The organism is Peribacillus sp. NPDC097225 (genome assembly GCF_044761955.1).
In the GTDB taxonomy this organism is placed as follows: domain Bacteria; phylum Bacillota; class Bacilli; order Bacillales; family DSM-1321; genus Peribacillus.
Map to the genome: position 1 here is coordinate 403,175 of NZ_JBIWDJ010000001.1, position 774,755 is coordinate 1,177,929.

Below are 774,755 nucleotides of genomic sequence, written 5' to 3' on the forward strand. Positions count from 1 at the left end.
AATTTTAGGATTAATGGCTAAAAGGGAAAAAAGCAAAAAAAAAAACAACAGGAAAATCCTGTTGCTTACTTTGTTTCGCGGTGAGTTGTGCTGCGTTTTTCTCTTGAGCAGTATTTTTTAAGCTCAAGACGGTCTGGATTGTTACGTTTATTTTTTTTAGAAATATAGTTACGGTCTCCACATTCAGTGCAAGCTAATGTAATATTTACGCGCATGTGTATTTCCCTCCAAACATATTGACTTTTTCACATAGGACTTTTCTATAATAGCATTATTTATTGTGAAATGCTAGTATGTTTTTCGGGAAAAATTAATTTAACTTTTTTTTTCCTAGTTCTCGCCGTTTTTCATGGTTTGAAGAAGATTGTGATTCAAGAGTTTTGCTTCTTCTTTTGTTTCAGCATGTATGGCCCATGCCACTACTTCCACACATTCCTTTGGCAGGATTTCCGTTTCCAGGGTGAACATACTGGTGACCTCCCCTTTGGCAAGTGGTGAGTAAGCAAGGATCCCTTCTTTCAACGATTTAAAACATCCTTCTTGATAGAGACTCCCTTTCCCCTGAATACAGTATTGTGAAATACCTTTCCCCTTTACAACTCCTCCTAATAGGGCAATCGACTGCGTCGCAACATGTAGGATTGCCCGCTCACCCGGACTGTAAAAAGCGACCGCTTGCTTTTCGAAAGCGTTTTCATAATGAAAGAACATCTTTGGATATTTAGGCTCAAAGGACGTATTTCTTATCGTGAACTTTGAAAATGTTATTTTTCCTTGGGTAAACGTTTGTAAAAGCGACCTTATTTCCCCGCCGGGATGACTCATCATATCCTCTTCAGGATACCAATCAAAACTCTCGTCCATCCATAGCCCCGCCTTTAACCCCTTTCGAAATACTTCCCGGTTATCCTGTGGCATATATGCGGATAATGAACTCATAAAAATCATCCCTTTCTCTTTTCGAATTTATATCACTCTTAACGATAGGCGCTGACAGTGACACTCAATCTCTCATAATCCTACACACTAATTTTAAGAAAGGCTTTACCTTGTTTAAGAAATAAAACTATTTGATTTTTCAGTTTATTTTATTACATTTATGTTAGCATTGAATTCGCCAATGAACAATAAACACATTTTGTCGAAATTTATTTACTTTAGAAATAAAGGGATTTACATCAAAATTATTATCCATATTTATTTTTTTTTATAAAAACGAGTGCATTTTCGACAAATAGCGAATGAAAATCCGTCAGATTAGGAAAAGAAATGCTATTTTAAAAATATAATAAAAGGAAAATCACCAAATTTTTAATAAATATGTGTAAAATAGATGTAAATGTCGAAAATTTTCTCCCTGAGGTGAAAACATGCAAATCTTAATTATTCTATTATTCTCATTGGCAATCATCCTTCTTATTATTTCTTTTTTCAAACAAGACAAGGTTGCTAAATTAGAAGAAAATCTAGAACAAATGACTATAACCTATATGCAGGATATCTACCAATTGAAGAAAAAGGTGAAGATTCTTGAAGAGGAATTTGTGATCCAGGACGGGCCAGACCACTCTGAGGCAAACCGTCTCAAAGCAACCACTCCTTCAAATGACAGGGAGTCCATTCATAAAATCTTAAAGAGCCAGGTTCTTTCTTTATACAACCAAGGACTTTCACTGGACCAGATCGCCAAACAATCCTCTTTGACGAAAGAACAAACCCTTTCAGTCATTGAAGAATATGGATTGCGGGGAAAAGAAGATGAATAAAGTGACTCTTCAGGCCTTTTCAGCAGGCCTCATTGTTTCCACAACAATCTTTGCTGGTTTTTATTATATGACGGAGCCCAACGAAGAAACTGGACCGACTGTGGAAGAAGCTAAGAAATTGCTGAATGAAAAAGGCTATCTCGTATCCTTGCAGAAAGACGAAAGGCTAAATTCCGAAAAAGAAGAAAAAAGGATCGACAAGGAGGAGAAGAAACAAGAGAAAGAGGTTCCCAAAAAAAATAATCCTGTTGTTTCCTATACCTTAGAAGTGAAAGCCAATATGACTACACTAGAAATAGCAACGAAACTGGAAAAGGAAAAAATCATCGATGACGCTGCACGTTTTGAGTCTTACGTTGAAGATCAGGGCTTCTCCAAGAACATTCAGATTGGCGAATTTGTCGTCACGGATAACATGACCTATCGACAATTGGCCAAGACACTGACACAATAATGATAAAAGAGAGACTTTGAATGGCTGCCGGCCAGGCAAAGTCTCTCTTTTAAAACTGCCTATATTCAATCCCTGCGGCTGATATAACGCCCCCTCACAAGGAAGTATATATTTTCGGCAATATTCGTTGTATGATCAGCCGTTCGTTCTAGATAGCGGGCAATGAAGGAAAGTTGAGTCACCTGTTGTAGGTTTTTTTCATCCGACAATCTTAGGAGACTTCGGATCATATCCCCATAGAAACGATCGACCTCATCGTCCATTTCAATGATTTCTCGCGCTAAAGTAATATCTTCCCTCTCAAAGGCATCAATGGAAAGTTCAATCATCTTCAGTGTGATATCATACATCTCTTTCAATGAAGTTATCGGAAGAATGAAAGGCTGATCACCGATTCGTATGGCCGATTTGGCTATATTAACGCCAAAGTCTGCCATTCTCTCCATATCGGATGCAATTTTGATGGCAGCAATAATCCTCCGTAAATCGATGGCAACCGGTTGTTGTTTAGCAATTAGGAGAATGGCGAAGTCGTTAATTTCCTCTTCCAATAAATCTGCTTTCGTATCATCCTCGATGACTCCAAGCGCTTCTTCAAAATCCCTGTTCTCGAGTGCCATAAATGATTTAGTGATTGCGCCTGATGCCAATTCAGCCAACTCAACGATTTTCCCTTGTAATTCTTTTAACTGAAGTTCGAAATTTTCGCGTACAATCATGCATCTGCCCCCTTTTCTCTCATCCAAACCTACCTGTAATATAATCTTCGGTCCTCTTATCATGCGGGTTCGAGAAGATGGTATCGGTGTCGTCATACTCGATGACTTCTCCATTTAGAAAGAAAGCCGTTTTATCAGAGATTCGGGCCGCTTGCTGCATATTATGGGTAACGATTATAATACTAAAATCTTTTTTTAGCTCTTGGATCAATTCTTCAATTTTTAATGTGGAAATCGGATCGAGCGCTGATGTCGGTTCATCCATTAAAATGACATCAGGTTCAATGGCGAGACACCGAGCGATACAAAGTCGCTGTTGTTGCCCACCTGAGAGTCCATATGCATTTTCTTGAAGACGGTCTTTTACTTCATCCCAGATGGCAGCACCTCTTAAACTTTTTTCCACTATTTCGTCCAAAATCTTTTTATTCTTGATGCCATGAAGTTTCGGTCCATATATCACATTCTCATAGATTGATTTAGGGAAAGGGTTCGGTTTTTGAAAAACCATACCCACCTGCGTTCTCAAATCCTCCACTTTATAAGATTGATCCAGGATATTACGGTTCCGGTATTTAATCTGTCCTGTCGTCCTTACGCCTGGAACAAGTTCGATCATCCGGTTCAACGTTTTGATAAAGGTGGATTTCCCACATCCTGACGGACCGATGATTGCGGTCACCTCATTCTCATGCATATCAAGATCAATATTTTTCAATGCATGGTTTTCCCCATACCATAGATTGAGCCCTGCCGTTTTATATACGGGAGCCCTTGAAGAAACAGGCTTTTTTTCATTTTTAATTAGTGGAACCTCTTGTTTCGCTAAGGTCATGTTCATATTATCTTCTCCCCCCATCAGTATCTTTTCTGAAATTTATTTCGGATTACCACAGCAATTGAATTCATGAAAATGAGCAGAATGAGCAACACGATGATTCCTGCTGCAGCCACCTGTTGAAATTCTTCCTGAGGACGCGATGTCCAGTTATAGATTTGCATAGGGAGCACCGTAAACGTATCCATGACTGATTGCGGTAAAAAGGCAATGAATAATGGAATGCCGACCACCACCAATGGAGCGGTTTCTCCGATTGCCCGGGATAAAGCAAGGATCCCACCTGTTAAAATCCCTGGTATCGCTGCTGGCAGGACCACTTTCCAGATGGTCTGCCATTTGGTGGCACCCATTCCATAAGAAGCATCTCTTAATTCACGAGGTACAGCCCTAATGGCTTCCTGTGCCGCTACAATGATGACTGGCAGGACGAGTAGGCTCATCGTTAGTCCTGCTGCCAAAATGGAGCGATCCAAGGCCAAAGCCCTGACGAAAACCGTCAAACCAAGCAATCCGAATACAATGGAGGGAACTCCCGCCAGGTTAGATATATTAACTTTGATGAATGTGGTGATCCAATTCTTTTTCGCATATTCCTCCAAATAGATGGCCGTCCCAACCCCCAACATAAGAGCAACCGGTGCAACGACGGCCATCAGCCATAATGAACCAATGAGAGCAGCCTTTACCCCAGCTTCTTCAGGTTTTCGGGAAGCGAAGTTCTGGAGGAAATCCCCATTCAAGTGACCAATCCCTTGAGTAAATATCCGATAGAATAAGATGGCTAAGATCAGGAGCCCAAATAAGGTTGCCAAGAAGAATAACCCTTTACAGATTGAGTTAATCGCCAGTCGGACAGGCATTTTCTTTGCTACAAGACCTTTATTTATCAGTTTCATGTCAATATTCCTCCCTGTACCTGCGGGAGATGAACTGCGCCAGCAGATTCATGATTAGCGTAAAAGCGAACAGTGTCATTCCGACCGCATAGATGCTATAGTATATCGTTGTTCCATACCCAGCATCCCCACTACTGACCTGCACGATATAGGCTGTCATCGTTTGAATCGATGAGGTGACGTCCATGCTCACGCTAGGAGTCGAACCACCTGCCACACTCACGATCATCGTCTCTCCTATTGCTCTCGAGATAGCCAGGACGATGGAAGCCACAATGCCGGATACAGCAGCTGGCAGGACCACCTTTATCGTCGTTTCAAGCTTTGTGGCACCTAGAGCATATGCACCCTCACGGATCGACTTCGGTACCGAGATAAGTGCATCTTCCGATAAAGAGGCTATCATCGGCATGATCATGATTCCTACGACGATCCCAGGGCTTAGCGCATTGAACATTTCCAGGAAGGGGAAGAGATCACGCAAAACCGGTGTAACGAAGGTCAAGGCAAAGAATCCGTAAACGATAGTGGGAATCCCCGCTAACACTTCTAGAATCGGCTTTATCACTCTCCGCGTTTTCTCCGATGCATATTCACTCAAGAAAATGGCAGTGGCAAGTCCTACGGGGACCGCAACTAGCGAGGCTATTACCGCTATCTTCAGTGTACCTACAACAAGTGGCATAATTCCATAAGAAGGAGTGGCGGCAAAAGGTAACCACTTACCATTTGTAAAAAATTCAACGATCGATACCTTCTCAAAAAATATAAACGTCTCAAAAATAAGGGTAAAGACAATTCCAATGGTCGTGAAGACCGATATGGCCGCTGTTAGGAACAGCATGACCGGAATCAGCTTTTCCAGATTGAACCTTTTTTTATTTTTTCTCTCCAGGATCATTCGCTGTACAGAATAGGCTTCTGCTTGTTTCAGTTCCAAAATGCATCCTCCATTTCAAACACGCAATATTTGAATGACCATCCGTTCCCCGCTCTGAATTCAGATGAGGAGACGGAAAGGAGTGACATGATTAAACCGTCTATTCCTTTAGTTCTTTCAATTTATCAAGATCCTTTTTATACTCCTCTTCCGGAAGGCTGATGTACCCTACTTCTTCAGATAGTTCTCCCGCATTTTCAATCATGAATTCCGTATAATCCGCTACTTGTTCCTTCTCTGCTACTGATTTGTTCGCTACATAGGTAAATAAGGGACGAGACAAAGGAGCATAGTCCCCACTTTTAATCGTTTCATGGGTTGGCTCAACGGCCCCATTTCCATTATCGATGGAGATGACCTTTAATTTATCCTTATTCTCTGCATAGTACGCGAATCCAAAGAACCCTATGGCATTCTTATCCCCCTCTACTCCTTGAACCAAGACATTATCATCTTCGGAAAGTGTCGCGTTCTCCACCATCGGTTTTTCCTCGAGTATGACTTCATTGAAATAATCGTATGTGCCTGAGTCTGTACCCGGGGAATAAAACTTAATCTCTTCCTTTGGCCATTCCGGACGTATATCAGACCATTTCTTCACGGTTCCATTATCAACCCATAGTTCTTTTAGTTCCTCGACTGTCATGTGTTCAATAAAATCATTATCTTTGTTGACCACTATCGAGATGCCATCAAACGCTAATTTCAATTCTGTATATTCAATACCTTTTTCATCGATCAATTTACTTTCTTCCTCTTTGACAGGTCGGGACGCATTCGTTAAATCCGTTTCACCGGCAATGAATTTTTTAAATCCCCCGCCCGTTCCTGAAGATCCTACAGAAACTTTCACATCCGGTTGTTCAGCCATATATTCTTCCGCAACTGCCTCTACTATGGGAAATACAGTAGAAGAACCATCCATGATGACTTCCCCTGCCAATGAAGATGAGCTAGAGCCTTCCCCTTTTGCACCGCTTGTTTTAGTCGAATCATCCGCACCACAACCAGCCGCAATGGCTATCACTCCACCCATTACTACAGTCATCGCCATCCCCTTGAAATATCTCATGCGTAAGTCCCCCTAATATTTTTTTATGATTAATTTGTCCTACATACAAATCATACGATTACTCTGTAAACCTCGTATAAAGGAATTGTAAATATTCAGTAAATGATTGTTCACCTAGTGTAAAGATGCTAAGAGAAAAGTGGTTGCACCCTGAACATCCCCATTTGAACATAAAAAACACGCTTTGGGTTGATCCCAAAAGCGTGTATCTTTTCTTTATTCGTCTTGACTATCTCTTATTTCAGCTTGCTCTTTTTGAATCTCTTTACCGTTCTCAACTTTCAAATCGGTTGATGCATTCGTATCTTTTTTCTCGGTCCGCTCTTTTTTCAGCTTGAAATAAGTATCCATGATTTCCGCACCAATTTCTTTACTCATGGAATGACCTGAATGTCCCTGATATGCCCAAGGAACGACAACAGCAAATGCAACTTCCGGGTTTTCGGCTGGAGCATAACCCACAAGCGTGATATTCATCGTGGCTTGAGGCTCGCTATAATCCAATCTACTCGGACCATCATAGAATGCTTCCGCCGTACCTGTTTTGGCCGCTACTGTATAAGACTTATTTCCAAAGTAAGAATAAGCGGTTCCGCCTACTTCCATCGTTACCTTTTCAAAGCCCTTTTGTACACGGGTAATCCATTCATCCTTCATATCAAGACGATTCAGGACAGTTGGTGAAACTTCTTCGGAAATGGGACCCAATTCATCATTTTCATCAACCGGATCACGTATTTCCTTAACAATGTGGGGTTCCATACGGTTCCCGCCATTGGCAATCGTGGACACATACTGCGCAAGTTGCATAGGAGTGTATGTATCATACTGACCGATAGCAAAATCCAGTAATTTACCCGGAGTTGTTTCGGAACCCTTGAAACCATTCATTTCCATCGGGAGATCGATTCCCGTACGAACCCCTAAACCAAACTGGGCAAACGAATTTCGCATCGTTGAAAATGCACTGGATTTAATGTTTAAAGGCTCATTCGGCACATAATGTGCACCTGCAATATTAATGGCGGTCCTGAACATATAAACGTTGGAAGAGACTTTTAAAGCCGTTAAATCGTTTATGTTCCCGAAATTGCTATAAGATCCTTTTTCCTTTGTACCTTTGATCTTCAACTTTGTATCATAGAAGAATGTTCCGGGCTGAATGGCTCCTTGTTGATAACCAGTCAAAACAGTCGCACCCTTCACAGCAGAACCCATCGTATAAGAAGTCGTGATGTTTCCTAATGCGAAATCATTAATGGACCTTTTTCCCGTCTTTTCATCCTTGTCATATTTTTTACCTGCCATCGTTAAAACTTCTCCCGTTTTCGGATCCATCATCACGACAAACGCTCTATCCAAGAATTTTGTGTTCCCCATCTTTTTCTTGCTGATTAAATGCTTTTCAATGATTTCCTCTGTTGCCAACTGTAAATCCATATCAACCGTCAACACCAGGTCTTTCCCACGCTGTCCTTCAGTAATGACTTCTGAATCCACAACGTTTCCTGATTTATCGGTTACATTCTTCACTTTTGCCTTTTGGCCTTGGAGGACATCTTCATATTGCAACTCAATATAACTTTTACCCACACGGTCATTCCGGCTGTAATCACGTGCTAAATAATAATCAAGGCTTTCGCTAGGCAATCCTTCTTCTGAAGAAGAAACCTTTCCTAGCACAGACTTAAGCGTTTTATTATAGGTATAGAACCTGTCCCAATCGGTTGAAATATCCACACCTGGAAGCGAATCGAGATTTTCACTCACCCTTGCAAACTCTTCCTTGGTTACTTTCTTGTTTTTCACGATTTGTGGAGTCAGTGCATAACCACTGGCGAACTCCCTATAAATCGCCAGGACTTCCATTTCCTTTTTGGAAAGCTTCATTTCTTCTTCTGTAATACGTTCGAGCTGTAGCTTGTACAAATCAGCTTCTTCAAGCTCTCCCTCTTCTACCTTTTTTCTTTCTTTATCCGTAATCTTTTTCTCCGCAAGCTCTGGATTACGCAGGATCCAAAAATCCTTTTTATCACGATCCGTGACCTTATCGGCTTCTTTATCAATCAACTTAGCTAGCTTCTCGGCCGTTTCAACCATTTCTATTTGTTTCGTACCTTGCTTTCTTGTATATGTAATTGCATCCAGCGGCTGATTGTCGACCATCAATTTCAAATTCCGGTCATACATTTTGCCACGAGGCACCGAATTATTCACGGTTACTTCTTCTGTTCTTTCAATCTCGCGTCGGTAATCATCGCCGTATACGATCTGTACGACACCCAAACGCAAAATCAGACCAGAAAACAAAACAAATACTAAAAAGAAAAGAACATTCAATCTGAAAGGTACATGCGTCTTTTTCTTTTTCTTTGTATTTACCACACCAAGCCACACTTCCTTTATCCATAGTCATGATAGTCCTATACTATTCTATAGAACAATTTTGTTTTTTTCTACCTTCATGTTCTAGAAATATTAGACACATAAAGAAAATCTAGCCCAAAAGCACGCTCAAGCCGTTCATTCGCGTTTTTTTACCACCATCTTACAATAAAAAAAGGCCCTCCAAGGCCTTTTTTCATTCTCGATCATAGATATCGATTTTCCTCACAAACCAATAAATGATCAAATGTCCCGCACCAACGATTAACAAATAGAAGGGCAAGCTCTCTTTTAAATCAAAGCTCATGACCATCCAGATAAAACCTACTACAGAAACAATCCTTCCAAGATGAACGAACAGTTCACGGACAACCACGTATTCAATTCGCATTTTAGCTGCATCCTTAGCCCTTCCTATGATGTCATAGGTCAAAGAAATATATGGAACAAGCAACAGCGGATATGCTCCTGCAACGATGGCCCCATAAACGAGAAGCTTACCGAATGTCACATCGAAAGCGATGAGCCAGACTCCCATATAAAGAAAGATGCCTCCGATAAGGATTGCTTTCTTCCGCATGGGTTGTTTTATGTACCGCGAAACAAAAAAATAAGCAATGAAGGACACCGCTGAATTCAATAGTCCATAGCTCCCTATAGCCAGTTCACTTCCCGTTTGTACAAAGATGGTGATGGATATGATGAACATGAACGTTCCTTCCCGAAGCCCCTGAAAAAAATGGGCACGGGTGATCATACGCCAGTTCTTATCATTTTTTCTTTCTTTCCATACTCTCATAAAAAAGTATTTTCCGTGAGCAGGGCGTCTATTCAAGGAAAAGCTCAGAAAAACGGCAATGGTAAACAGTAATAATGATAAACCAAAAATGATTGTATACCCCGTGAACTTTTCGAGCCTTGATATAATAAACCCTGAAAGGATAGGACCAATCATGCCCCCAAAGGAATGTAGAGCCCCTAAAACACCGTTGAAGAAGTCTCTCGTATCCGGTTCAGTAATTTCAAAAGTCAAAACATTAAACGCCAGCCAATAAAACCCATAGCCAATCCCTAGCAAGGCCCCCAATAGAAAAAGAAAATCCGTGGCCCTCGTTCCTACCAAAAGGACTGTCAAATAAAACAAAGCCATGAAACTTACGCCTAACCTTAAAACGATAATTCGGTCGACCTTTTTGGCTAACCGTCCGGCAAATACAAAAGTAATTGGTTGGAAAAGAACCACACTTAAATTGTAAACGGCAATATCAATAATTTGACCGGATTGTTTCCACAGATACACATTAACAAATGTATTGGATAAAGCGACACTCAGGCTATATAATCCGCCAATCAGCAAGAGAAGCTGCAAATCCTTCTTCGCTCCCGCCTCTCCCTTCCATTTCACTAAAATACCCATTGTTTTAACTCCCCTTCAAATTCCACTCTAGTGTTTGAAAAAACAATGGCATTTATGTGAGAAAGGAAAAGAAAACTGATGAATCGGCTTTCCCAAGCGGGCCAATCTCTTTAGATTATCCAAGAGGAATAAGTAAGTTGTAAACGATTAGTTCCCATAAAACAAATAAGGCGGAAATCCCCGAAAGGATTTCCGCCTTATTATTAGTGCGTATAATTATTTAGCTGCGCTGTAACGTTTTGCAACTTCATCCCAGTTAACAACATTCCAGAAAGAATTGATGTATTCAGGACGACGGTTTTGGTAGTTCAGGTAATAAGCATGTTCCCAAACATCTAATCCAAGAAGTGGAGTCTTTCCTTCAGATAATGGGTTGTCTTGGTTTGGTGTGCTAGTAACTTCTAATTCACCGTTGTTAACGGCAAGCCATGCCCAACCAGAACCGAAACGAGTAGTTGCCGCTTTAGCGAACTCCTCTTTAAAGCTGTCAAAGCTTCCAAATTTAGAAGTGATAGCGTCTGCCAATTCACCAGTTGGTTGTCCGCCACCGTTTGGTGAAAGGATTTCCCAGAATAATGAGTGGTTAGCATGTCCGCCACCGTTATTGCGTACAGCTGTACGTACAGCTTCTGGTACTGCGTCTAGGTTAGCAACGATTTCTTCAACGCTTTTGCTTTGAAGCTCTTCGTTTCCTTCTAGCGCCTTGTTTAAGTTTGTCACATACGTATTGTGATGTTTAGTGTGGTGAATGTTCATTGTTTCTTTGTCAATGTGTGGTTCTAACGCATCGTATGCGTAAGGTAATTGTGGAAGTTCGAAAGCCATAATAAAATTCCTCCCTATGTAAGCTGTTTTTTGGGGCTCTAGTCATCTTCAGATTCCTAAAGCTCGTTAGCATTAGATTACCAAATTTTCTTATCCGTTTCAAATCTTATGCCTATATTTATTTTCATTTTATAGTTCCTTAGGCGAAGATCACGAATAAAAAGTACCCAATCATCAAAAGTTGGATGATTCCTTTAGTGAAAATGCTGCTTATGAAGCCTACCACGGAACCAAGGCCGATTTTTGATGCCGTAACCACATCTTTTTTATGGAAAAGGATCTCGGCTAGGAATGCTCCAATGAAGGGCCCAATCAATATTCCCACAAATGGAATCACAAAAGGACCGACAATGAGCCCGATTGTACTGCCCCAAACACCCGCCTTAGTCCCTCCGTATTTTTTGATGCCGACCATATTCGCAATATAGTCCGCAGAAAATAAAAGAACGACAAACAAAACTTGGACCGTCCAGAAAAACCAACCAAAAGGCTCAAAGGAATAAAAAAGTCCATATAACAAAATCCCTGCGAATATGAATAATACGCTTGGGATGATGGGGAAAATCAAACCGACAAAACCGATGATGAACATCAGGATAATGATGATCCAAAATAGCGTATCCACAAATAAAACATCCCTTCTATTTTATACACCTTACCTCTTCATATTTGCCCGTTTATATGCGGTTGAAACCATTGAATGCTGATACAGGTTGTTTTATTCCATAACTCTAGTTAAAATTGAGGGGAATATCATAAGATAGGTGCTGAAATCATGAACATATTCAAACAACTATGGGTGAGCCTCTATTCACCGAAAGATATCGGTTCCTTTCAAAACCAGGGAATTGGTAAGACAATTTTATATGTATTTTTCTTGAGCCTCATATTCTTCCTTCCTTCCGCATTTTACTTAGGTACAATGATTACGAATGGAATAAACGCGATTTCAGAAACTGTCTCGGAGGAAATGCCTGATTTTGAAATTAAAAATGGAACGCTAACCTCTGCTGACAAAGAGCCATTCGTCTTGAAAAAAGACAACTACCAAATATTCGTGGATGGCACTGGTTCCTTAACTCCAAAAGATGTTTCCGAAAAAACGGATGAAGCAGTGGCCCTTTTAAAATCCGAACTTGTATTTGTATCGAATGGCAATATACAAACTTCTCCTTATTCACTCTTAGAAGGAAACAATGAAGATTTATACAAATGGATCCATTCCGTGGAATCCGTCCTACCGATCATCCTGCCGTTGCTTCTCCTGACTTTATATTTATTCACGGCTGCTGGAACATTCTTGAAAGTGACCATTCTTGCTGCATTCGGGACGATATTCCGGAGCACCATGGGGCGTTCAATATCGTATAGGCACCTATGGAGGATTGCCGCATATAGCATCACGCTGTCCACTATTTTCTTCACAATCATGGACGCCTTTCAAGCAGAAGTCCCCTTCGCTTCCTTCATTAGCTGGTTCGTGTCGTTAATTATGCTTCACTTATCCATTAAAGAAACGAATGATAATTCTGAAGAAATAGGATCATAAGAATAAATCAAAACCAGACTTGCTCTTGCCTGTCTGGTTTTTTGTACAGGGCGTTATTCCATATGACACCCCTGCTCCCTAACCATATGTGACTGTAGTCATCATTTTTCCCGTTCACCTAAAATCGACAAACTATTCCCGAACATATGCCTATAATAAGAGTTTAATCAGTATATAAGGGGTGAAATGGCATGACCAAAGGGATTTTTGAATGAACTTCAAAAAGGACTGCCCAAACAAACTCTATTTAAAAGACACTCAGGAAAACCTGCCCAATTTCAGGCATAATACACCATCCTCCCAAATATATATGTATGAAAGACCATATTGGGGGATGAAATAATGAAAAGGTTACTGATGTTTTTCTCAATTTGTTTCATTCTATTTATCATTTATTTCGACATGACTACAGGAACTTTACCCACCTCCCCATCGTCAGCAACTTCAGTTCAGCCATCCAAGCCCGTAAGTAAACCTTCGGCCCCTTCAATCGCATATAAAGAAGTCCTCATCAAACCTGGAGATACCTTACTCTCCATCATGGAAAATGAAAGGGGAGCATCAAACAAGCCAATTGAAGAAGTCATATCAGATTTCCAAAGTTTGAATGAAGGGTTAAAACCTGAAAATATGCAGATTGGTAAAACGTACAAAGTACCCACATACTAATAAACCGTAATGATATATCTATCTTATCCGATGCTGGGATTGATGTCTTCTAGAAATAGCCGAACTTCAATCGAGAAAATCTCGACTGAAAAGAGTATACTTACTTCATAATAAAAAAGTAATGCGTCCTATTCCTTGTCAAGCGGTATGGACATTGATACAATATTTTAGTGAACTAAATGAAAAATCAAAATTGATTTTTTCCTAAAGGAGAGAATTCCACTTGAGTGAAATCATACATCGTACTAAAACGCGGCCAATTAAAGTTGGAAACTTAACAATCGGCGGCAATAACGAAGTAATCATCCAAAGCATGACAACAACTAAAACACATGATGTTGAAGCAACCGTTGCAGAAATCCTTCGTCTTGAAGAAGCAGGTTGTCAAATTGTACGTGTGGCCTGCCCGGATGAAAGAGCGGCTGATGCCATCCCTGAAATTAAAAAACGCATCCATATTCCACTTGTGGTCGATATCCATTTTGACTATAAGCTAGCCTTGAAAGCGATCGAAGGCGGAGCGGACAAAATACGGATTAACCCTGGGAATATCGGACGCCGAGAAAAAGTGGAAGCAGTAGTAACAGCTGCCAAAGCTAAAGGCATTCCGATTCGTATCGGTGTCAATGCAGGTTCTCTTGAAAAGAAAATCCTCGACAAATATGGCTATCCAACAGCAGATGGAATGGTCGAAAGTGCATTGCACCACATCAAGATCCTGGAAGATCTTGATTTCCATGACATCATCGTGTCAATGAAGGCATCCGATGTTACTTTGGCAGTCGAAGCTTATGAAAAAGCTTCAAGAGCTTTTGATTATCCATTACATCTGGGAATTACTGAGTCGGGCACCCTCTTCTCCGGTACGGTTAAAAGTGCGGCTGGACTCGGCGCCATCCTTAGCCAGGGTATAGGTAGCACACTCCGCGTATCGTTGAGCGCAGACCCTGTAGAAGAAGTGAAAGTAGCAAGGGAGCTCCTTAAAGTATTCGGGCTTGCTTCTAATATGGCCACACTAATCTCTTGCCCTACTTGTGGACGAATTGAAATCGACCTTATCTCCATCGCAAATGAGGTCGAGGAGTATATCGAGACGATTAAAGCACCAATCAAGGTATCTGTCCTAGGTTGTGCAGTGAATGGTCCTGGTGAAGCACGTGAGGCTGATATAGGCATTGCCGGGGCACGAGGCGAAGGTTTACTGTTCAGAAAAGGTAAAATCGTCCGTAAAGTACCTGAAGAAACCATGGTTGAGGAATTAAAAATAGAAATCGACAAAATCGCCGAAGAGTATTATGCAAAGCAAAGAGCTGAAGCAGAAGAAGCGGCTAATGCGGTCATTAAATAGGTAAAAAAGCCCTGATTCTAATCAGGGCTTTTTTGTTTCCACAAAAAAGCTGTCTCCGCTTACAAATGGAAACAGCAAAAACATGCTCCTTAAAAGAACGGCAGGATGAATATGCCCACAATGATGGAAACTGCACTTATACCTATAGCCCATGAGCCCATACTCGATCCCCTTTTACGGGCTGAAAAACCAATAATGATCCCAAGGATCCCCAATATAAAGGGCATCATGAACAACGAGAGAATGGAAATGATTAACGCAATGGCCCCTATACCTGTTCCACCCGATGCTTTACCAGAAGCATCCGACCGTCCATTCATTTTACTTTCATTAGGAATGGTGGAAATCTCGGCAGAAGTTTCTTCCTGATAACGACTATCCTGGACTGAAGTATCGTTTCTTTTTTGATAAGCCCTTTGCTCTACCGCATTTTCTTCTGTATAGTACCGCTCATGATGTTCATCATCCACGACAACCACTGGATCTTTTCCCGCTTCAGTTGAATGATCCTTGTCAATAATGGAGTATTGATCTTCTTCCATTGATCCATCACTCACTTTCGTTTTTAGGAGCATTTATAGTATATGTATAATAGCGAATAACCCTCATGATAAAGGTTGCATGTCTTGGTTTAAATATGTATTGTTTCCAATGGCTTGTTTGAATATGATACACTAAAATAACTGTTGCTGAAAATGAGGAGAGAGTCATCATGAAAAAAAGATTTGGTATCGATATTGACGGGACCATAACAAGACCCGATACCCTAGTTCCCTATTTAAATAAAGCTTTTCAATTAAATTTAGCTTATGAAGACATTAATGAATATGATTTATTCCCTTTCGTCAATGTACCCAAAGAAGACTTCACAAAATGGTTCATCGAAACCGAACCGACCATTTATTCGGAATCCTTAATGGCTGAAGGGGCAAAGGACATTCTCGAGGACTGGATGAAGCACGCTGATTTATATTTCATCAGTGCCAGGAGTGACCGCCTTCTTGATGTAACAAAAGACTGGTTTACGAAGAACCAGGTCCAATACAGTCATCTGGAGTTAGTCGGTTCCCATGATAAAGTCGCCACAGCCAAAAAATACGCCGTGGATCTCTTTCTAGAGGACAAGTATGACAATGCGGTCGCCATTTCTGAAGAATGTAATATCCCTGTCCTTTTATTCAATACACCATATAATCAAGGACCGGTACCAGAAAGGGTTTTCAGGGTGGATAACTGGATGGAAGCTTCTCAGTGGGTCAACCATTGGCTCTCCGATAAGCCGTTAAGCTTAAAATAGGATCGTAAAAAAACCATTGACAGGAGTCAATGGTTTTTTTTACGATCCTACCGATATACAGACGGGACAACGACCATAAATTTCGAATTTATGACCTGAAACCTCATAGTCCTTCAAACTTTCCTGAAGCTCCTGCATCGGGCATACTTCGATTTCCTTTGTCTTACCACAATTCAAACAAATGAAATGGTGATGATGGGAAGAATGTCCACAAGTGAAGCGAAAATGCTTTTCACCTTCCAATTCAGTTGTCTCAAAGATTCCAAGCTCGACAAACAAGGAAAGATTTCGATAAATTGTATCGAAGCTTAAGCCAGGATAATCTCGCTTCATATTCTCCAGTACATCTTTAGCGGTTAAATATTTATCACTTGAAGAAAAAAGAGCCAGCATTTCCTCTCTTTTTCCTGTATGTTTAAACCCTTTATCTTTAAGTAATTGCATGGCAGTTGTTACGTTCAAAAAATCACCCCACCTATCGATTTTTCCACTTATCCAATAAAATTGATAAGACAAGTATTAGCACTGCGATGATCACGATCGTTCCTCCTGGAGCAAGATCCATATTATAGGATATGAATAGTCCTCCCACGACAGAAATTTCCCCGAATATGACGGAAAAGGCAATCATCTGCTTAAAGCCTTTTGCAAAGCGAAGGCTTGCTGCCACAGGCAATGTCATAAGTGAAGATACCAGTAATATCCCGATAATCTTCATCGATGCAGCAATCACCAATGCCACCATCACGATAAAAATAAAATGAATGGCTTGATATGGGATACCTGAAGCCTTGGCATGTTCTTCATCAAAGGATAGTAAAAATAATTCTTTATATAACAAGGCTAACATCAAAGCGACTGCAATGCCCACTCCCATGATGAGATACAAGTCTGTACGGCTTACTGCACTGACACTTCCGAATAAATAACTGTATAAGTCCGTATTAAAACCATCTGCAACGGAAATGAAAATGACGCTAAGCCCCATGCCGCCAGCCATGATGATGGGTATGGCAAGCTCTTGATAATGCTTGTACACCCCTCTTAACTTTTCAATGAATAACGATCCTCCAACAGAAAAGGCCATCCCTATATAAAGCGGATTCAATCCGGCAAGAGAAAGAAAACTTTTCTGAAGCAATAAACTGAATGCAATTCCTGCTAGCGCTACATGACTAAGTGCATCGGAAATCATCGACATCCGTCTTACCACGACAAAAACGCCTACAAGTGGCGCAATCGCTCCGATGATGATCCCAGTCAAAAAAGCGTTCTGCAGAAATTCAAATTGCAATATCCCCGATATCATTGGGCTATCCTCCAAAACTTATTAATGATTATGGTTTAAAAACTGAACGCCATGTCCGTAAATGGAAGACAATTCTTCCTCATTCAGGCCATTGTATTCGACGGCATCGCCATGAAAATGAAGCACCTTGTTCAAACAGGCAACATGTGTGACTTTATCGGTCACAGTACCGACATCATGTGTAACCAATATTAGGGTAATCCCCAATTTTTTATTTAGCATCTCAAGCATTTCGTAAAACTGATGGACATTTTTTGAATCAACACCAACAGTTGGTTCGTCCAAAATCAACAATTCAGGCTCACTGACAATTGACCGCGCAATAAACACCCTCTGCTGTTGACCTCCGGATAATTCACCGATGTTTCGGTTTTGATACTCGAGTATATCCACTGATTCCAGAGCATCCTTCACCTTTTTCTTGTCTTCTTTGCTTGCGAATTTGAACAGGCCGATTTTTTTTGTCAAACCGCTTTGAACCACTTCAAAAACGGTAGCAGGAAAACCGGAATTGAAGGAATTTGCCTTTTGAGAAACAAACCCTATCTTTTGCCAATCCCTAAAGCGTCGGATATCTTCCCCAAATAAATTAATTTTTCCTTTTTGGAGTTTAAATACACCAAGTAACAACTTCAACAGAGTGGATTTACCGGATCCATTCGGACCGACGATAGCTAAAAAGGCCCCTTTAGGTATTTCAAGTGATACATGCTCCAGCACTAAATCTTTTGTATATTTGTAAGATATATCTTCTAATTTAACGATGGGGTTGATTACATTGTCCAAAACTATCACCTTTTTTTTAAGAATCATTACGATTAACAAAGGTTAGTATAAATCAAAGATGTTCAGAAGTAAAGAATTCGCTCCAGACTTCACATGGTCTAACTGTTTAACAAAAACCATACATCCTTAAATTTCCAAAAATCCGTGAACTTTCGAGTTCACATACCCTATCTTTCTTCATATGTTTTAAAGGAGGAGGAGATCGTATGAAATTATTCGAAATGATGGTCAACCATAAAATAAATCAGATACGCCCGGATGAACTACTTTCCCTTGCTAAACAACATCAGATTAGTCTAACACAAAAACAGGCAAGTGATATTACTGCACTGCTTGCCGGTAGAAACATCAATATATTCGATATTCGCCAAAGGCAAAACGTTCTTGGTCAAATCACCCAAGTGGCAGGAGCGAATACGGCCCGGGCAATCGAAACCCTTTTCAACAACCTTACAGCCAATATGTAAACAAGGGTAGCCGGCATCATCTAATTTCCTATGTAAAATAAGGGACGATTCATCGACATGCCGATGGATCGTCCCTTCTACTTACATTTGCAACATGATTTTTTCCAGAACACCCTCGTCGAATTGCTGGTTCTTAAGCATATCGATTTCGAATTTATACGGAGCCTTTTTATCCTTCTTGTCTTCTCCTACATAAGGAGTTTCCAGGATTTTTGGAACTTCGCTTAACTGAGGATGATGGACAATGTAATTCAACGCTTTAAAGCCGATATGTCCAAAACCAATATTCTCATGACGGTCCTTATGCGCACCACGGACATTTTTGCTGTCGTTGATATGGAGCACCTTGATTCGTTCAACGCCGATCAACTTATCAAATTCATTCAGGACTCCATCGAAATCTTCGACGATATTGTATCCAGCATCATGTGTATGACACGTATCGAAACATACAGATAGCTTATCGTTACGGATTACACCATCCATGATCATTGCCAATTCTTCGAAAGAACGGCCACATTCCGTACCTTTCCCTGCCATCGTTTCAAGGGCAATTTGCACTTTGTCATCTGTAGAAAGAACCTCATTTAAACCTTCAATGATTCTTTTAATTCCGATTTCAGTGCCTGCACCGACATGGGCACCAGGATGAAGGACGATTTGGCCCGAACCGATTGCTTCCGTCCGATCGATTTCACTGCGCAAAAAATTGATTCCCAAGTCGAAAGTAGCTGGATTTGTGGTATTGGCAATATTGATTATATATGGAGCATGTACAACAATATCCGTTATCCCATTCTCCTCCATATGCAGTCTACCTGCTTCAATATTCAAATCCTCTATTTTCTTGCGTCTTGTATTTTGCGGGGCTCCTGTATAAACCATGAATGTATTGGAACCATATAAAGCCGCTTCCTGACTCGCAGCAAGTAGCATATTTTTCCCGCTCATTGAAACATGCGACCCAATCTTCAGCATCTAATTACTCCCTTTTATTTCTTTCTTTGTATGCGGCGTTCGCGTTTTTTAAAGTTTTCCACGTCACGTTGAATTTTCTTCTTGTAACCAGGCTTAACTTTAGACGGCTTCTTAACATGCCTGCTTGCCTTTACATCTATCTCTGATTTTTGTTTCTTACGATTTTTCCGTTTGTTACGTTCGTCTATATCTACCCAATCGCCATTTTGAATATCGGCATCATGGAATTCTATCCCCATCTTTTCAAGGCGGTTCAATGCATCTTCATCAGATGTACCATATATCGTTGCTGCAATTCCTGAGTATCCGGCGCGGGCAGTTCTTCCCGTTCTATGAATGTAGAAGTCCAGGTCCGTCGGTAATTCATAGTTAATGATATGACTGACACCTTCAATATCAATTCCGCGAGAAGCCAAATCAGTAGCGACAATGAATTGATACTCTAGATCATTGATTTGCTTCATCATTTTCTTACGGTCACGAGGCGATAAATCTCCATGGATCCGGCCCACTTTCAATCCCTTTTCAATCAGGGAGTTGGCTACATGATCCGCCATTTTTTTCGTATTGGTGAAAACGATAGCCAAATACGGATTATAACGAACGATGATATCATGTAATAACTGCTCCCTGTTACGGTGACGAAGAGGTATCAGAACATGTTCAATCTTTGCGGCTGTCGCCTGTTTCGGATTAACTTGAACATATTTCGGGTTTTCCATATATTTATTCAAGAATGGCTTTAACTTTTCCGGAATGGTTGCCGAGAAAACAAGCATTTGAATTTTTTCCGCCATACGGGAAGCAAATTGGTCAACATCTTCAAGGAAGCCCATATCGAGCATAAGGTCCGCTTCATCAACCACAAGCATTGTAGCCGTATATACCTGAAGTGCTTGAGCCTCAACCAAATCCTTGATTCTTCCTGGAGTCCCAATGACCAACTGTGGCTGGGTCTTCAATTTATCGATCATACGCTGTTTATCGGTACCACCGATATAGCAACGTACTTGAATTTGCTCGTCTTCAGGGAAATGGTCCGCAATTTTCAAAGCTTCTTTGTAGATTTGATTCGCTAACTCACGGGTTGGTGCGGAAATAATCGCTTGAACTTCATTTTTCCCAGCATCAAGCTTGTTCATAATCGGCAGCAAATAGGAATGAGTCTTCCCTGTACCTGTCTGCGACTGTCCAATTAAGCTACTTCCCTTTAAAAGCGACGGGAGCACGCGTTCTTGTATTTCCGTCGGCTTATCGAACCCTAAAGTACGAACTGCATCTAGAATGTAGCTTTTCAAATTAAATCGTTCAAATTGGTTTTGTTTCATCAAATATCTCCTTTATTCTTGTCTTTCATTAGACACGTCTTATTATTATAATAAATTTCATACAAAAAGCGCAAGCGTCTTGGTAGCTCGTGAAGAAAATAGGGATTGGCCCATAAGGCGTTTTTTGCCTTATGTGGTCCATCGTCTTTTTCACAGCGAGCTAGGCGCTGGAGCTGGATTATACAAAAAGCGCAAGCGCCTTGGTCAGTTCTCTTAATGGACTCTTGCAAAAGAAAAGCACCTGTCCTGGTCATAGCGTATCCCCCGCAGACATGGAGCAAAAAGACTACCGTTACCATCTTACCTTCTTTCCGACCACTTCACAACATTCCATCTATCCTTTCCTCAAACCTTTTTTACCATGCTGCATAATTTATAGGGAAGAACACATCAATACCTAAACCATAAAGAGGTGAAACCTATGTTCCAAGATAGAAACCGTTCCCCCGGTCCTGGATTCCAGCAACCTAATAATGGCCCAAGGATGCAGCAACCTAGACCCTTCAGGGGACCACAGTACCCAAACAGCAACCCTTTTCAGCCAATGAGGCCGCCTCAAGGAAGACCACAAGGACCACCGGGACCCCAACAAGGCTTCCGGGGAGGAGCCCCCTTCAATCAACAACAAAGACCAGAACAGCAACTTCCTAAGAAGGAAGGGATTTTAGCCAAGCTTCTAGGTAGGTCCAAACAACAAAATGCCGCTCCCCCAAACTTATTCGCACCAGCCAATTCCACTACCACTAGTTCTTCAAGAAGTAGTGGCGGCGGCATCCTGGAGAACTTAACCAAACCCGATTCACTCAACAATATGCTAAACAACACCCAAAAGGTATTGCAAGCGGCCGAGCAATTCACGCCAATGGTGCAGCAGTATGGGCCAGTAATTAAAAACCTCCCCTCCATGTGGAAGGTGTTCCGCAGCATATCATCAAGTGAAGAAACGGAAAAACCAGCAGAAGAAAACACCAATTTAACCACTTCTCCCAAGATTCAGGAACCCGAACCCGCTGTGAATAGCGATAAGCCAAAAATCGAATTAAACGTAGAACCGGCTGCCGAGGCTCTCCCCAAAAAGACAAGGAATCGATCATCCGGACCTAAACTTTATATTTAAACCATTATAAATTTGCGCCCGTGGCATCATTCATGAAATACGATATTTTGTAAAATCATCTATGGTCTTATATAATAGAAGGGAATACGCGTAAGTTTCTTGCCTTTGAAGGAGGACACATAGATGAAAGTAAATAAAATCTCCCCGCGGGGCTATTGCTATGGAGTAGTTGATGCCATGGTTATTGCCAGGAATGCGGCTTTAGATAAAACCTTGCCACGCCCTATTTACATTTTAGGAATGATCGTTCATAACAAGCACGTTACCGATGCTTTTGAAGAAGAGGGGATCATAACGCTAGATGGCAGTAACCGAAATGAAATCATCAATCAGGTGGAAACGGGAACTGTCATCTTTACCGCTCACGGCGTTTCCCCTGAGATTCGGAAGATTGCGAAGGAAAAAGGCCTTGTCACCCTTGATGCTACTTGTCCTGACGTTACCGCTACACATGACTTGATCAGGGAAAAAGAATCGGAAGGGTATCAAATCATCTATATCGGCAAAAAAGGACATCCTGAGCCAGAGGGAGCAGTTGGTGTAGCCCCTGATGTCGTTCACCTCGTGCAAAATGCTGAAGATGTCGAAGCCTTATCATTGAATAGTGAAAAGATCATTGTGACCAATCAAACGACAATGAGTCAATGGGATGTCCTGGACATCATGGAGAAGGTGAAGGAAAAGTTCCCCCATTCTGAGGTCCATAAAGAAATCTGTTTAGCCACACAGGTCCGTCAAGAGGCCGTAGCCCAACAAGCTGGAGAAGCGGATGTCCTTATCGTCGTTGGTGACCCAAAAAGCAATAACTCCAATCGGCTTGCACAAGTATCCGAAGAAATTGCAGGAACCACGGCTTATCGCATAGCCGATATTTCCGAGCTGAACCTCGAATGGTTAAAAGATGCCAAAACGGTGGCTGTCACTTCGGGAGCTTCCACTCCTACTCCTATAACGAAAGAGGTCATTAGATTCCTTGAACAATATGAACCTACTGACGAATCGACATGGGATACGGAAAAGAAAACACCCTTGCATAAAATCTTACCTAAAATCAAAGTAAAGAAAGCCTGAAAAAAGGCAGCCACAAATGGAAGTGGCTGCCTTTTTCTGTCCTTTTATATAAATGTAAAAGGATCTGTATTGAGCTCAGAAGGTATGAATTCTACATCCAAATTTTTATTGACGCACATCTCATTCAAGATTCGAGCTACACCTTTTTTCATCACTTTCTCAACATTATGGCCCGGATCCACGATATTCAATCCAATCATCATGGCGTCGTGAGCCGTATGATAATACATATCACCCGTTACATACACATCGGCACCTTTAAACTTAGCGGTCGTGAAGTATTTATTTCCATCACCGCCAAGAACGGCAACTTTTTTTATGGTACTGTTCAGGTCTCCAACTACACGGACATTCTCCACTTCGAGAGTCTCTTTAACATGCTCGGCAAATTGTCCAAGGGACATTTCTTCTGCAAGAACCCCGATTTTGCCTAGCCCCAAGGATTCGCCTTTGTTTTCCAACTTATAAATATCATAAGCCACTTCTTCATATGGATGGGCTTTGATCATCGCAGAAAGTATTTTTTTTTCAATGGGTTCGGGGAATATGGTTTCAATTCGTACTTCTGAAACCCTTTCAATCTTGCCTCGTTTACCAATCGACGGTTCACTGCCTTCCCCGGGTAAAAACCTGCCTGTACCCTCAACTGTAAACGAACAGTAACTGTAATTCCCTAGCGAACCGGCTCCTGCCTTACCCAAGGCATCCCTTACCTTTTGTTCGTCCTCTTTTGGTACATACACCACTAATTTTCTTAGAGGGATTTCATGGGTAGGGACAAGGACCTCTGTATTTTGTAATTGCAATGCATCAGCAAGTAAATCATTTACACCGCCCTTGGCTACGTCCAAGTTAGTATGTGCGGCATAAACGGCAATATCATGCTTGATCAATTTCTCGATGATTCGGCCACTAGCCTTAGCTGTATCTATTTTCTTCAACGGCCGATAAATCAAGGGATGATGGGCAATGATCAGTTCGACACCTTTTTCTATCGCTTCATCCACCACTTCTTCCAGGACATCAAGTGCAATCATCACTTTTGAAACGGGCTTATTCAATTCCCCGACATGTAGTCCAATTGGATCCCCTTCCATTGCGTATCGTTTCGGAGAGAACTGTTCGAACATTTCAATAATCTGCATACCATTAGCTGTTTTCATCGTTTAAGCACCTCCTCAATGAATGAAATTTGCACTTCCATTTCCTTGCGCTTCGTTTCTAAGCCACTTCGGCCACTCGCATCCAATTGCTCAATGATTCTTTCGAAGTGCGCCTTCTCATGTTGCCATTTCTTTATGAAAGTATCACTGAATTTCTTTAACAGGAATGGCCCGAACATAAGCCCAACTTGCTTATTTTCATGATAGGGCTGAAGAGGGTCCCCTTTTTTCGCAATCAAGATTTCATAGATCTTTCCATCTTCCTCCAGAATATCTTCATCGATTAATTCCCAACCGTTATCAATTAGCCAATTACGAACGTTTAGGGCTCCTACATTGGGCTGAAGAATGAGTCTCTCCACCTTCCCCAACTTTTCTTTCCCATTTTCCAATATACTAGCGATTAATGTACCGCCCATTCCTGCGATAGTAACACATGTAGCTTCATCCGGTTTTAATACCTCAAGCCCATCGCCTTTACGGACTTCTATGAGGTCCTCTAATCCCGTTCCCTTCACTTGTTTAAGGGCAGACTGATAGGGACCTTCCACAACTTCACCCGCTATCGCACGGTCACAGAGCCCATTGGATACAGCATAGCAAGGCAGGTAAGCATGATCGGAACCGATATCGGCCAGAATGCTCCCTTTCGGTATATGTAACGCGACATTTTCTAATCTCTTTGATAATTTCTCGTGATTCATTATACTATCAACTCTCTTATTTCAAATTCATATTTATATCATTTCATTTCCCATTCGATTATAACAAGTTCCAAGGAAAAATTACAGAACGAGGACAACATGGGGGGATCCATCAGGGAAAAGGAGGAGAATACCGAAGATAAAAGAAAAGCTGATTCAAAAACGAATGTACGTTTTGAATCAGCTTCCTGCTTATTTTAATCCGTGAATATACTTTGCCATGGCATCGAGATTCGATTCGTCAACTAAACCAGCAGGCATAGCTCCTCGTCCATTAGCGATGACTTCTTTGACTTCATCTTCGGATAAACGGTCGGCAACACCCTTAAGGGCAGGTCCGACTCCACCTTGATAGGCATCACCATGACATGAAATGCAATTCTGTTTATAAATGTCTTCAGGTGAGGATGAGGCACTTTCCGTTTCCTCTGTTTTTTCTCCGCCTTCTTTTTCTTTAGCAAGATCTTTGGCATCTCCTAAACCTTTGAATGAAAGTAAAAACATAAGTCCAATACCAAAAACCATGATAATAATAAAAGGCATAACTGGATTGCGATTCATAGTATTTCCTCCTCTATGTAGAACCTAAACTTACCATATTTAATATTATATACAAATTACTATATATTATTTTACTTGAAAAGAGTTTCAAGTAAAACCCCAAAAATAGAAGATATTATATTTTTTCTCAAATTTGTCAAAAATTTATGTATATTTACGAACAATTTTGACTTTTCTTGGATTATTTCCATAATACCCCTATTAATGATAAAACAAACAAGCATCTGTTTTTAATTATATCAATAAAAAGTAAGCTATTACAACTAATCCCAAAATTCCAGATATCGAAAAATAGAGCAGCTTATATTTTTGGCCAATCCATAACCATAACCCACAGTTGAAAAATAAGCCTATATACAGGATACTCCTCTTTCCAGCAGCGATTAGCTCGGTTACTTGCACTGTTTCCACTAACACTAACAATAACAATCCTATTAAAGATAATAGTAAAAGGAGTTTCGTGTTCTTGAAGCGTCGAAGAAAGAAAAGAAAAGCAAGGATGGAGAAAGTTGTCACGACTATTTGCATTGTGTTGGATATTTCAGTAAAATAATTCAAAAATATATTAATTAAAAAAAGAGCACCCATTGCAATCCCATTAATCCATTCTTTTTTACGGCTTTTGCTTTTCTGAGGGGTAACAGGTTGTGCCTCCCCCTGGCTATATAAGGCTAGTAAGTAATTGCAATATTGTTCTGGGAGCATGCGACTTTGCTTCCAAGAGTTAATTTCTTGAATGATGATTTTCTTTCTTGTTTCATCCATGAATACACTTCCTCATGCGTACTGTGCTTTTTTATTTTTCGGTTAATCCTGCCTGTCGGATTTGGTGTTGATTTCCTTTAAAGGATTATTCTCCACACCAATGGCTGAAAAAAAGAGCCACTCCCGAACGCTGGGCATTCAAAGAGGGCTCTGTAAAGGGCGTTATTCTATTCTAGGAAATCTTTCAAGCGTTTACTGCGGCTTGGATGTCTAAGCTTTCGTAGTGCCTTAGCTTCGATTTGACGGATACGCTCGCGGGTTACGCCAAACACCTTACCTACCTCTTCAAGAGTGCGTGTACGACCATCATCAAGTCCGAAGCGAAGTCTCAAGACATTCTCTTCACGATCAGTCAGTGTATCTAACACATCTTCAAGTTGTTCTTTCAACAATTCGTATGCAGCATGTTCAGATGGAGAAGTCGCATCTTGGTCTTCAATGAAATCACCTAAGTGTGAATCATCTTCTTCACCAATTGGGGTTTCCAATGAAACAGGCTCCTGAGCAATCTTCAAGATTTCACGAACCTTTTCCGGAGTTAAATCCATATCCTCTGCAATTTCCTCTGGAGATGGTTCACGTCCAAGATCTTGAAGAAGCTGTCTTTGTACCCTGATTAATTTATTGATGGTCTCAACCATATGCACCGGTATTCTGATCGTTCTTGCTTGGTCAGCAATCGCACGAGTGATGGCCTGACGAATCCACCAAGTTGCATAGGTACTGAACTTGTACCCTTTGCGGTAATCGAATTTCTCTACCGCTTTGATAAGACCCATATTTCCTTCTTGAATCAAGTCAAGGAAAAGCATACCGCGTCCCACGTAACGTTTGGCTATGCTGACTACGAGACGTAGATTGGCTTCGGCTAGACGGCGTTTTGCCTCTTCGTCCCCTTCCTCGATTCGCATCGCTAAAGAGATTTCCTCTTCTGCAGATAAAAGGTCGACCCGACCGATCTCTTTCAAGTACATCCGGACAGGATCATTAATCTTAACACCAGGAGGAACACTTAAGTCATTTAAGTCAAACTCTTCTTCTTTAGCAAGTTTTTTGGAATCCGGATCATCTTCATCCTCTTCTTCCTCACCATCCGTGAGAATCTCGATTCCATTTTCAGCTAGCACCTCATAGAACTCATCCATTTGATCGGAATCTAATTCGAAACCGCCAATTTTTTCGGCAATTTTTTCTAAGGTCAAAGAGCCTCTTTTCTTACCTAGCTCTATTAATTTTTCTTTAACCTGCTCAAGGCTAAATTCATTATCAACTTGTTTGGAACGTGCTGGTTTTTCAGCCATTAGTTCCCCTCCTTCCAGGTCTTACACCTAAACAACTACAACATTTTGCGCAACTTAATGATTTCCATTGCAATTCTGGCGGCAGCTTTAGGATCGCTGCGTCTCACTGCATCTTTTTCTTCTGCCTGTTTTTCTTTTATCTTTAACATCTTTTCATATTTCAACACTTGATTTATACAATCAGTCAGTTCTTTATCGGAAACTTCCTCATTAACTGACATCATTTCTATTTCCGAAACGATCCTTCTCAAGTTTGGATCCGGCAAATAAGTAAGGAAAAAGCTTGGATCAGGCTCGTGTCCATCTTCATAGAAAGCATATAAATAGGTGATGATGGCCTGATGTTCATCTACATGAAAGAGTGTTTGTCCAAGCAACTGTTGAATCTTATAAGTCATTTCCCTGCTTTTCAGCATATGGGCCATCAACTTAATTTCAGCATTGTGATGAGCAGGTTTTAATTTATGCTCATACTGAAGGGTCATTTTCTTTTGAGCAGCAGGTTGTGGCAGTGTACCCTTTTTACGTTCGGCAAAAAATACCTGTCGTTGCTGCTGTTCAAGCGCATCCAACGAAAGTGTAAACTCGGAGGATAGCTGCCTAAGATAATGATCCCGCTCCACTGCACTTGGCAAACGAGAAATTTCTTTAAGGACTTCTTCGATATATTGAATTCGATCTCCTTCATTATTTACATTTTTTCCTCGACGTAAATAATGCATCTTGAATGCCATGTAGGTTAAACTGGCCCCTATTACCTCAGAAACAAAGCTTTTCTCACCAAATTCCTTTATGTAGTCATCGGGGTCCATATTATCAGGCATAAGTGCTACCTTAACGGTAAAATCCGTTTCCTGTAGCATGTTAACTGCGCGGTTAGCTGCATTCAAACCAGCCGAATCCGAATCATAACAGATTAAAACCTGGTCCGTATTTCTTTTTAAAAGCTGAATGTGCTGATCGGTTAGAGCGGTCCCCATCGTAGCAACCGAATTCTCCACTCCGGCACGGACTGCGGAAATACAGTCGGCAAAACCTTCGAAAATTACAACTTGTTCCTTCTTGCGAATGTGCGGTCTTGCTTGATGGAAATTATATAAAGTTTTACTTTTATTAAAGATTGGGGTCTCGGGGCTATTCAAGTATTTGGGCTCATCGTCCCCCATTGCTCTACCCGAAAACGCAATCGTATTCCCTTGATGATCCATAATTGGAAACATGACTCTATTTCTAAAACGGTCAAAGTATGACTCATCTTTTTCCCTGTAAATAATCAACCCAGCCTGTTCCATAAATTCTGGCGGGAAACCCCTTTTTAAAAGAAACTTGGAAACAAAATCCCAAGAATCCAGTGAGTAACCAATTTGGAACTTTTCAATCGTTTCTTCGGTAAATCCTCTATTAAGGAGATACTCCAAAGCTTCTTGGCCTTCCTTGGTATTTACAAGAAGATGATGGTAAAACTTTCGAAGCAAGTCATGGGCTTCAAGCATCTGTTGAGAACCAGCCGGCATATTAGACCGTTGGGAGTCCTTATTTATTTCAACGTCCAAAGGTATATTCCCTTTTTCAGCCAGGACCTTTGCAGATTCCACAAAATTATACCCTTCGATATCCATTAAGAAAGTGAAAATATTTCCGCCTGCACCACAGCCGAAACAATGGAAAATCTGCTTCTCTGCGGAAACAGAAAATGATGGTGAGTTTTCACCATGGAAAGGACAAAGCCCGAAATAATTCCGTCCTTGCTTCTTCAGCTGGACATATTCTCCAATCAAGTCGACGATGTCCACTGCTTCTCGGATCTGATTTATCTTTTCATCTTCTATACGACCATTTGTCATTTTTTCACCTTGCGATTTTGGTGATAGTTTTTTAATTCGATATTGAATCCTGATTCCCTGCAAAATTCGACAAAATTTTCAAAAGTTTATTTGTAAAACATATTTTGTCATCCTTTGTAAAGGCTTTCGGTCCTTTCGTATGCTTCCCCTGCCTGCGAAGTTTCGCTGACTGGTAGCGCATATCGAGAAGCATGAAAATATTCTCATTTGTATATTCTTTTCCCCTCGGAGATAGAACATAAACGCTTTTAGGAAGCAGGGTACCAGCTAATCCAATATCAGCAGTAATAACAATATCACCCTTTTTTACAGAATTCACTATATAAAGATCTGCTGCTTCTTTATCTGCATCGACGTATACCCATTTGCCTTCAGGGTTGTTCATCATATTTTTATATGATGCAACAAAACAGACATCGACATCGCATTGTCTTGCACAATGAAGAATCTCATCTTTCACCGGACATGCATCGGCGTCAACATGTATTATTGGTTTATTTATCATACCTTTTAATTCTACATCATTCTGCATAATCCTTTTTTCTCCCCTAAACTTTATCGAGATATAATGAAACTTCCAAACACTTATCCTGAAGTCATTCGCAAGAATATACAAACGGTATCCTCTAAACAAGTGTTACACCCTATTTTGCCTCATCAATTATACTGAATGTGTCGAATTTTTTTATGATAAAAAACTTGACTTCTTATAATCCTTAGTTTATTCCTTAATAACCAAGTCTAAACCTCAAGATTACTTTTTTCTCACAATTTTTTATTATAATCTATTTTTTAAAAAGATGCTACCAATTAGATTCTGAATTTCAAACATCTAAAAAGTGGGTTGTGAATTGTTTAACAAAAGAGGAATTATGTAAGTGTCATCCATGTTTTACATTTAAAACCCAACAAACCTTGAGCATGAAAATGTGAGCCGACACTAAAAGTGTCCAGCTCACATTTTGATTAATCTCAATTTTAAGAATAAGAGAAATCTACCGATTTTTATTTTGAAGAATATTCATAATTAAGTTGGCCGTTTCTTCGACAGCTTTATTCGTAACATCAATGATTGGGCAGTCGAGCCTTGAAATAATTTTATCAAAGTATGTCAACTCTTCTTTGATTCGTTCCACATTCGCATATATAGCATGATCATTGAGTCCAAGTGACTTCAATCGCTCTTTCCGAATATGATTTAACTTTTCAGGACTTATTTTCAACCCAATGCATTTTTCAGGCGGGACCAGGAATAGTTCTTCTGGCGGCTCTACCTCTGGTACTAAAGGAACATTGGCCACTTTATAGCGTTTATGAGCTAAATATTGGGACAAAGGTGTTTTGGACGTGCGAGAAACACCAACCAACACGATATCCGCACGTAAAATCCCACGTGGATCCCGTCCATCGTCGTATTTTACAGCAAATTCAATGGCTTCCACACGTTTGAAATAATCATCGTCAAGTTTTCTTACGAGCCCCGGCTCATTAAGAGGTCCTTTAGATGTTCTTTCCTGAAGGATATCCATGAGCGGTCCTAAAATGTCATAAGCAGACAGGTTTTCTTTTTCCACCTGTGCTTTCATGTAGTCTCTAATAGCAGGCTTCACAAGAGTGTAGGCGATGATTGCCCCATCTAATTTGGCCAGTGAAATTACTTCATCCACGTTATGTTCATCTTCAATATACGGAATTCGTTTAATAGTAAAAGCGGAACTAGAAAACTGACTAGCCGCAGCTTTAGTAACTAACTCCGCTGTTTCCCCAACTGAATCCGATACAACATATATAATAGAACCGTTCATATTCTCCGTCATTCCTTTGCAAGCCCCCCTAATAGCCTTCATCAGCTAAAGCTACGAATGCTTTTGTTATATTGGTTTTCGTCACTCTTCCAATTACCTCATAGCCTTTTTCTGTTTCTTTGACGACAGGTAATGAATCAATTTGTTTCTCAATCAATTTTTTGGCAACATCGATCAATAAATCTTCTTTAGTACACATTGTAATGTTAGGCATCCTTGTCATGATGATATTGACCGGGATGGAATTCAGTTCTTGTTTTCCAATACTTGCACGTAGCAAGTCTTTCCTGGACAGTACCCCTACGAGTAATGCATGCTTATCCACTACGAACATAGTGCCGACATCTTCTAAAAACATCATGACAATCGCATCGTAAACAGATATACCCTCATCCACAACGACAGGGATCGATTGATGGTCACGAACATACAGATGGTTCAGACTATCCGTCAATAGCTGTGTACCCGAGCGACCTGTATAGAAATACCCGACACGTGGACGTGCATCTAGAAAACCGGCCATCGTTAAGATAGCCAAATCCGGACGAAGCGTCGCCCTCGTTAAGCTTAACCTATCTGCAATATGCTCTCCAGTAATCGGTCCATTCTCTTTAACAATTTGTAAAATCTGTTCCTGACGTTTATTCAATTGAATTGTAATCACCACCCTACTGCTTTTCGCAGAGTAAAGTAACAAAGGATCTTCATATAACGATTATATACTATATCATTTGATAAAAGCAGTTTTCATCTCTATTAGTTGTAATAATCGGAAACCCTTCATAAAAAGGGTCCCGATCATTTCATTGGATTAAGAAAGGATTATTTTGTTCACAGCCCCAAAGCTGGAAACTAAATCACTAATTTCTTTCATAAGGGATAAACGATTATTACGTACGGCTTCATCTTCCGCCATGACCATTGTATGCTCGAAATAAGCCTCGATTTCGCTTTGAAGCGATATTAGCTGTTCGAAATGCTCCATCTCATCATTCGTTTCGGCATAGGCTGAAGCAACCGTTCCAAATTTCTCATACAACGCTTTTTCTTCTTCATTTTCAAAAGCACCCGGGTTCACTGTCACCTTATTATCGCATTTCCCAGCGATATTCATGACACGGCTTAACGCCTCAAGACTTTCTTTAAAGCCAGCTTCCTCTTTCTTCGCTTCTAATACCTGGGAGCGTTCAACAACAGAATGGATATAACCAATTTCATTAGCCAAAACAGCATCGATTAAATCATAACGAATGTGTAGTTCCTGAAGCAAATGCTTCACACGGGCTTTAAAGAATGTATGCATATCCGCTTTTACATCATCCATATCACGTTTCAAGAGGCCTTTTGCTTCAAGTCCTTTAAGACCCAAAGTGATAAGTTCCTCCAGTGTGATATCCCACTTTTTCTCCGCTAGAATTTGAACGACCCCACTTGCTTGTCTTCTTAAAGCATATGGATCTTGAGAACCGGTAGGGATCACTCCGATGGCGAAGAATGATGCCAGTGTATCAATTTTTTCCGCTACGCTCACAAGTGCCCCGATTAAGGATGGAGGTACATCGTCATCTGCATGTCGTGGCATATAATGTTCATTGATCGCTGTCGCCACTTCTTTCGCTTCACCTTTTAGAAGGGCATACTTTTCACCCATGTACCCTTGTAATTCAGGGAACTCATAAACCATATGACTCACTAAATCAAACTTGGCTATTTTTGCAGCACGTAGCGCCAATTCTTTATCCACTTTCAGTTTCAAGGCATCCACCAATGCTCCGGTTACCTCTGTTACACGTTCAGTTTTCTCGGCTAGAGTACCGATTTCTTCATGGTAAACGATGCTATCCAGCTTTTTCAAAGCATCAGCAATCTCTTTTTTCTGATCTTCTTTGTAGAAGAAAGCTGCATCCGATAAACGGGCACGCAATACTTTTTCGTTCCCTTTCGATACCATATCCAGGTGACGGTCATCCCCATTTCGAACAGTCACGAAGAAAGGAAGCAACTTTCCATCTTGATCTTTTACAGGGAAATACCGTTGATGTTCCTTCATCGATGTAATCAGCACCTGAGAAGGCAATTCAAGGAATTCTTCTTCAAAACGGCCAAATAACACCGTTGGATATTCAACCAAGTTATTTACCTCTTCCAGAAGATTTTCATCGACCGGGATGATCCAGCCATTCTCCTGTTCCAGGTTTTTGATTTGATCTAAGATCACGGTACGGCGTTTGTCTGGATTGACCATGACAAATTGTTCGTTAAGTGACTTTTCATACTGGTCAGGAGTTTCAATAACTGTACTTTCACCTAAAAAGCGATGACCTTTCGTTTCTCGGCCTGTTTCTACTTCAGCTATGGTAAAAGGTATTACTTCTTTACCGAACAAAGCAATTAACCATTTAATCGGACGGACGAAGCGAAGGTCCTGGTTGGCCCAACGCATATTTTTCGGGAAGGTCATGCCAGTTATGATTTCTTGTAGCTCCGCCAATAACTGAGCTGTCGGTTGCCCCTTGATGAATTTATTCACATGGACATATTCCACACCTTTAAGTTCTTTGAAATAAATATCCTCAGCCGTCATGCCTTGTCCTCTTACAAAACCTAACGCTGCTTTAGACCAGTTGCCTTCGGCGTCCAAAGCGATCTTCTTAGCCGGTCCTTTTGCTTCTTCTTCAATGTCCTTTTGTGATTCCGCAACATCTTTTACCAATATCGCCAAACGTCTTGGTGTTGAAAATGCTTCGACTTTACCAAATTCAATCGCTTTTTGTGTCAACCACTTTTGTACTTTGTCGGATAACTGTTTCATAGAAGCTGTAACAAATCGAGCCGGTAGCTCCTCCAACCCAATTTCCAATAACAAATCACGCTTGCTCATTTGTTTTCTCCCCTTTCACTTTCAGGATCGGGAAGCCTAATTTTTCCCGCTCTTCATAAAAAGTTTTGGCAACCTTACGCGCTAAATTACGACAACGGGCAATATAACCCGTTCTTTCCGTTACTGAAATGGCACCTCTGGCATCCAGCAGATTGAACGTATGAGAACACTTCAATACATAGTCATAAGCCGGATGTACAAGACCTTCCTCCATTTGACGATGCGCTTCCTTTTCATACATCGTGAAAAGTTCGAACAGCATATCAAGGTTGGATGTCTCGAATGTATATTTTGAATGCTCGTATTCCGGTTGGCCAAAGATGTCACGAACAGTAAATCCATCCGTCCATTCAAGTTCAAAGACATTTTCTTTGTCTTGGATGTATGAAGCCAAACGTTCAATTCCGTATGTAATTTCGACGGAGACTGGTTTACACTCTAGTCCACCAACTTGTTGGAAATAGGTGAATTGGGTAATTTCCATACCATCCAACCATACTTCCCATCCAAGACCCGCACAGCCAAGGGATGGATTTTCCCAGTTATCCTCAACAAAGCGAATGTCGTGCTCCAGTGGATTGATGCCTAGCTTCCGTAATGACTCCAAATAAAGTTCTTGAATATTATCCGGAGAAGGCTTCATGATCACTTGAAATTGATGATGTTGATAAAGACGGTTAGGATTCTCTCCATACCGGCCATCTGCAGGACGTCTTGAAGGCTCCACGTAAGCAACACTCCAAGGTTCTGGCCCAATTGCTCTAAGGAAGGTATAAGGACTCATCGTCCCGGCACCTTTTTCGACATCATAAGCATTCATTAAGATACAGCCTTGCTCAGACCAATGCTTTTGCAAAGTTAAAATCATATTTTGAATATTCATCGTACACCTCCAGGTTATTTAAAGCGGCTTACTAAATTCAGATTCAGGGGCGGGAAGTATCTTTTGCCTAGGATTCCTCAAGGCAAACAAAAAACTCCCGTCCCTATGCGAAATGCATAGGGACGAGAGTTTACCCGCGGTTCCACCCTAATTGCCGTTATGAAACGGCCTCTTTTCAAACCTAATCATGCTCCGGAACGCCCTTCCCTGTGTCTTCATATCCCGGCTTGCACCATCCCGGGTTCGCTTTTATGAATTAAAACAGGTACTCTCTTCCTTCGACGCATTCTTCTTATTTTGATGATTAAAATTTTATACAAACATAACCGGAATGTCAATAGTTCGAACCTAAAACATATCTTTCATCGAATCAATCTGTTTGAGAAACTTTTTGGACTTCAGATGTAACCCTGAATATTCCTCATAATAGGCATCAATGATTTTTGACAATTCCCTTTTAGTTTCCGGTTTAACAGATATGTTTCCAAGTCTGGACAAATCAAAATAATAAAAGATCCTCAGGAGTTTCACCGCAGAAGGAGAAATTTTATAATGATAAGGGTCCTTGTCCAAACAACGGTGACAAATAAACCCGGCTTCCCTTAGGGAGAAAGCAAATTCCCCTTCAGTCTCCCCACAAACGGCACATTGGTTCAAGACCGGGTTGATTCCATTTACAGGAAGCATTTTCATTTCAAAAATGAATTTCAAAACCTCAGCGTCGTATTCTTCATTTATGTAATGTAAAGTTTGTGAAAGCAATTCAAACAGATAGGGATTTGGTTTTTTATCGTCCACGCTCTTATCGAGCAATTCGACGATATAGGAAGCGTAGGCAGTGGCGAAAAGATCCTCCCTGATAAAACGAAGCGAGTCAACCATTTCCCCCTGCTGAAGGCTTCCAAGGCCACTAGATGTCGAAACAAGGAAATACCCGGAGCAAAAAAGCTGGGTCACGGCGGCAAGCCTGCTATTTGGCTTGCTCGCACCTCTTGCCATGACCCCTATTTTCCCTAGCTCCCGGGTATAAATCGTTATAATTTTATTGTTTTCTCCATATGCCGTCCTTCTAATGACAATGCCTTCACATTTCTGAAGCATAAAAGACACCACCCATACTTGCCAAGCTAATCCTTAAGAAACAGGAAAATCAATATCAGCTAGCTCTTCATTCGATACTAATGGTCTTTCCTGCCTTTCGACTTCTATCTCCTTATAAAGCAAATAGGTGTCCACATTACCTGTCTCACTAAATAACTCCCAGGTAAAATCCAACATATAAAGCCCACCCTTCATTATGACTAGCAATATCAGATGAATATCCGTCCTTATGATTAGCTTGACCGTTTTTCACACTTTCATGAAGCGTAAAATTTGTTAATTAATATTCTTTCTCATCAAATCCAAAATCACGTAGCTGACTAGCTTTATTACGCCAATCTTTCTGGACCTTGACCCATAGCTCAAGGAAAACCTTAGAGCCCAATAGGTTCTCAATGTCTACTCTCGCGCGACTACCGACTTCTTTCAGCATTTTCCCTTGCTTACCGATGACAATTCCTTTTTGGGAATCTCTCTCGACAATGATGGTCGCCATAACATTGATCGTGTCACTGTTATCCATTTTTTTGATTGAGTCAATCACAACTGCCACGGAATGTGGAATCTCTTCACGAGTCAAGTGCAGAACCTTTTCGCGGACCAATTCAGAAATGATGAAACGCTCCGGATGATCCGTTACTTGATCGGCTGGGTAAAACTGTGGCCCTTCAGGAAGATGTTCCTTGATTTGGGCAAGCAATGTATCGACATTATTACCTTCAAGAGCTGAAATAGGCACCACCGCTGCAAAAGGATACAGTTTTTGGTACTTTTCAATGATGGGCAGAAGGTCATCAGGATGCATCGTATCAATTTTATTGACTACAAGGAAAACGGGTGTATTAACCGATTGTAGCTTTTCAATGATGAACTCATCTCCACGACCGTAGCCTTCTTCAGCATTAATCATGAATAGAATCAGGTCGACCTCTTTCAAGGTATTCGTCGCAACCTTCATCATAAAGTCCCCAAGCTTATGCTTAGGTTTATGAATGCCCGGTGTATCAATGAAGATCATTTGTGAATCATTTTGTGTAAGTACACCTTGAACTTTATTTCTTGTCGTTTGAGGCTTGTCGCTCATGATTGCGATTTTTTGACCAATTACACGGTTCAAAAACGTGCTCTTGCCGACATTAGGACGGCCGATGATGGATATAAATCCTGATTTATATCCTTTTACCTGTGTATCGCTAACTAATTTATTCATTTAAATCCTCCGGTGAAAAAGCTCCTGGAAGCAATTCCTGTACTGTTAATTCTTTAGTATCACCATTCAAGTTGGTTAAAACAACCATCATATCCGGTTCACATAGTTCTGAAATGACTTGTCTGCAAGCTCCGCAAGGGGATACCGGTCGGTCCGTGTCCGCTACTACCGCAAGTTTGCTAAATTTCTTGTCATTATGTGCATAGGCACTGAATAATGCCGTTCTTTCCGCGCAGTTACACATGCTGTAAGCTGCATTTTCAATATTACAGCCATGATATACCTTACCATCGGCAGTCAATAAAGCAGCTCCCACTTTAAACTTTGAATAAGGGACATAAGCCTTTTCCCTAGCTTTTTTAGCTTCTTCAATCAATTCATTCGTATTCATTATACAATTCCCCCTCTACATTGGATGAATAAAAGAACCTACATACCCAACTTTGGCAAAAAAATAATCAATCCAACTATTATAGAAAATATAGCATATATGAATACAGCCCCGGCTGCAATATCTTTTGCCTGCTTGGCAAGAGGATGGATTTGGTCTGTCACTAAATCAACAACCCGTTCAATGGCCGAATTCACTAGTTCTAATGCAATCGTACCAGCAATTGCCGTCAAAATAAACAACCATTCCATTCCGTTCAATGAATAATACCAACCAAAGAACACAACGGCTGCCATCACCACGAAATGGATCTGTATGTTCCGCTCGGTCCGTACCGCTTCCAAAATCCCTTGACAAGCAAATGAAAAGCTTTTTACGAGTGGATACCTTGGCTTACCCTTCTCTCGAGAGCCCATATTCCCCCAATATCTCCTTTTGTCTAGAAAACATCACTTTTTCATCTTCTTCAGTCATATGGTCATAGCCTAGCAAATGAAGAAAACCATGTAGGGCTAAAAAGCCAAGTTCGCGGTCAAAAGAGTGTCCATACTCCTCGGCCTGCTCTTTTGTGCGTTCAATTGAAATGATGATATCACCAAGCATACGAGGCATTTCCGCCCCGATAATCTCGACTTCTTCCTCCCCCATCTCTTCCAGTGCAAAAGAAATGACATCGGTAGCCGAATCCTTATTACGGTATTCTTTATTAATCTCCTGAATCCTTTTGTTGTCGACAAAAGTGACGGATAGTTCCGTACCTTCTTCGATATTCTCTTTATTGGCGGCAAATTGCAAAATGCTTTCAACAAGCTGCTGCCCTTTTTCCGTCACTTCGTTCGTTTCATCGATTAAATCCATTGTTAAAATCATTTTTTCACCTTCTGTCCTAATTTATCCATGTCAGGATACTCGATCCTTGAGTGGAAGATACCATTCAGCGATTCACAAAGCGAATGCTTTACGATACTTAATTCTCTCATAGTAATGTCACATTCATCAAATTGACCGTCTTGAATCCGGTCACTGATTATGAAACTTACCAGTTCCTCGATCTTCTCGGGTGTAGGATGCTTCATCGACCTGACTGCAGCCTCAACACTATCTGCAATTCCAATGACGGCCACTTCCTTCATTTTCGCCATGGGCCCCGGATACCGGTAGTCGACTTCGCGTGTCGCTTCATCTTCCTTACATGCCTTATGATAGAAAAATTTCAATAAAGTCGTCCCATGATGTTGTTCCGCTATATCCACAATTTCCTTCGGGAACTTATGGCTGCGAAGCATTTCTCCGCCATCCACGGCATGCGCAATGATAATGTCCTTGCTCGTTTCCGGTTGTAGCCTATCATGCGGATTTTCCTCATTTAACTGGTTCTCGATGAAAAAGTGCGGCCGCTTTGTCTTGCCTATATCGTGGTAATAAGATCCGACTCTTGCAAGCAACCCATTCGAGCCAATTGCTTCACATGCAGATTCAGCCAAATTGGCAACCATTACACTATGGTGGTAGGTACCAGGTGCCTCAATCAAGATTTTTCGTAATAGGGGGTGATTCGGATTGGAAAGCTCGATCAACTTCATTGAAGATAAAATCCCGAACCCCGCCTCGAAAAATGGAAGCAGCCCCATCGTCAATACAGCAGAACCAAGCCCAGATCCTATAGCCGCTCCCGCATAATATAGATACTCCACTTTTGTGTAATGGCCATCCATAATGAAAATGAGCGAATAGACGAAAGCGATATTGATCACTGACATCATGAGACCCGCTACCAGTACTCTTGATTTGAAATTGGAACGCGATAATATTATGATGGCCATCAATCCGCTAAAAATGATATAAAGCCCCATAGAGAAGTCAAGATTTCCTGGCGTATCGCCATTAAATATTATCGTACCATAAGATCCTAATAAAATTGTCATGGCAACAGCCAATTTATCATTTAATAATATCTTAATAAGCATCGCTGCCATGGCAGCAGGGAAAATATATTCTAAATTCGAATCTTTCAGTTCAGCGAATATGCTGACTGTTTTCATCGTTGCCATTGCAAAAATGAAAACAAGGCTGAAAACCAACAACTGATTGTACTTATTATCCCGTTTCGTTATGGAATAGTAAAAAAAGTAATAAAAAGCCGTAAAAGTTAAAAAGATATAAAGCAGGAGCCCTACATATGGAAAGATAGTGGACTCGGTACTTAAAAACCCAGCCAATTCAAGCTGCCTGTACACGTCCCGGTCCACTAATTGATTTTCTTCGACGATAATCTGCCCCTGTAAAATCCTGACTGATTCCACACTTTCCACTGCTTTTCGGCGTTGTTCCTCCGTTTTATCTTTATCAAAAAAAACATTTTGAATAATCGCCGAACGGGCAAGTGATATGGAGACCTTCTTCATATCACTATTTATACTCATATAGCTCAGTTCATCTACCACTTTTTTCTTTGCATTTTCAACATCGCTGGCCGAGATCCGCTCACTCATCACATTATTCACAGCGGTTATCGTGGAGTCCCTCGCTATCTCCAGTTCATCTTCATCCGCCTGAATCAATGCCATGAAAACAGATTCTTCTATATCTTTATTGACCTCATCCGTCAATTTTTCTTTCAAGATGGAAACCTTTTGGCCATCCGTCTTTTTAATTCCTTTTTTACCGCCTTTATTAGGATCTGTTTCTTTGTTCACTTCAATCGCAGAATCAAAAATTGAAGAGATCAAATCGACTTTATTTTTGGCATATTCCTTTTTTAATGTATAAACATCCGCCACCTGTTTTGAAATTTCTTCTTTTTCTTTCGTAGTCTTATATGTATCTTCTATAGTCTTGGTGGATCGTATCGTTTGTTCTGCCGGCTTAAAAAGCTCCACTTGAATCTTTTCAGGCTTAACGTTGGATACCATTAACCCATATGCAAACAAACCAAGTACGACGAACAAGAGTACTTGAAAAAAACGATGGACCAGCAGGCCTTTTATTTTGGTGAAAAATTTTTGGATACGGTTCAAAGAAGGTCCTCCTAAAAAAAGATGGTTAATATGCTAGATATGTAAAATGATAACAGTTTTCCTTCTACTTTTCATCATGTTATGATAAAACCCTTGCTTTTTACCACATTAACATTGCATTCATGGATGATGGGCAAGCGAATCACCATGAAAAAATCCGCCATTTCATTGGCGGATTCCCTCTTATTCTTTTGCCTGTTCATATGCGCTGATAATTTTGGCAACGAGCGGATGCCTTACTACATCACTCTGTTCAAAATACACAAATGAAAGGCCTTTGACATTTTTGAGGATTTCCTCAACCCGAATCAAACCTGACTTCATCCCTTTTGGAAGGTCGATTTGGGTACGATCTCCCGTAATGACCATTTTCGATCCAAAACCGAGCCTCGTTAAAAACATCTTCATTTGGGCTTCGGTAGTATTCTGTGCCTCATCCAAGATTACAAAGGCATCCTCGAGCGTACGTCCCCTCATATAGGCCAAGGGAGCGATTTCAATCGTCCCGCGTTCAATCATCCTTTGGGTCTGTTCCATCCCCAGTAGGTCATGAAGAGCGTCATATAACGGACGTAGATACGGGTCTACCTTTTCTTTTAAGTCCCCCGGAAGGAATCCCAAACTTTCGCCGGCTTCAACGGCAGGTCTCGTCAAGATAATTCGTTTAACCTGTCCGTTTTTCAAAGCATTGATCGCCATCACTACAGCTAGATAGGTCTTCCCGGTCCCAGCAGGACCAATCCCGAATACTAAGTCGAGCTTCTTTATGGCCTGAATATAATATCGCTGGCCAATTGTTTTGACCTTAATCGATTTACCTTTAGCCGTTTTAGCAATTTCTTCTTCATATAATTCTCCGAAATATTCCAATGTTCCCTTGCGAGCCAATTCTATAGCATACATTACATCCCTAGAACTTATCGTAATCCCTTTTCTAATCACAGATAACAGCGCCTTCAGGATGTCCTGCCCCATCGTCACCCGCTCTAATTCACCGGCAACGCTTATTCCTTCCCCGCGGGTGATGACCGAAATGCCCAGCTCGTCTTCGAGCACTTTTACATTAGAATCTCCATTGCCCAATAAAGCGACCGCTTCATTAGGTGATTCAATTTCCAACTTGATAACCTTCACTTCATCTGCCATTCGCTAGTCTCCTTGAATGATTGGTTGTCCTACAGCAATATCTTCAATAACTTGGTAATGTATAGATAATTTCACTTTACCATTCTCCATGCTTTCGTGCAAAACTTTTTCCCCTATAATTTGGTCTTCTTCTTCAAGAAGCTTCCGTAAGTCGGCCTGGGCCATCTTCTTACCTTCCTTTATCGCTTCTTCCTTCGTATAACTCCGGACGATATCGTCTTTACTCCTTAATGTCTCGACTTTATAGGAAATGGGAAGTTCCCATTGCAGAAAATGAAACGGCCGATCAGTCGATTCTTTTTCCTGCTTTTTATAGCCCGGATCCTTAAATCCCCATATAGGTATAGATAAGCTGCTCACTTTTATATAATGCTTACTGGTTTCATTACCATTGTAAACGGAAAAATTGGTTTTCAGAGGCACTTCCACATTCGCCTTGTACCAAGTTTGCCCCATTACTTTCCCCTGCGCCGAAACAATTTCTGGTTTATCTTCTTTTCCAATTAACCCTGAAACAAGAAGTTGTCCTTTACTTACATAATCATGCACATTCACTTTAGGTTGTCCTTTTTCAATGAACATATTGGTGATGACCGCCTTTTTTGAAGCAACCAAATTTCGCGAGGAGGTTTTCTCTATTTCCTTCGGCTGCCGTTTTTCCACCACCTGGAAATGGTAGGTTGTCCCCTTAAGCTCCACACCAACCCAGGTTAGGGCACCAATGCGATCAGAGAGCTTTCGCTGAATCGTATCCACATCATCCACTAGAAATTGCACCTTTCCAATTTTCACGCCCATTTTGTCCAATTCTTTACGGATGGCGTGTTCGGTTTCTGGTTTTGCCCCTTTAACTTCTATCCCCCACACCATATTGGAAAGTACAAAAATGCAAATAAGGAAGGCAATCAAACCCGCCAAGAATCCACTATTTTTCATCACCCGCTTCATGAGAAACGGAAACCCCCTGCCTTGGAGGAATTTCACTTTACAGTCGCTTTTTCGCAGGACCTGACGCAATTTTGAAATTTCCCTGAAATCCATATGGAAAATCAGGGATTCACTTCCTACACGCTTCACATCCCAGATATGAAGCCCTCTCCTTGTCAACATATTGATTAGCCTTTCGGTTCCTCTTCCATATGCCTTCACTTTTACATAGCCTGTATAATAGTTTGTCCATTGGTTTTTCATGGAAACCTCCCGGGATCATTCATTGATAAAATATACTTTGTCAATTTTGCCCTCTAACATGATTTCCTCCGGCAAGATGGTCTTGATGACAAAGCCAGTTCCCTTTATTAGCAGCTGGCCATTTTTAAGCATTAACCTCACTTCACTGTCAGTAAAGGCCAACAAGCCACGATGATTTTCAATATATATATGTAATTGTCCGATCATGGTAATTCGCGGCAGGTCCATCATGACATCTTGCGGAAGGTCCATTGTTTTGGTCATAAGCTGTTTCACTTTTTTTCCCCAATTGCGAGCCATAAAAAAGAACCCCCTTTCATCTCAATGTATGAAATGAAAGAGGGTTCTAGCACAAAATTATAAAGGTTCAATTTCTATTTTTTCATGTTGAACGAATGAACGCGGGATACAAGTTCTTCCGAATTATCTCCTTGACCTTTGCAAGCTACGCTTAGCCCTTGGAGGTCCGAGCACCTCAGACATAATGATTCCATCAATCAACTGTTTCTTAGTGAAGGAAGGACCTTTATGATAGACGGGACTGCTATCGTCAGAAATGGCTGTAGTAATTCGATCTGCCTTATCTTTTTGTTCCACACGCTCTTGCTCATATTTCTGCTGCAGCCTTCTTAGTTCAGCAATCCTTTTTTCAGCTTGAGCTTTCGTTTCATCCACAGGCCCAGCAGAGTGTACGACACGCTTCTCTGCTTTTTGGGCAGATGCCGGAACAGGGGTTTGCCGCTGTTCCTTTTGTGGCATCTCGCCTTGAAGCTCCTGCATGATATCCTGCCATTTCTTTTTCGGCGGGTTGTTTGGATTGTTTTGTTGCGGCTGTTTTTTCCTGCCGAACATGGATGTTGCAACAGCTATCAAGATAATCAGAAGGAATGGATTACTGAGAAAGAATTGAATGAGATCTCCCATTTAAAGGCCTCCCTTCTGGGAATTAATTGTTATCCTTGTCCTTTGGGTTATCCGATATCTTACTGATGGAATCCCGCATATCCGTATCCGCCGTGATATTTTGGATATTCATGTAATCCATTACCCCTAGATTTCCGCTCTTCAGCGCTTCAGCCATAGCCAATGGCACTTCTGCCTCGGACTCTACAACCTTCGCTCTCATTTCTTGAACACGGGCTACCATTTCCTGTTCCAAGGCAACAGCCATTGCACGACGTTCTTCAGCTTTTGCTTGAGCGATTTTCTTATCCGCTTCAGCCTGGTCAGTCTGTAGGATAGCTCCGATATTCTTCCCGATATCCACATCAGCGATATCAATCGATAGAATTTCAAATGCTGTTCCTGAATCCAGACCTTTCGATAAAACGGTTCTAGAAATTAAATCTGGGTTTTCAAGGACATCCGTATGCCTTTTAGAAGCACCGATTGTCGAAACAATCCCTTCACCTACACGCGCGATGATCGTTTCTTCCCCAGCACCACCGACTAATCGTTCGATATTGGCACGAACGGTGATTCTTGCCTTTGCTTGCACTTCAATCCCATTCATCGCTACACCGGAGATGAATGGCGTTTCGATCACTTTAGGGTTAACGCTCATTTGAACCGCTTCCAGTACATCACGTCCTGCAAGATCGATGGCTGCCCCTCTTTCAAATGGCAATGCGATATTCGCACGTTCTGCTGCAATCAGTGCATTGACGACACGGTCAACATTCCCTCCTGCAAGGTAATGGCTCTCCAATTGATTCGTCGATACATTGATTCCCGCTTTGTGGGCTTTAATGAGCGGGTTAACTACCCTGCTTGGTATAACACGACGAAGCCTCATTCCCACTAATGTAAAGATACTGATTTTGACTCCAGCCGCTAAAGCTGAGATCCATAACATAACTGGTACAAATGTGAAAAATACCGATAAGATGATGATGGCCGCAATTACAGCCAACACGATAAATATTGTTCCTGAAGTTATCACCTAAACATTCACCCTTCCTATTTTCATTGATTTGATTCCGGAATTTGCCGAACGACTACTCTCGACCCTTCAGCTTTCACGACTTTGATGGATGTCCCTTTGGAAATAAAGCTTCCTTCTGTCACAACATCGACCCGTTCATCATTAATTAAAGCCGTTCCAGATGGCCTTAAGTCTGTCATTGCCTTACCTTCAACACCTAATAATTCCAAGCGATTCGGAGAACTGACATACCCTTGCTCTGTTTTTGTTGCATCGGTTAATATCATTTTTCTAAAAAAGTTCATTTTTTTACCAAGCACCTTTACAAATAGGATAGAAACCAAAATGGATGCGGTAATCGCAATTAACAAAGAAATGGTCATATGGACCGGATCTTCTGAAGCGAGAAATAAACTGCCTATAATTGCACTAAAGCCAAGCACCCCGATAATTCCTCCAGGGAGGAAAAACTCCAAGAGCACAAGGATGACTCCTAAGATGAATAGCGCTAACGACTCATAGCCCGTGATGCCTGCGACCAAATGTCCATAAAAGAACAATACGAGGCCAGTGATTCCAATAAAACCAGGAATGCCAAAACCAGGCGAAAACAACTCTACCACAATCCCGATGCCTGCTATCGTCAATAAGATGGGAATCACAAAAGGATTGGTCAAAAAGCGAGCTAACTTTTCTGGAAAGCTTTCCTCTATGGTTCGAATATCCGCATCTTCCACCCCGAGTATACTATATAACTCAGCTTTCCCCGAAACGGTCCCTTCACTGTAGCCGGCCTTTTTTGCCTGATCAGCAGTGAATGTCAGTAATTTTCCTTTTTCGGCTCCGTATTTTGGAAGGTCGATATCCTCATCAGCCATCGCTTGTGCATAAATGGGATCGCGTCCATTCTGTTCGGCTGCCGTTTTCATTGCAGCCAACCAATAAGATTCCGCTTTTTTTCCCGCTGCATTTCCCGAAGAGTCAATCACCGCAGCTGAACCCATTGTAGCACTGGGGACCATATAAATTTCATCGGCACTGAGCGAAATATAGGCACCCGCAGATAAAGCACGATTATTGACGTAAGCCACTGTTTTTACTGAGGAATTAGACAGTAACTTGGCTATCTCCCCTGCCGCATCTACGGCACCACCTGGGGTATTCACCTCGAAAATTACAAGATCTGCGTTATTCTCTTCTGCAATCGATAGTGCCCGTTGCAAAAAGGCGGCCAAACCCTTTTCCACCGTTTCTTGAATGGGAACCTGGTAAACAATCTTCTCCTTTGCAGAAGCACCGGGCACCAAGAAAGACACCATAAGCAGCAATCCGAATAAGAGAACAGATAGACCACGCCATATTTTCAATGGAACGCCTCCTTTCCCGTATTAAGCGCCTGTAAGCCGGTCTTTCCATTACCTAAAAGGCATATTTCACCCTTGCTAATCGAATCCACTTATTATCGTCACTTACTTAGTTAATACGTATGTATATGAAAAAGGTTTCATTTAAAAAGCAATTAATTTATATAAAACCAGTCGGCTGCCCTTTCACTAGTTACTATACGTCTAAAAAAGGCGAAATAATCACGTAAACACACAAAAACCACAGGCTAATGCCTGCGGTTAGGTTTCGAGTTTAAGATAGATGTTGTTGTACTAACTTGTTTACTAGAGAACCATCTGCTTTACCTTTAACTTTAGGCATTAAAGCTCCCATAACTCTCCCCATATCTGCTTTGGATGTTGCATTGATTTCCTCAATTGTTGATTTAACAATCTCAGAAATCTCTTCTTCTGATAGTTGCTCAGGCATATATGCCTCTACGTATCCCAATTCGGTGCGGACTTTATCCACGAGATCGGAACGACCTGCGTTTTCAAACTCCTGGAGGGAGTCTTTGCGTTGTTTTAATTCGCGAGAGAGCACTGTCAATTCTTCATCATCTGTTAAATCTTGTCTCTGTTTTAGAGCTTCGTTTTGAAGCGAAGCTTTCAACATACGAATAACAGATAGTTTGTCCTTTTCCTTGTTCTTCATCGCTTGTTTCATATCATTATTTAAACGCTCGAGAAGACTCATCTTTCCACCCTCTCTTAGAATTTACGTTTTCTTGCAGCTTCAGACTTTTTCTTACGTTTTACGCTTGGCTTTTCATAAAATTCACGCTTCCTAGCTTCCTGAAGCGATCCTGCTTTAGATACAGTACGTTTGAAACGACGAAGAGCATCTTCAAGCGATTCGTTTTTACGAACGACGGTTTTAGACATCTCTTTCCCTCCCTCCGAAAACAACACACTAACTCAAGTTGTCAACATGTTATACATGTACTAAACAATTATAATATATCATCTTTAACAGGTCAACCAATAAAACGAAACTTATTTGAAATATTATCATGTTGTTACCATATTTTTTTCTAATTGCAACTTTGAAGCTTTTTATAGCATGTCTCTCCCCTATGGCCCATAGACTGTTCAAGAGGTGTTGGTCATGTACGAGTTACTTTTATTCCTTTTATTCATCACTTTATTTTTAGCGGGTATGGCCGTTTTACGCATCGGCTTATTCAACCTGTCCGGCGCTAAATTAAAATCCTTTCTTTCTAAGGTGACCGATAAACCATGGAAAGGTTTTTTTGCAGGTACGATTTTCACAGGCATTCTTCAAAGCAGTTCGGCGGTCATGGTCATGACCGTGGGTCTCGTTTCCGCCGGCAGTTTATCCTTTCCACAGACGATTGGCATCATTTTAGGAACGAATATCGGTTCGACCTTTACAGCTGAATTCATGACCTTTTCATTGGACCGCTGGATCATTCCAGGAGTCTTATGCGGTGCCGCTCTTTGCTTTATGCCCAAAATCGCATTAAAAAGCGCCGGAATGTCCCTTATAGGCATCTCTGCCATTTTCGCGGCGATGAGCGGCTTTAAGATGCTCTCCAAGCCCATCGCTGCCTATCCGTCTGTTCAGCATGTAATCAGTGGCATAGAAAACCATCTTAGTTATGCTTTGTTGGCAGGTATCCTGTTAACGGCGCTGATTCACTCTAGCTCCGCGACCATCGGAATCGCCATGAGTTTTTTAATGAGTGGGGAGCTATCCGTCTCTTCTTCCATCATCATGATGCTCGGTTCTAATATCGGTACGTGTATCACAGGCTATATGGCTAGCATCGGTTCAGGTAGACAAGCTGCCTTTACAGCATATGCACATATATGGCTGAATGTGATCGGTGTGGCTGCCTTCCTTCCTCTTGTGGACGTTCTAGAACGGACGGCTGCCTTTTTCACTGAAAATAAAGCGACCCAGCTTGCACATGCTAGTGTCATTTTTAACATTACGACTTCTTTAATCGTTTTACCTTTCGCTAGCCAATTTTCCAACTTCATTTTATTACTGCATCGCCCTCAAAAAAAATAAGCCGCATTCCTAAGAATGCGGCCATGAAAATTAATAATCAGAATCAGCTGTTAAGCCTTTTACAATGGATACACCAGCACTTGCTCCAATCCTAGATGCTCCTGCTTCAATGATTTTCTCAGCATCGCTCGTGTTACGAACCCCACCTGAAGCTTTAACGCCGATATTCGGTCCAACCGTTTTTCTCATAAGCGCTACATCTTCAACCGTAGCACCACCTGTTGAGAATCCTGTTGAAGTTTTAACAAAATCCGTTCCCGCTTTAACAGCTATTTCGCAAGCACGCACTTTTTCTTCCTCTGACAATAATGATGTTTCAATAATGACCTTTGAAAGGGCCTTACCAGTCGCTGCAGCGACAACGGCACGAATGTCCCGCTCAACCAATTCATCATCCTTGTCCTTCAAAGCACCGATGTTGATTACCATATCAACTTCATGCGCACCGTTGCTGATAGCATCTTTTGTTTCGAAGGCTTTAGTTTCAGGAGTGGACGCTCCTAGAGGGAAACCTATTACCGTACAAACCTTTACCTCTGAACCTTCCAATAACTCACTAGCATACTTCACCCAAGTTGGGTTCACGCATACTGATGCGAATTTATATTCTCTTGCTTCTTCACATAAAACTTTTATTTGTTCTTTCGTTGCATCCGCTTTTAATAAAGTGTGATCGATTAAACTTGCTACATTTTGTGTCATTTAGTAATCCTCCTTAATATTCATAAAAAAACTAGTTGTCCGTACCTCTCATGATACCATAATAATTTCAAAATGACGATATATATAAACTATACCCTTATGTTCCGTTATCACTCTAAAAAGAAGAAAAAAAAGACAGCGATAAATCGCCGTCTTAAAGATTAGCTGCTTGTTGTAATGGAAGATCTTTCACAATCGTAACAAACTGTCCTTCACTATGTGGATAGCCGGATTGTGTAATTTTCACTTTTACGATTTCTCCAACCATTTCTTCAGTAGCCGGGAAAATAACCTTCATATAATTATCGGAGTACCCCTCATAAAGCCCATTTTCCAATGGTGTTTCAGGAATCACTTCCAGTACTTCTCCTTCGAATTGAGAAGCATACTCTTTTGCCAGCTGATCGGACAAAGAGATCAGGCGATGAACACGTTCGTTTTTCACATCTTCATCCACTTGATCATCCATGCGTGCCGCTGGGGTCCCTGTACGTTTCGAGTATGGGAATACATGTAATTCAGAGAACTTATATTTCTTGATGAAATTATATGTCTCCATGAATTCCTCTTCAGTTTCTCCAGGGAAACCTACAATGACATCAGAAGTAACGGCAAGGCCGGGAAGTGCCACTTTTAATTTTTCGATACGGTCCCCGAAGAAATCCATCGTATATTTACGTCTCATCCGTTTTAACACAGTATCTGATCCTGATTGAATCGGAATATGCAAATGGCGAACCACTTTTTTGGACTTCGTAAGCACTTCAATGATTTCATCCGTTATTTGACTCGCTTCAATGGAAGATATGCGGATCCGTTTAAGTCCCTCGACCTTTTCCAAATCACGCAAGAGCATCGCCAAATTATAATCCTTCAAGTCGTCACCATAACCACCTGTATGAATGCCAGTCAACACAAGTTCCTTATACCCTGCTTCGACAAGCTGTTCAGCTTGATGGACGACTTCCTTTGGATCACGGGAACGCATTAAACCACGTGCCCATGGAATGATGCAGAACGTGCAGAAGTTGTTACAACCTTCCTGGATCTTTAAAGAAGCTCGGGTTCTGTCGGTAAAAGCTGGTACATCCAATTCTTCGTATACACGGTTTTTCATAATGTTTCCTACTGCATTAATCGGTTCGCGTTCCACCTTGAATTGTTCGATGTATGCTAACAGTTTTCCCCTGTCCTGTGTGCCCACCACGATATCGACACCTGGGATTGCCATGATTTCAGCAGGCGACGTCTGTGCGTAACATCCTGTTACTGCAATGACGGCATTGGGATTTTTACGGATAGCGCGGCGGATGACCTGGCGGCTTTTCTTATCGCCCGTGTTCGTTACCGTACACGTATTGATGACATACACATCCGATGTGTTTTCGAATTCAACACGGTCATATCCTTCTGTCTTAAATAATTGCCAAATAGCTTCTGTTTCATAATGGTTTACTTTACAGCCTAATGTATGGAAAGCGACCGTTGCCATTTTTCATCACCTCAAAAGTTCTACATGATAAGAAACAGCGGAAAGTGCATATAAAGGTGCTGTTTCAGTTCTTAATATTCTAGGTCCAAGTCCACATGCTACAAAACCGGAAGATGTTAATTTCTCGATTTCTTTTTCCGCTAGGCCCCCTTCAGGCCCAAAAACGAAAAGAATCGACTGTCCAGCCCTGATGTTTTCCAACACCGACGCTAGCACGGATGTTTCACCGCGCTTTGCCTCTTCTTCAAATGCGATTAATGAATGATCGTATTCAGAAGCAAGCTCCGTTAGTTGAGCGATTGACATCGGTTCGGTCACGGAAGGGACAACTGTACGGTGGGACTGCTCGGCCGCCTCCTTAGAAATCTTTTGGAGTCTTTCTAGTTTCTTGCCGACCTTTTTGTGGTCCCATTTTACCACCGAACGAGCCGCAATAAAAGGGATAAACTTGTAAGCGCCCAATTCCGTCCCCTTTTGAACGATATACTCCAGCTTATCCCCTTTAGGCAGACCGCTCGCTATCGTCACCTGGACGGGAAGCTCTTTTTCTTCATTCTTCCATTCCAAAATGTTTCCTATAACTGTATCACTCGTAATTTCCGAGATTTCCGTGACTGCAGCCATGCCACTGCCCTTTACAGTTATGATTCGCTCTCCAGGTTCCATTCTCATGACTCTGGCAATATGGTGAAAATCATCACCTGTAATGGTCACGGTTTGTCCCTGAAAGTCCATTTCATTAAGAAAATATCGTTGCACAGTGCCACCTACTCCGTCTAGTCTAAAAAAACTCACAGGCTAGCAGTCAAAGGCATCTTCCCTTGAATGCTTTGTGCCTTGCCAAGGTTTGAGCGTAAAAAAAGGTACTCTGATTACCTGTGGATAAGATAATCAGAGTAACTCATCATTCAATCATTTCTTTTAGCAATGAACGCAACCCAATCTTCCATCTGGATGGTTTCCACAATTATGAATCCGGAAGCTTGAATCGCTTCCTTCACATCTTGTTTTTTAGGTTGAATGATTCCAGAGGCAATGAAATGCCCACCAGGTTTCACGATTTTCGCAACATCGTCCGTAAAGCGCATAATCACTTCGGCCAAAATATTGGCTACTACGACATCCGCCCGTTCATCTACTCCATCCAATAAGTTACCTTGCGAAACAGAGACCTTTTCCTGAACATTGTTCAGTTCAACATTTTGAATGGCCGACCGAACAGCCACTTCATCCAAATCAAGTGCCTGAACTCGTTTTGCATCCAACAATGCGGACGCTATGCTCAAGACTCCAGAACCCGTTCCAACATCAACCACAAGATCACCCGGTACAACAGTACGTTCGAGGGCTTGGATACACATGACGGTTGTCGGGTGGGTACCCGTCCCGAATGCCATGCCCGGATCCAGTTCTATGATCAATTCATCACTGCTTACTGGCGTATAGTCTTCCCAAGTTGGGACAATGGTGAATCGCTCGGATATCTTGACTGGATTATAATATTTCTTCCAGGCAGTTGCCCATTCTTCCTCATTCACTTCACTGATTGAAACAAGGTTCTTCCCTAGGTCTATTTCAAATTGCAGGAGATTATTGATGGATTCCTTAATAGCATCAACCGTTTCACCAAGAAAGCTATTAACCGGCAAGTACGCCTTGATCAAAACACCTTCGTCCGGATAATCATCTGGGTTCAGGTGGTAGATTTCGCCAAAGACATTTTCACGTTCTTTGACTAATTCAAGAGGATCCTCAATGACAACACCGCTTGCACCTGCCTCATGAAGGATATTTGAAACAGGTTCAACCGCTTCATTTGTTGTGTGGATTGCAAATTCAGACCACTTCATAACCTACCAACTCCCGATCTCTTCTTTTACTTTTAGTCATCTATCTTTAAAAGCACGCTTTACCTTCGAGAAAAAGCCATCTTCTTGTTCATCAATGCCTGATTGGCCACTGATTTCGCTGAACTCACGAAGAAGTTCTTTTTGTTTTTCCGTCAATTTCTTTGGAGTGACCACCAATACGATTACATGCTGGTCGCCTTGTCCATAGCCCCTGACATTCGAAACGCCTTTTCCTTTTAAACGGAAACGCGTACCAGTTTGTGTACCGGCAGGAATCTTCAATTTAACTTTGCCATGCAAGGTTGGGACTTCAATTTCGTCTCCTAACGCAGATTGGGCAAATGTAATCGGCATTTCGCAATAAATATCATCGCCATCCCGTTCAAAGAATTCATGAGTACGGACATGGAAGACTACATATAGATCTCCGGATGGGCCACCATTGATTCCAGGCTCCCCTTGACCGGAAACTCGAAGCTGTTGTCCGTCATCGATACCTGCAGGTACTTTGATTTGAATTTTTTTACGTTTTTGAACTTTTCCTTCACCTTTACACGTTGAACATTTATTCGGAATGATTTTACCTGTTCCTTGACAATGGTGACAAGCTCTCCGGTTAACGATACGCCCGAAAGCTGTATTTTGTTCAACATTTAACTGACCAGTTCCGTGACAGTGTGAACAGTTTTCGACTTTTGTACCAGGCTTTGCACCTGAGCCCTTACATGTATCACAATTCTCTTCACGTGGAATTTCAATCTCTGTATCTTTCCCAAATGCGGCTTCTTCAAAAGAAAGCGTCATCGTATATTGCAGATCGGCCCCTTGACGAGGTGCATTAGGATCTCTTCTACGACCTCCACCACCAAAGAAACTACTGAAAATATCTTCGAATCCGCCAAAACCACCAAAGTCTTGACCACCACCGAAGCCTTGATTCGGATCCGTATGCCCAAATTGATCATAATGGGCTTTTTTCTGTTCATCGCTTAATACTTCGTAAGCTTCCTTAATTTCCTTGAATTTATCCGCAGCATCGTCTGCTTTATTAATATCAGGGTGATATTGTTTGGAGAGCTTTCGATACGCTTTCTTGATTTCATCCTTCGAAGCACTCTTCGAAAGGCCTAACACCTCATAATAATCGCGTTTACTCATATCTAAATCCACTCCCGATTCGATTCACATAAAGATTATATTATCACTGTAGGAAGATAATAATCAACTAGAAAAGCACAAACAGTTTGAACACCCATCCATAAAAGAAGTGGGAATGTCCCCTCAAACTGTCATTTCATCTCTTTATAGCCCTATCATTCCTATATTTAGCTCCATCCATTGTAAAAAAAGCCAAAGCCAAGATAACCTGACTTTGACTTTTCTACTTCAGGCAGCATTTCACTACCCACTATTTCAGCATCCCAAAAGGGTTACTTTTTATTTTTTTCGTCTTCGTTCACTTCTGTAAATTCTGCATCAACGACGTTATCGTCTTGAGCTCCAGCTTCACCAGCACCCTCTTGGGCAGCTTGCTGTGCTTTAGCCGCTTCTTCGTAAAGCTTCATAGTTAAAGCTTGAACGATTTCGTTTAGAGCATCTTTTTTCGTACGGATTTCTTCAAGCTCATCTTTCTCGATTGCAGCTTTCAGTTCATCCTTCGCTTCGTTCGCTTTTGTTACTTCCGCTTCGTCTACTTTACCTTCTAGATCTTTAAGCGTTTTTTCCGTTTGGAAGACAAGTTGGTCGGCTTCATTACGAAGTTCCACTTCTTCTTTACGTTGTTTATCAGCATCGGCATTTTCTTCTGCTTCGCGTACCATACGCTCGATTTCTTCATCAGAAAGACCTGAAGATGATTTGATTGTGATGGCTTGCTCTTTGTTTGTACCAAGATCTTTTGCACGAACATTAACAATACCGTTTTTATCAATATCGAATGTTACTTCTACTTGAGGAATTCCACGTGGTGCAGGTGGAATATCGCTTAATTGGAAACGGCCAAGCGTTTTATTATCCGCTGACATTGGACGTTCACCTTGAAGAACATGGATATCCACAGCTGTTTGGTTATCTGCTGCTGTTGAGAACACTTGAGATTTACTTGTCGGAATCGTTGTATTACGGTCGATTAACTTAGTGAATACACCGCCCATTGTTTCAATTCCAAGGGAAAGTGGAGTTACGTCTAAAAGAACCACGTCTTTAACGTCTCCAGTTAACACGCCACCTTGAATGGCAGCACCCATCGCTACTACTTCATCAGGGTTAACACCTTTGCTAGGTTCTTGACCGATTTCCTTTTTGATTGCTTCCACTACTGCAGGAATACGAGTAGATCCACCAACAAGGATGACTTTATCGATTTCTGAAGCTGAAAGTCCAGCATCTTTCAATGCTTGACGAGTAGGTCCCATCGTACGTTCAACAAGACTTGATGATAGCTCATCAAATTTAGCTCTAGTCATCGTTACGTCCAAGTGAAGTGGGCCAGCATCCCCAGCTGTGATGAAAGGTAATGAAATTTGAGTTGAAGTTACACCTGAAAGGTCTTTTTTCGCTTTTTCAGCTGCATCTTTCAAACGTTGAACAGCCATTTTGTCTTTAGAAAGATCGATGCCATTCTCTTTTTTGAATGCTTCTACTAAATAATCAATGATTACTTGGTCGAAGTCGTCTCCACCTAGGCGGTTGTCACCAGCTGTTGAACGTACTTCGAATACTCCGTCTCCAAGTTCCATGATGGATACGTCAAATGTACCGCCACCAAGGTCGAATACAAGGATGGTTTGGTCTTCTTCCGTTTTATCCAATCCGTAAGCAAGTGCTGCAGCTGTAGGTTCATTGATAATACGTTCCACTTCAAGACCAGCAATTTGACCAGCGTCTTTAGTTGCTTGACGTTCAGCGTCATTAAAGTAAGCAGGAACGGTGATAACCGCTTTTGTTACTTTTTCTCCAAGATATTCTTCAGCATAAGATTTCAAGTATTGAAGGATGATTGCAGATACTTCCTGCGGTGAATATTCTTTTCCATCAATTACTTCCTTATGGTTAGTACCCATATGACGTTTAATGGAAATGATTGTGTTCGGGTTCGTAATTGCTTGGCGTTTGGCCACTTCCCCTACTTGACGTTCCCCATTTTTAAATGCCACAACAGAAGGTGTTGTACGGTTTCCTTCTGGATTCGGGATAACTTTTGGTTCCCCGCCTTCAAGTACAGATACGCAAGAGTTTGTAGTACCTAAGTCAATACCAATAATTTTGCTCATTGTTACACTACCTCCCAATATTTATATGTAATGATTTCTTTATTCGTTTACCTTTACCATGGCCGGGCGAATCACTCGGTCCTTAAGAAGATATCCTTTTTGGAATTCTTCCACAACGATGTTCGAACCGAAGTTCTCATCTTGAACTTGCATGACGGCTTGATGCAAACGCGGATCGAATTCTTCACCGACAGAATTGATCGGTTCGATGCCTTCTTTCGCCAATGCACCAATAATGCCTTTATAGACCATTTCCATGCCTTGAAGAAGGGACTTTGTTTGCTCATTATCCGCTTCGATTTTAGTCGCTCTTTCAAAGTTATCAAGAGCCTCGACCAAATTCCCGGCAATATCTTGCACTCTATATTTTTGAGCCGCTTCCATATCAAGCTTTGCACGGCGTCTAGAATTATCGAAATCAGCTTGCAAACGAAGGTAACGGTTATCCATTTCTTCGATTTTAGCTTCTAGTTCCTGAATCTTTTCTTGAGCCAACTGTAGCTCATCTTTTTCTACCGGAGTTTCCTCCTGAGTTTCTTCCGATGAATTCACTTCTTCAGCAAAAACCGCTTCTTCCGTGCTTTCCTCGATTGTTTCATTATTTAATGTCTGTTCATTGTTTTTATTTTCCACAATCTCACCTCCCCTAAAGGATTATACAAATTTATGCTTAAGTAATAGGTTGGGCGGTGGTAACCCTTTTACCGCCACCTTACTATTACCTTTGCTCCTATTTTTGATACAGCTTTGTCATCAACGTCGTTAAATCCTTCGAGAAAAAAGAAAGGAGACTGATTACTCTCGAATATTCCATTCGAGTTGGACCCAATATTGCCAAGGTGCCCACTTGTTCCTGCCCGATTGAATACGTCGCGGTAATCAAACTACAATCCTCAAGGACTGTATTTTGATTTTCACGGCCAATCTTGACATGAATGCCAGATGGGTTTTTCGTAATGAGATCATAAAATCCTTGTTCCTGTTCGATCATGGATAAAAGTGTGCTGACTTTTGCAATGTCATGGAACTCAGGCTGCCTCAAGATATTCGTTTTACCACCGAAAAATATTTTTTCCGGTTTCGTATCCGTGAGGGTGTCCGCAAGAACGGAAACGACCGATCCATAATTATGGATGTGATGGCTCAATAAGACCGCCACTTCCTTATAGATCTTATCCTTCAGCTCGACAAGCGGTACATCCACTAACCGGGCATTTAAAATATTGACTACCTTCTCGATTTCATTGATATCGAAAGAAGGAGGCAGGGAAATCATTCGATTTTCAACATGGCCTGTGTCAGTGATGATGATCGCAATTGCCGTTTCAGGACTCAATGGAATGATTTGAATCTTTTTCAGCTTATGTTCATTGACTTTGGGGCCAAGAACGATTGCCGTGTAATTCGTCAATTCAGAGAGTATCTTAGCTGACTTTTGGACAATCTTTTCCAGTTCATAAATGCGCTCCACGAACACGGATTTCAACAATTTCATTTCATTCTTTTTTGGAGCTTGAGGAGAAAGTAAATGATCCACATAATATCTATACCCTTTTTCAGAAGGAACCCTTCCTGAAGATGTATGAGTTTTTTCTAAAAAACCCAATTCTTCAAGATCAGACATTTCATTGCGAATAGTGGCCGAGCTGAACGTAATTTCATCTTTCTTCGACAAGCTTCGCGACCCGACAGGCTGGGCTGAATGGATAAAATCCTCGATTATCACTTGCAGAATCAATAATTGACGATCAGTTAGCATGTATGATCACCTCTGTTAGCACTCTAACTTCCTGAGTGCTAATATACTAATAAATTATCAAATGAAGCTGATGATGTCAATAATGAAAACCGCTAAATTACCGTTTATAGGACAAGAGATTTCCATCAATCCGTATCAACCACTCCCAAAAACGATTGAAACACTTCATTACCAAGCAATTTGCCACGCTCAGTCAGGCTTACGAACCCGTCCTCAATCGTGAGTAACCCCTTTTTCATTTGTTCTTCGAGAGATTCCCCGAAAATCTCCTTCATTTCTACAGAAAATTTGCTTTTGAATGTTTCTAGGGAGACGCCTTTTGTTTTCCGGAGCCCCAAAAACATCTCTTCTTCCATTTTTTCATAGAGCGGCACAGGATGTTCATCTAAAACAGGCAATTCACCTTTTAGCAAAGGAGTGATGTATTTTTTTACCGGACCATGATTGGCCACTCTTTTGCCGCCCGTATATCCATGAGCTCCAGCACCGATGCCATAATACTCTTTATTGTCCCAGTATGTCAGATTATGCTTACTTTCAAAACCGGGGCGAGCAAAATTACTGATTTCATATTGATGCATTCCATGCCTCTCCATCTCTTCCATCAGCCGCTCATACATGGAAGCCTCTAGTTCCTGTGGAGGGAGATTCAATGTGCCTTTACGCATTTGATTGTAAAAGACCGTCTTTGGTTCGACGATCAAGGAATAACTGGAATAGTGAGGAAGTTGCAGGGCAAGGGCTTTCGCGAGTGTATCCTCGAAATCTTCCATAGTTTGCCCCGGTAATCCATAAATCAAGTCAATCGTAATATTGGTGAATCCCACATCCTGAGCCAACTGAATGGTTTCATACACCTCGGATGCCCGATGTGTTCGGCCGATGCGCTTCAATAATTCGTCATTAAAGCTTTGTACCCCAAAACTTAGCCTATTCACGCCTGCTTGAAAGAGGATTTCAAGCTTTTCTCTCGAAAGGTCCCCGGGATTGGCTTCAAACGTATACTCAGCCTGTTTGGCATCGAAAGGGAGGGTCTCATTGATGGCCTCACAAAGGAAGGATAGCTGCTTTTCATCAAGTGAGGTGGGTGTTCCCCCACCAACAAAGACCGTATCCAGTTCCGTTGTCGGATATTTAGCAAGTTGCATTTCCATTTCCCTTTTCATCATCCGTAAATATTCATCAACGGGCTGCCCTTGTAAGAAAACTTTATTAAAATCACAATAGTGGCAAATATGTTCACAAAACGGGATATGCAGGTAAGCACTTTTAATCATTAAGTTCACAACCTTTATTTAATCGAATGGACCGATAGAAAAAGAGGCTAGATCCTGTCTACCCTCTTTTTTCTACTATCATTTATTTTTTTGGAGTCGTGTCATCCATTTTCAGGACAGCCATGAAGGCTTCTTGTGGCACTTCAACGGAACCAACTTGTTTCATCCGCTTTTTACCTTGTTTTTGTTTTTCAAGCAATTTACGTTTACGGGAAATATCGCCACCGTAACATTTAGCCAATACGTTTTTACGCATGGCACTAATGGAAGAACGGGCCACGATTTTTTGTCCGATAGCCGCTTGGATCGGCACTTCGAATTGCTGTCTTGGAATCAATTTCTTCAATTTTTCAACGATGATTTTTCCACGTTCATAAGCAAAGTCCTTATGGACGATGAAACTTAATGCATCGACCGTTTCGCCATTCAATAAGATATCCATTTTGACAAGTTTGGATGGCTTATATCCGATTAACTCATAATCGAATGAAGCATACCCTCTTGTATTGGATTTCAATTGATCAAAGAAATCATAGACGATTTCTGACAACGGAATCTCATAATGGATACTTACGCGCGTTTCATCCACGTATTCCATATCGATGAAATTCCCACGTTTGTTTTGGCAGATTTCCATGATGGTTCCCGTAAATTCTGTTGGTGCCATCATGGTCGCCTTAACATAAGGTTCTTCGACGTTTTCGATTTTTTGTGGATCCGGCATATTGGATGGATTATCCACCTTTATGGACGTTCCATCTGTAAGAATAACGTCATATATAACACTTGGTGCTGTCGTGATTAAATCAATTTTGAATTCACGCTCGATACGTTCTTGAATGATTTCCATATGAAGAAGGCCAAGGAAGCCACAACGGAAACCAAATCCTAACGCTTGAGAAGACTCTGCCTCGAATTGCAACGCTGAATCATTCAACTCCAGTTTTTCTAAAGCATCACGTAAATCATTGAATTTAGATGCATCAATCGGGTATAAACCGCAATAAACCATCGGATTCATCTTCCGGTAACCAGGCAAGGCTTCTGTCGCGGGATTATTGGCACTCGTAATCGTATCCCCTACAGTCGTATCACTGACATTCTTAATGGCTGCGGTCAGGAAACCTACATCCCCCACTGTCAGTTCATCAAGCATTTGGACTTTCGGATTGAAGACGCCCAATTCGGTCACATCAAATTCCTTGCCAGTGGACATCATCTTGATTTTATCGCCCACTTTAATAGAACCCTCAACAACCCGGATGTAAGCTACTACACCGCGATAAGCATCAAATACGGAGTCAAAAATAAGTGCTTTAAACGGTCCGTCCGGATCACCCTGAGGTGCCGGAACCAATTCTACGACCTGTTCTAAAATATCCTCGATTCCAATTCCAGCTTTAGCCGAGCATAAAACCGCATCAGATGCATCAAGACCGATTACATCCTCGATTTCACCACGGACCCGCTCAGGATCGGCACTTGGCAAGTCAATCTTATTGATGACAGGTAAAATTTCCAGGTTATTGTCCAATGCTAAATAAACATTGGCAAGCGTCTGGGCCTCGATGCCTTGAGCAGCATCCACGACAAGGACTGCACCTTCACACGCAGCAAGGCTTCGTGAAACCTCGTAAGTGAAATCTACGTGCCCCGGTGTATCGATAAGATGGAAGATATATTCTTCGCCATCTTTCGCCTTATATTTCAATTGAATCGCATTCAATTTAATCGTAATTCCACGCTCACGCTCTAAGTCCATAGAATCTAACAATTGACTCTTCATTTCACGTTGAGTCATGGCGTTCGTCTTTTCTATGATACGATCCGCCAATGTTGATTTACCATGATCAATATGAGCGATGATGGAAAAGTTACGAATCTTTGATTGTCTTTTTAATTTCTCTTCTCTATTCATAACGTTCACTCCCAATAGTCGACACAATACACTATTTTTCATTATATCAATAGAAAATGCAAGATTCAACAGAATAGTTACAAGGACAGTCCATTATGAAGAAGGAGATAGCAAAAAAGGCTGCATTCAATTTGAATGGAGCCTTTTTCTAGAACTTTCTACCGGCTAATCCTACTACTAAATCATATTAAAAAGTGCGTTAAAAGCTGCTGATACGGTTTCACCCAGACTCTTGCCAAGGGAGGAGAAAAAATTATAAGCTTTCATTTCCTCCAGCTTTTCTTTTTTCGTCTCTATATCATGACTCGTCACTTTTTGCCCAAGGATATCCGCTTCCATTTCTCCCTGCTCCGATTGGTTAATGGTGAAAGCACTATTTAAAGCGGGGTCTTCATACCCTTTCATTTTTTTCATGCCGTCGTTTGCCTGCTGCATCCCGATAAGTACACCTAAAAACAAAATAAGTAAAACGCCCGTGCATTTCAACCAAAATCGAACCATGATAGAGGCTCCTTCCAAATTACTTTGCTTCCGATTCTCCCTTGATGCCATCCACAGCCTTAGCATCCCAATACAATTCGCTGAACACATCAGTGAATGCGTCGACCGTTAAATACATTTCCTCGAATGTATTATCGACGCCTCCAATTTCCAAAAGCATTGCATTACCCGTCAAATCTTGATTGTAAACTCCATTATTTCTTGCCCCGCCCTGTTTCATGACCCCACGCGAGATACCAGGGTATTTTTTTTCTAACGCTTTATGCATTTTATTGGCAAGTGCCGCATTTTTTTCATAATTCGGGTTGTCCCCTCCCACAACAAAAGCTATCTTGGCGTATTGTTTGCCATTAATGGTGATCGTCGTATGTTTTTTCCTTTTGGAATCACGATGGATATCGATGAGATATTCTATATCCTTATTATTCGCCATTGCCGTCTGAACGGTTTTACGTGATTCCTGGTACGCTTTTGCAAAATTCAAGCCCTTGCTATTCAAGTTCCCCATCACATCCGTTTTATTTAGAGAGGCTCCTATACCTTTATCCGCGAGATCGGCGGTCATCCGTGTTCCGAGTTTTGTAATATTGATTTCAGAATGATACGCAAGATCTGGGTCGGTGACACCCTTTAGATAAGGCAGGTAGGACTCCCGATTATGGCTATGATATATCTCTACCACCTTGCGGCCATTGGTCGTTTGCTTGGGTTGATTGGGCGTTGTCTTCTTATCTGGTTCTTCTATTTCATCCAGATTTTGCAGAGATGCATCTCTTTCATCATTCATCACCTCTAAAGGTGGTGGAGATTCATACGGCATATTCGTATAGTTCGTTCCTTCACCTGCGACAAGGATCTCGTTATCAAAAATCGAGAACCCTGGTAATTCCCGACCTAGCAAACTACGGGGATCCTCCATTGAGATGTTGGTCGAAAGCTTTACTAACTGCTCCATGACAATCGATTGTTCTTTTCCTTCAGGCAAGGCACTGAAGAAGTAATGGTTTTCATTGGCCAGCATCGAAAATAGCATTTTACCTGAAAATTGGTTAGCGACAGTATGTACGGAATTCGAGGTAATGCGATATTCCGGCCGTAATGAAGTCATGACCCCGCTGACGGAAAAAACAAAAAGAAGCAAGGCTAGGATACCTAGAAACGTTTTTACAATCGTTGATCCGTGAATAGCTGTAATAATACCTGGAGATTTTCTCCTTTTCATCCGTCCACCCTCTCTATAGCTTGTCTACTAATACTTATGACTTTGCTAGAGAGGGTAGAACACCATTTTTGGGCACTAATGCCGTTTAGCGGGTGTAGAAGCCCGCATTACCTTGATTGATTGATTCATGTAACGCCGCATTCAAACCGTTGGCTATCAGATTGGCCATATCTTCAATGAATACATCGACTTCCTTTGGTGTAACCATTAAATTATGACCTAGTGGCGAGAGCACTTCATAAATCAATTTACGCTTCTCTTCATCCGGAAGCACACCGACCATTCCCAAGAAAGTTTCTCGTTCCTTCTCGCCTGGCATATCCTCATCTTTTAGCTTTTTCCTTTTTCCGAAGCTGAATCCAGCGGGGGCCAAGGCGCGTGAAGGCCGACCTCCTTCTTTCAGTTCCTTGCCAAAATGCTTCAGGATATAATCGATTGTGTCGCTCGTGATCGATACGGCATCGACGACAGTAGGGATCCCAATGGCGATAACAGGGACGCCTAATGTTTCCTGGCTCAATTCTTTGCGTTTGTTCCCTACCCCTGAACCGGGATGGATGCCCGTATCCGTTATTTGAATGGTTGAATTCACCCGGTCAATGGAACGGGCCGCCAAGGCATCTACAATGATAAGGAAATCCGGCTTGCTTTTTTCAATGACGCCTTTGATGATGTCACTCGTCTCGATCCCCGTGATTCCCATCACCCCTGGAGAAATTGCGCTGACCGGACGATATCCTTCCTTTACCGACTCCGGCTGCAACTCGAATAAATGTCTCGTAACGACCAAGTTTTCGATGACAGCCGGTCCGAGTGCATCAGGGGTGACATTCCAGTTACCCAGACCAACGACTAAGCAACCGCTTTCCTTTGTGAGCTTGTTCCTTTTCAAAAAATACGCTAACTCGTTGGCGAATACCTTTTCCACCCGTTGCTGCGTATCCGTATCCTGTTGGCGGATCCCTTGGACCTCTATCGTTAGGTAACTCCCCTCTTTCTTGCCAATCTCCTTTTCCCCTTCCGCCGTGACCTCAACTAGGGAAATCTTCAAATCATCCACTTCTTTTTCTTTAATGATCACACCTTCAATATGGGAGACATCCTTCTCTTCGACGACACCTTTCATTTCAAGGGCAATTTCTTTCGCTTCAATTGCCAGATCTGTCCGAATACTATAATTACTTAGGTCCAAATGTTTCACCATAGCGCCTCCTGCTGTTTATATGAGTCAAATCTAGTATTTTAATCATCTCTCTTAAACATTCTTTCATTTTAGCTTTTGTATTATTCATTTTTTTGGTACAATACATTATGACGAGATGAATTAATTTCAGAAATTATAATTACTTTTCGATTCTCAATCTGGAGTATTGCATAATCTTAAGCAGTCTGATAGAATATCATTTGTGCTATTTGATATGGATTTGAAAAGTCGAGTTCATATAATCTCGATTTCTTTGTAGGAGGTGAACGGAATGCCAAACATTAAATCTGCTATTAAACGTGTGAAAACTAACGACACAAAACGCGTTCATAACATTACAGTTCGATCTACTATGCGTACTACAGTGAAAAACGCTGAAGTTGCTTTAGCTGGAGAAAACGTTGAAGCTGCTAAAGAAGCTCTTTTAACAGCTGCTGTAAAATTAGACAAAGCTGCATCTAAAGGATTAATCCATAAAAATGCGGCAGCCCGTAAAAAATCTCGTTTAGCGAAAAGACTTAACGCTCTTAACGCTTAATGAAAACGAAACGACCTTCCGGGTCGTTTTTTTTATGCCCAAAAAGGGGAAAGAATCATTCCATCCCCTCCCCTTTAAGCCTTCATCTGAATTTCAGTAGTAGTAATTCTAAAGTGATTGCTTTATCAGCCTGACCAGTTTTCATCCGATAATCCGCCTCAGCCAAGTCATCTATAATGCTAAGCAGCTCTTTCTCCTGAAATTTCCCTGTCTTTTCAAGGGCCAGTTTCACCCTGTATGGATGCACCCTCAATTGTCCCGCGATTTTTTGCTGACTATACCCTTGTCGAGATAGTTCCTTCACTTGATACATGAGCCTCACTTGTCCAGCCATTACACTCAAAATCTTAATGGGCTCTTCATTTTGCCGAAGTAGATCATGGAGAATGGTCATGGCACTTTCCATTTTTCGTTGCAAGACCGAATCAACCAGGGTAAAGATATTCTGTTCAAGCGATTTAGCCACTAACTTTTCGACAACTTCCGTCGATATCCGCTTCTCATCTTCTACATACAATGCCATTTTATCCAGTTCGTTCGTCAGCATCATCAAGTTTGTACCCGCAAGCTCCAATAGGAGTTCCGTGGCTTGATCATCGATCTGCACCTGATATTCTGCGACCCGTTCTTTGACCCATACCTTAAGCTCACGGTCGCCCAGCTTCTTCGCCTCAATGAGGACGGCCTTACGCTTCAGTTCCTTGGTGATTTTTTTCCGCTCATCCAGCTTCTCGTAAGGGGCCGTCAAGACCACAATGGAATAAGGAACAGGGTCCGAGAGATAGGCTTCTAATCTTTTCACATTATGTTCTACCTTGGACTTTGATTTTTCCGCTGTCAGGAAAAATGGGTTCTGCATGAAAACAAGACGCCTTTCCCCAATGAAAGGGAGGGTCTCCACGTCTTCAAGAGCCGTTTCGACCGGTGTCTCCTCTAAATCAAATTGAGAAAAGTTAAAGTCCATTTCATCTTCATGAAGGACATGCTCTATCAAGAGTTGCTTCGTTTCATTAATTAAATAGGCTTCTGTTCCATATACCAAATATACGGGAGCGAATTGCCCTTTTTTTATATTCTTCCAAACGTCTAATACCAATAGAATCCGCCTCTTTTTTATGTATTCTTCTCTAATGGTATAGTGGGAGGAACCATTTGACAAGCTATAAAGGGAACTAGCCCCTAAGGTCTAGTTCCGGATCTATATGAACGCTCTCAAGAAAGGCCTAGGAAAACTTCCTTGAAAACGATAACCATTCATGTAGAACAATTACGTGCTTGCTTTGTTTGTACTTTTATTTTGACCTCAATTAAGCAAACTATTTGTGACAACTCTTGTCAGTAAAGGAAATGAAGAATGTGACCTGTGGATTTTTTTTTGGTAATGTTTTATACTATTAGCAGAAATAGGAGGGGTAAACAATGAACGAATTCGAAAAGAATGTCCAATCGAAGACTGATGACGTCGCTGATTCCGCAATCGGATTCATCGCTTCATTTGTATTTTTCGCTGCCATGTTCACCATTGCTGTCGTCGTTAAAGCAGTAGGATCCTAATTTTCATGCACTTATTTTTCCCTGAAGGAGGCTGCTGATGCAGTCTCTTTCTTTTGGATTTCTACATACTATGGGAGAATCTTCCGAAAGGTTCCTCCCTTTTTAGTATATTTGTAAATGACGGCTCCATCTTCGTCCGTCCTGAACACCATGATTTTATTTGCTTTCATCGACTCCAACACCTGGCCGTGTGGATGGCCATATCTATTCTCCTTTCCTACGGAAATGATGGCAGCTTTAGGGTGTAATTGCTCTAGGAAGGGGATCGAAGAAGATGTTTTACTTCCATGGTGGCCCACCTTCAAAATATCTGCCCGTAGTTGTGGAAATGCATCGATGAGCTCCATTTCCCCCGGTTCACCCATATCACCCGTGAAAACCCAGGAAAGCCCACCAATCTCGGCATACAAAACAACGGAGGCCTCATTCGTATTTTCTTCTTTCTTGTGGGGATTCAACACATAAAATTTAGCATCCGCAATGCTCCAAGAGTCGCCTCTTTTCACCATCTTGATTCTTATGCCCCTGTCTCGGGCTACAGGGATAAAGTCTTTATCCCGATATTGCTCCTCGCCCCAGCTACCAATAATTACTTCCTCCACCTTGAAATTCTCGATCAACTTTTTTGCACTTCCCATATGATCGGCATCCGCATGCGTTAAAATCAGCTTGTCCAAATGATGGATTCCTTTACTTTTCAATAGCGGGATTATGGTATCTTCTGCTGTATTATAGGTCTTACGCTTCTTCTTCCATTCCTCCAGTGGAAATGTGATTTGCCCCCCTGTATCAATTAAATAATTCCCGGCGTTAAACGGCAGGGTAATCAAAATCGAGTCACCCTGGCCAATATCAATGATCTGCACTTCACCGAAGGGAGATAGCTTTTGAATATTGAATTGAAGAAGTAAAAGTAAAATGAACATCCCCCACCAAGTTTTACTTGCGCGAAAAGAAGTCTCCCAATTCACAAACAAGCCCAAAATCGATACAAGTAGGAACAATAGCATGATAAAGCCTGGTTTACCAAACGAGACCGAGGCCAGGGGAAAATCAGAAGCCAAGTCGGCGGCACGATTGCAGAGCGTGAAGGTCACATTAAGGAGTGTTATGAGTGGGTGGCCGAGAGCTGGCACTAAAAGATTCACAACGACCGTTATTAATGAAAATGGAAGCAATATCACGGAATAAAGAGGTACATACAAGACATTCAACAGGACACCCAGGAGGGAAACTTCGTAAAAGTGGAAAAGCAATATCGGGAGGGCCGCCAATTGACAGCTTGTGCTAATGATGAGGAGCTGCATGATCTTTTGGGGATAGTGCAAGAAGATGCCCGAGGACATGATGATGGAAAATGTGACAGCGAAGGACAGCTGAAAGCCAATGTTATAAAGCATGTTTGGCTGAAGAAATAACAAAACCAGATAAATGACGCCAATTGTGACACTCGCTGAAAGCCTTTTTTTAAAGAGCATCAGGATAAAGAACAACATGGCCATCAAACAGGAACGCATGACAGAAGGACTTCCGCCGGATAATAGTGTATACATCGGCAAAAAGACCAGGATGAGGATTATCATTCTTTCGCGGGTGATGCCGATACGAATTCCCAAATAAAATAACATGCCCGTTAACAGGCTTACATGAAGCCCCGAAATTGCCAAAAGATGCACCAAACCAAGCCGCTGGTAATTGGTAAGGTCCTCTTCATCGATTTCACTCTGATCTCCAAAAATCAGGGCTGTGACAAAGCCACTCGATTCTTTAGGAAAGTGTTTTTTGATGTAGGAAATCCCTTTCATCCGAAAATTGCGAATCGAGACGACAAGAGAAGCCTTTGACATTTTACATTTTGAAAAAGAGATCGAATCGGCTTTTACTATCCAGTGGGTGTTCTGACGGGAAAGATACTGCTGGTAATCGAAGCCGTTTTCATTACGGTGTGGCTCAGGGACCTGCAAACTTCCCTGTATCGGACAGGATATTCCCGTGCGCAAGTGCTGATTTAAACCTTCCTTTTCTTGTTCGGAAGCGATAGTATATCGTAAGAGGAGTTGTTCGCCTTGTTCACTTGTGACGAACCCTTTTAGCAAATTCCCATCGAGTTTTGGCTGGGAAGTAAATGTTACGAGGAAGTGAATTTCCGATCCATCATATATGGACTTGTTTCGAATTTCGGTTATGGAAGCGGAGCTTATAAAGATCCCCATGATGACAATATGAAGGATGAGGACCTTCCACTTTCCACCGCTCCAGTAAAAAAGAAAACATAAGAAAAACAAAATGCAGATTAAAAGCTTCATGCTTAAATTCGAATGGGCTGTAACGCCCAACGTGGCAGAAACCGCTAAGAAAAGAAGGTGTCTGGTCATGCCCGCCCTCCTTTTCATTTACTAATCAAATAACCGCTTGGCCTGCTTTTCCAGGTCCAAAACTACCTCTTTTCCAAGACCGTTTTGTTCCAGTTGACTTAACAAAGATAAAACAAAGTCCTGCTTCTCTTTGCCATTCACGTCGATGGCCCCTTTTGCTTCAACCTTTTCCATCTTAACTCCGGCTTGTTCGAACAATTCAATAGCATAAGGATGGTTTTTGTAATCCTCTGCATAGTAAACAGCCTTGATCCCGGCCTGTATCAGCGATTTACAGCATTGTAAACACGGAAAATGCGTCACATAAATTTCTGCTCCCGCTGTCGGCACGCCAAATTTGGCACATTGTAAAAGCGCGTTCATTTCAGCATGAATCGTTCTGACACAATGATTATCGATGACATAACAGCCATCATCGATACAATGGGTGCCACCCGCAATCGAGCCGTTATACCCACCCGCAATAATCCGGTTATCCCGCACAATAGTTGCCCCCACAGTTAGACGAGTACACGTGCTTCTTAACGCTAACAAATGGCTTTGAGCCATGAAATATTGATCCCAGCTAATCCGATTCATGTGTTGTCGTCCCCTTTGACTCAGTAAATTTCTTTCTTCAATTTTACCTTCTTCCCGTCCTTTTGTGTACCCATTCTCATTATTTATTGAACCGTAATCGAATCCTTTAACTTTTCAAACGTTTTATCCCCGATACCAGAAACGTTTTTTAAATCCTCCACCTGCTTGAATTTCCCGATTGTCTCCCTATATTCAAGGATGGCTGTGGCTTTTGACGGACCGATTCCAGAAAGCGTTTCTAAGTCCGCTTGTGTGGCTGCATTCAAGTTCACTTGACCTCCCGTACTACTAGATGCCCCTTCAGAAGCCATGGAACCAGTTGGAGCGGTAGCAACATTCGCAGGACCCTCTACATCTTCTTCGCCTATCTTCGGTACGTAAATGACCATTTGGTCCTCCACAAGCTGTGCCAGGTTTACTTTATCCATATCAGCCTTATCCGTGAAACTTCCTGCTTCGGTAATCAAGTCAATTACCCTATCGCCAGCTTGTGCCGTAAATACACCAGGAGCCCGGACGGCCCCCTTCACATCGACTTTCATAATTCTGGGTTCCGATTCGGCTTCTGGCTTCGTTTCTTCTTCCATCTCTTCGTTTGCGGAAGCGGCAAAGATATCTTCTGTGCCAGCCGTTTCGTCTTCTGGTTGAAAAAAAAGATAAAAACCTATTACCACAATAACGATGGCAACGGCTACCACTGTTAGTTTCTTTTTGAGGATTGTCTCCATAATTAATTGAGCTCCTTCCGTATCATTTCATCATTCCATTGTCATAGGACAGGGTAAACGGCCATAGTGTTTATTGAGAAGTTGTGCTTCTTTGAAGGGAGTTGTAGTCATGAAGAAAATCGGTGTGATCGGTACCGGAAATATGGGGACGATTTTAATAGAATCGTGGCTTGAAGCGGAGGTATTGAAGCCAAAGGATTTAATCATTACCAATCGAACGCTTTCCAAAGCCTCAGTATTGAAGGAAAAGCATCCTGGCATCCAATTGGCGGCAAGTGCAGTTGAAGTCGTCCATCAAGCTGATTTTATCTTTCTCTGCGTAAAACCTTTACAAATCCATAGCCTATTGCAGGGCATCAAACATCATATAAAAAAGGAACAATTACTCATATCCATCACAAGCCCTCTCTCTGTCTCTCAGCTTGAAGCAGAAGTTAAGGGGCCATGCGCACGCTTTATTCCCAGCATAACGAACCGGGTCGGTTCAGGGGTATCGTTACTGAGCTTCAGTGAAACGTGCAGCAAGGAGATGCAGGAGTCGCTACAGAAGCTTGCCTCATCCATCTCAGAGCCAACCATCATCGATAATGACATCACCCGTGTCGCTTCTGACATAGTCAGCTGTGGCCCTGCATTCTTTAGCTATTTAGCACAGGCATTTATTGAAGGGGCGGTAGACACGACGAAAATCGATAAAAAAACGGCAACGATTTTAACGGAGAACATGTTGATAGGATTGGGGGAACTGCTGGGTAAAGGCATTTACACCTTACCGACCTTACAGGAAAAGGTGTGTGTAAAAGGCGGGATAACAGGTGAGGGAATCAAAGTTTTAGAAGCAGAAACCGGAGAGATGTTTCATCACCTTTTTCATGCAACACATGAAAAATTCGCAGAAGATCTTGAAGAAGTCGAAAAACAATTTGGCCATCCTTACTAACTATTCGAGAACCAAAATCAAAACTCCTTCCCAATAAAAAATAAAATAAGGGTCAGACCCCCTTTCGTGCATCGCCGTGCGAAAGGGGGTCTGACCCTTATTATTTCCCATATTATTTCCTGGCTACAAAAAGGATTCGTTCGGTTTCGTTAACGGGCGGTTTCTCTTCTAGGTCCGCCAGTATTTCGAGGGTTTCGAATCCTGCTTGCTGCAACCATTGTTTGTATTGTTGAATCGGATAGGTGCGCTGGTAATGTAATTCATCGAAACGGTCATATAAACCGCTTTGATCGTCCCTGACAAAAAAGCTAAGGTCATGCTCGACACTGTATGGTTCTTCCCCGGGGAAACTGTCCCAAATGTAGGAGACTTCTTCATCATTGACGGCAAACGTATTATTGTAAAAGATCTCTTCCATCTTATAAATCGAATGGATATCGAACAGGAATAATCCGCCTTCCTTCAAATGATCATGAACCCGGCTGAAAGTTTTTACAATATCCGCTTCCTCGCGAAGGTAGTTCAGCGAATCACAAAAAATCGTGACACAGTCATATAGACCAAGCCCTTCAAGTTCTGCCATATCCTGTTGAAATAAAGGAATCGATAATCCTTGCTTCGCCGCTTTTTCATTGGCAACCATCAGCATTTCATCAGATAAGTCCACACCGGATACATCAAAACCATGCTGCGCCAGTTCAACGGTAATCTCACCGGTACCACAGGCCAAATCCAGTACTTTCTTTCCTTCTATCCCATATTGCTCTAGCTTCGCCGTCAGAATTAACAACCATTTTTCATAGGGAGCATCCTTCATTAATTCATCGTATACATAGGCAAAGCGTTCGTACGTCATTGAGTCAGTTCACCCTCAAGATCTTCGAAAGGTGCATCTCCCCATAGACGTTCAAGGTTATAATAGTTTCTTTCATCTTTATGGAAAACGTGTGCAACCACATCACCTAGGTCAACAAGTACCCATTTCGCTTCATCAAAACCTTCAAGGCGCTTAACATTGATGCCCGCTTCGTCCGCTTTGCTCTTCATTTCACGTGCGATGGCTTGTACTTGTTTTTCGGAATTACCATGACAAATCAAAAAGTAATCCGCCACCAAGGAAATTCCCTTCATATTTAAGGCAACGATATCTTCCGCTCTTTTATCGTCCGCCGCTTTTGCTGTAATTGTTAGAAGTTCACGTTCAGTCATTACATCTTCTCCTTCAAATTCATGATTAGATCATTATATGTCTTAAATGTATCAGGGTAAATGGCCTGATTTCTTTTCATTAAAAAGGCCACTGTATTTCGCAAAGCCTGTATGACAGCCTGATCCAGGTTTTCCTTGGCTGTCTGCCTCACTTCGTCGACCCCTGGGAAAGAACGCCCTGGTTCAATATAGTCGGCAAGATAGACGACCTTATCCAAAAGGCTCATTCCCACCCGGCCTGACGTGTGATAGGCGATTGCATCAAGTATTTCACGATCGGTGATCCCGGCCTCTTTTTCTACCAGGTAAGCACCAACCGGGGCATGCCAAAGCTCCATATTGTATTCCAATAGGTCCGGTGCCATTTTTTCAGAGATGATGATTTGCTCCATTTCCTCTTTCGGACGAAATTTTGCATAATCGTGAAAAATGGCTGCGAGTTCCGCCTTTTTGACGTCGGCACCATATCGTCCTGCAAGTTCAATCGCAGACTCGACCACGCCCAAAGTATGAATATATCTACGCTCGGTGATTTGTTCTCTGACAAGCGCTAATGCTTCCTCACGATTCATATAAGTCATTCCCTTTTATATACTTCACCACTGGATCGGCTAATAGGTATTTCACGGTTTTCCCTGTCCTTAACTTCCTTCGGATCATGGAGGAGGAGATGAACATCTGTGGGACTTGAACCATCGTAATAGGGTAGTCCGTTTTTTCGTTATAGCCCGGCCGTTTCACCCCGACAAAGTTCACAAGCTTGACTAGCTCGTCAATACGATGCCATTTAGGTAAATACTCGATCATATCCGCACCAATGATGAAAAAGAATTCTGTGTCAGGTTCACGCTCTTTCAGCAATTTCATTGTATCATGTGTATAGGATGTGCCTTTTCTTTCAATTTCAATACCTTCTATATAAAAAGAGGGATGCCCGGCTATAGCATCTTCAAGCATAGCCATCCTGTCCAAATCGGTAACTTCCTCCGTTTTTTCCTTATGGGGAGGAACATGATTGGGCATAAATCTGACTTCATCTAACTCTAGAGCATCTAGCACTTCATTAGCAATAATTAAATGTCCGATATGTGGAGGATTGAATGTACCGCCAAGAATTCCAATTTTTTTCATAAGATAGGTAGGTCCCTTACGGTAATTTAATTTGTTTGTTTTCTCTTGATTCTTTATATAATACGATTGTATTACCGATAATTTGAACCAATTCAGCTCTTGCACCTTTTGATAAAGCACGTCCTACTTCATTACGTTCCTCATCACAGTTTTGCAGAATGCTCACTTTAATCAATTCGCGTACTTCTAGCGCCTCACCAATTTGCTTGATGAGATTGTCATTGACCCCGCCTTTTCCAACTTGGAAAATTGGATTTAGATGATGGGCCTTTGAACGTAAAAATCTTTTCTGCTTTCCTGTTAACATGTGTTACCTCCTAGTTTGTTCAAGACAATATCTGTCATTCTTGTTGTGTCCGGCTTGATTCCGGTCCAAATCTCGAAAGCATACGCAGCTTGGTTGACGAACATGCCAAGTCCATTAAGCGTTACCGCTCCTTTTTCCTTGGCTTCACGTAGAAACTGCGTTTGCAAAGGATTATAGATAATGTCACTGACAAATGCACCGGCCTTAAGCTGGTCTAACTTCATTGGGGATTGATCCAACTTCGGACTCATCCCGCAAGATGTTGTTTGGATGATCAAATCATATTGTGATAAGCTTTGTTCCGCCTCGTCAATCGTGAGCGCCTTTGATTCTTTATCATATGGGCAATCAGAAACAAGGTGGGCTGCCCGGTCCTTCGTCCGGTTCGCGATATCAACTTGCTTTACCCCTTCTTTAACAAGGGTAAAGTAAATGGCACGTGCAGCACCGCCCGCTCCGATCACTAACGTTTTTTTAGCCTTAATGTCACCTGATATTTCATCGCATAAAGATCTATAAAATCCTATTCCGTCTGTATTATACCCTATAAAGCGGCCTTTTTCGTTAAAAACTGTATTTACTGCCCCGATGGCAAGCGCCAATTCGTCTACCTCATCGAGTAGGGGTATGACTGGGGTCTTATGTGGAATCGTTATGTTAAACCCTGATACACCAAGGGCTTTCATGCCTTTTATCGCATCAGGCAAACTATCTGGTTTGACATGAAAATGATGATAAACGGCCTGTATATTTTCTTTTTCAAAAGCATCATTATGAATGTCCGGAGACATCGAATGAGCAATTGGATCCCCTATTACACCAAATATCTTCTTCATGGAATCCCTTCCCCTATGGATTAGATTAATGATTTACGGACGATTACGTTAACGCCTTTCGGTACATGCGCGACGACCTTTGCTCCTGGTTCATTGACTGTAACCCAGCCAAGACCTGAAAACACAATATCCATTTTACCTTCTTTTAAAGTAAACTCATGCGGAATCAATTTCGGGAATTCTTCCAATTGAGCCGGACGTGGAGGCGTCAGCATTTCTCCAGCATGATTCTTATATAATTCATCCGCTTTCTCCAATTTCGTACGGTGAATGTTCAATTCATTGGAAAGATAACATGTCAGAGAGCGTCTGCCTCCTGATACATAATCCAAACGAGCCAATCCGCCAAAAAACAACGTTTGAGCTTCATTCAACTGATAAACCCTCGGTTTGATTTCCTTCTTCGGCATGATAACCTTGAAATCACGTGTATCAACATAGTGGGCCATTTGATGGTGGTTGATGATTCCTGGTGTATCAATCAAAGCTTGTCCGTCATCCAACGGGATCTCAATCATATCCAAAGTCGTTCCAGGGAAATGCGAAGTCGTGATGATATCCCCTTCACCGCTCACTTCTTTAATAAGGCGATTGATGAAAGTTGATTTCCCGACGTTCGTACAACCGACGACATATACGTCCTTACCATTCCGATATTTTTCTATCGCATCAGCCGCTTCAAGGATATGTTTTCCCTTTTCTGCACTGACAAGCAGGACATCGACTGGATTCAATCCCAATTCCTTCGAAGATTTCTTCATCCAATTAATCAGTTTATTCGGCTTTACCGATTTTGGAAGCAAGTCTACCTTGTTTCCAATCAATAGTACGTCATTATGTCCGACGAATCGGTGCAATCCAGGCAACCAACTTCCATTGAAATCGAAGATATCGACGATTTTAACAATCAAAGAATCGGTTTCTCCCACTTTATTCAAGATTTTCAAAAAGTCATCGTCCGTTAAAGAAACATCTTGAACCTCATTATAATGTTTTAATTTAAAGCAACGCTGACAAATGATGCTTTCTTTTTCCAGTGCGGATTGAGGGGCGTAGCCCAATTCCTTGGGATGTTCTGACTGGACTGTCACACCGCACCCGATGCATACTAATTCTTGTTGGCTGTTCAATTGTGTTCCTCCCATTCTATCATTCCTTTTCGTTTAAAGAACGCCATGATCTTTCTTTCGAAATAGCGGTTAATTTTCGTTCTGAATTCATCCGTTTGTGCGACCGGTACGACGAGGATCGTATGGAATCCTCCCCTATTTCCTCCCAATACATCCGTCATCAGCTGATCTCCGATTACTACCGTCTCTTCCAACTTCAAGCCCATTGCCTTCCGTGCTTTATGGAAGGCTCTTGCCATCGGTTTTCTCGCCTGATGAATAAAGGGAATCTGAAGGGGGTCGGAAAAAGAACGAACGCGTTTCTCATTATTATTCGATACAATCGTCACTAAAATCCCGTGGGCCCGTAATTTATCGATCCAGATAATCAATTCAGGGGTAGCGGTGGGCCTATCCCACTCCACCAATGTATTATCTAAATCAGTGATCACTCCTTTTATTCCCTTTTCTTTCAACTTTTCAGGATCTATATCAAAAATGCTTTGAACATGTTCACTCGGCAAAAATAATTTAAGCATACTGACACCTCTGTATTTTCTTTGAAATTTACCGTCTCTATCATATCGAATTTTCGGCTTACTTTCAAAAAATTCGTGAAAGAAGGGCTAATCGTAAAGAAACATCATAATGTATGTTTTCTAATATGAAAAGGCATTTTTCAAACAAGCTAAAGAAATCGATAACTTGAATCCATGAGTCACCCTAAAAATTACCAATAGTTTTCGACAAATATTGCCTACAACCAACCTGTGGATAACTTTACTAACATTTTCCATACTGATATGTAACATCTCACTTACTTTGTAAACAACTTAACCACAGGTTATCCACTTTTGGTTGTGGATAACAGAACGATTGTTCTCCAAGTTTATTTCTGATACAGTAGGGGTACACCAAAGATGACTTAATAATATATGTCTAGAAATGCAAAGTATTCCTCGCATTCCAACTGGAGGTGGCAGCCGTAAATGGCGTTCTAATGCAAAAACTATCTGATGATTTGTTGCTTGAATCCTATTTTAAAGCAAGGAATTTAAAGCTGAGCTCTGATTTCATCCGTCTAATTGAAACAGAAATCCATCGAAGGTCCTTAACACATAGAATTCGCTCATTATTTTAATATGGGATACATAGGCTGACAAATCCTGTTAGCCTTTTTATTTTCATACCCCTTCTTGCTTGGCCGCCAAATGTCCAATCGTTTCACCGACCCTGACATCAGCAGGAACGGATAAGCTTTCGGCGAGTCTAAAGCGATCCTTTTCGAAGAGCAGAACGACGGTTGAACCGAAACTGAAATAAGAGAATTCCTGTCCTTTTTTCAATTGCCTTGAATCATCCGTTATGACGATGGAATTGATAAACATGGCGCCGACCTTGACCATGGTTATGCACCCTTCCTCGCTTTGTAATTCTGTAATCGTACGATAATTTTTGGCCAAGGGCTCCTTACCATACTTCATCCCCCATTTATTGACAGGGTATGACTTTTTCCCAAGTGTCCACCTTTTGATTACAGAACCGGAAATGGGTGCATGAATCCTATGATAATGGCTCGGGCTTAAGTATAACACGAGATATTTACCGCCTAGGTATTTTTCTAGAAACAGAGCATCCCCCACCATTTCTTCCATAGAATATACCTTTCCCTTAACGACGATTTTTTTATCAGTACGAATTTCTCCCGCGTCCTCGAGAACGCCATCGACCGGACACGCCACCGCAGAGCTGTCGGTCGTAACCGGTCTCGTCCCCTGTTTTAGCTGCCTTGTAAATAAATCATGCAAATTCGTATAGGCATTCATGTCATTGTTGAACTCTTGTTGATCAAGGTTGAATTTTTTCACATATAGAGGAATCAAGGGCCTACTCCATCGTGATTGGCTGAACTGTTTTAATAGGCCTGAAGATACTCTTCCATTCGTGAGTTCTATAAGAATACGATAAAATGTTTGATACAACTATACCACTCCAACTTGTTAAAAAATTCAAAAAGCACTTGCATAAATTGCGTTCATTCCAATATTATTATATAATAAATACTTATGTTTACTATTCTTTACTTTATTTTGCTTTTTTTGAAGGGAGGGAAAAGATGTTTTTATTACATGCCCTAGATCAAACCATAAAAAAATTGAAAACCCAAACAGCCAATATTATAACTCTAATGAACTTATCCCTCGGTGGATTTGCCATAATAGCCGTGATACACGACCAATTAAATCTTAGCTTGCTTTTAATTTTCCTGGCTGCCCTAGCAGATCGATTTGATGGTATGGTTGCGAGGAAGTTTAACATTGAATCGGAATTAGGTAAAGAGCTTGATTCCATGTGTGATATTATTTCTTTTGGAGTCGCACCCGCTCTACTATTATACCAAGGAATATTAATAGAATTCGGTGCCCCAGGAACATTTTTAACTGTTTTTTATATCGGTTGCGGAGCATACCGCCTTGCACGCTTCAATATAAGTGAGAATAATGGATATTTTACCGGCGTACCGATTACCGTCGTTGGCTGTGTGGCCACACTTAGCTACCTGGCGATTCCTTATTTACACCCGGTCTTTTTCTTATTTCTTATGATTCTATTATCTTTACTTATGATCAGTCCATTTAAATTGAGAAAGGTTTAATTGCTGAAGGAAGCGGGCGCCCTATTCGGGCACCCTTTTTTTTGCAATTTTCCGCTTCATGCCTTTCGAACAAGTGGATCCGTCAAACGCATAAATTCCTCAACATCCTGCATACAGGTAGAAACCGCTTCTTGCCAAAAACCTCGTGTGGTTATATCGACACCCAAATGCTTCTTAGCCAAGGATTCCACATTCATCGAACCTGTATCCTGAAGCAGGGCGATATACTTCTCTTCGAATCCAGCAGGTTCATTCAGAGCTTTCGCATAGATACCTAACGAAAATAGATAACCGAATGTGTACGGGAAATTATAAAATGGAACATCGGTGATATAAAAGTGAAGCTTCGAGGCCCAGAATGTCGGGTGATACTCATCTAACGCATCCCCATATGCCTCTTTCTGAGCATCGACCATCAGCTCATTTAAACGCTCAGCACTTACATATCCTTGTTTTCTTTCCTCATAAAACCTAGATTCAAATAGAAAACGGGCATGGATATTCATTAATAACGCCACGGAGCGCTGAATTTTATCTTCTAGAAGAATCAGCTTCTCTTCCTCACTGGATGCTTCTTTCAAAGCTGCATCCGCTACGACCATCTCAGCGAATGTAGAAGCTGTTTCAGCCACGTTCATGGCATATGAGCGATTTAATGGATGGATATTCCCCATCACATGGGAATGGAAGGCATGTCCCAACTCATGGGCCAATGTCGATACATTCGAAGGCGTTCCCGAATAGGTCATAAATATCCGGGATTGATGATCCAGTGGGAAGCCTGTACAAAAACCGCCTGGTCTCTTGCCTGGTCTATCCTCCGCTTCAATCCAGCTGTCTTTGAATGCCTTTTGGGTGAAATCCGCCAATTGAATTCCGAATTTCGAGAATTGTCCGATAATGAAGTCTGCCCCTTCTTGATACTCCATTACTTTCGATGTGGCCGTAACAGCAATAGGTGCATCCAAGTCAGCCCAACTCAGTTTTCCCACTTCAAGCATTTCAGCCTTTCTATGTAAAAACCGCACAAGTGGTTCTTTATTGTCAGCTATGACCTGCCACATGCTTTCAAGCGTCTCTTTCTTCATCCTGCAGATGTCCAGGGGTTCCTTCAAAATATCGTTCCAGCCCCTTTTTTCATTCACGCTAATCCGAAAGCCCGCCAAATGATTCAAGGTCCTTGCAAACAGTTCACCCTTTTCTTCCCATGCACGTTCCCAAGCTGTAAATAATTCGTTTCGGACACTTTGGTCCGGACTGGAAAATTTATTTGCTGCCTGACCGATAGAAAGCTCTTCCCCTTTAAACGGAACCGTCATCGAACCGACGAGCGTATCATACATTTGGCTCCATCCTTCAAATCCGTCCATGGACAACTGGGTGATCAGCGACTCTTCCTGGACCGAAAGTTTCTCTTTAGCACGGTCTCGACGCTCATTCAATACATAGGCCAGTTCATTCAACGGTTCTTTCTTGAGGACATTCTCGAACCAATCATCATTTAACTGGACCAGTTTTTCATCCAGTCTACTTAAAGCGACTTTCAAGGATGCTTCCACCTTCATCAGTTTGACCCTTAACTGACCTGCTTTTTTATCCTGAACATTTTGGGCCTCAAGGCAACCGATAAAAGCCCCTGCTTGTTCCATTTTCATTTTGGTGACTTTGTAAAGATCGAGAGCCTTGATCAAAGTCTTTTCACTACCCTCTGAATTCAACAGACACACAGCTTGATCCAATTCCGTCACTTCTTGTTTGATTTCATCCATTAGGAGCAGAAATTCCGCTGAAGAGCTTCCCCCTTTAAAAAAGACATCCAAATCCCACGTTAAAGAATATCCCATACATAATTCCCTCCTTATTATCAACAACACCATTATAGAGGGTCCATCCATTTTTTCCTATTCATAAGGAAGATTAAGTAGATTTTTGTCTAATTGTTTTCCCGCTTTCCATTTTATAAGCATGATATGATTGATGTACGTATTAATCGAAAAGTTGGTGGTCCTTTTTGAAGTTCATTATCCACTTTTCAGTCATTGCCCTTCTCCTCTGGACACTGCCCCATTCCTACCAGCAGCATACTCCATTGACCCTTGAAGAGGGCCATGACGTACACCTTTTGAAGAAAATCGAGAAGAAGTTTGCACTGATACCTTACTTGAAAGTCAGCCTAATCCTCATCGTTTTGCTAGTGAAAGAATCATGGATATTCCGATTCCTTTATTTCCTCTCTGCCTTCCGCCGACGTTTTTTCAATCCTGTCTTTTATCAGGCGAATTACATAGCTTCTCTCACTCACTGATATTACAAAAAAAATCGAGGAGTGATGGATATGTGGTTCCGCCTAATCATGATTGGAATCTTTTCGTTAACTGCATCACGTCTATTTCTGTTCCAGGGCATTGAAATCTACCATGCCTTTGCAGACCTGATTCGCAATAAATAAAAAAACGAAGAGAGTGCGGAAGCAAGAATCCGCACTCTCTTCGTTTTACATCCCATTATCTTTGGCCTTCTTTTCCTTCTCTTTCTCCGCACGATAAAATTCATGGAACATCTTCATCAAGGCACGCTTTTCAATTCTTGATACATAGCTACGAGATATGCCCAGTTCTTTAGCAATCTCTCTTTGCGTCTTCTCTTTCTTTAAATCTAGTCCAAACCTTCCAACGATGACTTCCTTTTCACGCTCATCCAAAACACCAATATACTTCTTCACTTTTTCTATTTCCATATTAAGCTGAATCGTGTCAATGACATCCTCTGATTCTGATTTCAATACATCAATTAAACTGATTTCATTTCCTTCTTTATCTTGACCGATTGGATCATGCAGGGAAATATCCTTTTTCGTTTTTTTTGTTGCACGTAAATGCATCAGGATTTCATTTTCAATACAACGTGCTGCGTAAGTGGCAAGCTTCGTGCCTTTACCGTCGGAATAGCTTTCAATAGCCTTTATCAATCCAATGGTCCCGATTGATATCAGATCTTCAGTATCTTCACCGGTATTCTCGAATTTCTTGACGATATGGGCCACTAGCCTAAGATTATGCTCGATGAGAATATTACGGGCTTCCCCATCCCCTTCACTCATAAGCTTCAGATACTTCTTCTCATCTTGTGAAGATAATGGCTGGGGAAAAGCATTATTTTTCACATAGGAAACTAATAAGTAAAATTCCTTGATGAGATAACCGACTGCAGTAAGTATTCCAGGCATTGGTTTCATCCTCCCGCCTCATTGGGTGTTTCCTTATCCATACCTATGCGGTTGTGGGCTTGTTCTTGTCTGTACCACAAAAAGAAATCCTCCGCTTGGTTCATTACGTTGCTAGAGAGTGTCTACCTGCATGGATATTCTCTGGAATATCCATGATTTTAGGATTCAAGGATTGATGAACCTGTCTAAAAGATGCCCACAAAAGCACCTAAGCGATTAATAGAAAATGTGGGAGGGAAATCATTCAAGAATTCTCCTTTTAAAATCCCAATCAAACATAGACAAACTTACATATAATGATAGGGAATTTAAGCGGAAGGGAGGGATTTGTATGGGATACGGCTATGGACCATACGGATATAATTACGGTGCTCCATGCCCAGCACCTTGTTATGGCGGAGGTGGATTCGGTCTTGGAATCGCCTTGATCGTCGTCCTCGTCATCTTACTGCTGTTATTCGGATTCTGGTTCATTCCTGGTGGATTCGGATTCGGGGGCTGCGGAGGACCGGGGCCATGCTGTTAAAATAGAAAAAACTCGGCCAAGTGCCGAGTTTTTTCTATTTTACATAGTCCATGATGCTGTGCAGCGGTTTATCGGCATCGACAGAAACATTTACAGCGATTACTGTTCCAATGACAGTCGTAACAACCAGTACCATTACGATTGAGAACATTCTGAATCACTCCTTATAATTGAACCTGTCTTCAATTTACCACGTTTATGTGATTGCCGACCGCTGCTATTATGAATACTTTTCATACAATCCATGGCGATACTGTGAAGATTGCCCTACCTGCGTTAGCCGGTATCCTTCTCCTGCCAGTAGCAACACTTTTCCCCTTTTATAATAGCCCATTTAATCATATTGATCTCCACCTTTCATTTTAATATTTCCTACGTGCCCCTTAGATTAGAAAAAAGGACGATGCCTCATTGCTTTATCTAGGTGCTGCTCACGTAATTTCCTGATTCGATCTTCTTGCAAACATTCCTCAGCAGTCATTTTCCTCATTTTGATCGTGATTGTAAAAAACAGCATATTCAGTGTCATAATATCACCTCCTTTAAGGGGGCGGCTTACCAAAAAGGCATAAAAAGGCCGCAGAAAGTTCCTTCCTCCTGCGGGATTTTAAAAAATATAAAAAGGCCGCAGGGTAAAAGGATTCTACCTGCGGCCATTATGTCTGAATGATTAATAAAGCCCATTTGCTTTAAGAATATTCCGCATGGCACAGGTCGAATAGTATATGATTGTTTGTTGGCAAGATCCAGCTAATCAGCTTAATGTTGATTTCAAGTAAATATGTTCTCATCTTCTTCGACCTCCTTTGGAATATTATTTGGTAAGTATATCCAATAAATAACGTTTTGTAAATAGACTTTTTGTAATTTTTAGAAATTTTTTCTGTTCCAGAATATAAGGTAATAAAAAAAGCCTGATTCCCCAGTTACACTAGGAGAATCAGGCTTGATTGCTATTGTTGTAAAAAATCTTGGTCATCGCTTTCGTCCAAGATTTTTTTATATTTTTTGGATATAAGGAAAAAGAGGATGGACAAACCGAGGAAGAGTACAGTCGCTCCCATATAGACATTGGTGGAAAGGTCCGTTTTTCCGGTTGTAGGCAGTATCGTTCCTAAATAAAAGAACGCTCCTACACATAATAAGGTGATCGCAAATTGTTTAAAATCCGCCATTTTGGAACGTAGAGCAGCTGCCGTTTGATTTTTACGGTTTTTCATCCATTCACCCCTTCTTTCTTCTAGTAAACAATCTATATCTCATTCTACCATATTAATTCCAAATGATTGGGTGTAAATAATGGGAGGAAACTGTGTAAGTGGTTCTATCCTTCTAACGCCTGTTCTAGATCTTCCAAGAGGTCTTCCACATCTTCCAGCCCTACGGATATTCGGATTAATCCATCCGTGATGCCTAAGTTTGCGCGTCGTTCGGCTGGAATCGAGGCATGAGTCATCAAGGCCGGAACCGATATAAGGCTCTCCACAGCCCCAAGGCTTTCAGCAAGGGTGAAGTATTTCACTTTTTGAAGCACCCGTTCTGCCTTCTCACCACTGCCGACATCGAATGAGACCATGCCACCAAAACCCCGGGATTGCTTTTTGGCTATTTCATGGTTGGGATGATTGACGAGGCCTGGATAATACACCTTTAAAATTGATTCATGCCCGGTTAGGAAACGGACAATTGCCGAGGTGGTCCTTTCGTGTTCTTCCATTCGAATGCCGAGTGTTTTCATTCCACGCATCAACAACCAGGAATCTTGAGGCCCCAGCACGCCTCCTGTGGAGTTCTGGACAAAGTGAAGGTCTTCCCCTAGTTTTTCGTCATTCACGACGGCAAGACCAGCCACAACGTCACTGTGGCCCCCAAGATACTTCGTTGCACTATGGAGAACGATATCTGCCCCGAGCGTAAGCGGATTTTGCCAATATGGAGTACTGAACGTATTATCCACAATGGTTAGCAGGCTGTGTGCCTTCGCTATTTTAGCTATTTCTTCAAGATCGGTGATTTTCAATAAAGGATTGGTCGGGGATTCAATGAACAGCGCTTTTGTATTCTGCTTAATCCCTTTTTCTATAGAGTCTATATCACTCGTATCGATAAAGGTGGCCTCCAGCCCAAAACGGTTCAGGATTTTTGTCATCACCCGAAAAGAGCCTCCATAAACGTCATCAGTCAGCAAGACATGATCCCCTTGATTAAAGAGCATCATCACAGCCGTCATTGCCGCCATTCCGGAACCAAAGGCAAATCCCCGTTTCCCCCCTTCAAGCTCCTTGATCAATTCCTCGAGAGCATGGCGGGTCGGATTGCCGGTACGGGAGTACTCATAGCCCCTGTGCTTTCCAGGCCCATCCTGTTTGTATGTGCTTACCTGATAGATTGGCACCGATACGGCCCCTGTTTTTTGATCGCCAAAAATGCCTCCATGAATCAATTGCGTCTTCTTCCTCACTTCATAGGCCTCCCCGATAAATATTTTTGCTTAAATAACGCTCGCTGGAATCCGGAAAAACGACGACGATATTTGTACCTGCCCGGGCCTTTTCCGCTTCCATCAAGGCCGCGGCAAACGCAGCACCAGAGGAACTCCCGACGAGCAGTCCTTCTTTCAAGGCTAATTCTTTCACCTTGGCAAAGGCCTCTTGATCGCTTATCGTATGAATCTGATTAAAATACGCCTCATCCATGTAAGCGGGTAAAAACTCCATGCCGATTCCTTCCGTTTTATGGGGTCCCGTTTTCCCGCCGTTTAAGATGGATCCCTCCGGTTCGACGATGACGGTTTTGACTGCAGGGTTTTGTTCTTTTAAATATCGGGATGTCCCCATGAAGGTTCCTCCAGTTCCCGCACCGGCAACGAACACATCGACCTTGCCATTGAGCTGCTCCCAAATTTCCGGACCAAGTGTTTTATAATATGTCTCCGGATTCGAGGGATTGGCAAACTGTTGAGGACAGTATGCACCAGGAATTTCGGCAAGAAGTTCCTTTGATTTGGCAATGGCTCCTTTCATACCGTCTTCAGTGGGGGTTTGCACAACTTTTGCCCCAAGAGCACGCATCAGCTCCTGCTTCTCGCTACTGAATTGCTCCGGTACACAAAAAACCACATCGACACCCTGGTTAATCGCTGCCAAGGCTAAACCTATCCCTGTATTTCCAGCGGTCGGTTCGATAATGGTCCCACCTCTTTTTAATGCTCCCGTGGCAAAAGCTTGCTTCAAAAGTTCTTGGCCAAGACGATCCTTCACGCTTCCCCCAGGATTGAGGAATTCCAATTTGGCATAAATCCGGACATCATTCGGAATCGTGAAAGAAGTGATTTCCATCATGGGCGTCTTGCCAATCAAATCATGTATGTTGTGAATGACCTTCATAGTGGACATCCTCTCTAAGTTTTCTTAGAAGCTTAGTTGGTTTAAAGGTGGAGATAAAGAATAATCAGCGGAATGGCTTCCGCTGATCACTAGCTGTTTTGTGGCTTATTTCATTTTTTCAACCATTTTCAGAATCAGTTCCGCTGAATGAAGCGCCGCCGTTTCCAGGAATTGATCAAAGGAAACATTGGACTCCTTGCCAGCGATATCCGAAAGCGAGCGAATAATAACAAACGGTGTCTGGAATTGATGTGCAACCTGAGCGATTGCTGCCGCTTCCATTTCTACCGCATATAAATTAGAGAATTTACCTCTGACGAATTCGACACGAACCGGATCATTCATGAACGAATCACCCGTCACGATCAATCCTTTTGCCACTTGGATATCTTTAATTTCTTTAGCCGCTTCTTCTGCTATTGTGAATAGCTTTTCATCCGGGATGAAAGCAGCAGGCAGTTGTGGCACTTGACCATATTCATAGCCAAAAATCGTTACATCCACATCATGATGGCGCACTTCAGTTGAAATGACGACATCGCCGACATTCAAATCAGGGTGATATCCACCTGCAGATCCCGTATTAATGACTGCATCCGGTTTGAACTTTTCCAAAAGGATTGCGGTCGACATGGCCGCATTCACTTTTCCGATTCCTGATTTAAGCAAAATGACATCGATTCCATTCAATGACCCTGTATTGAATTCCGAACCGGCAATCGTCACCTGTTCCAGCCCTTCCAATTTATCGCGTAAAATCGTAACTTCTTCTTCCATTGCTCCGATTATGGCTACCTTCATTAGTAAAAACCTCTTCCTATATTTTTTCCGCCTCCATAATCCAAACAAATGAGTTGCAACGCTCAAAATTCACAGTGAACCCATGTTTTACAAGCACTTTTTCCAAAAAAGGAATCGTCGTGTAATATTCCGTTTGCAAATCCTTCGCCAAATTATGAAAGCCTGCATCCTCTGCATCCCGAATCGCTTGATCATGCGCTTCTTTTGATTGATACATGGTATCCGCAAACACTATTCTACCACCAGCATTCAGTAACTTTCCATAGTTGGCAATGGCTTTTTCTTTTTCTTCATCCGTTAAATGGTGAAAAGCATACGTACTAACGATTGAATCGACCTGTTTCGGCATCGGAAAGTCGATGAAATCACCATCCACGATTTCCGTTTTATCCTGTAACTTTCTGATTGCTATTTCTCTCATGGCTGGAGATGGTTCGATCCCAGATACCGTGAGACCGGCTTTTATCATCCGTTCCGTCAAATTCCCCGTTCCCACCCCAAACTCCAATACATGGCCATGGGACCGGCTCGCGACACTATCCAATATTTTGTCATAGTGCTTAAAAACCTCTTGATATTCAATATCCTGTCCCTTGACGGATTCATCATACGATTTAGACCATTCATCAAATAGTTCCAAAAACTCTCTGCCCATATTAATCACCTTTTTATGAGAAATAATCATACCTATGAACAGAATATGAGAGTAAACAAAAACGGTTCGCATTTTTTAGGCAGTTTCACCAGATTTGATGGTACACTAACACTATCAAAACCTTGGAGGAATATAGTATGGATTTTCAACTTGATTTAAATTTATTCGAAGATAAAATTGAATTTTTCGAAGCGGAAAGCATCAAGAGCCTAGAAGAAAAGATCCAATCCCAAATCGAGATCAACAAAGCGATCTTGCTACAGGTGCACTCCGTATCACACCAAATGTATGTCAGTGAAGAAGGACGCCGCTTCTATAGCGCCGTCGTCCATTTTAAAGCGAAAAAATGAAAAAAATCCCGGAAAGCCATCGCTTTTCGGGATTTTCATGCTTACTTTTTATCATTCACTTTCAATTCTTCGACTTTGACTGGTCTCCATCCAGAACCGTCCACCCACTCGATATGTACACGATACGTTTGTGATTCGTTTCCATCTGAAACAGTGCCGATGGCCGTACTCGGAGATCCACCGTTTTGTAACCACCATAACTTCATGCTGCCTTCGTCCACACCAGCTCCAAGGGCAATCGCCTTACGCATTTCATTCCAGTCAACCGAACCCTTTTCGAAGCTTGTCGTATGTTCACCCGATTGCTCTGTACCAACCGGTTTCCAACCCTCACTCGTATAAGCCTTCTCGACATTGCCATCTCCGCTTGCCTCCACTTCTACAAGCTCAGCATCCTTGTCCTTATCTTCCTCAGTCGTATCTGTCGCTTCTGAATCTTCTTCATCCGCTTCTTCTTCCTCGACTCCTGGTGCATCTTCTTTTTTCTCTGTTTTCTCAGCTTTCTTCTGTTGTTTTTCAGTGGTTTGTTTCGGCTCGGTTGTCGCTTTTTCTGTGGAATCGTCATCACTAAGGAAAATCGTGGCTGCCACAATGACAATGAGAATGGATACGATGGTAATCGCGATATTATAAATTTTATTTAATTTTCGTTTTTGATCTCTCTGATTGAATCTAGAACTCAAGGTCCATTCCTCCCTACCTTTACTTTCAGCCTCATTCTATCATGATTCAGCTGGAGATAGAAGGGGAAGGTTTCCTACACTTTTCGTCAATTCTCGCGTATATTCTGGTCCTTGCTATATAGAACATTTACAATATCTGAAAATAGAGGCGTCATGCTGGAACTACTTTCATTTGTTTCAAAATTCACCGTAACCAGTGCATATTTGGGATTTTCATACGGAAAATACCCAGCAAACCATTTATTGAGCTCCCCTTTTTCAATGTTAGTCTGTGCAGTCCCCGATTTCCCTGCGACCTCAACAGGAAGGTTCTTTAGAGAAGCACCGGTCCCTTTCACTTCCGTGACCACCTTTCGTAAAAGATGTTGCAATTTCATCGCCGTATAAGGCTTCACTGTATCTCCCGCCATTGTTTGTGTAGGAAAGTCGACTACTGTCGTGCCGTTGTCGAATTCTACCTTCGAAACTGCTTTGACCTGTTCTTTCTTCCCTCCTCTTGCAATGGTCGCCATCATATTGGCAATGGCAAGTGGTGTGGTTTGGACATCCTGTTGACCAATGGATGTCTTGGCAATCATTTTCGGATCCTTTTTCAATTGTTCATCATGCCATACCTTTCCTTTTTGTTCATGGTACAACTGGGTGACGGCCGTATGGTAAACATCCCCCTGCCATCCGGATTGGCCAACCAACCCCAACATTTCAGCATATTTATCCAAAAAGTCCGGATCCTTTACGGCGATTTCCTTCGATAATTCGGCAAATGTCCTGTTACAGCTCTGGGCAAAGCTATTCTCAAAATTCAGCCTGCCAAGCTCTCTCTGTTTATCGGCTTCCCCTTCAATCGTTTTATCACAATCAAACGTTCTAGTTGGGCTCGCAGCCTCGTAATCAATGACAGCTGCTGCCGTTACCGTTTTAAAAACGGATCCGGGCGTTTTTTGAGTGAGCATCGTATTGATGGCACCTTCGCCATTGGGGTCCTTTTTATTAAGGGCGGGGCGGGACACCATGGCCACGATTTCGCTTTTTTCAATATCAATCAGCACAAGTCCACCTTTTTCAATCCCGCGCTCATCCACGAGCTTCTCTGCTTCTTCTTGAATGCTCTTATCGATGGTCGTGATCACTTTGACAGGGTAAAGAGGGTTGGCAGGTTCCACATATTTTACGTCCACGCCAAACATCGGACCCCCACTGGCATCGACATGAAATACGAGCTTTGATTCTCCATCGGAAAGTAAGAACTCATCAAATGTCCTTTGTAAACCCGTATTGCCAATTTTCGTATCTGCAGAAAGCTGCATATCCGGGTAGCGCTTTTTCTTTTCGGCATCCGATATATTCGTTGTACCAATCAATTGTGCGGCGGGTATTTGATCATGATATAGCTTTTCGTTCACCGCAAATACGCCAGGGATTTTCAATTCATTGATTGCCTTGGACTGATCCAAGGTTAGCTCGATCGGGTCATCCCCACCAAAAACAAAGGGATCTTTCGCTTCTGCGATCGACTGTCTCAGTTCCCATTCCGTCCTGCCAATTATGGAAGCGACTTGATCTATAGGCCAGTTCATCTTATTTAAAAACGGAAACAAAACAAGTGTCGGGATTTCTTCATGGGCAAGTGGAATGCCATTTCGGTCGTAAAACTTCCCCCGTCCGTCGTCAATCTTTAAAATTTGCGAGCGTTGGTTTACACTTGCTTCTATTAAATTCACATCATGCTTGGAAAAGGATTCTGTAGACACTAGTTGGATATAAGCTATTCGGCCAATGAGCATCAGCATGAACATAGCCAAGACAACTGCAAGTATCCTCATTCGTTTCTTTTTCATATAGAAACACCTCGTTACCATTGTTGACGAGGTTCGGATTTTTAAACACTAAAAAGAGGATGCCCTCATGGACATCCTCCTGGAAAACGCTATTAGCTAATAGAAACGATTTTGACGCTCATTTCGCCGCCTGGCGTTAGGATTGATACTTTGTCGCCAACTTTTTTCCCAATCAAGCTTTTGGCAATGGGAGAATCATTCGAGATCTTGCCTTCGAATGGATCTGCTTCAACGCTACCCACGATGGAATACGTTTCTTCATCACCATTTGGAAGTTCTATGAATGTTACAGACTTACCAAGAGTTACTGTATCTGTATTCAAATCATTGTCTTCAATGATTTTAGCATTACGAATCATGTTTTCGATGGTAGTGATACGACCTTCAACAAATGCTTGCTCTTCTTTTGCAGAATCATACTCAGAGTTCTCTGAAAGATCGCCAAAACTACGGGCGATTTTGATTCTTTCCACCACTTCTTTACGTTTAACCGACTTTAAATGTTCTAGTTCCTGTTCTAACTTCGCTTTACCTTCGTTAGTCATTGGATATACTTTTTCAATTGCCAAAACCCTTCACTCCTTCAAATTCTTCACAGCTGACATCCCGCCGTGACCAGTTTATGTACTCTATAAGTGCTTACCCGAAAAAAAATATATATAATCACATGCCACTACGGAACAACCGTCCCTTAGTATATAAACCGACTGCATTAAGCAGCCGGTTCGTTCTGTATCAAGAATAGATTATTGTGTTTTCCAACATTTGTCCAGTCTTTCCCTATAAATAATTGGGATTTTTATATATATGAGGTAAAATGGCACCTATCATTATTTATGCTATGTTATTACAAAAAAGACTTTTGTTCAAGGATTGTTTGTATTTTTGTTACCATGAGGTCAATTGCCACATGGTTTTGCCCACCTTCAGGAATGATGATATCGGCATATCGTTTCGTCGGTTCGATGAACTGATTATGCATCGGGCGAACGACGCTGATATATTGATCGATGACAGAATCCAAGGAACGGCCACGCTCTTTAATATCACGAGTCATACGTCGAAGGATTCGCAAATCTGCATCTGTATCCACATAGAGCTTCATATCCATCAAGTCTCTTAGGCGTTGGTCTTCCAATACCAAGATTCCTTCAAGAATGATGACGTCTTGTGGTTCAACCGTTATGATTTCATCTGACCGCGTATGGTTCGCGTAATCATAAACCGGTTTCTGAATCGTTTCATATTTCAATAATGCATTGATGTGTTCAATCAATAAGTCATTATCGAATGCAAACGGATGATCATAATTCGTTTTCAAGCGTTCCTCAAACGGCAAGTGGCTTTGATCTTTATAATAATAATCTTGTTCGAGCATCAAGATGGAATGTCCATTGAAGAATTCAAAAATTGAGCGTGTTACACTTGTTTTACCTGATCCCGACCCACCGGTAACTCCGATGACTACTGGTTTTTTCCTTGTCATGTTAATTCTCCTTACGCATCATATTGTTCACATATACCGGCTTATCTACTTGAATGCGGACAATTTGAAGCGGATGACGTGCTGCGTCCAACTCTTTACCCATTTCATCCCAGATAATGCCGATTTTTTGAGTAAAGTTCTCAATCTCGGGTCCGAAGAATTCCACTTCATCACCAGGCTTGAAGAAGTTACGCTGCTGTAAGGTAGCAATTTGAGTTTCCTCATTATAATCAAGTACCAATCCAGCGAAGTCAAAGCGAGTCTTTACGGTATGATTCCCGAACATTTGTTGTTTATACCCAGGGATTTCCCCCTCCATGAACGATGAAGCCGTCTCACGATTTGCACATTTATCAAGCTCTTCCAACCATTCAGGTTGAATCTCGTAATGATCCGGATCTGCGCAATACGCATCAATCACTTTACGGTAGACACTGATTACCGTTGCGATGTAGTGAATGGATTTCATCCGGCCTTCGACTTTTAAACTATCAATCCCAATTTCAATCATGCCTGGCAAGGATTCGATCAACTTCAAATCTTTCGGACTCATCGCGAATGGTGCATCTTCTTTATCGAATAACGCTTTCTCCCCATCCTGATTCAATTCGTACAAGTCATAATCCCAACGGCAAGACTGACAGCATCCTCCCCGGTTGGAGTCACGTGCCGTCATATGGTTGGAAAGTGTGCAACGGCCTGAATAGGCAATACACATTGCCCCATGTATGAAGGTTTCAATTTCGATGTCGACTTTTTCCTTCATTTCACGGATTTCATCAGCACTCGTCTCACGAGCTAGCACGACACGCTCCAGACCTTCTTCTTTCCAATACTGGACAGCCTTCCAGTTCGTAAGCGATTGTTGCGTGCTCAGATGAATTTCTACTTCCGGAGCCACACGCTTACACGTTTCGATGATCAATGGATCTGCCACGATAATTCCATGAATCCCCGTATCACGAAGGCCTTCCATATATTCTTCAAGACCATCGATATTTTCATTATGGGCATAGATATTCGTAGTCACATATATTTTCGCACCATACTTTTTAGCGAACTCGACGCCTTCCTTCATTTCTTCAAACGTGAAGTTTCCGGCATTCGAACGGAGACCATATTCCTGTCCACCAATGAATACGGCATCTGCGCCATAATGGACAGCGATTTTTAGTTTTTCCAGATTACCAGCAGGAGCCAGCAATTCAGGTTTTTTTACAATGACTCTCTTTCCATCAACTATCTTGGAAATTTTATCAGCAATAGCATTCAAGGCTATTCCTCCTCTTTCCCTTACTTAATAAACCGATTCTTTAAAGAAGAATCCGGTATCTAACTCACGGTTATCAGGTTGAATCGCTTGGATTTTTTCGAACAATTCCATTTTGACATCCTCATAGCGATCTGGATCATCCGCACATAAATCTATCGCCTCACGGTATAATCTTGTGACGGCCACAATGTATTCGGGCGTTTTCAGGACCCCATCGATTTTCAGGGAATCCATTTCCGCTTCCATCAATTCCTGAAGTTCATCAATCATGCACATATCATTCGGACTCATGATATGTGTACCGTTTTCATCTTCATATATCGGGTATTTATTTTCACGTTCCGTATCATGCAGGAACATATTCTTTTGTTCTGTTCGGTTTCCGACTTCCAACGCCTTGCCTTGGTATTCGAAATAGTTGCCAAGTAGCGTACGCTTCGACTGGAACATACATGTCATGCCGTGAACTTGAACTTCAATTTCAACTTCGGCATGCTCCTTCATTTCGATGATTTCGTCCAAACTGATTTCACGGGCTGCAACGGCCCGCACCGCTCCGCGTTTCCCCCAGTAATTACAAGTGTACCAGTTGGTAACCGTCATCTCTGCGTTCCAATGTAATGGCATATCAGGGGCAACAGCCCTTACAGCCATCAGGACTGCGGGGTCACCGTAGATGATCCGGTCAGCTCCTGCTTCTTGTAGGAAAGCTATATAGTCTTCAAGCTCGTCCACTTTATCATTATGAAAGATTGCATTCATGGACACGTATACTTTTTTACCTGCAGTATGCGCCATTTCAATTGCCTTCTTAACGTCCACACGAGTGAACTCCCCCGCTAAACGAAGCGCATAACGCTGCTCACCGATTACAAATGCATCAGCACCCGCTTCGATCAGTTCAGCTAGATGTGCGATATTTATCGGAGTCACCAGTAATTCAGGCTTTTTCATGTTTGTCACCTCTATGTTTACTAATAGCTACACCATCGCCAATCGGTAAAATCACGGTATCGTAATGAGGATGGTCATGCAGCCAGATATTAAAGTCTTTTATTTTTCTAATAAGCGCTCGCTTACGTCTCGTCATTTCCATCTCTTCGATGTTTTCAGCAACCAAGCCTTTAAATAATACATTATCAGTAATGATTATGCCAGCTTCATTCAGGAAAGGTTCGAACAGCTCAAAGAAACGCTTGTACTGTCCTTTCGCTGCATCCACAAAGATGATGTCGAACGGGCCATGATCCTTCACGTGAGGCCCTGCTTCTAGTGCATCGCCTTCTATGAGTGTGATTCGCTCCGAAAGACCAGACTTGGCTATGTTCGCCTTCGCCTGTTCAATACGCGCTTCATTCCGTTCCAGCGTGACAATACGCACATCCGGTAAGGTTTCTGCCATTCTAATCGCCGAATATCCGATTGCTGCGCCCACTTCCAATATGGCCTTCGGTTGGTGAAGCCTCAAAATCTGTAGCAGCACCTCTATTCCTTCAGGCTCCATGATCGGTACATTATGTTCCCTTGCAAAATCCTCTAGCTCCTTAATCAATCCGGTACGTTCCGGAAGTAAGTCGTGAAGATATTGGTCTATTTTTCCGTTCAAGACATTTCCTCCAATGATAAAAAAAACGAAAGCGTCTTGGCCGGCTCTCAATGAAATTCCGCATCATATACAAAACGAACTAGAACCAGCATCACTTGACTATCTACGTTTCCTTATCTTTTCAAAATAAAACCCGGCAAAAGCCGAGTTACAGTCATCAATAAAATCGGATCTGAAATTTTTACGTTTACTATTCTATCATAAAAACAAGGGGAAAGTAATATCCCTCTCCCCTTAGTCCCTATTGCCCTTGCCATTTATTTATTGGTAATATGCTGTGCCTTTTTATTATTGTGCTCTTCCAGTGTTTTGGAATATAGAACTTCTCCTTCAGGTGTAGCCAAGAAATAAAGGTAATCGGTCTTCTTAGGCTTTAAGACCGCTTCAATCGAGGACTTTCCGGCGTTAGCGATCGGACCTGGAGTCAGGCCTTTGTTTTTGTACGTATTATATGGTGATTTCACCTCAAGGTCTTTGTATAGGACCCTGTCTTTGTGTGAGCCTTTTGCATACAAAACGGTAGGATCCGTTTGTAATGGCATATCTTCCTTGAGTCGATTATAAAAGACCGAAGCTATGGTTTTGCGATCGACCTGAGCTGTTGCTTCTTCTTCAACGAGTGAGGCAAACGTCAGTAACTGGTGGGCCGTATACTCTTTTTTCTCCATCAGTGATTCGAATGGCTGAAGGGTTTCCTCCGTTTTCTGGAGCATCTCCACTACCATGGATTCAATAGATGGTTTTTCTTCATAAAAGTCATAGGTTGCCGGATAGAGGTACCCTTCAAGTGGATATACGACATTTTCATTATCGATTTCCGATGTCAGAAGCTCAGGGAATCTCGTTTGCATGGATTTTACGAATTCCTCATTATTCAATTTCTTAAATATCTCTTTAGAGTCTTGATCTGTCTTCACAGCGATAATATCGGCTATTTGGACTAGCTGCTTGCCTTCCGGAATCGTTATCCTAAGGACGGCCTCTTTCATCAGTTTCCCGGTTTTGATGCTCGTCACAATATCCTTGATTGGCATCGATGGAGAGAGCTTATACTCTCCTGCCTGAAAGCCGGATTCATTTCGGAACTTAATATAATATTTGAAAACACGCGCGTCTTTGATGATTTCCTGCTCTTCAAGCAAAATCGAAATATCACTAATGGATGAACCAATCGGTATTTTCACCGTCTTGATCGTATCATCCTCTGGATCAAAGGGCTTCATCGCCGAGTTAATATAGAAGAATCCCACAAGGACGACTATCCCTACAATTAAAATAAGTGCAGCAATCGTAATCATGATAATTTTACGGACAAGCTTGGCCTCCCCTTGTTGTTCTAGCATCTTCATTCGAATATGTTGTTTTTTAGATAGTTTTTGATCCTTTTCATCCATTTCCATTCCCCCTGCAAACTGCACACCCACTACAGATTGTTTCTAGAAGATGCTTTCTCTAAGAATAACTTTGCTTCGAATATTATACTAAAACCTACAAATAAATACATGTTTTTTGTATAACTACCTTCGTTCCTACTCTATTTATGGCAAAAGAAGGCCAGTTTTGTCAATAGAAGGTGGTTATTTTATAGGAATAAAGTGATAGGTTCCCGTCTATATAAATACAATGAATTTTCCGAACTTCGTTGTATCAGTTCCTTTAATTCATACAACTATTTGGATATTCATGATAAAATCCTTTTAGTGTGGAAGGGTGTGGAAAAAATGGATAATTCCTATGTCATGGGGTGGGGCACATTAGCATTAATCAATGCCGGAATTGCCCAGGGTAAAAACAGAACGGGTTTAAATTGGTTTCTATTATCATTAGTTTTAGGTCCAGTCGCTACTTTTATTCTCTTGTTTGTGGAGAAAAGATAAGGGATGGGGACATACTAAAAAAAACTGGCCTTGGGATACAAGGCCAGTTTTTGAGAAATTATCTTCCTTCTTCTTCTGCTTCTTCATTATCAAGGAATGTATTCAACATTTCCTCGACTAGATCCCACTCTTCTTCAGTTTCGATTGGAGCAAGCTCACCATCTTTGCTGTCTTCACTTGGTGTGAATGATGAAGCGTGGATTTCAATTTCTTCCTCGTCATCTTCAGCAGACATTGGGTAATAAAGTACGTAAGATTTGTTGAATTTTTCAGAGTCAAATGTGAATAAGATCTCACAAAGCTGTTCGTTACCATTCTCATCTACTACTGTAATATTGTTTTCACCGTGTTCCATTTATCTTCACCTCATATTGAATTTGTTTGTCTGTCCAAGAACCCTTGTAGAATCATGACAGCTGCCATTTTATCAATGACTTTCTTGCGTTTACTTCGGCTCACGTCCGCCTCGAGAAGGACACGTTCAGCTGCCATCGTTGTCAACCGTTCGTCCCAGAGAAACACTGGCAGCTTGAATTTCCATTCTAAGCGCTTGGCGAATTCTTGACTGATTTCGCCGCGCGGGCCAATGGTTCCGTTCATGTTTTTCGGGAGACCAATGACAATCTTAGAAACTTCGTATTCTTGTATGATTTCCTTGAGACGTTTTAAGCCGAATTCGTTTCCAGCTTCGTTAATTTTGATTGTTTCCAATCCTTGTGCAGTCCAACCCATCGCGTCACTCACGGCGACACCGATGGTTTTTGAACCTAAATCAAGACCCATTGTGCGCATTAGTATTCCTCTCGATGGTTCTTAAGATACGATTTGACCAATTCTTCAATGATTTCATCGCGTTCCAGCTTGCGGATTAAGTTGCGAGCATCCATATGGCGCGGGATATAGGCCGGGTCACCTGATAATAAATAACCGACAATCTGGTTAATCGGATTATACCCTTTTTCCTGGAGAGCCACATACACTTTTGACAAGACTTGCTGAACATCTCTTTCGAATGGTTCTTCAGGGAAATTGAACTTCATCGTTTTATCAAAGGAACTCATTATCATACACCTCTCCTCAGCGTCTTAGAATTCCATCATTACCTCATTGTACAACACTTTTCACTGATTATGAAATCGTTAGGACCCATTCTTCAACAAAATTAAGTGCCGCATCCAATTTTTCTGGGTCTTTCCCACCTGCTTGTGCCATATCTGGGCGTCCACCGCCTCCGCCACCGCAACGTGTAGCGACTTCTTTAATCAATTTACCTGCATGGAAACCGCGATCGATGTAATCTTTCGTAACGCCGGCTATTAAGTTGACTTTATCTCCTTGAGCCGATCCCAACACGATAATGACTGAATCAAGTTTTTGTTTTAACTCATCTGCCATCGCACGTAAATTATTCATGTCAGTAGCTTGGACTTTGGCCACAAGGACTTTCACGCCATTGATTTCTTTTACGTTCGAAACAAGGCTTCCCGCTTCGATATTGCTTAATTTAGCAGCAAGGCTGTCGTTCTCACGTTGAAGTTCTTTAGCATCCGCCAAAATGGTTTCGATTCTTGCAGGAACATCTTTCATATTCGTTTTCAATTTAGACGCTGCATCCTTCAATACATGAATCTGTTCAGCCATCAAGTTGTAGGCTCCCGCTCCTGTAACGGCTTCAATCCGGCGTGTACCTGCCCCGATGCCACTTTCAGAAACAATTTTGAATAAGCCGATCACTGCTGTATTCGGTACATGGACACCACCACATAGCTCAAGGCTATAGTCGCCTATTTGAACGACACGGACAATCTTGCCATATTTCTCACCGAATAGGGCCATCGCACCCATCGCTTTTGCTTCTTCGATATTTTTATATTCCGTATTCACTTGTAAGCTTTGCCAAATTTTTTCGTTTACAATCGTTTCGATTTGTTCAATTTCTTCTGCCGTAATCTGACCGAAGTGGGAGAAGTCAAAACGAAGGCGTTCCGCTTGTACAAGCGAGCCGGCTTGATTGACATGCGTTCCTAAGACATCCTTCAAAGCTTGGTGTAGAAGATGTGTAGCCGTGTGGTTTTTCGTAATCTGGATGCGGTTTTCTTGATTGACCGCTGCCATGACTGTTGCATCAGTTGTTAATGTACCCGCAGTAACCGTGACACGGTGTAGGTTTTGGCCATTCGGTGCTTTTTGCACATCAAGGACATCCACTTTCACCAATTCACTCACAAGCGTTCCTTTATCGGCAATCTGCCCGCCACTTTCCGCATAGAATGGCGTTTTATCCAGGATTACCTGTACATCTTCGCCTTCATGTGCTTCCGTCGTAAGCTCACCATTTTTCACGATGGCTACGATTTTCGCTTCAATTGAAGCTTGATCATATCCGACAAATTCACTTTCGACTTTAATCTCACCTAATATTCCACCTTGGATTTGCATGGAGTCTACATCTTGACGAGCAGAGCGTGCACGTTCGCGTTGTGCTTCCATCTCTTTTGTGAAGCCATCTTGGTCAACTGTCATGCCTTCTTCTTCCGCATATTCCTCCGTCAATTCAATCGGGAAGCCGTATGTATCATACAAACGGAATGCATCGCTACCAGGAATGACCGTGTTGCCTTTTTCTTTTTCCTTCTTGATGACTTCAGAAAGGATTGCAAGACCATCATGAAGCGTTTCATGGAAACGTTCTTCTTCATTTTTGACCACTTTCGCAATGAAGTCCTTCTTGTCGAGAACTTCTGGGTAGAAATCCTTCATGATTTCGCCCACCACTGTCACAAGTTCAAACATGAATGGACGGTTGATGTTGATTTGCTTAGCATAACGAACCGCTCTGCGCAGTAAACGGCGTAATACATAGCCTCTTCCTTCATTGGATGGAAGTGCCCCATCCCCAACAGCGAATGCCACGGTCCGGATATGGTCGGCGATGACTTTGAATGCCACATCTTTCTCGGGATCGACACCATATTTCACATCGGCGATTTCTTCTACCGCATGAATGATCGGCGTGAAGAGGTCCGTATCATAGTTGGTTGCTACATTCTGCACGACAGAAGCCATACGCTCAAGCCCCATGCCTGTATCTATATTTTTCTTTGGAAGCGGTGTGTAAGAACCGTCCGGATTATGGTTGAATTGAGAGAACACAAGGTTCCAGACTTCTAGATGACGTTCATTTTCGCCACCTGGGAATAATTCTGGGTCATTCGGGTCATCTCCATATTCAGGTCCACGATCATAAAAAATCTCCGTATTCGGGCCACTCGGACCTTCACCGATATCCCAGAAGTTTTCTTCCAGACGAATGATTCGTTCAGCAGGAATGCCGATTTTCTTGTTCCAAATCTCGAATGCTTCTTCATCTTCCGGATGGATGGTTACGGCTAACTTTTCTTTGTCGAAACCAATCCACTTTTCGTCGGTCAGGAATTCCCAAGCCCATGTGATCGCTTCTTCTTTAAAGTACTCACCAATGGAGAAGTTACCAAGCATTTCAAAGAATGTATGATGACGTGCTGTTTTCCCCACGTTCTCGATATCATTTGTACGGATTGCTTTTTGAGCATTCGTAATTCTTGGATTCTCAGGAATCACCCGTCCGTCAAAATATTTTTTCAATGTGGCTACCCCGGAATTGATCCATAGCAATGATGGATCTTCATGCGGAACCAATGACGCGCTTGGTTCGATATTATGACCTTTTTCACTAAAGAAATCTAAATACATTTGGCGGATTTGAGCACCAGTTAAATACTTCATCTATATATCCTCCTCTAAAAAATATGTAATTTTGCGCACGACAAAAACTCCCATCCCAAAAACAGGGACGAGAGTCAACTCGCGGTACCACCCTGATTATGGACACATAAAACACCTTGTCCATCACCTTCATAAATGCCTTAACGCGGCAAGACGGCAGGTATTAACTGCTCTCCGGACTAGCTTTCTGCTGCTCTTCACCTCGCCATCCCTTTCAGCCTAAGGGGATGCCTCTCTTTTAGATGGTCTTCAGCATACTTCGTCCTTCAACGAATTATCTTATGTATTGGATTATATTCACAAGAGTTTTATTTGTCAACAAGCGGCGGCCTCTTTCTGAAATGAACCCTGGCATGCTGCACGAAAACTTTCAAAATGGCCAAAATCGGGATCGCAAGCACCATTCCAATAATTCCGCCTACCTCACCACCAGCCAGGAGGGCAAACATGATGAAAAGTGGGTGCATATGAAGGCTTTTCCCGACAATAAGTGGCGACAAAATATTCCCTTCAAGAAATTGCAGGATGGCCACGATGACAACGACGATGATCACCATTTTGACAGAAATGGTAGCGGCTATGATGACCGCTGGAATGGCCCCGATGATAGGACCAAAATAAGGGATTACGTTCGTTATCCCGATGATTGCACCCAATAATAAAGGATATTCCATCCCGGTGATCCAAAAAAGCAAGGATGAAATCACGCCGATCGCAGCACATACGATAATCTGTCCCCGGATATATCCCCCAAGAGAAGCATCGACATCTTGGACAAAGGCACGGCCCTGCTTGCGCCACCTTTTCGGCGTCATGTACCAGGCCATCCTTTTCAAAGAAGCAAAATCTTTCAGGATATAAAAAGCGATGAATGGGATAATGCCAATTAAAAGGACAAAATCGAATAGTTTCAAGGCGAAGTCCATCAGCTTTTCCGGCATTTCACTTAACCAATTTTCAAAAAGGACAACGCCTTCCTCGAATCGTTCGTGGATCCCGAACGGCCAGTCTGCCGTTTGATGATTAAGCTTTTCCACCCTGCTCCGATATTGTTCAACCAGTTCCGGAACACTCTCCGAAAGTTCCCGTACTTGACTGGTCATCATGGGAATTCCCTTATATACCGCAAATCCGATCCCTCCGAAAAAAACCAAATAAATAATCACAATCGATAGCCAACGGCGCATCCCTTTTTTGTTCAAGAATTCCACGACCGGATGCAGCAAGTAACTAATGAACGCTCCGATGAAAAATGGCAGTAGGACTGTTAAAACCACCGTAACAACGGGACCCCACATAGGCTTCAGTTTCATAAAAATATAGATGATGAAAAATAAGAGCAACAAAAAACCGAGCCGATAAAACCATTTCATGCGAATACTCACCTTACCCACCTCCCTAGCCCACTTATTATTCGAAGGGGAAGGGTTTTTCATACCCATATACTAGAAAAGCGATGCAGTCATTGCATCGCCTTTTCAAATGGTTAGAGCATCGATTTTATTTTCTTTCGAATTCTCTTCATTTTTTTGTTTATCGTTTTAGAATTCATCATGTTCATGAATCGTCTAGCCATTACATGCACCTCTTCCGTTAATTACATTTGAAGCGGCGGTCATTTTCCTCGAACAAATCATCCAAAGAGCTTAAACTTCCATCTTCTTCGACCTGATGCGTGTTGATCAAACCTTCAGAAATGGTCATTTCTATAAAACAATTCCAACAATAAAATTGGTTTACGCCAATTTTCCCGACATCCTTACTGCGACAATTCGGACATTGTATTTCCAAAATGGACACCTCACTGTTCATAAACTGAAACAATGATGGCATCCTTCCCTAAAGTAGGTGGTTGTTTTGACTCAATCACTGTCGATTCTGAGAAAAAACCATCCGTTGTTTCATACGCTATAATCGTGCCCATTTTTTCCAGAAAATATACGTCCTGCAGTAAGCCTAGCTCGTCGCCCATTTCTGAAAGAAGCATACGACCCACTACCTGATCCTTTGAAAACCAGATGGAATCGTCCATCATTTTCTTTGGTGTCATATCCTGTTGCAGGACGACCCCATCGGGACCAAAGGAAAAGATATCTTCCAGTGCCAGAAGAAGATCCTTCTTGAATAATGCTTGCCGATGGATGACCAGACCGTTCACCAGCCCAGCATCTGATAGTGATAAATCGTGAACCATCCCGATTTTCTCGCCCTGGGCAGTAAAGACCGGCAACCCCTTCAATACAGAAAACGTCCGCAAAGTCATCCCGCCCCTCCGAACATTTTTAGTATTTCTTCCTCCCCTCCATTAGATGTACTGAAAGGTTTTCCATTCCTTTTTTCAGCAAAAAAAAAACGGTTTCCCGATCCTCAGAATGTAGATAAACTCTATAAAAATCGAGTTTGTCTATACTTTTTTATGGCTTGTACAATGTGGACGTTGATTTCCACTCCAGGTACTCGCTTTCCGCGGGCGGTCCGCGAGCCTCCTCGGCTTTCGCCTGCGGGGTCTCCCGTAGACACGCTTTTCCCGCAGGAGTCTCGTACCTTCCGTTCCAATCAACTTTGTTTTAACTCATAGATAAAACCCTATTCCCCCTTGAGACGATGAGGATGCTTTCTAAACACGAGTATATTCAGCGAGCTCGACTTGATATGATTACGGAAAAATCAACTGGTGGCATCGAACATTTGGTTCATAAAATGGAGGCTGCCCTGAATGTATAGAAGATGCCCAATTGGACATGGCAAGTTTAGGCAAAGATTCGAAAGGAATTTCAAAAGGGGAGCGGAACTTAATAATTCCACCCCCCTTTTGTCTACACTCTGAAGACCGGTTTCCCGGTCCTGCCTTTCTACCAACCCCTGCTGGAACCTCCGCCTCCCGAGCTTCCTCCGCCTCCGCCTCGAGGACCGCCACCGCCACGGCCGCCCCCTCCGCCTCCGCGACTGATGAACATCAAGAGGATATTGAGTAAGGTTTGAAGGAAAAATCCTTTGAAAAGTTTAGCATCCAAAAAGACCACAATAATCGCTACGATGATGATGAGGAAAATCTGAATGCCCGATAGCTGAGTGTTTTCTTCCGGTTGTACGGCATAATCTTGATAAAAGTCTTCCCCTAGATTGTACTCTTTTAAAACCTCATTATAGACGGCCTTATATGTTTCAGTCAGAGCAAGATTGTATTGATTCGCCTTCAAATGCGGAATGGCCACATTGTCCAATATCTGTCCTGATTGGATATCCGTAATGGCCCCTTCCAATCCGTACCCCACTTCGATCCGAATTTTCTTTTCCTCGACAGCGAGGACAATAAGGACTCCATTGTTCAATTCCGCATCGCCGAGTTTGAATGACCTTAAAGCTTCCACAGAATATTCTTCGATTTCGGAGCCTTCCATGGAATCGACGGTCAACACGGCAACCTGTGCTTTGCTGGCATCCTCCAACCTTTTTCCCAACTCAATTAACTCGGATTTTTCCTGCTCATTCAATACGCCGGCAAAGTCCTGGACGTAGATGTCACCAACTGGTTTTGGGATATTCGGTTCTGCTGCGACTACGTTTGCAAAGTTGAAAGTGAAAAGGAAAAGGAGCGCAAACACAGCAAGTTTTTTCATTACTTATCGCTCCCGAAATCAACCTTTGGTGTTTCTTTATCTTGTTCACTCACTTCATAATACGGTCTCGTATCAAAGCCAAATGCACCTGCCATCATGTTCTTTGGAAAACGTTTAATTTCCTTGTTATACGAGGTGACCTGGTCGTTATAATCTTTTCTCGCCACAGTCAAGCGGTTCTCCGTTCCTTCCAAGCTATCCATAAGACTTTTGAAGTTCTCATTAGCCTTAAGATTTGGATACTTCTCCACTACAACCAAGAGACGGCTCAAGGCCCCGCTCAGTTCTTGATCAGCACCGATTGCATCCTCGGTAGTATTGGCACCGGCTAACTTCGCACGGGCATCACTGACCGCTTTAATGGCCTCCGTTTCATGTGAGGCATAACCTTTTACCGTTTCCACAAGGTTCGGGATTAAATCCGCCCTTCGTTTTAATTGGTTATCCACCTGTGACCACTTATTGTCCACATCTTCACTGCTGCTGACGAGGCTGTTATAGGAAGTCGCGCCAAAAATGATAAGCAGGACCACGACTACTAGTCCGATTAACCAACCCTTTTTCATACTGTTTCCCCCTTATTTTGATTCTAAGTATAATTACATTCTATATTTATTCCACTAAAACTATGAGTTATAAACTAAATCTAGACAAAAAGCCGAAGATTTAATCTTCGGCTACATAAAATCATATGGTGTAACATTGCCCATACCAATCATTGGATCTGCAAGCAGGAGCACATCAAGATAGCTTTCCTCATGTTCCGGCACTCCTGCTTTTCCATCCAATCCTGTATCTTCCTTAGCAGGTAAATCTCCATCCAAGGTTTCCCGGAGCTTTTCAAGCAAGGTCGTTTTCCTGCGCATTTCATCGTTGCGCTCGATACCCAGGCGGAAAGCATCTTCTTCACCGCATAGGATCAGGAAACTTTTGCTTCGCGTTATGGCTGTATACAATAAGTTCCGGCGTAGCATCCGGTAGTAACTTTTCACGACAGGTAAAATCACGATCGGAAATTCGCTTCCCTGTGATTTATGGATTGAGCAGCAATACGCGTGCGTAATCTGGTTCAGGTCCTGCTTCGTGTAGGTCACTTCAATGCCTTCAAACGAGATGATCACCTTATCTACATGATCCGTATTTTCCTTTGCGAACAGAATCGAGACAATTTCACCCATATCTCCATTGAAGACGCCCTCCTCCGGCTGATTCACCAGCTGGAGAACCTTGTCACCCGTCCGGTAGACGACATCACCGAATTTGATTTCGCGACGCTTTTCATCCTTATTGCTATTGAATACTTCTTGCAGCATCTTATTCAAAGCGTCAATTCCTGCAGGCCCCCGGTACATCGGTGCCAGCACCTGAATATCCTTGGCCGTGAAACCCTTCGTCCTGGCATTCGCGACGACTTTCTCGATCACCTGAGCGATTTGTCCGGTCTGACAACGAATGAACGAGCGATCTGCCTGCTGCTTCGTCACATCATCTGGAAGCCGGCCTTTTTTTATATCATGGGCGAGTTCAATGATTGATGACCCATCTGCCTGACGGTAAATATGTTCAAGACTGACAGTGGGCACACACTTTGACCCGAGCAGATCTTTGAGTACTTGACCGGGTCCCACCGATGGAAGCTGATCTTCATCACCCACCAAAATCAGCTGGACATTTTCCGGCAACGCTTTAAATAACTTTTGGGCCAACCACGTATCCACCATGGACACTTCATCAATGATGACAATTCGTCCTTCGAGTGGATTATCTTCATCATGAGCAAAACCCTCGCTTCCGTTCCATCCAAGCAATCGATGAATGGTCACCGCCGGAAGTCCAGTGGACTCTGCCATCCGTTTTGCCGCTCGACCTGTAGGAGCCGCTAGGACGAATGGAAAAGGATCTGCCCCTTCTTTTTTATAATCGTGGATGTCCATCGAAACCCCATGAAGTTCCGCATACAACTCGACGATTCCTTTAATGACAGTCGTCTTCCCCGTACCTGGACCACCCGTCAAAATCAACATCGGCGATTGGAGCGCCGTTTGGATCGCTTCTTTTTGTGCAGGAGCATAGGAAACATTGAGCCGTTCTTCCAGCTTTCCAAGCGCAAGTAGGAATTCCGATTCCGGAAACTGGTCTTCGTACTCCGTTTGGGCTAGCAAGCGCTTTATGTTCGCTACGATTCCCTTCTCCGAATAGTAGAGGGACGGCAAGTAAATACGTTGGTCTTCAACAATAATTTTGCCCAGCTCGGTCAATTCGATTATTTCCGAGGAAATATTCGTAAACTCTATTCGGTCCCGCTTATTTTCCTCTAGCAACCGTTTGACGGCTTCTAATAACTGCTCGGCCTCTATGTAGATGTTTCCATCCTGTAAGCATTGAGATTCAAGCGTATATAAGCAGGCAGCCTTGATGCGATCGGGATGGCTGCCTGAAATGCCTAGCTGGTGGCCAAGCTCATCGGCACGTCCAAAACCGATCCCTTCTATATCCTCCACAAGTTTGTAGGGATTCCCCTGAAGCATCGTGACGGTATCCTGTTTATACGTTTGATAAATCTTCATCGATAACTGTGGACCAAAGCCATATTGATTCAGGGCAATCATCACCTGCTCGAGGCCCTGGTGCTCGACCAATGTATCGTAAAGGCTCTTCGCTTTTTCACCTGTCAGCTTCGGAATATCATCAAGAATGGATGGCTGGGCCAGAATTTTGGAAATGGCATTCTCCCCCAGCTTTTCAACAATGCTCTCGGCAGTCTTTTTCCCGATGCCCTTGAATAGTTCACCGGATAAATAACTGACGACGCCTTCCTTGGATCGGGGAAGGTCTTTCCGGAATTGTTCCACATGGAATTGAAGGCCAAACCTGGGATGCTCCTTCAGGGCCCCATAGAATATATACACCTCATCTTCATGCATCCTCGGAAAATACCCGGTAACGACCGCTTCCTTCTCATCATAATTCAAATTTGTTTCATCCAAACGGATTCTGACAACCGAATACATATTATCTTCGTTATGAAAAATCGTCACCAAATGGCGGCCTTTCATAAACATCTTCTCTTCAGAAAACAAATCCATCGAATCCTGCTGAGCCAACGCTTCTCCCCACCTTTCCCATGCTTTTATCCATTCTATTTATTCAGCAGCCATTTCTTCCATCAGCTTCTTGCCATGCGCCGCTAGCATATGATCTGGCTGTGCTTCCAGTGCCTTTTCAAAATAACCGATGGCAGCCTTGGAATCTTCCTTATGCCCTGCATACGCCACACCTAGATTATAATAGGCATCCGCATGACCAGGGTCTTGTTCCACCACAATATTCAACTGTTTGATTAACTCATCATATAATTCCGCATTGGCCAGGCAAAGCGCAAATTGGAACCTCGCATCCACATCTTCGGGACTCAATTCCACCGTTCTTTGCAGATAAGGCATCGCCAATTTCGGCTGGTCCAACGCCATCAATGTCAGTCCAAGCATAAAGTAAGCATCACTGTTATCAAGGCCCAAACGGATTGCCTTTTCAAACATATTCTTCGCTTCAACTAACTTAGAATCCACTTCGTAATATAAGTTCCCTAATGAATAATAAGCAGCCGCTGCATTTTCATCGAGTTCGATTGCCTTTTTATAGAACTTAACGGCTTTATCCGTCTCGCCAACCGCAGTCAGCACATTTCCAAAGTTTATGTAAGCAACTGGCTCAGTCGGGTTTTCCTCAATTGCCTCATTAAAAACCTTCGCCGCTTCCTCATATTTTCCTTGCTGCATAAACTCAATACCTTGTTGATTCTTATCCATCCTAATTCACGCTCCATTTTTTATTGAAAAGTATAGCATATGCTATCACATTTTTTTATGTATATCATTGACGCCATTTCAGGTCTTTCTACAATGCAAACAAAATCCCCAACCGCAAATACAGCTGGGGACATGCTTATTTTACCCTACGTAGGTCAGTTTTTCACCTTTTTTAAACACTTCATCAATCGTGCCGCCGCCTAGGCATACTTCACCGTCATAGAATACGACGGATTGCCCTGGCGTAATTGCCCGGACCGGCTCGTCAAATACGACTTCGACATCCCCGTTTTCCAGGACTTTCACCGAAACGCCGCTATCCACTTGGCGGTACCGGAATTTAGCCGTACACGTAAATTCAGTGGCTGGCATGTGTTCGGCAACCCAGCTCATCTTCACGGCTTTCAGTGAATCAGAGTAAAGTACATCATTGTTAAAGCCTTGGCACACATATAAAACATTGCGTTTCAAGTCTTTACCCCCTACGAACCAAGGTTCGCCGCTTCCACCGATACCAAGGCCGTGGCGCTGACCGATTGTATAATACATCAAGCCATCATGTGTACCCATGACCTTTCCGTCCATCGTGGTCATTTGACCAGGTTGCGCCGGTAGATATGTGCTCAAGAAGCCTTTGAAATCCCGTTCCCCGATAAAGCAAATACCGGTTGAGTCTTTCTTCGTTGCCGTCGCAAGACCCGCTTCCTTCGCAATTTCACGGACTTCCTTCTTATCGATATGTCCAAGAGGGAACATGACTTTTTCCAGCTGTGTTTGCGTTAACTGGTTCAAGAAATATGTTTGGTCCTTATTATTATCCACGCCGCGAAGCATCTTGTACTCGCCATCTTGGTACTTGACCTGTGCATAGTGACCTGTCGCCACATAATCGGCACCCAGGCTCACCGCATGCTCAAGAAAAGCCTTGAACTTGATTTCCTTATTGCACATCACGTCCGGATTCGGTGTCCGGCCCGCCTTGTACTCCTCCAAGAAGTATGTGAAAACCTTATCCCAATACTGCTTTTCAAAGTTGACCGCATAATAAGGAATTCCGATTTGGTTACAAACCGCAATCACATCATTGTAATCTTCCGTTGCTGTACAGACCCCGTTTTCATCCGTATCATCCCAGTTTTTCATGAAAATCCCGACCACGTCATAGCCTTGATTTTTCAAAAGCAGGGCAGACACAGAAGAATCGACGCCCCCTGACATCCCAACGACGACGCGGGTGTCTTGTGGTGCTTTCTTCATTCTGTCACCTCATCTATTTACAAAAATTTATTGTTGTACTAATCTTTTAACGATCTTCACGGTTATTTCTGCCGCTTCCCTGACTTCCTGCTCGGTATTGTTCAGACCAAAGCTGAAACGAATCGCATTCTTCGTCCGCTCCGAACCTTTTCCAAACATCGCGACCAAAACATGCGACGGTTCAATGGACCCCGCCGTACAAGCAGATCCGCTTGATACCGCGACGCCGGCCAAGTCCAAATTCACGAGCATCGATTCAACATTCGTACCAGGAAAACTGACATTCAACACATGTGGAAGCGCGTGCTCCCTCGATCCGTTAATTTCATATTGTACCTCTGCCTTATCAAAAACGGCAAGCAATACGTCTTTGAAAGAGTTGTATTGCTCCGTTTTACTCTTCATCGTACTTTGGGCAATGGAAACGGCCTCGGAAAAACCAGCGATTGCCGGGACACTTTCCGTACCAGCGCGCCGTTTCCGTTCCTGTTCCCCACCGTATAAATGAGGGGCGAACTTCAATCCATCACGCATATATAAGAAACCGGTTCCTTTTGGTCCATTGATTTTATGAGCGGAAACACTCAATAAATCCACGCCCAGCTCCCGGACATCGATAGGAATCAAACCATAAGCCTGCACGGCATCCGTATGGAAAAGGGCCTGGTGCTCCCTCAAGAGTTGTCCGATTTCAGCAATCGGCTGGATCGAACCCACTTCATTATTGCCAAACATGACGGAAACCAAAATCGTATCGTCCCGCAATGCCGCTTTTAAATCAGCAATCGAAATGAGCCCCTCTTCATTCACAGGTAAATACGTGACCTCAAAGCCAGACTTCTCAAGGAATTGACAGGTATGCAGAATTGCATGATGTTCAATCTCTGTTGTAATGATGTGCTTGCCTTTTTTCTCATTCGCATGCGCAGCCCCGATAATCGCCGTATTATCCGCTTCCGTTCCACCACTTGTAAAAATGATCTCATTCCGTCCCGCATTGATACTTGCGGCAATATTCGAACGCGCTTCATCTAAAACATGACGCGCTTCCCGCCCGAACGCATGAATGCTCGACGGATTCCCAAAGTCATGGCTCATGACCGTCATCATCTTATCAATCACATTCGGATGCATCGGTGAAGTCGCAGCATGATCTAAATATATTCTGTTCACTTTTTTGTCGCCTCCATAGAATAGTTAGGCAATGCTCTATGATTAACCTGACTCTCGTGTTTACTAATAAAATGAAACTTGCAAAAAAATGCCTATTCACATAGGATTTTACCTTTAAATCAACCGGTAGTCCAATAATGGTTGTAAGATAGAACCCTTTTGAATAGGTATTTTTGCTTCATATTAATCTGTAGCCCCAATTAAATATAGTACATATAATCGTTTGTTTCACCATTGTCCTTGTAATTCGCCAAATCCACGAGCGTCGTATTATCAAGGACTTCTTTAACCGCATCGCGAATCCGGATCCAAAGCTGGCGTTTCACCGGCTCTTCATCCTCAATTCCTTCAACCGGGGTAATCGGTCCTTCCAACACGCGAATCACATCACCAGAAGTAATCTCATGAGGATCTTTCGACAAGACATATCCGCCATATGCACCACGAACACTCTTCACCAATCCTGCATTGCGAAGGGGCGCAATCAACTGCTCCAAATAATGCTCAGACAAATTATGCGTTTGAGCGATCGACTTCAAACTCTTCGGACCTTCACCATAATGCTTAGCAAGCTCAATCATGATCGTTAAGCCATACCGGCCTTTAGTAGATATCTTCATTTATATACACCTCAAATTATTAATCCGTTACTAAATTCTCTTGAAATTATAGCATATACCCAGTAGAAATGCATTCACCCACCCTCCATTTGTCAAATTATTCTAATTGGAGAGGTGGGGAAAGGGGTTGGATGGTAATGCCGGTGGTTGGATTATTGTCCTGTGTGGTCGAATTATCTTTAGTTGTGGTTGATTTACTCCCTTGCGTGGTTGAATTATCAACTAAGGTGGTCGAATTCCTAACTCGTTCTAAAATTTGACATATTTACTTTTGAAAAGAATAGGAAAAATAGTAAGAATTGAAGAATCTATAGGTAAACGATTGAGAGGAGAAATTACTTTGATTGTTAAAGATTGCGAGATTCCTATAAAACTTCAGATGATACAGGCGCTTATTAAACGATTGCCCATCACCCATCCAATTCACCCCGTCCTAAGTTCAGACTTTAACAGAAACATGGCAGGTTACAAAGGCGAACATCGAGTGATTCATGCTCTAAAATCCCTTCCTGAAAAAAAGTATCTAATCTTTCATGACCTACGTCTACTCGCCTCTCCCTATCCCTTTCAAATGGACATTTTGCTACTCACTCCATGCTTTATCCTAATTCTTGAAGTGAAGAACATTGCCGGTGAGCTATACTTTGACAAAGGGTTCAATCAACTAATCCGCACTAAGTCAGATGGTCAAAGAGAGGCCTTTGATGACCCTATTTTACAAGTGAATCGCCAGCGCTCCCTACTAATCGAGTGGTTAAAAACAAAAAACTGGTCAATCCCAATCGAAACTTTAGTAGTTAGTTCGAACTCATCCTCAGTAGTAACTGCTGAAAATAAAGATATTACTTCTAAAGTAGTCATACGCCGAGATTTTCTATTTCATAAAATTAGAGAGTTCATAAAAAAGCATGACGAAGAGAAATTAACAAAAAAAGAGCTGAAAAAAGTTACCAATCATTTATTGAAGGCCCATACTCCTCTTATACCTAATCTTCTGGAGAACTATAAAATTCCTATAACCGATCTAAAAACAGGCGTTTTCTGCCCTCGATGTTCGTCCTATCCAATGAAAAGGAAAAATGGAATCTGGATCTGCCATTCCTGCTCAAACAAATCAAAAGATGCTCACCTTTCATCGCTTCAAGATTATTTCTTCCTCATAAAACCCACCATTACTAACCAACAATTAAGGGAATTTCTCCATATCAATTCTGCATCAACTGCAAATAAACTGCTTAAGGCTATGGACTTGCCTCATACAGGTGTTACGAAAGGACGAGTATACCATTTAAAATTGAAGACTTAACATCGTGGTTGAATTATATTCTTCCGTGGTTGAATTACTGCCTCACGTGGTCGAATTCTCCCCCACAACCGTCGAATTCCCCTCCCCCCAAACGCATATTCTGAGCATTTTCCCCTTTGTTTGTGATACCTTATATAAAAAGGAGAGGTGCGTCATGAATATTAAACCGCTTGCTTTCCGGATGCGGCCCCGTTCGATTGATGAAGTCATCGGGCAGGAGCATCTCGTCGGTGAAGGGAAAATCATCGCGAGGATGGTCAAGGCCAAACAGCTATCTTCGATGATTCTGTACGGTCCTCCCGGCATCGGCAAGACGTCCATTGCGAGCGCCATTGCCGGCAGCACGAAGTTTGCCTTCCGGACACTGAATGCTGTAACCAATAATAAAAAAGACATGGAAATCGTCGCTGCCGAAGCCAAGATGTCCGGCAAAGTGATCCTGCTGCTCGATGAGGTCCACCGCCTGGATAAAGCGAAACAGGATTTCCTCCTTCCCTACCTTGAAAATGGGATGATCACCTTGATTGGTGCGACGACAAGCAATCCTTATCACGCAATTAACCCGGCCATCCGCAGCAGATGCCAGATTTTCGAACTAAAGTCTCTGGAAGTCACTGATATTATCAAAGCCCTCGAACGTGGATTACAAGATGAGGAGCGTGGTCTCGGTCACTATAAAACCGAAGTCAGCACCGATGCTCTGGCACATTTCGCGACCGCTTCGAACGGGGACGTCCGCAGCGCCCTTAATGCTCTAGAGCTCGCGGTCATTTCTACCGAGCCTGACGAATTCGAAACGATTGTCATCGATGTAAAAATTGCCGAGGAGTGCATGCAGAAAAAGAGCTTTTCGCATGACAAGGATGGAGATGCCCATTATGACGTCCTATCCGCCTTCCAAAAATCAATCCGTGGCAGCGACGTGAATGCGGCCCTCCATTATTTAGGACGATTGATAGAGGCCGGTGACCTTGTCAGCATCGCCCGTCGCTTGGTCGTCATCGCGTATGAGGACATTGGCCTGGCGAACCCTCAAGCTGGTCCTCGCGCCCTTTCTGCAGTCGAAGCAGCCGAGCGTCTTGGTTTCCCCGAAGCCCGGATCCCGCTTAGCAATTCAGTGATTGAACTTTGTTTATCGCCTAAATCGAACACCGCCTATAAAGCAATTGACGCGGCACTCGCCGATATTCGCGCCGGCCATAGTGGCGATGTACCCGATCACCTTAAAGATGCCCATTATAAAGGGGCTACCGACCTAGGCCGCGGCGTCGACTATCTCTATCCACACGATTATGAAAGCGGATGGGTGAAACAGCAGTACCTACCAAACAAACTACGCAACAAAAAATATTATCAACCGAAAAAGAGTGGGAAATTTGAACAAGCCCTCGCATCGGTCTATGAGAATATAGAGAAAAAGAAATAACTCCGGATCGTAGTAGATCCGGAGTTATTCATTGTGGAAACTGAAAGCTCTTCACATGCCGCATATTTACGTAAAACTCTTCGCCTTGAGCATCCATCATATGGATGAGACCATCCTTCAATTGTATGATTCTCCCTATGTCCATCGGGTGCTGCCCTAAATCGAGTACCACCAATTTATTGGTCAATTTTTTCAGTTGTTCCTCCAAAGTACGCGCCCAGCTCAGACTGGAAACCTGAAGAAGCTGCTCGCTTTTACTCAATCCGTATGGCCCCTTTTCATCATCACAAACCGTTAGCCACTTTACATGCTCCATGGAGATGAACATCGTTTTATAGGCAGGAGAATGAAAAATGAAATAATTATTCATGATACCCACGATATAGCCATAGATGGGTTTGTTTTTCGTGAACAAAATTTCAACAAAGAGCCCTTTCGCATTCATCAGCATCTTACGAAATGACGTCTCACTGATTTCCGGGTCTTCTCCTCCTTCAATCTCTTCATCTATTATGGGAAAAGAATAATTCTTAATGTGTCGCTGCGGTACATAACGGTACACCTCCCCCGTGTATAGGACTAAAATATCTGTACTTTCTTCTATTAAGTTCCCAAACACAAGAATATTTCCTGAGAGTTCTAGCTCCATATATTGTCCAATATATTTAGAAAACAAATATAGTCCACCTTTCCTTCCTTATGGTAAGGAATCATTCTTGAATCCTGTCCTAATTTGGGACACCCCGGGTTGACCTTTTCAGGGATCCATATAGGAATCACCCCTAGGTCTAGTCCAATAATCGCCCATGCCTTGATCACCTTTTGGACAACCAACATGCCTGTCCCTTTTTAATAAGAAGGCACAACAACTTCATTGGTTGCTGTACCTGTGTGGTCGATCCTTTATAAAGAATTCTTTGAAGCTTTAATCAGGTTCTCAAGCCATATTTTCTTAAACGTATTAACACGTGGTCTGCTGTGGTCCTTTCTATGACGGCGACGACGTTTTTTACATCCATCTGAACTTTCAGGGGAACTGCTTTCACTTGAGGATGAACTTTCATATGAGCTGCTGCTTTCACTTGATGATGAACTTTCATCTGAACTGCTGCTCTCGCATGATGATGAACTTTCATACGAACTGCTGCTCTCACATGATGATGAACTCTCATAAGAGCTGCTTTCACTTGATGAACTTTCAGGGGCTATACATTCACATGAAGAACTTTCATGAGAGCTACTTTCACATGATGATGAACTTTCATAGGAACTGCTTTCACTTGATGAACTTTCACTGGAACTGCTTTCACTTGATGAACTTTCATGAGAGCTACTTTCTCTCGAGGAACTCTCATGGGAAGAGCTTTCTTTGTTTTTATCTTTGTCTTTATCTTTGTCTTTATCTTTGTCCTTATCTTTCCCCCCACCATCATTCTCCCTTGGGAAAAATAGTCCGATGGATTGGATTTGATCTGTCGTGATATAAAATATTTCGTCTTTATTCACGACAACAATATAGTCTTCTTCAACTTGTATCAAGACACCCTCAACCTTTTCAGGGCCACCTGCATGAACCGAAATCCAGGAGTAAATCAATTGAGTAAGAGCTCCATTCAGGGTATCGTTAGGAACATCCGGAAACTCCGGCCATGTGGAACGGAAGGAAACCTCCACAATCGCTACGCTCTTAATAAGAGCAATCGGGAATAGAACGAGCCCGTCCTTCTTAGTCGATAACACGATATATTCTGTAGTTACCTCGACGATCTGGCCGATTTTTGAAGCTGGGCCACCGCCGTTCACCTGAACGAATCGGTTATCTAATGTTTCCAATAAGCCGACGAACGTTGGCGGAAATGCATAGCCATCATCAAAAGGAGGGAGTACATCCTCTTGAGATTTTTTTGCATTAACAACCACGATTTTCAGTTGGGCAATCGTATAATACACGAGTTGCTTCTCTTCAGTCAGAAGGACGATATACTCATCATTCACTTCTATCAGCCTGCCTTCTCTTGAATCAGGCCCGCCTTTAAATACTCTTACAAATTTCCCCTGCAAAGCTTGAAGGTACGGTAAACTAATTATTTCTGCCATTTTTCCTTTAGCCTCCAATAGTTATTTATACTTTAGTGATATCCGTACTGCATATATATGCGCCTTCTTTCTATTGCGGACTCTTCTAAGCACCCATTTTCTAGTAAATCGTCGTTTACCTAGAGAGATTACACGTAAAATAACCATGAACAGGCCTTCCTAAAAAAAATGACCCCGGATTTTCATCCGAGGTCACCTCTTATTTTTCTTTTTTATAGGAAACAGCCACTCTCCCGCTTTCCTGCTGTCCTGACTTGGTTACTGTCACGTACACTTTGCCCGATTTCTTACCGAGCTGCTTTATAGAAAGAGTTAGCTTTTTGCCTTTCGCCGTCCCTTTCACCAACATGCTTCCTTTGCTTTTTGCCTTGTAAATCTTCACGACATCGCCTTTGGCAAGGGAACTGATGACCACGGTATCGGCTTTTCCCTTATGATTCGTCACCTTGACCTGGCTTGTTTTCACAGAAGGCGAGGTTTCGCCCTTAAACGTTTGGGCGACACGATCACTTTCCCTCAAGGGTGATTTCATCACGGTCACGTAGACCTTACCTGTCTTTTTGCCAAGCTGGCTGACCTTAAAACTCACTGAAGTGCCTTTCGCCGTCGTTTTCGCTATGACATTCCCTTTACTTTTCACATCATACACCGTGACGACATCACCTTTTTTCAGGCTGCTTACCTTTACACTATCCGCTTTGCCTGTATTGTTCGTCACATTGATTTGGGAAGCCTTTAATGAACTGGTCCTATCTGAAATCGTAAACTCGTACGGAACATCGACGGAATCATCATAGTTTTCCATCACGAAGTAATAGGTCCCTTTTTTCATATAGGTTGTGAGACTTCCATTTTCATTCGAATTTAATTCTGCCAACTTTTTATTGGAACGATCTTGGATAGATCCACGCCATATCGTGTCCCGTTTTTGTTTCATATTCAATGTGACATTTCCATTTTGCGGAACGACGAATCTAAAGTAATCGCGATCATCAGAGTGACTAATGACCCCTTTATATGTGGCATTCAGGTTGATGGCATTCGCTGTAGCTACCTTATCATTGGACTCTTTTTCGTAATACTGGCTTTTTGTATATTTCGTGGAAAATTGATAATCCGCTTTGGAGCCTTGCCCGCCACTATTGTTGATCCGCACATAATACGTCCCTTTAGGCAAACCTACTTGCACTTCATCAAACCCGGATGTATCATCCTGTCTTTTCGTATAAACGAACGTATAGATGTAGCCTTTACTATTCTGGATATGTCCCTCAAAAGAGGTCTTGGCATTCCGTTTGATCGATAACGTGACATTTCCCGGCTCAGTTAAAATTACTTTATACAAAATCTCCTTCTTATTAGCTAAAGAACCCTTATACATCTTGTTCACGTTAATCGTTTTAGCTTGATTCACGGTCGAAGCCGCATGTACATCCGCTTTTCCTGCCACTGAGAACATAAAGATGCAAGCACCAAACATCATCAAAAACCTTATATACCTCTGTTTCCGCACACGTTTCATTTCCCTTCATATGTAAATTAGTAGTTAAATGATATTAGTTATATTTTCCTATTAATCCATAAGTTTATCAACATTTTCTTATGTGGTAATTATACCCAAAAGCTTTTTTACAATAAAAAGACCCCAAATCCTCATTTGGAGTCCTACTAATCACCTATAATGTGCTTTCATCCATCCCACTACCGATTCCCCGTTTCTTTCACGGATGCCTTCCACTTCCTCTTTGGCAATGATTTGCCCATCCTGGATCAATAGCACTTCATCCAGGACCTTCTCGATATCATCGATTTCGTGCGTCGTGATGATGACCGTTTGTTTTTCAAAATCAATATACGTAAGCAGGCTGCGAACAATCTCTTCACGAACCATCACATCCAAGCCTGAAAATGGTTCATCCAATAATACGATTGGTGCCTCCCGTGACAACGCCAGCACCAATTTAAGACGGCCCCTGTTTCCCTTCGACATAGAACTGACTTTCTTTGAAACATCCAGCTTCATGAATGCCAGCATTTCCATGGCCTTTTTATGATTGAAATCCGTAAACTGCGAAGCATGAAAATCAATATAATGACCAACCGTAAACGCGGGGTAGAAAAAATCCAACTCCGTCAAATACGACACGCAAGAGGCAATCCTCCTGCTTACCTTATCTCCCTCGACCGTCACCTCACCATGATCCGGTTTCACCAAACCAGCAATCAGTTTGAGCAGGGTCGACTTACCGCTTCCATTGGCCCCTAACACACCATAAATCTTTCCTACATCAAACGAAAGTGAAACACGATCCAGTGCCACAATTTTTCCATACTTCTTCGTCACGTCCTGCATTTCAATCATCATTCCACATCACCCCGTTCTGTCAAAAATGCCTGTATCGCCGTGAGCATTTCCGGCTTTGACAAGCCAATCTCCTTCATATTCTCCACGAACGTTTCCATGATTTCCGTTTGGATCCGCACCCGTAACGAAGCGATCAAGCTTGGATCATTTTTAACGAATGTTCCCTGCCCCCTTTTTGTCTCCACAATTCCATCCCTTTCAATCTCAGCGTACGTGCGCTGTATCGTATTTGGATTAACGCCCGTTTGAATAGCCATCTCTCGAACCGATGGTAGCTTTTCACCACTTTTTATCTCCCCGCGGACAATCGAATAACAAATTCGATCCGCTACCTGTAAATAAATCGGCTTTGTCGCATGAAACTCCTCTGTCATACACTTACACCTCGATCTTTCGGTCCAGCAGCCAACATGAAGCTAGGAATAATAACACTAACGTGATGATATCCAACCCGGTTGTCAGAAGGGATATGCCTCCCGTATTTAGGTAAAATTTCAAATTATCAGCCGACATGGTAAATGAAGAGTCACTCAAAACGTCCACGACCCAGACCGTATCCATTTGTTGATAAACAGCCGTACTTTCATACCAGCTCCCCACCATGACCATCCCTATAAATAGAAGGGAAACGATCAGCCAACGAAACGGTTTAATGGCTGACACCCGAGCCAATGCATGGTAAACCACCCATAAAAATAACATGACCAGGGCAAGGAAAAGACTGACCGCCATCAAGAAAATGCCCATCTGAAGCAAATTATAGAATGACATCATACTCTCCGTGTGAAAACTCACACCAAAATGGCTCGTCGGAATCCTCATGGTCACAAAAGTGAGCAGGCAGGCAAACAGCAATGACATCCCCTGGAACAGTACACTGATCAACAATTTACTACCTAGTAGCATCCCGGAAGACTGTGGATTATACAACCAGACTTGTGCCTTACCTTCCACATTCAAACGACTACATATAAGGAAAATCATTATCAGCGGATGCATCATCATAATCATAGGCGAGCTGATGTAAAACAAACCAGCCACTTCGAAATACTTCGCAAGTACATAGGCAACAAACACTAACCCCATCTGTACCAGCAGCAACCAAAGAAGCACCGACTTCCCGATCAGCCACTCCTTTTGCATCAATCCTCTAAATGCTTTCACTTCCCCATCCCCTTTACCACTGTGTTAGTTAAATAGTACACCACTACGCATGTATTGTCAAATATACTATAAAATACCAAAATTCCTATTATTTAAATAGCTAATTTATTATAATAGATTAAGTGATTATAAAGTGAGGAAGGAAGTAGACGATGAGACATGAAAAGAAGAAAAAAAAGAAACGAACTTGGCCAAAAGTAGTCGGCATTATCGTCCTCCTTTTTATACTAGCCGGGGGGGCTTTCGCTTTCTCCGTATGGAATTCCTTAACAAAGACAGTCGAAACCATGCATACACCTATAGAGCGCAGTACAGATAAACGGACCAAAGAACTCGTATTATCGGATTATGAGCCTTTTTCCATGCTGATGCTCGGTGTCGATGAACGGGAAGGCGACAAAGGCCGCTCGGATACGATGATTGTCTTGACCGTCAATCCAAAATTGAAGTCCGTGAAAATGCTGAGCATCCCACGAGATACTCGTACTGAGATTGTCGGACATGGCACCCAGGATAAAATCAATCACGCCTTTGCATTCGGTGGCGCCGCGATGGCGATGGATACGGTCGAGAATTTTCTTGATATCCCGATCGACTATTATATGAAGATCAATATGGAAGGCTTTAAAGATATCGTGGACGCAGTCGGCGGTGTCACCGTCCAAAATGATTTGAACTTCACTGAAGAGGGGACGACCTTCAACAAAGGCATGATCGAACTGAACGGTAAAGAGGCGTTGAGCTATGCCAGAATGAGATACGAAGATCCTAATGGTGATTTTGGGCGTCAAACCAGACAGCGTGCCATTATCGAAGCTGTCATTAAAGAAGGGGCAAGCGTATCAACCTTAACGAGTTACGGCGACGTATTCGACGCGCTAAGTAAAAATATCCAGACTAATTTGACGTTTGATGACATGATGGACATTCAAAAGAACTATAGAGACGCAAGTAATGACATTTCCCAATCATCCATAACCGGTACCGGAACGAAAATCGACGGAATCTACTACTATCTCGTGTCGGAAGAAGAACAAAAAAAGATTCAAACAGAATTAAAGGAACATTTAACCGTCAAATAACGCAAAACGAAAAAGCTGCCTGGACCGCATCCAGACAGCTTTTTCATTTTGAGCATCCAACATTCTGACAAAAAACGGACACCCATTGTAGAGATTTGTTGGAATTTTTGTTGTTTATTAGAGGGGAAAAGACGGTATAATCTAATAAGAGCTAAGAAATTCCTTCTTCCCCTTGAACCTTTCATTACGAGAATCAACTTTCATTAGACACAAGGTCATGTGAATCATCATGCTTAGATCTAAACATTTCAAACAAATAAAAGGAGTGGATTGTATGAAAATCAAGGCAGGTAGTTGGGCAATGCTAAGCAAACAAGACAAAATGTTTATTCTGAAGGCCATCAGTGATCGCTCTAGAATGAAATATGCTTCATGATCACTACCTTAATCCGTCAATTCCCTTATAAATATCCTCTCCCTTTTCGATAAAAGGAGCGAAATGTTGAAAAAGGAGAGGCATCTATTCAAATCGATAATCCCAAAACAGACGCCATTCGCCTTTTTCCTTCACTACATAACAATCCTGTTCGATCGTAAACACACCAAAATGAGACTCAAACACCTGTGTGACAGGGACCCTGTACGCTGTTTTATGGACCTTGCCACCCTTCCCTATACTCCAATCCTTCACTTTCTTTGAATCTCCCACTTCATACTGAAAGGTTTCCACATCCATATGCTGCAAAAAGACATGAGCCCGATTTTGCACATAATCGGCACGAACCGGAAACCGCAGCTTCATTTCAGCACTCAATAAATCCCACGACTTCCCGAATTCCGCCTCACTCTCGTACGCATAGAACTCATCCACTAATCGCTCTGGTCCACTGGGCCAAAGAAAAATGATACAACTCCCCAAAGCTACAATCAGGAAAATAAGAGCCATCATTCCTGTCATTTTCCTATTCCGTCTTCTCATCTTCATCACCTACATAAAGACCTCGCTATCTAATATGTATGGAAGAAATGATAAAAAAGTACAGATGAAGGGATACCTAAAGCATTATATGAGGAAACAGCTTATTAGAAGGTTGAAAGAGGAAATGGCAGACCGAATCAATCACGCTTCCACCATCTATTCGAAAGAAACACGAAAAATATAATACCTAACAGTCCACCGAACGTATCAATCATGACATCTTGCACCATAGCAGTACGTCCGTCCGTATATTTTTGATGAATTTCGTCAGTACTCGCAAAAAGAATGACACACAAGAATGCCCCTAAACAGGAAACCAATGTTTTCTTCTGATATATACTCCAAACGCCAAACATGAAAAAACCCAACACAAAAAAGACAAAAAGGTGAGCACCCTTTCGGACAAAAAACTCCAGAAAACCAGCCACTCCTGCACTTTGAACACTCACCTCAAATCCACCATACATAAACGAAATGCCATCAAATAGTCCGTACCAAAATGGTGTATTAAACGATTCCAATATAGGAGCAAGACTTTGCTCATCATAGGACTGTGAAGATAAAATGAATAATATCAACGCCCATAAAACCACTAAGGCAGGAAACCCCCACTTATGATTCCTCATTTCATAGACTCTTCCATTATTACACTTAACTTCACTTTGAGTTCTTCGACTACTTCGCTCACCGTTATATCCCGTTCAGATTCTCCTTTTGCAAAGGTATCTTTTAATATTTCGTAAAAGTCCATATGAAAGTCAACTCCTCCTAAAAATGTCCCCCATATGAAAGAGTTAGACACTCTTTCATATGGGGGACAACGTTCACTTACACTGATAATACTCCACATACCAATCTGCAAACTTTCGCAACCCCTCGTCTATAGAAGTCTCCGGCCTAAATCCAACCGCCTTCTGTAACAATTCAGTGGAAGCAAAAGTCGCAGGTACATCTCCTGGCTTGATTGGCTCATAAACCTTTTCAAATACGACTTCTCTACCAAGAGCATTACCCAGGCACCTCTCCAGCGTTTCAAGGAAGACCATTAATTTTTCCGGATTGCTGTTACCTATGTTATAAACTTTGTGTGGCACATCTTGCTCTCCTACAGGAGGATTGGAAAGAAGCCGTTCGATTCCTTCGACAATGTCATCAATGTAGGTGAAATCCCTATATAAGTCATGTTCAAAATCACCATTATTAAAGATCTTAATGGGCTCACCAGCAACGTACTTATCCGTAAATCCAAAATAGGCCATGTCCGGTCTTCCCATCGGCCCATATACCGTAAAGAAACGGAGTCCAGTCGCAGGTATCTGATATAAATGGCTGTATGTATGAGCCATCAACTCGTTAGACTTCTTCGTAGAGGCATACAAGGATACAGGGGTATCCACGAAATCCTTTTCTTCAAACGGAACCTTTTTATTGGCACCATATACGGAACTAGAGGATGCATAAACAAGATGGTCCACGGGATGATGTCGGCAGGCCTCAAGAATATTATAAAAACCTATGATGTTACTCTGAATATAAACATCTGGGTTTTCAATTGAATACCGGACTCCCGCTTGGGCAGCTAGATTTACCACAATATTCGGTTTATATTCCTCAAAGAGTTCTGTAATCATCGCTTTATCCGAGATATCGCCTTTAATGAAGGTGAAATTCTCTGCGTGTTCTAATTGCTTTAAACGAGAATGTTTAAGATTCACGTCATAGTAATCATTCATATTATCAATTCCGATCACTCTACAACCCTCTTCTACTAGTTTCCTGGATAAGAAGAATCCAATGAAACCCGCTGCCCCAGTGACAAGATAGGTTTTATTACGATTTAGGGATTTGTAATTCATGGTTCTTCCACTCCTCTATTCCTTCTCTAGTTACAGATTCTCTGCCGATTGAATGATACTCTACCCCTGCTTCTTTCATCTCATCTACAACATATATATTTCTTCCGTCATAGACTAGTGGAGTCCTCATTAACTTCTTATACGTTTCAGGCGTGACGGCTTTCACTTCTCCCCATTCAGTAAAGATGAAGCAAACATTTGCACCTTCTAAAGCATGCTCGATATTTGCTACATAGGTGATGCTACCCCTTCCGCTCTTCCCTTCAGGATGCACGATAGCACAATTCTCGGCACCAACTGGATCAAACGCATAAATATCTGCGCCTTGTTCTAATAACAGAGGGATGTTCTCTAGAGATGCCGCTTCTCTTAAATCATCCGTTCCCGGTTTAAATGTCAATCCTAGCACTGCCACCTTAAGGCCATTGAACGTGATTAATCGTTGACTCGCCTTTTTATATAACATCGTTTTTTGATTCTTGTTCACTTCAATTGCCGCTTTTACTGTTTTCAGTTCATATCCATTCTCTCTAGCAATAGTCTCTAACGCTTTTGTATCTTTAGGGAAACAGGAACCGCCATATCCAATACCCGCATTCAAGAACTTGCTTCCAATACGCTCGTCAAAACTCATGCCTCTTGCCACATCTTGAATATCCGCTCCTACTAAATCACAAAGATTCGCAATATCATTCATATAGGAGATTTTAAGAGCAAGGAAGTCGTTTGACGCATACTTGATCATTTCTGCCGATTTCCGATTGACAGAAACAATGGGCAGATGAAATGGCTTATAAATCTTCATAAGCATTTCTTCCGCCCATTTACTTTCGGTCCCAATTATAATTCGTTCGGCATGCAACGTATCGTGTACAGCTGACCCTTGCGCCAAGAACTCTGGATTCGATGCCACTTCCACTTTCACATCATGAACCAAAAAATCCTGAATAAACTGCTCCACCTTATCATTCGTGCCAATCGGAACAGTAGATTTCACAACAACAAGACAATCCTTCTCAACCGATTCAGCAATCTGTCTAGCAACGGTTGCGATATAGGAAAGATTAGCTGATCCATCCGGCTGTTCTGGCGTACCCACTCCAATAAAAATGGCATCTGCACCCTTATAAGCAGATTGATAATCAGTTGTGTAATCGATTCGACCTGCAGCATAATTTTTCTGCATCAACTGTTCTAAATCTGCCTCATATATGGGTGAGATGCCTTGTTTCATTTTATTCACTTTATTCTCGTCGATATCAACACAGGTTACTTGATGGCCCATTTCGGCAAAACACACGCCTGCTACCAAGCCGACGTAGCCTGTTCCAGCTACTGCTATTTTGTGCATTTTATAATCTCCTTCATCCTTTCATTTTCAGAAAACGTTATAGAATTATTTTAATTTCATATACTTTAATATCTTTAGTATGATAGTTTTCTTAGAGTAAAGAAAAAATATATAAAATGCTAAATACAATATTAACCCTTGAACTAGATTAAAGTACCAACAACTTATAATAAAAACAATCGTCAACATTACCTCTATGAATATATCTAGTTTTACATTTATATTCAAAATTCCACCTAGGTATATTTCAGAAACAATACTACGAAAAGCAAAAACAAAAATTATAGAATATATGGCTAAATTAATATTTACTAAAACAAAAACACTACCGTAAGTAATAATCATACTTACAATTAGGGTGATAAAGTTAATTTTTAGCATAACTTTTTCTTTTCTCATAGTTTTTAAGTAAGTGCTTATCAGCATTATATTCTTGCTTTCAAATACACATATGGGGAAAAGAATAGACATGTATATTAGACTATCTGAATATGCTGGTAGCCAATTAGAAAGAACGTATACTAAAGGAAAATACAACATCAACACTCCTAATAATGATATCATTAGAAGTTGTCTCATTTTTGTATAGATTGAAGATAAATTTTTTTCAGGTGTCCTTCTTAATGCAGGAAATAAAACAACGGCTATTGCATTAATAAAAGTTAAGAGCATAGTAGAGATACTTAAAGTTAATGATATTTTACCAAAAATTTCAATACCCCATTTTTTTTCTATACTTAAACGAATAATACCTAAAATTAAAACACTTGATAAATTCGCAAATAATAATTTGCTTCCCACAAGAATATTAATCCATATTTCATTTAAACTCTCTCTTGTAGATGCAAATTTACCAAAAACTATATTTCTACATACTAAAATACAGTAAATAATAGAAAAAACCTTTCCAAAAATATCAGCTAGTATCAAAAAATAAAAATCTTTAAAACTTGTCATTAAAATAACTATAGTCACAATAAAAAATATTAATCGTTCAATTATAATACTAATAGAATACTCTTTAATTCTTCCAGTCGCTTGTAATATAAGCATTATTAATGATCGTGGAACAACCATTAAACCTGCAAGACATGTTAAAAACAGCACTATTTCTTTGTTAGGATTATTAGAAAGTAAACCAAAAGACAATATGAAAATTAGATAAATGATTATATCAAATATGACTAAAAACCAAAATTGAGACACAAAAACCTTTTTCGGTAAATTCTTGTACTCAAAACCACCATAACGTAAGTATGCTCCATCTGTTACTCCAAGTGACATATAAGAAATATAAGTGAGATAAAATAGATATAGTTGCCAATAGGCATAATCCGATATATCTACATATTTTGGTACTATCAAAATTAGACTTGCGCTTATTGCCAAAGACAGGAAATTAGCTATAAATGTGTAAGTGAGATTTTTTGTATTTTTTTTCAATTATTATCCCCTTAGTACTTTTCTTTAAATTAAATAGTTCAATCCGCTGTTAAATTCTGCTTATTAGTAAGGGGTAAGTACCCGTTGCTTAAGTTAAATTGAGCATCTCTATTCTAATACCTATTAAAGAGAATAGATTAAGAAGGGAATTTTCAGCATTTATTATATGACAAGAATTCCAATCTCTTGACACTTTAATCCTATTTTTACTTTCCTCTAATTATTTTCATCAAATCGACTACAAATTCAATTTTATCTAAAATAAAATAAGAACTATAGAAACTCTAAAATTTCAATTCAAACTGACAACATACTTTGCGACTAAATAAATATATATTTTTTTAGTAACCTTAAAAGTATTATAAGATACACATAATACTTTTATTTGTTTACTGGTTGAAGCATTTACATATTCACTATTGATTATTACTTCTTTATTATCCTTCAGTGTTTTTCTCCATCCATCTATATTACTTTTTATCTTTTTTTCGGTTTCTATATTTTCTGCTCCAAACATTACATATTTGTTTATTAGGTTAAAGTATGATACATATAATCTAACGTTTACTTTTCTTACTAAGGATAAATTTTCGCACGTAAAGTTCTCTAAAATTTTATTCCATTCATCAATCATATTGAAATCTTTAATTTTAAGAGGACTTCTTGTAGTGCTTCCATCTGCAGAATAATAACAATAACCTTCCATATCTGAAATAGAGATTCTTTTGGCTTTTGTCATAAGTAAATAGGTTAAACAAATATCTTCATGTATCTTGTCAACTGGAAATATAATATTTTCAAATATATCTTTTCGATATACCTTGTCATATACCGCCAACATATCTCGTGTTAAAAAAACATCAATTATTTCATCTCTTTCAAAGGTAGAAACGTTATTTGTTTTCTTTGCATTAAAAGCTTCTTTCTCATTTTTAACGTTTATCCGTTGACAAGCAGAAATATCACAATTTAATTGTTCAAGATTTTCAATTAATGTTTCATACATATTTATTGCTATCCAGTCATCACTATCAACAAATCCCAAAAGATCACCTGTCGCAACACTCAGTCCATTGTTACGAGCAGAAGATTGTCCACTATTCTTTTGGTTTAAAACCTTTATCCTTTTATCTTTTTTAGCATAAGTTTCGCATATTAAACCACTATTATCAGTTGAACCGTCATTCACGAGAATTATTTCTAGGTTAGTATAAGTTTGATTAACTAAACTAGTAATACACCGGTTAATATATTTTTCCACATTATATACAGGGACGATAACACTTAATTTCTTCATTTAAAGACCTCGATTATTTTGGACTTTTATTGCTTTTGTTAACGGTCTCGTGAAAGTAATAATAAATACGATATTCATAAAAGTTCTAATGGTTAATAACTCGTAATTCATAACACTTGAAAAAACTATAAATAATATAAATATATATAGAGAAAAAGATCGTAAATTTCTATTATTGTAATATTTGTTCTCTATAACCACTACTATAATAGAAAATACCATCATACCAATGACAATACCAACCCCTTTACCATCTCTCCAAAAAGGATAAAGTGCAGAAGACATAGCATTATAACGGAAATTTTCGCTAATAAATATATAATTGTCAGTCACTATCTTTACTAAGTATTCAGATGTATAGTTTGGAATTCCAAATATCATCATTCCTATATATAGTAGAGGGTTTATTAAGAAACCTAATACTCCAGTACCAAATAATAAAGAATCATGAAAAGTTGAAAATTCTGGTGAATGTATAAGAACGTCAAAGTAAGATAAGGATCCAAAAAAGTAAACTAATGCGTTTTCTATGAAATTTAGACCCTTTAAGCTACGTAGTGTTGTTAGATAAAAGGTAATAGATAAGATACAAATACCATAAAATATATATTTTTTTGGGATTATAACTTTTTTAATATTTGTACTTTTTAAAACTAAAAAAGTTAATATAAAATAAAAAAAAGTCTTAATTATATCGTTTCTTCCACCAAAACTAATTGTATAAGATAATAAATTTAAAGTTGCAATAACATATAAGAAAGGAATTTTTACTTTTTTAACGGCCAAGATTACTGCTAATAGAATAGTTGAAAGAAAAATCGGATAAACTATCCAGGAAACAATTCTCAATTGAAGTGCTGAAGCTAATATATCTGAATCTCGAAATGCATATAACCTTAAACTATCCCAGCCTAAATTAATAATTATTTTTATAGCATTTATAAGAATCGGTATGAGGAAAAAATATGATGAAATATTCAGTAAATATACATATTTAAGTTTCAAATCTCTTCTGTCAATATTCATTTGAAACTTAAAAGTTTTCTTTGAAAATAAAAGATAAACAATATTAAAAGAGAGAATTGAAAAAACGATATACATATGGGTCAATAGCGAGACAGGGTATAAGCCTGCGACCTCATATAAAACAACTATGGCTCCCAAACTCCACATTGTATTAAATAAATTATTTGCTCTAAATAAAGTGCCAAATTTGAAATATGTTATAAATAAAAAGAAAAAATATAAGGTGATATAAAATAGTACTATCATTTTAACCTCTCTAAATATAAGGAAAATACGAATTTTTTTAATGCATATTTAAACTTATTCAAACCTCACATATTTTTTTGAGTTTTGAATAGAACTCATTTCTTCTTTCCTCTAACTTATAGTCAATATACTCCAAAGCTTTTTTTCCATTTTCTTCACTCATTTTATTTAGTAGACTTGGATTTTTAATAAGATATTCTATCTTATCTGAAAAACCTTTTACATCTAATGGGTTAAAGAGATATTCATTTGATAGTAGTTCAGGAATACCATTAACATTTGTAGAGAGACATGGAAGCCCAGTTGCCATTGCTTCGATTAATGCTCTGGGAAGACCTTCTGCTTTTGTTGGGAAAACAAACATATCTGAATTTAACAATACTTCTCTTATTTCAGAAGGTGATGATAAGAAACCTGTAAAATGAATATTCTTATCAATGTTTAATCTCTTAGCTTGTTCTTCAAAATAATTACGTTTATCACCGTCACCAATAAATGTTACCTCTACATTTAAATTTCTATCAATCAAATCTTTAACAATTAATAATAATTCCTTATGCCCCTTGACATCTGAGTTGATACTATTAGCTGTATGTACTAACTTAAATAGTCCTGACTTAATCTTGTATTTCCTGGGTCCAAAAAAGAATTCTTCTTTTAAATCAATTGTTGAATAATATGATTCAAAATAATTTAGTCGATCATTATAAACCATAGAGGCAGAAGGGTATCTTTTTTGCAAAAATTCTTTAGTTACATATGAAGTTCCTTTAGCCTCTAACGTTGCTTGCTTAAGTTTCTTTGTATAATATATTTGAGCTATCTTATTAGACGCATACGCATCTATAGGATCAGCTACAACCTCTAGACAAAAAGGTGTTTTCTTTCTTTGAAAATATTTCAAAATCATAAAAGCGGAAACAGAAGGTAATCTAATTAATGCACAGTCCACATCCTCAACAGCTTTTTTTGCTGCTTTTTGCAGACTACCGTAATTAAGAATGTACTCTTTCATTCCACGTAATGGAGGTAATTCAGCAATACTCATACCTGGACCATCTACTCTTATAAAACCACTAACTTCCTTCGTTGTTTCTACATCTTTCGTTCTAGAAACAACTACTATTTCATTAAATACTTTTAAATAACGTTTCCAAAATTTATACCCATATATAGTTTTGCACCAATATTTCCCGTCTGGTGTTTTATAAAAATAAGAGTCTGCTGCTACTAAAAGCTTCATAAATCCTCTCCCCAAACAACTCTATTAACATACTCTGTATATGACAATACTATCCTAAGTACTTTATCCGAAACATTCGGCATAAAATAATCTTCAACATGTCTTAAAGTATCTTTTTCTTGTATCTTTAAAATCTCAAGCCCCTGTAATATTCGTTCTTTTTTCAAACCAACCATCATAACTGAAGCTTCTTCCATAGCCTCTGGTCTTTCATGTGTTTGTCTGATATTAAGAGCTTTGAATCCAAGAATGGAAGATTCTTCACTAATTGTTCCACTATCACTTAGAACAGCATAGGCTTTAATTTGAAGCTTGACGTAATCATTAAATCCTAAAGGCTTCATAGTTTTTACTAATGGATGAAACTTGATTCGTTTTTCTACAATCATCTTTCTTGTTCTAGGATGGGTACTCATTATAATAGGTATATTATAGATTTCTGCTACAGCATTTAAACTCTCTACCAAACTCATAAAGTTCGTTTCTGAATTAATGTTTTCTTCTCTATGTGCTGATACTACAAAATAATTTTCTTCTTCGAGGTTTAACCTCTCTAAAACATCAGATTCCTCAATATCGTTTTTTCTTGAATTTAGGACTTCGAACATTGGACTTCCCGTTTTTATAATACGATCTGCAGGTAATCCCTCTCTAAGTAAATACTCTCTAGCGATATCACTATAGGTTAAATTAATGTCGACCGTATGATCGACAATTTTTCGATTCGTTTCCTCTGGTACTCGCTGGTCAAAGCATCTGTTCCCAGCTTCCATATGAAATATAGGAATATGTCTTCTTTTAGCCGCAATTGCACATAAGCAGCTATTCGTATCCCCTAATATTAGAAGTGCATCTGGCTTAACATCTTCTAAGACAGGATCTATTCTTATTAGGATATTTCCTATTGTTTCAATGGCCGTTCCGTTTGCTGCATCAAGGAAATAATCCGGTTTATTCAATTTAAAATCATTGAAAAATACTTCATTTAATTCATAATCATAGTTCTGGCCTGTATGAACCAGAATATGTTCAATTGCATTTGATTCTTCTAGTTTATTTATTACAGCAGATAGTCTAATAATTTCTGGTCTTGTTCCTACGACTGTCATTACTTTTAATTTCTTCATTCACTTAAACCTCCAAGAAGTATGTGTCTGGCTTTTCAGGAACAAAACATTCATTTACCCACATAATTGTTACGAGATCGTTCTCTCCCACATTGACGATGGAATGTGTATAGCCAGTAGGAATATCTACTACCTCTAGCTTTTCACCACTAACTCTATATTCAATGATTTCTTCGGAATCAATGGGTCTAAATCTAATCAGCCCTTCTCCGCTTACTACTAGAAACTTTTCGTTCTTCGTATGATGCCAATGGTTTCCCTTTGTGATTCCAGGCTTAGATACATTAACAGACACTTGTCCTCTTTCTGGTGTCCTAATAAACTCGGTGAAAGAACCTCTGTGATCCACATTCATTTTTAACTCATAGGAAAAATCCACTTCTGGTAAAAAGCTTAAATACGTACTATACAATTTTTTCATTAAAGAGTTTTCCATATTGGGAATGCTTAGCTTTTCTCTGCTTTCTTTGAAACTTTGAATCGTTTCAGCTAATTCTCCTAATGTAATAGTATGAGTTGTATTCACATAGCAGTATTTATCCTGTTTAGTTGGCTTTCCTTCTAAAGCCTGTAAGAATTCTTCTAAAAGATCATCAATGTAACATAGTGTTAATTTCGCTTCTGGATTATTGATTTGAATATCTATATTTCTCGCAATGTTATAGCAATACGTCGCTACGACCGTATTATAGTTAGGCTTACTCCACTTCCCGAATAAGTTAGGGAGTCTATATACCAGTGCTTCCGATCCTGTTTGATGGCTATATTCAAAGAGGGCATCTTCACCTGATTTTTTGCTCCTGCCATATGCATTATCCTTGTCTGCTTGAATCGATGACGTAATAAGAAATGGTGCTTTATTATTATGCTTTTTTAATGACTCAAGTAATTCAAGCGTAAAATAGAGGTTTCCCTGCATAAATTCCTTTTCATCAGCAGGGCGGTTTACTCCCGCTAAATGAAAAACAAAATTACAGTCTCTAGCATAATTATCTAATACTGACGCCTCTGTTTCCCTTGTCACCTTTATAATATCTTTATATCCTCTATTATTTAGTTCAGCAATTAAGTTTTTTCCAACAAAGCCATTCGCGCCAGTAACCAGTATTTTCACGGATATAACCAGCCTTTCTAATAAAGTAAAACGTTATTTTGAGGTAAAAGTCTTCATATTTTTCAATTCATTTTGAACATATTCTAACTCAAGCAGTTTCTCTTTTATTTGTTCCACAGACAAAATTTGAGTATTATGAGAGTTATACTCTTGGTCAGTAGAAAGTTTTTGATCACCTTCAGCAAAATATTTATCATAGTTTAAATCCCTGTTATCTGCCGACACTTTAAAGAATCCACCTAAATCCTCCGAAACGACATATTCTTCTCTAGTAAGTAATGTTTCATATAATTTTTCTCCATGTCTTGTACCAATGACTTTAATTTCATTATGTACTTCGAATAATTCTTTAATAGCCTGAGCTAAGTCTCCGATGTAACTAGCTGGTGACTTTTGTACCATTATGTCCCCTGCCGTTGCATTCTGGAAAGCAAAAATAACAAGCTCTACTGCATCTTCTAAACTCATTAGATATCTAGTCATATTGGGGTCTGTAATGGTCAGCGGTTTTCCACTCTTGATTTGTTCGATAAATAACGGAATAACAGAGCCGCGGGAAGCCATAACATTCCCATATCTTGTTCCACAAATAAGGGTTTGTTTAGGATCGACCGTTTTTGATTTAGCTACAAAAACTTTCTCCATCATCGCTTTTGATATTCCCATTGCATTAATTGGATAGGCAGCTTTATCAGTCGAAAGGCAGATGACCTTCTTAACTCCATAATCTATAGCAGCGGATAATACATTATCTGTGCCCAAGATATTCGTTTTCACAGCTTCCAATGGAAAGAATTCACAGGAAGGTACCTGTTTAAGGGCAGCTGCATGAAAAACGTAATCTACTCCGTACATCGCATTTTCCACACTTTCCAAGTCCCTTACATCGCCAATATAAAATTTAAGCTTACGATTATTATATTTTTTTCGCATATCATCTTGTTTTTTTTCATCTCTAGAAAAAATGCGAATTTCTTTAATATCACTGTCTAAAAACCTTTCCATTACAGCATGACCAAAGGAACCGGTACCACCAGTGATTAAAAGAGTTTTATTCTTAAACAATTTTCTTCCCCTCCAAATCTAAATCATCAGTAAAGAATTCATCCATTCTTGTTAATAATTTTTCTTTATTAAAGTGTTTATCAGAATAGCTTCTTGATTCTTGACCCATCATTTTTAATTCTTCATCTTTTTTGGAAGATATTTCAGTAATCACTTTGTATAATTCTTCGACATTTCCTGAAGGACTGACTACACCGGCCTTAGATTCATTGATTATTTTATTTGTTTCCCCTTCAGCAGAAGCAATAATTGGCATTCCACAAGCCATATAGGACTGTAGTTTTGCTGGAATCGTCATAGCAAATAAAGGATTTTTAATTAAACATAAAAAAGCGGCATCACAAGCTGCCATGAATTCTGGAATTTTGTGTGCAGGTTGTTTAGGAATAAAATTAAATAAGTCCTCTAAGTTATTGGTTTTAACAATTTCAATTAACGCTTTTTTATATCTGCCGTCACCCACTACATTAAATCGAATCTTTCTTTTTATTTGATTTTTTTTTATCATCGTAGCTACTTTCGGCAAGATATCTAACCCTTGTGCATTTCCAATGTTACCTGCAAATATTATGTTAAATGCATCATCACTAGGAATTTCTTTTTTACGAGCTTTCTTTAAAGGTCGGTAGAAATCTTCCGCATATTGTGGCCAATACTCTATTATTTCATTAGAAACGCCTCTTTTATTAATTGACTCTACAAAGCTTTTTGATGTTGTAAAAATCCTAGTACAACGAGCATAAATATAATCTACTAGCTTTCCTATTCCGCCAATTATATATTTATTCGAAATACCTGTGATTATCTCTACATTTTCCGGCCAAAGATCTTGCACATATAGGTAACATGGTATTCGCCTTTTCCTTGCATACCAAACACCTGGTAATGCTTGTGTCATAGGAGAAACCTCAAAGATAAATACATAATCAGCTTTAATTTTGGTGAACACATTCCAAACAAATCCCGACATAACAAAGGATAAATAATTCAAAGCTAGCATAATCGAAGAATTACCTCTAGGAATAAGAGGAATTCTAATAATCTCGATGCCATTGAATACTTCTTTTCTTTTTTTAAAAATTCCATACCCATCAAAATATTTACCTTGTGGGTAGTTTGGAATGCCAGTAATAACAGTTACTTTATATCCTCTTTTAACCCATTCAGTACAGATGTCATTAATACGGAATTGTTCCGGATAAAAGTATTGAGCGATAACCAAAATATGTTTCCCCATATATATTCCTCCTCTCTCTTTTAATTTATTGTTAATTCTATCGATTCCCGTAAACTTCTAATTTGGTAATCCTCTTTATACCGACTAATACTTTGATCATAAATTAAATTTCCAAACACTTTGTTAATGAGGTTTGATTTAGTTATTAAAAACTTCAGTACTGGATTAAAAATTTTAGTGAGTCTGAGATTTTTTTCATTAACTTCTGCAATCAATTTAACCATTTCACTCGTTTTCACATATTTCTTATTTTGGGGAAAGAATGTTCCGCCTTCTTCATTCTTTACTATGACTCTGATAAACTCACAAAGATTATCTACATGAAGCATACTTCGTCGATTATCTAGTTCAGGAAATAGTGGAGTTTTCAGTGCTACTTTTGCTAACTTAGGGAAGTTTCCCTTAGAGTTTTTCCCATAAATCATTGGCGGTCTGATTATAGCCACTTTAAAAGCGTCAGTTGCCAAAGCTTTAATACCATCTTCAGCCTGTAATTTACTCCTTCCATAAAAATCAATTGGTTTAGGAATCGTATATCTATCTATTACTCCATTATTATTGCTACTATTGCCATAAACAATAATGCTACTCATAAAAACAAATTGTTTTACTCCAACAGACTTAGCTCTTTTGGCAACTTCTACAGTAAGATCACGATTGATTTTATAGTACATTTCTTCCATTTTAGGATTCTTGGATACGTGAGCTATCCCCGCCACATGAAAAACAACATCAAATCCAGAAAAATCTCTATCCTTCCATTCATTGTCTCTGAGACTGATGAAATCTACAGAATATTCATCTGGATAATTTTCAAGCCATTTCCCCAGGTTATTGCCAACATAGCTGTTTAACCCTGTTATTAATATTCTTTTCATTTTGGTATATTCTCCCTAGTACTTGCTGCTTCTTTTTTTCCAGTTTTGCCTTCAACGATTCCATCACGTTTCAGGATACTAATGATTGTCTTGAAGAAACATTTAAGGTCCATTCTAAAGCTAATCTTTTTGACATATTCTCCATCTAACTTGGACTTTACCTCGATTGGTAGTTCATCTCTTCCATTGATTTGCGCCCATCCGGTAAGACCAGGTGGAACATCATTTGCTCCATACTTGTCACGTTCATCGATTAAATCGTATTGGTTCCATAAGGCTGGTCTTGGTCCGATGATGCTCATGTCACCCACGAATATGTTCCAGATTTGTGGAAGTTCATCCATTGACGTTTTCCTTAGGAATTTCCCCATCTTGGTAATATATTGATCGGGGTTTTCTAATAGATGGGTTGGCGTATCCTTAGGTGTATCAAACCTCATGGTTCGGAACTTTAGGATGTAAAAATAGGTCTTATTAAGTCCTACACGCTTTTGCTTGAATAATACCGGACCTTCAGAATCAAGTTTGATGGCTACAATCAACAGTAAAAACACTGGTGATAAAATAAGAATTCCCAAGAAAGAAAGAAGGACATCAATGAATCGTTTGATTTTTAAATACATTTCAGATAACACTCCTTGATGATTTTTTCAGTAAATTAGTAGCACTACATATAATTGGTTCTATCATCAAGGAAGGGATTAACCATTTCTCTTAGTTGGAAGAATAATTTCTAACCTACGCTTTTATTTCATCTGCAGTCATGTTCAGGATCATGTCCGTTAAGTACTCAGATAACTCATCCTTAATCTCATCATTTTGGAGGGCAAACTCTATCGTCGTTTTGACAAACCCCAACTTCTCACCCACATCAAACCGTTTCCCTTCAAAGTCATAGGCAAATACACGTTGAATTCCATTTAACTTTTGGATGGCATCGGTTAGCTGAATTTCGCCACCCGCTCCTTTTTGTTGCTGATCCAAGAACATGAAAATTTCAGGTGTAAGAATATACCGGCCCATGATCGCTAAGTTTGATGGTGCCGTTCCTATTGTGGGTTTTTCAATGAATTGATCCACTTGATATCTTCTTCCTGTTTGTCCGGAAGGATCTACGATGCCATAGCGGTGTGTCTCGTTCTCAGGAACCGTTTGCACACCTATCACAGACGAAAGGGTTTGGTCATATTCATCGATTAATTGTTTTAAGCATGGTGTCTCCGCCTGAACGATATCATCTCCTAATAGAACGGCAAATGGTTCATCACCAATGAATTTTCTTGCACACCAAACCGCATGGCCTAATCCCATAGGTTCCTTCTGTCTAATATAGTGAATATCCACTTTAGATGAGGCTTGGACTTTTTCCAAGAGTTCGAATTTATTTTTCTCCATTAGATTATTTTCCAACTCAAAGGCATTATCGAAATGGTCCTCTATCGCCCTTTTACCTTTGCCCGTGACAATGATGATATCCTCAATTCCTGAGGCAATGGCTTCTTCGACGATATACTGAATGGTTGGCTTATCTATAATCGGCAGCATTTCCTTTGGCATAGCTTTCGTAGCTGGTAGAAAACGGGTACCTAAACCCGCCGCAGGAATGATTGCCTTTCTTACCTTCTTCATTTATGTTCCTCCCTATAACTACTTCGCTATTGAAAAATCTTTATTCTTTTTCCGATTAGCCAAATTAATCACGAATTCTTTCAGTTCCGCTAATGGTAAACTTTCATGGGAGCGTAAAAGGTAGTTGATTTCCTCTTCCTGCTCCAAAACTGCTTTTCCAATGAATATCTTAGGGAAGACGGCATCACTATGAACTTCTTTCTCTCCTAATAGTTCCTCATACATCTTTTCACCTGGTCTGATACCTGAATATTTAATCCCTATTTCTTCTATCGTATAACCAGATAGTTGAATGAGATTTTTCGCTAAGTCTACGATCTTAACGGGTTCACCCATATCAAGGACGAAAATCTCTCCGCCTCGTGCAAGGGAACTGGCTTGAATGACTAAGCGCGATGCTTCCGGTATCGTCATAAAATACCTTGTCATATCTGGATGTGTCACTGTTACAGGTCCGCCTGCCTGGATTTGTTTCTTGAAGAGAGGAATGACACTGCCCCTACTTCCTAACACATTTCCAAAGCGGACGGCGACGAATTTGGTTGGGCTATTTTTAGCCAATTGCTGAATAATCATTTCCGCAATTCGCTTAGTCGATCCCATAATATTTGTCGGGTTCACTGCTTTATCTGAAGATATCATGACAAAAGACCCAACACCGAATGTATCTGAAGCTTCCGCTACATTTTTGGTGCCAAAGATGTTGTTCTTGACTGCTTCACGTGGATTGTATTCCATGAGTGGAACATGTTTGTGTGCGGCCGCATGGTATACGATATGGGGTCTATAGTTGTCTATCACTTCAAATATTCTTTCCCGGTCCTGTATATCAGCAATAATAGGAATGATTTCAATATGTTCGGCGTGTACTTTTCTGAGTTCCATATCGATTTGATAGATGCTATTTTCTCCATGTCCTAATAGAATCAGTTGCTTAGGCGAGAAGCGGCAGATTTGCCGACAAATCTCGGAACCAATCGAGCCACCTGCACCAGTTACTAGAATTGTTTTATCTGTTACATATTCCGAGATTCCGTTAATATCCAAATCGACAGGCTCTCTCCCTAGTAAATCTTCAACCTCCACTTCTTTGAAATGCGTAAGCGATACATTCCCAAGCATGATATCTTCAATTTTTGGCATGATGAGGATCTTGGCATCTGTTTTTGAACACGCTTCATACACTTCCTTTAAATCATTTCGATTAAGTGAAGGAATGGCGATCACGATGTTATCTATCTGATACTTTTTGACCACTTCTGGTATGTGTTTGGATTTCCCGACAACTGGTATACCTAGAAAATCCAACTTATACTTCTTCCGATCATCATCAATAAAGGCCACTGGCTTCAAGTCTGTATGTTGTTGATTATTAAGCAATTGCCGAACCACCATCGTTCCTGCTTCTCCTGCGCCAATGATCAATGTATTCTTTTTAGCCAATTTAGAACTCGTATATCGATCTCTCAGCATTCTCCACATGAACCGTGAACCGCCAATCAGCAATACATGGAGCATCCAGGTTAGGGCGAGTGCTCTAATATACACTTGGTTAAAGAATAGTAATTGTACGACCGCTGTAACAACAATGGACAGTGAAACCGCTTTAATGATGGCTAATAATTCCCTGACACTCGCATAGGCCCAAACTTTGTTATAGAGTTTGTATAATGAGGCAAAAAGATGATGGCTGCACAATAAGGTAATCGAAGTCACTATAAGTGTCTGGTTACCGAATAAGATGGAATCCGTGTATAAAATCAAACAGCCGATATAAATGGATGTCATAACAATGAATGAATCCAACAGAAATAAAAACGTTAACCTACTGCGGTATGCCACGTACTTAACCCCTTTCTTTTTTTAAATAAATAGCTAATGAAAAAACATATAGGGAAGCAGATATGTTCTCTCATTAGCTATTTATTAGGCACATTATGAATAATATAAAGTTGGGCATCTAACCCACCCTCACATTGCACTACTGACGACTAGCGTCTAAGGTTGATGAACATCCCACAGCACAATCGAGTGTTTCTCGCGATAACGGGCAAGGAACCTCACCGGTCAGAAAAATTTCTGACTAATTATTCAATTGCGTTCTAGAAGAGACCAAGAAACTTCTTCGATTCAATCTGTTGTGGAATTTCCTTATATGCTAAATCTCCTTGGATAAGTAGTTCTGCGTTATCCATGAAACCGTATACCATATCCACACCAAAATTTTTTTCGATTTCATCAAATGCTTGTATCATATGAAACTTCCGATTCGTTAAATTATGTGCATCGGATGCTACATAATGTGTCAAGTTCGCCTCTATAAGTTGAAGGGAGAACTTTTTGATTTTCTTCCCAAAGAGTCCACAAACGCTCCCTGCCGTAATTTGTGTCAAGGCTCCACTTTTGACGAACTCGTATAATAAATGAGGAGAAGAGACAAGCTCTAGGTTACGTTCGGGATGGACGATGATGGGCAGAAGCCCATCCATTTGAATGTCATATAATAACCGTTTTGTATAAGCCGGAACATGACTGGAAGGCAACTCAATCATGATGTATTGCCTTCCGTCCACGAGTGATAACACTTTTCCAACGTCGTAATTGTGTAATAGATCTCCAGTAATCCTTACTTCTTGGCCTGGTACTATATCGAGACCGATGGCTTCTGCCCTTAACACATCGTTAAGAGCATTCACCTTATTCAAGATCGTCTGCCTCGGATTGTCATAATGACCATCATCATGGTGTGGAGTGGCAATAATTAAACGAATCCCCTCTGCGACGGCTGCTTTTGCCATCGCAATGCTCTCCGCTAACTGTGTGGGGCCATCATCAACTCCGGGTAAAATATGGCAATGGATGTCAATCATGTCATAACTCCTTTTCCTACTTATCTAAGCTAGAGATCGCCTGTTCACTTATTTTGATAATAGTAGTATTGCTGTTTCTTCAGTTTTTTCCTATTTAATACGGCACCTAACACGTTGGCATTAACAGAGTCTAGCAACTCCTTCGCTTTTCTCATTTCATCTTTATCTGATTTTGCACTTCTTACGACTAGTATTGTCCCATCACAGCGATTTGCTAGAATCTGTGCATCGGTTACAGCCAAGATTGGCGGTGAATCGAAAAGGACGATATCAAATTCCCCATACATCTGTTCCACTAATTCATCCATTGCCTTCGAGGCTAACAATTCAGCTGGATTTGGTGGAATTGGACCACTAGGTAAAACATACAGATTTTCTTCATCTGCTCGATATACAGCCTCCATAAGAGAAGTCTGTTTCATAAGGACGTTCGTAAGACCGGTATTATTCGTTATATCGAACGCAAATTGCATAGTTGGCCTCCTTAAGTCTGTATCGACTAGGAGTACTTTTTTTCCTTGTTGGGCAAATACTACGGCTAGATTGCCCACAGTCGTCGATTTTCCTTCCGAAGGCGAGGAAGATGTCACTAAAATGGAACGGACCTTTGTATCTACCGTAGAAAATTGAATATTGGTCCTGATTGTTCGATATTGCTCGGATATAGGCGACCTGGGATTATTCTTTGCAACTAAATTTTGTCCGTTTGTAGATTTCCTGCTAGATTTCCTAGCCATTTGCTTTCACCCCTTTGCCTACCGCGGTGCTTGATCGTATCTTCGATTTCTTTTCTTTTTTTTCGTTTATTTCCATGATGGCACCTAGAACAGGCACTCCAAGAATTTGTTCAATGTCTTGCTCTGTTTTGACTGTATTATCTAGGTATTCTAATAGGAAAATTAAACCTATACTCGCCATTAGACCTACTACTAGAGCGATTGCAATATTTAATAATGGCTTAGGTTGAACCTGAGCTGGATTACTTTCGTATTCTGCTCTTGCAAGTATTTTCACATTATCCACTGCCATGATTTCGGTTATTTCTCTTTGAAATACACTGGCAGTCGTATTGGCAATCATCACTGCCCTTTCGTGCTTCTCATCTTGAACCGTAACATTCAGCACTTGTGAATCCTGTTCGCTTTGTACGGAAATTTTATCATTCAATTGCTTGGTGGATAGCTCTAAACCTAGCTCTTCATTGACGATATCAAGTATGACTGGACTTTGTATAATGACAGTATACGTATTGATCAATTGTAAATTCGTTTGAACCTCATTGGTGCTATAAACGTTGCTGCCTTTCTCATCATTTGCTTGATTGACCAGTAACTGAGTAGAAGCTTGATAGACTGAGGGTAGATAGTTGAAACTGACAATGGCCGCTACTAAGACTGCTAGCACCGTAATTCCCAATATCCAACCCCATCTTTTCTTCAATGTCATAAACAATTCTTTTAAACTTATTGTTTCCTCCATATAGGCCCCCTTGGTAGTTAATTAGAACAGGTTATTTTTCCTTTTTTCATGTTTTTACCTACTTTATAATTATTAAAACCTATATTACCATTTATTACTAGCAAAAAATGTCGTTTATTGTTCGTTATCTCCTTTTTTTGTAAAAAATAATGATATATAATCATTACTTTTCAAAATTAGTGAATTCCAGCCCTAATATAGGTCATATTACTCAAAAAAATCATATAGTTACTTCTAAAGGAGCCAGTTAAAAGGATTTCTATCTACTCTACTACTGCTTCCCCTCTTTATTTTTCCCGGCTTAAGAGAAATTTGACCTCTCCCTTTTTCTTTCTCGTAACATGTATAGCTTATTAATAGCTTCATATGAAAGGATATGACCATTGTGAATAAAACAACAGTCACTGGTGGTAGTGCATCTAGTTAATTAGATAATAGGCGGCATCAAGTGAGGGTGGAGATCACTACGTTAGCCGCACAGGAAACAAATATTGTGCTAGATCATCAGCAGGTTAGAAATATAAATTTTACTTTTTGAGACATTTTGGCTCTTTTTTATATGTGGTTAATTAGTATGGTTGATTTATATGCTTCTGTGGTTGAATTATCATTTTCCGTGGTCGAATTAATTGTGGTTGTGGTTGAATTATTGCTGTTTGTGGTCGAATTACCTATTTATTTGTGAGATTTTTTTATTGAAAACAGCCCCCGGATGATTCCGGAGGCTGAACCTGTTTATTTTTTCGCTTTGACCACAGTTACGGTTCTTGCTTTGCTGGAATATCCCGCTTTGCTTTTGGCCGTAACGGAAAGCTTGGTTCCTGCTTTTTGTTTTGTCTTCATCGTAACTTTAAATGTTCCCGCACTGTTGGTTTTTGCTTTTCCGAGCTGGCTGCTTCCTTTTTTAACGGTAACGGTCGAGCCTTTTTCAGCTTTTCCTGTAATTGTTTTAGCATTGTCCTTGACTGTATGAACGGTTGGCTTTGCGACGTAGTTCACGGCCCTTTTGGCATTTACGCGCCCATTTCCGTAAAGATCGTCTTTTCCCTTTTTACCTAGGTCATCGGACGTGCTGAATAGGCGTTCTTCGACCTGCGTATTCTTCAAGGTGGGCTTGTTCCCCCAGACCAAGGCTGCGACCCCAGTGACGATAGGCGCGGCCATCGAGGTTCCTGTCATATACCCATACGATTTATAAGGAAGCGTTGAATAAATCGAATCACCTGGTGCAGCCAAGTCAATATTGGTTCCATAATTGGAATAGTCGGCAATTCGATCTTTCTTTGACGTCGCACTGACGGAAATGACGTTCTCATAGGAAGCGGGATAACTGTTCCAGTAAGTATCTTCATTTCCAGCTGCGGCAACGATGACCAATCCCATATCATGGGCATACTGGATGGCTTGATCTTCACTATAAGAATAATTGAAGCCTCCTAAACTCATATTGATAATATTGGCCCCATATTCCACGGCATAATAAATGGCATAGATGAGATCAGAGGAATAGCCATATTCTCCCCTAAATATATTGATTGGCATGATTCTAGTATTCGGGGCGACACCCGTTCCGCCAGCTCCATTATTCATCGTAGCCGCAATGATTCCGGCCACATGTGTTCCATGTTCTCCTGCCGGCAAATGGGGGCTAAGGTTCACCATGTTATAGGGAGCAAAGAATTTTCCTTTTAAATCGGGATGATTAAGGTCTGCCCCGTTGTCAATGACGGCCACTATAATACTTTTCGAGCCCTTCGTCTTGTCCCAGGCTTTCTCGGTTTGGATCAACTTGTGATGATATTGCTTCGTATAATGGGGATCACTCGGTTTTTTCATCAATTGAATGAGATGATCTGGTTCCACGTACTCAATATTTTTATCTTTTTCTAGCTTCCTTATAAAACCAACTAGGCTTGTGTCATCCGGGACTTCCATCGTTTTCAACAGACCCTGTTGATCTATCGTTTTCTCGCTCACCTTGTACTTTTTCAAACTACCTTCTTTGGCTGAAGGCTTCATCTTGACAATGACCCGATCTGTTTCAATCGCGGTTGGATTGGCTTGTTCAGCTGCTAGTGTAGGTGGACCGTTACCAACGCCAATTTGGATGCAAAAGGCGATGATAACCAATAAAGAAAACATCCGCTTCATACTCATCCCCTCTTCCCCGTACTCATGAACTATAAATTTACCAAGTTATCAACTAATGCATATACTTATTTCACGGTATTTAGTACAAAAAAACCTCCAAGATTCTCGGAGGCTTCCTTTCTATTATAATTTTACTTTTTCACGGTCACTTTTCTTGACTTACTTGCATTCTTTGCCTCGTCTTTTGCGTAGACATACACGATTTTCCCGGCACTTTGCTTGGCAATCTTGACCGTGAAGTTGCCTTTATTGGTAGCTTTGGCAGATCCGATGACTTTGCCTGATGTTTTGATAGAAACAGTTGAGCTTGCTTCTGCCTTCCCTGTCACCTTTGTTGTTTTGGGCGTAACTTTATTGACTGTCGGAATGCTTGGTGCGGTTTTATCCTTGACCGTCACTTTTTTTGCAGGGCTTTGGTTTCCCGCTTTATCGGTTACAGTTACGATAAGCACTTTTCCAGCCTTTTGCTTTTTCTTCATCGTCGCGGTGAATTTGCCTGAGCTGTTGGTGGTGGCCTTTCCAAGCGTAGTCGTTCCCGTTTTGACTATCACGCTCGAACTCGCTTCCGCTTTCCCCGTCACCTTTGTCGTATTGTCACCGACAACATTTACTGTCGGCTTAGGTGGGGCGGTTTTATCGGTAACTGTAAGGGAGACCGGTACGCTTTTATTTCCTGTTTTATCGACGACCCGTATATACACTTTCTGACCGGCTTTCTGTTTGCCAATCGTCGCTGAAAATGTCTTTTCCCCGTTGATTTTTACCGTGGCAAGCGTTTTTTTCTTCGTATAAATGGAGACGGTGCCTGTTTTGAAGTTACTAGGTATCGTTCCTTTAATTTTCGTATCCTTATCCGAGATGCCTGTCACAGAAGGCTTACTGAGGGTCTTCATCTCAAGCGCCTTTTTGGCATTGACCCGCCCGTTTCCATAGTAGACATCTTTCCCTTTTGTGCCTAAATCGATAGCCGAATCATATAGCCGGTATTCCACCGCTAATTGGGAAAGTTTCGGTTCGTTGGACCAAATCAATGCGGCTACACCGGTAACAATGGGTGTCGCCATGGACGTACCGCTCATATAGGCATATCGATTATTAGGAAATGTTGAAAGGATTTTGTCTCCGGGGGCTGTAATATCCACCGATGAATCGTAATTGGAATAAGTGGCGCGCTTATCTTTTGATGTGGTGGCACCCACCGAAATGACATGACTGAATGCGGCAGGGTATACTCGCTTGTTGCTCTTTTTCAAATCCCCGTCATTTCCGGACGCTGCGATAATCAGTACCCCTTCTTTATACGCCTCTTGGACCGCTTTATCTAGCGCCTTTGAATAATGGTTTTCTCCTAGACTCATATTGATTATGTCGGCCCCGTTTTCGATCGCATAATGAATGGCTTCAATAATATCGACTGTATCTGCATATTGTCCGTTAAAAACGTTAATCGGCATAATTTTAATCGTAGGGGCCACACCTGCGCCGCCTACTTTATTGTTGGCAGAACCGGCAATGATCCCCGCAACATGCGTTCCATGTTCTCCTTTGGGCAAGATATTCTTTCTCTCCCGTACGGTATCATATCCTTTATAAATCTTCCCTTTTAAATCTTCATGATTGCGGTCAATGCCATCATCAATGATGGCTACGATCATTTCTTTTGAGCCCATGGTCTTTTTCCATGCAGCTTTCGTCCCGATTTTTTGGTGATGCCATTGTTCCTTAAAGATAGGGTCAGCCGGACTTTCCATCTTTTTAAAAAGATAGTTTGGCTCTGCATACTCTACCTTTTTCTGATCTTCAAGCTTCTCTATTAGCTTTTCTGTGGTTTGCCCTTTAGGGATGTCTACCGCCTCAATTAATTCGCTGATAGGCTCATGATTTGTTTCTATATATTTTACAATGACACCATCGGCATTAGGAGTTTCCTCTGCAAAAACGGCTTCTGGCTGTTGAATTGGCAAAAATGTTAAAAGAAGTGCGATAGGTAGGATGGACTGAAATAATTTTTGCATGGGATCACTCCAATAGATTGTTATGGGGATTTTTTCATTAGTTCCCTCTATCTAAATTGTATACTGATAGATTTAGATTTACTAATTTTTCATCTAGTCAATATGAATCATTTCCATTTTTATCAAAAGAAAAAACCGCAATTTGCGGTTTCAGTGTCCTCCTAAATAGGCATTCTTGATTTCTTCACTTGCCGTTAATTCCTCAGCTTGACCCGATAGGACGATGCGACCCGTTTCCACTACATACGCTCGATCAGCAATGGATAAGGCAAGGTTCGCATTTTGTTCGACGAGCAGAATGGTCGTGCCCGTTTTATTGATTTCCTCAATGATGCTGAAAATCTGTTTCACCAGTAACGGAGCAAGTCCCATTGAAGGCTCATCCAATAAGAGCAGACGCGGCTTTGCCATGAGGGCCCGACCCATCGCGAGCATTTGCTGCTCTCCGCCAGAAAGGGTTCCCGATTGTTGCTTCAGTCTCTCAAGCAAGCGTGGAAATAGTTCGTATACCTTTTCCATATCCTTTTTGATCTCCGCCTTGTCTTTTCGTAAATATGCACCTAGTTGAAGGTTTTCTTCCACCGTCATATTGGCGAAAACACGGCGTCCTTCTGGGACATGTGAGATTCCCATCTTCACGATCGATTGGGCAGGTTTGCCACCGATGGATTGATTCTCATAAAGAATTTTTCCTTGTTTCGGTTTCAATAAGCCGGAAATCGTCTTGAGCATCGTACTTTTACCCGCTCCGTTCGCCCCAATCAGGGTGACAATTTCACCTTGGTTGATCGTGAGGGAGACGCCCCTTAGTGCCTGTATGTTCCCGTAATATACGTTAATATCCTCGATTGTTAACATTATGAAACCTCCTCGCCCAGATAGGCCTCGATGACTTTTGGATTGTTACGTATTTCTTCCGGCTTCCCTTGAGCGATCAACTGGCCATGATCGAGCACATAGATTCGCTCACATACACCCATGACAAGTGGCATATCGTGTTCAATCAACAGCACGGTCAAGTCAAATTTCTCACGGATTAGGGCAATCAATTTCATGAGTTCGTGTGTTTCCTGGGGATTCATGCCGGCCGCCGGTTCATCGAGTAAGAGTAATTTCGGGTTAGCGGCAAGGGCACGGGCAATTTCCAAGCGCCTTTGCTGACCATACGGCAGGTTTTTCGCCTTTTCATCCTTGTATCGATCCAGATTGAAGATCTTCAGGAATTCAATGGCCTTTTCCTCCATTTCCTGTTCCCCTTTAAAATGGGTGGGGAAACGCAAGATGGAACTGACAATGCTATGTTTCGAAAGAGAATGATAGGCTACTTTTACGTTATCAATCACCGAAAGTTCACTGAACAAACGGATATTCTGGAACGTCCGGCTGATTCCTTTTTGCGTGATTTTATAGGGCGGACGTTTCCTTAAGTTTTCCCCGTCTAGGGAAATGGTGCCCTCAGTCGGGACATAAACCCCAGTCAATAAGTTGAAAAAGGTCGTTTTCCCAGCTCCATTCGGTCCGATTAAACCGACCAATTCCCCCGGATACAACTCGACGTTAACATCGGATACCGCTTTAAGCCCTCCAAACTGGATGCCGACCGAGTCGACTTTAAGCAGCGGTGTTTTTGTTGTTGCCATGGCTGCTGCCTCCTTTACGATTGAACATGGACGTTATTTCTTTCGTTCCCATCAAGCCTTGTGGACGATAAATCATCATCACAATCAGAACAAGGCTGTAAATGATCATTCTTGTTTCTGGATAGTCTTGCAGGAATGTCGTGACGACCGTAAGAAGGATAGCTGCCAATACGGAACCGGATAAGCTTCCAAGTCCACCGAGTACGACTAGAATTAAGATATCGAATGATTTCAAGAACCCAAAGTTCGACGGTTGGATAATATAGAAGTTGTGGGCATATAACCCTCCAGCGATTCCAGCAAAGAAAGCACCGATTGCAAACGCGACAACTTTATAATAGGTTGTATTGATTCCCATCGAATCAGCTGCCGTTTCGTCCTCACGGATCGAGATGCAGGCCCTTCCATGTGTCGAACTTGTAAAGTTCCGGATGACAAGGACTGTGATGAGTACGGACCCGAACACCCACGGCCATGTAGTCAAATGCGATACTTGCATTCCGCTTGCCCCGCCTACATAGTCAATATTCAAGAGCACGATCCGGACGATTTCTCCAAACCCCAAGGTCGCGATTGCCAGGTAATCCCCTTTAAGACGTAAGCTTGGAATCCCAATGATCAAACCGGCAAGCGCTGCGACCAACCCACCTATAATCAATGCCAGGGGAAACGGCATTTGCAACTTCATGGTAACGACCGCTGAAGCGTATGCACCGACGGCCAGAAAGCCGGCATGTCCGATTGAAAATTGACCGGTAATCCCGATGATTAAATGAAGGCTCGTTGCCAAAATAATATTGATCCCGATGAACATTAGCGTATTTTGATAAAAAGGATTCAAAGAACCGCCGCCGATCAGTACCTGGACCACGGCGAAAAAGATCAGTGATAGGACGATCGAGAGCCAAAAACCTTTAGCTCGCTTAAAAGTAGTCATAGCTTTGTCTCCCTTATACTTTTTCTTTTTTGTTTTTACCGAACAAGCCTTGTGGCATGAAAATCAAGATAAGAATCAGTACGATAAAGGCTACGGCATCCCGCCATAATGAATAGCCGGCGGCACTGACCAAAGCCTCGATGACTCCAAGCAATAATCCTCCGACCATCGCACCCGGGATAATTCCGATTCCACCAAGCACCGCGGCTACGAATGCCTTCAACCCTGGGAGCACTCCCATCAAAGGCTCGATTTTTATATAATAGATACCAAAAATGACCCCTGCTGCTCCCGCTAATGCGGAACCGATTGCAAATGTTGCTGAAATCGTATTATTGACGTTGATCCCCATCAGCTTAGCCGCATCTGCATCGAAAGAAACGGCACGCATCGCCTTCCCGATTTTCGTTCGATGCACAATGATTTGTAGAACGATCATCAATGCGACGGCTACGCCAAAGATCAATACCGACTGGCTGTTTATCGAAGCACCGAATATATTGATTTTATCCGAAGGCAATACATCACTCGGATAAGCTTCCGGCTGTGCACCACGGACATAGATGAATCCATATTCGATCAAAAGCGAAACACCGATGGCGGTTATAAGAGCGGCAATGCGCGTTGCATTGCGCAATGGCTTGTATGCGATCCGTTCAATTAATACGCCAAAGAGTGCACAGACCGTCATTGATATAAGAAGAGCTGGCACGAATGACAGTTCCAAAACCGTTATCGAGTAGAAACCAACGAATGATCCGACCATGAAGACGTCACCATGTGCGAAGTTTATCAGTTTAACAATTCCATACACCATCGTATATCCGAGAGCGATAAGGGCATAAATGCTACCGAGTGAAACTCCATTTATTAGCTGTTGTACCAATTCCATATTCGACTCTCCTTGAAAAATCTAATTTTATAATGCGGCACGTCTATTTTTTCAGTGGGTAAAAAATGAGAAGTCGCCAGCACCTTCTAATCGAAGAAGGGCCGGCGAAGGTTAAAACCTTTCCCAGATCATTCAGGATTGATTTTTGTATTGAATACCTGTTTTCCTTCTTTAAACTCAAGGATCGTAGCGGATTTGATTGGATTGTGTTTTTCATCTAATGTAAATGTTCCCGTCACAAGGCTAAGATCTTTTGTTTTTTCCAAAGCATCCTTGATCTTATCCGAATCCGAAGATCCGGCACGTTTAATGGCATCGGCAAGGAAGTAGCCAGTATCGTAGCCTAAAGCGTTAAAAGCATCAGGGGATTTGTCTTTGTATTCAGCCTTGAATGCCGACACAAAGTTCTGGATCTTTTCGTCAGGGTCACCTGAAGAATAATGGTTGGTGATGAATGTATTATTTAGAGCCTTCTCACCAGCAATTTCAACTAGTTTAGGAGAATCCCAACCATCGCCGCCCATGAATGGAACGTCAAGACCTGTTTCACGAGCCTGCTTAACGATCAATCCAGCTTCTTCATAGTAGCCTGGTAGGAAGATGAAATCCGGTTTTGCCGATTTCAGGCGAGTCAGTGTAGAACGGAAATCAGTATCCTTGGCAATATAAGCTTCTTCCGCTACAACTTTTCCACCATTTTTTTCGAATTGTTCCTTAAAAGCTGCCGCTAACCCTTTTGAATAATCGCTTGCACTATCAATATAGATGGCTGCGCTTTTTGCTTTGATTTCGCTAGTGGCGAAATTCGCTGCAACGGTTCCTTGGAAAGGATCGATAAAGCTTGTTCTGAAAACATAATCATTCAATTTATCATCTTTATATGTGATTTCTGGGCTTGTCCCAGAAGGAGAGATGACCGGAACCTTATTATCTTGGGCAATCTGCACCTGTGCGATTGTATTCGTACTCGTTGCGGCACCGACGATCGCTGTCACCTTATCTTGAGAAGTCAGCTTGATGGCACCACTAGTCGCTTCAGCCGCTTCCGATTTATTATCAACTGGTATAAGTTTGATTTTTTTTCCATCAATGCCTTCTTTGTTAATTTCTTCAGTCGCAAGCTTGAGGCCTTCTGAAATCGATTGTCCATAAGAGGCTACTCCCCCTGATAATTCAAGGTTCACACCGATTTTGATCGTGTCTCCCTCTTCACCCTTTTTTGATGTTGAAGCAGAGTCCGATCCGGAACAACCTGCCAATACCCCCGCTGCAAGTGATAACGAAAGAAATGCACTTGCTAATTTCTTCTTTTTCATAATGAACCCCCTATTTGTAATCTTTGTGTGTAGCGCATGAATATTTATTCAATACGCCGATTAAATAACAGATTAATATAAATATTTACAATTAAATAAATATTTTGAAAATAGTTTACCGCATAATTTTCACCACGTCTAGACGTAAAATGCATGAACATTTTGTCCAATAGTCTATATCTCATAGACCTTTGCAAGCTATTATTATATTGATATATGCCATCCTCGTTATTAACAGAGAAAAATCAAAGAGTTTCTTTATTTCAATGTTATAAACCTACGTTTTTCATCGGTCATTTTTTATTCCGTCATTAGTAACATCCAACCTTATCATTTCCTTAATTTTCTATTCTTGAGTATCCTGATAGGTTTTTACGCCTACATTCAGCACGTATCTTTTATACAGATTTCTATTTCAAAATTGTATAATACTATATAAATATGCAGGTATTTCTGCTGGCATATTACAACAAAAAGACCGCCATATGGCGGTCCCTTTGAATCAATCTAGATCACGGATCAATCTTCGTATTAAAGGTTTGTTTGCCATCCACATATTCCAAGATGGTGGCCGATTTAATCGGATCATGGTTTTCATCCAAGTTCAAGGTTCCTGAGACTAATTCGAAATCCTTCACTTCTTCTAATGCTTTTCTGATATTTTCAGATGTTGGGTCTCCAGCTCTTTTGATGGCATCAGCCAAATAGTAACCAGTGTCGTAGCCTAATGCAGCAAAAGCATCAGGTGTTTTGTTGTATTTAGCTTTGAATGCTGAAACGAAATCTTGAATCTTAGCGTCTTCGTCTTCCGGCGAATAGTGATTAGTGATATAGGTGTTCTTCAAAGTTTCCGCTCCGGCAATTTCCACGACTTTTGGTGAATCCCAGCCGTCTCCACCCATGAACGGGAGGTCCATTCCATTTTCCCGAGCTTGCTTCAAGATCAGACCGACTTCTTCATAGTAACCTGGAAGAAATACGAACTCTGGTTTTGCTGACTTGATGCGAGTCAATGTGGCACGGAAATCAGTATCTTTTGTCACATAAGCTTCTTCCGATACGATTTTCCCTCCATTTTTCGTAAAGGCTTCCTTAAAGGCTGCAGCGAGTCCTTTTGAGTAATCGCTTGCACTGTCAACATAAATGGCAGCAGTCTTCGCCTTCACTTCATCTGTTGCGAAATTGGCTGCAACGGTTCCTTGGAATGGATCGATGAAGCATGTTCTAAACACATAATCATTCAATTTTCCAGCTTTGTTCGTGATATCGGGATTGGTTGCGGTTGGTGTAAGTAGAGGAATCTTGTTATCCTGTGCGACCTGAACTTGTGCCAACGTGTTTGTACTTGTAGCGGATCCTACAATCGCCACTACTTTATCCTGACTGACAAGTTTAATCGAACCGTTCGTTGCTTCTGCTGCATCCGATTTATTATCCACTTTTTTAATTTCAATTTTTTTACCATTGATTCCTTCTTTATTGATTTCATCGATGGCCAATTGCAAACCATCCATTGCAGACTGACCAAATGAGGCCGTCCCACCTGACAATTCAAGGTTCGCACCAATTTTTATGGTGTCTCCTGAACTGGATGATCCTCCGCCTGAACTACTGGTTTTCGAGTCACCATTGCAACCTGCCAGTGCCCCCGCGATTAATGATAGTGATAAAACCATGCCTGCTAACTTTTTCTTTTTCATTTGAAACCCCCTTTTTCTTTAAAAACAAAAAGAATATTCTGAAAATAATGTATCTCATTCTAGGTAGTTTGTCTATATTTTTCGGTAAAATAGTAAATATATGTAATTATTAAAACAAAAAAACTGACCCTGGATCAGAGTCAGCTTCCGGCTTATTAATCGTTAACACGACGAACTTCAATATCTTTTAATAGGTCATTGATGACCCAGCTTGCCGCAATTAAGCCGGCTACAGATGGAACGAACGCATTGGAAGATGGAGGCATTTGAGCTTTACGGATTTTCGCCTCATCATTACCGACCTCTTTCCGGACATCCTCACGTATCACAATTGGGCTTTCATCGGAAAATACAACCGGAATTCCTTTTGTGATGCCTTCTTTACGCAATCTTGTGCGGATGACTTTCGCAAGCGGATCGGTATGTGTCTTCGAAATATCAGCAATCTGGAAGCGGGTTGGATCCATTTTATTTGCGGCACCCATACTTGCGATGATCTTGATATTTCGTTTCAGGCACTCTTTCATGACATGCATTTTGTAGATGACCGTATCGGATGCATCGATGACATAATCGAGATTATAACTGAAGAATTCCTCGAAGGTTTCTTCTGTATAAAACATCTTCAAGGCGATGACTTCACACTCCGGATTAATATCCTGGATGCGCGCTTTCATCAATTCGGCTTTTGGCTGGCCCACAGTCGAAAGAAGCGCATGGATCTGTCTGTTTACATTTGTGATGTCCACATCATCTTTATCGACAAGGATAATCCGGCCAACACCTGTACGTGCCAACGCTTCGGCTGAAAAAGAACCGACTCCGCCTACACCAAGGACAGCGACCGTCGTGTTTTTCAACCGGTCCATGCCCTCTTTACCAATCGCTAGTTCATTTCGTGAAAACTGATGCAGCATATATTTTCAACTCCAATAAATTCTGATCTTATTTATGTTCCCAATTAACAATATATCATAAACATCAGGGATGACAAGCAAATATGACCAGTTTTATCGGAATTGGCAGGCTAGTTCATTCGAGACAATTTTTCGAGCAAGGTGGCTAATAGGAGTGTGCGTTCTAACAGGCTTTCTATCTCTAAATATTCATCTTCGCTATGGGCATGGCCTCCAATCGGTCCGAGTCCATCAATCGTTGCAATCCCTAATTCAGAGGGGAACGACGCATCCGAGCCTCCGCCCGTTTCCGTATCGGTGATGGTGATGCCCATTTCCTCACCCGCTTGCCGGATGATTTCCAATAAGACGGTGGTTTTCTCCGTCTTTTCCATGGGTGGCCGGTCCATCTTACCGCTAAGGCTTGTTTTTGTTCCCGCTACAAACGTTTGGGCACAGATATCCTTCATTTGCTTAAAGACGAACTGCGCCTGGTTTCTTTTCGAGATTCGCACATCTATTAAAGCTGATGCATGGGGTGCAACTGTATTGACCGCCACCCCGCCTTCTATGATTCCAACATTTACGCCGATGCCTAGTTGATGATCCGTTAACCGATGCAGGGCGAGGATCTTATGAGCCAATTCTTCAATCGCACTCTGACCTTTTTCCGGTTCAACCCCAGAATGTGCAGATTTCCCTACAACCTCCACCTTGAATTGGCCGCAACCTCTTCTCGCGGTGACAAGTGAACCATCTGCTCTCGCTGGCTCTAACACAAGCGCGAACTTCTTGTCCTTGGCTTTTTCCGAAATGAGCGCGGCAGACGATGGCGACCCTATCTCTTCATCACTGTTCAAAATGATCTGTATATGTTTATAGCCGGTTTGTCCAGTGAGCTTCATGCAAAAAATCGCATATAGAAGCTCGACCAAGCTTCCCTTCATGTCAATAACACCTGGCCCATATGCACGCGGGCCCACCATTTTGAACGGACGTTTCTTCGCCGTCCCTTCCGAAAAAACGGTATCCATATGGCCAATAATGAGAATATGCGGAGACATTGCTTCACGGTGCTGGATGACTAAATGATCGCCATATTTCTCCTGTTTAATTACCGTCACTAGAAAATTAAGATCCTCAAATTTCTTTTTTAAAATCGCTCCGATTTCATCAATGCCTTTTTTTGTATAAGAACCGCTATCGATATTCACAAGCTGCTCCAATAATTGGAGCATTTCTTTCCTTTTCGCGTGCAATAAGTCCTTCAAAGCCCTCACTACTTTCTATCCTCGCTAAAGATTTATACTCCTACTCATAATTTACGAACGTACATCACGGAATGTTCCATAAATAGTGCGGGTATCAGTCGGTTTGATGTTTTTACCGGTCAATTTTGCACTTTTATCGGTCTAATGTAACATTTATCGGTCAAAACTCACTTTATATCAGTCAACCTCCCATTCAAGAACATATTCTCGCCCTTTATATGATCCGTAATGATCGACCTTCATTCCTGACAGGATACGATTGGCAACCGTTCCTGATTCAATTTGCAGAAACGAACGCACATCTTTATTCGTTACCGTAGGACGGAAAAGGAGGGCAAAATCATGCAATGCTTGTAAGTGAGCATTCTTTGAGCTATGTGAACATGAAGGGCATATCCATTTTCCCCGCCCGCGTTTCATGGGAAGAGCCATACATTCCGGACATTGGACACCTTTCAATAATTCAGTTTCAGGGATTTGGTACACGTGTAGGATATTCTGATTAAGCGGGGTGTTTTTTTGGAGGAAGCTATTAGAAAGTTTGTTGAATTGCCTTTGCGTCAGTAAATGGGAAGGATACTTATTTTCAAGGGTTCGTATTCTAGCGTTGAGGGTTTCTCTACCGGTAATTTGGTTGAAAATCGAAGTGTGCCCAGGCGTAGTTTTGATGATGGCATTCGGGTTTGCATTAGCAATGAGGGTTTCTATCGGAATCTCCGGGAATTTATGAAGCCTCATCCAATCGATTAAGCGGGATTTCTGGATATTCACCTGTAGAAGCGGGTCAAGGTAGGCTTGTTCCTGCCCGTCTTTCGTACGGATCAATTGAGGATAAAGTCGATCAAAATAAAGTGAACCGGCAAAGTTTTTCACCTCTATAATAATCATTACATTTTTGGACAAAAGCAATAGATCCAGTTGAAAAAAACGGGTTGCGTCATGCTGTAATCGCAGATCATGAAAGATGTAAAATTCCCCTGATAGATAGGCTAACTCAGCACCGATGGCTCGTTCTCCTTTATGGCCCGTGTGTATTTTCCGATAATCACTCGTTATAAGGTACTGCTTAGGATGGTGTTCAGGTAGCCTCCTGGTCAACGCTTCTAGTTTGAGCATCTTAATTGGCTTCTTGCATGCTTTTTTAATCAATTCATCACTCTCCTTGCATGCTTTTTTCGACATGTCTGCAGATGAATCCTGCATAAAAGGGTTCTGCATGTCTTTTATCGGTCAAATCAGCACTTTTATCAGTCAAATCAGCACTTTTATCAGTCAAACCAAACCCCATCCAAAGCACACAAAAAAACCCATGTTTTCTCAACATGAGTTACTTTGTTATGAGTAAGAGTCCCAATTGTGCCGTTTATGCCTTTGTTTTGAACCCGCTCTCCGCAGGTGGGTGCTCGGTTCCTTGCATTTGTAAGTCCTCTACGAAGGAGGCATTTACGCGGCCTGGAAACTAGTGCTCCCGGTAACTATAAGTGTTCGGTCAAAACTTATAGGTTAAAGAACGAACACATCAGGACTCTTACTTGTTGAAATCATCATAGCATATCACTTAGCTCTGTTTCAAGAGAAAGCATCTAGGTATAATTTATCATTTTTTACCAATTTACTTACTTTTCTTTGCAGCCAATCTGATGCTTAGTTCTGCTAATTGCTTGTCGCTTACCGGACTTGGAGCATCTACAAGCAAATCGCTGGCGCTAGCTGTTTTTGGGAACGCGATGGTATCGCGAAGGTTTGAACGACCCGCAAGCAACATTACCATACGGTCTAATCCAAGGGCAATTCCGCCATGTGGAGGTGTTCCGTATTCAAAGGCATCCATTAGGAATCCGAATTGTGCTTTTGCTTCTTCTTCAGTGAATCCAAGTACTTTGAACATTTTTTCTTGAACATCACGTTCGAAAATACGTAATGAACCACCGCCAAGCTCGTACCCGTTCAATACAAGGTCATAGGCTTGTGCGCGGACATTGGCCGGATCGGATTCAAGAATATCCAAGTCTTCACGGAATGGCATTGTGAATGGATGGTGGGCTGCGTAGTAGCGGCCTTCGTCTTCGTCATATTCAAATAATGGCCAGTCTGTAACCCATAGGAAGTTGAATTTGCTTTCGTCGATCAAGCCTCTTTCTTTACCAAGCTTGTTACGAAGTGCACCAAGTGCGTCCGCTACGATTCCTTTTTTATCGGCAACAAATAGGATAAGGTCCCCTACTTCCGCTTCCACTGCAGCTACTAATTGTTGTTGATCTTCAGCGAAGAATTTAGCGATTGGTCCTTTTACGCCGTCTTCTTCGACTTTCAACCAAGCAAGGCCTTTCGCGCCGTAAATCGCTGCAAATTCTGCCAATGCATCGATATCTTTACGGGAATAGTCTGCATTTCCGTCCTTAACGACGATTGCTTTTACTTGTCCCCCGTTCGCAATAGCTCCTGTAAATACTTTAAAGTCGCTATCTTTCACGATTTCAGATACGTCTTTCAATTCCATTGCAAAACGTGTATCCGGTTTGTCAGAACCAAAACGGCTCATCGCTTCGTTATACGTCATTTGCGGGAATGGAAGGGTAACGTCCATTCCTTTTACGTCTTTCATGACTTTTGCCATCATGTTTTCAGCCGTTTTAATGATATCTTCCTGGCTCATGAAGCTAGTTTCAATATCGATTTGCGTGAATTCAGGCTGTCTGTCAGCACGTAAATCTTCATCACGGAAACAGCGTGCAATTTGGTAATAGCGTTCAAAGCCAGATACCATCAATAGCTGTTTGAAAAGCTGTGGAGATTGTGGCAATGCGTAAAATTCACCATCATGGACACGGCTTGGGACTAAATAATCACGTGCGCCTTCTGGTGTGCTTTTTGTCAAGATCGGTGTTTCGATATCAAGGAAGCCTTCTCCGTCCAAGAAATCACGGATTGCTTTAGTCGTTTGGTTACGCATTTTCAACGTTTCGAACATGGCCGGACGACGTAAGTCCAAGTAACGATATTTCAAACGGATATCTTCTGAGACTTCCGTTCTTTCATCAATGATGAACGGAGGTGTTTTTGCTTCATTCAAGATTGTTACGCTTTCGGCTTGAACTTCAATCGTACCTGTTGTCACGTTCGGGTTGATGTTCGCCTCATCACGCTTGATGACCGTTCCTTGAATATCAAGAACGTATTCATTACGGATTTTTTCAGCGGTTGCCAAGGCTGCTGCCGAGATATCCGGATTGAAAACGACTTGTACGACCCCGCTTCTGTCACGAAGGTCGATAAAGATCACTCCACCTAGGTCACGACGTTTTTGTACCCATCCTTTTAATGTAACCTTTTCACCAATTGCTGCTTCTGTTACTTCTCCATTGAAGTATGTTCTGCCAAACATGGTATTTCCCCCTTAAGCCTGTAGCTTTTTAAATTGTTCAACGAATGTAGCTAGATCCATTTGGACCTGTTCGCCCGTTTCCATGAACTTTAGACTGATTTTATTGTTTGCCAATTCATCGTCTCCAAGAGTCGCCACGTATTTCGCTTCTAGACGGTCAGCTGATTTAAATTGGGCTTTTACTTTACGGTCCTGGTAGTCTTTTTCGACTTTGAATCCAGCATTACGCAATTGATAGGCAAGTTTTACGTTATAATCCTTAGCCGCTTCACCTAATGAAACAAGATAGCAATCGATGCCTTTTTTAATTGGAAGTTGGACATTTTCGGCTGAAAGTGCAGCAATGAGACGCTCGATGCTAAGTGCAAAACCAATTCCTGGCGTTTCCGGACCGCCAAGCTCTTCGGCAAGACCGTTATAACGTCCTCCACCGCATAGAGTCGTGATGGCTCCAAATCCTTCAGCATCACTCATGATTTCAAAAGCTGTATGATTGTAATAATCCAAGCCGCGAACAAGTGTTGGATCTTCGACAAACTCGATGTCCAAATTTGTTAAATGCTGCTTCACTTTTTCGAAATAGATACGTGATTCCTCATTTAAATAATCAATGATGGAAGGTGCCGTTTGCATCAATTCATGATCGTGGTCTTTCTTACAATCAAGAATACGGAGTGGGTTTTTTTCCAGGCGTTGCTGGCAATCACCACAGAACTCGCCGATGCGTGGCTCGAAATGCTGGATTAATGCATTGCGGTGCGCTGTCCGGCTTTCTTTATCCCCTAAGCTATTAATGACCAATTTCAGTTTTTTCAATCCAAGTGCCTTGTACAGGCTCATCGCCAATGAAAGAACCTCTGCATCAATGCCAGGATCCTTACTGCCCAAAGCTTCGATCCCGAATTGAACGAACTGACGGAAGCGTCCTGCCTGTGGCCGTTCGTACCGGAACATGGGTCCGATATAATAAAGTTTGACCGGTTGATTCGCCCAACCAAACATTTTGTTCTCGATGTATGAACGAACGACAGAAGCTGTTCCTTCAGGACGAAGCGTCAGATTCCTTTCGCCGCGATCCTGGAATGAATACATCTCTTTTTGCACGATGTCGGTCGTATCCCCTACACCCCGCAAAAATAATTCCGTATGTTCAAATATCGGCGTACGGATTTCTTTATACTGATAACGTTGACAAATTTCGCGCGCGGTCTTTTCAATATACTGCCAAATCTCCGTTTGTTCAGGCAGTAAATCCTGTGTACCTCTTGGAATCTGAATCGACATAATTATTTCCTCCTTTAAAGCAAACGCCATTTTATCCCAAACAAAAAACTCCCGCCCCTTGTAACATAATCGTTACAAGGGACGAGAGTTGAATATCCCGTGGTGCCACCCTAGTTGAAACACAATAAATACGTGCCTCCGCTTAAAAGCAGTTAACGCCTGCTTACGTCCATCTCCTACTAGTGAAATCGTTCAGAGTGAAACCTACGGAGGGTTCTTTCATTAAGTCATCATGTGGAATGCTTTCAGCCTCGGCATTTCCTCTCTTGTTCATGTGTTTCTTAATTACTCTTCTCCATCATTGGTTGTTACAGTAATAGTTCTGATATTGTATAATCATACGGACGTTGCCTTCAAATGTCAAGATTCCTTGAGAAATTTGTCGAAACTTTCATTGATTGAGATTCTTTTTCAAGTTTTTGATCGTCCGGACGTTCACTTCGAATTCGGATGCTAATTCAACAAGATTTGCAGTTTGTTCCTTTTGGATGAAATCATGAAAATCGACGCCTAATACTTGATTGCCTCCATTTAATGTCGTTTGGGCCTTCTCGCTGAATTTCATTTGTACCCCTCCATCGTTTAGATATGATTTAGTCTTTCCAAAAATAAATCTTTTTTGCATAATAAAGAGGGAAATTTTTTATTGAACGAGAATAGATACAGATAGACAGAAAAGGGAGAGAGACAGCCATGAAAAGGAAACCAGGATTCATTGCCCTTGCCCTGTTGCTGATGATGACGGCTTTTTCACCGGTACAACACGTACTTGGAGAAAGTGAAGGAGAAATTATCGTGACGTCAAAGGTGGTCAATGTCCGTGAAGGTGCGGGCCTTAGTTACCCTATCGTCAAAAGGCTTACAAAGGGCGACAAATATGAAATCGTAAGTGAAAAAGATGATTGGTACGAAATACGGATTGGTACCGGTAGGACAGGCTGGGTGGCCAATTGGCTTGTGGAAAGAAATACGGAGTCGGGTCAAGTCAGGATGAAAACTGGTCAAGGTACCATTACCGGCGATTCCGTCCGTGTCCGTTTTGGTCCAGGCACCACATTCCAAACGGTAAGTACATTATCAAAAGGTACACCAGTAGACATAATGGAAAAGAATGAAAATTGGGTCCAAATTAAAAAAGGTGACATCGAGGGATGGGTCGCAGCTGACTACATTCAGCTTCCTTCTTCTTCAGCAGAGAACAAGGTGAATCAAGATGTTAAGGAAGAATCGGGAAGGAACCTGAAAACCGGTTTCGTCATGGTCGACAACCTTAATGTCCGTTCGGAACCATCCAAAAACAGCGCCTCATTAGGTAAACTGAATAAGAGTGCTTCGGTCACCGTTTATCAAATCAATAATGAATGGGCTGAAATTAACTTTAAAGGCAAAAAAGGATGGGTCGCTGAATCATACATAGAAATTGGCAAGGATAAAGACGTTACCAAGGAAATCACGGCAGGCACGGCCATAGCAAGAATAACCGCCACAGGTTTAAATGTGCGGAAAAAAGATTCTTTGAATAGCGAAGTCATCGGTTCGGTCAATAAGGATGAGACTTATCCAGTTCTCCAACAAAAAGGACAAATGACACAGCTTCAACTTTCCGACGCAAAAAAAGGATGGGTCGTCAGCTGGTTCCTAGAAATTGAGAATGAGGAACAAACGGCCCAAAAAACGAACCAACCTAACAAAGGTAAGAACATTACAACTTTACATGATGGCACCATCCTTAGAAGTAAACCGGACACTGGCTCCGACATCGTTGGACAAGTTAACGAGGGGGAAACCTTCCCCGTCCTTGGCATGGAGGGAGATTGGTACTCCATTAAGCTTAAGAATGGGAAAACCGCTTATGTAGCAGGCTGGATTGTTAAAGTTGAGGGGAACGCCGATCAAGTTAAACGACCAGGTGTTGAAAAATATTTAGAAGATAAAGTCATCATCATTGATCCAGGCCATGGAGGCCGCGATAGCGGGACAATCGGAGTTGGTGGTACTCTTGAAAAGAACTTGACCATCCAGACGGCTGAGTTACTTCGGGACAAGCTTCAGGCCGCTGGGGCAAAAGTCATCCTAACAAGAAGCTCCAATACGTATGTGGCTCTTCCATCACGTGTCAGCATCTCTCATATTCATAATGCCGATGCGTTCATCAGCCTCCATTATGATAGCACCATCGATCAGATTACAAGTGGGATAACCACGTATTATTATCACGGCTATCAGCAGGCCTTGGCCTCTTCCATAGCCCATTCACTCGGTTCCACCATGCAGGTACCTAATCGCGGGTACCGGTTTGGGGATTATCATGTAATCCGTGAAAACAAACGAGTCGCTGCACTGATTGAATTAGGTTACTTAAGTAACCCTGTCGACGAATTGACGATTACAACGAACGAATACCAAGAAACCGTCACCTCTGCCATCTATAATGGTTTGGCAAGGTATTTTAAATGATGTAAAGCCGGGGCCCAAAATGTGGGGCCTCGGCTTTTCCCATTTTCTCGGATAAAAAAATAAATCCCTGCACAATGCAGGGATTTATTTTTTACTTTCCAATAGCAACGTTACTGGACCATCATTGGTGAGCTGAACATCCATCATGGCACCGAATTCACCTGTTTCGGTATGGACGCCACGTTTGCGTAATTCTTCATTGAATAGATCATATAAAGCTTTCGCCTCATCAGGACGGGCGGCGTCCATGAAGTTCGGGCGACGGCCTTTTCGGCAATCACCGTATAAGGTGAATTGTGAAACGGAAAGGATCGAACCACCAACATCCAGTAATGAATGATTCATCTTTTCATTTTCATCTTCAAATATTCTAAGATTGACAATTTTCTCAGCCAATTGGACGGCGTCAGCCACGGTATCCCCATGGGTGACTCCGACTAAAAGCACGATCCCTTTATCAATTTGACCAATTGTTTTGTCTGCCACAACGACCTTGGCAGCTTTGGAACGTTGTAAAACAACACGCATAGTGATAAAACTCCTTAGTTCATAATCCTTCTTACGGAATAGACATCTGGTATTTGTTTTATACGGACGACGACCTTTTGTAAATGGGCAATGTTATGAATGTAAATGGACATATTGATGGTGGCCACTTTATTACGGTCTGACTTACCTGAAACGGCTGAAATATTTGTCTTAGTTTCATTGACCGCTTGCAGGACTTCATTCAATAAGCCTCGTCGATCATATCCGCTGATTTCAATCTCAACAATGTATTCCTTGCGATCGTTTATGCTGCTTTCCCACTCAACAGGGACCAGACGGTGATCCGATTCGCCACTTTCCAAGTTAGGGCAGTCTCGTCTATGAACGGAGACTCCACGTCCTTTGGTAATATAGCCGACAATTTCATCGCCTGGGACCGGATTGCAACATCTTGATAAACGTATGAGCAGATTATCAATGCCTGGTACACGAACCCCAGAGTCACGTTTTTTCGATGAGCTAGGGAAGGTTTTGAGATCTGAAACCGCTTCTGTGATGTCCGCTTCCTGCTCGACCATTTTCTGCTTACGCCATTTTTCAGTAAGGCGATTGGCTACTTGAAGGGCTGTAATCCCGTTGTAGCCGACTGCTGCATACATGTCCTCTTCATTAAGGAAATTGAATTTATCCGACACGCGCTTAATGTTTTCGGGAGTCAGGATTTCCTTCAGGTCAAATTCCATTTCCTTGATTTCTTTTTCAACCAGCTCTTTGCCTTTTTCAATGTTTTCTTCGCGGCGCTGCTTTTTGAAGAATTGGCGGATTTTATTTTTCGCCTGGGACGTTTGGGTAAGTTTTAGCCAGTCCTGACTAGGTCCATATGAATGCTTCGAAGTCAGGATTTCAATGATGTCACCTGTTTTCAGCTTATAATCCAGCGGTACCATTTTACCGTTCACTTTGGCACCTATCGTTTTATTACCGATTTCGGAATGGATACGGTAAGCAAAGTCAATTGGATTAGATCCTGAAGGAAGCTCAATTACATCGCCTTTAGGTGTGAAAATGAACACCATATCGGAGAAAAGATCGATTTTCAGGGACTCCATGAATTCTTCGGCATTGGTAGCGTCATCTTGGAATTCTAGGATTTCCCGGAACCATGTCAATTTTTCCTCTAGGGACGGCTGTTCACCGACATCCTTGCCTTCTTTGTAAGCCCAGTGAGCGGCTACCCCGAACTCGGCAATGCGATGCATTTCCGATGTACGGATCTGCACTTCAAGCGGATCGCCTTTTGGTCCGATTACCGTCGTATGCAACGATTGATACATATTCGGCTTTGGCATTGCAATATAATCCTTGAATCGGCCAGGCATCGGTTTCCAACATGTATGGATGATCCCCAGGACTGCATAGCAATCCTTGATACTGTTAACCACGATTCGTACCGCTAATAAATCATAAATTTCACTGAATTGCTTGTTTTGGAGAGCCATTTTCCGATAGATGCTGTAAATATGTTTCGGTCTGCCGGAAAGGTCGGCATTTATATGGACTTCCGTAACATTCTTACGCACTTCTTCAATAACTTCTTCTAAATACTCTTCGCGCTCCGCACGCTTTTTCTTCATGAGATTGACGATGCGGTAATACTGTTGCGGATTCAAATACCGTAGTGCGGTATCTTCCAGCTCCCATTTAATCGTGCTAATTCCTAGACGGTGTGCAAGCGGTGCAAAGATTTCCAGGGTCTCATTCGAAATCCTTCTCTGCTTTTCCTGTGGAAGATGCTTCAACGTCCGCATGTTGTGCAATCTATCGGCTAGCTTGATTAAAATGACCCGAATATCTTGAGCCATTGCAACAAACATTTTCCGATGATTTTCCGCTTGTTGTTCTTGCTGTGATTTATATTTGATCTTCCCTAATTTGGTTACGCCATCGACGAGCATGGCTACTTCAGGACTGAAATTTTCTTCGATATCCTTTAACGTGATCTCCGTGTCTTCAACAACATCATGTAAAAAACCTGCGGCAATAGTTGCAGGATCCATTTCTAGGTCCACCAGTATACCAGCGACTTGAATCGGATGAATAATATACGGCTCCCCCGATTTACGGAATTGTTCTCGGTGAGCATGCTCTGCATATTTAAACGCTCTATGAATAAATTCAGCTTCTTCCGGCTGAAGATATAAGCTGGCCCGTTCTACAACCTGCTCGGCAGTCAATATTTGATCATTAGCCATTTAATCACCTTAACCCCACTTTAACTGCCACCGGATACTTTTCCGTCCGGATTGAGTATGATTGGTAACACTTTCCTTCTTTCAACAAAACCCTACATTATTTGCTAAAAAAAATAAATCCGCCTAAACGGATACATGTGCAAATTGATTTAAGTAGAAGAAAAACTCTTTATTATTACTATTATCGAAAAAAAACACAAGGATGTAAAGGGTTAAACGTGTATTTTCTTTAGAATGCTTCTTTTTTTCATTGGAAATTCGACAAAATCACTGAAAATGATAAAAAAAAGAAGGCACTCTGGTCAGAGCGCCCTTGTTTTTAGAATGTCATTAATGTTAAAACATCATAACCTTCTAATTTATCTTTTCCATCTAGGTCTGTTAATTCAATCAGGAATGCAATTCCCGCTACAATTCCACCAAGTTCTTCTACTAATTTAATCGTCGCTTCGATTGTACCGCCAGTAGCAAGTAAATCGTCGGTGATTAGAATGCGTTGGCCCGGTTTAATAGCATCTTTATGGATTGTCAATACATCCGTTCCATATTCTAAACCATATTCGACTTTGATTGTTTCCCGTGGAAGCTTACCTTCTTTTCGCACTGGTGCAAATCCCACTTCCAAAGAGTATGCGACTGGGCAGCCGATAATGAATCCGCGCGCTTCAGGTCCAACAACTAAATCAATCTTCTTATCGCGGGCGTACTCCACGATTTGATCTGTTGCGTATTTATAAGCGGCACCATTATCCATTAATGTTGTAATATCTTTGAAGATAACACCCGGTTTCGGCCAGTCTTGCACAATCGTTACAAATTGCTTTAAATCCATTGCTTTGTTTCCTCCTCAAGGTCTATTGCCTCATGAATCAATATATGATTGAACCAATCGAATAATTGCTGATAGGAAGAATAAACTAGCTCTTGCTCGAGCTCAAATTGTTCTTTCTTTCTTATAAACGAAACAGATTCACTGAAATCGCGTTTTTTCGGGTTGGTCGTGAGCATAATTAATCCATTGTCTATTGTAACAAAATCAAGCTCAAAAAACACCTTAGAAATAAAATCCACTGTATCTCTTGACCAGCCGCGGTATTTGGCAAGGTCATCGCCATACCTTTTTATATCGAGCGGGCCCTTTTTGGAAAGAAATGCATAAAACCATTTGAAGTGGTCACGCGTCGGTAGCGTACTCAAAAAATGATCCTGCACATGAGAAAAATGAGCATAGATTCGTGCTGGTTTTTTATTTTCAACCACCTGTTTCAACAGGTTCCTCAGCGGTGGCATGTCCATGAATACGACATGGCCTTCATGACATTCCAGTTCCAAGGCATCCTTTTCGTCCTCTATATGGACAAGGTCAGGATGTTGTTGTAGAAATGGATAGGCTTTAAGAGTTTCCTCAGAGAAGATAACGATCTTCCGGTTATGTGCCGGAATGTCCGCCAGCCATTTATCAGCTTGTCCCTTGCCTCGATAGTCGAAAAGTTGCCAATGATTGACTTCTATATCTTGCACAAAGATTTGCGGCTTTTTGATGTTATTCCATTCATTGATGGAAAGTTCACCGATAACGGAAACCTTTGCGTGTGGGGCAATCTCTTCCATATAATGTCCAAGGCCGAACCCTACCCCATCCAGTTTATGATTCTCGCTATCCTCAAGCTGAACCTTCAAGTGGTTGTGGTTCGTGCCAATTTTGCGGACGCTCGCAAGCTGAACGGAATCTATTAAAATCTTCGGCTTAGGGTTCGTCACACCGAAGGGAGCAAGCAAACTCATTTCCTGGATCGTTTGAATGGAGGCTTCAGCCAATGTCGTCGCCCCATCCAGATTGGTAATCGGTGTGAAGTCCTCTTCGTTAAGTTGTTCGTTCGCAATCTTATTCATACGGTCCCGAAGCTCTTGAACGTCTTCGATTTTCAATGTCATCCCTGCAGCCATAGGATGGCCACCGAAATGAGGCAATAGTTCCCGACAGGTTGAAAGGCTTGCGAAAAGGTCGAAGCCGGAAATGCTCCGGGCCGATCCCTTTGCAAGTCCTTTTTCCTGGTCAAAACTTAATACGATGGTTGGTCGGTAAAAACGTTCAACGAGCTTAGAGGCTACAATCCCGACAACCCCCGCATTCCACCCTTCCCTTCCAATGATAAGGACACCATTGGTCTCAGGCGGATAGTTTTCCTCCACTTCCCGAATGGCTTCTTCAGCCATCGATGCAACCATCGTTTGCCGCTCTTTGTTAATATCGTTGATTTCCACAGCAAGCTCGGTCGCTTCTTCCAAATTATCCGACATCAGTAAATCGACGGCCGGATCGGCATCTCCAAGGCGGCCAACGGCATTGATTCGAGGCGCCATCCCAAATCCGATTGATTCTTCACTCAATGCCTCCTGCTGGATATTCGCCACTTTCATCAAGGCTACGAGCCCTGGTCGTTTGGTCAACCGCAGCTTTTCGATTCCTTTCGCAGCAATCAGACGGTTCTCCCCTTGTAAAGGGACCAAATCGGCAATGGTACCGATTGCCGCGATTTCCAGCAGATCCTCGGGCATTTCGCCAAGTAAAGCATGGGCCAGTTTGAACGCAACCCCCACTCCTGCAAGGTCTTTAAAAGGATAGGCGCTATCTTCAAGCTTTGGATGGATGATGGCCAGTGCTTCAGGCAGGATAGGACCTGGTTCATGGTGGTCGGTCAAAATATAATCCATGCCTAGCTCAGCTGCCAGCTTCGCTTCTTCCACAGCAGAGATTCCCGTATCGACGGTTATTAACACCTTAACGCCTTGATCTGCAGCCAGGCGGAAAGCCATTGGATTCGGTCCATATCCTTCCGTAAACCTGTTGGGAATGTAAAAATCGACATCAGCACCTAATTTAGTCAATGTCGTCATCATGACCGTCGTGGACGTTACACCATCCGCATCATAGTCCCCGAAAATCCTGATTTTCTCTTTATTTTGTATCGCTTCTCTTATTCTATATACCGCTTTATCCATATCTTTCATTAAAAACGGATCATGGAAAGTTTGATTTTTTACAAATAGAAATGAACGGGCACTTTCAATGGTATCTAGGCCCCTATTCACTAGTAATGTCGCAACCAAAGGTGTGATATGAAGCTCTTCGGCTAGTATAGCTACTTTATTTTCATCGACGGATTTTACGTTCCATCGAGTTTTTGGCTTTAACATGCATTCACCCCTTAACCTACTTATTATACAAAATCACAAGTTTGGTTTCAATTTTATATTATAGACTTTCTTGTTCAGAAAAAAAAGAAGGCCGGCAATTATGCCAGCCCCCTCTTAGTTATTAAACTTGACCTTCCATACTCTGTTTCTTTTCTTTTGCTGTATTCAATGGTCCTTTTTTCTTCAATTCTTTGATTTTTAAATCGAGCCAGAATTGAGAAGCAATCAATAGGGACGAGTAAACGCCACATAATAAACCGATAAATAAAGCAATCGAGAAGTTTCGAATAGCTTCACTTCCGAATATCGCTAACGCCACAACTGTCACAAGAACGGTCAAGACCGTATTGATCGATCTCGTCAACGTTTGTCTTATACTGATATTGGCAATATTCTCAAGCTCTTCGACCGTTTTGACCTTACGGCTAAATCGTAAGTTCTCACGGATACGGTCAAAAGTAACGATTGTATCATTGATGGAATAACCCACAATCGTCAAGACTGCTGCGATGAATGTGATATCCACTTCAAGGCGAAGCAAGCTGAATATCGTGATGATGAAGAATGCATCATGTATTAGGGCTACAACAGCCGGTAAAGCCATCCGCCATTCAAAGCGTACGGATACATAAAGGATGATGCCAAGTGATGCGATCAATAAAGCAATCATCGCATTTTTAGCAAGTTCTTTTCCGACTGTAGGAGAAACGGTGCTGACATTAGGTTCGGCACCATAATCCTTATTGAAGTGGTCCTTCAATTCAGCGATTTCCTGTTTATCAAGGACACCGACCGTACGAACGACAGCATTTTTATCATCTGTACCGGCAAGCCTGATATCCTTCGCTTCAATATCGAACTTGTCCATCTCCGTCTTAATCTGTTCAGTCGTAAGTGCCTCTTTCGAAGCGATTTCAATACGGGTACCACTGGTAAAGTCAATGCCCAGATTCAATCTGAATACGAACAAGAAAATGATCCCGATGAGCGTAACACCGATTGAAATGCTATAAAAGACTTTCCGATGTTTTACGAAGTCGATTTTATCAAAGCGAGTTGGCAATGACATTAAATCGATTTTCTCGGATAGATTGTGAATGTATTTTTTCTTCACGCCAAACCAAGATTTCCGTTTGTCCAGGAACCCACTTTTCACCCATAAGCTCATGAAAAGACGCGTACCATATACGGCGGTGACAAAACTCATTAAGATGGAAATGATCAACGTTGTGGCAAATCCTTTAACCGAGCTTGTCCCATAGAAGAATAGTACGGCTGCGGCCAACAATGTCGTCAAGTTAGCATCCATGATTGTGCCAAGTGAATTTTTCGTACCTTCTGTGTATGCTGCCTTCACAGATCGTCCAAGTTTTAACTCATCCCTGATTCGCTCATAGGTGATGATATTGGCATCGACTGCCATCCCAACACCGAGTACAAGAGCCGCTATACCAGGTAACGTAAGAACCGCATTCATCCAATCAAAGACTAATAGCGTTAAGAAAATGTAAATGCTCAATGTGACGATCGCAATGAAGCCTGGGAAGCGATAATACACAAGCATGAAGATAAAAATAAGTGCAATTCCGATGATGCCGGCAAAAATAGTATCATTCAAAGCCCCTTCACCAAATTGGGCCCCAACGGAAGTGGAGTACACTTCTTTTAAGTCAACGGGCAGGGCACCTGCGTTCAATAACCCAGCAAGCTCTTTTGCCTCTTCTACTGTAAATTGACCCGTTATGAATACTTTATTTGTACTGAAGACTTCACTGACAGCTGGTGCTGAAATCATATTGTCCTGTGAATCTACTTTTTTAATGGAATCTTTTCCTTCTTCAAAATCCAACCAGATAGCCAGTACATTCGTCGGGCTCTCCATGGAAGAAATCTTTTCAGTGATCTCTTTAAACTTGTTTGCATCTTTCAATGTGACTTCAACGACAGGTTTATTATCTTGGAACGTTTGCTTTGCGCCGCCTTCTTTCAGGTCAGCCCCTGTCATCATTTCCTTATCATTGTAGTCACGGAAGGATAGTTTTGCCTGAGTCGAAAGAATTTCCCTGGCATTATTTTGATCTTGGATACCCGCTAGCTGAACACGGATCCGATCATTTCCTTCAATTTGAATGATAGGTTCGTTGACCCCCAATACATTGACACGCCGATCGAGCGCGCTCGCTGTACTGCTCAAAACATCCTGGGTGATTTTTTCACCGGCAAGCGGTTTTACTTCATATAACACTTCAAAACCGCCTTGAAGATCAAGACCAAGCTTGATGTTCCCAAGGATTCCTTTTGAAGTCGTTCCCATCGCTGCGGCAATCAAAAGAACAATTAGAAAAAACGCAACGATTCTGCTTCTTTTTACCATTATGTAGTAGGCCCCTTTCTTTATTACGCCTGTTCTTGGAGTATAAATAACTGTTTATTTTTTCATGAATGATCTTGTTTGCTCTTTAGTTTGAGAAAAAAGGCACAGTTCTTTATGCTTTTTTCCAAAAAAAAGCATAACCATATCTATTATGATTCATTTACAAACGGCTGTCAATTTAAGTATATATCTCTTTTATTCTTTCAAAAGCTCTTTTAACTCTTCTTCAGAAAGGGGGGCGAATAGATTGGGTGATTTAAAAGCTTGGACCATTTGGAACGACATGAACTGATTGCTTGAAAACGTAACGATGTCAGCGACCAATTCGTGAAGATGGACGCTTTCCTGCGGTCGTTTCCATTTCATGTCTGTCAATGTACTCCAAAGGTCCTCCTCGGTAACAGCTTCTAATCCAATCATTTCGAACTCCTCGCATTTGCTTTTCAGGAATGGTCGTACCTTTAAATAATACCGCTGATACGGATGATTTTTTTTCTTCATCACTTTGCCTCCATTAAAATGATTCTCAATTGGATGCGTACATTTCTTAGAAGAGACTCAATCATTTGAGAGAACACAAACACTTTTGTCATGCTTTGTCCAAGTACAAGCATATAGATAATTGTATAGTATAACCGCTTTTTTGAGAAGGCAGGGAGGGAGTTCAATGTCTAAATTTTTGAAAGGGACGCTGATTTTATTAATAGCAAGCCTGATTACAAAGGTTCTTGGATTCATCAACCGCATCGTCATCGCCCGTTTCATCGGCGAAGAAGGCGTTGGTTTATATATGATGGCACTGCCGACATTATTTCTTGTTATCAATATGACTCAATTGGGTCTGCCGATTGCCATATCCAAATATGTAGCCGAAGCGAACGCCAGGGGCGATGAACGGAAAATCAAGAAAATTCTCGTTGTTTCTTTGGCATGCACATTTGGTTTATCGATGATTTTCACCCCGGCCATGCTCCTGTTGGCACCCGTTCTTTCTGAACACTTGTTCACGGACGGACGAACGGTTTGGCCACTTATGGCGATTGCCCCTATTGTTCCGATCATCGCCATTTCATCTGTCCTGCGCGGATATTTCCAAGGTAAGCAAAATATGAAACCATTTGCGTTCTCACAAGTGATTGAGCAGGTGGCCCGGATTACCTTCATCGCGGTGCTGACAAAAGCCTTTTTACCGTATGGAATTGAATATGCCGCAGCCGGTGCCATGTTTGCCTCAATAATTGGTGAACTCGTTTCTCTTTCATACCTTTTAACAAGCTTTAAATTCAAGAAGCATTTCAGATTCAGAAAGGGTTTCTTTCAAAATGTTAAATCAGGAAAAGGGACGTTTACCGAACTAATGGGAATTGCCCTTCCTTCGACAGGCAGTCGCATGATCGGTTCCATTTCCTGGTTCCTGGAACCAATCGTCGTTGCTCAGAGCTTAGCCCTGGCAGGCGTGACGGCTGCAGCGGCCACAAGTCAATACGGGGAGCTAACAGGATATGCCTTGCCCCTTCTCATGCTTCCCTCCTTTGTCACGGCTTCACTGGCTACAGCCCTCGTTCCTGCTGTTAGTGAAGCACGGACGACAGGAAATTATCTGCTAGTGGAACATAGGCTTCAGCAAGCACTGAAAATTACCTTCATTACCGGCTGTCTAGCCGTCGTCACTCTCTTCATCTTCGCTGAACCAATCTTACAGGTGATGTATGGTTCTTCTCATGCAGCCGTATTCATTAAGTTCCTGGCACCTTTTTTTATCCTTTTCTATTTTCAATATCCACTTCAGTCCATGCTTCAGGCACTTGACCTTGCAAAAGCTGCCATGTTTAACAGTCTGGCAGGAAACATCCTCAAGATCGGCGTAATCTGGATGCTGGCTTCAAAGGAGAATTTCGGCATCATGGGGGCTGCAATCGGAATAGCGGTAGGGACCATGCTCGTTACGTTCCTCCACTTTTCCACCGTTATAAAAGTCGTTCCATTCACGCTCCATTTCCGGAGCTACATCCTTTCTTTGATCATTGCTTTGATTTCTGGCTTTGGGGGTTATTATGTCTACGAATTCCCTCTCGCCTCTCTGCCATTGGGATCGCGCTTATTGCTCTCCGTTTCAGTATTGTTGGTGCTTTTCATCTTTTTCATGTTAGGGACGGGCAGCATAAAGAAGGTGGATTTGATTCGTATTCCTTTCATCGGTGGTTTCTTAGCAAAGTTTGCTTGGAAATAGAAATAACCAAGTTCCCTTGGTTATTTCCTCACTTCTTTTTTATCAATATAGATCTGACCATTGATGAAACCGCAAATCGAGACTTCTTCAAGCTTCAGGTATCCATGCCTTTTCAACTGATGCAGAAGCCAGTATTTGTCTTTTCCTATGTATGCTAGGTTGTTTTCCTGTATCTTTCCGTCGATGATAAGCGGGTATGGTGTTTCGATACTTTTTGACTTCTTCCCTTGGCTATTTTTAATGACAGAGAGCTTGCCCGAAGATTCAAGTATCGCAAATTGCACTTCATTCAAGTCACTGATTCCCTGTTCGCGGAGCTGCGTCAACAAATCATTAAAATTATACCGTTGCCTTCTCATTACTTTCTCATCTATTTTCCCTTGGTTGATGATGATTTGCGGCTGGCCATCCATGAGATAGCGGAACCTTACACTCTTCAATGAAAAGAATGCCAATATGATTTGAACAACTGCAAGGACCAACATCGGGAAAATCGTTCCAAAAAATGGTTCATCATTTCCTTCTAAGGCTAATACAGCAATGTCTCCTATCATGATGGAAACCACCAAATCCAGGATGCTAAGTTCCCCGACCTCTCGTTTTCCCATCAACCTAAAAAGGAGCAAAATGAATAAATAAACAAATAGGGTCCTTATTCCACTGCTTAAATAATCTTCCATACAAAGCACTTCCTTCACCATTATCATGGCTGGGATGACGAATAATTACTCTTTTTATTTTAAAAATTCACGGAAGGTTCCCAAACCTGGTCTAAAGCGGATAAAAGTGGAATATGCTTGTACAAACACATCAACAGGCTAGTCGATTCAGCCTTTTAAAAAGGGGGAATAAACATCGAAACAAAAAAAATGAGCGTCGCCGTACTTTATGGCGTCGGCTCCATCTTTGCCATAGCTGTGATTGCAAGTTTTCTATTTTCGATTCTTCTTCGTTTCACTTCATTGACGGAATCATCCCTGACATACGTAATCATGATCGTGTCCTTTATATCATTATTCATTGGCGGGTTCATTTCAGGGGGCAAAGGTCAGAAACAGGGGTTATTCCTAGGTGGCAGTACAGGATTACTGTATCTCCTTGTCGTGTTCCTTTTTCAATACTTGGGACATGATGCACTGTTCACCTTGAAACAATGGATTTATTACGGATGCTTTGTCATTACCGCTATGATGGGTGGAGTACTTGGAGTGAATATGAGCTCAGAATCACGGACGAATTAATGGAAACAAAAAAAACCGGGCACAGGGCCCGGTTTTCGTCTGTCTTATACTTGTGCTTCTCTAGCTGGTGCGCTTTCCGTAATTTCACGGATTGCAGCACGGTCAAACGTTAGTTTTGAACCATCTGTAGATTTAATGACGATTTTTAACTCATCGATAGCATCGATTGTTCCGTGCATTCCACCGATCGTTGCAACCTTGTCGCCTTTTTTCAAGCTCTCTTGCATGTTTCTTGTATTCTTGGCGCGTTTTTGCTGCGGACGGATAAGTAGGAAATAGAACAATACGAACATTAAGATTAACGGAAGTAATTGTGTTAAACCACCCATTTATATTCACTCCTTTCATTTTTTAAAGTATTTATGGAATTAGAAGTTTTTTGCATTTGGCTTATTGAAACCATATTGTTCAAAAAACTCTTCCCTAAAGTCTCCAAGGCGATCTTCTCGGATAGCTTGTCTGACCTGTTCCATCAAGTTTAACAGAAAATGAAGATTGTGATAAGTCGTTAGACGAATACCATACGTTTCTTCGCATTTAATTAAGTGGCGAATGTATGCCCGGCTATAATTTTTACAAACATGGCAATCGCAATTTTCATCGATTGGACCAAAATCACGCGCGTACTTCGCATTTTTTACGACTAATCGGCCAGTACTTGTCATCAATGTACCATTACGAGCGATTCGTGTTGGCAATACACAGTCAAACATATCAACCCCGCGGATTGCACCGTCAATCAATGAATCAGGTGATCCAACCCCCATGAGGTAACGAGGCTTATTCGTTGGTAGGAGCGGACTCGTGAACTCAAGCACACGGTTCATAATATCCTTTGGTTCACCCACCGATAATCCTCCAATAGCATAACCCGGGAAATCAAGGGAAACAAGGTCTTTCGCACTTTGTTTACGGAGATGTTCAAACTCCCCACCCTGAACGATACCGAATAATCCTTGATCATTTGGACGTTCATGAGCATTCAAGCAGCGTTCTGCCCAGCGTGATGTCCGTTCGACAGACTTCTTCATGTATTCCTCGGTAGCCGGGAATGGAGGACACTCATCGAATGCCATCATGATATCTGAGCCTAGTGCATTTTGGATTTCCATTGCCTTTTCAGGAGATAAAAATAGCTTATCACCATTGATATGGTTTCTGAAATGGACGCCCTCTTCCTCAATTTGACGGAATTTGCTTAGGGAGAATACCTGGAAACCGCCGGAATCCGTTAATATTGCGCGATCCCAGTTCATGAATTTATGCAGTCCTCCAGCTTCCTTGATGATCTCATGCCCTGGACGTAGCCATAAATGGTACGTATTGCTGAGGATGATGCCTGCCCCCATTTGTTTCAATTCTTCAGGTGACATCGTTTTGACGGTAGCCATCGTCCCAACCGGCATAAATGCTGGAGTTTCGAAAGAACCATGTGGCGTATGAACGCGGCCAAGCCGTGCCCCCGTCTGTTTACATGTTTTGATTAACTCATATCGTATTGCAGTCAACGCAATAACTCCCTTCAAGAGCCTATCACTCTTTATATTACTTGATTAACATTGCATCTCCAAAACTAAAGAACCTGTATTTTTCTTCCACTGCCGTTTCGTAGGCATGGAGAACATTTTCCCTTCCTGCAAGTGCAGAAATAAGCATGATTAACGTCGATTTTGGCAAATGGAAGTTCGTGATCATTGCATCGATTCCCTTGAATTCAAAACCAGGATAGATGAAAATGCTTGTCCAGCCGCTTTCTTCCTTGAAAACCCCATCATTACGGGATGCAATCGTTTCCAGCGTTCTTGTTGATGTCGTGCCGACTGTGATGATCCTTCCGCCGTTTCCTTTCACTTCATTCAACAACCGTGCTGTGCCTTCGGTCATTTGGTAAAATTCCGAATGCATTTCATGACTGTCGATGTCTTCCACACTTACAGGGCGGAACGTTCCAAGCCCAACGTGTAGCGTGATGAAAGCAATGTGAACCCCCATGTCTTTAAGCTTTTCAAGCAAATGCTCCGTAAAGTGGAGACCAGCCGTAGGTGCTGCTGCCGACCCACGTTCACGTGCATAAACCGTCTGGTAGCGGTCTTGATCGTCAAGTTGTTCTTTAATGTAAGGTGGCAACGGCATTTCGCCAAGTTCGTCCAATATTTCATAGAATATGCCATCATACTGGAATTTCATAATCCGGCCGCCATGATCCAGAATGCCTGTGCAGACTGCACGTAGCTTGCCATCACCAAAAACGATAGTGGATCCTTCTTTAATACGTTTTGCAGGTTTCACCAAGGTCTCCCAAACATCGTCACTCTCTTGTTTTAACAAAAGAACTTCAACTTTCCCGCCTGTTTCCTCTTTACTTCCATAAAGTCTTGCTGGTAAAACCTTCGTATCATTCAATACAAGACAATCACCCGACTTCACATATTCCGTGATTGAACTGAACACATCATGCTGAATCTCACCGGTTTCCTTGTCCAATACCATCAATCTACTTGCTTCCCTGTTCTTCAAAGGAACTTGGGCAATCAATTCCTCTGGTAAATGAAAATCAAACTCTTCTAATTTCATCTGTTCCACTTCCTAATCTGTGTATCATGTAGTTAGTTATTATTTAAAACGGCTAATTAAATAAAAAATAGCCGACAGCACAATGCTGACGATGATCGAAGTCATGATAGGAAAATAAAAAGTCGTATTTCCCTTCTTGAAAAAGATATCCCCCGGGAGCCTGCCAAGCTGAATGAACTTCATCGCAAATCCAATCACAAAAATAATCACACCTAGAGTCATGATCGTCTTAGGCACATTCATCGCTCAGGCATCTCCATCCCGAAATGCTCGTAAACAAGCGAAGTTGCCATACGACCTCGAGGAGTCCTCTGTAAAAAACCAACCTGCAGTAAATAGGGTTCATACACATCTTCAATCGTATGCGCTTCCTCCCCGATCGTAGCTGCGATCGTCTCCAAGCCCACAGGACCACCACGAAACTTTTCAATGATTCCTTTAAGTAATTTATGGTCAATATGATCCAGTCCTAAACGGTCGACCTGCATTAATTCCAATGCATAATCAGCCAGTTTCGTCGTGATCGTGCCATCCCCGCGAACTTGGGCAAAGTCCCTCACACGGCGTAAAAGCCGATTGGCAATCCTAGGGGTCCCCCGCGACCTTCTCGCAATCTCACCGGCAGCCTGGTCATCCATTTCCGTATCCATGATTTGGGCTGTCCGGAGAACGATGTCGGTCAAGTGATGTTCCGTGTAATATTCCAAGCGGCTCAAGACGCCAAACCGGTCCCTAAGAGGTGCTGATAGTGAACCCGCACGAGTTGTAGCACCAACAAGGGTGAACGGTGGTAGATCGATTCGGATTGAACGAGCTTCGGGTCCCTTACCGACCACGATATCCAGACAAAAATCCTCCATGGCTGGATAGAGGACTTCCTCCACGACCCGAGGCAAACGATGGATTTCGTCAATGAATAAGACATCACCTGGTTCAAGGGCACTCAAAATGGCTGCCAAATCTCCCGGTCTTTCAATGGCCGGTCCAGAAGTGGTGCGGATATTGACTCCCATTTCGTTCGCAATGATGACGGCAAGCGTCGTCTTCCCAAGCCCCGGCGGTCCATACAAAAGCACGTGATCAAGCGTTTCTTCGCGCATCCGGGCTGCTTCGATGTACACACTCAAATTCGCCTTCACTTTATCCTGTCCAATGTATTGCTTTAAGTTTTGCGGTCGCAGGCTTTGTTCAAAGGATAGTTCGTTCAAATCGGCTTCCTGATTAAAAACTCTCTCCTCCATTGCGCCACTCCTTATCTTAACATCATTTGCAATGCTTTCTTAATGTATTGCTCGGTCGTCATTTCTTCCACTTGCAGCTTTTTCGCGACCTTCTGTATTTCTTTTTCCGAGTAACCAAGTGCCTTCAGGGCCAGAATCGCTTCTTCCAAATCTTCGGTATACCCATTTTGATTGATTGCCGTCGGAACTCCTTCATTGAATAAGTTCGGGAAAGCATCCGGGATGATATTCTCAAGCTTGCCTTTTAAGTCAAGGATCATTTGGCGTGCTGTCTTCTTTCCGACTCCAGGGAATTTTACAAGGAACGTCTCATCCTCATTTTCGATGGCTTGCACAACCTGATCCACCTGGCCCGACGCCAATATAGCAAGCGCCCCTTTCGGCCCGATTCCCGTCACATTCAATAGTTTCGTGAACAGTGCCTTTTCCTGCCTTGATTGAAATCCGTATAAAGAAATCATGTCCTCACGTACATAATGATATAGAAAAACTTGAGTCTCTTTCTTAAATTGGGCGGAGTAAATAAAAGGATTCGGAGTCAGCACTTGATATCCGATTCCCCCATTATCCACGACTATGTATTCAGGTCCAATATAATCGACCATGCCTTTTATATAATCATACAAATTAATTCTCTCCCTGATTTAGCTGTACCTCTCATTTTATCATAAAAGGAGAGGGAAGTTTATTAAAAGTTATTTAGCAATTGGTGGTGTTCACCTCCTATGCTTATTTATGTTCTTTTGAGATAGGCACCTTTTGCCCCGACCCTGGATATCCTGAATTCCCTACCCGTTAGTTGGGCGTTAAGTCACCCATCAATCCTTGGAAGGCAGACAAATAGGACGGGTGTATTTCTCCCATCCTAGTTAATCGAATACGGCTCATATTCCTTAATAAGCTGTTTATATTGATCCTTATTTACGATTGGAATCCCTTTTTGCAATTCTTCCTGCTTGTACACTTCCAATTTCCCTACATCCAATTGATAGAAAGTATGAATGATTTTGGCATGCTCCGGCTTCCCGATAAAAATGGATAGAGTCCCATCCTCCTTCATCCCAAGATAGCCGTTTGCTTTGAGTAAGGGCGATATATCATTCTCTATTTTATTCAATACAATGTGGTCATCATTTTGATCAACCACATTCCATCCTTGGTATTTCAACCAAAAGTCTTCCATCGTCCAAATCTTTTCCGTCAATTTCTCTTCACTTAATTCCCCATCGAGATACAAACGCTGAAGGATGACTTTTTGTTCGATTGGCTGACTTTCCTCTTGTTTTGCTTCCTCGGCAAAAGCAGTCAAACAGAACGGGATGACGAACAAGGCCAAGAAAAACTGGATTTTCAGTTGATTAATCAATGCGATCACCTCTTAAGGCGTTTACTTTTTACATAGTTTGACCTGAAATTCGATTATTAACCGAAAAAATTCCGTTGGTCTTTTTAAAGAAAAGAAGCTGACTCCATTCGAAGCCAGCTTGGATGCGTTTATTTGATATGATCTTTATGAATATCCAGGTTGTCGAACATATCATTGGCATCCAGGACAATTAATTCTTTTGTATCTCCGTCTCGCAGGTTATTATCGAGTGTCATCGTCCGGTAGTACACACCTTCATCCGTCGTTACATAAAGTGCCCGGCCCTCTGTTAGAGGTTCGATTTTCTTCCACACCGCTTCTTTGACCGCTGTCGCCTGATCATAATCATCTAGCAACAAAGCCACTAGCATTTCATCTTTCATGATGATGGCCCTGGCGTCAATGACATTGTCTACACGATTTGCAATCTTATCCGCTTGGTCGACCAATGTCCCTTCATAGGAGTTATAATAGGATGATTTAGCCCGAAGTGGTTTGCTTTCATGACCATGATAGTTACGGTCCTTCTTGCTGTATGCATCATCTTTTCCATACAAATCCTTTTCCATATCATCAAAATTAATTTGACGAACTAGTGCATTCTTTTCGGTTGTATGGTACCCCGTTTCATTCATAGGATTTTGATTCTCTGCCGTATCATTATTGGCACAGCCAATCAAACCCCCAACGAATACCGTGCAAAGCGGCAGTGCCCAAACTTTGTTCCGCACCAACAATCCCCCCTTTGCTAAAATGGATTGAGCCTATTTTCGCTCATAATTAGCATGGGTGTATTGAAGGGATTTCAGTCTGTAAGTTATGTCCATTTTAGATACTCATTACCTTTTGGAAATCATGTCCGCCAATTTTTCGTTCATCTCCATTCGCTTCGAAAACCCCTCCACCGTCATTTTCCAAACGGAATGGAATTGTGATGAGCTTTTATTATTCCGGTTCCACTCGCGGAATATATCCGTAGGGAAAGCCAAAGCATAAAGAAATGCCCGATCTTTTTGATATTTTTTCAACTGTGGAACTTGCCAAAGCATCGTGGCAGCATCATCGAGATGGGGCGAAATCCGATTGGCATATTGTAAATAATCGATGCATCGCGGTGCCTTCGCCATTAAATCGAAATCGATTAAAGCAAGTGACCCATCTTCTCTTCTCAAAAAATTATGGTGGGCACAGTCACCGTGAATGATGACGTTTTTTTCCTTATCCCATTTTGATTGGTTTTTTTCAAACCCCTCCAAGGACCATTCCCCCCACCTTACCCACTCATTGATGATTTCATCTGAAACATATTGGCGAGTATACGAAATGTTCTTTTTAAATAATGACAATCTTTCTTTCCATTTTCTCACCTGATCAAATAGGGGAGCTTTGATTGACAGGTTTTCAGAAACATCGTGAAATCTTTCCAATAATTCAATGCCCTCCAACCGGTCTTTATGATGGGAAAAACGGAACTTTTTCTTGCTTGGAGGTATATAGTCCATACTGCCATACCATTTCCCTTTGAATTGGAACGGCATTAACTTCTGGTGAATCTGATACGTTTGTTCGAACCCTTTTTGACTTAACAAGGAAGTCAATTCCCTTTGTCGATCCCATTTTTCAAAGCTATCGAATCCTTTAAGAATGATGGGAGCGTCTTTTTTGAATGAAATCATATAGACATTGCTCTGAAGATGATGGACGTTCTTAGGTCGGCGGTTTAAATAAGAGAGGAGACGAGTGTAAAAAACACTGTCCCCCTGATAATTAGTAGTCATCACTTTCGTCCGCATACGTAGGCATTCCAAATGTTTCAGGTGCTTGAACGCCTCCGAATTGACCTGGTTGCCCACCCATTTGCCCTGGCATCATTGCTTCAGGGTGACCTCCGAGCTGTCCACGCATCATTCCGGGCTGTCCGCCAAACTGACCTGGCATCGCACCTGGTTGGCCCCCTAGTTGATGGCCATATGGATTCCCCATCATATCTCCCATCTGATTGCCGGGCTGGTTCCCCATCATGCCTCCCATTTGGTTGCCGGGCTGGTTTCCCATCATGCCTCCCATCTGGTTGCCGTATGGATTACCCATCATGCCTCCCATTTGGTTGCCGGGTTGGTTCCCCATCATGCCCCCCATCTGATTGCCGGGCTGGTTCCCCATCATGCCTCCCATCTGATTGCCGGGTTGGTTCCCCATCATACCCCCCATCTGATTGCCGGGTTGGTTCCCCATCATGCCTCCCATCTGATTGCCAGGTTGGTTCCCCATCATGCCCCCCATCTGATTGCCGGGCTGGTTCCCCATCATACCTCCCATCTGATTGCCGGGCTGGTTCCCCATCATGCCTCCCATCTGATTGCCGGGCTGGTTCCCCATCATGCCTCCCATCTGATTGCCAGGCTGGTGGTTCCCCATCATGCCTCCCATTTGATTGCCGTATTGGTGGTTCCCCATCATGTCTCCCATCTGATTGCCAGACTGGTTCCCCATCATGCCTCCAGGAGGTCCTCCTTGATATTCTTGTATTTGAATTTCATCTACCGATTCTACTTCATATTGGATTGGTTGCTGTTTTTCCCCCATTAGACTTTGAATACTAGCTCCCGCATAGGATTCTGAGTATTGTGGTCTGCCTTTATGGAATTGATGATAATCAGGGTGATGGTGCGCCTTGCTTTGCGTTTCTTCCATAGCATAGTATTGGCCCTTCACTTCTTTCTCTGGTCCATATGTTCCTATTTCTCCCTTGTTGCAGCCACAATCCTCACTTTCGGCTTGCATATTGGACTGCATATAGGGCTGCTGTGGATAGTATTGGAAATTCGGAGCATTCGACGATGACGACTCGGAAGATGACTCATAATGGTGCGGCATATACGCACCTGCAACTTGTTGTGGAGTTCCGCCATACATATGATGTGGGACGGGTGCTGAAGCTTGATATGGATAGTATTGTTGACCGGCCTGGTTTTGACTGGCTCCTTGGACGGTACTTTGACCCATTGAATGCATATCAGGAGATTCTCCCCATACGTCTGAACTTTCTTCCATCATTTGATAGCCTTGCATGCCTTGAACACCTTGTTGATAGTGAGGGGCTCCCTGAAAAGCTCCTTGGACCCCATGCATGGGCATGGATGCCCATGGCGGTGGATCGATGCTAAAACCGCTTCCTGGCATGATAGGGGTGATTGGAATGCAATCGTCTACCGGTTCACATATTTCCTGAACAACTGGCTTCTTTTTTGATTTTTTCTTTACCGGTTTTTCTACTGGCTTCACCGCTTCAACCTTTTTTGGGGGAGTTGGCGGAGTTGGTGGCTTCTGTACACTCATGTTGGTCATATTGACCAAATAATAATTATTGATATCTATTTCTGGTATCACTTGTTTCGGTACCTGAACCTCTTTCGGGACAACGATTTGTTTTTCCTTAACGGGCATTTCCTTTATAGGCATTTGCTTTTCTTTAACAGGCATTTGCTTTTCTTTAATAGGCAATTGATATTCTTTTATCGCAGGCTGTTGATATTTCTGCTGTTCCTTTATAGGTGCTTGATATTTTTGCTGTTCCTTCATCACGGGTTGCTGTTGAATTTGCTGTTCTTTCATTTGAATCGGTTGAATTTGAGATTCTTTGGATTGATATGTCACTTGTGGCGTGCCCATCTCTTTTTTAATTGATCCCGATGTATTTCCAGGTATATTAATTTTCATGCCCGGCATCATCATATCCGGATTACTTAACTGAGAATTGGATTTTTTCAGTTGTTCATAACTCACGCCATATTTTTTTGCGAGCTTCCAAAGCGTATCGCCTTTTTGGACTATATGAATTTTCACGCTGATAACCCCTCCTGTGCATATGTCCATATATACTATGATGTAGTGGGTAAATTGCCATTATTATTTATCATGAAAACTTATGCTTGATGAAACTAAAATATGAATGAAAGCCACACAGTCAGAAAAACCCGTTCAAATGAGGGGGGTAGCAGGATTGACCGCTTTTTGCCAGCGTGCATCTCTGTCTAATCAATCCGAACTTTGGGTATAGGGTATAGGATTTATAAAATGCTGATTTAGATGGCACTACATAAAAAACAACAGTCTAGGAGGGTATCTGAATGAAATGGAAAGGAAGACAAAAGAGTTCGAACGTTGAGGACAGAAGAGGAATGGGTGGAAAGAGCATCGCCGGGATTGGTGGCGGATTTGGCATAGTTGTCGTTTTGATCGTTATGTTCCTAGGTGGCAACCCAAGTGATCTTTTGAATGGCCTTGGTTCCAATGATACTACAGACAATGACTCCTATGAGGAAACGGACCAGGAGAAGGAGCTCGCTCAATTTGTCTCGGTCGTTCTTGGAGATACCGAGCGGGTTTGGGCGGAAGAGTTTCGTAAGCAAGGGCTAGAATATAAAGAGCCCACTCTCGTTTTGTATACAGGAAGTGTCGACTCGGCCTGTGGAACGGCCGGTTCTTCAGTGGGACCCTTTTATTGTCCCGGTGACATGAAGCTTTATATTGACTTGAGTTTCTATCAGGAACTTCAAGATGAGTATCAGGCACCCGGAGATTTTGCAATGGCTTATGTCATAGCTCATGAAGTGGGACATCATGTACAGACCCTATTGGGCACGTCTAGAAAAGAAATGCCCGACCGGTCAAGGGTCAGTGAAAAAGAATATAATAAATATTCTGTTCGACTGGAACTTCAAGCTGACTATTTAGCAGGGGTATGGGCTCATCACGCTCAAGGAGAGAACTTACTTGAGGAAGGCGATCTCGAAGAGGCTTTGAGTGCAGCCAGTGGAGTGGGAGACGACACCATCCAAAAGAAAGCTCAAGGGTATGTTGTTCCTGACAGCTTTACGCATGGAACCTCCGAGCAGCGAAAGCGCTGGTTTAATAAAGGATTCCAATCTGGTGATATGAACGGGGGCAATACTTTCAAGGCAAGTAACCTATGATTGTACAAGATTGAGGGCGGACGTTTCCATGTGCCTCCCTCTTTTTTGCTGCATTCACCCGCATGCATTTAAGGAACACCATGGGTAAATCGACTTTCATTCGATTAGCCCCTTTATTTTATGGTAAACTATTTGTACATAACGAGGTGAAGGATCATGCAAAAAAAGAAATTATTAGGCGAAGAAAGACGAACCAAGCTCTTACATATCCTACAAACAAGTTCACAGCCTGTTACCGGTAGCGAACTCTCCCAAATAACCAATGTGAGCCGGCAGGTCATCGTCGGTGACATTACCCTTCTTAAAGCACGAAATGAGCCGATTATCGCTACTAGCCAGGGGTATATCTACTTGCAAACCGAGACTAGACAAAACCCTGAACGGACCATCGCTTGCCAGCACGAGCCCACGCGAGCCCAGGAGGAATTATTTCTACTTGTCGATATCGGCATAACCGTCAAAGACGTGAAAATAGAGCATCCCGTGTATGGGGACTTAACGGCTTCCATCATGGTCAGTAATCGGAAAGAAGTGGCATCCTTCCTTTCAAAGGTTACTAAAACAAAAGCCACATTATTATCGGAACTGACTAGCGGCATTCACCTTCATACCATTAGTGCCGCTTCAGAAGACTTACTGGACGAAGCAGAAGAAGCATTGAATAAAGCCGGGATTTTAGTTAACTAAAATAGGACACTTCGAAGTAAAGGCATTCGAAGTGTCCTATTTTCTTACGAATCGCTCTCGTTTTCGCCTTCATCTCCACTCTCCCCCTCTTCATTGCTTATTAATTGAGCGATCAGGTTGAGAACGGCTCCTATCGCTTGAATCCAGCTCCCTAACGTTTGTAATGTTTCCGGGTCTAATTGTCCCTCATTATACCCTTGGTTCCCATTCCCTTGGCTTCCGTACCCTTGGTTCCCATTTCCCTGGCTCCCATTTCCTTTGCTTCCGTACCCTTGATTCCCACTCCCTTGGCTCCCATTTCCTTTGCTTTCCAGGCTTGGATTCGTATTTTCTCTTTTCAATTCAATAATCCCAGACAGTGCTTGTAATGAATTTCCCAACAGCTGCATTAAATTACCAACTATATTTATCCCTTCAGCTGGTGCATTTTCGGTTATATCCGCCGCAGATACGCCACCGCCTAAAGCCTGAATAAAATTTCCGTTTATAATCAATAGATCATTCGTGTCATCTGAAAAAGTACCTATCAATCCTGTAATAACCGTCGAATTTCCAATGGCCTGAACTGCACTTCCGATTTGATCTAAAGTGAAAGCTTCCTCTCCATCGGCAATTAAAGCATTACCTGTTCCCTGGAGAGTGTTCCCCACCACATCCAAGTTATTTGCAGAATCGTAATCCGATATAAGGGTTGGTGTATTTGCGATGGCGGATAAAACCGTTCCGATGGCTTGCAGCCAAGATCCGAACGTTTCTTTGAACTCATTACTCATCTTTACCGCACATCTCCCATCCCCTCTTTCATCTTTTTCAGTCTTTTACATTTAAATTCTGTAAGAGGATATTGTAACGATAAATCTGGTTTACCTCTTGGTATGTATTTCTCCCAACCCACTTCATAATTAACCCTATTAAATCCTATTATATGGGCTTAATAGCTTTACGTTCTTTAAAAAAGGCAGAACAATGTGTCACTCCCTATTTTTCTAATTAGATTCAAGGCCTCCTAAAAAAAATCTCCTTGGACTTTTATCCAAGGAGATTTTTTAGGAATGTACTTTAAAGACCATTTAACTGTGTTTCCTTCTGTCTACATCTGTCCTTATCGGTGCACCAATCCATTTTGAACGGTAAAGCATGGATAACTGCCCAAGATTGACACGGTACATCCAAGGGCCTCAAGTTCAGAAATCGTGCCTGGGATGAGCACCTCGTCAAGTGCCATTTCTACATCGATAATGAAGAAATAATGACCTAGTCCTGTTTTCATCGGTCGAGATTCTATTTTGGAAAGGTTCAGTTTTCTCCATGAGAAGGCAGAAAGAACTTGATGAAGCTGTCCCGAATGATCGGCTGGGAGCTGGATCATCAACGTCGTTTTACTGTCTCCCTCAGTAGTTAAATGCCCACTGAAATCGACTTCGCCGTTGGATACGACAATGAATTTGGTATGGTTATGCTCATAGTCGTGAATATTTCGTTCAAGAATCGTCAACCCATACTCCTGTGCTGCCATTTCGTTCGCGATGGCTGCAATTTTGGCATCCGGATTCTCCATTACCATTTTTGCTGCTGCAGCCGTTGACGTAACATATTCAAATGGGATGCCACTTAGATCTTTATGTAGGAATTTACGGCATTGTGCAATAGCGTGTGAATGGGAATAGACCCTATCCGGTTTAAAGTCAGGATTGGCATGATCCGGATGAACCATGTAATGCTGTTCGATAGGAATCGTGATTTCCCCTTTAATCGGAAGCCTCACTTCATGAACCAGGTAATCCATCGTTATATTAACCGAACCTTCCAACGCATTCTCGATAGGGACCAGCGCATGACTTACTTCCCCATCGCGGACAGCGTCGAGACTGTCTGGAATCGTACTCATCGGAATTTTACTATCATTAGGAAATAAGCGAGAGACAGCTAAATCCGTGAACGTTGCTTTCGGTCCAAGAAATGCTATTTTTGAAGTCATATTATAATCCCCTTTTCACGGACAATCTATTGTTTATGTTATGCCATTTTCTGATTTATTACAATAGTTAATCTTTAATGACCACACATAAAAAAAAGCCTGTACAATGAACTGTACAGGCTTTATTCTATGCACCATTCCCAAGGATTTCGACCTTTTCGACGAATTCCATTTTACGCAATCTTGTTAAAAGATCATCAATATCCACCGTCATCCCACTCGTGTTGAGCGAGAGAGTGACGTTGGCACGACCCTGTAAGGGAATCGTTTGGTGAATCGTCATGATGTTGCAGCCAGATGAGGCGACCAGTCGTAAGAGCTCCGATAGAGTCCCGGAACGGTCTTCGAGGTAAAAGAACAGAGTGATTAGCTTTTCTTTGACAATCGTATGAAACGGAAAGACCGTGTCCCGATATTTGTAAAAGGCGCTTCTACTCAGATCCACTTTTTGTACCGCTTCCCAAACTGAATCTGCTTTTCCCCGTTCAATCATTTCTTTAGCATCCAGCGTTTTTTTCATCGCTTCGGGGAGGACATCCTCTCGAACGAGGAAAAATTTCTGATCGGCCTTATTCAAAGTCCGCACGCTCCTTTTGCCTACCACCATGGTTTTTACATATTATCAGTCAATAAATTCAAATTCATATTCAAGGATACGAACGATATCCCCGTTTTTCGCACCTTTTTGGCGCAATCCTTCATCGACACCGAATGAGCGAAGTTGTCTAGCAAAACGCTTGATGGATTCTTCACGTGTGAAGTCCGTCATTTTGAATAGACGTTCAATCTTGAATCCTTTAACAGCAAAGCTGCCATCCGATTCACGCTCGATATCAAATTCATCTGAAAGGGCTGTATGTTTATAAAGAACACGATGAACCCCGGTATTCTCTTCTTCATGATCAAGCGGGAATTCAGGTGTTTCTTCAATTTTATCGGCAATTGCATAAAGAAGTTCACGGATACCTTCACGTGTTACAGCTGAAACCGGGAAGACCGGGAATTCCTCTTTAAGCTTTTCTTTGAATGCCGCTAAATTATCTGCTGAATCAGGCATATCCATTTTACTGGCTACGATGATTTGCGGACGTTCAGTCAAACGAAGATTATACTCTTCTAGTTCCTTATTGATTGTCAGGTAGTCTTCGTACGGATCTCTGCCCTCAAGGCCAGACATGTCTATCACGTGAACGATGACTCTTGTTCTTTCAATATGGCGCAAGAATTGATGTCCAAGACCTACTCCTTCAGAAGCACCCTCAATTAGCCCCGGTAAATCGGCCATGACGAAACTGCGGTGATCTTCCGTTTCAACCATACCAAGATTCGGCACGATTGTCGTGAAATGATATTCGGCAATTTTAGGTCGGGCTGCTGATACGACTGAAAGCAATGTAGATTTACCAACACTCGGGAATCCTACAAGGCCTACATCAGCCAATAACTTCAGTTCCATGATAATATCGCGTTCTTGTCCTGGTTCGCCATTTTCACAAATTTCCGGTGCCGGATTGGCTGGTGTCGCAAAACGGGAATTCCCGCGTCCACCACGGCCGCCTTTAGCGATAATGGCACGTTGTCCATGTTCAACTAAATCTGCGATGACTTCTTTCGTTTTTTCATCAATGACAACTGTACCAGGTGGAACTTTAATGACCATATCCTTCGCAGTTGCACCATGCATATTTTTAGACATGCCGTGTTCCCCGCGAGGCGCCTTGAAGTGACGTTGATAACGGAAATCCATCAACGTCCGCAATCCTTCTTCCACTTCAAATACGACGTTTGCTCCATTGCCGCCATCTCCGCCGGCAGGTCCGCCTTTTGGTATGAATTTCTCTCGACGATAAGCAACGATTCCGTTACCACCATCTCCGCCTTTTATATAGACTTTCGTTTGATCGACAAACATGCTATCACTTCCTTGTTTTCTGCAAGTCATTTCTTGCTGTATACTTCTCTAAAACTTAATATCCATCTTAAAGAATAATTCATTCTCATTACAAATACGCATTTCTATTGATTGCTCCGCTGTTAAGGATTTTTCTATAAATTCCACCACCGCGGATTGATCATTGAAACGGCCCTGCAAATGAAAAGAACAACGCATATCACTTATTTCTTTTTTACACATAGAAACAGCCAGTACATTTTCTCCAAAAGGATCGAGATTCTTTTCTAAAACTTTAAAGTAATCGTTCGTCCAACGAGACATCAACTCGTCCAACTCATTGGAGCCCGCAAAAACATCGATAATTTCAAATTCACATTGAAATGTTGAATTACTCCAATTCGACGTCAACAGCATCTCGCTGAACTTTGGCATATTCAAACTAGAGAGCCTTGCCTCATTCTGGGTTTCAATTATGATCTCGTCAATGAATCCTTTGACGCGATCAATTCTATTCAACTCCAAATTCCCTTTTATAATTTGAATTCTATTCAGCCAATCATGTCTAGTCTGACGAAGCGTTTCAATAGTCGTCCAATTTTTATCCATTATTAACACCTTCAATTATGATAAAGAAACTTTTTTTGGCTCTATCATGTTGAATACTTCCATTTGTATCAGTATATCAAAAAACAAAACAAACAGGAAATGAAGCTCGATTCACATGCCTTCATATGAAAGCCCCCGTCCAAAAAATACAGCCACACACCCTGAGTTCTTTGGACGATGGTAGAGCCGTTTGAACTTGCAAAGAGAATGGGCTTATTCATGCAACAATTGGAGATATAATAGTTGAATTGAACAGTCTATTTAAATTCAATCAATGTGTTAGTTAGAGCAATCCAGGATTTTACCCCCTAAAGTATAAGAAAGCCCGCCAAAACTGGCGAGCCTTTTGTGAATCAGAGGTGGTTTTCCATACTAATTGACTAAAATCTCCTGCAAAACGCTGGTTATTCATCATATTTATAGTATAAATAAAGGGCCGGACCCCTTCTACACTATATAAAGCATACCATTATCAATAATGACGCGATATATAGTGTCTCATAGAAGGAATCAGACCCTTTTGAGTCAGCCTCTGTTCAAAGATGCCAATTATGCTTCTTGTGCAACTGGATATACGCTTACTTTTTTACGGTCACGTCCGAAACGTTCGAATTTAACAACACCGTCTATTTTTGCAAATAGAGTATCGTCTCCACCACGGCCTACGTTCTCACCTGGATAGATTTTTGTTCCGCGTTGACGGTAAAGGATAGAACCACCAGAAACGAATTGACCATCTGCACGTTTAGCGCCTAAACGCTTAGAGATTGAGTCACGTCCATTCTTTGTAGAACCTACTCCTTTTTTCGAAGCGAAGAACTGAAGATCTAATCTTAACATTTGTTCCACCTCCTACTGGTTGAGGATAATTTTCATATATTTACCATAATCACGTTCGATGGTTTGTAGCGATATGAGCATTGCGTTCAAGAGCAATTGCACCTTCTCTTCGGATTCCGGCGAAAGATTCCCCGGGATGACGCAGCGAAGGTAGCCGCCGTCTTGCCCTTGCTCTATCTCAGGTTCTACATCCGTTAAGGACATAATCGCATTGACCGATCCAAAGGATACGGCCGATACGCCTGCACAAACGATATCGGAACCTTTTTTAGCAAAATCAGCATGTCCGCTTAATGTGAACGAAGTGATCCGTTCTTGCGGAGCATCAAAGATAACTTTAATCATCTTGATATCAGCCCTTACGCGTTGATTGCTTCAATAACAACTTTAGTGTATGGTTGACGATGACCTTGTTTTCTACGATTGTTTTTCTTCGCTTTGTATTTGAAGACAGTGATTTTCTTTTGCTTCCCTTGTTTCTCAACAGTACCTGTTACAGTAGCGCCTTCCACTAGTGGAGCTCCGACTTTCACGTCCTCGCCACCTACGAATAAAACTTTGTCAAATGTAACAGTTTCGCCTGCTTCAGCGTTTAATTTTTCAATGTAAACCGCTTCGCCAGCTGCTACTTTAATTTGTTTTCCGCCAGTTTCGATAATTGCGTACATACTTGCACCTCCTTGAATGTCTCAGACTCGCCAATCACAGGCGTTTTGTCCAGAAGACAAAAAACTTAAGACCTGTTGTTGAGCGGTTGTAGCACGGGTGCTACAAACATAACATTAAAATCCTATCATGAAACCTGAATGACTGTCAATACATTTGTTGGATTTCTTGTCCATCACTTTACTGACCGCTTGATTTCTTCATAACTTCCGAAGCGCCTGATGGAATATGTATGGACCGGGCCTGGAACATAAGAGATCACTAGCTTTTTGGATATTAGTTCTTCCAATGTCGCTTTATATGATTCCTTTTCCCCCAACAGGACATCCCCCACTGATTGGCTAAGTTCCACCCAAATGGCCTCATCGTCCGTTTTGCGGTGCTCCAGCAACTCCCGCTCCAAGCGGAAGGCAACGGTTTCAGCGCTTTCCACCTTTCCACTTCCATTGCAGGTTGGGCAAGGAACCGTCATGGTTTCACTAAGCGAAGGGGATGTCCGTTTTCTCGTCACTTGAAGGATTCCTAGTTCAGTAAATCCGACAACCTTCATCCGCATCTCATCTTTCGCGGCTTCCTTTTTAAACAGATCGATGATTTCAAGCCTGTGTTGCGGTTTCTCCATATTGATGAAATCAATCAAGATGATTCCACTAATATTTCTAAGCCTCAGCTGACGGGCGACTTCTTTTGCTGCCGCTGCATTCACTTCAAAAAGCGTCGCTTCCTTTTCCACCTTGCCTGTAAACTTCCCTGAATTGACATCGATTACGGTGAACGCTTCGGTTTCTTCGAAAATCAGATAACCCCCATTATCGAGCCAGACCACTTTTTTCATGGCCTTTTCGAACTGGTTATCTAGATTCCGTTCTGAAAAAATGTTCTTCGCACCAGTCTCATAGGATATACTCCATTCCTTACCATTAGTCAGCACCCACTTTTTCAACTCTTGACTCGCATCAAAATTGTCGATAAAGAGCTGACCTGATACCGTTTTCGCCATTTCAGCGATAACCATCTCCAGGAATGTATCTTTCTCAAAGAGAAGGGCAGGCGCCTTCATCGTACCGGACTTTCCTTCCAGTTCCTTATGCAGCTGCCTCAGTGTATTCAGCTTGTCGAGAAATGCCGACTCACTTTCCTTCTCCATCGAGGTGCGAACAATCACCCCCTCGTCCTTTTGCTTATATTCTGTTGCTTTTTCTCTCCAATACTTTTGCAAACGTTCATTTTTGAATTTCTTCGACACACCAACATAATCTATTCCATGTATGTAAACGAGGGAATCCGTCGAAAACTCGATCAGCCCCGTCAATTTCGCCCCTTTTGTACCCGTTTCATCACGGCTCACCTGAACGAGCAGCTTTTCACCCTGTTTAACATAATGATTGATGGGTGATTTTCCATCACGCTTCGTCAGTTGATATGCCGGAATTTCATCCCGATGCAGAAAACCATTCTTGTCTGCACCATAATCGACAAACACGGCATCCATTCCTGGCAAGACCTTAGTCACTTTGCCAAGATAAATATTACCTACCGTACTATGTTGATGAGGTGGCATGACTTCGACTTTCCGCAACACTTCATCTTCTAAGACAGCTACTCTCTTCTCACGCGAAGATAGGTTCACAATCACTTTTTTCATCAAAAAAATCCTCTCCTCAATTTGAAGAAAGGATACCATATTTAATAAGAATATAACAGGTCACCAATTTGCCCATTGGTCATTTTCTCGGAAAAATAGGCATGAAGTATTTCCGTCTCATCCAATGAGCCACTCTCTTTCCCATTTTTCATGATGATGACGGGATGCTTGCAGCCACGTTGAAACAATTCCAGCACTTTATAAATCGGTTCATGGGCATCCACCATGATGGGTTTTAATTTGGCCAGATCATTCGTGTTTCCGTAATGGCGCTGCAGAAGAAACCGCATGAACGCATAATATCGCTGTCGCCACTCCATGATTAGAGAAAGACTGATAAAAAAGATGATCAGCCAAATATTCAGGTTAAGCGGTTCGAGAAGAAGCCATGTTAAAAACGCCAATACAGCGAATGCACCAGAAAAATATAAGGTATATTTCTGAGCCTCAAGGAAGGTACAGTATAGGGAAACACCAATGAAGAGTAGCCTTCCCCCGTCCAATGGCCAAATTGGCAGCAGGTTAAAGAACAACAACATAAGATTCATATAGAAGAAGGAATGATACAGATCAGAAGAAATGAATGAAAAGAAATAGAGCAGGTAAGCCGCTCCAATGAGCCATATATGTTGCAGTGGGCCCGCCAGTACGACTGCAAGATCTTCCTTCAAACTTTTATTGCCATATTCCTCGGTCTCGACAGCCCCACCAAAGGGGAGGAGCTGAATCGACTTGATCCGCCATTTAAAATACTGTGCACACGCAGCATGTCCCATCTCATGGATAAATACGATGAGTAAAAGCATCATCACTTCAATAAAGTGTGCCGTAAGGATGGCGATTCCTATGACGAACCACAGCGTCGGATGAATCTTGATTTTGGACAGTAAGTTCGCATATTCAGTCAAAGGAAATCACCTTTTTAGGATCGATGAATGCATCATTTTCTTTAATGGCTAAGTAAAACCTGCCTTTGGAACCATCCTCGCTTACGGTGACCTGTCCTACTTCTTTCCCTTTCTTCACCAGATCATAGAGCTTCACATCAATCTTTTCCAACTGGCCATACCATGACTCACTTTTATTGGCATGCTGTATGACCACAGTCTTACCGATTCCTTCTTTTTCCCCTGCAAAAATGACCACCCCCTCATTGATGGCTTCGACCTTGGACCCTAAGCTCGTTTCCATTATGATTCCCTCGCCGTTCGCCTCGAAGGTTTGCGTAATCTCCCCCGATGCAGGCATCGCATATTCTTCACCCGAATCCGCCGTTTCAGTAGTGGATTCAGTCGGTAAAAATGCGATAGGTTTGCCAAAAGCATTTTCATACCAACTGGAAACCGATGCAAATTGGAACTCTTGGTTCATGTTTTCCGTAACAAAGCTTCTGGCTGAGTCCAAGCGAACGGAAGGGTGCTTGAACATCACGGCAACCACTAAGAATAGGCAAATGCTCACCAAGATTTTCAAAAAGAAATATTCCTTCTTAAAGAGCGGATGATCTTTTTCTGAATACCCGTCAAAAGATTCGAATTCGTACGGGTTCTCCTTTTCAATCTCCGTCCAAGTACTGTTAACCACTGGGCTATCCTTCACCTTTCGTCTCTTGGCGATACGATTGCGGATATCTTTCCTGCGATCATCCATTCCAAATCTACCCCCTGCTCATATCAAAGCGCTCATATTAAAACTTATGAGCAACCTGTCCAGACTATGACGAGGAATCGTTTTTCTTTACGACAGATGAATGGTTTGCGTTTTAAAAACGAATGGACGAAAGAAAAAAAGACTGATTTTCAAACGTTTTGAAAGCCTTTCCCTTTTAATAATGGAAGAGGTGAAAAATCCAATTGATATTCTCCTACTTTATTTGTTATAATGAAGTTGTTTTAACATTATTGAGGGGGAACAATTTTAATATGTCAATCGAAATAGGCAGCAAAGTACAAGGTAAAGTAACAGGTATCACTAATTTTGGAGCATTCGTAGAATTACCAGGAGGCTCAACAGGTCTTGTGCATATCAGTGAGGTAGCGGACAGCTATGTAAAAGACGTTAATGACCATCTTAAAATAGGCGACCAAATTGAGGTAAAAGTGATCAGCGAGAAAGACGGAAAAACTGCCTTGTCCATCAAAAAAGCTATAGATAGACCCGAAGGACAAACCTCTTCTTATACTAAACGCCCACCACGCCAAGGCGATAATCGTAATAAAGATTTTCGTTCTAAAGGCAATTTTCAACCTAAGGAAAACTTCGAAGATAAAATGGTCCGTTTTTTAAAGACTAGCGAAGAGAATTTATCTACGCTCAAACGTAGTACAGAATCAAAACGTGGCGGTAGAGGCGGAAGACGCGGATAACCTGTTGCATTTTTAATACTTTAGTACAATAGATAAGGTAAGCCTATTATGAGGCTTACCTTTTTTATATCCATTTTTCGATAAAAATAAAAAAAGCGAGGGCATGGAATGCTCCCGCTTACTAAATTAACGCACACTAAAGAATTTTTTCAATTTAGACATGAAACCTTTTTGCTCTCCACCAATTGGAGTCAACGGCACAGATTCACCAAGAATCCGGCGGGCAATGTTCCGATAGGCAATCGAGACCCTGTTGTCCGGATTGTAAGCTATCGGTTCCTTTTTATTCGCAGCCACAATGACCTGATCATCATCAGGTATAACACCGATAAGATCGATTTTAAGGAAATTGGTTACTCCGTCAATATCCATTTCTTCATCTTCATGTAAAAGATGTCCACGGATTCTATTGATGATCAATTGAGGAGGATCGATATGCTCTTCTTTCTCAAGCAGGCCGATGATACGGTCTGCATCACGGACGGCCGGTCTTTCAGCGGTGGTGACGATGATGGCCCTGTCCGCACCCGCTATCGCATTCCTAAAGCCCTGCTCGATACCTGCCGGACAATCGATCACGATGTAATCATAGTCCGGTTTCATATCACTGATCAGTTTCTTCATCTGTTCCTCATTCACAGCTGATTTGTCACTGTTTTGTGGAGCCGGAAGCAAATAAAGCAAATCTTCGAAATGCTTATCTTTAATAAGTGCTTGATGAATTTTACAACGCCCTTCGACTACATCGACCAAGTCATAGATGATACGGTTTTCCAACCCCATAATCACATCTAAGTTCCGAAGACCAATATCCGTGTCAATCAAGCAAACCTTTTTGCCTAGAAGAGCTAACGACGTTCCTAGATTGGCTGAGGTGGTCGTTTTGCCGACACCACCCTTACCAGATGTTATAACTATTGCCTCTCCCACGATTAGAGACCCCCTTCTAATCTATTTAAATTAGGTCTATATTTCTTCAAAACTTGCAGTTTATCAATGATGATATTTTCTTCGTCGTCCATGAACGCACATTCCAAGTCATGTCCAAATTTCGTATATTGGTCAGGAGATAAGTTCACTTTCCCCGCAATTCGCAATTGTGCAGGTTTCATGATGGATGCAGCGATGATGGCCTTTTTATTCCCCAAATAACCAGCGTGGGCAATGCCTCTCAGCTGTCCCATAATATAGATGCTCCCACCAGCTCGGACAGTACCATCTGGATTGACATCGCCAATGAGCAACAAATCGCCGGGCACTTCAAAAACCTGTCCCGATCTTATCACCCTGGTCAAAGTTGTCACTTGGTTTTCGTCTTTCCACTGTTTCGCATCTTCCTTTGACATGACATTCGAAATCAACTCATCGACGATAAGCTTTTTCTTTTTATGAATAACTTCTTTGATTTTTTCCTTCTGTTCTGCATCTAGATAGCGGTTCCCGGTATGTACTTTAACGGAAATGGACGGGTCGTTCTCTTGAAACTGATAGTTTGCCGAAAGCTTCACTTCTAACTCTTTCAATAATTCGGAAAATGAGCAAGAATCATCGAGATGAAGCATAAACCCGTCCTTTGTCCCCTTAATCATAACATTTTGCTGAATTCTTTTATTCATGACGTTTGTTTCACCTCAATGAAATATAATTCGACATAGGAAAACAATTTACCTTTTTCTACGCACATGTTAAAGAGAAAATACATTTTAGACCGCATCCAACAGTCCAGTGAACGTTATTCCATTTCTCCCTGCAAATCAAACTTTTCAATAAGTCTCTTTAAAGGGTAGCAACTAATAATAATAAAAACGAGATTCAATATGAGCGTTGGAATGAATCTCCGTTCTGCAAATTCCCCGAATCCCATATCCGCAAAAGTAAGAATATGATTCATTTGATATGACACACCCTCAACAAGTGCCGTAAAGACAAGTGCCATTAAACAGGTAATAAGAATATTGTTTTGAAGGATCTTCATACTTTTGGAAATCAAGTATGCTAGGAAAGGTAAAAGGAACATATAAATTCCCAAAATCTCCGTATATACGACATCATAGGTCAGCCCCAAAATAGCTCCATACAACATCCCCAGCTTCCTTGAACCATACATGGTCAGGAAGAAGACGAAAATGATCATGAAACGGGGAACGAGAATGTTATTGGTTCCAAAGACATCCCCCGCGAAAAGTTGCGCAAAAATACTTTCAAAAACGAAGAAAAGCAAGGCTACTAAAGAAAGGATGAAATGTTTCACTTAGCTTCATCCTCCCCTTCAATTTCTTCTTCAGCTCCCTCAACTTCACGTTTAACGACCATTACATTATTGATATCATAGAAATCGGTTGACGGCTCAATATATGCGGTTTGGTTCAACCCATATTGATCCACCTTCACGTCAACAACCTTACCAATTAGCAGACCTTTAGGAAAGATCCCGCCATAACCGGATGTGATGACCGTGGAGTTCTTCTTGATCTTTTTATCATAAGGAATCCGTTTCATCAATAGAAGATTCTTCTCATCATCGAACCCTTCTATCAAACCATATGCCTTATCATTACCCTGGACGATAGCTGAGACGCGGTTCGCTTTATCGATCGAACTCAAAAGCTGAACGGAAGCCGTGAATTCAGTCGTGGCTTTAACTTTACCAATCAAGCCATTGGCAGTGATGACAGCCATATTTTTTTCCACACCGTTACGCTCGCCTTTGTTAATCGTTAGCATTTCATGCCAGCGATCCGGATTACGACCTATGACCGTTGACTGAATGGGTGCATACTTTCGCAAGTCATCTTCTTTTTTAAGATTATCACGAAGCTCTTCATTTTCTTCTTTCAAATCCTGCACCTGCGTTTTCAACAAGACGTATTCATCCAGACGAGCTTTTAATTTCTTGTTTTCATCGTATGTATGCTGAAGGTCTTTTAAATCCCCTACAAAACCTGTAATACCCGATACTGGTTTATTAAACACATTACCAACCCAACCGGTTGTATCCTTCAAGAACTTTTCGGGCCAAGTTAACTCTTCTCTCTCTTTTAATGAAAAACCGATCAATGCCACGAGAACGATAATACTAACGAGCAAGAGAAGGAGCTTTTTATTAAAAAACTGTGGCATGATGATCTGCACCTCTATTTTAATTTACTCTATTTGCATGAAGTATAATAATATCCTCTGTCAAAAAACTACACATTTAAGACAGGTAAAAAAATAGAAAAGCCGGCTCAAAATTGCGATCTTTTGTTGAGCCGGCCTTTTTTATAAGTACCGCTTAGCGAGAATCTCTAGATTTCGTCTTGAATAAGTGAATATGGTCCAAGGCTTTCCCTGTTCCAATAGCTACACAATCAAGAGGATTTTCAGCAATAATAACCGGCATTTGCGTTTCTTCACTGATGACTTTATCCAAATTACGCAGTAAAGCTCCGCCACCTGTCAATACTATGCCTCTATCCATGATGTCAGCTGCAAGTTCAGGTGGAGTTTTTTCCAATGTGTTTTTGACAGAATCCACAATGGCTGATACTGTATCACGCAATGCTTTGGATATTTCCTCTGCCGTAATTTCAATCGTTTTTGGAAGACCCGTCAATAAGTCACGACCACGAATTTCCATGTTTTCGATTCCTTCTGTATCACCTGCAGAACCGATTTCCATTTTAATAGCTTCCGATGTACGCTCACCAATCATCAAGTTGTAGTTTTTACGTATGTAAACGATGATTGCATCGTCCATCTCATCACCAGCAATGCGGATTGACTGGCTTGTCACGATACCTCCAAGAGAAATGATGGCCACTTCCGTAGTACCTCCACCAATATCAACAACCATGCTGCCTGTAGGTTCCCAAACAGGAAGATCCGCTCCGATAGCAGCTGCAAATGGCTCTTCAATCGGATAAGCATCACGAGCACCAGCTTGTCTAGCTGCGTCAATCACTGCACGTTGTTCAACAGCCGTAATTCCTGAAGGCACACAAATCATGACATATGGCTTGTTGCCAAATACGCCTTTTTTCTGAGCTTCTTTCATATAATATTTCATCATCGTAGCCGTTGTTTCATAATCAGCGATTACGCCATCTTTCATAGGACGAAGTGCCACTACATTTCCCGGTGTACGGCCAATCATGTTTTTTGCGTCTTTACCGACAGCAACGATCTGCTTTGTATCTGTCTGCACGGCAACAACCGACGGTTCACGGACGGCAATGCCTTTTCCTTTAACATAAACTAGCGTATTCGCCGTTCCTAAATCAATTCCTATATCTCTTGCGCCAATTCCAAACATTATGGTATCTCCCTTTCGTAAACAAAAATGCCTTTTTATAAGTTCAAATGATAATTTGTCGTTTTTTGACAATAGGTTTTTGAAAAAAGTTCCCTCTTTTAAAAATCATAAACAACATTATATCGTATCGTCAAAAATTTGGATAGTGTCATAAATAACCTTTTTCCTTTAAACTCACATATTTATGCTCCCCGATGATGATATGGTCCAGTACTTCTATCCCCATTATTTTACCACATTCTACTAACCTTTTTGTCACTTCAATATCTTCTCTGCTGGGAGAAGGATCTCCGGAGGGGTGGTTATGAAGACAAATGATAGAGGCTGCCGACCTACGGAAGGCTTCTTTAAATACTTCGCGTGGGTGCACAATCGAAGCGTTGAGGCTGCCTATGAAGACAGTTCGTTTATGAAGGACTTGGTTTTTCGTATTTAAGTAAAGACAAACAAAATGTTCCTGCGACAAAAAACGCATTTCTTCCATGCAATAATTGGCCCCGTCTTCCGGGGAACGGATAACATAGCGGTCTTGATCATTTAATTTATGGATTCGTCGGCCAAGCTCTACCGATGCTAGAATTTGAATTGCTTTCGCTTCCCCGATTCCCTTGATTTCAGTCAATTCCTCTACGGACGCTTCTTTCAAAAGCCGGAATCCCTCAAAAGCCTTGATAAGCCTATTGGAGAGCTGAAGCACAGATTCCTCCTTAGATCCCGTCCTTAACAATAGCGCAAGTAACTCTTGATTCGAGAGACTCTGGGGACCGTCCTGCAAGAACCTTTCACGAGGCCTCTCTTCTTTCGGATAATCCCTGATTAACATCTTTTCACTCAAAGCATCCACCCTTCCTGAATAAAAGGGAGGAAATCAGTCCGAAATCTTACGTGCACGCGGATTCCATCATCTTTAATTCTCTTGCTAGCCTTGAAACTGGGAGTCCGACTACCGAGAAATAGTCCCCATTGATTTGTTTGACAAGAAGCGAACCCAACCCTTGAATCCCATAGCTCCCAGCTTTATCAAATGGTTCACCACTGTCCAGATAACGTTCGATTTCAGGTTCTGATAGCTCCCAAAAAGTCACTTCCGTTTTTTCTGCGAATACGCTGCTGTGCTCACCATATAGGATGGCCACACCTGTATAAACTTCGTGTGTTCTACCCGATAACATTTCAAGCATTCTTTTTCCATCAGCACGATTGGCCGGCTTTCCGAGGATTTGCCCGTCAAGTACCACGACGGTATCGGAACCGATTACCCAACTGTCCGGATATCTTGTTGCAATGGCTTCCGCTTTCCTTACAGCTAATTCTTGCACTGCGTCCTCTGCCTGCATGTTTTCGTCAATACTTTCATCGACATTGGAATTCATACTTTCGAAGGGGATTTGTAGGAATTGTAGAAGTTCTTTACGGCGTGGTGATGAAGAAGCTAAAATTAATGAATGCATAATAAAAATTCACCTTTCTTTACTAGGAGAGATACCTTTTCATCCTATCAAATTATGAAGAATTCCACAATTATTGTTTACCAGGAATCGACAAAGATTCAGTCTTATTTCCTGGAAAATAAAAAAAGGTCCCTAATTCAAACAATTTCCTCCTAAAGGGGAACTTTTTCTTTAGAAAACAGCTTCCCCTTCACATACCTGTTCTTAACTCCCCATACTTTGAAAACCCTTTAGAAACTTCAATAGTTTTCCCTGTGCCTCTAATAGCTGTTCATCCTTTTTGGACGTCTCATACTCACTGATCAGCTTGGCTGCGGCCGCTAAATGGGTGTTCATCTGTGAAAGCTCAGATGAAAGTTTCTCATCCTTTAGCTTATCCATATCTTTTTTCAACGTTTCAGCATCCCATTTCGTTTCCTTCCCACGAAGCTCTCCTGATGAAATCTCTGATAGGGATGAATAAATCCCCTTCATGACATCCAGCGTTTTCTCTTCTTCTGCACTTATTCCCGACGCTTTTAAATCAATTTCCTTCCAAAATACTTCCACATCATAGGTCTTTAAAAATAAAGCTAGCTCTTTACTTGAAATCAAGCTTTCAGCTGAACCTAGGAATAAATAATAGCTGTCCTCCATTTTGAATATTTCAGCAGGAACCTGTTTTTCCACGATTTTCTCCTGGATTTGTTTCGCGGCATCCTCGCTACTGAATATCCCACCTTGAACCAGGAACGTTTTCAGTCCCATCCCCTGCCCTTTTTCACCCCCGCTATCATTCTTTACAACTGGGGATGCCGTCGTCGTGATAGCTGTTTCGACCGGAGAATCCGTTGCCTTTTCCTTCGTTATGGTATTTACGGCGATAAGGCCCAGTACCGATCCAAATAAAATCGCACAAAAAACAGCAATCACAAAAGTCTTTAAAGACCTGTTACCAGGGCGTTTGCCCGTATGTGTATTAAAACCGATAAGCTTCGGCATTTTCTTCTTAGGTGGTGTAGGAACCAATACAACCTTGTTTTCTACGGAATCATCCGGCAAAATCCACTCGAAACTATCATCCGGTTGTTCCTTACTTGCAGCCTCTGGAATTTCCTCTGTAGACTCCCGCTTATTTTCACCCACAAATATTTTTTCTTCTCCATTTATTTTAATCTTTACCCCTTTACGTTTTTCGGACTTGTCCACTTTTCTTCCTCCTCTCTGCTTCATTTTTTTCATCCTAACATAGGGGCAAAAAAAAATAACAAGACTTTTGTCGTCTTGTCATTAATAGGTTTCGTCATTTTTCTCTTTTCATTTATCTGTCACTAATTCAGGTGATACATCTTCAAAAGGGATAGCTTTCCCATCTCCTTCATCACCGCAAAGTTTACGTTTCTCACCGTATAGACATATTCCTACGACCTTATTATCCAAGGCAGTCACATAGGATTCATTAATTGAAGGGTCCCAGTACTCTTTCGTATCAGGGTCTACCACCTTATCGAGAAAACCAGCTTCGACAAGCTCCTGATAGCTGATTTCTGTCACACGATCTCCACGCATGACCTTATCCTTTAAATAAAAATTCGAAGCATCCCTAAAAGCATAACCATTTGAAACGAATGCATTCGTCCGCGAATTCTGTATCACATTGAAAAAAATCGGGACGGCCACTGCAGCCAGTATCCCTAAGATGACAATCACCGCCAAGACTTCCATCAATGTCATGCCCTTTTCATTATCCACATTCCTACATTTTCGCTCCCTCATCCTAATTGCCCTTATCCATATCAGCATCATCTCTTTCATTTGTGTTGAATGGATTTTTCTTTTCACTAGGTTTTGGTGTTACGACAATCGGGGTCTGGTCTTGCAAATCCGTTAATGAAGGATAGTAATAGGCCGTTACAATCAGTTCATATTTCAAAGGTTCTAGGTTTTGATCCCGTTTAGTGATTTCCTCCGCACCCTTAAATGTTAAACTATCTATCGTCACGATACGATTAGTGGACTGAATGGTTCGTATGAATTCCAGCATCTCTTCATAAGATGATGACCTGACATTTATCTTCGCTGAAATCTTTTTCAAGCTATTAGGCAATGTGCCCGGTGCTTCCTGTACGTTATTCTCGACTTTGGGTGTTGTTGCTGTTGCATTCGCTGTCCCCGAGGAATTTTCGTTCTCTGTTGTTTCAGAGTCTTGTGCACGATTCTCTGAACTTCCGGATGCATCATCCGTAGATGTAGCTTCTTCCGTTGCTTCATCCAGTACAGTCTCCTCGGAAGTTTCCCCGTCCGTGAACTCCATATCGATAATAAAGCTATTCGATACGACCTCTGCTTTTTCCATATTCAACACGAATTGATCCGTTAATGGTTGTACAGGTAGCCTTTTTTGCAGCTCTGTCGTCGACTCAAAATCAATCCCGGCTCCCGTCTCCACTTTCATTTGTACCATCGACAGAATCTGCTCCTCATTTTTCAATTCGGATGTCTTGGCGACCAATTCCTTTTTCACGGGATCGAGCAAGTAAAAGTATAAAAAGATAAATAACAAGATAAGGATAAGAAAGGTACCGCTCAATAAAAAGAGCTGTTTTTTATTGAATCCTCTTTTCATTCAGAAGCCCCTCCCTTTTCCGCTGCTTGTTCCTCGTCTTCTTTCACTGCCTCTTTTAAGGCCACTTGATCGGGGATAATCGTATAAACGGCCAAATAGCGAGGAAGATAAGGGCCTGTATTTTCATCAAGGCTTGCGTCCTCATCTTTTCCCGGCTCATCGCTCTTTACTGAATCCACGTTCGCAGAAGCAATCAAATTGGACTTCGTCAATTCCGTTAAATAATTGGCAGCCTGTCTTGTTGCGTCAAACTGAATCGTTAATTCGATGGATCCATCCTCTTTATAGGTAAATTCATCGAAAAAACCTCGTTCAGGGAGCAATGACGTTAATTGTTGCAACATAAACACCGTATCGATGGGAAAAGTATCAGCCCACTCAATGACACGATGCAATTCAGTAACGGAACTTCCGGATTTCTGTGTATTAATCAGATTTTGTTCCACGGTTGCAGTCGCATCCCTCACTTGCAAAATCTGTTTATCCATGCTTTTAATTCGGACTGTTTGCAAAGAATATTGCCAATAGAACAACACACCCGCCGCTAAAGCAATTATGACTAAAAGAATGAGATAGATGAAGAAGCGTGGATTTCTTTTTTCTTTCTTGGGGAGTAAATTAATGTCGACAAGCATGATTATTGCACCCCTTTGATGGCCAATCCAACGGCAGAGTGATAACGATGCAATAAAGGACCATCATCCATTACCATTTGCATGTTTTCATTTAAGATTGTAATAGGAAGTTCCATATGATTTGATAGTTTTTCGCAAATCTCTTCCAGATATGGATGGTCCCCTGTGACTAAGATGGTGGAGACCGAGTCCAGGCCGCTATTTAAATTATACTTATAAAAGGTCAGCAAACGATCAATCTCTACATATGTATCCTCAAGCGTTTGAAAATAAAGTTCTCTGTTACCTTGGTAAGCTAACGTTTCGATTCCGCTTGATGAGTGGTCGACTTCCCATTCGGAAACCTCATCCGGGAGCAAAATATGACGCATGAATACAGGCTTATCTTCAGCAAAAATAGTCGCTGTCACCGAAACCACATCTAATTCTAACAACATGAGCTGTTCGCTGGAATCAAAGTCTCTAGATATATCCCATAATCGATAGATTGCCAGTGAAGAGATATCGGCAGCCAAGGGCTCCAGTTTAGTACTTTCCAGCAAATCACTATATTGCGAGACTTGCTCTTCCGAAGCTGCAAACAAGAGAATTTCCTTACTTTCCGAATTACCCTCCAGGGATACCGTATCGAAAATCGGATCCTCAAAAGGTAAATGAATGCTTGTGCCCAGCTCCAAATATAAAAATCCTTCAATCTCATCTTCTTTTATTTCTTCTGGAATCATCATTTTTCGAATCACGACAAACGGGTCTGGCACTAAAAAGCGCACTTGTCTTTTCAAAAGACCCCACTCTTCAACACATTGCTCTACAATCATCTGCAACGTTTCATAATCGAGGATTCTCCCTTCTTTAATGATTCCAGGAGGCAGATAACGTTCACCATAAGCATGCACGATAGGTGGATCCACTTGCTTTAGCTCTACATACCGGATTACATAATCTTTGAAGATCAAATTCACTATTCGGTTTTTTCCGCTAAAAAAAGAGAAAGCCATAGATAGATACCCCTTACTTTAAAGTCATCTTAAAAAGTGCAAATACCATTGTAAAATAAAATCGCCCCAAAAATAGGCAGTTAACGTGCCGAAAACAATATACGGTCCAAACGGGATGGCCGTTTTCTTCTTAATCATTCCGGTCAGAATGCCGATGATACCAAGGAAAGCCCCATAGAAGGTCGCAAAAAGAAATGATAATAGCACGAGCTTCAATCCCAATGCAAGGCCCAGTACGCCAAACAATTTGATATCGCCGCCACCCATTCCACCCTTACTTACCACGGCAATCAAAAGCAGGAGACCAAAACCGACAGCCGCGCCTAGAATGGAATCCCACCATGGAGATAGTGGATAAAATACTCGCAAAAATAAAAAAACCACTGCAAAAAAAAGCAGGATCTTATCAGGTATAAGCATATAAGTCATATCGGAAACGAAGATGATCATCAATAAAGAGATCAATGCCCAGGCCATCCATAATTCACTGGTCCATCCTAGGAATAAAGGAGCGACAGTGAACAAAATGCCTGTCAGCAATTCAACAACCGGATAAAGCGGGGAAATCCGGGCTTCACAGCCACGGCATTTCCCGCCTTGTATCACATAAGAAACGACCGGTATTAACTCGAACGGCGACAAGGTCCGACCACAAGAAGGACAAGCCGAACGCCGGTTTGTAAACGATTTGTTTGTCGGTACACTTAAACCGACGACGTTATAGAATGAACCTAGGGTCAGACCTAGGATGAAGAGTAAGAGATAGATAGTCATTGAACTTATTTACTCCCATCATGGTACGGGTATATCTTAAGGTAAGACTACATCGGATCTTTTCAACTCTTTTGGATCCTTAGCCGTTTCAAAGTAATCTGCAGCACCGGTTAATTGGACTGTGAAAGTTAAAGAACCATTAGTAGCAGATTTTGTGATTTCAACTACTCCACTCTCATATTCTTCCTTGGTACTAGGATCGGTTATCGGTTCCACATAACCCTTATCTTGCAATTCTTCTAACGTTATAGAATCCGTACCACTACTTAAATCAATATCTTCATCATTTCCCGCAACTGCTGTCCGTGCACCACTAACCATTTGCTGTGCATTGGCAATATGGGCATCTTTCTTCGAGTTATTGATCAATCCCCCAATGCTTGGGATGGCGATGGCTGCGATGATCCCCAAGATGACAACAACGGCCAATAGCTCAATCAGGGTAAGACCACGTTCATTTTTAAGATGTTTTTTAATAAAATTCATATAAATCCTCCTCTTCTCGTTTTCCATTTCGTTACTTTACTGTTACTTTTCTATTAGATTACTATATATTTCTAGAAAAATACAGCATTAAGGGGTAATTATTCTTACATTTTTTACATATTGTCCACTTGGTTGAAGATTTCAAACATCGGCACCATGATCGAGATGACGATCGTGCCGACAATTCCCGCAAGGAGGACGATCATAAGCGGCTCGATAAGCGACTTTAAGCGGTCTGTGCTTGCTTCTACTTCCTTCTCGTAAAAGTCCGCGACTTTCCCGAGCATCGCATCCAGGGCCCCTGTTTTTTCGCCAATCGATATCATCTGGGTGATTAATGGTGGAAAAGCCCAATGTTTTTTCATCGGGTCTGTGATTGACTGGCCCCGCTCCAGGGAATCATGTGATTCCCTGATGACTCGGCCGACCACTTCATTTTCAACTACCTGTTCGACGATTTTCATCGCCTGTAAAATCGGTACGGAGCTACTGAACAGGGAACTGAGGGTCCGCGTCATTCTTGCCAATACCGCTTTTTGCATCATCTTTCCGAATAAAGGCATTCTGAGCATCGCGTAGTCAAAATAGTATTTCGTCTTCGGATTTTTCTTAAAAGATACAATCCCAAAGGCGATCAAGAGTGCAAACAGGATGACCAAGTACCAGGCTTTCTGCATGAACCCGCTCGCCCCTAAAACAAAGCGGGTTATGGCCGGTAACTCGCCACCAAAATCGCTGAACATATCAGCGAACGTTGGCACAACGGATGTTAATAAAAAGATGACCACGAAAAATGCCACGAAGGCGACAACAACTGGATAGGCCATCGCTGATGTGATTTTCTGCCTCGTTGCCTGCTGCTTTTCAAAGTGATCGGCTAGCCGGTCCAAGGTACTATCCAGATTACCCCCAGCTTCCCCGGCCTTGACCATATTGATATACATCGTCGAAAAGATCTTTTTATGCTTGGCACATGCCTGGGAAAGTGCCTTCCCTTCCTGTAAATCTTGTTCGATGCTTTCTAGCGCTTTGCTTAATGGCTTGCTCTCCGTTTGTTGGGCTAATATGCTCGTTGCATCGACGACCGTGACCCCTGATTGCAGCAGTGTGGAGAATTGACGTATAAAAATTACAAAATGCTGCAGTTTCACTGGGTTTCCGATGGAAAGATCCCTTGTTAAAAACGTTTCGGGTACCATCGTCATTTCGATGACCCGAATGCCTTCCAGCTTTAGCTTTTCCATTGCCTCACGCTTTGTATCGGCAGTGACGACTCCCGCCTTTTTTCCTGATTTATTCCGACCTGAATATTTGAACCTGGCCATTTACTCCACCTTGTCCTGTAAAAACGCATGGGCGCTTTCTTTGGATATGAATCCTTCTGTCAATAGTTCCTTAATGCTACTTTCAAGGGTATGCATGCCCTGTGCCTTGGAAGTCTGCATAACATTGACGATTTGATGGATTTTCTCGTTTCGGATTAAATTGGCCACAGCTGCATTATTAACAAGAACCTCGGTTGCCGCCTTCCTGCCTTTTTTATCGACGGTCGGAATCAAGCGTTGCGAGATGATGGAAACAAGGACGTTTGCAAGCTGAATTCGGACCTGAGGTTGCTGTGCCGGTTCAAAGACATCTATGATCCGGTCAATTGTCGTAGGGGCACTCGATGTATGTAAAGTCCCAAACACCAAATGACCCGTTTCGGCTGCTGTAATCGCCGTCTGGATGGTTTCTAAATCCCGCATCTCTCCTACAAGAATCGTATCGGGATCCTGCCTTAGGGCGGCTCTCAGCCCATTTGCGAAATTATTCGTGTCGAAACCCACTTCACGTTGGTCAATGATGCAATTTTGATGCTTATGCAAATATTCGATGGGATCTTCCAACGTTATGATATGCTTACGCATCGTCTGATTCATATATTGAATCATGGAAGCGAGTGTCGTTGATTTTCCGCTACCCGTCGGTCCCGTCAAAAGGACAAGACCTTGAGGCTTTTCGACGATTTTCTTTAAAATGGACGGCAACTGCAGTTCATCCAAAGTAGGAATTCTCGTCGGCACGATTCGGACGGCCAACGCCACACAGGACCTTTGCATATACGTATTGATTCGAAACCTTGAAATCCCGGGAATGCCGTATGAAAAATCCAGTTCACCGCGTTCTTTAAATTGCTCCCACATCTCTTCGGGAATGATCGCTTTAGCCATCCCTTCCGTATCGGCTGGAAGCAACAGTTCTTTTCCGTATTTCTTCAATTCGCCATTCAATCTCATGACGGGTGGTACGCCCACCGTTATATGGATGTCGGAAGCCTTTAATTCAAAGCCCGCCATGAGTAAACTATCAATTTTAGCTCTCAAACAGACACCTCTATTCCAGCACTGCTACTCGAAGAATTTCCTCGGTAGTCGTCAGTCCTTGTTTAACTTTCAATAAGCCATCATCCATTAAGAAAATCGTTTTATATTTCATGGCCACTTCACGAAGCTTGTTAAGCGGCTCGCCATTCATGATCAGCTTTCTCATTTCATCATTGATGACCAGTATTTCTTGAAGGGCAATCCGTCCTTTATACCCAGTCATATTACAAGACGTACACCCACGCCCCCGGTTAATGCTTTCAATTTTCATGCCACGTTTTGCAAAAATATCGATTTCCCGCTTACTTGGCTCCTGTTTTTCGACACAATCCCGGCATACTTTTCTCACTAATCGCTGTGCCATGATTCCGCTCAAGGATGAAGCGACTAAAAAAGGTTCGACGCCCATATCTATCAATCTAGTAATCGTTCCTAGTGAATCGTTCGTATGGATCGTGCTTAATACTAAATGCCCTGTCAAGGATGCCCGGATAGCCACCTCTACCGTGTCCTTATCCCTGATTTCCCCCACCATGATGATGTTTGGATCTTGTCGTAGGATGGAACGTAGACCGGTTGCAAACGTCATCCCGACATTCGTATTGACTTGAATCTGGTTCACACCTTCAAGCTGAAACTCAACCGGATCTTCAATCGTAATGATATTGACTTCCTCGGTGTTCAGCTGATTTAAGGCCGCATATAAGGTCGAAGATTTCCCTGACCCGGTCGGACCTGTTATCAGGACGATTCCGTTTGGTTGGGCAATCATGGATTCAAACCGCTGCAGGTTCAATTTATTGAATCCGAGTTGTTTCAAATCGTTCAACTTATTGCCTAAGTCGAGAATCCGCAAGACAATTTTTTCCCCAAAGATCGTGGGAAGAGTCGACACCCGAAGATCGACAGGATGATGGCCGAGGTTCACTTTAATCCGGCCATCTTGTGGAACTCTATGTTCGGTAATGTCCAATTTCGCCATGATTTTGATTCTGGCAATTAAAACATTTTGCATATTCTTGGGTAACACCTTTTCCAAACGTAATACACCATCCACACGATACCGGACGACCAATTTCTTTTCCTGGGGATCAATATGAATATCACTTGCCTTATGCGTCACGGCATTCGAAAGCAACTGATTGACAAGTCGCACGACCGGTGAATCCTGATCGACTGTTTCCTCTTCATCATTGACGTCGCGATTAAGGCTAACCATCAATTCTTCGAGACCATCCTCATTGGTGTAATGTTTGGCAATCGCGCGCAATATGTCATCTTTTGTTGCAATGGCTGGTTCGATTTGAAAACCGGTTGCGAGCCGCAAATCATCAATGGCATAAAAATCCATCGGGTCGGCCATGGCGACGTAGAGTTTTTCGCCTTCTTTTTTCAAAGGAATCATTAAGTTCCGCTTAGCCGTATCCTCCGAAATCAAACTGAAGATATTCGAATCGAACGGATACCTATATAAGCTTACATGGGGGATGCCTAATTGAAACTCCAATACTTCAATCAACTGTTGCTCCGTGATATACCCTTTTTGCAGCAATACATCACCAAGCTTTTGAGACTGACTTTTATCTTTCAAGGCAATTTGAAGCTGATCTTCCGTGATCAAACCAGCTTCCACCAATAAGTCTCCAAGCCTTTTTCGGGTTTGAGCCATATTTATCCCTGCTTTACCTTATTTTTGGGGAACGTTGGGGTCCTCCACATATTTGGGGTATCCACCCGCCTCCTGGTTCCTATCACCCTTATCTTGATTACCTTCTTGTTTCCCTTTATCGATGTCTTTATTGTTTTCTTTCCTATCACTATTCCCACTGGCATTATCGGGCGATTCCTTCTCCGGTTCCCCCTGATCCTGCTCAGTGTCTTCGTCAATCCCTTGCTCGCCTTTTCCCGTATTCTCATCCTCCACAGGTGCATCTTCATTATCGGAATCAGAAGGAGGTGCAGGGACTTCCGTGAGTTGCAATCCATATACTTCAATTCGATGAATCGGTGCATAGAAATCTTCAGATAAGATTTCCGTTTCCAGAAGATCTCCCGAAGACGACTCGATGTGACGAAGAATCTTGACCGTTATCCCATCTTTCCCTTCCTTTTTCACCTGTATGGCATCAGGGGCCAACTCATCACTATATTGTTTAATCGTTTTTGGCGTATATCTTTTTTCATCGGTCGCCTTTACCTCATAGGAATTCAAGAAAGATGGCCCCTTTAATGTGACCTTTAATTTCTTACCTTCTACCTGAAGTTCCACCCGGTATGCATGATCATTGGTATTCGCAAATACCAAATCATGTCCAATTTCAGAATCGATGTGTGCCTCAAATCCCAATTTGGCATAACCAGGAAGTTGATCACTGATATTCCGCTCTAGAATCGTAAAGTTAGTCGGCAGAATCACACCATAAATCGCTGTCGCCAACCGGCTCAACGTGTCTGAGTTATATTTCTTTCCTTCAAGCTCCGACATCTTCTGTAAAAGAGAAAATTGAGTTTCCCCTTTCACTTCCAATGGCTGTATCAAGGGAACCAGTTCCTTAATGGCCATTGCAGCGTCCCCTGCATTCACCGTAGCCTCGGCAATTACCTCGTCCTCACCCACATCTCCATCAATATAGTTTTCCAGCTCAAGGGTTTTAGTCCCTTCCGTTAAGGACTCGGCACTTACTGCCAGGTCATTTGCAAGCTTATCTATGTCCAACGTGGTAGACGCAAGCGATAAGGACATGTCATATAAATCTTCCAGCAAAGAATCTTTGTCGACCGAGACGACTGCTTTATTTTTCTTGCCTGAAAGCAAGGAAACTACGGTCTTTTCCGTTTGAAAATGGAAAATCCCATTATCTACGGTCATTTGACCTTCCTTATAAGTGATGCCCAAGACCGTATTCTGCGTCCACTTTTCGGTTGCCTCGCTCAGTAGCGTACTTACCTCCCGCTTACTTCGACCCTCTATATCCAGGCTCCCAATCGTCGTGTTCTCACCAAATTGTGCTGAGTCTTTGAAAATCTGATTATAAGCCGACGCCCCAAAATGCGAAAAACTAAAAATGTATGCGGTGGATAAAATAAAGACCAGAAAAATTTTCAGCATTTGTGGATTCTTCACATAAAGGCAACTCCTTTTTATGCTTCAACATTCATGGAAAGCCCGACCAATACACTTGGGCCCGCAGATTGTGCGTTAATGATATCCTCTTTCGAGAGAACGCGACCTTCCGGGAAAAGGACATTTCCGTCTAGGTCCGTTACATTATTCACCAATCTCTTTCCTTGAAGCAATTCAATTTGCTTATTTCTTAAATCAGCTTCCCCATTGGCATTTTCTTCACCGGCAGCCACTTCTGCCTCTGGGATTTGTTCACCCATCAACTGTTCCGCCTGCTCGAGGAAATGGGATGAAGCATCTTCCGTCACGATCAAAATATCCTTGCCGAACGTCAAAACCGTTTCGGATGGAAGAATCACTTCATGGTCCCCGACTTTCACCTGCATCCCGATGACTTGACCATTTTCTTCATCCGTAAAATACTCGTGGACGCTTCCTAATAATTCCCCTTTTCGGGTCATCACTTTGGCATCGGTAATCTTGATTTTTTTATTCACGAGCTGATTGGCAATCGGGATTTCATTTAAATCGATGACAGAGTTTTCGGTTTCGATCGTTAAAGCGTATTCCCCAATCCCTATTACCTTTTTGAAGGGAATGGCCCTGACACTAACCTGCCAATCTTCATGTTCGATTGTGATAAAATCTAATGAACCTTTTTCAGGATTGATCACTAATGATTTCACCTTTCCAATTTCCATACCTTCTGAAATGCTGATAATGGGCAAGCCTAAAATTTCTGTACTTTTTTTCATATTTTCACCATACCTATCTTCTGATTTTTCATCTTAACAAAAACGGTTTTCCATGAATGCTAACTCTTCTAGAAGAATTGGGTGCGCGCTGAACTTTTCCTTTAACTGCACGATCAATTCACGAAGCTTTTCCGTCTTTTTCGCTGTGATATACGTTTGAATTAAAAATGATGCAAATATGTAATACTGTTGATCCGGTATTTCCGGATGCAAATGGCTCATAACCAGTTGCTCGAACTCGCTATCATTCAACTGATGCTGTGCGATTTGAATATGGGAAACCATCGTTTGAAACATCTGTTGTTGCAATTCGCTGACATGTTCTGTTGGACTCTCAAGAGTTGTTTCTTCAGGCTTAGCAATGACTGACGACGACTCTTGCTCTTCTTTTGCTTTATCTATTTCTAGGACAAGCGCTTCAGGAATCTCTAGAAGACTTTCCGGTTCTAAAGAATCTTCTAACTGAATATCTGGTTCTTCCACATTCATTTCCTGACTATCTTCACTACCTGTTTCATCGGACGTATTTTCAAGAGTTCCAGGCTCTTCGGGATTTTCCCCTAAACCATTTGATTCTAAGTAACCATGGAAATCCAGTTTCTCTTCCGCAGTATTCACTTCGATAGTTTCTGTGTCATTTTCCGGCTCTATTACTTCCGTTACCCACTCGCGTTCTTCAGGTAATACAGCCAGTTCTTCCATCTCTTCTAGATGAATAGGGTCACTCTCTTCGTCAATCTCCAGCTCCACATACTCATCATCAAGTAGCTTTTCAATCTCGCTTAAATCGTTTTTCATCGGCATTTCTATTTCTGGGATACTTTCTGTTTCTTCAGTTACCGGCTCCATGATGTCTTCTTCTAGTAATCTTTCAATATCACTTATTTCACCTTTTACCGGCATTTCAATTTCTGGGATACTTTGTGTTTCTTCGGTCAGCGGCTCCATAAAGTCTTCTTCTAATAATTTTTCAATATCACTTATTTCACTTTTTGCCGGTACTTCTATTTCTGGAATACTTTCTGTTTCTTCGGTCACCGGCTCCATGAAGTCTTCTTCTAGTAATTTTTCAATATCACTTATTTCACTTTTTACCGGGACTTCTATTTCTGAAATACTTTCAACTTCTTCTAAATCATCCGTTCTCGTATCCAAAAACTCTGCCTCAAAAACAACGATCTCATCACCAGCGGATTCTTTCTCTTCCTCCGTTTCCTGAACGCGTTCCTCAGATGCCGCAACATGATGCTCGCTGGTCTCAAATCCCATTTTTTCTTTCTGTTCCGCCTCTGACTCTTCTATTTTGGATAACGCAGCACGGTCTCTCGACGTTTCAATCAAAACGGCAGAGTCGTTATATCGTTCATAGAAGTCCGACGCTTCTGCTTGATTCGAGAGCATTAATGGCTCGATTTTTTTACCGATAAGGAATAAAGCCAAAAATAACAGCAAAGTCAAAAGTAATAAAGCCTGCCAAAGAGGATAGTTATTTGCCACAACTAGACCCGCCAGTGAAACGGCAACAGCACCCCCGATTATGACCAGCTTTCCCTTGAAAGTAAGGGACAATGGTAAAACATAAACAATCGGAATCAATAAAACGAGGGATATTCCAGCAAATACGATTGTCTCCAATAAATCACTCCTATACTATTTTATTATATATTTTCCGTTTTTCGAAAATAGCTCCTTAATTTGGGTAATAAATCCTAAAAATATTGTATAATACTTATAGATATTTTGAAAGAAGGGAAAAGTATGGAAGAAAATATTTTTTCGAAAAACCAAAAGGGATTCACACTCGTTGAAGTACTTGCTTCTATCGCTATATTAGGAATTATTACCATAACGGTAATGACCTTCTTTACACAATCCTATGATTATACAAAAAGGAACCAGAGTAAGACAGTCGGAATAAATGTTGCGAGAAATGTGATCAATTACTTTGACCAACTTGAGTTTAATGAACTTTATAAACAATATGGAATCGCTTCACTAGACTCAGAAGGCATCAAAATATCTCTACCAGACTGCAACACTCGCCCTTCCCTCTATACAACAAGCTGTTCCGAAATCTTGCAACCTACCATAAATAATTACAAATATGATACAGAAATTACCCTTAAAAAATATGAAAATGTAGCAGTGAAGGATACAGGCTATGACCTTAATAAGAATTTGATTAGAATCGAGGTGAAGGTGGTTTGGGAAGACAAAGAAACAGCTGTCACCGGCCTTTTGAAAAAGTAAAAAAATCTCTCTCGAACGAGAATGGCCTGAGCCTGATTGAGATATTACTTGCTGTAACCATTACAACCTTCATCACAGGCGTTATCTATTCACTATTCATCACCGGCCTTAGCCTCTATCAAAAAATCCAAATTGAAGGCCAGCTTAGAGAAGATGCGGATTATATTGCCACCATGATTATGAATGAACTGACAACCAACCAGCCTAAATATGTTACCCCTCTTAATGAAGATGGAAAAAACGGCGTTACGTTGAACGTCCAGGAAGAGAAAACGGTAGATGGATTCATCATAGAAGATAGCAAGGGAACGGAACCAGTGGATATTTATTTTAAAGATAGCCAGTTCATCATCGATAATAAAGGCGTGTTGACCACTCTTGATCTTTCCACTTCCTCTTTTATCGACATGAATGAAGGTACACAAACGGAAAAGAAAACGGGCATTATACTCGATGCGGATAGCCCCGACTGCACCATGGACTCCTCAGGGGCCTTATGTACGCATGGTACGATTCATGTCACGATGGTCATTGGAAATAATATCCATAAGAAAGGGTTCTTTGTTACGACCGAACCACTTGTATTAGAAAGCTCGTTTGGATTCTAAGGAGTGAAATTCATGAAATGGAATAATGAAGATGGATATACCCTTTTATCTGTGTTGCTTTCTTTTTTGATTCTGACCACGCTTGGCATGGTACTTCTTGCTGCGAGCATTAATGGAGCAAAGAGAACGGAAATAAGGGAAACAGAAATCGTGGATGATATCGATGATATAAGTGCCGTAAAAGAGGGGGTTTCGATTATTGAGGAACATGTAAATACAATGGAAACACCTCTCCTTTCTGGTAGTAAGTCTGAATACAATAACGATTTAGCAACATTCATAAACGAGGAAAACTTGAAAGGTATTTTCACAATAGAAGATTTAACGAAAAATTATCCAACGATTGATAACCAACATGATAACACGAGAGTATTTGAAGTAAGCAGCGGCAAATATCATCAAAAGGTCTACATTACGGCGATGCCAAGCTTTCTAAAGTATGCTCTTGGTGCCGGCAAAGATTTGACCATTAATGGTTCTCCCTATATTGATGGAAATATCTACGCAAAAGAGCAATTTAATATCAGTAATCAAGCTTTGTATATGTTTAAATCCTCCCTGCTTTCAAGGAAGACCGACTTGCCGGCCGTTGAAGATTATAGTGAACTACATGCGAATCGGCAAGGCATGAGCCTTTGTACATCGGCCCCCTCGTGCTATGGTGGAGCAGGACATGACAAAGAAGAGTTGAGATGGCAGCGATTGAATGTTCCCACATTGAAAGACGCTTTTCTTTCTGGAAACATCCTTTTCAATGATGTAGATGACACTTTCAATGAGATTGATATAAAAGAAACGTTTATTGATAAACTATCATCTAGTAGTATTGGTATTTCGGGTCTAGATATTGATATGTCGATTGAAGATTTGAATCAATCCATTAATCAAAAAGATTACCCTAAAAATGAAGAAGTCAGATTCGATGATTTATCGGAGTATGGTACAATATCGCCGATTATTCACTCCGGCGACGCCTATATAGATAGCTTCGATATCGAGCTTGGGGACAAGCAATGGCTAGTCATTTCCGGTAATGCAACGATCGAAAACTCCTTATTGGAATCTATGGATGTTAAAGGCAATATCTTAATTACAGGTGACTTGACGATTAAAGGGAAGGTAAGTTTTGATTCCGTCATCTATGTACTTGGTTCTACTACCCTAAATAATGCAGATATTCCTTGTTACAAAAACAAATGTGGAGATCAACCAGATGATTCTTCTTTGATCTTAATGACACAAGGGAAGCTTAGCATTGCGCGGATAAATAAATTTCAAAATGAAACCAATACGATCAATGGTTATTTTTATACAGAAAGCCAGTCTGCCTGTGAATATCGCTTTGTTTCTGGATGTGAAGCCAAAGAGGATTCCGATATAGAATACCAAACCCCTTCTGAGATTTATGCAGTGGGATCCCTTTTAAATATTAATGGCGGAGTCTTTTCGAAGAGCTATCTAACTGTTAATAGTTATCGTGGAGACGTAGAAGATGATAAGGGTTATGGGGATTTAAGCTTCCCGGCTGTAAAAAAAGACGCCGAGTCAAGGTTGACCATAAAAAACAACAGAAGACTTTTTCTTAATAAGACGCATGCCCTTCCAAAGGTGGATGGACTGGATGTCATACCCGATAAGATGAATAAAGATAAATAATACAGGGAGCCCATGGGCTCCCTGTATTGTTATTTCAATCGTTTCATGACCCCTTTATGGTTCCATTCTTTAGCGTAATCATAAGCGGTCATTCCATCATTGCTTTTTAATGCTTTATCCGCTTTCGCGTCGAGCAATAACTGGACTTGTTCTTTCTCTCCGAACTCACTGGCATACATAAGGGCTGTCTTACCCAGCTCATTTTTGTTATTGATCTGAATCGCTCCTGTACGAGTAAGCAGCTTAACTATATCCGTTCTACCACCAATCACCGCTAGAGCTAGCAAAGTATTCTTTTCCTGATCCTGTATCTTTGTTAATTCTATATCACTTTCTATCAATGCTTGACTAGCCTTGGTATTGCCTTCCTGAACGGCAAGCATGAGCGGCGTTTTTCCGGTTTTATTTTTGGTTCCAGGGTTAGCCCCATACTTTATAAAAAGTCGTACTATTTCTTCATCCCCTTTCAGGGACACGATATGGAGGGCCGTGTTTCCTTGTTCATCCTTCTCTTTTAGCTTGGCTTCCGCTTTTTTTAGCGCCATTTTAAACATCTCATTTTTAGCTTTCTGCTTTTCTTCGACTTGCATCTGCTGGTAATGATCTAAAGAATGAGCAAGCTGGATGAATAGAGAGTTATCCGCTTTTGTGCTCACATCTGCCCCTTGTTCTAAAAGTGTCCTAGCCAAAGAATAAAGTTGCATGTGTAAGGCATATTCCAATGGGGTGTATCCCTCAGTCGATTCTTTATTAATGAATGCCTTTGATTGATTATTCTTCAACACCTTTTCCGCCTTCGATTCTTCCCCTGCTTTTATATAAGTGAGCAGCGATTCAAACTGTTCTTTCTTTTCCGCTTTGGCTGACTTATACTGATACACCCCACCAGCCACAATCAATATACATAACACGATTGAACTGATGATTAGGATTCTTTTTTTCATAGGATGTCCTTTCCTGTTTAAAAGATAAACGAAAGCCGGGTTGCCCCGGCTCTTAACATATTAATATTTATCTTGCTTGTCATTTGAATCTTTTTCGGCCATTGGCGTAACAGTGACCTTCACGATAGCTTTGTATTCTTTACCTTTATCATCTTCTACGGTAACGGACATTTCAGTTTTTCCTACCCTCACTCCATGAACGATTCCATTAGATATGGTTATATATTCGTCTTGCTCTTTGAGTGTAGAAAACTCTGTGCTACTGACATTTGTCGCATCAGCAGGTGTATGATGTACGACAATGGGTTGCGAAGTACCCTTTTGAAGCTTTATTTCCGGCACGATGATTCCTTCAAGAGGTTGACCTACTTGGACCTTGACTATGGCCTTCACAACAGGGTTTGATTTAGATGTAATCTCTATATTCGCCGTCCCAGTACTGACGCCCTTGATTTTACCATTCTCCACCACTTCCACAATGTTGCTATCGGAAGATGTCCAAACTACTGTTTTATCCGTTGCGTTACTTGGTAAAATTTCAACAGTGAAATCTTTAAATTCATCGAACTTATTCATGGTAATCACGTTTGGGTACACTTCTATACCTGTTACGGGTACCTCTGTCACCGTAATCACAGAAGTGTGTTTTACTGTCTCACCATTAGAATCAATTCCCATAACAGTCATGAGGGTTTCACCAGTCGTTAACCCTGTAATGGAGAAGTCTTCTTTATTAACACGAGCTATATCATAGTTACTTACTATAATTTCTAAGCTAGATTTACCATCCTTGGGGGATATATTCGTAATGGGTAATGGTAAAGTCTCGCCTACATGTAATGTTAGGTCCGTTAAAGTAAACGAATCGACTGGAATTCTTACTGTCACAGGCACTCTCTTTTCAAAAACATTCCCGAAATTGTCCGTAACTCTCACTTTTAAGAATGTATTTCCTTCTTTTATTACTTTAGCCGTTCCTGAAGCAGGATTTAAATCCAAAATATTCCCTCTGCTTTCTTCACTCCATGAAATACTCTTGATTCCTGCATCTGCGGGCATCTTTTTCAAGTCAATCGAAAAGTTTTTTTCTGTACCCTTACTGAGTACATAAGAATCAGGAAAATCAATCCCAGTTAAGGCGAAATCCGCATTGAACGTTAATGTATTAAATGTTAAGTCCTTTTGGATATTGGATAAATCCTTATATCTCAATATAGAATTAGCCAATGTATACTGTTTTTTTTCGGTTGGCGTAACACGGACACTGAACTTTACAGGATTTGCAACGAACTCCTTGCCCACTTTATTGTAGACAATACTCACTGTCTTTTCTAGGGATATACCAGTTGATGCTGTCCCGCTTTTCGTACCGTCACTCGTGACCTCCAAACCTGCTGGAAAACTTTCTCTCAGTGTCGTGTCCCCAATAGTCACTGAATTCCCCGATATGGCTTCGGCTTCTGATCCAGTGATTTTTTTCGGTGTTACCGTATATTCGATTTCTACAGGTTGTCCGACTTCCACTAAGTTATTTGATTTCAAAATCCTGCTTACTTCAAGATTGGCATTTATTTTCTGTACTTTTACTTTCACTTCTTTTTCACTGACTGCGCCAGATTGGTCTGTTGCTTGGACCTTGATCGTCACAACTTTACTATCCTGTAAATTATGAGGTAGAGACATATTAATTGTCGATCCATTTATCACATCTTTTTCTTCCGATACTTCTTTCTCGTCCATAAACACTTTAGTGGATAGATTTTTATCTTTTAAATCATAATCTTGTAGTGTGTAAGATAATTCGATGTTCTGGTTTAAAGGGATGACCTGATTTTCCGTTGGAGTATGAATGGTAATTTCAGGTGCATGATTCGACCCTAGGAAGGCTCTATACATCGTGTTAACGAACAATTTCTGCTCATCTTCAGGAAAGCTATCACTTCCCCCCTTATGACCTGTTCCAGAGTACGTAATGTTCCCTTTCGAGTAAGTATAATAATGGTTCCAGCTATCATTTTCATCCCGACTGTTTCCAGTGATAGTATACCAAGGGATTATTTCTGGATCCTCCAAGTCAAGCGTGTAATACTGATTATGGGTTAATGCCACTGATAATTCATTTTTCAATGCATATGGATAGGTTGTCATTAAACCATCATTGATTTTTTTCGTCGTTTTCGAAGTATTGGGTGCACCATATCCAAGATTCGTCTGAGGACTGATTTGACCTGTATCATTCATGAAATTATTTACCCAATTATTATTATTTTCGAAAATGGTATCGTGGGTAAACATGATGCTTTGTTTAGAAGCAATAAACCTTTTCAATGAAGCCACTGCATTTGTATTTATATTCGCCGATCTATTATAAGAATCGGCAAATCCAAAGATGACCATGTCATATTTTCCATTGATGACCTCATGCGAATAACTCGTTTCTTCTTTTTTTGACTTATTAAAAGTGTCCATGCTCGTTGCGTCAATTGAGATACTATATTCGTTACTATTTAAATAGGATTGATTCATATTATTCGGGTTGCTATTCCTTTTTAACGAACTTTTTTCATTGGTGTAGACTTGGAGCACTTTTACTTCCACTTTTTTGTCAACGAACTTAATCATCCCTTTTTCATAACTCTTTAAGTTATTACCGGAATCCACAAGCTCCATTTTCCAATAACGTACCCCTGAATAACCATTTGGTAGTTTAAAAGAAAGGTTTGTTGATTTCGAAGTAATGTTCTCTTCCAATACAATTTCGTCTGTCGTATATTTGTCGTCAAAATTGGAATCGATATATAGCTTGGCTTTTAGGCTCCTCGAGTTGATATCAGTAGGCACCTCTACATTCATCGTGAATTCCATGTTATCATTCGGCTTATATGTTCTCTCCTTGTCAGGGGATTTAGTTAATGTAAAGCGTGGAGATTGCTTGAAATTAACTCCCTTAATAAATTCATTAAAATCCTCTTTCAATTTATCTTGATCTTTTTTTGTACTCTCATTATTATTTTTATTGTTTCCGAACAAAATTTCATACCAGCGATCCCAAAAGCTACCGCTTGAATTAGTACTCGTACTATCATAGTTGATGACATTACTTTTATTTAATAGATTTTGATCGCTAAACTTGGCTTTTAATTTTGAACCGGTCGCTAGACTTTTGGTATGTAGGATGACAGGCTGCCCTTTTTGAATGAAATCATTAATGATTTCATTCACCTTTAGATTCGTGATGTCATTCATGACCGCTTTTGTATCATGATCCTTATTTTTAACCGGGTCGGAAGTATAATTCCCCTCCATAATCGCAATCACATCATATTTGCCATCCAGCTCTTCCCTCTGTGCGACAAACTTTTTCATCGTCATCAATGTATACTCATGTGAATTCTCACCTAGGATCCCCCTTAACTGCGAATTTCCCGATGCTACAATTTCCAGAATTCTCAATTTAGGACCAGACGTTTGAACAGCTGCTTCTAAAGGTTTAGGTAGAAATAGAAACGAAAAAATTAACACCAATGACACGACTAACCCCACTGATTTTTTCATAATTTACACATCACTCTCATTTATATTTTATCTCTCCTGCCTTATACGAAGCAGCTTTAGTTCCTGGTAATGTAAGTCTGTGTATTTCTCTATCGATTGCCTATACATTATTAGTTATATAGTCTTATTACTTAAGCATATTTTATCAAAAAATAAACAAGAATGGGCAATAAATCCATTAATTTTTATTATCGGTAAATGACACCTTATAAAAAAAGACAAGACTCCAAGGAATCCTGCCTTTTTACCCTCCATATACTGCCACTTTATTTCTCCCAGCTTGTTTTGCACCTGTATACATGGCACGGTCAGCGTGCCTGATTATCGATTGGGCATCTTCCGCATCGACCGGTGCTGTTGCGACCCCGATGCTTGCTGTAATGGAAATGGACTCTTCCCGTCTATTTTCATTTAAATCCGAATGGACGATGAAGGGTTTGTTGGCTATCGAGAGTCTGATGAATTCAGCGAATTGATAGACTTCTTCTTTTCCAACATTGGGTAAGAGGATAACGAATTCCTCTCCACCGTACCTTGCTGTTACCCCTAAATGACCAACAATGCCCTCCAGACGCTCCGCCAATTCACAAAGGATTTCATTACCGCTTTGATGCCCATATGTATCGTTAACGGACTTAAAATGGTCAATATCAAGAAGGATCAGCGACAAATGATTGAGTGATTGGTTTTGTAAACGTTCGAACTCCTTATGTAACACACATTCAAAATACCGAAAGTTATATAAATGGGTTAATGCGCATCGTTCACTGCTATATTTGGTTTTTTGATAATGGCGAGCATTTTCAAGAGCCACCCATAAGTAGGATGAGAGAATGTCCATGATCTTCGTTTGATGCGTACCATACGCCCTCTTCTTGGAAGAGGTAACGATGATTTCTCCAACTACAACAGAGTTTTGAAGAATCGGAATGGCCATGATGCTTTCCACGTCTTCGGGAAAATTCCCATAATTAGCCAGATGATTCCATTCCTTTTTAGAATGAAAGACCTCGGTCTTCTTCAATTGAAAAAGAGTGGCATATATTCCTTCTTTTATGGAAACAGGTTGAATCCTCTTTTCTATTTGTACGCCATTTTCTGCATAGCGTAAGATTTGGGCATTTTCTTTTTCATCGAATATCTCGAATACCAAAGTGTACTTAGAAGGAATGATGGCTGAACTACCATCGATAAATAAATCAAGTACCTCATTTACTTGTAACCTTTTAGTCAACTGATGACCGAATTCACTCACCTTTTTCAAGTGCCTGTTTATTTCCTTAGTAAAATAATATTGTTTCATGATAAAAGCTAAGCTAACCAAAGCGGCTCCTACGAGCAATATGGCTATACTTCCCATTTCAATATATAATACAAACAAAATAATACCGATTGGCATGATCATGAGGCTTGTGAAACCATCCCAGATAGCATCCTTCGTTTTCATTTCTGGTTTTTTTCCGTATAATAGCCAATGCGCGACAATGACAACTACTTGATTGAATAAAAAATAAGAAAACTGATAAACAAGCATCAATAGAATATCAATTGCATCAATGCCAGATGTGAAATCATGATCTCCGCCTAAGCCATAATAGACCAGTCCACTCAATAGGCAAAAGATAAAAGACGTGATCGAATTTAGCGGAAAACGATACCAATCTTTTTTTGCGGGTCGCATCCTTAATATAATGAATATAAAGGCAACCTGTGTGACAACGATTTCAATGGCCAGTCCGAACACAAGAAATACGGCGAGTGAAACGCCTTGCACGACCGCAACTGGTTCATTATTAATCATGATTGGCATCAAAGCCACCACACTTATGAGCACAAGAAAAGCAGGAATATCCCATGTATTTCCACTTAGGATAGGCGGAAATACATGAAAAATCTCAATTAAACTAGCCGGTATGAAAAGAAACCAAACCACATAGATAGCCATTCGTTTTTTACTAGAAATAATCATATATCTTCCCCATCCCCATGAGTATATTGGTATTATCATACCAGTTTTTAGTCACTTTGCACTATACCCAAATTAAAAAACTTTAAAACACATAGTCTTAAAGTCTTTGTTTATTCTTATATTATTTAAACAAACAACCCTTTTGTCTAAGACAAAAGGGCATAAAAAAACTAGAAGATGAACGGGATGAGTAGCTGCATATACTTCCAAAGGAATGACCGAAGTCCTATAAGTTTCGACCGCTGAATACAAACTCACGGGCAAGTGAAAGAAAATGGAGGGAACCAGTGATAACCAACACTTCTCTATCTCCCGTTTTTTCTTCACCGATCGTTATCGCTTTCCGCCAATCCTTCTCCAAACTCCGTTTCTCTTTTGAACAATGTTCATAAAGCAGTTCCGCTTTCGCTGCCCGTTCATGCGTGAATTCAGTAACGATTATTTCACTCGCTTCCTTTTCGAGCAGAGATAGCATCTTGGCATAATCTTTATCACGGAATGAACTGAATATAAATTTATACGCATACTCCGGGTACCGCGTCTTTAACGTATCTAGCAGTACCTCGATGCCGGCCGGGTTATGTGCACCATCAATGATGATCAAGGGGCTTTCGGAAACCTTTTCGAAGCGGCCATTCCATTGTGCTTCCGCTATTCCCTTCCGTATGCTTTTTTCATGGATGTTGTTTCTTACCATGGTGACTGCTGCGATAGCTAGCGCGGCATTATCGATTTGATGAGCGCCAAGCATATGCATCTCTATATTTTCAATGGAGGTATCTTGGAACAAAAAGGAGAAGCTTTGTCCTAGCTTGTTTTGCTTGATAGCTTGTACACGGATGTCTTTTCCGATTTGATAATATGGAACGCCAACTGAAGCCGCTTTTTCTTCAATCACCTTTGCTGGTTCCTCTGTCGTCACTCCACTGATGATGGGTGCTCCTTTTTTAATGATCCCTGCCTTCTCAAAAGCAATTTCTCCAAGCGTATTACCGAGGATATTCGTATGCTCCAAAGAAATGGAGGTGATGATGGAAAGAAGTGGCTTGACGACATTGGTGGTATCGAGCCTTCCCCCAAGTCCCGTTTCCAGTAAAACCAAATCCGTGCCTTTTTTGCTAAAATAAGAAAAAGCCATCGCTGTCAGGATTTCAAATTGAGTGGGTCCATTTCCTTCACCATCCATCTCTTGTACGATTGGCCACAGTTCTTGAAATCCAGAGACAAAGTCCTCATCGCTGATTTCCTCCCGGTTTATCTTTACCTGCTCATTCAGTCGAATTAAGTATGGGGATGTGAAAGAAGCCACCCGTAGCCCTTCAGCCAAAAGGATTTCCTTTATGAATTGGAGCGTAGAACCTTTGCCATTGGACCCTGCAATATGTATATATTTAAGCCCTACATGGGGGTTTCCTAATTTAGCTAATAATGTTTCCATTCGTGACAAGCCAAAGTTCATACCTAATTGGACCTGTCTTTCTTCAAAAAATCGGTTGATTTCATTCATGTCCGTTACCATTTATCGATAAGCCTCCTCTTTCTTTATACCGCTCTTATGCGTTAAAATTATTTTATCAATATATTAACGATTTACCTAGATGAAAGGTAGTGATTGACCATGAAATCTTCTTCACTCCATTGTTGGATTGTCGTCAACGGCTATTTGCAGCATGAAAAGTTTTCTAGCTTGGCTTTATTCATACAAGAGTCCGCTGAAAGAAAAGGGATATCGGCAACACTTGTCCGAAATTCCGACCTGGTTCCCGTTATTGAAAAGGGAACCCCGTATCTAAAAGGAACTGATGGAAAATTACCAGATTTCGTCCTGTTTATGGATAAGGATATTCATTTGGCACGCCATCTGGAACTGCTCGGCCTACCCGTATATAACAGCAGCTCGGCCATCGATATATGCGATAGCAAGGCCAAAACGCATCAAGCTTTAGCGGGTCACGGCATCCCGATGCCAAAAACCCTGTTTCCCCCGTTTACTTATGAAGGAATAGAAAGAAAGAAACTGGATGCATTCAAAAAAATCGGCAATGAGCTTGGCTACCCCCTCGTTGTAAAAGAAGCATACGGTTCATTCGGGGAACAGGTGTATTTAATTCCTACGGAGGATGAATTTATGGAAACGGTGAAAAAGCTTGGGCACCGGCCTTTTATTATGCAGGAATTCATTGAGTACAGTAAAGGCCGGGATATCCGTATCAATGTCGTCGGCAATCAAGTCATCGCTTCCATGCAACGGAAGTCCGAGCATGATTTCCGAGCAAACATGACAGCTGGTGGAACAGCCTTCCCCTACACACCCACCAAGGCAGAAAGTGATCTTGCCATCCGTTGCTCTACTCTATTGGGTGCGGATTTTGCCGGGGTAGATTTGCTGTTCGGAGAAGATGGCCCGCTATTATGTGAAGTGAACTCGAACTCGCACCTGCTTAATATTTACGAATGTACGGGCATTAATATTGCTGACAGCATGTTTGATTATGTGATGGATGCATTCGAAAGAAAGGGATTCCAATGAAAAAGCATACAGGCTGGCTGATTTATAACCAGGAAGATGCCGCAAAAAACAGGGGATACATAGATTGGATGCTGGAAGAGGCCAAAAGTCTCGACCTAGATTTGCGTTTATATTATCGCGACCACCTACAAATCGGCCACCGTTCGAATCAATTGTATGTCGTACATAAGCACGAACCGATAGATTTGCCTGATTTTGCGATAGTCCGGACCATCGATCCTTTCTTCACCAAACAATTGGAAAGGCTACATATCACATGCTTCAACTCTTCTTTCATCTCGGAAATCGTGAATGACAAAGCAAAGACGCATCAATATGTGACTTCTATCGGCATTCCAATGTCAGATACAGTTTATTGCTATGGTAATCCCTCAACAAGCGATATGGAATTACCATTCATTGCGAAAGACGTTCATGGACGTGGTGGAAAACAGGTTTACTTGATTGAACATGAAAAAGACTTGAGAGAACTGCCTAACGCAAAATGGATCGTTCAAAAACCGGGTGTATTCGGAAAGGATATCCGTGTCTTTGTCATTGGGAACAGAATCATTGCAGCTGTCCTTAGAGAGTCCTCTTCTAACTTCAAGGCCAATTACACGTTAGGCGGATCTGCTTCGTTATATGAGCTGTCAGCTGCCGAACGGACACTTGTAGAACGAGTAATCGCTGCCTTTGACTTTGGCATGGTCGGGATCGATTTCATTTTCGCCGAAGATGGCAGCCTCATGCTCAATGAAATTGAAGATGTAGTGGGAAGCAGAACGTTAAGTGCGCTCAGCAATCTTAATATTGTAAAAGAGTATCTATTGTTTATAAAAGAGAAACTATCGGTTAAGTAAACAAAAAAGGATGAACCAGCTTCTTACATAGCCGGTTCATCCTTTTTTGTTTTTTTAAAGCTGTTTCAATTCATTGATTCTATGAATGACAGAATCACGTTTCTCACTATAGTCTTTTTCTTTGGCACGTTCTTCTTCAATGACGCTTGCTGGTGCTTTTTTGACGAAGCCTTCGTTGCCTAGTTTTTTCTGTACGCGTTCTACTTCTTTATTAAGTTTGTCGAGTTCCTTTTCAAGACGTTTCACTTCTTCGTCGATATTGATCAGTCCTGTTAGTGGAAGGATCAGTTCAACACCCGTAACCACAGCTGTCATGGCTTGTGCTGGTTCTTCGACATCGATGCCGATTGTCAATTGTTCAGGATTACAGAAGCGCTCGATATAGCTGCTGTTTTTTTCTAATGTTTCTAAAATGGACTCATCTTTTGCTTTTAGAATCAAGTTGATTTTTTTGCTTAAAGGCGTGTTGACTTCAGAACGGATATTCCGGACTGAACGGATGATTTCAACAAGCAGTTTCATTTCCTCCGCTGCAGCTGTATCCGTTAACTCTTCCTTCACTTCAGGCCATGCAGCAACCGTGATTGATTCGCCTTGGTGCGGAAGGTTTTGCCAAATTTCTTCCGTTATGAACGGCATGAATGGGTGAAGCAATCTCATCGTGTTATCTAGCACGTATGCAAGAATCGAACGAGTCGTTTTCTTCGCCGCTTCGTCTTCGCCATATAGCGGAAGTTTAGCCATTTCAATATACCAGTCACAGAAATCATCCCAAATGAAATTATAAAGCACGCGACCCACTTCACCGAATTCATAACGGTCCGCAAGTCTTGTCACGTTTGAAATCGTTTCATTCAATCGAGTAAGGATCCATTTATCAGCAACGGACTTTTCACCGCTTAAATCGATTTCATCATAGGTCATGCCATTCATGTTCATTAAGGCAAAACGGGAGGCATTCCAGATCTTATTGGAGAAATTCCATACCGCTTCCACTTTTTCCGTGCTGTAACGAAGATCTTGCCCTGGTGAGCTTCCTGTTGAAAGGAAGTAACGTAGCGAATCTGCACCATATTGGTCGATGACATCCATTGGATCGACACCATTGCCAAGCGATTTACTCATCTTGCGTCCCTGTTCATCACGAACAAGACCATGGATCAGAACGTCTTCGAATGGGCGCTCTCCCGTAAATTCAAGCGCTTGGAAAATCATCCGTGATACCCAGAAGAAAATGATATCATATCCTGTTACAAGTGCTCCGGTCGGATAGTAACGTTTGAAATCGATGCTTTCCTTGTCCGGCCAGCCCATAGTCGAGAACGGCCATAGTGCGGAGCTGAACCACGTGTCCAGGACGTCTGTATCCTGTTCCCAGTTCTGTGCATCAGCAGGTGCTTCCTGTCCCACGTATACCTCGCCTGTCTCTTTATGGTACCAGGCCGGGATGCGGTGACCCCACCAAAGTTGACGGGAAATACACCAATCGCGGATATTTTCCATCCAGTGCAGATACGTTTTCTCGAAACGATCCGGAACGAAGTTGACCTTTTCATCCTCGGATTTCTTTTGAAGGTCAACCGATGCATCAGCAAGAGGCTGCATTTTAACGAACCATTGAGTAGAAAGATATGGTTCTACAACTGCTCCGCTACGCTCTGAATGGCCGACAGAGTGAAGGTGGTCTTCAATTTTGAAGAGTACTCCAGCTTCTTGCAAGTCTTTGACGATTTGCTTACGGCATTCGAAACGGTCCATTCCTTCATATTTACCGGCCTTCTCATTCATCGAACCATCTTCATGCATGACAAGGATGCGTTCTAGATTATGACGGTTTCCGATTTCAAAGTCATTAGGGTCATGAGCCGGTGTAATTTTAACGGCACCCGAACCGAAATCCATATCCACATAATCATCGCCAACGATCGGAATTTCACGACCTGTGATTGGCAGACGAACCATTTTCCCGATTAAATGCTTGTAACGGTCATCTTTAGGATGTACCGCAACTGCCGTATCACCAAGCATCGTTTCTGGACGGGTTGTCGCAATTTCAATTTCTCCCGATCCGTCAACTAGCGGGTATTTCATATGATAGAATGCACCTTGAATATCTTTGTAGATTACTTCGATATCAGAAATGGCCGTTTTCGTCGATGGGTCCCAGTTAATGATATATTCGCCACGATAAATCAATCCTTTTTTATAAAGGGTAACGAATACTTCATTGACCGCTTTAGAAAGACCTTCATCTAGCGTGAAGCGTTCGCGGGTATAGTCAAGGCCAAGACCAAGTTTTGCCCATTGTTCACGGATATGGCTTGCATATTCCTCTTTCCATTTCCATGTTTCTTCCACGAATTTCTCACGACCTAGGTCATAGCGGCTAACGCCTTCAGCACGAAGCTTTTGTTCCACTTTCGCCTGTGTTGCGATACCGGCATGGTCCATACCGGGAAGCCATAGCACGTCATATCCTTGCATACGCTTCATACGTGTCAAGATATCTTGTAGTGTTGTATCCCAAGCATGACCAAGATGTAGCTTACCTGTTACGTTTGGTGGAGGGATGACGATTGTATACGGTTCTTTTTTATCATCACCTGTTGTTTCAAAGTACTTCCCATCAAGCCACCATTTATAACGGCCTTTCTCTATCGTTTGCGGATCATATTTTGTTGGCATCGAAATTTGGTTTTCTTCCATGTTGTTTTCCTCCTTTTGGGCATAAAAAAAACTTCCATCATCATAAAAGGACGAAGGAAGTTGTTCGCGGTGCCACCTTTTTTCCGAAAAAGAAAGAAATCTTTTCTCGGCTCTCAAATCGGATAACGGCTCTTCACCGGCCTTCACTACTAACTATTCACGAAGACTGCTCGCGGACGACTTCTGATGCTGCCTGCTTAGAAACCTCGCACCAATGGTTTCCTCTCTGAAAAGGGCATTTCATCTTACTATTTCCGGTCTTTACATTCATTTATATTCATATGTAAAATCATTAATTGCATATAGTATATAGTACAAAAAAAAGGGGGGTCGAGTCAATCATCTTTTCGTTTACTTTCGTAAGTATGGCCCTATTCACTAAGGGAGGCTCACAAGAACAGAACGATCTTCCTATTATACCATCAACGTTTCATGATGTTCCGCATTTCTCACATGTTTCGCAGCCCTCCCATACAATAAAAGAAGTCCTACAAAGGAAGGTGCAATCTTGAGACGAAAATACTCACCTTATACGTTGCCACCTTGGATGAAAAAGTTCCGCGGTGTTTGTCAGCAATTCATTGTCCCCTTCATTGTTTTTCAAGGAATACGTACATTAATATTTCCAACTTTCTTCGATATGCTCCTGTTGGTCGCCTTTATTTTCTTAGCCATGTCTTTATATTTAGAATGGATATAATTATTCCCCTACAACAAAAAAATATACATGATTGGATATTCATCCATTCATGTATATTTAGCTTGGGGGCGATTGTTCCTCTTTGGCCGCCTCGGCAGCCGCTTTTTTCTGTTTTTCGACTTCCTCGACCTTCATCACCATATATTCCACATTCTTCAAAAGCCAGAATTGTCGTTGCAACTTCGTGACATTATCCAGTTCCGTCCTTAGACCTTTACCCTCGGAATAGTTCTTCACCACATCCAGTGCTGATCCCGGGAAAGCCAAATAACTTTGCATCAGCAGCATTTCCTCTTCTTTCATAGGAAAGAAACGAAGATAATTATAAAGCCAATCGACGCAATCATCACATTGGACTGGATAGGTCCTCGCCGTTTTGACGAGAAAAGGTAGTAAGTCAAAATGGGGAGGGGCCGTATTCGAATTCTCGAAATTGATAAAGTAACCATATCCTCGTTCATCATATACAAAGTGCTTCAATGAAACCTTTCCGTGGGTGAGGACGGTCCTTACTTTTTCGCTTTCCTTTGTCTTTTCGAACCATGTTTCAAACTTTTTGATAGAGTAGTTCAATGCCTGGGTGATATCCGTAAAAAAGGTGCAGACCGACATCTCAAATGGAGACATATACCACTTTCTTTCACAGGTGACAATGTACTCCTCCATAAAGTCCTTCTGCGTATTCCACTCACTCAGCGTTCTTTCATAATGAGCTTCCCGCTCCTCTGTATCCACCTCTGTTTCTTTCACAGACAGTGTATGCATCCGTGCAAGTTCCCTGAACATTTGCTTATGTTTCTCATCACGTTCGCCATTTTCTTCATTATTCAACCAAGGCATCAGGTAATATAATCGGCCGTTATGAAGAACGGCATAGCGCTGGTCCATCGTTTGGTAAATAGGCACGATTCGGTTATATCCCCGGTGATACAATGTTTGGATATTTCGGATAAAGTCCATTCCATTGTGGGGAGTAATCGATTTCAAGGCAAAGGTTCCACGGTCGCTATACACTTTTTTCACTCGTCCAAAGTCCTCGATATATTGTACATAAAGCGCGTATTCTTTTAAGACATAGGCTGAATCACTATCCTGAATATTCTTTTGTTGATTCTCGTTTTCCCTCACGAGACTCACTCACTTTCTTTTAAAAAAAGCTCGCCAATCGTTTGAAATGCAAGATAAAGCAGGAGCAGAGCCAAGGCCCTGCTTACTGCTTGTGATTAGTTTTTGTAAGCAATGGACTTTGGAATGTAAATGACTTGCCCTTCGGTAACGCTCTGATTGCCTTCTAGTTCATTACTAAGAAGCAAGGATTGTACCGTGACGCCATAACGCTGGGCCAGATCATCTATCGTTTCCCCCTGCTGTACAATACAGACCTTCATCCTGACCAATTCTTCTTCCTGCTTTCTTCCGAAAAGATCCATGATGGTGTGTTGCTTATCCGCATTATCCTGGTTTTCTTTTTCACCTTGTTCGGCATTTTGCTTTTTTCTGCCTTTATAATTTTTCATTCCTTTTGCCTGTTTTTCTGGTTTTTCTCTTCTTTTGAATAGATCGGTCAAAGATGAAAGGGATTCCGGATCCTTTTCGAGGCTTGAGGATTCATTCTCATCACTAAGATTGTCATCTTGCCTATTGACGATGACATCCTGTTCTTGATGGGGCGAACCCGGAATTTTAACCACTGGCACATTTTCCACATCGGTCAAATAAACGGAGCCTTCCTTTTCTTCTTCTATTTCAGCGACTTTTCTTTTCACTTCGGTTTCAATACGTTTTCCTTTTTTATCTTCTATCTCAGCCACTCTTCTTTTGACCTGTTCCTCGATGTTCCCTTTGTTCTCTGCATCTTTTTTTGCCTCGATTTCATCCACTCGCCTTTTGACCTGTTCCTCGATACTTTCTCCTTTTCCTCCCTCTATCTCATCCACCCTTCTTTTAACCTGCTCTTCAATTCTTCCTCCTTTTTCTGTCTCAAACGATGCTGGCCACTTTTCCTTGGAAACAGGAGTCTCATTTTTCTCTTCCTCAATTTCAATTACTCTTCTTTTCACTTGCGTCTCTATGTCGTTATCCTGTCTGTTGACCTCGGCTTCCCACTGCATCTCCTCAGGAAATGGGGATACAGGAATTTCAAAAACAGGGGCGTTATGTTGATGATTACTTAGGTATACCGGTTCCTCTTCTTCATCCTCTTTTGCTTCCGCGACTCGTTTTGCTTCTGCGGAAAATGGCGTGTATAGATCACTTTGCTCGTCATTGCGGAAGACATGATGGAAATCAGGGACGGGTGGTTCTGCAGCCGCATATGGAACGTATGATTCATTTTCTTCATCTGATTCCTCAAGAAACTCAGTCTCCTCGGTCTCTTGATCTACTTCCATGCGCTCTTCCACATAGGAATCATTGTAAATACCGGTTATCAACAAATCCGCCTGTAATTTTAGGCAGTTATGTTCAGGCAGGGCATAGTCAAAACTCTGAATCGTGATATCGATTTCCTCCAATGAGGAGATTCGGTTATTCGGTATCGTTATATCAACCGGAAATCGGTGTGTGAATTCATTGAGACCATCTGGATGCCTCTCAACCTTTTGAACGGCTTTCGGCAAAAAGCTTTGAGGAAATTCCTCATAATCACCGTTTTGCGAGTCTTTGTATTCACCACTTAAATCTAATGAACCCCGGATAAACACATATTGATCGCTTTCCTGGATCGTCACATTTGGATCGAGGGATATGGAATAGAGCTCAGCCACTTCCTGTCCCTTATGAAACCAAACGGACTCTTCCAAAGAAAATCGCAAATACGATTCGTTTTCTTGCGACAAGACAACTCCTCCTTTCAGCTTCAGAAAAACAGTACCTATACCAATAACAATCTATGAGGAAAGGGAAATGATTATTCCTTTAATCAATGGGAAAAATGGATGAATGAATCGAACAAACGGTTGAACGGAGGGGGGAAATCATCACAAATAAAAAAGGGCTTCCCCGGAATGGGGAAACCCTTACGATTATTTTTTCAATGTAGCGAAAGCTTTTTCAGCTGCTGCGATTGTTTTTTCAATGTCTTCATCGCTATGAGCCGTTGATAGGAATAAGCCTTCGTATTGAGAAGGCGGCAGATAAATCCCTTGGTTCGCCATTTCCCGGTAGTACGATGCAAAAAACTCTAAATCAGATGTTTTGGCTGTATCATAGTTCACTACATCTTCATTTGTAAAGAAAAGTCCGATCATGGAACCGGCACGGTTGAATGTATAGGGAATGCCATATTGTTTCGCCGCTTCTCCGATTCCTTTTTCAAGCATATCGCCTTTACGGGTAAACTCATCATACGATTCAGGTGTCAATTGACTCAGGGTTTCAAGTCCTGCTGTCATTGCAAGCGGGTTACCAGATAATGTACCTGCTTGATAAATATTACCGCTTGGCGCTACTTGCTCCATGATTTTACGTTTGCCGCCGAAAGCCCCGACAGGTAAACCGCCGCCGATCACTTTACCTAGGCAAGTCAAGTCCGGATCAACGCCGAAATAACCTTGAGCACAGTTATAACCTACTCGGAAGCCTGTCATGACTTCATCAAAGATCAATAAGGATCCGTATTGGGTCGTCAAGTCACGTAGTCCTTCAAGGAAACCAGGTTGTGGCGGTACGACTCCCATATTCCCTGCAACCGGCTCGACGATTATACAGGCGATGTCTTCACCAAACTGTTCGAACGCGTATTTAGTGGCTGCAAGATCATTATATGGTACCGTGATGGTATTCTTTGCAATTCCTTCAGGCACTCCTGGACTATCAGGTAAGCCGAGCGTAGCCACACCAGAGCCGGCCTTAATCAGCAAGGAATCACCATGTCCATGATAAGACCCTTCAAATTTCAGGATTTTATCGCGGCCTGTATAGCCACGCGCCAATCTCAATGCACTCATCGTAGCTTCTGTTCCTGAAGAAACCATTCGGATCATTTCGATTGAAGGGACCCTCTCGATGACTAGCTTAGCCAGTTCATTTTCAATCAGCGTAGAAGTACCGAAGCTTGTACCTGATTCTGCTACCTTTTTCAATGCCTCAACTACACGGTCATTCGTGTGACCAAGAATAAGTGGACCCCATGAAAGAACGTAGTCAATATATTCGTTGCCATCAATATCATAGAGTTTGGATCCTTTACCCCGTTCCATGAAAATGGGATCCATATCCACTGACTTGAAGGCACGGACAGGACTGTTTACGCCCCCTGGCATCAGGTCTTTAGCTTCGGCAAACGCCTTTTTTGAGTTTTCGTATGAACGCATGTATCCGTCCCCTTTTCTCTAATAAACTATATTATTTTTTCCTCACTTATTATCTTCATCGATCCAACGGGCTACATCTTTTGAAAAATAAGTAATGATCAAGTCAGAACCTGCTCGTTTGAAGCCTGTCATCATTTCCATTACGATTGATTTTTCATCGATCCAGCCGTTTTGGGCGGCAGCCTTCACCATTGAATATTCCCCACTTACGTTATAAGCCACAATCGGAAGTGTGAAGGTATTTTTCATGTCCCTGATGACATCCATGTAGGAAAGAGCTGGTTTCACGATTAAGAAGTCGGCTCCTTCTTCTACATCGGATTCTGCTTCACGGAAAGCTTCTAGACGGTTAGCCGGGTCCATTTGGTACGTTTTCCGGTCGCCGAACTGAGGAGCCCCATTCGCCGCATCACGGAAAGGACCATAAAAAGCGGACGAATATTTCACAGCATAAGACATGATCGGGATATCTTCGTAACCCGCTTCATCTAGTCCTGCACGGATGGCCGCAACAAATCCATCCATCATATTAGAAGGGGCAATGATATCGGCACCTGCTTCTGCTTGGCTGATGGCCGTTTTGGCAAGAAGGTCAAGTGACGCATCATTTAAGATTTTGTCTCCCTCAACTACCCCGCAGTGACCATGGCTTGTGTATTCACATAAGCATGTGTCGGCAATGACCATGACTTCAGGGTATTGTTTTTTGATGAGTCGGGTTGCTTGTTGGACAAGTCCATTATGATGAAAGGCTCCAGTGCCTTGTTCATCCTTATCATGTTCAAATGGAACACCGAATAAAATGACTGATTTAATGCCAAGACCCACGACCTCATCCATCTCTGCCGCTAGATTATCCATCGAAAGCTGGTAAATTCCTGGCATGGAGGCGATTTCCGTTTTTATGTTCTCGCCGTCGATGATGAAAATCGGGTAGATTAAATCCTCTTTATGTACGTATGTTTCACGGACCAAAGCCCTCATGCCGGCACTTGCACGCAGGCGGCGGTGACGATTGAATAAAATATCTTTCATTTTATGGTTCCTCCTTTAGGATTCTTTTTAACAATATATCGTACTACTTCCTCAACCATCGCTTCTGTTGTATAGACATCAGGACATACAGAAACATGTAAACCATTTCTCGATGCCGTCCTGGCACAAATCGGTCCGATACAAGCAATGACAAGGTCTTTTATGTATGTATTCAATTCATGTTGTTCAATGATCTGTGTAAAGTGATTCACCGTGGAAGAGCTTGTAAAGGTGATGATATCCACTTTCCCGTTCAAGATTAATTGGACCAGTTGTCTTTCGCTCTCTTGTGGAAGTATGGTGTGATAGATAATCATTTCATCACACGATGCACTCGTTTCATTAATGGCCTCCGCTATGACCGTCCTTGCGAGGTTCCCTTTCGCAAGGAGGACACGTTCACCGGGTTCGAGGTGAGTAATAAACTCCGAAACAAAACGCTCTGCAACATATTCGGATGGAACAAAATCCGCTTCATATCCATACGCGTTCAAAGCCTCTTCCGTTTTGGATCCAATGACGGCTATTTTCGGAAGCACCACATGTTGTTGCTTGCCGAGCAGCCTGAACAAAAAATCCACACCATTCTTGCTCGTTAATATGACCCAGTCATAGCTGTTCAATCGATTCAACCGTTCTTGTACCTCTTCCAGATTTTCTGGAAGGGTAAACTCAAGCAACGGCACCATCAGAGGAGTTCCCCCATTTTTTTTCACTAAGGTTTGCAAACCCTCTGCCTGCCCTTTCCCTCTGGTGATTAAAACCTGATAATCTTTAAGAGGCAAAAACGGCTTCATTACTGATCAAGCTCCTCTTTTACACGATCAATCAACTCTTTGCCACCGAATTCACTAATCAGTCTAGCAGCCTCAAGGCCAACTGCTTCAGGATTTGGGCCCTCAGCCATTTCTTTATAAATCACTTTACCATCCGGGGAAGCGACTAAAGCTGTTAAGGAAACATCTCCATTGTCTTTTGCAACTGCCAATCCTGCAATCGGCACCTGGCAGCCACCTTCCATTTTATCTAAAAAGGCACGTTCAGCTTCTACGGTCTTTTTCGTATTTTCACACGTGAATTTAGCGAGTTCTGACAATAAATCATGATCATCTGCACGGCACTCAATGGAAAGAGCTCCTTGGCCAACAGCCGGTAAACAAATGTCTTCATCTAAAAATTCCGTTACGACGTCTTTTTTCCAACCCATTCTAGCAAGACCTGCAGCAGCTAGAATGATGGCGTCATACTCTTCATTTTTTAGTTTATCCAAACGGGTATCAATATTCCCGCGAATCCATTTAATTTCAAGATCCGGTCTTCTTGACAAGATTTGGGCACTGCGACGCAAACTGCTTGTTCCGACAATAGAGCCCGGTTTCAATTCAGAAAGCTTTTCATGATTCTTTGAAATCAATGCATCACGGTGATCTTCTCTTGGTGGAATGCAGCCAATCGTCAATCCTTCTGGAAGCACCGCTGGCATATCCTTCATGCTATGTACAGCCATATCAATTTCCTTATTCAGCATGGCCTGTTCGATTTCTTTAACAAATAGTCCCTTACCGCCTACTTTCGAAAGCGTCACATCCAGGATTTGGTCACCTTTCGTGACTATTTCCTTCACTTCGAACTCGTAGGGAAGGCCAAGTTCCTTAAGTTGATTAATCACCCAATTCGTTTGGGTAATCGCTAGTTTACTACGTCTAGAACCGACAATAATTTTTCTCATAGTTTCCTCCTATGTATTCCAAACATGGAATGATGAAAGACTTCCAAAAAGGAAAAAGTTAATTAATACAATCATGAAGAATCCAATATTCAAAAAGGCCAAAGCCCTGCCATAAACCTGTTTTCGGATTTTCAAGTATAAATAAACACTGTATCCTATCAATATAACAAACGAACCGATAATTTTCATATCCAACCAAGAAACACCTGGTAATTTAAGATTGGCCCACTGAATGCCCAGTATCAAAGATACCCCCAATAACGGAACGCCGATTACAGCGAGAACATACGACAGATTTTCAAGCTTCGTCAAATCACCCAGTCGAAGCAACCGCTTACCCCATTTCTTTCGCTTCAATAAGTCATATTGAATCAAGTAGAGTAAGGAAAACACGAATGAAAGAGTAAAAGCACTATAAGATAGTAAGGCAAACGTGATATGAATAAATAAAAGCTCAGAAACCAGCTGTTGTGCAAGGACTTCCGATTCTATCTGGACAGGGGCAAACGTATGGATGGCCATCACCATGAACCCAAGTAGATTAGTAAAGAATACGATAAAATCGACACGTAACAACCGGTTAATGATCAATGATAATGAAACGAGGAGCCAAGCATAAAAATATAGCCCTTCGAAAATCGTCAAGATTGGAAATCTTCCCGTTTTCATTACATAAAGAAATAAAAAAATTGTTTGCAGTACCCAAACAATAGAAAGCAACCAGAAGGCGATTTTATTAGCCTTCTGGTTATTATTTAGAAAATCGAAGAAATATAAAAGCATACTGACGGCATATAACAATACAGTACCTTCATGTAACCTTGTCATTAGTAATTCCATATCTACCTCATTAATGGACAGGAACTGGATTTAGTAGAGAAGACTTCGCATGTGCCTTTTCAGTTTCATTGTCCTCTACCATCTTTTCTTCAACCAATTCCTCTAAATGAAAGATTTTCACAAAATTATTTAATTGTTCTTTTGCATTTGGTTCCTCTGCCAGTTCTTTGGCATATAAAATCGGATCCCTCAGCATTTGATTAATGATGCTCTTCGTATGTTTATTCAATACTTTTATATCACGTTCACTCAAGTGTGGGAGCTTTCTTTCAATGCTCTCCATCGTTTCCTTTTGAATCGATAACGATTTTTCCCGTAGGGACGAAATGACTGGAACCACACCAAGCAAATTCATCCACTGATTAAATTCAACAATCTCGAATTCAATCATTAAGCCAATCTTTTCAGCAGCTTTCTTACGTTCTTCGATATTCGCTTGTACGATTCCTTCAAGGTCATCGATGTCGTATAGGAATACGTTTTCCAGTTCAGCCAACGTTGGATCCAAGTCACGTGGAACAGCGATATCCACCATGAAGATAGGACGGCCTTTGCGAAGCTTGTTCACAAATGTCATCATTTCTTTTGTGACGAGAAGGTCTTTCGATCCAGTGGACGTAATTAAGATATCCGCTTCCACCAATGCACATTGCAGTTCCTGAAGCTGTTTTGCATCTCCATTAAATCTCTCAGCTAAATCAACCGCCTTCTGATAAGTACGATTGATGACAGTAATGCTATCCGCACCATTACTGTGAAGATTTTGAATCGCCAATTCACCCATTTTACCTGCTCCGAGAATCAGCACATTCTTGCCACTTAAGCTTCCAAAGATTTTCTTCGCCAATTCAACGGCCGCATAGCTCACGGAAACTGCATTCGTATTGATTTCCGTTTCCGAATGGGCTTTTTTGGCCAGTGTAAGGGCTTGCTTGAAAAGATGATTAGAAACCGTTCCTATTGTATCTTCCTTCTGTCCCAACATATAACTCGAGCGAACTTGTCCCAAAATCTGCGTTTCCCCAAGAATCATGGAGTTCAGGCCACATGTAACTGAAAATAAATGCTCAACAGCAGCGTCCCCTTCATAGAAAAACAGATATTTAGAAAACTCCTCTTTATCGATGTGAAACCACTCAGAAAGGAATTCCTTAATATAGTATCGGCTAGTATGAAGTTGATCACCTACCGCATATATTTCCGTTCTATTGCATGTGGAAATAATGACATTCTCCAAAATACTTTTTTTATTTTTAAGAGCTTTCATTGCCTCGGCAAGTTCGGCTTCATTAAACGACAATTTTTCCCGAATTTCTACAGGGGCAGTTTTGTAATTGATACCAACCGCTAGAATATGCATCTTTTCTTTTGCACCCCCAAAATTTTTCATGTACCTTCATTATACCATGTACAAAAACTGAAACAAAAAAATATATGAACAGTTTATGAACGTATGCTACCATAATAAGAAAGCTTGTTCACCCACTAATATAGTGAATATATAAGCCGTATTTTTATATTAAATACATATTTCGACATTGTGTACAAAAGAACCATATCAAAAATACCAATAAACTTCAAGTAATCGAATTGATAGGAGGATAAAATGAAAAAGCAACGAATTTTTCCCGGAATCATTTTAATCGGTTTCGGACTTTATTTTTTTCTTGAACATTCACGAATTGAAATTTTCCCAGGTTTCTTTAGCTGGCCTACACTATTATGTATTGTCGGTATTGCCTTTTTAATCCAGGCCTACAGTGGGAGTGAGTATGAATCCATACTTCCCGGTGTCATCCTGCTCGGATTCGGCGCCCATTTCCATATCGCCAATAACCTAGAGATTTGGCCGGATAGCCTTGGTATCTTTATTTTAATCATTTCTCTAGGTTTTATTCTTAGGACACGTAAAACGAATACAGGCATGATGCACGGGATGATTTTATTCTTCATAGCGATCCTCACTTTGTTTTATGACAAAATCACCTCATCTTTCGGAATACTGGAAACAGGAACCTATAATATAGAAAAATTTTGGCCATTTGTTTTAATCGCAATTGGTGTGTATATCTTACTTCGAAGAAAATGAAAAAGGCCTCCCAGATGGGAGACCTTTTTTCACTAAGAAGAGAAGGGCATTCCACTTAGGGAATGTCCTTTATCTCTTACATGTATTTCTTCAAAACGCCCCAGACTTGTTCTTTACCTTCTCCGGTTTCACCTGAGAAAAGAAGCAATTCATCTTCTTTTTCCAGATTAAGCGTTTGGCGTGTGATTTTAAGATGTTTTTGCCATTTCCCTTTTGGGATTTTGTCTGCTTTCGTCGCTATCACGATTCTTGGCAAATCGTAATGCTTCAGGAACTCATACATGGCTATATCATCTTTAGTCGGCGGATGGCGTAAATCAACGACCAATATCGCTGCACGAAGCTGTTCACGGGAGGTGAAATATGTTTCAATCATTCTCCCCCACGCATCACGTTCGCTTTTAGAAACCTTTGCATACCCGTAACCAGGTACATCCACAAAATGCATGGCTTCATTTATGATATAGAAATTCAGCGTTTGCGTCTTTCCTGGCTTGGAAGAAGTCCGCGCTAAATTTTTTCGATTGATCAATTTATTGATGAAACTTGATTTCCCGACATTGGAACGACCAGCTAAGGCAAATTCCGGAATGGGGGTGTTAGGATATTGTTCAGGCTTAACGGCACTGATGACAATATCTGAACTTGTTACTTTCATTCGTCCACACCTACCAATGCATGTTCTAGGACTTCATCAACATGTGAAACTGGAACAAATATTAATTCTTTACGGACACTTTCCGGGATATCATCAATATCCTTTTCGTTATCTTGCGGGATGATGATTTTCGTAAGTCCTGCCCGATGAGCCGCTAAGGATTTTTCCTTAAGGCCACCAATTGGGAGAACCCGTCCGCGTAATGTAATTTCGCCTGTCATGCCTACCTCTTTTCTGATCGGCCTATTAGTTAGAGCCGATATTAACGCTGTTGCAATCGTGATGCCTGCAGATGGACCATCCTTAGGAACGGCTCCTTCTGGAACATGGATATGGATATCATACTTTTCATGGAAGTTCGTATCGATGTGGAGTTTCTCGGTCTTCGAACGTACATAACTGAAAGCAGCCTGAGCTGATTCTTTCATGACGTCGCCAAGTTTCCCAGTCAAAATGAGCTTTCCTTTTCCTGGTGATAGAGATACCTCGATCTGTAACGTATCCCCACCAACGGAAGTGTATGCCAATCCATTAGCGACACCTATTTGGTTTTCTATCTCCGCTTGTCCATAATGGAACATCGTTTTCCCTAAAAACTCCTCGACATTCTTATCAGAAATCACGACTCGTTTTTTATCACCGGAAACGATGATCTTCGCCGTTTTCCTGCAAATACTGGCAAGCTGCCGTTCTAGACTACGGACACCGGCTTCCCGAGTATAATAACGAATGATCTTAGTAAGGGCTTCTTCACGGATTTGCAGTTGTGTCTTCAATAGACCATGATTCTCCAACTGTCTAGGCAGTAGGTGATCCTTGGCGATATGAAGCTTCTCTATTTCAGTATAACCTGCAATCGAAATGATTTCCATACGATCACGAAGCGGTCCTGGAATTGTTGAAAGATTATTGGCTGTCGCAACGAACATAACTTTAGAAAGATTATACGTCTCTTCAATATAATGGTCACTGAAGTTATGGTTTTGTTCCGGGTCAAGCACTTCTAACATCGCGGCCGATGGGTCTCCCCTAAAGTCATTGGACATCTTATCCACTTCATCCAGTAAAAATACCGGATTAATCGTGCCCGCCTTTTTCATCCCTTGGATGATTCTACCTGGCATGGCCCCTACATATGTGCGGCGGTGTCCCCGGATTTCCGATTCATCACGCACGCCACCTAGGGAAATTCGAACAAACTTCCGGTTCAATGATGAGGCAATCGACTTAGCTAAGCTTGTTTTTCCGACGCCTGGAGGACCTACCAAACAAAGAATCGGTCCCTTTAACGAATTAGTCAGCTGCTGGACAGCCAAGTATTCAAGCACCCGTTCTTTGACCTTTTCCAATCCATAATGGTCACGGTTAAGGATTTTTTCCGCTTTATGAATATTAAGATCATCTTTCGTGGCATTCGACCATGGAAGCGATATTAACCATTCGATGTAATTGCGGATAACGGAGCTTTCAGCTGAACTGGATGGTACTTTTTCATACCGGTCGAGTTCTTTTAAAGCCGTTTCTTTAATATGCGCTGGCATATCGGCTTCTTCTATTTTTTCAGTAAGAACGGCGATTTCTCCTGTCTTACCTTCTTTATCCCCTAGTTCCTTCTGGATGGCCTTCATTTGTTCACGTAGATAATATTCTTTTTGTGTCCGTTCCATGGATCGCTTGACACGCTGACCGATCTTTTTCTCCAGGAAAAGGACTTCCTTTTCGTTATTGATGATTTCAATCACCCGGCTTAAGCGCTCTTTCATATCAATGGTCTCAAGCACTTCTTGCTTCTCTTTCAACTTAAGAGGCAAATGGGAGGCGATGATATCAGCCAATCTACCCGGTTCTTCAATATCTGAAGTGGAAGAGAACGTTTCACCGGTTATTTTTTTGGACATCTTTATGTATTGTTCAAAATAATCCAGCAAGGTGCGCATTAATGCTTGATGTTCTGCATCTTTTTCATCGCTGTCTTCATATATTTTAACCTTCGCACCATAGTGTGTCTCATAATCGTAAAATTCACTAACCTCTGCCCGGTTTAAACCTTCCACTAAAACACGGATGGTACCATTTGGAAGTTTCAGCATCTGTTTTACTTTTGTTAATGTACCCATGGTAAATAAATCTTCTTCACCAGGTTCATCCAACGTCACATCTTTCTGTGTCGTCAAAAATATAAGATGGTCTTCCACCATTGCTTTCTCAAGGGCTTGTACCGATTTATCTCGGCCCACATCTAAATGAAGTACCATTGTTGGATATACAAGCAGTCCTCTTAGCGGCAGGAGGGGAACGATGATTTCTTGATCAGTCATTTCCTGACACCTCCAAATTTAGTATCGTCGTTGTAAACTAATTACCCAAGTTATCAACCTTTTAACAATTCTATCCTATTTATATAGAAGTGTCTATTTGTTTACCTTAACAGGTATAATTGCTTTTATTATCTCCAATTTCCGAGGAAAAAGCACGCCTGAATTCATGATTATTTTTTTCGGCCAGAAAACGCCCCGGTCTTTTTCAAACCGGGGTTCTCCTGTTATACGCTTTCTTTTTTCGAAGGGTCCAAGGAGGCTAATATCTGATCGGATATTATCTCTTTCTTCAGCGCCCTATCCAATACTTCTTTTACATTCGTAACAGGAATGATCTCGATATCTTTTATTTCCAGCAGCAGCGGTTGCATGTTTTCAGCTGGAATAATGACAGTCTTTGCCCCAGCCAGTTTTGCGGCCTTTATCTTCGGAATGACGCCTCCGATTGGTTTAACGCCACCATGAATACTAATTTCTCCCGTCATCGCTACCGTATGATCCACAGGCATTTTATAGATGGCCGAGTATATGCCCGTTGCCATCGCTATACCCGCTGATGGACCGTCCACAGGGCTGCCGCCTGGGAAGTTAACATGGATATCGAATTGGTCGGCTGGAACGCCCATTGAACGCAGGACCGTGATGACATTTTCAATCGACCCCTTGGCCATGCTCTTGCGACGAATGGATTTCCCATTTCCACCACCAATGCTTTCTTCTTCGACTATCCCTGTAATATTGATTGAACCTTTATCATCGTTAGCAGCCATCACAGTCACTTCGATTTCCAACAAAGCCCCACTGTTAGGACCATAAACGGCAAGACCATTAACCAGTCCTATTTTTGGACTTGACTCTATTTTCCGGTCCATCCTCTGTGTAAGTTGGCTGCTATGAGCCATCCAATCAATATCTTCTTCCCTGATGTAGCTTCGATTTTCATTAATGGAGATACCGGCCAATGTTTGAATCATATTGACAGCTTCCCTTCCATTTCGGGCGTAATCCGAAATCGACTGAAGTCCCTTTTCACTAATAGTGATACCTACCTTATCGGAAGCATTTTTGGCAACGGATACGATTTCCTCACGGTCCAGTTCACGGAAAAACACTTCAATGCACCTTGAACGAATGGCTGGGGCAATTTCATTAGGCGTTCTTGTTGTAGCCCCAATCAAGCGAAAGTCGGCAGGAAGTCCATTTTTAAATATATCATGGATATGGGTCGGAATATTTTGATTTTCTTCTTGATAATAAGCACTTTCGAGAAACACTTTCCGGTCTTCCAGCACCTTTAACAACTTGTTCATTTGAATGGGATGGAGTTCCCCAATTTCATCTATAAACAGTACGCCGCCATGAGCATTACTGACAGCCCCTTGTTTGGGTTGCGGGATACCCGCCTGGCCCATGGCCCCGGCGCCTTGATATATAGGGTCGTGTACTGAACCTATTAACGGATCGGCTATTCCCCGTTCATCGAATCTAGCAGTCGTTGCATCCAGTTCGATAAAGACTGCCGACTTCTTGAAAGGAGACTTCCCATTTTTCTTGGCTTCTTCTAGAACGATCCTTGCAGCTGCCGTTTTCCCCACTCCTGGAGGACCATAAATGATCACATGCTGAGGATTCGGACCGCATAAAGCTGCTTTTAGAGATTTGATGCCGTCCTCCTGACCGATGATATCCTTAAATGTAATCGGCCTCACCTTTTCTGACAATGGCTCTGTTAGGGAGATGGACCTCATCCTTTGTAGCTGATCCATTTCCTTTCGTGAATCACGGTTAATCGAAACTTTTTGTGTCCGTTGACCTTTTAATAAATTCAAAAAATACAAACCAATCACAATACCAAAAAACAGCTGAATAAATAACGCTATTCCTGTCCAGTTCATCGTTTTCCCTCCTGCTACTGCCTTGTCATTTCTGATAGTATCTCCTAGGGGAGGGCGAAATAATCCAATAAATATGGGATGTAAATTTTGGTGTTTTGAGATATAAACTTAGAAGCACTGAGGTAATGAAAAAGAACATAAAAAAACTGCCAGAAGAACTGGCAGTTTTTTGACTAATCGATTAAGCAGATGTTTTCTTCCCTTGTCCCTGAATGGTTGTACCATCTTTCAGGACAAGCTTTGGTGTTTCGTTTTTCGCGATTGTGCTTCCTGTAATTACACATTTGGCAACATCATCACGTGATGGAAGATCGAACATCACTTCAAGGATAATTCCTTCAATGATGGAACGGAGTCCACGCGCACCTGTTTTACGTTCAATCGCCTTTTTAGCAATTTCACTAAGTGCTTCCTGTTCGAATTCCAATTCCACGTCGTCAAGCTCAAGCAATTTTTGATATTGCTTCACAAGAGCATTTTTCGGTTTTGTAAGGATTTCAATCAAAGCGGCTTCGTCCAATTGCTCTAGTGTAGCAATGACAGGAAGACGACCGATGAATTCCGGAATTAGACCGAAACGCAGTAAATCTTCTGGAAGAACTTTAGAAAGCAATTCTTTTTCTGCGATATCATCTTTTTTAACATCAGAACCAAAGCCAATGACTTTTTGGCCTAAACGGCGTTTGATGATCGGTTCGATGCCGTCAAAAGCACCACCACAGATGAATAAGATATTAGTCGTATCGATTTGGATGAATTCTTGATGAGGATGTTTACGTCCTCCTTGTGGCGGAACGCTTGCCACGGTACCTTCAAGAATTTTCAATAAGGCCTGCTGTACACCTTCACCGGATACATCGCGTGTAATCGATGGGTTTTCGGATTTACGGGCCACTTTATCAATTTCATCAATATAAATGATGCCTTTTTCCGCTTTTTCCACATCGTAATCAGCCGCTTGAATCAGCTTAAGAAGGATGTTCTCTACATCTTCCCCAACATAACCAGCTTCCGTTAATGAAGTTGCGTCAGCAATGGCAAAAGGTACATTCAATAGACGCGCCAATGTTTGGGCAAGTAGCGTTTTCCCGCTTCCTGTCGGTCCAATAAGAGCGATATTACTCTTGGATAACTCGACGTCATCAACTTTGCTATTGGAATTGATACGTTTATAATGATTATAAACAGCGACGGCCAAAGATTTTTTAGCCTGTTCTTGTCCAATTACGTATTCGTCTAGTATCGCACGAATTTCCTTAGGTTTAGGTACATCTCTAAATTCTACTTCTTCATCAGTACCTAGCTCTTCTTCAACGATTTCAGTACAAAGTTCGATACACTCGTCACAAATATATACACCTGGACCAGCTACCAGTTTGCGGACCTGTTCTTGAGTTTTTCCGCAAAAAGAACATTTTAATTGTCCTTTTTCATCATTAAATTTAAACATGAACGTTCACCCCTTTAAATACTCTTCCAACTCTAGTGATGTAAAGGTGTCAAATCCACTATAGGAAAGACACACAAATACTTTAGCGTTCCAAAATTCCTAGTATGTTTTGCATTCTATCACGTTCTTGGAAATTTTGTAACAAAAACGCTCACCCACAAGTTGTCCAATAAGTACAAATTTTCATTTCATATGTATGTTTCCATTTACCAGTATGTCCAAACTTTTCGGTTTTTAAAATAAGGTTTTTCTGTATAAATATGTATATGCAGCATTAGAATTAATCTACACTGAAATGAAAAAAAAATCAATCAGAAACTATCCGATAGTTAAAATTACCAACAAATTCTTAATATGTATAAAACAAGGCACGATTACTCGCGCCTTGTTTCTTTGAAGAAAATATTAGTAAACACTTACTTAAAATAAATTATTTTGCTTCAACAGTTTTGCTGTTTTCCACTAAGAAGTCAATTGCTTTCTTAATTTTAAGATCGCCTTTGATGCTTTCTAAGTTTCCAAGAGCTTGTTTGATTGCTTCAACTTCCATGTTGTACATTGTAGCCATTTCTGCAAGTTCAGCTTCAACGTCTTCATCTGTTGCTTCAATTTTTTCAGCTTCAGCGATAGCTTCAAGAGTCAAGCTTGTACGAACTTGTCCTTCAGCTTCTTCTTTCATTTGTGCTTTTAATGCTTCTTCGTCTTGACCTGAGAATTGGTAGTAAAGTTCTAAGTTTAGGCCTTGAGATTGAATGCGTTGAGAGAACTCATTCATCATGCGGTCTACTTCGTTAGAAATCATAGCTTCAGGAATGTCCATTTCTGCACCTTCAACAGCTTTACCGATTACAGTGTTTTGTACGAAGTTTTCTTCTTCGTGTTTTTTGTCATGCTCTAATTTATGTTTTGTTTTTTCTTTAAGTTCAGCTAACGTTTCAACTTCTTCGTCAACGTCTTTCGCGAATTCATCATCCAACTCAGGAAGTTGTTTTGTTTTGATTTCGTGAATTTTCACTTTGAATACAGCTGGTTTACCTGCAAGTTCAGCAGCATGGTATTCTTCAGGGAATGTAACTTCGATGTCTTTTTCAGCGCCAGTTTCAAGACCAATAAGTTGCTCTTCGAAACCAGGGATGAATGAGTTAGAACCGATTTCTAGTGAATGGTTTTCTGAAGCTCCGCCTTCGAATGCTTCACCATCAACGAATCCTTCAAAATCAAGAACGACTGTATCGCCTTCTGCAGCTTGTCCTTCTTCTTTAACGACAAGTTCAGCTTGACGTTCTTGCATTGATTTCAATTCGTTATCAACGTCTTCGTCAGTTACTTCAGTATTGAATTTTTCCACTTCAACACCTTTGTAATCTCCTAATTTAACTTCAGGCTTAACTGTTACAGTAGCCGTGAAGATTAGGTTTTCACCTTTTTCCATTTTCTCGATGTCGATTTCTGGACGATCTACAGGCTGAATTCCAGCTTCTTCGACAGCATTTGCATATGCATCAGGAAGGATGAAATCAAGAGCATCTTGATATAATGATTCTACGCCGAATTTCTTTTCGAACATTTGACGTGGCATTTTACCTTTACGGAAGCCAGGTACGTTTACTTGTTTAACTACTTTTTTGAATGCTGCGTCTAAACCTTCGTTTACTTTTACAGCTTCTACTTCGATTGTTAATACGCCTTGATTACCTTCTTGTTTTTCCCATTTTACAGACATGTGTTTCCCTCCAAAAAGATCTATATACTTCAATAATAAGCATTGGATGAATATGCTTTGCAAGTGTTAACAAGTCATCCTTCAAATATACCCAAGAAAAAAATTGGGAATTCGTCAAAATTAGACGATTATACATTACAACCACTACATTATAACACAGGTTCAAACCGTTACAACAGCAATAGGTTAAATAATGGGATAAGAAATTTCTTCGATTTCTTTTATAGTGGCTAGAATATTCGTAACCGCTTCCCCATCAACGGAATAACTATTCGCTATTTCTTGGATCCTATCTTCCCCTGTCATGTACTCTTCGGCTAACGCATGATAGGCAGCCGCCCATGCCGGTATCATATCTGATTCTGGTTCGAATGGATACAATAAAAAGGAATGCCGCTCAATTAGGCTGTGCACCATTTCAAATAAACTCGGATTTTTATGACTGATTTCCTCTTCTGTCAGGTTCGTGATCGTTTTATGGAAGCTTGTTTCCTTCAAGGTTACCAGCTCTTTTGGATTGACAATCTTGGACTGCGTGAACTTCCAAACGGTTACTTCTTCATTATACTCCTGGTCTATAAGGATGTTTAATAGCATCGTTTTAAAAAATGGGTGTCCATCACGGTCTTGAAGAAACTGCTCGATTTGGGGGACAAAAGGTCGAATATTAAGATTCGTAAGTTTAGAAATCACAAGTAGCATTTCTTTATCCGATTTCCCTGCGAATAACTCTTCCTTCTGTAATTCTTCTTCCCGCAGCTGTAATTCCCTTTCGGTTTCCTCTTTTTTATCTTCAAGGGCCCGCTTGCTGAAGTGAAGCATCTTTTCAAAATGCTCCTCTTTGTCGAAGGGGATCTGGTTTTCATCAAATAAAAGTTCAATTGTCGTAATCATTTCCTGATGTTCATTCAATTGGAGTAGCACCATTAAATAGATGTTAATCAATTGGAAATAGTCACCGATTCCTTTATTAAGCATCTCTTGGCACAATTCTTTGGACTCTTCATAATACTCGAGCTCAACCAGGGAAACGACAAGGCCCATACATACTTCATCATTATCCGGCTCAAATTCCCGTGCTTGACTGAAGAGCCGGGCTGCGTCTTTAAAGTTCCTTTTTCCAAGCTCGTCGAGGCCCTTTATGATTAACCTTTCCCCTAGATTAGGAAATGGGACGACCTTCGAATCCTCTGTGCTCTTTCCATGTTTCCCAACCATCATTATTCACCTCGCCGTTCGCTTTTGGAAAATAGTTTAGCATGTAATAGAATGAAATTCAAAAAACAGTCACCTTCCAAGGTATCCATTCCACTTATATGTAATTTAAAACTCCACAAAAAAGAGCTTCCTATTTTAATGGATAGGAAGCCTTTTTTTGAATTCATTACGCATTAGAAACTGCATCTTTTTGCTTTTCATAAGCTGCTATTTTCTCATCATATTGAAGGGTGATCGATATTTCGTCCCAGCCTTTGACGAGCATTTCCTTCCAATATGGATGAATCTCGAAGCTTGCTTCAAACCCTTGGCCATCTTTCACCGTTTGATTCGGTAAATCGACAGTCAGTTCATAATCAGGGGAAGCGGCCCTCTCCATCAGGTACTGGACTTGCTCATGGTTTAATGCGATGGGAACCATTCCGTTCTTCATGCAGTTGCTTTTGAATATGTCGGCATAAGATGGTGCGATGACAATATCGAAACCATAATCTTTCAACGACCATGGTGCATGCTCCCTTGATGACCCGCAGCCAAAGTTTTCACCCGCAATCAAAATCGAGGTATCACGATTTTGAAGCTGATTCAATTCAAAATCAGGGCGTTCATTTCCTTCTTCATCAAAGCGCCAGTTATAGAACAGGAATTCGCCAAAGCCGCTTCGTTCAATCCGTTTTAAAAACTGCTTTGGAATGATTTGATCGGTATCCACATTTTTCCGATTTAGTGCCGCCGCTCTTCCTTTATATATAGTAATGGGTTCCATTTCCATTGTGCACCTCCTATTAATTTGTATTTACTGAACTCTCTCAGCTTTTTTCAAGTTTCTTATATCAACGAACTTCCCGTATATGGCCGCAGCCGCTGCCATGGCTGGACTTACTAAATGGGTCCTGGCCCCTGCCCCTTGTCGGCCCTCGAAATTCCTGTTACTCGTGGAGGCACAGTGTTCACCAGGAGGCACCGCATCCGGGTTCATGCTCAAGCACATGCTACAACCTGATTCCCGCCATTCAAAGCCTGACGATTTAAAAATTTCATCCAATCCTTCATCTTCCGCTTGCTTCTTGACACTTTGTGAGCCTGGTACCACCATTGCTCGAACACCTTTATGAACCGTCCTGCCTTCAATCATTTCAGCAGCCTGACGTAAATCTTCAATTCTGGAATTGGTACAAGAACCGATAAATACATGTTGAACCGGAATATCCGTAATCGCCATTCCTTCTTGAAGTCCCATATATTCAAGCGCGCGGCCGAGTTCCTTCGAATTAGTGATATCCTCTGCAAAAGTCGGTACCCGTTCATCCACTCCACTAGCCATGCCCGGATTTGTTCCCCAGCTGACCATTGGCGAAATCAAACTGCCATCAAGGACGATTTCCCGGTCATAAACCGCATCTGCGTCACTAACAAGTGCCTTCCAGTCCTGAACGCAACGCTCAAACTCTTCACCTTTTGAAACATATTTCCGACCTTTCAAATAGGAGAAGGTTGTTTCATCTGGTGCCACTAGCCCAGCACGAGCACCGCCTTCGATTGACATATTACATACGGTCATTCTTTCTTCCATTGACATGGCATCGAAAACTTCCCCACAATATTCAATGATATGTCCTGTCCCAAAGTCAACACCGAATTTGGATATAACATATAAAATGACATCTTTCGCCATGACTCCATGACCGAGTTTCCCATTAACCTCAAGCTTGAGCGTTTTTGGTTTAGTCTGCCATAGGGATTGAGTGGCCAAAACATGCTCCACTTCACTTGTTCCGATTCCGAAAGCAATCGATCCGAACGCCCCATGCGTAGATGTATGGCTGTCCCCGCAAACAATCGTCATACCAGGTTGTGTAAGACCTAATTCCGGACCGATGACATGAACGATTCCTTGTTCTGGGCTGTCTAGGTCAGCAAGACGGATACCGAATTCCTTACAGTTTTTATCAAGTGCCTCCAACTGTTTTCTTGCAATATCATCCGAAATGAAATGGCGATTTATAGTAGGCACATTATGGTCCATTGTTGCGAAAGTCCGGTCGGGCCTTCTTACTTTACGCCCTTTCAATCTCAAACCTTCGAATGCTTGAGGGGATGTTACTTCATGAATATATTGAAGATCTATATACAATAAATCCGGTTTATTTTCCTCTTCATATATAATATGGCGATCCCATATTTTTTCAATTATAGATTTACCCACTTATATCCACCTCGATCAATTTTATATTTTTTTAAAAAACACGGCCTAGATTTAGGCCGTGAAAGAAGGTTATGCATAAGCTCCCATGATGTTGGAGATGGCTTCCTGGTCTAATAGAGTTGCTTTTATTTGGGCAATCATTTCTGTCGTCGTCGTGATTGGTGATTGACCATTAGCAATATCACCTGTTCTTAATCCATAGTTCAGTACCGTTTCCACCGCTTGCTCGACCGCGTCGGCCTCATTTTCCAATCCGAATGATAGGCGTAACAACGATGCTGCCGATAAAATCGTCCCAATAGGATTTGCTAGATTTTTTCCTGCAATATCAGGGGCAGATCCGTGGATCGGTTCATATAAATTGGGACCTTCCGTAGAGATCGAAGCGGAAGGCAACATGCCAAGTGAACCAGTCAAGACGGATGCTTCATCGCTTAAAATGTCACCAAACATATTTTCCGTCACAATAACGTCAAATTGTTTCGGATTCTTTATGAGCTGCATCGCAGCATTATCAACAAGCATGTGTTCAAGTTCCACTTCTGGATAATCTTTGGCGATTTCTTCAGCCGTTTCACGCCACATCCGACTGGATTCCAGGACATTGGCTTTGTCGACCGATGTCACTTTTTTCTTGCGGTCAGAGGCTAATTTAAATGCAAGTTCAATGATGCGCTTCATTTCATCTTTCTGATAAAAAAGGGTATCGACGACCGCATCCTTCCCCTCTCGTTCCACCCGCTCACTCGGCTTCCCGAAATAAAGGCCACCCGTCAGCTCGCGTACAATAACGAAATCGACATCTTCAATGAATTCCTTTTTAAGAGGTGAAGACTCCGACAAGCTGGAATAATAGCTAATTGGCCGGATGTTAGCATAGAGATTCAGGTCTTTGCGGATTTTCAATAAACCACGCTCTGGCCTTAGGTGCGCAGGTTGAGTGTCCCACTTCGGTCCCCCGACCGCCCCTAATAATACCGCGTCGCTATTCTTGCAAATCTCTACTGTCCCGTCCGGTAGTGGCGATCCCGTGTTATCGATAGCGCTACCACCAATTTCGCCATATTGAAATTCAAAATCATGCCCGTACCGTTGAGCAACGGCTTCAAGAATTTCTACAGCGCCTCTAGTCACTTCTTTACCGATGCCATCTCCTTGAAGCACCGCAATATTCCTTTTCATCGAAATCTCCCCTTCCTACTGCATGACTGCTTTTTCTTCTAATTCCTTCATGATGACTACACGGTTCACCGCGTTTAAATAAGCTTTTGCCGAGGCTTCCAATACATCCTGGTCCAGTCCACGTCCACTCGTTTCCACACCGTTGTAATCGATTTTTACGAAAACTTGTGCTAAGGCATCCATCCCAGCTCCCACAGATTGGATTCTGTAATCCTGGAGGTTGATTTGACTACCCAAACATCTTTCAAGCGTGTTATAGAGGGCCTCAACACTACCAGCACCCGTTGCCGCTTCCTGTATTTCTTCACTATCGCCTTTTTTCAACGTAACCGTTGCCGTGGCAACTTGATGGGTACCATGAGATATTTGAAAGGAAATCAGGTCATAAAAACTGATATCCGTCGCTTTTTCTTCAAGGACAAGAGCTACGATATCTTCGTCCGTCATGGTTTTCTTGTTATCCGCCAATTCTTTGAACTGGACAAATAAAGAATTCATTTCTTCATCCGTTACAGAGAAATTCAATTCTTGTAATCTCTCTTTGAAAGCATGCCGTCCAGAATGCTTACCTAGAACAAGCGAATTGGCAGACACACCGACCAGTTCCGGTGAGATAATTTCATACGTCGTTTTTTCTTTCAACATGCCATCTTGGTGAATCCCGGATTCATGCGCATAGGCATTGGCCCCGATAATGGCTTTATTTGCAGGTACCTGCATTCCCGTTAAACGACTAACCAGATCACTAGCTCTTTTGATTTCATTCAAGACAAGACCCGTCTCCGCCTGATAGAAATCTTTTCGGATATAAAGAGCCATCGCCACTTCTTCAAGGGCCACATTGCCGGCACGTTCGCCAATTCCATTTATCGTTCCCTCGACTTGGGTAGCCCCACCTTCAATGGCAGCCAATGAGTTAGCTGTTGCCATTCCAAGATCATCATGGCAGTGAGCCGATAGGCTCACCTTATCGATGGAAGGAACATTTTCACGTAGGTAACGGAAGATGTTTCCGTATTCAATCGGGGCGGCATATCCCACTGTATCCGGAATGTTGATAACCTTCGCCCCCGCCTGAATGACCGCTTCGACTATTTCAGCCAGATAGTCAAGTTCAGTTCGACTGGCATCTTCGGCAGACCATTGTACGATTGGGAAACGCTCTGCCCCATACTTGACCATGGCAACTGATTTTTCAATCACTTGTTCTTTTGACATTTTCAACTTGTATTGACGGTGGATCGGAGACGTGGCGATGAATGTATGCAACCTTGGTTCTGCTCCGACTTTCAATGAGTCCCACGCAGCGTCAATGTCTCCCTTTACAGCGCGCGCCAGCCCTGTAACAGAGCTGTTTCTGATTTTGCGCGCGATTTCCTGTACGGAATTGAAGTCCCCTTTGGATGCTGCCGGAAAACCGGCTTCGATGATATCCACACCAAGCCTTTCAAGCTGATAAGCAATTTCCAGCTTTTCGGTAAAATTCAAGTTCACACCGGCCGATTGCTCCCCATCACGAAGTGTTGTTTCAAAAATATTAATTTTTCGCAACGGCTACCACTTCTTTCTCTGTTTGTTGAGGTTTGACGAATGGCATCATTTTTCTTAATTCACGACCTACCACTTCGATTTGGTGTTTGTTTTCACGGTTATTGATAGCATTGAAGACTGGACGATTCGCTTGGTTTTCTAGGATCCATCCTTTTGCGAATTCCCCGTCTTGGATGTCTTTTAAAATGGCTTTCATCGCTTCTTTTGTCGTCTCTGTCACAACGCGTGGTCCTGAAACGAAATCTCCCCATTGAGCCGTATCAGAGATGGAATAACGCATATTTTCCATACCGCCTTCATACATAAGGTCGATGATTAATTTCAATTCATGTAAACACTCGAAGTATGCAACTTCCGGTTGGTATCCAGCTTCCGTCAATGTTTCAAACCCAGCTTTTACAAGGGAAGTCAATCCGCCACAAAGCACTGCCTGTTCTCCAAAAAGATCTGTTTCTGTTTCTTCTTGGAATGTCGTTTCCAATCCACCCGCTCTTAGTGCTCCGATTCCTCTAGCGTAAGCAAGTGCCAATTCTCTTGCTTCACCCGTCACATCTTGGTAGATTGCGAATAATGCCGGTACCCCTGCACCTTGTTCATATGTACGGCGAACAAGATGTCCTGGACCTTTTGGAGCCACTAATAATACATCCACGTCGGCTGGTGGGACAATTTGGTTAAAGTGAACGTTGAATCCGTGTGCGAACATTAATGCTTGACCTGCATGCAACACAGGTTTGATTTCTTCTTGGTATACTTTTGGTTGCGTTTCATCTGGTAAAAGGTTCATGATTACATCTGCTTGTTCTGCCGCTTCTTTAACTGTATATACATTGAATCCATCTTCTACAGCTTTATCGAATGATTTACCTTTTCTGATTCCGATGATTACATCCACACCGCTATCACGTAAGTTTTGAGCATGTGCGTGTCCTTGTGAACCGTATCCGATTACCGCTACCTTTTTATTGTTGAAAAAATTCTCGTTTGCTTCTGCGTTATAATATACTTTTGCCATTATTAATACATCTCCCTTTTCATATCCATAGTTTTTTTTGGTTGTTTTTATACGATTGTTGCGCTTTTTGCATGTGACAACTGCATTCCGCGAGGGAAGGCCGCCGTCCCGGTTCTTGCCAACTCTTTGATGCCATACGGTTTGATCAGTTCAATGAAGGCTTCGATTTTGTCTGATTCCCCAGTGATTTGAACCGTCAGGCTATCTTTACTTACATCTATAACAGAGGCCCGGAAAGGCTCAATTACCGAATAGATTTCAGGTCGGGTCTGGCTTGTCACCAATATCTTGATGAGCGCCAGTTCCCTGGCTACAATCGATTGATTCGTGATATCAATCACTTTAAGCACTTCTATCTGCTTATTTAATTGCTTTGTGATTTGCTCAATGACCGTTTCGTCATCAACATCGACCACGAAGGTCATCCTTGAAATGCCCTCCTGCTCGGATTGCCCGACTGTCATGCTTTCAATGTTATAATTCCTTTTCGTGAACAGGTTCGTGATCCGGTTAAGGACGCCTGGTCTATTGTTCACGGTAAGGCTAAGAATTCCCCTCATTGCTTAAACTCCTTCCATTTCATCCAGCCCTTTTCCTGATGCTACCATCGGAAAGACATTTTCCATTTGTTTGACACGGAAATCGATCAAAACCGGTCCATCTATCGTGAATGCTTCATCGAGGCATGCATTGGCTTCTTCCTCGGTAGTCGCTTTAAACCCTGGAATTCCATATGCTTCAGCCAATTTAACGAAATTGGGTTGAGACTGGAAAACACTGTGTGAAAAGCGATTGTCATGGAAGAGTTCCTGCCATTGCCTTACCATTCCAAGCGCACCGTTATTAATGATGATGATCTTAATCGGCAGATTCATTTCCGCAATGACCGAAAGTTCTTGAAGGCACATCTGAAAACCACCATCGCCAGATATCGAAAGAACTGTCGCTTTTGGATTGGCCATTTGTGCTCCAAGTGCGGACGGTAAGCCAAAGCCCATCGTACCCAGGCCACCGGATGTGACCCATGAATTAGGCTTGTTAAATGGATAGTACTGGGCCGCCCACATTTGATGCTGACCAACATCCGTCGTGACAATGGCTTCCCCCTTCGTTTTTTCATGGAGCATTTGAATGACACGTTGAGGTTTCAGCACCCCTTCTTCTTGGGTATAACGTAATGGGAATTCTGCATTCCACTCATTCAACTGTTCAGTCCATTCCGTAATGTCAGGCTTTTTACCACTTTGGGCAATCAACTCCGTTAAAGCTTCTTTTGCGCTGCCGACTACAGGAATCTTGGTTGGTACATTCTTTCCGATTTCCGCTGGATCAATATCGATATGGGCAACAGTTGCATATTGTGCAAATTTGGCTAAGTTTCCGGTCAAGCGATCATCGAACCTTGCCCCCACATTAATCAACAGATCACATTTCGATAACGCCATGTTTGCCGCAAAACTACCATGCATGCCACCCATTCCAATAAATTGCGGATGCTCGGCTGGGAAACCACCAAGGCCAAGGAGGGTGTGAACTACTGGTATGCCTTGTTGTTCGGCATATTCCTTCAAGAGATGAGATGCCTTTGCATGAAGGACACCTGCTCCAGCAAGGATGACGGGCCTTTTCGCACCACTTACCGCTTCAACAAGCTTTCTTATTTGTAAGTAATTCGGCTTTGTCGTTGGCTGATAGCCTGGCAGGTCCATCACTGGATCCTCTTCCGTCGCTACCCCTTCCAAGATTGCCATGTCTTTAGGAATATCTATTAAAACAGGTCCCGGTCGTCCGCTTGAAGCGATATAAAATGCTTCTTTGATGATACGTGGGAGGTCTTCCGGCTTTCTCACTTGATAGTTATGTTTTGTAATTGGGGTTGTAATCCCGAGTACATCTGCCTCCTGAAAGGCATCCGAACCAATTACGCTAGTAGCTACCTGACCCGAAATAACAACAAGTGGAAGAGAATCAATCATTGCGTCCGCTAGGCCGGTTACAATGTTCGTTGCTCCAGGACCGGACGTTACAATGACCACTCCCGGTTTGCCAGTAATCCTGGCGTACCCTTCTGCTGCGTGGATTGCACCCTGCTCATGTCGTGTCAAGATATGAAAAAGCTTTGAACTATAAAGCTTGTCATATATCGGCAATACAGAACCACCAGGGTACCCAAAGATGACTTCAACATTTTCCTTTTTCAATGCTTCCATCAAAAATTCGGCACCACTATAATGTGTCTTTCCACTTTTTCGATCAGCCACTACTGCTTTTTGTGTCATTCGTAAAGACCTCCTCCGCTTTCTCACTCGATTAAATTCAAAATATTCGGATTTTTAGGCATACAAAAAAGCCTTTTCACCCCAAATGTACTTGCACTTAGCAAGTTAAAGGGGTGAAAAGACTTAATCAGCCGCTCCACGGTACCACCCTTTTTCGCATGAACTTCCATGCGCACTTTGAATAGTATACAACTATTCTCTGTTTTGGTAACGGGTACTGGTACGCACCCGTTCAGCCCTACTAGTATAACGTTCAAGCTGAAACTCCAAGGTGAGTTCATCTTTTGGGACAATACCGGTTCTCAGCAACCCGGCTCTCTGTGAATGTCTTGAAAAAAGACTACTTATCCTTTTCAATGTTTTCTCATTATTCATATTTTTTTGAAACGCTAATGTTTGATGTCTTGTATTTGAGATTATCTTACTCGCATTTTGGAGTGTAGTCAACAGGTATTTAATGAATTTTTAGACAATTCTAAATTATAAGTTTTATTGTATGCGCTTTCATCCCTACCATTATCCTATTTTCACATTTTAAAAAAATATTTTTTTAGTTTGAAAATAATGAAAAAAAATACAAACTAAAGCATAATGCATTCCATATTCATACCAAACATCCAATTTGCCTGCAACCGATGTTTATTTTGAAAGGGTGTTTCTGCATTTTATTGGTAATTACAAGAAGCGGTGTCCCCTTGGCACCCTCCCCCAGACACTTTATAAAAAACAAAGGGAAAAGGCTGGACTCTAGGAAAAGGAATGGTAATCCATTCCTTTTCCTAGAGTCCAGCCCTATATCGTTACTTAGCCAATACATCTTCATATGCTTCATTTTTTTCAAATTGCTTTTGAACGAATGTACATTCCGGAACGATTTTAAGATTTTCATTACGCGCTAGTTCAATCACTTTTTCAACAAGCGCATTCCCAACCTTCTGTCCGCGTAGTTTGTCGGATACAACCGTATGATCCACCGTGATTTCGTGATCACCTGATTTAAAGAACGTAATTTCAGCTAGCTTTTCACCAGAGTCCTTGACAAAAAATGACCCTTCACCTTTTTGGATATCTACCATCTTGATGACCTCCTTTTATACCCCTTATCATATATCATAATCTGGTTACTAAACAAATAATTGGAATTCACATAGACTTTATAAATCTGAGTGAGCCCTCCCCTTACTTCTAACCTATACTAGAGGATTGTAAACAGAAAAAAGTTTTCTTATTTCTTTTATTTAGCCAACTTCCGTTATCACGTAAAGAAAATAACCAGCAACACCCCATAAAAAAAAGCCCTAACAAATAGGACAAATGGTTATAGTTTGATAAAAAGAAAATATAAAATGACCATCAATAGCAAGATGAGCATAAAGACCGCAATGAGAATGACTTGGGCCGAGGAAGGCTTGAAGGTCTCCTCATTAATTTGCTTCTTCTTCTGAAGATAACTCACCGTTGCCAATATGGTGATCACTAGACCCAAAAAGCAGGTGAACATCCCAAGCACGATACTGATCAAATCGATTCGGGCATCTCGGTACACACCTATCGTAAAATGCAAACTTGTTGTTAGAAAACCCACCCCCACAATTGCAATCACAGTTCGGATCCACGCCAAAAAAGTTCGTTCATTGGCCAAATGCTGTTGTGCATATTTCAATTGGTTCTTGTCCATTTTTCATCACCTTATTTTTTCAAAAATCTCCCCTAAAAAAAGGCTGATATTTAGGAGACTCCTCAATTGTACATAGAGTCACCCTACTATATCAACCCAACCGGTCATTATTCGCTTCTCTTAAGAAGGGAAAAGGCCCTAAACATAGATCCAACGAACATAAGACCCGATCCTCCGAGCAGTAAATATATGCAAACTGTTTTACTGATAACATTCAAGGGATAAAGCAGGGCAAACAATGCGATCAAAACCCCGATTCCCGTTACAAACCAACCAAACTGTTTCATGAGCAACTCCTATAAAATGATTATTTATTAAGCTCTTAGCCTCCATTTTACTATATTCAAAAGACAAATGGTCCAAAATCTTGATAAAGTCAAAGTTTCAACTTTTATTATCGAGCCAAATTAAATAAAGAAGCCAATATAGCCTCCTTAGTTACAAGTATTTATTAAAGGTCCTTATTATCTTTTTTCATATATTCTTTAATTTTTCTTTCTTCCCATTGCGACCCGAAGTTCCCGCTCGCAAACGTTGTTAAACCATGTATAAGGATTCCGATTCCCCAGCCGCCAAGGGGATAGAGAAACCACAAATAACTAGCGTCGGTCAATAAGTTTATCATTATAAGCAAAAGATTCACCAAGATGTAAACGATTAAATGGATATAAAAACCCTTTAATTTCTCCACCCTTTTTTTTGCTTTCAAATAGCTTTCATCCTTTTCCATCGCTACGCCTCCTTCATCAAAACACAAACTCACTTTTTCATTATACTTTTAATTTACTTTATTTACCATTATCGAAATCAGATCTATATAGCGACGCCTTCCCGTTACTCACTCAAGAGAGGATCTCATCCCTTTCACACCCTCTTGATGAAATTAGCAGCTGGTCTAATAATATCCTCCTATAATATTTTATTCTGCATGAAATCCAAATTGAGTTTAATTCCCCATGAAAAAAACATGTCTTCCATGTATAATTACCATATCTCAATAATAAGCTATGTATATTCACATCAAGCTTTAGAGGAGGATATATTATTGAACTCTGATTCCGGAAAGGTTGTTTCTTCTATCCAGAACCCTGAAATACATAAAGCCCTACAAGGCGTTTCGGAAAAATTCAATATATCAATGCTTCAGTTACGCGATACCATTGATATATTATTGAAAGATCAATCTAATCTCACACCATTTGAAAATGAACAAGATGTCATCCGAACACCGCTTGAAGAAATAAATACCGCCATAATCAAAAACCGTGAAATCATCAATAAAAACCGCGAAACGTTAAATAAGAATTGAATGAATCAGACACAGAAAAAAGCATCCAACTCGTTGGATGCTTTTTTCCTCTTCCTAACTGAACCGATGGTATTAACTAGGAATGAATTTAAGGATGCCTTCAAGGTAAACGCCTTGATTTTGCGACTTACACTCTCTTAGTTTGATTCTGCCTTCTTGTTCTAACTCCTTGGCCATTTGAACTACTTTGGTTCCATCTTGGGCTATCTCTACTGAAAAGAAATTCCCTCGCGTGGAAGTTTGAATGAATTTAAATAAGCTATCTTTATTCATCTAAACATCTCCCTTATTCTTATACAGTTCGACATAAAAGAGAATCCACCTTCTCTAAAAATAGAAATATAAACAAGTTAGAAAAGAAACTAAAAGGCAATAGATCTATGGCCTCAAATCATTGTCTCCATGATCAACAGTATTCTTCATCCATATCCTCTAGTGAAATGTTCCCCTCTTGAATCCTATGGGAATAATGATAGGGGAAACAAACATATCATTATAAAATGCCATGACAAACCTTTATATAACGAAAAAACAGCCAAACCCTATAAAAGGCCTTGGCTGTTTTTGATAGTGTCCCAGGAGAGATTCGAACTCCCGACCGACGCCTTAGAAGGGCGTTGCTCTATCCAGCTGAGCTACTGAGACATTGTGTAACACTATGTATGAAAATTCTTGGTCATTTAAGACAACTCTTATTATAGTGAAATATAATAGAAAAGTCAACATTTTTTTATTTTCACCAGAAGATTTATATTCAATAAAAAAACAGCCAAACCCTAAAAGGATTTGACTGTTTGGTAGTGTCCCAGGAGAGATTCGAACTCCCGACCGACGCCTTAGAAGGGCGTTGCTCTATCCAGCTGAGCTACTGAGACATTTTATGATATAAGTTGCGGTAACACTTATGTATTAACCTTACTTAAGATCCCTTAGGACAATTCTTATTATATTAGCATATTAAAAGAAAGTCAATGGTTTTAATAATTTTTTTTGCAGACAGGAAGCACAGAATGCTTCCTGTTCATTATACCTTAAGTCAGTTGGTTTTATAAGCTTTATTTAGTTCCTCGACCGTGTTTCCTTCAAGATCGTAATACGTGATTTCAAGTACGTTTTCTTCAATAGACAAAATTACATACGTTTTTTCTTTTCGCCCCCGAGGCTGGCGAATACTGCCAGGATTGATGAATAACCTTCCATCGATACGTTCAGATCCCGCTGCGTGAGAATGCCCAAAACAAACGATATCAGCACCGGATTCTTCACTTTTATATGATAAGTTCATCAGTGTCATCTTAATATTATACAGATGTCCATGGGTAATGAAGAAGCGTTTGCCAGCAATGTCTTGAATGAGATCGTTAGGAAAGGCATGATCATGGTCACAGTTCCCACGTACCGCTAAATACCCTCTCAAAAGTGGATCCTTGCTTTCAAGTTCCGAATCTCCACAATGTATCATCGCTGTGACTTCTTGTTTATGACGAGCGGTGATCATGCTTATTTCATGAGTAAGCCCGTGGCTATCACTCATTATCAGGACCTTCATGATCACATTCCTTCTTCCCGTTTAAGGAATTCTTCCAATTTCTCATCCAACGCTTTCAATGCGTTTGCACGGTGACTGATATTATTTTTTTCTTCTTTTGTCAATTCAGCATTTGTTTTGCCCTGTTCTTTCACAAAAAAGATTGGGTCATAGCCAAATCCATTGGTTCCTATCGGTTGCTTCGTAATGAAACCTTCCATCGTACCTGAAACCGTTATCGTTTCTTGATTGGGAGAGGCCAATGCCAATGCGCAATAGAACCTAGCCGTTCTTTCCTCCTCTGGTACACCCTCTAGTTCCCTCAATACTTTTTCCGTGTTCGCTTCATCAACCTTATCTTCACCGGCATAACGGGCAGAATATACGCCAGGTCGGCCGTCTAACGCATCTACGATCAGCCCCGAGTCGTCTGCGAGGACAAAGTGGCCTACCTTATGGGCAATCGCTTCCGCTTTAAGAATTGCATTCTCTTCGAACGTCGTTCCAGTTTCCTCGACATCCGGTGCATCCGGCAGGTCGAGGAGAGTCTTGACTTCATAACCTTTTGCCGCAAACATGTTCTTGAATTCGTTGGCCTTTCCTTTATTCTTCGTCGCAATAATCACTGTTTTCATCAATTCATCTCATCCTTTTCGTTTATCTTCACTGAGTTCCCTCTTGCCCCTTTGACTTCCGAATACGATATGGACTTATTCATCGTTCGAACAAGTAAATTGGGTGCTTGTCTTATGTAAATATTAAGTATGTTCCTCACTCGTAGTTCACTTCGTTCTCCGCTTCCTGTCGGGACAGCTTGATGACCACAAGGAAGATCGAACTTTATTTGATAAGTTAATTTTATCATAAATTCAGCTTCTTCAATAATCCGGAAACTTATGAGGTTACTTTTTAGAAATAAATCCTCTCTATTTTGAAAAATAGAATAAGAGGCAGCTGAAAGCCTGCCTCCATTTTTTATAGGTATCAACTCGTTTCTTTAAAAACTACCTGTGTTCACCTTTTCAGGACGGATTACTGGTTCCGATAATGGCTTACCTTCTTCATTTAGAAGGTCTGCACTCCCCTTAACATGAACTTCCACGCTTTCAATTCCTTTTTGCTCCGTTAGTGATAAAACCAGGGCATCAAGTACATCCTGGGAAACCTTTTTCTCCTTGAAGCTTCCAAGTATATTTTCATTGAAGTTCAGGACGACCTTACCATCCGCAACCTTAGGCTGATCAAGCAACGCTACGTCACTCATGAAGCTTGTTTGCAAGTTAGAACCTGCCGGCCCCTTCGTTAATTCCTGAATGGCCGCTGTCACGTTATCCGACTCCGTTTCACTGACCCTGCGTGTCACTGGTACATAATAAGAATACTCCTCGTCCCCACCGATGTAATAGACCGTGACAGCTTTCGAGTTAGAGATATCGACCACATCACTTGCATCGACATTGATTCCTGAAGCACGGGAGATATTATCATCGATCGGCGTACCATTTACCGGCATTTCCGATATATCTTCCCCATTGATCCTCAATTGGATTTTATCGACCGAATCAAATTGGGTCAGAGTCCAGGTGATGGCTTGCAGGATCTTGAGTTCATCCTCCTTTTGATAGTTTTTAAACTCTGGTGAAAAATCGGCAACAGCCACACCTTCCTTTATGTTTACACTTATCGACGTATCTGCCGGAATCACTGCGCGGAACCCATTTGGCAGCTTATCTGTGACAGGTCCATTATTCACTAAATAGTCCAATGCCTGTTTTGCGACCGCTTCAGATTTAGGAAGCTCCATTGTTTGCGGAACTACATATCCACTTTTATCAATTAAATAAAGCTCGGTCTTAACTGTACTTTCAGTTGACGCCTTTTCTCCTTCATCTACAGGCTGTTGCTCCCCTTTCGGCTCTTCCAATGAAGATTCATCCTCCACTAAAGAAACATCCTTAGGGGGATCGATTTCCGTTTTCTCGCCCGCTCCGAACAAGCCACAGCCAGAAAGAAAAAGAGAAGAAGCCAGGATTGTCACTGCTGCTGTTACTTTTGATTTATTGGACATAAAATCACTCCTAGGACAGTTTGTACTCCTATTTATACGAGCCCTAGGCAAAAATAGACCAATTATTTTCCTTTCTCTTTAGGCAACTACCGCCACCCGCCCATTCATCCAAACCAAAAAGACCTCCATATGGAAGTCTTATAGATGGTCGATCTTGATGGTCTCTATCGTATCAATTTCTATGCCGAGCCAACTCGATGCGATTGCACCAAATATATCTTTAGAACCCGTTGTATAGAAACGGTGCACAGGAACCCTTTTGCTTCTATTGCTTAGTCGGTAGTAATCCAAAATGACACTCGCTTCACGGGCCGTCTCTTCCCCAGAGGAAATGACTTGTACCTTATCCCCCATGAACTTCGAAATCACGGGTCCTAAGTGAGGATAGTGGGTACAACCGAGAATGAGCGTATCAATGTTGATTTTCTTTAACGGCTTCAACGTTTGCGCCACGACCCTTTCGACGATTTCCCCCTGAAACTCTCCGCTTTCCACAATTGGGACAAATTTCGGACAGGCTAAACTATCCACTTCCACACCCGAGTTTATGGAAACGAGTGCATCGTCATAGGCTTTGCTCTTCACCGTTCCCTCTGTACCAATCACGCCAATATGTAGGGAATTAGAAACCTTTAAAGCTGCCCTTGCCCCTGGAAGGATGACACCGAGTACAGGAATCGGAAGAATCGCCCTGATTTCATCCAGCACTGCTGCAGTTGCTGTATTACAGGCTATAATTAGCATTTTGATATCCTGTTTCATCAGGAACCGGGTCATCTGCCATGTGAAGTTTTTGACATCCTTTTTTGACCTTGGTCCATACGGGCATCTGGCCGTATCGCCTAAGTATATTATATTTTCATTCGGTAACTGGCGCATGACTTCTTTAGCCACAGTCAAGCCACCGACACCCGAATCAATAATTCCAATTGGTTGTTTCAAAAATCTCGCCTCATTTTTCTTTCATTTCATGATGATATTCTCTATGAAGAAAACCTATACCTAAGCTTCTCGCTTACTTCCTGAAACTTATCATACTACCATTTTGGGAGAAAGTGAAATAAATTTCAAGACAGAAGTTTTACGAGCCCAGGAAAACCTTCTCATAAAAAATAAGCAGCATCCAAAGAAGTGGAAACATGGAAATGTTTCACCCTTCCTTATATGCTGCAAATGAACGGGAGAGTAAAGATATATAAGGCTTACGTATTAATAAAGCAACACATTATAGCTTAAGTTCTCCCATACGAAGGAGCTCTATAACTGCCTGTGAACGTCCTTTGACTCCAAGCTTCTGCATCGCATTCGAAATGTGGTTTCGAACTGTTTTTTCGCTAATAAACAATTCACCTGCGATATCTTTTGTTGTTTTGTCTTGTACTAGTAACTCAAATACTTCTTTTTCTCTTTTGGTGAGTAGTGGCTTATGAGTGAATTCGTTCTCCTTCAAGTAATGTTACCCTCCTTGCCTTCACCAGCATAAAACCCGGAGTGGGTGTCTATTTAGTCAAGATATAGTATGTCGGCTAGGGCAAGGGAGTGACTCATTTACTTGTCTAATTGAAATTTTACTTTTAAAGTTGTTTGACACTTGTTTTTGACATCCACTTTTTCATTTCTTCAGCCAGTGGCACCGGCTTCCCGGTCGTTTTCGATACTTGGACAACCGTTCCCCTCCCAGTGAGGCAAATCGTCCCATCCTCTTTCGTTCCCATATAATGAATATCCACCGATGAGTTGCCCACGTGGGCCGCTTTCACATGGATCGTCAGTTGTTCGTTAAAAAACACCTGCTGAATATAATCACATTGTAAATCGGCAACAACCGGAATTTCATCACTTTCTGCCGAAGACCAGTCCACCATGAAACCCATACTATTGAAATACTCGATCCGTGCCTCTTCAAAGTAAGTGAATGGAACCGTATTATTGAGGTGTCCGAACATGTCAGTTTCTGAAAAACGGACTTTAATCTCATGCTTAAAAGAAAATCCATTGCTCCACTCTTTTATATTATCGATATATGATATTCTACTCACTGTGAGAACTCCTCCTTAATGAATGACTATTCATTCATTTTATAAGAAAAAAGAAAAAATGGGAAGATATTTCTAATTTACTTATAATAAATATACTTTAGGGTCTAAAGGGAAACAATCGACCTATAAAGGAAAAAGGAAGAAACAGTTGTCTCTTCCCCCCTTCATTTCAGCGATTTCAATTCCTCTAAATACTTCTTGGCCCACTCATCTTCCTGATATAAAAAGTCACCCTCTTGATCTTTCTTCATGATATTGATGAGTTTGCCTTTCCATTTTATCAATTTGCCTGATTCATCAAACGTCAAATCAAGATCTCCTAGGTATTTACCATGCTTACCTGCCTGGACAATCAAGGTTGGTTCCTTTTCCTGATTATATACATCTGGTTTCTTCAATTTCGTATGGCTATGACTGCCAACGATAATATCAATTCCCTCCAGGTTCTTTGCCAAATCTTTGTCCCGGTCATATCCTAGATGAGATATGACTATGATTTTGTTCACTCCTTTCTCTTCAAGAGATGTAACGGTATCCTTAGCATGCTTAAAAGCATCTTCAAATACGATGTTCTTATTAGGATTGGAAAGAATTGTCGTCTTCTCTGTCGTTAGCCCGATGATTCCAACCTTCTGGCCGTCCACTACCTTGATTACCGCAGGATATACAACTCCAGGGTTACCAGGTGTACCGATTACAGGTTGAGCAAGATTCTTTAATTTTTTATCCTTGGAAAGATCGATATTGGCACTCACCAATGGAAAAGCAGCAGCACGAATGAAATTTCTAAGTACCTCTGATGACTTATCAAATTCGTGATTCCCCAGTGTCATGGCATCATATCCTATTTCATTCATGAATTTAATATCCGCTTGCCCAAGAAATTGATTGAAATAACGAACTCCTGAAAAAACATCGCCTGCATCAAGCAAGAGTGTATTCTCCCTTGTATTTCTTATCTGATGAATTGCGGTAAAACGACGTGGGATATTCTCTAAATGTGCATGCGTATCATTCGTATGTAGAATCGTAACTTTCAGTTCCCTATTATCCGAAAAGTTGATGATCTTGTCCGATAATGAGGTGACCGCTTGAACGTTAGATGCCGGTGAATAAGCCAAGGGACTTGAAACCATCAAATGTAATAGAACCGTCATACTGAAAGAAACATACTTCGCATATCTTGTTTTCATTCTTCCGCAACCTCCCTCTACTAGATAGAATCTCCCTAGCCATAGTAAAAATACTACATAAATTCCGTAAGAATCTTCAACCTCTTCTTTCTAAAACCATCGCATATGATCTTATTCGTTCGATCTAAGTTCAAAAAAAAAAAACAACTCTCAATTCAAGAGTTGTTTTTATGAATATTCGCCGATGGTAACCTAACCAACAAAAAAGAACCCATACCTTTAAAGGTATGGATTCCACTTATTAAACTTCGTCGCTTCCGAAGAAGTTACGGAATTGTTGAATCGCAGTATCACGGTTTAACGCTGCAATCGAGGTTGTCAATGGAATACCTTTAGGGCAAGACTGCACACAGTTTTGTGAATTACCGCAGTTTGCAAGGCCGCCATCTGACATGATTGTGTTTAAACGTTCTGCTTTGTTCATTGCACCAGTTGGATGTGCGTTGAATAAACGAACTTGTGATAATGGTTGTGGTCCCATGAAGTTGGAGTTGTCATTTACGTTCGGACAAGCTTCCAAACATACGCCACAAGTCATACATTTAGATAATTCATATGCCCATTGACGTTTCTTTTCTGGCATACGTGGTCCTGGTCCAAGATTATACGTACCATCAATTGGAATCCAAGCTTTTACCTTTTTCAATGAATCGAACATACGGCTACGATCGACTTGAAGGTCACGCACAACCGGGAAAGTACGCATTGGAGCAAGACGTACAGGCTGTTCTAACTGGTCAATAAGGGCTGTACAAGATTGTCTTGGCTTACCATTGATGACCATTGAACAGGCACCACAAACTTCTTCAAGACAGTTCATGTCCCATGCGATTGCAGTTGTATGTTTACCTTCTACCGTTACCGGATTACGACGAATTTCCATCAAAGCGGAAATGACGTTCATATTCGGACGGTATGCTAATTCAAATTCCTCATCATAAGGAGCTGAATCCGGTGTATCTTGACGAGTAATAATAAAACGAACTGTTTTAGTCTCAGATTTAGTTTCAACCATTTTTATGCTCCCCCTCTTTAATGTGTAGTCGTGTAATCACGTTTACGTGGTGCAATCAGTGATACATCAACATCTTCATAATGGAATGCAGGAGCTTTGTCTGCTCCTTGGAATGTAGCCATTGTTGTTTTCATGAACTTTTCATCATTACGTTCTGGGAAGTCAGGTTTGTAATGCGCTCCACGGCTTTCATCACGGTTAAGAGCACCGATTGTGATTACACGTGCCAATTGCATCATGTTTTGAAGCTGTCTAGTAAAGGCAGCACCTTGATTACTCCATTTAGCCGTGTCATTGATGTTGATTTTTTTGTAACGTTCCATCAACTCAAGAATTTTATTGTCTGTTTCTTTAAGTTTGTCATTGTAACGAACTACAGTAACATTGTTAGTCATCCATTCACCAAGTTCTTTGTGAAGGATATATGCGTTTTCATTACCATTAAGAGACATGATAGAATTCCATTTCTCTTGTTCTTGTTTTTGGTAGCCTTCATATAATGAAGAAGGAAGAGAATCTGATGTTTTATCAAGTCCTTGAATGTATTTAACAGCATTCGGACCAGCCACAGAACCACCATAAATGGCTGAAAGAAGTGAGTTCGCACCTAAACGGTTACCACCATGTTGTGAATAATCACACTCACCAGCAGCGAATAGACCTTTGATGTTTGTCATTTGGTCATAATCTACCCAAAGTCCACCCATAGAATAGTGAACCGCAGGGAAAATTTTCATTGGCACTTTATGAGGATCTTCACCGACGAATTTCTCATAGATTTCAATGATTCCGCCTAATTTAACATCTAGTTCATGTGAATCTTTATGTGAAAGGTCAAGGTAGACCATGTTTTCTCCGTTAATACCCAATTTCATATTAATACATACGTCGAAAATTTCACGTGTTGCAATATCACGAGGTACTAGATTACCATAAGCCGGGTATTTCTCTTCTAGGAAGTACCATGGTTTTCCGTCTTTATATGTCCAGATACGTCCACCTTCACCACGAGCGGATTCACTCATTAAGCGAAGTTTATCATCACCAGGGATTGCTGTCGGGTGAATTTGGATGAACTCACCGTTCGCATAATGTGCACCTTGTTGATAGACGATAGATGCTGCTGAACCTGTATTGATCATAGAGTTAGTAGATTTACCGAAAATGATTCCAGGGCCACCGCTCGCCATGATGACTGCGTCGCCAGGGAATGATTGAATTTCCATTGAAGTCAAGTTCTGAGCTACGATACCACGTGCTGTTTGATCATCATCGATAACAGCTCCAAGGAATTCCCAGCCTTCATATTTCGTTACAAGGCCTTGTACTTCGTAACGACGAACTTGCTCGTCCAATGCATAAAGTAATTGCTGACCAGTTGTTGCACCAGCAAATGCAGTACGGTGAAATTGTGTTCCACCAAAACGGCGGAAATCAAGTAGGCCTTCCGGCGTACGGCTAAACATAACACCCATACGGTCAAACATATGGATAATAGATGGTGCTGCATCGCACATTGCTTTAACTGGAGGTTGATTTGCTAAGAAATCCCCACCATATACTGTATCATCAAAGTGAAGCCATGGAGAATCGCCTTCACCTTTCGTATTTACTGCCCCGTTGATTCCGCCTTGAGCACAAACAGAGTGAGATCGTTTTACTGGAACTAATGAGAATAAATCAACATGTTGTCCTAACTCTGCTGCTTTGATCGTAGCCATTAAACCAGCTAGACCTCCACCGACGATAATAATTTTACCTTTACCCAATTGTGTCACTCCCTTATTCCATTAGAAAAGCTATGTTTTTCCTAGTACGTATAAATTAATTTCTTCTGCTACTTATACGAAAGCGAAAACTGCACTAATTCCTATATAAGAAAGAAGAACGAAAATGATTAAAGTTACATATGTCATAACTCTTTGCGATTTAGGTGAAACTGTTAGTCCCCAACTTACTGCGAATGACCATAATCCATTGGCAAAATGGAAAATAGCAGAAACAATACCAACAATGTAGAACGCGATCATGAATGGATTAGAGAAAATCTCTGCCATCATATCAAAGTCTACTGTTGCCCCAAAAGCTGCTTGAACCCTTGTTTCCCAGATGTGCCAAACAAGGAAAATCAAAGTTATGATTCCTGATAAACGTTGTAGCATGAACATCCAGTTACGGAAGAAACTGAATCTTCCTAAGTTGTTCTTTGCTGTAAAGGCGATATAAATCCCATAAATAGCATGGAAAATTAATGGTAGATAGATGATTACACATTCCACCACAATTTTCAATGGAGTATATTCGATTAATTGAACTGCCCCGTTGAATGTCTCTGCTCCCTTTGTTGCCATAAAGTTAACCGATAAATGGAAAATTAGGAATAGACCGATTGGTAATACCCCTAGAAGTGAATGAAGCCTACGATTCCCAAACTCACGATTCTTTGCCACTAAGTGCCCCCCCTTAATTTGTCAAAACTCATACGAAGATGGTTACCTTTTATCTCCGCGTGAAAATAAAGTATAGAGTTAAACCGCTCTCTATACTTTCTTACAATTATGTGACATGTCCATTTTACTCCTGACTTCAATGTGCGTCAAGAAAACGGATACAAGATTTCTCTTTTTTAGAATAAATATTATCAATAAATCACTAAGGTTTTGGGTGTTCATTTACAAGTAATATGAAAAAACTAACTATTTTTTTAATATATTGAGATAATTTAACATATTTTTACATTTTTCTGTTGAAATATTAAAAAAAACTGTATAAATCGCAAAAGGAAAACGTTTATAATAGATTTACAGAAAGAGGCGATAATACATGAAAAAAAATATTGCTGCAGCTATAGAAGAAGAAATCCAAACAGATGAATTCCAAGTTCCAGCTTTCGGGTATGAACTGATCAGGGAAACTTTATTGAACGATATCCTTGGGAAAGATTCTTATCAAATCTTATATTGGGCGGGTAAACAACTCGCAAGGAAATTCCCTTTGAATGGCGATCAGGAATTGGTTGCATTTTTCCATAATGCAGGCTGGGGCCATCTTGAAATCATAAAGCTTTCCAAATCCGAGATGGAGTTATCCTTGTCAGGAGAAATGGTCGCCCGTCGTCTGGATCTATATCCCGACAGTCATTTTCAACTTGAAGCAGGGTTTCTTGCCGAACAATTTACCTTACAAAAAAGGTTCATCAGTGAAGCTACGGAAGAAGTCAAACGTCGTGCAAAAAAAGTCGACTTCACCATCTGCTGGGATCCGAAAGATCCCATTTAACGACTTCATCAAAATGGTTGAAATGTAAGGAACCTAGGTCAAGTTTGACTATTTCCAAGTGGTCTTCTTCCATGAGTGATTCTTTAACTAGTACTCACATCCATAACACAAAACAGCATATACGATACATAAAATAGAAATTATTGGTGTGTAATTCCAAATCTTCTTTTCCTAATGGCTATATAATAAGAAGAAAGTAATCTTTTTTTGGATAGATTGTACCCTAATTTAAACAAAAGGAGTCAAATAACCTGAGTCCCCCTCACTCTCGGACTCAGGTTATCGGACTCCTTTTTTTCATGACCGATAATCATTTAACACCATTACTTTGAAATTGAAGGAATTCTCGTTCTGAACATAACACGAAGTGTCCTGGTTTCACTTCTCGCATTTTGACTTCCTCATCCGCCGTATAAGCATGTGTAGCGGGATTATAGCCCTTCCGTTGCCTAGTCCGTTCCAATTCTGGATCCGGAAGCGGAATCGCAGATAACAGGGATTGTGTGTACGGATGTATCGGGTTGTTATAAAGCTCTTCACTTGGTGCAAGCTCCACTAACTTCCCAAAGTACATGACGCCGATTCTGTCACTGATATACTTGACCATCGATAAATCATGGGCAATGAATAAATATGTTAAGTTTTTTTCTTTTTGAAGCTTTTTCAACAGATTGACTACCTGTGCCTGAATGGACACGTCCAGTGCTGAAATTGGTTCATCCGCGATGATGAATTCCGGTTCCACGGCAAGTGCCCGCGCAATTCCAATTCGCTGGCGCTGTCCCCCTGAGAATTCGTGCGGATACCGATTTGCATGTTCGCGATTTAGCCCGACTGTTTCGAGTAAATGGTAAACCCGTTCCATGCGCTCTTCTTTTGTCTTAGCCAGCCCATGGTTATCGATGCCTTCTGCGATAATATCGGCAATCTTCATTTTAGGATTCAAGGATGCATATGGATCTTGAAAAATCATTTGCATCTTTCTGTTCATATCTTTCAATTTTTTCCTCGATTTCTTTCCATGGACATTTTCCCCTTTGAAAAGCACCTCGCCATCGGTTGCATCATACAGGCGAATGATTGTACGTCCTGTTGTCGATTTACCGCAACCTGACTCCCCAACAAACCCAAGCGTTTCCCCTTGATAAATATCAAAAGAAATATCATCGATTGCTTTCACCATATTAGGCTTTCCGTTATTGAAGTATTGTTTTAAATGTTTGACTTCCACGAGTTTTTCACGTTGTTCCATTATTTAGCGACCCCCTGAACGAACTGCTTCATGCGTTTTTGTACAGCTAGAGGCGGTGTCACCTCAGGTGCATCCGGATGTAAAAGCCATGTGGCTGCATAATGCGTTTCGGATACTTTGAATACGGGTGGCTGTTGTTCTAAATCAATCTGCATTGCATATTCATTTCTCGGAGCAAACGCGTCACCTTTTGGCGGATTCAGCAAATTGGGCGGAGTGCCCGGGATCGTGTACAATTCATGTTCCCCCGTATCTTCGAGGCTAGGCATGGAACTGATAAGTCCCCATGTATAAGGGTGCTGCGGATTATAAAAGATTTCATCCGCCGTACCTATTTCAACGATTTTCCCTGCATACATCACAGCTACACGATCCGCTATGTTCGCAACCACTCCCAGATCATGGGTGATGAAGATAATCGATGTTTCTATTTTCTTTTGTAAATCCTTCATCAATTCAAGAATTTGAGCTTGAATGGTCACATCCAATGCAGTCGTAGGCTCATCCGCAATCAATACTTTGGGGTTACACGCCAAAGCTATCGCGATGACCACACGTTGTCTCATTCCTCCCGAAAATTGGTGGGGATATTGTTCGAAACGTTGCTTAGCATTAGGAATTCCCACAAGTTCCAATAGTTCGATTGAACGTAACTTCGCCGCCGCCTTACTGACGTTTTGATGCTTTAAAATGGGCTCCATTATCTGTTTGCCCACCTTGATTGTTGGGTTCAATGAAGTCATTGGATCTTGGAAAATCATCGAAATATCTTTACCTCTGACCTTTTGCATATCCTTATTAGAAAGTTTGGCCAGATCCTTTCCTTCAAAAAGGATTTCACCACTTTTAATTTCTGAATTATTTGCTGGCAATAATCTCATGATTGATTTGGATGTCACGGACTTACCCGATCCGGATTCTCCTACAATCGCCAAGGTTTCCCCTTTTTTCAGTTCAAAATTCACACCCCGGATTGCCTGGACTTCACCAGAAAAGGTATGAAACGATACATGTAAATCTTTCACTTCCAATAAGTTTTCCATTTCATTTCCTCCTTCTCTTAATCTCGCATTTTTGGATCCAATGCATCACGAAGCCCATCGGCGATCATATTGAAGCAAACCATGATCAGACTGATGAAAAATGCTGGGAATAACATCAGATGTGGGTATAGTCTAAGCGTTTTGAATCCATCGTTGATCAACGTCCCAAGGGATGCGAGTGGTGATTGTAGACCCAGTCCAATGAAACTCAAGAAAGCTTCGAAGAATATCGCACTCGGAATGGTGAACATTGTATTGATGATGATGACGCTCGCTAAGTTTGGTAGCAAATGTTTTAAAATGATCTTGAAATTTGAGCTTCCCAATGTCCGCGAAGCCAAGACGAATTCTTGTTCTTTTAATTTCATCACCTGAGCACGAACGACACGGGACATGCTTGTCCAGCTCGTAATGGCTAGGGCAATCGTGATGGACATGATCCCAGGCTCGAAAACAAGGATCATCAAAATGACCACAACTAGGTTAGGGACACCTGAAACGACTTCGACAATACGTTGCATGACATTATCAAGTTTCCCGCCGTAATATCCGGAAATGGCTCCATACGCTACACCGATAAGCATATCAAGCAAAGCCGCTAAAAAGGCGATATACAAAGATATTTGAATCCCCTTGGCCACTCGGGTAAGTACATCCCGGCCAAGTCCGTCCGTTCCGAACCAGTAATGTTCTTCAATGTTTTTTTGTTCGTAAACATCCACCACATTACCATTGGCCATTGTCCTTGTACCATCAAAAGGAAGCCAACTTACATTTTCCAATCCTGGAATTTTCGCTGGTAAATTGGTTCTCTTTAAATCTTGTTCATCTAATCCATGTCCACTAATAAGGGGACCCACCCAAGCAAAAATAAAGACCAAAGCAATTAAAACCATACTGACTAGGGCTGCTTTATTTTTACGGATACGCATCCAAGAATCCTGCCAGAAACTTATACTTGGTTTATTGATCGCTTCGCTTATGGTGGCGTCCACAATGGCAGGCGCAAATTGACTTTTTGACATTCTCACTATTTTGTTTGCCATTATTTTTTCCCCCCTGCTAACCTAATACGTGGATCGATAATACCGTAGAGAATGTCAACCAATAGAACGATGACGATAAAGAGGAATGAAAACAGCAATGTCGTTCCCATGATTACCGAGTAATCATTCACCGTTATCGATTTAACGAATTGTTCCCCGATTCCAGGTATACCGAATATTTGTTCAATGACGAGTGAACCCGTCATAAGTGACACTGTTAATGGTCCGAGTACAGTTATGACAGGAATCAGAGCATTTCGCAGTCCATGTTTAAACGCCACTTCAAAATTACTTGCCCCCTTCGCTTTAGCGAGGGTGATATAATCCGAACCGAGTACATCGATCATTTCCGTCCTCATGAAACGTGCCGATGTGGCTATAGGGAACATTGCTAAGGCAAGCGTTGGCATAATGCTATACTCCCAACCCTTCCAGAACATGACGGGCAGCCATCCCATCTTCACTCCAACATAATATTGCAGCAAACCGGCAAACACGAAACTTGGTATCGATTTACCCAAGACCGCTATGAATGTTGTTCCATAATCGACCCATGTATTTTGTTTGAGGGCTCCTATCACACCTAGAATAATCCCAAAAATCGTTCCGAAAAACATTGCTTGAAATCCTAATACCAAGGAAGGCTGAATCCTTTCGCCCAGCAATTGCGTAACTGGTGTATTATTGAATTGAAACGAAACCCCCAAATCTCCCTGTACTAGGTTCAGCATGTATTTCCCATACTGGACAGGCACCGGCTCATTCAATCCATACTTGTTCTCCATGATTTGGAATTGAGCCTCCGATAACTTGCTTGCATTTGCAAATGGAGAGCCCGGGATCAACTTCATGAGGAAGAACGTCAAGCTCGCGATGATAAACAAAGTAATTAACATATATATAATCCGTTGCGTTAGATATCTGGCCATTTGTACACCTCACAAAATAAAATTCTCACTTTTTCGACAATAGTTTTATAGTGAAAAGAGAGTATATACTAGTGATATACTCTCTTTTCTAGTTTGTTTTAGAAGATGCTTATTCTACTACTGTTACACCTTTGTAGTAATAATGTGGACCTAAGTCACTCTTAACAATTCCTTTGACTTTAGGATTTACTAGGATGTTCTCTACTCGTTGATAAATTGGTGCGATTCCGAAGTCCTCAGTCAAGAATAGCTTTTCAGCATCTTGCATGGCTTTCGCATATGCTGCCGGATCGTCCGTCAATTCGTTTGTGGCTTTATTGATCAGTGCATCGTATTCTGGATTAGAATAGTCCATTTCATTATTTGTTCCACCTGTTAACCAAAGATCGGTATATGAGATGGCATCTTTATAATCCGGGCCCCAACCTGATACGACCAAGTCATAATCGCCTTTTTTCGTACGGTCCAATCGAATCGAGAATGGAACGCTTTCGACTTTGATTGTTAAACCAGGAAGGTTTTTCTCTAATTGGTTCTTCATATACTCACCGATTTTTTTCGCAGAATCGGTTTCATCCCCCATATATCGAAGGGTAAGTTCCTTCACGCCCAACTCTTTTAATCCTTTTTCCCAAGCAGCTTTTGCTTCTTTTGCGTTAAACGTAATCAAATCTTCATTTGCCGAACGGAAGTCTTTTCCATCATAACTAACGAAATCTTTTGGCACGAAGTAGTTGGCTGCTACTGAACCATCGCCCAACACGCTTGATGCAAGATCTTCTTTATTGAAAGCTTTTGCAAGCGCTTCGCGGATATTGACATTCTTAAGTGCTTCATTTTTCTGGTTCATCTTCATCCAGAATACCGTTGGTGCCAAGTTGGTTTGTAACCGCTCGTCCCCTTCATATTGTGGGACCAGTTCAGATGTCAGTAAATCCGTAATGTCTGCTTCACCAGCTTCAAATGCATTAACTTGCGCATTGTTATCTTTTGAAACATTGACCGTGATTTTCTCTAATTTAACTGAATCTGCATCGCGGTAATTCTTGTTCTTTTGAAGTTCCCATTCTGTCGCAGTTGGGCCATTCCAAGAACTCATGACAAAGGGACCATTGTATAAGAGCGTTTCTGCACTTGTAGCGTACTTGTCACCTTGTTCTGTAACGAACTTTTCGTTTTGTGGGAAGAATGTCGCAAACGATAAATACTCTTTCCAGTATGCAAGTGGTTTTTCAAACGTAATTTCCAATGTTTTGTCGTCAACCGCTTGCACACCAAGGCTGTCTAAATCGTATTTTTTCTTTTCAGCCGCTGCCTTCGTAATTTCTGTTGCACCTGCGATTTTGCCATTCATCATATATGGACCATATTCAGAAGCTACTTCAGGATCCATCGCCCGTTTAAAAGCAAAAACGAAATCATGTGCCGTAACTGGGTCACCATTCGACCACTTTGAATCTATTAATTTAAACGTATACGTTTTTCCGTCTTTACTGACTTCAGGTTCTCCGTCAACAAGAGCCGGCACTGTCTCTCCGTCCTTATCAATCGTATATAAGCCTTCGTTCACATTGTTCAAATAGTTGAATCCTACTGTATCTGTTGTTTTAACGGAATCCATGACCGGGATTTCGGATTTACTCATAATACTAATCTCTTGTTTTTCAGCTAGTTTCGTTCCATCTGACTTCTTCTCAGAATTATCTGAATTGCCGCCACATGCTGCTAGAATGACGCTAAGAACTAGCATAAGACCAGCAAAGATTGTGAATTTAGATTTTTTCATCTACTTTGACCTTCTTTCTATATTTTAAAATCATATTTTCATTATACTGATTTTTTTGATTTTGTATATAAGTTAGAATAATAAATTATTTCTAAAAAATTAAAAATGGTCAAAAACCAAGGAAAACCTAGGTTTTTACTACTTTAAGGCTTTAAAGTGCTGCTTACGGCGTTTTATCGGATTTTTTAGAATACTATTATGTTTTCCCCTATCGTTTTTTCAAACTATTTCAAAAAATCATTTTTGTTTATTTAGTGTTTTTGATATACTTATAAAAAGAAAATCGAGGTAAAAAGAATGAAAAAAATACTTATAGGTACGGGATTTGGTATCGTGCTATCCATTTTGTTATCCCTTATATTCCATCAAGCTCTCTCTCTATTGAATTTTATTAATATGACCTTTTACATCAGTGGAGGACTGATTCTTCTAGCATTGGTTACTTTCGTCGTCCAACGAGGATTTTTCGACGTAGTCTTTTATAGTTTCCGGAGAGTATTCCAAATACAAAATCAGCATGTAGGGGAGGAAAAAGAAGACATCCCTAAACTTTCCGATATCATCTCCCTTTCCTCTTCCTTCACCCTTGTCGTAGGTCTTATCCTATTTTGCATCATGCTACTCTCTCTAGCCGTCTATTATCTTTAATCTTAATCTTTCCATAGAGTCCGGGCACCGAAAAAGGGCAACCTTTTTTTAGGTGCCCTTTTTCTTTATAAAAGCATTAGGTACATCTTTTCATCAGTTTTAATCAATCAGGCAAGGACTTTGGCGTGCTGTCCCAGTTTGAACGCCTCGTGAAGCGCTTCGACCGCTTTGACCATTTCCTTTTCGTTTACGACGGTAGAAACTTTGATTTCCGAAGTGCTGACCATTTTCACTTGGATCCCTGTATTCGCCATGACTTCAAACATCTCTGCGGCCACTCCGGGATTGGAAACCATTCCTGAACCGACGATAGAGACTTTAGCCAACTCGCCTTCCGTTTCTATACCATCAAATTCCAACTGGCTTTTATTGTTTTCAAGAACCATTAAAGCTGCTTTTGTATCTTCGCTTTTAATAGAGAAAGAGAGATTGGTCGTATCTTCTGATGTCATGCTCTGGATGATGATATCTACATTTATGTGATTTTTCGCCAGTGTCGTGAAAATCGTGGATAATACACCAAGTGACCGAGGCAAGCCGTTCACTGTAACTCTTGTGATGCTATCCTCAAAAGCAATACCCCGTACAATTAAATTCTCTTCCATATTCGCTTCCTCCTCAATGATGGTCCCAGATTCTTTTTCTAAGCTTGAACGGACTTCAAGCGAGATTTGATAGTTTTTTGCATATTCAACGGCCCGTGGGTGCAGGACCCCAGCCCCTAAATGGGCCAGCTCCAACATTTCGTCATAAGATACGGATGTTAATTTCCTGGCGTTTTTTATGTAGCGTGGATCTGTTGTGAAAACACCGGTTACATCGGTATAAATATCGCATCGGTTTGCGTGTAGTGCTGCGGCTATGGCAACCGCCGTTGTATCGGAACCGCCCCGACCCAATGTCGTGATTTCCCCATGTTCATCCATTCCTTGAAAACCGGCAACGATGACGATCTTTTTTGCTTGTAACTGCGCTTGAATTCTGGAAGCATCGATATTTAAAATTCGCGCATTTCCGTGAACGGACTCTGTCTGCATCCCAGCCTGCCAGCCCGTAAAGGATACGGCTTCATGCCCCTTTTCCACCAATGCCATCGTTAACAAGGCAATCGTAACTTGTTCCCCGGTCGTCAATAACATATCCATTTCCCTCTTACTAGGGGATGCGGAAATATCTCTTGCCATGGAAACCAATTCATCCGTTGTCTTCCCCATTGCCGAAACAACGACAACGACGTCATTACCTTTTTCAGCTTCCTCGATTACACGATTAGCGACATGTTTGATTTTCTCGACACTCCCTACAGAAGTACCGCCAAATTTTTGTACAATCAGTGCCATTCTCATGCACCCTCTCTATCTTTTTTAGGCAATAAAAAAAGCAATGAGAATATCTCATTGCTGTGGTTACGTATCCGTTCAGTAATCACAGTGAGATAGCTCTCCAAGGTATCAACCCTGACAATCTGCCATCTTTTAAATGGTCAGACCAGAAAAACAAGGTATGAGTCTTGTTTTCCTTCGGCGTCATTCCCTTTCAAAACCCTTCATTGAAGCTCATACTTCTCTAGGTTTTTACTATTGAATTCCGCACCTCTATCAGCACTTTAAATTGTCTTGTTTAAAAATCCCTTTTAAGCATAGCATAGGAAAAAGACACTCGCAAGGTCATTCTTGTAATTTTCTAAAGATTCCATCCGCTACATTTTTAGGCATTCCCGCTTCGATTATCTGTTCGACTGAGGCCTCTTTCATTTTTTTCAATGACCCGAAATGCCGTAACAGCTGCTTTCTTCTTTTCTCACCTACACCTGGAATATCATCCAGAAGTGAATGAATGGCATTTTTCCCACGAAGCTGGCGATGGAAGGTAATCGCGAACCGATGCACTTCATCTTGGATTCTTTGTAGCAAGTAAAATTCCTGACTTCGCGAATCAAGTGGAATCAGTTCGAGCGGGTTTCCAATCATCAATTGGGATGTCCTGTGTTTTTCATCCTTAATAAGGCCAGAAAGCGGAATATCGAGACCGAGTTCATTTTCCAAAATGTCCCGAACGGCCTCCACATGTCCTTTCCCTCCATCGATGATGATCAAGTCAGGAAGTGGAAGGCCATCTTTTAAGACGCGTGAATATCTTCTTCGGACAACTTCACGCATCGATTCGTAATCATCAGGCCCTTTCACCGTTTTAATTTTATACTTTCGATACTCCCGCTTTTCCGGCTTGCCATCAATGAAAACGACCAAAGCAGATACAGGATCACTTCCTTGAATATTCGAGTTATCAAAAGCCTCGATACGATGTGGAGTGTAGATGCCTAACTTATCCCCTAAATTCTCCACTGCCTTGATCGTTCTTTCTTCATCCCGTTCAATTAATGAGAACTTCTCTTGAAGGGCGATGGAGGCGTTTTTATTTGCCAATTGCAGCATATCCTTTTTCGCGCCCCTTTTCGGATGAAGCGTTTTTACACCAAGCAAGCTCTCCGCCAGCTCGGCATCAACAGACTCCGGCAACAATATCTCTTTTGGCTTAAAGTGATTGGCCTTTTCATAAAACTGTCCGAGATACGTAAGAAGCTCCTGTTCCGGTTCATCGTAGACCGGAAAGAGCGAAACATCTCTTTCAATCAGTTTCCCTTGTCGCACAAAAAATACTTGTACGCACATCCACCCTTTATCATAGGCAAAACCGAATACGTCCCTGTCAATGAAATCAGTCGTCATCATTTTCTGTTTTTCCATTGTAATCTCGATGTGGGCAATTTTATCCCGATATTCCTTCGCCCGTTCAAAATCGAGCATTTCAGAGGCTTCAAGCATTTTTTCCGTGAGTTCTTTCTTTATCTCGGTATGACCGCCATTTAAAAATCGGTTAATATCATCGACGATTTGCTTATATTCCCGTTCCTCTACATCATAAACGCAAGGGGCCAAGCACTGGCCAAGGTGGTAATATAGGCAGACACGGTCTGGAAGCGTATTACATTTCCTTAATGGATAGATCCGATCCAGAAGTTTTTTCGTTTCATTGGCCGCAAAAGCATTGGGATAAGGACCAAAGTATTTCCCTTTATCTTTTTTGACTTTTCTCGTGATGATCAAACGCGGGTGTTTTTCAGCCGTCAACTTGATGAATGGGTAGGTCTTGTCATCCTTCAACATGACGTTATATTTTGGATCGTGTTTTTTTATTAAATTCAGTTCTAAAATAAGCGCCTCGATATTGGAGGAGGTAACGATATACTCGAAATCCTCGATTTCATTTACGAGCCTGAATGTTTTCCCATCATGTGAGCCCGTGAAATATGAGCGGACGCGGTTTTTCAATACTTTCGCCTTGCCAACATAAATGATCGTTCCCTGACGATCCTTCATTAAATAACAACCAGGCTGATCAGGGAGAAGGGCAAGTTTATTCTTTATCCGTTGATTCATGCATTCAGCCTCCTGTTCTCCCATTCTACAATCAATTATATATCAAGATACAAAAAAAAGCTTCAAGTCCGTAGACCTGAAGCTCTTCCTTCATTCAAATTAAGCGTGTTTAGCAAGAAGTTCAGCAAGAGCTTCCTTCGGTTGGAATCCAACCACTTTATCCACAACTTCACCGTCTTTAAGAACGATTAAAGTAGGGATGCTCATAACGCCGAATTTTCCAGCTGTTTCTTGGTTTTCATCAACGTCCACTTTTACGATTTTTGCTTTGTCGCCAATTTCTTCATCTAACTCGTGAAGAACAGGAGCAATCATTTTACATGGTCCACACCATGGAGCCCAAAAGTCTACAAGAACGACACCTTCATTAGTATCTGCTGTGAATGTTTGATCAGTTGAATTTACGATAGCCATATATTTTATCCTCCTAAAATGTACTCAAATAACTATAGACAGTATAACATTGTAACAGGAACAGATGCTATTATTTTGCTTCAATGGTAGCATGTCCATAAACAGAGAAAAAATACTGCCTAGAACCTAATAGATTGTCATAAAAAGAAAAGGCGCTTGCCAGTTCATTCCCTGACAGACGCCTTTTCTTTTATATCAACTTACAAATCAAGCATTCACCTTTAACTTTTTGAATTCTTCCGTTAACAATGGGATAACTTCGAATAAGTCCCCGACGATTCCGTAATCGGCCACATTGAAAATATTGGCTTCAGGATCTTTATTGATGGCTACGATGATTTTGGAGTTGGACATCCCTGCCAAATGCTGGATGGCTCCGGAAATTCCGCAGGCAATATAAAGGTCAGGCGTAACAACTTTACCCGTTTGTCCGATTTGTAAAGAGTAATCGCAATAATCAGCATCACACGCACCACGAGAGGCTCCGACTGCTCCCCCAAGAACTTCAGCAAGCTCTTTCAAAGGTTCGAAACCATCTTCACTTTTCACACCTCGCCCACCGGCGATGACCACTTTCGCTTCTGAAAGGTCGACCCCTTCACTTGCCTTTCTTACTACATCCTTGATAATTGTACGTAAATCTTTAATATCCACATTTAATGTAGATACATCCCCAGAACGGGACTCATCTTTCGATAGAGGTTCAATGTTATTCGGACGGATGGTCGCGAATACAATACCGTCTGTGACGATTTTCTTTTCAAAGGCTTTACCTGAATATATCGGGCGAGTGAAGACGATATTTCCGCCTTCTTCTTCAATGGACGTCACATCTGAAATCAAACCTGATTCCAGCTTGCCAGCTAATTTAGGAGCCAAGTCTTTCCCTAATGCCGTATGACCGAAGAAAATGCCTTCTGGTTTTTCTTGCTCGATAATAGCTAGTAAACTTTGAGCATATCCATCTGATGTATATTGTTTTAATTGATCGTTTTCAACCACTACCACTCGGTCGGCACCATACTGAATCAATTCACTCCCAAAAGACTGAACACTGTCACCAACTAAAACACCTACGATTTCTCCGCCGTCTGCAGCAAGTTTAGCCGCTCCGATAGCTTCGAACGATACATTTCTAAGAGAACCATCGCGTACTTCGCCCAATACAAGAAACTTTCTAGCCATTTTTAAAAACCTCCTGTGCTCTATTTTATCTTTTTGTTGTGTTTTATTTTCAATAGAAATCCTTCTATTAAATTACTTTCGCTTCACTGCGTAATAATTGAACAAGTTCGCTAACTTGGTTCGGAATCTCACCATTCAATACTTTACCAGCTTCTTTTTTGGCTGGAAGGAAGATCTCAATCGTTTTTGTTTTTGCCTCGACATCGTCTTCTTCCAAATCCAAATCATCCAATTCCAACTCTTCAAGCGGTTTCTTCTTCGCTTTCATGATCCCCGGTAAAGATGGATAACGAGGCTCGTTCAAACCTTGCTGCGCCGTGACCAGCAGTGGAAGTGAGGCTTCGATTGTTTCTGAATCCCCTTCTACATCACGGATAACGCTTACATTTCCACCTGAAATGCTTAATTTCGTAATGGTTGTGATATAAGGGATATCCAATATTTCTGCTACACGCGGTCCTACTTGTCCAGATCCACCATCAATGGCCACGTTACCTGCAATGATCAGATCAGCTTCTTTATCTTTTAAGTACTCTCCAATAATTTTGGCAGTCGTGAATTGATCGCCATTTTCTATGTCGTCTTCGATATTTATTAGAACAGCTTTGTCAGCACCCATAGCAAGCGCTGTACGCAATTGTTTTTCAGCCTCTTCAGAACCGACGGAAATAACCGTTACTTCTCCTCCTTGAGCATCACGCACTTGGATGGCTTCTTCTACGGCATACTCATCGTATGGATTGATGATGAATTCTGCTCCATCCTCATTAATTTTCCCGTTAGAAAGCGTAATTTTTTCTTCTGTATCAAATGTTCTTTTCAGTAGCACATAAATGTTCACGATAATACCTCCCGAATAATTTGAGTTTTGAAGATTGTGTTTTTTAGGCATACTTATAATGGTATTCTTCAAAATTCCTTGAAATCCTGCATTTTTTTTAAATATAAGTAATAAATTTACTAATCAAAAGGATGGCTTAAGGATCATTCTCCTTTAAATACCGGTTCCCTTTTATTTATAAAAGCATCGATTCCCTCTTTTGCATCAGTGCTGTCAAAGGCTTCTCCGAATAGGACGGTTTCCTTTTCTACACCTTTATAGTAGGAATCACCCTTCGAATAATTCAATAGTTCGATAGCGGACTTCAAGGCTAGCGGGCTTTTCTTGACAATCTTAGCGGCCATTTCCTTAGCTTTAGGCAATAATTCTTCATCAGTATAAGCGTGGTTTGCCAAACCCCACTGTACAGCTTGTTGACCCGTTATTGGCTCACTCGTAAATAGCATTTCAGCAGCTTTTGCCGTTCCAACATACCGTGGTAGGCGCTGTGAACCAGCATATCCAGGAATCAATCCAAGTTGCAACTCAGGCAAACCTAATTTTGCACGTTCAGTTACTAACCGAATGTGACAGGCCATGGCCAGTTCCAGTCCTCCGCCAAGAGCAGCTCCGTGAATGGCTGCAATTACCGGCTTTGGAAACGATTCGATTCTCTCAAACACAGATTGACCATTTTGGGCTAGTTTCACAAAGGCTTTACCGTTTTCCACACTAGTGAATTCTTTAATATCCGCTCCAGCAGAGAAGAACCTTCCCTCACCATGGAGTAACACCACACGCACTTCTTCATTGCTTTCGATTTGATCGAAAGCCTGTGATAATTCTTCCACAATAGCGGAAGAAAGAGCGTTAGCAGGTGCATGGTTTATCGATATAATAGCAACGCGATCTTCGATTGCGAGTGTAAGGTATTCCATATTGATCTCCCCCATCATAGTCAAACTTTTTTGAAAATTCGTTATGTACTTCGGTAAAAGGCAGGTAGCCAAATGGCTAGAGGATGGGTCTGGCCATCCTCTATTTTATCTTTACCGTTTCGTGCCACAACCACCGAGTAGAAGGCGATGAACATCTGACGCAAGGTCAGCAAGTGAATATTTTTGTTCATTCATCACCCAAGTTGTTGCTGTTTCATCAATCGTTCCAAAAATCATTTGCCTTGCGAGTAAGTTATTTAAATCAGGCAGGAATTCACCATTTTCTTTCCCATCGGTAATGATTTGATCAATTACATTTAAATATCCTTTTAATACTTCATTAATCCTAAGTCGTAATTCTTTGTTTGACTGTCTTAATTCCAATTGAGTGACAATTGCTAAATTCACGTCTTCTGAAAGGATTTGAAAATGTTTTTGAATTAATAGGAACAGTTTTTCTGAAACTGATGTCTTACCCTTTAATTCTTCTTCAATTTGTTCTACAAAGTAGCCCATTTTTTCATGAAATAATGATATTAAAATATCTTCTTTATTCTTAAAATAAAGATATATAGTACCATCTGCCACGCCTGCTTGCTTGGCAATTTTTGATACTTGCGCTTGGTAATAACCATTTTGTGCGATGACGATAACAGCTGCATCAATAATTTGGTTATACTTTGGTTTGTTGCGTTTCACTGGATGTCCCCTTTCAGAAAATGAATGAATCATCATTCATATTTCTATCATAAAATGATGACTCTCTACTGTCAAGCAAAAACTTCCATAGAGTCATAACATCCTTTTTCCATTCTACCCCTCATTACTTAAGGTTGTCCAGTTGTTCCGCAAACGGAGCTCACTATTACAGCTCCGTAAGATGTTTACGCCTCCTTTTTTTCTGGTGGGATTTTTTTCTTTTCCTCATCAATTAGGACTCTCCTCAAGATCTTACCAATGGTCGTTTTAGGTAGTTCCTCTCTAAATTCATAAAGACGTGGTACCTTATAGGAAGCTAAGCTCTTTCTCACAAACTGATTCAATTCCTCTTCCGTTACACTTGCGCCGTTCTTCAATACAACATAGGCTTTGACGGTTTCCCCACGATATGGATCAGGAATCCCTGCCACTACTACTTCCTGAACGGCCTCATGTTCATACAGAACCTCTTCCACCTCACGTGGATAAATATTAAATCCACCTGCAATTATTGTATCCTTCTTGCGTTCCACTACATAAAAGAACCCTTTTTCATCCATATAACCTAAATCACCCGTAAGAAGCCAGCCGTTTTTAAATGTGTTTTCCGTGTCTTCAGGACGATTCCAATAGCCCTTCATAACCTGGGGCCCCTTAATCGCTATTTCACCGATTTCATTTGGAGGAAGTTCTTCTCCCGATTCCAACGAAAGGATCACTGAGTCTGTATCCGGCCAAGGCAAACCGATGCTTCCTTTGACACGAGGTTGATCCCAAATGAAATTGGCATGGGTAACTGGAGATGTCTCTGAAAGACCAAAACCTTCAACTAGCTTTCCACCCGTCACTTTCTCAAATTGCTCCTGAACTTCTAATGGAAGGGGTGCCGATCCACTCATGCACGCTTCAATGGAGGACAGGTCATATTTGGAGACGTCAGGATGATTCAATAGACCGATATACATCGTCGGTGCCCCTGGAAACAGTGTCGGTCTCTGCTTTTGAATAGTTTTCAATGTAGACTCGACATCAAACTTTGGCATGATGATCATCGTATTTCCTTCCATAACGGAGAGAACCAAAACAGTCGTCAATCCGTACACATGAAAGAATGGTAGGATAGCCAGAATCCGCTCTTCGCCTCGTTTACATCTATAAAGCCAAGCATTGCACATTTTTGTATTCGCAAGTACATTCTTGTGGGTAAGCATGACACCTTTAGGGAAACCGGTTGTCCCCCCGGTATATTGCAAGAGCGCCAAGTCATTCTCCACATCGATTGGCTCTGCTATTTCTTCTGACATTTTCCGCTTCATGATTTCCGTGAATAAATGATGATTTCCTTCATGCTCCACTTTGACCACTATGCCATATTCCTTCTTTTGAATGAACGGATAGATAAGATTCTTCGGGAAAGGCAAGTACTCCTTGATAGCGGTTACAATAATATGTTCGATTTCCGTACTCCGGGCGACTGCGGTGACACGAGGAAATAATATGTCCATCGCTATGATGATCTTCGCTCCAGAATCCTTCATTTGATGTTCTAATTCACGTTCCGTATAGGTAGGATTCGTTTGGACGACCACTCCACCAGCCATCAAAATTCCAAAAAAGCTGATGACTCCCTGTGGGCAGTTAGGAAGCATGACCGCAACACGCTCTCCCTTTTGGAGACCGATGCTCTTTAAATAGGATGCAAACTTCGTAGCAGATTCATAGACTTCTTTGAAAGTTAATTCCTTTCCCTGAAAATGTATGGACACCTTATCTGGAAATTCATCTGCAGCCTCCTTCAATAATGAATAAAGAGGTTTATCATCGTAGGTTAAAACGGTTGGTATTTGTTCCGGATACATGGCTTGCCATGGCTTATTGCTCATTTGCCCCCTCCTTCTGAATATTCTTAATACTCATACTCATTATAATACAACCGGTATTTTCTTACAATTACTGTATTCAGAAAAAATAAGCATAAAGGAGGATAATCGGTTGAAGAGGATTTAACTCCTTCGTATTAAAAATATTCATGAGGGGATTTTCGATTCAATTAATAGTTAGGATTAGGCATGACTCCTCGTTCAGTTTCTAACTCTAAACCAATATCGATAGAGTTCTTTAAAACCTAATGTTGCATAAAGATTCCGTGCAGGTTCATTCGTTAACACCACTTGAAGATAGGCGTTATTCGCTCCATTCTCCTTTCCCCAATACAGGAGATTTGTAACGAGTTTCGTTCCATAGCCCCGGTTTCGGTAGGCCTCCTCGGTGGCGATATTAAATAGACCTATGTATTCATCCTCCAGAACACCGAGTCCACATGCTAGCGTTTTCTCCTTTTCATCCGTCAAAAAGATAAAACAGGTAGTTGGAATGATTTGTTCCAGCACCTTCCTGAAAATGGGCTGATTTCTTTTGTGTATGTTATTTAATCTACAAAAATCTGCAAACCGCGCTTCTGGCATCTCGTTATATATGAGCACATTGGTTCCACTCGGTACTTCCATATGTGCTAATGACAAAGCTTGCACACTGGTCCTACTTTCGATACTATAATTCAAGGCTTCAAGGGTATCGTCTAAATCGTCCGGACTAGCCAGTGGAGTGATTTTATAAGACACCTGGATGTTCCGTTCCAAGAAAGCTTTTTCACTAGATTCTATTTTTCTATTCACATCTTCATAAGAAGGATAAAGGGGATTTACCGAATTTGCCCTTTTGGTATACCCATCGGCAAAGCGTAAAACCCACCCATCACACAACTGCGTTTGCAATGCCGGCAAAGCGTTCATTGATAGCTCTTCAATTTTCCTTATCAGTTTAGGCTGAACCATTATTTCTTCCTCCATGTACTAGGCTTCGTAAATAATTATATAAAAAAAGAACCCAAATAAAGAAGCGACGCAACGGCCGCTTCTTTTCAGGTCAAGAATACCATATAGATGATTCCGAGCAGAAAAAAAATTCCGCAACAAATAATTAAAACTTTTGCAAGCTTCTCCACAGTTTTCTCCCTCTCATGCAGGACATTAAGATATTCCAGCTCCGATGACAAAGGATAGGGCGATTGAAATGATCATCGCAAGAAATCCCACTGCCCGATTATCTTTTTGTATCTCTTCATCTATTTTAAATCCCGGGGTCATAAATTCAAAAATAAAATAACCGATGAGTAGCAGGATAAAACCGTATACACCCCAGCCTATCATTGTAAGTAGCGAGTTCTGATGGAGAATGGACTGTTGGAACACATAGGCGATTCCAAAAATCTTGCCCCCGGTGGCCATCGCGACAGATAAATTCCCCTGTTTGATTTCCTCCCAGTTTTTGTACTTGGTGACAAGTTCAAAAACGGCTAAAAAAACAATTATGCATAATATAACGACACTATATCTGGCTGCTATATACACATACTCATTTTCCCATATGTTCTCCATGAGACAACTCCCTAACGGTATTCGGCCATTCCTGCTAAGCAGCGTGCCTGAATGGCCACTTTCCTTTATTTAAATTCTACGACCGTCACACCAGTTCCGCCTTCTCCAGCTTCCCCGAAACGGATTTTCTTGACTGATCTGTGATTCTTTAAATATTCTTGAACTCCGGACCGGAGCGCACCCGTCCCCTTACCATGAATGATGGACACACGCGAATATCCTGCCAACAATGCATCATCCACATACTTTTCGACCCTCGACAATGCACTTTCATATCGTTCCCCACGAAGGTCTAGCTCCAGGCTAACATGATAATCTCTTCCTTTGATCGTGGTTAACGGCTTCGTTTCTTTCGCCTTTGTCGTTTTAATGAATTCAAGGTCGGACTCTTTCACCTTCATTTTCATGATGCCGATTTGTACCTGCCATTCATTATTTGAGACTTTTTCAATCAGACTACCTTTTTGTCCAAAGCTTACAACCTTCACTTCATCTCCAGGTTTCAGAGTTTTATCCAAAGGCTTAGCTGCTTTTTTGGTTGACTTCTTCACTTTTGGCGCTGCTTCTTCCAGCCGTTTTTTCGCATCGATCAGTTCGTGCTCTTTTACATCGGCATGCTTTTCAAAACGGAGTTGGCGCAAGTCAGCAATAATCGCTTCCGCTTCTTTTTTCGCTTGTTCAACGATTGCCTCTGCTTCTTTGGCCGCTTTTTCACCCATCGCATCTCGTTCTTCATTATACTGTTCCATTTGCTTTTGAAGGTCCTTGTGCAGAATGTCGGCCTGTTTTAGAAGCTCGGCTGCTTCTAGTTCCTCTTCTTCTGCCTTCTTACGACTATCTTCAAGAGAAGCTATCATATTCTCGACTTTATTCGTATCCTCGCCAATATGGCTACGGGCATTGCTAATGACGCTCTCTTCCAAACCAAGACGCTTGGAAATTTCAAATGCATTACTCCGACCAGGAACACCGATAAGGAGCTTATAGGTCGGGCTCAAAGTCTCGACGTTGAATTCGACGCTTGCATTAATGACGCCTTCACGGTCATACCCATAGGCTTTCAACTCAGGATAGTGAGTGGTGGCAATCACGCGCGCACCACGCTTGTAGACTTCATCTAATATGGAAATCGCCAGTGCGGCACCTTCTTGAGGATCGGTTCCCGCTCCAAGTTCGTCGAACAATACAAGGCTTTCATGGTCGACATTCTTTAATATATCGACAATATTGACCATATGGGAAGAGAACGTACTCAAGCTTTGTTCGATTGACTGTTCATCCCCGATATCTGCATAGATGGAGGAGAATACGGCCGTTTCAGAACCATCAAGAGCAGGGATTTGCAGACCTGCCTGGGCCATTAACGTACAAATGCCTATTGTTTTGAGTGTTACCGTCTTACCTCCTGTATTCGGTCCGGTGATGACAATCGTCGTAAAATCTTCTCCAAGGAAGATATCATTGGCAACGACTACATCCGCTGGAATAAGCGGGTGTTTCGCCTTGAATAATTTCACGCGGCCTTCATTGTTCAAACGTGGTTTCGACCCTTTTATCGCCTTGGCGTATTTTGCCTTTGCAACAAGGAAATCCACGTGGGCAAGCACCTTGACGTTATGGAATAGTTCTGGAGTGAACTCGCCTACTTTTTCGGAAATCTCGACCAAAATGCGTTCGATTTCCTGTGTTTCCTTTACACGTGTTTCCTGAAGGACATTATTCAATTGGACAATCACCTGTGGTTCAATGAACAGGGTTTGTCCTGATGAAGATTGGTCATGGATGATTCCACCATACACACTACGGTATTCCTGTTTTACAGGAATGACAAAGCGGTCATTTCGAATCGTAATGATGGCATCTGACAACATTTTCGTTGCATTCGAAGAACGAATCATGCTTTCGAGTTTTTCCCGAACCCTGCTTTCATTCGTGCGAATCTGGTTACGAAGCGTGCGCAGCTTATCACTTGCTGAATCCATCACTTCCCCATGTTCGCTAATAGCATAGGTAATTTCCTGTTGCAAATCAATCAGGGGATGAAGCGAATCGATAAACTCAGCCAATAGCGGAACTTCAATCTCCTGTTCCGCGATTTCTTCGAAAAATCGAGTCAAGATCCGACCAGCACGAATGGTGCTAGCCGTTTCCATCAATTCCATCGGGGATAACATGCCACCGATTTGCGCCCTTTTAGCCTGCAGGCGGATATCGAATATCCCTCCCAATGGAAGATTACCTTTTAACCGGACAATTTTAGCCGCCTCATCCGTTTCATCCTGCCATCTCGATACTTCCTCGAAGTCGGTGGAAGGCATTAATTGCTGTGCCTTCTCCTTCCCGATTGCAGACGAAGCATGGGAAACCAATTGTTCTCTAATTTTATCAAATTCCAATGTCTTTAAAGCTTTATTATGCATGGAGTTAAGACTCCTCCTCAGTGAGTAAATAATTAGTCATTTCTCTTTAAAAACGTCAATAAACCATCCGTATCCATCGCGTTAAGAACCGTTGTTTTTTTAATCCATCCTTTTTTAGCAGAAGATACGCCAACCGGCATATGTTCAAGCATATCAATACTATGGGCATCAGTATTGATCACAACCGTCACTCCCGTTTCTTGCGCTTTACGTAGATGAGGCGGAGCCAAGTCCAAACGGTTCGGGTTAGCATTCAACTCAAGTGCCGTATTCGTCTCGCGTGCCAGTTCAATTAGCATATCCATATCGACATCATATCCCGATCGTCTGCCGATGATTCTTCCTGTCGGATGGGCAATAATATCGACATGCGGGTTATTCAATGCCGTTTTTAATCGTTCCATGATCGTTTCCCGGGGCTGAGAAAAGCTCGAGTGGATGGAGGCGATGACCAAGTCCATCTCTGCCAGCAATTCATCATCGTAATCAAGGGTTCCATCTGGAAGGATATCCATTTCGATTCCTGATAGGACCGTAAAATCATCATATTTTTCATTAATGTCATGAATGATCTGTTTTTGTTCGCGCAACCGCTCTGCAGTCAAGCCATTCGCCACTTTCAAGTATTGTGAATGGTCAGTGATGGCCATATATTTATAGCCCTTGGCCCGACATGCTTCAACCATTTCTTCAATCGAATAAGCACCATCGCTCCAAGTGGTATGCATATGCAGGTCACCCTGAATATCTTCTACCGTTATAAGCGGTTCACTTTCATTGTACTGTTCCACTTCCGTCCCATCTTCACGTAATTCGGGTGGAATGAGCGGGATGCCGAAATGATTGTAAAATTGCTCTTCTGTTTCGAAGGTCAGAATTTCTCCCGTTTCAGCTACCTCCACGCCATATTCACTTATCTTTTCTCCCCGTTCTTTAGCCAACTGGCGCATACGGACATTATGATCCTTCGAACCGGTGAAATGGTGAAGAGTCGTGGTGAACTCTTTATCCTGCACGATCCGGAAATCGACAGAAATATCATATTCATAATCAAGGACGACCGAAACCTTTGTATCACCTGCGGCAATGACTTGCTTAATGCCAGGCAATGAAAGAAGCTGTTCCTTCACCTCTTCTGGGTGGTCCGTGGATATGATGAAATCAAGATCTTTAACCGTTTCCCTCATTCTTCGCATACTGCCGGCTCTTGATGAGCGCGTGATATGCTCCATATTGCCAATCGCCATCTCGATATCGTCAGCAATCGGTCTCATGAAAGCAAGTGGAAGACGGTCAGGCCTTGATCCAGCCTCGGCAATGGCTGATAAGATCTTTTCTTCTGTTTTTTTACCGAAACCGGTCAGAGCCGCGACACGCCCCTCCACACATGCCAGTTTAAGGTCATTCACATCATTAATATGTAATTCTTTGTGTAGCTTGGCGATTTTTTTACCGCCTAATCCCTGAAGTTGTAAAAGCGGTATCAAGCCCTTCGGCACCTGCTCCTGAAGCTCTTCAAGAACGGTCGACTTCCCTTCATTGATAAATTCTTCAATGACGGATGCCGTCCCTTTCCCGATGCCATTCAACGCCGTAAAGTCATCGATGGCCGTTAGACTCCGGTCATCGGTTTCCAATGCACCAGCCGCCTTGCGGAAAGCCGATACTTTAAACGGATTTTCTCCTTTAAGTTCCATGTATATGGCTATCTTTTCTAATAATTTTATAATATCTTTTTTATTGATTGTCATTTTTTTCACCACCAAAATTAGTAGGGAAACTCCCTTGGATACTTTCTTAAAGATACCTTTCTTAACGCCAAAGTACAAGCCGTTCGATTATTACTTATACGAATCAACGATTAGGTAATCCCAGGCTGATCCACAGAAAAGGGCCCGCCCTTCCAAAGATGACGGTTTACAACTTTGAAAGGTAATGGACCCCAATTTAATGCGCTTATGAATTTACTTATTAAACCAAAGGTCTTCCACCTGTTCGGATAGGAACGGAGTATGTTTCACGATTGATTCTGCCAGGAAGGAGCCGGTAAGCGGTTCCTGAATGGAATCCATTGGCAGCAAGGCACCTATGTATAATATAATAAACATGATAAGATAGACTTCGGCAAATCCCAATATCGCGCCTCCCCAACGATTCAACTGTTTTAGGATCGGCAGGTAGGTGATGAAATTGAGCATTGATCCAAGCATTTGCCAAAGAATCTTAGTGGCAAAGAACACGATGGCAAAGGCGATGGCATTGTAATAAGCCGTCTCAAGCCCAACCGATTCGAAAAACATATTAAGCGTCGAAGAATCACCTATGGAAGGGAATGGAATCCACATTTTCAAGTTGGGGGCAAGATCCCCATAGAAGACATAGGCAATAATGAAGGCTACGATAAAACCTGTCATATGAACCAGTTGTAAAATAAAGCCACGCTTCAAACCGATTAATACACCGATTAAAAGAATGGCCAGAATTGCTAAATCAAGCATGTACTCAGTCCTTCTCTCTCTTTAATTCCAGTTGAAGCTGGTCCAGTTCATCTTTTAATTTAATATATTCGTGGATCGTGTTCACTGCGGTCAGTACCGCAAGCTTACTCGTATCCAAATGTGGGTTTTTCATACTGATTTCTCTCATTTTCTCGTCGACCATCGAAGCAACTAGGCGCATATGACTCGCGCTTTCCGTACCGACGATTGTATATGGTTGTCCGTATATGTCAACTGTCGTTTTATTTCGTTTATCGTCTGACAAAATGATGCCTCCAATCTAAACAATCCTATTTCTATCATATCATGAACTTTTTCGTCATGAAAGAGAGTACATCGTCATTTCTCGCATAAAAATTGCAATAATTTGTCAGTTATAAATACCTTTAGTATGAATGATCCCTTAATAAATCAAATTGAGCGAGGAGTCCATTAATTATGTCCCATGTTGTATTACTTACAAGTCCTATCCAAATCCAAGCAATGAAAGCCCATTATATGAATAGCTCAGTTGCAAAGCTTCCACCTGGGAGTATATTTTCAGCCAAGCCCCCGCTCTGTACCGTAACCGGTTATAAATCCGGAAAGGTCCTGTTTCAGGGAAAAAATGCAGAATTGGAAGCTGCAAAATGGCAAAAGGATGCAGTAGCACCGAAGAAGAAGCCGGACTCTTCATCCACTTCCACAGTCAAAGTTCATCGTTATTTGCCGCCGGCCAACATTGCCACGATGTCGGTTATTGGTTCCGATGAAGTCGGGACCGGCGATTATTTTGGCCCCATTACCGTCGTTGCTGCCTATGCAAAAAAAGAACAGTTACTTTTATTGAAAGAACTTGGTGTTCAAGATTCAAAAAACCTGAAAGATCCACAAATCATCGAAATTGCTAAACAAATCAAGGATGTTGTCCCATTTAGCCTGTTGACGTGTGATAATCCGAAATACAATATGCTTCAGGCAAAAGGGATGTCTCAAGGAAAGATTAAAGCACTCCTCCATAACCAAGCCATCAAGCACCTTATTCAAAAAATACAGCCAGAGCAAGCGGAGGCGGTCCTGATAGACCAATTCGCCCAGCCAAATGTATTTTTCAATTATTTGAAAGGCCAGGAGCCCTTTCAGGCTAACGCTACCTATTTATGCACGAAAGCGGAAGGCATTCACCTTTCCGTTGCGGCCGCTTCGATTCTCGCTCGTTACGCATTTGTGAAACGCTTTGACCTATTGAGCGAAAAGGCCGGTTTTAGAATCCCCAAAGGAGCAGGCTTTGCCGTCGACGAGGCAGCGGCACGCTTAATCCATGAAAAAGGGATCGACGCCTTGAATGACTTTACGAAAACACATTTTGCCAATACGGAAAAAGCAAAAAAAATATATCACAAGAAATACGGGAAATGAGAACGGGAATTGGAAACGTAAATGCCTTTGGGCTTGCTTCTTATGATAGTAAGATGAATGTATTCAGAAGATCTTGTCGACTATAAGAAAGTACATATTATTAGGAGGCGGTCTTCATGCAATTATCAGCAAGAAACCAATTAAGTGGAAGAATCACTGAAGTTAAAACAGGACCTATTTCAACGGAAATAACCATGAGTATCAATGGTGTAGACATCGTATCCAGCATTACAACGGCTTCTGCAGAATCGATGGATCTAAAAGTGGATGATCAGGCGACAGCAATCATCAAAGCAAGTTCCATCATGATTGCAAAGTAACTGATACATATCCTAATAGAAGACTCTCACCCACCTTTCATTCTAGAGAAGTGAGTGAGAGTCTTCTTTTAAATTTGCATGCTATCAAACGAAGGCGTTACACCCAGAAAAACAGCCTCCTGAAATGCCAGGAGGCTGCCTTTTTTGATGCGATTTATCTTATCCTCGTAATTCTGCTCCGGCTTTTTCTTTAACCGCTGCAAGCACTTTTTCATGCGCTTTGGTGATATCCTCGTCCGTCAATGTACGTTCCGGATCGAAGTATTTCAATGAGAAAGCGATAGATTTCTTGCCTTCTTCCATTTTTTCTCCTTCGTATAAGTCAAAGATGCTGACTTCTTTCAATAACTTGCCACCCGCTTCCAAAATAATATTTTGGATGTCGCCGGCTTTCGCTGCTTGCTCGACTACTAACGCGATATCGCGTGTGGTCGATGGATAGCGTGGGATCGTTTGATATGCAATCGGCGCCACTTCCGCTTCAGCCATAGCTTTGAATGAAAGTTCGAAGATGTATGTTTCCTTTATATCCAAATCCTTCTGAACGGTTGGATGCACTTGGCCGATGAAGCCGATTACCTCACCATGCAACAGTACTTCCGCTGTCCGTCCTGGATGCATATCTTTGATTTCCGCTTGGCGATAGCTGATTTGATCAGTTAACCCCAGCGTATCGAAAATTGCTTCGATCACGCCTTTTGCTACATAGAAATCAACCGATTTCTTTTCGCCTTGCCAAGGTTGAGATTCCCATAGTCCTGTAATAACTCCAGCTACATGCTCCTTCTCTTCAGGAAGCTCTTGATTGTCTTTTTTGAAGAAGACAGAACCAATTTCATATAGAGCAAGTGAGTCAAGCTGGCGAGCATTATTATATTTCACGACTTCTAATAATTGTGGAACGATGCTTAAACGCAACTGGCTCCGTTCTTCACTCATCGGCATGGCCAAACGGATGGAATCACGGGCGTTCAATGCAAATTGAGCCGCTTTGTCCTCGCTTGTCAACGAATACGTAACCGCTTGATACAGTCCTGCTCCTTCAAGGGTACGGCGGACTTTACGACGTTTCATTTGATAATCCGTCAATTGGCCAGGAGTCGCGGCACCAACCGGCAATGTTGCTGGAATGTTGTCATATCCATAAAGACGGGCAGCTTCTTCCACTAAATCCGCTTCAATCGTAATATCTCCACGGCGTGTAGGAACGGTAATCGTGAACGTTTCATTGTCCAGAGCCACTCCAAATTGAAGACGTTTGAAGATGGATTCCACTTCAGCGACAGACATATCCGTGCCAAGAAGCGTATTGATTTTTTCAAGGGTAATGCTAATGACAGCTGGCTCCATTGTCAGTTCATCAACCTCTGCCGTTCCTTGTAGAATCGTTCCGCCTGCATATTGTGCAATCAATTGAGCTGCACGTTCTCCAGCTTCACGCACGCGAGCTGGATCGACGCCTTTTTCAAAACGGGCACTTGCTTCACTACGTAATCCATGATCTTTCGAAGCTTTACGTACAACTGTCCCGGCAAAATAAGCACTTTCGATAATGACGGTCGTTGTATCATTCTTCACTTCTGAGTTTGCCCCGCCCATTACTCCTGCAATCGCAACTGGCTCGGTGCCGTTCGTGATGACCAGATGATCTGGCGATAATGTACGTTCCGTTTCATCCAAAGTAACGATCTTTTCGGCTTCGTTCGCTTTACGGATGACAATTTCCTTTGAACCCAAACGATCATAATCAAAGGCATGTAGTGGCTGACCATATTCAAGTAAAATGTAATTCGTAATATCGACCACGTTGTTATGCGGACGAATGCCTGCTGACATAAGGCGGGTCTGCATCCAGAGTGGAGATGGACCTACTTTTACGTCCTTGATGATTTTAGCGATGTATAATGGATTATCTTCTTTTGCTTCCACTTTGATGTTAATATAATCAGTGGCTTTTTCCGTTGCTTCTTCTTTTTCGATGACTGGCCATTTCACATCACGACCAAGAATGGCTCCGACTTCATAAGCAACACCCAGCATGCTTAAAGCATCTGATCGGTTTGGCGTTAAACCAAGTTCCAGCACTTCATCGCTTAAACCAAGTTCTTCTAGTGCATCTTTGCCAACTTCCACATCATTAGGGAATACAAAAATGCCTGTTGCATAATCTTTAGATACAATCTTGGATTCGAAACCTAATTCTTGAAGCGAGCAAATCATTCCGTGAGATTCTTCTCCACGAAGCTTGGCTTTCTTGATTTTAAAGTTACCTGGAAGTACAGCGCCAACAGTCGCTACGGCTACTTTTTGGCCTTTATCCACGTTCGGGGCTCCACAGACGATTTGTACAGGGGCCTCCGCTCCAATATCAACCAGGCATTTATTCAGTTTATCGGCATTCGGATGCTGTTCGCGTTCTAGTACGTGTCCGATGACAATCCCTTTAAGCCCTTCACTTTTCTTTTCTACCCCTTCAACCTCAATGCCGCTCTTCGTGATTTTATCCGCAAGCTCAGTTGCATTGATGCCGGAAAGGTCTACATATTCCTGCAACCATTTATATGATACAAACATGGTAGGTCCTCCTCTTTAAAATTAAAATTTATGCTTCATGATGATGGAATTGTTTTAAGAAACGAACATCGTTTGTATAGAAGTGACGGATATCATCCACGCCGTATTTTAGCATCGCGATCCGTTCTACACCGATTCCAAAAGCGAATCCGGAGTATTTCTTCGAATCGAATCCAGCCATTTCAAGGACATTCGGATGAACGATTCCTCCACCCAGCACTTCGATCCATCCTGTTTGTTTACATACATTACAACCTTTACCGCCACAGATTTTACATGAGATATCCACCTCTACTGATGGCTCCGTGAAAGGGAAGAAACTTGGACGAAGACGGATTTCCCGGTCTTGGCCGAATACTTTCTTAGCAAATACATCAAGTGTTCCTTTCAGGTCGCTCATGCTGATGTTTTCATCGATGACCAAGCCTTCAATTTGCTGGAATTGATGCGAGTGCGTTGCGTCATCATTATCACGACGATACACTTTACCTGGACAAATGATTTTAACCGGACCTTGGCCTTTATGTTTTTCCATCGTTCTTGCTTGTACTGGAGACGTGTGGGTACGCATCAAAATCTCATCCGTTATGTAGAATGAATCTTGCATATCACGTGCTGGATGGCTCTTCGGCAAGTTCAATGCCTCAAAGTTGTAATAGTCCGTTTCGACTTCAGGACCTTCAGCCACTGTGTATCCCATACCGATGAATAGGTCTTCAATTTCCTCGACGACCCGTGTTAACGGATGAAGATTTCCTTTCTTAACCGGACGGCCTGGTAATGTCACGTCAATCGTTTCTGTTGCAAGCTTCTTATTAACGGCAGCTGTTTCTAATGCCGCTTGTTTTTCCTCGATTTTCGACGCGATGGCTCCACGGACCTCATTAGCTAGCGCTCCGATTTTCGGACGTTCCTCAGCTGATAATTTCCCCATTCCGCGTAATACCTCTGTAATCGGCCCTTTTTTCCCTAAATAAGCAACACGGACTTCATTCAGTTCTTTTAGTTCGGAAGCTGCGGCAACTTTTTGCAACGCTTCTTCCTGCAGTTCTAGTAAACGTTCCTGCATCATGTCTTCCTCCTTTAGTTTTCCTTTTGTAAAAATGAACACAAAAAAACCCCACTCCCAGAAAGGGACGAGGTTTATGTATCGCGGTACCACCCTTATTAGTGCTATCTGCTAAAAAGCATGAAGCACTCACTCATAAAAAATAACGGCTCTTCACCGGAACATTTTTCAGACACTCTGTCTTCCCAATGCCAACTCGAAAGGTGAATTCCCTTAAGCAGTGCCATAAAAATGCTTTCAGTCACGGCATTTTTTCCCTGGTTATGGATGTCTTAAGTTACTACTCTTTGTCATTGTTGTTTTCATTATAAAATTCTGTTTCATTATATTATAAATGAACGGCCGTTTCAAATTGATTTTCTTAAATAGTACATTAAAATACCGGCCGCGATCCCGACATTCAGTGATTCACTTTTCCCGTAAATCGGAATATAAAGGTTTTTCGTCGTTTTCGCCAATAATTCCTTGGAAACTCCTTGGCCTTCATTACCGACGAGCAGTGCAAATCGCGAAGACCTTTCCACCTCTTCAAAGGGCGAGCCACCTTCTAAGGCCGTGCCATAAACCGGCATGCCTTGTTGCTTCAGTTGATCAATGATCTCGGAAAGATTCCCTTTAACCACCGGCATATGAAACAGGCTTCCCTGCGTGGAACGGACCACTTTCGGATTATACAAATCGGCACACCCTTCTCCTAGAATGACAGCATCGATTCCGGCTGCATCAGCTGTCCGGATCATCGTGCCGATATTGCCTGGATCTTGCACCGCATCGATCAACAGTAGTTTGTCCGGATTGATGGAAGACATGCTCATGGTTTTCTGTTCACAGACAGCGGCTATTCCTTGTGGGCTCTCCGTATCGCAAATCGCCTTCATGATATCAGTTTTCACATAGATGACATCCGTGCCTTCAAGCGAAAAATGGGCCGGCATTTCTGTTTCTTCATTTACGATTACTTCCATGACGATTTCTGCCTTCAATGCTTCTTCAACAAGATGAAAACCTTCTACTAAATACGTACCGGTTTTATCCCGTTCTTTTTTGGTCAATAATTTTTTCCACTGCTTCACCTGAGGGTTTTTTACAGACTCAATATATTTCAAGGTAAACGCTCCTTTAATATTTCACGCTAATTATCCTATTATAACGTAATTCGTATACATATTGAATGCCTGTTTGTGAAATGCTAGTTATGTGAGTCATTATGTGTTAGAGGAGGAAAAATCATGAATTTAAATTTACGCAATGCCATTATTCAGAATGTATCCGGAAATACGCAAGAACAGCTAGAGGATACGATAGTCGATGCGATTCAAAATGGTGAGGAAAAAATGCTACCAGGTCTTGGCGTATTATTCGAGGTCATCTGGGAAAATTCATCCGAACAGGAAAAGCAGGAAATGATTACGGCTCTTGAATCTGGATTAAAAAAATAACAGCCATCATCGGCTGTTATTTTTTCGGCTTATAAGCGATCGGTGTTAATACGATTTTTAATGTATTTATCCGTTAAGTCAGGGTTCTCATCACTATCTTGAGGCACCTTTCCGTCACGGGGAGCGGTGTTTTGATTTAGTGTGTCACCTACATTCAGAGAATTTTTGGTATCAGCGGAAAAGGGATCCACATGGGGATCGCTCGCTATCGTTCCCTCATAATCCTCTGGTCTTGGTTTCTTATACTGCTCCGTGGAATTCGACTTCATCTCTTTCTCCTGTGCCCGTTTCGATCCCATCTCTTGATTATCATAGATGTTGGTTGAATTCCCATGAAGTTCTTCACCTTTACCTGGCTGTGCCTCTACTTCACTTGCTTGATAGGCATTCGCCGTCGTTTCCGGGAAAAGATTCGGATCCGGATTATTCACGATACCGGTTTTAAGTGGGTTATTCTCTTGGGAGGTAATATGATCTTCGGTCTCTATTGGGGTCTCGTCGTCAAGAAGAATCAAGAACTTCCCGGCTTCAACTTCATTTATATAAGCCGTGGCTTCACTATCGGCTAAACCCAGATTCCCTAAACGATTTCTGATATCACCGGATCCTTCATTCAAGAAGAAGTGTTTCACTTTTTCTACGAATGAATCATCATCCTGGTTCGTGATAATATCGACGTCCTCATTCTGGCTATTGTTCACAAAAGCCACATCTTCTTTTTTATTCGCGATTACGGTGATTTTCTCACTATCCCATCCTTTTAAATGAAGCGCCTGGATTTCCTTGTTTGCTTCGGAACTAGAATCATAAACACCATGCAATGTTTTTCCCATGAATTATTCCTCCTTTTGTAGCATTACTATTTAATCTTGTTATACCCTTACCACCCAAAATTAAACAAAAATCAGGCTCTGGCCAGTCGATAAGGATTTAATTCCACTCGTCATGCACCTAAAAAAAAGACCTGCCGTCTCGTAAACGGCAGGTCATTCTCTATTAATCCCTTAACGAAGTTTTTGTTGTTCTTCAAGGGTTTTCACATTTCTCTTTTCTTCTAATGGGTCATGCCCTACTCCGGTATTGACCCCAGTATTGACTCTTCCGGTATTGAGAGAATCGCGATTCTTCACTGAATCCGTTTTATTTAAAGCATCTCTCTTGGTCGTTTCACCTAGATTTTTTTCACGTACGATGGATGAATCACTACTATCAAGCTGGATATCTTCTTTTTTAAGAGTATCCTGAACTTGTTCAGTATCTTGTACCACTTGTTTCTTGATGACAATTTCATCAGTGACCACCGGTTTTTTGGTCACTTCCAATTTTTCCTCAACAACTGGAATTCTTACAGTTTCCCCATCTTTAATGCTTCCTGCTTCCAATCCGCTTTCTCTACCTGTAACAGGCCGACGTTCAATCGTTACTTCTTCGTGCTCAACCGGAACATTAATGGTTTTTTGCTGTTCCTTCACTTCTTTATCGATGACGACTTCGCCTGCCTGAACTCTTTCTTTATCAATATTCAACTGTTCTTCACGTAGTCGAATCGTTTTTTCATCTTCTGTCGTTCCACGACCACGGCCATTCATGACAGAAGTATCCTTATCGTTCAACAAACCATTCTGTTCAGTTCCGTTGAAACGTGGGTTTTCCGAGTTGCTATCCAACGTCTTTCCAACCGGACGGGTGCTTCCTTCTGTTCCAGCCTTGAATGAATCTCTTGGTACAGTTAGATGACCTTTGCCTTCTTCAACTAAAACCAACACTTTTCCTCGTTCTACATCATACACGTATTCAGCTGCTTCACTATTAGAAAGCCCTGCATCCGCTAGTTTCGTTGAAAGGTTCGCATGCTCATCTGGCATGAAGAAGCGTGCCACCTTGTCCATAAAGCTATCATCATGTGATGCATTCGTAATGGTATGGACATCCGTTTCCCTTTGTTGATTCGTAAAGTCCAGTGTTTCTTCTTTGTCTGCTACAACCGTTATATCTTCCCCTTCATAGCCTTTCGCTTTAAGTGCATTGATTGCTTGGATCACTTCTGCATTAGATTCATATACTCCATAAACTGTCTTATTCATATTAAATTCCTCCTCGTATTTTATCGATGTATTTGGTAGTTGGTATATTTAGAATGTACCCGTTAGTATGCGAACTAAACGAATAAGCCATATTACATTTGTGTTATAACATTACATTACGTTCTCAAAAACGAATGCCTTTTCCCTCCAGACCCCATCTGGACTAGGGATGCAAGCATTATATAAATGTAATGTTTAGAATCAATACCCCCATTTTACTAGTTTTCATAAACTCAATAGATTCGCTTTCTTCTATATATAGGCGTCCTACCTACTAAAGAAGTGTCTCCAAATCTCCCCAACTAGAATTTTAGAAACAAAAAAACCCCCCTCCTGTTTAAGGTTATCCTTAAAGCAGGAGGGGGGTTTACTCTCATTATGGAATCATCCAAGAAAGGATGCCATTTTGCAAGAACGTGATAATACATACAAGAAGCAATAAGAACAAACTATGCTTGAGGGTGAATCTCAATAATTCGGACTCCCTACCAGCCAGTCCGACAGCCGCACAAGCGATGGCAATCGACTGAGGGGAAATCATCTTTCCGGTTACACCCCCGGAGGAATTCGCCGCGAGCGCCAATACCGGCTCCATTCCAATCTTTAAAGCGGTAACTTTTTGCAGACCGCCAAATAATAGATTGGCAGATGTATCCGAACCTGTAATGAACACACCTAACCAGCCAAGGACCGGTGCGAAAAACGGGAAGAAGTCTCCGGTCTTTGCAAGTGTCATTCCCAAGGTCGTCGACATCCCCGAAGAATTCGTCACATAAGCGAAAGCAACGACAGAGGAGATCATCAAGATTGGCTTGGCTAATTCTTTCATGGCTTCCACAAATGTATCCAAGAATACTTTTGAAGACATATGTACGATGAACTTTGTCACAATGGCCGCCAGTAAAATGGCCGTTCCTGCTGTACCGAGCAGTTCGATTTTATAAAAAGCTGCAATGGGCAGGCCATTGCTACCAATAATTTCATTATGCAAACCAGGCACTTCAATTTGGAAAGTTAATAGTTTACCAATTTCATTGATTCCTTTTAAAATGGCATTCGTTCCCTCATAATGACCGGATAATGCCGGCTTTATTGGATTCAATCCCCAAATGGAAATGAAACCCGTCAACAGAAGGAATGGGGACCACGCATGGAATATCTGCCATTTCGTATACTTTTTCTCTGTTTCTTGTTCAGAAGCGAATTCTTCAACAGCTGCTGCCGTTTCTTCCGACTTGAATCGAAAAATCGTTTTTGGCTTCCAGAATTTCAGGAAGATGGCTAAGGCAAATAATGATACTAATGCAGAAAGAATATCCGGTAATTCAGGTCCAAGGAAATTCGAACTTACATATTGGGTAATGGCAAAAGATAGACCGGAAACGATGACAGCCGGCAACACTTCAATCGTCCGTTTCCATCCAGACATGATCATGATGAGATATAGTGGGATGAAAGCCGACAAGAAAGGTAACTGGCGACCGACCATTTTGGATATTTCCATAGCCGCAATACCAGTAGGTCCTTCCATCGCAATAATCGGAATCCCGACCGCACCGAATGCAACAGGTGCCGTATTGGCGATTAAACAGATTCCCGCTGCATAAAGCGGATTAAATCCAAGTCCCACCAGAAGAGCTGCAGAAATGGCCACTGGTGCACCAAATCCAGCCGCCCCTTCTAAAAAGGCCCCGAATGAGAATGCCACCAATAAGGCTTGAAGGCGGCGATCTTCCGTCAAGGACAGGACAGAAGATCGGATAATGTCAAATTGCCCACTTTTCACAGTCATCTTGTACAAGAATACGGATGTGATGATGATCCATCCGATAGGCAACAGTCCGTAAACGGCCCCTTGAGAAGCAGACATCACGACTTTTCCTGCCGGCATCCCATACGCGAAAACGGCAGTTACAAAAGCAACAAGCAAGGTTGTCAAACCCGCTAGGTATCCTTTCATCCGTTTGATGGTAAGAGCCCAGAAAAAGTACAAAATGGGTATAAGCGCTACTAGAGATGATAGTACCAGATTATCAAGAATCGGTGTAAAGTTCTGTGTCCATGTCATTCGTTTCGACTCCATTCACTATATTTTTCAAACTTTCAGATATTTATATTCGGTGAAAACCCTTTCACATTTATATTTCTTCATATTGCTGGAAGTCATCAGATGACTTGATGATTATTTATTTAAGGTAAATGATTAGAAATGGAAAATCAAGGTTTTTTTATTTTTTGATCATATTTCCTTATCGACAGATGAGAAACCAACAATGTGTTATATAATAAAGATAACTAGAAAAAGCAAAGAAAATCGGGGTGTTCCTACTTGACCTACAAAAAAATCAAACCAAAGAAAATTTATGAAGAAGTCAGTGATGAACTGTATGAAATGATTCGTTCCGGTACTTTGAAACCGGGCGATAAATTAGATTCCATTCAACAGCTTGCGGAAAATTTCCAGGTCGGCCGCCCGGCAATTCGTGAAGCATTAAGTGCCCTTAGCTCGATGGGGCTCATTGAAATTAAGCAGGGCGAAGGAACATTCGTGAAAACTTTCGACCCTAGCATCATGAACTACCCATTGACTACAGCTCTGTTGATGGATAAAGAAAATATTAAAGATTTACTGGAAGTCCGAAAAATACTTGAATCTGGAACTGCCGAGTTAGCCGCGAAAAAGCGGACCGCTGAGGACATTGCCGAAATGGAGACGAAGCTTGCGGAAATGCTAAAGGTAGCCGACGATGAAGCATTGAGTGATAGAGCTGATATAGGCTTTCACGTGACCATTGCGAACGCTTCTAAAAATGAGTTGCTCATTACATTGATGAGCCAGGTGTCAGTGATGATGACCGAAAAGATGCGTGACATTCGACGTCTTGCTCTCTATTCTGAAGAAATGTCCCTTAAACGGCTTTATCAGCAACATACCCAAATTTACCAAGCAATCGTCGACAAGGACGAAGCCGGCGCCCGCCATGCCATGCTTTTCCATTTGCAAAATGTCGAGGAATCTTTTGATAAATTCATCCTCCAAACCAGTGAGAAAAATCAATAATACGCACGGTTACTAAAAATGAACTATACAAATTATACAGAATTTGATATATTATTCTGAAAAAGATTCCATGTTTCTAGGGAAAATGGCAAGTTATTCAACCATTTCCTTTTTCTGTTTTAGTCATCAGATGACCTGTTAACTCATTTGGAAAAGGAGGAAAAATTATGAAAGTGACTTTATTCGCCACATGTTTAGTGGATTTATTTCAATCCAATGTCGGAAAAGCGACGGTGGAACTGCTTGAGCGGCTTGGTTGTGAAATTGACTTTCCGGAATCACAGATTTGCTGTGGACAACCGGCATATAATAGCGGCTATACAAAGGATTCAAAAGAAGCAATGAAAAAGATGATCCATACATTTGAGGATGCACAATATATTGTCACCCCTTCTGGTTCCTGTGCAGCTATGTTCAAAGAGTACCCGGTTCTTTTTAAAGGAGATCCGGTTTGGGAAAAGAAAGCTGTTGCATTGGCAGAAAAAACATATGAACTGACTCAATTCATCGTGGATGTACTAAAGGTGACGGATGTCGGTGCTAAGCTTGAAGGTAAAGCGACCTATCATACATCCTGCCATATGACTCGATTGCTCAAAGTGAAAGAAGCTCCTGCCATTTTATTGAGCCATGTTAAGGGACTGGAAATGACACCGCTTCCGGACGCCCAAAACTGTTGTGGCTTTGGGGGGACCTTTTCAGTCAAGATGGGAGACATTTCCGGACAAATGGTAGAGGAAAAGGCTTGTAATGTGGAAGATACCGGAGCCGACTTTCTTATCGGCGGAGACGCTGGTTGCTTAATGAATATCGGGGGCCGTATCCAACGTAAAGGGCAACCCATCAAGGTTTTACATATTGCGGAAGTATTAAATAGCATTTAAAGAAACCGAGGAGGCAAAACGATGTCTATGAAAACGAGTTCTGCCAAGTTTAAAGACCGGGTGGACGAAGGAATACAGAATGACTTTATGCGATTGGCCGTTTCGAGTGCCCAAGAACGTTTACATGGACGCCGCCTAACGGCCGTTGATGAATTGGGAAACTGGGAGGAATGGCGCTCCCTTGGGGAAGAAATCCGCCAACATGTACTAAGTAACCTTGATTTTTATTTACATCAGCTTGCCGAAAATGTATCCAAAAGGGGCGGTCATGTCTTTTTTGCGGAAACGGCGGAAGAAGCTAGTGGGTATGTTAAGGACGTCATCGAAAAAAAGAACGCAAAAAAAGTCGTGAAGTCGAAATCCATGGTCACGGAAGAAATTAACCTGAACGCAACACTAGAATCAGCGGGAGTCGATGTCATCGAAACGGACCTAGGCGAATATATCCTGCAGCTTGATAACAATGATCCGCCTTCACATATCGTGGCACCAGCGCTTCATAAGAACAAAGAACAAATTAGAGACGTTTTCAAAGAAAAGCTCGCCTATACGAAAACTGAAAAGCCTGAAGAGCTGACGGACCATGTCCGGGGAATCCTGCGGAAAGAGTTCCTGAGTGCCGATATTGGAATTACTGGCTGTAACTTTGCGGTTGCTGAAACGGGCTCCATCGGTTTGGTAACGAACGAAGGCAACGCAGATTTAGTGACGGCCCTTCCAAAAACCCAGATTACGGTGATGGGGATGGAACGTCTCGTACCGACGTTCGATGAATTTGAAATCCTTGTCAGTTTATTGACGAGGAGTGCGGTCGGCCAGAGATTGACCAGTTACATTACCGCCCTTACCGGACCAAGAGATGAAGGGGATATTGATGGCCCCGAAGAATTTCACCTTGTCATCGTGGATAATGGACGTTCCAAGATTTTAGGGACTGAATTCCAATCGGTACTCCAATGCATTCGCTGTGCCGCATGTATTAATGTTTGTCCGGTCTATCGTCAGGTTGGCGGTCATTCCTACGGTTCGATTTATCCAGGCCCAATCGGGGCGGTACTTTCCCCTCTTCTTGGTGGATATGAAGATTATAAGGAATTGCCTTATGCATCGACGCTTTGTGCAGCCTGTACAGATGCCTGTCCAGTAAAGATCCCGCTTCATGATCTATTGAGGAAGCATCGTGAAGTCATTGTCGAAAAAGAAAAAATGGCTCCTTTTTCTGAAAAAATGGCGATGAAGGCATTCGGAATTGGCGCTGCCTCCCCGATGCTTTATAAATTCGGATCCAAAATGGCTCCTTCCGCCATGTCTCCTTTCAAGACTGGGGATATTATTTCAAAAGGACCAGGACCACTTAAGTCTTGGACGGAAAGCCGTGAATTTCCTGCCCCTAATAAGGAAAGCTTCCGAGATTGGTTCAAGAACCGTGACAAAGGAGGGCAATCATCATGACCGGAACCATTCAAAACGAGGATACATTTTTAGCGAAGATAGCCAAGAACTTGGGGAGGTCCCCCATTACGGAAGGCATATCCCGCCCCGTATGGAAACATGCCCCACAGATGGAAGTCTTGAAACATGCAACACAAGAAGAGCTCGTCGAGGAATTACGAGAACAGTGCACCCGGATTCATACTCAGGTCCATCTTACGGATTCAAGTCAGACTGCACATGTTTTGCAACAGGTCATGGAAGAACTTGGACATGGGCCTGTCATCATCCCGAAAGACCAAAGATTCACAGACTATCAATTAATGGATGTATTGAATGATACAGGCGTCCATGTTTGGGATCATCAAATCGGGAGAAAGAATATTGAAATGGCGGAACGTGCCAACATCGGCATAACGTTCAGTGAAATCACGCTGGCCGAATCTGCTACAGTCGTTCTGTATAGTGATAAGGACCATGGCCGCTCGATTAGCTTCTTGCCCGCTTGCCATGTTTCCATCATTCCAAAGAGCAGCATCGTTCCGAGGATGACCCAGGCCGCTATGGCACTCCGGTCCAAGGTTCAGCAAGGTGAGCTTGTTCCATCCTGTATTAACTTCATTACAGGGCCAAGCAATTCCGCTGACATCGAAATGGATTTGGTCGTAGGCGTTCATGGCCCAATCAAAGCAGTCTATATCATCGTTGAGGATAAATAAAGAAAAAATGGAGAGCTCCTTTTAGTAGGAAGCTCTCCATTTTCATCTCATTGATTATTCATAGATAATCCGGTCCACCGTTTCCCGGTCGAGGCGTTTGATCACTTCAACTATGAGTTTGACGGCATTCTCATAATCGTCACGGTGTAACATCGCAGCATGGGAATGAATATAGCGCGTCGCAATCGTAATGGCTAATGCGGGTACACCATTTGCGGTTAGGTGAATGGAACCGGCATCCGTTCCACCGCCTGGAATCGATTCATATTGATAAGGAATGTTCATTTCATCAGCCGTATTCGTAACGAAATCCCGTAATCCTTTATGGGCCACCATCGATGCATCATAAATGACGATTTGCGGGCCATTCCCCATTTTACTCATCGCTTCTTTATCACTTACACCAGGTGTATCCCCTGCAATCCCTACATCAACGGCAAAACCGATATCCGGCTGGATCTTGAATGTCGATGTTTTAGATCCACGCAGGCCCACTTCTTCTTGGACTGCTCCAATTCCATACACTACATTCGGATGTTCACTATCTTTCAATTGTTTCAGAACATCGATCGCGATGGCGCAACCAATTCGGTTGTCCCAAGCTTTGGCAAGAAGCATCTTATCATTATTCATGACCGTGAATTCGAAATAAGGCACCACCATGTCTCCTGGCTTGATTCCCCACCCCTGTGCTTCTTCCTTACTGGTCGCTCCGATATCAATGAACATATCCTTTATCTCAACCGGCTTCTTCCTCGCTTCTGCCGTTAAGATATGCGGCGGTTTTGACCCGATGATGCCTGTCACATCGCCTTTGCTCGTCACGATCGTCACACGCTGTGCAAGCATGACCTGTGACCACCATCCCCCTACCGGCTGGAAACGTAAAAATCCTTTATCGTCGATTCGTGTAATCATGAAACCGACCTCATCCAAATGGCCCGTCACGACAATCTTCGGCCCATTTTCCTCACCTGTTTTCTTAGCAATCAAACTACCCAATCCATCCGTGGAAATTTCATCCGCATATGGAGTTATGTATTCAGTCATGACCTTTCTTACTTCACTTTCATTCCCGGCAATCCCTTTTGCATCCGTTAAGTCTTTCAACATCTTAAGCGTTCCATCTAATTGAACCATTCCCGTTCCTCCTCATTCATACACTTCAACTTTCATTATACAAAATATGGGTATAACCCACAATTAATAGCCATTCTTCTGCCGTTCATAATTCACTTCATTCTTACTGACATACGCGGCCTCTACATCCACCGCAGAAAAGCCAAGCATCTCCCCTAAGCGTAAGTACTCGGTAAATACCGCTTGAAAGGCAGGCTCCTCCTGCTGTACACGAAACTCATTGATGGATCCATAAATCTTTATAAATTGCGCAGTTACATCCTCCCCTTTCAGATGGGAAGCTGATTCCACTTTGGGCATAAACCCTTTTTCAATGCCAAGTGACAGAATAAAATGTATGCCATCCACATATTCAGCTAAAACCGTATCCTTATCCGAAGCGCCTTTAAGACTCCAAAACTTAAAACATCTTGTTTCGTTCGCCAGCTCGCCAAGCTCTACTAATAGAGCCAAAATCTTTCTCTCAACAAGATCCTCATTATGTAATGCATGTTTCTTCTCAATATGTTCATCCAAGGCAGCCTGCATGTCCATCAATTTTTCGATATTCATTTCATCACTACTTTCATCAGTCATGCTTAAATTATATCAAATAAATGAAACTTATTAAAAACCTATACGTAAAAGAAAGGAATCACTCTGTTTAGGAGGAAACATGATGGTATTAATACTACGGATCTTGCTTTTGGCTCTTATCATCTTTTTCATATACACGACAATCAAATATTTATTTAATCCGAAACGAAAATTGGAACTTGCACACGAACAGAAAAAGTTCTTTTTGCTCGATGATACATCGAATATCCGCAAGAATTTTTTATTGACCTACAACGGGGTGATGTTTGAAGGGGAAAAATATTTAGGTACGACCGAACGTTCCTTTGAGGTGATCTCCATTTTCATCTGGCCGAAGAAAACTTCCGCTTTGAAAGGCTTAAAGCGTGATGATTTCTTAAAGATTGAAAGAGCCATAAAAAAACAATATCCAGATGCCATGATTGACTGGAAAAGTCCGGTTAAGGAGTTTTTGACCGACTAAAATGGCAATGGCCTTGAGTGACTTCCACTCAAGGCTTTTATTTTTCATGCGATTGAAAAAATTCTTTCCATGGCACGACCGTCTGCTTTTCCCTCAATAAGTACAGCAATAAGGTAAGCGATAATAAAATGATGATGATGAGTGTCGGGCTGAAATCCGCAATATAATGACCGAAAACCGTATAGACGAAGGCAACGGGGATATTTGTCATGAAGGATAAATAAAAGTAGTTCTTTAATCCTTTATTGGATTCCAAAAGACAGAGGGATAATAAATAGTAATGGATGAACGGAATTAGCCGCAATACCGCAATTTGACGGCTGTTAAGTTTCCGATTTCCGAATAGCTTATTTTTAAGACGAAACAGTTTTTCCTGCATTTTAGGAAACTTTTCAATGACGAAATAAAAAATCATATTAGCAAGGGTCAGACCGATGATGGAGTAGATGGTTCCAAAAGCTGCCCCGAATAAAATGCCCCCTGAAATGCAAACGACTATCACAGGTATGAATAAAAACTGTCGTAACAAATGGAAAGTGATGAAAATTAATGGTGCAAACACACTGCCGGATTGAACGTAACCCATTAAAAGTGTCAGTTTTTCATCCATGTTCTCCCTCCAGCTAATTCTTGCTGCTTCTACAAGCATATACGCAATTTCAGTAACATATGACTAACGAATGATGTTGGTGAGTAATAGCACAATCTGGATAACCATTAAAGCAGGTAGCCCCCATTTAAAAGTGAAGTGCTTCGTTTTATGGCGGAAATGACGCATCCCCATGAATGTTCCCGTTCCCCCGCCAATGATGGCCCAGGTCCAGAGTGTCTTTTCACTGATCCGGTATTCCCTCTTCCGTGCCTTCTTTTTATCGATGCCCATCAACACAAACCCGATGATGTTGACCATGATGAAATAGACAAGAACGAACCATATCGTTTCCATCTTCTTTCCCTCCTTGCATATAAAAAGCCGCCCTCTTAAAAAAGAGAGCGGCTTATATCAGTCAGACTTATTTGTCTAATTGTTGTTTAGCAGCAGTTGCTAATTGAGCAAAAGCTTGTTCGTCAGCTACAGCAAGATCAGCAAGCATCTTACGGTTCACTTCGATACCAGCAAGCTTTAAGCCATGCATTAAACGGCTATAAGATAGTCCGTTGATGCGAGCAGCTGCGTTGATACGAGTGATCCAAAGTTTGCGGAAATCACGTTTTTTCTGACGACGGTCACGGAAAGCATAGTTTCCTGACTTCATTACTTGTTGGTTAGCTACTTTGAAAAGAATATGTTTCGAGCCATAGTAACCTTTAGCTAATTTTATAACCTTTTTACGACGTTTGCGAGTAACAGTACCGCCTTTTACACGTGGCATGTTATTTCCCTCCTATTTAACTCGATAAATCGAACTTATTTAATGTTATCTAACATATGACGAATACGTTTGAAGTCACCTTTGCTTACAAGGCTAGCTTTGCGAAGCTTACGCTTTTGCTTAGTAGATTTGTTAGCAAATAAATGGCTTGTGTAAGCGTTAGAACGCTTAAGTTTACCGGATCCAGTTTTTTTGAAACGTTTAGCTGAACCGCGGTGAGTTTTCATTTTAGGCATAAGGTATTCCTCCTCATTACAAAATACTTAATAATTACTTTTCGGCTTTTGGTGCTAAAATAATGAACATGCTGCGTCCATCCATTTTTGGATGTTGCTCGATTGTAGCCACTTCTTTACATGCATCTGCAAAACGAACCAATACGCGTTGACCGATTTCCTTATGCGTGATAGCACGACCTTTGAATCGGATAGAAGCTTTTACTTTATCGCCTTTTTCAAGGAATTTGATTCCGTTGCGAAGTTTCGTATTGAAATCATGTTCTTCAATCGTCGGGCTCAAGCGAACCTCTTTCAGACTGATGACCTTTTGATTCTTACGAGCTTCCTTGTCTTTCTTTTGCTGCTCGAAGCGGTGTTTTCCGTAGTCCATAATCCGGGCTACCGGAGGCTTTGCATTTGCAGCAACTAAAACTAGATCAAGATTTACACGAGCGGCTATTTCCATTGCCTCGAATTTCGTTTTAATTCCAAGTTGTTCTCCGTTTTGGTCAATAAGACGAACTTCACGGGCTCGGATGCCCTCGTTTACCATCGCGTCTTTACTAATAGTTAGCCACCTCCAAAGATATTGGCGAATACGAACGTTTGAATCAATTAGGTCACGCTCACAACTCGCTTACAGGATATAATAAAATAAAAAAAGTGTGGATGCATGCAGCACCCACACTGATAGACTAATTTAGAAAAATCCAAATAATCAAATCATGACCTGTTAACTGCATTGCTTGCGTCAACCAGGTGAGAAGCGGGTGCCTCTTCTTTCCTCAAACCGTATTCAATTCACTTTAGAAATATATCATAAACACTGATGACTTGTCAAATACTTAATTCGTTTTAATTCGTTCGTTTTTCACAACAGAATTAATCTTATCAAACATTAGGAGATTTGACAATACATTTTCCTAAAGTATTTAGAATAAATAACATTCACCATCATACGACCACGTCAAAATGGGAGTGCTTCACTACATCCTTGAATTCATAAACCCATCTTTTGATTCACCGATGCTCAGGCCTACCATAGCCTGTCACTCCATTTCCTGCATGATCATCACCTGTTAGGATTTTCTTTTGCCTTTTTCTTTTTCTCAATCGAATCCCACGAAAATAGAGCGATCCAAAACAGCAGGACTGGAAAAATGGCATATTGTCGGTAATCATCCAACATCAATAAAACGATGACTAACAAAAAAGCCGGTGCAAATAAATAGGAAAATTTCTTTTTCATGATGTCACTCCTTATTCTTCGTTGTCTTTATCATGCCTTAATTAAAAGGGAGACACAACAATATGTGCCTCCCTTTTTTTGTTAACGACTCACTTCTGCTTTAATGGCTGAAACGAAGTCTTCGAAAGATACCGTTTCGGATTTTTGTTCGCCGTATTTACGGACGTTCACACTGCCTTCGTTTACTTCATTATCACCAACGACAAGCATGTAAGGGATTTTTTGCATTTGTGCTTCACGGATTTTGTACCCGATTTTCTCATCACGAGTGTCCAAATTAACACGGATGCCTGCTGCCTTCAGTTTATCTTGGATTTCTTTTGCATATTCAAGATGCACTTCAGGTGAGACTGGAATCATTTGTGCTTGGATTGGGGATAACCAAGTTGGGAAAGCCCCTTTGTATTCTTCGATCAAGTAAGCGACAAAGCGTTCCATGGTAGAAACTACGCCACGGTGGATAACGACCGGACGGTGATGTTTACCATCTTCACCGACATAGTTTAAGTCAAAACGTTCAGGAAGCAAGAAATCAAGCTGAACAGTCGATAATGTTTCGTCTTTTCCTAAAGCCGTCCGCACTTGGACGTCCAGTTTCGGACCGTAAAATGCCGCTTCGTCTTCCGCTTCGAAGTAATCAAGGCCAAGCTCGTCCATCGCGCCTTTTAACATGCTTTGCGCTTTTTCCCACATTGCATCATCGTCGAAGTATTTCTCAGTATTGTTTGGATCGCGGTAAGATAAACGGAATGAATAATCCTTGATATCGAAATCCTTATAGACTTCTAAAATCAGGTTCACGACACGTTTTAATTCGTCTTTGATTTGATCCGGACGGACGAAAATATGAGCATCATTCAATGTCATTCCACGTACGCGCTGCAATCCTGACAATGCGCCTGACATTTCATAGCGGTGCATCATGCCAAGTTCAGCAATCCTGATCGGAAGTTCCCGGTAGCTATGGATGCTATTTTTATACACCATCATATGATGTGGGCAGTTCATCGGACGAAGAACAAGCTGTTCATTATCCATGTCCATCGCTGGGAACATTCCGTCTTGATAGTGGTCCCAGTGTCCAGATGTTTTGTAAAGGTCGACACTACCCATGACAGGTGTGTATACGTGGTCATATCCCAGGCGTTCTTCCTTGTCCACAATATAACGCTCAATCGTACGGCGGATTGTTGCACCCTTTGGCAGCCACATAGGCAGCCCTTGGCCGACTTTTTGTGAAGTCATGAACAGATCCAATTCTTTACCGATTTTACGGTGATCACGCTCTTTTGCTTCCTCTAAGAAACGTAAGTGGTCAGCCAGGTCTTCTTTTTTGAAGAAAGCCGTACCATAAATACGTTGCAACATTTTGTTCTTGCTGTCGCCTCTCCAATAGGCCCCTGCAATGCTTAACAGCTTGAATTCTTTGATCTTTCCAGTGGAAGGTACATGAATTCCCCGGCAAAGGTCAAAAAACTCACCTTGTTCATAAATCGTTACTTGCTGTTCAGCTGGAATCGCATCGATCAATTCCAATTTATATTCGTCGCCAATCTCTTTAAAACGGGAAATGGCTTCATCACGGGTTACTTCAATACGTGAGATTTCCAGGTTTTCATTGACGATTTTCTTCATTTCTTTTTCAATCGCTGAAAGGTCATCAGGAGTCAATGATTCCTCAAGATCGATATCGTAATAAAAACCGCCTTCGATGACTGGACCGACACCGAATTTAGCGTTTTTATAGAGACGTTTGATGGCTTGTGCCATTAAATGGGCGGTACTGTGGCGAAGAACTTCAAGTGCTTCCGCAGCATCTTGTGTAACGATTTCAATGGTACCGTCTTCTTCGATTGGACGTTTCAAATCATATAGTTCACCATTGAATTTACCTGCAATGGATTTTTTTCTTAGTCCTGGGCTGATGGATGCTGCGATGTCTTCAGTTGTTGTGCCTTTAGCAAACTCCTTCACCGCTCCATCAGGAAAAGATATTTTCAGTTGTTCTGACATTGTAGCTTCACTCCTTCTTTTAGTTACCATCCGTTTCAAGTTTCAGGGGGATACCAAGCAATTGCGCGGATTAAAACACAAAAAAGCCCGCCCCTGTATAAAACAGGGACGAGCTTAGTAATTAAATTAGCCCGCGGTTCCACCCTCGTTCCACTCTGCTTTTCACGGCAAAGTGACACTTGTAACTAGATAACGGCAGCTTCCCGTCAGCTCATAGTCGCAAAAAAATTGCTTTCCGAACCGAAGTTTAAAGGTGGTAAGTGTTCTATGCTAATAGGAAGCTTACAGCCTGCTGGCTTCCCTCTCTGTAAATTGGCGACTAGAATACCCGTGTCCTCATCATAACTTTTTGTTTTTAATAGTATGTAGGAAATTATAATTCGTTATGCATTGAAAATCAAGGTTAAAATTAGGTTTTACCCAAAATCCCCAAGATAATCATTCAGTGGCCTGCTTAAAGGCTGAAAGCGGCAGGACGGTCGCCCTTTCCTCGAAGATTCGAGTCATCGTTTGAATCAGGCCTTCCTCCTTATTATCCGTATAAATATATAAGCTAGCCGGTGCGATGGATAAGAGTGGTGCCCAAAGGACCGTATCAAGAAAGAATGAAATATCGGCCAGCAACTTCCTGTCAATCATGCTTGTCAGTTTTCGGCGATCCATCCTGCCGAGCTCATGATCATAGAATTGAAACCCGTCATGATTGACAAGGTGAAGCCTTGGTACCTTCGATTCCTGTTCATGCAGGCAATCCCTGAGCATCGCAATGAAATTTTGGTAATCCTGCTCGAGCTTATATTCATCGATGGCCCGAACAGCATACTTTTCCAACGCATGCTGAAAAGACCTTAACCGAAAGGTAGTGAACGAATCGAATGAAAAAGACACCTTTCCAGCCAATATACTCTGAAGGCCTTCTTCGATCAATTGCTTTTCCCTACTGAATAAACTGCCTCCACATTCGGTGTTTTCCGCTTCAATGATGGAAGAAGCTATCTCGATGATGGCATCAATTTCTTCTTGTTCTCGATAGAAAAATTTTCCGATGATGATTTGTTTAAGAACAGGAAGCGTTTTTTCTTCAAGTAAAAAGGAATGAAATGTTTCACTGAGCAGTGTCAGCCATTTATCGGTTTTTAGTTTGGACATATCGATAACGAGACCTTGTTGTGGGGAAAATTCAATATATGGTTGAACTTCTGTCCCCAAAGGATGGACAGAAACGAAATTCAGCAGTTTTAAAGCTTCCGAATCATTTTGGAACATAATTTGCACTACGACATCCCCCCTTCCCCCTTGCTTTACTTTTTTCATGTATATGGGAATAGGGGCTTATTTAGAAGTAAGATGGTGTGAAAGGGCAAAAAAAAGCAGCCTCTTTGTAGAGACCACCTTCCTTTACCTTCTGCGATTGATACCATCAAGCTTTACAGGTTCCGCTAAATATTGAATCCTCTCCAATACCCTTGCCGCTTTCACTTCTTCTTTCTCACCGCGTTGGGAATAAGTCAAGTGATTCTCCAGACCCTTCATATCAAAATTGGAAGTGAAAAACGTCGGTAAATTTTCAAGCATTCTAAATTGCAGGATGGGCCCTATGACTTCATCCCTTCCCCAGCTTGTCATCGATTCTGCCCCAATATCATCAAGCATCAGGACAGGCGCCGTTTTGACCATCTCTATTTTCTCGTTGACGGTATTATCACCGATTGAACCTTTCAGTTCCCGTAAATAATCAGGAACATAGACAATCATCGAAGAGATTTGCCTTTGCGCAAGTTCATTGGCAATCGCACCCAATAAATACGTCTTACCAACGCCAAACTTTCCGTATATATACAATCCCTTTTGACGTTTGCCAGGCTCATATTCCATGATGAACGATATCGCTTTTCCTAGGACGCCTAACCGTTTATTTTCATCGTCCGTTTGTGAAAAATCTTCAATCGTTGCCTTCAATATATCCTTGGGAACGTATAGACTGCGAATGAGCCTCTCCCGTTTCCGCTTCTCATCCTCTGCCAATTTCCTCGGACAGATTTCATAATTCAAATTAAGGGCCTTCCCTTGAACAACGAGCTTTGGATAATACCCATGCATCATATTGATGCACCCATCCAGGCTTGGACATCTATCACACTTGTTGCTCTGAGAAATGAATTCGTAAAGCTTACCTAAATTCTTATCAATCATTTCCTCTGTGACCGTTGAGCTATTGGCATTCAGAAAAAGGCGCACCTGTTCATTTTCAAAGATTTCCTGCTTCAACTGTTCATACCGTTTCTGGAAATCACCCGTATTGGCCAGTTTATTAAGCGATCTGTTAATCTTTTCCATCGTTTATTTCACCTCCAGCTTTCCACTGCTTCCACTTCTCTTGAAGTTCACGTTTTTGTTCACTCAGTTCAGGCTGTTCCGCTATCTGTTCAGGCTGTTTCTCCTCGTCCTGTTCAAGCCAGTCCGGAACCACTTCTTCTCTGATCGATTTTTTCCGGCCGCCTTTGGCAACGTTCTTGCTTCCTTGTGCCCACTCTTGGTATTTCCGGTGTTCATTTTTAGCCAGTTCCATCGCTTCTATGACTGTGGAAACCTTCAATCGTGCCCAATGACCTGCCAGTTTTTCCACATATCCCTTTGTGAATTTCATGTCTGTCTTAAGCATAACGTATTCGATTAAAACATTCACGACTCCAGGATTCAGCTTCTGATTGATCATTACACCTTCCACCACTTTTAAATCACCACTGGTCGGTTCCGCTCCTCCGGATAATTGCATGAGCCGATCACGCGGGGAAGTAGTCTCCAAATGGCGAATAAGCTCTTGCTCCTGTGTTTTCGGTTCATCCTTTTGCGTCCGTTCCCGTATAGGCTGTACACGATTGATCAAGGAAGGCATGTCGGCCTGGCGTTCAATTTGGTACCAGTCCCTTGCCGCTTTCCGAAGCAGCTCTTCATCGATCTCATCGTCCAGCGTTACGGCATCCATTACTAGTTTTTGCATTTCAAGCGGATTGATGCCATATAAAAAAGCTAGTTTGGCAATGGTATTTCTAATTTTAGGCGTAAAGGCCTTCTTGGGTACAATCGAGCTCTTCATCCCAGCGAACAAAAGATCAAAATCAAACAAGCCATCGAACCCCGAAGGCTCGACACCGTCAGATTGATCGATAAATTGCTGTTTAGGCAATGGGTTCCATTCGTTTTTGGCTTCATCCGTAACATAGAGGGAATCTAGATGATCTGATGAAAAAACCTCTGCAAAGGATTTCGTCACATATTCAAACTGGTCCGTTGCAATCGTGTCCACACAAAAGAATCTCTTCAGCCGGTTGAATTGGACTTTTCCTATTTTTTTATATAAATAGATATTCAGCATGCCATCCGTGAAAAACTGCTGCGGGGATAGGGGCGGATTCAATTCATAGATGAATTCCTTCGTATCCCCTTTCGATTTCTTGTACACATTCAGCAATCCGATTCCTTCAAGTAAAAGACGCGCTTCATATATATCGCCTAATTTCAGGCCAATGGTATTCATCAATTGATAATGGGAGGAAGCCTCCGACCAAAGCCGGTTCTCCTCCAACTCGCTCCATAACGTCATGTATAGGCTAATACAGATCGGTCCAATAAGAGGTTGGTACAGCCGTGTCAGTATTTTCCGATCATAATCATGAAGCAGCCCCGCAGAGGACACCATGTACGAATCCGCGGGGAGCAGTTCCTGCCAATGCATTGACATCTTCATTCAAACCTTTCAAAAGATATAGTGAAAAAAGAGCCAAAGTAAATCTTCAGCTCTACTTTCTTTCTTTATTTATTAAATCTTTCAGTTCATCGATAAATACATTAATATCTTTAAATTGTCGGTATACGGAGGCAAATCTCACATAGGCCACTTCATCAACTTCAGCCAGTTGGTCCATCACCATTTCACCGACACTGTCACTTTTCACTTCCGAAATACCCTGATTGCGCAATTCCTTTTCTACATAACTCGTGATTTGTTCTAGTTCCTTCAATGGAACCGGACGCTTTTCACAAGCCCTGATTAGTCCACGCAGGATTTTATCACGGCTAAACTCTTCCCGAGTCCCGCCCTTTTTCACGACGATCAACGGCGTCTCCTCGACCTTTTCAAAAGTAGTGAATCGAAACCCGCATGCCTCGCATTCCCGGCGTCGTCGAATCGATTTACTTTCATCGACAGGCCTGGAATCGAGCACTCTCGTTCCGTTATATTGACATGATGGACATTTCATCATTACCAGCTCCGTATTTTAAGTGATACTCCTAATCAAACTTCCCTAAGGAATACTATTTTATCTTAATCTTATATAAAAGGGACAACCAGTACAAGTAAAAAGTGAAACTTCAGGTAAAGGATGTGTGTACTTACTATGTAAATGCCTGTTAATGGAGCTTTTCCATGAGGGAAGAATGGCCATTTCATGGCATCAAAAAAGAGATGCATATATAGCATCTCTTGTTAACCCGTTTATTATAAAGCACCCATTTTAGTTTTTTTCATTTGCACGGGACCAAGTCCACGTGGAAGTTCAATATTCTCGCGCGTTTGTGCATTCAAAGCCTCCGCGATATAATCGGCTGCAATATTAGGATCTAAGTTGCCGCATGTATAAACATCAATGCTGGCATATCCATGTTCCGGAAAGCTATGAATGGTCAGATGTGATTCAGAGATAATGACGACCCCGCTCACTCCTTGTGGAGCAAATTTATGGAATGCCACCTCGCGAACCTCAGCACCCGATTTCAGTGCAGCATCGACGAAGATTCTCTCAATTAAATCAATATTGTTCAGTTTTTCAAAGTCACAACCCCAAAGTTCAGAAATGACATGTCTTCCCATCGTTTCCATCGTGTAAGCTGTTTCCATATTCTGTTCCCCCTTACATAATTAAAAATTCTGAATCCTTAATAACTACCACGGGGGAAAGTTAGTCCAAAGAGGTCCTAACCCTTTAAGTAGCCATTACGCAAACTCCCTTTTTAGGAAGTTCACGATTCATAGTATATAATGTATGGATTTCTTTTGCAACTGCATTTTGCATTTTTGGAAATTTAATCATTAATTGTTAATCTGACAGGACCAAGGAATTAATACACAAGGTTCCGTAACTTTCCTAAACGTATCCATAAAAATAGCCCGTTAAACATATAACGGGCCATTACTCTTATTTAACTGACATTTGAACTTCAGAAGCCTTCGTCAACTCCGAAGCCACCAATTTTACAAGATCGACTACTCGATTGGAGTAACCCCACTCGTTATCGTACCAAGCCAGAATTTTCACTTTTCTATCACCAATCATCATCGTCGACAGACCATCGATGATGGCAGAATGCGGATTGGTCTTGAAATCACTTGAAACAAGCGGTTCTGTTGTATATTCCATAATTCCTTTAAGCTCATTTTCTGAGGCATCTATGAAAGCCTGATTCACTTCATCAATCGTAACATCACGGTTTAAATCCACAACAAGGTCGACTAAAGAGACGTTCGGCGTCGGTACACGTATGGCCATACCATGAAGTTTGCCCTTCAATTGAGGCAACACCAATGAAAGAGCTTTAGCTGCCCCTGTAGTCGTAGGGATGATACTTTCTGCAGCCGCACGGGCACGCCTTAAATCTTTGTGCGGGTTATCGATGTTATTTTGGTCATTCGTATAAGAATGGATGGTTGTCATCAAACCATTGTCTATGCCGAACTTTTGATCAAGTACTTTGGCAACCGGTCCAAGGCAATTAGTCGTACACGACGCATTCGAAATGACGAAATGCTTGTCGATTTCTAACGCTTCCTGATTTACGCCCATCACAATGGTAACGTCTTCATTTTTACCCGGCGCGGAAAGGATGACCCTTTTTGCCCCTGCTTCTAAGTGCATGGCGGCTTTAGAACGCTCATTGAATTTACCCGTAGCTTCGATTACAATATCTATATCCATCTCTTTCCAAGGCAATAGCTTTGGATCGCGATTATTTATCAGTTGTACACGTCGTCCATTCACTACAAGAGAATCATTTTCGGCAATGATTATGCCGTCAAACTTCCCATGAATTGTATCATACTTCAATAAATGGGCTAACGTTTCAGCGGGATAGCTTGCATTAATGGCAACGATGTCCAGACTCTCATCTACTATTGCCTTACGGAAAACCATTCTTCCAATTCTTCCAAATCCGTTAATCGCTATTCTTGAATTCATTTATCGGACCCTCCTGAATATATTAATGTTATACTTAATACCCTTCATATGTAATTAGTATAACACATTACTCTTGAAATGTGTTAATAAAAAAGCGGATTTCTTCCTTTTTCAAAACAAAAAGGAAGAAACCGTTAAAGTCCCTTCCTTTTCCACTCTATAGGATCTCCCATTTCTTAAGTATTTCAACAACCTGCTTTTTGGTTTCTTCTATATCGCCATTATTATCGACGATGGCATCCGCTAGTTCCTTTTTATCTTTCAAGGGCATTTGCGAATGGATTCTCGCTAAAGCGTCGGTTTCCGTCAACGCATTCCGGTTCATTAATCGCTCTAGTTGAACCGATTCATCCACGTATACCAAAAGTGTCCTTTCCACCATGAACGTCAGCTTGCTTTCGAACAGGAGTGGAATGTCCATGAATACCGTTTCCGCTCCAGCAGCAAGGGCCTTTTCCGTTTCTTGGCGCATCCAATTTCTCACGGCAGGATGTACGATACGATTTAAAAGCAACCTTTTTTCTTGATCGTGAAATATGATCGAGCCTAACTTTGCCCGGTCGATCCTTCCATCAGACAATAAAAGATCTTCCCCGAAAGCCTTCACCACTTGTAGGTAGGCCTCTTCTCCAGGTTCCACGACTGCACGGGAAGCCACATCCGCATCCACTATCACGAAACCCAATTCTCTTAAATACTGACTGACACTACTTTTCCCACTGGCAATTCCACCAGTGATCCCGATGATTTGTCCCATAAGCTCCCCCTTTTCCCCGTTCTTTATAACTTGAATAATCCGATTAAAATCAGTAATACCCCCGGAAGAAAGGTCAGATGCTGCACGATTTTATTATTGGAAAGCAATTTGCCGGATTGAAGTCCGCTCCCGATAAAGATGAAGCTCATCACGGCAATGCAAAGTGCAAGAATGATTGGGGAAATCCCCATCATGGCAGCTCCCACTCCGGCACCGAACGCATCTAGCGATAATGCGAAGCCCAGTACAAGCGCCTCGATACCGGTAATCGTCCCTGATCTATCAAAATCGGCATTCATTGGTTTTTGTAAGATATTGATAGCCACTCCAAGTGATTTAATTTCAAAATTGAAGATGATTTTTTCGTGATATCGCTCATCATTCGTTTCCTTCTCGGGCCTAAAATATTGGTACACCATCCACGACCCCAAAAGTACGAGGATAATGCCCCCTGTTTTTTCTGCGGCCCCGACAGAGATAAGCTGACTGATGAATTCACCGATGACCATCGCAATACCCAAGCTCATTGCCGAACAGACCGATACGACAGCAATGGATTTCAAGGGTATTTTCACCTTGCGCATACCGAACGTCATGCCCACACCGAAACCGTCAATACTTACTGCAAAAGCAAGAAAAATAATTTGTAGCCACATCGGAATGAATGCTCCTTCCCATCTAGTTGCTACCCCAGTATATGGAAAGAGCCCATCCGATGTGTTTTATCAAATGATTACTTATTTGGCTGGCAAGTCGGGCATATATGTGTGCCCCGTCCTGCGACGACTAGCTTTTCTAACGCGGTACCGCAAATTTTGCAGTTTTCCCCTTTGCGTCCGTATACATTCAGTTCCAACTGAAACATGCCGATTTGACCTTGTGAGTTGACGTATGAACGTATCGTGCTCCCGCCTTTTTCCACCGCTTCGCTCAAAGTGGCGATGATTTCGGCATGCAGTTTTTGAATTTCTTCCAGTGTGAGGGTGGAAGCCACTCGTTCCGGATGAATGCCTGAACGGAATAAGGATTCGTCCACATATATATTACCGATCCCGACCACGACGGTTTGGTCGAGTAGAACAGGTTTGATTTTCCTGCTCGTTTTCGCAAGTTTTGCACGAAGTCCCTCGACGGTGAATTCTTCCGATAGTGGTTCAGGACCTAAATGCAACAGAGGCATTTGCACCATTTCTTCTCCTTTACGAAATAAATGCATCGTTCCGAATTTGCGGACATCCCGATACCTAAGCTCACTGCCATCCGTGAAGGTGAAGATGACATGGGTATGCTTATCGTAAGGTTCCTCTTTCGAATGGACCCCGTATTTCCCTTCCATCCTTAAATGGGAGACCATCGCATAGTCGTCCATGTTGAAAATGAGGAACTTGCCCCGACGGCCAATGCTGTGGATCGTCTGACCCCTTAATGCATCTTGAAACTGTTCAACTGGCTCAGGTGCCTTTATGATTTTGGGCCAGAAGACGGAAACCTCCAGGATTTCCTTTCCTAAAACAAGCTGTTCCAATGTTCTTCTGACGGTTTCCACTTCAGGAAGTTCTGGCATTATAATCACCTATCTTCATTTATTTAGCATCGAACCATGTTGGTCCATATGCATAATCCACTTTGAGTGGAACGTTCAATTCAATCGCATTTTCCATTTCTTCCGGTACGATTTTCATCAGGATCTCGAGCTCCTCCGGTGGTGTTTCGAAAATCAATTCATCATGAACCTGCAGAAGCATCCTCGTTTTAAGCCCTTCTTTTTTCAGGCGTTCGTTCATATTGATCATCGCTAGTTTAATGACATCTGCGGCACTTCCCTGAATTGGGGTATTCATCGCTGTCCTTTCAGCAAAACTTCTGATATTGAAATTACGGCTCGTGATTTCGGGAATGTAGCGTCTTCTTTGCAGTAATGTTGTACTGTATCCATTCTTACGTGCTTCATGAATGCTTTCTTCCATATAATCCTGCACACCAGGGAAGCTTTTGAAGTACCTCTCGATGAACTCCCCAGCTTCCTTACGTGTTATCCCAAGACTTTGAGAAAGTCCATAGTCACTTATTCCATAAACGATTCCGAAGTTTACGGCTTTAGCGTGTCTACGCATATTTGATGTGACTTCCTCGGAAGGCACATGGAATACATCCATTGCCGTCCTTGTATGAATATCCATCCCGGCCCTGAACGCTTCAACCAATCCACTGTCATTGGCGATATGCGCCAATACGCGGAGCTCGATTTGCGAATAGTCGGCTGCGAAGATAATCCAATCCTTTTCGGAAGGAATGAACGCCTGTCTGATTTTCCGACCTTCCTCTAGACGAATCGGGATATTTTGCAAGTTAGGGTCCGTTGAACTAAGGCGGCCCGTTTGGGTCAACGCCTGATTGAATCGGGTATGCACCTTATCCGTTTCCTGGTTCACCACTTTGAGCAAGCCCTCGATATAAGTCGATTGCAACTTGCCCAATTGCCGGTACAACAGGATTTCCTTTACGATATCATGCTGGCTTTCCAGTTTTTCCAGTACATCCGCTGACGTGGAGTAGCCCGTTTTTGTCTTTTTGTACACGGGGAGCTCCAATTTTTCAAATAAGATCACCCCGAGCTGTTTCGGGGAATTGATATTGAATGCCTCCCCGGCTAAATCGAAAATTCGTTCCTCAATGCTTCTTAAGCGGACAGCCAATTCCTGTCCCATCTTTTTCAGCCTTCCGATGTCCACCTTTACGCCCTGCCACTCCATATTTGCTAGGATGATGGATAATGGCAGCTCAAGGTCCGTTAACAAATCGTATTGTTCGAACTCACGCAACTTTTCGATCATCGGGTCTTTCAATGCAAAAATGCCCTTCGCTTTTCTGGCAATATGCTCACTAAGTTCTGCATCTCCAGGTATCTTCCTCTTTGCCCCTTTTCCATAAAAGACATCATCGCTCTCTAGCCGCACAAGCCCTTGCGTTTTCGTGATTTCCGCCACTTCATCTACAGACTCTCCGGGATCCAAGATATAGGAAGCTAGAAATACATCAAAATCAATGCCTTTTATATCGATTCCACGGTGGCGCAGAAGTACAACCGTACGCTTCGCATCAAAGACCGTTTTCTTTTTGGTATCATCCTCCGCCCATGTTTTGAATACTTCAGATGTCAGTACGGTTTCACCCGGGAAATAAAAATGTCCATGTTCATTACTGATGGAGATACCCAGGATTTCTGCACGATGGTAGTTATCCTCAAGAATTTCAATGTATAGGGCATTCTCATCGGCAAGCATATCCATTGTCAATTCTGAACCCGTCTGAACATGGATGTCTTCCTGTTCTAGCGGTTCCCCTCCTGATACGTCCAGTTTTTCCAGAAGAGTCGAGAAACCTAACTCTTTATAAAAGTCAATGACCTTTTCCTGATCCATTCCGTTATATTCCGTTTCGTCCACACCCACTTCAATGGGAGCTTCTCGTGTGATTGTCGCAAGCTCCTTACTTAGTAGCGCAAGGTCTTTATGCTCCTCAATCTTTTCTTTTAACTTCTGTCCGCTAACCTCATCAATCGATTGCAGCAGGTTTTCGACCGTTTCGAATTGATGCAGCAATTTAAGTGCCGTTTTCTCGCCCACACCGGGGATGCCTGGGATATTATCGGATGCATCGCCCATCAATCCTTTAAGATCAATGATTTGTACGGGGGAAAGGCCATACTTTTCATGGATATGCTTCGGTGTATACTCCTCGATTTCAGTGATGCCCTTCTTCGTAATCGAGACGGTCGTGTTTGGCGAAGCTAATTGTGTTAAATCCTTATCCCCGGAAATGACCTTCACCTCGAACCCATCTTTCTCGGCCTGAAGGGAAAGCGTTCCGATAATATCGTCCGCTTCATAATTTTCCAGTTCGTACCGTTTTATTTGAAAGCAATCAAGCAGCTCCCTTATGAAGGGGAACTGTTCAGATAGTTCCGGTGGCGTTTTCTGACGGCCACCCTTGTATTCCTTAAAGGACGCATGTCTAAACGTCGTTTTGCCGGCATCAAAGGCCACGAGTATATGGGTCGGCTTTTCTTCCTCCAGAATGCGATTGAGCATCATGGTGAAGCCATATACAGAATTCGTATGGACCCCTTTGTCGTTATTCAAAAGCGGAAGCGCAAAAAATGCGCGGTAAGCTATGCTATTTCCATCTATAAGTACTAACTTTTTATTCAAAATTGTCTTCCTCCAGTCACACCCGTTTTATGTAGGTCGGCTTCTATTAATCACACAAAAAAACCGTTCATCGTCTCTTTCCATTCTACCATGAGTGGAAGTGGAAAGAAAAATGAACGGCTATGCTGTTATTTAGTATTTCCCATTAACAAGCTTGCGTACGGCGAGTCGGATGGTAAAATGATAACCGTTTGATTACCGACCGTTTTTTTGTAAGACTCCAGCGTCCGGTATAGTTTATAAAACTCTGGATCCTTGGAAAATGATTTATTATATATCTTAGCTGATTCTCCTTCTCCTTCAGCACGGATGACTTCTGCATCAGCTTCCGCCGATGAAAGCATTTCCTTCACTTTTCGGTCAGTGTTTGCGATGGTCCGGTTTTTCTTCGCATCCCCTTTTGATAGATATTCCTGCGCTTTACTTTCCCGCTCGGATATCATCCGCTTATAGACCGACTCCTCATTTTCAGCAGGTAAATCCGTCCGTTTGATACGAACATCAGTAAGACTGATTCCATAGTTGTCCTTCACTAACAGTTCATTGACCTTATCTGTGATGCGGTCGTTCAAGCTTCCCCTCGATGATTTCTCGTTGATGATTTCATCATAGTTCAGCTGCCCCAACTCTGAACGGACCGCAGAATAGATGAACTCTTCCATCCTTGTTTCGGCGTTTTCCAGTGTTCTCGCATTGGTGATCAATTTTTTCGGGTCTTCAATCCGCCAGACCGCATAATTATCGATCAACATCCTTTTTTTATCTCTTGTATTGATTTCTGCCTCGGATACATCGGAGCTCATTTGATACTTGGGCAAGGTCACAACGCTTTGAATGAATGGCACCTTGGCTTTCAGTCCTGGTGTTTTATCAATCCTAACCACTTCTCCAAATTGGCGGACGACTTTGTATTCCCCTTCTTTGACAATATACACATTAGTGAAGATGATCAGCATGAGGATGATAAAGATGATGAAGAATATCCCTATTTTCACATAACCTCTCCAATGAAAATCGCCCTTTTTTAGCTCATTGAAATCAATCACTTTTCCACTCATGGCTGGGTGCCCCCTTTCACTGCCGACTCTTCGTTATCCGGTGCTTTTGCTTCTTCTTCCTCAGGGACAGGCACCGTTTTCGTTTCTTCTTTTTCTAATGGGCGGAGCGGTAAATACTTCATTGTATTGCCATCATCATTCATGATATAAATATCCGCATTCGGCAATACCTGTTCAAGCGTCTCAATAATCAGACGGTCCCTTGTAATATCCTTATTGCCTTTATATTCACTATATAGTTTTTCAAATACTGCCACATCACCGCGGGCCGCTTCCGTACGGGCTGCTTTATCGCCGTTCGCTTTTGAAATAAGGGCATCTTTCTCCCCTTCCGCTTCATTAATCCTTTTGTTCTCGTATTTATTGGCTTCATTGATTTTCGTATTCGCCGTCTCCCTGGCATCCGTTACGTTCGTGAAAGCTTTACGCACTTCTTCGTTGGGCAGCTCGACATCCTGCAATTTAACCGCGGAGATGGAAATGCCCACGTCATATTTCTTCATCAATTCCGACAGCAATTCACGAACATCCGCTTCAATTTTCGCCTTACCGGAAGTGAGGGCATCGTCGATTTTCGTACTTCCGATGATGCTCCTTAAAGACGCGGAAGTCGTATCATATAAAATCTTCTGTGGATCATCCGAATTGAAGAGATATTTAGGAGGGTCGGTAATTTTCCATTGCACCACCAAGTCAGCCAGTACAATATTCTCATCACCTGTTATCATCTTGGTCTCTCTCGGATACTCCTTCACTTTTCCTCCTTCTTCCTTATACCCGAATTGGAGGCTGAATGTTTCCTTGGATAGTTTATGGACCGATTGAATCGGCCAAGGTAATTTAAAATGAAGACCTGGCTCTGTTATCGTCTCCTCCACCTTACCAAACGTCATAATGACGGATTGATCTGATTCATCCACCGTATACCAGGTGGAAATGGCCACCACTCCAAGTATTATAATAAGTAAAACAAGTCCCGTTACCGTATAAATCCTTTTTAAGCTTACGATATGTATCACCCCTTCTATTTGGTGTTATATCTTATTTACGCAAAGAAGGGACCAAAGTTTCGTAAAATTGAAAATTTTTAACAAGTCAGCACTGACTCCCCATTTTCAGACAGAAAAAGGCAGGGACTAAAATGTCCCTGCCTTACTTAACTCCTTGGATGAGGGGTTGTACAATCATTGTACCCCTCCATTATGAAGCTTGTTTAAAGGAAGTGTAAAGCCTGTGTAAACTCTACCTATTCCCTTTCAATTTTTTATTCAACGTGACGGTGAACGTCGTACCGGTTCCCGGTTTACTCTCTACGTTAATTTTGCCTTTATGAACTTCCACGATATGTTTGACGATGGCAAGTCCAATCCCGGTTCCACCTGAATCTCGGCTCCTTGCCTTGTCGATTCGATAAAATCGTTCGAATATCCTCGGAAGCTCTTTCTCCTCAATCCCGATTCCATTGTCCTGCACGATCACATCCACGGTTTGTTCCTTCTCCGCAACCGTTACAGTCACAATCCCACCATTTGGTGTATAAGCTAAGGCATTGGTAATCAAATTGATGAACACTTGTTTGATCCGATCTGATTCCCCTTCAATAACCACTGAATGCGAAGGCACTTTGACTTCGAGTGAGATTTCTTTTTTTCGTAGTTTACCCATGAGCATTTCCTGGATTTCTTTAAGGATGGTAGTCATATCTACCTTGTCCGTTTTCAGGACAAATTCCTGCTGTTCCATTTTGGATAAATTAAGAAGTTCCTGAATGAGCTCTTGAAGCCGATCGCTTTCGTTTAAAATGATCGATAAAAAGTGCTTTAAGGTTTTCTCATCCTTCCAGGCCCCATCCAGCAATGTTTCCGAAAAGCCTTTAATAGAAGTAATCGGTGTCCTCAATTCATGAGAGACATTGGCCACAAAATCCTTCCGCATTTGTTCCAGTCTTTTCAGTTCAGTGATGTCATGGAAAATAAGCAGGATTCCCTTCCATTCATCATAATCACCGATAATGGGGGCTCCATAGATTTCGAAATGCTTTCGTTTAAGGGCAAGCGGAATTTTCACCTGACGTTTTATCGTTTTTTCCGTCCTGAAAATCTCTTCTATTAGAGCTATGACTTCTTCATCCTTTATCACAGAATAATAGTCTTGATATAGGAATGTATGCGAATCTACATCAAAGGTTTTCTTGAATTCCCGGTTGATTAGCGTTGTATATCCTTTGCTGTCAATTAACAGCACACCACTCCCCATATTTTCGACGAGCGTTTCCAAACGATCCTGGTTCATTTCCCTCGCCATTTCGGTTTCTTGGAGGTTCCTTGCCAGGATATTCAACGAGTTCGTCAACATCCCCGTTTCATCTGAATGTTGCTCGAATTTTCGGGTACGGTAATTTCCTTTTGCCAGGTCAATCGCTGCCATTGTGGCCTCTTCAATCGGCCGGGTGTAATAGGAAGTGATTTTACTTGCCAGCATCAGGATGATGATCAAGGCTGCACCCAAGCAAATGACCAATATGCTCCACATTTGCCGGTTGACTTGTTGAATTGCCTCGATTTCATTACTATGGATGACAAATCCTTCAATCTCGCCATCCTTTTCAACGGCGCTCCAGTAATAATGAAGGTCCGAATCCCCCTCCACCACTTCATAGCCTTCACGCTGCTCCCCCGTTTTTTCAAGGGTGATTTTCCGAAGGACTTCTGCATGGCTATCAAGCAACTCATTTGAAGAGGACGAATCATATAAAACCTCTCCATCTGTCGAAAGAATAGTTAAGTTGGATTCAAGCAACGGCGTTAGTTTCGACGTTTTACCTTTTTCCAAAAAGGAGGTGATACCGCCATGCTCTTTAATATATGTAGAAATGAAAAACGTTTCATTTTGAATTCGTTCGTTGAATGTTTTAATATAATAGCTTTTGAAAAGATGGCCCAACAAAAAACCAACGGCCATCAGTACGACCATCACCAGCGTGATGAGGGTAAATAGCAGTTTCTTACGGTAGGTCGTCATTCTCTTTTAGGCTCCTCGAACTTGTAACCCAAGCCCCTTATCGTTTTGATATACAGAGGTTTTTTTGTGTCTGATTCAATTTTCTCCCTCAGATGGCTGATATGGACATCCACGATACGAGAATCTCCGGCAAAATCATAATTCCACACCGTGCTCAATAATTGATCCCTCGTTAACACTCTTCCTTTATTCTTCACGAGGTATAAAAGTAATTCAAATTCCTTTGGAGTCAATTCTAGTTGATTCTCCTCGAAATAGGCTTCATAGCGTTCAGGAAAGATCTTCAAGTCGCCTATTTTCAGTGAATCATTCTCTGGATCATCATTATTTTCAGTACTATTAGAATGCTGTGATCTTCTTAGTATCGCTTTAATCCGGGCAACTACCTCACGTGGGCTAAAGGGCTTCGTTAAGTAATCATCTGCTCCTAATTCCAGGCCAAGCACCTTATCAAATTCATCATCTTTAGCTGTTAACATCAAAATCGGGATATTTATTTTCTGTTGGCGAAGCTGTTTACACACTTCAAGCCCATCCAATTTGGGTAGCATTAAATCCAATACGACCAAATCAGGACAAAGCTCAACAGCTGCCTGTAAACCTTCTTCCCCGTCCAATGCTGTAATTACAGAGTAACCAGCCTGCTCTAAATTGTATTGAAGTAAGGTAACAATTGATTGTTCATCATCCACTACGAGAATTTTCTTTGACATTAGATCCTCCTGAATTATGTATTACCCTTAAGACATGCTTTTGTCTACTCATCCAATTCTATTATAAAGAATATTATCTGTAATTCACACTTAAAATTCTCTCGTCCTCCCAAAATCACCAATTCCTTTTACTGCCTCAAGTAAGGTAAGGACGAAAAATCCGGGTCGATACATAAAAAGACCACCTGATAGGTGAAAGGAACACAAGCATTCCTGTCACGTTTCGGGCAGTCTTGTTATGAAACGGATGAGTTATTGTAAGATTTTCATGACTGCTTTAACGGAATCGACTGATTTCGAAAGGGCAGCTTTTTCAGATTCCGTCAATTCAAGTTCGATGATTCGTTCAATTCCATTGGCACCTAAGACCGTAGGCACACCAAGGTAGATGCCTTCGAATCCATATTCACCTTCAAGGTAGGCGATTGATGGAAGAACGCGATGTTGGTCTTTCAGGATTGTTTCCGCCATTTCCACAAGGGATGCCGCAGGTGCGTAATAGGCACTACCATTGCCAAGTAGGTTGACGATTTCCCCGCCGCCAGTACGAGTACGGGCAACGATTGCGTCTAGACGTTCTTTTGGTATTAATGTTTCCAAAGGAATGCCTCCGGCGTATGAGTAACGTACTAAAGGCACCATGTCGTCACCATGCCCACCCAGGACGAAACCGGTTACGTCCTTAACCGACATATTCAATTCTTGAGCGACGAACGTACGGAAACGGGCAGTATCAAGCACGCCTGATTGTCCGATTACTCGTTCTTTTGGAAAACCCGATTCCTTGTAAACCGTATAAGTCATTGCATCTACTGGATTGGTTAAAACGATGATGGTTGCATGTGGAGAGTATTTGACCACTTCTTTCGTTACAGCTTTCATGACTTTTTGGTTCGTCTGAACTAAATCATCACGGCTCATGCCTGGTTTGCGGGCGATCCCGGCAGTGATGATGACGACGTCTGAGTCTGCTGTATCTGAGTAGTCGGAAGTGCCGATGATAGAGGCGTCAAATCCTAGAACAGGACCTGCTTCAGCCATATCAAGTGCCTTACCTTTTGTAGGGTTTTCTGATTGTGGAATATCAACTAAAACGATGTCACCGAGTTCTTTTTGAGCGGCAAGGAATGCTGCGGTAGCTCCAGTGAATCCTGCACCAACTACTGTAATCTTTTTACGTGTAGACATGTTAATTCCTCCTTAAAATATGCAAATATTTCGGAATACTTTTAACATCTGTATACATAATTATACGCCTCCCGGAAAAGGAGCTGAAGTCAGCTCTTTTCCTGAAGGCGTCATTAGTAAAAATTAAAGGTTTTTGATTAGCTCGTCAGCGAACTCAGAACATTTAACTTCTTTTGCACCTTCCATTAGGCGGGCAAAGTCGTATGTAACAACTTTAGAAGCGATTGTTTGTTCTACTGATTTAGTGATGCTGTCCGCAGCTTCATTCCATCCAAGGTGTTCAAGTAAAAGAACGCCTGAAAGAAGAACTGAAGATGGGTTAACTTTGTCAAGACCAGCATATTTAGGAGCAGTACCGTGAGTTGCTTCGAAAATAGCATGTCCAGTTTCGTAGTTGATGTTAGCTCCTGGAGCAATACCAATTCCGCCAACTTGAGCAGCTAGTGCATCAGAGATGTAATCTCCGTTTAAGTTCATTGTTGCAACAACGTCAAACTCTCTTGGACGAGTTAGGATTTGTTGTAAGAAGATATCGGCAATAGAATCTTTAACGATGATTTTGCCTTCAGCTTCTGCAGCAGATTGTGCTTTGTTAGCAGCTTCTGTTCCTTCAGCTTCTTTGATTTGATCATATTGGTTCCAAGTGAACACTTTGTCAGCGAATTCAGTTTCTGCAACTTCATAACCCCAAGTTTTGAATGCGCCTTCCGTGAACTTCATGATATTACCTTTATGAACAAGTGTTAATGATTTACGGCCTTCTTTGATTGCATAGTTAAGTGCAGCGCGAACAAGACGTTTTGTACCTTCTTCAGAAATTGGCTTGATACCAATACCAGAAGTTTCAGGGAAACGGATGTTTTTAACACCGAACTCAGTTTGCAAGAAGTCGATAAGTTTTTTCGCTTGGTCAGAACCTTTAGCATATTCGATACCAGCATAGATGTCTTCAGTGTTTTCACGGAAGATAACCATGTCAGTGTCTTCAGGACGTTTTACTGGAGAAGGTACACCTTCGAAGTAACGTACTGGGCGTAGACATACGAATAAGTCTAATACTTGGCGTAATGCTACGTTTAATGAACGGATACCGCCACCGATTGGAGTTGTAAGTGGTCCTTTAATAGCGATTAGATATTCGTTGATGACATCAAGAGTTTCTTGTGGAAGCCATTCGCCTGTTTGGTCAAATGCTTTTTGTCCAGCTAAAACTTCTTTCCATTCAATTTTCTTTTCGCCATTGTATGCTTTTTCTACAGCTGCGTCTAAAACGCGTACTGCTGCTGCCCAGATATCAGGACCGATTCCGTCACCTTCAATGAAAGGAACGATTGGATTGTTTGGTACGTTAAGAACACCGTTAGTAACTGTGATTTTTTGGCTTTGTGTCATGTCTCTTTACCTCCGATTCAAATTCAAAGGCTAGTTGGTCTGCCTTATAATTCTTGGCAGAACCACTAACCTCGTTTACTCACATCTTTTAATTTACTACAAATCCGATGAAATTAAATATAAATTTTGAAAAAACTTTTATTTATTCAAAAATTTTATCGATTTTCAATCGGAATGTACTTTTGCATACCTGGTCCAACATACTCTGCACGTGGACGGATAAGGCGGTTGTTTGAATATTGCTCAAGGATATGAGCGATCCAACCTGATGCACGGCTAACAGCAAAGACTGGTGTGAATAGGTCATGCTCGATACCTAGGCTGTGGTATACAGAAGCTGAATAGAAATCTACGTTTGGCGGAAGATTTTTTTGACCAGTCACGATTTCGTGAATTTTAGTCGACATTTCATAATATTGAGGCTGACCAGTAAGCTCAGTCAATTTTTTAGACATTTCTTTAAGGTGTTTAGCACGTGGGTCACCTTTACGGTATACACGGTGGCCAAAGCCCATGATTTTTTCTTTGTTAGCTAGTTTTTCGTTGATATAAGGCTCAACGTTTTCTACTGAACCGATTTCTGTAAGCATTTTCATAACTTGTTCGTTAGCTCCGCCATGAAGTGGGCCTTTTAATGCGCCAATGGCAGATGTAACGCCAGAATAGATATCAGAAAGAGTAGCAACGCAAACGCGTGCAGTGAAAGTAGAAGCGTTTAATTCATGGTCAGCATGTAGAACCAATGCTTTGTTGAATGCTTCTTCTTCGATTGCAGTTGGCTCGTTACCACTTAACATATATAAGAAGTTAGCAGCGAAGCTTAGATCTTTACGTGGTGCAACCGCTTCCTTACCTTGACGGGTACGGGCGAAAGTTGTTACCAACGTTGGGATTTTAGCTTGGATGCGAATGGCTTTACGATAGTTAGCTTCTTCACTCATTACGTCAGCTTCTTCATCATATAGACCAAGAAGTGATACCGCTGTGCGAAGAGCACCCATTGGATGTACTTTATCAATTGGGTATGTTTTGAAATGATTAACAACTTCTGCAGGAAGTTCTGCGTTTTCAGCTAGTTGTTTAGTTAATTCAGCTAATTGGCTTTTGTTTGGAAGAGCTCCATGCCATAAAAGATAGATTACTTCCTCAAAAGTGGCATTTGTAGCTAAATCATCGATATCGTACCCAACGTAAGTTAGTGTATCGTCGATAATCGAGCTTACGGATGAAGTGGTTGCTACCACACCTTCTAGACCTTTTGTTGCTGTCATATAAAATCTCTCCTTTTTCTAAAATTCCCCTATATCCTTGCTCATTACGTATAAATATAGCGCTTCCAAGAGTAAGCTATCCTACCCAACCATCTATTTTTTAGCTGAAGACATGCGTCACCCATCGATAAGTATTCACTGATGTGAATGCCAATCAAAGGAGCATGCACGACCTTTTACAATCGCTTATACGAATTCTAAAAATTAATGCTTGTAGCTTCGCTTCCTAGTGAGCGCTTGCTCAAATAACTACACTCTTTTTTTAGATCATCAGAAACTACTATTTCTAAATCCTAATATAATGACTCGGAGTAGTTACAACATTATTATAAACAATAATCACTTTTTTGGGAATGAAAAGCGCTTAAAATATGAAAAAATTATTATTTCATTAGAAAAATCTCTATTCCTAATCCACCTTTTTTTTCAGCTTTTTCCACCACATTATTACAAAAAAACGAAATGAAGCAGAATAAATCTAACATAGAAAAGAAAAAAAGATTCCAGAAAAATTAAACAATTACTATTCATTCCCTGTGTCAATTATTTAAAAAAATCAAAAATCTGCATGCATAAATAAGCAATTCCAGCACCGATCAACGGACCTACAGCCACACCTTTGAATAATGCGACGGCTAGAATCGTCCCAAAAACCAAGGCGGTTGTAATATGTGGATCGTGAGAAAGCAAGGTAATTCCATTTTTCGCAATCAAGGCAACAGCTATACCAGAAGCCAGCGCAATCCATGCATAGGGCGATTTAATCGCATCCCCCAGTTCCTTGAAGCCAATCGCCCCATTAGCAATAGGGATGAGCACTGCAATCGTAATAATCGTAACGCCTAGGTTGATTCCCTTTGCTTCTAAATAAGGGAACACTTTGGCATCAAGACCAATGATTTTCATGAGTAAAAGAAAACCTGCTGCGGCAATAAGGGATGTGTTTTTCCCAAACCAACCGATTGCCGCAAGTAAAATTAAAAACACGACCGGGCCGTTTATCACTTCTCCTCCTCCTCTTTCCTTTTTGTTATTTTAACATAACAAACCGCCTGTTTACCTTTGTCAAAACCCATGGTATTTATTTGGCTACCAATAGAAATAGTTCAGATTGGATCCAAAAGGAACTTTCCTTTCTTTACCATTGTCGTTACAATTATAATACAATGCAGCCGTTAGAAGGAGGGAATGTCTTGAATCCTGTTTACATCTACCGTTTCATTCGTTTCATATCAGTCATCGGAATCATCATTTTGGGCGGGATCTCCTTATTTTATTTATCTAAGTATACGTATCCATTCATTATTGCCATGATCATTGCTTTCTTGATGAACCCCCTTGTGACTTTCTTCGAAAAGAAAGCTCACTTGCCACGAGGACTTGCTGTATTTGTCTCCCTATTACTCATTTTCCTTATTTTTGCCGGACTCATCACCCTATTAGTTACCGAAATCATATCAGGTACTAATTACCTTGCGGGTGTGATACCGGAACATATCGAAACCATCGTAGATTACATAGAAACGCTCATTGCCACCAAGATCATTCCCCTATATAACCAAACCACAGCCATGTTCAATACATTAGATCAAGATCAGCAGGACACCATCCTAAAGAACATCCAAAATATTGGTGAATCCATCACTACCGGGGTCAGCGGTTTCATTCAGACATTCCTGAAAAACATCCCCGCCATCATCGGCTGGTTTCCAACGACGGTGACAGCACTACTCTTTACCCTACTGGGCACTTTCTTCATCAGCAAAGACTATGACCGTTTCGGACGAATGACGGGAAATGTATTGCCAAATAAACTATTTTCCGGGGCCAAACGTTTATTCCGTGATTTAAAACGAGCATTATTCGGATTCATTCGCGCTCAATTCACTCTAGTTTCATTAACGACCGTTACCATTTTAATCGGATTTCTTATATTAGGGGTCAAGTATTCGATTACCATCGCTTTAATTTGCGGCTTAGTCGATATCATTCCTTATTTGGGTACAGGGACCATCTTCATTCCATGGATCATCTTCGAATTCATCTCTGGGAATACCAGCCTTGCCATCGGGCTGTCTGTGCTTTACATCATCGTTGTTGTCCAGCGCCAACTAATTGAACCAAAAGTTCTTTCTTCTAGTATTGGCTTGGATCCACTTGCTACTCTCATCGCCTTATTCATTGGTTTTAAATTAATCGGGTTTCTTGGATTGATCGCCGGGCCAGTAACCCTAGTCATATTCAATACCCTTCAACGTGCTCATGTCTTTCAAACCATTTGGTCGTACATCATGGGACCGGATACGAAAAAACCTACTCCAAACAAATTTCTTTAGACTCAAAGAAAAATCCGCCCGATATTCGGGGCGGATTTTTTCTATCTATCTCTTATTTTGATGTTTCGAATTGTTCAGCTTCAGTAGAACCAGCAAGTGCTGTTGTAGAAGAAGTTCCACCAGATACAACCTGTGCCACTTCATCGAAGTATCCAGTTCCAACCTCGCGTTGGTGACGAGTTGCCGTATAGCCGTCCCCTTCACTAGCGAATTCTGCTTGTTGAAGTTCTGAGTATGCTGCCATTCCACGGTCTTTGTATCCAAGAGCAAGGTTAAACATGCTATGGTTCAATGAATGGAATCCAGCAAGTGTAACGAATTGGAATTTGTAACCCAGTTTCCCTAATTCGACTTGGTAGCTCGCAATTTCCTCATCACTCAATTTCGCTTTCCAGTTAAACGATGGCGAGCAATTGTATGCTAGTAGTTTTCCTGGGAACTCAGCATGAATCGCTTCGGCAAAACGACGGGCATCTGCAAGGTTTGGCTCGGACGTTTCACACCAGATAAGGTCAGCGTATGGTGCATAAGCCAGGCCACGAGCAATCGCTTGGTCAAGTCCCGCTTTCGTGCGGTAGAATCCTTCTGGAGTACGTTCGCCTGTGATGAATGGGGCATCGACTGGATCGATATCATCCGTGATCAAGTCAGCGGCGTCAGCATCCGTGCGAGCAATCAATATAGTCGGTGTTCCCATTACGTCTGCAGCCAAGCGGGCAGAAATCAGGTTACGTACGGCAATTTGTGTTGGAAGAAGCACTTTCCCACCTAAATGGCCACATTTTTTCTCGGAGGAAAGCTGATCTTCAAAGTGAACACCGGCAGCTCCAGCTTCGATCATCCCTTTCATTAGTTCGAAAACATTAAGGGCTCCACCAAAACCTGCTTCCGCATCAGCTACGATAGGGGCAAACCAATCGATATCGTCTTTTCCTTCAGCAAAGCTGATTTGATCGGCCCGTTGCAGTGTTTGATTGATGCGTTTAACGACTTGTGGTACAGAGTTTGCTGGGTATAAGCTTTGATCCGGGTACATCTGGCCAGCGATATTCGCATCTGCAGCCACTTGCCAACCACTTAAATAGATGGCCTTTAAACCCGCTTTTACTTGTTGCATCGCTTGGTTACCAGTCAATGCTCCTAGTGCATTGATGAAATCTTCTTGTTTCAGGAGATTCCATAGTTTTTCAGCTCCCCGACGCGCTAAGGTTTGCTCGATGTCAATGGACCCTCTTAATTTGATAACTTCCTCAGCTGTATACGTACGTTTAATTCCATTCCATCTTGAATCAGTTTCCCAGCTTTGTTGTAATTGCTCTACTCTTTCGTTCGTCATTATATTTTCCCCCTAATAGTTTATAGTACGTTCATAATTGATAGAATATTAAGATAATTTTTCGTATGCTGGATTCGTTAAGAAATCAGCGAAGTCTTCAGCCACAATCAATTCTTCGAATAGTTTAGTAGATTCTTCAAATTTCCCTGTTTTGAAAGCTTCTTCACCAATCTCGGATTTAATGACTTCCAATTCTTCCTCTTTAATTTGATGGAATAATTCTTCCGTCACTTTCCTGCCATCTTCTAGTATGCCTTTAGGATGACGAATCCACTGCCACACTTGAGCGCGGGAAATTTCTGCTGTAGCGGCATCTTCCATCAAGTTATTGATAGGAGCCGCTCCTCTACCACATAACCAGGAAGCGATATACTGAATGCCGACGTTTATATTTGTCCGTAAGCCAGCCTCCGTAATGGATCCTTCTGGGACTTCCAGCAAATCTTTAGCCGTCACTTCTACATCTTCACGTTTGCGGTAAATTTGATTCGGTTTCGGAACAAGAAGGTCAAACACTTCTTTCGCAGTACTGACCATGCCTGGATGAGCGACCCATGTACCGTCATGCCCATCTCTCGCTTCACGTTCTTTATCCGCACGAACCTTCGCGAACGCCTCATCATTCTTGACCGGGTCATTCTTGACCGGAATTTGGGCAGCCATTCCACCGATTGCCGGAGCATTACGGGTGTGGCAAGTCTTGATTGCGAGAAGGGAGTAAGCTCTCATGTTCGGAACCGTCATTGTAACCTGTAATCGATCTGGGAAGATTACGTCCTCTGAGTGACGGAATTTCTTCAGGAAGCTGAAGATGTAATCCCAGCGACCGCAGTTTAGGCCTGCTGAGTGTTCTTTCAACTCATACAAGATTTCGTCCATTTCGAATGCTGCAAGAATCGTTTCAATTAGTACCGTCGCTCTAATTGTCCCCTGCGGAATTCTTAAATCATTCTGGGCATAGACAAAGATGTCATTCCATAATCTGGCTTCGAGATGACTTTCCATCTTCGGAAGATAGAAGTATGGACCACTTCCATTTTCGATCAATGCTTTCACATTATGATAAAAGTAAAGACCGAAGTCGAATATGCTGGCGGATATAGGCTGTCCATTTAATAGAACGTGTTTTTCTTCCAAGTGCCAGCCACGGGGTCTGATTTTCAAGACTGCCGTTTTTTCATTCAATCTATATACTTTACCGTTTGGATTTTCAAATGAGATGGTACCGCGGATGGCATCCCTCAAGTTCAGTTGCCCATCTATGCAATTTTCCCAAGTAGGCGAGTTGGCATCTTCAAAGTCTGCCATAAACACGCAAGCCCCTGAGTTTAATGCATTGATGATCATCTTACGATCAACCGGCCCTGTAATTTCAACCCTGCGGTCTTGCAAGTCCTTCGGGAGGGGAGCGATTGTCCAATCACCTTCACGGATATGTTTCGTTTCCTCCAGGAAATCAAGCTGCTTTCCTTGGTTTATTTCCTCTTGGACCGTTTTACGTCGCTCTAACAGTTCCCTTCTCCTTGCACCGAACTGCCGTTCAATCCGTTCAATGAATTGAAGCGCTTCCGTAGTAAGTATTTGTTCATATCCAGGCTTGATATCCCCTGTTATTTGTAAACCTTTTGCTTCAGTAATCATGTTGCTTTCCACATCCTTTCAAACTCTTATATGTTATAATACAGTTATTTTATTTCCTGTTTGTATTATATAACACGCTGTATAAATTTGTCACCTACTTTTCCAACTTTTTTAAAAAAAGATATTAATTGACTACAGAAAGCCTGGTATATAGGCATTTCCATTAGAAAAATAATTGAAAATATTCTGTTTTTTTATTTCTTTCTTTCTTCCTTGTCCATTTTTTGCATGAAACAGTTAAGATTTTGAGTGGCAAGATTTCCTTCATATGTGGAAGCATTTATGGGGTGAACGCAAAAAAGGCTATCCACATTCTTATCTTTGTGGATAGCCTTTTTCTATTTATGTTGAATGATCGTTACTTTTCCTTTATTCATCCTGTTCATCATAATCCGAATAACAATTGGTTTTAGAAGATTACGGGTGGGTGGAAATACCAGGATCAATCCCAAGACATCCGAAATCAGTCCGGGTGATAGCAACAGAGCGGATCCGATGAAGATACAGATTCCATCGACGATTTCATTTCCAGGCATCATCCCTTGACGAACCTGACCCTGTGCCTTTTTCCATATTTCCATTCCTTGGCGTTTAGCCAAATAAGCTCCGATTAAACCAGTGGCTACAATTAGGAACAGCGTTGGCCAAAACCCAATCAGATTGCCAGATAATAAGAGGACAATAATCTCAATGATCGGCATCGCAATGATAAACAATAAAAAGTACTTCATTTACATTCCTCCTGCACAGCCCACTTCTGGTGCGGTACACCTATCTTACATCAACGATTGGATTTCATCCAAAATTTTGTTTTACAAAACTTTGGCATGACCATCATAAATGATTCCACGGCTGGCATCGACCGTTATTCTCTGTCCATCCTTAAAGGCCTTTGTCGCATTATCAGCCCCGACAATGACAGGAATGCCTAAGGTAACGCCGACAACTGCCGCATGGCTAGTCAAACCGCCTTCTTCAGTAATCAATGCGGCACACTTTTCTATTGCCGGCATCATTTCACGATCCGAACCGATTGTAACCAAAACAGATCCTTCTTGTACTTTTTCTAAGGCTTCCTTGGCATTCTTGGCAACGACCACTTCACCCTTCGCTGTTTTCCTACCGATTCCTTGAGCCTTCAATAGAACCTCTCCTAACACATGAATTTTCATCAAGTTAGTCGTCCCTATTTCACCTACAGGCACACCAGCGGTAATCACCACTAAATCCCCATGGGAAACGATTCCGGATTCCAGGCTTTGGTCAATCGCTGTTTGGAGCATATCATCTGTCGTCTCTGCTTTAGGTCCCATCTGCGGATAAACGCCCCAGACCAATGCAAGCCGTCTTGAAACATCTTCATTAGAGGTAACGGCAATGATAGGCGCTTTTGGACGATACTTAGAAATCATCCGTGCCGTATGACCACTTTCAGTCGGTGTGATGATTGCACCTGCATTAAGGTTAAGCGCAGTATGTGCAACGGATTCCCCAATGGCATCTGTCACATTATGTCGATCCGACTTACTATTCCTTGTAAGGATATCCCGATAATTAAGCGCTGTTTCTGCACGTGAAGCAATATTATGCATAGTCTGAACGGCTTCGACTGGGTAAGTTCCCGCAGCTGTTTCACCAGAAAGCATGATGGCATCCGTTCCATCGAAAATCGCATTCGCCACATCACTTGCCTCAGCTCGTGTCGGACGTGGATTACGCTGCATAGAATCAAGCATTTGTGTAGCGGTAATGACCGGTTTGCCTGCATTGTTACATTTCTTGATCATATCTTTTTGAACAAGTGGCACTTCTTCCGCAGGGATTTCAACACCTAGATCACCACGCGCAACCATCAAACCATCAGCTACTTCTAAAATTTCATCGAGACGGTCCACGCCTTCCTGGTTTTCAATTTTAGGGATGATTTGAATATGCTCTGCTTTATTTTGTTGCAACAATTCCCGGACTTCCAGTACATCCGACGCCCTGCGGACGAAAGAAGCGGCCACGAAATCGATTCCTTGTTCGATACCGAAAAGGATGTCCTTTTCATCTTTTTCCGTGATCCCTGGCAAGTTTACGGAAACGCCAGGAACGTTGACGCCTTTTTTATTTTTCAATGTACCGCTGTTTAGGATTTTCGTATGAATTTCTTTTTTTGTTTCATCAATTGCTAACACTTCAAGACCAATCAAGCCATCGTCCAGCAAAATTCTAGATCCAGCTTGTACATCATATAGAAGCCCTTCATAGGTAATGGAGAATCTCTCTGGTGTCCCCAAAACTTCTTGCATCGAAATCGTTACTTCTTTACCTGCCGTCAACTCGATCGAGTCATTCTCCATGTTATTCGTCCGTATTTCAGGACCTTTTGTATCAAGCAAGATAGCGACCTGTTTCCCCGTTTTCTCTGATGCTTCTCTTATATTGCGAATTCTTGCAGCATGTTCCTCATGATTACCGTGGGAAAAATTAAGACGTGCTACATTCATCCCTGCCTCGATTAATTGAGCCAATTTTTCTACACTTTCACTAGCTGGCCCAATGGTACATACAATTTTAGTTTTGCGCATGGTGTCAACCTCCTAAAGAAACTCGTCCTCTACCGCCATATGACGGAGAGTGACGTAGTATTAAACATATTTTTTTCAATCATTTAAATAGACAATTCTTCTGATAGGTCATACATTTTCTTATCAATCGTGTGCTTCTTCGATAAGGCATCGATGATATCGTAATCAACCAGTTTATTTTCCTCAATGCCCACAGCCCTGCCACCTAAACCTTCAAGAAGCAATTCGACTGCGCGGGCGCCAAGCCTGCTTGCCAACACACGGTCAGACGCAGTAGGAGAGCCGCCACGTTGTACATGACCCAGAACCGTAACACGCGTTTCGAACCCTGCTTTCGCTTCTATCTGTTTGGAAATCTCCATGGCACTGCCTACACCTTCTGCCACAACGATGATACTATGCTTTTTCCCGCGTTCATGTCCCCGGTTCAGCTTTCCTATCATCTCTTCCATATCGAAATCGTATTCCGGGCATAAAATGGTCTCAGCCCCTCCTGCAAGACCGGCCCAAAGAGCAATGTCACCGGCGTTTCGGCCCATCACTTCAACCACATACGTCCGTTCGTGGGAAGTCGCTGTATCCCTGATTTTATCAATCGCATCGATGACCGTATTAAGGGCTGTATCAAAACCAATCGTAAAGTCCGTTCCCGGAATATCGTTATCGATCGTTCCCGGAACGCCAATGCAAGGAAAACCTCGTTCCGTCAATGCCTTCGCTCCAAGGTAAGACCCGTCACCGCCAATGATGACGATGCCCTCAATACCCACTTTTTTCAGTTGTTCAATTGCCTTTAACTGTCCCTCTTCCGTTTTGAATTCAGGACAGCGGGCAGTATGTAACATCGTGCCTCCGCGGTGTATGATATCCCCGACAGAACCAAGCTCAAGACGTCTTATGTCGCCATTGATCAACCCTTCATAGCCATGGTAGATGCCATAGACCTCCATCTCATGAAAAATCGCTTTCCGGACGACTGCCCGGACTGCAGCATTCATGCCTGGAGAATCCCCTCCACTTGTTAATACCCCTATTTTTTTCATTATGTTCACCTCTCCTACTGCGCTAATGACATAAAACTTTTCAATAACCTCATTGTACCCTTTTTTCACCTAAGATAAGCAAGGAACTCTTCTTACTGCTTAATCCAATGTATTAAGACTAACGTATTCTGAACAGAAATTGAAGTAAATTGCGTTAAAGATTGTTTTATTTCCCAAAATAGGAATCAATTTAGTCACCTGGGTATTTAAGTATCATATTAAGGTTGAAAAAACGTGTTGCCTGCCGGCAGCACGTTTTTTCTTGGCCATGTATTTATGAATGTTGTTTTACTTCCAGTATCGGTCCTTCTGGCTGTCCTTCAAATTCATATTCACCGATATTTTTAAATTTCATATAACGCTGATTGATCAGTTCCTCACTATTCAGGGAAAGAAGCTCATTGATTGATTGCTTCAACATATCCTTAATCGCTTTGGCTTGCTCCTCGGCATCGCGATGGGCCCCGCCTTTCACTTCAGGAATGATTTCATCAATGACTCCCAATCGGTTGAGGTCAGGAGCCGTGATTTTCATCGTTTCGGCTGCACGCTTGGCTTGGGAAGCATCCTTCCACAAGATAGCTGCTGCTCCTTCAGGAGAAATGACAGAATAGGTGGAGTTCTCCAGCATATAAATCCGATCCGCTACTCCTAGAGCCAAAGCACCACCACTTCCACCTTCACCAATGACAATACTGATAACAGGTACATTAAGTCCTGCCATTTCAAAAAGGTTTTTTGCGATGGCTTCACTCTGGCCACGCTCTTCCGCTGCTTTACCAGGGAAGGCACCCTTCGTATCTATGAAACAAATGATGGGGCGATTGAACTTTTCGGCCTGTTTCATCAGACGTAAAGCCTTTCGATAACCTTCAGGATGAGGCATACCAAAATTACGACGGATATTTTCCTTTGTATCCTTACCACGCTGATGGCCGATGATGGTCACAGCACGTCCATCAAATTCCCCGATGCCGGCTACGATGGCTTCATCATCACCATAATATCGGTCACCATGGAATTCCATGAACTCATTAAATATAAGAGGGATATAATCAAGTGTTGTCGGACGAGCTGGGTGACGAGCGATTTGCACGCGATCCCACGGCTTTAAGTTATTATAAATGTCCGTTTCCAACTTCTCGAGACGCTGTTCCAAGCTTTCAATTTCAGCTGTCAAATCAACATCTGCTCCCTTTGTTATTTCCCTTAGTTCTTTAATCTTGCTTCGAAGCTCTGTGACAGGGCGTTCAAATTCCAATTCGTAAATCATAACCATTCACCACCCGGGGCATGAATTTTCAGGATCGTTGTCAAGGTATCTTTCATTTCCGTCCGTTTAACCACAGCATCCAATTGGCCATGCTTCATCAAAAATTCAGCTGTTTGGAAATCTTCAGGAAGATCTTCATGGATCGTTTGTTCAATGATCCGTCTTCCAGCGAACCCTATCAGGGCACCAGGTTCTGCAAGGTTAATATCCCCAAGAGATGCAAAGCTGGCTGAAACGCCACCAGTTGTAGGATGGGTCATCATCGAAATGATCAATCCACCTTCATTGCTGAACATTTTAAGGGCAGCACTTGTTTTGGCCATTTGCATGAGGCTCAGAACACCTTCTTGCATTCGCGCCCCACCAGATGCGGTAAAAATGATGAACGGTATCTTCAATTCGCCGGCCCGTTCAATCGCCCGTGTGATTTTTTCCCCAACGACGGACCCCATACTTCCCATCCGGAAATTGGAATCCATGATGGCCGTTGATATTTGGAAACCATTTATGCTTCCTACCCCTGTAACCACTGCCTCATTAATTTTGGCCTTCACTTTATCCTTTTCCAGCTTTTCCAGATAATCCGGGAACTGAAGGGGGTTAACGGAAATCATTTCTTTATCAAATTCAGTGAAACTATTGGCGTCGAAAAGAAATTCTATGCGCTCATGAGAGGACATGGAATGATGGAACCCACAATGCAAACAGACTTTTACGTTTTTCACTAATTCTTTTGTATACATGATTTTTTTGCAACCTGGGCACTTCGTCATAATTCCTTCAGGTACATCCTGTTTTTCACGATCTAAAGGAACCGTTGCATATTTCTTCTTAGATTTTGCAAATAGCTCTTTAAGCAAGTCTAATCCTCCCTTTGCCACCAAACCTCTTTTTAAAGAAACTTTGGTCCAAACTATATCAGAAATATATTCAAAATCGTGTAAAATGCTGTCACTCTTCCTTCGACAAATTTCTGATTTTAGTAAGGTATGCTTCGATGGCTTTTTCTTCATCACGTTCAAGCAAATATGTAAGCAACAAAAGATAATCTTCTTTTTTCGTTTTTGTTTTGATTTGCTCTGATGCTCTAGCATAGCTGTTGACAATACGCCAAATTCTTTCAAGCAAACGATTGCGATTTAATATGGCGATCCTCAAGAAGAAATCATCATCATGGAATTCTTCTACCTTGACCCAGTCCATTAACGATTTAACCTCTTGGGCCGTGGCGAAGAAGGCCACGATCTTCAAACAATCGATTTCAATTAACCGTTTGGTCTCGGCTAAATCTTCTTGAACTTTTTTATCTTGCAAAAAAAAGGTTCCCAGAAGCTCGACTAACTTATGCTCCTGGAAATCCCTAATAAACGTTCCTTCACCACGTCTAGTTTCTATCAATCCTAAAAGCTCTAGTGCTCGCAATGCTTCACGGACAGATGAACGTCCAACATTCAGACGGTCGGATAACTCCCGTTCAGAAGGAATTTTATCGCCCGGTAAGAGGTTATCCGCTTCAATCATGCTCCGTAGGCTTTCCACAACATCGAGATAAATTTTGGTTGAAGAAGTACGTTCTGCCAAATTAGTTATTCCTCACTTTGTCCAATGTTTGCTAGTTTTCTTGTTTTTTCTTTAATTTGTTCTGGATCCGCGTGAATTCTTGCAACCCCGGTTTCCATAGCTGCCTTTGCCACGGCTGCAGCGACTGCAGGTGCAACTCTAGCATCAAAAGGGGCGGGAATAACATAGTCTTCATGAAGTTCATGCTCTTCTATTAAACCGGCAATCGCCTGTACAGCCGCCACCTTCATTTTTTCATTGATATGTGTGGCACGTACATCTAAAGCGCCTCGAAAGATTCCAGGGAAAGCCAGTACATTATTGACCTGGTTTGGGAAGTCAGAGCGACCTGTCCCCACCACTTTGGCACCCGCAGCTTTCGCTTCCTCCGGCATGATTTCAGGATTGGGATTAGCCATGGCGAAAATGATTGGATCTTCGTTCATGGAAGAAATCATATCCTTATTCAAAGCTCCCGCGGCAGACACACCGATGAATACGTCCGCTCCCTTGATAACAGTCGCAAGGTTTCCTTGAACCTTATCCCGGTTGGTTACTTTCGCTACTTGTTCTTTTATATCATTCATACCTAACGTACGCCCTTCATAGATGGCACCTTTCGTGTCACACATGATAATGTCACGCACTCCATAGCTATAAAGCAACTTTATGATGGCAATGCCTGCCGCTCCGGCACCACTGGCCACGACTTTAATTTCCGTTATCGATTTTCCTACAAGACGCAAAGCATTTACAAGACCGGCCACGGTTACAATTGCTGTACCGTGCTGATCATCATGAAATACAGGGATATTCATTTCTTTTTTTAATCGTTCTTCGATTTCAAAACAATTCGGTGCTGCAATATCTTCTAGGTTCACTCCGCCGAATGTCGGTTCGAGCAATTTGACGGTCTCTACAATCTTATCCACATCCGTCGTTTTTAAACAGATTGGAAATGAATCCACTCCCGCAAAACTCTTGAACAAGACAGCTTTGCCTTCCATGACAGGCAAGGCGGCTTCAGGACCGATATTGCCTAGGCCCAACACTGCCGTTCCATCAGAAATAACGGCTACCGTATTCCCTTTCATTGTATAGTCATAAACGGTTTCAGGTTTTTCGTAAATTTCCTTACATGGTTCGGCGACACCAGGAGAATAAGCCAAGCTTAAATCCACTGCATTCCTAACTGGTACTTTCGAAACGGTTTCTAATTTCCCTTGATTCAAGCGATGCATATGTAATGCTTCTTCTCTTAATGTCATATTCTCACTCCTAGAACGAATTGGGCAACCCGGAAATTATGCTGAAATCTAGTGGTCAGACCACATGGGCCTGCATTCAATATAACATACCTGATAAAGTTGTAAAATAGTTATTCTCTCTTATAAACGACATTTCCTTTTCCTAACAATCCATTTAAAAGATCGATTAACTTATCGCTCGGGTTGACCCAATCCCAATAGGATAGCTGTACATAGCGGTTTTCCCGCTCATAAAATAGCATGACCTTCGTTTCGCCAGTATGCTGGATTAATATTTTTTTTATTTTTTGAAGAGTGTCTTTTGTTTGCTTTTCCGCTTCAATCTTCAAGAAAAGCGTTCCGTTTTTTTTCTGTGCCATATTTTTCACTTGGTCCAACGGATAGACGTATTGGATGATGAGCTGCGTTTTTCCGCTCCGCTCCTCCAATGTACCTTGAAGCATGGCCAACTGTCCGTGATTCAAGATGGCAGAGTAGTTTTTATACACATTGGGGAATACGACGGCTTCAATATCGCCTTCTTCATCACTGACAGTCAAGAATGCCATCACATCCCCCTTTTTCGTACGAATGGTCTTAACCGCCGTGATGTACACGCCAAGCAGGATCTTTGCCTCTTTTTTACTTAATGCTTCATCGATGGTCAAGCAACCGAAGTGGCCGAAAATTCCTTTATAGCTCGTCACGGGATGATTGGAAAGGTATAGGCCCAGTACACTCTTTTCAAAGGATAACTTGTCCTCCACCGGAATTGGATCGACATGATTGTATTTAGGCTTTAGCGAGAATTCGCCATCCGAAAACATATCGAATAAATCATCATCCGGATTGACCAATTCGGTATGGCTGATTGCGACATCCAGGCTAGCAAGCAAGGTGGCACGGTCTTCGCCAAATTCATCAAAGGCACCTGAATGCACCAATGCTTCCAATACCTTTCGATTGACGATTTTTCCCGACACCCGCAAACAGAAATCGAATAGGTCCCCGAATTTCTTTTGGCGTCTAGCCGCAAAGATTTCCTTCAGGACCGTCCCACCGATTCCTTTTATGGCACCAAGACTGAATCGAATCCCTTCTTTCTCCGGTAAAAAAGGATAGCCGCTTTCATTAATGGAAGGAGGCAGCACGGAAATGCCTTTCTTCTTGGCTTCACGGACATACTGGGCAATCTTATCATCATTTCCGACGGCAGAGGTCATGAGGGCAGCCATGAAATACTCAGGAAAATGAGTTTTTAAATAGGCAAGCTGATAGGCAATGACACTGTATGCTACAGCATGGCTCCTGTTGAATCCATAATTGGCAAACCGGACAATCAGGGTATAGATATCGTCCGCTGTTTTCTCGGAATACCCTTGCTTCAAGGCACCATTCACGAAATGCTCCCTCTCCTGGTCCAATACTTCCTTTTTCTTCTTCGAGACGGCACGCCTTAATAAATCGGCCTCTCCCAGGGAGAAACCGGCAAGTCGTGATGCAATCTGCATGATCTGTTCCTGATATACGATGACGCCGTATGTAGGATCGAGAATCTCCTTCAAATCCGGATGGTGATATTCTATTGGGACCAGCCCGTGTTTGCGCTCGATGAAAAGTGGAATGTTTTCCATGGGACCTGGACGATATAAGGCATTGACCGCGACGATATCTTCAAACCGGTTTGGCTTCAGGTTCATTAACACCTTCCGTATCCCATCCGATTCGAACTGGAACACGCCCGTCGTTTCACCCCGTCCCAGCATGGACAGGGTCTGCGGATCATCCATGGGTATATGGGACAAATTCAGTTTTTTCCCCATCCCCTTTTGGATGTTTTTCAAAATATTATCCAGGAGCGTTAAATTGCGCAGACCTAGAAAATCCATTTTCAGAAGGCCGAGTTCCTCGAGGAGGTCCATTGGATATTGAGTCAGGTGGATGCCATCATGCCCTTCCTGAATCGGGATATGCTCAGTGAGCGCCTGATCGCTTATGACGACACCAGCCGCATGTGTGGAGGTATGGCGTGGAAGCCCCTCAAGCAGAAGTGCCGTTTCAAAAAGCTTCTGGTTCCGCTCACTTTCCTTTATGAAGTCCTGTAATCGTTTGGATTCTTTTAACGCTTCAGGCAAGGTAATCCCAAGGCGTCCCGGGATCATTTTCGATACCATTTCCTGCTCTTTTGTATTCAAACCGAAGACGCGTCCGGTATCACGCAACGCCGCCTTTGCGGCTAAAGTACCAAATGTGATGATTTGGGCAACATGCAATTCCCCGTATTTCTTCGCGACATAAGCAATCACTTCCTCGCGGCGGTTATCCGGGAAGTCAATATCGATATCGGGCATCGTTACCCGCTCAGGATTTAGAAATCGCTCGAACAGCAGAGAATGTTCGATTGGATCGACATCCGTAATCGACAGAACGTAGGCGACCATCGATCCTGCTGCAGACCCCCGTCCCGGCCCCGTCAAAATCTGGTGGTCCCTTGCAAATTTCATGAAATCCCAAACGATTAAGAAATAATCGCTGAATTTCATTTGCTTAATGACAGCCAATTCAAAGCGCAGACGCTCTTCATATTGGATAGATGGTTCAGGTATTCGTTTCTTCAAGCCCTGGAAGCAGAGGGTTTCGAGCATTTCTTCAGCCGTAACTCCAGTTGCTGTAGGGTATTTGGGTAGCAGGGAACGATGAAAAGGAATAGTAAGATTGCATTGCGCGGCTATATGTAGCGTATTTTGAAGGGCATCCGGCAAGTCACTGAACCGTTCAGCCATTTCAGCACGGCTTTTCATATAAAACTGTGTGGATGGAAGCACCACCCTCGTTTCGTCCGCCAGCTTGTCGCCATTACCGATGGCCAGTAGCGCTTCATGTGCCAGTGCATCACTTTGGTTCAAGTAATAGACCGGGTTCGTCGCTACAAGCTCGATTTTCAGCTCTTTGGCCAATTGACAGATTGCTTGTATTTGCTGCTCCTCCTTGGCAATATCCAGCCGTTGAAGGGATAAATAAAAGTTATCATGTCCGAACACTTTCAAAAATTGCTCGGCAGCTTTCCTCGCCTCCTCGGGCCTTTCTTCTTCCAATAACCTTTCGATTTGCCCTTCCGCACCCGGGGAAAGCGCAATCAATCCCGAAGAATAGGCTTTAAGCCAATTAAATGGAATGCCCGACGGAGATTTCGTTTTGATAGCACTGCTTATTTTCAGCAGGTTTTGGTAGCCTTGAAGATTTCTTGCTAGTAAAAGAAGAGGATGTGCGGCATCTTGTTCATCTAGAACATCCGCGAGAATCCCGATAATCGGTTTTATCCCCTGTTTTTTGCATTCCTTATAAAAATAAACCGATCCATACATAACATTTCGGTCGGTTAATGCTAGACTCGTACAGCCATCCGCTTTCGCTTTAGCCACAAGTTCACGAATTTTCACCGTACTGCTCAGCAGGCTGTATCCGCTCTGAATATGGAGATGTGTATACACGTTTTTTTCTCCCACCTTTGAAAGGGCATGTTTCTTTTTATTATAGTGTTTATTTCAAAAAAAGAAAATATGTTCTCATTGCCAATCAGGTTCGTCCACTTTGATTTTCACAGGCTATCATATTACCTCCGCGCTTCCCATATAAATAGAGTAGAAGAATATCAAGCCAAAAAGGATGATGATACATGAACGAAGCCTTTGTTCCGGCATTTATCAACAGTTTTTTCATCGCGCTCGGCGTTTTGCTTGGCGGGTCGATCATTGGCGGACTGGCGGCTTTTTTCACGGGACAAGCCCCGATGACGACCGTTTTCCGCTTATCGGACAGCCTAAGGATTTGGGCGATCGTCGCTGCCATCGGAGGGACCTTCGATATGGTCTATAATTTTGAACGTGGCATTTTCCACGGACAAACAAAGGATATCGTGAAGCAGGTGCTATTGATCCTCTCCGCCCTCGGGGGTGCACAGACAGGAGCGTTAATCATCAATTGGTTCACACAGGAGCATATTTCACCATGAGGATCCCCCCTTATCATCGGCTTCCCACCTGGCAGCGTTTTTTTGCCGGTGCAGCATTAGGCGGACTGCTCAGCTGGGTGATTTTCTTTTACATGTACGGAGTGCAGCAGGAAACGCAGATCCGGATCATTCATGAGCAAAGAGAAGAGATGAAGGATTTGACCGAAAAAATCGCGATTTGGGAGCAGGATTACAAAAAATTAAATCAGCAAAACGAAGAGATTTTAACGATTCAAGAAGTCGAGGTGAAAATCACCAACGGGCAATTTTACAGCCTCGATAAGCTGAGTATCGCCGATGCCGAGGATGTCATAGAAGATGACCTCTCTTCCCTTCTCGCTAAAGATGTCGTTAGTGTATATAACGGAAAAGTGTTGCTTAAGAAGTCGATTGAAAACAAAATCATCGAGATTAATAAGAAACGGTACGAACTGGAAGTCAATGAAATTATGTTTTATACAAAAATGAATATTGAACTCACAATCAAGAGGGCGAAATGATGCCATTGGAGAGGTGAACGATGAACCCAATCTTAAACCAAATCGGTACGGTCTTTATCCCGGTTCGTAATATTGAAGTGGCCCGCGATTGGTATTCTGACCTGTTGGGCATTCCGGTGACCGGAGATATTTTATTCGGGCACCTGTATGCCTTGCCTATGATCGGAACGGGCATTGTTTTGGACAGTAAGATATTTTCCGAAGATCGCATTTTCAAAGTCCCTCCCTTTCACTTCAACACGACGAACGTCATCGAAGCGTATGAATATATGAAAGGGAAAGTAGAATGTACAACAGGAATCGAACATGACCGATGGTTCAATTTCAAAGATCCCGATGGCAACCAGCTAAAAATTTCCCAACATCGTGAATATCTACATGGCAAAAGACCAAATTCAAGATGATTTGGTCTTTTTGCTTTTCTTATTCTGCTTTGTTTACCTCTTCTAGATCAGCCAAAATATCATCCACTGCATCCCAAGAATAAATAGAGGCCCCTGCTGCAAATGGGTGTCCGCCACCATTGTATTTCCTGGCGATCATGTTGATGATTGGACCTTTAGAACGGAAACGAACCCGGATCTCCTTTTCTTCTTCAATGAAAAAGACCCAAGATTTCACGTTTTTAATCGAACCCAGCGAGGAGACAAGCTGGGAGGCTTCTGAAGGCGTCGCATGAAATTTTTCCAGGATATCCTTCGTGATGAGCATCTTCCCTGTTCCGTTTGGTAGAATCTCGAAGTTTTGCAGCACATAACCATTCAGGCGGGTAATGCTTTCATCGACATCATACATCTCTTGATATAACTGTGGACGGGAGAATGAATAATGAATCAACTCACTTGCATAGGCGAATGTTTTCTCGGTCGTGCTTTGAAAAAGAAAACGTCCCGTATCACCAACGATACCTGCATAAAGTAGACGGGCTGCCTCATCGCTCATCTTCAATCCTTGATTTTTACCAAATAGATAAAATTCATAAATCATTTCACTCGTCGAGCTAGCGGACGTATCGACCCAACGCATGTCTCCATAGGGATCTTCGTTTGGATGGTGATCAATCTTGATCAGCTTTTCCCCTGTCGGATAACGGCTGTCGCAGATTCGGTCAGTATTGGCGGTGTCACAAACGATGACCAAAGCCCCTTGGTACATTTCATCCGAAATCACATCAAGCCTCCTTAAATAATGTAACGAAGGCTCTTCTTTCCCGACCGTGAAAATGCGCTTCTCAGGAAATGACGCCTTCAGAATTTCAGCCAATCCCCCTTGCGAACCATAAGCATCCGGGTCAGGCCGGACATGGCGATGAATGATAATCGTATCATAACGCTTTATATCTGCTAAAATTTCAGCCTTCATATAAATCTCCTTTTTATATATGTTATTGTACAAATTAAGACGATATATTTTATTTAATCAAAAAATTGGCGAAATAGGAAGGCTCATCTTGTTTTAGGTGGCAATCTCCAGAGTTTCCCGCTACAATAATAAGGTACATATGTTAAATTGGGGGAATTATAAACCATGCCTATCCTTGTCACCTTGATCGTTCTGTCACTAGGGATTTATGTATTTTACAAAATTAAAATGGTACGCACGAAAATGCCGATGGAGAAAAAGTGGATTTCAGGAAAATCATCCATTGCCCTCGGTGCCTTTGTAGCCTTATTTGGAGTCAATCAGCTTTTCCTTTTCCAAACGACCGTTACATACATCATTGCTGCCGTATTCATTGTTGTCGGACTATTCAGCGTTTGGGGCGGTTATAAAATGTATAAGTTCTACCTCCCACATGCCATTGAAGAAGCCACAAATCAAAGAGGATAATCGAATTCGATTATCCTCTTTCGCTAGTTAAGAACGATCAAGCAACTGACATGTCAGCATGGCTTTCCCTACAAGCTTGCCTTGGTTAAATACCTCGACATCCACTTTCCCGAACTTACGCCCCACATCCAGGACACGAGGATGAATTTCAAGCGTACTGTCGATCTGAACAGGCTTGATGAAGTAAATCGTCATATTTTCAACGACTAAATCGCCTCGTTTGTAGCCTCTGAGCGCACGATTGGCTGAATCCGTAACCAGTGTCGTGAACACCCCACTTGAAATCGTACCAAGATAATTGGTCATTTGAGGTGTAACACCATAGCTATACACTTCTTGTCCCTTGCCTTGGTTTGACGTCATCACCAGCTGACTCGTGATCGTATCGTCAATCGTTTCACCGACCTGTGGCTGTCTTTGGCTCATCTGTAACGCCTTCAGTACATCCTGCCTGCTCACGATCCCTTTCAGGATGTGACTGTCACTAACGACTGGGATCAACTCGATCCCTTCCCACACCATCATATGGGCAGATGAGGCAACACTCATTTTGTCGCCTACGGTCATCGGATTCTTCGTCATCACCTTATCAATGAGCGTCGTTTCTTCTTGGCCCATGACATCTTTTGAGGTGACCATACCCTGAACCTTCATGTTTTCATCAACGACAGGGAAACGGCTATGACCCGACTCCTGATTCAATTCATGCCAATTTTGAACCCGATCACCCACGGTTAAGAAGGTCGTTTCCTGAACGGGCGTCAAAATATCCTCTACCAATAGGATTTCCTTTTTGATCAATTGGTCATAAATGGCCCGATTGATCATGGTCGCGACAGTAAAGGTATCGTAACTCGTTGAAATGACCGGCATCTCCAATTCATCGGCCAATATCTTAACGGATTCTTCGGCATCGAACCCACCGGTAATCAGCACCGCTGCACCTGCTTTTAATGCGTGCTCATGCGCCTGGGTACGATTCCCTACAATCAACAGGTTTCCTGCACCCGTATATCTCATCATCGCTTCAAGCTTCATCGCACCGATAACGAATTTATTTAACGTTTTATGAAGACCCGTTTTTCCACCTAAGACTTGTCCATCAACTATATTGACTACCTCGGCAAACGTTAGCTTCTCAATATTCTCTTTTTTCTTTTTCTCAATACGGATCGTGCCGACCCGCTCAATGGAACTTACATAGCCTTGATTCTCCGCCTCTTTAATCGCACGGTATGCCGTGCCCTCACTTACATTCAGGACTTTGGCAATCTGGCGGACGGAAATCTTTTCACCAACCGGAAGTCCATCGATATGTTTTAATATTTGTTCATGCTTTGTAGCCAAGCGCTTCACCCTTTTCACGGTATTCCTATATCCCATTATAAGGTCAAAGAGCCTAGATTATCAAACAACTACTGATATTCACGCAACCTTTTCTTTTGATGCTGCCGTTTCACTTTCCGTTTTGCAGGTGAATACAGAATGCCTGTCAAATTCCCCGCCACGGCTAATAGCGCGAACAAAAGCCAAGTTCCCCCAAACAAACTCTCTGGGCCCCCGCTTTCCAACGATAGGCGCGGAACTGCATAATACAGCATCACACCGCATAAAAGCAAACAGAGCAATAACCTTTGCTTCATCCAACCCCCTCCTTCATTCCATCCCTTAATTTTATGCAAGAGGATGAATAAAAAGAATGGAGCCTACAGGGGATTTTTAAGCTTGTCGTCGAGACATACTACATCCATGCTTCTTGATTATTCATTTCCTATATAAAAAGGAGCCTCCGAATCAGGCCCCTGTTGTTGTGTCATTATAAATCGATTGCATCTCCGGGTTCCATAACCAGTCCATTTTTTGCTTCTAGTATATCGATGAATTTGTTAGGATCCTGTTTGATGACCGGGAACGTGTTGTAGTGGATCGGCACGACCTGCTTCGCCTGGAGAAATTTTGCGGCAAGCGCTGCATCTTCCGGCCCCATTGTGAAGTTATCGCCGATAGGCAGAAATGCCAGGTCAATCGGATGTCTTTCCCCAATCAGTTTCATGTCGGAATAAACGGCCGTGTCACCAGCATGATAGATCGTTTTTCCTTCTACAGTCAACAATACGCCGGCAGGCATCCCTAGATAGATGATCTGACCATCTGCCGTATTGAATCCGGTTCCATGAAATGCAGGGGTCAACTTCACTGTGCCAAAATCAAATTCATAAGCACCACCAATGCTCATGCCATGTGTCCTGACGCCTTGGTTTCCTAAATAAACGGCTATTTCAGCAATTCCGATGACAAGGGCATCGTGCTTTTTCGCTAATTCCACCGTGTCACCAATGTGATCATTATGACCATGTGTTAAGATGATTACATCCGGCTTTACGTCCGCCACCTTTAGATCCGTTAGTTCATTTCCAGTGATGAATGGGTCAAAAAGAATCGTCTTGCCATTGGTCTCCACTTTCACGATGGCATGTCCATGAAAAGATACTTTCATTAAATGATGCTCCTTTCCGATACACACTTTTTTGAATTTTTTCAAAAGCTTTACCATTTACTATTTAAATAGTTATTGCTAAGGTAATTATATCCTATCTATGGAGGAATCGTCATGAATAAACATTTGAATGAAATACAAAACTGGTTGCAAACCAATGAGTTGGACGCAGCCATTCTAACTTCTACCGAAAACGTCTTTTATTGCAGTGGATTCTTTAGTGACCCGAATGAAAGACTGCTGGCACTAGCCATTTTCACGAATGCAGAGCCATTTTTGGTTTGTCCGCAAATGGAAGTGCCTGATGCCAAGAATGCTGGATGGCAAGGCGAGATCATTGGCTACACCGATATCGAAGATCCATGGTTGAAAATCCAGAAAGCGGTTAGTCAACGTGGATTATCCTTGAAGAAAATCGCGATTGAAAAACAACATATGAATGTGGAACGCTATGAAAACATACAGCATCATTTTGATGCGCCGGTACTCGTTTCAGCCGAGGAGAAGCTACAAAAGATGCGAATGATCAAATCCGAAGATGAAATGGTCAAGATTCGTGAAGCCTGCCGACTTGCCGACGTGGCTATCGAAGTCGGAGTCAGCGAAATCCGTGAAGGGAAAACCGAAATGGAAATCCTGGCTGCAATTGAATTCGAAATGAAGAAGGTCGGCGTTAGCCACATGTCATTCTCTACAATGGTCCTGACTGGAAAGAATGGAGCTTCGCCTCATGGAACGCCAGGGGCATCGAAAGTTCAGCGTGGTGACCTCGTTCTTTTTGATCTAGGTGTCGTATATGAAGGGTATTGCTCAGACATCACCAGGACCGTCGCGTTCGGGGACATCAATGACAAGCAAGCCGAGATCTATGAAACGGTTCGAAACGCGCAGGAAGCTGCCATTGCAGCAAGCAAACCCGGTGTTGCTTGTTCCGAGATCGACCGGACTGCCAGAAGCATCATCCAGAACAAAGGCTACGGCGACTATTTCCCACACCGTCTTGGGCACGGACTTGGCATTAGCGTCCATGAATATCCATCGTTAAAGGAAACGAATTCACTTAAGTTGCAAAAGGGCATGGTTTATACAATCGAACCAGGTATCTATGTTCCGGAGGTGGCAGGCGTGAGGATAGAGGATGATCTGTATATAACCGAAACAGGTTGTGAAGTCTTGACCAAATATCCGAAAAGCCTCCAAATATTAAGATAGACTTCACCAAAAATTCGTAAATTTGTTACAATTGAATAAGGAAAATTATAGTATAATGGGAGTGAAGTAGAAGGAGGAGATTCATGATGGGTACGATAGATTATAAAAATATCCTTGTAGCGGTGGACGGTTCTGAAGAAGCAGAATGGGCCTTAAAAAAAGCGATATACCTTGCAAAACTAAGTAACGCGACACTAGTTCTGGCTCATATCGTCGACACCAGGAATTTCCCGACTATCGAAGCTTACGATATGACTATCCGCGATCGTTCTGAAACCTTTGCCAATGACTTATTGGAAAAGTATAAAACAGAAGCGGTTGCCTCTGGCATCACTAACGTAATTACGGAAGTGGAGTATGGTTCTCCTAAAGTCAAAATACCAAGAGACTTAGCGAAAAAACATACGATTGATTTAATCGTTTGTGGTGCGACTGGACTTAATGCCGTTGAACGTTTCTTGATTGGAAGCGTATCAGAAGGTATTGTTCGCCACTCAAATTGTGATGTCATCATTGTCCGTACTGATAAAAACTAAAATTTTTTTTAAAAAAGATCGTACACCAAATCGGTGTACGATCTTTTCATTTGTTATTCACTTATGAGTTTCTCCGCTTTTTCAATCGCAAGCTGCACTTGGGCAAACCCAGTACCGCCTGCACTATTACGGCGTTTAACTGCTTCGTATGGATTTAATGCGTCGTAAATATCCTCTTCAAACAACTCGGATGCCTCCTTGAATTGTTCCATGCTAAGGTCAACTAAATAGCAGCCATTTTGTACACAGAATAAAACAAGTTTGCCGACGACTTCATGGGCTTTACGGAAAGGCATGCCTTTCGAAGCCAGATAATCGGCCAATTCGGTTGCATTGGAAAAGTCATTTTTCGTTGCTTTTTCCATCACGTCTTTTTTCACTTTCATCGTTGAAATCATGCCTGCGAAGATTTTAAGTGAACCAACAATCGTTTTAACCGTATCAAAAACGCCTTCTTTATCTTCTTGCATATCTTTGTTATAAGCAAGTGGCAGTCCTTTTAATACAGTCAGTAACCCTGTTAGATTCCCGTAAACCCGTCCTGTTTTACCGCGGATCAGCTCCGCCATATCAGGGTTTTTCTTTTGTGGCATGATGCTGCTTCCCGTTGAGAAAGCATCATCCAGTTCAACGAATTGGAATTCCTGGCTTGACCAAAGAATGATTTCTTCGCTGAAACGAGATAAATGCATCATCATCGTTGCGCTGTTACTCATGAATTCCAGGGCGAAATCACGATCACTCACTGCATCCAGACTATTTTCATATATACCATCAAAGCCAAGTAGCTCTGCACTTAACGCACGGTCAATCGGAAAAGTCGTCCCAGCAAGCGCTCCTGCACCCAATGGAGAAATGTTGATTCTCTTGAAGCTTTCAGTGAAACGTTGTTTATCGCGCTCCAGCATCCAGAAATAAGCCATTAAATGGTGAGCGAATGAAATCGGCTGGGCACGCTGTAAATGCGTATACCCTGGAATGAGTGTTTCCACATTCTTTTTAGCCTGTTCCAAAATTGCTCCTTGGAGTCCATTAATGAGTTCCAGAATCACTTTCGTTTGGTTGCGCATGTAAAGATGAAGGTCTGTTGCTACTTGGTCGTTACGGCTTCTGCCAGTATGCAATTTGCCTCCGACCGGGCCGATCGCTTCAATGAGCATGCTTTCAAGGTTAAGATGGATATCTTCCATCTCCACCTTGAAAGTCAATTCACCTTTTTCCGCTTTTTCCTGTAAACCCTTCAGTCCTACAATGATCTGATCAGCGTCCTCTTCAGGCAGGATCTGGCATGTCTTCAGCATGGTGACATGTGCCAAGCTGCCTTGAATATCTTCAAGGACAAGTTCCTGATCAAAGGATATGGAAGCCCCGAACTCATCTACCCATTCTTCGGCAGATTTCGTGAATCTTCCTCCCCAAAGCTTGCTGCTCACACTGTCACCTTCTTGTTGTTGACCATGCTGTTCACTTTCGTTGGAAGTCCCCATAATTTAATGAAACCAACTGCTGCCTCATGATCGAATTCGTCCGCTTTTGTATAGGTTGCTAGTTTTTCATTGTATAGAGAGTACTCTGATTTTCTTCCTTCGACAATGGCATGGCCTTTGAACAGTTTCACACGGACAGTACCCGTAACGTTCACTTGTGTCTCTTTCAAGAATGCAGCCAACGCTTTTTGAAGTGGTGAGAACCAAAGTCCTTCATAGATCAATTCCGTCATTTTCTTCTCAATCACTGGTTTGAAATGGGCAAGTTCTTTTACCAAAGTAATATCTTCAAGTTCTTTATGTGCAGCGATCAATGTCATGGCACCTGGAGCTTCGTATACTTCACGAGATTTGATACCTACTAATCTATTTTCCACGTGGTCGATACGTCCGACACCGTGTTTACCGGCAATTTGATTCAATTCAACAATCAAATCAGCCAATTTGTAGTTCTTGTCGTTCAGTGTAACCGGTACACCTTGTTCAAATCCGATTTCAATGATATCGGCAGTATCCGGTGTGTTTTCAAGGCTTGTTGTCAGATCATATGCCTCTTCCGGAGGAGCAGCCCATGGATCTTCAAGGATTCCACATTCGTTACTTCTTCCCCATAGGTTTTGGTCGATTGAGTAAGGGCTGGCTAAACCGATTGGAACAGGAATTCCATTCTTGGCAGCATATTCAATTTCCTCTTCACGAGACCATCTCCAGTCACGTACAGGTGCAAGAACTTGTAAATTAGGATTTAAAGCTGAAATGGATACTTCGAAACGCACTTGGTCATTTCCTTTTCCTGTACAACCGTGCGCAACGGCTACTGCATTTTCTTCTTCAGCCACTTCCACTAGCTTCTTCGCGATAAGTGGACGCGATAGAGCTGATACTAAAGGATATTTTCCTTCATATAGTGTATGGGCTTGAAGAGCCGTCAATGCGAATTCATCGGCGAATTCGTCTTTTGCATCAATTACATAAGAACTAACCGCTCCGACAGTGATTGCTTTTTCTTTAATAAAGTCTAAATCTTTTCCTTCACCGACATCCAAACAGCATGCCACTACGTCGTATCCTTGATCTTGTAACCATTTAATTGCAACAGAGGTATCTAATCCTCCAGAATAAGCTAAAACTACTTTTTGATTTCCCATGTTTTATCGTCCCTTTCGTGTGAATAAAAATTCATTCGTTGTTATTTTTATTCAATCTATGTTTAGTACTTTATCATTTTTATACAAGGAATACAAGGGGTATTTTACTGATTTCAGTAAAATTTTTTCGATATTCCAAATAATTTACACAATGGATACATCGGTTAAAATATAGTAATCTAAGAGTATGAAAACTGTGATTACAGGAGGCATTATGAAAGAACTTTTTACGTATGATGAACGGCTTGGAATCTCCATCCCCGACCTCCCCATGGAATGGGATGAATACTCTAAAGGAAAGCAGCACCGCATACTCGCACACTGGGAAACTATCCGGGGTCATATCCCGGACCGTATACAGGAGCTGGAAGCCATTATCAATCGGAAACAGACACAGCTCTCTGATGAAAGTAATTTTGTCTTGTCATGCCAACTCAACACGGAAATCTCCGAACTGGCTTCCGTGATAAATGATCTTTGGCTTTGGTATCGGACCGATCAGGGGATAAGTGAAAAGATGCATAATTAAGCCCATTTCCATGCAAAAAAAGCCCCGGTTTTTAAAACCGGGGCTTTTTTTGTCCGTTTCCTTATGTATCCTTCCGAATTTCGCCGACAACATGGCCCAATTCCGGAAGTATTAGTTTATTCATCGCAAGGCGAACCGCCCCAGATGAACCAGGAGTCGAAAAGATCGCTTTATTAAATGCCACTCCAGCAATCGCCCTTGATAGGATGGCTGCCGATCCGATATCTTCTTGATAGCTCAACATACGGAAAAGCTCACCAAAACCGGGTATCTCTTTAGTCATCAATTCTTTTACCGCTTCAATCGTGACATCCCTGTTTGCGATGCCTGTACCGCCATTGGTTAGGATGGCATCGACTTGATTGCTTTTTCCGCCGGCCGTAATCGCCTCTTGGATTGCACCCCGTTCGTCCTTCACGATTTCATATTCTGTCACTACATGGCCCTGTGATTTTAGGAGGTCCATCATCAAGGATCCGCTTTTATCCGTTTCTTCGTTTCGCGTATCACTGACCGTGATCACCTTGCATCGAATCGGCTCCGTAGTGGCCTTTTTATGTTCCTTGACACTCATTCTTCATCGGCCTTCTTTCCCTGTAAATAACGATACTGATAGAATTTCTGGGCGAATTCACTGACATCTTTCGTCATTTGGTAATTAGCCCCGGCGCCAATGGCCATACTGATAAGCGGAACGCCGCCCAATAGTTTTTTCCTGAAAACCGTGATGGATACAGCTTTTAATAATTGCTTTAATGGCTGTTCCATCCACTTTGGATTCGTCAGCTCCTCTATTCCCATATACCAATATTCATCTTCCGCAGTCTGAATTTCCCGGACCAATTCTTCCCAAGCCACTCCTTGGAGCCGCTTAGGCATCGCCCCTGCATTGAATACCTTTAAGGCCATCATCATTTCAAAGGGTGTATTCCCTTCAAAACCATAAGACATCGCTATCAGCTGTACGGTTCGAACATTAATGACGGTCATGGCCGGGATATCACTTCCCAGTAGGAGCAACCCTCCACGACCGCTTATTCCTCCCTGCACAAAAGAATATAAACGATGCTTCGCAATATGCTGGTTCGCTATGTAGTTCAACTGGTCGATTGTTAAAAGGTGTATATCCTTAATCTCCTCAATCTCATCATTGAATACGCGTGCCGAGGCCAAAATGCGGTCTCTTGCGTCTATTTGAATGGATGAGCTCTGTACCATCGCATGCAAGTGAAATAACCAAGTATCAAGCTTTTCAAAAAAATGTTGTTGAATATCTTCAGGCAACCGTGAAAAACTTTGCTCTAGCCATTTATCATATAATGATGCCAGGTCTGTCGGATTATATTGGTTCAGTTTATCTTGCCATTCACTAATTTCATTCCAAGTTTTCATGTCCCGATTTGTGAATTCCATGCAACAAGCCTCCTTTATAAAGAATTGGTGGATTCTCCCTTTAAGTATACCATACGGCACAGCTTTTCAAGAATATGAAGCAGCATACAACCTAACCGAAAATCAACATCTAAACAGAACTCCGGGCAAATCCGCACGTAAAAAAGCCTCCATTCCCTTGATGGGCATGGAGGCTTTTTTCTTCTAGGAAAGCATATCTTCTAAACTTTCATTCATTGTGATATTCATCGTATCTCTGACAATCATGACTTCTTCATTCGTAGGAATGACCATGATTTTCACCGGGGAAAATGGGGAATTGATGAAGGCTTCCTCACCAGAGGTACGATTCAGGTCTTCATCCCAATAAACTCCCATGAATTCAAGTCCATCCAAGATCCTCCCCCGGATGTCCTGGCTATTTTCACCAATGCCGGCCGTAAAGATGATTCCATCCACGCCGCCCATTTTTGCTGTATAAGAACCTATGTATTTATGAATGCGGCCAGCAAATACTTCTAGCGCAAGCTCAGCCCGCTCATTTCCTTTATCGGCTTCCAATTGGATATCGCGTAAGTCGCTGGAGAAGCCAGACAGTGCAAGGATCCCACTTTTCTTATTCAAGACATCCAGTACTTCATCTGCCGTTGTCCCCGTTTTCTCCATGATGTAAGGAATCAAAGCTGGATCGATATTCCCTGAACGTGTACCCATCGTCACGCCGGCCAATGGAGTGAATCCCATCGACGTGTCAATCGACTTTCCTCCCTCGATGGCCGTGATGCTAGCGCCATTTCCCAAATGACAGGATATCAACCGTAACTGTTCTATCGGTCTTCCTATCATTTCCGCTGCACGTTGGGAAACATATTTATGTGATGTACCATGGAATCCATATTTCCTGATACCGTATTTCTCATAGTACTCAAATGGCAAGCTATACATATACGAACTGGGTTCCATGGTTTGATGGAAGGCCGTATCAAAGACAGCAACCGCCGGCACTTCACCCAATATTTGCTTAAACGCCTTGATGCCCGTTATATTGGCAGGATTATGAAGGGGAGCTAAATCCGAAAGCTTCTCGATTTCTTCTATAACTTCCTCTGTGATTAAGACGGAGTCGCTAAACACTTCACCACCATGCACAACTCGATGGCCCATGCCATCTATTTCTTCGAAAGAGTGTATGATTTGGTGGTGAATCAGTTTTTCTAGTAAAAGCCCGACAGCCACTTCATGATTTGGGATGTGTAACGTTTCAGAAATCTTCTCGCCTTCAACACTCAAGGTGAATGTGGAGTTTTTCAAACCGATCCTTTCCACAAGACCTTTCGTAATAACATGTTCACTAGGCATCTCAAAAAGCTGAAACTTCAAAGAAGAGCTGCCTGCGTTTATAGCCATAATTTTAGACATCCATCCTGCTCCTTTACTCTAAGCTAGTCTACAAACGTGCAGTATATAATGTATATATCTTATCATGGCAAATGGATTCCACCAATAAAAAATTTAATAATTTAAAAAACTCTTTATCTTCTAAAAACAAAAGCCGATGCCTTTTGGCATCAGCTTTTGTTTTTATTTTTCTTCCTTAAACCAATCGTCCATCTGGTTCATGACCGACCTAGTCGCATCGAAGTCAGATAGCTTCGGAAGTTGTACCAACAAGGCTTTCTTAGGAGCCTCGACGCCATCCTTTTTCTTTTGAAGGATTAAAATGCTCTTGGCAGCCGCTTCGTTTTTAAACATGGTAAGCGGAAGCTGCACCATTCCTTGAATGTGAGTATTTTTTTTCAAATAGTCATTGAGTTTAGGTGCTTCTTCCGAGACAAATAAATTATTCGGGACAATGAAGAATAGATATCCTCCATCTTTCACATGTTTGACACTTTGCTCTATGAATAGATGATGTGCATAGGAATGGCCGTTTTCTGCCTTCAGTTCGTATTCCGCTGCACGGACATCATTCGGGTAATACCCAATCGGCAAGTCACTGACTACCACATCCGCTGGGTCAATGAAAAGCGGCTCTAGGCTGTCCTGATTGAAAAATGATAAGGGATGCTCTTGAAGATTAGCCCCGGCATATGCAAGTCTGATCAAGGTTTCGTCGATTTCCACACCAAATGACGCCATGTTTTTATCGGTCAACTGGTTCATGATCGCAAAGAGTAGGTTTCCTGTCCCAACAGCTGGATCGAGCATGACGATCTCTTTTTGATCCTTCGTGAATTTGCCGACTAAGTAACTGACAAAAATCCCGACGGCATCCGGTGTCATGTGATGGTTAGGTTGTACGCTTTGTTGCATGCCTTTAAGGATGGCCAGCTGGTATGCTTTACGGATGGCTTCCTTTTCATACTTTTCCAATGAAAATTCAGCATAATGCTTCATCAAACTTTTCTTTGATTCTTCACTGATTTCTTCCTGCATCACTTTCCCTTGGAAAAAATTCTCTCCGGTCTCGCCCAAGGCATCGAGATACGTGCACGACAGTTCATCTTGCAATATTTTGGTTGTTTCATCAAATTCATAAAATAGTTCTTCAACTGGGGTAGACTTCACTTATTTATTCCTCCTGTTTGCTTCTGTCCTTATTTTAAAGGTAAGGAGTAAGACTTACAAGTCGTAAGCCCCGTTTATCATTCATCAGTTATTTGACAGAATGTTTCCTTATTGGAGCCATTCGGTACATGCTATCCTATCATTGGGTTGAAGCAATGTCCGTCAGTGAACTCACAGGTAGGCGTTTCTTTGGGGAATGAGGAAAAGGTCTGGTTTCGAGGGGTTCTATCTTTATTCATCATAAGGAAATCTTCCTGTTTTTAGGATGTTCGACCCAATAGAAAAACCAGGCACATCAGCGCCTGGTTCAGTGAGCTCATTCCTTACTTTGCTGCTTTAGCTGCCTCAATGGCACCTTCATAGTTTGGATGAGTCGTACCTTCACTTACATATTCAACATAAGTGATTTCATCGTTGCTGTTCACGACGAATACGGAACGTGCCAGTAAACGAAGTTCCTTCATCACAACACCGTAAGCTTCCCCAAAAGAAAGGTCGCGGTGATCGGAAAGGACTTGGACATTGTCGAGTCCGCTTGCAGCACACCAGCGTTTTTGTGCGAATGGAAGGTCATTGCTGATCGTCAATACTTTCACATTATCCAATTTGGCAGCCTCTTCATTGAATTTGCGTGTCTGTGCATCACAAACGCCTGTATCAACGGACGGAACGACACTGATAATGCGGACTGTGCCTTTTGAGTCGTTTAATGTAACCGGTGTTAAATCATTAGCCAATACTGTAAAATCAGGTGCTTTATCCCCAACTTTAAGTTCTGGTCCCACTAAAGTGACCGGGTTGTTTTTAAAAGTAACTGAAGCCATTAAAAATTCCTCCTTTATATGCTTTATGTACAAGCTTTATGATATTTGTTTTATCGTAATTTTGCAATTAATTGGATTTTAGAATTTTACATCAAAAAGAAAAACTCGGCGGACGCCGAGTCGCATTAGAAATCCAAATCCTGTTTAGGTTGTTGATTGTTCATGTTCATTGAATTCCTTTGACCGCTATCTTGCCTTGATTGATTATTATCTTTTTTAGCTAGCATCGATTGGATCTTATCAACGACCTGCGGTGCTAAATCCATCATTTTTTCTAAAAGATGCGTACCTTCATCTAAATGAATCATCTTCACGCCATGTGTACCAACAATAAGGAAAGCTATAGGCGTAATGGATACTCCACCACCACTACCCCCACCAAATGGTTGCTTTGAATCGCCCTGTTGACCTTGATGGTTACCATCGATCACAAATTCACTGCCTCCAGCGGCAAATCCGAAGCCCACTTTGGAAACCGTTAAAATGACACTTCCATCGGGGGTTTCCACCGGGTCTCCGATGATCGTGTTAACATCGACCATCTCTTTCAAGTTCTCCATGGCTTCTTTCATTAAACCTTGTATTGGGTGATCAGACATCTAAATTCCTCCACTCTACATCGATTGATTATTGGAATCTCCAGTTAGCTTCGCTAATTTCTTAGACTTGAATTTCACTTTACCGCCTTTCCAGTAGCGAAGCAGTTTTATCCCAGTCAGTATAGCTTGCCCGACTCTGAATTCTAATATGCAAGCAATGGACGTATTGGCCTGTTTTCGATAAAAATCCGGTGTAATCGTATAGGATGGCATGACCCGAAAATTCAGATAGGTGGTCAATAAACCAATGATCGATCCTTTAAGGGCCCAACAGTTACCTGTTAATATCCCTGTTTGGGCAGCATGTTTCGTCCCTATAACACTATGCCATGCAAACTCTTTCACTTGGACTTTCCCGAGGAAGTGCCGAATGATCCGATGTAAATCAACTATATGGTGGATCAAGGCCCGCATATCGCTTAAACCATCCATGAACTCTTCCGGAGTAAGCTTGGCCGTCGACTTCTTTTCCGTATCATTCATCGTGTCCGTTTCTTTCTCCACGATGAGAGCCGTCGATTCATCGTCTTTCTTTATGACTGGCACCTTCAATGTGTAATGCAATAAGCCATGCCAGGCCGTCATTTTCATATGGATAAGATCATCTTTTTGAATACGCTTATAGGTAAAATGCACCCTGATTTTAGTGAAAATGAGAAGAAGCAACACCGCTATGAGGATGGCCAATATCATTACAATCCATTTCACACATCCACACCCTTTCAGCCATTCATTATCGGCCTCGTCAAAAAAAAATAAACCTATTGGACCTAAAATGCCAGTCCGACAGGTTTATTTATTAAAAAGGGCATCATCTTCTAATTAAAACGACGCTCGTGTCCGCAAAGATATCATGCAAAGCCTGTTTCTTGGGTAATAGGCCTGCCAAAAGGTAGCCGACCCAGGTAACTTTGGAAATATAACGTCCAAACAATTCCCTGAATAATACCGTACCCCAGGTAATCGTCTCTTCCTTCAAGGCCACTACCTTCAAACCAAAAATCATCTTGCCTAATGTCTGATTGAAGAATTTGGTCATCAGGATGAAATAAAGGAAAAAGACAATGGCCGTCAATAAGGCCTCAGCAGAAAACCAAAGGTTATCTGACTCATTATAAAACTTAAAGATGGGGTGAATCAAGATGCGATTCAAACTGCCAATCACAAACAAGTCCGCTAAATAGGCCCAAAATCTCATCCAAAAACCGGCAAAATACACGACTTTCACATCGCCATCATCCTCTAGAGGTTGGACTGGCAAAAGTTCTGGCTGTATGGGTCCCTGCTCCGATGCTAGATTGGATGGTACGATTCTTTCATTGCTATCATTTTGTTCCGTCATTCTTCAGCCCCCCTATTCCGCATACAAATACATCAAGCGTGGGGAATTTGAAGAGGAAAGGATTTTTGTCAACACGGCCGTTTCCACATCATTTCCCAATATTTTTTGCGCTCCCATACTGAACAATGAACCGAATCCGGCTTCACCTGTATAACGAATGACTTGCGCATTTTTTTGATCGATATCGTTTTTCATGGCAGCAATCACATCATCCAAATGGCCGAAGTCATCAATTAAATGAACTTCTTTCGCCTGACGTCCATCATAGATCCGCCCATCCGCAATCTTCCTTACTTCTTTTTCGGACATGCCACGTCCATCGGCAATGATCTTGACGAATTGATCATACGAATTATCGATCATATTTTGGAGGATTTTCCGTTCATCATTGGTCATTTCCCTCGTCGGACTCATAATGTCTTTGTATGTACCGCTTTTGATCGTTTCAAATTCGACACCATATTTCTCGGCTAATTTCTCATAATTGTACCCCTGCATGATGACACCAAGTGAACCTGTCATGGTTTCGGGGCTGGCAAAGATTTTATCGGCTGGTGCAGAAATATAATACCCACCGGATGCCGCCATGGAACCCATGGACACATATACGGGCTTTTTCACCTTTTTAATATCAAGGATTTTGTCGTAGATTTCAGCGCTTTCCACAACCCCGCCGCCTGGTGAATTCACTCGAAGGATAATTCCTTTGATATTGTCATTCTCTTCCGCCATTTGCAGCTTGTCCATGAAATCCCGGTGATTGTAGGTTTCCGAACTTAACAGGGAAGCTTCCCCTGTATCCTGAATCGTTCCTTCTACATCCAATACCGCGATGACATTGGTTGGATCTTCGCCTTCTATGACTTCTTCGTAAAATCCGCTATCGGACGCAAAAAAATCTTCGAAAACACTTTCTGTATCGGTTGCAAATAAAGTGGTGGCTAGACCTACGCCAATAGAAACAAAAAATAAAACGGCTGCGATACCCAGAGCAGCCCAACGCTTCCCATTCATATGTGTTCCCCCTTAAATTTCTATCACTCTTATCTTACGAACTGTAAACAAAAAAGTTTCAATCCATGATAAAATGAGACCATCTTAAAATTGTAGCAAATAATCCTCAAATTGGAAATGGCAAGGCATCTTGTTCTATCAACTTTTTCCTTGATTTTATTGAGTAGGCCCTAACAAGACTATACATATTTAATGGGGGAATCATGATGACCAATCGCCGGAATATTTATTTTTTTCATGTACAGAACGAGCAGATGATAAAGAACGTCAAGAGATTGACGGAGTTGGCGCAACAATATTCATTTGAAGTCGTCAAGGATTATAGAAAGGCCAACATCATCGTTAGCATCGGTGATGACGGCACCTTTCTACAAGCCGTCCGGAAAACCGGGTTTCGGGATGATTGTTTATATGCAGGCGTTTCTACCACAGGCAACTTGAACATGTATTGTGATTTTTACATGGAAGACGTAAACAGAATGATCGTTGCCATGACGAACGAACAAATCGAGGTCCGTAAATATCCTGTTATCGATATCCAGCTCGATGACCAACCCTTTTTCTATGCCTTGAACGAGCTCAGCATCCGCACATCCGTCATCAAAACCTTTATCATGGACATTTTCATTGATCACATCCATTTTGAAACACTGCGCGGAGATGGAATCATCATCGCGACCCCGACGGGCAGCACCGCCTATAATAAGTCCGTGAATGGAGCAGTAGTCGATCCGCTTCTACCATGCTTCCAGGTCAGTGAACTCGCTTCGATCAACAATAATACCTACCGGACCTTAGGCTCGTCCTTCATCCTGAGCGGCGACCGAACGCTGACCGTCCACCTTGGGCAAAACGGGCCAAGCTACCCGATCATTGGCTTGGACAACGAGGCCCTGAGTATTCGCAATATAGAGAAAATCAAGATCCGCTTAAGCAAGAAAGTCATGAAAACGGTCAAATTAAAGGATAATTCCTATTGGGAAAAAGTAAAACGCACCTTTTTATAAAACGCCTAGATTTACAGGTTTGGAGGATGTTTCTTCCAAGCCTTTTTTATGATTGCGCTCCTGTTAAGGATAAAGTCCGGAAAAGACTCTAGTCGTCTAACACTTTCATGCAAGTACTCATATAATTATCATGTATATGCAAACACCCCTTACATTAACTTCACCAAAAGGCGGATATCATCATGATTAAAATCAATCACAAACCGATCGACGCTAGCCAGCTGCTAGCCGGTATAACAAACAAGAACCTATCAACCATTATTCAGCTGATGGCCATATATCCTACCGTTTTTGAGTTTGACACATTGGAAGATTTTCGTTTCGACTTAAAAATACGTATGAAGGCCATTCAGGCTTCCGTATTGTTAGAGGAAAGTGGGGCCGAATTTACGATCCTCGAAGATTCCCTATGCAATCCACAAGTTTGGCAACTCACGAAAGACCGGGCTTTTGAACTCTGGCCGAATATCCCTCCACACATGGCATTGAATGACATATTCATAAACGGCAGACTATACTCTTTCGAATGCGGAACAGCCATATTGGTCGTATTTTATAAAGCGATACTGGATTCAATCGGACCTAAGAATTTCGATCGTATTTTTCCTGATCTGTTTCTTTACAACTGGCACTATCATCATCATCTTTCCATCCTTGTCCATGAGGGGATGGATTATTTACCTGGTGACTGCTTATACTTCAAAAATCCGGACTTTGCTCCGAACACCCCGGAATGGCAAGGGGAAAATGCAATCATGTTAGGCCAGAACCTCTTCTTTGCGCATGGTATCGGAGTCGCCGATCAACAAGAAATCATTACCGAATTGAATAGTAACAGAATTTGGGGATCCATGATCTCCGCCTACCTGACAACACATATTATCCAAATCGACAGTTCCGCTTATCGGCCCTACTCCATAAAAAGTGAACGTGACGATACGGATTCACTCGATAATATGATCGTTGGCGAGATAGGTTCCAACACCTATTTAACCTAAAAAGCGCCTGGAGGGAATCATCCCTCCAAGCGCTTTTTTAGGCACCTATATTTCTTTTTCCTTTAAATCTACCAGCACCCATTTTTCCCCATTTAGTAATGGAAAGTGTATAAACGACCAATGCGGACCAGATGAAGATAAAGGCCAAGAAGTGTGCTTTTGTAAAGCTTTCATGATATACGAACACCCCTAGGAGCAAAGTCAAGGTTGGGGCAATGTACTGCAGGATGCCAAGCATGGACAAAGGCACCTTCTCTGCACCTTTCGCAAAGTACAGTAAGGGTAGTGCCGTTACGATTCCCCCACCCATCAACATCAGGCTCGTTCCGCTGGATGCGAAAAATTGCGAATCTGAATGGAGCATCAAATATATCCAGTAACCCAACGCAAGTGGCGTCACCATCATCGTTTCAAGCGTCAGTCCCACGGCTGATTCGGCCTTGATCATCTTTTTCGCCAAGCCATAGAGTCCAAACGTGATGGCCAGGATGAGCGATACCCATGGAATCGTTCCAAAGTGGATACCAAGGATCAAGACACCAATTCCAGCGAGGATGAATGAAACGACCTGCGATCGGCTTAGTTTTTCTTTCAAGACGATGACTCCCAACAAAACGCTGACAAGCGGATTGATATAATAACCAAGGCTCGTGTCGAGGATTCGTTCTGAGTTAACAGCCCATATGAACACTCCCCAGTTAGCTGAGACCAATAGCGAGGCCGTCAATAATGCGGCAAATAATTTGGGGTTGCCTAGGATTTCTTTAACATAATCGACAAAAGCCCGCCATTTTTTCATGAATGCCAATAAAACCACCATGAAGACGAAGGACCATAATACCCGCTGAGCTAAAATTTCCGCTGCCCCAACGCCCTGAAGAAATTTCCAATATATCGGGACAATGCCCCACATCATATAAGAAACGGCTGCATAAATCGCCCCTTCTTTTTGTTCGCTTACTTTCATAACCTTTCCTTCTTTCCCTTTGCATCATTCCATAGTCACGCTCAAATTTGCTCTAATGGAACGATTTTTTCTGTACCTTCATTTCTTTGATGACTTACCCCTTACCCTTTTCCCCTTCCGATTCGATTGTCTTCCTTAAACGACAAGGACCACCTACTTAGAAAGCAAACATTGTCCTTTCAGGTCGATTTCCCCGGAAATATTGCAGACATCATTTTTCCATAAGAAGCCTGCCTCTCCCTAACTTGCCGATCTTCTTTAGCACGTAAGTTTCCCATAATATGCAGTAAGTGTATCACCTCATTTGATTTAATCCCACATTTTTGCTTCACTAAAAAAACGCCAGCACAATGGCTGACGTTCGAGTTTCCTCCTACTTTTCCAGGAGTCTTTCTTCCATTTTACGTAAGTCGACCCGCTTGATCTTACCGGACGTCGTTTTAGGAAGTTCCTTTAAAAATTCTATTTTTCTAGGGTATTTATAAGGAGCCGTCATGTCTTTCACATGTTGCTGAAGCGTCTTTATTAAATCTGGACGATGAGGGTCTACACTATCAATCAAGACAATGTATGCTTTAACAACACTCCCCCGCACTTCATCCGGACTTGCTACGACTGCACATTCTTTCACGAAGGGATGCTTAATGAGCGCATCTTCGACTTCAAAGGGCCCGATTGTATACCCCGAACTGATGATGATATCATCGGAACGGCCTTCAAACCAGAAATAACCTTCTTCATCTTTCTTAGCCTGATCCCCTGTTACATAATAGTCACCGCGAAATTGTCTCGCCGTGCGTTCCGGATCCTTAAAATACTCTTTGAAGAGGGCAGGCGTATCCACATGCACCGCGATATCCCCTACCACGCCAGGAAGACATGGCTTTCCGGCATCATCGATGATCTCGACATGATTTCCTGGAGTCGGTTTGCCCATTGAGCCCATTTTAATTTCCATGCCTTTTATCACACCGACCAAAAGCGTATTTTCCGTTTGGCCATATCCGTCACGCACTTCGATGTTAAAATGATTCTTAAACACTTCAAACACCTTTTGATTTAACGGTTCCCCGGCCGATACAGCGCTATGGAGAGCAGATAAGTCATAATCATCGAGATTATCCACTTTCGCCATCAGACGGTATTCTGTAGGCGTACAACAAAGGGCATTCACTTTGTAATCCTGCAGCAACTGCAAATACTTCTTCGGTTCAAATCTCCCATGATATGCAAGCCCAGTTGCACCGGTCCCCAGGACTGCCAGGAACGGACTCCAAATCCACTTCTGCCACCCGGGTCCAGCGGTTGCCCAGACGACATCTCCCTCGCTAATTCCCAACCAGTTTGCCGCCGATGTCTTTAAATGGGCATAAGCCCAACCATGTGTATGTACAACTCCCTTAGGATTTCCTGTCGTACCTGAAGTATAGGATAAGAAGGCCATATCCTCACTTTTCGTATCAGCCAAAGCAAGCTGTTCGGACTCATCTTCAGCTAATCCATTCAAATCATGCCACCCGTCCACTTGTTGTCCTATCGAGAATTTCAAGAGATTTTCTGTTTCTTTAATTTCATTGAATTCATGGGTGTATTCATGATAACTGACAATCCCCTTTACATCACCGTGATTGATCCGATATTTTAAATCTTTTGCACGGAGCATCTCGGAGCAAGGAATGACAACCACCCCGATTTTAAGGGCGGCTAAATATACTTGATACGCTTCAACTAAACGAGGGATGATGATCAGAACCGTATCCCCTTTTTCCAGTCCCATTTTTATAAAGACATTACCGAATTTATTTGCGCTTTTTAATAAGTTCTCATATGTAAGTTGTTTTCTGTGCCCGGTTTCGTTTTCCCAAAGTACTGCCACTTTTTCCGGATTTGATGCAAAACGTTCCATTTCACTCACTAAGTTGTAATGTTCCGGAGCCAATAATTCTTCACGCTTCATTCTCTTCTCCTCCATTCATGAACTCTTAGTACCTACTCATTATACAAGATACTTCCCCATTTTAATATCTTAACGATGTTTTTTTCTGAAATAAAATAAAGAGAGCGGGGGAACCCCCGCTCTCTGCAGCCATATTTATTCAATTATCTTATCGTCTGAATCCGCCGCCTAATTGTTGTTCAGCCATTTGAACTAGACGCTTTGTAATTTCTCCACCCACTGATCCGTTAGCGCGAGAAGTTGTATCTGCACCAAGTTGCACACCGAATTCTGAAGCGATTTCGTATTTCATTTGTTCTAGAGCTTGTTCTACTCCAGGTACCAATAAGTCGTTTGAGCTGTTGTTGTTTGCCATGTGTTTTTCACCTCCTTGTGATTATAGAGTGTGTTAAAACACATGGCTTCATTCCTACTTATTTATTGGTAATTGTAGGGTTTTAAAAGAGGTCTTCCAGCGCTTCATTATCGTCGAAAACCTGTCCAGGTTGGACCGTCACAATCTCTGTGTCGGACACCGCTTTTTCAATCAATGTTTCGAAGTCCACGAAGCTTTCATAATAATTGACTTTTTCGCGTTTCGGCTTTGTCTTCGGACTTGCCGGTGTGAAGACCGTACAGCAATCCTCGAATGGAAGGTTCGAAATTTCAAATGTATCCAGCTCTCTAGCCATTTTGATGATTTCCGTTTTATCCATTGTGATTAACGGACGAAGAATGGGCGTATTCGTCACTTCATTGATGGCATACATACTGCTCATCGTCTGACTTGCTACCTGTCCAAGGCTTTCACCCGTGATCAGTGCCATTGCATCTTCTTTCTCACGAATTTTGTCCGCAACACGCATCATTAAGCGGCGTGTTGTCGTCATGGAGTAGTTCTCCGGGATCTGTTTCTGGATCAGTAACTGGATTTCCGTGAATGGTACGATATGGACCTTCATGCTGCCACTAATTTCAGCAAGCTTCCCTGCGAGGTCTATCACCTTTTGGCGGGAACGTTCACTTGTGAAAGGAGGACTGTAAAAGTGGATCGCTTCCACATCCAATCCACGTTTCATTGATAGGAATCCGGCAACAGGACTGTCGATTCCACCTGAGAGCATCAACATTGCTTTACCACTTGAACCAAATGGCAGACCGCCGGCTCCTGGAATGATTTCACCTGTTAAATACACTGCTTCCCGTCGCACTTCCACAAGTAAATTCAGATCTGGGTTTTTTACATCCACTTTTAAATCTTCGGTATTACGAAGCAAATGACCGCCTAGCGCCCGATTTATTTCATCCGTATTGTATGGAAAATCCTTATCGGACCGTTTTGTCGTAATTTTAAATGTAGCGACTTCCCCAAGTGTGTTGTTCAAATAATACAAAGCCGCATTTTTCATCACTTCCAGGTCCCGTTCGATTTTAACCGCGGGGCTCAAGGACTGAATGCCAAAAATCCCTTTCAATCGTTCTATGACCGGCTTGTGATCGACCCCATTTAACAGGACATACATCCGTTCCCGATTCGAAGTCAACTGCACGCCCTCGATATCCTTTAAACTCCAGCGGACATGTGCCTTCATCTTGTCCACGAAACCTTTGCGGTTTCTTTTCTTCGTCGAGATTTCGCCGTAGCGGATAATTATATGATCAAATTTCATTTCGCAACCCTCATTATTTTTTCTAAATTAGCGACTATTTTCTGGATCGCTGCCAGGACTTTCTCTGCTTCTTCCAATTGATTACTATAAGTGGTGCTGATCCGAATCACACTCTCGGAACGGACGGAGTCATGAAACATCGCTTCCACCGTTTTGCTTGACGTCCTTTTTTTAGAAGAACAGGCACTTGTAGTCGAGACAACTATTCCCTCAGCTTCAAGAGCATGAAGCAATACTTCCGACTTAAGACCGGGCACGGAAAAATTCAGGATATGAAGAGCCCCATTTAATGGGCTGTTTACCAAGACTCCATCCATTTTCATAAGGCCCTCGTATAAATAATCCCGGATTTGTTGCATCTTATCATGATACAGCTGTTGATTGTTCATACTAATGCGAAAAGCTTTGGAAAGAGCGACAATGCCGGCCACATTTTCTGTGCCACTTCTTATTTTCGTCTCTTGATTGCCTCCATGGAACAAGGATTGAATCCGGACACCATCGCGGATATAAAGGATGCCCGTTCCCTTCAACCCATGAACTTTATGGCCAGAAATGGAACAGAGGTCTATATTATTTTCCCTTATTGGCAAATCAACCTTACCGGCTCCCTGTACATGGTCAACATGGAAAAGCGCTTTTGGGTAACGTTTCAGCAAGCTACCGATCTCCGCAATGGGCTGAATGGAACCCACTTCGTTATTCACATGCATGATCGATACTAAAATCGTATCTTCCCGTAATGCGAGTTCAAGGTCGGAGAGTGAAATTCGACCTTGCTCATCGACAGGCAAGTAGGTCAATTCAAATCCCTGTTCCTCCAAAGAGTGGCATGCATCACCGACGGATGGATGTTCAATGGCCGTCGTGATGATATGTTTCCCCCGGTTAGCGTACGCCTGTGCCACCCCTTTGATCGCCAGGTTATTCGATTCCGTCCCACCGGACGTGAAATAAATTTCCGAGCTTTTCACCTTTAGCAATTCAGCCATCTGCTTTCTAGCTGCAGACAATAATTTTTCCGCCTGCACTCCAAGCCCATGAAGGGAAGATGGGTTACCGAAATAATCAGTAGACACCTTTATGAATGACTCAATCACTTCTGGATATGGTTTTGTTGTTGCACTATTATCAAAATAAATCATGGTTTCACCTTCCATGTTCTTGTATCTATGATGTAAATCGTCTTTAGTCCGTTTCATATGTTGCACTTGCAACTTCTAATTTTAACATAATTGAAATTGAAAGAGAATGGAAACACCTAGGTAAACAAGTTACCCCCATCTTTTCTTTGCTTCATCCTTTCCCTCCGCTTTTTAGCCATCCTGAGGCTTATATGGAGCATGACATTACATCCTGGATTAAATAAGCCTCTCGGGATTTAAAAACGTTCTGAAGGGCCTTCAACCAAGCCTCGCTATCATCTACTTTGTGATCACACGAAAAAACCCGCAATAGCGGGTTTTCAGGAAAGAACTTCTTCTAGATTCGCTCCGATTTTTCGTAAGCTGCCTGGGTCGACCTTTTCAATCGCGGTGGCAGCCGTTTCCAATGCAGCTTGATACTCATAGCTCCTGAATTTGGCTTCAGCTTGTCTCAAGCTTTCAGCAACCGTCTCATGACTGCTACGGTACCGATTACCGAATTGAATCACTTTTTCTGCGAGATACATATGTTCAATGAGTTCATGTGCCTTATCATAAACCTTGTTGACCTGTTCAACGGCTTTTTCTAGGTAGATATAGACAGCGGACATATCAAGAGGTTTTTCCTCCAGTTTGCTTTGAACGTCACTCACGCTTTCCTTAGCATCCTGAAGCACCAATTTATACTCTTCAGGCAGACCGGGAATATTGCTCTTGGTAATCAATCGGCTGGTTTCGATCATTTTCCGTTTCAAATCGGCCAGTGAGTCCCTTGCATCCATTTCATCTTTTCTTAAATCCTGTAATTTAATACTGAAGTCCTTTTGGCTTTCTTGCAATTCGTTCAGCTGTTTGGCAAGGCTTTGCATTTCTTCACTGATCAGCGAGCTCGCCATTACATTATCTTCAATTTTCAAGACAAGCAATTGATAGCGTTTGGAAATCTGGGCAATTTGCTTTTCCATCTTCCGTTGTGCTTCCAATTCATTTTCAGTGAGATGATACGTTTCTTGAACATGCACGGTTTCTGTTTTTTGCTCATCGATTTCTTCTCCAAGGTCATTTATCATATTCCGGAGCACTTCATCATTCTTCAGGATGTACTGTTTGGAAAGCACTTCTTTCTCCAGTAGGTCGTATAGCACCTCAATGCTTTCCCTGACATCCTTGATTCCCGTTTCAACCGCTTCCGTTTCTGCATTTTCCAATTGTGTCTTATATAGGTCCAGTTCATTCTCCAAACGGGAGATTTCCTGTTCGAATTGGATATGGCTCAATAGATAACCCTGACCGGCCATCTCCTGATATCCGTCTTTCAATTCACTAAGATGCGAATGTAACTCGGATTGGCTATCAACCAATAACTTAGGGAGCATTTCCATTTTCGTACCCAGGACAGTGAGCTTTTCCTTTATGGAAAGGACAAGTTCCCTCGCATTTAAATAGTTCCCATTGACCGTTTCTTCCTCATACTGCTGGAGGATCTGCAATACCTCATCAAGGGAGGATTCAAGCTTATCCGCCGCTTTCCCATAATTATGACGATGGGCAAGCAATGTCTTTTTCAATTGGCGATACGTTTCTTTTATGTCCTCAATTTCCACTCGGTTCTTTTCTTCACTGCCAACAAGTTCATTCAATTCGTACAAGATTTTTTTGATCATTTCTTCAATTTCATCGAGTTTTAACGTAATTTGTCGCTGTGTCTCTTTCGAACGGCTGAAACGGAATTTATCGACAAATTCCTCCGCATCGAACAAGAGCTCTTCAACTTTCGGCATATGATCCGTAATGATGGCATCCCATTCCACGCGCCAGTTTTCGAACATTTCTTCTGTTTCACCTGTCATGTTCAATTGTTTGACTTTGGATAGTTCTTCTAAAACGGGGCGATGCAAGATACTGATCTTCCAGGATTCAAGACGATCGATTTCCTTGAAGTATTTCTTTTTGTAAAAATAGCCCCAAACTATGAAAATTAAAAATAACACGATTATTATTCCAAGTATGTATATGAATACCATGGTAAGCCCCCTGTTCTAATCCTTACAGCCACGCTCTTTTATATATAAATGTAAAAAATGTTCAATTTAATGCTTTTATGATACCATGTTAGCAATAATTTTTGACGAGAAAAATATAATTTTTGTAGAAAATTGCTACAAATACCGTTTATATGGGAGGGAAAGAACATGAAATCTGATAGACATGTGCATACTTCGTTTTGCCCACACGGTTCAGCGGATACATTTGATGATTATATTACAAGGGGAATTGAACTCGGATTAAAGGAAATTACGTTCACGGAACATGCACCTTTACCACCGGGTTTTCAAGATCCGACCCCTGAAAAAGACAGTGGAATGGATCCCACCCTGCTTCTTGATTACTTTCAAGAGCTTCATGTATTAAAAGAGCATTACAAAGACAAAATCCTCATTAAAAGAGGCCTGGAGGTTGACTTTATAGAGGGATTCGAAAAGGAAACAAAAGAATTCCTCAATGAAGTCGGCGAATTCCTAGATGACAGCATTCTTTCCGTCCATTTCATCAAGCAGGAACAGAACTGGCACTGCATCGATTTCAGTGATGCTACATTCCGTTCGATTGCGACCGAATTAGGATCCATCGATGCTGTATATGCCAAATATTACGATACCTTAGAAAAATCAATTCGTGCTGATCTAGGAATCTATAAACCAAAACGAATCGGGCACATTACCCTTGTTCATAAATTCCAGCATCGATATCCGCCTGAAAACAATTTTGACGACCGCGTATACCGAGTTTTGGGTTTGATCAAGGAACAGGGGTATTCACTTGATTATAACGGAGCTGGTTTCGTAAAACCACTTTGTGGTGAGCCTTATCCTCCGGAGCGCTTTGCCAGACGGGCCATGGATCTCGGCATCCCGCTCGTTTATGGTTCCGATGCTCATCAAGCCAAGGATTTAGGACAGGGTTTCGAGTCGCTCATTCCGGAATTCAAGGGCTCATTCAAGTAAACATTTCGGGTCTTCCCGCTAGCAGGGGTTGCAGCTCTTCCGAAATGAATAATGTATCTTCCAGGAACCGACCGACTTCCTCTGCATATAGATTCGTATAATAGGCTTCCTGAGGGAACACATGCAGGACTTCCATCGCATAATGGGTATGAAGGACCGGCGCTGTTAATAGGCCTTTTAACTGCAACATGAACATGGGGATGGAAACCGAATGGAAGTTCCTGCTTTTAATCCCTTGTTCCAGAATATATTGAAAGTAAGATTTTTCTTTTGTAAAATAGGTCGAATGAATTTCACGGTTCAAGTTGGAATCAAGTGACGATTCCCCATAGATGAATCGGGCCGCCAAAAAATTCTTTCTCTGAAACGTGAGGATATCCTTCACTAGATTCATCAGGCACTCTTGTGGACCTTTAATCTCCAGTTGTTCCATATTCCTTTCAAGGACTAGAAGGTATTCTTCTAAATAGGAAATGAAGCAGAACTCCAACAGTCCCTGCTTATTCTTGAAATAGTAGGCAATATTGGCAGCATTCACTTTTGCTTTATTGGCGATATCCCGTATGGATGTTGCATGGTAGCCCTTTAAATGAAATAAATGCAGGGCAGCTTCCACAATAGCTTGTTTCGTTGGCGTCTGGCGATTCATCGGCAATCCCTCGCTTTCTTTGAGACAAGTCTTGTGGATTAATTCTGTATGAAACCGGCCAACTCCTTTAGTAAGTTCTCGACAATTTCTCTACATCCAGTGGCTTGTCAAGAAAGTCCTGTAATATAATGCGGAAGACAGGTGAATCCTTTTGTTTAATGTCGAAATGTATCAAGGAAATAAAGAAGAAAACTATGCGCTCGTACAAAAACAGCTCATAGCCCTTATCGAAGATGAACCGAACATGATTGCCAACTTAAGTAATGCATCCGCCTTGCTCAACCAATTCTTGGGCGAAATCAATTGGGTTGGATTTTATTTACTCGAAAAAGACGAATTGGTCTTAGGTCCTTTCCAAGGCCTTCCAGCGTGCGTCCGCATTCCAATCGGCAAAGGTGTATGTGGGACCTCAGCAGCTGAGCGGAAAACCATGAGGGTTGAGGACGTCCATCAATTCCCGGGACATATTGCCTGCGATGCTGCCACGAGATCGGAAATAGTCGTCCCGCTCATGAAGGATGGCAAGCTAATTGGCGTGCTTGATATCGACAGCCCGATCACAAACCGATTTGATGAAAGCGATCAACAAGGGTTGGAGAAATTAACGGACATCCTTTGCAACTATTTATAGAAACAAGACGAAGGGGAGTGACAATGTCACTCCCCTTCGTCTTTTAAAGTCGCCATTCCTTTACATTCACCCTATTTTTCCCGGAGTTCTTCGCCATATACAACGCTTCATCCGCCCGTTTGAATACTTCCTTAACGTTATCGAACTGCTCTTTTGCCCAGTAAGAGACGCCACAGGAAATGGTCACTTTCGGACTGGATTCCTCCCCAACCTTATCTTTTAAACGTTCCGCAATCTTGACGCCAGTTTCCAAGGGTATGCGTGGGAGGTAAATGGCCATTTCTTCGCCACCCCACCTAGCCCCTATATCTGTATCACGGATGTTATGCTGAATGAGATTGGCAACCTGGATGAGGATATCATCCCCAACTTGGTGCCCATACGTGTCATTCACTTTCTTAAAGTTATCAATGTCAATAAGGATGAATGTTCCTTCTTCATCCACTTCCATCGACTGGGACATCTTATCATCGAGATAACTCCTTGAATATAGCCGAGTCAGATGATCTGTTATGACCATCTTTTCCAATTCTTCACGGAGCATGGAATTCGCCATGGCCAAACTTGAATGATGTATGAGTGATTGCAAAAGTTTGAACATTTCAAAGGAAAAGAAATAGGGTTCTTCGTGTAATACTAAGGCAAACCCCTTAACATCGTTGCTTTCCATCATCGGAACAGCCATCAGGGAGTGATACCTCACATCAACACCCGGGCATTTCACGCTTAAGTCCCCTATAAATAATGATTCCTTGTCTTTATCAATCTTGTCTTTCATGAATGATACATACAGTTCCGATTCCTCTGAATCAAAAAAATCAGAGCTTCCTGTCAATAAATTCACGTTTTCCCCTGGCAGAAGCAAGATAAAACCTGTCTGGTCTGCGTCAAAGGACTTCATGATTTGCTGTTTCATATACTCCATCGTCTCACTTAAGCGTAGATTGGAATTCAAATGGTGAGATGTTTCGTTAATCAACTGCAAATCCGATACGAGACGTTTCGATTGCTGATACAATTGGGCATTTTCCAGGGCACTTCCGGCAGTATTCGCCAATAACGCAATGAACTCGATTTCGCTTTCAGGAAACATGAGCGTGTTAGGCGCAATGACTTGCAAAACCCCATATACCCCCTGTTTACCTTTTAGAGGTGCATATAAGATAGAATGATCGTCAGAGGGGTGATCATCGAATTGTATGGTGCCTGTTACATAAGCTTGCAGGGCCGCCACATTCTCGCTATCATATTCTAGATCCTTAATCGGCAGATTTTCATGACTATCATTATCATGGGAGAGAAGCAGGAAATAATCAAAGGTTGGATACACGGTATGCAAGGTCGAAATGATTTCTCCCAGGACCGCATCCATATTCATCGAAGAATGGAACTTTTCCGTGACCTTGAACAACCGTTTATTCCGTTTCTCCTCGACTGACATCTTGGAAATTGATAAAGCCGATTTCAAGATGGTTGCGAATTCTCCTGCAAAATCAGTCCCTTGCTCCTCTGTCAGACTCCTGAAAGAAATCCCCTGTTCTTTCAGGGCTATCAATCCGTTGACCTTCCCCTGATCCCAAAGAGGAATGATCGTTTGGAAATCTCGGAAATCCTTCGGCATAAATACAAACGATGCTTCGTCATTCTTATTTTCGTTCATTGCCTTCTCAATATGTTCCTGTGCGGGCGCCTTCATAATATAGTCCTCAACACTGCCTGTCGAAGCCTCTTTATAATATTGTAGCTTCCACTCATCAAATTTAAAGAAAGATACCTCTTCCATATAAAGCTGCTCTTTTGTCTCTATTAAAAAACCTTCTAAAAACTTCTGGAAATGGAGGTCCCCTTCCGAACTTTTCATATGCTGAAAGAAAAGTATCCTTAATTCATTCAATAACTGCACTGTTTTAATCTTCATCTCCATCATCCCTATATCACAGCCTATTTTTAAGCAAACTTATAAATACGAAATATTTAAAAAATATTAGTCCAAAAGAACTACATGTAATCAAGATCATACCATATCTCCCTGAAATAATGGAAACGATTGACAATATTCATTTTAGGTTATTACTTTATTATAACGCTTCTACCCTGAAATTTCTCCCTTATTCTAGTATTTTTTATAAGATTTTGAATTTCATTCTCTACCTAAATCATAATTATCATCCGATTCCGCTTGACTCACTTGGCAGAGTATTATACAATATTCCTTGTGTAAAATATTGCAGCCTATGTGACAGCCTTTATGTTCTCATTTTGTTCCTCCATACAGAGGTGTATCTCGTAACTCTCTGCTGCTAGGGCGAAGGTACATGAAAACAAAATGGTCATGATTGTTCATTCACACACGGTTTTTATTTTACCAAAATAAAAACATTCGAAGGAGGAGTCATCCTATGGCTCGTTATACTGGCCCAAGCTGGAAACTATCCCGTCGTTTAGGGATTTCCCTAACAGGTACTGGTAAAGAATTAGAAAAACGTCCTTACGCACCAGGACAACACGGTCCTAACCAACGTAGAAAAATTTCTGAATACGGAATGCAACTACAAGAGAAACAAAAACTTCGTCACATGTACGGAATCACTGAACGTCAATTCCGTTCAATGTTCGACCGCGCTGGCAAAATCAAAGGTGTTCATGGTGAAAACTTCATGGTTCTTCTTGAATCACGTCTTGATAACCTTGTTTACCGTCTTGGTTTAGCTCGTACACGTCGTCAAGCACGTCAACTTGTTAACCACGGTCACATCACTGTAGATGGAAAACGCGTAGACATTCCTTCTTACAAAGTGTCTCTTGGACAAGTAATCAGCGTTCGTGAAAAATCACGTAACTTCTCAATCATCAAAGAATCAGTTGAAGCGACTAACTTCGTTCCTGACTTCCTTACTTTCGATGCTGAGAAATTAGAAGGTACATTCACTCGTTTACCAGAACGTTCTGAATTGCCAGCTGAAATTAACGAAGCTCTTATCGTTGAGTTCTACTCTCGTTAATACCTTCGGAACCTCATCCTTGGATGGGGTTTTTTTATGCTTGGAATTCAATACAAATAAAAGCCGGCTGGGATTCAGCCGGCTTTCTCTATCTTATTTCACTAATGTGTATTTCTTTTTCCCACGACGTATTAGGATGAATTCCCCTTCAATCTTAGCCTCTTCGTTTACTATATATTGTAAATCAGTGACTTTTTCTCCGTTGATGGAGATGGCCCCATTCTGGATATCTTCACGTGCTTGACGTTTAGATGGAGAAATCTTCGCTTCTACAATTAAGTCCACTAACGAAATATCTTCGTCACTTTCACGTTCAAAACTTGGAAAATCTTTAAACCCGACTTTAATTTCGGCCGCACTTAGATTCTTCACGTCACCACTGAATAAAGCAGCAGAGATTTTGATCGCTTGATCTAGAGCTTCTTGACCATGGATCATCCGTGTCATTTCTTCTCCTAAAGCTTTTTGTGCTTTACGTAAGTGCGGTTCGGTTTCCATGGATTTCTCTAAGTCCTCAATGACCTCACGTGACAAGAATGTGAAGAACTTCAAGTATTTCACGACATCAGCGTCCGCTGTGTTAATCCAGAATTGGTAAAATTCATAAGGCGTCGTTTTTTCTGGATCCAACCAGATTGCTCCGCCTTCCGTTTTCCCAAACTTCGTGCCATCCGCCTTAGTTACAAGTGGAATTGTCATGCCGTATGCTTTTGTCTCTTCATCATGCGACTTGCGGATCATTTCAAGTCCTGTGGTGATATTCCCCCACTGATCGCTTCCACCAATTTGCAGCTTACAGTTATGATTGTCGTACAAGTGGTTGAAATCAATGCCTTGTAAAATCGTGTACGCAAATTCAGTAAAGGAAATTCCTGTTTCCAAACGAGAAGCAACCGTATCTTTGGCAAGCATGTAATTCACACCAATATATTTTCCATAATCACGCAGGAACGTCACCATATCAATTTTGCCGATCCAGTCATAGTTATTAACCATCACTGCACCATTTTCACCTTCAAATTCGAAGATTTTGGAAAGCTGTCCCTTAATGCAGTCTGCATTATAAAGAACCTTTTCCAACGTTTGCAGCTGTCTTTCTTCTTTCTTACCACTTGGATCTCCGATGAGACCAGTCGCTCCGCCCACAAGCACAACAGGACGGTGTCCATGCTTTTGGAACCGGCGCAATGTTAAGAATGGAAGCAAATGCCCAATATGCATGCTATCTGCAGTTGGATCCACCCCGCAATATAGGGAAATCTTCTCTTTATCCAAAATATCCTTGAGTCCTTCTTCATCCGTTTGTTGGTACATGATTCCCCGCCACTCGAGATCCTTAAGTAATTCCATTCCATTTTTCCTCCTTCATATATATCCTGAAAATTTCCGCAAAAACCATACAAAAACGCCCCTTCATATAAATGAAGGGACGAATAAATTCGCGGTACCACCCAACTTGAGGACAAAATATGCCCTCCGCTCGAGACGAATAACGGTCGTCGCCCGTTTGTCGCTACTAATTTAGGTTCACAACAAATGCTCAAGGAAGTAATTCATCTCACTATTTGTACCGGTTTTCACCAACCACCGGCTCTCTAAAACAGGGATAGCTTAACTACTGGGTCCTATCATCGCTAATTCAATAAAGATAATACTAAATTTTTATCATACCTGCCGTACATTGTCAACAGCACCCTAGCTGAAGCCAGAAAAATGTAGAAGTTTCCTTTTTACCTAGGTGTTATATGCTATAATATATGTGATTTCAGGGGGTTGATACGATGAATAATAATCAAAAAGATAGAATTCAATCGGCATGGAAACAGGTGAACCGATTTTTCAAAAGTGAAAAAACAATAAGGAATGCCAGAGTTTCCTACCAAGTGATTTGGAATTTGACATTGATCGTAATTATTGTTGGAATTCTAGGCTTTTCATTCGCCGGTGGTGTTGGAGCCGGCTATTTCGCTGCCCTCGTCAAGGATGAGCCAGTGCGCTCAAAAGAAGATTTAAAAAAGGATATTTATAATTATGAAGAGACCTCTGAGATATATTTTGCAGATAAAATGTATCTAGGCAAGCTCACAAGCGATCTTGAGCGTGAAGAAGTGTCCATCGATAAAGTTTCCGATCACCTGAAGAATGCCGTCATCGCTACGGAAGACGAGTACTTTTATGAACACGATGGCGTTGTACCAAAAGCGATTCTCCGGGCGGTTTATCAAGAATTTTCGAACGCGGCCGTCCAATCCGGGGGAAGTACGTTAACACAGCAACTCATCAAGAACCAAGTGTTGACAAACGAAGTCTCCTTCGAACGAAAAGCAAAAGAAATTTTACTAGCACTCCGGGTGGAAAAGTTCTTTGAAAAAGAAGAGATATTAGAGACTTACCTAAATGTCTCCACTTTGGGAAGAAATTCCTCAGGCAGAAACATTGCTGGTGTCCAAGCAGCTGCGGAAGGGATTTTTGGTAAAGACGCCAAAGACTTGAATCTCGCACAATCTGCCTTCATTGCCGGGTTGCCACAAAGTCCTTTTGGCTATACTCCCTATACGCAACAGGGAGAGATCAAGGATGATCTCGAACCAGGCATCAACCGGATGAAAACCGTATTGAAAAGGATGCACAGCAACGGATACATAACAAAGAAACAATACGAAAAAGCCAAAACATACGATATCACAAAAGACTTTATTGGCAAGAAAACATTACCTACCGAGAAATATCCATGGCTTACCTATGAAATTGAAAAACGATCTATCGATATCCTATCAGTCTACCTTGCAAAAGAAGATGGATATGAAGAAAAAGATTTAAAAAATGATGATTTGCACGAGCAATACCTAGCGCTAGCAGATCGAAACTTGCGTCAAAACGGCTATAAAATCTATTCGACCATCAATAAGAAAATCTATAATAAAATGCAGAAAGTGACGAAAAACTACCCGAACTTCGGATATGATAAAAACCAAACCATCATCGATCCCGATACGAAAGAATCGAAAATCGTTCAGGAACCGGTTGAGACTGGTGCCGTCCTCATCGAAAACAAGACAGGTAAAATCATCAGTTTTGTCGGCGGACGGGACTTTAAACGGGAACAGACCAACCATGCAACCGCAGCACTCCGCCCAAATGGATCGACGATGAAGCCGCTTCTCGTATTTGGCCCAGGCATCGATCTCGGGAAGATCTCACCAGGAAGCGTGACGTCCAATGTCCCTGTCTCCATACCGGATGGAAGCGGAAGGTTATGGAAGCCTAGGAACTACGGCGGTGGAAGCCTTACTGGTATAGCGACAGCCCGGGAGACTCTAAAGAACTCGTATAATATCCCGACCGCGCTATTTTATATGAAAATTCTTAACCAGAATCCTGTTTCCTATTTAGAAAAAATGGGCTTCACAAGCCTATCCAAATCCGATTACAGTAATCCATCCCTGTCTTTGGGCGCAATGACAAATGGCGTAACCGTAGAAGAAAATGTCAATGCCTATACCACTTTTGCCAACTCGGGTGAATTCATCGATGCCTACATGATCGATAAAATCGAATCCAAAGACGGCGAAGTCATCTACCAACATAAAGTGAAGCCAGTTGAAGTTTTCTCACCACAGGCTGCCTACTTGACACTTGATATGATGCGGGATGTCGTAAACAGCGGTACGGCCGCTTCCGTCAAAAACCGCCTTGCCTTCTCCAGTGACTGGGCTGGCAAGACCGGGACCGGACAGGATTATAAGGATGCATGGTTCGTAGCCACTAACCCGAATGTGACGTTCGGCACTTGGATTGGTTATGATACACCTAAATCTTTGCAAGGAACATACAATGGCCTCCAGTACAATAACCGTAATATCTATTATTGGGCCGACTTAATGAATGCTGCCTATGAAGTGGATTCGAAGCTGGTGGATCCTGACAAACGCTTTGAAATGCCTGGGGGAATCGTCAGTCGTTCCTTCTGTGCAGCCACAGGACTTCTGCCATCAGACTCCTGTCAAAAAGCAGGGCTTGTTAAGACAGACTTATTCATTTCAAACCAAGTCCCAGCTAAAGGCGACGCTAGTTTGATAGATGGTCAATATGTTTCAGTCGGAAGCAGACGTTATCCTGCCCTTTCAGAAACACCAAGTGAATTCACAAGTGGAGGGTTTATGTTGGATCCCAAGTCCATTGATGAAATCGGATTAAAATACGTGGATGATCCCGGCGCCTTGATACCAGGTGGCGAGAAATGGGGAGATATCGCGGGTACAAGTGCGACGCTCAACGATAATGGAAAAGTGCCCGATCCCCTTTCCGTCACGGTGACTGATACGACCATTACCTGGGGTCTCCATCCTGAAGGAGATGTGGTTGGCTATCGCGTTTACCGTAATGGACAGAAAGTCGCCAGCATCAGTGCCGGTTCAGATTTGGTCTATACGGCAGGTGCTGATGGAGGTTCTTATTACGTAACCGCCGTAGACATTGTCGGGAAAGAATCCGCTCCATCACAAAGCGTTCAGACTGTCGCTAAAAAGTCGAGCACCTTCGTGAATAAGAAGGATACGGAAACTGATTCCAGCGATCAAGAAAAAGACGAAAAAAAAGAAGATACAAAAGATAAAGATCACGACATTACTGATAAAGACGAAAAGGATATAGCGGAAGAAGAGGAATGAAACACCCCTGCTTCCCACCTGAAAAAGAGGCAACCGGGAAGTTTCCGGTTGCCTCTTTTTTTGTAGATTGATTGATAATGTAGCACTTTTAGTCTTCCATGGATGATAAATCACCAGTCGGCAAATCCAGTTCCCAAGCTTTCAGGACACGACGCATGATTTTACCGCTTCTGGTCTTAGGAAGCTTATCACGGAACTCGATTTCACGAGGTGCTGCATGGGCCGCCAACCCATGCTTCACAAATTGCCGGATTTCATCTATTAATCCATCATTCGCAACATAGCCATCACGGAGAGCAATGAATGCTTTAATAATCTCGCCACGGACTGGATCCGGCTTTCCAATGACACCTGCTTCCGCAACGGCCGGATGCTCAAGCAGCTTACTTTCCACCTCAAACGGACCGACCCTTTCACCAGCTGTCATGATGACGTCATCGACACGACCTTGAAACCAGAAGAATCCCTCTTCATCCATGAAGGCAGAGTCCCCTGATACATACCAGTCACCTGGCATGAAGTACGATTCAAACTTCGACTCATTATTCCAGACCGTCTTCATCATGGATGGCCACCCTTTTTTAATAGCAAGGTTCCCCATTCGATGTGGAGGCAGTACGTTTCCTTGATCATCCACAATAGCCGCCTCCACGCCTGGAATCGGTTTACCCATCGAACCGGGTTTGATTTCCAGGCAGGGGTAATTACAGATAAGCTGGGCGCCAGTCTCCGTCATCCACCACGTATCATGTATGCGTCGATTAAATACTTTCATTCCCCAACGCACCACTTCAGGATTCAACGGCTCCCCTACACTAAGGACATGACGAAGTGAACCCAAATCGAAACGTTTGACGATCTCATCCCCTGCCCCCATCAACATCCTGAAGGCAGTCGGTGCGCTATACCAGACCGAAACCCCGAATTCCTCAAGCGTCTTGTACCATGACTCAGGCTTGAAACGACCACCTACGACCACATTTGAAGTACCGGTTAGCCATGGTCCGAAAATACCATAGGACGTCCCTGTCACCCATCCGGGATCCGCTGTGCACCAATACACGTCATCCTCCTGTAAATCGAGGACCCATTTAGCCGTTTGATAATGCTGGATCATCGCATTATGTACATGAAGCACCCCTTTTGGCTTACCCGTTGACCCGGATGTGTAGTGAAGAATCAATCCATCTTCACGATCCACCCATTCAGTGTCAAAGTGCTTGTCGGCTTCTTTTACTTTTTTATTGAAGTTATGGTATTTCCCTTCCTCCTGGATGTTCTCCCCCACTAAGAAAATATGTTTTAAATGGGGCAGGTCGTCTACCGGTACACGAGGCAATAATTCAGGTGTCGTCACCAATACGCTCGCTTCACTGTCTTCAAGGCGATCCCGCACCGCCCCCTCCATGAAGGCTTCGAATAGTGGCCCGACGACAGCTCCCGTTTTGATTGCACCGAGCAACGCAAAATAAAGTTCCGGGGACCGTGGCATGAAAATGAAAACGCGGTCTCCCTTCTTCACTTCAGCAAGGTTCTGAAATACATTGGCCGCTTGGTTTGTGTATTCTTTCATTTCCTTAAAGGTATACTTCTCGTTTCTTTTTTCATCTTTAAAATAAAGGGCGATTTTATTCTTTCTGTATGTCTCAGCATGTCGGTCAATGGCTTCATAAGCAAGGTTCACTTTTCCGGTTTCGGACCAGGAGAATTCCTTCTCCGTTTCAGACCAGTCAAAATGCTTGTACTTCTCATCGTAATTCAATAAATTATAATTGCCCTGCACTGCTGGTAGCGCTTTCATATTCATACAAATAATCCCCCTTCTTTTTGCTTTATAGCTCTTATTATAGTATAAAAAACTATTTTTCTCAATTTTTAAAATATTTACCTTTTTATAAATTCAAGGAAAATATTTCTTGATATTTTTGAACATTCAGGGTAAATCTTGGTATAGTTAGTTAGGAATGGTTTTATCCTTTCATTCTTCAGGCTCAACTGTAACAAAAGGTTCAAAAATGAGAGAGCTTTCATCATCTTGTCACTTGTTTTTTATGTATAATTTATGTAAGGTTTCCATCTATTTGGATGAATCAGTATACAAGATTGGTATTTTACTAGGGTGGTGAAGAAATGGAATATAGCAAGACCTATTACAAAAAAGAACTCCAGGCATCAAGCGGAACACTTCTGATTGAAGGGCCGCTAACCGGAGAAATGATGGCCGGATACGATTTTCATGAAGACTTGGTCGCCTTTCGCCCTCCTGCACAACAGCATAAGGCATTGATTGAAATCGCCGATTTACCTGAGGGCCGAATCTTTATAGCCCGCGAGGAACGGACCATCGTTGGTTATGTGACTTATCTATATCCCGACCCATTGGAGCGCTGGTCAGAAATCAAGATGGATGACCTGATCGAGCTTGGTGCAATTGAAGTCATTCCCAAATACCGTGGTGCCGCTGTAGGAAAGAATTTAGTTCAGCTGTCTACGGAGGATGATTCGGTAGAGGACTTCATTATCATCACGACTGAATATTATTGGCATTGGGACTTGAGGGGGACGGGATTGAACGTTTGGGACTATCGAAAGGTCATGGAAAAAATGATGAGTGCTGGCGGGCTGGTTTATTATGCAACGGATGACCCGGAAATCAGTTCACATCCAGCAAACTGCCTGATGGCGCGTATAGGAAAGAGAGTGCCCCCGGAGTCCATCGAAAAGTTTGACCAATTACGTTTCATGAATCGTTTCATGTATTAAAGAGGCGAGTAAAGAGGAGGAACTACGTATGATTGTTGAAAAAATAATGAATGAAGATGTCATTGCCTTAACACCAACAGATACCATTCATAGTGCTGTCTTAATCTTAAAAGAGAAACGGATTCGCCATATTCCAATTGTCGATGAAAGCTTTCACCTCGTCGGATTAGTTAGTGACCGTGACATACGAGACGCTTCTCCTTCTATTTTCCGCACCGAAGAATACAAAAAGGATTTAGAAAAATCACTGGGAAGCATCATGAAAACCGATATCATCACAGGACATCCCCTGGACTTTGTAGAAGAGATTGGTGCCGTATTTTGTGAAAATAACATCAGCTGTCTTCCCATCCTGAAGGAAAAAAGGTTAGTGGGCATCATAACCGGAACTGATTTGCTTCATTCTTTCGTTGAACTGACGGGAGTCAATCAGCCCGGTTCCCAAATTGAAATCAGGATTCCCAATACGGCGGGAACGCTACACGACATTACCTCCATCTTCAAATTGCGCAAAGCGAACATTCTGAGCACGCTTGTCTATCCCGAAAAAGATGAATCCGATTACAAGATTCTCGTTGTCCGGGTACAAACCATGAATCCATTCATGGTCGTGGAAGACTTAAAGAAAGAAGGCTATACCGTTTTATGGCCTTGCCTGCCAGGTGCGTCTCATGACTGATCAATCCTTGTTTGTCTATTCCGATGAATTGCTGACCTACAAATTCAATGACGAGCACCCATTCAATCAAAAACGGCTTCAGCTCACGCTGGACCTCCTAAAAAAACACCATGCCATCCGTGAAGATCAGATCATCAAGCCGCGAATGGCGACCGATGAGGAATTACAACTGGTTCATGACCAGCATTATGTAAACGCTGTCAGACTGGCTGGACAGGGAAAGCTTCTTCCCGAAAAAGCGGGAAACTATGGTTTAGGTACAGAAGATACCCCCATCTTTCCTAATATGCACGAAGCAAGTGCCCTGCTTGTTGGCGGAACCCTTACGGCGGTGGATGCCGTCATGACTGGTCAGTCCCTACATGCCCTTAACCTTGGCGGGGGGCTCCATCATGGTTTTCGAGGCAAAGCTTCAGGCTTTTGCATTTATAATGATAGCTCGGTCGCGATTAAATATTTACAAAAAAAATATGGTGCACGCGTCCTCTATGTCGATACGGATGCCCATCATGGTGATGGTGTACAGTGGTCCTTTTATGATGACCCTGAAGTCTGCACCCTTTCCATCCATGAAACGGGACGCTATTTGTTTCCCGGTACAGGCAATATCAATGAACGGGGGCAGGGCAAAGGCTATGGCTATTCGTTCAACATCCCGGTGGATGCATTCACGGAAGATGAATCATGGCTCGAATGCTATACAGCCGCATTCAAGGAAGTGATTGAATTCTTTAAGCCAGACGTCATCTTGACGCAAAACGGTGCTGATTCTCATTATTATGACCCACTCACCCACTTGTCGGCTACCATGAAGATTTATAGGGAAATCCCGAAATTAGCGCATGAAATGGCCCATAAGTATTGTGAGGGGCGCTGGATTGCCGTCGGTGGCGGTGGCTACGATATCTGGCGCGTCGTACCACGCGCCTGGTCCAGGGTCTGGCTCGAAATGACCAATAATGATATATCTGGACCCTTATCAAGGGAATGGATCGACACGTGGCAGCCTGAGGCTCCTGTGACCCTTCCGGATGAGTGGGATGACCTACAGGATATTTATGAACCCATTCCCCGGAAGCCGGCCATTACCGAGAAAAATGCCCAAACGCTAGAAAAAGCGCTCTACCCCATCCGTTCTAACAGACAAACGACCACCAGCACGGAGGATTAAATGGCCAAAAAAAGAGTGTTTCCAGTCTCCATTTCAAGACAAGTTTCACCTTATGAAAAAGAGAGTGCCCATAAGGACACTCTCATACTGGATTATTTCGTTGATTGACGTTTTTCGATGCGGTGCGGCAGAATCACTTTTTCTTGCCCCTCCACCAATTCCTGATTCATCAATTTAGTTAGCAACCTCATGGATACGGCCCCGATATCGTATAAAGGCTGAACGATGGTCGTGATCTGCGGGCGGACCATCAAGGTTAACCGTGTATTGTCGAAGCTGATTACCTCAAAGTCCCCTGGTACATTAAACCCTTTATCCTGAGCGGCATGAACGATGCCAAGTGCCATTTCATCGGCTCCGACTATGATTGCTGTCGGCCGATCTTCGGCTTCAAGAAACTTATCAAATGATTCAATTCCTGAATCATATGTATAATCGCCTTCCACCAGTAAACTTTCATCGAAAGAAAGCCCCGCTTCTTTCAATCCCTGTTTGTAACCAGTTAATTTCTTCTCATTAATAGGCGCGGACAGATTCCCGCTCACATAACCTATTCGCTTGTGGCCATTTTTGGCAAAGGACATCACGGCATCAAACGCTGCCGCTTCATAATCAATATTGACCGATGGCACTTGCCCGCTTTCTTCGACGGAACCGGCCAATACGATGGGAACCGGTGAGTTCTTAAACTCCTTGACATGCTCGTCCGTGATGTTTCCACTCATGAATACGATACCATCTACTTGTTTACCTAGCATCGTATTCAATAAATGAAATTCCTTATCTATGTTTTCATCAGAACTGCTGAGAATGATATTGTATTTATACATGGACGCTATATCTTCAATACCACGTGCCAACTCCGCAAAAAAGATGCTGGAGATATCCGGAATCACGACACCTACCGTCGTTGTCTTCTTGCTGGCTAGCCCACGTGCCACTGCATTAGGGCGATACCCTAACCGGTTAATCACATCTGCGACTTTTTTCCTTGTCGCAGGTTTAACATTCGGATTCCCGTTTACTACGCGAGAAACGGTGGCCATCGAAACATTTGCTTCGCGGGCCACATCATAAATGGTTATATTATTCATTATTGCATTCCTCCATTTGTTTCATTTTTTCCAATAAAGCATCAATATTTCAAAGAAGATTCTATTATACGTATTTTTCTTATACGGAAAATTAATCGGTTAACGGAAGTCTTTCTATTAATTTTTATATAAGCATAGCTTATATAGATATCTTCATTATGTATGATTCTAACTCAGAACAGTCCTCATCTTTTAACTTATCATACGATAGTAGAATGCTTCCTGCAATCCAATAGTGTCTTTTTCAGGACTTTTTCTGCAAAAACAAGTATTTTACCATTAAAAAAAGCCCTTGCCAAGATGGTAAGGGCCGAATGTACATATATTTCAAATATTCTTTCTTAAACCGTTACCCAGTTCAATCGTTTAATTTCGTTATAGAAATCATCAAATTGCTTGAAGTCCATCTGCTGTGCAGAATCAGATAAAGCAACAGAAGGATCTGGATGAACTTCCGCCATCACTCCATCTGCACCAATGGCAAGAGCTGCTTTAGCCGTTGGAAGAAGAAGGTCACGACGTCCGGTAGAATGGGTTACATCCACCATGACAGGTAAATGCGTTTCTTGTTTCAAGATCGGAACAGCAGAAATATCAAGCGTATTTCTTGTTGCTTTTTCGTACGTACGGATACCACGTTCACAAAGGATGATGTTTCCATTACCCTGTGACATGATGTATTCCGCTGCATGGATGAATTCTTCGATCGTAGCTGCAAGTCCACGTTTTAGAAGGACTGGTTTGTTTACGGCACCTGCCGCTTTCAATAAATCGAAGTTTTGCATGTTACGTGCACCGATTTGGATGACATCGATATGTTCAACCGCTGCTTCCATATCATTTGCACTTACGATTTCACTGATGACTGCCAAACCATATTCATCTGCAACCCGCTTAAGGATCTGTAATCCCTCTAAACCAAGTCCTTGGAAGTCGTATGGCGATGTACGCGGTTTGAATGCACCACCACGCATAAGCTTCAGGCCTTTTGCTTTGATGACTTCAGCAACTGCAGCCGTTTGTTCATAAGATTCCACGGCACATGGACCGAATACGAAACTAGGAATCCCGTTCCCGATAAGTTCACCTTTGATGTCGATGATTGTATCTTCCGGTTTTTGTTTTCTGGAAACAAGAAGCGTCTTCTTCTGATCATCTTTTTGAAGTTCTAAGCCTAATTTAAAGATTTCCTTGAAGATATGTTTAATCGAACCTAGGTCAAGAGGACCTTGATGATTCGCTTCAATAAGATCCAACATGATTCTTTCACGGACTGGATCGTAGCGGTTTACGCCCTGTTTTTCTTTAACGCGGCCGATTTCCTGTACTAGTCCCGCCCGTTGATTAATCAGTTGCAATAACTGAAGGTTTACATCATCCAATTGATTACGCAATCCATCAAGCTCTCTATTGCTCATTCCAAATCCATCCCTTCGATTTTAAAAATATCAACGATTTCACGATGGAAAACCCGTACTTTTTACCTGTTCGAATTTTCACTCATTTCAATCGATAATTTAAGCTATGAAAATTTTATAATAATTCATGTATAATTAAAAACAATTATAAATGAAATTCTTGTAAATGTCACTACTTTTTTCTTTATTAATTAAACGCTTTTAAGTACTAAAGTAATATATTACATAAAAGAAGGTGTCACTGATGCACGAAAAACTGTTTGCCTTGGACATTGGAACGCGTTCCGTTGTAGGAATTATATTAGAAAAAGAACAGGAAAGCTATAATATTATCGATATTCTATCAGAAGAGCATTCGGAGCGGGCCATGCTGGACGGTCAAATACATGATGTTCTAGCTGTGGCTAAAGTCATCTCTCACATTAAGGGCAAACTGGAGGAAACTCACGGTCCCCTAAGAAAGGTTTCTGTCGCTGCAGCCGGTAGGGCCTTGAAAACCGAACGGGCGAAGACGTCTGTCGATATAGTTGGGAAACCGATGCTGACACATGAGGATATCCTCCACCTCGAATTCAGTGCTGTCCAGGAAGCCCAGGCGACCGTGGCAGAACAATCAGACTCCCGGTCCACTTATTATTGTGTTGGTTATTCGGTTTTATACTATCGCCTCGATGGACAGGAAATCGGAAGCCTGATCGATCAGAGCGGGGAAGAAGCGTCAGTTGAGATCATCGCCACCTTCCTGCCCAAGGTCGTTGTTGAGTCCCTTTTAGCTGCCTTGAAAAGATCGGGATTGGAAATGCAGGCTCTTACGCTTGAGCCGATTGCAGCCATCAATGTCCTCATCCCGGCCTCCATGCGCCGCCTTAACGTCGCCTTGGTCGATATAGGGGCGGGGACTTCCGATATAGCCTTGACCGATTCAGGGACCGTCATCGCTTATGGAATGGTACCAATCGCTGGGGATGAAATTACCGAGGCCATAAGTGACTACCTGCTCCTGGACTTCCCTCTTGCAGAAAAGGCGAAAAGGGAATTGCTCGATCAAGATTCGATAACGGTCACTGATATTCTTGGATTTTCCACCGAGATTGCCAAGAGTGATATCATCGAACATATTCATCCTGCACTCGATAGGTTGGCTGAAGCCATCCGTTTAGAAATTCTCTCCTTGAATAATGAGTGTTCACCAAAAGCGGTGATGCTTGTCGGAGGTGGAAGCCAAACACCGGAATTATGCCGGCTTTTAGCTGAAAAACTAAACTTGCCAAGTAACCGTGTGGCAATCCGGGGCGTCGATGCGATCCAGAACCTTGGCATTTCGTCTGAAATCCAAAAAGGGCCTGAATTGGTAACACCGATTGGGATTGCCATTGCTGCCGATAAAAACCCGATTCAATACATGAGCATCACCGTTGACGGGCACCCCATCCGCTTGTTTGATATGAAACGAACAACAGTGGGGGATTGCCTGCTCACAGCAGGTATTAAGATGAGTTCTTTATATGGAAAACCCGGCATGGCCAAAATCGTCACGATCAACGGAAATCAATTTACCCTTCCCGGAAACCATGGAAAGAAATCGGTGATTACCTTAAACGGAACGGAAGCTTCTTTAGATGATGAAGTGAAGGATGAAGACGTCATCGTAACCTCAAAAGGGGAAGACGGTGAACCGGCCATTTTGCGCATACTCGATGTATTGGATGATATCCCTAGAAAAACCGTGATCCTTAACGGTACAGAGTATACCATCGAAGCCTCCATTACCAGAAATGGCAAAGCTGCCTCCATCCATGAATTAATCGAGGATCATGATCAAATAACTTGCAGGATACCAGTAACGATTAATGAGTTGATCAAAGAACTTCACTTATCCGAACTTCTTGCTTGCCTTGAACCGTTATCTATTAAATTGAACGGAAAGTCCATTCAGCTTCCCTCGTGGACGGGTAAAATCAGCAAAAATGGACTGGCAACAAAACGGACGTACTCCTTTGAAGATGGCGATGAATTAGAAGTGGTAAATCCAGCCCCTCCTACTTTATTAGAGGTGATGGAAGCTTTACAAATCCAGCATACCCACAACGTCCCTGTTTTTTTTGAAGGCAAACAAGTCATTCTGTCTAAAAATCTGGCAGAATTCAGACGCGGTGACGAGCGATTGAAAGATACGGACATCATCCAGCCAAATGATGACCTCAGTATGATCGAACATAAGGTGGAACCTTTTATCTTTCAAGACCTTTTCCGTCATGTGGAAATCTTTATGCCTACCACAGGGAATAGCCGATTCATTCTCATTAAAAATGAGCAGGAAACTACTTTTCACGATGAACTTGCCCCCGGTGACCAATTAAGAATTCTTTGGCCCACCACTAGTTGACATAGAAACAGTCTCATAAAATGAAAAAGGCAGGCATGTTGATTCAACAACACGCCTGCCTTTCATCATTTATTGAGAGATTGCTTTGCCTAGAGAATCTTCTGTAATTCTCCAATGGGATTCATTCCATGTAGGCGTGCCATTTTTAAATAGGATGGCTTGGGGGGATTGATGTTTGATTTCAAAAGTTTCCGCCACATGGTTGGAAAGCGGACGCGCTTCTTGCACGGCCAAGTAGGCCGTCTTTAACTCCGGGTGTTCAGCGATGAAATTTTGATAGTGCTCAAAAGCTTCCGCACTGACTGGGCAAGTAACACTATGCTTAAAAAGTAAAAAAAGATCTTCCGTTACGAGCTCATTGAATTGTTGTTCCGTTTCGATTTTAGTAAGTGTCATGTGTATTAACCCCTTTCGATTTCAGAAAAAAGACGATGAAGTCATCGTACCACTTCATCGTCTTTTTTGACAATTATTGTGCATACCTTCGCAAATATTGAGCGATTGAAGCATACATTATTTTTTTAATTTATTTTCGGTTTCATCAAAAGCTTTTTTTGCTTCATCTAATTTTAGCTTTGCCGTATTTTTGTTTCCGCTAGTCGGGTCGGCTTGTGTATTTTTTGACTTATTGTCTTTACTTTCAGGCATATTGGTTTCAACGGATACGATTTTCGAATCGGAAGTTCCCGTTACATCAATATCCTTATTGCTTGAGTTCGTAGTATCATTAGCTGCATCGCCATTTTCTTCTTTGCCCGTTTTTAGGTTCTTCACTTTATTGACGATATCTGAAGATTTACTAGAAACCAATTCAGTAACCGTTCCTGTTTTTTCTTTAGCGGTATCAGCCAAAACCGTACCTTTTTCCATCGCGGTTTGTCTTAGCTTCTCTGTTTTCTCGGAAAGGCTCTTAGCTTGTTCGTTGAAATCATTTCTTAATTCCTTGCCTGTTTTCGGAGCCATGAATAAAGCTGTAGCTGCTCCGATCATTCCGCCGATCAAGGCGCCGATCATGAAGTCCTTCGAATTGATGGAATCGCGTGCTTCCTCGTATGATTTTTGATATTCGCTTGTAGGATATTCTTTTTGCGTCATGTAACATTCTCCTTTCAAATTTGGGAATTTTTTTTATTTACCTGGTGTTAAGATCTAGATCGTAAAAACCTTTTTTTAGGTAGGTTATCTGTTTCAAGTGCTTCTCTTTCTATCTCTGCCTGTTCATATGCAGTTGGAGCGGTTTGCTTGTTCCTGGCCTTCCATTTATCACGGATTTCCATGGCCACGTTACTCCATTGAACGATTTGGGAAATTCGTTCTTGGTTGTTATCGATTTCTGCCTGCACTTTATTAGAAACCTTTTGGACGGATGTATTGAAGCTAGAGATGGAAGTACCTACATCTTTCACTGCATCCACCACTGTGTTCAGATTTTCAGATTTCTGTTGCAAGTCTTCTGCTAACGAGTTTGTTTTATGTAGTAGCTGGGTAGTTTCAACCGTTATGCCTTGCATTTGGCTTTCAAGTCCCGTCAGCGTCCGGGCCACGCTGTCCAAGGTAGTTTGTAGTGATGTGAGTACCTTTGTTAAGAAGATAACAAGGACCAGGAAAGCGATTGCTGCCACTGCAGCACTTACGTATAATATGATCTCCATTGGAACACCTCCGAAAAAAAATCGACATATTTAGTAACTGTTTAGTTATTAATTACCCCTTCCCCGTTATTATAAACGTATTTAATTTGTGAATATACCCTATCTATACCTGTTTTGGAAATATTGATAGCGAAAAATTTCGACTAATTGGGACCAATGGATGAAATTTCTACAGCTAATCAGGTATGATAGAATAATAAAACTAAATATTGGAGGTATTCTACATGAAAGATCCTAGAATCGAGATACTTGCACATAATCTGATAAATTATTCAGTGAAACTCCAAAAGGGTGAAAAACTCTTGATAGAAAACTTTGGATTGCAACGCGAACTGGTCAACGCCCTTGTAAAAGAAGCGTATGCAGCTGATGGGTACCCATTCGTCCTCTTAAAGGACCATCAAGTGGATCGCGCCTTATTAATGGGTGCACAGGAAGAACAATACAAGATGATGGGTGAATTCGAAGCGAACGTGATGAGCCAGATGGATGCATATATCGGGCTTCGTGCCGGAGATAATATCAATGAGCAATCCGATGTGCCCGCAGACAAAATGGCGATTCATGGTCAAACGATCGGAAAAGTACATAGAAATATCCGCGTTCCGAAAACGAAATGGGTCGTGCTCCGTTACCCGACGAATTCTATGGCTCAATTAGCCAAAATGAGTATAGAAGCTTTCGAAGATTTCTATTTCGAAGTCTGCAATCTCGATTATGGAAAAATGAGCGTAGCCATGGATAGCCTTGTTGATTTGATGGATAAGACCGATAAAGTCCGCTTAACTGGTCCCGGAACAGACTTATCTTTCTCCATCAAGGACATTAAAGCCATCAAATGTGCAGGTGAACTGAACATTCCTGATGGTGAGGTGTACACAGCACCTGTTAAGGACTCGATTAATGGGGTCATTTCTTACAATACTCCATCTCCTTATCAGGGCTTTACTTTCGAAAACGTGAAGTTAACATTCAAGGATGGAAAAATTGTTGAAGCGGTGGCCAATGATACTGAACGCATCAACAAAATCTTTGATACAGATGAAGGCGCCCGTTATGTCGGTGAATTTGCTATCGGTGTAAATCCTTATATTCTACATCCGATGCAAGATATCCTCTTTGATGAGAAAATTGATGGAAGTTTTCACTTCACCCCTGGACAATGTTATGATGACGCCTTTAATGGCAACCATTCGAGTATTCACTGGGACTTAGTCAATATCCAGCGCCCTGAATACGGCGGTGGGGAAATTTACTTTGACGATGTGCTGATCCGAAAAGATGGACGCTTTGTTCTACCTGAACTTGAATCATTAAATCCAGAAAATTTAAAATGACCTACTTCACGCAGATCATGCTTGTGATTCCATAAAAAATGACCAACCCATTTATGGGTTGGTCATTTTTTATTTAACTTGCAGCGACTCCTCATAAGCAGCCTGGAATTTTTGAATATCCCCTGCACCCATGAATAGGACTACACTGTTTTTATGTTTTTGTAATTGCGTTGTTGTTTCTTCTGTAATAAGCTCGGCACCAGGAATTTTCTCCTGAAGATCTTCAATCGATAGTTTTCCATGATGTTCACGGGCAGATCCAAAGATTTCACATAAGTATACTTTATCGGCTAGATTCAGGCTGTCGGCGAACTCATCCAGGAATGCTTGCGTTCTTGAGAAAGTATGCGGTTGGAAGACCGCTACTATTTCACGCTCTGGATATTTTTGACGCGCTGAGTCAATGGTTGCTGAAATCTCTGTAGGATGATGGGCATAATCATCAATGATGATTTGACTCTCCATTTCCTTTTCGGAGAACCGGCGTTTTACGCCTTCAAAAGTGAGTAACTGAGCCTTCACGGCTTCCGTATCCAGGTTTTCATATTTACACAGTGCAATGACACCTAAAGCGTTCAACACACTATGCTTGCCAAAAGTCGGAATGGAGAAAGTATCGTAATACGTGTTCCTCACATTCACATCGAATGTCGTTCCCTCCGGAGTGACGGAAACATTTTTCGCTTGAAAATCGTTTCCTTCCGCAAATCCGTAAAAAATGACCGGTACTTTTGCTTGAATATGCGGTAAATGCTCGTCGTCCCCGCATGCAATGATCCCTTTATTGACTTGTAAGGCCATCGTTTGGAATGCCTCGAACACGTCTTCCACATTTGCATAGTAATCTGGATGATCGAAGTCAATATTCGTCATGATTGCATAGTCAGGATAATAAGAAAGGAAGTGACGGCGGTATTCACATGCTTCAAATACGAAGTAAGTAGAATCCACGATTCCTTTTCCAGTTCCATCCCCAATCAGATAGGATGTTGGTTTGGCACCACCCATGACATGGGCCAGCAAGCCTGTAGTCGACGTTTTACCATGTGCCCCGGTAACGGCAACACTTGTAAAGGTCTTCATGAAATCACCAAGAAAACGGTGATAACGTATCACTGGTAAACCAAGTTCCATTGCTTTCACGATTTCCGGATGGGTATCCGGGAACGCATTACCTGCAATGATGGTCATTCCAGGCTGAATGTTTTCCTCGTTAAAAGGAAGGATTTTTATCCCAGCTTTTTCTAACGCTATTTGTGTAAAGAATTCTTTTTCATAGTCGGAACCTTGCACTTGAATATTCATATCATGCAATATTTGAGCAAGCGCACTCATTCCCGAACCTTTGATACCCACAAAATGGTAAGCAGTCATATAACGAACCTCCACCAATCGTCTATCTGTATGACAGTATATGACGTCATGTTTATTTGTTTTTTCATTACGAAAACTTGCTCGAATTGTACTTTTCGCCTAGGTTTTTATACGTACTTTTTATTTATTCATCGACAAAAATATATTATATCACCTTTTTATTCATACATCCATGTCAGGGAGATGCCATTTTATCAAATCATTGGCTTTTCTATTCCATTCGCTTTAGAATTTATATCTCGCCCTTCACATTATATACAGAACCCTAGTATAGGTTCTCTTAATTTACGTGTAAAAATTCAAGTTCTTCCTCGGTAATCAGTACATCCCGTGGCCTGCTTCCCCTCGATTCAGAAACGACGCCCTGCTGTTCCATCATTTCTATCAGACGAGCTGCACGGTTGTATCCTACTCGGAAACGCCTTTGGACACTAGAAGCCGAAGCGGCCTGCTGATGAACGACGAATTCACATGCCTCAAAGAATAACTCGTCCGCTTCTTCCGTCACTTGGGCACGATTCAACAAATCTTCTTGTTCAAATAAATATTTTGGCTTCTGTTCCAGTTTCACATGATTGACCACTTGATCGATTTCTTCATCGCTTACAAAAGTCCCTTGCAGACGGACCGTTTTTGATGAACCGTTTTCCGCAAACAACATATCCCCTTTTCCTAACAGTTTCTCTGCCCCACCGCTATCAATGATGGTTCGCGAGTCGACTTGGGATGAAACGGAAAAAGCGATTCGAGTCGGGATATTCGCCTTGATTAAACCAGTGATAACATCCACGGACGGACGCTGTGTCGCCACAATTAAGTGAATGCCACAAGCACGGGCCTTTTGAGCAATGCGGCAAATCGCTTCCTCGACATCTGCCGGGGACATCATCATTAAATCGGCCAATTCGTCAATGATTACCAAGATATATGGCAGCTTATTGGAATATTGTCCGGCTTTTTCAGCCTGGTCATTAAAACGGCTGATATCCCTAACTCCTGCATGGACAAATAGTTCATAGCGGCGTTCCATTTCCTCCACTGCCCATTTCAAGGCCGCAGTGGCAGCTTTCACATCTGTGATGACCGGACTGACCAAATGGGGAATTTGGTTATATGGAGCAAGCTCAACCATTTTTGGATCAATCAACATCAATTTCAGTTCCTGAGGCGTTGCTTTATACAGTAAACTAACCAACATCGTATTGATGCACACGCTTTTTCCCGATCCCGTTTGCCCGGCAATCAGGCCATGCGGCATCTTTCTTAAATCGGTGATGATCGGCTGGCCGGAAATATCTAGTCCCAGCGCAACAGCGAGCGGTGATTCATGCTCTTGAAACTCAGTACTCTCCAAAACCTCACGCAAAAATACAGGCTTGCTCTTCCGATTCGGAATTTCAATGCCGATGGTATGCTTACCTGGAATTGGAGCTTCCATTCGCATATCCTGAGCCGCCAGACTTAACTTGATATCATCCATGAGGTTCGTCACTTTATTCACTTTCACACCCGGTTCAGGATGGACCTCGAAACGAGTGACCGCCGGACCTTGCGTCACGTTCACGACTTTTGCCCGGACATTGAAGTTTTTCAGTGTCTCGTCCAGCAATACGGTCTGTTCTTCAAGCCACTCATCATCATGTTCGGCATATGTGGGAGGAGTCAATAACTCGATCTTTGGAAATACATAATACGGATTTTCCTCATCTTCTACAGAATCGACTAGTCCCGTACTGACGGGATGGGCTGCTTTCATAGGCTCTGGAACAGCTACCTCCTGTTTTTCTTCATGTTCAACAACTTCCGCTTCTGGAATAACCGGAGAAATGGGAACCTCGTTCGTCTCGAAATGCGATTGTTTCTCGTGCTCAGGTAGCGAAGGAGTTACGGGTTCATACCGAACTTCCTCAGCCCTTTGTGGTTCGGCTGTATCCGTCCGTTCTTGAATGGCTTCTTCCTCAACCTGCACTCCTGTAGCAACGGGAATGGGTTCGCTTTCCAACGTAGTCCATGATGTTACAGGCTTTTCAGTGGGTCTCGTTTCAACAGCCACTACTCCCCTTTCGATTTCAGGGCTTTTTTTTTCCGCTTTAAAAGGATTTAGGAATGTAGCCTTTTCTTTATCCTGCTTTAACATCATGACATTAAAGGGGATATGCTTTTTCGGGCGTTTAGGGGATTCCTCGGTTTTCGGTTCCGTCCCCTGGTCAAGGACTTCGGGATCAACAGGATCCTCGGCGATATATGCCGGGGCCTCAGGCTTACCTTCTTCGGCTGGAACGACAGTAGGTTCAACGGCTTCCATTATCCCGACCGCCACTTCCTGCCCAAATTCCACTTGCTCCGTTTCTTGCTCTTCAACTTCTTGGTCTACCGGAAATTCTGAAGCAACTGGTTCCGGCTCACTTGTCGCCGCCTTGGGGTCCGTATCCTCATTCCGGCGCATAAAGGCAGGAACCTCGGAAATGGCTTCTTCTTTTTTTTCATCTATCTGTTCTGGTACAAGAACGGAAGGTTCACGGGTCAATTCCTCATAAACCTCTTCCTTTACCTCGTTCGGAATAATCCTTGGAACCTCAGGCTCTTCTTTTTTAAGAACAGGAAATTTGCTCTCTAATTCAAATTCGACCGATTTGACCACTTTTTTTTCCGGTCGCCGAAACCCATAAACAGGTGAGGGGATTTCCGTCGGTCGGAACGGGGTATTGGATGGCAGGATCTTTTGAGTAGCGATCCGTTCAGCGTTCTTCCGTTTCTGCTCGGGACTCTGCTTAGGCCTTTTGGATTCATAAGATTCCGTATCCTGTTTATGCTCCCGCTCCTCTCTTCTCTTTTCCCTAGGCTTTCTCACACGTTGTTCCTTATCAGGTATCAGAGGGAATTTAAATTCCCCTTTTGGATATTGAAACAAGATCTTCGTATCCGGATCTTTCGTTTGGGACATTTTTGCCACCGTTTGATTGTATGCTTCGATTTCTTCCTTCTTTGTCTTGGGAAGTTTAGAAAAGTCCATCTTCTTTAAAGTCTCTTTATCGATCGGTTCATCTATTATTATTTCTTCAATCTCAATAATTTCCTCTGCTTGGAACCACTTTTTCATTTTATTTAGCCACTTCAAACCTATCACTCTTTCTACTATCTGTAATTATGTAACTAATTCTACCAGTATTTTTTGAAATATCGAGAGAAATTAAGGTTAATAGGGATATATATGTAGTTTTTTGCAAATTTCCGCAGGAATCATCCCAATTTCACATAACTCTTAACCTATTTAAACCCCTTTTCATATGAGTTTAAACACGTTCTAATTATATAGTCTACTATTTAATTAAAACACCTCTGTTAAACAGAGTTTACAATGAGATTAAGTTTTAATACAAAATATTATATTCCCTAGGGTATAACAAAATAAGCCCCTGCCGAGTTTGGAAATCCATCCAAAGAGACAGGAGCCCTATCATTATTCATCCATCCGCTTACTTATTGTTCACGCTTTTTATTTTTACCCATAATGAAGACCGGCTCTAGCTCATCTTCCTCATAAAGGAAAGATAACGCCGTAATCGGTACGTGGCCACTGGCGAAAAAGCTCATCGCCATTTGTGCGAGTACATCATAGCCAGTATCATTTTGCACATCGGCAATGATGATGACATCTTGATGAGGAATGGCCACTGCCATGGTACCCGATATCTTTTCCTTCATTTCACGAAGCCATGATTCATTAAGAATCCGGCTCGCATCATAGCCATCATTTGTATTCAAGAAATAAAAGGTGTTCCCCGCTACGATATCCGACTTCAATTTAGTCGAGAGGGAGCGGACGTTGAAACGGGCAATCTCCCGGATCCTATCTCCCTGCCAGTCTTCACGCTTGAGCATTTTCTCATCGATCAAACGGTAGGTCTTGCCCAAATCCAACGCATAAAAGACACGTGTCTCCGCCGTATGGTCGTCGAACAAAAAGGGATTGCCCTCTTCTGCCTCCATTGGAAAAGAAGTCGAACGAATCACAGGAAAAATGAATTTCTCCTTGCCCTCCATGCTATGTTCTTCCCCCATTACATTCAGTGCCTCATCTACGTAATAGATGACTTCATCAATGGCTTTTTCTTGGATATTTTCGTAATTTGCAAGCACCGGTGGAAGTTCAACCGTGATGCCTTTACCGGTCTTTATATTTTCGATCCGTAACGTGTCCTTCTGGCTATCGAATTTGAACGTACGATTTTCATCCGCTAAGCGTTCTTTTAATATGTTCTTCAGCTTTATGCTATCCATTTTCATGGCTGACCCTCCTATCCATTGAAAAATCCCCTAAAGAAGGGGACCTTTCATTATAATGATGAAATGAATTCTTCAATCTGTTCTTGTGTTTTACGGTCCCTGCTCACATATCTGCCTAGCTCTTTACCGTTTTCATATCCGATGAAGCTAGGAATTCCAAAAACATCATTAGCAGCGCATACATCGATGAATTTATCGCGATCTACATGAATGAACGTGAATTCAGGGAACTTCGCTTCTATTTCCGGTAGGATTGGTTCAATCACTCGGCAATCGCCACACCATGTTGCCGAGAAAAGGAAAATATGTTTTCCTTCATTTTTTAATGCATCGTATTGTTCAACAGTTTGTAAGTTTTCCATCTTATTATTCCTCCAGCTCTTATGAAATCCATCTAGTTATTTTATAATTCCATCATACCAGACTCCGCTTCAATCAACCATCAATACGGATTGTAATAGAGAGCACAAAAGGTCCGGTATGGGTACGCCGGACCTTCTTTCACCTCTGTGGAACGGAAGAAACGATTTCCATCATTTTCTCCGCCTCATCCTTTAAATCCTCTTTCCCCGTCTCGGTTGTGAGCTTGACCCCGCCGCTTCCTACGGAAAGCTCATATTTCTCTTCCGATAATTCCATGATGGAAATAAAACCGAACTTATCATCATTCTGAAAGGATTCCAGTGTCAAATAATGAGTTTTCTGCTCCTTTGCCGTCAAAAATAATTGCGAGCTTTCGCTGTTTTCATTTGGATTGACAAATAATATATAAGCCTGTTGACCACTTTTCAGGATCAAGTTATTCTCATGTTCCTCTTCTATCTTGAAATTTTTAGGCAGATACACCTTTATAAGCCCCACTTTTGTATTCGGTTGCGGCGCTTCATCCCGAAAAGCGGAAACCGTTGCTGTCACGGCCTTATCCACCTGCCTTTCAATGCCTGAACAACCGACTGCCAGGATGCTCATCAAAAAGACGATCAGAATTTTTTTTTGGGGTGGGACCTTCAAGACTTCCCCCTCCTTTTCAAAAATCTACCGTTACCCTCTTGTCTTTACTTATATCCTAATTTATGAAATCCATCCATTTTCTTAAAACATGATACAATGTAAGCAAATTAGATAATAAGGAGGATCATCATGAAAGTAACGGTTTACCTGGCTGGAGAAATCCATTCAAATTGGAGAAGTGAATTAAAAGAGAAGGCGGCCGCTTTAAAGCTTCCTTTAGAATTTGTCGGCCCAATGGAAAATCATGAACGCTCCGATAATATCGGGGAAGATATTCTCGGGAAACAGCCGACCCCTGTTTTAAAGGATATGGCAGCTTCTCAAATCAATAATTTGCGTACAGGTCTTTTGATGAAGCAAGCTGACCTTGTCGTTGCCCTATTTGGAGAGAAATATAAGCAGTGGAATACTGCCATGGATGCAAGCACCGCGGTCTCACTTGGCAAACCACTTATCTTGATCCGCCCAGAATCCCATCACCACGCGCTAAAAGAATTATCTGAAAAAGCAAGCGTCACAGTCGAATCGGTGAACCAAGCCTTAAAAGTCCTTTCTTATATATTCGAAGATGGAAAATGAATGAAGTTATAGGCACTCTTATGGAGTGCTTTTTACATGGATAAAAAAAGCTTGTAGGACACAGTCTTTGCCTACAAGCCCATCCTTTATCTCTTAATAGGGATCCATATCTCGGAGTAATAATTTGCGGCTGAAGCATCATCTTCAACATATACTTCCATTTCCGGTGTTCCTGCATGTTCATGTCCGCTTGCCGGAAACCATTCGGAAAAGATGTGTTTCCAAACCTTTTGCATCGCCTCGGGCATCGGTCCATTGACCTCGAACACAACCCACTTGGATGCAGGTATCGTCAAGCCAGAATAATCTTTTGGGACGCTTCCGTCATACTCCGTGGCCACCCAATAATCGATTGAATTCCGCTCATCTTCAGGGGAATCGACACATATCCCTAGCAACCCTTTGATTCGGCCGTTATTCAATTTTCCTAACCGATTGCTGGTACCACCCGAGTTCACTTCGTCCCAAAGCTTCGGGATTCCTATCAGATTTTCTTCGTTCTCTAGTGAAAACTCCCGCTTGATACCGACCACTCGAAAAGAATCTCTTTCCACGATATTATACTTCATCGGTTCCGCCCCTTTTAGAAGCACCTGGATAACCAGGCGTTCATAGAATGTCAGCTTTCCCATATACTTTCGGGCTTCGCTAGGAGGTATTCCATGCTGCCGCCGAAAAGCTTTTGAAAAAGCCTCGGGAGTGTCATAGCCATATTTATAGGCTACATCAATGACCTTGCCATTGGTACTTACAAGTTCCTGGGCAGCCAATGTCAATCTACGGCGCCTGATGTATTCTCCAACGGAAATGTCCGTCAAGATGGTGAACGTCCGCTGAAAATGAAAGGCTGATGCATTCGCCTGACTAGAAATGTTCTCGATGGTCAAGTCGTCGATTAAATGCTCCTCTATATAGTCAAGGGCCTTCTGAATGGATTCTACCCACCCCATATGGCTTTCCCCTCCCTTGTTTTCTATATTATCAGCACCGATATCCTAAATCCTGTCTGTTTCTGCTTTGTTCTGACAGTCTCTTTTATTGATGGTTTTTCTTATATTCATACTGCCCCGCAAGCATTTCCATGATATTTCCGAACATATCGGCACGGGTAATCCGTTCATTCGTAAATACCCCGATAGCCCCTTCTTTCTTGCGGATATTCGCTTTCTTGGTGAAATCGTCCATAACCGGACCGAGCTCTTCCCCGTTTTCCAAGCGATCCGCAATCATTCCGGGGAGGGGAATTCTCGCGCCTCCGGCAATGAAGATATCGCCATCCTTCGTGGCCATTGCCCCCCAGTTGCATACGAATAAGCCGCGTTCCATTTTAACCACGCCACCTTCGAGACCGATTCCGATATCGGCCCCCTTTTCAAGCAAGCAATTTCTGGCCCGGTTCACAGCCCCGTTCATGGTCTCTTCATCTGAAAATGGTTGTTCCGAAACCCCACTTTCCACCTGTAGCGAGATGACTTCTGCTTCTTTATAGATGTTAATCACGGCCTGCACTTTCGCCGGGTTTGTACTGCCTACTACAATTTTCATATGTATGCCCTTCCCTCTATGCAAAAAAAGCTGATGGAAGGGTGTCCCCTCCATTTCAGCTTTCATTATCATCCGTTATTCTTCAATGTCTCAAATGTCGTTTTATCGCAAGCGCGGACCAACTTCCCAATCAATTCACGGGCAGCCGCATAATCATCAATATGGATCATCGATGCATGGGTATGAATGTAACGTGAGCAAATCCCAATCACGCCGCTCGGAATCCCATCATTGGCAATGTGGACCTTTCCTGCATCCGTTCCGCCTTGAGAAACAAAATATTGATAAGGAATATCATTGGATTCGGCCGTATCGAGGATGAATTCCCTCATTCCGCGATGTGTGACCATCGTCCGGTCTAAAATACGCAATAATGCACCTTTACCCAGCTGTCCAAATTCACTTTTATTTCCGGACATATCATTTGCCGGGCTTGCATCCAAGGCGAAGAAGATATCCGGTTTGATCATATGTGCAGCCGTTTGGGCGCCCCGTAATCCCACTTCTTCCTGAACCGTCGCTCCCGAATATAAAATATTCTGTAATTTTTCATCCTTCAAATCCTTCAATAGTTCAATCGCAAGACCGCAACCATAGCGATTATCCCATGCTTTAGCAAGGATTTTCTTTTCATTGGCCATCGGCGTGAAAGGGCAAATCGGAACAATCTGCTGACCAGGCTTAACCCCGATCCGCTTCACATCCTCCTGGTCATCCGCACCGATATCTATCAACATATTCTTGATATCCATAGGTTTCGAACGCTGCGATTCATCAAGCAAATGCGGAGGTATGGAACCAATGACCCCGATTACCGGCCCGTTGTCCGTGATAATTTCCACTCGTTGTGCCAAAAGAACCTGGCTCCACCATCCTCCAAGTGTTTGGAAGCGGATCATGCCATTTTCCGTAACAGAAGTGACCATGAAGCCCACTTCGTCCATATGTCCAGCCACCATTACAGTTGGGCCTTCTTCATTTCCTCTTTTTACGCCAAAGATACTTCCAAGGCGGTCCTGAACGATTTCATCTGAATATTTTTCAAGCTCACTTCTCATAAAATTACGCACGGCATGCTCATTTCCTGAAGCCCCTGGTAATTCCGTCAATGTTTTAAATAGTGTTAAAGTCTCTTGATCCATATCTCTACCCCTTAACTACTTTTATTTCCTATCTATTTTACCTAACTTAGACGATAGTTACCACCTAGCATGTTTTAATTTATCAGTAAATGGGTAAAATTTCAAATCGTTAGTCAAAGAAAGACTTCTTATGTATACTAGATAGAGTGAGTAATAAAAAGCAATGGAGGAGATATTCATGAATTGGAAAACGTTTCTATTGGGGGCAGCAGCCGGCTTCGCTACAGGCTATGCTACAAAACAAATTTTGAATCAATCAAATACGCCTTCTCCTGACAAAGTATTGGCGCAGGTGAAGGAAACAGTCAGAAAAGATGGAAGTATATATGGATCTTGGATTTTAATGAAACCCGAAACCTATCAAAAAAATGATTTGGACTACCAAGTATATAAAGGCGGCATCACTAGAAATACCGATGGTAACCGCGAACAATTTGAATTCATTGCAGATGCTACTACCGGGACGATATTGGAATTGAATGCACAACATGATTGAACAAAAAAAGGAGGCGACCCAAATCGCCTCCTTTTTCTATGACTTACCGTTTCCGTTTCACTTCATCCTTTACCTCTTTACCCGTTTCATCCCACTTGATGGCACAATACTGGGCATCATGATAAAAGCTGTACCAGGCCCCGTTCTCCAGACCATATTTCATCCACTTTTCCTTTGCCGAGATCGAAGTCATTGGGTAGTCGTCATAAGCCAGTACCCACAGGACATTCGCATGGGCGTGCGTTGGCATGATATCGGCTAAATGGATCAGCTTGTCCTTACCGTCTTCAACCAGGATGATGGCATGTCCATCACTATGTCCGCCGGTATGAATCATTTTAATGCCTTCCGTGATTTCACGTTCTCCTTCAAAAGGACGGACAAGGTGGGCAATCGCCTCCCAGTTTTCCTTCCAGTATGTACTTTTTGAGCGGATATTGGGTTGCTGCATTTCATCCCATTCGATTTGGGTCGTGATGATTTCGGCACGTTCGAAAACCGGGACCAGTGAATCTCCTTCAGGCTTAGTCAACCCACAGGCATGGTCGAAATGTAGGTGGGTCATTAGAATGTAATCGATTTCATTTGGTTTGATCCCGAGCCGACCTAAATCCTCTATGAGCCCGGACTCATCCGTCACGCCAAAATTCCGTTTCTGTTTGTCGTTCAGCTTTCCATTCCCGATCCCGGAGTCTATCAACATATTTAATCCGTTCACTTGAACGAGTATCGGATCTGTCCGCAATTCAATCTGGTTATTTTCATTGACCGGATATTTCTTGGACCACAGTGGTTTCGGTACGACACCGAACATCGCTCCACCATCCAGGTGGGTCACGCCACCATTCAGCCATGTTAATTTGATCTCCCCTATTTGTAAAGTTTCCATTTTATCCCCTCCTCACCCTTCAGTTTAACATCTGCTCCCATTTATTGAAATTGATAACATGTAACTCTTTCCCAGAAAAAAACAAGACACCTAAAAGGTGCCCCTACTTTCCAGCCGGTATATAAAGATGTTGATAGTGATTCCGAAGTTTATGCTTTTGAATCTTACCGGTTGACGTCATCGGTAATTGATCGACCACGATGACTTCCTTAGGAACTTGGAAGGTTCCTAGATTCTCTTTACAATGTGTGATGATTTCTTCTTTCGTAATGGTAACGTTCGGTTTGGGAACGACGAATGCGGTCACAGCTTCTATCCACCTTTCATGCGGCAGACCGATAACCACAGCATTGAGCACCTTTTCGTGCAAGGCTAGAATCTGCTCTACCTGGATCGAAGCCACATTTTCGCCACCGGATTTAATGATATCTTTTTTCCTGTCGACAAAGACGAGCAATCCGTCTTCATCAAAATAGCCCAAGTCGCCAGTATGATGCCATCCAAACCGCTTGCTTTTTTCCGTCTCCTCCGGATTATTCAAATAGCCGATCATGACATTCGGACCCCTATGAACAATTTCTCCGATTTCTCCTTTTTCCAACGTCCGCCCTTCTTCGTCCATTATGGCGGTGTCATTGATGATTCCCGTCCCACCCCAGTAAGGGCCATGCTTCCTTAGTTGATCTTCCGGCTCGAACATGCAAGTTCCCGGGTACACTTCCGTTTGTCCAGAAGCCAGTGCGAATTCCGCCCCTATCTCCTTCATCCCTTTTTCAAGGGTGACCCGGTCCATGGGAGCCATCGCATATAAGCAGAAGCGTAAGGAGGTTAAATCATAATGTTTAAAATTCGGATGATAGAGAATCGCTTTATAGATCATGGGAAGACCGAACATCCAAGTTACCTTTTCCTTCTCTACCGTTCTCATGAAGGATTCCGGTTCAAATCCCGGCAAAATGACCAGCGTGGCACCTACATTGAAAAAGGAAACGGCCAAGGTATGCTGGGCACAATGGAAGAGAGGCATGATGACACTGGCTATATCGTCCCGCTTCATACTGGAACCAATAATATTGGACAAGCTGGCGATATAAATCGATAGATGGGAAATCATCACCCCTTTAGGCATGCCCGTCGTCCCGCTCGTGAACATAATTTGGGCCAAGTCCCGATCTTCAATATGGACCTCTGGTTCTTGCTTACTGGAGAGCCGATACGCTTCCTCCAGGCGTTCAACTGGAGAGACATTTTTCCCAATGATCAACAGTTCCGGACAAAGACTTTTCAATTCTTCCTTTTTTCCTTGTAGAAAAATTTCATCGACAATGACTAACTTCGAATCTACCTCTGAAAGAATATAACTCTTTTCATGAAAGGATACGCCTGGATTAAGCGGCACCCACACTAGACCCGCCTTAGCGATGCCGAAAAAGACGATAATGAATGAGACGGAATTCCCGCAGATTGTCGCGACCGCATCTCCCTTTTCCAGGCCGGAATCAAGCAAATAGTTGGCAAAGCGGTTCACCTCATCGTTCAGCTCCCGATAACTCCATTGTTTATCACCTTCTATGACCGCCACCTTGTTTGGAAACCTTCCTGTTGTCCTGCGTAATATATCCCCAACAGCCAGCCGGTTCATCGCGGTAATCTCACTCATGCTTTTCCCTCCTTAGTTTTAAAGTGATACAGACGAGACATTCTACTTCTGCCTCGTCTGTATAGGGTTAGCTCAACATCGTACCATGCTTCTTATTTGGAAGCGGGAACTCTTTATTCTCGAACACCTCATAACGGGAAATGAGTTCTTTTCGCAAGTCCCCCGGGATAATCAAGTCATCGACAAGCATGTCGCCTGCTAGTTTATAAATATCATAGCTTTCACGATATTGATCACGCAGTGCCTTGACAAATTCAGCCTTTTGCTTTGGATCAGGAATTTGACTCAACTGATTATAATAAACGGCGTTAATGGCTGCTTCAGGTCCCATGATTGCTACCTCAGCCGAAGGAAGCGCAATGGTCGTATCCGGTTCGTATGCAGGACCTGCCATTGCATAAATCCCCGCCCCATAGGCTTTACGTACGATTACGCACAGCTTTGGAACATTGGCCACGGATGTGGCGTATATGAAATTCCTCCCTTTTCGTAAAATGCCCTGTTCCTCGACCTGTGTACCGACCATGAAACCAGGAGTATCACACAAGTAAAGCAAGGGAATCCCATAGGCATCGCAGAGCCACACGAAGTTTGCCCCTTTATCGGAGGAATCAGGAAAGATGGCGCCTCCTTTGACCGTCGGTTGATTGGCAATGATGCCGACAACGCGTCCATCGATTCGTGCAAAACCTGTTACAAGCTCTTTCGCATAACTTTTTTTCACTTCAAGGAAGCTCTCACCATCAACAATGCTCTCGATTAGTTCGTGGACATCATAGGGCTGGTTCGGCTCTTTCGGAATGATATTATCAATATTCAGTGGATCACGAGTCGGCGGGACGGGAGGTGCACTAGGTGGCTTGCCTTCGAAACTATCCGGGAGGTAGCTTAATAGTTTTTTGACGACTTCGGCAGCCTCTTCTTCCGTTTGGACAACAAAATCGACGCTTCCACTTTTTTCTGCATGCATTTTTGCCCCGCCTAGTTGTTCGATGTCGACTTTTTGACCTGTCGCCATCTGTACCATCCGTGGTGAAGCAATCGCCATGCCGGCTTTGCCTTCAAGCATGACGACGAAATCACAGAAGACCGGCATATATGCTGTACCAGCGAAGCAAGGCCCATACATCACTCCAATTTGCGGAATCCTTCCTGACATGATGCTGTGATTATAGAAAATCTTCCCGCCTGAATATTTATCGGAATGATAGCCACCGCCTTCATCAATCCGGCCTCCTGAGGAATCGATCATATAGACGATCGGGCGTTTACTTTTGATGGCGGCCTCTTGCATACGCAGGATTTTTTCCCCATGATAGCGGCCAATCGAACCCGCTTTGACGGTATAGTCACTTGCTGTGAAATATACGAGTCTATCATTGATTTTACCGGCTCCCGTGACGACTCCATCAGCTGGCAGGTCCTTTTTCGTCGCGTTGGCAAATGTCCCCGTTTCATACGTGGGTTCTCCGTTGTCAAAATATAACTTCAAGCGGTCACGGACGAACATTTTCCCAAGCGTCTTGATTTTCTCATGATTCTTCGGAGATCCCCCTTTATGAATTCGCTCGAGCTCACTCGTAATCTTCTGCAATCTTTCTGAATTCTCACTGCCCTTTTCAATAACCTTTTGATCTTGATCCATCTCGGTCCTCACCCTTTTCAATAGATTTATCGTTCTGACTAAACTAATTTCCCTCTATTTTATTTATGGATAAACACCGGCTGTTTTTTCTCGATAAAGGCCTGTACACCTGTCTTAACATCTTCTGTCTGGAACACTTCGCCAAAGTATTTTGCCTCAATCAGCAAACCTTCTTCCAACGTCGTTTTCATTCCTTCATCGATCGTTTTCTTGATTCTTGAAACCGCTTGGAAGGAATAGCCCGCTATTTCCTCAGCTAACTCTATCGCCGCTGCCAAGCCCTTTCCGGTCGGGACCACTTTATTCACCAATCCGATTCGTTCTGCTTCCTCCGCCGTAACGGCTCTTCCCGTTAAAATTAGCTCTTTTGCCCTTCCTTCTCCGATCAGCCTTGGTAGACGCTGTGTCCCGCCAGCCCCCGGAAATAGACCCAACTTCACTTCAGGGAGACCAATGATGGAATGTTCTTCTGCAATTCGGATATCACAGCAGAGGGCCAACTCGCATCCCCCTCCTAGGGCCAATCCATCAATGGCCGCTATGACCGGTTTTGCAATGTTATCGATTTTATTAAATGGCTCTTGCATATCACGGGCACGGGCTTCATTGAATGCCACACCCTGGCCGACCAATTTAGGGAATTCCTTTATGTTCCCTCCGGCAACAAAGGCCTTGTCTCCTTTGCCTGACAATACAATGGCCCGAACTTCGTCATCTTCAGCTAAACGATCGAATACCTGGTTTAAGCCAATGACAACATTTTCGCCAATCACATTGACCGGCGGGTTATCAATATAAACTACCGCTATGCCCCTGTCTTTTTCATAGGAAACGATCTCTTTCATCACGATAGAACCTCCTGTTTCTTCGCCATCAGGATTTTCATCGTCGAAACGCCCACCACATCTCCATTTTGTTTTTTCACCTTTTGTTTCGCCGTAATGACGCCCATTCCATCGTCCCGATCTTTTAATTCCAAAATGGAAATCTCTACAGAGATCGTGTCCCCGATAAAGGTCGGATTCGTAAAACGTAATTTATCGATCCCGTAAAAGGCGACGACCCTTCCAGGTTCGAATGCAGAAAGGCCAGATGCAATCGAGCATACCAGCATCCCATGGGCAATTCTCTGTCCAAATGGCGAATACTTTTCGGCATACTCCTTATCTGTGTGAAGCGAGTAAAAATCCCCGCTTAACCCGGCAAAATTCACGATATCCGTTTCTGTGATTGTACGGCCTTTCGAAGTCCAGACCTCTCCGACTTCATACTCATCAAAATATTTATTAAACATCCTTACACCCTCTTTTCCGTTTCGTATGGTTTAGATAGAGCACGTTTCAATACTTTCCCTGTCGCATTTCTCGGCAGTTCATCCAATAGCTCTATTTCCTTTGGCATCTTGAATCGTGCTAATCTGCCATCACAATACTCTCGGATATCGTCTAACTTAATTGTCTGACGTGGGCTGTTTAAGACGATATAGGCCTTGATCACTTCGCCCCATTTTTCATTAGGGATGCCAATGACGGCAACTTCCTTCACATTTGGCATCCTGACAAGCACTTGTTCAACTTCGATCGGATAAATGTTTTCCCCGCCGCTAATTATCATGTCTTTTTTCCGATCGACAATATAGATGTAGCCTTCATCATCGATTTTTGCGAGGTCGCCAGTATAAAACCAGCCGGATCGAAGTGCTTCCTTGGTTGCTTCCGGTTTATTCCAATAACCGACCGTTACGTTTGGACCCTTGATGGCTAGTTCACCCACTTGGCCAATAGGCACTTCCCTGTCTGTCGGATCAACAATCTTGACACCGACATGGATGGGTGGTTTTCCGACCGACCCGATTTTACGTATCGTATCTTCCTCTTTCAATATACTGACGATAGGCGCCGTCTCGGTCATCCCGAACCCTTCCATGAATGGAATGCCTTTACCCTTGAAATATTCGATGACCGGAAGTGGGCATGGCGCCCCTCCAGAACATGCCAAACGGAGAGAGCTTAAATCATAATCCTCGATTCTTGAATCATGCATGACCAACTGCCACATCGATGGGACCATGAACACGGTCGAAACCTTCTCCTTTTCAATCCATTCTAGCGTCGATTGAGGGGTGAACAAGTCAAGCAGCACGACAGTACCGCCCAAATACATCATTTGTGTTGTGGAAATTCCGAGCCCACCAATATGGAACAACGGGGCAACCGTCAATGTAATGTCCTCGGCTGTCACCGGCAAGAGGTAAAGCCCATTCATGATGTTCGCTAGTGTATTGCCATGTGTCAAAATCGCTCCTTTGGGCTTGCCTGTCGTTCCGGATGTATACATAAGCATCAAGTAATCATCCGCATTCAGCTCAAAACCAGTCTCCGAGGATGGGTACTCACCAATCAATTTTTCATAGGGAGAGGATTCACGATCACCTCCTGGATTCACTTCAATGAATTGGAGGTGTGTTTCGTTCTTTTCCTTTAGCTCTTCTATGATGAACTGGAGACGCACATCGTAAATGAAGACTGAACTGCTCGAATCCTTAACGATATAATCTACTTCCGGTGCACTGAGGCGGATATTGATTGGTACGAATATCGCTCCGATTTTTGCACAGGCGAAAAGTGTTTCCAAAAATTCATTTGTGTTTAACAGCAGGACATTGACCCTGTCGCCTTTCCTCACACCCTGATCCAAAAGGGCATGTGACAAACGGTTGACCCGATTGTTCAACTGCATATAGGTCAATCGCAGGTTTCCATAAACTATTGCTGTTTTATTCGGTATATTTTCACTATGATGGGTTAACCAATAACCTACATTAGCACTCATATCCAGCCACCTCATTTTTAAAAATACCAAGGGCCATTATTAATAGAGACTTATGTTAAAACCCATCTGTAATTTTCAAGCGTTTCGATAAAATCTCGCGCATGATTTGTGTTGTCCCCCCACCAATTGGCTGAAGCCGGGCATCCCGCCAGTACCTCTGTATCGGGTATTCCATCATATATCCGTTTCCACCGTGAATTTGAAGGGCCTCATCACAGACCCGATTCACCATTTCAGCAGCATACGCCTTCGCCATCGTAGCTTCGGTCGTTACGTTGACCCCCTTGCCGTACTGTTCAACGGCCCGGTACGTAATGTTCTTTGCCTTTTCAATATCGACAGCCATATCGACGAGCTTATGGCGCAGTACTTGAAACTGCAGGATTGAATCTCCGAATTGCTTGCGATCCCTTGCATATTGAACCGTTTCTTCCAACACCTTCTCCGCAAGCGCCACGCTCGTGAACGCCATCGTCAACCGCTCCCACTGGAAATTGACCATGATTTTCTTAAACCCTTCATTTTCCTCACCAATCATGTTTTCGACCGGTATTTTCATATTTTCAAAATACAGCTCACCCGTATCGGAACTGCGCCAGCCTAATTTATCGAGCTTCTTGCCAACGGAAAAACCTTCCCAGGCCGTCTCGACAATGAATAAAGACAGACTCATATGTGGCAGGCTGTCAGCCGTTTTCGCAGCGACAATGATGAAATCCGCATTCACTCCATTCGTGATGAAGGTTTTGGATCCATTCAAGATGTAATGGTCCCCTTCTCTCACAGCTTTAGTGGCAATGGATGATACATCACTTCCCGCACCGGGCTCCGTAATGCCGAGTGCGGCAATCTTCTCTCCCTTGATTGCCGGGACCAAATATTTTTCTTTTTGTTCATGGGACCCAAAACGCCATATCGGTGTGGTCGCAATCCCGATATGCGCACCAATGGCCGCACCAGTCCCGCCCGCACCGCATTTAGACAGTTCCTCCAAAAACACCATCTCTGTCACTAAATCCAAACCGAGTCCACCATATTCTTCAGGATATTTAATCCCTAAAAACCCGAGTTCAGCCATTCGTTCAAATAAGACGCGAGGCGTTTCCCCTGCTTCTTCATATTGTTCAACGTAAGGGGTGACCTCCTTTTCAATGAACTTGCGTACCGATTTCCGAAAGATCTTATGCTCTTCTGTAAAAATCCAATGGCTCATCGTCTGACCACCTCCTTGTATTCTTCCAAGCCCATTGTTTTTGCTATGATTTCTTTCATGATCTCATCGGTTCCGCCGCCAATCCTATATAATCTGGTGTCTCTCCAGATCCGTTGAATGGGATATTCCATCATATAGCCATTGCCGCCAAAAATCTGAAGGGCACGATCGGCGACCCAATGAGCCATTTTCGCCGCTGCCAATTTAGCCATGGAGATTTCCTTTGCCGGAATCTCGCCTCGACCGAAGCGGTATGCCGTTGCATAGGTCATCTCCTTCACGACCTCAATCTCCGTCTTCATTTCTGTCAATAAATGGCTGATCACTTGGAAATTGGCGATTTCCTGATAAAATTGCTTTCTTGTTCTTGCATAATCACGTGCCAGCTCATATGCATAATCGGCCATCCCTACTGATCCCGCAGCTCCAATCAGCCGTTCGCCCTGTAGTTCCCACATAATCTGCATGAAACCTTTCCCCTCGACGCCCAGAAGGTTCGTATATGGTACACGTACGTCTTCGAATACAAGCTCTGCTGTATCCGAAGAACGCATCCCGAGTTTATCCAGCTTCTTTGCTACGGTTACACCGGGAAGGTCCAAATCCACTAGAATCATCGAAATCCCTTTATGTCCAGGTGCATCTGACGTCCTTACGACAAGCGTGATGAAATCAGCGCGCGTACCATTCGTAATGAAGGTTTTTGCACCGTTGATGATCCATGTGTCCCCATCACGGCGCGCCCGCGTTTCAATCGAGGCGACATCCGAACCATGATTTGGCTCGGAAATCCCGATAGCCGCAATTTTTTCACCTCGGATGGCGGGTTTTAAATAGGTTTCCTTCTGTTCATCGGTGCCGAATTCCAATATCGGCGGTGTCGCCATATCAGTTTGGACCGCAATCGCCATCGGAAAGCCACCCACGCCGCTGCGGGCCATTTCTTCGGCAAAAACCACGCCAGCAAAGTAATCCCAACCTTGACCACCGACCTCTTCCGGATAACGAAGACCGAGGTACCCTAAATCCCCCATTCTTTTAAATAGGTCACGAGGAAAAATTCCGTCCTTTTCCCACTCTGCTACGTATGGTGTAATTTCTTTTTCAACAAACTTTCGAACCGTCTTCCTTAGTTCGTGATGTTCGTCAGTAAAATATGGTTCATAGCTCATTTCTTCACACCCCAATCTTTAATAGTTTGCTAGCCAATTCTTCCGGGACTTCAATCGGGAAACGCAAGATATTGGAACCGAAACATTTCCCCAAGTTGTCGATTCTAAGCGATGACGATCCGCCGCCGCCCAATGCTTCATGGCAAACGAAATTCAAGGCGGAGATATTTGGCATCTCATAACGGATGACTTCCCCTTTCACAAGCTCTGTAAAGAACTCCTTCACCGCCTGGGACGTCATTTGTTCTTTAAGATACGGATACAGTTCCTCACTATTGGCAAAGACACCGATATTGACTGTATTGCCTTTATCTCCTGAGCGGGCATGTGCGATGAGATTAAGAGTCACTTTTGGCATACGCTTCAACCTCCTTGATCGATACCGAAATATTTGCTTCCACCCATTCCCGATCAATCAGCGTCGACCACATGCCAAGCAACTGTCTGGTTGGGATATTGCCTACTGCCGACAATGTCGGCGGACCATTCAAGGCAAGCGGGGGAATCAACCTGCGGAAACCGTCTGCCACCCGTTTATCCTGGGCTTTGACAACAATCCGCACATACAATTCATTAATATCCTCCTGCGGTAACTTAGCAAGTGGGCCATGAAGCGAATTGTAACCGACGAAATCAGTGCGAATTTCGTCGAAAGGAAGTCCCCTCTGCTCTAGCTGGTTACGGATGATTCGGTCTGCACTTTTCGCTTTTTCGAATGCATCGGGCCACGAATAGCCAATGAGTGCCTGACCCATGTAACCGTTTTCAAATCCCATTACAGCTTTTAACGTTTTCGGGCTTTCCTTCCCCTTCACTCCCTTCACCTTCACTTCATCCTTGCCGACCTGTTCTAGCGTGACGCCTGTGATATCCACCACGACGTCTGGCGTGATATAAGCGGATGGATCGTGGATTTCATACAGCATTTGCTCTTTGACCGTATCCACGGAAACGAGACCACCGCTATCCTTTGGCTTGGTGACGATGAATTCACCGTTTTCATACATCTCGGCTATCGGGTAACCGATATTTTCAAAGTTTTCGATGTCCTGCCACCTGCCACTAAAATTACCGCCAGTCGATTGTGCTGAACACTCTAACAAATGACCCATGAAAATGCCGCTTGCAAGCCTGTTCCAATCATCCTTTTCCCAACCGAATTCATAAATCAAAGGGGCGAGGAACTGCGCGGTATCCGTTGACCTTCCGGAAATAACCACATCCGCCCCTTGCCTTAAGGCCTCCACAAGTGGCTGTGAGCCGATATATGCATTCGCAAACAGTAATTTTTGCTGAACTTCTTTCGTGAATGGCCGGCCTGTTTCCAAATCCTCCAAGTCCATTCCAAGCTCAATTAGTTCATCGATATGTGGCAAAATATTATCACCCGTAATGACTGCGACCTTTAAATCGTTCAGGCCAAGCTCCCTAGCGATACTCAGCACTTCTTCTTGTGCACCGATCGGATTAATACCACCCGCATTCGTCAAGATCTTGATCCCTTTCTCCTTTGCAAGAGGCAACAGCATATTCATAGCGATGCCAATATCTTTCGTATAGCCCGTGTCTTCCCGCTTTTGTTTATCCTTTGCCAAAATGGCCATCGTCAGTTCAGCTAAACAATCAAATGATAGGTAATCTATATCCCCATATTGAACATTCATGAGCGCCCCATTAAACGTATCTCCGTAAAAGCCTTGTGCCGCTCCGACTCGAACCGATTTCATTTTAGCTCCACCCCTTTCAACCTTCATTCGATAATAGCCACAACATCATGTTCCTGGATGAAATCCCCTTCTTGAACGGAAATGGTCTTTACGGTTCCCCCCGTTTCCGCAGTGATCGGGATTTCCATTTTCATGGATTCCAAAATGACGATCGTTTCACCCGCTTCCACCTGTTTCCCTGACTCACTTGTGATCTTCCAAACAGACCCACTCATCGGCGCCGTTACTTTCATCTTCATCCATCTCCATTTCGTTTTATCTTCCTGTCCAAATCGGTGACCGTTTTTCTATAAAGGCCATGGCTCCTTCTTTCAAATCCTCACTCTGAAAAGACACGATCCGCATCATCGACAATAAATCCATTGATTTTGGCAAATCCACCTGTTCCGTCAAATAGAAGGCCTCCAGACTAAGCCGTACGGCAAGCGGACTATAGGATGCCACCTGTTTTGCCAGCTTCCACGCCTCTTCCTCCAATTGATCATGCGGGACGACTTTGTGGACCAGCTGTAAATCCTTTGCCTCCAATGCCGTATAGGTATTTGCCGTAAGCATCATTTCAAGCAGCTTACGATCGCCAACGGCGCGCCTTACAAGCGGCATGATCACAAAGGGAACAATGCCCAGCTTCAGTTCGGTCAATCCGATTTTCGCTTTATCAGAGGCTACTGCGAGATGGCTCATCGCAACCAACCCGGCTCCCCCTCCAAGGGCCGCTCCATTCACTGCGGCGATAATGGGCGTTTTGACGGTGGAACCTAGTTTAAAGAGCCCTGTACTTTCAATTCCCTCTTCATATAGTTGGGGTGCAGACTTAGTCAAATTCCCCTGAAATCCTCTAATATCCGCTCCAGCTGAAAAAGCTTTACCGGTACCCGTCAATAAAATGGAACGGATATCCTCTTTGTCATCCGCAAAGCGAATGGCCTGGACCAGTTCCTTACACATTTCCATCGACAAGGGATTTCTCATTTCCGGCATGTTTAAACGGATTAACGCTACCTGCTCGGTTTCTTCATAGGTTATCGTCTGATAATTGCTCAATAATTTTCACCTCACCATTTTGATACTTAGTATTAATGCAAGCCTCATGCCAACTTTACGTTTTTTTCTTTTTTAAAATGGAACTTTTGACTGAATCTGCTTACACCACCATTTTTTTATCAATGGGGCAAACCTCCTCCTCCGGATTACTCGTCATGAATGTCGTTCCTTCAGTGAACATTTGTGTTTTTTTCAAACCATCTGTCTTTAAAAGTGGACATTTAATTACATTGTATTTATTGGAATATTTTGTATAATCATAGGTATGAGAAACTTTTAAAAGGAAGAGGGATGTTATGCAGGTCACAAATATCATGACCCACCACTTCATAAGATTGACTCCCGAGACCACCATCCAGAAAGTTTTGGAACTATTTCTAGAACAACGGCAAGATATTGCGTGCGTGTTCAAGGATGGGGAATTCACCGGAATCGTAACCAGGAATTCGATAACACGCTTAATCTTGCAGCATGCCCAATTAGAGGATTCAATTGAGCGGGCAATCATCAATCCCGTTGTCAGCTTCCTGGAAGATGATAGCGTTTTCAAAGCGAAGGAAGTGCTGTTGCATTCAAATATTGCCCATTCCGTCATCATGAATAGCAAGAAAGAGGTCACTGGCATCTTATCCAGGGCCAGTATCGTCACGGGCCTGATTACCGAGTCGGAGCACCTTGCCAAACGGCTCAGGGTATTAATGAATCATTTAAGTTCGGGTGTCATTTCGGTTAATATGGACGAAAGAATCGACTCATTAAATGAAGCTGCCCAAAACCTCCTAGGAAACCAAAAGAATGATCAGATTCTCGATAAGCCTATTTCTTCTGTCATACCTTCCATATTGCCCACTGTTAAGGAAGCCTTAAAAACCGGAACCGCCTTTGAGACGATGAAAATCGATATCAATCATACGACTCTCATGTATTCTGTTTTGCCACTTAAGGAATGGAATCAAATTATTGGCGCCATGATTGTACTAGAGGATGTGACCAAATATGAAAAGATTGCCAGTGAATTGGAGTCCACGAAGAAAATCGAGCAAACTCTCGACAATGCATTGGAACTTGCCTATGATGCTGTCCTGCTCACAGATTCTGCAGGAATGATTACTAAAGCGAATCAAGGATTTTTGAATATGATCGAGGTGGACTCATTGGCTGAAGTGATTGGCCAACCATTGAGAAAAGTTGCCCCGGAAATTTTCAGGTCCATGGCAAGCCTGGGTGAGGAAACACAAGGAATGTATGTAAATGTTAAGAGGAATAAAGCGATATTGACAAAGAAAACAATGAAGAAAGAAGGGCGCAGCATCGGGACCATCATTAAAATCATCTATAAACAACTTGATGCGTGGAAGGAATTATTCGCGCATATGGACAAGCTAGAACATGAACTCAACCATTACCGCCAGGAGTTGAGCAGAGTATCCCAACTTAACACGACATTTTCCCAACTAGTAACCATCAGTCCCCTCCTCCAGCGCTTGAAGCAGGAGGCTTTTACTGCGGCCCAGGGATTTTCCAGCATCCTGATAGTCGGTGAAAGCGGAACCGGAAAGGAATTGCTCGCCAATGGCATCAACCTAGCATCAGGACGGAAAGGCAGTTTCATTAAAATTAATTGTGCGGCAATCCCGGAAGCTCTGCTTGAGTCTGAGTTTTTCGGATATGATGAAGGAGCTTTTTCAGGAGCGTTAAAAGGCGGGAAACCCGGGAAATTCGAGCTTGCGGAAGGTGGCACTCTCTTGCTTGACGAGATTGGTGAAATGCCGCTATCCCTTCAGGTAAAACTTCTACGCGTATTACAGGAAAAAGAGTATGAGCGCGTCGGCGGCACTAAAACACGCAAATCCGATGTTCGGATTCTCGCATCGACCAACCGGAACCTCCTCCAGCTCATTAAAGAAGGGAAATTTCGGGAAGACCTCTATTACCGGCTCAATGTCATTCAACTCGAAATTCCTCCACTCCGAAAAAGACTGGAAGACATACCGATTTTATGTGAGCATTTCATGCAAAAATTTCAGCGCTATAATCCTAAAGGCGTCATCGGTGTAACGACGGATGCCTTTCAGAAGCTACAAAAATATAATTGGCCAGGCAATGTGCGCCAGCTTGAAAATGTGTTAGAACGTGCCTATCACTTTTGTTCAGAAAACTGGATAACCGACTACCATATCCAATTAGAAACCACTACCCCGCAGCCAAACCAAAACACACTAAACCCATCTTATCCAACCAAGACCCTTTTCCCAAAGAAACAAATGGAAGATACCGAAAAAGAAATTTTACTTGAAGCTCTCGCGCAAACAAAAGGAAATAAGACAGAAGCTGCACAATTACTTGGCATCAGCCGGTCGAACATCTATCAAAAGTTGAAAAGATACGGAGTGATCACTACTTTCCAATAAAGCTACTCCAAACAAAAAAACCAGACGCCCATCGCCTGGTTTTTTTGCATGTTACCGGTATTTTGCTTCTAAACGGTAGATCACATTGCCTTTACTTGAGAACTTCTCTTCGTATTCCGTCATGATATTGCCTTCGAAATCACTGTTATGCAAATCAAGACTCACATATTTCAACAGCATGCCATACTCGGAAATGCTCTTCAAGGATGACTCGAACAGACCTTGGTTATCCGTTTTAAAGTGGATTTCCCCTTGATCCGGAAGAATGCTTTCATACGTTTCAAGGAAGGTCTTATACGTTAACCGGCGCTTCGCGTGACGCGATTTCGGCCATGGATCGGAAAAATTCAAATAAACTCGGTCCACGTCACCTTTTGCAAAGTAATCTGCTAAATTGGCTGCATCCACGTTCAACAGCTTTAAGTTTGGCACATCCGCTTCAATCAGCAAATCCAGTGCCGCAACGATTACACTTCTATATACTTCAATTCCAATGAAATTCACATCAGGATGGGCTTTTGCCATTTCTGTAATAAAACGGCCTTTTCCCGTACCTACTTCAATATATAACGGATTATCGTTACCGAATACTTCATGCCATTTACCTTTATGGCTCACTGGCTGCTGAATCACATATTGCGGATATTCATTCAAACGGTCTTCAGCCCAAGGTTTATTTCTTAAACGCATGATGACACCCCTATTTATAATATAATCGTTCAAACCATAACACGAGATTATGGATTCCTGCAAGTTCATTTTCTCGTAATCGGACTGCTTCATTCCCTCATTAAACAAAAAAACTGCCGGCCATCCAGGCGGCAGTCTCTGCGATTATCATGTATAAAACTTTTTGCAACACACACCATAATCAAGAGAACAGCAAAAAAATCTTTAGGGATCCAGTTGATTTCATAATTAGAAAGGAGCGATAATATGCCGCTTTCCCATGAAAACCAATTACATCTGTTAAAAGACATTTTATACAACCAAAACACGGACTGCTGCGGTTCCGTCGCCGAATATGAACAAGTTGAAAGGCTTGTCAAATCATTGATGGTCAATGCCGATATCGATCAAAATGTAAAAACGATACTAAAAGAAATTTACGAATATAGCCAGACAGGCATCGGAGCCTCGGATTCAGAGGCACATATCAATTCCCATCAGGACGATTTGTCCCAATGGATCGATGACATCGATCAATTTAATTAACCGTCCATTAATAGGGATTCTAGTTTCATCAGTAAATCATTTCTTTCCTCGTACCGCTCTCTACTATGATGCCACTGGATGGAAAGCACGAGTTGGGAAACTGTGTGCCATTTCATCCTCATTTCCAATCCCGCATCCAGCTTTTTACCGTAACGGGCTAACCATTGTTCCCATTCGCCGCGTGGCACATAAGAATACAATAGCATGCCGAGATCGATGGCAGGATCACCAATGACCGGAGCATCCCAATCAATTAAAAACAATCCGTCGGTTTCGGTCATAAGCCAATTATTATGGTTCACGTCGCAATGGCACACGACATTCTCATCGCATTCAATCAACAGTAGGTTATTCTCTAGAAATTGAATGGCCTGCTTGATGATCATTAGGTTATTTACCTCTAAAGATAAACCGTTTTCTATGTCTGTAAGTATACTTTCAGGCCGTAAAGGACTTTTACCAAGCCTTTTAAGCATGCTTAATAAAGGGTCGGATTGATGTATTTTCTGAAGCAGTTTGGCAACCCTCTCTTTGGCCATTTCTGCTTGAGTTAGCTCCCTACCTTCCATCCAATGCTGGGCCGTAATCACATCCCCATTTGCGAGGCGTTTTGTCCACACTAACTTTGGAACAATGCCCTCGGCCGAAAGAACAGCTAAAAATGGCGATGAATTTCGTTTCAGGAACAGCTTTTGCCCATCTTTCTCGGCAATGAACGCTTCTCCCGTAGCTCCTCCAGCAGGGGATATATCCCACTCCTGACCTATTAAATGTTCCAACTGGCTCACCTTCGATTTCCTCGCTTAATCATACAAATGTAAGTACGTTCACCTAGTGTATGTAATACCACTACCTAATGTTTATTAAAGAACCCGCCTGTTGGCGTAGCTGCATGTATACGTGCATCGGAACTAATCCCGCAATAAAACATCATTATGATAAGAAAATAAAAAATAGCTATTGAGCAATCTAACAATAGCCATAAATTAAATTTTAGTTGAAATATGGTTTCTTCGTCAAGTACTATAAAACGATTATACCCATAAAACAAGTACAAAGGAATCATTTCGAAAAGGATAAGCATTGACTACCCTTGAACATGACCCGAAATTTCTCCTTCAGGACCCCTACTTCTACCTCATTCATCCCGATATTTTCTCCATCTGCCTGACCTTCGGCGGATCGAAAATTCTAAACGGCTCTCACTTTACCGGAAATAGAGTCCACGTTCTTCATTTACACCTTTCCATCATGCGTTCAGGAAGCACAATCCATGCTTTATAAAGATGGAGATATCATCGACTGTACGTAGCTCGTAGCTCAAGGGAGCTCTTTCCCCATCAGTCCTTAGGCCCTTGAAGGTATGTAAAAATATTTTTTCGATAAAATGAATAGATAAATTAATTTACCCGTTTTTATAAAATTCAACCATTTATTTAAGGAGAGCGGTTCACTTGATAGGTGATTGCAGACATCATACAAAAAAATAAGAAAGCGATTCATTCGATTAGCCGTTTCTGAACACCTCTTACATAGTCCTTTCCGAACCACCTGGAATGGGGGGCCAGTGGTTGCATAAGGGAATGAATCCGCTCCGTTTATGACTTCGTGTAGCAGACCATCCCCTCCAACGATTATGAATCCTGTTGTTGATTGGCATCCCATTCCGGACGTAGGCTTGAAGTCGTTTGGCAATAATCCAAGAGAGCCTGTGCCCCTTTTAGCTGTTGCGCCTTAAGCGGGGAAGATATCGACCGCATCCTGTCAAACCATTCCGGAAAAGTCCGCTTATCCAATAAATCAATATCGTATGGGGTCTCCGGATAATCCATATAGCCATTCCGCGAAAGGACCACTTTCTTTATCGGTAGATTCACTTCATACAATTCAAATAACTGGGAAACAATGCTTCCCATCCGGTTAACGGCCAAGAACGGATTGAGAACTTTTTTGTCCGGGTACTTATGATGGCGCCGTAGCCAAAACCGATCGCTCGATCCGATAAAGGCTGCATCCTCTTCCGCTTCGAGAAAGGTGATGCACCAGACATCCACTGGCGTAAGCAAAATGACATCGACTTCGATCGGAGCATTTTTCAATAGAAAGATAGGTTTATATAAAACAAGAAATGTATCAGGAAAACGCTGCAGGAAAAAGCGGAGTTTTTCTTCTAGAAAGAATGATTGGTCCACATAAGACCTTTCACGAAGCGTCGAGCTGCCCCATTTCATCTGGAAACGAAGTAACTGGTTTAAGAAATTCTGCTTAAGTTCATCCAAGTTTGCTGGATTTGCAGGTACCCTTAACGAAAAGACATTATGATTGATCACGGGATTCGGTATATGAATTTCTTCGGCCTCTTTCTCTTGACCGTCCGACCTTTGGAACAATCCTTTTACTTTATGGAAGAGCCCCTTTGGCTCTTCCTCCGTCGTCGTGCCTTTGAACAGGGTTTGTTCTTCATCCGGTTGACTGTACAGCTGTTCTAGCTCCCCTGCGTGATAGGCGGCCTGCAGTTTATCCCACTGTTGTTTTTTTAACTTTGCAAATTGTGACGGATATCGATAAATATCCTGCTCATACCGGGAAATATAATCCTGTATTTTTATGAGCTGTGCCATTCGACCACCACCCATCTTCCTCTATTATTGAAGGTTTATTGTATATACTGGTTCGTATGAGGGGGATGCCCCAAGATGTGTCTGATAAAGGGCTATTTGGGAAGCTTGAAATGCTTTCGCTTCCGGATTTGCCAGCTGACGGGCCTCATTGATGGAAAAAGGGGTCTCACCCTCGAATTTCCTGGCCAGAGTAATATGCGGTTTGAACGGTTTTTTGTCCAATTCAAAACCTGCCTCTACGCATGATGCATAGATTTTCTTTTGGATGGAAGTCAGCCTTTCTTCCTGTTTGACGCCTGCCCACAAAATACGCGGGCTCTCTTTTTTACCAAAAACATCGATCCCCTCTACCTTGAGCTCAAACGACTGTTCATTGGCGAGTGCACGTTTTATTTTTTCCAGCGCTTCTTCTTTCATTGTATCCTCGGCATTTCCCAGAAATGCCATCGTAATATGATAATCGGCTGGATGTAACCATTTCTTAAATGGAAACTCCGATTTCACTTCATTTGTCTGGTTATGTAAATGATGCTTAATATCATCTGGCAGTACTAAAGCAAAGAAAAAATGAGTATTCATCGGACACTAACATCCCTTCCCGTTTTCTATATAATTTTACCATAATTCCCACGCAAAAATCTCCCAAGTAGCATCAAACGCGGAGCCCTTCTCAGTCTCCCCTTTTCCCCGTTATTCATGCCACCTTATGACTACAACAATTCGTATATCCATCGCTCTTCCATTAGGCTACCCCGCTTCTTACACCTTCCTTAGGAAAGGAAAGGAAAGCAAAAGAGAAGGACCATCAGCTGGTCCTCCCCTTTGCTTTATCCGATTTTAATGGCATTACCCAAGTAGCGTCTCATATAGCAAAAACAGGTTCAGTCCGATAATGAGGACAGCGATGATCCAGGCACAGCCCGACGTCACTTTGTGATTGACTAGATTGCCCATGATTTTCTTATCACTTGTAAACCGTATGAGCGGAATGAGCGCAAATGCAATCCCAAACGATAGTACGACTTGACTCATTACGAGTGCTTTGGACGGATTCACTCCCATCAAAATGATCACTAATGGAGGAATCGTCGTGATCAGCCTTCTCAAATAGATGGGGATATGTTTTTTTATGAACCCCTGCATGACGACATCCCCTGTGAGCATACCGACGGACGAGCTTGATAGACCGGCAAACAATAAGCCGATTCCAAAAAACATGGCAACAGATGGCCCTAGCATCAAGGCAAATTGGTCATAGGCCACATCCAAATCTTCTACAAGCACCCCACTTTTATGAAACAATGCAGCCGAAACCACTAGCATGGCAGCATTGATGGCACCCGCTATGAGCATGGCAATGGCGATATCAATAAACTCAAAACGAAAAATCCGTTTCCGTTCCATTTCGTCCTTCCCAATGATTCGTTTTTGCGTCAGAGAAGAATGTAAGTATATCGCATGTGGCATGACAGTCGCCCCAAGCATCCCAGCTGATAGCAAGATGCTATCGACTCCTTCGAACTTGGGTGTGAGAAGACCCATAAGGAGTGCTGAGGTGTCCGGTTTCGCATAAAAAACTTGAGCGCCAAAAGCAAGCACCACCACGAATATCATCCCTGTGATCAACGCTTCGAATGTACGGTATCCTCTGCGCTGAAACTCTAAAATGGCAAATGACCCGATTGCCGCAATAAGCGCGGAAGTGATAAGCGGAAGATCGAACAGTAAATAAATCCCGAGTGCCGCTCCGATAAACTCGGCTAAATCCGTCGCCATTATGACGATTTCGGCTTGAATCCATAAAAAGAACGAAGACTTTTTGGAAAATGTCTCACGGCATAGTTCAGGAAGGTTTTTCCCTGTTGCTATTCCTAATTTTGCAGACAAGGACTGTATCAAGACCGCCATTAAATTGGACGCAAGAATAACCCATAATAACGTATAGCCATATTTTGAACCCGCGGCAATGTTCGTTGCGTAATTCCCTGGATCAATGTAAGCAACGGCGGCTATAAAAGCTGGCCCTAAAAAGGGGAGCAGCTTTTTAAAGCCTCTCGTATCTCCATGTAAAGAAGACATGCACTCCAACTCCTTTTTATACGCGGCTTAAAAAGTTGCGCAAGGTAAACTTTTGATATGAAAAAGTATATGCCTGTAGTTTGAAAATGTCAAAATGGATGCTTACTAAAAACGGACCGTATAGGGATCGGGTTCATAAGCATGTTGCGTTTCGAAAAATGTACACATAGAAATCCCCCTGCCTCCATTCAGACAGGGGGATTGGGAATCTATTCAGTTAAACTACCACATTGTCGCTCGATTTCCTGTGTAAATAACTTTTGTAGTTGGAGTGTGATGCTTCCGGCCTTTCCATCCCCAATCAATTGCCCATCGATTGCGGTGATTGGCGTGATTTCAACGCCTGTGCTTGTATACAGGACTTCATCCGCATCCATCATGTCCGAGAGGGTGAAAGGTTCTTCAACATAAGAAATGCCCTTATCGTTGCACAGCTTAAGTAGGATCTGGCGGGTAATCCCATTCAGGATCAGATTCGTTGCCGGGTGCGTCTTCAGCGTACCCTTCACGATGATCGCCACATTGGATGAACTTCCCTCCGTAACCGTTCCATCCCGATGTTGGATCGCTTCGTCACAGCCTGCTTCAACGGCTTGCTGCTTAGCCAATATATTACCTAGCAAATTCAAGCTCTTGATGTTGCAACGTAACCAACGGATATCCTCAACCGTGACAGCTTTGACCCCAGGCTTACTTCCTGTATATGGCATGTCCTTGGTATAAGCGACAAAAACAGGGTCTACTTCACCTATTGGAAATGCGTGATTACGGGGCGAAGTGCCTCTCGTCAATTGCATGTAGACAATACCATATTCCAGATTCTCTGCAGTAATCAGTTCTTTTGTCCTTTCCTTGATCTCTGCCACCGTAAAAGGAACCTTCAGTTGAATCAGTTTCGCGCTGTCCATGAGTCGGTTTAGATGCATGTCGGCTGCAAATAGTTTTCCGTTATAAACACGGATGACTTCATAAACACCATCGCCGAACTGGTATCCTCGATCCTCGACATCTATCTGGATGGCAGACCGGTCTTTCAATTCACCGTTATAAATGATCTTCCCCATGTCCTTACTCCTTCTTACCCTCTTATTTGGCTAGTTCATGAATGGCACGGGCATAAATGGCCGTTGCCTTCAGCATATCTTCTATATCGATATACTCATCCTTTTGGTGCGCGATATCCTCACTACCTGGGAATAGAGGGCCGAATGCGACGCCTTCCTTTAATGAGCGGGCATATGTTCCGCCACCGATGGAAAGGAGCTCCGCTTGTTCACCCGTTTCCGCTTCATACACTTCTTGGAGCGTCTTGATCAAGAAGCTATCACTGTTCACATAGTGAGGAGTCGAAAGCGAATTGGATTCCACACGTAGATTATATGTGGAAAGCTTTTGTTCTAACGCTTCTTTTTGCTTTTCCCATTCATATGTGACCGGGTAACGCATACTGAACCCGATGGAGCTATCGCCTTGTTTCGAATAATTGAATGTGCCGGCATTGATCGTCAATTCACCTGTTTGTTCATCCGTATAGGCGACACCCAACTTAGTGCCACGGGAATCTTCAAATAGATAATCCTTGATGAAAGTGAAATAGGATTTTGCATGGGGATCTAGTGATAAGTCCGCCAAGAACACAGCTAAATGCAGACCCGCATTGACTCCATTTTTCGGTTCCATCGCATGGGCTGAAACGCCATTCAGTTCAAGTAGGACTTGATTTTTTTGTGGCACAGCCTGTCCTTTCAGCGAATATCTTTGTAAATAGTTCTGGTAGCCTGCAACGATTTCAGCAGGGTTGGCCGCTTCCACAATGGCCGTTGCGAAGTCGGGTACCATATTCGTTCTTCGGCCTGAAGAAAATTCCAAAACATTCACTTCTGAATTCGTTCCGGGACCTGCATCCGCTGGCTGAATGATGGAATAATCCCAGATTCCTTTTTCCGCACTGATGATAGGGAAATCTGCATCCGGGGCAAAGCCCATCGTTGGCATTTCCTCCACTTCGAAATAACGATCGACACAACGCCAATCTGATTCCTCATCCGTACCAATGATCATTCGAACACGCTTGTTCAATGGCTTGCCAAGCTCCCGGACAAGTTTCATGGCATGATAAGCCGCCATCGTCGGCCCTTTATCGTCGATTGCCCCACGCGCATAGATCCGTCCGTTGCGTATCTCGGCGCCAAATGGATCTGAGCTCCAGCCATCTCCTTCAGGAACTACATCGACATGACATAAAATCCCGATTAACTCCTCACCCTCGCCCATTTCAATATGCCCGGCAACATTATCGACATTTTTCACGGTAAATCCGTCTTTTTCCGCTAACTGGAGCATATAATCCAATGCTTCCTTGACTCCTTTGCCAAATGGAGCCTCTTCTGTTGCTTGGCTTTCATCCAATACACTCTTTATCTTCAATAGGTTCTGTGTATCGACCAAAAGGTCCATTTTTCTTTTTTCTACTTCTTCGCGCCAATTCAATTCACTCAAATCATGACAACTCCCTTTTTCATATATTTCTCATTTTATCACTATTTCTATATTTATCGCCAAGTGTTGAGACCATTCTTTCTTATTCCCGTAATTTGACGCTCATAAAACAGGCACATGATTCAATCACAATCCACTCATAAAAAATAGACCCGCTTCCACGAACAGAACGGATCTCCATCATATATAAAGGAACCAGTCTTTGTTGCCAGGCAAGGCCCATTATCCTTTAAGTCAAAACACCAATGAAATAGCCAACAGCAGTAAACACCAAGCACCAACTGAATGCCCCTACACCAGCAAAGATACAATATTTGCGTTTACCCATTCCATTCATTCCAGAAAAATAACTGGCAAAATGGCGGATTCCCGGAATGAAATAGGCGATGATAAGGGTCCACGGTCCGTATTTATTAAACCATCTCTCAAGACTCTCCAACCGTGTCGGAGTCATCCGAATCCACCTTCCATGTTTCCTTAGGAAAGGCTTGCCAATTTTTTTCCCGATGAAATAACTGACCAACATCCCCGAAACCGAACCTAGAAAGCTGACAAAGAATGCACCTTGTACATTCAAAACAGAAATAGAAGCCAAATAGCCGACAAACGTCATCATGAACTCATCGGGAACAGGCAACCCGATGATCCCTAATGCTAAAAGTCCATATATCGCAAAATAACCATAGTTTGAAATTAACTCTTTTACCATGTCCATTCTTCGTACTCCATCTCAGACACCCTATGTAAGAAGTAATCCAATTTCGGTACGGGTCTGGTTAACGTGATTACTTCTACCTTATAGAATAACCCAATTTAACCCAAATGAGTGGTTTTTCTAAAAAAAACTTCAAAATTTGCAGATAAATTTCCTTTTGGCGCTTATCCAGCCGAATTATTTTATAATGGAAGAAATAAGGAAAAGGGGTGTGAAGTTATGCTGATCAACAAAGTAAACCTCGCTTCAAATTCTCTAGCAAAAACAAAAGCTTTTTATCTGAACCGGCTTGGCGCCAAATTACTCAGGGAGACACCTAATAGCTTTTCGATAAAGATAGGGGCAAGTGAATTGATTTTCACTGAAGCCAAAAGCGGTAGCAAGCCATTCTATCATTTGGCCTTCAACATCCCTTCCAATCAATTCAAGGAGGCGAAGAAATGGATCACCGCAAGCACTCCTTTAAATAGGGAAGAGGGGGTTGATGAAGTGTACTTCAGCCATATCCATGCCCATTCGCTTTATTTCACCGACCCTAGCCATAATGTTGTCGAGTTCATTGCAAGGCATTCCATCGCACCCGAGAGCAATGAGCCTTTTTCAATGAACTCTTTATTAAGCATCGGGGAGATCAATCTGACGACTCGGGATATCGAGGGGATTGGCCAACAGCTGATCAACAGGAATATCCCAATCCGGGATGGCGAATCCTTGAATCCCGATGGTCTTACATTCATGGGTAGCGACGGGGCATTTCTATTGTTGGGCAAACCAGGACGACGGTGGATTTTTTCAGAGCAATATGCCGAAATCCATCCTCTCATGATAGAAGTCGATTTCAAAACACGCATCATCCAAGATGGTGCAGGCGAAACGCGGATTTCTAAAGCATAACGAAAGAACGGACTCGATAGTCGAGTCCGTTCCTTTATTTCACGATTTTAAATTCCTTGATGGGCCAATATACCAAATTCGCCTTACCGACTATTTCCTCTACGGAAACGGGTCCGATTTCACGGCTGTCCAGACTATTCTGGCGGTTGTCCCCCATCACGAACAGGTGGTCATCCGGTACGGTCATGCTGCCTGACACTTCCTCAAGCTTGAAAGAACCAGTCAATGGCTCCCCGCCCATTTCTTCTTTATATTCATCTAAATAGGGTTCATCATATTTCTTGCCATTAATATAAAGCGTGTCATCCTTATATTCAATATGATCACCCGGGAGGCCAATCACCCGTTTTATGTAATCTTTATCTTCCGTTGCATGGAAGACGACGATATCAAATCGGTCGATGCTACCAATACTCGTGCCAAACTTAGTGAGCACAATTCTTTCATGATCTTGTAAAGTCGGCATCATAGATTCCCCATCCACGACTATAGGGGCAAATATATATGTTCGAATCAGAAAAGCCAATACGACCGCAATCCCAATCGCTTTAACCCACGAAAAAACCTCTTTGCTTTTTTCCAATCGAAGTCCCTCTCTCTTGTGTTTTAGTCTAGTCATTATATCACAGTAAGAACATAATCACTTCATACAAATGCCCACATTTTCCCCTAACTTTGGCATATTATTGAATTATTCGTTATAGCGGTTGAATTATCCTTTCAGATGGTAGAATGAGGCAACAGATAATAAACAGACAAAGGAACAATTGGTTCGATTCCTCCGTTCAGCTTGGGACTTTTATGTAACCTAGCAAGAAGCGCATTCGATAGGTAAATCGAATGCGCCCCTTCATTTGATGTAAGCAACTAGACATGGAGAATGATATTTAATACTGGTTATATTCAATCTCTTCATTTTGAATTCTTTCTTTCCTTACTAGGCACATAATTCCCGGCACGATGAAGAAGATCAGTGGCCATATATGGAATATAGTAAGAATGCCGATAATGATGAATACAATACCGGCCGCTTTCACTCTGCCTTTTTTCAAGAGAATGATGGCAATCAGTCCACCTAGCAGAGCAAACGCCAACGATACAATTCCTCCCCACAATAGTACGTGGAACAGTTGGAGTGTCATCTCCATTTCGGAAGCCGCCATCTCCACGTCGGAACCTAATGAATATTCAACCAGTTCCGTTAGGTCGACCGTGCTGGTGTAGACAGCCGTAATGATTCCCACAAGTAAGGAAATGGTTGCGATCGATACTCCAATAATGCTTAACACAAATTCACCGGTACGTTTCATATATACTTCCCCCCAAGAAAAAGTTACTTAGGTACTCTACCCCATTTAGGAAGGAAGTAAAGATTGTATGTAATATAACCGGGTCCTCTTCACTTTTTGTCTTTATCGATGCGTCCCTCAAGTTCTTTCGTCTTCTTTTCCACGCTGGAAACGCCTTTCGTATGTTTTTGAAAAAAACGAATGATTTTCACGATCATCACAACCAGTAATACAAGAAGTCCCAGGAAAAATAATTGCCACAATACATCACCAATAGTCCATTCCATATAAGGCTTCCCCCCTGTCATCAATCGGCGGCTTCCTGAATGAAAGATTAGAAGACTAACGCTTTACGATAGATTTCATTTAACTCGTATAAAACTTCACCAGCTCGACCATCGCACTGCCCATCCGTTGATCTTCTGGATAGATGACCCGGTCAATCCCTGCCTCGATGATGACTTGCGCCGTCACTTTACCGACAGCCAGGGCCACGACATCCGTTGCAAAGCGGTCAATTAAGCGTTTTCCCACACCTAGTTCACGGGCAAATCTCATCAAATTTCGAGGCTGGGGCGCACTCGTGAACACAACGGCATCTATTTTCCCATCGAGGATTTCCCCAATTAAGAGATGCATCGTTTCGGTTTCCGGGGCAATATGTTCATAGGGCAATATCTCTTTATGTTCGACTTTTTGTTCATCCAACCAGTTCATCAAAAGCGGTGCCGGATCTCCATGCAGTTGCAAGGCGACTTTCACACCGCCGAGCAAATGTCCATCAAGATTGCGAACCAATCCTGCCGTACTGCCATCATCATCACGGACGTCAGGCTCCAGGCCAAGCTTCTTAAGCAGGTTTTTCGTTTTATACCCACGAACGGCGATCTTCATTTTTTGCAAAGCTTCTATAAAACGGTCCCCCGCTTCCATTCTTACAGCGGTATTATATAAGAGTTCCGTGCCCACTCCCGTCGTAAGAATGATCCAATCGAACTCTCCTTCTATTAAACGGGTAACATCCTCCTCCAGATGGGAATCATCCAGATATACCGTGCCTTGTGCTGACCGGACAAGCGGGACGCCCCCTAGATTATCAACGATTTTACTGAGTTCTTCCATTTTCCTTGCTCCCAAAAGAGCAACTGTCCTGCCGTTAAGCTTACTCATTCATGACCCTCCATATGTATGCTTCATCTATAGTCTTATCCCCATTATACAAATTTTCAGTCTATGAAACTATAAAAAAGAAGCTTCTTTCCGTATCCCCGGGATCCTTTACATAAAAAAAGAGACTCAGAACATGTCCAAGTCTCCATTCGTAGCGTTTACTTTTCCGGTACGCTACAAGAACCATCCGTGCAAGCATCCCCTGTTTCATTCACCATTTGCAACGGGTTTTCCTCTGCCCATACCTTCCTCAATGTATCTAAAAACGCTTCGGCAGGCTGAGCTCCTGAGACGCCGTACTTTCGGTTGATCACATAGAATGGAACTCCCGTAATCCCAAGCAAACTTCCTTCTTGTTCGTTGCCCCTTACTTCCGCCGTGAAGGCTGTGCCCGCTAACATCTTTTCCACTTCAGACTGATCAAGACCGACTTCTTCTGCCAAATCTGCCAATGTGGCATGGTCGCCGATATGCTTGCCTTCCGTGAAGTATGCTTTGAACAGACGTTCATTCATTTCTTTCCCTTTTCCTTTTGATTCGGCAAAATGCATCAAGCGGTGAGCATCAAAGGAATTCGTCAAGACGACTTTGTCTAAATGATAGTCAAGCCCCAACTCTGCAGCTTGTTGGGTCATATTTTGGCTGTTGGCTTCCACCTGAGCCTGTGACATGCCGTATTTCTTCGCCAACATCTCACTTTGGCTCATATTGATATCCCGTTCCGCTTCCGGATTCAACTCAAAACTACGGAATTCAACCTCGACCTGATCCTTATTTTCAAATTGATTCAACGCATCCTCGAAACGACGCTTTCCAATATAACAAAACGGACATTGATAATCCGACCAAATTTCCACCTTCATGTTAAGACCCTCCTTGAATTAAATGCAATTACTTTAAGCACATTATATAGGGCAGAATATCCTTCTGCAAGGATATTAGCCTAGGTACGCACTTTCGGAAAAATCAATTTTGTCCATGAACTGTTCTAGCGTGTACCCTTTCAAGAGCTTCAGGGTTTCCTGTTCTGCCTCATTCATGATTTCTTCCAAAGCATGATCAAGCTGTTTCCCGACTTCCCCGCATTCACTCGTATCCAGGAAATCAAGACATTCCGGTCGCACTGCCAGATATACATCTGCCAAGGTCAGGATATCGGCGGGTACATGAAGACTATATCCACCTTCACGCCCTTCCTTGGTCTCGACGATTCCAGCTACCGCAAGCTGGGACATCACCCTCCGTAAAAACGTAGCATGTGAATGGACCTTTGATGCAATCACGGAACTCGTCAGCAGCTTCCCACTTTGCGCCAGCCAAACCAGAGAGTGAATAGCAATGGCAAACCGAGCGGGACCGATTTGATTATTTTTAGTACTTGATGACATCACTATTTCCTCCTATATCTTCTATGAACTACTGTGAGACTAGTATACTATGTTCCTATCTCCCGAACAAATGGCCTTTCTCTTCGATTTTCGCTCAAATAGTATGGTAAAATTATCAGAATAATGAATCTATACTAATAGGAGAGAGTAAATGAGGGATAAGTCTGGGTATCTGTTCATCATCATGGGTGCCATGCTGTGGGGAACGACGGGTACCGCCCAATCATTCGCCCCGGATGGCGCCCATCCCTTTGTAATTGGTGCGGTCCGCCTCGCTTTCGGAGGAATTGTTCTCGTACTTATCGCTTTCTTGCAAAAGAAAGTAACGGTCCATAATTGGCCAGTAAAGGAAACACTCCTAGCCACGCTAGGCATGGCTTGTTATCAACCGCTTTTTTTCATGGGTGTCAGCCTCACCGGAATCGCCATTGGTACCATCATTACACTGAGCAGCGCTCCGATCATTGCCGGTTTCCTTGAATGGCTGATTGAAAAAAAACAACCTTCCATGATTTGGTGGTTGGCGACAGGTTTATCGATTGCGGGATGCTTACTTCTGTTTGCCAATGAAGGGCAAGGACCAATTGACCCAATCGGTATCCTCCTTGCACTTGGTGCCGGGGCGTCCTTTAGCGTGTATACACTCGTAAGCAAGAAAATTCTGGGCAAACAGCCTCCAGAAGCAACGGCTGCGGTCATCTTTACTTTAAGTGCCTTGCTATTGTCGCCTATGCTATTCATCTTTGATAGTAGCTGGATCATCTCCACTAATGGATTGGCCATCAGCCTTCACCTTGGCCTTTTTGCGACAGCTTTGGCTTACTTGCTTTTTAACAAAGGCCTTCTATCCGTCCCATCATCAACTGCCGTATCGCTGTCACTGGCGGAACCACTGGTAGCGGCACTTCTTGGTGTCTTTCTTGTCGGCGAGAGCCTGAGCTTGCTTAACTGGTTTGGTGTTGGACTGCTTTTATGTGGAATTGTTTCACTGACCTTTTCACCGAAGGCACCTGCTCCAATCGAGAAGACCTCCCTATCATAAATAGAAAGAGCACCGCTTTCGGCGCTCTTTCTATTTATTTTTCACCATATAATACAAAAACCACACGGCATGGTTTTGCTCATCTGCGGCAGCACGACGAAATGCCTTTCTTACCGACCGGTCTGCTGCACCATCTGCTGTTTCCAAATAAAAATCCACGGTTTTCTGTTCATCCACAAGGGCAAACTCCAAGCCTGCTTTATATGAATCCGGGCATGTTTCCGTCACTTTCGGTGTTGGCTGGTATCCTGTCAGATTGATGTAGATTTGTGAAAACACCTGAAAATGTTTCATCTCATCTTCCCTGATCTCAAGGATTTGCTTCCGCTCTGTTTCGTTAGGAGCCATCCTAGCTAGTTTCTCGTAACACAAGATGGCGCTATACTCCCCATTAATCGCCTGTTCTAACTTGTGTATCAAGTCCTGCTGGCGATTCTCTTCCTGATCATTCGCTATATAATTATACATTTAAAAAGACCTCCCCATTCCATTTACCCTTATCTTATGACAAGTGACGGAACACGTGCCTAGTATACAGAATGCCTATCTCGCATTGAATCCTACAGATCCTACCGACAGCAGGCCGGTTTATTTTATGTTGCGTAAAAAATGAGTAGATACTTCGCTAAATATGTGTACGATTCGTGAGCCTTCCCTTTAAACAAAAACCATTTTCAATATTTGTACATATATTGTACAATATTTGTATAGATATATTCATTTAGGGGGGTATCATATATACATGACATTGGATGAAGTCTTATATAAAGTATTCCTTTTTTGGTATGCCTGCGGAATCATCCTTCTTAGCTTTGATTGGATACCGCCGTGGCTAGAATGGGCCAATGCCATGTTTTTGGTGTTGGCCGGATTGTTAGGGGTGATCTTTTTCATCAAGAAGTTTAATTGGCAGTACGGGCTCTTGATTAGTAGTGTCATATTTTCGTCTTCCTTTCTTATTGAATACCTCGGCTCTGCCTACAGTATTTTGTTCGGACAATATGGCTACACAGAAAAATTCGCCCCCAATTTATTCGGAGTCCCCATTGCGATTGGGTTCGCATGGCTGATGGTGATGGGAACATCTCATGTATTGGCAAAAAAAATCGTTCCACATGGCGGGCTCTTATATGCCATTGTCGGAGGATGCATCGCGGTGGTCATCGATTTAATCATCGATCCGGTTTCCTATAAAGTGAAGCAATATTGGCTATGGGAAGAAACAGGCGTGTACTATGGGATCCCTTTTAGTAATTTTGTCGGCTGGTTTCTGGTCGCCTTTGTCCTTCATTTGTTTCTCTTGTTCATTCTCAAATGGAAGAAAGACACAAATCAAAATATAAGATGGGAAAAACGCATGGTTCTTTTATTTGCGCTAATGATTGGGATGTTCATCTTATTAGGTTTACTCGGAAAACTTTGGCTAGCAAGCTCGCTCACTGCTCTATTAGCCAGCTTCATCCTATTACTCGCCTTAAGAAGGAGGGAAGAAACATGATCCGTGCCAATAAAAACCGACTATTCCACTCCATGTTTTCCCTTTATCATCAACGTTTATTACGACGGTCCTTTGATCAAATCCATTTATATTCCAAAGGAACCCTTCCAACAACGCCGGCAATTTATATCGCGAATCATAGTTCTTGGTGGGACGGACTCATCTTTTTTCATCTAAGCCGAACCGTCCTTCCTGGAGACCTCTATATCATGATGCATGAATCAGGGTTAAAGCAGTATCCGTATTTTAAAAGATTAGGAGCCTTTTCCATAAACCGCAATCATCCAAAAGATATCCTGCAATCCCTCCAATATGCGCAACAGTTATTAGAAGGTGGAAAGAGTGTCTGGATGTTTCCACAAGGAGATGAATTTCATTTAGAAATGCGTCCGCTAGGCTTTCAACCAGGCATTACATATGTATTGGAACACTGTCCGCATACACCGGTCGTCCCGATTAGCTTTTATTATTCATTTGGCCAAAGGAAAAAGCCAGAAGTGTACATAGAAGCAGGAAATCCGCTATATCATCACGATTTACCCGGTAGGTCACGGAACGAAAAAACGGCTGGACTGGAACAAGTTTGCACCGAGCAGTTGGATGAATTAAAGCAGCTTGTCGTAACTGAACAATTCAACAAGTTTTCAATTTTACTATAGGGGAGGGTGCTATATGTTATTTTCTTTCATCATCTGCTTAACGATTTTCATCATCTGGACGATGCTGAATGCGCTATCCCTGCCTAGGCTGCCTAAAGAAGCAAACCTAGACAAGACACCGCTCGTTTCCATCATGGTTCCCATGAGAAATGAAGAACGGAATGCCGAATCCATGGTCCGGTGCTTACAGGCTTTGACCTATCCGAACATTGAATTCATTTTGTTGGACGATCAGTCCACAGATCAAACCTGTTCCATCCTGGAAAAGGCAACCGAAGGCGACAGCCGGTTTCGCATCCTTTCCGGGGAAAAGCTGCCTGAACAATGGGTAGGCAAGGTCCATGCATGTCATCAACTGCAACAAGAGGCGAACGGGGCATACTTCCTTTTTATCGATGCGGATGTGCGTTTGAAACCCCATTGTCTCGAAAAATCACTCTCACTAATGAAAACAAGCCGGGCGCACCTGTTAACTGGGTTCTCCGCATTTGAAGTCCCATCTTTTCTAAGTAAGCTCCTTGTCCCCATGCAACACTTTGTCGTCCTGTTCCATTTGCCGATCATGTTTGCCAACCGGACGAATATCCTAGCTACGACCGCTGCACATGGAGGGTTTATGCTATTTGAACGAATGGCTTATATGAAGATGGGCGGCCACGAGACGGTACGATCCTCATTGGTCGAGGATGTCCATATTGCACGTAAGATGAAAGAGCAAGGATTTAAGGTAATGCTTGCGAACATCACCGATGAAGTGTCCTGCCGGATGTATGAGACGAACCAGGAAGTATGGGATGGGTTTTTAAAAAACATATACAATGGCCTAGGCCGTTCTTTTCCTCTGGTCGTATTATTGACGGTTTTTTATAGTTTCTTTTACATAGGCCCCCTTCTCTTGCTTGCATACGGGCTTATCGAGTTCCAGCCGGTTTGTTTCATTCCATATCTCCTCATTACATGCCAGCGTTACATTGTGGACCGTGTGACGAACCAAGGAGGGTATCTATCATTTTTGATGCCGTTATCCGCGGCTTCATTCATCGGCATCATGCATGCATCCATGTGGAAATCATGGTCCAGACAATCTTATGAATGGAAAGGACGGCACTATTCATGAAAAAAGTGATCATCATCGGGGGCGGTCTCGGCGGTCTATCGTCGGCCATCACCCTAGCACATGCAGGATTCCACGTCGAACTCTACGAAAAGAATCGTCATTTCGGCGGGAAAATGATGCCAATTCAACTTGGTGATTACTCGTTTGATTTCGGTCCCAATACCATCACGATGCCTTCGGTGTTTAAACAGGTGATCGAACAAACGGGAGAACGGGCCGATGATTATTTCGAGATGATCAAACTGGAGAATCATACACGCAACATCTTTCCGGATGGAACCCATTTCGACTTTTCCAGCAATCAGCAAACCGTCCTTTCTCAACTTCAGAAAGTTGATCCTGCCGGGGCTCGCCATTACGATTCTTTCATTAAGGAAATCACCAGGTTATTCAAGCTCTCGGAACGATATTTCCTCCCCAGAACGTTTCGTTCATGGCGTGATTATGCTTCGCCTTCATTGGGGGCGGCGATGATGCGCGTACGCCCCTTGCAAACATTGGATTCCTTTTTCCGTTCTTACTTTTCCAATCCTCGCATCATCGAAGCCTATAATCGATATGCCACATACATCGGCTCTTCCCCATTCCATGCACCCGCCACGTTTGCGATGATTGCCTATTTGGAAATGGTCGAAGGGGTGTACTATGTAAAAGGGGGCAATGTGAAAATCGCGGAAGCCTTTGCTTCGCTTGCCAAGAAGATGGGTGTCAGCCTTCATAGTGAATCGCAAGTAAAGAAGGTGCTCGTGGCCGACAATAAAGCAACCGGAGTCGAGTTACAAAACGGGGAAAAGGTGATGGCTGACCATGTGATCATGAACGCCGATTTATTGAAAGCCTATCCTGAACTAGTTGCTGAAAAGGACCGTCCTTCTTTTAAAAACGATAAGGTGGATAAAATCGACCCCTCCATTTCGGCATTCGTTATACTGGCCGGGATCAACAAACGTTTTACCCAATTGAAGCATCATACCGTTTATTTTTCCGCTGATTATCAACAGGAGTTCAATGACCTCTTCGTCAACAAAAAATACAGTGCCAAGCCGACCATCTACATTTGCAATTCGTCCCATACGGATCCTGGCCGCTCGCCAAAAGGGGATAACTTATTCATCCTGGTTAATGCCCCCGCCCTGCCTCCGAATGGAAAATTGCAAATAGAACCGGTTGCCTATAAGAAATTGATCTTTGAAACGTTATCTTCCCATGGCCTCGATCTCACTCAACATATCGTGGAAGAAAAAATCATAACCCCTTCCGATATCGCCGCACAATACGGGGCCCATCGCGGGGCCTTATACGGAGTCTCTGCCAACCGAAAAAAAGACGCATTCCTGCGCCCACAAAATACCAGTAAAGATATCAAAAACCTGTACTTTGTCGGTGGTAGCACTCACCCTGGCGGCGGTTCACCGATGGTAACGATTAGCGGTCTAAATGTAGCCCGCTCTATCATAAAAATGGGACAATAAAACAAAGTCGATTGAAACGGAAGGTGCGAGACTCCTGCGGGAAAAGCGTGTCTACGGGAGACCCCACAGGCGTAGGCCGAGGAGGCTCACGGACCGCCCGCGGAAAGCGAGCGCCTGCAGTGGAAATCAACCTCCATAATATAGACAGTCTCTATTTTTATCCGAGTGTGTCTACATACTGAAACAGGTCACTTCGCACAGGAAGTGACCTGTTTTTCTACATATTGACGAGTATCCGTTGCTTCATCTGATCGGTCACAAAATGCTTTTTATGAAAAACATGATACTTCTTCGAACGGACGGCCGTTAAAATCTCACGGTATAAATAGGCGGCACTTTTGACTGGTATCCTTGAATAGATTGGATATTCATTCAAGGTTTGAAAAGCTTCTTTGTAAAACCCTTCAGCCTCTTTCGCTAGATGCTCCCACACTTCCACAAAAGGGACATCCACCTTTCCAGACCATAGCGACTTTTCCGTCAAACCATGGGCCTTCATCACATCATGAGGCAAATAAATTCGATCACGACCCAAATCTTCTCCTATGTCACGCAGTATATTGGTCACCTGCATGGCCAAACCCAATGCAATGGCGCCGTCCTTTAAAGCAGCCACTTTCTTCGGTGCGAGGATCGGCAGGAGCATCAGACCCACTGTACTCGCTACATGATAACAATAGTTCAAGAGTTGATTCACCGTCTCATAGCGATTGATCGTGATATCCATTTCCTGGCCTTTGATCATTTCACGGAAATGCTGTTCATCCATCTCATAGCGTCGAAACACATCATGAAGAGCCACCCACATGGGGTTGGATGCATCGTATACTCCACTTAGGAAATGCTCGAACTCACTCGTGAAAACGGCAAGTTCAGTTGCAGGGTTCTCCCCCTCATCGACAATGTCATCGACCGTCCGGCAGAAGGCATAAACGGCGTATACCGCTTGTCGCTCATCCCTCGGCAGAATGGAAAAGGCTTTATAAAAGGTTTTGGAATGGTGGGCAATCACCTTTTCGCAATTCCGGTACGCCTCTTTCACATCATACATGGACACTCATTCCTTTCAGGGCTTGATCACGCTGGATTTGATCCGCAAGTAATTTTGCTCCTTGCATAACAAGCGGAATGCCGCCGCCTGGATGAACCGATGCTCCCACTGCGTACAGATTATCAATAGGATACGGTTTCACCTGCGGCCGGAAGACGCCAGATTGCAATAAGGTTGGTGCGACACCGAAGCTTCCGCCTCGATACAAGCCAGATTTCTCGGCATCCGTCGGTGTCCGTATTTCCATCCATTCAATGGCTTCGCGCAATCCTGGGAAAGATGATTTCTCCATACGGTTGATTATTCCATTTATCCATTCCGTTTCGTTGGACCAATCAATATCCGACTCGGACGGTACTGGAACCAGCGTGTACATCACACCTTTACCGGCCGGGGCCAGGCTATCATCGATGATGGATGGATGAAAGGCATATATGGAAGGGTTCACCGGAAGCTTTTTCCTGTCGAATACATCTTTCATATGCTCAGAAAAATTATCCCCCATGAAATACTGATGCACATTCGCTTCTTTGTATATGCGATTTAAACCGAAATACAGGAGAAGGCAGCCTGAAGATGGGGTGAATGTCCTTTTCTCTTTTCGTCCCAATACATGCTTGATATTTGGGAAATCCCCGTTAAACACGACAGAATCATAAGGGATGAATCCACCCTTCGTCTCAACCCCGGTTACTTTCTGGTGTTCCGTAGGGATATTCTCCACCCTGCTATTCAGGTGTATTGTCACATTGCGTCGTTTCAGTTCGTTTTCAAGGACGGGGATGAGGCTTGCGTACCCACCTTTTAGATAGTGGACTCCCTGCTCATGCTCAGCGAATGAAACTAACGAGTACATCGCGGGAACTTGAAAGGGATTACCGCCAACATATAAAGATTGAAGTGCATAGACCGATTGTAGCCTTTCATCTTTAAAGTATTGAGACATCAATTTCTGTACCGATTGATAGGGTTTTAGCTTCATCAATGTTTTGAGCTTGCTTGGTGTCCAAAAATCTTTGGGATTCACAAAGGATTCTTCCAAGAATGATTTTTTCCCCAACTCAAGTCGATAGCTTCCCTCTTTCATAAAACGCTTGAAACCCTCTACTTCTGAAGGAAAGACCCTTCTGAATTCCTCCACTTGCCGCTCAAAGTCCGGATATTTCGTGAATGACACTCCATCGGGAAATTGGATTGAATAGAGGGGATCACATAGGAGGAGTTCATAGATTTTCCGGTCGATGCCCGCTTCATCTAAAAGTTGTTGAAACATCTCAGGTAACAGGACGATGGTCGGACCTTGGTCAATCCGAAAACCATCTCTTTCAACAAAATTCAGCCTCCCTCCAAGCTGCGCCTCTTTTTCATAAATCGTTACATCGACCCCCTGCTTCGATAAAAACAAGGCACCCATCAACCCTCCGACACCGCCACCAATAATCGCTGTCTTCATCAAAATCCCTCCACGACGGGAAGCGGTGATACAGGAATGATGTCCCGCTTATCCTGTTCCAATATGCCATTCGCCGTAATGCGTGCAGATTCCAGGATGGTCGGGAGCCCGCTTCCAGGATGCGTTCCACCACCAACGAGCCAGCAATGCTTGAGCTCTTCGAATTGGTTATGGGGTCTAAATACCATCATTTGTGAAAGCTGATGCCCAAGGTTGAAGGTCGCCCCTTTATAGACCAATTTGTCTTCTTCCCAATTACGGGGCGTGATCATTTTTTCAACTTCAATATACTGCTCCAGGTTTTTGAATCCCGTCTTCTCTTCGACCGTCTTTAAAATGAGTGCCCGGAATGCTTCTTGCTCTTCTTCCCAGTCAATCCCGCTAAAATTATTCGGCACAGGTGCCAAGATATACAGGGTGGACTTTCCTTCGGGAGCTAACGTTGGATCGGTGACACTCGCATTTTGAATATAGATCGAAGAATCTTCAGAAAGGATCTTCAAGTTCGTTATTTCCTCCACATTCTTTTGATAATCTTTCGAGAAAACGATGGTATGATGCGGCAAGTCGAACTTCTTATTCAACCCTAGATATAACATGAATGTGGAACAAGAATATTTCTTCTTCGCCAACTTTTCAGGTGTATATTTCTTTAACTGGCCTTTACTGACCAAGTGGGTCATGACGTGGGCAAAATCACCATTGATGATGACTTCATCCGCCTCCACCCTTTCTCCGTTTTCAAGGTCAACGCCTTTCACCGTTTTCCCCTCAATCCAAAGGCTTTTCACCCCGCTATTCGTATGGATTTTCCCACCATGCTCACGAACGACCTTCGCCATCGATTTAGATAACTCGTTCACGCCGCCAATCGGATGGAAGACACCATAAGCATGTTCCATATAAGAAAGGATCGAAAAGGCACCTGGACATTCCCACGGTGACATGCCTAAATATTTAGACTGAAACGTGAACGCGAGCTTCAATTCATCCACGGTAAAATAACGGGACAAGACATCATATAACGTCTTATTCAATTCAAGTTCAGGAAGCGCACGAAGAACTTTCGGCTGAAAATAGTGCATGAACCGATCCATCTTGGATTGCAAAATGGGTGAGAGGGCCTCCATTTTCTTTGCCGTTTCCTTCAAGAACCTTTCATATCCCTCGCCATTGCCTGGATACACCGACTCGATTTGCCGTTTCATCTGCTCTGTATCACGGGTCATGAGCAGTTTCCGATTCTCAAAAATCAGTTCATACATTGGATTGAGTTCCACTGCGTTCAAATAGGCATGCAAATTTCTCCCAGCGGCCGTAAATAATTCTTCGACGATATGAACCATCGATAAAAATGTCGGTCCCATATCAAACTTATAATCTCCCAACCTCACTTCGGCATTTCGACCACCGATATAGGATTGCTTTTCATATATGTTAACCTGATAACCTTTACTTGCTAGAATCATGGCTGCAGCAAGCCCTCCTGGACCTGCCCCCACAATCGCCATACGCTTTTTCATTCGGATACCTCCACTCTGCACAAATGTTATACAAACATTATACAACGGTTATATATCAAATACTACAATTTTTATTTAACCGAGAAGGTCCTCTGGATAAAAAACGCTTCGGAAGGCTGGTATAAAGGCACTTTTCATGATTATTTTTCTATAAAATTAGCTTTTTCATCCCTTTTCCCATCGAATACCCGGACTATCATTAGCTGTACAAATGTTAAACGCTTTTATATATAAAAATGAAAAAGACAGAAACGTTGACTCACCAACGTCTCTGCCTCACGACACCCTCCCACTCTAATCAACCAGCACCATCTGGTTTTTCGGAAAGACCAGAACGATTTCTTGACCTACATGATATGGTTCTGTCATCTCCCCATTCACGATAAAATCCCCGAATGGAGTCCCCACACTATATTGATAACTTCTTCCTAGATATGTACGAACCTTAATTCTTCCCGGTAAACAATTATGTTGCAGATTTCCCGAAGGACTTTTTGCTTGCACCATTAAAGCATCCGGCCTGATTGTACTTGTTTTCCCAGTCAAGTTAGACATATGCGCATCCTTTTGGAGAACAAATACGTACCCTGATTTAATCAGTACGATATGGTCTCCGTCATCATGCCGCTCATCGAAGGAAATGAAATTCTTATACCCGATAAAGTCTGCGACAAATTTGGTTCGAGGATAATTGTAAATCGCCGCCGGACTATTAAACTGCTCGATGGCACCTTGATTCATGATCGCCACCTGATCGGATATCGCTAAACATTCTTCCTGATCATGAGATACGTACACCGTGGTAATCCCTAACTTTTGTTGAATCCGCCGTATTTCCGTCCTCATGTTCACCCGTAAGTTTGCATCGAGGTTACTCAATGGTTCGTCAAATAAAAGGATATCCGGTTCGATGACGATGGCCCTTGCAATCGCAATGCGTTGCTTTTGTCCACCGGAAAGCTCATGCGGATACCTCATTTCAAACCCTGACATATTTACGATTTCCAGCACATCCATGACACGTTTTTCTATCTCCATCTTGGAACATTTCCTAAGCCTCAGTCCGAATGCAATATTATGAAAGATCGTCATATGCGGAAATAAGACATAGTTCTGAAACACAAAGCCAACATTCCGCTTCGTAACAGGGACTTTCGTATAATCTTTCTCGTTATATAGAATCTTCCCTTCACTAGCTTGTACAAGCCCCGCAATTAAACGCAATGTCGTTGTCTTCCCGCACCCGCTTGGGCCCAGTAGGGAAACCAGCTCTCCTTCTTCAACTTCAAGTGTGAGATCTTTTAAAACCCTTTGTTTGTTATACGCTACCGCTATCTCTTGCAAAGCAAGTAAAGCCATTAGCTCTTCTCCTTTTTTATCGTTACCCGAAATTAAACTATCATTCCGAACGTAACAACCATCCGACTATGTAGTAGTATGGACTTTTTTAATGAAACACATGTAAAAAAAACCCATTTTACACTAACCACTTATTCGATTAGTGATTGTGACCAATAATAAAAAGAAATTTCAGACAATTCACCTAAAGAATTTCCGATGAATCCATGATAATCTAATAGTATGTTATATAAACTTACATGAAAAGTTACTTAACAAAACATATATTGATAAAAATCGTCCATGAAAGGAATGAATTGATCATGAGCATAGAAACATTAACCAAACAGGTTAGAACTGATTTGTCCTACCTTTCGATCGGTAGCAACGATCGGGTGGATCCATCCAAGCAACCGGCAGGACATATCTATGATGCAATCATTGTCGGGGGCGGACAAAGTGGGTTAGGTACGGCTTTTGGACTTTTCCGTGAGAAAATATCCAACATCCTTGTCATCGATGAAAATGGCGAAGGGTTGGAAGGGCCCTGGAGAACCTATGCTCGCATGGTGACATTGCGGACACCCAAGCATTTGACGACCATCGATCTTGGCATCCCTTCCTTGACTTTCCGCGCATGGTGGGAAGCGCAATTCGGTCAAGAAAGCTGGGAAGCGATGGATAAGATACCCCGACAGGAATGGATGAATTATCTTCAGTGGTATCGGGAAGTCCTCAACCTGCCTGTCATCAATAAGGTGAAATTAAAGCTAGTCGAGCCTACCGAAGAAGGAATCCATAAATTGCATATCGAAGGCCAAGGAGCCCACACGCCCCTACTGCTTGCTCGCAAGGTCATTTTAGCCACCGGGATTCAAGGTGGGGGCGAATGGCATATTCCACCCATGATAACAGAGAACTTGCCTCGCCACCTCTATGCACATACCTCGGAACCGATTGACTTTTCCACCCTCAAAGGGAAAAGGGTCGCTATTTTGGGCGGCGGAGCCTCTGCTTTTGATAATGCCCATTTCGCCCTCTCTGAAGGCGTCGCAAAAGCCCATGTCTTCATCAGGCGCAAAGAGATTCCCCGCATCAATCCGATCCGGCATATGGAGGCTTCCGGCATAATCGAGCGTTTCCATACCCTACCGGATGCTGATAAGTATGCCGTGATGAGCCATTTCTTTAAGCATAATCAACCACCGACCACAGATATGTTTCAACGTGCCTCCTCATGGCCCGGATTCGACATGCACCTGGGCTCCCCATGGCTTCAAGTAAAGAACGTAAATGATCAAGCTGTCGTGACAACGCCTAAGGGAACATTCACTTTTGATTTCTTGATCATCAGTACCGGCCTTGTCACGGATCCTTCTTTACGGCCTGAATTACGGCTTGTGGAAAAGCACATTGTCCGCTGGAGCGACCGCTATCACGCCCCGGAAAATCTGGCTAATCCTACGATTGATGCACATCCTTACTTAAGCCCCGGCTTTGCTTTCCAAAGCCGTGATGATAAAGGAAAAGGGCGACTGCACGGAATTTTCGCCTTTAACTATTCCGCCTTGATCAGTTGCGGCATTTCAGCTTCAGCACTTTCGGGATTGAAGTTCAGCATACCAAAACTCGTAGCGGCGGTAGCTGAACAGCTCTTCACCGACAATCGAACAGACATCCTCACAACATTCTTTGACTATGACCAAGTAGAATTCACCGAAGAATGGCCAAGAAAAGAACAAAGGACGGACTCCACACCCCAATCGTTCATACACTCGATACCCAGTTGACGATTTGGATAGCCCACCTAATATTCTCAAATAAATGGCTTGCTGGCACATCTAAGGCAGCAAGCCTTTTATCATCCTGGAGAAAAAGCCAAAGGCATTTCATCCATTATTCATTTCTTTCAACACTAGATTCCCACCCTGTTGTACAATGAAGGTAACGCTTACATTCCATTTACTTTCCTTACATCATCTGAACACAGGAGGTTCTCATGGGTTTTCTAGAGATTAGTCTATTATTTGAAACAAGGAATCAATTAATCGAGGAAATTTCAGGATTGAACAGTCCCATGATGGATTACAAGGCTTCACCTGAAAGCTGGAGCATCGCCCAAATTTGTCATCATCTATTCCTTTCTGAAACTGTTTTTACCCAGGCCATTGTCCGTGGTTTAAAAGACAGGGACTATAAACAGATCATCCAAAAAGACATCTACTTAACTTCGGATCTGACAAAAAAATTCAAAGCCCCTAAGATGGTGGTACCTTCTCAAGAGCGTTTGGAATTACCAAAGTTACTGGATTGGCTGTTTGAATCAAGGAATCATTTATTGAATGTAATTTTTGAACAGGAAGATCGGAGCATTTTTCGGAGAAAAAAAGCAAAGCATCCACTATTCGGCCATCTTTCTTTAGATCAATGGATCGAATTATTATCCTTACATGAGCAACGGCATATTGAACAAATAAAAAGCATGAAACTCCAATTCGGGTAACCCCGATTGTATCCTAAAAACATCCAGGCCATCACATAAAAAAACCGCCCCTCATCATCCGGTGCGGTTTTCCTTATTAGTTCACTCTTATTCTTTCTCCAACAAACTCTATGGCATTCATGAATTCGGAGACAAAACCTTCCCGGTCGACACCGTGCAGCACATGGACATTTGGCGTTTTGCCACTGCGCCTTGCATAATCCACGACGGTTGTCCCTGCCGTTAAACGACCTTCCAATTCAACTTGCACATAATAGTCCTGTCCCATGAAAAGCTCTGGCTTTATTACATACATCATGGCACAAAGGTCGTGAAAACGTAACACTTCTGCAAAATGGTCTTCGTTAAATGGCGTTTGTTCCGCAACATTCAGGTAGAATGTTAGCATTTGGTACACTTTATCCGAAAAGTCCGTCCCCATATCCAAAATGAGATGGGCTTCTTCCAACGTTACATAGGCTTTATGCGTTACATCCAATCCGCTCATTACGATAGGGACACCTGAACGGAGAACGATTTCGGCTGCATGCGGGTCGACATACGCATTGAACTCAGCGGTCGGTGACATATTGCCGCCGACTGCCGCACCTCCCATCCAGGAAACACACTTGATTTTCGGTTTTACTTCAGGGTGTGCCAACAAAAGAGCTGCCACATTCGTCAACGGGCCTGTAGCAACGATTGTCACTTTTTCCTCACTCGCCATAATGGTCTCTAGCATCGCGAATATGGCTGGACGCTCACTGACCGGCAATGTCGGCTCCGGAAACACAACATTCGCAAAACCACTTTCACCATGAACATCCTCAGCTACTTCTAGCTCACGGAATATCGGGTGCTCCAGTCCCCTGGCTATTTCCACGTCCGCACCAATGTAGCTGAGGAAGGTCCGTGCATTGTAATTCGTTTTATCCTGAGAAATATTCCCTGAACAAGTTGTGACTAAACGTACGTCTATCGCCTCACTTGCAAAGGCAAGTGTCAGCATCATGGCATCATCAATTCCAGGATCTGTATCGATGATGACGGGCATTTTACTCATATAAGAAACCACCTTTTTAATAGTTCACATACTTCTCCCATCAAGGGGCTCATCACCTTTGTGATGCTGCTTTATCTTTTGGGCAACCTTAGAAAAAAGACGTATGTGAACCTGCTTTATACCTTTTTTACAAATTGGGATTTTAACTTCATCGCACCAAAACCATCTATTTTGCAATCGATGTCATGATCGCCTTCCACCAATCGGATACTTTTCACTTTTGTCCCCATTTTCAAGACGGATGAACTTCCCTTGACTTTAAGGTCCTTGATGACCGTTACGGAGTCACCATCGTTCAAGACATTGCCGTTGGCATCTTTAATGGTCTTGATCTCTTCCGTTTCTGATTCTATGGACCACTCATGTGCACACACCGGGCAAACATAGAGGCTTCCATCTTCGTATGTATATTCTGAATGACAGGTTGGACAATTAGGTAAATCGGACATTATTTTCATTCCTCCATTCAACATTGCTCATTCTAATATAACAGCATCTTCCAGGCAATAGGCATTGGAGAAGGGAACCATGCACATATAGTTCCCTTCTTTGGCATTTTGGCCTTATTTAAATTCACCTTTAAGTAAATACACCACATCGAAATCCTTTAACTCATCCATATTGCTTTTTGGATCTTCATAAAAATCACTGGATAGGGAAGTTGCACCTTCCTCATCAAGTGTATAACAAATACTCGCTAGCACCATTTCATCCTTTATGGGAAGGGTTTCTGATATTTTTCCCGTTGTAATCGAAGCCTTTTCAAGATCCCTCTGCTCTGTCACTAAACTGCTAAAACTCGAATGATCACTTTCATCATCACCCTCCGTTTTTATTCCAGTCATGAAGGTAAACTGGTTCTCATTGTCCGGATTTTGGGTTCTGGCGAACATCAATGAACCATTTCCGTAAACCGGAGCAGTAGCATCATTGATCTTTTTACCAACCAATTTACCAGATTCATATTTTTCAATCCAAAAAGAAACTTCTTGATATGTATCATCGATATTGAAATCGAATAAGAATGCGTCACTCGTGGTCAGGGAAAGAATATCCTCTTCCCTATCCGTCAAATCCGCCACCGAGATGGTATTTGTTTGATTACCGGTACATGCCCCCAAAACGATGGCCAGCATGGTCAATAGTGCCGTGTATAAAATCTTCTTCATGCGTTTCCCTACTCCTTTATCAACTAAAATTCACAAAATCTTACACATTATATCATTGACTGAATAATTATGCATTATCTTTCAGAATAGGTACTTTTCCATATGGAACGGGGAGCTGGTTCGTCATCCCTTCCGTAAAAAAAAGCAGCACAGTGTCAACTGTACTGCTTTATACCATAGGCTCGATGATGATTGATCAGATGAATAGTTTAATGGTAAGAATCACTCCGATCGTTATAAAGATTGGTCCCCAAAATTGCATCGGAATGAAGAATAGACTATGTCGGGTTCCCATTTTATAGGCCGTTCCTGTTTCTTGATCGACAAGAACCTTTTCAGAACCACCATTTAGTTTTCTACCCAAAAACCAGACGATGATCCCGGCCACGAATAAACCGATGATTAATGAAGTATCTTCGGGCAGCGACCGGTCAACCGTCATCTCCAAGATCCAACCGAATAAGAACACCAATGGCACCATAATGACAAAAACTAAAAAACCTAGTCCTCTCCATATAATCATGCCTGAGCCTCCCTTTCACCTCCAAGTCGTATATTATATTCACCTCCCAATCAATTTATGGATGGGTTTAACCCTTTATCTTAGATAGGAGTTCCCCAGCAGAACAAATATGTCCCCGCTTTATGGGCATAAAAAAACTCCCTATAAGAAAACAAACGATACATAAGTCGTCGTTTATTAGTACGGGAGATATTCTATAACTATGCTAAATCTCACACTTTTCTCAATTTCATTGAATATCAGTCCCTAGGAGAATCAAGGGCTTGATAGGCCTTCTGGTACTTTCCGCCATCAGCAACCTCTGCATGATATAAAGCCTTAAGGGCAAAATTCTTCTCTAGATTGTGTTCTTTCATCAACACTTTCAATTGCGTTTGTAGTTCCGAGTGTTCTTTCATTAGCTGTTTCATTTGCGTCTTGAAGTACTTCATTATTATCGTTACTTCCTTTCAGGTGCTAAAAACTCACCCATCAAGTATACCATTTACGCATTTTTTCACCAGCAACACTAAAGTTTTCTCAAAAGGGAAAAGTAGTTTCATACTATTGATAACATCACAAAGTTCAATCGTAGTGGCTTTTCTAAAAGAAAATCCAGTAAATGCTATGTTATAATGGATAATAAAAATCACATGAATTCGCATACGATCAAAAGGGGCTGTGTTACATATGAATAATGAACTTATTATGCCAGTTGAAATTTCCATCAAAGAAAAAAAGAAACTCTCACAAGGGAAAGTGATGCAAGTCGTCGTATTCTCACGATGTACGATGATTGAAGTAGAATCATCATTAAATGAAAATTATTATCTCATTTACTATAAGAATAATCTTGTATATGGTGAAAAGGTAGAAAAGATAGAGAAACATTCATTTATCGATAACATACGGAAAATGGGTATCGTCTTACACTCAGACCATCCGTTCCTCTCCGCAATAATCCCCAGCCAAACCGCCACTATTCCAAATAAGAATAAGCTTTTCTCCCAACTTCAAAATCAATATTCCCTCCAGGAAGTAGCCTACATCGCTACGACGCTCGACTCATTTTTCACAAAGAAACAACTGAGCAATGTCATATACAAAATCTTTTACCACTATAGAAGAAACGGCAACTTCATGCAGGCCTTTCAAATCATTAAGATCTTGGCAAACTTCGCTCCCGACCTGAATTCTGCGAGAGAGATTAAAAACTCATTGGAGTTTCATTCCTATATGGAATTTTACACATCCTCGTCACTATCTACCATCCAGGAGAAAGATTCGCTTTTTGTTGAATGGCATTGCTTCAAATATCGCTTACAACCTGATGAAGGAAAAATGTTAGAAGGTTTATTGAGGAAACAGGACTCTTTCTTGACCCTTCTCTTATTCTGGATGGAGAAAGTCGAAAAGTATTCGAAGGTGACTTCCATTGAAGCATATACCACGATGGCCTTGCAATTCGTATCCATGGAAAAGTGGATCGTAACCTTAGACTATTTACACATCAACCCATTTCAGGTGCTACCACAAACCAAATCCATGATTGAAGAGATGCTTCAGGAGGAACACTATGAAACAGCCGCTCTCTATTTAATGAATTTCCTTAATGCCCTACCGGATACCTATGAGGAGATCTTGCATACATTATGGGAACATTTAGATCCGACGTTTATTGCCACCCATATAGATACCTTCATGGTTATGATTCAACAGCTCGTCCTAGAAGATGGCGAGAAGCAATCCGAACAAAGGTTACTACAACTTATTGGTAAATTGCTTGAGACCTATGATCTTAAAGAGGTACATGAAAAGCTGCTGCCCATCCAAAAATCAGCTCCCCATTCTCCGGTGTTCCGGAAAATAAACAAGATGATGACCTTGCTGGATGATCCCGATCAAATGATGGAACTCGGACAATATTATGCAGAGTTTAAGCAATACGATGAAGCCATCGAATGTTTCTCATGGGAGATGGAATTGTACCCGGATGACCCCGCTCCCGTATCGCAGCTGTCCAAAATGTATCAAAACAAAGGGATGGTTAAAGAGGCCTTTGCTTACCATCAAATATTAGATCAAATGAAATAACGTGCAATGAAATATAAAAAGGATTAGAACTCACCCTTCTAATCCTTTTTTATACGGTTTAAGAGTTTATTTAAGAAATAAAGCTCATTTCATATGGCTCGCTTAATTGATCCGAAATATGGAATACTATCCATGTGAGGCTTTGAAGATTTATAAAACGTACACATAATTCGACAAAAAATGCACTATATCGACAAATCTATTTGACATTTAATCCGTTAATGTTTAGAATCTTTATGATATTCAAAAAAAGAATTGAGTGTTTAAAATGAAAACGAACTTATTTCGAAAAAAATCCGTGAATCAACTTTTACAAAATCATGGAAAAGTACAATTACAAAAGACACTAGGAGCGTTTGATTTAATCCTACTCGGTGTCGGTGCCATTGTGGGTACAGGAATTTTCATCCTTCCAGGTACCGTTGCAGCCCAGCATGCAGGACCTGGGATTGTGTTCTCTTTTATCATTGCCGCCTTTGTTTGTGCATTTGCCGCAATGTGCTACTCTGAATTTTCTTCATCCGTTCCAGTTACAGGGAGTGCATACACATACTCCTACATTGTCTTTGGGGAGATCATTGCTTGGCTAGTCGGCTGGTCCCTATTACTTGAATACGGCTTAGCTGTTGCTGCCGTTGCTACAGGCTGGTCATCCTATTTTAGCTCGCTACTTGCCGGGTTTAATATTTTGCTTCCTCACGAAATATCCGGTTCATTTGATCCGGCCAACGGCACATACATTAACCTGCCAGCTATATTGATCATTTTCCTTATTGCCGCCTTGTTGACATTAGGCATTAAAGAATCGACAAAATTCAATACGATTATGGTATGTGTGAAAGTGGCCGTTATTTTACTATTTATTATAGTCGGCGCATTCTACGTTGAACCGACAAACTGGAAGCCATTCACCCCATTTGGTACAAGCGGGGTTCTAAGTGCCGCGGCCTTAGTATTTTTCGCCTATCTTGGCTTCGATGCAGTATCATCTGCAGCCGAAGAAGTTAAAAATCCACAGCGTAACATGCCAATCGGTATTATTGGTTCGCTCTTTATCTGTACCTTATTGTATGTTGCTGTATCCCTTGTATTGACGGGTATGGTTTCTTACACACAGTTAAATGTAAGTGACCCTGTAAGCTTTGCCATGAAAGTGGTTAACCAAGATTGGGTGGCCGGTATTATCTCCATAGGTGCCGTCGTTGGGATGATGACCGTAATCCTTGTTATGCTTTACGGTGGTACTCGCCTAGTATTCGCATTCGGTCGTGACGGCTTACTACCAAAATTATTATGCGAAGTTCATCCGAAACGTAAAACACCAGTAAAAAACACATGGATTTTTGCGACTCTCATTGCCTTATGTGCAGGCTTCGTCCCATTGGATAAGTTAACAGAGCTTGTAAACATGGGAACTCTTTTAGCCTTCACTGTTGTATCAATCGGCGTCATTTACTTACGCAAAAACAAAGACATTCCGAATGATGGATTTAAGGTACCTTTCTTCCCAGCCATTCCAGTCATTTCATTTATTTTATGCATATTCCTGATGACCCAACTATCCGCACACACCTGGATTGCGTGCCTTATTTGGATGATCATCGGTATAATCATTTACTTTACTTACGGTAAAAAGCACAGTATTTTGAACAAATAACAAATATGGCTGTTGCAGTGTGGACGTTCACATCTGCAGCAGCCATTTATTTTTGGAATCATACATGACCAATCAACTACGCACTTTCGCACACGGCAATTGATGGAATTTCTACCAATTTACGAATAGCGCCTACAAGCGCAAAAAAACTAGACACCCTGTGTGCCTAGCTTTTCCATCATTTATTGAAAGTAATGTTCTCTGTACCTTGTCCCAGATTAATGGTCGTTTCCCTTGGCTTTGTTTCGGCTATCACGTTCCCGTTTCTGAAGGAATAGCGTACCATGGCCTGTTTACGGACTGCTTCGTATTCATTTTCTGCCGCTAAAACAATGAAGTTGGCAGGTTTTCCCGCCTCGATTCCATAGTGGTCCTCGATTTGCAAGGTTTTTGCACTATTGGCGGTAATTAAATCGATGGAATTGACGATTTGCTCGTAACCCATTAGTTGAGAAGCATGAATGCCCATATGCAGCACTTGCAGCATGTTTCCCGTTCCTAGTGGATACCATGGGTCGAATATGTCATCGTGACCAAAGCATACGTTTAGTCCTGCTTCCTGTAATTCTTTGACACGTGTTAAGCCTCTTCGTTTCGGATATGTATCGAATCTTCCTTGAAGATGAATATTCACCAATGGATTGGATACGAAGTTAATGGACGAAAGCTTCAATAAGCGAAACAACTTATAGGTATAGGCATCATTATACGAACCCATTGCCGTCGTATGGCTGGCTGTCGTTCGTGTACCTAGTCCCCGCTCGTAAGCTTCTTTTGCGACGACTTCGACAAAACGTGATTGCTCGTCATCGATTTCATCACAATGTATATCCACGAGGCGATCGTATTTTTCCGCTAAATCAAACGCAATCTTCATCGATTCCACGCCATATTCGCGAGTGAACTCAAAGTGGGGGATGCCCCCTACAACATCGGCCCCCATTTTTAGCGCTTCTTCCAGTAATCCCGTTCCATTCGGATAAGAGAGAATTCCTTCCTGTGGAAAAGCCACTAACTGCAAATCAACGAAATCCGACATTTCTTCTTTTACTTCGAGCATGGCTTTTAGTGCCGTAAGTTCCGGATCGGTCACATCGATATGTGTACGAACATGCTGGATTCCTTGAGCGATTTGCCATTTTAAAGCCGTTTTTGCCCTGGTTTTCACATCTTCATTCGTCAAAGACTCTTTTCGTTGGGACCACCGCTGGATTCCTTCAAATAACGTCCCACTTTGGTTCCACTCTGGCTCTCCTGCCGTCAACGTCGTGTCAAGGTGGATATGCGGTTCAATAAAGGGAGGGAGAACAAGTGACCCCTCCACATCATAAATCGGCTGATTCAACTCGTTCTCAACGTTCTCATTAAGGCTCTGCGTAACCGATTCTATCATTCCTTCTCTGACGACAATATTCCAAAGACCTTCTTTTCCTCTTAATTTAGCATGTTTAATAAGCATCTGACTGTACACCTCTTCTTAGTATTTTGTTGATAGGTACATATTTCATCAAGGCAACATACAGGATGATGGTCCCGATTAGAGCATTAATTGGCACGATGCCAGGTGCGAACTGGGCCAAAGCGACGCCTCCCGCCCAAGCAATCATGGATAACCAATTGACCTTTTTGAAAGACATCTCTTCGAATTTCCCATATTTTCTACGTTTCACGATAAAGTAGTCTGCTAAAATGATGGCCCCAATGGACGGGACTGCTGCTCCTAGTACATTCAAAAAACCGACGAAATTAGTATACAGCCACATTGCTAGCAATGTGCCGATGATTCCATTAACCACGACAAGTTTCTTCTTGGAAATTTTCGTAACATTGGCAAATCCCAATCCCGAAGCGTATAGCGCATTATCATTCGTTGTCCAAATATTCAGTCCCAATACAATGATTGCCGGCAAAATCAGCTCTTGCAAGAACATGACTTCAGAAATATCCGAAACACCGTACGTCATTGCCCCAATCGCCCCGAATATGAACATAAGTGAATTGCCTAGAAAAAAGGCAATCACCGTTGCGACAACGGCTGACCGGGTCGTCTTGGCAAAGCGGGCAAAGTCTGGCGTCAAGGTACCCCCGCTGATGAATGAACCAATGCAGATGGTTAAGGCAGCGCCCACTCCCATCATTTCAGTAGGCTGATAATCTAATAACCCCTGAAACCCACCGATTGTTTCGGTTGCCTCAAATACCGAGTAGCTACCCAGAATGGCAATGGCCGGCACAGCAACGAACCCTAACAGCACGAGTGCCTTAATACCATAGATGGCAGATATCGTCATCATCACTCCAAAACTTATAATCAATAGATAGATATTAATCCCTGTTGCCTTTTCGACCGGAACCGCGAACATCGCTACCCCCACTCCAAACCAACCTACTTGCGTTAACCCCAGCAATAAGGAGGGCACATAAGAGCCTTTATCACCAAAGGCATACTTTGCAAGCAGATGTGTAGAAAGGCCGGTCTTCGCGGCAATATGGGCCAACGCCCCCGTATACAAGCCCAGTACACAATTGCCCGCCAATACGATGAGAAGGAATTGAACCAATGTTAATCCCGTTCCCAATTCCCCCCCCGACCACATGCTTGCCGAGAAGAAAGTGAACCCCAGCATAATGGATAGAATCTTCCAAAAGTTATTACGATTTCCTTGCGGTACAGCTTGCCATGAAAACTCTGCATCTACTTTTCCCATAACGTTTCCTCCATTTTTAAACTGATACCCACAAAGAAAAAAGAGGTCTATTGTCATCAACCGACAATAAACCTCTTCTGCATTATGACGAGTAGTAGTAGCCAGGCAAAAAATGCATGGACGTCTCCCACATCATAAAAATCCGTTGTCCTTGTCAGCCTCACGGGACTGAATTAAAGATACCAATATTTGATTATTAACATTATTCCAAAAAAGAGACGGTAAGTCAATACTAATTTTCTATGCGATTCCTTTACAAACCAAAAAGGACTACATACAGAGACTCAGATGAAATTCAAACATGGGTGTTTTTTTCAGGAAATGGATGTCACCTTTTGTAACTAGATCCCACCCTAAATCTCTTTCTCCTCTAGAACCTTAAATGAATTTACTATATACTTTCATTAAATTGATGAAAAGCGTGGTGACCCTTACTTGTTTAAACTATTGTTAATTGAAGATGATACAACATTATTCAATGAGATTAAAGATAGATTGGCACAATGGTCCTATGATGTATATGGAATCAACGATTTCAGTAAGGTGATGCAGGAATTCACTGCCATTAAACCCGACTTGGTCCTCATCGATATCCAATTGCCAAAATTCGACGGGTTCCATTGGTGCAGGATGATTCGCACCCACTCGAACGTACCCATTCTCTTTTTATCTTCACGCGATCACCCGACCGACATCGTGATGTCCATGCAGTTTGGGGCGGATGATTTCATCCAGAAACCCTTTCATTTTGATGTACTGATTGCCAAGATACAAGCGACGCTTCGTCGTGTCTATAATTACAATACAGAAAAGATCGAACTAAAAACCTGGTGCGGCGCCACCTTGGATTATGAGAAGAATACAGTTGTAACCGAGACAGGAACAATCGAGCTGACAAAGAATGAAGTGTTCATCCTAAAAAGGCTGATTGAGCAGAAGAATAAAATAGTGAGCCGCGATGATTTAATCAATAGTTTATGGAATGATAAGCGCTTTATCAGCGATAATACCTTGACGGTCAATGTAAATCGATTGAGGAAAAGGCTCGATGAGGTGGGGTTGGGACAGTATATCGAAACAAAAGTGGGACAAGGTTACATCGCGGTCGAAGAGGATCATGTATGATTAAGAAATTCATATGGGAAAGGTTTAGCTGGATTACTTTCTACATCCTCTTTCACTTATTCATCGTATTCGTCGCCTATCTTGATTCGGCGATTCCTTTATCCCCCATTCTCTACATGGTCTTTTTATCATTCATCATGTTCATCATCTTTTTGGTGGTCCGCTACCACAAGGAAACGAAATTCTATCGAAGTTTAGTGGAACGGGAAGATAATTTGGATGTAAGCCAATTAGCGGAACCGGGAAGCCCTTTTGAAGTAATCATCGAACGTAGCATCAGCAATCAAATCGAATACCTGAAACGGACGGCTTCATACGGACAAATGACATTGGAGCAGGAAAAGGACGAACTATTATCTTGGATTCATGAAGTGAAGACGCCTTTGACGGCCCTACGTTTAATGATTGATCGCATACAAGATGAAGAACTCAAATCCCATATGACGTATGAATGGCTCCGCATCCACCTTTTGCTTGATCAACAGTTGCATCAACGGCGGCTGCCCTTCATGGAAAATGATCTATATATCGGTAACACCGATTTGGAGGGGATAATTTTCGACGAGATTAAGACATTACAATCTTGGTGCATGCAAAAAGGGATTGGATTCGATATCCAATTGGAAAAAGCCGAGTGCTTAAGCGATAGTAAATGGGTCGCATTCATTATTCGGCAACTATTGACCAATAGCATCAAATATAGTGAAGAATCCGATATTTTGATACAGAGCCACGAATCCAATGGACAAACGATTCTTGAAGTGAAGGATGCTGGCCGCGGCATCGACCCAAGGGACCTTCCCCGCATTTTTGATAAAGGATTCACATCAACGACCAATCATCAAGACCACGGGGCGACGGGAATGGGGTTATACTTAACCAAGAAAGTGGCGGATTCCTTATTCATCGATATAACCGTCCGGTCCACTCCCGGAATTGGGACCACTTTCATCCTGACTTTCCCGCAAAAAAATCAATTCGTTAAATTCCTTAGCATGTGACAAAGATGTCACATGCTTTTGTTCTTTGTTCGGCCAATCGAAGGAAAAGAAAGGGAAAGGCTTTTATAATGAAGATATCGAAATAAAGGGAGTGTATTGGAATGAATATACTAGAAGCGAAAAAGATCCATAAAAGCTACGGCAATAAATTCAATAAACAAGAAGTCTTGAAAGGCTTGGATATCAACATACACGAAGGGGAATTCGTCAGTATCATGGGAGCGTCCGGTTCAGGAAAAACCACGCTTCTGAATGTCCTTTCCTCGATTGATAAGATCAGTAATGGAACCATCGTCATCGAAGGAAAAGAAATTTCCGGCATGAAAGAAAAGAAGCTGGCTGAATTTCGTAAGAATCACCTAGGATTCATCTTCCAGGATTATAACTTATTGGACACTCTGACGGTCAAGGAAAATATTCTATTACCATTATCGATCACCAAAACGCCGAAAAAAGAAGCCGAGCAAAAGTTCGAAACACTCGCAAATGAACTTGGCATATATGAAATCAAGGACAAATATCCGAATGAAATTTCCGGCGGCCAAAAACAGCGTACCTCTGCGGCACGGGCCTTCATCCATGAACCAAGCATCATTTTTGCCGATGAGCCGACAGGCGCCCTTGATTCAAAAGCCGCTTCCGATTTATTGAACAAGATGAGCGAATTGAACAAAAAGCGTAATGCCACCATCATCATGGTTACGCATGACTCAGTGGCAGCCAGTTACTGTAGCCGCGTCATCTTCATCAAAGATGGACAGATCTATTCTCAATTGAATAAAGGGGAAGAAACGAGACAATCCTTCTTCAGAGATATCATGAAAACACAAGGTGTACTAGGAGGGGTGCATAATGAGCATTAATCAACTCATCTTTCGCAGTCTGAAAAAGAACCTGAAGAATTATTATCTATACGTTTTCGCTTTGGTCTTCAGTGCCTCCCTTTATTATGCCTTTGTTACCTTGCAATACGATCCGTCAATGGATCAAGTAAGCGGGGGGATTAAAGGGGGAGCTGCCATTCAAGCAGCCTCCGTCCTGTTGATTGCCATCGTTTCCATCTTTCTTTTATATGCGAATAGCATTTTCATTAAACGTCGCAGCAAGGAAATTGGCTTATTTCAATTAATAGGCATGACCAAAAACAGGATTTTCCGCATCCTGAGCGTCGAAAATTTAATCCTGTATTTCTGTTCCGTATTCCTGGGAATATTCGTAGGGTTTGCGGCTTCAAAATTGATTATCATGATATTATTCAAGCTTACGGGAGTCCAGGCGATCGCCGCCCTTCACTTTACCATGCAACCATTCATTCAGACACTTATCGTATTCAGTATCATCTATCTATTCATCATGTTGATGAACTTTGGTTTCATCAAAAGACAGACCATCTTATCACTTTTTAGGGTGACTTCGAACACGGAAGGAAAAGTGAAGAGGGTTTCGATTTTTGAAATGATCCTTGGGATAGCTGGAATCATTCTTATCATTGCTGGCTATTATGTTTCAACGAAGTTATTTGATGGTTCTTTCTCTCAGGCGAATTCCCTTTTAATAGCCATGCTATTCATTCTGGGGTCCGTCATCATCGGAACCTACCTATTTTATAAGGGATCGGTGTCTTTCCTCTTTAATATTGTCCGCAAGAGGAAGAATGGATACCTGAATATCAATGAAGTGCTGTCGCTTTCATCCATCATGTTCCGGATGAAATCCAATTCCGTTTTACTGACCATCATCACGACCGTTTCCGCTCTTGCAATCGGATTATTATCCTTGACCTATATCTCCTATTACTCATCGGAGAAAATGGCCACAGCCTATGTACCTAATGACTTTTCCCTGTCCAATGGCGAGGATTCAAACAAGTTAAAAGAGGCATTGGCAGCAAAATCAATCGGATATAACGAAAATAAGATAGAGGTCATTCGGGCAAAGGTCAATATAAAAGATATACTGGATAGCGCCATAGAAGAAGCGGGCTTTGACCCGAATATCATGAATCTTACCATTGTCAGTGATCGGTCGGTGAAGAGGATCGATGTCACACCGAAAGAGACCATCTTTAGCGGGTATAGTCCAACGCTACAGAGTTTAACATCTCTTAAAGATTCCGGGAAAATCGAATTGAAGGGAAAAAACATGAGCATTCCCCAAAACTATTTAGGGCCAGAAGATGACTCCATCCTTCCCTATTATTTAACGAATGGCGGAATGCCAGTAGCCATTGTGGATCAAGCAGTTTTTGACCGTCTGAAAAAGGATTTGGACCCTGAACTCCAACTGGATTCTCCCGTTTATTATGGGATTGACTTAAAGAATAAGGGTGATATCGAAAAGGCGAATGAGATTTTCGATACGATTTCCTTCCAGGATAAAGAATATAGTGGTTCACAATACCAAGAACTGCAAAGTATAAAAATAAACATGGGTCTTACGATGTTCATCGTCGGCTTTTTAGGATTAACGTTCTTGATCACATCAGGATGCATCCTTTATTTCAAACAGATGGATGAGAGCGAAAATGAAAAAGCGAACTATACCATTTTACGAAAACTTGGTTTCACACAAGGTGATTTGTTAAAAGGGATTCAGGCCAAACAGGTCTTCAACTTTGGGATTCCTCTAGTCGTTGGGTTATTCCATAGCTATTTTGCCGTTAAATCCGGCTGGTTCTTCTTTGGTACGGAAGTCTGGACACCCATGATCATTGTCATGGTCCTCTATACGATACTGTACTCGATCTTCGGTATCCTTTCCGTTTTCCATTACAAAAAGGTGATTAAGGAATCCCTTTAAATACACGCAAAAAGCTCCAGCCCATATGGGGACTGGAGCTTTCTGCATGTCTTATCGCGTCATCATCTGTTGAACGATTTCCCTATTACGTCTTTTGAATATTTCATTATGTGAAGAAACCATTCCCACCTTGTGCGCATCAGGCTGGATGAACTGTTTCGCTTGATTGACTGCATTTGCGGCATCCTGGAAGGTACCCGCTATTAAGTTCACTTTCCCATCATACTGAAGAATATCCCCTGCGGCATACATCCCTTCTACAGAGGATTCGCTGGTTGCATTGCCTGCAATATAATAATGATCGGCCATATCCACCTTCACTTCACTGTTTTCCAGGAGCGAGGCATCACGCTCATACCCATGGTTGATGATCACTTCATCGATTGATAAATGAGAAACCTCCCCTGTTTCATGACTCGTTAGTTCTACACGTTCAATGACTTCATGATTGGTACAAGCGACCAGTTTTGTAATGGACGTATTGAACAGGCATTCCGCAGAACTTTTCATCAATTGGCTTATCTGTGATTCATGACCCGCCAATGCATTTTTTCTATAGGCCACATAGACCTTTTTGGCGATAGGCTCCAATTCATTCGCCCAATCGATAGCAGAATTTCCACCACCTGAAATGATTACCGTTTTATCCTTGAATCGTTCTAAGGACTTTACCGTGTAATTCAGATTGGACACTTCATAACGCTCTGCCCCATCGATTTCCAGCTTTTGTGGATTCAATATCCCGCCACCGACGGCCACGATGATCGTTTTCGAATAGTGCAGGCCGCCGGAAGACGTAAGCAAGACAAACATCCCCTCTTCATCCCGCTTGATCGACTCCACCTTTTCATTCAATACTACCGTTGGATTAAAGGTTAATCCCTGTTCCACAAGTTGATCAATTAACTTAGCTCCCGTAATAGGTGTCTGTCCCCCAACATCCCAAATCATCTTCTCAGGATATACATGGATCTTCCCACCTAATTGTGGCTGATATTCAATGATCTTTGTCTTCATTTCTCTTAACCCACTATAAAAAGCGGAATAAAGGCCAGCAGGCCCTCCCCCAATTACGGTTACATCATAGACATCGTACTGTTTCACTCATGACCACTCCTCGGAAACCAAATGTAATTGATTCTCATTCTCATAAATTAAATGTACACTCTTTTCTTCTTTTTTACAAATTTTTCTACTAAAGTTCTTTTCTCTTTTTTTACTTGGGTCGCCGCTTACACCTGTTGTACCTGGGGCTCAGATTGTACGTGATAAGGAGATTCATAGGATGCAGAACCGCTTCTTTTTGTAATTTTTCGATTTATTTAAAAATAAAAGCTTTGACTTAATGATGAAAATGATGTAAATTACCAATGGGCGAACAATTTCATAAAAAAATATTACAACATTCGTATATAGAGGTGTAAACAATGGAAAATGTGTTTGATTACGAAGATATTCAATTAATTCCCGCTAAATGTATAGTTAATAGTCGTTCGGAATGTGATACTACTGTAAAGTTAGGTAAACATACCTTCAAGTTACCTGTGGTACCTGCGAATATGCAGACCATTATAGATGAGAAAGTCGCTACATCCTTGGCTAAGAATGGGTACTTCTATATCATGCATCGTTTTGAACCAGAAAAGCGCAAAGCTTTTATTCAAGATATGCATGCGTGTGAGTGTATCGCTTCCATCAGTGTCGGAGTCAAAGAAGAAGAATATGGGTTCATACAAGAATTGGCTGAAGAGCGTATTGTACCGGACTACATTACGATAGATATCGCGCATGGCCATTCCAATGCTGTAATCAATATGATCCAACATATCAAACATCACTTACCTGATAGTTTCGTAATTGCAGGTAACGTCGGTACTCCAGAAGCCGTAAGAGAATTGGAAAATGCCGGGGCGGATGCAACAAAAGTTGGAATTGGACCAGGTAAGGTTTGCATCACGAAGATCAAGACAGGATTTGGTACGGGTGGCTGGCAGTTAGCAGCGGTGCGTCTATGTGCAAAGGCCGCAAGTAAACCGATTATTGCGGACGGTGGCATTCGTACACATGGGGATATAGCGAAATCTATTAGATTTGGTGCCACTATGGTGATGATTGGTTCATTATTTGCAGGCCATGATGAATCTCCAGGCGAATTGGTTGAGAAAGATGGAAAGATCTATAAAGAGTACTTTGGTTCAGCTTCAGAGTTTCAAAAAGGTGAAAAGAAGAATGTAGAAGGCAAGAAAATGTTCGTCGAGCACAAAGGTGCGTTAAAAGACACATTAAAAGAAATGGAACAAGATCTTCAATCCTCCATTTCTTATGCTGGTGGAACGAAATTAGAAGCGATTCGAACTGTAGATTATGTCATCGTGAAAAATTCAATTTTTAATGGTGATAAAGTTTATTGATCATTCAACCCATACAAAAAACGGTGCAGCGGCTAGGCGTTGCACCGTTTTTTCTTATTCAATTCACAAATAGATACAACTTCTTATCATGATCATCAAGCGTTCGCTGGCTCTTTTCCGTAAAATCCATCCATTTCACTTTTTTACATCGTTCTTCTAACCGGGCATTCAGCTCTTCTTCGATCTCACACATGAACCGAATGATTTCTTCATAAGGCATGTTAAAATGTCGGGCCGCGAGTCGCGGCGGAGAATGCTTTACTAATAATCTCATAAATTGATCGACCGTTTCCGCTTTTGAAGCCAGGTAATCTTCTTCATACACGATAAATTCATATACTTGCCGCTTCATGCCCGTAAGTCTGGACACTTCGTCCCGCAATAGAAACTCCATTAATCTTTCGTTCATATGCTCTACCTCGTATATGGTTATATTTCAATTCTAAAAGAATCATCTTGAAGTGTACTTCCTTACAAACCATCAAGTTCATCTCATACTCTATGATAATGGTACTGTAAATATCATAGTATATGTTGGTTGCCGATGAAAGGTTATCTTCACAAAAGGACATGATCGTTTAGAAGTGGAGTGAATTTTTCCCTTACCCATGAATACTCCTTGGAATTTTTGACAAAATAAAGGCATGCTTTCATTCTACCCTGAAATTCATTTATTTTTGAATTTAAATGAATATTTTGGTTAAAAAAACTATATAATAGATGTAATATTTAGTTAATTCTAAAATTTGGTATGGAATTTAGATATGTATAGGGGTAAAATAAAGCATATGGCATCTTGTTTTTTCTTAATGTTTCCGAGGAGTTAAAGGGTGGGTATAGTACGTACATAGTGGCAGCTGAAATGCTGTCCGACATATCGGTTGTTTTCATTTGTTCAGAATAACAATGAAAAGAATAGGAGTGATTTTGTTTGAAACCTTCAACAAATCGCATGTTAACCCGTATTAAATCCGTTTATATGTTCATTAGTAACAACGGTACGGTTTCTACTCAAGAGCTTGTAGAAGAATTTGGCATCACTCCTCGAACAGTGCAACGCGATTTAAATGTCCTAGAGTACAATGACCTTGTTCAAAGCCCAAGCCGTGGTGTTTGGACAACAACAAGCAAAAAAGTGAAGATGTCATCTTAAAAAAAGAATGACCACCCGAACAAAATCGATATGTAAAAAGTAATTTGAGGCGGACTACTAGTCCGCCTCATTTTTTGTTGTTTATTCAGCAGGCTGACCTGCCTTCAGCTGTTCAAGTTCTTCTGCCGTTAACTCCCGGTATTCCCCAAGTTCAAGATCCTCGTCTAGTTGCAGGCTTCCCATCGAAAGACGCTTCAGATATACGACTTTCTTTCCGACAGATTCAAACATCCGCTTCACTTGATGGAACTTCCCTTCCATTATCGTCAACTCGATATCAGAAGTCAGGCCCGATTTTAAAATGTTCAATTCGCCTGGTTTCGTTTCATACCCATCGTCCAGGGTGACACCGTTACGGAATGCTTCAATATCCCGTTCCGTGACTTCACCATCAATGACCGCAAAATATGTTTTCGGCACATGTTTCTTCGGGGATAGCAGCTGGTGTGCAAGCTTGCCGTCATTCGTGATCAACAATAGCCCCTCTGTATCTTTATCCAATCTGCCGACCGGGAATGGTTCAAAGACCGCGTCCTCCGGCTCAAGGATGTCGATGACCGTCTCTTGGTGTTTGTCTTCCGTTGCCGACAATACGCCCGGAGGCTTATTCATCATTAGGTAAATGAATTCTCTATATTCAACCCGTTCGTCATGAACTGTTACGATTTCAACATCAGGGTCCACCTGTTCCTTCGCGTCCTTCAATATCCGGTCGTTGACCTTCACGGCTCCGGACTTCAGGAGCTTCTTCACTTCTTTCCTGCTTCCGTACCCAATATTGGATAAAATCTTATCAATTCTCATTGTTTCCTCCTAAAGCCTTTTCAGTAAAAAGCCTTGCCCATTTTCATGACAGGCAAGGCCAATATATTTAAATCAGGGGATAATATAACATTACCCTTTTTCTTACATTTAAAACACAATCTTTTTATAATCCCAACTTCTTCTTCAACCTATCAATTCTCGTACCGAATAGGCGATGGGCAAGTTTGCTCTTCAAGGAGAGCGCCGCGTAGATCAGTGCCCCAAAAATCGCACATACGGCGGAAATCAAGATTGCCTGGAATCGGCCTTCCGAAGTTAACCAAAGGGATAACAAGCTGTGCAGACCCCAAACGGCAAGTCCCATTATCGCGGAAAAAGTCGCCATCAAGACGGTCCTTCTTATCGTAAGGCTGTAACGATAGCCCGTAAAGTAGTAGATGACGTACAAATTCAATAGGACTGCGGCCAGATAGCCCAGTGCCGTCGCATATACGGAACCTTCCGTTTCAAATAATTTGATCATCGGAATGTTCAAGCTCAACTTCACTAAAAATCCGACTAGCAAACTGAGCACCGTGTATTTTTGCTGATTGATACCTTGTAATACAGCGGCAGAAATCGAAAAGAGCGCAAATAGAACCGACACGGGCGCATAAGCCTTAAGTACACTAATCCCAAGCAAATCGTGACTGTAAAAGGCACTATAAATCGGATCGGCAAGCACCGACATCCCAACGACCGCCGGAATGGTTATGAATAATAAGATTTGAAAAGCCTGATCAAGCTGGCGGGTGAACTCGGTTTGATCCTCGCTTACAAAAGCTTTCGTCACCGTTGGCAATAACGCCATCGAAAATCCGGTAGCAAGTGTCATCGGAATCACGACAAGCTTTTGGGCATATACGTTGAGAACCCCTAGTGCCTCCTCGGCCACATGCAGTAAGCCAATCGAAGACATTGCCCTGTTGAAGGTCATCAAGTCCGCGAATTGGAACAGAGGCATCGCGATCCCGACAAAGATGAATGGAATCGATGATAAGAAAATCTCTTTATAAATCTGGATCAAAGAGATGGACATCGTCCCCCGGTCTCTCTCCTTCAAGCTGTCCAAATACGGTTTTTGTTTCTTCCAATACCAAAACAAAACGACTAAACCGCCGAGTGCTCCGACAGTCGCCGCAAATGTTGCGATCTGGATGGCTCTCACCAATTCACCGTCAAGGACATGCAGGACAATATACACACCGGCCAGTAGAAATACGATTCGGACGATTTGTTCGACGACCTGGGAAATCGCCGTTGGCTCCATGGCTTCATGCCCTTGGAAGTACCCGCGGATGATGCTCATGAATGGCACAAGGATCAAAGCGAAGCTGATCGCCCGTATGACAGAGGTGATATCGCTCACGCTGTTCTTATTGACGCCAAGCATGGTAGTGAAAACCGGTGCCATTGTAAAAAGCACCACAAAGGCGAGGAACCCGGTGATCATCATTAACTTCAAGCTCGATTTGAATAGCTTTTCCCCCACTGCATATTCCTCGAGCGCATTATACTTCGATATAAATTTAGAAACGGCAAGCGGCATGCCAGCCGTGGCGAAACTAATGAATATCGTATAGGGAACATATCCATATTGATAGAGTGTGGCCCCTTTATTTCCAACCATATGTTCAAATGGGATGACGTAAAATAAACCAAGAACCTTGGAAATAATCGCTCCCAGGGTTAATATAAAAGCCCCTTTTAAAAACTTAGACGACATTTTATCCCTTCCTGCCTCTTTCAGTTACGTTTCACACGCTCTTTATCTTAACATAATAAAGGATTTTTTCTATAGAAAACTACACTCAAGTTTATCGTTTTCACGGATTTTATACAAACAAATCATTCCTTTTTATTGTAGTTCGCATTCTGACAGGGTCTTGCTATATAATGAAGAGACTGAAAAAAATAAAGGCGTGATCATTTTGAAATATGATGTAATAGTAATTGGCGGTGGCCCTTCCGGATTGATGGCAGCCATTGCGGCTGGCGAAAAAGGTGCCCACGTATTATTAGTGGATAAAGGCGAGAAATTAGGCAGGAAACTAGCGATATCAGGTGGCGGGCGCTGCAACGTGACGAACAGGCTCTCCATCGATGAAATCATTCAGCATATCCCTGGAAACGGGCGATTTTTATATAGTGCGTTTTCTGAATTCAACAATGAAGACATCATACAGTTCTTCGAAAAGTTAGGCGTGGCCCTAAAGGAAGAAGATCATGGCAGGATGTTCCCGGTCAACGATAAAGCACAAAGCGTTGTCGATGCCCTATTGACGCGCCTGGCCGATTTGAAGGTGAAGATCTATAAGAATTCCCCTGTCGCTGAGGTTCTCTATGATAATGGGAAAACGAGCGGCGTTCGCTTGAAAGATGGTCAAATCTTCGAAACGGATGCGGTCGTGATTGCCGTCGGGGGGAAATCAGTCCCGCAAACAGGCTCAACCGGTGACGGCTATGCTTGGGCACGTAAGGCCGGACATACAATCACCGAGCTGTTCCCGACGGAAGTCCCGGTCCTAAGTAATGAAACATTCATTAAAGAAAAGACGCTACAAGGGCTCGCACTTCGAGATGTTTCATTAAGCGTACTGAACCCAAAAGGCAAAACGTTGATTACGCATAAAATGGACATGCTCTTTACGCACTTCGGAGTATCCGGACCAGCCGTTCTTCGGTGCAGCCAATTCGTCGTCAAGGCGATGAAAAAGTGGAACCTCGCTGAAGTGACGATGAAAATCGATGCCCTTCCGGATCGAAACAAAGAAGAAGTCTTCCAAGATATCGCAAAGGAAATCAAGTCCGAACCGAAAAAGGCAATTAAAAACACGTTAAAAGGACTTGTACCGGAACGGTATCTCCACTTCTTGCTGGAACGGAGCGGAATCGACCTTCAAGAACAAGGTGCGACGATCTCCAATGAAAAAATCCGCCGCTTCGCCGAACTATGCAAGGATTTCCAATTCGGTGTCCATGGAACCCAGTCGATTGAAAAGGCCTTCGTAACGGGTGGCGGCGTATCCGTCAAAGAAATCCAACCTAAGGAAATGGCCTCCAAACTAATGGACGGGCTGTATTTCTGTGGCGAGATTTTGGACATCCACGGATACACGGGTGGCTATAACATCACTTCAGCATTAGTGACCGGTCGACTTGCCGGCATGAATGCTGCATTATATGCTCGTTCATAGAATGTAAAGAGGCTGATCCCGTTCGTTACGGGATCAGCCTCTTTTGTGTAGCTATGATTTGTCCTTGGTAGGAATTCAACCACAAATGGCCATTATTCAACCACAACGCCGATTTATTCGACCACGCCTACCCTTAATTCAACCACGATTCGCGTTTTTTCAACCACGATCCATATTCCATCCCTCGGCTTCCTCAGGGTGATGGCGGTACACCTCAAGGTCGACCTTGCCATGTTCCGTGATGTGGATTCCTTCACTCTCTAGTAAGAAGATTTGTTGGGAAGCCAGCCCTTCCTGTTTTAAGCCAATTTCACCCTTCGCATTGATCACCCGATGCCAAGGAAGGTTATATTTCTTGCTGCTTGAATGAAGAATGCGGACGACTTGCCTTGCACCGCGCGGGTGTCCAGCCAGTTGGCCGATTTGCCCATACGTCATGACTTTCCCAGGGGGAATATGTTGTATGATACCGATTACCTCTTCAGTAAAGCGCTCCAACTATCTCACCTCTGCCTGGTTTAGTTAGCTATGATTGTGCACGTTTCATCCGTCATGAACACGCCATGGTGCTTCATTAACATGGATTTCAGTGTCGGGGTCAGCCTACATTCATCATAGGCACAAACAGAAACCATGCCCTTTTTTGCAATGATTTGATTGACGCCCTTTTCATATTCGCTAATGCTCTCGAACACGACTTCCTCACTTCCCCCCCATTCAACGTGGCCCCAGGTTTGCAGGGAAACATCATTCGCCATGTATCCCTCCACATTCCTTAAAAAATACTCGACCATCGTGTTGGGATGAAAGTCTCCTTCAAAGCAGTAAAAATCAAAATTATTGATATGGTGCACTTTCTTCAGCTGTTCGTCATTTAATTGTCCTTGTAATTTCTTATATACGAAAGGAAAGATCCGATCATTTTCGACGACCATTATATCGTTTCCCTGTTCAACACCGGAAATAATGAATAGGGTTTCGTTATGAATATAAGTCTCCAGTTCATCGAAACAGTAGAACACATGGCCTCCGTTTGATTTCTTTAGTTCTTTCATGAGTTGCTTCATATTGTTATCCAAAATGGATCTCCCCTTTTAATACACCATCACACTGTATTACGTCTAACTTTACCTATTCTCTTCGCAGAAGACAAATCCCTTGAACAGTATGGCCTGTTTTTTACATGTAAAAAAAACCGACACCAAGTCATATGGGTCGGATTTCACCTTTTTTTATAAATGATCATCGCACTAAAACAATAAATCTGTTCATGTTCCTCTTCACCGGTCGTGGCGACATTGTATTTAATATCGACGATTTGACTATCACGGATATCGACGAGAAAGTCATTCATCTCCTCTTCCAAATCCTTTTCATGCTCATAATCAAACAACTTCACTTGAATCATTGGCTTTCCCCTGCCTTTTTAACGTTTGATGGTTATTGAGCAGGGTGCCCATTTTATTCATGGATTATACGTGTTACTTATAAATCCGATAGTAAAGCCACCGCTTCATTGCCGACTTCTTCAGTAGAACTATTTCCTCCCATATCAGGAGTGAGCACCTTTTTATCGACCATCACTTGTTCAATGACACCCAGTACCTTCTTGCCCCAATCTTCATGACCGAAGAAATCAAGCATCTGGCTCGCAGACCAAATGGCGGCAAGCGGATTGGCGATGCCTCGCTGCGCTATATCCGGTGCAGAACCATGGATGGGTTCGAACATGGACGGATACGCTCGTTCAGGATTTAAATTGGCCCCGGCAGCCAGCCCCATCCCTCCAGCAATGGCGGCGCCTAAATCGGTGATGATGTCACCGAACAAATTGGAGGTGACGACGATTTGAAACCTTTCAGGCTGTTTGACAAAGAACATGCTCGCCGCATCAACCAGGTAAGAATGCGTTTCCACTTCCGGATATTCCTGTCCAATTTCCTCGAACACCTCATCCCAAAAAACCATCGAATAATTCAAGGCATTCGCTTTACTGATGCTCGTTAGCGTTCTTCCCGACTTCCGTGCCAATTCATAGGCGTAACGGATAATCCGTTCCGTACCTTTACGGGAAAAGACACCTGTCTGTAACACCACTTCCTCTGGCTTTCCTTTAAATAGCCAATCCCCTGCACCGGCATATTCTCCCTCGCTGTTTTCGCGGATGACCACCATATCGATTTGGTCGTGAGTCACATCCTTCAGTGGACAAGGCGCACCCTTCAGCAACTTAATGGGACGGACATTCACGTATTGATCGAATTGCTTCCTTATTTTCAATAACAGTTCCCGTAAGGAAATATGATCTGGAACACCAGGATAACCGACTGCCCCAAGATAGACGGACTCGAATTCCTTCAACCGTTCCAGCCCATCATCAGGAAGCATCTTCCCATGCTCCAGGTAATATTCGCACCCCCATGGAAAATAGGTGAATTCAAACGAAAAGTCGCCCGCTAATTCAGCTACTTTATTCAATACTTTTATACCTTCATCAATTACTTCAGGACCAATTCCATCTCCCGAGATGACCGCTACTTTATGTACATGCACTTGACAGATTCCCCTTTGTCTATATATTCTGACTTAAACATCCTTATTTTAACATATCCCCAGAAAAAAGAGCCCTCCGAAAGAAGGGCCCCACTCATTTAGCTCGGAAATATGCACGTCTTTCCGCATACCCCTTACACTGTGCACAAACATGTATCTTTTTTCGATCTTCGTTCAGATAGGTCGTGACGTCTTTCGTCTTCCGTTTGCAAAAGTAACAAGGCTTCTTGAAAAACCCCATCACTTAACGATGACTTCCCCTGTCCAATGCATCATTCCGCCATCCATGTTTGCCACTTTATAGCCTTGCTCCTGAAGGTAATGGCATACATTCTCACTGCGGCGTCCTGAACGACAGATGAAGATATATTCTTTATCCTTATCGAAGTAGTCAAGGTTGGCAGGGATATCATTCATGCGAATGTGCTTCGCTCCTTCGATCATGCCTTCTTGCACTTCTTCGTCTTCACGGACATCGACAAGCTCAATCGCTTCTCCTGCCTCAACCTTTGCTTCAATTTCTTCTGGCGTAAAAATTTTAATTTGTTCCATTATAAGCACCCCAAGTTATCGTTTAATTTGTCTTGTATATTATAACAAAACTTTCAGGAAAACATGACTATTATGGATGGCATATAACAGACCAATCATTCGAAAAAGTATTTCTCTCCACCTCTGGCCTGCCATCGTTATCGTAACATTGATTGGTTGCTTCCATGAATTCTCGATGTGTAAAATATGTACGGGCAAAAAGCATCGACATAATCAAGAAAAATATTAAAACACCAGCTAATACCATATACTTTTTTTTATTCAAAACGATACGGACTTCCCCTTCATTGATATAAAGGTTTCAACCTTAATTATACAGGTAGTTGGAAAATGTGGAAGTCCGTAACACATGATCTTTATACCGTACTTACTGCTTTATTCCTGTACACCATCCTGGCCAAAAGTGCACCTAACAAGGCTGCTATCATGAGAATGCCAAATAGGATGGAATAACTCGCAACAATCCCTATGAGCGTGGAAGAGGCGATGCTTCCGAAATATCGGAACGTCGAGAAGATGCCTGAAGCCGAACCGGAGACTGACTCATCCACCGCTTCAAGCGAGGCAACCTGCATACTGGTCAGTCCCAACCCTATAGCCAACCCATTTAACACGAGTGTAATGGCCAAGTAGATAAAAGACTGGGAGGAAATCACGAAAAATAATAAGAAATTCGATACCACCGTTACGGCGAAAGAAAAGAAGATGACTTTTGCCGATACGAATTTTCGGTTTAGTTGCCCACCCATCATATTGCTGAGTGCCATGGAAATCGAGAACAGGGATAGCATGATTCCGCTCATGGATGTTGACATGTTCATTTTTGTCGTCATGATCAACGGCATGACAAGCAAGATTGCATACATGATGAAATTGTTTAGCAAGACCGATATGTTGGCATTCGCAAAGATAGGACTCTTAAACAATTGGAAATCGATGATCGGCGACGGAACGGAACGCTCGCGCTTCACGAATAGCACAATGAATAAAAGGCTCACGATTGCAAGAATGATAGACACCCTTGTCGAGTTTGTATGCGTCAACGATATTAATAAGGTTATTGATATGGCCAAATAGATGGAACCGAGTACGTCCAACGGTTTATTGGATGACTTTTTCTCAAGCTTAGGTATGAGGAACATACCGCCAGCAAGGGCACCGACTAAAAAGGGGACATTGACCCAAAAGATCGCTTTCCAACTAAGTACCGCGATTAACAACGATCCTACGAGAGGACCGACAGCTGCGCCAAGACCCATCCCCATCCCGAATAGTCCCATGACGCTAGATAAACGTTCACGTGACACCGTATGTCGAATCAAGGCGACCACATTCGGTATCAGCAATCCTCCACCGATCGCTTGAAGAGATCGAAAGACAACAAGCATGATCATATTTGGAGCCAGTGCGCATCCTATGGAAGCCACAAGAAATAGGGCTGCACCGACTATATAGATCTTGCGGTTTCCATAAATATCACCCAATTTGCCGGCAATCGGCTGAGTGACGGCCATGACAATCAGATAAATCGTAACCACCCAGGTCGTACTATGTATATCCAATCCATAAAATCCCGATATGGAACCGAGCGCAATGGATATCATCGTTGAATTGATGGGCACGAGGAACGCCCCCATCAATGTTAGTGCTATCATCAGGAATTCTTTTTGTTTACTCATACTTTCACCTCTTACATTCTCTATCCAAAGGGTAATTAGCCAATCATCGTAACGGTTCCTGTATTGCCGTCGACAATGACCCAATCCCCATCATGTAATCGTTCCGTTCCCACTTTCGTTCCTAAAACGGCGGGAATCTGATACTCCCTTGCAATAATTGCGGAATGAGATAGCATGCCCCCTGTATCCGTAACGATCGCTTCTGCATCCTGAAAGAAAGTCGTCCAGACGGGAGTCGTGTTTTTACAGACCAATATATCCCCCTTTTGAAACTTGGATGCTTCCTGCATGCTGGAGATCACTCGGACCGGGCCTTCGCTAATACCTCCGGAAGCCGCGATGCCTTTCATCACATTCCCCGTATTCTCCTTATCTTCTTCGAGTGAGCCGAATACCATTTCCACGAAGTTCCGCTCTTTTTCCGACGGTTTCCCAAAATAAGAAGGAGCTTTTATTTTACCTTGAATCTCATATTGTTTCTTTCGTTCCTTCACGACTTCCATCAAGGAGTGAGGTTCATCCAGTGCAGCGAGGATCTCATCTTTATATACAAACCAGATATCTTCCTTATCGTCCAGCACTTGCTGCTGCACTAGAAGCTCACTCACTTTCAATAAATATAACCGGGCCTTCGCGTCAAACATGGCATCGATATAAAAGTGATGATCATCCGTGATAACAGCCGCATCCAAAGCCAATTTATACTGTTCTTCAAATGCTTCCAGATCGTTGGGATCCTTGATTCCGTTGATGATCTTTTGATACATCTGTTTTCTGGCCGTGACAGCCGACTCGAATTCTTTGTCAAAATCATGTTCATTCAGTATTAAGTTCTTGATGATTTGTAACACATGCTCATGGTTCTCAATCCATGTATCTTCTATAAAATCATGTGACTTGGTGGAACGGTATCCGTACACGCTGACGAAGCTCTCCACACGGTTCAGAAAGTCCTTGCCCCTGCCGACGGTGTTGAGGTTCTGCAACAGGCTTCCTTCTTCCGATTCCATGAACACCTTCATCAAAGAAGGTTCCGCTTTTACTTTCAATGATAACTCCCAAAGCAAATGGTCGGATTCCAGTGACTTATTCATGACGCCAGCCAAAGATTGATAGAGTTCATGTAAAGGTGCATCTCCCGTTGCTTTTAGATAAATGGTCTCCAATTTCCTGTTGATATGATTGCTCGGGAAGACAATCATGAAGTGCCAGAAATACACATCCTTATAAAAGGCCTCTAACTCTACTAATCCCTTTTTCACTTTGTCGACCGTAAATGCTTGAGCCCTTTCCCCATCTAAATACCGATAGATGGGAATCAATTGATCATAGATGATTTCATACATCCGATCCCTCATTCGCGGATACATTTCCTCCATTAGTTTCTCTTGTTCTGCTAACAATTGGTTTGGGTCGGTTTCAAAGAAAGTCTGTTTCCCATAATAGTATCCGTTATGAGCTTTCATATTGGTATACCCCGTAGGTTCCTTCAATGCATCAACGGCCATGGCCATGCCTTCATAAAAAGGCTGGGTGACGATGGAAGTGAACAATGGCGAGATTGGGTTCGGGAAAAACGTATCAAGCAAAAACCAGAATTCATCCTCGTCTTTCCGTTCCAACAGGTAACCTTTCCTGGCTTCTGGCACGGATTCCTTTTTCTTCACTTCAGTCGTAATCGGCCTTGCTTGTAAAAGGTAGACTTGTTGGTCATGAATGCCAAACTCCAAATCTACAGGATGGTTATAATAGTTTTCCACTTTCAAGGTCATTTCTATTAATCTATGAATCAACTTATCTGATAAGCAATAGGCATTCCGTTCAGTCCGGTCCGTCGCCACTTCCATTGTTCCAGAGGAGTCGGAAATGATTTTCATTTCTTTACTGCCCTTTGCTCTTTCCATTTTCGTACCATCTCGACTGACCAAATAGGTATCCGGTGTGACCAAGCCCGATACGACGGCCTCACCCAATCCATAACTGGCATTGATCAAGATACACTCCGGGTTATATGTAACAGGATCTTGACTGAAAATCACCCCTGAAATATCTGAATAGATTTGACCTTGAACGACAATCCCCATTGAAATGCTATCTGACCCTTCAAAAATATTCTCGGTATATTGCTGTACCCTGTTCTCAAAGCAAGATGCCCAGCATGATTTTACTTTACCTAAGAAATCCTCTTCCGTTTTTACATTCAAATAGGTTTCATATTGACCCGCAAAGGAGGCCCCTTCCAAATCTTCCGCACCAGAAGAAGAACGAACGGCCACGGCAGGATAACGTTTCCTCAATTCCTGGAAAGCGGTCAATACATCCCTTACTAAATCATCCGGGATGACCGCCTCCATAACCTCCGTTTGGATGGATTCGCTCTTTATATCTAATTGATTCTTTTCGAGGAAGTGTGAAAAGGCCACACTTGTGATGACGAAACCATCAGGTACAGGCATGCCCAATTTCGACATTTTGATTAGATTTAGCGCTTTTCCACCTACCATTTCATTACACTCGGTTGCATGATTGAATCTAGCTGTAAACATCTACGCTTATCCCCTTTCATTCATAACCCATAAATAACGACACAAACAAAACCAATGAACAGGCAGGAAAACCCATACATTGGCTTCGAATCCATTTTTAACAATAAAGTAAAATGCTTTACATTTCACATGAAAACTTGCCAAATCACAACAATTGGTAAAATGTAATCAAAATAAAAAAAAGGGACTTCCATTGAAAGTCTCTTTATTTTTCCAACCACTTGTGAGCACAGCACTTCTTTTACCACTTCTCAACCAAAGGCGGTAAGGATCAGGGCAATGGCATTGAATGTACCGTGGATGATCATGCCGGGAACGACTGATTTGGTTTTTTCATAAGTCCAAGCAAAGAGGAGGCCGGATATAAAAGTGACCGGCAAGACATTATAGTTTGGGATATGAACGATCATGAAGATGAAGGAACTGAGAAATAATCCAGCCTTCAAGCCGTATTTACTCCTTAGCCACCTATAAAGAAAACCCCGATATAAGATTTCTTCGTAAATAGGTGAAATGATTGCCGCCGACACGAAACCGAGAACGAAATGGATGGGGGTCAAATGGGCCTGAACACTTTCCGTTTTACTATTTTCATAGCCGATCCCCACTATATCCATCACGATGAGAATCAGGATGCTGACCACAATCAATACAAATGACCAGCCGATGATATTCTTCCAATAGCTTCTCTGAAACTTACGTAACCCCACTTCATTCCATCTTAGGCGTTTCGGCTGTAAAGCAAGTGAATAGACGGCCAGCATAAAGATGATTGACATGATGAAACCGACCAATGTTCCGGAATATAAATCGTCTTGAAATAATTCCAATAAGAAATTCGCCAATAAAAACTCGATAAAAAACGGTACCAGGACTAAAACAAGTACAAGGATGGAAACAAGTTCCCTCCAGGACCATGCTCTACTTTCAAAATATGTATGCAAGACCATTCCCCCCTCTAAACGTTATCTTCAGTTTAAAAGGTTACGTAACGTTACCTGCAAGCACTTTCTACAAAAATGACCAATTTTGGCGTCATACAAAAAAATGACCGCAAGCAAATGCTGCGGCCACCGGTCCATACTTTTAATGTTTGAATGCTCGTTGATATTGCTTTGGAAGTTCAATCTGTTTATTCAGCGTTTTAGAAGCCTCTAATGTCCAGTAAGGATGACGGAGCATCCCTCTTCCCACTGCCACCAAGTCGGCTTCTTCGTTGCCAATGATCGAGTTGGCAAGAATCGGGTCTTCCAATCGGCCTACAGCAATTACTGGGACGTCCAGCGCTTTTTTGATTTCTCTCGCTAATGGCGTTTGATAATTGGCATGCGTGCCCGGTCTTCCATCAGCGCCAATCGGTCCTTCTCCACCGGAGCTGACATGGAACATATCCACTCCCGCTTCTTTAAAGACTTTCGAAAACTTGATGCTCTCTTCGATTCCATATCCTCCATCCACATACTCTTTAGCAGAGATGCGCATGATCAAAGGCATATCGGCAGGCATTTCACTTTTCGCCGCTTTAATGACTTCCACTCCGAACTTGGTCAGGTCTTTCCCGTATTCGTCTTCCCGCTTATTCGTAAGTGGAGAGGTGAATTGGTGAATTAAATAGCCGTGTGCACCATGCAACTCAATGACGTCGAATTCAGCTTGTACCGCTCTTCTGACAGATAGACGGAACTTCTCGACCATTCCCTTCACTTCTTCCGTTTCCAAGGCTCTCGGCGTTTTATACGTTTCATCAAAGGCAATCGCCGATGGGGCAACAGGTGTCTCTGCATCTTCGGCTTTGCGTCCTGCATGGGCGATTTGGATGCCGATTTTTGCTCCATATTGATGCACTTCATCGACAATCTTAGTGAAAGCCCCAACTTGATCGTCAGACCATAGACCAAGGTCGCGATTGGAAATCCGGCCATCCGGTTCCACATCGGTCATTTCCACGATGATCAAACCTGTGCCGCCAATCGCTCTGCTTACATAATGATGTTGGTGCCAGCTTGTCGGTACGCCATCTTCAGCCATGACTGAATACTGACACATAGGTGGCATGACGACTCTATTTTTAAGATCGAGATTTTTTATAGAATAAGGGGAAAATAAATCTTTCATAGTATCTAACTCCTTCTCAAAGTATTATAATGCATGCACATGCATTTATATCATGCACAAAAAGTAGTGTCAACTAATTCAAATCGACCGATGCTCAAATCGGCTATTGTCATTGATCCATCCTATTGGTACATTTAATTTAACGAATGGTACATGTAAAATAGGTAAACAGAGGGAGGCAAAAAGATATGTCCCATGAACAATCCCTTATAAATACTTGGTTATCCTTTACACATATACATGCCGAGCTCTCCAATGACCTTGATAGAGCCTTGCAGGAAAAGCACCAAATGCCCTTGAATGAGTTTTACGTTTTATTGTACTTATCTCAGGCACCCGAAAAAAAATTGAGGCTTTTGGAATTACAGCGGCTTGTCGGGTTAAGCCAAAGTGCCATGTCCAGGCTTTCCGTCAGGATGGAAAACAAAAGTTGCGGGGTAATAAAACGGCTCGGATATGAAGATGACCGACGTGGCGTATGTGCCCTCATCACGGATAAGGGTGAGCAGCGCCTTCGCGAAATGTTGGAAACGGTTAACGAAACGCTTAACACATCATTATCCAACAGTGACATGGGTACAGCCCTTGCTTTTTTCATGAATGGTCAATCATCGAGTAAGGACGATTGAATGAAAAAAAGAGATAGACTGCAAGCTCGTCTATCTCTGCCTTTCCTTAAAAATCGAAGTTGTCAGGATCTGGTCCGACTCGATGATTCTGATTCATTTCATTCATTCGCGCCATATCTTCTTCCGTTAGTTCAAAATCAAATACCGAGGAGTTCTCCACGATTCGATGCTCTTTTGTCGACTTTGGAATCGTCACGATTCCATTTTGTAAATCCCAACGTAAGATGACCTGGGCCACGGATTTTCCATACTTGGATGCAATCTCTTGAAGGTCCTTATTATCTAATAATTCACCTTGCATTAATGGAGACCAAGCTTCCAATTGAATGCCTTCTTGTCGGCAAAATGCCAGCAATTCCCTTTGAGTTAAGCGCGGATGACATTCAACTTGATTGACCATTGGCTTCACTTCTGCCTCATTCAATAAATCCTTCAGATGGTGGATTTGGAAATTACTTACCCCGATCGCTTTTACCTTTCCTTCTTTATAAAGAGTCTCCATTGCTCTCCAAGCTTCTTTATATTTCCCTTCGACTGGCCAATGAATCAAGTAAAGATCAAGATAATCCAAACCTAGCTTCTTTAAGCTAGTCTCGTAAGCAGCGAGTGTCGATTCATAGCCTAGTTCGGAATTCCAAACTTTTGACGTTACAAACAAATCCTCCCTTGCAATGCCCGCTACCTCTAGACCTTCGCGGATTCCTTGCCCTACTCCCTCTTCATTCGCATAAATGGCTGCAGTATCAATGCTACGATACCCGTGTTTAATGGCTACTTTGACTGCATTCACCAACTCTGGACCTTCCTCCACTTTAAATACACCTAAACCGAACCAAGGCATTTCGATGCCATTATGTAATGTTGTTGTTGCTTGTAAACTATTGACCATAATCAGAAACCTCCAATTTTTATTATCCACTATAAGAAATGTCTACTGCTTTTAGGCATCATCCACCCCACCATCCATTATGATATATTTTAGTAGTAAAATACAGTAATGTACTTTAAAGGATAAGGCGTATGGTGATTTTCAGCACCGGGTATGTTGAGCGAGAAACTGAAAATTGACAAAGGAAGGAACCCTTATGTCCCGTGTAGAAAACTATATACAGCGGGGGAACATTAGGAAATGATTAATAGGAGGAAAACATGAGAGTACTATTTGAGTTAATCCGGATTCTTTTATTATTCGGTATTATCGGCGCATTGTGTTCCGTTCTGTTAGAGAATGTGTATCAGAGTTTCGGAATAGATTATAATCAGTATAGCTACTTCGGTTCTGTGGCCATACTTATATTATTGTTTGTTTTATATAGAAACAAGTTACAATTCAGTGGGTGGTACAAAGGGAAAAAAGAAAAGCTGCCAAAAAGGGTTACCCAGGTCCTTTTCTTATTCTCCATCATATTGTTATCTTTACCTCCCCTATTACAGTTTATGAGCTAATCATTGGGAACGTAATTATATGTGAGTTGGGGTGAACGATGTGCGGAGTGTGATTAATCTATTGATTCTCTTTCTTCTTCTCGGCGGATTTTGGTATGGGTATGGAAAAGACATTCAGGAGTCGGGATTAAAGGCGGGAATCGGATCTTTTGCTACAGATGTTCGCTCCCTCTTAACCAAACCTGAAGTATCAAATGCCATTGAAAAACTGAATACCGGAGTCAACCAGTTGATCGGCAAATTGACGGATACAGTCGATCAAGCAAGAGATGAGGAACAAACCGAAACGAAAAAGGTGGATAAACCTGACTTGAAGGCCCCTGCTGAATCCTCCTTTTCGGTCCGTAATATCGAGCTTGGCGACACAAAGGAATCCGTCGAAAAGCAGGCAGGTGAGGCCAAACGCCATTCCCTGAACGAATATGGAGTAGAGTGGTTTGCCTATCATGAAAATTATCAAAATTTCTTCATGGTGGCCTACGACAGCAAGAATAGAGTCGTCGGTCTCTATACAAACCAGGATTTGATTTCATCCAAGCAAGGAATCAAACGAAGTACACCCAAAGAAACGGTGACGGAAAAATTAGGGAAACCGATAACAAAACTGCTTAAAGGAAATGTATATTACCAGATTCAAAGCAATGGAGAATATGATACGTTCAAGATGGATAACAGCTTCGTCACGATTTTTTATGATAAACACGAGGATAATACAGTCACATCGATCCAAATCATCAGTGCAGGTCTTGAACAGCAAAAAAGCACCTATTTTGCCCCCTCCAGCCCGGAGCTTAAAAAGGGCTTTGAATATCAATTATTCGACTTGACCAATGCCTCAAGGGTCAATCATGATCTTTCCGTCCTGTCATGGGATAAGCAAGTGAAATTGACAGCCCAAGATCACAGTAAAGACATGGCCGTCAACCAATACTTTAACCATACTAATCTTGATGGGGAATCTCCCTTCGATCGGATGGAAAGTGACAAAATCACTTTCCGCATGGCCGGGGAGAACCTTGCCGCTGGTCAGAACAGCAGTATCTTCGCCCACGAAGGCTTAATGAATTCCATCGGTCACAGGGAAAATAAATTACAAAAAGACTTTTCTTCACTCGGAGTGGGCGTCGCGTTTGAGGAAGATGAAAAGCCCTATTACACAGAAAACTATTTAAAAAGATAAGCCACTTTACATGCCGTAATCAGGAAAAGCCTGATCGGCTTTTTTTATTTTCTTTAATATTCTGTTAATTCTGTATTTTAACTTGACTCCTACTTTATCACTGTAAGATAATACATAAGAGTAATAACATGGAAAATAATCAGGATAGCAGCCACATCACTACATAAGAAAATGAGTAATCACACTCACGAACAAAGACCCCATTTTCGAAAAGCCTATGAATAGGGCGCCCTGACAAAAACCATCCGGAAAGTCACATAGAAGAAATTAAAAATACGAACAGCACCAAAACCCAAGAAGTCATTTTACTCTCTAACTAGCGCTGTTCTGAGTAAATAAAAAATCCAAGAGGTAGATTGGGAGGGTGATCATGGAATCCGGGAACAGATTGAAACAGGAGCAACTCGACAAAATATGGCTGGCACTTATATTGGAAGCCAAAAGAATTGGCCTAACGATAGAACAGGTCAAGAAATTCATCGAGAAGAACTCAAGTGACGAGCCTGCCCAAAAAATTCGTTAAAAAAGTGGACTTCCAGGAGTCCACTTTTTTTTCATTTTTACATCTAAATCATTCAAACGCTCATACTAATTCTTAGATAACAAAAACCAAGGACGTGAGCTTAGATGGATTTTTTCTACAGCCAAGAAACACTTACTACCCTTCAGTGGATTTTGAGAGCCATCATATCATTCTTTTTTTTACTCTTTGCGGTTAAATTGATGGGGCGCCGGGCCATTTCTCAGTTAAGGTTGATTGATTTTTTAATGGCACTGATCATTGGAAATATTCTTGCCCACCCATTATCTGATGAACAGTTAGGCTTAAAGGGACCGATGATCACGTCTGTCGTACTAGTTATTTTATATATAATCAGTGTATTTGTGAGTCTTCATTGGGGCAGACTCCGGAATTTTTTTGAAAGCCCTCCTTTGCCTCTTATAGAAAACGGACAAGTCATCCATAAAAACTTAGTCAAAGCACGAATTTCTATCGATATTATTTTATCCGAATTAAGAAAGGCAAAAATTGAAGAAATTCAAAAAGTTGCTTTGGCATTTTGGGAACCTGATGGGACTATTTCGTTCTTCTTACTTCCCCAATACCAATCAGTGACCCCTGGTGATATAAAGTTGACCACAAAGCCATTTTCTTTTCCTATAACCATTATTAAGGAGGGAAAGATTGATTTTCACGAATTAAACCGAGTGGGTAAGGATGAAGGATGGCTGAAAAGGAAAGTAACCATGTACAATGCGGACATAGCCGATATTTTATTGGCAACTATCGATACTAACGGGAACGTGAAAGTGTTCTTATACAGCTGAATTTCATCAGACAGAAGATTTTAATTTAAGAAAAGGCCACCAAATTTAACTGGCGGCCTTCCCACTTTACCAAATCAAGTTATTTAAAAAACGATGCACATCTTCATAAACTTGCTCCCGCTCTTTCCCCAATGTGATGATATGCCCTGATTGCTCATACCATATCAATTGCCTATGTTGCGTATCGACATCATTGAAGATCATGGGTGCACTTTCCGTATAGTCGGAATCATCCAACCGGCCCTGTTGAACAAGAGTCGGTGCTGTAATCAAATCTAAATTTTCGCTTGTATCTTCTATGATATGCAAAACGTCTTTCAACGAGTGCATAGGCTCTTTTTCTAACCGTTTAATTTCTGCATCGATTTGGTCTGGGTCTTTGCCTTCGAATTTTTTGTAGGCCTTGGCATAACTGATCATACGATTATGTAATCGACTCACGTCTCTCCCTTTCATCGGGGCACACATGGAAACGACACCTTTCACAGGGAATTCCGTTCCCACTTTTAAAGAGAAGACCCCACCGAGGGAAATCCCGACCACGGCGATATCCTCGTACCCTTCTTTTTTAAGGAAACGGTACCCATCCACTACGTTTTTCCACCATTCCTTTGGACCTGTATGGATGAGCTCCTCAGCTGGCAATCCATGACCTTTATATAGAGGTGCGTGGCAGGTATAGCCGCGGTCATTGAGATAACGACCCAACTTCTTCATATCTGCTGTGCTTCCAGTAAATCCGTGAAGTAAGAGAACTGCTCTCTCTCCACCTTTGTATGTGAATGACTCAGGTGCAATGACTTTCATACTATCTGCTCCTTTTCCTCAAGTTGTATATATTGAAATTTCTGATAAAATCATTAACTATTTAAAGTAACCCTCTTTACCCCGATTATAGTACCTATGCCTTACTTAGGACAAGTGATGCGGTCCGAAGGACATTTTACTATGACTGGTTTTATTTAGCAATCTAAATTTTCCTTTTTTTAGTTCAGGAATGATATCTCTTATATTACGAGATATGTTAATAAAAAGGGACGTAATCCATACTGTAGCTTTGCCCTTCTTAGTATCGATAACCTCTTTTGACTTATTCGCAGTGATCCGCATAGGAAATCCATCTAATTTTCTATAAGAAAAACCCGTTTAACAACGGGTTTTGTTTACTCGCATTCTCTCGATTCTAGCTTATCAAGGTTATGCTTTCTGTAGTTGGCACAAGAAAGCTTCAAGCATTCTCCTTGGACTTGCGGACCATATTTCTCGCGAAAAGCCTCCAAGCAATAGCACTTATCTTCTTCTTTAGTATCATCCATCAAGCGCATTCCCTCCATTATTGATCCGCTTATCAAGCCTTACATGGATTTTCCCCAATAGAATGGCCCCCATTGACTGAATGACCGTTTTGACAATAATCTGACCAACAATCGCGGCGGGTACAGAGGACCACGGCAAGATGTTCGCCCCCAGTGGACTAAGCCCAATCACCACAAATATTGCGGAATCGAAAAATCCTCCAACTACCCCTGAGTAAAATACCCTCCAACTTAATGGTAGCTTCAATCGAGTATATATTTCCGTATCTGCCGTTTCCGCCACCACGAATGAAAGGGCGGAAGCAAATACGATTAATAATGTATCGCCTATCAAGAATGATACACTGGCTGATAAAAGTAATGCCAGGATAATGCACAGATAAGTCCTTGCCCTGCCAAATTTATTTTGAACTAAATCACGGAAGATGAAGGTCCCTCCGATCAACAATGTTCCCATCGGGATGATGAACATACCAAATTGCAATGGCATAAAAGCGGCTGTGACCACATTCGCGGTCACAATGGACAATAAATACAATAGAACTCTTAACATTTCTTACAATCTCCTTTTATAGGAAAAAACAGCACCCTAAGAAAGAGTGCTGTTCTCCTTAGTTTTTTTGAGAGGGTAGCTAGAACCTCTTCCGCCTCAAGCGGATTATCTTTTTTCCTTTTTCATCTTATCTTGGATACGGGAGTAAATCAAGGATAAAAGTACCCCCTCGCGTATATAAAAGTAAAGAACATATAATAGAAGAGAAACGGCATTTAATAGAAAGTATGACCTCCCCATCCTTTTCCTTACACGCCCCGTTTATTTCCCCAGATATACGTGTGCAGCTGGGGGAGCACCTTCACATCATTCAGTTCGTCATCGGCAATCACCCGATTAATTAACTGTTCATATTTTCCCAACAGTTCACTGACCAGCTGCCGATCGTCCGTCGTCACGCTGTCATCATTGCCTACCTGCAGGTAATAAGGAATGCCTGGATAGCGCGCATGTACAGTCTTCGCATATTGATAATCAGCTTCATCAAATACGACAATCTTCAAAGAGATTTGATTTTCATCCCTTCTATTGGAAAGCTTAGATAGGATATCATCAAGCACTTCAAAATCGGTCTTCATCCTTGAACTTGGCGGTTTTGGTGATATCGTCAGTTCATCAATATCGAGAAACCAATCCTGCCACCGGCTACCTTGTGTCTCCACGCCAATTCTGATGTTCTTCTCTTTTAAAAGGGTGATTAACTCAGCCATATTCTTCAAGAGGCCGGGATTGCCCCCGGATATCGTCACGAAGGAGAAACCCTTGCCTCAGTTTTAGCTCCTCCCATATTTCTTCAGCTGTCATGTGGACGATATCTTCCTTTCCTGTCCCATCCCAAGTGAAGGCGGAATCACACCAAGCACATGAATAGTCGCACCCAGCTGTCCGGACGAACATCGTCTTTTGCCCGATGACCATGCCTTCCCCTTGAATGGTCGGCCCGAAGATTTCCATGACGGGCAGCTTACTCACAGTCCATCCACTCCCGTCTTGCTTCAGCATAACTCGTCGACGTTTCATAAAGACGGACAAATTCAACCCTAGCCCCTTTATAGTCCTTGTTTTGCAGGGCATCAGCCATCTTTTCATAAATCCAGACGACGATATTTTCAGCTGTTGTATTCATAAGTGGCAGCGTTTCATTCAAATAGCGGTGGTCAAGATGAATGTCGATTTCTTTTTTCCAGATTTCTTTGATGTCGCCAAAGTCGATCATCAACCCACGGGAATCATTATAGCCGCTTATGCCAAAAATGACTTTATACGTATGGCCATGCAGATTCTTGCATTTCCCTTCATAATCATGAAGATGATGAGCTGCATCAAACGTGAATTCCTTGCTCACGAGCACCCGTCTTTGATGATAGTTCAATTGATTACGATGAATGTCCTGTTCTATTTTTTGAAGCTTATCGACAATCTTGAACCCATACATTATAGGTTCACCTGCCGTCTAATCACATAGTCATCCAGACCCCTTTTTCGAAGCTTGCATGCCGGACACTCCCCACAGCCATCGGCTATGATTCCGTTATAACAAGTCAGCGTCTTTTCACGAACGAAATCAAAGGCACCCAGTTGATCCGCCATTTCCCATGTTTCTTCTTTATTCAGCCACATAAGCGGCGTATCTATAACAAAAGACTGATCCATCGAGAGATTCAAAGTGACATTCAACGATTTAATGAACACATCCCGGCAGTCTGGATATCCGCTAAAGTCCGTCTCACAAACACCGGTTACAATATGCTTCGCCCCAATTTGGCTTGCAAGCACTCCTGCGAATGACAAGAACAGTAAATTCCTTCCCGGTACGAATGTAGACGGTAACTCCCCTTCTTCCCCATCCGCCACAGCAATGTCACTTCTCGTCAACGCATTCGGCGCCAACTGGTTCAACAACGACATATCCAGAACATGATGCGGGATGTCCAGTTCCTTTGCAATATTCCGCGCACAATCAATTTCCAAGCTATGACGCTGATTATAATCAAACGTCACTGCCTCCACTTCCGAAAAATGCTTCATGGCCCAGAATAAACACGTCGTACTGTCTTGTCCCCCACTAAACACCACTACTGCCTTTTCTTTCTTCAACATTATGAAAAACTCCTTTTTTACGGAAAAAAGCAGCACCCTAAGAATAGAGTGCTGCTTTTCCTTAGTTTTTTTGAGAGGGTAGCTAGAACCTCTTCCGCCTAAAGCGGCTTATAATCTTTTCTCTATAATCATAACGCAATATATGGAATCATATCAATATATTCCATAAAAACAAAGAGATTCCCTGTCTTTTCAGCTCAATTTCTCCTTTCCTCTTTAAATATCGGTCCCCATTTCCGATAAACAGAAGGTAAACTAATCTACCGAAAAAGGGGCCGTACACTTGAAAAAGATTAAAACAAAGGTATTGTTAGCATTTATGCTAGTCATATCTTTATGCATCATATTAGGAGCCTATAGTATTTACAGCAGCAATAAGTCTCTTAAACATTCTAGAGATATCATCGACCATGAATTGCCTCTTCTTATTAAAGATGAACAATTACTCTATAACCTTTCGCAAAGAATGGCATTTGTTAGAGGGTATATCCTATTTGGAGATGAACAATATAAAGAGGATTTCCTAGCTTATACCGAAGAAAGCAAACACCTACAAGAAGAGCTATTAGCCTTATCCGACTCTGAGAGAACGAAAGAAATCATTGAAACAAGCATTGATTGGAGAACCATGATTGAAGAACGCGTCTTTACCCAGTATGAGCAAGGAGATGAAAAACAGGCGAAAGAAATATTGCTAAATGAAGTAGCGCCCATAAGCACGGAAATAATGGATGGCTTCAAAGAGCTCGCTTCCGAGCGCGAAAAACTGATCGTCGCTTCCGGAGAGACCGTCATCAGCAGTGGAAAATCCGTTAAAACGACGAGTATCATTTTATCCATCATTACAGTCATAGCAGGAATTGGCCTTGCCCTTGTGACAGCCAACCTCATTACCAAACCGATCCTAAGGATCCGAGACAGGATGAAGCTAGTGGAAAAAGGTGAACTGAACCATGAACCACTTAAGCAGACATCAAACGATGAACTCGGGGAATTGACGTTTTCTACAAACGAGATGCAGAGAAACCTTCGCGATATCATCGAAAACATGCTGAATGTATCCGAATCCGTTACAAGCAAAAGCGAAGAGCTGACCCAATCGGCAAATGAAGTGCAACAAGGAAGCAGTCAAATTGCAACCACTATGTACGAGCTGTCAGAAGGCTCTGAGTCACAAGCCAACCAAGCAACGGAAATCGTCCGTATGGTGGAAGAATTCTCAGGAAAGATCCAAAAGGCACACAGTGAAGGAGAAGAAATTTCCCAAACCTCCACAGAGATTCTATCCCTAACTAAGGAAGGGACAGTCTTGATGAACAAATCCGTGCAGCAAATGCAAACGATTGATAGGATTGTGAAACAGGCAGTCGATGAGGTAAAAGGCCTTGATTCACAATCCCAGGAAATTTCAAAGCTCGTTCAGGTCATACAGGACATTTCCAATCAAACCAACTTACTCGCTTTAAACGCAGCCATCGAGGCGGCACGCGCCGGCGAACATGGAAAAGGATTTGCCGTCGTCGCCGAAGAAGTTCGGAAACTCGCGGAACAAGTTACAGATTCTGTGGGTGACATTACTGGAATTGTTACAGCCATTCAAACAGGTTCAAAAACCGTCGTTCACTCCTTGGAAGATGGATATACACAAGTAGATGAAGGCACCCAACAAATTACCATTACCGGCCAAACCTTTGAAACCATCAATCATTCAGTGGGAGCCATGAGCACAAAATTACAACACATAACCAATGACTTACACTATATCTCTACCAATAGCATAAAAATCAACCAGGCTGTCGAAGACATTGCAGCCGTTTCCGAAGAGTCAGCAGCAGGCATTGAACAAGTATCCGCCTCAGCACAGCAATCCAGCTCTTCAATGGATGAAATCACCAATCACGCCAGTGAACTTGCATCATCGGCTGAACAGTTAACAGATCAGGTTAAAAGATTTCAATTATGATGAAAGCCGCTTCCCACACCTACCTTGTGGGAAGCTTTTCCTTGCATTTAGCTATTCCTATGAAGTTAATAACAAATATATCCTCTTCATTAAAATTGTTTCAATATAGTGAATACGGGGAATAAACTAATAACAACACAAAACAAACTATAATAAAAAATTCACCATGAATCTTATACAGAGAGAAATAATTCAACTTACACTATTATTTTCTGAATATTCAATGTATAATTAATATTACTCCAGTAATATTTACATCAGTAAATAGTAGAATTACTACTTCCTCTCTAGAAGTGTCAGCACACTTTTAAAAAGCATTTGAACCAACTCTTAATTACTCTCATTTGAAACCCGATCAACAGGAGACTCTCTAAACAGACGAGATGGTCTTACATCAATATCGTATTCCAAATCCAGAGAACTAAGTCTATATAATCACCTTTACTATTTTTTATTTCCTATTTTATAATAAGTGGTTAATTTCCACCTAAAGTATGTTACTATTAACCTAATACTTTTTAACCAAACAAGGAGGAATTCATATGAAACGATTTTTCAAATTCATAGCAAAGTTAAACGAAGGGAAAGCCCAAGACGAATTCTTTCGCAACGAATACGAAAATTACTTGAAGATGAATTCTGCCGATAAAGGAAACAGAAGATTAGCCCCTATGCTTTATGTTATAGATGGCGGTAAAAAGGACTCACATCCTGAGCTTTTAAATAGAATAAAATCTAGCTAAAGATAGCATCATCTTAAAATTGATTCGAGACTATCAATTTACAAAAAATACTCTCATCTATAAATAACATTTCATTTAATCCCTTATTATAAATGAATGTAAAAATACTCCAAAAACTCAGAATTTATTCTGGGTTTTTTTTAGTTCTACTATTAACACTATATTAATAGAAGAAACTAGTCTTTTTTTTAAAAACCCTCGTTTCCAAAACTTTTAAGGGAAGGATTTTGACAATTTATTGATGTCACCTCATAGCCCCTCGGGTATTTCATATTAAAAAAACCCAAAAAATATGGGGGGTGATTTTACTCATCTTTATCCAAATCCAAAAAAGTAGCACTAAATGAGTCATTAGAATCAAAATACAGGAATAAAGAAAAAACAAACTAGTAGATTAGAAAATAAATGCACAAATAGGTATAAACAATTATAAAACAGGAAGGATCGTCTACATTAAACTCCTACAGTAGATACTAGGAATTGGGTTTTTATCCTTATAAAAAGAATTCATTATCCTATAAAAATTATTTTTTATTCTCCATCTCATAATAGAATCATCATGAAATGGGGAATCCATAGAGTATTTGTCCTTACATGAATATTATAGCCATTAGTTACTATTACACTCATTTATAGTTTAATTTGGAAATTATCAAAATAAGCTATCTTGCTATAGAAAAACGACCCTTGCTTAATAAGTTTAAAATCATGTAGTGTGTATTCAGTAAATCAAATATATAAAAAAAGAGAGGTTAAAAAATGGCACCGATATTTATTTGTGCATTATTTTTGCTTGGCTATGGCATAGTCGAACAAAAACGCCATCAAAAGCGTCTCGACTCCATTCCCGTACGTGTCAACGTAAATGGGATCCGAGGGAAATCCACTGTAACACGTCTGATTACAGGTGTGATCAAGGAAGCGGAGTACAAGACAATAGGAAAAACAACCGGAACTTCCGCAAGAATGATTTATTGGTTTACGGACAAAGAAAAACCGATCATACGTCGTCCAGAAGGACCGAATATCGGGGAACAACGTCGCGTAGTTAAAGAAGTAGCTGACTTAGGAACTGAAGCATTAGTTTGTGAGTGCATGGCCGTGCAGCCTGACTATCAACTAATCTTCCAAAATAAAATGATTCAGGCAAATATTGGGGTTATCGTAAATGTTCTTGAAGATCACATGGATGTCATGGGACCAACATTGGATCAAGTTGCAGAAGCATTCACTGCAACCATACCCTACAATGGGCATTTAATAACCATCGAGGGCGAACATTTAGAATATTACAAAGAAATTGCCAAACAACGTAATACGAAGGTAATCGTAGCCGATAACTCAAGGATCTCAGAAGAATTTCTACGTGAATTCGACTATATGGTATTCCCTGATAACGCCTCCCTTGCCTTGGCTGTTGCAGAAGCATTGGGTATCGATGAGAAAACGGCATTCCGTGGCATGTTAAATGCACATCCAGATCCAGGGGCCATGCGTATCACTAAATTTGGAGATGCTAGGCAACCGACTTTCTTCGTTAATGGATTTGCCGCCAATGATGCGTCATCTACATTGAATATTTGGGACAGGGTAAGTACCTTCGGATACAGCACGGAAGCCCCTATCGTAATCATGAACTGCCGTCCTGACCGTGTGGACCGTACAGAGCAATTTGCAAGAGATGTATTGCCTTACATAAAGTCCGAAATCGTCATTGCCATCGGTGAAACTACTTCACCAATAACGAAAGCATTTGAGCAAGGAAAATTGGATACAGTAGAGTATTGGGATTTAGAAGAATGGTCAACGGAAGAAATCGTTGCCAAACTGCGCCCAGTCATGAAAAACCGAATCGTTTATGGGGTCGGTAACATTCACGGAGCAGCAGAACCCTTAATTGACGCAATCATGAAAACTAAAACGAAGCAAAAAGCGAGTTAAGTAGGAGGAACCTTAATGTTTGGATCGGATTTATACGTAGCCCTAGTACTAGGGGTAACACTGAGCCTTATTTTTTCAGAAAAAACGGGTGTTGTGCCCGCCGGACTTATCGTGCCAGGTTATTTGGCATTAGTTTTTGATCAATGGCAAGTCATGCTGGTAATTATTATAGTAAGTATCTTAACTTATTTCATTGTCGCTCACGGTCTTTCAAGATGGGTAATCTTATATGGAAGAAGAAAGTTTGCCGCAATGATGATAACGGGGATTTGTCTAAAACTCGTATTGGATTTCGTCTACCCCGTCATGCCTTTTGAAATCTATGAATTCCGTGGTATTGGTATAATCGTCCCTGGCTTGATCGCTAATGCCATTCAAAGACAAGGAATGCCATTAACACTCGGCAGCACGCTTTTATTATCCGGAGTAACTTTCGGTCTAATGAACGTGTATTACCTATTCTGAGGTGGATAAAATGAAACGTACTTTAAACGCAAAAGAAAAAACACTTATCTTTACAAAGCGGACGAAGAAAAAGAATCTCAAATACACTGCAATCGTTCTACCGATATTGATCATCGTCTTAGTCGTAACATCTTGGTTGGGACGCACGAAAGACGTGGAAGTTGTTGCATCCAAACCAAACGATACCCTTACAATGTCAATGGTCGGAGATATCATGATGGGCCGTTATGTCGAGGAAGTGACAGACAGCCATGGTTTTGATTACCTCTTCCGTTACATGAAGCCCTATTTTAACGCTTCGGATTATGTAAGTGGAAACTATGAACATCCTGCTCTAGCAAAAGATGTATCGAAATATGAAGAAGCTGATACAGCCATTCGTCTAAATTCGTATGCAGATGGCGTGGAAGCTGTTAAAAATGCTGGATTTTCTGTCATGACTCTTGCGAATAACCATATGATGGACTTTGAAGAACAAGGATTGCTCGACACAATCGATGAATTCGAGAATGCCAAAATGGATTATGTTGGTGTAGGTCGGAATATTACAGAAGCGAAAGAAAACATCAATTACCAAGATGTTAAAGGCGTACGTATCGCTACTCTTGGCTTTACCGATGTATATGGTAAAAATGCGGTAGCCAAAAATACTCAAGCTGGGTTATTGAATTCCAATCCTGACTTATTATTTGAAATGATCGGTGACGCCAAGGATGCGAAAAAAGGAAACGCAGACTTAGTTGTCGTCAATATGCACTGGGGCCAAGAATATGCTACTTCTGCGACAGGTCGTCAAACAGAATTAGCGAAAGCGGTGATCGATGCTGGTGCAGATATCATCATTGGCCATCACCCCCATGTCGTCCAATCATTCGATGTGTATAAAGATGGACTTATCTTTTACAGCTTAGGAAACTTTGTATTCGACCAAGGCTGGACACGTACAAAAGATTCCGCGATGGTACAATACCATTTAACTGATGACGGACAAGCAACCGTTGATGTGGTTCCCTTGCAAATCAAGGAAGCTACACCAAGACCCGCTACATCTTCTAGCGATGTATCGCGAGTTTTCCGTTGGTTGACGAAAGAAACAAGTGACAACGTGCAATGGTCTAAAAAAGATAATAAGATAGAGATTAAATTGGATCATACACGTGTAATAGACCATAAAGAACAGCGTGAACAAGAGGAAAAAGCAGCCCAAGAAAAGAAAGCTGCTAAAGAAAAGAAAGTAACCCAAGAAGAGACAACTACTGAAGAATAGAAACATGAAGCACCATCATACAACTAGATAATACGTGAATAAGAGTCTACTAGCAGGTATGCTAGAAGACACACATCTTAGAAGATCACACCGAAAAGAGGCGATCAATCAGTGTTTTATCCTTTCACACGGAAAGTACTCCTTTCCCTTTGTTTGCTCATTTTTATAGCAGGATGTTCAAAAACTGACCCTCTTTCTGACACGCATGATACCAATGAATCTTTAAATGATAAAGCATATGGAGTTAGCTCTTCCAACCCTATCGCCGTAGAAGTGGGGATGAATATATTAGATAACGGTGGAACAGCGGCCGATGCGTCGATTGCCGTTTCTTATGCATTGGGTGTAACTGAACCCTTTGGATCTGGAATTGGCGGCGGCGGCGGAATGCTGATTGTATCCGAATCTGAGAAACCTAATTTTATTGATTATCGTGAAACGGCTCCTGAACGTTCAAAGTTAAAACATAATACCGGTGTCCCTGGCTTTGTAGCCGGGATGCAAGCTGTCCATGATAAATACGGAACCATTCCGATGGAAGACCTTCTTCAGCCGGCCATCGACCTGGCTGAAGAAGGATTTGAAGTCGATAAAATGTTGGCCTCCCGCCTAAAGGCAGCCAAAGCAAGAATTTATTCAGAGAAAACTCTCTTGTTTTATCCTGATGACGATTCGATTGAACCAGGAAAGGTTTTGAAACAAGAAGATCTTGCTGACACATTGAAACTGATTCAGCGAAAAGGGCCCGATGGGTTTTATAAAGGGAACATCGCACGGAATATCAAAAAAAGAACAGATGTAGACTTAATGGACTTAAAGCATTATGAAGTAAAAGAACGAGAGCCAGTCCAAGGCAAATTCGCCGGATATGATGTTTGGACCGCTCCCCCTCCCTTTTCAGGGATAACCGTCCTTGAAATGTTAAATCTCGCTGAAGAAGTCGACTTAAGCAATGCTTCAAATAAGGCAGATTATATGGAGTTACTGGGAGCCATTACCAACGCCTCCTATAAAGATCGAATTAACTATACCGGGGACGGAATCAGCGCAGACAAAGCTGAACAATTAGTATCTCCCCTTCATTTGGACAACCTGAAAAAAGAGATAAATAAAGGTGATTGGTCAAATGTAGAGTTCCAGTCTGAAGAACATGAAAGCACGACTCATTTCGTCGTCATGGATAAGTATGGCACAGTCGTTTCTACGACCAATACACTCAGTAACTTTTTTGGTTCCGGTGCCTATACGAACGGCTTTTTCTTGAATGACCAATTGAAAAACTTCCGCACTGGCCTGAATAAAATCGATGAGCATAAACGCTCAAGGACCTTTACCGCTCCTACCATTCTTAAAAAACAAGGGGAAAAGACAATCGGAATCGGTTCGCCTGGTGGTGATAGGATACCGCAAGTGCTCATGCAGGTCCTGTATTCATATACAGAAGGTGAGGATACTTTCCAAAATATCATAGATCGCAATCGATTCGTATTTGATGGTAATACCATCTATACAGAATACCGCCCTTCGCCTGAAACAGCCTCTGCATTAGAAAGAGCCGGTTACAATGTTGTACAAAAAGTCGCCCCTGTGTTCTATGGTGGCGTACAGGTACTCGTTAGAAATGAAAAGAACGGTAGGTTATCAGGAGCAGCCGATCCTCGGAGAAATGGCAGTTGGCAAGCACAGCAATAAAGAAAACGCCTATACATCTTGAAAACATCTAAATTTTTATAGATCTATAAGGGGACGAGAAAATGAAGATATTAAAAAAAGTAGTAAGCTGGGTTATCCCTGTTGTTCTGATAGCAGTCCTGCTTGTAACAATGAATACGTTCAAACGGTCTGAAACACTGACTCCCGATGAACAAAAGAAAATAGAACAGTATACAAATATCCAAGAGTAAAAAAACAGGTTGAACCTCATGAGGGTTCAACCTGTTTTTCAATGAGGAACTTAATCGACAAATGAGAAGTCCCCCCATCCAATCATCAAATCAAATCTCTACATCTTTGGTAATATAAACTCTCTATTTTCACTTTTCAGTTATACAATACAAGGAGATTGCAGGACGAGGAGGCAAATAGGATGGAGAATGGATACTCAAGTTTTGCGGAACTGCAGCAGAATGAAAAAGAAAACACCGATTATAGCATTACGGCTTTTCATCGTAATCCAGAAATAGCGATTTTTGCGATCCATGGCGGCAATATCGAACCGGGAACTAGTGAAGTAGCCTTTGCCCTTGGAGAAAGACTCCATTCAAGTACGTATCTATTTGAAGGACATAAACGAAGGGATAACAGCAAACTGCACATCACCTCCACCTCCTTCGATGAGCCAACCGCCATACTGATGGCAAATAACGCAAAAACAATCCTCTCCATACATGGTTATCGCGATTCCAATGAAGCGTTAATCTATATGGGTGGCAGGAACGAGACCTATAAACATGTGATACAAGTAGCCTTAAAGGAAGCTGGATTTCAAACAGCTGAAGCACCGAAGCATCTGTTGGGGATGAATGAAAACAATATTACCAACCGTTGCAAAACCGGCGCTGGCGTACAATTGGAAATATCCAGGACTTTACGAAAACATTTTTTCCTAGACAGTGACCTTAAGAGGACAAACAGGCATAACCAGACCGAAGTGTTGAATCAATTTATTAGCGCTTTAGAGAAAGCCACCATTCACTACATGCTTAATCTGAATAAAAAGCAATTCTAGTGCGGCGATTGGAATGGCTTGATCACTTATCAGGAGCTTGTCCTGCATCTTCCACACTTATGATTAAAACAATCTTTCAACCCTCAGAGGAGCCTTCTTGGGGGTCTAAAAGATTGTTTCAAGTCCCCTCCCTCCACTACTTCTTTTTCGATAAATACCCACATCCTTTGAGTCATAATATTATTCTGTGACTTCTACACAAAAAAAAATTTATCGCATAAGCCTCATTTTCATAATAAAGGTCATTCAACTCTGAAAAACTTCATTGAAAAAGAGGATATAAAAAAGAAGATAGATAGGGCCAGTTTCAAGCCCCCTCTATCCTGTCTCTTGCATTTAATTCATGATAAGTTGTACTTGGCCATAGCTTTCGAACTTCTGGGCAAAATACCCGGAAGAAAGGTCAGATATATGGACACCGGCTTTCTCGGTTGTATGGATAAAACGCCCATTCCCAAGATAGATCCCTACATGGGTTACACCTTGTCTTGTACCTGTATCCCTAAAGAAGACTAAATCGCCCGCTTTTGGTTCTGATATAGCCGGCAACCACTCATAATAGTCAGCAGCAGAGCTACGTTTTATGGAAATCCCCTGCTCCTTCATGGCCCAGTAAATGAATCCACTGCAATCCATTCCCGTTAGCGGATCAGCCCCACTGAAAACATACGTGAACCCTCGTAAAGTATAAGCATATCTGATTACATCGTATGCATTGTCATATGCTGTTTCTTGTCCTTCATAGAACGGGAATAGAAGATCACTGTATATTTGAAGGTATTGACCTTCCATCACTTCATTAGTCGGTAAAGCATTACGTTTTTTGATGGAGTTCATGTGAATGCTGTAATTGTTTGAAATGCTACTTAGCGTTTCACCCGGTTGTACGATATGTTCCCCTTTAGGTGTATACGTTTTATAGATAACTTGATATTTAGCAAAGTACTTTTCCGTACTATTTCTTATTTGAACGGTTTCTGCACCATATCCAGAATTGACGAATTTGTCTTTTCCTAGATAAATCCCTGCCGTCACCACTTTTGATGTGTCTTTTTCAAGGAAAAAGATGATGTCTCCCGCCTTAGGAACAGCCGTTTCCATCCCAAGTTTATAAAATCCGTCTACGGTTAAACGATCCACAGCCACATTCTGCTGAGAAAGGGCCCAATGAACCAATCCACTCGAATCAAAGCCTTTAGAAGGGGTCTCTTCTCCTGCTGTTTTTTTGAATCCAACAAATGTTTTTGCATAGTTGGCAATTCGTTTCCCTCTCTCCGCCCACTGATAGATGGAAGGAGTATAGGCTGTCTGTATGATTTTAAGTTTTTGTCCTACATATAACTGGGTATCCGGTAAACCATTGATATTCATCAATTGTTCTGGCGTTATATTATAAATCGATGCAATGGATTCTACCGTTTCTTGCGAGGAAACTGTATGAATCCGATCTGCTGCATCAACTTTTGTACCAGGTGTAAAGGTCACTCCAACCATGACTAGTAATAAAAGCAGCATGCTGACTAATAATTTCCTTCTCATTTTGAACCCTTCCTTTTTGGCTGGAAATACATTCATAGAGCAGTTCCAGATTATTGGCAATCATAAATTCCAGTTACTATAATGAGTCTTTTTACTTACCATCTCCCATAATATCGGTGATACTTCTATATCCTTTAGACTATATATGACAAAAAATTGTAAATATTAATCCTTTTTTAACAAAAATGACACATTTTAATAGTATATTATACTTATATATTTATTTTTCGAACTCTTTAAGGACTTAGTGCCTAGTCAATATGTTCCATCAAGCCAGAAAGTTCTTCTAATATAAAGGTAGAAAAACAAAAAAAGGAGAGGCCAGCTGGGCTTCTCCTTTTCACGGCACATGCACCGTTTGAATTTGCGTCAGGTTTAAATATATACGTTCTCCTTTGGCCGTAGCCAATTCAACCAAGCTATCTTCCGTCTTCTTGAGTACCCCCATTTTCATAGGGTCCTCCCCTCCATCCAAAACAACGAGCTTTCCTTCGATCGTTTTCAGCTGTTCTTCCAAGGATCGATAGAGCGGTAATGAGGTTGGGTTTATAGGGAATTGTTCATGAGTGAGCGAGTATGGTCTTTCCCCTTGCGTATAGGGGGTTAGCCATTTAAGATGATGGAAGAAAAGGGATTTCATTAGTAAAAGACCAAATGAACCCAATAAAATAGTAAAAGCAATGTCACCACTGTAGCCAACGGGATGACTCGTACGGTAACATTCACATACTCTTTCCATGTGATTTTCACTTTATTTTGTTTCAGGATATGCATCCAGATCAAGGAGGCAAGTGTACCGATGGGCAATAACAAGGACCCCATATCACTTCCTATTATATTGGCAAGATAAATGGTTTTTAATGTGATGGGATCTAACCCCATTTCCGTCAACGTAATGGTCCCGATCATTAGGGCTGGATGATTATTGAAAATGTTCGATAGGACCGAAACAAGCCCTCCCATCACCAAACTCGCACTTAATAATCCTTTGTTGACAATCGGTTCACAGATTTGAACAAGGATGGCTGTAAGCCCTGCATTCTGAAGACCAAAAATGATGATATACATAGAGAACGCAAAGATAAGAATATGCCATGGAGTCTTCTTCAAAATATCTACGGGACTCGTACGTAGATGATACCATCTCCAAATAAGCAATGATAATGAACCCATTACCGCAACCCACTCTATAGGTATCGATAGATAAGAAGCCACGAATAATAAACAGCGGACAATGAAGACATAGGTCAGTATCTTGAACATGAACTTTGTACGTTGCCTCTTTGTTTCCACCGTCGTATTCTCTTTTAACGGATGAAAATTTTTAGTGAAAAATCGTTCCTCAATGTCATAGGAATGGGAGGGCAATTTTTTAGGCAAATCTTTCTTGATGACCATGAACATTAACCATGACATGAATAACAGCCCCAATGTTGCAGGTACGAACATCATGGCTGTATGCATATAAAGCGTCATATCGACGATTTTCAAGGCAATCAAATTGACGATGTTACTAACTCCAATGGGTGCGCTGGATGCAGTGGCTATCAAGGCCCCACTCAAGAGATATGAAATGGTTTCGTGTTTCTTCATTCGAAGGTTTTTTAAAAGTAATATGAGGATGGGTGTCGTGATCATGATGCTCCCATCGTTATTAAATAAAAGCGTCATTAAAAAACATAATAATTGAATGTACCAATACAAACGATATCCGGAGCCTTTTGCAAGGGTTACAAGTCTCGCAGCAGCCCAATGAAAGAATCCGAAACTCTCCAGTATGACTGCCATGACAAGCGTTGCCATGATGGTGATGGAGGCACCCCCGATTTTACCGATGATATCCATTACATCCCCACGTGATACTATGCCAGTAAGCAATATGATTGCCGCGCCAAATGAAGCTGGCCAAGCTTCGTTTAGCCCTCGTGGTCTCCATAGTATGACAACCATTGTCATGATGAAGACAAAAATGGTCACCCCGATTTCAAAATGCATGATGTTCTCCCCTTTTTGGGCCTTGTGCCATTGGACCCTACTTGTCCGATTCTTATATATATATTCGTCATTAGGTATAAGGAGCGGGACAAGTAACCACGTCCACTAAATTGTGCCTTTGTCACTTTAGTGAACATGTCTCCTATGGAAAAGGGCCTAACGAAAAACTTCCAAGAATTCCCTTGTTTAAAAAGAGAAATCTGCTATAATTTTCAGAAAAAAAACTGGAAACCAGAAAGGTTGATTGACATGGAATTCACCATCCGTAGCATGCAAGTTGGCGACATCCCACAAGTCCAGCATGTCGCGAAGACAAGTTGGCATAGTACGTACGAAGGGATTATCCCCCTTACAATCCAAGAACGTTTTTTAGATGTGGCCTATAGTGACGAGATGATGAAAAAGAGGGTTGAACACTCTTTTGTTTACGTGGTCGAAGTGGCTGAAAGAATTGTCGGATTTGCCGACTTTTCTCATGTAAAGGAAGGTGGAGAAGTCGAACTCGTGGCGATTTACTTTCATCCGGAGTTTCAAGGAAAAGGTATGGGTACAGCTTTATTGCAAACAGGAATCGACCACTCCAAAGGTTGGAAAGAGCTTTTTATAAACGTTGAGGAAAAAAATGAATCGGGGACAGCCTTTTACCGATCAAAAGGATTTGAAGTTGTTTCTCAGTTTGATGATGACTTCGATGGACATGTCCTCAAAACAGTAAGAATGGCCTTGAAAAAGGAAGGATTCTAAAAAAGGGCTGTGAAATATTGTTATCCAAGAGAAAATGTTATTACTCTTGCCACGAACATGATAGAGTGAATATATGACTGCGCTTAACTTATGAGGCAGTGTCTAAACATTGGGAGTGAACAACTTGATAACCATCACTAAAAAGGCCCAGGAAGTCATTAAAGAGATGCAACGGAATATGGAAGAGGAAACATATTTACGGTTTGGGGTAACCAGTTCTTGCTGCAACCAGATGAACTATTATTTGAACCTTGTGCGTCATAAGACCGAATTAGAGGAAGTACTAGTTATAGATGGGATAAAGCTTTTAATGAACCCTTCGGATGCCCGTTTCACGGATCAAACCGAAATTGATTTTCAAGACAATGGCTTTTTAATCAATAATCCAAATCCATTAGTATCACCGCTACAGTAAATAAACAAAAAGGGAAACCAGATGGATGGTTTCCCTTTTTGTTTATTCCTTTATATGAAACCCTTTCAATGTATGCTCTAGGTCATCAATCAATTGCGTGACATGTTCTGTATATTTTGCAAGCTCATTGGACGAAGCGGCTTGTTCCTCCATGGATGATGCAATTTCTTCTGAAGAAGCAGATGTTTGCTGAGAGACCGCAGTTATTTCCTCCATCATTTTCACAACCGTTTCTTTTTGTTGATTAATCGATGATATGGACTGGGTTTCTTCAACAAATGAATAGGATATTTTACGAACTGAGTCCTCAAGTTCCTTCATGGCCTTGCTTACCGTCATGACTGCACTTTTTTGGTTCGCACTAATTTGATTCGTTTCATTGGTCGTCTTCAGTAGCATTTCCGTGTCTGAAAAAATGCTGTGTATGATGTCCTGGATGTTTTTTGTTGCTTCTTTCGATTCCTCGGCTAAGCTCCGAACCTCATTCGCCACGACCGCAAACCCTTTTCCGGATTCGCCCGCCCTTGCAGCTTCTATGGAGGCATTCAAGGATAATAAGTTGGTTTGCTCTGAAATCTGGGAAATCGTATTCGTCACATTCGAAATGGTTTTCGATTTCTCCACAAGACTCAAACTCATGCTTGTCACGGCTGAAAAAGCTGTCTCCAATTTTTGATAAGACGTTTCCAACTCGTTGACTTGTTCCTTCCCTGACTCGATTTTTTCCGAAGCCGTCTCCAAAACGTTTTGTGTCCTATCCGATAACTTGGATAGTCCATCGATTTCATCACTGAGCAATTGAATCGTATGGGCTCCTTCTTCTACCGATTCGGATTGACTGGCTGCCCCTGCTGCAATTTCTTCCACGGCACGTGAAACCTCAGTAATGGATGTACTATTTTCCATCGCAATCTGGCTCAATCCTGCAGTTGCCTCCGTTACAGCATTCGTATTTCCTTTCACATCGTTAATCAATTCTCTTAATTTACTTAACATGATGTTATAACTCTTGGATAAGTCGCCCATCTCATCATTCGAGGCATGGTGAAATTCGGTTACTAAATCCCCGCTCGCTGTCTTCTTCATGACATGTCGAAGATCCGATATCAGCTTTTTCAACTTTCCTGATAAATAAATGGCACATACGATACCCATCAATACACCAAAAACCAAAGAGACGAATACAGTCCGATTAATATCAAGCAACTTACCTTGCAAAACTTCATCCGATGTCAAAGCCACCACTTTCCAGTTCACGTCAGGAACCGAATTCACTTCACCCGTATACTGTTGGTCTTTCCACTCTAACGTCTGGGCTGTTTGCTTCGACCCATCGTACATGTCCGAAACCCACTTGAACTTGGAATTGAATTGATCCGCATCCGTTACTAGGTCCCCCACTCCTTCGACCTTCCCACTTTGATTTGGATTCATATTCTTGCCGTCCATTTCCTTCATGAACGAACTTACGATAATGCCTTGCGAATCAAGGATCACAAGGTTACCATCAGAATGCCTCTCAATTTCCGTACGCATCTTTCCGATGGTAGATAAATCAATATCATAGCCTAACGCCCCTACCATTTTCCCATTTTCCAAAACAGGCGTGACCACTGAAGTCATGATACTGCCATTCACGATATCTTGGTACACATCCATCCATTTTGTTTTCGGGTTTTCCGATAGCTGCGTATACGTTACGGTTTCTCGAGCATCTCCCTTAAATTCCATTTTAGGAGATGCGTATAATGATCCGTCCGTACCGTCCATATAATAAGCCGATAGCAAGTGTTCATTGTTCAGTTGAAAAGATTCAATGGTTCTCTGAATATCTTTCAGTGAATCCCCATCCTTTAGATGGATCGATACCAATTGTGATAATTGATTTATTGAATCTTCATAGACTTTCAAATCCGCGCTAATCTGTGATACAGCATTTTGGGCTGCGCTTTGATTTGTGGCAACACTATCTTCCTTGAACACATTGGAAACCTGGAAGGCCATTATTGAAACAGAAACACCCATCGCCAGAAAAATGGATAGACAAATAAAAAACATCCACTTTACCCGGATCGAGATTCTTCTGTGCCTTTTTTCCCTTTTAACAGTTGGTGAATTCCCCATTATGATTTCCCCTTTTTGATTACGTGTTGGCTTGATTGTCCCTTAAAGTAAATCGCCATTTAGGATAAGCAACATGCTTGATTATAGCAGGCACCTAATTTTTCCACATAACAATACTATATACCCATAATAATATTGTCAATGACTAATACAACACTTTTTTATAGTTATATAGTCCATATCTTAAAGGAAAACGGAATTAAAATGAAAATCGTGTAATCTATCATCTTTTAATTCTAAAAAGGATATATATGGTAAATTTATTCAGAAAACGTGAAACCTTCCCTTTTAACAATCGTATATACAGAAAAGGAAATCGAGGTAGGGGCGTGATTCTTTGAAGAGGAATATTCTATTTAATAGGGGAAAATTACTACTTCCCAGCCTGGTTGCAGGAATTGGCTTCTGGAAGTTTATGAAGGCCAGATATGAGGCAAACCCTGACTATATCGTTCATTTCATTAAAAAGTATGCTGAGAGCAAAGATATTTCTTTATTCATCCATCATAATGATGAGAAGATTGCCGAGGTTAACTCAACCGTGCAGCTTCCATTAGCAAGCACCGTTAAAATCATCATGGCCATTGAATACGCTCAACAGGCTGCGGAAGGATTAATGGATCCTGATCAAAAAGTGCAAATAGCGGACATCGAGAAATTTTACATACCCAAAACAGATGGCGGTGCACATGAAGCCTGGCTTTCACAGGTAGGAACGAGCGGGAACGTTCCTTTATGCGAGGTCGTGAATGGAATGATTGCCTACAGTTCTAATGCGAATACAGATTATTTAATGAACCTGCTAGGGATGGATAGTATCAATTCCGTTCCAAAAAGCTTGGGAATCCCGAACCACGAACCCCTGTATCCGATTAGCGCTTCCCTTTTCATACCCAGCACTCTCATGAAAGAAAAGAAATTCACAAGAAAAGAGACACTGCATGCGATGGAAAAGATGGAAATGACAGAGTACCGAAGTTGGGCACTTGCCATTAATGAGCGATGGAAAAGCAAACCACCTACAGAACAAGAGAAGAAAGAAGCAACGAAACTGCTGTCTCTTGATTTTCAAAAAATTTGGTCTGATCGTTTGTCACGATCCACTACAAAAGACTATGTATCGATCATGAAGATATTAAACAATAAGATGGATCTTGATCAACATGTTCATGAACACCTTGATCCCATCATGGAGCAATTGATGAAGAATCCCAGTAATCGCAAATGGCTTTTGCATGCTGGTCAAAAGGGAGGATCGACCGCTTTCGTTCTAACGGTGGCCATGTACGCAACAGATAGAGACGGAAATAGGACAGAGCTCGCCCTTTTTTCAAATAATCTATCCTCCATGAACCAAGAAAAACTGACCCGAAGTCTAAATGATTTCCAACTTCAAATCCTAACCAATCCAAAATTCCGAGACTTCATAAAAGAAAACTTCGCGATCTCATAGAGCACTTTTTGGGAAACTGAATTCATTTGACTACTAAAAAAATGAACAATAGGCGTTCCTGAATGGTATTATTGGATTATTCGGAATATAATTGGAGGTTTCATGCATGGTCATCAAAAAAGCCACAATGGCAGAGCTTGATTCACTTAGCGAGTTATTTGATTCATACAGGGTTTTCTATGAGCAACCCTCTAATCTTGAAGGGGCTCAGCATTTTTTAAGAGAAAGACTAGAGAACGAGGAATCGGTCGTCTTCATTGCGAGGGATGATAACGATTCATTGGGTTTTGTTCAATTATATCCTTCCTTTTCATCGATAAGCATGAAACGGTCATGGATCTTGAACGATTTATTTGTAAAGGAAAGTGCCCGCAAGAGAGGAATTGGTGAGAATTTATTACAAGCCGCCGTCGATTTTGCAAAAGAATCGGGAGCAAATGGGGTATCCCTTGAGACCGGTAAGGAGAATGTTACTGCGCAAAGGCTTTATGAGAGATTTGGATTCGTAAAAGAATCGAACTTTTTTTATCATTATTCCATCTAACATTTCGAGTGATCTACTAAAAGGGGCCAATTTCAGGCCCCTTTTAGTATGCAGATAATTTTCATTTGTACAGCGCATACTAAGATCATTATCTATAGGGAGTGATACGATTGGATCAAGAACAAACGATTAAGATACTGAATAAATTCTTACAGGGAACATACATGGGCATTCACGCCTATGAACGCTTTATAGAAAAACTGCAACATTCCTCTTTAAAAGACTCGTTCATTTCAATTCAGAAAGACCAAAAAAATCATGCGACCCTCATTTCAGAGAGAATTCAGCATCTAGGTGGTACACCTGTAACGAGTGAGGGGATCATTGGAAAGATCGAGGCAGGCATTGTAAATGTAGTGGAAAATTACAATTCAGAGGAAGAGATTATTAAACATGCCATTAAAGGGGAAAACCTATATGGAATAAGAATGAGTGAGGACCTAGTAAGGGATAAATTAGATGAAGAAAGTCTAAATCTAGTCCATAGAATTCTTGATAAAGACCGGGAACATGTGGATTACCTAAAGTCTCTTCTACATTCTTAGAAAGTGAGTTTCCAATGCCCGTACATTTTATTTTCTTAGTGTTCGTTATAAATGGATCTAGCCACCTGTTAAATATTTCTTTGTGACATAGTGTGAAAAAGCCACCTCCATATGGAAGTGGCCGACCCATTACTCAACTGAAGTCCCAGACTCAGCTATAAAGTCTTTATCAACTAAAGGTTTTCCATCTTTATCAACCATAACCGTTAACCCAGAAGTAGGACCGCCATAATGAAACATATATAGGACTCCTGTTTCATTATCACGAATTATTTTAATAACAGCCATTTTTCCTTCTGTATAAATGTCCTCAAAACGTTTCTTTGCCACTATAACACGCTCCTTTTTTCGGATTGTTGAAGCAGCTATCTGCATCTTACTTCCAGGAAGTACTTTTCTTCCTTCATCCCTAATTATATTAGTTCCGCAAGTTCCTGATTCCAAAAAAGGAGTAGTCGTTCATGGTGGATAAGTGGCCCAACTGGCGTAGCATGGTCGAAATACTGCCTCTGTGATACGTGCCGTGGTTATCTTTGTCTTTGCTATGGTATACCGAGCGATAGTGTATAATGAAATATATTCCATTAACTGAAGGGGGTCAATCGTGTTATCCAGTAAAAATATATATGTAAGACAACTTATACTATCAGATGCTGAAAATTTACTACAATTGCTAGTGGAAAATAGGCCGTTCTTTGAACCATTTTCGACAGACCAACCAGCTAACTACTATTCTTTAGAAAAACAAAAGGAAATCATAACTTCGGGACATAAGTCAAAAGGAAATAGTAGTTACGAGTTTGGAATCTTCCTGAATACTAATCATAGGTTAATAGGAACGATCAGCCTGTTTCATATTATTCGCGGGCCCCTTCAAAGTGCCACCATGGGTTATTACTTAGACCAAAAAAACAATGGGAATGGTTACACTACAGAAGCTGCCAAAATGGTGGTGGATTATGCTTTTGAAACGATTGGTTTACATAGGATTGAGGCTGGGGTTATGCCACATAACATAGGTTCCATACGCGTTTTGGAAAAGGTCGGTTTTCACAAAGAAGGAATCGCAAAACAAAGTGTAAAAATACAGGGGCGCTGGGAAGATCACCAGATATTAGCCATAATCAATCCAAATGATTAATCCGAAAGTCGGGCAAACTATCAATGTGAATTCTTCTTATGGGTAACGTCATTTTTTATGTTCGTGTAAGAATGATAGGAGATTAATAGAAGAATAAAAAAGCGCAACGGGTAATTTCTTCCCGTTGCACTTTTTTTACTTGAAAACTATTATTTTGCTGTTTCAAGGCTAGCTTGAATTTCTTTAATTAGAAGTTCAGCGCCTTCTTGGCTAAGGATTAACTTACCACCAGCAAGTTTCATATTGTCATCAGATGTTTCACCTGTTACTTGACAAGTCATGTTCGGTTTATATTTTTGAAGAATGATACGCTCTTGTTCTACATAGATTTCCAAAGCGTCCTTCTCTTTAATTCCTAATGTACGGCGCAATTCGATTGGAATTACCACCCGGCCTAATTCGTCAACTTTACGTACAATACCTGTAGATTTCATTTGTCATTACCTCACTATTTATTATGCATTATTATATTCGTCAAAATTCGACATTCTTTTCTCTTATTAAAGATACCACCCCTTCCCAATTTCGTCAATTACCGTATCTTAATATATTATCTACCTTCTATTAGAAGATTCGAAAAATACGGAATAAACACTGATATAATGGCATTTTTATAGGTTTCAAGAGGGTATTTTTTATCTTTTCTTATATATTAATATATTTTTATTCAAATTTTCTTCAAAAATACCAACAATTACATATTGTCGTATTTTGTCGAAAATAGGTAGATTCATGATTTTAGTGAAAACGTTGTTGATTTTATTTGGTAACTGGTAGACAATTTAACAAAGAATCAGGTTTCAATATTCTGATAATTATTCCGAACTGGGTATACATCTTTATGGTACCCATTGAATCATGCGTCCGATTTGATGTGGTTGGTGGCAAAAAAACAGATAGAGGTGAGTCGATTGCGACCGATTTTAATAGGGGTTTGTTCCGCTCTCTTCTTTGCGTTTACCTTCGTTCTCAATCAGTCGATGGAATTGGCTGGTGGCAGTTGGATTTGGAGCGCTTCCTTAAGATATATCTTTATGGTTCCTTTTCTGCTATGTATCGTTTTAAGCAGGAAAAACCTTCGCCCTCTTCTCCTTGTGATGAAAGAACAACCCGGAACTTGGCTACTTTGGAGTTTCGTTGGGTTCGGGTTATTTTATGCACCATTATGCTATGCTTCGGCATACTCACCTGGCTGGTTAATCGCCGGGACCTGGCAAGTCACGATCATATCCGGTGCTTTACTCGCCCCGCTATTTTTTGAAATGGTTGAAACAAAGGATGGGCTTCTAAGGCAAAAAGGCAAAATCTCCTTGAAAGGGCTTAGCATGTCCTTGATCATCCTGTTTGGAATTATATTGATGCAGGTGGAGCACACCAAGCATATTACATTCAGCAATCTCTTGTTGGGTGTCGTTCCGGTCCTTCTTGCTTCCTTTGCTTACCCACTTGGAAATCGTAAAATGATGGACGTTTCTCGAGGACGTTTGGATGCCTACCAACGGGTGTTGGGCATGACATTGGCAAGCCTCCCGTTTTGGTTTTTACTTTCGTTGTATGGTTTTTTCACCGTTGGGGCGCCAACGATGATGCAGAGTTTCCAGTCACTTTTGGTTGCCCTCTTTTCAGGTGTGATTGCAACGGTCCTGTTTTTCAAGGCCACCGATATGGTGCGGGGGAACATGCAGAAACTAGCTTCCGTTGAAGCGACACAATCAATGGAGGTCCTATTCGCCTTAGCTGGTGAACTGGTATTTTTATCGCTCCCGATTCCTTCCGCCCTTTCCTGGTTAGGAATCTTCATCGTGATTCTTGGAATGATCCTGCATAGCTACGTTTCACACACGAGAGAAAAGAGAGCGGATCCTTCTTCCGAGAGCGCTTGATCACTATAAAAACGCAGTGATTGTATTCACCGCGTTTTTTTGTTACCGCTTTTCGTATCAATGCTCTCCTTTTACAGCCTTTCTCTCCATATCATAAATATACCCAAGCTTCCGATGGTTGATCATATCTTTAGGCGTCGTGTCCCATGGAAACATGGGATCATGTAAATTGTGGCCGAATGGTCCCCCTTTTCTTGGCAAATATCTTTCCTGCCGGTTAAGGATTTTCCACATTACCCATATCCGGTCTACATTTGCATGATGCAAAAAGAAAACAGGATCATTCGGTGAGGTAGGGACAGAGCCCATATGGCCCCCAACCCAGCCATGGACACGATTATGAAGTTGAGGTCCATCTATGAACCCTTCAAGTTGATTGCGAAAACTCGGGGTGCTCGTCGTATTCCAAGGAGGCGAGTCATATGGAGTGACCTTCAGCACTTCCTTCACATCTGCTTTCGTCGGTAAGGTCGCTACCGGTTCACTTGCAGCAAAGTTTCGCCTTAATCCCCCTGCAGGATTCCCCTGTTCGTCGATGACTTCCCACTGTCCTGCTGCAAAAGGTCCCTCTGTGACAAGAAAATCATTTCTCCTGTTTCCGTTCCCCCCCATAAAATCATCGTCCCAAACTGGGGATGAAGACGGATCTTCCAGTTCCGAATCAGCCACCCAATCCCAATATGGAATGGTCACACTTGGGTCAATCTTTTGGAGATCACGTTCAAAGCGCCAAAGGAAATCGCGATGCCATGGCAAGAATGCTGGCCCCATATGTGCGGCACTTCTATGGTCTCTATGATTTCCATGTAAATTCTCCGCGACACTCCTTGCGCTTGGATTAGCATGATTGTGTGCAGGGCTTTCAGTGGTTGGATCTCCTCCCGGCGGAGTTTGAAACGCCCCTCCTGCCAAATGCCAGGCGACATATCGATCATAGATCCCTTTTTCCTTTAAGGCTAAAACGGCAGTGATGTATTTCTTTTTTTCCTTATCCGTAAGGTGTAGAACATTTTTCCTCACTTTATACTCAAGTGTCATGGGTATACCCCTTTTCTAGATGGTCATCTATCCTAGTTCCTTTGATATTCTAAGTAATGGATGTTAGAAAGGTTCAGGGCGAATGCGGATAGTTGGTAAAAATGGGCATTTTCCTGTTGACGTTATATCGTATAATACGATATATTCGTTTTAGGCGATTTAAAAAGGAGAGGTAATCATGATACAGAAAATCAATGACTACTTCACGGATATCTATTTTCATTTACATCCGCAACAACAAGAAGCCATTTCCCATCAAAGCGTACGAGTCTTGCAAACGATTCAAAAAAAGAAAGATGTTATGATCCGGGATATTGCCGAACAATTATCGATTTCCCACAATACGGCTTCTGAGCATGTCAAAAAATTGGTACAAAACGGATGGGTGCTTAAGGAGCGGCCGGAAGATGATCAGCGTAAGGTGTATTTACATTTAACGGATGGCGGTGCAACCATTTTAAAAAAGAACACGGAATTGGATGAAGAAAAACTACAACAGGCGCTTAGCAAGTTATCCGTTTCTGAAAGGGAACAAATAAGAGAAGCATTCCGGTTATTAAGTGAGGTATCTACTTAATGTATTTGTTCATTAAAATAGCCAGTTCCGCGGTCATCATTGGACTTGTAACGGAAATGGCCCGACGATTCCCTTTATATGGCGGGATTGTGGCTGCTCTGCCATTAATCAGTATCCTCAGTATAATTTGGCTAACGGTTCAGGGAGAGCCCACTCAGAATATCCATACATTCACACTGGGCGTTCTGGCAGGTTTTCCCGCTACAGTGGCCATGCTAGTTGTGATTTATACGGCATTAAAGCAATCCATTCATGTAGGGCTGGCTATCCCCCTTGGGCTCGTGGCTTGGGGGATATTTTTAACAGGGCAAAAATATATAATGGCTAGGTTTATTTCCTGATTGATTTCCTACTGCCCTCATTTTTTGGTATGATAAATGTGTTAAATAACATAATGAAGGTGATTTACTTTGTCTGAAGAAACTCCAAAAGAAAAAAAGGTATATGACACCACAATCATTTATGATTATGCAGAGTTTCCTGACATAGTCAGTGGTCGTTGTGATAATTGCGGCAATGCTCAGTTCAAAAGTTCCGTTAAGGATTATGTATATATTCGTACATGCAGAGAATGCGGCATGAAGAAATCGATTTGACCCTATTTAACGATAGGGTTTTTGTTTGTTCACTTTTTCTTTTTCTACTTGAACGTATCGCTTGCATACTTTCCTTCTTATCACAGAGAATGGTCGTACAGATAAAAAAGGGCAGCCAGAAGTTTCCCCTTCTTGGCTGCCGCTTTTTTATATCTTCAATATTTCCCTGATGTCTTCCTCAGTTAGGGCAGATGACGATGAATTTTCAGGGTCGATGATTTCCTCGATCAGATGCCTTTTTTTCTCCTGCAGTTCATTCATTTTTTCTTCAATCGTGCCACGGGCCACAAGCTTGATGACCTGGACCACATTCTTCTGGCCCATGCGGTGTGCTCGGTCCGCCGCTTGTTCCTCGACGGCTGGGTTCCACCATAGATCATATAAAATCACGGTATCGGCACCCGTCAGATTGAGTCCCGTGCCGCCTGCCTTCAAGGAAATGAGGAAGACATCACAGTCACCCGCGTTGAACCGATTGCAAATTTCAACCCGTTCTTTTGATGGGGTCTGTCCATCCAAATAGAAAAAGGATTGCCCTTGTATGGCTAAATCCTTGCCGATGATTTGAAGCATTTTCGTGAATTGAGAGAAAATCAGGACCCTTCTACCGGAAAGTCTCGATTCCTCCATAATCTTCATCAGCTGTTCGAATTTTGACGAACTCCCTTTATAGCCATCCACAAATAGAGCAGGGTGACAACAAATTTGCCGTAACCGGGTCAAACCGGCCAGTATCCTAATCCGGTTTTTCCGAAGCGTGTTTTTGTCCAAATGCTTCAACGTATCTTCACGCAGTTTCGCTAAGTAGGCCGCATACAGTCTCTTTTGGTCTGGAAGCAATTCCACCGATTCCAACGTCTCGATTTTTTCCGGAAGCTCCTCCAGCACATCTTCCTTTAACCGGCGTAACAAAAACGGCCGGATTCTGCGAGCAATCTGTTTTCGGGAAAGATGACTATATTCCTTCAAGCCCATGAAGAGCTCTGGAAAGACGACGTGAAAAATCGACCATAGTTCCTCCAAAGAGTTTTCGACTGGTGTACCAGTGAGAGCGAAACGGTGGTCCGCCTTGATTTTCTTCACGGAGCGTGCCGTTTGTGTCACAGGGTTCTTGAAAGCCTGGGCTTCATCGAAAAACACCGTGTGGAACTCCTGCTTTTCATACCAGAGAATATCTTTGCGCAATAACGGATAAGACGTGATTAGGGCATCCACCTCGCCCAGTTCCTTCTGCATCTTGGATCGCTCCTTTTGATTGCCATCCATGACAACAGCTTGTATCTCCGGGGCGAATTTCATGAATTCACTCAGCCAGTTATACGTCAAAGAAGAGGGGCAAACGATGAGGACCGGAAGCTTCCTTTGTCGAATGGCGAATAATTCAGAAAGGATGAACGCGATGCTTTGCAACGTTTTACCAAGTCCCATATCATCTGCCAAAATCCCTCCAAACCCGTATCCTGCAAGACTCTTCATCCACTTATAGCCGTTTCTTTGATAGTCCCGCAGGATCGGCTGCAAACGCTCCGGCAACTCGAACTCCAGATTGCTTGAGTTGCGGATATTCTCCAAGAACTGACGGAACGACTCCTCCATCGTGAATGTGCCATCATCTGCGGAGTCAAGAAGCTGAAGTCCTTTCACGATTGGTACATTTAAGCCGCTTTCCAGATCTTCATGTTGAACCGGGAGGGCATTCAAGAATCGGTTAATTTCTTCGAATTCCCTTGTTTCCAATGACAGTAACGAACCATTTCGAAGACGATAATACTTCCGTTTTTCTTCTAGGGCTTCTAGGATCTCCCGTATTTGCTTGTCAGGGATCCCGTCCATTTCAAACTTGAATTCGAGCCAGTTGGTCCGTTCTTTTTTAATTTTTATTCGCACCTGCGGAGGTGGATTCCCTCTGGCAATCCGACTTCTTACGGCAGTCGTCGCATAAAGTTGGACGAGCTTTTGCAGTTTTGGCACACTGTGATACAAAAACTCGTATTCCAGCTCTTCATTATGTAAGAAGTAGCCGCCCTCATTCTTGGCAAACTGACTTTCTTCCATCAACGTAAGAATCACCTTTTCCTTCTCCACATCCCTTATGAGCATGGAGACCGCTTTGTTTTCCCGGCTTTCCAAGGGATTCATCACAATATTGCCATAGTGGAACTCGAGCCCGGCAAGCAATTTGTTATTTACACGATCCAAGTATAACTTGGCAATCAGGGGAGTTTTCACAAACTGCTCGGTAATCGAATCCGAAATATGGACAATTCCTATTTTTTTCAACCCCGGAACCACTTTTTCAAGGAATACATCCAATTGATCCCAGGCAATCGGAATTCGATTCGTCCCGGAAGTCTCCAGCATCGATTTCAATTCGATAAGGCGTTGGCAGTCTTCTTTTTTCAAAGAAAACAGCTTGCCATCAGCCAAAACAACATCATAGGCATTCATCACGATTACCGAATCCAACCCCTTGATATTCAGCTGGTAGCCCTTGCTTTCAGTTTTGGTAAAATCAAACTGGAGCGGCAGTAAGTCTTCCGATACTTGCAGTCCGTCCACGATTGTCCCGTCATGCCGAAGTTTCACCAAAGGTGCTTGGATAAGGAGTGGAAACAGACTTTTCCAAGAAGAGGGCGGAAGAAGCAATAAGGAATGAATCTGTGTGTAGCCTGATTGACCGGAAGCATCCAGATAGACCTTTTCATCAGAAATGACCGTGATCAGCGACTGAATGACGGCATCATTTTCTTTTTGAAAACAGTGCAGGCTTGGGTCATATTGAAAGGATAGGGAGACGGTGGAACGCCTCCTTTCTTTTATCCTCATCAGGAAATCCCTGATATTTGGTACATTGATCGATCCAATCTTCATTTCAACCCCGAACATATACTGCCCTTTAGATACCATCACAGGTTTACATATAAATTCCGTATCAAGCACTTCCCTATTTTCAAAGTGAAGTTGATGTCCGCTTGAACGCACCGGCTGATGATTGAAAAGGCTCAGCAATCCATCCGTCAGCTCCTGGCTCGACTCGGACTGAAGAGTCGGGACGGTCCCTTGGCGCTGATGATGGTATACCGCAAGTAAAACGGCCGCGATATGCTGACAATCCTTGGAGAAAGAGGCGAGTGTAGGGCAACTGCACTTCGTATGGAAGCCCCCGGTTTTATCCACATCAATGGTGACGTGAAAATCCTCGACTCCTGAAACCGTCGCTTCGCAGCCACTAGGGCCATATGAGTCGAATAATACTTTATTAGCACGATAAAAAGCGTCCCCTCTTTTGAAGGAGACCGTACCGCACATATCTTTTATGATGTTCACGTTCAATTTGGTATTCAATGCCTTGCTCCTTCCTGAGGTCCTATACACTTTTGTGCGTGGTGAATGTATTCATATTCTTCAATCGTACCATAGTTCTCTTTTTTTGAGCGAACGATCTTACCTGTCACTGCCCACCGAGTGTATGAAGAATTATCCCATTGTCCATCCCGATGATGCAAATAAGCTCAATTTCTCAAAAACTCCTTAATCGGACTTACTAGGTTTGTATTCTCAGGAAGAAATCCGCTCAAAGCAAATGGTTATCCAAAATGGAGATAAATAAGTCCAAATGAAAAGAAAAATCACCATATCTTGAGATTTCAAGGTAAGGTGATTTTTTTCTTTTCATTGGTGGAATTCCTTTTCTAAAGAATGGATCGTATCCTTCTAGAGGGCCTAATTGATCACTAAATGGATTTCATTTCCCGATGGATCAGTAATGACATACCCTTCATCATTTTGTATGGCCTCTACTCCTATTTGTTTCAGCTGTCCGATCACTTTATTTCGCGCCTCTTCGTCTGCATAAACAAGAGTAAACCAGTTCAGCCCTACACTGTTTTTCTTAGGAGTAGGTACACCCACACCGTTCCATACATTTAACCCGATATGATGGTGATAATCCCCGGTTGATGTAAAGAGTGCCCCTTCGTAACGGGTCACGACCTTGAATCCAAGTCCCGATGTATAAAATTTCTCTGTGTCTTTTAGATTGGCTACATGCAGATGAATATGCCCCATCAATGTTCCGGCGGGCAAACCACTCCATGCGGCATCACTTTCTGCCAGAATACTATTACCGTCTAACGGGTCTGTCACCATTTTAACTTCCCCATTCGCCCACTCCCATTCGGACGATGGACGGTCATAATACACTTCAATCCCATTTCCATCCGGATCCGTAATGTATAGTGCTTCGCTCACAGCATGATCCGCCGCTCCGAAACGATATTGGGTGGTAAGCAAATGCCGTAAAAAGACCGATAAGTCAGCACGTGTGGGTAGCAAAAGGGCAAAATGATACAACCCTGATGTCCGTCCTTCTTTTGGAGTTACATCTTCCGGCTGCTCCAGTGTTAATAGAGGCGTTTTTCCGTCCGTCGTTAACACGGCTTTACGATTCGTCTTTTCCAATACTCGAAAACCGATTATTTCTTCATAAAATGCAATGGCATCCGCCAAATTCAGGACATTGATACTCACTTCCCCAACAAACGTTACTGGTTTTCTATGAAATTTACTCATACCCTTACACCCCTTCTTTATCTTTCCATATATATTGACCCCATGTGAAAGGGCTGCGCTCGTATGCTAGATTGATTTTGTATCTGGTTACCGGACCTCAAGCCTAGTATCACCTCTTGCTCCGCAACCCATTCTAAAGGAGAAGCCACATGAACAGTCTTTTTATTCACTTACTTTATGTAAGCAATTATATTTTAGTAACTTATAATTGTCAAGCAGGTTTCTAGATTGATTGGGAATTATAGAAAAAAGCACCCTGGTATGACCCACAGTGCTTTCGTCTATAAGATTTGTCGTTAAAGTTTTCCCTTCCGTGCCGTCGCGGAGCTCATGATATAGTAACCGATAATCAACACTAAAATCGATAACGTATAAAGAAGGGTATGTACCGGATTTTCATGGTAGACAATGATGAGCCGGATCATGGCCGTTATGCCAATATAGAGAAAATATCGTATAGGAAAATGATAATCCTCTTTGAAATATTTCACGATCATCGCGATGAATTCAAAATACAAAAAGAACATCAAAATGCGTTCCAAGAGTTCGAATTCTATCCGTATTTCCGGATCATAAAGCGCCATCTTTATGAAATAGAAGATTTCCTTAGCAAGTAACACGCATAAAGATAAAGCCAATAAGATCAAGGCCGTATTCAAGGCTAGTTGAAGAACTTCCGCTATTTTAATGTCCTTCCATTTGTTTTGTTTACTGTGACCCAATGTGTCTTCCCCCTGAATATCAAAGTTTCTTCGTGTCTCTATACTACCATTTGTTTTTTAAGTGTATGTAAATTTTCATTGAACTGTTGGTTACAGTACACTTTCTTGTATACTAAAAAGAGAAGAAATCTCTAAAAAAAAGGAGGAGGAATATGAAAGAAACCATTAATTGGGCGGTTTTAGCATACGACAAATGGCATCTATACATAGCGAAAACGAAGAAAGGCCTCTGTTATGTCGGTTCACCTGGTCAGTCTTATGAAGATTTGGAAAAGTGGATACAAAAACGGTTTCCTCAGTCGATTCTTTTGGAGAGTGAAGAAGCGTTACACCCTTATCTTACTGAACTATATGAGTATTTCGAGGGAACACGACGGACTTTTTCATTACCTGTGGATGTGAGGGGAACCGCTTTTCAAGTAGCCATTTGGGAAGCATTGAACCAGATTCCATACGGGAAAACCACTTCTTACTCCGAAATTGCGATGATGATTCAAAGACCCACCGCTGTTCGTGCGGTCGGAACGGCCATCGGGGCCAACCCCGTGCTGATCACCGTTCCATGTCATCGGGTCATCGGAAAAAATGGGGCAATCACCGGATACCGGGGCGGATTGGAAATGAAGGAATTCTTACTGCAATTAGAGACGCAAAACAGGGACTGACTACCATCTAGGACTTATATAAGCTCTTTTTTTCTATCAAAGGAGCGAGTTTATCTTCTTAAAATGGAAAGATATCTTCCCAAAGGGGATTTGTTTCGTCGAAAAACCTCCATATATCGATTTTTCGACAAAAACCATCAAATCCCTGACTTTTTTCTTATTTTAATTCACGTTTAATCGACTGGATCAAGCCTTCGTAATAGGAAGTTTCGTGCGGAACGAATCGATCCCTGCCTACATATTGATCGACGGTAACGCGCTGACCCAGATCATTCAGTTCGAATCCCTGAATATGTATCTCTTCTATAGGACCGAACCATAGCTTTTCGAAATCCTCCAGTTTAACCTTCACGATTCCCGACACTTCTTCCTTTTGCAAGGTGAAATCACTCAGCGGATTCGTGCTCTTATATATAAATAGATGGACCAGTTCTTTATCGATGAAATTCTCCATCATCGCACAGTCTTCCATCACCCCTACTGACACCAACTCATCAAAAGATAACGCGATGCCTAACTCTTCTTTAATTTCTCTTACACCATCTTCCACCGTTTCGTGAGCCAGTAAATGACCCGCAGCCGTGATGTCCAACAAATCCGGATAATCCTTTTTCATAGAACAGCGATGTTGGAGATAGAGATAATCCACTTCATCTTCCCGACTGACGAACCAGCAATGGAACACCTCATGCCAATGTCCGAGCCTATGCACTTCTTCCCTCGTTGCTTCACCGATATGGGTTCGGTCTTCATTGAATATTTTCAGCATTTCAGTTTCGATGATTCTCACCTTCCCGTTTCTTTCTCCAATTCTTTGGATGGAGGTAACTTTTATATCTCGCTGCCACTTCTTTTCCAACCAAAATGGCTCCTACCCAGAACATGATTTCGGCGGTGATGATGGCTCCACCAATGATCATCGCCTTTATGTTTGTCGAAAAAGGCGTAAATGGCGCCACAACCGGAATGAGCCAAGTGAGCAGAGATAGCATCAGAAGGACCATCCCTATTTTATAATACTTCTTTTTTCTTTCTTTTTTTACGATGACAACTTCTTTCTCCATAAAAGTGGGCCTCCTCTCTTCCATTTGTTAAGTTGATGGAAACTCTTCCTTATATATGACCATCGCACTAAAAAAAAATACCGGACTACCAAACTTAATATCCACAACATTAATGGATGGGACCGCCGCTAAGAATTCATTCACTTTTTTATCCATTCCTTTTTCCGTCCAGCCATAAAACGTCTTGATTTTCATCCTATCCGCCTCCTATAGAAGTGATTTAATTACATATACGATTGAAACGTCATTCCGTTCCATAAAACATGGAAAAAGCCAGAATACGAAAAAGGACTGTCTATTCGACAGTCCCGGTTTATCTTAGGCTTTATACCCCTTCATCGGTAACGACATCAAGGCTTGTCCCGTCGCGGCATCGGTCAGCCTGTCTTCTAAATTGAAAGATTCGACTGGTTCGATGCGGGCGTATTTCTTCACGAATGTGGTGAGGGCAATTTTGGCTTCAAGTCGGGCGAGCGGTGCCCCTAAACAGAAATGCACGCCATTCCCAAACGTTAAATGTTTCTTATTATTAGGTCGGTGGATGTTTACCTTGAAAGGATCTTCAAACATGGCTTCATCCAAGTTCGCCGCACTCATCCAAACGATCACGACGTCACCTTTCTTAAGTTCCACGCCCAATAGATTATTATCTTCTTTGACCGTGCGATCCAATTTGACTAAATTGAACCGGTACCTCAGCATTTCTTCGACCGCTTGTGGTACCAATTCCGGGTTTTGGTGCAGTTCTTCATAAACGGTAGGGTCATCATACAAAAGCGAATAAAACGAGTTGGCCAGCAAGTGGCTGGTCGTTTCCACTCCTGCTCCCAATATCAGCATCGTCGTCCGTACCACTTCATCATCTGTGAACGTTTCTCCATCCACTTCCGCCTTCAATAAATCGGAAATGATATCATCTGCTGGATTCAAGCGCTTTTCCAAAACGATAGGATAGATATATTCATAGTATTCCTTTGCGGCTATTTGCTTCTTTTTATTAACTTCTTCCTCTTTTTCCTTTTCAAAAGGAAGGAATAAGATATCGACCCATTTTTTGAAGAGCAATCGATCTTTAGAAGGCACCCCCAGCAAGTCAGACATAATAATGATAGGAAGGGGGCTTGTCAATGAATGGACAATATCCATTTCGGAGTCCCCTATGTCCTCGATCAGTTCATTCACGATCTCTTGAATGCGAGGCTCCCAGTTTTGTAGGCTCCTGGGCGTGAAGGCAGCCGCTAAAAGCGAACGATGTTTTCTGTGTGAGGGTGGATCCACCCCAATCAAGTTAATCTTGTCAGGGATGGCCCCTTCTTTACTATCTGCACCAACTGAAATCGTGGTCCGTTTACGTACGCTCGAAAAATGCTTGTAATCGCTGAGTACAAGTTTAACATGGTCATATTTAAAAGCATTCCACGTATCCGTTCCCTTGTGATAGATCACAGAATCATTTTCTAGCATCTTTTTGCACCAATCGTACGGGCTGAATTCCTCTGTACGTGTCTTAAACTGTGGGATTTCTTTTACGGCAATAACTTCAGTCATGATATCGACCCCTATCTTTTCAAAATTCCTACTAGAATCGTCATGTTCCACTATGTAATTTCTAAATTTACCTTTAATAGTAAGCTACACCATTATAAGATAAATACCCAAGAGTAACCATGAACCTTCCATCCCACCACTTTTTACCCACCCATTCTATAATTTTATGAAGTTCCTTACATAAAAAAACCGGCAGCAATTATGCTACCGGCTAAAAGATTATTCCACTATTTCATTTTCATCCTGAGAGGCTATCCATTCGTTATAAAAAGCAGCCATCGTTGTCCCAACGTAAGGAACCAACCAGAGGAATCCGATTCCTATCGTGAATAAACAAAGAATTCCCCACCCTATAAAGCTTAAGCACATGAGAAAATATTTCCATTTAAGGCCGTTCATCCTTCTTCGGCTCTCCGTAATCGCTTCAAGCGTCGTTAAGTGCGGATGATCTTTTAATAAGAAAAACACTTGGGAATACGCCAAAGCTTTGATAATCCCGGGTATGAGTAGTAATAAAGACCACAAAAAGACGAATATTCCTTGCACAATGGATACAATGATCACTTTTGAAAACATTTTCCCATCCTTATAAATCGAAAATGTTTTCTCGAACGATGTACTTTCCATTCTTACCAGGTCAAGATAAAACCAGTAAATACCTATCGAGAACGGTATTATTAAAATCGATATAAGCATATCCATTGCAGACGCCCATATCGGCGTCACTTCCTGGTTTGACCATTCTGCCCACCCTCCACTTAACATGATTTCTAATGTGGTGGGTATGACAATGCTAACCAAGAACATGATTAACGAAAGTGCTAATGCCGTTCCCCAGTTCCCTTTCAATGAAAGCCTTGCTTCTCTTTTTAATTCTGATATTTTCATAGTTGAATGACACTCCTTCTTAATACTTAGTACTGTTACATGAATATGTAAGATGTCCCAATAAAATTCATAAAACATACTGAGGTTACTTTATTTGGGTTATTATTTTATTCTACCATAATTGTTCTTAGATGAGATTTAATCCCCAAGAGTATATATAGGTATATCGTTTCATTTATTTGAAGCCTTCTTTTTGAGTCCTACGCTTAAAAAGGAATTTTTTTACATGTGGTGGTATTATGGAGGAAGCACCAGGCAGGAAGTCCGAGGAACGGGCAACAGCTAGACTACTAAACAATAGAAATGGGGAAGTCGATTGGAACATGGCACGCAGAAAATCTTCTCACCACCAAAACACATCGTCTCAGCAGCAACGATTGTAATCAATGAGCAAGGGGAAATTCTATTAATCAAGGGGCCCATGCGAGGTTGGGAAATGCCTGGGGGACAAGTTGAAGAAGGCGAGTCCTTGAAAGAAGCCGCCATAAGAGAAACGAAAGAGGAAACAGGTATGGATATAGAGGTTTTGAAATTTTGTGGGATCTTTCAAAACGTTGAAGAGTCCATCTGTAATACACTGTTTTTAGCTAAACCAGTTGGAGGAACAGTAACAACGTCACCAGAGAGTTTGGAAGTGGGGTATTATCCCATTGAGCAGGCTTTGGAAATGGTGACTTTCAGGAATTTCAGTCAGAGAATTGAATGCTGTTTGGATGAAAGCACCCATCCATTCTATATAGAATTTTAGGATACCTCTCGCCTAATAACAAGGGGCTTCCAGAGAGGAAGCCCCAGATATAGAGCACTGTACAAGCGCCTTCTCTTGCTTTTGAACATCACCCTGCTATTTCTTTGTGAAAGACCCTCTTACCGGCCATATACGTTTCTTCAACCTGCACTTCCCCTATTTCTTCCGGTTTGATGGTCAAAATGTCCCGGTCTAGGACAATAAAGTCGGCATGAAAGCCCGGTGCAAGCTGGCCAACATCCGGGATGCGCGTGACTTCCTGTGCCGCTTTTGTATAAAGCATGATGGCCGTTTCAATGTCTATGCGTTGTTCCTGCCCTGTATCCGTTCCATCATAGGCCTTACGTGTGACGGCTGCCATCATCCCGACAAATGGGTTGACCGGATCTGCCCACGCCGTTGCAGGTGCATCAGATGAGAAGGCCACCATGATACCCGCATCTAACATGGAACGAATTGGATACGTTTGCTTCGTACGCTCCGCCCCAAGGTTAGTAAGGTACGATTCAATTTCAGCGTAGAGAAAGATCGGTTGTGGGACGAATGCGATTCCCATTTCACTTGCCTGTTGAAGGGCCTTCTTAGACGGCATGGCCGCATGCTCAATCCTGATCGAGGGACCATCTTCCATCCAGCCCTTCTTGCCGCAAAAGGTATCGATGATTAAATCGATCGCCTGCTCACCCATGGCATGTATGACCAATTGGATACGATTCTCCTCGGCTGCTTGACCGGCAAGTAGCAACTCCTCTTTAGTGGTCATCGGGATGCCATAGTTCTCGCCTTCCCCTAAAAATGGCGGATTGACCCAGGCCGTTTGGCCAGAAACGCTTCCATCGGCGAATAACTTGATTCCTCCAATATAATTGTCCTGGTCTCTATTCGTTTTGTTCTTGGCTAAAAACGGATCGTCCTTAATGGTTTCCCATATGTAATACAGGACTGCACGCTGCTTCATGCCCTTTTCCGTAGCAGCACGATACATGTCTAAATAATCCGCAGGTTTAGGCTTTGCCATCAAATCCGTAATGGCCGTTATTCCATGCGATAGCAATTGTGGGCTTAATTCCACAAGTCCTTCTATTTCTTCCTCAACAGTTTGTACGGGCATTACTTGTTGGACTAAATCTTTTGCGTTTTCACGTAAAACGCCCGTCGGTTCACCGTACGGATCTCTATCAATCTTTCCACCCACTGGGTCTGGTGTATCTTTGGTGATGCCGGCGAGTTCCAGTGCCTTACTGTTGACCACAACCATGTGAGTGCATGTGCGCGTGATGATAACGGGAACCTTCGTCGTGGCTTGATCTAAATCCCAGCGTGAAGGCGAACGACGCTCTTTTAATTTCCCCTCATCATATCCCCATCCTTCTATCCAACCCCCGGAATCTTGTGATTCGCTTGCCTTACGAACTTCATCAATTAAATCTTCCAGTGATTCGACAACAGGCGGCATACAGGAAATTTGCTTGGAAGACCCGGCTAGATACAATGGATGCAAGTGTGCATCGATGAGCCCCGGCAACACCCGTCGTCCTTGAAGGTTCATGCGCTCTCCAGTCATCCCTTTGGTTTCTTCTTCTTCCCCAATCCAGTGTATGCGCCCATCACGAATGACCATAGCACTTGCATAAGGTTGTGTTGGATTGGCTGTGAATATTTTTCCGTTCACATAAATGATGTCATGATTCATTCTTTCTCCTCCCCCTATATGAACACATTTCATTTGTACCGCTTTGATTTAAAGTTCCTTTATCCTTGCAGACGAAAAAGAGCATTCCAAAATGGATAAGCCTACGCTTTTTTTTGGAATACCCTTTTTTCATGACTCAGAATCAGTAAGCGACATTAAGCTAAAACTTTTTTAATACGGGCAATAGCCCAATCTAGTTCTTCCTTCGTAATCACAAGTGGCGGAGCAAAGCGGATCACGGTATCATGCGTTTCCTTACACAGTAAGTTTTCCTCTTTTAATTTTTCACAATATGGCCTTGCCTCCACCGTTAACTCCACTCCGATAAATAAGCCTTTTCCCCGTATATCTTTAATCATTGGATTATCGATTTCCTTCAAGCTATCTTTGAAGTATTCTCCTAGTTCCAACGAGCGTTCCGCAAGTTTCTCTTCTTCAAGAACCTCTAAGGAAGCGATGGAAACCGCACAAGCCAATGGATTGCCGCCAAATGTAGAACCATGTGAACCAGGATTGAAGACGCCTAGGATGTCACGGTTGGCCGCCACGCAAGAGATTGGGAAAACCCCACCACCGAGTGCCTTGCCTAAGATGTACATATCCGGTACAACATGATCCCAATCGGAGGCGAATGTTTTCCCTGAGCGGCCAAGGCCCGATTGAATTTCATCGGAAACGAACAATACATTATTTTCTTTACACAGTTCAAATGCCGCTTTCAGGAAACCGTCCGGTGGAATGATGATGCCCGCTTCCCCTTGGATCGGTTCAATCAGGAAGCCGGCCGTTTGCGGTGTAATGGCGGCTTTCAATGCCTCCAGGTCACCATAGGGAATCAACTTGATTCCTGGCAACATCGGTCCGAATCCTCTTCTATATTCCTCATCGGAAGATAAAGAAACGGCTGTCATCGTCCGGCCATGGAAATTGCCGATGCAAGCGATGATTTCCGCTTGGTTCTCAGCGATTCCTTTTACATCATAGCCCCAGCGTCTAACAGCCTTGATGGCCGTTTCAACTGCTTCAGCCCCCGTATTCATCGGAAGAGCCATGTCCTTTTTGGTAAGACGGGCCACCTTTTCATACCACGGGCCCAATTGATCACTATGAAACGCCCGGGACGTTAACGTTACACGATCCGCTTGGTCTTTTAGCGCCTGAATGATTTTCGGGTGCCTATGACCTTGGTTCACGGCTGAATAGGCACTAAGCATATCCATATATTTGTTTCCTTCTGGATCTTCCACCCATACTCCTTCCGCCTTTGATATGACGATGGGAAGCGGATGATAATTGTTTGCCCCATATTGTTCCGTTTGTTCAATAACCTTCTCCGTCACAGTTTTCATATAAATTCCCCCCTATGATTTAAGCGTTTCCGCTATGATTTACGTTGTAGATGAAGATGTAGCATATTTCAGGATTGAAAAATCAGTTCAGGTCCCCCTATCTATCAACTAGCAAGTTCCATGCCAAAAATAAAGGCCTCTATCAAAAACACCCTAACTCAAAGAAAAAATATATTTCAGGAAAGGGGTTTCACCCATTTTTTTCATAAAATCCGCAAAAATATTTGGCACTTTTCCGCCATGTATGCTTGCAGTGCAAATAATAATTGCACCAATATTGGATTTACTTTACAATTAGCTTCAAGAAAAGGAAAAACCTGGAGGTGCCTCGTGGATTTAAACCAGATGATGAGAATAGAAGGTTTTCAAACGATTCTCCATTCACTTGTGGATGTGATTGATATAGGCATACATATTATAGATAGGAACGGCTTGACGGTCATCTATAACAAAAAGATGGCGGAGATTGAGGGAATGGATTCAAAAGATGTATTAGGAGAGAAGATTCACGACATCTTTAAATTCAAAGAAGAAACGGAGAGCACACTGGTTAGGGCCCTTCACTCCGGCCAAGCAACCGAAAACTCGAAACAGACTTACTTCAATAGCCTGGGACAGGAAATCTCGACCATCAATAATACCTATCCAATATTCGACAACAAGCAATCTATCATCGGGGCCATCGAAGTCGCCAAGGATATTACCAACCTCGAACGAATCATCAAGGATAATATATTAAACAAGGGCGATACCCAATATACCTTTGACAGTATCCTAGGAGTCAGTGAGAATTTCCTGGAGGTCATCGAAAAGAGTAAGCGTTCGACACGTACCTCTTCCACCATCCTCCTCGTTGGGGAAACCGGAACGGGAAAGGAGCTTTTTGCACAAAGCATCCATAATGGAAGCGGTCGCTCCAAACACCCGTTCATCAGCCAGAACTGTGCAGCACTTCCCGATAGTTTAATAGAAGGAATCCTATTTGGAACGAAGAAAGGTGCCTTCACCGGATCCGTCGAACGACCGGGATTGTTCGAACAAGCGGAAGGTGGCACCCTCCTTCTTGATGAGATCAATTCCCTGAACCCCAATTTACAGGCAAAATTATTGCGGGCCCTTCAAGAAAGGAAGATTCGTCGCGTAGGTGATACGAAAGATAAGAATATCGACGTCCGCGTCATCGCAACCATCAATGAAGATCCGATTGATGCCATATCAAACGGCCATTTACGTAAGGATCTTTATTACCGCTTAAGTGTGGTGTCTTTATTCATACCGCCGCTTCGGGAACGTAAAGAGGATATCCCATTGCTCGCCCAGTCCTTTATAGAAAAATTCAATGCGCTATTCGAATTGGATATCGAAGGAATCAGTGAAGAAGTCTACGAACTTTTTTATGATTATGACTGGCATGGAAACGTAAGGGAACTTGAACATATCATCGAAGGGGCCATGAATTTGCTAGAGCCTGGCGATAAGAACATAGAAATCTCGCACCTTCCCACTCTCTTCAAAAAGAAAGCGAATAGGGAAGAAGCGGAGATGCAAATGAAAACGCCTCCCCTTCCATCCCTTTCAGGAACCCTCCCTCTTGATGATTATATGGCGAATACAGAAAAGCTCTATTTGGAAAAGGTGTTACATGAACATAACCAGAATATCTCCCAAGCGGCAAAGGCTTTGAATATAAGCCGGCAAAGCCTCCAATACCGCTTGAAAAAGTACCAGGCCAAAAATCCCCTCACTTAGAAAGTGGGGGATTTTCCTTTTTGGCACGAAAGTAGGAACCTGTCTTTTTATAGCGTCTTAAGCATATGAGCACATAAATCAGTGCCACCGTAATGAAACAGACGATATAATACATCATCATCTCATTCGTCATCATAATTTGAGAAATGTCTTTCCAGCTCGTTTCCTGCAGAAATATCTTGTATGGATTCCCTTCCTGATAAGAAATCGGAACCGGCAGATCTTTATATGCATAATAGGCATGGCTTGTGACTTCCTTCGTCAGGTACACGGTCTCGTTTGCTTGATTCTCAAAGCTGAGTGCCAAATAATACAAATCATCTCCATACATTGAAGGGTTCCGTTGGATGAAATGATCGGTCACTACAGCCGTCGTTTCGATTCGATCCTCGTCCGAATATTTCTCATATGCGTTCATCCCCATTTGCCCCATATAATAGAAACCGAATGATAGACCTGTAAGCATGCCCCCGTAAAACAAACCATATAGAAGGACGCCTAATAAAGAATTGAACAGTTTCTTTTGTTCCATCCGATGAAAAAAGGATGTGACCATCTTGATTTTACTTAACCAATACGAAATGTATCCAATGAAAAAGAGGCTAACGAAAAAGAGGCCGATATAAAAGGAAGAATACTTTCCCTCTAGATCCTCCCGATTATGAAAAGTACCATCGATTTTGAACCCGCTAACCGCATCTCCGATTTCGAGTTTGTCAAATTCTTCTTTCTCCACATACGCCCTCTGTCCAATATCCAAATTCCAAGCAACTTTACCCGTGAGGTTTTCAGAGAGTAAAACCATATAATACGTTTTCCCATACAATAGGTCCTGTGTCGCCGTTTTACCATAAACCACGGCCGTCATCGGTTCGCTTTCATCCTGACGCTTCAGCTCTATATATTCTTGAAAATTCTCGACGGTTTTGAATAGCACGAAAACAAATACCCCAAAGGCAAAGAGCATCCATCCTATACGCTTCAAATCATAGTTATATCTCATAAATGAACCCCTTTGTCATTCTTTTGCCAGATCCTTACTGGTGGAGGAAATGTTTTTTCTTTAGATTTGGAATCAAAATCGATTTCCTTTCATATTTATCTACAAACAACATGATTACCAACATCTATTCTATTCGACAAGAATCGGTTATCTCCTATTTAGGACGGACTCTTTTCAGGTTCTTTAATTTGACCCATATGCATGATACCCTCTATACTTATTGTAATTAAATAAATGAATTCTTCTGTTAAGGGGAGTAGCTATACAGTAAAGTCGTCAGTACAGGATGCCTATCCTCGGCTTTATTGGCAACTGATTTCCAGTTGTTTGCAAGACCTTGCCGATTTTTTGGTGAGGTCTTTTTCGTATCTAAGACGGTATAACCAAGAGAATCGGTTATACCGTCTTTTTTTGTATCATCAATCTTTTGGAGAGGTGTGAAGGAGTTGTCACAATATTATAGGTTGGCTCACAGTGTGAAAATCGCGAACGATAAAAACCATACATTGATCGAGGCCGATGATTCATTGTCGCTTATCGGCAAAGGGCGAAGTGCATATGTATTTAGAATCCAAGATACCGACCTAGCCTTGAAAGTATTTTTCCCGGCTCATGCCCACACGGCTAAAATAGAAGCGGATATTTACCGGGCCGTTCAGCATATCGAGTACTACCCGACCCTATTCGATGCAGGGGAGCGTTACCTCGTGATTGATTACATCGAGGGTCACACGCTTTTTGAACATTTGACGATGGGCATCCCGGTAACGGAAGAAAAGGTGAAGGAAATCGATCATGCCCTCAACTTGGCCAGAAAGGTAGGCTTGAATCCATCCGATATCCATTTACGGAACATCTTGATTACAAACGATAAGAAAGTGAAGATCATTGATCTTGCGCGGTTCCGACAGACAAAATCCTGCAAGCAATGGCATGATTTAAAACGCGTATTCCACCTTTTCTATAGGAGGCCTTACTTTCCCAAGAAAATCCCTACCTTTATTCTCAATTCCATTGCGGCCATTTATAAGAAAAGGTTCTTGCCCATTTAATAAACCATACAGGAGGAAAACCATGAAAAAAATACTTATGCTATGTACATCACTTATCTTATTAACCGGCTGCTCGCTTTTAGGGGAAGTCAATTCATCATTAGACTATGCCGATACCGCAACAGGATATGTCAGTACCGTGAAAGAGTTTGCCAATGAAGTACCCGCCCTCTCCAAGGATGCTGTCACCGACAAGGAGGCAATGAAGACACTTGAGAATGAACTGCAAACGATGAAAACGGAAATCGAAGAATTCAATGAAACCGAACCGCCCCAAATCGCTGAAGGCATTCACGATAAAATCGTCAGTTCCAACCAACAGCTTCAAGACGGAATCGATTTATATCTAAAAAATATGGAAGATGGGACATTGGATCCGGCGGTCCTTGAAGATTCGGAGATCATGAAGACGATTGATAACATTACAAGCCTGACCAACCAAATTGAAAAATTAGGGAACTAAATGATTTGATACTCCTTTTAACTAAGGGAGTATCTCAGACTGTAGACAAACTCTATGAAAATCGAGTTTGTCTATTTTTATAGCTTGTACAATTGGAACGTTGGATTTTTACTTCAGGCACTTCACTTTCGCCTGCGGGGTCTCCCCTAGACGCGCTTTTCCCGCAGGAGTCTCGTACCTTCCGTTCCAATCAACTTTTTTACCTTTTAGATAGAAAATTTTTCCTAGAGTCATTTTGTTTTAATTAGAAGTATAAAACTTGAGGTGACCCTTTTTATTGGAAAAGTGTCAGCTCTATTCACCTTGAATTTCGATTCTCATTGTGAGGATGTTATTCATGTACTCTTTTTATAATACCTTGAATGAGATAAGCTTAGTTCATAGTGATTTTATGTTTATAATGGAATTAAAAGTTAGGAGTTGAGTGTGTAATGATGAAAGGGATATATGAGCTTGTTAGTGAAGAACAGTTGAAAAAGTATGCAGAGCTTGCTGTACGAACAGGTGTAAACGTACAAAAGAATCAATTAGTGATTATTCATAGTGACATAGAAAATGTTACGTTTGCACGTCTCATCCAAACGCTAGCCTATGAGGCGGGAGCTTCAAATGTGGTTATGGATTGGACAGATGAACAGTCTACCAAAGAATTTTATTTACATGCAGCAGATGATGCCATCGATTACTTTCCCGACTGGCAAGCTGCCCGCTTTAAGGAATGGGACGATGCAGGTGCTGCTTACATCCATATTATTTCTGAAAACTTAGATGTCTTTAAGGAGATTCCCACAGAACGAATGAGCCGCTTTCAAAAGGCCTCTCGCACCAAGTTGAAGGCTTTTCACGCAAAGATTAGATCCCACGAGGTACGCTGGTGTCTTCTAGCTGTCCCCTACTTCGCATGGGCAACTAAAGTATTTCCTCACTTAAGTAAAGAAGAAGGCCTGCAATCATTATGGCAATTAATCTTACAAGGAGCTCGGGCAGATGGGGAAAATCCTATAAAAGACTGGGAAAATCATGGAAGAACCTTCGAGTCCCGAAAAAAAATCCTAAACGACAGCCAGTTTGAAGCCCTGCATTTTACGAATAGCCGAGGAACTGATTTATTAATCGGCATGCCTAAAAATCACCTCTATATCGGAGGAGGCGTTATCGATAAACAGGGTATACCGTTCTTTCCGAACATTCCAACGGAAGAAATATTTTCCGCTCCCCATAAAAATAAGGTAAATGGCAAACTAGTAGCCACTAAACCGCTTATCTATGGGGGAAGTATCATCGATGACTTTTACCTTACCTTTAAAGATGGACGGATTATTGACTATGATGCCGCCACAGGGCAAGAAGCATTACAAAGTCTAATCGAAACGGACGAAGGTACACATTATCTAGGTGAAATTGCCTTGGTCTCTAACAATTCCCCCCTTTCTCAGGCAGATACTCTCTTCTACAACACCTTGTTTGATGAAAATACAGCCTGCCATATTGGAATAGGAAACGCCTCCCCTTCCAACCTTAAAAATGGCAGCAACCTATCGGAGGACGAGTTGAAGGAAGCAGGCCTTAATACTTCACTCCTATTGGTCAATGTGACCTTTGGTACCGAAGATATGAAGGTAGTGGGTATTAAAGAAGGTGGAACTGAAGTCCTGCTAATGAAGGATGGGGTTTTCCAATTTTCATAAATTAAGCATTTAGATAATAAGATGTCACTTTAGGAGTTAGCTTGTACCTATTTTAAGCGCTATTTTTGCACTATAACTATAAAAAGCCCAATATCTTAACAATCAAATTAAGAAATTGAACTTTTATCATGACCCAAAATAGCGCCTTATATAAATAATCATATACTTGCAATCATATGATTATTTCTCCCAAATTAATACAGCGCGATCTAAAATTGAATCCCAAGAATCTTTTCCGGCAGAGACATCTTCTATTTCATAATCTACATAATAAACAGCATCAATGTTTTCACTTTCTGAAAATTCCCAGATATAATCCTGTTCATTACGATTCTTCTCGTTATTAATTAAGCTTCTAGAAGGCGAATCAGCAAACGTTTCTCTATAAGCTATAAAACTCACATTCTTTTTCACTCCGTTAATTTCAAATGACTTAGGTAGGGTCTCGTTAGCGCTAGAATAACTTTTCCCGTAATAGTGAGAAACCAATTGATTATCATTTTGCATTTCAATTTCAATTAGATTTTTCGAATAGGGAATAACTCTTTCGTAATAAAAAATATATGCATACACTCCAAATAGGATTATAGCCGTAACAAAAATGGATGCAAATGAAATTATTACTTTTTTCTTACGCCATTTTTTATTAATCTTTTTGATAATAGGGGCTTTATTTTCTGCTGGAATATACAATTTTTGTTTCATTGTTTCATATTCCTTTTGGCATTTTTCACAATGCTGTAAATGCTGGTCTACCATTTCTTTTGTATCCTGACTAACTACCTCATCCATATAAAGAGGTAAAACATCTTGAATAATTGTACATTTAACCTCTTTCATAATTGTTCTCCTCCATATACACAATAATTTGTTTCCTTGCTCTGTAGTAGGTCACCCTTGCCCATCCTGCACTTTTCCCAAAAAGAAGCCCGATTTTCTCAAACGATAACTCGCCAAAAGTACGTAGTGAAAAGACCTCCTTATATGGCTCATTCATTGAATGAAGAAACTGATGAACTGTGAAGGCATCTTCTTCATTCATCAAATGATTTACAACTTGCACTCTCATACCTGATTCTTCTACTACATTTGAATCTGTTTGTCGTTTATTTCTTTTATAGTGAGAGAAATATGTATTTTTAGCAATTGTAAAAAGCCACGCTCGAATATCTTTTGTACCATCGAATTTCTCAATTGCTTTTAACGCCTTAAAAAATGCTTCTTGCGTAATTTCTTCTGCTATACTTTCATCGTGACTCAATGATTTGATAAACAAATAAACTTCTTTAAAATATTCGCTATAAATTTTCTCAAAATCTATCTCTTTCACCCCTTTCACTTATATAACTTCTAGAATTTAATTACGTTACAAAAATATTTAAATTTTTCACATGGGACAATTATATTATTATCTCGATTACGATCCTTCTTCACCTGCTACTATCATTTAAGCACAATATAATTTATCATGATATGAGGTGATTAAATTTTCTCAATATTCTTTCCGCCATTAAATAGAAATTTAGTTTTATAAATCGGCACTCATATAAAATTGCTAAAAAATAATTCAATCCATCTAGGAGGTGTACAAATGAATAACTTCTCTACATTAATGGGAACAGGAAACTGGTTAGGCATTCTTTCTACGATATTATTCATCCTTGGCTTTTATTTCACCCTTACCTTTTTTCAAAGCTTAAAATCAGGCGATGTCCGTATTATCAGGCAGAATAAATTAGCGGCTGTTATTTCCATAGCCCTTGGATTTTTGATCCCCGCAATCTATAATCTGTATATGATTAATAAAATGATGCAATGACATAACCCCCAATCAGAAAGCTTAGAGTGCCATGCGCTTCGAGCTTTTTTTCATTTTGTATAATCTTATTTTCCTCTATATAAGCATGTGTTCCATTCATCATTCTCCCCTTTTTATAGCCTGCAAGAAAACATTCCAATTTTTTATCGAAAACCCTAAATTCCCATGTTTCCAAAAAATATCTTTAATTCATACTATTTATCGCTGGTAAAATAGTAATAAATGATGTATCATACTCTAGTATTTATTATTCAGAGTAGATTAATAGGAATTGGAGAGGATTTAAAATGATTGGTTATGTTTTTCTGAATATCGCTATAATGATCGTCCTGTTGGGCCTTCTATTTTATATGAACAAAAAACATATTTCCTTTACAAAAAGAGTGTTTACGGCACTTGGGTTAGGGATCATATTCGGTCTGCTGTTGCAGTACTTCTATGAACCTGGTTCGGTTGCGATTGTGAAATCGACCGATTGGTTTAGCATCGTAGGTTCTGGTTACGTTAAATTTCTACAAATGATCGTTATGCCGCTTGTATTCATTTCGATTTTGTCGGCATTCACGAGATTGAAACTTACAAGCAATATCGGTAAAATCAGTGTCTTGATCATCGGGATCTTGCTTGGAACGACTGCCATTGCAGCAGCCATCGGTATTACATCGGCCACAGTCTTCGATTTGGAAGCCGTTCAAATTGAACAAGGTGATGCAGAAACAAGCCGTGGTGCTGAAATAACGGAAAAAACAGGTACCATCGAAGATAAAATGTCGATGCCACAACAAATCATCGAGCTAATCCCAGCCAATCCGTTCCTTGATTTAACGGGTGCTCGCTCGACTTCTACGATTTCAGTGGTCATCTTTGCTGCATTTCTTGGTATCGCCTATCTAGGGGTTAAAAGAAAACAGCCTGAACACGCAGAGTTTTTCTCTAAAATCGTCGATGCCCTGCATAGCATCATTATGCGAGTGGTGACGTTAATTTTACGCTTGACTCCTTATGGAATCTTGGCAATCATGACAACTACGGTCGCAACGAGTGACCTCGATGCCATCCTTAAATTAGGAAAATTCGTGGGAGCTTCTTATGTAGCCCTTATCGTGATGTTCTTGATTCATCTGGTATTGCTGATGATCGCAGGATTGAATCCAATCACTTATTTAAGAAAAGCATTCCCTGTCTTGTCATTCGCTTTCACAGCTAGATCGAGTGCAGGTGCACTACCTATGAACATTCAAACGCAAAAGCAACTGGGTGTCTCTGAAGGGATTGCCAACTTTGCCGGATCATTCGGGTTATCCATCGGACAAAATGGATGTGCTGGTATATATCCAGCCATGCTGGCCGTCATGATTGCACCGACAGTGGGAATCGACCCGCTTTCTCCATCCTTTATCGCCACATTGATCCTTATTGTGGCCATCAGTTCCTTTGGAGTGGCAGGTGTCGGCGGCGGTGCAACATTCGCAGCCATCCTTGTCCTTTCCGCAATGGACTTACCGGTAGCCTTGGCAGGACTATTGATCTCGGTTGAACCATTGATCGACATGGGTAGAACCGCCTTGAACGTTAGCGGAAGCATGACGTCAGGTGTGCTGACTAGTAAAATCACGCATGACCTGGATAAGGAACAATACAACGAAACATCTGTTAAACTCGATACTGAAATGTAATCACTTCTCCCCCATCTCGTTACTGAGATGGGGGTTTTGTTTTTCATGAAAAAAGAAAGTTCCCTCTAAGGGGTGGAAAGGCTATATAATAAATGTTAGATAATGGATACGGAGGGTGAACATGAAAAATAGTGCCTCATTAATCATCGGGGTGGCCATCATCATCGGTTTTACAATCCTAGGTTTATTTCTGATGGTCTCATCAAAAGAAGATTCAAAGAGTGCAAGTCATGAAGACCGCTATGAATTGGTCCCTGTAAATGAAAATAATATCATCATCTTTGATAAGACATCAGGGGCCTATTGGAATAAATTCATCCCGAGCGATGAAGGCCCTACAACATGGGAAAAAGGCGATTCTCCCATAGATAATAGTGACAATTAAAATATGAAAATGAACCATCTCAATGTTTCGTTTGAGGTGGTTTTTCATACGCTTCCCTTATTAGCTAAGCGGTTTTGACAGGCTGTAATAGGCATTTGACCACTCTGCAATAATCACCCCTTCTCTTCATCACCATTACCTTCTGCATCTTTAATTTTGAGAACAAATCGTTTTCCATACGTTGTATAAGGTGTAAAAGCTTTTACAAAAAAACAAGGGGAATTATGATATGAAAAGTACTGAGCAGAATTTTATCCAGCGGTTGCAAAACCAAAAAGAAGACGCCTTAGAATATATAGTCGATACCTACCTGCCGTTAATCAAGGGTGTGGCTCATAAAGTCCTCTCTCCGATTAAGAACGATGGTGTCATCGAAGAATGCATCAATGATATTTTCCTTTCCATCTGGGAGAATTCGAACAAGTTCCGTGGGAACTCAACGGACTTCAGGAAATGGATTTGTGCGATTGCCAAATTCAAAGCGATTGATTATTACCGAAAAGCGACGCGAAAAGTAGAGTTTACCTCAGAACATATGGGAGTGAATACAGAAAAGTCTGTCGAGGACGAACTGATTCTACTAGAAGAGCGAAACGAACTTCTTCAATTAATCGAGCTATTAGAGCCGTTAGACCGTGATATTTTTATCATGAAATACTTTCTTGGCTTTAAAAATGAAGATATCTCCATCAAACTTGGAGTAACAAAAGCCTCGATAGACAATCGAATTTATAGAGGCAAAAAGAAACTGAATCAAAAGGCAGCACGTCTAAAGTTAGGAGGAAGTATAGTATGAAGGATTTTTACGAATTACTGAATGATATAGACCTTGACGAATCGGAATTCAAGGAAATGGAAGTGACTGAGCTAGATAAAACCCGCGTCAAAAAAAGGCTCAAAAAATCGATTCTTAAGAAGAAAAAAAGCAAGGGCTGGCAAAGGAAAGTCATGACTGCTTCCATTCTTTTCGCTTTAACTTCTGCTACCATTGGAATATCATTCACGGCGTATGCGAGCAATATTCCTGTGATTGGAGATATTTTTAGATTTCTAGAAGATGAGAATGGCAAGCATAATGATAAAGGAGTTTATCATGACTTTAAAGACTACTCCAACAACATCAATCTTACGGAAAAAAGTAATGGGATAACCTTCACGATCAATGATGCCATTTATGATGGAAAAACCGTAACCATAACTTATTCGATAGAAAGTGAAGAAGATTTAGGAAATGAATCCTTATATATTCCGGATCCCAATATAAAAGAAATGAAAGCTCAAGCAGGAACGGATTACACTTCGAAAGTCTCTGAGAATAAATATGTCGGATTATTAACCGCCAGCAACATAGATAATGCTAAAAATGATACAGTCCATATTAAATGGGACATAGACCATATTGCCTCCACTAGCATGGACAAAGAGATAAAAGGAAAATGGAATTTTGCCTTCTCTTTACAGACAACAAAAAGCAACGAACAGGTCATCAATAAAAGCGTGGAGCAGGATGGAGTAAAAGTATCTATCGAAAAGATATCAATCTCACCTATGTCTTTTGTGATTCATTACAACCAAGAAGTATCAGACCTTGTAAAAAACAAATGGGATGATGCCTATGTTGAATTAACCATTAAGGATGACTTAGGAAATGTGTACTCAGGCGAACATAATGGGGGAAATGGCAAGAAGTCGAGCAAAACCTTCCAAAAAATTGACAAAAACGCAACAAAACTAATTGCTACCCCACATCTAACACTAAGTAATTACACATCGGAAAACCATGGTGAAGTGACAATATCAGAGAACGGCAAAAAAAAGGTGACCTCTTTCCCTAAAAAACCAACAACAGCACCACAAGATTCTGTTATGGACGATATCATCATCAATTTGAAGGAATAGACAATGATAAAAGGCTTGGTTGAATAACCAGGCTTTTTTACATCCCTTTTAAGTCCCCAACACTCATTCTGTCTTTAATTGTATGAAAATGTCGGTAGTTTAAATTTTCTAAAAACTAATCTTACTTTATTTTCCATGTTATATTGTTAAAGATAAAAAATCCAATAGAAATGTTAGGTGAGCGAACTGACAATAGAAGTTTTAATTTTGCACTATATTCAAGAAACACGCCAAAAGCCTTTTCATGCTGATGAATTATTAGATTACATTCAAAAAGAATACGTGAGCGGGAATTTATCTATTTTCCAATACAAAGACCTCTGCAAGGAACTATATAGACGCGGCGCAAAGAAACAACTTCATTTAGGATGATTGCCCATCGAAGGCTTGCAACAATCGCAAAAAGGACTGCCCACTATGAAGACAGTCCTTACTATTTTTTTATAGGTCACTATTTTTCATTCTCTTTTTCATTCGAGCTGTTCTAATGTGGTTAACCTGAACGCTCATTCCACCATTGAACATAAACTGGGCAGCAGCATATACCGCACAGGCGACAAGAATCCCTGCCAATGCATCCAGGATGGCATGCTGTTTCGTGAATAATGTGGAGAGGATGATAAGCGCCCCCATAACCGTCACACTCGCATATTCCCGCTTGAAGTCCTCTTTTCTGTTATATACGATGATCATCATGATAAATGTCGTCATGACATGAATACTGGGAAGACAGTTGACGGGCTGGTCATGCATATAAATGAAACGGACCAGGTTTGCAAAGATATCGTCCCCGACCACATCCGGCCGCGGCACTGTCGTTTGCCAGAAAAAATAGACGACAAAACAAATCAATTTCCCCGATATCAAACTACTTATGGCCACGAAATATTGCTTTCGATCGACAAAGCAATAATAAATCAGCAATCCATACATAAATGGATACCACAGTAAGTAAGGAATGATGAATTCCTTGATAAAGGGAATCCCCTCATCTATTCTCGTCGTGACATCGACCGCATCACTCGGCATTTGATTGATGATGGAATAAATGAAACTAGTTAAGACAAACAATAATAAATAACTTAATGGGTAAAGAACCTTCATGTTTTTTTTCATCGCTTACTCCGCTTTTTTTAATATATTACTATTTATATATCAGGAATTACCCTCTACAATCCCATTTGAATCATTTTTATAATCTATTGTATGTAAAGCTATGACTTTGTTAAAGTTTTTATTCTAGAAGGACAGAACCCTATTCAAGAAAAATTCATAATGTGACATGCTAAAAAGAGATTTAAAACCTTTTCCCTACCCATGATATGACTATCATTAAAACCCCGATAACTACTACGGCAACCGGTCCTACAACAAATAATCCGAATAATAACGGTAAAATGGCATCCATGAAAGTACGGCCGGGGCCTGCTTTCTCTTTTCTTCCCGTAATTAATAAATCTTCAAGAGATGCAACCTTTTGTTTAAGCTCCTTTAACTCTTGAACAACTTTTGCATTTTGGTCCAAAACCCCACTCCCTGCCTCATTTTCTGTCATTAATTATATCATGAGTCCCCATACAAAGTATAAAATGGTAAAAAATACTTACAATGTTCAACTATGAATATAGGAATAAATAAATCTTTGATTTCAATTAATTATAGGAATGTTACAATAAAAAAGTTGAGTGGACATCAATCTATAGAATATGTGGGGTACTATTACATTTTATGAAAACATTACGACTACTAAGAAGCTTTAACTTTTTATACTTTGGTTTACTTGCCATTTTCATTCCCTTTCTTCCGGTCTATCTAGATGATCAAGGTCTATCGCCAGGTCAAATCGGTTTCATCATCGGTACGGGCGGGTTTGTAACTTTGATCACTCAACCTTTATGGGGAATGATCAGCGACAAAACAAAGACCATTCGCAAAGTCCTGTTGCTGCTGATTCTCTGCTCAAGCATACTCGGGTATTTCTTATACGATTCGGGAAGCTACGTCCACCTGATTCTATTTGCCATGTTGCTATACTTTTTCCTGATGCCGATTGACCCGCTTACGGAAAGCCTCAATTTCACGATTGCAGAATCGAATGGAATCAGTTATGGCTCCATCCGTACATACGGTGCTTTAGGATATGCCGTAATTTCATTGATTACCGGCTATGTCATGTCCCATTTTGGTGCTACTAGTCTAGCTTGGCTCTTTTCAGGCATTGCCATTATCGGTTTTGTCATCATCTGGATGATGCCCGATGCGCCCGTTTCCGGGAAGCCCGTCACGATGAAAACGCTCAAGCACTTTTTCAGTAATAAAGAAACGCTGCTATTCCTCTTACTGGTCTTTATATGTGCCGTGCCAGCCAGGATGAACGATACGTTCCTTGGTGTGTACATTCGGGAACTTGGTGGAAGTACCACTCTCGTTGGTCTCACATGGTTCTTGGCGGCCGGAAGTGAAATTGTCGTGTTTGCCTTAAGCTTCTGGTGGCTTCGCAAAGGGAAGGAAATCATCATCATCTCATTCGCGGCAGCATTTTTCTTCATTCGGTATTTCGTCTCGGCCTGGTTAACCGACCCGCACCTGTTAGCTTACTTGCAGATCCTGCAACTGTTAACCTTCCCGATTTTCTACTCGGCGGCCATACAGTATTTGTACCGGATCGTCCCAGCCGAATGGCGTGCCACTGGTCAGACGATATTGGCCTTGCTGTTCTTTGGGGTATCGGGAATCCTTGCTTCTTATATAGGAGGAGCCATATATGGAGCATTTGGAGGGAAAGTCCTTTATCTATCGATTTCTTCCATCTCATTCGTCGGAATGGTGTTCGCCCTGATTCTTTACCGGATTTATGGGAAGAAAGAGATTCTGGTGAAAGCAGAATAAGACACACAAAAAAGTCGACTCCTGTTACAGGCATTCGACTTTTTTGTGTTTTTTTCAACCCGTATAGCCATTTACAAAGAAGGCCACTGTTTCCCTTTCACTTTCGGTTAAATCACGCTTTAGCTTCGTCGCCAGTTCCCGCTCCATTGCTGCTTGATCTCCACGATGTTCGCCGACAAGGCTGGCACAATCTTTGAATAACTTGAACTCCCGCTCCATTTCCTGCTTCGTGCAAGGCTGATCATGATGGGAAAGGATATACGTATCGGCATCATAGGATTCAATCTTCTCAACAAGCCTCAAGGCTTCTTCCGCGGTATAATTCCATTTATCCGCATAAAGATTGGCATACAGGCAATCTCCCAGCATTAAGGTCTTTTCCTCTGGGACGTACACGATGCAAGAATCAGCGGCGTGGTCTCCACCTACGTGTTCAACGATGCATGTGATATCGCCAAGATCAATCGTTAGTGACTTTTCAAAAACAATATCAGGAACCTTCATCGAGATATCCCGCTTCGAACCGAACTCCAATTTAATGGCATCGGCACAAAATGGAATCTCGATTCCTTCCTCGACCCGTTGATCTAATGCGGGATCGTCCCAAGAAAGAGACTGCATCTCTTTCACGTTTCGGTACGTTCCTTCCTGACAAATCACGGGAATGTCCACATTTTCCAATCCGAATACATGATCCCAATGAGAATGAGTAAGAACAAGCATGTCCCCACTCCAATCGATCTTCGCCAATTCAGCTTGAAAAAGTTGGGCATGGGAACCAGAATTACCCGCATCAATGATGAGCGTTTTCTTCGCTCCTGAAACAGCGACCAAAATTGGCCGGTCGGTTACCTCCACTCGCGTCAGGTAAACGATATGGTTGGATACATGTTCTAACGTTTGCATGGTTTAAGTTCTCCTTTGGAACGCTGGATTTTCTTATTCAATCAGTTTGCTTACAGTATAGCAAACAAATACAGAGTACGATGTAATATTTCATTTACCTATCCTCTTCCAGATTGATCTATGGTACATTAAATGATGAATTATCAGAATAATCAAGTGAAGATTGGCGGTTTCTCACATGGAAAACTATTATGTATTTATCATGATGTGCATTCTTCTCATCCTATTGCCGGGTCCTGATACGGCGATTGCGATTAAGAACACCATTTCGATTGGGAAAACGGGAGGCCTCCAAACGATGCTTGGTACGTGTTGTGCCTTGCTCATTCATACATCCGCCGCTGTTTTAGGACTTTCAGCGATTATCGTCAAATCAGCTATATTGTTTTCCATCTTTAAATATGTCGGGGCCGTGTACTTGATTTATCTAGGCATCAAGACATTATGGGGATTGAGGAATAAGGAAGTGGCAGTAACCGATGAAAGGAAGGATGAAGATAAATACGGAAGCAAGTCTTGTTTTAAACAGGGGTTCCTGACCAATTTGCTCAATCCGAAAGTGGCGGTGTTCTTTCTAACGTTTCTTCCACAGTTCGTGAACCCTGGACAGGATACATTCCTGCCCTTTCTATTGATGGGTGCCACCTATACCGGACTGACTGCGCTCTGGTTCATCTTCTATATCTACTTGCTTAACCAGATCAGTGCTTTCATGAAAAGACCGCGGACTCAAAAGGTTTTTGAAGGCATCACAGGCATTGTGCTAATCGGCTTTGGAATGAAACTGGCGTTGGAAAAGGCCCAGCACTAATTTTGCCCCGGTCATGGAATCACAATATTAGGCTACCTTTACACCGTAACTGAGCGGATTAAGGTGGTCTAATTTTTTTGTATCACTTTTAATTTTCATAACAATTAGCATGTATTTTCATTATCCGAAGTAAACCAAATAGATCAACTGATTCCAAACAGATCGTTTTCCAAAGTACAAGATGTTTTACCCTTCTGTTCAATAGAAAAAACCGCAATCAAAGATAGATTTCGGTTTCATGACTTAAGTATTCTTGTCTATTCACGTCTCCGAGAACTTAGCTAGAAAGCGGTTTTTCATACCAAATAAATAAACGGTTTTATTAGGTTAATTTCTTTTCAAGGAAAATATTCAAAAATCAACCACAGGCAAAAGTACCTGCAACTGTAGAACATGCTATAGAACAAGCAATGGCTGCAGGTCCTGAAAATGCAACACATCCAGCAGTACAAGCCACTGCCGTAGAGAAGTTGCAAGCAAATTGGAACCATTTGCTTCCTTTATCAACCGCCAAAAGAGAAATACCATGATCAGATATACTATTGTAATCTTCTAAAAAATTCGCTTCTTGATTCTGAACCTTCTCAACAGTAGTTTCATATTCTAAAACTACTGTTCCATTAGTATTGTACTCGACAAACGTAACTATATCATTAAGTTCTGTTCCTTCAACGACAAACTTAGAGATCGATTCAACATCTTTTGTTACAGGATTAACGAAAGCATAAACGCCCATATGGTCGTTTTCTATCGAAGTTCCTTGAACTACAATTAAACCATCTTCAAAATCTTCACTCCCCTCTTTTTCATATTTAATTGCTATAGCAGCGCTAGTTAATCCTTCTTGAGAGATGACTTTTTTAAACAGCTTATCATTTTCCACTACCTTGATATATTCATCGCTCGCAGGGGATGTGGTGGCTTTATCCATGGTACCTTCTTGTTCTGAAATAGCTTTTACAGGTGCACTATAGCTTAACCCCGTCATGAAAACTAATGTGAATATCAGCAATAGTGCAAATTTCTTTCGTAATAAATGATAGTTTCCCACTTTTTCACTCTCCTAAAATATAATTTTTAAATAACAACTACAATACTATCAAATATTTGGAATTTTTATCAATCTAATAATGGAAAATAAGGATAATGCATCATAATTGATTGATACATATGATTCATTGATATATATATTTCCATGGATTATATTGGTATCATGAGAAAAAATGATGATCAATTCATAATTCAATTAAGAAAAGGGATATTTGAGCTTGTCATTTTGTTACTTTTAAGAGATGGAAGAAAGTATGGATATGAGATAACTCAAATATTAAAAGAAAATGCTTTTTTTCAAATTTCAACCGCCTCTGTTTACCCAGTTCTAAATAGACTTCTTGAGAAGAAGTGGGTAGATAGTATTTGGGAAGAAAAAGAAAATAGAATGAGGAGATATTACAGATTGACGGAACTGGGAATTTCCATCATGGATAAAAATTTTATACAGTTTAAAGAACTATATAATTTTTTAATTTACTTCAAAGAGAAGGAGACCGTTACTGATGACGAATAACCGTACTATTATCGATTTATTCTTAAATGATATCGAAAAAAAATTCATTGAAGTTCCTTCACACAAAAGAAAAAAAATAATGGTTGAAATGAAAGATCATATGTATTCCGAGGTGGAAAATAAAATCGCAAATGGAAAAGACGAAACCACAGCCATTAAAGAAACAATCGCAAATTTCAAAGAAGACCCACATCCATTTACCGAGCTTGCAGAACAAGAAGAATACCTCAACCAAAATAAGTACGAAAGCAAAAGAGATTTCGGGTTCGATTTAATTATGGTCTTATGTATAGGGCCACTTGGCGCTTTAACCGCACCTATTTTGAAAGGATACATAGAATTAGCCCAAATCATACCCTGGATATTCTTTTTTATAGTAGCCCAAATCATTTTTCATCGTTATTATTCTAAGAATATGAAGGAATCTAGGGTCAAAACCTTACAATTCACATCAAAAGCTTATTTGATTTTGTTTGCCTTAGCTTTTGGAATGTATGCAGCTAATTTAACCATCAACCAACAAATTAACATCGTACCAACTATGTACTTGCTAGTTTATATTGCCATATTGATACCTTTGTATCTTTTATTCAAAAGTGTATACAACAAAAATAAAGATTTACTAAATAAATAAAAGGGGCTGTCTAATAAGTCCTTATTCCAGTAATTTTGCAAAAATAAAGAGGCAGAAATGTTGTTAAATCAACGTTTCTGCCTTTTACTATTTATTCAATTTCGGTGTACTTACCCCGTTTGGTTTATTCCACATGACGGTCTCGTCCGGAACTCATCCCGAATATCATGACGAATGCAGAGATAAGGATGAGTGCAAAAAGCGGAATGGTCCAATCTTGAGCCATATCAAACAAGTATCCAATGAATATCGGTCCTACGGCTGCAAGTAGATAGCCTGTGGATTGGGCCATTCCCGATAACTCGGCAGCTCGCTTTGCATTCCGTGCGCGAATGCCTATATAACTTAGCGCCAACGGGAAATTCCCTCCCAATGCGATACCGATTAACGTGATACTGATGATGAGGATAGGAAAAGAAGATCCAAACCATAACCCTGCATATCCGACAACCGAGCATAACCCCAGCCCAAAAGCTACCCACACCTGGGAGGTAAGTCGTGCGGCGAGAACAGGGATGAAGAAGCTTGAAGGCAACCCGATGATTTGCGTAAATGATAGCAACCATCCAGCCGTCCCCCTGCTTATCCCATGACTGATCAAGATTTCAGGTAACCATGTAATCGTGACATAAAATAAAAACGATTGAAACCCCATGAATAATGCGATTTGCCAAGCTAGTGGTGAGCGCCAGATTTTCGTAGCGCTTAAGCTCACACTTTTAATGGGAATGCCTTTTCCTTGATCCAACCTGATGAGATACACCCAGATCAATATGGCCAAGACGGCCGGGAATCCCCAGACAATCAGGGCCCCTTGCCAACCAAGGTTCAATCCACTGGCTAATGGTACGCTGAGTCCTGATGCCAGAGAAGCAACCAACCCCATGGACGTAGAATAGATACTGGTCATCAGACCGAATTTCTGCGGGAATTTATCTTTTATCACGACGGGTAACAGAACATTTCCGATGGAGATTCCCACGCCAATGAAAACGGTTCCAAAAAAGAGAAAGAATGACATCGAAACCGACCGAATGCAAACCCCGATCAGCAGAACGGACAAACCCACCAATAACGTCTTTTCATTCGATAAGCGATTGGCGATCTTGGGAACGATAGGCGACATGATGGCAAACGTAATTAATGGAACGCTCATCAAAAGACCTGCACTCCAATGGGCAAGTCCAAGATCAGCCTGAATCACTCCGACTAACGGTCCCACTGAAGTGATGGCTGGGCGTAAATTAAAGGCAACGAGAACGATTCCCATCGTGAAAAAAAATAAGAATAATGACTTTTTTTGTTCTTGAACAACCGTTTTTTGTATCTCCATTCAAGAATCCTCCTACAATCAACAAACTTTCTAGATGATATCACAATAGGATATCATACTATTTGCAGATAAGTTGGAGTAATTTTCCTTTTATGAAAAATGCCCCTGAATTCTATTCCCCCTTTTATCAACAGTTAAGCCAATCCTCTCCATAATATGGACACCTTCGAGAGTGCATTTAATAGGATAGCCCGATAAGACTTTTCCTTTTTCTCATCTTTAGGCGTGTCTATCTTCTTTTTCTTATCCGCCACTAACGTGCTTTTATCGATTTTGTCATGAATAGCCTCTGTCAACTGTACTGCGAATTCCTCGCTATCTATGATCACCATCGAGTCCGTGCTTAAAACGGTTGATCGTGAATCAAGGTTGAAGGAGCCAACTGCACTTAGCCGTTGATCAAAGACCACCGATTTAGCATGTAAGGAATGCTTATCGGCATATTCATAAAGTCTTACCCCAGTCTTTATAATGTCGTCTCTCAAATCCAAGTATCCTGAGAAGGCCATAACATTGGGAGTGGATTTCACGGAATTGGTGAGTAGGGTCCAGTTGGCTGTCGAATTCATATTTTCTGGTACATATCCCTTCATTTCTTTTGTAGGGACAACATACGGACTCTGAATCAGGACGGACTTCTTCGCTTCCGTCGAGATATCAATAAGCGTTTGCCAGACAACGGGTTGTTTTTTGAAACGCTCGATCGGGTTGTGCAAAAAGCTCACCCGTTTTGTTGGGGTGGTGATGGCCATCCAGTTCATCGATGGTGAAACAAAATGTTCATTTTCTTGAATGGCGGTTTTGTATTGACGGGTTAGCTTATCTTTTTCCTCTTTCCCTTTAGTACTCTGCCTTTTTGAAAGGGTTGAGAAAGGGTCGCTCGTGTATGGGTGGTTCCATAATTCATTCATATACTTGTTCATCTGAACGATTACGCTTTCTCCATTTTGTGGGGCATGAAAGATGATGACATCACGGTCATGAACATAATTCTTAGGCGGTTTTTTCGCTAAATACTTATCGGCTATATTTCGCCCTCCAATGATGCCCAACCGCCCGTCCACCATCATGATTTTATCGTGAAGTCGGTTGTTCCATGTCCAAGGCTTGAATATCTTGAACGACTCATAATACCTTAATTCAATATTTTCATGCGATGCCAAAGCGAAACGGGCATCACTCATTTTAAATCGCAGACCATGGCTAATCCCATCCAAAAGGACCCGGACCCTAACGCCCCGGTCCGCCGCGTCAATGAGGGCACCGAGAATCAGCTCGGTCGACTTACCTTTTGCTATGGAATAATAGGCGATATCAATCGTATCAGTGGCTTCCTGAATCATTTGCATCCGTGCACGTCCCGATTCATACCCATTTTCCAGGAGCAACACTCGATCTGAAGAATCTCCCTTCCCCATAAAACCACTTATAACGTTAGGGGGTGCCTCCCCTTTTTTATCCAAAGGAAAATAGAACAGAACAACCGACGTAGCCACTGCATAAAGGACGTATAATAGACATACAAACAGTGCTCCTTTCACGATCTTTTTTGTCATGAAATCCCTCCCCCTAACTTTCCTAATACTATTTGTATTAAGGACTAACTCTATACTTGGATCGAAAAGAGGAATGACTAATAAAGTTCATGAAATAGTCAAATGATATCTTCATTAATATTCGTTTCATAAAGGAGTGATAGTTTGAGGAAGATAATTGGCTTCATTACGATATTGCTCTTTCTTGTAACCATGGATCCCGCACGTCATACCTTGGCTAGTGAACAGCCGCATGGTAAGAGAAAGACAGTGGACATACAAGTTCTAACCTTCAACATCCATCATGCTGTTGGAATCGATGGGGTTCTGGATATAGACCGGATCGCGAATACAATCGAACGAGAACATGCCGAAATCATTGGGTTACAGGAAGTGGACAATCATTGGTCAGAGCGGAGCCTTTTCGAAGATCAAGCAAAATGGTTGGCCAAACGCTTGAATATGCATTATGCATACATGGCCAACTTGGACCGTGATCCTTTGAATCACGGGGAACACCGACGACAATATGGAACGGCCATATTAAGTAAGTATCCTATCCTTCATGCACAAAACCATTTCTTTAAGAAGATTAGAAATACAGAGCAGCGTGGGTTATTAGAAGCTACAATCAAAGTGAAGGGCAACCATCTTACTGTTTATAATGCACACTTGCCCTTAGCTCCGGAACAAAGACAAAAACAAGTGGATGAGGTCATCGCTATCTCCCTTGAAGCCAAAGGGCCCAAGCTCATAGTGGGCGACTTGAATGCAACCCCAGAAAGTAAAGAAATAGCGACGCTTTCGTCTTCTTTTCGTGATGCGTTTGCCCATCTAAATGGTGCGTATACATACTACTCTGCGGATGGTACTCCGAAAAGAATTGATTATATTTTCGCATCAAAAAACATAAAAATATCAAATCCAAAAGTCATCTCCACCCTAGCTTCTGACCATCTCCCATTGACGGCTAAGATTACATTAAAAAGATAAAGCACCTTCCGCACGAAGATTATAATAAATGATGTTGGTCTTACAACTTTTGTGCTTTTTCACTTGGGAAAAATGATACACCACTTCCCTTGTCACCAACTTGTCTAGGAGCTGAATAACCCGAATCACTTTATATTATGATTTCAAAAGGTATACTAATAGGTAATATAAATGTTTAATGAACGGAAAGGAGTGTTCGTTTTGCGGGAAGGTCTTCCTTTTGGACGGTTGTTCACCAAGCAGAAAGTGAAAAACGTGAAGGTCATGTCCTACAATATCCATCATGCTGTAGGTTTGGATGGGATTTTGGATATGGAACGGATTTCCAGTATAATAGAAGCCGAGGGCGCCGATATCATCGGACTCCAAGAAGTGGACAATCATTGGTCAGAACGAAGTGGCTTTGAAGATCAAGCCGATTGGTTGGCTAAGCGTCTCGACATGCATTATATCTATATGGCCAATATCGATCGTCCCCCATTTAAATCAAGAAAAAATCGCCGACAATATGGGGCAGCCATACTAAGCACATATCCAATCATTCAAGCGCAAAATTACCTTCTTACGAAAATTGGCGAATCGGAGCAACGAGGACTATTGGAAATTGCCCTCGATATAAAAGGCCATAAACTCAACATCTATAATACACACTTAGCTTTAACCGCTAACGAGCGTCACATTCAATTGAACGAAATCATCCAAATTTCAAATAGAAAAAAAGGTCACAAGGTCATCATGGGTGACTTGAATACAACACCACAAAGCACGGAATTGAAAACTCTTGCCTCTCATTTTCATGATGCATTCGCCGAACAAAACGATGCTTATACTTATGATGCTGAGGGCATCCCCAAAAGGATTGATTATATTTTCACTTCAAAGGAGATAAAAACATCTCAAGCGAAAGTGATTTATACTCCAGGATCTGACCATTACCCCATTATCGCCACCCTGGCTTTGGATAAGAACACCCACACTCGCCGTTCCAACTAAGGATGGCGAGTTTCATGTATTACTTACACCCCGACACTCTTTTGTTCATCACTTATATTCCCCAGGAAACTTTGTATCCCACAAAAACCCCTGCCAAATGGATTATTTTTCAAAAATAAATGTGTCTAACTTGTGAACAAGATGGATATCGTTTAATATATATATAAAGAGGGAGGAATTTCCATGATTAAGCAACCTTCAAAAGTAAGCGTTTTCAATTATGGTTTTGCATTAGGTATATCGGAAGTGTTTTTTTTAACCAGCTTCTATCTCAGCATTCTTGATGTTTCCTACTTTGCCCTAGCCTTACCGTTCTCGGCTGTATTTCTTTTAGTGTCCTTATACTTCTTTATCCGCACTGATAAAGTCGCAAAGACCTTATACAAACAGCGCGTAGAAAGAGAAGCTGTCTATTCATTTTATCATAAGTCTTTCGGAATCTTCTTAATCATATTCGCTGCATTGCTTTGCATAGCACTTGCTTATTTACCTTTTATACAACAAGGAGGACACTTCTACATTCTTTATTGCGTCCCAATGGCCGTCTTATGTTTGGTTCCTTGCATCACATCGTATAAAGGAATGAAATTGTCCAAAATTAACATTGAAAAAACGCCACCTCATGTAGATATGAATTAATGTCGAATCGAATAAAGAAAGAGGATGGGTCATGTTCTTCTACAATCTAGAAGCATGTCCATCCTCTTTTATTTGAAAAGTCAGGTTTCGAAACACAACCCATTCTTACCGTTTAGCTTTCAAAACACCTTGCTTACCCTTTTGTGATTACGAATGGTAAGCCCAAAACAAAACGTATATCCACACTTCATGCTTTTTCCGTTTTACTTACATATTCAAAGAAGCCAAGCCTATTGCCCCAAGGATCACTAAACGTTCCCCACTTTACTGGAACCTCCGCTCTTGAATGAATCTCAAAAAATTCCACTCCAAGTTCTTGCATGACTCTTTCCCGTTCTTTTTCCAGACTAACCACACCTATACGTAACGGACCACATCCTTCTGATGGTGTTCCTTCCGATACTTGTAGCCAACTCCCTGGAATGAGTTCCCACTCCATAAAACCTTCATGAGGCATAAAGTCAGGTTTGCGTTTTATGAAGGACTCATACCACTGGCGTCCTTCTTCTATATCGGTAACCCGAATTTGTATGGTCATTTCATAAATCATTGATTCCCTCCTTGAGTATTTATTATCCAATTGGTATTTACGATCAGATAACACCTCTAACAGGATAAAGAAGGACCTTTAGAAACCCTATAATTTCACTTTCACACATTTAGTCCAATAAGCCTTTCCCTCCCTCTGTTTGTAATGTACCGATCCTCTCCATTCCAGCCATGATTGGTTTTGCTCGTTTTATTAATGTTTGAGTCGCTTCAAGACCGAGGGATGCTTGATGGGCACCTTCATCGTTCCACACTTCATACACATAAACAGAGTTAGGCTCTTCTTCGGAAATATTGACGAGATAGATTTCACAGTCGTCCAGGCTCTTTAGGGATTCTGCTGCTTCTAACAAAATATTTACCATTGCGTCACGTTCGCCATCTTTCACAATGAACTTTCCAATCAATCCATATTTACTCATGTACTCCTCCTTTAATAGCTCCTTTTTGGATACCTGTTAGATATTTCTACATCAATTTGCAATTATCCTATTTTTACCATAAAAAAAATAAAAAAACATGATCATTAGCCTCTCCCCCAAAAGGAGATGACCATGATCACGTTTTTATTATCTTATGATGTTTGTTTTTCCCTTTTAGCTAGCTTATCTTCTGCAGGCCAAGCACGCTTAATGAAGAATGTTAAGATTAGCGCCAATCCAGCGATGAAGGTTGATACAAGGAAAGAGAAGTTAATGCCATCTAACATCGCTTGCATACCAACTTGCGCTTGCATTTGAGCCATCATATCAGCTGTAGGCTGACTTGTTAATTTGCTCATGGCAGCAGTCATTAGGTCTTCGCCAGACGAAGTGGCTCGGTTAGACATGACCGTAACGAGCAATGCTGTTCCGATTGCACCTGAAACTTGATTAAGTGTATTATTCATCGCAGTACCATGTGGATTCATACGGGCCGGCAATGAGTTTAAACCATTTGTCATGATAGGCATCATGGCCATGGACAACCCGAACATCCGTACAGAATACAGAACCATAATATTTCCATACGATGTTTCCATAGTCAACTCGCTAAAGTAATAAGTGGTAACAACGGTGATAAGCAAACCAACAGCAGCAAGAACGCGTGCTCCGAACTTATCAAATAGCTTACCGGTAATTGGCGACATGAGTGCCATGATGATGGCTCCTGGAAGCATCAACAGTCCCGAATCGAACGGTGAAATGCCACGAAGCGTTTGGATATACATCGGCATCAAGATCATGGCCGAGAACATTGCCATATTCAGGACAATGGAAATGGCCGCTGATAAGGCGAACATTGGATGGGTAAAAATCCTGAATTCAAGCATCGGCGTTTCCATTTTAAGCTGGCGTACAATGAATAGAACCAGTGTAACGGCACCGACGGCTAATGTTCCGTATACCCAAGGACTATCCCAGCCCTTGCTACCCGCTGAGCTGAAGCCGTACAGCAATCCGCCGAAACCTAAACTAGATAGAATGACAGACAGAATATCTATTCGAATATCTACTTTTTCTTTCTTGTCTTTCAGTTTAAAGAAGCCAAGAATAAGAACTAGTAACGCAAGTGGAGTAATAAAGTGGAAAAGCATTCTCCAGTCATAATGTTCCACGATCCATCCGGATAGCGTTGGTCCGATAGCAGGGGCAGCCATCATGACTAAACCGAATAACCCCATTGCCGATCCACGCTTTTCAACAGGGAATGACGTTAAAAGAACGTTCATTAATAATGGCATCATGATCGCTGAACCAGCCGCCTGAACCATCCGTGCACCTAATAACAATGGGAATACATGTGCTACACCTGCAACAATCGTCCCGATTGAAAATAGCAACATCGCTGTCAAGAACAGCTTCCGCACAGAATATTTTCTAATTAAGAAGGCTGTTGTAGGAATCATGATACCATTCACCAGCATATATCCCGTTGCCAACCATTGGACGGTTGCCGTCTCGATTTCAAGATCTTTTGATATGGATGGTAGTGCAATATTCAAAAGAGTTGAATTAAGTATGGATATGAATGCCCCGATCATCAAGATGGCTAAAATGCCATAAGGGGCCTTTTTTTCTATCGTTTGAGTAGTACTCACTTTTTATCTATTCCTCCATTCAAACTGTTGGTTCATTTTCTTATACGGTAAGTCTAACTTTCTGCATAAAATATATAATATACTCCTCGCCCATATTTTGCAATATAAATTTCTTACGTGAATATTGGGTTTGTGCTGGTATGGAAAATAGTATACGATTACATTTATACAGGCATTATAATTGACTAAGGGTGATCATATGAATGAACGCAAGCAGAATGTCATCGATACAGCTCATAAATTGTTTATTGAAAAAGGCTATCAAGCGACATCCATCCAAGATATTTTAGATGGCAGTGGCATTTCCAAAGGTACATTTTATAATTATTTCCCCTCCAAGGGAGAATTATTTATGGCCATTTTCAGTTCCTTCTATAAAAAGATCCGCTATGACCGGGAAGAACTATTGATTGGTCAGGATTTGGCGGATATTGAAATATTCATTAAACAGCTAGAAATACAAATGACGGTGAATATACAAAGTAAATTACTCGTCTTAATTGAAGAAGTACGTGTATCAAACGACGAAGAATTGAAAGAATTCATCAAGCGCATCCAATTATTAAGCATACGTTGGATGTATGGTCGTTTTATCGATATCTTTGGGGAAAGTAAAAAACCTTATTTATTGGATACCGCCATTCTCTTTAACGGAATGATGGCCCATATGAGTTATTTCAGCTTCCATGCCAAAGATACCGCTACACCAGAAATTAAAGTCATCCGCTATTGCATGAACCGGATCGTCGATCTAGTTGACGGAGTAGCCAAAAGCAAAGAACAAATACTTAATCCGGAATTAATCAATACATGGCTTCCAACCTCTAAAAATAATTTACATCAATGTCATAATGACTTAATGAAATCCACCTTGGCCCTAAAAAAGGCAACACACAGATCGCTCCCTTGTCGAGAAGATCAAGCAAAAGCAAATGAACTAATCGACTTCATTCAAGAAGAGCTGATGCAAACCAGTAAGCCACGGGTATTTTTAATAGAAAGCTTACTCCATGTTATAAAGACCCAATATGCCTCCAAGTCCAAACAAGATATGGAACAATTCGAGGAAAACGTCAACACCTGCCTGCGCCTATTAGAAAAAGAAATCTAAGGAGACAACAAAAAACACCTTGTCATGAAGGAATTGCGCACAACTTTCATTTCTTAGGTGTTTCCTTATGGAAGAATAAAGAACCTCTTCCTCCCTTCTAGTACCCCATTTGTCGGGGACTTCTACCTTCACTTAAATAATTGGAACCATTTTCCTTTTGGAACGTAGAGTTACCTAAGATGAATAAGGGGTGGGGCGATTGCTAAAGTTATTCATGATTATTGGTGTGGTAGGAATAAGCCTTTCAGGAATATTTATAGGGGCCTGGACGACCGGGCCTGAACAAAGAGCTAATTTCCATTCGGAAACGAGTGAACATCGGCAGTTCAGAACAAAAATTGCATTATATAGCGGTTTGATAGGATTGCTGTCATTAGGCATTGCCGGGTTGATATGGTACTTCTAGCAGAAAACCAAAACAAAAAGAAGGCCGCTATAGGTGACCTTCTTTTTCGGCTCATTCAGCCCACTTCTCGTCATCGGAGATCTGTTCTTTTTTCTTCAAATCAAAGGATTCATACTCATCATGAAAACAAAAATAAGAAGGCAATTCAATCGCTTCTCCATTCGCTTTTTCCCAACACTCCGCAAACCACTTTGTGATGGCTTGTTTCTCTAATGTATCCAGTTCTTCATCGTTCTCCTCGTAAAAACTCCAAAAATCATCTATCTCGTTACCTAAGACGATAGAAAATGGTACATCTTCTACAATTCCCACACTACCTGAAAAAATGCTGGAATCCTTCCCCTCATAAAAGACTTCATTCGCTCCTCTATCCATGGAAAACATCGTAATGGATAAATAAAAATCATTCCGATCAGCCACAAAATCCAAGAGCTCCACTTCAGAGTAAAAGTTGTATGTTTGTACCTTTTTAAGCCTTTCGATCAAAGCATCCGAATTCGCCTCAAGGTTACCTTCTACGGACTTTATATAGTCGGCAACCGTATAACTTGAATGGACTTCTTCCTTCCCCGTTTCTTCTATAGTATTGTCAGTACTATCGACATGGCCTGCACGATCTACTGCCTCTGAATTGGCATCGTTGTCCAGGTTACAACCACCCAACAAAACAGCCCCCACTAATACGATCATGAACTTTTTCAAAACTTCCCCTCGCCTCTTTGTTTTTGCCGCCCATTTATTAAGCAGGAATTTCCATTATAACAAAAGTTTACTATTTCACCATAAGAATGTTAAAAAAGAAACGGAATCTTGAAAACCCTAGCATGCTGCTTTAAGAATATGAACTAATGCAACTTGTTCCATTACCATTCAAAAACAATTTAATGCAGGAATAATTGACTACACTTACACTTTTTTAGGTAATATCGACCCATTTATTAAGTTATTTTCCACGTGTTACCATATAGATACCGTGACTATTATCACCATACCTATAAGCATAAGGGGCTGAAAACATTGTCCTATCTAACCGATTTACAATCCGAATTAACCCTAAAGAAGCAACAAGTCGAAAAGTTAAAAACCTGCAAGCATGAATTAGACAGTCTACAAGGAGAATTCCTTCAGAACGAAAGAGTAGTAACGAAACCAGCGCTCTCTTCCCAAACATGGCATGGAACCTTAGCCACCGATTTTACGGATGTTCGTGAAGACCTAGAATCAGTCTATAAAGATTTATCTCAAACACAGTTGAATGCAGCGATAACGGCCATCGAAAATAAAATAATGAGCCTTCAATCAGTAATTACTTCATTAGAAACCAGGATTACGGCTGAAATCGAACGACTTGCTAGAGAAGAAGAAGAAAAACGAAGACAAGAAAAGCTAAGAAAGGATTGAATGGTTTGAGTCAAGAAATAAAAGTGAATGGTGAAGATGTAAAATCAGCCATCTCGAAAATGGACCGTACAATGGAATCCTTCAAAACGAAATTACTAGAAGATTTCGCAGCCGGAAATGAATTAGACGTTGTAAAAAAAATCAAGGAACTAAACCATCAATTAGAAAAGATTGGCCAAAGCTATAAAGAAATTTTAAAAGCTAATAACCAATCCGTACGAACGGCCATACAAGAGGTAGAACAGGTTGACCAACAGCTTTCAACTTCTATAAACGCACATTAGAATATGGAGGATACAATGAGGACACTTCATTCTCAATCTTTACATAGTGGAATAGATGGATTACTAAGCAAAGTAAAAGCCCAAAGGAAACAGGCGAATGAACTGGAGAAGGTTATTCATGAATTTTCCAATCTCGATGATTCCTTAAAAGGAAAAGGTGGTTCAGCGATACGCGCCTTTTATCAAGATTGGCATATCCCTTTCCTTTCATTCTATGACTCTTCTCTTAAAAACTATGAAGTAGTCCTGACGGCTCTTAAAGAGGCTTCTACTCAACTGGAGTCTGATTCAAGCGGTTTTATCCGCCAAAGCTTTCTTGAAGGCGAACTCACGACAGGCTTAAAAAATGCACATAATGTCACGATTGATTTAGTCGATGAAGCCAACACTACCCTGGATGAGGTAAGTGATATCGTTGCCATCGAAAAGCTCAATGACCAGACATTTCTCACCCATTATCAAAGGGCTACTTCTAGAATAAAGGAAACGATTGATAACTTGGGTACGTTCGATACAAGCCAAACAAAAGAACTAGCATCTGTAGAGGATGACATACAGTTAATGCACAAATACCTTAATGAAATTCAAGGTATGTTCAGTGGCGGGAATTTCAGCATCGAAAACTATGATGTGAATCAATTAAAGGATAAGCCGGCATTTTCAGAGATAGAGAATCAAGTAGCTTCAGAAGGTAAGATGACATTTGGACAAATGCTTACCTCTCCTTTTGCCTATATTAACGGAAAAATGAGTTTTGGCGATAATGTCTTAGTAGGATATCAAGCGGCTTCCTCTATATCTACCATGTTTTTGTCAAAAAAATTAAGTATTCATTACTTTGGTAGTAAACCGACACTATGGCAAAAACTAAAAGGTAATTATGAGTTTTCCGTAAAGGCAGATCCATCTTGGACATCAAAAGGAAAACATAGTTCAAAGGTTTCTAAATGGCTATTGGACTTTTCCAGATCCACACCTACTAACCCAGTGATGCAGAAACTACAGAAATTCGCTGCTTCTTACACAAGTCCTTCCCATATGTTAAAACACCTGGCCGGTTTCCCGAAAAACTTCGAACGATCAACCGGTAAAGACTTAGTTAAGGGAACAACTGAAAGAATAAAATCGAATGGTACAACAGGTCTATTGAGTAAAGCAGCAGGCGCTAAGGGGTTAACATCTGTGGCAAAAAGAATTCCATTGGTCGGAATTCCAATATCATTTGTATCCAATCTTGGTGAAACAACAGATCCAGCAAATGTTAATAAATCATTTGAAGAAAAATTAGGAAGAGTTGCCTCTGGATTTGCTGCAGATATGATAGCAATTGGTGGCGGAGCTAAAATAGGTGCCACAATAGGAAGTATTGGCGGCCCTGTTGGAATCGTTGTAGGCGGAGCGGTAGGAGGCCTAGTAGGCGGTGTTGTAAGCTCTAAGTTTGGTAATCAAATTAAAGATATTGGCGGTAAAACGGTAGAGAAAGCTATTGATTTTGCCCATAAAAAAACAAGTGAAATAAAAAAGTCAGTTTCTAGTTGGTTTAATTAGATACCATTAAATTCTACTTTCACAATTAATCCTACATCTAAAAGTTAATCCTTCACTAACAAAACTTGTATAAAAACATCTTGAAAAGAGGAGAATAATGGCATACAACATGATAGAAAATATAAGAAATTTATTAGCAGGATATCTAACAATACAACTTACCTATGGATTCTGTATTTTTTTATTGGAAGAAACAATGACCAGTTTTTACGCTTTAGCCATCTATGATAAACCTAGTAGTCCTTATCAGAAATTTGTCAACTGGTTTATGTTTCTTCTCGTTGGTTCTGGTTACTACATTTATCTTAAACTCAGGAAATATAACTGGTTTGTTAGGAAACTTCTATTCCTACTAGCTCTTATTTTACAAGGCATTACTTCCGTGGTTATTTATAAAATTATTTATGGGACGTTGAAAGCTATTTTTCTATAACGGCTATCTATTGTGTGTCTTTGAAGTAATATTATATTTACCTTTTATTCACTCATGAAAGAGGAAAACCATGATATACAGCATAATAGAAGGCATAAGAATATTATTATTATGTATACTTTCAGGACAACTTATGTATGGATTCTTAATTTTTTTATTGGAAGGAACTATGACAAATTTTTACGCTTTAGGTGTCTATGAAAAACCTCGTACAATCTATCAAAAATCAGTTAATTTTTTCATGTTCATTACTATAGGTACTGGTTTTCACATTTATCTTAAACTCAGGAAACATAATTGGTTTGTTAGTAAAGTTCTATTCCTACTAGCTCTTCTATTACAAGCAATTGCTTCCGTAATTATTTATAAAATCATTTATGGGACGTTGAAAGCTATTTTTCTATAACTTAGAAAGAGGAATATGATGGTAGACGATATAATTCAAGGCATCAGGATTTTTATAACATGTATACTCTCAACACAATTTGCTTTTGGCTGTACTATTTTCTTTTTCGAAAGTGCGATGAGCAACTATTATGCTATGGGAACTTACGAGAAACCTAGTACTCCGTATCAAAAGTTCGTGAATTTTTTCATGTTCACTTTAATTGGTACTGGATTTCACATTTATCTAAAACTCAAGAAATACAATTGGTTTGTTAGTAAAGTTCTATTCCTAATAGCCCTTCTTTTACAAGGAATTGCTTCCGTGATTATTTATAAAATCATTTATGGGATGTTGAAAGCTATTTTTCTATAGTTTTAGAAAGAGGGTAAAATGTCACCAGGAACTTCTGAAATAATTAGCAATTTAATTGGATACATACTCTCCATTCAACTTATGTTTGGTTTTTTAATCTTTTTATTAGAAAGTACTATGACGAATTATTATGCTCTAGCAACCTATGAAAAACCTAATAATTTCTTCCATAAGTTCGCAAACCTTTTCATGCTTGTTACCGTGGGTACCGGTTATCATATTTATCTCAAACTTAGAAATTATAACTGGTTTGTACGAAAATTTTTATTTCTTACTTCCCTTACTTTACAAGCAATGATATCCATTATTATTTATATAATTATTCTTCGTATTCTATAGGCAATAGTTCTTATATAAATATATTTCATTACACTATATATGGGATGCATATGATACCCTATACACTTACTTTTAAAGTTTGTTTAGTAAACCTCCTAAATTCAGGAGGTAATAACTGGTTTTTATACCTTTTATATATTTCAGAAAGAGGAGAACCATGATATACAGCATAATTGAATGGATAGGAATTTTATTACTATATCTCCTCTCAATCCAATGGGGATCTAGCTTTGTAATCTTCTTATTCGAAAGCGCCATGATCAGGTACTATTATATTTTAGGAACTTATGAGAAACCCAGTAACCTTTATCAAAAAACCGTGAACTTTTGCATGTATGCCATGATGGGTGCCGGCTTTTATATTTATCTCAGACTACGTAAATACAATTAGTTTGTTCGAAAATTTTTCTTCCTTATCGCTCTTATTATACAAGGAATTGCTTCCATTATTATTTATAAGATCATATATGGGATAGTGAAAGCTATCTTTCTATAACTTATCAAAAAGCGGATACATGACCATACTTCTTAAAAGGACGTGACAAAATGAATCATTTGTTAACCTGTACAACTGAAGAATTAGCCTTGATGGTGAGTGTTGCCGGACATCATGAGATTGCAAAAGGGATTGCCGAAACCGCTATTGGGGATAAGTCCGAAAAAGAGTGGTTGGCCATTCTTGAAGTGACGAAAAATCAATTAATGATGAAAAACATGTGGAGTGAGGAGCAAGAATCTCGGGAAGAAGTACCATTAACGCAGGAAACTCAGCGTTTCATCGAAAAGTATATTGGCTCAAAACGAATGATTCGCTGCTCCAATTCCCCTCAAAAGTCCGTATTAATGCTACATCACTTTGAAGAGGATGAATGGCTTTTCCACTTGATCGATCGAGATATCATTCATGAATTCGCGATTATCCCCTCTTCTGAAATCCAGATGATTATTAGAGAATATTATGGAATCTCCTTTGACAAATATCAAGGTGAGGAAGCTTTCTCTCTGACCGAGCAAGCATTTGATTGGTTAAGTAATCCTAAAAAAGTTGATAAAGTACGCAAGAAGTCCAAGTTTACCCAGCAAGAAGAAGACAGTTTCTACTTATTCTCTGATGACCTGCGCACTTATGACTGGACTTTGTTTAATATCTCTAATTTTAGTATAACTAGTTTTGAAGAGGAAACGTACTTAGAGAACATTCTATTCTTTTTACCTTCTGATCGTGGAATATGGCTTGCAGAATATACGGAAGATCCAAAAACCCCTGTACATATCCATTTAGCCAACCATGATGAATGGGAAGCCACATTAACTGGCATAGGTGACTTGGCTGCCTATCAGGGACAATCAATATAAAAATTTAATAGATTTAGTAAAGCGGAGGGGCCATTTCAATAGAGATTGGCCTTTCGTTTTGAAAAGAGGCAGATTATGTGCACGACATAATTCAAGGTATAAGAATTTTATTAACCGGTTTCCTTTTAACACAACTTTCGTATGGCTTCACCATTTTTTTATTGGAAAGTACAATGACAAACTTTTATGCTCTGGCGATTTATGAGAACCCTAGTAACCGCTATCAAAAGTTCGTGAATTTTTTCATGTTCATTCTCGTTGGCTCAGGCTATCATATTTATCTTACACTTAGAAATTACAATTGGCTTGTTCGAAAATTGTTATTCCTGGTTGCCCTGTTTTTACAGGCAATCGCTTCTGTTATTATTTATTACGTTATTTATGGGGTTTTGAAAGGTATATTTTTATAATCTTAGAAAGAGGACCTACATGTCATCAGGAAATTTAGAGTTATTCGGCAACATATTAGCATATTTACTTTCAATCCAACTTGCATATGGCTTCTCCATCTTTTTATTAGAAAATACCATGTCCAACTTCTATGCTTTAGGTATTTATGATCCGCCCAATAATCTTTTTCAAAAAATAACGAATCTCTTCATGTTGATAACGATTGGCTCAGGCTATCATATTTATCTTAAACTTAGAAATTACAGTTGGCTTGTTCGAAAATTTTTATTCCTGATTGCCCTGTTTCTACAGGCAATTGCTTCTGTTATTATTTATTACGTTATTTATGGGGTTTTGAAAGTTATATTTTTATAAGTACCGTTCATGTTAGGGAGAAGATGAGAATGGCATACAGCATTATAGAAGAGATAAGAAATTTATTAGCAGGATATCTAACAATACAACTTACCTATGGCTTCTGTATTTTTTATTAGAAGGAACGATGACCAGCTTTTACGCTTTAACCATCTATGAAAAACCTAGTAGCCCTTATCAAAAATTTATAAACTTATTCATGTTCCTTCTCGTTGGTTCCGGTTACTACATTTATCTAAGGCTTAGCAAATATAGTTGGTTTGTTCGAAAGTTTTTGTTTCTAATCGCCCTTATTTTCCAGTTACTTGCTTCCCTTATGATTTATTATGCTATTTATGGGATGTTGAAGGTTATTTTTCTATAGCTTATCAGAATGTGATTTTAGCTATGCATAACAGATTTCCTATCAGGGACAATTAGAATAAAGAAAAACAAAGGACCAATTTCAATAGAAGATTGGTCCTTCGTTATATACAGATATTAAAAAGCCTGATTCATAAGGCCACTCTAACAGAGACTCTTCAATTCATTGGTTAATCTTATAAATTCCTGCTTATCACGGGTTTCCAACGAATGATCGATTTCTTTTTCGATTTGAGTTTTCCGGTAATCACTGAGGGCCTTGATAAGTACCATTTCTGCCAACGTTTCCATCATCTCAGGTTCTAGTGGTGTTATAGGCAATTGCTTCTCCATTCGAAACCAACTCCTTCACCTTTTTTCTATTATATTGGACAACTTGAAAATTAGTATCATTCTTTATGTTTTCTTAAAAATATACATTAGTAGTAAGATATCTTCTTTTGTGAACCGTTCCCCTCTCCCTTCTCTTACTCTCATGATTAACTGGATGGGACTTTTCTATACATGAAAATAAAAAAATCCTACCCTTCTATTATTAAATAGGAAGAGTAAGATTTTATGATATGAGCTATTTCCTTCTGACTTTCAGTAACCCCCAAGATAGCAAGCCTGTAATTCCTACAAAGATTAAGTCAATAAGTACCCATTCAAAATCAATCCTATTATAATGATAATCCTCTTCATGAAAACAAGTGAAATCAAATAGAAAAGCACTGTGATGATTACATGAATGATGGGTCCTACTATAAACTTCTTTGTAACCAACGCTGATCCTGTTCCTATTACAAAAGCAGTCGGGAGGATAAGCACTTCTAAGACGTAAGGATTAAACCAAGTCGATGCACTTATCATTCTAATCCTCCTCTAATGAGCAGCTTGTTCCTGTTTCAATTTCTTCCACCGGGAATAGATATCCAAACACGACATCAATAGAATCAGCCATAGGAAAGGACTATCAAATGCAATTCCCGCAGTCGATTGGCCTCCGAGAATGGTCAGCAAAGCTAGTAATGAGAGTAAATAAAAGAGGGAAAGCACTTGCCACTGGAGCCATTCCCTAAGATTCCCATCACTGAATCTCTTAAATGAAAAACTGATCACATATATGACTAAAATCAGCCATAGTAAAATACCATCTGGAATCACCCGTACCAGCGATAGATTTGGGAAATAATCCAGCACAATGACTGGGGTAAAAATAATAAGCATGATTATTTGTAATATCTTCATTTTGCCCCCCGCTATTTCGGTTGCACCCTCTTTCAATCAACTATCCCGGTGATCCATTTTCTTATTAATGGACCGGAGTTCATCTTCAATCCGTGTGAGCCTACTATCTATATCTGGTTGATTACGATTCTTGTCTGAATTCTTAAGTAGCTTACTGATAAACGCAAAAAATGAGACGAAGAATAAAGCGATAAGTACAAATACGATGATCATCAAAATGATTCCTGGTACCCCAATATTACTCATTAAAAACAGCTCCTTCCACCATCCGTTTTATATCAATAAATGGAAAATTCACACTTGATTTTGCTCATAGGAATTTATTGGATATATCATCAATTTTATTATAAAATTGACATTTTGCATACATCTGTATACAATTAAAAACCATAACTAATATGTATACAAATGTATACAAAGAAAGGTGATATGAATATGAGAGATGAGACATTTAAGGACATGCAGAACGAAGAAGGCCATCGTCGTGGTGGACGACACAAAGGAAATGATGGTACACATCGACGTGGAGCAAAAACCTTTCGCCGAGGCCGGGCCATCGCTTTTTTGAATCGAATGAATCTTAAACGGTCAACGATTCAACAACAGTTAGATAAACCTGAGTTTCAATCCATTCAACCCATCTTAGTCGGTGAATTGAAAGCCATAGATATGGTCATCAACGAATTCACACAATTATTTGAAATACAAGAGAACGAAGCAACGGACGCACCCAATGAAAAGGAAGCTACAGAAAAGACCACAAAAAATACTGAAGAAGGAGTGTAATTCATGAAGCAATTGAACACGTATATCGATTCCGTATTTTATCAACAAAATACCCTTTTGGAGGATGTCTTATCTTCCATTGAGGAGAACGGCATGCGCCCCATCTCCGTATCTCCTTCCTCCGGAAAACTTCTTACCATGCTGGTATCCATTTCAGGAGCAAAAAGTATTCTAGAAATTGGAGCGCTTGGCGGCTATAGCGGGATTTGCCTTGCTAGAGGGTTCGGTAAAGAAGGAAGATTAACCTCCCTCGAATTAGAGGAAAGTTATGCAAAGCTGGCAAACAGCAACCTAGCCAAAGCAGGATTCGCTGATCAAGTGTCCTATATGACCGGACCAGCTTTGCAAAGCCTTGAAAAGCTAGTAGAGGAAAATAAGCGCTTCGATTTTTTCTTTATCGATGCTGATAAGGAAAACTATGAGAATTATTTGAGGCTTTGCATCGAACTTGCGGAGCCGGGTGCTCTAATCATTACGGATAATGTCCTGGCCAATGGTAGTGTAGTAGATTCGGAAGTGATACCTAAACGCTATACGGAAGTCATGAAGAGATTCAATATAACCGTGGCCAATCATCCACAATTAGAATCCCTTCTGATTCCAATCGGTGATGGTATGACGATCTCGCAAGTAAAGAAATGAATTGTGACCCCATTTTGAATGGGGTCCTCTGCTTTTAATCGTTCACGTTCTTCGTAATTCGTGACTCCTTGCCATTTATTCGACGCTCCCACTCATTAATTCAACATTCACTGAAATAATTCGACGCTCACCATCCATAATTCGACCTTCGCCTACAAAACAAAGCCGATAGCCACTTGCCGCTATCGGCTTTCTATCACTCTTTTAATAATCTACGTAATACCTTGCCTGAACTGGTTGTTGGCAAGCTGTCCCGGAATTCAACGTAGCGGGGATATTTATAGGACGCCATCCTGTTTCTTGACCAATCGATGATTTCCTCCTCACTGATTTCCCCTTTGTACTCCGGTTTCAATACGATGAAGGCCTTCACGCTTTCGCCCCTGTTCGTATCTGGCACACCCACTGCGGCAACTTGTAAAATCGCTTCATGGTCTTTCATCAAGACTTCCACATCTTCCGGAAAAATGCTGTATCCGGAGGATTTGATCATCTCTTTCATACGGCCGAGGAAATGCAGATAGCCTTCCTCATCCAGCATTCCAATGTCACCTGTATAGACCCAGCCATTTTTTAATGTCTCGGCTGTCGCCTCTGGCCTATTCAAATATCCTTTGAATACGCCTGGATTCTTCAACACGATTTCCCCTCGTTTACCCGGCCGTAAGTCTTCTCCTGTTTCAAGGTCCACGATGCATATCTCGGTATCAAATGTAGGAATGCCACAAGTACCAAACTTGATTTTATCAATCGGCATGAATGTATCACATGTATGCGTTTCACTTAACCCATACGAGGCTTCATACAAAAGACAACCATCGATCAATTCCCCCCATGCCTTTGCAAGCTTTTCATCGACCGGAATGCCAAAACTAGTCGCGAAATTCAATTCAAGTGAAGTTAAGTCTCTTCCTTCGATACCGTGAGTATTCAAGATTGCTACATTCATAGGGGCGATGGTATATAATTTATTCACTTTATACGTTTCAATTGCGCTGATTGCGGCCTCTGCCTCAAACCTTGTCAATGCCACACACATGCAGGCACTGTATACAGGAATATTGACGCCCATCACCATCCCGGCAATATGGCAAAATGGAGCGCCTGCCAGCGTTTTGTCGCTGTGCGTGATGAAAGAACTCTGAGCAGTCGCTGCCGTTTTGAACAACGCGTTCCCATATGTAAGCATCGCCGCTTTCGGCCTCCCCGTCGTACCCGAAGTGAAGACCATCAAGGCCACATCTTCCCATATATTCACTTCTTCCACTTCTTTTAGAACCTCATTCGTATAGAGAATTTCAAGAAGATCAAACGTTCGTTCCATTGTCACTTTCTCCGCCAAAAACTCGACTGGCAACGGCAAAGTGGGAGATTCCGAAAGAAAGTCAGCGTAATGGGTGGTGATGATAAATTGTAAAGATTTTGCCTTGCCTTTCACCGCTTCCATAGTTGGATATAACTCCTGGCCGGCAATCACGGCCTTTATATCCGCCTCATTGATCAAATATTCCAGTTCCGCTTCTTTATACATCGGATTCAAGGGAACCACTATAGCACCAAGCATTTGGATGGCGTAATGTCCAATGAGGTATTGCGGACAATTCTGCATGAACAAAGCGATCCGGTCACCCTTACCCACACCTTGGTCTTTGAGAAACTGGGCAAGCCTCCCCGTGTCATCCTGAAGCTGGCTCCAAGTCAGATTGTTCCCATAGTACACATACGCCGTTTCCTTCGGACGTTCCTTCGCATTATCCATCAAGTACTCATGAAGCGGCTTTTCCCCTAAGCGGTAATGCAAGGTTTCCAAAACACCTTTTGGCCAGCTTTTCTTAGTCATTGATTTCACGATCCATTCCTCCTATTAAAAGAATCACAAATGGTTGGAAGCGTTATCATATTTTTGCAATGGACCTAGTTGAGGAACAAACGGATGAGATGTAGAGAAGCGTCATGATGTGGAATCGAAGGGAATAATTTTTAGAATATTCTAATATCAATTATATTTCATCTTATCTTTAAAATCTAGGATAGTCCCCCTGTAAAAAAAATTCCTCAGTAACTTGAACAGAGTATAAAAATAGCATTTGGCGGGCGCTTCCACCAAATGCTTATTTTTGTTCCAACTTGTTAGAAGTAATCCTGACCTTTAAAAGGTGACTAACCCAACCAAACGACCAAATCCGTAACCAACCAATATAATTAAGAAACCTCCTATAATATAGAAGGATGCCCTCATAAATTGATCCTGTTTGTTTATAGTCTGAAAAACACTTTTCAAAAACTTATTCATTGTAAATTCCCTTCAAAATTATTCATTTGGAAAATTGATACAGTAATTCCACCATAGAATACATCAGTTTGTACCGGATAACATGGTAGTCAACGTATAATAAACAAAATGGAGATTCTGTCCATTCATTTCGAAGCCTTCTTCACTGGTAGCCACTTTCTTGAAGCCGTTTTTCTCCAAAACTCTTTGGGAGGGAATATTAGTAGTGGTCGTCTTTGCATGGATTTGTTTGATATCTTTATTGACGATTTTCTTTAGTAATAATTGCAGAGCCCTATTGGCAATCCCTCTTCCAGTGTATATTTGACCCACTCGATAACCAAGATGCCCTATTCTTTGGTTTTCTTCGATATCTACCACATTTATTCTTCCTAAAATGGAATGGTGGTTATCCTTGATTAAATAGAAAATGGAAGCTCCTCGTGTTTGTTCATCGAGTAATGCTTTATGGCTTTCATTGAAATGAGCAGGGGTATAATAGTCATCTCCACGAGACGGGACCATTTCTTCAAAAAAAGCTCTGTTTTCCAGTTCGAATGCTAACAACTCTTCCATATCTGAATCTTGTAACTCCTCTATGAATATATCCATTTATGCCGCCACCCTTCTATCAATTAAGTAGATTATACTATGAGATCAATCCCTACATTAATAGGAGCGGGGCAACCGTCCATTATTTTTTGGTCTATTTCATTGTTTCAATAACGGCTGAAATACCCATACCTCCACCTATACATAGGGTGACTAACCCATATCGACCATTACGACGTTCTAGTTCATAGAGAATCTTAGTTAGTAAAATCGCACCTGTTGCCCCAAGTGGGTGCCCCAATGCAATGGCTCCTCCGTTCACATTGATTTTGTCCAGTCCCACGTTCCACTCCTTAATCACCGCAAGGGCCTGGGCAGCGAATGCTTCATTTAATTCGATTAAATCCAGGTCTTCCATTGAAATTTTCGCAACTTGTAATGCTTTTTTCGTGGCAGGTACTGGTCCAATCCCCATGACTTCTGGGGATACGCCTACTGCTGCATGTCCAATAATGCGTGCGCGTGGTTTAAGGCCCAGCTTCAAAGCTTTTTCCTCAGACATCAGCAACACGGCTGATGCACCATCATTGCGACCACTACTATTACCTGCTGTGACGCTTCCTCCTTTTTTAAATACAGGCTTTAATTCGGCTAACTTTTCGGGAGTCGTTTGTCTCGGATATTCATCTTTGTCGAATATCACCGTTCCTTTTCTAGTCTTCACTTTATACGGGATAATTTCATCTGCAAAGCGGTTTTCTTCAATCGCCTTTAAAGCAAGTGACTGACTGCGAAAAGCAAATGAATCTTGCTTGTCTCTTGAAATCCCATACTGCTCCACCAAGTTTTCGGCTGTGAGTCCCATTGTAAATTTGCCATATTGATCCTCTGGTTGTGAACGGGGTTGGCTTTCTGTATTCGGATCAAGCAATTGCCCGTTATTTGCACCAAGTCCATAACGAATACCTCTCATGTAATAGGGTGCTGTACTCATGCTTTCTGCCCCACCTGCAATGATGATGTCGCTTTGCCCACACTGAATTTGTTGAACGGCATTTACGATCGATTGTAATCCTGAACCACATTGCCTATGTACTGTGTATCCGGCCACTTCTACTGGAAGACCCGCGCGTAATGCAGCAAGACGCGCAAGGTTTGGGGAGTCGGCACTTTGTTTTGCCTGACCTAATATGACTTCATCAACAAGACTCGCATCTAGATTGGATCGCTTAACAATGGCATCGATCACGGAAGCCGCCAAGAAATCGACTTCCACCTCTTTTAGTGTTCCCCCCATTGTGGCAATGGGGGTCCGGACTGCATCTACAATTACAACATTTCTCACTTCTTACACCCCTTTTCATCATATTCATAAAAACCGCTACCTGATTTCCTACCAAAACGACCGGCCTTTACATATTTACTTAATAAGGGACAAGGCCGATATTTTTCACCCAATGTTTGATATAAATACTCCATATTCTTTAAACGCGTATCCAAACCTACCAAGTCTGCTAATTCCAATGGTCCCATTGGATGATTGAGTCCCAGTTTTAACGCTTGATCAATGTCATGTGCAGAAGCGACACCTTCCATTAGCATGGTCATCGCTTCATTTCCAATTAAACAGTTCATACGGCTTGTTACAAAGCCTGGGAACTCATTGACTTCAACCGTTTGTTTATTCATCTTTTCCCCAACGGCTTTTGCAAATGCCATCGTATCATCACTTGTTTGTAATCCCCGGACAATTTCAATAAGCTTCATCTTATGAGGTGGATTAAAGAAATGCATCGCAATGCATTGTTCAGGCCGATTCGTTTGGGCCGCTATTTCTGTAGGACTCATTGTTGAAGTATTCGTAGCTAAAATCGTGTGTGGTAAACAATATTCATCTAACTTTTTAAAAATTTCAATTTTCAACTTCATGATTTCCGGTACGGCTTCAATCACTAATTGAACGTTCGAAGCCGCTTTTTCAAGTGACGTTTCATAGAAAATCCGTGCAATTGCCTGCTGCTTTTGATCCAAAGTGATGATCTGCCTTTCAACAGCCTTCTCCAGTTCTTCTTCAATAAACGCTTGCGCTCTTTGTAAGGTATCTTCATCCACATCATTAAGTTGTACAGTGAATCCGTTTTGAGCAGCGGTTAATGCAATTCCCCTACCCATCAATCCACTTCCGACGACGGCTATTTGTTCCATTTCCCTCTCACCCTTCTCTCTCATAGACTCCCATTCATCCGTAGAATCCGTTCATAGTCCACCAAATACTTCATGGCTTTAACAATCTTTTCTGGGTTTGGATAGACGAAGAATTGTTTTTCCTGATAGAAAGATACTGCTTTTGGTGCGATCGCAGTTGCCCCTAAGCGCCCAACGATTATCGGTTTTTGGTGCGATTGGAAGACTTCATAAATGGCCTCGGCAATGACAAGTGCTCCCGGGTCGGCATTCGATGTTAGCATAACGAGCACACCATCGATTTGTGAATCTTCCACAACGGCTGTTAATACTTTCTTAAACATATCAGGGTTTCCGATTATCTCCGCCGTTACGTCAACGGGATTATTCGCTGCGCCAAATACAGGAATGTATTGCTTGATCTTCTCGGCAGTTTCTGTAAGTTCAGGTACCTCAAGTCCATTCGCTGTGCATAAATCGGCAATTACACTACAAGCACCACCAGAAGCTGTAACAATCCCAATGCGGTTGCCTTTAGGCAGTGGTTGTTTTTCAAATATCGCAGCAACTTCAATTAAGTCCTCGATTTGTTCCACGGGTAATACATTATATTTTCTAAAGGCCGCCGAATATACCGCCTCATCACCGGCGATGGAACCCGTATGTGATTGAACGGCCCGCTTTCCTACTTCAGAACGTCCTGTTTTATAGACAAGGACTGGCTTTTTCGCATCTAACGCTTTTTGGGTCGCACGTTCAAATGCCTTTGCATCTTTTAAACCTTCCATGAAGGCCGAGATAACTTTCGTTTGTGAATCTTCAGCAAAGGTTTCAATAAAATCGGATGTTGTGAGATCGACTTCATTTGCCACTGTTACCCATCGGCTAAAGCCCACTTTATTTTCCCAAGCACGACTGAGTAAAGCACTACCCATCGCTCCACTTTGGGAAATGAATCCGATCCCGCCGGCCACTTTTTCTTTCGTTGTTAAAGCTGAACCGAATGCCATATACACATTGTCATTTGGGCTGGCAACACCGATTACATTTGGACCGACGATCCGAATCCCCGCTTCTTTAGCGATACTTAATATTTCTTGTTGTAAAAGGGCCCCTTTTGCTCCGGTTTCAGCAAAACCCGATGAATAGATAATGACATTTTTAATCCCTTTTTGTTGGCATTCACGCATGACGCCAGGGACACTCTGTGCTGCCACAATAATACAAGCCACATCAATTGGCTCAGTTACATGGGTTAAAGAAGGATATACGCGATGACCGAAAATTTCATCTGCCTTAGGGTTGATTGGAAACACTTTCCCTTTAAACTGATTTTCCACCAAATACTTAACTAGGCGGCCACCATTCTTCTTTTCATTAGACGATGCGCCTACAATGGCTATTGATGAGGGATGTAATAGTTTATCTAGGTTTTCTAAACTCCGGCGCTCCCCTTCAAGTTCAATGACCGGCTCATTTAAAATGCGCACATCACAGATGAGTGGACCTTCTGCAGAGAAGATAACAGGATTCAAGTCTAACTCCATAATTTCAGGATGGAGGGTTACAAGTTCATTAAGCTTCTGGCAAATGTCCACAAGTAGACTCATATCGATTCCGGCTTGATCGCGGTATCCCTTTACTAGTTCGGCACTTTTCAACTCATCTACCATGCTTAGAACATCCTGCTTGCTTACGGGCATAATGCGCATGGAAAAGTCCTTCAAAATTTCTACGAATGTACCACCCATCCCCAGAACCAAAAGATGTCCGAACACGGGGTCCCTTTTGATTCCTAAGATAAGTTCTAACCCCTTTTGGGACATTTTTTGAATTAAGACGCCCTCTAATTTCGCCGAAGCATCATAGGCGATGGCATTATTAGTAATAGCTTCATAGGCTTCTAAAAGTTGCTGCTCATCTTGAATATTCACTTTGACAATACCGGCTTCCGTTTTATGCGTAATTTGCGGGGACATACCCTTTAACACAAGTGGATAGCCAATCTTATCAGCAAAAATCACTGCCTCTTCGCGTGTTTTCGCCAATTCAGCAGGGGCAACAGGTAATTTAAACTTTTTTAATAATTTCGCCCCTTCATATTCCGTTAGAAATGTCTTCTCCTCCACCATTTGTTCTGTCAAAGTCATTTAACCACCTTCTCAATCTCAGGCTTTTTTTTACGTTGGCTAAAGCGCAGTTCAAATACTTCCTCAGCAATTTTATTTTTCAGCATTTCTGGTGTACCACCTGCAATCATCCAACCACGAACGCGACGGAAAATATATTCCAATGGATAATCCGTTGAGTAGCCATATCCACCAAAGATCTGTACTGCTTCATTTGCCACCTCAAATGCGGTTGTATTGATATAACACTTTGCCATTGAAGCCTCTAATGGGCTTGGAGCTCCTTTATCTGCATTCGTTGCCGCTTTATATAACAAGAGGCGACCAGCTTCCAATTTCATTTTCATTTCGGCCACCTTCCACTGAATGCCTTGGAACTCAGCTAGTGGACGCCCGAACTGTTCACGTTCCTTTGCATGTTCAACTGCCATATCAAAAGCAGCTTGTGCTAAAGCTAATGAGCGTGAAGTATTACCCATACGTTCGATGTTAAACATGGTAAATAACTTTTTGAACCCATTATCCGGAACCAGGATATTTTCAATCGGTACTTCACAATCTTCGAAGAATAACGCACAATGTTCCTCACCTGACATATGTGTTTCCGTTTTTCCTAGTGTGAATCCTGGTAAGCCACGTTCAATCAAGATGGCTCCCGAGCTACGAACATCATCACCGAAACGGACCCAGACTACGTAATATTGATTATGAGGACCATGTGTATTGAATACTTTCGAACCATTTACGATGACTTTATCTCCCACAATACGTGCTCGTGTTTCCAAGTCGGTTGTAGCTGAACCTGCATTGGGCTCACTCATGGCAACAGAGATCAACTGTTCACCCGCTAAGATCCCCGGGAGAGTACGGGCCTTCAATTTTGGTGAACCATAGGCAGACAATTGGCGAATCGCCCCAAAATTCCCCACCTGGAACATATCAGCTGTATTCGGGCAAACTTTTGCGATTTCTTCCATGACGATAATGGCTTCCATTAACGTCATTCCTTGACCGCCGTCTTCTTCCGGTAGTGTCATGCCCATCAAACCGTGTTCTGCAAGAATCCGTGCATTCTCCCATGGCACCTCACCGTTTTTTATCCATGTGTATGCTTTTTCCGAGAATTTTTCTTTTGCTAAATTCTTCGCCCACTTTTTTAAATCTTCCTGTTCTTTTGATAATGTAAAATCCATATCTAGCACCCCTTTATTAGTTTTATAGTTGGAATTAAATAGTTTAATCCACTCCCTTTATATATAAGCAATTTTGATGCCAACTTAAAAAACATAGGGAATCCTTTACTTCATTGCCTTTTTATACACCCATAAATAAAAAACGTTTAGTTTATGAACAATTTCGTTCATAAACTAAACGTTTCACTTTCCTGCGAAAATAGGTTTTCTTTTTTCAATAAATGCTTGTGTACCTTCTTGTTTATCTTTTGTCCCAAACAAAAGAGATTGGGCTAACTTTTCTAATACTAGTGCCGACGATAAATTTATCTCAGCTCCCTCTTTCACGACTAACTTAGCTAGCCGGCAAGCGATGGGCCCTTTGGTAATGATTTTTTGTGCTTTCGTAATGACTGCTTCCCATAGTTCTTCTTGGGGTACGACCGCCGAAACGACTCCTAGCCTTTCAGCTCGTTCCGCTGTCATCACATCCCCCGTTAAAATGAGGTCCAGCGCGACCCCTTTGTTAATCAAACGGGATAATCTTTGAGTTCCCCCTCCACCTGGAATGATGGATAAGTTTAATTCTGGAAAGCAAAACTTTGCATTCGCAGAAGCAATTCGGATATCACAGGCTAACGCTACTTCAAATCCCCCACCAAATGCATACCCATTGATGGCGGCAATCGTTACCTTTTCACAATTCTCGATTTTCTCACATAACACGGACAAGTCAGCCTCTAAACCTTGAATAAGTGTTTTCACGGTCAGCTGGTTAATATCAGCACCGGAAATAAATGATTTACTTCCGGCTCCCGTCATTAAAATGACTTGGACTCCATCGTGATTTACCCATTTATCTATGGAAGCGGAAAGTTCTTGGATGGTTTCTTTATTAAGCGCATTATGGACCTCTAACCGGTTTACTTTAATAATTCCTAGTGCGCCATCTTTATACACGTCTAAATATTTGAATTCACTCATCCTTGTAGCCCCCTAAATTTGATAAAAAACATCCGTGTTTTTTTCACTACTAAGTCCCTTTAAGAAAACTTGGCTCGGTTTCACACCTATAATCGGGTTACAATTGGACGTGAATTTCGTTTGGAGTTGTTCTGTAGTTAATGGTTTGGAAGGTTCACCTAACGGATTATCGATAAAGTGACTCCATTCCTCTCCATTATTCATCACCATATCTACTTTTGCTGCGCGATACTCTGGATACAGCTCATTTGCCTTTTCATCCACGTACACATCAATTTTTTTCGCTAATTCCCAAACCTCTTCAGGTGCATGGGATGGTTGGAATAAATCCACATGCAATTCATCATGTAGACAAGCCAAAGCAACTGCATAGGGCATGCTCATTTGTGCATCCAATAGATTCGTGCATTCTTTATGATGGTGCATCGCGGCAATTTCATTTACCCCGACTTTAATGGCTCGAATTTCTTGAACATCGATTGAAAATATTTTCTTCATTTCATTTATCACATCAATCGCCACATGTAAGTGCCGACAACATGGATATGGCTTGAAATAAATATTGAAAATTTCATATTGGGTTCCTAGATTTGCAAATAACCGTTCATTATTTATGTCCCCGGCGAATGCTTCAAAGAATCCGTTGGTCCCTTCCAAAACATTGGTTGGACCTGTTAGACCATGAAGACTTAATAAGGCTGCGTGTATACCATCTCTTGCTGCTTGCCCTGGGTGGATCCGTTTCACTTCAGAACCCGTTCCTAAAAAAGCAAAGAGGCCACCCGCAAAGCTACCAGCGATTCCGAAAGCATTTTGGATCTCCTCCACGTCCATTTTATGCAAATAGCATACAGCAGCCGTTGCGCCAAAAATTCCGGTAATCGGCGTATTATGAAAACCCCGTTTACGAGAATTGGGGTGTATCGCGGCGGAAATTCTCAAACAAACTTCATAACCAATGACAATGGCTTTTATTAGTTCATCCTTTTCTGACTGTAGGCTTTCCGCAATCGCCAGTACGGCCGGGATGATGGGTGCAGCGGGATGAACCGACCCTTGTGTATGGCCATCATCAAAGTCCAAGCAATGTGCACTCGTTCCATTGATAAAAGCGGCATTTGCTGGGGAAAGCCTATGCTTTGAACCAATGACGTTACTTGTCCCCGTCCCTTCGCTTTCTATTAAATAATGTAATACCCTCTTACTTGTTTCTGTTTGAGATCCCGTTATGGCTGCGCAAAAATAATCCGTTAAAATATGATGCACTTGTTTTTTTACCGTTTGGTCTAGTTGGACTGGATGAAAACCATGAATGAACTTTGCAAATTCATGTGTAACTTGTACAGGTGTTCCGACTATACTATTTGACATCTTGTACCTCCTTTTCGATTGTAGCTTGTTTTTCCTGAATACCCTTGGCCGATAGGCAACCGATTCCTAATAAGAGTGCCTTAAAAATAAAAATCGACCCAAGACCGATTAATGTGCTTAAGTTAGCGAAAAGAAAGGGGAGTATTGTTTGTGATAAACGATTAGCCGCCAACCGAATACCCAACACTTCTCCCGTCTGGTTTACTGGCGCTAAATTATACGTGAGTATGATCGTCAGTGGCTGTGTCACACCTAAACCAGCTCCTATAATAAAGACGATAAGAAATAAGGCGGCAAAACTACTCGTAAACGTCACACACGCATACCCAACTGCCCCAATGAGCATAAAAAGCCATAACGTTTTAACGCGCCCAAATAAAGTGATGAGCTTTCCTATAAAAATCCTTGCAAGCATATTAGCACCAGCCATTACTGATAGTAAAATGCCAATCCGGGAAGCTGTGAACCCTATACTTTCTGCATATAAAGGAAAGTACACATAAAACAAATCCAAGGCCGAGAGCACCAGCATTCCAGCGATAATCGTTTTTCTCAAGTGGACTTGACCAATAAGTTGTGTCACGCCCAGATTGTTGTCTTTAGCTTTCTTTGTTTCTTTCTTTTTCGTCGTTTGAATGCCTAATGTCGCTATAAAACTAACAATCGGTGCACAGGCAAGCACGATAAAGGCCATTAGATAGCCAAAATAATCTGTAGTGAATCCACCGACAAATGGACCAATGAACATGCCTGTCGAAGTAAATAAACTAAAGGTCCCGACTGCCCTATCACGATTCCTGCTTGGAACGGCACTGGCCACCCCATTTTGCAAGGCAACAATCGTTAAGATCTGACTGGTCCCTAATAAGAACTGAGATACAAAGAGCATACCGATGCTTTGAAATAAAACGGGTAACCATGCTGAGATGCCAATCCCTAAAGCCCCTATCAAAATGGGTATTTTTTCTCCGTATTGATCAATGAATCTTCCAATCTTAATGGCTATCAATAAAGGGCCAACCGAATAACACATCGTGATTAAACTGATCTGGAACATCGTCGCATCTAAAGAGCTCGCATATAAAGAGGTTAATGGACGTATTCCAAAAACTGCGATGAATACAAAAATAGCTGCGATATATAAAGAATAAAGCTTCATACACATCATCCAAACTTAACGTCATTTAAAAAAAGAGGAGTAAATACTTTCATATTCACTCACACCCTTTAATAAAATCTATTTATTTTGTTAATTCCAAGTTTGTATCAACAGCATCGACCGGAATATTCCTTGTCGTGTAAATAAGGGCTAACAAACCAACAAGGAGACCTAGGCCAATGATATCCGTAAGCATTCCTGCCGATATCAGTAATACGGCTGTGATAAAAGCCAATACCCGTTCATACCAGAATAGTTTTCGCTTCAACCAGCCAACCATGGCCATCGCTAATACGAAAACGCCTATACAGGCCATTAATATGGTCCACATTATGGCCGATACTTTCCCTTGCGCTAACAATTCCGGACCGTATATGAACATGTAGGGAATTAAGAATGCAACAAGTCCAATCTTGGCAGAAGTTATACTCGTTTTCAGTGGATGACTTTTGGCGATTCCCGCCGCTGTGAAGGATGCCAGGGCTACTGGCGGTGTGATTGGTGCTAGACAAGAGAAGTAGAATACAAACATATGGGCGAATATTGGTTCGATTCCCAAATTGATTAGTGCTGGTGCCGTTAACACACCAAGTAGAATGTATGCTGCTGTCGGGGGAAGCCCCATTCCCATGATGATACATGCTACCATCGTTACAACCAGCGTTAAGATAATTGAAGTATTACCTACGTTCACCATTAGTGTAGTCAGTGTTACACCTACACCTGTTAAGTTAACGACCCCAACGACGATACCTGCTGTGGCACAGGCAACGGTTGTTAGAACCATCCCTTTTGCCCCATCAATTAATGCATCTATGAAGAAATTCCATTTCACTTTTTTGAAATAGAATACGATATATGACACGACTAGCGCGATAATTGACCAGAATGCCGAAAACATCGGTGAGGCTTGAACAAATACAAGCATGTATATAAGGAAACCTAAACCAATATACAGATGGAATCCTGCTAGGAATGTTTCTTTCAAGTTAGGTAAATCAGCTTTCGAGAGTCCTCGTAAGTTTTCCTTGGCAGCTTCCAAATCCACATAGAAGTAAATGGATAAATAATACAAGAGGGCCGGTATGATGGCAGCAATGATGATCTCAGAATACGGAATCCCAGTCATTTCCGCCATAACGAAGGCGCCAGCGCCCATGATTGGCGGCATCATTGAACCACCTGTTGAAGCTACTGCCTCTATTGAAGCAGCTACTTTTGGTTTATAACCAATTTTTTTCATTAACGGGATGGTGAATTGTCCTGTCGATGACACGTTGGCTACTGGACTCCCTGAAACCGTCCCCATTAATGCACTCGATACAACCGCTACTTTTGCTGGGCCCCCACGATAACGCCCCCCGAAAAAGTAAGCCAAATCGATAAATACCTTACCAGCACCCGTTGCATTCAAGAACGCACCGAAAATGATGAAGAGGGCAATAAATGTTGCCGCAATCCCTAAAGTGCTTCCCCATAATCCTTCACTTGAAAGGAATATTAATGACATGAATCGATTGGTCGACATGTTCGAAGACTCAAAAACACTCGGGAAAAACGAACCAAAATATGAATAGAAAATGAAGGCTGTGCCGATTAACGCTAAAATTAACCCAGCCACACGTCGAGTTGCTTCAAGTACTAAAATGATAGTCACCGCACCAAAGAAAACATCTAATGCATTTGGCGCACCTACACGAAACAAAAGCGTTTCATATGTAGAGAATATATAAATCCCTGAACTAACCGATAACGCAACGGCAATAAAATCGAGTATCCGCCAAGATTTTGATAGTTTAATGGGGTACATTAAAAATACTAATATTAGAATTAAGTATAGGTGGAGACTTCGTTGTAACATGGGCGTTAGTAAACCGAACCCTCCCGTATACAACTGGAAAATCGATAAGACAATGGCCGTGATGAAAATAATTTTCTTCACTAAATGGTGTTGTGGTTTTTGAGGTTCATGCTCCATATTTTTTCCCCCTTTTTAATTACTTTATAGCTCCACTTTCTTCAAAATATTGTTTCGCACCTGGATGCATCTCAATGACGTTTTGCACGGCACTTTCCATACTTACTTCTTTCATAGAGCTATGTGCAAGCTGGATTTCTTCTATATTTTCAAAGAATCCTTTTACAAAGTTATACACTGCTTCATCTGGTATATCATTACGTGTAACAATCTGGGTATTGATGGCCAAAGTCTGTACATCATTTTCTACCTCTTTATACGTACCACCTGGCAATACATAAGGAAAAATGGATGGATTTTCTTCATATATCTTTTCACTTTCTTCTTCTGTGAAGCCAACAATATCTATATCCCGTGTACTCCCCAGCTCTTGAACGGCTGACGCTGGCGCTCCTGCCCAAACAAATGTCGCATCTATTTGGTTATCTCTCATTCCTTCAATGGCATCTGCAAAGGACAGATACTTTTGTTTGACTCCCTCGTCATAAGGCAACCCCAAAACTTCCAGAACCTCTTTACTTTTCAGTTCCGAACCACTACCAGGCGCACCCACAGCCACACGTTTTCCTTTCAGATCATTAAATGATTTAATATTGGAATCCTTTAAAACAACCAATGTAAGGGGCTGCTCGTACAGGCTTATTACACCGCGTAATACGTCCGAACGGGCATTTCCTTCGAATTCATGTGTTCCATTATAAGCAGCTAAAGCACTATCCCCACCTACAAGCGCGAAATTCACCTCATTGCGGTCCAATAATCGAACGTTTTCAACAGAACCACCGGAAGCCTGATTCGTAATGAAAATCCCCTTTGCATTATTGTTTAAATTTTGTGAGATGGCGGCTCCAATTGCATAGAATGAACCACTTGTACCGGCTGTTGTCATCGTTACTTTGTAATCCCCATCTTCATTTTTTTTGACCACCCCATTACTTGCAGAAACGTTACAAGCTGATAAAATGATGACAACCAGGAACATCCAAACGAAACGCGAATACCTTCGAATCCTCATATATGAATCCCTCCCTTATAGTTCTCTTCCTTAATTCCGCTGAGCAAAGAAAGTTTGTAGTCGCTTCAAGTGGTCATCATTCCCACGCAAAAGTGTTTGATGCATATTTTCGAGTGTCATGATTTTTTCGATTTGGTCATTACTTTGTTGGTTGATTAATGATTTTGATAGGATAAAAGAATCAACGGGACCTTCAATTAATTGTTGCGCCATTTCTATTGCGTACTCCATTCCCGCTCCTTCTTCTACAACTTCATTGATGAGTCCTTCTCCTAATGCCTCCATAGCCGTTAGGCTCGCACCATCCATGAACCACTTTTTTGCTTTCTTCTCTCCAATAATGTTCGGTAGATAATAATGTAACCCTAAATCTGGAATAAGACCTAAATTCTTAAAGGCCAATATGAATTTCGCATTCTTCTCCGCTATTGATAAGTCCGTTGCTAACGCTAGGCTCATTCCCGCTCCGGCGGCTACCCCATTCACCATGCTAATGACAAGCTTCTCGCAATTACGGATGAGCATAATGATATGTTTAGAGAGTTCCATATTTCTTCGAATACTTTCAGCATCATAAGGCTCTTGCATGGCTTTCACATCACCACCTGCACAAAACGCCTTGCCTGAACCGGTCAGGATAATGACTTTTATATCTTGATTGAATTGCAAGGATTGTAACTCTGAAAGTAATTCCTGCTTCAGCTCATATGATAGCGCATTCATTTTAGTCGGCTCATTTAATGTAATGACACGGATTTGTCCATATGATACGGCGCTAATACTACTTTGCAACTTGTAATCTCCCCCTTCCTATTAACTTAATAAGCAAAATCCATGCCAAATATAAAATGGCTTAAATTCTAACAAATTGCCGACGAACCTGTTCATTATTTAAACACTCCTATAAAAACGTTCATTTCGTAAACATACGCGTAAGATTACTCCAAAAAAATACAAAGCGGAAGGAACCCACTTTGATTTTTTATATTTCCGATATTCTCTTCCACAATGTTGTTCGGCTAATCCCTAATAATTCGGCTACAACCTTTTTATTATCGTTATGTTCTTCTAACATTTTCATTATCACTTGCTTATTAATTTCATCTAACGTTCCTGCTCGAACGATTAGTTCATCTCCCTGGGATTCCAGTTTCTGTCCCTCACCCATCTCTTTCAAAATATCTTCTATGAAATATTTTTCTTTTTTTACATTTTTCGAATAGAGGATATACCGCTCTACGACATTTTCGAGTTGCCGTACATTTCCTGGCCAACTATAATTCTTGAAGAAATATTGGATAGGTATGGATAAATCAGAAAATCGAATCGATTGATTTAGCTTTTGAAAATGTTGATCCACAAGTAATGGGATATCTAATCCCCGTTCTCTAAGGGGTGGGACGTCTAAATGTAATATGCTAAGCCTAAAATAGAGATCTAATCGAAACTCGCCTTTATCCACCATTTCCCATAGGTTTTTGTTCGTGGCTGCAATCACTCGAATATCAATCGGAATGACCCCTTCTCCACCAAGTCTCATAACCTCTTTCTCCTGAAGGACACGTAATAACCTGGTTTGGATATGCGTCGGGATTTCCCCAATCTCATCTAGAAAGATCGTGCCCTCATGTGCTAATTCAAATACACCTTGACGGCCACCCTTACTTGCACCAGTGAATGCCCCTTCCGTGTAGCCAAATAATTCACTCTCTAATAAATTTTCAGGCAAGGCTGCACAATTTATGGCGACAAAAGGACCTTTGTTTCGGCTACTTTCGTTATGTATACTTTGTGCAAAAAGTTCCTTTCCGGTTCCACTCTCTCCTATTATAAGAACGGTGGACTCCGTCTTTGCATACTCCTTTGCCAAGTCAATGACTTCCTCCATCATTGGATCTTCATGAATGATTTCATCAAATGTGAATTTGGCTGTATGACCCTTTACATGTAAATCCCGTCGGATTTTCTGTTCTAACTTTTGAATTTTACTAACCTCTCTGCAATTCACAAAGGTTCCAATCTTCGTATACCCGACAATCACAGGACTGTATGATACATTAAGGGTTCCTAACGTAAAGTTCCCACCCTCAATGTGTTTACTGCTTTTCAATAAAATATTCTTTAACTCCACCAATGAAATTTGTTCCTTACTTTTCCCTATATAGTCTGTCCTGCTCACATTGAAAATCTTTTCAGCCGCAGCGTTCATCGACTCAATGATGCCTTCCTCATTCAAAAAAATGATGCCTTCTTCCGAAACATTGATTACAGCATTTAACCGTTCTGCCTCTTCCTTGATCATGACGCGATCCCTTGCTACTTGATCGGCTAGAACCAATGCCCGTCTAATAGTACGGGGGTTGGGCGGCAAGTACATACTTTTCATCCCATAGCTCGATGCAATATTGGCTGACCGCACGCCACCTCCTACAATCACATCCATTCCATCCTCTTTCGCTTGTTTTATTTGTTCGATCAATTGACGATCTGAATGATAAGGATAAAAAGAGACCTCGAAACCTAGAATCTTAGTCACTTCTTCAAAGTTAAATAAAAATCCTTCCTCTGGAAAAGTAATGAAACAAATTCTATCCCCCAGCTTCTTTGCTTCGATAAATCCTTGAAGTAAATCGAGATGCTCCGAATCTGAATATACAATGGGAAGGTCGATTACTTCCCTTACTTTCGCCGCTGTGCCCGCCCGACTAATGACTACTTCATATGTATCAGTTTGCACCAATCGTTTTACTTCCTGTGCCGCTTCATCTAAAATTCCTTCCACAATGGTTATATCCAGCCTTAATTCATCTGCAAGTTCTCGAATCAGTATAGCCATTTCAGGGTAGCCAGCAGTCATAATCATTTTATGTCCCAAACCGTTCACCTCACAAAAAATTCAAAAATTTCTTTTTTTAATTGTAAATGGATTGCTAGCATAATAAAACCTAAACGGGAAAAATAAACAAAAAAGTTATCAATAAACAGTTATAAAGTAGCACGTATCCAATCGATTAACCCGAATTGCATAATAAAAACACCGTGAATGCAATCATCCACGGTGTTTCCCTTCATCCTTTGAATTGACTTTGGAATCCTTCTCGCAAGCGTTCTGGCAGCTCGACAATGGTTTCGTTCAATGTATCCAGCTTTGTTTCGATCCGGTGAAGCAAGTACAAGGTTACAATGATGGGAAACCCGATATCGCTGACAAACGGTAGGATTTGGTCCACTTTTATTCACCTGCCTTGAGTAGTTTTAATCAAAAAGGACAGGCTCACCGCTTCCGGACTTGTCCTTCAAGATGAGCCTGCCTCGGAATGGAGTTGAATCACCAAGAATTCAACCACATTAGAAAATAATTCGACCATTATGGGCATTAATTCAACCGTTAAGACGGATAATTCGACCGTTACTAATTTTAAAGCACTTCAACGTCCTCGACATTACGCTCGACCACGCGTGCTCCCTTGATGCTAACGAAATCTCCTGAAGAGGTGATGAAAACATTTTGCGCGATGATTTGCTGCATCGCTTGCTTCACTTGATTCACGTCCACCGGTTCCTTTGGATTATCCACAGAAATCGTTGACGACTTTCCTTCTTCTGTTACGAAGATCATTTCCAATGCTTTAGCCATACCTGTCACCTCCCCGTTTTCCGACCTCACATCACTTACCCGATGATGGCGTTCGTATCCACGCGGTTCACTTCACCCATCGGATAATTCTGCACACTCGCAATGGCCTTGGCTGTCGCCGATAATTGATCGACCAGTGCATTCGTTTTAATGTTAGAAAAGGATTTACGTTTAAAAACGATCTCGCCTTTTTCATTGAGGCCCGTTTCAAAATCCAATCGTAACGTTGTCGATAATTTGATTTGGTTTGCCATGTCGCTCACCCCCTTTCATACTCTATATAAACTTTTTCGCGGGAAAAGTAGCATGGCGGGTAAAACTTTTTCATAAAATGCGTAAATATGGAATAAATCATGTAAAATAAAAGAAAGAACATCGAAAACCTAAGACGTTTCCATCACAGTAATGTGGGTAGAGAAAGGATGAGGCTTTCTCTACACGTCTCTTTTGAGGAGGAAAGTTCATGAATCCTGTCATCTTATTTGATGGTGAATGTAACTTTTGCGATTCGAGTGTCCAATTCATCATAAAGCGCGATCCGAAGGGGCTGTTTCGTTTTGCTTCCCTTCAAAGTCCAACTGGACAAGAGTTGCAGAAGAAGTATCAGGTTCCCGGGAATATCGATAGCATCGTCTTGCTTGAGAATGGCAAGGCCTACTATAAATCGACTGCAGCACTAAGGATATGTAGCCATTTGAAAGGCGCTTGGAAGCTGTTTTATAGCTTGGTCATTGTCCCACGTTTCATTCGGAACACCGCTTATGATTTCATTGCCAAAAACCGTTATAAATGGTTCGGGAAAAAGGAAGAAAGCTGCATGTTGCCTTCACCAAGTATCAGGAAGCGTTTCTTATAAATGAAAAAAAAGACGAAAAGCAAAGGTGCTTTTTCGTCTTTTTTATATATTCAATGATTTCCCACAAAATAATAGTTCCTTGAAGGAGTGATTTCCCTTGTATCCACAAACAGTATTAGAAATTATAGGGTCTACTATTTTTGTAGTTATGCTGTATGCCACTGCCTTATTATTGCCACAAAAGATCAGGAAATTGAGTTTACTAATGGCCTCTTCCATTACCGTATTCGTGCTTGCATTCTTTGTTATTCGCCCCTATTGGGTTGATTATCAAGTATCCAAGAAGACTGAACAACTCAACCACTATCTTGAGGACAAATATCCGAATCAAAGATGGCAATTCAGTAGGGACATTGGGAGAAACTATAATCCGTATCACGTAAATGTAGAATTTGAAAACGAAAAAGGGTGGACGTATTCATATTCCTTGAGCAATGAGTTGTGCCAAGGCTCTTGGTCGCCACCAGAAGGAAAAAGCCCCAGTGAAGGGAAACATTTCGAGAAGAGTTGTGATTAGGCCGCCTCTTGTCAGTAAATGATTTCAGACTTTATCTTGCACTTTTTGCACTAAAGTCAAGCCAGCCGCATTCTATTAAACGTTAAAACACTTACTTACTCAAACTTAATGTCTTCCCAAATAAAACGAGGGTTAAATTCATTCGGTTCCAGGTCCGTTTCTTTGTACGTAATCGGCTTTTCATTTGGCATCGTAATGGTTAGTTTCCTTTTATCTTCGCTTAATTTCAAAGTGAAAAGGGTAGTGCGATTTCGATTTTCTTCATTATATAGGATACCCGTGATTGTGGAACCAGTCGGATTCACGATTTCAAAATGCCTAAGTGGATCAATCTCGTTTTTTGTGATTCTCTGAAGGGTATACGTACTGATTTCATCCCTCATGATAATAAGGTACGTGTCATTCGATATCCAATAATTGTACAATTGGCTACCAAAATACTTAGGGGTCTTATAAGAAGGAACATCGCTCGTTTCCACTAAGTCTTTCCCCTCTTTTGTTTCTTGCACTTGGAACTTTCCTTCTTGGATGGCTGGTTCTTCACATGCAACAAGGCTACCTATCATCAGCCATCCAATCATTACTCTTTTACACCTATGCACATCTTATCCCCCTATTCCATTTCTCAACGGGTATCTTTATTATCTATTGATTATAATTCCTCTCTTTTATTTACCATAAAAAGGAACTAATTTACAACCAATACGCTAAAAAAAAACGATGCCTACATCTTCCCATTTATTATTTTTTACAATTTTTCACTAAAATATACTATTATATTAAAGACAACAATCAAGGAGGAAAGTCATGAAGAAAATGGCCGTCATACTTACTTCGTTATCTGTATTTTTAGCTGCTTGTGGAAATTCCTTTATTTCTTCTCAATATCAAGAAATTGATACGATTGAAAATGACTTAGGGGATCATGGAACGGTTTATCAGGCTTATAGTAAAAGTGTTTCAGAGGTTGCTAGTGAGATCCGGACGGACACAGAACCCGATCATGCTTCAGTAAGCAGTGAGGAAGAGATGTTTCTCCTCTATCCAGAAGACTCAACAGATGAAGTCATACATATTATGAAAGATGAACTAAACCCAGCTAATACGATCATTGAAGTCGTCGAAGAGGATTTTGCCGAAAATAGCTATGACTTTCCTCTTATGGAAACACTCGGCGTTTTAAGTGTGGCTACCACTTTGTATGGCTGGAATCAAGTAGACTCGAAAACATTAAAGAAACGGCTGGGCTATAAGGGTTATGTTAACGCGTTTAGAAATCATAACTCCACTAGTATCCCCACTAATTCTTTGATGGAGGATGAAGAGGGAGACGAATCCGGATCTTCATACACGGGTAGCGGTTATAGAGGGACAGGCAATGTGAAAAAATCATCAGATCCGGACAGCATTCGAAATGGTGATGTTGTACGTGGTGGCGGTCCGGGGACCGGGAAATGACAAGGAGGATATAAGAAATGTTTGAAAACATTATAGACGTACAGGAAGTGTTACTAACAATCTATTACTTTTTGGTATTGGGTGTAGTATCCATTGTTTGTATGTGGATTTTCGAAAAAATCACACCGTACAATGATTTTGAACTGATCAGAAACGGGAACAGTGCGGTCGCTATTCAGTTTGCGGGGAAAATCTTGGGTATCACCTATATCATGAGTACTGCCGTTGACACAAATAATTCCTTACTGGGTGCCGCAATATGGGGCATCATCGGCTTTATCTTGATGATGATCGGTTATTTTATATTTGAGATCGCTACACCGAAATTAGATGTGAGAAAAGAGATTGAAAAAGGGAAAGTATCGGTTGGAATCATTGCAGCCGCTATATCCCTCGCTATCGCCTTTATCATTTCAGGTGCCATTTCATAAGACGGACTAACATGAAGAATCTGAGTTCTTTCAGGTTCTTTTTTGATGGATCATTATAGATTGTGAAGGAGAGAACAGTATGTCAGAAAGAGCAAGCCACATTCAAAAAAGAAGAATCTTCACGTCTTCCGGGATTGTTTCTATATGTGGGATTGTGTACCAGGTACTATATGGAGCCGCTGGTGGCTATCTTTTCGGGGATTCCACATTATTCTATTGTTTAACCATTGGCTTGTTTTTGAGCGGGATGGGCATTGGGGCCATGCATAGCGGTAAATTCCATCGCCACTTGATGTCCAAATTCGTGATAACGGAATATTTGATTGCCTTAATCGGTGGTTTCTCCATCTTCTCTGTTTTTTACATACAAGCAAATTTCGGGGATGGGACATCCAAGGTCTTTTTATTTGCCATCATCATTATCACCGGTTATCTTACAGGATTGGAAGTGCCCCTACTTATTCGGAAATCCGAAGAAATTGATGCCGACTTAAAGGAATCGACTGCTAATGTACTGGGATGGGACTATGTTGGTAGTCTATTGGGGACCGTGGCTTTTGCTTTTTGGCTAAAACCGATGCTGGGACTGATCAAGACCGGATTTTTTATCGCTTTTATCAATATCATCGTGGCCCTCTGGATAAGCTTTGCATTTAAAAAAGAGATTCAACAAACGTATATCAGACTGACGGGGATCTTATTAACCATCGTGATTGGCTTAGGTTTTTTATATGGGGAACAGTATGCCCATACATTGGAGCAGAAACTTTATAGAGACCCCATCGTTTTTTCCAAAGATACGAAATACCAGAAGATTATCATGACGAAAGATACAGGAGATTTACGTTTATACCAAAATGGACAGCTTCAGTTCGCTGAATCAGATGAACATCGATACCACGAAGCGCTGGTTCATATTCCAATGTCGCTTTCCGACAAGAAAACGAATGTACTGGTCCTTGGTGGTGGTGATGGGTTGGCGACAAGGGAATTATTGAAGTATAAAGAGATTCAAAACATTACCCTGGTAGACTTGGATCCTGAAATGACGACCCTTTCCAAAGAGAACCCACTTTTGACGAAGTTGAATCAAAACTCCTTTCACTCTAAAAAAGTTCATATTATTAATGAAGATGCCTTTAGTTATTTGAAGAATGCCGATGACGTATATGATGTCATCCTTGTAGATTTACCAGATCCGAATAACGAGTCCTTGAATAAACTCTATACGTGGGAATTCTATAGCTTAGTTAGGAACCACCTGACACCAACTGGCTTTACTTCTATTCAATCGACTTCCCCTGTATTTGCTACAGCGGCTTTCTGGACGATCAGTAACACCGTGAAATCGACAGGGTTATATGTGGATAATTATCATTTAGATATTCCTTCGTTTGGTAATTGGGGTTTCACATTAGCCTCCAGGGAAAAGTTTGATATTGAAACTGCTGAACTAAAAGTGGAAACTACCTATCTTGGGGATGAACTGATTCCATCTCTCTTTTACTTCGGCAAAGATGAAGATCAAGATATAACCATCAAGGGTAAGCATTTTGAGATCCCCGTTAATTCATTAAATAGACCCGACCTTCTCGACTTATATGAAAGAGCTTGGGATTATTATTAACAACAAGAAAGTTGAAACTTTTCCTCACTCTTTCCGTACTATCTATTATAAATTATTTACAGAGGAGGTATTTTATTGGATAGGCCTAAGTTGGTAAATAAATCCAGTCTTGTTCTTCCTGTTTTCTTTGGAATGGGAATAGGTGCGGTAGTTGGGCTAGTTGCTTATGTTAAAGACTGGCTCTGATTAAAAATGAACGAGATGGAAAGCAGATCATGCCTTCCGTCTTTTTACTGCTAGGACGTGGACTATCGCCATAAGTGGTTGGTAGTCGGGCTCAATTGCAGTGATATATCTCACTTTTAACCTTAATCAAGCTGTTACACTTTGGATTGTGTTAGGAAATAGAGCATGTACGAACAAAAAGCTCATCTTTGAAGGACCATCCCTTCAAAAATGAGCCTAATTCGACCATTGTGGCGATTAATTCAACCATTATGGGCATTAATTCAACCGTTACGACGGATAATTCGACCGTCAGAAGAGGTAATTCAACCGTTACTGATTTTAAAGTACTTCGACATCCTCGACATTACGCTCGACCACGCGTGCTCCCTTGATGCTAACGAAATCTCCTGATGAGGTGATGAAAACATTTTGCGCGATGATTTGTTGCATCGCTTGCTTAACTTGATTCACGTCCACCGGTTCCTTTGGATTATCCACAGAAATCGTCGACGACTTTCCTTCTTCGGTTACGAAGATCATTTCCAATGCTTTAGCCATACCTGTCACCTCCCTTGTTTTCCGACATTACATCTCTTACCCGATGATAGCGTTCGTATCGACGCGGTTCACTTCACCCATCGGATAATTCTGCACACTCGCAATGGCCTTGGCTGTCGCCGATAATTGATCGACCAATGCATCCGTTTTAATGTTAGAAAAGGACTTACGTTTAAAAACGATCTCCCCTTTTTCATTGAGGCCCGTTTCAAAATCCAATCGTAAAGTTGTCGATAATTTGATTTGGTTTGCCATGTCGCTCACCCCCTTTCATACTCTATATAAACTTTTTCGCGGGAAAAGTAGCATCGCAGTGGAAATATATTTTAGAAAATCTCAATAAAAAAGGAGACAGCATTTACACTGTCTCCACTAGAAATCACCTATGATTATCCTGATAGAACTTACTTACCATTCAACCTTTATGTCTTGCATGGGTAGATTATTTTTTCAAAACTAAAGCATCATGCTTTCAAAGCGTGAGCTGTTCATGAAGTCATGCCCGTTCTTTTATGCGTGCTCTAAGTTCTTCCAGCCATTCGGCGTTGTGCTGCGCCCGACTGTGTGCATGCTCCTGAATAAACTTAACTCCCCAATAGTTCTCAGCATTTTCATCAATTTCGTGGCTGAAGCTTGTGTAGGTTTCCCAAGTCTTACGCTGTTTTTCAATTTTCTCCTCTAATATCGTGAGCACTTTCTCTACCTTCACGTGCTTGATATAGGAAAGGGCAATATACATTTCATTTATTTCAGTGGCCTTTTCAAACGTTTGGTAAATCCGCTTGTTTAATTCTTCTCGTCCCGGATCTGTAATTTGATAGACATGCTTGTCTGGCCTGTTCTCTTCCTTAATGGTTTCCACAGCACGGATAAACCCCATATCCGCTAACTTATCAAAATGATAATATAATTTACTTTCGCTTATCCCCGTAAATTTATCAATAGGAATTGGTTCGGATAATTGCTTTTTCAACTTATATGGATAACTATTCTCTTCAGCCAATTTCCCTAAGATATAAATCTGAATCGACACGTCAAAACTCCCCTTCAGTCGTCACTTGTCTATAGTTTAACAAATTTACGCTATATATTCTGTAGGGATTTCGACTTTCACTTTTCAGATCGTCAGAAACGGCTTATTCCTCAAATCCCCATTCGTAAGTAGGATTAAATTCGTTTGGCTCCATTACGGTTTGTTTGTATGTAACAGGAGGCTCATCCGGCATGGTAATCGTCAGTTTCGTATGGTCGTCGTTAAGTTTTAGTGTGAACGTAGTCGTCCGATTCCGATGTTCTTCATTATAAAGTACACCTGTCATGGTATTGTCAATGGGTTTGACTATTTCAAAATGTCGTACCTCTTCATAATCATCTCTCGTTATCCTTTGCATGGTATAGGTACTGATGGGGTCCCTTAAAATGAGAAGATAGGTTCCTTCTGATATCCACCCTCCATATAAGTGTCTTCCATTATATTTATAGGCTTCATACAAAGGTTCATCGTTCCCCGTTTTGGCATCCCCGACTTCTTTTTCTGCATGTACCGCTTCCTTATCGTCATTGAATGGTTGTTGGTCCTCACATGCAGCAAGGAGACTTATACCAAGGAATCCCATCATGATTTTTTTGAACGCTGACAATAGCACACCCTCCTATCGGGTCATTTCAAATAGTATTCGTAATGGTAGAGTTATCCCCCTTTAAAAATACATATTTTGGACGAGAGTGTATTTCGTATTTTGGTAAACAATAAGGAGCGAAAGGATGTGGATGAAATGTCATTAGAATGGTTTGACAGAGTATGTGGGGAATTGCAGGACCATCTTCAATCGATTTGTGATAAATACGATCGGATTGGCAGCATGACCGTGGAGCGAGGAGCAAAACATCCACGCATCGAATTTTATACAGAATTAGATGAAGATGAGCAGGAGAATTTTTGCGCCCTGTTTTTCGATCCGAAAAGTGAAGAATTTTATATGGAATCCTTCGACATCGATTTTGGGCAAATAAGCAAGGTGCTATTACCTGATATTGAAGATATCGTGGAGGCCGTCCATGAAACCTTCCATGCTTACATAGAAGGGGACGACGACGAATACGACTATGAACTCGATGACGACAATAATGGGTTGGAAATCGTGTCAGGCTCCATGTCCTATCCTTCAACAGGAAACGATGATTCTGAGGTATTCGAAATCGATGTTGAATGGGAAACGCCAGAAGTGACGGCTTATATAAAAGAAAACGAAGTAGAGGTCACCTATCAATTCGGAATCGTCCAGGAAACAGGTGATGGACTGCTGAGACGGGTCAATCGGATCTGGACAGAAGAAGACGATATTATTTTAAGAGATGAAACGAACTTCATGTTCAGTAAAGAAGAAGCTGGTACCATCATCTCGATGATTGCGAGTCATATGGATTCTCTGACTAGCATGGATGAATAGGCTAATAAGAAAACCTTGTCCGGTGAGCAACATGGACAAGGTTTTTTCTCACATAATCAGTTGTTCATACACTTCATTTAATTGCGTATAACGTTCGGAATCCATCGCCTCTTTTGCATGCGCCATTTCCTTAGGAAGAATTCGGTTAAGAAGTTCTGATTCCTTTCCAGTAAGCTCACGAACGAGCTCCTTCTCCGAATGGAACTGACCATGTTTAATCTTATCGTAAATGTGCTGTGCCTCCGGGTGCTGATCCGTATAATTAGACAAGATCTCACGTAAGTAACCAATCGTGCGGTCCATCCAAACCACTCCTCTCCTGGATTAGTAATCTAAACTAGATTGTCCAGGAGCAGGGAAATCTATACAGGAATTTGGAGGGTATTGAGCTTAACTTGTGCTTTTCTATCAGTCAAAGTCCTAAATGGCAATATCATTTTGTAAGTATTGTTTTTCTTGGTTTAGAAAGACAGTAAATAAGTTAATTAATCTAACTTCATTCTCTTCTTTCGAGTATTGAGAAGGATTAAATCCGTCTTTAGGAGCCAGATAATGAATAAAGCTCTCCATGTCTTTTGGATAATCAAAGTCGGCATACACTTCAGCAACCTTGTTTAATAACTCCTCAAAATCATCTTGATATCTCATTTTTAAAGAATCAAGTATGCCAAATCTCCATTTTCTTTTTTCAAGATGGGAACGTCGGGAGTCTAAGTCCAAATCACTGATATCTGACTCTTTCAATATAGTTTCCAATAAGCTCTCGTAATCTAATTCATCTCCACCCCAAGCAAGCTGAATAATGTTTTGATTGCTAGTGTCTGGATAGTTAGTTAAATATTCGACTGCATAATCAGTTATGTCACTATATTTTATTACATCTAATTTTAATCCTATATATAATGTTCTCCAATCGTAATTAATTTTGTTTTGCTTGAAAATATCTACAGAAAAGTTCATTCTAATCACCCTTAAACATTATCCCTATTTCTTCAAATGAGTTTTGGCTCTCTCTTAATCCTTCTATATCATCTGTTCCTAGAACTTTAATTTCATTTCTAGTTAAGACAATATTACTCTCTTTCCTTTCAACCTTCCTCTTGTATAAAGATTCTAATAACTTGATTTGATCTTTTGACATCTTGTAATATTCACGCCAGGCATCTATTGCTGATGTGTAATCCAATAACTGATTTTCAATAAGATAACCACCACTTTGTACGAATTTCACTATCGTATCATTCGATGATACGCTATTAATATCCCCCCAAAATGCGGTAGTAATAGAAGGTATAGTTTTCCCATCATCTCCCTCCATCAATAGATATTGAAGAGCCTCATTTTCTGCCAACTCAATAATTTCTTGGGAAGCACCTTTAAAATAATCTACAGCTCTGTTGATATCTGTTCGAATAATATTTTCATTGCGAAAAGCTGCCACGATATGCTTTTCAGTAAAAGTCAGAGTCCCCCGCCCCCCTGAACCATCTATCATGCTATCATTCGAACCATCCCAGGAATGTTCATATGATAATTCAGGATATCGGGCTACCATAATAGCATGCGCTATCATTGCTACCATACAACCCTTCCATAGATTTTCTTTATTTAATTGGTCATTCCAAATCATTGCCATTCCCCTTTTTGTTCCTTATCCAGTTCCCCCTAAAAGATTTCTTTATTTCCTGAAGACTGATATACAATTTGAATATTAAACTCTCTTAATTGAGTATTAATCACTTCAGATGAACATAAACGCTTGCACTACAGAAATCTTTCCTCTACAGCTCAGTTTTAAGATAAAGCTTTAAACTTTTTATAATTTAAACTAGTAAAATTGCCAGAAGAATGCGATTAATTTTATAATAAATCCTCAGAAATACTGTGGATCAACCATTTTAGTCTCTCTTCATTCATTTTCCTCATGCCATATCTTTTAACGAATTCCTGTACATGTTCCCAGTTATTTAGTTGCTCTATTAAGTTTAGCTCATCTCTGAGTTTTTGATGATATTTAGTATTTTCGAACGAATTAAAGTGTTTTATTTGGTCAGTTAACTCATCATAGTTAACACTTGCGTTGAAATAGCATTCAAGAAAATACTTAAAGGTTTCAAGTTTTAATTCATCATTCAAAGTCACCACAACCTTTATTTGATCATCGGAAAACTAGTAATATTTTAACCCTAGCTCTTGTGTCGAGTCTCATACTAATACAACTCTAGAGTCCGTTACATTGTTTATAAATTTCAAAAATCTATCATTCCCATTATACATAAATTGGATTTCCAAAGATCTTTTTATATAGAAAAAACCGAACAACGAGTCACTTTTATATGAGTGTCATTGTTCGGGTTTAGTTAAGCCAACCACTTTATCTTTGTCATTTCACGTGAACCTAAAGGATAATAACGCTTACTATTCAAGCACCTTTAAAATAATCTACAGCTCTGTTGATATACGTTAGAATAATATTTTCATTGCGAAAAGCTACTACAATGTGCTTTTCAGTTTTTTCCCATATTGGAGAATCGATCAATAAGGGCTAATTCTTCTTCTGTTGGTGAAAATTTTTGTTTAATTATCTCCCCTTCTTTATCCCATTCGGTATACCTTAAACAAACACCAAATTTATATTCACCCTCATATTTTTTTTCGCCGCTTTCGTACCACATTCTCCTTAACCCCCTAGTTTGTCCTTTAATCATATAATCTATGGACTTCACCTTGCCATTGTTGTGAAATCTAACAAAATCACCTTCTAAAAATCCTTCGTTATAATAACTATAATAAGCCAATTCTCCGTTCTCATATAACTCGTAGGCTAGCCCATTAAAAGGTTTTCCTCCCTCGTCTTCAGGATTATCTAAAACTTCATCACTATATGAAGTGAACCAAAGTTTCTCATCAAAATCCGTTCCATGTTCAAGTACATATTTCTTATCTAAAATATCTATCTTATTTCCTATTTTTTCTCACCTCAGGAGCCCAATGTTCATTTACAACTTTCATTTTATCTTTTTTTAATTTCTAAGAATTTTTACGGTAACCCTATTAAGCCAGGAGTAACCTTTTCTACATTTACCCATTCCAAATTCGTATTTATTCTCAACCCATTATTCCCTTTTATTTCTAAATAATTATTCTCCATCTTACCTGAAAGATCAAATCGAGAAATTATATTATCATTGCCCCACCCTTTTATATCTAAGTTACTAATAGTTAAAAATGATAGTTGAATATAAACCACGTCCCAGTGGTCCCAACGCTTTGGCTTAGTTTTAACTTCTTCTTTCGTCATTAAAGTCATACGTCATTAAAGTCATAAATAAAATGGGGCCATCTCTTATAAGCTGAATATCTAATAGCTCTGCACCTTCGAATACAGGTATATTTCCAAATATACTAGTCAATGCTTGAGGATTCATGAATTTCTCTTCCATCATCATAAGTTCCACCCTCTTCTGAACGACTATAAAATGTTGATTTTAACCATTCGAATTGTATTTACCGCTATTTTTATAAAATCAGCAACAAACTAGCTTTTTAAAGCAACTATTTCTTCTCGATTATAATCAATCATCGCTAAAAAATATTCATTAAAATTTTCATATCTATCAATCTCTTCCCCAGCAAACCAAATTACTTTTCCTGGATATTGTGAATGGGGTAAACCTATAACAAATAAATCCTTATCATATTCGGTCGCGGCAATAGGTAACAACTGATTTCTAAGAAAACCACTTTCTTTTATAACGTCTTCTTCTATTGAATTTAATAATGAATTTGCATAATCCATAGCCTTAGATTTCTTTAGTTGCTCTGTCCCAAATAAATCAACTGTCTGGTAAAATCCCTTCCATCCATTTGCATATTTCAGGAAATCTCGATAAATGGAATCGAGTTTAAATCCTATTTCCATTTCAAGTTTAGCTATCTGTTCTTCAGTTGTCGCCACCTCCGGAAAATGGTGTGGCCAAATTTGTTTCACATCTTGTTTCATAATTTCCTGTTTTACTATAACCATTGCCGTTATTTTTTCTGTCCAATTATTCATTCGTCTAAATCCTCCTTAACAAACTTAAATTCTGTAGGTCTATAACCTATAGGATATTTTTTCGCTTGTCCTCCAAGACTCGTATTAACTTTAGGGTCAAGATCTAACCAACTATGTGGGTCAGGTTTTCCTCCCCAAGTTGTGTCAGGAACATGACCTACATGACCTTTATATGGAGTCCCACTCTCCGCGGCTCTCTTCCCTTCTAATCTTGCGGATCTGGACGCATCCTGTCTTAATTTTCCTTTAGTTGATATCCTTCCAGTAGGTGACAAAGCTCCATCTTGTAAAGCCTTATTTGAACCCTCAACATAAGCCTTAACTTGAGCTATTTGTTCTGCAGAAGCACCTGGAGGAGCTTTAACCTCTACTGGGCCAGTATTCGTATCATTATTTAATATACGTGAGTTAGGTCCATTTAATTTCATACCATTCTTCATGACACTACCCATGCCAATTATACCTGCGAGGGTGAAACCTTGTTCTCCTCCGGAATATTCATTGCCTAAGAGGTCCTTTCCGGTTAAATAGGCATTTGCTTCATTCGCACTGGTTAGACCATAGATTCCTTTTTCGGCTTGAGCCATCCATTTCATTGAATCAGCTGTTTTATAGGCGCTCATTGCATGCTCTGCAGCATTCATTGTTTTGGCTGTTTTATAAATCGCACTTCCGCCTTTGACAGCACGCCCAGCCCAACCAACGATGGGGATGAATCCGGCAGCGGCCATCGCGCCCGCGGCGATTCGTTCGGCTTCGGAAAGTTTACGACCTGTGACGGGATCGACTCCCGTTGTTGCTCTTACTGAATCATAATACCCCGTGATTTCCCCTGTAAAGGTTTTTGTCGTGTCCCAGGCTTTTTCATACCAAGGGCGGTTCTCGAGTTCTTCCATTTCCTGTTCGAGTTTCCGCGCTTCCTCTTCTTGCTGCTTGAAGTCCCGGTATCCTTGCATGTTCTCGGCCACTTCACCCTTCACTTGATAAGCTTGACTCGCTTGAAAGGCACTTTGGTTGAAGTTCATCGGGGAAACGGTACCATCCTGACTGGTGGCTTCAAGTAAGGCTTGCAAAAGACCAACGGCAACGCTTTCCTGGGCTTCGCTCACTTGGTATTCTTCTACTAATTTATTATCTACTTCCTGCACTTTCTTGATGGTATCGTTCTTTTCTTTTTCCGCCTTTTCCATTTTCTCATGGAAATCCTCTTGATCGAACACCTTTAGTGGAAGGATATCATCAATGTTCTGGAAAATCTTTTGGAGATCGGTGGACTGCTGGTTCACCATCGATTTGGCGTTGGAGAGACCGTGGGTCACTTCCCCCTCTAAAAACGGCACCTCAACCACAGTCTCACCGGATAGGTCGGCGTCTTCCAATATGGCCGGAATGCCTTTCAGAAAGCTGATTTGGGTCGTGAATAATTCAATCCAGGCATTGGCCACCTCTACTTGTGCCCGGTAAAAGTTCTTGATGGCCGTCGCCCCGGCTCCGGCCAGCTCTTCATCCAAATCGATGATTCCCTGAAATTCCTTTTTCAGTGTCTCTACTTGCCCTTTCAGGTCTTCATATTGCTTGGCCCGTGACTCGACTGCCGACTTCAAGGGTTTCGCTTCAAAAATCGTCATAATCGCTCATCCCTCTTTAGGAAAAGGGGGACGGTGCTTTTCAAAAAATAAATCTGAGCTTTCTCCTGTTCTATCTCCAAAAGAAACACCTCATTATGATTGGTATATTTTTCATATTATATAATTATAAGGAAGATAGTCAGGGAGATAAATAGGGATAAATATGCTAATTATCCGATTGACCAGGATATAATCCTCATCTATCCACGAATACCACTAAGACTTTATACCCTCTCCTCATATAATTTCAGATAGTAATAGAGGGTAATGAATGGGCCAAAATGGTTTGATAACACAAAAAATCCACCATACAAATTGTAGGTGGATTTCTTGATTGATCATTGATTAGTATTTTTCTTGATACCACTGTTTCGCGGCATTCACTTCATTCATCGTTAATTGATGTCCATGGTTCTCCCATTGTACATCTACCGAGGCATGTGCCGCTTCTAGTAATTCTTTAAGGTCGATGGATTCTTGCTGTGGACAAATCGGGTCATTGACTCCGGCTGCGATGAACACGTTTGTACCTGTTAAATCAGGTAAAGCGATTCCACGTCTTGGCACCATCGGATGATGCAAAATCGCACCCTTTAAGGCATCTTTAAAGTGGAATAATAGGCTCGCCGCGATGTTCGCTCCATTTGAATACCCAATTGCAATGATATTTTGACGATCAAATGCATAGGTAGTGGACGCTTCATCCAGGAAGCTATTCAGTTCATTCGTACGGAAAATCAAATCCTCTTCGTCAAATATCCCCTCCGCCAAACGTCTAAAGAATCGGGGCATCCCGTTTTCCGATACATTCCCTCTTACACTTAGTATAGAAGCTTCTGGATCCACGATGTCAGCTAGCGGAAGCAAATCATTTTCATTCCCGCCCGTTCCATGTAAAAGCAATAAGACTGGTTTATTCGGATTCGTTCCTGGCTTAAAGATATGTTTCATTCTATATTCTCCCTTTCCTTATCATCTCACTTTATTGGGTGGTACTTGAATGGGAATCAGTGATTGAACGAGATGCTCACGTTGCTGCTCGAATTGTGGCGGCAACATAAGTTTCGTCCCCATCGTTTCAGGACTTTCGTCAATCGCGAATCCTGGCGGGTCTGTCGCGATTTCGAATAAGATCTTTCCTGATTCACGGAAATAAATCGCATCGAAGTAGTTACGATCCTTCACTTCGGTCACGTGCTGCCCATGATTCATTGCATACTCTTGCCATTCCAAGTGGTCGGCTTTGTCGTTCGCACGCCATGCGATATGGTGCACCGTACCGGCACCTATTGTACCTCGATCCCCTGTTACCATTTTCAAATCGATGATATTGCCGATATCAGCTAGAGCTCTGAACCGTGTATAATCGCCTTCTACACCCATCATTTCCAGACCTAGCACATCCGTCAATGTAGCGGCCGTTTCATCTGGTGCGCTTGAATAAAGGGTCGCGCCTCCAAATCCTTTTATCGCCACTTCCCTTGTCACGTCATCAACTGACCATGCATTCTCTTCACCCGCTTCACGAGCGACGAGTTCAAGGTGAAGGCCATGCGGATCGTCAAATTGTAAATATGTTTCACCGAAGCGCTTCACTTTTTCAAACTCCACATCATATTTCCGTAACCGTTTTTCCCAAAAATCAAGTGCTCCTGTTGGCACGACATATGACGTCACACCCACTTGTCCATCGCCAATCCGCCCCTGACGAGCGTTTGGCCAAGGGAAAAAGGTAATGATGGTCCCCGGATTTCCCCCTTCGTCACCGAAGTATAAATGATATGTGCCAGGGTCATCGAAGTTCACCGTTTGCTTCACCAAGCGTAAACCCAGTACACCTGAATAAAAATCGATGTTTTCCTGCGGATGGCCGACAATGGCACTGATATGGTGAATCCCTGCCGTCTGTTTTTTCATCTTCGTTTCCTCCCTATTTTAGATGAATGCTGAGCACATAGTTCAAACAAATTGATTTAACCCATTTGCTCAACATTCTTCTTTTTTAAAACAAACCATGTACACGTACTCCGTGCACATGGTGTGAACGGAACTGCTTACAAGTATTCTTTCTCAATCTTCATCGTACTGCGAACCGTATCGATTGGGCGGACCATCTTCTCGATTTGTTCCCGTTTTGGTTCTAAAAATGGCGGCAATGAAAGAATTTCACCCACCGTTTCATATGGCTCATCGCCCATGAATCCTGGACCGTCTGTTGCCCATTCAAACAGGATGCCAGGTGCGACGCGTGCATAAAGCGATTCAAAGAAGAAACGGTCCACATAGCCGGAAGTACTGAATCCGAAACTTTCCATACGGTCGATCCATTCCTTCAATACACTTGTATCTTCCACGCGGAAGGCTGCATGGTGCACCGTACCGAAGCCTTGGCGTCCACGTGGCAAGACCGTATTATGTTCGACGATGACTTGTGCCCCGTTTCCCCCTTCACCGACTTCAAATAAATGAAGCGACCCTTCTTTGGCGATTTCACGGAATGCCATGACTTTCTCCAGCACTTCTTTAAAATAGTCAAATTGGTCAACCCGTACATGAATCGGTCCCAATCCTGTAATCCCAAACTCGAGTGGGATCGGCCCCTTTTGCCATGGTGTGCCCGAAGCCACTCCCTCATTCAACTCGTCTGATACGAATTGATACTGTTGATCGTCGAAATCAACGAATGATAAAGACTTTTTCCCGAAAAGATCTTGAATGCCTGTATGTTTCACTTGTAGCTTGTCAAAACGTTTGACCCAATATTCGAGAGCGGCATCTGTCGGTACTCGGAATCCCGTTTTGAAAATCTCATTCGTACCATGCGTTCCTTTTGGAATACCTGGAAAATCGAAGAATGTCATATCCGTCCCAGCACTTCCTTTGTCATCCGCAAAGAATAAGTGATAGGTTTGAATATCATCTTGGTTTACCGTCTTCTTGACCAAACGCATGCCCAATACGAATGTGAAAAACTCATAGTTTTTTTCTGCACTGCTTGTTATGGCTGTTACATGGTGAATTCCTTTAATGTGATTCATCAACTTTCTCCCCTTTTCATCGTGCTTCATTTTTCAATTTATCTTGAATTCGAGATATTGTATAAAAAATAAATGAGATCGTAATGACCCATTGTTCTTAATTAAAATATATTTAATTCGAGATAATAATATCACATATCTATATCTTGTGCAAATGCTTCTTGAAAGATTCTTACCTTACGCACTAAATCCTAATTTCCCCTCCCCTTCAACATGCAAAGAGAAAATTAGGATTGAACACAAGTCCACACTTTTAGTTGTTAGCTAAACATTCAGGTGCCACAGAAAATTGGGCTTCCGTCTTTTCTTTCACTTCTTCTACGGAAACATCTCCTTGCGTCTCGATTAGCACCATTCCCTCAGGGGTAAAATCAAACACGGCAAGATCGGTGATTAAACGATGCACAACTTTTTGACCAGTCAATGGCAGCGAACATGTTTTTTTGATTTTCGATTCTCCATGTTTGTTCACATGTTCCATAATCACGACCACCCGCTTGGCCCCATTAACGAGGTCCATCGCACCGCCCATCCCTTTCACCATTTTCCCGGGAATCATCCAGTTGGCCAAGTCCCCCGTCTCGGACACTTCCATTCCCCCAAGAATGGCAAGGTCGATATGGCCGCCACGAATCATGGCGAACGATTCTGCGCTGTCAAAAAAGGCCGATCCCGGAACGGCCGTGACCGTTTCTTTTCCTGCATTGATCAAATCTGGATCTATCTCCTCTTCCCGTGGATATGGACCAATGCCAAGCAAGCCATTCTCTGATTGAAGTAAAACATTGAAATCATCCGGGATCTCATTGGCAATAAGTGTCGGCATCCCAATGCCCAGATTGACATTCATGCCGTCTTCAATTTCCCTAACCGCCCTTTTTACGATAACCATACGTGTATCCTTCATCATCAGACACCCCATTCCCATTAAATTTTATCCTTGTGCAACCGTCCGCCGTTCGATTCGTTTTTGATAATTGGACCCAAGCAAGATCCGCTGTACATAAATACCTGGTGTATGAATTTCATCGGGGTCCAATTCACCTGGTTCGACGATCTCTTCTACCTCCGCAATCGTGATTTTCCCAGCCATCGCCGCAAGTGGATTAAAATTCCGCGCTGTTTTACGGTACACAAGATTTCCAAGCGTGTCGGCTTTCCACGCTTTTACAAGGGCAAAGTCCCCAACAATTCCTCTTTCCAAAAGATACTTCTTGCCATCAAACACCTTCGTTTCCTTTCCTTCTTCTATAGGTGTACCGACGCCCGTCGCTGTATAAAAACCAGGGATGCCTGCCCCACCAGCCCGGATTCGCTCCGCCAGTGTACCTTGAGGCGTTAATTCGACTTCGAGTTCCTTACTCAAGTATTGCTGTTCAAATATTTTATTTTCCCCCACGTAAGATGACACCATCTTTTTTATCTGCTTATTCTGAAGCAACAGCCCCAGTCCCCAGTCATCGACGCCACAATTATTACTGACAACCGTCAAGTCTTTCGTGCCTTGCTCCTTCAGTGCCTGTATGGAGTACTCCGGGATGCCTGACAATCCAAAACCGCCAACGATTATAGTGGAACCGTCCTTGATATCTGAAACCGCTTCCAAAAATGAATGGATCACTTTTCCTTTTTTCATATGGTCGCCCCCTTTAATATCGTAAATATTCTGAATAATCTTCTTGTTTAAAGTTTACATTTATATTCCCTATAAGTAAAATACATAAATAGAATATATTGTATGAAAATAAAGAATAAATAGGAGAAATAACGATGGAACTACGAGACTTACAATCTTTTATCGAGGTTGCGAACCATAACAGTTTTACAAAAGCTGCCGCCCATTCCTACTTGACACAACCCTCACTTAGCAAAGCCATCAAAAAGCTTGAACAGGAGCTTCATGTTGAACTGTTCGATCGATCTACAAGGCACCTCCGCTTGACCGATGCTGGACGGATCGTCTATCAGCAAGGTCAAAAAGCGCTACAGGCCTTGTCAGAATTGGACGTCCTATTAGATGACCTCAAAGACATTGCGACAGGGGAAATTAAAATCGGGATGCCCCCTCTGATCGGTACCCTTTTCTTCCCGGGAATCGCCCGTCGTTTTCACCAACAACATCCGAATGTCTCAATTGAATTAGTTGAACTTGGCGCCAAGTTGATTGGTCAGCTTGTCGAAGATGGACGAATTGACCTTGGCCTCATTGTCATGCCAGCGAATGAGGCAAAATTCGACATCTACCCGTTCATTCAGGATGAATTCGTTTTATTTGTCCACGACGACCATCCGCTCGCACATCAATCATCCGTCTCCTTGACCGAACTAAAAGAAGAAAAGTTCATCTTATTTACGAAGGACTTCACTTTGCACGACTATGTGATACAAGCATGCGAAGAAAAGGGATTCAGTCCCATCATCTCGTACCAAAGTTCCCAGTGGGACTTAATCGTCGAATTGGTCTCATCCAAACTGGGCATTGCACTATTACCCAAATTGATATATGAAAAACAAACGAACAGTGATGTTAAAATCATCCCGATTGAAAACGCCACACTCCTATGGAAACTCGGAATCATTACAAAAAAAGGCTCCTATCACTCGTTTGCAGTGAAAGAGTTATTGAAGGTGTTGGAGATGAAAAAGGATGGGGTTATGTAGGGAAAGGGAGCTAAGTTCTCCTTCTTCAAGAAACGATTAATTTCCTACTCACTATAAAAAGGGCGTAATCCACTTAATCGTTGATTACGCCCTTTCTCGTTAGTCTAGTTATGCAAGGTTACATTGGATTCGATGGGGTCACGTCCCACACGAAAACTATTTACTTTTGCTTCTTGATCAGGATAACCAAAGGAAATGCCAAACAATAACTTCATGTCATCGGAAATGCCAAGTACTTGGCGTACCGTATCAGCGTGAAAGCCCAAGATTGTCTGAGGAACACTTCCTATCCCGCGTGCAGTCAGTGATAAAAGGAACGACTGAGCATACATGCCAATATCAGAAGCGACACGCACATTATCTCCAAATGAAGGCATGAATAGGAACGCAACATGCGGTGCATCGAAGAATGATAGATTTCGCATGACTTCCTTTTGACGGGCTTCGTGATCCTCCCTAGCTATCTGCAATTCCCCATAGAATGTTTGGGCCTGTTCTATTTGTCGTTCAGCATAACGTCCATGATAGTGATGTAAATCAAATGTAAAATCGGGCGTGGCTTGCCCTTGTTCGCTCGTATTTAAGAGGGCCTTCTTCAATTCCTCTTTCTTTGCACCTGAAACGATATGAACATCCCAAGGCTGAGTATTGCAATTCGATGGGGTAGCTTGAGCATCCTCTAGAATTTCACGAAGAACTTCTTCTTCCACTGGTGTAGAAAGAAATTGACGTATAGATCTTCGACTGCGTATAACTTCTTGAAAAGAATGATTATCCAACAAACACCTCTCCTTTAGTATGAACTCCCAAAGCCGTTAATTATTACAAGATAACCCTGTATATTCATACTAAATGAGAATTCATTTATTCTCAAACATCCTGTTTGATGGGCTATCGCTTAAAGTCCATTCTTTCTATTAAGAAATGGATAGATACATATGTACTAGGTTTCCTATTATACAATTAGTAAAAATGTTTATCTTAATACTTGTATATCCTCTACTAATTCCTTATGAATTCTTCTAAATAATAGATTCCATGTGCACATACCATACCTATTATTAGATGTCTAAATTTAAAGTCTTCTTTTTCCGATGCTCTCAGTCTATTCATTAAAATAATTAATATGGATATTGTTAAAATCATTAATGAAAAAATATGTGTATCCGTATATTTAGCATCAGTATTTAAAAGAAACAACATGATTAAAAAGTAATAAAAAGTCGGTTTGCCCTTCACCTTTTTCCTTCCTTTCCATTCAATTAAACTCTTAACCTTCTCTTCCTAAACAAAAAGAAGACTGCTCATTAACAGCCTTGATTTGAAGCTATTGCCCGTAAGGCCTATTAGACAGTTTCCTTTTATTCATAAAGCTTCTTGGCTATTTCATCTAGAGTTCTGGATATGTTTGAAAGTACTATTAGGATATGGATAGGAAATCCGATTGCAAGTCCTACTAATGGAGAAAAAGGTCCAGCAAAAAAGAGTGCGATAAGAGTAGGTATTAAATACACAGAAATAATTAGTACTTTCAAAATACATCACCTTTTTAGTTAATTATAACATGGTATTTCGCTACAGAACTCGTTTAGTACGCTTATTTCCCTAGATTTCTACCCCGAATTTCCTTCCTTACTTACCTTCATCGTACTGGTCATGAACGGCAAGGCAGTGGAAGAAGGGATTTGTATTTTTCACCCCGAATATATTCGGTAACGATATAACAAGAAAGGAAATTCAAAAAAAGATATTCTATCAAAAAAACTTTCCGGGGGAGATTCATATGTCTTTAAAAGTAGGAGATATCATTACGTTTGAACGGACGTTTACAGTGAGGGATGTTGAATTATTCACGGAGATTTCGGGGGATGAAGGGAATCATCACATAACCCCAGATGAACAGGGGAGGCTTGTCATTCAAGGGTTATTGACGGCTACCTTACCGACAAAAGTAGGGGGAGATCATAACGTACTGGCTCGCACCATGAATTTCGAGTTTATACGACCTGTATTTACGGGGGATACAATAATGTGTGAAGTTCTAATCGATAAATATGAAAGGCAAGAAAATAATAGAACAGCCCTTCTGGCAATGTTCTCATGTAAGAACCAACATGAAAAAGAAGTGTTAAAAGGAGCTTTTTCAGGTATCATCCTTTGAATCTTTCTTAAACTAGGGGCTTAGTAAAATGATAAATAAAATGAATCCATTTCGAATGGATCGAAATGGATTCACGGATTAATTCAACCATGCAAGCTGATTATTCAACCACGCCAGTCACTAATTCGACCACTCGACCTATAAGCGTCTCTGTAATTTATGAAAGAGTAGACTTCTAGCCCGTGGAAGTTTGCTATTCTCAGGCAAATACCAATTCTTTTTCTCTGACCATAGGGATGACCTTTTCACCGAAGGCTCTCAAGTCTTCTTCATAGTGAAGAAATCCTGTCAGCACGATATCCACACCGATTTTTTTCAGTTCCATAATCCGGTCCGCTACTTGTTCAGCTGTTCCGATTAGTCCTGTCTTAAATCCATCATTATATTGGACAATGTCTTCAAAGGTGGATTCAGCCCACATTCCTTTTCCATCAGGAGACGCTGCCCCTGCGGTTTTGACTGATTTTTTAAACCCTTCCACCGCTTCTCGATCCGCATTTTCGACAATATCCCGCAACACTTGTTTTGCCTCTTCTTCTGTATCGCGGACAATGACGAAACCATTCACGCCAAACTGGATGTCGCCTTCACCATTCGCCTTTCTTAGCGCCTTTACTTCCTCAATTTGTTCCTTTATTTTTTCAAGGGTTCCGCCATTCATGAAATAGACGTCCGATACGCGTCCGGCCATTTCTTTGGCAGCTCGAGAATTCCCTCCTTGAAAGATTTTCGGAGGGTTAATAGGTTTTGGTTTTAAGGGCGTGTCGTTCAATCGGTAAAAGTCGCCTCGATAATTAGCTTTTTCTTGTGTCCACATTTCCTTGAGAACCTCGATAAATTCTTCAGAACGACGATACCGTTCGTCATGATCCAACCATGGTTCTCCGTAGCCATGGAATTCCCCTTTAAACCAGCCGCTGACGATATTGACAGACGCACGCCCGTTACTAATATGGTCAATCGTCGAGATGATTTTTGCCATTACACCTGGGTGCCATAAACCAGGCAACACAGCCGTAATGATGTTCAGTTTGTTCGTGACGGCGGCAAGGGCGGAAGCGAGGGTAGCTGCTTCTAATTGGTTCTCAGCCCCGTAGCTAGCGAAAAACCTTGTTTGCAGTAGCACATAATCAAAACCAATTTCTTCAGCAATTTGAGCGTAGCGTTTATTATCTTCAAAAGACCAACCTGTTTTTTGTGGGATCTGAGAAACGACTAAGCCCCCGCTAACATTTGGAGCCCAATAAGCAAATTGTAAACTCATCCTTTTTCCTCCTTTATATTCAGAAATCAAAAGGCCCTATCAACATCCCAAAGGAAAGGAATCGATACGAGCCTCTGGTCGTCCAGTGGGCACTATTAAAAAGTAATGTAGTGTAAATGTTATGAACCTAGTAAGAACATCAATGGAGATTCTTTCTTTCAAAGAATAGTTATTTAACAGCAGCCGGCTTGATGTCACCGCCGAATGGACTAAGGAATGTTTTTTGATTAGAAGTATCCTTCCTTTCAATTGGCAACCTAGGGAATAATAATTCCGATACGGTATAGGCTTCTTCTAAATGCGGGTAGCCTGATAAAATGAAGGTTTCGATGCCTAAATCAGCATATTCTTTCATACGCGCCGCTACTGTATCCGGATCTCCTACAAGAGCCGTGCCGGCACCTGTTCGCACTAATCCCACTCCTGCCCATAGATTAGGGCTTACTTCCAACCGGTCACGGTCGCCTTCATGTAGGCTCGTCATTAAACGCTGACCTTCTGAATCCATCCGCTTAAATACTTTTTGTGCTTGTGCAATGGTTTCGTCATCCACGTGTTCAATAAGCTTATTCGCAGCTTCCCATGCTTCCTCTTCTGTTGGACGAACAATCACATGAAGTCTTATCCCGAATTTCAATGTTCTTCCTTGCTTAGCTGCAAGTTCACGCATTTTATTGATTTTTTTCTCCACTTGAGCTGGTGGCTCTCCCCATGTTAAATAGACATCAACATGTTCTGCTGCCACGTCCATGGCAACGGGCGAAGATCCTCCAAAGTAAAGGGGCGGATATGGTTTTTGCACCGTAGGGTATGGTAATTGTCCCCCTTCGATTCGTAAATGGTCTCCTTTGAATTCTACTTCTTCCTCTTCTGCAAGTAATTGTCTCCAAATGGTTAAAAACTCATCTGTTAGCTCATACCGTTCATCATGATCTAAAAAGACACCTTCTCCTGCCATTTCTACAGGATCGCCCCCCGCTACCACATTAATTAACAACCGACCATCAGAAAATCGATCTAATGTGGCAGACATACGTGCTGCAAAGCTAGGTGACATTAAACCTGGGCGTACAGCCACAAGGTATTTTAGATTTTTTGTTACAGGTACAAGTGTAGACGCGACAATGAATCCTTCTTCGCAAGTTTTTCCTGTTGGAATTAACACCCCTGTATAGCCTAGATCATCAACCGCTTCTGCAATTTGCTTACAATAGTTATACGTGGCAGGACGAGCGCCTTCACTATTATTTAATTGACGAAAGTCACCGTTTGTAGGGATAAACCAAAAGATTTCCATTTATTAATCAACCTCTTTCTCTAAAATCAAGTTTTATTTAACTGGTTTTACTGTTTCTTCTTTTGGTAGACGCTTCAGTAAATTCTTTAAAAAGCAGTTGTTACGTACTATTTAAGAATAGGGGGTAATCTCAGGTACCTGACCATTTAAAGCCCAGTTTCCGAGATCCCGAACTTTGTATTCAATCGGATCATGCAAGGTGTGCGTCCTTACATTACGCCAAAATCGGTCAAATCCATACTGTGCTGAAGTGGCCCTTGCTCCCATAACCTCAAACATGCGACTTGTCACCTCTAATGCCGTTTTTGCAACGGAAGCTTTAGCTGTTGCAATCATGATCCCACACTCACCTCGCTCCTGTTCTGTTAGTGACCACTCATTGTCCCACGCTTCTTGTAATGCCACTACCGCATTTTGAGCCAATGCTTCAGAAGCTTTTATCTGTATGAAGAAGTCCCCATAGTGACGAATGGTATAGGGGTCAAGAGTTGCTTGCTCAACACCGGAAGTCAACCAAGGGCGAGAAATGCTTCTGGTGTACTTTTTGGCTTCTTCAAACGCTCCTTCCGTCACACCGAGGAGAACCTGAACTAAAATCGTCTGAGCAATATGTGTTCGTAAAGTGGGAAAGAAGCCATCCTGATGTTGTTCGTAAAAACTCAGTACTTCCTCTTTTTCTAGCCGCACATCATTGAACATCACGGTTCCGCTATCTGTTTGACGTTGACCGAAGCTATCCCAATCTCCTCCGACAACTATACCGGTTCGCTTAGTCGGAATAACGGCAATGACAGGCCGGTCATGATCTGGGCTTTTGGCTGAGATAAGCAGTCGGTCCGAGTCTGTGGCACCGGAACAAAAGGATTTCTTTCCATTCAATCGCAATGAATTCCCTTCTTGCCTTACTACTAACCCTTCATCACGTGGATTAAAGGCATTGCCCCAGAACCAATCATGTTCGGCTGTTTCTCTATAAAGCTTTTCCTTCTGCTGTTCAGTTCCGTATAAATGAACCGACGTCAAGCACAAAAAGTGGTAACCGAATAAATGAGCCATCGAGCCATCGACTTTAGCCAGTTCACGGGTTATTCGAAAAATGGTTTCCCAGTTCTCACCATGTCCCCCCAAATGCTTGGGAACGTTAAGAGCGAGTAATCCACTTTTGCGAAGTAAATCACGTTCCACTTTTGCCGTTCCACCTTGTTTATCTCGTTGAACGGCAGTTTTTGCGAATTCATTTGCTAATGATTGGGCGATTTCAAGATAATCCAGTTCTGTTCCTTTTTCAGCTATATTCATGAATGAGGATCCTCCTTCAAATGGACCAGATTTAAATCATATATTTATTGGTTTCCGTTTCCTTCATAAATTCGTTGAGCTTTTTAGTTAATCCGCCATTCCCGAATCGTATATATTTATGGCGGTCATCTTTCGCATTCTCTTCTGATACAAAGTCCAAAAAGGCTAGAAGATAGATTCGACGGTGAATAATATTAACGATTCCATCATGATGAAACCATTTATCTATCGTGTTATACACCCCTTTATTCACCCTATATTGCTGCTGACACAATAGAAAAAACTCGATATCCGGTAGGTTAAGATACTCGCTTTTTTCCAGATTTCTCTTTTGTATGGGATGTTCAGAAAGTTCGATTATCCTTAATTTCTCATCATTCATACTGAATGCTCCTTAATCATGGTTGGTTTAGAACGTTCACTAGCAAGACTATGATGGACGGTTTCAATCTTTAGCTTACTTCCCCCTACTTACTTGTTTCCCATAATAACCGCCAAATCGGCTCCGTGAAGGAAGCGTGGTCTGCTTCACTATACTGACTGGCAAAAGCACGAACCGGATCTCCCGCATAAAATCGTTCATACAGTTCATGCCGGGACCCTAAAGGACTCCCAATTAGATCCCAGGCCAGTTTAAATAACTGTACTTTTTTCTCTGCACTGACCGTCTTTCCTTCAAAGTAGTGTTGCATGTGGTTTGAAATCACCCCAAAGAAATCTTCGAACCTGGAGGGAACCTGAACAAATCCTCCACCGCCTATTTGTTGTAAAATCTCGATGGCCCTTGGGTAAAAACGGGTTCCGATGTTTCGAGCTGTATGGATATAGGATAGGTTTGGTACTAGCACTCCCGCCTCATCCGGCTTTGCCTGAACTTCTGAGGCAATCACGAGTGCTTTCATGGTATCAATCTGGGTAAGCAGCTCACCAAGTTTTTCCTGCACATGCAAATATTCATTCACACCTATTGCCTCCGCTACCGCAAAGGCGACCCCCGTCACGAATTCCAGCTTTGCCACGTACCGAACAATATTCTGATGAAAAGCAAGGGAATTAGCCGTTTCGTTGGCTCGAAGTGCTAATACATTCTCTGAATTGCCATGAAGCAAGACCCTTTCCCAAGGAATGAAGACATCATCGAAAAATAGCACGGAGTCCATTTCATCATATCTAGCACTTAAAATATGATCGGTTTTCCTCAGATCAGCAAAGGATTCGCGACAAACAATATGAAGACCCTGGGAGTTTGCTGGAACAATCAGAACATGTGCGTGTTTGGCCTGTTCCGGTTTGAATTTCAGAAAGGACGAGATGATAAAATCATGGGCATAGGGAGCACCCGTCGCAATCATTTTTGCCCCTCGGACAATCATTCCATCACTTGTTTCTCTAACAATATGGAGAAACCTGTCTGCCACTCTGACATCCTCCAGACCACTCGAGCGATCAATTTGCGGATCGACAATGGCAGTTGTTAAGAACAAATCATGATCCCTTGCCTCTGTATAGTAAGCTGTGATCTTCGATTCGAAATGAGGATCAAGAACACCCAATTGCTTCCTGGCCGCATACCATCCCGTAATCATGGATCGTGCATAATCAGACAACCTGCTCATCATGCCATGAGTCTCTTTAGACCAATAATGAAAGGCCCGGCTACGCTTTTGTAAATCTTCTTGTGTATAGGGGACTAAAAATGAGCTATGTGCATATGACTCTCTACCAGGCAATTTAAAACCAACGTTCTCTCTCTCGTTGGGATCATCGAGCATATTAAAGAGATGGGTAATGGTTTCGAGCGTTCCTTTAAACGCGGGATGCCCGGCCAAATCGGTTAACTTTTCCCCTTCAAGTAATACGCTACGTTCATCATTCAAGCTTTGAATAAAGCGATCTCCTCTGCTCAGCACTTACGAACCTCTTTTCATCCAAATTCAATCAAACCGTAAGCATACAAAAAAACAGACACCTTTATTGTTCGCTTAAAATCAGGGGATTCAAGCTTACATAAAAGTCTCTGGTAGTCCAGTCGACATATAAAATTAGACAAGTTCTAACATACACCCATAAATCACATGAATAAAATCGGAATTTGATATTTATTATAGCAAGACTCCACTCCGTTGCAACAAACAATTAAGGCATTTTTGACGTTTAGAGGACAGTGAATAACGAAATGTTCGATTAAGTAAAGTAAAACCACATTATGATTTATATTGTATTTTTCATGTTCCATCCGTTCTGGTCCCTGCTCCAATCACAAATATAACAATTCCTATTGATTATATATGAATTGATGGTCTATTATATTAATACAACATTGATACGAATAAAAGCATAGAGGCGTCAACAAACGATAATCACTTTACGTTCTACTTTCAATCTTTAGGAGGAAAAAATGGAAAGCCATCAACCGATTACAGATCGTCGAATCATCCGGACTCGTGAAGTCATCTATGAAACTGTTATTTCTCTACTATCCGAAAAGGAATTTTCACGAATATCTGTCAAGGACATCACCAATCAAGCCAATATTAGCCGTTCTACGTTTTATGCACATTATCAAGACAAATATGATTGGCTAGATAAAACGGTCCAAGAAAAATTATCAGAATTAAAAGAATCCTTGGTGAAGTCCATGCCGAACCATGGAAATGACCAGTTTAATCTTGAAATGGCTGATCCCTACTATGAGTCATTCTTTGAAAATATAGCTATAAATCAAAAGTTCTACCACACCATGTTCACTAAAATAAAATCCGAAGAATTTCTTCAAAACCTATATAAAGTGATTAGGGAGAACCTTTACCTTCGCATTTCAAGCATGAGTAAGGAACAAAGATTATTGGTCCCCTTAGATATATTGCTTGATTATAGTAGTTCATCCATCATAGGAATCACAAAGGTATGGGTGGAAAAAAACATGATTTACAGCCCTCATTACATGGCCTTACAATTAACTCGTTTAGCGATTGTCAGCCTTTATAGAGCAATGGGAAAAGTGAATTAAATACTTTCTTAAAATAATGACTATCGGATAGAACTCTTAACATACCTAACAAGTAGCCTTTTCAAAAGTCCCTTTTTCCAGTGAAAAAACGCAATAGAAAAAAGGCAGAAATGTTGTGATCGACATTCCCGCCTTTTGGGGCAGCCCCTTCTCTTCCAAAGATCAACCAAAGAATAAATCGAGCAGGTTACTTCCTGTGGACGATTGCCTATTATAAAATTCTGAGTACCCGCACTTCTTGCAATACACAACCGTAAATTTATTATTTTGGACATCGAACATCTTCGACAATCCTGTTCCCGTCATTGCCACGTCCTTCTTAGCCGCATCATCACTACCGCATTTTATACATCCTTTTTCACTCATGATTCCTCATCTCCCAATCCAATTGAATTCAATGAAAGTTTTCTTCCGTTTGCTTTTTCCTAGAAAAATCTATAAATCTTGTTCCCTGGAAAGTTAACGTACCGATATCTCCTTCAGCAAGCAAACCAAACTCCTTGCCTGAAATACGAAATTCCGTTCGATCACCACTGTCAAATTCACATGTTATAAAGTAGGTCGTAGAGGAAGAATGCGAATGGACATCGTTATCATGGAAATGATTATGCCTTGTGACATTCGTCCGTTTACTTATGACATGTGCCGGAACAGATAAACGAGGCGACTCTTCGTTTTCCTTCCACTGGCTAAGGCCATTGAATACATTCACTATGAATAGTATGAGAATGATAACAAAAATAATTCCTATAAATACTGGTGCCGCTGTGAAAAGTCCATCCCCTCCACCAACATCCACATCGTACATATGATATCCTCCTTGTTTTGATAATAAGCTATACGGATAATCTGAAAGAAAGTTTCAACAAACATCCAATAAATGTATTTTTTGACACTCAAATAACATGATAGTTTCCATTGAAAAACGCTTGGGGTCCCCAAGCTTTTTTACTTTTTATATCTCAAATTGCATAATAATATTTATCTTTTGTATAAGTTTACTTTACTTTTCTATAAGTATAATGTACTGTAAGATTATGGTAAAAAGGAAGGTGACGACTTTGAAGAAAGCAGTTGAGGATTATGTTGAAAATAAAGTATATGAACACCGGGTTTTAAAAAGATTGTCTCAAAAAGAATTGGCTGCCGCTGTGGGAGTATCCAAACAAACCATTTATGTGATGGAAAAGAATAATTACTCACCTTCTCTTGTTTTAGCTTTTCGAATAGCTGATTTCTTTAACGTAGAGGTAAACGATATCTTTATTTATGTGAAAGGGAGTGAACAAAATGAAAATTGAAGAACTATCAAATTCAGTCTTTTATCCTTTAAAAACCTGGACAGATGAATCAACTGGCAATTGGAATATGCTTATTGGTATCAGCTTTGTATTGCTTATAGTCGGAGTGATCCTCATCTATGTATTCTATAAAAAAATGGGTGCGGCTGACGAAAGGACCATTCAAATATCTTTAAAAGGCGCCCTCATTATGCTATATGGAATCATTTTATGCGACATCATCTTCCCGAAAGAATATATGTGGCAAATTTTCTTCTTATTTAAATATTCTCTTGCTTTCATAGCTTCCGGAATATATCTAGCTTTTCGATATAAAAAGGACTTTTTAAACTAATATTGTTCTAGATGGACTTGAACATAAATAAGAGAACGTACAACAGTGACGTTTCTTCCATAACAAAACAGCCACTTCCTTTCTGGAGGTGGCTGTTTTAAATGAGTTGATGACAACTAAAATAGTACGGATACGCTTATCCATTTTATTAAACGCATTCTATTACACTCACATCGAATCCAGAACCAGTGAAACGAGCAGCCCCGCTGAAGCGAAGATTCCAGTGATTGGACCTGAGTCTTCATACGCTTCAGGCATCATGGTGGACGCAACCATGGCAATGATTCCTCCACCTGCAAAGGCTGCCATTCCTGCCATCATCGCTTCCGATGCTTGATCGAGGAAGAGATAGCCCCCCAGTGACGACATGGCCGAAATGATCAATACGGAAAACCAGAGAGCCATGATTTTCTTCTTCGAATAGTGGCTATTCACTAACCCCGTCGTACTGGAAAGTCCTTCTGGAATGTTGCTGATAAAAATGGCGATGACGAGCAACCAACTGACCGCCCCGCCGCTGATCAAGCTGGCACCGATCATGATCGACTCCGGTATCGCATCCATCACGGTCCCAATAAAGATGGCCAACCCAGCTTCCTTTGTAGAAGCATGATTGGAGCGTTTCCTTTTAGATGCACCCTTTTTGGAAACAAGAAAATCCAAACCGGTAAACACTGCTGCACCTGCTATGAAACCTATGGACGTCGCCATGATCCCCCCATCCCGAACGGAATCGCCTAAAAGCTCATAGGCGGCTGCCCCGATTAAAACGCCCGTCCCAAATGCCATGATGTAACCGATCGCTTTCTTTTTAATTGGAACAAATAAAGCCATAAGCGCCCCAAGCAAAACGGCCGAACCTGAAACTCCACCCCATAAGACTGCGTTCCACATGGATCTTCCTCTTTTCTTCTTTTTATAAGTTAGTACCCAAGATGGCCCTGTGCCAAACGAACAAAAAATCTAGAAGTTTAAGGGTCATTTATAAAAAAATACATATTTCATGTCATGTACCCATCCCAATAACTTTGTAGGACCAATGGGTGCTACTGAACCTACTGGAATCACTGTGGTACTGGTTTAGCAGAGTTCGGATTTATTTACAACACAACAGCTCAAACAGTGGCTGCCGGAACGGATGTTACTTTTGATACAACTGGAATAACTACACCTGGTATTACGCATACAGCTCCTTCAACCGATATAACCGTTACCACACCAGGAACCTACGAAGTTACTTTCTCGGTATCGACTTTAGAACCTAACCAATTTGGTTTATTAGTAAATGACACATTGGTTCCAGGTTCCGTTTATGGATCCGGTTCAGGTAGCCAGGAAATTACCGGCCAGGCTCTGGTCACCTTAGCTGATGGGGATGTTCTCACCCTACGAAACGTCACAAATTCGTCTATCACTCTTCCGACTGGGACAGGGGGCGCAGCAGGAACGCTTCTATTATTCTTAAAAAGTTGGATGCAACTGCTTAATACTCTATATGAACTCCCCATTTTTTATGATGGGGAGTTTTTCATTGAAACCCACCTCTCCACTTGCGATAAACAGTATTTATTTACCATTTTTCAATATCCCATATAAGCAAAGTTCTTTAGACACTCGTAAATTAGCATGTTTTTTTAATGATTTACCACCTTTACTCGAAAAGATAAAGGTACTATTCCTTATTTTCCCAAAATGAGTGTTCCTACAAACTATTCATTTTGGCTGATTCGAGTTTATCGCCCTATAATCCGACATTTTTCTCATTCACCCGTTTGCTATCATTATGGGAACATCTGTGTTCTACATACTGGCCATCTAAAAAGAATGGAGGTGCAATGTACCTGTTAGATTGGCCAAAGGTGCTGTTCTTTGAAAATAGAATAAGGGGGAATTGACTTGCGAAAAAAACGAAGAACGAAGTGGTTAGCAATAGCATTTGTCATCATGCTTATTGGATCACTAATCATTCCAACGAACTCCATCGCTGCATCTACAAACAAGCTCCACACCTCTGCTAAAGATGAGTTAGCGGGAAAGAATCAAAAGAAAGTGGCCTCTAAGGTCCTTAAACAGTTTGAAAAAGATGAAAAGGTAACCTTTCTCGTTAAACTCAAAAAACAAGTAGACACCAAGGACGTATCCTCAAAAGCTGCCAAAACAGCAAAATCTCAAAAACTATCTGCAAATAATGCAAAGTTACTTAAACGTTCGAGTGTGGTCTCGGAGCTTCGCGCTACTGCTCTTGAAACACAAGTCGATATCAAGAACTACTTAGAAAAGCAAGAAAAAGCCGGCAATGCAAAAGATATTCAATCTTTTTATATCGTTAACGCGATTGCCGTGACAGCCACGAAGGAAGTAATGGAGCAAATCGCCATTCTTCCGGAAGTAGATAAAATCATGCCGAATGAAACAAGACAGCTTATTAAACCGGCAAGCAAGACCGTCGCTTCTAAAGCTGTTACAATCCCAAAATCAAGTAAAACCAAAGCAGACACATCTTCCATTGAGTGGAATATCGAAAAAATCGGGGCTCCGGCTGTATGGGATATGGGCATTGATGGAGCAGGAACCGTTATTGCTTCTATCGATACAGGCGTCCAATGGAACCATCCGTCATTAAAAACCAAGTACCGCGGATATAACCCTGCCAACCCAGATGTCGCAAACAATGAATACAACTGGTTTGATGCGGTGAGCGGACAAGCTTCACCATATGATGATTTAGATCATGGAACTCACACAATCGGTACAATGGTAGGCTCTGAGCCAAATGGTGCCAATCAAATCGGAGTGGCTCCAGGCGCTAAATTCATCGCAGTTAAGGCGTTTTCTGCAAATGGAGGTTCAGATATTGATTTATTGGAAGCCGGTGAATGGATAATCGCCCCAAAAGATGCGGCAGGTAATCCTCATCCTGAGAAAGCACCGGATGTTGTCAATAACTCTTGGGGAGGCGGAGCTGGCCTTGACGAGTGGTACCGTCCAATGGTACAAGCTTGGAAAGCAGCTGAAATCTTCCCTGAATTTTCTGCTGGAAATACGACATTAACGAATCCCGGCGGAGCTGGTTCAGTAGCTAACCCAGCGAACTATCCAGAGTCTTTTGCCACTGGCGCAACAGACATTAACAACGTAGTCGGAAATTTCTCTTTACGGGGTCCATCTCCATACGGAGAAATCAAACCGGATATTTCCGCGCCTGGTGTTAACATCCGGTCTGCTGTTCCTGGTGGTGGCTATGAAGGTGGCTGGAATGGAACATCGATGGCTGGCCCTCATGTCACAGCAGTCGCTGCTCTATTAAGACAGGTAAATGCCAGCTTAACCGTTGACCAACTTGAGGAAATTCTACTGACAACGGCGACACCTTTGACAGACAGCAATTACCCGACAACGCCTAATCATGCATATGGTTATGGCCTAGTAAACGCATTTGACGCGGTCTCTTCCGTTGTAAGCGGACTGGGTAAAATCGAAGGTCAAGTAACCAAGTCTGGTGATGACACAGAAGCAGCCGTCATTTCCCATGAAGCACCAGAAAATTCGTATAAAAAAATGAACCTAAAGCTTCAAGCTGAAGTATCAGATAATGTAAGTGTCACTGCCGTTAAACTCAGCTACAAAAAAGCGGACGGAAGCTGGGCTGAAGTCAAGGCAGAGAGAAAGAATGGTGATTATAAGTCTGGAACGTACGAAGCCACGATTCCAGGTTCTGATCTGACTGGAAATACAGTCACTTATAAATGGATTGCAACCGATTTTGGTGGATTCGTCACTACTTCCGATGCTTATTCCACTGAGCTATTGCCTGGAATCAGCGTGGGCTATACAGAGGATTTTGAAGAAAATCCAACTGGATGGACTTCTTATGGCACAAACAATAACTGGGAATGGGGCATTCCGACAAGCGGACCTGGATCAGCAGCATCCGGTCAGAAGGTCTATGCTACAAACCTGGCTGGAAACTATGCAAATAGCGCCAACATGAGCCTGGCCATGCCTCCGGTCGATGTACCAGAAGGCACAAGCTATTTACAATTCAAGCACTGGTATGAACTGGAAAGGAACTATGATTTCGGTCATGTCTTCATTTCCACAGACGAAACGAACTGGGTACAAGCTGCCCGTTTCAATGATAAGTCCAATAATTGGGTCGACGGAGAAGTCAACCTAAGCGAATATGCTGGAGAACGAATCTATATCGCCTTTAATGTCACAACAGATAGTTCCGTCCAAAAACCGGGCTGGTATATCGATGATGTTAAATTGGCCAATACTTCGATTCTACCAACGACAAAAGCAAAAGCAGGATTAGGTGTCAATAAGTCTGATTCTTCGGTATCGGCTAAACCGCAAGTGAATCCTGATAAAATCAAGCCAGTTTTGGAAAAAGAACAAAAAGAACCTGAAAAAGAACAACCTGCACCAGTGCTTCTTCCATTACAGGCACAGGTAAGTGTTTTAGAAACAGGACGTTCTGTATATACAAACCCACAAGATGGTTCATACCAACTTACACATGCAACAGGCTCGTATACCATGCAAGCAGAAACATATGGGTATCGTTCACAAACAGCGCCAGTCAACATCGAACAAGATGCAACATCAACAGCTAACTTTACTCTTCAAGAAATCCCTAAAGGAACAATCAATGGTACCATCACCAACAAGGTTACTGGTGAACCCGTCTCTGGTGCTACCGTTTACCTTCTAGAGGATGCGGCTATCCAACCAGTAACGACAAATGCAGACGGTGAGTACTCACTAACTGCTTATGAAGGAAATTACACGTTAAAAGTCATGGCTCCTTCTTATTACGGCAATGAAGCATCCGTGACGATTTCTGAAGGAACTAGCACGAAAAATATCGAACTAAAACCGTTCATCGGGTACCCAGATGAAATCAAGTATGATGATGGAACAGCTGAAAACGCTCGTGCCTATAATGCGGCAGGCAACAGCTGGGCTGTAAAAATGTCCTTGGCTTCAGGGAATAAAACGGCCAATGTAACCGGCGCTCTTTTACGCTTCTGGGATACAACATGGCCTACCCCAGGTGGGACTGAGTTCCAAGTTTCCGTATATGATGCTTCAGGAACAGACGGATCACCTGGCAAGAAAATCGCAGGTCCTTTCACCGAAACAGCCTTACGTAACGGTCAATGGACACATGTTGATCTTAGCGAACATGGAATCATGGTTGAAGGCGATTTCTTTATGGTTTATACCCAAACAAAAGCCAATCCGAATGCACCAGGTCTAGCTACAGATGAAGATGGACCGAATGCAGGACGAAGCTGGCAGGGTGTAAGCGGTGCTTGGTCACCAGCCCCAACTGAAGAAGGAAATTACATGATTCGGGCAACGGTCGATTACGAAGTAAAAGAACCTGTCATCACCTCTCCTAAAGACGGTTCTTATTCGAATCAAAAAGAAGTAACTGTTGAAGGTACATCCGCACCGACAACGAAAGTGGATATTTTCAACAAAGGGGAAAAAGTAGCAACGACAGATTCTACGAATGAAGGAACCTTCTCCGTTCCTGTCACATTAAACAACGGGGAAAATACGTTGACTGCAAAAGCACGGACTAGCCAAGGCACAACTGAGGCATCCGCTCCTGTAACGGTGATATTGGATACGAAAAAGCCAACACTCGCCATTACTTCACCAACTGATGGCAGCAAAGTAAACCGCGAAACGGTAACCGTGAAGGGTACCATCTCGGATGAAAACCTGGATTCAGTTAAAGTGAACGGGAAGAAGGCCGAAGTGAAAGATAACACCTTCTCTTATCGCCTTCTACTTGATGAAGGAATCAATAAAATCAAAGTAGTCGCTCTAGATAAGGCAGGCAATTCAGTCACTAAATCCATCTCCATCGATGTGAAATTCACAGCTCCAGAAATCTCTGGTTTAGTGCCAAATCAGGATAAGGTCTTAAAAAATGGGGAATCGGTCAAAATCGAATTTGACAGTGAACCAGGCTTATCCGCAGACTTCTCCATCTTGATGCCTTTGACAAATGCAGGAGGCGTTGCCAATGCAACGGAATTACCAATGAAAGAAACATCATCAGGACATTATGTCGGCTACTACACAGCCACGACGAATGTAAAAGCACCAGGTGCCGTCGTTGAGGTAAAAGCCCAAGATAGCTATGGGAATGTTACAACACAAAGAGCAACAGGTAAGCTTTGGATTAACGCTCAAAAGTAAAAGGAAAAAGCCATGCCTTTCAGCCTAACCGGCTAGGAGCATGGCTTTTTTTTATCGATTAAGTAACTGTTTACCTATTAATCTACTACCCTTTTATGACGTCAGGACGAGATTTCTTGGTAAACAAATCTGTGTATAAACACTTGCCTAGGTAGAGCAGTACAGCTGCGTCATCAACCTGTCCGAAACCTACTATAAAATCCGGAATGAGATCCGTCGGTACAATCACATATAAGATGGAAGCTACTAGAGCTACCTTTGTTTTCTTCGTTAATCTATTAAACACGGGCTGGTCAATCTCCTTTAAGACGAGTTTCATTCAGTATAGCGCACAATTCACGTAAAATCGATTCTTAAACAGAGCTGAAATCGGTATAATTCAACCACGGATAGGATTAATTCGACCATACAAGCTGATAATTCAACATTCACGCCAATAATTCAACATTCAACGCCAGTAATCCGACATTCAGTCTAAATAAAAAGACCCTTACCATGTAAGGGCCTTCCGATGACTAAAAACCTAACCAGTTTTCGATTAGCACGACGATATACAAAACAAACCAGATACCCTGTAGCAGAAGCGCAGCACTGAACAATCGGCTTTTCGTGTATTCATCCCGGATGAAAAGCCTCCAGGTCAGCATCAGAACCACCGATACACCTGGAATCAAAATCGCGGTCATCATGAAATAGTTGGATGCGACATTCCATACAAGCTGAAAAGCAATAATGATAAATGCAAGTAGAAAATGAACCTTTTCCTTCCGTGCCCGGATGACCCAAAGTAAGGTAAGCACCACTGTCGCAAGCAAGATGATTTCTGTCGCCACGATGAAGAAGATATCATATAACGTTACTCCGTCCAAAGCAATCCTCCTTCTCATTACAAGATCGCTTATATGTATATGCCACTTGGACGGAAGAATTGAAAAGTTTTCTACGTTTCCTCCAACAAAGGAAATCCTCCCTACAAAAAATGGTCTTTCGGTAAGTCTATAGCCCTTTACTGGAGGAAGAATTCATTTTCTAATTGTTTCTCTGCTTCAAGCTTGATCATGGAAAGAAACTGCTCCCACGTTAGGTTCTCTCTTAGTCTATTTTCCCCACACTGAAATTCGTCTATCATTTCACTTATGTCATACCATACATTCAGCTCATTAAAGTGTTCGCGAACCACTTCATACACTTCGTAAGCTATATGGGCGACATGTTTATCTTCCCCTAAGATTTGTCTTAATAAGTGATATAAGTAGGCTTTGGCACACTCTTCATGCGTAGGCACTGGCATTTCCCATTCTTTTATAACCCTTTGAAAATAATCTTCTACCTCGAATTGGTTAAGAGGTTCTCTAAAGGATGCTAGGATTTTTAATGAGTTCACCGAAGAATCATCCGTTAATTTTTGATAAGCCCAATTAACATAATCAATAGGCTTTGCTTTTCCTTCATATCTTTTATAATACAGGATTGTCGTATCCATGCCCGTCCCCCATTTGAAATCGCCCTTTAATAATTCATACCTTATTAATAGAAGGAAAGCAATTCTATAAAAAAGACCCTTTCGCTTTGAGCGAAAAGATCATTTTTTTTTACTACTTAATATTTATACGACTGTCCACCGTCGATTGGGATGACGGCGGCATTGATGAAGGTTGCTTGTTCGGAAAGCAGGAAAGCGACCAAGTACCCGACCTCTTCCGGTTTTCCAAAGCGTTTCATCGGGTTGACGCTGACGAATTCCTTACCGGCTGCCTCCCAATTCTCGCCACCCATCTGTTTCAAGGAAGCTTCGACCATCGGCGTCATGATCGCACCCGGGGCAATCGCCTTGATGCTGATGCCGTATTGGCCATACTCGATTCCGGAGTTTCGCGTCAGTCCGACGACACCATGCTTACTTGCCGCATAGCCTGATTGGTTCCCCACGCCGCGGATTCCACCGACAGATGCCGTATTGACAATTGTGCCGAATTTCTGCTTTTTCATAATTTCCAGTACATACTTCATCCCGAAGAAAACCCCGTTCAGGTTCACACCCACCACTCTGCGGAACTCATCGATTCCATAATCCTCCGTCAGGTTCTGTTTTCCTTCGATCCCGGCGTTATTGAAGAAACTGTCGATGCGGCCGAATCGATCCACCGTTTCATCCACATACTTCTTCACATCACCTTCCTTTGAAACGTCCGCCGTAATCAAGTGCACTTCCGCCTTGGGCACCGCTTCGCGAATCAATTTTTCCGTGGTTTCCAAAGAATCACTTTTCACATCCACCAAGGAAAGTTTCGCCCCTTCTTTGGCCACTTGCAGGGCAGAAGCCTGTCCCAGTCCGGACCCGGCTCCTGTAATCAACACGACTTTATCATCAAAACGATTGTTCATGTTCATACCTCCATTTAAAAAAAGTAATCAGACTCGCTGATATTCTTCCCTACCTGGTTTCAGTCATTCGTTTTTCAGATCATATTCACTGTAAAAATTGTCAAAATAAATGAAGGAACACGGAAAAGCTTCTTTAAGAGGGAACGCCTATCCATCTCCCCTAATGTCATCTATTTCTTGTAGCACAATATCATTGGATATTCCAAATTCAGCTTTTTTCTCTGTGAAACTTTTACCATCTAAAGGTCCAGTCACTTCGTCTGTAATCATTTCCAGTATCCAAAAGCTCACGTTCTTTTCATCAGGAATTTGATGGCCGTTGTCGTCATTTTTCAAACCAAGCTGCTTTGCGATAATATATTTATCATCCCAAGCAACTTCGGTAACTTTCGCAGGAATGACGCCGGTTCCCCAACTACCTTCACTAACTTTTGGTGCAATCTTGACTTCGTCGGCTGATGTTCTTATAACAGAATATCCTCCAGGTAGGTCCATATCATAGTCAGATGGGCCTGGACAACCTGTTAAGAATAAGAGTGAAAGTAAGCTCAATAATAAATAACGAAATAATTTAATTTGCATTACACTCTCCAATCCACGATGATTCAAAAATTCATCAAACAGCTCCGTTATATCTATATCTGCTTGAACAGTTTTAGTAGTTGAATGATCAAGAAAATCAAAAACGATAATACTATAAATAATCCTATACTTTTCATTTTGCTTTCCTTCCACAAATTCACTATTGAAATGATTCCGCCAATACTCAATAAAGCTATACCCATTCCTTTCATGGTATGTATGGGGAATACAGTTGATAAATGTGTTACGAAAGCCCCGATTATAAAAAGGCCAATTGTCAATAAAAAACATGGGGTCCTGAAATCATGAATGACTGATTTCCTATCGTCAGTATTCATTTTTAAATACCTCTAACAACCATGAATGCGGGTATTCCCCACATGATCATAAAAGTTACAATAGAATCAGTATGTATAGTCAATAATATTCTCTCCCATTCTATGTAACTATTTCACCACAAATGTCCATAAAATTTTAGGCTGGACACTTATTAGGTGGCCTTTTTATTTGTTCAAAAATCAACAGTAATCTTTAACAGATCCATTAAAAAAGAATGTCAATCCTTCTTGAATCAGCTCCCTAATGCAAAGCTGATTTTAACATCGGACATGTTTTCGTTTGAATCCAAGCCTGCCTCTAGCGATTTCTTTTTGAATACTTTCGTATGCGTTTAGGAAATTGCTTTTTTTATTGTCCCGTTTGACTTCCACGATTCCTACCTCATTGGCCGTCTTGCTAGCCTTTTCATGTAATGGCAAATAGGAAATTCCCACGGTGTATAGAAAATTGTTCATAGCGGATTTCGTTCGTTCCGGTGATTCTTTAATGGAATTTTTCACTTGATCAAGCATATGGGAAAGCTTCGTTCGGGAAAATTCATGGTCGGGGCGATTCCCTATAAGCCAGCAGTAGCAACTCCAGGCCGCTGACATTCTCAGCTCGTCACCGCTTGCAATCCATGTATCAGCAAGGTCTTGTGCTATATCTGATTCTGATAATGTGACCACTACCACAAAATCGGACAGCATATAGAAATACGCTCCATCCATCCACCGATTAAAATCCGACTCACTCATCGCTTTGGGGTCTGCAATAATGCCTGCAAAGTACATCGCATCGTAGTTCCCCGTGGCATAAAGCTCTTCGGCTAATGGTTGATTTATTTTTATTTTCTTTGCGATTGGTTTCATGGCTCCTGTAGCTACGCCAAAAAGAGGCTCCTGCGCCCCATTGGATATGTACATTTTTTTAGTGCGGTCCTTACCCAACGCTTCCAGCTCCTGCATCACTGTATTGAAATCCATCCTCTCACCCTTCCTTCTGCTTATACATATCCCATCCTAAAAAAAGAGGATAAATGCCTCTATCAACATCCTATCCTCTAATTCTTGGTTTCATTCCATTGTCATTACGTTGTACTTCTTTAAAATGTCCATTGTGATGGCTTTAGCATCTGTGCTTGTTCCGGCAATATTCGTAGCAAAACTATACGCATGATTGTCTGTTTTGATAAAACCGACATACCAGCCTATACCTGACCCTTGCCCTGTTTTCCCGTAAAGGGTAAAGTCATCCCCTTCCTTCTGGATCATCATGCGTTTCACGGTTTTCATGACATCCTTATCAAAGGGAAGGTTCTCTTTATATAGTTTCTCCATAAAGTCTACTTGTTCTATTGGTGAAATTTCTAGTGAACTGCTTAACCAGAACTGGTCGATGCCTCCACTAATATCTTGGTTGCCATAAGATATGGTACGAACCCATTCCTCCATTTGCTTCTCTCCAATGTCACGAGCCATCGCTTGATAATACCAAACGACAGAGTTTCTCATTGCAGACCCAAGCGTATGATCTTGGTTCCAGGCCTCAATCTCCCGCTCAACACCATCCCAATACTTAATGTCATATTCATCTTCTACAGCTCCGACTTGCAACCCAATCAAAGAATTTGGCACTTTAAAAGTCGATTGCGGTGCAAATCGTTGATTCGCACGTTCCTGGTTATAGACGAATGTCTTTTCTTTTTTCAGATCACGTAATATGAATGTTCCGTCATGGTTCGTAAAGAATTCATCGACTTCCAGCTTCTTAAGATTCAGGTTGTCCTTGGCAGCGTTCGCTTCACTTGGCTGTTGAACACTTGTAATGAATAGAACCACTGCACTCATGCACGCTAAGAAAAAAAGCAAATTCCTTCTATTATTCATATTCCCTTCCTCCCTCTGACTATATTTCCTGCCAATCTATCACTTTAAATATAACAAAAATATGGAAAAGCCAAAATGATGCTATTATACCGTTAACCGAATTTATTTGGACTTGAGCCGGAAATCACGTTTACTTTCATTCATGAACTTCGGCTTCTGAAACATACTATTCGTGTCTTGAAGACTTATCTTTTTAAAGGCAGAGAACCCCATGATATCTTCCGTTTTCCATATCCAACGCGTTTCTTTCTCTCCCCCATGCAGGTAGTAGACATTGTTATCTAGTATGTTCCCTTTGTTTTGCTTGAAAGGGTTGCTGATAAGGAGTTTGGAATCACCCGCGACCATGATGTTGTTTTCGATTCTATTATTCTTCGTATGATATTGAAGCAAAATCTGTCCGCCCTCTTGAAATTCTGTATCATTTTTATACAGGACGTTGTCGGTAATTGTACTGTTTATGGTGCTTCCTCTTTTCCTGTCATATCCACCTATTGCGATACCTGCACTTCTATTCTCATAAATCGAATTGTTTTGGATGGTGATGGAACGTGTAACTTTGCCCTCATGCTCGCTAGCCGCTTCAATTCCTATATCGTTTTTATAAACCCTATTCTTCTCGATAACGATATCTTTACCACCGTCGACATAGATTCCGCCAGCCGCATATTGGTTTCCGTAGGCTGGATTTCCGTAACTGGATATTTCATAGACTGTGTTGTTACGGATGATACCGTTCCTTGCCTGATCGAATTTTTCAACAGGAGACACACCTTCAAACCCAATAACATCGATTCCGATATTGTCATTTCTCCTGACGATGTTATTTGTAACCTGGAAGTTTGATATATTACCATTCAGCACCAACGTTTCACTGGCACCCAGTTTCATCTCTTCTAGTGTATTGCCTGAAAGGATGATATCTTCAATCGCTTGCGGTGCTTCGGTGCCATAAACAGCAATCCCATGGGCATTCCCGTTTTCATGAAGTGTTTCAATATGATGAATATGAGTACGCAAAATACGGATACCGTTTCCGCTTCCGCTAACAGATATTCCGATTGGCACTAAATCCTCTTGTTCGGTTTTGTAATTTTGGATGTCCAATCCATCGATGGTAATGTAGCTTTGATTATGTATCGATACTAAACCCTGGTCATCCCATGAAACCTCTAGGCCCCTCCCATCGATGATCGCCTTTTCTTTTGGATAGGCCTTAATGGTGATAGGGGCATTTTCTTTGCCTGATTTCCGTATGACGACTTGTTCATTGTAGACTCCTTTTCGAACATGGACAGTTGTACCCGGTTTTGCTAAATCGACGGCTTTCTGTATGGTTCTTAAAGGTTCTTTCTTACTTCCGACGTTTTTGTCATCCCCAGCGGAAGACACATACAATTTGTTGTTTTCCTGAGTGGCTTGCCCGGATAGTCCATAAAGGACAAGCCCAATAGAAAACACCAACAAAAGAAACAGTACGGCTCTTCTTTTCTTGTTCAAAACCACGCCTCCCCTCAACTTCTTGTTTGTCTTCTAATATTCTGAACCCCATGCTGATAAAAAGAATCTTCAACAAAAAAAGGTTAACCAATAAAAACTGGTTAACCTTATCATACGACTCGCCAAGATCATTGCAACCCCGTTAACAGTTCTGCTTGAGTTCCGCCAACGCTTCACGATCGGCAATAATCAATACATTTTCTAACTTCTAAGATTCAGGTTGTCCTTTAACACTTTCGCATCACTTGGGTGTTGAACTCTTAAGAACTGCGCGCTAATTAAGCTAAAAAACAGAAAAAAACGGGGTGTGAAAGTGGGAGCCCTAATCTTTATGAATGATAGCTCCCAGATAATATATCCATCTTGAAGTTTATTCCAATATACTTAATATTCTCTACGCAATCACACGCTAATTCCAATGAATTTTACCTGTATAAAACTTATATAAACATATATACTTATCCTATGAAAGCTTATCATGGAACTACAAAAGAAAATAAAGAGAACATTTTAAAAAACGGGTTTCGATTAGACACAGTACCTCGAAAGGGCAGGCTGAACGGGCATGCTATATATTTAACAACACGAAAGGAATGGGCTAAAACTTTTGGCGATGCCATTATCGAGGTCGAAATTAACATGAACGATCTAAAGATTTTTGAAGATGACTATTTAGACCTCTATGATTCTCATATTGAGAGCACACTCTATCCCCATATAAAAGTATAGATGATTTTGTACTTGATAGATTACGTTCTATAAAAGGGAAATTCTCTGATGTACTAAGAACACATGGTGATTCAATTTGTGAAGATGCCGAATTAAGAGTTGGTACAGCCCTGAAGAAAGACTTAATTGAACAAGGAATCCAAGGTTTTGCATTATTATTTTTTGATAAAGAACCTGAGTATTACGATATAACCATTTATGATACTTCCTTAATATCTATTATAAGGGACTAAATTTTACACAACGGGAACTTTCAATAATACGAGAGTTCCCAATTTTTGTATCTAATACTTATCATTAAACTTATTCGTGTGAAAAGATGGAAAAGAAACCCCGTTAACAGTTCTGCTTGAGTTCCGCCAACGCTTCACGATCGGCAATAATCATCACATTTTTATGCTGTTTTAGGATGGAAGCTGGGACTTGCTCATTGGTTGGTTCAGATAGTAGTTTGTATAAAATATGTGCCTTTTGCTTTCCGGACACGAGGAGTACGATTTGTTTACTCTTCATGATCGTCGAGATTCCCATCGTCACCGCGTGTTTGGGTACGTCGAAGGGATTATCAAAATAGCAGGCATTTTTTTCTCTTGTGGAGGCTGTAAGCTCCACTACATTCGTGGTGGAGGCAAAAGGTGTACCTGGCTCATTGAATCCAATATGGCCATTCACCCCAATCCCCAATAGCTGAAGGTCTATTCCACCAAGGTTTTCAATGAGCTCTTCATACCTTTGACATTCTGCTTGTAAGTCTGGTGCCATGGTATCCGGCAAATGAGTTTGTTGGATTGGGATATCGATATGGTTAAAGAGATGGTCCTTCATATATGTATGGTAACTAGTGGGATGATCTTTTTCCACTCCTACATATTCGTCCAGGTTCACGGTATGAACATGGCGATAGGAGGTCTGATTTTCCTGATAATCCTTCACTAAGTGTTGATACGTCCCGACCGGCGTTCCTCCAGTCGCAAGGCCCAATACAAGAGAAGGTGTCCGTTTTACCTTGTCCAGAATAAGGTGTGCTGCTTTCTGGCTCATTTCATCGTAGTTTTGAGCTTCAATGATTTCCATATTATTCAACCTCCATTATGCTATATGCCATTTCTCCTCTACAGATGGTCATGACCACTTCATTTTCCTCGTTCAAAATGACTAAGTCTGCATCTTTCCCTACTTTGATGCTTCCTTTTCTATCATCCAGTTGAAGCTGTTTGGCTGGGTTCAGGGCAGCCATTTCAATGGCATCTTCAAGCGGACAATTTGTATAGGATAAGAGGTTCTTAACCGCTTGCCCCATTTTCAGGATACTTCCTGCCAGTGTCCCGTCCGCAAGAACCGCCTTCCCATCTTTCACCGTCACGTCTTGGCCCCCTAAATCGTAGGTTCCGTTTTTCAGGCACTTCGCCCGCATGGAATCAGTAATTAATAGGAGCCCTTCTTTTGACTTTTGTTTATAGGCAAGCTTGATGATTTCTGGACGGACATGAATGCCATCCATAATCATTTCCGCTTTCAATTCATCACGCAAAAGGGCAGCTCCGGCAACTCCCGGTTCACGGTGATGTAGGCCTTTCATTTGATTAAACAGATGCGTGACTTGCGTTGCACCATCCGAAATCGCTTGATCCACTTCGTCATATGTTGCATCTGAATGGCCAATGGAAGCCACAATTCCATGCTCCTTTAAATAACGGATTAATTCGCTTCCACCTGGCTGTTCCGGTGCAAGCGTAACGACTTTGACATGATCATTCGATAACTCATTCCACTTTTTAAAGATGTGTATATCCGGATCGATCATATATTGTGCTGGCTGCGCCCCTGCCATCTTTGGATTGACGAAGGGCCCTTCTAAATGAATGCCAACGATTTCGGCCATTCCCGGTGGCTGATGGTCATCGATGTACTGACCGGCATTCATTAACGCGTTCTCGATGGCTTGGGGTTCCTGCGTCATGGTGGTAGCTAAAAAACTCGTCGTCCCTTCCATCGGAAGAGCAGCAGCCATACGCTTTAACGCTTCCTGCGTTGCGTCCATGGTATCGGCGCCATTTACGCCATGAATATGAATGTCGATCATTCCCGGTATCACCTTATAATCCGGCAGGGCATGAAAATCAATGATCTCACCCTTAAACTCTAAGTCATTAATATCATCCATAGAACCAAAGGCAACGATTTTTCCATCCTTCGCCATTAAAAACCCACATTCAATCCTTTTTCTTTCACTGTAAATCGTTATATTCTTAAGGATCATGCATTTCATTTTATTCACAAAATCCCCTTCTCTTATCCATGTATTTATGTTCACTATCCAAGGTTAAAAACCCTTTATTTATTTTCGTCATGCTTTGGGTAAATGGAAATGTAGTAAATAGCCAATCATCAACATGACTGGCTATCCTTATATTAGACTTTCTTACACTGCTTTAGACTTTGATTGCGGTTCTGGGTGTAGGTTAGGCTTCACATATTCTTCGTTTTTCGTATAAATGGTCAACCCTGTGGTGTTTTTGTTGAATTTCGGGAATAGCAAACTTACAACATAACCAAATCCAAAGGAAGTAATGAACGAGACGATACTAACGACGAAGGGTGTCAGGTCTGTTTGTTGCACGAAATAGGAGGTAATCGCACTTAAGAATAGACCGATCAATACTCCAGGTGTATTGGCACGTTTCGTGAATATCCCAAGAGCAAAGATACCGGCAATCGGAACACCGAATAATCCTGTGATAGCCAAGAACAAGTTCCATGTTTCAGCTTGATTGCTTGAAATGAGATATAAAGCGGCTGCCATACCTAGTACACCGGACGCGATAATGACAATTCTCGCCAATAATACATCACTTTTTTCATTTGCACCTAAAAATCTTTGTTTAAAATCGACGGTTACACAAGCGGAAATACTATTTAAACTAGAGGAGATTGTAGATTGGCAAGCGGCAAATATGGCGGCGATCAGTAAGCCCGCTACCCCCGCTGGTAAACTTGAAACGATGAAATACGGCACGATGGCTGAAGTATTAAATCCTTCTGGAAGGGCTTCAACATTCGTATAGTAACTATAAAGGACGGTACCAAATCCAAAAAAGACAGGGATCGTGATAAGAGCCAAGATTCCATTGGTCCACAAAGACTTATTTGTCTCTTTGATTGAACTAGTCGTTTGATAACGTTGTACGACGTCTTGACTGGCTGTATATTGATGTAGATTATTAAAGATGGAGCCTAAGAAGATAATCGGGATGGCTGCCGTGACGGCACTGAACTTGAAACTGTCTGCCGTTACCACTTTCTTGTTGTTGACCGCATCATCGATAACTGTCGAGAGCCCGCCATCGATAGAGAAGATTCCCAGGACGACAAGTAATATGGCACCGCCTAGAAGGATGATCCCTTGAATCACATCGCTCCAAATGACCCCTTCAATCCCCCCGAGGAACGTATAAACAATACATAAACCTCCAACCGCAAGCGCTATGATAAAGGGATTGATATCGGAAACGAGTGTAATGGCAAGCGTTGGCAAGTAGACGACAATCGCTATACGGCCAATGTGGAAAAGTGTAAAGAGTAAACTTCCTATCACGCGAAGAGATACACCGAAGCGCTCCTCTAAATATTCATAGGCCGTCGTGACATTCAGCTTCCTAAAGAAAGGAATATAAAAATAGATCAACACAGGTATGATGGCCAGTATTGATAGATTACCTGCTGCATAAGTCCAATCAGATAAAAATGCCTGTTCTGGTGTCGACATATACGTAATCGCACTTAACGTTGTAGCATAGATACTGAAACCCGCTGCCCAAGCAGGAATCTTACCGCCTGCGGTAAAGAACGCATCAGTATTCTTACCAGATTTCTTTGTAAAATAAAGCCCCACTGCTAGCATCGCTAGTAGATAGACCACCATGACAGCCCAGTTAGCCACGCCAAAACTAATCTTCTCCATATAATACACCCCTCATCATAAAATCATTTTATAGAGCTTCCTTAAAAGGTAACAAAAGCGCCTGCCCCCCTCTTCTTTTAAAAAAAGAGTGGCACGCCCTTGCGGTACATCGTGATTACAGAAAAATCAGATAGTTAAGTGTCCAACACATTCTATCTATGAGCTATCTTATAAGTTAAAATCTTTTACGAGTTGTTCCACTTCTTCCCTTTTGCTTGAATCAAATGGAGCCATCGGTTTTTTGACCGTACCTGCTTGGATGCCTTTTACATTCAGTACTTCTTTCAACGTTTGATATAATCCCAAATCTAGCACTCTTTCAATAAGGTCATTGGTGACGTGCTGAATCTCATACGCCTCCGCTACCTTGCCACTTTGCGCCAACTCCAAAATCTGTCTAGATCGCTTTCCATTGATATTATATGTACTCCCGATTGCCCCATCCACTCCTGAAATGGCTCCATAGATAAGCATTTCATCGAATCCAGAATAGATCAGTTTATCTGGGAATCTTTTACGAAGTCGCTCCAATAAGTAGAAGTCTCCATCCGTATATTTCACGCCGATGACTTTGTCATTTTGAAAGAGTTCCTCAAATTGATCCATGTTCATCGATACACCCGTTAAGAATGGAATGGCGTAAATGATCATATTATTGCCTGTATGATCAATGATGGTTTCATAGTAATGCTTGATCTCTTCAAAATTGAACTTATAGTAAAACGGCGTGACGGCTGATAGACTATCATAGCCAAGCTCTGTTGCAAATTGACCCAGTTCAACGGCTTCGTCCAGATTGATCGATCCTACCTGGGCGATTAGCTTGACCTCCCCTTTACTCTCTTCACTGACAATTTCGAAAATTCGCTTTTTTTGATCGGTAGATAGCATGAAGTTTTCACCTGAGCTGCCATTCACATATAGTCCGTCCACTTTCTGAACATCAATATTTTGTCTAACGATCTCACGCAAGCCTTGTTCGATAATCTTCCCATTTTCATCAAATGGTATCAGTAGTGCTGAAAATAACCCCTTCATATCTTAACCCCCTAATTAGTTTGAAAAATTCAGATAACAAAGATATAATATTGTCAGACCAATTTTTATTTACAAATTTATCATAAAAGCCTTTCATAAAAATGTCAACAAATTTCAGTAATCCCTTTCCTTCATTTCTATAATATGGTAGACATACATAAAGGGGTGGCGTCATGGCAATTCATAAGACCTCATTGGTCACAATCGCGATTGAAAGAATGAAGAGCCATATCTTAGAAAATAATCTGAAACCGAATGATAAGTTTTTAACAGAAAAAGAACTGGTCGAACAGTTGCAAGTAAGCAGGACGGTTATACGCGAAGCGTTAATCTCGCTCCAAACCGTAGGGATCTTGAACGTGAAGCCCGGTGGCGGTGTCTATATAGCTGAGCCTACACTCGATTCAATCAATACGATACTTAAACATTATTACGACACGCACGGTGTAAAAATGAAAGAATTGATGGAAATCCGGGAAGTCATCGAATTAGGGGCATTGCGATTGATCATCGAGAAACAAGTGGATGTCGATATTGATCATCTCATCAGCATAAATGAATCGTATTATCAGACGATCATCCAAAAACAAGACACGAAACAATTCGACCGTTTATTTCATCAAGCCTTAATTAAATCAACGGAAAATGAAGCCTATTTCAAGTTCAGTGAAGTGATCAGTGAGTACTTTTCCCTGGTTAGAATGGATTTTATCGAGAAAGAGGACACACTGATTGATTCATTCAAACAGCATGCAGACATCATCGATGCTATAAAAATTAAAGATTTGCCAGTGGCTCAAAAAGTCCTAAAGGAACATTTCCAACCCATTTTTCGTTTTATTACTACTTTGGAGGAAGCAAATGGAACCCATTAAAATGGAAGAAAAAAAGCCACTTAAGAAAACGGTCATTCAAGAAATTAAAAACTATATCATTTCGCAAAACTTAAAAGCGGGCGATCAACTCCCAACGGAGCGCAAGTTCACGGAAATGTTTGGCGTAAGCAGGTCCGTAGTGAGGGAAGCGTTGAGCTACCTTGAAAATACGGATGTCATACGCATCAGACAGGGCCAGGGCGCTTTTCTCAATGAATCCAATATAGAAAACCTTTTGGATAACTTCTTCTTTTTATGGCAAATAAACAGCGGGAATATCCGGGATATATTGGGTTTGAGAATTCTATTTGAATCAAGTGCCATTGATGAAATTGTAAAAAATCAGAGTATGGATGATTTGGACATGTTGAAGGAAGTGGTCGAAGAAAGCGAAAAGGCAACGACCCAAGAGGAATTCAAAGAAGCGGATACCCTATTTCATAAGCAGCTTCTGCAAGCCACGAATAATGATTTATTTATACAAATGACGAATATGATCACCAGTTATTTTTTCCAAGTGCAACATATCCATCTCTCCCTAGAAGAATTCAAAGGCCTCATCCAGGAACACAGGAATATTGTCGAAGCGCTACTGATGGGGAATGCCGATGAGGCAAAAACACTTCTCATTCAACATATTAAACAAACGAAAGTGTAGGAGGATATCCATGGCTGATTATTTATCGATTGATATCGGCGGTACGTTTATTAAATATGCCCTCTTGGACGATCAGAAACATCTGCATGGGCATCAACAAGTGAAAACAAAAGAAAATATCGACCAGGCTATACTGAAACAGGTGGAGGCCATCATTTCCGCTGTTTCCAATGAGACGGCCATTAACGGCGTGGGCATCAGCACTGCCGGGATCGTCGACCGGAAAAAAGGGGAAATCATCTTTGCGGGGCCCACTATCCGGGACTATAAAGGTACCGCATTCAAAGCCCATTTATCCCGTACATTCCCTTTCCCCGTTTCTGTAGAAAATGATGTGAATGCCGCTTTGATCGGCGAGCTTTGGCAAGGCGCTGCCCAAGGGGAAAACGATGTGTTTTGCATTACCTTAGGTACGGGGATCGGCGGGGCCTATTATCATGACGGAATCATGGATGGAACCCATCATCAGGCAAACTCCGTCGGCTATCTATTATACGATCCAGAAACAAAAACGAATTATGAAATGAGAGCATCCACAACCGCTTTAAATAGAATGATTGAAAAAGAGTTTGGTAAAAGTGTCTCCACGAAGGAAGTCTTTGAGAAAGCAAGACTCGGTGAAGAGCCATACATAGCCTTGATTGAGGCATGGAGTAAGGAAGTGGCTAAGGGATTGGCGCAAATCATCCTGTTAGTCGATCCGAAGTGTATCCTGATAGGAGGCGGCATATCCCGCCAAGGCGACTTTTTACTGAACCATATACAAAAGCAGCTCACCACTTATCTTCCTACTGATTTTTTGAAGACAGAAATAAAAATTGCTCAATTATATAATGATGCCTCCCTATTCGGGGCGGTCCATCCATTTTTCAAAGGGGGAAATATAGAATGTTAAACGAAGTTAAAGGTGGATTAATCGTATCTTGTCAAGCCTTACCAAATGAGCCTCTACATAGCTCATTCATCATGTCGAAAATGGCGTTGGCCGCTAAACAAGGCGGTGCAAAAGGAATCCGGGCAAACTCCGAAGTGGATATCATCGCGATAAAAAAAGAAGTGGACCTGCCCGTTATCGGCATCGTTAAACGCGACTATGACGATAGCTCCGTGTTCATTACCGCCACTTGCAAGGAAATCGATGAGTTACTGGCTAGTGGCTGCGAGATGATTGCCATGGATGCCACCCATCGGACAAGACCGGAGAATCTTCTTTTAAGCGATCTGGTCAACTATGTAAGAGAAAAGAATCCTAGCATTCAACTCATGGCGGATATCGCTACTTTAGAGGATGCCATACAATCGGAAAAACTCGGATTCGATTGTATTTCCACTACATTACATGGCTACACCGAAGAAACACATGGAAAGAAACTCTATCATGATGATTTTGAATTCTTGAAACAGGTTCTCCAGCATGTGAACATCCCCGTTATTGCGGAAGGAAATGTCATGACACCCGACATGTATAAAAGGTGCATGGAATTGGGCGCCCATGCAAGTGTCGTTGGAGGGGCCATCACACGTCCAAAAGACATCACACAGCTTTTTGTTAATCAAGTTCAAGGATGATTGGCTTTACCTGTTTGAAGTGGACATCGCACATTCAACCCATTGGTGCATAAAGGGTTGGGTGTGCGATGATAACTATTCAGCATCTTCTATTACGAAAGACATATCATTTATCTTGGCTAGTGTTCAATCGAACTTGATAGGAAAACATCTCACTTAAATGACCGTTATATACAAAAACGCCTTTCTTTATCAACATACGTAAACGGTAATCAATCCATGTATCGTTGATGTCATGCTCACTCCATCCTAAAACATGACCAATCAAGCGAGCAGCGTTGTAAAAATTATCGATACCGTATTCGGATTGCATGTCTTTTGCATACCGGATAATCTCTTGATCATCCCTGGACTCGTCATCCTCGATAATCCTTCCCCTAAACCATGTACGAACTATTGAATGCCCCTCCATTAATTGAAGCGCCTCTGCCTGTAAAAGAACGAGCTCATCTTCAGTAAGTGGATCTAGTAAATTCAGCTTTAGCATTCGCTTCATCTGCGAAGGGCTAACCTCACCAGAATGGCGAATATCATATTGTGTATGTTCATCTTCATGGAAATAAAGCATGGGAAAGTATGTATTGCACACGGAAATCGAACATTTTTTGCCTGACAATAGATGGCTTACTAAGCGTAACCCAAATTGTTCCGCCGCATTTTCACACGTCCAAACAATCACTTGCTCGCCTTCTTTAACCTGTCGAAGACTTGCAAGTGCATCATAAAACAAAGCCACATACTGTTCGCTCATCTTCCCATCAAATCGATAGGCTTCCTGTAGCCATTCCATCCTTTTGGAAAAACCTTTCTCCGTTAATAAACGATGGATGGGGCCTTCACCAAAGTAATCCGGAAACGTGATGATCTCAACATTTTCTCTTTTTAATGCATGGCTCAATGCACCGAATGCTGCTTGATTAAATAAGATATGCTTCACTGGAAAACCCCTCCGTTATCCTAAACTTCCGTTCGAAACACCCACGCATAAAGAAGTCTTTATATCCCTTGTTTTCTTACAAACATAGACCATCCCATAACTATCATTCGTCACAGGTGTTTCATTCCAATCCTCGAAGATACGGACGATCTCCAGTCCGTTAACCGCTAGTATTCGTTCCATTTCTTTAGGGAAGACGTATCGTAACCGTATGTTCGTTCTTTGTTCATCTACTATTTCCCCACTTTGATCTACATACTTTCTGATCGTTGTGTAATGTTGGACCTGACTGAGTGAGTCATAGGTGCTTTTCGTATAAACATCGATCCTTTTTTGCGTATCCTTATCTTCAATGGTTCTCCAGTATTCTTCCGTGTCAGGTTGGAGTAATTCCTCCATGCTTGGAAACCTCGTGTCAAAGATGAATAGCCCATCAAGCTCTAAATGTTTATTTACAGATGATAAGAATCCGTCCTGATCTTCGTTTGTAAGAAAATGCTGAAAGGAATTCCCGACTGAAAAGATCAAATGACTTCTTACATTCAAGGTAAGCATTCTAGCATCCTGTTCGATCCATTCAATATGTACATTCAGGTCCGACGACTTCCTTTTTGCTTCGTCTAGCATTCCTTTATGGACATCCACACCGATAAGTTCATAGCCTTTCCTCGCTAAAGGAATGGTCGCCCGCCCTGTCCCACAAGCTAAATCAATGATGGGCCCTTCGGTTTTTGCAGCCCATTTCAATAGATAAGGAAGGTCTTGCCTATATGAATCATTTTCCTTATCATATAAAATCGGATCATCGTACTCTTCTGAATTGCCATTTATATTCTCCATACATGCCTCCTTCAAGAAATAGCAGATTACTAATATTTAGTTTACGTACATTCTTCCTCTAGTTTAAATGTTCTTATGCAAGAATATGATTCTTTCTATTTCTTCAAAACCATTTTTCTTATAAAATTCTTCGGCAGGTATCCCTCTATCTGTGAGAAGTGTAATGTTACTTATATGACTGCCATGAAGCTCCTTTATTAAATGATTTAACATCGCTCTTCCAATACCTTTATTTTGATATTGTGTTTTTACACACATTTCATTAATGAAAAACTCATCTCCGCTCCACCATACTCTTTTTACACCAAAAATAAAGCCGAGAATTTCATCGTTTTCTACCGCTAAAATGCCTAAAAATCCAGGTGTCTGGTAAAAACTCAGTAAATATTTTTCAGCCTTTGTACATGTCCATTCATCATTCCAAGGCTCATCATTAAATACTTCAATAAATGTTTCCGTACATTTAATTAAGTCATTTTTTGCTAGTCGTTTAAATTCCAAGGTACATTCTCCTTATCGCTAAATGGATGATTAAAACCACCTCAACCGTTCATTTATGGATTATTCTACCACAACGTTGTTCTAAGTGAGGCTCCTGTTCGACCCGAACCTGTGTTGGAGATGATGGAATACAAGAAAAAGAGATAGTTTCGGGAACTATCTCTTTTAGGGTCATGGCCCAAATTCAATCTGACCTGTGAACAGCATGATAATAATAATAACCCAATAAATAAAAAAAGATGATGACAGAATTAACCCAATAATCGGGAGCGTATTCTTTTCTGTTTTCTTTACGATACCTACAATAGAAATGATCATACCTAAACCAGTAAGGAAAAATGTTAGATAATCACCAATCAAACTACCAATGTTCGCTATCCTTGTAGGCGTGATAAAAACTATAAAAAAACAAATCATCCCTAAAACAATTGAAATGATACTAATGACCCCATGCTTCTTTTGATAAGTCACTTCTTTTAGTTCCAAGGAAACCAGCTCCTTTATTAGATACTTATTTATAAAGAGCGCCACAATTCAATCCATGGTATTCACGGTTGGCTCACACCTTACTCTCTTTTTTCCTTTTCAAGCAGCTCGATGACTTTATCAAGTTTTTGTTCTACGGCATTAGAATTGCGAGATTTTCTAACGAGGGTCCGGACAAAAAAGTAAACGGCAAAAATCATGCCAAACAGTACGATAAACATCATGAGTTGAAATAGTATATCACCGACATTAATATTCAAAATAATCCACCTTTTCCTTTTTTATCAATCATACCATATGATGGATGGCAGTTGTCTTAGGAGTGATGGGGGCATTTCATTGATTTATGTAAAACATTTTCGCATGAACGCGTTCCTTCTATATAATAAAGGGCGCACGGATAATCCGTACGCCCTGTTTATTATTCACTTTGGTTGAGCTATCGGAAATGTTTTTTTCAAAAAGTGATACAGGCCATCTTCTCGATAGGAATACTCGGTCACTTCATCCGCCTGTTCCTTTACCGATTCGAGCGCATTTTTCATGGCTACACAGTGGCCGGAGAGTTTGAATAGAGGAAGGTCATTTTCTCCGTCTCCTACGGCCAGAATATCGTCCGGAGAGAGACTAAAGTGATCAAGCAAGACTTGAACCGCTGTTGCTTTGGATACACCATCCACGGTCACTTCCACATTGTGATGTGTGGAGGATGCCGTTGTAAAGGCTGTTTGCTTCTTGAACTTTTCGAGATCTGTGATCCAGTCTTTGATGGCCTTCATTTCTTTACTGAAAAAATAAATCTTGGCGACACTTAATTCGTCGAGCTGATCGACCCAGTGGATTTTCTTCTCGACTGCGACCTTTCTGGACAACCATTCGTTTTCATCAACCGTCTCCGGCTTTGTCCCCGTCATTTGTTCGACCGTATAGTCTTTATCTTTTTGTAAGGCCATTCTAACGCCATCATTTGGATGGACTTCGTAAAATATCTTTCTCGCTGCCGCTTTATTAATCATGTCATCCACAAGTTCGGAAGGTAGTGCATGTTCGAAAATCTTCTCCGTTCCAATAAAGGCGGACATACCATTGGCCGTTACCATCCCATCGACGGTCAAATCCTCTGGCAGCACATCTCTTAATTCTTTTACCGTTCTTCCCGTTGCAATGAACACCTTCATTCCACTATTCCTAAGTTCGATTAAGTAGTTTTTCAGCGTATCGTTCACCGTATTCACTTCATTCAATGTCGTGCCATCCATATCGAGCACGATTGCTTTGTATCCCATGTTTCCACCCCGTCCATGCGAATTTCGTAACAAAAATGCCAACAGCCCATGATCTGTGAGATTGTAGGCTGTTGGCGAATCTATCTATTTTTCTAGTAGATTAAGAAAATCCTAACAGTTTCAAAATACTTAGTATTAATAGACCTACCACACCGAAATCTGAGTCACCGAATGTCGTGCCTTCAAATCCTATGTCACCTAATAATACCAGTAAAATGGCTGGTAAGAAACTAATGATGAGTCCATTTGCAAAAGATCCCAGCATAGCCCCGCGACGACCACCCGTCGCATTTCCAAAGACACCGGCGGCAGCTCCTGTGAAGAAATGTGGGACAAGTCCCGGAACAATAACCTTCAAGCCTAATACCGGCAGCAGGAACATCGATAAGATTCCCGCGATGAAACTAAATAAAAAACCGATAATTACTGCGTTTGGAGCAAAAGGAAAAATCGTAGGGCAATCTAGTGCAGGCTTCGTATTGGGCGCAATTTTATCTGCAATCCCTTTGAAGGCGGGCACGATCTCAGCAATCAACATCCGCACCCCAGCTAGAATGATATATACCCCAGCTGCAAATGTAATGGCTTGTATAAACGAAAATACAAGGAAGTTGGAACCAGAGGAAAGCGTTGATTCAATATACTCTTGTCCAGCAAACAGGGCGACAATCAAAAAGAAAATCGTCATTGTCAGCGATACAGCAACGGATGTATCTCGTAAAAACCCTAAAGATTTAGGGACCTTAATTTGTTCCGTTGTCTTTTCCTTGTTTCCGAACCATTTCCCAATCGTAGCGGAAACGAAATACCCGATCGTCCCAAAGTGGCCGATGGCAAAATCATCACTTCCGGTAATCTTTCTTACATAAGGCTGCAGAATGGCAGGAAACACGACCATACATAGCCCTAATAAAATGGAACCGGTAAGGATAAGCGGGAATCCATTCATTCCGCCAACCGACAAAGCGACAGCTAGTAGACAGGCCATGAATAATGTATGGTGACCCGTTAAAAAGATATATTTTAATGGAGTAAAGCGAGCTAATAAAATATTCACAATCATACCGAACACCATAATCAGGGCCGTCGATGTCCCAAAATCACTTTGCGCAGCCGCTACAATGGCTTCGTTGTTCGGAATGACACCCTCTACATGAAACGCCTCGTCGAACATTTGACTAAATATGTTAAGGGCACCTGTAAGGACGGCTGCTCCTGCTCCAATGATAATGAACCCCATAACCGTTTTCAGCGTACCTGACACGACATCCGCACTGGACTTTCTCTGTAACAGTAAGCCAATCAGAGCGAATAACCCCACGAGTATAGAAGGTGTGCCTAAAATATCGTTCATAATGATATCCAACATAGTCTATTCCCCTTTTACCGAGCTTTAGTTAGACAAGTGATTCCAATTTGGATGTAATTTCAGGAATGCTCATCATATTTTCCAATGTAACAATCGTACGGGTTCCATCATCCAGTTGGCCGACAATATCTGCTGCCCCTAGGAATATATCCGCTTGGACCGATTTAGCGGATGTGAGATCCGTATGGTCTACCTCAGCCGTTTTCCCCATTTGTGTTAAAGCCTTTTTCACATTCATCTCCATAATGAAACTACTGCCCAATCCATTCCCGCAAACTACCATGATTTTCTTCATTCTGTTTCCTCCTTAGAATATGTATGTACGTAATCCATAAGTATGGATGGATCCGTTGTCTCTAAAATCGCTTCAATATTAGCTCGTTCATTCAGTAATTGAGTCAGCTGAATTAATGCCCGTAAATGTGAATCGTTATCTACCGCAGCCAAAACAATGATCAACCTAACGGGTTTATCGGGTGCAAATTCCACCGGTTCATCCAATTTCAATAGACTCATAGATAATGAGCGAACACCTTGCTCAGGACGCGCATGAGGGATGGCCACGTCAGGCGTGATCACCACATAGGGACCATTCGTTTCGATTCCTTCAATCATTGCATCCACATATCTCTCTTCGACCGTTCCTAAATCAACAAGAGGCTGGGCTGCAACTCGAATCGCTTCTCTCCACTCTGTAACACGCGGCAGGATTTGAATCGTTTGTAGGTTGAGTAGTTCATCTAACACTGGTTTCTCCGCCTCCTTTAAGGAATATTTATTGACCTTGGGTGCATCTATGTACATCAGGGATTCAAGGGCCTTTTCAAGTTGATCAGGTTCATGGATGGTTGCATATTTTGAAATGACTTTTAACAGAGCGGAACCATCAACATTTTGTGTCGTATACCCATACAATTCCTGCATGACTTGCAGGCGCAGCTTATGTTTGTCCTGCCTCTCCAAAATGGGCGGGACCACAAATAACGGAACTTTGGTTCTCATATGTACCGTTGAAAAAACGAGATCGTACGCTAATGGATACTCGGACGCATTCCGAACAGATAATACATCCAAAAACAATATATCCGGAAATAATTCCTTCAATGTGTAGATGAGAATATTGCTGATGCCAATCCCATTCGGACAAACAACGATGGCTCTTTTGCGGTCATCCAAAGTAGTCCCTTGTCTTCGCAACCAGCCTCCAAAATAAATCGTAAAGTATGCCACTTCCTCTTCAGGTACCGGACGCCCAATCTCTTTCTCTAGTACCCATAATGATTTATTGGTCAGGTGATGCAGTTCAGGATAGACCTTTTGGACCTTTTCCGTCATCGGATTCATGGATGAAAGCCCGTATCTTAGACGATGATAGGCCGGTTTAAAATGAACGTACAATTGCTGGCATAGCTGGTCTTTATCATGTAAATGAACAAAGGCCAATTTTTCGAACTCTTTTACAATCTCCTGCAAAAGCGTTTCAATCACTTCATCCTCCTTGAGCGGAGATATATCCTTTGTCCGGTTCATGCTTAGCAGATGGAGGGTTACATATAAATTTTCCGTTTCGCTCCAAACCGATTCGAACGCATCGGTTTTCGTCATTTGCTCAACCGCTTTAAATTCATCTGTTGTCACAAAAGGTAGCCAACTCTGATTTACTTGCAATTCTTCCCCTTTTCCAATGAGCTGATCTGTACATAGAAATAAATAGGTCAATTCATGCAGCCGCTCATCCGTAAAGGTGATCCCCAATTCACGTTCAATCTGCTCCAGCTGATACCGGATGGATTGAATGTTTGGTTGTTGATTTCCCCAAATACACTCAATAATCAGATTATTATCCGGGCGATTAAGGACATCATGTACCAGTTGTTCAATCATGTATCGCTTGACTCTGCTTTCTCCCTTTATCACATAACCCTCTTGCTTGGAGTAGTGAATCTTAAGGTTAACTTCTTGCGCTTTCTCCTTGAGCTGCTTCAGATCCTTTAATACGGTATTACGTGATAGCCCCGTGATTGATTGAAAATGATAGACAGATAACGCTTCAGGACTAAGTAAAATCATGAGATAGAACAATTTCTCTCTATCTGTCTCAGAAAATACATAATTACGTTTGGTTAGTTTTACGTTCAATTCTTCCTCTTGAACTTTGTCAGGAAGGGAATATCCTAATTCTTTTTGATAGAGAATGGCTGGATACCCGTGATAGTGAAGCCAATCATTCACTTTGCCAAAAGCATATTGAATTTGTCTTCTCGTCAGACCAGTTTGCTCTTCAATATCTTTCATTTTTAAAATGGGTGAATGCTGTAATATTTTTATTAGGTTTGCGCTTCTTTCATCTAAAAACATCGGCTCTCCCTCTCCCTAATTCCACGATACCTTACTTTTCATTTGATATATATGGTTTCTCAGTCCGATTGTTGTCCACATGCCTGCACAAAAATATATTGTACAAATGATGTGCACCTTGGTTTTTGAATCAGTGTACCACATCTCGTTCCTTTTTTAGGAACAAAAATAAAACCTCGATCCTTAGGGATGAGGCTCGTTTCCTATTTTCGCTATATCACTTGTTCGTTAATGAAGGTACGCTTCATTACCTGTACTCTCTTTATTTCCTCAAGTTGACATATCGAGAAATCTAGATATATAATTACGTCCATGAATCCTATTGATGTATTCAAGGCGTTATCTAACGAAACAAGGCTTCACATCCTTAAGTGGTTAAAGGAACCAGAGAAGCACTTTCCCAAACAAGGCGCTCACCTACCAAAGGGGGTAAGTTATAAAGGTGGAGTATGTGTTGGGGATATTCAAGAAAAAGCCAAAGTTTCTCAATCTACGGTTTCTAGCTACTTAAACATGATGCAAAAAGCTGGGCTACTTGAATCGATTCGTCATGGACAATGGACATACTATAGGCGCAATGAAGAATTTATTCAACAATTAGCTAAGTATTTTAGAACGGAGATCTAATTTATCTTGATTTCTGTTTTCCACCTATTTATATCTATTTTTCTAGATATATAAATATATTAAAAAGGAGAAACTTTCTATGCGCTTTATATCTTATATACTAGCTCTGTTGGCTGGAGCAGCACTTAGCTTTGAAGGAGCTATCTATGCTGAATTGGGAAAAACAATTGGACAAATAGAAACAAGTTTTTATAACTTCTTCATGGGCTCCATTATCATGGGGCTATTGTGGCTATTTTTTGGAAAAGGACGGATTTCCTATACATTTGAAGCACCTAAATGGTCATTACTTGGTGGTGTCCTGGGTGTTGTTTATTTAACCTCCATTGTTATAAGTGTCCCATACGTCGGTGTTGGTATTACAATGGTTGCTGTCATCATCGGACAATTAGTCATGAGTATGGTGATTGAACATTTTGGGTGGCTAGGCAGTAAAAAGACTAGAATTAATAAAGAAAAGATACTGGCAGTTATTTCAATGATTATTGCACTTATATTAATCAACTAGGAGGTACACAATTATGGGGTTATTCATGATTTTATTTACATTTTTAGGCGGCATCACATTAAGCGCTCAATCATCTATAAATGGCACATTTAGTCGAAAAGCTGGAACCATTGAAACAACATTTTTGACCTTTCTCACTGGAACCATGTTTCTTACGATTTTCATCATATTTTTTGGCAGGGGAAATGTGCTTGCACTTCTAGAAGCACCAAAATGGCAGTTAAGTGCAGCATTTTTAGGCACCATGTATTTACTTCTGACTGTCATGGCCGTTCCTAGAATTGGGGTTATCGCAACCAATATTGCTGGAATAACGGGTCAACTTGTAATTGGTGTAATTATTGATCATTTTGGATGGTTCAATAGCTTAGTCATAGAATTAGATATGAAACGTGTCTTCGCATTACTATTTATGGTCATTTCCCTTTATTTTATCTATAAAGGGAATAAACGCTCGAGAGAAGAATCAAAAACAGCCTATTGATAGTCATACAGTAAATGCAATGATAGCAGCCAAATTGTTTACAGGCATGGTCTTAGGTGTTGCAATAGGTCTCATAAAAAAGTTTTTAAATTGTACTATGAAGAAGATTACTTGTTTTTTATTAAGAAAACAAATGATCTTCTTTATTTTTATTCGTTAAAGTAGCCTGCCCAGATATAAGAAAAAGGATTGCCGTAGTGACTTATTTCATAATATCTAGATGGTTAAATAAATTTATCTATTCCATACATGATAACTAAAGCAAATACTAGGTAAGTAAGTGTAATTACATATTGTTTGGAAGGTTTCAGGTACTTCCACTCCAGAAATGATTGAAAACCAATTAATACGTTCAAGAAAAGAACCCAATACCACTGAAGTATATTTTCGTACTCTAGTATCATGGGAAGTGCACATATAAAAATGAATAGGATGATACCTCTTCCCCATCGGTCAAGATTCTTACCAGGAGTTTCCGATATGCTTTCTTTCTTTTCTACACCAAGCCATTTCGTTAGATATTTATTTATAAAGTAGGCACCAATAAAAACAAGGAAGAAAACCACTAAAAATGACACGAAGAATCTCATAAAAACACAACCCTTTTCAATCCACTCAATCTATTATTCGATTGGCTCACACCTTACTCTCTTTTTTCCTTTTCAAGCAACTCGATGACTTTATCAAGTTTTTGTTCTATGGAATTGGAATGGCGAGATCTTCTAACGAGGGTCCAGACAAAAAAGCAAATGGCAAAAATCACCCCAAACAGTACAATAAACATAATGAGTTGAAATAGGATATCACCGACATTAACGCTCAAATAAATCCACCTTTTCCTTTTTTATCAATCATAACATATAATTTCATTGAATCTATGTATGCTGTTTTTGCCATGATCTCCTTCACTCCCGCCCTCCAAGCAGGTTATAAAAGTTTTGACATATAGTACTCATTATAGGATTTGCCTTGTATGACAAGTGAGTTTCTTTTCGTTCCTTCTATTTCAAAACCAAACTTCTTGTATAGTGCTACACCTGCCTCATTTTGAGTCACTGTCGTTAATTCCAATCGCGAAATATCGTGATGTGAAGCCCACTTAATCACATTTTGGAACAAACTAGTACCTATTCCTTTTCCTCTACACTCCTCTAAGATGCCGATAACAAGATAAGCTGAATGATTTGTTCTCTTCACGCTACCGCCAATGGCCATCAAATAACCGACCAGTTTCCCTTCGTCTTCTGCCACAAAAATGGTTGAATTTTGTTGTTTTTCGATCGCTTCTAATTGCTTTCGTTGTTTTTCAGGAGTCGCTTTTCTTTCTCCTGGTTCCATTAGCATAAATTCAGATGTATGTTCAACATCTTTTACTAGATTGATAAAGTCCCCGGCATCATCGACCCTTATTTCCCTTATTACCATACTAATAATCCCCTCTCATTTCCTAATAAATCATACTTGCTTGCTGTGGAAGCCTCCGAAAAAAACGGCACTTAATAATCCATACTCAATAATGAAGATAGGCCTACCGCATACCGATTCTTACGAGAAACGATTAATAAAACCATTTCTTAACAAGTTCCTATACCCTAATTTTAACATTTTTTATTTAGATTACATATCAACCATATACAAAGACGTTCATCCAACCTTCCATACATATAAAAAAGAAACCATAAAAATTTACGGTTTCTTCATCCTTGAATCCTATCTACTAGTTAGAAACATTAAATTGCTGCTAAACTTGGTACAAAAAAAGCTGCCTATGTCGACAGCCTGTGGATCTACAAAAACGCATTGAAAATTTCTTTAACAAAAAAAATCACTATAAATATCGCACCAATGATACAAAAAATTGACCAAATGATACTACTTATAAGCTTTATAATGCTAAAATCTTTTTTTTTACTTTTTCCCAACTCATTCAACTCATTTTCTATGTATTTAGCATGCTGTATAGGTATCCAAAAGATAGGGTGGAGTTAGAATAACCAACGAAATGTTATAATTAAACCTAAAATTCCACAGGAAAAGGTAATGAGCTTTATCCCGACTTCGTCAATAATCTTTGATAGTCTTTCAATCTTTTCAGAAATAATTTGCAAGTTTTTCGGCAATTTTTCAAGAAAGTCTACTAGCTTTTGATACATTTGATCCCCTTTTATTGTTATTTTATTTTTACGCTAAATAATTATACTACAATAGTATGGACATTTGTAGGGAAGTTACCAAAATAGAACAATGAATCGTTTCTTTCACTAAGACTAATGGAAACTCACAAATAGAATAACTAAAAAAGCGGCAACATCCATTGAACTGGATCTTGCCGCTTGTGTCGTATCTGCTTATTTCTTGTCTACGACAAGATAAGGTTGTAATTGGAATGGTTTTGGTGCGATGTTGCGGTCATTCCATTGGCCAAACCAACGCTCTAATGGATAGAAATAATAGCCATCTTGCGCGTGATCAGATGTATCATACGGGTCAGCGAAGATCAGTGTATCATCGCCAATGCCCGGTGTGCCGTTATTGTCATATCCGATAATCGATTGCCAATGGCCATCCCAGTCGCCCCATTCCACCATGATTGGACGATCGTTCTTCAAATGATTCGTCAGCCATTTCACGAAATAGCTATCTTTCGCATCTTCTACAAACGCTTCTGTCGTTTCACTGTTTTCGGAAGCATACAGGCTGTTCCACGTGAAGGTTGCTGGCAGGTTGCCAACATTATTCTCCGTGACTTCTTTACTAGCTTGAATTAAGTCTGCGTCATTGTATTCCTCGCGATAGCTTGATTCGACCACTTCAAATCCTTTTAAGTTCTTGAAAAAGTCATAGAGTTGGGAAACATTCGAACCATATTCCGGGAAGTTATTCGCGGTTCCTGGCAACGCGTCTTTAACATCCAAGTCCGTCATCGATTTCATTTGCTTCGCGATATCCATCTCTGTTAAATCCGTGTACCCAAAATGATTCGCGACCATTAAAGCCGTGGCAGGTCCACAAGACCATTCCGTCGTTTGTTGCATCGTTTGATAGTTTTCAATCAGAATTAACCGATCATCTGACTTCATATTATAGAAGTCAGGTGCTTTATAGTAACGAGAATCGGCATGGTCTCCCTTAGAAGCATAGGCATCCGCTCCACCCGTTTCATCGTAGTCTTTCCCTTTGATGGTCGCTGCAGCATCCGTTTCAGCTGACACTTTTGTATCTACTTCCTTCGTAACTTCTGTTTCCTTTGAATCCGTGTCTTCTGAGCACGCCGATAATAATAGCATGGAGGATGCTAAAGCTGCCGTTAGAATTCTTTTCATGTGTCCCCATCCTTTTCCTGTTTTTTTCACAAGATTTGATTATAGTGGATGGAATTGTCATCGTCAAGGAGTTTACTAGTTAACTAAATTCTCGCACAATCAAGAGCCTTGCTACACATTATGGTAGCAAGGCTCTTTTTTCATTTAATTAGCTTACTTTTCTAGTTTGACCCTTTGGAGACGCAATGCGTTCAAGACAACCGATACGGAACTGAATGCCATAGCAGCGCCTGCTACCCACGGTGCCAGAAGCCCCAATGCTGCAATCGGAATCCCAATCACGTTGTAGGCGAATGCCCAGAACAGATTCTGTTTAATATTGCGCATCGTTTTGCGACTCATGAGTATGGCATCCGCTATACTGTTCAAGTCCCCCCGAATCAATGTAATGTCGGCGGCTTCCATCGCAACGTCCGTACCGGTTCCTATTGCCATGCCAATATCCGCTATGGCAAGAGCGGGTGCGTCATTGATGCCATCCCCGACCATGGCAACCTTCTTCCCTTGTTGTTGCAACTTCTTCACTTCTTCCGCTTTCCCTTCAGGGAGCACTTCGGCAATGACGGCGTCAACGCCTACCTCTTTACCAATCGCCTGTGCGGTGCGCTCGTTATCGCCTGTCATCATCATGACTGTGATTCCCATGCCTTGTAAGCGTGATATAGCTTCTTTGGAAGTTTCCTTAATGGTATCGGCCACGGCCACTAGGCCTGCATACTGTCCGTTAATGGCCGCTAACATGGCTGTTTTCCCATCAGCTTCCAGTTTCTCCATCGTTGGAAGGATTGGTTGAATATCGATACCGTATTGTTTCATTAGTTTCCGCGTACCAACGAGGACACCTTGGCCTGAAACCGTTGCCTGTACCCCATGACCCGGTATCGCTTCAAAGAACTGGACATCGCCGAGTTCGATGCCTTTATCCTGAATGCCTTGCACGATTGCTTCTGCCAAGGGATGTTCGGATTGCTTTTCCGCAGCCCCGATCAATGATAGGAACTTCTTCTCATCCTGGTTAGTTGCCACATGAACATCCGTTAATACAGGTTTACCATGTGTGACGGTCCCTGTTTTATCCACAACCACCGTATCGATGCCTTGTGTTTGTTCTAAATGCTCGCCACCTTTGAATAAAATGCCGAATTCAGCGGCACGACCTGAACCTGCCATGATGGAAGTTGGCGTGGCTAATCCTAGTGCACATGGACAGGCAATCACAAGGACGGCAATCAACACTTCAAGTGCAGCCGTGAAATTCCCTGGATCCACCATGATCAACCAGGCCAAGAACGTAAGAATGGCAATCCCGATGACAATCGGTACGAACACACCTGAAATCTTATCTGCTAATCGTTGGATTGGCGCTTTTGTACCTTGCGCATCTTCTACTACCTTAATGATCTGGGCTAATGCCGTATCCCGGCCTACTTTTGTCGTTTTCATTTTAATGAAGCCATTTTTGTTGAGGGTGGAGCCATATAGCAGGTCACCACTAGTCTTATCCACCGGCAGACTTTCACCTGTTAGCATCGATTCGTCGACAGCCGTCGTTCCTTCGATTACCTCTCCATCAACCGGGATTTTCTCACCCGGTTTGACCAGGATGGTATCACCCATCATCACTTCTTCTAGCGGGATTTCTTTTTCCACACCTTCTCGAATGACCATGGCTGTTTTCGCTTGAAGCCCCATTAATTTCTTGATGGCTTCGGATGACCGGCCTTTTGCTTTTGCCTCGAATAATTTACCTAAAAGGATAAGGGTAATTAACACGGCACTTGTTTCAAAATATAGATGCGGACCATGATGCGCACCCATTGTAACGATGGCTTGGTATACACTGTAAAAATAAGCCGCTGAAGTACCCATCACCACGAGCACATCCATATTGGCACTACCGTTACGAAGTGATTTATAAGCACCTACATAAAACTGTTTACCGATGATAAATTGGACAGGTGTTGCGAAGATCATTTGAACCCAGGGATTCATTAAAAGATCTGGTACATATAGAAAGGATGTAAAAGAAAAGTGCCCGAACATTGTCCATAATAAAGGCAAGGATAGAATGGCAGAAATGATGAATTTCAGTTTCTGCTCTTTAATGGCCTTTTCACGATAATCCACTTGTTCTTTTCCGTCTTGCTTTTGATGGGCACCATACCCAAGCTTTTCTACCTTTGCAATGATGTCCGCAATCGTAACTTCAGATGGATTGAATTCTACCGTCGTTTTTTCAAGCGCTAAGTTGACGTTGGCAAATGATACACCATCCATTTTATTTAGGCCCTTTTCAATCCGTGTCGCACACGCTGCACACGTCATGCCCGTGATAGCGAATTCCTTTTTTTGTTTCACGACACCATACCCAAGCGCTTCAATTTTCTTTTCAAAGTCTTCTTCACTCAGTTTGGAAGGATCGTATGTAATCGTGGACTTTTCAAGTGCTAAATTGACGGAGGCTTGTTCGACCCCGTCCATTTTATTTAACCCTTTTTCAATCCGGTTCGCACACGCTGCACACGTCATCCCTGAAATTTGAAGATTTGATTCTTTCGCTGCTTTATCATTAGATGCGGTTGCCATCTCATTCACCTCCACTATACCCAATAGGGGTATATTCTTTCGAAAGAATTAGAGTACCAGTGTGGCACTCTTCATCTTTTCATTATGGTACCCAAAATCATTCTACTTCGTAGCCTTGATCATCAATGGTTTCCTTGATGGTATCCAGGGTTACTTTTTCCTTATCATACGATACAGTAACTTGACCAGCTTCTAGCTGAACTTTTACTTGATCGACACCTTCTAATTTTCCTACACTACCTTCCACTGCTTTTACACAATGTCCGCAAGACATCCCGCTTACTTGTAAGGTTACATTTTCCATAGTATCTACTCCTTATTTTTTCATTAGTCTTTGGATTGTCACGAGGACTTCATCGAGTACTTCCAAGTCCCCTTCTTGAATACGATCTACCACACATTCTTTCATATGTGTTTCAAGAAGCATCTTGGCCACACCATTTAAGGCGGATTGCGCAGCAGCTATCTGAGTAATCACGTCGTCACAGTATGTGTCTTTTTCGATTAACCCTTTTATGCCACGGATTTGCCCTTCCACACGATTCAGTCTTGTAACAAGATTTTTCTTTGTTGCTTCGGAATGATGGCTTTTCCGCTCAGTTGTACTCGAACAACAAGTATCTGTTTCTTTATTTAGGTCGAATTCCATTTGTCGCCCCCTCACTTATATACCCCCACACCCTATATTGAAACTATATCATACCCCTCCACCCTATGTAAAGTTCATGACATTCTACGAAAAAAAGCCAACAGAACAGAGTTGGCTTCATCAATCAATCATTCATATTTATTCTTCAAAGCTAGATCCATCTATAGGGAGCGTTACATGCTTTCTACAGATCATAAGATACACGAATGAAATACATAAGGAAACCGAAGCGACCATAAATACCACGACGATGCTGTATTGCTGGCCCAGTATGCCCATCACGAGAGTGGATATCGCGAAAGTTAGCATGATGAAAGAACTTTGGACGGCATACACCTTAGCCAAAAGCCTTTCCCTGACTACACGTTGGATGATCGTATGAATGGAAATCATCCTCATTTCTTCGAAAAGACCATAAGAACCAATGAACAAAAGGGCAAGGAAGGGATTCACATTCAGTCCAAATAAAAGGGTCAGCAGAAAGACCATGAACCCTCCACCCAACAGCACCTGTTGGATATTCTTATGAATGAAGGCGGACCGTCTATATGCAAGTATGCCCGCTAGAAATAATCCTAGTAATAAAGAGGCGTTGATATAGCCCCACCACTCCGTTCCTACTCCCAGGCGTTTATCTATAAACGGATAAAGGATCGAGGATACCCAGACCGGGCTAGCGATCGAACCAAAAAACAGGGTGAAGTGTAGGGCACGCAATCTCTTATCTCCTGCGATCAACCTCCACCCTTCAAACAGGGAATCCCTTTTGCTTTCCTTCCCTTCACGTTCAGATTGTTGTTGTTCCTTGACTCTAACGAATGCCAGCAAGAAAGTGGATAGCCCATACAAACAGCACGTTAACAATAACAGCCCGTGAGCATGCAAAAGTGCCGCCAAAATGCCACCTGCAGCCCATCCTCCCATCTGAATGAATGTCTGGATAGAAGACATGAGGCTATTTGCTTTTAATAAGGACTCTTCCGGAACAAGCTGAGGAATCAAGGCACTACTCGCTGGATTAGCGAACCCATCCAAAAACATGATGAAGAATATAAGGATATACACCGCTTCCATTGAGTCTTTCGAGAAAAGCGATGATACATATAGGGTTAGCACAAGTAAGAAACACGTTTTAACGAACTGGGAATGAAATAAAATCTTTTTCAACGGGTACCGATCGATGAGCAGTGGTGCTACTAAACCTCCTACAAACCCACCAAGCATATTTATGACAGGAACCAACGAAACATAAAATAACGAATGGGTGACAGCGTAAACACTTGTTATCAGCGCAACAATATAAAAAACATCCCCAGCATTCGCTAACGATTGTCCTGCCACCAATACAGTAAATGATTTATTCTTCAATGCAAACAACCCCTCTTTATTCATTTTTCTAAGAGAATAAAGAGGTATTTACATGCGTTTCACTCCTTTGCGACCGGTTAGATCTACTTCATTTCACTTTGGATTTGTATCAATGTCAAATACTAAGAAATCTAATAAGAAGAGAGGGGTGTTTGCATTATTTGTAGTGGAAATATATGTATGAATATAACATGAAAATGTCTTGTTTAGAAGTTGAAAATCCTAGGTTCTACAAGAAAAAAGAGATGCGAAAGCAACTCTCTATTTTGGAGTAAATCACCCCTTAGTTAAAGAAGTTTGAAGAAGAAAAAGAATTACTTGATCATCTTAATAAAGTATTTTGGTGATTCAATGTAGCCTTGGCGGGAATAAAATCGATGTGCATCGATTCTTCTTGAATGACAATGAACTTCCAGTCTGTCACAGTTTCGCTTCTTAGCCAACTCAGTACAAAACTCTTCAATCTCTTGTCCAATTCCCTTACCCCTATTTGTTGAATCTACTGCAAAATAACTAATTCTAGCAAAATCACCTATTAACGCTATTTGGGGTATGTAATGCATGGAAATAAAAGCAATGACTCTTTCATTATCCTCATACACCAATAATTCCTCATCAGGATGTATGGTAAGCCTTTCTATTTTATCTTTAATGAAGGTCTCGGTATTTAAATAATCCAACTGGCCTAGCAAATCCGATATTGCCTTCCAATCTTGTATATTTGCTATTCTGATCCCCACTTACCTTCACTCCCTAGGAAAAATTTATATAGTATATTCATCATCTTTATTGAACTATCCTGCCCCATTAGCTCCATAAAGAAAAAGAGCTGCGAAAGCAACTCTCTTTATGGTGTCAATCTTCCCACTCATACTCTGAATTAAATTCTTCCGGCTCTATATCTGCATTTTTATAGGTATCGGGTTTTTCATTCGGCAACGTGACCGTTATTTCGGTATGATCTTTATTCAATTCTAGTGTCAGAAAAGATGTCTTGTTTGATTTCTTGTTAAATAGTATGCCGGTCAGTTTTGATCCAGTAGATTTTGCTAACTGGAAATGCTTTATCGTCTTATCTTTCCCCGTTTTAGTGAATTTTTCTACTATGTATTTGGATCTATTCTTCCCATCGTAACCATCACTCTTGATCAGTATATAAGATTCATCGTTCATCCAGCCGCCATATATCTGAAACTTGGGCGCTTCGTACGAGGGTATATCCTCATGTTGTGTAGAATCTTGTACCTCTGTTTTCTCCCCTATTTCTACCTTTTCATTTTTCATGTCTTGTTCGTTATCACATGCAGCAAGACTCCCTATAAACAGAAGGCCTACGGAGATTTTTTTGAAAGAAAGCAAAGGCCTGACCTCCTAAAAGATGAACGTAAAATTTCGATTCTTCATAATAAATCCACCCGTTAGAGTTTTACATCAACTTATTTCCTTATGACTTCTTTCATTTTGAAGATGAATCTTTTTAAGTGTTGTGTTTATATTATTCAAAGCAATAAGAATAATCCCCAACATCACAAAGGTTACTATTTCCCCTGTAAACCAAGATACTATGCCTAAAATTCCAGCATACAGAATGTATAACCAATTACTCATTTTCCATATCCTCCTACCTCTATATAAATGAACCTAACTAATTTTACCATATATATTTGGACTAATTTCTTTATTAGTTAATAAAAGGAATTCTGTTTGTCAGTATGATTAGTAAATATTTTAGTAGCCTTCTTGGCCAATCTTCTTAGCCATCTACTGAACTACCACGAATCGACACATAGTAAAAAGCAATGAGGAGTTCCCTCGTTGCTCCGTTTCGCTACCCTAATGTTTGTTTTGTCATCATGACTTCTTGGCTTATTAATTTCTTTTGCTTGTTGATTCGATACCAGCCCATCACAACGGCTATGATCGATACAGAGCAAGAAATAGCAAGAACATAACTTCCATTGAGCTTTAAGAGAAATACACCAGCAATGAAGACCCCTATGGGTTGGGCCAATGTCACTCCAGCTGTCAGAAAACCCATGGCACTGCCCATGATGTTTTGGGGAATAGCCTGCTGCAATTCAGTTTGGAAGATGATTGTGACGGGAGCCGCTAAAAGTCCGAATACTCCAAACAACACAATACTCATGATCGTGGAATCCACTACAAAACCGGCAATCGTGCCTACGACTCCAGATAAAACATATAATACGATTGACATTTCAAAATTCATTCGTTTGATTTTATACGTAATGGTTGCTCCTAGGAGAGTCCCGATCCCAATGGCTGTAAAGCAGATTCCCAAAGCCGCTGAACCATTCACCTTAATTTCCGAGTATAAAGTGGGGAGTAAGACATCCATGATCATAACGAATGCCATATTCGTAAACACCGCTGCCGTGATAGCCGAAAAGATCCACTTCTGTCTTTTTAAAATCGAGAATGTTACCTTAATTGGTGTTTGTATACGATTGGTATCTTGATTATTGGCATCTTTCAGTACCGCCCTGTACCTAAGAATCACATAGCAAACAACAGATAGAAGAATCAGGATGATCGACGTTAGCATTGCCACCGTAAATCCCCCTATTACCAATAGACCACCAGCAAGTGCCGTACCTAATAAGTTTGCGATTTGGGTGATGGCCGTTATGAAACTATTGACCGATTTTAATTCTTCTGGCGAAGTTAACAATGGGATTAACGTTCTTTCAAGCGGTGTTAATATGGCGGAGGCCACACCCATGAAAAGAAGAACCAGGCAATAAATCCAGTAACCGAAGCCACTTGGTACTACTTCCATTAGTCCAATCGCGAATAATGCACATAACGTGAATAAATGCCAAACGCTAGCCCATAACCCTAAGGATATTTTATTGAATCGATCAATGAGTATGCCGCTTACCGCTGCCAATAATATCCCGGGTATATAACGAAATGCCATTAATGAACTAAACACCAAGGGCGAATGAGTGATGTTAATAAAGAACCAAGCTAACGTGAGGAAGACAATACTGGATTGTAAAGATTGTATACCAAGAGCCACAATAATGAGGTGTATGTTTCGCTTCACTCTTCTTCTCCTTATGATTTGTCGTTGGGTCATTTGGATTTTCAAGTTAATGATTGGTAACAGTATGTTCTTCTTTGACTAACATATCTTCTATAAGTTTCCAACCGAACCATTGTGTAAGGTCATTATAAACTAACTCTTGCCCTTATTGGAATAGGTTAATAAAGGCCCTAAATTCCCTATTTTGAATATTCAAATATATTTTCTTTACATATTGTGTTATTAAATAAATAATGGTATTTTATAAGTAATATTCCATATTGATCACATGTTACTGATTCGTTCAGGCAGGGTGGTACGGTTGAGAGAATTTCCGATTCTTTTAATTGGTTACTTCCGTGCCTTTTTTGCGTTCATTTAAAGTAAAATGTTAGAAAATCACACAAAAAATAGGTACAAGGAGATTCTAAAATGTTTTCAAAATTATTTAAGAAAACCCCAAAAACACCGCAGCTTATTTATGCACCTATAAGTGGAGAAATTCTTTCCATAGAAGAAGTACCAGATCCCGTTTTCAGTCAAAAAATGATGGGGGAAGGAATAGCTATTGTTCCGATTGATGGAAATGTGTCATCACCAGTGGCTGGAAAGGTTGTACAAATCGCTCCTACAAAGCATGCGATTGGCATAGTAGCTGATGATGGAACGGAACTATTGATTCATGTTGGTCTTGAAACAGTTGCTCTAAAAGGCGAGGGATTTGATGTAAAGGTAAACGTTGGAGATTCCATAACTGTCGGGCAGTTATTACTGACCTATCATTTACAGCATATTAAAGAACATGCAAAAAGCGACATGTTGATTATGGTTATTACAAACAGTCAAACGAATACACATAAATATGAAATGTCTTTGGATAAAGTTGCAAGAATGGGTGAAACGGTCGTGATTAAGGTGACGAATACGTAAACATTTCCTATGCCACATGTTTGAGGAGGAATATTCAAGTGAAAATAAAAAAAATCTTGAATAATAACGCGGTAGTGGTTGAAGACGGGCAAACCGAGAAAATAGCCATCGGTACAGGCATTGCCTTTAACAAGCGAAGAAATGATCTTGTCAAAACACAAGATGTTGAAAAGCTTTTTGTTATAGAGGAAACGGATAAGTTCCAGCAGCTTATAATGAGAATCCCTGAAAAACATTTCGAAATATCGGAAGAAATCATTTCCTATGCAGAAGAAAAGTTAGATGTGAAATTAAGTGACCATATCCATATTGTTCTAACAGACCATTTGTCCTTTGCGATTGAAAGAGAACAAGAAGGAATCCATTTACAGAACAAGCTTCTTCAAGAAATTAAAGTACTCTACAAAACTGAATTTGAAATTGGGATGTGGGCAATTCAGCACATTGCGAAGAGGTTTCACATTGAAATGCCCATAGATGAAGCAGGCTATATTGCCCTTCATATCCATACCGCTAAACCACAAAATGGAGATATGAAGGAAACCGTAAGACAAACAGCCATTATCAGTGATTTGATCCAAACAATCACTGAATACTTGGATATTACGATACATCATGATGATATTTCTTACCAACGTTTAATCACACATCTTTGTCATTCCATCTCTAGAATAAAGCATTTTGAACTTCATACCATGGATGAGGAAATGCTAGAGATGATAAAAAACAAGTTTCCGATTGCCTATCAATGCGCTAAGGAAGTATCTCAAGTATTAATGAACACTTATGAAATGGAACTTCCGGAATATGAACTTGGCTACATCACCCTCCATATAGAGAGATTAAAGCAGCGTTGGAGTATACCAGAGAAAATATAAAGAATGATAGTGTTATATTTTTCAATCAAAAAAATTGATAGGGGGTATTTTACATGATGAAATATCTACAGAAAATTGGTCGCTCATTGATGTTACCAGTAGCAGTATTGCCAGCTGCAGCCATTTTGATGGGGATCGGTTATTGGATAGATCCTTCGGGTTGGGGAGCTGATAATCCGATAGCTGCGTTCTTCATTAAAGCTGGATCTTCCATTATTGACAACATGTCCATCTTATTTGCAGTCGGAGTAGCTCTAGGTATGTCTAAACACAAAGACGGATCAGCTGCATTGAGCGGGTTAGTCGCCTACTTAGTCGTTACAACTTTGCTTTCGATAGATTCAGTAGCGATGCTACAAGGCATTGATGCAGATAATGTAAACCCAGCCTTTGAAAAAATAGAAAATCAATTTGTTGGGATTCTCTCGGGAATCGTAGCTTCGATCATGTACAATCGGTTTAGTCACGTACAATTGCCAGCTGCCTTATCCTTCTTTAGTGGAAAACGTTTAGTACCAATCATGACAGCGGTTTCAATGTTGCTGGTTTCCGTGATATTATTCTTTGCATGGCCAGTCATCTTTACAGGATTGGTATCTTTCGGTACAGCGATTAGTAAGTTGGATTTTGTGGGTGCAGGATTATATGGATTCTTCAATAGACTTTTAATTCCAACAGGACTGCACCATGCATTAAACTCCGTGTTTTGGTTTGATGTAGCTGGAATTAATGATATCGGAAATTTCTGGGCAGGAACGGGAACAAAGGGAACTACAGGGATGTATCAAGCAGGGTTCTTCCCAATCATGATGTTCGGTTTACCGGCCGCAGCTTTAGCCATGTATCATACTGCAAAAACGAAAAGAAAAAAACAAGCGGCATCGTTAATGTTAGCAGCAGGATTTGCTTCATTCTTTACAGGAGTTACAGAACCACTTGAATTTTCATTCATGTTTTTAGCTCCGGCTCTTTATGTAGTTCATGCCGCCTTAACAGGTATTTCATTAGCCATTGCAGCATTTTTCCATTGGACAGCAGGATTTGGTTTTAGTGCAGGACTAGTCGACTTCGTTTTAAGTTCAAGACTACCATTGGCTAATCAGCCATATATGTTACTACTTCAAGGTCTTTTCTTTGCCGTCATTTATTATGTATTATTCCGTTTCTTGATTACGAAGTTCAACTTAGCAACTCCTGGTAGGGAAGCAGATACAGATGAGGATATTGAAGTAGATGGTAGCCATTCACCAGTAGGAAATAAATTCGCTGTAATGGCGACCAAAATTTATGATGGTCTAGGCGGGGACGCTAATGTGACGTCTATTGATAATTGTGTAACACGCTTAAGAATTGAAGTCAAAAACATGGATGCGGTTGACCAAGATAAGATTAAATCAACAGGAGTACCAGGAATCAATATTGTCGGGCCACAAAGCATTCAAGTGATTGTTGGAACGCAAGTACAATTCGTAGCAGATGAAATGGAAAAAATCCGAAAATGAAGGAATGAAAGATAAAGAGCTGTGGATCTGTTATAGGTCCACAGCTCTTTGGTTGTTTCTTTTATCGCTATTTTCTTATCATTTTTAATTGGATGATCGGTATTCCCCATGAACAGGGTTAAATACATCTTCAGTAGATTGCCTAACAAGGGAAAAGTTATCTACATTATAGTGACCATGGAGGGTCTCGTTGTGATGGAGGATGATTTGTTTGGCAGATAGGATTTTCGAGTCGGTCGTGGAGTGTCCATCCCCCACTAACGTGACATCATAGTGATTGATCGTTGCTGTTCGTACCGCAGTATCAATGCAATGCTCGGTCTTGCATCCCATTATTACAAGGTGCTCCACATGGTTTTCCCGTAAATGTTCGTTCAACGGTGTACCATAAAATGAATTAGTGGCCGCTTTGTCCAAGATGGTAGACGTTAATGGAACGTTAATATCTCTATGTATCTGAAATCCAGGTCCTTCACCATTTGCCACATCTAGATCCCTGATGAAAACAACGGGAATCCTTTCGTTTATCGCTTTTTCAATGACAGTATTAATCGTATGAATGAGCCTTTCTTTCTCAAAAACCCCTTGTTCCTCTGAATTCCCTTCCATTAAATCCTGTTGAGCATCAATGATCAATAAGGTTTGTTTCAATCCTTTCCCTCCTAAATCTATTACCTACTAAAAAGTATTTCTTCTAGTCCCTTATCTTTTCGGCAAAAGATAGATGGATACCTTTTTCCCTCCCGGATTTACCCAGCTTATAGTATGTAAGTAGGTGTCAGCTATCAATTAGTCTCGACTTTACAGACTAATGACTCATTTACAAACTATTCAGTAAATTACATAATTAGGGATATTATGACGAAGGTGGGATTTTATGTATAGAAAATCATTAACAGTTCTATTGGCTACGGGGATGGTTCTATCATCTGGTACAGCATTGGCACAACCAAACGGAAACGGGGCACCTAATGCCCAGTCCAGCACAGCTTTTGATAACAAAGTGATTAAAAAAATCAGTGCGGACAATATGTATAACACGATTGCCTATCTATCAGAGGAACCGAGGGCAGCTGGTACAGAAGGCGAGATTCGTGCAGTCAAATACATAGAAAGCCAGTTTAAGAGTCTCGGTTTTGAAACAAAGATTCAGCCTTTTCCCATCTATGATACGGTGCAAACTGTAAAAGTGAAACTTGGTGACAGCGATTTAGGAGGAACACCGCGTGCCTTTAGCGGCAGTATCAGCGGGAAGGTCACCGCCGAACTTGTTTATGTTGGGAAAGCAAAACCAGAGGAGATTGGTGATGTATCCGGGAAAATTGCCCTAATCGAACGTGGAGACATTAACTTTGTTGATAAGGTTCAGAATGTCCTAAATAAGGGAGCGGTTGGCGTCTTGATGTACAATAACTCCCCTTCAGGAAATAACTTTGGACAAGTATCAGCCGGGCAAAATATTCCTGCTGTAGCCATTACCCAAGCCCAAGGATTAGAACTGGTCGAACAGCTTAAAACTAAACCGATCACGACCACTCTGGAAGTGGGCAAAGTGGAAAGAATCGAAAAGACATCCTACAATGTCATCGCTTCCCTAAAGCCAAAACCTAATAAGGATAATGGTCAAATCATCACGGTTGGCGCCCACCATGATTCTGTCCCAGGCGGCCCTGGTGCAAACGACGATGCTTCGGGTGTATCGGCTGTGCTGGAATTGGCAAGGATCCTGGCCAAAACGCCAATTGACACGGAAATTCGCTTCATGACGTTTGGAGCGGAGGAAAGAGGGCTCGTTGGATCATCCTTCTATGCGAATTCCCTTCCCAAATCGGATGTAGACCGCATGGTGGCTCACTTCCAAATGGATATGATAGGTGGACGTGATGCAGGCGCGGATAATCCAGCAGGCGGTTTAATCATGTATACCATCGATGGAAAGAAAAACCTGGTAACGGACCTGGGTTCCTCAGCAGGAGCAAGAACAATGGATGTGGCAATTCCTTTTGGACAGCTGGGCAGAAGTGACCATCAACCATTCCATGAGCTCGGCATTCCATCCGCCCTGTTCATCCATTCCCCTGTAGAGCCTTGGTATCACCAGCCTACAGATACACTGGATAAGATATCCAAAGAAAAATTACAGCAAGCCACTGAAATTATCGGTGCCAGCGTGTATCAAATTGCCCGTCCGGAAACGCCGGCATTAAAAAATGCACGGGTGGCTCCTGTCACGGTGGACTATGACTTTGAAAACCGTCCTGTAGACTGAGTACTGCATTGTACAAAAAAGCTAGATTAATAATGGATCTTAGATCAGGAGGGCAACTGTGTAGTTTACAGTTGCTCTCTTCTTTTTATGGGCTATTTCTAAGTCACTTAGTTGATGTAAAGAAGAAAAAGGGATAGCAACAATCTTTTATAACGTACACTTATCTTTACATCTTCAACTAACGCACCCATTAGTAAAAAATGAACCTTTCTTCAATATGAAGAAACAGTTTTATTCTTTCCTTTTCAATTTTCCGAATAAACCTATTGCAATAGCTGTGCCAATGCCGACAGCAAACCAAGTAGCGAAACTCAATTCAATCCCTCCTTTTAGACTTAAATGGTTCCATATCGTATTTTTACGAACTAGATACTAAAGTTTCACTAACCTGCCCCGTTAGTTTAAATTAGAAACATCACAAAACAGTGTATTATTTCTTTTAAACAATGTTTATATCAGGCTATGTTTAAGGTTGATTGAAAAAACGCAAAGGATTTGGTTATATATGTTAAAATAAAATAATGATGTTATAATTTCCACTTAAATTCTAAGAGCAGAAGGGAATGAATTTAATATGGATATAACTTTCACTTCATTTTTAGTTATTTTAATAATAATTTCAATTGTAATAAATATTTATTTATACATTCAGCTTAAAAGATATCAGGTAAATGACAGGGCTCATAAAGCTACGTGGCAAGAGGTTATGGGACTTCATAATCCAGTAAACCTATTAGTGTGGTTCTTTTTAACTGTGGCTTTATTTTTAGGGACGATAGTAATAATAGTCGAAGTATTCACCCTATAAAATTATCAGGTGTGTATTGCTTATTGAGAGTACGTCCTCAATATGTTCTTCCACTAACCTGTCCCGTTAAAGATAGCCACAATCTTCAACCAACTCACACCCCTTATAAGTTATTTATACCCTTGACCATCTGCCTGATTGCTCCTAAATGATATGCAGCATGGGCCAATGCCCCTAAGAGAATAGTGGCCGTAGAAGAATTCATATCTCGTTCCTGACTGATGTATTCATCCATCTTCATGTATTCATGATGAAGCCCATTCTTTATGTCCTCCCATTCACCGCTTGTCACTGCTCCGATTTCCCAACTTTCATCCCAATTGAAATCCTGCTCCTTGCCCTCCAATGATTGGTTATTCGCCCATAAGTGGTAACGTGTGTGATCCGTATGAGCCGCGATCGTCACGCCTTCGATTAGTACCGAAGCCTCCTCAGAGCTTAATGGATCAATAGTGCCGAACAATCCACTCCCTGGCTTCGATTCAGTGAACCAACTCGAGTTGCCTTCCGGGCCCTCAAATGTTTCACTTAATATGGTCTTTATTCCTTCCATCTCCAAATTGTAACCCCTCCTACACTATTTTTACTTATAGTATTCAACAATCGGATATACAGAATACTTCATTATAAATCAATCAATATTTCTTATTTTCAACTGCCATCACAACAAATGGGATAATTTTATAAAAATAGAAAACCTTCTTATAAGTACTATCGTCTATATATCTAGGAAAGGAAGTGTGAACTGTTTTGGAGGAGTTTGTGTTGAAGTGGTCTCAATTGAAAGATGATGAAGCCTTATTTGATGAAATGATGTCCCTTTATGGTCAGGATATTTTGCAATTGGTCTATTCCTATGTAAAAGATGCAGTTGTCGCCGAGGACCTGACACAGGAGATCTTCATCAAATCTTATAAAGCTTTGCCTACATATAACCAACAATCTAGTATACGGACGTGGCTTTGGAAAATCGCTATTAATCATTGTAAGGATTATAGGAAAAGCTGGTACTTCCGAAACGTTTCGACTGCGGATCAGGAGCTTGAATGGACTTCTACCAATAATGTGGAAGATGATGTCATTCAGCAGGATGAAGATAGAAAACTGGCTGATGCAGTCATGGCCCTGCCGATTCAGTATCGCGAGCTGATTTACCTTCATTATTTTCAAGAAATGAAGCTCAAGGAGATCTCTGAAATTACCGGGGTCAAACTCGGCACTGTGAAGACCCGTATGCGCCAGGCGAAAAGAAGGCTAAAAACCTATTGGGAGGAATCTACCGATGGAAGATAAATTAACACGCTTGAAATCGGCTATGAAAAAACATACATTTCCTGAATTGAAATTCACGGATGACCATAGAAGTTCCATCCATTCTTCTATCAAAAAGCAGGATGCGAGCATGGAAGACATCATGATTGCCATTTTCAGATCATTGGATAAGGAGAAAAGTGGTTATCAAATTAATGAATCGCTCTACCAGAAAGGCATCCGGAATTTTGAAGGTAAAGATGGTTCCTTGTATACTGTCTTGCATGAGCTTGAGAAGGAAGGCTGGCTCCTGTCTTTTTGGGAAACGGATGAAAGGAAACTCTATTCCTTGGATGAACGTGCGAAAAAGTGGCTAAAGAAAAAGGAATCAAAAAGTGGTTCTGCCTCAGCTCTTTGGAGGACAGCGTTTGAAGGAGGAAGAGGCGATTGAGAAGCAATCAATTTTTAGATGAGGTTTCGTCGTATATCCGATCAAAAGAAGCCAAAAAGTATATAGAAGCTGAACTAAAAGGCCATTTGCATCAAGCCAAAAAAGAATGGATCAAAAAAGGTTATCAAGAGGACGAAGCAGAGGAAATGGCTGTTAGGAATATGGGTAACCCCTCTGACATTGGACTGAAGATGGACAAGCTGCACAGACCAAAAATCGATTGGAAGCTAATGAGCATGTTTCTGTTCATGTCCGCTATGGGTCTGTTTTTATTATCCTTCTTATTTAAGGATGGTCATACCTTTTCCGTGCTGAAGCAGGTATATTCTGTAACAGGAAGTGTCATTTTGGCCTGCCTCCTACTTTTTTTCGATTACCGGAAATTACAAAGATGGGGCTGGGTTTTCTTTACGGTGGGATGTCTGATTCTTGTTCAGTTCATATTTTCCAATGTAATCATGCACGGGCGTCCTCAACTGAATATTCTGGGCTTAATGTCGGTCGATTCTATTGTAGTTCTGCCTATTTTCCTCCTGGCCTGGGCCGGAATACTGCAATCGAAAAAGATGAATGTTTATTTGGCAGCCTTTTTATACATTTGTTCCACTTTTTTGTTTATGAATACAGCCAACGTGCAGGCGGTGGGGCTATACTCATTGATGGTTGCTGTAATGGTCTGGCGAAGCGGCCTAAGTAAAAAGAAACTCCTTATCACGGCTGGGGTCCTGTTTACTGCATGTGTTTCCCTTATACTAGTCTCGGTATCCTTGAAAGATATAAAGACCTATCAATTTCAACGACTTACTGCCTTCGTTACGCCTGAAAAATTTAGTGAGACATCGGGGTATACCTATTTGAAACTAGAAAGGCTAATTGAGGATGCCGGATGGTTTGGCCATTTTGGTTCGCTTGGAGCGTTTGATTTTTCTAATGAAATGATGACGGATTTTATCTTTGTCACCATTACCTATAATCTTGGCTGGGTTGGGGCCTTGCTCATAGGTCTCCTATTTTTATGGATGATTTGGCGAATTTCTCGTATATTCCAAACTGTGAAAGACCCTTTTGGGAAAATGCTTGTTTCCGGCTGTTTTGCCATATTTACTGCACAAGTAACCATCAGCATCGGAATGTCTCTTGGCTTATTACCGATCATAAGCCTATCCCTTCCATTTATGAGCTATGGTGCATTATCTGCCATGATTAACGCCTTCTTGTTCGGTTTAATTTTAAGTGTGTATCACAAAAAAAACTTCATACAGATAAAGGCATGAAGTTTTGGAACCTTAATCAACGATTATAGTAGCGTAAATGTGGGGAGCCGTCTTTGATTATATTACATTAATCTTTTTCAATAATTCAAATCTGCCAATGGTTTTATATTGTTCCTTAATAAATGCAGTTACTTCAAATAAATACGGAGACAGTTTATTAATATAAATCTTAAATTCATTGAAAGTAGTATCAGAAACATTTTTACCTTCATAAAGTTTCATATACAAACACCACCAATCATAATGGATTGGGACTGGATAACCTAGTTTGGTTAAAAGTATTTCTATGTCGTCTAAAAAAAGCAATTCGGGTAATAAACCTGTTGGTTCAACAATATATAATTGTTCTTTTGTCTCTATTTTATTCAATTCTTCAACAGCATTTAATATCTAGGGCAGAAAATCAAATGGATCAAAACAATGCGGGATATTTGTAAACTCACTCTTATATTTTTGATTACTCTATCATTAATGATAGCAATTTCATCACTTTTTTCTACCGTTATTAGTGCAGAAGAAGTTGATTCAGAAGAAGTTGGAGAAATTAGCTGAACAACTCGAGTTTATTTATGAAGAAGCCAGCATAAAAGATGAAAATGGCAATATAATAGGCTTTGATTTTGAAGGATCTGCAACAGGCGCAAATAACATTACAATTGGTGAAAATTCATCAAACACAGGTATAACTACAATGGCAGTACCAAACAAAAATAAAATTGATGCCTGTGTTCAAAAAAAGATAAAAAATGCCTTTATGGAAACACTTACCCTTACTACTATAAATACTCTTCTGACCTTAGCAAAAGACAAAAAGTATAAAACTTTAGCTAAAAAATTATTGGCTCTTGGTATTAAAGGAAATGCACCTGCGATTGCACTTCAATTATTGTATTATAATGGTACATGTGTATACAAATATAATGATTGGTAAGCAGTAAAAAAGGGAACCATTTAATGGCTCCCTTTTTTACTGCTATTAGATTTTATAACTGGCAAAGCATTATACACACTAATTGCGAAATAATAGAGTAATATCATATTTAAAACATCACTTATAGGAACAGGGGTATCATCAAGTTTAAAGACGGAAAATAATACAAATATTACCACAAAAATTATTGGGAATATGATGTATTGACTGATAAAGTTTTTTATAAACATAGTATTTATACCATCGTTTTCTTTATTTACTAAAAAACAAATCATCATATGAATACCATTCATGGGAATAATTAGTTTTCTAACTCTAAATTACGTTACTATAAGATCCTAATAAATTCAACACTCTACCTTGTTTTTATCGAAGTTCTTTCTGATTTTCCCAAAGGTAATAGGTTATTGGAACTAAGGTAAATCCATCTTACTTATACTCAAAAATCCCCTCAAAATTTTCAGGCATAACCTGATGCATAACATTTTTTTCCAAAATGCTAAGTTATCGAGAGAAACCCTGAAGAATTATGGGTTTCTTTTTATGTAATTAAGTGAAGTAAAGCCCCAGCTCGTATTAATTTCGCTACTGAATAATTCACAATTGATTAAGATACCCCTATAAACATATAAGCAATAGCAATCTAAAACTATAAGCTAAACGGTTTCCAATTAGGATCTTTTATATCTTTGTCATTTGGCTTTCTTACAAACTCACTAAAGCGTTTCTCGGATACCCCAAATTCAGTGAAGTTATTTTGTGCTTGTCTTAATGACACTTCATTAGCCCCACCTTCATAATCAGGTTTTCGAAATTGAAGGCCGTCATCTTCCCAAAAGCATATTTTACAAATTTCATATGTATCGGTTGGTTCTTCATCTAATGTTTTATACCCACAGCAAGGACAAGTATATTTCATACAATCCACCTCGATAGTTTTTATGAATTTCACCATATTTTGGACTAACCCCTTCACCAAATATTCTTGACTATGCGAATCATCATTCTTGGTATAAGCATGATGATGTACCCAGCCACTTCACATATAATGGAGGCACTTAGCTCCTCTAAGATATCTTTAAAAAAGCCTTTCAGCCTATCTCTTTTCCTTTTTTTAAATTTCATCTTCTAACTCCTACTAACTCTACAATTGAAATTAATTATAATAAACGAATGTACTTAGTTTTCCTATCACTCTATTTTTTGGAAGATTTGATTCAACTAAAATGGTCAGAACTTAGATAAGACTTGGTTAAGGTTATTCCACTCGTATATCAGAAGATTCATCTCAGCACCTGCGATTGTTATTTTTTCTGATTTAAGTAGGCTTGCATCATAATACTCATAGAAATAACGGGTATTATTATCTTCCAATACTTCAACAAATACTCTATTGAAACCAAGTGCTTGAAATTGAAGAAAAAGCTGTTTCAATAGTTGCTTTCCAATCCCTTTTCCTTGATACTCTTCAAGGAGATAAATAGAAGTTAAATCACCAGATTCAGTGACAGTATTCTTTTCTTTTTTACCGCAATCGGCAAAGCCTACGATTTCTCCTTCATTATTTTCTGCTACAAAGACATAATTTCCTTCTTTAGAAATATTACGGATCCACAAGTCAGTCCGCTGATCATATGATAATTTCTTTAAAAATTCATCTGGAATGATGTTTTTATAAGTAGATCTCCAACTATCAACGTGTACCTTCGCAATATCTATCGCATCTGCTAATGTTGCTCTTCTTATAACCATTGAATTCACCTCTTATGAAAATATAAAGATCAAAGTATATATTTCATTTCCTCACCAAAAGGCGATTCATTTTAATTGGTTCCAAGATATAATCTCCACATTATTTATTTCAACCTCTCCCAGACTTAATAAATGGGGAATGTATGGAAAGAGACCAAATCTGTTACCCTTTTCATTTTCAGTTTTGTAATATTCTACTGATGCAGCGGGTATTTCTTTAAGTTCTCTATAAGTCTCAATGTTCAATAGCTTAATTTCATCTTCTTCAATATCTTCCGCTGGACCTTTATATTTCTCTTTTGTGTACAGATATATAGCATTCCTATTATGTGTTAGTCTTTCAATGGGGATTTTAAAAAAATTTTGTTCTTCTTTAGTTTTTATTCCTAAGCTTGCGAGAGCTTCATAAACAAAGTAAGGATGTAGAGGTAGAAAATGAAGGACATCATTCCATAAACAATTAAGTTTTGGAATTTGTTTTGTTAGCAATTTTGGTCTCTCAGGGTGATCCAAATACTTTCTCCTATATTTCTCATACAAATGAGGAAAGGTTTTACCTAATGCATGTAATGGTATAAGTTTGTCGCCAATCATCTCTTTAGGAACCATATGATATATATATTCTTGCATTGTGCACCTCCACTTTTAATTACACTTCAACAAAAGACCCATATTCTCCTCCTAATTTAAACAATCGATTCTGCCACATTCGTTACACAAAGAAAAAAGGAGCTGATGATCAGCTCCTCAGGCTGTCGACAAAGTCGATTAGACAGCCCCTTCTTCTATTCCTATTCTTCTATTCTAATAGAGATGGTCTTTGTTCTTGGCTCTTTTCTAAATGATTGTTGCTAATGGATAACAAAGGGATTGGAAAATTTTCCAGAAACAATAGTATAATAGTTCTTGGTAGGATAATTATTGCAGTAATTGAATTTGGAGGTGATGAGAATGAATTGCAAATTAATATTTACAATCTTGACATCTATTTTCATAACTTTAGCATTAACAGGCTGTCAATCCGAAAAGGAAAATGGAATGTTGATGGTTGATGTCAGCGATATAAAAGAAATCGCTATTTCCAAATCGACTGCTTTTGGAAAACTTAACAATGAATTCTTTGTAACTTTTGAAGACTCGAAAGAATTGGATACTTTAAAAAACGCCTTCATAACTGCTAAACAAGAGAAGGACAAGCTGGAAGGTGTGAATTATGATTTACTCATTACAGACTATAAAGGCGACAATTGGTTGTTACAATGTTATTTAGGCGAAGAGGGAGAACAAAGTGCATTTTTCTATATCGGTCACGAAGACAGAGTATATTTCACATCCAAAGAAATAACGCAGGAATTGAGAGAAATTATAAAGCAATAAATCTCAGAAAGACAGACCATCGTGAATATAACTTTGAAATTTGTAAGAAATGCGATATGTTTTGCACTCTAAAAGTAAAGTTATCGCCATAGAGGGAGTGTTTTACACACTTTTTCTAATACTTTCAACGGTTGTATAGTTCACACGTTTACAGGAAGCTATAGCAAATTCTTCACACGTTCTTGAAAAGGCATTTTCTTATTAAGTTCAAGGTAACGATGCCAGAAAAGGTAATTATCAAGATATTTAGTGGCTACTCCTTGAAATCTATCCATCCATTTTTTTAAGCGTTTATGATACCCATTAACGTGTTGAATATGGTAAATGCCCTTATTTTTGTACTGTTTTTTACTAACGTTGATTGCTTCGTGTTGCAACTTTTTCATTGTTGCAAACTTCTTATAGTTTGTGGCTGTATCAGTGCATAACAAAGCAGAGGAGTCTATATGTTTTCCTAACACCGAGTCTAATTCAATAGCCGTTATACGTCCTAATCCTGCTGTTTGAGAAAGAATTTGACCATTTCTATCGTGTGCAACTACTACACAAATTTGTTCTTTGGAAATTCCCCGTTTTTTAGCGACACCACCCCGTTTACGAGGTTTCCTGTGATGGATATGTTTTTTGCCTTTGTCACTCTCCAAACCAAACCATTGCCATTAGAAACACTCCGATTCAGTCTTTTATTCTACTATACAGTATGTCCTTCTTAGCAACAATCTATACGAAAACAGCCTTGTTCTTAATTCACCTCTTTGGTTTCCACTTCTTCTCCCGTACTATAACCACTAACCCAATACCCTTTTTCATCGCCATAATTAACATATACATTGTATTTTTCCAATGTAGTTTTGTCATAACCATTTACGCTGACAGTGCCTCCGCCTATAGCAGATGTAAATTCGATACTTTCAGGTTCAAATACTATATCTTTTTCTTCTTTTAAATAATTAATAGCTGCTTCATTTGCTTTTTCTGTGATTTCTTTTTTATCTTCTCCGCAACCGGTCATTAAAAATACCACTCCCAAAACTAAAAGTAATTTAATTACAATTTTATGCAAGCCATCCCCTCGTTTTCTTTGCGTCCATATCAAAGCATTGTTAAAATTTATTATAGTTTAAAATTTGGGAGTGAATACTAATTAAAAGAATATCAACAGCTTTTTGAAAAAGGGGTTTGTCTACACTCTGAAAGGCATTCAAAGGATACTTTTACTTTTTATTCAATTGATCAATCAAGAATAACCCCTTCACCAAATGTTCTTGATTAGATGAATCATCATTCTTGATGCCTTCTTAACTAAAGCCCCCGTTAGTATAAGTACATTAATTCACAAACTTAGTCGCTCTAGCATACATAATTCATTTCCTTCATTTCAGAAATGCTGCCCGTTTGTCCAATAAGAGCTTTAAAAGAGCGTTAATCCTTCTTCTTGGATCAACGCCCCCAAATGAAAATTAACTAAAGAGCCATTACGTAAATTTGACAAGGATTCCACTCATCCCAAAGGGTAGGCAAACATTCAAATTCTTTAAACCCAAGATTCTTATAGAAGGCTATTGTTCTATCATAATTTTCATAGCACCCTTCTTTTACTGTTTTTACTTGCATATATAAGTAACCTTGTTTCTTAGAATACTCATAACAATATTGGAATAGTTGCTTACCTATTTTTTTCCTATGAAATTCTTTTAGCACTCCCATAACATATATTTCAACAGTATAGGGGCTTGTCTCTTTCAATACAGCAAACCCTCTTGTTTTTTCATCTTCAATATCGGCCCAAAAAGGCATATCCTTGCTGTAACGTATATATTCGTCCGTGCTTTCTGGGAGTCCAAACCAATCTGGTAGATCACACAATATATTTCTTGCTATTTTTTCTTTGTGTTCTTTATCATTGATAAGACATATCATAAAATTCCCCCTGTTTTATCCTCACTACTTCCTAATTTACCCCAGTCGATTCTTCACACCGTAACTCCTTAATTAACAGAAAATTAACATTCCATTATTTATTACAAAAAAAAGTGGAAAATTACGCAAAGTTTATTTCCTTTAATTACCTAAAAAACACCACTAACCTGCCCCTTTTCTACAATAAGAAGTTCAACAGAAAAGGGCATTAATCCTTCTAAGATCAATGCCCTATTAGCACAATAAGTAAAATCATTTTGCTTCATTTAGGATTTTTTCAATTCGGTCAAGTTGTTTTTTAATCTCCTGTATATCTGTTTCTTCCCTTTTGAATTTTTGTTCAGCTATTTTGCCATTAGCTAGATAACGATTAGCAATCTTTACGACATATACAATGAAGACAATGAGTACAACTAGTACCGCTAAAAGAACAAATGGTAGAACAGCTGTAAAAACCTCTACAAACGCTGATGTCTCCACCTCTGGCTCGATGGTTTTCTCCACTTAGTTATCACTCCTTTAAATAGTATAGTTCTGCATTGTTTTGAGCTATCCTGCCCCGTTAGTTGAAGTGTAACATTTCACAAGCAAAACAATCTTACGAAAAATCAACCCTTACCTTTAACATAGCTTTTTTATTAAAGGATATTGCGATGTTGCAACGGATCCTGCATCATTCTCACCCTTCTGTCACTTTGCGTTATATCGGCGTTACCGAAGAAGAAACGAATAACGTGTTGAAAAAATTCAGTGTCTTTCGTTAAGATTTACTAGGTTCAGCAAACACATTTTTTTGCCGAGAGTGAAAAAAACTGTGAATTAACACGTAAAGCAAAAAACCTGTAAACAAAATAACGTCATTAAGATAGTTGGAATAATGACGATATTATTCTTTTTCACGATGATCCTATTATCAATACTTCGGAGCTGCCTCTACAGTAATTGGGACTCACCTTGAACTTGATTGTAAAAATCAAAAAAACTCCTATATAGGAGTTTTTTTGATACTCATTGTTAGCGTGTGAATGGCTACTGTAAATTTAGAAACGCCCACCGGCAGCGAGGCCTTTTGGAGAGATACGTTCAATTTCTTCGAAATCCCCTGGAGTAAGTTGAACCTGTAGAGCGCCAAGATTCTCCTTCACCCGGTCTATTCGCGTTGTACCAGGGATTGGCGCAATGAAGTCTCCTTGGGCGAGCAGCCACGCCAATGCAAGTTGAGCAGATGTACACATTTTTTTTGAAGCCATCTCTTCTATCAGCCCTGCGACTTCCACATTTTTAATGAAATTATCGCCTTGGAACCGCTCATAATTTCGCCTATAATCATCCTCAGCCAAATCCTCAAACTTTTTAATTTGTCCTGTCAGGAACCCCCGTCCCAGTGGGCTATAAGGTACAAAACCAATTCCTAATTCTTTGAGAACCGGAAGTACTTCATCTTCCACTTCTCTACTCCATAAAGAATACTCCGTTTCCACTGCCGTAATGGGATGAACGGTGTGCGCACGACGGATGATATCAGCAGGTGCTTCAGAAAGACCGATAAAGCGAATTTTCCCCTCCTTAACCAAGTCGGCCATCGTTCCAATCGTTTCTTCAATAGGGGTATTCGGATCGTAGCGGTGTTGATAATAAAGGTCAATGTAATCCAATCCGAGATGGTATAAGCTAGCATCCACGGATTTTTTAATATACGCCGGATCACCTTTGGGCCCCTGGGTATGTGTTATACCAAATTTCGTGGCGATCACCACTTTATCCCTTCTATCCTTAAGCGCCCGACCTACCAACTTCTCGTTTTCTCCGAATCGTTGCTGTGCAAATTCACCATAAATATCAGCTGTGTCAAACATGGTGACACCGCTATCCAGCGCTTCCTGAATCACGCGAACCGATTCCTCATTATTCGGCATCATCATGGTTCCAAGACCTAATGCTGAAACCTCTAACCCCTCGCGTCCAAGCGTCCTTTTTTGTATAGCTTCCGACCTCATCTATTCTACCTCCTAGAAATAATATTGATGGCATTCATTTTTTGGGATTCCACTTGCCCAACCTCTTATTTAGACTTATCCGAAGCTGGTATTGAAGCCGCAGCCTTAGATGAAGCAGGACGCGTCAATCAATTGTATGATTGAATAGAATATTTATTCCAAGGTATGATCCGAAGAAATGGACATCATATTATGTTGCCAACTCGTGACTGGAATGATTAACTCTGTCATACAAGGCTATTTAGCAGGAAAATATTCTCTTGATGAATATCAAATTCAGCAGACTCTTGAAGCTTGCTGGAAAGCAATTAAGATTTAGTGAAAGACAATTTAGGTAGTAATTCCAAAACAAGTGCCTAGAAAGTGATTCTCAAGATCTATTTCATAACAAGTGGTCCAGCGCCAGATTTTCCTGCTGAAAACCACAGAGGATGTTATTCCAAGGCCCTGTTAAATTTTAATGTTGATTTTTCAAAAATATGTAGGGAACAAGTTAGATTGGTTCCCTAATTTGTAATAAGTCAGTGTATTTGTAAACGGTTGTTTTAAATGGACATACTCATTGTAATGGTTCTATTTTTGAATCCCATATTTTCATATAATTTAATGGCTTGATTACCAGCATATACACTTAAACGAACCTCTGAATATCCATCCTGTTTAAGATGTTCCATACCTGATTCTATCAAACGTTTTGAAATTCCATTTCCTCTAAATTCTTCTAACACAAATAATTCATAAATAAAACCATATTTCTTTTCAGTAAATTGGTCTTTACTTGTTCCTAAAAGAATCCATCCCAGTAGATTATCGTCTTCAGAAGCTATTAAATAGTAGCTTCCTTTCTGCAATAGCGGTTCAATAAGTTGTTTGATTTTTTCACCCGATGGTTCTACCTCCCCTAATGTACCATCGAATAAGGCTTGTGGCGAAAGCGATAAAATCCTTTTATATTCTGAATCGTTTGGTTTTCTTATTTCCATAAATTGAGTTCTCCTCTCCCAATTTAAGTCGAATGCCCGTTAATGCCTGTTTTAAGCAATGAACTTAGATAAACGAAGACTACTATAAGTTTCTGTCATTTCAAATACAAATGATGTTAAAAGAACCTCTTTAATATGTTGCTTAGTGCTTTCGTTACTGCGACTATCAATAAACAAGAACCAAGCAAGGTAATTGGCAAGATATTTTGTAGCTATACCTTTAAAACGGTCAATCCATTTCTTTATCCGAGAATGAAAGCTTTTGACATTTTGAATGTGATATAAGCCCTTTATGACATAAAATTGGCAGTAAATCTATAAGGAGATGCAACCATTCCTGAATATGTGACTGATATTTATAGAATATTTAATCAAAATCAGATTTTAAAGATAAAGAAAATTTAATGCAAATAAACAACTAGTTAACATAAACCAACTTATCGGGATATCGAAGATTCATGAGGTCGTTAACAAAGACCACTTTTTGAACCTTTAAGATGTCTCCTTATAGAACTAAAGCACCTGTTAATTTAAGACATCACTTCACAAACTTAGTTGTTTTTTGATTGATTAGTCATCACAGGAATGCTGCCCCGTTTGTGGAATAACAGAAAAAGAGCTGATTTGAAGTACGGCTCTTGATATGGAAGTAAAGCACCCGTTAGTCATTAAGCAAAATAAATAATTTGGCTCCTAACTTAATTTGCTATAAATTTTTTAGGAATTGTTGAATTAGCTCACCGATCTCTTTAGTATGTGTTTCGAGAGCAAAATGCCCAGTATCAAGTAAATGGACTTCCGCAGATGGAATATCACGCTTATAAGCTTCAGCTCCAGCGGGGAGAAAAGCAGGATCATTTTTACCCCATACCGCTAACAGTTTAGGTTGATACTTTCGGAAATAAGCTTGAAAGTCAGGATAAAGATCCACATTTGTTCTATAATCAAGAATCAAGTCCAGTTGGATTTCTTCAGCTTCCGGGCGTGACATGTAAGCAATATCCAAGGAATAGCCGTCTGGTGATACAAGGCTAGCATCAGCTCCATGCAGATACTGAAAGTTACGAATGGTCTCAGGGCTCAAGGAAGCGCGGCATGCCTCGCGATTTTCAGGTGTTGGAGAGTGCCAATACGTCTCCCAAGGTCCCCATGCGTCACTAAAACCCTCACTATAAGCGTTACCATTCTGACTAATAATTGCTTGAACTCTTTGCGGGTGAGCCATAGCCAAACGATAACCAACAGGTGCACCGTAATCAAACACATAAAGAACATACTGATTTAGACCTAAAGCTTCAGTAAAACCTTCAATAACTTGATAAAGGCTGTGAAATGTATAGTTAAATTGACTGCGTGGAGGAGTGATTGTATGACCGAATCCAGCGAGATCAGGGGCAATAACACGGTAGTTTTCTGCCAATTTGGGAATCAGATCGCGAAACATATGACTTGAAGATGGAAAGCCGTGTAATAATAAAATCACTTGACCATCCATAGGGCCGGCTTCTCGATAAAAAACTTCAACATCTCCAACTTTTTGCTGATGATAACTAGTCTTCATTTTTTCATCTCCTTCTGTATCTATTGCTGGTATTGCGGTAATTGGTTTTGAACTAAGGTTATCGTATATATTAAAAATATATATTTGACTCGCGAATAAATTGAATATCTACTATTTCAAATTGAAATAAGGAAGGGTAGAAAGATGTTGATAGATTCTTTAGAAGGACGTTTTTTTAGGCGTTTATTGCCTTACATGAAGAAAAAAGGTTCAGTCGAGTAGCCGAACAGTATCCACTCATATCCAACAATTGGAGAAAATTTGCGGTCAAAAAACTGTTTCATCGATATCAGATATGCAGAAGGTAACCTTACATCGGGTTGTGTTCACAATATCAAGATTTATAAAAGCGGCTGAACAGGATAAATCTAAGTCAACCGATTTTTAATCCTTATCGACTTCCACCGTTATGCTCCATACCCACCATCGACATCGAAGACAGTACCGGTAACATAAGACGCCTCAGGGCTAGCTAAGAATTGGATGCCTGCTGCAACTTCTTCTGCATCTGCAAAACGTTTGATTGCTAAGGTTGAAATTATTGCAGGTTTGGCTTCGGCATATGGCGCTGCCATATCCGTTTCCATGCCGCCTGCCTGAATGACGTTTACGGTAATGTTTCGTGGCGCCAAATCCCTTGCAGCACCTTTGGAGTAGCCAACAACAGCAGCTTTGGTCGCTGCGTAGTCGGCCAGACCTGGATGACCTGTTCGAGAAGCAACACCAGAGCCGACGGTAATGATTCGGCCGCCGTCTTCCATGACTTTTACAGCTGCGCGAATGAGGGCGATAACCCCTGTAACATTGACCGCATATTGATGATCCAGAGCAGCAATATCAATATCCGGGCTATCAATTGGGATTCCTTGATAAGCAACTGCCGCGTTATTAACAAGAATATCTAAGCGTCCCATCGTTTCAACAATACGCTGAATCAATTCATCAGCTTTATGGGCATCAGCTTGGTTAGATTGAATGGCAAATGCTCGAACCCCTTTAGCTTCTGCTTCACGTACCACAGCATTCGCTTTATCATTCGAACTCGATGAGACATAAGTAATGACAACATTGGCTCCTTGCTCAGCCAGTGCCAGAGCAGTTACAGCGCCTAGACCACGCGAACCGCCTGTTACCAAGGCAACTTTTCCTGCAAGTTTATTTAATGTATTTTTCAATTTCATCTCTCCTCTCGGATTAAAATATTCACAATACCATTCGGTATAGTGAATTCCTATTCACCTTACTTCCAAAATGTGTAAAAGTCAAGCGTAAAACATCATGTATTGTTTAAGACGTTTATTTTATGAGTCAAATCATGTACACTAAACGTTATCTATAGTTAGTTTTAATGTGGGGAGATGTTTAAATGCCAAGGGGGAATTTTCGCGCATTCGATACAGATGCAGCTTTGGACCGAGCTTTGAAAGTGTTCTGGGAAAGAGGGTATGAAGGTTCTTCTCTCACAGTGTTGACTAAAGCTTTAGGCATCAGTCGGCCTAGTTTATATGCTGCCTACGGCAATAAAGAACAATTATTTCAAAAAGTATTAGATCGTTATGAAGTTGGGCCGATGATGTTTCGGACTTATGCCATGCAAGAGCCGAATGCCCGTGCAGTTGCCGAGCACCTGCTCTATGGAACGATTGAGAATATAACCAATGAGGACACACCTAGTGGTTGTCTTTTCGTGCAAGCTGCCCTATCTTGCGGAGAAGAATCCGAAGATATACGTCAGGAATTAAATATGCGCAGGGCCTCGACGGAACAAGCACTCAGCAGACGATTCGCACAAGCTGTTGACGACGGCGACTTGCCATCCCATACGGACCCAGATCGTCTAGCGAGATACGTAACGACTGTCCAGCATGGGCTTTGTGTGCAAGCCACCGGTGGAGCCACTCGCGAAGAACTGCTGGAAGTAGTCGATATGGCAATGATGGCTTGGCCAAAGAATTCTTAAATATGATGCACAAAACCTCCTTTTATTGGTTATTACCAACCAACCCCCAACAGAACCGGAATTCATCGGTTAAATTGGGGGTCTTGCTTTGTATGGCCTTTACCTTTTAAATAAATATATTCCACTTTTTATTATCCATTTCCTTCTTCTACTAATCTGCCCCGTTAACGGAATAACAAAAAAAAGAGCTGAGTAATTAGCTCTTGATATTGAAGTAAAGCCCCCGTTAGTTCAACAAGAGTTCTAATATTTTTTGCGTTTGTTTATCATTTATTTCGTAATAACCATTCTTATTACTACTTAGAAGAGTCTTGTTCTTACCAAATTCTTCGAAGACGTCAATAACCTCCGTAGATTTATCTTTGTAGGTTAGTTGAATCTTGTATCTTGGTTCAGTTGCAATTTTGTACTCAGCATTTAGGTGATTTGCTCTATTCAAGATACCTCTAATAGTAGCTATCTTTCCTTTATCAGTTGTAGTTTTTCCATCTTCAAATGCTTCATCATATTTTTGTATTGTCATACTTTCAATTTTCGAAAACCCATTATAAAACATATTAAATCCTATAACGAATATAAAAACTACCATTATCAATATCAATATCTTTTTTTTCATATTACTCCCCCCTCTTTAGAATTAACCTCAACGTTATATTCTATCGTCTTCTACAACTAACCTGCCCGATAGTTCCATAACAAAAAGCTACATTAAATATTGGTCCGATCTTCAGCTAACGCACCCGTCAGTTCAACAAGGATTAAAGTTTTTATGAAACCCTTCAATTTAGGTTAAAAACCCGTAAATATTAGCAAGAAAAGCTAATAATCCGGAAACAATAAATAAAGTTTTAACTAACCAATAATTAAAAATATGAGGTAAAGGGGTGATTGTTATCAAAAATTCTAGACCTTCATCTTGGTTTTGGTAATTTTTCTTTGTTAAATAAAATATCCCTGCCCATATTAACGTAATGCCAGTAACTAAAACTACTGTCATCCCAATAAATTTCCCCACCCTGCATATCCCATAAAGTAATTATATTTGAAAATAAACTAACTTATTTAACTAACTTATTTGGAGTAAAGCCCCCGTTAGTTGAATAAAGTTTATTAATTCACCGTAAACCTATCTTCGTTCATAATGATTTTTACAAGGTCCTCTAAATCAGCATCATTATATCAACTATCAACCTATCTGGAAATCATTCGAATGTATAAAATCAAGTAACATTTTACAAACGAAACCACCTCACGAAAAATAACCCTAGACGGTAACATAGCTTTTAAAAAGATAATTGTGATGTACTTCGCTTGAATAAACCTGTTTCGATAGTTGGCTTGCATGGAACCACGCATCGCCAATTGGCGCAATCGGCAAGTAACTTGTCTCCCTTTACTAGTTACAGAAAGACATGGGGCAGGTAATATATAACTGTCCCACCAATTAGATAGATTATAATCACAATCAAAACTAGTGAATGTTTACATAGATAAAAGAAAGAAGGCTCATGGTATGACATCTCATACTCGAATTAAAATCCCGGCAGGATTTTGGGAAGGATTACGCCAACTAGGAATAACCGCCAACGACGTAGTTCAACAAGCACAACTGCCCCTCACCATTCTTACTGCACCAGTTGTCCCCACCGCCCAATACTTAGCAATCTGGCAGGCTTATTCCGATATCATGGATGACACTGCCAAGGGGATCATCAAGCTTGCGACCGTCTTCGAACCTGCGCAATATCCGCCGTCCGTCTTAGCAACGTATCACGCTCGTGACTACCGCGACGCTCTCAAACGAATGGCTCGATACAAACAACTTTGCCCCCCCGAAATTTTGCGCATAAACGAGGAAGATGAACACTGCACAATTGAACTGGATTGGTTGAATACCGAGCAATCCGGCCCGCCCTTGCTAGTTGGGATTACGCTGGCATTTCTTCTGGAGCTAGGGCGTCGGGGAACAGGCCAACCCTTGATGGCAAGTTCTGTAGAATTCTCGCAGCCGATGGGCGATGTTCAGGCACTTGAAGCTTACTTCGGTTGCCCGATACAGATCGGTGCAAATGGTAATCGGCTGACGCTACATCGAAGAGACCTGGACCGTCCCTTTGTCTCGTACAACGCAGATTTGTTGGAAATCCTGACACCCGTTCTGGACCGATCGTTGGGTGAGCATCAACGTATCATCCCCATTACAGAGATAGTTAAGTGGATCATTAAGCGTAGTCTAACAGGAGGGCGCCCCGACATACAGACGATCGCGAGGGAGATGGGGATGAGCGATCGTACCTTACAGCGCCGGCTTACTGATGAGGGCAGGAGCTTCAAGCACCTCTTGGCAGAAGTCCGTCAAGAGCAGGCACGAGTGTATTTAACAGACATCTCGCTCGATATTAAAGAAGTCGCCTTCCTGATGGGATATGAAGACCAGAACTCGTTCTACCGCGCCTTCCGCCAATGGGAAGGTGTTACTCCCTCTCATTGGCGCGCTGAACATTTAGGTACACAGACTCGATAAATGGATGGGCCTTAATAGTGAGTTTTTTCATATAAAAAGGGGAAATGTATGATGGATATGGGATTAAACAACAAAACAGCTCTAGTTACTGGATCAACAAAGGGCATAGGTAAAGCAATTGCCATAGAACTGGCCAGAGAAGGCGTTAATGTACTAATCAACGGAAGAAATTTCGAAGATGTAGAACGTACTGTTAATGAAATCAAGTCGGATTTTCCAGATACCTTTCCTCGAAATGCTACAGCAGATATTGTGGATATTCAACAAAGAGAAGCTTTATTCAAGGAATATCCCACTATTGATATTTTGGTTAACAGTATGGGTATTTATGAAGTGATGGACTATGAGGACGTGGACGATGAAATATGGGAAAAATACTTCCGCACCAACGTTCTTGCTGCAAATGGGTTATCTAAATTCTATTTACCAAAAATGCTGAAAAATAACGATGGTCGCATTATCTTTATTGCGAGTGAAGAAGCCATTATGCCTTCTGGACAAATGCCACAGTATTGCATGACAAAATCAATGCTATTGTCCTTGTCAAAAAGCTTATCGAAATTAACAATTGAAACAGAAGTTACAGTAAATACAATTTTACCGGGGCCAACACTCTCTGAAAATGTGCAGCAAATCATTGACGGTATCTACCCTAATGAAGATATGACGTTTTCAGAAAAGGAGAAAGAATTCATGACTACAAACCTACCACAATCTGAAATACAGCGATTTATCAGGCCAAGTGAAATAGGCCGACTAACTGCATTTGTATGTAGTCCTTATGCATCCTCCTTTAAAGGTTCTCCAATCCGTATGGATGGGGGGATGGTACCGACTATTTTTTAACGCTTCCTTTCAATTTAGATTGGGGGATGCGGGGCAGAAGCATTCCAAAAGGTCTCCGGGCTGGCAGTCTCGACAGTTCTGTTACACCATTTTCCTTTTAGCCAGCATCACATCCTGCCACATCACTCACCTCAGTAAGTCGTTCTCTGATTTTATCCCGACGGCCTCTTGTAGAAGTCTTTGAAGAACAGCCGCAAACGCCGCAATCACCATCGGCGCAAAAATCATCACCATTCCAACTAGGATAAGACCCGGTGCATCATCATTCTCCGCTAAGATAAAGACAAATGGTAAGCCGATTACATAAAGACCACTGATTATGAGGGCACAGTTTTTGATTTTCGTTAGAGCTCTAACAGATAACTCCGAGAAAGCCTGGTTCTTGTCAATATAACGCAAAAGGGTAAACGATTGATAAAGAGCGAAGTAGAATGGAATGACTGACAGATACATCACTACTAGAATTCCATATACCACATAGGCCAAGCCCCATCCTCGATCTGCTGCTTCATTGGCTTCATTCGCAATCTGAGGCAACACAAATAGGCACAAAGCAAGAACTGGAGTGCCAATGAAAATCACAGCCACCTTCAAAAAGAGTGTCGAACTTCGTTTCATAGAAAAGCACCTCATTTGTTTTAATGTCCATTGAACCTAACACGATTTTTATCGTAAAACAAAGGCAGAAACGTTGATTCAACAACATTTCCGCCTCTTTATTTCTGCAAAATTCACTGGAATAAGGACTATTATACAGCCCCTCTATCCCTTTGATTACCTCTACTCTATTACCCTTAAAAAAATCGTTAAAGTTGTACAAGCATTTTAAAGTCTTTGTGTTTTCTTCCGCCCGCTTCATATTCTATTACTTCTTTTCTTTCAAAACCAAATTGTTCATATAATGCAATTGCAATTTGATTATCGACAGAAGCACTTGTATAAAGTGGTACATGACCATATTTATTAATAAAAAACTCTATAAACTTTTGTATGACCATTTTCCCTATTCCTTTGTTTTGATCGTTCACATCAATCATAAATCTGCTCATTGACCATCCGTTAAGTTCATAATCAAAATCATATAAAATAAAACCAACCATTTTATTATCACAATAAACCCCTAATGGGTATAGATCAGGTTCATATGCACTTTGTACTAAAGAAAAAATATTAGAGGCGACAAAGTTTTCCTGTTCTTTATGTAAGCGAAGTTTTATGCACTCGTTATAATTTGATTGATCAATTACCTTAAACTCAATATTCATTTGGACCTCCCAGAAATCTTTTATATTAATAAGTATTTTAAGTCATCTCTTGGTTGTTTTCTTAACTGATTATGTCTTTGACTAACCTGCTTGAGTTTAAGTGTAACATTTTACAAACAATACCACTTCATAAAAATTTAACCGTTACCTTTAACATAGACTAACGAAAAAAAAGGTAAGCCACAAAGTCTTTGTCTGACTTTTGGGGCTTACCCTTAAAGATCAATATGTCTTTGGGATCCATGTTCATTTAATCAGACCCTATTTTCATTCATGCCTTTACGAATACGGTCTTAATGGACGTGTAAAATTCTTTTGCCGCTTCCCCTTGCTCACGGGAATGGGAACTGGATTGTTTCATTCCCCCGAATGGGGCTTGTAGTTCAACTCCAGCCGATTCAGCGTTAATCCGTACGAGGCCAGCATCCATTTCATTAATGAAGGAAAGCATGTGACCGATATTTTTGGTGAAAATAGAAGCACTTAGCCCAAACTTCACGTCGTTTGCAATGTGGACGGCTTCTTCCAACGTCTCCACTTTGATCAGGGCAAGCACGGGTCCGAAGATTTCCTCTTGGGCGATCGTCATCTTGTTATTAACGTTTTCGAAGACAGCGGGTTCCATAAAGAATCCATCGGCTAATTCCCCATCCTCTATCCGTTTACCCCCATGAATCAACGTTGCGCCTTCTTCGATTCCTTTCTTGACATAGGATAGTGCTGTATTAAGCTGATTCTCACTTGCACATGGACCCATCCATACATCTTCATTCAGGCCATTGCCAATTTTTATTTCCTTTATCTTCTCGATCAGTTTATCTTTAAACTCCTCATACACTTCACTTTGAACGATTACCCGGCTTGTGGCCGTACATTTCTGACCTGTGGAACGGAGACCTCCGCTGATCGTTGCTTCTACGGCCTGTGTTAAATCGGCGTCATTGGCCACGATGACAGGGTTCTTCCCGCCCATTTCCAACTGATATTTAGCACCACGCTTGAAAGCCCCCAGTCCAATCGATTTACCGACCGAATCAGACCCCGTGAATGTAACCGCATGGATATCCGGGTGATCGGTAATCGCCTGACCAATGACAGACCCCGGTCCTGTTACCATATTAATCGTCCCCACCGGAAGCCCCGCCTCATCAAAACATTCTATTACCTTGGCGGCGGTTACTGCCGCTTCTTGAGCCGGTTTCAGAATAACGGCATTTCCATAGATGAGTGCCGGCGCCATTTTCCAGATAGGGATGGCTACTGGGAAATTCCAAGGTGTGATTACACCTACAACTCCTAGGGGAACACGAGTCGTGAACATCAGGGCTTCGGAATCCGATGGAGGAATCACATCACCTATCTTCCTCATTCCCTCTCCTGCATAATAACGTAGAATGGCGACACCCCTAGCTGTTTCCCCTTTTGCTTCGGGGAACGTTTTTCCCATTTCACGCGTCATTGTTTCCGCAATTTCATCGATCCGTCGCTCGATTGCATTCGCGGCCTTATACAAAAACTCCCCACGGGCAGCACCGGATAGTTTCCTCCAATACACTTGGGCTTTTTTCGCAGCAAGCACCGCATGATCCAAGTCTTCTTTCCCAGACTGTTGTACATACCCGACGACTTCATGACGATTGGCTGGATTGATACTCGTATCGACCTTTTGAATAGAAGCCGATACCCATTTACCATTGATATAGTTTAAATACGTTTTTTCATCCGTTTTTACGTTCATCATATATACCCCCATATTCCTTGTAATGGTTTAATCGTGAAATAAATTAAGTGAATAGTTAGATTATTGTTATTGCACAAGTGTTTTCTACAAAATCAGTACACCATCTGCTTTACTCAAACTAAAATGTTCTTCGGCAGCTTTACATTATTTTTCAAGACACCGATTCCAGAGACTTCAATTTCAATCCGGTCTCCATCCAATAAGGTAAAGTCATTTTCCGGAATGATGCACGTTCCCGTCAACAATACAGTGCCGTCAAAAATTTGATTGTCGCGAACGAGGAACGAGACTAGTTCATGGTATTTTCTTTTTAACTGGCTGGTATTCGCTTGCCCCTCTACTTTAAGCTCGTCATTCCGGTAGATTCTACAGGTGATGTCGAAATCATAAGGATCTTTCACGGACTCGGCAAGGAGGATGGCTGGCCCGATGGAACAGGAGTTTTTCCACATTTTCGCTTGTGGGAGATAAAGAGGGTTCTCTCCTTCAATGTCACGACAGCTCATGTCATTCCCAATCGTATATCCAAGAATGCCACCTTCCCGGTCGATGACAAGGCCCAATTCTGGCTCGGGGATCTGCCAATTGGAGTCACTGCGTAAATATACGTCCTTCCCTGGGCCGACTGTACGCGCGGCCGTGGACTTAAAGAAAATTTCCGGACGTTCCGCCTCATAGATCTTGTCATAGAAAGTAGTGGCATCAAGCCTTCCATCTGTCGCTTCATAGTTACGGGCATCGCGGCTACGCTCATATGTAACGCCAGACGCCCATACTTCTTCCGCTACAATGGGAACGAGTAATGATAAATCTTCTAATGGTTGTTGAATAGGCATTGATGTAGAAAGGAAATTTTCTATGAAAGAGAGTGGGGATACTTGTTGTTCGTTTGCCTGTTGGATGAGTTCAATCAAGCCATCTTGAGGAAGGGGGTATACTTCTCCCCCATTGGTTACAGCTGCTAGCGTTGCATTTGAGTGCTCATTGATATATCGGATAATCCGCATGAAATAGCCTCCTTTTGTTTTATAATATAAAACACGGTTTTTATATATAGACAAAAGAGAAGGGAACCACTTCTATGAAATTGGTATCCCATTCCCCATTTGCTCGGATAATGCTAAAGTCGCCTGTTTCAGTTGTTCGATGAAAACGTCTAACTGAGAATCATTTATGCGACCTACGAGTGTAGAAAGGCTAATCGCTGCAATAACCTTATTCTCATGATTTCGAATAGGCGCTGCAATACAGCGAACGCCAGGCTCGTTTTCCTGGTTATCGATGGCGTACCCTTGAGATCGAACTTGTTGAAGTTCACCCATGAATGTAGATTCATCCGTAATGGTACGCTCCGTTTGTTTTAAATAGTCATATTCGTGTAGAATTTTTTTAATTTCTTCCGGATCCTTAAAGGCGATTAACGCTTTACCAACAGCGGAGCAGTGAAGTGGAATTCGTTTTCCTATTTTTGAATAAAGAATAACAGCCATCGGGCCTTCCACTTTATCAATATATACCCCTTCTTTTCCGTCCAATATAACCAAGTGGGTTGTCTGTCCGGTTTTTGCCGATAAATCCATTAAGTATTTTTTTGATAAATCTCTAATGTCCAAAGACTGAATGACATAGTTCCCTCTCTCAAACAGCTTCATTCCCAATCCATACTTCCCATTCTCAGGATTCTGGCTGATATAGCCATGATTTAAAAGCGTTTTCAATAATGAATGGATCGTACTCTTGTGAAGTCCCATTTGATTGCTGATATCTGTTATCTTCAATTCTGTTGTATGTTCATCAAACAAATCGAGAATGCGAAGAGCACGATCTACTGATTGAATAACAGGCATGATTGTCACCTACTTGTTTTAAATTATGAAACTCGGTTTTATAATGACAAAATTTTCTCATAATTCAATATAATACTAGATTTTTTGAAAAGTCAAGAAGCAATATGGCATACAGGGAATTTTTTTTGACCACAGAATAATAGGAGAAGAAACAGCCAGGTAGAGATTTTAGAGCATTCCCCTGTCCACCTCCCTCTAAGAAAACCCAATTGATATCCGAGTAAAATTTCTTATGAACAACTGGATATTTCCTAGGATAATTGCCCCAAAAAAATTGATTGACTTTCATGGAAATATATGTTTATTTTAAGTTACAACTTACGTTCTTCATAGAAAAACATTGTTTTATAATATAAAACAAAAGGAGGTTTTTCAAAAACTCCAAAGATAAATATAGGTCGTAGGCTTTTAGATGACTGAATATTTTATTTTTTTATATGCGGTAAAATAAAAATCTTATGACGGAGGTAGATATATGTCATTTCAATCAATATTTGGCGAAGAGGATCTCTCTCTTTACAAAATTCAAACGCATGCAAAAGGGGCAGATGGCTCCCTCCCGCTCACTTCGGAAATGCTGTTAGAATCACCAAGTGGTGATCTTTTCGGATTATCCCAAAATGTTGGAATGGGATGGTCCGCTTCAAACCTCCTTGGAAAACAAGTCCTCATCCTCGGTACTCAAGGGGGAATTAGGGATCATGATGGTACGCCTATTGCATTAGGCTATCATACCGGCCATTGGGAAATAGGTCTATTAATGAAGGCGGCAGCCGAAGAGATCAGTAAACAAGGCGGCGTTCCCTTTGCAGGATTCGTAAGTGACCCATGTGATGGCCGTACTCAAGGAACGACCGGGATGTTTGATTCCCTTCCGTATCGAAATGATGCCGCCATCGTCTATCGAAGATTAATCCGATCATTGCCTACGGGTCGGGCAGTTATTGGAGTGGCAACATGTGATAAAGGTCTTCCAGCCATGATGGTCGCTTTAGCATCCATGCACGACTTGCCAACTGTCATCGTCCCTGGAGGTGTGACGCTTCCACCTACCAATGGAGAAGATGCAGGAAAGATCCAAACCATCGGGGCGCGATACGCAAACAACGAAATTACGTTGCAAGAAGCTGCCGACCTCGGTTGCCGTGCGTGTGCAACACCAGGCGGTGGCTGTCAATTCCTTGGTACGGCTGGCACATCCCAAGTCGTGGCAGAGGCTCTTGGAATGGCACTACCTCACTCGGCACTAGCCCCTTCAGGCCAACCAGTATGGGTGGAGATGGCAAAGCAATCAGCACGTGCAGCTTTAGTAATGGAGAAGAAAAAGATATCCACCAAGGATATTATTACGGATAAAGCAATCGAAAATGCGATGGTGATTCACGCAGCTTTCGGAGGTTCCACAAACTTATTACTTCATATTCCAGCCATTGCCCATGCAGCTAAATGCAAGTTACCAACTGTTGAAGATTGGACTCGAATCAATAAGAAAGTCCCCCGCTTAGTCGATGTGCTACCAAATGGTCCGACTGGCCATACAACCGTCAAGGTATTCCTGGCAGGTGGAGTTCCGGAAGTTATGCTTCATTTAAGAAAATTAGGTGTCTTGCATGAAGATGTACTAACCGTTACCGGAGAAACCCTTGGTGCAAACCTCGATTGGTGGGAACAATCAGAACGACGGGCCATGATGAAGAAACAACTGTTAGAAAATGATGGGATCAATCCTGATGACGTGATCATGGACCCAGCCATAGCAAAAGAAAAAGGGCTAACGTCTACCGTAACATTCCCGAAAGGAAATATTGCTCCTGAAGGATCAGTCATTAAATCCACTTCCATTGATCCATCCGTAGTAGGAGAAGATGGAGTATATCGCCACACAGGAAAAGCCAAAGTGTTTACTTCAGAAAAGTCCGCTATAAAAGCGATTAAAACAGGAGGCATACAAGCAGGAGATATCATGGTTGTTATGGGCGGCGGTCCTTCAGGAACGGGGATGGAGGAAACCTATCAACTAACATCGGCCTTAAAACATCTGTCTTACGGAAAACATGTCTCCTTGATTACGGATGCGCGTTTTTCTGGTGTCTCTACTGGCGCATGTATTGGACACATTGGACCCGAGGCCTTGTCTGGCGGAGCAATCGGAAAATTACGTGATGGAGATATCATTGAAATCATCGTCGATCGCAATCAATTAGCGGGTTCGGTCAATTTCGTCGGAACGGAGAATGATAGACTTTCTTTAGAAGAGGCCACTACAGTCTTGGAAGGACGTGACCTTCATCCGGACCTTAGACCGGATCCCAAACTTCCAGATGATACTCGTTTATGGGCTGCACTTCAATCAGTGAGTGGAGGAACTTGGCGTGGAAATATCTATGATACAGATCGAATCATCGAAGTTCTAAAAGCCGGAGTAAAAGCATTGGGTGAAGAAAAAACGCTCGTTCAGAATTAATGAATGAAAGTGGGTAGAATATGGCGACCACTTTCAGAATGAAAATGAAAGCGTTTTCTATATAATTTTAAAACTACCCCCTTTTTATAACTAGTAAACAAAATAGCATAAGCCATCCTAGAGTTACGAACGATTGTAGTAAGTTTGAGCAAACCGAAATATTTTCATTATTTTATGGGAGGTTTATTATGCCATTACTTATAGTAGCGTTTGGGATTATCCTGTTGCTCATTTTGATTACTGGATTCAAGTTAAATACATTCGTTTCATTGATTGTTGTATCTTTTGTCGTCTCTTTAGCGCTAGGGACGCCTTTAAAGGATATTGTTACAACCATTGAAGGTGGATTAGGCGGTACACTTGGTCATATCGCTTTAATATTTGGGCTTGGTGCCATGCTTGGTCGATTAATTGCCGATGCAGGGGGAGCCCAGCGTATTGCCATGACCTTAATTAACAAATTTGGCGAGGATAAAATTCAATGGGCTGTCGTCGTTGCCTCTTTTATTGTCGGGATCGCCCTATTCTTCGAAGTCGGCTTAGTATTATTGATTCCGATTGTATTCACCATGGCCAAAGAACTGAAAGTTTCGATTCTGCACCTAGGTATCCCCATGGCTGCAGCCTTATTGGCCACACATAGTTTCCTACCCCCACATCCAGGCCCAACCGTCATAGCTGGTGAATATGGTGCAGATATTGGATTGGTTTTACTTTATGGGATCATCGTCGCCATACCAACCGTCATCCTTGCAGGTCCCCTCTATACGAAGTTTGCTAAAAAAATTGTTCCAGATGCATTCAAGAAAACGGGTAATATCGCTTCTTTAGGCGAACAAAAAACATTCAAGCTGGAAGAAACGCCCGGTTTCGGAATAAGTGTATTGACTGCCATGTTCCCTGTTTTATTAATGGCCATAGCTACCATCCTTGATATGGTTCAAAAATCAGTAGGATTTGAGGATAATACATTAATAGAAATCGTTCGTCTGGTAGGAAACGCTTCGACTGCCATGTTGTTATCCTTATTCCTTGCCTTCTATACGATGGGAATCGCAAGAAAGACTCCAATCAGGGATGTGATGGCTTCCTGTACCTCATCCATTGCCGCAATCGGGATGATGCTCTTGATCATTGGAGGCGGCGGTGCCTTCAAGCAAGTACTCATCACAGGCGGTGTAGGAGATTACGTAGCCGAATTATTCACAGGCAGTGCCATGTCACCGATCATCCTTGCCTGGCTAGTCGCTGCCATCTTACGGGTTTCCTTAGGATCAGCCACAGTTGCCGCCATTTCCACTGCAGGATTAGTCATCCCGATCCTGGCTCAATACGATGTGAATCTAGCCTTGGTAACGCTCGCAACGGGAGCAGGCAGTTCCATTTGCTCGCATGTGAATGACGCGGGATTCTGGATGATTAAAGAATACTTTGGACTAAGCATGAAAGAAACATTCTCAACATGGACCGTACTATCCACTATCACTTCTTTATCAGGATTAGGATTCATTTTATTATTAAACTCATCCCTGATTATCGCAGGAATCATCATCGTTCTCATTATCATCGGGGCCGTGTATTTCAGTATGACGGACCGGCCTAAAGACAAACGGAACACGGTCGGAGTATAAAGACGTAAAGAGTCTATATAGTGAAAAAGAGAAGTGGCTCTCCTACTAGTTGTAGAGGATCCACTTCTTTTTTTATCGTGTGTAAGACCGCTCAATCATTTAGGGATCTCTTCATAAGCCAGCTTCATGATGACATCTCTATGTTGAGGATATTTTGACAATAGCTCTTCTTGAGTGAACAGCTCAAAGTCCTGAAAATCAAAACCGGGCGAGACCATGCACCCAACTAATGAGAACGTATCTTCATCTCTGACGGAAGACCCGAAGATGGAATTTTTCGGGACCAACACTTGTGGGATTTCGCCTTCGTCCAGGTTAATCCCCAGCTTACGTTCTTTGTAATCTCCCTTTTCATCAATCACATGAATCGTTAAAGGGCTTCCCGCATGGTAATACCATAACTCATCGGATTTCAAACGATGTAGATGGGAAATGTCATTCGAGCCCAATAGAAAGAAGATGCTTGTATATAGCTTTCTCTTTCCTTCAAACTCTACTGATAACTCCTGGTCTGAAGTCCGCTCCTCGGATTCAAATGTCCGTTTATAAAACCCACCCTCTGGATGTGGTTCCATCCCGAGCTTGGTCACATAATAGTTCGCATCGTTCATAGTAAATACCTCCAAGGCAAAAAGTCCGCTCAATAGTAAGGACAGCGCGTGATTCGATCATATACCAAACGGTTCCTACATTTCAATCTAGTACGTAGGCTTATCCAAGCCTTCTTCCAGGATAATTTGCTCTAACGGCATTCCGCGGGGCATATCAGGTGGGACCCCATTTCCCCTAAACGTTTCACCACAATGAGTATTTGTGACAAAGAAATAGGAGCTGGTGTACTCGTAGTCATCTTTCTCTATGCCTTCCGTACCTCCAGTATTGATGCAGCTATCATCAATCTTCTCTTTATTTCCTTCTGCATCCACATAATAATATTGATCGTTGATTATGCCTTCGCTTTCAGGTAACGGGCTGAGTATGTAGCCTTCCTCATTGATTCGGTACACATCAAAGTCTTCACTTTTTTCAGGCGTTGGCGCACCCTTGACATTGTACACCACCCTCACTTCCCCCTCATACCCTTTTGGAATAAGATACGACTGATTGGTATACTCTTCAAACATTGAATCCGGAAGTGCCATTAACCCGAATAAAGCTAAAGAGAAGAAGAGAACAGTGGATAGCGCGTTCATGAAGATCATCTTGTTCGCAGGCTTTTGCCCCCTACCGTTTTCTCTCGCTCTCTGCCATTCCTCTGAAAGGAAGAAGAGCAAAGAACAGACAACGGCAAAGACTCCTAGATCTCGTAAAACGATGAAGGATAAAAACCCAAACACCGAATAGATCAAAGATGCCAAAACAAAACGATATCTTCCAGACTTTCTCGTGACAAAATCCGATAAAAACGAAACCGGTAGCCCGTACACGGCACATCCGATGAATGCATAAATCAATACGGGTATAACCATCCAAGGTTCCAATAGAAGAAAGAACCCACCGAGGATAACACTGACAACTATGACAGATTTAATTTTTCTACTGATGATGTGCTGCATGGTAATTCTCCTTTGGATGTAATCCTGTTTCCATATATCTAATTGCCCTTAATCCACGAGGCGAAAAAATTCCAATCACGAATCGTTCCATCATTATGTAAGATTTCTAGATATACCCCATCGCCTTTTCCAACCTGCCAAATGGCTTGTGCTGAATTAGGCTTATCCGTTATCCCCATGATTTTCATATAATGAAAGAATTGATCTTTACCTATGCAGTTATTTTCCGTAACATAAGCAACTAAGTACATATCAATACAATTTGCCCCGAAATATGTAGGTTCCCCATTTAAAATATGATCTCTTAACAGTTTGATTCGTTCATCACCTTCTACCGATAGTAACTCGGTCTTAATGCCTTCAAGCTGATACGCCTTAAAACACCTTTTCTCCCACTGTTTTAATTTGGATACATCTCCATTCACTTCTGTTAGTTTAGTAAGCATATTTTTCAAATTACAAACCGTCGGAATCACTTTTGAATGCAAACTTCTTCCCCTTAATATACTTGGCAAATGAATTGTTTCTAATCGATTAGTTATCATTCTAAATTCCTCTTTTCTATACATCGAGTAATTTTTATACTTAACTTACTTTTACTGTAAGTATAACGATAGTTCCATATTTATTCGATAAAATTACCCATAAAAAAATCCACTTTACAGATAGTAAAATGGATTGGCATCTTATTAAAGCAATCTAATATCAAACTTCAACGGTTTCTTCTAATGAAGAAATATCATAGTAGGAGCTTAAATTTTCAAGAAAGAGCTCTTTTAAATCATCCTTTTCAATCATAGGAGACATAATGACTGGATAACTTTTATTGAATTCGAAAATGACACGTCGTCCTACTCGCTCATCTTTTCCTAGATCATCTCGCCCGATAATTTTCGACTTCATTATTTTTGAGACTTGCAATTCATCAATGATGTCTAAAATATTTAATAAGAACCGGTCATTACGGAAAATTTCATATTTGATAATATAATTGTACATATCTAAGTTATCAATTAACAATTCATAATAACGTTGGCGTCCTGCTTCATCAGACACAGCATCGTTAATATATTGCACACCGAGAACACATTTATAAATATAACTTTCCCAGTTAAAATCCTTTAAAACGATGTTATTAAAATGATTGATGCCTTCTGAAATTTGTGGATATTGTCTTAGCAGATAATCCCGTTTCTTTACGGTGAGTAAAGAATGCCAAAATACTTCGTCAAAATGGAGATCACGATCGGTATTCAAATAGGAATGTGACAGGACTTCAAATGCTTCTAGAAACAATTCTTTTCGATCATTTTCGTTACGATGTGCCAAGTAAATCGGAAAATCTGGAGCTTCATCTATATAGACAACATCCTCCGAGAAATACTCATCTTTATATTTAACTTGATCGTCTAAAAAATCCTTATAAAACTGTTCGTTGTTTTTATAGCCTTTTTTGAGCAGTCTAATTTCCATTTGAACTTAGCCCCTTTACTGCTGCTGTGAATTTCTCTAAGATTTTTTCCGAAATGACATAGATGACTTCATCAATCGTATCGATACTTATTTCACGAATCATTTTTTTCTTCATTAAATTATATAGTTTTAAGTCTAATTGATCGTCTGGAAGTTCAATTTCTTCTAAATCTACTTGCTCGTCATCGCCATTATTAACGATAAAACGTTGTAGAGCTTTTTGAAGCCCCATATAAATATATGGATTATTTAATGAATTGCTCATTGGCAAATTATTAAACTGTAATTCTTCGCTTTTATAATGAATAATAATCGTTTCGTAGCCAAGTTCAATTTTGATATCACTCAATAAAGTTGGGTCCAATTTCTTCTGAAATAAATCTAATGGTTTATTACTACGGCTATCGAATATGACAACATTTGAGAATCCTAATGTTGAATGTTTCCTTACCATGATGACATCTCTATATTGCTGATAAATTCCGCTTAAATCGTTGTTATCATTAAAGTGAATGTTTTCTTTCGCTTGAAGATGTAGCTGTATCGATGTTCGTTTACTAACAGAAATACGTGACTTAGATATTTCAACGTACGTGTCACTCGGTCTTAGTTTATAGAATTTATTATCCTTGGATTGGATGACTAAAATGAGCTGAGCCTGTTCTTTTTCTAATAAGCGGTTCATAAAGTCCGAATCAATATTGTATGTGATGTTAAATCGATAAGTACTTGCATTCTCCTGTAAATCAACATCCAAAATAAATTGACTGCTTTCATAACTTGTTGATGTATTTGTTAATAATGGGTATGGGAAGTTTGCATCCTTTTTATAAATCATGTTACACCTCTACATAGTAAACAAATTTCAAGGATTTATTGAAACTGTTTTTTAACTCTAATTTTAGTTTAGATACACCTTGGGTAATTGAAACGTCTTTAATGATATTATTTTCAACTTTACATTCGTTACCGTTCGTACCATCGATAACACGACTGTAGTTGTTTTGTAGATTAAATTCGTCCGCATACTCAATTCCCATTCCATCAATAATGGCTAATGAAATATTACAAGATACCTCTTTGTTGATTTCTTTACTGTCAGTAAAATCGAAATGAACTATTTCATTCGATCCAACAATTAGACGCTCAACAATTTCTGGATTAGCAATGTATTTATCGCGTTCTGGTTCTATACCACCTTCATTATCTGCTGTCAGTTGATTCTTCACTTTCTTTACGAGGCTTTTCTTTTTCTCTGATCCGTCTTTAGTGTCTTTTGACTTTTTCTTCTTCTTCGGAATATCCGTTGTCATCTTCACAAGGGACTTCCCTTTAATTTTTACAGCCGACACCGTATCTGATAGATCTCGTTTAAATTGGTTTTCCATTACAAACAATATGTCTTTAGTATTCATTGGACCATCTGTAGGATTTTTATCCTTGATCGCTTCTTCAATGATGTTCGAAATTTCTCGAGATAGGTTATTAATAAATTTCTTTGCACGCTTTTGAAGGAGTGGATCTTTGATATGGTCAAAAGACAGTTCTGTATGAGATTCGTTTTCTAATGATTTTAAGTATGCATCTTCTGCTGCTCCACCAATTAATACTGCGTTAAATGGTTTATTAACGTTATTCTTAATTTTCTTGTCTTCGATTTTCATACCGATTGTTCTGACAATAGCCATTCTGCCTTTAACCATAGATTCATCATAACGAAAATAAAGATTAAATTGATAATCATTTACACCATCTGATACAGTTAATAACCTTGGCTTTTCATTTAAATATGTTCCTACATATAAAGGGGTAAAATCAGTCTTAATCTCTCCCATTTCTTGCACGTAATAATCCGGATTCTCAACATAATTCTTAATGGTTTCAGCTGAAATTTTATTATCATTAACAATTACTTCTAACTTCTTTTCCAAAATCGAAATAAAAAAGCTATCGCAGACACTCTTGATGATTTCCTTTTCATTGTCATACTCTTCACGTAAATACGGAATAATGATTTTCAAGCCACGTGTCTTTTTCTCGAATACTTCGTGGAATGTATTTTCAAATGGATAAAACTTAGTTTTGTAAGGTTCAGGTTCTACCATATCCGTGAAATAGCCAGAAGAGCGATAACTTTGGCTCTGATAAGTATGCTCAATCAATTGTACTGTGCCGCCAAGATGTTGATTCCCTTCTGCATCACAATTGGCAAAGTACATGAGGTTTAAATCAGAGGCTGCATTTGAGGCAATCTTCCCAACACCGTGAGATCCGCCCCGTGAAGTTTCTACTGCTTCATCCTCTTCTTCTGAGTGAACACCTTTGTTATATGCATAAATAGCCCATGTATCTTCCTTTGAATCACTTTGACCATTTTTAGCCCCTTTTAGGCCACGCGTATGGAAATCTTCAAATGAAATATACCCTACTTCGTCTTGGTCCATTTTATTACGCATATGTTCTATCGCTTCTTTTGTATAGTTGTTACGACCTTTCAGACATGATATGCGATCAATCACTTCTTCAATGCCGGGGATGTCATCTTTCTTGATGGTTCCAGTCTTAATTGTTAAAAGCACTGGTCCTTCATAATCAAGCAACCGTCCATCAAGAGCATTCTGTGTATTTTCACGTGTTAAGCCGGATATCCTTAGATTGAAAAATCGATCTAAAATTTTATTAAAGTTTGACTCCTCAATGTTCGGAATGGGTGAGAATTTCCAAAACTGTTTTGTATCTACCGAATTCATAACATGCTCCCTTAATAATTTATTTCCTGAACTTCAGAATTTTTATCTATAATTTTATTAATCTATCTCTTTCCACTCTAATTTTATTATTTTGTTCATTTACATAGTCGGCCCTTTTGATTCCATATGCATTTAGCCCTCTGTTCCCTTTCTTATACTTAATGTTAAGACGTTGAGAACCTTCGTATTCTTCATCTATATATAAGCATTCTTTCAGTTCCCCAGGGTACAGAAGAGCCAGCTCACTTTTAAAACGATCTTCAAAATCATTTATACAAACAAAAGCCAATAACAGTTTGTCACTTTCCCCTTCTAATTTCCTAATTTCCGCTATTTCAGCTTCACTAAAGGAAAATTGCCAGTTCAAACTATCCGAGTTTTCTTTCGACAACACCCGATACTTCGAGAAAATTTTATAATCTCCCTTATTGGTAGAAATCTTATAGATATTACGCTTTTCTCCTTGTTCTAATATGGCTGGAGTCAGCCCATTATTCACCAATAATGATAATAAAGATCCAAAATAGAGATCAGCCTTTTTCAATTCCATTTTCATTTCCGCCTTTTTGTTTTTTTATATAGATCGGAACTATATGTACGCTAAAGAGAGTGGGCTTCTTGATCACTTTACTCAAGACTGAATCTCTTGCCTTTTTTCTTGGGTTCTTTCTCAAATTTTTCTTTTAACAAAACCAATTCATTTTCCAATGTTAGAAAAATTTTCTCAACATCTTTATCTGTGTACTCATAATTATTTTTATTTGAACAATTCCCTAATAAATTCATGAGAGTAATAATTTTGTTCGTCCTTGTTTCCGCAACGCGTACGAATCGATCTCGCTTTGTCTCTAACACGAGTAAGTCATCCTCCCCATATTTTTCCTTATATTGATAATATATAGGTAAATATACACTAATACAATACTTCTTTTACTTTATTTCAAAAATGAAGTATAGATTTTTAAATAATATATGCATATTTTTATTCATATATATTAAGAACCAAGTAAATTCGTCCACTCTTTATAAAGAAGAGACTGTTTCAAAAGATTCAGCCTAAATTCTCAATAAAATTAAAGAGGCATACATGTTGGTGAACAACATGTATGCCTCTTTAACTTTGTTATTACTTGAAAATACTTTTCTGCATAATATAATAATCAGTGATTATCTAGCCTTCCGCTCAAAATGATAATGTAGCCGATATTCACAAATTTCCTTAGTCATCTCAAATAAAAGCGCCTGATCCTCTGGTGCAATATCGAAATTCAGCTTAAACATATCCTCTTCATACGAAATGAGACCCTTAGAACTTCCACTCCACTTGGTCATCGGCATCGTTGCTATTAACCTACTAACTCCAGCTTCATCATACTGCCATAGTTTCTTAGAAGAGTTGTCTGCAAAGTCGATTTGTTTACGATATTCGGTTTCAGTTAAGTAACCATGGAAGAAAGGAGCCGCTTGCCTAGATGTAATGGGTATGGACCAATCAGTCTGTCCGCGCTCCAGCATCGCCAGTAGAACCACCATCTTATAACTCTTCGCCATACCGGTCTTTTCTACTTCCACCAACCATTGTTCATATTTATGAAAAATGGCTGATTCACTTTCTGAAAGCTCCCCCGCCCATTCTAAAAATCCATAATAAGAAGAGAACTCCTGCCGATACTGCGGAGAATCAGAGGCCCCTTTTAGGTGTAATTCCAAATACGTCGGTCTTCTACCTAATTCCTGTTTTAAAGCTTGATAATCGCTCAGTAGTTTGTCCCGTCTAGGTTGTTTCTTCCTCGTCATTTCCTTTAAAAGATTAATAACTTGAACATCCAATTCTATATCACATAATTCAGGAACGACTGGCTCAATGATCTTGCTTTTCTTTTTGCCACTGAAGTCTTTATCAAACAAACTCAACTTAACATCTGCATTACGATAGTTGCCTATCAAATCGATGATCACGCAATGATCCTTGGTATCATGGAGCCGTAGCCCCCTGCCAATTTGTTGGGTAAAGACCGTTAAAGATTCAGTCGGTCTTACAAATAAAAGCGTATCTACGGCGGGAATATCGACTCCCTCATTGAAGAGATTAACCGTAAAAATAATATCCAGAGTTCCCTCATCAAGCTGACTTATAGCGTCATCTCGATTAAGACCCATTTGCTTGGAGTGAAGGCTAACCGTTCGATATCCCTTCCTATTAAAATAGTCAGAAAGAAAATCTGCCTGTTTAATCGAAGAACAGAATCCTATAGTCCGTGTCTGCTTTTTATCCGTCCAAGCCTTCAGTACCTTATCAGCCATCTCATCCCGTAATTGAAGCTGAAGTAATTCGGCTTCATCATACCGATTCCCGAGCCATGTAATCTGACTATAATCTGTCTCATCATAGACACCATAATATTTAAATGGTGAAAGCCAGTTCCGCTCAATTGCCTCCAAGAAATCCAATCGGAAAGCGACATTCCCACCACAAATTGCATACACATCTTTGTTATCGTTTCGATCCGGCGTGGCTGTTATCCCCAGCATGAATTTCGGCTTAAAGTACTCCAGCACCCGTTGATAAGAATCCGCTGCCGCATGATGAAATTCGTCGACCACAATCAAATCAAACTCTTTAGGATCAAACACTTGGAGATGCCGCTGCATGCTTAATGTATAAATGGAAGCAAAAGTGGTGTGTCCGTTCGTTTCCTTCACCTTGCCATTATAGATCGAAAACTCTTGATCAGGCATGACCGTCTGGAATGATTTCTTTGCCTGATGCAGGATTTCTTCAAGATGGGCAATAAACAGGACCCGTTTAAAATTACGGGCAAAGAAACCAGCAAGGTACGTTTTTCCTAACCCGGTCGCCATCACGACCAATGCCTTATCATAGTCTTCTTCTAGTGTTTTATTCAGTTCCTCGAGCGCTTCGATTTGTGCAAAACGCGGATAGATTTCTCCATATGGAGCCGGTGGATCCTGAATGACTTCCGTGGTTGGAATGGGTTCTTTCTCACTTGGAAGCATTAAATCCATTTCTTCTGTCTCTGTCCACTTTTGTGCAAGATTTGGCGTATGAATATGAAACTTCTCATACCGATCTTCGTACTCCTTCAGCGTTTCTTGATTCAATGGAATCGTTTGACCGGCATAAAACGTTTCTAAAAAAAGGTGCAAGCCTTCGGAAAAGACATCCTCATCATCACTAACGGAAAGACTCCACTCCACCCCATGACTTAAAGCAGACCTTGATAGATTGGAAGAACCAACAAACAAGCAATCCTGATTCTCCGTTTGGAAAAGGTAGGCTTTTGGATGAAAGGACACACCATTACTCTTCCAGAGCCTGACCTCAATCCTAGGATCAATCTCTAAAAACATTCTCAATGCTTCTGGCTGCGTCACAAATAAATAATCGCCTGTACACACCTTAATCTCTGCTCCACGTTCAGCTGCTACTTTTAAGGCATCTCTCAGATACTGAACACCAGACTTCATGACAAAGGAAGTCAAAATACATATCGAAGAAGCAGAATGAATCTGTTCCAATAAGTGCGTTCCAAGTTGATGGGTGATTAACTGAACCTTACTCATCTTCAACCTCAATCAGATAAATCTTCTCCTTAAAGCCACCTCGTTTAGCAGCCTTACTTCTCCGCACTTCTTCTACTTCTTCAATGGAAGATCCATGATACTCAGCTAGTGCATGCATGATTTCCAACACATCTGCCAATTCCTCAATCGCATCTTCTTTATTATCCGACTCTACATATTCCTGAAGCTCCTCAAAGCTTTTCTTTTTCAATTCATCTATGTATTCTTTATCATTTAACACTCTGGTTGTATATTTCTTACCCGTAGCCTCGATGATTTGTGGGATACGATCACGGACTAGTTTGTTATGGACTGGCATATTATAACAACGGCCTCCTTTAGGTTTATATCATGATTATATCAAAAGACCCTCTTTATTTTGTCATTTCCACACAGGCTCTCAATCATGATATTATTTACACATAGCAAAACCATAGGAGGATACCATGAAGAAGCTAGTTAAAGTAGTTGCAGCCATTATCGAAAACGAGAAAAATGAAATACTATGTGCGTTACGCTCTCCAGACATGAGCATTCCGAATATGTGGGAGTTTCCCGGTGGAAAAGTGGAAAAAGGGGAAGATGCCTTTTCTGCTTTAATAAGAGAGATTGATGAAGAATTGCAGTGTAAAGTAGAAACAGAAGGAGCGGTATTTAATGATAACACCCATGAATACGACACCTTCATTATTAATTTATTATCCATAAAATGTAAAATTATTGAAGGGACACCAACAGCAAGTGAGCATTCCAAGTTCATTTGGTTAAAACGGGAAAATTTAAGCTCTCTGAAATGGGCACCTGCTGATATTCCAGCAGTTGAGCAATTGATGAACGAAAAAAATAGTCTTCTCAAATGAGAAGACTATTTTTTTCATAACCGGCTTATTTCCCCAACTACTTCTATCCTCATACCACATTCGTTCTCTCTTTAGATATCGTCTTTTTCCGCTTTCTTATAAAAAGGGCTCAAGTTTATAAATAGTTTTTTCAACTGTTCTTCTTCAATATTATCCTTAAATATATATTCAATCAGTTCTTCTTGGCGTGCTTGTCCTAAACTCAGTCGGTAGAGAGCAAGGATTTTCATAAGCCGGTCATATTTTATCCCGTCTCTGCTAAGTGGATAGAGTGGAACAATCCTCTCGATTTTAATGTCCTGGTTGCCTGGAAGACTCCAAAACGGGACTAATTCCGATGTTTGATCATCTCTTTCCACGAAGTTTGCGGTATGAAACATCTCCTGCCATATGTTTTTTTCGAATTTTATATCACCGTATTTATTGGCGATGTTCTGTCGGATAGCTAGGGATTTATACCGGTTGATTCTACCCTCTCGCTGCTCCAGGTCAATCGGGTTTGAAGTGAGATTCCAATGGAAGATTTTCCGGCAATAATAGTGGAAGTCTAGTCCCTCCTGTCCGATTGAAGTTGTGGCTAACACAAAAGGACGAAAGGGCGAATTGAACGATAGCCGGATGTTTTCCTTTCGGTTAAGTGTTTTATCCTCATTTCTCGTATCATAAAAGCCAACGGCATAATTGGTTCTCATTTTGATGTAGGGGTCTTCTCCCTCTTTGTTCTTTTTGCCATCAGACATGATACGATTTTTAAAGCTTTGATACGTATCAACATTGTAGCTTGCCGTGTGTGTTTTTAGAGAATTGGCCATCACTTTAATCAGCTGTTTATTTCGCTGCTGTTTTTCTGCTTTGTTCAGCCCGCCTTCTTCAAGAAGCATATGGGCATATTCATCGAGCATGGCTTGGATGTTTCCATCGACACAGTATTTGAGCACGTTTTGCCAATACGCATCCTTACTATCCGTTCCATATTCCAGTTCGACAATAGAGATGGCTTCCTGTGTATTAAAACGGTCGACTATGACCTTAGCCAGTTGAATGGCTCCTGTCAAAGATTCACTGTCCAAATCCTCAAGCATCCTGGCTACGGCAACGGCGGGAGATCCTACAACCATATGAACGAGAACATCAAGTAAATTATCTGGCTGTCTCCCTAGCACGGGAAGCTTTTCACTGACAAAGATTGACCGAAGCTCTTCTACATGCTTCCTTAATACACCTTTATCCGCTCCGTTCTCTTCTTTTTCATCAGCCTCCAATGAAGGTAAAACATCCGATTTCTCAAACCACTCCTGGATCGCCTTTTCACCTAAATCGAATAACAATGGCGCCAGGTAATACCATCTTTCATCCTGACGTGACTGGTCTTCCTTCCGTTCATATGACAGTTGATCCAGCCTTTTTTGAATTTCAGCCTGTATCTCTCCTTTTACTTCGTCAATGGTAAGCTTCCTATTCAACACATCTACCGGGTTAAAGAGCTTAGCCAAGGTGATGGAAGGATATAAAAGAGTAAGATGATTCATATTGGCTGGCGCCTGATCTTTCATCGCAAACGTTAATCTTGGTGAAGGGAACCGTCGTTCTGCAAAGTAGTTTCGTGTTTTGTCCTTTTTCTTCTTTGGTGTTTTCTTAATCAATTCTCCTACTGTTCGACGCTCGGCTTCATAGGAAATAAGAGTCGCGATTGCCCGCGGGACCATTTCCCATGCAGAGAACGCTAGCACTTTAGAAAAACGGCTTTGCCCGGTGAAAGGACCCCCAAACTCATAGTAGGGAATGGACGGTGGGATCCACATAAGTCTCTCCGCTTTTTTTGGAAGGGAAGTTTCTTGCAGTTTCGTTAGCTTGGCATTCATGGCCGGCAGTTTCTCATAGTTTGCGATTGCCTTTCGATTCACCCAAAGCACAGGTTTTCTGGCCAATGTGATCTTATCACGGTTTTCCTTAAAATAATGGGTGATCTTTTGCTTCAGCTTATAATGCTCCATGAAGGACATAAGAAAAGGTGCGGATTTCACATATTCTGCCGGTACCTTGTCCTTTAAATCTGCATCCTCCAAAAGTCGGTCCATTTCGATATAGGACAGCACATCATTTTCGGTAATCCTCAGAGAACTCCCAACGGAAGAATCAATCAGCTCGCTCGCACCCTCCACAAGCATACGTTCAGTACGTGCTATACCTTTGTATAGGCTATCTTCTGCTTTCTGTTTCTTGATTGTGACCATCGCAAAATCTTGAAATTCTAATTGGCTTAAAGCGAATGAGTAATCATGCCATACTTTCTTGAAATTCTGTTGATGCTCCGGATGTTTTTCAAACAAAAAATCCGTGACCTGCATAAATTCCTTATAGTGATCATCGCTTCCCGTTTCACTCATTTCTTCCATTGTGGAATATAACTTGTAGGGAGTGGCTGACAATAAAAGAATGTTCACTTTTTCCTCATTTTCCTTGGAGCTGTTAAAAAACTTACTGGCTAGCAGGGCCGTTTCACTCTCTCCGTCAGAATCAATCAGCTCGGGGAAGCGCTGAAATTCATCCATAATCACAAGATCAGCATCCATTAAATCGACACTGATTTCTGCCATCATTTTTCGCAGCTTATGGATCAGTTTACTGGCACCGTCTACTCGTTTACCCGGAATTCCTTCCCTGCGTATCACGTGACAAACCTCTGCTAATATCTCCACCAAGTCCGATTCCTGCTTGAAAAAATCATCGACCTTCCCAAGGAGGACTGTACAATATTCTTTATTGCTCTGCGCGTCACAAGCCTCGACTCTCTCTTCATAAACGTGTTTCCACCAATCCCAGCTTTTTGTGGCCGTGTCCATCATCAAGGTTTCTAACTCAACTAGATAAGGCTGCAAAAGGGGATATCTTTTTAAAATAGCGAACATCAAAGCTCTTTCTAAAACACTTCCACATCCTCCAGTCATATCGAAGGAGGTTGATGGGGTTAACGGAATGAGCTGTATATAATGATCCTTCATTTCCGGATTGAATTTATTTTCAAATATTTTCAGATGCTGCATCGATAACCTTGTATCCGACAGGCCGTCCAACAAAACCTGTTGATCGATTTTCAGCTTCGCCAGGTTTTGGCCTGCAATGCTTTGATTGGAACAAACATATACGACCTTAAATAAATCATCATTCAATGCATGCCGGTGATAGCGGGCCATTTTGGCTATGACCCCTCTCGCTATCATTGTTTTACCGAGCCCGACTTCATCCGCTACTAGAACACGTGAATAATCATGGGTAAAAAGGTGATAGACCCTCTCCACGGTTGCTTGCTGAAAGTCTTTTAACCCAGAAAGGATTTCCTGTTCCTTTTGAATGAGATTCATCATCTTCTCACCTTCTTAGCTGCTTTGATGAATGTTTGATATAAGGCATGGAACTCATTTGGGATGATGTCTTCGTCATGGGTGATGATATCCATAATCGCTTCTACTTCTTTCAGTTTCTCTGGTGAACGGGAAGCTGCTTTCAGCATATTCTCATAGAGAACAGGGTAATCGCCTGTGGTCATATCCCAAGTCCCTGCACCGAACTTCTTATTCTGTGACTCCTCAAGGGCAGACATTAGTAAATCATCTGATAATAAAAAAGCCACATATTTCAGAAAGGTGTATGGGTCATTAATAATGGAACGGAAGATTTCTGATTCTCTTTCTTTTGGAATCCCTTCCGTCTCAATCTTGATGATTCTCTCCACCTTTTCGCCGTCTTTTTCTGCCCGTATATTATAAAATCCACCCAGCTCTAACAGGCTCAAATTTTGAATGAATGTCTCCTGTTTGAGTGGCTGCATGTTTTTACTTAACAATGGCCCAATTGAAAACTGGGTATCTTCAGGAAGCGAATCAAAAGTAATTCGCATAGTAAAGTGATTTTCTTCAGTAAGAATCATGGCTTTCGATGGTATTCGGCATAACTCTTTGATTCGCTTCTGTAGTTCATCGGTTACGTCTGATTCAAACTCGTCAGTGAATGGTGGAAGGGTTTCTATTTTTTCGAAGGGATTTTGGTCTTCATTCTCCCCGAATAAATCATCCAATAGATCCATAATCTTGAACCCATATTTTTGATAGTGTAATTTCAGCAAGAACTCTATGTTCCCGTTAAATGCATTGGATGAGCTATTGGCAGAACCTATATAAATATGATGCTGATTATATTTGGTTCTGGCATAGAGCTTTGCATGAATATCCTGAAATTGAGCCATGACATGTTCAGCATTTTCTTCACTAATGGAGGACTCGCCTTCAACCACACTATCTTTCAACACATATACATCAAAGTCCTGGAATACGTGTTCCTTAAGCTTAGATAATTCCGTTTTCCTTGTAATCAACACTTTAGTCGCATCTTTCAATGATTTATCATTTAGTTCTTTTATGATCGTTTCACTAAGGAATGGCGAAATGATAATCAGTTTATGATAGGTTTCAAATAGTTCCGTCTCTGCTTTTCCATATCCCTCAATGCCAATTGGACAGAACTCAACCTGAGGAATCGATGGATCAACCGTATCAAACTGGACGAATTCCAGCTCTGCTATTAATTTTTTGATTTGCTTTTTCTTTTGCTTATTTTTTGTATAGGGGATAAGGAACGACAAGAAATCGGATAATGGCTGATTTCGAGGATTCTTTCCTTTTACCTTCTTCCCTTCCAGCGCAATCGCCATATCCCAGCTTCTATCGAAGGTCAGATTACGGGACAGCACAAGCACCCGATATAATTCATTCCGATCTTTATCGCGATATTTTATGACCCAAACTTTTGGATGAAAAGAATAATCGTTTTCTAAAGCCACTTCAAACACTGAGTTCTCCATTAATGCGAATAGGTTGTTTCCGTTCTTCGGTGCCTTAATTTGTCCTGCTTCACAATATATCGCAAATGCGTCCACGCTTCTTCTTAACCCCTCAAGAACATAAATGGGATCATCCTGAAGTGTATGGTCCATTTCTTCTGAAAGACTCAGAGCCAAGGGAACACCAACAAGTGCCTCCAAGTCCAATGAGTAAGTCGTTCCAATGGCAAACTCCACATCATACCCTGGCGGGGGCATAAGCAAATCGCTATAATTGAGTCGATTCTCTGCTGGTTTAAGCATGGGGTTCCTCCAATCCTTTCATGGTATCTGTGAGCAGTACTTTTGCATTTGCAAAACGGTATTGAAGCTTTTCGGTCCCAACCCAATCCCCTTCTTTATAATGGTACACCTTCGTATTGTGAAGCTTGGCGCGGTCTTTTGTTTTCAGTTCTATTTCACGGTTTATAATAAGCTGATCCATGACCGACTCTTCCCCTGATATGACTGCTTTTTGCCACCCCTCAAGAAACCTGTTCAATCGAATGTTATGGATGCCAAGGCGATGGGTAAGCTCTCTGAATGGAAAGGATGAGAATTCTTGTTGGACAAAGGAACTCTCCTTCCACTTTTCCCACTTCTGCAGGGCTTCTTCATTCTCTCCATTAGAAAGGATTACATTGTACCGGATATTCGCACCAGAGACGAACTCGCTAAACCGCTTTGCCATCGAGTAATCATCTTTTAAATGGTCCGGAAGACGGAAAGCATCACCAATGGCTTCAAAATCATGATTTTTCTCTATTTCTTTAAAATCTCTTTTAAGCAAAAAGGCAAATAAACTCTCTTTACCTCTTTCGGATTTGACGATTTTCCCTTTTAAGAATTCCGCCTCATGATAACTAAGTTCCATAGTGAGACCTTCCCTCCAATCCGCTTCTGGAAGAAGGCAACTCCAAAACATACCATTATATTCATCTATACCTGTATTCACATCATCACTTTCTTCATTGCCTAAGAATCGTGCCGAGTTTTTATTCTTCTTCATACTGACAACTGCCTTTGCATAGTTGGCCAATGAAAGGGAGCTGTGCTTAAAGATTTCAAACGTTCGCAGTCCACTCCAATAGATACTGGAAGGTTTCCTCTTAAGCTTATGACCTGCACGAGCTCCAATAACGCCATCAACCTCTTGTTTATTCAAAATGTCAATTAACGCGATTTCTTCTATATCTAGCTTTTCGATAAGTTCCTTCGAAGATTTATAATTCTCTTTCTCTAGTTCCATCAATAAATAGGGGACAATAAAAAAATACTTCGCTCTCGTCTGGATGGTAGATGTACCAGGAAAAAGAATATCTGCCAAGCCATCCCGAATGGACCCAATTCCGAGTTCATCCAATGCTCCTGGGGAAGATAGGGCATCAAGGACTGCCATCACCTTATTTCGATGTTCCCCCGAATAATCAATCCAACCAATTTTTAAAGAATTCAATCTATCGCTCCTCTTTATTTAGTAGAATGAATATAGATAACTTTATATTTATATGCGCATATTGAAAAAACCCAAACCCATTTATATACAAAAATACGGACTTAGTTTCAGTCCTACTTACAATTGTATCAGTAATTCGATTTTGGAAAAATAAACGTTTTATTGGTAATGATTTACTTATCATTAGTTGAATCCTGCAAATTCAAGCTCTCTAAAACGGGCACCTTCAGATATCCCAACAGTCGAGCAATTGATGAACGAAAAAATAGTCTTCTCAAATGAGAAGACTACACTCTTTTCGTGAATTCTGTATATAAGCTTGCAGGAATTTCATTCTCTAATTCCATTTTAACGGTAATCGGCTTTTCTCCTTCATACTCCACGGTATTACCCTTGCCTATATAAATATAAGGTTCTATCTTGCCATCTATTTCTTTATACTTTCTCACAAATAGGTGTAGATGAACTCCTCTTTCCTGGTTAAATACGATATTTTTTCCTCTATCAGAGCTTGGAGCTGTACTATTTGGTGTCTGCCATTGGAAATATCGCTCATTTATAAATTCATCATGATAGTTAATACTTTCTTTAATGTCCTCTTCCTTATGCAAGTCAATAAATAAGAAATACTCATTCCCATTCGCAAGCAACCCTGATCCCCTAAAGGCACTTTGACTTTTACGATAATTTGAAAGAAGTGCGACATCACCCATTTGGTATTGTTCATATAATTTCAGATGTGGCACACCATAGTACTCTTCCTTAAATTCTTTCTCGTATCTAATAATCCCGTAAATAATAAGATCTTCGATATATTTTCTATACTCTTCATTCTGTAGAACTGTTTCATATACTGATGTCTTCGATAATAATCCATCTTGAAGTGTAAATAATTTAAGATTTCTTTTCCTCTGACCAGGATCATAGAAATTCTGATTTAGACATTCAAGAGCGTGCAGCGTACTATCTTCATCCACCTTTTTAACCCACTTCAATATCTCATGTTTTGCGGTTTCTAACGAGATCACATCATGATCTAATAAGTATTTAGCAATCACAAATTCGTATACCCTCTTAAGTGGTAGCTTACTTGATAATTCTTTTAATGCACCTTCAAAAGCTTCGTCTAGTAATAAACTTTTTAAGTGATCATTTTTCTCTACTTTTGCTACGAACTGTAAATACGTTTTTTCCCGGTTAATAAATTTAATAGGATCAGGAGCTCCGTCGAATTTCATATAGTCCATTAAAAACAATGGGATTTTCCCTTGATTCATTTTCTTAAATTCAAAATACTCTTCCTTCAAATATTTCAAAGAGTTAAAGTTCTCTTTATCAATTTGAGCTAGAATTCGTTCTTCCGAGATTTTATCCATTTGAATATGCGTACAACCTGGTATATTGGCAAAGCCAGTTGCGATGGCCACCTTCAAACTTTCTTTATCATAATAACGAGTCCCATTTAAAGCGATCGCAATCAAAAACGTTTTACTATGATTTCCGATAAAATCAAGGACGGTAAGAAAACTTTTATCTTTATGCTTACGAAGTCCACGTCCCAGCTGCTGGATGAATACAATTGGTGAATTAGTAGGTCTTAGCATCAAAACCGTGTTAACAGAGGGAATATCTACACCTTCATTAAAAATATCGACCGTAAAGATAAACTCTAACTCATCCCCATCATCTTCAAGCTTATTCATATAATAGGCTCTCCGCTCGACTGAATCCTCTCCAGATAAACAGATACTATGATAGCCTCTATTATTAAACTCTTGGGCCATATATTGGGCATGCTCGATCGTTACACAAAAGCCGAGACCTTTTCTCTTATCCCCATCATGTCCATAGAAATTCATATTCTTAATAATAAAGTCCACTCGCTCGTTAACCTTTAATCTCTTTGTGATCTCCGCTACATCGTCTATATCCACATCACTTAAATCGATACCCTCAATGTCGGTAATACCAAAGTAATGAAAAGGAATAACAAGCTCATCTTCTAAAGCCTCATGTAATCGAACCTCTAATGCCACGTTATTATCAAATAAATCAAAGACATTTTGCTGATCGCTTCTTTCAGGAGTTGCTGTCATTCCTAAAGTAAACTTCGGTTCGAAGTACTCCAACACAGCTTGATAACTAGGGCTTGTAGCATGATGCGCCTCATCATAAATAATATAATCAAACGCATCTCGTTCGAATTCCCGGAAGTATTTAGACATGGTTTGTATCGTTGAGAAAATATAATCCTTATCCTTTTGCTTATGGTTCCCTGTTAATAATCCAAATGATCGCTTTTCATTAGGAAGGAGCTTTTCAAATGTCTCTTTTGCCTTTTTTAATATTTCTTCTCTATGTACAATAAATAATAACCTTTTAGGTTTAACAGCCTTTACATCAAAAGCCGACATATATGTTTTACCTGTACCTGTTGCGGCGATCACCAGCGCTTTATTTTCCCCAATTGATCTAATTCGTTCAAGATTTTCTACTGCTTGCCTTTGCATCTTATTCGGAACAATATATTCGGAGCTTTCATAAATAAATGGCTGTGTATTGGTAAACCCACTTAATTTACTCAAGAACTCTTCATATTTACTAATAAACACGTCATCCGCAATCACACTACTATTCCATAAACTATCATATTCTTTTAATACATCTTTAAGGAACTGTGCATCCTCTTTCGTAATGATCTCAACATTCCATTCAATATTACTCTTGAGAGCACTCTGTGTAATATTCGAAGAACCAATAATCACTTTATACGAGTCCTTAAACTCAAAAATATAAGCTTTTGTATGAAATCCAATCGCTTTATCTGTTTCAAAAACTTTCAAATCGATATGACTAAATTCATTTATTTTCTTAAGTGCCTTAGCTTCGGTGAAATTTAGATAAGTAGAAGTAATAATCTTCCCCTCTACGCCTCTTTTCCCTGCTTCCTTGAAAGTATCCAATAAAAGCTGCAGCCCACTATAATTAATAAAGGCCACGCTAAAATAAAATTTTTCACATTCGTTTATAGAAGAAATGAGTTCATTTAATAGATTGGTTTTGTCTGAATTTACGATTAAATTTTTCTCAGTATACATGACTTACTCCTAACTGCACTTTAACATCTTGAGATAAAATACATGTTTGTATCATGATATCATACATTTCAAATCAAAAAACAGCCAACCCAAGGCCAGCTGTTCTCCATCTTATTTCTCTTCCTTTTCCCTCACTCTGTAATTAATATCACCAGGATCCTTACATAAGGTAAATCCACTTTCCGATTCAAATAAAAAGGTCTTTATCCTTTGGGTACGTGCAGCTAAGGTTGTATGGAGGAAGGCAGATTGATTTTTCTTGAAATCGATTTGATTGAGACTCATTGGTACGGATATACGATGGCCATAATTCGTTAGGACCATGGTTTCTTTTTTACTTATTGGTATTAAGTCACGTATGTGTATATAGGAAAACCAAATGCCTCCGGTTTTCCTGAAAGAGTTAGATGAGAACCAGACCATGCCGAGCTCAGCGTTAATGCAGACTGGTAGCCGGTATTTTTCACCCAGTACAGACTTTGCCCCTTTAAGGGCGCCCTCCAGATTATAGCCTAAATAAATGAATGTATTATTTAAGATGTTCAGAGGACTTTCTTTCACCAGAAACATCTCTTTTCCTTCTATTACTCTAGTCATTTCTTCACCGTTAACATGATATTCCCCCACCATTGCTTCAGTTTTCTGGTTTATTAGGTACCTTTTTCGTATAACCACTTCATCTGCCCCCCATCTAATGATTTTTTCTATAACAAGATATACTGGACATAGGGTCAGGTGTATTCCTGCTAGATGCCCTTGTGTAATAAATCCCTACACTTTCTAAAGTAGATTTTTACTCTTCTTCCATCACCCTAAATGCTCTATAGTGACTAACCCCTGAATCTGGTCCAGTGTCCAATCTTGTTGACTATCTTGTATGTATTTTGCCAAACACCATCGAGACCATTATCCTATTTTATGTATTTTTTGTAAAATCAACCTAAATATTTAGACCTATAAAAACTTGATCTTTTTGATTCATATTCCAGTTAAATGAACTTACTCTTTACAAAACAGACCCACAAAGGCATAATTTTTCATTTTCTCAATGAATATTCATTTATTTTTACTGATTTTCTAGTCATTTTGTGAAGTTTAATAGAACTTTTAGGTCCGGTCTCTTTGAAAATGACAATTTCATGAAATGTACAGACATGGAGCTCCCTTCACTTAGTTATTGACAAATATTAGTTAAACCTTTATGGTTATACACATAAGTATATAACCATATAAGTTTTATTATGGTGATTCTGAAAAGTGGTGAGGGAAATGAAACCGTTCCATCAGGATAAACCGATTTATTTACAGATACGCGAGAAAATCGAGGATCAGATTGTGAATGATCAGTTAAAAGAAGGCGACCAGGCTCCTTCCACGAACCAACTCGTCAGCTTTTATAAGATCAACCATGCTACGGTGTCCAAAGGGGTTAATCAGTTGGTGGAGGAAGGGATTCTTTTTAAAAAAAGGGGGATTGGCATGTTTGTAGCGGAAGGTGCTAAAAGCAAGCTTGTTCAAAAACGGAAAGAGGCGTTCGTCGATCAGTATGTCATCGGATTGGTTCAGGAAGCAGATAATCTAGGCATCAGTGAACGTGAAATAGTGGAGTTCATTAGACAGGTGAAAGGACGTGGGTTGCATTGACAGTAGAGGTTGTTGTGAATAATCTTGGTTTACGCTACGGGGAGCACCATGCCCTGCAGCATATTGATTTCAAGCTGTCTGGACCGAAGATTTACGGTCTTCTCGGCAGAAATGGGGCAGGAAAAACGTCCTTATTGTCCATTCTCTCCTCATTCCGCTCTCAAACGGAAGGTATGCTTACAATCAATGGTGAAGAGCCTTTTGAGAATGCAAAGGTCATGTCATTGGTTAATTTCATTTACAGTAAGGATTATAAGGAAGAATCCGAAAACGCTAAAAACCTTCTCCGGGATGTCGAAAGGTATCGAGCGAATTTTGACCGTGACTATGCGAACACCCTCCTCACGAAGTTCAATTTACCGGCAAATAAACCTTTGAAGAAATTCTCAAAAGGGATGCAATCTGCCTTTGACGTGGTGGCCGGCTTGGCTAGTAGGGCACCGATCACCATTTTTGATGAAGCCTATCAAGGGATGGATGCGCCGACACGTGAAATATTTTACCGGGAAGTGTTAGAGGATCAATCTCACCATCCGAGGATTATCATCCTTTCCACTCATTTAGTATCGGAAATGGACTATTTGTTTGATGAAGTAATGATTCTGCATGAAGGAAAGCTGTTACTTCAGGAAGAGTATGAATCGTTCATCACGAAAGGTGCTTCGATCACCGGAGAAACTGATGAGGTAGATGATTTTGTGCGTGGCCTTGAATTGAAGCAGTTAAGTGAACAGCAATTGGGCGGCACCAAGTCTGTAATGGTTTTCGGAAAACTAAGTGAAGCCAAACGAAAAGAGGCGCAGCAACGTGGACTCGAAGTGGGACCCGTTTCACTTCAAGATTTATTCATTCACTTGACTGGAGAGGATGTCTGAAATGAATCAAAAGCCTTACTTACAAGTAACGAGGGATATATTTTGGATGCAGTTTGTTTGGACACTCAGCTTCTTTGGCATCATGTTGCTTATCCATGTAATTAAAATAACCACTTCTCAGTTTAGCGAGGATGAAGTAAGTACATTTTTCGCCTCGTCTTCCATTACTTCCAATATATTTATGCTTGTCATCGGGATTATTTCCTCATCTAGTTTCATCAAACACTATGTAGGCCATGGAATCACAAGAAAAGATTTCTTTTATGGTGCCACTATCGCTTCCGTCACCTTGTCGATCATCATTCCCTTAATGTCAGCACTCATTAATCAGGTGATTTCGTTTATCATCAAGCTTGCTGATTTACCAATCGTTTTTCAAGGGTATAAGTCGGAGCGTATAGATGATGGCGGAAACCTTAGTGATATGATCCAATCCGTTATTTTAACACCGATTGTAGAACTTCACAGTGACCCGCTATTAGCCCTATTGATCTTCTCATTAAATATCCTCACCTATTATATAGTAGGATGGCTCATCGGGGCGGCCTTCTACCGGTTTGGAACCATTGCCGGCCTAGGCAGTATTGCATTGGGGGGCTTAGTTCTTTATATAGAAGACGTTCTCATTCATGCCGGACTCGGAATTGGGATGTATAACTACACCTTCACGATGCCTTTGTATGTTTCGGTCTTCGTAGTGCTGGTGATAGTAGGAATAATCCTTTGTATCATTCGGCAATTTACTAAAAGGGTGGCCATTAAGGTTTAATAGGTATGAGGATGCTGTTAATAATTATAAACGTAAAGCCTCACTACATGTCACATGTAGTGAGGCTTTGTTTTGCAGTTCAGCTGGTGGCTGTCACTCATCTTCATCCTCTTCATCTTCCCACACGGTTAATCCGCTTAAGAACGTTTCGAAGTCAGGAGCTAATTTAATGATCTTCTCATCTTCCACATCAACGAATATAACAGGTGGGTTTTCTTTCGTCTTTCTGTAATCGAGGGCCGTCCATGTATGTCCATCGCCGGAGATAAGGACAATATTTTTCGGCAAGTCCCATTCTTCGATTAAATAGTCGCTATCCAGGATGCCATCTTCTTCGGCAATTCCGCTGATATAGTCCACGTTCACATGGTCATCCGCCCATGATGTCGGAACATCAGTTGGATAGGCGTTGCATTCGATATAGCCACCGTTCTGTTCTTTAAGGAGCGTTATATAAGCTTGCGGTAATTTTACTTTCAGCTGTTTTTCCGCCATTTTGACCATTTCATCTGTTAATGGTGCTAACTTCTCTATTTCTACATCTTCTAACCAGATGCTTTTCCTCATTGTTTGCACTTCCTATACGTTCATATTTTCATTCAAGACACATGTTACATGGTTCATTATTACTTGTATAGGATTTTTATCCTTTTCCTGTTCAATATTCATGTTACGAATGTTTGGACTCCCAAAACTTAAGCTATATGTAAAAAATCTACGAACCGAAATACTCAATGATCTCAAAACCTACATAATCTGTTTTGGCTGGATATTCCCTTCTATAATAACAATCCCAATAACTTACTACTCGACTTTTGATTGTCTGATAAAATCTTGGATTCTCTGTTATGAATTCTTTTATTGTATCCTTATCAATATGACCTACATTTTCTTTTATCACGTGTAAGATTTCTATTACATACTCCCCCGTCAGCCGAATGATATAGGGAAGGATCCACCCATTGACGTCACTGCATTGATGAATGATCTTTTTTAAATACTTTTCTCTAATAAACCCATCGTGATGCCTTGTAAATAAACAATCTACCACTAGTTGTTGTCGATCTGTTAAGGATTGATAGTGCGATAGGGAAAATTCATTATTGTACATGCGTTCAGGAATCCTCAACCTACTTCCCTTAAAGTGAACCTCAAAACAAGAAGAGACGTCTATCTTGTTTGTTTGGGTCATCATACTCAACACCCTCAGCACATCTTCCTCTAATTCAGATGGAAATGCTTTTGCTAACTCATATTTTCTACCTACCATGTATTCACCAACTTTAATGTGCTTACTGTTCATTTTTTTTCAAAGACTCCGTTGGTTCAAGAAGGATCTTGATTATCATAGGCTTTTGACCAATGAAATGGTTGGATTTCCTCCAGTGTTTTATATACAAGTCTTTGATCTGGGTTCGTAATGGCTGCTTTTACATGAGGCCCCCAATACCAAAGTCTTTCTTGGCATACCCCGCAAGGAGTTAAGACTTTAAATTCAGCCTGTTCGTTATCTCTTGCCACACAAATAGAATGTGTAATCTTTGTGTTCAGCTTATGTGCTTCAAGAATCGCACCCGTTTCCATACACAATTCCGTCGATGCATTTATGACCTCTGGCGCAACGCTTGTCAAGACCTTGCCATCCTCCGTATACATTGCTGCGGCACCGCCCCATCCAGAAGGGTATCTCCTTGTGATCAATTCGATTGCTGCTTGATACAATCTTTGTTCAATCTTCATGTTTCTCCCCCCCATTACCTTGCAAAAATACTTTAACGTATTAGTTTACGTGTAAACTTTAACAATCCTATACCACTTTAGCATAAATTCAATTACCTAGTTTACTATTTTTGGTAATATATTAAAAGAGGCTTATTCAGCTAACAGTGCAATGGCTTAATGATCCTTAAATCTTTTCAAAAACATCATAAAAGGAAGTGTTTGAGATTGGGTAGTGAAGATAAACTCATAATTTATCCATTAAATAATGACTTGATAGAGGATATCAATCTGACAAATGATTATTTTACGTTATTTGGTAGGGTTGTCCCCCGTTTACAAGCAGGAAAGTGGTCTTATGAAGAGGTTCTTTTTGATAAAGCTAGAGAAACACGTTTTCCAGATGACGAACTGGATTGGAGTCACTATATAAACCAAGAGGATAAAGCGTTGTTTTTAGCTTATCTGAATGATACGTGCATAGGGCAAATTAGAATCATTCAGGATTGGAATCGCTTCTGTTATATTGAAAACATTGCGACCAAGAAAGAGTATAGAGGCAGTGGCGTCGGAACGTTGCTCTTACATCAGGCAGAAGAGTGGGCCAAACAAAGGAACCTGATAGGCATGTCCTTGGAAACCCAAGATGATAATCTTGGTGCCTGCAGATTCTATGTGAAACAAGGATTCATACTAGGTGGAGTGGACACACTCAAGCAGTCCTATAATCCTGATATTGAAACCACTTTATACTGGTATAAGGTATTCAAGTAACGGGGATTTAGCGGAATCAGCCATACAGTCATCGTACACTTAGCATCTTTCCCCCATACTGATCAAAAACATAAAGGGAAATTTCATCAGGTGAAAGATCAGGTGAAAGCGGTTCTTGAAGATAGATTTCAGGGAGAAGGTGTCCTATCCGAATATTTTAGAGACGTGTGGCGTAGGTAACTCTCAGTCCATATAAATGAATAGTTGTAAACTGGCATATAACCATTGTTATATGCCAGTTTTTTCTTCATATTCGAGTATGTCACCAGGCTGACAATGTAAGGTCTGGCAGATTTTTTCTAATGTGTCAAAGCGAATACCACGCGCTTTACCTGTTTTTAGTATGGATAAGTTAGCTTGGGTAATTCCAACTTTTTCCGCTAACACTTTTGAAGAAATTTTTCTTTCTAGCATGACTCGATCTAGATTAATTTTTATCATGAGGATCTCCCACTTAAATCACGTTGTTAGAATCGTCTTGCAAGGATATTCCGTATTTAAAAACCACATAAAGCGTATATACGATAGCTAATAGAAGAATGTTTCCTAGTAAACCTGGACTGGAATTTGAAAAAACATTACTGACATTGTAAGCGTGTAGTTTTGCAAAGAACAGCTGACTGATGAACTGCAAAATAGTGAAGCTTGTGATTGCGATTAGGATTTGTTTGAGGCACGTAAGATTTTGGTAAACAAAGAAGTCTTGTATATAAATATTACCGATCATTTTACGTAGCGCATGCATAATGATAAACAAACAAGCAATGATTGCTAGCGCCACTAAGCAAGAAAGTACTAAAAACCATACTGATGGGTTTGTGTTTAAGTTTGAGTTTCCATCTACATACTGTAGTAATTGTTTTTTAACTCCATTCGGAACTAACAATACAGCTCCAGTCCCAAATAGTAGCATTAATCCGGCAAACGCACAAAAAAATTGAGCAATCAGAGACATAATTGATAAGAATTTCAAAACAGACTTGGTAAAAAGACTCATTAGATATAGCCCTCCTTTATCATTTTACATTTATTTCCTTTTTATTATAAAACAATAAAGGATTATTGTAAAACAATAATTATAAGTTTTGAAAATTACTCGCAATCTTGTAAAAAGGAGATGCTCCTTAATCGAAGTATCTCCCTCTCGTCTCATTTTCCCCTTTCAAATACGACCCTTCCCGCCACGACCGTTTTCAACGCTTTGGCCGTCAGCATCTCCTCTGTCGTGCCATCGAATAGGTCACGGTCGAATATGGTGAAGTCTGCGACGTAGCCTGGTTTGATGTAGCCACGCTCATGCTCTTTGTTGATCGCCTGGCTACTGCCGATTGTGTACAGTTGAATCGCTTCGAAACGGGATAGCTTTTGTTCAGGTATGTAGCCTTCATGCTCGGCGCCTGGTCTTTTCCGTTCGACCGCTGCATAGATGGTTACGAGCGGATCGATGGCCTCTACCGGTGCATCCGTTCCCGCTGCACACATGATGCCCCGGTCCAGCAGCGTTTTCCATGGATAAGCTAAGGAAAGACGTTCTTCCCCGAGGCGGTCGATGACCCACGGGAAGTCGGATGGGACGAATGCCGGTTGAATGTCCACGACAAGCGGTAGGTTCGCCATTCTTTCGACGAGGTCCTCTCGCAAGATGCAGCAGTGGATGAAGCGGTCCAGCTTGCCGCTTGGTGCCGGATATTTTTCAATGACCCGAAGAACTTGTTCCGTCGCCGCGTCCCCGATCATATGGATGGCAACGGCTTCGTTATGCTTGCGTGCCAATTTCACCAACGTCTCCACCTCTTCATCGGTTTGGATGAAGAGTCCTTTGTTATTCGGTTGATCGGCATATGGCTGGGATAGGGCCGCCGTCGAACCGCCAAGGGCCCCGTCGGCAAAGATCTTCATCGCGCCCGGTTCTACATAGGGCTCGTCAAACTCTGCATTCGCTTCGATCATTTTTTCAAATACGGCGTTATGTCGCAATATATTCACGCGGAAATGCTTCTTCTTGCCGACGACGCGGTGAAACGCCGTGAGTGGATTCCGAAAGTCTCCGAAATAGTTCATTTCCTCTGTATGCCCACCCGTCAGGCCATAAGAAAGCATGTTATCCACAGCAAGGTTCAATGTGTTCGTCAATGAATCGATGTACGCTTCCCCTTCTTTTGGAACAGCTTCCGTCACAGGGTTCATCGCTTGGTCAAACAACAGGCCATTCAACGTGCCGTCCGCATCTCTCCCGATTTCCCCGCCTGCTGGAGTTTGGCTGTCTGACGTGATGCCACCTGCTGCAAGGGCCGCTGAATTGCCCAACACGACGTGATGGCAAACGCGCGTCAACAGGATCGGTTCACTTCGAATCGCATCCAGCTCCCCGATTGTCGGAATGCGCTGGTCTGGGAAATTATTTTCATTCCAGCCTTCCCCGTATAACCAGCTATCGCTTGGGGCTGTCTTGGCTGCCTCGCTCACCATCTCCAGCATCTCGGTTGCAGAATGGGCTTTCGTTAAATCAAGACGAATTAACTTTTCGCCTTGGAAAAGCATATGAAGATGGCTGTCAACGAACCCCGGATACATGACGGCCCCTTTCAAGTCCACTCGCTCATCTGCCTCGACGCTCAGTTCATCGAATGATCCCGTAGCGAGTATGGTGTCACCCTCGACAAGGACGGCTTCTACCGTTTCATGTTCTTTCTCCATTGTGTAAATTGTGCCGCCATACCAAAGTTTCTTCATAGGAAGGATCCCTTTCTCTGCGAGTTTTCGTTTACCTTAACGCGTCGACATCGATACGTCCTGTTTTACTTTCTCCATGGTTGCCAGTTTTCCCTTTATTCAAAAGCAATAGCCCCTCTAAAAATATGACCATCCATCTATACAATCGGCATTTTCCTACAACTATGAATCGCTTAGTCAAAAATAAGGCCCCCCTTCATCAAGGTGGGCCTCAGGCAAAGTCACATTATCTATCAAATTTCTCTCGAATAATGCTGTACTTTCTCTTTATCGATTTCCACCCCGAATCCAACTCCATCTGGAATGATGATTTCAAAGTTTTCATATTGGATGTCATTCACCGTGATCGTATCTTTGAACAATAATGGGCCAAATAATTCCGTACCGAATTTCATTTCCGGTATCGTTGCATATAATTGTGCACAGATGGCCGTCCCTAAGCTGGATTCGATCATCGTCCCCCCGTATAAGCCGATTCCAGCCGCTTCGGCAATGGCTGCGACTTTTTTCGTTTGAGTCATTCCGCCCGCTTTGCACACTTTCAGGGCGATGGAATTGCCTGCTCTGTGTTTCGCGATTTGGAAGCAATCTTGTATGGAGTTCGCCGATTCATCCGCCATGATTGGCACCTTGAATCGGCTCGTCAAGCGTGCCATTCCTTCGTTGTTCCATGTTGGGAGTGGCTGTTCAATCATGGAAATGCCACCGTCTTCTAAACGTGCAATGCAGGCATTCGCCGTATCTTCATCCCACGCCTGATTCACATCTACAGTAAGGCGCGCTTCGTCCCCGACGGCTTTTTTAATCTCCAATACATGTTCAACATTTTTAATCGGATCGCCTTTACCGATTTTCAATTTGAAGATATTATGACGTTTCTGGTGTAAGAGTTCCTTCGCTTCTTCAATATCTCTATCCGTATCACCGCTCGCCAAAGTCCAGGCGACTGGCAGCGATTTATGAATCTGGCCGCCAAATAGTTCAAAGGCAGGCACCTCTTTGCTTCTAGCTGTTAAATCGACCATCGCCGCCTCTATCAAGGATTTGGCAAAGTAGTTGCCCCTTACGTGTTTCGAGATGCCATACATGATTTTGTCAAAGTGTACGGGTTCCTTACCGATGATCAAAGGGGATATATATCGGTCAATATTGACCTTTATTGCTTCCGGCGTGGATTCCCCGTATGAAGCGCCGCCTATCGTCGCGACTTCCGACCATCCTTCATTTCCCGCTTCGTCCGTTAGACAGGCCACAACAAGGGTCTGTTCAACAATGGTATGCATCGCCAATTGATGCGGACGGATCGTCGGTAAATCTAGTATATATATATCTACTGAACGTATTTTCATAAGTTACCTCACTCTCACCTTTTTACACAATAAAATCGGCTTCTGTTTTTTCCTTCACTTCTGCAAGCGTTACACCTGGCATCAGTTCAACCAGCTTTAATTGTTTATCGACCACTTCGAATACCGCTAACTCTGTCACGATCATATCCACGCTTCTGGTCGATGTAATCGGGTAGGTACATGCTTTCAGAATTTTGCTTTGGCCGTCTTTCGAAGTGTGGCTCATCGTTATAATGACTTTTTTCGCACCGACCAATAGATCCATGGCGCCGCCTACCCCCAATATATTCTTACCTGGAACTGCCCAATTCGCAATGATTCCTGACTGTGCAACCTGTAAGGCACCAAGTATCGCCACATCGACATGACCGCCGCGGATCATCGCGAATGAATCGGAACTATCGAAGAAGGAGGTCCCCACGGCTTCACCGACTGGTAGTTTGCCTGCATTGACAAGGTTCGGATCGATATCTTCCTCTTCAACATCCGTTACACCCAACATGCCATTCTCGGTGTGCAGGAATACGTTCTCATCCTCGAGATATTCGGCTACTAGTGTGGGGATGCCGATTCCTAAATTGACGGTACAAGGACCGTGCAATTCCTTGGCCACACGCTTCGCAATCAGATGCTGCACCTCTTGTTTGCTCATTTGTTTATTCATTTGCTCACTACCCCTACCTTTGTCAAGATTTGCTGTGCTTGGATAATGGTATCGATATAAAGATGGGGTGTTACGATTTCCTCTGGATCCAATTCACCAGACTCGACGATCTCATCCACTTCTACGATGACTCTTTTCGCAGCGGTTGCCATCAATGGGTTGAAATTACGAGCCGTTTTGTAGTAAACGAGATTCCCTAGGGTATCAGCTTTATGCGCCCGGATAATGGCAACATCCGCGCGGATCGCTTTTTCCAGAATATAATTCACGCCATCAATATTGCGCTCTTCTTTTCCGATTGCAAGCTCGGTGCCGACACCTGTAGTCGTGTAATACCCGCCGAGGCCCGCCCCACCCGCACGCAAGGATTCTGCCAATGTCCCTTGCGGCAGTATTTCCAGTTCGATTTCCCCTCTTTGATATTTGGCTCCCACATCACGGTTGCTTGTAAAATAAGAGCCAATCCCCTTTTTGATTTTGTTTTGGTTGAGCAGGATTCCCAAACCCTTACCTGCTTCCCCGAGATTATTACTGACAATCGTCAAATCCTTCACGTCTTTTTTAGTCAATCCTTCAATTAGCGTAAGTGGTGCACCCACTAATCCAAAGCCGCCCACCAAAATCGTTTGACCGCTTTTGACGCATGATAAGGCTTCTTGCAGATCTTGTGTCACTTTCGTCATGCCTGTCCCTCCCTTGCCCGTTTCAGGGAATCGCTGATTTCAAACCAGGCTGGAATGCCGGCCGTCAGAATGCATATGTATCCCACATCAGCTAGATCCGCCTCTGAAGCTCCGGCCTGTCTCGCTCTTTCTATCCAGGCAATCGCCTCCTCACCCCTCAATTCGGTAATGTAATTGCCCACCATGTTCAGGTATTTCAATCTAGAAGACACGGTTCCCTCACTAAGGATTTTCTCCTCGATCCTCTCGGCTTCATTCGTTTGAATGACGTTCCATGTATCTACTAAAAAACGTGTATCCAGCTCTCCCATCCAGGCAATCATCGTAGAAATCACGTCTTCAATCGTTTCAGGGTCATTTGCTGGCTGTTCAACTGGTGTACCCGATAATTCCAGGGCATATGCCAAAGACTCAAGCGACACTTTAAGTGACGGAAGCCCCTTATATAAATAGGAAACTAGTAGGTATTCGACTAGTTCCGGAATCGTTGAACCATAATCCATGGCGCCCTTGGTGTGATACACCATGCTACGTGGGTATAGTCTTGCTGCGTTCATGCTGGCCACGAGTACATCCTTCTCTTTACGTGATAACGCGCCATCCTGCATAATTTCACCGCGCAACCCCGTATAGTGGTCTAAGACAACCGGACTGTAATCATGCATTTTTTGCACCCAGCCCGGCACCTCATCATAAACTTCCTTAAAATAATCCAACCCTTTACTCATTCATCATTCTCCCTTCTTATGTAGATTGCCATTTTTATAGTTTGATGGTTTTCAGGATGTAGGTCTCCTCACTTCTCTACTGCTTCAAAAACGTAAATGGTGTTTGTTCGACCCTCTTCAAAAAGGATTGAATATCTTGATTGATGTCATCACGTTTTTCAAAGACCATGGTGTAGTGATTGCAGTCCGAAACGACCGTTTCGATTCGTTCCGTATACTTCTGCGTTTCCTCATAGTCGGACAGAAAGAATAACGGTGGCATGGACCCGATGTCGCCCTCAGCATACACAAGCAATACGGGACATTGAATCTGTGAACAGATCTCTTTTGGACTAAAGGTATAAAAGCTTTCAAAGTCAGCGAGGATTCTTGATTCGGTTGATTTATTCTCCCAATGGTCAGCTACAGGAGCCACTTCATACTCGACGGCATCCTCCAGTGTTTCTGTCCAGGTGATTCCTAGGTTTCCGTAAATCTTTTTGATTTCTTCGACATAATGTTTTTGAGATTCGTATTCTTTACTCAATCGTCCCAACGAAGGCTGAACGATCCTTTTCTGGTGTTCGGACATTGTAGCAGCACCATCCAGCAGAATGACGGCTTTTACTGTATTTAATTTACTGGCCACAATGGCCGATATAAAGGCTCCCATGGAGTGACCCAAGAGGATAGGGTTTTCGATATTCATTTCTTCTATTAATGCCAGGATATCTTCGGCATGACGAAAGATGGAAGGCTCGGGATCTGTATCCGCACTATTTCCCCGTCCCCGCAGGTCGACCGAAATGAATCTGTATTCCCCTTTATAGGCATCCGCGTAATGGTGCATGTTTTTATGTGTACCTGTTAGGCCATGAATCGCGATAATCGGACCTTTTTCCCCCGGGTAATCCACCACTTGGTTTTCGTTCCCGTTGATCATTTTTTTATAAGAGTTCATGTATTGGCACCTCACCTTTATCCGTTATACGTATGGAAGGAATCTTTAGTGTTATGAAATAAAGGCTGCCGAAATGCTCTCGACAGCCTAGGAATTCGATTCATCAAGTATTAGAGGGTTCTCAATACAAAATTCAAGGATGCCTCTTTATGGTCCCCCACTTGTTCAAGTTTCGTTAACAAGGAAGTTCGAACGCCTTTGGCTACATCCGTTTCTAACCACTCATCCCCTTCAAAAAAGACTTGAGTGATCAGTGTTTCATGGCCTTCATGCTCGAGTTTCATATGGATGTGGGCAGGACGGTATGCATGGTACCCAGCCGCTCTTACAAATTCACCTGTTGGACCACTCGTAGGGATTTGGTAAGGAATAGGAACTCTCGCATGCACCTCGAAGTCTCCGTTCTCGTCTGTATAGAAATGACCTCTTAAGTTAAAGTCAGGTGCTTTTGAATCAAAGTTCGAGTATAGGCCGTCGCTGTCATCCTGCCACCACTCCACTTTTGTATTGGCCAATGGTTGCCCGTTAACGGAACTTGCATTTCCATAAAACACTAACTTATCTCCGGCTTCATCCGGTCTTTCCGGTATAATGAACGGTTGCTTTTCAAGTAACGGCGACCCTTCCACAAAGTAAGGTCCAAGAAGGGAAGGCTCTGTACCAGGCAACCCCTTATATTTAGCTTCCAATACATAGGTCTCGATGAAGACATCCAGGAATAGCGGGATTTCTCCACTTTTACCCAGACGATCTGCCCAATTCACGAAATTCGTATACTCTTCATGATTAAATTGTTGTTCATCTAAAAAATTCTTCAGATGCTTAGCAAAGCTTTCATACGCTTCTAATACACGCTTATTTTGTACAATTGTTTCTGACATCATTGTTTCCCCCTCAGATTTTAAATGGCCAACTATATTTACACTTTGTAACCGCATACATTTGCAAGTGAATCGTATAGGTAATCTTTTCTTGGAGGACTTGCAAAATGAATGAACAAATTGTACGATAACCGTACATAAATTTTCTATTCGTACAACTTTATTTTACACAGGGGGTATCATTTATGTCAACTGAATATTCAGAAAATATAAAAAGTGGCGACTATATCCAATCCCTAGAACGTGGGCTGCTTGTTATTCAGGCATTTTCACAGGAAACTCCGACACTGACCATAAGTGAAGCGGCGAAAATAACCGGTTTAAGCAGACCGACTGTGCGCAGGATCTTACTTACTTTGGTTCACCTAGGGTTTGCAGAGTCGAAAAATGGATCCTTTTCATTAACCGCCCGAACCCTGACATTAGGCTATGCCTATATTTCTTCGAAGAACATTTGGAATATGGCCTATCCCATCATGCGGGAATTTGTTGCCCAAATAGGTGAGTCCAGTTCCATTTCTGTCTTGGACGGCACGGAAATCATCTATGTTGCCCGTGTTCCTACGAAAAGAATCATGTCGATTAATCTGGATGTCGGATCCCGCCTCCCTGCTTATGCGACGTCCATGGGACACGTGCTTCTAGCTAATCTTCAGAAAGATGAACTAGAGAAACAGTTGGATCAAATTACGCTTCAGTCGTTTACAGAAAAAACGATTGCGGACAAGCAACAATTACTGAGCACCTTGGATGAAGTCCGTGAAATGGGTTGGGGAGGGGTTGATCAGCAATTCGAAGAAGGACTCCGATCCATCGCTGTTCCCATAAAAAATTCTGAAGGACAGGTCATTGCCGCCATCAATTGTTCCGCACATGCTGGAAGAATCAGTGAAGAAGTTCTCCAAGAAGAATTTCTTCCATTGCTATTAGACACGGCAGCCAAAATTAGTAGGGCCATCGCGACATCGAACTCCTCACATTTTTAATATATCTGCGTAAAATGCAAACCAATAAAAGCCGCCTGTTTGAAGGGACTCCCTCCTCAGGTGGCTTTTATCATGATTCTACACATTCTCTGGATGCCCTTGAATCACAAACTTACAGCTTCACTGGATTGGATGATTCGAAAAGTAATCCCGGATCATCTCTTTCATCTGTTCTTTATTCTCCGCGAATTGCCTGTGCCTATGTCCATTGCCCCCGGAAGGATGCGGGAATCCTAGTAGCAGATTGCTAGCATCGAGGTGATTCTGTTCCGCCAAGTAGGTGAGGACCTTGGAGACGTTGATGCCTAGCGGAATGATGAGTGGCTGGTCCATGTTGCTGATTTCGGTCGCAAACCCTTCCATGATATGCTTCCTTAGGAGCTTCGTCTTTAAGATGTCCGGCGTCGTCCCGCTGTAGTTTTTTCCCTTATAAAACACCGGATAGTTCAGGACGGATCCTGTATGGACCAAGGAATTGGCCTCGGCGAAAAGCTCGATCGTGGAGGATAGCCCCAAGTATTCATGTAAACCCAGCTCATCCAGCATCTTGACGAGGTTCTTTCGCATCGGCCCTTCAAAGCTGGATTGTTTCTTTACTTCGTGGAGGATTTCTTCCTCACTTTCTATGTAATCCTTGACTTCAATGACGGTTGAAAAGGATTTCTTCATCTGATGTAATCCTGGTGTGATTCCGGCGATCACGACCTTGGCATGTTCATTCACATATTCAAAAGGAGCATAATAGATTTCGAGGTTTTTCTTCTCATCCCGATCCAGCAGAAATTGCTTGTTTCGGATCATGTCCACTGTATACGAGGCCGGCAAGCTATACAGCAGATCCTTGTATTGCTCGAATTTCGAAAATTGTACGATACTCATGAGTGTTGATCCCTTCTTTTATAAGCTTGGTGTCGTGTAAAATAATGCTTGATCAAAGAATAGCACCAAATTCATTGCAACTGAATTCAATCGTGAAGGCTTTCTTTGTGGCTATACGATGTAAAGTATACACCCCTTCAATCAAAAGGCTATATGTACGGCCATTATCCACAAGTTTGGCCTCCGAGAAGGTTTGCTTCCATTCTCCATTAGAAGAACTGGCTATATGTGATGTAATCTGATCTACCTTTGAAAACATTTGGCCTTCCCGATTTTCATTATATTGTGTCTCAAACATACCTGAAACCTCTACTGAAAAAATCTTATCGCTAACATAAAGGTGGGCCGTTTTTTTCCTTTCTCCATTCGAACCCATAACGACTTCACTAGTTTGTGAAGGTAGATTACTTAATGCCTCACGTTCACTTGCCAAGAAGAAATCCATATGTTCTTGGATCCTCTGCTTATAGTCTTTTGGCTCAGCCCAATCTTGGGGTTCAAACTCCTCAATCGAAGGTACGCCCAGATTAATCCCTATTTTGGTCTCATTCGCCTGATGGACAATTTCCTCATACTGCTTGTGGTACTCTTCCTTTTGTTCCTGCGTCAATTGAAGGGGACCCGTTGTTTCCACAACATCAATTGGAGGATTGGATAAAGGTGCACCCTCTATAGTTTGTTCACCCCCTAACACTTTAGACGCCTCTTCACTCTTTGTCTGATTCGCTTCCTGATTTGTACTACATCCCGTTAAAAGCACCGTTCCTAGTATTGCCCCTAGGTATAAAACTTGTTTCATCATCATTCCCCCATCCCCATTCACTTGCCATTCATCGTTATAACGATTGTAAACTTTATCCAAATTAAAATGAATAGTTTTTAATTTGCTAAACAATTTTTAAGGCTAGGTTCAAGGAAAAGATTGATTTAAATAGGCTTAGCAACGAATGGATATTTATGTTAAATTAATGACAAGGAAAGAAATACACGTTAACTGGAATTTCAGTAACTTGTCACACTGTGAAATGAATTTTAGACTAAAGATAAATATAAGTATGAACAGTCTTTAGGAGGTGAGTGTTTTGTCCATCGGAATTCTTGCCCTTGTCACTATGGCGTTATGGATTGTACAAATTCATGAATTCTTTAAACCTGAAGAAAAGCAAAACAATAGAAAAATTATAATCTTAACTTCCTTCGGGTGCTTGTTTACCACGATTTTGACCATCCATCAAATTCAAAACTTCCTTGGGTAAAAGTAAATACCATCAGGAACCGCAGAAGATTATGACATTCAAAAAAAGGAATGTTCAAAGGAATATCAGATATAAATGCTAAGAACCTCCCCATCATAGAGAGATTGGGAGGTTCTAGTTCTTGCGACATACTATTTTTTCACAGCATGGATGTAATGAATGGTTTCGAATGCAGACAAATAATCTGTTCGACCACCAAAGAATTTATTTTGAATGGCAACAGGTGATAAATGTTCATAAATGAGTAAACCTGAGTTTTCTAACATTTTCTCCATTTCTTCATAAGTAAAACATGATTTCATGGGCTCACCACTAGCTGATGCCATTTGAACCATATTTTGCACGCGATTGGACAGCCCTTTTTCTTCAAAAAGGTTGTCATCTGCATAATCAAATACGATCGAACTCCCTGAAGGTAGATTGGCAAACCATTCATTAATCAAATTGGCATGTTCTTCTTTTGTTAAATAATATGAAACACCTAAAAGACTAAGAAAGGTTTTTTTGTTAGGCATGAAACCTTTTCCAATAAGATCTTGAATGGCAAATGGTCGGGTGAAATCCATTGGAACAAAATGAAGGGTATCCGGGATTTGATAATTTGCATTTTCTAACCTGATCTTTTTAAAGTCTTGTGTAGCTGGATAATCCACTTCAAATATATCGATGCTTTCGTTTAATTCCGGGTGTCGGAAACAAAAGGTATCTAATCCCGCTCCTAAGATGACATACTGTTGAACGCCCAGCACGATTTCATGGAGTACTACATTTTCGCAATAGGCAGCACGTGCTAAAGGAGTTGGAGAAAGTTGGACTTGTGTAATCCATTTTAACATTTCATCTGGGTCATCTCGAAATTTCTTTGCTATGCTATCATTAAAGAATGGAATGCCTTTAATCATGTTCTCTTGAATATCCGTAAATTCTTTTTGGCTAATTAAATCTTTTACAATAAAATCATCAAAAATTTTGGGTGTGTCGTATTGACTATGGTAAGCCCGACCAAAGGCTGATATTAAGGAAGTCATACTTGATTCGTTCTTCTTCATACATTCATCCCCCGTATAACAAAAATAAGATTCCCCTGGCCAGGAGAATCTCATTATACACACAAAAATTTTAACTGTAAATTATAGCATAAATAAATATTTTTGTCAATCTATTATACATCCTACCTGAATATAAAAAAAACGCCAAAGTGGCGTTTTTTCTTTAAGCAGTTTTCTTATAATACGAAAGATCTTCTTCGAGCGGGATGTTGGCTGCTCGTTGTTTTTTCGCTGCGACGAAGAAGGTGATGACCAGGATGACGCTGACGATGGCTCCGATGATATAGGAGGTATCCATCGATAATCGGAAACCGATTTGGGCGTTCAGGATATAGACCAACACCGTATATAGCATGAAGGTTCCTGGCAGTAAGGACACCCAGTAATTCTTCTTCGCGATGTACAGGTACATAGCTCCTACGAATAGGGCGATGACGGCTGTTGCTTGGTTGGCCCATGAGAAGTAGCGCCATAGGATATTGAAGTCGATTTGCGTCAAAGCAATGGAAATGACGAACAGCGGAACCGCGATGACTAAGCGGCTGCTCATTTTCAGTTGCGGGAATTTCACATAATCGGCAATGATCATCCGTGCACTTCGGAAAGCCGTATCTCCGGACGTGATCGGCAAGACGATGACACCCAGTACGGCGATGGTGCCGAATAACGCTCCAAGCGTTACTTTTGCCGCTTCACTTACGATCAATCCTGTTCCACCTGTTGCAAGAAGTTCGTTCAAGCCAACTGGTCCATCGAACAAGCTCATGGCAGCAGCGGCCCAGATCATGGCGATGATTCCTTCTGCAATCATCATTCCATAGAAGATTTTCCGGCCTTGTTTTTCATTTTGGGTCGTACGTGAAATGATTGGTGATTGTGTGGCATGGAAGCCTGATAGTGCCCCACATGAAATCGTTAGGAACAACAACGGGAAGATTGGCAGGTTATCCGGATGTAAATTGGATAACGTCAGTTCCGGTATCGGCGCTTGTTGGATGATCAAGGCTCCACCCACTCCGACGGAACTGATTAATAATAACGCCCCGAATATCGGATAAAACCGTCCGATGATTTTATCGATGGGCAGAAGTGTCGCCAGAATATAATAAATAAAAATGGCTACCGTGATGAGCGTCAGGCTCACCGTCCCATTCATTAAGTTATGAAGCAAGGATGCTGGGGACGTGACAAATACCGTACCCACCAAAATTAATAACAGGATGGCGAATGCGTTGACAACATGCTTCATCACTCTGCCCAGGAATTTACCTGCAAGTTCCGGTAAATGGGCTCCACGGTTCCGAATTGAAATCATGCCAGTTAGGTAATCATGAACCGCCCCTGCAAAGATACAGCCAAGTACGATCCAGATAAACGCAACAGGTCCATATAAAGCTCCCATAATCGGACCGAAAATGGGTCCGACCCCTGCGATGTTCAATAATTGGATCAAAGAATTCTTACTCGTGCTCATCGGCAAGTAATCGACGCCGTCCTGATTCGCATATGCCGGTGTCGGTCGGTCCGCTTTGACACCAAACATTCTCTCTATGAATTTACCATATGTAAAATATCCGATTAGTAATAGAATGACTCCACCTAAAAATGTATACATCTGTTTATGCCCTCCTTGGAATCGCTTACATATAGTATAAACGATGAATTGACAGAAAAGATTGAATTCTTATTATCATGTCGAATTCGGAGGGTAAGAGGTTCATATGTCGAATTAACGTGTAAAATGTTCAAAATTTTGTCACATGTATACGAGAAAGAATCTGAGAGTCTCGCTTGGATTCATATCAGATTCTTCCTACCCTATCATAACTCCAAGGCCGCTCGAAAAGCTTTGGCATACGTCCGGCTGACGGACAGCATTTCATCCCGTCCTTTCAATTCAAGCTGGTACGCCCCATTGAACCAGGGGGTAAGACGCAATACATAATTCATATGCACCAGATAACTTTTATGAATTCTGAAAAACGGGAATTCATGTAACCGTTCTTCTAATTCCTTCATCGTCGTTTTCACTTCATATTCATGGTCGACCGTGACGATCTTCGATACCTTTTCTTCCCGTGAAATGTATAGGATGTCATGAGGATGAACATAGAGGATTTCCCCCTCCACTTCGACAGCCAGTCTTCCGGCGCTTTTGACCGGCCTATTCTCCTCTTTCTTTAAGAATAGTTTTTCAAGGCGGCTAACCGTCTCTGCCAATTGTTCTTCATCATACGGTTTCAATAGATAATCCACCGCATCCACACGAAAGGCTTCCACACCGAACTGAGGATAGGCAGTCGCAAAGACGATTCTCGGGACGTTCTTCAATTCCTGGAGGGCCTTCGCTGCCTCCATCCCATTCATGAGCGGCATCTCCACATCGAGGAAAATCACATCAGGCTGCAGCTGCATCGCCAAGACGATGGCCTGTTCCCCAGATTCACCCTCGCCGATTATATCGATGGAGGGATGCTGCTTCAACAGATGAATCAATTCCTCGCGGCTATAACGTTCATCATCTATGACAAGTGTCCGAATGACCGATTTCATGTTCTTCCCCACTTTCTTCATTTACTTTGGAATGCGAAAGGATATTTCCGTGCCTTTTCCTGGTTCACTCCGAATCTTCAAGGCCGATTGTTGCCCCAGCATCATCGTGAGCCGTTTGTTCACATTATAAAGGGCAAGGCCTGTCCCGCTTTTGGATTCAACGATTTCTTGGCCAAGCTTTTGTAACTGACCTGGCTCGATACCAGCCCCATTATCCCTTATGACGATTCTAATCGAGGCTTCCGTTTCTTTTTCAAGAAGAATATGTATCGAACAGTTTTCCGTTTTGTTTTTAAACCCATGATGGATGCTGTTCTCGATTAATGGCTGGAGGATGAGCGGCGGGATCTTCGCATGGAGAACATCTTCACCCACTTCATAATGAATGTGCAGCTTATCGACAAACCGCATTTTTTCGATATTCGCATACGCTTGAAGATGTGAAAGTTCCTCCGATAAGGTCGTCCACTCCACCGTCGTACTGGCTAGGTTCTTTCTGAAATACTGGGATAAGTGAAGCAGCATTTTCCTTGCCTTGTTAGGATCAATCCTTATTAACGAGTTGATCGTATTTAAAGCATTGAATAGGAAGTGCGGATTGATTTGGGCCTGAAGGGCTCTAATCTCCGCTTCTTGTGCCAATTTCTGTGCATCGTCGAGCTGTGACACTTCCAGTTGATAGCTGAGGAGCATACTCAACCCTGACATCAACTCGACATCCACATTGTTGATTTCTTTTTCATGGCGAAAATATAACTTTAACGTCCCGACTGTCTGATTTCCTTTCTTTAAAGGACCAATGATGACCGCGCCTAACGGACAATCGGAAACCTGGCAATGAATATCCCGTTTTCCCACTACGATCAGCTCCCCACCTTCGATCACCTGGCGTGTGATTTCTGTCTGGAGCGGCCGTCCCGGCGAGTGATGGTCATCCCCCAAACCGATATGGGCGAGGATTTTCGTTTCATTGGTTATCGCGATGGCACTTGCCTTCACTTCATCAAACAAAATCCGGCATACCGCAGCAGCCGACTTTTCGTTCATACCTTGGCGCATATACCCGAGGGTTTGCCTTGCAATCCTCAATGACTTCTGTGCCTGCAAGGCAGCAGCCTTCTCCTCTTCATTCAGAACACTTCGGATGATTAATAGAAACAAGGCACTGCCTAGGCCATTGGCGATAATCATCGGAATACCAATATGCCCGACAAGGGAAAAGGCCTGTTCGGTCGGTTTCGACAGAAGAAGAATGATGAACATCTGCATCGCTTCAGCGAGGGCCCCGATCATTAAAGCCTTGGAAAGTTTAACATGTTTGTTTTTCTTATAAAAAAGACCCGCAAGCAGACCCGCAAGTATCGTGGCGACCCCACAGGAAAGCGCCGTGAATCCTCCCAATGCAAAACGATGAATCCCCGCGACGATCCCAGCACCAAGTCCGATGCGCCATCCCCCGAATAAACCGGCAAGTACAACGCCGATCACGCGGGAGTTGGCAATGGCCTCATCTTCCCCGACAGACCCGACCCATCGGTTGAACTCAAGCGATTCGGGACTCAATGTCAGTCCGGTATAGGTGCCAATGATGCCGAACACCCCAAAGAACAAAATGGCTTTGACCTGTTGCTTCCGGTTAAAATGATCCTCATTCAACATTTGTCGAAAGAAACGAAAACGGGTCACGATAAAGGCAATCGTCACGATGATCCCGAGCCGTTCCGTCATGGTAATCAACAATTCCATGATGATCTGCCTCCCCCAATCCCTCTTGCAATCCCTGTATGGATAGCTTGTACTCTACACAATACCTTCTATTATTATACGCTCGATGGATGGGTTCTCCATACCTTTTCTAAAGACCCAATCAAAAAAGCCGACTGATTTTATAATAAAATCAATCGGCTTATATGAGTGGTACTGTATGGGATTTAAGCATTTACGGTTTTACGTGCTTGACTTTCATGCAATTTCTTCATGGCAAACCTGGCTACTGGTTGAGCGATCAACGTTTCAACCCAGAATGCGATAAAGAAGTTACGTGGCCAGTCATAAAAGAACGTATGAATCGGCTTCCAGCTAATTTCCCCCATGCCAACCCAAGAACCGATAACTGTCAGTAAAACGGACAAGATGCTCACGCTAAATAATATTGTGAACAACACCCGTGCATTAAAGCCGTCCGTAGGTCCAGCAAACTTTTGTACAAGCTTAGTAACAAGTGGATTTACCACAAATGGTACCAATATAATGACACAAACCCAAACAAACGGAATCACTTTTAACGTATCAACATACACGTCCTTCGTGAATCCAAATTTAAATGCCATAATAAGTGGTGCGATAATGTTGACAGAAAGAATGGAAATGATGACTAAAAACAATATAAATTCTTTTCCGCCTCTTGGTAATCTTGTTTCCCCGTGCATATCGATCCATCTCCCATATAAAAAAATATTTCAGATGGCAGACGTATCATGAGACATATATTTTTGGCCCCCCAAAAAGAAAAGACCAATATCTCTACACACTGATATAGCTAGTTTATCATTTTCCCCAAATTAATTCCAAGTCCTTTTTTCCATGAAAAACACAGGCATCAAAAATACCATCCATTCGCACCATAACAGATATAAATGGAGTGATGAACATACAGAAAATATATTTTTTATTGTAACCTAGAGGAAGGGGTGTTTATCTTCCGATTCAAAAGGAGTATAATGGAAAAAGAGTCAGGTATTTACCTGCTCACGATCCCTTAGGTGACCGCCTTTTTAGGCCCCCTCTCCTAAGGTTTTTTGTTTTTTTAAATTGAACAAGGTTGCCGTATGGTCCCTTTATTTTTTTGATTGGGAGATTTACATCATACTTCGTCCCTTCCCCCGTGCTAAAATAGGAGAGTGGTCCGCTACATTCCACTTTTAAGTAAGACGCCGGGAAGTTTATTATTTTGAAACGGAGATGAGGGAGATTAAACAGCAGCGGTTAGTAGTTAAACGCAAAAGAACGCTAATAGAAATGATATTAGATATCATTTCGCTCTTATTTCTTATTTCAAGTGTTGTATACATAATGACGGAATGGTCTTCTCTACCAAGTCAAATACCCTTTCAATTTAATTCGTTCGGGAAAGTGAGTATTTTGGGTTCAAAGGAAAGCGTACTTGCCCTTCCACTATTTGGTCTGATCATCTGGATTGGCTTGACGGTCCTTGAAAGATTCCCACATCGCATTACCTTACCTTTTTTTCTTCAAGAGAATAAGGAAATGGAGTTCAGGAATAATCGGATTCTGATCAACATGACCAAGAATGTACTGGTCATCTTTTTCACTTATACGAACTGGACTAGCATACAATTAGTTTTAATCTGACAAATGACAATGGCGCTCAAATGAGCGCCATTTAAACGTTTCTATTTAAAAAATCGACTCTCCTTTCAATATAATATGTATTTTTTTCAAAATACTAGTTTACTAGAGTGTGGATTAGGATATACATGATACTGTAAGCAACACAAAAAACTTTTATAGGAGTGATTAACATAGCTGACAATAACAAAATGAGTCGGGAAGAAGCAGGTCGCAAAGGTGGAGAAGCAACTTCAAAAAATCACGACAAAGAGTTTTATCAAGAGATTGGTGAAAAAGGCGGAGAAGCGACCTCCGAGAATCATGACAAAGAGTTTTACCAAGAAATCGGTGAAAAGGGCGGAAAAGCTCGCAGCGATAACAATAACAATTAAACCATTCCATAAAACGAGTAATTGTCTTAACGGGCAATTATTCGTTTTTTTTGTTTGTTTTGTTTTTATCGGTCGATTCTTGGTATTTATCGGTCAATTCACATGATATATCGGTCAATTCCGGCTTTTTATCAGTCTAACTGCCTTTCATCACCAGTAACATCCAGAAGAAATGGTATACCGTGACGGCGGCATACGCGGCCAAACAAAGCAAGATTCCGCCATTCACCACTTTTCTACGTTTTAACTGCGGATAGATCCACAAAAGAAGCAAAGGAAGGAACAGTTTGCATCCGTAGAAGAAGGAGCGATTCCAATGATACACTTCTTTCATGAGGGGGTTCAGTTCTCTTATGTATCCTGCCTGGATGCCAAAATCGGTTACCACAGCATCGAACAGACATAGCACGAAAATCCATACGAGCATATTCTTCATCTTCTCTTTCGAAATCCTTGCTTCATCCACCATGATCTCCTCCTACCACTATCTTTTCAAAAGTACGAATGGAACATACCTTATCAAGAAGGAACAGTAAAGATGCCAGACAAATTGTTCTTAGTAAAGAACAGTCAATCCACACTCCCTTAAAGGAGCATGTTGATCAGGGAGTATCCATACAGGTCGTTTTGGATGGAAAAAATACAATTCTATAGTTTCCATCCAGCTCTTCTTTGATTTTTTCCGTTAATCGTAATCCCTTTTCATTATGTTCTTTTTCAAGAGTCATTCCGTCTGGAAGCATGATATCCGTTTCCCAATCTATCCAGTCTCCATACTCTCTCACCCAATCTGATAGCTCCTTTTTCAGTTCATCTGAAATGGGGACTTCATCTAAATCCAGGTTACATCCACAGAGATGGCACCATATCGGATCTGCGCCGGTATCTGCTTCCAATTTCAGAATGGACGGTTTCCGTCGTGCACATAAGCAATCCAGCTTCACTTATCCCCCTTTGGTTCTAAATTGGACGGGTTATCCACATAAGAACCAAGGATGAACCCGCAATTCGAACAATAATGAGAGGTGATCTTGGACGGCTTATTCTTTAAATGATCATAGGAGAACATTTGAACAAATTTGAACCCTGTCCCAAGTATCCCTTTCTTAATCGAGTATGAGTTACATTTCGGGCATTGATCCTCACTCAACTTTTTTCACTCTCCCTTCATCTATTTCTTCCACATTTTCTTCGGTTCCGTCTTCTTTGACCGCTTTCACTTTTACGTCCTTAATATCGCTAATGGCGTACCAGAATCTTTTCCCCTTCTCCACTTCGATGATTTCAGCAGGTTCATCTCCTGCAAACATATGTGAAATGGAGTCATCGGTAAGCGTCCCTGAGTATATGTAGGGTTCTTCGTTCATCGCAGACCATTGGACTGGATCGTTAAATTCTGCGCCTCTTGTTTGCTTCCACTCCCACTTCCCATTTTCTTTTTCTAAATAGGCAATAAAGATTTGGTCTCCATTTGGATTATGCTCCGTAAAAATGGCGATAGCATCATCATGTTGGTTCATTGTATGGACTTTTGTATATACGAGAGAATAGGCATAATCAAATTCATCCCCATACTCATCCTTCGTTTTTTCCATTTCGGTGTGAAAAAAATCCTCGAATGAAGGTTCTTCCGACTTTGAACAGCCAATTAGAAAGAGTAAGCACAGCATGCCCACAACTAGAATTCTGCTTTTCAATTTTGTTCCTCCTCTATGTAAGTAAAAAAGTCGGTTATTTAATAATTTTACCATTAATGGGATTTTTGTGGCTCATTTTTACAAACCGAGCAAACATACTATTAACGAACCTACAGAAGCTGAGGAAGAAGATGAGAAGAACATGTTAATCAATAGAACAAAAAAATAAGCTTGGTTCTCTAGCTCCAAGCTCATTTTTCACATGGCATATAGGTGTACCTTTTTCGTAAGCGTTATTACATTTAATTCATTAAAAAATTTTCCATATAATAAACTCCTTGGGCACATACAAAGCCTAAAATTATATGTCTAGATTTAGGACCATCTTCCTCCAAGACCCTCAATCTACTCATTAAAATAAGCAAGATCGACACCATGATAATCATTAGTGAAAAAAGATGCGTATTATGAAATGTAATGGCTTTAGCATTTAAAAGTATCAACATGATTAAAAAGTAATAAAAAGCTGGTTTAAACTTCATCTTTTTCCTTCTTTCCAATTCCCCTTAAGCTACTAGTTAGATAACTAGCCAACCGTGCTAATTATAGCTGAGAAATCGTTCCAAAGGGTAGGAATTCAACCATGCTAGGTGATAATTCGACCACACAACGTAAATAATTCAACCACAGATTCCATTTATTCAACCGCCCAACGCGATAATTCAACCACTCACCTAAACATCATTTATAAAACATGGAATCTCGCTTCACTCCGAACAGGCTGGTGAATAGTGTCAAACCAGCTACGACCGGTATGATCCTGAAGCTATCTCTTGTAAGCAGCCAATATGGGTCGGGAAAATAGGCTGCGCTTGGAAGAAAGGTGTACACGATTGGTACGTATAAGGATAGAATCAGACATGGAAGGGTGACGCAGATAAAAAGAGGCATATGAAGCTTGAATGTCCATCCCTTCACGAAAAGCAGGGACACGTATAGACCAAACACAAGGGGGACCATGCTATCGAACCAGAAAAGTGGCTCGATGATAAAAGTGGCTTCAACTTTCTTCTGAATGGTCAATCCAAGGGTATAACTGACAACAAGCAGGACAAATAACCCCGCCAACCAAAGTAATTTCACCACATAAGTAAACCAAGTAGGATAAGGACGCATCTAAACAACTCCCCGCATAAGTCACCTTTATTTTACCATTTTTACCAATATTGTAATGTGTTAATTGGAGATAAAACCAAATAACACTGCCTTTTATCATTAGTAGGCAGTGTTCCTATTTTCAGTCTAGAAGGAATACTTCATCTCCGACCCCTATTTCCCCTGTTCGAGTGACAGAGGCATACACGCCAAAATGGTTATCACAATTCTTTTGGACCGCTTTTTGCAAAGTGGGGTCCCGTTTTGCATCGTCCGGATTCACCGTGATGATCATGCACCTTTCACAGGGCCTTCTCAATTCGATTTCCACATCCCGGCCTATTTTCATCCGTTTTCCGAACCAGGTTTGTTCAATGAATGGGATTTTATCGGTTAACGAGATGACGAAGTTGGGCCGAAACCGTCGGTGATCGAGATGGTCTTTCCCCCATATCATTTGTAATTCGTTCAGGGACGCATCCGTCACCAGTTGAATAGGCTCCGCCTCTATCGCTCCCAATGGTACATGGGTAGGCGAATATTCAATGAAGGATATCTTCCGTTTCGATTCCATTTCCATGTCCCTAAGTAAATCCTCATCACCCCAAGCCATGACCTTTCCTTCCGGTGAGGTAATTTCAACTGTCGGATAGGCAACCATCGACTCTTCCCCGACAAATCGCGCTTGATATTGAACCATTTTCTGGTGTTGAGTGATGGTCAAAAATTTACCTGGCCTGCTTTCATCCAAAAACGCATGACTGCGATCCCCATATACCCCGTACTGCATGACATTCGTTTTTTGGACGCTCTCCCCACGAAACGATTTAACAGGGTGCCGCACGATTTCCTTGATATGACCGACTAACATGGTATCCCTCCTACGTACTGTCCATTGATATTCTGCCATAATGCCTGGATGTGATGGGAGCACGTGACAAAAAAGAACGGACTCTACACATGAGTAGAACCCGTTCCTTTTTTATATGCTTTCATTATTCCTTTTAGAACCATTACTATGTCCCTATCGTAAATACAAGGGGTGAACCGGATGCAGCTGCTGCAGAAGCGCCATTTTTCATGACACTGTTTGTTTTGATTTGGACATCAACTATCAAAATCAGAAATATGGTGTCTAGCATATGAAAAACCGAAACATAGACTGTTATCGGTTTCCTTATATATGTGAGCAAAGGATATCATGACGAGTGTACTTGTCGATCGCTTTTTACCTCGCCCGTTGCCTTTTGGTCAATTTTGATATATATTCGCTCCAATTCACGTTTGTCTTGAAGCAAAGTATTTCGGTTTTCTTTAAGCAGTTGATTAAATGACTTTGTTCTTCTAGGCATTCTTCATTCACCTCTTAGCTGATTGAATTCTTTTTGAAGTACAATAACTGGTAACTCATATAATTGTTTATCGTTTTTCTTGAAAATGCCGAATTTCAATAGTTCTTGGATAAGCTGATCTTTGATGGCTTCTCCCTTTTTATCTATTTGGGTTCTCATGAAAACCCTCCTTCATAAATAAACAGACTCTCTCCTAGGTTGGGATACATCATATTCGATTGAACGGAAAAATCTCCACTTTCTCTTCCCCATATAAGAGCATGATCTGCAAAATCTTCGCATTTCTTTACTTGATTATATGTAGTAGGTTCATGATGGACTTTAAGAATCCAATCACAATTTATGACCACAGCATTCTTTCATTTTTTCTAAAAAAATCTGTATCGCGTCACAAGGATTTCTATAACCCAAATCGCCCGAACTCAAACATATAATCTTCATTTCGCGCAAGATTTACTCGATTGCTTCATAAGGGCATTCCTCTTTATTCCATGTATATACACCGATAAAGGGTCAAATCAAACTCCTTTAAAGTATCTACTTCTCCGGTATCCAGCCTCTCCGTATATACTTTCAGCCTACAGTTGTCAGGCAATTCTTCATAATTACGGCCATATTCTCGGTAGTACCGGATAAAAAACCGATAAGTACCTTCTTCCTCTCACCTTCCTAATTGAGAACTTTTTTCACTATACCTTCACTATAAATGAAAATGATTCTCAATGTCAATTATATATATTCGACTGATTCAATAGAGGGGGAAGTTTACTTCATAAGTCATTTGGTGAAAGGCTCTAGTGGCCACCAGGTACCCAAAACCACCACGGTTTGTATGTTAACCGCATTGGCAAAATAGTCATCATCTTCTTGTTCCTCTATTGTTCGACTCGTTCATTGCAACTATGTTATCAATAAGCGGAGACCCATTAAATTGCGTACCAATTAAATGTCCGCCATGATCTCCTTGAGTACTAGGAGCTTTAACTCTATCTTCCCCCCCAGCAGCTAACTGATGTTTAGTATTACGCTCTCCCATCTCTAAAGTTAATTCTCCGGAAACTCTCTTAATTCTTCCTAAATCATCTGTTTGATATAAATATCCATTCGTTTCATATTGTACATTAGGTTTCAATTTGAATTCTTCTAAAAAATGACTACCATATTTAGTTACAGCAACAGCCTTACTACCCTCACCCTTCGCCGTAATCTTCTGCGCAAGATCCTTTACCGACGTCTTATCCACACCAATAACTTTATAAGTATTTCCAGTCGTATCGGCTACTGTCCTAACCTTAACCCCAATTGGCACTTCCACTTTCCCGATGGCCTTGCTCATATCCTTGATTGAGCCTTGGACTTTCTGGACTTTATTTTGCACAAATTCCTTGCTGTAGGGGATGAACTTTGTCCCGTTTGCCATTTTGTCTGCGACCTTCGTGCTCGCGGCTATTCGTTCGGCATTAAAAGTTTAGGAAGATCGAATGGATATGATAATGAGACTTTTTTTATTTGCGCCCACTTTTCGTACATAAATTAATTTATAAAGAGTTCTCTTTCGATATAGAAAATCCCGAACAACTAGGCACTTTTTTATTAGTGTCCGTTATCCGGGATATAGTTGTTATTTTTCTTTAACAGCTTCTTTTATTTGTTCAATTACTTGATAGAGCCACTGAAGTGGTTGTAAATCAAGAGCAGGAAAGTATACACCATCTGCACAACTTTGAATATATTCATTCTTTTGAATATCTGAATACTTACTACTTCTAATAAAATCTGTTAAAAAGACAATAGCAGATTCTAGATATTCTATACTTTCTTCTGTTAATAATTCTTGTAATGCCACTTCTGAAGAATCAATATCTTGATGAAAAGTTCCGGCCAAGAACTGAAAAACTGATTCTTCTAGTTTGTTAGAAGACAACATAACATCTCACCTCTTGAGTATTAATTTGGATAGCCAGTTAAAATGTAATTTCCTTCTCCATCCTTTTTCAAAATAATTCTAGCATTTGACATATTTTCAACAGTGGTAGAACCTCTTTTTACTCCACGCCCAATAACTTCGGTTCCTTCATAAGTCAAAACTAAGTTTGACTTACTTTGTGAATTACTCATCCAAGATTTAATCGCATTTTTGTTATTAATTTCGCTTAAGGCTGTACTAACAACTTTCTCAGCAATAGCCCTATCTTTAAAAGTAGAAGACCCATTAATTCTAGGATTATTCTTTATTCTCTCTAATAACTCTTCATCAGTTTTTCCAACATGTCTTTCAATCAAATGCCTACCTTTTACCTCATGTGCAGCCAATCCTCCACCAGGTGCAAGAGAACTCTTTTCTCCTGATTTACCATTCCCCGTACCCTTACTACCTTCACTCTTCGCCGTTATCTTCTGCGCAAGATCCTTTATCGTCGTCTTATCCACACCAATAGCTTTATAAGTATTTCCAGTCGTATCGGCTACTGTCCTAACATTAACTCCAGTTGGCACTTCCACTTTCCCGAGGGACTTGCCCATATCTTTGATTGTGCCTTGGGCTTTCTGGACTTTATTATGTACATATTCTTTGCTGTAGGGGATGAATTTCGTCCCGTTTGCCATTTTGTCTGCGGCCTTGGCTGCCCGCCTACGAACTCATTACATCTATCTTCTTTACGGCAAAAAGACCTTAACTGATATTAAGGTCTTACATTCTCTTTCTGGCTCATCAAAAATCTATTCTTATTCTCCAAAAACTTTATGATTAATATTTTCAAATATTAATACAATATATCTCCAATATTAAATCTGCTGTTTTGCTGTTACTCATAGAAATTTCACCTAACAACTAGTGAATTTAAATTGCGACATCTTGATACCCTACTTTTTACTTTTTCATTTATGAGACGAACCCCTAAACCAGTTTTATCATCCCACGTACAATCGAATGATACTCTTATATCACGTTCATCGCGAAGGAAATCATACGGAACAGAGATACCTTTTCGTATATAAAATCTATATGGAGCCTTTAAAAAACATCTACATCGTTTTCGTTTAATACTGCTTTTATTTCATTACCTTCAAAAACAACCATATAGTCATTTGGTAAAGCAAGCACTTGAATGATTTCTGGTTTAATTTTTAGTAGTTGATAAGCATATAGAGCATACAACTCCGTGTTATTATTATCTTCTACAGGACCTATATACCAACCTGAATCTCCTTTTTCTACATCTCCATTTCTTTGTAAATATATTTTCTCGAGTTCTAGTACACCTTTAGAAAGTATGATTTTATCACTAAATTTTATTGATAAACCTTCGACATTTATCTTTCTCAAAAAATGACCTTGTTCTAGTTGTACCCACAATGCTAAAGTTAAATCTTCTGTTATATCTTCAAATGGATTTCTAGTATAATCAGGAGAAGTCAATATAAAACTCCCGGTTTCTCTCTCATGTAAATAAAAGACGGACCAACCTACTTGTAGAGAGAAACCATGAATTAATTTATTACGATCTACCTGTTCTAATATAGCAAACAAAGTTTCTACTTGAGGTTCTAATTCTTTTTCGGCAGTCACTATAATGATTTTACCCATAATAATCTTTTCAAATTTGTTCATTACTTCAACCTCTCTTCTATAGCTACTTTTAGAGCTTCTCTAGCTTGTTCCTCTTTTTCTATCATTTCCATTCTAACATTAACAGGAACCTCTCCCATCTTAGAATGCCCTTTCCATTCAGCCCAACTATGAGCCCCCTTAGATGCATTCGAAGATTTTCCAAGACCAACAAAATTATCTTTTAGATTTAGAATTTCTATTTGTTGTTCTCGAGTTAACCCACTGAATCCATCCATTTCAGTTATTTCTTTCATTGAAACAATATGGTCTGCTTCAAACTTATCAACTTCATACCCGTATACTGGGTCTACTTTAGGACCATCTGGATTAACCATTTTTCTTATTTCGTTACTTGGTGTCTTTTTCCTCAAATTTTTATATTCACCTTTTGTAATACCCTTACTACCTTCACCCTTCGCCGTAATCTTCTGCGCAAGATCCTTTATCGGCATCTTATCAACCGAGATATGTTTGTAAGTATTTCGTATCCGGTACTTCCCTAACTCTAAACAGGCATACAATTACAATTAATTGTATGCCTGTTTGAATCGATAGTAGAACTTATAAGCATTTCATCATCTCAAGCTAATTTTCTTGCAATTAATTTCTTTTTTAAATTCTGCCATTTCTCTTCCTGATGTATTACTATCCTTCTCTAATTAAATCGGATTATCTGGAAATTCATTATGGTACTTCTCGATTAATGCTTTATAATTTTCATCATTTGGCACCTCATCTAAGTATTTATTTTTCCAAATAATCATTTGGTCACTAAAACTATATTCAGTATCGAACCAATTTGTATAATCATAATGCATTTTAAATTTCCCACTATTCTCAAGAGACATTGTAAAAGAGTACCAAAGCTCTTGCTGATTATTTTTAAAGATATTCCTTAGTTCATCGCACAACTCAAACAGCTTTCGTTTATTCTTTTTGAATTCTTCTTTATCAATAGAATAGTTAAATGGAATTTCCACACTATAATTAAAAAATTCTTTATTTTCAGGAGTATTATAAAAAAAATAAGTTCCTCCACCGGTTTCTGATATCTGTGAATAAAAATAAAATTTATCCCATTCTTCTGGAATCATTTCATTAACTGTTTCTGCTATTTCTCTATATAATTTATTCATTTCTTTTTCCACTTTCAATCAACTCCCAGCACTATTTCTAATCGTTTTCTCAAATATCCCTTTTCCTTCAATTTCATATAATATCTCAAAGTAACTTGGTCTTAGTGACTCTCCTGAATAAATTGGCTCAATTTTTACAGATACTTTTTTCGGTGGAATTTCTTTCAAAGCAGTTGCCCACTCATTCTCCATTTTATACCACTCTCCACCCGAGCGATTAATTTGTCTATTTTGAGCTACTAAATTGTCAATATCCCCAGAGCCATGAAATTGGGTTCCAATCAAGTGCCCACCATCATCATCCATTAACCTATCTTCCCGGCCTGCTGCCACTTGCATTCCCGGATTTCGTGTACCTTTTTGAAGTATCAATCCTTCTGCCTCAACATCTACTATTCTACCAATTTCATCTGTTGTATATTTATAACCATCCTCTGTAACATAGCGTACGTTGGGCGCAAGTTCTTTCCTTCCATTTTTCCCTTTGATAATTTGCTTCCCAAGATCCTTCTCTTTTATTTCAGTTATCTTACCAATATTACCCGTACCCTTACTACCTTCACCCTTCGCCGTTATCTTCTGCGCAAGATCCTTTATCGTCGTCTTATCAACCGAGATATTTTTGTAAGTATTTCCAGTTGTATCCGCGACTGTCCTAACCTTAACTCCAGTTGGCACTTCCACTTTCCCGATGGCCTTGCCCATATCCTTGATCGAGTCTTGGGCTTTCTGGACTTGATTTTGCACAAATTCCTTGCTGTAGGGGATGAACTTTGTCCCGTTTGCCATTTTGTCTGCGACCTTCGCTGCCCCGGCAACTCCGGCGATACCAAGGGCGTTCATCAGGCTGTTTTGGCGCTGTTCATCCGTGAGTTCGTTTCCAAACATGTCCTTGCCGGTCATGGCTTCGCCGAGTCCGTTGGCGGCGGTTAATCCATATAATCCGTATTCGGTTTGCTTGAGGACATCCAGCCCTTTACTAGATTTATAGGCGTCCAATGCATGGTCTGCAGCGTTGAGTCCCTTCACGGTTTTGTAGACGGCACTTCCACCCTTAATCGCACGCCCAGCCCAGCCGACGATGGGGATGAATCCGGCCGCGGCCATCGCGCCCGCGGCGATTCGTTCGGCTTCGGAGAGTTCACGGCCTGTTACGGGATCGACCCCCGTTGTCGCTCTTACTGAATCATAATACCCCGTGATTTCCCCTGTAAAGGTTTTTGTCGTGTCCCAGGCTTTTTCATACCATGGGCGGTTCTCGAGTTCTTCCATTTCCTGTTCGAGTTTCCGCGCTTCCTCTTCTTGCTTCTTGAAGTCCCGGTATCCTTGCATATTCTCGGCCACTTCATCCTTCACTTGATAAGCTTGGCTCGCTTGAAAGGCACTTTGGTTGAAGTTCATCGGGGAAACGGTACCATCCTGACTGGTGGCTTCAAGTAAGGCCTGGAAAAGGCTAATGGCTACACTTTCCTGGGCTTCGGTCACTTGGTATTCTTCTACTAATTTATTATCTACTTCGTGCACTTTCTTGATGGTATCGTTCTTTTCTTTTTCGGCCTTTTCCATTTTCTCATGGAAATCTTCTTGTTTGAACACCGTAAGCGGAAGGATATCATCAATGTTTTGGAAAATCTTTTGGAGATCGGTGGACTGCTGGTTCACCATGGACTTGGCGTTAGAGAGACCGTGGGTCACTTCCCCCTCTAAAAACGGCACCTCGACCACGGTCTCACCGGATAAGTCGGCGTCTTCCAATATGGCCGGAATGCCTTTTAGAAAGCTGATCTGTGTCGCGAATAATTCGATCCAGGCATTGGCCACCTCTACTTGTGCTCGATAAAAGTTCTTGATGGCCGTCGCCCCGGCTCCGGCCAGCTCTTCATCCAAATCGACGATTCCCTGAAATTCCTTTTTCAGTGTCTCTACTTGCCCCTTCAGGTCTTCATATTGCTTGGCCCGTGACTTGACTGCTGAATTCAGAGGTTTGGCTTCGAAGATTGTCATAATGGCTGATACCCCTGTACATTATGGGTGATGGCCTCATCCTGCTCTTTCAGTAAATCCACGTTCGCCCGGGTGTCTTCCAGATTCTTTTTGACGATCGTCAGGTATTGATTGAAGGTCTTTTCCAGATTGGTCTCCCGTTCTTCCCATTTCGATGTGAAGCTCAGATCGTTATTGCCGAGCTGGTCGGCCGGCAGTGCTCCGATTGTCGTCCCATCCACGGCCGTTTTTACCTGGCTTACTTGTTTTGTCACGACTGCATGATTCAGTTTAATTGTCGTCATTTAAAACACCCACTTCTTTAAATCCGATACTTTACTTTCCACTTGGTCAAGGAATTCTTCCCCTTTACTCAACAGTTCGCTCGCTTCACGGGCAGCTTTTTCGGCGGCCGCCATCGCAGCTTTTTGAATCTCCAGGAAGGTGATTTTCTGTTCAATTTTCGCTTGATAGTCATCATACTCATCCTGAACGATTGTCAGCATGACCTTGTATGCACCACTTCTTGACTCGTTAAAATCCGTTGCACGATTACCAGTCCAACTTTTTCCTAACTCCGGTTTTTTTATTTCTTTGATTTCTATAAGACTTGCTTCCTGTTCATTGTTGATTTGTGTTTTCGCCAGCTTCAATCGGCTAATTTGCTCCTCTAAATTAGCTATTCCACTAGAAAAGGACGAGCTATAATCGCTTATTACATCTACAAGTCCCAAAAGGATCACCTCATCATTTGGTATCTGTTTTACCATTTGTCATATTTTTCATATTTTCTTATTATAAGGAATATAGTCCGAGAGATAAATAGGGATAAGTATGCTATTTATAGCTCCCGTTAGGAAAATGGATGCACTCATTCCATTTCAAGTTCCAGTCTTTTTACCCTTATTTTACCAATATTAAACAATTAGAGTTTAAAAAAAGTAATGAAGAGCCTATGATCGCGATTTTTAACGGTTTTCCTTCTATTAATATGTAAAAAACGCTAGCCCTCTCGCATACTTGTCCAAACCAATATGCGCAATCCACATAGAATGATTATAACTACTTATATAGAAAGGAATGAAACAAATCATTGTTGGATAAAGATGCTCATGATTCTCCCACTGGCCCAAAAGGGAAAATAATAACTGGTCATACAAAGGAGTTTCAATCAGACACAATTGGTTTTCTTACACGGCTAGCTAAAGAATATGGGGACGTTGCAAAACTTCGGTTGGGGCCTTTCCAAAACGTTTACCTCATTTCAGATCCGGATTTAATTAAACAAATCCTTGTAACCAAACAAAAGTCGTTTTTGAAATCAAAAGACTTCGATAGCTTAAAGCCGCTCATTGGAGAAGGGCTCATTACGAGTGATAAAGATTTTCACATGCGCCAGAGAAGGCTTATTCAACCATCTTTCAAAAAGACCCATATTAGCAATTACGCACAAGATATGATTGATATAACCAAGGAATATATCTCAACCTGGAAAAACGGGGAAGAAAGAATAATCACCGAGGACACGATGAGCCTTGCTCTTGGTATAGTCAGCAAGACCATGTTCAGCACGGAACTCAAAGATGGATATAACCTGATTGGGGAGCCGATAGATGAAGTGATGAAGGTTGCTGTCAAAAGAATGAGGAATCTCTTTCAATTGCCTCTATGGATTCCAACAAAAAGCAACCGGGAATATAAAAAGGTGCTCGAACGACTGGATACCGTGATATATAGCATAATTGAAGGACGTAGAGAAGATGCAAAGAGTCATGAAGATATGTTGGGAATCCTGATGGAAGCCCGAGATGAAGTGGATGGTTTAGGGATGTCAGATCAGCAAGTACGCGATGAAGTAATGACGATCTTCCTTGCCGGTCACGATACGACCGCTACCTTACTTTCCTGGACATTCTACTTACTATCGCAGAATCCTGAAGTGGAAGCTAAGCTTTTCCATGAAATAGATACCGTAATCGGAAACCGCACCCCCACTCCTGATGATTTCATGAAATTATCCTACACGCAGAATATTGTCTGGGAATCGCTTCGCATCTATCCACCACTCTACGTCATATCACGGAAAGCTGCAGAAGATGTGTCCATCGGAAACTACCATTTCAAAAAAGGCGATATGTTTTTGTTAAGTTCCTATGTGATGCATCATAATCCAGAGTATTTCGATCAACCCGATTCTTTTATACCTGAGCGGTTTGAAAACAACTATTTGAAAACCATCCCTCCATTCGCTTACTTTCCATTTGGTGGTGGCCCGAGGGTGTGCATCGGCAATCACTTTGCTGTGATGGAAGCCGTGCTGGTCCTAGCCTCCATTGCCCAGCAATATCGAATCAAGCTCGCACCTGACCATCATGAAGTAAAACCCCTGCCCTTGCTTACACTCAGACCAAAGAGTGGATTGAGGATGATCGTGGAGGAAAGAAATAATGGATAAGGAAAGGTCATGTCAACGACAGTTGGATACCATTGTCGGTGATATGACCTTTCGTTTGGACTGCTCCTTATATGAGGACACTTCTGGATTGTTCGTTTTTTGTCGAAAAATCGATATATTGCCGATATCCACAGATAAAAGTTCGGTTTGCGTAGATAAATCGTAGAAACCGAAGATAAAAGTCCGAGATGGGAAGATAAAACACATTATGGATTGAGACGAATTGTGTGCGGAAGAATTTTTACATAAAACGAGGGCGGGAACTCATGTTAAGATCATCAATGAATGGAAAGAGGCTGTGACAAGATGTCACAGCCTCTTTCCATTCAAAAACTAAATTCCATTAGCTTTCTATGTTTTTCATTTAATCTGGTTACGGTATGTTCATAGTCTTTGATTTTTTTAGATAATGATATCTTACGCTCGTTAATCATTCGTTTTACTTCCGATGGGCTGGGCCCTCCTTGGATGTTGCGGATCTCGACAAAGTATTCTGGAGAGATAATTTTTTTCCACTCAGCATCTGTCAGTCTTACTCCAACGAATTCTTTAATAATTTGATTAATCTCGTCTACTTTCCAGTCATAGAGCTCTTTTTGCTCTGCAATAGTTACCTTGGCGATATGGCTGGCGATCGAATGGGCTTTTCTAAATGAAACTCCATATTCCCTGGAAAGTGTGTCCGCAAGCTCGGTGATTGTAATACTCGATTTAGCGGCCATTTTCTTGGTATATTCGTCATTCACTTTCAATGTTGTAATGACCGCATACATTAGCTTAAACACTCGATTTGCATTGGTGAACGAACGATACAAATGCGGTTGCAGATCATCCTCGGTATCCACAATATCACCAAACGGCGTATTATGAATCATGTTCATTGCGGCAAGGGCATCCCCGTATGCGGAGCTTGCAATGGAACGAGAATGTTCAATCGACACCGGATTACGTTTTTGCGGCATAATGCTGCTCACCTGCACATAAGGATCTGCCACATAAAAGGTGCCAAATTCTCTTGTAACATGCTGAAGGAAATCTTGAATCCAGCGGCCGGTATCAACCATACACGTCATCAAGGCAGTCGCTGTTTCAAGCAGATAATCGGCCCCCCCGATTGCATCATAGGAATTCTCAACAATTCTATCAAACCCAAGTAAATCACATGTTCGATCCCGGTTGATTGGAAAGCCAGTCGTCGTCAGAGCTGCAGCACCAAGTGGAGATTGATTAACATTTTCATAGGCAGACCAGAGACGGCGGATGTCACGCTGTAAAACATCATAAATAGCGAGAAAGTAATGACCAAGCGTTGTCGGCTGTGCCGGTTGCGTATGTGTGTAGCCTGTAATATACGTGGCGTTGTGCTTTTCTGCTTGTGCCAAAATAGCTTCGCTTAGAGAATAGGCACTGCCAAGCAGCTGTATGAAATGATTACGCAGCACAAGGCGGTACATCGCAACCCCCATATCATTCCGGCTCCTGGCGATATGAATTTTGCCCGCCAACTCTGCACCAATTTCTTCACCAATCTTCGCTTCCATCATAAAAAACAAATCCTCAAACTGCGGTTCATAAAGCAGCATCCCTACATCCGTCTGCGCAACCTTATTAATTCCTTCCAACATCACTTTCGCTTCACCATCAGGAATGATCGCTTGTTCAGCAAGCATAATGACATGAGCCCGATGAATATCGAACATGACATGAAATAAGAAATCACGTTGATCATTAAAGACTGGCATGAGCAGTTCTTCGACATACGTTTTTCCAGGAAACGTCTGCCCTTCATTCTTTAAAAATTCATCTAGTTTATTCAATGTTTCAACCCCTTTATGTCAAAGATCGTTCAGCTTTCACTCCGAAGAATTTGTTTGAGATAAATAGGACGAGAGCAATTAAGGTAATTTGTATCATCCCATATGCAGCTGCCTGCCCCATATTAAACATCCGAAGTTGATTCATAATTTCAATTGAAATTGGCCGATTCGAGAGGGTATACAATAAGACAGACGTTGGAAACTCACCCACAGATTCAACAAAGGCAAGCAAAGTACCTGATAATACGCCAGGCATAATAATCGGCAGAATCACTTTTCTGAATGTATAAAACCATTTTGCACCAAGACTTCTCGATGCTTCCTCAATCGAATCATCCAACTGCTCAAGCACCGCATTTGTCGAACGAACAACGAGCGGAATATGACGAATAAAATAAGCCAGAGGCAGAATCCAAAACGTGCCGACCAAAATCTGGCCAAAACTGAAAATACTTTTTTCATTAAAGGCGAATACCAAGTTCATCCCGATAACCGTCGCAGGCAATGCCCAAGGTATCATTACCAAGATATCAATGAAGCTTTTCCCGACGAATTTCCGTTTCACCAGTACATACGAAGCAATCACACCAAAAACCAAATTTCCTGCAGTCGCAATCACCGCAAGCAGCAAGCTGTTCTTTAACGGCTTGAAGATATTCGGGTCCTCAAACAACAGACGGAAATTTTCAAAGTTAAAAGTTGACGGGTACGTTTGCCAGGTCCATGTACCATCAGGTACCAATGACAGTAGTAAAATCGTAAAATGCGGCAGCAACAAAATAATGACTCCAATCACTCCAACTGTAGCCATTACCCATTTCATCACCGGGTTTCTCACTTCACTGCGATGCGCCCCTATTCCTTTAGAAGCCATTCGATAATCCTTACGATTTTGATACCAGCGCATCAAGAGTAAGAAACCAATCGAAACAACTGAGAGAATCACGGATTGAGTAGCGGCAATTTCCATATCCCCGTTAATTTTCGAGAAATAGATTTGTAAGCTCAATACCCGGTACCCACCTGCAAGAAGAAAAGGTGCACTAAACGACGCCATGGAAATCATGAATACCAGTAGTGAGGCACCAACAATTGCCGGTGTCATTAAAGGAAAAGTCACCTTCCAGAATACCTTTACCTTACTTGCACCCAGATTAGATGCAGCCTCTTCGAGAGAAGGATCAATCTTATTAATGGCCGCTGAGACCATCATATAAAAATACACATACATCGTATAAGCATGAACAATCAAGATTCCCGAAACGCCGCCAATCTGGAACGGTACTTTTTCAAGTCCAAATAAATCTTTAATCAAATTGGGAATAAGACCTGATTCACCATATAAAAACATAAAGGCCATTACGCCTACAAGTGACGGCAGTACAATCGGCATAATGGCTGCTGTCGCAAACAGCCCCCTCCCAGGAAATTGATACCTATTAAAAATGAGTGCGAGGGGAATTCCAATTAATCCACTGGCTAACACACTTAAGATGGATATATATACCGAGTTCCATAACGCTTCTAAATTTGTTTTGGATTCTTGGCTGAAGAAATCCTGATAATTTCCTAGCGTCAGGCCCCCATCACTTTGCAAACTTTCAAAAAAGGTCCGCAATGATGGATAAAGCACATATGCCACGAGTACCAGGACAACCGGAATCAAAAGCATAAACGTTAAACGATGCTCACGGTTTTTCATCATACGCCGTCACCACTCACAACCGGGAGTACCCGAATATGGGCTGGCGGCAGTTCAACCCACACATCATCCCCTAACTTAAAACCATTTGCACCCTGATTATTCAGCATATTTGCCTGCAGCAACACCTCATTCATCCGAACACTAACGTTAAACGTGGAACCAAAGAACTCAACCTTTTCAATACTTCCTTTAAAAACATTCTCACCGCCGATATCGCTTCTGTGAACAGTAATCGCTTCCGGGCGGATTGAGGTCACAAGTCCACTATCGCCAACCGTTAAATTCCCTATTACATTCAGTTGATTATTATGTACTGCGAGTTTCATTTCATTAGAGGATTCAGTTAACCCCACACTCAGTTCTTCCTGATTCATTGCTTCAATCCGTGCCGGCAATAAATTACTTTCACCAATAAAACTTGCAACAAAATCATTCACCGGCGCATTATAAATTTCGGATGGTGTTCCCACTTGATGACAAACACCATAATTAAAAACAGCAATACGATCGCTCATCGACAGAGCCTCTGCTTGGTCATGTGTGACATAGATGGTCGTGATTTTATACTCACGCTGGAGTCTAAGAATCTCACTTCTCATTTCATCACGAAGTTTTGCATCAAGATTACTTAACGGTTCATCCAGTAAAAGTATTTCCGGTTCAATTACGAGTGCCCGTGCTAATGCTACACGCTGTTGCTGCCCACCGCTCAACTGACTCACTTGACGATCAGAATACTTGTCCAGCCTTACCTTCTGAAGGACATCCTGTACCCGCTTTTTCAATTCAGCTCCAGGTATTTTCCTTACCCTGAGACCGAAAGCCGCATTTTCAAAGACCGTCATATGAGGAAAAAGGGCATAGTTTTGAAAAACCATGCCTGTATTTCGTTTCTCCGGAGGCACACGCGTCATATCCTTATCACCAAAGCGGACAACACCTTTCGTTGGATAATAGAATCCAGCAATCATCCGAAGCGTTGTCGTTTTCCCACATCCGCTTGGGCCAAGAAACGTAAAAAACTCCCCGTCTTTGATTTCCAGATTTAATTGATCCACTGCAATGGTCTTGCCGAACGCCTTTTGGACATTTTCTATTTTTATCGACGCCATACCATTCCACTTCCTATTCTTTAATTTCTTTATCTCCACTCTTGATGTTTTCGTCCCAATATTTCATCCACTCGTCGCTTTTTTCCTGAAAGACCTTCCAGTCAATATCCATGCTTTTGATTTCCGTATCAGTAATCCACTTCGGAAGATCGGTTACATCACTTCTCGTTGGAATCCGGTAGAACTCTTCAGCTAGAGTTTTTGCAGCCTCAGGTGAATTCACAAATTCATAAAATGCTTCAGCGGCTTTAGGATGAGGTGCATCTTTCACTACAGCAATTCCTTCTGTTAATACAGGCGTACCGCTTTCTGGAATCACAAAGTCAAACGGGTAGTTTTTATTTTCCATCAGCATGACAACATCTGGCATCGCCCAAACCGACAACGCACCTTCACCTTTGGCGACTTTGTTATACATCATTTCTGGATTGGCTGAATATTCCTTCGTATTTTTATCAAGCTTCGTTAACCATTCATATCCTTTTGTTGGATCATCACTATCTTTAAAATCACGGTAAATCATCGCCGAAAAAATGGTTCTCATTGTTCCAGAAGCAAGCGGGTAACGGATAATAATTTCATCCTTCCACTTTGGATCTAGTAGTTCATCCCAATCCTTTGGAACCTCCTCTACACTCAGTTCTTTGGTGTTGTACATGATTACTTCCGGTGTTTGACTAGTTCCTGACCAATTCCAGTCTGGATCGAAAAAGCTGTCATCCAGATTGGACGCATAACTTGGTTTATAAGGTGCTAATAACGTTTCATCCTTAGCTTGATCGAAGCTCGTTGATGGTGCCCCCCACCAGATATCAGCTTGGGGATTATTTTTCTCCGATCGTACCCGGTCGAGAATTTCCTGAGACCCCATATCGAGCCATTCTACATCTACCCCGCTGTATTTCTCTTCAAATTGTTTCTCGAATTTCGAAAGAATGTCCTTACCGTGCGGGGAATAGACAACGATTTTCTCCTCTAGCTTATCTTTTTTGTCTTCTGTTTTTCCCACTGTTTTTTCATCTGAATTACAGGCACCAAGCACCATTACAGCTGACAATGTCATAGCCGTCAATATCGATTTCTTTTTCATGTTCATCAATAAAAATCCCCCTCATATTGATAATGTAGTATACTGTCATGCTCATGCAAAAATAGTGAAACGGCTCCTAAGACGCCCGCATTTTCCCCCAGTTGTGAAGTTTTCAATGTGACTGTGCTTGGCAAATAATGCGTGATCATGCTTCGCAGCTTCGGCAAGATATAATCTGCGGATTTAAAAACACCACCTCCCAAAATGATCACTTCTGGATTGAGCAAGCTCGCTGCATTGATAATTCCATAAGTCAGATGCTCAATTACTTCTTCGATGACGGCTTGAGCCAGCTTGTCGCCATTTTTCGCTAATGAAAAAGCCTCCTCCCCTGTAAGTTCTTCATTCTGAGCTTGTTCGTAAAGAGGATGGTCGGGTTGTTTCTGAATGGCCTCTGTTAGGTTAAGGCCAATCGATTTCCCGCCAGCCACACTTTCTAAGTATCCATAACGTTGGAAAATGGGTCTAAATGAAGATTTCATATCATTTTTATTCGTCACCATATACCCAATCTCACCAGCCGCACTAGTTGCGCCACGGTACAGCTGATTATTAATAATAATGCCACTGCCAATTCCCGTTCCAACGGCAATAAATAAAACATTCTTCTTATTTTTCGCATTCCCAAGCCACTGCTCACCTAGTGCTGCCGCATTCACATCATTATCAATGTATATTGGAAAAGAAAAATAACGCTTTGCTTCTGTAAGAAAGGGATATTGAACCCAGTTCAAGCTCGGCGCATCAATGATGAGACCGCTCTTTGATTCAGTAATCCCTGGTATACCAACACCCATTCCAAGAATCTCATGCTTTTTAATATTGCTTCTCTGGATCATCTGTTCAATCTCAGAAGCAAGCTGACTGAGTAAGCCCGAGTGTAAGTAGCGGCTCGTCTTAAACTCACTTTCCGCGATAATCGCCCCTCTTAAATCACATAAAATCGTCTTAACCTTTGTCCCGCCAATATCTGCACCGAGGATATACCATGCTTTTGCATTGAAATACAGCTGTATCGGTTTTCGTCCTCCTTGTGAAGTAGACTCACCGTTTCCTTTCTCGATAACCCACTTTTCAGAGATCAGCTCATCAACCAGCAAAGATGCGGTAGGTTTTGATATCTGAACCTTTACTGCGATTTCTGCTCGTGAGATTGCTTCATGATCGTGGATACATTGAAGGACTCTCTTCTTATTCATCAATTTAAGATTCATAGGTGTTTTATTACTCCTCATCACATCACGGCCTTTAATTTGGTTAGTAAAATTTACTAATTAACTACAATATAAAATAGGTTCCAAAAAATTACAACTAATATTTTAAATATTCTAACTACTTTTAATTTATGCATAAGATATTCCGTTTATTTCATCCGTTACTCATTTACAATATTATCCTTATATGGTATTAAATTAAATAAGGGGTTATCTTTCGTTAGTTAGGAAGATTTACTAACCTGCTTAATATCAGCAACTTAAGGAGGAGGAAAAATCGGTAGTTAGAAAATTTTAAAAAAATGCTTAACAATTGAAAGGGGTGCACGAATGAAGAAGGTTTTCTTGATTATTTTCTCGATTTTGTTGGTTGTTACAATGGCTCCTATTTCCAGTCAGGCTAAGACTGACACACATGATGTTGATTTATGGAATGTTGTTAAACCGTTAGAGACGACGGTTACTTTTTTAAATTCCGGGGCTCATCCAGATGATGAAAGAAGCGATTTCCTAGCCTACCTCTCACGTGGTCTTGGGGTAAAGACATCAAGTTTAATTGCTAACCGTGGGGAAGGCGGACAAAATGAGATCGGTGATGAATTAAACGATGCCCTTGGAATCATCCGCACTCGTGAAATGATTGAAGCTGCGAAGATTAATGGCGTGAAAGCATACCACCTAAGCGAAACCACCTCTGATCCTATCTTCGACTTCGGCTTTTCCAAAACTCCCGAAGAAACACTGGCTAACTGGGGAGAAGAACTGACCTATGAACGATTGATTGCCTTTATCCGCACCTACCAACCCGATATCGTGATGCCTTCCTTCCGTGATGTTGACACACAGCATGGACATCATCGGACGATGGCCATTCTTACTGAACGTGCCTATAAGGATGCAGCTGATCCTAAGGTTTTTCCTGAACAATTGAAAAAAGGCTTATCTGTTTGGCAAATCAAAAAGCTATATCTTCCGGCTGAATCGGCTGCAACCGCCACAACTTCTATTGAAATCGGAATGTTTGATCCAATCTACAACATGACGTACCCACAGCTTGGCGAACAATCACGCTACCTTCATAAAAGTCAGGGGATGGGCTCAGATATCCCGGCCGCTCCTAGGCAAACCCACCTTGAATTAATCCATAGCATAGTCAAAGTAAAGAACAACAATGACCTTTTTGCAGGCGTCCCTTATAACCTGACTGAATGGGCTCAAACGCTGCCTTACAGTGAATACTCAGTCAGAGCCAAGTTAAAATCATTGCAAAAAGAGCTGGATGGCATCGTTGCCGCCTACCCAAATTCCAACAGTGTCTATACAAAATCACAGAAAGCATTAAAAAATCTTACTACTTTAACTAAACTTACTAAAAAATCAAAACTCTCTAAATCCGTAAAGGCAGATTTGCTTCATAAGCTTTCCACAAAAGAAGAACAGCTTCAGCAAGTTAGCTTTGTATCCTCGGGACTTGAAGTAACAGCAAAAGCAGCAGCAAACGTTTGGACCAAAGGGGAAAAAACAACGGTTACGGTCAGCATGAAAAACACTGGCAAACAAACATTGAAAAAGGCGCAAGCCACACTAAAAATCCCAAATGGTTGGAAAGCGACTACCAAAACAAAGCCAACTAATTTAAAGCCAGGCAAATCCTTAGTTTATACGTATACACTGCAAATCCCAGCTAAGGCCCAAGATTATCACGCCTACGATGCTCCTGCGGTCACAGCTTCCATCAGTTATGAATCTGGCAGCACAAAAACCGTTCATATCGAAGAACTTGCAGGCACAACTGCAGTGCTTCCGGATGTTAGCTTGACTCTGTCTCCTGAAGATATTACCGTCAACACAGCAGATGTTCAAAAAGAAATCCCAGTCACACTAAAGGTAAAGAACTATAAACAAGGCAAAACGAAAGCATCAGTTAACTTAAAGGTGCCATCAGGCTGGAGTGTGACTCCGAAAAAGGCAGATGTTTCCTTCACAAAACATGCTGAAGAAAAAAGCGTGAAGTTCAAGCTCGTGCCCCCTTCTGATATTAAAGAAGGCAGCAAGAAAATTTCAGCAGAAGCCCACGTCAATGGAAAAGCATTCAGCTCGACTATTCAAGAAATACACTATGACCATATCGGTACCTTTTATTATCAATACCCGGCACAAGTTAACACCGTAGCGTTTGAGTTATTAAAGCCTGACAATCTAAAAATCGGCTACATTAGCAGCGGATTTGATAAAGTTGATGAGTACCTGACTAATGCAGGTCTTGACATTACAAACCTAAGCGAACGTGATCTCGCAACTGGCGATTTGAGTAAATACGATACGATTGTAACGGGAATTCGCGCCTATCTATCTAGACCTGATTTGAAGTCGAATAATAATCGCCTCATGAAGTATGTAGAAGACGGAGGGCATCTAGTTGTCCAATACCATAAGCCTTCTGACGGCTGGGATGCTAAGACTACCGCACCTTATGAACTTAAACTTGGTGATGTATCGATTAAATGGCGCGTAACCGATGAAAAGGCGAAAGTTACTGTTTTGAAGCCCGACTCTCCGTTGTTCAACTATCCGAACAAAATTACCAACAGCGACTGGGATAACTGGGTTCAGGAACGCGGCCTCTACTACCCAATGAAATGGGACGAACGCTTCGAAACCTTTGTCAGCATGGCTGACCCTAACGAAGCTCCATTTGATGGCGGTATCCTAATGACCAAACACGGAAAAGGCACCTATCTTTATACCAATCTAGTCTTCTACCGCCAAATCCAAAACCAAGTCCCAGGAGGATACCGAATCTTCACGAACCTACTCAGCTACGGCGTCAATAAATAAACCAAAGACGACAGACTCCTCATAGGGGAAACTGTCGTCTTTTTTAGTGTTGAAGAACCAGCAGGGGTGTGAAAATACTTCACGTATTAGATCCGAGTGAAGTTTCCAATACCTTTCCATAAGGTCTTTTACCTGTTTACCATTCTCTTTAGACGTCAGCATTTCCAGCAATAGAAAAGAAACATCAAACCGTACCATAATAAGTGGGCATGAAAAAGGCGTTCCCCATCGGAAACGCCCCTCATCGATACTATGAATTATTTAAAGCTGCGTTTCAGGAATGCTTTCGTCCGGTCATGCTGTGGGTTCGTCAAGACGTCGTCCGGGTGTCCGGATTCGATGATTTCCCCATTGTCCATGAAGATGACCCGATTGGCCACTTCTTTGGCGAATTCCATTTCATGTGTGACGACGACCATCGTCATGTGCTCTTCAGCCAGGTCCTTCATTACTTTCAACACTTCGCCTGTCAATTCCGGATCCAAGGCGGAAGTCGGTTCGTCGAACAGCAGGATTTCAGGATTCATCATCAGAGCCCGGGCAATTGCTACCCTTTGTTTTTGGCCGCCGGATAGCTGGGCCGGTAATGCCGACGAACGGTTGGAGAGCCCGACCTTTTCCAATAGCTCCGCGCTTCGTTGCTGGATGACGTCATAGGATTCCTTTTTGGCCATTTTTGGCGCGATTTCAAGATTTTCTTTGACCGTTAAGTGCGGGAACAGGTTGAAATGCTGGAACACCATCCCCATTTTTGAGGTGATTTGCTTGAGTTCTTTTGGATTCGAGTAAACCCCATCCTTCACCATATATTCCCCGGAGACAGCGATGCTGCCACCATTTATTTCTTCAAGATGGACGAGGCTTCGGAGCATCGTGCTTTTCCCGGATCCGGAGGGACCGATCACGGCGACGACATCGTTTTTATTCACATCCAATGTGATCCGTTTTAGTACATCTAGCTTGCCATATGACTTTTTGAGGTTGGACACTTCAAGGATAGCCACATTCACCACTCCTTCTATTCGATTTTGTATCGTTTTTCGAGCCATTTAAAGAACATCGTTAATACGAGTGTAATCAACAGATAAATGATTCCTGCCAAGAAGAACGGAACGATCGTAAAGTCACGGTTCACCGCAGTCTGGGCAAAGTGTAGCAATTCCGGTACAGCCACGGCATAGAGCAACGCGGTATCTTTGACCAGTGTGACCGATTCATTCGAGATCGCAGGAAGAGCGACACGGAACATTTGCGGCAGGATGATTTTTCTCATCGTTTGCCATTTATTCAATCCAAGCACTTGGGCGGCTTCATATTGACCTTTTTCAACTGCCAACAGACCGCCGCGGAAGATTTCGGCGTAATAAGCTGCGTAGTTCAAGATGAAACCTAAACAAGCCGCAACGAAACGATCCAACACCATGTATTCACCAATTACAGGCAGCATCGGCAATCCAAAGCAGATAAATAACAATTGTAGCAATAGCGGCGTACCGCGCATCAAATATATGTAACCCTCAGCAAGCCAGGCGACAGGCTTGAATTTACTCCTGACAAGAAGGGTTAGCAGGAAGCCCAGTGGAATGGAAACGACAATGGCAATCAAAAACAAGAGGACCGTTATTTGGGCCCCTTCTAGCATGGGCTTCAGTATGGAAGTAAGATAATCTATAGACATGAATCGATTCCCCCAAAAACAAAACAGGGTTCCCAAAAGGAAATCCTGTTTGCCTAATATTGTTCGTTCTTATTTTAATACCTTATTTTCGCCAAACCATTTCTCAGAGATTTTAGCGGCAGTGCCATCTTCATTCATTTCATCCAGTGCTTTTTGAAGGTCTTTCAGAAGATCTTCCTTTCCTTTTTTCACGCCTACTCCATATTGCTCCGGAGAAAGTGATTCATCCAGTACCTTGAATGTAGCTTCTTCTTTGGACATATAATAATCAATGACCACTTCATCAATGACTACGGCATCCAGACGGCCAGCCTTCAGGTCACTTAGGGCCAAGACGTTATCGGAGTATTCCGTGATCGTCTTGACCTCGGATTTAATCGGATTAGCATTCAATGCATCTGATGCGGAAGAAAGCGATTGAAGACCGACGACTTTACCTGCTAAATCATCAAGCTTAGTCAACTTGGAATCTTCAAGCGTCACGACCACCTGTGCATTTTCCAAGTAAGGTTTTGTGAAAAGGACCTTTTCCTTACGCTCATCCGTAATGGTGTACCCGTTCCAGATAAGGTCGATACGTCCACTACTTAACTCGGATTCTTTCGTTTTCCAGTCAATTGGTTGAAATTCAGCTTCTACACCCATTTTTTCAGTGGCGGCTTTGGCATAATCGATGTCAAAACCAGTAATTTCATTATCCTCATCACGGAATCCCATCGGGGCAAATTTATCATCGATTCCAATCACCAGCTTGTCTTCTTTTTCCTCGGAATTGGAGGAACAGGCTGCAAGAAGTGAAAACATTGCGATTATCGTTAATATGAATATACTTGAACGTTTCATTTCAGAAAAACCACCTTTGGCTGATTGTTGTTCTCTATGCTTTAGTTTACTAATGTACTAAAGTTAACATACACTAAAACTGATTGTCAACGGAATTTTTTAGGATGTTAGTCCCTCCTCGAAACCAAGACCATTCCCCCACTCCTGCCTGACTTCTTTGTACCTTCACACTCAAAATTTCAAACTTCTTGCAAAAAGTATGGAAAAACGGCAACAAGAGTTTTACTATTATTCTTGGGTATATATTCAATACGTATTTTGATTGAGCTAGATAGGAGAAGAGTGAGCATGAACAGACGCGAAATAATCGTGAAAGAATTTAAAAACAAGCCTTATAATAAGCAGTATCTCCTTTCTTTTCTAGAATCGTTGGGTTACAAAGACATAGAGGTTACGTTGACGGATGATAAGAAGTATTTGAGATACTATATGAAAGAATCGGAAGAGGCCAGAACCTTATTCATCAAGTGTGACCCGGCTGGAACGATCAACCAGATATCTTTATATAAAGGAAATCTTAAACAGTTTAAATCCGCTCCACTCGGCTACGGGTTATTATTACTAGCCATTGTCGTTGTGGCTATCGGCACTTGGTTCTTGATGACCAGATTTTAACCATAATAAAAAGGCAGGCACCGATTGAGGCGCCTGCCTTTTTTTTGCATCAATCCACATCCCGGCCACGAGAGCTGACCCAGATTTCATACCATTGCTGCCTGTCGAGCTTAAGCGATAGGCTATTAACCGCTGATTGAATGCGTTCAATCCGTCCGGATCCCACGATTGGCATGATGCCAGCCGGATGCTTCATCAACCATGCGTACATGACTTCGTCCATATCGTTCGCCCCGATTTCAGCCGCGGTTTTCTTCAGGGCGTCTCGCACCCTGATTGCCTTTTCCGTTTCACTGGTGAAGATAAGTCCCTGATTGAGCGGCGACCAGGCCATTGGCGGCATCTTCTTCTCGATGCACTGGTCCAGTACGCCATTCTCGAAGTTGTCTCGGTACATGACGGAAAGCTCTACCTGGTTCGTCACAAGCGGCATGTCCAAGGATGCCTGAAGCATGTTCACTTGTGATGGAAGATAGTTGGATACGCCAAAATGCCTGACTTTCCCTTGTTTTTTCAAAAGTGTAAAGGCTTCCGCTACTTCATCGGGATCGAGGAGCACATCCGGGCGGTGCAACAAGAGGACATCAATATAGTCCGTGTTCAGTTCCTTTAAGGATCGCTCGGCCGACTCGATGATATGCTCCTTGCTTGAATCATAGTGATTGAGCGAGAAGCCATTTTTGCCATTGGCGAGCTTAATGCCGCACTTCGTCACGATTTCCATTCGGTCCCGAAGGTCGGGTTTCGCTTTCAGCACCTTGCCGAAAAGCCCTTCGCATGTGTAATCACCGTAAATATTTGCGTTATCGAATGTAGTGATTCCCAACTCGAGACATTGCTCGGTCAGAGTTAAGAATTCCTGTGTGGACTTATTCCAGTCCGCCGCCCTCCAGTGCCCGTGGACGATTCTTGAAAAAGACAATCCTTCTTGCAGTGTAACTCGTTCCATAACCGACACCTCTTCCTATTTATTAGCCTTTCACCGCTCCGGCCGTCATGCCGGCGATGAAGTACTTTTGCAAAAATACATAGATAATGACCATTGGCGCTGAAGCAATGATGACTCCCGTAAACAGAAGCGGATAATTCGTCATGTATTCACCCTGAAATTCCAGTAAGGCAAGCGGCAGGGTCTTGAACTCGTCTTGCGTGATGAACAGAAGCGGATATAAGAGATCGTTCCAGTGCATCACGAACAGGAAGATGGCCGTTGCCGATAAGGACGGCAGGGATAGTGGCAAGACAATGCGGGTATACATCTGCCAGTTGCCAGCACCGTCCATGATGGCTGCCTCGAATATCGTCTTCGGCAGGGACTTCATGAATCCGGTCAGGATGAACACCCCGACTGGCATCGTCACCGCTATATTGACAATCATCAACCCGACAAGGCTGTTCGTCAATCCTAAATCATACATGAGCTGATAAAGCGGAATCATGTTCGTTTGGGCGGGTACCATCATTCCGAGTGCGAAGAAACTGAACAATAGTCCACCGGCCCAGCCACCCATCCTCACAATTGAAAAGGCAATCAGGCTGGCAAAAAACAAGGTCAGGATGACGGATACCAACGTGACGGTCAAGCTGTTCTTAAAGTAGGTTCCCATCGACTGGTCGATGAACACATTGACATAATTATCGAACTGAAAGGATTCCGGCAACCCCAGCACATTGCTGTACATTTCAGACATTGGCTTGAACGTCGACAGGAAGATCGTCAGGATCGGAATGATGATCAATGACGCATAGAGAAGCATCAGTACCGTTTTTGAAAGTTTCATAGCTGCGGTCTCCCCCCTAATAGTTTACTCGATCGGCCCGTAAGGCTTTGAATTGTATATATGTAATAACTGCCATCAGAATCATGAACAGGACCGATTCAGCTGAAGCGTAACCGAACTTGAAGCTACGAAACGCCGTGGTATAGATGAAGGTTGCCAGAATTTCCGTCGAGTAGTTTGGCCCCCCTTTGGTCATCGCGAAGATCAAGTCGAACGCCTTGAACGACTGAATCGTCGTATAGGCAATGACGATGGTCGCTGCCGGTGCGACAAGCGGCCAGGTGACAGTAAGGAACGTCTGCCAGCGGTTGGCCCCTTCAATTTTTGCCACCTCATACAATTCGCTTGGAATCGCCTGAAGTCCGGCGACGAAGATGATCAGCATCTGCCCCGTATGGAACCAAACTTGAACGGCTGCAATCGAGAAGATGGCGATATCCTCATCTCCCAGCCAATTCTGTGAAAGAGACTCGAGGTTCAGGCCAGAAAGCAGGCTTGATAATAACCCCATGTTCGGGTCATAAATGAAGGTCCAGATGAACGCGACCGATACCGAGGAAAGGATCGTCGGGAAAAAGTATAACGCCCGGAGAAACACATTGACCTTCGTGTTTTTGATCAAAAATAAGGCGAACAGCAGCGACAGGATCGTCTGGAAAATCACGACGAACAGCATGAACTTGATGTTATTCGTAAAGGCCTTCGCAAAAATGCTGTCCTCGGTCACTAGCTTCACATAGTTATCGAACCCGACGAACTGATAATCGGGTGTGATGCCATCCCAGTTTGTGAAGGAATAGAAAAGGGCGCTAAGCGTAGGATAGATGAAAAAGATGAGATACATAAGTAAACCTGGTGCAATAAACAGGAACAATCGTTTATTCTTCTTCAGCACGATGCACAACCTCCCCTAACAGACAAAAGAAAGAGAGAGAGAAAGATCTTCTCCCTCCGTACGCTTTTCATTCATCGATATTTTGTTTGACGATTTTCTGGGCGTCACTTGCCGCTTTATCCGGTTCCGTGCCGCCGATGACTGCCTGGATGGAAGACAGGACGGCTTTTTCCACGTTCGCGTTGGTGATGGTATATCTTGGCTGGAATCTTGTATTTTTATCCATCCATTCCGTTGAATCCTTCAGAATATCGGACTCATACTCGACATCGTTCAGTGTTAAAAGCTGACCCGTTTCATTGGCATAGGCCGACGCGTTTTCAGGCTCTGTTAAGAAGTCGATGAACTTCTTGGCTGCTTCCTGTTTCTTCGATTTGCTGTTCACCGCCAGCATGAAGGTTGTCGTATGGACGCCTTCGAATTTTGCCTCATCCTCGGAAACCGTAATCGGTGCCAGCATCTTCAGCTTGATATCCGGATTGAGTGCCTGGATGTTCGCCATCGCGAAGGACCCAGTCCCCAGCATCGCCGCTTTTTCCTGTGCCACCAAGGCAATGGCACCGTCATGCTTCACGCTTAAGGAGTCTTTTGAAATGTATCCTTTATCAACTAGCTCCTTAAATTGCGACAGGGTTTTGACCCACCATTCTTCAGTCAGCTCATTCTCGCCATTAACTAATTTTGTGAAAACTTCTTCGTCCGGAGCATTGTTCATGACCATCGAGTTGATCAGCTGACCTGGGCCAATATCGGCTCCTGGGAAAGCGATGGGCAGGTAGCCCGCCTTTTTCAACTTTTCGCATAGGGCAAGGAAGCCATCCCAGTCCTTGGCAGGTTCTAGTCCCAATTTTTCAAAAAGGCCGACATTGTAAACGGGCTGGTTGAAGACAAGCTGAAGCGGAAGCGCCAATTGCTTCCCGTCATCCTGTCCGGCTTCAATCAGGCTTTCATTGAATTTCCCAACAAACTCTTCACCGCTAAGATCCGTGAATAGATCGGCTTTCTTCAGAATCTCAAATTGCGATCCCGGGAACGCCGTGAAGACATCCCCTGTCGAGCCGTCCTTCAGGATGGTCTGGGCAGTAGATTGGTATTCCTCGGACGGGTATACCGTCATATTGACTTTGATATCCGGGTTTTCTTTTTCGAATTTAGAAATTTGCTCCTTGAAGGCCTTGTTGTCTTCCCCACGCCAGTGGATGAAGCTGATTGTCGTTTTCCCGCCGTCGTCTGTAGAGCTTTTCGAAGAACATCCGATGACAAGGACCGCCATCATCATACATATAAATAAAACCGAAAACTTTCTTTTCATGTGATTCCCCCCTATCTTTCTTCTCTTTTCAATCCTTTAATTTTGGAAAAAGCAATTCCGCAACCCTATATGATTCTTCCAGGTGTGGATAACCAGATAGAATGAAAGTGTCTACACCCGCTTCCTGGTACTTTTTCATATTGCTAGCCACTTGGTCGGGATTTCCCACCAAAGCCGTTCCTGCCCCTTCCCGGGCCAAACCGATTCCTCCCCAAAGTCCAGGACTGATTTCAAGCGAATCCCTGTTTTTGTACGAGATATCGCTCATCCTGTTCTGCGCATTGGAATCGAAGCCAGCCATCTTCTTTCTCATTTCATCAATTGTATGTTGATCTACATACTTGATTAGTTCATCCGCTGCGGCCCACGCTTCCTCCTCCGTCTCCCTGACGATCACATGAAGCCTTATGCCAAACTTCACCTCTCGCCCTTGTTGTTTCGCCAACTCCCTTACCGTGTCGATTCTTGTTTTGACCACATCGACCGGTTCACCCCATGTCAGATAATGATCGACATGCTTCGCCGCCACTTCATAAGCAGAAGCTGATGTCCCGCCAATGTATAAGGCCGGAGATTGCTTTGGAGTGGAAGGATGGAGTTGACTATTCTCAATATTAAAATAATTCCCTTTAAAGGTTACGGATTCCTGCTTAAATAATTGATTCCATATAGATAAAAACTCGCCGCTCATTTCATAGCGTTGATCATGAGTCAAATGAAGTCCGTCCCCGGCCAATTCTTTGGGGTCCCCACCCTGTACGATATTCAGCAGGAGGCGTCCTCCCGAAATTTTATTCAGAGTTGCCGCCATCCGCGCAGCAACGGGCGGAGCGACGAATCCAGGACGGACCGCAACCAGGAATTTCATCCGCTTCGTCAATGGGACAAGACTCGACGCGATCACCCAAGAATCTTCACAAGCAACACCCGTCGGCAGCAGCGCCCCGTCAAATCCGAGCGTGTCGACAGCCTTTGCCACCTGCTCAATATAACCAAACGTGACCTCACGCTTACCATGCTCCGTACCCAAATACCTGCCTTCTCCCGCCGTCGGTAAAAACCAAAAAACCTCCATGCCTATATCCCCCTTTTAAAATAAAAAAAACCAAACGCAAATCACCCATAGATATGGGTCGATGCCTTTGGTTTTCCAATCAGCTAATTATTCTTATTTGTTTACTGTGTTTTGTAATTACTAGCTAGTATAGTCGGATTGACCCACTGTGTCAAACCTTTTTTAATCAGGCATCTCCCTATTATTTAATGCCCGGGAGAAGAATTGGTGAAGAGGAATTCTTTAGAGGAATGCTAATCCTTTAACATAAGAAAAAGGAGCTACAATCGGAGGAATTTTGCAGTTTTTTTTAAAAGTTTTCATAGGCGTGGATGCCCATGTATTGTACCTGTAAGAATTTGTTCAGTGTGTTAATCGTTTGTTATTGATCCAAACGTATCTCCCCCTTAAAATAATCGTCTTATTATTCCACCTCCAGTGAAAATTATGGGCAGTATGTTTCTCTGATAGTAGCTTAGATGCATTAGACCGGAAAAGGACCTGTAGAGGACCGTCAAAGCTTCATAGAACTTGCATGTAGGGTCTTTTGAATAATCGGTAATCGTGTGTATTGAAAGAAGGATAAATATGATAAAATTAATAATAATTGGAATATATACTACTTAGAGATGGGGATTTGAATTGAAGAACGTTAAAAGACAAAGAATTATTCTAAGATTAAGTGTGCTCGTAGGTGCATTTATCCTTTTATCGGTCTATGAATACCTGGACACTCAAAAGAAGGTAGAACAGAGTCGGATTCATGAAAGAAAGCAATAAAATTATAAATGAATTTGATATTATATCAATCGGCGTCCGTGAGGATAAGAAAACGATTACCGTTTATGTACCGAGAGAGGGGAAAAATCAGAATCGAATCGCCTTTTCTGTGAAGAATATCGCCAAAGAGCATGCTATGGAAGATTTCAAAGTCAAGGTGAGTGCCATAAAAGACGGTGACCCCCTTGTCGATTAAAAGCTTTGCCTCGGATTTACCCTTTTGCATGCTTCAGACAGGATCGAGTTTCAGGTAGTTTAAAAGACTACCAATTGGAGGTCTTTTAAATGATCTACAGCTAATCACTTAATGTGAGTTTCATAACTACACCTTGGATACTGCCATAAATCGATAGAAACGAAAGAATCATAAGAAGGTAAACTACTATATTTGCCTTTTCATCAAAGGTAATATCCATACTAAATTTTCTTATTTAAGGGGCGAACCATATTTTGTTAGATATGTTTTTATATAATTGGCAGGTTAGAGAAGACTGGTTCAAATGGTGTGAAAGTTTATCTATAGAAGAGTTACGTGCTGAAAGAGTAGGTGGTATGGGGAGTATTCTCAAAAATCTTGTACATATTATCGATTGCGAACTTATTTGGACGAACCATATGCTTCAAGAACCTATTGATTATCCTGAAAAAGATACCATCTCCGATTTAAAGGATGTAATAAAATTTTCTCATTTCACCAAAACAGTAACTGAAAAGTCCCTTCATGATTCTACTGATTTTGAGAAGCGTAACATAAAAATCAATAGTAAGAACGGAACTACGTATACCTTTACATGCGCAAAGATCCTTCTCCATATCATAACCCACGAGATTCATCATATTGGGCAATTATCAATTTGGTCGAGAGAAATGGGATTAATACCAATCTCTTCGGATTTAATTATAAGGGATTACTCTTAATATAATATGCCCCTCGTTGTTTTCGTAAAGGGATAACGAGTCTTTCCCGTTAGTTACATAAAAGAGGCGCTGCCATGTATCCAAAATCATTGGGAATAAAAAGTAATAATCTTAATTTTAAGAATATTAATACATTTTTGTTGTGTTTAATAGTATTATGTATTCATAATATTGAAGAAATGAGGGCGAATTACTAGTGCTCAATAGACAACAGAATGATAAGCAAGATGTATATGATCGGGCATTTTTCGGGAAACCAGGATGTATGATAATAGTCATTTTATTTATAATTGTTTACTTTACAGCAAAGTCATACTTTAATTGGTAGGAAAGGCTATTAATAAGTATAAAAGGAACCCTCTTCACATAAAAGACCTTCATAAAGATTTGGAGTTCTTTTATGTGAAGAGCTTTATAAAGGATTTGTATTGATTTTTCACTTACTCACTAGATTCAGAAATCCTGAGGATGTTATTCCGTTCCAAACAATGGCGCTTAAGCGCCTAGTTATAACGTTACCTGAGAATGAAAATGGAGGATGGGAATATAATCCTTCGCATATATTAGTTGTATTTTCGAAATAAGAACACAATATATTGATGAAGCTTTATACAAAAAACAGCTGTCGACTTTGTCGACAGCCTGAGACGAACTCATTTAAGGTTCGTCTTTTTCTTTTTAAAGTTTTTAAAAAGTTTTACAAGCATTAAAATGATAAATAATATCATTACTACTGTAAACGCTGCTGTTACTACAAAAGACATAGAGGTTCCTTCTTTCTATCTTAAAATTGAGTTTTTGGTTATTTTACCTTTTGCATTCGATTCAACATTAACTCTTAAGTATTTTTCTTGCAATTTAAGACCATGCCCTTTAACTGTAAAACCTAAAATTGCGCTACCTTCTTGATAAGCAATTCTTCTTGAGCTACTAGGCTTTTGTATTGCACTTTTCTTTTCAACTACATCAATAAGAATTCCTGCAACATTTTCTGTTTTCATATAGTTCCCAGTTCTTCTGGCAGTCACTTTTTTTCCATCATAAGTAAATTCTGCACCTATATATGCCGTAACTAGTTTTAAACTTTTTATAGCTGTATCATAAATACTTCTTGAGTGTGAAGCATTTTTTATTTTCTTCTTTGAAGTTGCAGCGTATGCTTTATCAACAAATAGATTATCAACAAATGTAAATAAGTTAAGGTCAGTATTTTCATCTACTTCCCTTTCTGCTGATTCTTTAAATTCATCTACTATAACAAAATTATCGTCGAAAGTTACACTAAGATTTTCATTGATCTCAAAAGTTTCAGGTTCTATATTAGTTTCTAATTCTATTGACTTATGTAAATCATGATTTATAGTTTTTAATTTCTTTTCAATACCTTTATTTAACGTTTCTTGAGTATTCTCTTTTAACGTCTGCGAGATTATAGAATTAACAGATTTACTGCTCGTTTTAGTTTTTTCTTCGATTTCCGAAATAATATTTTCTCTATCAATAATAATTTTTTTTCGTTCGGAATTATTGAATTTTATTTTTATATCGTCATTATTTTGTGCTTGTACTGTATTTCCTTTTAATTCACTAGCTTGTACATTCAATGTTTCAGTTAAAAATATACTAATAAATAATACGCTTACAAAAAAAACAGTAAGTATTTTCTTTATCATTTTAAGGACTCCCCTTTTTTTTTACAAAAGTAAGCATATAAAAAAAAAGAAAGATTTAATATAAGTAAAAAGTCCTTAATTAACATTAGAACCCCTGATTTGACCGATCTCGGCTGAATTCAAGGGTTGACTCGTGTTTTGGCTTCAGTAGGGTGCTTTATGTGAACTAGATATGAAATTAATATAGTATTCATGTGATATTTTGAGCCTTGTTCAACTAATGGGCCAGATTGTGGAGGAATCGACTTACTTAATGTTATAAAGCAATTTTATATATACTTAAACCATTATTAGTAAAAATAATAAGGGGGAAACTAATATGGCTTTGGAGTTGTCACTAGAACAACGTGAAGAATTACTCAAAGCATTGAAAGTCCGTTTTGAGAAAAACATGAGCCGCCATAAAGGTCTTGAATGGGCTAACGTTCAAGCAAAATTGGAGGCTAATACTAAAAAGATGTGGTCGCTCAATGAGATGGAAAGAACTGGCGGCGAACCAGATGTTGTTGGTCATGATAAAAAGAAGGACGAATACATTTTTTACGATTGTTCAACGGAAAGTCCTAAAGGTCGCAGAAGTGTTTGTTACGATCGTGAAGGGCTTGAGACAAGAAAAAAATATAAACCGGAAAATAACGCGATTGATATGGCAACTACCATGGGCATTGAACTTTTAACAGAAGAACAATATCGAGCGTTGCAAAAAATCGGAAATTTCGATATGAAAACGTCGAGTTGGGTGCAAACCCCCTCTGATATTAGAGAACTTGGCGGTGCCCTTTTTTGCGATTTTCGTTTCGGGCACGTTTTCATTTACCACAATGGAGCTGAATCATACTATGCTGCCAGAGGGTTTCGTGGCTCGCTTAAGGTTTAGAGTTTGCACAGGCAGCTACATACGAATGTGAAACTGAATCACCTAAGGGAGTGACTTCATTTCATTCTTCCTCTATTTGGCCGGGTAGTTGGATTAGAGTTCCTGAATAAAGGGTAATTTCATGGTAAGGTTTACGTAAAGAACATCAATAATCATGAAAAGAGGGATGACGCTGAAATATCTAATCGTACTAACCTTTATGATGGTGATGATGACTGCTTGCGGAAATGAAGAGAAAGAAGCGGTACAAAAACAAAATCCTGAACAAACGGTGGATGTTGAAACAGATAAGAGCCAGACAGAAGAGCCAAATACTGAAACAGATAAGGAGCAAACGGAAGAGGTAAAGACAGAAACAAAAGAAGTGGATAAACCAAATACGAATGTAGCAAGTGATAGCAAAGCTGAAAAAGCCGATTTCCAAAGTATCATTCCAAGTGACTGGGGCATTAAGCTACCAACAGATTTCCCTGTGACCAAAGGAAAACATGTAACGGCTATCGCGTCTTCAACTCAGAATAAAGCGACTTTTACATTTTATAACACAGACAAACAACTAGAGATCAACGATCCAAAGATAAAAGAAACGGGGCAATTAGTTGGCAAGTTGGTCATTACTCGATATGAAACGGAAAAAGCAGCAAGTGAAGAAATCGATCAAACCGTTTTCTCAGATGGTGAAGCTGTTGATTTAGGGCATGGCATAACGGGGTATCAGGATGCAGGAGCAGGTTCATTATTTACAAGTTGGAATGAAGGACGCTGGGCCATTATAGCCCGTTCCACAACAGAAAAGTCAGAAGAAAGCTTAGCGACAGCGAAGGAAACTGTAGAATTTTTGGAAACGCATATGATGCCTGTTCCTAAGAAATATGGGCAATTGCATATCGATGCAAACGATACAGGCAGCCTTGCAAAGTGGCAAAAACAAAAGTTTGTTTATACGCTAACTGATTTTGGCGACAACACGCTTAATTCGCTGGTTACCTTTAAATAAATACACTTTTTGTATCTTGATTAAGAAGGCCGCTAATTGGCGGCCTTCTTTGTATGATCATTATAACCTCAACTAAAATGCTGCGGTCCAGCCTGCATCTGCGGTTATGACTGTGCCATTTACAAAGCTTGAGTCGTCTGAACCCAGGAATAGGGCCACTTTTGCAATTTCTTCAGATTGGCCTGCACGAGGGATGACAGATTGTGGGATTTTCGTACGGCTTGAACCAAATTCATTCAGATTTTTCATGCCGGCCGTAATATTGGTCATAACGGCTCCGGGTGCGATGGCATTACAGCGAATCCCTTTATTGGCATACATAAAGCCTGTATTTTTTGTGAATCCGACCACTGCATGCTTTGAAGCCGTATATGCAGCGCCGGCATGTGCTCCGTTCAGTCCACCTGTAGAAGCCGTATTGACGATGACACCTTGTCCTTTTTCCAAGAAAATCGGCAAGGCCTTACGGGTGGCACGCATGACACCTTTTGTGTTGATGTTAAAGATCCGATCCCATTTATCATCATCGATATCACCCGCTGGTTCGAAGCCATCCATAATTCCTGCGTTATTGACCAGGATATCTAATGTGCCATATTCTGATACAGCGGTATCAATCATATGATCAATATCTGCTTGTTCCCCGACATTTACTTTTATCGCTTTAGCCGTTCCGCCATTACTTTCGATGGCATCTGCGACCTTTTTCGCACCATCCATATCAAGGTCTGCGAGAATGACTTTGGCTCCTTCTTTAGCATACAATTCCGCAATCGCTTTCCCCATACCCGATGCTGCACCTGTTACCACGGCTACTTTATTTTGAAGTTTCATATTTATCCCTCCTATTAAGGTTTTTCAATCAATGAATGCGTTCATAGCTTTTCCAACCCTCCTGCTTTTCATGTACTGTACCTCTGGGTAACCACCAAACAATTTTCTCCTATGTAAAAAAAGGGAACTGTCTCCAGTTCCTCAAAAAGAATAGAATTTTTTTCTAAGGCCTGATTTTATACCAGCTGTTCAATCACGATGGATGCACTTAGGACAGCTGCAGATGCCGGACCGCTTATCGTATTATTCAGTGAAGTACCCCCGTCAATATTACGTAAAGTAAGAACGGTGCCCGCAGGCAATGTCACGATAACTTGTCCGCTATACGTTTGGTTACCAGATCCACTGCCATAATTGGAACCTGCTATTTGATCATCTCCAGCGAATAAGGCGAATGCTGACGTACCTTGTTGTGGATTTACTTCATACGTGATGAGGTACGTGCCTGCTTGCGAAATCGTGATCTCTGCGTCCCCCTCAGTATGATCAACGAACCCTGCAGGTACGATGCTTCCGTTAGTGTTAAACGTCACTGAATCATTTCCAGCAAGAGTTTGAGCTGTTGTGTCATAAATAAAAGCGAAGCCAGGTATCGTTCCTGTTGCCCCTGTCGCTCCTGTTGCCCCTGTCGCTCCTGTTGCTCCCGTTGCTCCCGTGGCTCCGGTTGCTCCGGTTGCTCCTGTTGCCCCTGTTGCTCCCGTGGCTCCTGTTGCTCCTGTTGCTCCCGTGGCCCCTGTTGCTCCGGTTGCCCCTGTTGCTCCTGTTGCTCCCGTGGCTCCGGTTGCTCCTGTCGCTCCTGTTGCTCCTGTTGCTCCCGTGGCTCCTGTCGCTCCTGTTGCTCCTGTCGCTCCTGTTGCTCCTGTTGCTCCTGTTGCTCCTGTTGCTCCCGTGGCTCCCGTGGCCCCTGTTGCTCCGGTTGCTCCTGTTGCTCCTGTTGCTCCTGTTGCTCCTGTTGCTCCTGTTGCTCCTGTTGCTCCTGTTGCTCCCGTGGCTCCTGTTGCTCCTGTTGCTCCTGTTGCTCCTGTTGCTCCTGTTGCTCCTGTT

General features: G+C 41.5%; 770 protein-coding genes, 2 tRNA genes, 1 other RNA gene, 7 pseudogenes, 3 riboswitches and 8 other annotated features. Of the genes and pseudogenes, 188 read left to right on the plus strand and 592 right to left on the minus strand.

Going from position 1 to position 774,755, the window contains the following annotated elements; genetic code table 11:
• Positions 1–65: 65 nt before the first annotated feature.
• Both rpmG and ACIQXH_RS02015 read right to left on the minus strand, forming a co-directional pair.
• Positions 66–215, minus strand: coding sequence for a 50S ribosomal protein L33 (rpmG, locus tag ACIQXH_RS02010; protein ID WP_028391797.1), 150 nt, complete (start codon positions 213–215; stop codon positions 66–68).
• Between the two features lie 115 nt (positions 216–330).
• Entirely contained in the window at positions 331–939 is a 609-nt protein-coding gene (locus ACIQXH_RS02015) for a hypothetical protein (RefSeq protein WP_402869511.1), read from the minus strand.
• A 431-nt stretch (positions 940–1,370) separates the two neighbouring features.
• On the opposite strand from ACIQXH_RS02015, the gene ACIQXH_RS02020 reads away from it, so the two are divergent.
• Both ACIQXH_RS02020 and ACIQXH_RS02025 read left to right on the plus strand, forming a co-directional pair.
• Positions 1,371–1,766, plus strand: coding sequence for a hypothetical protein (locus tag ACIQXH_RS02020; protein WP_402869513.1), 396 nt, complete (start codon positions 1,371–1,373; stop codon positions 1,764–1,766).
• Entirely contained in the window at positions 1,759–2,220 is a 462-nt protein-coding gene (locus tag ACIQXH_RS02025; RefSeq protein WP_402869515.1) for a hypothetical protein, read from the plus strand. Before ACIQXH_RS02020 ends, ACIQXH_RS02025 begins: the two co-directional genes overlap by 8 nt.
• Positions 2,221–2,285: 65 nt before the next feature.
• Here the strand turns inward: ACIQXH_RS02025 and phoU are convergent, their stop codons facing one another.
• The 9 genes from phoU to ACIQXH_RS02070 all read right to left on the minus strand — a co-directional run bounded on the left by phoU (position 2,286) and on the right by ACIQXH_RS02070 (position 11,940).
• The gene (gene phoU / locus ACIQXH_RS02030) at positions 2,286–2,939 is read right to left on the minus strand and encodes a phosphate signaling complex protein PhoU (protein WP_402869517.1); all 654 of its coding nucleotides are present in this window, start codon (positions 2,937–2,939) and stop codon (positions 2,286–2,288) included.
• A 19-nt stretch (positions 2,940–2,958) separates the two neighbouring features.
• Positions 2,959–3,774, minus strand: a complete 816-nt coding sequence (gene pstB / locus ACIQXH_RS02035) for a phosphate ABC transporter ATP-binding protein PstB (RefSeq protein ID WP_402956959.1) — start codon at positions 3,772–3,774, stop codon at positions 2,959–2,961.
• A 23-nt stretch (positions 3,775–3,797) separates the two neighbouring features.
• Positions 3,798–4,676 (minus strand): phosphate ABC transporter permease PstA, encoded by an 879-nt coding sequence (gene pstA, locus ACIQXH_RS02040; protein WP_403121943.1) that lies wholly within the window; start codon positions 4,674–4,676, stop codon positions 3,798–3,800.
• 1 nt (position 4,677) lies between these two features.
• On the minus strand, positions 4,678–5,577 hold the full coding sequence (gene pstC, locus ACIQXH_RS02045; RefSeq protein WP_402869889.1) for a phosphate ABC transporter permease subunit PstC: 900 nt from the start codon (positions 5,575–5,577) through the stop codon (positions 4,678–4,680).
• Between the two features lie 139 nt (positions 5,578–5,716).
• Positions 5,717–6,688: a PstS family phosphate ABC transporter substrate-binding protein gene (locus ACIQXH_RS02050; protein ID WP_402956519.1), complete on the minus strand. Its 972-nt coding sequence runs from the start codon at positions 6,686–6,688 to the stop codon at positions 5,717–5,719.
• Between the two features lie 216 nt (positions 6,689–6,904).
• Positions 6,905–9,073, minus strand: coding sequence for a peptidoglycan D,D-transpeptidase FtsI family protein (locus ACIQXH_RS02055; RefSeq protein WP_402869523.1), 2,169 nt, complete (start codon positions 9,071–9,073; stop codon positions 6,905–6,907).
• Between the two features lie 196 nt (positions 9,074–9,269).
• Entirely contained in the window at positions 9,270–10,490 is a 1,221-nt protein-coding gene (locus ACIQXH_RS02060) for an MFS transporter (protein WP_402869525.1), read from the minus strand.
• A gap of 216 nt (positions 10,491–10,706) precedes the next feature.
• Positions 10,707–11,315, minus strand: a complete 609-nt coding sequence (gene sodA, locus ACIQXH_RS02065; protein ID WP_402869526.1) for a superoxide dismutase SodA — start codon at positions 11,313–11,315, stop codon at positions 10,707–10,709.
• Positions 11,316–11,454: 139 nt separating this feature from the next.
• A complete protein-coding gene (locus ACIQXH_RS02070; protein WP_402869528.1) occupies positions 11,455–11,940 on the minus strand; it encodes a DUF456 domain-containing protein in 486 nt (161 codons plus the stop codon).
• Positions 11,941–12,090: 150 nt separating this feature from the next.
• Between ACIQXH_RS02070 and ACIQXH_RS02075 the strand changes: the two genes are divergently transcribed.
• The 3 genes from ACIQXH_RS02075 to ispG all read left to right on the plus strand — a co-directional run bounded on the left by ACIQXH_RS02075 (position 12,091) and on the right by ispG (position 14,881).
• Complete coding sequence (locus ACIQXH_RS02075; protein ID WP_402986268.1) at positions 12,091–12,864, plus strand: DUF1189 domain-containing protein; 774 nt, start codon at positions 12,091–12,093, stop codon at positions 12,862–12,864.
• A 342-nt stretch (positions 12,865–13,206) separates the two neighbouring features.
• Positions 13,207–13,533 (plus strand): LysM peptidoglycan-binding domain-containing protein, encoded by a 327-nt coding sequence (locus tag ACIQXH_RS02080; RefSeq protein WP_402869532.1) that lies wholly within the window; start codon positions 13,207–13,209, stop codon positions 13,531–13,533.
• A 232-nt stretch (positions 13,534–13,765) separates the two neighbouring features.
• Entirely contained in the window at positions 13,766–14,881 is a 1,116-nt protein-coding gene (gene ispG, locus ACIQXH_RS02085; protein ID WP_403122606.1) for a flavodoxin-dependent (E)-4-hydroxy-3-methylbut-2-enyl-diphosphate synthase, read from the plus strand.
• A gap of 89 nt (positions 14,882–14,970) precedes the next feature.
• Here the strand turns inward: ispG and ACIQXH_RS02090 are convergent, their stop codons facing one another.
• Positions 14,971–15,423 carry a DUF4190 domain-containing protein gene (locus tag ACIQXH_RS02090; protein ID WP_402986271.1) on the minus strand — a complete coding sequence of 151 codons (453 nt, stop codon included), beginning with the start codon at positions 15,421–15,423 and terminating at the stop codon, positions 14,971–14,973.
• Between the two features lie 170 nt (positions 15,424–15,593).
• Here ACIQXH_RS02090 and ACIQXH_RS02095 point away from each other — a divergent pair, with 170 nt between their 5' ends.
• On the plus strand, positions 15,594–16,178 hold the full coding sequence (locus tag ACIQXH_RS02095) for a 5' nucleotidase, NT5C type (RefSeq protein ID WP_402986274.1): 585 nt from the start codon (positions 15,594–15,596) through the stop codon (positions 16,176–16,178).
• A 39-nt stretch (positions 16,179–16,217) separates the two neighbouring features.
• Here ACIQXH_RS02095 and ACIQXH_RS02100 read toward each other — a convergent pair whose 3' ends face one another.
• From ACIQXH_RS02100 to ACIQXH_RS02110, 3 genes are read right to left on the minus strand one after another with little or no spacing between them, the layout of a single operon-like run.
• Entirely contained in the window at positions 16,218–16,640 is a 423-nt protein-coding gene (locus ACIQXH_RS02100) for a Fur family transcriptional regulator (RefSeq protein WP_402869538.1), read from the minus strand.
• Between the two features lie 13 nt (positions 16,641–16,653).
• A complete protein-coding gene (locus ACIQXH_RS02105) occupies positions 16,654–17,487 on the minus strand; it encodes a metal ABC transporter permease (protein WP_402869540.1) in 834 nt (277 codons plus the stop codon).
• A 21-nt stretch (positions 17,488–17,508) separates the two neighbouring features.
• Positions 17,509–18,273 (minus strand): metal ABC transporter ATP-binding protein, encoded by a 765-nt coding sequence (locus ACIQXH_RS02110; protein ID WP_402986277.1) that lies wholly within the window; start codon positions 18,271–18,273, stop codon positions 17,509–17,511.
• A gap of 206 nt (positions 18,274–18,479) precedes the next feature.
• Between ACIQXH_RS02110 and ACIQXH_RS02115 the strand changes: the two genes are divergently transcribed.
• Entirely contained in the window at positions 18,480–18,740 is a 261-nt protein-coding gene (locus ACIQXH_RS02115; protein WP_402869544.1) for a DUF2624 family protein, read from the plus strand.
• A gap of 81 nt (positions 18,741–18,821) precedes the next feature.
• Here ACIQXH_RS02115 and ACIQXH_RS02120 read toward each other — a convergent pair whose 3' ends face one another.
• Entirely contained in the window at positions 18,822–19,718 is an 897-nt protein-coding gene (locus ACIQXH_RS02120) for a deoxyribonuclease IV (RefSeq protein WP_403121957.1), read from the minus strand.
• Positions 19,719–19,732: 14 nt separating this feature from the next.
• Positions 19,733–21,046, minus strand: a complete 1,314-nt coding sequence (locus ACIQXH_RS02125) for a DEAD/DEAH box helicase (RefSeq protein WP_402869550.1) — start codon at positions 21,044–21,046, stop codon at positions 19,733–19,735.
• 421 nt (positions 21,047–21,467) lie between these two features.
• Here ACIQXH_RS02125 and vrrA point away from each other — a divergent pair, with 421 nt between their 5' ends.
• Together vrrA and ACIQXH_RS02135 are read left to right on the plus strand one after the other, a co-directional pair.
• Positions 21,468–22,163 (plus strand): VrrA/YqfQ family protein, encoded by a 696-nt coding sequence (vrrA, locus tag ACIQXH_RS02130; protein WP_402869552.1) that lies wholly within the window; start codon positions 21,468–21,470, stop codon positions 22,161–22,163.
• A 123-nt stretch (positions 22,164–22,286) separates the two neighbouring features.
• Positions 22,287–23,234 carry a 4-hydroxy-3-methylbut-2-enyl diphosphate reductase gene (locus ACIQXH_RS02135; RefSeq protein ID WP_402869554.1) on the plus strand — a complete coding sequence of 316 codons (948 nt, stop codon included), beginning with the start codon at positions 22,287–22,289 and terminating at the stop codon, positions 23,232–23,234.
• Positions 23,235–23,278: 44 nt separating this feature from the next.
• Here the strand turns inward: ACIQXH_RS02135 and ACIQXH_RS02140 are convergent, their stop codons facing one another.
• The 26 genes from ACIQXH_RS02140 to rpsU all read right to left on the minus strand — a co-directional run bounded on the left by ACIQXH_RS02140 (position 23,279) and on the right by rpsU (position 47,391).
• On the minus strand, positions 23,279–24,397 hold the full coding sequence (locus tag ACIQXH_RS02140) for a Nif3-like dinuclear metal center hexameric protein (RefSeq protein WP_403121958.1): 1,119 nt from the start codon (positions 24,395–24,397) through the stop codon (positions 23,279–23,281).
• Positions 24,394–25,101 (minus strand): tRNA (adenine(22)-N(1))-methyltransferase, encoded by a 708-nt coding sequence (locus ACIQXH_RS02145; protein WP_403121960.1) that lies wholly within the window; start codon positions 25,099–25,101, stop codon positions 24,394–24,396. The genes ACIQXH_RS02140 and ACIQXH_RS02145 overlap by 4 nt, the downstream gene beginning before the upstream one ends.
• 192 nt (positions 25,102–25,293) lie before the next feature.
• Positions 25,294–25,662, minus strand: a complete 369-nt coding sequence (cccA, locus tag ACIQXH_RS02150) for a cytochrome c550 (protein ID WP_402869559.1) — start codon at positions 25,660–25,662, stop codon at positions 25,294–25,296.
• Between the two features lie 234 nt (positions 25,663–25,896).
• The gene (locus tag ACIQXH_RS02155) at positions 25,897–26,427 is read right to left on the minus strand and encodes a hypothetical protein (RefSeq protein WP_402958423.1); all 531 of its coding nucleotides are present in this window, start codon (positions 26,425–26,427) and stop codon (positions 25,897–25,899) included.
• A 167-nt stretch (positions 26,428–26,594) separates the two neighbouring features.
• A complete protein-coding gene (gene rpoD / locus ACIQXH_RS02160; RefSeq protein WP_402869563.1) occupies positions 26,595–27,728 on the minus strand; it encodes an RNA polymerase sigma factor RpoD in 1,134 nt (377 codons plus the stop codon).
• Between the two features lie 35 nt (positions 27,729–27,763).
• Positions 27,764–29,572: a DNA primase gene (gene dnaG, locus ACIQXH_RS02165; protein WP_403121963.1), complete on the minus strand. Its 1,809-nt coding sequence runs from the start codon at positions 29,570–29,572 to the stop codon at positions 27,764–27,766.
• A 31-nt stretch (positions 29,573–29,603) separates the two neighbouring features.
• Positions 29,604–30,188, minus strand: a complete 585-nt coding sequence (locus ACIQXH_RS02170) for a YaiI/YqxD family protein (RefSeq protein ID WP_403121965.1) — start codon at positions 30,186–30,188, stop codon at positions 29,604–29,606.
• 379 nt (positions 30,189–30,567) lie between these two features.
• Entirely contained in the window at positions 30,568–31,389 is an 822-nt protein-coding gene (locus tag ACIQXH_RS02175; RefSeq protein WP_402869568.1) for a pyruvate, water dikinase regulatory protein, read from the minus strand.
• A 16-nt stretch (positions 31,390–31,405) separates the two neighbouring features.
• Positions 31,406–32,044 carry a transcriptional regulator CcpN gene (gene ccpN / locus ACIQXH_RS02180; RefSeq protein WP_402869892.1) on the minus strand — a complete coding sequence of 213 codons (639 nt, stop codon included), beginning with the start codon at positions 32,042–32,044 and terminating at the stop codon, positions 31,406–31,408.
• A 144-nt stretch (positions 32,045–32,188) separates the two neighbouring features.
• Entirely contained in the window at positions 32,189–34,258 is a 2,070-nt protein-coding gene (gene glyS / locus ACIQXH_RS02185; RefSeq protein ID WP_402958419.1) for a glycine--tRNA ligase subunit beta, read from the minus strand.
• Positions 34,245–35,141 carry a glycine--tRNA ligase subunit alpha gene (glyQ, locus tag ACIQXH_RS02190; protein ID WP_402869572.1) on the minus strand — a complete coding sequence of 299 codons (897 nt, stop codon included), beginning with the start codon at positions 35,139–35,141 and terminating at the stop codon, positions 34,245–34,247. The genes glyS and glyQ overlap by 14 nt, the downstream gene beginning before the upstream one ends.
• Before the next feature lie 115 nt (positions 35,142–35,256).
• Positions 35,257–35,432: a binding site (T-box leader), on the minus strand.
• A 57-nt stretch (positions 35,433–35,489) separates the two neighbouring features.
• Complete coding sequence (recO, locus tag ACIQXH_RS02195) at positions 35,490–36,242, minus strand: DNA repair protein RecO (RefSeq protein ID WP_402869574.1); 753 nt, start codon at positions 36,240–36,242, stop codon at positions 35,490–35,492.
• Positions 36,243–36,275: 33 nt separating this feature from the next.
• A complete protein-coding gene (locus tag ACIQXH_RS02200; protein WP_402869576.1) occupies positions 36,276–36,419 on the minus strand; it encodes a YqzL family protein in 144 nt (47 codons plus the stop codon).
• Between the two features lie 103 nt (positions 36,420–36,522).
• The gene (gene era / locus ACIQXH_RS02205) at positions 36,523–37,452 is read right to left on the minus strand and encodes a GTPase Era (protein ID WP_402869578.1); all 930 of its coding nucleotides are present in this window, start codon (positions 37,450–37,452) and stop codon (positions 36,523–36,525) included.
• Entirely contained in the window at positions 37,445–37,843 is a 399-nt protein-coding gene (locus tag ACIQXH_RS02210) for a cytidine deaminase (RefSeq protein ID WP_402869580.1), read from the minus strand. The genes era and ACIQXH_RS02210 overlap by 8 nt, the downstream gene beginning before the upstream one ends.
• 38 nt (positions 37,844–37,881) lie before the next feature.
• Complete coding sequence (locus tag ACIQXH_RS02215; RefSeq protein WP_402869582.1) at positions 37,882–38,259, minus strand: diacylglycerol kinase family protein; 378 nt, start codon at positions 38,257–38,259, stop codon at positions 37,882–37,884.
• The gene (gene ybeY, locus ACIQXH_RS02220; RefSeq protein ID WP_402958409.1) at positions 38,237–38,713 is read right to left on the minus strand and encodes an rRNA maturation RNase YbeY; all 477 of its coding nucleotides are present in this window, start codon (positions 38,711–38,713) and stop codon (positions 38,237–38,239) included. Before ybeY ends, ACIQXH_RS02215 begins: the two co-directional genes overlap by 23 nt.
• Positions 38,710–40,860 carry an HD family phosphohydrolase gene (locus ACIQXH_RS02225; RefSeq protein WP_403121971.1) on the minus strand — a complete coding sequence of 717 codons (2,151 nt, stop codon included), beginning with the start codon at positions 40,858–40,860 and terminating at the stop codon, positions 38,710–38,712. Before ACIQXH_RS02225 ends, ybeY begins: the two co-directional genes overlap by 4 nt.
• 183 nt (positions 40,861–41,043) lie before the next feature.
• On the minus strand, positions 41,044–42,006 hold the full coding sequence (locus ACIQXH_RS02230; protein WP_402869587.1) for a PhoH family protein: 963 nt from the start codon (positions 42,004–42,006) through the stop codon (positions 41,044–41,046).
• A gap of 3 nt (positions 42,007–42,009) precedes the next feature.
• Entirely contained in the window at positions 42,010–43,197 is a 1,188-nt protein-coding gene (gene yqfD / locus ACIQXH_RS02235; RefSeq protein ID WP_402869589.1) for a sporulation protein YqfD, read from the minus strand.
• Positions 43,198–43,212: 15 nt separating this feature from the next.
• Positions 43,213–43,497, minus strand: coding sequence for a sporulation protein YqfC (yqfC, locus tag ACIQXH_RS02240; protein ID WP_402869591.1), 285 nt, complete (start codon positions 43,495–43,497; stop codon positions 43,213–43,215).
• A gap of 123 nt (positions 43,498–43,620) precedes the next feature.
• Positions 43,621–44,121, minus strand: coding sequence for a hypothetical protein (locus ACIQXH_RS02245; protein WP_402869593.1), 501 nt, complete (start codon positions 44,119–44,121; stop codon positions 43,621–43,623).
• Between the two features lie 22 nt (positions 44,122–44,143).
• Entirely contained in the window at positions 44,144–45,121 is a 978-nt protein-coding gene (gene floA, locus ACIQXH_RS02250) for a flotillin-like protein FloA (protein ID WP_402869894.1), read from the minus strand.
• 41 nt (positions 45,122–45,162) lie between these two features.
• Positions 45,163–46,488 carry an NfeD family protein gene (locus ACIQXH_RS02255; protein WP_403121974.1) on the minus strand — a complete coding sequence of 442 codons (1,326 nt, stop codon included), beginning with the start codon at positions 46,486–46,488 and terminating at the stop codon, positions 45,163–45,165.
• 271 nt (positions 46,489–46,759) lie between these two features.
• Positions 46,760–47,203, minus strand: a complete 444-nt coding sequence (locus ACIQXH_RS02260; RefSeq protein ID WP_403121976.1) for a GatB/YqeY domain-containing protein — start codon at positions 47,201–47,203, stop codon at positions 46,760–46,762.
• Positions 47,204–47,217: 14 nt separating this feature from the next.
• Positions 47,218–47,391, minus strand: coding sequence for a 30S ribosomal protein S21 (gene rpsU, locus ACIQXH_RS02265; RefSeq protein ID WP_028391853.1), 174 nt, complete (start codon positions 47,389–47,391; stop codon positions 47,218–47,220).
• A gap of 223 nt (positions 47,392–47,614) precedes the next feature.
• On the opposite strand from rpsU, the gene ACIQXH_RS02270 reads away from it, so the two are divergent.
• Positions 47,615–48,544 carry a Na/Pi symporter gene (locus ACIQXH_RS02270; RefSeq protein WP_403121978.1) on the plus strand — a complete coding sequence of 310 codons (930 nt, stop codon included), beginning with the start codon at positions 47,615–47,617 and terminating at the stop codon, positions 48,542–48,544.
• 30 nt (positions 48,545–48,574) lie between these two features.
• Here ACIQXH_RS02270 and deoC read toward each other — a convergent pair whose 3' ends face one another.
• The 13 genes from deoC to gpr all read right to left on the minus strand — a co-directional run bounded on the left by deoC (position 48,575) and on the right by gpr (position 63,741).
• Positions 48,575–49,246: a deoxyribose-phosphate aldolase gene (gene deoC, locus ACIQXH_RS02275; protein WP_402869600.1), complete on the minus strand. Its 672-nt coding sequence runs from the start codon at positions 49,244–49,246 to the stop codon at positions 48,575–48,577.
• A 154-nt stretch (positions 49,247–49,400) separates the two neighbouring features.
• Positions 49,401–50,738, minus strand: coding sequence for a tRNA (N(6)-L-threonylcarbamoyladenosine(37)-C(2))-methylthiotransferase MtaB (gene mtaB / locus ACIQXH_RS02280; protein ID WP_402869602.1), 1,338 nt, complete (start codon positions 50,736–50,738; stop codon positions 49,401–49,403).
• A gap of 6 nt (positions 50,739–50,744) precedes the next feature.
• A complete protein-coding gene (locus ACIQXH_RS02285) occupies positions 50,745–51,497 on the minus strand; it encodes a 16S rRNA (uracil(1498)-N(3))-methyltransferase (RefSeq protein ID WP_402869896.1) in 753 nt (250 codons plus the stop codon).
• A gap of 149 nt (positions 51,498–51,646) precedes the next feature.
• Positions 51,647–52,588, minus strand: coding sequence for a 50S ribosomal protein L11 methyltransferase (gene prmA / locus ACIQXH_RS02290; RefSeq protein ID WP_402869603.1), 942 nt, complete (start codon positions 52,586–52,588; stop codon positions 51,647–51,649).
• A 36-nt stretch (positions 52,589–52,624) separates the two neighbouring features.
• Positions 52,625–53,746: a molecular chaperone DnaJ gene (dnaJ, locus tag ACIQXH_RS02295; protein ID WP_402869605.1), complete on the minus strand. Its 1,122-nt coding sequence runs from the start codon at positions 53,744–53,746 to the stop codon at positions 52,625–52,627.
• A gap of 272 nt (positions 53,747–54,018) precedes the next feature.
• Entirely contained in the window at positions 54,019–55,860 is a 1,842-nt protein-coding gene (gene dnaK / locus ACIQXH_RS02300; protein WP_402869607.1) for a molecular chaperone DnaK, read from the minus strand.
• A 39-nt stretch (positions 55,861–55,899) separates the two neighbouring features.
• A complete protein-coding gene (grpE, locus tag ACIQXH_RS02305; protein ID WP_402869898.1) occupies positions 55,900–56,496 on the minus strand; it encodes a nucleotide exchange factor GrpE in 597 nt (198 codons plus the stop codon).
• 94 nt (positions 56,497–56,590) lie between these two features.
• The gene (hrcA, locus tag ACIQXH_RS02310) at positions 56,591–57,619 is read right to left on the minus strand and encodes a heat-inducible transcriptional repressor HrcA (protein WP_402869608.1); all 1,029 of its coding nucleotides are present in this window, start codon (positions 57,617–57,619) and stop codon (positions 56,591–56,593) included.
• A gap of 125 nt (positions 57,620–57,744) precedes the next feature.
• Positions 57,745–58,896, minus strand: coding sequence for a radical SAM family heme chaperone HemW (hemW, locus tag ACIQXH_RS02315; RefSeq protein WP_402986311.1), 1,152 nt, complete (start codon positions 58,894–58,896; stop codon positions 57,745–57,747).
• 82 nt (positions 58,897–58,978) lie between these two features.
• Positions 58,979–60,814, minus strand: coding sequence for a translation elongation factor 4 (gene lepA / locus ACIQXH_RS02320; RefSeq protein WP_402869612.1), 1,836 nt, complete (start codon positions 60,812–60,814; stop codon positions 58,979–58,981).
• Between the two features lie 177 nt (positions 60,815–60,991).
• The gene (locus tag ACIQXH_RS02325; protein ID WP_402986315.1) at positions 60,992–61,315 is read right to left on the minus strand and encodes a YqxA family protein; all 324 of its coding nucleotides are present in this window, start codon (positions 61,313–61,315) and stop codon (positions 60,992–60,994) included.
• 19 nt (positions 61,316–61,334) lie between these two features.
• Positions 61,335–62,537, minus strand: a complete 1,203-nt coding sequence (gene spoIIP / locus ACIQXH_RS02330) for a stage II sporulation protein P (RefSeq protein ID WP_402958387.1) — start codon at positions 62,535–62,537, stop codon at positions 61,335–61,337.
• A gap of 85 nt (positions 62,538–62,622) precedes the next feature.
• Positions 62,623–63,741 carry a GPR endopeptidase gene (gene gpr / locus ACIQXH_RS02335; protein WP_402869619.1) on the minus strand — a complete coding sequence of 373 codons (1,119 nt, stop codon included), beginning with the start codon at positions 63,739–63,741 and terminating at the stop codon, positions 62,623–62,625.
• A gap of 271 nt (positions 63,742–64,012) precedes the next feature.
• Here gpr and rpsT point away from each other — a divergent pair, with 271 nt between their 5' ends.
• The gene (rpsT, locus tag ACIQXH_RS02340) at positions 64,013–64,279 is read left to right on the plus strand and encodes a 30S ribosomal protein S20 (RefSeq protein ID WP_402869621.1); all 267 of its coding nucleotides are present in this window, start codon (positions 64,013–64,015) and stop codon (positions 64,277–64,279) included.
• An 82-nt stretch (positions 64,280–64,361) separates the two neighbouring features.
• Here the strand turns inward: rpsT and holA are convergent, their stop codons facing one another.
• Entirely contained in the window at positions 64,362–65,375 is a 1,014-nt protein-coding gene (holA, locus tag ACIQXH_RS02345; protein WP_402869623.1) for a DNA polymerase III subunit delta, read from the minus strand.
• 323 nt (positions 65,376–65,698) lie between these two features.
• Between holA and ACIQXH_RS02350 the strand changes: the two genes are divergently transcribed.
• A complete protein-coding gene (locus ACIQXH_RS02350) occupies positions 65,699–65,833 on the plus strand; it encodes a YqzM family protein (protein WP_402869625.1) in 135 nt (44 codons plus the stop codon).
• Positions 65,834–65,901: 68 nt separating this feature from the next.
• Here the strand turns inward: ACIQXH_RS02350 and ACIQXH_RS02355 are convergent, their stop codons facing one another.
• The 3 genes from ACIQXH_RS02355 to ACIQXH_RS02365 all read right to left on the minus strand — a co-directional run bounded on the left by ACIQXH_RS02355 (position 65,902) and on the right by ACIQXH_RS02365 (position 69,515).
• Positions 65,902–68,208 carry a DNA internalization-related competence protein ComEC/Rec2 gene (locus ACIQXH_RS02355; RefSeq protein ID WP_403121980.1) on the minus strand — a complete coding sequence of 769 codons (2,307 nt, stop codon included), beginning with the start codon at positions 68,206–68,208 and terminating at the stop codon, positions 65,902–65,904.
• Between the two features lie 21 nt (positions 68,209–68,229).
• On the minus strand, positions 68,230–68,787 hold the full coding sequence (locus ACIQXH_RS02360) for a ComE operon protein 2 (RefSeq protein ID WP_402958381.1): 558 nt from the start codon (positions 68,785–68,787) through the stop codon (positions 68,230–68,232).
• Between the two features lie 83 nt (positions 68,788–68,870).
• On the minus strand, positions 68,871–69,515 hold the full coding sequence (locus tag ACIQXH_RS02365; RefSeq protein WP_403121982.1) for a helix-hairpin-helix domain-containing protein: 645 nt from the start codon (positions 69,513–69,515) through the stop codon (positions 68,871–68,873).
• 109 nt (positions 69,516–69,624) lie between these two features.
• Here ACIQXH_RS02365 and comER point away from each other — a divergent pair, with 109 nt between their 5' ends.
• Positions 69,625–70,455, plus strand: coding sequence for a late competence protein ComER (comER, locus tag ACIQXH_RS02370; protein WP_402958376.1), 831 nt, complete (start codon positions 69,625–69,627; stop codon positions 70,453–70,455).
• A gap of 112 nt (positions 70,456–70,567) precedes the next feature.
• Here comER and ACIQXH_RS02375 read toward each other — a convergent pair whose 3' ends face one another.
• Genes ACIQXH_RS02375 through ACIQXH_RS02410 form a run of 8 tightly spaced genes read right to left on the minus strand, consistent with a single transcriptional unit; the run spans position 70,568 to position 75,586 of the window.
• Positions 70,568–71,311 carry a class I SAM-dependent DNA methyltransferase gene (locus tag ACIQXH_RS02375; RefSeq protein ID WP_403121983.1) on the minus strand — a complete coding sequence of 248 codons (744 nt, stop codon included), beginning with the start codon at positions 71,309–71,311 and terminating at the stop codon, positions 70,568–70,570.
• A complete protein-coding gene (gene rsfS, locus ACIQXH_RS02380) occupies positions 71,308–71,664 on the minus strand; it encodes a ribosome silencing factor (RefSeq protein WP_402869637.1) in 357 nt (118 codons plus the stop codon). The genes ACIQXH_RS02375 and rsfS overlap by 4 nt, the downstream gene beginning before the upstream one ends.
• Positions 71,664–72,236 carry a bis(5'-nucleosyl)-tetraphosphatase (symmetrical) YqeK gene (yqeK, locus tag ACIQXH_RS02385; protein WP_402958372.1) on the minus strand — a complete coding sequence of 191 codons (573 nt, stop codon included), beginning with the start codon at positions 72,234–72,236 and terminating at the stop codon, positions 71,664–71,666. Before yqeK ends, rsfS begins: the two co-directional genes overlap by 1 nt.
• A complete protein-coding gene (locus tag ACIQXH_RS02390; RefSeq protein ID WP_402869641.1) occupies positions 72,226–72,795 on the minus strand; it encodes a nicotinate-nucleotide adenylyltransferase in 570 nt (189 codons plus the stop codon). The genes yqeK and ACIQXH_RS02390 overlap by 11 nt, the downstream gene beginning before the upstream one ends.
• Before the next feature lie 16 nt (positions 72,796–72,811).
• Complete coding sequence (yhbY, locus tag ACIQXH_RS02395; RefSeq protein WP_402869643.1) at positions 72,812–73,102, minus strand: ribosome assembly RNA-binding protein YhbY; 291 nt, start codon at positions 73,100–73,102, stop codon at positions 72,812–72,814.
• Positions 73,096–73,938, minus strand: a complete 843-nt coding sequence (gene aroE / locus ACIQXH_RS02400; RefSeq protein WP_402958370.1) for a shikimate dehydrogenase — start codon at positions 73,936–73,938, stop codon at positions 73,096–73,098. The genes yhbY and aroE overlap by 7 nt, the downstream gene beginning before the upstream one ends.
• A gap of 20 nt (positions 73,939–73,958) precedes the next feature.
• On the minus strand, positions 73,959–75,068 hold the full coding sequence (yqeH, locus tag ACIQXH_RS02405; RefSeq protein ID WP_402986327.1) for a ribosome biogenesis GTPase YqeH: 1,110 nt from the start codon (positions 75,066–75,068) through the stop codon (positions 73,959–73,961).
• On the minus strand, positions 75,065–75,586 hold the full coding sequence (locus ACIQXH_RS02410) for a YqeG family HAD IIIA-type phosphatase (protein ID WP_402869649.1): 522 nt from the start codon (positions 75,584–75,586) through the stop codon (positions 75,065–75,067). The genes yqeH and ACIQXH_RS02410 overlap by 4 nt, the downstream gene beginning before the upstream one ends.
• Before the next feature lie 461 nt (positions 75,587–76,047).
• Here ACIQXH_RS02410 and ACIQXH_RS02415 point away from each other — a divergent pair, with 461 nt between their 5' ends.
• The gene (locus ACIQXH_RS02415) at positions 76,048–76,188 is read left to right on the plus strand and encodes a sporulation histidine kinase inhibitor Sda (protein WP_402869651.1); all 141 of its coding nucleotides are present in this window, start codon (positions 76,048–76,050) and stop codon (positions 76,186–76,188) included.
• A gap of 43 nt (positions 76,189–76,231) precedes the next feature.
• On the opposite strand, the gene ACIQXH_RS02420 is transcribed toward ACIQXH_RS02415, so the two are convergent.
• Entirely contained in the window at positions 76,232–77,029 is a 798-nt protein-coding gene (locus ACIQXH_RS02420; protein ID WP_402958365.1) for a phosphatidylserine decarboxylase, read from the minus strand.
• A 134-nt stretch (positions 77,030–77,163) separates the two neighbouring features.
• Between ACIQXH_RS02420 and pssA the strand changes: the two genes are divergently transcribed.
• Positions 77,164–77,703 carry a CDP-diacylglycerol--serine O-phosphatidyltransferase gene (pssA, locus tag ACIQXH_RS02425; protein ID WP_402958363.1) on the plus strand — a complete coding sequence of 180 codons (540 nt, stop codon included), beginning with the start codon at positions 77,164–77,166 and terminating at the stop codon, positions 77,701–77,703.
• 56 nt (positions 77,704–77,759) lie between these two features.
• Here pssA and ACIQXH_RS02430 read toward each other — a convergent pair whose 3' ends face one another.
• On the minus strand, positions 77,760–79,547 hold the full coding sequence (locus ACIQXH_RS02430; protein ID WP_403121985.1) for a M3 family oligoendopeptidase: 1,788 nt from the start codon (positions 79,545–79,547) through the stop codon (positions 77,760–77,762).
• A gap of 167 nt (positions 79,548–79,714) precedes the next feature.
• On the opposite strand from ACIQXH_RS02430, the gene ACIQXH_RS02435 reads away from it, so the two are divergent.
• Complete coding sequence (locus ACIQXH_RS02435; RefSeq protein ID WP_403121987.1) at positions 79,715–80,008, plus strand: hypothetical protein; 294 nt, start codon at positions 79,715–79,717, stop codon at positions 80,006–80,008.
• Between the two features lie 189 nt (positions 80,009–80,197).
• Here the strand turns inward: ACIQXH_RS02435 and sigK are convergent, their stop codons facing one another.
• On the minus strand, positions 80,198–80,929 hold the full coding sequence (gene sigK, locus ACIQXH_RS02440; RefSeq protein WP_402869661.1) for an RNA polymerase sporulation sigma factor SigK: 732 nt from the start codon (positions 80,927–80,929) through the stop codon (positions 80,198–80,200).
• A 331-nt stretch (positions 80,930–81,260) separates the two neighbouring features.
• Between sigK and ACIQXH_RS02445 the strand changes: the two genes are divergently transcribed.
• Positions 81,261–81,455: a sporulation protein YjcZ gene (locus ACIQXH_RS02445; RefSeq protein WP_402869663.1), complete on the plus strand. Its 195-nt coding sequence runs from the start codon at positions 81,261–81,263 to the stop codon at positions 81,453–81,455.
• A gap of 388 nt (positions 81,456–81,843) precedes the next feature.
• Here the strand turns inward: ACIQXH_RS02445 and ACIQXH_RS02450 are convergent, their stop codons facing one another.
• From ACIQXH_RS02450 to ACIQXH_RS02475, 6 genes are all read right to left on the minus strand, one after another.
• Positions 81,844–81,984 carry a YrzI family small protein gene (locus ACIQXH_RS02450; RefSeq protein WP_402958356.1) on the minus strand — a complete coding sequence of 47 codons (141 nt, stop codon included), beginning with the start codon at positions 81,982–81,984 and terminating at the stop codon, positions 81,844–81,846.
• Between the two features lie 424 nt (positions 81,985–82,408).
• Complete coding sequence (locus ACIQXH_RS02455; protein WP_402958354.1) at positions 82,409–82,675, minus strand: YrhC family protein; 267 nt, start codon at positions 82,673–82,675, stop codon at positions 82,409–82,411.
• 104 nt (positions 82,676–82,779) lie between these two features.
• Complete coding sequence (locus tag ACIQXH_RS02460; RefSeq protein ID WP_403121989.1) at positions 82,780–83,916, minus strand: bifunctional cystathionine gamma-lyase/homocysteine desulfhydrase; 1,137 nt, start codon at positions 83,914–83,916, stop codon at positions 82,780–82,782.
• A 1-nt stretch (position 83,917) separates the two neighbouring features.
• Positions 83,918–84,841: a PLP-dependent cysteine synthase family protein gene (locus ACIQXH_RS02465; RefSeq protein ID WP_403121991.1), complete on the minus strand. Its 924-nt coding sequence runs from the start codon at positions 84,839–84,841 to the stop codon at positions 83,918–83,920.
• Positions 84,842–84,946: 105 nt separating this feature from the next.
• Complete coding sequence (gene mtnN, locus ACIQXH_RS02470) at positions 84,947–85,642, minus strand: 5'-methylthioadenosine/S-adenosylhomocysteine nucleosidase (protein ID WP_402869673.1); 696 nt, start codon at positions 85,640–85,642, stop codon at positions 84,947–84,949.
• 16 nt (positions 85,643–85,658) lie between these two features.
• The gene (locus ACIQXH_RS02475) at positions 85,659–86,297 is read right to left on the minus strand and encodes a class I SAM-dependent DNA methyltransferase (protein WP_402958346.1); all 639 of its coding nucleotides are present in this window, start codon (positions 86,295–86,297) and stop codon (positions 85,659–85,661) included.
• Between the two features lie 137 nt (positions 86,298–86,434).
• On the opposite strand from ACIQXH_RS02475, the gene ACIQXH_RS02480 reads away from it, so the two are divergent.
• Entirely contained in the window at positions 86,435–86,647 is a 213-nt protein-coding gene (locus tag ACIQXH_RS02480; protein WP_402958344.1) for a DUF2536 family protein, read from the plus strand.
• Positions 86,648–86,688: 41 nt separating this feature from the next.
• On the opposite strand, the gene ACIQXH_RS02485 is transcribed toward ACIQXH_RS02480, so the two are convergent.
• The 8 genes from ACIQXH_RS02485 to mltG form a co-directional block, all read right to left on the minus strand.
• Positions 86,689–87,330, minus strand: coding sequence for a YrrS family protein (locus tag ACIQXH_RS02485; RefSeq protein WP_402958342.1), 642 nt, complete (start codon positions 87,328–87,330; stop codon positions 86,689–86,691).
• Positions 87,331–87,416: 86 nt separating this feature from the next.
• Positions 87,417–89,168, minus strand: coding sequence for a peptidoglycan D,D-transpeptidase FtsI family protein (locus ACIQXH_RS02490; protein ID WP_403121993.1), 1,752 nt, complete (start codon positions 89,166–89,168; stop codon positions 87,417–87,419).
• Positions 89,169–89,260: 92 nt separating this feature from the next.
• Positions 89,261–89,737, minus strand: coding sequence for a transcription elongation factor GreA (gene greA / locus ACIQXH_RS02495; protein WP_402869683.1), 477 nt, complete (start codon positions 89,735–89,737; stop codon positions 89,261–89,263).
• A gap of 278 nt (positions 89,738–90,015) precedes the next feature.
• Positions 90,016–90,654 (minus strand): uridine kinase, encoded by a 639-nt coding sequence (udk, locus tag ACIQXH_RS02500; RefSeq protein ID WP_402869685.1) that lies wholly within the window; start codon positions 90,652–90,654, stop codon positions 90,016–90,018.
• A 1-nt stretch (position 90,655) separates the two neighbouring features.
• Positions 90,656–91,927 (minus strand): peptidase U32 family protein, encoded by a 1,272-nt coding sequence (locus ACIQXH_RS02505; protein WP_402869687.1) that lies wholly within the window; start codon positions 91,925–91,927, stop codon positions 90,656–90,658.
• 24 nt (positions 91,928–91,951) lie between these two features.
• The gene (locus ACIQXH_RS02510; RefSeq protein WP_402986351.1) at positions 91,952–92,881 is read right to left on the minus strand and encodes a peptidase U32 family protein; all 930 of its coding nucleotides are present in this window, start codon (positions 92,879–92,881) and stop codon (positions 91,952–91,954) included.
• Entirely contained in the window at positions 92,868–93,533 is a 666-nt protein-coding gene (locus ACIQXH_RS02515) for an O-methyltransferase (RefSeq protein ID WP_402869691.1), read from the minus strand. Before ACIQXH_RS02515 ends, ACIQXH_RS02510 begins: the two co-directional genes overlap by 14 nt.
• A gap of 257 nt (positions 93,534–93,790) precedes the next feature.
• Entirely contained in the window at positions 93,791–94,927 is a 1,137-nt protein-coding gene (gene mltG, locus ACIQXH_RS02520; RefSeq protein WP_402869693.1) for an endolytic transglycosylase MltG, read from the minus strand.
• A 327-nt stretch (positions 94,928–95,254) separates the two neighbouring features.
• Between mltG and ACIQXH_RS02525 the strand changes: the two genes are divergently transcribed.
• On the plus strand, positions 95,255–95,410 hold the full coding sequence (locus ACIQXH_RS02525) for a hypothetical protein (RefSeq protein WP_402869695.1): 156 nt from the start codon (positions 95,255–95,257) through the stop codon (positions 95,408–95,410).
• Positions 95,411–95,468: 58 nt separating this feature from the next.
• Here ACIQXH_RS02525 and ACIQXH_RS02530 read toward each other — a convergent pair whose 3' ends face one another.
• From ACIQXH_RS02530 to cymR, 14 genes are all read right to left on the minus strand, one after another.
• On the minus strand, positions 95,469–95,765 hold the full coding sequence (locus ACIQXH_RS02530; protein WP_402869697.1) for a DUF1292 domain-containing protein: 297 nt from the start codon (positions 95,763–95,765) through the stop codon (positions 95,469–95,471).
• 11 nt (positions 95,766–95,776) lie between these two features.
• Positions 95,777–96,202 (minus strand): Holliday junction resolvase RuvX, encoded by a 426-nt coding sequence (gene ruvX / locus ACIQXH_RS02535; RefSeq protein ID WP_402869699.1) that lies wholly within the window; start codon positions 96,200–96,202, stop codon positions 95,777–95,779.
• Entirely contained in the window at positions 96,202–96,471 is a 270-nt protein-coding gene (locus ACIQXH_RS02540; protein WP_402869701.1) for an IreB family regulatory phosphoprotein, read from the minus strand. Before ACIQXH_RS02540 ends, ruvX begins: the two co-directional genes overlap by 1 nt.
• A 67-nt stretch (positions 96,472–96,538) precedes the next feature.
• Positions 96,539–99,175 carry an alanine--tRNA ligase gene (gene alaS / locus ACIQXH_RS02545; RefSeq protein WP_402986356.1) on the minus strand — a complete coding sequence of 879 codons (2,637 nt, stop codon included), beginning with the start codon at positions 99,173–99,175 and terminating at the stop codon, positions 96,539–96,541.
• A gap of 308 nt (positions 99,176–99,483) precedes the next feature.
• Positions 99,484–100,560 carry an AI-2E family transporter gene (locus ACIQXH_RS02550; RefSeq protein ID WP_403121997.1) on the minus strand — a complete coding sequence of 359 codons (1,077 nt, stop codon included), beginning with the start codon at positions 100,558–100,560 and terminating at the stop codon, positions 99,484–99,486.
• A gap of 208 nt (positions 100,561–100,768) precedes the next feature.
• The gene (locus ACIQXH_RS02555) at positions 100,769–100,987 is read right to left on the minus strand and encodes a hypothetical protein (RefSeq protein WP_402869707.1); all 219 of its coding nucleotides are present in this window, start codon (positions 100,985–100,987) and stop codon (positions 100,769–100,771) included.
• Complete coding sequence (locus ACIQXH_RS02560) at positions 100,977–101,438, minus strand: PRC-barrel domain-containing protein (RefSeq protein ID WP_402869709.1); 462 nt, start codon at positions 101,436–101,438, stop codon at positions 100,977–100,979. Before ACIQXH_RS02560 ends, ACIQXH_RS02555 begins: the two co-directional genes overlap by 11 nt.
• A gap of 589 nt (positions 101,439–102,027) precedes the next feature.
• Complete coding sequence (locus ACIQXH_RS02565) at positions 102,028–102,795, minus strand: TPM domain-containing protein (RefSeq protein WP_403121999.1); 768 nt, start codon at positions 102,793–102,795, stop codon at positions 102,028–102,030.
• Positions 102,795–103,361: a LemA family protein gene (locus ACIQXH_RS02570; RefSeq protein ID WP_402869713.1), complete on the minus strand. Its 567-nt coding sequence runs from the start codon at positions 103,359–103,361 to the stop codon at positions 102,795–102,797. The genes ACIQXH_RS02565 and ACIQXH_RS02570 overlap by 1 nt, the downstream gene beginning before the upstream one ends.
• Positions 103,362–103,472: 111 nt before the next feature.
• Positions 103,473–105,899, minus strand: coding sequence for an SF1B family DNA helicase RecD2 (gene recD2, locus ACIQXH_RS02575; protein ID WP_403122001.1), 2,427 nt, complete (start codon positions 105,897–105,899; stop codon positions 103,473–103,475).
• 39 nt (positions 105,900–105,938) lie between these two features.
• Positions 105,939–106,604: a tetratricopeptide repeat protein gene (locus ACIQXH_RS02580; RefSeq protein ID WP_403122003.1), complete on the minus strand. Its 666-nt coding sequence runs from the start codon at positions 106,602–106,604 to the stop codon at positions 105,939–105,941.
• A gap of 141 nt (positions 106,605–106,745) precedes the next feature.
• Positions 106,746–107,861, minus strand: coding sequence for a tRNA 2-thiouridine(34) synthase MnmA (gene mnmA, locus ACIQXH_RS02585; protein WP_403122005.1), 1,116 nt, complete (start codon positions 107,859–107,861; stop codon positions 106,746–106,748).
• Between the two features lie 27 nt (positions 107,862–107,888).
• Positions 107,889–109,034 (minus strand): cysteine desulfurase family protein, encoded by a 1,146-nt coding sequence (locus ACIQXH_RS02590; RefSeq protein ID WP_402958319.1) that lies wholly within the window; start codon positions 109,032–109,034, stop codon positions 107,889–107,891.
• A 200-nt stretch (positions 109,035–109,234) separates the two neighbouring features.
• The gene (gene cymR / locus ACIQXH_RS02595) at positions 109,235–109,654 is read right to left on the minus strand and encodes a cysteine metabolism transcriptional regulator CymR (protein WP_402869723.1); all 420 of its coding nucleotides are present in this window, start codon (positions 109,652–109,654) and stop codon (positions 109,235–109,237) included.
• Positions 109,655–109,994: 340 nt separating this feature from the next.
• Between cymR and ACIQXH_RS02600 the strand changes: the two genes are divergently transcribed.
• Together ACIQXH_RS02600 and ACIQXH_RS02605 are read left to right on the plus strand one after the other, a co-directional pair.
• Positions 109,995–110,960, plus strand: coding sequence for a nuclease-related domain-containing protein (locus ACIQXH_RS02600; protein ID WP_403122007.1), 966 nt, complete (start codon positions 109,995–109,997; stop codon positions 110,958–110,960).
• 154 nt (positions 110,961–111,114) lie between these two features.
• A complete protein-coding gene (locus tag ACIQXH_RS02605; protein ID WP_403122009.1) occupies positions 111,115–112,386 on the plus strand; it encodes a replication-associated recombination protein A in 1,272 nt (423 codons plus the stop codon).
• A gap of 28 nt (positions 112,387–112,414) precedes the next feature.
• Here ACIQXH_RS02605 and ACIQXH_RS02610 read toward each other — a convergent pair whose 3' ends face one another.
• The 6 genes from ACIQXH_RS02610 to ACIQXH_RS02635 all read right to left on the minus strand — a co-directional run bounded on the left by ACIQXH_RS02610 (position 112,415) and on the right by ACIQXH_RS02635 (position 118,012).
• Positions 112,415–113,062: a DUF2642 domain-containing protein gene (locus ACIQXH_RS02610; protein ID WP_403122011.1), complete on the minus strand. Its 648-nt coding sequence runs from the start codon at positions 113,060–113,062 to the stop codon at positions 112,415–112,417.
• Between the two features lie 227 nt (positions 113,063–113,289).
• Positions 113,290–114,483: a DUF2642 domain-containing protein gene (locus ACIQXH_RS02615; protein ID WP_403122013.1), complete on the minus strand. Its 1,194-nt coding sequence runs from the start codon at positions 114,481–114,483 to the stop codon at positions 113,290–113,292.
• A 199-nt stretch (positions 114,484–114,682) separates the two neighbouring features.
• Entirely contained in the window at positions 114,683–115,969 is a 1,287-nt protein-coding gene (locus ACIQXH_RS02620; RefSeq protein ID WP_403122015.1) for a hypothetical protein, read from the minus strand.
• 186 nt (positions 115,970–116,155) lie between these two features.
• Positions 116,156–116,845 carry an ABC transporter ATP-binding protein gene (locus ACIQXH_RS02625; protein ID WP_403122609.1) on the minus strand — a complete coding sequence of 230 codons (690 nt, stop codon included), beginning with the start codon at positions 116,843–116,845 and terminating at the stop codon, positions 116,156–116,158.
• A complete protein-coding gene (locus tag ACIQXH_RS02630; RefSeq protein ID WP_402869737.1) occupies positions 116,845–117,222 on the minus strand; it encodes a GntR family transcriptional regulator in 378 nt (125 codons plus the stop codon). Before ACIQXH_RS02630 ends, ACIQXH_RS02625 begins: the two co-directional genes overlap by 1 nt.
• Before the next feature lie 4 nt (positions 117,223–117,226).
• Positions 117,227–118,012 carry a hypothetical protein gene (locus ACIQXH_RS02635; protein ID WP_402869739.1) on the minus strand — a complete coding sequence of 262 codons (786 nt, stop codon included), beginning with the start codon at positions 118,010–118,012 and terminating at the stop codon, positions 117,227–117,229.
• 152 nt (positions 118,013–118,164) lie between these two features.
• Between ACIQXH_RS02635 and tagU the strand changes: the two genes are divergently transcribed.
• On the plus strand, positions 118,165–119,094 hold the full coding sequence (tagU, locus tag ACIQXH_RS02640; protein ID WP_403122017.1) for a polyisoprenyl-teichoic acid--peptidoglycan teichoic acid transferase TagU: 930 nt from the start codon (positions 118,165–118,167) through the stop codon (positions 119,092–119,094).
• Positions 119,095–119,554: 460 nt separating this feature from the next.
• Here the strand turns inward: tagU and ACIQXH_RS02645 are convergent, their stop codons facing one another.
• The 36 genes from ACIQXH_RS02645 to ACIQXH_RS02820 form a co-directional block, all read right to left on the minus strand.
• On the minus strand, positions 119,555–120,013 hold the full coding sequence (locus ACIQXH_RS02645; protein ID WP_403122018.1) for a hypothetical protein: 459 nt from the start codon (positions 120,011–120,013) through the stop codon (positions 119,555–119,557).
• A 137-nt stretch (positions 120,014–120,150) separates the two neighbouring features.
• On the minus strand, positions 120,151–120,639 hold the full coding sequence (locus ACIQXH_RS02650; protein ID WP_403122020.1) for a VanZ family protein: 489 nt from the start codon (positions 120,637–120,639) through the stop codon (positions 120,151–120,153).
• Positions 120,636–120,764: a YwzD family small protein gene (locus ACIQXH_RS02655; RefSeq protein WP_403122022.1), complete on the minus strand. Its 129-nt coding sequence runs from the start codon at positions 120,762–120,764 to the stop codon at positions 120,636–120,638. The genes ACIQXH_RS02650 and ACIQXH_RS02655 overlap by 4 nt, the downstream gene beginning before the upstream one ends.
• Positions 120,765–120,837: 73 nt before the next feature.
• Positions 120,838–121,869, minus strand: coding sequence for an SDR family NAD(P)-dependent oxidoreductase (locus ACIQXH_RS02660; RefSeq protein WP_403122024.1), 1,032 nt, complete (start codon positions 121,867–121,869; stop codon positions 120,838–120,840).
• Positions 121,844–123,220: a UDP-glucose dehydrogenase family protein gene (locus tag ACIQXH_RS02665; RefSeq protein ID WP_403122026.1), complete on the minus strand. Its 1,377-nt coding sequence runs from the start codon at positions 123,218–123,220 to the stop codon at positions 121,844–121,846. The genes ACIQXH_RS02660 and ACIQXH_RS02665 overlap by 26 nt, the downstream gene beginning before the upstream one ends.
• 45 nt (positions 123,221–123,265) lie before the next feature.
• Positions 123,266–124,663: an MATE family efflux transporter gene (locus ACIQXH_RS02670; RefSeq protein ID WP_403122028.1), complete on the minus strand. Its 1,398-nt coding sequence runs from the start codon at positions 124,661–124,663 to the stop codon at positions 123,266–123,268.
• A 292-nt stretch (positions 124,664–124,955) separates the two neighbouring features.
• The gene (locus ACIQXH_RS02675; protein ID WP_403122031.1) at positions 124,956–125,960 is read right to left on the minus strand and encodes a glycosyltransferase; all 1,005 of its coding nucleotides are present in this window, start codon (positions 125,958–125,960) and stop codon (positions 124,956–124,958) included.
• Positions 125,961–127,232, minus strand: coding sequence for an O-antigen polymerase (locus ACIQXH_RS02680; protein WP_403122035.1), 1,272 nt, complete (start codon positions 127,230–127,232; stop codon positions 125,961–125,963).
• A 58-nt stretch (positions 127,233–127,290) separates the two neighbouring features.
• Positions 127,291–128,475 (minus strand): glycosyltransferase, encoded by a 1,185-nt coding sequence (locus ACIQXH_RS02685; RefSeq protein WP_403122037.1) that lies wholly within the window; start codon positions 128,473–128,475, stop codon positions 127,291–127,293.
• The gene (wecB, locus tag ACIQXH_RS02690) at positions 128,472–129,602 is read right to left on the minus strand and encodes a non-hydrolyzing UDP-N-acetylglucosamine 2-epimerase (RefSeq protein ID WP_403122039.1); all 1,131 of its coding nucleotides are present in this window, start codon (positions 129,600–129,602) and stop codon (positions 128,472–128,474) included. The genes ACIQXH_RS02685 and wecB overlap by 4 nt, the downstream gene beginning before the upstream one ends.
• Positions 129,603–129,606: 4 nt before the next feature.
• The gene (locus ACIQXH_RS02695; protein ID WP_403122041.1) at positions 129,607–130,716 is read right to left on the minus strand and encodes a capsular polysaccharide biosynthesis protein CapF; all 1,110 of its coding nucleotides are present in this window, start codon (positions 130,714–130,716) and stop codon (positions 129,607–129,609) included.
• A gap of 33 nt (positions 130,717–130,749) precedes the next feature.
• Positions 130,750–131,781 carry a polysaccharide biosynthesis protein gene (locus ACIQXH_RS02700; protein WP_403122044.1) on the minus strand — a complete coding sequence of 344 codons (1,032 nt, stop codon included), beginning with the start codon at positions 131,779–131,781 and terminating at the stop codon, positions 130,750–130,752.
• The gene (locus ACIQXH_RS02705) at positions 131,774–133,018 is read right to left on the minus strand and encodes a glycosyltransferase family 4 protein (protein WP_403122046.1); all 1,245 of its coding nucleotides are present in this window, start codon (positions 133,016–133,018) and stop codon (positions 131,774–131,776) included. The genes ACIQXH_RS02700 and ACIQXH_RS02705 overlap by 8 nt, the downstream gene beginning before the upstream one ends.
• Positions 133,019–133,038: 20 nt before the next feature.
• Complete coding sequence (locus ACIQXH_RS02710; protein WP_403122048.1) at positions 133,039–133,896, minus strand: NAD-dependent epimerase/dehydratase family protein; 858 nt, start codon at positions 133,894–133,896, stop codon at positions 133,039–133,041.
• Complete coding sequence (locus tag ACIQXH_RS02715) at positions 133,893–134,519, minus strand: sugar transferase (protein WP_403122049.1); 627 nt, start codon at positions 134,517–134,519, stop codon at positions 133,893–133,895. The genes ACIQXH_RS02710 and ACIQXH_RS02715 overlap by 4 nt, the downstream gene beginning before the upstream one ends.
• A 115-nt stretch (positions 134,520–134,634) precedes the next feature.
• Positions 134,635–135,525 (minus strand): UTP--glucose-1-phosphate uridylyltransferase GalU, encoded by an 891-nt coding sequence (gene galU / locus ACIQXH_RS02720; protein WP_403122051.1) that lies wholly within the window; start codon positions 135,523–135,525, stop codon positions 134,635–134,637.
• 18 nt (positions 135,526–135,543) lie between these two features.
• Positions 135,544–137,367, minus strand: a complete 1,824-nt coding sequence (locus ACIQXH_RS02725) for a polysaccharide biosynthesis protein (RefSeq protein ID WP_403122053.1) — start codon at positions 137,365–137,367, stop codon at positions 135,544–135,546.
• Positions 137,368–137,627: 260 nt separating this feature from the next.
• The gene (locus ACIQXH_RS02730; RefSeq protein WP_403122055.1) at positions 137,628–138,395 is read right to left on the minus strand and encodes a tyrosine-protein phosphatase; all 768 of its coding nucleotides are present in this window, start codon (positions 138,393–138,395) and stop codon (positions 137,628–137,630) included.
• A gap of 44 nt (positions 138,396–138,439) precedes the next feature.
• Entirely contained in the window at positions 138,440–139,132 is a 693-nt protein-coding gene (locus ACIQXH_RS02735) for a CpsD/CapB family tyrosine-protein kinase (protein WP_403122057.1), read from the minus strand.
• Positions 139,125–139,874, minus strand: coding sequence for a YveK family protein (locus tag ACIQXH_RS02740; RefSeq protein ID WP_403122059.1), 750 nt, complete (start codon positions 139,872–139,874; stop codon positions 139,125–139,127). The genes ACIQXH_RS02735 and ACIQXH_RS02740 overlap by 8 nt, the downstream gene beginning before the upstream one ends.
• Before the next feature lie 735 nt (positions 139,875–140,609).
• Positions 140,610–142,025 (minus strand): S8 family peptidase, encoded by a 1,416-nt coding sequence (locus ACIQXH_RS02745; RefSeq protein ID WP_403122061.1) that lies wholly within the window; start codon positions 142,023–142,025, stop codon positions 140,610–140,612.
• Positions 142,026–142,156: 131 nt separating this feature from the next.
• Positions 142,157–144,040 (minus strand): S8 family serine peptidase, encoded by a 1,884-nt coding sequence (locus ACIQXH_RS02750; RefSeq protein WP_403122063.1) that lies wholly within the window; start codon positions 144,038–144,040, stop codon positions 142,157–142,159.
• Positions 144,041–144,190: 150 nt separating this feature from the next.
• Positions 144,191–144,898, minus strand: a complete 708-nt coding sequence (locus ACIQXH_RS02755; RefSeq protein ID WP_402869791.1) for an ABC transporter ATP-binding protein — start codon at positions 144,896–144,898, stop codon at positions 144,191–144,193.
• Positions 144,898–145,680 (minus strand): ABC transporter ATP-binding protein, encoded by a 783-nt coding sequence (locus ACIQXH_RS02760; protein ID WP_402869793.1) that lies wholly within the window; start codon positions 145,678–145,680, stop codon positions 144,898–144,900. Before ACIQXH_RS02760 ends, ACIQXH_RS02755 begins: the two co-directional genes overlap by 1 nt.
• The gene (locus ACIQXH_RS02765) at positions 145,652–146,617 is read right to left on the minus strand and encodes a branched-chain amino acid ABC transporter permease (protein WP_402958251.1); all 966 of its coding nucleotides are present in this window, start codon (positions 146,615–146,617) and stop codon (positions 145,652–145,654) included. The genes ACIQXH_RS02760 and ACIQXH_RS02765 overlap by 29 nt, the downstream gene beginning before the upstream one ends.
• Positions 146,618–146,630: 13 nt before the next feature.
• Entirely contained in the window at positions 146,631–147,509 is an 879-nt protein-coding gene (locus tag ACIQXH_RS02770; protein ID WP_402869797.1) for a branched-chain amino acid ABC transporter permease, read from the minus strand.
• A gap of 128 nt (positions 147,510–147,637) precedes the next feature.
• Complete coding sequence (locus ACIQXH_RS02775) at positions 147,638–148,825, minus strand: ABC transporter substrate-binding protein (protein WP_402869799.1); 1,188 nt, start codon at positions 148,823–148,825, stop codon at positions 147,638–147,640.
• A gap of 512 nt (positions 148,826–149,337) precedes the next feature.
• Positions 149,338–150,525: an ABC transporter substrate-binding protein gene (locus tag ACIQXH_RS02780; RefSeq protein ID WP_403122065.1), complete on the minus strand. Its 1,188-nt coding sequence runs from the start codon at positions 150,523–150,525 to the stop codon at positions 149,338–149,340.
• A 155-nt stretch (positions 150,526–150,680) separates the two neighbouring features.
• The gene (locus ACIQXH_RS02785) at positions 150,681–151,442 is read right to left on the minus strand and encodes a tRNA threonylcarbamoyladenosine dehydratase (protein ID WP_402958245.1); all 762 of its coding nucleotides are present in this window, start codon (positions 151,440–151,442) and stop codon (positions 150,681–150,683) included.
• Positions 151,443–151,552: 110 nt separating this feature from the next.
• Positions 151,553–152,701 (minus strand): M20 family metallopeptidase, encoded by a 1,149-nt coding sequence (locus tag ACIQXH_RS02790; RefSeq protein WP_403122067.1) that lies wholly within the window; start codon positions 152,699–152,701, stop codon positions 151,553–151,555.
• 168 nt (positions 152,702–152,869) lie between these two features.
• A complete protein-coding gene (locus ACIQXH_RS02795; protein ID WP_403122068.1) occupies positions 152,870–153,841 on the minus strand; it encodes an NERD domain-containing protein in 972 nt (323 codons plus the stop codon).
• A gap of 4 nt (positions 153,842–153,845) precedes the next feature.
• Positions 153,846–153,968 (minus strand): hypothetical protein, encoded by a 123-nt coding sequence (locus ACIQXH_RS02800; RefSeq protein WP_403122070.1) that lies wholly within the window; start codon positions 153,966–153,968, stop codon positions 153,846–153,848.
• 67 nt (positions 153,969–154,035) lie between these two features.
• Positions 154,036–154,221, minus strand: a non-coding RNA gene (ssrS, locus tag ACIQXH_RS02805) — 6S RNA.
• Between the two features lie 83 nt (positions 154,222–154,304).
• Entirely contained in the window at positions 154,305–156,077 is a 1,773-nt protein-coding gene (gene aspS, locus ACIQXH_RS02810) for an aspartate--tRNA ligase (protein WP_402869808.1), read from the minus strand.
• A gap of 12 nt (positions 156,078–156,089) precedes the next feature.
• Entirely contained in the window at positions 156,090–157,361 is a 1,272-nt protein-coding gene (gene hisS, locus ACIQXH_RS02815) for a histidine--tRNA ligase (protein WP_402869810.1), read from the minus strand.
• Between the two features lie 74 nt (positions 157,362–157,435).
• Positions 157,436–157,672 (minus strand) — a binding site (T-box leader).
• A gap of 80 nt (positions 157,673–157,752) precedes the next feature.
• Positions 157,753–157,926, minus strand: coding sequence for a hypothetical protein (locus tag ACIQXH_RS02820; RefSeq protein ID WP_402869812.1), 174 nt, complete (start codon positions 157,924–157,926; stop codon positions 157,753–157,755).
• Between the two features lie 128 nt (positions 157,927–158,054).
• On the opposite strand from ACIQXH_RS02820, the gene ACIQXH_RS02825 reads away from it, so the two are divergent.
• Complete coding sequence (locus tag ACIQXH_RS02825; RefSeq protein WP_403122072.1) at positions 158,055–159,818, plus strand: N-acetylmuramoyl-L-alanine amidase family protein; 1,764 nt, start codon at positions 158,055–158,057, stop codon at positions 159,816–159,818.
• An 84-nt stretch (positions 159,819–159,902) separates the two neighbouring features.
• Here the strand turns inward: ACIQXH_RS02825 and dtd are convergent, their stop codons facing one another.
• The 6 genes from dtd to ACIQXH_RS02855 form a co-directional block, all read right to left on the minus strand.
• A complete protein-coding gene (gene dtd, locus ACIQXH_RS02830) occupies positions 159,903–160,346 on the minus strand; it encodes a D-aminoacyl-tRNA deacylase (RefSeq protein ID WP_403122074.1) in 444 nt (147 codons plus the stop codon).
• 14 nt (positions 160,347–160,360) lie between these two features.
• Positions 160,361–162,559 carry a RelA/SpoT family protein gene (locus ACIQXH_RS02835; protein WP_402869817.1) on the minus strand — a complete coding sequence of 733 codons (2,199 nt, stop codon included), beginning with the start codon at positions 162,557–162,559 and terminating at the stop codon, positions 160,361–160,363.
• A gap of 319 nt (positions 162,560–162,878) precedes the next feature.
• Positions 162,879–163,391 (minus strand): adenine phosphoribosyltransferase, encoded by a 513-nt coding sequence (locus ACIQXH_RS02840; protein WP_402869819.1) that lies wholly within the window; start codon positions 163,389–163,391, stop codon positions 162,879–162,881.
• Entirely contained in the window at positions 163,382–165,757 is a 2,376-nt protein-coding gene (gene recJ, locus ACIQXH_RS02845) for a single-stranded-DNA-specific exonuclease RecJ (RefSeq protein ID WP_402986421.1), read from the minus strand. Before recJ ends, ACIQXH_RS02840 begins: the two co-directional genes overlap by 10 nt.
• Positions 165,758–165,878: 121 nt before the next feature.
• Positions 165,879–168,131, minus strand: coding sequence for a protein translocase subunit SecDF (gene secDF, locus ACIQXH_RS02850; RefSeq protein ID WP_402958227.1), 2,253 nt, complete (start codon positions 168,129–168,131; stop codon positions 165,879–165,881).
• A gap of 195 nt (positions 168,132–168,326) precedes the next feature.
• Positions 168,327–168,632 carry a post-transcriptional regulator gene (locus tag ACIQXH_RS02855; protein WP_402869825.1) on the minus strand — a complete coding sequence of 102 codons (306 nt, stop codon included), beginning with the start codon at positions 168,630–168,632 and terminating at the stop codon, positions 168,327–168,329.
• A 166-nt stretch (positions 168,633–168,798) separates the two neighbouring features.
• On the opposite strand from ACIQXH_RS02855, the gene spoVB reads away from it, so the two are divergent.
• Entirely contained in the window at positions 168,799–170,361 is a 1,563-nt protein-coding gene (spoVB, locus tag ACIQXH_RS02860; RefSeq protein ID WP_402986423.1) for a stage V sporulation protein B, read from the plus strand.
• A 20-nt stretch (positions 170,362–170,381) separates the two neighbouring features.
• Here spoVB and ACIQXH_RS02865 read toward each other — a convergent pair whose 3' ends face one another.
• Positions 170,382–171,041: a DUF421 domain-containing protein gene (locus tag ACIQXH_RS02865; RefSeq protein ID WP_402958222.1), complete on the minus strand. Its 660-nt coding sequence runs from the start codon at positions 171,039–171,041 to the stop codon at positions 170,382–170,384.
• A gap of 189 nt (positions 171,042–171,230) precedes the next feature.
• On the opposite strand from ACIQXH_RS02865, the gene ACIQXH_RS02870 reads away from it, so the two are divergent.
• On the plus strand, positions 171,231–171,602 hold the full coding sequence (locus ACIQXH_RS02870; protein WP_402869831.1) for a TIGR04086 family membrane protein: 372 nt from the start codon (positions 171,231–171,233) through the stop codon (positions 171,600–171,602).
• 44 nt (positions 171,603–171,646) lie between these two features.
• On the opposite strand, the gene yajC is transcribed toward ACIQXH_RS02870, so the two are convergent.
• The 10 genes from yajC to safA form a co-directional block, all read right to left on the minus strand.
• Positions 171,647–171,931 (minus strand): preprotein translocase subunit YajC, encoded by a 285-nt coding sequence (yajC, locus tag ACIQXH_RS02875; RefSeq protein WP_402869833.1) that lies wholly within the window; start codon positions 171,929–171,931, stop codon positions 171,647–171,649.
• Between the two features lie 39 nt (positions 171,932–171,970).
• Complete coding sequence (tgt, locus tag ACIQXH_RS02880; protein WP_402986425.1) at positions 171,971–173,110, minus strand: tRNA guanosine(34) transglycosylase Tgt; 1,140 nt, start codon at positions 173,108–173,110, stop codon at positions 171,971–171,973.
• Positions 173,111–173,147: 37 nt separating this feature from the next.
• Positions 173,148–174,176 carry a tRNA preQ1(34) S-adenosylmethionine ribosyltransferase-isomerase QueA gene (queA, locus tag ACIQXH_RS02885; protein WP_403122077.1) on the minus strand — a complete coding sequence of 343 codons (1,029 nt, stop codon included), beginning with the start codon at positions 174,174–174,176 and terminating at the stop codon, positions 173,148–173,150.
• A 39-nt stretch (positions 174,177–174,215) separates the two neighbouring features.
• Positions 174,216–174,419, minus strand: a complete 204-nt coding sequence (locus ACIQXH_RS02890; protein WP_402869839.1) for a DUF2905 domain-containing protein — start codon at positions 174,417–174,419, stop codon at positions 174,216–174,218.
• A complete protein-coding gene (gene ruvB / locus ACIQXH_RS02895; protein ID WP_402869841.1) occupies positions 174,416–175,417 on the minus strand; it encodes a Holliday junction branch migration DNA helicase RuvB in 1,002 nt (333 codons plus the stop codon). Before ruvB ends, ACIQXH_RS02890 begins: the two co-directional genes overlap by 4 nt.
• Before the next feature lie 11 nt (positions 175,418–175,428).
• Positions 175,429–176,043 carry a Holliday junction branch migration protein RuvA gene (gene ruvA, locus ACIQXH_RS02900; RefSeq protein WP_403122079.1) on the minus strand — a complete coding sequence of 205 codons (615 nt, stop codon included), beginning with the start codon at positions 176,041–176,043 and terminating at the stop codon, positions 175,429–175,431.
• Positions 176,044–176,282: 239 nt separating this feature from the next.
• Positions 176,283–176,783, minus strand: a complete 501-nt coding sequence (locus ACIQXH_RS02905) for a BofC C-terminal domain-containing protein (RefSeq protein WP_402869845.1) — start codon at positions 176,781–176,783, stop codon at positions 176,283–176,285.
• A gap of 128 nt (positions 176,784–176,911) precedes the next feature.
• The gene (locus tag ACIQXH_RS02910) at positions 176,912–177,514 is read right to left on the minus strand and encodes a YhcN/YlaJ family sporulation lipoprotein (protein WP_403122081.1); all 603 of its coding nucleotides are present in this window, start codon (positions 177,512–177,514) and stop codon (positions 176,912–176,914) included.
• 108 nt (positions 177,515–177,622) lie between these two features.
• Positions 177,623–178,561, minus strand: coding sequence for a phosphotransferase (locus ACIQXH_RS02915; protein WP_402869849.1), 939 nt, complete (start codon positions 178,559–178,561; stop codon positions 177,623–177,625).
• A complete protein-coding gene (safA, locus tag ACIQXH_RS02920; protein ID WP_403122083.1) occupies positions 178,551–180,629 on the minus strand; it encodes a SafA/ExsA family spore coat assembly protein in 2,079 nt (692 codons plus the stop codon). The genes ACIQXH_RS02915 and safA overlap by 11 nt, the downstream gene beginning before the upstream one ends.
• Before the next feature lie 284 nt (positions 180,630–180,913).
• On the opposite strand from safA, the gene ypfJ reads away from it, so the two are divergent.
• Together ypfJ and ACIQXH_RS02930 are read left to right on the plus strand one after the other, a co-directional pair.
• Positions 180,914–181,759, plus strand: coding sequence for a KPN_02809 family neutral zinc metallopeptidase (gene ypfJ / locus ACIQXH_RS02925; RefSeq protein ID WP_402986434.1), 846 nt, complete (start codon positions 180,914–180,916; stop codon positions 181,757–181,759).
• Positions 181,760–181,912: 153 nt separating this feature from the next.
• Positions 181,913–182,446 (plus strand): transcription repressor NadR, encoded by a 534-nt coding sequence (locus tag ACIQXH_RS02930; RefSeq protein ID WP_402987346.1) that lies wholly within the window; start codon positions 181,913–181,915, stop codon positions 182,444–182,446.
• A gap of 44 nt (positions 182,447–182,490) precedes the next feature.
• On the opposite strand, the gene ACIQXH_RS02935 is transcribed toward ACIQXH_RS02930, so the two are convergent.
• The 11 genes from ACIQXH_RS02935 to ACIQXH_RS02985 form a co-directional block, all read right to left on the minus strand.
• Entirely contained in the window at positions 182,491–183,219 is a 729-nt protein-coding gene (locus ACIQXH_RS02935; RefSeq protein ID WP_402875768.1) for a DUF6944 family repetitive protein, read from the minus strand.
• A 329-nt stretch (positions 183,220–183,548) separates the two neighbouring features.
• Positions 183,549–184,424: a prephenate dehydratase gene (pheA, locus tag ACIQXH_RS02940; protein ID WP_402875770.1), complete on the minus strand. Its 876-nt coding sequence runs from the start codon at positions 184,422–184,424 to the stop codon at positions 183,549–183,551.
• 127 nt (positions 184,425–184,551) lie between these two features.
• Entirely contained in the window at positions 184,552–185,001 is a 450-nt protein-coding gene (locus ACIQXH_RS02945) for an ACT domain-containing protein (protein ID WP_402875772.1), read from the minus strand.
• Positions 185,002–185,046: 45 nt separating this feature from the next.
• Entirely contained in the window at positions 185,047–186,336 is a 1,290-nt protein-coding gene (gene obgE, locus ACIQXH_RS02950; protein WP_403122085.1) for a GTPase ObgE, read from the minus strand.
• 48 nt (positions 186,337–186,384) lie between these two features.
• Positions 186,385–186,924: a Spo0B C-terminal domain-containing protein gene (locus ACIQXH_RS02955; RefSeq protein WP_402875775.1), complete on the minus strand. Its 540-nt coding sequence runs from the start codon at positions 186,922–186,924 to the stop codon at positions 186,385–186,387.
• 549 nt (positions 186,925–187,473) lie between these two features.
• Positions 187,474–187,764, minus strand: a complete 291-nt coding sequence (rpmA, locus tag ACIQXH_RS02960; RefSeq protein WP_402875777.1) for a 50S ribosomal protein L27 — start codon at positions 187,762–187,764, stop codon at positions 187,474–187,476.
• Between the two features lie 12 nt (positions 187,765–187,776).
• Complete coding sequence (locus ACIQXH_RS02965; protein ID WP_402958202.1) at positions 187,777–188,109, minus strand: ribosomal-processing cysteine protease Prp; 333 nt, start codon at positions 188,107–188,109, stop codon at positions 187,777–187,779.
• Between the two features lie 14 nt (positions 188,110–188,123).
• Entirely contained in the window at positions 188,124–188,432 is a 309-nt protein-coding gene (rplU, locus tag ACIQXH_RS02970; protein ID WP_402875780.1) for a 50S ribosomal protein L21, read from the minus strand.
• A gap of 13 nt (positions 188,433–188,445) precedes the next feature.
• Positions 188,446–188,530, minus strand: a sequence feature (ribosomal protein L21 leader region).
• A gap of 75 nt (positions 188,531–188,605) precedes the next feature.
• The gene (locus tag ACIQXH_RS02975) at positions 188,606–190,075 is read right to left on the minus strand and encodes an Rne/Rng family ribonuclease (RefSeq protein WP_403122087.1); all 1,470 of its coding nucleotides are present in this window, start codon (positions 190,073–190,075) and stop codon (positions 188,606–188,608) included.
• A gap of 41 nt (positions 190,076–190,116) precedes the next feature.
• Entirely contained in the window at positions 190,117–190,983 is an 867-nt protein-coding gene (locus ACIQXH_RS02980; RefSeq protein WP_403122089.1) for a site-2 protease family protein, read from the minus strand.
• Positions 190,976–191,725, minus strand: a complete 750-nt coding sequence (locus ACIQXH_RS02985) for a peptidoglycan DD-metalloendopeptidase family protein (protein WP_402875785.1) — start codon at positions 191,723–191,725, stop codon at positions 190,976–190,978. Before ACIQXH_RS02985 ends, ACIQXH_RS02980 begins: the two co-directional genes overlap by 8 nt.
• A gap of 272 nt (positions 191,726–191,997) precedes the next feature.
• Between ACIQXH_RS02985 and ACIQXH_RS02990 the strand changes: the two genes are divergently transcribed.
• A complete protein-coding gene (locus tag ACIQXH_RS02990) occupies positions 191,998–192,441 on the plus strand; it encodes a S1 domain-containing RNA-binding protein (protein WP_402875787.1) in 444 nt (147 codons plus the stop codon).
• Between the two features lie 126 nt (positions 192,442–192,567).
• Here the strand turns inward: ACIQXH_RS02990 and minD are convergent, their stop codons facing one another.
• The 20 genes from minD to ACIQXH_RS03090 all read right to left on the minus strand — a co-directional run bounded on the left by minD (position 192,568) and on the right by ACIQXH_RS03090 (position 211,564).
• Positions 192,568–193,371, minus strand: a complete 804-nt coding sequence (minD, locus tag ACIQXH_RS02995) for a septum site-determining protein MinD (protein ID WP_402875789.1) — start codon at positions 193,369–193,371, stop codon at positions 192,568–192,570.
• Between the two features lie 2 nt (positions 193,372–193,373).
• Positions 193,374–194,057 (minus strand): septum site-determining protein MinC, encoded by a 684-nt coding sequence (gene minC, locus ACIQXH_RS03000; RefSeq protein WP_402875791.1) that lies wholly within the window; start codon positions 194,055–194,057, stop codon positions 193,374–193,376.
• A 116-nt stretch (positions 194,058–194,173) separates the two neighbouring features.
• Complete coding sequence (gene mreD, locus ACIQXH_RS03005; protein WP_402875793.1) at positions 194,174–194,692, minus strand: rod shape-determining protein MreD; 519 nt, start codon at positions 194,690–194,692, stop codon at positions 194,174–194,176.
• A complete protein-coding gene (mreC, locus tag ACIQXH_RS03010) occupies positions 194,689–195,561 on the minus strand; it encodes a rod shape-determining protein MreC (protein WP_402875795.1) in 873 nt (290 codons plus the stop codon). The genes mreD and mreC overlap by 4 nt, the downstream gene beginning before the upstream one ends.
• A 154-nt stretch (positions 195,562–195,715) precedes the next feature.
• Positions 195,716–196,735 (minus strand): rod shape-determining protein, encoded by a 1,020-nt coding sequence (locus tag ACIQXH_RS03015; RefSeq protein ID WP_402875797.1) that lies wholly within the window; start codon positions 196,733–196,735, stop codon positions 195,716–195,718.
• Positions 196,736–196,883: 148 nt separating this feature from the next.
• Positions 196,884–197,558, minus strand: a complete 675-nt coding sequence (gene radC / locus ACIQXH_RS03020; RefSeq protein ID WP_402875860.1) for a RadC family protein — start codon at positions 197,556–197,558, stop codon at positions 196,884–196,886.
• 58 nt (positions 197,559–197,616) lie between these two features.
• Entirely contained in the window at positions 197,617–198,186 is a 570-nt protein-coding gene (locus ACIQXH_RS03025) for a Maf family protein (RefSeq protein WP_403122091.1), read from the minus strand.
• Between the two features lie 204 nt (positions 198,187–198,390).
• Positions 198,391–199,374, minus strand: coding sequence for a hypothetical protein (locus ACIQXH_RS03030; RefSeq protein WP_402875800.1), 984 nt, complete (start codon positions 199,372–199,374; stop codon positions 198,391–198,393).
• 108 nt (positions 199,375–199,482) lie between these two features.
• The gene (locus ACIQXH_RS03035; RefSeq protein WP_403080582.1) at positions 199,483–199,941 is read right to left on the minus strand and encodes a type II secretion system protein; all 459 of its coding nucleotides are present in this window, start codon (positions 199,939–199,941) and stop codon (positions 199,483–199,485) included.
• A gap of 1 nt (position 199,942) precedes the next feature.
• Positions 199,943–200,791, minus strand: a complete 849-nt coding sequence (locus ACIQXH_RS03040) for a hypothetical protein (protein WP_402875804.1) — start codon at positions 200,789–200,791, stop codon at positions 199,943–199,945.
• Positions 200,788–201,426, minus strand: coding sequence for a PilN domain-containing protein (locus ACIQXH_RS03045; protein WP_402875806.1), 639 nt, complete (start codon positions 201,424–201,426; stop codon positions 200,788–200,790). Before ACIQXH_RS03045 ends, ACIQXH_RS03040 begins: the two co-directional genes overlap by 4 nt.
• A 2-nt stretch (positions 201,427–201,428) precedes the next feature.
• Positions 201,429–202,424 (minus strand): type IV pilus biogenesis protein PilM, encoded by a 996-nt coding sequence (gene pilM, locus ACIQXH_RS03050; protein WP_402875808.1) that lies wholly within the window; start codon positions 202,422–202,424, stop codon positions 201,429–201,431.
• Between the two features lie 24 nt (positions 202,425–202,448).
• On the minus strand, positions 202,449–203,198 hold the full coding sequence (locus tag ACIQXH_RS03055; protein ID WP_402875809.1) for a prepilin peptidase: 750 nt from the start codon (positions 203,196–203,198) through the stop codon (positions 202,449–202,451).
• Between the two features lie 36 nt (positions 203,199–203,234).
• The gene (locus ACIQXH_RS03060) at positions 203,235–203,684 is read right to left on the minus strand and encodes a prepilin-type N-terminal cleavage/methylation domain-containing protein (protein ID WP_402875811.1); all 450 of its coding nucleotides are present in this window, start codon (positions 203,682–203,684) and stop codon (positions 203,235–203,237) included.
• A gap of 113 nt (positions 203,685–203,797) precedes the next feature.
• Positions 203,798–205,009, minus strand: coding sequence for a type II secretion system F family protein (locus ACIQXH_RS03065; RefSeq protein WP_402875813.1), 1,212 nt, complete (start codon positions 205,007–205,009; stop codon positions 203,798–203,800).
• Positions 205,010–206,050, minus strand: a complete 1,041-nt coding sequence (locus ACIQXH_RS03070) for a type IV pilus twitching motility protein PilT (protein WP_402875815.1) — start codon at positions 206,048–206,050, stop codon at positions 205,010–205,012.
• Positions 206,051–206,060: 10 nt separating this feature from the next.
• Positions 206,061–207,719, minus strand: coding sequence for a GspE/PulE family protein (locus ACIQXH_RS03075; protein WP_403122093.1), 1,659 nt, complete (start codon positions 207,717–207,719; stop codon positions 206,061–206,063).
• A gap of 18 nt (positions 207,720–207,737) precedes the next feature.
• Complete coding sequence (locus ACIQXH_RS03080; protein WP_403122095.1) at positions 207,738–209,174, minus strand: VanW family protein; 1,437 nt, start codon at positions 209,172–209,174, stop codon at positions 207,738–207,740.
• 17 nt (positions 209,175–209,191) lie between these two features.
• Entirely contained in the window at positions 209,192–209,929 is a 738-nt protein-coding gene (locus tag ACIQXH_RS03085; protein ID WP_403122097.1) for a PRC-barrel domain-containing protein, read from the minus strand.
• 33 nt (positions 209,930–209,962) lie between these two features.
• The gene (locus ACIQXH_RS03090) at positions 209,963–211,564 is read right to left on the minus strand and encodes a hypothetical protein (protein ID WP_403122099.1); all 1,602 of its coding nucleotides are present in this window, start codon (positions 211,562–211,564) and stop codon (positions 209,963–209,965) included.
• A gap of 123 nt (positions 211,565–211,687) precedes the next feature.
• Here ACIQXH_RS03090 and ACIQXH_RS03095 point away from each other — a divergent pair, with 123 nt between their 5' ends.
• Genes ACIQXH_RS03095 through ACIQXH_RS03105 form a run of 3 tightly spaced genes read left to right on the plus strand, consistent with a single transcriptional unit; the run spans position 211,688 to position 214,443 of the window.
• The gene (locus ACIQXH_RS03095) at positions 211,688–212,179 is read left to right on the plus strand and encodes a type II secretion system protein (protein WP_402986467.1); all 492 of its coding nucleotides are present in this window, start codon (positions 211,688–211,690) and stop codon (positions 212,177–212,179) included.
• Positions 212,134–212,787 (plus strand): PilW family protein, encoded by a 654-nt coding sequence (locus tag ACIQXH_RS03100; RefSeq protein ID WP_403122103.1) that lies wholly within the window; start codon positions 212,134–212,136, stop codon positions 212,785–212,787. Before ACIQXH_RS03095 ends, ACIQXH_RS03100 begins: the two co-directional genes overlap by 46 nt.
• 12 nt (positions 212,788–212,799) lie before the next feature.
• Positions 212,800–214,443, plus strand: coding sequence for a hypothetical protein (locus ACIQXH_RS03105; protein WP_403122105.1), 1,644 nt, complete (start codon positions 212,800–212,802; stop codon positions 214,441–214,443).
• 29 nt (positions 214,444–214,472) lie between these two features.
• Here the strand turns inward: ACIQXH_RS03105 and ACIQXH_RS03110 are convergent, their stop codons facing one another.
• The 4 genes from ACIQXH_RS03110 to ACIQXH_RS03125 form a co-directional block, all read right to left on the minus strand.
• Positions 214,473–215,387: an ankyrin repeat domain-containing protein gene (locus tag ACIQXH_RS03110; RefSeq protein WP_403122107.1), complete on the minus strand. Its 915-nt coding sequence runs from the start codon at positions 215,385–215,387 to the stop codon at positions 214,473–214,475.
• Positions 215,388–215,447: 60 nt separating this feature from the next.
• Entirely contained in the window at positions 215,448–218,942 is a 3,495-nt protein-coding gene (locus tag ACIQXH_RS03115) for a DUF5057 domain-containing protein (protein ID WP_403122109.1), read from the minus strand.
• A gap of 244 nt (positions 218,943–219,186) precedes the next feature.
• The gene (locus tag ACIQXH_RS03120) at positions 219,187–220,911 is read right to left on the minus strand and encodes a sensor domain-containing diguanylate cyclase (protein WP_403122111.1); all 1,725 of its coding nucleotides are present in this window, start codon (positions 220,909–220,911) and stop codon (positions 219,187–219,189) included.
• 226 nt (positions 220,912–221,137) lie between these two features.
• Positions 221,138–222,430: a bifunctional folylpolyglutamate synthase/dihydrofolate synthase gene (locus tag ACIQXH_RS03125; RefSeq protein WP_403122113.1), complete on the minus strand. Its 1,293-nt coding sequence runs from the start codon at positions 222,428–222,430 to the stop codon at positions 221,138–221,140.
• Between the two features lie 99 nt (positions 222,431–222,529).
• Between ACIQXH_RS03125 and ACIQXH_RS03130 the strand changes: the two genes are divergently transcribed.
• Positions 222,530–223,441, plus strand: a complete 912-nt coding sequence (locus ACIQXH_RS03130; protein WP_403122115.1) for an ATP-grasp domain-containing protein — start codon at positions 222,530–222,532, stop codon at positions 223,439–223,441.
• Positions 223,438–224,283, plus strand: coding sequence for an ATP-grasp domain-containing protein (locus ACIQXH_RS03135; protein WP_402958147.1), 846 nt, complete (start codon positions 223,438–223,440; stop codon positions 224,281–224,283). The genes ACIQXH_RS03130 and ACIQXH_RS03135 overlap by 4 nt, the downstream gene beginning before the upstream one ends.
• Before the next feature lie 54 nt (positions 224,284–224,337).
• On the opposite strand, the gene ACIQXH_RS03140 is transcribed toward ACIQXH_RS03135, so the two are convergent.
• Positions 224,338–226,989, minus strand: a complete 2,652-nt coding sequence (locus tag ACIQXH_RS03140; RefSeq protein WP_402958145.1) for a valine--tRNA ligase — start codon at positions 226,987–226,989, stop codon at positions 224,338–224,340.
• Positions 226,990–227,032: 43 nt separating this feature from the next.
• Positions 227,033–227,260, minus strand: a binding site (T-box leader).
• A 276-nt stretch (positions 227,261–227,536) separates the two neighbouring features.
• Here ACIQXH_RS03140 and ACIQXH_RS03145 point away from each other — a divergent pair.
• Positions 227,537–227,689, plus strand: coding sequence for a hypothetical protein (locus ACIQXH_RS03145; protein ID WP_402875862.1), 153 nt, complete (start codon positions 227,537–227,539; stop codon positions 227,687–227,689).
• Positions 227,690–227,746: 57 nt separating this feature from the next.
• On the opposite strand, the gene ysxE is transcribed toward ACIQXH_RS03145, so the two are convergent.
• The 8 genes from ysxE to hemA form a co-directional block, all read right to left on the minus strand.
• Positions 227,747–228,817, minus strand: a complete 1,071-nt coding sequence (gene ysxE, locus ACIQXH_RS03150) for a spore coat protein YsxE (RefSeq protein WP_403122118.1) — start codon at positions 228,815–228,817, stop codon at positions 227,747–227,749.
• A 95-nt stretch (positions 228,818–228,912) separates the two neighbouring features.
• The gene (locus ACIQXH_RS03155) at positions 228,913–230,526 is read right to left on the minus strand and encodes a LysM peptidoglycan-binding domain-containing protein (protein WP_403122120.1); all 1,614 of its coding nucleotides are present in this window, start codon (positions 230,524–230,526) and stop codon (positions 228,913–228,915) included.
• A gap of 186 nt (positions 230,527–230,712) precedes the next feature.
• On the minus strand, positions 230,713–232,002 hold the full coding sequence (gene hemL, locus ACIQXH_RS03160; protein WP_402875844.1) for a glutamate-1-semialdehyde 2,1-aminomutase: 1,290 nt from the start codon (positions 232,000–232,002) through the stop codon (positions 230,713–230,715).
• A gap of 42 nt (positions 232,003–232,044) precedes the next feature.
• Positions 232,045–233,037 carry a porphobilinogen synthase gene (gene hemB / locus ACIQXH_RS03165; RefSeq protein ID WP_402875846.1) on the minus strand — a complete coding sequence of 331 codons (993 nt, stop codon included), beginning with the start codon at positions 233,035–233,037 and terminating at the stop codon, positions 232,045–232,047.
• Positions 233,034–233,834: a uroporphyrinogen-III synthase gene (locus ACIQXH_RS03170; protein ID WP_403122122.1), complete on the minus strand. Its 801-nt coding sequence runs from the start codon at positions 233,832–233,834 to the stop codon at positions 233,034–233,036. The genes hemB and ACIQXH_RS03170 overlap by 4 nt, the downstream gene beginning before the upstream one ends.
• A complete protein-coding gene (gene hemC, locus ACIQXH_RS03175) occupies positions 233,834–234,766 on the minus strand; it encodes a hydroxymethylbilane synthase (RefSeq protein ID WP_402875850.1) in 933 nt (310 codons plus the stop codon). Before hemC ends, ACIQXH_RS03170 begins: the two co-directional genes overlap by 1 nt.
• A 9-nt stretch (positions 234,767–234,775) precedes the next feature.
• Positions 234,776–235,606 (minus strand): cytochrome C assembly family protein, encoded by an 831-nt coding sequence (locus tag ACIQXH_RS03180; protein WP_402986494.1) that lies wholly within the window; start codon positions 235,604–235,606, stop codon positions 234,776–234,778.
• A 10-nt stretch (positions 235,607–235,616) separates the two neighbouring features.
• Positions 235,617–236,966, minus strand: coding sequence for a glutamyl-tRNA reductase (gene hemA, locus ACIQXH_RS03185; RefSeq protein WP_402875855.1), 1,350 nt, complete (start codon positions 236,964–236,966; stop codon positions 235,617–235,619).
• A 246-nt stretch (positions 236,967–237,212) separates the two neighbouring features.
• Between hemA and ACIQXH_RS03190 the strand changes: the two genes are divergently transcribed.
• Positions 237,213–237,695 carry a LiaI-LiaF-like domain-containing protein gene (locus ACIQXH_RS03190; RefSeq protein WP_402875857.1) on the plus strand — a complete coding sequence of 161 codons (483 nt, stop codon included), beginning with the start codon at positions 237,213–237,215 and terminating at the stop codon, positions 237,693–237,695.
• 76 nt (positions 237,696–237,771) lie between these two features.
• Here ACIQXH_RS03190 and yihA read toward each other — a convergent pair whose 3' ends face one another.
• The 17 genes from yihA to ACIQXH_RS03275 all read right to left on the minus strand — a co-directional run bounded on the left by yihA (position 237,772) and on the right by ACIQXH_RS03275 (position 257,598).
• Entirely contained in the window at positions 237,772–238,353 is a 582-nt protein-coding gene (gene yihA, locus ACIQXH_RS03195) for a ribosome biogenesis GTP-binding protein YihA/YsxC (protein WP_402874633.1), read from the minus strand.
• Positions 238,350–240,671, minus strand: coding sequence for an endopeptidase La (gene lon / locus ACIQXH_RS03200; protein ID WP_402874631.1), 2,322 nt, complete (start codon positions 240,669–240,671; stop codon positions 238,350–238,352). Before lon ends, yihA begins: the two co-directional genes overlap by 4 nt.
• A 224-nt stretch (positions 240,672–240,895) precedes the next feature.
• On the minus strand, positions 240,896–242,566 hold the full coding sequence (lonB, locus tag ACIQXH_RS03205; RefSeq protein ID WP_402874629.1) for an ATP-dependent protease LonB: 1,671 nt from the start codon (positions 242,564–242,566) through the stop codon (positions 240,896–240,898).
• Positions 242,567–242,747: 181 nt separating this feature from the next.
• Entirely contained in the window at positions 242,748–244,016 is a 1,269-nt protein-coding gene (clpX, locus tag ACIQXH_RS03210) for an ATP-dependent protease ATP-binding subunit ClpX (protein ID WP_402874628.1), read from the minus strand.
• Between the two features lie 430 nt (positions 244,017–244,446).
• Positions 244,447–245,739, minus strand: coding sequence for a trigger factor (gene tig, locus ACIQXH_RS03215; protein WP_402874625.1), 1,293 nt, complete (start codon positions 245,737–245,739; stop codon positions 244,447–244,449).
• Positions 245,740–245,925: 186 nt separating this feature from the next.
• Entirely contained in the window at positions 245,926–246,960 is a 1,035-nt protein-coding gene (locus ACIQXH_RS03220; protein ID WP_402986499.1) for a tetratricopeptide repeat protein, read from the minus strand.
• 163 nt (positions 246,961–247,123) lie between these two features.
• On the minus strand, positions 247,124–247,723 hold the full coding sequence (leuD, locus tag ACIQXH_RS03225) for a 3-isopropylmalate dehydratase small subunit (protein WP_402987354.1): 600 nt from the start codon (positions 247,721–247,723) through the stop codon (positions 247,124–247,126).
• Positions 247,724–247,753: 30 nt separating this feature from the next.
• A complete protein-coding gene (gene leuC / locus ACIQXH_RS03230) occupies positions 247,754–249,163 on the minus strand; it encodes a 3-isopropylmalate dehydratase large subunit (protein WP_402958123.1) in 1,410 nt (469 codons plus the stop codon).
• 69 nt (positions 249,164–249,232) lie between these two features.
• Positions 249,233–250,345 (minus strand): 3-isopropylmalate dehydrogenase, encoded by a 1,113-nt coding sequence (leuB, locus tag ACIQXH_RS03235; RefSeq protein WP_402986502.1) that lies wholly within the window; start codon positions 250,343–250,345, stop codon positions 249,233–249,235.
• A gap of 15 nt (positions 250,346–250,360) precedes the next feature.
• Entirely contained in the window at positions 250,361–251,896 is a 1,536-nt protein-coding gene (locus ACIQXH_RS03240) for a 2-isopropylmalate synthase (protein ID WP_402986505.1), read from the minus strand.
• Complete coding sequence (gene ilvC / locus ACIQXH_RS03245; RefSeq protein ID WP_402874610.1) at positions 251,883–252,911, minus strand: ketol-acid reductoisomerase; 1,029 nt, start codon at positions 252,909–252,911, stop codon at positions 251,883–251,885. The genes ACIQXH_RS03240 and ilvC overlap by 14 nt, the downstream gene beginning before the upstream one ends.
• A gap of 47 nt (positions 252,912–252,958) precedes the next feature.
• Positions 252,959–253,471 carry an acetolactate synthase small subunit gene (ilvN, locus tag ACIQXH_RS03250; protein ID WP_402874607.1) on the minus strand — a complete coding sequence of 171 codons (513 nt, stop codon included), beginning with the start codon at positions 253,469–253,471 and terminating at the stop codon, positions 252,959–252,961.
• Between the two features lie 3 nt (positions 253,472–253,474).
• A complete protein-coding gene (gene ilvB / locus ACIQXH_RS03255) occupies positions 253,475–255,190 on the minus strand; it encodes an acetolactate synthase large subunit (RefSeq protein WP_402874605.1) in 1,716 nt (571 codons plus the stop codon).
• 106 nt (positions 255,191–255,296) lie between these two features.
• Positions 255,297–255,556: a binding site (T-box leader), on the minus strand.
• A 434-nt stretch (positions 255,557–255,990) separates the two neighbouring features.
• Positions 255,991–256,266, minus strand: a complete 276-nt coding sequence (locus tag ACIQXH_RS03260) for a GNAT family N-acetyltransferase (RefSeq protein WP_402874602.1) — start codon at positions 256,264–256,266, stop codon at positions 255,991–255,993.
• Between the two features lie 242 nt (positions 256,267–256,508).
• Complete coding sequence (locus tag ACIQXH_RS03265; protein WP_402874599.1) at positions 256,509–256,868, minus strand: YidH family protein; 360 nt, start codon at positions 256,866–256,868, stop codon at positions 256,509–256,511.
• 107 nt (positions 256,869–256,975) lie between these two features.
• Positions 256,976–257,155: a hypothetical protein gene (locus ACIQXH_RS03270; protein ID WP_402874596.1), complete on the minus strand. Its 180-nt coding sequence runs from the start codon at positions 257,153–257,155 to the stop codon at positions 256,976–256,978.
• A 164-nt stretch (positions 257,156–257,319) separates the two neighbouring features.
• Positions 257,320–257,598 carry a 2TM domain-containing protein gene (locus ACIQXH_RS03275; RefSeq protein ID WP_402874593.1) on the minus strand — a complete coding sequence of 93 codons (279 nt, stop codon included), beginning with the start codon at positions 257,596–257,598 and terminating at the stop codon, positions 257,320–257,322.
• Positions 257,599–257,913: 315 nt separating this feature from the next.
• Here ACIQXH_RS03275 and ACIQXH_RS03280 point away from each other — a divergent pair, with 315 nt between their 5' ends.
• Positions 257,914–258,177: a hypothetical protein gene (locus tag ACIQXH_RS03280; RefSeq protein ID WP_402874590.1), complete on the plus strand. Its 264-nt coding sequence runs from the start codon at positions 257,914–257,916 to the stop codon at positions 258,175–258,177.
• Positions 258,178–258,249: 72 nt separating this feature from the next.
• Here the strand turns inward: ACIQXH_RS03280 and ACIQXH_RS03285 are convergent, their stop codons facing one another.
• The 14 genes from ACIQXH_RS03285 to ACIQXH_RS03350 form a co-directional block, all read right to left on the minus strand.
• The gene (locus tag ACIQXH_RS03285; RefSeq protein WP_402874587.1) at positions 258,250–258,450 is read right to left on the minus strand and encodes a hypothetical protein; all 201 of its coding nucleotides are present in this window, start codon (positions 258,448–258,450) and stop codon (positions 258,250–258,252) included.
• Between the two features lie 298 nt (positions 258,451–258,748).
• Positions 258,749–258,822, minus strand: a tRNA-Arg gene (locus tag ACIQXH_RS03290).
• A 156-nt stretch (positions 258,823–258,978) separates the two neighbouring features.
• Positions 258,979–259,052, minus strand: a tRNA-Arg gene (locus ACIQXH_RS03295).
• Between the two features lie 161 nt (positions 259,053–259,213).
• A complete protein-coding gene (locus ACIQXH_RS03300) occupies positions 259,214–259,726 on the minus strand; it encodes a metallophosphoesterase family protein (protein ID WP_402874584.1) in 513 nt (170 codons plus the stop codon).
• Positions 259,727–259,728: 2 nt separating this feature from the next.
• Positions 259,729–260,340, minus strand: a complete 612-nt coding sequence (locus ACIQXH_RS03305; RefSeq protein WP_402874582.1) for an XTP/dITP diphosphatase — start codon at positions 260,338–260,340, stop codon at positions 259,729–259,731.
• Positions 260,340–260,570, minus strand: coding sequence for a hypothetical protein (locus ACIQXH_RS03310; RefSeq protein ID WP_402874579.1), 231 nt, complete (start codon positions 260,568–260,570; stop codon positions 260,340–260,342). Before ACIQXH_RS03310 ends, ACIQXH_RS03305 begins: the two co-directional genes overlap by 1 nt.
• 132 nt (positions 260,571–260,702) lie before the next feature.
• Complete coding sequence (locus ACIQXH_RS03315) at positions 260,703–261,773, minus strand: GerMN domain-containing protein (protein ID WP_402874577.1); 1,071 nt, start codon at positions 261,771–261,773, stop codon at positions 260,703–260,705.
• Positions 261,774–261,911: 138 nt separating this feature from the next.
• Entirely contained in the window at positions 261,912–262,715 is an 804-nt protein-coding gene (gene racE / locus ACIQXH_RS03320; protein ID WP_402874574.1) for a glutamate racemase, read from the minus strand.
• 283 nt (positions 262,716–262,998) lie between these two features.
• Entirely contained in the window at positions 262,999–263,223 is a 225-nt protein-coding gene (locus ACIQXH_RS03325; RefSeq protein ID WP_402874572.1) for a helix-turn-helix domain-containing protein, read from the minus strand.
• Positions 263,224–263,347: 124 nt separating this feature from the next.
• On the minus strand, positions 263,348–263,812 hold the full coding sequence (locus tag ACIQXH_RS03330) for an acyl-CoA thioesterase (RefSeq protein WP_402874569.1): 465 nt from the start codon (positions 263,810–263,812) through the stop codon (positions 263,348–263,350).
• Positions 263,813–263,976: 164 nt separating this feature from the next.
• Positions 263,977–265,005 carry a metallophosphoesterase gene (locus ACIQXH_RS03335; RefSeq protein WP_403122125.1) on the minus strand — a complete coding sequence of 343 codons (1,029 nt, stop codon included), beginning with the start codon at positions 265,003–265,005 and terminating at the stop codon, positions 263,977–263,979.
• Positions 265,006–265,246: 241 nt separating this feature from the next.
• Entirely contained in the window at positions 265,247–266,020 is a 774-nt protein-coding gene (gene sdhB / locus ACIQXH_RS03340) for a succinate dehydrogenase iron-sulfur subunit (RefSeq protein WP_402874562.1), read from the minus strand.
• A gap of 17 nt (positions 266,021–266,037) precedes the next feature.
• Positions 266,038–267,789 carry a succinate dehydrogenase flavoprotein subunit gene (sdhA, locus tag ACIQXH_RS03345; protein WP_402874559.1) on the minus strand — a complete coding sequence of 584 codons (1,752 nt, stop codon included), beginning with the start codon at positions 267,787–267,789 and terminating at the stop codon, positions 266,038–266,040.
• A 72-nt stretch (positions 267,790–267,861) separates the two neighbouring features.
• The gene (locus tag ACIQXH_RS03350) at positions 267,862–268,470 is read right to left on the minus strand and encodes a succinate dehydrogenase cytochrome b558 subunit (protein ID WP_402874556.1); all 609 of its coding nucleotides are present in this window, start codon (positions 268,468–268,470) and stop codon (positions 267,862–267,864) included.
• Between the two features lie 373 nt (positions 268,471–268,843).
• Here ACIQXH_RS03350 and ACIQXH_RS03355 point away from each other — a divergent pair, with 373 nt between their 5' ends.
• On the plus strand, positions 268,844–269,299 hold the full coding sequence (locus ACIQXH_RS03355) for a YslB family protein (protein ID WP_402958103.1): 456 nt from the start codon (positions 268,844–268,846) through the stop codon (positions 269,297–269,299).
• A gap of 310 nt (positions 269,300–269,609) precedes the next feature.
• Here ACIQXH_RS03355 and ACIQXH_RS03360 read toward each other — a convergent pair whose 3' ends face one another.
• From ACIQXH_RS03360 to ACIQXH_RS03380, 5 genes are all read right to left on the minus strand, one after another.
• Positions 269,610–270,551 carry an ABC transporter ATP-binding protein gene (locus tag ACIQXH_RS03360; protein ID WP_402986524.1) on the minus strand — a complete coding sequence of 314 codons (942 nt, stop codon included), beginning with the start codon at positions 270,549–270,551 and terminating at the stop codon, positions 269,610–269,612.
• A complete protein-coding gene (locus ACIQXH_RS03365; RefSeq protein WP_402986527.1) occupies positions 270,551–271,594 on the minus strand; it encodes an ABC transporter ATP-binding protein in 1,044 nt (347 codons plus the stop codon). Before ACIQXH_RS03365 ends, ACIQXH_RS03360 begins: the two co-directional genes overlap by 1 nt.
• A 17-nt stretch (positions 271,595–271,611) precedes the next feature.
• Positions 271,612–272,640, minus strand: coding sequence for an oligopeptide ABC transporter permease (opp3C, locus tag ACIQXH_RS03370; protein WP_403122127.1), 1,029 nt, complete (start codon positions 272,638–272,640; stop codon positions 271,612–271,614).
• Positions 272,640–273,569, minus strand: coding sequence for an oligopeptide ABC transporter permease (opp3b, locus tag ACIQXH_RS03375; RefSeq protein ID WP_402874541.1), 930 nt, complete (start codon positions 273,567–273,569; stop codon positions 272,640–272,642). The genes opp3C and opp3b overlap by 1 nt, the downstream gene beginning before the upstream one ends.
• Before the next feature lie 109 nt (positions 273,570–273,678).
• Complete coding sequence (locus ACIQXH_RS03380) at positions 273,679–275,355, minus strand: peptide ABC transporter substrate-binding protein (protein ID WP_403122129.1); 1,677 nt, start codon at positions 275,353–275,355, stop codon at positions 273,679–273,681.
• Between the two features lie 297 nt (positions 275,356–275,652).
• Here ACIQXH_RS03380 and ACIQXH_RS03385 point away from each other — a divergent pair, with 297 nt between their 5' ends.
• A complete protein-coding gene (locus ACIQXH_RS03385; RefSeq protein WP_403122131.1) occupies positions 275,653–276,003 on the plus strand; it encodes a DUF3899 domain-containing protein in 351 nt (116 codons plus the stop codon).
• 107 nt (positions 276,004–276,110) lie between these two features.
• Here ACIQXH_RS03385 and ACIQXH_RS03390 read toward each other — a convergent pair whose 3' ends face one another.
• The 14 genes from ACIQXH_RS03390 to zapA form a co-directional block, all read right to left on the minus strand.
• Positions 276,111–277,343 (minus strand): aspartate kinase, encoded by a 1,233-nt coding sequence (locus ACIQXH_RS03390; RefSeq protein ID WP_402874533.1) that lies wholly within the window; start codon positions 277,341–277,343, stop codon positions 276,111–276,113.
• A gap of 88 nt (positions 277,344–277,431) precedes the next feature.
• A riboswitch (Lysine riboswitch) is annotated at positions 277,432–277,609 on the minus strand.
• A 61-nt stretch (positions 277,610–277,670) separates the two neighbouring features.
• The gene (gene uvrC / locus ACIQXH_RS03395; protein WP_402874530.1) at positions 277,671–279,443 is read right to left on the minus strand and encodes an excinuclease ABC subunit UvrC; all 1,773 of its coding nucleotides are present in this window, start codon (positions 279,441–279,443) and stop codon (positions 277,671–277,673) included.
• 99 nt (positions 279,444–279,542) lie between these two features.
• Positions 279,543–279,857: a thioredoxin gene (trxA, locus tag ACIQXH_RS03400; protein ID WP_402874527.1), complete on the minus strand. Its 315-nt coding sequence runs from the start codon at positions 279,855–279,857 to the stop codon at positions 279,543–279,545.
• A 207-nt stretch (positions 279,858–280,064) separates the two neighbouring features.
• Complete coding sequence (locus ACIQXH_RS03405) at positions 280,065–281,042, minus strand: electron transfer flavoprotein subunit alpha/FixB family protein (RefSeq protein ID WP_402874524.1); 978 nt, start codon at positions 281,040–281,042, stop codon at positions 280,065–280,067.
• Positions 281,043–281,109: 67 nt separating this feature from the next.
• Positions 281,110–281,883 (minus strand): electron transfer flavoprotein subunit beta/FixA family protein, encoded by a 774-nt coding sequence (locus ACIQXH_RS03410; protein ID WP_402874521.1) that lies wholly within the window; start codon positions 281,881–281,883, stop codon positions 281,110–281,112.
• 143 nt (positions 281,884–282,026) lie between these two features.
• A complete protein-coding gene (locus ACIQXH_RS03415) occupies positions 282,027–282,800 on the minus strand; it encodes an enoyl-CoA hydratase (RefSeq protein WP_402874518.1) in 774 nt (257 codons plus the stop codon).
• A 111-nt stretch (positions 282,801–282,911) separates the two neighbouring features.
• Positions 282,912–283,499, minus strand: a complete 588-nt coding sequence (locus ACIQXH_RS03420) for a fatty acid metabolism transcriptional regulator FadR (protein WP_402874515.1) — start codon at positions 283,497–283,499, stop codon at positions 282,912–282,914.
• Positions 283,500–283,684: 185 nt separating this feature from the next.
• Entirely contained in the window at positions 283,685–285,382 is a 1,698-nt protein-coding gene (locus tag ACIQXH_RS03425; RefSeq protein ID WP_403122134.1) for an AMP-binding protein, read from the minus strand.
• A 198-nt stretch (positions 285,383–285,580) separates the two neighbouring features.
• Positions 285,581–286,333: a GNAT family N-acetyltransferase gene (locus ACIQXH_RS03430; protein WP_403122136.1), complete on the minus strand. Its 753-nt coding sequence runs from the start codon at positions 286,331–286,333 to the stop codon at positions 285,581–285,583.
• 195 nt (positions 286,334–286,528) lie between these two features.
• Positions 286,529–286,936, minus strand: a complete 408-nt coding sequence (locus ACIQXH_RS03435; protein ID WP_402874507.1) for a DUF350 domain-containing protein — start codon at positions 286,934–286,936, stop codon at positions 286,529–286,531.
• Between the two features lie 65 nt (positions 286,937–287,001).
• Positions 287,002–289,356 (minus strand): endonuclease MutS2, encoded by a 2,355-nt coding sequence (locus tag ACIQXH_RS03440; RefSeq protein ID WP_402874504.1) that lies wholly within the window; start codon positions 289,354–289,356, stop codon positions 287,002–287,004.
• 32 nt (positions 289,357–289,388) lie between these two features.
• Entirely contained in the window at positions 289,389–291,107 is a 1,719-nt protein-coding gene (gene polX, locus ACIQXH_RS03445; protein WP_403122137.1) for a DNA polymerase/3'-5' exonuclease PolX, read from the minus strand.
• 213 nt (positions 291,108–291,320) lie between these two features.
• A complete protein-coding gene (locus tag ACIQXH_RS03450; protein WP_402874498.1) occupies positions 291,321–291,854 on the minus strand; it encodes a CvpA family protein in 534 nt (177 codons plus the stop codon).
• Positions 291,855–291,858: 4 nt separating this feature from the next.
• Positions 291,859–292,119, minus strand: a complete 261-nt coding sequence (gene zapA / locus ACIQXH_RS03455) for a cell division protein ZapA (protein ID WP_402874495.1) — start codon at positions 292,117–292,119, stop codon at positions 291,859–291,861.
• A gap of 173 nt (positions 292,120–292,292) precedes the next feature.
• Here zapA and rnhC point away from each other — a divergent pair, with 173 nt between their 5' ends.
• Together rnhC and ACIQXH_RS03465 are read left to right on the plus strand one after the other, a co-directional pair.
• Positions 292,293–293,252, plus strand: a complete 960-nt coding sequence (gene rnhC / locus ACIQXH_RS03460; protein ID WP_403122139.1) for a ribonuclease HIII — start codon at positions 292,293–292,295, stop codon at positions 293,250–293,252.
• Positions 293,253–293,368: 116 nt separating this feature from the next.
• The gene (locus tag ACIQXH_RS03465; protein WP_402874489.1) at positions 293,369–293,572 is read left to right on the plus strand and encodes a TOBE domain-containing protein; all 204 of its coding nucleotides are present in this window, start codon (positions 293,369–293,371) and stop codon (positions 293,570–293,572) included.
• 159 nt (positions 293,573–293,731) lie between these two features.
• Here ACIQXH_RS03465 and pheT read toward each other — a convergent pair whose 3' ends face one another.
• The 3 genes from pheT to ACIQXH_RS03480 all read right to left on the minus strand — a co-directional run bounded on the left by pheT (position 293,732) and on the right by ACIQXH_RS03480 (position 298,321).
• Positions 293,732–296,146, minus strand: a complete 2,415-nt coding sequence (gene pheT / locus ACIQXH_RS03470) for a phenylalanine--tRNA ligase subunit beta (RefSeq protein WP_403122141.1) — start codon at positions 296,144–296,146, stop codon at positions 293,732–293,734.
• A 28-nt stretch (positions 296,147–296,174) separates the two neighbouring features.
• A complete protein-coding gene (pheS, locus tag ACIQXH_RS03475; protein ID WP_402874483.1) occupies positions 296,175–297,215 on the minus strand; it encodes a phenylalanine--tRNA ligase subunit alpha in 1,041 nt (346 codons plus the stop codon).
• Positions 297,216–297,275: 60 nt separating this feature from the next.
• Positions 297,276–297,518, minus strand: a binding site (T-box leader).
• Between the two features lie 44 nt (positions 297,519–297,562).
• The gene (locus ACIQXH_RS03480; protein ID WP_402958082.1) at positions 297,563–298,321 is read right to left on the minus strand and encodes a TrmH family RNA methyltransferase; all 759 of its coding nucleotides are present in this window, start codon (positions 298,319–298,321) and stop codon (positions 297,563–297,565) included.
• 123 nt (positions 298,322–298,444) lie between these two features.
• Between ACIQXH_RS03480 and sspI the strand changes: the two genes are divergently transcribed.
• Positions 298,445–298,654 carry a small acid-soluble spore protein SspI gene (gene sspI / locus ACIQXH_RS03485; RefSeq protein ID WP_402874477.1) on the plus strand — a complete coding sequence of 70 codons (210 nt, stop codon included), beginning with the start codon at positions 298,445–298,447 and terminating at the stop codon, positions 298,652–298,654.
• A gap of 29 nt (positions 298,655–298,683) precedes the next feature.
• Here the strand turns inward: sspI and ACIQXH_RS03490 are convergent, their stop codons facing one another.
• The 3 genes from ACIQXH_RS03490 to ACIQXH_RS03500 all read right to left on the minus strand — a co-directional run bounded on the left by ACIQXH_RS03490 (position 298,684) and on the right by ACIQXH_RS03500 (position 302,806).
• Complete coding sequence (locus ACIQXH_RS03490; RefSeq protein WP_402958080.1) at positions 298,684–299,487, minus strand: general stress protein; 804 nt, start codon at positions 299,485–299,487, stop codon at positions 298,684–298,686.
• A gap of 171 nt (positions 299,488–299,658) precedes the next feature.
• Positions 299,659–300,738: a YsnF/AvaK domain-containing protein gene (locus ACIQXH_RS03495; RefSeq protein ID WP_402874471.1), complete on the minus strand. Its 1,080-nt coding sequence runs from the start codon at positions 300,736–300,738 to the stop codon at positions 299,659–299,661.
• Between the two features lie 376 nt (positions 300,739–301,114).
• On the minus strand, positions 301,115–302,806 hold the full coding sequence (locus ACIQXH_RS03500) for an L-lactate permease (protein ID WP_402874468.1): 1,692 nt from the start codon (positions 302,804–302,806) through the stop codon (positions 301,115–301,117).
• Positions 302,807–303,067: 261 nt separating this feature from the next.
• Between ACIQXH_RS03500 and ACIQXH_RS03505 the strand changes: the two genes are divergently transcribed.
• From ACIQXH_RS03505 to ACIQXH_RS03520, 4 genes are all read left to right on the plus strand, one after another.
• The gene (locus ACIQXH_RS03505) at positions 303,068–303,799 is read left to right on the plus strand and encodes a FadR/GntR family transcriptional regulator (protein WP_402957697.1); all 732 of its coding nucleotides are present in this window, start codon (positions 303,068–303,070) and stop codon (positions 303,797–303,799) included.
• Between the two features lie 167 nt (positions 303,800–303,966).
• On the plus strand, positions 303,967–304,683 hold the full coding sequence (locus ACIQXH_RS03510; RefSeq protein WP_402874462.1) for a (Fe-S)-binding protein: 717 nt from the start codon (positions 303,967–303,969) through the stop codon (positions 304,681–304,683).
• Between the two features lie 21 nt (positions 304,684–304,704).
• Positions 304,705–306,135 (plus strand): LutB/LldF family L-lactate oxidation iron-sulfur protein, encoded by a 1,431-nt coding sequence (locus ACIQXH_RS03515; RefSeq protein WP_402874459.1) that lies wholly within the window; start codon positions 304,705–304,707, stop codon positions 306,133–306,135.
• Positions 306,132–306,833 (plus strand): LutC/YkgG family protein, encoded by a 702-nt coding sequence (locus tag ACIQXH_RS03520; RefSeq protein ID WP_402874456.1) that lies wholly within the window; start codon positions 306,132–306,134, stop codon positions 306,831–306,833. Before ACIQXH_RS03515 ends, ACIQXH_RS03520 begins: the two co-directional genes overlap by 4 nt.
• A gap of 54 nt (positions 306,834–306,887) precedes the next feature.
• Here the strand turns inward: ACIQXH_RS03520 and ACIQXH_RS03525 are convergent, their stop codons facing one another.
• A complete protein-coding gene (locus ACIQXH_RS03525; RefSeq protein ID WP_402874454.1) occupies positions 306,888–307,973 on the minus strand; it encodes a M42 family metallopeptidase in 1,086 nt (361 codons plus the stop codon).
• A 63-nt stretch (positions 307,974–308,036) separates the two neighbouring features.
• Positions 308,037–308,525: a dUTP diphosphatase gene (locus tag ACIQXH_RS03530; protein ID WP_402874643.1), complete on the minus strand. Its 489-nt coding sequence runs from the start codon at positions 308,523–308,525 to the stop codon at positions 308,037–308,039.
• A 106-nt stretch (positions 308,526–308,631) separates the two neighbouring features.
• Between ACIQXH_RS03530 and ACIQXH_RS03535 the strand changes: the two genes are divergently transcribed.
• Positions 308,632–309,012, plus strand: a complete 381-nt coding sequence (locus ACIQXH_RS03535) for a sigma-w pathway protein ysdB (RefSeq protein WP_402874451.1) — start codon at positions 308,632–308,634, stop codon at positions 309,010–309,012.
• Between the two features lie 37 nt (positions 309,013–309,049).
• Here ACIQXH_RS03535 and ACIQXH_RS03540 read toward each other — a convergent pair whose 3' ends face one another.
• The 25 genes from ACIQXH_RS03540 to ACIQXH_RS03660 form a co-directional block, all read right to left on the minus strand.
• Positions 309,050–309,622 carry a TVP38/TMEM64 family protein gene (locus ACIQXH_RS03540; protein WP_402874448.1) on the minus strand — a complete coding sequence of 191 codons (573 nt, stop codon included), beginning with the start codon at positions 309,620–309,622 and terminating at the stop codon, positions 309,050–309,052.
• A 63-nt stretch (positions 309,623–309,685) separates the two neighbouring features.
• A complete protein-coding gene (locus ACIQXH_RS03545) occupies positions 309,686–309,958 on the minus strand; it encodes a DUF1294 domain-containing protein (RefSeq protein WP_402874445.1) in 273 nt (90 codons plus the stop codon).
• A gap of 67 nt (positions 309,959–310,025) precedes the next feature.
• A complete protein-coding gene (gene rplT / locus ACIQXH_RS03550) occupies positions 310,026–310,385 on the minus strand; it encodes a 50S ribosomal protein L20 (protein WP_402874442.1) in 360 nt (119 codons plus the stop codon).
• Positions 310,386–310,420: 35 nt separating this feature from the next.
• Positions 310,421–310,621, minus strand: a complete 201-nt coding sequence (gene rpmI, locus ACIQXH_RS03555) for a 50S ribosomal protein L35 (RefSeq protein WP_034309070.1) — start codon at positions 310,619–310,621, stop codon at positions 310,421–310,423.
• A gap of 34 nt (positions 310,622–310,655) precedes the next feature.
• A complete protein-coding gene (gene infC, locus ACIQXH_RS03560; RefSeq protein ID WP_402874439.1) occupies positions 310,656–311,156 on the minus strand; it encodes a translation initiation factor IF-3 in 501 nt (166 codons plus the stop codon).
• A gap of 98 nt (positions 311,157–311,254) precedes the next feature.
• Positions 311,255–311,391 (minus strand) — a sequence feature (ribosomal protein L20 leader region).
• A 284-nt stretch (positions 311,392–311,675) separates the two neighbouring features.
• A complete protein-coding gene (locus ACIQXH_RS03565; protein ID WP_402874436.1) occupies positions 311,676–311,852 on the minus strand; it encodes a hypothetical protein in 177 nt (58 codons plus the stop codon).
• Positions 311,853–311,933: 81 nt separating this feature from the next.
• Positions 311,934–313,865, minus strand: a complete 1,932-nt coding sequence (gene thrS, locus ACIQXH_RS03570) for a threonine--tRNA ligase (protein WP_403122144.1) — start codon at positions 313,863–313,865, stop codon at positions 311,934–311,936.
• A gap of 438 nt (positions 313,866–314,303) precedes the next feature.
• Positions 314,304–315,131 carry a sporulation protein YtxC gene (gene ytxC, locus ACIQXH_RS03575; protein ID WP_403122612.1) on the minus strand — a complete coding sequence of 276 codons (828 nt, stop codon included), beginning with the start codon at positions 315,129–315,131 and terminating at the stop codon, positions 314,304–314,306.
• Positions 315,132–315,263: 132 nt separating this feature from the next.
• Positions 315,264–316,202 carry a primosomal protein DnaI gene (gene dnaI / locus ACIQXH_RS03580; protein WP_402874427.1) on the minus strand — a complete coding sequence of 313 codons (939 nt, stop codon included), beginning with the start codon at positions 316,200–316,202 and terminating at the stop codon, positions 315,264–315,266.
• Positions 316,189–317,607: a replication initiation and membrane attachment family protein gene (locus tag ACIQXH_RS03585; protein ID WP_403122146.1), complete on the minus strand. Its 1,419-nt coding sequence runs from the start codon at positions 317,605–317,607 to the stop codon at positions 316,189–316,191. Before ACIQXH_RS03585 ends, dnaI begins: the two co-directional genes overlap by 14 nt.
• Positions 317,608–317,665: 58 nt before the next feature.
• The gene (gene nrdR, locus ACIQXH_RS03590) at positions 317,666–318,127 is read right to left on the minus strand and encodes a transcriptional regulator NrdR (protein ID WP_402874421.1); all 462 of its coding nucleotides are present in this window, start codon (positions 318,125–318,127) and stop codon (positions 317,666–317,668) included.
• 239 nt (positions 318,128–318,366) lie between these two features.
• Complete coding sequence (gene speD / locus ACIQXH_RS03595) at positions 318,367–318,747, minus strand: adenosylmethionine decarboxylase (protein WP_402874640.1); 381 nt, start codon at positions 318,745–318,747, stop codon at positions 318,367–318,369.
• Between the two features lie 316 nt (positions 318,748–319,063).
• Positions 319,064–320,101, minus strand: coding sequence for a glyceraldehyde-3-phosphate dehydrogenase (locus ACIQXH_RS03600; RefSeq protein ID WP_402874420.1), 1,038 nt, complete (start codon positions 320,099–320,101; stop codon positions 319,064–319,066).
• 157 nt (positions 320,102–320,258) lie between these two features.
• Positions 320,259–320,858 (minus strand): dephospho-CoA kinase, encoded by a 600-nt coding sequence (gene coaE / locus ACIQXH_RS03605; protein ID WP_402986579.1) that lies wholly within the window; start codon positions 320,856–320,858, stop codon positions 320,259–320,261.
• A 23-nt stretch (positions 320,859–320,881) separates the two neighbouring features.
• Entirely contained in the window at positions 320,882–321,514 is a 633-nt protein-coding gene (gene ytaF, locus ACIQXH_RS03610; RefSeq protein ID WP_402874414.1) for a sporulation membrane protein YtaF, read from the minus strand.
• Between the two features lie 77 nt (positions 321,515–321,591).
• A complete protein-coding gene (gene mutM, locus ACIQXH_RS03615; RefSeq protein ID WP_403122148.1) occupies positions 321,592–322,422 on the minus strand; it encodes a DNA-formamidopyrimidine glycosylase in 831 nt (276 codons plus the stop codon).
• A gap of 19 nt (positions 322,423–322,441) precedes the next feature.
• Positions 322,442–325,069 (minus strand): DNA polymerase I, encoded by a 2,628-nt coding sequence (polA, locus tag ACIQXH_RS03620; RefSeq protein ID WP_402874408.1) that lies wholly within the window; start codon positions 325,067–325,069, stop codon positions 322,442–322,444.
• A 128-nt stretch (positions 325,070–325,197) separates the two neighbouring features.
• The gene (hflC, locus tag ACIQXH_RS03625) at positions 325,198–326,127 is read right to left on the minus strand and encodes a protease modulator HflC (protein WP_402874405.1); all 930 of its coding nucleotides are present in this window, start codon (positions 326,125–326,127) and stop codon (positions 325,198–325,200) included.
• Entirely contained in the window at positions 326,124–327,137 is a 1,014-nt protein-coding gene (gene hflK, locus ACIQXH_RS03630; RefSeq protein ID WP_402874637.1) for an FtsH protease activity modulator HflK, read from the minus strand. The genes hflC and hflK overlap by 4 nt, the downstream gene beginning before the upstream one ends.
• 232 nt (positions 327,138–327,369) lie before the next feature.
• Positions 327,370–329,148 carry a two-component system histidine kinase PnpS gene (pnpS, locus tag ACIQXH_RS03635; RefSeq protein WP_403122150.1) on the minus strand — a complete coding sequence of 593 codons (1,779 nt, stop codon included), beginning with the start codon at positions 329,146–329,148 and terminating at the stop codon, positions 327,370–327,372.
• Positions 329,145–329,861: a response regulator transcription factor gene (locus ACIQXH_RS03640; RefSeq protein ID WP_402874401.1), complete on the minus strand. Its 717-nt coding sequence runs from the start codon at positions 329,859–329,861 to the stop codon at positions 329,145–329,147. The genes pnpS and ACIQXH_RS03640 overlap by 4 nt, the downstream gene beginning before the upstream one ends.
• 252 nt (positions 329,862–330,113) lie before the next feature.
• Entirely contained in the window at positions 330,114–331,049 is a 936-nt protein-coding gene (gene mdh / locus ACIQXH_RS03645) for a malate dehydrogenase (RefSeq protein WP_403122152.1), read from the minus strand.
• Between the two features lie 123 nt (positions 331,050–331,172).
• Complete coding sequence (gene icd, locus ACIQXH_RS03650; RefSeq protein ID WP_402874397.1) at positions 331,173–332,441, minus strand: NADP-dependent isocitrate dehydrogenase; 1,269 nt, start codon at positions 332,439–332,441, stop codon at positions 331,173–331,175.
• 155 nt (positions 332,442–332,596) lie between these two features.
• Positions 332,597–333,712, minus strand: coding sequence for a citrate synthase (gene citZ / locus ACIQXH_RS03655; RefSeq protein ID WP_402874394.1), 1,116 nt, complete (start codon positions 333,710–333,712; stop codon positions 332,597–332,599).
• 543 nt (positions 333,713–334,255) lie between these two features.
• The gene (locus tag ACIQXH_RS03660; RefSeq protein WP_402874391.1) at positions 334,256–334,717 is read right to left on the minus strand and encodes a DUF441 domain-containing protein; all 462 of its coding nucleotides are present in this window, start codon (positions 334,715–334,717) and stop codon (positions 334,256–334,258) included.
• Between the two features lie 188 nt (positions 334,718–334,905).
• Between ACIQXH_RS03660 and ytvI the strand changes: the two genes are divergently transcribed.
• Complete coding sequence (gene ytvI / locus ACIQXH_RS03665; RefSeq protein ID WP_403122154.1) at positions 334,906–336,048, plus strand: sporulation integral membrane protein YtvI; 1,143 nt, start codon at positions 334,906–334,908, stop codon at positions 336,046–336,048.
• A gap of 52 nt (positions 336,049–336,100) precedes the next feature.
• Here the strand turns inward: ytvI and aceA are convergent, their stop codons facing one another.
• The 11 genes from aceA to ACIQXH_RS03720 all read right to left on the minus strand — a co-directional run bounded on the left by aceA (position 336,101) and on the right by ACIQXH_RS03720 (position 350,570).
• Complete coding sequence (aceA, locus tag ACIQXH_RS03670; protein ID WP_402874385.1) at positions 336,101–337,384, minus strand: isocitrate lyase; 1,284 nt, start codon at positions 337,382–337,384, stop codon at positions 336,101–336,103.
• 48 nt (positions 337,385–337,432) lie between these two features.
• Positions 337,433–339,025: a malate synthase A gene (gene aceB, locus ACIQXH_RS03675; protein ID WP_402874382.1), complete on the minus strand. Its 1,593-nt coding sequence runs from the start codon at positions 339,023–339,025 to the stop codon at positions 337,433–337,435.
• 338 nt (positions 339,026–339,363) lie between these two features.
• On the minus strand, positions 339,364–339,756 hold the full coding sequence (locus ACIQXH_RS03680; RefSeq protein WP_402874380.1) for an FxsA family protein: 393 nt from the start codon (positions 339,754–339,756) through the stop codon (positions 339,364–339,366).
• 81 nt (positions 339,757–339,837) lie between these two features.
• On the minus strand, positions 339,838–341,598 hold the full coding sequence (gene pyk / locus ACIQXH_RS03685; protein WP_402874377.1) for a pyruvate kinase: 1,761 nt from the start codon (positions 341,596–341,598) through the stop codon (positions 339,838–339,840).
• Positions 341,599–341,681: 83 nt separating this feature from the next.
• The gene (pfkA, locus tag ACIQXH_RS03690; protein WP_402874373.1) at positions 341,682–342,641 is read right to left on the minus strand and encodes a 6-phosphofructokinase; all 960 of its coding nucleotides are present in this window, start codon (positions 342,639–342,641) and stop codon (positions 341,682–341,684) included.
• 274 nt (positions 342,642–342,915) lie between these two features.
• Entirely contained in the window at positions 342,916–343,914 is a 999-nt protein-coding gene (gene accA, locus ACIQXH_RS03695) for an acetyl-CoA carboxylase carboxyl transferase subunit alpha (RefSeq protein ID WP_402874370.1), read from the minus strand.
• On the minus strand, positions 343,911–344,774 hold the full coding sequence (accD, locus tag ACIQXH_RS03700; RefSeq protein ID WP_402874367.1) for an acetyl-CoA carboxylase, carboxyltransferase subunit beta: 864 nt from the start codon (positions 344,772–344,774) through the stop codon (positions 343,911–343,913). Before accD ends, accA begins: the two co-directional genes overlap by 4 nt.
• Positions 344,775–344,865: 91 nt before the next feature.
• Positions 344,866–345,495: a FadR/GntR family transcriptional regulator gene (locus ACIQXH_RS03705; RefSeq protein WP_402874365.1), complete on the minus strand. Its 630-nt coding sequence runs from the start codon at positions 345,493–345,495 to the stop codon at positions 344,866–344,868.
• Positions 345,496–345,500: 5 nt separating this feature from the next.
• On the minus strand, positions 345,501–346,742 hold the full coding sequence (ystJ, locus tag ACIQXH_RS03710; protein ID WP_402874363.1) for an NADP-dependent malic enzyme: 1,242 nt from the start codon (positions 346,740–346,742) through the stop codon (positions 345,501–345,503).
• 110 nt (positions 346,743–346,852) lie between these two features.
• Complete coding sequence (dnaE, locus tag ACIQXH_RS03715; RefSeq protein ID WP_402874360.1) at positions 346,853–350,212, minus strand: DNA polymerase III subunit alpha; 3,360 nt, start codon at positions 350,210–350,212, stop codon at positions 346,853–346,855.
• Between the two features lie 85 nt (positions 350,213–350,297).
• Positions 350,298–350,570, minus strand: a complete 273-nt coding sequence (locus ACIQXH_RS03720) for a hypothetical protein (protein ID WP_402874647.1) — start codon at positions 350,568–350,570, stop codon at positions 350,298–350,300.
• On the opposite strand from ACIQXH_RS03720, the gene ACIQXH_RS03725 reads away from it, so the two are divergent.
• From ACIQXH_RS03725 to ACIQXH_RS03735, 3 genes are read left to right on the plus strand one after another with little or no spacing between them, the layout of a single operon-like run.
• A complete protein-coding gene (locus ACIQXH_RS03725; protein WP_402874635.1) occupies positions 350,455–350,733 on the plus strand; it encodes a YtrH family sporulation protein in 279 nt (92 codons plus the stop codon). The genes ACIQXH_RS03720 and ACIQXH_RS03725 overlap by 116 nt on opposite strands.
• On the plus strand, positions 350,730–351,233 hold the full coding sequence (ytrI, locus tag ACIQXH_RS03730) for a sporulation membrane protein YtrI (protein WP_402874357.1): 504 nt from the start codon (positions 350,730–350,732) through the stop codon (positions 351,231–351,233). The genes ACIQXH_RS03725 and ytrI overlap by 4 nt, the downstream gene beginning before the upstream one ends.
• Before the next feature lie 20 nt (positions 351,234–351,253).
• On the plus strand, positions 351,254–351,637 hold the full coding sequence (locus ACIQXH_RS03735; RefSeq protein ID WP_402874354.1) for a VOC family protein: 384 nt from the start codon (positions 351,254–351,256) through the stop codon (positions 351,635–351,637).
• A gap of 19 nt (positions 351,638–351,656) precedes the next feature.
• On the opposite strand, the gene ACIQXH_RS03740 is transcribed toward ACIQXH_RS03735, so the two are convergent.
• Positions 351,657–352,595 (minus strand): DHH family phosphoesterase, encoded by a 939-nt coding sequence (locus ACIQXH_RS03740; protein ID WP_403122157.1) that lies wholly within the window; start codon positions 352,593–352,595, stop codon positions 351,657–351,659.
• Between the two features lie 165 nt (positions 352,596–352,760).
• Here ACIQXH_RS03740 and ACIQXH_RS03745 point away from each other — a divergent pair, with 165 nt between their 5' ends.
• Entirely contained in the window at positions 352,761–353,063 is a 303-nt protein-coding gene (locus ACIQXH_RS03745) for a YtpI family protein (RefSeq protein WP_402874347.1), read from the plus strand.
• Between the two features lie 27 nt (positions 353,064–353,090).
• On the opposite strand, the gene ACIQXH_RS03750 is transcribed toward ACIQXH_RS03745, so the two are convergent.
• The 3 genes from ACIQXH_RS03750 to ACIQXH_RS03760 all read right to left on the minus strand — a co-directional run bounded on the left by ACIQXH_RS03750 (position 353,091) and on the right by ACIQXH_RS03760 (position 355,560).
• Positions 353,091–354,410, minus strand: coding sequence for a DRTGG domain-containing protein (locus ACIQXH_RS03750; protein WP_402874345.1), 1,320 nt, complete (start codon positions 354,408–354,410; stop codon positions 353,091–353,093).
• Positions 354,411–354,478: 68 nt separating this feature from the next.
• Positions 354,479–354,706: a hypothetical protein gene (locus ACIQXH_RS03755; RefSeq protein ID WP_402874343.1), complete on the minus strand. Its 228-nt coding sequence runs from the start codon at positions 354,704–354,706 to the stop codon at positions 354,479–354,481.
• A 173-nt stretch (positions 354,707–354,879) separates the two neighbouring features.
• On the minus strand, positions 354,880–355,560 hold the full coding sequence (locus tag ACIQXH_RS03760; protein WP_402874340.1) for a metal-dependent hydrolase: 681 nt from the start codon (positions 355,558–355,560) through the stop codon (positions 354,880–354,882).
• 114 nt (positions 355,561–355,674) lie between these two features.
• Here ACIQXH_RS03760 and ACIQXH_RS03765 point away from each other — a divergent pair, with 114 nt between their 5' ends.
• Together ACIQXH_RS03765 and ACIQXH_RS03770 are read left to right on the plus strand one after the other, a co-directional pair.
• Positions 355,675–356,772, plus strand: coding sequence for a M24 family metallopeptidase (locus ACIQXH_RS03765; protein ID WP_402986600.1), 1,098 nt, complete (start codon positions 355,675–355,677; stop codon positions 356,770–356,772).
• An 83-nt stretch (positions 356,773–356,855) separates the two neighbouring features.
• Positions 356,856–357,308: a universal stress protein gene (locus ACIQXH_RS03770; protein WP_402986602.1), complete on the plus strand. Its 453-nt coding sequence runs from the start codon at positions 356,856–356,858 to the stop codon at positions 357,306–357,308.
• 53 nt (positions 357,309–357,361) lie between these two features.
• Here the strand turns inward: ACIQXH_RS03770 and argH (ACIQXH_RS03775) are convergent, their stop codons facing one another.
• Together argH (ACIQXH_RS03775) and ACIQXH_RS03780 are read right to left on the minus strand one after the other, a co-directional pair.
• Positions 357,362–358,741: an argininosuccinate lyase gene (gene argH / locus ACIQXH_RS03775; RefSeq protein WP_402957731.1), complete on the minus strand. Its 1,380-nt coding sequence runs from the start codon at positions 358,739–358,741 to the stop codon at positions 357,362–357,364.
• Complete coding sequence (locus ACIQXH_RS03780) at positions 358,738–359,943, minus strand: argininosuccinate synthase (protein WP_402874329.1); 1,206 nt, start codon at positions 359,941–359,943, stop codon at positions 358,738–358,740. Before ACIQXH_RS03780 ends, argH (ACIQXH_RS03775) begins: the two co-directional genes overlap by 4 nt.
• 214 nt (positions 359,944–360,157) lie before the next feature.
• On the opposite strand from ACIQXH_RS03780, the gene ACIQXH_RS03785 reads away from it, so the two are divergent.
• The gene (locus ACIQXH_RS03785) at positions 360,158–360,472 is read left to right on the plus strand and encodes a hypothetical protein (RefSeq protein ID WP_402874326.1); all 315 of its coding nucleotides are present in this window, start codon (positions 360,158–360,160) and stop codon (positions 360,470–360,472) included.
• Between the two features lie 61 nt (positions 360,473–360,533).
• Here the strand turns inward: ACIQXH_RS03785 and ACIQXH_RS03790 are convergent, their stop codons facing one another.
• From ACIQXH_RS03790 to sppA, 9 genes are all read right to left on the minus strand, one after another.
• Complete coding sequence (locus tag ACIQXH_RS03790; protein ID WP_402874324.1) at positions 360,534–361,046, minus strand: MogA/MoaB family molybdenum cofactor biosynthesis protein; 513 nt, start codon at positions 361,044–361,046, stop codon at positions 360,534–360,536.
• Positions 361,043–361,885, minus strand: a complete 843-nt coding sequence (locus ACIQXH_RS03795) for an EcsC family protein (protein WP_403122159.1) — start codon at positions 361,883–361,885, stop codon at positions 361,043–361,045. Before ACIQXH_RS03795 ends, ACIQXH_RS03790 begins: the two co-directional genes overlap by 4 nt.
• 183 nt (positions 361,886–362,068) lie before the next feature.
• Positions 362,069–363,283, minus strand: coding sequence for an acetate kinase (locus tag ACIQXH_RS03800; protein ID WP_402874320.1), 1,215 nt, complete (start codon positions 363,281–363,283; stop codon positions 362,069–362,071).
• A 162-nt stretch (positions 363,284–363,445) separates the two neighbouring features.
• Positions 363,446–364,432 (minus strand): class I SAM-dependent methyltransferase, encoded by a 987-nt coding sequence (locus ACIQXH_RS03805; protein ID WP_402874318.1) that lies wholly within the window; start codon positions 364,430–364,432, stop codon positions 363,446–363,448.
• A gap of 323 nt (positions 364,433–364,755) precedes the next feature.
• Entirely contained in the window at positions 364,756–365,256 is a 501-nt protein-coding gene (gene tpx, locus ACIQXH_RS03810; protein ID WP_402957736.1) for a thiol peroxidase, read from the minus strand.
• A 125-nt stretch (positions 365,257–365,381) separates the two neighbouring features.
• The gene (gene ytfJ, locus ACIQXH_RS03815) at positions 365,382–365,855 is read right to left on the minus strand and encodes a GerW family sporulation protein (RefSeq protein ID WP_402874312.1); all 474 of its coding nucleotides are present in this window, start codon (positions 365,853–365,855) and stop codon (positions 365,382–365,384) included.
• 15 nt (positions 365,856–365,870) lie between these two features.
• Positions 365,871–366,563, minus strand: coding sequence for a DUF2953 domain-containing protein (locus ACIQXH_RS03820; RefSeq protein ID WP_403122162.1), 693 nt, complete (start codon positions 366,561–366,563; stop codon positions 365,871–365,873).
• Between the two features lie 103 nt (positions 366,564–366,666).
• Positions 366,667–367,197: an RDD family protein gene (locus ACIQXH_RS03825; protein WP_403122164.1), complete on the minus strand. Its 531-nt coding sequence runs from the start codon at positions 367,195–367,197 to the stop codon at positions 366,667–366,669.
• Positions 367,198–367,209: 12 nt separating this feature from the next.
• Positions 367,210–368,211 (minus strand): signal peptide peptidase SppA, encoded by a 1,002-nt coding sequence (gene sppA / locus ACIQXH_RS03830; protein ID WP_403122166.1) that lies wholly within the window; start codon positions 368,209–368,211, stop codon positions 367,210–367,212.
• 203 nt (positions 368,212–368,414) lie between these two features.
• Between sppA and ACIQXH_RS03835 the strand changes: the two genes are divergently transcribed.
• Together ACIQXH_RS03835 and ACIQXH_RS03840 are read left to right on the plus strand one after the other, a co-directional pair.
• Complete coding sequence (locus tag ACIQXH_RS03835) at positions 368,415–369,218, plus strand: NAD kinase (RefSeq protein ID WP_402874957.1); 804 nt, start codon at positions 368,415–368,417, stop codon at positions 369,216–369,218.
• 182 nt (positions 369,219–369,400) lie between these two features.
• On the plus strand, positions 369,401–370,216 hold the full coding sequence (locus ACIQXH_RS03840; RefSeq protein ID WP_403122168.1) for a protein-glutamine gamma-glutamyltransferase: 816 nt from the start codon (positions 369,401–369,403) through the stop codon (positions 370,214–370,216).
• Positions 370,217–370,253: 37 nt separating this feature from the next.
• Here ACIQXH_RS03840 and rarD read toward each other — a convergent pair whose 3' ends face one another.
• From rarD to ezrA, 6 genes are all read right to left on the minus strand, one after another.
• A complete protein-coding gene (rarD, locus tag ACIQXH_RS03845) occupies positions 370,254–371,183 on the minus strand; it encodes an EamA family transporter RarD (protein ID WP_402874951.1) in 930 nt (309 codons plus the stop codon).
• A 373-nt stretch (positions 371,184–371,556) separates the two neighbouring features.
• Positions 371,557–373,140, minus strand: coding sequence for an acyl-CoA synthetase MbcS (gene mbcS / locus ACIQXH_RS03850; RefSeq protein WP_402874948.1), 1,584 nt, complete (start codon positions 373,138–373,140; stop codon positions 371,557–371,559).
• Between the two features lie 148 nt (positions 373,141–373,288).
• Positions 373,289–373,495, minus strand: a complete 207-nt coding sequence (locus ACIQXH_RS03855; RefSeq protein WP_402874945.1) for an alpha/beta-type small acid-soluble spore protein — start codon at positions 373,493–373,495, stop codon at positions 373,289–373,291.
• 82 nt (positions 373,496–373,577) lie between these two features.
• Complete coding sequence (thiI, locus tag ACIQXH_RS03860) at positions 373,578–374,789, minus strand: tRNA uracil 4-sulfurtransferase ThiI (RefSeq protein ID WP_402874942.1); 1,212 nt, start codon at positions 374,787–374,789, stop codon at positions 373,578–373,580.
• Positions 374,786–375,934, minus strand: coding sequence for a cysteine desulfurase family protein (locus ACIQXH_RS03865; protein ID WP_402957742.1), 1,149 nt, complete (start codon positions 375,932–375,934; stop codon positions 374,786–374,788). The genes thiI and ACIQXH_RS03865 overlap by 4 nt, the downstream gene beginning before the upstream one ends.
• A gap of 320 nt (positions 375,935–376,254) precedes the next feature.
• Complete coding sequence (gene ezrA, locus ACIQXH_RS03870) at positions 376,255–377,958, minus strand: septation ring formation regulator EzrA (RefSeq protein WP_402986617.1); 1,704 nt, start codon at positions 377,956–377,958, stop codon at positions 376,255–376,257.
• A gap of 168 nt (positions 377,959–378,126) precedes the next feature.
• Between ezrA and hisJ the strand changes: the two genes are divergently transcribed.
• Complete coding sequence (gene hisJ, locus ACIQXH_RS03875) at positions 378,127–378,939, plus strand: histidinol-phosphatase HisJ (RefSeq protein ID WP_402874934.1); 813 nt, start codon at positions 378,127–378,129, stop codon at positions 378,937–378,939.
• On the opposite strand, the gene refZ is transcribed toward hisJ, so the two are convergent.
• Complete coding sequence (gene refZ / locus ACIQXH_RS03880; protein WP_402874931.1) at positions 378,932–379,588, minus strand: forespore capture DNA-binding protein RefZ; 657 nt, start codon at positions 379,586–379,588, stop codon at positions 378,932–378,934. The genes hisJ and refZ overlap by 8 nt on opposite strands.
• Positions 379,589–379,739: 151 nt before the next feature.
• On the opposite strand from refZ, the gene ACIQXH_RS03885 reads away from it, so the two are divergent.
• Positions 379,740–380,219, plus strand: coding sequence for a GAF domain-containing protein (locus ACIQXH_RS03885; RefSeq protein ID WP_402957748.1), 480 nt, complete (start codon positions 379,740–379,742; stop codon positions 380,217–380,219).
• 43 nt (positions 380,220–380,262) lie between these two features.
• On the opposite strand, the gene ACIQXH_RS03890 is transcribed toward ACIQXH_RS03885, so the two are convergent.
• Positions 380,263–382,137 carry a sensor domain-containing diguanylate cyclase gene (locus ACIQXH_RS03890; protein WP_402957750.1) on the minus strand — a complete coding sequence of 625 codons (1,875 nt, stop codon included), beginning with the start codon at positions 382,135–382,137 and terminating at the stop codon, positions 380,263–380,265.
• 481 nt (positions 382,138–382,618) lie between these two features.
• On the opposite strand from ACIQXH_RS03890, the gene rpsD reads away from it, so the two are divergent.
• Entirely contained in the window at positions 382,619–383,221 is a 603-nt protein-coding gene (gene rpsD, locus ACIQXH_RS03895) for a 30S ribosomal protein S4 (protein WP_402874922.1), read from the plus strand.
• Positions 383,222–383,314: 93 nt separating this feature from the next.
• Here rpsD and tyrS read toward each other — a convergent pair whose 3' ends face one another.
• Positions 383,315–384,571, minus strand: coding sequence for a tyrosine--tRNA ligase (gene tyrS / locus ACIQXH_RS03900; RefSeq protein ID WP_403122170.1), 1,257 nt, complete (start codon positions 384,569–384,571; stop codon positions 383,315–383,317).
• A 72-nt stretch (positions 384,572–384,643) separates the two neighbouring features.
• Positions 384,644–384,862, minus strand: a binding site (T-box leader).
• 140 nt (positions 384,863–385,002) lie between these two features.
• Between tyrS and ACIQXH_RS03905 the strand changes: the two genes are divergently transcribed.
• Positions 385,003–387,891 (plus strand): transglycosylase domain-containing protein, encoded by a 2,889-nt coding sequence (locus ACIQXH_RS03905; protein WP_403122172.1) that lies wholly within the window; start codon positions 385,003–385,005, stop codon positions 387,889–387,891.
• An 88-nt stretch (positions 387,892–387,979) separates the two neighbouring features.
• Here the strand turns inward: ACIQXH_RS03905 and acsA are convergent, their stop codons facing one another.
• Positions 387,980–389,698 (minus strand): acetate--CoA ligase, encoded by a 1,719-nt coding sequence (gene acsA, locus ACIQXH_RS03910; protein WP_403122174.1) that lies wholly within the window; start codon positions 389,696–389,698, stop codon positions 387,980–387,982.
• Positions 389,699–390,021: 323 nt separating this feature from the next.
• Here acsA and ACIQXH_RS03915 point away from each other — a divergent pair, with 323 nt between their 5' ends.
• The 3 genes from ACIQXH_RS03915 to ACIQXH_RS03925 are packed head-to-tail and all read left to right on the plus strand — an operon-like array spanning position 390,022 to position 392,504.
• A complete protein-coding gene (locus ACIQXH_RS03915) occupies positions 390,022–390,654 on the plus strand; it encodes a GNAT family N-acetyltransferase (RefSeq protein WP_403122176.1) in 633 nt (210 codons plus the stop codon).
• Positions 390,655–390,682: 28 nt separating this feature from the next.
• The gene (locus ACIQXH_RS03920) at positions 390,683–391,333 is read left to right on the plus strand and encodes an acetoin utilization AcuB family protein (RefSeq protein WP_402874907.1); all 651 of its coding nucleotides are present in this window, start codon (positions 390,683–390,685) and stop codon (positions 391,331–391,333) included.
• Complete coding sequence (locus tag ACIQXH_RS03925; RefSeq protein ID WP_402874974.1) at positions 391,326–392,504, plus strand: acetoin utilization protein AcuC; 1,179 nt, start codon at positions 391,326–391,328, stop codon at positions 392,502–392,504. Before ACIQXH_RS03920 ends, ACIQXH_RS03925 begins: the two co-directional genes overlap by 8 nt.
• Positions 392,505–392,596: 92 nt before the next feature.
• Here the strand turns inward: ACIQXH_RS03925 and ccpA are convergent, their stop codons facing one another.
• Together ccpA and ACIQXH_RS03935 are read right to left on the minus strand one after the other, a co-directional pair.
• Complete coding sequence (gene ccpA / locus ACIQXH_RS03930) at positions 392,597–393,598, minus strand: catabolite control protein A (RefSeq protein WP_402874904.1); 1,002 nt, start codon at positions 393,596–393,598, stop codon at positions 392,597–392,599.
• 341 nt (positions 393,599–393,939) lie between these two features.
• Positions 393,940–395,016 carry a bifunctional 3-deoxy-7-phosphoheptulonate synthase/chorismate mutase gene (locus ACIQXH_RS03935; protein WP_402874901.1) on the minus strand — a complete coding sequence of 359 codons (1,077 nt, stop codon included), beginning with the start codon at positions 395,014–395,016 and terminating at the stop codon, positions 393,940–393,942.
• Positions 395,017–395,260: 244 nt separating this feature from the next.
• On the opposite strand from ACIQXH_RS03935, the gene ACIQXH_RS03940 reads away from it, so the two are divergent.
• Positions 395,261–397,402 carry a cell division protein FtsA gene (locus ACIQXH_RS03940; protein ID WP_402874898.1) on the plus strand — a complete coding sequence of 714 codons (2,142 nt, stop codon included), beginning with the start codon at positions 395,261–395,263 and terminating at the stop codon, positions 397,400–397,402.
• Positions 397,403–397,471: 69 nt separating this feature from the next.
• Here the strand turns inward: ACIQXH_RS03940 and ytxJ are convergent, their stop codons facing one another.
• From ytxJ to ACIQXH_RS03955, 3 genes are all read right to left on the minus strand, one after another.
• Entirely contained in the window at positions 397,472–397,798 is a 327-nt protein-coding gene (ytxJ, locus tag ACIQXH_RS03945; RefSeq protein WP_402957761.1) for a bacillithiol system redox-active protein YtxJ, read from the minus strand.
• A 117-nt stretch (positions 397,799–397,915) separates the two neighbouring features.
• Positions 397,916–398,497 carry a YtxH domain-containing protein gene (locus tag ACIQXH_RS03950; protein ID WP_402874890.1) on the minus strand — a complete coding sequence of 194 codons (582 nt, stop codon included), beginning with the start codon at positions 398,495–398,497 and terminating at the stop codon, positions 397,916–397,918.
• A gap of 47 nt (positions 398,498–398,544) precedes the next feature.
• The gene (locus ACIQXH_RS03955; RefSeq protein WP_402874888.1) at positions 398,545–399,054 is read right to left on the minus strand and encodes a DUF948 domain-containing protein; all 510 of its coding nucleotides are present in this window, start codon (positions 399,052–399,054) and stop codon (positions 398,545–398,547) included.
• A 224-nt stretch (positions 399,055–399,278) separates the two neighbouring features.
• Between ACIQXH_RS03955 and ACIQXH_RS03960 the strand changes: the two genes are divergently transcribed.
• Positions 399,279–400,391, plus strand: a complete 1,113-nt coding sequence (locus ACIQXH_RS03960; protein WP_402874883.1) for an aminopeptidase — start codon at positions 399,279–399,281, stop codon at positions 400,389–400,391.
• 69 nt (positions 400,392–400,460) lie between these two features.
• On the opposite strand, the gene murC is transcribed toward ACIQXH_RS03960, so the two are convergent.
• The 5 genes from murC to ACIQXH_RS03985 form a co-directional block, all read right to left on the minus strand.
• The gene (murC, locus tag ACIQXH_RS03965) at positions 400,461–401,765 is read right to left on the minus strand and encodes a UDP-N-acetylmuramate--L-alanine ligase (RefSeq protein ID WP_402874880.1); all 1,305 of its coding nucleotides are present in this window, start codon (positions 401,763–401,765) and stop codon (positions 400,461–400,463) included.
• 280 nt (positions 401,766–402,045) lie between these two features.
• The gene (locus tag ACIQXH_RS03970; protein WP_403122178.1) at positions 402,046–404,865 is read right to left on the minus strand and encodes a DNA translocase FtsK; all 2,820 of its coding nucleotides are present in this window, start codon (positions 404,863–404,865) and stop codon (positions 402,046–402,048) included.
• 380 nt (positions 404,866–405,245) lie between these two features.
• Positions 405,246–406,046 carry a DUF1444 domain-containing protein gene (locus ACIQXH_RS03975; RefSeq protein WP_402874971.1) on the minus strand — a complete coding sequence of 267 codons (801 nt, stop codon included), beginning with the start codon at positions 406,044–406,046 and terminating at the stop codon, positions 405,246–405,248.
• A 56-nt stretch (positions 406,047–406,102) separates the two neighbouring features.
• Positions 406,103–406,414, minus strand: a complete 312-nt coding sequence (locus ACIQXH_RS03980) for a thioredoxin family protein (protein ID WP_402874874.1) — start codon at positions 406,412–406,414, stop codon at positions 406,103–406,105.
• Between the two features lie 139 nt (positions 406,415–406,553).
• Entirely contained in the window at positions 406,554–407,063 is a 510-nt protein-coding gene (locus tag ACIQXH_RS03985; RefSeq protein WP_402874870.1) for a hypothetical protein, read from the minus strand.
• Positions 407,064–407,192: 129 nt separating this feature from the next.
• On the opposite strand from ACIQXH_RS03985, the gene ACIQXH_RS03990 reads away from it, so the two are divergent.
• Positions 407,193–407,642 (plus strand): YtoQ family protein, encoded by a 450-nt coding sequence (locus ACIQXH_RS03990; RefSeq protein ID WP_402874867.1) that lies wholly within the window; start codon positions 407,193–407,195, stop codon positions 407,640–407,642.
• Between the two features lie 86 nt (positions 407,643–407,728).
• On the opposite strand, the gene ACIQXH_RS03995 is transcribed toward ACIQXH_RS03990, so the two are convergent.
• From ACIQXH_RS03995 to ACIQXH_RS04005, 3 genes are all read right to left on the minus strand, one after another.
• A complete protein-coding gene (locus ACIQXH_RS03995; protein ID WP_403122180.1) occupies positions 407,729–408,592 on the minus strand; it encodes an AraC family transcriptional regulator in 864 nt (287 codons plus the stop codon).
• Positions 408,593–408,677: 85 nt separating this feature from the next.
• The gene (locus ACIQXH_RS04000) at positions 408,678–409,187 is read right to left on the minus strand and encodes a DUF84 family protein (protein ID WP_403122182.1); all 510 of its coding nucleotides are present in this window, start codon (positions 409,185–409,187) and stop codon (positions 408,678–408,680) included.
• Between the two features lie 68 nt (positions 409,188–409,255).
• Positions 409,256–410,329, minus strand: coding sequence for a M42 family metallopeptidase (locus ACIQXH_RS04005; protein ID WP_402874859.1), 1,074 nt, complete (start codon positions 410,327–410,329; stop codon positions 409,256–409,258).
• A gap of 178 nt (positions 410,330–410,507) precedes the next feature.
• Here ACIQXH_RS04005 and ACIQXH_RS04010 point away from each other — a divergent pair, with 178 nt between their 5' ends.
• Positions 410,508–410,825, plus strand: coding sequence for a PepSY domain-containing protein (locus ACIQXH_RS04010; protein WP_403122184.1), 318 nt, complete (start codon positions 410,508–410,510; stop codon positions 410,823–410,825).
• A 43-nt stretch (positions 410,826–410,868) separates the two neighbouring features.
• Here ACIQXH_RS04010 and ACIQXH_RS04015 read toward each other — a convergent pair whose 3' ends face one another.
• The 12 genes from ACIQXH_RS04015 to ACIQXH_RS04070 all read right to left on the minus strand — a co-directional run bounded on the left by ACIQXH_RS04015 (position 410,869) and on the right by ACIQXH_RS04070 (position 423,007).
• On the minus strand, positions 410,869–411,714 hold the full coding sequence (locus ACIQXH_RS04015; RefSeq protein ID WP_402957769.1) for a YtnP family quorum-quenching lactonase: 846 nt from the start codon (positions 411,712–411,714) through the stop codon (positions 410,869–410,871).
• Positions 411,715–411,817: 103 nt separating this feature from the next.
• On the minus strand, positions 411,818–413,374 hold the full coding sequence (locus ACIQXH_RS04020; RefSeq protein WP_402957771.1) for an AMP-binding protein: 1,557 nt from the start codon (positions 413,372–413,374) through the stop codon (positions 411,818–411,820).
• Between the two features lie 67 nt (positions 413,375–413,441).
• Positions 413,442–415,019 carry an acyl-CoA carboxylase subunit beta gene (locus tag ACIQXH_RS04025; protein ID WP_402874847.1) on the minus strand — a complete coding sequence of 526 codons (1,578 nt, stop codon included), beginning with the start codon at positions 415,017–415,019 and terminating at the stop codon, positions 413,442–413,444.
• A gap of 59 nt (positions 415,020–415,078) precedes the next feature.
• Complete coding sequence (locus tag ACIQXH_RS04030) at positions 415,079–415,870, minus strand: enoyl-CoA hydratase/isomerase family protein (protein ID WP_402874968.1); 792 nt, start codon at positions 415,868–415,870, stop codon at positions 415,079–415,081.
• Positions 415,864–416,313, minus strand: coding sequence for a MaoC/PaaZ C-terminal domain-containing protein (locus ACIQXH_RS04035; protein WP_402874844.1), 450 nt, complete (start codon positions 416,311–416,313; stop codon positions 415,864–415,866). Before ACIQXH_RS04035 ends, ACIQXH_RS04030 begins: the two co-directional genes overlap by 7 nt.
• 2 nt (positions 416,314–416,315) lie before the next feature.
• Positions 416,316–417,851: an o-succinylbenzoate--CoA ligase gene (gene menE / locus ACIQXH_RS04040; RefSeq protein WP_402874842.1), complete on the minus strand. Its 1,536-nt coding sequence runs from the start codon at positions 417,849–417,851 to the stop codon at positions 416,316–416,318.
• 55 nt (positions 417,852–417,906) lie between these two features.
• Positions 417,907–419,064: an acyl-CoA dehydrogenase family protein gene (locus tag ACIQXH_RS04045; protein WP_402874840.1), complete on the minus strand. Its 1,158-nt coding sequence runs from the start codon at positions 419,062–419,064 to the stop codon at positions 417,907–417,909.
• The gene (locus tag ACIQXH_RS04050; protein WP_402957775.1) at positions 419,061–420,236 is read right to left on the minus strand and encodes an acyl-CoA dehydrogenase family protein; all 1,176 of its coding nucleotides are present in this window, start codon (positions 420,234–420,236) and stop codon (positions 419,061–419,063) included. The genes ACIQXH_RS04045 and ACIQXH_RS04050 overlap by 4 nt, the downstream gene beginning before the upstream one ends.
• Before the next feature lie 4 nt (positions 420,237–420,240).
• Positions 420,241–420,594 (minus strand): AtuA-related protein, encoded by a 354-nt coding sequence (locus ACIQXH_RS04055; protein WP_403122186.1) that lies wholly within the window; start codon positions 420,592–420,594, stop codon positions 420,241–420,243.
• Positions 420,575–421,963 carry an acyclic terpene utilization AtuA family protein gene (locus ACIQXH_RS04060; protein ID WP_402957777.1) on the minus strand — a complete coding sequence of 463 codons (1,389 nt, stop codon included), beginning with the start codon at positions 421,961–421,963 and terminating at the stop codon, positions 420,575–420,577. The genes ACIQXH_RS04055 and ACIQXH_RS04060 overlap by 20 nt, the downstream gene beginning before the upstream one ends.
• 23 nt (positions 421,964–421,986) lie before the next feature.
• Positions 421,987–422,196, minus strand: a complete 210-nt coding sequence (locus ACIQXH_RS04065) for an acetyl-CoA carboxylase biotin carboxyl carrier protein subunit (protein ID WP_402874831.1) — start codon at positions 422,194–422,196, stop codon at positions 421,987–421,989.
• Between the two features lie 22 nt (positions 422,197–422,218).
• Complete coding sequence (locus tag ACIQXH_RS04070) at positions 422,219–423,007, minus strand: enoyl-CoA hydratase/isomerase family protein (RefSeq protein ID WP_403122188.1); 789 nt, start codon at positions 423,005–423,007, stop codon at positions 422,219–422,221.
• Between the two features lie 296 nt (positions 423,008–423,303).
• On the opposite strand from ACIQXH_RS04070, the gene ACIQXH_RS04075 reads away from it, so the two are divergent.
• Positions 423,304–425,418: a sigma 54-interacting transcriptional regulator gene (locus ACIQXH_RS04075; RefSeq protein ID WP_402874827.1), complete on the plus strand. Its 2,115-nt coding sequence runs from the start codon at positions 423,304–423,306 to the stop codon at positions 425,416–425,418.
• Positions 425,419–425,469: 51 nt separating this feature from the next.
• Here ACIQXH_RS04075 and trmB read toward each other — a convergent pair whose 3' ends face one another.
• Positions 425,470–426,108, minus strand: a complete 639-nt coding sequence (gene trmB / locus ACIQXH_RS04080; RefSeq protein ID WP_402874824.1) for a tRNA (guanosine(46)-N7)-methyltransferase TrmB — start codon at positions 426,106–426,108, stop codon at positions 425,470–425,472.
• A gap of 246 nt (positions 426,109–426,354) precedes the next feature.
• Here trmB and ACIQXH_RS04085 point away from each other — a divergent pair, with 246 nt between their 5' ends.
• Positions 426,355–426,633, plus strand: coding sequence for a YtzH-like family protein (locus ACIQXH_RS04085; protein ID WP_402986653.1), 279 nt, complete (start codon positions 426,355–426,357; stop codon positions 426,631–426,633).
• Here the strand turns inward: ACIQXH_RS04085 and ACIQXH_RS04090 are convergent.
• The 7 genes from ACIQXH_RS04090 to ACIQXH_RS04120 form a co-directional block, all read right to left on the minus strand.
• Positions 426,630–427,412: a phosphotransferase gene (locus ACIQXH_RS04090; protein WP_402874818.1), complete on the minus strand. Its 783-nt coding sequence runs from the start codon at positions 427,410–427,412 to the stop codon at positions 426,630–426,632. The genes ACIQXH_RS04085 and ACIQXH_RS04090 overlap by 4 nt on opposite strands.
• 855 nt (positions 427,413–428,267) lie before the next feature.
• The gene (locus ACIQXH_RS04095) at positions 428,268–429,254 is read right to left on the minus strand and encodes an NERD domain-containing protein (protein WP_403122190.1); all 987 of its coding nucleotides are present in this window, start codon (positions 429,252–429,254) and stop codon (positions 428,268–428,270) included.
• Positions 429,255–429,278: 24 nt separating this feature from the next.
• Positions 429,279–429,833, minus strand: coding sequence for an RNA 2',3'-cyclic phosphodiesterase (gene thpR / locus ACIQXH_RS04100; protein ID WP_403122192.1), 555 nt, complete (start codon positions 429,831–429,833; stop codon positions 429,279–429,281).
• A 267-nt stretch (positions 429,834–430,100) separates the two neighbouring features.
• On the minus strand, positions 430,101–431,333 hold the full coding sequence (locus tag ACIQXH_RS04105) for an Nramp family divalent metal transporter (RefSeq protein ID WP_402874810.1): 1,233 nt from the start codon (positions 431,331–431,333) through the stop codon (positions 430,101–430,103).
• A gap of 209 nt (positions 431,334–431,542) precedes the next feature.
• Complete coding sequence (dat, locus tag ACIQXH_RS04110; protein WP_402874807.1) at positions 431,543–432,397, minus strand: D-amino-acid transaminase; 855 nt, start codon at positions 432,395–432,397, stop codon at positions 431,543–431,545.
• 22 nt (positions 432,398–432,419) lie between these two features.
• Positions 432,420–433,832, minus strand: coding sequence for a dipeptidase PepV (gene pepV / locus ACIQXH_RS04115; protein WP_402874805.1), 1,413 nt, complete (start codon positions 433,830–433,832; stop codon positions 432,420–432,422).
• A 229-nt stretch (positions 433,833–434,061) separates the two neighbouring features.
• Positions 434,062–434,547, minus strand: a complete 486-nt coding sequence (locus ACIQXH_RS04120; RefSeq protein ID WP_402874802.1) for a DedA family protein — start codon at positions 434,545–434,547, stop codon at positions 434,062–434,064.
• A 219-nt stretch (positions 434,548–434,766) separates the two neighbouring features.
• Here ACIQXH_RS04120 and ACIQXH_RS04125 point away from each other — a divergent pair, with 219 nt between their 5' ends.
• Positions 434,767–435,441: a VOC family protein gene (locus ACIQXH_RS04125; RefSeq protein WP_403122194.1), complete on the plus strand. Its 675-nt coding sequence runs from the start codon at positions 434,767–434,769 to the stop codon at positions 435,439–435,441.
• 34 nt (positions 435,442–435,475) lie between these two features.
• Here the strand turns inward: ACIQXH_RS04125 and lepB are convergent, their stop codons facing one another.
• From lepB to ACIQXH_RS04155, 6 genes are all read right to left on the minus strand, one after another.
• Positions 435,476–436,024 carry a signal peptidase I gene (gene lepB, locus ACIQXH_RS04130; protein ID WP_403122196.1) on the minus strand — a complete coding sequence of 183 codons (549 nt, stop codon included), beginning with the start codon at positions 436,022–436,024 and terminating at the stop codon, positions 435,476–435,478.
• 304 nt (positions 436,025–436,328) lie between these two features.
• The gene (locus ACIQXH_RS04135; protein WP_402874792.1) at positions 436,329–436,751 is read right to left on the minus strand and encodes a DUF4064 domain-containing protein; all 423 of its coding nucleotides are present in this window, start codon (positions 436,749–436,751) and stop codon (positions 436,329–436,331) included.
• A gap of 89 nt (positions 436,752–436,840) precedes the next feature.
• Positions 436,841–437,017 (minus strand): DUF4083 domain-containing protein, encoded by a 177-nt coding sequence (locus ACIQXH_RS04140; protein WP_402874789.1) that lies wholly within the window; start codon positions 437,015–437,017, stop codon positions 436,841–436,843.
• Positions 437,018–437,096: 79 nt separating this feature from the next.
• Positions 437,097–437,900, minus strand: coding sequence for a uroporphyrinogen-III synthase (locus tag ACIQXH_RS04145; RefSeq protein ID WP_402957799.1), 804 nt, complete (start codon positions 437,898–437,900; stop codon positions 437,097–437,099).
• A 158-nt stretch (positions 437,901–438,058) separates the two neighbouring features.
• Positions 438,059–438,763 carry a DsbA family oxidoreductase gene (locus ACIQXH_RS04150; protein ID WP_402874783.1) on the minus strand — a complete coding sequence of 235 codons (705 nt, stop codon included), beginning with the start codon at positions 438,761–438,763 and terminating at the stop codon, positions 438,059–438,061.
• A gap of 75 nt (positions 438,764–438,838) precedes the next feature.
• Complete coding sequence (locus ACIQXH_RS04155; protein WP_403122198.1) at positions 438,839–439,288, minus strand: RrF2 family transcriptional regulator; 450 nt, start codon at positions 439,286–439,288, stop codon at positions 438,839–438,841.
• A 151-nt stretch (positions 439,289–439,439) separates the two neighbouring features.
• Here ACIQXH_RS04155 and ACIQXH_RS04160 point away from each other — a divergent pair, with 151 nt between their 5' ends.
• Positions 439,440–440,330: a DMT family transporter gene (locus tag ACIQXH_RS04160; protein WP_403122200.1), complete on the plus strand. Its 891-nt coding sequence runs from the start codon at positions 439,440–439,442 to the stop codon at positions 440,328–440,330.
• Positions 440,331–440,360: 30 nt separating this feature from the next.
• Here the strand turns inward: ACIQXH_RS04160 and ACIQXH_RS04165 are convergent, their stop codons facing one another.
• The gene (locus ACIQXH_RS04165; protein WP_403122202.1) at positions 440,361–440,798 is read right to left on the minus strand and encodes a ferritin-like domain-containing protein; all 438 of its coding nucleotides are present in this window, start codon (positions 440,796–440,798) and stop codon (positions 440,361–440,363) included.
• Between the two features lie 274 nt (positions 440,799–441,072).
• Between ACIQXH_RS04165 and ACIQXH_RS04170 the strand changes: the two genes are divergently transcribed.
• Genes ACIQXH_RS04170 through ACIQXH_RS04185 form a run of 4 tightly spaced genes read left to right on the plus strand, consistent with a single transcriptional unit; the run spans position 441,073 to position 445,076 of the window.
• The gene (locus tag ACIQXH_RS04170; RefSeq protein ID WP_403122203.1) at positions 441,073–441,828 is read left to right on the plus strand and encodes a carotenoid biosynthesis protein; all 756 of its coding nucleotides are present in this window, start codon (positions 441,073–441,075) and stop codon (positions 441,826–441,828) included.
• Positions 441,825–442,487, plus strand: coding sequence for a lysophospholipid acyltransferase family protein (locus tag ACIQXH_RS04175; RefSeq protein ID WP_403122205.1), 663 nt, complete (start codon positions 441,825–441,827; stop codon positions 442,485–442,487). The genes ACIQXH_RS04170 and ACIQXH_RS04175 overlap by 4 nt, the downstream gene beginning before the upstream one ends.
• 13 nt (positions 442,488–442,500) lie before the next feature.
• Positions 442,501–443,604, plus strand: a complete 1,104-nt coding sequence (locus tag ACIQXH_RS04180; RefSeq protein ID WP_402986678.1) for a glycosyltransferase family 2 protein — start codon at positions 442,501–442,503, stop codon at positions 443,602–443,604.
• A complete protein-coding gene (locus ACIQXH_RS04185) occupies positions 443,601–445,076 on the plus strand; it encodes a phytoene desaturase family protein (protein ID WP_403122207.1) in 1,476 nt (491 codons plus the stop codon). The genes ACIQXH_RS04180 and ACIQXH_RS04185 overlap by 4 nt, the downstream gene beginning before the upstream one ends.
• Positions 445,077–445,293: 217 nt before the next feature.
• Here the strand turns inward: ACIQXH_RS04185 and ACIQXH_RS04190 are convergent, their stop codons facing one another.
• The 4 genes from ACIQXH_RS04190 to ACIQXH_RS04205 all read right to left on the minus strand — a co-directional run bounded on the left by ACIQXH_RS04190 (position 445,294) and on the right by ACIQXH_RS04205 (position 450,462).
• Positions 445,294–446,127, minus strand: coding sequence for a phytoene/squalene synthase family protein (locus ACIQXH_RS04190; protein WP_403122210.1), 834 nt, complete (start codon positions 446,125–446,127; stop codon positions 445,294–445,296).
• Positions 446,120–447,580, minus strand: a complete 1,461-nt coding sequence (locus ACIQXH_RS04195; RefSeq protein WP_402874759.1) for a phytoene desaturase family protein — start codon at positions 447,578–447,580, stop codon at positions 446,120–446,122. Before ACIQXH_RS04195 ends, ACIQXH_RS04190 begins: the two co-directional genes overlap by 8 nt.
• Positions 447,580–449,103: a phytoene desaturase family protein gene (locus tag ACIQXH_RS04200; protein ID WP_402874757.1), complete on the minus strand. Its 1,524-nt coding sequence runs from the start codon at positions 449,101–449,103 to the stop codon at positions 447,580–447,582. Before ACIQXH_RS04200 ends, ACIQXH_RS04195 begins: the two co-directional genes overlap by 1 nt.
• Positions 449,104–449,397: 294 nt before the next feature.
• Positions 449,398–450,462 carry an ABC transporter ATP-binding protein gene (locus ACIQXH_RS04205; RefSeq protein WP_402874754.1) on the minus strand — a complete coding sequence of 355 codons (1,065 nt, stop codon included), beginning with the start codon at positions 450,460–450,462 and terminating at the stop codon, positions 449,398–449,400.
• A gap of 302 nt (positions 450,463–450,764) precedes the next feature.
• Here ACIQXH_RS04205 and ACIQXH_RS04210 point away from each other — a divergent pair, with 302 nt between their 5' ends.
• Together ACIQXH_RS04210 and ACIQXH_RS04215 are read left to right on the plus strand one after the other, a co-directional pair.
• Entirely contained in the window at positions 450,765–452,231 is a 1,467-nt protein-coding gene (locus ACIQXH_RS04210; RefSeq protein WP_402957817.1) for an NAD(P)-binding domain-containing protein, read from the plus strand.
• Between the two features lie 209 nt (positions 452,232–452,440).
• Positions 452,441–452,944 carry a DinB family protein gene (locus ACIQXH_RS04215; RefSeq protein WP_402874751.1) on the plus strand — a complete coding sequence of 168 codons (504 nt, stop codon included), beginning with the start codon at positions 452,441–452,443 and terminating at the stop codon, positions 452,942–452,944.
• Positions 452,945–453,020: 76 nt separating this feature from the next.
• On the opposite strand, the gene ACIQXH_RS04220 is transcribed toward ACIQXH_RS04215, so the two are convergent.
• The 5 genes from ACIQXH_RS04220 to ACIQXH_RS04240 all read right to left on the minus strand — a co-directional run bounded on the left by ACIQXH_RS04220 (position 453,021) and on the right by ACIQXH_RS04240 (position 456,109).
• The gene (locus tag ACIQXH_RS04220) at positions 453,021–453,986 is read right to left on the minus strand and encodes a nucleoside hydrolase (protein WP_402957819.1); all 966 of its coding nucleotides are present in this window, start codon (positions 453,984–453,986) and stop codon (positions 453,021–453,023) included.
• A gap of 116 nt (positions 453,987–454,102) precedes the next feature.
• Complete coding sequence (locus tag ACIQXH_RS04225; protein WP_402874746.1) at positions 454,103–454,435, minus strand: zinc ribbon domain-containing protein YjdM; 333 nt, start codon at positions 454,433–454,435, stop codon at positions 454,103–454,105.
• 114 nt (positions 454,436–454,549) lie between these two features.
• A complete protein-coding gene (locus ACIQXH_RS04230) occupies positions 454,550–455,155 on the minus strand; it encodes a hypothetical protein (protein ID WP_402986693.1) in 606 nt (201 codons plus the stop codon).
• Between the two features lie 196 nt (positions 455,156–455,351).
• Positions 455,352–455,678, minus strand: coding sequence for a hypothetical protein (locus ACIQXH_RS04235; protein ID WP_402874741.1), 327 nt, complete (start codon positions 455,676–455,678; stop codon positions 455,352–455,354).
• Positions 455,679–455,917: 239 nt separating this feature from the next.
• On the minus strand, positions 455,918–456,109 hold the full coding sequence (locus ACIQXH_RS04240) for a hypothetical protein (RefSeq protein WP_402874739.1): 192 nt from the start codon (positions 456,107–456,109) through the stop codon (positions 455,918–455,920).
• A gap of 238 nt (positions 456,110–456,347) precedes the next feature.
• Here ACIQXH_RS04240 and ACIQXH_RS04245 point away from each other — a divergent pair, with 238 nt between their 5' ends.
• Both ACIQXH_RS04245 and bcaP read left to right on the plus strand, forming a co-directional pair.
• On the plus strand, positions 456,348–457,751 hold the full coding sequence (locus tag ACIQXH_RS04245) for a tetratricopeptide repeat protein (protein WP_402957822.1): 1,404 nt from the start codon (positions 456,348–456,350) through the stop codon (positions 457,749–457,751).
• 268 nt (positions 457,752–458,019) lie between these two features.
• Positions 458,020–459,408: a branched-chain amino acid transporter BcaP gene (gene bcaP, locus ACIQXH_RS04250; RefSeq protein ID WP_402874732.1), complete on the plus strand. Its 1,389-nt coding sequence runs from the start codon at positions 458,020–458,022 to the stop codon at positions 459,406–459,408.
• A gap of 178 nt (positions 459,409–459,586) precedes the next feature.
• Here bcaP and ACIQXH_RS04255 read toward each other — a convergent pair whose 3' ends face one another.
• Both ACIQXH_RS04255 and codB read right to left on the minus strand, forming a co-directional pair.
• On the minus strand, positions 459,587–460,867 hold the full coding sequence (locus tag ACIQXH_RS04255) for a cytosine deaminase (RefSeq protein ID WP_402874730.1): 1,281 nt from the start codon (positions 460,865–460,867) through the stop codon (positions 459,587–459,589).
• Complete coding sequence (gene codB / locus ACIQXH_RS04260) at positions 460,857–462,116, minus strand: cytosine permease (protein ID WP_403122213.1); 1,260 nt, start codon at positions 462,114–462,116, stop codon at positions 460,857–460,859. Before codB ends, ACIQXH_RS04255 begins: the two co-directional genes overlap by 11 nt.
• A gap of 435 nt (positions 462,117–462,551) precedes the next feature.
• On the opposite strand from codB, the gene ACIQXH_RS04265 reads away from it, so the two are divergent.
• The 4 genes from ACIQXH_RS04265 to ACIQXH_RS04280 all read left to right on the plus strand — a co-directional run bounded on the left by ACIQXH_RS04265 (position 462,552) and on the right by ACIQXH_RS04280 (position 467,041).
• On the plus strand, positions 462,552–463,241 hold the full coding sequence (locus ACIQXH_RS04265) for a response regulator transcription factor (RefSeq protein ID WP_402874724.1): 690 nt from the start codon (positions 462,552–462,554) through the stop codon (positions 463,239–463,241).
• Entirely contained in the window at positions 463,238–464,242 is a 1,005-nt protein-coding gene (locus tag ACIQXH_RS04270; protein ID WP_403122216.1) for a sensor histidine kinase, read from the plus strand. The genes ACIQXH_RS04265 and ACIQXH_RS04270 overlap by 4 nt, the downstream gene beginning before the upstream one ends.
• Before the next feature lie 101 nt (positions 464,243–464,343).
• Complete coding sequence (locus ACIQXH_RS04275) at positions 464,344–465,105, plus strand: ABC transporter ATP-binding protein (RefSeq protein ID WP_402986704.1); 762 nt, start codon at positions 464,344–464,346, stop codon at positions 465,103–465,105.
• Positions 465,095–467,041, plus strand: coding sequence for an FtsX-like permease family protein (locus tag ACIQXH_RS04280; RefSeq protein WP_403122218.1), 1,947 nt, complete (start codon positions 465,095–465,097; stop codon positions 467,039–467,041). Before ACIQXH_RS04275 ends, ACIQXH_RS04280 begins: the two co-directional genes overlap by 11 nt.
• A 51-nt stretch (positions 467,042–467,092) precedes the next feature.
• Here the strand turns inward: ACIQXH_RS04280 and ACIQXH_RS04285 are convergent, their stop codons facing one another.
• A complete protein-coding gene (locus ACIQXH_RS04285; RefSeq protein ID WP_403122220.1) occupies positions 467,093–468,145 on the minus strand; it encodes an NAD(P)/FAD-dependent oxidoreductase in 1,053 nt (350 codons plus the stop codon).
• Between the two features lie 323 nt (positions 468,146–468,468).
• Between ACIQXH_RS04285 and guaC the strand changes: the two genes are divergently transcribed.
• Positions 468,469–469,452, plus strand: coding sequence for a GMP reductase (guaC, locus tag ACIQXH_RS04290; RefSeq protein ID WP_403122222.1), 984 nt, complete (start codon positions 468,469–468,471; stop codon positions 469,450–469,452).
• Positions 469,453–469,510: 58 nt separating this feature from the next.
• Here guaC and ACIQXH_RS04295 read toward each other — a convergent pair whose 3' ends face one another.
• On the minus strand, positions 469,511–469,861 hold the full coding sequence (locus ACIQXH_RS04295) for a hypothetical protein (protein WP_402874708.1): 351 nt from the start codon (positions 469,859–469,861) through the stop codon (positions 469,511–469,513).
• Positions 469,862–470,383: 522 nt separating this feature from the next.
• Here ACIQXH_RS04295 and ACIQXH_RS04300 point away from each other — a divergent pair.
• A complete protein-coding gene (locus tag ACIQXH_RS04300; protein WP_402874705.1) occupies positions 470,384–470,605 on the plus strand; it encodes a DeoR family transcriptional regulator in 222 nt (73 codons plus the stop codon).
• An 81-nt stretch (positions 470,606–470,686) separates the two neighbouring features.
• On the opposite strand, the gene ACIQXH_RS04305 is transcribed toward ACIQXH_RS04300, so the two are convergent.
• On the minus strand, positions 470,687–471,409 hold the full coding sequence (locus ACIQXH_RS04305; RefSeq protein ID WP_402874702.1) for a pseudouridine synthase: 723 nt from the start codon (positions 471,407–471,409) through the stop codon (positions 470,687–470,689).
• A 124-nt stretch (positions 471,410–471,533) separates the two neighbouring features.
• The gene (locus ACIQXH_RS04310) at positions 471,534–473,135 is read right to left on the minus strand and encodes a putative polysaccharide biosynthesis protein (protein WP_403122224.1); all 1,602 of its coding nucleotides are present in this window, start codon (positions 473,133–473,135) and stop codon (positions 471,534–471,536) included.
• Between the two features lie 205 nt (positions 473,136–473,340).
• On the opposite strand from ACIQXH_RS04310, the gene ACIQXH_RS04315 reads away from it, so the two are divergent.
• Positions 473,341–474,606, plus strand: coding sequence for a BaiN/RdsA family NAD(P)/FAD-dependent oxidoreductase (locus ACIQXH_RS04315; protein WP_402874696.1), 1,266 nt, complete (start codon positions 473,341–473,343; stop codon positions 474,604–474,606).
• Between the two features lie 159 nt (positions 474,607–474,765).
• Here ACIQXH_RS04315 and ACIQXH_RS04320 read toward each other — a convergent pair whose 3' ends face one another.
• The 9 genes from ACIQXH_RS04320 to ACIQXH_RS04360 all read right to left on the minus strand — a co-directional run bounded on the left by ACIQXH_RS04320 (position 474,766) and on the right by ACIQXH_RS04360 (position 484,051).
• Positions 474,766–475,104, minus strand: a complete 339-nt coding sequence (locus ACIQXH_RS04320) for an MGMT family protein (RefSeq protein ID WP_403122226.1) — start codon at positions 475,102–475,104, stop codon at positions 474,766–474,768.
• A 20-nt stretch (positions 475,105–475,124) separates the two neighbouring features.
• On the minus strand, positions 475,125–475,685 hold the full coding sequence (locus ACIQXH_RS04325) for an MEDS domain-containing protein (RefSeq protein WP_403122228.1): 561 nt from the start codon (positions 475,683–475,685) through the stop codon (positions 475,125–475,127).
• A gap of 143 nt (positions 475,686–475,828) precedes the next feature.
• Entirely contained in the window at positions 475,829–476,014 is a 186-nt protein-coding gene (locus tag ACIQXH_RS04330; RefSeq protein ID WP_402874688.1) for a sporulation protein Cse60, read from the minus strand.
• Positions 476,015–476,091: 77 nt separating this feature from the next.
• Positions 476,092–477,159: a tartrate dehydrogenase gene (locus ACIQXH_RS04335; protein WP_403122230.1), complete on the minus strand. Its 1,068-nt coding sequence runs from the start codon at positions 477,157–477,159 to the stop codon at positions 476,092–476,094.
• Between the two features lie 240 nt (positions 477,160–477,399).
• Entirely contained in the window at positions 477,400–477,711 is a 312-nt protein-coding gene (locus ACIQXH_RS04340; protein WP_402874682.1) for a rhodanese-like domain-containing protein, read from the minus strand.
• 356 nt (positions 477,712–478,067) lie between these two features.
• A complete protein-coding gene (locus tag ACIQXH_RS04345; RefSeq protein ID WP_403122232.1) occupies positions 478,068–479,390 on the minus strand; it encodes an MFS transporter in 1,323 nt (440 codons plus the stop codon).
• Positions 479,391–479,425: 35 nt separating this feature from the next.
• Complete coding sequence (locus ACIQXH_RS04350; protein WP_403122234.1) at positions 479,426–481,936, minus strand: PEP/pyruvate-binding domain-containing protein; 2,511 nt, start codon at positions 481,934–481,936, stop codon at positions 479,426–479,428.
• A 251-nt stretch (positions 481,937–482,187) separates the two neighbouring features.
• A complete protein-coding gene (locus tag ACIQXH_RS04355; RefSeq protein ID WP_403122236.1) occupies positions 482,188–482,886 on the minus strand; it encodes a CPBP family intramembrane glutamic endopeptidase in 699 nt (232 codons plus the stop codon).
• 136 nt (positions 482,887–483,022) lie between these two features.
• Complete coding sequence (locus ACIQXH_RS04360; protein WP_403122238.1) at positions 483,023–484,051, minus strand: NADH:flavin oxidoreductase/NADH oxidase; 1,029 nt, start codon at positions 484,049–484,051, stop codon at positions 483,023–483,025.
• A 188-nt stretch (positions 484,052–484,239) separates the two neighbouring features.
• Between ACIQXH_RS04360 and ACIQXH_RS04365 the strand changes: the two genes are divergently transcribed.
• Entirely contained in the window at positions 484,240–484,680 is a 441-nt protein-coding gene (locus tag ACIQXH_RS04365; RefSeq protein WP_402874668.1) for a MarR family winged helix-turn-helix transcriptional regulator, read from the plus strand.
• Positions 484,681–484,726: 46 nt separating this feature from the next.
• Here ACIQXH_RS04365 and ACIQXH_RS04370 read toward each other — a convergent pair whose 3' ends face one another.
• A complete protein-coding gene (locus ACIQXH_RS04370; protein WP_403122240.1) occupies positions 484,727–485,569 on the minus strand; it encodes an aldo/keto reductase in 843 nt (280 codons plus the stop codon).
• 260 nt (positions 485,570–485,829) lie between these two features.
• On the opposite strand from ACIQXH_RS04370, the gene ACIQXH_RS04375 reads away from it, so the two are divergent.
• The 4 genes from ACIQXH_RS04375 (at position 485,830) to ACIQXH_RS04390 (ending at position 488,635) form a co-directional block, all read left to right on the plus strand.
• The gene (locus tag ACIQXH_RS04375) at positions 485,830–486,126 is read left to right on the plus strand and encodes a hypothetical protein (protein ID WP_402874664.1); all 297 of its coding nucleotides are present in this window, start codon (positions 485,830–485,832) and stop codon (positions 486,124–486,126) included.
• Between the two features lie 40 nt (positions 486,127–486,166).
• Complete coding sequence (locus ACIQXH_RS04380) at positions 486,167–487,306, plus strand: CAP domain-containing protein (RefSeq protein WP_402874662.1); 1,140 nt, start codon at positions 486,167–486,169, stop codon at positions 487,304–487,306.
• Positions 487,307–487,676: 370 nt separating this feature from the next.
• Positions 487,677–487,829, plus strand: a complete 153-nt coding sequence (locus ACIQXH_RS04385) for an anti-repressor SinI family protein (RefSeq protein WP_402874659.1) — start codon at positions 487,677–487,679, stop codon at positions 487,827–487,829.
• Positions 487,830–487,933: 104 nt separating this feature from the next.
• A complete protein-coding gene (locus ACIQXH_RS04390; RefSeq protein ID WP_402874656.1) occupies positions 487,934–488,635 on the plus strand; it encodes a DUF421 domain-containing protein in 702 nt (233 codons plus the stop codon).
• A gap of 66 nt (positions 488,636–488,701) precedes the next feature.
• Here the strand turns inward: ACIQXH_RS04390 and ACIQXH_RS04395 are convergent, their stop codons facing one another.
• The 6 genes and pseudogenes from ACIQXH_RS04395 to queC all read right to left on the minus strand — a co-directional run bounded on the left by ACIQXH_RS04395 (position 488,702) and on the right by queC (position 492,601).
• Positions 488,702–489,442 carry an alpha/beta hydrolase gene (locus ACIQXH_RS04395; RefSeq protein WP_403122242.1) on the minus strand — a complete coding sequence of 247 codons (741 nt, stop codon included), beginning with the start codon at positions 489,440–489,442 and terminating at the stop codon, positions 488,702–488,704.
• 356 nt (positions 489,443–489,798) lie between these two features.
• Positions 489,799–489,954 carry a hypothetical protein gene (locus ACIQXH_RS04400; protein WP_403122245.1) on the minus strand — a complete coding sequence of 52 codons (156 nt, stop codon included), beginning with the start codon at positions 489,952–489,954 and terminating at the stop codon, positions 489,799–489,801.
• Complete coding sequence (locus ACIQXH_RS04405; protein WP_403122247.1) at positions 489,944–490,504, minus strand: VUT family protein; 561 nt, start codon at positions 490,502–490,504, stop codon at positions 489,944–489,946. The genes ACIQXH_RS04400 and ACIQXH_RS04405 overlap by 11 nt, the downstream gene beginning before the upstream one ends.
• 52 nt (positions 490,505–490,556) lie before the next feature.
• A riboswitch (PreQ1 riboswitch) is annotated at positions 490,557–490,599 on the minus strand.
• Positions 490,600–490,752: 153 nt separating this feature from the next.
• Positions 490,753–491,476: pseudogene (queE, locus tag ACIQXH_RS04410) on the minus strand (7-carboxy-7-deazaguanine synthase QueE).
• On the minus strand, positions 491,469–491,939 hold the full coding sequence (gene queD, locus ACIQXH_RS04415) for a 6-carboxytetrahydropterin synthase QueD (protein ID WP_403122249.1): 471 nt from the start codon (positions 491,937–491,939) through the stop codon (positions 491,469–491,471). The pseudogene queE and the gene queD overlap by 8 nt, the downstream one beginning before the upstream one ends.
• Positions 491,939–492,601 carry a 7-cyano-7-deazaguanine synthase QueC gene (gene queC / locus ACIQXH_RS04420; protein WP_403122615.1) on the minus strand — a complete coding sequence of 221 codons (663 nt, stop codon included), beginning with the start codon at positions 492,599–492,601 and terminating at the stop codon, positions 491,939–491,941. The genes queD and queC overlap by 1 nt, the downstream gene beginning before the upstream one ends.
• Positions 492,602–492,659: 58 nt before the next feature.
• Positions 492,660–492,702: riboswitch (PreQ1 riboswitch) on the minus strand.
• A 185-nt stretch (positions 492,703–492,887) separates the two neighbouring features.
• On the opposite strand from queC, the gene ACIQXH_RS04425 reads away from it, so the two are divergent.
• The 8 genes from ACIQXH_RS04425 to ACIQXH_RS04460 all read left to right on the plus strand — a co-directional run bounded on the left by ACIQXH_RS04425 (position 492,888) and on the right by ACIQXH_RS04460 (position 501,711).
• Complete coding sequence (locus ACIQXH_RS04425) at positions 492,888–494,567, plus strand: methyl-accepting chemotaxis protein (protein WP_403122251.1); 1,680 nt, start codon at positions 492,888–492,890, stop codon at positions 494,565–494,567.
• Positions 494,568–495,109: 542 nt separating this feature from the next.
• Positions 495,110–495,310 carry a hypothetical protein gene (locus tag ACIQXH_RS04430; RefSeq protein WP_402957870.1) on the plus strand — a complete coding sequence of 67 codons (201 nt, stop codon included), beginning with the start codon at positions 495,110–495,112 and terminating at the stop codon, positions 495,308–495,310.
• A gap of 759 nt (positions 495,311–496,069) precedes the next feature.
• Positions 496,070–497,251, plus strand: a complete 1,182-nt coding sequence (pgsB, locus tag ACIQXH_RS04435; RefSeq protein WP_402873896.1) for a poly-gamma-glutamate synthase PgsB — start codon at positions 496,070–496,072, stop codon at positions 497,249–497,251.
• A gap of 15 nt (positions 497,252–497,266) precedes the next feature.
• Positions 497,267–497,716, plus strand: a complete 450-nt coding sequence (pgsC, locus tag ACIQXH_RS04440; RefSeq protein WP_402957872.1) for a poly-gamma-glutamate biosynthesis protein PgsC — start codon at positions 497,267–497,269, stop codon at positions 497,714–497,716.
• A 10-nt stretch (positions 497,717–497,726) separates the two neighbouring features.
• Positions 497,727–498,983, plus strand: coding sequence for a CapA family protein (locus tag ACIQXH_RS04445; protein WP_402957874.1), 1,257 nt, complete (start codon positions 497,727–497,729; stop codon positions 498,981–498,983).
• Between the two features lie 111 nt (positions 498,984–499,094).
• A complete protein-coding gene (locus ACIQXH_RS04450) occupies positions 499,095–500,675 on the plus strand; it encodes a gamma-glutamyltransferase family protein (RefSeq protein ID WP_403122253.1) in 1,581 nt (526 codons plus the stop codon).
• A 62-nt stretch (positions 500,676–500,737) separates the two neighbouring features.
• Entirely contained in the window at positions 500,738–500,887 is a 150-nt protein-coding gene (locus tag ACIQXH_RS04455) for a CapE family protein (RefSeq protein WP_402957878.1), read from the plus strand.
• 182 nt (positions 500,888–501,069) lie between these two features.
• Positions 501,070–501,711, plus strand: a complete 642-nt coding sequence (locus ACIQXH_RS04460) for a poly-gamma-glutamate hydrolase family protein (RefSeq protein WP_403122255.1) — start codon at positions 501,070–501,072, stop codon at positions 501,709–501,711.
• Between the two features lie 336 nt (positions 501,712–502,047).
• Here the strand turns inward: ACIQXH_RS04460 and ACIQXH_RS04465 are convergent, their stop codons facing one another.
• Both ACIQXH_RS04465 and ACIQXH_RS04470 read right to left on the minus strand, forming a co-directional pair.
• Positions 502,048–503,250, minus strand: coding sequence for a C40 family peptidase (locus ACIQXH_RS04465; RefSeq protein WP_402957882.1), 1,203 nt, complete (start codon positions 503,248–503,250; stop codon positions 502,048–502,050).
• Between the two features lie 639 nt (positions 503,251–503,889).
• A complete protein-coding gene (locus ACIQXH_RS04470; protein WP_403122257.1) occupies positions 503,890–505,245 on the minus strand; it encodes an arsenic transporter in 1,356 nt (451 codons plus the stop codon).
• A 249-nt stretch (positions 505,246–505,494) separates the two neighbouring features.
• On the opposite strand from ACIQXH_RS04470, the gene ACIQXH_RS04475 reads away from it, so the two are divergent.
• On the plus strand, positions 505,495–505,989 hold the full coding sequence (locus ACIQXH_RS04475; RefSeq protein WP_403122259.1) for a GNAT family N-acetyltransferase: 495 nt from the start codon (positions 505,495–505,497) through the stop codon (positions 505,987–505,989).
• Between the two features lie 124 nt (positions 505,990–506,113).
• Positions 506,114–506,404, plus strand: a complete 291-nt coding sequence (locus ACIQXH_RS04480; RefSeq protein ID WP_402873870.1) for a HesB/IscA family protein — start codon at positions 506,114–506,116, stop codon at positions 506,402–506,404.
• Between the two features lie 42 nt (positions 506,405–506,446).
• Here ACIQXH_RS04480 and ACIQXH_RS04485 read toward each other — a convergent pair whose 3' ends face one another.
• Positions 506,447–508,528, minus strand: a complete 2,082-nt coding sequence (locus ACIQXH_RS04485) for a methyl-accepting chemotaxis protein (RefSeq protein ID WP_402873867.1) — start codon at positions 508,526–508,528, stop codon at positions 506,447–506,449.
• Positions 508,529–508,865: 337 nt separating this feature from the next.
• Here ACIQXH_RS04485 and ACIQXH_RS04490 point away from each other — a divergent pair, with 337 nt between their 5' ends.
• From ACIQXH_RS04490 to ACIQXH_RS04500, 3 genes are all read left to right on the plus strand, one after another.
• On the plus strand, positions 508,866–509,981 hold the full coding sequence (locus ACIQXH_RS04490; protein WP_403122261.1) for a serine hydrolase: 1,116 nt from the start codon (positions 508,866–508,868) through the stop codon (positions 509,979–509,981).
• A 106-nt stretch (positions 509,982–510,087) separates the two neighbouring features.
• Positions 510,088–510,525: a GNAT family N-acetyltransferase gene (locus ACIQXH_RS04495; protein WP_403122263.1), complete on the plus strand. Its 438-nt coding sequence runs from the start codon at positions 510,088–510,090 to the stop codon at positions 510,523–510,525.
• A gap of 110 nt (positions 510,526–510,635) precedes the next feature.
• Positions 510,636–511,070, plus strand: coding sequence for a DUF2383 domain-containing protein (locus tag ACIQXH_RS04500; RefSeq protein WP_402957894.1), 435 nt, complete (start codon positions 510,636–510,638; stop codon positions 511,068–511,070).
• Between the two features lie 129 nt (positions 511,071–511,199).
• Here the strand turns inward: ACIQXH_RS04500 and ACIQXH_RS04505 are convergent, their stop codons facing one another.
• Together ACIQXH_RS04505 and ACIQXH_RS04510 are read right to left on the minus strand one after the other, a co-directional pair.
• Positions 511,200–511,400: a DUF6440 family protein gene (locus ACIQXH_RS04505; protein WP_403080302.1), complete on the minus strand. Its 201-nt coding sequence runs from the start codon at positions 511,398–511,400 to the stop codon at positions 511,200–511,202.
• Between the two features lie 88 nt (positions 511,401–511,488).
• Positions 511,489–511,563, minus strand: coding sequence for a hypothetical protein (locus ACIQXH_RS04510; RefSeq protein WP_402958067.1), 75 nt, complete (start codon positions 511,561–511,563; stop codon positions 511,489–511,491).
• A 111-nt stretch (positions 511,564–511,674) separates the two neighbouring features.
• Here ACIQXH_RS04510 and ACIQXH_RS04515 point away from each other — a divergent pair, with 111 nt between their 5' ends.
• A complete protein-coding gene (locus tag ACIQXH_RS04515; RefSeq protein WP_402873854.1) occupies positions 511,675–512,211 on the plus strand; it encodes a GNAT family N-acetyltransferase in 537 nt (178 codons plus the stop codon).
• 149 nt (positions 512,212–512,360) lie between these two features.
• On the opposite strand, the gene ACIQXH_RS04520 is transcribed toward ACIQXH_RS04515, so the two are convergent.
• A complete protein-coding gene (locus ACIQXH_RS04520; protein WP_402873851.1) occupies positions 512,361–512,645 on the minus strand; it encodes a transition state genes transcriptional regulator AbrB in 285 nt (94 codons plus the stop codon).
• 477 nt (positions 512,646–513,122) lie between these two features.
• Here ACIQXH_RS04520 and ACIQXH_RS04525 point away from each other — a divergent pair, with 477 nt between their 5' ends.
• Entirely contained in the window at positions 513,123–514,094 is a 972-nt protein-coding gene (locus ACIQXH_RS04525; protein ID WP_402873940.1) for a DMT family transporter, read from the plus strand.
• A gap of 57 nt (positions 514,095–514,151) precedes the next feature.
• Here the strand turns inward: ACIQXH_RS04525 and ACIQXH_RS04530 are convergent, their stop codons facing one another.
• Positions 514,152–515,132 (minus strand): tyrosinase family protein, encoded by a 981-nt coding sequence (locus ACIQXH_RS04530; RefSeq protein WP_402873848.1) that lies wholly within the window; start codon positions 515,130–515,132, stop codon positions 514,152–514,154.
• A 178-nt stretch (positions 515,133–515,310) separates the two neighbouring features.
• Between ACIQXH_RS04530 and ACIQXH_RS04535 the strand changes: the two genes are divergently transcribed.
• The 3 genes from ACIQXH_RS04535 to ACIQXH_RS04545 all read left to right on the plus strand — a co-directional run bounded on the left by ACIQXH_RS04535 (position 515,311) and on the right by ACIQXH_RS04545 (position 516,305).
• On the plus strand, positions 515,311–515,709 hold the full coding sequence (locus ACIQXH_RS04535) for a MarR family winged helix-turn-helix transcriptional regulator (protein WP_402873846.1): 399 nt from the start codon (positions 515,311–515,313) through the stop codon (positions 515,707–515,709).
• Entirely contained in the window at positions 515,709–516,050 is a 342-nt protein-coding gene (locus ACIQXH_RS04540) for a DUF3147 family protein (RefSeq protein ID WP_402957901.1), read from the plus strand. The genes ACIQXH_RS04535 and ACIQXH_RS04540 overlap by 1 nt, the downstream gene beginning before the upstream one ends.
• A 69-nt stretch (positions 516,051–516,119) precedes the next feature.
• On the plus strand, positions 516,120–516,305 hold the full coding sequence (locus ACIQXH_RS04545) for a DUF8096 family protein (protein ID WP_402873837.1): 186 nt from the start codon (positions 516,120–516,122) through the stop codon (positions 516,303–516,305).
• Between the two features lie 147 nt (positions 516,306–516,452).
• On the opposite strand, the gene ACIQXH_RS04550 is transcribed toward ACIQXH_RS04545, so the two are convergent.
• The 3 genes from ACIQXH_RS04550 to psiE form a co-directional block, all read right to left on the minus strand.
• Positions 516,453–519,650, minus strand: a complete 3,198-nt coding sequence (locus ACIQXH_RS04550; RefSeq protein ID WP_402873834.1) for an SNF2 helicase associated domain-containing protein — start codon at positions 519,648–519,650, stop codon at positions 516,453–516,455.
• Between the two features lie 378 nt (positions 519,651–520,028).
• Positions 520,029–520,877, minus strand: coding sequence for a VOC family protein (locus ACIQXH_RS04555; protein ID WP_403122266.1), 849 nt, complete (start codon positions 520,875–520,877; stop codon positions 520,029–520,031).
• Between the two features lie 296 nt (positions 520,878–521,173).
• Positions 521,174–521,599 (minus strand): phosphate-starvation-inducible protein PsiE, encoded by a 426-nt coding sequence (psiE, locus tag ACIQXH_RS04560; protein ID WP_402957911.1) that lies wholly within the window; start codon positions 521,597–521,599, stop codon positions 521,174–521,176.
• Positions 521,600–521,751: 152 nt separating this feature from the next.
• Between psiE and ACIQXH_RS04565 the strand changes: the two genes are divergently transcribed.
• Positions 521,752–522,264 (plus strand): methylated-DNA--[protein]-cysteine S-methyltransferase, encoded by a 513-nt coding sequence (locus ACIQXH_RS04565; RefSeq protein WP_403122268.1) that lies wholly within the window; start codon positions 521,752–521,754, stop codon positions 522,262–522,264.
• A 157-nt stretch (positions 522,265–522,421) separates the two neighbouring features.
• Here the strand turns inward: ACIQXH_RS04565 and ACIQXH_RS04570 are convergent, their stop codons facing one another.
• The 5 genes from ACIQXH_RS04570 to ACIQXH_RS04590 form a co-directional block, all read right to left on the minus strand.
• Positions 522,422–523,123, minus strand: a complete 702-nt coding sequence (locus ACIQXH_RS04570; protein WP_403080299.1) for an NUDIX hydrolase — start codon at positions 523,121–523,123, stop codon at positions 522,422–522,424.
• Positions 523,035–523,328: a transporter suffix domain-containing protein gene (locus ACIQXH_RS04575; RefSeq protein WP_402873815.1), complete on the minus strand. Its 294-nt coding sequence runs from the start codon at positions 523,326–523,328 to the stop codon at positions 523,035–523,037. The genes ACIQXH_RS04570 and ACIQXH_RS04575 overlap by 89 nt, the downstream gene beginning before the upstream one ends.
• A 27-nt stretch (positions 523,329–523,355) precedes the next feature.
• Entirely contained in the window at positions 523,356–523,523 is a 168-nt protein-coding gene (locus tag ACIQXH_RS04580; RefSeq protein ID WP_402873812.1) for a sporulation protein Cse60, read from the minus strand.
• Positions 523,524–523,646: 123 nt separating this feature from the next.
• Positions 523,647–524,879, minus strand: a complete 1,233-nt coding sequence (locus ACIQXH_RS04585; protein WP_402873937.1) for a cytochrome P450 — start codon at positions 524,877–524,879, stop codon at positions 523,647–523,649.
• Positions 524,880–525,095: 216 nt separating this feature from the next.
• Positions 525,096–525,764, minus strand: coding sequence for a DUF975 family protein (locus ACIQXH_RS04590; RefSeq protein WP_402873810.1), 669 nt, complete (start codon positions 525,762–525,764; stop codon positions 525,096–525,098).
• 316 nt (positions 525,765–526,080) lie between these two features.
• Here ACIQXH_RS04590 and ACIQXH_RS04595 point away from each other — a divergent pair, with 316 nt between their 5' ends.
• Positions 526,081–526,512 carry an NUDIX hydrolase gene (locus tag ACIQXH_RS04595; RefSeq protein WP_402873808.1) on the plus strand — a complete coding sequence of 144 codons (432 nt, stop codon included), beginning with the start codon at positions 526,081–526,083 and terminating at the stop codon, positions 526,510–526,512.
• Between the two features lie 88 nt (positions 526,513–526,600).
• Here the strand turns inward: ACIQXH_RS04595 and ACIQXH_RS04600 are convergent, their stop codons facing one another.
• Together ACIQXH_RS04600 and ACIQXH_RS04605 are read right to left on the minus strand one after the other, a co-directional pair.
• On the minus strand, positions 526,601–528,205 hold the full coding sequence (locus tag ACIQXH_RS04600) for an amidohydrolase (RefSeq protein ID WP_402873805.1): 1,605 nt from the start codon (positions 528,203–528,205) through the stop codon (positions 526,601–526,603).
• Positions 528,206–528,360: 155 nt separating this feature from the next.
• Positions 528,361–529,554, minus strand: coding sequence for an ornithine--oxo-acid transaminase (locus tag ACIQXH_RS04605; protein ID WP_403122270.1), 1,194 nt, complete (start codon positions 529,552–529,554; stop codon positions 528,361–528,363).
• Between the two features lie 345 nt (positions 529,555–529,899).
• Here ACIQXH_RS04605 and ACIQXH_RS04610 point away from each other — a divergent pair, with 345 nt between their 5' ends.
• Entirely contained in the window at positions 529,900–531,303 is a 1,404-nt protein-coding gene (locus tag ACIQXH_RS04610; RefSeq protein WP_403122618.1) for a sigma-54 interaction domain-containing protein, read from the plus strand.
• On the opposite strand, the gene ACIQXH_RS04615 is transcribed toward ACIQXH_RS04610, so the two are convergent.
• Positions 531,296–532,306: a hypothetical protein gene (locus tag ACIQXH_RS04615; RefSeq protein ID WP_403122272.1), complete on the minus strand. Its 1,011-nt coding sequence runs from the start codon at positions 532,304–532,306 to the stop codon at positions 531,296–531,298. The genes ACIQXH_RS04610 and ACIQXH_RS04615 overlap by 8 nt on opposite strands.
• Positions 532,307–532,752: 446 nt before the next feature.
• Here ACIQXH_RS04615 and ACIQXH_RS04620 point away from each other — a divergent pair, with 446 nt between their 5' ends.
• The 3 genes from ACIQXH_RS04620 to ACIQXH_RS04630 all read left to right on the plus strand — a co-directional run bounded on the left by ACIQXH_RS04620 (position 532,753) and on the right by ACIQXH_RS04630 (position 535,509).
• Positions 532,753–533,358 carry a protein kinase domain-containing protein gene (locus ACIQXH_RS04620; protein WP_403122274.1) on the plus strand — a complete coding sequence of 202 codons (606 nt, stop codon included), beginning with the start codon at positions 532,753–532,755 and terminating at the stop codon, positions 533,356–533,358.
• Positions 533,359–533,380: 22 nt separating this feature from the next.
• Entirely contained in the window at positions 533,381–533,821 is a 441-nt protein-coding gene (locus ACIQXH_RS04625; RefSeq protein ID WP_403122276.1) for a DUF6376 family protein, read from the plus strand.
• Between the two features lie 431 nt (positions 533,822–534,252).
• Complete coding sequence (locus ACIQXH_RS04630; protein WP_403122278.1) at positions 534,253–535,509, plus strand: aminopeptidase; 1,257 nt, start codon at positions 534,253–534,255, stop codon at positions 535,507–535,509.
• Positions 535,510–535,689: 180 nt separating this feature from the next.
• Here ACIQXH_RS04630 and ACIQXH_RS04635 read toward each other — a convergent pair whose 3' ends face one another.
• Positions 535,690–536,349 (minus strand): zf-HC2 domain-containing protein, encoded by a 660-nt coding sequence (locus ACIQXH_RS04635; protein ID WP_403122280.1) that lies wholly within the window; start codon positions 536,347–536,349, stop codon positions 535,690–535,692.
• A complete protein-coding gene (locus ACIQXH_RS04640; protein ID WP_403122282.1) occupies positions 536,336–536,848 on the minus strand; it encodes an RNA polymerase sigma factor in 513 nt (170 codons plus the stop codon). Before ACIQXH_RS04640 ends, ACIQXH_RS04635 begins: the two co-directional genes overlap by 14 nt.
• Before the next feature lie 252 nt (positions 536,849–537,100).
• Here ACIQXH_RS04640 and ACIQXH_RS04645 point away from each other — a divergent pair, with 252 nt between their 5' ends.
• The 6 genes from ACIQXH_RS04645 (at position 537,101) to yppF (ending at position 541,660) form a co-directional block, all read left to right on the plus strand.
• Positions 537,101–537,328 carry a hypothetical protein gene (locus tag ACIQXH_RS04645; RefSeq protein WP_403122283.1) on the plus strand — a complete coding sequence of 76 codons (228 nt, stop codon included), beginning with the start codon at positions 537,101–537,103 and terminating at the stop codon, positions 537,326–537,328.
• Positions 537,329–537,615: 287 nt separating this feature from the next.
• Positions 537,616–539,004: an L-cystine transporter gene (locus ACIQXH_RS04650; RefSeq protein WP_403122285.1), complete on the plus strand. Its 1,389-nt coding sequence runs from the start codon at positions 537,616–537,618 to the stop codon at positions 539,002–539,004.
• A gap of 121 nt (positions 539,005–539,125) precedes the next feature.
• Positions 539,126–539,389: a hypothetical protein gene (locus ACIQXH_RS04655; RefSeq protein WP_403122287.1), complete on the plus strand. Its 264-nt coding sequence runs from the start codon at positions 539,126–539,128 to the stop codon at positions 539,387–539,389.
• 229 nt (positions 539,390–539,618) lie between these two features.
• Positions 539,619–540,185 carry a sigma-70 family RNA polymerase sigma factor gene (locus ACIQXH_RS04660; protein WP_403122288.1) on the plus strand — a complete coding sequence of 189 codons (567 nt, stop codon included), beginning with the start codon at positions 539,619–539,621 and terminating at the stop codon, positions 540,183–540,185.
• Positions 540,182–541,288, plus strand: a complete 1,107-nt coding sequence (locus tag ACIQXH_RS04665) for a DUF4179 domain-containing protein (protein WP_403122290.1) — start codon at positions 540,182–540,184, stop codon at positions 541,286–541,288. Before ACIQXH_RS04660 ends, ACIQXH_RS04665 begins: the two co-directional genes overlap by 4 nt.
• 177 nt (positions 541,289–541,465) lie before the next feature.
• Positions 541,466–541,660, plus strand: a complete 195-nt coding sequence (yppF, locus tag ACIQXH_RS04670; protein WP_402873786.1) for a YppF family protein — start codon at positions 541,466–541,468, stop codon at positions 541,658–541,660.
• A 69-nt stretch (positions 541,661–541,729) separates the two neighbouring features.
• Here yppF and ACIQXH_RS04675 read toward each other — a convergent pair whose 3' ends face one another.
• Both ACIQXH_RS04675 and ACIQXH_RS04680 read right to left on the minus strand, forming a co-directional pair.
• A complete protein-coding gene (locus ACIQXH_RS04675) occupies positions 541,730–542,404 on the minus strand; it encodes a phosphatase PAP2 family protein (protein WP_403122292.1) in 675 nt (224 codons plus the stop codon).
• A gap of 181 nt (positions 542,405–542,585) precedes the next feature.
• A complete protein-coding gene (locus ACIQXH_RS04680) occupies positions 542,586–542,813 on the minus strand; it encodes a hypothetical protein (RefSeq protein ID WP_403122294.1) in 228 nt (75 codons plus the stop codon).
• Positions 542,814–543,016: 203 nt separating this feature from the next.
• Between ACIQXH_RS04680 and ACIQXH_RS04685 the strand changes: the two genes are divergently transcribed.
• Positions 543,017–544,177 (plus strand): MFS transporter, encoded by a 1,161-nt coding sequence (locus tag ACIQXH_RS04685; RefSeq protein WP_403122296.1) that lies wholly within the window; start codon positions 543,017–543,019, stop codon positions 544,175–544,177.
• A 54-nt stretch (positions 544,178–544,231) separates the two neighbouring features.
• On the opposite strand, the gene ACIQXH_RS04690 is transcribed toward ACIQXH_RS04685, so the two are convergent.
• Entirely contained in the window at positions 544,232–545,083 is an 852-nt protein-coding gene (locus ACIQXH_RS04690) for an MBL fold metallo-hydrolase (protein ID WP_403122298.1), read from the minus strand.
• Positions 545,084–545,261: 178 nt separating this feature from the next.
• Between ACIQXH_RS04690 and ACIQXH_RS04695 the strand changes: the two genes are divergently transcribed.
• Positions 545,262–545,894 carry a LysE family translocator gene (locus ACIQXH_RS04695; protein ID WP_403122300.1) on the plus strand — a complete coding sequence of 211 codons (633 nt, stop codon included), beginning with the start codon at positions 545,262–545,264 and terminating at the stop codon, positions 545,892–545,894.
• Between the two features lie 358 nt (positions 545,895–546,252).
• On the opposite strand, the gene ACIQXH_RS04700 is transcribed toward ACIQXH_RS04695, so the two are convergent.
• A complete protein-coding gene (locus tag ACIQXH_RS04700) occupies positions 546,253–546,945 on the minus strand; it encodes a putative immunity/bacteriocin fusion bifunctional protein (protein ID WP_403122302.1) in 693 nt (230 codons plus the stop codon).
• Positions 546,946–547,107: 162 nt separating this feature from the next.
• Here ACIQXH_RS04700 and ACIQXH_RS04705 point away from each other — a divergent pair, with 162 nt between their 5' ends.
• Together ACIQXH_RS04705 and ACIQXH_RS04710 are read left to right on the plus strand one after the other, a co-directional pair.
• A complete protein-coding gene (locus ACIQXH_RS04705; protein WP_403122304.1) occupies positions 547,108–547,461 on the plus strand; it encodes a PadR family transcriptional regulator in 354 nt (117 codons plus the stop codon).
• Positions 547,451–548,095 (plus strand): hypothetical protein, encoded by a 645-nt coding sequence (locus ACIQXH_RS04710; RefSeq protein WP_403122306.1) that lies wholly within the window; start codon positions 547,451–547,453, stop codon positions 548,093–548,095. The genes ACIQXH_RS04705 and ACIQXH_RS04710 overlap by 11 nt, the downstream gene beginning before the upstream one ends.
• A 124-nt stretch (positions 548,096–548,219) precedes the next feature.
• Here ACIQXH_RS04710 and ACIQXH_RS04715 read toward each other — a convergent pair whose 3' ends face one another.
• A complete protein-coding gene (locus ACIQXH_RS04715) occupies positions 548,220–549,428 on the minus strand; it encodes a CynX/NimT family MFS transporter (RefSeq protein WP_403122308.1) in 1,209 nt (402 codons plus the stop codon).
• 134 nt (positions 549,429–549,562) lie between these two features.
• On the minus strand, positions 549,563–550,984 hold the full coding sequence (locus tag ACIQXH_RS04720) for a phospholipase D-like domain-containing protein (protein ID WP_403122309.1): 1,422 nt from the start codon (positions 550,982–550,984) through the stop codon (positions 549,563–549,565).
• A 144-nt stretch (positions 550,985–551,128) separates the two neighbouring features.
• Here ACIQXH_RS04720 and ACIQXH_RS04725 point away from each other — a divergent pair, with 144 nt between their 5' ends.
• The 3 genes from ACIQXH_RS04725 (at position 551,129) to ACIQXH_RS04735 (ending at position 553,588) form a co-directional block, all read left to right on the plus strand.
• Positions 551,129–551,956: an endonuclease/exonuclease/phosphatase family protein gene (locus tag ACIQXH_RS04725; protein WP_403122311.1), complete on the plus strand. Its 828-nt coding sequence runs from the start codon at positions 551,129–551,131 to the stop codon at positions 551,954–551,956.
• Between the two features lie 201 nt (positions 551,957–552,157).
• On the plus strand, positions 552,158–552,949 hold the full coding sequence (locus ACIQXH_RS04730) for an endonuclease/exonuclease/phosphatase family protein (protein ID WP_403122313.1): 792 nt from the start codon (positions 552,158–552,160) through the stop codon (positions 552,947–552,949).
• A gap of 183 nt (positions 552,950–553,132) precedes the next feature.
• A complete protein-coding gene (locus ACIQXH_RS04735) occupies positions 553,133–553,588 on the plus strand; it encodes a hypothetical protein (RefSeq protein ID WP_402873753.1) in 456 nt (151 codons plus the stop codon).
• Between the two features lie 187 nt (positions 553,589–553,775).
• Here the strand turns inward: ACIQXH_RS04735 and ACIQXH_RS04740 are convergent, their stop codons facing one another.
• The 3 genes from ACIQXH_RS04740 to ACIQXH_RS04750 all read right to left on the minus strand — a co-directional run bounded on the left by ACIQXH_RS04740 (position 553,776) and on the right by ACIQXH_RS04750 (position 556,160).
• Entirely contained in the window at positions 553,776–554,138 is a 363-nt protein-coding gene (locus tag ACIQXH_RS04740; RefSeq protein ID WP_402873749.1) for a VOC family protein, read from the minus strand.
• A gap of 109 nt (positions 554,139–554,247) precedes the next feature.
• A complete protein-coding gene (locus tag ACIQXH_RS04745) occupies positions 554,248–554,559 on the minus strand; it encodes a putative quinol monooxygenase (RefSeq protein ID WP_402873747.1) in 312 nt (103 codons plus the stop codon).
• A gap of 152 nt (positions 554,560–554,711) precedes the next feature.
• Positions 554,712–556,160, minus strand: coding sequence for a DHA2 family efflux MFS transporter permease subunit (locus ACIQXH_RS04750; RefSeq protein ID WP_403122621.1), 1,449 nt, complete (start codon positions 556,158–556,160; stop codon positions 554,712–554,714).
• A gap of 256 nt (positions 556,161–556,416) precedes the next feature.
• On the opposite strand from ACIQXH_RS04750, the gene ACIQXH_RS04755 reads away from it, so the two are divergent.
• Both ACIQXH_RS04755 and ACIQXH_RS04760 read left to right on the plus strand, forming a co-directional pair.
• Complete coding sequence (locus ACIQXH_RS04755; RefSeq protein WP_403080293.1) at positions 556,417–557,328, plus strand: TetR/AcrR family transcriptional regulator; 912 nt, start codon at positions 556,417–556,419, stop codon at positions 557,326–557,328.
• Positions 557,329–557,527: 199 nt separating this feature from the next.
• Entirely contained in the window at positions 557,528–557,734 is a 207-nt protein-coding gene (locus tag ACIQXH_RS04760) for a DUF5316 family protein (RefSeq protein ID WP_403080292.1), read from the plus strand.
• Positions 557,735–557,785: 51 nt separating this feature from the next.
• Here ACIQXH_RS04760 and ACIQXH_RS04765 read toward each other — a convergent pair whose 3' ends face one another.
• Positions 557,786–558,436: a hypothetical protein gene (locus ACIQXH_RS04765; protein ID WP_403080289.1), complete on the minus strand. Its 651-nt coding sequence runs from the start codon at positions 558,434–558,436 to the stop codon at positions 557,786–557,788.
• 315 nt (positions 558,437–558,751) lie between these two features.
• Between ACIQXH_RS04765 and ACIQXH_RS04770 the strand changes: the two genes are divergently transcribed.
• The 5 genes from ACIQXH_RS04770 (at position 558,752) to ACIQXH_RS04790 (ending at position 563,855) form a co-directional block, all read left to right on the plus strand.
• A complete protein-coding gene (locus tag ACIQXH_RS04770) occupies positions 558,752–559,135 on the plus strand; it encodes a YwqH-like family protein (RefSeq protein WP_403080287.1) in 384 nt (127 codons plus the stop codon).
• A gap of 5 nt (positions 559,136–559,140) precedes the next feature.
• Positions 559,141–559,419: a DUF5344 family protein gene (locus tag ACIQXH_RS04775; protein ID WP_403080285.1), complete on the plus strand. Its 279-nt coding sequence runs from the start codon at positions 559,141–559,143 to the stop codon at positions 559,417–559,419.
• Positions 559,420–559,434: 15 nt separating this feature from the next.
• Complete coding sequence (locus tag ACIQXH_RS04780; RefSeq protein ID WP_403080283.1) at positions 559,435–560,967, plus strand: T7SS effector LXG polymorphic toxin; 1,533 nt, start codon at positions 559,435–559,437, stop codon at positions 560,965–560,967.
• Between the two features lie 97 nt (positions 560,968–561,064).
• Positions 561,065–561,400, plus strand: a complete 336-nt coding sequence (locus ACIQXH_RS04785) for a hypothetical protein (RefSeq protein WP_402873727.1) — start codon at positions 561,065–561,067, stop codon at positions 561,398–561,400.
• A 1,645-nt stretch (positions 561,401–563,045) separates the two neighbouring features.
• On the plus strand, positions 563,046–563,855 hold the full coding sequence (locus ACIQXH_RS04790) for a hypothetical protein (protein ID WP_403080282.1): 810 nt from the start codon (positions 563,046–563,048) through the stop codon (positions 563,853–563,855).
• Positions 563,856–565,127: 1,272 nt separating this feature from the next.
• On the opposite strand, the gene ACIQXH_RS04795 is transcribed toward ACIQXH_RS04790, so the two are convergent.
• From ACIQXH_RS04795 to ACIQXH_RS04810, 4 genes are all read right to left on the minus strand, one after another.
• Positions 565,128–565,316 (minus strand): IDEAL domain-containing protein, encoded by a 189-nt coding sequence (locus ACIQXH_RS04795; RefSeq protein ID WP_402873721.1) that lies wholly within the window; start codon positions 565,314–565,316, stop codon positions 565,128–565,130.
• Between the two features lie 294 nt (positions 565,317–565,610).
• Positions 565,611–565,835 (minus strand): hypothetical protein, encoded by a 225-nt coding sequence (locus ACIQXH_RS04800; RefSeq protein WP_403122317.1) that lies wholly within the window; start codon positions 565,833–565,835, stop codon positions 565,611–565,613.
• A 12-nt stretch (positions 565,836–565,847) separates the two neighbouring features.
• Entirely contained in the window at positions 565,848–566,213 is a 366-nt protein-coding gene (locus ACIQXH_RS04805) for a hypothetical protein (protein ID WP_403122320.1), read from the minus strand.
• 36 nt (positions 566,214–566,249) lie between these two features.
• Positions 566,250–566,459, minus strand: coding sequence for a DUF4083 family protein (locus ACIQXH_RS04810; protein ID WP_403122322.1), 210 nt, complete (start codon positions 566,457–566,459; stop codon positions 566,250–566,252).
• A gap of 189 nt (positions 566,460–566,648) precedes the next feature.
• Between ACIQXH_RS04810 and ACIQXH_RS04815 the strand changes: the two genes are divergently transcribed.
• Positions 566,649–566,999 (plus strand): hypothetical protein, encoded by a 351-nt coding sequence (locus tag ACIQXH_RS04815; protein ID WP_403122325.1) that lies wholly within the window; start codon positions 566,649–566,651, stop codon positions 566,997–566,999.
• Between the two features lie 3 nt (positions 567,000–567,002).
• Complete coding sequence (locus ACIQXH_RS04820) at positions 567,003–567,641, plus strand: O-methyltransferase (RefSeq protein WP_403122328.1); 639 nt, start codon at positions 567,003–567,005, stop codon at positions 567,639–567,641.
• A gap of 196 nt (positions 567,642–567,837) precedes the next feature.
• Here the strand turns inward: ACIQXH_RS04820 and ACIQXH_RS04825 are convergent, their stop codons facing one another.
• The 16 genes from ACIQXH_RS04825 to ACIQXH_RS04900 all read right to left on the minus strand — a co-directional run bounded on the left by ACIQXH_RS04825 (position 567,838) and on the right by ACIQXH_RS04900 (position 586,348).
• On the minus strand, positions 567,838–569,481 hold the full coding sequence (locus ACIQXH_RS04825; protein ID WP_403122623.1) for an AMP-binding protein: 1,644 nt from the start codon (positions 569,479–569,481) through the stop codon (positions 567,838–567,840).
• A 516-nt stretch (positions 569,482–569,997) separates the two neighbouring features.
• Entirely contained in the window at positions 569,998–570,525 is a 528-nt protein-coding gene (locus tag ACIQXH_RS04830) for a GNAT family N-acetyltransferase (RefSeq protein WP_402957985.1), read from the minus strand.
• 94 nt (positions 570,526–570,619) lie between these two features.
• Positions 570,620–571,810 (minus strand): thiolase family protein, encoded by a 1,191-nt coding sequence (locus ACIQXH_RS04835; RefSeq protein ID WP_403122330.1) that lies wholly within the window; start codon positions 571,808–571,810, stop codon positions 570,620–570,622.
• Positions 571,807–572,670 (minus strand): 3-hydroxyacyl-CoA dehydrogenase family protein, encoded by an 864-nt coding sequence (locus tag ACIQXH_RS04840; protein WP_403122332.1) that lies wholly within the window; start codon positions 572,668–572,670, stop codon positions 571,807–571,809. The genes ACIQXH_RS04835 and ACIQXH_RS04840 overlap by 4 nt, the downstream gene beginning before the upstream one ends.
• A gap of 20 nt (positions 572,671–572,690) precedes the next feature.
• Positions 572,691–574,799, minus strand: a complete 2,109-nt coding sequence (locus tag ACIQXH_RS04845) for an acetate--CoA ligase family protein (RefSeq protein WP_403122334.1) — start codon at positions 574,797–574,799, stop codon at positions 572,691–572,693.
• On the minus strand, positions 574,796–575,971 hold the full coding sequence (locus ACIQXH_RS04850; protein WP_403122337.1) for an acyl-CoA dehydrogenase family protein: 1,176 nt from the start codon (positions 575,969–575,971) through the stop codon (positions 574,796–574,798). The genes ACIQXH_RS04845 and ACIQXH_RS04850 overlap by 4 nt, the downstream gene beginning before the upstream one ends.
• Before the next feature lie 183 nt (positions 575,972–576,154).
• Positions 576,155–576,934: an enoyl-CoA hydratase/isomerase family protein gene (locus tag ACIQXH_RS04855; RefSeq protein ID WP_403122342.1), complete on the minus strand. Its 780-nt coding sequence runs from the start codon at positions 576,932–576,934 to the stop codon at positions 576,155–576,157.
• A 12-nt stretch (positions 576,935–576,946) separates the two neighbouring features.
• Positions 576,947–578,305, minus strand: coding sequence for an MmgE/PrpD family protein (locus ACIQXH_RS04860; protein ID WP_403122345.1), 1,359 nt, complete (start codon positions 578,303–578,305; stop codon positions 576,947–576,949).
• Positions 578,295–579,464 (minus strand): MFS transporter, encoded by a 1,170-nt coding sequence (locus ACIQXH_RS04865; protein WP_403122348.1) that lies wholly within the window; start codon positions 579,462–579,464, stop codon positions 578,295–578,297. Before ACIQXH_RS04865 ends, ACIQXH_RS04860 begins: the two co-directional genes overlap by 11 nt.
• Before the next feature lie 82 nt (positions 579,465–579,546).
• Positions 579,547–581,442: a TRAP transporter permease gene (locus tag ACIQXH_RS04870; RefSeq protein ID WP_403122351.1), complete on the minus strand. Its 1,896-nt coding sequence runs from the start codon at positions 581,440–581,442 to the stop codon at positions 579,547–579,549.
• Between the two features lie 19 nt (positions 581,443–581,461).
• Positions 581,462–582,457, minus strand: coding sequence for a TAXI family TRAP transporter solute-binding subunit (locus tag ACIQXH_RS04875; protein WP_403122354.1), 996 nt, complete (start codon positions 582,455–582,457; stop codon positions 581,462–581,464).
• A gap of 30 nt (positions 582,458–582,487) precedes the next feature.
• On the minus strand, positions 582,488–583,249 hold the full coding sequence (locus tag ACIQXH_RS04880) for an enoyl-CoA hydratase/isomerase family protein (RefSeq protein WP_403122357.1): 762 nt from the start codon (positions 583,247–583,249) through the stop codon (positions 582,488–582,490).
• Between the two features lie 190 nt (positions 583,250–583,439).
• A complete protein-coding gene (locus ACIQXH_RS04885) occupies positions 583,440–585,332 on the minus strand; it encodes a sigma 54-interacting transcriptional regulator (RefSeq protein WP_402958008.1) in 1,893 nt (630 codons plus the stop codon).
• Between the two features lie 193 nt (positions 585,333–585,525).
• Positions 585,526–585,687: a YvrJ family protein gene (locus ACIQXH_RS04890; protein ID WP_402873704.1), complete on the minus strand. Its 162-nt coding sequence runs from the start codon at positions 585,685–585,687 to the stop codon at positions 585,526–585,528.
• A gap of 188 nt (positions 585,688–585,875) precedes the next feature.
• Positions 585,876–586,094, minus strand: coding sequence for a DUF2922 domain-containing protein (locus ACIQXH_RS04895; RefSeq protein ID WP_402873702.1), 219 nt, complete (start codon positions 586,092–586,094; stop codon positions 585,876–585,878).
• A gap of 35 nt (positions 586,095–586,129) precedes the next feature.
• Complete coding sequence (locus tag ACIQXH_RS04900; protein WP_402986835.1) at positions 586,130–586,348, minus strand: DUF1659 domain-containing protein; 219 nt, start codon at positions 586,346–586,348, stop codon at positions 586,130–586,132.
• Between the two features lie 209 nt (positions 586,349–586,557).
• On the opposite strand from ACIQXH_RS04900, the gene ACIQXH_RS04905 reads away from it, so the two are divergent.
• Complete coding sequence (locus ACIQXH_RS04905) at positions 586,558–586,950, plus strand: thiol-disulfide oxidoreductase DCC family protein (protein ID WP_402986837.1); 393 nt, start codon at positions 586,558–586,560, stop codon at positions 586,948–586,950.
• 97 nt (positions 586,951–587,047) lie between these two features.
• Positions 587,048–587,467: a hypothetical protein gene (locus tag ACIQXH_RS04910; protein WP_402958015.1), complete on the plus strand. Its 420-nt coding sequence runs from the start codon at positions 587,048–587,050 to the stop codon at positions 587,465–587,467.
• 95 nt (positions 587,468–587,562) lie between these two features.
• Here the strand turns inward: ACIQXH_RS04910 and ACIQXH_RS04915 are convergent, their stop codons facing one another.
• Positions 587,563–588,069, minus strand: a complete 507-nt coding sequence (locus tag ACIQXH_RS04915; RefSeq protein ID WP_402986839.1) for a hypothetical protein — start codon at positions 588,067–588,069, stop codon at positions 587,563–587,565.
• A 205-nt stretch (positions 588,070–588,274) separates the two neighbouring features.
• On the opposite strand from ACIQXH_RS04915, the gene ACIQXH_RS04920 reads away from it, so the two are divergent.
• From ACIQXH_RS04920 to ACIQXH_RS04930, 3 genes are all read left to right on the plus strand, one after another.
• A complete protein-coding gene (locus ACIQXH_RS04920; protein ID WP_402873692.1) occupies positions 588,275–588,925 on the plus strand; it encodes a DUF4247 domain-containing protein in 651 nt (216 codons plus the stop codon).
• 17 nt (positions 588,926–588,942) lie between these two features.
• A complete protein-coding gene (locus ACIQXH_RS04925) occupies positions 588,943–589,356 on the plus strand; it encodes a DUF350 domain-containing protein (RefSeq protein ID WP_402958021.1) in 414 nt (137 codons plus the stop codon).
• A gap of 79 nt (positions 589,357–589,435) precedes the next feature.
• Positions 589,436–590,983, plus strand: coding sequence for a polyamine aminopropyltransferase (locus ACIQXH_RS04930; RefSeq protein ID WP_403122360.1), 1,548 nt, complete (start codon positions 589,436–589,438; stop codon positions 590,981–590,983).
• A gap of 507 nt (positions 590,984–591,490) precedes the next feature.
• On the opposite strand, the gene ACIQXH_RS04935 is transcribed toward ACIQXH_RS04930, so the two are convergent.
• From ACIQXH_RS04935 to ACIQXH_RS04950, 4 genes are all read right to left on the minus strand, one after another.
• Positions 591,491–591,709, minus strand: coding sequence for a DUF2922 domain-containing protein (locus ACIQXH_RS04935; protein WP_402873702.1), 219 nt, complete (start codon positions 591,707–591,709; stop codon positions 591,491–591,493).
• Between the two features lie 36 nt (positions 591,710–591,745).
• Entirely contained in the window at positions 591,746–591,964 is a 219-nt protein-coding gene (locus ACIQXH_RS04940; protein ID WP_402873680.1) for a DUF1659 domain-containing protein, read from the minus strand.
• A 241-nt stretch (positions 591,965–592,205) separates the two neighbouring features.
• The gene (locus ACIQXH_RS04945) at positions 592,206–592,742 is read right to left on the minus strand and encodes a PadR family transcriptional regulator (protein ID WP_402873677.1); all 537 of its coding nucleotides are present in this window, start codon (positions 592,740–592,742) and stop codon (positions 592,206–592,208) included.
• Positions 592,743–592,845: 103 nt separating this feature from the next.
• Positions 592,846–593,349, minus strand: a complete 504-nt coding sequence (locus ACIQXH_RS04950; RefSeq protein ID WP_402873675.1) for a hypothetical protein — start codon at positions 593,347–593,349, stop codon at positions 592,846–592,848.
• Between the two features lie 135 nt (positions 593,350–593,484).
• Between ACIQXH_RS04950 and ACIQXH_RS04955 the strand changes: the two genes are divergently transcribed.
• On the plus strand, positions 593,485–594,159 hold the full coding sequence (locus ACIQXH_RS04955) for a hypothetical protein (RefSeq protein ID WP_402873672.1): 675 nt from the start codon (positions 593,485–593,487) through the stop codon (positions 594,157–594,159).
• Positions 594,160–594,207: 48 nt separating this feature from the next.
• Here ACIQXH_RS04955 and ACIQXH_RS04960 read toward each other — a convergent pair whose 3' ends face one another.
• From ACIQXH_RS04960 to ACIQXH_RS05015, 12 genes and pseudogenes are all read right to left on the minus strand, one after another.
• Positions 594,208–594,462: a sigma-G-dependent sporulation-specific acid-soluble spore protein CsgA gene (locus ACIQXH_RS04960; RefSeq protein ID WP_402873669.1), complete on the minus strand. Its 255-nt coding sequence runs from the start codon at positions 594,460–594,462 to the stop codon at positions 594,208–594,210.
• Between the two features lie 117 nt (positions 594,463–594,579).
• Positions 594,580–595,119: a DUF2247 family protein gene (locus ACIQXH_RS04965; protein WP_402958025.1), complete on the minus strand. Its 540-nt coding sequence runs from the start codon at positions 595,117–595,119 to the stop codon at positions 594,580–594,582.
• Between the two features lies 1 nt (position 595,120).
• Entirely contained in the window at positions 595,121–595,789 is a 669-nt protein-coding gene (locus tag ACIQXH_RS04970) for a hypothetical protein (protein ID WP_403122361.1), read from the minus strand.
• 877 nt (positions 595,790–596,666) lie between these two features.
• Positions 596,667–597,116, minus strand: coding sequence for a toxin-antitoxin system YwqK family antitoxin (locus tag ACIQXH_RS04975; RefSeq protein WP_402873928.1), 450 nt, complete (start codon positions 597,114–597,116; stop codon positions 596,667–596,669).
• 83 nt (positions 597,117–597,199) lie between these two features.
• A pseudogene (locus ACIQXH_RS04980) lies at positions 597,200–597,608 on the minus strand (Imm50 family immunity protein).
• 89 nt (positions 597,609–597,697) lie between these two features.
• Positions 597,698–598,216, minus strand: a complete 519-nt coding sequence (locus ACIQXH_RS04985; RefSeq protein WP_403122364.1) for an SMI1/KNR4 family protein — start codon at positions 598,214–598,216, stop codon at positions 597,698–597,700.
• Complete coding sequence (locus ACIQXH_RS04990) at positions 598,213–599,844, minus strand: ribonuclease YeeF family protein (RefSeq protein ID WP_403122367.1); 1,632 nt, start codon at positions 599,842–599,844, stop codon at positions 598,213–598,215. Before ACIQXH_RS04990 ends, ACIQXH_RS04985 begins: the two co-directional genes overlap by 4 nt.
• A 345-nt stretch (positions 599,845–600,189) precedes the next feature.
• Positions 600,190–600,795: an alpha/beta hydrolase gene (locus ACIQXH_RS04995; protein WP_403122370.1), complete on the minus strand. Its 606-nt coding sequence runs from the start codon at positions 600,793–600,795 to the stop codon at positions 600,190–600,192.
• Positions 600,796–600,816: 21 nt separating this feature from the next.
• Positions 600,817–601,761: a ring-cleaving dioxygenase gene (locus ACIQXH_RS05000; RefSeq protein ID WP_403122372.1), complete on the minus strand. Its 945-nt coding sequence runs from the start codon at positions 601,759–601,761 to the stop codon at positions 600,817–600,819.
• A gap of 137 nt (positions 601,762–601,898) precedes the next feature.
• Positions 601,899–602,882 (minus strand): ring-cleaving dioxygenase, encoded by a 984-nt coding sequence (locus ACIQXH_RS05005; protein ID WP_403122375.1) that lies wholly within the window; start codon positions 602,880–602,882, stop codon positions 601,899–601,901.
• A 253-nt stretch (positions 602,883–603,135) separates the two neighbouring features.
• Positions 603,136–603,789 (minus strand): 3-oxoacid CoA-transferase subunit B, encoded by a 654-nt coding sequence (locus tag ACIQXH_RS05010; RefSeq protein ID WP_403122625.1) that lies wholly within the window; start codon positions 603,787–603,789, stop codon positions 603,136–603,138.
• Positions 603,790–603,816: 27 nt separating this feature from the next.
• A complete protein-coding gene (locus ACIQXH_RS05015) occupies positions 603,817–604,518 on the minus strand; it encodes a CoA transferase subunit A (RefSeq protein WP_403122378.1) in 702 nt (233 codons plus the stop codon).
• A gap of 134 nt (positions 604,519–604,652) precedes the next feature.
• Between ACIQXH_RS05015 and ACIQXH_RS05020 the strand changes: the two genes are divergently transcribed.
• Positions 604,653–605,543 carry a LysR family transcriptional regulator gene (locus tag ACIQXH_RS05020; protein WP_403122381.1) on the plus strand — a complete coding sequence of 297 codons (891 nt, stop codon included), beginning with the start codon at positions 604,653–604,655 and terminating at the stop codon, positions 605,541–605,543.
• 104 nt (positions 605,544–605,647) lie between these two features.
• Here ACIQXH_RS05020 and ACIQXH_RS05025 read toward each other — a convergent pair whose 3' ends face one another.
• Complete coding sequence (locus tag ACIQXH_RS05025) at positions 605,648–606,322, minus strand: nitroreductase (protein ID WP_403122384.1); 675 nt, start codon at positions 606,320–606,322, stop codon at positions 605,648–605,650.
• A 1,004-nt stretch (positions 606,323–607,326) separates the two neighbouring features.
• Between ACIQXH_RS05025 and ACIQXH_RS05030 the strand changes: the two genes are divergently transcribed.
• Positions 607,327–607,704, plus strand: coding sequence for a hotdog family protein (locus ACIQXH_RS05030; RefSeq protein ID WP_403122387.1), 378 nt, complete (start codon positions 607,327–607,329; stop codon positions 607,702–607,704).
• A 199-nt stretch (positions 607,705–607,903) separates the two neighbouring features.
• Here ACIQXH_RS05030 and sfnG read toward each other — a convergent pair whose 3' ends face one another.
• From sfnG to ACIQXH_RS05055, 5 genes are all read right to left on the minus strand, one after another.
• Positions 607,904–608,968 (minus strand): dimethylsulfone monooxygenase SfnG, encoded by a 1,065-nt coding sequence (sfnG, locus tag ACIQXH_RS05035; RefSeq protein WP_403122390.1) that lies wholly within the window; start codon positions 608,966–608,968, stop codon positions 607,904–607,906.
• A 169-nt stretch (positions 608,969–609,137) separates the two neighbouring features.
• Positions 609,138–610,265, minus strand: a complete 1,128-nt coding sequence (gene ssuD, locus ACIQXH_RS05040; RefSeq protein WP_403122392.1) for an FMNH2-dependent alkanesulfonate monooxygenase — start codon at positions 610,263–610,265, stop codon at positions 609,138–609,140.
• Positions 610,266–610,376: 111 nt separating this feature from the next.
• Positions 610,377–611,564, minus strand: coding sequence for an acyl-CoA dehydrogenase family protein (locus ACIQXH_RS05045; protein WP_403122395.1), 1,188 nt, complete (start codon positions 611,562–611,564; stop codon positions 610,377–610,379).
• Positions 611,565–611,595: 31 nt separating this feature from the next.
• Entirely contained in the window at positions 611,596–611,946 is a 351-nt protein-coding gene (locus tag ACIQXH_RS05050; protein ID WP_402873619.1) for a hypothetical protein, read from the minus strand.
• 85 nt (positions 611,947–612,031) lie between these two features.
• Positions 612,032–613,474 (minus strand): 4-hydroxyphenylacetate 3-hydroxylase family protein, encoded by a 1,443-nt coding sequence (locus ACIQXH_RS05055; protein ID WP_403122398.1) that lies wholly within the window; start codon positions 613,472–613,474, stop codon positions 612,032–612,034.
• A 488-nt stretch (positions 613,475–613,962) separates the two neighbouring features.
• Between ACIQXH_RS05055 and ACIQXH_RS05060 the strand changes: the two genes are divergently transcribed.
• Complete coding sequence (locus ACIQXH_RS05060) at positions 613,963–614,574, plus strand: TetR/AcrR family transcriptional regulator (protein WP_403080273.1); 612 nt, start codon at positions 613,963–613,965, stop codon at positions 614,572–614,574.
• Positions 614,575–614,736: 162 nt separating this feature from the next.
• On the opposite strand, the gene ACIQXH_RS05065 is transcribed toward ACIQXH_RS05060, so the two are convergent.
• Both ACIQXH_RS05065 and ACIQXH_RS05070 read right to left on the minus strand, forming a co-directional pair.
• Positions 614,737–614,940 carry a zinc ribbon domain-containing protein gene (locus ACIQXH_RS05065; RefSeq protein WP_403122400.1) on the minus strand — a complete coding sequence of 68 codons (204 nt, stop codon included), beginning with the start codon at positions 614,938–614,940 and terminating at the stop codon, positions 614,737–614,739.
• Positions 614,941–614,968: 28 nt separating this feature from the next.
• Positions 614,969–615,382, minus strand: a complete 414-nt coding sequence (locus ACIQXH_RS05070) for a DUF2500 domain-containing protein (protein WP_403080271.1) — start codon at positions 615,380–615,382, stop codon at positions 614,969–614,971.
• A gap of 229 nt (positions 615,383–615,611) precedes the next feature.
• Between ACIQXH_RS05070 and ACIQXH_RS05075 the strand changes: the two genes are divergently transcribed.
• Positions 615,612–615,875, plus strand: a complete 264-nt coding sequence (locus ACIQXH_RS05075) for a helix-turn-helix transcriptional regulator (protein ID WP_402873604.1) — start codon at positions 615,612–615,614, stop codon at positions 615,873–615,875.
• On the plus strand, positions 615,865–616,209 hold the full coding sequence (locus tag ACIQXH_RS05080) for a DUF2178 domain-containing protein (protein WP_402873601.1): 345 nt from the start codon (positions 615,865–615,867) through the stop codon (positions 616,207–616,209). Before ACIQXH_RS05075 ends, ACIQXH_RS05080 begins: the two co-directional genes overlap by 11 nt.
• Before the next feature lie 168 nt (positions 616,210–616,377).
• On the opposite strand, the gene ACIQXH_RS05085 is transcribed toward ACIQXH_RS05080, so the two are convergent.
• Positions 616,378–617,103, minus strand: coding sequence for a ZIP family metal transporter (locus ACIQXH_RS05085; protein ID WP_402986881.1), 726 nt, complete (start codon positions 617,101–617,103; stop codon positions 616,378–616,380).
• A gap of 228 nt (positions 617,104–617,331) precedes the next feature.
• Here ACIQXH_RS05085 and ACIQXH_RS05090 point away from each other — a divergent pair, with 228 nt between their 5' ends.
• Positions 617,332–617,805 (plus strand): BclA C-terminal domain-containing protein, encoded by a 474-nt coding sequence (locus tag ACIQXH_RS05090; protein WP_403122403.1) that lies wholly within the window; start codon positions 617,332–617,334, stop codon positions 617,803–617,805.
• A 300-nt stretch (positions 617,806–618,105) separates the two neighbouring features.
• Entirely contained in the window at positions 618,106–622,431 is a 4,326-nt protein-coding gene (locus ACIQXH_RS05095; protein ID WP_403122405.1) for a S8 family serine peptidase, read from the plus strand.
• 85 nt (positions 622,432–622,516) lie between these two features.
• Here the strand turns inward: ACIQXH_RS05095 and ACIQXH_RS05100 are convergent, their stop codons facing one another.
• The 8 genes from ACIQXH_RS05100 to ACIQXH_RS05135 form a co-directional block, all read right to left on the minus strand.
• Positions 622,517–622,717: a YkvA family protein gene (locus ACIQXH_RS05100; RefSeq protein WP_402957647.1), complete on the minus strand. Its 201-nt coding sequence runs from the start codon at positions 622,715–622,717 to the stop codon at positions 622,517–622,519.
• Positions 622,718–622,946: 229 nt separating this feature from the next.
• Complete coding sequence (locus ACIQXH_RS05105; RefSeq protein WP_403122407.1) at positions 622,947–623,300, minus strand: hypothetical protein; 354 nt, start codon at positions 623,298–623,300, stop codon at positions 622,947–622,949.
• A 137-nt stretch (positions 623,301–623,437) separates the two neighbouring features.
• Positions 623,438–623,914, minus strand: a complete 477-nt coding sequence (locus ACIQXH_RS05110) for a hypothetical protein (protein ID WP_402986886.1) — start codon at positions 623,912–623,914, stop codon at positions 623,438–623,440.
• A 116-nt stretch (positions 623,915–624,030) separates the two neighbouring features.
• Complete coding sequence (locus ACIQXH_RS05115; protein WP_402957641.1) at positions 624,031–624,816, minus strand: SDR family oxidoreductase; 786 nt, start codon at positions 624,814–624,816, stop codon at positions 624,031–624,033.
• A gap of 147 nt (positions 624,817–624,963) precedes the next feature.
• The gene (locus ACIQXH_RS05120) at positions 624,964–625,551 is read right to left on the minus strand and encodes a DUF3997 domain-containing protein (protein WP_403122410.1); all 588 of its coding nucleotides are present in this window, start codon (positions 625,549–625,551) and stop codon (positions 624,964–624,966) included.
• 443 nt (positions 625,552–625,994) lie between these two features.
• Positions 625,995–626,702 (minus strand): DNA alkylation repair protein, encoded by a 708-nt coding sequence (locus tag ACIQXH_RS05125; RefSeq protein ID WP_403122413.1) that lies wholly within the window; start codon positions 626,700–626,702, stop codon positions 625,995–625,997.
• 90 nt (positions 626,703–626,792) lie between these two features.
• Positions 626,793–627,566 carry a class D beta-lactamase gene (blaOXA, locus tag ACIQXH_RS05130; protein WP_403122627.1) on the minus strand — a complete coding sequence of 258 codons (774 nt, stop codon included), beginning with the start codon at positions 627,564–627,566 and terminating at the stop codon, positions 626,793–626,795.
• Positions 627,567–627,707: 141 nt separating this feature from the next.
• A complete protein-coding gene (locus ACIQXH_RS05135; protein WP_403122415.1) occupies positions 627,708–629,105 on the minus strand; it encodes a right-handed parallel beta-helix repeat-containing protein in 1,398 nt (465 codons plus the stop codon).
• 363 nt (positions 629,106–629,468) lie between these two features.
• Here ACIQXH_RS05135 and ACIQXH_RS20435 point away from each other — a divergent pair, with 363 nt between their 5' ends.
• Entirely contained in the window at positions 629,469–629,834 is a 366-nt protein-coding gene (locus ACIQXH_RS20435; RefSeq protein WP_483878330.1) for a hypothetical protein, read from the plus strand.
• 336 nt (positions 629,835–630,170) lie between these two features.
• Here ACIQXH_RS20435 and nagB read toward each other — a convergent pair whose 3' ends face one another.
• From nagB to ACIQXH_RS05155, 4 genes are all read right to left on the minus strand, one after another.
• Entirely contained in the window at positions 630,171–630,908 is a 738-nt protein-coding gene (nagB, locus tag ACIQXH_RS05140; protein ID WP_402873569.1) for a glucosamine-6-phosphate deaminase, read from the minus strand.
• A 1-nt stretch (position 630,909) separates the two neighbouring features.
• Positions 630,910–632,103 (minus strand): N-acetylglucosamine-6-phosphate deacetylase, encoded by a 1,194-nt coding sequence (gene nagA, locus ACIQXH_RS05145; RefSeq protein WP_403122630.1) that lies wholly within the window; start codon positions 632,101–632,103, stop codon positions 630,910–630,912.
• 153 nt (positions 632,104–632,256) lie between these two features.
• Complete coding sequence (locus ACIQXH_RS05150; protein WP_402873566.1) at positions 632,257–633,795, minus strand: sodium:solute symporter family protein; 1,539 nt, start codon at positions 633,793–633,795, stop codon at positions 632,257–632,259.
• A gap of 168 nt (positions 633,796–633,963) precedes the next feature.
• On the minus strand, positions 633,964–634,833 hold the full coding sequence (locus tag ACIQXH_RS05155; protein WP_403122420.1) for an N-acetylneuraminate lyase: 870 nt from the start codon (positions 634,831–634,833) through the stop codon (positions 633,964–633,966).
• 173 nt (positions 634,834–635,006) lie between these two features.
• Here ACIQXH_RS05155 and ACIQXH_RS05160 point away from each other — a divergent pair, with 173 nt between their 5' ends.
• The 4 genes from ACIQXH_RS05160 to ACIQXH_RS05175 are packed head-to-tail and all read left to right on the plus strand — an operon-like array spanning position 635,007 to position 637,935.
• A complete protein-coding gene (locus ACIQXH_RS05160) occupies positions 635,007–635,708 on the plus strand; it encodes a FadR/GntR family transcriptional regulator (RefSeq protein ID WP_403122422.1) in 702 nt (233 codons plus the stop codon).
• Positions 635,695–636,366, plus strand: coding sequence for a FadR/GntR family transcriptional regulator (locus tag ACIQXH_RS05165; protein WP_402873557.1), 672 nt, complete (start codon positions 635,695–635,697; stop codon positions 636,364–636,366). Before ACIQXH_RS05160 ends, ACIQXH_RS05165 begins: the two co-directional genes overlap by 14 nt.
• Before the next feature lie 10 nt (positions 636,367–636,376).
• A complete protein-coding gene (locus tag ACIQXH_RS05170) occupies positions 636,377–637,261 on the plus strand; it encodes an ROK family protein (protein WP_403080256.1) in 885 nt (294 codons plus the stop codon).
• The gene (locus ACIQXH_RS05175) at positions 637,255–637,935 is read left to right on the plus strand and encodes an N-acetylmannosamine-6-phosphate 2-epimerase (protein ID WP_403080253.1); all 681 of its coding nucleotides are present in this window, start codon (positions 637,255–637,257) and stop codon (positions 637,933–637,935) included. Before ACIQXH_RS05170 ends, ACIQXH_RS05175 begins: the two co-directional genes overlap by 7 nt.
• Positions 637,936–638,041: 106 nt before the next feature.
• Here the strand turns inward: ACIQXH_RS05175 and ACIQXH_RS05180 are convergent, their stop codons facing one another.
• The 9 genes from ACIQXH_RS05180 to ACIQXH_RS05220 all read right to left on the minus strand — a co-directional run bounded on the left by ACIQXH_RS05180 (position 638,042) and on the right by ACIQXH_RS05220 (position 645,712).
• The gene (locus tag ACIQXH_RS05180; protein WP_403080251.1) at positions 638,042–638,872 is read right to left on the minus strand and encodes a DUF1835 domain-containing protein; all 831 of its coding nucleotides are present in this window, start codon (positions 638,870–638,872) and stop codon (positions 638,042–638,044) included.
• A gap of 15 nt (positions 638,873–638,887) precedes the next feature.
• The gene (locus ACIQXH_RS05185; protein ID WP_403080249.1) at positions 638,888–639,712 is read right to left on the minus strand and encodes a class I SAM-dependent methyltransferase; all 825 of its coding nucleotides are present in this window, start codon (positions 639,710–639,712) and stop codon (positions 638,888–638,890) included.
• A 63-nt stretch (positions 639,713–639,775) separates the two neighbouring features.
• Positions 639,776–640,213 (minus strand): GNAT family N-acetyltransferase, encoded by a 438-nt coding sequence (locus ACIQXH_RS05190; protein ID WP_403080247.1) that lies wholly within the window; start codon positions 640,211–640,213, stop codon positions 639,776–639,778.
• A gap of 171 nt (positions 640,214–640,384) precedes the next feature.
• The gene (locus tag ACIQXH_RS05195) at positions 640,385–640,630 is read right to left on the minus strand and encodes a hypothetical protein (RefSeq protein ID WP_402873921.1); all 246 of its coding nucleotides are present in this window, start codon (positions 640,628–640,630) and stop codon (positions 640,385–640,387) included.
• Positions 640,631–640,779: 149 nt separating this feature from the next.
• Positions 640,780–640,959, minus strand: a complete 180-nt coding sequence (locus ACIQXH_RS05200; protein WP_402873540.1) for a DUF4083 domain-containing protein — start codon at positions 640,957–640,959, stop codon at positions 640,780–640,782.
• A gap of 165 nt (positions 640,960–641,124) precedes the next feature.
• Positions 641,125–641,985: an HAD family hydrolase gene (locus ACIQXH_RS05205; RefSeq protein WP_402957615.1), complete on the minus strand. Its 861-nt coding sequence runs from the start codon at positions 641,983–641,985 to the stop codon at positions 641,125–641,127.
• Positions 641,986–642,085: 100 nt separating this feature from the next.
• Positions 642,086–643,354: a PTS ascorbate transporter subunit IIC gene (locus ACIQXH_RS05210; protein ID WP_403122425.1), complete on the minus strand. Its 1,269-nt coding sequence runs from the start codon at positions 643,352–643,354 to the stop codon at positions 642,086–642,088.
• A 28-nt stretch (positions 643,355–643,382) separates the two neighbouring features.
• Positions 643,383–643,649 (minus strand): PTS sugar transporter subunit IIB, encoded by a 267-nt coding sequence (locus ACIQXH_RS05215; protein WP_402957611.1) that lies wholly within the window; start codon positions 643,647–643,649, stop codon positions 643,383–643,385.
• Positions 643,646–645,712 carry a BglG family transcription antiterminator gene (locus ACIQXH_RS05220; RefSeq protein ID WP_402957609.1) on the minus strand — a complete coding sequence of 689 codons (2,067 nt, stop codon included), beginning with the start codon at positions 645,710–645,712 and terminating at the stop codon, positions 643,646–643,648. Before ACIQXH_RS05220 ends, ACIQXH_RS05215 begins: the two co-directional genes overlap by 4 nt.
• A 312-nt stretch (positions 645,713–646,024) precedes the next feature.
• Between ACIQXH_RS05220 and ACIQXH_RS05225 the strand changes: the two genes are divergently transcribed.
• The 3 genes from ACIQXH_RS05225 to ACIQXH_RS05235 all read left to right on the plus strand — a co-directional run bounded on the left by ACIQXH_RS05225 (position 646,025) and on the right by ACIQXH_RS05235 (position 647,331).
• Entirely contained in the window at positions 646,025–646,339 is a 315-nt protein-coding gene (locus tag ACIQXH_RS05225) for an ArsR/SmtB family transcription factor (protein WP_402957607.1), read from the plus strand.
• Between the two features lie 79 nt (positions 646,340–646,418).
• The gene (locus ACIQXH_RS05230) at positions 646,419–646,847 is read left to right on the plus strand and encodes a DMT family transporter (RefSeq protein WP_403122428.1); all 429 of its coding nucleotides are present in this window, start codon (positions 646,419–646,421) and stop codon (positions 646,845–646,847) included.
• 13 nt (positions 646,848–646,860) lie between these two features.
• Entirely contained in the window at positions 646,861–647,331 is a 471-nt protein-coding gene (locus ACIQXH_RS05235; RefSeq protein WP_402957603.1) for a DMT family transporter, read from the plus strand.
• A gap of 224 nt (positions 647,332–647,555) precedes the next feature.
• On the opposite strand, the gene ACIQXH_RS05240 is transcribed toward ACIQXH_RS05235, so the two are convergent.
• The 12 genes from ACIQXH_RS05240 to ACIQXH_RS05295 form a co-directional block, all read right to left on the minus strand.
• The gene (locus tag ACIQXH_RS05240; RefSeq protein ID WP_403122431.1) at positions 647,556–647,921 is read right to left on the minus strand and encodes a DUF4181 domain-containing protein; all 366 of its coding nucleotides are present in this window, start codon (positions 647,919–647,921) and stop codon (positions 647,556–647,558) included.
• A 53-nt stretch (positions 647,922–647,974) separates the two neighbouring features.
• The gene (locus tag ACIQXH_RS05245; protein WP_402957599.1) at positions 647,975–648,154 is read right to left on the minus strand and encodes a DUF4083 family protein; all 180 of its coding nucleotides are present in this window, start codon (positions 648,152–648,154) and stop codon (positions 647,975–647,977) included.
• Between the two features lie 104 nt (positions 648,155–648,258).
• Positions 648,259–648,756: a GNAT family N-acetyltransferase gene (locus tag ACIQXH_RS05250; RefSeq protein WP_402957597.1), complete on the minus strand. Its 498-nt coding sequence runs from the start codon at positions 648,754–648,756 to the stop codon at positions 648,259–648,261.
• A gap of 923 nt (positions 648,757–649,679) precedes the next feature.
• Positions 649,680–650,654: a C39 family peptidase gene (locus tag ACIQXH_RS05255; RefSeq protein WP_403122435.1), complete on the minus strand. Its 975-nt coding sequence runs from the start codon at positions 650,652–650,654 to the stop codon at positions 649,680–649,682.
• Between the two features lie 153 nt (positions 650,655–650,807).
• Positions 650,808–653,240 carry a heavy metal translocating P-type ATPase gene (locus ACIQXH_RS05260; RefSeq protein WP_403122437.1) on the minus strand — a complete coding sequence of 811 codons (2,433 nt, stop codon included), beginning with the start codon at positions 653,238–653,240 and terminating at the stop codon, positions 650,808–650,810.
• A 97-nt stretch (positions 653,241–653,337) separates the two neighbouring features.
• Positions 653,338–653,544 (minus strand): copper chaperone CopZ, encoded by a 207-nt coding sequence (gene copZ, locus ACIQXH_RS05265; protein ID WP_402873508.1) that lies wholly within the window; start codon positions 653,542–653,544, stop codon positions 653,338–653,340.
• Positions 653,545–653,556: 12 nt separating this feature from the next.
• On the minus strand, positions 653,557–653,889 hold the full coding sequence (locus ACIQXH_RS05270) for a metal-sensitive transcriptional regulator (RefSeq protein WP_403122439.1): 333 nt from the start codon (positions 653,887–653,889) through the stop codon (positions 653,557–653,559).
• Positions 653,890–654,027: 138 nt separating this feature from the next.
• A complete protein-coding gene (locus ACIQXH_RS05275; protein ID WP_403122442.1) occupies positions 654,028–655,257 on the minus strand; it encodes an MFS transporter in 1,230 nt (409 codons plus the stop codon).
• A 314-nt stretch (positions 655,258–655,571) separates the two neighbouring features.
• The gene (locus ACIQXH_RS05280) at positions 655,572–655,997 is read right to left on the minus strand and encodes a GNAT family N-acetyltransferase (protein WP_403122445.1); all 426 of its coding nucleotides are present in this window, start codon (positions 655,995–655,997) and stop codon (positions 655,572–655,574) included.
• A gap of 115 nt (positions 655,998–656,112) precedes the next feature.
• On the minus strand, positions 656,113–656,616 hold the full coding sequence (locus tag ACIQXH_RS05285; RefSeq protein ID WP_403122448.1) for a hypothetical protein: 504 nt from the start codon (positions 656,614–656,616) through the stop codon (positions 656,113–656,115).
• Between the two features lie 72 nt (positions 656,617–656,688).
• A complete protein-coding gene (locus ACIQXH_RS05290) occupies positions 656,689–656,865 on the minus strand; it encodes a hypothetical protein (protein ID WP_403122450.1) in 177 nt (58 codons plus the stop codon).
• A 220-nt stretch (positions 656,866–657,085) separates the two neighbouring features.
• Positions 657,086–658,327, minus strand: a complete 1,242-nt coding sequence (locus ACIQXH_RS05295) for an MFS transporter (RefSeq protein WP_403122453.1) — start codon at positions 658,325–658,327, stop codon at positions 657,086–657,088.
• 411 nt (positions 658,328–658,738) lie between these two features.
• On the opposite strand from ACIQXH_RS05295, the gene ACIQXH_RS05300 reads away from it, so the two are divergent.
• From ACIQXH_RS05300 to nagE, 3 genes are read left to right on the plus strand one after another with little or no spacing between them, the layout of a single operon-like run.
• A complete protein-coding gene (locus tag ACIQXH_RS05300) occupies positions 658,739–659,236 on the plus strand; it encodes a PTS sugar transporter subunit IIA (protein ID WP_403122455.1) in 498 nt (165 codons plus the stop codon).
• Positions 659,237–659,274: 38 nt separating this feature from the next.
• A complete protein-coding gene (locus ACIQXH_RS05305; RefSeq protein ID WP_403122457.1) occupies positions 659,275–660,114 on the plus strand; it encodes a PRD domain-containing protein in 840 nt (279 codons plus the stop codon).
• Between the two features lie 53 nt (positions 660,115–660,167).
• Positions 660,168–661,616, plus strand: coding sequence for an N-acetylglucosamine-specific PTS transporter subunit IIBC (gene nagE / locus ACIQXH_RS05310; protein ID WP_403122459.1), 1,449 nt, complete (start codon positions 660,168–660,170; stop codon positions 661,614–661,616).
• Between the two features lie 84 nt (positions 661,617–661,700).
• Here the strand turns inward: nagE and ACIQXH_RS05315 are convergent, their stop codons facing one another.
• A complete protein-coding gene (locus tag ACIQXH_RS05315) occupies positions 661,701–662,267 on the minus strand; it encodes a cysteine hydrolase family protein (protein ID WP_403122461.1) in 567 nt (188 codons plus the stop codon).
• Positions 662,268–662,493: 226 nt separating this feature from the next.
• On the opposite strand from ACIQXH_RS05315, the gene ACIQXH_RS05320 reads away from it, so the two are divergent.
• Positions 662,494–663,885: a M28 family peptidase gene (locus ACIQXH_RS05320; protein ID WP_403122463.1), complete on the plus strand. Its 1,392-nt coding sequence runs from the start codon at positions 662,494–662,496 to the stop codon at positions 663,883–663,885.
• Between the two features lie 911 nt (positions 663,886–664,796).
• Here the strand turns inward: ACIQXH_RS05320 and ACIQXH_RS05325 are convergent.
• Complete coding sequence (locus tag ACIQXH_RS05325) at positions 664,797–665,252, minus strand: hypothetical protein (protein WP_402873466.1); 456 nt, start codon at positions 665,250–665,252, stop codon at positions 664,797–664,799.
• A gap of 191 nt (positions 665,253–665,443) precedes the next feature.
• Between ACIQXH_RS05325 and ACIQXH_RS05330 the strand changes: the two genes are divergently transcribed.
• Genes ACIQXH_RS05330 through ACIQXH_RS05340 form a run of 3 tightly spaced genes read left to right on the plus strand, consistent with a single transcriptional unit; the run spans position 665,444 to position 667,669 of the window.
• Positions 665,444–665,986 (plus strand): sigma-70 family RNA polymerase sigma factor, encoded by a 543-nt coding sequence (locus tag ACIQXH_RS05330; protein ID WP_402873463.1) that lies wholly within the window; start codon positions 665,444–665,446, stop codon positions 665,984–665,986.
• Positions 665,976–666,395 (plus strand): PadR family transcriptional regulator, encoded by a 420-nt coding sequence (locus ACIQXH_RS05335; protein WP_402873460.1) that lies wholly within the window; start codon positions 665,976–665,978, stop codon positions 666,393–666,395. Before ACIQXH_RS05330 ends, ACIQXH_RS05335 begins: the two co-directional genes overlap by 11 nt.
• Complete coding sequence (locus tag ACIQXH_RS05340; RefSeq protein WP_403122465.1) at positions 666,392–667,669, plus strand: FtsW/RodA/SpoVE family cell cycle protein; 1,278 nt, start codon at positions 666,392–666,394, stop codon at positions 667,667–667,669. Before ACIQXH_RS05335 ends, ACIQXH_RS05340 begins: the two co-directional genes overlap by 4 nt.
• A 57-nt stretch (positions 667,670–667,726) precedes the next feature.
• Here the strand turns inward: ACIQXH_RS05340 and ACIQXH_RS05345 are convergent, their stop codons facing one another.
• The gene (locus tag ACIQXH_RS05345; protein WP_402957554.1) at positions 667,727–668,038 is read right to left on the minus strand and encodes a hypothetical protein; all 312 of its coding nucleotides are present in this window, start codon (positions 668,036–668,038) and stop codon (positions 667,727–667,729) included.
• Positions 668,039–668,204: 166 nt separating this feature from the next.
• Between ACIQXH_RS05345 and ACIQXH_RS05350 the strand changes: the two genes are divergently transcribed.
• A complete protein-coding gene (locus tag ACIQXH_RS05350; protein ID WP_403122467.1) occupies positions 668,205–668,600 on the plus strand; it encodes a hypothetical protein in 396 nt (131 codons plus the stop codon).
• A 649-nt stretch (positions 668,601–669,249) separates the two neighbouring features.
• On the opposite strand, the gene ACIQXH_RS05355 is transcribed toward ACIQXH_RS05350, so the two are convergent.
• From ACIQXH_RS05355 to ACIQXH_RS05370, 4 genes are all read right to left on the minus strand, one after another.
• On the minus strand, positions 669,250–669,519 hold the full coding sequence (locus ACIQXH_RS05355; RefSeq protein WP_402957550.1) for a CPCC family cysteine-rich protein: 270 nt from the start codon (positions 669,517–669,519) through the stop codon (positions 669,250–669,252).
• A gap of 53 nt (positions 669,520–669,572) precedes the next feature.
• The gene (locus ACIQXH_RS05360; RefSeq protein ID WP_402957548.1) at positions 669,573–669,725 is read right to left on the minus strand and encodes a hypothetical protein; all 153 of its coding nucleotides are present in this window, start codon (positions 669,723–669,725) and stop codon (positions 669,573–669,575) included.
• Between the two features lie 105 nt (positions 669,726–669,830).
• Positions 669,831–670,352, minus strand: a complete 522-nt coding sequence (locus tag ACIQXH_RS05365; RefSeq protein ID WP_403122469.1) for a GNAT family N-acetyltransferase — start codon at positions 670,350–670,352, stop codon at positions 669,831–669,833.
• Positions 670,353–670,418: 66 nt separating this feature from the next.
• Positions 670,419–670,982 (minus strand): group-specific protein, encoded by a 564-nt coding sequence (locus tag ACIQXH_RS05370; protein ID WP_402957544.1) that lies wholly within the window; start codon positions 670,980–670,982, stop codon positions 670,419–670,421.
• Between the two features lie 321 nt (positions 670,983–671,303).
• Between ACIQXH_RS05370 and ACIQXH_RS05375 the strand changes: the two genes are divergently transcribed.
• A complete protein-coding gene (locus ACIQXH_RS05375; protein ID WP_402873451.1) occupies positions 671,304–671,729 on the plus strand; it encodes a type 1 periplasmic-binding domain-containing protein in 426 nt (141 codons plus the stop codon).
• Positions 671,730–671,831: 102 nt separating this feature from the next.
• Here ACIQXH_RS05375 and ACIQXH_RS05380 read toward each other — a convergent pair.
• From ACIQXH_RS05380 to ACIQXH_RS05420, 9 genes and pseudogenes are all read right to left on the minus strand, one after another.
• Positions 671,832–672,379, minus strand: a pseudogene (locus ACIQXH_RS05380) (IS1595 family transposase); the annotation flags it as partial.
• Positions 672,380–672,471: 92 nt separating this feature from the next.
• The gene (locus ACIQXH_RS05385) at positions 672,472–672,792 is read right to left on the minus strand and encodes a hypothetical protein (RefSeq protein WP_402957542.1); all 321 of its coding nucleotides are present in this window, start codon (positions 672,790–672,792) and stop codon (positions 672,472–672,474) included.
• 401 nt (positions 672,793–673,193) lie between these two features.
• The gene (locus ACIQXH_RS05390; protein ID WP_403122471.1) at positions 673,194–673,649 is read right to left on the minus strand and encodes a GNAT family N-acetyltransferase; all 456 of its coding nucleotides are present in this window, start codon (positions 673,647–673,649) and stop codon (positions 673,194–673,196) included.
• Between the two features lie 252 nt (positions 673,650–673,901).
• Positions 673,902–674,153 carry a hypothetical protein gene (locus ACIQXH_RS05395; protein WP_402957540.1) on the minus strand — a complete coding sequence of 84 codons (252 nt, stop codon included), beginning with the start codon at positions 674,151–674,153 and terminating at the stop codon, positions 673,902–673,904.
• Between the two features lie 536 nt (positions 674,154–674,689).
• Positions 674,690–675,631 (minus strand): aldo/keto reductase, encoded by a 942-nt coding sequence (locus ACIQXH_RS05400; protein ID WP_403122633.1) that lies wholly within the window; start codon positions 675,629–675,631, stop codon positions 674,690–674,692.
• 560 nt (positions 675,632–676,191) lie between these two features.
• Positions 676,192–676,629 (minus strand): GNAT family N-acetyltransferase, encoded by a 438-nt coding sequence (locus ACIQXH_RS05405; protein ID WP_402957538.1) that lies wholly within the window; start codon positions 676,627–676,629, stop codon positions 676,192–676,194.
• 51 nt (positions 676,630–676,680) lie between these two features.
• Positions 676,681–676,929: pseudogene (locus ACIQXH_RS05410) on the minus strand (IS1595 family transposase); the annotation flags it as partial.
• A 406-nt stretch (positions 676,930–677,335) separates the two neighbouring features.
• Positions 677,336–678,190: an alpha/beta fold hydrolase gene (locus ACIQXH_RS05415; protein WP_402957536.1), complete on the minus strand. Its 855-nt coding sequence runs from the start codon at positions 678,188–678,190 to the stop codon at positions 677,336–677,338.
• A 407-nt stretch (positions 678,191–678,597) separates the two neighbouring features.
• Positions 678,598–679,365 carry an SDR family NAD(P)-dependent oxidoreductase gene (locus ACIQXH_RS05420; RefSeq protein WP_402957533.1) on the minus strand — a complete coding sequence of 256 codons (768 nt, stop codon included), beginning with the start codon at positions 679,363–679,365 and terminating at the stop codon, positions 678,598–678,600.
• A gap of 191 nt (positions 679,366–679,556) precedes the next feature.
• Between ACIQXH_RS05420 and ACIQXH_RS05425 the strand changes: the two genes are divergently transcribed.
• Positions 679,557–680,150 (plus strand): TetR/AcrR family transcriptional regulator, encoded by a 594-nt coding sequence (locus ACIQXH_RS05425; protein ID WP_402957531.1) that lies wholly within the window; start codon positions 679,557–679,559, stop codon positions 680,148–680,150.
• Between the two features lie 226 nt (positions 680,151–680,376).
• Here the strand turns inward: ACIQXH_RS05425 and ACIQXH_RS05430 are convergent, their stop codons facing one another.
• Together ACIQXH_RS05430 and ACIQXH_RS05435 are read right to left on the minus strand one after the other, a co-directional pair.
• Positions 680,377–680,766, minus strand: a complete 390-nt coding sequence (locus ACIQXH_RS05430; RefSeq protein WP_402957529.1) for a YhfM domain-containing protein — start codon at positions 680,764–680,766, stop codon at positions 680,377–680,379.
• Between the two features lie 168 nt (positions 680,767–680,934).
• Positions 680,935–681,147 (minus strand): hypothetical protein, encoded by a 213-nt coding sequence (locus tag ACIQXH_RS05435; protein WP_402957527.1) that lies wholly within the window; start codon positions 681,145–681,147, stop codon positions 680,935–680,937.
• Between the two features lie 516 nt (positions 681,148–681,663).
• Here ACIQXH_RS05435 and ACIQXH_RS05440 point away from each other — a divergent pair.
• Positions 681,664–682,674: an AraC family transcriptional regulator gene (locus ACIQXH_RS05440; protein ID WP_402957525.1), complete on the plus strand. Its 1,011-nt coding sequence runs from the start codon at positions 681,664–681,666 to the stop codon at positions 682,672–682,674.
• 51 nt (positions 682,675–682,725) lie between these two features.
• Complete coding sequence (locus ACIQXH_RS05445) at positions 682,726–683,520, plus strand: SDR family NAD(P)-dependent oxidoreductase (RefSeq protein WP_402957523.1); 795 nt, start codon at positions 682,726–682,728, stop codon at positions 683,518–683,520.
• 126 nt (positions 683,521–683,646) lie between these two features.
• On the opposite strand, the gene ACIQXH_RS05450 is transcribed toward ACIQXH_RS05445, so the two are convergent.
• From ACIQXH_RS05450 to ACIQXH_RS05470, 5 genes are all read right to left on the minus strand, one after another.
• The gene (locus ACIQXH_RS05450) at positions 683,647–684,138 is read right to left on the minus strand and encodes a DUF2975 domain-containing protein (RefSeq protein WP_402957521.1); all 492 of its coding nucleotides are present in this window, start codon (positions 684,136–684,138) and stop codon (positions 683,647–683,649) included.
• A gap of 188 nt (positions 684,139–684,326) precedes the next feature.
• Complete coding sequence (locus tag ACIQXH_RS05455; protein ID WP_403122475.1) at positions 684,327–684,785, minus strand: GNAT family N-acetyltransferase; 459 nt, start codon at positions 684,783–684,785, stop codon at positions 684,327–684,329.
• A 271-nt stretch (positions 684,786–685,056) separates the two neighbouring features.
• Positions 685,057–686,523, minus strand: a complete 1,467-nt coding sequence (gene gucD, locus ACIQXH_RS05460; RefSeq protein WP_403122477.1) for an alpha-ketoglutaric semialdehyde dehydrogenase GucD — start codon at positions 686,521–686,523, stop codon at positions 685,057–685,059.
• A 116-nt stretch (positions 686,524–686,639) separates the two neighbouring features.
• The gene (locus ACIQXH_RS05465; RefSeq protein WP_403122479.1) at positions 686,640–687,533 is read right to left on the minus strand and encodes a fumarylacetoacetate hydrolase family protein; all 894 of its coding nucleotides are present in this window, start codon (positions 687,531–687,533) and stop codon (positions 686,640–686,642) included.
• A 72-nt stretch (positions 687,534–687,605) separates the two neighbouring features.
• Positions 687,606–688,373, minus strand: coding sequence for an IclR family transcriptional regulator (locus tag ACIQXH_RS05470; protein WP_403122482.1), 768 nt, complete (start codon positions 688,371–688,373; stop codon positions 687,606–687,608).
• A 475-nt stretch (positions 688,374–688,848) separates the two neighbouring features.
• On the opposite strand from ACIQXH_RS05470, the gene ACIQXH_RS05475 reads away from it, so the two are divergent.
• Positions 688,849–690,837, plus strand: coding sequence for a YjhG/YagF family D-xylonate dehydratase (locus ACIQXH_RS05475; protein ID WP_403122485.1), 1,989 nt, complete (start codon positions 688,849–688,851; stop codon positions 690,835–690,837).
• Between the two features lie 188 nt (positions 690,838–691,025).
• Positions 691,026–692,468 (plus strand): GntP family permease, encoded by a 1,443-nt coding sequence (locus ACIQXH_RS05480; protein WP_402986987.1) that lies wholly within the window; start codon positions 691,026–691,028, stop codon positions 692,466–692,468.
• A gap of 95 nt (positions 692,469–692,563) precedes the next feature.
• On the opposite strand, the gene ACIQXH_RS05485 is transcribed toward ACIQXH_RS05480, so the two are convergent.
• The 10 genes from ACIQXH_RS05485 to ACIQXH_RS05530 all read right to left on the minus strand — a co-directional run bounded on the left by ACIQXH_RS05485 (position 692,564) and on the right by ACIQXH_RS05530 (position 702,151).
• Entirely contained in the window at positions 692,564–693,079 is a 516-nt protein-coding gene (locus ACIQXH_RS05485) for a cupin domain-containing protein (RefSeq protein ID WP_403122488.1), read from the minus strand.
• 87 nt (positions 693,080–693,166) lie between these two features.
• Positions 693,167–694,024 carry a DUF6843 domain-containing protein gene (locus tag ACIQXH_RS05490; protein WP_403122491.1) on the minus strand — a complete coding sequence of 286 codons (858 nt, stop codon included), beginning with the start codon at positions 694,022–694,024 and terminating at the stop codon, positions 693,167–693,169.
• Between the two features lie 38 nt (positions 694,025–694,062).
• On the minus strand, positions 694,063–694,569 hold the full coding sequence (locus ACIQXH_RS05495; RefSeq protein ID WP_403122494.1) for a hypothetical protein: 507 nt from the start codon (positions 694,567–694,569) through the stop codon (positions 694,063–694,065).
• Positions 694,570–694,729: 160 nt separating this feature from the next.
• Positions 694,730–695,497: a hypothetical protein gene (locus tag ACIQXH_RS05500; protein WP_403122496.1), complete on the minus strand. Its 768-nt coding sequence runs from the start codon at positions 695,495–695,497 to the stop codon at positions 694,730–694,732.
• Positions 695,487–696,335 (minus strand): hypothetical protein, encoded by an 849-nt coding sequence (locus ACIQXH_RS05505; RefSeq protein WP_403122499.1) that lies wholly within the window; start codon positions 696,333–696,335, stop codon positions 695,487–695,489. Before ACIQXH_RS05505 ends, ACIQXH_RS05500 begins: the two co-directional genes overlap by 11 nt.
• Before the next feature lies 1 nt (position 696,336).
• Positions 696,337–698,247, minus strand: coding sequence for a hypothetical protein (locus ACIQXH_RS05510; RefSeq protein WP_403122501.1), 1,911 nt, complete (start codon positions 698,245–698,247; stop codon positions 696,337–696,339).
• 46 nt (positions 698,248–698,293) lie between these two features.
• On the minus strand, positions 698,294–698,797 hold the full coding sequence (locus tag ACIQXH_RS05515) for a hypothetical protein (RefSeq protein ID WP_402957495.1): 504 nt from the start codon (positions 698,795–698,797) through the stop codon (positions 698,294–698,296).
• Between the two features lie 77 nt (positions 698,798–698,874).
• Entirely contained in the window at positions 698,875–699,102 is a 228-nt protein-coding gene (locus ACIQXH_RS05520) for a hypothetical protein (RefSeq protein WP_402957493.1), read from the minus strand.
• A gap of 312 nt (positions 699,103–699,414) precedes the next feature.
• On the minus strand, positions 699,415–701,832 hold the full coding sequence (locus ACIQXH_RS05525) for a DEAD/DEAH box helicase family protein (RefSeq protein WP_403122502.1): 2,418 nt from the start codon (positions 701,830–701,832) through the stop codon (positions 699,415–699,417).
• A complete protein-coding gene (locus ACIQXH_RS05530; protein WP_403122505.1) occupies positions 701,825–702,151 on the minus strand; it encodes a pyrophosphohydrolase domain-containing protein in 327 nt (108 codons plus the stop codon). Before ACIQXH_RS05530 ends, ACIQXH_RS05525 begins: the two co-directional genes overlap by 8 nt.
• A 127-nt stretch (positions 702,152–702,278) precedes the next feature.
• Between ACIQXH_RS05530 and ACIQXH_RS05535 the strand changes: the two genes are divergently transcribed.
• Positions 702,279–702,692, plus strand: a complete 414-nt coding sequence (locus ACIQXH_RS05535) for a (deoxy)nucleoside triphosphate pyrophosphohydrolase (RefSeq protein WP_403122507.1) — start codon at positions 702,279–702,281, stop codon at positions 702,690–702,692.
• A 71-nt stretch (positions 702,693–702,763) separates the two neighbouring features.
• Here the strand turns inward: ACIQXH_RS05535 and ACIQXH_RS05540 are convergent, their stop codons facing one another.
• The 5 genes from ACIQXH_RS05540 to ACIQXH_RS05560 form a co-directional block, all read right to left on the minus strand.
• Positions 702,764–706,057: a DEAD/DEAH box helicase gene (locus ACIQXH_RS05540; RefSeq protein WP_403122510.1), complete on the minus strand. Its 3,294-nt coding sequence runs from the start codon at positions 706,055–706,057 to the stop codon at positions 702,764–702,766.
• Positions 706,054–707,832, minus strand: a complete 1,779-nt coding sequence (locus ACIQXH_RS05545) for a phospholipase D family protein (protein ID WP_403122513.1) — start codon at positions 707,830–707,832, stop codon at positions 706,054–706,056. Before ACIQXH_RS05545 ends, ACIQXH_RS05540 begins: the two co-directional genes overlap by 4 nt.
• Entirely contained in the window at positions 707,825–709,024 is a 1,200-nt protein-coding gene (locus tag ACIQXH_RS05550) for a DUF6361 family protein (protein ID WP_403122514.1), read from the minus strand. The genes ACIQXH_RS05545 and ACIQXH_RS05550 overlap by 8 nt, the downstream gene beginning before the upstream one ends.
• Positions 709,025–709,311: 287 nt before the next feature.
• On the minus strand, positions 709,312–712,122 hold the full coding sequence (locus ACIQXH_RS05555) for a DEAD/DEAH box helicase (protein WP_403122517.1): 2,811 nt from the start codon (positions 712,120–712,122) through the stop codon (positions 709,312–709,314).
• A 111-nt stretch (positions 712,123–712,233) separates the two neighbouring features.
• Positions 712,234–712,797 carry a competence protein ComK gene (locus ACIQXH_RS05560; RefSeq protein ID WP_403122520.1) on the minus strand — a complete coding sequence of 188 codons (564 nt, stop codon included), beginning with the start codon at positions 712,795–712,797 and terminating at the stop codon, positions 712,234–712,236.
• 594 nt (positions 712,798–713,391) lie between these two features.
• Here ACIQXH_RS05560 and ACIQXH_RS05565 point away from each other — a divergent pair.
• Genes ACIQXH_RS05565 through ACIQXH_RS05575 form a run of 3 tightly spaced genes read left to right on the plus strand, consistent with a single transcriptional unit; the run spans position 713,392 to position 715,410 of the window.
• Positions 713,392–713,766, plus strand: coding sequence for a GntR family transcriptional regulator (locus ACIQXH_RS05565; protein ID WP_403122522.1), 375 nt, complete (start codon positions 713,392–713,394; stop codon positions 713,764–713,766).
• Positions 713,763–714,641, plus strand: coding sequence for an ATP-binding cassette domain-containing protein (locus tag ACIQXH_RS05570; protein WP_403122525.1), 879 nt, complete (start codon positions 713,763–713,765; stop codon positions 714,639–714,641). The genes ACIQXH_RS05565 and ACIQXH_RS05570 overlap by 4 nt, the downstream gene beginning before the upstream one ends.
• A 1-nt stretch (position 714,642) precedes the next feature.
• Positions 714,643–715,410, plus strand: a complete 768-nt coding sequence (locus ACIQXH_RS05575) for a hypothetical protein (protein ID WP_403122528.1) — start codon at positions 714,643–714,645, stop codon at positions 715,408–715,410.
• A 93-nt stretch (positions 715,411–715,503) separates the two neighbouring features.
• Here ACIQXH_RS05575 and ACIQXH_RS05580 read toward each other — a convergent pair whose 3' ends face one another.
• From ACIQXH_RS05580 to ACIQXH_RS05590, 3 genes are all read right to left on the minus strand, one after another.
• Positions 715,504–715,977 (minus strand): SMI1/KNR4 family protein, encoded by a 474-nt coding sequence (locus ACIQXH_RS05580; RefSeq protein ID WP_403122531.1) that lies wholly within the window; start codon positions 715,975–715,977, stop codon positions 715,504–715,506.
• A 148-nt stretch (positions 715,978–716,125) separates the two neighbouring features.
• Positions 716,126–716,713 carry a hypothetical protein gene (locus ACIQXH_RS05585; protein WP_402957463.1) on the minus strand — a complete coding sequence of 196 codons (588 nt, stop codon included), beginning with the start codon at positions 716,711–716,713 and terminating at the stop codon, positions 716,126–716,128.
• A 23-nt stretch (positions 716,714–716,736) separates the two neighbouring features.
• Positions 716,737–717,150, minus strand: a complete 414-nt coding sequence (locus tag ACIQXH_RS05590; RefSeq protein ID WP_402957461.1) for a cytidine deaminase — start codon at positions 717,148–717,150, stop codon at positions 716,737–716,739.
• Between the two features lie 207 nt (positions 717,151–717,357).
• Between ACIQXH_RS05590 and ACIQXH_RS05595 the strand changes: the two genes are divergently transcribed.
• Positions 717,358–717,903 carry a GNAT family N-acetyltransferase gene (locus ACIQXH_RS05595; RefSeq protein WP_402957459.1) on the plus strand — a complete coding sequence of 182 codons (546 nt, stop codon included), beginning with the start codon at positions 717,358–717,360 and terminating at the stop codon, positions 717,901–717,903.
• Between the two features lie 228 nt (positions 717,904–718,131).
• Here the strand turns inward: ACIQXH_RS05595 and ACIQXH_RS05600 are convergent, their stop codons facing one another.
• From ACIQXH_RS05600 to ACIQXH_RS05645, 10 genes are all read right to left on the minus strand, one after another.
• Positions 718,132–718,344: a helix-turn-helix domain-containing protein gene (locus ACIQXH_RS05600; protein ID WP_402873324.1), complete on the minus strand. Its 213-nt coding sequence runs from the start codon at positions 718,342–718,344 to the stop codon at positions 718,132–718,134.
• 13 nt (positions 718,345–718,357) lie between these two features.
• Positions 718,358–718,900: a DUF2975 domain-containing protein gene (locus tag ACIQXH_RS05605; RefSeq protein WP_403122533.1), complete on the minus strand. Its 543-nt coding sequence runs from the start codon at positions 718,898–718,900 to the stop codon at positions 718,358–718,360.
• A gap of 152 nt (positions 718,901–719,052) precedes the next feature.
• Entirely contained in the window at positions 719,053–720,636 is a 1,584-nt protein-coding gene (locus ACIQXH_RS05610; RefSeq protein ID WP_403122536.1) for an amidohydrolase, read from the minus strand.
• Positions 720,637–720,667: 31 nt separating this feature from the next.
• Entirely contained in the window at positions 720,668–720,817 is a 150-nt protein-coding gene (locus ACIQXH_RS05615) for a hypothetical protein (RefSeq protein WP_402987033.1), read from the minus strand.
• Positions 720,818–720,869: 52 nt separating this feature from the next.
• Positions 720,870–721,985: a muconate cycloisomerase family protein gene (locus ACIQXH_RS05620; protein WP_403122539.1), complete on the minus strand. Its 1,116-nt coding sequence runs from the start codon at positions 721,983–721,985 to the stop codon at positions 720,870–720,872.
• A gap of 22 nt (positions 721,986–722,007) precedes the next feature.
• Positions 722,008–722,649, minus strand: a complete 642-nt coding sequence (locus ACIQXH_RS05625) for a 3-oxoacid CoA-transferase subunit B (protein WP_403122542.1) — start codon at positions 722,647–722,649, stop codon at positions 722,008–722,010.
• On the minus strand, positions 722,646–723,332 hold the full coding sequence (locus ACIQXH_RS05630; RefSeq protein WP_403122544.1) for a CoA transferase subunit A: 687 nt from the start codon (positions 723,330–723,332) through the stop codon (positions 722,646–722,648). Before ACIQXH_RS05630 ends, ACIQXH_RS05625 begins: the two co-directional genes overlap by 4 nt.
• Positions 723,329–724,060 carry a carboxymuconolactone decarboxylase family protein gene (locus ACIQXH_RS05635; RefSeq protein ID WP_402873309.1) on the minus strand — a complete coding sequence of 244 codons (732 nt, stop codon included), beginning with the start codon at positions 724,058–724,060 and terminating at the stop codon, positions 723,329–723,331. The genes ACIQXH_RS05630 and ACIQXH_RS05635 overlap by 4 nt, the downstream gene beginning before the upstream one ends.
• A gap of 76 nt (positions 724,061–724,136) precedes the next feature.
• Positions 724,137–725,000 carry an alpha/beta fold hydrolase gene (locus ACIQXH_RS05640; RefSeq protein WP_403122546.1) on the minus strand — a complete coding sequence of 288 codons (864 nt, stop codon included), beginning with the start codon at positions 724,998–725,000 and terminating at the stop codon, positions 724,137–724,139.
• A 110-nt stretch (positions 725,001–725,110) separates the two neighbouring features.
• A complete protein-coding gene (locus ACIQXH_RS05645; RefSeq protein ID WP_402873304.1) occupies positions 725,111–725,881 on the minus strand; it encodes a dioxygenase family protein in 771 nt (256 codons plus the stop codon).
• Positions 725,882–726,066: 185 nt separating this feature from the next.
• Between ACIQXH_RS05645 and ACIQXH_RS05650 the strand changes: the two genes are divergently transcribed.
• Positions 726,067–726,867: an IclR family transcriptional regulator domain-containing protein gene (locus ACIQXH_RS05650; RefSeq protein WP_403122549.1), complete on the plus strand. Its 801-nt coding sequence runs from the start codon at positions 726,067–726,069 to the stop codon at positions 726,865–726,867.
• A 120-nt stretch (positions 726,868–726,987) separates the two neighbouring features.
• Here ACIQXH_RS05650 and ACIQXH_RS05655 read toward each other — a convergent pair whose 3' ends face one another.
• Together ACIQXH_RS05655 and ACIQXH_RS05660 are read right to left on the minus strand one after the other, a co-directional pair.
• Positions 726,988–727,746 (minus strand): uracil-DNA glycosylase family protein, encoded by a 759-nt coding sequence (locus ACIQXH_RS05655; protein ID WP_403122552.1) that lies wholly within the window; start codon positions 727,744–727,746, stop codon positions 726,988–726,990.
• Between the two features lie 52 nt (positions 727,747–727,798).
• Entirely contained in the window at positions 727,799–728,545 is a 747-nt protein-coding gene (locus ACIQXH_RS05660) for a hypothetical protein (protein ID WP_402873297.1), read from the minus strand.
• A 283-nt stretch (positions 728,546–728,828) separates the two neighbouring features.
• Here ACIQXH_RS05660 and ACIQXH_RS05665 point away from each other — a divergent pair, with 283 nt between their 5' ends.
• Complete coding sequence (locus ACIQXH_RS05665; RefSeq protein ID WP_402873295.1) at positions 728,829–729,002, plus strand: hypothetical protein; 174 nt, start codon at positions 728,829–728,831, stop codon at positions 729,000–729,002.
• 131 nt (positions 729,003–729,133) lie between these two features.
• Here the strand turns inward: ACIQXH_RS05665 and ACIQXH_RS05670 are convergent, their stop codons facing one another.
• The 5 genes from ACIQXH_RS05670 to ACIQXH_RS05690 form a co-directional block, all read right to left on the minus strand.
• Positions 729,134–730,051 carry a class I SAM-dependent methyltransferase gene (locus ACIQXH_RS05670; protein WP_402873292.1) on the minus strand — a complete coding sequence of 306 codons (918 nt, stop codon included), beginning with the start codon at positions 730,049–730,051 and terminating at the stop codon, positions 729,134–729,136.
• 163 nt (positions 730,052–730,214) lie between these two features.
• The gene (locus tag ACIQXH_RS05675; protein WP_402873289.1) at positions 730,215–731,666 is read right to left on the minus strand and encodes a carbon starvation CstA family protein; all 1,452 of its coding nucleotides are present in this window, start codon (positions 731,664–731,666) and stop codon (positions 730,215–730,217) included.
• Positions 731,667–731,872: 206 nt separating this feature from the next.
• Positions 731,873–732,604: a LytR/AlgR family response regulator transcription factor gene (locus ACIQXH_RS05680; RefSeq protein ID WP_402957432.1), complete on the minus strand. Its 732-nt coding sequence runs from the start codon at positions 732,602–732,604 to the stop codon at positions 731,873–731,875.
• A 21-nt stretch (positions 732,605–732,625) separates the two neighbouring features.
• Positions 732,626–734,353, minus strand: coding sequence for a LytS/YhcK type 5TM receptor domain-containing protein (locus ACIQXH_RS05685; protein WP_402957683.1), 1,728 nt, complete (start codon positions 734,351–734,353; stop codon positions 732,626–732,628).
• Between the two features lie 182 nt (positions 734,354–734,535).
• Entirely contained in the window at positions 734,536–735,033 is a 498-nt protein-coding gene (locus ACIQXH_RS05690) for a hypothetical protein (protein WP_402957430.1), read from the minus strand.
• Positions 735,034–735,676: 643 nt separating this feature from the next.
• Here ACIQXH_RS05690 and ACIQXH_RS05695 point away from each other — a divergent pair.
• Together ACIQXH_RS05695 and gsiB are read left to right on the plus strand one after the other, a co-directional pair.
• Entirely contained in the window at positions 735,677–735,976 is a 300-nt protein-coding gene (locus ACIQXH_RS05695; RefSeq protein WP_483878327.1) for a hypothetical protein, read from the plus strand.
• A gap of 170 nt (positions 735,977–736,146) precedes the next feature.
• A pseudogene (gsiB, locus tag ACIQXH_RS05700) lies at positions 736,147–736,341 on the plus strand (glucose starvation-inducible protein GsiB); the annotation flags it as partial.
• 142 nt (positions 736,342–736,483) lie between these two features.
• Here the strand turns inward: gsiB and ACIQXH_RS05705 are convergent.
• From ACIQXH_RS05705 to ACIQXH_RS05785, 17 genes and pseudogenes are all read right to left on the minus strand, one after another.
• Positions 736,484–736,816: a DUF5658 family protein gene (locus ACIQXH_RS05705; protein ID WP_402957428.1), complete on the minus strand. Its 333-nt coding sequence runs from the start codon at positions 736,814–736,816 to the stop codon at positions 736,484–736,486.
• Between the two features lie 133 nt (positions 736,817–736,949).
• Entirely contained in the window at positions 736,950–737,291 is a 342-nt protein-coding gene (locus tag ACIQXH_RS05710; RefSeq protein WP_402957426.1) for a hypothetical protein, read from the minus strand.
• A gap of 198 nt (positions 737,292–737,489) precedes the next feature.
• Positions 737,490–738,044, minus strand: coding sequence for a hypothetical protein (locus ACIQXH_RS05715; protein ID WP_403080202.1), 555 nt, complete (start codon positions 738,042–738,044; stop codon positions 737,490–737,492).
• Positions 738,045–738,725: 681 nt separating this feature from the next.
• The gene (locus tag ACIQXH_RS05720; RefSeq protein WP_403080200.1) at positions 738,726–739,160 is read right to left on the minus strand and encodes a hypothetical protein; all 435 of its coding nucleotides are present in this window, start codon (positions 739,158–739,160) and stop codon (positions 738,726–738,728) included.
• 121 nt (positions 739,161–739,281) lie between these two features.
• Positions 739,282–740,010, minus strand: coding sequence for an MOSC domain-containing protein (locus ACIQXH_RS05725; RefSeq protein ID WP_402873270.1), 729 nt, complete (start codon positions 740,008–740,010; stop codon positions 739,282–739,284).
• Between the two features lie 328 nt (positions 740,011–740,338).
• A complete protein-coding gene (locus ACIQXH_RS05730; protein WP_403122555.1) occupies positions 740,339–740,491 on the minus strand; it encodes an FbpB family small basic protein in 153 nt (50 codons plus the stop codon).
• 3 nt (positions 740,492–740,494) lie between these two features.
• Complete coding sequence (locus tag ACIQXH_RS05735; RefSeq protein WP_402873264.1) at positions 740,495–740,650, minus strand: Fur-regulated basic protein FbpA; 156 nt, start codon at positions 740,648–740,650, stop codon at positions 740,495–740,497.
• Positions 740,651–741,350: 700 nt separating this feature from the next.
• The gene (locus ACIQXH_RS05740) at positions 741,351–741,911 is read right to left on the minus strand and encodes a DNA/RNA non-specific endonuclease (RefSeq protein ID WP_402873261.1); all 561 of its coding nucleotides are present in this window, start codon (positions 741,909–741,911) and stop codon (positions 741,351–741,353) included.
• A gap of 201 nt (positions 741,912–742,112) precedes the next feature.
• Entirely contained in the window at positions 742,113–742,418 is a 306-nt protein-coding gene (locus tag ACIQXH_RS05745) for a contact-dependent growth inhibition system immunity protein (RefSeq protein WP_402873258.1), read from the minus strand.
• Between the two features lie 20 nt (positions 742,419–742,438).
• Positions 742,439–743,098 (minus strand): RNase A-like domain-containing protein, encoded by a 660-nt coding sequence (locus tag ACIQXH_RS05750; protein ID WP_403122557.1) that lies wholly within the window; start codon positions 743,096–743,098, stop codon positions 742,439–742,441.
• A gap of 235 nt (positions 743,099–743,333) precedes the next feature.
• A pseudogene (locus ACIQXH_RS05755) lies at positions 743,334–743,478 on the minus strand (DUF6985 domain-containing protein); the annotation flags it as partial.
• 29 nt (positions 743,479–743,507) lie between these two features.
• Positions 743,508–744,104, minus strand: a complete 597-nt coding sequence (locus tag ACIQXH_RS05760) for an immunity protein Imm33 domain-containing protein (protein WP_402876156.1) — start codon at positions 744,102–744,104, stop codon at positions 743,508–743,510.
• Positions 744,104–744,556 carry a hypothetical protein gene (locus ACIQXH_RS05765; RefSeq protein WP_402987068.1) on the minus strand — a complete coding sequence of 151 codons (453 nt, stop codon included), beginning with the start codon at positions 744,554–744,556 and terminating at the stop codon, positions 744,104–744,106. Before ACIQXH_RS05765 ends, ACIQXH_RS05760 begins: the two co-directional genes overlap by 1 nt.
• 207 nt (positions 744,557–744,763) lie before the next feature.
• Positions 744,764–745,252, minus strand: coding sequence for an antitoxin YezG family protein (locus ACIQXH_RS05770; protein WP_402876146.1), 489 nt, complete (start codon positions 745,250–745,252; stop codon positions 744,764–744,766).
• A gap of 6 nt (positions 745,253–745,258) precedes the next feature.
• Positions 745,259–747,244, minus strand: coding sequence for a T7SS effector LXG polymorphic toxin (locus tag ACIQXH_RS05775; protein ID WP_403122560.1), 1,986 nt, complete (start codon positions 747,242–747,244; stop codon positions 745,259–745,261).
• Entirely contained in the window at positions 747,241–747,528 is a 288-nt protein-coding gene (locus ACIQXH_RS05780) for a YwqI/YxiC family protein (RefSeq protein ID WP_403122563.1), read from the minus strand. The genes ACIQXH_RS05775 and ACIQXH_RS05780 overlap by 4 nt, the downstream gene beginning before the upstream one ends.
• Positions 747,529–747,957, minus strand: a complete 429-nt coding sequence (locus ACIQXH_RS05785; protein ID WP_403122566.1) for a YwqH-like family protein — start codon at positions 747,955–747,957, stop codon at positions 747,529–747,531.
• 359 nt (positions 747,958–748,316) lie between these two features.
• On the opposite strand from ACIQXH_RS05785, the gene ACIQXH_RS05790 reads away from it, so the two are divergent.
• Positions 748,317–749,678, plus strand: a complete 1,362-nt coding sequence (locus tag ACIQXH_RS05790) for a cytochrome P450 (RefSeq protein ID WP_403122569.1) — start codon at positions 748,317–748,319, stop codon at positions 749,676–749,678.
• A 326-nt stretch (positions 749,679–750,004) separates the two neighbouring features.
• Here the strand turns inward: ACIQXH_RS05790 and argH (ACIQXH_RS05795) are convergent, their stop codons facing one another.
• Genes argH (ACIQXH_RS05795) through ACIQXH_RS05815 form a run of 5 tightly spaced genes read right to left on the minus strand, consistent with a single transcriptional unit; the run spans position 750,005 to position 756,616 of the window.
• Positions 750,005–751,495, minus strand: a complete 1,491-nt coding sequence (gene argH, locus ACIQXH_RS05795; RefSeq protein WP_402874266.1) for an argininosuccinate lyase — start codon at positions 751,493–751,495, stop codon at positions 750,005–750,007.
• Between the two features lie 13 nt (positions 751,496–751,508).
• Entirely contained in the window at positions 751,509–753,200 is a 1,692-nt protein-coding gene (locus ACIQXH_RS05800) for an ABC transporter permease (RefSeq protein ID WP_402874264.1), read from the minus strand.
• Positions 753,197–754,312, minus strand: coding sequence for an ABC transporter ATP-binding protein (locus tag ACIQXH_RS05805; RefSeq protein ID WP_403122573.1), 1,116 nt, complete (start codon positions 754,310–754,312; stop codon positions 753,197–753,199). The genes ACIQXH_RS05800 and ACIQXH_RS05805 overlap by 4 nt, the downstream gene beginning before the upstream one ends.
• 13 nt (positions 754,313–754,325) lie before the next feature.
• Positions 754,326–755,408, minus strand: coding sequence for an extracellular solute-binding protein (locus ACIQXH_RS05810; RefSeq protein ID WP_403122637.1), 1,083 nt, complete (start codon positions 755,406–755,408; stop codon positions 754,326–754,328).
• Positions 755,408–756,616, minus strand: a complete 1,209-nt coding sequence (locus ACIQXH_RS05815; protein ID WP_403122578.1) for an ROK family transcriptional regulator — start codon at positions 756,614–756,616, stop codon at positions 755,408–755,410. The genes ACIQXH_RS05810 and ACIQXH_RS05815 overlap by 1 nt, the downstream gene beginning before the upstream one ends.
• Before the next feature lie 330 nt (positions 756,617–756,946).
• On the opposite strand from ACIQXH_RS05815, the gene ACIQXH_RS05820 reads away from it, so the two are divergent.
• Complete coding sequence (locus ACIQXH_RS05820; protein ID WP_403122581.1) at positions 756,947–759,454, plus strand: NEW3 domain-containing protein; 2,508 nt, start codon at positions 756,947–756,949, stop codon at positions 759,452–759,454.
• Between the two features lie 257 nt (positions 759,455–759,711).
• Here ACIQXH_RS05820 and ACIQXH_RS05825 read toward each other — a convergent pair whose 3' ends face one another.
• The 3 genes from ACIQXH_RS05825 to ACIQXH_RS05835 form a co-directional block, all read right to left on the minus strand.
• Positions 759,712–760,458, minus strand: coding sequence for an amino acid ABC transporter ATP-binding protein (locus tag ACIQXH_RS05825; protein WP_403122640.1), 747 nt, complete (start codon positions 760,456–760,458; stop codon positions 759,712–759,714).
• A 14-nt stretch (positions 760,459–760,472) separates the two neighbouring features.
• Complete coding sequence (locus ACIQXH_RS05830) at positions 760,473–761,132, minus strand: amino acid ABC transporter permease (protein ID WP_403122583.1); 660 nt, start codon at positions 761,130–761,132, stop codon at positions 760,473–760,475.
• A gap of 69 nt (positions 761,133–761,201) precedes the next feature.
• Complete coding sequence (locus ACIQXH_RS05835; protein WP_402987076.1) at positions 761,202–761,975, minus strand: amino acid ABC transporter substrate-binding protein; 774 nt, start codon at positions 761,973–761,975, stop codon at positions 761,202–761,204.
• A gap of 288 nt (positions 761,976–762,263) precedes the next feature.
• Between ACIQXH_RS05835 and ACIQXH_RS05840 the strand changes: the two genes are divergently transcribed.
• On the plus strand, positions 762,264–762,590 hold the full coding sequence (locus tag ACIQXH_RS05840) for a hypothetical protein (protein WP_402874247.1): 327 nt from the start codon (positions 762,264–762,266) through the stop codon (positions 762,588–762,590).
• 49 nt (positions 762,591–762,639) lie between these two features.
• On the opposite strand, the gene ACIQXH_RS05845 is transcribed toward ACIQXH_RS05840, so the two are convergent.
• The 5 genes from ACIQXH_RS05845 to ssuD (ACIQXH_RS05865) form a co-directional block, all read right to left on the minus strand.
• The gene (locus ACIQXH_RS05845; protein WP_402874244.1) at positions 762,640–763,539 is read right to left on the minus strand and encodes an aldo/keto reductase; all 900 of its coding nucleotides are present in this window, start codon (positions 763,537–763,539) and stop codon (positions 762,640–762,642) included.
• A gap of 22 nt (positions 763,540–763,561) precedes the next feature.
• A complete protein-coding gene (locus tag ACIQXH_RS05850; protein WP_403122586.1) occupies positions 763,562–764,281 on the minus strand; it encodes a carbohydrate ABC transporter permease in 720 nt (239 codons plus the stop codon).
• Between the two features lie 106 nt (positions 764,282–764,387).
• Complete coding sequence (locus ACIQXH_RS05855; RefSeq protein WP_402987402.1) at positions 764,388–765,263, minus strand: carbohydrate ABC transporter permease; 876 nt, start codon at positions 765,261–765,263, stop codon at positions 764,388–764,390.
• A gap of 70 nt (positions 765,264–765,333) precedes the next feature.
• The gene (locus ACIQXH_RS05860; RefSeq protein WP_402957373.1) at positions 765,334–766,578 is read right to left on the minus strand and encodes an ABC transporter substrate-binding protein; all 1,245 of its coding nucleotides are present in this window, start codon (positions 766,576–766,578) and stop codon (positions 765,334–765,336) included.
• A gap of 28 nt (positions 766,579–766,606) precedes the next feature.
• Complete coding sequence (ssuD, locus tag ACIQXH_RS05865; protein WP_403122590.1) at positions 766,607–767,653, minus strand: FMNH2-dependent alkanesulfonate monooxygenase; 1,047 nt, start codon at positions 767,651–767,653, stop codon at positions 766,607–766,609.
• Positions 767,654–768,395: 742 nt separating this feature from the next.
• On the opposite strand from ssuD (ACIQXH_RS05865), the gene ACIQXH_RS05870 reads away from it, so the two are divergent.
• Positions 768,396–768,608 (plus strand): hypothetical protein, encoded by a 213-nt coding sequence (locus tag ACIQXH_RS05870; RefSeq protein ID WP_403122593.1) that lies wholly within the window; start codon positions 768,396–768,398, stop codon positions 768,606–768,608.
• A gap of 263 nt (positions 768,609–768,871) precedes the next feature.
• Positions 768,872–769,330: a DinB family protein gene (locus ACIQXH_RS05875; protein ID WP_403122643.1), complete on the plus strand. Its 459-nt coding sequence runs from the start codon at positions 768,872–768,874 to the stop codon at positions 769,328–769,330.
• Between the two features lie 779 nt (positions 769,331–770,109).
• Here the strand turns inward: ACIQXH_RS05875 and ACIQXH_RS05880 are convergent.
• The gene (locus tag ACIQXH_RS05880; protein WP_402874238.1) at positions 770,110–771,003 is read right to left on the minus strand and encodes a hypothetical protein; all 894 of its coding nucleotides are present in this window, start codon (positions 771,001–771,003) and stop codon (positions 770,110–770,112) included.
• A 319-nt stretch (positions 771,004–771,322) separates the two neighbouring features.
• Between ACIQXH_RS05880 and ACIQXH_RS05885 the strand changes: the two genes are divergently transcribed.
• Together ACIQXH_RS05885 and ACIQXH_RS05890 are read left to right on the plus strand one after the other, a co-directional pair.
• A complete protein-coding gene (locus ACIQXH_RS05885; RefSeq protein ID WP_402874235.1) occupies positions 771,323–771,880 on the plus strand; it encodes a DUF4256 domain-containing protein in 558 nt (185 codons plus the stop codon).
• Positions 771,881–772,046: 166 nt separating this feature from the next.
• Positions 772,047–772,877 (plus strand): hypothetical protein, encoded by an 831-nt coding sequence (locus ACIQXH_RS05890; RefSeq protein WP_403122596.1) that lies wholly within the window; start codon positions 772,047–772,049, stop codon positions 772,875–772,877.
• A gap of 72 nt (positions 772,878–772,949) precedes the next feature.
• Here the strand turns inward: ACIQXH_RS05890 and ACIQXH_RS05895 are convergent, their stop codons facing one another.
• Together ACIQXH_RS05895 and ACIQXH_RS05900 are read right to left on the minus strand one after the other, a co-directional pair.
• Positions 772,950–773,711 (minus strand): SDR family oxidoreductase, encoded by a 762-nt coding sequence (locus ACIQXH_RS05895; protein WP_402874229.1) that lies wholly within the window; start codon positions 773,709–773,711, stop codon positions 772,950–772,952.
• 176 nt (positions 773,712–773,887) lie between these two features.
• Positions 773,888–774,755, minus strand: a pseudogene (locus tag ACIQXH_RS05900) (collagen-like protein); the annotation flags it as partial.

Excerpts from the sequence above, each read along its gene's own strand:
- rpmG (WP_028391797.1), bottom strand. The coding sequence starts at position 215 with ATGCGCGTAAATATTACATTAGCTTGCACTGAATGTGGAGACCGTAAC.
- ACIQXH_RS02015 (WP_402869511.1), bottom strand. The coding sequence starts at position 939 with ATGAGTTCATTATCCGCATATATGCCACAGGATAACCGGGAAGTATTT.
- ACIQXH_RS02020 (WP_402869513.1), top strand. The coding sequence starts at position 1,371 with ATGCAAATCTTAATTATTCTATTATTCTCATTGGCAATCATCCTTCTT.
- ACIQXH_RS02025 (WP_402869515.1), top strand. The coding sequence starts at position 1,759 with ATGAATAAAGTGACTCTTCAGGCCTTTTCAGCAGGCCTCATTGTTTCC.
- phoU (WP_402869517.1), bottom strand. The coding sequence starts at position 2,939 with ATGATTGTACGCGAAAATTTCGAACTTCAGTTAAAAGAATTACAAGGG.
- pstB (WP_402956959.1), bottom strand. The coding sequence starts at position 3,774 with ATGACCTTAGCGAAACAAGAGGTTCCACTAATTAAAAATGAAAAAAAG.
- pstA (WP_403121943.1), bottom strand. The coding sequence starts at position 4,676 with ATGAAACTGATAAATAAAGGTCTTGTAGCAAAGAAAATGCCTGTCCGA.
- pstC (WP_402869889.1), bottom strand. The coding sequence starts at position 5,577 with ATGATCCTGGAGAGAAAAAATAAAAAAAGGTTCAATCTGGAAAAGCTG.
- ACIQXH_RS02050 (WP_402956519.1), bottom strand. The coding sequence starts at position 6,688 with ATGAGATATTTCAAGGGGATGGCGATGACTGTAGTAATGGGTGGAGTG.
- ACIQXH_RS02060 (WP_402869525.1), bottom strand. The coding sequence starts at position 10,490 with ATGGGTATTTTAGTGAAATGGAAGGGAGAGGCGGGAGCGAAGAAGGAT.
- sodA (WP_402869526.1), bottom strand. The coding sequence starts at position 11,315 with ATGGCTTTCGAACTTCCACAATTACCTTACGCATACGATGCGTTAGAA.
- ACIQXH_RS02075 (WP_402986268.1), top strand. The coding sequence starts at position 12,091 with ATGAACATATTCAAACAACTATGGGTGAGCCTCTATTCACCGAAAGAT.
- ACIQXH_RS02080 (WP_402869532.1), top strand. The coding sequence starts at position 13,207 with ATGAAAAGGTTACTGATGTTTTTCTCAATTTGTTTCATTCTATTTATC.
- ACIQXH_RS02090 (WP_402986271.1), bottom strand. The coding sequence starts at position 15,423 with ATGGAAGAAGATCAATACTCCATTATTGACAAGGATCATTCAACTGAA.
- ACIQXH_RS02095 (WP_402986274.1), top strand. The coding sequence starts at position 15,594 with ATGAAAAAAAGATTTGGTATCGATATTGACGGGACCATAACAAGACCC.
- ACIQXH_RS02105 (WP_402869540.1), bottom strand. The coding sequence starts at position 17,487 with ATGATATCGGGGATATTGCAATTTGAATTTCTGCAGAACGCTTTTTTG.
- ACIQXH_RS02115 (WP_402869544.1), top strand. The coding sequence starts at position 18,480 with ATGAAATTATTCGAAATGATGGTCAACCATAAAATAAATCAGATACGC.
- ACIQXH_RS02120 (WP_403121957.1), bottom strand. The coding sequence starts at position 19,718 with ATGCTGAAGATTGGGTCGCATGTTTCAATGAGCGGGAAAAATATGCTA.
- ACIQXH_RS02125 (WP_402869550.1), bottom strand. The coding sequence starts at position 21,046 with ATGAAACAAAACCAATTTGAACGATTTAATTTGAAAAGCTACATTCTA.
- vrrA (WP_402869552.1), top strand. The coding sequence starts at position 21,468 with ATGTTCCAAGATAGAAACCGTTCCCCCGGTCCTGGATTCCAGCAACCT.
- ACIQXH_RS02135 (WP_402869554.1), top strand. The coding sequence starts at position 22,287 with ATGAAAGTAAATAAAATCTCCCCGCGGGGCTATTGCTATGGAGTAGTT.
- ACIQXH_RS02140 (WP_403121958.1), bottom strand. The coding sequence starts at position 24,397 with ATGAAAACAGCTAATGGTATGCAGATTATTGAAATGTTCGAACAGTTC.
- ACIQXH_RS02145 (WP_403121960.1), bottom strand. The coding sequence starts at position 25,101 with ATGAATCACGAGAAATTATCAAAGAGATTAGAAAATGTCGCGTTACAT.
- cccA (WP_402869559.1), bottom strand. The coding sequence starts at position 25,662 with ATGAATCGCAATCCAGTTATGCCTTTTATTATTATCATGGTTTTTGGT.
- ACIQXH_RS02155 (WP_402958423.1), bottom strand. The coding sequence starts at position 26,427 with ATGGATGAAACAAGAAAGAAAATCATCATTCAAGAAATTAACTCTTGG.
- rpoD (WP_402869563.1), bottom strand. The coding sequence starts at position 27,728 with ATGGCTGAAAAACCAGCACGTTCCAAACAAGTTGATAATGAATTTAGC.
- dnaG (WP_403121963.1), bottom strand. The coding sequence starts at position 29,572 with ATGACAAATGGTCGTATAGAAGATGAAAAGATAAATCAGATCCGAGAA.
- ACIQXH_RS02175 (WP_402869568.1), bottom strand. The coding sequence starts at position 31,389 with ATGACGGAGAATATGAACGGTTCTATTATATATGTTGTATCGGATTCA.
- glyS (WP_402958419.1), bottom strand. The coding sequence starts at position 34,258 with ATGAGCAAGCGTGATTTGTTATTGGAAATTGGGTTGGAGGAGCTACCG.
- glyQ (WP_402869572.1), bottom strand. The coding sequence starts at position 35,141 with ATGAATATTCAAAATATGATTTTAACTTTGCAAAAGCATTGGTCTGAG.
- recO (WP_402869574.1), bottom strand. The coding sequence starts at position 36,242 with ATGCTTCAGAAATGTGAAGGCATTGTCATTAGAAGGACGGCATATGGA.
- ACIQXH_RS02200 (WP_402869576.1), bottom strand. The coding sequence starts at position 36,419 with ATGTTGGATTTTACCTGGGAGTTATTTAGTGAGACAGGTAATGTGGAC.
- era (WP_402869578.1), bottom strand. The coding sequence starts at position 37,452 with ATGAATAAATTAGTTAGCGATACACAGGTAAAAGGATATAAATCAGGA.
- ACIQXH_RS02210 (WP_402869580.1), bottom strand. The coding sequence starts at position 37,843 with ATGAATACGAATGAATTGATTGAAGAAGCTAAAAAAGCTAGGGAAAAG.
- ACIQXH_RS02215 (WP_402869582.1), bottom strand. The coding sequence starts at position 38,259 with ATGGGCTCTCGAGAGAAGGGTAAGCCAAGGTATCCACTCGTAAAAAGC.
- ybeY (WP_402958409.1), bottom strand. The coding sequence starts at position 38,713 with ATGATTTTAACAATGGATTTAATCGATGAAACGAACGAAGTGACGGAA.
- ACIQXH_RS02230 (WP_402869587.1), bottom strand. The coding sequence starts at position 42,006 with ATGGCAGATGAAGTGAAGGTTATCAAGTTGGAAATTGAATCACCTAAT.
- yqfD (WP_402869589.1), bottom strand. The coding sequence starts at position 43,197 with ATGAAAAACCAATGGACAAACTATTATACAGGCTATGTAAAAGTGAAG.
- yqfC (WP_402869591.1), bottom strand. The coding sequence starts at position 43,497 with ATGGCTCGCAATTGGGGAAAAAAAGTGAAACAGCTTATGACCAAAACA.
- ACIQXH_RS02245 (WP_402869593.1), bottom strand. The coding sequence starts at position 44,121 with ATGGGAGATCTCATTCAATTCTTTCTCAGTAATCCATTCCTTCTGATT.
- ACIQXH_RS02260 (WP_403121976.1), bottom strand. The coding sequence starts at position 47,203 with ATGAGTCTTCTCGAGCGTTTAAATAATGATATGAAACAAGCGATGAAG.
- rpsU (WP_028391853.1), bottom strand. The coding sequence starts at position 47,391 with ATGTCTAAAACCGTCGTTCGTAAAAACGAATCGCTTGAAGATGCTCTT.
- ACIQXH_RS02270 (WP_403121978.1), top strand. The coding sequence starts at position 47,615 with ATGTACGAGTTACTTTTATTCCTTTTATTCATCACTTTATTTTTAGCG.
- deoC (WP_402869600.1), bottom strand. The coding sequence starts at position 49,246 with ATGACACAAAATGTAGCAAGTTTAATCGATCACACTTTATTAAAAGCG.
- mtaB (WP_402869602.1), bottom strand. The coding sequence starts at position 50,738 with ATGGCAACGGTCGCTTTCCATACATTAGGCTGTAAAGTAAACCATTAT.
- prmA (WP_402869603.1), bottom strand. The coding sequence starts at position 52,588 with ATGAAGTGGTCTGAATTTGCAATCCACACAACAAATGAAGCGGTTGAA.
- dnaJ (WP_402869605.1), bottom strand. The coding sequence starts at position 53,746 with ATGAGTAAACGCGATTATTATGAGGTGTTAGGCCTTTCGAAGAGTGCT.
- dnaK (WP_402869607.1), bottom strand. The coding sequence starts at position 55,860 with ATGAGCAAAATTATTGGTATTGACTTAGGTACTACAAACTCTTGCGTA.
- hrcA (WP_402869608.1), bottom strand. The coding sequence starts at position 57,619 with ATGCTAACTGATCGTCAATTATTGATTCTGCAAGTGATAATCGAGGAT.
- hemW (WP_402986311.1), bottom strand. The coding sequence starts at position 58,896 with ATGATTAAAAGTGCTTACCTGCATATCCCGTTTTGTGAACATATTTGC.
- lepA (WP_402869612.1), bottom strand. The coding sequence starts at position 60,814 with ATGAATAGAGAAGAGAAATTAAAAAGACAATCAAAGATTCGTAACTTT.
- ACIQXH_RS02325 (WP_402986315.1), bottom strand. The coding sequence starts at position 61,315 with ATGGTTCGATTTTGGTTGAAATGCACGGGCGTTTTACTTATTTTGTTT.
- spoIIP (WP_402958387.1), bottom strand. The coding sequence starts at position 62,537 with ATGAAAAGGAGAAAATCTCCAGGTATTATTACAGCTATTCACGGATCA.
- gpr (WP_402869619.1), bottom strand. The coding sequence starts at position 63,741 with ATGGTGAAACATTTGGACCTAAGTAATTATAGTATTCGGACAGATCTG.
- rpsT (WP_402869621.1), top strand. The coding sequence starts at position 64,013 with ATGCCAAACATTAAATCTGCTATTAAACGTGTGAAAACTAACGACACA.
- ACIQXH_RS02350 (WP_402869625.1), top strand. The coding sequence starts at position 65,699 with ATGAACGAATTCGAAAAGAATGTCCAATCGAAGACTGATGACGTCGCT.
- ACIQXH_RS02355 (WP_403121980.1), bottom strand. The coding sequence starts at position 68,208 with ATGACCAGACACCTTCTTTTCTTAGCGGTTTCTGCCACGTTGGGCGTT.
- ACIQXH_RS02360 (WP_402958381.1), bottom strand. The coding sequence starts at position 68,787 with ATGAATCGGATTAGCTGGGATCAATATTTCATGGCTCAAAGCCATTTG.
- ACIQXH_RS02365 (WP_403121982.1), bottom strand. The coding sequence starts at position 69,515 with ATGGAGACAATCCTCAAAAAGAAACTAACAGTGGTAGCCGTTGCCATC.
- comER (WP_402958376.1), top strand. The coding sequence starts at position 69,625 with ATGAAGAAAATCGGTGTGATCGGTACCGGAAATATGGGGACGATTTTA.
- ACIQXH_RS02375 (WP_403121983.1), bottom strand. The coding sequence starts at position 71,311 with ATGACGTACGAACGCTTTGCCTATGTATACGATGAATTAATGAAGGAT.
- rsfS (WP_402869637.1), bottom strand. The coding sequence starts at position 71,664 with ATGACTGAACGTGAACTTCTAACAATTACAGCAAAAGCGGCGGACGAT.
- yqeK (WP_402958372.1), bottom strand. The coding sequence starts at position 72,236 with ATGAATCGTGAGGAAGCATTAGCGCTTGTCAGAGAACAAATCACCGAG.
- ACIQXH_RS02390 (WP_402869641.1), bottom strand. The coding sequence starts at position 72,795 with ATGAAAAAAATTGGAATTCTTGGCGGTACATTCAATCCTCCACATATC.
- yhbY (WP_402869643.1), bottom strand. The coding sequence starts at position 73,102 with ATGTTAACAGGAAAGCAGAAAAGATTTTTACGTTCAAAGGCCCATCAT.
- aroE (WP_402958370.1), bottom strand. The coding sequence starts at position 73,938 with ATGAAGAAGATATTTGGTGTAATAGGGGATCCAATTGCTCATTCGATG.
- ACIQXH_RS02410 (WP_402869649.1), bottom strand. The coding sequence starts at position 75,586 with ATGCTTAAATTATTTTTGCCGAGTGAACATGTTCAAAGCATTTTTGAT.
- ACIQXH_RS02415 (WP_402869651.1), top strand. The coding sequence starts at position 76,048 with ATGCAAAAACTATCTGATGATTTGTTGCTTGAATCCTATTTTAAAGCA.
- pssA (WP_402958363.1), top strand. The coding sequence starts at position 77,164 with ATGTTTTTATTACATGCCCTAGATCAAACCATAAAAAAATTGAAAACC.
- ACIQXH_RS02430 (WP_403121985.1), bottom strand. The coding sequence starts at position 79,547 with ATGGGATATTCTTTAACGTGGGATTTGGATGTCTTTTTTAAAGGGGGA.
- sigK (WP_402869661.1), bottom strand. The coding sequence starts at position 80,929 with ATGCCTGGAATACTTACTGCAGTCGGTTATCTCATCAAGGAATTTTAC.
- ACIQXH_RS02445 (WP_402869663.1), top strand. The coding sequence starts at position 81,261 with ATGGGATACGGCTATGGACCATACGGATATAATTACGGTGCTCCATGC.
- ACIQXH_RS02450 (WP_402958356.1), bottom strand. The coding sequence starts at position 81,984 with ATGACACTGAATATGCTGTTTTTTACAATCACGATCAAAATGAGGAAA.
- ACIQXH_RS02455 (WP_402958354.1), bottom strand. The coding sequence starts at position 82,675 with ATGAAAAACCGTAAAAATCAAACGGCAGCTGCTCTACGTTCCAAAATG.
- ACIQXH_RS02465 (WP_403121991.1), bottom strand. The coding sequence starts at position 84,841 with ATGAAGGTCATTCACAACATACATGATTTGATTGGCAAGACGCCCATG.
- mtnN (WP_402869673.1), bottom strand. The coding sequence starts at position 85,642 with ATGAAGGTAGCCATAATCGGAGCAATGGAAGAAGAAGTTACGATTTTA.
- ACIQXH_RS02475 (WP_402958346.1), bottom strand. The coding sequence starts at position 86,297 with ATGGGCAGAGAGTTTTTGGAACTATTTGATGAATGGTCTAAATCGTAT.
- ACIQXH_RS02480 (WP_402958344.1), top strand. The coding sequence starts at position 86,435 with ATGGATTTTCAACTTGATTTAAATTTATTCGAAGATAAAATTGAATTT.
- ACIQXH_RS02490 (WP_403121993.1), bottom strand. The coding sequence starts at position 89,168 with ATGAAAAAGAAACGAATGAGGATACTTGCAGTTGTCTTGGCTATGTTC.
- udk (WP_402869685.1), bottom strand. The coding sequence starts at position 90,654 with ATGACAAGGAAAAAACCAGTAGTCATCGGAGTTACCGGTGGGTCGGGA.
- ACIQXH_RS02510 (WP_402986351.1), bottom strand. The coding sequence starts at position 92,881 with ATGAAAAAGCCTGAATTACTGGTGACTCCGATAAATATCGCACATCTA.
- mltG (WP_402869693.1), bottom strand. The coding sequence starts at position 94,927 with ATGGATGAAAAGGATCAAAAACTATCTAAAAAACAACATATTCGAATG.
- ACIQXH_RS02525 (WP_402869695.1), top strand. The coding sequence starts at position 95,255 with ATGGATAATTCCTATGTCATGGGGTGGGGCACATTAGCATTAATCAAT.
- ACIQXH_RS02530 (WP_402869697.1), bottom strand. The coding sequence starts at position 95,765 with ATGGAACACGGTGAAAACAATATTACAGTAGTAGATGAGAATGGTAAC.
- ruvX (WP_402869699.1), bottom strand. The coding sequence starts at position 96,202 with ATGCGCACAATGGGTCTTGATTTAGGTTCAAAAACCATCGGTGTCGCC.
- ACIQXH_RS02540 (WP_402869701.1), bottom strand. The coding sequence starts at position 96,471 with ATGAGTTCCTTTGATAAAACGATGAAGTTCAATTTCCCTGAAGAACCA.
- alaS (WP_402986356.1), bottom strand. The coding sequence starts at position 99,175 with ATGAAGTATTTAACTGGTGCTCAAATCCGCCAAATGTATTTAGATTTC.
- ACIQXH_RS02555 (WP_402869707.1), bottom strand. The coding sequence starts at position 100,987 with ATGAACAGTGAGGTGTCCATTTTGGAAATACAATGTCCGAATTGTCGC.
- ACIQXH_RS02560 (WP_402869709.1), bottom strand. The coding sequence starts at position 101,438 with ATGACTTTGCGGACGTTTTCTGTATTGAAGGGGTTGCCGGTCTTTACT.
- ACIQXH_RS02565 (WP_403121999.1), bottom strand. The coding sequence starts at position 102,795 with ATGAAAAAACTTGCTGTGTTTGCGCTCCTTTTCCTTTTCACTTTCAAC.
- ACIQXH_RS02570 (WP_402869713.1), bottom strand. The coding sequence starts at position 103,361 with ATGAAAAAGGGTTGGTTAATCGGACTAGTAGTCGTGGTCCTGCTTATC.
- ACIQXH_RS02580 (WP_403122003.1), bottom strand. The coding sequence starts at position 106,604 with ATGGATAAGAATCAACAAGGTATTGAGTTTATGCAGCAAGGAAAATAT.
- mnmA (WP_403122005.1), bottom strand. The coding sequence starts at position 107,861 with ATGAAGAAAGCACCACAAGACACCCGCGTCGTCGTTGGGATGTCAGGG.
- cymR (WP_402869723.1), bottom strand. The coding sequence starts at position 109,654 with ATGAAGATATCTACTAAAGGCCGGTATGGCTTAACGATCATGATTGAG.
- ACIQXH_RS02605 (WP_403122009.1), top strand. The coding sequence starts at position 111,115 with ATGAATATTAAACCGCTTGCTTTCCGGATGCGGCCCCGTTCGATTGAT.
- ACIQXH_RS02615 (WP_403122013.1), bottom strand. The coding sequence starts at position 114,483 with ATGGCAGAAATAATTAGTTTACCGTACCTTCAAGCTTTGCAGGGGAAA.
- ACIQXH_RS02625 (WP_403122609.1), bottom strand. The coding sequence starts at position 116,845 with ATGATTGAAATGCAGGACGTGACGAAGAAGTATGGAAAAATTGTGGCA.
- ACIQXH_RS02630 (WP_402869737.1), bottom strand. The coding sequence starts at position 117,222 with ATGACAGAGGAGTTTCATGCGACAAAGCCGATTTATTTACAGGTAGCG.
- tagU (WP_403122017.1), top strand. The coding sequence starts at position 118,165 with ATGAGACATGAAAAGAAGAAAAAAAAGAAACGAACTTGGCCAAAAGTA.
- ACIQXH_RS02645 (WP_403122018.1), bottom strand. The coding sequence starts at position 120,013 with ATGAGAAGACGGAATAGGAAAATGACAGGAATGATGGCTCTTATTTTC.
- ACIQXH_RS02650 (WP_403122020.1), bottom strand. The coding sequence starts at position 120,639 with ATGAGGAATCATAAGTGGGGGTTTCCTGCCTTAGTGGTTTTATGGGCG.
- ACIQXH_RS02655 (WP_403122022.1), bottom strand. The coding sequence starts at position 120,764 with ATGGACTTTTACGAAATATTAAAAGATACCTTTGCAAAAGGAGAATCT.
- ACIQXH_RS02660 (WP_403122024.1), bottom strand. The coding sequence starts at position 121,869 with ATGAATTACAAATCCCTAAATCGTAATAAAACCTATCTTGTCACTGGG.
- ACIQXH_RS02665 (WP_403122026.1), bottom strand. The coding sequence starts at position 123,220 with ATGCACAAAATAGCAGTAGCTGGAACAGGCTACGTCGGCTTGGTAGCA.
- ACIQXH_RS02675 (WP_403122031.1), bottom strand. The coding sequence starts at position 125,960 with ATGAAGAAATTAAGTGTTATCGTCCCTGTATATAATGTGGAAAAATAT.
- ACIQXH_RS02680 (WP_403122035.1), bottom strand. The coding sequence starts at position 127,232 with ATGATAGTACTATTTTATATCACCTTATATTTTTTCTTTTTATTTATA.
- ACIQXH_RS02685 (WP_403122037.1), bottom strand. The coding sequence starts at position 128,475 with ATGAAGCTTTTAGTAGCAGCAGACTCTTATTTTTATAAAACACCAGAC.
- wecB (WP_403122039.1), bottom strand. The coding sequence starts at position 129,602 with ATGAAGAAATTAAAAGTAATGACAGTCGTAGGAACAAGACCAGAAATT.
- ACIQXH_RS02705 (WP_403122046.1), bottom strand. The coding sequence starts at position 133,018 with ATGGGGAAACATATTTTGGTTATCGCTCAATACTTTTATCCGGAACAA.
- ACIQXH_RS02710 (WP_403122048.1), bottom strand. The coding sequence starts at position 133,896 with ATGAAAAGAATATTAATAACAGGGTTAAACAGCTATGTTGGCAATAAC.
- ACIQXH_RS02715 (WP_403122049.1), bottom strand. The coding sequence starts at position 134,519 with ATGTATTTAAAAATCAAACGATTCATTGATGTCCTTCTTTCTTTCTTG.
- galU (WP_403122051.1), bottom strand. The coding sequence starts at position 135,525 with ATGAAGAAGGTAAGAAAGGCAATCATTCCTGCGGCGGGTTTAGGTACC.
- ACIQXH_RS02730 (WP_403122055.1), bottom strand. The coding sequence starts at position 138,395 with ATGATTGACATCCATTGCCATATTTTACCCGGAGTTGATGATGGCCCC.
- ACIQXH_RS02735 (WP_403122057.1), bottom strand. The coding sequence starts at position 139,132 with ATGGCTAGGAAATCTAGCAGGAAATCTACAAACGGACAAAATTTAGTT.
- ACIQXH_RS02740 (WP_403122059.1), bottom strand. The coding sequence starts at position 139,874 with ATGGAGGAAACAATAAGTTTAAAAGAATTGTTTATGACATTGAAGAAA.
- ACIQXH_RS02745 (WP_403122061.1), bottom strand. The coding sequence starts at position 142,025 with ATGAAGCGGATGTTTTCTTTATTGGTTATCATCGCCTTTTGCATCCAA.
- ACIQXH_RS02750 (WP_403122063.1), bottom strand. The coding sequence starts at position 144,040 with ATGCAAAAATTATTTCAGTCCATCCTACCTATCGCACTTCTTTTAACA.
- ACIQXH_RS02755 (WP_402869791.1), bottom strand. The coding sequence starts at position 144,898 with ATGTTAACAATCGAGGATATTAACGTATATTACGGGAACATACAGGCA.
- ACIQXH_RS02760 (WP_402869793.1), bottom strand. The coding sequence starts at position 145,680 with ATGGCAACAACAAAAACACCGCTGCTTAAAGTCGACTCGGTCGGCATC.
- ACIQXH_RS02765 (WP_402958251.1), bottom strand. The coding sequence starts at position 146,617 with ATGACTACTTTTAAGCGAGCTAAAGGTTTTTGGCTCTCGATCGTCCTA.
- ACIQXH_RS02770 (WP_402869797.1), bottom strand. The coding sequence starts at position 147,509 with ATGGAATTGGTACAACAGCTAATAAATGGAGTTTCACTCGGTAGCATT.
- ACIQXH_RS02775 (WP_402869799.1), bottom strand. The coding sequence starts at position 148,825 with ATGAAAAAGAAGAAATTAGCAAGTGCATTTCTTTCGTTATCACTTGCA.
- ACIQXH_RS02780 (WP_403122065.1), bottom strand. The coding sequence starts at position 150,525 with ATGAAAAAGAAAAAGTTAGCAGGCATGGTTTTATCACTATCATTAATC.
- ACIQXH_RS02785 (WP_402958245.1), bottom strand. The coding sequence starts at position 151,442 with ATGCTGCATCAGTTTTCACGAAATGAACTAGCGATTGGTAAAGAGGGC.
- aspS (WP_402869808.1), bottom strand. The coding sequence starts at position 156,077 with ATGTTTGGCAGAACATACTTCAATGGAGAAGTAACAGAAGCAGCAATT.
- hisS (WP_402869810.1), bottom strand. The coding sequence starts at position 157,361 with ATGTCGATTCAGATTCCAAGAGGTACACAGGATTTACTGCCTGAACAA.
- ACIQXH_RS02820 (WP_402869812.1), bottom strand. The coding sequence starts at position 157,926 with ATGAAATTCAGCGAGAAGGCCCAAACGACATTAAATGGAGGCAATCAA.
- ACIQXH_RS02825 (WP_403122072.1), top strand. The coding sequence starts at position 158,055 with ATGAAAAGGAAACCAGGATTCATTGCCCTTGCCCTGTTGCTGATGATG.
- dtd (WP_403122074.1), bottom strand. The coding sequence starts at position 160,346 with ATGCGTGTTGTTTTACAACGTTCCAAAGCTGCCAAGGTCGTTGTGGCA.
- ACIQXH_RS02835 (WP_402869817.1), bottom strand. The coding sequence starts at position 162,559 with ATGGCTAATGATCAAATATTGACTGCCGAGCAGGTTGTAGAACGGGCC.
- ACIQXH_RS02840 (WP_402869819.1), bottom strand. The coding sequence starts at position 163,391 with ATGGATTTAAAGCAATTTGTAACGATTGTGCAAGACTGGCCGAAACCG.
- recJ (WP_402986421.1), bottom strand. The coding sequence starts at position 165,757 with ATGTTAAAGCCAAAAACTCGATGGAACGTAAAATCCGTCGATGAAAAT.
- secDF (WP_402958227.1), bottom strand. The coding sequence starts at position 168,131 with ATGGTAAAAAGAAGCAGAATCGTTGCGTTTTTTCTAATTGTTCTTTTG.
- ACIQXH_RS02855 (WP_402869825.1), bottom strand. The coding sequence starts at position 168,632 with ATGAAGAAAAAAAATCATCCGTATCAGCGGTATTATTTAAAGGTACGA.
- spoVB (WP_402986423.1), top strand. The coding sequence starts at position 168,799 with ATGTCTAAATTTTTGAAAGGGACGCTGATTTTATTAATAGCAAGCCTG.
- ACIQXH_RS02865 (WP_402958222.1), bottom strand. The coding sequence starts at position 171,041 with ATGGAAGATTATTTAAGCAGTGGAATAAGGACCCTATTTGTTTATTTA.
- ACIQXH_RS02870 (WP_402869831.1), top strand. The coding sequence starts at position 171,231 with ATGAGCGTCGCCGTACTTTATGGCGTCGGCTCCATCTTTGCCATAGCT.
- yajC (WP_402869833.1), bottom strand. The coding sequence starts at position 171,931 with ATGGGTGGTTTAACACAATTACTTCCGTTAATCTTAATGTTCGTATTG.
- queA (WP_403122077.1), bottom strand. The coding sequence starts at position 174,176 with ATGAAATTAGAAGAGTTTGATTTTCATTTACCAGAGGAATTGATTGCC.
- ACIQXH_RS02890 (WP_402869839.1), bottom strand. The coding sequence starts at position 174,419 with ATGAATGTGCCTAAGACGATCATGACTCTAGGTGTGATTATTTTTGTG.
- ruvB (WP_402869841.1), bottom strand. The coding sequence starts at position 175,417 with ATGGAGGAGAGAGTTTTTAATCAGGAAGCCGATTTGAACGAACTATCC.
- ACIQXH_RS02915 (WP_402869849.1), bottom strand. The coding sequence starts at position 178,561 with ATGACTACTAATTATCAGGGGGACAGTGTTTTTTACACTCGTCTCCTC.
- ypfJ (WP_402986434.1), top strand. The coding sequence starts at position 180,914 with ATGAAATGGAAAGGAAGACAAAAGAGTTCGAACGTTGAGGACAGAAGA.
- ACIQXH_RS02935 (WP_402875768.1), bottom strand. The coding sequence starts at position 183,219 with ATGAGTAATGAGTTCAAAGAAACGTTCGGATCTTGGCTGCAAGCCATC.
- pheA (WP_402875770.1), bottom strand. The coding sequence starts at position 184,424 with ATGACTTCAAAAATAGCATTTCTTGGACCGAAAGCAACGTTCACGGAT.
- obgE (WP_403122085.1), bottom strand. The coding sequence starts at position 186,336 with ATGTTTGTCGATCAAACGAAAGTCTATATAAAAGGCGGAGATGGTGGT.
- ACIQXH_RS02955 (WP_402875775.1), bottom strand. The coding sequence starts at position 186,924 with ATGGATAAAAATTGGACGACTATTGAAACGCTTCGTCAGACTAGACAT.
- rpmA (WP_402875777.1), bottom strand. The coding sequence starts at position 187,764 with ATGTTAAGATTAGATCTTCAGTTCTTCGCTTCGAAAAAAGGAGTAGGT.
- ACIQXH_RS02965 (WP_402958202.1), bottom strand. The coding sequence starts at position 188,109 with ATGATTAAAGTTATCTTTGATGCTCCGCAAGAACGGATCACTTCGTTC.
- rplU (WP_402875780.1), bottom strand. The coding sequence starts at position 188,432 with ATGTACGCAATTATCGAAACTGGCGGAAAACAAATTAAAGTAGCAGCT.
- ACIQXH_RS02975 (WP_403122087.1), bottom strand. The coding sequence starts at position 190,075 with ATGAAAAAAGTGATTGTGAACCTATCTTCGCGTGAGAAGAGAGTAGCT.
- ACIQXH_RS02985 (WP_402875785.1), bottom strand. The coding sequence starts at position 191,725 with ATGGATGATCGCAGGAAAGATATCCGCAATCGTATCGCCAAGAGACGA.
- ACIQXH_RS02990 (WP_402875787.1), top strand. The coding sequence starts at position 191,998 with ATGTCAATCGAAATAGGCAGCAAAGTACAAGGTAAAGTAACAGGTATC.
- minC (WP_402875791.1), bottom strand. The coding sequence starts at position 194,057 with ATGAATAAAAGAATTCAGCAAAATGTTATGATTAAGGGGACAAAGGAC.
- mreC (WP_402875795.1), bottom strand. The coding sequence starts at position 195,561 with ATGCCACAGTTTTTTAATAAAAAGCTCCTTCTCTTGCTCGTTAGTATT.
- ACIQXH_RS03015 (WP_402875797.1), bottom strand. The coding sequence starts at position 196,735 with ATGTTTGGAATTGGCGCAAGAGATATAGGAATTGATTTAGGAACGGCG.
- radC (WP_402875860.1), bottom strand. The coding sequence starts at position 197,558 with ATGTTAATCAGGGATTATCCGAAAGAAGAGAGGCCTCGTGAAAGGTTC.
- ACIQXH_RS03025 (WP_403122091.1), bottom strand. The coding sequence starts at position 198,186 with ATGCATTCATTAATTTTAGCTTCTTCATCACCACGCCGTAAAGAACTT.
- ACIQXH_RS03035 (WP_403080582.1), bottom strand. The coding sequence starts at position 199,941 with ATGAGGGAGCGAAAATGTAGGAATGTGGATAATGAAAAGGGCATGACA.
- ACIQXH_RS03040 (WP_402875804.1), bottom strand. The coding sequence starts at position 200,791 with ATGAAAAGAGGATTCAATAAAAAACAGCTCTTTTTATTGAGCGGTACC.
- ACIQXH_RS03045 (WP_402875806.1), bottom strand. The coding sequence starts at position 201,426 with ATGCTTGTCGACATTAATTTACTCCCCAAGAAAGAAAAAAGAAATCCA.
- pilM (WP_402875808.1), bottom strand. The coding sequence starts at position 202,424 with ATGGCTTTCTCTTTTTTTAGCGGAAAAAACCGAATAGTGAATTTGATC.
- ACIQXH_RS03055 (WP_402875809.1), bottom strand. The coding sequence starts at position 203,198 with ATGACTATCTATCTCTTACTCTTCATCCTAGGTCTGACCCTAGGTTCA.
- ACIQXH_RS03060 (WP_402875811.1), bottom strand. The coding sequence starts at position 203,684 with ATGAATTTTATTAAAAAACATCTTAAAAATGAACGTGGTCTTACCCTG.
- ACIQXH_RS03065 (WP_402875813.1), bottom strand. The coding sequence starts at position 205,009 with ATGGCCAGGTTCAAATATTCAGGTCGGAATAAATCAGGAAAAAAGGCG.
- ACIQXH_RS03075 (WP_403122093.1), bottom strand. The coding sequence starts at position 207,719 with ATGGCTCAAACCCGAAAAAGGCTTGGAGACTTATTGGTGGAAGCTGGT.
- ACIQXH_RS03085 (WP_403122097.1), bottom strand. The coding sequence starts at position 209,929 with ATGAAAAAAAGTACAGAAATTTTAGGCTTGCCCATTATCAGCATTTCA.
- ACIQXH_RS03095 (WP_402986467.1), top strand. The coding sequence starts at position 211,688 with ATGGAAGAAAATATTTTTTCGAAAAACCAAAAGGGATTCACACTCGTT.
- ACIQXH_RS03105 (WP_403122105.1), top strand. The coding sequence starts at position 212,800 with ATGAAATGGAATAATGAAGATGGATATACCCTTTTATCTGTGTTGCTT.
- ACIQXH_RS03110 (WP_403122107.1), bottom strand. The coding sequence starts at position 215,387 with ATGAAAAAAAGAATCCTAATCATCAGTTCAATCGTGTTATGTATATTG.
- ACIQXH_RS03115 (WP_403122109.1), bottom strand. The coding sequence starts at position 218,942 with ATGAAAAAATCAGTGGGGTTAGTCGTGTCATTGGTGTTAATTTTTTCG.
- ACIQXH_RS03120 (WP_403122111.1), bottom strand. The coding sequence starts at position 220,911 with ATGATTATTTCTAGTAAAAAACGAATGGCTATCTATGTGGTTTGGTTT.
- ACIQXH_RS03125 (WP_403122113.1), bottom strand. The coding sequence starts at position 222,430 with ATGGTAACGGACATGAATGAAATCAACCGATTTTTTGAAGAAAGACAG.
- ACIQXH_RS03130 (WP_403122115.1), top strand. The coding sequence starts at position 222,530 with ATGAAATCTTCTTCACTCCATTGTTGGATTGTCGTCAACGGCTATTTG.
- ACIQXH_RS03135 (WP_402958147.1), top strand. The coding sequence starts at position 223,438 with ATGAAAAAGCATACAGGCTGGCTGATTTATAACCAGGAAGATGCCGCA.
- ACIQXH_RS03140 (WP_402958145.1), bottom strand. The coding sequence starts at position 226,989 with ATGGAAGAAAACCAAATTTCGATGCCAACAAAATATGATCCGCAAACG.
- ACIQXH_RS03145 (WP_402875862.1), top strand. The coding sequence starts at position 227,537 with ATGAAAAAGTTCCGCGGTGTTTGTCAGCAATTCATTGTCCCCTTCATT.
- hemL (WP_402875844.1), bottom strand. The coding sequence starts at position 232,002 with ATGCGTTCATACGAAAACTCAAAAAAGGCGTTTGCCGAAGCTAAAGAC.
- hemB (WP_402875846.1), bottom strand. The coding sequence starts at position 233,037 with ATGAAAGATATTTTATTCAATCGTCACCGCCGCCTGCGTGCAAGTGCC.
- ACIQXH_RS03170 (WP_403122122.1), bottom strand. The coding sequence starts at position 233,834 with ATGAAGCCGTTTTTGCCTCTTAAAGATTATCAGGTTTTAATCACCAGA.
- hemC (WP_402875850.1), bottom strand. The coding sequence starts at position 234,766 with ATGAGAAAAATTATTGTCGGTTCTAGACGTAGTAAACTAGCGATTACC.
- ACIQXH_RS03180 (WP_402986494.1), bottom strand. The coding sequence starts at position 235,606 with ATGGAATTACTAATGACAAGGTTACATGAAGGTACTGTATTGTTATAT.
- hemA (WP_402875855.1), bottom strand. The coding sequence starts at position 236,966 with ATGCATATTCTAGCGGTTGGTATCAATTACAAAACTGCCCCTGTAGAA.
- ACIQXH_RS03190 (WP_402875857.1), top strand. The coding sequence starts at position 237,213 with ATGAAAAAGCAACGAATTTTTCCCGGAATCATTTTAATCGGTTTCGGA.
- yihA (WP_402874633.1), bottom strand. The coding sequence starts at position 238,353 with ATGAAAGTAACAAGTTCAGATATTGTCATCAGTGCCGTTAAGCCTGAA.
- lon (WP_402874631.1), bottom strand. The coding sequence starts at position 240,671 with ATGACTGATCAAGAAATCATCGTTCCCCTCCTGCCGCTAAGAGGACTG.
- lonB (WP_402874629.1), bottom strand. The coding sequence starts at position 242,566 with ATGAACTGGACAGGAATAGCGTTATTTATTCAGCTGTTTTTTGGTATT.
- clpX (WP_402874628.1), bottom strand. The coding sequence starts at position 244,016 with ATGTTTAAATTTAATGATGAAAAAGGACAATTAAAATGTTCTTTTTGC.
- tig (WP_402874625.1), bottom strand. The coding sequence starts at position 245,739 with ATGTCTGTAAAATGGGAAAAACAAGAAGGTAATCAAGGCGTATTAACA.
- ACIQXH_RS03220 (WP_402986499.1), bottom strand. The coding sequence starts at position 246,960 with ATGATGGTTGGGAAACATGGAAAGAGCACAGAGGATTCGAAGGTCGTC.
- leuD (WP_402987354.1), bottom strand. The coding sequence starts at position 247,723 with ATGGAACCCATTACTATATATAAAGGAAGAGCGGCGGCACTAAATCGG.
- leuB (WP_402986502.1), bottom strand. The coding sequence starts at position 250,345 with ATGAAAAGGAATATTGCGGTGCTTCAAGGAGATGGCATCGGTAAAGAA.
- ilvC (WP_402874610.1), bottom strand. The coding sequence starts at position 252,911 with ATGGCAAAAGTATATTATAACGCAGAAGCAAACGAGAATTTTTTCAAC.
- ilvN (WP_402874607.1), bottom strand. The coding sequence starts at position 253,471 with ATGAGGGGAATTCTTAGCCTTACCGTGAACAATAGACCAGGCGTCCTT.
- ilvB (WP_402874605.1), bottom strand. The coding sequence starts at position 255,190 with ATGACACAAAAAGCAGTAGTGGCTGATCGAAAAAGTGGAAAGACACAT.
- ACIQXH_RS03260 (WP_402874602.1), bottom strand. The coding sequence starts at position 256,266 with ATGGTAGATATCCAAAAAGGTGAAGGGTCATTTTTTGTCAAGGACTCT.
- ACIQXH_RS03265 (WP_402874599.1), bottom strand. The coding sequence starts at position 256,868 with ATGGACAAGAACCAATTGAAATATGCACAACAGCATTTGGCCAATGAA.
- ACIQXH_RS03270 (WP_402874596.1), bottom strand. The coding sequence starts at position 257,155 with ATGAAACAGTTTGGTTGGTTTGTAACGGGAATCGGGGTTTTGATCGCA.
- ACIQXH_RS03275 (WP_402874593.1), bottom strand. The coding sequence starts at position 257,598 with ATGGAAAAGGATGAAAGCTATTTGAAAGCAAAAAAAAGGGTGGAGAAA.
- ACIQXH_RS03285 (WP_402874587.1), bottom strand. The coding sequence starts at position 258,450 with ATGAATAAAGATAGCTTATTTAAATTCATTCAAACTTCCACGCGAGGG.
- ACIQXH_RS03300 (WP_402874584.1), bottom strand. The coding sequence starts at position 259,726 with ATGAAGGTCCTGATAATGAGTGATAGCCACGGGCTTACTCATGAAATA.
- ACIQXH_RS03305 (WP_402874582.1), bottom strand. The coding sequence starts at position 260,340 with ATGAAAACAGTGATTATTGCGACGAAGAATAAAGGAAAGGCCAACGAA.
- ACIQXH_RS03310 (WP_402874579.1), bottom strand. The coding sequence starts at position 260,570 with ATGATAAAATTAACTTATCAAATAAAGTTCGATCTTCCTTGTGGTCAT.
- ACIQXH_RS03315 (WP_402874577.1), bottom strand. The coding sequence starts at position 261,773 with ATGTCCAATAAATCAAAAGTAACAGCAGCAGTGACAATCCTGGCTTCT.
- ACIQXH_RS03335 (WP_403122125.1), bottom strand. The coding sequence starts at position 265,005 with ATGAAAACAAGATATGCGAAGTATGTTTCTTTCAGTATGACGGTTCTA.
- sdhB (WP_402874562.1), bottom strand. The coding sequence starts at position 266,020 with ATGGTTGAAACTAAATCTGAGACTAAAACAGTTCGTTTTATTATTACT.
- ACIQXH_RS03355 (WP_402958103.1), top strand. The coding sequence starts at position 268,844 with ATGAAAAAAAATATTGCTGCAGCTATAGAAGAAGAAATCCAAACAGAT.
- ACIQXH_RS03360 (WP_402986524.1), bottom strand. The coding sequence starts at position 270,551 with ATGGAACAACGTGAAAAACTCGTGGAAGTCAAACATTTAAAACAATAC.
- ACIQXH_RS03365 (WP_402986527.1), bottom strand. The coding sequence starts at position 271,594 with ATGGAAAACTTATTGGAAGTGAAAGATTTACATGTATCGTTTCATACC.
- opp3C (WP_403122127.1), bottom strand. The coding sequence starts at position 272,640 with ATGGCAAACAAAATAGTGAGAATGTCAAAAAGTCAATTTGCGCCTGCC.
- opp3b (WP_402874541.1), bottom strand. The coding sequence starts at position 273,569 with ATGGCCAGATATCTAACGCAACGGATTATATATATGTTAATTACTTTG.
- ACIQXH_RS03380 (WP_403122129.1), bottom strand. The coding sequence starts at position 275,355 with ATGAAAAAATCTAAATTCACAATCTTTGCTGGTCTTATGCTAGTTCTT.
- ACIQXH_RS03385 (WP_403122131.1), top strand. The coding sequence starts at position 275,653 with ATGAAAAAAATACTTATAGGTACGGGATTTGGTATCGTGCTATCCATT.
- ACIQXH_RS03390 (WP_402874533.1), bottom strand. The coding sequence starts at position 277,343 with ATGGCACTGATTGTACAAAAATTTGGCGGTACTTCTGTAGGGAGTGTC.
- uvrC (WP_402874530.1), bottom strand. The coding sequence starts at position 279,443 with ATGAATCAACGGATAAAGAATAAACTTGCCCTTCTCCCTGATCAGCCT.
- trxA (WP_402874527.1), bottom strand. The coding sequence starts at position 279,857 with ATGGCTATCGTAAATTCAACTGATCAAACATTCACAGCAGATACTAAT.
- ACIQXH_RS03405 (WP_402874524.1), bottom strand. The coding sequence starts at position 281,042 with ATGGCTAGAAAGTTTCTTGTATTGGGCGAAGTACGCGATGGTTCTCTT.
- ACIQXH_RS03415 (WP_402874518.1), bottom strand. The coding sequence starts at position 282,800 with ATGGAATACCTTACACTCGCAATCGAAGATCGCGTTGCTATTATATCG.
- ACIQXH_RS03425 (WP_403122134.1), bottom strand. The coding sequence starts at position 285,382 with ATGAGCAATAAGCCATGGCAAGCCATGTATCCGGAACAAATACCAACC.
- ACIQXH_RS03430 (WP_403122136.1), bottom strand. The coding sequence starts at position 286,333 with ATGGTTCAGCCTAAACTGATAAGGAAAATTGAAGAGCTATCAATGAAC.
- ACIQXH_RS03435 (WP_402874507.1), bottom strand. The coding sequence starts at position 286,936 with ATGGAGAACATATGGGAAAATGAGTATGTGTATATAGCAGCCAGATAT.
- ACIQXH_RS03440 (WP_402874504.1), bottom strand. The coding sequence starts at position 289,356 with ATGCATAATAAAGCTTTAAAGACATTGGAATTTGATAAAATTAGAGAA.
- polX (WP_403122137.1), bottom strand. The coding sequence starts at position 291,107 with ATGACAATCAATAAAAAAGATATTATAAAATTATTAGAAAAGATAGCC.
- ACIQXH_RS03450 (WP_402874498.1), bottom strand. The coding sequence starts at position 291,854 with ATGCTTGATTTAGCAATTCTGGCCATTCTTTTAATCGGTGTATTAATC.
- rnhC (WP_403122139.1), top strand. The coding sequence starts at position 292,293 with ATGTCCCATGTTGTATTACTTACAAGTCCTATCCAAATCCAAGCAATG.
- ACIQXH_RS03465 (WP_402874489.1), top strand. The coding sequence starts at position 293,369 with ATGCAATTATCAGCAAGAAACCAATTAAGTGGAAGAATCACTGAAGTT.
- pheT (WP_403122141.1), bottom strand. The coding sequence starts at position 296,146 with ATGTTTGTATCATATAAATGGTTGCAGGAATATGTAGACCTTTCCGGC.
- pheS (WP_402874483.1), bottom strand. The coding sequence starts at position 297,215 with ATGCAGGAACGTTTACTAGAACTGCAGGAAGAAGCGTTGCAAAAAGTT.
- sspI (WP_402874477.1), top strand. The coding sequence starts at position 298,445 with ATGAATTTAAATTTACGCAATGCCATTATTCAGAATGTATCCGGAAAT.
- ACIQXH_RS03490 (WP_402958080.1), bottom strand. The coding sequence starts at position 299,487 with ATGGGAAAAACATTGCATGGTGTTTATGATTCTAGTTCCGAAGCAAAC.
- ACIQXH_RS03495 (WP_402874471.1), bottom strand. The coding sequence starts at position 300,738 with ATGAATAAGACAGTTTATGGAGTATATGAATCTAATGCAGAAGTGATC.
- ACIQXH_RS03500 (WP_402874468.1), bottom strand. The coding sequence starts at position 302,806 with ATGACATGGACACAGAACTTTACACCGATTCTTGATAATCTGGTACTA.
- ACIQXH_RS03510 (WP_402874462.1), top strand. The coding sequence starts at position 303,967 with ATGAAAGTGACTTTATTCGCCACATGTTTAGTGGATTTATTTCAATCC.
- ACIQXH_RS03515 (WP_402874459.1), top strand. The coding sequence starts at position 304,705 with ATGTCTATGAAAACGAGTTCTGCCAAGTTTAAAGACCGGGTGGACGAA.
- ACIQXH_RS03520 (WP_402874456.1), top strand. The coding sequence starts at position 306,132 with ATGACCGGAACCATTCAAAACGAGGATACATTTTTAGCGAAGATAGCC.
- ACIQXH_RS03525 (WP_402874454.1), bottom strand. The coding sequence starts at position 307,973 with ATGGTTCAATTAGATGGAACGCTTAAGATGTTGAAAGACTTAACGGAT.
- ACIQXH_RS03530 (WP_402874643.1), bottom strand. The coding sequence starts at position 308,525 with ATGAATATCGAAAAATTGATGGACATGCAGGCTGCCTTGGATGAACAT.
- ACIQXH_RS03535 (WP_402874451.1), top strand. The coding sequence starts at position 308,632 with ATGGTATTAATACTACGGATCTTGCTTTTGGCTCTTATCATCTTTTTC.
- ACIQXH_RS03540 (WP_402874448.1), bottom strand. The coding sequence starts at position 309,622 with ATGGATGAAAAACTGACACTTTTAATGGGTTACGTTCAATCCGGCAGT.
- ACIQXH_RS03545 (WP_402874445.1), bottom strand. The coding sequence starts at position 309,958 with ATGGAAACGATATGGTTCGTTCTTGTCTATTTCATCATGGTCAACATC.
- rplT (WP_402874442.1), bottom strand. The coding sequence starts at position 310,385 with ATGCCACGTGTAAAAGGCGGTACTGTTACTCGCAAACGTCGTAAAAAG.
- rpmI (WP_034309070.1), bottom strand. The coding sequence starts at position 310,621 with ATGCCTAAAATGAAAACTCACCGCGGTTCAGCTAAACGTTTCAAAAAA.
- infC (WP_402874439.1), bottom strand. The coding sequence starts at position 311,156 with ATGGTAAACGAGGGCATCCGAGCCCGTGAAGTTCGTCTTATTGACCAA.
- ACIQXH_RS03565 (WP_402874436.1), bottom strand. The coding sequence starts at position 311,852 with ATGAAAAAGAAATTTTCCTATTTATTTGCACCGGCTTTTTTGTTAGTC.
- thrS (WP_403122144.1), bottom strand. The coding sequence starts at position 313,865 with ATGTCAGAACAACTGAAAATATCTTTTCCTGATGGAGCGGTGAAGGAG.
- ytxC (WP_403122612.1), bottom strand. The coding sequence starts at position 315,131 with ATGTTCCAAAATGATTCGGAAGCTTTAAAACTGCTGAATTTCGTTTCT.
- dnaI (WP_402874427.1), bottom strand. The coding sequence starts at position 316,202 with ATGGAAAAGATTAACAGATCGCTTAATAAACTGGCCAATACGGGTGAT.
- ACIQXH_RS03585 (WP_403122146.1), bottom strand. The coding sequence starts at position 317,607 with ATGTCAATGCATTGGCAGGAACTGCTCCCCGCGGATTCGTACATGGTG.
- nrdR (WP_402874421.1), bottom strand. The coding sequence starts at position 318,127 with ATGAAATGTCCATCATGTCAATATAACGGAACGAGAGTGCTCGATTCC.
- speD (WP_402874640.1), bottom strand. The coding sequence starts at position 318,747 with ATGGAAACGATGGGAAGACATGTCATTTCTGAACTTTGGGGTTGTGAC.
- ACIQXH_RS03600 (WP_402874420.1), bottom strand. The coding sequence starts at position 320,101 with ATGAATTCAAGAATAGCGATTAACGGATTTGGAAGAATTGGAAGAATG.
- coaE (WP_402986579.1), bottom strand. The coding sequence starts at position 320,858 with ATGGGACAAATCATCGGGATCACTGGTGGAATTGCCAGTGGGAAAAGT.
- ytaF (WP_402874414.1), bottom strand. The coding sequence starts at position 321,514 with ATGTGGCTACAAATTATTTTTCTTGCTTTTGCAGTAAGTATTGACGGT.
- mutM (WP_403122148.1), bottom strand. The coding sequence starts at position 322,422 with ATGCCAGAACTTCCTGAAGTGGAAACCGTCAGAAGAACATTGGAACAG.
- hflC (WP_402874405.1), bottom strand. The coding sequence starts at position 326,127 with ATGAGTGGAAAAGTGATTGATTTCAATGAGCTAAAAAAGGGCGATTTT.
- pnpS (WP_403122150.1), bottom strand. The coding sequence starts at position 329,148 with ATGACGACCTACCGTAAGAAACTGCTATTTACCCTCATCACGCTGGTG.
- ACIQXH_RS03640 (WP_402874401.1), bottom strand. The coding sequence starts at position 329,861 with ATGTCAAAGAAAATTCTCGTAGTGGATGATGAACAATCAATTGTTACC.
- mdh (WP_403122152.1), bottom strand. The coding sequence starts at position 331,049 with ATGTCTACACGTAAAAAGATTACAGTAGTTGGTGCAGGATTCACTGGA.
- icd (WP_402874397.1), bottom strand. The coding sequence starts at position 332,441 with ATGACACAAAGCCAAAAAATCACAGTTACTAACGGTGTTCTTAACGTA.
- citZ (WP_402874394.1), bottom strand. The coding sequence starts at position 333,712 with ATGACAGCAACAAAAGGTCTAGAAGGTGTGGTAGCAACCACTTCATCC.
- aceA (WP_402874385.1), bottom strand. The coding sequence starts at position 337,384 with ATGACGAACGAAAGAGTAGAGCAATTACAACAAAGCTGGGAAACTGAT.
- aceB (WP_402874382.1), bottom strand. The coding sequence starts at position 339,025 with ATGATTACTGAAGCAAAAGGTTTACAAATAACAGGGGATATCAAGCCT.
- ACIQXH_RS03680 (WP_402874380.1), bottom strand. The coding sequence starts at position 339,756 with ATGAAGTACTTTTTATTGTTTATCATTGCGATGCCGATCATTGAGATT.
- pyk (WP_402874377.1), bottom strand. The coding sequence starts at position 341,598 with ATGCGCAAAACTAAAATTGTATGTACCATTGGGCCAGCTAGTGAAAGT.
- pfkA (WP_402874373.1), bottom strand. The coding sequence starts at position 342,641 with ATGAAAAAAATAGGGGTATTAACAAGTGGAGGGGATTCTCCAGGCATG.
- accA (WP_402874370.1), bottom strand. The coding sequence starts at position 343,914 with ATGATTTACGAATTGGAATTTGAACGCCCTGTCACAGAGCTTCGAAGC.
- ystJ (WP_402874363.1), bottom strand. The coding sequence starts at position 346,742 with ATGACATTAAGAGAAGAAGCATTACATATGCATCGCTTGAATCAAGGG.
- ACIQXH_RS03720 (WP_402874647.1), bottom strand. The coding sequence starts at position 350,570 with ATGGCAGCGACGATCGCCCAAATCCTTAGGCTGTCCGATAAGCGGAAA.
- ytrI (WP_402874357.1), top strand. The coding sequence starts at position 350,730 with ATGAGGATCCCCCCTTATCATCGGCTTCCCACCTGGCAGCGTTTTTTT.
- ACIQXH_RS03735 (WP_402874354.1), top strand. The coding sequence starts at position 351,254 with ATGAACCCAATCTTAAACCAAATCGGTACGGTCTTTATCCCGGTTCGT.
- ACIQXH_RS03740 (WP_403122157.1), bottom strand. The coding sequence starts at position 352,595 with ATGAAGGCTGAAATTTTAGCAGATATAAAGCGTTATGATACGATTATC.
- ACIQXH_RS03745 (WP_402874347.1), top strand. The coding sequence starts at position 352,761 with ATGCCTATCCTTGTCACCTTGATCGTTCTGTCACTAGGGATTTATGTA.
- ACIQXH_RS03755 (WP_402874343.1), bottom strand. The coding sequence starts at position 354,706 with ATGAAGCAAAGGTTATTGCTCTGTTTGCTTTTATGCGGTGTGATGCTG.
- ACIQXH_RS03760 (WP_402874340.1), bottom strand. The coding sequence starts at position 355,560 with ATGAAAGTATCTTTTCATGGACATGCCATCGTGAAAGTGGAGACCAAT.
- ACIQXH_RS03765 (WP_402986600.1), top strand. The coding sequence starts at position 355,675 with ATGAATAAACATTTGAATGAAATACAAAACTGGTTGCAAACCAATGAG.
- ACIQXH_RS03770 (WP_402986602.1), top strand. The coding sequence starts at position 356,856 with ATGATGGGTACGATAGATTATAAAAATATCCTTGTAGCGGTGGACGGT.
- ACIQXH_RS03780 (WP_402874329.1), bottom strand. The coding sequence starts at position 359,943 with ATGGGAAATCAAAAAGTAGTTTTAGCTTATTCTGGAGGATTAGATACC.
- ACIQXH_RS03785 (WP_402874326.1), top strand. The coding sequence starts at position 360,158 with ATGAAAGAACTTTTTACGTATGATGAACGGCTTGGAATCTCCATCCCC.
- ACIQXH_RS03790 (WP_402874324.1), bottom strand. The coding sequence starts at position 361,046 with ATGAGTGTCAAGGAACATAAAAAGGCCACTACGGAGCCGATTCGATGC.
- ACIQXH_RS03795 (WP_403122159.1), bottom strand. The coding sequence starts at position 361,885 with ATGGAATTCACAAATCGGGACATGAAAACTTGGAATGAAATTAGTGAA.
- ACIQXH_RS03800 (WP_402874320.1), bottom strand. The coding sequence starts at position 363,283 with ATGTCTAAAATTATGGCTATAAACGCAGGCAGCTCTTCTTTGAAGTTT.
- tpx (WP_402957736.1), bottom strand. The coding sequence starts at position 365,256 with ATGGCTTCAGTTACTTTTAAAAACAACCCGGTCACTTTAGTGGGACCA.
- ytfJ (WP_402874312.1), bottom strand. The coding sequence starts at position 365,855 with ATGTCTGATCACCCAATACAAGGTTTAATGAAAGAAGCCATGGAGAAC.
- ACIQXH_RS03825 (WP_403122164.1), bottom strand. The coding sequence starts at position 367,197 with ATGACGGAACAAAATGATAGCAATGAAAGAATCGTACCATCCAATCTA.
- sppA (WP_403122166.1), bottom strand. The coding sequence starts at position 368,211 with ATGAATGGGAAGCGTTGGGCTGCTCTGGGTATCGCAGCCGTTTTATTT.
- ACIQXH_RS03835 (WP_402874957.1), top strand. The coding sequence starts at position 368,415 with ATGATGACCAATCGCCGGAATATTTATTTTTTTCATGTACAGAACGAG.
- ACIQXH_RS03840 (WP_403122168.1), top strand. The coding sequence starts at position 369,401 with ATGATTAAAATCAATCACAAACCGATCGACGCTAGCCAGCTGCTAGCC.
- rarD (WP_402874951.1), bottom strand. The coding sequence starts at position 371,183 with ATGAAAGTAAGCGAACAAAAAGAAGGGGCGATTTATGCAGCCGTTTCT.
- mbcS (WP_402874948.1), bottom strand. The coding sequence starts at position 373,140 with ATGAAGCGTGAAGAATTATTGGCTCCGGAACATTACAACTTAGTGAGT.
- ACIQXH_RS03855 (WP_402874945.1), bottom strand. The coding sequence starts at position 373,495 with ATGGCAAACAACAACAGCTCAAACGACTTATTGGTACCTGGAGTAGAA.
- thiI (WP_402874942.1), bottom strand. The coding sequence starts at position 374,789 with ATGAAATTTGATCATATAATTATCCGCTACGGCGAAATCTCGACGAAG.
- ACIQXH_RS03865 (WP_402957742.1), bottom strand. The coding sequence starts at position 375,934 with ATGATTTATTTTGATAATAGTGCAACAACAAAACCATATCCAGAAGTG.
- ezrA (WP_402986617.1), bottom strand. The coding sequence starts at position 377,958 with ATGGTATTCATATACATACTTGGAATAATAATCGTGTTATTTTTAATT.
- hisJ (WP_402874934.1), top strand. The coding sequence starts at position 378,127 with ATGAAATCTGATAGACATGTGCATACTTCGTTTTGCCCACACGGTTCA.
- refZ (WP_402874931.1), bottom strand. The coding sequence starts at position 379,588 with ATGAATCGCCAGACGCCAACGAAACAAGCTATTGTGGAAGCTGCCCTG.
- ACIQXH_RS03890 (WP_402957750.1), bottom strand. The coding sequence starts at position 382,137 with ATGAAGATTAAAACAGTGCAGTTATTGAATGAATTAAGGATACTTTTC.
- rpsD (WP_402874922.1), top strand. The coding sequence starts at position 382,619 with ATGGCTCGTTATACTGGCCCAAGCTGGAAACTATCCCGTCGTTTAGGG.
- tyrS (WP_403122170.1), bottom strand. The coding sequence starts at position 384,571 with ATGGAATTACTTAAGGATCTCGAGTGGCGGGGAATCATGTACCAACAA.
- ACIQXH_RS03905 (WP_403122172.1), top strand. The coding sequence starts at position 385,003 with ATGAATAATAATCAAAAAGATAGAATTCAATCGGCATGGAAACAGGTG.
- acsA (WP_403122174.1), bottom strand. The coding sequence starts at position 389,698 with ATGAATATGAAAGCGCTACCAGCAGTGCAGGGCAATTATAATTTATTG.
- ACIQXH_RS03915 (WP_403122176.1), top strand. The coding sequence starts at position 390,022 with ATGGAATATAGCAAGACCTATTACAAAAAAGAACTCCAGGCATCAAGC.
- ACIQXH_RS03920 (WP_402874907.1), top strand. The coding sequence starts at position 390,683 with ATGATTGTTGAAAAAATAATGAATGAAGATGTCATTGCCTTAACACCA.
- ACIQXH_RS03925 (WP_402874974.1), top strand. The coding sequence starts at position 391,326 with ATGACTGATCAATCCTTGTTTGTCTATTCCGATGAATTGCTGACCTAC.
- ccpA (WP_402874904.1), bottom strand. The coding sequence starts at position 393,598 with ATGAATAATATAACCATTTATGATGTGGCCCGCGAAGCAAATGTTTCG.
- ACIQXH_RS03935 (WP_402874901.1), bottom strand. The coding sequence starts at position 395,016 with ATGAGCAATAGAGAGCTTGATGGATTGCGTAATCAATTGGATGATGTA.
- ACIQXH_RS03940 (WP_402874898.1), top strand. The coding sequence starts at position 395,261 with ATGCACGAAAAACTGTTTGCCTTGGACATTGGAACGCGTTCCGTTGTA.
- ytxJ (WP_402957761.1), bottom strand. The coding sequence starts at position 397,798 with ATGACACTTACTAAAATCGAAACGGAACAACAATTCAATGAGCTCGTA.
- ACIQXH_RS03950 (WP_402874890.1), bottom strand. The coding sequence starts at position 398,497 with ATGACGCAAAAAGAATATCCTACAAGCGAATATCAAAAATCATACGAG.
- ACIQXH_RS03955 (WP_402874888.1), bottom strand. The coding sequence starts at position 399,054 with ATGGAGATCATATTATACGTAAGTGCTGCAGTGGCAGCAATCGCTTTC.
- ACIQXH_RS03960 (WP_402874883.1), top strand. The coding sequence starts at position 399,279 with ATGAAAGATCCTAGAATCGAGATACTTGCACATAATCTGATAAATTAT.
- murC (WP_402874880.1), bottom strand. The coding sequence starts at position 401,765 with ATGACTGCTTACCATTTTGTGGGTATCAAAGGTTCGGGAATGAGTGCG.
- ACIQXH_RS03970 (WP_403122178.1), bottom strand. The coding sequence starts at position 404,865 with ATGAAAAAGTGGTTCCAAGCAGAGGAAATTATTGAGATTGAAGAAATA.
- ACIQXH_RS03975 (WP_402874971.1), bottom strand. The coding sequence starts at position 406,046 with ATGGATAGCATAAAGCTGAAGAACATATTAAAAGAACGCTTAGCGGAT.
- ACIQXH_RS03980 (WP_402874874.1), bottom strand. The coding sequence starts at position 406,414 with ATGGAAAACTTACAAACTGTTGAACAATACGATGCATTAAAAAATGAA.
- ACIQXH_RS03990 (WP_402874867.1), top strand. The coding sequence starts at position 407,193 with ATGAAAGTAACGGTTTACCTGGCTGGAGAAATCCATTCAAATTGGAGA.
- ACIQXH_RS03995 (WP_403122180.1), bottom strand. The coding sequence starts at position 408,592 with ATGGGGTGGGTAGAATCCATTCAGAAGGCCCTTGACTATATAGAGGAG.
- ACIQXH_RS04000 (WP_403122182.1), bottom strand. The coding sequence starts at position 409,187 with ATGAAAATTGTAGTAGGCAGTACAAACCCGGCGAAAGTGCAGGCCGTG.
- ACIQXH_RS04005 (WP_402874859.1), bottom strand. The coding sequence starts at position 410,329 with ATGGATCAAGAGACTTTAACACTATTTAAAACATTGACGGAATTACCA.
- ACIQXH_RS04010 (WP_403122184.1), top strand. The coding sequence starts at position 410,508 with ATGAATTGGAAAACGTTTCTATTGGGGGCAGCAGCCGGCTTCGCTACA.
- ACIQXH_RS04015 (WP_402957769.1), bottom strand. The coding sequence starts at position 411,714 with ATGGAAACTTTACAAATAGGGGAGATCAAATTAACATGGCTGAATGGT.
- ACIQXH_RS04020 (WP_402957771.1), bottom strand. The coding sequence starts at position 413,374 with ATGAGTGAGATTACCGCGATGAACCGGCTGGCTGTTGGGGATATATTA.
- ACIQXH_RS04025 (WP_402874847.1), bottom strand. The coding sequence starts at position 415,019 with ATGGATCAAGATCAAAAGGTTATTGAAAAGGGCAGTGAGAATTCAGAA.
- ACIQXH_RS04035 (WP_402874844.1), bottom strand. The coding sequence starts at position 416,313 with ATGTTTAATAAATATTTTGATGAGTATGAAGTCGGAGAGGTCTGGACT.
- menE (WP_402874842.1), bottom strand. The coding sequence starts at position 417,851 with ATGAGTGCTAATGTAGGTTATTGGTTAACCCATCATAGTGAAAATATA.
- ACIQXH_RS04045 (WP_402874840.1), bottom strand. The coding sequence starts at position 419,064 with ATGAGCCATTGGATTTTTACAGAAGAGCATAAGATCTTTCGGAAATCG.
- ACIQXH_RS04050 (WP_402957775.1), bottom strand. The coding sequence starts at position 420,236 with ATGAGCTATGAACCATATTTTACTGACGAACATCACGAACTAAGGAAG.
- ACIQXH_RS04055 (WP_403122186.1), bottom strand. The coding sequence starts at position 420,594 with ATGCCAAAAGTGACTCTTAATCTCATCGCACATGCCCGCTCAGGAGAT.
- ACIQXH_RS04060 (WP_402957777.1), bottom strand. The coding sequence starts at position 421,963 with ATGAAATCGGTTCGAGTCGGAGCGGCACAAGGCTTTTACGGAGATACG.
- ACIQXH_RS04065 (WP_402874831.1), bottom strand. The coding sequence starts at position 422,196 with ATGAAAGTAACGGCGCCGATGAGTGGGTCTGTTTGGAAGATCACAAGT.
- ACIQXH_RS04075 (WP_402874827.1), top strand. The coding sequence starts at position 423,304 with ATGCAGGTCACAAATATCATGACCCACCACTTCATAAGATTGACTCCC.
- trmB (WP_402874824.1), bottom strand. The coding sequence starts at position 426,108 with ATGCGTTTAAGAAATAAACCTTGGGCTGAAGACCGTTTGAATGAATAT.
- ACIQXH_RS04085 (WP_402986653.1), top strand. The coding sequence starts at position 426,355 with ATGCCGCTTTCCCATGAAAACCAATTACATCTGTTAAAAGACATTTTA.
- ACIQXH_RS04095 (WP_403122190.1), bottom strand. The coding sequence starts at position 429,254 with ATGGCACAGCTCATAAAAATACAGGATTATATTTCCCGGTATGAGCAG.
- thpR (WP_403122192.1), bottom strand. The coding sequence starts at position 429,833 with ATGAATACTCATTTTTTCTTTGCTTTAGTACTGCCAGATGATATTAAG.
- ACIQXH_RS04105 (WP_402874810.1), bottom strand. The coding sequence starts at position 431,333 with ATGTCTTCTTTACATGGAGATACGAGAGGCTTTAAAAAGCTGCTCCCC.
- dat (WP_402874807.1), bottom strand. The coding sequence starts at position 432,397 with ATGGGGAAGATCATTTATAACGGTGAATTGAAAGACCGGTCTGCCATC.
- ACIQXH_RS04120 (WP_402874802.1), bottom strand. The coding sequence starts at position 434,547 with ATGGACATGGTAAAAGAGTTAATTTCAAACTATGGTTATTTTGCGATA.
- ACIQXH_RS04125 (WP_403122194.1), top strand. The coding sequence starts at position 434,767 with ATGCTGATCAACAAAGTAAACCTCGCTTCAAATTCTCTAGCAAAAACA.
- ACIQXH_RS04135 (WP_402874792.1), bottom strand. The coding sequence starts at position 436,751 with ATGAAACGTACCGGTGAATTTGTGTTAAGCATTATTGGAGTATCGATC.
- ACIQXH_RS04140 (WP_402874789.1), bottom strand. The coding sequence starts at position 437,017 with ATGGAATGGACTATTGGTGATGTATTGTGGCAATTATTTTTCCTGGGA.
- ACIQXH_RS04145 (WP_402957799.1), bottom strand. The coding sequence starts at position 437,900 with ATGAGTAAGCTTAACGGCAGGACAGTTGCTCTTTTGGGAGCAAGGAAA.
- ACIQXH_RS04150 (WP_402874783.1), bottom strand. The coding sequence starts at position 438,763 with ATGAAGGTGGAAATTTGGTCGGATTATCAATGTCCGTTTTGTTATATT.
- ACIQXH_RS04155 (WP_403122198.1), bottom strand. The coding sequence starts at position 439,288 with ATGTCATCAAGTACTAAAAATAATCAAATCGGTCCCGCTCGGTTTGCC.
- ACIQXH_RS04160 (WP_403122200.1), top strand. The coding sequence starts at position 439,440 with ATGAGGGATAAGTCTGGGTATCTGTTCATCATCATGGGTGCCATGCTG.
- ACIQXH_RS04165 (WP_403122202.1), bottom strand. The coding sequence starts at position 440,798 with ATGTATAATTATATAGCGAATGATCAGGAAGAGAATCGCCAGCAGGAC.
- ACIQXH_RS04170 (WP_403122203.1), top strand. The coding sequence starts at position 441,073 with ATGACATTGGATGAAGTCTTATATAAAGTATTCCTTTTTTGGTATGCC.
- ACIQXH_RS04175 (WP_403122205.1), top strand. The coding sequence starts at position 441,825 with ATGATCCGTGCCAATAAAAACCGACTATTCCACTCCATGTTTTCCCTT.
- ACIQXH_RS04180 (WP_402986678.1), top strand. The coding sequence starts at position 442,501 with ATGTTATTTTCTTTCATCATCTGCTTAACGATTTTCATCATCTGGACG.
- ACIQXH_RS04185 (WP_403122207.1), top strand. The coding sequence starts at position 443,601 with ATGAAAAAAGTGATCATCATCGGGGGCGGTCTCGGCGGTCTATCGTCG.
- ACIQXH_RS04190 (WP_403122210.1), bottom strand. The coding sequence starts at position 446,127 with ATGTATGATGTGAAAGAGGCGTACCGGAATTGCGAAAAGGTGATTGCC.
- ACIQXH_RS04195 (WP_402874759.1), bottom strand. The coding sequence starts at position 447,580 with ATGAAGACAGCGATTATTGGTGGCGGTGTCGGAGGGTTGATGGGTGCC.
- ACIQXH_RS04200 (WP_402874757.1), bottom strand. The coding sequence starts at position 449,103 with ATGAAAAAGCGTATGGCGATTGTGGGGGCAGGTCCAGGAGGGCTTGCT.
- ACIQXH_RS04205 (WP_402874754.1), bottom strand. The coding sequence starts at position 450,462 with ATGGCTTTACTTGCTTTGCAAGAGATAGCGGTAGCGTATAACAAACAA.
- ACIQXH_RS04210 (WP_402957817.1), top strand. The coding sequence starts at position 450,765 with ATGAGCATAGAAACATTAACCAAACAGGTTAGAACTGATTTGTCCTAC.
- ACIQXH_RS04215 (WP_402874751.1), top strand. The coding sequence starts at position 452,441 with ATGGGTTTTCTAGAGATTAGTCTATTATTTGAAACAAGGAATCAATTA.
- ACIQXH_RS04220 (WP_402957819.1), bottom strand. The coding sequence starts at position 453,986 with ATGAGTAAAATGCCCGTCATCATCGATACAGATCCTGGAATTGATGAT.
- ACIQXH_RS04225 (WP_402874746.1), bottom strand. The coding sequence starts at position 454,435 with ATGTCCGATTTACCTAATTGTCCAACCTGTCATTCAGAATATACATAC.
- ACIQXH_RS04230 (WP_402986693.1), bottom strand. The coding sequence starts at position 455,155 with ATGAAGAAGATTTTATACACGGCACTATTGACCATGCTGGCCATCGTT.
- ACIQXH_RS04235 (WP_402874741.1), bottom strand. The coding sequence starts at position 455,678 with ATGATTATATGGAGAGGACTAGGTTTTTTAGTTTTTGTCATTATGGTG.
- ACIQXH_RS04240 (WP_402874739.1), bottom strand. The coding sequence starts at position 456,109 with ATGAAGTACTTCAAGACGCAAATGAAACAGCTAATGAAAGAACACTCG.
- ACIQXH_RS04245 (WP_402957822.1), top strand. The coding sequence starts at position 456,348 with ATGAATAATGAACTTATTATGCCAGTTGAAATTTCCATCAAAGAAAAA.
- bcaP (WP_402874732.1), top strand. The coding sequence starts at position 458,020 with ATGAAAACGAACTTATTTCGAAAAAAATCCGTGAATCAACTTTTACAA.
- ACIQXH_RS04255 (WP_402874730.1), bottom strand. The coding sequence starts at position 460,867 with ATGCTTATTAAACATGCTAAATTAAGAGGAAAAGAAGGTCTTTGGAAT.
- codB (WP_403122213.1), bottom strand. The coding sequence starts at position 462,116 with ATGGGAAAAGTAGATGCAGAGTTTTCATGGCAAGCTGTACCGCAAGGA.
- ACIQXH_RS04270 (WP_403122216.1), top strand. The coding sequence starts at position 463,238 with ATGATTAAGAAATTCATATGGGAAAGGTTTAGCTGGATTACTTTCTAC.
- ACIQXH_RS04275 (WP_402986704.1), top strand. The coding sequence starts at position 464,344 with ATGAATATACTAGAAGCGAAAAAGATCCATAAAAGCTACGGCAATAAA.
- ACIQXH_RS04280 (WP_403122218.1), top strand. The coding sequence starts at position 465,095 with ATGAGCATTAATCAACTCATCTTTCGCAGTCTGAAAAAGAACCTGAAG.
- guaC (WP_403122222.1), top strand. The coding sequence starts at position 468,469 with ATGGAAAATGTGTTTGATTACGAAGATATTCAATTAATTCCCGCTAAA.
- ACIQXH_RS04295 (WP_402874708.1), bottom strand. The coding sequence starts at position 469,861 with ATGAACGAAAGATTAATGGAGTTTCTATTGCGGGACGAAGTGTCCAGA.
- ACIQXH_RS04305 (WP_402874702.1), bottom strand. The coding sequence starts at position 471,409 with ATGAGAATTGATAAGATTTTATCCAATATTGGGTACGGAAGCAGGAAA.
- ACIQXH_RS04310 (WP_403122224.1), bottom strand. The coding sequence starts at position 473,135 with ATGTCGTCTAAGTTTTTAAAAGGGGCTTTTATATTAACCCTGGGAGCG.
- ACIQXH_RS04330 (WP_402874688.1), bottom strand. The coding sequence starts at position 476,014 with ATGATTCAAGTGAAGTTGTTTGATTATGAGCATGAAAAGGATTTGGAA.
- ACIQXH_RS04340 (WP_402874682.1), bottom strand. The coding sequence starts at position 477,711 with ATGGAACAAATTAAAATTTTTACGCCAGAAGAAATTGAAGCAAAGGTT.
- ACIQXH_RS04345 (WP_403122232.1), bottom strand. The coding sequence starts at position 479,390 with ATGAGTAAACAAAAAGAATTCCTGATGATAGCACTAACATTGATGGGG.
- ACIQXH_RS04350 (WP_403122234.1), bottom strand. The coding sequence starts at position 481,936 with ATGTTTACAGCTAGATTCAATCATGCAACCGAGTGTAATGAAATGGTA.
- ACIQXH_RS04355 (WP_403122236.1), bottom strand. The coding sequence starts at position 482,886 with ATGGTCTTGCATACATATTTTGAAAGTAGAGCATGGTCCTGGAGGGAA.
- ACIQXH_RS04360 (WP_403122238.1), bottom strand. The coding sequence starts at position 484,051 with ATGAAAGATTTATTTTCCCCTTATTCTATAAAAAATCTCGATCTTAAA.
- ACIQXH_RS04365 (WP_402874668.1), top strand. The coding sequence starts at position 484,240 with ATGTCCCATGAACAATCCCTTATAAATACTTGGTTATCCTTTACACAT.
- ACIQXH_RS04370 (WP_403122240.1), bottom strand. The coding sequence starts at position 485,569 with ATGGTCAATAGTTTACAAGCAACAACAACATTACATAATGGCATCGAA.
- ACIQXH_RS04375 (WP_402874664.1), top strand. The coding sequence starts at position 485,830 with ATGAGAGTACTATTTGAGTTAATCCGGATTCTTTTATTATTCGGTATT.
- ACIQXH_RS04385 (WP_402874659.1), top strand. The coding sequence starts at position 487,677 with ATGGAATCCGGGAACAGATTGAAACAGGAGCAACTCGACAAAATATGG.
- ACIQXH_RS04390 (WP_402874656.1), top strand. The coding sequence starts at position 487,934 with ATGGATTTTTTCTACAGCCAAGAAACACTTACTACCCTTCAGTGGATT.
- ACIQXH_RS04395 (WP_403122242.1), bottom strand. The coding sequence starts at position 489,442 with ATGAAAGTCATTGCACCTGAGTCATTCACATACAAAGGTGGAGAGAGA.
- ACIQXH_RS04405 (WP_403122247.1), bottom strand. The coding sequence starts at position 490,504 with ATGTTAAGAGTTCTATTGTATTTATTGTCCATTGTGACCGCGAATGTG.
- queD (WP_403122249.1), bottom strand. The coding sequence starts at position 491,939 with ATGTATGGGTTCAAGATTGTCGATAAGCTTCAAAAAATAGAACAGGAC.
- ACIQXH_RS04430 (WP_402957870.1), top strand. The coding sequence starts at position 495,110 with ATGAAACGATTTTTCAAATTCATAGCAAAGTTAAACGAAGGGAAAGCC.
- pgsB (WP_402873896.1), top strand. The coding sequence starts at position 496,070 with ATGGCACCGATATTTATTTGTGCATTATTTTTGCTTGGCTATGGCATA.
- pgsC (WP_402957872.1), top strand. The coding sequence starts at position 497,267 with ATGTTTGGATCGGATTTATACGTAGCCCTAGTACTAGGGGTAACACTG.
- ACIQXH_RS04445 (WP_402957874.1), top strand. The coding sequence starts at position 497,727 with ATGAAACGTACTTTAAACGCAAAAGAAAAAACACTTATCTTTACAAAG.
- ACIQXH_RS04455 (WP_402957878.1), top strand. The coding sequence starts at position 500,738 with ATGAAGATATTAAAAAAAGTAGTAAGCTGGGTTATCCCTGTTGTTCTG.
- ACIQXH_RS04460 (WP_403122255.1), top strand. The coding sequence starts at position 501,070 with ATGGAGAATGGATACTCAAGTTTTGCGGAACTGCAGCAGAATGAAAAA.
- ACIQXH_RS04465 (WP_402957882.1), bottom strand. The coding sequence starts at position 503,250 with ATGAGAAGGAAATTATTAGTCAGCATGCTGCTTTTATTACTAGTCATG.
- ACIQXH_RS04470 (WP_403122257.1), bottom strand. The coding sequence starts at position 505,245 with ATGCATTTTGAAATCGGGGTGACCATTTTTGTCTTCATCATGACAATG.
- ACIQXH_RS04475 (WP_403122259.1), top strand. The coding sequence starts at position 505,495 with ATGGAATTCACCATCCGTAGCATGCAAGTTGGCGACATCCCACAAGTC.
- ACIQXH_RS04485 (WP_402873867.1), bottom strand. The coding sequence starts at position 508,528 with ATGGGGAATTCACCAACTGTTAAAAGGGAAAAAAGGCACAGAAGAATC.
- ACIQXH_RS04495 (WP_403122263.1), top strand. The coding sequence starts at position 510,088 with ATGGTCATCAAAAAAGCCACAATGGCAGAGCTTGATTCACTTAGCGAG.
- ACIQXH_RS04520 (WP_402873851.1), bottom strand. The coding sequence starts at position 512,645 with ATGAAATCTACAGGTATTGTACGTAAAGTTGACGAATTAGGCCGGGTG.
- ACIQXH_RS04530 (WP_402873848.1), bottom strand. The coding sequence starts at position 515,132 with ATGACACTTGAGTATAAAGTGAGGAAAAATGTTCTACACCTTACGGAT.
- ACIQXH_RS04535 (WP_402873846.1), top strand. The coding sequence starts at position 515,311 with ATGATACAGAAAATCAATGACTACTTCACGGATATCTATTTTCATTTA.
- ACIQXH_RS04540 (WP_402957901.1), top strand. The coding sequence starts at position 515,709 with ATGTATTTGTTCATTAAAATAGCCAGTTCCGCGGTCATCATTGGACTT.
- ACIQXH_RS04555 (WP_403122266.1), bottom strand. The coding sequence starts at position 520,877 with ATGAGTAAATTTCATAGAAAACCAGTAACGTTTGTTGGGGAAGTGAGT.
- ACIQXH_RS04565 (WP_403122268.1), top strand. The coding sequence starts at position 521,752 with ATGAAAGAAACCATTAATTGGGCGGTTTTAGCATACGACAAATGGCAT.
- ACIQXH_RS04575 (WP_402873815.1), bottom strand. The coding sequence starts at position 523,328 with ATGGAGAAAGAAGTTGTCATCGTAAAAAAAGAAAGAAAAAAGAAGTAT.
- ACIQXH_RS04580 (WP_402873812.1), bottom strand. The coding sequence starts at position 523,523 with ATGAAAATCAAGACGTTTTATGGCTGGACGGAAAAAGGAATGGATAAA.
- ACIQXH_RS04590 (WP_402873810.1), bottom strand. The coding sequence starts at position 525,764 with ATGAAAATATCAGAATTAAAAAGAGAAGCAAGGCTTTCATTGAAAGGG.
- ACIQXH_RS04600 (WP_402873805.1), bottom strand. The coding sequence starts at position 528,205 with ATGAATCATGACATCATTTATGTGAACGGAAAAATATTCACAGCCAAT.
- ACIQXH_RS04605 (WP_403122270.1), bottom strand. The coding sequence starts at position 529,554 with ATGAAAACTGTGACGGAGAAGGTTATTGAACAAACGGAACAATATGGG.
- ACIQXH_RS04610 (WP_403122618.1), top strand. The coding sequence starts at position 529,900 with ATGATGAGAATAGAAGGTTTTCAAACGATTCTCCATTCACTTGTGGAT.
- ACIQXH_RS04615 (WP_403122272.1), bottom strand. The coding sequence starts at position 532,306 with ATGAGATATAACTATGATTTGAAGCGTATAGGATGGATGCTCTTTGCC.
- ACIQXH_RS04625 (WP_403122276.1), top strand. The coding sequence starts at position 533,381 with ATGAAAAAAATACTTATGCTATGTACATCACTTATCTTATTAACCGGC.
- ACIQXH_RS04630 (WP_403122278.1), top strand. The coding sequence starts at position 534,253 with ATGATGAAAGGGATATATGAGCTTGTTAGTGAAGAACAGTTGAAAAAG.
- ACIQXH_RS04635 (WP_403122280.1), bottom strand. The coding sequence starts at position 536,349 with ATGAAAGAGGTTAAATGTACAATTATTCAAGATGTTTTACCTCTTTAT.
- ACIQXH_RS04645 (WP_403122283.1), top strand. The coding sequence starts at position 537,101 with ATGAATAACTTCTCTACATTAATGGGAACAGGAAACTGGTTAGGCATT.
- ACIQXH_RS04650 (WP_403122285.1), top strand. The coding sequence starts at position 537,616 with ATGATTGGTTATGTTTTTCTGAATATCGCTATAATGATCGTCCTGTTG.
- ACIQXH_RS04655 (WP_403122287.1), top strand. The coding sequence starts at position 539,126 with ATGAAAAATAGTGCCTCATTAATCATCGGGGTGGCCATCATCATCGGT.
- ACIQXH_RS04660 (WP_403122288.1), top strand. The coding sequence starts at position 539,619 with ATGAAAAGTACTGAGCAGAATTTTATCCAGCGGTTGCAAAACCAAAAA.
- ACIQXH_RS04665 (WP_403122290.1), top strand. The coding sequence starts at position 540,182 with ATGAAGGATTTTTACGAATTACTGAATGATATAGACCTTGACGAATCG.
- ACIQXH_RS04675 (WP_403122292.1), bottom strand. The coding sequence starts at position 542,404 with ATGAAAAAAAACATGAAGGTTCTTTACCCATTAAGTTATTTATTATTG.
- ACIQXH_RS04685 (WP_403122296.1), top strand. The coding sequence starts at position 543,017 with ATGAAAACATTACGACTACTAAGAAGCTTTAACTTTTTATACTTTGGT.
- ACIQXH_RS04690 (WP_403122298.1), bottom strand. The coding sequence starts at position 545,083 with ATGCAAACGTTAGAACATGTATCCAACCATATCGTTTACCTGACGCGA.
- ACIQXH_RS04695 (WP_403122300.1), top strand. The coding sequence starts at position 545,262 with ATGGAAAACTATTATGTATTTATCATGATGTGCATTCTTCTCATCCTA.
- ACIQXH_RS04705 (WP_403122304.1), top strand. The coding sequence starts at position 547,108 with ATGAGAAAAAATGATGATCAATTCATAATTCAATTAAGAAAAGGGATA.
- ACIQXH_RS04710 (WP_403122306.1), top strand. The coding sequence starts at position 547,451 with ATGACGAATAACCGTACTATTATCGATTTATTCTTAAATGATATCGAA.
- ACIQXH_RS04715 (WP_403122308.1), bottom strand. The coding sequence starts at position 549,428 with ATGGAGATACAAAAAACGGTTGTTCAAGAACAAAAAAAGTCATTATTC.
- ACIQXH_RS04720 (WP_403122309.1), bottom strand. The coding sequence starts at position 550,984 with ATGACAAAAAAGATCGTGAAAGGAGCACTGTTTGTATGTCTATTATAC.
- ACIQXH_RS04735 (WP_402873753.1), top strand. The coding sequence starts at position 553,133 with ATGATTAAGCAACCTTCAAAAGTAAGCGTTTTCAATTATGGTTTTGCA.
- ACIQXH_RS04740 (WP_402873749.1), bottom strand. The coding sequence starts at position 554,138 with ATGATTTATGAAATGACCATACAAATTCGGGTTACCGATATAGAAGAA.
- ACIQXH_RS04745 (WP_402873747.1), bottom strand. The coding sequence starts at position 554,559 with ATGAGTAAATATGGATTGATTGGAAAGTTCATTGTGAAAGATGGCGAA.
- ACIQXH_RS04750 (WP_403122621.1), bottom strand. The coding sequence starts at position 556,160 with ATGATCGGGGCATTCATATCCATACTTAATTCAACTCTTTTGAATATT.
- ACIQXH_RS04755 (WP_403080293.1), top strand. The coding sequence starts at position 556,417 with ATGAATGAACGCAAGCAGAATGTCATCGATACAGCTCATAAATTGTTT.
- ACIQXH_RS04780 (WP_403080283.1), top strand. The coding sequence starts at position 559,435 with ATGAGGACACTTCATTCTCAATCTTTACATAGTGGAATAGATGGATTA.
- ACIQXH_RS04785 (WP_402873727.1), top strand. The coding sequence starts at position 561,065 with ATGGCATACAACATGATAGAAAATATAAGAAATTTATTAGCAGGATAT.
- ACIQXH_RS04790 (WP_403080282.1), top strand. The coding sequence starts at position 563,046 with ATGAATCATTTGTTAACCTGTACAACTGAAGAATTAGCCTTGATGGTG.
- ACIQXH_RS04795 (WP_402873721.1), bottom strand. The coding sequence starts at position 565,316 with ATGGAGAAGCAATTGCCTATAACACCACTAGAACCTGAGATGATGGAA.
- ACIQXH_RS04800 (WP_403122317.1), bottom strand. The coding sequence starts at position 565,835 with ATGATAAGTGCATCGACTTGGTTTAATCCTTACGTCTTAGAAGTGCTT.
- ACIQXH_RS04805 (WP_403122320.1), bottom strand. The coding sequence starts at position 566,213 with ATGAAGATATTACAAATAATCATGCTTATTATTTTTACCCCAGTCATT.
- ACIQXH_RS04810 (WP_403122322.1), bottom strand. The coding sequence starts at position 566,459 with ATGAGTAATATTGGGGTACCAGGAATCATTTTGATGATCATCGTATTT.
- ACIQXH_RS04815 (WP_403122325.1), top strand. The coding sequence starts at position 566,649 with ATGAGAGATGAGACATTTAAGGACATGCAGAACGAAGAAGGCCATCGT.
- ACIQXH_RS04820 (WP_403122328.1), top strand. The coding sequence starts at position 567,003 with ATGAAGCAATTGAACACGTATATCGATTCCGTATTTTATCAACAAAAT.
- ACIQXH_RS04825 (WP_403122623.1), bottom strand. The coding sequence starts at position 569,481 with ATGACTAAGAAAAGCTGGCCAAAAGGTGTTTTGGAAACCTTGCATTAC.
- ACIQXH_RS04830 (WP_402957985.1), bottom strand. The coding sequence starts at position 570,525 with ATGGATATATTCATAGAGGAGTTACAAGATTCAGATATGGAAGAGTTG.
- ACIQXH_RS04840 (WP_403122332.1), bottom strand. The coding sequence starts at position 572,670 with ATGGAACAAATAGCCGTCGTCGGAAGTGGATTGATGGGTAGGGGAATT.
- ACIQXH_RS04845 (WP_403122334.1), bottom strand. The coding sequence starts at position 574,799 with ATGACTTTGACAGAACAAATGGTGGAGGAGAAGACATTTCTAACGGAA.
- ACIQXH_RS04850 (WP_403122337.1), bottom strand. The coding sequence starts at position 575,971 with ATGGATTTTACATTATCAAAAGAACAGGAAGATTTAAAAAAGTGGGCG.
- ACIQXH_RS04855 (WP_403122342.1), bottom strand. The coding sequence starts at position 576,934 with ATGAGTGAATTCAAATATTTAGACGTGTATAAAGATGGCGCACTAGGA.
- ACIQXH_RS04860 (WP_403122345.1), bottom strand. The coding sequence starts at position 578,305 with ATGTCAAATAGTATAGTCGGAACACCTGTACAAGTTACACATGAATTT.
- ACIQXH_RS04865 (WP_403122348.1), bottom strand. The coding sequence starts at position 579,464 with ATGAAGCTTTATTCTTTATATATCGCAGCTATTTTTGTATTCATCGCA.
- ACIQXH_RS04870 (WP_403122351.1), bottom strand. The coding sequence starts at position 581,442 with ATGGAGCATGAACCTCAAAAACCACAACACCATTTAGTGAAGAAAATT.
- ACIQXH_RS04875 (WP_403122354.1), bottom strand. The coding sequence starts at position 582,457 with ATGAGGATTCGAAGGTATTCGCGTTTCGTTTGGATGTTCCTGGTTGTC.
- ACIQXH_RS04895 (WP_402873702.1), bottom strand. The coding sequence starts at position 586,094 with ATGGCTAAAGCATTGGAAATGATCTTCGTAACAGAAGAAGGAAAGTCG.
- ACIQXH_RS04900 (WP_402986835.1), bottom strand. The coding sequence starts at position 586,348 with ATGGCAAACCAAATCAAATTATCGACAACGTTACGATTGGATTTTGAA.
- ACIQXH_RS04905 (WP_402986837.1), top strand. The coding sequence starts at position 586,558 with ATGAATCCTGTCATCTTATTTGATGGTGAATGTAACTTTTGCGATTCG.
- ACIQXH_RS04920 (WP_402873692.1), top strand. The coding sequence starts at position 588,275 with ATGAAGAAAATGGCCGTCATACTTACTTCGTTATCTGTATTTTTAGCT.
- ACIQXH_RS04925 (WP_402958021.1), top strand. The coding sequence starts at position 588,943 with ATGTTTGAAAACATTATAGACGTACAGGAAGTGTTACTAACAATCTAT.
- ACIQXH_RS04930 (WP_403122360.1), top strand. The coding sequence starts at position 589,436 with ATGTCAGAAAGAGCAAGCCACATTCAAAAAAGAAGAATCTTCACGTCT.
- ACIQXH_RS04935 (WP_402873702.1), bottom strand. The coding sequence starts at position 591,709 with ATGGCTAAAGCATTGGAAATGATCTTCGTAACCGAAGAAGGAAAGTCG.
- ACIQXH_RS04940 (WP_402873680.1), bottom strand. The coding sequence starts at position 591,964 with ATGGCAAACCAAATCAAATTATCGACAACTTTACGATTGGATTTTGAA.
- ACIQXH_RS04955 (WP_402873672.1), top strand. The coding sequence starts at position 593,485 with ATGTCATTAGAATGGTTTGACAGAGTATGTGGGGAATTGCAGGACCAT.
- ACIQXH_RS04960 (WP_402873669.1), bottom strand. The coding sequence starts at position 594,462 with ATGGACCGCACGATTGGTTACTTACGTGAGATCTTGTCTAATTATACG.
- ACIQXH_RS04965 (WP_402958025.1), bottom strand. The coding sequence starts at position 595,119 with ATGAACTTTTCTGTAGATATTTTCAAGCAAAACAAAATTAATTACGAT.
- ACIQXH_RS04970 (WP_403122361.1), bottom strand. The coding sequence starts at position 595,789 with ATGATTTGGAATGACCAATTAAATAAAGAAAATCTATGGAAGGGTTGT.
- ACIQXH_RS04985 (WP_403122364.1), bottom strand. The coding sequence starts at position 598,216 with ATGAATAATTGGACAGAAAAAATAACGGCAATGGTTATAGTAAAACAG.
- ACIQXH_RS04990 (WP_403122367.1), bottom strand. The coding sequence starts at position 599,844 with ATGACGATTTTTGAAGCGAAACCCTTGAAGTCGGCAGTCGAGTCACGG.
- ACIQXH_RS04995 (WP_403122370.1), bottom strand. The coding sequence starts at position 600,795 with ATGAAACATATCTTTAAGCCAGGAACGAATCCGAATAAACCAGTCTTA.
- ACIQXH_RS05000 (WP_403122372.1), bottom strand. The coding sequence starts at position 601,761 with ATGAAAAAACAGACGGCAGGGATTCACCATATCAGTGCCATTGTCGGC.
- ACIQXH_RS05005 (WP_403122375.1), bottom strand. The coding sequence starts at position 602,882 with ATGAATCACATTAAAGGAATTCACCATGTAACAGCCATAACAAGCAGT.
- ACIQXH_RS05010 (WP_403122625.1), bottom strand. The coding sequence starts at position 603,789 with ATGAAGGATACACGTATGGTTATCGTAAAAAGGGCGGTTAGGGAAATT.
- ACIQXH_RS05015 (WP_403122378.1), bottom strand. The coding sequence starts at position 604,518 with ATGAAAAAAGGAAAAGTGATCCATTCATTTTTGGAAGCGGTTTCAGAT.
- ACIQXH_RS05020 (WP_403122381.1), top strand. The coding sequence starts at position 604,653 with ATGGAACTACGAGACTTACAATCTTTTATCGAGGTTGCGAACCATAAC.
- ACIQXH_RS05030 (WP_403122387.1), top strand. The coding sequence starts at position 607,327 with ATGTCTTTAAAAGTAGGAGATATCATTACGTTTGAACGGACGTTTACA.
- sfnG (WP_403122390.1), bottom strand. The coding sequence starts at position 608,968 with ATGAGTTTACAATTTGCTTATTGGGCTCCAAATGTTAGCGGGGGCTTA.
- ssuD (WP_403122392.1), bottom strand. The coding sequence starts at position 610,265 with ATGGAAATCTTTTGGTTTATCCCTACAAACGGTGACTTTCGTCAATTA.
- ACIQXH_RS05045 (WP_403122395.1), bottom strand. The coding sequence starts at position 611,564 with ATGAATATAGCTGAAAAAGGAACAGAACTGGATTATCTTGAAATCGCC.
- ACIQXH_RS05050 (WP_402873619.1), bottom strand. The coding sequence starts at position 611,946 with ATGAATGATGAGAAATTAAGGATAATCGAACTTTCTGAACATCCCATA.
- ACIQXH_RS05060 (WP_403080273.1), top strand. The coding sequence starts at position 613,963 with ATGGAAAGCCATCAACCGATTACAGATCGTCGAATCATCCGGACTCGT.
- ACIQXH_RS05065 (WP_403122400.1), bottom strand. The coding sequence starts at position 614,940 with ATGAGTGAAAAAGGATGTATAAAATGCGGTAGTGATGATGCGGCTAAG.
- ACIQXH_RS05070 (WP_403080271.1), bottom strand. The coding sequence starts at position 615,382 with ATGTACGATGTGGATGTTGGTGGAGGGGATGGACTTTTCACAGCGGCA.
- ACIQXH_RS05075 (WP_402873604.1), top strand. The coding sequence starts at position 615,612 with ATGGTAAAAAGGAAGGTGACGACTTTGAAGAAAGCAGTTGAGGATTAT.
- ACIQXH_RS05080 (WP_402873601.1), top strand. The coding sequence starts at position 615,865 with ATGAAAATTGAAGAACTATCAAATTCAGTCTTTTATCCTTTAAAAACC.
- ACIQXH_RS05085 (WP_402986881.1), bottom strand. The coding sequence starts at position 617,103 with ATGTGGAACGCAGTCTTATGGGGTGGAGTTTCAGGTTCGGCCGTTTTG.
- ACIQXH_RS05110 (WP_402986886.1), bottom strand. The coding sequence starts at position 623,914 with ATGGATACGACAATCCTGTATTATAAAAGATATGAAGGAAAAGCAAAG.
- ACIQXH_RS05115 (WP_402957641.1), bottom strand. The coding sequence starts at position 624,816 with ATGAACAATCGTTTTGATGATAAAGTCGTGTTGATTACAGGAGCCGGG.
- ACIQXH_RS05125 (WP_403122413.1), bottom strand. The coding sequence starts at position 626,702 with ATGGATTTCAATACAGTGATGCAGGAGCTGGAAGCGTTGGGTAAGGAC.
- blaOXA (WP_403122627.1), bottom strand. The coding sequence starts at position 627,566 with ATGAGTGCAGTGGTTCTATTCATTACAAGTGTTCAACAGCCAAGTGAA.
- nagB (WP_402873569.1), bottom strand. The coding sequence starts at position 630,908 with ATGGAAATCATTGAAGCTCAAAACTACGATGAAATGAGCCAGAAAGCA.
- nagA (WP_403122630.1), bottom strand. The coding sequence starts at position 632,103 with ATGAAATGCATGATCCTTAAGAATATAACGATTTACAGTGAAAGAAAA.
- ACIQXH_RS05150 (WP_402873566.1), bottom strand. The coding sequence starts at position 633,795 with ATGGAGAAGATTAGTTTTGGCGTGGCTAACTGGGCTGTCATGGTGGTC.
- ACIQXH_RS05155 (WP_403122420.1), bottom strand. The coding sequence starts at position 634,833 with ATGAAGGGGTTATTTTCAGCACTACTGATACCATTTGATGAAAATGGG.
- ACIQXH_RS05160 (WP_403122422.1), top strand. The coding sequence starts at position 635,007 with ATGGCAATTCATAAGACCTCATTGGTCACAATCGCGATTGAAAGAATG.
- ACIQXH_RS05165 (WP_402873557.1), top strand. The coding sequence starts at position 635,695 with ATGGAACCCATTAAAATGGAAGAAAAAAAGCCACTTAAGAAAACGGTC.
- ACIQXH_RS05170 (WP_403080256.1), top strand. The coding sequence starts at position 636,377 with ATGGCTGATTATTTATCGATTGATATCGGCGGTACGTTTATTAAATAT.
- ACIQXH_RS05175 (WP_403080253.1), top strand. The coding sequence starts at position 637,255 with ATGTTAAACGAAGTTAAAGGTGGATTAATCGTATCTTGTCAAGCCTTA.
- ACIQXH_RS05185 (WP_403080249.1), bottom strand. The coding sequence starts at position 639,712 with ATGGAGAATATAAATGGCAATTCAGAAGAGTACGATGATCCGATTTTA.
- ACIQXH_RS05195 (WP_402873921.1), bottom strand. The coding sequence starts at position 640,630 with ATGATTTGTTTTTTTATAGTTTTTATCACGCCTACAAGGATAGCGAAC.
- ACIQXH_RS05205 (WP_402957615.1), bottom strand. The coding sequence starts at position 641,985 with ATGGGATACAAAGCAATCGTGCTCGATATGGATGGCACGACATTGAAT.
- ACIQXH_RS05210 (WP_403122425.1), bottom strand. The coding sequence starts at position 643,354 with ATGTTGGATATCATTATGAACGATATTTTAGGCACACCTTCTATACTC.
- ACIQXH_RS05215 (WP_402957611.1), bottom strand. The coding sequence starts at position 643,649 with ATGAAGAAAATCATGGTAGTTTGCGGGAATGGATTGGGCAGTAGTTTC.
- ACIQXH_RS05220 (WP_402957609.1), bottom strand. The coding sequence starts at position 645,712 with ATGTTTTTAGATGAAAGAAGCGCAAACCTAATAAAAATATTACAGCAT.
- ACIQXH_RS05225 (WP_402957607.1), top strand. The coding sequence starts at position 646,025 with ATGAATCCTATTGATGTATTCAAGGCGTTATCTAACGAAACAAGGCTT.
- ACIQXH_RS05230 (WP_403122428.1), top strand. The coding sequence starts at position 646,419 with ATGCGCTTTATATCTTATATACTAGCTCTGTTGGCTGGAGCAGCACTT.
- ACIQXH_RS05235 (WP_402957603.1), top strand. The coding sequence starts at position 646,861 with ATGGGGTTATTCATGATTTTATTTACATTTTTAGGCGGCATCACATTA.
- ACIQXH_RS05240 (WP_403122431.1), bottom strand. The coding sequence starts at position 647,921 with ATGAGATTCTTCGTGTCATTTTTAGTGGTTTTCTTCCTTGTTTTTATT.
- ACIQXH_RS05250 (WP_402957597.1), bottom strand. The coding sequence starts at position 648,756 with ATGGTAATAAGGGAAATAAGGGTCGATGATGCCGGGGACTTTATCAAT.
- ACIQXH_RS05255 (WP_403122435.1), bottom strand. The coding sequence starts at position 650,654 with ATGAAAAGAATTCTAACGGCAGCTTTAGCATCCTCCATGCTATTATTA.
- ACIQXH_RS05260 (WP_403122437.1), bottom strand. The coding sequence starts at position 653,240 with ATGGCAACCGCATCTAATGATAAAGCAGCGAAAGAATCAAATCTTCAA.
- copZ (WP_402873508.1), bottom strand. The coding sequence starts at position 653,544 with ATGGAAAATGTAACCTTACAAGTAAGCGGGATGTCTTGCGGACATTGT.
- ACIQXH_RS05270 (WP_403122439.1), bottom strand. The coding sequence starts at position 653,889 with ATGGAATTCGACCTAAATAAAGAAACAGATACTTGTTGTTCGAGTACA.
- ACIQXH_RS05290 (WP_403122450.1), bottom strand. The coding sequence starts at position 656,865 with ATGAGTAATTGGTTATACATTCTGTATGCTGGAATTTTAGGCATAGTA.
- ACIQXH_RS05300 (WP_403122455.1), top strand. The coding sequence starts at position 658,739 with ATGTTTTCAAAATTATTTAAGAAAACCCCAAAAACACCGCAGCTTATT.
- nagE (WP_403122459.1), top strand. The coding sequence starts at position 660,168 with ATGATGAAATATCTACAGAAAATTGGTCGCTCATTGATGTTACCAGTA.
- ACIQXH_RS05320 (WP_403122463.1), top strand. The coding sequence starts at position 662,494 with ATGTATAGAAAATCATTAACAGTTCTATTGGCTACGGGGATGGTTCTA.
- ACIQXH_RS05335 (WP_402873460.1), top strand. The coding sequence starts at position 665,976 with ATGGAAGATAAATTAACACGCTTGAAATCGGCTATGAAAAAACATACA.
- ACIQXH_RS05355 (WP_402957550.1), bottom strand. The coding sequence starts at position 669,519 with ATGAAATATACTTGTCCTTGCTGTGGGTATAAAACATTAGATGAAGAA.
- ACIQXH_RS05360 (WP_402957548.1), bottom strand. The coding sequence starts at position 669,725 with ATGAAATTTAAAAAAAGGAAAAGAGATAGGCTGAAAGGCTTTTTTAAA.
- ACIQXH_RS05365 (WP_403122469.1), bottom strand. The coding sequence starts at position 670,352 with ATGGTTATAAGAAGAGCAACATTAGCAGATGCGATAGATATTGCGAAG.
- ACIQXH_RS05370 (WP_402957544.1), bottom strand. The coding sequence starts at position 670,982 with ATGCAAGAATATATATATCATATGGTTCCTAAAGAGATGATTGGCGAC.
- ACIQXH_RS05375 (WP_402873451.1), top strand. The coding sequence starts at position 671,304 with ATGAATTGCAAATTAATATTTACAATCTTGACATCTATTTTCATAACT.
- ACIQXH_RS05390 (WP_403122471.1), bottom strand. The coding sequence starts at position 673,649 with ATGATATGTCTTATCAATGATAAAGAACACAAAGAAAAAATAGCAAGA.
- ACIQXH_RS05405 (WP_402957538.1), bottom strand. The coding sequence starts at position 676,629 with ATGGAAATAAGAAAACCAAACGATTCAGAATATAAAAGGATTTTATCG.
- ACIQXH_RS05415 (WP_402957536.1), bottom strand. The coding sequence starts at position 678,190 with ATGAAGACTAGTTATCATCAGCAAAAAGTTGGAGATGTTGAAGTTTTT.
- ACIQXH_RS05425 (WP_402957531.1), top strand. The coding sequence starts at position 679,557 with ATGCCAAGGGGGAATTTTCGCGCATTCGATACAGATGCAGCTTTGGAC.
- ACIQXH_RS05430 (WP_402957529.1), bottom strand. The coding sequence starts at position 680,766 with ATGAAAAAAAAGATATTGATATTGATAATGGTAGTTTTTATATTCGTT.
- ACIQXH_RS05435 (WP_402957527.1), bottom strand. The coding sequence starts at position 681,147 with ATGACAGTAGTTTTAGTTACTGGCATTACGTTAATATGGGCAGGGATA.
- ACIQXH_RS05440 (WP_402957525.1), top strand. The coding sequence starts at position 681,664 with ATGACATCTCATACTCGAATTAAAATCCCGGCAGGATTTTGGGAAGGA.
- ACIQXH_RS05445 (WP_402957523.1), top strand. The coding sequence starts at position 682,726 with ATGGATATGGGATTAAACAACAAAACAGCTCTAGTTACTGGATCAACA.
- ACIQXH_RS05450 (WP_402957521.1), bottom strand. The coding sequence starts at position 684,138 with ATGAAACGAAGTTCGACACTCTTTTTGAAGGTGGCTGTGATTTTCATT.
- ACIQXH_RS05455 (WP_403122475.1), bottom strand. The coding sequence starts at position 684,785 with ATGAATATTGAGTTTAAGGTAATTGATCAATCAAATTATAACGAGTGC.
- gucD (WP_403122477.1), bottom strand. The coding sequence starts at position 686,523 with ATGAACGTAAAAACGGATGAAAAAACGTATTTAAACTATATCAATGGT.
- ACIQXH_RS05465 (WP_403122479.1), bottom strand. The coding sequence starts at position 687,533 with ATGCGGATTATCCGATATATCAATGAGCACTCAAATGCAACGCTAGCA.
- ACIQXH_RS05470 (WP_403122482.1), bottom strand. The coding sequence starts at position 688,373 with ATGCCTGTTATTCAATCAGTAGATCGTGCTCTTCGCATTCTCGATTTG.
- ACIQXH_RS05475 (WP_403122485.1), top strand. The coding sequence starts at position 688,849 with ATGTCATTTCAATCAATATTTGGCGAAGAGGATCTCTCTCTTTACAAA.
- ACIQXH_RS05480 (WP_402986987.1), top strand. The coding sequence starts at position 691,026 with ATGCCATTACTTATAGTAGCGTTTGGGATTATCCTGTTGCTCATTTTG.
- ACIQXH_RS05485 (WP_403122488.1), bottom strand. The coding sequence starts at position 693,079 with ATGAACGATGCGAACTATTATGTGACCAAGCTCGGGATGGAACCACAT.
- ACIQXH_RS05490 (WP_403122491.1), bottom strand. The coding sequence starts at position 694,024 with ATGCAGCACATCATCAGTAGAAAAATTAAATCTGTCATAGTTGTCAGT.
- ACIQXH_RS05495 (WP_403122494.1), bottom strand. The coding sequence starts at position 694,569 with ATGATAACTAATCGATTAGAAACAATTCATTTGCCAAGTATATTAAGG.
- ACIQXH_RS05500 (WP_403122496.1), bottom strand. The coding sequence starts at position 695,497 with ATGGAAATTAGACTGCTCAAAAAAGGCTATAAAAACAACGAACAGTTT.
- ACIQXH_RS05505 (WP_403122499.1), bottom strand. The coding sequence starts at position 696,335 with ATGATTTATAAAAAGGATGCAAACTTCCCATACCCATTATTAACAAAT.
- ACIQXH_RS05510 (WP_403122501.1), bottom strand. The coding sequence starts at position 698,247 with ATGAATTCGGTAGATACAAAACAGTTTTGGAAATTCTCACCCATTCCG.
- ACIQXH_RS05515 (WP_402957495.1), bottom strand. The coding sequence starts at position 698,797 with ATGGAATTGAAAAAGGCTGATCTCTATTTTGGATCTTTATTATCATTA.
- ACIQXH_RS05525 (WP_403122502.1), bottom strand. The coding sequence starts at position 701,832 with ATGAGTAAGGTTCAGTTAATCACCCATCAACTTGGAACGCACTTATTG.
- ACIQXH_RS05530 (WP_403122505.1), bottom strand. The coding sequence starts at position 702,151 with ATGCCAGTCCATAACAAACTAGTCCGTGATCGTATCCCACAAATCATC.
- ACIQXH_RS05535 (WP_403122507.1), top strand. The coding sequence starts at position 702,279 with ATGAAGAAGCTAGTTAAAGTAGTTGCAGCCATTATCGAAAACGAGAAA.
- ACIQXH_RS05540 (WP_403122510.1), bottom strand. The coding sequence starts at position 706,057 with ATGATGAATCTCATTCAAAAGGAACAGGAAATCCTTTCTGGGTTAAAA.
- ACIQXH_RS05545 (WP_403122513.1), bottom strand. The coding sequence starts at position 707,832 with ATGCTTAAACCAGCAGAGAATCGACTCAATTATAGCGATTTGCTTATG.
- ACIQXH_RS05555 (WP_403122517.1), bottom strand. The coding sequence starts at position 712,122 with ATGTATACTGAGAAAAATTTAATCGTAAATTCAGACAAAACCAATCTA.
- ACIQXH_RS05565 (WP_403122522.1), top strand. The coding sequence starts at position 713,392 with ATGAAACCGTTCCATCAGGATAAACCGATTTATTTACAGATACGCGAG.
- ACIQXH_RS05575 (WP_403122528.1), top strand. The coding sequence starts at position 714,643 with ATGAATCAAAAGCCTTACTTACAAGTAACGAGGGATATATTTTGGATG.
- ACIQXH_RS05580 (WP_403122531.1), bottom strand. The coding sequence starts at position 715,977 with ATGAGGAAAAGCATCTGGTTAGAAGATGTAGAAATAGAGAAGTTAGCA.
- ACIQXH_RS05585 (WP_402957463.1), bottom strand. The coding sequence starts at position 716,713 with ATGAACAGTAAGCACATTAAAGTTGGTGAATACATGGTAGGTAGAAAA.
- ACIQXH_RS05590 (WP_402957461.1), bottom strand. The coding sequence starts at position 717,150 with ATGAAGATTGAACAAAGATTGTATCAAGCAGCAATCGAATTGATCACA.
- ACIQXH_RS05600 (WP_402873324.1), bottom strand. The coding sequence starts at position 718,344 with ATGATAAAAATTAATCTAGATCGAGTCATGCTAGAAAGAAAAATTTCT.
- ACIQXH_RS05605 (WP_403122533.1), bottom strand. The coding sequence starts at position 718,900 with ATGAGTCTTTTTACCAAGTCTGTTTTGAAATTCTTATCAATTATGTCT.
- ACIQXH_RS05610 (WP_403122536.1), bottom strand. The coding sequence starts at position 720,636 with ATGAAGAAACTTTGGTATGGCGGCACAATTTACACAATGGAGAAAGAA.
- ACIQXH_RS05620 (WP_403122539.1), bottom strand. The coding sequence starts at position 721,985 with ATGAAAATACGTTCAGTAGATATATATATACTAGATTTACCGACGATC.
- ACIQXH_RS05625 (WP_403122542.1), bottom strand. The coding sequence starts at position 722,649 with ATGAATAAACAAATGAGCAAACAAGAGGTGCAGCATCTGATTGCGAAG.
- ACIQXH_RS05630 (WP_403122544.1), bottom strand. The coding sequence starts at position 723,332 with ATGACGAAAGTGACACAAGATCTGCAAGAAGCCTTATCATGCGTCAAA.
- ACIQXH_RS05635 (WP_402873309.1), bottom strand. The coding sequence starts at position 724,060 with ATGAGTAAAGGGTTGGATTATTTTAAGGAAGTTTATGATGAGGTGCCG.
- ACIQXH_RS05640 (WP_403122546.1), bottom strand. The coding sequence starts at position 725,000 with ATGAACTCTTATAAAAAAATGATCAACGGGAACGAAAACCAAGTGGTG.
- ACIQXH_RS05645 (WP_402873304.1), bottom strand. The coding sequence starts at position 725,881 with ATGTCAGAAACAATTGTACAAAATAAGCGTGTATTAGAAGCGTATGAA.
- ACIQXH_RS05650 (WP_403122549.1), top strand. The coding sequence starts at position 726,067 with ATGTCAACTGAATATTCAGAAAATATAAAAAGTGGCGACTATATCCAA.
- ACIQXH_RS05655 (WP_403122552.1), bottom strand. The coding sequence starts at position 727,746 with ATGAGTATCGTACAATTTTCGAAATTCGAGCAATACAAGGATCTGCTG.
- ACIQXH_RS05660 (WP_402873297.1), bottom strand. The coding sequence starts at position 728,545 with ATGAAACAAGTTTTATACCTAGGGGCAATACTAGGAACGGTGCTTTTA.
- ACIQXH_RS05670 (WP_402873292.1), bottom strand. The coding sequence starts at position 730,051 with ATGAAGAAGAACGAATCAAGTATGACTTCCTTAATATCAGCCTTTGGT.
- ACIQXH_RS05675 (WP_402873289.1), bottom strand. The coding sequence starts at position 731,666 with ATGTATACATTTTTAGGTGGAGTCATTCTATTACTAATCGGATATTTT.
- ACIQXH_RS05680 (WP_402957432.1), bottom strand. The coding sequence starts at position 732,604 with ATGAAATCGGTCATTCGGACACTTGTCATAGATGATGAACGTTATAGC.
- ACIQXH_RS05690 (WP_402957430.1), bottom strand. The coding sequence starts at position 735,033 with ATGCACGGGGAAACAAGATTACCAAGAGGCGGAAAAGAATTTATATTG.
- ACIQXH_RS05695 (WP_483878327.1), top strand. The coding sequence starts at position 735,677 with ATGACGGAATGGTCTTCTCTACCAAGTCAAATACCCTTTCAATTTAAT.
- ACIQXH_RS05705 (WP_402957428.1), bottom strand. The coding sequence starts at position 736,816 with ATGGTGGATGAAGCAAGGATTTCGAAAGAGAAGATGAAGAATATGCTC.
- ACIQXH_RS05720 (WP_403080200.1), bottom strand. The coding sequence starts at position 739,160 with ATGCGTCCTTATCCTACTTGGTTTACTTATGTGGTGAAATTACTTTGG.
- ACIQXH_RS05725 (WP_402873270.1), bottom strand. The coding sequence starts at position 740,010 with ATGTTAGTCGGTCATATCAAGGAAATCGTGCGGCACCCTGTTAAATCG.
- ACIQXH_RS05730 (WP_403122555.1), bottom strand. The coding sequence starts at position 740,491 with ATGCCTAGAAGAACAAAGTCATTTAATCAACTGCTTAAAGAAAACCGA.
- ACIQXH_RS05735 (WP_402873264.1), bottom strand. The coding sequence starts at position 740,650 with ATGAGAACCCAAATAGATAAAAAGGGAGAAGCCATCAAAGATCAGCTT.
- ACIQXH_RS05740 (WP_402873261.1), bottom strand. The coding sequence starts at position 741,911 with ATGGCAAACGGGACAAAGTTCATCCCCTACAGCAAGGAATTTGTGCAA.
- ACIQXH_RS05745 (WP_402873258.1), bottom strand. The coding sequence starts at position 742,418 with ATGTTGTCTTCTAACAAACTAGAAGAATCAGTTTTTCAGTTCTTGGCC.
- ACIQXH_RS05750 (WP_403122557.1), bottom strand. The coding sequence starts at position 743,098 with ATGGCAAACGGGACGAAATTCATCCCCTACAGCAAAGAATATGTACAT.
- ACIQXH_RS05760 (WP_402876156.1), bottom strand. The coding sequence starts at position 744,104 with ATGAACAAATTTGAAAAGATTATTATGGGTAAAATCATTATAGTGACT.
- ACIQXH_RS05765 (WP_402987068.1), bottom strand. The coding sequence starts at position 744,556 with ATGCCGATAAAGGATCTTGCGCAGAAGATTACGGCGAAGGGTGAAGGT.
- ACIQXH_RS05775 (WP_403122560.1), bottom strand. The coding sequence starts at position 747,244 with ATGACAATCTTCGAAGCCAAACCTCTGAATTCAGCAGTCAAGTCACGG.
- ACIQXH_RS05780 (WP_403122563.1), bottom strand. The coding sequence starts at position 747,528 with ATGACGACAATTAAACTGAATCATGCAGTCGTGACAAAACAAGTAAGC.
- ACIQXH_RS05800 (WP_402874264.1), bottom strand. The coding sequence starts at position 753,200 with ATGATGAAAAACCGTGAGCATCGTTTAACGTTTATGCTTTTGATTCCG.
- ACIQXH_RS05805 (WP_403122573.1), bottom strand. The coding sequence starts at position 754,312 with ATGGCGTCGATAAAAATAGAAAATGTCCAAAAGGCGTTCGGCAAGACC.
- ACIQXH_RS05810 (WP_403122637.1), bottom strand. The coding sequence starts at position 755,408 with ATGAACATGAAAAAGAAATCGATATTGACGGCTATGACATTGTCAGCT.
- ACIQXH_RS05815 (WP_403122578.1), bottom strand. The coding sequence starts at position 756,616 with ATGAATCTTAAATTGATGAATAAGAAGAGAGTCCTTCAATGTATCCAC.
- ACIQXH_RS05820 (WP_403122581.1), top strand. The coding sequence starts at position 756,947 with ATGAAGAAGGTTTTCTTGATTATTTTCTCGATTTTGTTGGTTGTTACA.
- ACIQXH_RS05830 (WP_403122583.1), bottom strand. The coding sequence starts at position 761,132 with ATGTCTATAGATTATCTTACTTCCATACTGAAGCCCATGCTAGAAGGG.
- ACIQXH_RS05835 (WP_402987076.1), bottom strand. The coding sequence starts at position 761,975 with ATGAAACGTTCAAGTATATTCATATTAACGATAATCGCAATGTTTTCA.
- ACIQXH_RS05840 (WP_402874247.1), top strand. The coding sequence starts at position 762,264 with ATGAACAGACGCGAAATAATCGTGAAAGAATTTAAAAACAAGCCTTAT.
- ACIQXH_RS05845 (WP_402874244.1), bottom strand. The coding sequence starts at position 763,539 with ATGGAACGAGTTACACTGCAAGAAGGATTGTCTTTTTCAAGAATCGTC.
- ACIQXH_RS05850 (WP_403122586.1), bottom strand. The coding sequence starts at position 764,281 with ATGTCTGAAATGTACAGCAATGTGCTGGGGTTGCCGGAATCCTTTCAG.
- ACIQXH_RS05860 (WP_402957373.1), bottom strand. The coding sequence starts at position 766,578 with ATGAAAAGAAAGTTTTCGGTTTTATTTATATGTATGATGATGGCGGTC.
- ssuD (WP_403122590.1), bottom strand. The coding sequence starts at position 767,653 with ATGGAGGTTTTTTGGTTTTTACCGACGGCGGGAGAAGGCAGGTATTTG.
- ACIQXH_RS05870 (WP_403122593.1), top strand. The coding sequence starts at position 768,396 with ATGAAAGAAAGCAATAAAATTATAAATGAATTTGATATTATATCAATC.
- ACIQXH_RS05875 (WP_403122643.1), top strand. The coding sequence starts at position 768,872 with ATGTTTTTATATAATTGGCAGGTTAGAGAAGACTGGTTCAAATGGTGT.
- ACIQXH_RS05880 (WP_402874238.1), bottom strand. The coding sequence starts at position 771,003 with ATGATAAAGAAAATACTTACTGTTTTTTTTGTAAGCGTATTATTTATT.
- ACIQXH_RS05885 (WP_402874235.1), top strand. The coding sequence starts at position 771,323 with ATGGCTTTGGAGTTGTCACTAGAACAACGTGAAGAATTACTCAAAGCA.
- ACIQXH_RS05890 (WP_403122596.1), top strand. The coding sequence starts at position 772,047 with ATGACGCTGAAATATCTAATCGTACTAACCTTTATGATGGTGATGATG.
- ACIQXH_RS05895 (WP_402874229.1), bottom strand. The coding sequence starts at position 773,711 with ATGAAACTTCAAAATAAAGTAGCCGTGGTAACAGGTGCAGCATCGGGT.